The following is a 915,042-nucleotide window of genomic DNA, read 5'->3' as shown; positions in this document are numbered from 1 at the left end:
CTGATCCTGCTGCGCCACGGCGAGACGGACTGGAACCGTGAGCGGCGCATCCAGGGCCTGAGCGACATCCCCCTGAACGACACCGGCCGGGCGCAGGCACGCGAGGCGGGTGCGCTCCTGCGCGTCGAACTCGCGAACGGCGGACCCGTGGTCATGGTCTCGAGCGACCTGTCGCGGGCGATCGAGACGGCCGAGATCATCGCCGAGGCACTCGGATCGTCCGGGCCGCGTCACTATCCCGGTCTGCGCGAACGAGGCTACGGCCAGGCCGAGGGAGCACTGGTGGACGAGGTCCCGCTTCTCTTCGGCTCGGCCGAGCGCGACCTCATCCCCGGCGCCGAATCATCCGTCGATCTGCGGGAACGCGCCCTGCGCACGCTGGACGAGATCGCGGCGGACGTCGCGCGAGAAACGCCCGGAGCAGCCGTCGTCGCCGTCGCCCACGGGGCGCTCATCGCCGAGATCGTACGCCACGCGAGCCAGGGTGCGCTCCCCCTCCCGGGCGCACGCATCCCCAACGGCTACCCATTCCGGTTCCGCCTCGGCCCGGCGGCGATCCAGCTCGCAACGGATGCCGCCGGCACCTCGCTCGACGGATTCCACAGCGCGACGCTCGTCTGAGCCGGGAACGGCACGGCCGCCGATAGCCTGAACGCGGAGGATCCCGTGACCGATTCTGTTGACACCCGCGAGCCCGAGAGCGAGCCCGGCCCCCTGCCAGACGCAAGGGCTCCCGCGGATCGTGCACGCGAAGGGAGCGCACCCGAGGACCCCGCACCCGAGAACCGTGGCCGGAGTCGACGCGACTTCCTGCGTGCCGGCGGGATCGCGGCCGCCGGGTTCCTCGTCGGTGGCGTCGCCGGCGGGGCCGCGGGTGCGGCGATCGGCAGCTCGATCGCGAAGTCGCAGAACGAGTTCGGTTCGCTGGACCCGCGCGAGGTGCCCGGCTTCGATCACGTCGTGGTCCTGATGGGCGAGAACCGCTCGTTCGACAACCTGCTCGGCTGGCTGTACACGCCCGAGAACCTCCCCGCGGGCGAGACGTTCGAGGGCCTCGCGTTCGGTAACTACTCGAACCCCGATCCCGAGGGGAATCGTGTCGCCGCGCACGTCTATTCCGGTCCGACCGACGTGATCATGGGCCAACCCAACCCCGATCCGGGCGAAGCCTTCCCGCACGTGAACACCCAGCTCTTCGGGACGGTCGATCCGCCGACGAACGCCGAACTCTGGCGAAACCAGATGAGCGCGCCCTTCAATGCGCCGAAGCCGGGGGCGAAGCCCACGATGGAGGGCTTTCTGAAGGACTACCACGTCAACTACCAGCAGCTTCATCGGGGCAAGAAGCCGACGCCGGACGAGGCGAACCAGATCATGGGCGGCTTCTCGCCCGAGATGCTGCCCGTCCTGTCGACCCTGGCCCGCGAGTTCGCCGTCTTCGACCACTGGTTCGCGGCCGTCCCGAGCCAGACCTACTGCAACCGTTCGTTCTTCCACGCGTCGACGTCGCACGGTTTCGTCACGAACCGCGGCGGGGGCGGCTACGAGAAGTGGCTGGATGCGGCGCCCCGTGACACGATCTTCAACCACCTCGACAAGGCGGGCATCAGCTGGAAGATCTACTTCGACGAGATGCAGCTCGTCTCCCTCACGGGCGTCATGCATGCACCCGTGCTGGAGTCGCACTGGCGCACCGAGCACTTCGCGCACATGTCAGAGTTCTACAAGGACGCCCAGGACGGCACTCTTCCCGCGTACGCGTTCATCGAACCGCGCATGATCTACAACCACAACGACTTCCACCCGCCGTTCGGCGCGTTGCGCGCGAGCGAGGTCGACGGCGAACCCGTCGTCGACTCCGCCGTCTCCGACGTTCGCGCGGGCGAGGCGCTCGTCGCCAACGTGTACGACGCGATCAAGAAGAGCGCGACCCCCGAGGGCTCGAACGCGCTCAACACGCTCCTGCTCATCACGTTCGACGAGCACGGGGGCACCTACGACCACGTGCCGCCCCCCGCGGCCACTCCCCCGGATGCCGACGCGCCGGAGGGCGAGATGGGCTTCCGTTTCGACCGACTCGGCGCGCGTGTTCCCGCGATCGCCGTGTCTGCCTACACCCGCTCCGGGACGATCGTCCACGACGAGATGCACCACGGATCCGTCATCGCGACACTGTGCCGTCTGCACGGGCTCGAGCCGTTGACGCGGCGCGATGCGGGTGCCAACACCCTCTTCCCCGTCGTGAACCTCGACGTGCCGCGCGATCCGCGGTCCTGGCCGTCGGTGCATCCGATGTATCTGCCGCGCCAGATCGACGAGGAGGAGCTCGAAGACCTGGCGCACGGTTCGCAGAAGGGCAAGCCGCTGAGCCCTCCCGGCAAGGGGCTGCTCGGACTGCTCCTCGCGAAATACGGCGACGGCTCCGAACCCGAGCCGGAGACATACGCGGACGCCTATCGCGTCGCAACGACGCACGGTCTCGGGCTCTTCTACCCGAAGATCCCGTCGGAGGCTTAGCTCACTCATCCGCGATCGTCTTGTCAGCTAGCTCAGCCCCACCAGAGGCGGCTGAGCAGGATGCGTAAACCCCGTCGCCAGATTCGGGTAAAGTCACCGTCTATGGGCAAGCTCGATCACGCCGACCTCGCGCTCCTCAGCGCTCTCGCCGACGACCCGCGCGCAACCGTGGTCGCGTTGGCCGAGCGCCTCCGCCTGTCGCGCAACACCGTTCAGGCCCGGATGACGAAGCTCGAAAAGGCTGGCGTCTTCCTCTCGTACGAGCGCACGATCGCCGCGCACACCATCGGATACCCCCTGCAGGCTGCCATCTCGGTCATGCTGCGCCAGAAGGAGCTGCCCGAGATCGCGCCGCGGCTCGTCGAGATTCCCGAGATCATCCAGGCATACGGCCTGAGCGGTCAGGTCGATCTGCTGGTGCACGTCGCGTGTCGCGACGCCCGCCACCTGTTCGAGGTGGACGCGCGCATTCTCGCGATTCCTGGCGTGGAGCGCACCGAGACATCCCTCGTCATGGGCGAGGTCATCCCCTACCGGCTGCGTCCGCTCATGGACTTGGCACGACAGGCACGTTAGGCACCGGCACGACCGTCGCGGGCGTTCCCACACGAACGAACACGACACCGGCCACGATCAGCGCGCCGCCGATAACCTGCACGAACGTCGGCTGCTCGCCCAGCACGAGCCACGCGATCAGGATCGCGAAGAGCACCTCCGACAGTCCGACGAACGAGGCGACGCGCGAGCCGATCTGCGTCACGGCGAGCACCCCCAATCCGTAGGCGAGTGCGGTGGCGATCACGATGACCCAGACCAGCGGCACATACCAGGCGACCGTCACCCCGGCGAGGATGACATCGACGGGAGGCGCCACGAAGTGCAGCACTCCGAGCAGCGAGAGACCCCCCGAGAAGACTGCGCCGACCACGAGCCCCGCTGCCGCGAGGACGAGCGGGGGCAGGCCGTCGCCCGCGCGTTCGCTCAGCAGGAAATAGCCGCCGAGGGAGACTGCCGCGCCGAGGGCGAACAGAACACCGAGGGCGTCGAACGTCGCTCCGCCGATGTCGATCACGAAGACGAGTCCGACGATGCTCACGGCCGAGCCGAGCAGCACGAGGCGGCCGGGTGCCCGACGCGTCCGAACCCAGGCCAGCCCGACGAGCAGAACCGGCGCCAGGTACTGCACGAGAAGTGCGACGCCGACCGGCATCCGCTGGATGGCGGCGAGATAGAACAACTGGCACCCGGCGACACCCGTCGCCCCGAATCCCACGATGATGACCGCGTTGCGGCGCAGGATGCCCGGGTCGCGACGAAGCGCCAGGATGAGGATGGGCAGCATCACCAGCGCTGCCCCGCCCATCCGTACCGACGCCGCGGCCCCCGTCGACCAGCCGGCCTCGATGAGCGGCTTGAGCAGCGGCCCGCTCGACGCGAAGGCGAGGGCGGATGCCAGACCCGTCACGATGCCGATCGCGCGGTGGTCGGCGTGTGCCGCCGGGAGGGGGGCCGTCAGACTCTGGACCATGTGCGTCCGATTCGCGAAAGGAGTGTCAGGAGTGAACCTGCCATACACTTATGACGAGGTTGACTGATGTTCTCAGACAATACCGTCAGGAGTCAACATGGTTTTCATCCATGACACCCGATCCGCTCTCCTCGCCACCGTGGACCTGGTGAACACCCACCCGAGCACATCGAGCGAGGGCGCGGACGCCCTGACCACGGTGGCCGACCTCGACGACTTCCTTCGTGTGCACCCGTACACCGGGAGCATTCGCCACGACGAGGGCGAGCTGGAAGAGATGCGCGACATCCGCGGTCGGCTGCGCGCGCTGTGGGACGTCGATCGAGCGGGCGCCGTTCCCCTCGTCAACGCCATGCTGCACGATGGCGGCGCACTCCCCCGGCTCGTCATCCACGACGACTACGACTGGCACGTGCACGCGACGTCCGACGACGCGCCGCTCGCGACCCGGATCCTGGTCGAGGCGGCCATGGCCTTCGTCGACGTCATCCGTTCGGACGAGTACGCGCGTGTTCGCCTCTGCGACGCGGATGACTGCCGATCGGTCTACATCGACATGTCGCGCAACGGCTCGAAGCGCTACTGCGACACCGGCAACTGCGGCAACCGCATGAACGTCATCGCGTATCGGAAGCGTCAGGCCGAGCGACAAAGCGCCTGATCGCCTCGGCCGCCACGGCCGGGGTTTCGTAGTGGATCAGGTGTCCGACGTCCGGGATCTCGACGAGCTCGGCATCGGGAAACCGCTTCGCGAGGCGCCGCTCGGCCTCGATCGGCGTGATGTCGTCGCGCTGGGCCGCGATGAGCAGCGTGGGCTGCGCGATGCGCTCGGCGAACTCCGACACATCGTGCGAGACCGAGGTCACGAACGCGTCGCGCAGCATGTCGCGGTCCGCGAACCGCGAGAAGTACGTGTCGTGCTGATCGTGGATGAACGCCCGCAGCACCGGATCCCTCGTCTTCGCCATCGAGATGCTCATGACGCGCACGATGGCCTTGTTGCGCAACAGCGCGTCGCCGAGTCGCTCCGGCAGACGAGCGCCGGCCCAGTAGTAGAAGATCGCGAGGCGCGTCAGCACGCCACGCGGGCCCTCGAGGGCCGGGGCGCCGATCGGATTGACGAGGATGACCCGGGGCGCGGGCATCCCCTCGGCGACGGCCGCCGAGACGACGATCGAACCGAAGGAGTGGCCGAGGATGATGGCGCCCGGAGCGACCGCAGCGACGAAGCCGCGCAACCACCCGACATAGGCGTCGAGGTCGTGCGTCAGTCCCGGAAGCGCCGGCGTTTCGCCGAAGCCGGGCAGGTCGGGCGAGATCACGCGAATGCCCGGCAGGTGCGCGACGACGGGCTCGAGACCGTGGTGCTCGCCACGGAAACCGTGCACCGCGATCACGCTGGTGTCGGCGTCCGCCGGGCCGTACTCCCAGTACGCGGTGACGCCGCCGCCCACGGGCACCTCGCGTCGCACGACGGGGGTCGCGGCGAGGAGTTCGGCGTACGGCTGCGGGGCGGTCACCCTGCGAGTCTACGGATGCCCCGCGGTGCGCCTGGCGCGCGATGTCGGCGCTGGGCCATAGCGTGTTGACATGTCGCAGGTCCTTCCCGAGCCGCTCTTCGGCGACGACTTCTTCGCACCAGAGGTTCCCCGCTGGTCGAACACGCTCGGCGTGTTCGACCTCGAGACGACGGGCGTGGATGTCGAGACCGACCGCATCGTCACCGCCCACGTCGGCGTGCTGGACGCCAGCGGCACCGTCACGCGGCAGCGGTCGTGGATAGCGGATCCCGGAATCGAGATCCCCGAGGGCGCGACCGCCGTGCACGGCATCACGACCGCTTTCGCCCGGGCGAACGGCCTGCCCTCTGAGCAGGTCGTGGCCGAGATCGTCACCGAACTCCGCGCGATCTTCGCCGCCGGTATCCCCGTCGTGGCGTACAACGCGCCGTACGACTTCTCCCTGCTCAAGTACGAGGCCCTGCGCAACGGCATCGAACCGATCCTGGCACCATCGCCCGTGATCGACCCCCTCGTCGTCGACAAGACGTTCGATCGCTACCGGCGCGGCAAGCGCACCCTCGATGCGGTCGCCGCGCACTACGACGTGCTCCTCGAGGCCGCGCACACGGCGGCGGATGACGCCATCGCTGCGGGGCGCGTCGCGCAGGCCATTGCCGCCCGCTACGCCGATCGCCTGCCGCGCACCGAAGACGAACTGCACACGCGCCAGATCTCCTGGGCGCGCGCTCAGGCCGAGAGCCTGACCGAGTACTTCATCAAGGTCGGTCGGCTGGATTCGACCGAGACCCTCGACGGCGCCTGGCCCATCCGCTGACGACGCGGCTTGCGTGGCGGCTCTCAGCCGGCGTCACCGCACGCGGCAGATGATCTCACCATGCGGCACCGAGAACCACCCGTCCTCATCCGATGCCCATTCGCGCCATGCGTCTCTCAGGCTCCGCAGATCCTCCTGGGTCGCGCGTCCTGACGTCGTGATCTGCTGAGCGATCGCCGAGTCGACCATGCGGTCCGCCCACATCCCTCCCCACCACGCGCGCGAGACCGGGTCGGCGTAGCACCAGGTACTCGACGTCGCAACGACATCCCGCAGTCCGGCGGCGTGGGCCCACGACAGAAGGCGGCGCCCGGCGTCCGGTTCACCGCCGTTCGCAAAGGCGATGGATCGGTAGAGATCCAGCCACGTGTTCAGACGTGCGATCCGCGGCCACCAGGTGAACCCGCCGTAGTCGCTGTCGCGCACCGCGACGATCCCGCCCGGCCGCGTGACGCGGGCCATCTCGCGAAGCGCCTGCACAGGGTCGGCGACATGCTGCAGCACTTGATGCGCGTGGGTCACGTCGAAGGTCGCGTCGTCGAACGGAAGCGCATGAATATCAGCGACCCGCAATTCGATGTTCGTCACGCCTCGTGCCGCGACGGTCGAACGTGTCAGCTCCAATCCCTCGGACCCGATCTCCGTCGCGGTGACCTCGGCGACGATCCCCGCGAGATCCACCGTGATCGTCCCCGCGCCCGCGCCGACGTCGAGCAGACGATCCGTGGGCTTCGCGCTCGCTCGAGCACTCCGGCTCACCCCTGACGCCACACAGCATCTCTGCCGCCTGCGCGATGCGAATCCTGCCGACGGTCCCGTTCCGGAGTGAGACGAAGCTCTCCCCAGCGGGCGAACGGCGGCGATCGTCGAGGCCGTGAGACCCAACCCCGCGTACATCTTGGACCGCTTCAGCAACATGATCGCGGCGAACCCCGAAGGGCTCGCTCTCTTCGAAGGCTTCGCCGATCTCGCCCCGAGAGAGCGGAACACCTGTCGGTACCTCATGCTGGACCCCCGAGCCCGTGCCGTCTTCGGCGAATGGGAAGAGATCGCGCGCGGCGCCGTGGCTCACCTTCGCGCAGCGAACGCCGGCACGCTCGAGGACCCGGCCCTGCAGGCCCTCGTCTCGGAGCTGAGCGATGCGAGCCCGGAGTTCCTCGACTGGTGGGGCGAGCACATCGTCGAACGACGTCGCGCCGCGAACACACACCTTCGCGCTGCGGATGGCGGCACGACCGTTCGTCGCTACGAGGTATTGCACCTGCCCGAAGACGGGTTGCGAATGACCCTGTGGCTCCCCCGCGGGGTGATGACCACGACGCGAAAGGCCCCGCCGAAGCGGGGCCTTTCGTCGGTAAGGATCTCGGCTTACTTGCCGAAGCCCTTGAAGCGCTGGTTGAACTTCTCGACGCGTCCGGCCGAGTCCATGATGCGCTGCTTGCCCGTGTAGAACGGGTGCGAAGCGGAGGAGATCTCGACGTCGATGACCGGGTACTCGACGCCGTCGAGTTCGATCCTCTTGTCGCTCGTAACGGTCGAGCGGGTCAGGAAGGTCTCGCCCGATGCGAGGTCGCGGAAGACGACGGCCTGGTAGTCGGGGTGGATAGCAGTCTTCATGGGGTGTTCCTTGCGGCGATTGCGGAAGAAGAAGTCTCTGGTGCGCCGATCCTGCGCTGGCACCAAGGACCGATCTTATCAGAGTTGGTCTGAGCCGGCGGCATCAGCCCGCGGCGCGGGCCGTATACCGACCTTCCTCGAAACGGAGGGTGATCGGCAGACCGAAAGTCTCGGTGAGGTTCTCGGCCGTGAGAGCCTCTTCCAGCGGGCCGGCGGCGACGGCCGAGCCATCCCGCATCAACAGGACGTGGGTGAATCCGACCGGAATCTCTTCGACGTGGTGGGTCACCATGACCATGGCGGGCGTGGTCGGTGCCTGAGCGTAGCCACCGAGCAGGGTGAGCAACTCTTCGCGGGCGCCGAGATCGAGGCTCGCGGTCGGCTCGTCGAGCAGCAGCAGCTCGGGATCGGTCATCACGGCCCGGGCGATCTGCACCCGCTTCTGCTCGCCATCCGAGAGCGTTCCGAACGTGCGGTCGGCCAGGTGATCGAGGTCCCACTCGGCGAGCACGCGCAGGGCGCGGCGCTCGTCGATGTCTTCGTAGTCTTCGCGCCAGCGGCCCATCACGGCGAAAGCGGCGGTCATCACCGCGTCGATCACGCGCTCGTCGGCGGGCATCCGACGGGCCATCGCCGAGGATGCGAATCCGATGCGCGGGCGGAGCTCGAAGACATCCGTCCGCCCGAGGCGCTCCCCCAGCACGTGGACCTCACCGCTGGTGGGGTACATCACGGTGTCGGCGAGCTGCAACAGAGTCGTCTTGCCGGCGCCGTTGGGGCCGAGAACCACCCAACGCTGGTCGTCGTCGACGCTCCAGTTCAGGTGATCGACGATGTCGCGACCGTCTCTGCGTACGACTACATCATGGAACTGCAGGACCCCGGCCATGGCCCCAGCCTATCGGGCCAGCCGCGCACTGTCGGGCAGCGACAACCGGCCCGGCGGCGATACCCGGGACCATCTACCCGGCGATGACGCGCGTGTAGAGGTCATGCGTCTCGGCGGCGATCCGATCCCAGCTGAAGGATGCCGCAGCCCGTTCGCGACCCGCTCGCCCGTAGTCGGCGGCGCGCGCCCGATCGCTGACGACCTCGGTCAGCACGTCGGCGAGATCGCGTACGAAGCGATCGGGGTCGACGGGAGTGCCCGAGCCGTCCTGCACCTGTTCGATCGGCACCAGGCGACCGGTGACGCCGTCCTCGACGACCTCGGGGATACCACCCGTCGCGGTTCCGACGACCGCCGCACCGCAAGCCATTGCCTCGAGGTTGACGATCCCGAGCGGTTCGTACACCGATGGGCATACGAACGTCGTCGCAGCGCTCAGCAGAGCACGAAGCTCACGCCGCGACAGCGTGCGATCGATCCAGACGACGCCACCGCGTTCCTGCTGCAGACCCCGCACGGCCGACTCGACCTCGGCCAGGATCTCAGGCGTGTCGGGCGCACCCGCACACAGCACCAACTGGACCTCAGGCGGGAGCAGCGCGGCAGCACGCAGCAGGTAAGGCAGACCCTTCTGACGCGTGATCCGCCCCACGAAGACGACCGAGGGGCGGCCGGGATCGAGGCCCAGGCTGCATGCGAGATCGGGGTCATCGAGCGGCGCCCACTCGTCGACGTCTATGCCGTTGTAGATGACGTGCACCTTCGCCGGGTCGAGCGCCGGATAGCTCCGCAGGATGTCGGCACGCATACCCCCGCTGACCGCGATCACCGCGGCGGCGGACTCGTAGGCCGTCTTCTCGATCCAGCTGGACACGGCATACCCACCGCCGAGCTGTTCGGCCTTCCACGGACGGAGCGGCTCGAGGCTGTGGGCCGAGACGATGTGCGGAATGCCGTGCAGCAGCGACGCGGTATGGCCGGCGAAGTTGGCGTACCACGTGTGGGAGTGCACGACGTCCGCGCCCGCAACATCCCCGACGATCGCGAGATCGACTCCCATCGTCTGAATGGCAGGGTTCGCCGAGGCCAGTTCACCCGGCACGGAATATGACGTCGTGCCCGGTTCGTCGCGCTCGGCGCCGAAGGCGCGAACGCGCACATCCATGCGCGTTCGAAGGGCTCGAACGAGCTCCGTGACATGCACCCCGGCACCCCCGTATACCTCGGGCGGATATTCCTTGGTGACGATGTCGACGCGCATGCGTGCAACGCTAGTCGCCGCAGGAAGTCGGGCATAGTCTGTCGGCATGGCTACACCGCCGAAGGTATTCGGAATCATCCTCGCGGGCGGCGAGGGCAAGCGATTGATGCCCTTGACGGCGGATCGCGCGAAGCCCGCCGTGCCCTTCGGAGGGCAGTATCGACTGATCGACTTCGCGATCTCGAATCTCGTGAACTCGGGACTGCGCCAACTCGTCGTCTTGACGCAGTACAAGTCGCACAGCCTGGACCGCCACATCTCGCAGACCTGGCGGATGTCGCCGATGCTCGACTCGTACGTGACCTCCGTTCCCGCACAGCAGCGCCTGGGCAAACGGTGGTTCTCGGGGTCGGCCGACGCCATCCTGCAGAGCCTCAACCTCATCAACGACGAGAAGCCCGACATCGTCTTCGTGATCGGCGCCGATCACGTGTACCGGATGGATTTCCGTCAGATGCTCGACGCGCACATCGAGTCCGGCGCCCGGGCGACGGTCGCCGGAATCCGCCAGCCGATCGCGCTCGCCAACCAGTTCGGTGTCATCGACGTCGACAAGGCCGACCCGACGCGCATCCGGGACTTCCTCGAGAAGCCCCAGAACCCCGAGGGTCTCTCCGACGCGCCCCACGAGGTGCTCGCCTCGATGGGCAACTACATCTTCGACGCGGATGCCCTGATCGAGGCCGTCGAGGCGGATGGCGAGCTGACGACGTCGAACCACGACATGGGCGGCGACATCGTGCCCTACTTCGTGGGCCGCGGCGAGGCCGGCGTCTACGACATGAAGCGCAACGACGTGCCCGGCTCGACCGATCGCGACCGCGCCTACTGGCGGGACGTCGGGACGATCGATTCGTTCTTCGACGCGCACATGGATCTGATCTCGACGCTGCCGATCTTCAACCTCTACAACACGGACTGGCCGATCCACTCGCAGACGGTCAATTCCCCGCCGGCGAAGTTCGTACGCGACTCGGTCGGACGCATCGGCAACGCGATCGACTCCATCGTGTCGCTCGGTTCCGTGCTCTCGGGCACTCACCTCGAGCGGAGCGTCGTCGGACCCTGGGCACTCGCGGGCGGTGGCTCGACGATCACCGACTCGGTGCTCTTCGACTACGTCCGCGTGGGTTCGGGCGCACGCATCCATCGCGCGATCCTCGACAAGAACGTCGAGCTCGCCCCCGGCGCCACCGTCGGGGTGGATCGCGAGCGGGACCTTGCGCGCGGGTTCACGGTGACCGATTCGGGATTGACGGTCGTCGGCAAGAACGTCCGCGTCGACGCGTGATCTGGGATGCCCGTGACCGGCACCCGCTCGACCGGGCCCGCGCCCGACCTCGCGCTGCCGAGCGGTGCGCGCTGGCCGCGCTAACCTCGTGAGGTGAGTTCAGACGTCACCCGCCTGCTCGTCGTCCTGGACGCCGATTCCACGCTGATCCGCAACGAGGTCATCGAATTGCTCGCCGACGAGGCGGGCCGCGGGCCCGAGGTCGCCGCCGCAACCGAAGCAGCGATGCGGGGCGAGGTGGACTTCGCCGAGAGCCTGCGGTCGCGTGTCCATGCGCTGGCTGGGGTGCCGGTTTCGGCGTTCTCCCGCGTGATCTCGCGTATCGAACCGACTCCCGGCGTACGCGAGCTGATCGAGACCGTACACGCCCTCGGCGGCCTGGTGGGCGTCGTGTCGGGTGGCTTCCACGAGATCCTCGACACCGTGGCGCCTGCCCTGGGCGTCGACATGTGGCGCGCCAATCGCCTCGTGCAGGCGGATGACATGCTGACCGGCACGATCGATGGACCCATCGTCGACGGCGCGGCGAAGGCGGCCGGTCTACGCGAGTGGGCCGCCGAACACCAGGTGCCGCTCACGCGCACGGTCGCCATCGGCGACGGCGCCAACGACCTGGCGATGCTCGCCACCGCCGGGCTGGGGCTGGCCTTCAACGCCAAGCCCGCGGTCCGCGCCGCGGCGCCGCTGGTGATCGGGCGCGTCGACCTGCGCGAGGTCATTCCCCTCCTGCCGCGATAGGCGGAACCTGCTCGCGCCGTGCCGGCACCACGGCGTAGCGTCGCGGCATGGACATCATCCTCGTACCCGGTCTCTGGCTCGATGCGTCCTCCTGGGACGACGTCGTTCCCGCCCTGCGTGAGGCTGGCCACCGAACCCACGCGCTCACCATGCCCGGCACCGGGTCCCCCGGAACCGAATCCGCCGACATCGGCATCGCCGACTGGGTCGCGGCGGTCGTCGCCCGGATCGACGCGCTACCCGGAGAAGTCGTGCTCGTCGGTCACAGCGGCGGAGGCAACGTCGCCTACGGCGCTCTCGACGCCCGACCGGATCGCGTCGCGCACCTCGTGCTCGTCGACACCGTACCGCCACCGGATGGCTCGATCATCTCGGAGTTCGAGGTGGTGGATGGTGTCATCCCCTTCCCCGGATGGGACACCTTCGACGAACCCGATGTCGCCGACATCGACGAGGCCACGCGGCAGGTCTGGGCCGCACGTGCCCTGCCGGTGCCGCGGGGCGTGCCGATGGATCCGATCCATCTGCACGATCCTCGCCGCCGCGCGCGGCCGATGACCGTGCTGAGCGGCGCGAACGACGAGGCCACCCTGCGCGCGATGCTCGAGCAATGGCCGGAGTGGGGCGCCGAATTCAACGCGATCGAGGACGTGCGCGTCGTCCACCTCGGCACCGGGCACTGGCCGCAGGTGACGCAGCCGGCTGCTCTGGGTCAGGCGATCCTCGACTCCATCACACGCTGATCGCGTCGACCGAACCGAGCGTCAGTGGCCCATCCCGAGACCACCGTCGACGGGAATGACCGCACCCGAGATGTAGGCCGCATCGTCGGAGGCGAGCCAGGCGACGACACCGGCGACCTCGTCGGGGGTGGCGAAGCGGCCCGCCGGGATGCTGCGTTTGTACTCGGCCTGCGTCTCATCGGGAAGCGCCGCCGTCATGTCGGTTTCGATGAACCCCGGGGCGACGACATTCGCGGTGATTCCCCGGCCGCCGAGTTCGCGCGTGAGCGAGCGGGCGAAACCGACGAGTCCGCTCTTCGACGAGGCGTAGTTGACCTGCCCGGCAGATCCATAGAGTCCGACGACGCTCGAGATCAGGATGACCCGACCCCAGCGCGCGCGCAGCATGCCCTTCGACGCCCGCTTGACGACACGGAACGCGCCGCCCAGGTTCGTCGAGACGACCGAGTCGAAATCGTCCTCCGACATCCGCATGAGCAGCGTGTCCTTGGTGATGCCCGCGTTCGCCACAACCACCTCGACGGGACCGAGCTGTGCCTCCACCTCCGTGAACGCGGCATCCACCGAGGCCGCGTCGGTGACGTCGGCGCGAACCGTGAGAGTCCCTTCCGGCCCCTCGCCCGATCGGGCCGTCACAGCGACGCGATGGCCTTCGGCGACGAATCGCTCGGCTATGGCGCGACCGATTCCGCGGTTTCCGCCGGTGACGAGGACGACACGTTCGGTGGTCATGGCACTCCTGAGGGTCGGGATGAGACCGCTCCACCCTACCCACCGCTCGTCGCGTTGACATGCGGGCGGCACCGCTGAGAGTCTGAGCACTACCGACGAGAGGCTTTCCCATGACTTCCACCCCGCCCGCAGGCGAACCCGGCAACTATCCCCCCGCGCCCCCCGCGTCGCAGGGCTACCCGCCCGCACCCCCGGTCTCGCAGGGGTACCCGGCCGCTCCCCCGGCCGGCGGATACCCGGCCGCCCCGGGTTATGGTGCGTACCCGCCCGCCGCGAAGACCAACACGCTCGCGATCGTCTCTCTCGTGAGCGCAATCGTCGGGTTCGTCCTGATTCCGTTCATCGCGTCGATCGTCGCGGTGATCACCGGTCACATGTCGCTCAACCAGCTCAAGCAGTCCGGAGAGCAGGGACGCGGCCTCGCGCTCGCGGGCACGATCATCGGCTGGGTCGGCATCGGACTTACGGTCCTGAGCGTCATCGCGCTGCTGGCGTTCCTGCCGTTCTTCCTGACGGCGATCGAGTACTCCTCCAGCGTGTCCTGAACGGGCATGGCACGCTTTCAGCGGCGTACGCTGGAAGCACCGTGAAGAAACCCGCCGCGTCCCTGTCCTCGACCTCTCTGCCGCGCGCTCCGCGCGACGAGGCGGCCGCACGGGTGCGGCGGTACATGTGGACGATGGCGATCCGCATCTCGTGCTTCGTGCTCATGGCCGTCGTCACCCCCTACGGCTGGTACACGTGGGTCTTCGCCGCGGGCGCGATCTTCCTGCCGTACATCGCCGTGATCGTTGCGAACGTCGGCTTCGACACGAGCCCACGGGCGGAACCCGTGCAGCGGATGCTGCCGGCTCCGGTTCCCCCCGCCGCCGCGGCCGGATCCGCGCCCGCCGAAACGACACCGGGCGTGATCCGTCTCACCGAAACTCCTCGTCCCGAGGACACGAACTGATGTCGATGCTGGGCGGTGGGCTCGAGCCCGGCTCTGATCCCTGCTCGCGCGCCGGTTGCCGAACCGAAGCCTCGTGGCAGGTCATCTGGCGCAACCCGCGCATCCACGCGCCCGACCGCCGCAAGATCTGGCTCGCATGCGACGAGCACGCCGAATACCTGCGCGACTATCTGGCCGCGCGCGACTTCCCCGTCGAGCTCTCCCCGTTCCCCGCGGATGCAGAGCACGCGCCAAGCTCGCCCGTTTCCATCGAGGGCCCGTGATGGCACAGAACCGCAGCATGCAGAACCTGCCTCGCGCGGGCCGCTGGGCCATCTATGTCGCTCTCGCGGTCGTTTTCGCGATCGCGTGCGCATTCCTGTCGAACTGGCAGTTCTCGCGCAATCAAGAGCGCTCCGCCGATCTGGCGCTGATCGAGTCCAACTACGACGCCGAGCCGGTGCCGGTGGCATCCGTGCTCTCCGGCACGACCGAGTTCGACCCCGGCACCGAGTGGTTGCCGGTCCTGCTCCAGGGACGGTACCTGCCCGACGAGCAGCTCCTCGCGCGAAACCGACCGCACGGCGGGACGAGCGCGTTCGAGGTGCTGACGCCATTGCGGCTCGAGGACGGACGCATCTTCATCGTGAACCGGGGCTGGGTTCCGCCGGCTTCCGACAGCTCGGATCCCGCGGTCGTGCCCGCACCCCCGTCCGGTGAGGTCAGCGTGACCGTGCGTCTGCGTCCGGGCGAGCCGACGCCTGCGTCCGGTCGTGGTGCGCCGGAGGGGCAGGTGCCCGTGATCGACCTCCCCGCGATCGCCGAGCAGACCGGGGGCGAGACGATTACCGCCGCCTACGGTCTGATGATCTCCGAGGACCCCGCACCGGCCGAACGGCCGACGCCACTCACTTCGCCGACCGAGGATCCCGGGCCTTACCTGTCGTACGCGATCCAGTGGATCCTCTTCGCCATCATGGGCTTCATCTTCATCGGGTATGTGATCAAGACCGAGATCGCGCAGCGTCGCGAAGACCGCGCGGATATCGCGCGTGAGGATGCGGAACCGGATGCATCCGCTCCCCCGTCGCCCCGGACCCCGCGCGCTCCCGCCCGGCGACGCGACGCCGATTCCGATGCCGAGGACGCGATTCTCGACTCGGCCTCGCGCTGAGCGTCAGGCGAGCGAGACGAGGTCCGCGTATTCGCGGTTCCAGATGTCCTCGACCCCGTCGGGCAGGATCAGCACACGTTCGGGGTTGAGCGCCTCGACCGCTCCCTCGTCGTGCGACACGAGCACGACCGCGCCCTCGTAGTGCGAGAGGGCGCCGAGGATCTCTTCGCGCGAGGCGGGATCGAGGTTGTTCGTGGGCTCATCGAGCAGCAGCATGTTCGCGGATGAGACGACGAGCGTCGCGAGAGACAGGCGTGTCTTCTCACCACCCGACAGCACCCCCGCGGGCTTCAACACGTCGTCACCGGTGAAGAGGAAGGATCCGAGCACCTTGCGCGCCTCGGTCGCGGTGATGTCGGGCGCCGCCGACATCATGTTCTCGAGCACCGAACGGTTCACGTCGAGATTCTCGTGCTCCTGGGCGTAGTAGCCGATCTTCAGCCCGTGGCCGGGCTCCAGCTGTCCCGTGTCGGGCTTGTCGACACCCGCGAGAATTCGCAGCAGCGTGGTCTTGCCCGCGCCGTTGAAGCCGAGGATGACGACCTTGGACCCTCTGTCGATGGCCAGATCGACATCCGTGAAGATCTCGAGCGAACCGTACGACTTGGAGAGCCCGGATGCCATGAGCGGCGTCTTGCCGCACGGCGCGGGTTTCGGGAAGCGGAGTTTCGCGACGCGCTCGACCTGACGGACCTCGTCGAGGCCGGACAGCATCTTCTCGGCACGGGCGACCATCTGATGCGCAGCCGCGGCCTTGGAGGCCTTCGCACCGAAGCGCGCGGCCTGGAGCTGCAGGGCCGTCGCCTTCTTCTCGACGTTGACGCGCTCCTTCTTGCGGCGCTCTTCGTCGGCCACCCGCTGGCGCAGGTAGTTCTTCCAGTTCATGTTGTAGACGTCGATGACCTGGCGGTTCGCGTCCAGGTAGAAGACTCGGTTGACGGTCTCGCCCACGAGCTCGACGTCGTGGCTGATCACGATCAGCCCGCCCTTGTAGTTCTTGAGGAACTCGCGCAACCACACCACGCTGTCGGCGTCGAGGTGGTTCGTCGGCTCGTCGAGGATCATCGATTCGGCATCCGAGAACAGGATGCGCGCGAGCTCGATGCGGCGACGCTGACCGCCTGACAGGGTGCGCAGCGGCTGGTCGAGAATCCGGTCCGGCAGCGAGAGATTGTGCGAGATCGTCGCGGCTTCGGCCTCGGCCGTGTAGCCACCGAGAGCCTCGAAACGTTCGGTGAGCTGGCCGTACGTCTTCATCGCTCGGGCCGAGACATCCGGATCCTCGTCCGCCATCGCGAGCGTGGCTTCGTGCATGCCGATCGCGAGCGTGCCGAGGCCGCGGGCATCGAGGATGCGGGTGCGGGCGAGCATGTCGGGATCACCCGAGCGCGGGTCCTGCGGCAGATACCCGAGTTCGCCCGTCGACTCGACGCGTCCGTCCGCGGGCGGGAGATCGCCCGCGAGAACCTTGGTCAGCGTCGTCTTGCCCGCCCCGTTACGTCCCACGAGCCCGACTTTGTCGCCCGGAGAGACGCGGAAGGTGACGCCCGACATGAGGATTCGGGCGCCCACGCGGATCTCGAGATCGTGCACGGCGAGCACAGCGGATGTCCGTTCCGTCGGTGGGGTGGGTACAAAGGGGGCAGAGGTGCCAGCCCCCTAGTATAAGTCGGGAGCGCGCACCCATCGCGATCGAGCACCACCGCCCAGACGACGAGAGTCACTGTCGCCCCGACGCGCCGTCGTCCTGTCGTTCCGTTGCACCCTGTCGTTCCGTTGCATAAGGAGTCCTCATGACCGCCGTCGCCCCCGCCGCTGGATCTCGCCGCGTCCTCGCCGACATCATCTCCCGTCCCTCGACCCGTGCGCGGGCATTCACGATGGACGCGGCCCTGGTATTGGCCGGCGTCGCCGTCGTCGCGCTGCTCGCGAAGGTGTCGTTCTACATCGGCCCGGTGCCGATAACGGGCCAGACGCTCGGAGTCATCCTGGTGGGCGCCGCCCTGGGCGCCCGGCGCGGTGCCGTGAGCTTGACGTCGTACATGCTGCTCGGCCTCGCGGGCCTGCCGATCTTCGCCGGGCCGATCGCGGGTCCCGCCTACGTGCTGGCTCCCTCGTTCGGGTTCATCGTCGGCTTCATCCCGGCGGCATTCGTCGCGGGATGGTTCGCTCAGCGCGCGTGGGACCGTCGTCCGGTCCTCGCATTCGTGGGATTCGTGGCGGCGAGCATCATCCCGTTCCTGATCGGTGTGCCGTACATGGCACTCATCCTGGCGACCGTCCTCGGTGCCGACGTGTCCGTCGGTTCGATCATGGGCGCGGGAGTGCTGCCGTTCATCGTGCCCGGCCTGATCAAGGCGGCCTTCGCCGCGCTGCTGGTTCCCGCCGCGTGGATGCTCGTGCGCGCCGCGGATCGTCGCACGCGCGGCTGACGGCCCGTCCTCGCTGCCGGGCCACCGTGTGCTCCGAGTGTTCGGAGACACGGCCGGGCGTGTCTGAGCATGTGAAGACTCTCATCTTTCGCGCTCGGTTTTGGCGTGATTTCGGTGCTTTTCGGGCGTTGGATGTCGGTGGTCGTCCGTAGAGTTTCGAACATGCATTCGAACATACGTGTCGCGTCCGGTGACGATGTCGATGTTGCCGCGCGTGATCTCGCGGTGCGGTTCGCAGAGGCGTCGCGGGCGGTGGCGCGGGCGCAGGCCGCGCAGGCGCGGGTGTTGGCGGATGCGGCCGGCCTCGGGATGCGCCGTGTTGCCGAGCTGGTGTCGGTCTCGTCGCGTGAGGCGGAGTTGCCGGTGCGGGCGTTGGCGGCGGAGTTGGGTGTCGCGGCGAACATGTCCGACCGGACGGTGCAACGCCGCATGAACGACGCCGCGACCCTTGCCGAGGCGTTTCCCGCGACGTTCGACGCGTGGGACGAAGGCCGTATCGGTGCGGGGCATGTTGCGGTGATCATGGAACACGGACTGCCGCTCACGGATGCCGAAGCGCGGGCCGTGTTCGAGCGCGAGGCGTTGGTCCGGGCGGAGGGAACCACGCCCGGCCGTTTGGGGTCTGCGTTGGCGCGGCTCGCGGAATCGTTGCAGCCGAGGACGTTGACGGAGCGTCACCGGGAGGCGCGTGCGTCGCGGGGTGCGTGTGTGCGGGACCTCGGGGACGGGATGGCGGAGTTCAGCACCATCCAACCCGCCGTGCTGGCGCATGCGATGCACGACCGGATCACACAACAAGCGCGGGCGATCAAGAACGCCGACCCGACCGACGCCCGGACCCTGGATCAGATCCGTGCGGACCTCGTCGCGGACATGCTGCTCACCACCACACCGACCGTCGAAACCGGGCCCGGGATGTCGGACGGGTTCGGTGGGCTGGGGGCGATCCGGGGGATCGTGAACGTCACCGTCCCCGCCCTCGCTCTGGCCGGGGTGACCGATGAACCCGCCGAGCTCGCCGGGCGGTGCCCGATCGACCCCGCCACCGCCCGCCAGCTCGCGGGACACGCGACGGGGTGGGAACGGGTCCTCGCCGACCCGATCACCGGATGCGTTCTCGCCGTCGACCGATACACACCGTCGGCGGACATGAAACGGTTCCTGCGCGCACGGGATCGGCACTGCCGGTTCCCCGGGTGCCGGCAACCCGCACACCGATGCGACCGCGACCACACCCACGACTACGCATTGGGTGGCCCCACGGATGCCTGCAACCTCGCCTGCCTCTGCAAGAGACACCACACCCTGAAAGGCGAAACAGGCTGGACCGTCCGACAACTCGGCGGCGGAATCCTCGAATGGACCTCCCCGGGCGGCCACGTCTACATCGACAAACCACCACCCGCCGTCCACTTCACCCCCAACACCGACCCACCACCCTTCTGAGAAGGGGATGTTCGACCGCGGACCCGTCCCGGCCCGAAGTTCCGTGTCGGCGCCACGTCCTAGCAGTCCGCGAGACGAAGCGCCCTCTCTGTGAAGTAACCGACCTCGCCGGTTGCGTCTTCGACCCCGATGACGAATTGGCCGGAAGGGGTAGCCCGAACATCGACGACTGTGCCGCGTCCCCGGGTGGTGAGCACGTCGGCTCCTGGCGTGCGAATCGTCTTGCTCATGCTCCGATTATTCGGGTTTCCAACGACCGACCGCCTCCCCCCTGAGACGGATACGAGCCGGAACTCGCGCGCACCCCGTTACCGGACGGGAGAGCCGACGGGGAGCGAGTCCTCGCCGGTTGTATCACGCGCGTCGAGACGCAACCCGGGAACCAGCGCGAACACCGCGATCCCCGCCGCCAACGCGAAGACCGCGGGAAACTCCCATCCCGTGCCCGACAGTCCGGTGAACACGAGTCCCATCACGGCGATGGTGACGGCAGCGCCCGTCGAATCCGATATCGACAGCGCCGACGAATTGAAGCCCTGGTTCCCCGGACTCGAGTAAGCCAGCGTGAGCACTGTGAGCCGCGAATAGACCAGACCGACCCCCGCACCCGATAACGTCCATCCGGCGATCAAGATGGCGGGGTGCGCGAACGTCACGGCGCAGACCGCAGCGGTGACCGTCGCGACCGTCAGCAGCGCGCTACCGATGAGCACGATTCGGCGATTTCCGATGCGATCACCGAAGCGCCCCTGGATATCGGCGCTGATAGCCCATGCGAGAGCGGCCGTCGTGAGCCCGAGCCCTGCCCACGTGGGCGAGAACCCGTAGCGGTCGATCATCAGATACGGCACATAGATCTCGGCGCCGAAGAGCGCCCCGGCGATCAGGCCGCGGAGCAGAATCACGCTGGGCAGGCCGCGTCCCGCACGAAGCGTCCGGGGCGGCAGAAGCGGACGTGCCGCGAAACCGATCGCCACGGCGGCGGCGATGGCGACGAACGGACTCGCGACCCCGAACCCGCCCGACATACCGAGCAGCAGCACTGATGCCGCAACCAGCAGCGCAAGACCGAGCCGCCGCAGGAAGCCGATGCGTGTCGGCTGCAGCGTTCGCAGATCCAGCGCATGCAGACGGAGGGCGACGGCCGTGAAGGCGAGGACCGTCAAGATCGCGACACCGAAGAAGACCCAGCGCCAGTGCAGGTGCTCGGTCACGGCGCCGGCCAACAGCGGCCCGACCAGCGAGGGCACGACCCATGCTGCCGCGAACGCGGCGAACACCCGGCCGTGAATGGCAGGCGGGTAGATGCGGGCGACCACGACATAGAGCGCGACCGTCTGTCCCCCGGTTCCGAGTCCCTGCAGCAGACGCCCGACCACGAGCGTCTGCATGTTCGGCGCCACGCCCGCCACGATCAGGCCGATCAGAAACAGAGCGATAGAGGCGTAGAGGGCGGGTTTGGGCCCCGAACGATCCGACCACGCCCCGGTCACGACCATCCCGATCACCCCGGTCGCGAGAGTCCCCGCGAACGCCAAGGCGTACAGCGAGTCGCCGGACAGGTCGTCACTGATGATCGGCATGACCGTCGTCATCGCGAGCGACTGGGTCGCCGCGAGGAAGATGAGCGCAACGGCGCCGAGGGTGACCCAGACGAGACGGGGATGCCAGATCGAAGTCGGCTCTGCAGCGACCGGCGGGGTGGGGACCGCGCCGCTCACCTCTCGATCAGAGCTCCGATCCTCTGGAGGGCCTCGGTGAGCACCGCGGGTGAGCAGCCGATGTTGATGCGCACGCGCCCTGCACCCTCCGCGCCGAACGCCCGTCCATAATGCAGGGCGACCTTCGCGTCACGCAGGATCTTCACACCGGGATTCTCGCCCCACCCGAGCTCTGACAGGTCGACCCAGGCCAGATATCCGGCGGCCGGCATGTCATAGCGCGCGCCGGGCACGTACTCCCCCAGCAGCGCGGCGAGCAAGCGCCGGTTCTGGTCGATCGCCGCGAGCAGGCTATCCAACCAGGCATCGCTCTCGGGCTGGAATGCCGCCACGCCCGCGAGTGCCCCGAATAGACCCGTACGCCACTCGACCTCCTCCGGGAGTCCCCGAACGACGTCGAATCGCCGCGGATCGGTGGCAATCATGAGTGCGCATTTCAGCCCGGCGAGGTTGAACGCCTTGCTCGCGCTCGTCACCGCATAACCGACGCGGGCGGCGGCATCGGATGCGTCCAGGAACGGCGTGAAACCGATGCCCGGCTGGGTGAGCGGGGCGTGGATCTCATCGCTCACGACGATGGCTCCGGCCGCCTCGGCGATCTCGGCGAGGCGCGCGAGCGCTTCCCTCGAGTGGACTGTGCCAGTCGGGTTGTGCGGATTGCAGAGCAACACGGCCCGCGCCCCGTCGCGTAGTGCCGCCTCGATCCCGGCCAGGTCCAGCTCGAACCCCCCGTCGCGCTGCAGCAGCGGAACACGCTCGACCTCGCCACCGGCCTCGGGAATCGCCTCATAGAAAGGCGGGTACACCGGCGGTGTTACGATGACCCGGTCACCGGGCGAGATCGAGCGGCGCAGGATCTCGACGACACCCATGATCACGTCACCGGTCGAGCGAATAGCGTCGGGCGATACATCCCATCCGAATCTACGTGCGGCAAAGGCGGCGTACGCCTCGCGGATCCCCGAAGCCGGTGACGTGTACCCCGTGTCGCCCAGCTCCACCGCCCGCGAAAGCACCGCGGTGATTGCGGGAGCGAGCGCATAGTCCGTCTCGGCGACGAACATCGGCAGAACGTCGGCCGGGTAGCGGCGCCACTTGACGCTCGAACGCTCGCGCAACCGATCGAGGGGAAGCGCTTCGAGGGGCACGACGGTCACCCTGAGAGCCTACCGACCGCGGCGCGGCGCGCCGTCAGGCGGCCGAGCGAGGTACGGCTAGATCGAGAACCCGAGGGCGCGCATCATGTCGCGTCCGTCGTCGGTGATCTTCTCGGGACCCCAGGGCGGCATCCACACCCAGTTGATCCGGAAGCGCTCGACCACATCGTCCAGGGCCTGCGCCGTCTGCTCTTCGAGCACATCGGTCAGCGGGCATCCGGCGCTCGTGAGCGTCATGTGGATCACCAGGGCGTCGTTCTCGTCGTCCCAGCCGAGGTCGTAGATCAGGCCGAGGTCGACCACATTGATCCCGAGTTCGGGATCCATGACGTCCTTGAGCGCCTCGGAGACCTCGTCGTACTTCTCGGGAGCGAGCGTCGCGGTCATGGATATATCCTAAGCGCCCGCGGGTGCGGCGGGCTCGGAAGCGGTGTCCAGGAACCGGTCATAACCCTCGTTCTCGAGGCGGTCCGCGAGCTCGGGACCCCCCTCTTCGACGATGCGACCGGCGACCATCACGTGCACGAAGTCCGGCGCGATGTAGCGGAGGATGCGCGTGTAGTGCGTGATCAGCAGGACGCCGAGATCAGTCTCGGCCTTGGCGCGGTTGACACCCTCCGACACGATCTTGAGCGCGTCGACGTCGAGGCCCGAGTCGGTCTCGTCGAGCACCGCGATGCGGGGCTTCAGGAGCTCGAGCTGCAGGATCTCGTGACGCTTCTTCTCGCCGCCCGAGAAGCCCTCGTTGACGTTGCGCTCGGCGAACTTCGGGTCCATGCGCAGGTTCTTCATCGAGACGCGGATGTCCTTGACCCAGTTGCGGATCGAGGGCGCCTCGCCGTCGATCGCGGTCTTGGCGGTGCGCAGGAAGTTGCTGACGGTGACCCCGGGGATCTCGACCGGGTACTGCATCGCGAGGAACAGCCCCGCCCGCGCCCGCTCGTCAACGGACATCGCGAGGACGTCCTCGCCATCGAGCGTGATCGAACCCGAGGTGACGGTGTACTTCGGATGTCCGGCGATCGTGTACGCCAGGGTCGATTTTCCTGAGCCGTTGGGGCCCATGATCGCGTGGGTCTCGCCCGTGCGGATGGTGAGGGTGACGCCGTTCAGGATGGGCGTGACGCCGGCATCCGTTTCGACGGTGACGTGCAGGTCGCGAACTTCGAGGACAGACATGTGAAGGGGTTCCTAACGGACTCGGCCGGTCAGACGGCCACGGTGGAAGCGGGATCGATGAGAACGTCGTCACCGTCGATCTGGACGACGAAGACGGGTACCGGCTCGTATGCCGGAAGGTTGAGGGGACGGCCGGTGCGCAGCGAGAACGCCGAGCCGTGGGCCCAGCACTCGAGCGTCTCACCCTCGACGAAACCGTCCGACAGCGAGATGTCTCCGTGTGTGCAGACATCGCCGATCGCGTGGACTTCGCCATTACCGTCGAGGACGACGGCGATCGCGACGCCGTCGAGTTCGACGCGCTTGGCCGTGTCCTGTTCGAGCTCACTCAGGGCGCAGGCGCGCTGCAGTGTCACGCGACGCCCTCGGCGAGCTCCGCCTCGATCGCGGCGGTGAGCTCTTCTTCCAGGGCCGGGACACCGAGTTTCTGGACGATCTCGGCGAGGAAGCCGATGACCACGAGGCGCCGCGCCTCGTCCTCGCTGATGCCGCGGGCCTGCAGGTAGAAGAGCTGCTCGTCGTCGAAACGTCCGGTGGCGCTCGCGTGCCCGGCGCCCTGGATGTCTCCGGTCTCGATCTCGAGGTTCGGGATCGAGTCGGCGCGCGCGCCCTCGGTCAGCACCAGGTTGCGGTTGGCCTCGTAGGAATCGGTGCCCGTGGCATCCGGCCCGATCAGCACGTCGCCGATCCAGACGGAACGAGCGCCGACGCCCTGGAGCGCGCCCTTGTAGAGCACGTCAGCGCGCGTCTGCGGTCCGCGATGGTGGACGTACACCTGGCTCTCGAGATGCTGGCCGGCGTCGGCGAACGACAGACCGTAGACCTCGCCCTCGGAGCCTGCGCCCGCGAGGTCGACCGACGGGTTGACGCGCACGACGCCTCCGCCGAAGCTGACGACCGAATGCCGCAGGCTTCCGTCGCGCTCGACGCGCGCCTGGTGAGCCGCGGCGTGCACGGCATCGTCGTCCCAGCGGTGCACCGACACGACGTTCAACCGGGCGCCCTGGCGCACGATGATCTCGACGTTCTGAGCGAACGCCGCGGAGCCCTCGTGGCGCAGGATGACGGTCGCGCTGGAGTTCTCGCGCGCCTCGATCACCACGTGCGCGTGTGCACGCAGGCCCGCACCGGCGCCGATGAACTCCACGACGACGGGCTCGGCGAGCTCGTCGTTCGCGGGCACCGCGAGGTAGAGGGCCTCGGCGGTACGCGACCAGGCGATGGCGCTCGGCAGGTCTTCGGGTTCGAAGACCTCGCCGCGGGGCGACTGGCCGACCTTCAGCCCGGCGGCGGCGAGCGGACCCGTAACGGTGATGCCCACGGCGCCCTCGTCACCGGCGACGTCGTCGAAGAGCGCGGCGAGGCGCGCGACGGGCGTCTGTTTCCAGTTCACCTCGCGGCCCGTGGGCCGCGAGAAGTCGGCGGGCACGAACGAACGGGGGCGCGCGGAGCGCGTCTGGACGGGGATGGTGCGCGCAGTCGTCTGCCCCCATCCTCCGTCGGTGTGGGGCACGTTTCCGGGCACCTGGCGGGGGGTGGTCGTTGTCGTCGTCACGCTCCGACTCGTCCTTTCGTCGTCGGTCGAAGAATCATCCGACGCTTCCTTCCATGCCCATCTCGATGAGCTTGTTCAGCTCGAGGGCGTACTCCATGGGCAGTTCGCGGGCGATCGGCTCGATGAATCCGCGCACGATCATGGCCATCGCCTCGTCCTCGGCCATGCCACGGGACTGCAGGTAGAACAGCTGCTCCTCGCTGACCTTCGAGACGGTCGCCTCGTGGCCCAGCTGCACGTCGTCGACGCGGATGTCGATGGCCGGGTACGTGTCGCTGCGCGAGATCGTATCGATCAGCAGGGCATCGCACCGGACCGTGTTGGCCGAGTGATGCGCATTCGCGTCGACGCGAACCTCACCGCGGTATCCCGCGCGTCCGCCGCCACGAGCGATCGACTTCGACACGATCGAGGACTGCGTGTAGGGGGCCATGTGGATCATCTTGGCGCCGGCGTCCTGGTGCTGACCCGGACCGGCGAAAGCGACCGACAGCGTCTCGCCCTTCGCGTGCTCGCCCATCAGATAGACAGCCGGGTACTTCATCGTCACCTTGGAGCCGATGTTGCCGTCGATCCACTCCATCGTCGCCCCCTCGTGCGCGACCGCACGCTTGGTGACGAGGTTGTAGACGTTGTTCGACCAGTTCTGGATCGTCGTGTAGCGAACGCGGGCGTTCTTCTTCACGATGATCTCGACGACGGCGGAGTGCAGCGAATCGCTCTTGTAGATCGGAGCCGTGCAGCCCTCGATGTAGTGGATGTAGCTGCCCTCGTCCGCGATGATCAGGGTCCGTTCGAACTGGCCCATGTTCTCGGTGTTGATGCGGAAGTACGCCTGCAGTGGGATCTCGACGTGCACGCCCTTCGGGACGTAGACGAATGAGCCACCCGACCACACCGCGGTGTTGAGCGCCGCGAACTTGTTGTCGCCGGACGGGATGACCGTCCCGAAGTACTCCTCGAAGATCTCGGGGTGCTCACGGAGCGCGGTGTCGGTGTCCATGAAGATGACACCCTGCGCCTCGAGGTCCTCACGGATCTGGTGGTACACGACCTCGGACTCGTACTGCGCCGCGACACCCGAGACGAGGCGCTGGCGCTCGGCCTCGGGGATTCCCAGGCGCTCGTACGTGTTGCGGATGTCTTCCGGGAGGTCTTCCCAGGACTGCGCCTGCTTCTCGGTCGAGCGCACGAAGTACTTGATGTTGTCGAAGTCGATCTCACTGAGGTCGGCGCCGAACGTCGGCATGGGCTTGCGGCCGAAGAGCTCGAGCGCCTTCAGACGGCGCTGCAGCATCCATTCGGGTTCGGCCTTGAGCGCCGAGATGTCACGCACCGTCGCTTCGCTGAGGCCGCGCTTGGCGGCGGCCCCCGCAGCGTCGGGATCGTGCCAGCCGAATTCGTAGACTCCGAGCCCCGCCAGTTCGGGGCGATCGATCAGGACGTCAGACATGGTCACACTCTCCTCTTGGCCGCAACGGTTTCATCCGCCCCGGCGATCCATTCGTTCTCTGTGTGCGAGAACGGGGTCCGCCGTTTCCGGGCCAGGCTCAGGGGCACACGGTTCGCGCGCCTAAACTGTTGGCAGCGCGTCGAGTGCTTTCGCACGCGCACCGCAACCCCTCGATTCTACAGGGTCGACCCGACCGGCGGGCCGACCACCGCCCGCGCCCGACCCGACGCGGCATGCCCCCAGGAGGCGATCCGCTTGTCGCAGGAACCCGGTCGCGCGCAGAAAATCTGGCGGATGCTCCCCGACACCGTCGATCGGCGCGTCATCGTCGCCGCCTGGGCCACGTTCGTCGTGCAGGTCGCGATCGTCGGTACCGGCGGTCTGGTTCGGCTGACCGCCTCGGGGCTGGGCTGCCCCACCTGGCCGCGCTGCACGCCCGAGTCGTTCGTGAACACTCCCGAGATGGGTATCCACGGGATCATCGAGTTCGGCAACCGCCTGTTGACGTTCGTGCTCGTGGCGGTCGCGATCGTGACATTCTTGTTCGTCGTTCGGATGCGTCGCGCCCGGCCCGACCTGTTCTGGCTCGCGCTGATCATCGGTCTGTACGTGCCGATCCAGGCTGTCATCGGCGGCATCACGGTGCTGACCAACCTCAACCCCTACGTCGTGGGCCTCCACTATTTCGCGTCGGTCGTGCTGGTCGCCTTCGCGACCGTGTTCGTCGTCCGCGTGTATTCGACGCCCGGCCGACGCATACCCGTCGTGCCTCGTGGGCTCGCGATGCTCGCCCACCTGACCTCGGTGGTCGTGCTCGTCACCGTGCTGGTCGGGATCGTGGTCACCGGCGCCGGACCGCACGCCGGAGACGCGGGTGCCGCGCGCAACGGACTCGACCCGGAGCTCATGCAGCACCTGCACTCTTGGCCGGCATACGCGACCCTCGCGCTCACCCTGCTCCTGCTGGTGGGCAGCTGGCGACTTCCGCTGCGGCGCTGGGTTCTGATGTTGCTGGCCGTCGAAGCTGTACAGATCGCCGTCGGCCTGTGGCAGGCGCGAACGGGCCTTCCGGTCGCGCTCGTGAACATCCACATGGTGCTGGCGGTGCTGCTGGTGGCGGCGATGACCGCGGTCATCATGCACCTGAAGGTATCGGGCGGGGCGGGTATCGCAGCCGACGAGGCCGCGCCCGCGACATCCGTATCCGCGCGATAGAGCCGCACGCCCGTCGCAGACCCGGTCGCACGCACAGCGAACACATAGGCTTCGGATAGGTCCCGCACGACCGAGCCCGGAATAGTCTCTCCCGCGGCTCGTTACGCCGCGCCTCGAACAAGGAGAACCTATGACCGCCCGTCCCCGCCTCGTCCGCAGCATTCCCTACTGGGCCCTCATCGTCGGCTCCGTAGCAGCCGGCGGTGTCGGTCTGTGGCTCACCCTCGACAAGCTCGGCGTCATGACCTCCTCGATCCTCGATGGCAGCGCAACCGGCGTCGAGGTCTACGCGGGTCAGTCGTGGGCCGTTCTCGGATCCGTCCTGATCGGAGCCGGCCTGATCGGCCTCGCGTTCGCGCTGACGCTCGCCGTCGCCGCATCACTGGTCAAGCGTGATGAGCCTCTCGTCATCGTCGCCGACACGCTCGACGACGGTGTCGACGAGGTCGAGCCCGGCCCGAACGGAACCGTCGTGGTCGACGGTGTGACCGCCGACGAGGCTGCCGTGCAGGCCGACCCGGCCGCCGTGCCCGGCGAACAGGTCGCCCCGCCCAAGAACTGAGCGCGGGCGCGCCGCACGTCCGATCGCCGGGAAGCTGAGGATTTCAGCGGCCCGGCGATCGGCGTTCTGCGGCTAGAACGGAAGCAGCGGGTCGACCGCGATCGCGACGAACAGCAGCGTCAGGTACGTGATGGACGCGTGGAACACACGCATCGGCGCGGGCTCGGTGCCGCGTACGGCACGGTTGTAGAGCCGGTGCGATTCGTAGATGAACCACCCGCCGAACACGAGCGCGGATGCCGTGTAGACGATCCCCATGTTCGCAACGGGGATGAGCAGCAGCGAGCACGCAACCGTCGCCCAGGCGTACAGGATGACCTGGAGGCCGACCTGAGCCCCGCTGCGGGTGGCACCGAGCATCGGCACATCCACGTTGTCGTACTGGGCCTTGTACTTCATGGACAGAGGCCAGTAGTGCGGCGGCGTCCAGAGGAAGACGAGCGCGAACAGGATGAGCGCGGTCCAGCTCAGCGAACCGGTGACGGCCGACCAGCCGATCACGACCGGGAAGCACCCGGCGATCCCACCCCAGATGATGTTCTGTTCGGTGCGACGCTTGAGGATCATCGTGTAGATCACGACGTAGAAGAAGATGGCCGTCGCCGACAGGATCGCGGCCAGGGCGTTGGTCGTCGCCCAGAGCCAGAGGGTCGAGAACACCGCGAGCGACCAGGCGAAGACGAGAGCGCCGCGCGGCGAGACCTCGCCCGTCACGAGCGGCCGGTTCTCGGTGCGCTGCATGTGAGCGTCGATGTCGCGATCCAGGTACATGTTGAACGCCGCGGCGGACCCGGCGCTCAGCGAACCGCCGATCACCGTGGCGAGGACGAGCCACAGGTTGGGGAGCCCGTTCTGAGCCAGGATCATGACCGGAACGGTCGTGACGAGCAGCAGTTCGAGGACGCGGGGCTTCGTCAGAGCGACGTAGGCACGCAGCGCGCGACCGAAGGATCGCGGAGCCGCGGGGGCGTCGGATGCCCGGATGTCAGGCGTCGTCGTGATGTCCATCGCTCCCCGCTCGGCGCTCGCAAATACGCCTCGAGTCTATGGCATCGGCGCGGCGTCCCTCCCCGAGCAGCGGCACGGCAACACCGCGCCTCGCACGACCCGCCGCGCGGGGATGCCCCTTCGCTATGCTGGAACCACATGACATGCGCCCTCGCGCCCTCCCCCGTGAACACCCCCGAAAACGATTCGGCGTGTGCTCGAGAGGCGGCTGAGGCGCTCCCCAAGACGAAGGGCGGTCCGGTGTCGGAACTGCGTTGGGACGAGATCGACAAGCAGGCCGTGGACACCGTCCGCGTGCTCGCGGCAGATGCGGTCGAGAAGGTGGGCAACGGCCATCCGGGAACCGCGATGAGCCTCGCCCCCGCGGCGTATCTCCTCTACCAGCGCGTGATGCGACACGACCCGGCCGACCCGCACTGGCTCGGGCGCGACCGTTTCATCCTCTCCGTGGGGCACTCGTCGCTCACGCAGTACATCCAGCTCTACCTGGGCGGCTTCGGCCTCGAACTCGAAGACCTCGAGGCCCTGCGCACCTGGGGCTCGAAGACCCCGGGACACCCCGAGTTCGGCCACACGGATGGCGTCGAGATCACGACCGGCCCGCTTGGCCAGGGCCTGGCCTCGGCCGTCGGGTTCGCGTACGCGGCCCGGTACGAGCGCGGGCTGTTCGATCCCGAGACCGCGGCCGGAGCCTCACCCTTCGACCACTTCGTGTACGTCATCGCCGGTGATGGCGATCTGCAGGAGGGCGTCACGAGCGAGGCATCCTCGCTCGCCGGCCACCAGGAGCTCGGCAACCTCATCGCGATCTACGACTCGAACCAGATCTCGATCGAGGACGACACGAACGTCGCCTTCACCGAGGATGTCGCGAAGCGCTACGAGGCCTACGGCTGGCAGGTGCTGACGGTCGACTGGAAGAAGACCGGCCAGTACGTCGAAGACGTCGCCGAGCTGTACGCGGCGATCGAGGCGGCGAAGGGCGAGACGAGCAAGCCCTCGCTCATCATCCTCAAGACGATCATCGGCTGGCCGTCGCCCGGCAAGCAGAACAGCGGCAAGATCCACGGCTCGGCGCTCGGCGCCGACGAACTGGCCGCCACGAAGAAGGTGCTCGGATTCGACCCAGAGAAGAACTTCGTGGTCGACGACGCTGTCATCGCCCACACCCGCGGACTCCGTGACAGAGGGGCCGCAGCGCACGCCGAATGGCAGACCGCGTTCGATGCCTGGTCCGCCGCGAACCCCGACCGCAAGGCGCTGCTCGACCGTCTTCAGGCGCGCGAACTGCCCGCCGACATCGCGGACGCGCTGCCCGCTTTCGAGGCCGGCAAAGAGGTCTCGACGCGCGCCGCATCGGGTCTCGTGATCAACGCCCTCGCCGAGAAGCTTCCCGAGCTCTGGGGCGGCTCGGCCGACCTGGCCGAGTCGAACCTCACCACCATCAAGAACGCGAAGTCCTTCATCCCCGCCGAATGGTCCACTCACGAGTGGACCGGATCCCCGTACGGCCGCGTGCTGCACTTCGGCATCCGCGAGCACGCGATGGGCGCGATCATCAACGGCATCGTGCTGCACGGCCCGACGCGCCCGTTCGGCGGCACGTTCCTGATCTTCAGCGACTACATGCGCCCGCCGGTGCGTCTCGCCGCCCTGATGAACGTTCCCTCGCTGTTCGTCTGGACGCACGACTCCGTCGCGCTCGGCGAAGACGGCCCGACCCACCAACCGATCGAGCAGATCGCGACGCTGCGGGCGATCCCCAACTTCGCGCTCGTACGCCCGTCCGACGCCGACGAGACGGCCGTCGTCTGGCTCGAGTTGCTGCGCCGTCACGCCGGCCCCGCCGGTATCGCTCTGACACGTCAGAACATCCCGGTGTTCGAACGCGGTGCGGGCGAAGCATCCGGCGACACGTTCGCGTCGGCCGAACTGGCGACGCGCGGCGCTTACGTCCTGGCCGAGGCGCCCGGCGGTACGCCCGATGTGATCCTGATCGCCACGGGCTCCGAGGTTCAGCTCGCCGTGGCGGCACGACAGACGCTGGCCTCCGAGGGAGTCAACGCACGCGTGGTCTCGGCCCCGTCGCTCGAGTGGTTCGCCGAGCAGGATGCGGAGTACCGCGAGAGCGTCCTACCCGCATCCGTCACCGCGCGCGTGTCGGTCGAGGCCGGCATCGCCCTGCCCTGGCGCGGCATCGTGGGCGACCGCGGCCGCTCCGTCTCGATCGAGCACTTCGGTGCATCGGCCGACTACAAGACCCTGTTCCAGAAGTTCGGCATCACGGCCGAGGCCGTCGTGGAAGCGGCGCGCGAGACCCTCAAGGAGAACGCATGACCACCCCCACCGCAGATCTCTCGGCCGCCGGCGTCAGCATCTGGCTCGACGACCTGTCGCGTCAGCGCATCACGACCGGAAACCTGCAGGAACTGATCGACACGCGGAACGTCGTCGGCGTGACGACGAACCCGACCATCTTCCAGGGCGCCATCTCGGCCGGAATCGGTTACGAAGAGGCGATCGACGCGCAGCGCGCGGCCGGTGCCACCGCAGACGAGGCGATCCTCTCGCTGACCACGACCGACGTACGCGACGCGTGCGATATTTTCCGTCCGATCTTCGACGCCACGAACGGCGTCGACGGCCGTGTCTCGATCGAGGTATCCCCCGACCTCGCGCACGACACCGACGCGACCATCGCGCAGGCCAAGGAGCTGTCGGCGGCGGTCGACCGCCCCAACGCCCTCATCAAGATCCCGGCGACCAAGGCCGGGCTTCCGGCCATCACCGAGGTCATCGGGTCGGGGATCTCGGTCAACGTGACGCTGATCTTCAGCCTCGAGCGCTACGCCGACGTCATCGACGCGTACCTCGCCGGGCTCGAGAAGGCCCGGGCGGCCGGGATCGACCTCGCGTCGATCGAGTCGGTCGCCTCGTTCTTCGTCTCGCGCGTGGACACCGAGGTCGACAAGCGCCTCGGCGCCATCGGCACGGATAAGGCGCTCGCCCTCAAGTCGAAAGCCGGCATCGCCAACGCCCGACTCGCCTTCGAGCTGTACGAGGAGAAGTTCGCGTCCGAGCGCGCGGTGGCCCTGCTCGAAGCGGGCGCGCACGCACAGCGGCCCCTGTGGGCCTCGACGGGTGTCAAGGACCCGGCCCTGCCCGACACGCTCTATGTAACCGAGCTCGTCACCGCGGGCACCGTCAACACGATGCCGGAGAAGACGCTGCAGGCGACCTTCGACCACGGAGTCGTCACCGGCGACACGATCACGACGAACTACTCCGACGCGCATTCGGTCATCGACGCGCTGGCGACCGTGGGCGTCGACATCGACGACGTCACGCAGGTCCTCGAGGACGAGGGCGTCGAGAAGTTCATCGCATCGTGGCACGACCTGCAGGAGACCGTCGCGAAGGCCCTCGCCGGAGCCCCGGAGTCGGCCCGATGAGCTTCGAGATCCACGTCTCGGGTGCGCCGAGAGAGGCCGTCGAACGCGTCGTGCCGACCCTCGTCGCCGACCTCGTCGCCTCCGGGATCACGAGCGGTGACGCGAGCCTGTGGGGTCCGGCCGCCGAGGCCGAGGCATCCAAGCGTCTCGGTTGGGTGCAGGCCGTCACGGTCTCGCGTCCGCTGGTCGCCGAGATCGAGGCGCTCCGCGCTGATCTCCTGGCCCGCGGTGTCGACCGCTTCGTGCTTGCCGGAATGGGCGGCTCGTCGCTCGCACCCGAGGTCATCACGCAGACGTCCGGGGTGCCCCTCGTCATCCTCGACTCCACGGCCCCCGGCCAGGTGCTCGCGGCGCTCGACGGCGATTCCGAGACCGGTGGCCTCGACCGCACCGCGCTGATCGTGTCGTCCAAGTCGGGCTCCACGGTCGAGACGGACTCCGCGCGCCGCACGTTCGAGGCCGCCTTCCGCGACCTCGGCATCGACCCCGCCGAGCGCATCGTCGTCGTGACCGACCCGGGGTCGCCCCTCGATGCCTCGGCTCGCGCCGCGGGCTACCGCGTCTTCAACGCCGACCCCAACGTCGGCGGACGTTATTCGGCCCTCACCGCTTTCGGACTCGTCCCCTCGGGTCTGGCCGGTGTGGACATCGGCGAGCTGCTCGACGAGGCCGACGCGACCCTCCTCGAGGTCGCGATCGACAGCCCCGAGAACCCCGCACTGGTTCTCGCCGCCGCGATCGCCGGCACGAACCCCCGACGCGACAAGATGGGCCTGATCAGCGATGGAACCCACATCGTGGGGCTGCCCGACTGGATCGAGCAGCTCGTCGCCGAGTCGACTGGCAAGCAGGGCACGGGAATCCTGCCCGTCGTCCTCCTGCCCGTCTCGCCCGAACTCGACGAGGACCTGCCCGATCTGCAGATCGTGCGTCTCGTCGACGACGCCCAGCACTTCCACCTGTTCGAGCGGCACCCGGGCGAGGTTCTCGTCAGCGGTTCGCTCGGCGCGCAGTTCATCGTGTGGGAGTACGCGACGGCGATCGCCGGTCGCCTTCTCGGTATCGACCCGTTCGATCAGCCCGACGTCGAGTCGGCCAAGATCGCCACGCGCGCCCTGCTCGAGGCGCGTCCCGAACCCGCTCCGCCGGCGTTCGTGGTGGACGGCGTCGAGGTGCGCGTCAGCGACCCCGAGCTCGCGGCATCCGGCACGATCGCCGGGGTCCTCGACGCGCTGTGGTCGCGGCTGCCCGCGGACGGCTACGTCGCCGTGCAGGCCTACGTCGATCGCCTGTCGATCCCGCAGCTCTCCGGGCTCCGCGAACTCGTCGCCGCCGACTGCGGTCGCCCGACGACATTCGGATGGGGACCGCGCTTCCTGCATTCGACCGGGCAGTTCCACAAGGGTGGCCCCGCGGTCGGCGTCTTCCTGCAGATCACCGAGCGCACGGATGTCGACCTCGAGATCCCGGGACTCCCCTTCACCTTCGGCCAGCTGATCGAAGCGCAGGCATCGGGCGACGCGTCCGTGCTCGCCGACCACAAGCGACCGGTCGTGACGCTCACGCTCACCGACCCGTCGGTCGAAGTCATGGCGCTCTTCGAAGCCGCCCAGTAACACCAGAGAGGCACACCCGTATGCCCATCGAGATCTCGCGCGGGCACAATCCGCTGCGCGACCCGGACGATCGTCGTCTGAACCGCATCGCCGGTCCGAGCGCCCTCGTCATCTTCGGCGTGACAGGCGACCTGTCCCGCAAGAAGCTCATGCCGGCGGTCTATGACCTGGCCAATCGCGGCCTGCTTCCGCCCGGGTTCGCCCTGGTGGGGTTCGCGCGTCGCGACTGGGAAGACCAGGACTTCGCGAACGTCGTCCACGAGGCCGTCAAGCAGTATGCGCGCACGCCGTTCCGCGAAGAGACCTGGCGACAGCTCTTGCAGGGGATTCGATTCGTCTCGGGCGAGTTCGACGACGCGGATGCGTTCCGTCGCCTGCGCGAGACCGTCGAACGACTCGACATCGAACGCGGGACGATGGGCAACCATGCCTTCTACCTCTCCATCCCCCCGAAAGACTTCGCGATGGTGGCGAAGCAGCTCCGGGACTCGGGACTGGTCAACGAGAATGCGAACGGGGACGACGCGTGGCGCCGTGTCGTCATCGAGAAGCCGTTCGGGCACGACCTCGCCTCGGCGCGGACGCTCAATGACGCTCTCGAGGTTGCGTTCCCGGCGGATTCGATCTTCCGGATCGACCACTACCTCGGCAAAGAGACGGTCCAGAACATCCTGGCCCTCCGGTTCGCCAACGAGCTGTTCGAGCCCCTCTGGAACAGCAACTACGTCGACCACGTGCAGATCACGATGGCCGAAGACATCGGCGTGGGTGGCCGCGCAGGTTACTACGACGGGATCGGCGCGGCACGCGACGTCATCCAGAACCACCTCCTGCAACTGCTCGCCCTGACCGCGATGGAGGAGCCCATCTCGCTGTCGGCACACGACCTGCGCGCGGAGAAGGAGAAAGTCCTCGCTGCCGTGCAGCTGCCCGCCAATCTCGCGGAGGCGACCGCTCGCGGTCAGTACGCCGGCGGATGGCAGGGCGGCGACAAGGTCGCCGGGTTCCTGGAAGAGGACGGCATGGACTCGGCGTCGACGACCGAGACGTTCGCGGCGATCAAGCTCGAGATCGCGACCCGCCGCTGGTCAGGTGTTCCCTTCTACCTCCGCACGGGCAAGCGCCTCGGCCGTCGTGTCACCGAGATCGCCGTCGTCTTCAAGAGGGCGCCGCAGCATCTGTTCCTGCGCAGCCAGACCCTCGAACTCGGGCAGAACGCCCTCGTGATCCGGATCCAGCCCGACGAGGGCGTCACCATCCGATTCGGCTCGAAGGTTCCGGGCGCCGGCACGCAGGTGCGCGACGTCACGATGGACTTCGGCTACGGGCATGCTTTCACCGAGGCGAGCCCCGAGGCATACGAACGCCTGATCCTCGATGTCCTGCTCGGCGAGCCGCCGCTGTTCCCGCGTCACGAAGAGGTTGAACTCTCGTGGCGCATCCTCGACCCCGTCGAGGAGTTCTGGGCCGCCCAGGGTGGACCGCTGGAGCAGTACAGTCCCGGGTCGTGGGGCCCCGCTTCCGCGGAAGAACTCCTGGCCCGCGATGGACGAGTCTGGAGACGCCCATGATCATCGAGATGCCCGACACGACCGTCAGTCAAATCGCCAAGGCCCTCGTCAACGCCCGCGAAGAGGGCGGTGTGGTCGCGCTCGGCCGTGTACTCACGCTCATCATCGCAACGCGGCACGGTCTCGAAGAAGACGCCATCGAGGCTGCGAACGACGCCTCGCGCGAGCATCCGATGCGGGTCATCGTGCTGATGGCGGACACTCAGGGAGAACCTCGACTGGATGCGCAGATTCGTGTCGGCGGCGACGCCGGGGCGAGCGAGGTCATCGTGCTGCGCGCCTCGGGGGCCGCGGCGTCGAACGAAGAGAGCCTCGTCACCGGTCTGCTCCTGCCCGACGCGCCTCTGGTGGTGTGGTGGCCGGATCAGCCGCCGCGAAAGCCGTCGGATTCGCCGCTCGGGCGGATGGCTCAGCGCAGGATCACAGATGCCTCGACCGCGCCGCAGGCCGCCGATCGCCTCTCCATCCTGGGCGCGAACCATGCTCCGGGAGACACCGATCTCGCGTGGACCCGTCTCACCCACTGGCGCGAGCAGCTCGCCGCGGTTCTCGACCAACCGCCTTTCACCCCCATCACGGGTGCCGTCGTGCGAGGTGCGAGCACGTCGCCCTCGACGGCACTCCTCGCAGCGTGGTTACGTCTCAAATTGAACGTCCCCGTGACCTGGGAATACATGCCGCCCGACGAGTGGGTGGACGGTATCAAGTCGGTGGACCTGCAGCGCGAGGGCGGAGACATCCTGCTCGAACGTTCCTCCCCGACGGTCGCCTGCCTGACGCAACAGGGTCAGCCGCAGCACGACCTGGTTCTGCCGCGACGCACCCTGCGGGAATGCCTCGCCGAGGAGCTTCGTCGGCTCGATCCCGACCTGCTGTATGGTCGTGTGATCACCGAGGGCTGGGAGCTTCTGGACCCGCCCGTCAGCCGGGAGCCGCATGTCGACTGAGAACCTCACCGACCGTCGCGTCATCGTCAGCGCGGACCGCGACACGGTTTTCGCCGCGGTCGCGCGCCGCATCGTCGAGAAGCTTGCCGTGTTGAGCGTCGAACGCCCTCTCGTGCATGTCTCGATCACCGGTGGACGTGCGGGGGTCAGCGTTCTCTCCGCGATCTCGGGCCATCCGGGGGTCGAGCTCGTCGACTGGTCGCGCGTGCATTTCTGGTGGAGCGACGAACGCTACGTTCCCGAGGCATCTCCGGATCGCAATGCTCTGCAGGCCCGAGACGCTCTGCTCACGCGCCTGTCCATACCGAGCAAGAACGTGCACGAGGTCCTCGCGTCCGATCGGTCGGAATCGGCGGAGGCCGCCGCAGAGGCGTACTCCGCCGAGCTCGCAGGCTTCGCGTCGTCGGACGATCCCACGGCCGGCGCGTGGCCGAGCTTCGACATCTGCCTGCTCGGAGTCGGACCGGATGCGCACATCGCATCACTGTTCCCCGACCGTCCCGAGATCGGGGTCACCGACCGGGCGGCCGTGGCCGTGTACGACTCCCCCAAGGCTCCACCGGTGCGCGTAACGCTGACGCGCCCGGTCATCAATGCATCACAGCGCGTATGGCTGGTCCTCACGGGGTCCGAGAAGGCGGCCGCACTCGGTCTCGCCCTCGCCGGAGCCAGCTACATGAGCGTCCCGGCCGCTGGCGCAAAAGGCCGTCACCGCACACTGTTCTTCGTCGACGCGGACGCCGCGGCCGAAGTACCCGCGGAACTCATCGATCCCGACTGAGTTCGTGAGGCACCGAGCGGACTCAGCCGAGGCCGCGACGCTCGCGCAGGGCGCGCAGGGCGTCGTCGAGGAGCGCGGCGGCCTCTTCGTCCGTGCGACGCTCCTTCACGTAGGCCAGGTGCGTCTTGTACGGTTCAGCCTTCGCGAGTGACGGCGGGTTGGCCTTGTCGCGCCCGGCCGGGAGACCCGAGTGCGGGCTGTCGATCGTGTCCGGGATCTCGTCCTCGGGCACGCCTGCGGCGAAGTAGCGAACCGTCTCGTTGCCGAGCGCGTCCCAATAGGGGACGGCGACGCGCTCCGCGTGGTATCCGTGGTCCTGTTCGCCCATCGGGCCCGCACCCACCCGGGTGCCGCGGATCGCGTTTCCGCCAGTAGCCATGTCAGATCCCCTGGAACTTGGTGATGAGGCCGAGTGCGACGATCGCAACGAACCACGTCAGGGCGAGCACGATGGTGAATCGGTTGAGGTTCCGCTCGGCGAGCCCCGACGACCCGAGGGACGACGTCATGCCGCCGCCGAACATGTCGGAGAGCCCGCCACCACGTCCCTTGTGGAGCAGGATCAACAGGGTGAGCAAGAGGCTCGTGATGCCGAGGATCACCTGCATCACGAATTCGATAATCTGCACCGGTAAAGCCTTTCAGAGCACCCGTCGGGCGGGCGCAACGTCCTCAAGTATAGGCGGAGAGCCTAGACGCCCACGTGCTTCTGGTAACGGATGATGGCGGCGAAGTCGTCGACCTTCAGACTCGCGCCTCCCACGAGCGCCCCATCGACATCGGGCTCACGCATGAAGCCCGCGATGTTGCCCGCGGCAACCGAGCCGCCGTAGAGGATGCGCGTTGCCGCTGCCGCGTCGTCGCCGAGCGTTTCTGCGACAACCGCGCGCAGCTTCTCGCAGACCTGCTGGGCCTGATCGGGCGTCGCCGCCTGGCCCGAACCGATGGCCCAGACCGGCTCGTACGCCACAACAACCTCGGTGCCGGCCGCGATATCGGCCAGAGCCGCCTTCAGCTGTGCGACCGGGACGGCGCTCGCACCGTGGTTTTCGAGATCCTCGGCTGTCTCACCGACGCAGATCACGGGGACGAGACCGTGCTTGAGGGCCGCCTTGACCTTCGCCGCCACGACATCGTCACCCTCGGCGTGGTACTGACGTCGCTCCGAGTGTCCGATCAGGACATACCTGCAGCCGAGCTTCTTCAGAAACTGGCCCGAGATCTCTCCCGTGTAGGCGCCGGAGTCGTGCACCGACAGGTCCTGGGCACCGAGCGAGAACTCGATCTTGTCGGCAGAGATCAGCGTCTGCACACTCCGCAGATCGGTGAAGGGCGGGAACACGGCGACCTCGACTGAGCCCGCGTCGTGCTTGGCATCCTTCAACGCCCAGTCGAGCTTCTGCACGAGTGCGATCGCCTGCTGGTAATCGAGGTTCATCTTCCAGTTGCCGGCGATCAGCGGTGTACGCCCCTGACGCGCGGCGTTCTGCGTCACTGTTCCCATCCGAGGACCTCCAGTCCGGGGAGCTTCTTACCCTCGAGGAATTCCAGGCTGGCTCCGCCGCCCGTCGAGATATGACCGAACTGGTCGTCCGAGAATCCGAGCTGACGGACGGCGGCAGCGGAGTCTCCGCCGCCGACCACGCTCAAGCCATCGACCTCGGTGAGCGCTTTGGCAACGGTCTTCGTGCCGGCGGCGAAGGCCGGCATTTCGAACACGCCCATCGGGCCGTTCCAGAAGACGGTCTTGCTGTCACGAATGAGTTCGGCGAATCGGGCCGCGGACTCCGGGCCGATGTCCAGACCCAGGCCGGAGGCGCCGAACGGGGTGTCCTCCATCGCGTCGGCCGCCGTCACGACATGCTCGGCATCCGCGCCGAACTTCGACGCGACGACGATGTCCGTGGGCAGCACGAGCTCGACGCCCGTATCCCTGGCCCGCTGCACGTACTCGCGCACGATGTCGAGCTGATCGGTCTCGAGCAGGCTCGACGCAACCTTCAAACCCTCCGCCGCGAGGAAGGTGAAGACCATGCCTCCACCCACCAGGATGCGGTCGACGCGCGGGAGCAGGTGCGATATCACGCCCAGCTTGTCACTGACCTTCGACCCACCGAGCACCACCGTGTAGGGACGCTCAGGGTTCTCCGTCAGCCGGTCGAGCACATCGAGCTCGGCCTGGATCAGCAGGCCCGCAGCGGACGGCACCAGCTCGGCGAGCTCGTACACGCTCGCCTGCTTGCGGTGCACGACACCGAAACCGTCCGAGACGAGCGCGTCACCGAGCGCCGCCAGGCGTTCCGCGAATGCGCGGCGCTCCGTGGCATCCTTCGACGTCTCGCCCGGCTCGAAGCGCAGATTCTCGAGAACCGCGACATCGCCGTCCTCGAGGGCCGCCACGGCCTCCCGGGCGGACTCACCCACCGTGTCACGTGCGAACGCGACAGGCTTGGCGAGCAGTTCCGACAGTCGCTGCGCTACCGGCTCGAGGCTGTACTTCGGGTCGGGAGCACCATCGGGACGACCGAGGTGGGAGCAGACCACGACGCGGGCACCGCGCTGGATCAGGGCGTTCAGGGTCGGCAGCGACGCACGCACGCGGCCATCGTCCGTGATCTGACCGTCCCGGAGGGGGACGTTCAGATCACAGCGGACGATGACACGCGTGCCGACGAGCGACCCCAGCGAATCGAGAGTGCGCAGGGGCATCAGCGGAACCTACAGACGTTCGCCGACGTACTCGGTGAGGTCGACGAGGCGGTTCGAGTAGCCCCACTCGTTGTCGTACCAGCTGGAAACCTTCACGAGGTTGCCGCTGACGTTGGTGAGCTCGGCGTCGAAGATCGACGAGTGCGGGTTGCCCTGGATGTCGCTCGACACGATCGGGTCCTCGGTGTACTCGAGAATCCCCTTCAGGCGCCCCTCGGCCGCAGCCGTCTTGTAGACGGCGTTGATCTGGTCGACGGTGAGGCCCTCGGTGGGCGTGACGATCGTCAGGTCGACGATCGAGCCGGTGGGAACCGGAACGCGGTACGACGAGCCGCTGAGCTTGCCCTGCAGCTCCGGCAGCACGAGGCCGATGGCCTTGGCGGCACCGGTCGAGGCGGGGACGATGTTGATCGCGGCACCGCGTGCACGGCGCAGATCGCTGTGAGGGCCATCCTGCAGGTTCTGGTCGGCCGTGTAGGCGTGAGCGGTCATCATGAAGCCGCGCTCGATGCCGAACGCATCGTTGAAGACCTTCGCGAGGGGCGCGAGGCAGTTGGTCGTGCACGACGCGTTCGAGATGATGACGTCGGTCTCGGGGTTGTAGGTCTCTTCGTTGACGCCCATGACGATGGTCGCGTCGTCGCCCGTGGCGGGCGCCGAGATCAGGACCTTCTTCGCGCCACCGGCGATGTGCTTCTTGGCGTCCTCGGCCTTCGTGAAGCGACCGGTCGACTCGATCACGATGTCCACGCCGAGCTCGCCCCAGGGCAGGTTCGCCGGGTCACGCTCTTCGAAGACGCGGATCTTCTTGCCACCGACCGTGATGGAGTCGGCGTCGTAAGACACGTCCTCCGCGAGCGGGCCGCCGACCGAGTCGTACTTCAGCAGGTGCGCGAGGCTCTTGTTGTCGGTGAGGTCGTTCACCGCCACGATTTCCAGGTCAGCGCCCTGCGCGAGCGCCGCGCGAAGGTAGTTGCGTCCGATACGGCCGAAGCCGTTGATGCCGATCTTGACAGACACGGTGTCTCCCGATTCTCGTGGCGCGGGGCGGCGCCTTTAGGTGCGCGGATACGCGCTTTTCGGATGAAGGAGGACGCCGGATCCCTCGACTCAGCAAGGGCTCAGCGGCGTCCTCGCCTCCGTCACGACATTACCAGCAGACCCGCAGTCTTCTCGCGGGCGGTCTCGAAGCGGGTCTGAACGTCAGCCCAATTCGCGATGTTCCAGAACGCCTTCACATAGTCGGCGCGGACGTTCTTGTAATCCAGGTAATAGGCGTGCTCCCAGACGTCCAGCAGCAGGAGCGGGACGGTGCCCGCGGCGAACTGCGACTGCTGGTCGAAGAACTGCTGGATGATCAGGTTCTGGCCGATCGAATCCCAGAACAGGCCGGCCCAGCCGGAACCCTGCACACCGAGGGCGGCGGCGGTGAAGTGGGCGGCGAACTTGTCGAACGAACCGAAGTGGTCGTCCATCGCGGCCGCGAGCTCGCCGGTGGGCTTGTCTCCGCCGTTCGGCGAGAGGTTGGTCCAGAAGATCGAGTGGTTCGTGTGTCCACCGAGGTTGAAGGCGAGATCCTTCTCGAGCTTGTTCACGAAGGCGAAGTCACCCTTGTCACGCGCCTCCGCCAACTGCTCCAGCGCCGTATTGGCACCGGTCACGTAGGCCTGGTGGTGCTTGTCGTGGTGCAGCTGCATGATCGAGGCACTGATGTGCGGCTCGAGAGCGGCGTAGTCGTAGGGAAGTTCGGGCAGCGTGTAAGTCGCCATAGTCGTATTTCCTCCTGTCGGTGCCACGCTTCGCGCGGCGCGGATGACGTTCTCATCCTATCGATGGGCAACACCGAGACCAGGGCCTTGCTTCCCGATCCGGGCATCTGTACGGGCGCCCGCCGCACCGATGGCGCTTCGATCAGGCGTCGACGTCAGCCGGGATACCCGCCTCTGTGCCGGGGATGCCCTCGTCCTCGGCACGCTTGTCGGCCATCGCGAGCAGACGTCGGATGCGTCCCGCGACGGCATCCTTCGTCAGCGGCGGATCGGCGTGGTGGCCGAGCTCATCGAGGCTCGCCTCGCGGTGGGCCAGGCGCAGCTCTCCCGCCTCGCGCAGATGGTCGGGGATTCCGGGCCCCAAGATCTCGAGGGCCCGCTCGACACGCGCACACGCGGCAACGGCGGCCTGGGCTGAACGGCGCAGATTGGCGTCATCGAAATTGACCAGACGGTTCACACCGGCGCGCACCTCACGGCGCTGGCGGAGCTGCTCCCACTCGGCAGCGGCACGCTGGGCTCCCATCGCCTGCAGGATGGCGCGGATCGCCTCGCCGTCGCGCACCACGACGCGGTGCACTCCGCGAACCTCACGGGCCTTCGCGGCCACGCCCAAACGATGCGCCGCCCCGACGAGCGCCATGGCGGCCTCGGACGAGGGGCAGGTCACCTCGAGCGCGGCCGAGCGACCGGGATCCGTCAGCGTACCCGCGGCCAGAAACGCCCCGCGCCAGATGGCCGCGAGGTCGTCGCGGGACCCGGTCGTCAGCTTGTTCGGCAGCCCGCGAACGGGACGACGACGCTGATCGAGAAGGCCCGTCTGGCGCGCCAGCGTCTCACCGCCGTCGATGACCCGGACGACGAAGTGACCCTCTTGGCGCGACGACGATGCCTGCACATGCCCGAGCTCGGGACGGACGCCGTAGAGCTCGACCAGGTCACGAGCCGTGCGGCGCGCGAGAACCTCGGAGTCGAGTTCCGCCTCGATGGCGATCCTGTTCGCGATCGAGTGCAGACCGCCGGAGAAACGCAGCAGCGACGTCACCTCGGCAACGCGCGCCGTCGCACGTGGGTCGCGGATGGCTACCAGTTCGGCCTTGACATCGGCGGTGAGTGGCAACCTGCGCTCCTCGGATCGGGTCGGACGTGAACCCGCCTAGCCTACTCGCGACCGAGATCGCGATGCTTCACGCGCACGGCGACTCCGGGCACGGTAGACAGCCGAGCGGCCAGCTGCTCCGCCATCGCGACGGAACGGTGCTTGCCGCCGGTGCACCCGACGGCGACCGTGGAGTGGCGCTTGTTCTCGCGTTGATACCCGGCCAGAACGGGCGCCAGAGACTGGGCGTACGCATCCAAGAACTCCATCGCACCCTCTTGCGCGAGCACGAAGTCGCGGACGCGCCCATCCTGTCCGGTGAGGTGGCGGAGCTCCTCGTTCCAGAACGGGTTCGGCAGAAACCGCATGTCGGCGACCAGGTCGGCGTCGGGCGGCACGCCGTATTTGAACCCGAAACTCTGCACCGTGATGGTGTGGCGGGCCGAACTCTCCTCGAGGAACAGCTCGGATACGGTCGTCGCGAGCTGATGGATGTTGTACGCGCTGGTGTCGATGATCAGATCGGCACTCTCGCGGATGGGCGCCAGGCGTCGACGTTCGCGCTGGATTCCATCGAGGATGGTTCCTTCCCCCTGCAGGGGGTGCGGGCGCCGGACCGCTTCGAAACGACGGACGAGCACCTCGTCCGAGGCGTCGAGGAACATGAGACGCACCTGACGACCCTTACGCAGAGCGTCCATCACATCGGGAAGGTCCTCGAACAGACCCCTGCCCCGCACATCCACGACGGCCGCCACCCGGGGCAGAGCGCCGGCGGCGAGACCGGTGATGTCGAGCAAGGGCCGCAGCATCTGCGGCGGCAGGTTGTCGACGACGTACCAGTCGAGGTCTTCGAGCGCGTTGCCGACCGTGGATCTTCCGGCGCCGGACATACCGGTCACCACGAGGACCTCCCCCGCTCCGCCGCCCGTGTCCGTCATCGCTCCAGTCCCCATCAGCCCGGCTCCTAGCCTACTGACTCGGCGAGGGGCGGAAGGTTCGCGCCCTCCGCGGCCGCCGCCACCTCGGCTGCGTCTCGCAGGCGCGTCTGGATCGTCGCCGCGAGCTTGGGACCGATGCCCTTCACCTCGGTGATCTCCTCCGCGCTGGCACGCCTCAGTGCGGCGACCGATCCGAAGTGCCGCAGCAACACGCGGATCCTCTCGGCACCGAGGCCGGGGATCTCGGCGAGGACGCTCTGGATGTCCTTCCGGCGACGGGAACGCTGGTGCGTGATCGCGAACCGGTGCGCCTCGTCGCGCAGGCGCTGCAGCAGATAGAGCGCCTCACTCGTGCGCGGCAGGATGACGGGGTACTCGTCGCCGGGCAGCCAGACCTCTTCCAACCGCTTCGCGATTCCGCACAGCGCGATCTCTTCGTGGCCGGTGTCCGCGAGAGCCCGCGCGGCCGCCTCGACCTGAGGTCGCCCCCCGTCGACCACGAGAAGCTGCGGAGGGTAGGCGAAACGTGGTCGCTTGCGCACCGTACCCTCGACCTCGGGTTCCTCCGGGCGGTCGAGATAGGCGAGTCGGCGCGTGAGGACCTGATGGATGGAGTCCGTGTCATCGGTCGTCTCGGCGATCGAGAACGAGCGGTACTGGTCTTTGCGGGGTAATCCATCCTCGAAGACCACCATCGATGCCACGACGTTCGAGCCGCTCAGGTGCGACACATCGAAGCACTCGATCCGCAGGGGCGCTTCGGCCAGCCCGAGCGCTTCTTGCAGGTCCGTGAGGGCTTGGCTGCGGGCGATGTAGTCGCTGGTGCGTCGCGTCTTGTGCAACATGAGCGCCTGCTGGGCGTTGAGATTGGCCGTGCGCTGCAGATCGGCCTTGCGCCCCCGCTGCGCCGTTTGCACGGTCACCGGACGACCGCGCCTCTCGCGAAGCCACTCCTCGAGTTCCGTCGCATCCGGGGGCAGAACCGGAATGAAGACGCGACGCGGGATGTCCGCTGCCGCGGCGTCGCCGTACGCGCGTTGCAGGACCTGATCGACCAGGTCCCCGCCCTCGATGTCGAGTTCCTTCTCGATCGTCGATGCCCGCACACCGCGGATACGGCCGCCCCGGATGACGAAGTGCTGGACGGTCGCGGCGAGTTCGTCCTCGGCGATACCGAACAGGTCCGCATCGACGTCTTCGCCGAGGACGAGCGCGCTGCGTGACAGCACGGCGTCGACGGCGGCGAGCTTGTCTCGATACGTGGCCGCGCTCTCGTAATCCATGGCCGCCGAAGCCTCGCGCATGCGAGCCGACAACTGGGTGCGGAACCGCTGGTCGCCCCCCGACATGAACGCGACGAAGTCGTCCACGATCGCGCGATGCTCTTCGATCGTCACCTTCATCGAACACGGCCCACCGCACTTGCCGATCTGCCCCGGGAAACAGGGTCGGCCGGTCTGCATCGCTTTCCGATAGCTGGAGTCGCTGCACGTCCGGATGGGGAAGACCTTGATCATCAGGTCGATCGTGTCGTGCACTGCCCAGATCTTCGGATAGGGGCCGAAGTACTTCGCTCCCTTGATCCGGCGGTTGCGGGTGACGACGACGCGGGGAGCCTCGTCACCGAGCGTGATCGCCATGAACGGGTAGGACTTGTCGTCGCGGTAGCGCACGTTGAAGGGCGGATCGAATTCCTTGATCCACATGTACTCCAGCTGGAGTGCCTCGACATCGCTGCCCACGACCGTCCACTCCACGGAGGACGCGGTCGTCACCATGCGGCGCGTGCGCTCGTGGAGCGTGTGCAGCGGGGCGAAGTAGTTGCTCAGACGGGAGCGCAGGCTCTTCGCCTTGCCCACGTAGAGAACGCGCCCGGAAGAATCGCGGAATCGGTATACACCGGGGTTGGTCGGGATCTCACCGGCACGGGGACGATACGGCAGCTGGGGCCGGGATGACGCAGCGGCCACGGCTACCCCGCCTTGCGCTGCTCGCGCTGACCCAGCACCTCCGCCAGGAAGGCACCGGTGAAGCTGTTCTCGTTGCGTGCCACCTGCTCGGGCGTTCCCGTCGCGACGATCTGGCCACCGCCCGAGCCACCCTCGGGGCCGAGGTCGATGACCCAGTCGGCCGACTTGATGACATCCAGGTTGTGCTCGATCACGATGACGGTGTTGCCCTTGTCGACGAGCCCACCGAGCACCTCGAGCAGGCGACGGACATCCTCGAAGTGCAGTCCCGTGGTGGGTTCATCGAGCACGTAGATGCTGCGTCCGTTGCTGCGGCGCTGGAGTTCGGTGGCGAGCTTGACGCGCTGCGCCTCTCCCCCGCTGAGCGTCGTTGCCGACTGGCCGAGCCGGACATATCCGAGTCCCACGTCCACCAACGTCTTCAGGTAGCGGTGGATCGCCTGGATCGGCTCGAAGAACTCGGCCGCCTCCTCGATCGACATCTCGAGGACCTCGGCGATGTTCTTGCCCTTGTAGTGCACCGCTAGCGTGTCGCGGTTGTAGCGCTTGCCGTGACACACCTCGCAGTCGACGTAGACGTCGGGCAGGAAGTTCATCTCGATCTTGATCGTTCCGTCGCCCGAGCACGCGTCGCAGCGCCCGCCCTTGACGTTGAAGCTGAAGCGTCCCGGCTGGTAGCCGCGTACCTTCGCCTCGGGCGTCTCGCTGAAGAGCGTGCGGACGCGGTCGAACACTCCGGTGTAGGTGGCCGGATTGGAACGCGGTGTGCGGCCGATCGGGTTCTGGTCGACGTGCACGACCTTGTCGAGATCGTCCAGGCCGGTGACGCGCGTGTGCTTGCCGGGAACGGTGCGGGCGCCGTTCAGGCGCGACGCCAACACCTGGTAGAGGATGTCGTTGACGAGCGAGGACTTGCCCGAGCCGCTCACCCCGGTGACGGCCGTGAGCACCCCGAGCGGGAAGTCCGCGCTGACGTTTCGCAGATTGTTCTCACGGGCGCCGACGACCGTGATCTTGCGATTCTTGTCGAACTTGCGACGCTTGGTCGGTGTCGGGATCTCACGGCGGCCGGCCAGATAGTCGCCCGTCAGCGAATTCTCGTCCGAGAGCAGAGCCTCGTAGGGCCCGGAGTGGACCACGGTTCCTCCGTGCACACCCGCGAGCGGTCCGATGTCGACGACCCAATCGGCGGCCTGGATCGTCTCTTCGTCGTGCTCGACGACGATCAGGGTGTTGCCGAGGTCGCGCAGCGTCTCGAGGGTGCGGACGAGGCGCCGGTTGTCGCGCTGATGCAATCCGATCGAGGGCTCGTCCAGGACGTAGAGCACGCCGGTCAGCCCCGAACCGATCTGCGTCGCGAGGCGGATGCGCTGTGCCTCGCCACCGGAGAGGGAGCCTGCCGAACGGCCGAGGTTGAGATAGGTGAGTCCGACCTGCAGCAAGAAGTCCAGGCGCACCCGGATCTCACGCAAGACCTGCGCCGCGATCTTCGCCTCGCGTTCCGTGAGCTGCAGGGTCTGCATGAACTCGCGTGCGTCCGACAGGCTGAGCCCGGTTACCTCGGCGATCGAGTGACCGTGCACCTTGACGGCGAGCACCTCGGGCTTCAGGCGTGTGCCCTCACAGACCGGACATGGAACCTCGCGCAGGAACTCGCCCCACCGACCGCGCTGGGTGTCGGACTCGGCCTGCAGCCACTGACGTTCGATGTAGGGCACGACGCCCTCGAACCCCGAGGCGTAGCGCATCTCGCGCCCGTACCGGTTCTTCCATTTGACGGTGACCTTGTAGTCCTCGCCACGCAGAACCGCCTCGCGGACCGACTCGGGCAACTTCCGCCACGGGGTGTCGAGCGAGAAATCGAGGTCGCGAGCGAGCCCCTCGAGCAGCCGCTCGTAGTACTGGAAGAGCCCCTTGCCCTGCGTCGTCCAGGGCACGATGACGCCCTCGCGGATCGACGCGGATTCGTCGCCGAGCAGGAGCTCGACGTCCACGGCCATGCGGGTGCCGAGCCCCGAGCACTCCGGGCACGCACCGAACGGTGCGTTGAACGAAAAGGTGCGCGGCTCGATCTCGGTGAGCTGCAGGGGGTGTCCGTTGGGGCAGGAAAGCTTCTCGGAGAAGCTCTGCCATGCGGCATCACCCTCTTCGTCGACGAAGTTGACCTGCATCACGCCGCCGGCGAGGCCCAGCGCCGTCTCGACCGAGTCGGTGACGCGACCGAGGATGTCGGGACCCGCCACCAGTCGGTCGACCACGACGGCGATGTCGTGCTTGTAACTCTTCTTGAGAGTCGGCGGTTCGGCGAGCTGGATCAGCTCACCATCGACGATCGCGCGCGAGTAGCCCTTGGCTCCGAGTTCGCGGAACAGGTCGACGAACTCACCCTTCTTCTGACTCACGATGGGCGCGACGATCTGATAGCGCGTGCCCTCGGGGAGTTCGACGAGCTGATCGGCGACCTGCTGGACCGTCTGGCGCTGGATGACCTCACCGCAGACGGGGCAGTGCGGGACACCGATGCGTGCCCACAGCAGACGCATGTAGTCGTAGATCTCGGTGATGGTGCCCACGGTCGATCGCGGGTTGCGGTTGGTCGACTTCTGATCGATGCTGACGGCCGGGCTCAGCCCCTCGATGAAGTCGACATCCGGGCGGTCGACCTGCCCCAGGAACTGCCGCGCATAGGCGCTCAACGACTCGACGTAGCGGCGCTGCCCTTCGGCGAAGATCGTGTCGAACGCCAGGCTCGACTTTCCCGATCCGCTCAGGCCCGTGAACACCACCAGCGCATCGCGTGGAATCTCGAGGTCGACGTTCTTGAGGTTGTGAACCCGAGCGCCTCTGACGCTCAGTTTCGAGGGCGCGGCAACGGGGACGATAGGCACCCGTCAAGTGTAGGAGCGGCCACCGACACCGGCTTCGCGGTTCGCGGTCAGCGGAGACACCGAGCGCATACGCTCCTCGTCACAGCCGGCCCGCGCGCCCGGCGAAGGGAGCCAGGGCATCGCGCAGCGCCTCGACTTCTCCCACCTCGAGACCGACGGCCTCCATCACGCGCCCCGGGACCTGGAGAGCGAGCTCTCGCAGCTCACGCCCCTCGTCCGTGAGATCGATGAGCAGCACCCGCTCGTCGGACGTCGATCGCCGCCTGGTCACGAGACCATCCGCCTCGAGCCGCTTGATCAGGGGCGACAGGCTCGCCGGCTCGAGTGCGAGCTCTTCCGCGAGTGCACCGAGTGACCACGGTGCGTCCTCCCAGAGCGCCAGCATGACCAGGTATTGCGGATGCGTCAGCCCGAGCGGTTCGAGGATCGGCCGGTAGATCGACACGACGTTCCGCGCCGCGGTCACGATGGCGAAACACACCTGGTTGTCGAGGCGCAAGAGGTCATCTTTGCTGTGCATCAGGCCAGACTAGCAATTAGTTAGTACACTAATTGTCATGACACACAAGATCCCGTTGCGCCAGCGCATCCGGGAAGCGGGCGGCCTGTACCAGTGGTTCAACGCGTCGTTGATCCGAGTCGCCGGTCCCGCCGCGGTAGGACCCTACGATGACGACGCGGCACAACCCGTCAGACCGGCGCCGTGCCCGATCTGCCGTGCCCCCATGGACGCCCACACGATCGACCGCACCGGACCGAAGCCGCTGCTGCACTGCCCGTAATACGCCGCGCCCGGGATCTCTCTCCCGCGACGGATACACGAATCCGCATCGGCTGCGTGCATCGAAACCGCGGACGTCAATGAGTGGCGCCATCGTGCGATGGGCAGTCGTGTCGCGGCGGCTCGGGAACGTCACCCCGAGGCAGACGGCTCAGCGGATCAGGCGTGCCCGGCCCGCTCCATCGCCCGAAGCTCGCGCTTGAGGTCTTGCACCTCGTCTCGTAGCCGGGCGGCGAGTTCGAACTTGAGTTCGGAGGCGGCCGCCAGCATCTGCGCGCTCAGATCGCCGATCGTCGCCTCGAGCTGGTTCGCTCCCTCGGCCGCGATCCCCTGGTGTCCCTTCGTGCTGAGCGACCGTGGCGTGGGCGCCTTGCCCCTACCCTGGGACGCTCCGCGACCGGCCTCGCGCTTCGAGAGCATCTCGGCCGTGTCTGCGCCCTCGCGCGCCAGCACCTCCGTGATGTCCGCGATGCGCTTGCGCAGCGGGGTGGGGTCGATGCCGTGCTCGAGGTTGTACGCCACCTGCTTCTCACGGCGGCGATCCGTCTCGTCGATCGCCTTTCTCATCGAGTCGGTCATCGTATCGGCGTACATGTGCACCTCACCGGAGACGTTTCGAGCCGCGCGACCGATCGTCTGGATCAGGGATGTCCCGGAACGCAGGAACCCCTCCTTGTCGGCATCGAGGATCGAGACGAGCGACACTTCGGGCAGGTCGAGGCCCTCACGCAGCAGGTTGATGCCCACGAGCACGTCGTACACGCCGGCCCGCAGCTCGGTCAGCAGCTCGACGCGTCGGAGGGTGTCGACATCCGAGTGCAGATAACGGACCCGCACTCCGTGTTCGCCCAGGAAGTCCGTCAACTCTTCCGACATCTTCTTCGTCAGGGTCGTGACGAGCACGCGCTCGTCACGTTCGACACGGAGGCGGATCTGCTCGAGCAGGTCATCGATCTGTCCCTTGGCGGGCTTCACGATGATCTGGGGGTCGACGAGACCCGTCGGGCGGATGATCTGCTCGACGACGCCGTCGGCGATGCCCATCTCGTAACGACCCGGGGTCGCCGAGAGGTACACCGTCTGACCGACGCGGTTCTTGAACTCGTCCCACCGGAGCGGGCGGTTGTCCATCGCGCTCGGCAGACGGAATCCGTGGTCGACGAGTGTGCGCTTACGAGAGGCGTCCCCCTCGTACATCGCGCCGATCTGCGGCACGGTGACGTGCGACTCGTCGATCACGACGAGGAAGTCGTCGGGGAAGAAGTCGAGCAGACAATGGGGCGCCTCGCCCGGCGCGCGCGCATCGATGTGCCGCGAGTAGTTCTCGATTCCCGAGCAGAAGCCGAGCTGCTGCATCATCTCGAGATCGAAGGTGGTACGCATGCGCAACCGCTGCGCCTCGAGCAGCTTGCCCTGACCCTCGAGCTCTTTCAGCCGCTGCTCGAGCTCGGTCTCAATCGTGCCGATCGCGCGCTGCATGACATCGGTGCCCGCGACATAGTGGGAGGCCGGGAAGATCGGGACGGCATCGAGCTTCTCGAGAACGTCGCCCGTGAGCGGATGCAGCCGGTACAACGCCTCGATCTCGTCGCCGAAGAGCTCGATGCGGATCGCGTACTCCTCGTACACCGGGATGATCTCGATCGTGTCGCCGCGCACGCGGAAGTTGCCGCGCGAGAAGTCGACGTCGTTGCGGTTGTACTGCATCGAGATGAACTTGCGGATCAGCGCATCGCGGTCGTACCGCTCCCCCACCTGCAGGGCCACCATGGCGCGCAGGTACTCCTCGGGGGCACCGAGGCCATAGATGCACGAGACGGTCGACACCACGACGACATCGCGCCGCGACAGGAGCGAGTTGGTCGTCGAGTGCCGCAGGCGCTCGACCTCGGAGTTGATCGAGCTGTCTTTCTCGATGAACGTATCGGTCTGCGGCACGTATGCCTCGGGCTGGTAGTAGTCGTAGTACGAGACGAAGTACTCGACCGCGTTGTTCGGCATGAGCTCACGGAACTCGTTCGCGAGCTGCGCGGCGAGCGTCTTGTTGTGGGCCAGGATGAGCGTCGGGCGCTGGACCTGCTCGATGAGCCACGCTGTCGTGGCCGACTTGCCGGTACCCGTCGCACCGAGCAGCACGACGTCGGTCTCACCCGCGTTGATGCGCTGAGCCAGGTCCGCGATCGCGGTCGGCTGGTCGCCCGAGGGCTGATACTCGCTGACGACCTCGAAGGGCCGCACGCTGCGCGTGGTCTGCATGCTTCGAGCCTATGCGGGGGTTCCGACACCGGGCCCGGTGTTCGCGCACCGCGCACGCGCCGGACGCGCGGCCCGCACCGGATCAGCTCCGATCGGGGGTGGTCAGCCGGTTCCACAGCTCGTCGGCCTGCGCGAGCGTCTGTTCGATCGGTCCGGACGTGTCGATCACCACGTCCGCGATCGCCAGGCGCTCGTCGTCGCTGACCTGCGCGGCGATGCGCGCCGCGGCCTCCGTCTCGCCCATGCCCCGCTCCTCTCGCAGGCGCTGAACGCGGAGCGACGCGGGCGCGTGCGCAACGACCACGAGATCCCAGGGATCGCTGCCGCGCGCCTCGACGAGGAGGGGGACGTCGTAGACGATGACCGCGTCCGGATCGGCGGCACGGGCCTCGGCGAACCGGGCGTGGGAGAGAGCACGGACCGCCGGATGCACGATCTCGTTCAGGCGCGCGATCTGGGCGTCGTCTCCGAACACGACGGCCCCGAGCGCGGCGCGATCGAGCGTTCCGTCCGCACGGATGACGTCCGTGCCGAACTCCTCGGCGATGCGGGCGAGCACGGGAGATCCGGACTGCTGGACCTCGCGCACCAGCGCGTCCGCGTCGACGACGACGGCACCGTGCTCGGCGAGCCGGCGGGCGATCGTCGACTTTCCCGCGGCGATGCCGCCGGTGAGGGCGATGAGTGGCATGGATCGAGCATGCCACGCCTGGCAGCAACGTCGGAAAGCGACCCCGTGAACCTCAGGATCGGCTCAAGACGCGACCTGAACACGACCCTGAGCAAGGGCTGAGCCCGTCTTGAGGCACGACCTCTAACGTCATATCTGTCGCACCGAGCGGGTGGCCTGCAGCACAGCACGCGAGACGCGACAGAGGACGGGAACGAGACGCGGGGGACGTCGGATTCTCGGACAGCAAGACAAAGAAGGGCGAGAGCCGGGGGGATCTCGCCATTCGATACATCGGTGCCGGCGCCAGCCGTCCATCCATGTCGCTCGCAACCGCTCGTTCCGTGAAGTCCTATCGGATTCACCGCAACGGGCAAGAGAAACACGTCTGGGGAGACGTCGAGCGCAGGAAATGGACGGCGGCGGGCCCGTATGTACGGGGTCGGTAATTGCGCGGCGTGACCCGCATCCGTGACCGCAAACACCACAGCCAGACGGCAAGAGTTAGGAACAAGAGTGCCTGGGGAAGCATTCAGAAGAGTCTTCTGGGATATCATCGCCGAAGTCAGCGCGCCCGCTCATACGCGTGCCTGGCGGGGAGGGATGTTCGTGTCGAACTCTGGTGTCGCCGTCGTGATCGAGGACGATACAGACATACGCGCGCTCGTCTCGCAGGTGCTCGAGCAGGCGGGCTTCCTGGTCTACGCGGCGTCTTCGGGCGTCGAGGGTCTCGACCTCATCCGCGAATACCAGCCCGTGGTGACGACGTTGGATGTCAGCATGCCCGGCATCGACGGATTCGAAACCGCGAAGCGCATCCGCGAGGTCAGCGATACCTACATCGTCATGCTCACGGCACGCGCCGACGAGATCGACACCCTTCAGGGGCTGCAGGCCGGCGCCGACGACTACGTCACCAAGCCGTTCCGCCCGCGCGAGTTGCGCGCTCGGATCGAGGCCATGATGCGGCGGCCCCGCTCGACCACGCACGCGACGGTCGTCCCGATCGAATCCGCGCCCTCCGCCGTCTCCGCCGCGTCGACCGCGAATCCCCCGTCCCCTCCCGAGCCGGACGATTCGGACGGATGGTACGAGCACCGGGGTCTGCGCCTGCACCCCGAGATGCGTATCGCCACCGTGGACGGCTCGGACGTCGAGCTCACCCGTAGCGAGTTCGACATCATGGCCGACCTGCTGTCGGCGGGTCGGCGGGTCGTCGGCAAGGACGACCTCGCCCTCATGCTCCGTGGTGAGCGTTACGCGGGCGGAAGCGGTTTCGTGAGCGAGCACGATGTGCGCGCGATCGAAGTGCACGTGGCCAATCTGCGCCGCAAGCTGGGCGAATCGGCGGCCAGCCCGCGCTGGATCGAGACGATCCGGGGCGTCGGCTACCGTCTGACCTCCGCCTGAAAGACGCACCGCGCCCGAAGCTCTGCATCGGAGCGGATCCCCGATCGGATTCAGCTGGTCAGACGGCGCCCGCGATCATGACCGAGGCATCCGGACTCGAGGCCGAGCGCACCGCGGCGTCGTTCGCCGCCGTGAAGAGTGCCTCGGAGTCGTAACCCGCGATGTCACTGACGGCTATTCCGACGCCGAGCACGGGGACCACGGATGTCCCCATCGACCCGAAATCGTCGAGCAGGCGGCGGTGGATCCGGCTCGCGACACGCCGCGCATCGCCGATCGATGACGGCTGCAGCGCGATGACGATGCCCGAGGCACCCGCGTAGCCGACGATCGCCGAGGTGGGGGCGTATCGACGCGAACCGACCCGCCAGGCGTGGGCGATGTCTTGAGCCTCGACCGTGCCGAACGCGGTTGCGATTTGGGGCAGGTCGTCGAGACGCACCGAGATCACCGCGATGCGTTCGCTGAACGCCGCGGCACGCTGGGTCAGGTCGCCGAACAGTTTGGTGAACGAATCGTCGTCGTAGAGACCGTCGGCATCGAGCAACAGCGTCGTGCTGTCGCCGCGCCCGCGCAGGCGCGCCTGACCCGACCGCAGGACCGACATGGATACGACAGCGACGATCGTCAGGATGATCGTCAGGAACGATGTGGTGATCGTCCCGAACCAGGTCAGGAAGAACGGGTCGGCCGGACCCACGGTCACGAACACGACGGATCGCGCGACGTAGTACGCGCACTGCACCCCCAGGACGAGCGTCAGCGCAACGGTGGAAGCGCTCCGCCCCATGGCCGATCGCCGGGACTCGACCGCGCCCAGGCCCGCGAGCACGGCGAGGGCGATGAACATCACGAGCGCGCCCGCCCAGGCCCCCCCGTTCGGGCCGTCGACCAGGGACGCGACCAGCACCGCCGCGGCAGCGCCCGCGACGATCCACGCCGACACGCTCAGGGATCGTCCGTTGTAGCTCCGCGACCCGAGCCACAGACAGCCGGTGCCGACGACGAAGGCGGCATTTCCGAGCGCGATCGCGATGCCGGCCTGGTCGGATGCAACCCAGGCCAGGTAGCACAGCGTGGTCAGGATCGCCGCGATGAAAGCGAGAGACCAAATACGTCCGGCCCCGGTGTCGCGTCGCAGCACCGTGTCCAGCACGAACTGGACCCCCGCCACGATGACGACGACGGCGGTGCAGAGCGAGATCGAGAACATGTCGAAGACCATCAGGCTTCTCCCCGGGGGTCGGTGGCGGGCAGTCGCACGATGAAGGTCGCGCCCTCGCCGGATCGTGTCTGGACGGTGATCTCGCCGCCGGATGCACGGACGATGTCGCGGGTGATCGCGAGTCCGAGCCCGCTGCCGTGGGTGGTCGTCTTTCGGACGGCATCCGCCCGGAAGAAGCGTTCGAAGAGGCGCGGCAGCTCCTGCTCGCTGATTCCGGGGCCGTCGTCTCGCACCACGATCCAGGCGTGCAGCCCGTCGGATGTCAGCCCCACCTCGATGTGGCCACCGTCGTCGTTGTACTTCACCGCGTTCGAGAGCAGGTTGTCCATGACCTGACGGATGCGGTGCGGGTCGGCGAATGCCGGAGCGGACTCCACACCCGACGCGTCGATCGTGATGCGCCGTTCGCCCGCCGGCGGGATGACGGCCTCGATCGACGCCATGACCACCTCCGACAGGTCGCACATCTGAGGCGTCACGGACAGGTCCACACCCTGCCGCGACTCGGCCGAGGCCGTGAGGATGTCGGAAACGAGCTCGAGCAGCCGACTGGCGTTGCGTTCGGCGACCTCGAGGCTCCGGCGGGCGGTCGGTGCGAGCGACTCCTCGTCGAGCGCCAGGTCGAGATATCCGATGATCGATGTCAGCGGCGTGCGCAGTTCGTGCGAGACGGATGCGACGAGATCCTCGCGTGCGCGAAGTGCGAGCTCTTCGGTCGTGACGTCGCGCGAGATGACGATCGTGCCGGCATCCTGTCCATTGACGTCCTGGATGCGGCGGGCCGTCATGCTGAGCGCGCGGCGCTTGTCGTCTCCCGGCTCGCCGTACCAGACCAGTTCGTTCTCGAACAGCTCGCCCGCACGGGCCCGCGCGAGAGGCATCTCGTCCGCGAGCAGGCGCGTGACACCGTCCGCGCCGAAGGCCGCCGCTTCCGCGCCCCGCGATCGTGCGCGCTGCAGCCGCGCGTGTGCCTCGTTGGTGACGGCGAGCGAACCGTCGGGAGAGATCCGGATCACGCCGAAGTCGACCGCGTCCAGCGCATCCGTGACGATGTCTTCCTGCCGACGCGCGCGCTCGACCGATCGCTCGAGATTGCGGGACTGTTTGTCGAGCAGCTCCCGTTGAGCCGACGAGCGCCGGGCCGCGAGGTACGCGATCGTGGCGACCGCACCGACCGAGATGGGCAACAGCAACGTCGTGGCCGTGATCTCCTGGCTCGGGCTGATCGCCAGCAAGAGCCAGAACAGGGCCGAGATGCTGGCGACCGCGAGGATGGTGCCCGTGACCCCGTACATGTACGCGATCCACATGGCCGGAAACGCCCACAGGAGTCCCAGACCGGATTCGGGTGACGCGTAGCGCAGGATGGCGATCGCGAAGATGTCGATCGCCGGGATCACGGCCGTCATGTACGGCGGGAACTTGTTCCACGGGACGACCAGGGCCGCACCCGTTGCCGCGAACGCGACGCCCAGGCCCAGGACGAACGCATCGAAATTCTGCGCCTGCTGCAGCGCGAGGATGAACAGCGAACCGAGCAGCACGATGCTGCCGAGCAGAACCTGGTTCTGCACCACCGTGCGTTCGCGGATACTGCCGTGAAGGCGGGAGCGACGCGCGAGAGCAGCGTCGGAGGTCATTTCTGAAACTTACCGTGCCGAGGCCCGACGAGGTGCGAGCCACGCAGACCGTTACCCGCGCTCGGGCACCGTAGGCTCGGTCCTCCCCGACGCATCCTGCGTCTCGTAGAGCGAGACCAGCTCACGCTCACGGCTGTGCGGAGGCAGGAAGAAAGCGACGAGACCCGCGCCCAGCGCGATCGCGATAGCACCCACGAGGTATGCGAAGAGGGCGCCGGAGACCAGGCTGTGACTGGCCGCGGCCAGGATCTCGTCCTTGTACTGCGGGTACTGGTCGGCCACGTGCAGCGCGGAAGCGAAGGATGCCTGAAGTGCGGTCGTCACGCTGTCGCTGATCTGCGAGGCCTGGGGGCTCGCGGCGATCGAGCGAGCGAATGCGGCGGCGAAACCGGTCGCGAGGATCGCCCCGAGAAGCGCCTGCATGATGGACCCGCCGAGGTCGCGCTGCAGATCGGACGTCGCCGAGGCCATCCCGACCCGGCGCACGGGTGTGCTCTCGGTGAGCGCCCGCGAGGCCGGTGTCATCGCGAACGCTGCGCCGGCACCGATGACGAGGAACCCGAACCCTATCAGCGGATACGGCGTCTGCTCACGCCAGAACAGCATCGTGACGAACCCGACGAAGACGAGCGCGTACCCGACGAGCATCGTCACGCGGGAGCCGCGGGCCGTGACCAACCGGGCCGAGATCGGCGCGACGACCAGAAGACCCACGGCCGCGGGAACGACCGCGAGACCCGCCTCGAGCGTGTCGTATCCGAGGATGTTCTGCAGAAACTGCTGACCCACGAACATCGCGCCCATGAGCGATCCGAACACGATCGTGCCAGCCGTAGCGGGCACCCAGAAGAGTCTGCGGCGCGCGACCCGCAGGTCGTAGAGCGGATGAGCCGTGACCGCCTGGCGCCACCCGAACAACACCAGCAAGATCAGCGCCGAGAGAAGCAGGACGGCGCCCACGAGCACCTGCCCCGGCGCGAACACCATGCTGATGCCCAGGACGAGCGCGGCGATCGCGAACGTCGCGAGCACTCCCCCACGGTGGTCGACGGGATCACTCGACTCCTTCACGTGCGCGGGCACCAGGATCGCGACGAGGACGAGAGCCGTGGCCGCGATGGGCAGCGCGAGAAGGAATGCCGAACCCCACCAGAACGCCTGCAGCAGCAGCCCGGCGAGCACGGAGCCGACGACCGTGGCCATCGCGCTGACGCTCGACCAGAGCGCGATGGCGCCCGTGCGCTTCGGCCCATTGGTCCAGAGCGCGGTGATGAGCGAGAGCGTCGTGGGGTAGGCCATGCCGGCCGCGATGCCCGTGAAGATCCGCGCCGCGATGAGCAGCTCGACCGAGGGGGCGAACGCGGAGAAGAGGCTCGCCACGACCGTGAGCGCGAGGCCGAGCATCAACAGCTGCTTGCGGCCGTACCGGTCCGCCAGCGCGCCGAGGTAGAGCACCGACATCGCGAGGCCGAGCGAGCAGCCGAGGGCGACGAGATTGAGGGATGTCTGACCGGCGCCGAACGCGTCGCCGATGTCCGGCAGCGCGATGTTCGCCGCCGCCAGGTTGATGTTGCACACCAGCGCGGCGAGGATCAGCGACGACAGCACCCAGGGGGCGCGTCGAGGTGCGTCAGCAGCGGCCGTATCGGCAACTCCGGGCGGAAGCGGGGCCGCATCGGTCATGGCATCACGATAGCGCCCGCGGCGGTTCGCGATCGGCCGCCCGGGCCGCGTATACAGGTTTCATGAGTTCACATTCCGCCCCCGCATCCGATCGCCGTCCCGTCGCCCTGGTCACGGGCGCTTCGGGAGGCATCGGTGGCGCGATCGTGCGAGATCTGGCGAACACCCACCGGGTCGTCGCCGTCGGCCGCGACGAGCAAGCGCTCGCGCGGCTGGCCGCCGATACCGGAGCCGAAACACGGATCGTCGAGCTGACGGATGCGAACGCGATCGACAGCCTGGCGGCACAGTTCGATCGGCTCGACGTGCTCGTCCACGCGGCCGCGATCGCCGATGTCCGCTCGGTCGAGCAGGCGACGGCCGACGATTGGGAGCGACAGCTGAGCATCAACGTCGTCTCGCCCGCGCTTCTGACGTGGGCGACGCTGCCGCTCATCCGTCGCAGCGCAGGCACCGTGATCTTCATCGGATCCGGTTCCGGAACCCGGCCCACGGCCGGAAGCGCGATCTACACCGCCTCGAAGTTCGCGCTCCGCGCCATCGCCGATGTCCTGCGACTGGACGAAGCGCGACACCGCGTCCGCGTCGTCACCGTCGCACCGGGACCGACCGACACGGCCATGCAGCGCACCATGGTGGCGGATGCCGGGGGAACCTATGTTCCCGAGCGCTACATCCGTCCGGAATCGGTCGCGCGCGAGGTGCGCCACGTCGTGGACGCGCCGTCGGACGTCCACATCACGCATGTCGCCGTGCGGCCGCGCGTCGAGGTGCCCCGCGCCTGACACAGAGTACGCGGGCCGCGCCGCGCCCGCGAACGGTCGCGATTCGTCGTGTGCACGGCGAGTGAACGGCGGGTCGCGACCGCTCGCGCCCCTGTTTCCCTCGGCAACGCCACAGGGGCCGAGGTCCGAAGACCCCGACCCCTGTCGGTCGTTGCGGATTCGCGGCTTAGCGGCCCGCGAGCTTCTCACGAAGAGCCGCGAGCGACTCGTCATCGGCGAGCGTGCCCGCTCCGGCCGACTCGCTCGAGAACGACGACGACGCGGATGCCTCGGGCGCTGCGGCCTCGGCCTCGGCGGCCTTGGCGACGAGGGCCTTGTGGTGCTCCCAGCGCGCCTGGGCAGCGGCGTACTCCTGCTCCCACTTCTCGCGCTCGGCGTCGAAGCCTTCCTTCCAGGCCTGCGTCTCGACGTCGAAGCCCTCGGGGTACTTGTACTCCCCGTTCTCGTCGTACTCGGTCGCCATACCGTACAGAGCCGGGTCGAACTCGGTACCGAACGGGTCGATCGAGTCGTTGGCCTGCTTGAGCGACAGCGAGATGCGGCGACGCTCGAGGTCGATGTCGATGACCTTGACGAACACCTCTTCGCCGACCGAGACGACCTGCTCGGCGAGCTCGACGTGCTTGCCCGACAGCTCCGAGATGTGCACGAGGCCCTCGATGCCGTCCGCGACGCGGACGAACGCACCGAACGGAACGAGCTTGGTGACCTTACCCGGCGCGACCTGACCGATCGCGTGCGTCCGGGCGAAGACCTGCCAGGGGTCCTCCTGCGTCGCCTTGAGCGACAGGGAGACGCGCTCGCGGTCGAGATCGACCTCGAGGATCTCGACGGTGACCTCCTGGCCGACCTCGACGACCTCGCTGGCGTGCTCGATGTGCTTCCACGAGAGTTCGGAGACGTGCACGAGGCCGTCCACGCCACCGAGGTCGACGAACGCACCGAAGTTGACGATCGACGAGACGACGCCCTTGCGGACCTGGCCCTTGTGCAGCGCGTTGAGGAAGTTCGTGCGCGACTCCGACTGCGTCTGCTCGAGCAGCGCGCGGCGGCTCAGGACGACGTTGTTGCGGTTCTTGTCGAGCTCGAGGATCTTCGCCTCGATCTCCTGGCCGAGGAACGGCGTGAGGTCGCGGACGCGACGCAGGTCGATGAGCGACGCGGGCAGGAAGCCGCGGAGTCCGATGTCGACGATCAGGCCACCCTTGACGACCTCGATCACCTGACCGGTGACGACACCGTCGTTCTCCTTGATCTTCTCCACGTCACCCCAAGCGCGCTCGTACTGAGCGCGCTTCTTGGACAGGATGAGACGGCCTTCCTTGTCCTCCTTCTGGAGAACGAGAGCCTCGACAGCGTCGCCGAGCTTGACGACCTCGTTGGGGTCGACGTCGTGCTTGATGGAAAGTTCGCGCGAGGGGATGACACCCTCGGTCTTGTACCCGACGTCGAGGAGGACCTCGTCGCGGTCGATCTTCACGACGGTGCCTTCGATGAGGTCTCCGTCGTTGAAGAACTTGAGGGTCTTCTCGACCGCGGCCAGGAAGTCTTCAGCAGATCCGATGTCGTTGATCGCGACCTGCTTGGGAGCCGTGGCGGTCGTTGCGGTAGTCATGTAGTGGGTTGTCCTTGTTGGTTGTATGGTCGGGCTCCGACCCTGTCCGGACGCCATGTGGACGAACGGATGCCCGGGGTCGGGCGAAGCGGATTTCTTGTTGCCGTGCACGCACGGCGAGAACGTCACAGAAGTGACATTCAAGGGTATCAGAACGCTGCCGACGCCCGCAGTATGCCCGCGAACCGACTACAGGTGGATGCCGAACCACCCGAGGGTGCCGGTGCCGAGAAGCAGCACGAAGACGCCGACGAGCACGAGCACGATCGACATCACGAATCCGGAGTCGCGTTCGATCCAGTCCTGGATCCGTTCCATGCGTGCGCGTACGCCGCCGCGGGCGAACGTGAAGAGCACCGTGATCGCGGCCACCGTGGACACCGATGCGATCACGAAGACCGCCAGCATGAAGACCAACACGAGGAACGGCGGGTCCGCGTGGCGCACACGCGTCGCGGCCGTGGCGGTGATGAGCAGCGCCTCGGGGTGGATCGCGAAGCTCGCGCCGAGCGCGACCGTCAGCGTCGGGGTGAGGTTACGCACTCCCCGTACGAGCGGTGACGACCGCGGGGCGGTTCGCCGCCGCGCTATCTGAATGACGCCGAGCACGACCATGAGCACACCGGCGACGATCTCGATCCACCCGATCAGTGTCTTGTCGCCGAACTTCGGCAGCCGCACGGCATGCAGGGCTCCCGCGAAGAGCGCCATGATCAGGAGCAGGGCGGCCGCGTACCCGATCGTGATCAGCCATCCGGGACGCGACTCGCGGGCCGACAGGACGACGACGATCGTCGTCACGATGGGGATCGTCGTGAACGCAACGGTCAGCCCGAGGGCGATGAGCACCAGCCAGTCGGCCACCGTCGTGTTCCTTTCCGGGTCGCGCAGGCCTTCCGGTTCGCACGGGGCGAATCGCGAGACATGTCCCCGGTAAGTGTGCCAGGACTGCGGCCGGTCAGGCGCGCTCGACGTCCACCCAGGCCATCATGTCCTGTCGCACGCGCCGCGGGTCGACACCCGCTCGGGGTGCCAGTTCCGCGATGTACTCGGCGACGAGCGAGGTCGCGGCGGCGCGGGTGACACGCGCGGTGCCGGCATAACGCGCGCGCAGGACCGAGACGACCCAGGCGACATGCTCGGGCCTGATCGTGAGACCCCGCGTCGCGGCACCCTCGACGGCCGCACGTGCCCGCTCGTCGAGGCTCCTTCGCGTGAACCCCGCGAGCACCTCCGGATCGAGGCGACCTGTCGCCAGGAGCGCGGTGATGGTGTCGCTGAGTTCCGACCAGGTCACGAGCGGCAGGGCCGGGTCGATGACGCGCAGCGCACGGATGGACGCGGGCGCACGGGCATCCTCGACCCGTTCGGCATGGCGCGCATGGTTCACGGCGCGCAGGCGCACGGGTTGCACCATCTCCGCGCCCGGATCCTCGTCCGGATGACCGCTGTCGCCTTCCGGCTCGAGACCGGATTCCGACGCCCCGGCGGCCTCTTCCACGACGTACTCGGCCAGCGCCCGCGCGGCGAACAGGGCCAGGGGCACGGTCGCGAGTCCACGCAACGTGGCGGCCTCGTCCTCCGCGCCCGTCGCGAGAAGCAGGCGCGCGGCGGTGTCGAGCGCACGATAGGTCTCGGCCGCGTCGAACGGTCGGATGCGAGCCCACGCGTCCCACACGGCCTGCAACTCACGGGCGTACCCCGCGATGGCGTTGACCGACGCATCGTTCCCATCGTCTGCGGGGGCGCAGGCGAGCACCCTCAGCATGCTCACGAGGTCGCGATCGATACGATCGTCGTCCCCGATGCCCCCGGTGTCGTGCGGATCGTATGCCGCGGCGTGATCGAGCAACACCCGATCGAGATACGGCCCCACGCCCACGACGACGAGCTCGAGGGCGTCGCCCACCAGCGCTCTGTTCTCAGTCCCCACTGCGGTCCCTGCCTTCGGCGGCCCCGGACTCCGCCCCGCGGCGACAGTCTCCGACGAGGTGGCTTTGGGTGCGAGTGTAGCGAGGCTCAGCGCGACGCGCCCAGGCACGGCACGCACATCGTTGCGGCCGGCCTCAGACGCAGACGTCCGTCGACGATCCGCTCGCCGCACCGGGCGCACCGGCCGTACTCCCCCGCACGCAGTCGCTCGCCCGCCCTTTCGAGCTCGGCCAGCTCCGTGAGGTACTCGCCCCGAAGCCCCTCGGCGCGCGACCATTCGGTGATCAGCGTCGACCCCTCGGGGTCGTGCTCGTCATCCGTCCACTCCTCACGAGCGTCGCGGATACCCGTCAGCTGCGACTCGATCAGACTCAGACGCGCCGCGATCTCTTCGTGCCGCGCGCGGATGTACCCGCCGTAGTCGGGTCGTTCCCCCTCGTGCGGTCCCGACACCGCGGCCCCCGCCGTCATCCTTCAACGATAGGTCGAAGGACGACAGCGAGGGCCGTCCGATCAGACGCGGAGCGCGCGCACGCCATCGACCAACGGCGTCGTCGGCCGACCCAGGAGGTTCGAGAGCACCCCGTCCGCCTGCGACAGGACCCCGGCCGCGATCGCCTGGTCGAGGCCCACGACGAACCCGACCGTGCCCTCGTCCAAGCCCGCGGCGGCGAGACCGGCGGCGAGCTGCTCGCTCGTCAGTCGCTCGTAGACCACCTCGCGGCCGAGGGCCTCGGATGCGGCGGCGGCGAAGTCGTCGAACGTCCAGGCGACATCACCCGAGAATTCGTACACCTGGCCCACGTGGCCGTCCTCGACGAGAACCGCCACAGCCCCCGCGGCGTAGTCGGCGCGGCTCGCGCTCGCGACGCGCGCGCCGCCCACGGATGACGCGACGACGCCCGTCTCTGCCGCTCGCGCCACATCCGCCGCATAGTTCTCGTGGTACCAGTTGTTGCGAACGATCACGGCGGGGATGCCGGATGCGGCGATCATCTCCTCGGTTGCCCGATGGTCGGCGCCGAGCGCGTAGTCGAAGGTCGTCGCCTGCGGTGCGCTCGTGTACACGAGACGATCGACACCGGCGGCGTGTGCGGCACGGACCACGTTCTCGTGCCCCGCGACGCGTGCCCCGGGAACGGACCCCGAGATGAGCAGGACGCGATCGACACCCTGCAGCGCGGTCGCGATCGTGGCGGGCCGGTCGTAGTCGATCTCGACCGTCGAGATGCCCCGCTCGGCGAAGTCGGCGACCTTCTCGGGCGAGCGCGCACCGGCGACGATGTCCGAGGGTGCGATGCCGCTCGCGACCAGTGCCTCGACGGCGAGGCGACCGAGGTTTCCGCCTGCGGCGGTGACCAGGTATTTCATGGAGAGTCCTTTCAGAACGACGAGTGTCTCCTTCGCCAACCACCGCCCCGACTCAATGCATTCCAGCCGCCAGGTACCCACTTTTCGGTAAGTTACTCACATGAGCGTAAGTCTTGCCGATATCCGGGACGTGGCGGGAGACGCCGTCTTCACCGACGGATGCCCCACGCGCACCGTGCTCGACCACGTGATGAGCAAGTGGGGCGTGCTGGTGCTACTGGCACTCAGCGACGGGACACGACGATGGGGCGTGCTGCGACGCGAGGTCGACGGCATCAGCGAGAAGATGCTCGCGTCCACGCTCCGCACACTCGAGGCCGACGGGCTCGTGCATCGCCAGTCGTACCCCGAGGTCCCGCCCCGCGTCGAGTACGCGCTGACGGAACTCGGTCGTGAGCTGATGGAGCGGATGCTGCCGCTCATGGAGTGGATCGCCGCGAATTCGGCGGCGATGCTCACCCGCACCCCCTGACGGCCTCGCGCCCGCCCGAAGCCCTCAGGCGCGGACGGCCTCGGCGATCGGGGTCTCGCCGGTGTTGAACTCGATCGTGCGCCGGATCGTCGACGGCTCGTCCAGGACGGCGGCGATGACGGCCGCGACGTCCGCGCGGGCGACCGTCCGCGATTCCGCGCCGCCCACGTCGATCCGTCCCGTCGGCGGGTCGAGCGTGAGTCCGCTCGGACCGAGGATGGTCCAGTCCAGCCCCGTTGCGCGCAGGTGCTCGTCGGCGGCCGCCTTGGCCTCGGCGTAGGCGAAGAACGCGTCGTCCGCCGGCACGCCGTGCTCGGATCCGGCCCCGAAGTACGACACCATCACGTAGCGCACTGCCCCCGCTGACTGCGCCGCATCCATCGAACGGATGGCCGCGTCGCGATCGATCGCGTAGGTCCGGGCGGCGTCTCCCCCGCCGGCCCCCGCGGACCAGACCACGGCGTCGTGCCCGGCGAGGAGCCCGGCGAGTGCTTCGCGATCGAGTTGCGTGACGTCCGCGACCACGGCGGTCGCGCCATCCGACTCGACATCGGCCGTGTGGTCGACGTTGCGGACGACGGCCGAGACGTCGTCCCCGCGGGCGACGAGGAGCGGTGTGAGCAGGCGGGCGACTCTGCCGTGGCCGCCGATGATCAGAATCCGGGACATACGATCCTCCTCGAGCGTTCGGAACGACCCAGCCTATGCGCGCCCCGTGGTCGCCGGGCCGCTACCGGCATACCGTGGGGGATGCGCGTGACATCCGCCATCCGGGCCCCGCACCGGGTGCCCCTCCTGCAGGTCGCGAAGTCGGCGATCGCGACCGTCGGGGCGTGGCTGATCGCGGACGCGATCGTGCAGGGTCCGCCCCCGGTCTTCGCGGCGATCGCTGCGCTGCTGGTCGTGCAACCCAGCCTCAACCAGTCGTTCAGCAAGGCGATCGAACGCAGCGTCGGGGTGATCGTCGGGGTGGTCATCGCGTCGGTGCTCGGGATCGCCTTCGGCGAGGACACCTGGGTGATCCTCGTGTCGATCGTCGTCGCGCTCATCGTCGCGTGGCTGGCGCGCGCCACCGCGGGCACCGCGAATCAGGTTGCGATCAGTGCGCTCCTGGTGCTCTCCCTCGGCGCAGCGACACCGGGATACGCGTTCGACCGCGTTCTCGAGACGGTCATCGGAGCGGCGATCGGCATCATCGTGAACGTCATCCTCGTCCCCCCGGTGGCCGTCGCCCCCGCACATCGCGCCGTCGATGCACTGGGTGAGGAGGTCGCTGCCTCGCTCGAGCGCCTCGCGGCCGCCCTCGAGAATCCGCCGTCTCCTGCAGGGATGCCGCGCGCGGGTGTCGAGGAGCTGTTGCTCACGGCTCGGCTCATGCGGCCCATGCGTGATGCCGCCGAGAAGGCGATCATCGCGGGGCGCGACTCGCTGACCCTCAACCCCCGTGCCCGCCGACATCGCGACGAGTTGGCGGCCCTCAGCACAGTGCTCGATCGCCTCGGTCCCATCGTGACGCAGGTGATCGGGATGACGCGCGCGTTCTCCGACCACTACGACCCGACCATCGCCGAAGAGCCCACCGTCCGGGCCATCGCCGACCAGCTGCGCCGGGCCGCCCACGACGTGCGCCTCGAGCTGCGAGTCGGCACCGACGCGGGTGCTCCGGACGTGACGGGCGAGGGGATGGTTCCCGCACTCACCGCTCCGCTCGCCATCACGATGCCGTCGCCGGATCATTGGATCCTGATCGGCTCGCTCCTCGAAGACCTGCAGCGCATTCACGCGACGCTGTCACGCGCCGCGTAGAGCGCCGGCGGCGCCGCGTTCAATTCCGCGACGATCTGCGCAACCGCGGCGCGTCCGGCCCGGTTGGCGCCGATCGTGGACGCCGACGGTCCGTACCCGATCAGGAACAGGCGCGGTTCGTCGGTCGCCCGGCTGTCCTCGACACGGATGCCACCACCCGCCACACGGATGCGCAGCGGCGCGAGGTGGTCGAGCGCGGCGCGGAAGCCCGTCGCCCAGAGGATCGCATCGGCGGCGACGAACGAACCATCCGGCATCCGCACCCCGTGCTCTTCCATCGACGTGAACATCGGATGCCGCACCAGCACACCGCGCGCCTGTGCCGCGCGCGCCCACGGTGTCCAGTGCATCCCGGTCACCGAGATGACACTGCCCGGCACGAGCCCCTGGCGGACCCGTTCGTCGACGCCCGCGATCGCCGCGACGCGCGCCGCGATGTCGAAGTCGTCGTCGATCCACTCCGGCTCGCGCCGCGTCACCCAGAACGTCTCGGCGACGCGCGAGATCTCGTCGAGCAGTTGGATCGCCGAAACCCCGGCACCGACGATCACGACCCGCTGACCGGCGAACTCGTCGGCCGCGACGTAGTCCGCGACGTGCAGCTGCCGCCCCCGGAACCTTTCCTGACCCGGATAGCGCGGCCAGAACGGCTTCGTCCACGTGCCGGTCGCGTTGATGACGTAGCGCGAGTCGTAGGTCGCGCGGTCCGTCTCCACGCGCAGACGCCCACGCTGATCGTCGTCCTCACGCTCGATCGCCCGAACCTGTTCGGGCCGGTGCACGCGCAGATCGAAACGTTCCTCGTGCTCGGCGAAGTACGCCGGAAGGATGTCTCGGCTCGCCGACGTCGGATCCGCCGGTGGAACGGGATATCCGGGGAGTTCGTGAATTCCGTTGACCGTGCCCATCCGGAGCGACTCCCAGCGATGCTGCCAGGCTCCGCCGGGTCCGGGGTTGGCATCCAGCACCACGAACGTCCGCGCACCCGATCCGGCACCATCGAGCGGCACGAGACCGCGTCGTCGCAGGTGGTAGGCCGCCGAAAGTCCGGCCTGACCGGCACCGATCACGACGACGTCGACGGCGATGGGCGCGCCGACGTCCACCTGCCTGTCTGGGCCCACGGACGACGCCTCCACGCCCATCAGAACCGAGGCCCGGGCCGCCCTATTCCGCGATCAGTTGAGCGCGCGCACCGAGGCGGGGATGACGCCGTCCGCGTACAGGTCGATCGCGAGGTCCTGCAGCGCGGTCACAGCGACCCGCTGCGTCATCGGCCCGTACGAAATGCGAGCCACCCCGAGTGCTTCGTACTCGGCGGCCGGGAGCGCACCGGGCAATCCGATGACGCTCAGCTTGCCCGCGCCCAGGCCCGCGACGAGTTCGCGGGTCGTGTCGGCATCGAGGATCCCCGGGACGAACACCAGGCTCGCGCCGGCGTCGAGGTAGGCGCGCCCCCGCTCGATCGCGTCCGCGATCGACTCCTCGCGCGGGCGACCGCCGCCGCGCACGAAGGCATCCGTCCGTGCATTCAGGACGAACGGCACGCCCTCCGCCTCTCCGGCGGCGACGATGGCCCGCACGTTCGCGACGGACTCGTCGAGCGGGCGCAGCCTGTCCTCGACGTTCGCGCCGACGACACCCACGCCGATCGCACGCCGCGTCGTCTCGCCCGCATCGCCGTAGCCCGCGTCGAGGTCGGAGCTGACGGGTAGGTCCGTCGCCGCGACGATGCGCCCCACCATGTCGAGCATCACCTCGAGGGGGATGTTCTCGCCGTCCTCTTAGCCGAACGTCGCGGCGATCGAGTGACCGGCGGTGGCCAGGGCCTTCGTCTCGGGAAGGGCGGCGATCGCCCGCGCCGAGACGGCGTCCCAGACGTTCACCACCCGAAGGATCTCGGGGGCGGCATGCAGTCGCTCGAGGGTCTGGGCCTTGTCCACCTGGGTGCTCATGCCCCCACGCTAACGGTCGCCGAGCCGGTCGGCGCGACCAGCGTGGCCTACCAGCCGTTCGACCCCGGCACACCCTTGAACGGACCCGCGATGGCGGCCGTGATCCATCCGCCGTAGAAGCCACCCGGCTGCGGCTCGACGCGCTCGCCGGCGACCGTGCAGGCATCCATCTCGCCCGGGTGGACCGCCACGCGGTCGGCCAGCAGCTCGAAACCGGTCGACGGATGCGGGTAGTTCCAGGCGGCGCCCGCCACCACGCGGTCGCCGCCGCGCACGTCGAGGTATCGAGCGGCGCCCTTCCACTCGCAGAACGACGAGCCGGCGGCCGGCGCGAGTGCACCCTCGGTGAAGTCCGCGAGGGGCAGGTAGTAGACCGGTGGGTGACTCGTCTCGAGCACGCGGACGACATCCCGGGTCTCGACGATCCGGATGCCGCCCAGGTCGATCGTGACCGCGGCATCAACGCGCTCCACCCGCGGCGGGCGCGGGTAGTCCCAGACGGATTCCTGTCCCGGAGCAACGGGGTCGGGCGTGGGGCGACGCATCCGACAACGCTAGTGCGCCCCGCGCACTAGCGGCTCGGACCCGCGCACGCAGACTCGGCCCCCGCACATCCGGCGGCACCTAGGTGCGTGGGTCAGATCCTTCCGTTAACGCGCCGGGGTGAATCCGGTGGATAGCGCGGGGTGCTGGGAGAATCGATTCATGACGGTGACTGCCAGCCTGGAGGGTCTGTTCGAGGTCGAGCCGGGTGAGGCGCGGGCGCCGGGATCGGCTGCACCGGCGGGTGCGGGCAAGACGTTCCGTGGGTATGACCAGGGGCAGTGTTTCCTGCTCCCGCCGAGTCTGGATGACTGGCTGGACGAGGATGATGAGGCCCGGTTCATCTCCGAGGTCGTCGAAGAGCTCTTGGATCTGACGCCGGTCTACGCGTCGTACGCGTCCGCCTCGGGTGCGCCTCCGTATGACCCGCGGATGATGTTGAAGCTGCTGCTGTTCGCGTACGCGACGGGCGTGACCTCGTCTCGTGAGTTGGAGCGGCGCTGCAAGCGCGATATCGCCTTCCGGTGGCTGTCGGGCAACCAGGCGCCCGACTACCGGTCGCTGGCCCGGTTTCGTCGGCGTCACCTGGATGCCCTGCCGGGGTTGTTCCTGCAGGTGCTGCGGGTCTGCGCGGAGGCGGGGCTGGTGCGGTTGGGGCGGGTCGCGCTGGATGGCACGAAGCTGGCTGCGAACGCGTCGCGGCATAAGGCGATGAGCTATGACCGGATCGTGCCGAAGATCGATCAGCTCCAAGCCGAGGTCGCTGCGCTGCTCGCCGAGGCGGAGGCGGTCGATGAGGCCGAGGATCAGCAGTTCGGCCAGGACCGGCGCGGGGACGAGGTCGCCCCGGAGCTGGCCCGCCGTGAGGGGCGCCTGGCAAAACTACGTGCCGCGAAGGACGCGATCGAGGCCGACGCCGCCGAGAAGGCGGCAGCCGTGGCGCGGAAGAAGGCCGACGCCGCCGGTCAGCCCCCTGAGCAGGCCGACGCGGCCGTCGCGACTGCGGTGGACACGGCGGCGCCGAAGCCGAAAGCGCAACGCAATTTCACCGATCCTGAGGCGCGGATGATGAAGACGGTCCGCGGCTTCGATTACGCGTTCAACGCGCAGGCCGTTGTCGATGAGGGCCACCAGATCGTGTTGAGCGCCGAGGTCACCCAGCAGGCCACCGATATCCAGCAGTTCGTCCCGATGGCCGAGCAGACCCTACGGAACCTCGACGCGGCAGGAATCGAGCGTTCCCCAGAGGTCGTCCTCGCTGACGCGGGCTACTGCTCGGAAGCCAACCTCGAAGCCGCCGACGATCTGGACGCACAGGTGTTGATCGCGACGGGACGGCAACGTCACGGCGAGAGCTTCCCTACCGCCGGCGCCCCGGACCCGGCCCCAGAGGACGCGAGCCGGCGGGAGCGGATGGCGCACGCGCTGCGCACCGAGCAGGGCCGCACCGACTACGCGCGCCGCAAAGCCATCGTTGAACCCGCGTTCGGGCAGATGAAGACCCGGCAAAACGCCGGACAGCTCCGGCTACGCGGACTCGCCGGCGCCCAAGGCGAATGGCTACTCCACACGATCTGCCACAACCTCCGCAAGCTCCGCGTCGCTACAGCCGCCGGGCTGGCGCCCGCATAGGCCTCCCCAGGGGTCCCTGGGCGTCACAGCACGCACCGACAGTCGCCACGAGCCCCTCGCCGTGCGATCCCGCACGCTCTCACACCGCAACGGCCCGCCCGTTCCCGTTCGCGACCGTCAGCGCGCGATGCCAGAGTCAACGCCGCGCGCCACGCCACCCGATTCTGACCCGCGCACCTAGTGTGGCGATCATGCCCATCGACTTCACCGCCACCACCGCCCTGATCACCGGCGCGAGCTCCGGTATCGGCGCCGCCTTCGCCGACGCCCTCGCCGCCCGCGGGGCGGACGTCGTGCTCATCGCACGCCGTGAGGACCGCCTGATCGAGCTCGCGAGCGAGCTGAGTGATCGCCACGGCATCACGGCCACACCGATCGCGATGGATCTGGCACGCACCGAGGCGGCGACCGAACTGCGCGACGAACTGGAGGCGCGGGGCATCCGGATCGACACCCTGATCAACAACGCCGGCTTCGGCATGCGCGGGGATTTCATCGACGCAGATCCCGCACGAGTGGCCACGATGATCCAGGTGAACGTCACGACGCTCGTCGCCCTGACCCACGCCTTCCTGCCTGCGCTCGTCGCGAGTGGTCGCGGAGCGCTCGTCAACGTCTCGAGCGTCGTCGCGTACCAGCCGACCCCACACATGGCCGTGTACGGAGCATCGAAGGCCTTCGTCCTGAGCTTCACCGAGGCGATCGCCTACGAGACCCGGGCGTCGGGGCTGCGGGTGCTGGCGATCAGCCCGGGTGCTACCGCCACCGAGTTCTTCGAGATCGCGCAGGCCGAGGACATGGCCCGCGGGCGCGTGCAGACCCCGGCGCAGGTGGTCGCGAACGCCCTGCGCGCGCTCGATCGCCGCCGCACTCCGCCGAGCATCGTCTCGGGCGGCACGAACGCGGTGGCGGCGACACTCGCGGGCATCATGCCGCGCGGCCTCGTCCTCGACGCGAGCGGCCGACTTCTCGCCTGAGCCCCGCGAGCGGCCGCGACCACCGCGAACGGACGCGACTCGCCGTTTCACACGCGCATATAACGGCGTGGCGCGACCGTTCGCGCCCGAGTGTCAGGTGAGGAGCGGCGCGAGGCGCGTCGCGGTCGGCTCGAGGAGGCGAATGACTGCGGATGGCTCGGCAACCCGGTGTGCGGGGCCCGAAAAGCCCAAGGCGCCCGCGAGCGTGCCGCCGGCGTCGCGGATGGGGAGCGCGAGGCATCCGAATCCCGCCACGAGCTCGCCGATCTGACGCGTCACGCCGAAGCGTCGCAGGTCTGCCGCGGCGGTATCGAGGCGCTCCGGATCGACTCCGTGGCCGAGCCCCGCGCTGCCGACCCGCGCGCCGCCGCTGGCGCCCTCGGCCAGCAGCAGCCGACCCAGGGCGAACCGGGAGGGATCACGGGCGAGCCGCACCGGATCGCTGAACGGAAAGTCCGGATCCGCGTCGACCAGGGTCACGCGACCCTCCGGATACAGCACGACGTGGACTCCCCCGCGGACCTGGTCGCGCGCCGCGGCGAGCAGTTCCCGGGCCGCGGCAGGCAGCCGCACGGGAGCCGCGACAGACGCGAGGTGCACGACCTTCGCGCCGAGCGCGAAGCCGGACAGGTCGGGGGTGCGGACGAGGAAACCGTCCTGCACGAGCAGGTTGACCAGGCGATACGTCGTCGCCTTCGGCAGCCCCAGCGCCTGCGAGATCTCACGGGCGGTCGCTCCGGCACCGAGCTCGGCCACGGCCTCGAGCACGGTCAGGGCGCTGTGGATCGCACGGGGCTGACGCGCCGAGATGTCCCCGACGGCCGGGGCATCCGCGCGAACCCGTGACTCAGGCATCCGGTGTTCTCCGCGCGATGCCGCCGAGCACTTCCGAGGCGACCGGCTCGTCGTAGGCGCCGATTCCCGCGAGGGATGCTTCGCCCCGCCGTCTGCGCCACGCCACGATCAACGCGGCGGCCACCGCGACGATGAGCGCGAGCGGTGCGCCGGGATTGCCCTCCACGCCCACGAACACCAGGTAGGCGATGAGTCCCGCCGCCAGGACCAGCGCAGACGCGATGGCGACGAGGCCGGTCCGGAAGGTCAGTTCGCCGATTCGATGGAGGAAGACCGGCGCAGCCACACAGACCAGCACGTAGGCCCCGATGTAGCCCGCCGCCGAGACCGCGATGACGGCCTCCATGGCCTCCCACACCCCGACCCCCGCAAGCACCGCGGCGATCGGAGCGATCGCGACGATCGGCACCGCGACCCGGATCGCACCGATCGGTGTGCGATATCGCGGATGCACGCTGCCGAGGGCCCGCGGGGCGATCCCGTCACGGCCGAGCGAGAACAGCACGCGCGTCAGGGCGGTCGTCGAGGCGATCGCGCACGCGAGGAACGAGGCAGCGATTCCGAGGTCGATCAGGATTCCCAGTTCGGCGACACCGTAGGCGCTGGCGAGGACGTTGATCGGAGAGTCGCCGTCCCCCAGCTCGCGCCCGAGCGAGTGGAAACCCGCGACCTGCGTATACGCCGCCAGCAGGTAGAGCCCCCCGGCGAAGAGAACCGTGGCCACGATGGCCCGCGGGATGTTGCGGAGCGGCGCGCGCGCCTCCACCCCGAGTGTCGCGGCACTCTCGAACCCGACCAGCGCGGTGAGCGCCAGCACGGCCCCGGCGGCGAACCCGGCGACCGAGAAACCCTCGGTCGGCACCACGGCCGAGACATCCACGGGACCGATCTGCACCAGCAGCACGACGAGAAGCACGACGATGATGACGACCGAGACGAGCTCGACGACGAGCGCGACCCGCGAAGAGACGCGGATGCCTCGCACCAACACGAGCGTCAGCACCGCCACCTCGGCCACGAGCACGGCCGCGACGCCCCAGACTCCCCCGAACTCCGGCCAGAAGCCGCGGATCAACATCGTCAGGTAGTGAGCGCCGCCCAAGAGGGCGAAGACCGCGATGAAGCCGTACCCGATGACGATCGCCGCGCCCGCGGCGAGCGCGGCGCCCGATCCCAGCCCTTTCGAGACGAAGGTGTAGAGCGATCCCGCGGCGGCCATGCGTTTCGTGAACTGGTTGATCGTCGAAGCGACCATGAGGGCGAGCAGACCGGCCGTGAGCATCGCGGGGACGGTCGCGACGCCGGCAACCCCCGCGACGAGCACCACGACCGTCGTCGCGGCCGCGGACGGGGCGACGGCCGCGACGGACTGCGCCAGCACGTCGGCGAACGAGACGCTCCGCCTATCGAGGCCGTCGAGGGGTGAGCGCGCTCCGAATCCGCGCACGGGCGACGGGCGGGCGATCGCCCGATCGAGTGCCGTCATGTCACTCCTCCTCGTTCGGGCTCACGGTACGCAGAGCCCGTTGCCGCGGCACGTCCCGCGTGTTTCGGCCGTGTGTCGCCGAATGAGACACCGCCGTGCGGACGTCTCACACGGCGGCCGAGAGGTTTCACACCGCCGAGACGCCCGGGCAACCGGCGGACGACAGGCTCGGGTCAATCCGCGCACCCCCGGAGATCCTTACCCTTCAGCGAACCCTGCCCTCCCGCGAACCCTGCCCTCCAGAGATCCCCCACAGATCGGACATCACATGACCAAACTCGAAACCCCCGGAGTCGACGCTCCCGCGAAGCGGGCGCTCAAGGGCTCGCTCGGCGCCACCGCCATCGTGTTCATGGTCGTCGCCGCGGCGTCGCCCCTGACCGTGGTCGGCGGGGCCACGCCGCTCGGCATTCTGATCGGCAACGGCGTCGGATTCCCGGCCCTCTACGCGATCAGCGCGATCGTGCTGCTCTTCTTCGCCGTCGGCCTGGCCACGATGACGGCCCACGTCCCCAAGCCCGGCGCGTTCTTCACGTACGTCGGGTACGGACTCGGGCGTTCGGCGGGCCTCGCGAGTGCGTGGATCGCGATGCTGACCTACACGGCCGTCCAGGTCGCGGTGTACGGATACATCGGTTACATCCTCTCGGTCACGGTGCACTCGGTCGGTGGGCCCCTGCTGTCGTGGTGGGTCTACTCGCTCGCCGTCATCGCGCTGGTCGGAGTCCTCGGCTATCGCCACATCGACCTGTCGAGCAAGATCCTCGGCGTGCTGCTGGTCGCGGAAGTGGGCATCGTCCTGGCGCTCGTCATCGCCGTCGTCATCACCGGCGGCGAGGACGGGCTGAGCCTGGCACCTTTCGAGCCCGCCAACGTCGTGAGCGGATCCCCGGGCATCGGCATGATGTTCGCCATCGCGGCGTTCATCGGCTTCGAGGCGACCGCGATCTTCCGCGACGAGGCGCGCGACCCGGGCAAGACGATCCCGCGTGCGACGTACACCGCCGTCATCGGCATCGGCGTCTTCTCCACGCTCGCCGCGTGGGCGCTCGTCATGGCCTGGGGTCCCGACGGGGTGATGGGCGTCATCGCGGAAGACCCGGGCACGTTCATCATCACGACCATGGCCCGCTACCTCGGAGTCGTGGGAGAGATCGGTGTCAACATCCTGCTCATCACGGCGATGTTCGCCTGCGTGCTCTCGTTCCACAACGTCATCACGCGCTACCAGCACTCCATGTCGAACGCGGGAGTCCTTCCCGATCGCCTGGGCGTGGTCCACACGAAGCACCTCTCGCCCCACGTGTCCTCGATCGTGCAGACGGTGACGGCCGTGCTGCTCATCGCGCTGTTCGCGGTGCTGAACCTCGATCCCGTGCTGCAGGTTTTCACCTGGTTCGCCGGCGTCGCCACGCTCGCCATCGCGATCCTGATGGCGGTGACCTCGGTCGCGGTGATCGTCTACTTCGCCAGGACCCGCAAGGACCGTCGTCCCTGGAACACGATCATCGCGCCCGCGCTCGGTCTGCTCGGGCTGATCGCCTCGGCCGCCCTCATCGTCGCGTACTTCCCGATCATGGTCGGCGATGTCGACGGCACCGGCGCGCCCGCATTCGGGGCCGTGAGCTGGTTCCTGCTGGCCCTGATCGCGCTCTTCCCGGCGCTCGGCTTCGTGCAGGCGTGGTGGATCAAGAAGAGCCGCCCCGCCGCGTACACCAAGCTGACCGACTCGATCGCCGGCTGACCCGAGACAACCATCCGGTCGCCGAGCACGTCGAAGCGACCTGCCCCACCGAGGAGACACTCATGAGCATCACCGACATCCAGACATCCGTCGCCTACTCCGCGCCCGACGCGCCCGCCCACCCGCTGTCGTCCCTCTCGGTCGCCGAGATCGAGGCCGTCCGCACGATCGTGCTCGGCCGCGCGGACTTCACGACGACCACGCGCTTCGCCTACGTCGGGCTCGAAGAGCCCACGAAGGGCGAGGTGCTCGGCTGGGAGGCGGGCGAGGCGTCCCTCCCGGATCGCCGCGCGCGCGTGCAGCTGCTCGACATGGCGACGGGGCGCTCGACCGACTCGATCGTCTCGATCACGACGGGCGAGACGCTCTCGAGCACCGTGCTCGACGGGTCGAAGGGCCAGCTGCCGATCCTCGACGCCGAGTTCGAGGACGTCGGTCTCATCCTCGCCGAGGACGAGGGATGGATCGCCGCGCTCGCCGCCCGCGGCCTCACGATCGATCAGGTCGTGGCCGTGCCGCTCTCGGCGGGCCACTACGGGTATGCCGCGGAAGAGGGGCGCCGCATCGTCCGATCGTTCGTCTTCCGCATGGACCACCCGGCCGACCACCCCTGGGCCCACCCCGTAGACGGCCTGACCGCCTACATCGACACCGCCGACCGCCGGGTGATCGAGATCATCGACACCCCCGGGTTCGCGGTTCCCGAGACGCACGGCAACTTCGACGACCCGGAGCTGCAGGGACCGCCGCTCGACACCCTCAAGCCCATCGTCATCACGCAGCCCGAGGGACCGAGCTTCACGGTCGACGGAGAGCACGTGACGTGGGGCAACTGGAAGCTGCGGATCGGCTTCGACATGCGCGAGGGCCTGATCCTGCGCGAACTCTCGTTCGCCGACAAGGGCGTGGATCGGCCGGTGATGTACCGCGGGTCGATCAACGAGATGCTCGTGCCCTATGCCGACCCGCACCCCAACCGGTTCTGGCAGAACTACTTCGACACCGGCGAGTACATGTTCGGCCGCTACACGAACTCCCTCGCGCTCGGCTGCGACTGCGTCGGCGAGATCCAGTACTTCGACGCCGTCCTCCCCGACGAACTGGGGTTGCCGCGCACGATCGACAACGGCATCTGCATGCACGAAGAGGACTTCGGAACGCTCTGGAAGCACACCGACATCTTCACCGGATCGCACGAGGTCCGTCGCTCCCGCCGCCTCGTGATCTCGTTCTTCACCACGGTCGGCAACTACGACTACGGCTTCTACTGGTACCTCTACCTCGACGGCACGATCGAGTGCGAGGCCAAGCTCACCGGCATCCTCTTCACGTCGTCCTTCCCGGGTGATGCGGCGGATGGCACGGCCTACCCGTTCGCATCGCAGGTCGCGCCGGGGCTCGGTGCCCCGTACCACCAGCACCTGTTCTCGGCGCGCCTCGACATGACGGTCGACGGCCTGTCGAACGTCGTCAACGAGATCGATGCGGTGCGCCTGCCCGTCTCCGAGACCAACCCCGCGGGCAACGCCTTCACGAAGAAGGTCACGCCGATCGCCTCCGAGGCCGTCTCGGGGCGCGTCGCCGACGGCGCCGTGAACCGCGTCTGGCAGATCGCGTCGACCGAGAAGACCACCGAGCTCGGGCAGCCGACGTCGTACGTGCTGTTCCCGACCGAGACGCCGACGCTCCTGGCGGATGGCTCGTCCTCGATCGCCCGGCGCGCGGAGTTCGCCACGAAGAACCTGTTCGTGACCAAGTACGACCCCGCCGAGCGGTACGCGGCGGGCGACTTCGTCAACCAGAACCCGGGCGGCGACGGCATCACCGCGTACATCGCGGGCGACGACCCTCTCGTCGGCGAGGACGTCGTGCTGTGGCACACGTTCGGGCTCACGCACTTCCCGCGCAACGAGGACTGGCCCGTCATGCCGATGGACTACGCCAAGTTCACGCTCAAGCCGTACAACTTCTTCGAGCGCAACCCCACGCTGAACGTGCCGGCCCCGGCCATGACCGAACACTGCTCGATGGATGCGGGGCACGCCGATCACGCATCGCACTCGGCGCATGACGCGGGGCACGCGCACGAGGCCACGGCGCACGGCGCGCACGACGACCACGCCTCTCGCTGAGCCGGTCGCTTCGTGGGTGAGCTCCTCCACCTCGGTGCGCTCGCACCGGCGGCGATCGGGGCGTGCTGCATAGCCGCCGATCGCCGCCGGGCGCGGGCGCCCGAGCTCGCCGCATCCGTTCTGATGCTCGTCGCGATGCTCGACGTCGTGCTGTGGGGTGTCGTCGCCCCGATCCTGTGGGCGGCCCTGCTGATCGTCGCGGCGATCGCGTTGGCGGCGCTGCGCGGCCGTGCGGCGCGCTCACGTGTCGAGCGCGGGCCCGGTGCTGCGCTCGTGCCCTCGACGGTCATGACCGTGCACGCAACGCTCGGCCTGGTCGTGATGGCGGCGCTCGTGCTCGCGATGATTCCGGATGCCTCGACCCCGGGTCCAGGCGCCGGGCACCATGGTTCGGGGCCATCGTTCGGACTGGTCGCCGCGGCATCCGCTCTGCTCTTCGGACTCGTCTCGGTGATCGCGACCCGTGCACCGCACGGCGGCGCGGCGCGCGCATCGGTCCTGGAGCGCGCGCAGCTGATCGCGATGGGAGCGTCGACGGCGGCGATGGGCGTGGCTCTGCTCGCCTGACGCCGAGACCCTTGGCTCCGCCCCGAACGGTCGCGACTCGCCGTTCCACACACGCATGGAACGGCATGTCGCGACCGTTCGGAGGCCGAGTCGCCGCCGCAAGGCCCCTCGCCTGGCGGATGATCGACGCATGAACCGTGACTGGACTCCGCTCCCCCTCGCCTATCTCGCGCTCGCGATCGCGGGCCTCGTCGGCACCTGGACCTTCAACGCCCTCGCGATCATCCAGCTCCGCGACTATCTCGGCGACCTCGTCACGAGTGGCCCCGCCGTGTCGTCGATCACGGTCGACCTGCTCGTCGTGGCGGTCGCGGGGTGCGTCTTCATCGTGGTCGAGGCGCGCAGGCTCGGGATGCGCCGAGCCTGGCTCTACATCGTGCTGTCGGGCCTGACCGCCTTCGCGTTCACGTTCCCGCTGTTCCTCGCGATGCGGCAGCGGCGCCTCACGGTCCTCGCCCGCATTCCGGGATCCGCCCCTATGACGGGATAGTGGCGGGATCGATCGCGATCACCCGGTCGTCGCCCGGAGCGGGATCGCCGCGCCCGTCCGTGTTGTTCGTGACGACCCACACCTCGCCGTCGGAACCCTCGAGCACGGCCCGCAACCGCCCGACCTCCCCGCTCAGGTACTCCTTCGCCGTGGACGGGTCATCCACGGGCACGGCCCGCAGGACGCGCCCGCGCAGGTTCGCGATGTAGATCGTGTCGCCGATCACCGCGAGTCCGCTCGGGCTCGCGGCATCCGTCGCCCACTCCTGCACCGGATCCACGAACCCGCGATCGGCACCGCCGGACCCCTCCACCTCGGGCCACCCGTAGTTGGCGCCGGGCTCGATCACGTTCAGCTCGTCCACCGCGTCCTGACCGAACTCGCTCGCGAACATCCGACCGTCGTCCGACCATCCGATCCCCTGGACGTTCCGGTGACCGAGGCTGTACACCGGCGACCCCGCGACGGGATTGTCGGCGGGAATCGCGCCGTCGGCCTCGAGCCGCAGGATCTTGCCCGCGAGGCTGTCCGGGTCCTGCGCCGAGCCGGGCACACCCGCGTCACCGGTCGCGATGTACAGGGCATCATCCGGGCCGAACGCGATGCGCCCGCCGTTATGGATTCCCGCTCTGGGCAGGCCGTCGACGATCGTCTCGGGCACCCCGAGGCTCAGAGCGCCGGAGCCGCCCTCGAGCGCGTAGCGTTCGACGCGATTCCCGTCGGCCGCGGTCGAATACGCGTACAGCGCGCTCTCGTCCGGGGAAACTGCCAGACCGAGCAGTCCACCCTCGCCGCCCGTCACCACGCCCTCCACAGCGGCGACCTCGCGGATGTCTCCACCCGGCGTGAACTCCAGAATCCGGGCCGCGTCCCGCTCGGAGACGAGCGCCGAATCGCCGACGAGCACGACCGACCACGGCGCGGCGAGTCCGGTGACGACGTCGCGCGGACCGGACGGGGCGTCCGAGCTTCGCGGCGAGGTAGCTGCCACGGACGGCGTCGACGGTGCAACCGGCCCGGCGGCACACCCGGCAAGCGCTCCGCAGGCGACAGCGAGCATCGCAGCGGCGCGGATGGCCCGGCCGCGCATCCCGCGCGTCGATCTCGTCGTCGTGTTCATCTCCGTCGATACCTCCCGAGCATCTCCGACCACGGTAACCCGGGGGCGCGCACCCCTGGCCGGAATGCCAGACTGAACGGGTGACCCAGCGCCTGATGTTGCTCGACACCGCCTCGCTCTATTTCCGAGCCTTCTACGGGGTTCCCGACACGGTCAAGGCTCCGAACGGGACCCCGGTCAACGCGGTCCGCGGCCTGCTCGACATGATCGCGAAGCTCGTCACGACGTACCGGCCGACGCACCTCGTCGCGTGCTGGGACGACGACTGGCGCCCCCAATGGCGAGTCGATCTGATCCCGAGCTACAAGGCGCATCGCGTCGCCGAGATCGTGCCGGGCGGCTCGGATGTCGAAGAGGTGCCCGATCCGCTCGAAGCGCAGATCCCCCTGATCCGCGAGGCCCTCGGGGTTCTCGGCATCCCGATCGTGGGTCGCGCCGAGCACGAGGCCGACGACATCATCGGATCGCTCGCCGCCCAGGCGTCCGTTCCGGTCGACATCGTGACCGGAGACCGCGACCTTTTTCAGCTCGTCGATGACGAGACGGATGTCCGGGTCGTCTATACGGCGCGGGGCATGAGCAAGCTCGAGATCGTCACCGACGCCGTCGTCGTCGCAAAGTACGGCGTGCTTCCGGCGCAGTACGTCGGCTTCGCGGTCATGCGCGGGGATGCCTCGGACGGCCTGCCGGGCGTTCCCGGGGTGGGCGACAAGACCGCGGCGACCCTCCTCGCCGCCCACGGCGACCTGGCCGGGATCGTCGCGGCCGCCGAGGACGGAGAGGGCATGTCCGCGGGCGTGCGCGCCAAGATCCTCGCGGCGCTGCCCTACCTGGCCGTGGCGCCGAAGGTCGTCGAGGTGGTGCGCGACCTCGACCTGGATCGAGACGAGGGCGCTCTGCTCGCCGCGGCCGTCAATGCCGGAGCCCTCGGACCGCTCATGCCGGAGACCGAGGCCGAGGCGCGCCGTCTGGCCGAGGAATGGTCGCTCGGGACCGCGATGGACCGCGCCCTCGCCGCGCGCACGGCCGTCACGAACGGCTGAGGCGCGCGCTCGCGGGTTTCAGGCGCGGCGGCCGCTCGGCAGCCGCAGCATCGCGGCGAGCATCAGCACGCCATACGCGATCGACAGGGCGAGAAGCAGCACGAGTGCCCCGGTCCATCCGTCGTTCAGTTCGTGCAGAGCGCCCATCGCGGGGGCCGCGAGCGCCGCGACACCGTAGCCCGCGCCCTGGACGAACGCCGACATCCCGGCGGCCTCACCGTCGGATCGGGCAACCGCGACGAGCGTCGAGAAGATCACGACGAATCCCCCCGAGTGCGCGACCGCACCGAACGTCGCCCACACGATGTAGTGCGCGGGCGCGAAGAGCATCCCCGCGGTCAGGATCAGCCAGCACGCGCAGATCACCAGGGCCGGAACGAGCGGCGCGAACCGTCGGGCGAGCAGCGGCACGACGAACGCGCCCACGATAGCGACACCATGGAACAGCGATGCCATCGTGCCCGCCGTGGTTCGGTCGACGCCGAGGTCGTCGCCGAGAATCGTGGGAAGCCACGTCGTCAACCCGTAGTACATCGCCGCTTGGCAGGCGAACGTGAGGGCGAGCAGCCAGACGATGGGGCGCCGAAGGATGCCTCGGCGGCGCCCACCGGCGACCGGTAACGGCCCGGTCAGCGCTGAGATGTCGGGCGCGGTTCGTGCGGCAGCGCTCCCGGTGACGACCGTCGGCTCACCCGAATACGCGTCCGCCCCACGCGCTCGACGCAGATGGACGACCCACAGCACGATTCCCGCCAGACTCACCACGATCCAGGTGAGAAGAGCGAGCGGCCACCCCAGCGCCGCAGCGAGCGGCGCCGTTGCGAGCGCGGTGAGAAGCGAGCCCGCGTTCAGCATCGACACATACGCCGCGGTGACCGCGCTGACCTGCCGCGGCGGGACGTCACGACGAATGATGACGGGCACGACGACATTGCCGATGGTGATCGCCGCGCCGATGACGAGCGAGCCCGCGAGCATCCACCCGAATCCGGGAATCGCGCGAACGAGCGTGCCTAACACCACGCCGATCAACGTCAGCAGCAGTGCCAGCTCGGCGCCCGCACGCCGGATCACGAGTGCGGCGACCGGCGTGAGCACGGCGAAGGTGAGTATGGGCACCGTCGTCAACAGCCCCGCACTGGCAGCGCCGATGCCGAGGTCGTCCTGGATGTCGCGCAGCACCGGTGTCGGGGCGATGATCGGGCCCCGCAGGCTGAGAGCCGCGACGAGCACACCCGAGATCACGAGCCAGGGGACGGCGCCGCGGGCAGCGGATGCAGCGGGCCCTGTCACCCCTTCAGTCTAGGGAGCGAGGCGGAGCAGCATCCCCGCACCCCCCGCACCGCAGGACCCCGCACCACAGGACCCCAGCGCCGCAGAGAGCTAACGCGCCCGGCGCGTCCACTCACGCAGCCGTTCGAGGCTCCAGGTCGTGACGATGCGCTCCTCCGGGACGCCCGCAGCTTCCGCCCGCGCGGCACCGTAGTCGAGCAGCGACAGCTGCCCCGGCGCGTGGGCATCGGAGTCGATCGAGAACAGGCATCCGATCTCCATCGCGAGGGCGAGGAGATCGTCGGGCGGATCCTGCCGTTCGGGGCGCGAGTTGATCTCGACCGCGATGCCGCTCGCCGCGCACGCCTCGAACACCGCACGCGCATCGAATGTCGAGGGCGGTCGCGTCCCCCGCGCGCCTTCCACGAGTCGTCCGGTCACATGGCCGAGCACGTCCACACGCGGATCGGATGCCGCGGCCACCAGCCGCCGCGTCATCGCGGGCGACTCCATCCGCAGCTTGGAATGGGCCGAAGCGACGACGATGTCCAGTTCGTCGAGCAGGTCGGGCTCTTGGTCGAGAGCGCCGTCGTCGAGGATGTCGACCTCGATGCCGGACAGGAGCGTGAATCCGCCCCCCGACATCCCCGCGACGACCCTCAGCTGCTCCCGGAGCCGCTCGGGAGACAGACCATTCGCCACGCGCAACCGGGGTGAGTGATCGGTCAGCGCGAGGTACTCGTGCCCGAGGTCTCGCGCGGCCTGCACCATCAGATCGATCGAGGCGAGACCGTCCGACCAATCGCTGTGCGCGTGCAGGTCGCCACGTAGTGCCGCCCGCAGCTTCCCCGCGGCGGGAACGTCGTAGCGCGCCCGCAGCTCTGCGAGATAGTCCGGAACCTGCCCGGCCACGGCCTGGCCGATGACGGCGAGCGAGGAGTCGCCGATGCCCTTCACCCGCCGCAGCCGCGCCGGATCGCGCAGGACCTCTTCGGGCAGCGAGGCGGCAGCGTCCGCGGCGGAGCGGAACGCCTTCGAGCGGTACCGCGACGCACGCTCCCGCTCGAGCAGGGTCGCGATCTCGTTCAACGCGGCGACGGGGTCCACGCGATCACCCTACGCCGGGTCGGCGACGCTCCCCGGGCGCCCTAGCTGAGCTCGCGCGAGACCTCGCCCCAGCGCGCCAGAAGGTCTCGCGCCGCACCGGAATCGATGGCACCGGCCGCGAGTTCCCGCTCCTCGGCGAGACGCTCGACGATCGGTCGCTGAACCTGACTCGCGTCGTGGGACAGGCGGTACGACACGAGGCCCGCCGCGGCATTGAGCAGAACGATGTCCCGGACGGGCCCCGGCTCTCCCGCGAGAACGCGATGCACGACCTCGGCGTTGTGCGCGGGATCGCCACCCTTCAAGTCGGCGATCGAGGCGCGCGGGATGCCCAGGTCGCGCGGGTCCAGGTCGTGTTCGTGGATGTCGCCGCGACTCACTTCCCAGATGCGACTGTGGCCGGTGGTAGTGAGCTCGTCCAGCCCGTCGTCGCCACGGAAGACGAGTGCGGTCGCGCCGCGAGTCTGGAAGACCCCGGTGATCAGCGGCACTCGATCCAGCTGCGCGACGCCCACGGCGTTCGCCTCGGCCCGTGCCGGGTTGCAGAGCGGACCCAGGATATTGAAGACGGTCGGCACGCCGAGCTCGGCACGCGTGGGACCGGCGTGGCGGAAGCCCGGGTGGAAAGCTGAGGCGAACACGAAGGTGATTCCCGCCCGCCTCAGCGTTTCGACGACCGCCTGGGGCGCGAGGGTCAGCGACACGCCGAGGGCGCCGAGCACGTCCGACGAACCCGACGAAGAACTCGCCGCCCGGTTGCCGTGTTTGATGACCGGAACGCCGGATGCGGCGGCCACGATCGAAGCCATCGTCGAAACGTTAACGGTTCCGAAACGATCTCCGCCCGTGCCCACGATGTCGAGGGCATCGGGGTCGATGTCGAGCGGAGTGGCCGCGTCGAGGACGGCGTCACGGAATCCGACGACCTCGTCGACCGTTTCGCCCTTCGCCCGGAGCGCCACGAGGAAACCCGCCAGTTGTGACGGTGTCGTCTCGCCCGCCATCACCCTGCCCATGGCCCACGTGGCCTCGGACACACTCAGGTCCCGCCCGGCCAGCAGCGCCGCGATGAGGTCCGGCCAGGTCGTCGCATCCGTCATGACTGCGATCCTAACGACGGCGCATGACGGTCACTCACACAGCCCCCGCCGTGCACTTTCTTAGGAGATCCTAAGTCGGGACCCGGGGTGGCGAATGGGTCCGTGTGCGATCGTTCGCCCTCACGATCGGACATAATGGACCTGTGACCACCTCTGCGACATATGCCCCGGCAGTGAGGACGATCAAACGTCCGGATCCTGTCGCCGTTGGCACGATCGTGTGGCTCGGTAGCGAGGTCATGTTCTTCGCCGGGCTCTTCGCGATCTACTTCACGCTTCGGAACACTTCGCCCGACCTGTGGGCGCAAGAGACCCAGCTGCTGAATGTGCCCTTCGCTCTCGGTAACACGATCATCCTGGTGCTGTCCTCCGTGACGTGCCAGATGGGCGTGTTCGCCGCCGAGCGCAATCAGCCGTACACGCTGAAGAAGAACACGTTCTGGCAGCGCTGGGGCATGGTCGAGTGGTTCTTCCTCACCTTCGCCCTCGGCGCGATCTTCGTATCGGGTCAGGTGTGGGAGTACGCACAGCTCGTGGCCGAGGGGATGCCGATCCAGGCGAACTCCTACGCTTCCGCCTTCTACATCACCACCGGCTTCCACGCCCTGCACGTGACGGGCGGCCTCATCGCCTTCCTGCTCGTGATCGGGCGCGCATACGCCGTCAAGAATTTCGGACACAAAGAGGCCACGAGCGCGATCGTCGTGTCGTACTACTGGCACTTCGTCGACGTCGTGTGGATCGCCCTGTTCATCGTGATCTACTTCCTGAAATAGAGCGGAGCTACACCCGAATGCCTCGTGAGAAGAAGCGTCGCTCCGGTCGACGCAGCCCTCTTGCCGCCGCCGCTCTCATCGGCCTCGGTCTCGTCCTGACGGGCGGACTGTACGCGGGAGCATCCGCCGCGATGGCGTCGACGAACGACACCGCCGCCGCCCAGACGCTCACCGTCGAAGACGGCAAGAAGCTGTTCCAGGCCAACTGCGCCACCTGCCACGGTCTCGACCTGCAGGGCACCCAGGACGGACCCAGCCTGTACGGTGTCGGCGCCATGGCGGTCGACTTCCAGGTCGCCACGGGTCGTATGCCGTTGCAGATGCAGGGCCCGCAGGCTCCGCAGAAGCCGGTCCAGTTCACCGAAGACCAGATCGCCGCGCTGTCGGCGTACGTCCAGTCGGTGGCTCCCGGACCCGAGATCGCCTCGGGACGCGTGCTGGACGGCGAGGGCGACGTCGCGCACGGCGCCGAGCTGTTCCGCGTCAACTGCGCCATGTGCCACAACGTCGCCGCGGCCGGGGGCGCGCTCACCGAGGGCAAGTACGCACCCTCCCTCGAGGGCGTGGACCCGCGTCACATCTACGCGGCGATGGTCACGGGCCCGCAGAACATGCCGGTCTTCAACGACATGAACCTGTCGCCCGAAGACAAGCGCGACATCATCTCCTCCCTGCTGTACATGGAGAACAACGCCGGCGCCGGTGGCCTCACCCTCGGCTCGCTCGGCCCCGTTTCGGAGGGCCTGTTCATCTGGATCTTCGGCATCGGCGGGCTCGTCGCGCTGACCGTGTGGATCACCGCGAAGTCCAACTGACCCGCGCACGCATCGAGAACTTTTAGCACGAGGAGCAGCATGGCAAACGAGATCGAGGCAGCGGAGCACGATCGGGGGCCCCAACCTCCGTCAGGGCTCGCGGTCGCCGTGAGCGATCCCGTACGCAACCCGGGCCTTCCGCCGCATCGCGCGCGCGTGACGGACCAGGACCCCGCAAAGATGCGGCAAGCCGTACGCACCGTCTACTCGCTGTTCTACCTGTCGATCGCGGGGAGCATCTGGGCCGTCGCGGCCTACATGCTGTTCCCGATCGAGGACGGCACGGTCGGAGCGATCCGCAACAACAACCTCTTCATCGGCATCGGCATCGCGCTCGCGCTCCTCGCCATCGGCATCGGGGCCATCCACTGGTCCAAGGCCGTCATGTCGGACAAGGAGCACATCGAGGCCCGCCACCTCACGCGCGGCAAAGAGTCAACGCGTGCCGCGGCCGTCGAGGCGCTCGCCACGGCGAATGAGGAGTCCGGCTTCGGACGCCGCACGATGATCCGCAACTCGCTGATCGGCGCGCTCATCGCATCCGTCGCCCCGGGCATCGTCCTGTTCCGCGGGCTCGCGCCCGAGGGCGAGAACCCCGTCGAGCTGCTCAGCCACACGATGTGGGAGAAGGGCATGCGCCTCGCCCGCGACCCCTCCGGCACGCCGATCAAGGCATCCGAGGTCACGCTCGGTTCCGCTTTCCACGTGATTCCCGAGCCGCTCGCCGATCTCGGCCACGACGAGGGATACCTCGAACAGAAGGCGAAGGCGATCGTGCTGCTGATGCGCATGGAGCCCGAAGAACTCACGCAGACCGCCGAGCGCGCTTCCTGGTCGTACGACGGCATCGTCGCGTACTCCAAGGTGTGCACACACGTCGGATGCCCCGTTGCTCTGTACGAGCAGCACACCCACCACCTGCTCTGCCCGTGCCACCAGTCGCAGTTCGACGTGGCGAACGGTGCCGCGGTCATCTTCGGCCCGGCAGCCCGTCCGCTGCCGCAGCTGCCGATCGCGGTGGACGACGAGGGCTACCTCATCGCACAGAGCGACTTCCATGAACCCGTCGGCCCGAGCTTCTGGGAGCGCCATTGAGTACCTCAACCGCAACTGAGGAAAAGAAGGCCCCTCTCGGCGGACGTTTCGTCGGCGGAGCGGCCAACTACATCGACGAGCGCACGAGCGTATCGGGTCTCGTCAAGGAGCTCGGCCGGAAGATCTTCCCCGATCACTGGTCGTTCATGCTCGGAGAGATCGCGCTCTGGAGCTTCGTCGTCGTCCTGCTCTCGGGAACGTTCCTGACGTTCTTCTTCCAGGCATCGATGGTCGAGACCCACTACACCGGCGCGTGGGCGCCGATGCGTGGCATCCCGATGTCGGCGGCCATGGAGTCGACGCTGCACATCTCGTTCGACCTGCGCGGCGGTCTGCTGGTCCGCCAGATCCACCACTGGGCCGCGCTGGTCTTCGTGGCCGGTATCGGCGTGCACATGCTGCGCGTGTTCTTCACGGGTGCGTTCCGCAAGCCGCGCGAACTGAACTGGGTCGTCGGATTCATCCTCTTCATCCTCGCCATGGCCGAGGGCTTCACCGGCTACTCGCTGCCGGACGACCTGCTCTCGGGCAACGGCTTGCGCATCATCGACGGAATGATCAAGGGCATCCCCCTGATCGGCACCTGGACGTCGTTCCTGCTGTTCGGGGGCGAGTTCCCGGGCACCGCCATCGTCGGCCGTCTGTACGTGCTGCACATCCTGATCCTGCCCGCGCTGGTGGTGGCTCTGATCGCCGTCCACCTGTTGTTGATGATCATCAACAAGCACACGCAGTTCGCGGGCCCCGGACGCACGAACGAGAACGTCGTCGGATACCCGATGGTTCCCGTGTACATGTCCAAGATGGGCGGGTTCTTCTTCATCACGTTCGGCGTCATCGTCCTGATCGCCTCATTCGTGCAGATCAACCCGATCTGGAACTACGGTCCTTACGACCCCTCCCCCGTCTCGGCCGGAACCCAGCCCGACTGGTACATCGGATTCGCGGACGGCGGTCTGCGCCTCGTGCCGCCACACCTCGAGTCCGTCTTCTGGGGCCACACGTGGTCGTGGAACATCATCCTGCCGCTCGCGGTCATCGGACTGTTCATCCTCCTCGTCCTGATCTACCCCTTCATCGAGGCGTGGGTCACGGGCGACAAGCGTGAGCACCACATCGCTCAGCGTCCGCGCAACGCCGCGACGCGCACCGCGATCGGTGCGGCCGGCGTGACGTTCTACGCGGTCCTGTGGGCTGCGGCATCCTCGGACATCATCGCGACCCATTTCTGGGTGTCGATGGAGGGCGTCATCCACACACTGCAGGCGATGCTCATCATCGCGCCGATCATCGCCTACTTCGTCACGAAGCGCATCTGCATCGCGCTTCAGCGCAAGGACCGCGAGATCGCCCTCCACGGCTACGAGTCCGGACGCATCGTCCGGCTGCCGGGTGGCGAGTTCATCGAGGTGCACCAGCCGGTCGACGAGTACGAGCGCTGGAAGCTCACGTCGTACGAGACCTTCGAGCCGCTGGTCGTTCGCCCGAACGCTCAGGGACGCATTCCCTGGCATCAGAACGTCCGCTCCTCCATCTCGCGCTGGTTCTTCGAGGACCGCTTCGCGCCCCTCACCCAGTCCGAGATCGACGCGGCGGTCGCCCACCAGCACCACGCCCTCGAACACATCGAGGACGAAGAGATGGCCGAGATCCAGGGAGCGCACGATCGCGCCGGACACCCCGAGGCCCCGCTGTACGCCGACACCTCGGGGCACGTCCCCGAGACCGCCGTCCGCCCGTCGACGATCGTCGCGCGCGACTCCGACGAGGCGCCGAAGAAGGACAGCAAGCCGAACGAGGACTGACGTCCGCACTGCTCGGATGCCCCGGCACACCCTTCACGGGTGGGCCGGGGCATCCGTCGTCCGGGTCGGAGACACGGCGGAGTTCGTGTGGTCGTTGGCAGAGAGACATCTCGTGCCCACCTTTCCCGACCCCTACAGTCGGAGGATGACCGATGCGATCGCGTACTTCTCGTCCCGCCTGGCCCACGAGACCGATCCGTCCGACGTCTACGCCGCTCAGCGCACCGGCGATGACTTCGTGCTCGTCGACGTCCGCGGTGAAGAGGCGTGGGCTCAGGGGCGGATCGTCGGCGCCGTACACGTGCCGTATCGCGAGATCCCGCACCGTCGAAACGAGTTCGACCCTGCGGTCCCGGTCGTCGTCTACTGCTGGAGCCCCGGGTGCAACGCCGGCAGCAAGGGCGCGCTCGCCTTCGCGCAGCTCGGCTACGACGTGCGCGAGATGATCGGCGGCTACGAATACTGGGTGCGCGAGGGACAGCCGACGGAGAACGACGACGGTCCGCTCCCCCGCACGTTCGATCCGCTCACGATGGTCGTCCGGCGCGACTGACCACGAGACGGCTCAGGCGATAGCGTCGTCGGGAAGGCAGTCGGAGATCCCGTCGCTGCACAGCAGCCAGCGGTCACCGGGCCGCGCCTCGACGCCGGTCACCGTGTCGGCATCACCGTCGCGAGGATCACCGTGGAGCGACGCCGTCGCGTGAGCGCCCCGTCCCGCAGAGGTATGCGCGTGAATCACCGACATGGGCGAGGAAGAGCCCGGCATTCGACAGGTGGAGCGGGATCAGTGGGCGAAGTAACCCCGGTAGTACTCGTAGACCCAGCCGACGATCGCGACGAGGAAGATGCCGAATCCGATCGGCACCAGCCACGAGCCGAGGGCGAGACCGATGATCGCGACGCTCGCTGAGAAAGCGAGCACGATGGGCCACCAGGACCACGGGCTGAATTCACCGAGCTCAGGATCGCCGTCATCGACGTCCGAGGTCAGGATGTCTTCGGGAAGCTCGCCGCCCTGAGACTTGTGTACCCGCTGCAGATACCAGGCGATCAGCGCTGCCATCAGCGCGCTGAAGACCAACGCGACCGCGCCGACCCACTCGATGCCGTTGTACCACGGGCGCTCGGGGTGAGCGACGATGCTCCACGCGATGTATATGGCCCCTACGAGGAAGAAGAATCCCGAGAGCAGCCACCAGAGTCCGACGTTCGAGCGCATGCTACTTCACCTCTCCATCGGCCAGATCGACCGCAGGAGCATCGGGCGCGTCCTTCGCCGGACCCACCCCGACGGGGACGCCCGCCTCCGGGTGGTTGAGGTCGAAAGCTGGGCGCTCGCTACGGATACGGGGAATCGACGTGAAGTTGTGGCGCGGCGGCGGGCACGACGTGGCCCACTCGAGCGAGCCGCCGTACCCCCACGGGTCGTTCACCGTGACCTTCGGCGCCTTCCGCGCGGTGATCCACACGTTCAGAAGGAACGGCAGCATAGACAACGCGAGGATCATTGCACCGACGGTCGAGACCTGGTTCTGCCACGTCCAACCATCTTCTTGGGCGTAGTCGGCGTAACGACGCGGCATCCCGTCGACACCGAGCCAATGCTGGATCAGGAATGTCATGTGGAAGCCGATGAACAGCAGCCAGAAGTGCACATAGCCGAGACGCTCGTTCAACATGCGGCCCGTGAACTTCGGCCACCAGAAGTAGAACCCGGCGAACATCGCGAACACGACCGTGCCGAAGACCACGTAGTGGAAGTGCGCCACGACGAAATACGAGTCCGAGAGGTGGAAGTCGAGCGGGGGCGAAGCGAGGATGACTCCCGTCAGACCTCCGAAGACGAACGAGATCAGGAAGCCGAGCGCGAATGCCATGGGGGTCTCGAAAGTCACGGACCCCCGCCACATCGTGCCGATCCAGTTGAAGATCTTCACGCCCGTCGGCACCGCGATCAACATCGTCATCAGAGCGAAGAACGGCAGAAGGACCGAGCCCGTCACATACATGTGGTGAGCCCAGACGGCGACCGAGAGCGCGGCGATCGCGATCGTCGCGTAGACGAGCGTCTTGTAGCCGAAGATCGGCTTGCGTGAGAAGACGGGGAAGATCTCCGAGACGATGCCGAAGAACGGCAGCGCGATGATGTACACCTCGGGGTGACCGAAGAACCAGAACAGGTGCTGCCACAGCAGCACTCCGCCGTTCTCGGGGTCGTAGATGTGGGCGCCAAGGACGCGGTCCGCACCGGCCGCAAGGATCGCCGCGGCGAGCACCGGGAAGGCCATCAGAATGAGCAGGCTCGTCACGAGCGTGTTCCAGGTGAAGATCGGCATGCGCCACATCGTCATACCGGGAGCGCGCATCGTGATGACGGTCGTGATGAAGTTCACCGCGCCGAGAATGGTGCCGAAGCCGCTCATTCCCAGCCCGAGCATCCAGAGATTACCGCCGACCCCTGGCGAGAAGGTCGTGCTAGCGAGGGGTTGATACGCGAACCATCCGAACGATGCCGCCCCCTGCGGGGTGAGGAAGCCGGAGACCGCGATGGTCGAACCGAAGAGGAAGAGCCAGAACGCGAAGGCGTTCAGACGCGGGAACGCGACGTCGGGAGCACCGATCTGCAGCGGCATGATGACGTTCGCGAAACCCGCGAACAGCGGCGTCGCGAACATCAGCAGCATGATCGTGCCGTGCATCGTGAACAGCTGGTTGTACTGCTCCTTCGTCGGGATGACCTGCATGCCCGGCGCGAAGAGCTCGGCGCGGATGATCAGGGCCATCACGCCGCCGAGGAGGAAGAAGATGAACGAGGCGATCAGGTACATGTACCCGATCGTCTTGTGGTCAGTGGAGGTGATCCACTTGACGACGATGTTGCCCTTCTGCTCCACCCGGGACGAGCTGAGCAGCGCCGCCTGGCGCGGCGGGAGCGTCGTCGTTCGTCCGGATTCCTGGAGTGGGAGAATCGTGGCCACGGTGATCAGCCTTCCTCGGTACCGACGACGTCGGCTGTATTCGCACCCGTGCCGGGCAGGTTGCTGTTGCGGTCGTAGTCGGTCGTGATGTCACCGGTCTGACCTGCCTCGCGCAGGGAGTCGACGTATGTCTCGTACTCCGCTTCGCTGACGACCTCGACGTTGAAGAGCATCGCCGAGTGGTATTCGCCACAGAGTTCGGCGCACTTACCGGAGAAGGTTCCCTCACGCGTCGGCGTGAAGGACCAGTAGTTCTCGTGCCCCGGGTACATGTCCTTCTTGTACAGGAAGTCGATGACCCAGAACGAGTGAATGACATCGCGCGAGAGGAGCTCGATCTGCACGGTCTTGTTGACCGGAAGAACCAGCGTCGGCAGCGTCGCCTGGTCCACGTCGCCGTTGGCCGCGGGCACCGCCTGGACACCCATCGTCCAGACCGCGTCCGAATTGTCCTCTTCTTCGCCGTTGTACTGGAAATCCCAGGCCCACTGCTTGCCGATGGCCGTGATCGACACATCCGGATCTTCGTACTGCGTCTCGAGGATCGTCTGGTCGCGCGCCGTGAACGCGAACAGGCCCAGGACCAGGACGAACGGCACGAGCGTGTAGAAGATCTCGATCGGCATGTTGTACCGGAGCTGCACCGGAAGTCCGGTCTGGCCCTTACGACGGCGGTAGGCCACCATCGCGAAGAGCGTGAGGCCCCACGTGACCACGCCCACGACGAGCAGGACGATCCAGGAGTTGACCCAGAGCCCCGACACCATCTCGGTGCGGTCCGTCGCCTGCACCCCATCGTCCGTGAAGCCCGGGAGATACCCGTTCAACTCGGCGGTCGTGCATCCTGCAAGGAGGAATGCTGCCGAGATCCCGACCGGGATAGCGGCCCAGCGGAGGCGGCGTTTCAAGCGCACGATTCACCTTTCGGACGCGGGTGTGACTCTCGCCAAGTCTAGGGCAAGCTCACATGCGATTCAGGACACTCGCCCAGCCTGCGCACCGATCGTGGTGCGCTCGCGGGTCTAGTGGAAGCTGTCGCCGCAGGCGCAACTGCCGGCAGCGTTGGGGTTGTCGATCGTGAAGCCCTGCTCCGAGATCGTGTCCTTGAAGTCGATGGCTGCGCCGTCGAGATAAGGGATGCTCATGCTGTCGACGATGACCTCGACGCCGTCGAAGTCGACGGTCTCGTCGCCATCGAGGTAGCGCTCGTCGAAGTAGAGCTGGTAGATGAGTCCGGAGCATCCGCCGGGCTGGACGGCAACGCGAAGACGCAGGTCATCGCGGCCTTCCTGCTCGAGCAGGCTCTTGACCTTCGAGGCCGCGGCCTCGGTGAGGTTGACGCCGTGCGGGCGAGCCTCGGTGGTCGTTTCGGTGGGAACGATCGTGGTGTCTGTCATTGTCAGTCCTCCTGGCCCGAGTCTACCCGCGGCCTCGGTCATCGAGGGCGCGCAACAGCAACGCTTCGCTCAAGATCGCGTGACGGAAGGTCTCCAGGTGTAGGGATTCGTTCGGGCTGTGCGCCCGCGAATGCGGGTCTTCGACACCCGTGACCAGAATCTGCGCCTCGGGGAACTCGCGCACGAGATCGGAGATGAAGGGGATGCTTCCGCCGACCCCGATGTCGACGGGATCGACGCCGTATCCCTCCGCGAAGGCCTCTCGCACCGCCGCGACGGCCCACCCGGACGTGTCCACGAGGAACCCGTCCCCCAAGTCCACGTCGGAGAAGCTCAGCTCGGCGCTGAACGGCGCGTTCGCGCGGAGGTGCGACTCGAGAGCGGCGTACGCGTCGGCGGCTTTCTGGCCCGGTGCGACGCGGGCACTGATCACGACCGAGACCTCGGGGGTCAGCGTGTTCGAGGCGGCCTCGACACTCGTGAAGTCCGTACCGATGACTGTGATCGCGGGGCGATTCCAGATGCGAGACAGGATGTCTCCGGATCCGGCGGGTGAGACGCCCGGGAGCAGTCCCGCCTCGTCACGCAGAGTCTGCTCCGTGTACTCCGGAGTCTCCGCTTCTCGCGCCGTCATGCCCTCGACGGCGACGGTCCCGTCGGCATCCCAGAGGGTGGCGAGGAGCTTGATCGTCGCGAGCATCGCGTCGGGCACCGCACCGCCGAACATGCCGGAGTGCGATGCGTGGTCGAGGGTTCGCACGCGCATCGTGAATCGCGCGTTCCCACGGAGCGAAACGGTCAGCGCCGGGGTGTCCGAATCCCAGTTACCCGAGTCCGCAACGACGATCACGTCGGCGCGGAGCGCGTCCCTGTTGTCGGAGAGGAACTGCGCGAACGAGCGCGACCCGTACTCCTCCTCGCCCTCGACGAACAGGACGACCCCCAGCTCGAGCTCACCCTCGGTGCTCTCGCGCAGCGCACGGAGCGCCGCGATGTGCGCCATGATGCCGGCCTTGTCGTCCGCAGCACCACGCCCGTACAGCCGTCCGTCGCGCACGGTCGGTTCGAACGGCGGAGACTCCCAGAGTGCGTCATCGCCCGGGGGCTGGACGTCGTGGTGCGCGTAGAGAAGCACGGTCGGCGCGCCGCCGCGAGCGGCGCGGGTCGCGAGAACGGCGGGCTGCCCCACCTCGTCGGTGCCGGGGACGGCAGCCCGCAGGATCTGCACCTGGTCGAACACTCCCGTACCCTCGGCCAGGCTCGCGACGGCGCTGGCGCTGCGCTCCAGCTGCGTCTGATCGAACGCCGGCCACGCGATGCCCGGGATGCGCACGAGGGCGCCGAGGTCGGCGAGAGCCGGGGCGATCCCGTCCTCGACGGCGGAACGGAGTGGGGAGGCGGGGACTTCCGATGCGTGCATGCGGGTAATCTTATGGGCGAGTACAACACCGCCGACCTGCAAGGAAACATCGTGGCCAACTCCCCCGCACCCGTGCCGAGCGACGAGGATTCCGCCGCGGTCGGTGCCGGAAAGGGACGCGCGACGCCGACGCGCGCCGAGCGGGAGGCCCTTCGTCGACGCCCGCTCGTGGCCGACACGAAGGAAGCCAAGCAGCGCGCCCGCGCGGAACTCGCGGCGAAGCGCGACCAGGCCCGCGCAGGGATGGCCAAGGGCGACGAGCGCTACCTCCCCCCGCGCGACAAGGGGCCGCAGCGCAAGTTCCTGCGCGACTACGTCGACGGCGGATGGCACCTCGCCGAGTTCGTGATGCCCGCCATGATCGTGGTGATCCTGCTGACCTTCATCCAGAACACCTACATCCAGTACTACGCGTTCATCGCCCTGTGGGGCTTCATCCTGCTCGTGATCCTCGACATGGTTCTGACCGGATGGCGCGCAAAGCGCGCGATCCGCGCCAAGTTCGGAGCGGACAAGCTCGAGCGCGGCACCGCCTGGTACGCGGCCATGCGCTCGATGCAGATGCGCTTCCTTCGTCTGCCGAAGCCCCAGGTGCGCCGCGGCGGCAAGCCCGTCGGCTGACCCGGCTCCCGGCAGTACCGCAATATCGTCGACACCGCGTTCACAACTCAGTCCCCCGGCGATCGCCACGCCACCTGACGCCCGCGATCATGCAGTCCGCGAGAGAGACGCGCCTGGATCTCCTGAGTTGTGAACACAGCGCGACGCCCGTTGCCGGGCGTGTCGGGCTCAGTCGCGGACGAGAGCGCGGTTGATCTGGCGAGCCCAGAGCGGTCCGCGGTACAGGAACGCCGTATAGCCCTGGACCAGGGTCGCCCCCGCATCGAGACGTTCGCGGACATCGGCGGCCGACTCGACGCCGCCGACCGAGATCACGCAGAACTCGGCGGGGACGGCATCCCGGACGATCCGCAAGACCTCGAGCGAACGGGCACGCAGAGGAGCACCCGAGAGCCCACCGGCTCCCGCGGCCTCGACCACGGCGGGGGCGGTCACGAGTCCAGCGCGGGAGAGCGTCGTGTTGGTCGCGATCAACCCGTCGAGTCCGAGCTCGACCGCGAGACGAGCGATCGCGCCCACCTCGTCGTCGTCGAGATCGGGGGCGATCTTCACCAGCAGCGGCGTCGCGCCCGCGGCATCCTTCACGGCCCGCAGCAACGGGGCGAGCGTCTCGACGGCCTGGAGCGTGCGGAGCCCCGGCGTGTTCGGCGACGACACGTTCACGGCCAGGTAGTCGGCCAGTGGCGCCAGGCGAGTGGCGGAGCGGACGTAGTCGGCGGTCGCATCCGCGACATCGACCACGCGGCTCTTGCCGATGTTGATGCCGATGACGGGCCGGTCGCGGCGACGGCGGAGCCGCGAAATACGGGCGGCCGCGGCATCCGCTCCCCCGTTGTTGAAACCCATGCGGTTGATGACGGCGCGGTCCGGGATCAGGCGGAACAGGCGCGGGCGGGGGTTTCCGTCCTGCGGGATGGCCGTCAGCGTTCCGACCTCGACGTGCCCGAAGCCCAGGGCCCCCAGCCCGAGGACCCCGACGGCATCCTTGTCGAACCCGGCAGCGACACCGAAGGGCGAGGGGAAATCGATGCCGAGTGCCCGGGTGCGCAACGACGGCGCGGGGCGCGTGATGCGGCGGACGACGTTCGCGAACGGACGCACGCCGGCAGCACGGATGACCCACATGCCCAGGTGATGCGCCGTCTCGGGGTCGAATCGCGAGAGCACGGCGGAGAACAGCACGCGATACAGCCGGCCCCCGCCATCGCCGCTCGTGATCGGACCAGGCCCCCTGGACTCAGCCACGCGGAACGTCGCCGTCGAATCCGGGCGCCGCCACGCGATCCGCGCGGAGGTCTTCTATCGCGGCCTCGAAGTCGTCGAGCGATTCGAACGCCTGATAGACGCTCGCGAATCGCAGGTACGCGACCATGTCGAGTGCTCTGAGGGGCCCGAGGATGGCGAGACCGATCTCGTTCGTGTCGACCTGCGACGCGCCCGTCTGCCGGACGGCCTCTTCGACCTTCTGCGCGAGCATCGCGAGATCCGCCTCGGTCACGGGCCGGCCCTGACACGCCTTGCGCACACCGGACATCACCTTCTCGCGGCTGAAGGGCTCGATCACGCCCGAACGTTTGATGACGTTGAGGCTCGCGGTCTCGATGGTCGAGAACCGCCCGCCGCACTCCGGGCACTGCCGGCGACGGCGAATCGAGAGACCGTCATCGCTCGTACGCGAATCGATCACGCGGGAGTCGGGATGCCGGCAGAAAGGGCAGTGCATGGGTTCTCGTGGTCCTCGCTGGAGTACGGAGTCAGATCGCGGATGCTTCGGAGCCCGCGACCACCGGAGCGAATCGCGCCGTCACGGCCTCACCGTGCGCCGGCAGTGCCTCGGCCTCGGCCAGCGCGACGATCGCGTCGGCCACGCCCGCCAGCGCATCACGGTCGTAGGCGATGATCTGCTGTGCGCGCAGGAACGTCTGTGCGCCCAGCCCGGCGGCGTAGCGCGCCTGGCCTCCGGTGGGCAGGACGTGGTTGCTTCCCGCCAGGTAGTCGCCGAGGCTCACGGGTGAATTCGGGCCGAGGAAGATGGCACCGGCATTCGTCAGCTCGGGCAGCAACCCCCCGGGGTCGCGCGTCTGGACTTCCAGGTGCTCGGGGGCGTAGGCGTTGCTGAATGCCACGGCCGCCGCCAAGTCGTCGACGAGCACGATCGCGGACTGAGTGCCGGCCAGCGCCGTGCGGACGCGATCCGTGTGACGGGTGCGGGACGCGACGTCCTGCACCCGCGTCCGAACCGCGTCGGCCAATGCCTCCGAATCCGTCACGAGGACCGCCCCGGCCTGTTCGTCGTGCTCGGCCTGACTCACCAGGTCCGCGGCGACGAGTGCCGGGTCTGCGGAATCGTCCGCGATCACCAGGATCTCGGTCGCACCGGCCTCGGAGTCGGTTCCCACGACACCGGCAACGTGCCGCTTGGCCGCGGCCACGAAGTTGTTGCCCGGGCCCGTCACGACGTCGACGGGTTCGAGGTCGATGTCGTGCACGCCGTATGCGAGTGCGGCGATGGCGCCCGCACCACCGATCGCGTACACCTCTTCGATGCCCAGAAGACCCGCCGCGGCGAGGATCGTCGGGTGCACCCTCCCGTCACCGCGCTGGGCGGGAGATGCCAGCGCGACGGCGGACACACCGGCGACCTGGGCCGGAACGACGTTCATGATGACGCTGGACGGATAGACCGCCTTGCCCCCGGGCACGTAGACGCCGACGCGGCGCACGGGCTGCCAGCGCTGGGTGACCACGGCGCCCGGCGCCAGCTCGGTGACGACGGGCGGCGGAACCTGCGCGGCCGAAGCGCGGCGGACATTCGCGATGGCGCGTTCGAGCGCCTCACGCACGTTCGCGTCGAGCCCGGCCACGGCCGCGTCGATGTCGGCACGCGGGACGCGGAGCGCATGCCCCGTCACGCCGTCGAACTTCTCGGCCTGCTCGCGAAGCGCAGCCTCGCCCCGGTCTCGGACATCGGCGACGAGTTCGCCCGCGACCCGCAGGGCGTTATCGCGTGCTTCGGTCGCGCGCGGAACGAGGGCCGCGGCGTCGCGCGCGGCGGTGCCGCGGAGGTCGATCGTGCGCATCCTCCCAGGCTACCGGGCCGTTCAGCCCCGGGTGACGCCCGAGACGTCGGAGAGCACGCCGACGCGGCCATCCTCGTGCTGGACGACGAAGCTCGACCCGCGGTCGGCGATGACGAGCGCCCACGCGGTCGGCCCGATACGGAACAGCGGGGCGCCGGTGCGCTCGTCCACGACATCGCGCTCGACGGGGACAAGGGCCCAGAAGGGCCGCGATGCCGCCGCGGGTGCGGCATCCGTCGTCTGCTGTCCGCCCGTTTCGGACGTACCGCGTGCGTACGCGGGAGTCGGGCTCCACGCTCCGGGCTCAATCACGCCGGTATCTCCCGTCGAAGGCTCGACGTCGTCCAGCGCGTACGAACCGATCGGATAGCCCCCGGTCGCCTGCGCGGCGCCATCGCTCGACACCGGCGCGTACGACTCCGGCGCGGGGGTCGGCTCCGGACGCGGGCGCGGTACGACGGCGCGCACAGCGCGGGCGTTGCGGTGCGCGACGGCCTCCGGGCGTCCACGGAAGTCCTCGTCGAACGGCGCGATGTACGGCGCGAAGACCGAGACCAGCACGAGGCCCAGGAAGACGATCAACTCCACCCAGACGACCCAGGTGGTGTACCAGGGGCCGTCGTCCACGACGGTGGCGATGGTGTTCCAGATGTACGACAGCCAGATGACGCTCGAGACCGAGAACGCGACGGACGCGAACTGATCGACTCCCAGCGAGCCGACGCGACGGATGCCATCGGGTGAGAACCGACGGAGGACGATCAGGAATACGGCAACGGTCGGCACGCCGATCGGGAGCACCCAGTCGATGCCGCTCATCCAGACCGAACGGAACGGGATCTGGACGACAGAGAAGAACGACACGAGGAACGCGACGGCCCAGAGTCCGAGGATGGCGACCTCGCGGATCGTGAACGGGCCCACGCCATACTGCGGTGCCTCTTCGGGCTCGATCGCCGTCGACCTCGTATCGGAGTCTGCAGCGTCGAGATCTGCGGAGCGGGAGTCTGCGGCGTCGGAGTCAATCGCGTCGGGCTCGGTCGCCGAGACCGGCGTAGCTGCGCGATCCTTCTCGTCGTTGGTCGGGTTCTCGTCGGTCATAACCATCCCCTTTCGCGCGACGCCGTCGGCGCCCCGGCTACCTTACCTCGCGCACATGAGCTCAGCCCAGGCATCCCGGCCCGAGCAGAGACTTCAGTTCTCCGTACAGATCCGCCGTCACTCTCACGGGATGCGGCACCTCGAAAACCTTCGCGATGTCACCCTTGGTGAGCTTCATCCGGACCTCGGTCTGCCCGTGGTGTCGCTCGAGCACGATCGCCAGATCGGTGATCACCGAGTGGGTCGCGCGGTGCTCGGGCAGGATGAGCTCGAGAGCCCCGGCCGCATCCACCGCGCCCAGATCGGGAACCATGGCCGACACGGCGTGCAGGTTGAGCCCGTCGTCGCGGCGGGACACGCGTCCGCGCACGACGAGGATCGCGTCGGCCTGCAGCAGCGGCTGATACTCGACGTACGTCTTGCCCATGAACATGACGTTCACCTCGCCGTTGAAGTCCTCGACGGTGACCATGCCGTAGGGATTGCCGCTGGACTTCGCCACACGGTGCTGCACACTCGTCAACAGGCCCGCGACGGTGACCTGGTCGCCGTCGCTGAGGTCTTCGGCGGCGAGCAGGTCGTGGATCGTGGTCGAAGCGTGCTTGGCGAGCGGCATCTCGAGTCCCGCGAGCGGGTGGTCGGAAACGTACAGCCCGAGCATCTCGCGCTCGAACGCCAGCTTGTCCTTCTTCGTCCACTCGGGGCGGTGCGGCACCGTCTTCGAGCCGTGCTGGGGCTCGTCGAACAGACTGTCGAAGTCGAAACCGTACTGCCCGTTGGCCTCGTTGCGTTTGACGTCGACCGTCTGCTCGATCGCGTTCTCGTGGATCTCGAGCAGAGCCCGTCGTGTCGCGCCCGTCGAGTCGAACGCTCCGGCCTTGATCAGCGACTCGATCGTGCGCTTGTTCGCGACCTGCAGCGGGACACGCTGCAGGAAGTCGTGGAAGGAGGTGAACGGATCGTCGCCGCGGCACGCCACGATCGCGTCGACGACGTTCGCTCCGACGTTGCGGATCGCGCCGAGGCCGAAGCGGATGTCGTCGCCGACGGCCGCGAAGTAGCGGATCGACTGGCTCACGTCGGGCGGAAGCACCTTCATCCCCATGCGCCGGCACTCGTTGAGGTACACCGCGAGCTTGTCCTTGGAGTCGCCCACGCTCGTGAGCAGCGCGGCCATGTACTCGGCGGGATAGTGCGCCTTGAGGTAGGCGGTCCAGTACGAGATCAGACCGTACGCCGCGGTGTGAGCCTTGTTGAAGGCGTAGTCGGCAAAGGACTCGAGAACCTTCCACAGGGCATTCTGCGCGGCGGCGGAGTATCCGTTCGCCGTCATGCCCTCGAAGAAGTCGGCCTGCTGCTTGTCGAGCTCGGACTTCTTCTTCTTGCCCATCGCACGCCGGAGGATGTCGGCCTGTCCGAGCGAGAAGCCGGCGAGCTTCTGGGCTGCGGACATGACCTGCTCCTGATAGACGATCAGGCCGTAGGTCGTGCCGAGGATCTCACTCAGGGGCTCTTCGAGCTCGGGATGGATCGGCGTGATCGGCTGCAGGCCGTTCTTGCGGAGCGCGTAGTTCGTGTGCGAGTCGACGCCCATGGGTCCGGGGCGATACAGCGCGAGCACGGCCGAGATGTCTTCGAAGTTGTCGGGCTTCATCAGACGCAGGAGCGACCGCATGGGTCCGCCGTCGAGCTGGAAGACGCCCAGGGTGTCGCCGCGAGCGAGGAGTTCGTAGGAAGCGACGTCGTCGAGCGTGAGGTCCTCGAGCACGAGCCGCTCGCCGCGGTTGGCCTCGATGTTATCGAGCGCGTCATCGATGATCGTGAGGTTGCGCAGCCCCAAGAAGTCCATCTTGATCAGGCCGAGCGACTCACAGGCCGGGTAGTCGAACTGCGTGACGATCTGGCCGTCCTGCTCCCGCTTCATGATCGGGATGATGTCGGTGAGCGGCTCGCTCGACATGATGACACCGGCTGCGTGCACGCCCCACTGGCGCTTCAGGTTCTCGAGACCGACGGCCGTATCGAAGACCGTCTTCGCCTCGGGGTCGGTCTCGATCAGCGTCCGGAACTCGGATGCCTCTTTGAAACGCGGATGCGCCTTGTCGAACATGCCCTCGAGCGGCATGTCCTTGCCCATCACGGCGGGGGGCATCGCCTTCGTCAGCCGCTCCCCCATGCCGAACGGGAAGCCGAGCACGCGCGAGGCATCCTTGAGCGCCTGCTTCGCCTTGATCGTGCCGTACGTCACGATCTGCGCAACCCGCTCGTCGCCGTACTTCTCGGTCACGTACTGGATGACCTCGCCGCGGCGACGATCGTCGAAGTCGACGTCGAAGTCGGGCATCGAGACACGCTCGGGGTTGAGGAAGCGCTCGAAGATCAGCCCGTGCTGCAGCGGGTCGAGATCGGTGATGCGCATGGCGTATGCGGCCATCGAACCGGCACCCGAGCCACGGCCGGGACCCACCCGGATGCCGTTGTTCTTGGCCCAGTTGATGAAGTCGGCGACGACGAGGAAATAGCCGGGGAACCCCATCTGCACGATGACGTCGGTCTCATACTCGGCCTGCCGGCGAACCTCGTCGGGAATGCCGGACGGATAGCGCGCCTGCAGCCCGCGCTCGACCTCTTTCACGAACCAGGACTGCTCGGTCTCGCCGTCGGGGACGGGGTAGCGCGGCATGTAGTTGGCGCTCGTGTTGAACTCGACCTCGCACCGCTCGGCGACGAGCAGCGTGTTGTCGCAGGCCTCGGGATGATCGCGGAAGATCTGGCGCATCTCGGCAGGGGTCTTGACGTAGTACCCGTCGCCGTCGAACTTGAAGCGCTTGGGGTCGTCGAGCGTCGAACCGGACTGCACACAGAGCAGCGCAGCGTGCGACGTCGCGTCGTGCTGGTGCGTGTAGTGCAGGTCGTTGGTCGCGAGCAGCGGGATGTCGAGGTCTTTCGAGATCCGGAGCAGGTCGCTCATCACGCGCCGCTCGATGCTGAGCCCGTGGTCCATGATCTCGGCGAAGTAGTTCTCCTTGCCGAACAGGTCCTGGAACTCGGCGGCGGCCGCGCGGGCGGCGTCGTACTGGCCGAGGCGCAGGCGCGTCTGAACCTCACCCGAGGGGCAGCCCGTCGTCGCGATGAGTCCCTTGCCGTACTTCTGCAGAATGTCGCGGTCCATCCGGGGCTTGAAGTAGTAGCCCTCGATGCTCGCGAGCGACGACAGCCGGAACAGGTTGTGCATGCCCTCTGTGCTCTGCGAGAGCAGAGTCATGTGCGTGTACGCGCCCGAACCCGAGACGTCGTCGTCACTCTGGTCGGGACCGCCCCACTTGACGCGGGATCGGTCACTGCGGTGGGTGCCGGGCGTGACGTAGGCCTCGACACCGATGATGGGTTTGATCCCGACATCCTTCGCGGCCTTGTAGAACTCGTAGGCACCGAAGGTGTTGCCGTGGTCGGTGATCGCGATCGCGGGCATGCCCTGTCGTGCGGCCTCTTGCACCAGGGGGCCGATACGGGCGGCCCCGTCGAGCATCGAGTATTCGCTGTGCACATGCAGGTGAACGAAGGAGTCGGCTGCCACACATCCACACTACGGGCCGTCACCGACATCGTCGTCCGATGCGACTACCCGGTGCGCAGCACCTCGAGCGCGTGGGCGAGATCGGCCGGATAGTCCGACGCGAACGTCACCCATTCGCCATTCGCCGGGTGGTGGAACGACAGCTGCCGGGCATGCAGCCACTGGCGTGTGAGACCGAGGCGTGCCGACATCGTGGGGTCCGCGCCGTAGAGCGGATCGCCGACGCACGGATGCCTCTGCGCGGCCAGGTGCACCCGGATCTGGTGCGTCCTCCCGGTCTCGAGGTGGATCTCGAGCAGCGAAGCTCCGCGAAACGCCTCGAGCGTCTCGTAGTGCGTGACCGAGTCCTTGCCATCCGGTGTGACCGCGAACTTCCACGAGTGCGTCGGGTGCCGGCCGATCGGCGCGTCGATCGTGCCGGACAGCGGATCCGGATGCCCCTGCACCACCGCGTGATAGATCTTCTCGACCTCGCGCTCCTTGAAGGCGCGCTTCAGAGCGACGTACGCGGCCTCGGACTTGGCGACGACCATGAGGCCGCTCGTGCCGACGTCGAGGCGGTGCACGATCCCCTGGCGTTCGGCGGCGCCGGTCGTCGCGATGGTGTACCCGCTCGCCGCGAGGGCGCCCAGGACCGTGGGGCCCTCCCAGCCGACGCTCGGATGCGCGGCGACGCCCGCCGGTTTGTCGATCACGACGATGTCGTCGTCGTCGTAGACGATGCCGAAACCGTGCACCGTCACGGGGACCACCCGGGGCTCTTGGCGCTCTTCCCACACGACCTCGAGCCACGCGCCGCCGGAAAGACGATCGGACTTGCCGACGACGCGGCCGTCCACGCTGACTCCGCCGGACTCCGCGACCTCAGCCGCGAACGTGCGCGAGAACCCGAGCATCTTGGCCAGGGCCGCGTCGACCCGTGTCCCCTCGAGGCCGTCGGGCACGGGAAGGCTCCGCGCCGGCACGACTAGATCCTCGACTGCTCGTCGTCACCGTCGACGGTGGCGGGGCGTGACGGGCGCGTGGACGGGTGCGGGGCACCGACATCCGGATCCGCGACGGGGAACAGCGCATCGCGATCGGCCCCGACGCCCTCGATCGAGATGCCCTGGATGGAAACGGGACCGCCCTCTGAAGACCCGGCATCCGAAGCGTCCTGTTCGGTGGAGCTCGAGGTGCGATCCTCGCGGCGCTCGCGCGTACCGTCCATGTGCAGGCCGATCAGGACGAGCAGGGCGATGACGATCATGTCGCACACGATGAACATGTCGGCGACGTTGTAGATCGCGGGCATCATCCATGGCGTGGAGATGAAGTCCACCACGTGACCCACGGGGAAGCCTGGGTCGCGCAGCAGTCGATCCGTGAGGTTGCCGAGCACACCGCCGAGCAGGAGCCCGAGCACGACGGCCCACACCCGCGATCGGACTCGCGTGATCATCAGCCATACGATCGCGACCGCGACCGCGGCGAGGGCGATCGTGAAGACCCAGGTCACGCCTTCACCGAGCGAGAACGCCGCGCCCGGGTTGAACACCAGGACGAACACCAGGAATTCGCCCAGGATCGGTACCGGATCGCCCGGGGTCAGGTTCTGCAGGACGAAGTACTTGCTCAGCTGATCGGCGGCCAGGGCCACCACCGCGAGAGTCGCGATGATGGCGATGGCCGCCGATCGGTTGAGTGGCTTGCGCGGCCCCGCGGACTGCTCGGGTGCGGGGCTCGGAGCTGTCAAGGCCTAGAGACCGATGGCCGACACGGGCGTCGAGCCCGAGGTCGAACCGGACGTCTCGAGGTCGCGCAGCTGACCCTCGATGTAGCTGCGCAGCTGAGCGCGGTAGTCCCGCTCGAACTGACGGAGCTCGGTGATGCGACCCTCGAGCGCCTTGCGCTCCTTCTCGAGACGCGCAGATTCTTCGCGCTGCTTGGCCTCGGCCTCGGCGACGATGCGCGACGCGGTCGCCTCGGCCTCCGAAACGAGCTTGTCGCGCTGGGCGATACCCTCGGCGACATGCTCGTCGTGGAGACGCTGGGCGAGCTCGATGATGCCGGCGCTGGTGCTCGCACCGGCGTCGTCCGCGGACGGAGCGGCAGCAACGGGGGCCTCGGGAGTCGGCTCAGCAGCGGGGGCGGCTGCGGCGGGCTTCTCACCGGACTCGTAGGCCTCGAGCTTGGCCTTCAGCTCTTCGTTCTCGGCGATCGTCTTGCGCCATTCGACGACGATCTCGTCGAGGAAGTCATCGACCTCTTCGGGGTCGAAACCCTCTTTGAACCGGACGTGCTGGAACTGCTTGGTAACAACGTCATCGGGGGTCAGAGCCATGGGGGATCCGTCCTGTTCATCTCTGCTGGTCACGGCGTGGCTGCGCTGGGGCGCGAAGCCATCAGCATAGCTGAGCCGTCACGGCGCCGCGAGAGCGGACCGGGTGCGCGCGGACCGCATCGGACCGCCCGGGAGCGCGGATCTATGCCGCGCCGGCGATGGAGCGCGTGACGCTCAACAGGATGAAACACAAGAAGATCGTGAGCGCGAAAGCGAGGTCGATCGCCACCGGTCCGATGCGAAGCGGGGGGATGAATCGACGGAAGAGCCGGATGGGAGGATCCGTAACGGTATAGATGATCTCGGCGAAGACGAGGCCCGCGCCGCGAGGACGCCATTCGCGATTGAACACCGGGATGTACTCGAGAATGAGTCGTCCCAGCAGCACGAAGACGTACAGCAGGATCAGACCGTTGAGGATCGACGCGATGAGCCTCAGCAGTTCCACGTATACAGACTACGACGCGGAGAAGGGCGCCGCGTCCGGGTCGGCGTGCGGGATGCCGCCGTCACCCGAAACCTCGACGTGTTCGGGCGAGAGCAGGAAGACCTTGCTCGTGACCCGCTCGATGCGTCCGTACAGCCCCAGGGACAGCCCGCTGGCGAAGTCGATCAGGCGGCGAGCGTCGGCATCGCTCATCTGCGAGAGGTTGATGATCACGGGGATCCCCTCGCGGAAGTTCTCGGCGATGACCTGTGCATCGCGATACTGCTTGGGGTGAACCGTGAGGATCTCGGTCAGTCCGCCCGCGGCGGGCTGGTGGACGGCTTTCGGGCGGAGCGGCGTGACCGTACCCTTGGGCTCGACGGCGTGCACCCGCGAGTGCTGCTGCTGCGGCTCGTCGACGACTTCTTCTTCGTCGGCAAGACCGAGGTAGACCATGGTCTTCTTGAGCGGGTTCGACATCGCATCCTCCGTGTTGGCTCGTCTGTTTCGAGGTTAACCGTGGGCGGGTCGGTTGCCCGTGATTGCGGACCCGATCCGCAGGTGTGTCGCGCCGGCGGCGATCGCTTCCTCGAAGTCGCCCGTCATCCCGGCGCTGATCCAGGATGCGTCGGGCACCACGGCGCGCACGCGTGCGCCGTGCTCGGCCAGGCGCGCAAAGGCCTCGGCAGGGTGCTCGTCGAGGGGCGCGACCGCCATGACTCCGCGCAACCGGAGCCCGGGGCATCCGGCGATATGCTCGGCCAGGGCGACGACGTCGGACTCGCTCGTCCCGCCGCGCCCCGCGTCGAGCGTCAGGTTGACCTGCAGGAGCACGTCGAGCGGCGGCGTACCGGGGTCGGCTGCACTGCTGAGGGCGTCGGCGAGCCTGGCACGGTCGACCGAATGGACGACGGATGCGGCGGCTCGCACGGCGCGCGCCTTGTTGGTCTGGATCTGCCCGACGAAGTGCCACCGCAGGTCGGCGAGGTCGTCGAGCTCGGCACGCTTCGCCGTGATCTCCTGCTGGCGGTTCTCGCCCACGTCGCGGACGCCGAGGGCGTACAGGTCCCGCACGAGCTGCGCCGGGTGGAACTTCGTGACGACGATCCGCGTGATATCGGACGGGTCGCGTCCGTTCGCCCGGGCGGCGGCGGCAATGCGCTCGTCCACCCGAGCCAGTCGGTCCACGAGAGGGGCCGCTTCGGTCATGCGGCACCTCTCGTGGGCCGCGGCATCCTCGAGGAAGCCGCTACTTCAGGAAATCGGGGATGTCGAGGTCGTCGTCGCCGAACGCCGAGTCGAATCCCGCGGCTTCGGGGACGATCGGGCCCGAAGCCGAACCCACCGAGACCGATTCGCGCGCCTCGACCTTGACCTCGGCCGCCTCGTCCGCCGTGGCGGTGGGCAGGGCGGGAACCTGGCGCTGGGCAAGGATCGGCTCGCTCCGCTGCATCGGTTCGCCGCCGTCGAATCCCGCGGCGATGACGGTGACGCGCACCTCGTCGCCGAGCGTGTCGTCGATGACCGTTCCGAAGATGATGTTCGCCTCGGGGTGCGCGGCCTCTTTGACGAGTTGCGCGGCATCGTTGATCTCGAAGATTCCGAGGTTCGAGCCGCCCTGGATCGACAGCAGCACACCGTGCGCGCCCTCGATCGAGGCCTCGAGCAGGGGGGATTCGACCGCGAGCTCGGCGGCCTTGATCGCGCGATCCGCGCCGCGTGCCGAACCGATGCCCATGAGTGCCGATCCCGCGCCCTGCATGACCGACTTGACGTCGGCGAAGTCGAGGTTGATGAGACCGGGCGTCGTGATGAGGTCGGTGATGCCCTGAACACCGGCGAGCAGGACCTGGTCGGCCGTGGCGAACGCCTCGATCATCGAGATGCCGCGATCGCTGATCTCGAGCAGCCGATCGTTCGGCACGACGATGAGTGTGTCGACCTCTTCCTTCAGGCGCGCGACACCCGTGTCGGCCTGGGTCTGACGCCGGCGTCCCTCGAACGAGAACGGGCGCGTGACGACACCGATCGTGAGGGCTCCGATCGACTTCGCGATCTTGGCGACGACGGGCGCACCACCCGTGCCCGTGCCGCCGCCTTCGCCGGCCGTGACGAAGACCATGTCGGCGCCACGCAGGGCCTCTTCGATCTCCTCCGCGTGGTCCTCCGCCGCGCGGCGACCCACTTCGGGGTCGGCACCGGCGCCGAGGCCGCGGGTGATCTCGCGACCGACGTCGAGCTTGACGTCCGCGTCGCTCATCAGCAGCGCCTGCGCGTCGGTGTTGATCGCGATGAACTCCACGCCGCGCAGGCCGAGCTCGATCATGCGGTTGACGGCGTTGACGCCGCCGCCGCCGACGCCGACGACCTTGATGACGGCGAGGTAGTTCTGGTTCTGGCTCATGCCGGCCTCCGTGTCGCGAACCTGGGTGAAACCTTCAACCTCAAGTAGAACTGTAAAGAAATGCCCGGTATGCATTTCCTCTGTTCACACGGTAGGCCGGGGCTCCTCCCCCGCCCGCAGGCGCGCGGCGTGTCGCCACACACGGACGGAATCTCCGCTCGCGTGACCCGAATGGACGGCGTCAGCGGACGACGACGGATGCCGGCGACGAGACGTCGTACACCGACATCCCCGGCCGCGCGGTCATCGCCCGGTCGAGGTTCAGCGCCTTCTGACCCGTCTCTTCGACCGCACCCCAGACGACCTGCGTGCCGCTCGCGAGGGTCAGCGTGACGTCGTCGCGCGTCGTCGCAGCGACCCGGGTCACCTGCGCCGCGATCGCGTCCGGCAGGGCGCGCATCACGAGACCCGCGGACTCGAACGCCCCGGATGTCGTGCCGCCCGCGATCTCGAGAACCGGTCGACCCTCCGGCGCGGTCGGGCTCGTCTCGAGCGCAACGCCCGCCGCATCGACCAGCGTCCAGCCTGCGTCCGTCTGGATGACGCCGATCGGGGTCCGCTCGACGATCCGTACCACCAGGTCGTGCGGCGGTCGCGCCTCCAGCGTGTAGGACTCGACGAGCGGAAATGCGACGAGGGCCGCCTTCACGGCGCTCGCGTCGACGAGCGGCAACGGCGTGCCGAGCTGGCCCGAGAGCGCCTCTTCGACCGTCGCTGCGGGGAGCGATGTCGTGCCGACGACCTCGATCCGCTCGACGGCGAACAGCGGGCTGTACGCGGCGCCGACGCTCCCGACGATCAGCAGCAGCACCGCCGCGGTGCCCACGAGCCACGCCAGCCGACGGCGCCTGCTCCGGACAGTGAAGCGGCGCACCTCACGACGCAGGGCACGACGCCGGGCGCGCGCGGCACGCCAGACGTCGCGGATCCCCGTGCGGCGCGGCGTCGTCGTCTCGTGCCCCACATCCTCCTGCGATGCGACATCGCGGGGACCGGGCGCGGGTACTTCGGGACCCGTCGAAGGGGGCAGAGCGGATGCTTCCTCGCCCGAGCCCTCGAGCCCGCGCGGCGCGGCCGGCTCGTCGTCCCACGAACGCGAGGTCGTGCGCTTCGGCGTGGGCCCGGCTTTCTCGGACGCGGGAAGCGGCGGGGGCCGACGCATCCGTCAGTCCGAGACGCCGGCCGGCGTCGTCTGCGCGAGTGCTTCGAGCACCTGCGGGATGATCAGGTAGACGTTGCCGCAGCCGAGCGTGATGACGTAGTCGCCGTCGCGGGCGACCGTCGCGGTGTAGTCCGCCGCCTGCTGCCAGTCGGCCACGAACGCGACGTGGTCGGGGTCGGCGAAGGCGTCACGGACGAGGGCACCGGTGACGCCTTCGATCGGGTCCTCGCGCGCGCCGTAGACGTCGAGCACGACCGTGTGGTCGGCGTATTCCTCGAGCACCTCGGCGAATTCCCGGTACATCTGCTGCGTTCGGGAGTAGGTGTGCGGCTGATGCACCGCGATGATACGGCCGTCGCCGATCACGGTGCGCGCCGCGGCGAGGGCCGCGGCCACCTCAGTCGGGTGGTGCGCATAGTCGTCGAAGACGCTCACTCCGCGCGCGACGCCGTGCAGCTCGAAGCGACGGACGGTTCCCGCGAAGCCTTCTACCGCTCGCAGCGCGGGCTCGAGTTCGTGCCCGAGCGAGAGCAGCACCGCGACGACGCCGGCGGCGTTGATCGCGTTGTGCGCGCCGGGGATAGCGAGTCGTGCGTGTTCCGTGCGTCCGCAATAGGTGATCGCGAACGACACCGGACCATCTGTGACGATGTCGGTGACGCGGACATCCGCGCCCGCGGATTCCCCGAACGTGACGACATTCGGATGCGTGAGGCGTGCGCTCACGCGGAGCGCGCCGGGATCGTCCGCCGAGATGACGACGCTCTCGCGCGCCCCGTCCGCGAAGCGCACGAACGCGTCGTCGAAGGCGTCGTTCGTACCGTAGTGGTCGAGGTGATCGGGATCGACGTTGGTGATGAGCGCGATCGAGGTGTCGTACAGCAGGAACGTGCCGTCGGACTCGTCGGCCTCGATCACGAAGAGCTCATCGGCACCCGTTCCGCTCGACGCGCCGAGCTGGGCGATCACTCCCCCGTTCACGAAGGTCGGGTCGGAGCCCAGGTCCTGCAGAGCGGTGACGATCATCCCGGTCGACGTCGTCTTGCCGTGCGCACCGGCGACCGAGACCAGACGCCGCCCGCCGATCAGCCAGTGCAGCGCCTGCGACCGGTGGATGACGGGCATCCCGCGTTCTTTCGCCAGGACGAACTCGGGGTTCTCGGGCCAGATCGCGCCCGTGTGGATGACGGTGTCGGCGTCGCCGAGGTTGGCGGCGTCATGACCGACGTGCACACGCGCCCCGAGCGCTTCGAGTTCGCGGAGCGCGGCGCTGTCGGCGCGGTCGGAGCCGGACACCCGGATGCCGCGGGCCAGGAACATGCGCGCGAGCCCGGACATCCCGGATCCGCCGATGCCGATGAAGTGCGCGGACTCGATGTTCGCGGGAATCGGCAGGGTCAGGTCGGGTCGGATCATGGCCCGACAAGTCTAGGTCGGCGACCTGCGAGGTCGGCGCTCGGCGCGCCCGGTCACCCGGCTCCATGCGGCGCGCCGCGAGGCCGCTGCGCCTCGAACGGTCGCGACATGCCGTTCCATGTCGGTGTGGAACGGCATGTCGCGACCGTTCGAAGATGTCTGACCGGCCCGCCCTGGACATACTCCCGACTTGGGAATATGTTCGACCCATGAGCGCATCACTGGGCACGACCGCCTTCTGGGTCCTGACGAGCCTGACGCAGGGCCGCCGCCACGGCTACGCGATCCTGCGGCATGTGGACGAGGCATCCGGCGACCCGGGTGCCCTCAAGACCACGACCCTGTATGCCACGATCGAGCGCCTGCAAGCCCGTGGCCTCGTGATCGAGGACGGTGACGAGATCGTCGATGGGCGGGCGCGCCGCTACTACGCGCTCACCGACACCGGCCGGTCCCGCCTCGAAGATGAGCTCGCCGACCTCGAGAGGCGAGCATCCGCGGCCCGCGCGGCGCTCGCACCCCCGCGGCCAGCGCCCGTCATCGTGACCCGCGCGGCGACGTTCGCATGACGACGCCGGACGAGCGGGAGTTCCGCGCGCTCCTGCGGTGGTACCCCCGCCGCTGGCGCGAACGCAACGAGTCGATCGTGCTCGGCACGATGCTCGATGACGCGGAGGCGCGCGGTTTGCAGACACCGGATGCCTCGATGCGACGCGGGGCGATACTCCACGGTCTCGGTGCCCGTCTGGACCGGCGCACCGCGATCGTCGCGGCGTCCCTCGCGGCCGCGCTCGCCCTCGCGGGCATCCCCCTGTTGTTTCTGGGCGTCGGCGCGGCGTGGCTGATACCCGGATTCGGGGTCGGCCCGCTCCTCATCCTGGTCGCCGTCGTTGCCACATTGCGCACACGCGGGATCATCTCCGCCGCAGAGGCGCTGACGGGTATTTCTCTCGCTCTGCCGGCGACGACGCTCTCGACGCTCGTCGCCCTCTCGTGGAGCGTCGGTTTCGACGAAGCCGACGCCGGGACCACCCGCGGATGGTTCGCGCAGGCTTTCATCTGGTTCGCCGCCGCCGCGTGGCTCGCCGCCATGGCCTGGGGTGCGGTCGTCGTGGGAGGAATGCTCCGCGCCCCCGCGATGCGCGCGGTCTGGGCTCGGCTGGCTGGTGCGGCGTGCGCTGCGGTCGCCTACCCGTTTCTCGCGTTCTCGCTTCTGAGCCCGGCGAGCGGGGCGCTTCTGGCAATCGCAACCCTCGGCTCCGTGATTCTCCTGGCCCAGCCACGGGCACCGATCTCGAACCCGGCGCCCCCCGCCCCACGCGCCGCGAGAACGACCCGGCCCGCGAGCAGAACCGTTCTGGTCTGCGCCGTGGCGTCCGCGGTCGCGGGTACCGCGGCTGTCCTGTTCGCTCTCACGGGAAGCGGATGGCCCGGATCCACCCTGGATGGAACCGGGGCGATGCGCTTCGGCATCGTCGCCGGCTTCATCGCCGCGCTGCCGTACTGCGCGACGATCGGGTTGATGCGATCCGCCCACCACCGCGCACTCCACGCCTGGGGACCCGCATTGCTCATCGCCGGAGGGTTCGTCATCGCCGCAACCGAGAACATCGTCGGGGGCGGGGATGGGAACCGTATCGTGTGGGCGCTTCTGATCGCGGGGCTCCCCCTGGGCGGCGCGGTCACGTGGATCCTCTCGACCGGACGCTGGGCCGCTCGAACGGTTCAAACGACGATCGCGATCATGTGCGGCGCGGCGGTGGTCGTCACCGCCCTGGCCATCCAGATGCTGCCCTTCCTGCTCCCGATCGCGGCGCTCATCCTCGCGGTCGGCGAAGGCCGCCGGCTGAGCACGCGCCGCACCCACCGCGACCACCGGCCCTACCCAGCATCCGCATAGTCTCCCCCTGACCCGGAACCCCCGCGGAACCTCACGAACGGTCGCGACATGCCGTTCCCCATCGATGGGGAACGGCATGTCGCGTCCGTTCGAGGTGGTTGGAGCCATCGAACTGGCGAGGAACGCTGTATCGCGGCGCCGATCGAGCGGTGCGTGACAGCTCGAAGCCCGAGCAGCTCGAGCCCGAGCAGATCGAGGCCCCAGCAGGTCGAGGCCCCAGCAGCTCGAGGCCGAGCGGGCGCCTCAGCGCGCGAGGGCCTCGTCGATCAGCGCGATGAGGTCTTCCGTGCCACGGCGCGAGCCGACGGATGCCGCGGCCGCTCGCATGGCGTCGAGTCGAGCCGGATCGGCCAGGAGCGGCAGGACCTCCGCCCGCACCCGCTCGGCCGTGAACGCGGCGTCGTCGATCAGCACCGCCGCTCCCGCCGCAACCGCGGACGCCGCGTTCAGGCGCTGCTCGCCGTTACCCACCGCGTAGGGCACATACACGGCGGGGATGCCGAGCGCGCTGATCTCGCTGACCGTCGCCGCTCCCGCCCGCGAGACGATGACATCGGCCATCGCGAAGGCGAGGTCCATCCGGTCCTCGTACTTCTTCACGACGTATCCGGGCGCGCCCGGGTCCCGCCAGTCCGACCGCTCCCCCGTGACGTGCACGAGCTGATATCCCGCCGCGAGCACGTCCGCATAGGAACCCGCGAAAGCCTCGTTCAGGCGCAGCGCCCCGAGCGAGCCGCCGAACACCAGAAGCGTGGGCCGAGCGGACTCGAGCCCGAAGTGCGCGGCGGCCTCGTCGCGCAAACCCGCACGATCGAGGTCGACGATCTCGCGGCGCAGCGGCATCCCGACCACGCGCGAGCGCCGCAGGGGCGTACCGGCGAACGCAACGCCGACACCGGCCGCACGGCGCGCCCCCAGCACGTTCGCCAGACCGGGACGGGCATTCGCCTCGTGCACGACGAACGGGATGCCGGAGCGTCGTGCCGCGACATAGGCGGGCGCGGAGGCGTACCCCCCGAATCCGACGACGACGGAGACGTCCCGATCGCTGATCACGCGGCGCACGTGCCCGACCGCGCGCCGGAACCGCGCCGGAAAGCCGATCGCCGCGCGATCGGGGCGGCGCGGGAACGGCAGGCGCTCGATCGTCAGCAGCTCGTACCCCCGCTCGGGGACGAGACGCGCCTCGAGCCCTTCTTTGGTGCCGAGGACGAGGATCTTCGCCTCGGGTTCGCGCGCACGCAGGCCGTCGGCAACCGCCAACAGCGGATTGACATGGCCGGCGGTTCCCCCGCCTGCCAGAAGGTAGGTCGTCACGCCGAGACTTTACCCCGACGGGCCGCGCTCGTTCCGCCGCGCAGACCCGTTCGGGTCTCGGGTGCGGAAGTCGGCAGTGTGCGCGCGAACGACAGCAGCACGCCGCACGCCAGCAGGACCGACAGCAGGGCGGTGCCACCCTGCGACATGAACGGCAGGGGCACACCCAGGACGGGGAAGATGCGCAGCACGACGCCGATGTTGATGAGGGCCTGGCCCACGATCCACACGGTGATTCCGCCCGAGGCGATGCGGATGAACGGGTCATGCGTCTTGCGGATGACGTGGAAGGCACCCACCGCGAACAGCGTGAACAGGCCGAGGATGACGATGCATCCGATCAGCCCCACCTCTTCTCCCACGATCGCGAAGATGTAGTCGTTGGCGCGGGCCGGCAGCCACCCGTACTTCTCTTTCGAGTTGCCGAGGCCCAGCCCGAAGATGCCGCCGCCCGCCAGCCCGAAGACGCCGTGCATCGCCTGATAGCAGTCGTTGAAGTAGTCGCAGTCCTCGTTCATGAAGCTCATGATGCGGCGCATGCGGTTCGGGCTCGCGACCGCCATGTAGGCCACATAGGCGGCGGCAGCGATGAGAGGCAACAGGAAGATCCGCAGCCGCACACCCGAGAAGAACAGGCCACCCAGCAGGATCAACACCAGGATCATGGCCGTGCCGAGGTCGTGCCCCGCCATGACGGTCGCGATGACCGCCGCCGACACCGGGACGAGCGGGATGAACACGTGGCGCCAGAGGCCGAGCAGGGTCTGCTTGCGGTACAGCACGTAAGCGACCCACAGGGCGAGCGAGAGCTTCAGGAACTCGGACGGCTGGACGGTCTGCCCCGCGATCGAGATCCAGTTGCGGTTTCCGAGGATCTCGATACCGAGTCCGGGAACGAACACGAGCAGCTGAAAGAGTGTCGCGATACCGAGCAGGGGCCAGGCGATCCGCTTCCAGAACGACACGGGAAAGCGGGAAGCCACGAACATGAGCGGGATACCGATGACCGCGAACACGCCCTGCTTCAAGAGGCTTTCGAACGGGCTCGCGCCCTCGGCGGTCGCGGAGGCGGTCGTCGCCGACAGCACCATCACGAGACCGAAGCCGGTCAGCAGGATCGCGGTCGAGGCGATCAGCAAGAACTCGCTGGGCACCGGTGCGAACACCCGGCCGAGCGAGACACGGGCCGCCAGCCCGCGGGGCGCGGGCGCATCGTCAGGCTGCTGGTCCGCCCGCGGGGGGCGCGTCGGCGTCCGAGTCGCCATCCGTCTCCCCTGCCTCGTTGTCGTCCCCGTCGGGATGCGTGTCTTCCCGTTCGGGATCCGTGTCGCGATGCTCGGGATCGAGCCCTCCGACGTGTTCGCGAACCGCTTCCGCGAAGCGCGTGCCCCGCTCGGCGTATCCGCTGAACTGGTCGAAGGATGCCGAAGCCGGAGCGAGAAGCACGACGTCTCCCGACGCCGCGATGCCCGCCGCCCGCTGGACGACACGCCTCATGACCTCTTCAGTCTCACCGTGCTCCACCTCGAACACGGGCACGTCGGGGGCGTGTCGCGCGAATGCCGCGAGCACGTCGTCGCGCGAGCGGCCGATCACGATCGCCGCCTTGACCGCGCTGCCGCGCCCCGCGACGAGAGGAGCGATGTCGACGCCCTTCAGCAGACCGCCGACGACCCAGATGGCCCCGGGGTAGGCCGAGAGCGACGACGCCGCGGCGTGCGGGTTCGTCGCCTTGGAATCGTCCACCCAGGTCACACCGGCGTGGTGAGCGATGACCTCGATCCGGTGCGGGTCGAGCCGGAAGGTGTCCAGTGCGTCACGGATGGCGACCGGCTCGACTCCGGCGGCGCGCGCGAGGGCCGCCGCGGCCAGGATGTTGGCGACGATGTGCGGCGCGATCAGCCCGACCGTCGCGAGACGTTCGAGGGTCGTGATCTCGAGAGCGCTCGATCGGCGCTCCTCGAGGAAGGCCCGGTCAACGAGGATGCCGTCGACGATGCCCACGTCGCTCGGTCCCGGCACGCCCAGATCGAACCCGATCGCCCGGGCACCCTCGACGACCTCGGCGTCCTCGACCATCTCTCGAGTCGCGACATCCGCCTTGTTGTAGACGCAGGCGACGCGGGTGTTGCGGTAGACGACGGCCTTCGCCCCGCGATACGCGTCGAAGGATCCGTGCCACTCGAGGTGGTCGTCGGCGAGGTTCAGGCACACCGAGGCGAGCGGGAAGGGCTGCCCCTCCGGCTCGGCCAGGGACAGGTACCAGAGCTGGTGACTCGACAGTTCGACGACGAGGGCGTCGAATCCGGCGGGATCGCGGATGGCGTCGAGCACCGGCACACCGATGTTGCCGCAGGGCGCGGCGCGCAGCCCTCCCGCCACGAGCATCGTGGCCGCCAATCGGGTCGTCGTGGTCTTGCCGTTCGTCCCGGTGACCAGGATCCAGTCGGCGGGCGAGCCATCCGGGCGCGAAACCTTGTCGCGCACCCGCCACGCGAGTTCGATGTCGCCCCACAGGGGAACGGATGTCTCGAGGGCCCACCGCACGACGGGGTGTCCGGGCGCGAACCCGGGCGAGGCCACGATCACGTCGGGCGCGAACTCCCGCACGCGGTCGGGGACCTCGTCGAGCGGACCGACGTGCAGATCGGCCCCGATCACCGGAAGCAGGCTGGCGTACTCCTCGGCCGCGGACTCGGTCGCGACGAGGACTTCCGCGCCGAGCTCGGTGAGGGTGTCGGCGACCGAGAACCCGGTCTGCGCGAGGCCCAGGACGACGACCCGAAGGCCCTTCCAGTCGGCGTTCCAGCTGGTGAGCTCGGCGAGCGGGGCGCTCATGCCCGGGTCAGCCACTCGACGTAGAACAGGCCGATGCCCGACACCGCGAGCATCCCCGCGATGATCCACATGCGCACGACGATCGTGACCTCGGACCATCCGCGCATCTCGAGGTGATGGTGCAGCGGGCTCATCAGGAACAGGCGCTTGCCGCGCGTTGCCTTGAAATAGGCGCGCTGCAGGATGACCGAGCCCGACGCGATGACGTAGACGCCGGCGACCAGGACGACCAGCAGCTCGGTGCGCGTCAGGATGGCCATCGCCGCGATGACGCCACCGATCGACATGGACCCGACGTCGCCCATGAAGAGCTTCGCGGTCGGCGCATTCCACCACAGGAACCCGACGAGCGCGCCCACGAAGGATGCCGAGACGATGGCCAGATCGAACGAGTTGGGAGTGTCGTAGCAGGCCGCCAGGACGGCGGGGGTCGGCCCCTCGCCGGTGCAGACCTGCTGGAACTGCCAGAAGGCGATGAGGCTGTACGCGCCCACGACGAAGATCCCCGCACCGGCGGCGAGACCGTCCAGCCCGTCCGACACGTTGACGCTGTTCGACGTCGCGACCCCGATCAGCGAGAGCCACGTGAGGTACAGGATCCAGCCGATCACCGGACCCAGCGCCATGAACGACAGCACCGGGATGTCCCGGAACAGCGAGACATAGGCCGACGCCGGGGTCTGGTCCCACGCGTTCGGGAAGTTGAGGGCGACGATGCCGAAGGGCACCGCGACCAGGACCTGGCCGACGATCTTGCGCCACCCCGAGAGCCCGAGGCTCCGCTGGCTGCGGACCTTCATGTAGTCGTCGATGAAGCCGACCGCGCCGAACCCGATCATCATCCAGATGACGAGCAGCCCCGAGATCGTCGGGGGGTTGCCGCCCGTGAACCCGCCGATCAGATACCCGAAGATGGTGCCGACGATGAAGATCAGGCCACCCATCGTGGGGGTGCCACGCTTCTGCGCGTGGCTCGGGTTCTCGATCGCCTCGGGCGTGCGGATGACCTGGCCCCAGCCCCACTTGCGGAACAGCCGGATGAAGACGGGCGTGAGAAAGAGCGTGAACGCCAGAGAGATCGCTGCCGCCGTCAGAAGGGATCTCACGAGAACGATTCTCCCAGACGATCGCCCAGGTGCCGGAGCCCCGCCGCGTTGGACGACTTCACCAGCACCCGATCTCCGTCGCGCAGCTCCCCGAGCAGATAGTCGTGGGCGGCATCCGCGTCCGCGAAGAACACGGCCTCGCCGTCCCATGAGCCCTGCGCGATGGCTTCGAGGAACATGCGCCGCGCCTCGGTCCCCACGATGACGATGCGCTGGATGCCGAGTCGCACCGCCAGGAGTCCGACGCGGTCGTGCTCGTCGTCGGCGTATTCACCGAGCTCGCTCATCGCCCCGAGCACGGCGACCGTGCGCTGGCCCGGACCGGTGATCTGAGCGAGGGTGCGCAGTGCCGCCGACATCGAGTCGGGGCTCGCGTTGTAGGCGTCGTTGATGATGCGCACACGGTCATTTCCGAGCGGCTGCATCCGCCAGCGCTCCGCGAGTTCGACCGTCTCGAGTCGTTCGACGCACGTGCGCAGCGGCACGCCGATGCGCGTCGCGACGGCGATGGCGGCGAGGGCGTTGGCCACGAAGTGCTCGCCGAGGACACGCAGTCGCAGCGGTACCGTGACTCCCCCGGCACTCACGTCACACGTCGTGCCCTCGGCGGAGACCCGGATGTCGTCGGCCCATACGTCGGCGTTCGCCCCGCGTCCGAACCACACGACGTCGACCTCGCGGTCGCGGGCGATCGTCGCCATCCCGGCAACGCGCGGATCGTCGGCGTTCAGCACGGCCGTGCCCCCCGCTCGCACCGCCTGGACCAGCTCGGACTTGGCGGCGACGGTCGCCTCGATGCCGCCGAACCCTCCGGCGTGCGCCATGCCGACCATCAGCACGACGCCGATGTCGGGCGTGACGAGCCCCGCGAGGCGGGCGATCTCGCCCGGCGCGCTCGCACCGAACTCACACACGAGATACCGCGTGCTGTCGGTCACGCGCAGCATCGTCAGGGGCGCGCCGACCTCGTTGTTGAAGGATGCGTGGGGCCACACGGTCTCGCCCTCGTCCCGCAGGATGCGGGCGACCATGTTCTTCGTCGTGGTCTTGCCGTTCGAGCCCGTGATGCCGACGACCGTGAGTTCTCCGCGATTGCGGACGGTGGCGACCACATGGCGGGCCAGGTCGGCCAGCGCGCTGACGACGCTCGGCACGACGACCTGGGTGATCGGGGTGTCGACGAGGCGTTCGACGAGGGCGAGGACGGCACCGCGCTCGTGCGCGGTGCCGACGAACAGGTGCCCGTCCGTCTCGGCGCCCGGCTTGGCGGCGAAGATGCCCCCGGGCTCGATCAGGCGGGAGTCGGTCTCGACCGTGCCCTCGATCACCGAATCGGGAGTGTCGGATCCGGCCGTACGCAGATCGCCCCCGGTGACTCGGGCGATCTCGGCATACGTCAGCGCGATCATGGACACTCTCCCTGGACGGTGGGCTGTGGGCGGCGCCCGCGGGACGTCAGTACTCGGTGGTCAGGGTTTCGCGGGCAGGATTTACTGGTATTTGGGCAGGATCTCGGGCCCCGGTGTGGTGGACGGCAGCACCCGATAGGTCTTCAAGACCTGGGTCATCGCCTTCTGGAATCCGGCGGCATTGGCCGAAGACATCCTATTCTTCTTCGGCTCGTCGAGCGTGAAGATCACCACGTACTTCGGGTCGTCGGCGGGCGCGAACCCGGCGAGCGTCGTGTAGAAGATGCCCTTCTTGTACCCGTTGCCGTCGTCGTTCGCCTTCTCGGCCGTTCCCGACTTGGTCGCCATCCGGTACCCCGAGACGGCCAGAACCTTGTGGTTCGTCACCTGCTGGAAGACGTTCTCGAGCATCAGCGTGACGTCCGCGGCGGTCTGCGGCTTGATGATCTGCTCGGGGGCCGGAAGGTCCGGCTCGATGACCTCGCCGGACGCCGTCGTGCACGACTCGACCAGGCTCAGCGGCATCCGCACTCCGCCATTCGCGATCGTCTGGTAGACGCTCGCGACCTGGGGAACGGTCACCGTGAACGACTGGCCGAAGGTCGACGTGTAATGGGATGCCTGGTCCCAGGGCGCGTCGTGCAGGATGCCCTCGCGCTCACCGGGAAAGCCGACCTCGGTCTTCTGTCCCACCCCGAATCGTGCGAGGTAGTCGTGGCGCACCTCGTCTGACACCAGCGTGCCGAACTTCGACAGCGCGACGTTCGAGGAGTCCACGAGCGCGCCGGTCATCGTGTAGTTGTACGACGGGTGCGAGAAGACGTCGTTGACGGTGATGTCGCCGGGCAGCGTCTCGCGCCCCGCGGCGGGAAGCGTGGGGGTGAGCGGGGTGACCCCCGCCGAGTCGATGATCGTCGCGGCGGTCACGGGCTTGAAGGTCGAGCCCGGCTCGAACTCGTAGGTGAAGATGCGGCTGCTGCGGTCGGCCTCGGCCGCGGCGTTGACGTCATTGGGGTCGACCGTCGGATACTCGGCGGCGGCGCGGATCTTTCCCGTCGCGACCTCGACGACGAACGCCGTGCCGTAGTTGGCCTGCTGGTTCTGCACCTCTTCCGCGACCATCTGCTGCAGGTACCACTGCAGGTCGCGGTTGATCGTCAGTTGCAGGGTGCCGCCATCGACCGCGGGCGTCTGCTGAAGCGTGCCCGGGATGATGACTCCGTCCTTGCCGCGTTCGTAGGACTCGGAGCCCGGCGTCGCTTGCAGGCAGTCGTTCTGCGCCAGCTCGAGACCCGCGAGAGCCTCGCCATCGGATCCGACGAATCCGACGAGGTTGCCACCGACGGCGCCATCCGGATAGCTTCGGGCCGGGTGCGGCGTCGTGTACAGGAACGGGAGCTCGAGCGCGACGAGGGCCTGGTACTGGTCCGTGCTGAGCTTGGTGGCGATCTGCGCCCACTGGGACTCGGAGTTGGCCGCCAGCACGTCCGCGACGATCTGCTGCACCTGCTCCGGCGTCTGACCGGTGACTCCCGCGATCTGTGCGGCCTGCTCGGGCCAGACCTCTTGCACGGTCCGGCCGTCGCTGAACTTCTGATTGAGGATGTTCTGCGGGTCGACCTGAGCGTCGTACAGCATCGTGTTGCCGGCGAGTACGGCGCCCGTCTCATCCACGATGGTGCCGCGTGCACCCTCCAGCTTGTTGGTCGCGAGCATCCCGACCCCGGCCGAGTCGGCCCGGTGCTCATCGGCGTTGACGACCTGGATGTCGACCAGGCGTACGACGAAGACTCCGAGGATCGACAGCACGACGGCGAGAGCGACCACGGTGCGGCGGCGGGGGGAACGTGTGGTGCGTGTGGTCATGTGTGCGACGCTGCGTTTCGTATGTCGATTCCGAAGACTCTGGGCGGCTCAGTGGTGTGTGGGCAGTGGTCAGCGGGTCTGCGGGGCGGGCAGCCCCTCGGAGAGGGCGGGCGGTCCGGTCACGACGGCATCGGTCGGCGCCACCGGCACCTCGGGCAGACCCTCGATCGTCGCGTCGGGTGCCGTGACGAGCGGGGCCGTGGCGACGAGCGCGTTCGGAACGCTTCCGCGGCCGATCGCGTCGACGGTGGACTGCCAGGGCGCGGCGGCGCCGCTGCCGAGGATCGCGCCATCCGACAGACGCAGGTATGACGGCGCCTCGTTGATGACCATGCCCAGCGCCGAGGCGTTCGCGGCGAGGTACTGGGGCGAGCTCAGACCGACAAGCTGCTGCGTCAACGACTGGCTCTCGTACTGCAACGCTCGCACCTGCTGGGTGAGTGCCTGTTCTTCGTACACGCCCTGGGTCATGGCGATCGAGATTCCCATCTGAGCCGCTGCAATGGCGAGAGCACCGCTGAGCGCGATGATCGCATACGCCAACCGCGGACGGCGGCGGCGCGCGGGGGCGCCGTCGACGGCGCGGAGTCGACTTCGAGCCGGTCGTGTCGGACTGCCGGGGACGAGGGGGGCGACTGTTGCGAGGCTCATGCGGCCCTCGCTCTCTCTGCGGCGCGGAGGCGGACGGGCGTGGCGCGCGGGTTGCGTTCGCGCTCGTCCTCGGAAGCGAGCTCGGCGCCCTTGACGAGCAGGCGGAACTGCGGAGCGTGCTCGGGGAGTTCGACGGGGAGCCCCGCGGGCGCGGTCGAGGCCGAGGCATCCGCGAACGCACGCTTCACGATCCGGTCCTCGAGCGACTGGTAGGCCAGCACGACGATGCGACCCTTGACGGCGAGCAGGTCGAGCGCGGCGGGGATCGCCCGCTCGACCGCGACGAGTTCGGTGTTGACCTCGATACGCAACGCCTGGAAGACCCGCTTCGCCGGGTGCCCGGCGCGCTGAGCGGCCGCGGGCGTCGCGGCCACGAGCACCTCGACGAGCTCACCCGACCGCAGGATGGGGGCCTTGTTGCGGGCCGCGACGATGAAGCGGGCGTAACGGGCGGCGAGCTTCTCTTCGCCATACCGTTCGAAGATCGCGCGGAGGGCGCCCTCGGGGTATGTCGCGATGACGTCCGCGGCCGTCGGCCCGCCGGTCTGATCCATCCGCATGTCCAGGGGCGCGTCGCGCGAGTAGGCGAAGCCGCGATCGGACTCGTCGAGCTGCAGCGACGAAACGCCCAGATCGAAGAGGATCGCGTCGACACGGTCGTAGCCCGCGGAGGCCGCAGCCTGCGCGATGCCGTCGTAGACGGTGTGCACCAAAGTGACCCGGTCGCCGAAGCGCGCGAGCCGCTCCCCCGCCAGGCGGAGGGCATCGGTGTCACGATCGAGGCCGATCAGGTGGATGTCGGGGAACCGCTCGAGGAACGCCTCGGAGTGTCCGCCCATCCCGAGCGTCGCGTCGACGAGCACCGCGCCCGGTTTCTGCAGCGCAGGGGCGAGCAGCTCGATGCAGCGCTCGAGCAGGACAGGGGTATGGCGGTCGCGGGTTTCCATGATGAGAGGGGCGGGACCCCGGGTCCTGATCCCCATCCGCTCCGACCTGGCACCGGGGAAGTGTGTCAGGGCGTGGCGGCTGGGAGTCAGGACCAGGGGGCTTTAGAAGAGGCCCGGGATCACCTCCTGCTCGAGGTCGGAGTACGACTCCTCGTTTGCGGCGGCGTAGGCGTTCCAGGCATCCGCGTTCCAGATCTCGGCGTGCGCGCCGACACCCGTCACGATCAGTTCCTTCTCGAGGCCCGCATACGCGCGGAGGTGGGTGGGAACCGTGATGCGGTTCTGCGAGTCCGGCATCTCGGCGCTCGCGCCCGAGAGGAACATGCGCAGGAAGTCGCGCGCCTGACGGTTGCTGAGCGGGGCCTCGCGGATGCGCTCGTGGACGCGCTCGAACTCGGCGGAGCTGAAGACGTAGAGGCAGCGTTCCTGACCGCGGGTGATGACGATGCCGCCGGCAAGGTCTTCGCGGAACTTTGCGGGGAGGATGACGCGTCCTTTGTCGTCGAGCTTGGGGGTGTAGGTGCCGAGAAGCATCGACGTGTACCCCCCTTCGCCCGGCCCGCCTCAGGTATGGCCCCACGTTACTCCACTTCCCTCCACTTTCCTACGTTTTTGCACCACTAATACGAGTGAGAGCGTCCGCACGACCGAACATCCGAGAGGAACAAGGTCCCCCGATCGTCGAGAAAGGCCCCCGCTGGACCACTCGAGGACACGTCATTCCTCTCGGATGTTCGTGGAATGACGCGGAAGTTCGGACCCGAATGCGAAAGCGCGCACAAAAAAAGGGGCCGACCCGAAGGTCGACCCCGAAGAGTGGAGAGAGGTGGAGGACTAGTGGCCGTCCTGGCGCCGATCCCATCGATCGTTCATACGATCCATGAAACTGACCTGGGTTGCGCGGCGCGGAGCACTCGGGCTTCCCGGGGCGGGCATCCGCGTGATGTCGACCCGTGTCGGTGTGAGAGCGAGGACAACGCCCCCGAGCATCGCGACGAAGCCGAGGATTCCGACGACGATCAGCTGTGTGGCGACACCCGCCACGAGCGCACCGATTCCGACGAGCACGATGATCGCACCCAGAGTGACATTGCGGTAGTTGATGGCGCGGCCCTCGCGGTCCGAGCTGACGACATCGGCGTCGTTGCGCAGAAGGTGGCGCTCCATCTCATCGAGAAGGCGCTGCTCCTGTTCAGAGAGTGGCATCGGTCCCCCGTTGGGTTCTAAAGATTGCGCCTCAGTCTACTCGCGGCGCCGGTTACTAGGCTAGGCCCGTGCAGGGTTCCCCAGACGCCATCCAAGCGGTTTCACAGCGACTGGAGAGATTTGTCTCGGCTCGCGTCGCCGAGGCGGCAGACGCCGGTCCGCTCGCGCGCCCGATCCTCGAGCTCTCCGCCGCCACCTTGCAGGGGGGAAAGCGGCTGCGCGCGGCGTTCTGCTACTGGGGTTGGCGGGCGGTGACGGATGCCTCGGGCACGGACGAGATCGTCACGGCATCCGCGGCGCTCGAGGTGTTCCACGCGGCGGCGCTCGTGCACGACGACATCATCGACAACTCGGACACGCGCCGCGGTCGACCGGCGACGCACCGCGCGTTCGAGGGTGCCCACCGCGCCGGGGGGTGGACGGGCGACGCCGCCGCCTACGGTCGCTCCTCCGCGATCCTCGCCGGCGACCTGCTCGTCGCCTGGAGCGACGACCTGTTCGAGGAGGGCATCGCGGATGTGCCCGCCGACCGCGCGCGGGCGGCCCGACGCCAATACGCCGAGATGCGACGCGACGTGACGGTCGGCCAGTATCTCGACATCGCGGCCGAGACCGTGCCCGCGCCCGAAGACGAGCAACTCGATCGCGCCCTGCTCGTCGCCTCGTTCAAGTCCGCGCGCTACTCGGTGCAGCAGCCGCTGCTCATCGGCGCGGCGATCGGCGGCGCCCGCACGGAGCAGCGGCAGGCACTGCGCGCCTTCGGTCACCCCGTCGGCATGGCCTTCCAGCTGCGCGACGACGTGCTCGGCGTTTTCGGGGACTCGGCCGCGACCGGCAAGCCGAGCGGCGACGACCTGCGCGAGGGCAAGCGCACGGCGCTCATCGCGTTCGCGCGTCAGGGACTCGCGTCATCCGTCCGCCGCACCCTCGACGAGCTCGTCGGCGATCCCGATCTCGATGACGCGCAGGTACGGATGCTTCAGAACACCATCCGTGACAGTGGAGCCCTCGACTGCGTGGAAGAGCTCATCGCGTCCTACGCGCACGAGGCGGACCGAGCCCTGTCGGGCGCGCCCCTCGACAACGCTTCGGTCGGGGCGCTCCGCGATCTCGCGCGCGCGGCCGTCGACCGCGTGGCATAGTCCCGCGTCACGACGAGGCGCGTGAGCCTCGCGATGCCCACCCGATGCCCACCCGATGCCCACCCTCATGGTTGGGGCGACAGAGCCTCGTTGGGGCGTGGCAATCCGCGCCCCAACGCAGCCTCGACGCCCCAGCGACGTGGGTGGGGAGTATGTGAGCGCTCAGCCCAGGGACTGCGCGACGCGCCGGACCTCGCTCTTGCGCCCCGAGCGCAGGACCGCGATCGGCGCATCGCCCATGGTCTCTTCGGTCTCGAAGAGCCACTCCATGATCTCGTCGGTGGAGAAACCGCGATCGAGGAGCACCATGATCGTGCCGCGCAACGACGGCAGGGGCCGCTCATCGACGAAGAAGTCGGCGGGGATCTTGAGCGCGCCGTCCACACGCATCGCGACCAGATGATGGTCATCGAGCAGGCGGCGGACGCGGCCGGGTGTTTCGCCCATCAGCTGGGCGGCAGCGGGAAGGGGCAACCACTCGATGGATGCGGCCCAGGCGGGTGTGTCACTCACCCGATCAGTCTGTCACGACAGCGCGTGCGACTCACGGGCAGTCGCGACAAATCACTCCCGTCACATTCGCAACATCGACCCCACATATCACTTCTGTTGACTTTCATTAACATGCGTGACAGCGTTTCAGGAGTTTGATCGAGGGGAAACATCCGTGCGCAAGTCACTCAAGACGCTCGTTCGTCCGAACCGTGCGCACTTCACCGTGCCCGCCGCCCTGATCGGCACGCTCGCGGCGACACTCGTCGCGCCGCCCGCCGCGGCGGCACCGCTGGCGACCGAGCGCGAGCCGCGCCCGCACTGGCGTGGAGTCCCCGCAACCGTCGTCCCCGCGTCTCCGCCTGCCACCACCCACGTGGTCGCCGCCGGAGAGAGCGTCTGGTCGATCGCGAGCGCGCACGGGCTGCGTCCCGCCGATGTCCTCGCGTGGAACGGCCTCGACTGGACGTCCGTCATCCGCCCGGGTCAGGTGCTGAAGCTGAGCGCCCCCCCCGCGCCGGCGCCCGCCGCCCCAGCCCCCGCCGCGCCCGCGATGATGTCGCACACGGTGGTTGCGGGCGACACGCTGACCGGCATCGCCCAGCGCCACGGCATCGGTCTTCGGGCGCTGTTCGAGGCCAATGGCCTCGGCTGGAGTTCGGTCATCTACCCCGGCCAGACCCTGAACGTTCCGGGCGTCACGACGGCCGCGGCCGTCACGCCCGCCCCGGTGCCCGCGCCCGCCCCCGCCCCGGTGGCCCCGCAGACGACCCATACCGTCGCCCGCGGTGACACGCTCTCGGGCATCGCCAAGAAGTACGGCGTCACCCTCGCCGCCATCTTCGCGGCCAACGGCCTCGGCGCGGGCTCGATCATCTACCCCGGTCAGGCCGTCGCCGTGCCCACCGCCGCGACCGGTGCCGCTGCGGCGCCCGCCGCCGCACCGGCGCCCGCGGCATCCGTCGACGGACTCGATGCCGAGCAGATTCAGAACGCTCGCCTGATCATCCAGATCGGCCGGGAACTCGGAGTCTCGGAACGCGGCATCGCCATCGCCCTGGCAACCGCGATGGTCGAATCCTGGATCCGCAATCTCGACTGGGGCGATCGCGACTCGCTCGGCCTGTATCAGCAGCGAGCGAGCACCGGGTGGGGCTCCCCCGCCGAGATCCGCGACGCGTCCCGTTCGATCCGCGTCTTCTACGGCGGCCCGTCCGATCCGAACGGCAACCGCACGCGGGGACTCCTCGACATCCGCGGCTGGGAGGGCATGGGCTTCGCGCAAGCCGCCCAGGCCGTGCAGCGGTCGGCATTCCCCGACCGCTACGCCGCCTGGGAGGACGCCGCCTATCAGTGGATCGCCGCGCTCGGATAATGCGGTTTCGCCGTGCCCCCAGGGTGAGGCGCTCCCGGGGCACGGGCTCGCGCTTCCGTAGACTTCACTCGTGAGTACGAGTCAGCAAGCCGACCCCTTGATCGGGCGGCTTGTCGACTCTCGCTATCGCGTTCGCGCCCGTATCGCCCGCGGCGGCATGGCCACCGTATACGTGGCCACCGACCTGCGTCTCGAGCGCCGCATCGCCCTGAAGGTCATGCACGGGCACCTGAGCGACGACGCGGTGTTCCAGACCCGCTTCATCCAGGAGGCGCGTGCCGCCGCCCGGCTGGCCGACCCGAACGTCGTCAATGTCTTCGATCAGGGTCAGGACGAGGGCATCGCGTATCTCGTGATGGAGTACCTGCCGGGCATCACTCTGCGCGAGCTGCTGAAGGAGCAGAAGAAGCTCACGATCGCGCAGACGATCACGATCATGGACGCGACGTTGTCGGGCCTCGCGGCAGCGCACCGCGCCGGTATCGTGCACCGCGACGTCAAGCCCGAGAACATCCTCCTGGCCGAGGACGGCCGCATCAAGATCGGCGACTTCGGGCTCGCGCGCGCGACGACCGCGAACACCGCGACGGGCCAGATGCTGATGGGCACGATCGCCTATCTCGCGCCCGAGCTCGTGACCCGCGGCCAGGCCGACGCACGCAGCGACATCTACGCGCTCGGCATCATGCTGTACGAGATGCTCGTCGGCGATCAGCCCTACAAGGGCGAGCAGCCGATGCAGATCGCCTACCGCCACGCGACCGACACGGTGCCGCGACCGAGCGCGAAGAATCCGCAGATCCCCGAGCCCCTCGACGAGCTCGTGCTGTGGGCGACCGAGAAGAATTCGGACGACCGTCCGGACGATGCATCCGTCATGCTCGATCGCCTTCGCGAGATCGAGCGCGACCTGGGCGTCGCCCCCGCCCCGACGCGGGCGACGGTGGCGATCGGCATCCACGACGACAGCAATTCCGGCGAGCTGACCAAGGTCATGCCCTCGGCCGCGGCTCTCACGACGACCATCACTCCGGATGTCGACAACGGCACGCTGCTGCGGCGCCGAGCGGGTCGGCGTCGTGCGCGCGGTGCGTGGTTCGCGGTGCTCGTGATTCTGCTCGCGGGCCTCGCGGGCGGTGCCGGATGGTGGTTCGGATCCGGACCGGGATCGCTGGTTGCGGTACCGGATGTCTCGGGTCGTACGTTCGACGAAGCCGCGGCTCGATTGCAGCAGGACACGCTCGTCGCGGTTCAGGGCGAGGGCGAGTACAGCCTCGAGGTCGACACCGGGCTCGTCCTCTATACGACGCCGGGTGCGGGCGAACGGGTGGACAAGGACGCGACGGTGTCGGTCGTCCTGTCGCTCGGGCCCATGCCGCACGATCTGTCGGCGCTCGCTGGTCAACCCGAGGACGCCGTCCGGACCGTGCTGACGGACGCGAAGATCCTGATCGGCGAGAGCGTGCAGGAGTTCGCGGACCCCGCGTCCGGCACGGTGCTGTCGGCGCTCGCGCAGCCCGTCGTGGGCGACGCGTTCGATGTGTCGGGGGGCGGGACCGTGCTCGAGGGCAGCACCGTCACCCTCACCGTGTCGCTCGGGCCCGTTCCATCCGTCGTCGGAATGAGCACCCAGGCCGCCACCTCCACGCTGAAGGCCGTGAAACTCGAGGTGTCGGGCACACCCGTCGAGGAGTTCTCGGACGACATCGACACGGGCGACGTGATCGGCATCCGCGGCCAGCCCGAGGGCCGCAACTGGCGCCCCGGCGATACGGCCACGTTGGTGGTCTCGAAGGGCCCCCAGCCGTATCCGATCCCCGACGTGCGCGACCTCACACGGGACGCAGCGCGGGAGAAGCTCGAGGCCGCCGGCTTCAAGGTGGACTTCGCGCCGTTCTGGAATGCCGTCCCCAACCCCCTGACACGTGTGACGGGTACCGACCCCGCGGTAGGCGCTGAGCGTCCGCTCGGCACCTCGGTGTACCTCCAGATCACCGCCTCCGGCTGACCCTCCACGGGCGACCTGTCACAAACGGCTCTATCTGGGCGCCAGATCGAGCGGTTTGTGACAGGTCGAACCATCATCTGCCGAAGAATCGGCCCTGGAGCGCGCGGCGGATACGTGCGACCAGCGCAGCCTCGTCGGCCAGGTCCGCCGCACCCAGCTCGATCACGCGATAGCCGGCGTCCTCGAATAGCTGACGGCGGGTCAGATCGTCGAGCCACCGCCTGCGCGAGGTTCGGTGGTCGTCGCCCTGATACTCGATCAGCAGTCGCGCGTCGCGGTATCCCAGATCGGCGTGACGGATGCCGTGGGCCGTCATCACCGCGAACTGCACCTCGGGTTCGGGCAGCCCACCCGCCACGAGTATCAGTCGTAGCAGCGACTCCCGGGGCGAGTCGACGGGCCGGCGCAGCCGCGGCAGGGCCCACGCGAGACTCGCAGCTCCCCGTCGAGACCCATGCTCACGGACGGCCGCGACCAGTTCGGTGTTCTCTGCGAGAGGTGGCGTGCGTCCGCCCGCTCTGCGGGTGCCGCTGATCACATGGTCGCCGATGGCCACGAGCCACCTCCGGTCGATCCGCGCGGCCCGTCCGAGCTCGGCCAGGTGGCACCAGGTGCGAGGTGGCGCGACCACGGGCAGGTGAGCGAGAAAGGCGATCGGCGTATCGGTGTCGTCGGTCTGCCGCCCCGTGACCCCGGGCCGACGCATCCGTCGCGCGCCGAGGGTCAGCACGTCGAGAGGATCGGATGCCCCGTGCTCAGCGGGTAGCGGCATACCGAGCAGCGCCGCTGCAGTCAGATGACTGAAGACTTGATCGTTGCCCATCAGCGGAAGGAGAGCCGTACATCGGTCGACGAGGTCCGTCGGGTCCAGCGCCCGGGCCCGCACACCGTGGTGCGGCCGGTCGAGATCGCCTCCACGCATCCGTCCGTCCGCGACACCCGACGAACGCCCCTGCGCGACCGTGAATGCCACGCCCGGGGGCAGCTCAGCCGGCAACGGCATACGTCGACCCATCGGCCCACTCTGCCGCCCGCGACATCCCTATCCCGGTTCATCCACAGCCGCCGCCCGTCGACCTGTCACAGAACGCTCGATCTCGCGAACGGATGCAGCGGTTTGTGACAGTTCGACGCCAGAAGGGGCGCGGGGTCAGCGCTTCTCGAGCTCCTCGGCCACGAGGAAGGCGAGCTCCAGGCTCTGCATGTGGTTCAGGCGCGGGTCGCAGAGGCTCTCGTAGCGCGTCGCGAGGGTTGCCTCGTCGATCATCTCGGAGCCGCCCAGGCACTCGGTCACGTCGTCGCCCGTGAGCTCGACGTGAATGCCGCCCGGGAACGTGCCGACCGCACGGTGCGCGTCGAAGAAGCCGCGCACCTCGTCCACGACGTCGTCGAAGCGACGCGTCTTGTAACCCGTCGGCGTCGTGATGCCGTTGCCGTGCATCGGGTCGGTGACCCACAGGGGCGTCGCACCCGAGTCGCGCACGGCCTCGAGCAGCGGCGGCAGCGCGTCGCGGATCTTGCCCGCACCCATGCGCGTGATGAACGTCAGACGCCCGGGCTCGCGCTCGGGGTCGAGCTTGTCGATCAGCTCGAGGACGGTCTCGGGAGAGGTCGTGGGCCCGAGCTTCACGCCGATCGGGTTGCGGATCTTCGAGAAGTAGTCGATGTGCGCGCCGTCGAGGTCGCGCGTGCGCTCACCGATCCACACGAAGTGCGCCGACGTGTTGTACGGCGTTCCGGTGCGCGAGTCGATGCGGGTCATCGGACGCTCGTAGTCCATGAGCAGGCCCTCGTGGCCGGTGTAGAACTCGACGCGACGCAGGTCGTCGAAGTCGGCGCCCGCGGCCTCCATGAACTTGATCGCGCGATCGATCTCGCCCGCGATGCGCTCGTAGCGCTGGTTCGCCGGGTTCTCGGCGAAGCCCTTGTTCCAGCTGTGCACCTCGCGCAGATCGGCGAAACCACCCTGCGTGAACGCACGGATCAGGTTCAGCGTCGACGCGGCCGTGTGGTAGCCCTTGAGCAGGCGCGCCGGGTCGGGCTGACGCGAGGCCTCGGTGAAGTCGTAGCCGTTGACGATGTCGCCGCGGTAGGCGGGGAGCGTGACGTCGCCGCGCGTCTCGGTGTCGCTCGAGCGGGGCTTGGCGAACTGTCCCGCCATGCGCCCCATCTTCACGACCGGCATCGACGCGCCGTAGGTCAGCACGACCGCCATCTGCAGCACGGTCTTGATGCGGTTGCGGATCTGCTCGGCCGTCGCACCCGCGAAGGTCTCGGCGCAGTCACCGCCCTGCAGCAGGAAGGCGTTGCCCGAGGCGGCACGCGCGAGGCGGTCGCGCAGGATGTCGACCTCTCCCGCGAAGACGAGCGGCGGAAGCGTTGCGATCTCGGCCGAGACAGCGGCGACGGCATCGGCGTCGCGCCACTGGGGCTGCTGTTTGATGGGCAGGTTCCGCCAGTGATCGAGGGGGTCAAGCTGCTGAAGCATCCGCTCAGTCTAGCCGTGCAGGACAGGCCCCGGATGCCGCACCCACCCGCGTCAGACCGCGCAGGAACGGCGATCAGGTGCGAGCGGCGAGCCGGTCTTTGACCGTCGAGGCGTAGACGTCCTCGTAGTACTGCTCGCCCAACCGCTGCAGTGCGACCATGATCTCGTCCGTCACGGACCGCAACACGTATCGGTCGCCCTCGAGCCCCGCGAATCGCGAGAAGTCGAGCGGTTCGCCGATGACGACGCCCACGCGGCCGATGCGGGGCATCCGTTTGCCGATCGGCATGATCGTGTCGGTGTCGACCATGACGACCGGGATCACCGGGACGCGTGCCTCGAGCGCCATGCGCGCGATGCCGGTGCGACCGCGGTAGAGGCGGCCATCGGGACTCCGGGTTCCCTCGGGGTAGATCCCGAGAAGGTCGTCGTTCGCGAGCACCGCGAGTCCCGTGTTGAGGGAGGCTTCGGATGCCTTGCCGCCCGAACGGTCGATCGGGATCTGTCCCGTGGCCTTGAAGAAGACGCGTGTGGCCCAGCCGCGGATGCCCCGGCCGGTGAAGTAGTCGCTCTTCGCGAGGAACGACATCTGCCGATCGATCATGAGCGGAAGGAACACCGAGTCGGCGAACGACAGGTGGTTGCTCGCGAGGATCGCCCCGCCCTCGACGGGGATGTTGCGCCGACCGACGATCCAGGGCCGGAAGATCGCCTTGAGGATCGGCCCGATCACGATGTACTTCATCAGCCAGTAGAACATCGCTCACTCACCATCCCGCAGGTAGGCACGGCGCGCGAGGTCCGCGACCCCGATCACGCCCGCGTCGTTGATCAGCTCGGCGACGGCGAACTCGGCGACGGGGCGATGCTCCGGAGCGGACAACGCCGTCAGGTAGGCCTCGCGCACGGGCGCGAGCAGCCGCTCATCGAGCACCGAGACTCCCCCGCCGATCACGAAGATCTCGGGGTCCAGCACGGCGGCAAAGCTGCCGCACGCCTCGCCGAGCGACGCGGCGACCCGGCGTAGCGCCTGGAGCGCGCCCGGATCGTCGGCGAGAACGAGCTCGGCGATCGCCTGGCCGGACACCCGTCCGTCCGCACTACGGGCGGCGTCGAGGGCGGAACCGATACCGGATGCCTCGGCATCCGCGATCTCGTTGGCGATGCGGCGCAGGGCATTGCCCGACGCGTACTGCTCGAGGCATCCGTTTCGCCCGCAGCCGCACAGCAGACCGCCGGGCACGAGCCGGAGGTGCCCGAGCTCGCCGCCGATGCCGAAGCCCCCGCGGGAGAGCTCGCCGCCGGCGATGATCGCGCCACCGACCCCGGTACCCAGTGTCAGCATCGTCATGTGGGACCGACCCCGTCCGGCACCGAAGCGGAATTCGGCCCATCCCGCGGCATCCGCGTCGTTCTCGATCACGACCGCCAGGCCCGCGAGTTCCGAGATCCGGTCACGCAACGGCTCGTCACGCCACGCGATGTTCGGGGCGAAGCGCACGCGCGTGCGCTCACGATCCATGAAGCCGGCGGCGGCAACGCCCGCTGCTCGCGCATTCGTGCCGGCACGCAACTCGCCGATCATGACCGCGACCGCATCCTCGATCGCGCGCGGGCCTTCGGGGGTGTCGACACGCCGCGCCTGCACGATCGTGCCGGACTCGTCAACCAGACCACCGGCGATCTTGGTTCCGCCGATGTCGATGCCGATCGAAAGCACTCCCACTCCCCTTCGCGACCACGTGTGGCCCCGGACGGCCTCGTGCAGTCTAGCCGCGGACCGGTCCGTAAACCGGGTCTCGATTCCCTGAGACCGAGTTCCACCAGAGGGTAGACTCGGGGCGAAGCCGACAACACCCCGGTGCCAAAGGAGCTGCCGATAATGAGTGCCGTCCAATTCGAGGTCCCCGCCGTCGTACCCGCGGACCCGAAAGCCAATGTGACCCATCTGCTCGAGGATCGCGTCGCGGCAACGCCCGATCTCGCGCTCTTCGCCGTGCCGCAGGGCGACGGCTGGCGAGACATCACCGCGACGGAGTTCCGCCGTCAAGTTGTCGCGCTCGCGAAGGGACTCGCCGCAACCGGGATCGAACCCGGAGACAAGGTCGGATTCCTCGCACGGACGACCTACGAGTGGACCCTGGTCGACTTCGCGCTGTTCTATGCGGGCGCCGTCATGGTGCCGATCTACGAGACGAGTTCACCTCACCAGATCCAGTGGATCCTCGAGGACTCGGGTGCCGTCGCGTGCATCGTCGAAGCCGCCGATCACGCCGCACGCCTCGATGAGGTCCGGGGCGACCTGCCCCTGATCCGCGAGGTGTGGCAGCTCGGCCTCGACGCCATCGACAAGCTCAGCGAACTCGGGGCCTCGGTCCCGGATGCCGAGATCGACCGCCGTCGCGGTATCGCGCAGGGCTCGGACATCGCGACGCTCATCTACACCTCGGGTTCGACGGGACGCCCGAAGGGATGCGTGCTGACGCACAGCAACTTCGTCGAGCTCTCGCGGAACGCCGCGGTCGCGCTGAAGGAGGTCGTGCAGACGCCCGGCGCCTCGACGCTGCTGTTCATCACGACCGCGCACGTGTTCGCGCGCTTCATCTCGATCCTCGACGTGCACGCGGGCGTGAAGACCGGGCACCAGCCCGACACGAAGCAGCTCCTGCCCGCCCTCGGATCCTTCAAGCCGACGTTCCTGCTGGCGGTGCCGCGGGTCTTCGAGAAGGTCTACAACTCGTCCGAGCAGAAGGCCGAGGCCGGCGGTAAGGGCAAGATCTTCCGCGCCGCCGCAGACACGGCCATCGAGCACTCGAAGCTGCTGCAGGACGGAAAGAAGATCCCGTTCGGGATGCGCATCAAGTTCGCGCTCTTCGATCGGCTCGTCTACAGCAAGCTCCGTGCCGCCATGGGCGGGCGCATCCAGTACGCCGTGTCGGGTTCGGCCCCGCTCGGGCCGCGATTGGGGCACTTCTTCCACAGCCTCGGCATCGTCATCCTCGAGGGTTATGGCCTGACCGAGACCACCGCCCCCGCGACCGTCAACCTCGCGACCAAGTCGAAGATCGGCACGGTCGGCCCCGTCCTGCCGGGCGTCGGCATCCGCCTCGCCGAGGACGGCGAGGTCGAGGTGCGCGGCATCGACGTCTTCAAGGAGTACTGGCGCAACCCCGAGGCGACCGCAGCCGCGTTCGATGGCGACTGGTTCAAGACCGGAGACCTCGGATCGTTCGACTCCGAGGGCTTCCTGACGATCACGGGCCGCAAGAAGGAGATCATCGTCACGGCCGGCGGCAAGAACGTCGCCCCGGCCGCGCTCGAGGATCCGATCCGCGCCAACCCGATCGTCGGTCAGGTCGTCGTGGTGGGCGACCAGAAGCCGTTCATCGCGGCGCTCGTCACCCTCGACTCGGAGATGCTGCCGACCTGGCTCGCGAACAACGGGCTGCCCGGCACCATGTCGCTCGACGAGGCCGCGAAGCACGATGCCGTGAAGGCCGAGGTTCAGCGCGCGATCGATACGGCGAACAGCCACGTGTCGCGGGCCGAGTCGATCCGCAAGTTCACGATCCTGCCGATCGAGTGGACCGAGGCGAGCGGCCATCTGACGCCGAAGATGTCGATCAAGCGCAACGTGATCGTGGAGGACTTCGCCGACGACATCGCCGAGATCTATCGCGAGCCCGTGGCGACGACGAACGTCACCCTGCCGTAGGACGCGTTCCGGGCTAGAACCAGGAAGACTCGCGCACCTCGCGCATCGCCACGCGGCGACGCTCGGGCGTGAGCCGATCCAGGTACAGCGTGCCGTCGAGGTGATCGGTCTCGTGCTGCAGGGCCTGCGCGAGCAGACCCTCGCCCTCGAGGACCACGGGCTCACCGTCGAGGTCGATGCCCTCGACCCGTGCCCACGGGTACCGGATCGCCGGGTGCCAGAGGCCGGGAACCGACAGGCATCCCTCGTCCACGGGTACCGGCTCACCCCGCACCTCGACGAGGACCGGATTCAGGACGTACCCGATATCGCCGTCGATGTTGTAGCTGAACGCGCGCAAGCCGACGCCGATCTGCGGCGCGGCGACGCCGGCGCGTCCCGGAGGCTCGACCGTGTCGATCAGGTCACGCACCAGAGCACGGACGCTCTCATCGATCTCGCCGATCTCGGCCGCATGCGCCTTGAGCACGGGATCGCCGAAGAGGCGGATGTCTCGCACAGCCATGGCGCGTCAGGCCGCCGTCGATACGGACTGCAGACCCTCGACGACCTTGGCGGCCAGTTCGCGAGCGGCCGCGCGCGTGGCCGGCTGCAGGTCGCGGAACACGATCGCGCCCCCGGTCGCGAGCTGCGGGTCGTACGGCATACGCAGCACGTCGCGCACGCGAGTGCGGAAGTGCGCCTCGAGCTCGTCCTGACGCACCGGCGACGTTCCGGGCGATGACATGTTGAGGACGACGATGGCGCTCCGCACCCGATCCTCGTACCCGTTCGCCTCCAGCCACGTGAGCGTCTCGGATGCGAGCCGCGCCTCGTCGATGCTACGACCCGCGACGACGATCAGCCGGTCGGCACGCTCGAGCGTTGCCCCCATGACCGAGTGGACGATACCGGTGCCGGTGTCGGTCAGCACGACCGAGTAGTAGTGCGCCGCCACCTCGGCGACCGCGCGATACTCGTCACCGCTGAACGCCTCGGCGATGTGCGGGTCGGTGTCGGAGGCCAAGACATCCAAACGTGTCTCGTCGCGGGCGACGATCGCCGAGACGTCGTTGTAGCCGCGTAGGTTGTCGCGCTCGCGAACGAGATCACGGACGGTCCGGCCGCTGCGTCGCGCGATGCGCTCGGCGAGGGTACCGCGATCGGGGTTGGCATCGACGGCGATGACCCGATCGTCACGGGCGTCGGCGAGGGCCTGTCCGAGAAGGGTCGTGATGGTCGTCTTGCCCACGCCGCCCTTGCGCGAGACGACGGCGACGAACCGGGCGCCGCCCCCGGGCAGGGCCGCGGCGATGCGACGATCGAGGGCCTTGCGGGCGCGCGCCCGCTTGCCGTCGCCGACGTTGAGCTTGCCGCCGGTCACCGAGTAGAGCAGGTGCTGCCAGACCCCCTCGGGCTCGGGGCGCGCGATCTGTGCCGGGTCGAGCAGTCGATCGGCGGTGAGCAGATCGGATGTCTCGCGCTCCGAGACACCCGCGATGTCGCCGATTCTGCGCGAGGCCAGCACGGGTGCGTCGGCGGCTGAGGTGCGTGCGACTTCACGACGCTCGGCGGGCTGGGAGGCCGGGGCGGTCCCATCGTTCACGGGAGTCTCCTTCTCGTCCGGCGCGTCATCCACCGGTGCATCGAGATCGTCGTCGGTCGCGGCGTCCCCGTGGGGCGCTGCGGGGGCGGACTCGAAGCCGGTCGGCTCGAATCCGGTCGTCTCGGCATCGTCCAGGGGGAGATCGTCGATGTCGACGTCCTCGAACGAGGCATCCTCCGTGGTGAGGTCCTCGGATCCGGCACCGAGCGGGATGTCCTCGGGAAAACCGTCCTCGATACGACTGTCCTCGCTGGGGCTGTCTTCGCTGGGGCTGTGCTCGATGGGGCTGTCCTCGATGGGACTGTCCTCCATAGCGCCGGCCTCGAGGGGCATGTCCTCGACGGACGCCTCGTCCGGCACGACGCCGTCGAGGTCTTCCGTCGAATCGTCGCCCTCTGCCGAGACCTCCACCGCGGCCTCTTCGATCGCGACGTCGTCAGCGACCTCATCGGTCGGCGCCTGCTGCTCGACGGCGGGCAGATCGATCGTCACGAATCCGCCCGCGAAGGCGATGTCGCCCTCCACGATGTCCTCGTCGTCCTCTTCTTCCGCGGGAAGCGTGATATTGACGTGCGCCGTCTGCGTGCCGAGCAATCCGATGCCCGATGTCTCGACAGATGGCACGTCGTCGAGGATCCCGTTATCTGGGTCGTCGGTGCCGCTCGGATCTTTGCCGTGAGGCGTCACTGGAACTCCGGACCTTGCAGTTGGGGGGATGGTACTCGCCCCAGATTACTGCGCCGGGCGCACCACGACCAAAAGGTCTCCCGCCTCGACCTGCTGGGTTGCGCCGATCGCAAGGCGCTCGATCACGCCATCGATGGGCGACGTGATGGCCGCCTCCATCTTCATCGCTTCGATCGAGGCGACCGCCTGGCCCGCGTGAACCGACTCGCCCACAGACGCTTTCACCGTGACCACACCCGAGAACGGAGCCGCGACCTGGCCGGGCTTGGTCGTGTCGGCCTTCTCCGCCTGCCGGGCCTCGACCGAGATGCTCCGGTCGCGCACGAACACCGGACGCAGCTGGCCGTTGAGTGTCGTCATGACCGTGCGCATGCCCTTGTCGTCGGCCGCACCGATCGCCTCGAGCCCGACCAGCAGACGCACACCCCGCTCGATCTCGACCGCGTGCTCTTCGCCCGGGACGAGGCCGTAGAGGTAGTCGGAGGTGTCCAGCAGCGAGACATCGCCGAAGACCTCGCGCACCTGCGCGAACTGGCGGGTCGGCACGGGGAAGAGCAGACGGTTCAGCGCTTCGCGTCGAGCCGCGGCGTCGCCGGCCAGAGCCTCGGAATCCGCCGCGGACAGGGGTTCGACCTCGATCTTCACGGTGCGCCCGGCCAGCACGGCCGTGCGGAAGGGCTCGGGCCATCCGCCCGGCAGATCTCCGAGCTCGCCCGCCATGAATCCGACGACGGAGTCGGGGATGTCGTAGTTCTGCGGGTTGGCCTCGAAGTCGGCCGGGTCGGCCTTCACCGCCGCGAGATGCAGGGCGAGATCGCCGACGACCTTCGACGACGGCGTCACCTTGGGGATGCGGCCGAGGATGCCGTTGGCCGCGGCATACATGTCCTCGATCAGTTCGAAGTCATCCGCGAGGCCCAGGGCGATCGCCTGCTGACGCAGGTTCGAGAGCTGACCGCCGGGGATCTCGTGCCGGTACACGCGGCCCGTGGGCCCCGGCAACCCGGATTCGAACGGGGCGTACAGGTGGCGCACGGCCTCCCAGTACGGCTCGAGGTCGGCGACCGCATCCAGGTCGAGGCCGGTGTCGCGCTCGGTGTGCGCGAGAGCAGCGACCAGCGACGAGAGTGACGGCTGGCTGGTCGTCCCCGCCATGGGGGCGGATGCCGCATCCACCGCGTCCGCACCGGCGGCACTCGCCGCGAGGAGCGTTGCGAGCTGCCCACCCGGGGTGTCGTGCGTGTGCACGTGGACGGGCAGGTCGAAGCGCGCCCGCAGAGCGGACACGAGGCGTGAGGCGGCTTCGGGACGCAGAAGCCCGGCCATGTCCTTGATCGCGAGGACGTGGGCACCGGCATCCACGATCTGCTCGGCGAGGCGCAGGTAGTAGTCGAGGGTGTACAGGTCCTCGTCCGGGTTGAGGAGGTCGCCCGTGTAGCAGACCGCCACTTCCGCGACCGCCGAGCCCGTCGCCAGGACGGCGTCGATCGCGGGTCGCATCTGCGCAACGTCGTTCAGAGCGTCGAAGATGCGGAAGATGTCTACGCCGGTCGCCGCGGCTTCGCGCACGAACGCATCCGTCACCTCGGTCGGGTACGGGGTGTAGCCGACCGTGTTGCGGCCACGCAGGAGCATCTGGATCGGGACGTTCGGCAGGGCCTCGCGCAGACGCTCCAGCCGCTCCCAGGGGTCCTCGCCGAGGAATCGGAGAGCCACGTCGTAGGTCGCCCCGCCCCACGCCTCGACCGAGAACAGACCGGGGGTCAGTCGCGCCACGTACGGCGCGACGGCGACGAGGTCACGCGTGCGAACACGGGTCGCGAGCAAGGACTGGTGCGCGTCCCGGAAGGTCGTGTCGGTGACCGCGAGGGGCTTCTGTTCGCGTAGCGCCCGGGCGAATCCCGTCGGGCCCAGCTCGAGCAGACGCTGGCGCCCCGCGGGCGGGGCGGGCGCACTCAGGTCGATCGGCGGGAGCTTCATCGCCGGGTCGATCGACAGGGGGTTCTCACCGTTCGGCTTGTTGACCGTGACGTCGACGAGCCAGTTCAGCAGGCGCGTCCCGCGGTCCTTCGACTCGCGTCCCCGCAGCAATTGGGGACGCTCGTCGATGAACGACGTGGCGATGTCTCCGGCGACGAACGAGGGGTCATCGAGCACGGCCTGCAAGAACGGGATGTTGGTCGAGACGCCGCGGATGCGGAACTCGGCCAGAGCCCGCCGTGCCCGCGAGACCGCGGCCGGGAAGTCGCGCCCGCGGCAGGTGAGCTTCGCGAGCATCGAGTCGAAGTGGGGGCTGACCTGCGAACCGGCCGCGGTCGTCCCACCGTCGAGACGGATGCCGGCGCCGCCGGGCGAACGGTACGTCGTGATCTTGCCCGTGTCGGGTCGGAAACCCTGCGTCGGGTCCTCCGTCGTGATGCGGCACTGCAGCGCCGCGCCCCGCAGGCGGATGTCGGCCTGCTCGAGACCCAGGTCTGCCAGGGTCTCGCCCGCGGCGATGCGCATCTGGGTCTGGACGAGATCGACATCCGTCACCTCTTCGGTGACCGTGTGCTCGACCTGGATGCGCGGGTTCATCTCGATGAAGACGTGCGTGCCCGCGCGCTCCCCCTCGGTGTCGACGAGGAACTCGACCGTGCCGGCGTTGACGTAGCCGATCGACTCGGCGAAGGCGACGGCGTCACGGTGCAGCTTCTGGCGCAGTTCCTCGTCGAGGTTCGGCGCGGGCGCGATCTCGATCACCTTCTGGTGCCGGCGCTGCACCGAGCAGTCCCGCTCGAAGAGGTGGACGGTGTGCCCGGCCTGATCGGCGAGGATCTGCACCTCGATGTGACGGGGCCGGACGACGGCCTGCTCGAGGAACATGCGCGGGTCACCGAACGCGCTGTCGGCCTCGCGCATCGCCTCGGCGAGAGCCGGGGCCAACTCCTCCTTGGTCTCGACGCGGCGCATCCCGCGCCCGCCGCCGCCGGCGACGGCCTTGGCGAACAGCGGGAATCCGATTCCGTCCGCCTGTGCGAGAAGCTCGTCGACATCCGCCGATGCTTCGGTCGACGCGAGCACGGGCACCCCGGCGGCTATCGCGTGGTGCTTGGCGGTGACCTTGTTGCCGGCCATCTCGAGCACCCGCGCGGGCGGCCCGATGAAGGCGATGCCGTTGGCGCTCGCACGCTCGGCCAGATCCGGGTTCTCCGACAGGAATCCGTAACCGGGATAGATCGCATCGCAGCCGCTCTCGAGAGCGACGCGGATGATCTCGTCCACATCGAGGTAGGCACGCACGGGATGACCGCGCTCGCCGATCTCGTAGGCCTCGTCGGCCTTCAAACGATGCAGCGAGTTGCGATCCTCGTAGGGATAGACGGCAACCGTGCGCGCGCCCACCTCATAGGCGGCCCGAAAGGCGCGTATGGCGATTTCACCACGATTCGCGACAAGGATCTTGCGGAACATGACACCTCACAACTTCGGCGCGTCGACCTGAGTGTGTTCCACAGCCTAGGGGACGGTAACGTAGACGATTGTGCACGTACTCAGCGTCAGCTCCCTCAAGGGCGGGGTCGGAAAGACCACCGTGACGCTCGGGCTTGCCTCCGCGGCATTCGCCCGGGGCGTCCGAACACTCGTCGTCGACCTCGACCCGCAGTCGGATGTCTCGACCGGCATGGACATCCAGGTCGCCGGCCGTCTCAACGTCGCCGATGTGCTCGGCAACCCCAAGGAGAAGGTCGTCCGCCAGGCGATCACGTCGAGCGGGTGGGCGAAGGTCCACCCCGGCACGATCGATGTGCTGATCGGCAGCCCCTCGGCCATCAACTTCGACGGGCCGCACCCGAGCGTCCGCGATGTCTGGAAGCTCGAAGAAGCCCTCGCCACGATCGAGGCCGACTACGACCTCGTGCTCGTCGACTGCGCCCCGTCGCTCAATGCCCTCACGCGCACGGCGTGGGCCGCGAGCGATCGTGTGATCGTCGTGTCCGAACCCGGCCTGTTCTCGGTCGCCGCCGCTGACCGTGCCCTGCGCGCGATCGAAGAGATCCGCCGTGGTCTGTCGCCCCGGCTCCAGCCGCTCGGAATCGTCGTCAACCGCGTGCGGCCCCAGTCGATCGAGCACCAGTTCCGCATCAAAGAGCTGCGGGACATGTTCGGCCCCCTCGTGCTGTCCCCCCAGCTGCCCGAGCGCACGTCGCTGCAGCAGGCACAGGGCGCCGCGAAGCCTCTGCACATCTGGCCCGGCGACTCGGCTCAGGAGCTCGCGGCCGACTTCGACGCACTGCTCGATCGTGTCATGCGCACCGGCCGCATTCCGGTTCCCGGCGACGCCCGCATCTGACCTCGGGTCGTACCCGGCCGCGTCATGTCGACTCGCCGCTGCGCTCCGACCCAGCCTCGCCGCTGCGCTCCGACCCAGCCTCACCGCTGGGCTCCGACCCGACCCCGCCGCCCACCCGTTGCGTGTCCCACTTTCGCACTGTCGCGTCCCACTTTGCGTCGGTAACCGACCCCCATACCGAGCGTAAGTGGGACATCGTCTGTCCGGCGGCGGCGCATCACCCTGGCGCGACGAAGAGACCGCTGCGTGCTGACCGGAAGGGCTGGGGTCAGGCGGTGCGAGCCGAACGGCGAGCGGCGAGCTCGTCGATCGTGTCGACGGTCTGCGGGTCGAACTCGACGAGCGTGGACTCGACCTCGCGCAGGACCTTGCCGACAGCGATGCCGAAGACGCCCTGGCCGCGGCTGACCAGGTCGATGACCTCGTCGTTGGACGTGCAGAGATAGACGGATGCCCCGTCGCTCATGAGCGTGGTGCCCGCGAGGTCGCGGATACCCGCGGCCCGCAGCTGCTCGACCGCGGTGCGGATCTGCTGCAGCGAGATTCCGGTGTCGAGAAGACGCTTCACGAGCTTCAGCACGAGGATGTCGCGAAAGCCGTACATCCGCTGCGATCCCGAGCCGCTCGCGCCGCGAACGGTCGGCTCGACCAATTCGGTGCGGGCCCAATAGTCGAGCTGACGGTACGTGATCCCGGCGGCGCGCGCCGCGACGGCACCGCGGTAGCCGACCTCATCGTCCATGGCCGGAAGGCCGTCCGTGAACAGCAGGTCCGAGTCGAAACGTGTCTCGTCAGCGAGTTCGCCAGCGTTCATCGCGTCCTCCTCGCCTGGTTCCGAGACGCACGTGCGCGGCTCATCCCCCACGCTAGGACACCCGCCGTCGACGAGCAACGACATCCGCCGCGACACGCCGGGCGGCTCGGCGCAGGTCTCGGAACGGTCACGGAAGCAACCGGGTGAGCGCCGAGCGGACGAAGATCGCGCGTACCTCGTCGAGGCGTCGCGCCAGCTCGGGACCCACTTCGTTCGCCCTCGCCCGCGACGGCGCGTCGGCGCGATGCGTGAGCGGAGCCAGCGCCTGCTCGATCAGCGAGACGTCGCGCTCGGCACTCTGACGGATCGTCCGCAGGTGGCGCGGCTCGATTCCGTGGCTGTCGAGCGAGACGATCGCACGCAACAGCGAAACGCTCTGATCGCCGAACGACTCGGCGGCGGGCAGGATGCCGGACGACACGGCCTCGTTGAACAGCTGCGGGGTCGCACCGGCCGCACGGAGCAGCTCGTCGCGGCGATACCGGCGTCCCTGCGGGTGAATCGTGGGCGGCGGCTGCTGCCCCGGATGGCTGGGGTTGCGTCCCGCATCGAGATCGCTCAGATACTCGCGGATCACGTTGAGGGGCAGGTAGTGATCGCGCTGCAGCTGGAGGGCCAAGCGCAGCCGGTCGACGTCCGCGGGAGAGAACTTGCGGTAGCCCGACTCGGTGCGGGTCGGTGTGACGATGCCCTGCACCTCGAGGAAGCGTAACTTCGAGGTCGTCAGAGTCGGGAACTCCGGCGTCAGACGAGCGAGCACCTGCCCAATGCTGAGCAGACCCGCGCCCGGCGCGGAGCTTCGAGTAAGAGCCGCGGGCATCAGCCGTCCGCCGACAACGGCAGATCGACCGGGGAGATGAAGAAGGTCAGACGGAACTTTCCGATCCGCACCTCGGCGCCGTTCACGAGCAGAGCGCGATCCACGCGCTCACCGTCGACATAGCTGCCGTTGAGCGAGCGCTGGTCGACGATCTCGAAACCCTCGGGGCGACGCGTGATCTCGGCATGACGACGCGACACGGTCACGTCGTCGAAGAAGATATCGGCCTCGGGGTGTCGGCCGATCGTGGCGACCTCGGCATCGAGCAGATAGCGCGCTCCCGCGGTCGGGCCGGAACGGACGAGCAGGAGAGCCGCTCGCGCCGGGAGGGCCGAGATGGCGTCGAGTTCGGCCTGTGAGAGCTCGGACCCGAACGGAACGAAAGAGAGGTCGGAATCGTGTCCGAACGTCTGCGTCGTATCGGGCGTGGAATGCGCCGGCTCGGCCTCGCGGCGCATGGCCTGGGGCGTCTGGTCCTGCTGTTCTGACACGCTGTCCTCCTCGCGCTCCAGACTAGCCGATCGGATCCGTGCGCGACGGGCCGGAGTGCGGTGTTCACCGCCCGATGGGTGCTCAGGGACCCTCGATTAGGCTCGGGGGGTGATGTCTCAGCCGCAACGCCGCCCGTCCGCCGTTCGACGCTCCGGGCTCGCGGCGTTGATGGTCGCCCTCTGCGCATTCTTCGTCGCCGCACCGTCCGCGGCCTGCGCGCACGATGAACTGATCGGCAGCACCCCCCCTCGAACGGCGAGATCGTCGAGGTCGGCCCGACCGAGATCGATCTGCGCTACAGCGCGAATCCGCTCGAGGGCGCCGGCGCGACCGAGGTTCTCGTGATCTCCCCCTCGGGGGCGGAGGTGCAGCAGGGTGATCCCGTTCTCGACCGCAACGGCGTCATCCAGGAACTGTCCGGCACGGACGAACGTGGCACCTACACGGTGGTGTGGCGGATCGTCTCGAGCGATGGTCACCCGATCTCGGGCGAGCTCACCTTCTCGGTCGGCGAGCCATCCGAACCCGCCGGTCTTCCGACCGCGGGCGGCGCCGGCGGCGAAACGGACCCGGACACGGATGCCGTGGGTGTCGACCTCACCGCCATCTGGATCATCGTCGGCATCGTCGCGATCGGCCTCGGGGGCGCTCTCGTCGCCGTTCTGATGGTTCGCGCACGACGCCGCAACGACGGAGTTTGAACGGCAACGGAACGGGTCGCGACCCCGGCACTGGAGCACCGCGCGGGGTCTAGGCTTGAAGCTATGCCTCACTACGACGTCGTCATTCTCGGCGCCGGCCCCGGCGGATACGTCGCGGCCGTGCGAAGCGCTCAGCTCGGTCTTTCGGTGGCCATCATCGAAGAGAAGTACTGGGGCGGTGTCTGCCTCAACGTCGGCTGCATCCCCTCGAAGGCTCTTCTGCGCAACGCCGACCTCGCGCACGTGTTCACCCACCAGGCCGAGCAGTTCGGCATCTCGGGAGACGTGCACTTCGACTTCGGCACCGCGTGGGATCGCAGCCGCAAGGTGTCCGAGACGCACGTCAAGGGCATCCACTTCTTGATGAAGAAGAACAAGGTCACCGAGTACGAGGGCCGCGGATCGTTCGTCGATGCGAACACGATCGACGTCGCGAAGGCCGATGGGTCGAGCGAGCGACTGACATTCGACAACGCGATCATCTCGACCGGCTCGCGCGTGCGCCTGCTCCCGGGCGTGCAGCTCAGCGAGAACGTCGTGACGTACGAAGAGCAGATCATGACGCGCGAGCTGCCGAAGTCGATCGTCATCGTCGGTGCCGGCGCGATCGGCATGGAGTTCGGCTTCATCATGACCAACTTCGGGGTCAAGGTCACGATCATCGAGTTCCTCGACCGCGCCCTTCCCAACGAGGACGCGGACGTCTCGAAGGAGATCGCCCGCCAGTACAAGAAGTACGGCGTCGACATCCTCACCTCGACCAAGGTCGACTCGGTCACCGACCACGGCGACAAGGTCACGGTCACGTACACGCCGAACAGCGGCGGTGAGACGCAGTCGATCGACACCGACAAGGTCCTCATGTCGATCGGGTTCGCGGCGAACGTCGAGGGCTACGGCCTGGAGAACACGGGCGTGAAGCTGACCGATCGCGGCGCTATCGAGATCGACGACTTCATGCACACGAACGTGCCCCACATCTATGCGATCGGCGACGTCACGGCCAAGCTGCAGCTCGCGCACGTCGCCGAGGCACAGGGTGTCGTCGCAGCGGAGACGATCGGCAAGGCCGAGACCATGGCGCTCGGCGACTATCGCATGATGCCTCGTGCGACGTTCTGCTCGCCCCAGGTGGCCTCGTTCGGGCTGACGGAGCAGCAGGCGCGCGACGCGGGCTACGACGTCAAGGTCGCGAAGTTCCCCTTCTCGGCGAACGGCAAGGCGAACGGCCTCGGCGAGCCCATCGGGTTCGTCAAGCTCATCGCCGACGGCGAGCACCTCGAGCTGCTCGGTGGCCACCTGATCGGCCCCGACGTGTCGGAGCTGCTGCCCGAGCTCACACTGGCCCAGAAGTGGGACCTGACCGCGCTCGAGGCCGCGCGCAACGTGCACACCCACCCGACGCTGTCCGAGGCCGTGCAAGAGGCGTTCCACGGCCTCGCCGGTCACATGATCAACATGTGACGAACTTCTTCACGAAGAACCGACGCCCGGCCTCGCATCGAGAGCCGGGCGTCGGTTCTCTCGTTCGCGGGTCAGCGCCCGAGGGCGCGTTCGAGTTTCGATCCGGATGCCGCGGGCACTCCCCCGACGGCGGCCACGACGGCGTCCACCGCCCCGAAGAACTCGGCCCGACCACGATCGTCGGCGGGCGCCGCGGGGCCGAGCTCGACCTCCCACTCGCGCCAGCGCGCAACGTTGCCCGTCTGCAGGTCGGTCGCCTCGACGTGATCGTCGACGTACTCGGCGACGACAGCGCCCGAGGCATCGTGCAGCAGGATCGCGTGACGCTCGTTGCGCACACGCGCGATCGGGCGCAGTTCGGTGTCGCCGCACCAGTCCGCGACGGCCGCGCAGACCTCGTCCGGCACCGCCATCGCGAGCGGATCGGAGGACAGGGAATCGTCGAGGGGCCAGCCCCACTCGTGCCGCCCCTCCGGAGCGCTGGACTTGACGTGCCATCCCTCATCGGGACCGCCCGTCCGTCGCCTCAACGCGACGGCTCGACGCGCCAGAGCGAAATCGGCCGTGTCGAAGTAGATCGCGTCGAGGGAGCGCAGCTCGGTCGGAGCGACCCGGGCCACACCGGGAAGCGCGGCCAGATCCGGGATGCGGGTGACCTCGCTCACGTCGTACTTGCGCTCGACCTCGATCGAGCGCTTCGGCTCATTCGTCGCTCGGCCGAATCTCTTGCGTCTCTTCGACGTAGACGAACGTGGCCTGTGTGGGGCCGTCCGCTTCGCCGGTCTGCTCGAGCTCGCCCTGGCGGCGGTAGACGATCTGACCCTCGCTGTACGGCAGGACGAGCGAGTCGTCGTCGGCATCCTCGAGGGGTACCACCTGGCCGTCGAGCGGCCCTCCGGAAAGTCGTGCAATAGACATGATTCCTCCTTCTTCGACCCTACCCCGCGGGCGCGACCGGCCCCCGCCACCCACGATGGGAAGCCGTCAGACGACACCCCTAAGATCAGTCGCATGAAGGCTATTCGAACGTTCACGGTCCGCCCCGTCCTCGCCGAAAGCATCGCGGCACTCGACACCCTCGCCGCGAACTGGCGCTGGTCGTGGAGTCGCGCCACGCACGCCCTGTTCGAGTCCATGGATCCCGCCGTGTGGGCGAAGGTCGGAGAGAACCCCGCACGGATGCTCGGTGCGCTGGGCCAGGAGCGGCTCGACGCCCTTGCCCGCGACGACGCATTCGTCGGTCGGGTCACCGAGGAAGCCGATCGGCTCGAGGCCTACCTGACGCAACCGCGGTGGTTCCAGCGCGTGCAGGGCCCGAAACCCGAGCACATCGCCTACTTCTCCCCCGAGTTCGGGGTGGACGGCTCGCTCCCCCAGTACTCCGGCGGCCTCGGCATCCTCGCCGGCGATCACCTGAAGAGCTGCTCGGACCTGGGCGTGCCGCTGACGGGCATCGGCCTGTTCTACCGCGCGGGATATTTCCGCCAGTCGATCGGCGACGACGGCTGGCAGCGCGAGAGCTACCCGCTGCTCGACCCCCACGGCCTCGGTCTGACGCTGCTGCGCGACGGCGACGGCACGCCGGTCGAGGTGTCCCTCGACATCACGGCCGGTCGCGTGCTGCACGCGCGCATCTGGGTGGCCGACATCGGTCGCGTGCCCCTGCTGCTGCTCGACTCCGAGACGCCCTCCAACACGGAAGAGATGCGCCGGGTCACAGACCGCCTGTACGGCGGCGGCGGCGAGCATCGGCTCTTGCAAGAGGCACTGCTCGGTATCGGCGGTGTGCGCGCCCTGCGCGCCTGGTGCCGCGTGACGGGCCGACCGGAGGCGGACGTCTACCACACGAACGAGGGCCACGCGGGGCTGCAGGGCATCGAGCGGATGTCGGAGCTCATCACCCACGATGGCCTGACCTTCGACGAGGCACTCGCACAGGTGCGCGCCTCGACGGTGTTCACGACGCACACCCCGGTCCCGGCCGGCATCGACCGCTTTCCCAAGGACCTGATCGCCGACTACCTCACGGCCGGTGTCGTCAGCGGCATCGACCCGCAACGTGCTCTCGCGCTCGGGCTCGAGAGCTGGCAGGGCGGCGATCCGAGCGTGTTCAACATGGCCGTGCTCGGCCTGCACCTCGGGCAGCACGCGAACGGTGTCTCACTGTTGCACGGCGAGGTGAGCCGCGGGATGTTCGGGCAGTTGTGGCCGGGCGTCGACACCGACGAGGTTCCCATCACGTCGATCACGAACGGCGTGCACCCGCCCACCTGGCTGCACCCCGCGCTGAAGGGCCTGAGCGAGCGCGCCTTCGGTGATGCGCACGTCGAGACCCACGATTGGACGGACGTCGCGCGCGTCCCGGATCGCGAGCTCTGGGACACACGTTCGACGATGAAGGGCGAACTGGTCGACGAGGCGCGCAGCCGCACCGGCCTCGCGGGCGTCCTCGATCCCGAGGCACTCACGATCGGGTTCGCGCGACGCGTGCCGACGTACAAACGCCTCACGCTCATGCTGCGGGACCCCGAACGGCTGACGCGGATCCTGACCGACCCCGAGCATCCCGTTCAGATCATCGTCGCGGGCAAGTCGCATCCCGCCGACGACTCCGGCAAGCAGATGATCCAGGAGCTCGTGCGATTCAGCCGTGATCCGAAGGTTCGGGGGCGGATCGTGTTCCTGCCCGACTACGACATCTCGCTCGCCAAGACCCTCTTCCCCGGCTGCGACGTCTGGCTCAACAACCCCATCCGTCCCCTCGAGGCATCCGGCACCTCGGGCATGAAGGCGGCGCTCAACGGCGCGCTCAACCTGTCGATCCTCGACGGCTGGTGGGACGAGTGGTTCGACGGGCAGAACGGCTGGGCGATCCCCACGGCCGACACGGCGAGCTCGGATGACGAGCGTGACGACGCCGAGGCATCCGCACTCTATGACCTGATCGAGCACCAGCTCGTGCCGAAGTTCTTCGACCGTACGGACGGGGTCCCCACGGAGTGGCTCGGAATGGTCCGCCACACGATGAGGGTGCTGGGGCAGAAGGCGACGAGCGACCGGATGGTGCGCGAATACGTCGCCCGTCTGTACACGCCCGCGTCGGAGCACGCGACCGAGCTGCGCGCCGACGATTTCGCCCTTGCGCGCGAGCTCGCGGATTATACGGAGCGCGTGCGTGCGGCCTGGCCGTCGGTGCACATCGCGAGCGTGGACGGGTCGGGCATCGCGCAGCAGGCAGCCGCCGGCGACGTGCTCGAGGTGCGCGCCGCCGTCGCGCTCGACGGGCTCTCTGCCCACGATGTCGCCGTGCAACTCGTGTGCGGGACGACGGATGCCGAGGACGCCATCACGGGAGAGCGTTCGATCGTGCCGCTGGCGGTCTCGGGCGATCCGGTCGACGGGCTGACGACGTTCACGGGCACCGTGCCGCTCGCCGTGACGGGTCCGTTCGGTTACACGGTGCGCGTCGTGCCGACGCATCCGCAGCTCGTCTCGGATGTCGAACTCGGCCTCGTCACGTATGCCTCGTAGCCGGTGAGACCGTTCGTACTGCTCGCCACGCGGGCCGAGGACGTGCCCGCGGACGAGGAGTACGCCGCGATCCTGCACGCCACGGGACTCGATGAGCGTGACCTGATCCGGGTGCGTCTCGAGGCCGGTCCGATGCCGGAACTCGACCTCGACGCCCTGTCGGGCATCATCGTCGGCGGTGGCCCGTTCAACGCCTCCGACGCGACGGAGGCCAAATCGCCCGTGCAGCGGCGGGTCGAAGAGGAGTTCGACGCCCTGCTCGACCGGGTCGTGCCGGCCGACTTCCCGTTCTTCGGGGCGTGCTACGGCATCGGAACGCTGGGCGTGCACGAGGGCGCCGCGATCGACCGCACGTTCGGCGAGCCGATCAGCGTCGTTCCGGTCACGCTGACCGCGGAGGGCGCGCGCGATCCGCTGTTCGCCGGGCTCCCGACCGAGTTCGGCGCGTTCGTCGGTCACAAAGAGGCGGTCTCGCGCCTGCCCGCGCACGCGGTGCACCTGGCATCCTCACCGGGGTGTCCCGTGCAGGCGTTCCGCGTCGGACGGAACGTCTACGCGACGCAGTTCCATCCCGAACTCGACGTCGACGGCATCACGACGCGCATCCACGCCTATGCGGGGCACGGCTACTTCGCCCCACACGAACTCGAGACGACGCTCGCCGCCGTGCGCCGGGCGCCGGTATCGCATCCGTCACGGATGCTGCGGACGTTCGTCGAGCTCCACGCGCGCGGCTGAGTGACCCCAGGGGGCGCGAACGGTCGCGACTCGCCGTGTCGCAGCACGGGCACGCGGCGAGTCGCGACCGCTCGCCGCGGTCAGGCCACGAGACGGACGGGCACGGATGTCTCGAGCTCCGGTCGCACCCGCGCCAGGGCGGGCCCGAGGCCCAGGTCGACGAGGCGGATCTCGCCGGCAACCTCCGGGCCGCGTCCCCGAACAAGACCCGCCTTCAACGCACCGAAGGTCACGGTGATGTCGGCGGGCAACACGGCGTCGTCGGCCGAACCGTCGTCGGGGTGCAGGCCGCTCGGAAGGTCGACCGCGACGACACGAGGCCGGTCCGGCGCATCCGTCGACACAGCGGGGATGATCGCCTCGACGACCGCCCGCGCGATCCCGCGGAGCGCGGGCGATGGGGACGTGCCGATGCCGAGGATCCCGTCGACGATCACGCTGAAGCCGGATGCTCCGGCCCGCACCTCGTCGAGACCGACACACCGTGCACCCGCGCGGCGAGCGGCACCGAGACCCTCGCTGTGCGCCCGATCGGACGTCAGCAGCAGACGCACGGGTATGCCCGAGCTCGCGAGCGAGGCCGCGGCGAACAGCGCATCCCCACCGTTGTTACCCGACCCGACGAGCACGAGTACGGGTCCCGCGGGATTGCCGGATGCCTCGAGCATCTCGCGCACGCACGCATCGGTCGCCGACGCGGCGCGCGCCATGAGGGGTTCGCCCGCCGCGATCAGGGGCTGCTCTGCGGCGCGGACCGCCGCGGCGGAGTATGCGGGGGTGGTGACTCCGGTGTCACTCATGTGTCTCCCTTCGATCCAGAGAGCGCCTTCTCGCGCTCCTCCTGCTCCGCCCGTCGCGCACGGTCGAGTTCGGCCTTGGCCACCTTCAGAGCGATTTCGGAACGTTGGACGCGCCGCGCGGCGAACGTGGGGGCCCCGTAGCGGGCGGGCACGCGATCCCGCTGCTCTTCGACACCGGTGAGGATGTACGCGGCCGAGATCAGCACGACCTGGCTCGACAGGTTGAACCAGAGCAGCAGGGCGATGAGCGCGGCGAATGAGGCCAGCAGCGGGTTGGCGCGCGCGCCTCCGACGAACAGGCCGGACAGCTGTTGCAGCACGGTGAGCCCGAGCCCGCCGAGCAGGGCGCCCGTCCAGAGCGTGCGACCCGAAGCCCTCACCCCCGACAGCACGCGGAACACCACGGCGATGACCACGGCGTCGAGGACGAAGACGACGACGGCGGACAGCAACCAGGTACCCCACGACGAGAGCGGGTGGTCGGGCGGCACCCCGAACCATCCGCCCACGACATCGACCAGCGCGGTTCCGAAGAACGTCACACCGGCCGCGACCACCAGCGCAACACCGACCCCGACGGCGACGGCGAGGTTTCGGAGCAGGGCCCAGACGATGAAGAGGTCTTCGTTGGGCTGGTCGGCGAGCGACCGCAACGCGGAACGCACCTGACCGACAGAGCCGATGGCCGCACCGACCAAACCGATCGACGACAGAACTCCGGTCAGTGACAGACCCGCCGGCGCCGTGATGTCCGAGGGATCGATCAGCCCGTCCGTGCCGACCAGCCCCGGGATGACGGAGTTGACCGCGTCGATGAGTGCCTGCCAGGCGGCGGCATTGCCCGAGAGCCACAGGGCCGCGATCGAGAATCCCAGAAGCACCGCGGCGAAGACCGCGAACAAGAGGCGATACGTGATGCTGTCGGCGAGCATCGGGCCCCGATGCTCGGAGTAGAGAAGGAGGGCGCGAACGGGCTTGCGCTGCAGCGCCCACGCGATGATCCGGGCGATGGGTGGTCGCGGGGCCTGCGGACGCGCTTCGGTATCGGCCATCTGGTCAGGCTAATCGCGCGACGGCAACCGTGCAGCACCTTGACAGCCCGGGCGGATCCCGTCAGGGCGCCGGGCGGGCGACGGCGAAACCGATCTGCACCTCTCCCGTCCCCCATGGTCGCGCCTCGGCCTGCTCGACCGCGATCCGCTGTTCCGCATCCCCGGCGAGCAGGGCCGCCGCGGCGCACGCCAGGGCGGCCGCGGCGATGATCACCATGAGAGCAATGAGCCACCGGCGGGCGAGGGATTCGCGCGCGCCGTTCGATCTCCGCGACCGGCATCAGATTGACGCGCGGAACCCTCGCGAGAACGAGGGCCGACGCCTGAGTCTTCATCTGCGGGAGCCCACCATCGTCATCGCGATCGTCGAGACCAGATTGAGATCGAGATCCATCGACGGGCCCACCGCGCCCCGGAGCGAGACGATGGCGTGAGCGGTGACGGTCTGGGGCGACACATCCAGTACCCGGGCCAGTTCACCCCGCACTCCTTCCGCTGCCATTCCGGCACCGCTGACGCACACCGTGGAGATACGTGCCGCCCCGGGGCGGTTGCGATAGAACGACAACGCGCTCCGCACCCGGTCGGCGAGAGCCACGACTGCAGGAACAGCAGCGGAGCCACCCGATGCCGTGCGCGGCGCAGCCGCTGTCGCCGCGGACCCCGCGAGGACGAACTCGCGGTCGCGGGTGGGACGAACGGCGGCGGCGTGGGCGCGCACCCGGGCCGCCGAGGTCGGAATGTCGACCGGGACGATGCTCACGAACTGCGGGACACCGTCGACCGCCACGACGACGTAGCTCGTGTGGTCGCCGACGTGAACCATGGCCGTCGCGTCGCCGAGGCGTCCGAGGCGGCTCGACAGGCGTGCGAGCCCGAACGGGACGACATCGATCGTGTCGACGGAGAGCCGGGCCATCGCCAGCGTCGACACCAGCCCGTCGATCGTTTGCAGCTGCGCGGCCACGAGCAGGCCGCGCAGCTGACCATCCGCCTCGGCGAACGGGAAGTAGTCCAGGACGGCATCGGAGACGGGCATCGGGAGCACGTCCCCCGCCAGCACGGGGAGCATCTGCCGAAGGGTGGCGGGCCGCTGCGTCGGCGTCGAGAACTCGCGCACCACGACCCCCGGACCGCCCATGCCCAGAACGACACGTCTGCGGCGGATACCGGCGCGGCTCCAGAGCTCGGCGAGAACGCCCGCGACGGCCCGCGGGTCGAGCACGAGCGAGTCGCGTGCAGCGCCCGAAGGCAACGGCATCTCGCCCGCGGCGACGAGCGCGGGCGCCCGGCCCGTCGTCACCTCGACGGCGCGCACGCTCTCTTCGGTGATCTCCAGACTCACGATCGTTCGAGCCACTGCAGCCTCCGCTTCCCTCTCACCCTCGATCGACGCCTAGGCGCCGACGAGCAGCCCCGTGTACCAGGACGAAACGGGCTCACCGGCGGCGATCCCGACCCACGCACCCGCCAGCATCCACGGCCCGAACGGGATCGCCGTGCGACGCCCGGCACGTCGTGTCAGCAGGAGGATGGCTCCGAACAGCCCGCCCAGGATGAAGGCGGCGAGCGTACCGACGATGACGCTGCCCGCGCCGAACCAGCCGAGCTGGATCCCGACGAGTCCCGCGAGCTTGACGTCCCCGCCGCCCATGCCGTCCGGACGGACCGCGCGCAGGAGCGCGTAGAAGCCGAAGAGAACCACCATGGCGATCGCGGCACGCAGAAGCGCCGCCCAATCACCACCGAGAACACAGGCGAGTGTGAGCAGGAAGAACGACACGAGATAGCTCGGCAGAACGATCGCGTTCGGCAGACGGTGCGTCTTGAGGTCGATCAGCGACAACACCACACTGATGGCGGCGAAATAGAGAATGGCGATGGCGACGAAGACGTTCGCGACGGGGCTGACCACAGTGCCCGCGAAGACCGCCGCGGCGAAGAACCACGCCACGGCCGCCACTACCGCTGCGGTGACGACGACGGCCGGGATGATCGCGGGTGCGCGCGCGGTCATGATGGACCACAGCGGGGCGACGAAGCGTGGGGGGCCATGCGTTCTCTCTCCCCTGGGGGCCGACACAGGGGGTCAGTCGGGACGGGAGCTTCCCTCCGTCAGGGCCTGGGCCCGTCCCGACTGCTTTTTGGCGAATGCACTTGCATGCATCCATCCCCCACGGAGAATCATGAGGGCTCTCTCATCTTTGTGTCAAGGTGCCCGACTTTTCAATATGCGCAAACACGGACGCTTTTGCATGCCTCTTTGCTCCTATTCGCCGAATGTTCGGCATTCGGCCGAAAGCAGAGAATTCTATAAATCCCAGGTTATCATCGGTTTATGGATGTCTCGGAAAGCGGATATAGCGCGTAGAGCCAGGGATGAACGGACTTTCCTCGGCGGGCCACAAAATTCTCATCTTCAGGAAACATCCACGAAACATGAGAGGACATCCGGGCAGGGATGAGAGGACACTCATCTCCACGGGTCGGCGCGGCGCGTGCTCCCTTCCCGAAAAAGGGACACGCCCCCGACATCGATCAACGATGTCGGGGGCGCCCATTCGGTCACAAGAACAAGGGGGGTGGGGGGATGCCCGTGCGACCGAATCCAAGCGTCGCCTAGCCCGGCGACTGCACCACCCACGAGGTGGCGAGCGTCAACACCGACGCCAGAACAACGGAGATGACAAGGATGCCCCCCGCTCGAATCACGAGTGCCTCGGGAATGAGGCTCATGCTGCCTCCTGCGAGAGCACGAGACCGATGGTGCTCACCAGATCCCGAGCGACGTCACCGCCGGGGACGACGGAGGTACCGACCGGAACCAGGTCGCCGGCCTCGACGAGGACGACCTGCATGTCCACAGCGTCGTCGATCGCATCGAACACGCCGGGCGACGCAGCGCCGGCACCGCTGAGCAGCACGCGATCGATCTCTGGTGCGTCATCCGAGCGACCCTCGTGAAAGGCAAGAGTGCTGCGAACGCGCGAAGCGAGGTCCGCGGCCGCCACCGGCACGGGAGCGGCGAAGGGTGAACCCGGTCCTTCGGCGCCAGCGCCGAGACGCACCCGACCGAGAGGTGTGTCGGCGTCGACGCGCGCGGCGAGAGCCGAATACACATCGACGACCGTCGTATCGATGCCGGAGAACGCCGGATCTGCGTCGGAATCGGCGTGCGCGGACGAGTGAGGCAGGGTGCCGGTCCCCGCGTTGTCATCTGCCACCGCTCGGTTGTCCACCCGGGCAATCGAGGCCGCCGTCGGAATGTCGATCGGCAGGATCCGCACAAAGAGGGGCACTCCCTCCCGCACGATCACCACGTAGCTGGTGTGGTCTCCGACGTGGACCATGGCGAGCGTCTCGCCGTGGATCGCGAGCGTGCCCGCGGCGCGGGCCAGACCGAAGGGCGCGAAGTCGACCGCATCGGCACGGAGCCGCGCCTTGCGGAGCGTCGCGAGAAGAGTGGAGACGGTCTGCGAGACGGCCGCGACGAGCAGACCGCTCGTCTTCCCGTCCGCCTCGGCGATCGGCAAGAAGTCCAGAACGGCCTGGCTGGCCGGCACGGGAAGCAGATGTTGCACCTCGGACGGCAGCGAATGCGCGAGCAGATCCGGGCGAACCGTCTGCGTGGCGAACTCGCGCACGAGAACCCTGCGGCTACCGATCCCGAGTACGACGCGCCTGCTGCGGAACCCCCCACGGCTCCACAGCTGGCGCAACGCACGGGCGACGGCATCCTGATCGAGAACTTCCGAGTCGCGCGCCGCTCCCCAGGGCAGCGCGATCTCTCCGCTCGCGACAAGAACGGGTCGATCACCAGCGGTCACCTCGACCGCGCGAACGCTCTCTTCGGTGATCTCCAAACCGACAACGGTCTTGGCCATCTGCCGTCACCCCCTTTCCCACATATCGTGCGTCCGTCCGCCTTCGGATCAGACGGCTGGCTGGAGCAACGTGCCCGGCGCCGCGACCTCGAGAGCGGCGACCGAAACGGCCGACCCCTCCGAGTGCCTCGCCGGGCACGTGCCCGGAGTGATGTGCGTCGGTGCGGAGCCGGTCTCGGCGACAGCTTCCCCGGTGACAGCCCCCCGCGACTCGAGCAATGTCGCCATTGCCGAGCCGACGAGCTGCGCCCGCAGCGCCGCGACGATGGAGTCGGTGAAGGCATCCGCCCTCGCCGTCTCCCGATTCCCCACGCTCGACTGCATAGCAGCGATCACGAGCGGACGTGCCGCTCCGGTAATCGCCGTCAGCAGCAACATCGAGATGACGACCTCGACGAGACCCAGTCCCGCGTCAGTCCTGGTCGGTCCCCACCAACCACCTCGCACCATCCCCATGTGCGCCCACCCTCCCCAGTGCGAGCTTGCATTCCCCAGCCGCCCGGCTCTCGCCGGACGTTCTTTTCGACCCGCGCAACGCGCGGGACGTTGTCAACCGACTGCGATGTGCGAGCTGTCGCGCAAGACGCCACGACTCGGAGCGGCCACGCTCAGAACCGGGACGAAGATCGCCGCGCGTCGGCCCCAGCCGACGACGTGATCCGTGGATGCACGCATGCTCGTATCCCCCAGTGGAATTCCCCTATGACTCGACTTCGACGACGGAAGGAGCTCCAGAAAATTCCCCAGATGACCCCCGGCCCCCAAAGCCAGGTATGCGGGACCGTCAAGCGATCCCTTCCCGTTCAGCATCATGAGACAGTTCTCATGATGAAGTCAAGCCGGAATCGGCGAGCCCGCTTCCGGAACTCACTGTTACACGCCAAGAATTGCCTGATCGACGCGAATAAAGTCGTTTTCGTCAGCGCGAGAGCGGCCTCCGAGATTTACCCGATCCTGAGCCGAACCTGAGGTTCGTCGACCTTCACCGACCGAAGCCCGGTGCCCACTCGTCGCCTTCGTCGAGAACCTCGTGACGGGTATCGGGGTGCTCGAGGGCCACCCGTTCACGTCGCCAGGCCGCACCGACGGGCCAACTCGCGGCGAAGGTCGGGATCACCCGCCCGACACGTCGCCAGAGTGCTCCGTGGGACGCGAACGGACGTGCGGAGACAGGCATCCGCAGTGTCGGGTCATACCTGACCCCGTCCGTCCGACGCAGGTGGATCGACAGGTCCAGATCATCGTGAATACCGGCGTTCGAGCGGTCGACGTCGTCGCGCACCCGCACCCAGAGCGTCGAGCGCATCGCGAAGTTCGAGCCGAAGACCGGCGGATGTCCCAGCCACGGCGTGACCCAGAAGTACATGCCGCCGATGTACCACTTCGCACCCAGATACCGCACGATCGGACCGGCACCGTAGAACTCGGCCGAACCGGTGAGGGCACCGAGTGCGGGGTCGGCGACGAAAGCCCGCACGATGCGCGAGATCCAGTCGGGGTGCGGGCGCGAATCGGCGTCCACCCGCGCGATGATGTCGCAGTCGAGGGCGGCCTCGTCGTAACCGTGCGCGGCCGCAGGCCAGATGCCCACGACATCCTCCACGAAGACCTCGGCGTCGTGCGCGCGGGCGACGGCTACCGAAGCATCCGTGCTTCCGTTGTCGACGACGATCACCCGATCGGCCGGGCGATCCTGCGCATCGAGAGCCGCCAGGCACGCCTCCAGGAATTCGGCGTCGTCACGACACGGAATCACGACGGCGACACGGGGAGTGAGCGGCACGTTTTCCAACCTACTCCGCGGGTTCGGAACTCGGTCGCAAGGGCGACATGTTGTCGTGTTTGCGGACGGAACGCAATCCCCTCAGCTTTCAATCCAATGATCGTTAGCCTCCGAAACACCCAACGACACGGAATCACCGTGCAGAACGGAGGCGCTCATGCGCACATCACCCAACCGCCTGGTCGCCATCATCTTCGGCGCCGTCTACATCCTGGTCGGCCTGCTCGGCTTCGCCGTGACCGGCGGCGTCGGATTCATCGCAACGGACGGCGGGCTGCTCCTCGGAATCTTCGAGGTCAACCCGCTGCACAACATCGCGCACCTCCTCATCGGTGCCGCCCTGCTGATCGCCGGACTCTCGTCCGTCCGCGCCGCCAAGGGCGTCAACATCACGGTGGGCGCGGTCTACCTGCTGCTCGGAATCGTCGGCTTCTTCCTCGTGAACACGGCCGCCAACATCCTCGCGCTGAACACCGCCGACCACTTCCTCCACCTCGCGAGCGCGATCGTGCTGCTCGGTGTCGGACTCGGCGCAGAGCGCGGCACGTCGACCCGTTCGGCTCTCGCCTGACCATGTCGACTCGCATGTGGCCCGCCCTCTTCGCCTGGGGGGCGGGCCTCATCCATATCGCCGTCGCGGCGGGCTCACCGATCGGCGTACTCCTGCCGCTCACGGCGCTGGGTGCCGCCGAGCTGGCGTGGGGAATCGTCGCGCTGCGCCTCGGGCGGATGCCGCTGGTCCGCACGACCCTCGGGGTGGGTGTCGCCGCGACCCTCGGCGGACTCGTTCTCGCCCTGTTCGACCTGATGGCGTGGATCCCGCTCGTGAGCTCGAGCATCATGCTCGTGGCGGTCGCGGGCGCGGCGGCCGCGACGATGCGCGGGGCCGCTCGGACAGGGGACGGACGGGGCGCAGCCGGAAGGGGCGCAGCCGGAAGGGGCGCGGATGCCGAGTCATCCGCTCGCTCGTCGGCACCCGCCGGGCGCACGCTGATCGGGGTCGTCGCGGGAGCCCTGCTGGTATCGGCGCTGACGACCCCGGCGCTCGCGCAGACCAACGCCGGCGACTACGCCGTGCCGCACGGCGAGATGACGGGCCACCACGGGCACTGACCCTTTCCGGGGCTGAGGCTTTCCGTCCGCGAACGGACGCGACTCGCCGCGTGATCCCCTGCGGATACGGCGAGTCGCGTCCGTTCGCGAGAAGACACGGCAACGTCGGCGCGGGATGATGGGGTGTTGGCGCGAGGACGTCGGCACCGAAGGAGCGCACCCATGGTCATCGCCGGTCTGATCTTCGCGGGCCTCGCGGCCCTGATCCACGTCTACATCTTCGTGCTCGAGTCGGTCGTCTGGACGACCCCGCGGGCGCGAAGGACGTTCGGCACGACCCGCGAACAAGCGCAACAGACGCGCGAAATGGCATTCAACCAGGGCTTCTACAACCTGTTTCTCGCCGTTGCGACGGGACTCGGGATCATCCTGGTCGCGGTGGGATACCTGCCCGTCGGCGCCACCCTCGTGCTCGTCGGCACGGGTTCGATGCTCGCCGCGAGCCTGGTGCTGGTGCTGTCGTCGCCCGCGAAGGCGCGCGCCGCCGCCGTTCAGGGCGTTCCGCCGCTGATCGCCGTCGTCCTGGTGACCGTGGGGCTCGTTTTCTGATTCGTACACCTGTCCCGTCAACCCCCTGTCCAGTGTCGAAGCTTTGTTCTAGCATGACGGGATGGCAACGCTCCTCCCCCACGCAGCGGCTGGGCATGATCGAGCTTCGCCCGCGGACGAGCTGAGGCGCCTGCGGACGCAACTCGAGCGCGCACAGGCACCGCGGGTCGATGCTCCGCCGTTGCCGGTGCATCCGTTGCTGGCAGAGCTCCTCCCCGAGGGCGGGCTGCGTCCCGGCTCCTCGTATGCGATCTCGGCATCCCCGAGTCTGCTGCTGGCGCTCATCTCCACCGCGTCGCAGGCGGGATCGTGGTGCGCGGCGATCGGGATGCCGACCCTGGGTGCCGAGGCCGCCGCATCGTTCGGTGTGGACCTCGAACGTCTCGTGCTCATCCCCGAACCGGGCCAGCGGTGGCTGGCGGTAGCCGCGGCGGTAGCCGAGGTCCTGCCGATCGTGGCGGTACGCCCGCAAGGTCGCGCCCGCGACGGCGATGTCGCGCGGTTGAGCGCCCGCCTGCGCGACCGCGGCACCGTTCTGCTCGTGCTGGGCGATTGGCCCGGAGCAGATGCCCTGCTGAGCGTGAGCGAACCGTACTGGAGCGGTGTGGAAGCCGGGCACGGATATCTCGAGGGCCGCGAGGTCACCGTCACCGCGAGCAGCCGCCGCTCCCCCGTGCCACGGAGCGCCCGGATGCTGCTACCCGGCCCCGATGGAGGCCTGGACGTTCGCACCCCGGCCCGCGACACAAACCTTGCTCCGCCCATCCGCATTCGAGCGGCGGGCTGATCGTGGACGTCGTGCGCAGCCTGGTGCTGTGGATCCCCGATTGGCCGATCGTCGCCCTGGCGAGGGAGACAGGCGACCTCGCGCGTGGACTCGCCGAGGGCATGGACGCGCTCGCACCACCTCCCCCCGTCGCGATCATGCGCGCGAATCGGGTGGTCGCGTGCTCCGCCGCCGCGCGGGCCGAGGGAGTGCGGCGGGGGCAGCGCAGACGCGACGCCCAGGCGCGCTGTCCTGCCCTGCGGGTGGTCGCCGACGACACCGCACGCGATCATCGCGCCTTCCTGCCCGTCGTCGAGGCGATCGAGGCCCGCGCGCCGGGCGTCCAGATCATCCGACCGGGACTCTGCGCGTTGCGTGCGCGCGGGCCGGCCCGCTACTACGGCGGCGAAGAGGCGGCCGCCCGGGTGCTGCGCGATTCACTCGATGTTCTGGGAATCCCCGATACACGCGCGGGCGTCGCCGACGGTCCCTTCACCGCCGAGCAGGCAGCTCGGCGCGCGGGACCGGCCACGAGCACGGGCACGGGCACGGGCACGGGCACGGGCACGGGCACGGGCACGGGCGGCATCCTGGTGATCCCGCCGGGCGATGCGGCGGCGTTCTTGTCCGGCCTATCGGTCGTCACGCTCGAGGATGATGAGCTGATCGGTCTGCTTGCCCGACTGGGCGTGCGGACGCTCGGCGACTTCGCCGCGCTGGACGTCGAGAAGGTGCGCGGGAGGTTCGGGGAACGAGGCATCCGTCTGCATGCCCTCGCCGGGGGGCGCGACCCCCGCGCGATGGTCGCGCGCATCCCTCCGCCGGACCTCGAGCGGCAGATCGCGTTCGAGCCGCCCCTCGAGCTCGTCGACCAGATCGGCTTCGGGGTACGAACCACCGCCGACGAATTCATCCACGGCCTGACGCGAACATCCCTCGTCTGCACCGAACTGCGGGTCGAGCTGACCGACGAGGGCGGCGGGTTCTCGGAGCGGGTGTGGCTGCATCCGACGTGCTTCGACGCCCCCGACGTCGTCGACCGGGTGCGCTGGCAGCTCGAGTCCGCGATTGGCAACGATCTGAAGAGCGGGGTCGCGCTGGTGCGGTTGATTCCGCAAGCGGTGGATGCCGCATCCCACCACGAGCCGGGACTTTTCGGACAGGGTGCCGAAGAGCGCGTGCACCATGCGCTGTCGCGCGTGCAGGCGATGCTCGGACATCGCGGGGTGTCGACCCCGACGCTGAGCGGAGGCCGATGGTTGTCCGAGCGGCAGACGCTCGTGCCGTGGGGTGACCGGATATCCGTCCCCCGCTCCCGCGCACAGCCCTGGCCGGGCCACCTACCGGCTCCCCTGCCCGCGACCGTTTTTCCCGCGGGACAGGGCGCCGCGGTGACCGACCACGAGGGACGCTCGGTGAGCGTCGACGAGCGCGGTCGACTGAGCGCACCACCTGTGCGCCTGGGGCTCGAGGGCCGGCAACGTCCGGTCGCCGAATGGGCGGGCCCCTGGCCCATACGCGAGCGCACCTGGGATGCCGAACGCGGCCGCACGGCGTACCGGCTGCAGATCGTCGACGCCGATCAGACGGCCTGGATGCTCGTGAACGAGGGCGAGCGCTGGTGGGCCGAGGGCAGGTACGACTGATGGGTTTCGACAACCCGCCCGTGCCGTGGTCCGAGCTCGAACGCATACTCAGCGGCCGCCGACCCGACCCGACCCCGCCCAACGCGGACGGCGGCGACAGCCCGGCGTGGTCGCGCAAGCGCTCGGCCTACGTCAAACCGCCCGTGCTGCGCCCCGACGTCAGCGTCCCCTACGCCGAACTGCACGCACACTCGTCGTACTCATTCCTCGACGGGGCGTCCTCACCCGAGGACCTCGTCGAAGAGGCCGAACGACTGGGCCTGCACGCCCTCGCGCTGACCGATCACGACGGTTTCTACGGCATCGTGCGCTTCGCCGAGGCCGCCGAGGCCTTCGCCCTCCGCACCGTTTTCGGTGCCGAGCTCTCGCTCGAGCTCACCCGCCCGCAGAAGGGCGAGCCCGAGCCCGAGGGTGCGCACCTGGTCGTCCTCGCCCGCGGCGAAGAGGGATACCACCGCCTGGCCGGCGCGATCACGGCCGCACAGCTGCGAGGCGCCGAGAAGGGCCGACCCGTCTACGACCTCGAAGAACTCGCCGAGCAGTCCGGCGCGGGCGGGGCCGGGCGAGGTGGCAGCGCGGACGGCCACTGGGCCGTGCTGACCGGATGCCGCAAGGGTGCCGTGCGACGGGCGCTCGACGCCGAGGGGATCGACGGTGCCGCACGCGAACTCGATCGCCTGGTCGCGTTGTTCGGCCGCGACAGCGTGCACGTCGAACTGACCGACCACGGCGATCCGCTCGACTCACGCCGCAACGACACCCTCGCGGCTCTCGCGGCCGAGCGGCGCCTGAGCATGATCGCCACGAACAACGTCCACTACGCCGCCCCCGAACGCGCCCGGCTCGCGGCGGCGGTCGCGGCCGTGCGGGCGAACCGCAGCCTGGACGAGCTGGACGGATGGCTGCCCGCGCATCACGCAGCACACCTGCGCTCGGGGGCCGAGATGCACGCCCGCTTCGCCCGATATCCCGGGGCCGTGGCCGGCACCGTTCCCCTCGCCGACGAGCTCGCGTTTCCCCTGCGCCGCGCCAAGCCCGCGCTGCCGCGCCAGGAGGTGCCCGAGGGCCACACGCCGATGTCGTGGCTGCGCCACCTCGTCTGGCAGGCCGTGCCGCGGACCTATCCGCGCCTGAGCGCGGCCGAGCGGGAACGGATCGAGGGCGAGCTCGACGTCATCGAGCGCAAGGACTTCCCCGGCTACTTCCTGATCGTGCACGACATCGTCGCCGAGGCCCGGCGCCGGGGCATCCTGTGCCAGGGGCGCGGGTCCGCCGCGAACAGCGCCGTCTGCTTCCTGCTGAACATCACGGCGGTCGATCCGATCTACTACCGCCTGCCGTTCGAGCGGTTCCTGTCGTCCCTGCGCGACGAAGAGCCCGACATCGACGTCGACTTCGATTCGGATCGCCGGGAAGAGATCATCCAGTGGGTCTACGGCCGCTACGGCCGCGAGCGTGCCGCCCAGGTCGCGAACGTCATCCAGTACCGGCCGAAGAACGCCGTGCGCGACATGGCCAAGGCTCTCGGACATTCGCCCGGGCAGCAGGATGCCTGGTCGGCCCAGGTCGAGCGTTGGGGCGCCGAGCTGACCTCGTCAGACCACGACATCCCCGATCAGGTGATCGAATACGCGACCGAGCTGCTCAAGGCGCCGCGGCACCTCGGCATCCACTCGGGTGGAATGGTGCTGACGGACCGACCCGTCGGCGAGGTCGTGCCGATCGAGCACGCGCGGATGCCCGGCCGCACCGTCATCCAGTGGGACAAGGACGACGCGGCCTGGATGGGCCTGGTCAAGTTCGACCTGCTGGGCCTCGGCATGCTCGCGGCCCTGCAGCACTGCTTCGACCTGATCCGCGACGCGACGGGCGAGCGGTGGGAGCTCGCGACGCTGCCGAAGGAGGAGCCGGCCGTCTTCGACATGCTGTGCCGCGCCGACTCGATCGGGGTGTTCCAGGTCGAGTCACGCGCGCAGATGGGCCTGCTCCCGCGTCTCCAACCCCGCGCCTTCTACGACCTCGTCGTCGAGATCGCCCTCATCCGTCCGGGTCCGATCCAGGGCGGTGCGGTGCATCCGTTCGTCCGGCGCAAACTCGGCCGCGAACCCATCACGTACCCGCATCCGAAACTCGAGCCCGTGCTCGAGCGGACGCTCGGCGTACCGGTGTTCCAAGAGCAGCTCATGCAGATCGCGATGGCGGTCGGCGGATGCACGGGCGAGGAGGCCGACCTGCTGCGCCGCGCGATGGGCTCGAAGCGCGGGCTCGAGAAGATCGATTCGCTGCGGGATCGCCTGTACGAGGGGATGGCTTCGAACGGCCTCACGGGCGACGTGGCCGACGACATCTACGCCAAGATCCAGGCGTTCGCGAACTTCGGCTTCGCGGAATCGCACTCCCTGTCGTTCGGGCTGCTGGTATACGCCAGCTCGTGGATCAAGCTGCACTACCCGGCGGCGTTCCTCGCGGGTCTGCTCCGGTCGCAGCCGATGGGGTTCTACTCCCCCGCGACCCTGGTCGCCGACGCCCGGCGCCACGGGGTGGAGGTGCTGCGGCCCGACCTGCAGCGCTCGGGGGTGACCGAGCTGCTCGAGCCCGTGACCGACGATGCGCCCGGGGCGGACGCGGGCGCATCGTCGTCCGCGCGCGGTTCCGAGAGCGCGCCCCGAAGAGTGCGCCGTCCCACGGGCCTGGACTCCTGCCTCGCCCCCGAGCAACCCGCGCCGGGCCTGTTCGATGCGAAAGCACCGGACGTCTCGGCCGCACATCGTCGCGACGGCGCCTTCGCCGTGCGCCTGGGACTGAAGGGTGTCACCGGCATCGGCGAGGCGACCGCGCAGAAGATCGTGACGGAGCGGGATGCCCGGGGTCCCTATCGCGACCTGCACGACCTGGTACGGCGCACGGACGCGACGGCCGCGCAGCTCGAGGCCCTCGCGACCGCCGGTGCCTTCGAATGCCTGGGCCTGACGCGCCGCGAGGCGATCTGGCTGGCGGGGTCGGCCGCGCAGGATCGCTCGGAGTTCCTGCCGGGCACGATGATCGCCGTCCAGCCCCCGCTGTTCCCCGATCTGACCGGCTACGACACCCTGGCCGCGGACCTGTGGGCCACGGGCATCTCGACGGGAGACCATCCCCTCGCGCACTACCGTCCCGCCCTCGACGAGCGCGGCGTGCTGTCGTCCGAGGCCATGCGCACGCACGAGGAGGGCCGGCGCGTCGAGGTCGCGGGACTCGTGACGCACCGGCAGCGCCCGGCGACGGCATCCGGGGTGACGTTCCTCAATCTCGAGGACGAGCACGGGCTCGTCAACGTGATCTGCACGGTCGGCGTCTGGAACCGCTATCGCCGTGTCGTGCGCGACAGCCCCGCCCTCATCGCGCGGGGCATGCTGGAGCGATCCCCCGAGGGCGTCACCAACCTCGTGGCCGATGCCTTCGAAGACCTGCGCGTCGGGGTGCGTCACAACTCACGCGATTTCCGCTGACCGCGTGCGGCCACTCGCGCACATGTCCGATCCCCCTAGACTGCCGCCGTGGGTGAGCGCATCGAGATCAACGGAGTCGACGTCTACCGAGCCGAGCCGGCGGGACCGCCGCGCGGGGCGATCATCGTGATCCACGAGATCTGGGGCCTCGTGGATCAGATCACGCGGATCGCCGATCGCTGGGCCGACGAGGGATACCTCGCGCTCGCTCCCGATCTGCTGAGCGGCATCGGGGTCACCCCCGAGGTCGGCGAGGAGCTCGCGGCCCTCAACGCGGACCCCGACGAAGAGAAGCGCGCGTCGCTGCAGCCGCGTCTGAGGGAAGCGCTCGCCCCCATCCGCTCCCCCGAGTACGCGTCGGAGGCCGTGGCGCGCCTGCGTGCCGTCGTCGACCACCTCGCCGGCCTGCCCGAGATCGGCGGACGCATCGCCGTGACGGGGTTCTGTTTCGGGGGAACCTACAGCTTCGCCCTCGCCGCGGACGACGACCGGGTCCGCGCCGCCGTGCCCTTCTACGGGACGGCGCCCGAACCCGAGGCAATCGCGCGGATCGCGTGCCCCGTCCTCGCGCTCTACGGCGAGCTCGATCCGGCCATCGTCGATCGGCTTCCCGAGGTGCGCAAGGACATGCGGGCCAACGACATCGCCTTCTCCGACCACGTGTACCCGGGGGCGCGGCACGCGTTCTTCAACGAGACGAACCCCCACACCTACGATCCGGATGCGGCCGCAGACGCGTGGCGGCGAGCCACGACCTTCGTCGGCGAACGGCTGCACGTCGACGCCTGATCGCGAGGCCGCATGTCGCCGCACGCGGACACACCCCGACCCCCGAGCGATCCCGGCCCGCACCTGCTGCTGTGGTGGCTCCCCGTGGGCGCGGGCGGTCACGTCGTGATCCACACCAGCCGCTGGTGGGAGGTGATCGATGCATCCGTGCACCGACGTCGACCGCGACCCCTGTTCCACGCCGCGCTCGAACTCGTCGTCGACGGACGGCGGGACATCATCGAGATGGCTCCCGCGTGGGGCGCACCCGCGGTCGATCGCGGAGTCGTGGCGACGGGGCCGGTGGGCATGCGCGCGCTCGGACGCTCGCGATTCTTCCGCTACGAGGTGCGATGCTGGCGCGACGGGGTCCTCCCCGACCGCGCCTGGGCGGTGGGTGCGCCCGTGCGCCTGGACGTGGGTCTCGAACGCGCCCGCCATATGTCCGACGTCGTCGCCTCCGTGCCCGGCTTCGTGTGGGGCCGGGATCCCCTGCGGGTCGGCGACATGTGGAACTCGAACTCGCTCGCGTCGTGGGTGCTCACCCGGAGCGGGGTCGAGGCATCCGCGCTCCGTCCACCGGACGACGGACGCGCACCGGGCTGGGCGAGCGGGATCGCGGCGGCAGCGATCCGATCCGCTCACTGAGCGCGACGCTCAGGGCTGGGGCCGCCGGGTGTCGTACGCCCAATCGTCCGCGATCGCGCCCCGGTCGTCGCGCAGCACGACGGCCATCGTCGCCGCGACGACGAGAGCGACCAGGGCGAGCGCCACGAGCAGGACGACGATGAGCATGAGGACCTCCGGGATCGGGTGGATGGTTCGATCCGATCGCAGTGACGCCCCGCCGACAACAGGCCAATCGAAGTGGACTGGCCATTCGGCCCGGTGAAGGCCCGGATTGCCGGGGGCTCGGTCGATCGACACAGGCCAGAGCGTCGGGATTGGACCGATCCAGATATGCACGGCCCGTGACCGGACATCCCGTCGCGCGGTGCTCCTACGATGGCCGCGAGGAGGAATCGTGGGGTTCTCGCTTGCCGGGCTGGCCGTGTCGCTCGCCGTCCTGGCACCCAATGCGCTTCTGATCTTCTTCCGACCCGTCGATGCCGCGCCGCCGACCCGCACTCCGCGCCCGCTCACCTGGCTGGAGCGGGCCGGCCAGGCCCTCTGCCTCGTCACTCCCGCCCTGACCGGGCAGGAACCCGGTGATCCGTGGTGGTTCGCCGCGGTGGCAGCCTGCATCGCCGTGTACCTCGGACTCCGGGTGCGCTACCTCGCGACCGGGCGGCACGTCGCATCGCTCTACGCGCCCCTCGGGCCCGTTCCGGTGCCGATGGCGCTGTTCCCGATCGCGGCGTTCCTGTCGGCCGCCGGCTGGCTCGGATCGTGGTGGATCGCGCTCGCGGCGACGATCCTGGCTGCGGGCCACATCCCGATCGCCGTCGCCACGGAACGAGCGATCCACGCACCCTCGTCCCCTCTCGGGGGATGACACGGACGGCAAGCGCAACCCCTCTCGCGTGAGGCTCGCCACGCGTATCGTGGCCGATCATCGTCCCGGAAAGGACCTCGCATGTCGCACAGCGTCGCAGAACTGTTCGTCGAAACGTTGAAGAGCGCGGGAGTCACGCGGATCTGGGGGTTGCCGGGCGACTCGCTGAACGGATTCACCGACGTTCTGCGCCGCGACAAGGACATCCGCTGGATGCACGTGCGGCACGAGGAGTCCGCGGCCTTCGCGGCCGCCGCCGAGGCCGAGATGACCGGCGAGCTCGCGGTCGTCGCGGGCAGCGGCGGCCCCGGCAACCTGCACTTCATCAATGGCCTGTTCGATGCCCAGCGCAGCCGCGTGCCCGTGCTCGCGATCGCGTCGCACCTGCCGTCCGCCGAGATCGGCAGCAACTACTTCCAGGAGACGCACCCGCAGGAGCTGTTCCGCGAGTGCAGCGTCTACAGCGAGCTGGTCGCCGACCCGAGCCAGCTGCCCTGGGTGCTCGAGATCGCCATGCGCACCGCGATCGAGAAGCGCGGTGTCGCTGTCGTCGTCGTGCCCGCAGACGTGTTCTTCGCGGATGCCCCGAACCGTCGCCCGTCCGCGCCGATCCGGGCGGCGGAACCGCGCGTCGTGCCGTCCGAGTCCGAGCTGCGGGCCGCCGCCGACCTGCTCGACGCAGCCGGCAAGGTCACGATCCTCGCGGGCGCGGGCGTCGCGGGCGCCCATGCCGAGGTGATGGCGCTGGCCGACCGGCTGCGTGCCCCCATCGTGCATGCGTTCCGCGGCAAACAGCACATCGAGTACGACAACCCGTACGACGTGGGGATGACCGGGCTTCTCGGCTTCGCCTCGGGGTACCGCGCGATGGAGCACTGCGACACGCTGCTCATGCTCGGCACGGACTTCCCGTACCGCCAGTTCTATCCCAGCAAGGCGAAGATCATCCAGATCGACATCCGCGGCGAACAGCTGGGACGCCGCACCCCGATCGATCTCGGCCTGGTGGGCGGGGTGCGCGAGACGGCGGCGGCCCTCCTGCCCTTGCTGAGCGACGGACGCAGCGACGCGCACCTCACGGACTCCGTGGCGCACTACGCGAAGACCCGCCGCGAGCTCGACGGGTTCGCGAACGACGACGGCAAGGAGCCGATCCATCCGCAGTACGTGGCACGTCTGATCGACGAGCTCGCGGCGAAGGACGCCGTCTTCACGGCGGATGTCGGGACCCCGGTCATCTGGGCCGCCCGCTACCTGCGGATGACCGAGCAACGGCGCCTGATCGGATCGTTCACGCACGGCTCGATGGCGAACGCCATGCCGCACGCCCTCGGCGCCCAGGCGACCGATCCCGATCGCCAGGTCATCGCCCTCGCGGGTGACGGGGGCCTGGCGATGCTGATGGGCGACCTGCTCTCGATCCGCCAGAACGACCTGCCGATCAAGATCGTCGTGTTCAACAACTCCTCGCTCAGCTTCATCGAGCTCGAGATGAAGGCGGCGGGGATCGTTCCATTCGGGACCGAGCTGCACAATCCGGACTTCGCCGAGGTCGCGCGGTCGATGGGCATCACGGGGATCCGCGTCGAGAAGGCGGCCGAGCTCGAGGACGCCCTCACGCGCGCTCTCGCAGATCCCGGCCCCGTCCTGCTCGACGTGGTGGTGGCGCGCGACGAGCTCTCGATCCCGCCGTCGATCACGGCGGCGCAGGCGAAGGGGTTCGCGCTCTACGCCCTGCGGACGGTCATGTCGGGCCGGGGCGACGAGCTTCTCGACCTCGCCGACACCAACGTGTGGCGGCGCATCTTCGGGTGAGTCCTAGGCGCGAGCGCGTCGCCCGCCCCGGAGCACGCCGTCGGCCACGGCGACGACGGCGATCGTGACGAGGTAGACGACGAGGTCGCGCGCGTCGAAGACCGTGCCGAGCACGAGCATCGCGGGCGGGAACTCCGCCCCGAGGTCCAGGGGTACTCCGGTCAGTTGGAACACCTCGACCGCCACGCACCAGGCCGCCGCGATCAGCCCGACGACGACGGCCCGCACGCGGGGCAGGAGGATCGTGACCGCGAGGTAGACCGCGACCGCGTAGAGCGCGTCACCCGCGATGTCGGATGCGGCGCCGTCGGCCGCCAGCAGATGCACCGCCAGACCGGCGCCGACCGTCAGCAGGAGCAGCCCCACCGCGATGAGGCGACGGCGGAGGGGCCCCGCCGCGACCATGGTTGCCGAGTCATCCGTCATCCCTCCACCGTAGGCGCCCACCCGCATAGTGACGGCGCGACGAACGCCCCGCTGCTCTGCGAGCGCGGCCCATCGCGTCAGCGGCGTCGAGATCCGCAATGCCGACGTCAAAGTCAATTCGACGACGGCGGAGGGACGCGAGCGGATGGTGACCGAGGTCGCCGCGGCAACCGAACCTCCTGTTCTGGTGTGTGCGGCTCACGACAGGCGTAGGACGAACCCGGGGCGCCGGATGCCTCGGCGGCGCCCTGCCCCTAGCCTGAGACGGTGAGCGAAGACATCCCCCGCCCCGCTGCGGACCCAGACGCGACCGACGATGATCGTGCCGAGACGAGCATCGCCGCAGCGATCGGCCGGGCCGTGGCATCCGCTCGCGCCGATCGGAAGCTGTCGATGCGTGCGCTCGCCGCCGAGGCCGGGATCAGCCAGCCGTTCCTCAGTCAGATCGAGAACGGCCACACGCTCCCCTCGATGCTGACCCTCTACCGGCTCGCGGGGGCACTCGGCCTGTCTGCGGCCGAACTCATGCCGGCCGAGGTCGGGCCCGCGTCGATCCACGTCCAGCGGCGCAAGGACGCACGCCGGGTGCCGGTCACCGAGTCCGCGACCGCGGGGATCGGACGCATCCTCACAGCCTCGGGCCGTCGCGTCGTCGCGACCGAGTACATCGTGGGCGCGGACGACGACATGGGCGATTGGTTCCAGTCGGATGGCGAGCTGCTCGTGTACGTCGCGGATGGCCGGATCATCGTGACGATCGAGGGCCAGGGCGAGTGGGAGCTCGGCACGGGCGACGCCATGACGTACCCCGGGGAGCTGCGGAACGTGTGGCGCGTGATCGGACCGGATAGCGCAACGATCCTGCTCGTCCACTCCCCCGATGCGTGACGCTCCGTCCGGCGTGGTGCCGGATTCTTCGTAACAAGTTATTTACACAAGCAATCATTGATTGCTCTGTACAATCAAACATATGAGCGAAACCTTCGTCGTCCCGACCGTCGACATCTCTGCCTACGTGACCGATTCCAGCGCCGAGAACAAGGCCGCCGTCGCGCGCGCACTCGATGACGCCTGCCGCACCGTCGGCTTCATCCAGATCGTGGGGCACGGCGTGCCGACCGCGGTGACGGACGGCCTGGCCCAGGCGATGGACGACTTCTTCGGCCAGGAGCTCGAGGCCAAGAAGGCGTGGAAGCGACCCGCGAAGGAGAACCGCGGGTACAGCCCGCCCAAGAGCGAGTCGCTCAGCTACTCCCTGGGCGTCGATCCCGTCACGCGCATGAACGACTTCTTCGAGGCGTTCAACATCGGCAGCTCCGAGGCCGACTTTCCGGGCTTCGTCGACACGACCGGCGACTACGCCGCCAACACGTGGCCCGACACCCCCGGATTCGAAGAGCGCGTCACGACCTACTTCGCCGAGGCTCGTCGTGTGGCATACACGCTGCAGGACGCCTTCGCCGACGCGCTCGGCGTCGACCGGTCCGTGTTCGGCGCCGTATCGGATCATCCGATCAACGTCCTGCGCATGAACAACTACGCGCTGCCCCCGGGCAGCATCGAGCTCGGCGCCGACCTCACGGGAATGGGCGAGCACACGGACTACGGCATGGTCACGGTGCTCTGGGCGGATCGCGTCGAGGGCCTGCAGGTGCTGGGACGCGACGGGCACTGGCACGATGTCATGCCCGCCGAGGGCGCCCTGCTGATCAACCTCGGCGACATCGCGGCCCGCGTCACGAACGACGAATGGATGTCGACGCTGCACCGCGTCAAGCCGCCGATCGTGAACGGCACGATCAAGCGCCGCCGCTCGGCCGCGTTCTTCCATGACTGGAACGCGGATGCGACGATCCGCACCCTCCCGTCGATCCTCGAGCACTCCGAGCCCATCTATGAACCCGTGACCGTCGCCGAGCACGTGCAGGCGAAGCTGCGCGGGTCGCGCGCGGGTGTCAAGAACACCGCGGCCGCGCGCGAGCAGGCGCGCGTCGAGGCCGCGCTGTGACGCATCCCGCCTCCTCGCCTCTGATCCCCAAGGCCGAGGTGCACATGCACCTCGAGGGGGCACTGGAATCCGAGCTTCTCGTGACGCTCGCGCGCCGGAACGGCGTTGCGCTGCCGACGTACGATCCCGCCGTGCTCGACGCCCGCTACCGATTCGGCGAGCTGCAGGACTTCCTCGACGTCTATTTCGACAACCTCGCGGTCATGCGAACGGCCGAGGACTTCTACGACCTCGCGGCACTTTACCTACGTCGCGCGCGCGAGAACGGCGTCACCCGTGCCGAGTCGTTCTTCAACCCGATGACGCACGTCGGCGCGGGCGTACCACTCGCCGCCGTTATGGAGGGCTACGGCGCCGCGTTCGCCGAGGCGCGTCGCGAGGGTCTCTCGTGCGACATGATCCTCGACTTCACGCGCGATCTCGGGGCCGAGGCCGCCGACCAGATGCTGACCGACTTCGCCCCGTTCCGCGACATGATCATCGGCGTGGGGCTCGATTCGACCGAGGTCGGCTACCCGCCCGTGCTGTTTCGCGATGTCTTCGCCCGCGCCGCGGCGGATGGCCTGCACCGCACGTGTCACGCCGGCGAGGAAGGCGACCCCGAGTACGTTCGCCAGGCTCTGGACGACCTCCGCGTCGAGCGGATCGACCACGGCCTGCGCGCGGTCGAAGACCCGGAGCTACTGAAGCGCATCGCGGCCGAGCGGATTCCCGTCAACGTGTGCCCGCTGTCGAACGTCGCGTTGCGCGCCGTCGATCGGATGGAGCAGCACCCGCTTTTTGCGATGCTCGAGACGGGCGTCGTCGCGACGATCTCCAGCGATGACCCCGCGTACTTCGGAGGCCAGATCGGGGCGAACTTCGCCGCCCTCGAGGAGATCGGCACGCCGCGAGACATCCTGCTCGGATGCATCGAGAACTCCTTCGAGGCGGCGTTCATCGATGGCGCAGAACGAGAGCGGCATCTGGGCGCAGTGCGCGCCGCAGCTATCTCGTGAGCGCGCTCGGTCGCTGATTCGCGCGTCTCTGTGAGTATGTGAGAACTCTCATCTTTCGCGCTCGGTTTTGGCGTGATTTCGGTGCTTTTCGGGCGTCGGATGTCGGTGGTCGTCCGTAGAGTTTCGAACATGCATTCGAACAGCTTCGCTCCCACCGACACCGTGGGCGTCGACATGGCCGACGTCGACATGGCCGACGTCGATGTTGCCGCGCGTGATCTCGCGGTGCGGTTTGCGGAGGCGTCGCGGGCGGTGGCGCGGGCGCAAGCGGCGCAGGCGCGAGTACTGGCGGATGCAGCCGACCTCGGAATGCGGCGCGTTGCCGAGCTGGTGTCGACCTCGTCGCGTGAGGCGGAGTTGCCGGTGCGGGCGTTGGCGGCGGAGCTGGGTGTCGCGGCGAACATGTCCGACCGGACGGTGCAACGCCGCATGAACGACGCCGCGGTGTTGGCCGAGGCGTTCCCGGTGACGTTCGACGCGTGGGATGCGGGGCGTATCGGTGCGGGGCATGTTGCGGTGATCATGGAACACGGACTCCCGCTTGTGGATGCGGAGGCGCGGTCGAAGTTCGAAGCTGCAGCGTTGGCCCGGGCAGAGGGAACCACGCCCGGCCGTTTGGGGTCTGCGTTGGCGCGGCTCGCGGAGGCGTTGCAGCCGCGGACGTTGGCGGAGCGGCACCGGGAGGCGCGTGCTTCGCGGGGTGCGTGTGTGCGGGACATCGGGGACGGGATGGCGGAGTTCACCTCTGTGCAGCCCGCGGTGTTGGCGCACGCGATGCACGACCGGATCACACAACAAGCAAAGGCGATCAAGAACGCCGACCCCACGGACACCCGGACCCTGGATCAGATCCGTGCGGATCTGGTCGCGGAGATGGTCTTGACGTGTGCTCCGGACGCCGAAACCGGGGTGGGACTCTCAGACGGCTTCGGCGGGCTGGGTGCGATCCGGGCGATCGTGAACGTCACCGTTCCCGCTCTCGCGTTGGCCGGGGTGACCGATGAACCCGCGGAACTGGCCGGGCGGTGCCCGATCGACCCCGCCACCGCCCGCGCTCTCGCCGGACACGCGACGGGGTGGGAACGGGTCCTGGCCGACCCGATCACCGGGTGCGTTCTCGCCGTCGACCGATACACACCCTCGGTGGATATGAAACGGTTCCTGCGCGCTAGGGATCAGCACTGCCGGTTCCCCGGCTGCCGGCAACCCGCACACCGATGCGACCGCGACCACACCCACGACTACGCATTGGGTGGGCCCACGGATGCCTGCAACCTCGCGTGCCTCTGCAAGAGACACCACACCCTGAAAGGCGAAACAGGCTGGACCGTCCGACAACTCGGCCGCGGAATCCTCGAATGGACCTCACCGGGTGGGCACGTCTACATCGACAAACCACCCCCGGCAGTCCACTTCACCCCCAACACCGACCCACCACCCTTCTAGGCATGGGGTCGCTGCGCCCGCACGCCCAGCCACGGAGCCCGCCGAAGTGACCCGTTGTGCGTGTCCGGCCACAGAGTATCTCGGGCCCTGACCCCAGTTCTTGGACACGCTGAATCCAGCATTTTGCTGGGGAAGCGAGATGATCAGAATCATGGTTAGGAAGAACTACTCCGACGGGTTCCGGCGGCAGGCCGTGGACTTGTACGAGTCCACTCCCGGGGCGACGGTGCGTGGCATCGCCGCTGATCTCGGGATCGAGCGCGGCACGTTGCGGCTGTGGCTGGAGCGGCACGGGACGGGCCGGAAGACGGCTGCGGACGGCACCGCCGCGCGCAGCCCGTTCAAGGCGTCGGCGACCTCGCCGACGGCGGATGCGGGGGCGGATGAGACGCCCGCGCAGCGCATCGCACGCCTGGAGGGGCGGGTCGCGCAGCTGGAGGTCGAGCAGGTCAAGCTCGTCACCGAGCGTGAGATCCTGCGGCAGGCGGCCAAGTATTTCGCGGGGGAGACGAACTGGTGAACCGCTTCCAGTTCGTTGAGGACCTCTCAGCCACCTACCCGGTGAAGCGGTTGTGTCAGCTCGTCGAGATCACGAGGTCCTCGTTCTACGCATGGCGGGCCGGCGCCGCCGCCCGGCGGGCGCGCGCCGCGGAGGACGACGTTCTGGCGGGGCGGATCCGCGCCGTCCACGAAGGCGACAACACGATGGGCGCGCCACGGATCACCGCCGAGCTCAATGACGGCGCCGCGCCGTCCGAGCGGGTCAACCGCAAGCGGGTCGCCCGCGTGATGCGAGACAACGAGATCCACGGGTACCAGCGCAAGCGGCGGGTGCGCACCACCGTCCCCGAGCCGTCGGGACAGGTCGTCCCCGACCTGCTGAAACGGGACTTCACCGCCGAGGCGCCGAACCAGCGGTATGTCGGCGACATCACCTATCTGCCGCTGGCTGACGGGCAGAACCTGTATCTGGCGACCGTGATCGACTGCTGCTCGAGACGGCTGGCCGGGTGGGCGGTCGCGGACCACATGCGCAACGAGCTCGTCGAAGATGCGCTGCGTTCGGCGAGGCTGACCCGCGGCAGGCTGACCGGGTCCGTGTTCCACTCGGACCACGGATCGGTCTACACCTCCAAGGCCTACGCGGGACTGTGCAAGCGGCTCGGCGTGACACAGTCCATGGGCGCGGTGGGCACGAGCGCTGACAATGCCCTCGCGGAGGCGTTCAACGCGACGCTCAAGCGCGAGGTCCTGCAAGACCGGGCCGTGTTCGCCGACGAGGCCTCCTGCCGTCGCGAGGTGTTCCGGTGGCTCGTGCGCTACAACAACACCCGCCGCCACTCCTACCTCGGCTACATCGCGCCCGTCGCATTCGAAGCCGAACTCACCGCCGCTACGCTACCGATAGCGGCATAATCCCACCCCGTGTCCAAGAACCGGGGGCAAGGCCCGTCGCCGTGACGGTTGTACCGTGCCCGGTCACTGCGTGTGTCGAAGTGAGCGGTTGTGCCCCGTCACTGTGTGTGTCGAAGTGAGCGACGTGCCCTGTCCGGCCCCGCCGCGCGAGGCTCCGGCGCGCACAGGCTCAGGGAGCGTGAACCTCTGCATCCTTTGCAACCGCAACGGCGCCATGCGTGTGCATGCGCGCGCCCGACTCGTTGAAGATACTGATGATCTGTGCGGGCCGATTGCCCGCGGCACCGATCGCGTGCGGGATGCGGGTGTCGAACTCCGCCGCCTCACCCCGCGAAAGCACGAGATCCTGCTCCCCGAGCCGCAACCTCAATCTTCCCGCGAGGACATACAGCCACTCGTAGCCGTCATGAACACGCAATTCGGCGCATCGGTCCGGATCTGGCGAATACGTGATCTTGTACGTATTCACTGACGAACCCTCGGGCGCGAGCGGTGCGATCACCATGCCATCCCGATGGATCACCGAGCGCCGCACGCGAGGGTCAACGGTCGGCGGAGCGACGAGATCGTCGATCCGTACTCCGAGTTCCCGGGTCAGCGGCACGAGCAACTCGAGACTGGCTTGACGCTTGCCGGACTCGAGTCGCGACAGCGTACTGACCGACATCTGCGAACGCGTGGCCAATTCCTCGAGGGTCCAACCGCGCGCATGGCGGGCGGCCCGTAGCCGTGCTCCGACCTGATCGAGACCGTCCGCCATGTCCATCCCTCACTCGCCGTACTTGCCAATACCGCAAACCCGTTTGCTATTCTGACACGCGCAGCGCCACGCTGGGGTCATGCACAATCACGTCACCGCTTCCGCGAGCGAGCCCTGGGACACGATCATCATCGGCGGGGGCGTCGCCGGCCTCAGCGCCGCACTCATGCTCGGGCGCGCACGCCGCCGCGTCCTCGTCATCGACGCGGGTCAACCGCGCAACCGCTTCGCCTCGCACATGCACGCCGTGCTCGGACACGAGGGGATCGACCCCGCCGAGCTGCTCCGTATCGGCCGCGCCGACGCATCCGCCATCGGTGTCGAGTTCATGGATGCCTCGGTGACACGCGTCGACGACTCGGGCGAACCGGACCCGGGTGACCTGACCGTGACGACCGACGACGGGACGTCGTACGCCGCTCGCACGCTCATCGTTGCGACGGGAATCACCGATCGCCTCCCCGACATCCCCGGGCTGGCCGAACGCTGGGGCACGAGCGTGTTGCACTGCCCCTACTGCCACGGTTGGGAAGTGCGCGACCGGCGCCTGGGCGTGCTCGCAACCTCGCCCATGGCACTCCACCAGGTGCAACTGCTTCGCCAGTGGAGCAACGACGTGGTGCTCTTCGCGGGACTCGTCCCGACCCTCGACGCACCGACACGGACTCGGCTCGGTGCTCGGGGAATCCGGATCGTCGACCAGGCCGTCGTCGAGGTTCTCGGCAGCGGCAACACCCTCACCGGGGTCCGGCTCGAGGACGGGACCGTCGTCGAGATCGACGCGATCTTCACGGGCGGCGCGCCCGAACCGCACGATCGGATGCTCGAGGCCTGGTCGGGGCGCGTCAACGCGACGCTCGAAGCCATCGCGCGCGACCTCGAACCGGGCCGCGCCCTGGACCTCGGATGCGGCGAAGGGGGCGACGCCATCTGGCTCGCCGAGAACGGATGGCACGCTACGGGCGTCGACCTCTCGCCGACCGCGATCGACCGGGCCCGGACGGCTGCCACCGCACGTGGGCTGACCGCGCGTACGACGTTCGTGGTGTCCGACCTGTCGACGTACACCGACACGGACACCGGCACGGATCCGGATGCGAAAACTGACGATTACGATCTGGTCACCGCATCCTTCCTGCAGTCCCCCGTCCACCTGCCGCGCGAGCAGATCCTGCGCGCAGCGACGGAGCTCGTCGCACTGCACGGACGGCTGCTGATCGTCGGGCATGCCGCGCCGCCGGCCTGGGCGCCGCCCGAACACATGCGAGCCGTCGTCTTCCCGACCCCCGAGGGCGACCTCGCGGCACTCCACCTCGACCCGACACGGTGGCAGACGCTCGTCTGCGAGGTACGGGAGCGCGCCGCCACGGCCCCGGACGGCTCGCAGGCCGTTCTGCTCGACAGCGTGGTGCTCGTACAACGCACCTCGTGACGACGGGGCTTGATCACGAGTCCGGACCTGGTGGCGTATCAGAGACGTGATGACGGGTCGGGGCCTGCCCCGTAGCCTGGGAGCATGACTCCTCGCACCGAGAGCACGACACACACCCCGCCCGCCGTTCGGGGCCTGCGACGCGCGGCGATCGTCGTCGTGATCGTGTCGCTGCTGCTGGCCGGGGTGCTCGGGATCGTCGCCCTGCTCTCGGGCGAGTTCGGCGAGACGCAGAGCCGCATCCTGCTCACGACGCTGGCCGTCGCCGCTTTCGGACTCACCGCGCTGTGCCACCTCGCCATCGCCTCGCACCGGTTCCGGGTCGTCGGCTACATCGGCATCGCCGCCAGCGTCGCCGCGCTCGTGCCCGCGCTCGTGCTGATCTGGTCGTGGTTCAACGTCAGCGAAACGACGAGCGAGTGGTTCCGCGCCCTCGGTTTCTTGACGATCCTCGCGGTCACACTCGCGCAGGCCAACCTGCTTCTCCGCTACGCGTCATCAACCCGCGCGATCGTACGCATAGGTCTCGCGATCACGCTGGTCGCTGCGGTGATCGTCGCGATCATGCTGTGGCTGCCGATCCTGACCGACGGCGACATCCCGGGCGCGGACACGGGGTATTGGCGGTTCTTCGGCGTGATCGCGATCGTCGACGTGATCGGAACGATCGCGGTACCGATCATCGGACTCGTCGTGCGGGGACGGCCGGACGACGGCGCGCGACTGATCCTCGACGTCCCGGCCGAGCTCCTCGTCCGCCTCGACGCGGCAGCGGCCGCCTCCGGCAAGGGTCGCGAGGCTACCGCCGTGGACGCGCTGCGGCGCGGGCTGGACGGGCAACCGACCAGTCCGCAGTCCGCGCAAGCCCCGGAAGCCGGACCCACGACCTAGGCTGCCGCTACGCCGAGCCCTTCAGGTGCGCCGCCGTCGCACCGAGGACGGCGGGAGCGTCGAACAGCGGATCCTCGTGGGTCGCTCCGCGCACGAGCAGCATCGACACGGGCGAGCCCGCAGTCAGCAGGACGTCGCGCAGGGCGTCGGAGTGAGATGCGGGAATCAGGGCGTCCTCGTCACCATGGATCAACAGCACGGGACACACGTCGGGCGCCGCGTGGGAGACCGGGCTGGCATCCCGCAGGCGCGCGACCGACTCGTCGTCCTCTTCCTCGCCCAGCCCGAGCAGCATGCGCTCGAAGGGCGGGATCGCCGCGCCGGGCGGCAGAAACGCGGGCATCCGGGCGCCCGGCGAGGCCGGGGCATCCGTCATCAGCGTCAGGTCGGTCGGCGGGAACCACGCGACGACCGCATCGACGACCGCCCCTGCTCCGGCTTCACCGGTCTCTGCCGCTGTCAGGGCCGCCATCAGCGCCACGTGTCCGCCCGCCGAGCAGCCCCAGAGCGCGATGCGTCCCGAGACCGCGACCCCGCGGTCGGCGAACAGGCGCGGGACGGCGTCGATGGCCGCGCGCACGTCGTCGAGCTGTGCCGGCCACCGCGCCTCGCGCGACAGGCGGTACTCGATCGACGCCACCGCGATTCCCGCCCCCGCGACCGGCGCCAGCCTCTCCTCCGCACGATCGGCGCGCGAACCTCGCGCCCATCCTCCGCCGTGCAGGTAGATGGCGACGGTGAGAGGACCGGGGGTGACGACCGGCCAGTGCAGGTCGCATCGCAACTCGCGACCCGCGATCGACGCGTAGATGACGTCCGTCTCTGTGTGCACGGGGTTCATCGGCGGCGTCCCTTCCCGGTCACGGCATCCGTCCCCGTCTCGGTATCGTTCCCCGTCACGGCGTCCCTTCCCAACACGGCATCGCTTCCCAACACGGCATCGCTTCCCATCACGGCGTCGTCACACGGGCATCGGCGGCGCCCGCGAGGGCCACGCGGTCCGTCCCACGAGCGAGGGCATCGGCCGCGGAACGGATGTCCGGCATGATGCCCGCGAAGGCGCGCAGGTTCGACAGGCTCTCGTCCACGTCCATGTCGCCCTGGTAGAGCTGCACCTCGAGCATGTTGGCGTCCACGAGCTCGAGCTGCGCGACGATCTGATCCCGGACGCTTGCGGCCGTGCCGACGATCGCGGTGCCGCGCTCGAGCATGACGGCGCCTTCGAACCCGGCGTCGAAGGTCGAGATGCCGTGGTCGTGCCAGAGGCGCAGAACGCGCGTGGCGTAGAACTCCTGCACCGCGAGGAACCGGTCGCGTGCCGCCGCATCGCTCTCGCCGATCAGCACCGACGTCGTCTGTCCCACCCGTGGCGTGCCGTCGACATGGGCGTTCAGTCGCCCCTCGTCGCCCGCCGCATCTCGCCAGGCGCTCCAGTAGGCGTCGACCGTCTGCACGAACTCCCCCGCGTTCCAACGACCGAGGAAATTGACGGCGTTGCGGCCTGCCCACTCCGCCGTGCGCGGGTTGCTCGAGGCGTACCAGAGCGGCGGGTACGGCTGCTGCACGGGCAGGACCGACAGCGACGCGTGTTCGCGATCGGGATGCTCCGGATGCTTCAGCACACCGGTCGTCCAGGCATCGAGCAGCGCGACCAGGGCCCGGTCGTAGAGGCCGCGCGCCGCGTCATCCGTGACGCCGAAGTACCCCAGCTCGATCGGACTGATCCCGCTGCCGACCCCGAGGTCGACGCGCCCGCCCGAGAGGTGGTCGAGCGTTGCGATCTCCTCGGCCAGGCGCAGGGGTTCGTACGCCGGGAGGACGTAGACCATCGCCCCGATCCGCATCCGCTCGGTGCGTTGGCTGAGTGCCGCGAGGAAGAGGTTCGGTGAGGGGATGACCGACAGGTCGGTGCCGTGGTGCTCGGTCGCGTGGTAGTGCCCGAAGCCCAGGCGTTCGGCCTCGACGGCGAGCCGCAGGCGAGCATCGATCACTTCTCCGGGCGTGCCCCGCCCCAGGTCGAACGAGTCGAAGATGCCGAACTCGAATGTCATGGTGCTCCCTTGCTCCGCGGCGCCGCGTCCCGGCATGGCTTCCGGTGGTCGCGCCTCCTGCGACGATAGCCCGGGACCGGATCGCCGCGGTGCTCCGACTCCCACCGGATGGATGCGTCCGACCGTTCGCGACCCCGTCGTGCATCTGGCAGGATGAGCCCGACACATGAACGGAAACGACGAGGATCTGCCCCTCGATCCCGACCTCGATGCAGCGGAGTCGGCAAGCGGTGCACCGCGACCCATCCACCTTCGTCCGAGCGCCCTTCTGCTGGTGTTCGCGGGCGGCACGCTCGGCACCGCGGCTCGCGAGGCCCTGAGCCTGACGTTCCCGCCCATCGACGGCATCCCGTACGCCATTCTCGCGGTCAATATCACCGGCGCCCTTCTGCTGGGCCTGTTGCTCGAGTCCCTCGTGCGCCGCGGCCCCGATCACGGCGGCCGTCGACGCGTGCGCCTGTTGGTCGGCACGGGCGTGATGGGCGGCTTCACGACGTACAGCGCCCTCGCCGCCGACACGGCGCGTCTGATCGGCTCGGGCTCGCCCGCACCCGGTCTGGCGTACGGCGTCGGAACCGTGCTGATCGGTGCGGTCGCGACCTGGGCGGGGATCGCCATCGCGGCCGCGTTCCACCGACGCACGCTCGGCGTCGCGACCGAGGACGACCGGTGACCCCCCTGATCTTCGCGCTCGTCGCCCTCGCGGGCGGCCTGGGTGCGGCAGCGCGACTCGCGCTCGACGGCATCATCCGCACCCGCGTTTCGAGCGCTTTCCCCTGGGCGACGATCATCATCAACGTCACTGGGTCACTGCTGCTCGGAGTCCTCGCGGGACTCGCGGCGGGTCACCTGGTCTCGGATGCCTCGTACGCGATCGTCGGCGCGGGGTTCCTCGGCGGATACACGACGTTCTCGACGGCGAGCTTCGAGACCGTGCGCCTGCTCCAGGAACGCAAGTGGCTGGCGGGCGCCGTCAACGGCCTCGGCGTGCTGGCAGCCACGACGCTCGCAGCGGCACTCGGCGTGTGGATCGGCGGCACCCTCTCGTGACGCCCACCCCCGAACCGTCGCTGCTGTCGGTCGAGATCGTCACCCCGCGGCTTCCCTCGGAGGGGCAGTTCTGGCCCGAGCACACCCACGACGCGCATGAACTGCTGTCGGCCATCACACAGGGCATCACGGTGGCAACCGAGCACGCCATCCACGTACTGCCCCGCGGTTCGGCGATCTGGCTCCCCGCGGGATGCCCCCACGCTGTTCGTGCGGGGGCGGGCAACACGATGCGGTGCACGTGGTTCGAGACATCCGCCCTGCCCGACGCCCTCACGCAGCCGACGGTTCTGACGACCTCGGCCCTGCTCGATGGCGTGCTCCGTCACCTCGACGCAGAGCGCAGGCCTGACCGACGCGAGCGCGCGGAGGCATTCGCGCTCGACCTGCTCAGCGTGGATGCGCAGGCCGATACCGGACTGCCGCAGCCGAGCACCCATTGGCTGCGGGATGTCACGACGACTCTGGCCGCGTCGCCGCGCGACAATCGCACGGTCGAGCAATGGGCGGCGTCGTGTGCCGTCAGCGTGCGGACCTTCACCCGGCGCTTCCAGGCCGAGACGGGCATGGCCTTCTCGGAGTGGCGCACCCGCCTGCGCGTGCAGGCGGCGATGGCCGACCTCGCGGCCGGAAGCGCGGTCGCGTCCGTGGCGCGGAGTGTGGGCTTCGAGTCACCGTCCGCCTTCACGACGGCGTTCCGACGGGAGACCGGCGTCACCCCCCTTGCTTTCGTCCGAGGCAGTCGGGCATCCTGACCGAATCGCGAGACTACTCGACCCGTTGGCGCAGGATTTCGGCCTGACTCGGTCGTCACCATCTTCGATAATTAGGTAACCCTTACCTAATCGAGGAGTACCCGTGCCCATCTCCCGTCGAATCGGGGCGTTCGTCGCCCTGGCCGCGACCCTCGCGCTCGTCACCGGCTGCGCATCCGACGCCGGCTCCCCCGCCGCGAACACCGACTCGAACACCGACTCCAGCGAGACGTTCACCATGACGACCGTCTACGGTGACGTCGAGGTCCCCGCTTCCGCCGACCGGATCGCCGCCGTCTCGTACGACACCCCGTGGCAACTGATGTCGCTCGACGTCCAGCCGATCGCGACGATCGACTACTCGAGGTGGCTCGACAGCTACACGCCCGAGCAGCAGGCGTTCATCGCGGATGCCGCCAACATCGGTACCTTCGGCGAAGTCAACTTCGAGGCGCTGGCCTCCGCCACGCCCGACCTGATCATCGGCGATGCGTACGAGGTCGACGAGGCGACGTTCGAACGCCTGAGCGACATCGCACCCACCGTCATCCTGGGCGGCGGCGCACGCGGCGACTGGCAGTCGCTGACAAAGCAGGCTGCCGAGGCCACGGGCACCACCGCGGTCTGGGAGGCGAGCAAGACGGCCTATGAAGAACTGCGCGACAGCACCAGGGAGAAGTACGCCGACGTGATCGAGAAGAACGTGTGGATCAACTTCTCGTTCGGCGACGAGGCCGGTCAGTTCTCGGTGCAGCTCCCCACCGGCTCGACCGGCAACCTGGTCGTCAATGAGATGGGTCTGGCCTATGGCCCGGGCGCTCAGATCGAAGACGCCGAGCGACGCGGCTACGTCGCGCTCCCGCTCGAGCAACTGCCGACCGTGTTCGATGGTGTGACGCAGGCGCTCACGTTCGCCGCGACCGACGGGGTGATACCCACGGGCATCCAAGAGATCATCGACTCGAACATCTTCCAGACTCTGGACGTCGCGAAGTCGGGCAACATCTACGCCCTGACGTCGTCGGTCACCGACTACGAGACCGCGCAGGATTGGATCGACGAGCTGACCGAGAAGGTGCTGGAGCCCCTCAGCGAGTGACCACGTCCACCCTGCGGAGCGCAGAGGAGGGTCGTCGCACCGCGCGGCGGCCCTCCCCGCTCGTCATCCTCCCGATCGGGGTGGCCCTGATCCTGGCACTCTCGCTCGCCACCCTCTGCGTCGGAACCCCGATGCTCTCGCCGGTCGAGGCGCTGTCGCTGCTCATCTCGCCCGACGGGTCGCAGACGGCGATCGTCGTGCAGACCCTCCGGCTCCCCCGCGCGGTCCTGGCGATCGGGGTGGGAGCCGCACTCGCGGTCGCCGGGGTCGTGATGCAGGCCCTGACCCGCAACCCCCTCGCCGATCCGGGAATCCTCGGCGTCAACGCGGGCGCGTCCTTCGCGGTCGTCTTCGCCTTCGTGGTGCTCGGCGTGGAGGCCTTCGACCAGACGCTCTGGTTCGCCTTCGCGGGGGCAGCCGCGGCGAGCGTCGTGGTCGCCCTGCTCGGCGCGGTCGGCACGAGCACCTCGATCGCGCGACTCGCCCTCGCCGGTGTCGCCGTCGGCGCCGTGCTGTCGGGGTTCACGCAGGCGCTCAGCCTCGTCGATCCCGGCGACTACTCCCGTATCCGCGTGTGGGAGGCCGGCTCACTGGCGGCACGGGATCTCTCGAGCTCGCTCATCGCCCTCGCGGCGATCGCCGTGGGCCTGATCATCGCCTTCGGCAGCGGCCGCGGCCTCAATCTCCTCGTGCTGGGCGAAGACGCCGCGCATACCCTCGGCGCTCGGGTTTCGCGCGTGCGCGGCCTCGCGTTCGTGTGCATCGTCCTGCTGTGTGGCGCGGCGACCGCGGCGGTCGGGCCCGTGGCGTTCGTGGGGCTGCTCGTGCCGCATGCCCTGCGGCGGTTCACGGGCGCCGACCAGCCCCGCGCCCTGCTCTACAGCTCCCTCGGGGGCCCGGTGCTGATCCTCGCCTCGGACCTGATCGCCCGGCTGGTCATCGCGCCGCGCGAGCTGCCGCTCGGGGTCGTCACGGCGTTTCTCGGTGCGCCCATGCTGATCGTCCTCGTGCAGAGACGACGGAGGGGCCGGTGAACGTGCGATCCCTGACCCGGGCGGATCCGGCGCTCGGGCGCCGACGCATCCTCGCGTGGTCCGTCGTCTCGCTGCTGCTGGCGGCGGTGACCGCGGGCACACTCACCCTCGGCGAGCTCGGGATCCCGATCGGTGACGCGCTGCGTGCCCTGTTCGGACGGGGTGAACCCGGCATCGTCCTGGTCGTGCAGGAGTGGCGACTCCCCCGGGCGCTGCTCGGCATCGCGGTCGGTGCCATGCTCGCTCTCTCGGGTGCCCTGTTCCAGATCGTGACCCGCAACCCGTTGGGCAGCCCCGACATCCTCGGCTTCTCGACCGGGGCGTTCACCGGGGTGCTGCTCGTGATGAACGCCGGCGCGGTGAGCGTGCTGACCCTGACCACCAGCGCATTCGCCGGGGGACTCGCCGCGGCCGTCCTCGCCTTCGCTCTCAGCAGCAGGGCCGGTGTACACGGGTTCGCACTCGTCGTGACGGGCATCGCGGTCACGGCCATGCTGTCGGCCGTGAACACCGTGCTCGTCCTGCGCTCGGACGACCTCGTCGCTCTGTCGGCCGCGATCTGGGCGACGGGCTCACTCAACGGCGTGGACGCGCAGTGGCTGGTTCCGGCGATCCTGACGCTCGCCGTCACGGGCGCCATCGCGGCGGGGATGGCCCGGGCGCTCGTCGCGTACGAGCTCGGCGACGAGCGCGCCGCCGCCCTCGGTGCGCGTCCCGCGGCCACCCGCTGGGGCGCGATGATCCTCGGGGTCGCCCTGATCGCGGTGGCGACCGCGATCACGGGGCCCATCGGGTTCGTCGCCCTCGCCGCCCCGCAGATCGCGCGGCGGCTGTGGCGATCCGGGACGATCCCGCTCGGCGCGTCGGCCCTGACGGGGGCCCTGCTCCTGTGTCTGAGCGACCTCATCTCGGCGCGGCTGTTCGCACCCACGATCATTCCGACCGGTCTCGTCACGGTGAGCATCGGCGGCATCTACCTGGCGTGGCTGTTGACCACGCGCGAAAGGACGACTCGATGACTGAGACTGCAGCCCTGCACCGGGGCCGGGTCATCCGGCGCCAGATCGTGACCCCGCACATGGTGCGGGTGACGGTCTCCGACATCATCCCCGCCGACGGGGTACCGCCGAGGTTCGGCGTGCACGCGGACGAGTTCTTCGCACTCGTGGTGCCCTCTCGCGATGGCGAACCCGTGCCCCGGTACTACACGGCGCGGGCGTGGCGACCGGAGGTCGGCGAGCTCGACATCGATCTGCTGCTGCACGGCGAGGGCCCCGCGACCGAATGGGCCGGGCGCGCAGAGATCGGCGACGAGGTCGCGTTCGACGAGCCGCGCGGGCACTACCGGCCTCCGGCGGATTCGGAGTGGATCGGACTGTGCGGCGGCGCGACGGCTCTTCCCGCGATCGGGCGCATCATGCAGGAACGGTACGAGGCGACGGATGCCTCGGCATCCGCTCGCGTCCACGTCGTGCTGAGCGTCGACGACCCCGCCGACCGGCAGGACTTCCCCCTCCGCGACGGCGACACGGTGCGCTGGGTCGAGGCCGACGCTCTCGTGCCCGAGACCCTCGTCCGCGCCGAGGCCGATCCCGACACTCCGGGATATCTCTGGTTCGCGGGCGAGGCCAGCGACATGCGCGCCGTGCGCCATCGCCTGCGCCGCGAACTGCGCCGCCCCACCGACCGTTGGACGACGATGGGCTACTGGCGCCGCGATCGTGATCGCTGGCTCGCGCGGTACGAGGCCGCGGGCGAGGCGTTCCACCGGCGGCTCGAAGAGGTCTACGCGTCGACGGACGACGACGATACGCAAGCCGACCGCGCGGAAGAGCTGCTCGCCGAGAAGGGGCTGCTGTGAGCGCCGGATCTCAGCCGACGGACGCGCTCGGCCTGCGTTCGGTGAGCATCGCGTACGACCGTCACCGGACCGTGGTCGACGCGCTCAACCTCGACATCCGCGCCGGAGAGTTCGTCGCCATCGTCGGCCCGAACGGCTGCGGCAAGTCCACGCTCCTGCGCGCGATCGCCCGTCTGATGCGTCCGGCATCCGGCACGATCATGCTCGACGGTCGCGATCTGCGCGACCGGACTCCTCGAGAACTCGCGCGGGAGCTCGGGATGCTCCCGCAGAGCAACGTCGCCCCCGAGGGGGTGCGCGTCGTGGACCTGATCGCGCGGGGACGATACCCGCACCGCGGTGCCTTCGCAGCGTGGACGCCGGACGACGAGACGGCGGTGCGGCGCGCGATGGAGTCGACGGGTGTCGTCGACCTCGCCGCGCGCGACATCGACACACTGTCGGGCGGGCAGCGTCAGCGGGTCTGGCTCGCGATGGCGCTCGCGCAGGACACGGGCGTGCTGCTGCTCGACGAGCCGACGACCTACCTCGACATCGCGCACCAGATGGACGCGATGGAGCTCTTCCGTCGCGTGAATCGCGAGCAGGGCCGCACGATCATCGCCGTGTTGCACGACCTGAACCACGCGGCGCGGTATGCCGACCGGCTCATCGCGCTGCGCGACGGTCACGTGGTGATCGACGGACCGCCCACGGAGGTCCTGACGGCGGACGCCGTCGAGCGGGTCTTCGACCTGCCGTGCCGCGTGATCGAAGACCCCGAGACGCATACCCCGCTGGTCATTGCGCGTGCGCGCGGCTGAACGGACGTCGAGTCAGCGCTCCGGCTCCGGCTCCGGCACGACGTCCTCGCCGAGGACCTGCACGGCTCCCGTCAACGGATCCTGCTCCACCTCTTCGCTCATGGGTGCGTCGAACTGGGCGTTGTAGAGACGCCAGTATGCGCCCCGCGCGGCGAGGAGCTCGGCGTGGTTGCCCTGCTCGACGATCGACCCGCTCTCCATCACCAGGATCATGTCGGCGTCGCGGATCGTCGAGAGGCGGTGGGCGATCACGAACGCCGTGCGATTCTCGCGCAGTCGTGACATCGCCCGCTGGATGAGCAGCTCGGTGCGCGTGTCGACAGAGGACGTCGCCTCGTCGAGGATCAGCAGCCGGGGGTCGGCCAGGAACGCGCGAGCGATCGTGATCAGCTGCCGCTCCCCCATGCTCAGGTTCGTCGCCTCGTCGTCCAGCTGGGTGTCGTAGCCGTCCGGCAGCATGTGCACGAACCTGTCGACATAGGCGGCGGATGCGGCGGCCACCAGGTCTTCCTCGCTCGCCTCGGGGCGACCGTAGAGGATGTTCTCGCGGATCGTTCCGGCGAAGAGCCACGTGTCCTGAAGCACCATGCCGGTGCGGGAACGCAGGTCGTCGCGCGTCATCCGGCGCGTGTCGACCGCGTCGCCCTCCGCCGTGCCGAGAGCGATCGACCCCTCATCCACGTCGTAGAAGCGCATGATCAGGTTGACCAGCGTCGTCTTGCCGGCCCCGGTCGGCCCGACGATCGCCACCGTGCTGCCCGGTTGGGCCGTCAGGTTCAGCCCCTCGATGAGGGGCTTGTCGGGCGTGTACCGGAACGACACATCCCGGAACTCCAGCTCGCTGGCCGATTCGGGAACCGTCTCGGCATCGTCGGGGTCGGCGCTCTGCTCGTCCTCGTCGAGCAGCTCGAACACGCGCTCCGCGCTCGCGACCCCGGACTGCAGCAGGTTCGCCATCGAGCCGAGCTGGCTGAGCGGCTGACTGAACTGACGCGAGTACTGGATGAACGCCTGGACGTCTCCGATCGAGATCATCCCGGCCGCGACCTGCAGCCCGCCGACGACCGCGATCGCGACGTACACGAGGTTGCCGACGAACATCATGCTGGGCATGATGATGCCCGAGACGAACTGGGCCCCGAAGCTCGCCCGGTACACGCGGGCGTTCTCATCGCCGAACGCCGCCTCGACCTCGCCCCGGTGTCCGAAGACCTTCACGAGGGCGTGCCCGGAGTAGGTCTCCTCCACGCGCGCATTGAGGACGCCGGTCTGCTTCCACTGCTCGACGAACAGCTTCTGCGACCGTCGCGCCACCAGCACGGTGATCACGATCGTCAGCGGGATCGTCACGAGCGCGATCAGGGCGAGCACCGGTGAGATCAGGAACATCATCAGCAGCACGCCGACCACGGTCAGGAGCGACGTGATCACCTGCGAGAGCGTCTGCTGCAGCGACTGCCCGATGTTGTCGACGTCATTGGTCACGCGGCTCAGCAGATCACCTCGCTGCACGCGGTCGAAGTAGCTGAGCGGCAGACGGTGGATCTTGTCCTCGACCTGCAGGCGCAGACGATGCATCGCGCGCTGCACGACCCCGTTGAGGATGCGCGCCTGGAAGAGCGCGAAGACGCTCCCGAAGACGTACACGGCGAGCACGAGCAGCAGGATCTGACTCAGCTGGACGAAGTCGACCCCGGCACCGGGGACGAAGTCCATCGTCCGCAGCATGTCGGCCTGCTGGGTCTGACCGGCCGCCACGAGCTGGTCGATAACCTGCTGCTTGGTCGTACCGGAGGTGAACTGCAGCGACGTGAATCCCGAGAACACGATGTTCGTGCCCTCACCGAGCAGCTTCGGCCCCGTGACCATGAGACCGACGCTGAGCACCCCCAGCACGATCACGAGCACGAGGCGTGCCCTGTCCTGCCGGAGGGTGCCGAGCAGGCGTTTGGCGGACGCCCCGAAGTTCAGGGGCTTCGCGACGGGCCCGGCCATGCCGCCCATCGGCCCACGTCCGCCCATGGGTCCGCGCGGCGGGGGTGCCGTGGTGGTCGACGTGGCGGCGCGATCGCTCATGCCGAAGCCTCCACGCTCTCCTGCGACTCGACGATCTCGCGATACGTCTCGTTCGTCTCCAGCAGCTCGGCGTGTCTCCCGATTCCCACGACCTCGCCGTGATCGAGGACGACGATCTGGTCGGCGTCGCGGATGGTGCTGACGCGCTGGGCGACGACCAGGCGCGTCGCGTTCGGGACGCGAGCCGTCAACTCGCGCCGGAGCGTCGCATCGGTAGCCACGTCGAGCGCCGAGAACGAGTCATCGAACACATAGATGTCGGGGCGTTTCACCAGCGCCCGCGCGATCGCCAGACGCTGGCGCTGACCGCCGGACACGTTGACACCGCCCTGCGCGATCGGCTCATCCAGGCCGAGCGGCATCGCCTCCACGAAGTCGCGTGCCTGGGCGATCTCCAGAGCCCACCACAGGTCCTCGTCGCTCGCTTCGGCATTGCCGTAACGCAGGTTCGAGGCCACGGTTCCCGAGAACAGGAACGCGCGCTGCGGCATCAGACCGATCATCTTCCAGAGCGCGTCGGGGTCCCACTCGCGTACATCGATCCCCCCGACGCGCACGGCCCCCGCGGTCGCGTCGAAGAGCCGGGGGACGAGTCCGACCAGCGTGGACTTGCCCGCGCCGGTCGATCCGATGATCGCCGTGGTGGTTCCGGGTGCGACACGGAATCGGATGCCCTTCAGCACCGGTTCCGCCGCACCGGGGTACGAGAATTCGACGTCGTCGAACACGATGTCGGCCGAGACGGACCCGGGGTGGACGGGCGACGCCGCCGTCACCACGGACGAGTCCGTCGCGAGCACCTCGCCGATGCGATTGGCGCTGACCGCGGCGCGCGGGATCATCACGAACATGAACGTCGCCATCATGACGCCCATGAGGATCTGCATGAGGTACTGCAGGAACGCGAACAGCGTGCCGATCTGCGCCTCGCCCGCCTGCACCTGGAACGCGCCGAACCAGATGACGGCGACGCTGGAAACATTCAGGACGAGCATGACGACGGGGAACATCAGCGCCATCAGGTTGCCGGCTCGCAGACCCGATTCGGCGACGCCCGCGCTCGCCCCGCGGAAACGTGCGCGCTCCTCGTCCTCACGGACGAAGGCGCGGATGACGCGGATGCCGGTCAGCTGCTCCCGCATGATCTGGTTGACGCGATCGATGCGCTTCTGCATGGCCTGGAAGTACGGCACCATGCGCACGATGATGAGGCTGACCGCGATCAACAGCACCGGGATGCTCACCGCCATCAGCCACGACAACCCGACGTCCTGCCGGATGGCGAGCACGACGCCGCCGATCGCGAGGATCGGGGCCGAGACCATCAGCGTGGCCGTGACCTGCACGAGCATCTGCACCTGCTGCACGTCGTTCGTGTTGCGGGTGATCAGCGACGGGGTGCCGAACTGGCCGACCTCGCGCTGCGAGAAGCCGACCACGCGGTGGAACAGCGCGGCGCGCAGGTCGCGTCCCATGCCCATCGCGAGCTTCGACCCGAAATAGACCGCGGCGATCGCACACGCGACCTGCGCCAGCGTGATGCCGAGCATGAGTGCGCCGATCGACCAGATGTAGGGGATGTCACCCGTGACCACGCCGTTGTCGATGATGTCCGCGTTGAGCGTCGGCAGCAGCAGCGACGCGATCGACTGTCCCAGCTGGAACAGGATCACGGCGACCAGGAGGGGCCACGCGGGCCGCAGGTGGCGGACCAAGAGGGACCAGAGCACTGTCAGACCTTCCTGCGGGCGGTTTCGGGTACGTCCCCGGAGACACGTCGCAACCCGGGGAACTCTAGCGCTGCCCGCACCATTCTGCACGCGGGGACGTGCGTCGTCCCGGCCACGCGCGGGACCTTTGGCCCTGCTCCGCAGATGGGGGCGGCGAGAGCATGAAACGAGCGACCGTGGAGAATCCGCCTCCCGCGAGCAGACGAAAGGACCATGTCATGGAATCGACCGCACACACCAACGCAGCGCCCTCGCAGATCGACCCGGCGAGCCTGTTCCTGCCGCCGACGCAACCGCTGGACCTGACGCACCTGTTCGCGCACTCCGCGGCCCGCTGACGGGCCGGCCCCGCACTGTAGGCATCATCCCGAAAGGAAGAGACCATGGTCACCAGCACAGAGCCGAAGCCGATCGTCGTCGGCGTCGACGGATCGGCCAGTTCGATCGAGGCGCTGCGGAAGGCGGCGGAGCTCGCTCGGATGATGGATGTTCCCCTCGAAGCGGTGACGGCGTGGCAGTTTCCCGTCACGTACGACGCCTCCTTCGCGACCGGAGACTGGTCGCCCGAGGGCGACGCGGAGGACATCCTGACCGAGGCCATCGAACAGGCGTTTCCGGAGGGTCGGCCGGAGGGGCTGCGAACGTCGATCCGTCCCGGCCCGGTGGCCGCATCCCTCATCGACATGAGCGATCATGCGTCGATGCTCGTCCTGGGCAGCCGCGGTCGGGGCGGGTTCGTGGGGCTCCTCCTCGGATCGGTCAGCGCGACATGCGCTCAGCACGCGCGGTGTCCGGTGCTGATCATGCACGAGCCCAAGAAGGCCGCCGCGTGAGCCGAGACGGGTACGCGACGGCTGGGCGTGCGGTCCTCACGGACCGACGTTCCCCCAGCCTTTGCGTTCGGCCCCATAGACCGCGACCTGGGTACGTCGCTCCATGCCGAGCTTCGCGAGCAACCCGCTGACGTAGTTCTTGACGGTCTTCTCGGCGATCCCGAGGCGCTCGCCGATCTCGCGGTTGGTCATCCCCTCGGCGATCAGGCCGAGGATCTGACTCTCCCGCAACGACAGACCCGGGTCGATCGACCCCTGACGCGGCTCCTTGTCGGGGTGCAGCGTCCGCGCCGCGCGCAGCATGACATCGGCAGCCTGGATCGTGCCCCCCGACGCAGCCTGCCGGACCGCGTCGACGATCGAGCCGCCCCGCACGTTCTTGATGACATACCCGCTCGCGCCGGCCAGGACCGCGGACCGCAACGCCTCGTCGTCGTCATAGGCGGTCAGGATCAGGCACTTCACGCTGGGGTGCGCGGAGCGGATGTCGCGACACAGGTCGATACCGCTTCCATCGGGCAGACGAACATCCAGTACAGCGACGTCGGGACGCGTGGCTTCGATGCGGCGCATCGCTTCGTCGACACTGCCCGCCTCGCCGACGACCTCGAGGTCGTGCTCGGCGTCGATCAGCTGGGCCACGCCACGTCGCACGATCTCGTGGTCGTCCACGACGAAAACTCGGGTCATTGCGAGACTTCTTCCGATGATTCGACCGGATTCGACGGTTCGAGGGGAACGCGCCAGTGCACGACCGTACCCGATTGTCCGGGCTGTCGCGACGAGACGATGTCGCACGAACCCGAGCGCAGCCGCGCGCGCTCGGTGATATTGGCCAGGCCGCTCCGTACGACACCCTCGGCGATGCCGACGCCGTCATCCGAAACGGTCAGCTCCACCTGATCGTCGACGATCTGGACCACCACGCTCACGGTCTCGGCATCCGCGTGTTTCGCGATATTGGTCAACAGTTCTCGTACCACCGCGACGAGGTCATCGTCGAGACGGCCCGCGATGACGTTGTCCAGGGCACCCATGAAGGCGACTCGCACGGGCATGGGCCACGAGTCGCTCACCTCGGCAACGACGTCCAGGATGCGATCGCGGAACGATTTCTTGCCGCGTCGGTCGCCGCTCCCGAGTGCGAAGATCGCGGAGCGGATGTCCTTGATCGCGGCGTCGATCACGTCGATCTGGGTTTCGATGGCTTCGGATGCCGCGGGGTCCACGGTCGCCGAGACCGCTTGGAGCGAAAGACCCGCACCGAACAGCCGCTGGATCACGTGATCGTGCAGGTCGCGGGCGATCCGCGCCCGATCGCGCGTCGTCTCGGCGCGCTTGCGATCCTCGCGAGCGCGCACGATCTCGAGCGCGATGCTCGCCTGGGCCGCGAACGCGAACGCCATCTCGAGGTCGGCCTCGGTGAACGAGCGCCCGTCGGGCGCGCGCGAAACCATCAGCACGCCCAGCGCCTCGTCCCCCGCGAACAGCGGGATCGCGACCGTCGGACCGAGCACCGGTTGCCCCTCGAACATCGTCCCCGCGGGCTCACGGTCGATGCTGAGGGCCTGCCGCGTGCGCAGGGCGCGTCCCGTCAGGGTGCCATCGGCCTCGTACGTGTGAGCCTGCAGCTCCGCCGCCGACAGTCCGTACACGGTGGAGAGGACGAGTCGGTCGGTGCCGTCCGGAATGGCAACCGCCACCAGGTCGGCATCTATGAGCGCGGCCACGCGTGCCGCGATCACGTCGAGCACGTTCGCCCCGTCGACGTCGAGCATCGCCGACATCACATCCGCGATCGTCGCGTTCCACAGCTCTCGCGTGCGCGCGGCGTCGTACATGCGGGCGTTCTCGATCGCGATCCCGGCCGTCGCTGCCAGGGCGACGACGAGCTCTTCGTCTGCGGCGCTGAACGCGCCACGGACGGCCTCGGTCAGGTACAGGTTTCCGTAGACCTGCTCGCCGACGCGCACCGGCACGCCGAGGAACGAATCCATCACAGGGTGGTTCGCGGGGAATCCGACCGATCGAGGTTCGGCGCCGAGGTGCGGAACACGGATCGGTTCCCGGTCGGTGATCACCGCCCCCAGAACGCCGCGACCGACCGGCAGATGGCCGATGCGTTCGACGGAGGGCGCATCGATTCCGACATGGATGAACCGTTCGAGCCCCCCGTCCTGACCGATGACGCCCAGGGCACCGTACCGAGCGCCGACGAGGGTCATTCCAGCCTCGACGATCCGACGCAGAACGACCTCGAGGTCGAGCCGCTCGACGAGGGATGTGCTGGCGATCAGCAGATCCGACAGCCGCTGATCCGACAGCGCCTCGAATGGGCTCGCCAAAGAATCCTCGGTCGGTGAATCCGTGTCGTTCGAGGGAACCGTGTCGTCAGTCATACGCGCCTCCCGGCGTTGGACGCTGTTCGCAACCCTACCGACGACGCGGTCGCACCTCACGTCTGCGCGGGACTCACCGCCACGGGAACGACACACACCGGGATGCGGGACTGCGCGACGGTGTCCTGTCCGACCGAACCGAGAATCGCGCCGGTGACGGGTCCACGGTGGTGGGTGCCGATGACGAGCAGCGACGCGAGCCGCGCCTCGGCCAGCAGTGCGGCAGGCGGGTTGTCGTTCACCAGCACCCGTTCGATCGCCAGCCCCGGATAGGCGGCCTGCAGATCATCACCGACGGTGTCCAGGATGCGGCGATGTCCCGCCTTCTGTTCTATCGGGGATGCGAGCACCGCGACCGCACCATCCATCGTCGGCACCGGCATCTGCCAGGCATGCACGAGCATCAGCCCCACGCCGGCGGCCTGCGCTTCGCGGGCGGCGAAGTGGATGGCAGCCGACGAGCTGTCGTCGTCATCGAGCCCGACGAGCACCCGGCCCTCTTTCGGGGTCCAGTCATCCGGCACCACCACGACCGGGACGCTCGACCGTGCAACCGTACGGAGCGGACGCCACCCCGTCAGCGCCGCGCGCACGGGACGACGCCGGTGTGCACCGATCACGAGCAGGTCGGCCTTCTCGGCCGCCTCCAGCAGCGCACCGGGCAGGTGACCGGTCACCCGACGCGACCGCACGAGCGCACCCTTCGCGATATCACGGAAGCGACGCTCGGCATCGTGCAGCACATCGGGGATGACCGTCTCATCGAACAGGTCGGATGCGTTCACCGATACGATCTCGACACTGGTCGAACGCTCGGCCGCACGGGCAGCGGCCCATTCCAAAGCGACCAGCGACGGCTCCGATCCGTCATAGCCCACCACGATGTTGTCCATGGTCATCCCTTCCCGCCTGGCCCCAGTAGGGGTGCCCTGCGTTTCTCCTGCTACGTTCCCGACGTTACGTCGGGAACGAGCGGCTGCCAGGGGCCGAAGGTCCTACCGGCTCCGGGGATGATGCGAACGAGCGCGGAGCCGGAGGCAGCTACCCCGCGCCGAGCTGCAAGAGCTGATCGCGGACGGTCCGGCGCAGCACTTTGCCGACCTGGGATCGCGGCAGTTCGTCGACCTGGACGATCTTCTTGGGGATCTTGTACGCGGTCAGGTGCTGGCGGCAGAAGTCGCGGAGCGCGGACGCATCGAACACGGCGCCGGGCTTCATCACGACGGCCGCGGCGACATCCTCTCCCCCGGAGGGGCGCCGCAGACCCACGACCGCCGCACTGTCGACGTCCGGGTGCAGCATGAGCGCCTGCTCGACCTCGGTCGGGCTCACGTTGAACCCGCCCGTGATGATGAGCTCCTTCAGACGGTCGATGATCGTCACGAACCCGTCCTCCGACATCGTCACGATGTCACCGGTCCGCAGCCAACCACCCGGCAGCAGAGCGGCCACCGTCTCATCGGGAGCATTCCAATAGCCGCCGAAGACCTGCGGGCCGCGGATCAGCAGCTCGCCCTCCTCGCCGGGTGCACGGTCCTGCGTCGGGTCGTCCGGGTCGACCACCCGGATCTCTGTGCTGGGGAACGGCACGCCGACCGTGCCGGGGCGACGGCTCGGACCCGCGGGGTTCCCGAGCGCGACCGGGGACGTCTCCGTCATGCCGTACCCCTCGACCAGGAGCCCACCCGTCGCCTCCTCCCAGCGCGTCACCGTAGCGACCGGAAGGCTCATCGCCCCCGAGATCGCGAAGCGGACACCGGTCAGGTCGATGCGCTTGTGGTTGCTGGCGCGGGCCAGAGCGTCGTAGATCGGCGGCACGGCAGGCAGGAAGGTCGGCGGGGAGGTTCGGGTCGCCGCGATGACCAGGTCGAGGTCGTACTTCGGGAAGAGCACGAGCTTCGCGCCGATCGAGATCGCGAATGTCAGGCACAGGGTGAGTCCGTAGGCGTGGAACAGCGGCAGGACCGCGTAGACGACCTCTTCGCCGTCGTGGAGTCCCGGCAGCCACGCTCGCCCCTGAGCCGCGTTGGAGCGCAGGTTGCGGTGCGACAGGATGGCCGCCTTGGGGGCGCCCGTCGTGCCGCTCGTGAGCAGCAGCAGCGCCGTGTCATCGAGCGTCGGATGCGGGACCCGCTCCGAGATCCGGCGCGCTTCGACGATGCGCGACCAGGGGATGATGCCCTTCGCCGTGGGCTTGGCCGTGATCGCCTCACGGGCCTTCCGCGCCTTCGCGATCGGAAGGCGCAGGGCGAACCGCTTGCCGAACGGCATGGCCTCGGGCAGGCTCACCGACACCACGTGCGCGGGTCGGGCGTCCTCGGGAAGCGCAGAGACGACATCCGCGATCTTGTCCCACACGATGGCGACGACCGGGGAGGTCACCTCGAACTGGTGCCGGATCTCGCGCGGGGTGTAGAGCGGATTGTGCTCGACGGCGATCGCTCCGAGACGCATGACCGCGTAGAACGCAACGACGTGCTGGGGGCAGTTGGGCAGCGCCAGCGCCACCCGATCCCCCGCCTGGACGCCGAGCTTGCGCAGCCCACCGGCCGCGCGTGCGACGAGCTCACCGAGCTCGGCATAGGTCGTCGTCGCACCGAAGAACTCGAGCGCCGTGTGCTTGCCATACTTCGCGACGGATGCGTCGAGCATGTCGAGAAGGGTCTCCGTGACGGCGGGGATCTCGGCCGGTACGCCCTCCGCATAGGAGGCGACCCAGGGGCGATCCCCCGCGGAATTCGAGCTCTGCACGATCGGTACCTTCCCTCAGCGCCCGTCGAGCGCCGCGTCGATGAGTGTCGTCGCCGCACGCCGGGCGACCGCGGCGGGGGCCACGGTGCCGGCGATCGCCGCGGTCGTCTGCGCCCCCTCGGCCAGCAGGGCGAGCTCTGCCGCGAGCTCTTCGGAGTCCGGGGCACTCAGCCCCGTCGCCCGTACGAGCTCTTCGACGTAGCGCTGGAACGACTCCTTGTGCTCGCGGGCGATCGTGACAATGGCCGGCGACGTCGCCCCGAGCTCGCCGAAGGCGTTGATGAATCCGCAGCCGCGGAAGGATGCCTCACCGAACCACTGCTCGAGGAAGTCGTACATCGCGAGAAGTTTTTCGCGCGGCGTGGTCGACAGGCTCACGGCATGTGCGACCCCGGATTCCCAGACCTCGTGTCGGGCGGCGAGAACGGCTATGACGAGGCTCTCCTTGCTCGGGAACACCGAGTAGAGCTTCTTCAGCGACACCCCCGCGGCTGTGCGGATGTCGTCCATGCCGACGGACTGGATCCCCCGGCCGTAGAACAGGGCATCGGCCGCCTCGACGATGGCGTCACGCGATACATCGAGCGTGATGCTCATGGGGACTCCTTCCGGATCGGGACGAGAGAACGATTGTTCTCAACACTACTCGCTCGTTCGAGAAGACGTGGGGGGACGTTCATCTCACAGGGGTTGCGCGGAGAACGCACGTTCTCTATGGTTGGGGACATGCAGAGAACGATGGTTCTCAGCGGCCCTCTCCACGAGGACATCGAACACCCATCAATCCGAACACCCATAAAGGAGACACTCATGGCGAAGATCACCGTTGGCCGCGAGAACAGCGTCGACATCGAACTGCACTACGAAGACAAGGGCACGGGTCAGCCGGTGGTCTTGATTCACGGATACCCGCTCGACGGCAACTCGTGGGAGGGTCAGACCGCAGCCCTGCTCGACGCCGGATACCGCGTCATCACATACGACCGCCGGGGATTCGGCCAGTCCTCGCAGCCCTCGGTCGGCTACGACTACGACACCTTCGCCGCCGACCTCAACGTCGTCATGGAGACTCTCGACCTGCGGGACGCCGTGCTCGTCGGCTTCTCGATGGGAACCGGCGAGGTCGCGCGCTACATCGCGACCTACGGTTCGGCGCGCGTCGCGAAGGCGGCTTTTCTCGCCTCGCTCGAGCCGGGCCTGCTCATCACCGACGACAACCCCGAGGGCGCCGCGCCGCTCGAGTTCTTCCAGGGCGTGGTCGACGCGGTGAGGAACGACCGCTACGCCTACTTCACGGCGTTCTACAACGACTTCTTCAACCTGGACGAGAACCTCGGTTCGCGCATCAGCGAAGAGGCCGTGCGGAACGCGTGGAACATCGCCGCGGGCTCCGGATCGGTCGCCTCGGCCGCAGCTCCCCTCACCTGGGCCACGGACTTCCGGGCCGACATCCCGAAGGTCGACGTGCCGACGCTGATCCTGCACGGCACCGCCGACCGCATCCTCGGGATCGACGCGACCGGGCGCCGCTTCGCGAAGGCCCTGCCGAGCGCCGACTACGTCGAGATCGAGGGCGCCCCGCACGGCCTTCTGACCACGCACACGGCCGAGGTCAACGAGGCGCTGCTGGCCTTCCTCGCCAAGTAGTCACCGCTGCGGGCGGCATCTCTCCGAAGCTCTCACCAGAGCGGATGGATGTCCGCCCGCAGCAGGCAGTCGGCTGAGCGCCGCCGCTAGATCAGGCCCAACCCGCGGACGACCAGGTAGACGGCCGTGAGGAGGCACACCACGATGCCGATCACGCGACCGTGGCGCGAGAGCACGGCCTGCAGGCGTCCGAGTTGCCGGGTGGCCGTCTTCGGGCTGAGGACCGCCCATCCGAGCGGCAGAAGAACGGGAAGAAGTGCCCCGAATGCCAAGACACCGTAGGCGACGCCGGATGCGAGGGCCCCGGCATCGGCCGAAGCCGTCTCGTGCGCACCCGCCAGCACGAGCACGAGGGTGCTGATGTTGGTGGCCATCATGAGGACGCCGAGCGCCGCGGCGCCGAGCGCGAGCCAGCGCGAGGCGCGCAGCCGCGTCAGGGTCGCACCACTGCCGGATCCTGAGCGCCGGAACACCAGCACGGCCGCGACGATCACGAGCAGAGCCGCCAGGGCGAGATCGACCGCGTCGCTGACGGCGCTCGCGCCGGTCGACGGCCCGCGCTGCGGCAGGGCCGTGGCGAGCAGGAGCGCCGCGCAGACGACCGCCGCAGCGCCCACGAGGTACGACGCGAGGGTACGGATGCCCCGGCCCGCGAACCCGGCGAGGATCTCCACACTCGCGCCCAGCAGCGCCGGGCTGACCGCGGCACCGGCGGCGAGCGGCAGGACATGCAGGACGAGCGTCGCGTCGGTGCCGGTCACCGCCACAGGATATCGGCACCGTCCGGGGCGCGGGCGGGCATCCCTCCGGCGCTGTCACCAGAGCGGATGGATGTCCGCTCGCAGCAGCCGGTCGTAGACGTCCCGCACCGCGGCATCGAACGCCTCGACGTCGAAGCCCTGCTGCAGCAGTGCCGCCGCCTCGGCATTCGAGACGGCCTGACGCGGGTTGCGCGCACCCGGGATCACGGTCGTCACGCCGGGGCGCGACATGATCCAGGCGAGGGATGCCTGGGGCAGACTCACCCCGTCCGGCAGCGCGGCGGCGAGCTCGTTCGCCGCCCGGATCCCGACCTCGAAGTCCACTCCCGAAAAAGTCTCGCCGCGGTCGAACGCCTCGCCGTTGCGGTTGTAGGAGCGGTGATCCGACTCGGCGAAGATCGTGTCGGCCGTGTACTTGCCCGAGAGCAGCCCGGATGCGAGCGGCACGCGAGCGAGGATGCCCACCCCCGCAGCCTCGGCGGCGGGCAGCACCTCGTCGAGCGGCTTGAGGCGCAGCGGGTTGAAGATGATCTGCACGCTCGCGACGCCCGGACGACCGATGGCCGAAAGTGCCTGGTCGCACGTCTCGACCGAGACGCCGTATGCCGCGATCGAGCCATCCGAGACCAGCTCATCGAGTGCGTCGTAGGTCGCATCCGCGTCGATCACCGCGCTCGGCGGACAGTGCAGCTGGACCAGGTCGAGGGTCTCGACCCCGAGGTTGCGGCGCGACCGATCGATCCACGCGCGGAAGTTCTCGGGCGAGTAGTTCTCGGGCTCCTGCGGCAGACGGCGGCCCATCTTCGTGGCGACGAAGACGTCGCTCCGCCCCCGCAGGAAGCGCCCGATCACCGTCTCGGATCGCCCGTCGCCGTAGACGTCGGCCGTGTCGAACAACGTCACGCCCTCGTCGTCGGCGGCCCGCAGGACGGCGAGCGCGTCATCCTCGCTGACATCACCCCAGTCCGATCCGAGTTGCCAGGTGCCGAGCCCGACGAGCGAGACCTCGCGCCCCGTACGTCCCAAGATGCGCTTCTGCATAGCCGTCCTTCCGATCGGCGTCCAGGCTAACTCGCGGTCTGGACGTCGATCACCCAGGTGACACCGAAGCGGTCGGTCAGCATCCCGAAACCGGGACTCCATGCGCAATACGGTGGGTGGATGATCGTCGACTTCGAGGGCACCGTCTATCGATGGGATGCGCGGACGGATGCATCCTGGTTCTTCACCGATCTGCCGCCCGACGACAGCGAGGCGATCCGCGAGATGCAGGACCCCGCGCTCCGCCGCGGGTTCGGCGCCGTCCGCATCCGCGTCACGATCGGGGACTCGGTGTGGATGACGTCGATGTTCCCCTCGTCCGCCGGGACGTACACCGTTCCGCTGAAGAAGTCGGTGCGCGACCGCCAGGGTCTCGCCGAGGGCGACCAGGTCCAGGTCCGCGTCGAGCTCACGCTCTAGCTCGGGTGCCCCATCCCACCCTTCCCGACCGAAACACTCCATGTGCCGCGAACTGGCACGCCCTCAGGCCCGGGGCAGATCCACCGTGACGTCGAGCCCGCCCGACGGACGCGCGACGATCTCCAGCGAGCCATCCTGCGCCTGCACGATGCTCTTCACGATCGCGAGCCCCAGACCGACGCCCGAGTCGTGCGAGGGGTGGTGCGAACGGATGCGTCCGGCCCCCCGCTGAAAGGGCTCCGCGAGGGTGGACACGCTCGCGGGCGGCACGACCTCACCCGTATTGCCGACGACGAGTCGGACGGACCCGGCATGCGCCGACGTGACGACCTCGACGGTTCCCCCTTCGGCGCGGTTGTGCACGATCGCGTTCTGCACCAGGTTCGACACCATCGGCAGCAGCAGCGTCGGCGAGCCGCGCACGAGGGCGACATCTCCCGACACCTCGACGATCACACCGCGCCTGTCCGCGAGCGCCTGCAGGGTCTCGGTGGCCTCTTCGACGATGAGCGACAGGTCGACGACCTCGCGCGCGAACGACCGCTGATCGGCGCGGCTCAGCAGCAGCAACGCCTCGGTGATGTCGATCGCTCGGGCATTGACCGAGCGCAGCCGCTCGAGCAGCCGCGGGGTGTTGCTCGCGGGGTCGCTCCGTGCGACCTCGAGCAGCGCCTGCGTCGTCGCGAGCGGGGTCCGCAGTTCGTGCGACGCGTTCGCCGCGAACCGCCGCTGCTCGGCGACATGACTCTCGACGCGGTCGAGCATCGCATCGAAGGCGTCGGCGAGCTCGCGGAACTCGTCGTCCGGTCCGGCGAGCCGGATGCGGTGCGACAGGGCACCCTCGGTGGTCTGCCGGGCGACCAGTGTGATCCGCCGCAGCGGCGCGAGCATCCGTCCGGCCAGCAACCAGCCGCCAACGAGCCCGAAGACGAGCAGGAACCCCATGACCGCGGCTGCGGCCGGAGCGAAGGCGCGCAGCAGGTCCGAACGGTTCGGCATGAACGGCCCCGGGCCCGTGATGCTGCCATCCGGCACGTAACGCAGCAGGAAGACCCAGACCGCGGCGAGCAACAGAGCGCCCGCGATCATGAGGAACCCCGCGTAGCTCAGGGTCAGCTTCAGCCGGGCACTCATCCCGCAGCCTCGATCCGGTACCCGACCCCGGGCACCGTGGCGATCAGCCACGGCTCACCCAGGCGCTTGCGCAGAGACGACACCGTGATGCGCACCGCGTTGGTGAACGGGTCGGCGTTCTCGTCCCAGGCGCTCTCGAGGAGCTCTTCGGCGCTCACCACCCCACCCTCGGCCGCGAGCAGAACGTCAAGCACCGCGAACTGCTTGCGCGTGAGCGCGACGTACCGCCCCTCGCGATACACCTCGCGACGGAACGGGTCGAGGCGCAGGCCCGCGAACGCGCGGATCGGGGGCCTGCTGGTCCCGCGCCTGCGCTCGAGCGCGCGCAGCCTCAGCACGAGTTCGCGCAGCTCGAAAGGCTTGGTCAGATAGTCGTCGGCGCCCAGCTCGAAACCCGAGGCCTTGTCGTCGATTCGGTCGGCGGCGGTGAGCATCAGGATGGGAATCCCGCTCCCCGAGGCGACGATGCGCTGTGCGATCTCGTCCCCCGACGGCCCCGGGATATCGCGGTCGAGCACCGCGAGCTCGTATGAATTGACCGACAACAACTCCCACGCCGCGTCGCCGTCACCCGCGATATCGGCAGCGATCGCTTCGAGTCGCAGCCCGTCGCGGATGGCCTCCGCCAGATAGGGCTCGTCCTCGACGATCAGCACACGCATCCCCCGATGCTACGAGCCGGGTCGTATCGTCCGCGTATGAAAAAGCCCATACGCGCTCGCAACACGGCGGCTCGTTGACTGGGCCCCATGACCTCTTCTCCACCCGCCTCGAAGTCCAGAATCCGGGCCCGGCGCATCCTCGCCATGACGATCGTCGTCGCGGCGCTGGCAATTACCACTCTTATCGCGATCCCCGTCGCGGGTGCGCTGTCTCCCGCAACGGACACGGACGCCTCCCCCGCAGCGGGGCCCGATGAAGTCCCGGACGGCACTCCCGATGGAGCCCCGGACAGCGGGGGAAACGGAGCCGGTGCGGGCATGGAGGCCGCGCTCGAGGGCGTGACCGCCTTCGACGACATTCCGGCCGTGACGCGGATGAACCCCGACCTGCTGCGAGCCCTGAAGCAGGCGACGAAGGATGCCGCTCGCGAAGACGTCTCGGTCGAGGTCACGAGCGGGTGGCGCTCGCCCGAGTACCAGGACCGGCTCCTGCAAGAGGCTGTGGCCCAGTACGGCTCGCGGGAGGAGGCCGCGCGATGGGTCGCGTCGTCGAAGACGTCGGCCCACGTCTCGGGCGACGCCGTCGATGTCGGCGGTTTCGAGGCGACCCTCTGGATGAAGGAGCACGGCCCCGCCTACGGGCTCTGCCAGATCTACGACAACGAGCCGTGGCACTTCGAGCTGCGCCCCGAGGCACCCCAGCAGGGCTGCCCGGACGTGTACTGGGACCCGACCTACGACCCGCGGATGCAGGGCTGACCGGCTCGTATTGACGGAGTTATGAACGTACGGATGTCTCAGCCCAGCGCGGCGCGGTGAAGCTCGCCGTACGCTTCGCCCACAGCCTCGGCGAGCGCGTCGACGCGCGGAACCGCCGCGGGGTCCGTGCAGAATCCGATGCCGATCTCGTCGGCATGCGAGATCGCCGCGACGCGCAGGGCATGGTGCGCACCGGGCTCGGATGACGAGAACAACCGCTCGACGCGGCGCCCCGCGACGGCGACCGGAACGCGCGGGCCCGGGACGTTCGATATGGCCAGGCTGAACTCGCGTGAGCTGTCGGCGACGCGGTGCACGATCGCGTCCACCGTCGGGATCGTACCCAGAGCATGGAAGAGCTCGTAGAGCATCGCGGCATCACCCGACTGCTTCTCGGTGCGCGTCCGTGCGCTGATGCGGTCGAGCCGGTCCAGCGGGTCGGGTGCGGCGATCTCGAGATCGACGTTGATGAACGAGTCGTGATTGCCGGGCGCCGCCGCATCCTCGTCCCTGTGGTGCAGGCTCACGGGCACCTGCGCCCGCAGATCGAGGTGAGCACCGTGACGGCCGAGCCAGGTCCGCAGACCGCCCGCCACGGCGGCGAGCAGCACATCGTTGACCGTCGCGTGGTGGGGCCGGGAAGCGCCGATGGCCTTCAACCCGGCGAGAGGCGCGACCGTGAACGCCAGGTCGCGCGCGCCGCTGATGCGCCGGTCGAACGGCGATCTCGAGCCCGGCTGGCCGAACTCGCGCGCCAGGACCGCGGGAAGGCTGATGTGTGCGCTCGGCACCGGGTCGGGGACGGATGCCCCGGGCACAGGCGGCTCATGCGCTGGCGACGCGGGCGCTGGCGACGCGGGCGCGGCGAGCCCGGGCTCGACTCCTTCATGCGGGTCCAGCAGGATCGTCTCGAGGAATCGCATCCCGGCGATGCCGTCGACCATCGCGTGGTGCATCCGAGCCGCGATGGCCTCGCTGCCATCCGCGAGCGGACCGATCAGGTCGAGCGTCCACAGCGGCCGGCCGCGGTCGAGGTGTTCCGACATGAGCGCGCTCACCACGCGCCGCAGATCCTCCGTGGTCGCGCACTCGGCCCCGGCGCGGCGGCGCACGTGCTCGGCGATGTCGAAGTCCTCGGCCGTGACCCAGCGAGGCGGCTGGCCCGCTCCCCCACCCTGCACGCGCTGGAGAGCGCGCGGCTGGTCGACGAGTCGGCTCAACACGGTTGCGCGCAGCGCCGACAGATCGAGCGGCTCGCCCGGCGCGAGGATCATCAGCTTGAGCGTGTGCCCGGTCAGCACGGATGATTCCAGGGCCAGGATGCGTGCATCGTCGGCAGACAGCAGCTCACCGTCATCCGTCACGGTCGTCAGCCTAGCGATGCCGCGGGCCGCGGGATGATGGGGGCATGCCCTTCGCAGACGAGCTCCTCGGCGTCGATGTCGCGGCCACGCTGGCCCGTTCCATCCAGGGCGCCGTGCCCGACCGCGTCCTTCGCGAACTGCCGCGCGCCGCAGACGCTTTCGACGGACTGTCGCTGCGCGAACGGGCGGATCTGCTGCGAGACGCGCTTCTGGCCGACGTCCCGGGCAACTATGCAACTCTTGCCCGCACCATCCGGTCTGCTGCTGAGCACGATCCGGCGTTCACCGGATGGCTGATCTGGCCCGTCACCAGCGCGGTCGCCGCGCGCGCCGTCGCCGAGGGGACGGATGCCTCGTTCGACGACGCCATGGCTCTCCTCTCCGAGCTGACGGGCCGGCTGACGGCCGAGTTCGCGATCCGCACGCTGCTGCGCCACGACCTCGAGCGGGCGCTCGACATCATCGCCGGATGGACGGTCGCATCCGACGAGCACGTGCGGCGACTCGCGAGCGAGGGCACTCGCGCGTATCTGCCGTGGGCGGTTCGCGTGCCGGGGCTGCTGAGCCACCCCGCGGCGACCGTCCGCATCCTGGATGCGCTGTACCGCGACGACAGCGAATACGTGCGCCGGTCGGTCGCGAATCACCTCAACGATCTCAGCCGCGACTCCCCCGAGCTGGTCGTCGAGACGGCCCGACGCTGGCTCGAGACGCCCGCTGCCACGACGCCGGCGCTCGTCCGCCGTGCGCTCCGCACGCTCGTGAAGCGCGGTGATCCACGCGCCCTCGCCCTGCTCGGATTCGGTCCCGCGACCGTGCAGATCGACGGACCACTGCTCGCCGAGACCCGCGTGGCCTGGGGCGAAGAAGTCCGGTTCACCGCCGTCATCCGGAACACGGGCGTGGAGAGCGCACGCCTGTCGGTCGACTACGTCGTGCACCACCACCGCGCGAACGGCACGCTCAGCGGAAAGGTCTTCAAACTCGCGACGGCCGACCTGGCGCCCGGCGAAGAGCTGGCGATCGACCGGCGGCATTCCTTCCGCGCGATCACCACGCGCCGCTACTACCCGGGCGCACACGCCATCGCCCTGCAGGTGAACGGTGTCGCGACCTCGCCCGTCGCGTTCGAGCTGTTGCCCCCTGCGGGCGATGCGGCGGAAGCACGATGAGCGCGATAATGGCGACGTGAGCGAGATCAAGACCCGGCCGACCGACGCGGATGTCATGGCGTTCCTCGAATCCGCGACGCCACAGCGCCGTCGAGACGACGGGATGGCCCTCGCCCAGATCTTCCGTGAGGTGACCGGTGCCGAGCCCGTCCTGTGGGGACCGTCGATCGTCGGATACGGCAGCTACCACTACGTCTCCCCCGCCAATCCGCGCACACAGGGCGAATGGCCGAAGACCGGGTTCTCGCCACGCAAGGCACAGCTCTCGATCTACGGTCTGAAGGACCTTCCCGAGGGTGCTGAGCTTCTGCCACAGCTCGGCACCTACACGGAGGGCGCCGGATGCGTCTACGTGAAGAAGCTCGACGACATCGACCTGAACGTCCTGCGGCGGCTGATCGCCATCGCCTGGCGCGACGACCCGGCGGAGTAGCGCGGCGCGCTTTCTCAACTGCTCTATGCCGCACCGATCCGGAGCGCCTCGACGAGCTGCGCATAGAGCGGGCTGGTGACGAGCAGCTCGCGGTGCGTCCCCGTGCCGACGACCCTTCCGCGGTCGACGACGACGATGCGGTCCGCATCCACGACGGTCGACAAACGGTGGGCGATCGTGACGACGAGCGTGTCTGCCGAGATCCGATCGACGACACCGTTGATCGCAGCCTCGGTGAGCCCATCGAGCTGGGCCGTCGCCTCGTCCAGCAGCAGCACCTCCGGGCGCCGCACGATGGCTCTCGCGACACCGATGCGCTGACGTTGTCCCCCGGACAGGCTGGTCGGGCTGACCGGCTCATCCAGCCCCGCCGGGAAGGACTCGACGAGTTCACGCAGCCGCACCGCGTCGAGCGCATCCCACAATTCGTCCTCGCTCGCATCGGGAAAGCGGTACGCGAGGTTGTAGCGGATGCTCCCCGCGAGCAGCGGAGTGTCCTGCTCGACATAGGCGATCCGTTGCCGGATGGAACCGAGCGAGAGAGACGCGTAGTCGGTGTCGTTCATGCGGATGGTGCCCGACTCCGGACGATAGAAACCGAGGATGAGCGAGAACAGGCTGGTCTTGCCCGCACCGGACGGCCCGACCACGGCAAGCCGCCCGCGCCATGGCAGCGACAGCGTCAGGTCGTCGATGGCCGGATGGCGCGCGCCGGGGTAGGTGAAGGTGACCCCGTCGAATGACAGGGCCGCGGCCCCCGTCCGCCCGCGGGGCACGTCGCTCCCCGTGATCGTGTCCTCCGCCGTGATGTCCTCCGTCTCTCGGATTCGTGCCGCGGCGGCCGAGCCGGCCTGCAGTTCCGCGACGTACATCGTGATCGAGCTGACCGGCTCGACGAGCTGGAACGCGTACAAGAGGAAGGCGACGAGGGTCGACACCTCGAGCCACCCGGCACCGATCCTCCAGGCACCGACCGACAGGATGACGAGGATGCCGAACTGGATCCCGGTCGATGCGATCGTCCACGCCAGCGCCTCGGTTCGATTCGCCCGCTTGCCGTACCGCATGGACTCGCGAGCCTCATCCAGCACCCTCCGCTCTTCCGTCGCTTCCGCTCGGGCCGCCTTCATGGTGCGCACGGCACGCGCACCGCCCTCCAGGATGCCGCCGAGCCGACCGACCGCCTCCTGTGCGAGGCGCTGGGCCGTGCCGATCCGCGGCATCAACCGCCCGGCGAGAACCCCGACGACGGCGATGCAGGCGAGGGTGACCAGGAAAAGCGTCAGGTCGAGGATCGCCATCAGGGCGAGCGCCCCGATGAGCGCTATGACCTCGTTGACGAGGTTCACGAGAGCGGAGGAGGTCGCCTCCCGGAGGAGCACCGTGTCCGAGGTCACGCGGGTGACCACCTCACCCGTGGGGCGGAACTGAAGATCCGCCACCCGCCCCCGGAAGAACCTGCCCACGAGCACGGAACGCACCGAGAAGACGACGTCCTCGGCCACGTTCCCGAGGAGGACCGCCTGGGTGAAACCGAAGCCGGCGCCGAGCAGGACGAGACCGAGCAGCAGCACGACCGGTCGCACCGCATCGCCGGGCACGCCCACCGAGTCGAGAATCTGTTTCGTGACCAACGGCGCGGCGAGGGCTGCGGCCGTGGTGCCGAGGCCGAGCAAGAACCCGAGCGCCAATCGCGCGCGAAACGGCCTGACGAAGAACCACAGGGTCCGGATGTTCGCCCATCGGGGCATCGGAGCCGAAAGCGGGTCAGCGGCGGAAGGGCCGGGCGTAGCGGCGGGTGCCGAGGGATTCTGTGCGGTGATCATGGCCTCGGCACCGTAACCACCGCCCTTAAACCCCACATAAGAACGCGCGAAGAACGACACGCCTCATGCGTCACTTATCCGACGCACAGGTCAGTGCTGAAGAGTGAAGATGTGGAGCATCCTTCTGTCAACGCCAAGCCAACCGTCCGGGTGCTGATCGTCGACGACGAACCCAACCTGCGCCATCTGCTCTCTGCCGTCCTCGGCCGCCAGGGATGGCAGGTCGACGTCGCCGGCACCGGCCGCGCGGCCATCGAGACGGCTCTCCGAGTCCGGCCGCACCTGATCGTGTTGGACGTGGTGCTGCCCGATATCGACGGCATGCAAGTGCTGCGGACGATCCGCGGCGAGCTGCCCGACACCATGGTGCTGTTCCTCACGGCGAACGGCACCGTCGCCAATCGCATCGGCGGTATCGCGGCGGGAGGAGATGACTACGTCACCAAGCCGTTCAGCGTGGAAGAGGTGGTGGTCCGCCTGCGCGGGCTGCTCCGCCGCAGCCCGATGCTCGCCGCCAGCGCGCCGACGCCCATCCTCGAGATCGGCGACCTCAGGCTCAACGAAGACAGTCACGAGGTGTCCCGGGCAGGGGTCGACATACGCCTGACGGCGACGGAGTTCGCGCTGCTGCGCTTCATGATGCTGAACGCCGACAGGGTGCTCAGCAAGGAGCAGATCCTGGATCGGGTCTGGGAGTACGACTTCGGGCGAGAATCGAACATCGTCGAGATCTACATCTCGTACCTGCGCAAGAAGATCGATCAGGGAAGGCCCCCGATGATCCACACCCTTCGCCGGGTGGGGTATATCTTGCGGGAGCCCTCCCCCCAACCCACGGAGCAGTGATGCGCACAGAGCGCAGAGTGCGCAGCACCCGCGGACGACTCGTCGTCGCGGTCTCGAGCCTCCTGCTCGCGGCTCTCGTGATCCTCGGAGCTACCTCCATCGTGATCCTGCGGCAGAATCTGGTCAATCAGGTGGAGTCGACGCTGTACCTCTCCAACGAGAGCGCCCAGAACCAGGTCAGCAGCTCGCTCGAGCAGAACGACGCGCTGCCGCGATTCGACGACTTCTCGATCGTCATACCGCCCGACGGGTTCTTCCTCGTGCTCGAGGGCCGCGACCCGCGGCTCTCGGCGTTCTTCACCCGTGACTACTCATACCGTCCCCTCTCCTCGACCGAGATCGAAGAGCTCCGCGCACAGCCGTTCGCGCCCGGAGACACCCGCACGATGACGCTGCAGGACTACGGGAACTACCTCGTGACCGCCAGTCTCGTCGACAGCCCCCAGAGCGGGTCGTACACCGTCGTCACCGGGATCGGCCTGACGGATACGGATGCCGTCATCATGTCGTACATCATCTGGATCACGGCCGTCGGGCTCGGCGTTGCGGCGCTGGCGGCGACGTTCGGTTACCGCCTCATCACGCGTGAGCTGGACCCGCTGGAACACGTCACGCAGGTCGCGCAGCAGGTGGCGGCCACGCCGCTGTCCTCCGGCGAGGTGGAGCAGCAGGGACGCGTCCCGCGCGATCCGCGTCTGCGGGGATCGGAGGCCGATCGCGTCGCGATCGCGCTCAACGGACTGCTGGAGCATGTGGAGTCCTCACTCAACGCGCGTCATCGTGCGGAAGAGTCGATGCGGCGCTTCATCGCCGAGGCGAGCCACGAGCTTCGCAACCCGCTCGCATCGATCCGCGGCTACGCCGACTTCTACTCGCAGTCCCCCGCCGACCCCGAGGAGCTGGCGAACGTCCTCGGGAGGGTGGGGTCCGAGGCGAAGCGGATGAGCACGCTGGTCGACGACCTCCTGCTGCTCGCGCGCCTCGACGCGGATCCCCGCGTGAGGAAGGAGGAGGTCGACCTGTCGCAGGTCGTTCTCGAAACCGTCTCGGACGTCCGTTTCGCGTTCCCCGAGCACGTCTGGCAGATCGCTCTCCCCGACGACGCGGTGAATGTCATCGGAGACGAAGACGCGATCCGTCAGATGCTGTTGAACCTCGTCGCCAACGCCGGGCATCACACCCCCGCCGGCACTCGCGTGCGCATCTCCATCGAGCGGCACGACGGAGAATTCCTGCTCGCCGTCGACGACAACGGCCCCGGCATACCCGCCGCTGCGATCCCCACACTCTTCGACCGATTCACGCAGGCCGGTGACGAGACGTCAGTGACCCGGAACTCGACGGTGGGCCTCGGTCTCGCGATCGTGAAGGCGCTCGCGGCGGCCTCGGGCTACGACATCAGCGTGCGCTCGGACGAGCGGGGCACGCGGTTCATGGTCGGCATCCCGCGATAGTCTCACGGCGTCGTCCATTCCAACTGCCTCGCCGCCCAGACGAGACCGTAGGGCATGATCGTCCGCGCCGTCGTCCAGTTGTGCGCGAGGCCCGGATACACCCGGAGCGTCGTCGTCTGACCCTGCGCCCGAAGCGCGTCGCGAATCTGCGTCGCCTCCGCGGTGGGCTCTCCATCGCCCTGCCCGAGGAAGATCTTCTGCGCGGTGGCACCGCCCCGCGAGGCGATGACGTCGAGCGGCGTGTTGCGTGCGCGGGCCGCCGGATCTGCAACCACGCCGGCCGTGTACGGCGTCGTGTACGGCATGATCGACACGACCGCACCGAACAGGTCGGGGTGGTGCAGGCCGTACAGCAGCGAGGCGAGCCCTCCCGACGACATCCCCGCCACCACGCGGTGGTCCGCATCCGCGACCGTGCGGAAGTTCGTATCCGCCCACGTGACCACATCGTGGGTGACGAACGTCTCGAGCTGCGGACCGCCGGGCACGTCGAGTGGCTCGTCATCCAGACGCTCGGCTCCCGCGTTCAGATCCGGTGAGACCACGATGACCGGCGGGATGCTCCCGGCGGTGATCAGGGTGTCGAGCAGGTAGTCGATCCGTCCGCCGGCGAACCAGTCGGCCGCGCTGCCCGGTGCCCCGTGCAGCACGTACAACACCGGGTAGCGTGCCGTGTTTCCCGGCTTGTCGTATCCCGGTGGGAGGTAGACCCAGGCGCCCGTGTCGGGGACCTTCGGCGTCGACGAGGGCACCGCGGCGAGGAACGGATATCCCCTGTCCTCGGTCGTGACCCGTTTGACCGCCGCCACCGCGGGCTCGCCCGACGGCGCGAGCACCGCGGTCTTCGGAAAATCCGTGGCGGGAGCGCGCACTTTGTCATCCACCCAGCGGGTCAAGGTCGCCACGGAGGGGAAGTACCCCACCCAGGCGTTCACGCCGAACGCGAGAGCGAACACGAGCACGACGGCACTCACCGTTCCCCATCCGCTGACCACGAGGACGCGGCGCCGTCGGCTGCGTCCCCCCTTACGGCGGGCCGACCGCACGGCGAGCACGACGACGCCCGCGGCGAGGGCGAGGGCGATCGCTGCGGGCCACGGGGACGAAAGCAGGTCGGCGCCGGGATCCTGCAGCAGCGTGGGGGGAACATCGATCGGGGCGTCCGGATCCATGGTGTCCGCTCCTTCCGCGTGGGCATTCCCGTGAACGAGATCCGTCCTGTCGGCCGGCGATCTGAGCGTACGAGATCGCCCGAGGGCGAACGGGTGAACGGCGAGAAGTCATATCCGGCTCTTATGCAGCGGACACATCATGAGTCCCCGGCGCACGCCTGAGCGGTGTCCGCCGGCAAGAGAGGAATGATCGATGAGTGCGCTGAAGGGTGAGGTCACCGACGAACGCGACACGGCGCCCGCCCGACACCGAGGTGCAGCCAACCCGCTGTCCGGCGTTCCGGTGTGGACGGGGCGAGTGTTGCAGGTCATCTCCGTGACGATGCTCATCATCGCCTTCTCCAACGTCGTCCTTCCGGACGGCGTGTACTTCGCCGCGTCGTATCTGGCCGTATTCGGCCTGAGCCCCGAGCCCTTCGTCTTCAACGCCGTGCTGCTCTTCATCGTCGGAAGCGCCTCGAAGCGACGGCTGCGCGGAGCGATGCTCTTCCTGGTGGTGTTCGAGCTCCCCACCGTGCTGCTGCCGGTCGTGAATCTGATCAGCACGGGTGGGAACAGTCAGACATTCTGGGCCGACGGCGGCGCCATCGACCTTCTCGCGGCCGCCGTCGCCGCCGGTTTCATCACCCTCCTCATCGCGGCGCGCAGGGAGTATTCGGCGCAGCGCGAGCCCGCGTCCTATCTGCTCGCCCTGGGCGTCTTCGCCGCCGGCGTCGCGCTCGCTGTCGTGGTCGGCGGGGTCCTCTCGCAGTTCTCCTCCGATCGGCCGATAACGGCTTCGGATGCCTGGTGGTGGTCGCTGCACGCCGCCACCGGCATCTATCCCAGCGATTGGCTCCTCGACGGGTCGTCGGACGGGCTCAGCACGGGCGTCGAACTGATCGTCACCTCGATCTCGGCGAGCGCGCTCGTGGTCGCGCTCGCGGTGCTCCTGCGCAGTGCGCGCCGACTGCGGCTCCTCACCGAGGCAGAGGAACTGGGGCTCCGCCGCATCCTGCGCGGGAGCCGCGGAGAGGACTCGCTGGCGTACTTCGCGACCAGGCGCGACAAGTCGGTCGTGTTCTCGGCCGACCGCACCGCCGCCGTGTCGTACCGGGTCGTGAACGGTATCGCTCTCGCCAGCGGCGACCCCCTCGGCCCGGAACGACAGTGGGACGAGGTGACCGCCGAGTGGCTCCGGGTCGTCCAGCGGTATGGCTGGCGACCCGCGGTGCTCGCTGCCACCGAGCGAGGCGCCGATCACTACGCCCGGCACGGCATGCGCGGGGTCGTGCTCGGAGACGAGGCCCTGCTCCGCGTGGACAGCGCGCAGCGGGATGCGATACTCACGTCCCCGCAGATCGAGGCGACCCGGCGGCGGGCCCGGCGCGCGGGGTACACGGTGAAGATCCGGTACCAGCGCGACATCCACCCCGGTGCGCTCGCGCGGATCTCCGCCCTCGCCCAGCAGTGGCGCGGCGCCGAGAGCGAACGCGGCTTCTCGATGGCGCTCTCGCGCATCGGCGACCCCGCCGACCACGACAGCGTCATCGTCACCGCGCACGACAGGCTGGGCGAGATCACCGGATTGCTGGTGTTCGTGCCGTGGAATCGCGACGGACTCTCCCTCGACGTGATGCGGCGCAGCCCGGATGCCATCAACGGGGTCACGGAACTCCTCGTGGCTTCGCTGGTCACCGAGGCCGAGCGCCTCGGCGTGCGCCGGATCTCGCTGAACTTCGCCGTCTTCCGTGACGTTCTCGTGCGGGGCGCGCGGGTCGGCGCCGGGCCCCTCCTGCGGGCGAAGCGGAGGGCGCTGCTGATCCTGTCGAAGCACTGGCAGCTCGAGTCGCTCCGCAAGGCCAACGAGAAGTACGCGCCGGAATGGCGACCGCGCTTCCTGATGTGGTCTCGACTCGCACCCTTCAGCACGGTGATGTTCGCCGTGGCCCGCGCCGAGGGTTTCGCCGGATCTCCCCGGCGTGACGCGAGCGGATCCGGGCAGCCCCGGAGCGCCGCCTTCCTGGACGCGCTCGAGACGGAGCTGTCCCAACCGGACGGCACGGATGCCTCGGCTCCCCCGGTGAGTCCGCGGGCGGTCTCCGTCCTCGCGATCCGGGCGAACGGCGAAGACCCGTATCCGGCCTCGGTGCCGCGCACGCACGCGATCGCCGACGTGCGCGCCCTGACGTCGGGGCGAGCCTCGATAGCCGGACGCCTCGTCGCGCGGCGTAGGCACGGGGGGATCACGTTTCTCGACCTCGTCGAGGACCACGCACCCTTTCAGATCATCGCGACCGCCGACGGAACCGCCGACTACCGCGCTCTCGTGCGCGTCTCGCTGGGCGACATCGTCTCGGTGACCGGTGAGGTCGCGCGCAGCACGTCGGGCGAGCCCAGCCTGCTCGCCGAATCCTGGTGCATCGCCGCGAAATCCCTGCGGCAGCCGCCGAACCGTCGCCGTGGGCTGAAAGACCCCGAGGCCCAGGTTCGCCAGCGACACGTCCACCTCGCGACCTCCGGCGCGGCGACGGCACTTCTGCGCGCGCGCTCACGGGCCGTCCGGGCGCTCCGAGACCGTCTGCTCGCCGAGGGATACCTCGAGGTCGAGACCCCGATCCTGCAGCGCACGCACGGTGGGGCCAATGCGCGCCCCTTCCGCACCCACATCAATGCCTACCACCGCGATCTGTCGCTGCGGATCGCGCCCGAGCTGGCACTGAAGAAGCTGATCGTGGCCGGACTGCCCCGGGTCTTCGAGATCGGCCGCAACTTCCGAAACGAGGGAGTCGACAGCACGCACAATCCCGAGTTCACCGCGATGGAGGCATATCGCGCCTTCGCCGACTACACCGACATGCGGGTGCTCGCCGAAGGCGTCATCAAAGACATGGCGAGCGCCGTGTCGGGGACCCCGACCTTCGTGAACGCCGACGGCGACCGCATCGACGTCTCGGCGCCCTGGCGTGTCGTCTCGGTGTGCGAGGCGCTGACGGAGCGGATCGGGCTGCCGATCTCGATCGGTCTGGGCGTTGCGACGCTGCAGGACCTCTGCGGCGCCTACGGCATCGGCGTCGGCCGCGACGACTCGGCGGGCATGCTGATCGAGCGTCTGTACGAAGAACTGATCGAAGCCGAAACGACGCTCCCGACCTTCTACACCGACTTTCCCTCCGACACCTCACCGCTGGCGCGTCCCCACCGCCGGATCGACGGGCTGTCCGAGCGCTGGGACCTCGTCGCGTTCGGGATGGAACTCGGCACCGCCTACTCGGAGCTGACCGACCCGCTCGAGCAGCGTCGCCGCTTGACCGCTCAGTCGCTGAAGGCAGCACGCGGTGACGCCGAAGCCATGCAGCTCGACGAGGACTTCCTCGCGGCTCTCGAGTTCGGCATGCCTCCGACGGGCGGTCTCGGCCTCGGCGTCGACCGGATCGTGATGGCCGTCACCGGCGCGACGATCCGGCAGACACTCGCCTTCCCGTTCGTTCGATGAGGGCACTCGCCCAGCCGAGGACCCATTCGAGGGGGCCACGGGTGAATCGCCGCGACCACAGCCACGACAGCAGCAGGAGCCCGGCGCTGAACGCCGCGAGCGTGAAGACGCTCTGCGCCCCGCGGAACGAGTGCCCGGTGGCGGCGGTGATGAGGGCCATGGCCACGATGTGAGCCGCGTAAACCGACAGCACCATGGCGCCGAGAGGGGCGATCACCGTGATCGCAGCACCGACCGCCCGCCGCGCCCGGCCCGATGCGCCGTCCGCCCAGCGCGCCGCGTTGCCGAGCCAGAGCAGCAGGGACAGAAGGAGGGCGCACACGCCGAGGCATCCGATCACGTCCGCCCAACTGCCCGAATGGGGAGCCGGAACCACCAGCCACAGCCAGGTGCCCGTGTCGGTGACGCCGCTTTCGTCGAAGAAGATGCGAGCGAACTGCTGCCGCGCATCCCTTCCGTCCGTGAGCGTGAGGCCGTCCATGATGCGCGCGGTGACACCGTTCGCGAGAAGGATCGACGACAGGATGTATCCGACAGCGATCAGCGCGGCTCCCGCGATCGCGAGCCGCAGCCGGACGCGCGCCGAAGCGAGATCCATCCGCCCGACGGCGAGCCCGGCCAGAACGAAAGGCATCCAGGTCAGGGCCGGGTAGTCACCGGCGACGAGAGCGTTCCAGAGCGGGTTGCCGGGAAGGTCGATGGCCCGCCGCGCGAGGAACGACACGAGCGGCCCGGCCACCGCCCACACCGCCGCGACGACGAGGAGTGTGCGGACCCCGAGTTGTCGGAACGGAAGCGTCAGGAGGAACCACACCGAGAACGAGACGAGGATCACCACGACGGGGGTGCCCAGGAGCGTGAGGGCGAGGCCGCAGAGCGCGAGCAGCGCCGCACGGATGATGGTCGGGACGACCGCGGGCTGCACGTCGTCGGCCCCACGGCTCCTGCCGAGGTTCAGGGACAGACCGGCGGCGAAGGCGAACATCGCCGGCATCCGGGAGTGGAAGAGCTCCCACTCCGGGTGGACGATGCCGAAACCATCGCCCGCGGTCCAGGCGGCGGGACCGACGTGGGCGACGAGCATGCCGAACACGGCGACGGCGCGGAACAGGTCCAGCCCGAGCAGACGTGCCCGCGGCCGCGGGTCGGGCGCTGTCATCGGCGCGCTCATCGGGTGCTCGTGGCGTTCGTGCGCACCGCGGGGGCGGATTCGGAGCGACGCCGCCCGGCGATGACGGCGTACGCGCACAGATACGTGCTCACGAGCAGCACCTGCGCCCGCTGCACCAGGCCGCCCCCGTCGACGAGTCGGCCGTCCCCCGTGCTCACCAGTGCGAGGACCGAGACGATCAGCGTCACGGCGGCCAGCAGCCCGACGACGCCGACGAGCAGACGACGCTCGAGGGGACGGGTTCGCGGTTCGCCCCGCAGCGCCGAAACCGACAGAAGAACGGCAGAGACGAGGACCGCCGCGAGTGCGCCCGCGCTGCTCACCGTGTGGATCTGATGCCCGAGACCGAGGGCGTTCGCCGCGTCCGCCCGGGCGCACTCGAGACTGGCCGAGCTCGCGCAGGCCATGGGCGATGACGCATCCACGATCGTCAGGAACGCGAACGCGGCGAGCGCGAACTCCGCGCCCCGCGCGAGACCGACGGGGCGAGGGCGTCGGGCCACCCCGGCGAGGGCGGCTAGGATCAGCAGGCCCGTCGTGATGTCGAGCGAACGGAACAACCACCCGCTCGGCCTGTCGGCCGCGGCGAGTTCCGAGAGGTAGGAGCGCGACGCGTCGAGCGGGAAGCCCGCGACCGCCTCCCACGGCAAGCCCGAATAGGTGACTGCCGCGATGACGAGCAGCACCCGCATCGCTGTTTCTCGCCGGTCCGCACGCATGCGCACACGGTAGGGAGCAACCGTAAGACGCACCTAAGCGAGGTGCTTACGTTGCGCTTACGTTCGGTTCCTAGCGTCGCTCCCGTGACGACGACAATCGACCCGCCCCGCGCCGCGGCGCCAGGTCTTCCCGCGCCCACGCGACACGCCGCCCTCGCCCCCGTCATGGTGGGGCTCGGTGCAGCCCTGGTATCGGCGATCGCCATCGGGGTGCCCTCGATGTGGGGCGATGAGGCAGCCAGCGTGATGTCGGCGCGACGACCGTGGGATTCGCTGTGGGCGATGAGCGCGAACGTCGACGCGGTCCACGTCGTGTACTACGCGATGCTGCACGTGTGGGTCGACGTGTTCGGCGCATCCTCCTTCTCCGTCCGCCTGCCGAGCGCGCTCGCCATCGGTGCGACCGCCGCGGGGGTCTTCACGCTGTGCCGTTTCTTCGTCGGCGGGCGGATCGCGCTGCTGGCGAGCATCGTGCCCCTTCTCGTGCCGCGCATCGTCTTCATGTCCGGAGAGGCGCGCTCCGCCGCGCTGTCCGCTGCTCTCGTGACCTGGCTCACGGTGCTGCTGGTGCACCTCGTGCGCACCCGAGGGACTCGCGCGGGCTGGTGGGTGCTGTACGCCGGGCTGCTCGCCATCAGCGTGCACGTGTTCTTGTACACCGCGCTGATCGCGGCCGCGCATCTGCTGACCCTCGTCGTGATGCGCGCGCCCCGCGAGATCTGGTGGCGCTGGGCGGTGGCCTCGGTCGCGGCGGGAATCGCCTGTCTGCCGTTCGCGATGCTGGCGACGAGCCAGCACGGTCAGATCGCATTCCTCGCGCGCCGGGACGTCATGGACCCGGACATGCTCTTCGTGAAGCAGTGGTTCGGTTCACTGCCGATCGCCCTCTTCTGCTGGGCCGCCATCGTGTTCGCGATCGCGTGGGCGGTGCGTTCGTGGCGACGTCGCCCGCAGCGTGAGGATGAGGCCGGAACCCGTCTGCTGGTCTGGATCTCGGTGCTGTGGCTGCTCGTGCCGATGGCTGCGTTGCTGCTCGCGAACATCGTGGCCGGGCCGCTGTACACGGGACGATATCTGTCGTTCAGCGCTCCGGCCGCAGGCATCCTGATCGCCCTCGCCCTCGCGCAACTGCGGCCCCGCCGGGCGGCGATCGTCGCCGGTGCCCTGGCGCTCGTCCTGGCGGTGCCGTTCGCGATCTCACAGCGCACCGAGAACGCCAAGTTCGGCAGCGACTGGGCGCAGGTGTCGGAGTACGTGGGGGCGCACAGCCGGCCGGGCGACGGGGTGGTCTTCGACGACGGCGTGCGCCCCTCGCGCAAACCCCGCCTCGCCCTGCACCTGTACCCCGAGGGCTTCCGCGATACGGCCGACCTCGGTCTGGTGCGCTCCTACGACACGACGGACGGCCTGTGGGACACGGTGAAGCCGCTCGCAGAGCTCCCGGGCGTCCTGGACGACCACCAGCGCGTATGGGTCGTCGCCCGATCCCAGGACGGCACGAGCGAAGACGAACGCACACTTCAGCAGGCGGGCTACCGACTCACCGACACCCGGTGGCTGGCACGCGACGTCATCCTCCTCTACACGAAAGGCACACCATGAGAACGCTCGTCATCGTCCCCACGTTCAACGAGGCGGCGAACATCCTCCACACCCTCGACGAGATCACCCTCTACCTGCCGTCGACCGATGTGCTCGTCGTCGACGACTCCTCCCCCGATGGCACGAGCAAGCTGGTTGCCGCCCGCGCGCTCGACGATCCGCGAATCGCCCTGCTGTCCCGCGGTGAGAAGGGCGGACTCGGAGGCGCCTACCGGGCGGGCTTCGACTACGCACGGGCACACGGGTACGCCGTCGTCATCGAGATGGACGCCGACGGATCGCACCCCGCTCAACGCCTCCCGGCGCTGGTGGAGGCGCTCTCGACAGCCGACCTCGTGATCGGCAGCCGATGGATGCGCGGGGGAAGCGTCGTCGGCTGGGCGCTGCACCGACGTGTGCTCTCGCGGATGGCGAGCGTATACGTGCGGGTGATGCTCGGCACGTCCGTCCGCGATGCCACCAGCGGCTTCCGCGCATTCCGCATCGAAACGCTGCGGACGATCGAGGCATCCTCCACGACGTCGGACGGATACAGCTTTCAGATCGAGACGCTCCATCGTGCACACCGCTGCGGGCTGACCGTCACCGAGGTGCCGATCGCATTCGCAGAGCGTGCGTACGGCCACTCGAAGATGACCGGGGGCATCATCCTCGAAGCGCTCACGCGCGTCGCCCGGTGGCGTCGCCACCCGTTCGTCCCGGGCACGCAGCCTCTGGCCGGTGCGACCTCGCTGATCGCGACGGTCTGACGCGGATGCACGATCTCGAGCCTCGGACCGTCCCGTCCGCGGGCGACGCGACCCGACGGCGATGGTCGCTGCGCGACTCCCTGCGGGACTTCGGGCGCGCGCCGCGGCTCATGGGCATCGACGTCGCCCGCGGCCTCGCCGTGTTCGGCATGATCGGCGTGCACGTGGGTGTGGCGTCGACCTTCGACGCCGGCAAGCCCCTCACCTGGACGGCTCTCATCGAGGGACGGTCGTCCATCCTCTTCGCGGTCGTGGCCGGAATCTCGGTGGCGTTCGCCACGGGCATGAGGGTCACACCGACCGGACAGGCACTCCGCAGCGCCCGCCTCAGGATGGCCGGCCGTGCGCTCGCGGTCCTCGCTATCGGTTTGGCGCTGGAGCTCCTCGGCAGCGACATCGCCGTCATCCTGCCCATCTATGGGTTGCTCTTCCTCATCATCATCCCGTTCCTGGGGCTGCGGCGCCGTACACTGCTCGTCATCTCGATAGCGCTCGCGCTCGCGGGCCCGACACTCGTGGCGCTCGTGCGCGCCCTGGCCCTCGGACGGAGCGGCCCCGGCGTCGACTTCCTCATCACCGGGTCGTATCCCCTCACCGTGTGGTTGCCGTTGATCCTCGCCGGGATGGTGGTCGGTCGGTCGTCGCTCCGCCGGACCAAGACGGCGGTGATCGTGACCGGCGTCGGTGTTCTGCTCGCCGTCGGCGGCTACGGCGTGGGCAGCGCGATCAGCGGCTCGGCCGACAGCTGGATCGCCGGAAACGCCTTCTCAAGCGGCTCGTCGGGATCCTTCGGAACACCCGGAGCACAGGTCGACCTCAAGGGCAAGACGTGCATCACGAAGTCCGACAACGTGATCACGTGCTTCTCGGGCGATGGGAGCGGCGGAAAGGGAGGCGTCGGCGAGCAGAGCGGTACCTACCTCGAACGACTCGGCGCATCCGATCTCGGCACCTCACTGGCGGGTGCGTGGGGCGTTTCCCCGCACTCGGGCGGCACGTTCGAGATCATCGGATCGGGCGGCTTCGCGCTCATGATCGTCGGCGCATGTCTTCTCCTCGCTCGCCCCCTGCGTTGGCTTCTGATTCCCGTGGCCGCCGTCGGATCGATGCCCCTGACCGCCTACTCGGCGCACGTGATCTCGTTCGCGGTGCTGATCTCGCCGATCGCACTGGCCCCCGGCCTGATGAGCTTCGACGGAACGGGCACGAGCACGTTCTTCTGGCTCGCCTGCATGGGCACACTGCTGGTCGGCTGCACGGCCTGGGCGCTGACACTCGGGCGGGGTCCGCTGGAGCGCTTCACCGCGTGGGCGGCGCGGAGGATGGACCAGCCCGGAACACCGCCGGATGCCGCGGAGAGAGGGAAGCTGTGATCTGGGTGCCGACGGTGCCGTCGAGGACATCCTGAACGTGATCGAGGGATCCGATCGCGGCACGTTTGCCGGTGGCTTCCACGAAGCCGCAAGCCGCGTCCACTTTCGGCCCCATGGACCCGGCCGCGAACGGCAGCGTCCGCAGCAGCGCGGGGGTCGTGGCGGCGATCACGGTCGCGGCGGGCGTGCCGTAGTCGGCGATCACGCCGGGTACGTCGGTGAGGATCACCAGGGCGTCCGCGTGCAGGAGTCGGGCGAGCAGCGCCGCGGTGTGATCCTTGTCGATGACCGCCTCGACCGGACGGTACCCGTCGGAGTCGATGACCGGGATCCCCCCGCCGCCCCCCATGACCACCGTCGATCCCGCAGCGAGCAGTGTGGCCGCGGCGGAGAGCTCGACGATCCGTCGCGGGAGCGGCGAGGGCACGACGCGACGCCATCCCTCGCCGTCTGCGGCGATGTCCCAGCCGTTGTCGTCGGCGAGACGGCGAGCGTGGCGGCAGTCGTAGACGGCCCCGATGAACTTCGTCGGCGTTCCCATGGCGGCATCGTCGGCATCCACCACGGTGTGCGTGATGACGGTCACCGCCTGCCCGGGATGACCGGCGTTGTGCAGCGCTTGGATGAGCAGGGACCCGATCAGCCCCTGCGTCTCCGCGCCGAGCGCGCTGAGCGGGTACGGGGAGGTCAGCGTCTCGTCCTCTGCGGATTCGCGGGCGAGGAGCCCCACCTGAGGGCCGTTTCCGTGCACGAACACGACCTGGTGGGCGGCGGCGATCCGCGCCAGGGCGGGTGCTGCCAGGGACAGACGGGCAACCTGTGTGGCGGCTTCGGGCGCTTCGTGGCGGTGGAGCAGCGCGTTGCCGCCGAGAGCGATCACGAAACGCACGTCACGCCTGGCCGTCGGCTCCCGTGAGGCTTGCCAGCATCACGGCCTTGATGGTGTGCATCCTGTTCTCGGCCTGATCGAACACGATCGACTGGGGCGAATCGAACACGTCATCCGCGACCTCGGCACCATCCAGCCCATGCGCTGCGGCCAGTTCCCGTCCGAGTTGGGAGTTCTGGTCGTGAATGGCGGGCAGGCAGTGCAGGAACTTGACGTTCGGGTTGCCGGTGCGCTCGAGCATGGCCCGGTCGACGCGGTAGGGGCGCAGCAGCGGGATGCGCTCGGCCCATGCCTCAGGCGGCTCCCCCATGCTCACCCAGACGTCGGTGTACAGGAAGTCCGCGCCACGGACAGCTTCGTCGACGTCTGCGGTCACGAGGACCCGTCCGCCGGACCCGTCGGCGATCCGTTCCGCGATGCGGGTGATGTCCGAGTCGGGGCGCAACTGGTCCGGGCAGGCGACCCGTACATCCATCCCGGCGATCGCTCCGCTCGTGAGCAGGCTGTGGGCGACGTTGTCGCGCGCGTCGCCCAGGAAGCAGACGGATGTCCGCGTGATGGACGTGGTGCTGTGTTCCCGCATGGTGAGCAGGTCGGCGAGGGCCTGGGTGGGGTGCCACCGGTCGGTAAGCCCGTTCCACACCGGCACACCCGCATGCTGGGCGAGGGTCTCGACGTCGGTGTGAGCGTACCCGCGGAACGCGATCCCGTCGTAGAGGCGGCCCAGCACGATCGCGGTGTCCTCGATGGACTCCGCCACACCGAGGTGGCTGCTGGCGGGGTCGATGTACGTGCAGTTGCCGCCCTGCTCGTAGATCGCGACCTCGAATGCACTCCGCGTGCGGGTGGAGGGCTTCTCGAACAGGATCGCGATCGTCCTCCCGGCAAGCCTTGGCTGTTCGGCGCCGTCGGCACGGGCTGCTTTGAGGCGGGCCGCAGCATCCAACAGCTGTTCCTGGTGGGTCCGGTCCAGGTCGTCGTCCTTGAGCAGGTGCGGCAGACGCGACACGGTCGTCGAGGGGCTCATCGGGGTCACGCGGGATCACGCTGGATGGGGCACGACATGCAGCGGGATCCGCCTCGGCCTCGGCCGAGTTCGCTGCCGGAGATGGTGATGACCTCGATGCCCCGTTTGCGGAGCATGGTGTTGGTCGCGACGTTGCGGTCGTAACCGATCACGACGCCGGGGGCGATGGTGAGGAAGTTGTTCGCGTCGTCCCACTGCTCCCGTGCCGCGGCGCGCGGGTCTTCCCTGGTGGTCAGCATCCGGATGCCGTCGGTATCCAGGCTCTCCTCCAGCAGCGGGAGGAGATCGCGGGGTGGTGCGATCGTGAGCCCGTCCGGGTCGGCGCTGGCGGTGATGAGGTGGGCGCGCAACGACGTGTGCCGTAGCGATGGGGAGAGCACGAAGTTGCGCCGATCGAGCATGGTCATCAGAGTGTCCAGGTGCATCATCGCGTGCGATCGGGGCAGGGGGATCGCGATGACCCGCCCGGCCTGTCCCGTGTCGAACAGCTGCTTCGCGAGTGTCTCCACCGCCATCGGGGTGGTGCGCTCCCCCATCCCGATCAGGACCGTGTCGTGGCCGACGATGTGAATGTCGCCGCCCTCGATCGCCGACACCTGCCTGGTCTGGTCCGGGTTGTACCGGTCGATGCGGGCCGCGGCGAACAGCGGATGGTGATCGTAGATGGCGCGGACGTTGACCGTCTCACGCACCCGCGCCGGCTTGGCCATCACGTTCACGTTCACCCCGCCGTAGACCCACGCGGAGCTGTCACGCGGGAACAGGGTGTTCGGCAGTGGCGGGAGCAGGAACCCGAGAGGATCCTTGGTGTGCCAGAGCAGGCTGTCGGTCGCGGGGGTGCCGAACTCGTCGACGGTGATCCCGCCGATCAGCACCTCCGCCAGCTGGTCCGGCGTGCGGTCGTCCAGCATGCTGCGCAGTAGCGGCGCGAGCACCGGCCCGTACTGGTCGGCAGTACACACCCGGTCCAGGACGAACGTCCGTGCCTCCGGGATGGCGAGAGTCTCGGTGAGAAGGTCGGCGAAGTAGTACACGACGACATCGTGGGAGCGGAGCACCTCGACGAACACGTCGTGCTCCGCGCGGGCCTTCGCCGACCACAGCACGTCGTCGAACAGCAGCTCCGTGCAGTTGTCCGGGGTGAGCCGGTCCAGCTCGATCCCGGGACGGTGCACGATCACCTGCCGCAGCTTCCCCACTTCCGAGTGCACGCCGAGGCCCTCGGCGTGCTCCACGCTGGAGGTCGGCGCCACAGTGCTCCGTCGTGCGGTCTGCTGCGTGGCGGTCATGACGACGCACCTCTTCCGGCAACAGCCCGTTCACTGGCCAGTTCGGAGGGGACGCCCAGCGCGGCGGGGGTGTCGGGGACGGCGGGCGTGTCCCAGGGAGTCGGACCGGGGATGCCGTGGCGGCGGTTGGACGCCTTCATCCACACGTACAGGGGCACGCCCAGCATGAATGCGATCGCCCCGTAGAACGTCGCCTGCGCTCCCGTTCCGATGAGCGCCCAGAAGCTGAATGCCAGCGCGAGCACCGAGATGGTGACATCGCGGGCCAGGTGCGGCCACGAGGTGGCGCGGGCGCGGGTGACGAGCCAATAGATCTGCGCGGTCGCGGAGAACAGGTACGGCACGACCGCGGTGAACACCGTCAGCAGGACAACCATCGTGAATACCTGCTCGAAGCTCGTGTAGGCGAGGATCGTCAGCAGGGTGGCGAGGACGGTGGAGCTGATGATCCCCACGAGGGGCATGCCGCGGTGCTCCTTTGCGAACACACGCGGGAACATGCCGTCTTTCGCGGCGGCGTGTGGCATCTCGCCGATGATGAACGTCCACCCCACCAGGCATCCCAGTCCGGAGACGACCGCGACCGCGGCGATCGTCTGCCCTGCCCACGTTCCGGAGAAGATCGCGTTCGCGGCGTCGCTGAACGGAGCGGTCGACGTACGCAGATCACTGTTGCTCACCGTACCGAACACGGCGAGGATGCCGAGGATGTACACGAGCCCGCAGGCGATGGTGCCGTAGACGGTAGCGCGGGGCACGTTCTTCCCGGGGTCGCGGACCCGCCCGGCGGCGACAGATGCGGTCTCGATGCCGAGGTACGCGAACAGGGCTACGGCACCGGCGCCGGCAAGGGCAGTCCAGGAGTCGGTCCCGGATGAGTTGAACGGGCCGAGGTTGGCGGGGTTGAGGAAGAACAGACCCAGGATCGCGATCAGAGCGAGCGGCACGATCTTCAAGACTGTGAACAGCACCTGCGCTCCCCCCATGCTTCGCAGCCCGAGCACGTTGATGAGCACCGGGATCCACAGGCACACGACCGCGATGACGATCGACCAGCCCACGTTGTGTTCTGTGTTGACGAAGACCTCGACGTAACCTGTCAGCGCGACGACGATCGCGGCGTTGCCCGCCCACGCGGTGAGCCAATACGACCAGGCGTTGAGGAATCCGGCGAACTCTCCGAATGCATCCCGCGCGTACAGGTAGGGCCCGCCGGAACCGGGCACACGTCTGGTGAGCTGCCCGAACACGATCGCCAAGGCGAGGGCACCGATCGTGACGAGGACGAACGCGACGAGACTGATCGGACCGAATGCGGCCAGTGCGGTCGGAAGCCCGAACACACCGGTTCCGATCACGGAGCCGACAACGAGGGCGGAGGCTGCGGGGAGCCCGAGTTGCTTGACCCGGGGCGGTGGTGATGTGGTCATGACCGCCATGCTGGCCTCACCCGGTTGCGACGGTGCGGGTCGAAGGTCCTATCGTGACGCGAGCACGTTGAGGTGGACTGGAGGCGCCGATCACTGCGACAGGTGGAAGGGACTCCCGCTCCGATGACGACAAGGACTCCGCATCGGGCAGGACCTCACCACACGAGAACGACCGAGCAGACCGCCGCATCCGGGACCCCTCCCCTGACGGTGCGCGAGACAGCTGTGCGCCGGAGCGCCGACGTCCTCACGATGCTGTCCTCGGCCCCGGACGGTCTGGCGACGGCGGAGGCGGACGCCCGAAGGGCCCGTGTGGGTCCGAACGTGCTGCGCGAGCGACGCGCACGGCCGTGGCGCGTGCTGGGCCGCCAGGTGAGGAGCCCCATCCTGATCCTGCTGTTCGTCACCGCCGTGGTGTCGACGTTCCTCGGCGAGGCCGCGAACGCCGTGATCATCGGGATCATCCTCGCCGCGAGCATCGGCCTGGGGTTCGTGAGCGAATACCGGGCCGAGCGCACGGCCGATGCCTTGCACGATCGCATCCGGCACACGGTCATCGCGCGCCGCGACGGCGCCCCCACCGAGATCGATGTCACCGACCTCGTCCCCGGGGACGTCATCGCGCTGTGCACCGGCACCGTGGTGCCCGCCGACATGCGCCTCCTCGAGGCCCACAACCTCGCGTGCGACGAGAGCATCGTGACCGGCGAATCCGTGCCCACCACCAAGGCCACGCAACCCGCGGACCACGATGCGGGGATCGCCGACCTCACCTCCTGCGTGCTGATGGGTACGGTGGTGCAGTCCGGCAGCGGTACGGCTGTCGTCGTGGCGACCGGGGCCCGCACCGAGTTCGGGCGGATCGCCGCCGGTCTCGCAACCGCGCAGACGCAGACGGGTTTCCAGCGCGGCCTCGGCCGATTCTCGATGCTCCTGCTCGAGGTCGCCCTGACCCTGACGACGGTGATCTTCGTCGCGAACGTGCTGCTGCACCGCCCCATCCTGGACGCGCTGCTCTTCTCCCTCGCGATCGCCGTGGGCATCACCCCGCAGCTTCTGCCCGCCGTGGTCAGCACGAGCCTCGCCGCCGGCACGCGCGCGCTCGCGAAGCGCCGCGTCCTGGTGAAGCGGCTCGTGTGCATAGAAGACCTCGGCGACATGGACATCCTCGTCACCGACAAGACGGGCACCCTCACCGAAGGCCGGATCAGCTTCACGCGCGCCCTGCCCGCCGACCCCGCGACCGACCCCGATGAGCTTCAGCTTCTCGGCCTGCTCGCAACCGAAGCCGACTACGCCACGACGCCGCACACCATCGTCGGGCTGAACCCCCTGGATGCGGCGCTGTGGGACGCGGCTCGACCGGCGTCCGCGCGGCCCGAGACGTACCGTCGCGTCGATCTGCTCGCGTTCGACCACGAGCGGCGGCGCACGACCGTCCTGGCCGACACCCCCGCGGGCGAACGCATCGTCGTGACGAAAGGGTCGCCCGAGGAGGTGATGGGCGCCTGCTCCCACATCCCTGCCGGCGCCCGGGCGATCCTGGACGGCGAGTATGCGGATGGCGCACGGGTGGTTGCGGTTGCGACGAAATCCGCACCGCAGCTGCAGAACCTCACTATCGGCGATGAGGACGGCCTATCCCTGATGGGCTTCCTCGTGTTCCTCGACCGGCCCAAACCCGACGCCCGCGCCTCACTGGACGAGCTCGCGCGACTGGGCATCACGGTGAAGATCGCCACCGGCGACAACGCCGTCGTCGCACAGAAGGTCCTGGCCGATCTCGGTTTCGTCTCCGGCGGCACCTTGACCGGCTCGGAGATCGACGCTCTCGGTGATGACGCGCTGCGCCGGGCCGCGTCCACCGCGACGATCTTCGCGCGGGTCTCTCCGGAGCAGAAGGCGCGGATCATCCGCCTGCTGCGCCGCTCCGGGCGCGGCGTCGGATTCCTCGGCGACGGGGTCAACGACGCCCTCGCCCTGCACCAGGCCGATATCGGCATCTCCGTGGAGACCGCCACGGACGTCGCGAAGGATGCCGCGGACGTGCTTCTGCTCGACAAGGACCTGGGGGTTCTCGCCGACGGCGTCATCGAGGGCAGACGGATCTTCGCCAACACGATCAAGTACGTGCTGATGGGCACGTCCAGCAACTTCGGGAACATGTTCAGCGCCTCAGTCGCCTCCGTCGTGCTCCCGTTTCTGCCGATGCTGCCCGGGCAGATCCTGCTGAACAACCTGCTCTACGACAGCGGGCAGCTCGCGATCCCCAGCGACCGGGTCGACCCGGAGCAGCTGCGGGCGCCGTCGCACTGGGACATCGGCTTCATCCGCCGGTTCATGCTGTTGTTCGGGCCCATCAGCTCCCTGTTCGATTTCGCCACTTTCGCGCTGATGATGTTCGTCTTCCACGCCGCCGAGGGTGAGTTCCAGGCCGGATGGTTCATCGAGTCCGTCGCCACCCAGACCCTGATCATCTTCGCCATCCGAACCCACCGCATCCCGTTCGTGCGCAGCCGACCGTCGGCGGGCCTCACCATCACGTCCCTCGCCGTCGTCGCGATCGGGGTGTGGTTGCCCTATTCGCCGGTGTCGGGGTTGCTCGGCTTCCAGCCGCTCCCGGCCCTGTTCTTCCTGGCCCTCGTCGGCATGATGGTCGCGTACCTCGTGTGCGTCGAGGCCGCCAAGGGCTGGTTCTTCGCCCGTCCCGCCCAGCAACCCGCACCGCAGCCGCCCATCGTGGCACGGATGCGCCGCTATCAGCGCCGCGTGCACCGCCGCTCCGCTCGATTCGCCGCCCCCTCGCCGGCCCAGACCCGGTGACCGGACCGGGACGGTGGCCGTCTCAGCAAGCCGTGAAGCGTCACATCATGATCGGGTGCCGACCCGGGGCATCAGAAGTCCGTCACATAACGCAGCAGTGCCGCGGCGGGGCCGGTCCCGTCCGGTGGGCCCGGGTGCACGGGAACGATGATCGCATCGTCGGCGAGAGCCTGGCGGACGAGTTCGTCATGACGGTCCGGGAGCCCGCCCGCTGGGGGCGCGTCGGCTGCGGGCGCACGCCAGTCCGTGTCGATGAACAGCGTGTCGATCGCGCCGGCCCGGGATGCCCTCTCGATGGCGTCGAGCTCGTACAGCACCAGACTCGGGGAGGCCTCGGTCAGCCGGTCGAGCTGCGACTCGCGTCTGCGTGCGCGCACCTCCCCAACTCGGGAATCGGCGAGGTCGCCGAGTCTGTCCGGGGTGTCGTCGTCGTGATTGCCGGGGAGCGTCCCGGCCAGGGATGCCGAGTTGGGGAGGGTGTCCTGGAGAATGCTCGACAGCGGCTCGGCCGCGGCGATCAGGAGCAGGGCCCCCGCCTCGTGGAGGACGGGTCCGATGGCCCGGTGGATGGCGCGGGCGTACTCCCGCAGGCGCTCTTTGGGATCCTCGGAGGTGCGCAGATGCGCGAGGGTGTCCCGATCCCCCGTGAGATCCAACCGGACTGTGGTGCGCAGGCTCTCGGGAAGACCGGGCACATCGACGACACGAGGGGGATGCGCGGTCACGTCGACGAGGCGGATGCTGTTCTCCGACGCGGCGAGCGCGAACACCGGCGGTTGCACGGCGAGCATGCCCTCCACGAGAGGGGCGATGAGAAAACGGTCGCCTACTCCCACCCATGGCGCGGGTGACGTGATCAGCGGGATCGACTCGCACTCCTCGGGCGTGGCGAAGATGCCCACCGATCGGATCCGCTCATCCATCCGCACGCGATCCGCGGTATCACTCGCGAGCCGCTCCAGCTGGCCGCGGATCGCGTCGGTGGTCGATGTGGGCGCGCCCGCGTCGGCCAGGGCACGCAACACATCGCGTATCTGCGTGCGAGCCTGTTCTGTCGGGTGATTGCCGCGCAGCCAGGCGCCCGCGTCGCCATAGACCGTGACGCACCAGGGTGCGCGCGTATCGGCGATGCGGCGCACCTCAGTTCGCGCCGGTGATGACGATCTTCCGGGGAGTCCCGACCTGTGTGGGTGGGACGCTGGCGGCGAGTACTGCCTACCGGTCATGAGATCTCCTTCCGGCGAGCATGCAGAAGTTGCACACCCGCTAGCGTCGCTCCTGCTCGCGCAGCCGGGAAGGGTCCTTGGTCCCACGCCCGTGTCACCGAGGGTCGGCGGGTCGGGTTCGGTCGCTCTCTCCGTGAGATTCCCGCTGCGTCCGAGCCGTGTCCGCCGGGTGGGACGAAGATCCAGGGGCCCGTTGCGCGGCTCTCCTCTCGAGACGGCGGTGGACGAGCTTGCCGGTCTCGACGACCACGAGCACCGATGAGGCGATCAGTGCCGCGACGGCCCAGTCGGTCGGTGCCAGAGGCACGACACCGAGGACGCCGGCAGCCGCCGGCCACGCCATCACCGCCCACAGCAGGGCGACCGAGACCACGACCGAGACCAGCAGCAACCGGTTGCGCAGCGGGTTCAGCCGGAACAGCGACATCTTCTCCGAGCGGGCGTTGCCGACCTGGAAGACATTGAAGAACACGAACGTCACCAACGCCAGGGAGCGCGCGTACTCGAGGTCGGCGCCGGATCGGAGCGCCCCCTCGAACACGACCAGCACGATCATCCCCATCCATACCCCGGTCAGGAACGTGCGTACCCACAACGCGCGGGACAGCACGCCCTCACGACGTGGTCGCGGTGGATGCGCGAGCTCGTCCCCGTGGGCGGGTTCGAACGCCAACGCGATGTCCTGGATGCTGTCGGTGACCAGGTTAATCCAGAGGATCTGCACCGGCAGGAACAGCAGCGGCTGGTCGAGAAGCAGGTTCACCGTCAACGCCAGCACCGCTGCAATCCCGGTCGAGAGGAGGAAGAAGGTCGCGTTGCGGATCGCGGCGAACGTCACGCGGCCCTGCTCGACGGCGTGGACGATCGTCACGAAGTCGTCGTCGGTGAGGATCAGGTCGGCGGCGTCCCGGGCGACATCGGTGCCCGACCTGCCCATCGCCACGCCGATCGCCGCGGCTTTCAGCGCCGGGGCGTCGTTCACGCCGTCACCCGTCACCGCCACCGTCTCGCCGGAGGCGGTCAAGGCCTGCACGATTCGCAGCTTGTCCTGGGGAGTGGCACGCGCGACGACGTTGGTCTGCGCGAGGCGGGCGACGAGTGCCGCCTCGTCCAGGGCCGCCATCTCCCCGCCGGTCAGGGGGTGACCCGCATGGGGAACCCCCAGCTGTGCGGCGATCGCCTGCGCGGTGGCAGGGTGGTCGCCGGTGAGCATCTTCACCGTCATTCCCGCGCGCGCACAGGAGGCGATCGCCTCCTCCACCCCCGGCCGCGGCGGGTCGATCATCGCCTCGAAACCCAGGAACGTGAGTCGGGCAGGGGACGGCAGCGGCATCGACGCGAGCTCGCCGTCGTCGAGCTCGCGTTCCGCGGTCGCGATGACCCGCAGCCCACGGTCCGCGAGATCCCGGTGCGCATGCTCCGCCATCTCGATCCCGACGACATCGCCGTCCAGGGTTGCCGCGGTCGTGCAGAGGGTGAGGATGACGTCGGGCGCGCCCTTGACGAACAGCATCCTTCGGCCATCCGGATCGTGGCGCACCGACTGCGACAATCGCAGCTCGGGCTCATAGGGCGTGTATGCCTCGGCGCGAGCGGCTCGTTCGTCCGCGGTCACCGCGCCGGCGTCCAGCGCTGCCGATGCCATGGCGACGTCGACGGAGTCCCCGACCAGCACGCCCTCCCGGACGGCCGCCTCGTTGGTGAGCGCGCCGGCCCGCAACGTCCGCCTGACTGTCGGGGTGACGTGCTCACCGGGCCGCCAGGCTCCGTCGACGGTCCAGATCTCGGTGACCGTGAGCCGGTTCTGTGTGAGTGTTCCGGTCTTGTCACTGAGGATCACGGTCGTGGACCCCAGCGTCTCCACCGCCGGCAGATGCCGCACGATCGCACGCCGACGCGCCATCTGCGACACACCGACACTCAACGCGACGGTGAGCACGATGGGGAGTGATTCGGGAACCGAGGCGACCGCCAGCGCCACCGCGGTGCGCACCATCTCGCCCGGCGCATACCCGCCGACCACACCGGCCACGAACACGAAGAAGATCGCGGCCAGCAGGGCGACCACGATCTGACGTTCCAGTCTCCGCGTCTTCTGCTGCAAAGGAGTCAGAGCAGGCGGAGCCTGCACCAGGTCGCTGATGGCCCCCAGCTCGGTGTCCGCACCCGTCGCAACCGCCACGGCCCGCCCGCGCCCCGCAGTGACCAACGTCCCCGAATACACCATGTTCGTCCGCTCACCGAGGACGGCGTCGGCCGCGACGATGCCGGCCTGCTTGTCTACGGGGAACGATTCTCCGGTGAGCAGGGACTCGTCCACGCGCAGCGCGTTCGCGCGGAGCAGCCGCAGATCTGCCGGCACACGCTCCCCCGCCACGAGCAGGACGATGTCCCCGGGCACGACCTCGCGCGACGGCACCGTTCGTGTCGTGTCACCACGGACCACCTGCGCCACGGTCGTGGACAGCGATCGCAATCCGCGCAGGTCTCGTTCCGCCTTGCGCGTCTGCCAGAATCCGAGCGTGGCGTTCAAGACGATCACGACGAAGATCGCGGTCACATCCACCCACTCCCGCTGAACGATCGTGACGGCACCGGCGATGAGCAGGATGAAGATCAACGGCCCGGCGAGCTGACGGCCGAGCACCTTCCACCACGGGTCCGGGTGCACGGAGGGAAGCTCGTTCGGGCCATGGACGTGAAGCCGATGCCCGGCGTCCTGCTCCGTCAGCCCCTCGGGCCCCGTGCCCAGAGCCTCCAGCAGTGCCGCCTCATCGAGCTCGGCCCACACCAGAGACCCGGGCGAATTCCGCGTAGGTAGGTCGCCCGGCATCAGATACCCGGTGCTCGGGCGATCCCTGCACGTCCCGCCGTGCCGACCGGGTGCCCGCGCCGCACACCGGTGGCCGACACCGCGGACGAGGGGACGAGGGGCGCCGTCCCGGGACGGCGCCCCTCTCGCGGCCCTCCGGGAGACGATGCGCCGGTGCCCGAATCGGCGTGCCGTCTCGAACCAGAGGGCGACCCAACGGGCCCGGCGTCCCCGGGGCGTCCCCCATGCGAAGGGCGTGCTCCGAGAAAGCCGAGGTCCATCGATTCAGTCTGCGCCGTGGAATCACGAACATCCGGGCCCTAAGTCCCAGCAGCCCGTGTTCTCCACCATCACGCCGTCTGCCGGGACGGGGACGGTGCGGCGGCGAGCTCCGCGGCGAACGCGGCGTAGGCGTCGAAGACATGGGGGTCATCCAGCGAGGAGAGGGCGGCGAGCTCGGCCGGGTCCTGACCCTGGAGGATGCGTTTTACGGGCACCTCCAGCTTCTTGCCCGTGCGTGTGCGGGGCACGGCGGGAACGGTGACGATCCGGTCGGGGACGTGCCTCGGCGTCAGCGCCTCCCGAAGTGCGCGATGGATGTCGCGGCGGGCCGTCTCCTCCACCCACCCGCTGCCCGGCACGACGAACAGCACGAGCAGACCTGGCCCGCCCTCTGGATCCTCCAGGTGCACCACGAGGCTGTCGGCGACGGTCGGCAGCTCCTCCACGACGCGGTAGAACTCCGCCGTGCCGAGGCGCACACCGCCACGGTTGAGCGTCGCATCCGACCTGCCCGCGACGATGCAACTGCCGGCAGGGCCGAACCGCACCCAGTCGCCGTGCCGCCAGATCCCCGGATAGACGTCGAAGTACGCCTCGCGGAAGCGCGTGCGGTCCGCGTCCGCCCAGAAGCCGATGGGCATCGAGGGCATCGGGCGTCGGATGACCAGCTCGCCGAGTTCGTCGACGACGACGCGTCCCTGCGGGTCGAACGCGACGGCGTCGACACCGAGCGAGGCGCCGCTGATCTCGCCCGCCCACACGTCGTGGAAAGGGGAGCCCTGCACGATCGCCGAGCAGACGTCCGTGCCACCGCTGCCCACGTTCAGCAGGACGTCGTCGCCGAACTGCTCGTGGACCCAGGCGAAGCCGGCCGCCGTGAGCGGGCTTCCCGCGACGCCGACCTGGCGCACCGCCGAGAGGTCGTGGTCGCGCGCGGGCCGCAGCCCCGCGTCCCGTGACGCCATGATCAGACCGGGGCTCGCCCCCATGAGCGTCGCGCGCGTGGCGGCGGCGAGCCGCCACTGGCTGTCGAGGTCCGGGTAGAGCGGATTGCCGTCGATGAGCACGGCCGCGGCCCCGTGCAGCAGCGCGGAGACCAGCGTGTTCCACATCATCCACGCGGTCGTCGTGAACCACAGCAGCCGATCCCCCGCCCGCAGGTCCCAGTGCAGCCCCAGCGACTTCAGGTGCTCGAGCAGGATTCCGCCGTGGCCGTGCACGATCGGCTTCGGCTTGCCCGTGGTGCCGGAGGAGAACAGGACGAACAGCGGATGCGAGAACGGCACGGCGTCGAACACGAGCGGCTCGTCGGTCTCCGCGGCGAGCTCGTCCCACAGCACATCGCCCTCGGCCCGGAACTCACCGTACGGCACGCCCACCACATGCCGTACGGTGGGCAGCCCCGCGCGGAGCGCGGCGACATCGGGAGCCTTGTCGATCGCCTTATCGCCGTAGCGGTACCCGTCGGCGACCAGGAGCACGACGGGATCGAGCTGTCCGAACCGGTCGATCACCGCCCGGCTGCCGAACTCCGGCGCGCAGCTGGCCCACACCGCGCCCAGACTCGCGGCGGCGAGGAAGGCGACGACGGTCTCGGGGATGTTGGGCAGGTAGGCCACCACCCGGTCGCCCCGCCCCACGCCGAGCCGGCGCAGGCCTGCGCGCACCCGCCGCACCTGCTCGCCGAGCGCGCCGAAGGTGAGTTCGGCATCCTCGCGCGTCTGCGAGGTCGCGATGAGTGCGAGCGAGTCAGGGTCATGCCGGAGACAGTGCTCTGCGTAGTTCAGCTCCGCTCCGTCGAACCACCGGACCTCCGGCATCGTCTCACCCGTGAGCACGGCCCGGGCGGGCACGGCGGCGCGGACCCCGAAGTAGTCCCAGATCGCCGTCCAGAATGCATCGAGGTCCTCGACGGACCAGGCGTGCAGCGCGGTCACGTCGGCGAAGTCCAGACCGCGCTCGGCGCCCAGCCACCGCACGAAGTCCGCCAGCACGGATGCCTCGCGCAGCGCCGGGGACGGACGGTAGAGGAGGCGGTGCGCGGGCGCACCGGCATCCGCCGCGCTCATCGGTCGGCGCCCGTCGCCAACGCCAGTCGCAGGAGGTCCGCCTCCGCGAAGAGCGCCGCCAGCTCGGGCATCGAGTCCACGACCAGGTCGGGCACGTCCTCGGCCGTCGCGTCGGCGATCGTCTCCCTGGTCGCCATGCCGGTCAGCACGATGCCGGCGACGGCGCCCGCGCGCCGGGCCATCCCGCTCTCCAGATAGACGTCGTCGCCCACGACCAGCGTGCGGGCGGGCGTCGTCCCGAGCGCCCAGCACACCGTGTCCATCGCGTACTCCGAGGGCTTGCCGAGCACCGTCCACGGCCGACCTGTCACATGCGAGAGTCCCGCCGTGATGAACCCGGAGACGCCGACGTTCAGGCGGTCCTGGCTCGCGAAGGCGGGGGCGTCGGACGTGCAGTAGAGCGCCGCACCGGCGAGGATGGCCTCGGCCGCGAACTGCAGCTTGGGCTTGGCGAAATCGGTGTCCCAGCCGACGAGCACGGCGACCGCACCGCACTGTGCGCCGGACGCGTGGTCGTCGGGGTCGACGAGGGTGATGCCGTGGTCCCGCAGGACCGAGACCACCCCGTCGCCGCCGTAGGCGAGCACCGGGGCGTCCGCATAGCGCTCCCGGATGACGCGAGCGGCAGCGACCGCCGGTGTGAGCACCTCGTCGTCCGCGACCTCGATGCCGAGTGCGCGCAAGTGGGCGGCGATGTCGGAGGGCCGCTGGGCCGTGCCGTTGGTGAAGGCGCACAGCCGGCGCCCGGAGTCCCGGGTACGCGCGATCATCTCCGCCGCTCCCGGCAGGGCGACGCCCCCGCGTCCGCTCGGGCCGTCCGAGAGCACGAGACAGCCGTCGATGTCGAACATGATGCCGTCGACGGCGGCGAGTCTACGGATGATATCGGACGTCATCGGTCCTCCTTCGTGGGGCGGTCCAGTGCGATGCGCGCGTCGCCCGACCAGACGCGCAGCGAGCGCCAGCGGGGCAGCTCGTGCACGGCGTCGATGAACGAGACGACGTCCGTGACGGCGGTCGTGCGGCGCCGCGGGGCGCCGGACCAGCGCGGAGCCGGTCCCGCGGCGTACATCGGGGCGAGCTGCTCCTCGGGCAGTACGATCGCCAGCAGCAGCTCCTCCTCGCTGAGGCGCCGGCCGAGGCGGGCGGCGTGGATCTCGTGCAGCTCGGCCAGCGACCGCTCCTCCTGTTCCCGGTCGAGCTCTGCCGCACGCGGAAGGTCGCGCACGCGGGAGACGACCTCGGGATCGATCTCGCCCTCGGGTGTGCCGAAGTGGCCGAGCACGAAGCGCACGACCTCGTCCGGGATGCGGCTGTAGCGGTCCTGTCCGCTGTCCTGAGCGAGCACGTTCATGAGTGCCTGGCTGCCGACGAACTGGCTGAACGGCGTCACCATGATCGGGTAGCCGAGCTCGGCGCGCACCCGCACGCACTCCTCCAGCACCCTCGGCAACCGGTCGGCGAGCCCGATCTCGCCGAGCTGCCGGATGAGGGTGCCGCGCATGCCGCCCGGCACCTGGTGCACATGAGCACCGAGATCGAACTCCGACGGGGTGCCGGCGGGAAGTCCCTGGGTGTCCGCGATGTCCCACAGCGTCGCAGCCGCGCGGGTCGCGGCGTCCCGATCCGCCTCGATCTCGATGCCGACGGCGTCCAGATTCGTGAGCAGGTGCTCGAGGCTCGGCTGAGCCGTACCGTTCGAGAGCGGCCCGAGCCCGGTGTGGAGGACGTCGACGTCGAGCGCGGCCGCGGTGACATACAGCTGCGACGCGGCGCCCGTCGTCGTGTGGCTGTGCAGCTCCAGGGGCTTGGAGACGGCGGCCCTCAGCCTCGGGACGAGGTCGCGCACCCGCTCGACGGTGAGCAGACCGCCCGGATCCTTGAGGTAGACGCGGTCGATCGCGGGCTCGGCCTCGTAGGCGAGCGCGTTGGCGAGGTAGCGCTCGTCGGTGTGCACGGGGCTCTCCGTGAACACGACGCCCGCCACCACCTGCGTGAACCCCTCGTCCTTGGCCCACCGCGCGACCCGGCAGGTGGCGTCGCGGTCGTTCATCGGCTCGGCGATCTGGAGCCGGCGGACGCCGTGCGTGGCGAGCATCCGGAGTGCGAGGCGCATGACCGGCTCGGTCGCTCTCTCCCACGACATGAAACGCATCCCCGTCGTGATCGCCGACAGCAGGACCCCGGGGGCCGCGGCGCTCACCCGGTCGAGCCGCTCCCACGGGTTCTCCCGGTGGAACTTCACCCCGACGGAGAGGTGAGTCGAGCTCGTGACGTCGATCGCGTCGAACCCCACCGCCGCGAGCCCCGCAGCGGCCGCCTCTGCCATGCCGGTCGTGATGCCGGTCGCCCCCCACAGGCTCTGATTGCCGTCGCGCAACGACGTGTCGACGACGCGCACAGGTCCGCGGGTCCGGGTCGCGCCCAGTGCCGTCAGATGTGGCGCGCGGGAGGCCGTCTCGGTCATCGGATGCCCTCTCTCAGCGTCTCCCATTCACGGCCGAACCACGTGGTCGGCACCGGTCCCGCCCGGAACTGCTCGTGGCCGAGCACGGCCGCCAGCATCGGCAGGGTCGTGGCGATGCCCTCGATGCGGGTGGCGCGGACGGCCGCGAGCGCCGCGGCGATGGCGGCCTCGCGGTCATGGGATCGCACGATGAGCTTGGCGGCCAGACTGTCGTAGTAGGGCGGGAAGTCGAAGCCCGACGCGATCTGCGTCTCGATGCGGATGCCGGGTCCGTGCGGCCACCGCACCTCACCGATGCGCCCCGCGTTCGGCCGGAAGTCGGCGGCGGGATCCTCCGCGTTAATGCGCAGCTCGATCGCGACGGCGGGCGGCACGGCCGGCGGATCGGGCAGCTCCGTCGGTCGTCCGAGTGCCAGCAGCAGCTGCGCCGCCACCAGGTCGACCCCGAACGCCTCCTCGGTCACCGGGTGCTCGACCTGGATGCGCGCGTTGACCTCCAGGAAGACCACGTCGTCGCTGAGCGTGTCCACGAGGAACTCGACCGTGCCGGCCCCGCGGTACCGCAGGGCGCGCACGAGCGCCCGTGAGGCGTCGTGCAGGGTGCGGCGCCGTTCGGGCGAGAGATCGGGCGCCGGGCATTCCTCGATGAGCTTCTGGTGCCGCCTCTGCACGGAGCAGTCGCGGTCGCCGAAGATCAGCACGCCGCCCTCGCCGTCGCCGAAGACCTGCACCTCGACGTGGCGCGCCGAGCCGTAGTAGCGCTCGATGTAGAGGTCGCCGTTGCCGAACGCGGCGGCGGCCTCCTGCGCGGCCTGAGGCGCGAGCGCGACCAGCTCCGCCTCGGAGGCGGCCAGGCGGATGCCCCGGCCTCCACCGCCGTGGATGGCCTTCACCAGCAGCGGGTAGCCGACCTCCGCGCCGAGGGCGGCGACGTCGTGGACGTCGGTGATCAGGCGTCCCTGCGCGACCGGGACGCCCGCCGCGACCGCCACCGCGCGCGCGCTGCCCTTGTCCCCCACCGCGCGCAGCGTCTCCGGCCGTGGTCCGGCGAAAGCGATCCCCTCCGCCTCGAGCAGTTCGCACAGTCGCGGCTGCTCGCTGAGGAACCCGTACCCGGGGTGGACGACATCGGCGCCCGCGTTGACCGCGGCCTGCGCGATGAGCTCGGGCCGCAGGTAGCTCTGCGCGGCGGGCGCCGGACCGATCGTGAGGACGCGGTCGGCGGCGCGGGCCGCGATCGAATCGGTGTCGGCGGCGCTCGCGGCGAGCACCGACTCGGCACCGATACGCCGCGCGGCGGCGACGATGCGCGCCGCGATCTCACCGCGGTTGGCGACGAGCACGACGGGAGAGGCCGCGGACACGACTCAGGCCTCGAGCCGGGCGAGGACCTCGCCGAACTGCACGTGCGCCCCGTCATCCGCCTCGAAGCCCGCGATGACGCCGGCGACACCGGCGGACACCGGGTTCATGAGCTTCATGATCTCGATGATCCCGATCGTCGTGTCGGGCTGCACCGCGTCCCCCGGCTCCACGAACGGCGGCTCCCCGGGAGCGGGACGGCGGTAGAAGACGCCGAGCATCGGCGCGGTGATGGCCGCACCTGTCGCCACGGACTCGTGGGCGGGCGTGGGCCCCGGGGCGGACACGGGGGCGGGCGGCGCCGGCTGCGGGGGCCGATCCGCGCTGACCGCGTCCGTGGCCGCGACGACATGTTCCGGGGGGCCGCCGATGGTGCCGGTGCGGGAGAGCTGGACCGAGACGTCGCCGAATGCGACGGCGACGTCGTCGTACTCGCCACCGTCGAGGATGGCGATGAGATCGAGTAGTTGCTGCCAGCTCGGCGAGGAATCCGGGGCCACGTCGCCCTCCTTACGGTCGAGGCACCATCGTGCGGGCGGGAGGGAGCCGCGGCAATTCGCGTTCTCATAAGATGAGAAGAGTCGTGGTCTTGATCCGGGCGTCGGGCATACGGTGAACGCCCCAGCCGGGACCACCACGATCGCGAATTCGAGGACGAACCGTGACCGATCATTTCGATGCTGTCGTCGTCGGCGGCGGCCACCATGCGACGATCATCGCCCCCTACCTGGCCCGCGCGGGCCTGAATGTCGCGGTGTTCGAAGCCCGCACCCACCTCGGCGGCGGCGCCCAGAGCATGCCGGGGCCTGTCGGCGGCGTCACGCAGAACCCGTGCGCGCACTGGACACGCTTTTACGGCCACCCCGCTTACCGAGACTTCGGGCTGGGCGAACTGGGTCTGCGCTACGTGTTCCCCGAGGGCAACGAGGCGATGGTCTTCGACGACGGCTCGGTGTTCATCGGGTACTCCGCCGCGCGCGTGGTGGACGACAGCGGTCGCGCCGAGCCGTGGGCGGAGGGGGTCGCGCGGACGGAAGCGAACATCCGCGCCTTCAGCCGACGCGACGCCGACGCGTACCTGCGCATCCACGACGCCTACGCCGCGCACATCAAGTCCGCCTTCGGGCGCCAGCGCTTCACCCCGCCGCCGCCGTGGGGAACGCCCGACCCCCTCGAGGCTCTGCTCGAGGCCCCCGGCTCGCTCATCGAGCCGGTGCACCAGTTCATGACGATGCGCCAGCTCGCCTACGACGTGTTCGAGTCCGACGAGCTTCGTACGCTGTTCATGCGCGCCGGCGTCACGTCCACCGGCTGCTACCCCGACGATGTCCCCGGCCTCCAGGGCTTCGTGCACAACCTCGCTCTCGTCCTCTCCCTCGAGCCGGCGGCGATCGCGATCGGCGGGACCGGCGCCATCACCTCCGCCCTCGTGAAGGCGGGACGGATGCGGGGAGTCCGGTACTTCACCGGCACGCGCGTCGACGAGATCGTGCAGGACGGCGGCCGGGCCACCGGTATCCGGCTCGAGGACGGCACCTTCGTCGGAGCGGACGTCGTCGTCAGCGACCTCGGACTCCCCCAGACCGTGCTGCAGCTGCTGCGCCACGGCGAGGTCGCCGAGCGCATCCGCCACCGGCTGCGCAACGTCGTGTACGACCGCGGACAGCTCGTGTGGGCGAACGTGGTCACCCACGAGGCCCCGGACTACGCGGGAACGACCGGGGTGGGCGAGGCCGGGTCCCAACCGCGGCTGTACTGGGGACCGAAGGACCCCGACTGGTTCGCGACCCGCTATCAGGCGCACATCTTCGCGGAGGGGATCTCCCCGCGGATGCTCATGCTCTCCAGCACCGACTCGCAGTGGGACACCACCCGCGCGCCTGATGGGCTCCACATCACGGGCATCGAGGAGTTCACCGCGCCCGCGCGGTTCTTCGACGAGGCGGGCTGGGCGCACCTCGAGCGCGAGTTCGAGCGTCGCATCCGCGCGCAGTGGCCGACCTACGCGCGCAACATGACCGACGACAACATCGCCGCTATCGAGTGGTTCCTGCCCCCGCGCGTGCGAGCGACGCACCCCGACATGATCGAGGGCGGATATGTCGAGGGCGCGCATCTCGCCAGCCAGATGGGGCGATTCCGCCCGATCCCCGAGCTCGCCGACTATCGGACGCTGCTGCCGAACCTCTACAACTGCTCCTCCAACGTGCACTCGGGGTCGGGTATCGGCCGCGGGAGCTCGCTCAACTGCTGGCATCGCATCGCGCAGGACCTCGGGATCGATCCGGACGCGGAGATCCGCCGACCCGAGCCCGCCCTCCTCGAGGCGAACCGGGCGAAGATCTGACCCGAGGGGAGCGAAGATGACCGACGCTGGGGACCGGCACGGCCCGCACAGCGTCATCAACCGCGTCCTCGCGGTACTGGCCACCTTCGAGGGCACGCCCGGTTCGCTCACGGTCGCCGGCATCGCGCAGCGCGCGGACCTCCCGGTGTCCACGACCTACCGGATCGTGGCCTCCCTGGAGGAATGGGGCGCGCTGCGGAAGGGATCGGACGGCAGGTACCAGATCGGCTTCCGGCTCTGGTCGCTCGGGCAGCAGGCGGGACGGCGCCTGCGCGACCGCGCCCATCCGTTCCTGCAGGATCTCTTCGACCTCACCCAGGAGAACGTGCACCTCGCGATCCGCGACGGGCTGCACTCGCTGTACGTCGACAAGGTCTACAACTCCCGCAAGCTCCCCGTGGTCTCCCGGATCGGGGGGCGCCTGCCCCTCCATGCGACCGCCGTGGGTCGCGTCCTGCTCGCCGCCCAGCCCGACTGGTTCGTGGACGCCTACCTCGCACGTGAGTTGGAGAGTCCCACCCCGAACACGGTCACCGACCCGGCGGTGCTGGCGCGGGTGATCGCGGACGTGCGTCGGGAGGGGTTCTCCGTCACGTACGAGCAGATGCGCCTCGGCGCCATCTCCCTCGCGGCCCCCATCGTCTACCAGGAGGAGACGGTCGCATCCGTCGCGCTCGTCTTCGACATCGGCCAGGCCGGCGAGGTCGACCGACTGCGACCCGCTGTGAAGGGGACCGCGGACAAGATCGGCCGGGCGATGCGCGGGGGCAGCGCGGGGGCGGTTCTGCGGCGCGTATCGCCACCGACGTCGGATCGTTTCTCAAGCGATGAGAAACCCGGCTTGCACGGCGCCGGTCCAGGTTGAAGAGTCAAGGCACTCGTTCAAGGAGGAGCAGGATGAGCATCGCCGCACCGACCACCGCAGGACCCGACTACCACGGGTTCGAGCCGTTCAAGCTCACCGATCCGTTCGGGGCCTGGAAGGCCCTGCGCGAGGAGGCCCCCGTCTTCTACGACGACCGCATCGGCTACTGGGTCGTCTCCCGGTACGACGACGTCAAGGCCGTCTTCGACGACTGGGAGACCTTCTCGTCCGCGAACGCCCAGCAGCCGATCCGTCCGCTGGGCGACGCGGCCAAGCGCGTTCTCGCAGACGGCGACTTCACCGCCTACTCGGGCCTGTCCGCGCGGATCCCGCCCGACCACACGCGCATCCGGGCGATCGCCACCAAGGCGTTCACCCCTCGCCGCTATCGCGTGCTGGAGCCCTTCATCCGCGAGAACGTCGACACCCTCATCGACCGGATGGTCGCGAAGGGCGAGCCCGGAGACATCCTCACCGACATCGCGTGGGATCTCCCGACCATCACGATCTTCACGCTCATCGGCGTCCCGGTCGACATGATCGAGACCGTCAAGGCCTGGGCGAGTTCGCGCACCGCCATCACGTGGGGCGACCTCACCGACGACGAGCAGGTGCCGCACGCCGAGAACCTCGTCGCCTACTGGCGGTACTGCCGCAAGCTGGTCGCCGACGCGAAGGAGTCGCCCGGCGACAACCTGGTGTCCGACATGGTGCGCTTCCAGGCCGAGGGGGACGAGATCAGCGACCACGAGATCGCGTCGTTCCTCTACAGCCTGCTGTTCGCGGGTCACGAGACGACGACGACCCTCATCTCCAACACCGTGCGCGAGCTCCTCGCGAACGACCAGTACACGCGCGTCCGCGACGAGCCCGCGCTGATCCCCGGCGCGATCGACGAGGTGCTGCGCGTGAGCGGCAGCATCGTCGCCTGGCGCCGCCATGCGGAGAAAGACGGCGAGATCGCGGGCGTGCCGATCCCGGCCGGCTCGAAGGTGCTGCTGCTCATGGGCGCCGCCAACCGCGACCCCGAGGTCTTCCCGGATCCCGACACCTTCGACATCACCCGCGCCAACGCCCGCGCCCACCTCTCGTTCGGCTACGGCATCCACTACTGCATCGGCAACATGCTCGGCAAGCTGCAGACCCGCATCGCGGTCGAGGAGATCGCCCGGCGCCTGCCGCGGCTGCGACTCGTTCCGGACACCCACATCACGTTCGGCGACAACCTGTCGTTCCGCGTCCCGAACTCCGTCCCCGTTCTCTGGAAGTGACCGCCATGAGCATCCCTCTGAACCAGACCTACACGTTCGCCTTCGACTCCGGCGACGAGCCCACCATCGAGCGCTTGGGCGGCAAGTGCAACAGCCTCGCGATCATGACCTCGGCCGGGATGCCCGTTCCCCCCGGATTCGCGATCACGACGGATGCCTTCGACAAGGTCATGACCGAGACCAGGCTGGGCGCACGCATCGCCGAGATCCTCGTCGGCCTCGACGAGCACGACGTCGCCGAGGTGGATCGCCGGGCCGCACACGTGCGGGAGCTGATCCTGACCCAGGAGATCCCGACCGATGTGCGCGACGAGGTGGTTCTGGCCTACCGCGGGCTGATGGACCGATGCGGCGGCGACGTCGCCGTGGCGGTGCGCTCCAGCGCGACGGCGGAGGACCTGCCCGACGCGAGCTTCGCCGGACAGCAGGACACCTATCTCTGGATCGTGGGCGAGGTCAATGCGCTCCACAAGGTCCGGGAGTGCTGGGCGAGCCTCTACACCGCTCGCGCGATCACGTACCGCATGGCGAACGCGATCCCGGATGAGGGACTCTCGATGGCGGTCGCGGTGCAGAAGATGGTGAACTCCCGCAGCTCGGGCGTGGCGATGACGCTCGACCCGCAGACGGGCGACCGCACGAAGATCGTCATCGAGTCGAGCTGGGGGCTCGGCGAGATGGTCGTGTCGGGTGAGGTGACGCCCGACAACTTCCTGCTCGACAAGGTGATGCTGAGCGTGGTCACCCGTGCGATCAGCGAGAAGGCGGAGGAGCTGGTGCCCAGCGGCCGCGGCAGCATCGTCCGTCGCCCGGTCGACGACGACCGCCGCGGCGCGCCGAGCCTCTCCGACGAGGAGCTGCTCGCCGTCGCGCGCCTCGCCAAGGCCGCCGAGCGCCATTACGGCAAGCCGCAGGACATCGAGTGGGCGATCGACGCCGACCTGGCCGACGGCGAGAACGTCCTGCTGCTGCAGGCGCGACCGGAGACCGTGTGGTCGCCGAAGTCCCCCACCAACACGATCGCCGTCACGTCCCAGGGTTCCGGGATCGCTGCGATCGCCAAGTCGATGCTCTCGAGCCTCGGCATCCGCTGAACCCGCCCCGCCGCTCCACCCGACAGCACGAAACCCGACAGCCCGAGACGACGTCGCTCCCCCGCGAGCGCGTCACGGATGTATCAAAGGAGATGCAATGTCCGACACGACGACGCAGAGGAAGTCCTTCCCCTCGCCCTATGACCTCCAGGCCCCTCCCGGATCCGAGGGGTGGGAGGCGCTCTACCCGTACAACCTCGTCTTCCGCGACGAGTTGCGCGAACAGGAGGACAGCCGCTTCTGGTTCTGCGACAGCCAGCACTGGCCCAACGTGTTCAAGCCGTTCGAGGTGACCGCGGTCGAGTTCGCCAGCCGCAACCTCGGCGCCTACAACACGCGGCATTACCTCGTGCCGCCGGCCAACGGCATCGACTATCGCATCCACAACGGCTACAACTACTTCAGCCCGGTGCCCGTGCCGCCGGACGAGATCGCCGCGCGCGTCCCGCACTTCCTCGAGCGCGCTGGCTACTACTTCCAGAACTGGGAGTCGCTGCTGGAGAAGTGGCACACCAAGGTCACCGACAACATCCGTGCTCTCGAGGCGATCGAGTTCACGCCGCTGCCCGACATGGTCCCGATGGAGACGATCACAGAGGGCGTCGGCTACGACCCGTCGGTGGACCTGTTCGAGGGCTACGACCGGCTCCTCGCCCTGGTGTATCGCAACTGGGAGCACCACATGGAGTTCCTCAACCTCGGCTACGTCGCCTACCTCGACCTGTTCCAGTTCTGCAAGGAGGCGTTCCCCGGCATCCCGGATCTCGCGATCGCCAAAATGGTCGTGGGCGTCGACTCGGTGCTCTTCCGCCCCGACGACGAGCTGAAGAAGCTGTCCACCCTCGCGGTCGAGCTCGACCTGCAGGACGTCTTCGCCCGCGGGGCGGGGAACGCCGCGACGACGCTGGCGGCGCTGCGCGAGGCACCGCGCGGAACCGAGTGGATCCAGGCCTGGGAGGCGGCACAGGATCCGTGGTTCAACTACACCTCCGGCAACGGCTTCTACGGCGACGACCGGTACTGGCGCGACGACCTCGACATCCCGATGGGGTACGTCCGCGACTACGTCGTCCGCGTCGCGGCCGGCGAGAGCCTCGGACGCCCGAAGGACGAGCTGCTGATCGAACGGGACCGCATCGTCGACGAGTACGCGGCCGCGCTCGACGACGAGGCCCGCGCGACCTTCCACGGCAAGCTCGGCCTGGCCCGGACCGTCTACCCCTACGTGGAGGACCACAACTTCTACATCGAGCACTGGACGATGGGCGTCTTCTGGCGCAAGGTGCGTCAGCTGTCGACGATGCTGCACGAGCAGGGCTTCTGGCCGCAGCCGAACGACATGCTGTACCTGAGCCGCGACGAGGTGCGTCCCGTCCTGTTCGACTACGCGAGCGCATGGGCGGTGGGCACCGCGCCGATCGGCCCGACGTACTGGCCGAAGGAGATCGAGCGCAGGCGCGCGATCATCGCCGCTCTCCAGCAGGAGCGCCCGCAGCCGGCGTTCAACACGCCTCCGGAGCAGATCAGCGAGCCCTTCACCATCATGCTCTGGGGCATCACCACCGAGCAGGTGCAGCAGTGGCTGGGCACCGACGACGCCCAGGAGGGCGTGCTCACCGGCATGGCGGCCTCCGGCGGAGTCGTCGAGGGCGTCGCGCGCGTCATCACGAGCCCCTCCCAGCTCGATGAGCTGCAGCAGGGGGAGATCCTCGTCGCTCCCGTGACCGCGCCCAGCTGGGGGCCGGTCTTCGGCAAGATCGCCGCGACCGTCACCGACATCGGCGGGATGATGAGCCACGCGGCGATCGTCTGCCGCGAGTACGGCGTGCCCGCGGTCACCGGCACCGGACGGGCGTCGACCCTGATCACCACGGGAACCCGGTTGCGCGTCGACGGCACGCAGGGCACCGTCATCATCCTCGACTGACCACGATCCGGACGACACCATGACACGCGCATCCCGCTCCCCCGTCAACCTGCTCGGACGAGACGTCTCGGCGCGCATCCCCTCGCGGGATGCCACCAAGGGCATGATCCGGATGGAGGAGCGGGACGCCGCGGTGTGGGAGGCCGCCCTGCCGTTCCTGCGCACCCGCGACAACGATGCGCACACGCTCGTGTCGTACGGCATCGCGCGGGCGCTGCTCGAGATGGTGCCCGAGGGCGATCCGGACGTCGTGCTTCCGGCGATCATCCTGCACGACACGGGCTGGTCCACCGTCGACGAGACCGTTGCGTTCGACGCCATCGCCCCCGACCGTGACGGGAGCCTGCACCACATCGTGATCCAGCACGAGAAGGAGGGCGCGCGCATCGCCCGCGAGGTACTGGGGGCCCTCGGCCATCCGCGGGCGGCGATCGACGAGATCGCCGAGATCATCGACGGCCATGACACCCGCCTGACCGCGCTGAGCGTGAACGATGCGCTTGTGAAGGATGCGGACAAGGTCTGGCGGGTCTCGCCGCACGGCATCGACGTCGCGGTGCCGCGATTCGGCCTCACGCGGGAGGAATCGGCGATCCTCAACGCCTCCCGCGCCGTCGACGACCTGTTCACTCCCGCCGCGCAGGCGATGTCTCGCGCGTTCCTCGCGTGGGAGTGCATGACCGAGAGCCCGCAATGGCTCCAGACCACCCCTCGGGAGCTGGGCGCATGAGCGGGACGCACAGCGGACGCACCGTCGTCATCACCGGCGGCGCGGCGGGCCTCGGCCGCGCCTTCGCGGTCGGCTTCGCCGAGCGCGGCGCGAACGTGGTCGTGGCCGACATCGACGAGCGGGGCTCGGCCGAGACGGTGCGCCGCATCCGGGATACCGGCGGCCGCGCGCTGGCGGTCCGCGCCGACGTGACCGACCGCGCGTCGACTGATGCCCTCATGGCCGCGGCGACCGAGGAATTCGGCGCGCTGCACGCCCTCGTCAACAACGCCGCGATCTACGCGACGATCCACCGGGCGCCGTTCGCGGACATCGACCCCGACGAGTGGGATCGCGTGATGGCCGTGAACGTCAAGGGCACCTGGCAGTGCTCCGCTTCGGCGGTCGCGCGGATGGCGGAGGGCGGCGCGATCGTGAACATCGCGTCGGCCACCGTGTTCAGCGGCTCGCCGCAGTGGATGCACTACGTCGCTTCCAAGGGCGCCGTGATCGGGATGACGCGTACGCTCGCGCGCGAGGTCGGCGGACGCGGGATCACCGCGAACGTGATCGCGCCGGGGTTCACCCTCACCGAGGCGTCCCGCGCGCAGCTGGAGGACGCCGAGACGTACGGCGTCTCCGCGCGCGCCATCCGTCGCGCGAGCGTTCCCGAGGACATCGTCGGCACGGCGCTGTTCCTGACCTCGCCCGACGCCGCCTACATCACGGGCCAGACGATCGTCGTCGACGGCGGCAAGCAATTCATCTGACAAGGAGCAGCACGTGAGCACAGTGGTCTACACCGCGGCCGACGGCACCCGGACGGTGATCGAGGGTCGGCCGGGCGATTCCGTAATGGAGACCGCCGTCCGCAACGGGGTGAAGGGCATCGTGGGCGAGTGCGGGGGCAGCCTGTCCTGCGCGACGTGCCACGTCTTCGTCGAGCCGGAGACGTTCGCGCTGGTCGGCGGCCCGAGCGGGCCGCTGGAGGACGACATGCTGGACGGCACGGCGGTCGAGCGACAGGAGACATCGCGCCTGTCGTGTCAGATCCGGCTGGAGGAAGGCGTGGAGTACCACGTCCGCACGCCGGAGGCTCAGATCTGATGCCCGGGACACTCGTGATCGGCGCCTCGCAGGCGGGCGTCCAGATCGCCGCGACACTGCGCGAGCTCGGAGACGAGGAGCCGATCACGCTCATCGGCGAGGAGCCGCACCGCCCCTACCAGCGTCCTCCCCTGTCGAAGAAGTGGCTCAAGAGCGAGCTCGTCCCGGGCGACGTCATCCTGCGCACGCGCGAGTGGTACGACGGACAGCGGATCGACCTCGTCAGCGGCGACCGGGTCGTGACGATCCGGCGCGACGCGGACGGCACGGGACTGGCCATGACGCAGGGCGGGCGGCAGCTTGCGTTCGACCGCCTCGCCCTGGCCACGGGCTCCTCCGTGCGCCGCCTCACGATCCCCGGCACCGACTTCCACGGCGTGCACTACCTGCGCGACGCCGACGATGCGTATGCCCTCGAAGCGGCGCTCCACGACCCCGCGAACCGGCGGGTGGTCGTCATCGGCGGCGGGTTCATCGGGCTGGAGATCGCGTCCGTCGCCCGCAGCGTCGACAAGGAGGTGACGGTTCTGGAGGCCTCGCCGCGGCTCGTCGGGCGGGTCGTCTCCGAGCAGACGAGCGCCTTCTACCTCGCCGCGCACCGTCGCCGCGGCACGCGGGTCGTGCTGGACGCGCGGCTGCAGCGGATCGTCGGCGGAGCCGCGGACGCCGCGGGCCGCCGCTCGCGGGTGGTCGGCGTCGAGCTCGCCGACGGCGTGCTGATCCCCGCCGACCTCGTCGTGATCGGCATCGGGGTGCTGCCGCGCACGGAACTCGCCATCCAGCTCGGGTTGGAGGTGGCGGGCGGGATCGTCGTGGACGCGCACGCGCGGGCCTCGGACGGGCGCACGGTCGCCGCCGGCGACTGCACCGCCATGCCGAACCCGTACACGCTCGGGGTGCCGGGCCTCACACGGATCGAGAGCGTCAACAACGCGCTCGAGCAGGGCAAGGTCGCCGCGTCGACACTCCTGGGCCGCCCCGCGACGTACGCATCCGTGCCCTGGTTCTGGTCCGACCAGGCCGACCTCAAGCTGCAGATCGCGGGCCTCAGCGCCGGATACGACCACGTGGTCGTGCGGGGCCGCCCGGAGGACGAGCGCTTCTGCGTGCTCTACTACCGCGGCGGCCGGCTCATCTCCGCCGACTGCGTCAACCAGCCCGCCGAGTTCCTCGCCGTCCGCGGCGCGCTCGCCAAGGGGCACACGATCCCGCCCGACCGCGCAGCCGACATGAGCACGCCCCTCAAGCTATCGGTGACCGAGCCGGTCGCGGCCTGACCCGGAGATATCCATGACCCGCTTCCTCCACACGTTCGACAACGTCCAGACGCTCGGCAACGGCCAGTCGCCGCGCCGCGCCTACACCGACCTCGACGACCTGTGGCGCGCGGCGGAGCCGTACATGCGCGCGCGCCGCAACGACATTCACATCCCTCTTTCGTTCTCCTTCGCCGAGCTGCTGCTGGACGACTACCCGGATGCCGACGAGCGGGTCGCGCGCGTCGCGATCCTCCTCCACGACGTCGGCTGGGCGCGGGTGGATGCGGAGGCCATGATCGCGGACGGCTTCCGCTCCGAGAACTGGCGCCAGTCCGACGCACGCATCCTGCACGAGGCGGAGGGCTGCGCGATCGCCCGCGAGCTCCTGCCTCCGCTGGGCTTCGATGACGCGTTCGTGACGAAGGTGACCGACATCATCGATGGTCACGACACCCGTTTGGACCACCGCAGCCTCGAGGACGCCATCGTCCGCGACGCCGATCGCCTCTGGCGGTTCACCCCGACCGGCACGGCCTTCTCCGCGGAATGGTTCGGCCGGACGCCACGCGAGATCGTACGGCAGCTGGAGGACGGGGTGCTCGACGAGCTCATCACGGCCTCCGGCCGCCGCATGGCTGAGGCCGAGCTCGTGCGCACGATCGAGCTGCTGAAGATCGACCTGCTGTAGGAGGACGACCGACATGACGATCCCCGAAGCCCCGCCGCGCACCGCGCTCGCCCGACACCGGGACGCGGCTGCACGCCTGCCCTACCGCCACGTCGACGACGTGTTCATCGGCGGCGAGTACGTCGCGGCCGAGACCGGCGAGAGGCAGGACGTCATCGACCCCGCGACCGCCGAGGCATGGGGATCGGTCCCCGTCGCCTCCGACCGCGACGTCGACCGTGCGGTGCGCGCCGCACGCGCCGCCTTCCCCGGCTGGGCGGGGCTCGCCCCCGGGGAACGCGCGGCGCGGATGCGTGCGTGGGCGGACGCGATCGAGCGGCGGAGCGATCCCCTCGCCGTGACGAACTCTCTCGAGAACGGTTCGCCCCTCGCGGAGACCTCCGGCCAGGCCGCGAACGCCGCCGGGATCATCCGCTACTTCGCGGGCCTCGCAGACATCCTGGAGCGCGAGGACGTCCGCGTCGCCCCGCTGGACCCGACGCAGGCGACGACCGTGCGGCGCGAGCCGATCGGCGTGTGCGCGCTGATCGCTCCGTGGAACTTCCCCATCAATCTCGTCGTCATCAAGCTCGCGCCGGCGCTGATCGCCGGCTGCACGGTCGTGGTGAAGCCGGCGTCTCCGACGCCGCTGTCGATCCGCTTTCTGCTCGATGCCGCCGTCGAGGCGGGCATTCCGGCGGGCGTCGTGAATCTCGTCACCGGCGACGCCCGCGTCGGCGATCGGCTCGTGCGTCATCCGGACGTCGACAAGGTCGCCTTCACCGGGTCGACGCCCGTGGGCCGCCGGATCGCGGCGGCGTGCGGGGAGCTCCTGCGCCCGGTGACGCTCGAACTCGGCGGGAAATCCGCGGCCATCGTCCTCCCGGACGCGGACGTCGCGCATCTGCAGCGCGTGCTCATCCGCTCCTGTCTGCGCAACACGGGTCAGACGTGCTACATCTCGACGCGGCTCATCGTCACCCCCGAGCGCTACGAAGAGGTCGTCGATGCCGTCGCGGCCACGGTCTCGGCCGCCGTCCAGGGCGACCCGCTCGACCCGGCGACGGTGTTCGGCCCCTCGGCGACGCGCGCGCAGCAGGGCATCGTGCGCGACTACATCCGCAGCGGCATTGCGGAGGGCGCGCGGGTCGTCACCGGCGGCGACGTCGAACCCGCGATCGCGGAGGGCTTCTTCGTGACGCCCACCGTCTTCGCCGACGTCACCGCCGAGATGGCGATCGCCCGCGAGGAGATCTTCGGCCCCGTGCTGTCGATCATGCCCGCGCGCGACGTCGACGAGGCGGTCGCCCTCGCGAACGCCACACCGTTCGGTCTCGGCGGCATCGTGTTCGGGCAGAACGAGGACCGCGCCTTCGAGGTCGCCACCCGGGTCGACACGGGCTCGATCGGCATCAATTTCTTCGGCTCGAACCACGCCGCGCCGTTCGGCGGTCGCCGCGACTCGGGCTTGGGCGTCGAGTACGGCGTCGAGGGGCTCAACGCCTACCTCACCTACCAGTCGGTGCACCGCAGGGTGCGCGCGTGACGGGAGTCGTCCTGCGCTGGGGCGTCAAGCGCAGCCTGCAGGAGTACGTACGCTCCGCCGGCGGCGCGATCGAGGCGGGAGACGGTGCCGTCTGGGACGACGACGAGGCGCTCTTTCCCGCGGATCCGCGCATCCCGGGCGGCTTCCGCGGCTTCGTGCGATTCCGGGCGCACGAGGGGATGCTCGACTGGACCGTCGCCGAACCGCGCTTCGAGAAGGACCGGGCGGAGCTCACGGTCCGCGGTCGCGACGGGGCCCGCATCGTGTTCGCCACGATCGTCGGCGACGAGGCGCGCCTGACCGTGGACGGGGCGCTGATGTTGGGCGGCTTCTACGCCACCGGGACGGTCATGGACACCGTCTCCGTCCGGCCCTGACCGGGCGCGGGAGAGAGCGTACGCTCGGATCATGGTCAGCGCTGACGCCACGATCGCGGAGTTGCAGGGGCTGGATCGGTCGGAGTGGCCGGCGTACCTGGCCGAGCACTCGGGCCTGCCCGGCCCGCGCGCCAATCTCCCGTTGGTCGAGACGGTCGCGGGACTCGCTGATGCCCTCGCGATCGACGAACTGGTGCGAAGCGGCGACGAGTACCCGCTGATGTGCGCGGCTGCGGCCCTCGGGCGCCGCGCAGACGATCCCGAGTCCGAGTCGAGGGCACACGACCTTGCCTCCGACGAGCATTGGCGGGTGAGAGAAGGCGTCGCGATCGGCCTCCAGCTGTTGGGCGATGTCGCACCGGCCGCGCTGAGCTCCGTCGTGCTGAGGTGGGCCGACGATCCGGACCCGTGGGTTCAGCGCGCTGCCGCGGCCGCGATCTGCCAGCCGCGTCTCCTGCGCACTCCCGACGCCGCGGCGCTCGCGATCGAGGTCTGCAGACGAGTGACGCGTCAGCTCGCAACGCTTCCCGCCGAGCGCCGCACGCATCCCGATGCGCGGAAGCTCCGGCAGGCGCTCGGATATTGCTGGAGCGTCGCGATCGCCGCCGATCCCATCCCTGGCCTTGCCTCTTTCGCCGATCTGGACACCGCCGATCCCGATATCGCGTGGATCGTGAACCAGAACCGGCACAAGAAGCGCCTGTCCGTTCTGCTCTGACGGCGCACTGCACTGCATCCGCGGGGTGCTCGCGGGGATCTTGGCGATGAGCACGCTGGCCCAGCCCATCCGCGCCTGCGTCATCAGCGCAGGTGCATGCTCTCCGTCACGAGCCGTGCGCCGTAGTCATCAGCCTGAGAGCCGCATCGATCCGAAAGCGGTGATCCACGTCCTTCAGATCCATCGACAGGATCTCCTCGATCCGCATGACCCGGTAGCGCACGGTGTTCGCGTGGACGTGCAGCCGTGCCGCCGTCCGGCCGAGGTGGCGATCGCATTTCAGGTAGGCCGTGAGCGTGCGCAGGTACTCCGTCCCCGATGTCTCATCGGCTGCGGCCAGCGGGCCAAGCAGGTGCTCAATCTGTCGGCCGAGGCGCTCTGACGAGACTCCGCCGGCCAGCGTCGCGTCGATCGTGTTCACCGTGCGAACGCGGGGGCCGTGCTCGTCGGACCGTGCGGACTCCCCGATCGATGCGATGTTGTCGAGGCAGACGCGCAGGTTTTTTGCTCCATCGCATGCTTCGCCGATCACCACGACCCACGGCTCGGAGCCGATCCTGGGGAGGATGCCGTGCTCGATCTTGTCGCGAATGTGCGGGATCCCGTCGGTCGCGTCGAGTAAGGCGACCAGTTCATCGCCCCGACGGCAGAGCGGGGTGTGGGGCAGAACGCTCTCGAGGGCATCGCCCAGTAGTCCGGCGTCGATGTCGGTCGCAGCACCCCGGTGGTTCGGGCGGCGCGCGAAGAGGGCGGGGGCGCGCGAAGGTCCGTGCCATTCGTGATCGAGAAGCTCGTTGAGCTGCGCGTTGCCATCATCCAGGATCGATCTGGCCCGGATCGCAAGATCGGTTAGCAGGCCCCCGATCATCGAGGTCGAGGTGCGCAGCAGCCTCGTCTCCGACCGCGTCAGCTCGCGATTCCCTCGGACGACGAAAGCGAAATCGCCGGTGCGTCCGGCGATGTGCGTCCAGCGCACTTCCGGATCGCGCATGGTTCGGTCGGCCACGACCACGTCGATCGCCGCTCCTTCACGCTGCCGCAGCTCAACCGTCATCCCCAGGTCCTGTGCGAGTATCTCGAGCGCTCTGTGGGCGCCACCACGAAGGCTGAGCGAGTCGGCGACGAGTTCCGTGGTGCGCATCGCGCGGTCCGTTGCGGCGAGCTCCTCCTGGGCGGTAAGGAGAGCGCCCCGCACGGCATCGACTTCGCGAAGCGACGCCACGCATGCTGACAAGGTCTGCGCGATTTGGCCCATGCGATCCAGCTGGACTTCGGTCCAGTCATGCATGTGCCGATCGGCGGCGTAGATGACGCCGAAGATGTGCTCGCCGGCATAGACGGGAAGCGTCAGCGTCGCCAGAATCCCCTCCTGATCGATGACACGCGCCATCACCGGTCCGCGGCGGGGGTCTGCGGCGTAGTTTCGGCACGTCGCGGCGATCCCGTCGAGGGCGACCCGTCCGCCGATGCCCTCACCCAGCGCGAGTGTCCACGACGACGCCATCTCGACGGTCCGAAGGCCCGTGTGGGCACCCATCAGGAGGTGCCCGTCGACGATCGGAGCCACCCAGGACACGTCGCATTCCACCCAGGCGACGACCTCTTCGGTCGCAGCTTTCATCGCCTCGTGGACCGAGCGTGCGGCGAGCAGTTGGCGCAGGAAACGGGCGCGCGGGTCCGCTCCGGCTGGTTCCGGTGTGTCGTCGGTCGGGTGGACCACTGCCCCTCTCCTCTTCGTCGAGTCGGGTGTAGCAGCGATTGTATTCGGCTGTCACGCGCTGACAACCGACAGCCCGAGAACTTTGTCACGACGTGTCTATCGTCGCTCCACGCCACCCGGAAGAGTCAATCGTGCCGTCCGGGAACTCCACCGGCGGACCCGACAACGACGTCAGGAGATCCCATGACCCCTTCCCCCACCGATAACGCTCAGACGGTGCTCGTTGCAGGCGGAGGCCCGATCGGACTGGCAGTCGCGATCGATCTCGCCTTGCGCGGCGTGCGCACGATCGTCTTCGAGGCTCGTCTTCCCGACGAGTCGTTCGGACCGCGTACCAACCAGACCAACGCGCGCTCGATGGAACACTTCCGGCGCTGGGGCATCGCCGACGCACTGAGGCGCAATGACCCGATCGACCCCGAGATGAAGCGCGACGTACGGTTCATGACTCGCGTCGTCGGCGGCCACACCCTGGCCAACCTGGAGGGCGGCGTCGAGTGGGCGGCCCGGTTCCCCTTCGCCGCCGAGACCCCGGAATGGGCGCCGAACCCCGCGATCGAGAAGACCCTCCGCGACCGGGCCGCGGAGCTCTACGAGATCGACCTGCGGTTCGGCATCGAAGTGACAGGCTTCGCGCAGACCGATGATGGAGTCACCGTGGAGTTCGTCGATCGGGACGGCATTGCAGGGTCGGCGAGCGGGGCGTACCTGGTCGGCGCCGACGGCAGCCGCAGCTTCGTCCGCAGGCAGCTGGGCGTCAAGCTCGAAGGCCTGCCGAACCTCACCTCCGCGATGGCCTGGCACGTCCGCGCCCCCAAACTGAAGGAACTCGCCCGTCCCACGGGGCTATCGGCCTTCTACTGGCTGATCAACGAGGACCGCACGGGTCTCATCGTGTTCGCCCAGGACTCCGACGACACCTATCTGTTCTTCGACGCCCCCGCACCGGACGGCGTCGACCCCGACGACTGGTCCTCCGTGAGCGCGTACTATTTGCGCCAGCTGGGAACGGACACCGAGCTCGAATCGCTCGGTGGCGGTCAGCTGATGGTCCACTCCGTGATGGCGCCGCGCTACGACCACGGGCGCGTTCTGCTCGCCGGTGACGCCGCCCACCTGATCTCGCCGTATGGCGGGTTCGGCATGAACATCGGCATCGGCGACGCCGCCGACCTGGGCTGGAAGATCGGTGCAACCCTGCAGGGATGGGGTGGCTCCGCGCTCATCCCCAGCTACAGCCAAGAGCGCCGAGAGGCCGAGGAGTGGATCCTCGACGTGTGCGCGAAGAACACCTCTCTCATCGGACCGAACATGGCACGCGATCACATGGAGCAGGACGGTCCGGGCGGCGACGCGGCACGAGCGGAAGTCACCGAGATGATCTTCGAGAAGAAGGTGTCGGAGCTGAAGAGCATGGGCGCGCAGCTCGGGTACCAATACAACGGGTCCCCGATCATCGCGCATCAACCGAACCCGCCGGAGTCGACCGCCGGCGACTACATCCCCACCGCGTCACCCGGCTCGCGCCTTCCGCACGTCTGGCTCGATGACACGACCTCGCTGTACGACCGGCTGGGGCCATGGTTCACGCTGGTCGTGACGGAGGAGGGACCGGACACCACCCCGTTCGAGGCTGCGGCCCACGACCGAGGTGTCCCGCTGCTCGTCCTCACCCCGGGCTCGCAGGAGCTCGCCGAGTTGTGCGAGGCGAAGCTCGTGCTGGTGCGCCCCGATCAGCACGTCGCATGGCGCGGTGACGTGGCGCCAGCGGATGTCGAGACCCTGATCGACCTGGTGCGTGGGCATGTCTGACCGTCACGTCCGGGTGGGCGGCATCGACTGGGCCTGCACCGAGATGGGCGCGGGGCCGCTCGTGCTCTTTCTCCATGGCACGCTCAGCGGGCGAGTCACCTTCGCCGACACGATGGCGGCAGTCACGGGTCCGTACCGTCTGGTCGCGATCGACTGGCCTGGCCACGGCGAGTCGGGCTGGGACCCGGCAGGGTGGACAGCCGACGACCTGGTGGCGGCGATGCCGGAGCTCGTCTCGGCGCTGGGAGAGGAGTCTGCGATCCTCGTCGGTCTCTCGCAAGGCGGCGCGATCGCCACGCGCACCGCGATCCGCTACCCGGAGCTGGTCGACGCGATGGTGCTCATCAACGCGTCTCCCCAGCCTCCTGGGCCCGATGCGGTCGCCGCGGTCGCAGCGGTCGGCGACGCGCTCGCAGGGGACGACGAGACGGTCAGACGCGATGCGGCGGCAGGGCTCCAGCGCATCTTCCACGCCCCCGGTTGGCTCGATGCACACCCCGACGCAGCCGAGCGCGAGCTCCAGCAGATGCTGGCGCACCCCCGGGAGGGTGTCGCCCTGGCCGCGCGGGTCCCCGCGACTTATCGGCCGGTCAGCGACCAGCTATCCCAGATCCGCTGCCCCACGCTCGTGGTGTGGGGCGAGCGCGACCCCGGCACATCGAGAGGACCGGAGATGGTCGACGCGATCCCTGACGCGGAACTCGTCGTCCTCCCCGGCGCAGGCCACCTGGCAACCCTCGAGGCGGCTGCGCCGACCGCGGCCGCCATCTCGGGATTCCTCGCCCGAGTTCACCCCGACCAGAAATGAGTTGAGACATGTACCTGGCCTCCATCGTGAATCGACCGACGATCTTCGTCGATGGTGCCCCCGTCGACGTCCACGACGCATCCGGCGGCCGCTTCCCCGCCGGGATCGCTGACATCTACGAGGTGTGGGACGAGTTCCGCGCCTGGGCGTCGGAGCAGAACGCCGGGCGTCCGGGCGATATCGACGTCGCCACGCTGGGCGCGCCGTCACCACGACCGTCGCAGGTCTTCGCCATCTCCCTCAACTATCTCGACCATGCGGAGGAGGCCTCGCTGCAGATCCCTGACTTTCCTTCTGTCTTCACAAAATTCCCGTCATGTATCGGCGCTCCGGCCGCACCGGTCGAGATCGCACGTCCGATGACCGACTGGGAGCTCGAGCTCGTCGTGGTGATCGGTCGCGAGGGACACCTCGTGAGCGACGCTGACGGGTGGGACCACGTCGCCGGCCTCACCATCGGTCAGGACATCTCCGACCGGGAGCTCCAGCTCGCGGGGCCTTCGTATCCGCAGTTCAGCCTCGGCAAGTCGTTCCCCGGCTACGGACCGACCGGCCCGTGGCTGGTCAGCCCCGACGAGTTCGACAACCGCGATGACATTGCCCTGCGCTGCATCCTGGACGGGGAGGTGGTGCAGGACTTCCGTACGTCCAACCTCATTTTCAGCATCCCCCGGCTCGTCTCTCTCCTCTCGAGCGTCGTCACCCTGCGCCCAGGCGACCTGATCTTCACCGGTACCTCTTCCGGCGTCGGATTCGCCCGCACCCCGAAGCGTTTCCTGGCTCCGGGTCAGGAGATCGTCAGCGAGGTCGAGGGGATCGGTGCTCTGCGCACCACCCTGGTCGCCTCGGGCTCGTGAGTATCAGATGAGATTCGTCACGTACGCGTCCTCCGACGGCGACAACCGCGTGGGCGTGATCGCCGACGCGGTAGTGCATGGGCTGGATTCGGGGCCCAGCATGGTCGACTTGCTCGACGCCGGTGAGCTCCAGACGCAGGGCGAGAGGGCTTTGAGACGGCCCGCCGAGGTCGTCGAGTTGGACAAGGCGCTGCTCCGAAGTCCGCTGCAACCGCGGTCGATCCGCGACTGCGCGGGGTTCCTCCAGCACCTGCGAAACGTGTCTTCGGCGATCGATATGCCCGTGGACGAGCGATTCGAGACCTTCCCGCCCGCGTACTTCACGAACCCGGATGTGCGCTTCGGCCCACGCGACGATGTCCCGATGGCGCCCGACACCGAGATGTTCGACTTCGAGCTCGAGATTGCGGCGGTCATCGGACGGGTCGGATGCGACATCCCGCTCGCCGATGCGGAGTCCCATATCGCGGGCTTCATGGTCTACTGCGACTGGAGCTCGCGGGATCTGCAGATGAAGGAGATGCCGTTGCGCCTCGGGCCGGGCAAGGGCAAGGACACCGCCAACACGCTGGGACCCGCTCTCGTGACTCCCGACGAGATCGAGCCGTTCCGGTCGGGTGCAGGCTACGACCTGGAGATGACCGTGCGCGTCGATGACGAACTCGTCAGCCATGGGCGCTGGAGTTCGATCGACTGGGGCTTCGCCGACATGATCGCGTTCGCATCGCGCGGAACGAGGCTGCGGCCGGGCGACGTGATCGGTTCAGGCACCGTCGAGAGCGGATGCCTATTCGAGCAATACGTCACCGATCGCCAGAACTTCCGTGGATGGCTGCAGCCAGGCGACGATGTCCGGCTCGCGGTGGAGCAGCTGGGCGAGCTGCGCCACCGAGTCGTCGCAGCGCCGACGGCCGAACGTCTGAGCACGGGGTACTGAGATGGAGCTCACCCTCCGTTCCCTGCTGGTCGGCGGGATTGCCCGCTTCGGCGACCGGGCGGCGCTGCTCGGCCCAGACGGCCGCACCCTCAACTACCGCCAACTGGAGCGCAGCGCGGATCGGCTCGCCCACCTGCTCGTCGCCGCCGGGGTCTCGCCCGGTGATCCGGTTGCGCTTCTGATGGGGAACCGCGTGGAATGGGTCGTCGCCGACCAGGCGATCCTGCGTGCGGGTGGAGCGAAGGTCCCGATCAACCCGATGCTGTCCGCCGCCGAGATGGCTTACATCCTGGCCGACAGCGGCGCGACGGTCGCGCTCGCCGACGACACTCTCGCCGCGGTGGCGCGCGACGCCGGGGTCGCCCAGGTGATCGAGCTCGGCGAGGCGTGGGAGCGGGCGCTCGCGACCGAGACGGACGGACCGCCGGACGTGAAGGTCGCACCCGCGGACATCGCGCTCATCCTGTACACGGGCGGCACTACCGGCCGGCAGAAGGGCGTGCTGCACACCCAGGAAGCGCTCGCGGTCAACCTCCTCGCCCACGACATCGAGATCGGCATTCTCGATGACGAGCGGATCCCCCTGACCGCGCCGCTCGCCCATTCCGCGGGCTTCCTCCTGAACGCCGGGCTGCTGAAGGGCGCCTTCCACGTACTGGCGACGCGCTTCGACGCGAGCACGGTCATCGACACGGTCATCGAGCACGCGATCACCGTGCTCTTTCTCGTGCCGACGATGATCTACCGTCTCCTCGACGCCGACCACCGCGAGGGCGAGATCGTGTCGTTGCGCACCATCCTCTACGGAGCGGCGCCGATCACGCTCGAGCGGCTAGAACAGGGGATTGAACGGTTCGGGCCGGTCTTCATGCAGCTGTACGGGCAGTCCGAGGCGCCGAACTTCCTCACCCGTCTGACACGGGAGGACCATGACCCGGCGCATCCCGACCGGCTCTCCAGCTGCGGACGAGCGGCGGCCTTGGTATCGGTGGCGGTGCTCGATGACGACGACCGCCCTGTGCCGACGGGCCAGGTGGGCGAGATCTGCGCGCGGGCACCGTACGTCATGACTGGGTACCGGGGAATGCCGGAGAAGACGGCCGAGACCCTTCGGGGTGGGTGGCTCCACACCGGTGACATCGGCACGATCGATGCCGACGGCTTCGTGCATCTCCTCGACCGCAAGAACGACATGGTGATCACCGGCGGGTTCAACGTCTACACCACAGAGGTAGAGCAGGTGATCGCTGGCGTCGCCGGCGTACGGCAGACGGCAGTGGTGGGCATCCCTCATCCCGATTGGGGCGAGGCCGTCGTCGCCTACGTGGTCGCCGAGGAGGGTTTCGACGACGATTCTGTCCGAGTCGCGTGCGACGACGCCCTCGGTCGCTACAAGCAGCCGAAGGCCGTGGTGCGCGTCGATGTCCTCCCGACCACCGCGGTGGGCAAGGTCGACAAAGTCGCCCTCCGCCAGGCATGGCCGGGGTGGACGGAGCGGATGCGATGAGCGGCTCTGTCTACATCACGGGAGTCGCATGCACTCCCTTCGGCAAGCATCCGGAGCGCTCGATCAAGGAAATGGTCACCGCCGTGGTGGACGAGGTGCTGGCTGACGCCGGCAGCTCGCCGGAGGAGGTGGGATTCGTCGCGGTCGGCAATGCGATCGGATCGCTGATGACCGGTCAGGCGATGATCCAGGGCCAGCTGGCCCTGCTCGACACCGGCCTGGCTGGAGTCCCCATCGTCAACATCGAGAACGCGTGCGCGTCGAGTTCGAGCGCCCTTCTTCTCGCGGTCAACGCAGTCCGCGCCGGAGCCTGCGAGACAGCTCTCGCGATCGGTGTCGAGAAGATGACCTCCCCCGACAAGGCGCGTGCGTTCGACGCGCTCGCGACAGGGGTCGACATCACGGCTGCCGGCGTGGGGCGCCCTGGCGCATCCGTCTTCATGAGCATCTACGCCCAGGAGGCACGCGACTACATGGCGGCCACCGGCGCGACCATCGAGGCCTTCGCCCACGCCGCCTCAACCGCACGGCTGCACGGCAGCCTGAACCCCCGCGCCCAGTACCGTTCGGCGGCGACACCGCAGGAGATCCTCGAGTCGCGGGTCATCGACGACCCGCTTCGACTCCTCATGTGCTCACCGGTAGGTGATGGGGCGGCCGCGGTCCTTGTCTCGTCGCGACCGCGGACCGATGCCGCGATCGCCGTGCGCAGCATCGCGCTTCGGTCCGGGCGACGCGCGGAGGGCGGCGAACTCATCCGACGCACCGCAGCGGAGGCATTCGCCACAGCGGGACGCCGCCCGACCGACGTCGACGTGCTCGAGGTGCACGACGCCGCAAGCTCGGCCGGTTTGGTCGCTCTCGAGGAGATCGGCGCCGTCGAGCACGGACACGCTTGGCGCCGCGCGCTCGACGGCGACCTCCGTTTCGACGGTTCTCTCCCGGTGAACACCGGTGGCGGGCTGGTGAGCAGGGGCCACCCGGTCGGTGCGACCGGTGCCGCGCAGATCGTCGAGCTCGTCGATCAGCTGCTCGGTCGCGCAGGAGGTCGGCAGGTGCCTGATGCGCGTGTTGCCGTAGCGCAGAACGCCGGCGGCGCCGTCACCACCGCGCCGTACACGTCCGCGGTCTGCAGCGTGACCGTCTTGGAACGCGACTGAGGCCACCTTGGCCGCAGTCGAAAGGAAAGGAGCAAAGATGACCACCACAGGATCCGTCAGCGCGATGGGGTATATCGCGCTGGGGTCGAGGGATCTCCCCGCCTCGACCCGTATGGCCGCCGACGTGCTCGGCCTGAGATCGGTGGAGAACACGGCCACGCGCGCCTACCTGTCCGCAGCCGACACCCACCACGAGCTGGTCTATGTGAAATCGGACGTGGAGGGCGTCGACCACATCGGCCTGGTCGCGCCCGACAGTGACAACCTCGCGGCCATCCGGGAGAAGGTCCGGCGCGGCGGTTGGCGCGTCCTCGCCGAGCAACCCATCGAGGAGCACATCGAGGAGGGCTTCGCCTTCATTGGGCCTGAGGGGTTCACCTGGCACGTCTACCGTGGCATGTCGATCTTCGACAACCGCACGGGAGGCTTCGGCCCGGATCGGTACGGACATGTCAACCTCAAGGTGCGCGACTCGGTCGCGATGGTCTCGTTCCTCGTCGATGTCTTCGGGTTCACGGTCTCGGACCGCATCGGGGAAGACTTCGCCTTCTTCCTTCGCTGCAATCCGGAACACCACGGCATCGCCGTCGTGAAAGCGGCCGGTCACCAGCCCTCACTTCATCACCACGCCTGGCAGGCTCAGAGCATCACCGATCTCGGCAAGCTCGCCGACCGTTTGGCGAAATCGGGATCTCGGTTGTTCTGGGGTCCGACCCGTCATGGGGCCGGGCACAACATCGCGGCATACTACATCGAGCCGGGTGCGGCCCTGGTCGAGCTATACACCGATATGGAGATGATCTACGACCCGCGCCGGGACGCCATCGTGTGGGCGTTCGAGGATCCGGGTTGGCTCAGCCAGTGGGACGGCCTCTCGCCGGAGAACATGCTGGAGTTCGGGGTGCCCACGATCAGTCGCTGACGTCGCCCTCGGGCCGGTGAGGAGCACGGTCACGCTCCGAGGCACGACGGGCGGCAGCATCCCTGGCGCAGATGACCCCTCGACCGGCTTGGTCGTGCGAGCAACCGGGGGATGCGCAAGTGGCGCTGGAGGCCAGCGATACCTACACGATGGTCGTGCCAGAACTCGCTGGCAAAAAACTCACTCCCAGACACGGCGAAGCCCTGACGAGAGTCATCTCATCAGGGCTTTTCTGTCGGGATGACAGGATTTGAACCTGCGACCCCCTGACCCCCAGTCAGGTGCGCTACCAAGCTGCGCCACATCCCGTTGTTCACTTTTCAGCCCCCGCCTGAGCGCGGACAACTCCCCCATCTTACCCGAGCGCCCGAGCCCCCGCGAACGCTCTCGCCCCGTGTCGGCACCTCGCGCTAGCGTGACCGCCATGATCACCATCGCGCCCGCCACGGCCGACCGGTTCGACGACGTCGAGCACACCTTCTCGGGCGGCGGCGACGGACTCAGCTGCCAGTGCCAGTGGTGGACGCTCACGAACGCGCAGTTTCAGGCATCCGACCGCCATGAACGCGAACGGATGCTGCGGGCACAGGTCGCCGCAGAGCCCTCCCCCGCCCTCATCGCCTACGTCGACGGCGAAGCCGCCGGGTGGGTCCGCGTCGGACCCCGCACCGCGCAGCCACGACTCGCACGCACCCGCGACTTCGCCGCGACCAACGAGCCGTGGGATGACTCGACCGTCTGGGCCGTGACCTGCTTCGTCGTGCGCAAAGAGCACCGCGGCAAGGGCCTGAATCAGCAACTGCTCGACGCCGCGATCGACCATGCCCGCACGAACGGAGCCCGCGTGCTCGAGGCGTATCCGACCGACACGAGCGCCACCAAACGCTCGTCGAACGAGCTCTTCCGAGGCATCCTGAGCGTGTTCGAGAACGCCGGATTCCGCGAGATCGCACGTCCCAAGCCTGAGCGGGTGATCGTTCAGCTCGACCTGAGCACCTGAACGCCACGAACACCGGACCGGTGGCTCGTGCGACGATTGTCGTGTGCGGCGGCAGGCCCAACGAGGAGCAACATGAGCGCAGAGTCCCCACGGTCGCCCCTCGCGGGCCTGGCCGGGCTGCCCGCGTGGATCGGCTTCATTCCCTACGCGGTGGTCTCGATCGTGCACGTCATCGCGCTCGGCCTGGATGCGGACGCGATCGCCGCGCCGACCAAGCTCACACTCATGCCCCTGCTCGTCATCGCCGCCCTCTGGGCCGGACGCGGCTCCACCTGGGGCGCGCCAGCGACGCTCCTGTTCGTCGCCCTCGCGTTCTCGTGGCTCGGCGACGGCGCCGGCACGTTCTTCCCGTACGCTCCCGAGCTGCCCGTCATGCTGCTCTGCTTCGGCCTCGCGCACGTCGCCTACATCGTGCTGTTCTGGCGGTTCATCCGCACGAAGCCCTGGCCCGCCTGGGCGCTCGTCTACGCCGCGTGGTGGCTCCTGCTCGTGATCGTCCTGTGGCCCCGGCTCGGCGCCCTGTCGTTCGCCGTCGCGATCTACGGCCTCGTTCTCGGCGGCACCGCGGCGACGGCCGCGCGCTGCGCCCCGATGGTCGCCATCGGTGCGGCGTTCTTCCTCGCCTCCGACACGATCCTCGCGTTCCGCCTCTTTACCCCCGAGGCCATGCCCGACTGGACCAGCCCCCTCGTCATGGCGACCTACACGCTCGGCCAAGGGCTCATCGTCGCGGGCGTCGCCGTCGGACTGCCGCGCCTCGCCGTACGATCCCGGGCGGCGCGCACGTGAGCAGCGAGACATCCCGTGTGCGAACGGATGCCTGGCTCTGGGCCGTCCGCGTCTACAAGACCCGCTCGGCGGCGACGACCGCCTGCCGGGCGGGGCACGTGCGTGTGAACGGCGATCGAGCCAAGGCCGCGCAACCGATCGGTCCCGGCGACGAGGTTCGCATCCGCATCGCCGGGTTCGATCGCACGCTCGTCGTCCGCCAGACGATCGTCAAGCGCGTCGGCGCCCCGGCGGCTGCGTTGGCCTACGAAGACCTGACGCCTCCCCCGCCTCCCCGGGAATCGATCGCCTTCGTGCCGGTGCGCGACCGCGGGGCGGGTCGGCCGACCAAGCGCGAGCGCCGCGACATCGACAAGCTGCGCGGATTCGCCCCCGAGTAGATCCGCGACTCTCGGACGCCTTAGATGTGAAAACTCTCATCTTCTTGCCGCGATCTCGGCGTGATTTCGGTGTTTTTCGGGCGTCGGATGTCGGTGGTCGTCCGTAGAGTTTCGAACATGCATTCGAACATGCGTGTCGCATCCGATGAGGATGTTGATGTTGCCGCGCGTGACCTGGCGGTGCGGTTCGCGGAGGCGTCGCGGACGGTGGCGCGGGCGCAGGCGGCGCAGGCGCGGGTGTTGGCGGATGCGGCGGGCCTCGGGATGCGCCGGGTTGCCGAGCTGGTGTCGGTCTCGTCGCGTGAGGCGGAGTTGCCGGTGCGGGCGTTGGCGGCGGAGTTGGGTGTCGCGGCGAACATGTCCGACCGGACCGTGCAGCGCCGCATGAACGACGCCGCGGTGCTGGCGGAGTCGTTCCCGGCGACGTTCGACGCATGGGATGCGGGACGCGTCGGTGCGGGGCATGTTGCGGTGATCATGGAACACGGCACACCCCTCACCAATCCGAAAGCGCGGGCGGTGTTCGAGCGCGAGGCGTTGGCTCGGGCGGAAGGAACGACACCCGGACGATTGGCATCGTCGTTGGCGCTGCTCGCGGAGTCACTGCAGCCCCGAAAGTTGACCGAGCGCCACCAAGAAGCACGAGCCACCCGCGGTGCGTGCGTGCGGGATATCGGGGATGGGATGGCTGAGTTCAGCACAATCCAACCGGCGGTGTTGGCGCACGCAATGCATGACCGGATCACGCAGCAGGCGCAGGCACTCAAGAAGGCCGACCCATTTGACACCCGTACCCTCGACCAGATCCGTGCGGACCTGGTGGCTGACATGGTGCTGACGACTTCACCCACTGTTGAGACGGGTGCGGGGATGTCGGACGGATTTGGAGGTCTGGGGGCGATCCGCGCGATCGTGAAGAGCGTGTCAGATGGTTTGTGTAAGGGGCAGTGCTCCTGACTGAAAGCCGAGACACTGATGACCATGATTGACAAGCAGGCGCGTGATGAGCGTCGCAAGGCTCAGCGCGAGGGTGTGGAGGCGCTCGAAGCATCGGGCGCGTTGGACGACCTTTACGCGAAGATCGATGCTGGCGAGGTCAAGCTCGACGGCAAGGATGGGCTGATCCAGCAGCTCATCAAGGCCGGCCTTGAACGCGGATTGCGGGCGGAGCTGACCGAGCATGTCGGCTACGAGCAGGGCGATCCCGAGGCGGGGCTTCACCCGAATTCGAGGAACGGCTCGTTTCCGAAGACTGTCGCGACCAGCGTCGGTGACGTCGACCTCGCGATCCCCAGGGACCGGGATGGGTCCTTCACGCCGATGCTGGTCCCGAAGGGCTCACGGCGCCTGGGTGGGCTTGATGACATGATCGTCTCGCTCTACGCCGGTGGGATGACGATCCGCGATATCGAGCATCATCTGGTCTCCACGATCGGCACGGAGATCAGCCGGGAGACGATTAGCAAGATCACTGATGAGGTCCTCGATGAGGTCATGGCTTGGCAGCATCGGCCGCTGGAGGCGTTCTATCCGGTGATTTACCTGGACGCGCTGATCGTGAAGGTCCGCGATGGTGCGCACGTGCGCAACAAGGCCGCTCACATCGCTGTCGGCGTCGACATGGATGGCATCAAGCACGTCCTGGGCATCTGGATCCAAATCACCGAGGGCGCGAAGTTCTGGGCCGGTGTCTGCGCGCAACTCGCCAACCGAGGCATCGCGGACGTCCTCATCGTCTGCGTCGACGGGCTCACCGGGTTCCCCGAAGCGATCGAGGCTACCTGGCCAGAATCGACGGTTCAGACGTGTGTTGTTCATCTGATCCGCTCGGCCATGCGGTTCGTGAACTACAAGTCCCGCAAAGCCGTCGCCGCCGCGTTGAAACCGATCTACCAGGCCGCGGACGAAGACGCCGCCCTCGTCGCGCTGACCGACTTCGCCGCGTCCGACCTCGGCATCGCGAACCCGAACACAGTCCAGGTGTTCGAGAACGCTTGGGACAGATTCACACCGTTCTTGGCGTTCCCACCGATGCTGCGCCGGGTGATTTACACGACGAACAGCATCGAGTCGCTGAACTACCAGCTGCGGAAGATCATCAAGAACCGCGGGCACTTCCCCTCCGACGACGCCGTCGTCAAGCTGCTCTGGCTCGCAATCTGCAACATCGAAGACAAGCGCGCCCGCGACCGGCTCAAGGAACGCGGACGCGCTCGTGGCGTCAAACGCAACGCCGAAGGCCGCCTCGTCGAGGGCCAGATCACCACGAACTGGAAACAAGCCCTCGCGCAACTCGCCCTCGCCTACCCCGACCGCATCCAGCCCTACCTCTGAAACCCGAGCGACGCCCGCTTACACAAACAACTTGACAGGCTCATCGTGAACGTCACCGTTCCCGCTCTCGCGTTGGCCGGGGTGACGGATGAGCCCGCGGAACTGGCCGGGCGGTGCCCGATCGACCCGGCGACAGCCCGCACCCTCGCCGGCCACGCCACGGGATGGGATCGGGTCCTCGCAGACCCGATCACCGGGTGCGTTCTCGCGGTCGACCGATACACACCGTCGGCGGACATGAAACGGTTCCTGCGCGCACGGGATCAGCACTGCCGGTTCCCCGGGTGCCGGCAACCCGCCCATCGGTGCGACCGCGACCACACCCTCGATTACGCCCTCGGTGGTGAGACCAGCACCTGCAACCTCGCCTGCCTCTGCAAGAGACACCACACCTTGAAAGGCGAAACAGGCTGGACCGTGAGGCAACTCGGCGGCGGAATCCTCGAATGGACCTCACCCGGCGGGCATGTCTACATCGACAAACCCCCACCCGCCGTCCACTTCACTCCGAACACCGACCCACCACCCTTCTAGGCATGGGGTCGCTGCGCCCGCCCGCCCACCCGCCCGAGTACTGCGCCTGTCGAAGCGACCCGCTGAGCTTGTCGAAGTGACGCACTGCGCGGCGCCCGACCAGCGAGCCCGAGGCATAACTCCCTACGCTCGGTCGTGCAGCGTGATCTGGTAACCGTCGGGGTCGGCGAACGTGAAGGTGCGGCCGAACGGACCGTCGATCGGCGCCGAGACGATGGTCTCCCCGTCCGCGACGAGCGCGTCGTGGATGTCTTGCACGTCCGTGGCATGGAGCCAGATCGCGGCACCGATACCGGGCTGCGGCACCGATGCGAGGTCGGTGCCGGGGATCACGTCGCGGAGCGCGAACGCGATCGGCGTGGTCTCGAACACCACGGCATGCGGCGGCCCGGCGGGCGACCGGACCAGACCGAGATAGCGCTCGTAGAACGCCCGCGAGGCAGCGAGATCGCGTACCTGGAGAGAAATGAAGTCGGGGCCGGTTGCGGGCATGATCTTGCTCCTCGTTTCGTGTCAGTTTTCTGACACAGAGCAATCTATGTCAGAATACTGACATGAGTCACGTCGGCATCGATCTGCAGACCTCGCTGGGCTACCTGCTGAAAGAGGCGTCGAGCGCGCTGCGGTCCGCCATGGAAGACGTCCTCCGGCCGCTCGGGATGAGCGTCACGCACTACTCGTGTCTGGAACTGCTGTCCCAGCGCCCGGGGCTGTCCAACTCCGAACTCGCGCGCGGCGCCTTCGTCACTCGGCAGTCCATGAACGTGCTGCTGCAGAACCTTGAGCGCGACGGCTTCGTCACTCGCCCCACCGAGGCCCCCGTCGGCAAGGTTCTTCCCACCGAGCTGACGGAGCGTGGTCGCGAAAGCCTCAAGCAGGCGACCGCCGCGGTGCGATCCGTCGAACTCAGGATGTTGTCGGGAATGACCGAAGACGAGCAGGCGGCCGCCCTGCGGATCCTGCGCAGCATGATCCGCTCACTCCGCGACGAGAACGCCTAGCACAGACAACGCCGAGCACAGACAGCGCCGAGCGCAGAAGAACGCCTACCGCAGAAGAACGCCTACCGCAGAAGATCGAGCACCCAACGCGCCCCGCGCACCGTGGCACCCAGTCGCTCAGCCCGACGCGTCAGCCCGGCATCGCTCGTGACCACGGTCAACGCGGCACCATTCGCGTCGAGGTCAGTCACGGTCGCCACGATCGCGTCGTCGCCGGATGCATCTGCCCGCACGATCTCGATCGGACCGGAACGATCGGCGACGCCGCGCGCGGCTCCCTCGAGCACGACGACGAAGCGCGGAAACCACCGGTCGACCGGCAGGGCGATCGCGGATGCCTCGAGCCCGGCGACGGCGAGTGCCTCCAGCCGATCGAGCAGACGATCCGTCGCACCCGCGCGATCCTTCCACCACCCGTCCGGCACCGAACCGACGACGTTTGCCGCGTCCACGACGACCACGGGTCGCAGGTGCAGTGTGGGCCGCAGGTGACTCCAGGCATCCTCGAAAGACGGATGCAGCGGGTGGTCCACGACGTCGTCGACGCGCACCCACTCCAGCGCGTGGCTCTCGGGGTCGCTGATGACGGGCTCGAAGGGGACGATGACGTCGCCGATCACCGTCGTGTACGACCAGATGTCGAGGTCGAGCACGCTCGTGGCGCGCGGTCTGATCGCCGACCCGGGCACACCGGCCTCTTCGAGCGCCTCGCGCAGGGCCGCGTCCATCGCCGACTCACCCTCGTGGCGTGCGCCACCCGGAAGCGCCCAGGTGCCGCCGAAGTGGCTCCACGACACGCGATGCTGCAACAGCACGCTGTTGCGCGCGGCGTCGTACGCGAGCAGGCCTGCCGCGCCGTACCGGCCCCAGTAACGTTCGCCACTCGGCGCGACAACCCACGCATCCCCCGAGTCGCGGGGCCCGAACGGCCGCCGCGGCTCACCGGGGACGGGGGGCTCGATGCTCACCACACCAGATTGTCACACCCGGGCGGGCGCAGCGCCCGACCGGCCCGGTTCAGCGCGTGCGGCGCTCGCGCACCCGCATGTTGATCTGGATCGGCGTGCCCTCGAAACCGAAGATCTCGCGCAGGCGACGGGCGATGAAGCGGCGGTAGCCGGGGTCGAGGAATCCAGTCGTGAACAGCACGAATGTCGGCGGGCGGGAGGCTGCCTGCGTGCCGAACAGAATGCGCGGCTGCTTGCCACCGCGCAAGGGGTGCGGGTGCTCGGCCACGAGTTCGGAGAGGAAGGCATTGAACTTACCGGTCGGAATCCGCTGATCCCACGACTCCAGCGACGTCTCGAGCGCCGGCACGAGCTTGTCGAGGTGACGCCCGGTCTTGGCCGAGATGTTCACGCGGGGTGCCCATGCGACGTGAGCGAGGTCCTGTTCGATCTCACGCTCGAGATAGCGTCGACGATCGTCGTCGACGAGCTTGTCGCTCGAGAGCAGGTCCCACTTGTTGAACGCGAGCACGAGCGCGCGTCCCGACTCGAGCACCATGTCGATGATGCGGACGTCCTGCTCGCTGAGCGACTCGCTCACATCCAGCACGACGACGGCGACCTCCGCCTTTTCCAGCGCCGTCGCCGTACGCAGCGATGCGTAGAAATCGGCGCCCTGCTGCAGGTGCACGCGGCGACGAATGCCGGCGGTGTCGACCAGACGCCAGAGCTTGCCGCCCAGCTCGACGATCTCGTCGACCGGGTCGCGGGTCGTGCCGGCGAGTTCGTTGACGACGACGCGCTCCTCGCCCGCCGCCTTGTTGAGCAGCGAGGACTTGCCGACGTTGGGGCGTCCGAGGATCGCAACGCGGCGCGGGCCGCCGATCTCGTGCGAGGCGACGGCCGAGACCTCGGGCAGCTTCTCCATCAACTGGTCGAGCAGGTCGGCGACGCCGCGACCGTGAATGGCCGACACGGGGTGCGGCTCGCCGAGGCCCAGGCTCCAGAGCGCGGCGGCCTCGGGCTCGTGGCGTGCGTCGTCGATCTTGTTCGCGACGAGGAAGACGGGCTTGCCGCTCTTGCGCAGCAGCTTCACGACCTGCTCGTCCGTCGCGGTGGGTCCGACCATGGCGTCCACGACGAAGAGGACGACGTCCGACAGGTCGATGGCGATCTCGGCCTGTGCGGCGACGGATGCGTCGATGCCCCGCGCATCCGGTTCCCAGCCGCCCGTGTCGACCAGCGAGAAGCGCCGGTCCATCCATTCGGCCTTGTACGTGACGCGGTCGCGCGTCACACCCGGGGTGTCTTCAACGACGGCCTCGCGACGGCCGAGGATGCGGTTGACGAGCGCGGACTTGCCGACGTTCGGGCGGCCCACGATCGCCACGACGGGCAGCGCCGGGAGGTACTCGATGCCGTCGATGCCGCGCTCGACACCCGCGAGCAGGTGCGCGTCGTCCTCGTCCAGGTCGTAGTCGGCGAGGGATGCGCGCAGCGTCGCCGCCCTCTGCTCGACGAGCTCGGGGTCGAGTTCGGCAAGCTTCTCGGCGATCTGGTCGGGGCGACCTTCGTATTCGTCGTCAGCGCTCATGGCGTCAGTCCTCGTGTTCTGCCGACGCGTGACCTCGAAACGATGTCGAGGACCGCGTCGACGGTCTGTTCGAGATCGAGGTCGGTCGAATCGACCACCTTGACCCCCGGGGCGGCGGTCAGGAAGTCGACCACCCCGCTGTCGGAGGCGTCACGGCGGTGCAGGGCGTCGGCGACGACCGCTGCTTCTACGCCGGTCAGCTCGGCGCTGCGCCGGGCGGCGCGCACCTCGGGGGCTGCTGTGAGCAGCAGCCGCACGGCCGCGTCGGGCGCGACGTTGGTCGTGATGTCCCGGCCCTCGACGACGATGCCGTCGGGGGCGTCGTGGATGATCGAGCGGAAGAGGTTCGTGACGGCCTGGCGGATGGCGGGCACCCGGGCGACGCCGCTGACGGCGTCCGAGACCCGCGGTTCGCGGATCGCACCGCTCACATCGACCGATCCGACGCGTACCCAGGGATCTTCGGGGTTGGTCGAGATGGCGAAGTCGAAATCTCCGGTCGCGTCGAGCACGGCGCTCGCATCGCTCGTGTCGGCACCGCGCTCGAGCACGTGCCAGGCGAGCGCGCGATACGCGGCGCCCGTGTCGAGGTAGCCGTAGCCGAGGCGCGAGGCCACCAGCTTCGCGACGCTCGACTTGCCGCTGCCCGCGGGACCGTCGATCGCGATCACGTTGTCGGCGGTTGCCAGCGGCATCACAGTCGTGGGTTCACTCATTGCCCGTACCCGCCATCCGCCAACCCCGCTCCACCAATCCCGCGGCCGCGTTCGCGACGGTCGCGGGTTCCACGCTGATCTCGGCGAGGCCGAAGGCGGCTCCCGGCGAGTGTTCGAGCCTCAGGTCTTCGACGTTGACGCCGAGCGCGCCGAGGTCGCTGAACAGACGAGCGAGCTGCCCCGGGGAGTCATCCACCATCACGACGAGCTGCTCGAAGCGCCGCTTCTGCCCGTGCTTGCCGGGCAGGCGCTGGACGCCCTCGTTGCCACGCTGAATCGTGTCGGCGATCGTGCGGCGAGAGCCCGCGGCATCCGGGTCGCGCAGCGCATCGGCAACGCGGCCGAGGTCGGCGGCGAGCTGGTCGAGCACCTCGACGACGGGCTCGGCGTTCGCGCCCAGGATCTGCACCCACAGTTCGGGAGCGGATGCCGCGATGCGCGTCGTGTCGCGGACGCCCTGGCCGGCGAGCCCGAGCGACTGCTCCGGCGCTTCGCGCAGCCGGGCCGCGAGCAGACTCGAGACGAGCTGCGGCACGTGCGAGACGACCGCGACCGAGCGGTCGTGCTCCTCGGGCGTCATCTCGATCGGCATCGCGCCGAGATCGAGGGCCAGCCCTTCGACGACCGCGAGGTCCGCGGTCCGGGTCTCTTCGTCGCGGCACACCACCCAGGGCCGGCCGATGAACAGGTCGGAACGGGCCGAGATCGCTCCCCCGCGTTCACGACCGGCGAGGGGGTGCGAGCCGATGTAACGGGTGAGGTCGACGCCGCGCTCGCGCAGTTCGTGCAGCGGCGCGAGCTTCACGCTTGCGACATCCGTCACGACCGCGTCGGGATAGCGCGCCAACTCGGCCGCGACGACGTCCGCGACGACGTCCGGGGGCACGGCGACGACCACGAGCCGAGGCTCGTCGTCGGGGCGGCTCAGCCGCCCGGCGCCGTAATCCACGGCCAGTCGTACCTGCGCGCGCGAGGTGTCATCGAGCGCGACATCGACCCCGAGCGCCATCAGGGCGTGCCCGACGCTCGCGCCGAGCAGCCCGGCACCGACCACGCGGACGGTGCCGCTGGTGCGCGCGGCAACGCGGGGCGTGGTCGAGTCGGTCACTGAAATCTCCTACGGTGTGTCGCCCTGCGGCTCGTCGTCGCTCGAAAGGGCGGCATCGCGGCGCGCAAGGGTGAGCAGCGCGCCGCGTTCCACCTTAGTCAACTCCCGCGCCTGCCCCGCCGGGAGAGTTCCCAGGTGGAGCGGGCCGAACTGCCTGCGGACGAGCTCGCGGACCGGATGCCCCACCTCTGCCATCATGCGCCGCACGATGCGGTTGCGACCCGAGTGCAGGGTCAGCTCCACCAGGCTCGTGCCGCCCGAGGCATCCAAGAGCCGCGCCTTGTCGGCCGCGATCGGTCCGTCCTCGAGCTCGATGCCGCGCGTCAGCTGCGCGATCGTCTGGGCGCTGACCCGGCCCGATACCTTCGCGATGTAGACCTTCGTCACGCCGTACGAGGGATGCGCGAGCACATGGGCGAGCTGACCGTCGTTGGTGAGGATGAGCAGGCCGCTCGTCTCGGCGTCGAGGCGACCGACGTTGTAGAGGCGCTCCGGCCACTCGGCCGTGTACCGGGTCAGGTCGGGGCGGCCGCGCTCGTCGCGCATCGTGCTGACGACGCCCGTCGGCTTGTTGAGCATGACGTAGCGCATGCCCGACTCGACCTGCACGGCGACACCGTCGACGTCGACCAGGTCGGACTCCGGATGAATCCGCGCACCCATCTCCGTGACCACGACACCGTTCACCCGAACGCGCCCGTCGGCGATCAGCTCTTCGCTGACGCGCCGCGAGGCGACGCCGGCCTGGGCGAGCACCTTCTGCAGCCGCACACCGTCCGCCGAGGCATCCGTCGTCCCGGTCTCTCCACCACTCATCGCCGCATCCCCTGCTCCATGTCCCACTTTTCCCGCTCGATGTCCCAGTTTCGCCCGCAATGTGCCGTCCATACCGAGCCGAAGCGGGACATGCTTGGACAGGATGGCTCGCTTCGGCCGGGAACCTGAACCACGCTCACCGGCCGAGAGCTTCGTCGAGGCTGTCGTCGTCCGAGACGTCGGGCAACAGGGGCGAGATCGGCGGCAGCTCGTCGAGCGAGTTGATGCCGAGGTTCACCAGCAGCGCATCGGTCGTGCCGTAGTGGATCGCCCCGGTCTCGGGATCCGCGTACTCCTCGGTGATCAAACCCCGGCCGAGCAGCGTCCGCACGACCGAGTCGACGTTGACGGCGCGGATCGCGGCGACCTGGCCGCGCGTGACCGGCTGCTTGTAGGCGATCACGGCGAGCGTCTCGAGCGCCGCCTGCGACAGCCGCGACGGCGCCTGCGTGTTCACGAACTCGCTCACCAGGTCGTCGTGCTCGGCGCGGACGTACAGCCGCCATCCCCCGCCGACCTCGCGCAGTTCGAACCCGCGCCGCGGCCCGCCGGCCACGCCGTCGTAGTCCTCGACCAGCGACTCGATCGCCTGCCGCACCGCGGCGACGGGTGCCGCCACGGCGGTCGCCAGGGCGACGAGGCTCTGCGGCTCTTCGATCACGAGCAGGATCGCCTCGAGACGACGGGCGACGTCTTGATGTTCAGCGGTCATAGTCGGCCCCCAGGGTCGCAAGTTGTTCGTCGGACCAGTTCTCGGCCGACCATCGCAGGGTGAGTTCGCCGAGCGGCTCGACCTGTTCGAACGACAGCGCCGCGTGACGGTAGAGCTCGAGGATCGACAGGAAGCGCGCCACGACGATGCCGGGCTGCGTGACACCCGCGACGAGCTCGCGGAAGCTCACCGATTCGGCCCGCCGCAGCAACGACACCACCACGGCCGCCTGCTCGCGGATGCTGACCAGCGGCGCGTGCAGGTGCTCGAGCCCGACGTGCGGGATCTCGCGCGGGCTCAGCGCCAGCAGGGCGATCGCGGCGAAGTCCTCGACCGACAGCGTCCAGACCAGTTCGGGAACGGCCGCGCGATGCTTCTCGTCCAGCCGAACGGCGCGGGCGTGCCGCGTGTCCTCACTCTGCAGCCGGGTGCCGAACCAACCCGAAACCTCTTTGAACGCGCGGTACTGCAACAGGCGCGCGAACAGCAGGTCCCGCGCCTCGAGCAGCGCGACGGACTCGGAATCGACGAGCTCGCCCTGCGGCAGCAACCCCGCGACCTTCATATCGAGCAGCGTCGCCGCCACGACGAGGAACTCGCTCGCGCGCTCCAGCTCTTCGTCCGGATCGAGCGCCCGCAGATACGAGATGAACTCATCCGTGACCTTGCTGAGCGCGATCTCGGTGATGTCGAGCTCGTGCTTCGAAATCAGCGAGAGCAGCAGGTCGAACGGGCCGTCGAAGCCCGTGACCGAAACCCGGAATCGGCCGTCGCCGTCCCCGTCATCAGCCGCCGACGCGGTCTCAGGCGACGTCGCCACGGGCGACCAGTTCCCGCGCCAGGCGCAGGTAGGCCTGGGCGGCGGCGTGCTCGGGGGCGAATTCGATGATCGGCAGACCCGAGACGGATGCATCCGGGAACTTCACGGTGCGACCGATGACCGTCTCGAGCACGTCGTCACCGAAAGCCTCGACGACGCGTTCGAGGACCTCACGGGCGTGGAGGGTGCGTGCGTCGTACATCGTCGCGAGGACCCCGTCGAGCTCGATCGCGGGGTTGAGGCGATCGCGCACCTTCTCGATCGTCTCGATCAGCAGGGCGACGCCGCGCATCGCGAAGAACTCGCACTCCATCGGGATGAGCACGCCGTGGCTGGCCGTGAGGGCATTGACCGTGAGCAGTCCCAGCGAGGGCTGGCAGTCGATCAGGATGACGTCGTACTCACGCGAGACGTGCCGCAGCACGCGCGCCAGGATCGTCTCGCGGGCGACCTCGTTGACCAGGTGCACCTCGGCGGCCGACAGGTCGATGTTGGCCGGCAGCACGTCCAGACCCTCGGTGCGCGAGGGAACGATCACCTCGTGCGGGTCGCGTTTGGTGTCGAGCAGCAGGTCGTAGACGGTCGGCACGTCGTGCGTCTGGATTCCGAGGCCGGCCGACAGCGCGCCCTGCGGGTCGAAGTCGACGACCAGGACGCGACGCCCATAGTGCGCGAGAGATGCGGCCAGGTTGATGGTCGTGGTCGTCTTGCCGACCCCGCCCTTTTGGTTGCAGAGCGAGATGATGCGGGCCGGGCCGTGCGAGGCGAGCTTCGGAGGCGTGGGAAAGCCGTGGTACGGACGACCGGTCGGGCCGAGGGGTGCCTCATCCGTCGAGGAGGCCTTCTTCGTGCCCCGCGCGCTGCCCGCCACCGATACTCCCTGCTTCACCATCTGAACCCCATGTTGTGGACCGATTCTAGTCACCCGTGCCCCCTCGACCCTGGCGGCGCGCGCGAGGGCCGGTGCTGTCCGACGCGTTACCGTGCGCGCGGATGGGATGTCGCGTACACGTCGCGCAGGGCGTCGACCGTGACGTGCGTGTAGATCTGCGTCGTCGCGACCGAGGCGTGCCCGAGCAGTTCCTGCACGACACGCACGTCGGCGCCGCCCTGCAACAGGTGTGTCGCGAACGAGTGCCGCAGGGTGTGCGGTGAGACGTGGGCCGAGATCCCCGCCTTCTCGGCGGCGGCACGGATGACGAGCCAGGCGCTCTGCCGCGACAGCGGCGCCCCGCGTGCCCCGAGAAACAGCCGCGGCGTGGCGCGACCACGCAGCGACAGCTCGGGACGCACACGGGTGAGGTAGGCATCCACCGCCGCGCGGGCGAACGATCCCACGGGCACGATCCGTTCCTTGTCGCCCTTGCCGCGCAGGCGGACGATGTCGCCGGTCGAGCCGTTGCCGGTCGCGCCGCCGCCGCCCATGAGATCGTCGACGTCGAGGGTGACGACCTCCGACACCCGAGCTCCCGTCGCGTACATCAGCTCGAGCAGCGCCCGATCCCGCAATCCGATGGGGTCCTCACCCGACGGCGCCGCGAGCAGCCGCTCGACCTGCTCGATCGTCAGCGCCTGGGGCAGACGCCGGGCGGCCTTCGGCGGGCGCAGCCGAGTCGAGACATCCTCGTCCTCGATTCCTTCGCGGGCGAGGTAACGGTGCAGGCCCCGCACCGAAGACTGCAGGCGCGCGAGGCTCGAAGCGGCGGGGGGCGGGGATGCGGCGGCCCGGTCTGCGACGTAACGCGCGACGACGTCCGGTGTGACATCCGTCGTGTCGCGAACGCCCTGCTCGGTCAGCCATCCGACGTAGTCGCCGAGGTCACGGCGATAGGCCGCAACCGTGTGCTCGGACAGCCCGCGCTCGATCGAGACGTGGCGTAGATACGCCGTCACGGCTCGATCGATCCGCACCGAGGTTCGCCTCCGTCCCGTTCGCTCAGTCCCGTTCGCTCAGTCCCGTTTGCTCAGTCCCGCTCGCTCAGTCCCGGATTCGGCTCAGCCCGCCGCGCGCCGGCGACGTTCGGATGCCGCAAGCACGGCGACGATCAGGATCGCGTTCTGCATCCGCCCCTCGAGCACGGCCGTGACGGCGTCTTCGAGCGGAACCCACTCCAAGCGGATGTCGGCCTCTTCGGCCTCGCGCGCGTACGTCTCGGGCGCGGGTGAGATGCCCTCCGCGAGGAAGATGTGCACGACCTCGTCGCTGCCGCCCGGTGAGGTCTTCATGCTGACGAGCTCGCTCCAGCGGCTCGCCGTCAGATCGGCCTCTTCGGCCAGCTCACGGCGGGCGGTGTCGGCGGGCGGCTCCCCGTCGATGTCGAGCAGGCCCGCCGGGATCTCCCAGTCGCGCGAACGGATCGGATGACGATACTGCTGCAGCAGCAGGATCCGTCCGTCGTCATCGATCGCCGCGATGGCGACGGCACCGGTGTGATCGACGTAGTCGCGTGACGTCGACTCGCCGTTGTAGTCGAAGGTGTCGCTGCGCACATCCCAGACACGGCCGGGATAGACGACCTCGCTGCGGCTGATCTCGAGTTCGACCGGCTCATCGCGCAGTGCTGAGAAATCAGTCATTCTCCACCGGATCCACGTCGAAGAGCTCGCTCGCGCGGTGACGTTCGAGCGCCGCACCGACGAGCCCGCGGAAGAGCGGGTGCGGCGCGGTCGGGCGCGAACGCAGCTCGGGGTGCGCCTGCGTGGCGATGTAGTACGGGTGCACGTCGCGCGGCAGCTCGACGTACTCGACCAATGCCCGGTCGGGCGAGAGGCCTGAGAACACCAGGCCGGCCTCGGTGAGGCGGTCGCGGTACGCGTTGTTGACCTCGTAGCGGTGCCGGTGGCGCTCCGAGACCTGCGTCGCGCCGTACAGGTCGGCGGCGAGCGACCCCTCGCGAAGGTCCGCCGCGTACAGGCCGAGGCGCATCGTGCCGCCCAGATCGCCGCCCGCGATGATGTCCACCTGCTCGGCCATGGTCGCGATGACCGGGAACTCGGTGTCGGGGTCGAACTCGCTCGATGACGCACCCTCGAGCCCGGCGAGGTTGCGCGCGTACTCGATCACCATGCACTGCAGCCCCAGGCACAGTCCGAGCGTCGGAATGCCCTGCTCGCGCGCGAATTTCAGCGCACCGAGCTTGCCCTCGATGCCGCGGATGCCGAAGCCACCGGGCACGCAGATGCCATCGACGTCCGCCAGGGCGCGGGCCGCGCCATCCGGCGTCTCGCACAGATCGGACGGGATCCAGCGGATGTTGACGTGCGTCTCTTGCGCGAAGCCACCCGCCTTGAGCGCCTCGGTGACCGACAGGTAGGCGTCCGGCAGATCGATGTACTTGCCGACCAGGCCGATCGTGACCTCGTGCTTGGGGTTGTGCACGGCGCCCAGCACCCGTTCCCAGCGCGACCAGTCGACATCGTTCGCCTCGTCGAGGCCGAGCGCGTTGACGATGTAGGCGTCGAGACCCTGATCGTGCAGCATCGTCGGGATGTCGTAGATGCTCGGCACGTCGACCGCGTTGACGACGGCGTCTTCGTCGACGTCGCACATCAGCGCGATCTTGCGCTTGTTCGACTCGGTGACGGGCCGGTCGCTACGCAGCACGAGAGCGTCGGGCTGGATACCGATCGAGCGGAGCGCGGCGACCGAGTGCTGCGTCGGCTTGGTCTTCTGCTCGCCGGATGCGCCCATGAACGGCACGAGCGAGACGTGCACGAAGAAGACGTTCCGGCGGCCGAGTTCGTGGCGGATCTGGCGCGCCGACTCGATGAAGGGCTGCGACTCGATGTCGCCGACCGTGCCGCCGACCTCGGTGATGATGACGTCGGGCTGGGGATCCTGCGTAGCCTGCAGACGCATCCGTCGTTTGATCTCGTCCGTGATGTGCGGGATGACCTGCACGGTGTCGCCGAGGTACTCGCCGCGACGTTCGCGGGCGATCACCTGCGAGTAGATCTGACCCGTCGTGACGTTGGCCGCCTGACTCAACTCGACGTCCAGGAAGCGCTCGTAGTGCCCGATGTCGAGGTCGGTCTCGGCGCCATCGTCGGTGACGAAGACCTCACCGTGCTGGAACGGGTTCATCGTGCCCGGATCGACGTTCAGATACGGATCGAGCTTCTGCATCACCACCCGCAGACCCCGCGCCGTCAGCAGATTGCCGAGGCTCGCGGCGGTCAGGCCCTTACCCAATGAAGAAACGACACCACCGGTCACGAAGATGTGCCTCGTGATGTGCTTGGTGATGTCGTTCGATGTTCCCGATGCAGTTTCCGCCACGGGCTTTAATCCTATCAGTCGCGTGAGCCCGCGAGCCCGAGCAGCTCGCGCGCGTGCTCGAGAGCCGCGGCCGAGTCGGGAAGTCCCGACAGCAGCCGCGCCATCTCAGCAGCGCGCTCGGGCCCTTCGAGCCTGCGGACGCTCGAGGCGGTCACCGACCCGTCGTTCTCTTTCACGACGGTCAGGTGGTTGGTGGCGAACGCGGCCACCTGCGCGAGGTGCGTGACGACGATGACCTGGGATGCCTCGGCGAGGCGCGCGAGACGACGCCCGACCTCGATCGCGGCGGCCCCGCCGATGCCCGCGTCGATCTCGTCGAAAACGAAGGTCGGCACGGGGTCGGTTCCGGCGATGACGACCTCGATCGCGAGCATGACGCGGCTCAGCTCGCCGCCCGACGCGCCCTTAGACACCGGACGGGGCTCGGCGCCGGGGTGCGGGGCCAGCAGCAGCGCGACATCGTCGCGGCCATCGGACGATGCGGCGCCGGGCGACACCGTCACCTGCAGGCGCGCGTCCGGCATCGCGAGGGCGCTGAGTTCGGCGCTCACGGCGTCGCCCAGGGCCACCGCGGCGACCGTCCGGCGCTCCGTGAGCAATGCGGCGGCGTCGTCGAGGGCTCGGGCGGCGGTCTGGAGTTCGTCGGCCAGCTCATCGATGCGGGCGTCGTCGCCCTCGAGTTCGGCCAGTCGGGCGGCGCCGGTCTCGGCGAGCGCCAGGACCTCGTCCAGAGACGTTCCGTGGTGCCGGATCAGAGCGCCGATCGCCGCGCGCCGCGTTTCGACGGCGTCGAGTTCGAGGGGTCCCGATTCGTCCAGGTCGGCGAGATAGCCCGACAGGTCGGTCGCGATCTCGGCGGCACGAAACCCGAGTTCGGCCACCTGCTGCGAGAACGTCTCGAGCGCGGGATCCTGCGCACTCGCGCGCTCCAGCAGGCGCCGCGCCTCGCCCATCAGGATGGAGACGTCCACGGCATCCGCCTCGGCGGACAGCGCCTCGCGCGCCCCCGCGGCAGCCGCCCGCAGCTCTTCCACGTTCGCGAGGCGCTCGGCGCGCTGGGCGAGCTCGACATCCTCGCCCGGTTGCGGTGCGACGTCCTCGATCTCGGCGAGCGCGGCACGCAGCGTCTCGGCCTCGGCCGTGCGCACATCGCGCTGGGTCGTCAGGGTCGTGTGCTCGGCGTCGAGAGCACGCCAGCGCGCCCACGCGTCCCGGTAGGCGACGAGCGCGGCGCGCACCCCCGCTCCCCCGAATCGGTCGAGCGCGTCGCGCTGGGCCGTTGCCGACCGCAGGCGCAACTGGTCGGACTGGCCGTGAACGACCACCAGATCGTCAGCCAGGTCCGCGAGCACACCGGCCGGCGCCGCGCGCCCGCCGACGCTCGCGCGACTACGACCCTCGGCCGTCACCGTGCGACTCACGTACAGCTCGGCCCGGTCGGTGCCCAGGGGTTCGAGGTCTCCCCCGGCTTCGCGGACGCGATCGGCGACGGATCCCTCGGCCGGAACGTTCCAGATGCCCGCGACCTCGGCCTGACCGCCCGCACGCACCACGCCCGAGTCGGCACGCTGGCCGAGCAACAGACCGAGGCCCGTCACGACCATGGTCTTGCCCGCGCCGGTCTCACCCGTGATGGCGGTGAAGCCCGGGCCGAGCGGCAGCGTCGCCTCGGCGATCACCCCGAGCCCCGCGAGTCGTACTTCCTCGATCACGCGCCCGCCCCGCGGTGGGTGTCGGGGTCGAGATCGAATTCCGCTTCGGTGGGTTCGTGCGTCGCCCAGGTCTCGGGGTCGGCGGCGATGGGCCCGCGCCATCCGTCGACCGGCAACCGGAACTTGCGCACGAGGCGGTCGGTGAACGCGGCGGGATGCAGACGCGCGAGACGGACGGGCTCGGGCGAGCGATGCACCATCACGCGGGCGCCGGGCGGCAGGTCGTGCGAGCGGCGGCCGTCGCACCAGAGGATGCCCGTGCCGTTCGTCCTCTCGAGCACCTCGATCGCGATCGTGGCCTCGGGGCCCACCACGAGGGGCTTGGCGAAGAGGGCGTGCGCGGACAGCGGCACGACCGCTATCGCCTCCACGGTCGGCCAGATCACGGGTCCGCCTGCCGAGAAGTTGTAGGCGGTCGAACCCGTGGGGGTCGAGACGACCATGCCGTCGCACCCGAAACTCGACAGGGGGCGGCCATCCACCTCGAGGACGACCTCGAGCATCCGTTCGCGGCTGGCCTTCTCGACCGTCGCCTCGTTCAGCGCCCACGTCTCGTAGATGAGCGAGTCGTCGGACGCCTGCACGCGCACGGCGAGGGCCAGGCGCTCCTCGACCCGGTAGTCGCCGAGGATGGCGCGATGCACCGCTTCGTCCAGTTCATCCCGCTCGATCTCGGCGAGGAATCCGACATGCCCCATGTTGATGCCGAGCACCGGGGCCGTGCCACCGCGCACCAGCTCCGCCGCGCGCAGGATCGTGCCGTCGCCGCCGAGCACGATGGCCAGCTCGATCTCGTCGACGGGAACGTCGATGCCGAGCGTTCCCGTGTTGTCGAAGTCCCTGATCGCTTTGCCCAGCTGGGTGCGATCGTCGGCCGAGAATACGGCCCGGGCACCCGCGGCGTGCAGTGCCGCCGTCACGCGGCGCGCGGCGGCGACCGTGTCGTCGCGCAGCGCATGCGCGACGACCAGGATGTTGCGCGTGCTCGTCATGCCGCTCCCGCCGATTGGTTCGCCCCACCCATTCTGTCGGATGCCTCCCGTTCGCCGGGCCGCCCGCGCGCTGTGGAGGACATCTGTGGCCTTACGTCACCGGATGCTCCGGTACGGCACCGACGCCGGTTCAGCGCTGCGTGAGCTCGTTCACCATGGCGAGCCAGGCGCTCGGGTTCGACGCATCCGCGTCCGTTCCGCCATCCTCCGCGTCACGCTCCCGGAGCCAGGCCACGAACTCGTGGTTGCCGTGCGTGCCGGGCAGCGGCGAGGCGACCACGCCGTGCGTTCCGAGGCCCGCGTCCCACGCCGCCCAGAGCACACCCGCAACGGCATCCGCGCGCGATGCCGGATCGGTCACCAGCCCGCCCCGAACGGATGTGCGGCCCACCTCGAACTGCGGCTTGATCAGCAGTACGGCGTCACCGCCCGGCGCCATCGTCGCCCGCACGGCCGGCAGCACCAACGCCAGCGAGATGAAAGAAAGATCGCCCGTGACGACCGAGGGTGCGCTGGTCACACCGCTGACCGCGGCGAGCGACTCCGGCGTCATGTCACGGACGTTGTAGCCCTCGACGGACACGACACCCGCGTCATCCCGAATCCTCTCCGACAGCTGGCCATGGCCGACGTCGACCGCGATCACCGGGTCGGCGCCGCGCTCGCGCAGCACCTGCGTGAACCCGCCCGTCGACGCACCCATATCGAGCGCCACGCGGCCGGCAACCTCGATGGGGAACGCGTCGAGAGCCGCGATGAGCTTGTGGGCGGCGCGACTGACGTAGTGGTCGAATGCGGCGACCTCGATCAGCGACGACTCCTCGACCCGGGCCGACGCCTTCACGACGGGGCGACCGTCCACCGTCACGAGCCCGTCGGAGATCAGCCCCGCGGCGTGCGTGCGGGAACGCGCGAGACCGCGCGCCGCCAACGCGGCATCCAGCCGCTCACTCATCGGTCGCCGGACGCCGAAGCGCGCGGATCGGCGAGGCCGCCCACACCTTCGAGCTCACGCGAAAGTTCGTCGTACATCGCGTCGAACGCTGCGGCGCGGGTCGCGAGCGGCTGTTCCTCGACCACCCGCAGGCGCGACACCAGGCTGTCGTCGAAGGCTCCCTCGGGCGTGTTGCTCATCGCCCCAGGATACGACGAAGGACGACGGATGCCTCGGTGCCCCGCGTCAGCGACGGTCGCCGATCAGCGGGCAGCGCGGAAAGGGTCGTCGTAGAGGCGCTCGGGCACCCGCAGCCCGTAGATCGCGCGCCCGGAATCCCAGATCGCTCGGGCCGCGGCGCGCAACAGGTTGATCTGCGCCGAACCTTCGGCGACGATCTCGACGTCGTTTCCGGACACCCGGACGGTGGCGTCGCCGACCGTGACCGCGCCATCCTTCCCGCGCGTCTTCACGATCGGATACGGCTGCGACAGCTCGCGCAGGTCACCGAGGATGAAGTCCGGACGTGACCCCGCCGGCGCGGCGAGGACGTGCTTCGGCCGGTCGATGCCCGTCAACACGAGAGCCGAGGCGATCCCGGCGCGCTGCGCACCCAGAATGTCGGTGTCGAGGCGGTCGCCGATGAACAGCGGATGCTTCGATCCGAACCGCGCGATCGCCTCGACGAAGATCGGCGTCTCGGGCTTGCCCGCGACGGTCGCGAGCCGCCCGATGGCGGTGTGCACGGCCGACACGAGCGTGCCGTTGCCCGGCGCGATGCCACGCGCCTGCGGGATCGTCCAGTCCGTGTTCGTGGCAATCCACGGGATGCCGCCCTCGTCCTCGGGCACGGCGAGGGCGTACGCGGCCTCGGCCAGATCGCGCCAGGCGACATCCGGCGAGAAGCCCTGCACCACGGCGGCGGGAGCATCCTCGGCGCTGCGCGTGACGATGAAGCCGGCCTTCTCGACCTCGACGGTCAGGCCCTCTCCCCCGACGACCAGCACACGCGACCCCTCGGGGAGCATGTCCCGCAGCAGTCGCATGGCGGCCTGCGGGCTCGTGATGACGTCTTCGGGCTGCACGGCGAGCCCGAGTTCACGCAGCTGCCCGGCAACGGTCGCGTCCGTCCGAGAGGCATTGTTGGTGATGTAGCCGAGCCGCCGCGTCCGACCCGCGGCGTTCAACGCCTCCACGGCGTGCGGAATCGCCTGATGTCCGGCATAGACGACCCCGTCGAGATCGGCCAGCACCGCGTCGACCCCCTCGAGCGGCGACGGGGTCACCCTCCCGAGCAGCGCCATCAGTCGGATGCCTCGGTCTTGTCGGTCTCCTCGCCCTCAAGGGGTTCGGCGGTGTCTTCGGAGTCCGGGCCAGCCGTGGGAACCGCATCTGCGTCGTCGAGGTCATCAGAGCCCTCGACGAGCTCATCGGCGTCGTCGAGGTCATCGGCGTCCTCGACGACCTCAGCGGCGTCGACGTGGTCATCAGCACCGTCGAGGACCTCATCGGCATCGTCGAGGTCATCAACGTCGTCGAGGTCGATCTCGACTTCTTCGATCTCGTCGATCTCGAGCACGTCGTCCGAGCCATCGCCGTCGAGGGCCGCCTCGGCCACTTCGGCCAGTCGGGTCCACCGCGCGGCCTCGTCCAGACGCCCGAGCTCTTCGAGCACCGTTGCGCGCGCGGCGAAGAGACCGGGGCTCCACGGGAATGCGGTATCGGGATCCAGCTCGGGGATGTCCAACTCGCGCAGGGCGCGCTCGGGATCACCCAGATCGAGTCGAGCACCGGACATGGCAACGGCCAGTTCGACGCGGGTCTCGATCGGCAGCGAATCACGATCGACAGCGCGACCGACCTCGAGCGCACGATCGGGACGCCCCACCCCACGCTCGCTGTCGACCATCATCGCGATCTGGTCGTCGCTGCCCGAGATACGCCGGTACGTGCGCAACTCCCGCAGTGCGAGGGCGAAATCGCCGACGGCGTAGGCCGTGATCGCGAGCGACTCGCGAACGACAGCCACGCGACCCGCCTTGCGCGACGCGGCCAGGGCGTGCTCGTGGGCGAGTGCGGGATCCTCGTCGATCAGCCGGACGGCCATCGCGAGGTGGCGACCGACGGTATCGGCGTTCTCTTTGCTGAGCGTGCGCAGCTCGTTGCGCGCGCTCGGGTGAAGATCACGCGCGGTGACGTCGTCGGGCAGGAACGGATCGGGAATGCGCGGCTCGAAGTCGCGATCGCGCGGCGGAGCATCGCTGCGGTTGTACGCGGGCCGACCTGCGTTACCGTTACGGCGCTCGTACGGAGGACGCGAGCCACCGCTGTCACGGTTCTCGTACGGACGACGCGGAGCGTCCCCGTCACGCTTCGTATAGGGCGGGCGCGACGAATTGCTGTCGCGCTTCTCGTACGGCTTCCGAGAGGCGTCACCATCACGCTTCGCATAGGGCGGACGCGAGCCACCGCCGTCGCGGTTCTCGTAGGGACGACGCGCGGTGTCACCCTCACGTTGGGTATGGGGCGGACGTGCGGAGTTACCGTCACGCTTGGCATAAGGGGGGCGCGAAGAATTCCCGTCGCGCTTCTCATACGGCTTGCGCGACGCATCCCCATCACGCTTTACATAAGGCGAGCGGGACGAATTGCCGTCGCGCTTCTCATACGGCTTGCGCGGAGCGTCACCATCCCGCTTCGCATAGGGCGGGCGAGACGAGTTGCCGTCACGCTTCTCATACGGCTTGCGCGGAGCGTCACCATCACGCTTCGCATAGGGCGGGCGAGACGAGTTCCCGTCACGCTTCTCATACGGCTTGCGCGGAGCGTCACCATCCCGCTTTACATAAGGCAGGCGGGAAGAGTTGCCGTCGCGCTTCTCATACGGCTTGCGTGAGGCGTCACCATCACGCTTCGCATAGGGCGGGCGGGACGAATTCCCGTCACGCTTCTCATACGGCTTCCGCGCACCATCGCCTCCACGTGGAGACGACGGGCGCCGATCTGCGCCGCCACCGGTGCGGGGCGCACCCGAAGAAGGTCCGCGCCCCCGATCGGGTCCACCGCGACGCTCATCGTCCTTGCGGTCGTCGTCTGCCATGTTTCCGATCCTTTCGCGACCCGCCCGTCGGCGAAATCGCACTGTTGTAAAACAGCGTTGTTAACGAAGAAAGGGCCACCCAGCATTGGGTGGCCCTTTCTTGAAAGAAGTCCGGCGGTGTCCTACTCTCCCACAGGGTCTCCCCTGCAGTACCATCGGCGCTGAGAGGCTTAGCTTCCGGGTTCGGAATGTAACCGGGCGTTTCCCTCTCGCTATGGCCGCCGAAACACTATTGATGTTTCAATCGTTCAAGCATGAGTTTGGTGACGTAAGTCACCTCATGCGGTTCTCGACCGTACATCGAGAACCACTCAGTGGACGCAAGCACCTAGCAAAAATAGGTGATTATCAAATCATCGGCTTATTAGTACCGGTCAGCTACACGTGTTGCCACGCTTACACACCCGGCCTATCAACCCAGTAGTCTGGCTGGGAGCCTCTCGCCCGAAGGCATGGAAATCTCATCTTGAGGCCGGCTTCCCGCTTAGATGCTTTCAGCGGTTATCCATCCCGAACGTAGCTAATCAGCGGTGCCCTTGGCAGGACAACTGACACACCAGAGGTTCGTCCAACCCGGTCCTCTCGTACTAGGGTCAGATCCTCTCAAATTTCCTACGCGCGCAGCGGATAGGGACCGAACTGTCTCACGACGTTCTAAACCCAGCTCGCGTACCGCTTTAATGGGCGAACAGCCCAACCCTTGGGACCTACTCCAGCCCCAGGATGCGACGAGCCGACATCGAGGTGCCAAACCATGCCGTCGATATGGACTCTTGGGCAAGATCAGCCTGTTATCCCCGAGGTACCTTTTATCCGTTGAGCGACAGCGCTTCCACAAGCCACTGCCGGATCACTAGTCCCGACTTTCGTCCCTGCTCGACTTGTCAGTCTCACAGTCAAGCTCCCTTGTGCACTTACACTCGACACCTGATTGCCAACCAGGTTGAGGGAACCTTTGGGCGCCTCCGTTACTTTTTGGGAGGCAACCGCCCCAGTTAAACTACCCATCAGGCACTGTCCCTGAACCGGATTACGGTTCTAAGTTAGATATCCAGAGTGACCAGAGTGGTATTTCAACAATGACTCCACCTGAACTAGCGTCCAAGCTTCACAGTCTCCCACCTATCCTACACAAGCCACACCGAACACCAATACCAAACTATAGTAAAGGTCACGGGGTCTTTCCGTCCTGCTGCGCGTAACGAGCATCTTTACTCGTAATGCAATTTCGCCGAGTTCGCGGTTGAGACAGTTGGGAAGTCGTTACGCCATTCGTGCAGGTCGGAACTTACCCGACAAGGAATTTCGCTACCTTAGGATGGTTATAGTTACCACCGCCGTTTACTGGGGCTTAAATTCTCAGCTTCGCCTTGCGGCTAACCGGTCCTCTTAACCTTCCAGCACCGGGCAGGCGTCAGTCCGTATACATCGTCTTGCGACTTGGCACGGACCTGTGTTTTTAATAAACAGTCGCTACCCACTAGTCTCTGCGGCCTCCAAACGCTTTCGGAGCAAGTCCTTATACGTCGAAGGCCCCCCTTCTCCCGAAGTTACGGGGGCATTTTGCCGAGTTCCTTAACCACGATTCTCTCGATCTCCTTGGTATTCTCTACCTGACCACCTGAGTCGGTTTGGGGTACGGGCCACTAGAACCTCGCGTCGATGCTTTTCTTGGCAGCATAGGATCACCGGATCTTGCCCTTGCGGGCTCCCCTTTGTGTCTCAGCCTTAGTGAGAGACGGATTTGCCTATCTCTCGGCCTACGCACTTGGCCTCGGACTACCATCGCCGAGGACCGGCTACCTTCCTGCGTCACACCTGTTAATACGCTAACCGCACCAGCATGGGGTCGTGCGCTAGGCCCAACGCTTCACCCCGAAGGGATCCGTCAGTGGGATTCAGACACTTAGCACTACTGGGTTAGTTTGGGCGGTTCTTCGCGGGTACGGGAATATCAACCCGTTGTCCATCGACTACGCCTGTCGGCCTCGCCTTAGGTCCCGACTTACCCAGGGAAGATTAGCTTGACCCTGGAACCCTTGGTCTTTCGGAGGACATGTTTCTCACATGTCTTTCGCTACTCATGCCTGCATTCTCACTCGTGTAGCCTCCACGGCTGGTTCACACCGCCGCTTCGCTGGCCACACGACGCTCTCCTACCCATCAACACGGCTGGACCACGAAGGCCTACCAATAATGTCAATGCCACAACTTCGGTGGCGTGCTTGAGCCCCGTTACATTGTCGGCGCGGAATCACTTGACCAGTGAGCTATTACGCACTCTTTCAAGGGTGGCTGCTTCTAAGCCAACCTCCTGGTTGTCAAGGCAACTCCACATCCTTTCCCACTTAGCACGCGCTTTGGGACCTTAGTTGGTGGTCTGGGTTGTTTCCCTCTCGACTATGAAGCTTATCCCCCACAGTCTCACTGCTGCGCTCTCACTTACCGGCATTCGGAGTTTGGCTGACGTCAGTAAGCTTTTGGGCCCCATCGGCCATCCAGTAGCTCTACCTCCGGCAAGAAACACGCAACGCTGCACCTAAATGCATTTCGGAGAGAACCAGCTATCACGAAGTTTGATTGGCCTTTCACCCCTATCCACAGCTCATCCCCTCAGTTTTCAACCTAAGTGGGTTCGGCCCTCCACGAAGTCTTACCTTCGCTTCAGCCTGGCCATGGATAGATCACTTCGCTTCGGGTCTAGGACATGCGACTGAATCGCCCTATTCAGACTCGCTTTCGCTACGGCTACCCCACTCGGGTTAACCTCGCCACATATCGCTAACTCGCAGGCTCATTCTTCAAAAGGCACGCTGTCACCCCTACTAAGGAGGCTCCAACGGTTTGTAAGCAAACGGTTTCAGGTACTATTTCACTCCCCTCCCGGGGTACTTTTCACCTTTCCCTCACGGTACTTGTCCGCTATCGGTCATCTGGGAGTATTTAGGCTTACCAGGTGGTCCTGGCGGATTCACACGGGATTTCTCGGGCCCCGTGCTACTTGGGATACTTCTCGCGCTGAGGGCGACATTTCGACTACGGGGTTGGCACCCTCTATGACTGGTCTTTCAATACCATTCGTCTATATCGTCTCATCACGCTTGCTGCTCGGCAGAGCAACATGAAAAGTCCCACTACCCCGAATATGCAACTCCTGCCGGATATCACACATACTCGGTTTAGCCTCTTCCGGTTTCGCTCGCCACTACTAACGGAATCGCGGTTGCTTTCTCTTCCTGTGGGTACTGAGATGTTTCACTTCCCCACGTTCCCTCTACCCGCCCTATATATTCAGGCGGGAGTCACTGGGTCAGCACGCTGCCCAGCGGGGTTTCCCCATTCGGAAATCCTCGGATCAAGGTGTGCTTATCCACTCCCCGAGGCTTATCGCAGATTGCTACGTCCTTCTTCGGCTCCAGATGCCAAGGCATTCACCGTTTGCTCTTAAAGATTTGAAATCACATGAGTTTGAATCAGAATCGGTTTGAGCAGATGCTCAACTCGAAATTGACTAATGATCTTTAAGATCATCTTTGTGAGTCGATCGTTGATCGACTCAAAGATGCTCGCGTCCACTGTGTAGTTCTCAAAGTACGGGCGGTACCTTCCCGCGATGCCATCCTGTGGCAACGAAGAAAGGTCCTGAGGTTCGTCTGCTCCGACCCGTGGGCCGAGCGCATCCGGTCCCTCAGGACCCAACAGCGTGCATGTGCCGAGAGAACGACCAGAACCTTTCCAGCTGCAAGCAGCGTACTGAGTTCGGGACTTTCCGATACGGCACCTTGTCTAATGTTCCACCCATGAGCTACCAGTCGAGAACGTGTGTCTCGAATCTGGCTCTGGAAGGCCCTGAGGCCTCCAAGTGCTCCTTAGAAAGGAGGTGATCCAGCCGCACCTTCCGGTACGGCTACCTTGTTACGACTTAGTCCTAATTACCGATCCCACCTTCGACGGCTCCCTCCACAAGGGTTGGGCCACCGGCTTCAGGTGTTACCGACTTTCATGACTTGACGGGCGGTGTGTACAAGACCCGGGAACGTATTCACCGCAGCGTTGCTGATCTGCGATTACTAGCGACTCCGACTTCATGAGGTCGAGTTGCAGACCTCAATCCGAACTGGGACCGGCTTTTTGGGATTCGCTCCACCTTGCGGTATTGCAGCCCTTTGTACCGGCCATTGTAGCATGCGTGAAGCCCAAGACATAAGGGGCATGATGATTTGACGTCATCCCCACCTTCCTCCGAGTTGACCCCGGCAGTATCCCATGAGTTCCCACCATTACGTGCTGGCAACATAGAACGAGGGTTGCGCTCGTTGCGGGACTTAACCCAACATCTCACGACACGAGCTGACGACAACCATGCACCACCTGTTTACGAGTGTCCAAAGAGTTGACCATTTCTGGCCCGTTCTCGTATATGTCAAGCCTTGGTAAGGTTCTTCGCGTTGCATCGAATTAATCCGCATGCTCCGCCGCTTGTGCGGGTCCCCGTCAATTCCTTTGAGTTTTAGCCTTGCGGCCGTACTCCCCAGGCGGGGAACTTAATGCGTTAGCTGCGTCACGGAATCCGTGGAATGGACCCCACAACTAGTTCCCAACGTTTACGGGGTGGACTACCAGGGTATCTAAGCCTGTTTGCTCCCCACCCTTTCGCTCCTCAGCGTCAGTTACGGCCCAGAGATCTGCCTTCGCCATCGGTGTTCCTCCTGATATCTGCGCATTCCACCGCTACACCAGGAATTCCAATCTCCCCTACCGCACTCTAGTCTGCCCGTACCCACTGCAGGCTGGAGGTTGAGCCTCCAGTTTTCACAGCAGACGCGACAAACCGCCTACGAGCTCTTTACGCCCAATAATTCCGGATAACGCTTGCGCCCTACGTATTACCGCGGCTGCTGGCACGTAGTTAGCCGGCGCTTTTTCTGCAGGTACCGTCACTTTCGCTTCTTCCCTGCTAAAAGAGGTTTACAACCCGAAGGCCGTCGTCCCTCACGCGGCGTTGCTGCATCAGGCTTGCGCCCATTGTGCAATATTCCCCACTGCTGCCTCCCGTAGGAGTCTGGGCCGTGTCTCAGTCCCAGTGTGGCCGGTCACCCTCTCAGGCCGGCTACCCGTCGACGCCTTGGTGAGCCATTACCTCACCAACTAGCTGATAGGCCGCGAGCTCATCCCTGACCGAAGTTCTTTCCAGCTTCTGAAGATGCCTTCGAAGCTCGTATCCGGTATTAGCAGCTGTTTCCAACTGTTATCCCAGAGTCAGGGGCAGATTGCTCACGTGTTACTCACCCGTTCGCCACTGATCCAGAGAGCAAGCTCTCTTTCACCGTTCGACTTGCATGTGTTAAGCACGCCGCCAGCGTTCATCCTGAGCCAGGATCAAACTCTCCGTGAAAGAATTTTGCTGCGACAAGACCGGAATGGGTCGAGCCGAGCGAGTTTGATCTGACGATCGGATGTCATTACTGACATATCCGTTTAATCTCAAAAGAATCTCATCGGTCAGACAAGCTGACCGCGAGGTTTTTTGGCATTTGACAAGTGCACGCTGTTGAGTTCTCAAGGATCGGATGCTCCTGCGCCGTGTCTCTCGACCGTCCCGCAGGGCAACTTCTCTATCTTACATCCTCTGTCCGAGATGTCAAATCGACATTCTCAGTTCTTCGTGACCCGGACTTCATGTCCGTAGGCACTCCAATCAGAGGAGTTTCCCATCGTAAACCCGAAGGTTGCAGCACTCAAGAGAGCTGATTTTGATGGGATGTTCTTCGCTTGAGGAGGGGAAGCTTTCGGGGCCTCACCGCGCTCCTTTGGGGCGAACAGGTATTACTTTACGTGCGGTTTCGCCGGACGGGCAAATTGCGGTGCGTCCCGGGCGTGTCGCGCATGTTTCCGGGGTTTTTCCGGCGCCGACACCGAGGGCGCATGCGGGTCTACGATCTCGACCATGATCGATCCCGTGGAATCCGACGCCCGCGATGCCGCCACGACACCGCCTGTCCCCCTCCCCTCGCGCCTCGCCGTCGGCGCGCTCGCGTGGCAGAGCGTCTCCGCCGCGTCGCGTGCGGCCGCCCAGCTCGCCTCGGCCGAGCCGGCATCCCTCGATCCCGCACGTATCGCGGTGGCCTACTCCAGCGAGCGCCACATCCTCCTCGATGGCGAATCGCCCTCGCCCTGGGCCCCGCTCTCGGGATTCTTCCGCACATCCGACGGATGGGTACGCACCCACGGCAACTATCCGCACCACGCGGATGCGCTCCGGATGGCTCTCGCTCTCCCGCGGGACGCGGACCGGGACGCGGTGGCGCGCACCCTCGCGGCGATGCCGGCGGGGGTCGCTGCCGAGGCCATCAGTGCGCGCGGCGGCATCTGCGTCAGCGTCATGCACGAGAACGCGGACGCGGATGCTCTCCTCGCCGAGCGTCCCGTTGTGCGAGTCGATCGCCTGGGCTCCTCCCCCGCTCGCCCGCGGACCTGGGGGCCGACGGCGGCGCCGCTGCACGGCATCCGTGTCCTGGATCTGACGCGCGTGATCGCGGGACCGGTCGCGACCCGAACCCTGGCGCTGCTCGGAGCCGACGTTCTGCGGATCGATCCGCGCCGGCACCCCGAGTTGCCGATGCAGCACGCGGACACCGGGCATGGCAAGCGGTCGACCGTGCTCGATCTGAGAGAGCCCGACGATCGGGAGGTCTTCGATCGCCTGCTCGTCGACGCCGACGTGATCGTTCTCGGCTATCGCCCCGCCGGTCTGGCACACCTGGGGCTCGAACCCGCCGAACTGGCCTCTCGCCATCCCGGAATCATCGTCGCACGGCTGTCGGCATGGGGTTTCGACGCGTCGTCCGCCGACCGCCGTGGATTCGACAGCATCGTGCAGGCCGCGAGCGGCATCGCCTGGATCGAGTCGCGCGAGGACGGCATCCCCGGGGCCCTCCCCGCACAGGCGCTCGACCACAGCGCCGGGTATCTGCTCGCCGCCGAGATCATGAGCCTGCTCGAACGTCAATCGCTCGAGGGCGGGTCGTGGCTCGCGGAGACGTCTCTGCGTCGAGTCGCCGCGGAGCTCCTTCGAATGCCCCGAACGGCCGAGCCGAGCGCCGCCGAGCCCTTCGACCCGGCCCCGCACCTGCAGACCTTCGCCTTCGACGGCGGGATTCTCACGACCGCGGGCCCCGCGATCGCGTACGAGGGCGGACCGGATGCGTTCGCCCCGCCACGCCCCTGGGGTGCGGACACCCCCGCTTGGCTGTGACCCACCCGCCCGCGAACGGACGCAACATGCCGTTCCATGTCGTTGTGGAACGGCATGTTGCGTCCGTTCGGTGCAGATCGAAGTCGAAGCGAAGGGAAAATTGGCTCGAAGGTGGCTTCAGAGGCGCCGGGGCATGGGCGTCCGGTGCCACACCTGCAGGACGATCGCGAGTACCAGGGTGAGCCCGCCCCAGATGCCCACGGTCGGCGGAAGCACGAGGTATGCCAGGTGCTCGACCCCGAAGCCCGGCCGGAGCGGTCCGAAAATCGCCAGCCCGCCGATCCACGCGGTCGTCAGGAACACCGGCAGCGACAGCCACCAGGCGACGCGCACGAAGCCCGCGACCCGATCCGGCACGGGTTCGGGCGGACGACGCGCGAGCCACCACACGGCCCACACCCCGATGATCAGCAATCCGAGCGCCGATGAACCGTACTGCAGCCACTTGTAACCCGCCAACGGGCCCCACTTCTCGGCCAGGGCCGGGAAGGCGAGCAAACCCCACCGGTCGAGGTGCGTGAACAGGTCCCACGCGATGTGACTCGCGACGCCCAGGCCGAGCGAGAGAGCGAGGAGCAGGATGCTCGCCAGCGAGATCGTGCCCGGCGCAGCGCCGGGTCGGTGTCGCGCGAACGTCTCACGCGCAGAGGCCCGGGCCCCGACATGCCACCCTGCCGGGAGCCGTTCGGCCAGCGCCCTCGGCACGAGATCGAGCGCGGCCGGCCGCAGAACACAACGCCAGACGAGCAGCAGCACGAGCGCAACGACAACCGTGACGGGAAGCCACGACCAGGTGTGCGTGACCGAATACCGCAGACCGAATCCCCGCAGGAAGATCGGCAGGTCCGGCGTCATCGCACCGATCGCGATCGCCGCCGGCACCAGCGGCGTGCGCACGAACGGCAGCGCGACGACCGCGTGGCTCGGGGTGAACGGCATCCGGCCGTCAGCTCTCGGTCACTGTTCGGGCGCGATCATCGGACGAAGACGCCCGCCAGGGTCTTCTTGCCGCGACGGAGCACGGAAACCCCGCCCGGAAGGGCGCCCGACACGACGACGGATTCGTCGGCGACCCGCTCGCCGTCGAGACTGACGCCGCCCTGCGCGATCGCGCGCCGGGCCTCGGACAGACTCGCCACCAGACCCGTATCGACGAGAGCGCGAACGATGTCGGTCCCCGGTGGCAGCTCGGCGTGCGGCAGCTCGCGCAGGGCGGACTCGAGCGTCGCCGCATCGAGCGCCATCAGGTCTCCGCCTTGGAAGAGCGCCTCGGATGCCGCGATCACGGCGGCCGTCGCATCCGTTCCGTGCACGAGCGCGGTGACCTCGAGTGCCAGCCGCTTCTGCGCCTCGCGGCGGAACGGCTCGGTCTCGACGAGCTTCTCGTACCGCTCGATCTCGTCCCGGCCGAGGAAGGTGAACACCTTCAGCCTGGAGATCACGTCGGCGTCGAGGGTGTTGAGCCAGAACTGGTAGAACGCGTACGGGCTGCACATCTCGGCGTCCAGCCAGATCGCGTTGCCCTCGCTCTTGCCGAACTTGGTGCCGTCGCTGTTCGTGATCAACGGCGTGCCGAGCGCGTGCACCGAGACACCCTCGACGCGGTGGATCAGATCCACGCCGCTCGTGAGGTTGCCCCACTGGTCGCTGCCGCCGGTCTGCAGCACGCAGCCGTACTCGCGGTAGAGCTCGAGGTAGTCCAGTCCCTGAAGGATCTGGTAGCTGAACTCGGTGTAGCTGATGCCCGCCTCGGAATTCAGCCGGGCGCTCACGGCATCCTTCTTGATCATCGTTCCGACGCGGTAGTGCTTGCCGATCTCACGCAGGAAGTCGATCGCGCTGAGCGGTGCGGTCCAGTCGAGGTTGTTGACCATCCGCGCGGCGTTGTCGCCGTCGAAGCTCAGGAACCGCTCGACCTGTGCCCGCAGGCGCTCGACCCATTCGCTCACGGTCTCGCGGGTGTTGAGGGTGCGCTCGGCCGTCGGCCGCGGATCACCGATCAGACCCGTCGATCCGCCGACCAACCCCAGCGGACGATGCCCCGCGAGCTGCAGTCGACGCATCGTGAGCAGCTGCACGAGGTTGCCGAGGTGCAGGCTCGGCGCCGTCGGGTCGAAGCCGCAGTAGTACACGATCGGGTCGCCACCGAGCATCTCGCGGAGAGTCTCGGCATCGGTCGAGACGTGGATGAGCCCGCGCCAGACGAGGTCATCCCAGACGTTGTCGAAGGCGGGATCGCGCACGGGAGCGGTCGCGGTGAGGGCATCGGATGGCACGTCTTCGAGGTTATCAGCGGCCCGCCGGACGCCCGGACGGGCGTGGTCGGCGATGTTCACGCGCCGCCGGATCCGAGCACCCACCACACGAGGAAGGCCGCCGCGAGGGCCGTGACCCAGCTGACCATGCTGCCCACGAGGAAGTACTCGGCGCGGTCGCCGTTCTCGCCATCGCGCGAGATCTCCGGGAATCGCACGATGCCCTTCGCCGCGATGACGGCCGCGAGCAGCGTGTAGGCACCGGTGAGGGTGAGCGCGAAGACGAGCAGGCGCTCGAGGGGCCCGATCAGTCGGCCGCCCTTGAGCGCCGATGCGCGGGCAGCCGGAGGCGGTGGCGGAAGAGGCGGTACGGAAACGGGTGCGGCGGGGCCGTGCACGGCGGGGTCGTGTGCTGCACCCGGGACATCCCTCATCGCAGCTTCTTCGGGCGGACGGATGACGCGCTCGAGCGCGAGAGCGGAGCGCACGATGACGTTGCCCGACTCGAGCAAGAACACGACCGTTCCCACGAGGAGGAGCATGTCAGCGGCGGACAGCGGACCGAGGGGCGACGCGAGGGGTGGCAATTGGGTGAGCACTCCCCCGCCCCCACCGCCCAGCGGGCCGTCACCGACCAGAATGCCGCCGAAACACACGACGAGCAGCGCCATCATGGGCCAGGCGCCGGCCCGGCCGCCGCCCGCGTGCGGGACGAGCCACAGCCAGACTCCGGCGGAGACCAGAGCCACGACGATAGCGAGGGGCGCCGCCGCGCAGACACCGATCGTGATGACGACGAGTCCCACGACCGCGAACCCGATCCAACGGCGGCCAGGCATGGACACGCGCACGAAGGCTCGCACCAGGTCTGCCGCACCGATCGCGAGCAGCACGAGCCCCGTGAGGGTCACGATCCCGCCCGCCGCGTCAGCGCGTGGAAGCCCTCGACGATCGCGGAGGCTCCGGCCCCCGTGAGCGCCTGAGAGACGGCGGACTGCGTGATGCCCTCGCTCTGGGCGAGGTCCTTCTGCGACCGATCCAGGCAGCGCCCGAGGGTGAGTCGGCGTGTGCGTTCCGACATCGAGGTGACGATCTGGTCGCGCGCCAGCAGGTACGCGTTGGCGAGCGGCACGGGCATGGACATACCGTCAGTCTCGTCCGCACCACCGACAACCCAGGCGCGCGCGCTCGGCGCGGCGCGGCGCTGCTTCGCGTGAACGGTGTCGATGGCCTCGCGCGCCGCCCACCACGCCGGCCCCTCGGGAATCTCGCCCGCGGCGGATCGGATGGGTGCGAGCGGTCCGATCCCGATGCCGAAGCGGAAAGCCACGGCATCCGGAAGCGTCAACTGCAGCAGCAACGTCGAGGCCAGCGCGGCATCGAGGGTGTCGTAGACGGCCTGTTGTTCGTCGCCCGCGGTGGGGCGGAAGGGCTGCCGGGCGAGGGGGAAGGCGCGCTCCGTCGCGGCGATGGCGTCGTCGAGCGTACGTTGAGCGGATTCGCGGTCGTCAAGACGACGAGATCCGATGATGTCAGCGATCACGGCTATGGGCATACCATAAGCATATCGCTTATTATTCAGGAATATAAGGTCAACGCTTATTTGCGAGCAATATCATCGCGAGCTCGCCGGCCGACACGAGAGGCGGGAACGGTCGCTCGGGCTCAGAGTCCGAGCGCGTGGCTCGCGGTCTGTGCGCGCGCGACGAGCTCGGCCCGCTGCTCGGTCACCCGCACGGGCGCCGTACCGCCTGCCCCGGAGCGGCTCGCGACGGAACCCTCGATCGTGAGCACCTCGCGTACGTCGGGCGTGAGCAACGGCGAGACCTCGGCGAAGAGCTCGTCCGAGGCATCCTCGAGTCCGATACCGCGCTGCTCGCACGCGCGCACCAGCGCGCCCGAGATCTCGTGCGCATCGCGGAACGGCACGCGCCGACGCACGAGCCAGTCGGCCACATCGGTCGCGAGCGAGAAACCCTCGGGGGCGAGCCGAGCCATCCGCTCGGTGTCGAATCGCAGCGTCGCGATCATCCCGGCGATCGCGGGAAGCAGCACCTCGAGCGTCACGACCGCGTCGAAGACGGGCTCCTTGTCCTCTTGCAGGTCGCGGTTGTACGCCAGCGGCAGACCCTTGAGCGTGGCGAGCAGACCGGTCAGGTCGCCGATCAGGCGCCCCGCCTTGCCCCGCGTCAGCTCGGCGATGTCCGGGTTCTTCTTCTGCGGCATGATGCTCGAACCTGTCGAATACGCATCGTCGAGTGTCACGAAGCCGAACTCGCGCGTGTTCCACAGGATGATCTCTTCGGCGAAGCGCGAGAGGTCGATGCCGATCATCGCGGCGATGAACGAGAACTCCGCGACCACATCGCGCGCGGCGGTGCCATCGAGCGAGTTCTCGGAGGGGCGGTCGAGGCCGAGCTCGCGGGCCACCAGTGCAGGATCGAGGCCGAGGCTCGACCCCGCGAGCGCTCCCCCGCCATACGGCGAAACGGCGGCGCGGGCGCGCCAGTCGCGCAGGCGTTCGAGGTCGCGTACGAGCGGCCAGGCGTGGGCCTGCAGATGATGGGCGAGCAGGATCGGCTGGGCGTGCTGCAGGTGCGTCCGACCCGGCATGATCGCGGATCCCGCAGCCTCCGCCTGTGAGACAAGGGCATCGATGACACGCAGGATGTCCCGGGCGATGACCGTCGCATGGTCGAGCAGATACATCCGAACGAGCGTCGCGATCTGGTCGTTGCGGCTGCGTCCGGCGCGCAGACGCCCGCCGAGTTCGGCACCCGCCCGCTCGATCAAGCCCCGCTCGAGGGCACCGTGCACGTCCTCATCGGCCTCCGCCGCGACGAAAGCGCCCGAGGCGACGTCCGCGGCCAGGGCATCGAGGGCGGCGTGCATCGCGGCGAGCTCATCCGGCTCGAGATACCCGGCCGCGGCGAGCGCCGCGGCGTGCGCCTTCGAGCCGGCGATGTCGTAGGGCGCGAGCACCCAGTCGAACTGCGTCGAGCGACTCAGCGCGGCCAGTTCGGGCGACGGACCGCCCGCGAATCGTGCGCCCCAGAGCGCCCCCTCGTTCGTACCCTGCGCCTTGTCGTTGCTCACGAGTCCACCCTATCGACGGCATGTAGCGCGGCCGGCCCGCGGGGACCCGCCAGGCGTGACACGCGGTCGAGCACCCACTCGAGGGGTCCGCGCCCCACGAGCAACGCCCACAGCGTGCAGGCGACCACGGTCCAGACCACGAAAGGCACGAACGGATCGGTGTCCCGGAAGGCCCCGAGCGTCGACTCGCCCGCTTCGGGTGCCGGCTGCAGCACCCACCAGACGACGATCTGACCGACGTACGCGGTGAGCGGCATCGAACCGACGGCGCGCAGGGGCAGGGTGAGCCACCCGAGCGGGCCGAGCCACGCCTCGCCGCCATCCGGCGCGCGCCACCACGGTCGGGCGAGCAGCAGGCAGAGGCCGACCACCGCGACCGCGAAGCCCCCCGAGCCGAACACCTCGAGCAGTCCGTCGGAGTGCGGATCTGCGGTCCAGACCATCGCGAGATAGGTGTCCGGCGTCGCGGGCGCGACGGCGGCGAGCGTGTACGCCACGATCGCGAGAGCCGCACCCACGACCACGAGGGCGAGCTGCGTCCGGAGTGCCCGCACATCGAGGCGACCAACGCCGAGTCCCGCGACGACGAAGGCGATCCAGACCGTGAACGGATAGTTGAGGCCGATCAGCAGACCCAGATCCGCCCCAAGCGCGGTGTCCCAGAACGGCAACTGAATGATCGCGGCCTGCACCCAGGGCATCACGAGTCCGAGCAGGGCGGCGAACGCAAAGAGGAACGCGGGTCGCACACGCAGCAGCGGCAGCACCAGCAGGAACAGGATGGCGTACGCCGGCAGGATCACGTAGACCGGCACCTGCGTGAGGATCAGCAGCACACCGATCACCCAGATGCAGAGAGCGCGCAGCGCGAGCCGAGCGGATGCCCGCTCCCGCGCCGCGCCGCTCACCGGTGTACGTCCGCCGGTGAGGAGCGCGATCGAGATTCCCGCGAGCGTCGCGAACAGGATCGATGAACGCCCGTTGACCACGTCTGTCCAGGTCGAGAGGTCCGCGATGTCGAACGGATCGATCCACAGCAGGTGCGCCGCGAACATCCCGATGACGGCCAGACCGCGCGCGAGATCGAGCCCGGCAATCCGGCGCGGGCCATTCAGACGGCGCCAGTTTTCGGCGAGCAGGGGGCGTTTCGCCTCGCTGCGCTCGCTCAACGGATGACCTCGCTCAGGCCCGCTGCAATAGCCACACCAGCAGAGCCTTCTGCGCGTGGAGCCGGTTCTCGGCCTCGTCCCAGACGACGGACTGCGGGCCATCGATCACGTTCGCATCGACCTCGTACCCGCGATCGGCGGGCAGGCAGTGGATGAAGATCGCGTCCGGACGCGCGAGCGACATCGTCTCTTCCGTCACCTTGTACGCGCCGAGATCACGCAGGCGCGCGATCTTCTCCTCTTCCTTGCCCATCGACACCCAGGTGTCGGTCACGATGATGTCGGCTCCCGCCGCAGCCTCGAGCGGATCGGTGTGAATCTCGACCGACCCGCCCGTCTGTGCCGCGATGCGGTCGGCGTCGGCGATGACGTCGTCACGGGGCGAGTAGTCCTCGGGCGCGGCGACGCGAACGTGCATGCCGGCGGTCGCGCACGCGAGCACGTACGAGTGCGCCATGTTGCTCCTGCCGTCACCGAAGAAGGTGAGCGTGAGACCCTTCAGGTCGCCCTTGTGCTCGCGGATGGTGAGCAGGTCGGCCAGAAGCTGGCAGGGGTGGAAATCGTCCGACAGGGCGTTGACGACCGGCACGCGGGTGTCCTTCGCCATCTGTTCCAGCCCTGCCTGCGCGTAGGTGCGCCAGACGATCGCGGCGACCTGGCGCTCGAGCACGCGCGCCGTGTCGGCCGGGGTCTCTTTACCGCCGAGCTGGCTGCTCGCGGTCGTGATGATCAGCGGCGTTCCGCCGAGATCGGCGATGCCCACGGCGAACGAGACGCGCGTGCGGGTCGAGGACTTGTCGAAGATCACCGCGACGGTCTGGGGGCCCGCGAGCGGCTTCTGCGCCCAGCGATCCTTCTTCAACTCGATCGCGAGGTCGAGGATCTCGGCCTGCTCGGCCGCCGTGATGTCGTCATCGCGCAGGAAGTGGCGGGTCATGCGGGAACCTCCGTGGGGGTTGTCTCAGGTGCGGGTGCGGGTGCCGATGCGGATGCGGCATCCGCGGCATCGTCGATCAGAAGGGCGTCGGCCACGGTGGACAACGACGCGGCGAAGAGCTCGAAGAACTCGGCGACCTCGGCGTCGCCGATCGTCAGGGGCGGCGCGAGCCGGATGGTCTCGTCGTTCGCGGCGTTGACGATCAGGCCGTGCTCCTGTGCGGCCGCGACGACGGCCTTCGCGACCGGATGCGTCAAGGCAACGCCGATCAGCAGTCCCTGACCGCGCGTTCCCGCGACGAGCGGGGATCCGAGCGCCGCAATGCCGTCGCGCAGTTCCGGACCGCGCGACGCCGCATTCCCGACGAGTCCTGCCCCTTCGATCTCGCCGAGCACGGCTCCGGCGACGGCCGTGCCGAGGGCGTTCCCGCCGAAGGTCGAGCCGTGCGTGCCCGGGTAGAACAGATCGCTCGCGTCGCCGTACGTGATCAGCGCTCCGATCGGGAAGCCCCCGCCGATCCCCTTCGCGACCGTGATCGCGTCAGGTGTGATGCCCTCGTGCTGAAAGCCGAACCAGCGCCCGGTGCGTCCCGCACCCGTCTGGATCTCGTCGATGATCAGCAGGGCGCCGTGCTTCTCCGTCAGCTCGCGGGCTGCGCGCAGGTACCCCTCGGGCAGTTCCACGACGCCGGCCTCGCCCTGGATGGGCTCGACGACGAGGGCCGCGACTCCCCCCGCGGCGAACGCATCCTCGAGCGCCGCTACCGTCATGGGCAGATGTTCGACGCCGGGGACCATGGGCAGGAAGTCGGCCTGCATGGCGGGCTTACCCGTCATGGCGAGCGTGCCCATCGTGCGCCCGTGGAACGCGTTCTCGAGCGTCAGGATGCGCGTCAGCCCGGCCTTCTTGCCGTGCAGGCGGGCGAGCTTGAACGCGGCCTCGTTGGCCTCGGCGCCGGAGTTGCCGAAATACACGCGTCCCGCCTCACCCGTTCCCGCGAGCCGCTTCAGGCGGGCGGCGAGTTCGAGCTGCGGGGGCGTCGCGAAGTAGTTCGACACGTGCGCGAGCGTCGCCGCCTGCGTGGTGATCGCCTCGACGAAGACCGGATGCGCGTGCCCGAGCGAATTGACCGCGATACCGGCCAGGAAATCGAGGTAGCGGCGACCCGAGTCATCCCACAGCGAACACCCCTCGCCGCGGACGAACAGCGCGAGCCGATCGCCGAAGCTGCGCACCAGGTCCTTGCCCGCGTCATCCTGCCAACTCATCCCGCCACCACCTCTGTTCCGATTCCTTTGTGTGTGAAGACCTCGACGAGTACCGAGTGCGGCACGCGACCGTCGATGATCGCCGCCGTCCTGACGCCGCCCTCGACCGCGTCGAGGCACGCCTGCATCTTGGGGATCATGCCCGACTCGAGGCTCGGCATCATGTCACGCAGTCGCGACGACGTGAGGTGCGAGACGAGCGAATCGCGGTTCGGCCAGTCGGCGTAGAGTCCGGGCACGTCCGTCAGGACGATGAGCTTGGCCGCGCCGAGAGCCACGGCGAGGGCGGATGCCGCGGCATCCGCATTCACATTGAGTGACTGGCCGGGGCGGTCGAGGTCGGGGGCGATGCTCGAGACGACGGGGATGCGTCCCGCCTCGAGGTGATCGTGGATCGCGGTCGGATCGACCTCGACGACATCGCCGACGTTGCCGAGATCGTGCTCGACGCCCTCGATCGTCACACCGCGGCGGCGTCCGCCGAACAGTCCGGCGTCCTCGCCGCTCAACCCGCTCGCGAACGGTCCGTGCGCGTTGATGCGTCCGACGAGCTGCGGGTTGATCTGGCCGGTCAGGACCATGCGCACGACCGAGATCGCCTCGGTGTTCGTGACGCGGTAGCCGCCCTTGAACTCGCTCGGGATCGCGAGCCGGTCGAGCATTGCCGAGATCTGCGGGCCCCCACCGTGCACGACGACCGGCTTCACGCCGACGAAGCGGAGGTAAGCGATGTCCTCGGCGAAGCTCTCCTGCAGCTCTTCCGAGATCATGGCGTTGCCGCCGTACTTGATCACGATGATCTGGTCGCGAAAGGTCTTCAGCCACGGCAGCGACTCGATCAGCACGCCGGCCTTGGCTGCCGCCTCTTCCGGACTGGTGTCCTGGATGGCGCTCTCGGTCGTGTCCGTCGTGTCGGTCATGAGGAGTACGCGCTGTTCTCGTGGACGTAGTCGTGCGTCAGATCGTTGGTCCAGATCGTCGCGTGGGCGTCGCCGACCCGGAGGTCGATGCCGACGTGGGTCGCCCGCGGGGCGAGATCCACCTCTTCGCGCGGGCGGTCGGGGCCGCCCCGCGTGCAGACGCGGACGCCGTTCATGCTGACATCGACGTCGTACGGGTCGAACGCGGCATCCGTCGTTCCGATAGCGGCGAGCACACGGCCCCAGTTGGGGTCGTTGCCGAAGATCGCGGCCTTGAAGAGGTTGTTCCGGGCGACCGACCGGCCGACGGCGACAGCGTCTTCTTCGGATGCCGCGCCGGTGACCTCGATCGTGATGTCGTGGCTCGCGCCCTCGGCGTCGCCCTGCAGCTGGGTCGCGAGGTTCGTGCACACCTCGCGGAGTGCTGCGCCGAAACCCGCGGGGTCGGGCGTGATGCCCGAGGCGCCGCTGACCATGAGCGTGACCTGGTCGTTGGTCGACATGCAGCCGTCCGAATCGAGTCGGTCGAAGCTCACCCGCGTCGCCGCGCGGAGGTGCGCGTCGGCCTGTGCCGAGGTCAGCACGGCGTCGGTCGTGATGACGACGAGCATCGTCGCGAGTCCGGGCGCGAGCATCCCGGCACCCTTGGCCATGGCGCCGATCGACCATCCGTCGCCCTGCACCACCGTGCGCTTGGGACGCGAGTCGGTCGTCATGATGGCGAGGGATGCGTCCTCTCCTCCGTCTGCCGTGAGCGCTGCGATCGCCTTCTCGGTGCCGTCGAGGACCTTGGCGCGGAAGACCTCGTCGCCCGTGCCGATCAGGCCGGTCGAGCAGATCAGGATGTCGCCCGAGCTGACGTCGAGCAGTTCGCCGGCCTTCTCGGCCGTCTGGTGCGTGGTCTGGAAGCCGAAGCTGCCCGTGAAGCAGTTGGCGCCGCCCGAGTTGAGGACGATCGCCTCGACGACGCCGTCCTTCACGGCCTGCTCGGACCAGAGGATCGGGTTGGCCTTGGCGCGGTTGCTCGTGAAGACGGCCGCGCCGACCTTGAGGGGTCCGCGGTTGACGACGACCGCGACATCCGGCTTGCCCGTCGATTTCAGCCCCGCGACGACTCCGGCCGCCTCGAAGCCCTGGGGTGCGGTCACGCTCACGGCGCCACTCCGTTCACGGTCAGGCCCGTGGCCTCGGGAAGGCCGAGGGCGATGTTCATCGATTGGATCGCGGCGCCCGCGGTGCCCTTCACGAGGTTGTCGAGCGCGGTCACGACGACGACCCGGTTCGCGGCGCGGTCGATCGCGAGGCCCATGAGCGCCGTGTTGGCGCCGAGAACGTCGGCCGTGCGGGGGAAGTCGCCTTCGGGCAGGAGCTGCACGAACGTCTCGTTCCCGTACGCCGCCTCCCACGCGCCGCGGATGTCCGCGTCGGTCGCGCCCGGCGCGATGGGGGCCGAGCTCGTCGCGAGGATGCCCCGTGCCATCGGCACGATGACGGGTGTGAACGAGATCCGGATGCCTTCGTCCGCGGTTTCCGGCGCGGTCGATGCGGACCGCGCTGCGGCGAGCGCCTGCCGGATCTCGGGGATGTGCCGGTGCGTGCCGCCCACCGCGTAGGGGTTGGCGGACCCGAGGATCTCGCTCGCGAGCAGGTTGGTCTTCAGGCTCTTGCCCGCACCGCTCGGACCGACGGCCAGAACGCTCACGATGTCGGATGGATCGATGACCCCGGCCGCGACGCCCGGCGCGAGGCTGAGGCTCACTGTCGAGGCGTTGCATCCGGGCGCCGCGATCCGGGTGGCCCCGACGATCCGGTCCCGTTGCGTTCCGCCGTCGACCGGCAACTCGGGCACGCCGTACGTCCAGGCTTCATGGAAGTCGCCGCCGTAGAAGTGGTCCCAGGCGCTGACGGATTCGAGCCGGTGATCGGCGCCGCAGTCGATCACGAGCGGAGTATCGGCGAGCGCGTCGGTGTACTGCCCCGACTGCCCATGGGGCAGGGCCAAGAACACGATGTCGTGACCGGCGAGCGTCTCGGGCGTCGTCTCTTGCAGTGTGAGGTGAGCGAGCGAGCGCAGGTGCGGCTGGTGCGCGACAAGGGGCTGCCCCGCGTTGGAGTGCGCGGTCACGGTGCGGATGACGACATCCGGATGCGCCGCCAGAAGGCGCAACAATTCGCCGCCGGCATAGCCGGAGGCGCCGGAGACGGCTACCTGATAGGGCATGGTTCAACCTTAGGGTCTGGGACGATGCGACCCCCGCTCGGAGCGGGGCGCGGGATGACGCGCTGGTTACCGACGGCGACACCCTCCGCTCGACCCGCCGAAGCGGGGAGCGCGGGGTCGCCTAGAGTCGGCGTCCGTCCCGACGTCGGCGCGCACCGGCGAGGCTCACGGGGAGCGTCTCGAGCTGGGTGGCGGCCGAAGGCATGGGCCGACGATAGCGGCCGGGACTCAGCATCCGCAAATCCGCGGGGCCGCGCGGGCGAGCGTCAGCGCGCGAGGTCGGCGAGCAGCGCGAGTTCGTCCGCACGGGTCATGCCCGCAAGCCGTTCGCGGTCCAGACCCCGCGCCCGTTCGGCCCAGAGCGCCCGCTCGAGGGTGTTCCGGATGCTCCGGAGCCGGCCACCCGCCGCGAGGTAGGCTCCATTCGAGCGCGTCATGAATCCGGGCATGCCCGGTGGCAACCACAGCGGAAGCGAACGCGGGCCCGCCCAGGGCGCGACGCCCTGCGCGGTGAGCCACTCGCCGTCGGCCTCGACGAGTGCCCCGGTGTGCCCGGCGACCTCGCGGGCGAGCGCGAGCATCCCACCGAGGGGCACCGACTCCCCCACCGCGTTGGCGGTGCCGTGCCATCCGTCCATGCCGCGCGCGACGACGAAGTCGGTCAGGTCGTCGACGTCGATCACCTGGGCGCGGGCCGCCTCCAGCGGAGGCGCGAGGACCGCGCCGTCGCCCGCGAGAGCGAAACGCCCCACCCAGTACCCGAAGCGGTCCGTGGGGTCGCCCGGCCCGACGATCAGCCCGGGGCGCACGATCGCGGCACGGTCGCCGAGCACGGAGCGGACGGATGCCTCGGCCGCGGCCTTCGCGCGCGAGTAGTCGTACTCGTCCTCGGGCGTACCGGGCGCCGCGGGTTCGCTGAGCGGCGCGCTCTCGTCCGCACCGACCTCGACGTTGCTCGCGTATGCGGACACGGACGAGACGTATGTCCAATGCCGGGCCCGCGTCACGAGGCCGTCCACCGCCGCGGCGACGTGGTCGGGGATGGACGAGATCTCGACGACCTCGTCCCAGTCGCGGCCCGTCACCGCGGTATAGGCACCGGGATCCGCGCGGTCCGCGACCACCAGTTCTGCACCCGGCGGCGCAGGCCGCGCACCGCGGGCGAGGCAGGTGACGGATGCCCCGGCATCCACCCACCGTCGCGCGATCGCGCCGCTGAGCCATCCGGTGCCACCGAGAATCAGAACGTCGGTCATCCGTTCATCCCATCAGACGTGCGCCGCCGACGCGACGGGTCCGAATGCGACGTTGTCGCCGACGGCAAGCCGTGGCGGCGGACAGTATTCCGGATGAATCGGGCTCCGTCCCACGCCCGGGCGCGCCATTCCGCGGGTGCCTCACGTACCGCGCCTCCTTCATCCGGAGTACTGTCCGGCGACTCGCCGTGAAAGCCTCCCGACAGCCCGCGCCCTAGGCCTTCGACGGAACGACGGATGCGCGGGCCCGCGCGACCGCCGCGACAGCACCGAGGGCCGCGACACCCGCCCAGATCACGAGGCCGATCGCCGCCTGCAGCACGGCATGCAGCGAACCGCCGAGCAGGGCTTGCGTGCCCTGCAGCCCGAGGCTGAGCGGCAGCAGCGCGAGCGGCCCCGCGGCGATCGAATCCGCCGGCACCGGTCCGGCGATGCCCGCCGCGACGACCTGCACACCGAGCGCGACGACCGAGACGACCAGCCCCGCCCGACCGAGCAGACCGCAGAGCGCCTGGTGCACGAGAGCGAAGCACACCGACATCACGATCGAGAGCGCGAACGCGACGGCCATGCGATCGGGCGCGACACCCAGGAGCGCCACACCGACCCAGACCAGCAGGGCCTGGACGATCCCGACCACGGCACCGACGATCGCCGCCTGCCCCGCGATGCGACGGGCCGAGGCGGGCGTGCCGAGCGCCGCGCGCGAGAACGGAGCCACCACGAGCGAGGTCGCGAGCGCACCTAACCAGAGCGCGACGGGCACGAGTGCCGCCACGGCCGCCGCGCGGGCGCTGGAGGGACCCCCGACCGAGGCCGTGTCTACGCCGATGGGATCGGCGACGACCCCCGCGATCGTCTTCTGCTGATCTGCGGAGTACGCGGGGATGTCCGCGGCGGCGGTGTCGAGTCCCGATGCGAGCGCTCCCGATCCGGTCGCCAGTTCTCCGAGTCCCGCCCGCAGTTCGCCGGCTCCCTCGGCCAGGGCGCGCGCCCCCGCAGCGGCCTCCGCCTCGGCCTGGGCGAGCTGCCCGAGTCCGACAGCGACGGGTGCCGCGACTTCGGCGAGCGCTCCCGCACCGATCGCGACGGCCGCCGCATCGACGGAGTCTCCCGCCAGGGCGCCGGCGTGCGTCTGCAGCCGCGCGGCGGCGGCCGCGGCCTGCGCCCGCAGGGCCGTGATGTCGGCGAGGAGGTCCCCCGCCGGCCGCGCGGGGTCGAGCGCGATGAGCGCCGCGATCGCATCCAGCTCGGCCACACCGAGATCCTGCGCGAGAGCAAGTTCTTCCGCGACGAGGGCCTCGGCCGCCACGGACGCCGCGAGAGCTGCGGTGTCGGCCGATGCGGCTCCGCTGAGGGTGCCCAGGTCCCGCGCGCCCTGGGGCAGGGCGTCGAGGATCCGCGCGATCTCGCCGATCCCGGCGGCCAGGTCGGAGCTGCCCGCCTCGATCCCGCCGGCGCCCTCGCCCGCGCCCTCGATACCCGAGGTCAGTTCTTTCGCACCGGATGCCGCCTGCCCGAGCGATCCCGACAGCTCCGCGAAAGCGCCCAGAGTGCCGGCGACGTACCCCGAGGTCAACTCGGCCGCGACACCGCGGGGCAACCCGGCAGCGACCGCGTCCGCAACCCTTCCCTCGACGAAGCCGTGGCGCGTGCTGGTCTGCACCTGCAGCTGAGCCACCGTCGGGTCAGCCGAGCCGAGCGTCGCGACGTTCTGGGAGAAGTCGGCGGGGATCGTCACGATCGCCTGGAAGCTGCCGTCGGTCAGTCCCGCCGACGCCGTACTCGCGTCCGTCAGCGTCCAGGTCAGGCCGTCCGGGCTCGTCAGAAGGTTCTCGGTGAGCAGCTTGCCCGCCGCCACGGGTTCTCCGGCCTGCTCGATCGGTGTGTCGAGATTCACGATCGCGGCCGACAGCGTCTCGTCGCTGCGGTGCGGCAGCATCGTGAGCAGGATGATCAGCGGAGCGGCCACGGCGAGCACGATGATGGCCGCGGCACGCCGACGGGATCCGGCGGGAGCGGGGACGAGGCTCCAGAAGCTGGTCACGAGCGACTCCTCTCGAGTGCGGCGGCATCGACGCGCACCGAGACGACGACGCGATCGGTGACCGGCACGAGCTCGTCGTCGACCGCGAGCACGGCCGTCGCCGGCGCGTCCAGCCGGCCCAGCACCGCGGCCACGACCTGCGGCGATCTCCCGCGCAGGTCGACCACGACGAGCGGCAGGCCGGACGACAGCGCGACCGCCACGGCGAGCGCCCACCGCCCGGCATCGTCCAGCCGCGCGACGAGGGTCTCGGGTCCCGTCTCGGCACCCACGGGTGCGCCGACGACGTCGATGAGGGCGTCGAAGGCCCGCGCGGCATCGTGTGTGCGTGCGGGCAGTTCGCGACGCGAGACACCGTTCAGGCGCAGCATCCCCTTCAGGTACTCGCCGACGGACTCGGCGTCCACGGCGGGGGACGCCATCTCGACGTGGGCACTCCGCGCCGCCAGCGCACGCCGCTCGAACGGCAGCAGACGACCCTGCACGGCCACGGAGCCCTCGACGTCGCCGGACCTCCCCGCCAGCACGGCGCTCACCCGGTCGGCGTGCTCGCCCCGCACCAGCAGCACCGCACGCGCGGGTACGCCGAATGATGCGGGCTCGAGGCCCCCGAAGGAGGCATCCTGCGCGTGCACACCCTCAGCTCGCTGCTCGTCACCGTCCCGCCACGTGCGCTGGGCGAGCATCCGCTGCACCGCGTCGCCCTCGATGTCGGCATCGGGCAACACGCGCGCGAGCCCGCGTGGCAGCCACCACGCGCGGTCGCCGAGCAGCGCCATGAGAGCCGGCACCAGGGTCATCCGCACGACGAACGCGTCGATCAGCACACCCACCGCCAGCGCGAGGGCGATCGGCTGGATGATGGCGTTGCCCCCGGGGACGAAGGAGAAGAAGACGGAGAACATGATGAGGGCCGCGGCCGTCACCACGCGCGCGGAGGCCGAGAACCCCTCGAGCACGGATGCCCGGGCATCCCCCGTCGCCGCGTAGCGCTCACGCATCCGCGAGACGAGGAAGACGTGGTAATCCATCGCCAGGCCGAACAGCACGGCCATCACCAGGATCGGCATGAAGCTGATCACCGGGCCCACCTTCCCGACGCCGAGCAGGTCAGCCGCCCACCCCCACTCGAAGACGGCCGTCGACACGCCGAGCGCGGCACCCACCGTCAGCAGGTAGCCGAACGTCGCCGTCACGGGAACCGCGATCGAGCGGAACATGATCATCAGCAGCAGCAGGCACAGCCCGACGACGACAAGGGCGAACGGCAGGAGCGCCGCGCCCAACCGGTCGGAGATGTCGATGGCGAGCGCCGTCTCACCCGTGACCTGGAACCCGAAACCGTGCGCGGTCTCGAAGGCCGGCGCCAGGTCGCGCAGCCGCTGCACGAGGTCGCCCGTCTCAGCCGAACTCGGCGCGCTGGTGGGGGTGATCGTCAGCACCGCGAGGTCGAGCGCCTCGTTGGGGAACGCCTGCGACGTCGTGGCGACGCCCTCGACCGACCCGAACTCGCCGTCGAGGGCGTCGAGCGCCTGCTCGACATCGAGCGTGCGGGAGATGTCCGACGTGATCAGCAAGGGGCCGTTGAATCCCGGACCGAACCCCTCGTCCAGCAGGTCGTAGGCGACGCGCGGCGGTGAGCCCGCCGGGTCGTACCCGGCATCCGGAAGCGTCAACCGCATCCCCGCGGCCGGCACGGCCAGGGCGAGCAGCACGACCACGACGATCGCCGCGGTGGCGAGCGGCGCCCGCGTCGCGATCCGCGCCCACGCGGGGCCCCGCTTCCGCGCATCCGGCTCGGCTTTCCCCGTCCGCTCCGCGCGCTTCCGCCGCGGCTTCGGGATGAGTCGCCGGCCGCACAGGGTCAGGATCGCCGGGAGGAGCGTGACGGCCACCGCCAACGCGCAGAGCACGGCCGCGGCGGCGCCGAGCCCCATGACCGTCAGAAACGGGATGCCCGCGACCGCGAGCCCCAGCAGGGCGATCATGACGGTCAGGCCCGCGAAGACGACCGCCGTTCCCGCCGTCGCGATCGCCACGGCGACGGATTCGGCGACCGCCATGCCCTGCCGGAGGTTGCCACGATGCCGCGACGTGATGAGCAGCGCGTAGTCGATCCCCACCGCGAGGCCCAGCATCGTCGCAAGCACGGGAGCGGTGGCCTGCACCGGCGCGAAGGCTGCGACGATCGTGATCGAGCTCGTCGCGACGCCGACGCCGATCGCCGCGGTGATGAGCGGCATCCCGGCGGCCAGCAGCGAGCCGAAGGTCACGGCCAGCACGACGTACGCGATCGCCATCCCGACCAGCTCCGTCCAATCGACGCCGGATGCGGCGGTCGGCACGATCCCCGAAACCGCCACCTGCAGACCGGCCTGGGTCAGCGGCGCCGTCGCCTCGTCGACCGCAGTGACCAGACTGGCCGGAATCGCATCGGCGGCGTCCGAGAGCTGCACGGCGATGAACGCCATCCGCCCCTCCGACGACACCTGGTCGGCGACGCCCGTGCCCGCGGGAGAGGAACCGCTCGCTGGCATCGGATACGGGCATCCGACGTTCGTCACCCCCGCGACGACGGCCAGGCTCTCGCAGGCCGCGCCGATGGCATCCGCCTCGTCCGAGATCGCGGATCCGTTCGGGGCGACGACCACGACACGTCCGCTCGCGCCGCTCAGCTGCGGAAAACGCTGCTCCAGGGTGTCGAGCGCGGCCTGGGCCTGAGTGCCGGGGATGTCGAAGGAGGACTGCAGGTGGTTGCCGAGCGCTGCGGCCGCGGTGCCACCACCGACGGCCAGGATGAGCCACGCGGCCAGCACCCACCACCGCCGTCGGGCGCAGAATCGACCTATTCGATAGAGAACGGAGGACATCTCCGACGACTCCTCATCCCGGGCTCAGCCCGACCCCCCACGACCCCATCGGGACTACTCTGGCAGAACAGCACGGTGTCGATGAGACACCCCGCGCGTGGCGGGTCGTCTCGGGTCGGATGCCTCGCTGTGGCAGCGATCGGAACAGCGGGGCGTTGGATGCCCGAGGCAGACGCGTCCGCATGATCCGCGGACACAACTCCGGAAGATCTCGGCTCTGAACAGCGGAGAGCCCGTCTTTCCGCGGATGCCGATGAGGGTGGCCGCGGTTGTTCCGGAGTACTGTCCGGCTGAGCACCGCGGTCCTCCGCGGCGACAGCCGGGCCGACGCGTCAGTCGCGGATGCTGGCGCCGAAGCGCTCGGCGGCCACGGCGACACCCGCGAGCTTGGCGTCGGACGCCTCCGCGGCCGTGAGCGTGCGGTCGGGAGCCCGGAAGCGCAGTGCGAACGTGAGGCTCTTCGACCCCTCGGGCACCCCCGTGCCGCGGTAGTCGTCGACCAGCCGCACCGACTCGAGCAACTCCACCGCACCCTGCGCGAGTGCGGCGCGCACCTCGGCGGCGGGAACGTCCGCGCCCACGACGAGCGAGACATCCTGCGTCGCCGCGGGGAACCCCGACAGCGACGCCGCGACGACACGCGACGACACGAGCGAGAGCAGCAGGTCGAGGTTCAGCTCCGCGACGATCACGCGACCGGGAAGATCGGATGCCTCGGCCACCGCCGGCAGCAGTTCACCGACGTATCCGACCTCGACACGCGTCTGATCGGGGGTGTCCACCGACAGCACACCGGTTCGGCCCGGGTGCAGAGCAGCCCGAGCGCCCTGGGCTACGTCGATCGAGACGCCGGCCGCCGCCGCGATGACGCGCACGGCGTCGAGCGCCGCACCCAGATCGGCGGGCTCGGCTGCACGGCCGGGCTGCTTGGGCGCGAGGTTGCCGGTCAGCAGAACCGCGACGTGCCGGGGCTGGGGCGGGATCGACGCGTTCAGCTCGGCCAGCACGTCGTCGCTCGGACGCTCGGCGAGCGGCGGCACGAACGACGTGCCGTACTCGACCCCGGGCTCGGGCGCGAACACGCTGTCCGTCTCGAAGATCGTCAGGTCCGTGAGGCCGCGCGAGAGGTTGCGATGCGCGACCTGCAGCAGCGCGGGCACGAGCGAACGGCGCAGGAAAGGCGCCTGGCCGTCGAGAGGGTTCGCGAGCTTGATGCTCGGCAGGTGCTCGCCGGATGCCGAGCCGTGCAAGTCGTTCAGGGCCTCGGTCGTGAACGGGAACGACGGGGTCTCGACGAAGCCGGCCGCGGCGAGCGCGTTCGCGACACGACGACGGCCCTGCTGAGCCTCGGTCAGACCGCGGCCCGACGGCGGGGTCGGCAGCACCGACGGGATCTGGTCGTACCCCTCGATACGCGCGACCTCTTCGGCGAGCGTCCACTTGTCGGTCAGGTCCGGGCGCCACGTCGGCGGCGTCACGAGGTCGTCAGACTCGCGTTCCCGCACGTCGCACCCGATCATCTCGAGCGCCGCGCGGATCTGTTCCGGGGCGTACTCCACACCGATGACGGAGGAGACGAACCCACGCGGCAGTTCGATCGCGGGGGCCGAGTAGGCATGCATCAGCGCGCCGCCCGCGCGGGTGTCGGTCCCGCCCGCGAGTTCGACCATCAGTTCGGCAACCCGCGCCGCCGCGACGAACGGGATCGCGGGGTCGACACCGCGCTCGAAGCGGCGGGATGCCTCGGACGGCAGCTTGTGCCGTCGGGCCGTGCGCGCGATCGTGACCGTGTCGAACGTCGCCGCCTCGATCAGGACGTTGCGCGTGGCATCCGTCATCTCGGTCGTACCGCCGCCCATCACGCCGGCGAGTCCGATCGGGCCCGACTCGTCGGTGATTAGCAGGTCTTCCGGGCTGAGGTCGCGCACCTTGCCGTCGAGCGTCTCGAGCTTCTCGCCCACGGTCGCGCGGCGCACCGTGATGCCGCCCTGCAGCCTGTCGAGGTCGTACCCGTGGATCGGCTGACCGAGCTCGAGCATGACGTAGTTCGTGATGTCGATCAGGATGCCGAGCGAGCGGATGCCCGCGAGCGTGAGCCGCGCGATCATCCACGGCGGCGTGGGCCGAGTCGGGTCGACGTCGCGCACGATGCGCGCCACGAATTCGGATGCGCCGACGCGGCCGCGGATCGGGGTGTCGTCGACGACCGCGACGGAGAAGGCGCTCTCGTCGGTCAGGTTGACCTCGCCCCACACCTTCGCGCCCGGGTCTCGGAAGGCCGCGCCGGTCGAGTGCGAATACTCGCGAGCAACGCCACGGATCGACAGCGCGTATCCGCGGTCGGGCGTGACATTGATCTCGACCGCGACGTCGTCGAGCCCGAGCAGCGCGATCGCGTCGGTCCCGACGGGGGCGTCGATGCCCAGTTCGGCCAGGCGCAGGATGCCGGCGTGCTCGTCGCCGAGACCCAGCTCGCGCGCCGAGGCGATCATGCCGTCCGACACATGACCGTAGGTCTTGCGCGCGGCGATCGGGAACGGCCCGGGCAGCACGGCGCCGGGCAGGGTCACGACGACCTTGTCACCGACGAAGAAGTTGCCGGCGCCGCAGACGATGCCGTGCACCGCCGGACCGCCGTCCGCGGCGGTCTCGCCCTCCGGCGCGACCTGCACCTGACACCAGCGGATCGTCTTGCCGTTCGACTGCGGCTCCTCTTCGAACGAGAGCACCTCGCCGACGACGACGGGACCCGTCACCTCGAACCGATGGACGTCCTCCTCTTCGAACCCGACGCGCACGAGAGCTTCGAGCACGTCCTCGGGCGACGCATCCGTCGGCACATCGACGTACTCACGCAACCACGACAGCGGAACGCGCATCAGACCACCATCCCGAACTGCTCGCTGAAGCGGACATCGCCCTCGGCCATGTCGCGCATGTCCTGCACGTCGCTGCGGAACATCAGCGTCCGCTCGATGCCCATCCCGAACGCGAAGCCCGAGTACACCTCGGGGTCGATGCCCGCGGCCCGGAGGACGTTGGGGTTGACCATTCCGCAGCCGCCCCACTCGATCCAGCGCGCACCGCCCTTGAAGGTCGGGTGCCAGAGGTCGAGTTCGGCCGAGGGCTCGGTGAACGGGAAGTAGTTGGCGCGGAAGCGGGTCTTCGCCTCGGGCCCGAACAGAACGCGCGCGGCGTGGTCGAGCGTGCCCTTGAGATGCGCCATCGTGATGCCCTTGTCGATCACGAGCCCCTCGAACTGCGTGAAGACGGGCAGGTGCGTCGAGTCGAACTCGTCGGTGCGGTAGACCCGGCCCGGGCAGAGCACGTAGATCGGGATGTCGCGCTCGAGCATCGAGCGGACCTGCACGGGGCTCGTGTGCGTGCGCATGACGAGGTGACGGTCGACCGGGTCGACGAAGAAGGTGTCCTGCATCTGACGTGCCGGGTGGTCGACGTCGAAGTTGAGGGCGTCGAAGTTGAACCACTCGTGCTCGAGCTCGGGTCCCTCGGCGATCTCCCACCCCATGCCGACGAAGATGTCGCTGACCTGATCCTGCAGCAGGGTGAGCGGATGCCTCGCGCCCACGCGCGTCCGGGACGCCACAGCGGTGATGTCGATCCGCTCCGCCTCGAGCCGGGCGGCCGTCTCGGCCTCGACCAGCTCCGCCTCGCGCGCGGCGAGCGCCTGCGCGACACGTCCGCGGGCCTGGCCCATGAGCTTGCCGAACTCGGCCTTCTGGTCCTTCGGCACATCGCGCATGCGGGAGTTCAGCTGGGCGAGGGGCGAACCCTCCCCCGCGTGTGCGGCGCGCGCGGCCTTGACGGCGGTGGTGTCGCCGGCCGACGCGATGGCCTCGAGCGCTGCCGCGACCGCGGCGTCCACGGCTTCAGGGGTGATCTCAGGAGTGTCGGACACGAGACGCGAGTCTACCGGGGCCGGATGCCCGGGCCCGGCCGTGCCCGTCTTTCAGGCGCCCCGATCGTCCCGCTTCTGAACGTCCTCTTCTCGCTGCGCCACGATCAGCTGGGTGTTCGTGCCACCCTCGCGCTGCAAAGGCGCGACGGCGGCCGCGGCCGCGATCACGCCGGGGGAAGAACGCAGGCGAAGCTCGACCCACTTCGCGATACCCGAGAGCAACAGACACAGCCCGATGTAGATGATGGCCGCGACGATGCCGGCCTGCAGGATCGGCCGTCCATAGGTGCCCTGGCTGCCGATGAGCTTCGCGAAGGCCAGGAGCTCGGGGTAGGTGATGATGAACCCGAGCGCCGTGTCCTTCAGCGTCACGACGAGCTGCGCGATGATCACGGGCAGCATCGAGCGCACCGCCTGCGGCAGCAGCACGAACGCCATGACGCCGCTCTTGCGCAGGCCGATGGCGTACGCTGCCTCGCCCTGTCCGCGAGGCAGCGCCTCGACGCCCGCCCGCAGAACCTCGGACAGGACAGACCCGTTGTAGACCATGAGCGGGATGACGACCGCCCAGTAGACCTCGACGTTGATGCCGACCACGGGAAGCCCGTAGTACATCAACAGCATGAGCACGAGGACCGGTATCGCCCGGAAGACCTCGACGACGGCCATCACGGGAACGCGGATCCAGGCGTGATCCGACAGGCGCCCGATGGCGAGCACGAATCCCAGCAGCACCGCGAGCGCCCCCGCGGCGGCGAAGGCCGCCAGCGTGCGCCCCGTGGCCTCGGCGATCTGCACCCAGACCGCGGAGAACGAGAAGACGTACCACTTCTCGGCCGAGAACTGACCCGTGACCGCGAAACGGTAGACCACGAAACCGATGAGCCCCAGGATGATCAGGACGGTGGCAGCGCCGATCAGCCGGTTGCGCAGAACTGCGCGCGGTCCGGGCACGTCGTAGAGCACGGAGGTCATCGCGCGATCCTCCATCGGTTCTCGAGAGTTCGCTGGAGCCACGAGAGCAGGAACACCAGCGCCACGAAGATCGCCGCGACCCAGAGCAGCACGACGAGGGCGTTCTCGCCCTGCTCGCTCATGACGGCACGGATGCGGCCGAGTTCGGCGACCGAGAAGCCCGCCGCGACGGTCGTGTTCTTCAGGAGGGCAATGAGCACGCTCATCAGCGGTGGCACGACAGATCGGAACGCCTGCGGGAGGACCACGTACCCCATGACCTGCGAGAACGGGAGGCCGATCGCCCGGGCCGCCTCGGCTTGGCCCACGGGCACCGTATTGATGCCCGAGCGCAGCACCTCGGCCACGTAGGTGGCGGTATACAGCCCCAGAGCGAGGATGCCCAGATACAGGAAATCAAGGGTTGGCAGGCCGAGCTGGGGGTAGCCGAACGCGAAGAAGAAGAAGACCAGCGTGAGGGGGGTGTTGCGAACGGTGTTGACGTAGACCGTTCCCACGGCCCGCGCGATCGGTACGGGCGAGACGCGGGCAGCCCCGACGATCGTTCCGAGGATCAGCGCGAGAATCCCGCCCCCGAAGAAGAGGATCAGGGTGTTGCGCATCGCCTCAACCCAGATGGGGAGGTGATCGAAGATGACGCCCATGCGTCCGTCCTTCCTGGTACCTCGAGCAACGAGAGGATTGCGGGGGCGGGTCGTCGAGACCCGCCCCCGCGGCGAACTAGTCGACCGTGGGCTGCTCGACCTCAATGCCCGACGAACCGAGGTTCTTGTCGAAGATCGCCTGCCAGATCTCGCCTCCGTCGGTGAAGAGCGTGTTGATGTGCTCTTGCAGCGCGGTGTCGCCCTTGGTCAGGCCGACGCCGTAGCGCTCCTCGCTGAACGGCTCACCGACGACCTTGAGGTTCTCGGGGTCCTGAGCCGCGTAGCCGATCAGGATCGCTTCGTCCGTCGTGACGACATCGACGACACCTGAGAGGAGCGCCTCGACGCACTCGGAATAGCTGTTGAACTCACGCGTCGGCACCTCCGGGTAGTTCGTCCGGATGTTCTGGATCGGCGTCGAACCCGTTGCCGAGCAGACCGTCGTGTCGGCGCTCAGGTCCTCGACGCTCGCGATGTCGCTGTCCGCGGCGACGAGCAAGCCCTGGCCCGTGACGAAGTAAGGGCCCGCGAAGTCGATCAGTTCCTTGCGCTTGTCGGTGATCGAGTACGTCCCGACGTAGTAGTCGACGTCGCCGTTCACGATCGCCTGCTCGCGTGCTGAGGAGTCCACGCGGATGAACTCGATGTTGTCTTCGTCCACGCCGAGCGACGCCGCGATCCAGCGTGCGATGTCGATGTCGAATCCCGTGCGCTCGCTCGTGACGACGTCGAGGTAACCGAGTCCCGGCTGGTCTTCCTTCACACCGACGACGACCTTGCCGTCAGAAGAAATCCGGTCGAACGTCGGGCTGCCCTCGAGGGACACATCGTCCGCGACCTCGAACCAGGCGGTGCCCTCGTCCGTCCCTTCGCCCTCGCTGGGGGCTGCGGTGGGGGTGCCGCTGTTACAGGCCGTGAGCGCGAGCGCCGCGACCCCGACGATCGCGAGTGCTCCGAATCGTGACTTACGCATGTGCTGTCCTCCTGGGTTTCGTATATTTCGATATCCCGCGAACGGTGCATGCCCGCGGAAGCGTGTCAGAACCTGATGGTCGCGTGCGTCAGTGCGTGATGAGTTTGGACAGGAAGTCCTTCGCACGATCCGTCTCCGGATGCGTGAAGAAGTCGTCGGGCTTCTGGTCTTCGAGGATCTTGCCGTCGGCCATGAACACGACCCGATCGGCGGCCTTGCGGGCGAAGCCCATCTCGTGGGTGACGACGATCATCGTCATGCCGTCCCGGGCGAGGCCGACCATCACATCCAGAACCTCGTTGATCATCTCGGGGTCGAGAGCGCTCGTCGGCTCATCGAACAACATGACCTTGGGGTTCATGGCCAGCGCTCGGGCGATGGCGACACGCTGCTGCTGACCGCCCGACAACTGCGCCGGGAGCTTGGATGCCTGATGCCCGACGCCGACCCGATCGAGCAGAACCTTGGCCTCGCGCTCCGCGTCCGCCTTCTTCATCTTGCGGACCTTGATCGGCCCGAGGGTGACGTTCTCGAGGATCGTCAGGTGCGCGAAGAGATTGAACGACTGGAACACCATCCCCACGTCGGCGCGCAGGTTGGCGAGCCCCTTGCCCTCCCTGGGCAGCTCTCTCCCGTCGATCGTGATGGACCCACTCGTAATCGTCTCGAGGCGGTTGATCGTGCGGCAGAGCGTCGACTTGCCAGAACCCGAGGGACCGATCACGACGACGACCTCGCCCTCGTTGACCGTCAGATCGATGTCGGTGAGCGCCTGGAAGTCGCCGTAGTGCTTCTGGACGTCCCTCAGAACGACGAGGGGCACACCCGTCTGCACGTGATTGGTGCCGTTGGATACCATCGGCACACCCTAGGAGCGGACGACCCCCAGCGGCAGGGGGTTGACATGTCCCCTCAGCGGTGCGTGGGCGGAGTGGACCGCTGCGCGAATGCGCTCTCGTACAGGCACACGCTCGCCGCGGTAGCCAGGTTCAGCGATTCCGCACGCCCGTAGATGGGCAGCCGCAGGGCACGGTCGGCCAGGGTGAGCGCGGCGTCCTCGAGACCTCGCGCTTCATTCCCGAACAGCCATGCGGTCGGCTCGGCGAGCAGTCCCTCATCACGTGCGGCGAGCAGATCCTCGCCCTTCACGTCAGCGGCGAGGACGCGAAGGCCCGCCCCGCGAGCGAGCCCGAGCACGGGCGCGAGCTCGACGCTGAGCGCGATCGGCAGGTGGAACAGGGACCCCGTCGTGGCGCGCACGACCTTGGGGTTGTACGGGTCGACGGTGCGGCCGGTCAACACGACGGCGTCGGCGCCCGCGGCATCCGCTGCCCGGATGATCGTGCCGAGGTTGCCGGGATCGCGCACCTCTTCGCACACGGCGATCAGGCGCGGGGATGCTGCGAAGACATCTCGGACCGAGACCGGGAACTGACGCGCCACGGCGATGACGCCCTGGGGTGTGACGGTGTCGGCCATGGCATCGAGCACCGCCTCGGTGGCGTAATCGATCTCGAGGCCGACGCCGGACGCCAGATCACGCAGTTCGCCGTGACGATCGATGGCCGACGGCGTCGCGAAGAGTTCGACGATCGCGTCGGGCCGATAGGTCAGGGCCTCGCGGACGGCCTGCGGCCCTTCGAGGAGGAAAAGGCCTGTCTCTCCGCGGGCGCTCCGCTTGGTGAGCTTTGCCACGGCGCGCACGCGCGGTGAGCGCGGGTTCTCGAGCACGTGCACAGTCTAGGGCGCCGCGGTCATGCGCCCGTGAACGCCGAAGGCCCCGCTCTCGAGATGAGAGCGGGGCCTTCGAACGAACAGCGGCTAACGCGGACGCCTTCGGCGCCGACGTGCGGTGCCGTTTGGACTACGCGGATGCCTTGGGCGCCGACGTGTCGGCGGGCAGGGCGGCCTTGGCCGTGGCGACGAGCGAGGCGAACGTGGCGGGCTCGTTGACCGCGAGCTCGGCGAGCATGCGACGGTCGACCTGCACACCAGCGAGGCCGAGGCCCTGGATGAAGCGGTTGTACGTCAGGCCGTTCTGGCGCGACGCGGCGTTGATGCGCTGGATCCACAGACGACGGAAGTCGCCCTTGCGCTTGCGGCGGTCACGGTACGCATAGACGAGCGAGTGGGTGACCTGCTCCTTGGCCTTGCGGTACAGGCGCGAACGCTGTCCGCGGTAACCGGAGGCGCGCTCGAGGATGACGCGACGCTTCTTGTGGGCGTTTACTGCCCGCTTGACTCTAGCCATTTGTCTTGTTTCCTATCCTGATTCGGCGCGCTCAGCGACCGAGAAGCTTCTTGGCGACCTTGGTGTCGGCCTTGGACAGGACCTGGTCCTGGTTCAGGCGACGCGTGCGACGGCTCGACTTGCCCTCGAGGTTGTGGCGCATTCCGGCCTGCTGCTTCTTGAGCTTTCCGCTGCCGGTGATCTTGAAGCGCTTCTTGGCACCCGAGTGGGTCTTCTGCTTCGGCATCTCGTTTTCCTTTGCTGAGGCCCCGGAGGGCGTCGTGGGTGTGCACCCGCCGGGGCGGGAGTGGTGTGAGGGTCCTACTCGGCGACCGATTCGGCCGTCTCGGACTCGGGCTTGGGACCGCGAGCCTCGCGCGCAGCCTGCTTGCTCGCGTCGCGCTTGGCGTTCTGCTCGGTCTTGACCTCGGACTTGTTCTTGTGCGGTGCGACGACCATGACCATGTTGCGACCGTCGATCGTGGGGTTCGACTCGACCGTGCCGAACTCGGCGACATCCTCGGCGAACTTGCGCAGAAGACGCACGCCCTGCTCGGGACGCGACTGCTCGCGACCGCGGAAGAGGATCATCGCCTTGACCTTGTCTCCGGTCTTGAGGAAGCCCTCGGCGCGCTTGCGCTTGGTCTCGTAGTCGTGCTCGTCGATCTTCAGACGGAAGCGGACCTCTTTGAGGACCGTGTTCGCCTGGTTGCGGCGAGCTTCCTTGGCCTTCTGCGCGGCCTCGTACTTGAACTTCCCGTAATCCATGATCTTGACCACGGGCGGCTTCGAGTTGGGGGCCACCTCGACCAGGTCGAGCTCTGCCTCCTGCGCGAGGCGTAGCGCTGCCTCGATGCGGACGACACCGATCTGCTCTCCTGCGGGGCCGACGAGTCGGACCTCGGGCACGCGGATGCGGTCGTTGGTGCGGGGATCGCTGATGCGGAACTCCTCTAGATCTGGGTAACCGCACGACGGAGCCGTGCGGGGTGGAAGCACCCGGAGACGAGAGTTTCCGGGTGAAGCGAACGTCGCATTCCACCCGGCGCGGTATCGAAACAGCCCGCCGGCTTTGTGCCCAGACCACCGAATGCCTCAGATCGAGACGAGCCGGCGGAGCACGTGGACCCGGTAGCCTGACCTATGGTCGGCGTGGGTGGGATGCGAATCCTCTTCGAACCGAGACAGAAGTCCCGGAGCCCGCAGAAGTCTAGCAGAGAGCGACACGTGAGCACGATTCCCCCCGAAGACAACGTCCGAGTCGGCAACGAACCGGATGCCGCCACGCAAGCTCGCTGGGAGGAACAAGAACGCGCAGCCTCGGCCGCAACCCGCGACATCGCGGACGTTCCCGCCGTCGAGGTCATCACGACGACCGCCGTCCATCTGCTGAGCGCCGCCGCCGTCAAGACCGGCCTCGCCGATGACCCGGGCAACCAGACCGACCTCGACGAGGCCCGCAAGCTCATCAACGCCCTGGCAGGTCTCATCACCGCGGCCGCACCCGAGGTGAGCGACATGCACGCCCGCTCGCTGCGCGATGGCCTGCGGTCGGTTCAGCTGGCGTTCCGCGAGGCATCCGTCATCCCCGATCCCATCGGTAAGGGACCGGGCGAGAAGTGGACCGGGCCCGTCACCTGACCCGGCGCCCCGAGCGTCAGGTGGCCGAGCGCTCCAGCCGAACCGTGAGCGAGTCGACGAGCGTCGCGATGCGGTCGTCCGCCGCCCAGCGCTGAGCCAGGCGCGCGAGCACGGGGTCGAGTTCTTGACGCTCGAGGCCCCGCAGCAGACTCAGCCGGACGATCGTCTCGGGGCCGCGGAGACGCGCGGAGGGGTCTCCCGGTTCGAGCACGATGTCGACCGCGGCCAACTCCGTCGCGATCGACTCGAGGAATGCCTGCCGCACCTCGACCGACTCCGACGACGGGATCCACGACTCGCCCTGCGCGAGCGCCCACACCGCGGGCCTGCGGATGACGAACTCGGTCTCGGAGCCCGGGTCGACCACGATCAGGTCGGTGCCCTCCCCCACGGCGGCCTGAGCCACGCGCGCGACGGGCGTCGGGATCGGCCTGGCCGAGGCATCCCACGCCTGCATCGCGGCGACGCTCGAGAACGCGGGAAGGACCGTCCTCCCGTCGGGGGCGGCCACCGTCACGATCGAGAGCTCCTGGGTCTTGTCGACGGTCAGCCCCGACGGCGCAACGCCGGTCTCGCCCCGCTCGGCGATCAACGGGACGAGCAACCGCACGGCCCGCAGCGCGTCGACCACGGCCGCCTGGCCCACCTCGCCCGCACGAAAGGCGGCGAGGGCTGCGAGGAACGCCTCGGGCGCCGACCCGTCGTCGTCGGCGTGCGGGTTCGGTTGGAAAGCGCGCCCCTCCCACGGGACGCCCGCGGAGTCGGCGCCGTGCGTGTGCCCGGTGCTGCTCGCGTCGTCCGGATCAGCCGGCCGCGACATCCAACGCCTCGGCCAGCGTGAACGCTCCCGCATACAGGGCCCGACCCACGATCGCGCCCTCGACGCCGAGCGGGACCAATTCTCGGAGCGCTGCGATGTCATCGAGGCTCGAGACGCCACCCGAGGCCACGACGGGCTTCGGCGTACGTGACGTCACCTGGCGGAGCAGGTCGAGGTTCGGGCCCTTGAGCGTGCCGTCCTTCGTGACGTCGGTGACGACGTAACGGCTGCAGCCGGCGGCCTCGAGGCGGTCGAGGACCGTCCAGAGGTCGCCACCTTCTTCGGTCCAGCCGCGCGCGGCGAGGGTCGTCCCACGAACGTCGAGTCCGACGGCGATGGCCTCGCCGTAGCGGGCGATCACGTCGGCCGCCCACTCGGGGTTCTCGAGCGCGGCGGTGCCCAGGTTGATGCGGCTCGCACCGCTGTCGAGGGCGGCCTCGAGCGAGCGGTCATCACGGATGCCCCCCGACAGCTCGACGCGCACCCCCTTGACCTGCTTGATCACCTTGCGCAGGACCGAGGTGTTGTTCCCGCGGCCAAACGCGGCGTCGAGGTCGACGAGGTGGATCCACGTCGCACCCTGGCGGGCGAAGTCGAGCGCCGCGTCGACGGGGTCGCCATGGAAGGTCTCGGTGCCGGCCTCGCCCTGAGTCAGGCGAACGGCCTTACCCCCAGCGACATCGACGGCGGGAAGGAGGACGAGCTCGGGTGTGGCGGAGAAGTCGTTCATGGATCCTCGTGCGTGGGCGGATGCGCCGGTTTGACACCGGATCCGGCAGCCGCGGGACGCGGGCCGGGGGCCGGATGGGCACGAAGCCTAGATTTTAGTCTCGGGCAGCCCGTCGATCCAATTCGCCAGCAGGCGGATGCCCGCGGCACCGGACTTCTCGGGGTGGAACTGGGTCGCCGAGAGCGGACCGTTCTCGACGGCGGCGAGGAAGGGTGCGCCGTAGTCGGTCCAGGTCAGGTGCGGGCTCGCGAAGGGTCCGTCCGCCTCGAGCGACCACTCCTGGACGCCGAACGAGTGCACGAAGTAGAACCGTTCGTCTTCGAGCCCGGCGAAGAGCTTCGATCCCGGGTCGGGGCGAACCGTGTTCCAGCCCATGTGGGGCAGAACGGGGGCGTCGAGTTCGCGCACGACGCCCGGCCACTCCCCCATGCCCTCGGTGTCGACGCCCCGCTCCACGCCCAACTCGAACAGCACCTGCATGCCGACGCAGATGCCGAGGACGGGACGCCCGCCGGCCAGGCGGCGATCGATCAGGCGATCCCCGCCGCTCGCACGGAGGGCCTCCATCACGGCTCGAAACGCACCGACGCCCGGCACGACGAGACCGTCGGCCTCGAGCACCAGCTGCGGGTCCGATGTCAGACGCGCGTCAGCGCCCGCCGCCTGCAGCGCCTTGACGGCCGAGTGGATGTTGCCGGATCCGTAGTCGAGGACGGCGACGACGGGCCGACGCACATCGGACACAGAGGCATCCGTCACAGCGCGCCCTTGGTGCTCGGGATCCCCTCCACGAGGGGATCGAGCGACTTGGCCTGGCGGAACGCGCGCGCGAATGCCTTGTACTCGGCCTCGGCGATGTGGTGGGGGTCACGTCCTTCGAGAACGCGGACGTGCACCGTGAGTCCGCCATTGAACGCGATCGCCTCGAACGTGTGGCGGACGAGCGAACCCGTGAAGTGACCGCCGATCAGGTGGTGTTCGAACCCGGCGGGCTCGCCGGAGTGCACCAGATAGGGACGGCCCGAAATGTCGACGACGGCCTGCGCGAGCGCTTCGTCGAGCGGCACGAGCGCGTCGCCGTAGCGGGAGATACCGGCCTTGTCGCCGAGCGCCTCGCGGATGGCGATGCCCAGCACGATCGAGACGTCCTCGACGGTGTGGTGCGCGTCGATCTGCGTGTCGCCCGTCGCCTTCACCGTCAGGTCGGTCAGCGAGTGCTTCGCGAACGCCGTCAGCATGTGGTCGAAGAACGGCACGGTCGTGTCGATGCTGCTGCGACCGGTCCCGTCGAGGTCGATCTCGAGGTCGACGGATGACTCACTCGTGCGACGAGTCCTGCTCGCCGTGCGCCTGCTCATGCCTGCGAGTCTATCGACGCGAGTTGGTCGAGGAATGCTGTGGTCTCATCCTCGGTACCGGCCGAGACGCGCAGCGTCCCGGGCAGCCCGACGTCGCGCACGAGCACGCCGCGCTCGAATAGCGCGCGCCACGTCGCGGCGGGATCGGCGACCCCGCCGAACAGGATGAAGTTCGTCCAGGACTCGTACGGCTCGTACCCGAGGGCGGATAGCGTCGCACCCATCCGATCGCGCTGCTGGACGATGTCGTCGACCATCGCCAGCATGGTGTCGGAGTGACGCAGCGCGCCGAGCGCCGCGGCCTGCGTGAGCGAACTCAGGTGGTACGGCAGCCGCACCAACCGCAACGCATCGATGAAGGCGGGGTCTGCGGCGAGATAGCCGACACGGGCCCCCGCGAACGCGAACGCCTTGCTCATCGTGCGCGAGACCGCCAGTCGCGGGCGGTCGTGCAGGAGCGTCAGCGCCGAGCGCTGATCGTGCGGCGCGAACTCCCAGTACGCCTCGTCGACGACGACGACACCACGGGAGGCTTCGTACACCGCCTCGATGACCTCGATCGGCATCGGCGTGCCCGTGGGGTTGTTCGGGGAGCAGAGGAAGATCACATCGGGGTCGGCTTCGGCGACCTGCTCGGCAGCGAACTCCGGGGTGAGGGTGAAGTCGTGTCCGCGCTCGCCCGCGATCCATCCCGCACCCGTGCCGGACGCCAGGAGCGGGTACATCGAGTACGTCGGGCCGAACCCGAAGGCCGTGCGGCCGGGGCCCCCGAACGCCTGCAGAACGTGCTGGAGCACTTCGTTCGAGCCGTTCGCCGCCCAGATGTTCTGCGATGTCAGGCCGTGACCGAGGTAGTCCGCGAAAGCCTCGCGGAGCGCATCGAAATCACGATCGGGATAGCGGTTGATCTCGCGCAGCGCGACGGCGATGCCGTCCAGGATGTCGTCGGCCACCTCTTGCGGGACGGGGTGCGTGTTCTCGTTGACGTTCAACGCGATCGGCACGCTGGCCTGGGGTGCCCCGTAGGGCGTCTTTCCCCGGAGATCGTCACGGAGAGGGAGGTCTTCGAGGGATGCGCTCACCCCTCCCATGCTACGACGCACGGGACTCGCGACGTGTTCCGGGCGGGAGGTGCCCCGACGCGTTCGCGTGGGGGCCCGCGACGCAGCGGGGGCTCAGGACGTGAACTCGGCGGGGATCGCGATGCGCTGCCCCGCGTCCACGGTCGACGAACCGAGCGCGTTCAACCGAACGATCTCATCCACGACGTCGCGCGGGTCGGCCGCGGGCGCCACCTCGAGCGCGATCGACCAGAGCGAGTCACCCGGTTCCACCAGAACCGTCGTGAACTCACCCGCGGGCGCCGACGCGCTGCGGGATGCGAGCGCCTCGCCACCGGCGAGGACGCCGATGAAAACGGCGACCGCGAGCGGCAGCGACACCATGCCGACGATCACGCGGCGACCACGCGCCGTCATGCGCAGGCGGGTGTGCGATGGCATCGACATGAGTGCGGTCGTCATCTTGTCCTCCTGGATCGTGTGGTGCTGAGTGGCGCGGGTTGAGAAGACTTCACGCGATGCCGGAAAGCCCGTTCGCGAGTCCAGCTCCGCATCCGACTCTCGGCCGGGAGAGCCGGATGCGAAGTTGTGTTCCGAAGTTATCTTCGAGTGTTGCATCTTGTCAAGTCCTTCTGCGCCTCTGTGTGGCCCGAATCGATCGACACGCTCGAACAGATGTGCCGAAAACGACCGAGGACCGGATAGTGTTTCGATGGTCGCGCTGGTGCAAGAGCAGTACACCAGCGACCACCGACATCGCATCGAGAGCGACGCCACGTACGGCGGGAGGAGCACGACATGACGCTTGAACCCTGGGACTCCGCCCTGGCCGATCCGGACGCCGACCTGGGCTCCGATGCAGTCACCGACGCACGCGGCGAGGTCGCCGCGGATGCCTCCGATGTCGGCGAGACGACCGAACCGCGTGCGCGCACGCGGCGTCGCAAGAGCCTGAGCGACAAGCAGCTGGCGATCCTCGAGGTGATCCAGCGTTCGGTCCAGTCGCACGGCTATCCGCCGAGCATGCGCGAGATCGGAGACGCCGTCGGCCTGCGTTCGCTCTCGAGCGTGACGCACCAGCTCAACCAGCTCGAGCTCTCGGGGTACCTTCGTCGCGACTCCGGCAAGACGCGCGCCATCGAGGTCTTGATCGACCTTCCCGGCAGTGCGGCAGAGAATCCCGCCGACTCCGCGCCCCCGGTCGGCGACGCGGCCATGGTCCCTCTCGTCGGGCGCATCGCCGCCGGCGTGCCGATAACTGCCGATCAGCAGGTGGAAGAGGTCTTCCCGCTCCCCCGTCAGCTCGTGGGCAAGGGCGAGCTGTTCATGCTGCGTGTCTCCGGCGAGTCGATGATCGACGCGGCGATCTGCGACGGCGACTGGGTCGTCGTCCGCACACAGGCGACGGCCGAGAACGGCGACATCGTCGCGGCCATGCTCGACGGTGAGGCGACGGTCAAGACCTTCCGCCGTCGCGACGGACACACGTGGCTCCTGCCCCGCAACAGCGCGTTCGAGCCGATCCTCGGCGATCACGCGACCGTTCTGGGCAAGGTCGTCGCGGTCCTGCGCGCCGTCTGACGCCCCATCACGGCATCCGGCGCCGTGCGTGAGGAACTGCGCGGAGACGCTTCGGAGCGGTATAAGGGGATGTGACCAACCCCACTCCTGCTCCCGCGAACGCAGCGGATGCCGCACGTCGGCTCGCCGAACTCGAAGCCGAGAACGCACGCCTCCGCTCCCGACTCGGAGAGACGCCGTCCCGCCCGGAGCGCGTGTCGCGGCCTCGCCGGGGCACGTGGCGAGCTGTTCTCTCGTCTGCCCTGATCGTGATCGCAGCCCTGCTGGTGCCCGTCTCGATCGTGTCGGCATGGGCACGAACCGAGCTCGTCGACGAGACCGCGTTCGTGGCGACCTTCGCGCCGCTCGCGCAGGACCCCGCTGTGCAGGCTCTGATCGTCGATCAAGCGACCGCGGCGATCGACGAATCCCTCGATCTGCAGGGCCTCACCGACGATCTGTTCGACGGGATCGAGGGTCTCGGGCTGCCGCCCCGCGCAACGGCAGCGATCGATCTGCTGCGCGGTCCGGCGGTCGAGGGGCTCCGCGGCCTGGTGGGCACATCCGTCACGCAGCTCGTGGAATCGGACGTGTTCGCCTCGGTCTGGGAGACGGCCCTCCGCGCGAGTCACCGCGGCCTCGCCGCCGCGGCGACGGGAACGACGCAGACGGGCGCCGTGACCATCAGCGACTCCGGCGAGGTGGGGATCTCGCTCGCGCCGATCATCGACGAAGTGAAGGACCGGCTGGTGGCGCAGGGCGTGGGATTCGCCTCCGCGATTCCGTCTGTGGACCGGACGATCGTCCTCGTCCAGAGCGACGCGCTCGTGAGCGTCCGCATCGTCTACGGGATCGCAGCGACCGTCGGATGGTGGCTGCCGCTCGTGACCCTCGCGCTGTTCATCGGCGGGGTGCTCCTCGCTCGCCGCAAGAGCGTCGCCCTCGTCGGGACGGGCGTGGCCATCGCCATCGGCGGGGGTACCCTCGCCGTGGCCCTCGCGGTCGGCGCCACCGTGGCCTCGATCGCGGCGTCGCGGCTCGCGATCCCCATCACGGCGGTCGACGCCATCTACGCGCAGATCGTCACGGCGATGCGCGACACCGCCGCGGTCATCGCGCTGATCGGTGTGCTCCTCGCCCTTCTCGCGTGGGTGCAGGGGCGCAGCAACGCTGCCGTCGCCATCCGTACCGGCGCCACGGGCGTCAACCACCGCCTGCGGTCGTCCCTGCGCTCCAGCGGCGTCGACACCGGCCGCGTCGGACGCTGGATGTACACCTATCGCGTCCTGGTGCGCGTTGTGCTCGCCGCGCTTGCGATCCTGTGGCTGCTGGCGCTCCGCCCGCTCTCGATCGGCGATGTCTCGCTCGTCCTCGTCGTCGCGCTCCTGGCCTGGTGGGCGACCGAACTCGCGCAGAACGAGCCGGAGGTCGTCGAAGCCGCGCCGGCCGAAGCCGAGGACGTCGAACCCGATCGCGCCACGGTGTAGCGCGCCCGGACCGGCACCCGTGGTGTCGGCCGCGCCGCGTAGCCTGTCGGGATGACCACGATCCTGCCTTTCGGAACCTGGCCCTCCCCCATTTCGGCTGCCGAAGTCACGTCCTCCGCACCACGCATCGACGGCGCACGATTCGTCGGCGACGAGGTGTGGTGGAGCGAGTCACTGCCGCAGGAACGCGGCAGGACGGCCATCCTGCGGCGCGCGATCGAAGCCGACGCGGAAGCGGACGCCGACGTGGTCCTTCCCGGGCCGTGGAGCGCACGTTCGCGCGTCCACGAGTACGGGGGCGGCGCGTGGACGATCGATGACGACGGGACGCTCTACTTCGTCGAGCAGTCCGATCAGCGCGTCTGGCGGCTGGGCGCAGACGGCGAACCGCGTGCGCTCACGGTCGAGGCCCCGGGCACGCACTACGGCGACCTCACCTGGGCGAACGGACGGCTCCTCGCGGTGCGCGAGACGGCGCGCGACGGGCGTGTACCCGAACGTGCCATCGTCGAGATCAGCTCGGTGGCGGTCGAGGATGCGGCACCCTCTGCGGGCACGCCCCTGGCATCCGGCTACGACTTCCTCGCCTACCCGCGTCTCTCCCCCGACGGCGACCGCTTGGCGTTCATCGGATGGAACCACCCGAACATGCCGTGGGAGGCGACGCAGCTCGTCGTCCTCGACATCAGGACCGGCGCCGTCGGTATCGTCGCGGGCAGTGCTCACGAATCGGTCCTGCAGCCGGAATGGACCGGTCCGGACGAACTCACCTATTCGACCGACCGCTCGGGGCGGTGGACGCTCGAGCGGCGACGCCTGGGCGGGCTCCCGGAGCCCACCGCCGCCGAGAGCTCCGACGCGGACACCGGCGGGCCGCTCTGGAACCTCGGCGCGCGATGGTTCGCCCCGCTCGACGACGGGCGGATCCTGGCGGTGCGCACGCACGGCCGTGACGAGCTCGTCGTGGAGGACACGGACGGCGGGGCCCGAAGCATCCGCACGCCGCTGTCCGCGCAGGTGCTGATTCGCGACGTGAGCGGCACGCGCGCGCTCGTCACGGGTGCCGGCGCCACGACCCCTTCCGGTCTCTGGCTGGTCGATGTCGACGATCCGGGCAGGGCCCGACCCCTGCGCGGTGGGGTGTCCGACCGGAGCGACGGTTGGCTGCCCGAGGCCATCGCGATGACGTTCGACGGACCCAGCGGACCCGTACACGCCTTCGCGTACCCTCCCTCCAATCCGGGGGTCGAGGGTCCCGCGGACGAACGACCCCCGTACATCGTCACCGTGCACGGCGGGCCCACCGCGCACGTCGCGGGCGAGGCGTCCCCCGCTGTCGCCTACTTCACGAGCCGCGGTGTCGGCGTGCTCGACGTCAATTACGGCGGGTCGAGCGGCTACGGCCGCGCGTACCGCGAGCGCCTCGCCGGGCAGTGGGGAATCGTGGACGTCCAGGACGTCGTGGCGGCAGCCGAAGGACTCGTCGCCGCGGGGTTCGCCGATGGCGCCCGGCTGGCGATCAAGGGCGGGTCCGCCGGTGGATGGACCGTCCTGTCCGCCCTGACGACATCGAAGACGTTCTCGGCGGGCATCAGCCGCTACGGAGTCGCCGATCTGCGCGCCCTCGCCGCCGATACGCACGATTTCGAGGCGCACTACCTGGACGGACTCGTCGGGCCGCTCCCCGACGCCGAGCCCGTGTACGAGGCACGATCTCCGCTCGGCCGCATCGATGACCTGAGCGTTCCCGTGCTGCTGCTGCAGGGTGCGGATGACCCGGTCGTGCCTCCCGCGCAGGCCTACGCCATGCGCGACGCCCTCGCCGCGAAGGGCATCAGCCACGCGCTCGTCGTGTACGAGGGCGAGTCGCACGGCTTCCGTCGCGCCGAGACCATCCAGCACGCCCTCGAGAGCGAACTGAGCTTCCTCGGCCAGGTGTTCGGTTTCGCAACGCCGGGCGTGCCCGTCCTGCCTCTCGAGGACTGAGAGGGGCGTAGGGAGCCGCTCACCTGGCAGTGGGCGCGACGAACCAGGCCCGCGAACGACGACGCGTGCCAGCGGAATCGCCCGAGACGACCGGGGCGGGCCGCGGTCAGCGCAGGAACGGGGCCAGTTCGGCGGCCAGGCGTGCGGAAACGTGCGCGTGCAGCGCCGTGCCACCCTCTTCGTGCCCTTCGGAGACGATCAGGCCCGAGTCGTGGGCCGCCGACACCAGGTCGCCCCGGTCGTACGGCACGAGCGCGCGCACCTCGACGGCGGGCAGCGGCAGCGCTGCCTCGACAGCGGCGCGCAGTTCGTCGATGCCCTCGCCCGTGCGGGACGACACGAACAGCGCGTCCGGCACGAGCCCGCGCAGCACCATCCGGTCGTCGGGACCGACCAGGTCGGCCTTGTTGAACACCACGATCTCGTGCGCATCGCGCGTGCCCGCCTCGGCCATGACGTCGCGGACCGTCGCGAGTTGGCTCGCGGGGTCGGGGTGCGCGGCGTCGACGACGTGCAGCACGACGTCCGCGCCCGCGACCTCTTCGAGCGTCGAGCGGAATGCCTCGACGAGCTGGTGCGGCAGGTTGCGGACGAACCCGACCGTGTCGGTGAGCGTGTAGACGCGTCCGTCGACCGTCTCGGAGCGGCGGACCGTGGCATCCAGGGTCGCGAACAGGGCGTTCTCGACCAGCACGCCCGCGCTCGTCAGCCGGTTGAGCAGGCTCGACTTGCCGGCGTTCGTGTACCCGGCGATCGCGACGGACGGGATCGTGTTGCGGGTGCGCTCGGCGCGCTTGGCCTCACGGGCCGGGGCGAAATCGCGGATCTGACGGCGCAACAGCGCCATCTTCGTGCGAATGCGACGACGGTCCAGCTCGATCTTCGTCTCACCGGGTCCACGCGAGCCCATTCCCGCGCCGCCCGCACCGACCTGGCCACCGGCCTGGCGGGACATCGAGTCACCCCAACCACGCAGGCGCGGGAGCAGGTATTCGAGCTGTGCGAGCTCGACCTGCGCCTTGCCCTCGCGGCTCTTGGCGTGCTGGCTGAAGATGTCGAGTATGACGGTGGTGCGATCGATCACCTTGACCTTGACGACATCCTCGAGCGCACGCCGCTGGCTGGGCGCGAGCTCGGTGTCGGCGATGACGGTGTCGGCTCCGACAGCCGCCACCAGGTCGCGCAACTCGTGCGCCTTGCCGCTCCCGAGATAGGTCGCGGGATCCGGATGGGGTCGGCGCTGCAGCACGGCGTCGAGCACGATCGCCCCGGCCGTCTCTGCCAGGGCGGCGAGCTCGCGCAACGAGTTCTCGGCGTCCTCCTGCTCGCCCTGCGGGTACACACCCACGAGCACGACGTTCTCGAGGCGGAGCTGGCGGTACTCGACCTCGGTGACGTCTTCGAGCTCGGTCGAGAGCCCCGGCACGCGCCGGAGCGCCTGGCGGTCTTCGCGGTCCCACTGATCCCCGTCCGAGGACGCACCCGCCGTCGTCGAAGCATCCTGCAGAGCCTGCGCTGCCCCGAAGGTGCGCAGGCCGGAACGAGACTGGGCGCGCGCCAGAACCCGCGCGACGACATCGTCGGACGCGTAGTCGATCGTGTCCGCACCCGTGCTCTGGGCCGCGTCTTCGTGGGTTCCCGCGACATCGCCGGGGGGTGAAATCCTGTCGGTCATGTATTTCCTCTCCGGATGCATCGCACCCGCAATGGGGCGGTTCAGGCATCCGTGGTCGTCGTGTCCGCGCGACGTCGTAAAACTCTAGCCTCCCGCGCGACACGGGTACTCCGCTACGCTCGCACCCATGGCGAGCGACCACTACTTCTCTGCGAGTCCCGCCAGCGCCGAGAATCTCCGTCAGATCCGCGTCCAGCTGGACGGCCGGACTGTCGAACTGACGACCGCTGGCGGGGTCTTCAGCCCCGACCGCCTGGATGCCGGGACCGCCGTGCTTCTCGCGAACACTCCCGCCGCTCCGGCCGGGGGCCACCTTCTCGATCTCGGGTCAGGTTGGGGGCCGGTTGCCCTCACCCTGGCGATGCAGTCTCCGCACGCGACCGTGTGGGCCGTGGACGTCAACGAGCGAGCCCTCGACCTGGTGCGCCGGAACGCCGAAAAGCTGGGACTCGTCAATGTCAACGCCGTGCTGCCCGATGGTGTTCCCGACGACGTGGCGTTTCGAAGCATCCGGTCGAATCCCCCGATTCGCGTCGGCAAGAACGAACTGCACGGTCTGCTCGAGCGCTGGATCCCACGACTCGACGAACGCAGCGATGCGTGGCTGGTCGTGCAGCGGAATCTCGGTTCGGATTCACTGCAGCGCTGGCTCGCGGCGACATTCGAGCGTGGGTTCAGTGTGCATCGGGCCGCGACCGGCCGCGGGTACCGGGTGCTCCGCGTCCGTCGACACGGCTCACCGCCGACCACGCCCCTCGACATCGTCGGCTGAGGCATCCTCCGCTTCGGTTCGGATTGCGGACTGCCCGACACGGACGGCCACCGCTTTGCCACGCTGAACCACGTGACGGCTGCAGTTCGCGGCATCCGCTACGTCCATCGGCGGCGCGGATGCGGAACCGTGGAGCCGCCACGGGAACGAACGGATGCACGGGGTGCGACGCCAGGAGCGGCGGGCGGGACGGACGAGACCGACCGGAGCCCAGGCCAGAGGAACGAGACCGGCCGACGGTCAGGCGAGGGCCACGTCACCCGAGTAGACGAGCACCGCCGGGCCCGACAGCAGCACGTGCAACGCGTCGTCGCGGGGAACCATCCGGACCCCGAGTGTTCCGCCCGGAACGTCCACGCGCCATGCGTCCGGGGCCCCGGCTCCCGCCCAGTGCCGGACGGCCAGCGCCGCCGCGGCAACACCCGTGCCGCAGCTGAGGGTCTCGCCGACGCCGCGCTCGAAGACGCGCATCCGGATCACACCCACCCCGTCCTGCACGAGGGGCTCGGCCGGCACCACGAACTCCACGTTGGCGCCCGCGGCCGGCTCGGGGTCGAGCACCGGTTTGTAGGTCAATTCGAGTGCCTCGAGCTCGTCCTCACCGGGCAGAGCCACGACGACGTGCGGGTTCCCCACATCGATGCCGAGACCGGGTCGGGCGACGCTCAGACCACGCGCGCGCACGGTCGGCGCACGCTCGTCCACGATCCATGCGCCCAGATCGGCCTCGAACCCGTTCGCCGAGCGGGTCACCGCCTTGACGCCCGCCCGGGTGCCGATCGCGATACCGTCCGGGCCGATCGCGGCCAGGCCCGACTCGGCCAGGTAGTGCGCGAAGACACGGATGCCGTTGCCGCACATCTCGGCCTTCGAGCCATCCGCGTTGCGATAGTCCATGAACCACTCGGCGCCCGCCGCGAGAGCGGACGCCCCCTCGTCGATGGCAGCGGAGCGGACGACGCGCAGGATGCCGTCGGCTCCGATGCCGAAGCGTCGGTCGCACAGGGCGGCGACCTGATCGTCCGTCAGAGACAGTGCCCCGTCCGGATCGGCGACGATCACGAAGTCGTTGCCCGTGCCGTGACCTTTGGTGAATGTGACGGTCCCGGGCATGCGCACGAGTCTATCCGCGTCCGCCGGGGCTCAGTCGGCGAGCACCAGCCGCGCCGTGGCCTGGCCTGCGGGGAGCCAACGAACGTCGGCATAGCGGCGGAACCACGAGACCTGTCGGCGTGCGTACCGCCGTGTCAGCGCCTGGGTCTGCGCGATCGCCTCGCCGCGGTCGACGTGTCCGGCCAGCTGCGCCAATGCCTGCGCGTAGCCGATCGCCCGGCGCGCCGTGGTGCCGCGCTCGAGCCCCTCGGACCGCAACGCCTCGACCTCGTCGAGCAGACCCTGTGCCCACATGTCCTCGACCCGCGCGTCCAACCGCTCGACCAACACGGATCGTTCCTCGTGCAGACCGATCACGGTCGACGGATGCCAGGCCACCGGCTCGTCCGGAAGCGCCGCGCCGTGTGTCGCGCTCCCCTGCGCCAGCACCTCGAGAGCCCGCACCACCCGGCGACCGTTGCGCGCATCGATTCGCGCGGCTGTGGCGGGATCCTGTTCGCGCAACCGGGCGAACAGGATACCGGGCCCGTGCGCCTCGAGCTCGGCCTCGAGTTCGGCGCGGAGTGCTTCGTCGCGCGGCGGGAACGAGAAGTCATACAGCACGCTGGAGACGTAGAGCCCCGAACCTCCGACCAGGATGGCGTGCGCGCCCCGTGCGTGAATGTCGTCGATCGCCCGTCGGGCCTCGACCTGATAGGCGGCCACCGCGGCATCCTCGTCCACGGACAGGACGTCGAGCAGATGGTGCGCGACGCCGCGCCGCTCGGACAGCGGCAGCTTGGCCGTGCCGATGTCCATGCCCCGGTACAACTGCATCGCATCGGCGTTGACGATCTCGGCGGGTTCGCCGCGCGCCGCGAGGGCTTCCGCCAGGCCGAGCGAGAGCGCACTCTTGCCCGTGCCCGTCGCGCCGACGACCGCGAAGAGTCGGGGGGCCCCGTGATCGGTCCCGGCGACCCGAGCCGACGCTGCGCTCACGCTCGGGGCGGGAACACGGGCAGACCGAGCGACACCGCGCGGGGTGCGCCGGCCGTTCCGCCTGACCCGCCGGCGGGTGCGGGCACCGCGCAGGACTCGGCCTGCGTGCGGTCCCACGCATCGCCCGCGCGCGTGCGACGGATGCGCAGCGGGGCGCCGTCCGGTGAGTCCGCAAGCAGATAGAACGGCGCCGCGTGCGTCACGACGGCGGTCACGATGTCGCCGGGGCGAGGCGTCTCGGACCCCTCGGGCAGTTCGACGTGCACCAGACGGTTGTCTTCGGCGCGTCCCGTCAGGCGGTGGGTTGCCGCATCCTTCTTGCCCTCGCCGGTCGAGACCAGCACGTTGACCTCGCGGCCGACCTGGGCCTGATTCTCTTCGAGCGAGATGCGGTCTTGCAGCGCAACGAGCCGCTCATAGCGCTCCTGCACGACGGCCTTCGGCACCTGGTCGGGCATCGTCGCGGCGGGCGTGCCCTCGCGGATCGAGTACTGGAACGTGAAGGCGCTGGCGAAACGCGCCTGCTCGACGACGCGGAGCGTTTCGGCGAAGTCCTCTTCCGTCTCACCCGGGAACCCGACGATGATGTCGGTCGTGATCGCGGCGTTCGGGATGCGCGCGCGGACCCGGTCGAGAATCCCGAGGAACCTCTCGCTGCGGTAGGAGCGGCGCATGGCCTTGAGGATGCGGTCGCTGCCCGATTGCAGCGGCATGTGCAGCTGCGGCATGACGGACGGCGTCTCGGCCATCGCGTCGATCACATCGTCGGTGAACGCGGCAGGGTGGGGGCTCGTGAACCGGATGCGCTCGAGTCCGCGAATCTCGCCCGCGGCACGCAGCAGCTTGCCGAACGCGTGACGGTCACCGAATTCGACGCCGTACGAGTTGACGTTCTGCCCGAGCAGCGTGACCTCGATCGCGCCGTCGTCGACGAGCAGGCTGACCTCTTCGAGGATGTCGCCCGGTCGTCGGTCCCGCTCCTTGCCGCGGAGCGTCGGGACGATGCAGAACGTGCAGGTGTTGTTGCAGCCGACCGAGATCGACACCCAGCCGCTGTACACCGAGTCGCGCTTGGTCGGGAGCGTCGACGGGAAGACCTCGAGCGATTCGAGGATCTCGAGCTCGGCTTCGCCGTTGTGCCGGGCGCGTTCGAGCAGGCGCGGCAGCGAACCCATGTTGTGCGTCCCGAAGACGACGTCCACCCAGGGCGCCTTGTCGAGCACCGCCTGCTTGTCCATCTGTGCGAGGCACCCGCCGACGGCGATCTGCATGCCGTCCTTACGTCGTTTGACGGATGCCAGGTGCCCGAGTGTGCCGTAGAGCTTGCCCGACGCGTTCTCGCGGACCGCGCACGTGTTGATGATGACGACATCTGCTTCGGACCCGGCATCCGCGCGAACGTATCCGGCGCTCTCGAGCGATCCGGAGAGGCGCTCGGAGTCGTGGACGTTCATCTGACAGCCGAAGGTACGCACCTCGTAGGTGCGGGCGACACCGTCGTCGGCGCGTGCGGCCGGAGATGGCGCGATGAGCGTGGGCGCGCTGGAGAGGGTCGACATGATCCGCCCATTCTACGAGCCCCCATCACCGCGAGGCTCTGGGCGGCGTCAGCGTCGCCGAAACGCCCCATTTGCGGCGAAACACCATGTCGCCGGGCGTCTCGCAACAGATGGGGTGTTTCGGCGATGGGGACGGGTGCGGTGTCAGCGGAAGCGCACGCCGGATGCTCCGACGCCGGCCTCGTCGAGGGCCTGCTTGGCTGCGGTCATGGCCATCGATCCGCCGAATCCGCGGCGCGACAGCTGACCGTGCAAACGACGCACCGCGGCCTCGCGATCGAGCGAACCCATCGAACGGGCCTTCTGCCGTGCGAAGTCCAGGGCACGCTCCGCCTCGTCATCCGGGAGCTCGTCGAGCGCGGCATCGACGACCTCGCGCGAGATGCCGCGACCCGACAGCGTCTGCGAGATGGCCCGGCGCCCCTGACCCTTTCGGCTCGTCGCGGCATACACGAGCTGCTCGGCGAGACGCGCGTCGTCGAGGTAGCCCCGCGCCTCGAAGTCCGCGACGACACCTTCGATGGTGTCGGCGTCGAGGCCGCGCTCCGACAGAAGTCCCGTCGCCTCTTTCGCCGAGAGTTGACGTGTCCGCAGCCGCTTCACCAGCGCCTGCGTCGCCCCTTCCACGTCCGCACCGGGCTCATCGTCCGGCTGGTCATCATCGTCCAGTTGGTCATCGCGCGCCACGATCGGGACTGGAAGACGCTTCGAGTCAGCGGTGGGCTCATCCTCGGCCCAGTACGCGGGAGAGAACGCCACGCGCTTCGAGGGCGCTGCCACCCGTCTCTCGGGTGCGGCCTGCCCGCGCTGGGGCTCCGCACCCGGGAGATAGGTGACGGGGGCCAGGCGCTCGCCCCCATCACCGCCACTGGTCGGCACGATCACGCCGGGCGACGCTGAGCGAGCTCGTCGTCGGCCGCGACCTGCGGCAGAGCCTTGGGCATGCCGATGCCGAGCTTCTGCTTGATCTTGTGCTCGATCTCGTCGGCGGTGTCGGGGTTCTTCAGCAGGAAGTTGCGGGCGTTCTCTTTACCCTGTCCCAGCTGCTCCCCCTCGTACGTGTACCAGGCGCCGGACTTCTTGACGATCATGTGCTCGACACCGAAATCGATCAGCGAACCCTCGCGTGAGATACCGGTGCCATAGAGGATGTCGAACTCGGCCTGCTTGAACGGCGGGGCCATCTTGTTCTTGACGACCTTGACGCGCGTGCGGTTACCGACGGCATCCGAGCCGTCCTTGAGCGTCTCGATGCGGCGGATGTCGAGGCGGACCGAAGCGTAGAACTTGAGCGCCTTACCGCCGGCCGTGGTTTCGGGAGAACCGAAGAACACGCCGATCTTCTCGCGGAGCTGGTTGATGAAGATCATCGTCGTGTTGGTCTGGTTCAGACCACCCGTCAGCTTGCGAAGCGCCTGCGACATGAGGCGCGCCTGCAGACCGACGTGGGAGTCACCCATCTCGCCCTCGATCTCGGCGCGCGGCACGAGGGCCGCGACCGAGTCGATCACGATGAGGTCGATCGAGCCCGAGCGGATCAGCATGTCGGCGATCTCGAGCGCCTGCTCACCCGTGTCGGGCTGCGAGACGAGCAACTGGTCGATGTCGACGCCGAGCTTCATGGCGTATTCGGGGTCGAGTGCATGCTCGGCGTCGATGAAGGCAGCGATGCCGCCCGCGCGCTGGGCGTTTGCGATGGCGTGCAGCGTCAGGGTCGTTTTACCCGACGACTCGGGACCGTAGATCTCGATGATGCGGCCGCGGGGCAGCCCGCCGACGCCGAGGGCGACATCGAGGGCGATGGAGCCGGTCGGAATGACCTCGACCGGGGCGCGTTCGTCGCTGCCCAGGCGCATGACCGAGCCTTTTCCGAACTGGCGGTCGATCTGTGCGAGGGCCGATTCAAGGGCCTTCTCGCGGTCGGCGGGGTTGGGCATGGGATGCTCCTTCTGTCTCGCGGTCCATCGCCTGCAGTCTGTCGCGCGGCCGGATCGGCGATCCGGATACTTCGACAAGGCGTGAGCGGGGCTCGGTGTGCTTCTCACGTTAGGAAGGGCCTCCGACATCCGTCGTTCGGCCAGTCACCTTCGTGGAGAAACCGCACCTCGTCCACCTGTGCAGGAGCTTATCCAGCGACGAACATAGTTTCGACTAATGCGTGGGCGTGTCGTCGAAGACTTCCACGACCATGGCGCCACGCCTCAGGGGAGGGGATCGAGTGCCCGCGCCATCCGCTGCAGGAAATCCGCGATGATGGCGAGCTGATCGGCGTCATAGTCTCCCGCGATCTCGCGCATCGCGCCGAGGTGTCCCCCGAAATGCCGATAGAACGTGGCCCGCGAGTGATCGGTCAACACGACGACACGCGCCCGCCGATCGGTGGGATGCGGCTTCCGTTCGACGTGGCCCGCCGCGGACAGCCGATCGACCATCTTGGACGTCGATGCCGTCGAGATGCGAAGGTGTCGGGCGAGATCGTGCGGACTCACATCGGATCCGCGACGCTCCCACTCGACCATCATGCGGAGCGCGCGCAGGTCGGTGAGGTTCATCGCCATCTCGTCCCCGACTTCGCCGTGCATGCGGTCGAGGGCGTCGCCCAGGCTGCGCAGCGCGAGGAGCGCCGACCGCACGGGATCTTGCTGCTCAGTCAACGCGTGGACACCCCCTCGGGCTCATGTGTATCATCGGGAGACAGCGATTAGCTAGCTAAGCTAGCGAATTAACAGGGGAGCACGTATATGCCCGACACCGACGACGTTGTCCTCCTCGACGAGGCGGGAAACGAGATCGGGACCGCTCCGAAGGCCAGCGTCCACGGTACCGATACGGCGCTGCATCTCGCATTCTCGTGCCACGTCGTCGATGACGAGGGCCGGATCCTGGTCACGCGACGCGCGCTGGACAAGCAGACCTGGCCCGGTGTGTGGACGAACTCGTTCTGCGGACACCCGAGGCCTGCCGAGCCCGTCGTCTCGGCGGTGCGTCGACGTGCGGAGCACGAACTCGGGATCGGCGTCACGTCGCTCGAGCTGGCCCTGCCCCTGTTCCGGTACCGCGCCGTCGACGCGAGCGGCATCGTCGAGCACGAGATCTGCCCGGTCTACACGGCACGCACGGTCGACGAGCTCGTTCTCAACCCGAACGAGGTCGTCGATGCCATGTGGGTACGACCCGAGGATCTCGCACGCTCTCTCGAGGCCACGCCCTGGGCGTTCAGCCCGTGGCTCGTTCTTCAGGCTCAGCAGCTGGACCTGTTCGCGGCATACCGTTCCGTAGGCGATCGCCGTCTCGCGTCATGAGCCCCTTTTCATGAGCCTGATCTCCACCAGCCTGCTCAGCACCGACGCCCGGGCACAGATCGATACGACGATCGATGGCGCCCTCGCGCGCATAGATCGTCGTGCTCAGCCATTCGGGGGCGTTTTCGCCGAGCTCGGCGCCGCCATCCATCGCGCGGCGCGGGGCGGCAAGCGATTCCGGCCGGCGCTCGTCGTGGCGACGTTCGAGTCGCTCGGCGGTGACGCGTCGACGAACGGATGCGTCTATCCCGTCGCCGCGGCGTTCGAGCTGCTGCATGCCGCATTCCTCATGCACGACGACATCCTCGATCACGACACCATGCGTCGTGGTGTGCCGAACGTGTCGGGCGAGTTCCGGTCCTACGCGTCGCGGTGGGGAGCGGATGCCTCGGGCGCTGCGCTCGTCGGAGACGCCGCTGGCCTTCTCGCGGGCGACCTGCTGCTGCACGAGTCCCAGCGCTTGATCGCACTGTGCCCCGCGTCCGACGACGAGCGCGCGCGTCTTCTCGATCTGCTCGACGAGGCCGTCCTCGTGTCGGCCGCGGGAGAGCTGGCGGATGTCGCGCACTCGGTGCTCGACGAAGAACCCGCGGCCTCCGACATCCTGGCCGTGACGCACGACAAGACGGCCGTGTACTCGTTCGCGGCACCGCTTCGTGCGGGCGCGCTGTTGGCCGGGGCGACCCCCGAGACCGAGACGATGCTGGCGCAGTTCGGCAGCCGACTCGGGCTCGCGTATCAACTCGTCGACGATCTGATCGGCGCGTTCGGCACGGACGAGCAGGCAGGTCGCCCCGCGGGGGCCGACCTGCGCGAGGCGAAGCAGACGGCCCTCATCGCCTTGGCGCGGGCTACCGCATCCTGGTCGGAGGTGAGCGACGCGCTCGCCCTGGCGCACACCGGACCGATCGCCGTGCGGCACGCGCAGGACGTGCTCGATGGCAGCGGCGCACGCCGCGAACTCGAGCGCCTCGTGAACAGCGCTCTGGCGGAAGCCCGCGCACTGGTCGTAGCGGGTCGGCTGCCGCCCGCCACGGCGCGGCTGCTCGGCGACCTCGTCAGCGCCGTGGAAGCCCGGATCCCGTGACCCGGCGCCCATCGTCCGGCGGATCGTCCCCCGGCCCTGGCGGATCGCCCCCCGACGCGACCGGACTCGACCTGTACGACCGCACCGCACGAGCCGCGGCCGACACCGTGATCGCCCGGTACTCGACCTCGTTCGGGTTCGCCTCTCGCCTGTTGGGGCCACGCGTTCGCCCGCACGTGCGCAGCATCTATGCGCTGGTCCGCGTCGCCGACGAGATCGTCGATGGACCGGCGCGCGAGGCGGGACTGACCGCCGCGGAAGAATCCCTCGAACTCGACGCGCTCGAGGCTCAGACGCTCGAGGCGATCCGCACCGGCTTCAGCGCAAACCTGATCGTCCACGCGTTCGCCCTGACCGCCCGCGAGTGCGCGATCGGCGAGTCGCTCGTCCGCCCCTTCTTCGCGTCGATGCGCACCGACATCACGGTCTCGGAGCACGACACGGCATCACACGACGCCTACGTCTACGGATCGGCCGAGGTCGTGGGCCTGATGTGCTTGCAGTCGTTCGTCAACGCGGGCAGCGCGACGCCCGGGCCGGCCGAGCCCGAGATCGTCGCGGGCGCCCGCCGCCTCGGCGCGGCATTCCAGAACGTCAACTTCCTGCGCGACGCCGGCCACGACAGCGGCACGCTCGGGCGGGACTACCTCGGTCTCGACGGTTCGCCGACGACCCGGACCGCCGTGCTCGACGACATCGACGCAGACCTCGCCGCCGCGGCATCCGTCATCCCACGCCTGCCGCGCGACTGCCGACGCGCCGTCACGTGCGCGCACGATCTGTTCGCCGAGTTGAGCGCGCGTCTGCGACGAGCGGATGCCTCGCCCGGCCGGGTCCGCGTGCCGAACCCGGTGAAGGCGCTGCTGTTCGCACGCGCGGCATCCGGGGCCCGCCCGCGGCCGCCGCGACGGGCGAAACGCGCATCGACCGGCCACCCCTCCCCCCGCGCACAGCGGCCACCGACGCCAGGAGCACGCTCATGAGCACCGCCGAACGAGTCGTCGTGATCGGCGGGGGCATCGCGGGTCTCGCGACGGCCACGCTGCTGGCCGCGGACGGGCACTCCGTCACGCTGTTCGAGGCACGGGATGACCTGGGTGGCCGCGCCGGATCGTGGGAGCGCGACGGCTTCCGCTTCGACACGGGACCGAGCTGGTATCTCATGCCCGAGGTGTTCGACCACTTCTTCCGGCTGCTCGGCACGAGTTCGGAGCGAGAACTCGACCTCGTCCGCCTGGACCCCGCGTATCGCGTCTACACGGAGGGCGACCCCGAGCCCCTCGAGATCCGGTCGGGCGTCGAACACGTCGCGGAGCTCTTCGAAGACATCGAACCCGGCTCGGGTGCCGTCCTGCGCGAGTACCTCGCGTCGGCGCAGGACGCCTACGAATTGGCCGTCACGCGGTTCCTCTACGACTCCTACGCCTCGACCACGGGCCTGCGGGATCCCGCACTGCTTCGTCGCCTGCCCCAGCTGCTCCCCCTGCTCACGCGCCCGCTGCACCGCCATATCGAGAGCCGTTTCCACGATCCTCGGCTGCGCCAGGTCCTCGGCTATCCCGCCGTCTTCCTCGGCGGTTCGCCGTTCGACGTGCCGAGCCTGTACCACCTCATGAGTCACCTCGACCTGGGCGATTCGGTCGCGTATCCGATGGGCGGGTTCACGACGATCATCGACGCGATCGCGCGCCTCGCCCGCGAGCGGGGCGTTGCGATCGAGACCGGCTCTCCGGTCGTCGCGATCGAAACCGCCGGTCCGCGGGCGGTCGGCGTCCGGGTTCAGGATGCCTCGGGTGCATCGCGCTTCGTACCCGCCGACATCGTGGTGGGCGCCGGCGATCTCCATCATCTCGAGACCGAGCTGCTGCCGCCCGAGCGCCAGACGTATCCCGAGTCCTGGTGGAAGAAGCGCACGCCGAGCCCCGGCGCTCTGCTGCTGCTGCTCGGTGTCGAGGGCGAGCTCCCGCGCCTGGCGCACCACACGCTGGTCTTCACGCAGGACTGGCGCGGCAACTTCGATGCGATCTTCGGCGATGAGCCGTACGTGCCCGATCCGGCCTCGCTCTACGTCTGCCGCCCCAGCGCCACCGATCCGTCGGTCGCACCGGCCGGTCACGAGAACCTCTTCGTGCTCGTCCCGATGCCCGCGGACATCGCGCTCGGCCACGGCGGTGTCGACGGCACCGGCGACCCGCGCATCGAGGCCGCGGCCGATGCCGTGATCGATCAGATCGCCGCGTGGACGGGCATCCCCGACCTCGCCGACCGCATCGTCGTGCGTCGCACGATCGCGCCGGCCGACTTCGCGGCCGACCTGCACACCTGGCGCGGCAACTCCCTCGGGCTTTCGCACACGTTGCTCCAGAGCGCCGTATTCCGTCCGCGGAATGCCTCGCGCAGGGTCGACGGGCTGCTCTACGCCGGTGCCGATGTCCTGCCCGGCATCGGTCTGCCGATGTGCCTCATCTCGGCCGAGCTCGTGCTCAAGCGCGTGCGCGGCGACGACGGTGCGGGAAGGCTGCCGGAGCCGGTTCTCGACACCGTGGGAGACTGAACGCGTGCCGGGCCTGTACCTTCTCGCGATCCTCGTCTCGACGGCGGGAATGGCCCTGATCGATCGCCGCTTCCGGCTCGCGTTCTGGGTCGCTCGCGGGCGCACGCTCGCGACCGTCGCGATCGGTGTCGCCTTCTTTCTCGCCTGGGACGCCGCGGGCATCATCAGCGGGGTATTCGTCAAGGGCGACAGCCCGCTCTACACGGGCATCGTCCTCGCTCCGGAACTGCCGGTCGAAGAGGTGTTCTTCCTCGCGTTCCTCTGCTATCTCGCTCTCGTCTGCGCGGCCGCCGGGATGCGCGTGCTCGGCCGCCGGGATGCCCCCGAAGCCCGAGCATCCGAAACCGAGGGAAGCGCCCGCGGATGACATACCCGCTCATCGTCGTCCCGTTCCTGCTGCTCGCGGCCGTCGTCACGGCCGTCACGATCCGCCGCGAGCGATTCGGCCGGCGAATGGCCGCGTCCGCACTCGCCGCACTCGTCTTGCTGGCCCTCACGGCCGTCTTCGACAACATCATGATCGCGGCCGGGCTGTTCACCTACCCGAGCGAGCACCTGAGCGGTCTGCACATCGGGCTCGCTCCGATCGAGGACTTCTCGTACCCCCTCGCCGCCGCCTTCCTGATCCCGGCCGTCTGGACGCTCCTGACCCCGAGGAAGCCCGCATGAGCGGGGCGGAGCGCATCGGTCTCGGCCGAGTCATCCGCACCCTCTTCGTGTCGTCCCGGCCGATCAGCTGGGTCAACACGGCATTTCCCTTCGCGGCCGCGTACCTGGTCGCGACGCGCCAGATCGATGGCGCCCTCATCGTCGGCACGATCTTCTTCCTGATCCCCTACAACCTCGCGATGTACGGCATCAACGACGTCTTCGACTACGAGTCCGACCTGCGCAACCCGCGCAAGGGCGGCGCGCACGGTGCCGTGCTGGATCGACGCCTGCATCCGGTCACCCTGTGGGCGGCGGGCCTGTCGTGCCTGCCCTTCGTCGTCTATCTCGTGTGGGTCGGAGCCCCCCTCTCGTGGCTCGTGCTGGCGACCAGCCTGTTCTTCGTCGTGTTCTACTCCGCTCCCCCGCTGCGCCTCAAAGAGGTTCCGTTCGCGGACTCGGTGACCTCGAGCATCCACTTCTTCTCGCCCGCGGTGTACGGCCTCGTTTTGGCGGGTGTCGTGTGGACACCGGGGCTGGTTGCGATCGTCGTCGCGTTCGCCCTCTGGGGCGTTGCTTCGCACGCCTTCGGCGCGGTGCAGGATGTCTCGGCCGACCGGCAAGCCGGAATCTCGTCCATCGCGACGGCGCGGGGCGCGGCCTGGACCGTTCGCTTCGCCCTGGTCTGCTACGCGCTCGCGGGCGTCGTGATGCTCGCCGCCGAGTGGCCCGGGCCGCTCGCCGGACTGCTCGTGATCCCGTACCTGGTCGCCGTATGGCCGTACCGGAGTGTCAGCGATGCTGCGTCGCACGAGGCCACGCGGGGCTGGCGCGCATTCCTGTGGATCAACCAGCTGGCGGGCTTCGGCGTCACGCTGCTGCTGATCTGGTGGTGGCTTCTCACCGGCTGACCCGGCCCGCCGCTCGCATCGACCACACCGGTCGTGTCGGCGGCCCGTGACGACGAAGACGGTGCCGCCCGAAGGGCGACACCGTCTCGTGCAAGGTGGATCAGCCGGCGGACAGCGCGAGCAACCGGTCGATCGCGTCCGTCAGGCGGGCGTCCGCCGCGCCGAACGCGGCCCAGTCTCCCGCCTGCAGGGCCGCATCGCGGTCCAGCATCGCCTGGCGAGCTTCATTGAGCAGCGCCTGCTCCTGGACGTCGACGGTCGACCCGCCGCCGTCCGAGGGGTTCGACGGCTGCGCGCTCGGGTCACCGGGCGTCGCGCTGGGGTCGGGTTCGACCGCGCCATCCCCCGCATCGGCGCCGGAGTCGCCACCGAAGAGCGTGTCGAGCGCCTCGTTCAGCGTGTCCTCGAAGGCGATCTCGTCGCCGAACGCGACGAGAACCTTCTGCAGGGTCGGCAGCTGCGTGCCACCGGACGACTGGACGAAGACGGGCTGCACGTACAGGAATCCGCCGCCGACCGGGAGGGTCAGGAGGTTTCCGTTGAGCACCTCGGACTGTCCCTGCCGCAACAGGTTGATCTGGGAGGAGACCACCGGGTCGGCGTTGAAGGTGTTCTGCACCTGGCCGGGGCCGGGCACCGTCGTATCGGCGCTCACGACGAGCATCCGCAGCTTGCCGTACCCCTCGGCCTTGACCCCGTTATCGGATCCGGCGTCGGCATCCACCGCGAGGTAACCCGTCAGGATGTTGCGCGACGCGGTGCCCGTTCCGGGCGGGATGAACGTCGTGAACATCGAGAACGACGGTGCCGTCTGGCCCGGCATCTGCATCGTGAGGTAGTACGGCGGCTGCAGGCGCGTCGAGGTCGAGTCCTGCGGATCCGTGGGCGTCGACCAGGCGTTGTCGCGCTGGTAGAACGACTGCGCGTCGTCGACGTGGTATTGGCCGAGCGTTGCTCGCTGCACCTTGAACAGATCGGTCGGGTATCGGACGTGGCTGACGAGTTCGGCCGACATCTCGCTGATCGGCTTGACCGTGCTGGGGTACACCTTCTGCCACGCCTGGATGAGCGGGTCTTCCGGGTCCCACGCGTACAGCGTCACGCTGCCGTCGTAGGCATCGACCGTCGCCTTGACCGAGTTGCGGATGTAGTTGATGTCGTCGATCGTGAACCGCGGCGTCGGGTTCGTCGTGTCGGCGATCGCGTCGGACAGGCTGACCGTGCGCGAATAGGGGAAGGTCGACGCGGTCGTGTATCCGTCGACGATCCAGACGATGCGGCCGTCGACGACGCTCGGGTACGGGTCGTTGTCGAGGTCGAGGTACGGCGCCGCCTTCTGAACACGGGTCTTCGGATCCCGGTCGTAGAGGATCTGCGAGTCCGCGTTGACGTAGTCCGAGAGCAGGATGTCGGTGGACTGGAACTTGAGCGCGTAGATCAGCTTGTCGAAGAGCGTGCCGATCTTCGGTCCGCCATCTCCGTCGAACGTGGTCTTCGTCTCGCTCTGGCCCTCAGAGCCGCGCGGGTAGTCGAGCTCCACGGGGGCCGTGCCCTCCGGCGCGCCGACGATGGAATACAGGGGTGATGCCTCACCGAAGTAGACGCGGGGCTCGAAGTTCTCGCTCTCGCTGAGGAATCCGGTCGCCGGGATGCCTCGCTCGAGGAAGACGGGGTTGCCGTCGGTCGTCCGCTGGTTGCCCGCGGCGACGACGAGGCCGTAGCCGTGCGTGTAGACGACGGTGCGGTTCTGCCACGTGCCCGCGGTGCCCAGGGCATCCATGTCCAGTTCACGTACCGAGACCACCGTGTCCTGCGACTTGCCGTCGATCTCGTAGCGGTCGACATCGAGCGGGTCGGTGAACTGGTAGTAGGCGCGGAACTGCTCGAGCTGGCGAACCGTCGGGCTGATGATCGCGGGGTCCATGATGCGGATGGACGCTGTCGTCTGCGCGTCCGCGCGCAACGCGCCGGGCTCGGCAGCCGTCACGGCGGTCGTCTCGGTCTTCTCGAGTCCATCGATGCCGTAGGCGACCTTGGTCATGTCGAGGTTCCGCTCGATGTACTGCTGCTCGAGCGAGAACTCGTTCGGCGCGACCTGGAAACGATCGACGATCCAGGGATAGCCGACTCCGACGACGATCGCCGAGACGATCAGGAGGGCCGTGCCGATCAGCGGGAAGCGCCAGCGACCGATGATGGCCGTGACGAAGAAGAGCAGCGCGACGAATGCGGCGATGCCCGCCAGGATCGCCTGTCCGGGGATGACCGCGTTGACGCCCGTGTAGCCGGGGCCCGTGATCAGGTCGCCCGTTTCGCTCAGCGTCTTGTAGCGGTCGAGCCACAGGCTGGCCGCCTGGGCGACCAGGTAGAGCCCCGCGAGGATCGCGAGCTGGATGCGTGCGGACTTCGAGATCCGCAGCTCCCAGCGCCCGCCCTCGCGCTGGCCCACGCGCACGGAGCCGTAGAGGTACGAGACGACGGCGGTCAGGCCGAGGCAGATCAGCAGGATGGCGGAGGCGAAACCGAGCGCTGCGCTGTAGAACGGCATCGCGAACAGATAGAAGCCGGTGTCGAGACCGAACTGCGGGTCCGTCATGTCGGTGGTGACGCCATTCATCCACAGCCAGACGGTCTCCCACTGGGTCGACGCCGAGAAGCCCGCGAAGAAACCGAAGAAGACGGGGATTCCCCACATCGCCAGGCGCCGGAGGGGTTCGACGACCTCTTGGTAGCGATCGAGCTGGCTCGACAGCCGCGCGTACACCGGACGGAGCCGGTAGGCGAGCTGGATCGTCAGCCAGACCGGGATGGCCATGGCGAGGAACCCGATGACGAACATCGTCGCGCGGGCGAGCCACTGCGTCACCAGCACCGAGTCGAACCCGATCTGCCGGTACCACATGAAGTCTGCGTACAGGGAAGCGAAGATGAAGAACCCGACGAGCAGTACCGCGATGATGACCAGAGAAATGGTCACGACGCGTCGTGTAGTGCGGGGGGCCGCTGGCTTCGAGGAAGTCGTGGTCACTCCACCAGTCTAGGCGCCCGGTTTCGCGCGCAGTCCGTGCGCAGACCGGGAGAAGGCCGGGTAACCGGCCACGTTTCGATTACGGCGGCGTCATCGCGCGTCAAGGAACAGCGCACGCGGGGAGCGCATCGAGGTCCCCGCCGTCGCGAACGGCGTCGAGCGCGGTGATCGCATCATCGAGCTCGGCCACCGAGAACACGCGCAGGCCGGACGGGATGTGCCCCACGACCTCGTCGCAGTTCGCCGCCGGCGCCAGGAAGTACTCCGCCCCCGCTCCCCGTGCTCCGTAGAGCTTCTGTCGGATGCCGCCGATCGGGCCGACGACGCCGTCCGCCGTGATCGTTCCGGTGCCGGCCACCTGGCGCCCGCCGTTCAGCTCGTCGGGGGTCATGGTGTCGATGATGCCGAGGGCGAACATCAGGCCGGCGCTCGGTCCGCCCACGTTGTCGAGCTGGATCGTGACCTGGACCGGGAAGTCGTAGTCGAGGATCGTGGACACGCCGATCTGCCAGGCGGAATCGTCCTCGCTGTAGACGGGACTCACCTCGACGGTCTGCTCGGCGCCGCCGCGCTCGATCGTCAGAGCGACGGGCGCCCCGTCCCCCTGCTGAATGATGTCGCGCAGTTGTGTGACGTCGCTGATGGGCTGCCCGTTCGCGGCGGTGACGACGTCGTCCGCCCGGAGCACACCCTCGGCCGGAGAACCCTCGGGCAGCGAGTGGATCCGTACGCGCGAGTCGACCTCGTATCCGAGTTCGCGCAGCGCCGCCACGGTGGCCTCGTGCTGCGAGTCCACCATCAGCTGCGCGTTCTGCTCAGTGCGCTGCTCGCTCGTCTGGCCCGCGGGGAACACCGAGTCGAGCGGGACGACGGCTCGGGAGCGGTCGAACCAGGCCCCGATGAGCTCGAGCCACGTGGGGGTCCGCTCGCGATTCCCCACCACCTGGACGGTCGTCAGGTCGAGCGCGCCCGTGGTGTCGAACGTCTCGGCGCCCTCCACCTCGATGAGCGGAACGGCGGTCCCGTCCGCGCCGGTAGCCGTCCCGAGCGTGTTGTACACGGGTCCGGGCTGTTGGATCACGTATCCGGTGGGCAGGAACGTCAGGGCCGCCAGGCACACAAGGGCAACCGCGAGCGCGATGATGCCGACCCGGGTCGACCGCCGCAGCGGCGGTCGCTGCGCGGGCACGACCTGGAGGTTCTCGTCGAACAGCGCCACGGTGGGACCTTTCTTCGCTCGCCCGGGAGGGAGCGGGACTTCGGGCGCCGTTCGCGAACGGCGTAAGCAATGCGGGCTCGACCCCGGCGGGGTCACAGTCGGCTGCGACTAGCGTAGAACCACCCACCCGAACGACGCTGAAAGGCGGCTGAAGTGCCTGGCGACGAGAACCCCGAGGAAGACTTCGAAGAGCTCCTGCGTCGCATGCTGGGCGGCGGCGGGCAGATCGATCCCGCTCAGTTCGAACGGCTCACCGGCATGCCGCTGGACCCCGCCATGATGGCCATGGTTCAGCAGCAGTTGCGCGGCGCGATGGCGGCCGGGGACGGCATCCCGTGGGGTGTCGCGGAGCAGCAGGCACTGCAGCTCGCCCGGAGCGGCGGGCTGAGCGTGACCGATGGCGACCGCGTCGACCTGGACGGTGCGCTGACGCTCGCGAACCTGTGGCTGAGCGAGGCGACCGTCATCTCGGACCTCGCGCAGAGCCCCCGCATCATGACGCGTGCCGAGTGGGTCACCGCGACGCTTCCCGTCTGGCAGGAGTTCGCCGAACCCGTCGCGACGAGCATCACGGATGCCTTGACGCGCACCCTTGCCGAGCAGGCACCGGAAGAGCTCAAGCCGCTGCTGCAGGGCGCCGGCAAGGTCATGCGCTCACTCGGCGGTTCGCTCTTCGCGACCCAGCTCGGCCAGGTCGTCGGTCAGCTCTCGACCGAGGTGATCAGCGGCGGCGACGTCGGCATCCCCGTGATGCCCGCCGGTGAGGCGGCGATCCTGCCGCAGAACTTCGCCGATTTCGGTCGCGACCTCGACATCGCCGAGGATCAGCTCGCGCTGGCCGCGGCGGTGCGCGAGCTCGCCCACGCCCGTCTCTTCCGCCACGCGAAGTGGCTGCGCCTGCACGTCCTGTCGCAGGTGACCGAGTTCGCCCGCGGCATCGACGTCGACACGGACGCACTGGAGGACCTCGCGTCGCGCTTCGACCCCTCGCGCCCGGACGAACTGCGGACGGCGCTCGAGAGCGGCGCCCTGCTGCCCGAGCACACCGAGGCCCAGCGGGCCGCCCTGTCCCGTCTCGAGAACCTGCTCGCGACCGTCGAGGGTTGGGTCGACGTCGTCACGGAAGATGCGACGGCGCGCCTGCCCAAGGCCGCCGCGATCGCCGAGACCGTTCGCCGCCGCCGCGCCGCGGGCGGGCCCGCGGAGCAGGCGCTGGCCTCGCTCGTCGGGCTGGAGCTGCGGCCGCGGCGCCTGCGCGAAGCGGCGGCGATGTGGCGGGCCATCACGAATGCGGTCGGCGTGGAGGCACGCGATTCGCTATGGGACTACGCGGACTTCATGCCCACGTCGGAAGACATCGACGACCCCTCACGGATCATCGAGACGCTCCGTCGCCGCGCGCTCGGTGACGCGGCGCCCGAGGCGGAGCTCGACGAGCTGGACGACGCGATCGCCCGCATTCTGGCCGGTGAAGAATCGGCCGATCCGCGCTCGGACCCCGACGCGGGGCCGGACGAGCAATCCGAGGACGGCACGAACCCCGAGCGCTGAGGTGGCGACGGGGGCCGACACCGCCCGTCCTCCACAGGGCTCCCCGACCGTCACCTGTCGCCGCACCCTGTGGAATCTCGCGGCCGGACTCGACCCAGACGACACAATCGCGGAATGACCGTGATGCTTCGCCTCGATCCGACCCGTACCCCGCTGTGGCGCGATGCGACCACGATGCAGCTCGGTGAACACGCTCAGACGCGGTTGACGGATGTCTCACCCTGGCAGGAGCGGCTGCTGTTCGAGCTCACCCGGGGTCTGCCCGAGTCGGGTCTCGACGTGTGGGCGGACCTCAAGCGGGTTCACCCGCGAGAGGTCCGCGCTTTTCTCGCCCGTCTGGGCGACGCGCTGACACGCACCGACCTCGAGAGCCGGAGCGCGCCGGGCGGCATCCTGCTCGAGGCGCCGCGGGGCGGCTCGAGCGATCCGGTCGTCGTCGCCATGCGGATGGCGCTGGAAGCGTCCGGGTACTCGGTCACGGTCGTCGAAGAAGCGGACCCCGGCGAACACGATCGCGCCGCGGCCGAGGCATCCGGTGCGGATCTCGTCGTCCTTGTCGCCCGACACGTCCTCGACCCGCGGCGGGCATCGCCGCACCTGCGCGCCGATCGCGTTCACCTGCCCGTTCTGGTCGGCGGAGCCGGGATCGTCGTCGGCCCCCTCATCGTGCCCGGCGTGACGGCTTGCATCACCTGCCTGCACCTCGAACGCCGCGACGCCGATCGCGCCTGGCCGATGCTCGCCCTCCAGCTGCTCTCGGCCGGAGCGCCCGTGCCCGCGCCCGAACTCGTCCACGAGAGCGCGGCCGCACTGGTCCGAATCCTCGCGGACCCCGGCGGCGCGGAGGGATGTTCGGTGACGCTTACCGCGGGGGGCGAGCGCCGACGGATGACGCACCGGCCGCACGATGAGTGCGGATGCCGAGCTCCTGAAGGAAACGTGACGGCTCCCGCTCAGCTCTCCCGTTCCCGGCAGACCACGACAACGAGACAGACCGCCGTGCCCGCGTGATCGCGACGTACAGCAGCCGGCGTTCCTCGTCGATCTGCTCGAGCCCGCGCGCGTACGAGATCGGCAACAGACCCTCCGACAGTCCGATCACGTGCACATGGTCCCACTCGAGACCCTTGGCCGCGTGAATCGTCGCGAGCGTCACGGTACGCAGCCCCGGATCGTGCTGGTCCCGGGCGCGCGCCTGCAGGTCATCCGTGAAAGCACGCAGGGTCGTCCCCGGCGGCGCGTTCTCGGCCAGGCGCAGCAGCGTCGCGCGTGCCTCCCACGCGTCGCGCAGCGCACCGCCGGCCGGGGGCGGGGTCTCGGTGTAGCCACGGGAGCGCAGCAGATCACGGACGACGGGCACGAGGTCACCGGAACCGCCCGCGACGGACTCACCCCGCAGCACGAGCACGGCGTCGCGCACCTCGGGCAGCTCGAAGAACCGCTTACCGCCGAGCACCGTCGCGGCGATGTCGTGGGCGGCGAGCGCGCGCTGCAGAGCCGCCGATTGCGAATGCGCCCGGTAGAGCACGGCGAATCCCTCGGGGGTCTCGCCGCCGTCGAGGCGCCGTTTGATGTTCCGTGCGACCGCCGTCGCCTCGGCATCGTCGTCGGGATGCATGGCCGTCGTCGCCGGCGGCCGTGCCTGCGTCTCCGGTGTGTTCGGACGCGGTGTGCTCGAACGCGGTGTGTTCGAACGCGGTGTGTTCGAACGTGCCGCGGGCGCGCTCGGGGCATATGAACTCGATGCCGCGTCGGCTTCGCCCCCACGGCTTCCCGCCTCGGAGCCCGCCGCGACCAGCTCGAGGGCGCCCGGACGACCGCGCATCAGGGCATTCGCGGTCGCGAGGACGGGCGGTTCGGAGCGGTAGTTGCGCTCGAGACGCACCATCAGGGCACCGGGGTGGTGCCGCTCGAAGTCGAGCAGGAACCGCGGATCGGCTCCGGCGAAGGAGTAGATCGTCTGGCTCGCGTCACCGACGACGCACAGGTCGTTGCGCTCGCCCAGCCAGAGTCCGAGCAGTCGCTCTTGGAGCGGCGACACATCCTGATACTCGTCGACCGTGAAGTGCCGGTACTGCTCGCGCACCGCTCGCGCGACGCGCGGCTCGGACTCGATCATTCCCGCGCAGGCGAGCAGGATGTCTTCGAAGTCGAGCTGCCGCCGCTCGTCCTTGAGCTTCTCGTAGGCCTCGTGCAGCGCGACGACGGCGTCGGGGCTGAGGCGTCCGAGACCCGGACGGCCCGCGCGCGCGTAGTCCTCGATCGTGCGGAGCGTGACCTTGCGCCACTCGATCTCGGACGCCACGTCGCGCAGTGTCGCCCCGTCGAGGGTGAGGCGGAGTCCGCTTGCCGCGTCCGACAGCGCGCGCACCTTGTTCGACAGGACGGGCGGCGCAGACTCGCCCCCCGCGACGGTCGGCCAGAAGTAGTTGAGCTGTGCGAGCGCGGCCGCGTGGAACGTGCGCGCAGAGACGCCCTCGATGCCGAGCGAGCGCAGGCGTCCGCGCATCTCACCAGCCGCACGCGTCGTGAACGTGACCGCCATGACCCGCGAGGGAGAGTACATCCCGCTGTCGACGCCGTAGGCGATGCGGTGCGTGATCACGCGCGTCTTGCCCGAACCCGCCCCGGCGAGGACGCAGACGGGTCCGCGAACCGCGAGGACCGCCTCGCGCTGATGCTCGTCGAGGTCTCGCAGGGCGCGCTCGGCCCCCCCTGTGGGATCCGTCATCGATCCGTGACCCGTTCGAGCCAGCGCTCGATGAGCCCGCGCGAGATGGAGGATGCCCCGGGCAGAACCACGTCGCCATCACCCGCGAGCGCCCGCTCGATCTCGTCCGGTTCGAACCACCGCACATCGACGATCTCGGATCCATCGGGTCGCGCGGCCGCCGAGTCTTCGGTCGACGCGAGGTATCCGAGCATCAGCGAGCGCGGGTAGGGCCACGCCTGCGAGCCGACGTATTCGAGAGCCGAGATGCGCACGCCGGACTCTTCTTCGATCTCGCGCACGAGGGATTCCTCGGCCGACTCCCCCGCCTCGACGAACCCCGCGAAGCACGAGTAGCGCCCGGCTGGCCATGCGGCGTTCGACCCCAGCAGCAGGCGCTCGCCGTCGGTCACCGCGACGATCACGGCCGGGTCCGTGCGGGGAAAGTGCTCGCGTCCGCACGCGGGGCAATGCCGCGACCATCCGGCGTTCCGCAGTTCGGTGCGCGTGCCGCAGGCGGGGCAGAACGGAGCATCTTGGATCCAGCGCGCCAGGGACAGGGCCTCGACGAAGAAGGCTCCGTTCTCGGGGTCCAGCGTGCCACCCACGTCACGCAGCTCGACCCAGCCGCCCTCCGGCTCGAACGGTGCAGCATCCGCTTCGTCGTCCTCGATCAGCGCGAGCAGCACGGCGCCGAGCGCGTCGCGACCGAGGAACGCGACGATCGCGGCGGGCTCGAGTGTCGCGGCGGGGACCAGCACGAGCACGCCGGATGCGTCGAGGGGCGCGCGACCCCGTCGCAGCACGAGAACCCGCGCGTCGGGCTCGTCGGCGAGGACGGTCAGGGCATCCGCGAGATCACGATCGATGGCCGATCGGTCGATCGGAGAGACCGGGGGCGTGATCACCCTGGGCAAGCCCGGGACCGTCATGGATGACCTCTTTCGCGGGCGTGGCGCGGGTAGTGCGTGCGAGGACCGACCTACCCTGGGGGCATGACTGGCTCCCCTCTCACTTTAGCCGCGTCGGTGAGCGCAGCCCTGCCCGAGGCCGCGGTCGTCTCGGCGGCAGCTCTCTCGACCGGCGAGGGCGGCCGCTACGACAGCGCCGTCGTCGGGCTGGACGACGGATCGTCCGTCGTCGTGCGCGCGCCGGTGGATGCCTCTGCCGCCAGCGACCTCGCCACCGAGGCTCTCGCCCTGCGCGCCCTCACCCCGGGCGCCCGTGCCCTGCTGCCCTTCGTCGCACCCCGTCCGCTCGGCGAAGTCGCGCTCCCCGAGGGCCGTGCCCTGCTCACCGACATGGTTCCGGGCTACCGCGTCGAGGCGGGCGACCTGCCCGCGGGCCCCGGCGCCGCAACGTCGATCGGCATCGCGCTCGCGGCCCTGCATGCACTGCCCGCCTCCGTCGTTCGCGCCGAGGGACTCCCCGTCAAGTCCGCCGAAGAGGTCCGAGAAGCCGTCGTCGCGCTCATCGAACGCGCCGCATCGACGCGTCGGCTCCCCGTGGCGCTCGCCACACGCTGGCGGCGTGCCGCCGAAGACGAGGCGCTGTGGCGATTCGAACCGTGCGTCGTGCTCGGTGACGCGGTCGCTGCCTCTTTCCGCTTCGAGGATCGCGACGGGTTCCCGACCGTTTCCGGCCTGCTGGGCTGGAGCCGCTTCAGCGTCGGCGACCCGGCCGTCGACCTGCAATGGCTGGCCGCGGCTCCCGACGCCGCCGACGACGTGTATGCCGCGTATGTCTCCGCCGCGCACCGCTCGCCCGACCCGGATCTGCGCACCCGTGCCCGGCTCTACGCCGAGCTGGAGTTCGCGAAGTGGCTGCTCCACGGTCATGAACAGCGCCGCGAGGACGTCGTGGACGACGCGGTTGCGCTCCTCGACGCTCTCGTCGACGGACTCGGAGATGCCGCGACGCGCCTCGACCCGGTCGCCGTCGTGGGTGTGGACGATGCGATCGCCGTCCTCGCCGACACGCCCGTCACCAGGGCGGTCGCCGAGGACGATGGAAGCATCTCGATGCAGACCGACGCCTACGACCCGGCGATGGTGTCGCTGTTCGTGGCCGCAGCTCGCGCGCACGAGACCGGCGATGTCGGTGCACCGGCAGCCGCAGCCGAGCTCGCCGAGGACGCATCCCGTCACGACGTCCCCCCGCTGCCGGGCTCCTCGGACGTTTCGGCCGCCGAGATGGAGACCGCACCGATCGACGTGAGCGGCTGGGGCGACCTGCGTCAGAGCGTCGATTCGACGGACTCGGATGACGCTGCGGGCTCCGCCGATGCGGTGGCTCCGGCGGGCTCCGTCACCGATCCCGACGTCGTGCCGGATACGGATGTCCCAGACGAAGAGATCGAGGCAGCACGGGCCTCGCGTGCCGCGTTCCAGCGCTGGGCGAGGTCGGCCTCCGAGTAGACGCCGTCTCCGCGCAGGATCAGATCGTCGCCCACGTAGTACAGGACGACGTCGATCTGATCGAGGGGCACGCCCCGGGCCTTGTGGTAGGCCAGCCGGTACAGGGCGAGCTGCAGCATCCGCTCTTCGCGCTCCGCGGGCGAACGCGGCGGGCGACCCGTCTTCCAGTCGACGATCTCGATGCGTCCGTCGCGATCATCGCGGCGATACACGGCATCGAGCTTGCAGATGACGACGCGACCCGGGCCGCCCGCCTCGGGAAGGGCGAAGTCGATCTCGGTCTCCACCTCGAGAGGCCGCAGCGGACCCCACTCCGATCGCTCGAAGTTCGCGCGCAGGCGTTCGAGATCGGCCGCGTCCTCGACGGACGCTTCGGAGTCGGTCGGGTCGTCATCCCGCTCCCACAGCGCCTCGTCGATCGAGCCTCCAGCGCCGCTGCGCCCCGACCGTTGCTCGACCCAGGAGTGGAACAGCGTGCCCAGGCGCGTCTGCCGGTACGGTCGCTCCGGCATGGGGCGCGCGATCGCCGCCACGGTTCCCGTGTAGTCGGTGACGAAGTCCTTGAAGCGAGAGGCGGGGATGCGTGTCGGCGCCGCGTGCCGGGGGCCCTGCGCGCGCATGTCACGCTCGGCGAGCAGGCGCGCCAGCAACTCATCGGGTTCGGGATCGGCCCGCGTCGCCGCGTGCTCGACGCTCGCCGCCGCGGCGCGGACGATTGGCCCGCGCGCGCCGAGGGGATCGAGGGGCCACGAGAGCACCTGCCCGCCCCTCTCGAGATACGGGTTGTCGCCCGGGTCCGCGGGCTCGATCGGCGGCATCCCGAGCGCCTCGACAATCTCGACGAGGTAGGGGCTCGGGTCGCGGGGCTTGCTCTGCCCACCCCACTGCGAACCCGTCAGCAGCAGATCCGAACGGGCCCGGGTAACCGCGACGTACGCCAGCCGCCGCTCCTCTGCCTTCTGGTGATCGCGCACCCCGTCGCGGTAGGCGGCGATGGCCTTGCGCAGCGCGGCGCGGTCGGGGTCCGCACCGGGGCGCCAATCCAGCACCGGCAGCGCATCGCGGTCGCCGCGGAAGGCGTAGGGCAGAACACCGAATCCGAGCCATCCGGCCACCGACCGCGGGGCCTTGGGCAGTTCGTCCTGCACGAGCCGCACGACGGCCACCGCATCCCATTCGAGACCCTTCGAGCCGTGGACGGTCAGCAGCTGTACGACGCCGGGCTGGGGCGGCTCGGGACGCGGCATGAGCTCGTCGGTCTCTTCGGCATGGTCGAGCCAGGCGAGCAGGCTGCCGATCGAGCCGCGCTCGTCGGCCGTGAGAAATGCGCGCACCTCGTCGAGGAAGGCGCGCAGTTGTGCCGAGGCGACGCGCGCGGGCCCGCGGGTCTCGTTCGCGGCGAGCTCGATGTCGAGGCGCAGTTCGAGCTCGATCGTGCGGATCAGGTCGGGGATCGGCTGAGCCACCGCGCGCCGCAGCCGTCCGAGCATCTCGCCCGCCTCGCGCAGGCGGGCGCGGCCGGCGGGAGTGATTTCGGCGATGAGGCGGTAGTCGTCGCGCACGGTGCGGACGAACTCGAGGGCATCGACCAGCGAAGGCTGCTCGTCGGCACCGGCCGAGCCGCGCACGCGCGCGGCCAGCTCGGCCGGGAGCGGCGCGAGCGAACCGTCGCGCCTCGCGAGCGCGTCCGCCAGGGCATGCAGAGCCGCGAGGTCGGCCACACCGATCGCGAAACGCGGTCCCGACAGCAACCGGATCAACGACGACCCCTGCGAGGGGTCGTGCACCACCCGCAGCGCCGCGACGACGTCGACGACTTCGGGGGTCGTCAGCAGGCCGCCGAGCCCCAGGATGCGATGCGGCACGTCGTGCCGCGCCAGTGCCTCGGCGAAGGCGTTCATGTGCCTCTTGGTGCGGAACAGCACAGCCCCCGAGTGGGCACGGGGCGTGGCGGAGTCCGCCTGCGCCGCATCATGGTGGGCCCGCACGTCGACGAACCAGCGCGCGACCGCATCGGCCTCGTCGTCGATCGTCTTCTCGAAGCGGCACTGAACGCGCCCGTGGGCCGCACCGGGTCGAGCCCCCAGAGCACCGACCGGAACCCCGCGGTGCTCCGCGCCCGCGACGAGCCGGTTCGCGGCGGTCAGGATGCTCAGGTCGTTGCGCCAGCTGATCATCAGGCTGAATCGACCACATGCGGCTCGGTGCGCGAAGGCACCCGGGAAAGCGCCCAGGTTGTCGGCGGATGCCCCGCGCCAGCCGTAGATCGACTGGTTGGGGTCACCCACAGCCATCACCGCGGAGTCGCGGAAGACCTCGGCGAGCAGGCGTGTCTGGATCACGGACGTGTCCTGATACTCGTCGAGCAGCACGACGCGGTACTGCTCACGGAGGTGCTCGGCGACCTCGGGCGCACGCTCGATGATCTCGAGGGCCCCGGCGACCTGGTCGGCGAAGTCGAGCGTGTCCTCGGCGCGCTTACGGGTGGCGTAGTCGTCGACGAGGCCGGCGAGCACGGGAAGCCCGCTCATCGCCGCGTGGAATTTCTCGATGTCGCCGGGGTTCGCCAGGGCGGGGTTCGTCAGGGGCTCGAGCGCCGCGGCCCACTCGTCACCGAAGCGGGCCACGCTCGCGGCATCGACGCGGTTGTCGAGCAGTTCGCCCGCCAGCCGGTGCACGGCATCGACGACGCTCGCGAACGCCTCCCCCCGCTCCGACAGGCGTTCGTCCTCGGATGCCACGACCACCCGCCGCGCGAGCAACCACGACCCGGACTGGCTCATGAGCGCCGCATCCGGGTCGCGGCCGATCCGCGGGCCGTGCTCGCGCACGATCGCGTCGGCGAACGCATTGTAGGTCGAGACTCGAGGGCGCGACAGCAAGACCTCGCCCGCCGCATCCTCTTCCGGGGGAACGGCCGCGAGCGCCTCGGCGAGACCGTCGACGAAAGCCACCAGCTCGGCGCGGCGCGCACGCGGGGGCAGGGCACCCGCCCGTGCCCAGAACCCGGCGAGGGTGCCGTCCGCCGCGAGGGCATCGAGGTGCGGCAGCAGCCCACGCCGAGCGAACTCGTCGATGCCCGCGAGCCGCTGATCGATCCGTTCGGCGAGCTCGCCCGCGGCCTTGCGGGTGAACGTCAGCCCGAGCACCTCGTCGCGGCGCACGTGACCGTTCGCGACGAGCCACACGACCCGTCCCGACATCGTCTCGGTCTTGCCGCTGCCCGCCCCCGCGACGACCAGGGCAGGCGTGGGCGGTGCCTCGATGACGGCGCGCTGGTCGGGGGTGGGGCTGGGCAGACCCAGCGCCGCCGAGATGACGGGGGCCGAGAGGCCCATCCCGCCCGGCCAGACCGCGACGGGCGGCGCGGAGACATCCGGGGCGACGCTCCCGGTGCCCGTGGTGCTCGTGGTGCTCGTGGTGTCGGCGGACACGGCGGGTGGCGGCGTGGAGGTCACGAGGCCGACACCGCCTTGATCGTGTGGATGCGGCAGACGGCGAAGCGGTCCGTCGTGCAGTGCGTGTCGAGGTTCGCATCGAAACGGTCGGACGACATCCCCTCGGCCACGTCGATGATCGTGCGCAGGAACGACGTTCGCCGCGCGACATCCATCGGCGCCTGGCGCGCGAGTCTGTAGTGCGTGTTCTTGAGCGTCTTCGAGAGGACGAGCAGCCGCGCGCCCGCGTTCGCGGCGGGATCGGCGCCGGGCAGCAGCCCTTCCCACAGGGCGAGCTGGTAGGCCGCGAGCTGCGCGTCGTCCGCGACCTTCTCGTCGGTGAGCTTGTCTTCCGAACGGCCGGTCTTCAGGTCGACCACGACGACACGCTCGGCGACGCCCTCCTCCTTCGTCGGGTCGAGGGCCTCGCCGCGTCCCGAAGGGTAGACCTCGATGCGATCGACCGATCCGCTCAGCAGGGCGAGCCTGCGGTCCTCGGGCGGACCGTCCCCCACTCCCCCGCCACGCGGGGCTCCGTCTTCTCCGCCGTGCTCGGCTCCCCGTTCACCGTCCCGGATCGCCCAGACATCCGGCGCCGACTCCACGCCATCCGCACCACCGGCGACGGAATCCATGTCGATCGCGAGCCGGAAGCGCGCCTCTGCCCCCACGACACGGCCCTCTTCGCGGTGGAACCGCTCGAGGTACGCGTGCAGTCGATCGACCAGCAGCCCCGCCCACGCATGCTCTTTGCGGGCCATCCAGGGCGCCTCGAAGTCGAGTTCGCCCCAGCGCCCGTCCACGACCGCCTGCAGGGCAGCGCGATCGCCGCTCGGCACCTCTTCCATGGCGGCGTGCAGGATCGTCCCGACCCCGGCCGACCACGAACGGGTGTCCCCGCCGAGGGCGCGGATCGCCCAGTCCAGGCCGCAGGCGTCGAAAGCGTCGAGCTTGGAGGGCGACACGTGCACGGGTGATCGGGCCGGGTCGCGCAGGGGGCCGTTCGAGGATGCCTCGGCCATCCCGTACCACTGATGTGGCGCCGCGCCGGGCACGCCGGCCCGCGCGAGCACCACGAGCTGGCCCGCCGCGTGCGCGCGCACCGGCGCCGGGGCGACCGGGGTCGTCAGGGCTCGCCGGTGCTGCGCGACGAGTCCCCGCAGGGTCAGAGGATGCTCCACCGCACCGGTCGGATCGTCGCTCTCGTCGGGTTCGGGAAAGAAGCTCAGCAGGGGGCTGGGGCCGCGATCGTCGTCGTCGACCGCCGTAACGGCGAGCCGCGTACGGGCGCGGGAGACGGCCCGGACCAGCAGGCGCAACTCGTCGTGGAGCGCCGCGCGGCGGCGGTCGAGCGATCCCCCGTTGTCGGGTTCGGCGTGCGCCCCGGTCGAGCGATCCGGCGTGTGGCCCGATGCATCCGGTCCCCCGATGGCCAGTCCCTCGATGTCGGCCAGCCGCCACGTATCGAGCAGACCGCCCCGCAGGCGCACGTTCGGCCATACGCCGTCCTGCACACCCGCGATCACGACGCCCTCGAACTGCGTGCCGAGCGCGGCGGCGGGCGTCAGCAGCGCCACCGTCTCGGCGACATCGGGTGAGGTCAGCATGTCTTCGGGGACCTCGCTGTCGACCATGCGTCGCAGGAACGCTTCCGGTGCCTCGTCCGGCGACGTCTCGACGAAGCGCTTCGCCGCGTCGAAGAGTGCGACCAGAGCGTCGAGCGCGTGGCCGCTCTCGGCAGAGAGCGTGCCCGGCGTCGTGGCGAGTTCGTGCCACACACGGGCGAGGGGGCGGCCCCCGCCGTCCCGCGCACGATCCCACGCGATCCACAGCAGATCGTGCACCGTGGCACCGCGCTGCGCGTCGGCGTGCAGCACGCGCAGCGTCGTCGCGAGCCTCTCGGCCGCCCGCGCCTCGGGCGTGTCGAGCAGCGCGAGATCGAGCGGGTTCGCCATGGCCTCGTGCAGCAGCTCGCGCGCGGGACGTGTGCCACCGGCGGCGAGTTCGGCGTGGCGAAGACGCGCCCGGAGACGCCGCAGCCCCACCGCATCCAGTCCGCCGAACGGCGAGAGCAGCGCGGCGGACAGGGCTTCGGAATCGCGGATGTCGGGGGCGCTCATGCCGAGTCGCACGAGCTGAACGAGGTCACGCACGACGCCCTCGCTGCCCAGTGGACGCGGCAGGCTGGACGACCGCGTCGGCACCTCGCGGGCAGCCAGCTCGGCCTCGAGCTCGCCGACCTGACGGGTGTCGTGGGCGATCACGGCGAGCGCCGACCACGGGATCTCGTCGACGATGTGCCACTCACGCAGCACCCGCGCGATGCGGTCGATCTCTTCGTGCGGCGAGGGGGCGATCATCGTGCTCACGCGGGGGTCCGGCGGGAGTTCGGGCCCGGGCGCTCGGCGATGTTCGACACGCCCGGATGCCCCGATCGCGGTCGTCACCTCGCGCGCTATCCGCGCCAGCGCGGGCGTCGACCGGTGTTGGTCGTCGAGCACGTGCAGCGCACCGAGGGCGTCGCAGAGCCGCGCGAACAACTCGGGCGACGCACCGCGGAACGACCCGGAGCCGATGTCGGGATCACCGAACGCCAGCACCGCCACCCCGCGGGCCCGGAGTCCGCGCAGCATCGCCATGCCGCCGCGCGTGAGCTCTTGGGCATCGTCGACGAGCACGGCACGCAATCGAGCGGGGGGTCCGAGCAGAGCCTCGCCCGCCGCCCCCGAGGGCGCCGTCGCGAGGATCGCCGCGGCCTCGCGCAGCAGTTCGGCGGGATCGCGATGCTCGGCACGCATGGCGCCCACCGTGAAGCGGTAGTCGGTCACGAACTCCGCGGCCCCCACCCAGGCATCACGCCCGAGTCTGCGTCCCGCGGATGCCAGCTCGGCGGGCCCGATACCGCGTTCGGTGCACTCGGCGAGCAGTGCCCGCAACTCGGCGCGAAAGGTGCGCGATGCCCGGACGGCCGGACCGAGCGTGGCCGGCCACCGTGAGACGCCGCGCTCGGCATCCCGTTCGTCACCCGCGAGCAGTTCGGCGATGATGCGGTCCTGGTCGGGCGCCGTCAGCAGGCGCGGCGGCTCGCCGCCGCGCTGCACGGACACGCCGCGGACCAGCTGGAACGCAAAGGATGCCATCGAGCGGGCCAGCGGCCCCGGGGTCGCAACCCCGCCGACGAGCGCGAGCCGGTCGCGCAGTGCCGTCGCGGTCTGACGGGTGGGGGTCAGGACGAGCACTTCGTCCACACCCAGCCCGTCGCGCGCCCCCGCGGCCAGCAGGCGCGCCACGCGCGCCACCAGTGCCTCGGTCTTGCCCGTGCCCGGCCCGCCGATCACGACACCCGAGGCATCCGCCGGGAGCGCGACGACGTCGGCCTGTGCCGCGTCGAGGCCGTCCACCCAGCCGCTACCCGTACCCATCCCCCCACGCTAACGCGGCCCCCCGACACCGCCGTCCGGCAGCGCGCGCTCGACGCGTTCGCCCTCAGCGTGACCGACCCGGGCAGCCCTCACCCACCCGTGTCGTAGAGTTTCAGAGCAGTCGGGCGTCGTGCCCGGAGAGCAGAGAGGCAGTCACCCGTGGAGATTCGCATCGGCATCGCCAACACCGGCCGTGAGCTGAACTTCGAGACGTCCGAGTCCGCCGAGACCGTTCGTGCAGCCGTCGCGAAGGCACTCGACGCATCCGCCTCGCACGTGTCGTTCGCCGATTCCAAGGGCAATTCCTACATCGTCCCGACGGCCGCACTGGCGTATGTCGAGCTCGGCACCGAAGAGGCACGCCGCATCGGTTTCGTCGGCTGACATGCTGATCGTCCTCGCGCTGGTCGCCGCGGTCGCGATCGGTATGGCGCTGCACTTCGCCCTGCCGTTGCGCTCCACGCGGGGCGTCGCGCTCGGCCCCCTGCTGGACGCTGCGATCGCCGCGGTGATCTACACGAGCCTGACCTGGCTCGGCCTCGCCGAGAGCAACCCCTGGCTGTGGGTCGCGTCGATCGCCATCCCCGCCGTCGTCACCGGCGTCGTGCTCGCGGTGGTGTCGCGCGCCCGCGCCGCGCACGACGAGCGCGAGCGGATCCGCCTCAAGCTCGTCTGAAAGCTCGACGAGCCGCGCGCGTTCAGGCGTTCAGGCCGACCGCATCCATCCGTCGCGAGTGGGCGGCCATGAGTTCGGTGAACACCGGTTCGACCTTTTCTTCGGCGGCGCGGTCGAGTCCGACGGAGGTCGTGAGCGCTGCCCGCGCGACGAGCAGGGTGTCGCCCACCAGGCGCCGTCCCCACATCGACAGCAGCGAACGCCATTCCTCGTCGCTCGAGATCGTCGCCGCGATGATCTCGACGATCGCGCCGCGGTCGTCATCCGCCTCGAGGATCACGGACACGCGTCGCCCGGTGTCCCCGTACGTCGATGCGAGCGCGTGATAGAAATCGTCGAGCAGGCCCGCGGTCAGATGCACGCTGAGCAGGGTCTCCATCGGACGTTCGCCATGCGTGACGCGCCGGAACGCGTCGAGCTGCTCACGGAACGGCAGCATCACGGTCGTCGGGTCCTCGTCCCGCTCGCGGATGAGCGCGACGATCGCCTGATGTTTGGTCAGCGCGGCGCCGGCGGCGCGTGACAGCGCCTCTTTCTGCGCCAACTCGGGGGTGGACGTGATCAGCTGCGTCAGGGTCTCGAAGTATCCGAGCTGCAGGTAGGCGGCCTGACCCAGGAAGGTCTGCACGTCGGGCGCGAGCTCGGAGAAGTCGACCCGGGTCGCGCCGGATGTGTCACCCCGGGATCGGAGGGTCAGCACGCGACGCGGCGTGCGCCGCCGGCGCAACCAATTGAACACGGGATCAGCCTAGCCGCGGGCGAGGGTGGCCGTTGGGGGCGGCGGAAGAGTCGCGCCGCGGAGCCTCGGGTAGGCTGGGACTCGTCCCGGCGTCGGATCGGGACCCCGCGCCTGTGGCTGAGTGAAGGGCGTGGATCACCCTTCTTCCCCTCCGGGGGCAAGTACCCAGGCAGCATCTCACTGCCGGACAGGCTCATATTGTGACGACCTTCGCCGAACTCGGTGTCGATCAAGACATCGTCGACGCTCTCGCTTCGAAGGGCATCGTGGATGCCTTCCCGATCCAGGAGCAGACGATCCCCCTCGGACTCCCCGGGCAAGACATCATCGGGCAGGCCAAGACCGGCACCGGGAAGACCTTCGGCTTCGGCATCCCCGTCGTCCAGCGTCTCGGACTCGACCCCTCACCGGGCGTGAAGGCCCTCATCGTCGTCCCGACGCGGGAGCTGGCCGTCCAGGTCTATGAAGACATGGACATGCTCACCTCGAACCGCTCCACGAGCGTCGTCGCGATCTACGGCGGCAAGGCGTACGAGGGGCAGATCGACCAGCTGAAGGCCGGCGCGCAGATCGTCGTCGGAACCCCGGGTCGCCTGATCGACCTCAACAACCAGCGTCTGCTCGACCTCTCGAACGCGACCGAGGTCGTACTCGACGAGGCCGACAAGATGCTCGATCTCGGCTTCCTGCCCGACATCGAGAAGATCATCACCAAGGTCTCGCAGATCCGTCACACCCAGCTGTTCTCGGCCACGATGCCCGGGCCGATCGTCGCGCTCGCGCGTCGCTTCATGTCGAACCCGATCCACATCCGCGCGACCGACCCCGACGAGGGCCTGACGCAGGCGAACATCAAGCACCTCGTCTACCGCGCGCACTCGCTCGACAAGGACGAGGTCATCGCCCGCATCCTGCAGGCCGAGGGCCGCGGCAAGACCGTGATCTTCACGCGCACCAAGCGCGCCGCACAGCGCCTGTCGGACGAGCTCGGCGACCGCGGCTTCAACACCGCGTCGGTGCACGGCGACATGAGCCAGGAGGCGCGCGAGCGTTCGATGGCCGCATTCAAGGCCGGCAAGAAGGATGTCTTGATCGCGACGGACGTCGCCGCCCGCGGTATCGACGTCGATGACGTCACGCATGTCATCAACCACACGATCCCCGACGACGAGAAGACCTACCTGCACCGCGCCGGTCGCACGGGTCGCGCCGGCAAGACGGGCATCGCGGTCACGTTCGTCGACTGGGACGACCTGCACAAGTGGGCGCTCATCAACCGCGCCCTGGAGTTCGGCCAGCCCGAGCCGACCGAGACGTACTCGTCCAGCCCGCACCTGTTCACCGACCTCGACATCCCCACGGGAACGAAGGGTCGTCTTTCGACCGCACCGCGCACGGCGGCCGTCAAGACGCAGGAGCCCGCGCGGGAGCGTTCCGGAGCGCCCGCGGGTGACCGTCCGCGTCGTTCACGCTCTCGCTCGCGTTCGGGTGGGAGCGGCGAGGGCACGGCAGCGGCCTCGCCGAACGTTCCCGCCGATGGCTCGGGTTCCGGTTCCGACGCCCCTCGCACGGAGGGCGGCGGAACGCACGACGGAGGCGGCAGCGAGCACCACGATGGCCGCCCCGCGCCGTCGCGCCGCCGCCGTCGCCGCCGCTCGGGTGGTTCGTCCGGAGCCCCGACCGCTCCCACCGCGTAACCCGCGTGCACCGCTGACGGCACGGGATTCGCCATTCGGACCCGATCGAGCCCCCGTGAGAGGGCCTCACCCGCTATCTTGAGCGGTGGCGCCCGTAGGCGCCGATCATCCGATTGAAAGGCACACCCGTGCGCATCTTCACCGAGGCTGTCACTCCCATCAGCTACGAGTACCAGGGCTTCTGGGGTTCTTTCTGGGACCTCATCTGGTGGTTCTTGGCCATCTTCATCTTCTTCGCCTACCTGATGGTCCTGTTCTCGATCATCACCGACCTGTTCCGCGACCACAAGCTCAGCGGGTGGTGGAAGGCCGTCTGGATCATCGTCCTCCTCCTCACCAACTGGCTCGGCGCGCTGATCTACCTCATCGTCCGCGGTCGGGGTATGGGTGAGCGGAGCGCCGCGCAGGCCCAGGCCTTCGAGCGCGCGCAGCAGGACTACATCAAGCAGGCCGCCGGAACGAGCCCCGCCGACGAGATCGCCAAGGCGAAGTCGCTCCTCGACGCCGGCACGATCACGCAGGCCGAGTACGACCAGATCAAGTCCAAGGCGCTTTCCTGAATCGCCCGACCCGATCGCGAGCGGCCCCCGTCCTTTCCGGACGGGGGCCGCTTCGTCATATTCCGGGACTCCTCACACCACGTCGGCGGCCGTTTTCGACATCCGCGACGTCCGTCGGCTGCGCGGATGCCGCGAAGGCGCCGATGCGTTGCAGGGCTCGTTCACCGTCCGAAGCGAAGCGGGGCAACGCGTCGCGTCACGGCTCGTCGGACCCGGGCGTCAGGGGTACACGGGTGCGATGCCGGAGCCGAGCGCGATGATGCGCTCGACCATCTCGTCGGAGGTCGTGTTCTCGCCCGGCAGATTCGGCTTGCCGAGGCCGTGGTAGTCGCTCGACCCCGTCACGATCAGATCGCGCCGCGCGACGACGTCCCGGAGCACCTCGATGCCAGCCGGGGTGTTCTCGCGGTGGCCGAGCTCGAAGCCCGCCAACCCCGCATCGATCAGCTGCTCGAGATAGGGAACGGGCATCATCCGTCCCCGACCGGCCGTGGTGGGATGCGCGACGATCGGCACCCCGCCCGCGGCGACGACCAGTCGCACGGCCGACAGGGGGTCGGGCGCGTAGTGCGGTTCGTAGTAGCCCTCGCGCGGGTGGAGGATCCCCGCGAACGCCTCGGAGCGGTCGAGGGCGAAGCCGCGCGCGACGAGCGCGTCGGCGATGTGCGGACGACCCACGGTGGCGCCATCGGATGTCTGGGCGACGACGTCCGCCCACGACAGGTCGTAGTCGCGCGAGATGTTGCGGACGATGCGTTCGGCCCGGCCCATCCGGTCATCGCGGATGCGTTCCATCTCGGCCCGGAGGGCAGGGTTGTCGGGATCGAACAGGTAGGCGAGCAGGTGAACGCTCCGCCACTCGTGCTTGGCGCTCAATTCCATGCCCGGGAGCAGCGTCATGCCGAGCGACGTGGTGGCCTCGGCGGCTTCCGCCCACCCGGCCGTCGTGTCGTGGTCGGTCAGCGCGATCGTCCGGAGCCCGTAGCGGTGCGCCGCGCGCACGACGGTCTCGGGCGGCTCGGTGCCGTCGGATCGCAGCGAGTGCAGGTGGAGGTCGCTCGGCCCCTCGAATCGCCGCACGACGTCCCGCTGCCCGTTCATCCCCCCGAGCGTACCCCCGGCGGGTTCCTGACGACCGGCGTCGTCGACGCCGCCGACGCTCACGTCCGTCGTTCTCCCAGCCACGACTCCTAGAGTCGAAAGGTGCTGCGCGTGCTCGGGATCCTCATCGCCGTGCTGTTCGCGATCGCGACAGCAGTGCTGACGTGGCCGTCCTTCTTCCGGGTCGAGCAGACGTTCCCCGTCGCGCAGATCGTGGCCTTCCGCTCGCTCGTCGCCGTCGCCTTCGCTCTCGCGACCGTCCTGATGCTGCTCCTCGCGATCGCACGCCCCCTTCGCGGTTTCGCCCTGTCGATGGCCCTGGTCGCCGTGATCGGCACCCTCGGCAACGGCGCGATCGTCGTGACGCGCGGCACGGGAACGACCGAGCTTCCGGCCGAGACGGCGACGAGCGTCCGCGTCATGACGTGGAACACGGCGGGCGAGGCGACGGATCCGGTATCCGTCGCGCAGACCGCCGTCGCGATGCAGGCGGACATCGTCTCCCTCCCCGAGACCACGATCGAATCCGGCGAGCAGATCGCGATCGCCATGCGCGAGCTCGGGCGCCCGATGTGGGCGCACCACGTCGAGTTCAGCACGGGCGTCGACACGTGGGATGCCCGGTCCACCACGCTGCTGATCTCGCCCGAGCTGGGCGACTACTCGGTCATCGAGTCCTCGCAAGACGGTTCGAGCAACACGGGCGTTCTGCCCAGCGCCGTGGCGATGCCGATCAACGGACAGGGACCGATCGTCGTCGCGGTGCACGCCGTCGCCCCCCGCGAGGACGACATGGAGCACTGGCGCACCGACCTCCGCTGGCTGGCCGATCAGTGCGCCACCGGAAACGTCATCATGGCCGGGGACTTCAACGCGACGATCGACCACATGGCACGGCTGGGCGTCGACGGCGGAACACTCGGGTACTGCCACGACGCGGCATCCGAATCCGGGAACGGCGGCGTCGGCACCTGGACCACGGACCTCCCGGCGCTCGCCGGCGCTCCGATCGACCACGTGCTGTCGACGCCGAACTGGAAGGCGACGGGATCGATCTTGCTGCGCTCGCTCGACGGTTCCGGCAGCGACCACCGCCCGCTGGTCGTCCAGCTCGAGCCCGCCGGCTGAGCCCGCGCCTGCGCCGCCCGAGGCCGCGCCTGCCTGAGCCCGCACAAGCCTGAGCCCGCACCTGCCGGAGCCCGCACCTGCCTGAGCCCGCACAAGCCTGTGCCCGCGCTTGTCTGAGCCCACACCTGCCGGAGCCCGCACAAGCGCAGTTGGGGCGTCCGGCGGACCTTGGGGCGCGGGATTCCGCGCCCCAAGGTCGCCCCGACGCCCCAACGCCCCAACCTCGGTCGCCCCGATGCCCCGACGCCCCGACCTCGGTTGGCGCGGGAGCGACCCGCGTTCGGCTCGGCGTCCCCCTCCCGCAAACCGCAGCGCGTGCGAGACTGGAAGGATGAGCGCGACGGGCGAAACGAACACGGTGACCGAAGAGGCTGCGCAGGATGACCGCGAGGCGCAGGCCAATGCGAATCGCCGCCAGCGATTCGGGCAGGGCTTCCTCGACACGATCCCGAACGGCTGGGCCGAACGGCCCGAGACCGCTCCCCCCGCCCGGCCGCAGGCATCCTTCGCCGCCGCCCGCCGTGCGGTGCTCTCGGCCGCGTTCCCCGGCAAGCGCCTGGTCGTTCCCGCCGGCGGCGTCGCCGTGCGCAGCAACGACACCGACTACCCGTTCCGCGCGCACTCGGCTTTCGCGCACCTGACCGGGTGGGAACGGGATGCCGAGCCCGACGCCGTCCTCGTCCTCGACCCCGTCGAGGGGGGTCACACGGCGACGCTGTACTTCCGCGAGCGCGCCGACCGCAACACGGCCGAGTTCTACGCGGACGCCTCGATCGGTGAGTTCTGGATCGGCCCGCGTCCGGCACTCGCCGGCGTCGCGGCCGATCTGGCCCTCGAAACGGCGCACCTGGACGGGTTCGAAGCATCCGATGACGACCTGGTGGTCGGCGACGACGAGGAGCTGACGCGCTACGTGTCGGAGTTGCGGCTCGTGAAGGACGCCTTCGAGATCGAGCAGATGCGCCTCGCGGTGCAGGTCACGGCCGACGGGTTCGACGACATCGTCCGCTCACTCCCCCGGATCGTCGCGCATCCCCGCGGCGAGCGCGTGGTCGAGGGCGTCTTCCACCTGCGCGCCCGGACCGACGGCAACTGGGAGGGCTACGACACGATCGCCGCGTCCGGTCCGCACGCGTGCTACCTGCACTGGACCCGCAACGACGGACCCGTCGTCCCCGGCGACCTCATGCTGGTCGACGCGGGCGTCGAGGTCGACAGCCTGTACACCGCCGACATCACCCGCACCCTGCCCGTCTCCGGCCGCTTCACCGAGGTGCAGCGCCGCGTCTACGAGGCCGTGCGCGAGGCGGCGGATGCTGCGCTGCGCGTCGCGCGGCCCGGTGCCCGTTTCCGCGAGGTGCACGAAGCGGCGATGGCCGTGATCGCCGCGCGGGTCGCCGAGTGGGGTCTGCTACCCGTAACGGCCGACGAGGCCCTCGCGCCCGAGACCGGCGGACAGCACCGGCGCTACATGGTCCACGGCACGAGCCACCACCTCGGAATCGACGTGCACGACTGCGCGCAGGCCCGTCGCGAGATGTACTACGACGGCGTGCTCGAGGCAGGCATGGTCTTCACGATCGAGCCGGGACTGTACTTCCAGATCGACGATCTGACGGTGCCCGAGGAGTATCGGGGCATCGGCGTACGGATCGAGGACGACATCCTCATGACCACTCAGGGGCCGGTCAATCTCTCGGCGGATATCCCGCGCACCGCCGACGACGTCGAGGCCTGGATGGCGCGGCTCGCTCCCCCGGCCTGACCCTCTGCCCAGCGGAGGAGATCTGCCGAAGGGAGGACGATTCGGCCCGACGACCCCCTCTGCTCGGCACGGGCCCTCGGCTCCGGCCGCGCTCAGAGCAGTCGAGCGCGGAGGAAGTCCGCGACGAGCGGGGCGAGACCCGCGCCGACCTCCTCGGCCGGGCGCTTCTGCCCCTTCACCTCGAATGAGTGCCCGCCGCCCTCGATCCAGGCGATCCGCGCATCCCGACACGACGTGACCGCGCGCTCGAGGCCCTCATGGGGCACGACGAACGGGTCGTTCGTCCCCTCGACGAACAGCTGAGGCACCTCGATCCGCGGCAGATGCTCCGCGCGTTCGCGCTCGGGATCGCCCGGCGGATGCAGCGGGTAGCCCAGGTAGACCAGCCCCGCAATGCCGAGCGGACGTTCCGCCTCGGCCATCGAGGCCATCCGTCCCCCGTACGACTTGCCGGCCGCCCAGAGCGGCTCGCCCACGGGCGCTTCCCCGCGCGCGCGATCCACGACCGCTCGCCAGGTGGCGATCGCATGCGCGGCGGGCCCCGGCATCCGTCGCCCCGCCTCGCGATACGGGAAGTTGAAGCGCAGCGTCGCGACGCCCGCGTGCGCCAGCGCGTCCGCGAAACCCACGAGGAACGGATGGTCGTAGCCCGCGCCCGCACCGTGCGCGACGATCAGGGTCGCCCAGGCCGCGGCCGGGCGGTGGGAGGCGACGCTGATCTCGGTCTCGCCGGCCGGCAGCGTGACCGACCAGCGCTCCACGCGGCCCGTTGCGGAGGAGATCTCGTCTTCGGAGGAAGGAGGAATCGACATCCGTCCTCCGAAGCGGGGATCTCCTCCGTTCACGATCCGTTGCGGGAGTCGGATCCGGGGCCGGCATCGCGATGCGGGTCGTCGGACGAGTCATCCGAGGCGTGGTCGGATGCTTCGGGACTCGCATCGCCGGACTCGACGGGCGAAGCCGCCACGGCGGGCTCGATCCGCTGACCGTACCGGGGCGGCTCTTCGGGTGCCACGGCTTCCACACGCTCGCCGTAGCGCGGGGGCGCGGCATCCGGGGGCAGCGGCGGTCGCTCACCCGGGGTCGCGGGGCCACCCGCCACGGGCGGCACGGGCGGCAGTGCAGCGGAGACGGGAGCGGGAGCGGATGCCGGGGCCCCACCCACGACGCCCAGCACCTGCCGCGCCTTCGCGAGGCTATCGCCCCCGACCGTGACCTCATAGTGGTCGGCGAGCACCTGCATGACGGAGGCGAAATCGCGGCGCCGACGGATGAACGAGTACGTGATGATGCTCAGGAGCATCCCGACGGCGACGCCGACGAAGAGCACGCCGACGAACGCCTGGATCGGCACGGACGGGCTGCCGAGCACGAGGATCGCCGAGAAGAACAGGCCGATGAGCAGGCCGTTGACGGCACCCGAACGCGCCGCGGTGGCGTATCCGAGACGTCCGGTCACCCGTTCGATCGAGCGCAGACCCTGACCGACGATCGCGATGTCGCGGGCGGGAACCTCACCCGCGATCAGCGCCGAGACGGCCTTCTGCGCTCCCTCGTAGGTCGGAAAGCTCGCGACGGTCTCGCCGACGGCCTCGGCGCGTTTGCCCGGGGGCGTGGGTCCCAACATGCTCATCCCGCCATTGTCCCACGCCCTCCCTAGGCACCCCCTGTGACGGGGCTACGCTGGAGCAGTGAGCACGCAAAGGGTCTTTGTCGCGCGCCTGGCCGGGTGCGCCGTCTTCGACCCCGCGGGCGACCGCCTGGGCCGCGTTCGCGACGTCGTCGTGGTGTACCGGGCGAGCGACCCGCCGCGTGTCGTCGGTCTGGTCGTCGAGATCCCCGGACGCCGTCACGTCTTCGTGTCGATCGGACGCGTGACCTCGATCGCGACCGGTCAGGTCATCACGACGGGCCTGATCAACGTGCGCCGGTTCCAGCCGCGCGGCGGCGAGGTGCGCGTCCTCGCCGAACTGCTCGGGCGGCGCGTTCACCTGACCGACGGATCGGGCGAAGCGGTGATCGAGGATGCCGCGATCGAACGCAACCGGCTCGGTGAATGGGCGATCGGGCAGCTGTTCCTGCGCCGCCCGAAGACGAGCGCCAGTCCCTTCGCGAAGGGGCCGACCACGTTCGCGAACTGGAGCGATGTGCGCGAACGCATGGCGCCCGGCGAGTCGCAGTCCGTCGAGCAACTCGTCGCCTCGTACTCCGAGCTGCTGCCCGCGGACCTCGCCAACACCCTGCTCGATCTTCCCGACGCACGCATGATGGAGGTCGCCGGCGAACTGCCCGACGACCGTCTCGCGGACGCGCTCGAAGAGATGCCCGAAGGCGACCAGGCACACATCCTCGAACAGCTCGGCGACGAGCGCGCCGCCGACATCCTCGATGCGATGGAGCCGGACGACGCGGCCGACCTCCTGGCGCAGCTGCCCGAGGGCCGCTCCGAGCAGTTGCTCGACCTGATGGAGCCCGAAGAGGCCGACGACGTTCGTGCCCTGCTGGCGTACGGACCCGACACCGCTGGCGGCCTGATGACTCCCGAGCCGATCGTGCTGTCTGCCGACGCGACGGTGGCCGAGGCGCTCGCGCTCATCCGCCGTCACGAACTGCACCCGGCCCTCGCGGCCGCGGTGTTCGTGACGCTGCCGCCCTACGAGACCCCGACGGGCCGCCTGCTCGGCGTCGTGCACTTCCAGCGGATGCTGCGCTATCCCCCGCACGAGCGCCTCGGCGCGATCATCGACGACTCGGTCGAGCCCGTGCACGCCACCGCCTCGGCGGCGGAGGTCGCCCGTCTGCTCGCGAGCTACAACCTCGTCTCGCTTCCCGTCGTCGACAACGCCCATCGTCTCGTGGGCGCCGTCAGCGTCGACGATGTGCTCGACTACCTGCTGCCCGACGACTGGCGCTCGCACGACGCGGATGCCTCCGCGGCCGGTCCCGCGAGCCGTGCCGCCGGATCGAGGCGCCGCTGATGGCGCGCACGTCGCGCCGCGTCACGCTGGACGCGCCTCGCGGGCGCCCCGGTGTGCTCTCACGCACGCCGCAGCCCTCGCGTGACCGCTTCGGCCGCTTCACCGAGTGGATCGCCCGCAAGATGGGCACGCCGTGGTTCCTGCTCGGGTTGAGCCTGTTCTGCGCCCTGTGGATCCTCTGGAACACGATGTTCCCGTCGTACTGGCGTTTCGACTCGGCGGCCAATGGGTTCACGGCCCTGACTCTCGTCCTGTCGCTGCAGGCCTCGTATGCCGCTCCCCTCATCCTGCTCGCGCAGAACCGTCAGGACGACCGCGACCGCGTCCAGATCGAGCAGGACCGGCAGCGGGCGGAGCGCAACCTCGCCGATACCGAGTACCTGGCCCGCGAGATCGTGGCGTTGCGCCTGGCCCTCACGGATGTCAGCAGCGACGTCGTCACCAAGGACGTCCTCCGCAGTGAGCTGCGCCACGAGCTGAAGGCACTTCTCGAGGGCCTCGAGGCCCGAGGTGGCGAGCGCTCCGAGACGGATGCCGCGGCACCCGATGAGCGCTGACCGCGGGTCCGAGTTCGACGAACGGCTCAGCGCCGCGGTCCGCGTGGCGGTCGGGTCGGTGACCGACCCCGAGCTGCGTCAACCCCTCGCCGACCTCGACATGGTCCGCGACATCGCCGTCTCGCGCGGAATCGCGGATGTGGGGATCGCCCTCACGATCGTCGGATGCCCCGCCGCGAACCGCATCGAATCCGACGTGCGCCGGGCCGCGGCATCCGTGCCCGGTGTCGACGACGTGCGCGTGAGCGTCGGCGTCATGACCCCCGCCGAGCGCGCCGCCCTGACCGATCGTCTGCGGGCGGGTCGACCGCGCGGCATCCCGTTCACGGCCGAATCGCTGACGCGCGTCATCGCGGTGACGAGCGGCAAGGGCGGTGTCGGCAAATCGACCGTGACCGCGAACCTCGCCGTCGCGCTCGCGGCACGCGGGCTCAGAGTGGGCCTGATCGACGCCGATGTGCACGGCTTCTCGATCCCCGGGCTGCTCGGACTCGTGGACGGCGAGGGCCGCACCGTGCGCCCCACCCGCATCGATGATCTGATCCTGCCGCCCGTCGCCTACGGGGTGAAGACCGTGTCGATCGGAATGTTCCTGCGCGAGGGCGAGGAGGGCGCGGCCGTCGCCTGGCGGGGGCCCATGCTGCACCGCACCGTGCAGCAGTTCCTCACCGACGTGCACTTCGGCGACCTCGACATCCTGCTCCTCGACATGCCGCCGGGAACGGGCGATGTCGCCATCTCGGTCGGCCAGCTCCTCCCCCACGCCGAGGTCGTCGTCGTCACGACACCGCAGACAGCGGCATCCGACGTGGCGATCCGCAGCGCGTTGGTCGCACGCCAGACGGGGCAGCGCGTCATCGGCGTCATCGAGAACATGGCGGCGCTCACGCTCCCGGATGGCACCGTGCTCGACCTGTTCGGCGCGGGTGGTGGGGCGCAGGTCGCGGCCGCACTGTCGGCCTCGGATGCCTCGGATGCCTCGGATGCCTCGGATGCCTCGGATGCCTCGGATGCCTCGGGTGATGTTCCCTTGCTGGCGTCCATCCCGCTCAGCCCGGCTCTGCGCGCGGCGGGCGACGCGGGTGAGCCCCTCACCGCGACGGGCGCGCCCGGGGAGGCACCAGACACGAACGCGGATGACCCGGCCCGGCGAGCGCTGATCGACCTCGCGGCGCGGCTCGCCGTCACGCCGCGCGGTCTCGCCGGCCGCCCCCTCACCCTCAGGCCCCGTTGACCCGCGAAGGAAACCCATGGCATCCGACACGACCGTGACGACGACGCACGGACCCGTCCGAGGCGAGTCCGACGGCGCGATCCGCTCGTGGAAGGGGATCCGCTACGCAGCCCCGCCCACGGGCCCGCTGCGCTGGCGCGGGCCGCGCGCTCCCGAACCCTGGACCGCTGTGGCCGACGCCACCCGGTTCGGCCCCATCGCCGTGCAGACGGCGTCACCCGCGATCCGCCTGCCCGATGATGCCGTGCAGAGCGAGGACTGCCTGACCCTGGACGTCTGGGCGGCGGAGAGCGTTTCGGCGAGCGAACCGCGTCCGGTCATGGTGTGGGTGCACGGTGGCGCGTACATGTTCGGCGCGACCTCGCAGCCGATGTACGACGGCCGGTCGCTGGCTGCCAGCGGCGAGATCGTGCTCGTCACGGTCGGCTACCGTTTGGGCGCCCTGGGGTTCGCCGATCTCTCGCGCTTCTCGACCGATGCCGAGACCTTCGAGACGAACCTCGCGCTGCGTGACGTCCTCTTCGCGCTCGCCTGGGTGCGCGACAACATCGCGGCCTTCGGCGGCGATCCCGAGAGCGTCACGCTGTTCGGTGAATCCGCCGGGGGCGGCATCGTCACGACCCTCATGACCTCGCCCGCGGCGCGCGGGCTGTTCCACCGAGCGATCGCCGAGAGTTCGCCCGCGACCTCTGTCTACGGTCAGGACCGCGCTGAGCGCGTGGCCCGCGAGCTGCTGCAGGCCGTCGACGCCGACCCCGCCGATGTCTCGTCGTTCCGGAACATTCCCGCCGATCGGCTCGCCGCCGCGGCGATGACGGTATACGCATCCACCCCCGCCGACGAGCCGGGCACCCTGGCCTTCACGCCCGTGGTCGACGGTAACCTCGTGCCGGAGCATCCGGTCGATGTGTTCTCGCGCGGAGGCGCGCTGCCCGTGCCGCTGCTGATCGGCACCAACCGCGACGAGACCTCGTTGTTCACCATGATGAAGTCACCGCTCATGCCGGTCTCGAAAGAGGCGATCGAAGAGATGTCGATCGACCTGCGCGCCGATCGCCCCGACCTCGACATCCCCTCCGACGCCGAGATCCAGTCCGCCTACGCGGGCTTGCGCCTGAAGAAACAAGGCCCGGCCATCTCGCGCGACCTGGGATTCCGCATGCCGACCCTCTGGGTCGTGCAGGGCCACGCCGCCGTCGCCCCGACCTACCTGTACCGCTTCGACTGGGCAACACCCATGCTGCGACTGCTCGGGATCGGCGCGACCCACGGGACCGAGCTGCCCTACCTGTGGGGAAACCTGCAGGGCGGCAAGAAGGACATCACCTTCCGCCTCGGTGGCCTGCGCACCGGCCACGCGCTGTCGACGCGTCTGCAACGCCGATGGATCGGCTTCGCGCTGGACACGTCACCGCAGGCCGAGGGCGCCGTCACCTGGGAGCCGTACACCGCCGCGGATCGCGCCACTCTCGTGATCGATCGGGTCGACCGGGTGGAACCGGACCTCGACCACGACCTGCGCGCGGCGTGGGGCGACGAGGTGCTCTCTTTCACCTGAGCCGCGCGGGTGCCCTCAGGTGGCTTCGGAGTCGTAGGGCGTCGCGACCGGTGCGGCGGAGGAACGTGCCGATGCCGGGGCCGCCGCGGAGTCGGATGCCCCGTCCGCCGCGGCACCGCCCGCGGACGCCGCAGGGCCCGCGGTGGTGGCCACCGGGCCCGCGCCGGCGCCCACGCCACCGGCACCCGCGCCGCCCGCACCACCGAGCGCCGCGGTAGCCGGGCGGGGGGCTCCCGGGCTGACGGGCTTGAGCGGCGGCTCATCGAGCAGGGCCTCGCGGATGATACGCCGGGGGTCGTACTGGCGCGGATCGAGCCGACGCCAATCGACGTCGTCGAAGTCCTCACCCATCTCGTCGCGCACCCGTGTCTTCGCCCCGCGCAAGAACTCGCGCAATCGCCCGAGCATCTTGGCCAAACCCTCGGCGTAGCGAGGCAGTCTCTCGGGCCCCACCAGCAGGGCGGCGATGACACCGATCAGCAGGAGCTTCTCGATCGTCAACCCGAAGAACATGAGAACAGGTTACTCGCCGCGCCTGCGGCCGGAGTCCGCGCCAGCCCCGTAATCTAGGGAAAATGGACAAGCGCGTGAGCGGACAGCAGGCCAGCTGGCGGTACGCGACGGAACAGGTGACAGAGCCCGATCCGATCGCGAAGGCTCGCGCGCACTCCCTCGAGCTGGGCATCGTGCCCATCGATCCGGCCATCGGCGCCCAGTGCGCCGTCCTCGTCGCTGCCTCCGATGCGCTGAACCTGGTCGAGATCGGCACGGGCGCGGGCGTCTCGGGCATGTGGCTGCTGCACGGCAGCGCCCGAGGCATCCTGACCACGATCGACGCCGAACCCGAGCACCTCGCGGCTGCGCGCAAGGCGTTCTCGGATGCGGGCATCCCGCCGGCACGGGCGCGATTCATCACCGGTCGGGCCGCCGAAGTCCTGCCGCGCATGAACGAGTCGGCATACGACATCGTGCTGATCGACGCCGACCCGGAGCACATTCTCGAATACGTCGCGCACGGCCTTCGGCTGGTGCGCGTCGGTGGCACGGTGCTCATCCCCCGCGCGCTGCAGAACGGGCGCGTCGCGGATCCCGTGCAGCGCGATCCGGTCACGACCGCGTTCCGATCCCTGATCCAAGAGACACAGGGCTCTCAGGCCGTCATGCCCGCCCTGTCGATCGTCGGCGACGGGCTGCTGCAGCTCACCAAGATCACCGAGTAGCGCCGCGCCCGCCGCCGTGACCGGTGCGCACCGAGTCGGCCGGTTCGCGCCGAGTGCGCCGCGTGCACGTCGGCGATAACGGGCGCGCTCGCGAACAACCGGCGTTTTCAGCGTCCACGCGGCGCGAACTCAGGAAGAGGCCCGGGACGCAGAAAGGCCGGTCCCGCGAACGGAACCGGCCTGACGACGAACTCTAGGCGGAGACGACTCCCGAGAGCACATCGTGAAGCTCCTTGGCTTCGGCGTCGTTGACCGAGACCACGAGACGCCCCCCACCTTCGAGCGGCACCCGCACGATAATCAGGCGCCCCTCCTTCACAGCCTCCATCGGTCCGTCGCCGGTCCTCGGCTTCATGGCTGCCATAGCGGCCCCTTTCGTCGCGAAATCTAGCTCGGTCCAGTTTATCCTGCCGACCGACGTAATACGGCCGAGCGGTATATCAGGGCACCTGCCAGTACATGTTCGCCAGTCCGTACATGTTCCAGATCCACCACCACTGACCCGCGAGACACACCGCCAGGGCCCCCACCCGCCAGATCGTGGACCGCGGGGTCGCGACCGCGCCCCAGAGTGGCGAGAGGGGGAACAGCAGGCGAAAGATGCTGGACTGCGGGAAGAACACCGCGAACAGGTATACGAGATAGCTCGCAGACCACAGCCGCACCTCCACACCGAGCCGCCGGACGTGGGGCTCGAACAGCAGGATCGCGGCCGCCCCCAGCATCAGGACGACCGCGGCCGCGATCCCGAAGCCGGCCGGCGCACCCCACGACCGCAACCAGAACTCGGCGCCGGCGAACCACCCGTGGAAGGGCATGAAAACACCGCCGTCCGTGACCCAGTTGCGACGCCACGCGAGCTCGGTGGCGAGGTATCCGCCCGGATCCCCGGTCACGATCCCGACGATGACCTGCCAGGCGAAACCCGTCACGACGGCCAACCCGCCGAGCGCGAGGATGTGCACGACTTCGGTCCGACCGAGGGGTTCGCGGTCGCGACGGAACCATCGCCAGAGGCCGAACAGGCCGAGAAACAGCGCGAACGCCAGCACACCCGGACGGGTGAATGCCATCAGGGGGATCAGCAGGTACAGCCATCCGTATCGCCGCCTCCGTACACACCAGAGGGACAACAGCAGCCACAGCAGGAACAGCGATTCGGCATACGCGACCTGGAACAGTGCGGCGAGCGGGGCCGATGCGAACAGAGCCACCGACCAGAGGGCAGCCGTGTCACCGATGCGATCGCGCACCATCTGGAACAGCACGAAGCAGCACCCCAGGCCCGCCGCGATCGCCACCAGGAAGCCGCCCACTCCCCAAGCGGCAAAGGGTATGCCCACCGCCTGCGACAGCAGGGCGAATGGCAGGCTGACCGCCTGCGACAGAAACGCGTACAGCGGCATGAAGGCCCAGGCGTTCTCGGCCACGGCGCCGGTCTCGGTCAGCGGTAGCTCGGCCGGGTAACCGTTGACCGCGACCAGCCAGTACCACTGGGCATCCCACCCGAGGATGAACGGCGCCAGGCCCGGGTTCACCCCGAATCGCGAGTCCGGGCCCGACATCGCCGAAGCGAGGAGCATCAGCCCCGTCGTCACGAGCCGAGCGCCCAGGTAGATCATCACGATCCAGAAGCCGAACCCCGGCCCCCGGGGCGCTCGCGTCGACAACGGATCGGCGCCGGACACGGATGCCTCCGGCCCGGTGTTCACGCCGTCAACCACGCCCGCAGTCCACGCGCCACCGCGTCGATCTGGGCGATCGGCACCCGTTCCTCGTCGTGGTGCGCGAGCTGCGGATCACCGGGGCCGTAGTTCACGGCGGGGACTCCGAGGGCCGAGAAGCGCGCGACATCCGTCCACCCGTACTTGGGACGCGGCTCGGCGCCGACGGCCGCGACGAACTCCCGCGCAAGCGGCGCGTCGAGCCCCGGGCGCGCGCCGGGCGCGAGGTCGACGATCTCGACCTCGAACCCCGCGAACACGTCGCGGACGTGCTGTTCGGCCTCCGACTCGGACCGACTCGGGGCGAACCGGAAGTTGACCTCGACCTCGCAGAGGTCGGGGATCACGTTGCCCGCGATGCCGCCCGAGATCGCAACGGCGTTCAGCCCCTCGCGGTAGTCGAGGCCCTCGACGGTGATCGTCTGCGCGCGGTACTGCGAGAGGCGCTCGAGAATCGGAGCGGCCTGGTGGATCGCGTTCTCGCCGACCCAGGAACGGGCCGAGTGCGCGCGCATGCCGTGGGTGCGCACGAGCGCGCGGAGGGTGCCGTTGCATCCCCCCTCGACCTGACCGCCCGAGGGCTCACCGAGGATCGCGAAGTCCGCCGCGAACAGGTCGGGTCGATGCTCCGCCAGCCGCTTGAGGCCGTTGAGATTCGAATCCACCTCTTCGTGGTCGTACCACATCCACGTGATGTCGGCCCGCGGCGCGACGAGCTCGGCGGCGAGCACGAGCTGCACCGCGACCCCGGCCTTCATGTCGACCGTTCCGCGGCCCCAGATGCATGCCTCGCCGTCAACGACCACGTCGCGCGTCGGCAGGTTGTCGTTGATCGGCACGGTGTCGATATGCCCGGCGATCACGACCCGCTGGTCCCGGCCGAGCATTGTGCGGGCGACGATCGTGTCGCCGTCGCGGATCACCTCGAGGTGCGACAGGGCCGAAACGGCGGCCTGGATCGCATCGGCGAGCGGGGTCTCGTCGCCCGAGACACTCGGGATGTCACAGAGCACCCGGGTGAGCTCGACGGGTGACACGGAGAGGTCGAGCTGCGGCATCCCCCGAGTGTACCGGCGCCCTCCGTGCGCGTCGGGGGTGCGAGCGGTTCGATAGCGTGGACTCATGAGCAGCGAGCGGTGGGTGTGGGGCGAGGGACTCGCCACGATTTCGAGCGACGGAACGGTGCTGGACACCTGGTACCCGGAGCCGCAACTCGGACGCGTGCCGCTCGGGCGCGACGCGGCGATCGCGGATGACCTGGATCGCCTGGCGGCTCCGGACGACCGCCGCGGGGTCACGATCGAGGCCGTCACGGTCGAGATCGACCTCGACGCGGCTCCCGCGTCCACCTCCGACGCATACTTGCGCCTGCACGTCCTCTCGCACCTGCTCGCGGCGCCGAACGAGGTCAACCTCGACGGGATTTTCGGTCACCTGCCGGTCGTCGCCTGGACGAACGCCGGGCCGATGCATCCGGACGACGCGACGCGCCTGCGGCCCCTTCTGCTGCGCGACGGCATCCAGGTGGGCTCGCTCGACAAGTTCCCGCGCCTCACCGACTACGTCACGCCGGTCGGCGTCCGGATCGCGGATGCCTCGCGCGTCCGGCTGGGCGCGTACCTCTCCCCCGGCACGACCGTCATGCACGAGGGCTTCGTCAACTTCAACGCCGGCACGCTCGGCTCGTCGATGATCGAGGGTCGCGTGTCGCAGGGCGTCGTGATCGGCGACGGCAGCGACATCGGCGGCGGCGCGTCGATCATGGGCACGCTCTCGGGCGGCGGAACGCACCGCATCTCGATCGGGGCGCGTACCCTGCTCGGCGCGAACGCGGGCGTCGGCATCTCGCTCGGCGACGACTGCGTCGTGGAGGCGGGACTCTACGTCACGGCCGGGACGAAGGTCGCGCTCGTCGACGCCGCTCCCGCGGCCGACGGCACGACGCCGGTCGTGAAGGCCGCCGAGCTGTCGGGCAGCGACGGCATCCTGTTCCGTCGCAACTCGGTATCGGGTGCGGTCGAGGCCGTGCGTCGCGCGGGCGTCGGCGTGACCCTCAACGAGGCGCTGCACGCCTGACCCGACGGCGGCTGACGCTCACTGAGCCTGTCGAAGGGCGCGTCCGGAGTGACGCCCGCGTAAGGTGGCGCCATGAGTAAGCGCATGCCCAAGGACCTGTACAAGGCCGAACTGAAAGTGCTGCAGGCACGTCTCGTCGACATGCAGGCGTGGGTGCAGTCCTCCGGTGCGCGCATCGTCGTCATCTTCGAGGGGCGGGATGCCGCGGGCAAGGGCTCGACGATCAAGCGCGTCTCCGAGTACCTCAACCCGCGCGTCACGCGCATCGTGGCGCTGCCGACGCCGAGCGAGCGCGACAAGACGCGCTGGTACTTCCAGCGCTACGTGCCGCACCTTCCCGCCGCGGGCGAGATCGTCCTGATGGATCGGTCCTGGTACAACCGCGCGGGCGTCGAACACGTCATGGGCTACTGCACGAGCGCCGAGTATCACCGGTTCCTGCACCAGGCGCCGATCTTCGAGCGGATGCTGGTGGAAGACGGGATCATCCTGCTCAAGTACTGGTTCTCGGTGTCCGACGTCGAGCAGGAGCGCCGCTTCCACGACCGCGCGGGCGATCCGATGCGCCGCTGGAAGCTCAGCCCGAACGATGTCTCATCGATCACGAAATGGGAGGACTACTCCCGCGCCAAGGACACGATGTTCGTGCACACCGACATCCCCGAGTCACCGTGGTTCGAGGTCGACAACGAAGACAAGCGGCGCGGGCGCGTGAACATGATCGCGCACCTGTTGTCGCGGATTCCGTCCGAACCCGTCTCTCGCGAGCACATCGTGATCCCGGAGCGCCCGGCCTCCGGGGGCTACGAGCGCCCGCCGCGGGACGACGACAACGCCGTGCCGGACTACGCCGCGGAGATCATCGCCCGCTTGGGCTGATCACACGCCGGGATAGTTGCGCTCGCGCGCACCCGTGTAGAGCTGCTGCGGGCGCCCGATCTTGGTCTGCGGGTCGAGCTGCATCTCGCGCCAGTGCGCCAGCCAGCCGGGCAGCCGACCGATGGCGAAGAGCACCGTGAACATGCGCGTCGGGAAGCCCATCGCCTTGTAGATGACGCCGGTGTAGAAGTCGACGTTCGGATACAGGCGGCGCTCCTTGAAGTAGTCGTCGCTCAGCGCGAGCTCTTCGAGCTCCTTCGCGAGGTCGAGCAGCGGGTCGCTGACACCGAGTGCCTCGAGCACTTCGTCGGCCGACTCCTTGACGAGCTTGGCGCGCGGGTCGTAGTTCTTGTAGACGCGGTGACCGAAGCCCATGAGCTTGACCCCGTCTTCCTTGTTCTTGACCCGCTCGACGAACCGCGCGACGCTCTCGCCCGAGTCGCGGATGCGCGCGAGCATGTCGAGCACGGCCTCGTTGGCGCCGCCGTGCAGGGGGCCGTAGAGCGCGTTGATGCCGGCCGAGATCGACGAGAACTGGTTGGCCCCGGTCGAGCCGACGAGCCGGACCGTCGAGGTCGATGCGTTCTGCTCGTGGTCCTCGTGCAGAATCAGCAGGCGCTCGAGCGCGCGCGACATGACCGGGTTCGGCTCGTAGATCTCGCTCAGCACGCCGAAGTTGAGCTTGAGGAAGTTGTCGACGAAGCTCAGGGAGTTGTCCGGGTACAGGAACGCCTGCCCGACGCTCTTCTTGTGCGCGTATGCCGCGATCACGGGGAGCTTGGCGAGCATCCGGATGGTGTTGAGCTCGATGTGCTCGGGGTTGTTCGGGTCGGACTCGCCCTCGTAGTAGGTCGAGAGAGCCGACACGGCCGACGACAGCACGGACATCGGGTGTGCCGTGTGCGGCAGGGCCGAGAAGAATCGCTTGAGGTCCTCGTGCAACAGCGTGTGGTGACGGATGCGATCATCGAACGCCGCGAGCTCGTCGGCGCTCGGCAGCTCGCCGTAGATGAGCAGCCAGGCGACCTCGAGATAGCTGGAGTGCTGCGCGATCTGCTCGATCGGGTACCCGCGGTAGCGCAGGATTCCCTTGTCGCCGTCGATGAAGGTGATCGCCGACTTGGTCGCCGCGGTGTTGACGAATCCGTAGTCGAGCGTGGTGTGCCCGGTCTGGCGCGTGAAGCTCGAGATGTCGATGCTCGGGGTGCCGTCGCTCCCCGGCACGATGGGGAATTCCGCCGTTCGATCAGCGATTGTCAAGAACGCCTTCGTCGGCTGCGGGTCAGCCGGACCGTTGCCCGAGTCATTCTGCGTGGCGTCTTCATTGACATCGTTGCTCACGGCGCCTCCTTGCGATTGTCGTCGTCTGGGGGGGTTCTGCCGCCCGGGGCGGCGTTCGCTCGGTGCGGAGCCGTTGGTGCGCCGACCGGAGCGGCGGCGCCAAGGACTGATCGGCCCCAGACATCCGCGTCGTTACAGCCTAGTGGGCCATCGCGCCTACTATCGAACCGGCCAAAGCGTCCGCGAATTCGATGGTGGATATCTACGAAACGGATGCGCGCAGGCGTGCTGCAGCGCTCGCGATGCGCTCGTCGGTCGCGGTGAGCGAGAGCCGGACGTGTTGCGGAAAGTGATCGCCGTAGAACACGCCCGGCCCCGCGAGGATGCCCAGCTCGGCGAGCCGGGCCATGCTGTCCCAGCCATCGCGACCCTCGGTCGCCCACAGGTACAGACCTGCTTCGCTGCGGTCCACGGTGAATCCGGCGGCCTCGAGCGCGGGCTTCAACGCGGCGCGGCGCGCGCGGTACAACTCCTTCTGCGCGGCGACGTGCGCATCGTCGCCGAGGGCCACGATCATCGCCGCCTGCACCGGACCGGGCAGCATCAGACCGAGGTGCTTGCGCACGTTCGCGAGCCGGGTGATCAGGTCGGCGTCGCCTGCCAGGAACGCCGCGCGATACCCGGCGAGGTTCGACTGCTTGCTGAGCGAATAGACGGCGAGGACGCCCGTGGTGTCTCCGCCCGTCACACGCGGATCGAGGATGCTCGGGATCGGTTCGCTCGCCCACGGCCCGTCCCAGCCCAGTTCGGCGTAGCACTCGTCACCCGCGATCACGGCACCGAGCTCGCGGGCGCGGGCGACGGCGCGAGCGAGCTGATCGACATCGAGGACTCCCCCGTCGGGATTCCCCGGCGAGTTGAGCCAGACCAGGCGCGTCGCAGCAGGCCACTCCTCGGGCGCGTCCGAGGCGAACGGGATGGCGCCCGCGACGCGCGCTCCGATCTCGTAGGTCGGGTAGGCGGCGCGAGGATGCACGACCACGTCGCCCTCGCGGAGCCCCAGCAGGGTGGGCAGCAGCGCGACGAGCTCCTTCGAGCCGATGGTCGGCAGCACGTTCCGTGCCTCGAGACCGACGACGTCTCGACGACGCGCGAACCAGTCCACGATCGCCTCACGAAGCGCCGGAGTGCCCACGGTCTGCGGGTACGCGTGCGCGTCGGTTGCTTCGGACAGCGCGTGACGGATGATGTCGGGAGTCGGATCGACGGGCGATCCGATCGACAGATCGGCGATGCCATCCGGATGCATGCGTGCCCGAGCCGCGTAGGGCTCGACCTGGTCCCACGGGTAGTCGGGGAGTCCCAGGACCCCCACGATCAGTGCTCCTGCGGGGGAAGCGCCTCGATGACGGGGTGGTCCTTGTGGATCACGCCGACCTTGGCCGCGCCGCCCGGGGACCCGATGTCGTCGAAGAACTCGACGTTCGCCTTGTAGTAGTCGCTCCACTCGGCGGGCAGGTCGTCTTCGTAGTAGATGGCCTCGACCGGGCACACGGGCTCACAGGCGCCGCAGTCGACGCACTCGTCCGGGTGGATGTACAGCGACCGTTCGCCCTCGTAGATGCAGTCGACGGGGCATTCGTCGATGCAGGCACGATCCTTCACATCGACGCACGGGAGGGCGATCACGTAGGTCACCCGTCCAGTCTATGTCGGCGCGGACGGGCTCAGATCCGGCCGGCGTCGACTCCCGTCGCGGCTCCGACCCGGGATCCCGCCGTCGACCGGGTGGATGCCGGCAGCTCGGGCCAGGCCACGATCAGCACCGCCACGAGCGGGCAGGCCACGGTCCAGACGACGGCGGCCATGCCCGCGGGCGCGATGACGGAGCCTCCGGGCCCCTCGCCCGAGAACACGATCACGGCCAGCGTGATTCCAACCCCCGCGGCGACCGACGCCCACCGATCGGCGAGCAGACGGATCGCGAGCATGAGCGCCCCGGAGCCGATGATCCCGAGCACGAGCCCCACCGGAATGCCCCAGATGGTCGCCGCGTGAGCGACCGTACCGACGACGCCGAAGACGGCGCCCGCGAGTGCGGCGATCAGGAAGGTCGGGATGCGTGAGACGAACTTCGGCATGGGCTCGACGATACCCCGCGCGGCGCGGGCTCAGACGGCCCAGCCCGCGAGACGCAGCAGGGCCGCCGTCGCCGCTGCGGCCGCGACCACCACGAGAAAGGGAGCGCGCAGGGCGAGCAGTCCCGCGGCGACCAACACGGCGGGCACACGAGCATCGACCGCGAGGGCCTGACCCGCCCCGAGCGTCTGCACGGCGACGAGCGCCGCGAGCAGCGCGACGGTGAGCAGGTCGGCGATCCGCGCCGGGCGCGGGGCCTGCACCCACGCGGTCGGCAGCAGATAGCCGACGGCTTTGAGGGCGAGACAGATGACGGATGCGAGCAGCACCGCGGTCCAGAGGGTCATGGCAGGCCCTCGCGTTCGCGGACATCGGATGACTCGGTGGGCGGCATGTCGTCGCGCCCGAGCCAGTTGAACCACCCCACGACGATCGCGACGACGGCCGCGAGCAGCACGGGCATGCCCGGCATCAGACCGGGGGTCAGCACGGTCGCGACGACCGCCGCGGCGACACCGACCGCGATCGCCTGCCGTCCGCGCAGCCGGGGCCACAGCAGCGCCAGGAACGCCGCCGCGGCGGCCGCATCGAGGCCATACGCTTTCGGATCACCGAGCACGTCACCGAGCAGCGCCCCCACCAGCGTCGTGACGTTCCACCCGAGGTAGATGCCGAGGCCCGTCAGCCAGAACCCGAGCGTGCGGGCATGCGGCGTGGTCTGGGCGAGCGAGACGGCGGTCGACTCATCGATCGTGAAGTGCGCGGCCCCCGCGCGCCGGAGCACTCCCCGGCCGATGACCGGAGACATCCGCATCCCGTACGCGACGTTGCGGACCCCGAGCAGCGCGGCCGAGGCGATCGCCGCGGGCGCCGCCACCAGTCCCCCGGCTCCGATCACGCCGACGAAGGCGAACTGCGAGCCGCCCGTGAACATCACGAGGCTCAGCACGCACGTCTGCCAGACGTCGAGCCCGGATGCCACCGACAGCGCGCCGAACGAGACGCCGTAGACGCTCGTCGCGAGCGCGACGCCGAGCGCCTGGCGCCGGGCACGCCGGGCCTCGGGATCGGGTTGGCGATCCGGCTCGGCGGTCCGCTTCGCTCGCCGGCCCGCACTCATGAAAGCGAGTCTGAACAGTCGGCGGATGTCTGTCAAGTCGAACGATCGTTTGCCATAATGAACGCATGGAAACGCTCGGTGCCCGCATCGCCCGGACTCTGCGTCGTGAACGCGAGGCCATCGGAATCTCCGTCTCCGAGCTCGCCCGGCGCGCCGACGTGTCGAAGGCGACGGTCTCGCAGCTCGAGGGCGGGTCGGGCAATCCGAGCGTCGAGACGCTGTGGGCCCTCGCCGTGGCGCTCGGCGTGCCCTTTGCCGTGTTCGTGGATCAAGAGGCCCAGGCGCCGACGCTCGTGCGCGCGAGCTCGCGATCCGGATCGAGCGCGGGCATCCCGTCGTCCGCCGCGCCGTATGTGGCGTCGCTCCTGTCGGCCAGTCCCCCGAACGCGCGCCGCGACATCTACCTGATCCGCGCCGAACCCGGCGAGGCGCGCGTGTCGGACCCGCACCAGCGGAGCACGACCGAACACCTCGTCCTCGTCAGCGGACGGGCGCGGGTCGGCCCGGCCGATGCCCCGCACGTGCTGGAGCCCGGCGACTACCTCGCCTATGCCGGGGACGCCCCGCACGTGTTCGAGGCGCTGCTGCCGGGCACGAGCGCGGTGCTGGTGTCGGAGCTCCGCTGAGCCCCCGACATCCGCTCACCTACACGCTCGAACGGTCGCGACTCGCCGTTGTGCGTCGAAACCACGCGGCGTGTCGCGACCGTTGGTGCAGCTAGAACCGAATCAGCCCTGGCGCTTGAGGCGGGCCGTCGCGCGGGCGCGCTCATTGGCGTCGAGGTTGACCTTGCGGATGCGGACGATCTCGGGCGTGACCTCGACGCACTCGTCCTCGCGGGCGAACTCGAGGCTCTCCTCGAGCGACAGCTGGCGCGGCGGCGTCATGGACTCGAAGGTGTCGGAGCTCGCGGCACGCATGTTCGTGAGCTTCTTCTCCTTCGTGATGTTCACGTCCATGTCGTCCGCGCGCGAGTTCTCGCCGATCACCATGCCCTCGTAGACCTCCTGCGTGGGCTGGACGAAGAACGACATGCGCTCCTGCAGCGCGATGATCGCGAAGGGGGTGACGACACCCGAACGGTCGGAGACGATCGAGCCGTTCTGGCGCGTGACGATCGTGCCCGCCCAGGGCTCGTAGCCGTGCGAGATCGCGTTCGCGATGCCGGTGCCGCGGGTCGTGGTGAGGAACTCGGTGCGGAAGCCGATCAGGCCGCGCGAGGGGACGATGAACTCCATGCGCACCCAGCCGGTGCCGTGGTTGGTCATGTTGTCCATACGGCCCTTGCGGGTGGCGAGCAGCTGCGTGATCGCGCCGAGGTACTCCTCCGGCGCGTCGATCGTCAGGTGCTCGAACGGCTCGTGCGTCTTGCCGTCGACCTGCTTCGTGACCACCTGCGGCTTGCCGACGGTCAGCTCGAAGCCTTCGCGACGCATGTTCTCGACGAGGATGGCGAGGGCCAACTCTCCGCGACCCTGCACCTCCCAGGCATCCGGGCGTCCGATGTCGACGACCTTGAGAGACACGTTGCCGATCAGTTCGCGGTCGAGGCGGTCCTTGACCATGCGCGCGGTCAGCTTGTGTCCCTTGACCTTGCCGACGAGGGGCGACGTGTTCGTGCCGATCGTCATCGAGATCGCGGGGTCGTCGACCGTGATCGCCGGCAGCGGCCGCACGTCTTCGGGGTCGGCGATCGTCTCGCCGATCGTGATGTCGGGGAAGCCGGCGATCGCGACGATGTCACCCGGGCCTGCGTCATCCGCGGGGTAGCGCTCGAGGGCGCGCGTCTTGAAGAGCTCGGTGATACGGGCGTTGCTGGTCGTGCCGTCGGAGCGCACCCAGGCGACCGTCTGGCCCTTCTTGAGCGTGCCGTTGAAGACGCGCAGCAGGGCGAGGCGACCGAGGAACGGGCTCGAGTCGAGGTTCGTGACCCAGGCCTGCAGCGGCGCGTCGTCGTCGTACGACGGGGCCGGCACGTGCTCGAGGATCGCGCCGAAGAGCGGCTCGAGGTCGTCGTTGTCGGGCAGGGCACCGTTGTCGGGACGGTTCAGCGACGCAGCACCGGCACGGCCACTGGCGTAGACGACCGGGACATCGAGCAGGGCGTCGACATCGAGGTCCGGCACGTCGTCGACCAGGTCGGACGCGAGTCCGAGCAGCAGGTCGTGGCTTTCTTCCTCGACCTCGGCGATGCGCGCGTCGGGGCGGTCCGTCTTGTTGACGAGCAGGATCACGGGAAGCTTGGCCTCGAGCGCCTTGCGCAGCACAAACCGCGTCTGCGGGAGCGGGCCCTCGGATGCATCGACGAGCAGCACGACACCGTCGACCATGGACAGGCCGCGCTCGACCTCGCCGCCGAAGTCGGCGTGGCCGGGGGTGTCGATGACGTTGATCGTCACGGGACCGTCGGTCGCGTGCACACCCTTGTAGGTGACCGCCGTGTTCTTGGCGAGGATCGTGATGCCCTTTTCGCGCTCGAGGTCGTTCGAGTCCATCGCGCGCTCTTCTGTGTGCTCGTGCGAACCGAACGAGCCGGTCTGGCGGAGCATGGCGTCGACGAGGGTCGTCTTGCCGTGGTCGACGTGCGCGACGATCGCGACATTGCGGAGATCGGAACGGAAGGCACGCGCCATGAAAAGGTCCTTGCAGTGATGGGAAGTGTGAGAGACGGCCCGGTGTTTCGACAGGCTCAGCAGCCGATGTCGAAGGGTCCAGTCCCCCTCAGCCTATCGCAGGCCGCTGTGAGCCCGGCGAGTGCCCTCTTCCGCGCGGTGTGGGCGCCCGGATGCGCCAGGAACGACAGCGGGGCGGGACCCCGAAGGATCCCGCCCCGCCCGGACAACAACCGCTGCTTACTCGGCGGCCCAGCCCACGAGCGTCCAGTCGATCGTCTCGAACTGCGTGGCGCCCCAGTTCACGAGACCATCCGTGACTGCGTACACGTTCGGGAGCGGCGCGATCGGGAACATCGGGACGTACTCCCAGATGGCCGCGTTGATCTCGTTCGCGATCTCGATGCGCGCCTCGGGGTCGAGCTCGGTGTTGGCCTGGTCCCACAGGTCGCCGAGCGCCTCATCGGTCGTGCCGGTGAAGTTCTGCTCGGAGTCCAGCGGGAAGAACAGCGGCTCCGATGAGGAGATCGGGAACGCGGTGCCGACCCACGAGAAGCTGACCATCTCGAAGTCGCCCGGGATCACGTAGTCGCTGAAGTAGCCGGCAACGGGAACCGAAACGAGCTCGACGGGGATGCCGAACTCACCGAGGTCGGCCTGGACCTGCTCGGCGCGCTGGATGTTCGTCGCGGTGTCGGCGGGAACGGTGACGCTCAGCTCGAGCGGCTCACCGTCCTTGACCCACGAGTCGCCTTCCTTGCTGTATCCGGCCTCTTCGAGGAACGCGGCACCGGCATCGAGGTCGTAGGGCAGCGCGTCATCCGTGTAGCCATCCTGACCGGGCATGAAGATGTAGTCGCCCTGCGTGACGGCGGGCACGCCGACAGGCGTGTTGGCCGCGGCCGCGATCTGCTCGCGGTTGACGATCGAGGCGACCGCCTTGCGCACGTTGACGTCCGCGAGGGGACCTTCCTTGGCGTTCATCGTGACGTGGGTCCACGTCAGGCCGTTCGTGGCCTGGATGTCCGCGCCGTCGACGGTCTGCGCGGTCTCGTAGAGGTCCGCACTCGCCGAGATGTAGAGCGCGTCGATCTCACCGTTCGCGAACGACGAACCCTGCTGGTCCTGGCTGACGGCCTGGAACAGGATGCGGTCGAGCTTGGGGGTCTCGCCCCACCACAGCGGGTTGCGCTCGAGCGTGATGACCTGGCCGGTCACGTCGATGTCGGTGAACATGAAGGGACCGCTCGAGGGCATGCCCTGCGTGAGGAAGCCCTCGTTGAACGCGGCGGGGTCGCTCGCGATGCTCTCTTTGAGCACGCTCGTGAACAGGCCCTGCCAGTCGGCGTAGATCGACGAGAAGGTCACGACGACGTGGTACTCGTCGTCGCCCTGCTCGATGGACTCGATCTGGTCCCACCCTGCGGTCGAGACGTTGATGAACTCTTCGTTGGAGCCGTTGTTGGCGAGCCACGTGGCCGCGTAGTCGGCGACCGTGATGGGGGTTCCGTCTTCCCAGACCGCGTCGGGGTTGAGCGTGATCTCGACGACCTGCGGGTCTTCGCTCGTGATCTCGGCCGACGACGCGTAGTTCTCGTCGACGATCGGTACGCCGGTCTCGTCGATCTTGAACGGGCCGCCGAGCGTCGTCTCGACGATGTCGTTGGTGTCGGACTCGTTGCCGTCGATCTGGTAGATGTTGAAGTTGACGGGCAGGGCCGAGACCGCGAGGGTCAGGTCGCCGCCGTCCTGGACGTCCGCGGCGTCCGCGCGCACCCAGTCGGTGGAGGGCAGTTCAGCCGCATCCGTCGGGGCGTCGCTCGGACCCCCGGTGTTGCCTGCTGAACAGCCCGCGATGATCAACGCGCTTGCGCCGAGCATCGCGATGGCGCCGAGCGCCTTCGCACTTCGAGTTCTCATGTGATCGTTTCCTCTCGTGTTTTCGGGGGAAGACCGGGGTGGCGTGGTGCCGTCACCTCGGGCGTTACCCGGCGCGGTCGAGCGCCACCTGATCCATCAGCGCGGAGCGATCCGCGTGATGGCAGGCGACGCTCGCGCGGCCGTGCCGGGTCAGTTCGGGGTCGCTTCCGCGGCAGACCTGCTGCGATGCGTCGTCCAGCAACGCGTACAGCGGGCAGCGGGTGCGGAAGCGGCACCCCGAGATCTCCTGCGTCGGGCTCGGGAGGTCCCCCTGCAGCAGGATGCGTGTGCGGGCGCGTTCGATGCGCGGGTCGGGAATCGGTGCGGCCGAGATGAGGGCCTTGGTGTACGGATGCCTGGGCTCATTGAAGACCTCGGCGATCGGACCCTGTTCGACGATGCGACCGAGGTACATCACGGCCACGTCGTCGGCGATCTGCCGGACGACGGCGAGGTCGTGCGCGACGAAGAGGAACGAGAGGCCGAGACGGTCCTTCAAGTCTTCGAGCAGGTTGATGATGCCGGCCTGGATCGAGACATCCAACGCCGAGACGGGCTCGTCGAGCACGATGATCGAGGGGTTCGTCGAGAGCGCGCGGGCGATGCCGATGCGCTGGCGCTGACCACCCGAGAACTCGTGCGGGTAGCGATCGGCCATCGCGGGGTCGAGGCCGACCAGTTCGAGCAGCTCGACGACGCGCTTGTCGCGCTCGGCCTTGGGCTTGCCCGCGACCCACAGCGGCTCGGTGATGACCTCGCCGATCGGCAGGCGCGGGTCGATGGCGCCCATCGGGTCCTGGAAGACGATCTGGATGTCTTCCCGCAACGCGTGGCGCGCACCCTTGCCGAGCTGGTCCACGTCCTTGCCCGAGATCTCGATCTTTCCGCCCTGGGGCGCGACCATCTCCATGATCTCGAGGATCGTGGTGGTCTTGCCGCATCCGGATTCACCGACGAGCCCGAGGGTACGGCCCGCCTGGAGCGTGAACGAAACCCCGTCGACGGCGCGCACGGTGCCGATCCGGCGCGGGAAGATCGACCCCTTCATGAGCGGGAAGTGGCGCACCAGATCGGTTACTCGAACGACGGGAGCATCCGTTGTCTGGGCGCGCTCCTCCTGTGGCAGCGGCTCGGGACGCGGGAACACCTCTGCGCGCGGGAGTTCACCGCGCGCGATCTCGCCGGCACGGATGCACGCTGAAACGTGCGGCGGTACCGAACCCGGATCGTGCTCGAGCAGCTCGGGCTCGATATCGCGGCAGGCGTCGATCGCGACGGGGCAGCGCGGGGCGAACGGGCACCCGCGCGGCAGGGCGCTGAGCGATGGCGGTCGCCCCTCGAGCGGCACCAGGCGCTGCGTGCCGGCCGTCAGCATGTTCGGCACCGAGCGCAGCAGGCCGATCGTGTAGGGCATGTGGGGTTCGTGGAAGACCTCGTCGGTCGTGCCGAGCTCGACGAGCTTGCCGGCGTACATCACGCCGACACGATCGGCATGACCGGCGACGACGCCGAGGTCGTGCGTGATGAGCACGACCGCGGAGCCCGTGATCTCGCGCGCGGTCTCGAGCACCTCGAGAATCTGGGCCTGGATCGTCACATCGAGCGCCGTCGTCGGCTCGTCGGCGATGATCACCTTCGGGTCGTTCGCGATCGCCATCGCGATCATGGCTCGTTGACGCATTCCGCCCGAGAACTCGTGCGGGAAGGCGCGGGCGCGACGCTCGGCGTCGGGAATGCCGACGATCTTCAGCAGCTCGACCGCGCGCGCGTGCGCGGCCTGAACCGAGAGGGAGGAGTCGTGCAGACGCAGGCCCTCGGAGATCTGGTCGCCGACCGAGTACACCGGGGTCAGCGCCGAGAGCGGGTCCTGGAACACCATGGCGAGTTCGGCGCCACGGATGCGCGACAGTTCGTTGTCGCCCATGCCCAGAAGCGAGCGCCCCTCGAACTCGATGGCGCCCGTGATCTCGGCGGACGAGGGCAGCAGACCCATGACGGCCAGCGACGAAACGGACTTGCCCGAGCCGGACTCGCCGACGATGCCGAGGAACTCGCCCGCGTGGACGTCGTACGAAATGCCGCGCACGGCGCGCACGGGGTCGCCGCCGCGCTGCGGGAACGTCACGCTGAGGTCGCGGACGGAGAGGAGCGGCGCCCCCACGACGGGTGTGCGAGCGGCGGCCTTGCGACCGACCTGGAACTCAGCCACGGTTCACCCCCGAGGTCGGGTCGATGGCGTCGCGCAGGGCGTCGCCGATCAGGCTGATGGCGAAGAGAAGGATGATGAGCACCGCCGCGGGGAAGACGAAGAGCCAGGGCCGGGTGAGCGCCGCGGCGGTGCCGTCGGCGAGAAGCGTGCCGAGCGAGACATCCGGCTTCTGCACACCGAACCCGAAGTAGCTGAGCGACGTCTCGGCCATGATCGAGGCGACAATGCCGAGCGTGGCGTCGATGATGAGCAGCGAGGCGACGTTCGGCAGGACGTGCCGGCCGAGGATCTTGCGCGTCGGCATGCCCATGTACCGGGCCGCGCGCACGAAGTCGCGGTTCCGGAGCGACCGGGTCTGGTTGCGGACGACCTGCGCCATGATCATCCAGCTGAAGATCGCCAGGAAGAAGGTCAGCGCCAGCCACGACAGCCCGCGGGTCAGCGGGCTCAGCAGCACGAGGATGAAGAACGAGGGGATCACGAGCAGCAGGTGGATGAACCATCCGATCACGCTGTCCGCGCGCCCCCCGAGATACCCCGCGAGCGACCCCACGATCGCCGCGATAAGGGTGGCGCCGACACCGGCCAGCAGCCCGATGATGAGCGACTTCTGCAGCCCCGACATGGTCTGGGCGTAGATGTCCTGACCGATCGCGTTCGTGCCGAACCAGTGGCGGAGGGTCGGCCCCATGCCCATGTTCAGCGCGTCGCGGTCGGTGACACCCCACGGGTACGCCAGCGGCCCGATGATCGCCCACAGCACGATCAGGGCGAAGACGGATGCCCCGACCCAGAATCGCGGCATGCCGCGCAGCCGCGCCCACACCAGGCGGTTGCGCGAGAGGGGCTTGCGCTCCCGGGTGACCGGGTCGCGGGGCTCGAGCGGCGCCTCGAGCGCCTCTTGCTGCATGGTCATGTCAGGCCCTCACCCTCGGGTCGAGCGCCGCGTAGAGCACTTCGGACAGCGTCGACGACAGCAGCACGAGAACCGCGACGAACAGCGTCGAGCCGGCGACCGCGTTGATGTCGTTCTGGGTCACCGCGTTCAGCTGGAACTGCCCCATCCCCCGCCACGAGAAGACGATCTCGAGCATCGCCGAGCCGGCGATGAGCGTGCCGAAGCTGTAGGCGAAGAACGTAGACATAGGGATGAGCGCGATGCGCACCCCGTGACGCACGAGCGCCTTCGAACGGGGCAGGCCCTTGGCGCGGGCCGTGCGGATGTAGTCGGCGCCCAGAACGTCGAGCATCACGCTGCGCTGATAGCGCGAATACGACGAGGCGCTGATCAGGACGAGCGCGATCGTCGGCAGCAGCAGATGGATGGCCCGGTCGAGCGCGATGTCCCACCAGCCGCCAGAAATCCCGGCGGTGTACTCGCCCGTGAAGCGGATGACCTGGGTTCCCAGCGCGTTGTTGAACGACGTCGCGGCGATCATGAGCAGAACGCCGATCACGAAGGTCGGCGTCGCGAAGACGATGTACGAGGAGTACGTGACGATCTGGTCGCTCGCGCGGTACTGCCGCACGGCCCCCCAGACGCCGAGGAGCACGCCCACGATCGCGCCGAGGATCGACCCGATCAGCAGCAGACGCAGGCTCGCGCCCGAACGCGCCGCGATCTCGGCCGTGACCTGCGCCCCGCCGACCGTCTCGCCGAGCGAGAACTGCGTGAACAGGTTGACGAGCCAATTCCACAATCGCACGAGCACGGGCACGTCGGGATTCACACCCATCGCGTCGAGGCTCGCATCGATCGAGGCCTGCGGCGGACGGGGGTTCATTCCATAGAACCGGTCGGCCGGCTTCAGCAGCACGCTGGCCAGGATGTACGCGAGGCACGTCGCGATCAGGCTGAGGATCGCGTAGTGGATGAACCTGCGGACCACATAGAGCGTCACCGGGCGGGCCTGGCGGGTGTGTCGCGGTATGCAGCGGGGGAGGTTGCGTACGTCATCGTGGATCTCTCGGAAGCAGTTCCGGGTTGGAACTCAGTGTCACGAAGGCTGGCTTTCAGCCCGCCGTGGGTGCCGGCGATTCATAGACCCTAACCCGGCACATCGAGACAGTCACACACATTCGCCGGTCTTTTCACGAACGTAACAATCTCGCCCCCTGCGAGAAATGCGCGAGATGACCGTTAGAACCTACGCATTACATTCATTGAACGACGTTAACGATTGTCACAGCGCTCACGGCCCAGATGGCGATGACAGCGAGCGCGACGAGCGCCGCAACGTCCCAACGGCGACGGATCACGGGTGCGGTGTGCGCTCCGCCAGAGGACGCGTCCACCTGGGACCCGATTCCGTGATCCGCTCGGCTTTCGGTCGCCGAGATCCACTGCTCCCTCAGCAACTCCATGTCGCGCAATGCCGGCGGTTCGCGTCTCTCTCCCCCGCCGAAGCGCAAGGGGGGCCGGCCGGGGCGCCCCGCGACCGGACCGCCGAAGCTCGAGACATCCTGTCCCGAACTCAGGCGGAAGCGCACCTGCCAGCGCAGCTCGATGTCTCGCACCGCGCTCCACGGGAACTCCACGATGCGCAGCAGGTTGTGCACGCGGACACCGGATGCGTCGGTGCGGATGTGCGGTGCGTAGACCAGCACGTAGACGAACCAGAGCACCAGCAGAACCCAGGGCGCGAGCAGCAACATCTCGCCCACCCCGGCGCGCACGCCCGCGTCGACGAGCAACGCGAGCGCGACGAGCGCGGCGACGATCAGGCCGATCGTCGCCGACGGCGCCCGAAAGACACGGACATCGCTATCCGGCGTCGACGGCGAAGGCACGCGCCTCACACACCACCGAGCGGGATCGACGCCCCCGGGATCGCCGCCAGCAGCCGACGCGTGTACTCCTCGGCCGGGTTCGCGAAGATCTCGTCCACCGTGCCCTGCTCGACGATCTTGCCCCGCTCCATGACGGCCACCATGTCGGCGGCGACACGGACGACGGCGAGGTCGTGCGTGATGAACAGGTACGTCAGGCCGAGCTCGCTCTGCAGCTCGGCGAGCAGCTGCAGGATCTGATCCTGCACCAGCACGTCGAGCGCCGAGACGGCCTCGTCGAGCACCACGACGTCCGGCTTGAGCGCGAGCGCACGCGCGATGGCGACGCGCTGACGCTGCCCGCCCGAAAGCTCGTTCGGGTAGCGCGACTCGAGCGACTGCGGCAGCGAGACCTGGTCCAGCAGCTCCGCCACGCGGGCCCGGCGCGACGCGCGGTCGCCGACCTTGTGGATGTTCAGCGGCTCCGAGATCGTGTTGCCGATGTTGCGCAGCGGATCGAGCGATCCGTACGGGTCCTGGAAGACCGGCTGCATCTGACGGCGCAGCCGGAAAGACTCGCGGCCGCCCAGCTTGGCGACGTCCTGGCCGTCGACGAGGACGTCACCCGACGTCGGATCCTCGAGTTTGAGCACCATCTTCGCCACCGTGGACTTGCCGGAACCCGACTCCCCCACCAGAGCGAGCGTCTTACCGCGCGGAATCTGGAACGAGACGCCGTCGACGGCCCGGAACGCTTCGCTGCGGAACCCGCCGAGTCGGATCTTGTACTCCTTGACGAGATCCCGCACCTCGATCGCGGGCGGGATCGCCGCGACGTCCGCGCTGGTCTCGATGCCTCGATCCTGCACACGCGTCTGAATACGTTTCGACGCGAGGCTCGGCGCCGCGGCGACGAGGCGCTGCGTGTACGGATGCAGCGGGTTCTCGAGGATCTCGCGGCTCGGACCCATCTCGACGATCTCGCCCCGGTTCATCACGATGATCTTCTCCGCGCGCTCGGCGGCGAGTCCGAGGTCGTGCGTGATCAGGAGCACCGAGGTGCCCTTGTCGCGGGTGAGCGTGGCCATGTGATCGAGGATCACGCGCTGCACCGTCACGTCGAGAGCCGATGTCGGCTCGTCGGCGATCAGCAGCTTGGGGTCGGCCGCCAGGCCGATGCCGATCAGGGCGCGCTGGCGCATACCGCCCGAGAACTGGTGCGGAAACTGGTGCAGGCGCTTCGCGGCATCCGGAAGTCCTGCCTGTTGCAGAACCTCGATGGCCCGCGCGTCGACGTCCTTGCGGCTCGAGGCGATCCCGTTCGCGCGGATCGCCTCTTTCACCTGGAAGCCGATGCTCCACACGGGGTTGAGATTCGACATCGGGTCCTGCGGGACATAGCCGATCTCGCGCCCGCGGATGCGCTCCATCTGTCCGGCGTTCAGGTCGGTGAGCTCGCGCCCATCCAACTGGATGCTTCCGCCCGTCACGAGCCCGTTGCCGGGAAGCAGGTTCACCACGGCAGAGGCCGTGGTGGACTTGCCCGAGCCGGACTCCCCCACGATCGCGACGGTCTCGCCCGGAAAGATGTCGAGGCTGACGCCGTGGAGCACCTCGTTGGTACCGAAGGCGACCGTCAGATCGCGGATGCTCAGAAGCGGGACGTCGATTCGCTCGCTCATCGGCGGGCCCTCGCCTTCGGATCGATGGCATCTCGGAGAAGCTCGCCGAGCACGATGAATGCGAGCACGGTGACCGTGAGCGCGATCGAGGGGTAGATCAGCGCCATCGGCGCGACACGCAGGGACTGCTGCGCCTGGCTGATGTCATTGCCCCACGACATCGTCTCGCTCCCGAGCCCGACGCCCAGGAACGCGAGCGTCGCCTCGGCGACGATGGCGGCTGCGAGCGAGATGGTCGAGACGACCAGCACGGGCGGCAACGCGTTCGGAACGACGTGCGAGACGAGTGTCCGGAAGCGCGACTGGCCGAGCGCGCGGGACGCCATCACGAAGTCCGCCTGCCGCACACGCAGGATCTCGGCGCGGATGATGCGCGCCGTCGACGCCCAGGCGAACCCACCGATTGCGAAGGCGAGCGTGAAGACCGTGCGGTTCTGCGAGAACACGCTCATCACGACGATCGCCGCGAGGATGTACGGGATGGCGAAGAAGATGTCACCGATGCGCGAGAGCAGCGAGTCGAGCCATCCGCCGTAGAAGCCGGCAAGTGCGCCGAAGACCAGGCCCACGGTCGTGCCGATGACGGTTGCGATCAGGCCGACCGAGATCGAGGTGCGCGCGCCCCACACGATGCGCGACCAGACGTCGCACCCCTGGAAGGTGAAGCCGAGCGGGTGACCCGGGGCCGGTCCGCCGTTGCTGTTCTCGAGGAAGCACTGCGAGTTCGGCGGCACCTGCGTGAACAGGGTCGGCGCGAACGCCATGATCACGATGATCACGACGACGATGCTCGAAACCCAGAAGGTCGGGCGACGACGCATGTCGCGCCAGGCGTCGAGCCAGAGGTTGCTGCGCTTCGCGGCGACGCGAACCTCGTCGACGGCGATCGTCGCGTCACGTACGGGGGCAACGAAGTGCGGGGCGGGAATGCGATCACTTGGCATAGCGGATCCTCGGATCGAGCAGACCATAGAGCAGGTCGACGACGAGATTGACGAGCACGTATACGACCACGAAAACAGTCACGAACGAGACCACGGTGGGCCCCTCCTGTCGCGTGATCGCCTCGTACAGCGTGTTCCCCACACCGGGAACGTTGAAGATTCCCTCGGTGACGGTCGCGCCGACGAGCAGCACACCGAAGTTGGTGGCCGAGTTGGTGATGACGGGCAGCAGTGAGTTGCGCATGACGTGCACGGGGACGACGCGACGACGCGAGAGCCCCTTGCTGTACGCGGTGCGGACCCAGTCCTGATTGAGCGTGTCGATCGTCGACGCGCGCATCAGTCGCATGCTCGTCGCGTACAGGCTCACCCCCAACACGATGGCGGGGAGGAGCAGGTCGAACCATCCGTTCCGCGCCCCCACCGTGGGTCTGAACCACCCGAGCTGGATCGCGAGGAAGTACTGCGCGAGGAAGGCGAGCACGAAGATCGGGACGGCGACGAAGACCAGGGCGACGACGAGTGACGCGTTGTCGAACAGCTTGCCCTTGCGCAGCGCCGAGAGCGTGCCGATGATGATCGCCAACGTGAACTCGATCACCAGAGCCATGATCGCGAGACGCGCCGTCACCGGGAAGGTGCGCAACAGGATCTCCCCGACGGGCTGACCGGAGAAGCTGACCCCGAAGTCGCCTCGCAGCACACCGGTGATGTAGTAGAAGTACTGCACCAGGAACGGGTCGTCCAGGTGGTACTGCGCCCGTATCTGCTCGAGCAGAGCGGGGTTCGGGGTCCGGTCGCCGAAGAGGGCGAGGATCGGGTCCCCCGGCATGGCGAAAACCATGAAGTAGATCAGCAGGGTCGCCCCGAAGAACACGGGGATCACCTGCAGCAGTCGTCGGAGGATGTACGCGAGCACCCTCACTCCCTTCGGATACGGGGCGAGCGCACACCCTATCGGCGCGCGCGAACCCACTAAGAGCATCGTGCCGCGTCGGGTGGGCGAGCGCGAGCCCCAGGCAACATGTCGCGAGGCGGTGACGTGTATCCGTCACCGCCTCGCGAGTGAGATCGGGAGTTAGCCCTTGGTGATCTCGTGGTACAGCGGCACCGAGTTCCAGCCGAACTCGACGTTCTGGACCGTGTCGGCGTAACCGCCGGTCACGTTCGAGTACCAGAGCGGCGTCGCGGGCAGATCCTTCAGCAGGATCGACTGTGCCTGCTGGAACAGCTCGTTGGCCTCACCGGCGTCCGTCGACGAGATGCCCTCTGCGAGCAGCGCATCGAACTCGGCGTTCGAGTAGTCGCCGTCGTTGGAGCCCGCGTTGGTCGCGTAGAGCGGGCCGAGGAAGTTGTACAGACCGGGGTAGTCGGCCTGCCAACCCGTGCGGAACGCGGTCGTGATCGTGCGGGCGTTGACCAGTTCGCGCAGCTCGGCGAAGGTCGGGTAGGGAGCACCCGATGCCTCGATGCCGAGCACGTTCTTGATCGAGTTGGTCACCGCGTCGACCCATGCCTGGTGGCCGCCGTCGGAGTTGTACGCGATCTGGAACGAGCCCTCCCACGGCGAGATGGCGTCGGCCTCGGCCCACAGGGCCTTTGCCTCGTCCTCGTTGTAGGCGAGCACCTCGGCACCCTCGAGCGAGTCCGACCAGCCGTCGATGACCGGCGACGTGAAGTCGCTCGCCGGCGTGCGGCTGCCCTCGAAGATCACGTCGGTGATCTCGGGACGGTTGATCGCCATCGAGATCGCCTGGCGACGCAGCTGGCCCTCTTCGCCCGCGAAGTGCGGCAGGTACTCGGGCACCGTGAAGGACTGGAAGACCGCGGCGGGCTGGTTGACAGCCGTGCCGCCGACATCCTCGAGATCCGACTCGAAGGTCGCGAGAGCACCGGTCGGGATCTGGTCGACGACGTCGACCTCACCCGCGAGCAGGTCGGCGTACGACGCGTCCTGCGACGCGTAGAAGACGATGGTCAGGCCACCGTTCTTCACCTCACGCACACCCTTGTAGTCGGGGTTCTTGACGAGGTCGATCTGCACGTCGTGCTGCCACGCGTCGTCACCGGCGAGCATGTACGGGCCGTTGCCGATCGGGTTCTCGCCGAAGGCCGCCATGTCTTCGAACGCGACATCCGGCAGCGGGTAGAACGCCGAGTAGCCCAGGCGCAGAGCGAAGTCCGAGGCGGGCTTGTTGAGCGCGATCGTGAACGTGTAGTCGTCGACCTGCTCGAGACCCGTGAGCTCGGAGTCCTCGTCGTAGCTGAAGCCCTCGATGTCCTCGAAGAAGTAGCTGTTCAGCTGCTCGTTCGACGCGAGTGCGCCGTAGTTCCAGGCCTTGATGAAGTTGTCAGCGGTGACTTCCTCGCCGTCCGTGAAGGTCTGGCCTTCCTTGATCTTCACCGTCAGGTTCTGCGGGTCATCGACCGTGATCTCTTCGGCCATGTCGTTGACGGGCGAGCCATCCGCTTCGTAGGCCACCAGGCCCGCGAAGATCGCGTCGAGGATCTTGCCGCCGCCGACCTCGTTGGTCGTGGTGGGGATGAGCGGGTTCTCCGGCTCAGAACCGTTCGTGGTGATGATCGCGTCGCTCGCGCCGCCACCGTCGGTGTCGCCCGAGTCTCCGCTGCCCGCACAGCCGGCGAGCGTGAGCCCTCCGACGGCGAGGAGCGCGAGCCCCGACAGGGCAATCTTGTTGCGCTTCACTTGTCCTCCTGTTAAGAGTGCTGTTACGCGCAGAGTCATGGTCATGGTTCTGCGCGGGATAGAGAAACCCTAGGCATCCTGGTCCGAATGCTCCAAATCATGAGCAAAACCGTTACATAGCCTTAACTCAGGATGCCGTCTATATGGCAATCTGTCGAAGTGGAACCCGTGAGGCCCGTCGACGGCCCGATGAGACTCGACCGCCCCGCGCGGGTTCGACTGTGGTGGGAGATCGGCATCGTCCTGGCGTTGTCGGTCGGTCGGTCCGCCCTCTACTCGGTCCTGCAGCTCGTGCAGTCGCTGGAGCGCGAGGAGTCGCTCGGCCAGCAGTCGACGTCGGTCAATCCCGGGGCCGCGGCATCCGAATTCTGGCCGGTGCTCTACCAGTTCCTGTCGCAGTTCTTCGCGCTGGTGCCGGTGGCGCTGGCGATCTGGTTGCTGTGGGAGCCCGGCACGTCGGCGTTCCGGCGCATCGGCCTGGACTTCCGCCGCTTCGGCGGCGACGTCGGGCGGGGCGCCCTGCTGATCCTGGTGATCGGCGTGCCGGGGCTGGGCCTCTACGCGATCGGCCGCGCTCTCGACATCACCCTGCAGGTCGATGCCTCGCCCCTCGATCCGTCATGGTGGACGATCCCTCTGATCCTGCTCGCGGCGGTGCGCGCGGGGCTGACCGAGGAGGTCATCTTCATCGGGTACCTCTTCGATCGGCTGCGGCGGCTGGGGTGGGGCTGGTGGACGATCATCCTGTCGACCGCGGCGCTGCGCGGCGCGTATCACGCTTACCAGGGGTTCGGCCCGATGATCGGGAACTTCGTGATGGGCGTGGTCTTCGGGTGGTGCTACCGGCGCTGGGGCCGGGTCATGCCGCTCGTGATCGCGCACACGCTGATCGATGTGATCGCGTTCGTCGGGTACCCCCTCGCCGCGGCCCTGTGGCCCGGGGTCTTCGGTGTGCCGGCAGGTCCCTCGCCCGCGCCATCGGGATCTCCGTCGCCGTCCGCAACGCCCTGACCGCGGGCGGCCGGGTTTCGCGCCGAAACACCTCATCTGCGGCGAAACACCTCTCGCCACAGGGTGTTTCGGCACAGATGGGGGGTCTCGTGGCGGTGTTGCCGGCGGTGACCTCGGACACCTGTGTGCCTCGACGCATCCTCCACAGGGATGCGCCCCGGATGTCTGTCCCCGGGCCACCGCGCAGCGCCACTCGAGCGGAGGAGTTTGCGGGATGGTGGACCGATGCGGCATCCTCTCGCACCGGACGAACCCGGACTTCTGCTCGCCTCTGACGAGCGACGAGTACCGTCCGGTTTGTACACGCGGGCGGCCCGGCGGGAACTCGCGCGAGTGCGGCCCGGTGTGTACGCGCTCGCCACGTGGTGGCGCGGTTCTGCTCGAGGGGATTGGCCCGACACGCATCGCGTCGCGCCTGTCGAACGGAAGCTTGTCCGTGCGGGCGTTCCCCTCGTCGCCCCTCGTGACAACGCGATGCTCGCTACCGTACGGCGATGATCGGGCGCCGAGGGGTGCACGTGGCGGCCGCGGATGGTGGGGCCCATTCGGCAGAGCAGTCCCGCCGGATGGGGTCCGACTGTCGGATCTCCCCGCCGGGCGCCACCCGAAGCACGAGCCAGCGGGCCGGGTCAGGCGAAGGCCTCCACGGGCGGGCAGGCGCAGGCCAGGTTGCGGTCGCCCCACGCATTGTCCACCCGGCGCACGGGCGGCCAGTACTTGTTGCGCACGAGCGCGTGCACCGGATAGACGGCGCGCTCACGGGAGTACGGATGGTCCCACTCGCCCGCGATCGCCGACTCGGCGGTGTGGGGCGCATTCACCACGGGGTTGTCGTCCGCGGGCCATTCCCCCGCCGCGACGGCATGCGCCTCGGCGTGGATCGCGATCATCGCCTCGACGAACCTCTCGAGCTCGCCGAGGTCCTCGCTCTCGGTCGGCTCGACCATCAGCGTCCCCGCGACGGGGAACGACATCGTCGGAGCGTGGAATCCGTAGTCGATCAGGCGCTTCGCCACATCGTCCACCGTGATCCCGGTCGCCTCGCGCAGCGGACGCAGGTCGAGGATGCACTCGTGCGCGACCAGTCCGTTCTCGCCCGTGTACAGCACCGGGAAGTGCGCACGCAGCCGGGCCGCGACGTAGTTGGCGGCGAGCACCGCGGCGGCCGTGGCATTCCGCAGGCCCGCGGCCCCCATCATCCGCACATACGCCCACGACACCGGCAGGATCCCGGCCGACCCGTGCGGCGCACCCGAAATCGGCGCGCCATCGAAGACGAAGCCGCCCGCGTGATCTGCCCGGGGCGAGAACGGATGCCCCGGCAAGAACGGTGCGAGATGCGCTTTCGCCGCGACCGGGCCGACACCCGGCCCCCCACCGCCGTGCGGTATCGCGAACGTCTTGTGCAGATTGAGGTGCGAGACGTCGCCGCCGAGGTCGCCGAACCGCGCGTAGCCGAGCAGGGCGTTGAGGTTCGCACCGTCGACGTAGACCTGACCGCCCGCGTCGTGCACCGCCTGCGTGATGTCGAGCACGTCGTGCTCGTACACCCCGTGAGTCGACGGGTACGTGAGCATCAGCGCCGACAGCGTCGAGGCGTGCTCCTCGATCTTCGCGCGCAGGTCGTCGAGGTCGACGTTGCCCGCCTCGTCGCACGCCACGACGACGACGCGCATCCCGGCGAGCACGGCCGATGCCGCGTTGGTGCCGTGCGCCGACGACGGGATCAGGCAGACATCGCGCCCCAGGTCACCGCGCGAGCGGTGGTACCCGCGGATCGCCAGCAGCCCGGCGAGCTCGCCCTGCGATCCGGCGTTCGGCTGCAGCGAGACGGCGTCGTATCCCGTGACCTCGGCGAGCCACGTCTCGAGCTGCTCGATCAGGCCGAGGTATCCGCGCACGTCGGCCTCGGGGGCGAAGGGATGCACACGGGCGAACTCCGGCCACGACACGGCGGCCATCTCGGTCGCCGCGTTGAGCTTCATCGTGCACGACCCGAGTGGGATCATGCCGCGGTCGAGGCCGTAGTCGCGATCCGCGAGCGTCTTCAGGTACCGCATCATGGCGGTCTCGCTGCGGTGGGCGTGGAAGACCGGATGCGTGAGGTAGTCGTCCTCGCGCAGCAGACCGACCGGGAGGGCGCCGATCGAGTCGTCCGCCGGCTCCCGCGACGCGATGTCAGAGGATCCAGGCGCGCCGACCGCTGGCTCGGAAGCGGGGGACCCCGAAACGGCAGCATCGGGCAGACCGAACGCCCACGCGACGGCGTCGAGATCGGCCAGGGTCGTGGTCTCGTCGACCGACACCCCGACGGTCGCCTCGTCGACCCACAGCAGCTGGTAACCACGCGACCGGGCGCGCTCGATCACGCGACCGGCGTCGCCGGGGACGAAGACGCGGAGCGTGTCGAAGAACTCCTCCGACGCGAGGTTCAGCCCGTAGTCCCGCAGGGCGGTGGCGAGCGATGCCGCCTTGCCCGCGACATCCGCTGCTATCGCGCGCAGCCCCTCGGGGCCGTGATACACGGCGTACATCGCCGCCATGACCGCGAGCAGCACCTGGGCGGTGCAGATGTTCGAGGTCGCCTTCTCACGACGGATGTGCTGCTCGCGCGTCTGCAGAGCCAGCCGATAGGCGGGGTGCCCCGCGGCATCACGAGAGACGCCGACGAGGCGCCCCGGCAGCTGCCGCGCCAGGCCCTGACGCAGGGCGAGATAGCCCGCGTGCGGCCCACCGTAGCCGAGCGGAACGCCGAAACGCTGCGTCGTTCCGGCCGCGATGTCGGCGCCGAGTGATCCGGGCGATGCGATCAGCGTGAGGGCGAGCAGGTCCGCCGCGACGACGGCGAGGCCGCCCCGCGCCTGCACCGCCGCGATCACATCGGACGGATCCCAGACGCGGCCGGAGGCGCCGGGGTACTGGACGAGAACGCCGAAGGCCTCGGGAAGGGCCGCAGCGTCGCACGAAGCCAGGTCGATCGTCTGCAGTTCGATCCCGAGCGCCGCGGCGCGCGACTCCAGCAGAGCCCGTGTCTGCGGCAGCGCGTCCGCGTCGACCAGGAAGACGTTCGAGTCCGACTTCGAGGCACGGCGGGCGACGAGCATCCCCTCGACCACGGCGGTGGACTCGTCGAGCATGGATGCTCCCGCGATATCGAGTCCGGTCAGGTCGGTCACCATCGTCTGGAACGTGATGAGGGCCTCGAGCCGACCCTGCGAGATCTCGGGCTGGTACGGCGTGTACGCGGTGTACCAGGACGGGTTCTCGAGCACGTTCCGCGTGATCACCGCGGGAGTGAAGGTGTCGTAGTAGCCGAGTCCGATCATCGGCCGGGCCGTGCGGTTGGTCGATGCGATCTCGCGCAGCTCGGCGAGCGCCTCGGCCTCGGTCGCGGCGGGCGGGATGTCGCTCGTCGTGCGCTCGTGGACGCGGATGGCTCCCGGCACGGCGGCATCGAGCAGCGCGTCGACGCTCGGGTATCCGAGCACATCGAGCATCGCGGCCTGCGCCGACGCATCCGTCCCGATGTGGCGGGCGGCGAATGCACCCGCCCTCACGCGCCCGCCGTCGGGGACCGTCACGAAGCCTGTCCCGTCAGGCCGATGTACGCGGCGCGGTCGAGCAGCTCGGCCGGGGCCGACGAATCGATCCGGATCTTCAGCAGCCAGCCGTCCTCGAACGGCGACGAGTTGATCAGACCGGGGTCGTCCGTGACCGCGTCGTTGATCGCGACGACGTCGCCGGTGAGGGGCGCATAGAGCTCGCCGACCGACTTCGTGGATTCGATCTCGCCGCACACCTGTCCCGCGCTCACCCCGGAGTCGACGGTCGGCAGCTCGACGAAGACGACGTCGCCGAGCTTCTCGGCGGCGTAGTCGGTGATGCCGACGGTCGCGACATCGCCGTCGATCGAGATCCACTCGTGCTCGGCGGTATAGGAAAGTGCGGTGAGATCGGTCATTTCTTCCTCCGGTAGAACGGGGTGGGTGTGACGGTCGCGGGAATGCGCGTACCGCGGACATCGATGAAGAGCGGGGTGCCGGGCTCGGCGGAGCCGGGGTCGACGTAAGCGAGGGCGATCGGATGCCCCAGCGTCGGGCTGAGCGCGCCGCTCGTGACGATGCCCACCCCGGTGCCTGCCTCGGTGCCGGCCGCGGCCTCGCCGGCGAAAACGGCGTAACCCGCGCGGCCGGCTCGGCGACCCTCGGAAGCAAGGCCGACGAGCACGCGAGCATCCGGATCCAACGGTGCGCTCGCGCCCTCTCGCCCGACGAAGTCGCCCTCGGTGGCGACCGCGCGGACGAGCCCCGCCTGTGCGGGACGGATGTCGAGCGACAGCTCATGGCCGTACAGCGGCATCCCGGCCTCGAGTCGCAGGGTGTCACGGGCCGCCAGGCCCGCCGGCACGAGCCCGAGCGGTTCGCCCGCCGCGAGCAGCGCTTCCCACAGCTCCTCGGCGCGCGCGACGGGGACCGCGAGCTCGAAGCCGTCCTCGCCCGTGTACCCGGTGCGAGCGACGAGCACCGGCGCACCGTCGAACCGAGCGGTCGCCGCGGCATAGTAGCCGAGGTCGTCCAGGAGCGGCGAGAACTCGACCAGGCCCTCCGTCGCCTCGAGAACCGCGGCCGAAACCGGTCCCTGCACCGCGATGAGCGCCGTGTCGTCCGAGACATCCTCGAGGCGGAATCCCGGTTCGCCAGCGACGAAGCCGAAGCTACCGCCAGCGTCGGTGCTGGACGTGCCGGGGGCGGGAACGGATGCTGCACGCTGGGCGAGTGCGGCTGCCACGGCATCCCGGTTCCCGGCGTTCGCGATCACGACGAAATGGTCGTCGGCCAGGCGGTAGACGATGACGTCGTCGACGATGCCGCCCTGTTCCGCGAGCACGAGGCCGTACGCGGCCTTGCCGAGGCGCATCGCCGACGGCCGGCCCGACAGGGCGTAGTCGAGGAACTCGCCAGCCTTCTGGCCGGTGACGACGAACTCGGCCATGTGCGAGATGTCGAACAGTCCCGCGGCGGTGCGGACCGCGTGGTGCTCGGCGAGCTCCGAGCTGTACCGCACGGGCACCCACCACCCGCCGAAGTCGGTGAACGATGCACCGAGGCGCTCGTGGGCGGCTGCGAGCGGGGTGCGGCGCGGCGGCGCCGACTCGGGCGGCGGAGGCGACGTGGTCGCGCCGGGTGGGGCCGTCGTCGGCGGGGTGGGGTCTGGCATGAGTTCTCCCGTGGTGGTGCGGGCGGGCGCCGATCGACGCCCGATGAACTCCCCCTCTGTCATCTGCCTGAGAGTTTCGCCGAGACATCCTCGAGGATGACCCGACTTTCACCGTCGGCGGATCCGCACGAAGCGGATCTCTTTCCAGAGTGGCCCGACCCCCGCGGTACGCAATACCTGAGAGATTGGCGGGGAGGCTTGCTCCTTCGGTGCCCGGCGCGAAGCGGTGCCGGGGCTCTCCCGCAAGGGGTCATAGGGCCGGTATTCAGTTGTTGCCCGACCGCGGAGGGTCCGACGCGGCCAGCATACCCACAGCCGCGCCGCGCGACAGATCCCGACGCGCCCCCATCTCCTGACGACATGCCGAGCCGGCCCGCCGTCGCCGCATGGCCCGTACGCCGCCGAAACACCCTTTGCGCGGCGAGACACCCCTTGCCTGGGGTGTTTCGCCGCGGCAGGGGTGTTTCGCCGCGGACGGGGTGTTTCGGCGCGGGGCCGGGGCGAGGGCGGTCGGGTGGGGCAGCGGCGGCAGCGGGGCGGAGGCGCGCCGGGCACCTAGCGGTCAGCGCGTGCAGGTACCGGATGACACGGGACTCTGCCACCCGGCAGCACCCGCCACGATCGGCGCGAGTTCCGTCGACGTCGAGGCGTATCCCCGGGTTTCCGCATCCCCTCCGCGGGCGAACACGAGTCCCGCGACGTCGCCCTGAGCGGTCAGCAGCGGGCCACCGGAGTTGCCGGGCCGAACGTTCGCGTCGAGTGTGTAGATCTCCCGCGGGTGGGACGAGTCGTCGTAGATATCGGGAACGGGCACGACTCCGATCGCGAGCACCGCCGCAGACATGGATTCGAACGGACCCCCGTGCGGATACCCCTGCACGGCGGCCGAGGACCCGGCCGGCAGTACGGGTACGACGTCGAGCGGATCGGCATCGAGGCCGCCGACCGCGATGACCGCGATGTCGCCCACGGGATCGAAATACACCACCTGACCGTCGCGCGCCTCCCGACCGGGTAGCTCGACGACCGGGCGATCGACCCCCGCGACGACGTGCGCGTTAGTCACGACCCGGTCCTCCGCGATCACGAATCCGGAGCCGCTCGAACTGATACCGCAGGCATATGCCACTCCGGTAATACGGGCGACGGATGCCGCGGCCTCAGCGAGTTCCGGGTCGTCGAGCCGAACGGGGGGCTCGACGACGGCCGTCCCGGGCAGCAGCAGACCGCCGAGCGTCGGTATCGCGTCCCCGAGCACGGCGCCGCGCAGCTCGGCCAACCCCGCTTGGAGGGGACGGGGCACGAGATTCTCGATGACGGTCAGCACACGGGACGATGCGATCGCGGTCGAGACGACGGGGGTCCCCGTCGCCGCGAGCCCCGAGCCGACGAGCGATACCGCGAGAGCCGCCGCGACGAGGGTCAACCCTCCCCCGAGCACGCGGTCGACACCGCGCAACGGTGTGCGGTCGACACCACGTCGGAGAGCGGTGCCCGCCGCGGAGCCGAGCGCGGCACATCCCGCCAAGAGCAGCAGCGTTGCGGCGAGCGCGGCGAGCGCGCGCCACATCGGCCAGGGCACCGCCGCGGTCACGAGCGGGATGAGCCAGTACGCCGCGACCGCCCCGATGCCGAGTCCGACGAGGGTGCCGAGACTCGCGAGAAGGCCCCGCTGAAACCCGACGATGAGAGCGACCACAAGCAGAACGAGCACGACGATGTCGACGATCTGCACGCCGTGCTCCCTCCCCCGCACCCGGACCTGCGCGTGAAATCGGCGCGCGCAATCCCACAGTAAATGGCGTCGCTGAGAAGTCACGGCAGGCGCCGCACGCGCCGCGTCTCGGCGCCGCACCCGATGCCGCGACCACGACGCCGCCCGGGCGCCGAGCGCGCCCCTTCCCGCCGAGATCGCCCGTTGCCCGCAGGAGATTCCCGGCCCTCTCGTCGCCAACCGGCGCGCTCGGCATGAGGATCGCGGTCGGCGTTTGCCTTCGAGTCAGCATGACACTAAGATCGATGGTGGTTAAAGTCACCGTGACACAAACCGCAGCGAACATGACTCCTCCTCTCACCCATTCGCCCGACGCGACCGCCGCGGTATCCCCCGCGACCGGCGTCGATGCGACGCGTGTGGCGGTGTCGACGGTGATCTTCACGCTTCGGCGGCGTGCCGAGGATGACTCCGCCGCCGTCGTTCTGCCGCTCGTCCGGCGCACACGCGACCCGCACGCGGGGCTCTGGGCCCTGCCCGGCGGATGGCTGGACGCGACGGAGGGACTGGATGCCGCGGCATCCCGCACCCTCGGCGAGACCACGGGCCTCTCACCCAGCTATCTGGAGCAGCTGTATGCGTTCGGCGATGTCGATCGCTCGCCCACACGCGTCGTCTCGATCATCTATTGGGCCCTTCTGCGTTCGGCCGAGGTCGATGCACAGGTCGCGGCTCACGCGGCAGCGGGCGATGCTCCCGAGAACGTGGCCTGGTTCGACGCCGCCCACCTGCCCATCCTCGCGTTCGATCACAACCAGATCGTCGAGTACGCCCTCTGGCGCCTCCGCAACAAGGCCGGCTACTCCCGTATCGCCCACGGCCTGCTGGCCGATGAGTTCACCCTCGCCGAGCTGCGCGAGGTGTACGAGTCGATCCTCGGCCGCAAGCTCGATCCCGCGAACTTCCGACGCCAGGTCGAGAACTCCGGAACGCTGATCCCCACCGATGGCTTCCGCACCGGCAGCCATCGCCCCGCCCGCCTGTACCGCTACAACCAGGATGTGGAGCTCGCCGAACGCGGCCCCCTCGCGACACCGTCGTCGGCCCGCCCATCGGGCCGCGCATCCTTCGAATCGAGGACGAAATGAACGCCACTCCCCTCACGCTCTCGCCCTCCGTCGATCACGAGATCCAGCGGATCACCGCCGGACTTTCCGATGCGGAGACCTGCAACACCGACCTCGCCGCGGGGCCGTGGAACTTCGACGGACGACCCGGATACGGCCCCGGGTCGTCGATGGGCGATGTCATCCCGGTCGGCTCGCCCCGCCAGGGCGAGCTGCCGGTCGCGTATCGCGAGGCCTCGGAGGCCGACCTGCACGAGCGGATCGTCGCCGCCAAGCGTGTGCTCGGCGACCGGGTCGTCATCCTCGGGCACTTCTATCAGCGCGAAGAAGTCGTCCTGCACGCCGATTACGTCGGGGACTCGTTCCAGCTCGCGAATGCCGCGAAGGCGCACCCCGAGGCCGAGGCCATCGTGTTCTGCGGGGTGCACTTCATGGCCGAGACCGCGGACCTGCTCTCACGCCCTGAACAGGCGGTCATCCTCCCGAATCTCGCCGCCGGGTGCTCGATGGCCGACATGGCGAACATCGATCAGGTCGAGGACTGCTGGGAGCAGCTCGAGGATGTCTACGGCCCCATGGATGCCGTGGACGCGGACGGCCGGGTGCCCGTCATCCCCGTGACCTACATGAACTCGTCCGCCGCGATCAAGGGGTTCGTCGGCCGACACGGCGGGATCGTCTGCACCTCGTCCAACGCCCGTACCGTGCTCGAGTGGGCCTTCGCACGCGGGCGCCGCGTGCTGTTCTTCCCCGACCAGCACCTGGGCCGCAACACCGCCAAGGCGATGGGCGTTCCCCTCGAGCGGATGCCGATGTGGAACCCGAACCGTCCGCTCGGCGGCAATGACGAGGCGGCGCTCGACGACGCCCGCGTCATCCTCTGGCACGGGTTCTGCTCGGTGCACCGCCGCTTCACGGTGGATCAGATCGACAGGGCACGGGCCGAGCATCCCGGCGTCCGCGTCATCGTGCACCCCGAGTGCCCGATGCCGGTCGTCGACGCGGCGGACGAGGCCGGATCGACCGACTACATCCGCAAAGCCATCCAGGCCGCGACCGAGCCCACCACGTTCGCGATCGGCACCGAGGTGAACCTCGTGCAGCGGCTCGCGGCGGAGCATCCGCAGCACACGATCTTCTGCCTCGATCCCGTCATCTGCCCGTGCTCGACGATGTACCGCATCCATCCCGGATACCTCGCGTGGGTGCTCGAGGAACTCGTCGCGGGTACCGTGCGCAATCGGATCACGGTCGCGGCGGACGTTGTCGAGCCGGCACGAATCGCACTGGAGCGGATGCTGGCGGCCAAGCCGTGACGAACACGACAGGCACCACGCGTGCGATCGTCGTGGGCAGCGGCATCGCGGGACTGACCGTCGCCCTGCACGCCGCGCGCGCCGGTGTGCACGTCACGCTCGTGACGAAGGACGTGCTCGAGCACGCCAACACCCGGTACGCGCAGGGCGGCATCGCCGGCGTCATGTTCGCCGACGATCGGGCGGCCGATCACGCGCGCGACACCCTCGCCGCGGCCGCCGGACTCGGTGACCCCGCCGCTGTCGAGGTGCTCGTGGCCGAGGGGCCGGAACGCATCCGCGAACTCATCGCGCTCGGGGTCGCGTTCGACCGCGACGCATCCGGAGCGTTCGTCAAGGGACTCGAGGCCGCACACTCGTACCCGCGCGTCCTGCACGCGGGCGGCGACGCAACCGGTACGGCGATCGAGACCGCGCTCGTCGCGGCGGTTCGCGTCGCGGGCGTCGCGATCCTCGAACACGCCTTTCTCGTCGACCTGGTGCGTGAGGACGACGGCGCCGTGACCGGTGTCGATCTGCTCACCCAGGACGGCCGGCGGATGCTCCGGGCCGACGCCGTCGTGATCGCGACCGGCGGGGCGGGCCAGCTGTACGCGCACACGACGAACCCGTCCGTCGCGACCGGCGACGGCATCGCCGCGGCGATGCGCGCGGGTGCCGAGGTCACCGATCTCGAGTTCGTCCAGTTCCACCCCACGGTGCTCGCGGCGGGCGAGCCGTTCCTGATCTCGGAGGCCGTCCGCGGCGAGGGGGCCACCCTCATCGACGACGATGGCCGCCGATTCCTGTTCGACGCCCACCCCGGCGGCGAGCTCGCCCCGCGCGATGTCGTCGCCCGCGCGATCGCGCTGCGGATGGGCGAGCAGGGCGGTCGGCCCGTGCACCTCGACGCGACACGACTGGGCTCGACTCGATCGGGCCCGGCCGGACGCGCATCAACGGCATCGTTCCTGGCGCGTCGCTTCCCCACGATCGACGCGGCCGTGCGCGACCGCGGGCTGGACTGGGCACGCGAGCCGATTCCCGTCACGCCCGCCGCGCACTACCTGATGGGCGGGATCGTGACGGATCTGGACGGCCGGACCAGCCTGCCGGGGTTGTATGCGGTCGGTGAGGCCGCGCGCACGGGCGTCCACGGGGCGAATCGCCTGGCATCGAATTCGCTGCTCGAGGGTGCCGTCTTCGGCGCCCGTGCCGCCGCCGCCCTGGCCGCATCGCGCCCCGCCCGTCCCGCTCCTCTCACCCGTCCCACTGATCCCGCTCCCCTGGCAGAAGATGCCACCTCCCGCCCCACGACATCGCACCGACTGCCAGGCGAGCGGGTCCGACCACCGTTCACGCGGGCCGGGCTGCAGCGGGTGATGTGGGAGGGCGCCGGGGTCGTGCGGGACGAGCGCGGGATGCTCCGGGCGCAGAGCCTGGTCGACGGCTGGCTCGCGCGGCGCGCCAGCATCAGCAGCAGCTCCGGCTCCGGCTCGGGCACCGCCGCGCCCGCCTCGCAGGCCGACTTCGAGGACGACAACCTGCTGCAACTCGCGGCCGCGACGATCCGTGCCGCCCTCGCACGACGCCACTCGATCGGGGCGCACTACCGCAGCGACGACCCCGGCCATGCGTCCCTCCGCACCGCGCGACGAGAGCCCGCGGCATCCGTCACCCCCGCCGACCCCGCCCTCGTGGGGAGCGCAGGATGCTGACCCGCGCCGCGATCGATCGTGCCGTCTCTGCGGCGCTCGAAGAAGACGCGCCCTGGGGCGACATCACCAGCGAATCGCTCATCCCCGCGACGGCGACGGCCCGCGCCGAGTTGATCGCGCGCGAGCCTGGAGTCTTCAGCGGCGGCGAGGTCTTCGCCGCCGCTTTCCGGCTCACCGATCCCGCGATTCGCGTGAAGCTCCTGGTCGCCGACGGCGACGAATTCGCCCCGGGCGCGGTCCTCGCGATCGCCGAGGGGCCGGCGCGGGGCGTGCTGACGGCCGAGCGTGTCGCCCTGAACTTCGCGCAACGGATGTCGGGAATCGCGACCCTCACGGCGCGCTTCGTCGCCGAGGTCGCCCACACGGGGGCCCGGATCGCCGACACCCGCAAGACCACGCCGGGGCTGCGCGCCTTCGAACGCCACGCGGTGACGAGCGGCGGTGGCCACAACCACCGGCATTCCCTGTCGGACGCGGTGATGGCCAAAGACAATCACCTCGCGGTCCTCCAGCGCAACGGCGTATCGGTCACGGCCGCGCTGCAAGGCGCGATCGCGCGGCTGCCGCACACGACGCACGTCGAGGTCGAGGTCGATCGCCTCGACCAGATCGAGCCCGTGCTGGCGGCCGGTATCGGAACGATCCTGCTCGACAACTTCTCGATCGATGACCTCCGGCGCGGCGTGGAGCAGGTCGCTGGCCGCGCGATCGTCGACGCGAGCGGCGGGGTTCGGCTCGACACGGTGCGAGCGATCGCCGAAACGGGCGTGGACGTCATCTCGGTCGGAGCCTTGACCCACACGGCCCGCGCGCTCGATCTCGGCCTCGACGTACGTGTGGACGACCCCGCCGCGGACGATCCGACGACCGCCGAGGGCTGACGCACATGCTGTATCTCGACAACGCCGCGACGACACCGGTTCGCCGCGAGGCGCTCGACGCGATGCTGCCGTACGTGACGACCGAATTCGGCAACCCGTCGAGCCACCACACCGTCGGCGAGCGCGCCGCCGGGGCACTCGCAACGGCCCGAGCGGCGGTCGGCCGGGCGCTGGGCATGCGGCAGAGCGATGTCGTCTTCACGTCGGGTGGTACCGAGGCGAACAACCTCGCCGTCAAGGGCATCGCGATCGCCGCACGACTGGCCCGCGACGCCCGTCACGTGATCACGACACCGATCGAACACGAGTCGATCCTCGAGTCCGTCGACTATCTGCGCCGTGTCCACGGCTTCGCGGTCACACAACTCCCGGTCGACGCATTCGGACGGGTCGATCCCGCCGACCTCCAGGCTGCGCTCCGCGACGACACGGCGCTCGTGACCCTCGGTTACGCCAACAACGAGATCGGGACGATTCAGGATGTCTCGGCTCTCGCCGCCATCGCCCGCGGACGACGGGTCCCGATCCACATCGACGCGGTACAGGCCGCGGGATGGCTCGATCTGTCGGCCGCCGACCTCGGCGTCGACGCGATCTCGATCGCGGGGCACAAGGTCGGCGCTCCCCCGGGCACCGGCGCGCTCGCCGTTCGCGGGCGGGTTCCGCTCGAGCCCCTGATGCACGGTGGCGGCCAGGAACGCGGCCGCCGGAGCGGCACCGAGAACGTCGCCGGGGCGGTCGCGCTGGCGACCGCTCTGACGCTCGCCGAGACCGAACGCGCCGATGCATCCGCTCGGGTCGCGGCGCTCCGCGACGGGTTCATCGCGCGTGTCCTCGATACCGTGCCGACGGCTCGGCTGACGGGCGATCCCGATCATCGGCTACCGGGCACGGCCAGCTTCACGTTCGCGGGAACGAGCGGCGAAGCCGTGCTGCTCGAACTCGAACGCCGAGGCATCGTGTCATCGAGCGGGTCGGCGTGCGCGGCCGGCAGCGACGAGCCCTCGCACGTGCTGCTCGCGATCGGCATTCCCGCCGAGGTGGCGCAGACATCCGTCCGCTTCACCTTCTCGGCGCGACGGACGGATTCCCTCGAAACCGTTGCCGCTGCTCACACGCTGGCCGACGCCGTCGCGGCCTCGGTCTCCGCCGTACAATCGGCCGCATGAGCATGAGCACCGATGCGGTCGTCACGCTCGTCGTGGCGGGGTTGAATGTCGCGCCTTACGCCCGCGAGGCGCTGGATTCGGTGCGAGCACAGACCCTCACGAACTGGCGCGCGATCCTGATCGACGACGCGTCGACGGACGACACGCGACAGATCTTCGCCGACGCGGCCGCGACGGATGACCGCTTCGTGCTCGAGGAACCGTCGGACCGCCGGGGTCTCGGCGCCGCCCGCAACGCGGGACTCGCCCGCGTGCGCACCCCGTTCGTCGGGTTTCTCGACGCGGACGACATCCTTGCTCCGGACGCTCTCGCCCGGCTCGTCGCGACGCTCGATCGGACCGGCAGCGACTTCGCGGCCGGTGCGTACGTGCGGCTGAGGCCGGACGGACCGGGGTATGCGGTCGGCGCGGTGCAACCGTGGGTCGCCGCCGCGACGGATCCCGAACGCTCGGCGACGACGATCGATGAGCACCCCGAGGCATCCGGGAACATCGTCGCGTGGTCGAAGGTCAGCCGCACCGACTTCTGGCGTCGGACCGGGCTGCGCTTTCCCGAGGGACGCCTCTACGAAGACCAGATCGTGGCGCAGGCCATGTACACCCGCGCGCGGGCGTTCGATGTCATCCCCGATGTCGTCGTGCAGTGGCGTGTGCGAGCGGATGGCACATCCATCACCCAACGAGAGGGAGAGCTGTCCGTGCTCCGCGACGCGCTCGACGCGATGAGCGCCGGGCTCGGGCTTCTGCGCGAGGCGGGGGCGGCGCGAGCCGTGCAGGCCCGCGCCGCCCTGATCCTGACGATGGACGTACCGCGACTCGCCGCGCTCGCGCGCCAACACCCCGACGACGCCTACCGGCGCTCGCTCGGGACGTTCACTCGAGCCGTGTGGCTGGCGGCGGATGAGTCCACCCGCTCCGCACTGGACTCGGACGCGGCCACGACGGTCGCCGCGGTCTCGCTCTGGTAGACCCCGCCCCGTGAACGAGCGCCGCGCTCGACGGCACCGGTGATCCGGATCCACACCGCGCGGGCTGCAGTTCTCGGCATCCGCGCCGTCGATCGACGTAGCGGATGCCCCGAACTGCAGCCCTCGCGGTGCTCGGGGCCCGGGCAGGGCCCGGGCGGGGCCGTCAGTGCGCGATGACGGGCTCGGCCTCCGTCGCCGCCGGTCGACCGTGTGCGAGCGAGATGCCATCGCCCCGCCGTCGATACAGGAACGCGGCGACGACGAAACCGATCGCGAAGAAGCCCGCACCCCACCAGTACGCGACGCTGTAGCTCTGGATGGCCGCCTCTGCGAGCACCTCCGGCGTGGCGGGACCGTTGGCCGTCACGTACGCGGTCAGGGCCGTCGCGGCCAGGGTGTTCAACAGCGCGGTGCCGATCGATCCGCCGACCTGCTGGCTCGTGTTGACCATGGCGGAAGCGACACCCGCGAACTGCGGATCGACGCCCAGCGTCGCGGTCTGCATCGCCCCGGGCATGATCGATCCCATCGCGAGTCCCATCACCATGAGCGCGGGCAGGATGTCGCCGATGTAGCCGCTGTCGTGACCCAACCGCGTCAGGAGGATCATGGCGATCACGCCGAGGACCATGCCGATCGGCACGATGATCTTCGGTCCGAGGCGCGGCAGGAAGATGTTCGTCGAGAGCTGCGCCGCGAGGATCAGCATCACGATCATGGGCAGGAAGGAGAGCCCCGTCTGCATCGCCGTGTAGCCGAGCGAGACCTGCAGGTAGTACGTGACGAACAGGAAGACCCCGAACATCCCGGCTCCGGCGATCAGCACGGAGATGTACGACGCTCCGCGGTTGCGGTCGAGCACGATCGGCAGTGGCAGGAGCGGGTGACGCGAGCGGCGCTGCCACAGTACGAAAGCGATGAGCAGCACGCCCGACCCCGCGAGCATCCCCCACGACAACGGCGAGTCCCAGCCATCCGTCTCGGCGTTCGAGAAGCCGTAGACGAGCAGGAACAGGGCACCCGATGCCGCGAGCGTGCCCGGGATGTCGAGGGTCGGACGCGGACCCGTGCGGGTCACGTGACCGACGAACAGGGTCGCGCCGATGATGGCCACGAGCGCGATGAAGACGTTGATGTAGAGATTCCATCGCCAATCGAAGTACTCGGTCAGGAATCCCCCGAGCAACAGGCCGATCGCACCGCCGGCTCCGGCGATCGCGCCGAACACACCGAAGGCGCGGGCGCGCTCTCGCGGGATGGTGAAGGTCGTCGTCAGCATCGCGAGCGCGGTGGGCGCGAGCATGGCCGCGAAGACGCCCTGGAGAGCTCGGGCCGCGACCAGCACGCCGAAGGTCGGCGCCGCTCCGCCGAGGGCCGATGCCAGCGCGAAGCCGATCAGTCCGATGACGAACGTGCGCTTGCGCCCGATCAGGTCCGAGAGCCTGCCGCCGAGCAGCAGAAGGCTTCCGAACGCCAGCGCGTAGGCCGTGACGACCCACTGCCGGTCGCCGTTCGAGAAACCGAGGTCGGCCTGCGCGGCCGGGAGGGCGATGTTCACGACGGTCGCATCGAGCACGACCATCAGCTGAGCGAGTCCGACGGTTGCGAGAGTCCACCACCGGCGGGACGAGGGCGCCGTCGTCGTTGCGCCAACGGAAGAGGAGGTCTGTGACATGCCGAAAACCATATACGAGAATCATCCGTTCCGGATACCAAGCGTTCTGGATTAGGATGGAACACAGCACGAACGGAGCGCGAACACACGCGTGGACGCCGCGAACACGAGGAGGACCGCGATGACGCAGCCCGCACCCGCTGTCGCCGACGAGGAACCGACCCGCCTCGGCCGGAAACGCGACCACTCGCGCGATGCCGACATCCTGCAGGCGGCGATCGAGATCCTCGCCGAAGAAGGCTTCGACGGCATGACGATCGACATGGTCGCGACCCGCGCGAAGGCCGGAAAAGCAACGCTCTATCGACGATGGCCCTCCAAGGCCGAGCTGGTGCTCGATGCGATCGGATGCATGAAGGCCGCCGATCTCTCGCCCGACAAGCTGCCCGACACGGGCACGCTTCGCGGCGACCTGGTCGGCATGATCAAGCCCCACACCGCCGAGGACTCCGAGCGTCGGCTCCGCGTCATGGCGGGCGTCGCCGCTCTCCTCACCCGCGAGCCGGAACTGACCGAGGCCGCCAACGCCGTGCTGATGTCGCCGCGTATCGCGGCGATCCGGGTCCTGCTCGACCGCGCTCGCGTGCGGGGCGAGATCCGGGCGGACGCGGATCTGGACGCGCTCGCGAGACTCCTCCCCGCTCTGGCCGCGTTCCGCGGGCTGGTCGAGCGAAAGCCGATCGACCGCGAGTACCAGATTTCCGTGATCGACGGCATCCTGCTCCCTGCCGCCGGGGTCGCGCGTCCCCCGAGCTGACCCGCAGGTCCTGGCCCGACTCGCTCGCTCAGCCGAGCCCGCTGGATGCCTCGACCTGGCGCATCGCCAGCTCGGCGTACAGGCCGCCGTCCGCCATGAGCTCGGAGTGCGTGCCCGTCTCGACGATGCGCCCGCCCTCGACCACGTGAATGACGTCGGCACCCACCACGGTCGAGAGGCGGTGCGCGATCGACAGGGTCGTGCGGCCCCGGGCCGCGGCATCCAGCGCCTGCTGCACGACTCGCTCCGAGACCGTGTCCAGCGCGCTCGTCGCCTCGTCGAGCAGCAGCACGGGCGGGTCCTTCAACAGCACCCGCGCGATCGCGATGCGTTGCTTCTCGCCCCCGGAGAGGCGGTAGCCGCGCTCGCCGACGACGGTGTCGTATCCGTCCGCGAAGCGTTCGATCACGTGGTGGATGTTCGCCGCACGGCAGGCCTCTTCGAGCTCGGCCTGCGTGGCCTCCGGCTTGGCGTAGGCGAGGTTCTCGCGCACCGTCGCGTGGAACAGATAGGTCTCCTGCGACACGATGCCGATGTTCTCGATGATCGAGGCTTGACGGAGGTCCCGGACGTCGGCACCGGCGAAGAGAACCGAGCCCGACGAGGCCTCGTAGAGGCGCGGCGCGAGATACAGGATCGTCGTCTTGCCGGCCCCGCTCGGTCCGACGAAGGCGACGTGCTGCCCGGGCTCGGCGACGAACGAGACGCGGTCCAGGGTCGGACGACTCGTCCCCGAGGCATCGGGGTAGCGGAAGCTCACATCGCGGAACTCCACGCGCCCGAGCGGCCCCGGTGCGTCCGCGACGTCGATCGCGACGGGCGACTCGGAGATCGTCGGCTCGAGGTCGAGGTATTCGAAGATGCGCGCGAACAGGGCCTTGGATGTCTGCAGGTCGAGCGCCACCCGCATCAAGGCCATCAGGGGGAAGAGCAGTCGCGCCTGCACCGTCGTGAACGCCACGATGACGCCCGCGGAGATGTCGGCGCTGCCTCCGGTGATCAACAGACCGGCGACGAGGTAGATGATAGCGGGGACCGACGACATGATGATGCTCACGATCCCGAAGAACCACTGTCCCGACATCGCCTGTCGCACCTGCAGCACGACCTGGTTGCCGTTCTCGAGCGTGTAGCGCTCGATCTCGGCGCCCTGGCGGTGGAAGGCCTTCGCGAGCAGGATGCCGGAAACCGACAGTGTCTCCTGCGTGATCGCGGTGAGCTGCGAGAGGGACTCCTGCGTCTGCGCCGCGATGCGCGCGCGCACCTGGCCCACCTTCCGCTGCACGAACACCAATCCCGGCAACAGCCCGATCGCGATCAGCGTCAGTCGCCAGTCGATGAGCACCATGGCGACGACCGACGCGATCACGGTGACGGTGTTGCCCAGGATGCTCGTCATCGTGTTGGTCAGCACCCCGGCGACGCCACCCACGTCGTTCTGCAGGCGGGACTGGATGACGCCGGTCTTGGTCCGCGTGAAGAACGACAGGTCCATGGCCTGCAGGTGCGTGAACAGGCGGACGCGCAGATCCCCCGTGACGCGGTTGCCGACGGTCGAGGTGAGCCAGGACTGCAGCACGTTCAGACCCGCGGATGCCACGAACAGGCCGATCATGAGCAGTACGAGTTCCACGAGCAGGCCGAGGTTCGGGCCGGCATCGTTCGCCGGGAAGAGTGCGGAGTCGAAGATCACCTCGATGATGAGCGCGGGAACGACGCCGATCGCCGCGCTGACGACGACGAGCATGGCCGTCACGGCGAGCTTGCCGCGATACGGACGGAACAGGGCGACGATGCGCCGACCCAGGAACGGGATGTCGGGGGCCTCGGCGTTGCGCTCGCGCTGGGCGTCGGAGTCGACCCCGCGGGTCAGCCCCCCGCCGAATCCCCCGCGCGCCATGGTCATCCGCTCAGCCTAATCTCGCCCGCAGACGCCGGATCGGCCGCGGCTATGATGAGTGCGCCCGGTGGCCGCGAGCCCCGTCCGAGCGCGCACACGCACGACCCGCAGGATTTCCGTTGCGCACGGGAATGCGATGTCGGTCGTCGCGGTTAGCCTGACTGTTCGCCATCCTCGGATGGCTATCGAGTCCTGCCCTGAGAATCCTGGAGACGAACGATGTCCTCGACGAGAACCGACAGCGTCCCCGCGATCGGCGGCCCCGCGGTACCCACCGGCAGCGTGCCGGTCGGGGCGCACGGCCTGACCGCCGCCCAGAACCGCATCATCTGGCTGCTGCTGGCCGCCGCCTTCGTCGCGATCCTGAACGAGACGACGATGGGTGTCGCGATCCCGCACCTCATCGACGACCTCTCGATCACGGCCGTCGCAGCGCAGTGGCTGACCACGGCCTTCATGCTGACGATGGCCGTCGTGATCCCCATCACCGGGTTCCTGCTGCAGCGCTACACCACCCGCCAGGTCTTCCTCGCGGCCATGGGGCTGTTCTCGCTCGGAACCCTCCTCGCCTTCGTCTCCCCCGGTTTCGAAATGCTCCTCGGCGCCCGGGTCGTCCAGGCGTCGGGCACGGCGATCATGATGCCCCTGCTGATGACGACCCTCATGACGATCGTCCCGCCGCACCTGCGCGGACGCATGATGGGGCGCGTCAGCGTGGTCATGGCGCTTGCGCCCGCGATCGGCCCCACGGTTTCGGGCTTCCTGCTCGAAACGGTCGGCTGGCGCTGGATCTTCGGCCTCGTCCTTCCCATCGCGCTCGTCGCGCTCGGCGCCGGAGCGCGCTGGATGACGAATCTCGGTGAGACGCGCAAGGCTCCCATCGACATCCTCTCCGTCGTGCTGTCGGCCCTCGGATTCGGTGGCATCGTCTTCGGCCTGAGCCAGATCGGCGGCGGCCATGGCGGTGATGCCGCGGCGGATTCGCTCTCGACCGTGACGCTCACCGTGTCGTTCGTCGTGGGCGTCGTGGCCCTTGCACTGTTCGTGTGGCGGCAGCTGCGCCTGCAGCGCCGCGACCAGGCCCTGCTCGATCTGCGCGTTTTCCTCTCGCTCAACTTCTCACTCGCGATCACGCAGATGCTGGTCGTCGCGATGGCGTTCTTCGGTGCCATCACGGTCCTGCCGCTGTACCTGCAGCGTGTGATCGGCGTGACGGCGCTCGAAACGGGCCTGATCGTCCTTCCCGGCGCACTCGCCATGGGACTGCTCGGTCCCGTCATCGGACGCATCTACGACCGCTTCGGCACGCGCGTCCTGCTCATTCCGGGCTCGATCATCTCGAGCGCGACGCTGTGGTTCTACACGACCCTCGGCGAGGACACCTCGATCCTCATCATCGTCATCGCCCAGACCCTGCTGTCCGTGGGGCTCGCATTCTCCTTCACGCCGCTGTTCACGGCCTCGCTCGCCTCCCTCGAGCCGAGGCTGTACTCCTACGGAAGTGCCGTCCTCGCGACCACGCAGCAGGTGGCAGGGGCTGCCGGTATCGCGCTGCTCATCACCGTGATGTCATCGGTCGCGGCGGGCGCCATGGCGGAGGGCATCGGCGAGGTCGCGGCCGAGGCATCCGGCGTTCGCGCGGCGTTCATGATCTCGGCGATCGTGTCGACCGTCGCCGTCGTGCTGGCGTTCTTCATCCGCAAGCCTGCCGACTCGGTCGGCGCGCCGCCCGTCCACTGAGCGGGTCGCGCGGGGCAGGAACGTCCGCGGACGCTGTCAAGCCCCTGGGGTCTCGCGCATCGGTTGCGTAGCGTCAACAGCATGACTGATCTCACAGGAAAACGAATCGCCTTTCTCGCGACGGACGGCTTCGAGGACAGTGAACTCACGTCCCCCTGGGCCGCCGTCACCGACGCCGGGGCAACCGCGGTGATGATCGCGCCCGAGGCCGGATCCATCGAGGGGAAGAACGGCCACACGCAGCAGGTGGACGAGATCTCGGCATCCGCGGATCCGAGCGCATACGACGCGATCGTCCTGCCCGGGGGCGTCGTGAACGCCGATCACCTGCGCATGGACGCGGCATCCGTCGCCTTCGCGAAGGCGTTCTTCGAGGCCTCGAAGCCCGTCGGCGCCATCTGCCACGCGGCGTGGCTCCTGATCGAGGCGGACGTCGTCGACGGCCGGACGATCACGAGCTACCCGAGCCTGGCGACCGACCTGAAGAATGCGGGAGCGGATTGGGTCGACGAAGAGGTCGTCGTCGACCAGGGGCTCGTCTCGAGCCGCACCCCCGACGATCTGCCCGCGTTCAACGCCAAGGTGATCGAGGAGATCTCCGAGGGGCGCCACGAGGGCCAGCAGGCCTGACAAGACCCGGCGAGTCCGCCGCAGATAGCGGGGACCGGCCGAAAGTCAGAGGATGGCGCGGGTCAACTGCTGCAGCACGCACCACCGCAGCAGGAGCCCGCGGCATCCTCTGCGTTCGTCATCAGCAGGTTCTTGTCGTCGGAGATGGGCTTGAGGGTCTGCATGGGGGCGTTCTCGGGCGACGTGTTCATGATCTCCATGCTAATCATCTCCAGAGAGGCGGGCGTCGGTAGCACGATCCGCCCACCCGGCACCAGCCCGCGCGCACCGACGATTCCGACGTCTAAGGTCGGGACCATGGATGACCAGGCCCGGGATGACAAGACCATGAATGACAAGAACGACACCGGCGACGTCGACATGACGGCCGAAGAGAAGCGCCGCGACCAGTTGCTCGCGGCGCCCGACGCCGTCGAGTCCGACGCCGCCCCTCGCATCGAGGTCTCGAAGCACGACGGCAACACGCGTATCGACATCGCCGACGACGCCGCGGTCCGCCCCGGACCGGCACCCGAGGGCGACTGATCCCCGTCAGCGTTCGGCCCCTCGGCGCCGTCAGCGTTCGGCCCGTCAGCGTTCGGCTCCGTCAGCGTTCGGCTTCGTCCGGCAGCTTCGCCACGACGATCAGCGAGACATCCTGCACCTTCCAGTCGAGCGCGACGATGGCCTCCGTCGCGGCCGTCAAGCGTCTGACGCTCACCCGCTTCGTCCGTGGCACGACGAAGGCTTCGACGTGGAACACCTGGCCTTCGTCCCGCACCCGCACGCCGGCCTCGCGGATCCAGCTCACCCGCGACAGGGCCGCGATGATCTCCTCGATGAGCGGGTGCGGCTCACGATCATCGACCGATCGAGCACGCTGATCCATCAGATCCCGAACCGCCGTGCGGGTGTTCTTCACACCGTCCCACAGGATTCCCGCCGAGATGAAAAGGGCGGCGGCGCCATCCAGCCACCACCATCCGATCCCGATGCCGAGCACCCCGACGATCGAGGCGGCGTTGGTCGTCCAGTCCGCCTTCGCCATGTCGGCGTCCGCGAACAGCACCTTGTTGTGCAGAAGCGGCGCCAGGCGACTCTTCGCGGGCCCGTAGATCAGCGGGCCCACGACGATCACGGCCATCACGCCGATCATGAACCAGCCGAGCCACACGGCGGTGCCGAACACGACGACCGTCCCGATCGTCGGATGCTCGGCCGCGAGCAGGCCGATGACCGATTCCGCCGCCAGGCTCCCTCCCACCGCGAGCAGCGCGACGCCCGCGACGAGATGTCCGATGCCCATCGTGCGGTGCAGGCCGTACGGGAATCTGCGCGTCGGGCGCCGCCGCACGAAGATCAGGGCGAGGAGGAATGCGATCTGCGGGATGAGCGACAGCATGTCCTCGATCCACGCGGTCTTCATCGCCTGGGAGTTGCCCACGACCAGGGCAACCAGCACGATGGTCACGCTCGTGAATCCGATCGTGATCCATTCGAGGCGCACGGCCCGACGGAGGGCGTCGGCCTGTTCCTGCGGCAGGTCCACCCGGCCGAAGGTGTTCACGGCGACGTCTCGTCGTCCAGGTAGCGTTCGAGCGCCGACAGAAACCGGTTCTCGCCGAGGGGCACGAACATGACGATCGCGCGCCCGTCCGCACCGGGTATGCCGGGATACTCCCGGGTGACAGCGACGCGGTCCGCCCAGGGCGTGGCACCCGTCATACCTCCCACGATCAGATCGAGCTCACCGCGTTCCATCTCGCCGACGAGCGTCTCTTCGCTGCCGACCGTCCAGTCGATGCGAGCGTCGAGGGCGTCGGCGAAGCCCCGCGCGAGCTCGGCGGCCGCGCCACCGATACGTTCGTCGGCGGCCTGGCCACCGGAGGCCTCGATGCTCACGAGGGCACTGTCGGGCGACGCGCCCACGCGCAACACCCCGCCCGAGACACGATCGAGCGCACCATCCGGATCCGCCGGGATACGGATCCCGCAACCAGCGAGCACCGCGACGAGAACGAGCGCGACGGCCACGGCGAGGGGCCGGGGCACATCACGCACCCCGGTCGCCCCCCGCGAGCGGGTCACGGCTCCAGCACGACCTTGATGCATCCGTCCGCCTTCTTCTGGAACGTCTCGTACATCTCGGGAGCACGATCCAGCGAAACACGATGCGTCGTGAGGTCCATGACACCCAGGGGGTCGCTGGAGTCCTCGACGAGCGGAAGGATGTCATCGATCCACCGCTTCACATTGCACTGCCCCATGCGCATGCCGATCTGCTTGTCGAACATGGTCTTCATGGGCATGATGTCGGCATCCCCGGCGTACACCCCGCTGAGCGAGACCGTGCCGCCGCGGCGCACGAGGTCGATCGACGCGTGCAGCGCCGCGAGCCGGTCGATTCCCACCCTTTCCATCAGCGGCTGCGACACCACGTCCGGCAGCAGCCCGATCGCGGTCTGGGCGGCCTTGATGCCCGGATTGCCATGGGCCTCGAGCCCGACGGCATCCACGACGGAGTCTGCGCCACGACCCTCGGTCAGGTCCCGCAACTCCGCGACGACATCGTCCGTCAGGTCATAGGCAAGGACTCCGTGGCGTTCGGCCATTGCACGCCGCTCGGGCACGGGGTCGACGGCGAGCACGCGGAACCCGCGATGCACGCCGATACGCGCGACGAACTGCCCGACCGGCCCGAGACCCATCACGGCGAGGGTGCCGCCCTCGGGCAGGTCGGCGTACTCGACGCCCTGCCACGCGGTGGGCAGGATGTCGCTGAGGAACAGGTAGCGGTCGTCCGGCAGATCGCGGCCGACGCGGATGTGGTTGTAGTCCGCGTGCGGCACCCGGAGGTACTCGGCCTGGCCGCCGGGCACCTGCCCGTAGAGCTTGGTGTAGCCGAACAGGGCCGCGCCGCTGCCGTACTCACGCACCTGCGTGGTCTCGCACTGGGACTGCAGTCCGCGGCGGCACATGAAGCAGTGCCCGCACGAGATGTTGAACGGCACGACGACGCGGTCGCCGACTGCGAGGTCCGTGACGTCGGATCCGACCTCGACGACGACGCCCATCGGCTCGTGGCCGAGGATGTCCCCGCGATCGAGGAACGGCCCGAGCAATTCGTACAGGTGCAGGTCCGATCCGCAGATGGCGGTGGAGGTGATCTTGACGATGGCGTCGGTCGCGAATTCGATCCGCGGATCGGGAACCTCCTCGACCGCGAGGGAACGCTTGCCCTGCCAGGTGAGTGCCTTCATGAAAATCCTCATCTCCCGCCGACGGGGGCGTCGGCCGGTGCCCACACTCGCCTTCCCATCCCATCCGCGCCACCCACTTGCGCACGGACGCCGGGGCCGCCACAATCCCCGCGAACGATCCAGGTGCTCTGGACTGTCAACCCCCGGGCGCGGATGCTCGAGGCATAGGACAATCGGTTACGCCCGCAGAACGGAAGAGACCCCATGGCCCGCAACGTCAGAGTCCTGCACTGCCCGCCCGAAGCCGTCTTCCGCGTTCTCGAGGACGGATGGCTCTACCCCGCCTGGGTCGTGGGCGCGACGCGCATGCGGGACGTCGATGCCGGATGGCCCGAAGCGGGCGGTCGCCTGCATCATTCCGTCGGGGTGTGGCCTGCGCTGATAGACGACGAGACATCCTCGATCGAGTGGAACCCGCCGCACCGCATGGTCATGCGCGCGAAGGGCTGGCCGATCGGCGAGGCGCGGGTGACGATCGACGTGAAGCCCCGAAACGAGGGCTGCGTCGTCCGCATCCAGGAGCACGCTGTCGCCGGCCCCGCGACGCTCATCCCCCGCCCGATCGCCGATGCGATGCTGCGCTGGCGGAACGCCGAGACCCTCCATCGTCTGGCGTACCTGGCCGAGGGGCTGAGCATCTCGCCCGAGGAATCCACCGCGGACGAGGAGGGCACGGGCGCCGTCGACGGCGACACCGACCCACGCGGAGGCGACGACGCGTGAGCGCGATGCGCGCCGCGGAACGGGCGACCGAGGTCGATGCGGTCATCGTCGGAGCTGGTCCCAACGGGCTTGCGGCCGCGGTGACGCTCGCCCGGGCCGGCCTGTCGGTGCGCGTGTTCGAGCGCGCGGCGCGCGTCGGTGGTGGAACGTCTTCGCGTGAACTGACCCTGCCGGGATTCATCCACGACGTCTGCTCGGCCGTGCATCCGCTCGCGTTCGAATCGCGCTTCTTCCGCGAGTTCGAGCTCACTCGACGCGTCGACTTCGTCACCCCGGATGTCTCTTTCGCGCACCCGCTCGACAGGGGCGCCGCCGCGATCGCGTACCGCGATCTCGAGCGCACTCGCGAGGGGCTCGGGTCGGATGGTGCGGCGTATGCCGCGCTCATCGGTCCCCTCGCCGAGCGCTCGAGCCACGTCGCCGACCTCACCGGACAGTCGCTGCTGCGGGTGCCGACGAGTCCGGTCACGGCGCTCGCCTTCGCCGCGGCGACGCTCGAGCAGGGCACTCCCGCGTGGAACGCACGTTTCCGGGGACGCGCCGCGCCCGCGCTGCTGACCGGCGTGGCCGCCCACACGTCGCTCCCGCTCCCGAGTCTCGCCTCCGCGGGTGCGGGACTCGCCCTGACCGCGTACGCCCACGCGCGCGGCTGGCCGATCCCCCGCGGCGGCAGCCAGGCGATCGCCGACGTCATGGTCGACGACATCCTGGCGCACGGCGGGGCCGTCGAGACGGGCGTCGAGGTCACGAGCCTCGCCGACCTGCCCCGCGCGCGCGTGACGCTGCTCGACCTGACTCCACGCGCGCTCGTGCGGCTCGCGGGCCCGCGGCTGCCCGACCGTTACCGGCGAGCGCTCTCGAGTTTCCGGTACGGCAACGCATCGGCCAAGGTCGACTTCGCCCTGTCGGAACCCGTTCCCTGGACGCATCCCGAGTTGCGCCGCGCGGGTACCCTGCATCTCGGCGGCTCTCGAGAAGAGATCGCGGCGAGCGAGAACGAGGTCGCGAACGGACGCCTGAGCGGGCTGCCGTATGTCCTCGCGTCGCAACCGTCCGTCTTCGACGACTCCCGGGCTCCCGAGGGCATGCACACGCTGTGGACCTACACCCACGTGCCCTCGGGCAGCGCCGCCGATCGCGGCGAGGCCGTCATTCGACAGATCGAGCGCTTCGCCCCGGGCTTCCGCGACACGATCCTGGGCATGTCGTCGTGGACGGCGGCTGATCTGCAGCGGCACAACCCGAACTATCCCGGTGGCGATATCTCTGCGGGAACTCCGGATCTGTTCCAGCTCGTCCGCCGTCCGGTCCTCAGCACCGATCCGTGGCGCACGCCGTTGCCCGGCGTGTATCTGGCGTCCGCGTCCGTCACCCCCGGCCCGGGCGTACACGGCCTCGGCGGATGGCTCGCGGCGCGCAGCGCTCTGCGACACGAGTTCGGGATCGAGGCCTGGCCGAACCTCTCGCTCGGCTCCTGAGCGGGGGATCCCCGGGACGGCAACGCCTCGAGCCGGGCTAGGCTCCAGCTGTGGACGAGATCGAGAACATGACCCGACAGCTGGAGCGGCTGCTGGGCGACCCCATCGCCGACGCCGTGGCGGGCACGGTGATGATCGTCTCGGTGTCCGAGCCGACCCGCCGCTGGGGGTACCAAGCCTGCCAGATCGAGATCGTGCCGGATGCGCCCGGGATCGAGCCCGTGCGTGTTGCGACAGAGGTCGTAACGACGCGCAAACACTGGCCCAAAGTCGGGGGCATACTGCCTGCGCGCATCTCGACGACCCGTCCCGAGCGGATGGACATCAACTGGGATGCGCTCGCTCGAGGCTGATGAGGCGACCCGCGCAATCCCGACGCCGTCAGGCGACCCGGAGCAGAGCCGAGAGCCGCCCCGAAGTTTCGACCAGTGTCTGCAGACGCGCCGCGGATACACCCACCCGGCTGAGCTGGATGAGGCCCTGCGAAACCATCACCACGTGTGCACCGAGCGGATTGATTCGATCTTCGGGTAGGTCGATCTCGCCCGTTGCGACGCTCTCCGCGACGCGAGCCGCGACCACATTCTCCATGCGTTCGATCGTGCGCGATGCGACGACCACGACGTCGGGGAAGCGCGCGGCGAGTTCTCCGATGCTGTTGAGCATCAGGCATCCGCGTCGCTCAGCGCCGGAGGTGCAGTCGCGCACGACCTTGTCGAGGTAGTTCACGACAGCCTCCTCGAAGCTGCCCGCGTGATCCGCAATCACGTTCTCGACCAGCTCGACGCGCTGATCGCAGTACCGCTCGAAGGTCTTCAGGAACAACCCGAGCTTGCTGCCGTAGGCGCTGTACAGGCTGCCGTTCGCGACGCCCGAACGCTCGGCTATCAGCTCGATGGACGTGCGCTCGTAGCCGCGCGACCAGAAGAGATCCTCGGCGACATCGAGGAGGTGCTGCTCGTCGAAGCTGCGCGGACGGCCCATGGGATAACGGTACATCGCGGACGATGAGCGCCGCGCGGTCAGCCGAGGGGAACGAGTGTCACCTCGCGCACCCCGCCGTCGTCGATGACGAGGGTCATCATCGTGCGGTGCGGCTGCCGGCGCCGGTCGGTCGGCGAGCCCGGGTTCAGCAGACGAACACCGCCCGGACTGACCGTGTCCCACGGGATGTGACTGTGCCCGAAGATCAGGACGTCTGTGTCGGGGAATGAGGCATCCGTCCACGCATGCCGACGCTTGGCGTCACCGGTCTCGTGGATGACCGCGCACCGCACCCCCTCGATCTCGCGCCGGGCGATCTCGGGCAGCCGGGCGCGCAGGTCCGGTCCGTCGTTGTTGCCGTAGACGCCGAGCATCTCGCCGTGTCGGGACAGGTCATCGAGCACGGATGCCCGGGTCCAGTCCCCCGCGTGGACGATCAGGTCCGCGGCGTCGGCGGCGGCCCGCACCTCGTCCGGTACGCCACGCGAACGATCCGGAACGTGCGTGTCGGAGATCAGCAGCAGTCGCGTCGCCATGGATCAGTCGTCACGCCTCGGGTCGCGCGTGCCCGTCGGCGCCCACCACGCCCGCGAGCGCGGAGCCGTCACCGAGCTTCTCCGTGCTGATCACGCTGATCTTCCCGTTCGTCTCGAGCACGACCGCCGCGATGTCGGACGGATCGCCCGACCCGGAACTCCTGATCGCCTGCAAGACCTCGGACTCCGCCAGTCGCGTACGCCGCAGCGCGTCCGGCCGCATGACTCCGTGCGAGAGGAGCAGCACGGGCTCGGAGGTGAGGATGCGCCGCGCGCCGCGCCAGCGTGAGGAGACCCACGCGATGACGAATTGGAGGGCGGCGATCAGCGCGAACGCCGTCGCCCCGTCCGCCCACGACACCGTCGAGCTCAGCAGGGCCGTCGCGAGGATCGACCCGAGCGCGACGGTCACGACGAAGTCGAACACGTTCAGTTGAGCCAGGGTGCGCTTGCCCGAGATGCGCAGCACGACGACGACCGTGAGGTAGGCGGCCGTCCCGAGCACCAGGATGCGTCCGAGGTCGGACCAGGAATCGAACCACATGTGAACCTGCTTCCAGTCGAGGGCGGGTCGTCGTGTGCCAGGGTTTCAGAACCTCGTGATCACCGCACCGGGGTTGCCCCCGGCCGCCGCCCGTGCCTCACGCCGAGCGGTAGACCTCGACGCTGTCCGGCCGCTGCTGCACCGCGAGGACGAGAGACAGGATGCCGAGGCCCAGGGTCCCGCTCAGGGCAGCGAGCGTTCCGACGAGCGCGAGCAGATCCGCCCAGCTCTGGATCGCGCCGGGCCCGACCGAGACGAAGACGATCTGCGGCACGGCCCACGCGAGCGCTTGGAACCCCAGAACCCACAGCGGAGCCCAGCACCAGGGCGACGCCACGACGCCGGCCCGGGCGATCTGGGTCGCCGCGATCAGGGCGGCTCCGGTCTGCACGACCAGGGTGACGTATCCATAGGTCGTCCAGGCACCGAGCGACGTTCCGTCCTGCGGAAGCAACCGGACGGCTACGGTGTCGATCAGCGGCCACACGGCCACGATCGTCATCGTCGTGACACCGAGCGGACGTCGGGCCACCACGCTCGCCGCGGCCGTGGTTCCGAAAGCGAACAGCATCACCGCGACCGCGTAGACGAGGTCCGCGACGCCGCCGAGGACGAACACGCCCGGCATCCCCGGGCCGGTCGAGCGGAGCATCCCGAGTACACCGCAGACGATGAGCCCGATGCCGCCGAGAGTCCAGGTCCGTCGTCGATCACGCATGCGGCCACGCTACCGAACGCTCGCGCGCCATGCCCATGCATGCCCTGCATGCCGAGTCGGGCGGTGCCCGTGGATCCGCTCCACCGGCACCGCCCGATTCGACCGACGGATGCGTCAGGCCGAGGGCACGCGCCTGCGCACGACGACCGCGGTGAGGCCCGCGAGCATCAGGAACAGGGCTAGAGCCAAGCCCGTGCCGTTCTCATCCGAACCGGTCTGGGCGAGCGTGCCGTCCGCGACGATCCGGATGCTGGTCCAGCCCAGCAGCTCGCCGCCCGCCGCGAAGACGGCCAGGCGGTGCGTCCCGATCTCGGCGCTCGACGGAATCGTGACCGCTATCCGACCGAAGGCATCGAGCGTGCCCGATGCGATCTGCACCGGTGTCGAGTACATCCACACCGTTACGGGGGTGCCCGCATTCTGCGAGCCGGTGTTGATCGTCACACGCCCACCCGCCTCGGCGGCGATCGGCGCCGTGAGATCACCGCTGTTGGCCTCGACCAGCTGCTCGCCGGCGAGCGGCGCACCCGATCCCGTCTGCGGAAGACCCGGGGTGCCGGGGGTGCCGGTGCCGGGGGTACCGGTGCCGGGCGTGCCGGTGCCGGGCGTGCCCGTTCCGGGGTCGACGACGCTCGCCGACACCGTACCGGAGTGCAGGGCGCTCGAGGTGAAGCCGTCCGCGAACCACCACGCCGCGCGGGCGAACCCGGCGACCGCCGAGGGCGCCGTGGCGAAGCCCTCGTTGTTGATGTCGGGCATGCTCGCGGGTCGCGCGACGTGCACGATCGCGGGCTGAGGGGTGCCGTTGAGCGTGATCTGCGCGGCGGTGCCCTGGCATCCGTTGTCGCAGACCGCCCACAGCACATCGAGCACGGTGTCGTAATCGAGCGCCATGACACCCGTGAGTCCCGGGTCGAGCGTCGCGACGAGCTGTGCCGTGCCGTTCGCGTTCAGGGCGAAGGCGAACACCCCGCCACCGTCCTCGACCGCGACGAAGAACAGGCCGTCACCGTGGCCGGGGTAGCGCGTCGGGTCGTACGCCGCGTTGGTCGTCGTGTCGATCAGACCCGTGAGGTCGCCGTCGGCAATCCACTCGACCGCCTCGATACCGAGGTTCGCGCCGACGCTCGGCAGCAGGGTCGTGAGGTCCCATTCCTGGGTTGCCACGACGTCGGGGCCCGGCACGTCCGGGTCGACCTTCAGGACGACGTTCTGGTTGACGCCCTTGGCGCTGTTGTCGCGCTCGGAGGCGAGGTACACCCAGCCGGAGCCGTCGACCGTGATGCCTTCGGTGTCGGGACCCGCCGCAGAGGGATTCGAGGCATCCCGCTGGAAGCGTGCGCGCTTGCCATCGGCCCACCCGTCGACGAACGTCGCCGAGCCGTTGGCACCGACCTCGAGCTTCCAGAACGTGCCCGTGCCATTGTCGACGGCCCAGAGGAAGGTGCCGTCCGACGTCAGCTGCGTGTCGAGTCCGGAGCTGTCCGCGAGGAACATCGGGGCCGTGTCGACGACCGTGACCGTGCCGGACCCGGGCCACTCGCCAACGGGGATGTCGCCGACGCAGATGTTCGCGGCGCCCTTCGTCGGCTCGGCTGTCGCGGCGAACGTTCCGGACACATCGGGGCAACGGCCCCACGTGGTCGCGGCGTGGTCGGGACCCCAGGTCGTGGAGTCGCGCAGCGCGTCGCCCTCGAACAGGCGGACGCTGTCGTCCTTCCCGAGGCCGAAGCCCAGCGTCTCGCCCTCGATCACGAGGTAACCGAGGGCGGGGATGGTCGTGCCCGCCGGGATCTCGTACGCGTGGGTGTCGTCGTTGTCCTTCACGACGATTCCGCCCACATCCAGCACGGTCGAGGTCGGGTTGACAAGCTCGACCCAGTCACCGGGCTCACCGCCGTCCGATTCCACCTCGTTGATGCGGACGGGGTTGCCGCAGGCGTTCAGCAGGCCCTTGGTCGAGACGCCGAGGTCGACGAAGTCGCCGGTTCCGTCGGCGCAGCGCGCCCAGACACCCGTGGCATGCGCGGAGTAGGCGTATTCGGCGACCGTGACGTTCTGCGCGTTCCGGACGGTGACGGTGTCGCCGCCGCCCAGCCCGAACACGAAGTCGGTCGGCTGATCGAAGACGAACAGCGCACCCGGCGCGAGCGTGGTTCCGCTCGGCAGCGGTGTGGTCTCGGACGCGTGACCGATCGGGTCGCTGTCCATGACCGACCAGCCGGAAAGGTCGACCGTGGTCGCACCCATGTTGATGATCTCGATCCAGTCGGTGGCGTCACCGTTCGATTCGATCTCGTTGATCTGCACGTCGGGCAGCACGCACGAGTTCGTGGCGCCCGGCGTCGGGTAGGCGAGAACGAACGGCCCTTCCCCGTCGGGGCAGCGCGCGAGCGTCGCCGCTGCGGCGTCACCGTCGATCGCGGCGTGTCCGGACCACGGCAGCGAGTCGTCGATCAGCGCGAGTGAGGCGTCGTAGAGGCGGATGCGGTCGGCGCTGCCGATCCCGACGGCCGTGTCGAAACGGGCAACCAACCCGCCCACGAGGCCGACCGTGTCGGCCTGAACCAGGACGTATCCACCACCCGAGATCGACGTTCCCGCCGGGAACTGCCAGCGGTGATCATCGGAGTCGTCACGGATCTCGTAGCCCGAGATGTCGAGCGCCTCCGTGCCGGGGTTGTAGAACTCGACCCAGTCGGCAGGCTGCGAGTCGATCTCGTTGATCACGACCGAGCCGGGCGTGGGGATCGGCGCGCAGTCGTTCGCGGCGCCGGGCGTGGCGACCGTGGCCGGGGCCCAGGCATCCGTCCCGTCGGGGCAGCGCGCCCAGATGGCGAGGGGCGCGGTGTTCGCGTACGCGTAAGCGTCGACCTCGGTTCCGGATGCGTCGTACAGCACGACTTCGTCGCCCTTGCCGAGCCCGAAGGGGAAGTCGGTGTCTTTGACGAGCATGACGAAGCCACCGGCGGGGATCATGGTTCCCGCGGCGAGGTTGCCGAACTCGGTGCGCTTGTCGTCGGCGACGCGCCATCCGGTCAGGTCGACCGTTGCGGTGCCCCGGTTGAAGAGCTCGATGCGGTCGGTATAGCCCGAGATCTCGTCGTAGTAGATCTCGTTGACGACCACATCGGATGCGACGGGATCGGGATCGGGATCGGCCGAGCCGGACGGATCGGGGTCCGGGTCCGTCGAACCGGACGGGTCGGGGTCGGGCTCCGCCGCCGCGAACGTGTTCGCTGCGCCCTTGGTCGCCTCGCTGGTGAGCGCCCATTCGCCCGCGTCGTTCACGCCCCAGGTCGTGGCGGCGTGTGACGTCCAGGTGTATTCGTCGACGAGGTTCGCAGACGCGTCGAACAGCCGCACGGAATCGCCGCCGCCGAGGCCGAAGCCGAAGTCGCCCACGCCCGAGGCGACGGCGTCGAGCACGAGGAACTCCCCCGCTGCCACGGTCGTGCCGACCGGAATCGTGTACGAATCCGCATCCGTCGAGTCCTTCACCACGTACCCGTCGAGAACGATCGGCGTGTCGCTCGGGTTGTAGAACTCGATCCAGTCACCCGGGGTGCCGCCCGATGATTCGATCTCGTTGATGCGGATGCCGGGTTGATCGGCGACAGCGGTGGCCGGCAGCGCGACGACGGCGGCAACGCCGAGGGCGCACGCCACCGTGGCGGCGAGTCCGGAAGACAGGCGGGGCATGAGGCTCCTGAAGATGGTGAGAACGGGTTCCGTCCACACCATCGAGGTCGCCTGGACGGTCGGGAACCGTGCGGTGTCCGCCGGGTTAACGCTCCGGGTCCCGCGGCCCATGCGGTCGATACAGGACCCCGCGGCATCCCCATCCCGTGCGCCGCCGAGCTCGCTCCTGTTAGCGTGAAGCCACGATCGGGCGGAGGTGATCAGCGGTGCGGGAGTTGTGCTCTGCCCTTCTGACGCTCGTGCTCGTCGCCGCCGGCGCCACGTCCACCCTCGAATCCGGGGCGGCGATCGGTCTGGTCGTCATCGTCGTCGCGGCGGTCGCGACGCTTGCGGTGCTCGCGCACCTGGTGCGGCTCCACGCATCCGGGTCTGGCACCCGGATCGACCCGGACGGTTCGCTCGGCATCGCCACTCCCCCGGCGCAGAGCGATCCGGATGCCGCGGGCCACTCCCGCCCTCGAGCCCCGGGTATCGCGGCCTCGGCCGCGTAGCCCTCGGTTTCACGCCCCCGCCCACGGGGGTTCCTCGCCGACGTCTGTCGCGGCAACACGCCGCCCACCCAGACTCGACGATCGGAAACCTCCGTGGACCTCTTCGCCCTACCCCCTCTCGCCGCCATCCTCGACGCCGTGTATGCGGCGATGATGTGGCTGACCGACCTTCTCTCCCCCATCGCGGGCGACGCATCCGCCGCCGCGGCCATCGTGCTCGTGACGCTGCTCGTGCGCGCCGCACTGATCCCCGTCGGAATCTCGCAGGCACGAGCCGAGCAGACGCGCGCCCGCCTCGCGCCGCGCCTGCGCGAGATCCAGAAGCGCTACAAGAACGACCGCGAGCGCCAGCAGCGCGAGATGATGCGGCTCTACGCCGACGAGAACTCCTCACCGTTCGCCGGATGCCTGCCGATGCTGGCCCAGGCTCCCGTGGTCGGCGTCATCTACGCGCTGTTCTTGCACACCTCGATCGCGGGCCACGCGAACGCTCTCCTCACCGAGCAACTCGCCGGTGTACCCCTTGGCACATCCGTGCTCGGATCGCTCGGCGCCCCCGACCCGGCGACGTGGGTCGTCTTCGGCGTCCTCGTGCTCATCGTGTGTGCTGTCGCCGAGGTCACCCGCCGCGCCTTCCGCCCGATCGCCGCCGCGGGTGCAGGTGCGGACACGGATGTCTCAACCCTGACATCCGCGGGCGCCCGACGCGTGATGGGCCTGCTGCAGTACGCGACGGCCGTCGTGCTGCTGTTCGTGCCGCTCGCCGCAGCCCTCTACCTGACGGTGACGATCACGTGGACACTCGCGCAGCGCCTGATCCTGCGGCGCCGCTATCCCCTGCCGCCGGAGGTCCGCCGCGCGTAGCCCCGACGACGCCGGATAGCGCCGAGTGCGCCGGATCCGCGCGGCGCACAACCGGCGTGTTCGGCGGCAAGCGGCGCACTCGGCGGGAACCGGGAGCGCTATTCGTCCGTGCTCACCCAGGCGGCATCGAGATCGGGCCCGTCGGGGTCTTCTTCACCCATGCCCACGGCATCGATCGCGGGGCCGGCCCCGCCGGGCTCCACGGCGTCGTGCGGCTCGTCCGCGATCTGCTGTTCGTCTGCGGGGTCTCGCTCCTGCGACATGGTCGTTCCTCTCGATGGTCGGAGCCCGAGCGTCTCACCCGCGAGGGTGCCGCGCCCCCGGGTTGACTCGTGCCCGCGTCCGCGGTATTCCGCAACGCGCGCCCCGCGCGACTAGGCCGCTGTCGCGGGCGTCGCGACGATCGTGCCCTCGACCTCGCACACGCTCGCGAGCGTGTTGTACACCGTGCCGTACCGGCGCAGGTTCTCGTGCAGCAGTTCGATGCGCCGCGGCGGCTCGTCGGTCACGATGTACAGCTCATAGTGGATGCCCGTGAACCGCGGCGGACTGTCCTGCCGATGCGCCATGACGACGACATCGACGTCTTCGTACCGGAACGGCATCAGCTTCGACGACCGTTCCACGTTCTTCAACAGGCACGCGGCGAACGCGGATGCCAGCAGGTCGGCCGGTCCCGGGAGCCCACTCGGCACCGCGACATCCCAACTTCCGTCGAAGGTGATCGTTTCCGAGCCCGCGTGCGCGACCGCGGGCCCTCCAGGCGTCGCCCCGGCATGAACCGTGTAGGTGTGCGGCGCGGATGGCCGCGGAGTCGAAACCGTCATGCCCCCAGCATCCGTTGCCCGGAACCGGCATCGCTGGGGCGAAGGTCCCGCGATCGACATCCCGGCGGGACCAACGGCCCTGCCGAAGCCGCCGGGGCGGGCAGAGGCTTGAGCACACGAGCCCTTTCGAGCGAGGAGCGCACGATGGCAAGCCACCGCAGGATTCGAATGCCGCGCGTCGGCAGCGCACACCCCACCCCGGAGAGCTGAGCGATGCCCGTTCTCGTCGCATACGCCAGCCGACACGGGTCCACGGCGGGCATCGCCGAACGGATCGCCGAGGTCCTGACGGACGCGGGCGTACCGGCCGAGGCCCGGCCCGTCTCGCGAATCGATGACCTCGATGAGTACGACGCCTTCGTCATCGGGGCCGCCGCGTACATCACGCACTGGTTGAAAGACGCGATGTCGTTCGTCGAGCATCACCGCCACCTGCTCGCGGCGCGACCGGTCTGGTTGTTCAGCAGCGGTCCCCTCGGCTCAGAATCTATCGGCGCAGACGGCAAAGATCCGCGCGAGAGCACGCGCCCGAAGGAGTTCGACGAGCTGGCCGACCTGCTGCATCCGCGCGATCAGAAGGTCTTCTTCGGCGCGTGGGACCCGGACGCTCCGCCGGTCGGAATGGCCGAACGGATGATGAAGCTCGCGCCCGCCGCGGCGAAGTCCCTGCCCGCGGGCGACTTCCGCGACTGGAACGACATCGACGCGTGGGCGACACAGATCGCCCGAGAACTCGCCGCACCCACTCGCGCGTGATAGCGCGTCACACCGATCCAGATCACAGAAAGGCACTGCCATGAGCGTCCTGTCACAGACCTACCGATTCGCCTCCGCCGCGCTCGCAGTCGGCATACTCGTCCTCGGCACCGGGACGGGCGCCGTGGCTGCGGCCCCACCGCCCGTCGCCGCGCCCACGTCATATGCCGCCGCGACCGGCGACCTCGAGGGTCCGCAGTTCTACAGCGGCACGACGATCGACGTTTCGGACAACGTCGACGGTGACGTCTATGCCGCGGGCCAGAGCGTCACGATCAGCGGCGACGTCACGGGCGATGTGATCGCCGCGGCGCAGACCATCACGATCACGGGCACGGTCGACGGCAACGTGCGGCTCGCGGCTCAGGACGTCACGATCAGCGGCGAAGTCGACCGCAGCGGCACCGTCTTCGCCGCCAGCGTCACGGTCACCGACACGGGATCGTTCGGCACCGACATCGTCGGAGCCGCAAACGATGTCCGCATCGGGGGCGAGGTCGGGCGCGACGCATACCTCTCCGTCGGCCACCTCAGGATCGATGGCACGGTCGGTGGCAACGTGACCTATTTCGGCGAACGCGAGGCCCAGATCGCCGACGGATCCGTCGCCGGCACCGTCGATTTCGTGCAGACACGTCAGTCCGCTGACGTGCAGGTCTCACCCTGGGTGCTCTTCGCCGGCTGGGTGCTCGGGGTGCTGTACGCGCTCGTCGCCCTCAGCGTGGTGACGCTGTTCGCCGGGCTCCTCATCCCCCGGTGGCTGAACCGGGTGACGGACCACCTCGTTCCCTCGCCCTGGAAGGCGCTCCTCGTCGGGTTGGTGGCATCCATCGCCGTCCCCTTCGCCCTGCTGTTCCTCCTGGTCACGATCATCGGCGCCCCCCTCGCCCTAGCCCTCGGCCTGGTGTGGATCGTGCTGACACTCGCCACGTTCGTCTTCGGCGCGTACTACCTCGGACGGCTGATCCTGCGCGGCGGGCAGCATCCGGTCGTCAAGGCGCTGCTCGGTGGCCTCATCCTGATCGTCGCACTCCAGATCCCGTGGCTGAACGTGCCGGTCTGGCTCGCAATGGTGTTCTTCGGCCTCGGGGCGCAGCTTCTGGAGTTCTGGACGCAACGCCCGTGGCACGCGAAGAGCGAAACGGATGCGTCGGCGACGGCACACTCGGACGCGGTCGAAACGCCGGCACCGGACACGGCACCGGCACCCGCCCCGGAGACGGTGGAACCGACCCCCTAGGCCGTGTTGCTATACGCATCTCGGTGGCTCGCGGGTGATTCTGGATGTCGTGTCGCGTGATGTGATCTCTGACGAGGCGTGGGCAGTGATCGGGCCGCTGTCCCCGACGGTGAAGGCCACGGGCCGTCCGCCGGTGAACCGGCGCACGGTGGTCGAGGCGACGGCGTGGCGGTTCCGCACCGGGGCGCCGTGGCGGGACGTGCCGGAGCGGTTCGGGAACGGGAACACGATCTACAAGAACTTCAACCGGTGGGCTGAGCAGGGCGTGTGGGCGCAGGTACTGGAGAAGACGCAAGCGCTCGCGCAGCAGTTTGGGGACGTGGACTGGGTTGCGTCGATCGACTCCACGATCGTGCGAGTGCATCAACACGGCGCGACCCTTCCCCGCACCACAGGGGGCACCGTCGAACTACAAGAAGTTCGGTGACGAGCCACCGGATCATTCGATCGGTCGCACCCGCGGCGGGTTGACGACGAAGAACCACCTGGTCTGCGACGGGAAGGACCGCGCCGACCAGATCGCGCATCGTCGCAAGAAGCCCGGGCGGCCGATCGACTTCAGTGCCGGACAACGAGAGCGCTACAGGGGCCGCAATGTCGTCGAGCGGTGCTTCAACAAGCTCAAGCAGTGGCGGGGGATTGCGATGCGCTCAGACAAGACCGCCCGCAATTACCACGCCGGCCTCTGTATAGCCGCCACGATGCAGTGGGCCGACCCCGTCCTGACGGGGCTCACTACGCCGTGATCGAGGGGAAGATCCACTCGCGTGACTGGGCCTCACGGCGGGGGCGGTACAGGCGAACCATGTAGTTCCACCCTTCGGGCGTCGGGATGGCGTTGGGTTCGTCGCCGTCGCCGAAGCGAACGGTCACCGAACCATCGGCGTTCGGCGCTGCCGTGACGCTGTTGACGCTGACGACACCGCGATCGTTCTGGCTCATGTAGCCGGCAGGGTTGTACACGGTGATGGACCAGAACGCATCGACCGGGACGTCTCGCACTGTGAGTTCGTAGTGCCCGACGGGAAGCTTCGGCTCGACGTTCAGGTAGATGGCTTCGTGTTCAGGGAATCCGCCCCATGCGGACGCGGACCCCAGTAGGTGCCGGATTGGGTCGACCTCGCCCTCCTTGCCGAACGCGTTCCGGAAGTCGGGGAGCCCTTTCGAGAGCGCCAGGAGGTGTCCCCGGGTGTCATTGAACGACTCCTCGTCGTATGCGGGATGAGTGAACGGGACCGCAGAGTTCGCCTGGATTGCGAACCGGTCCTGGAGCGCGTTCACGGCTTCCACATCCGCCGCATCGTCCGGGTTGACGAGCGTGCGGACTGCGATCGTCACGTAGTCGGTGCCGCAGTTCTCCCGCGACAGGGTGTGATCACCGGCGGCGTGGATGATGAACGGCACGAAGTGGTCCTGGCTGATCACCATGGCCGACACGTAACGATCGCCGCTCTCGGGGACGGTGAGCGTTGCCCCCTTCGACACGTCCACGACCGCGGCGCTGTACAACGTGTCGCGGTTTTGCCGAATGACGGGCTGATGATCAAGCGGCGTCGGCACGCGGTTGTGCGCCCACGCATTGATCGCGCCGGTGTCCTTCAAGACAAAATCGAACATGCGGTCAGTCTCCGCGCGGACGAAGTTCTCGACGGTAACAGGCTCGGTCGATGTCATGCCGCGAGCCTATGCGCCCGCCCCGCCGCGAACCCGCACCGAACACGACGAGCCACGCCAGCGCGCCACCTCGCCAAACGTTTGGCAACACGTGCTAGGCCTGACCCGCAAGGTCCGCGCTCGTCTCGCCGCGAGCGCGGACCTTCGCGTTACCCGGTCGGATCAGGATGCGGGACGCCTATTCTGGAGAGCGACGTGACGGCACGTGTCGCCGTCGCAGCTGCGACCGGGAACGATCCGTGCGGATGATCGAAGGGCCCCTGTGAACATCACGCTGCTTCGACGGTTCGTGGCCGTCGCATCCGAAGACCTGCACTTCCCGCGCGCCGCGAAGACTCTCGACATCCCCCTCGCATCGCTCTACACGTCGATCGACAAGCTCGAGGCGGAGGTCGGGCATCCGCTCTTCACGCGCAACAAGGCCGGATGGACGCTCACCCCGGCGGGAAAGCTCCTGCTCATCGAGGCGAAGCGCCAGATCGCGCACGCACCCGCACCCGCGGCGAAACAGGTCGCGCCGGCCGGCGGCAAGGCGAAGGCGTCGAAGGGCAAGGGGCGCGCCCCCGTCGTGAAGGGCGAGCCGAAGCCGTTCAAGAAGCGCCAGGGCCGCTAGCCCGCAAGCGACGAAGCGAACCCGGCGAGAACTACCGTTCGACGACCCGCCCGGCCTCGACGCGCCAGTGCCGGTCTGTCTGCACCGTCTCGAGCATCCGTCGGTCGTGGGTGACGAGCAGAAGTGTGCCCGTGTAGGACTCCAGCGCCTGCTCGAGCTGCTCGATCGCCGGCAGGTCGAGGTGGTTCGTGGGCTCGTCCAGCACGAGCACGTTCACGCCCTGCGCCTGCAGCAGCGCGAGCGCCGCACGGGTCCGCTCTCCCGGCGACAGCTCGTCCACCGGACGCCCCACGTGGTCGGCCTTCAGCCCGAACTTGGCGAGCAGGGTGCGCACCTCGGCCGAGGCGAGCGCGGGAACGAACCCCTCGAACACGGATGCGAGAGGTCCGGGTCCGATCAGCTGCGACCGCGTCTGGTCGATCTCTCCGATCTGCACGTTCGCGCCCAGGCTCGCCGAGCCCTCATCGGGCGACTGCTTGCCCAGCAGCGCCCGCAGCAACGTGGACTTTCCGGCGCCGTTGGGCCCCGTGATCCCGATGCGCTCCCCCGCGTTGACCTGCAGCGACACCGGTCCGAGCGCGAAGGAGCCCTGCCGGAACACCGCGGAGCTCAGGGTCGAGACCACCGAGCTCGATCTCGGCGCTTCCCCGATCGTGAACGCGAGCTGCCATTCCTTGCGGGGCTCTTCGACCTCGTCGAGACGCGCGATCCGGCTCTCCATCTGGCGCACCTTCTGCGCCTGCTTCTCGCTCGACTCGGTCGCGGCCTTGCGCCGGATCTTGTCGTTGTCGGGCGATTTCTTCATCGCGTTGCGCACGCCCTGGCTCGACCACTCGCGCTGCGTGCGAGCCCGCGCGACGAGGTCGGCCTTCTTGTCGGCGAACTCGTCGTACTTCTCTCGCGCGTGACGCCGCGCGGTCGCGCGTTCCTCCAGATAGGAGTCGTATCCGCCGCCGAACACGCGGTTCGAGGACTGGGCGAGGTCGAGTTCGAGCACGCGCGTGACGCACCGCGCGAGGAACTCGCGGTCGTGGCTCACCAGCACGACGCCGCCGCGGAGCCCGCGCACGAACGCCTCCAGCCTCTCGAGCCCGTCGAGGTCGAGATCGTTCGTGGGCTCATCGAGCAGCACGATGTCGAATCGCGAGAGGAGGAGCGCTGCGAGGCCGACGCGTGCGGCCTGCCCGCCGGAGAGGGACGTCATGTCGGCGTGCTCGGCGCCGACACCGCCGAGATCGAGGCCGAGGTCGGCGAGCACCACCGGAATCCGCTCGTCGAGGTCCGCGGCACCGCTCGCGAGCCAGCGGTCCAACGCCGCAGAGTAGACATCGGCCGGGTCGGCACCGGTGCCGCTCATGTTCCTGGGATCGCCGAGCGCTGTGGCCGCGGCATCCATCGCCGCCGTCGACTCGGCGCACCCGGTTCGTCGTCCGATGTAGTCCGCGACGGTCTCGCCCGGAATGCGTTCGTGCTCCTGCGGCAGCCACCCGACGAAGGCATCGGCCGGCGCCAGCGAGACGCTGCCGGCCTGGGGCTCGTCGATCCCGGCGAGCAGCCGGAGCAGCGTCGACTTGCCGGCCCCGTTCGCCCCGACGACGCCGACCACATCACCGGGGGCGACGGTCAGATCGAGGTCGTCGAAGAGCGTGCGGTGACCGTAGCCGCCGGCGAGGCCGCGGGCGACGAGTGTTGCGGTCATGGTTCGATCCTGTCAGCCTCGCCGTTCACGGGAGGGCCGGATGCCTCCCGCATCCGCTCGCGACCGCATCAGCAGGGCGGCCACCAGGGTGACGGCGAGCAGGATGCTCAGATACAGCGTGAACGCACCGGGATCGCTCGCCGCCGTGGCCGCGTGATACACCGCGGGCGAGGTGCCGCCGAAGAGCGAGTTGGCGATGGCGTACCCCAGTCCCACGCCGAGCGCCCGGACCTCGGGCGGAAACGCCTCGGCTTTCGCCACCCCGTTGACCGCCAGGTATCCGGTGATGACGACCATGGCGACCAGGTACGCCGCGCCGACGGCGAGAACATCGCTGGATGTGCGCACCAGGTGCAGGAACCAGCCGCTGAAGAGGATGCCGGCGAGCGCGCTGAAGACGAGCAGCGGTTTGCGGCCGATGCGATCGCTGAGGGCCCCGGCCAGCGGCTGCAACAGCATGAGCACGACGAGACCGACCAGCACGATCAGGGCGGCGGATCGCTCCCCGCGCCCATCCGCCGCGAAGAAGGTCTCGCGCGTCACCGTCGGGACGGTGACCGTGTAGGTGTAGAAGGCCGCGGTGCCGCCCGCCGTCATGGCGATGACCCACACGAGCGACCGCGCGTTCTGGCGGAGCAGCAACCGCATCGAACCGGCCTTCTCGCTGCGACGCACGGGAGCCTCGGGCTGGCGGCGCGCGGCCCAGACCGCACCGACCGCCGAGAGGCCGGCGAGGGCGAACGCCAGGCGCCACCCCCACGTCGAGGCCGCCTCGCGCTGTCCGATCTCGAGGACGATCAGCAGCAGCCCCTGCCCGAGAACCTGACCCGCGACGATCGTGACCGCCTGGAAGGACGAGAAGAACCCCCTGCGCCCCGCCGAGGCCGACTCCGTCAGGTAGACGGTCGCCGCCGCGTACTCACCGCCCGTCGCGATGCCCTGGACGAGGCTCACGACGATGAGGATGACCACCGCCCAGCCGCCGATATGGTCGCGACCGGGAGTGATGGCCAGGGCCAGCGAGCACGCCGACATGAGGAGAACGGCGAACATCAGCGCCCGCTGACGCCCCGCGCGATCGGCGTATCGGCCGAACAGCCAGGATCCGATCGGGCGCGCCAGAAAGGTCAGCGCGAAGACGGCGTAGACGGCCGCGAGGGATGCCGCGTCGGTCGTGCCGAAGAACTCGCCGCGGAAGTACGGCGCGAAGGTCGCGAAGACGTAGAGGTTGAACCACTGGACGAGGTTCGGGACGGATCCCGCGAGGATCGTCCGCACCGCCGATGTCGATCGCGACCCGGATGCTCCCGGCGACGCCGGCCGCGCTCCGAGAGATCCCGCACCGTCGGCGGGGTGCGGTGCTCGCGTCACGCGTCCAGCGTAGGGCCTCCCCCGGCCGGGCTATGCGGACAGGCGCGGATAGTCCGTGTAGCCCTCGGCGCCCGCGCCGTAGAACGTGAGCGGGTTCGGCTCGTTCTCGGGGTGTCCGCCCTGCCAGCGCTCGACCAGGTCGGGATTGGCGATGGCCAGGCGGCCGACGGCCACGGCATCGGCCGACCCGTTCGCGACGAACTCGACGGCCTCGTCCTTGGTGGTCAGTTGCCCGAAACCGCTGTTCGCGATGAACGTGCCACCGAAATCGGCGCGCAGGGACTGCACGAGATCGCCGGTCGGCTCGGCGTGCAGCACGCTCAGGTACGCCAGTCCGAGCGGCGCGAGGCCGTTGACGACCGCTTCGTACGTCGCCTTCACGTCGGCGTCGTCGGTCTCGAGAACGTCCTGGATGTTGTGTGCCGGCGACAGGCGGATGCCGACGCGTCCGGCACCCACGGCGTCCGCGATCGCCGCCGTCACCTCGACGACGAACTTCGCACGCGCCTCGGGCGAACCGCCGTACGCGTCGGTGCGCCGGTTCGAGGCGGGCGAGAGGAACTGGTGCAGCAGGTAGCCGTTCGCGCTGTGCACCTCGACACTGTCCATGCCCGCACCGATGGCGCGCTGTGCGGCGGCGACCAGGTCGTCCCGAACCTCGGCGAGCTCCTCGGTCGTCAGGGCGTGCGGCACCGGATAGGGCTTCTTTCCTGCCGGCGTGCGCACCTCACCCTCGATCGCGATCGCGCTGGGCGCGACGATCCGCGCCGTGCCGGTGATGTCGGTGTGCGACACCCGGCCGCCGTGCATGAGCTGCATCACGATCACGCCACCCTCGGCGTGCACGGCGTCCGCGACCGCGCGCCATCCCTCGACCTGGGCGTCGGTGACGATCCCGGGCTGCCCCGGGTACGCGCGGGACTCCGCTGTCGGGTAGACCCCTTCGGTGATGATCATGCCGAGTCCGGCCCGCTGCGCGTAGTGCTCGGCGACGAGGGGTCCCGGTATACCCTCGGCGCCCGATCGCGTCCGCGTGAGCGGCGCCATCACGACACGGTTGGCAAGAGTCAGGTCACCGACGGTCAGCGGGGAGAACAGATTCACAGATGGAGCCCTTCGCAGAAAGGTCGGGTCACGATGTGCGACCCGACCTGACCGGCAACGAGGCATCCGGTCGTGGTATTCCCCGCCCGCGATGCCGCTTTACGCCGGTGACGCAACCCCCAGCGCGGTCGAGCACACCCGCGTACCGTCGATGACATGACACGGGACGATCTGGACGGCTGGGTGCGGGTTCGCGGCGCCCGCGAGCACAACCTGAAGGACGTCGCGATCGATATCCCGCGCGACTGCATGGTGGTCTTCACCGGCGTCTCCGGGTCGGGCAAGTCCTCGCTGGCATTCGGCACGCTGTACGCCGAGGCGCAGCGGCGCTACTTCGAGTCGGTCGCGCCGTACGCGCGGCGCCTGCTGAACCAGGTCGGCGCACCCGACGTCGACGAGATCACGGGTCTGCCGCCCGCCGTCGCGCTGCAGCAGCGCCGGGGCGCGCCGAGCTCCCGCTCCACGGTCGGCACGATCACGACGCTGTCCAACCTGCTCCGCATGCTCTATTCGCGCGCCGGGACGTATCCCGCGGGGGCGTCGCACCTGTCGGCCGAGGCGTTCTCGCCGAACACCGCCGCCGGCGCCTGCCCCCGCTGCCACGGTCTCGGAACCGTGCACGACGTCACCGAGGACCTCCTCGTACCCGATGACAGCCTCAGCATCCGCGACGGGGCGATCGCCGCGTGGCCCGGGGCCTGGCAGGGCGCGAACCTGCGCAGCATCGTGCGGGGACTCGACATCGACATCCACAAGCCGTGGCGGAAGCTCCCCCGCAAGGATCGCGACTGGTTGCTGTACACCGACGAACAGCCCTCCGTCTTCATCGAGCCCGAAGAGGGACGGGTCGACCACGGCTACTACGGGAAGTTCTGGAGCGCGCGGGCGCACGTCATGCACGTGCTCGGGCAGTCGCAGAGCGAGCGGATGCGCGAGAAGGCCATGCGCTTCGTCCGCAGTATGCCGTGCCCGGAATGCGGCGGCAGCGGCCTGCGTCCCGAGGCCCGAGCCGTGACATTCAATGGGCGTTCGATCGGCGAGATGAACGCGATCCCGTTCGCCGAGCTCGCGACCGAGCTGCGTGCGGGAGCGGATGCCGCGACGGCCGCCGGTGACGGCGAGGCGGCGGATCGCATCGCCACCGATGTCATCTCGCGGGTCGAGGTGCTGCTCGATCTCGGCCTCGGCTACCTGAGCCTCGGCCGCAACTCCACGACCCTCTCGCCCGGCGAGGCGCAGCGCCTGCGCATCGCGACGCAGCTGCGCTCCGGACTCTTCGGCGTCGTGTACGTGCTCGACGAACCCTCCGCGGGCCTGCATCCCGCCGACGCGCAGCCGCTCCTGCGGGTGCTGGAGCGCCTGAAGGACTCGGGGAATTCGCTGTTCGTCGTCGAGCACGACCTCGACATCATCCGTCGCGCCGACTGGGTTGTCGACATCGGGCCGGCGGCCGGCGAGGGCGGCGGACACGTCGTCTACTCGGGGCCGGTCGACGGACTCCGCGCGGCCGAGGGCTCCGTCACGGGACGCTACCTCTTCGCCGAGACGGCGCCGGAAGAGCGCGAGCCCAGGAAGCCCCACGGATGGCTGCATCTCACGGGCGTCACCCGCCACAATCTGCGCGACGCATCCGCCGACATCCCCCTCGGAGTCATGACCGCGGTCACGGGGGTCTCGGGTTCGGGCAAGTCGACGCTCGTCACGCAGGTGCTCGCGCAGATCGTGCGCGACCGCCTCGGGGCGACGCCCGAGGATCCCGACGAGACGACGTTCGACGTCGACATCGAAGCGGTGTCGGGGGCGGAGGCGTTCGATCGCCTCGTCGTGGTCGACCAGAAGCCGATCGGGCGCACCCCGCGATCGAACCTCGCGACCTACACCGGGATGTTCGACGTCGTCCGCAAGCTCTTCGCCGCGACCGACGAGGCGCGCTCGCGCGGCTACGGCGCGGGCCGGTTCTCGTTCAACGTCGCGGGCGGACGCTGCGAGACGTGCCAGGGCGAGGGTTTCGTCTCGGTCGAGCTGATGTTCCTGCCCGGCACCTACGCGCCCTGCCACACCTGTCACGGCGCGCGGTACAACGCCGAGACGCTCGAGGTGACGTATCGCGGTCAGTCGATCGCGGATGTCCTGGGGATGACCGTCGCGGATGCCGCGGAGTTCTTCTCGGACGTCGCGGGGGCGTCCCGCAGCCTCGAGATGCTCCGCCAGGTCGGGCTCGGCTACCTGCGCCTCGGCCAGCCCGCGACGGAGCTCAGCGGCGGCGAGGCGCAGCGCATCAAGCTCGCGACCGAGCTGCAGCGCGCACGCCGGGGCCATGCGCTCTACCTGCTGGACGAGCCGACCTCGGGCCTGCACCCCGCCGACGTCGAGCTGTTGCTCGATCAGCTGCAGCAGCTGGTGGATGCGGGCAACTCGGTCGTGCTCGTCGAGCACGACCAGTCCGTGATCGCGGCGAGCGACTGGGTCATCGACATGGGACCGGGCGGCGGCGACGCCGGCGGACGGGTCGTCGCGACCGGGACGCCCCGGGAGATCGCACGGGGCGACGGCGCGACCGGGACGCATCTCGCGCAGTGGTGGGCGCGCACCGACCCGGCTGAGGGTCAGTCCCAGTCGAGGTAGTCCTCGATGGCCCAGGATGTGGCGCCGACATGGGTTGCGGGGAACATGTGGCCGCCGCCCTCGATGGGCACGACGCTGACGAGGCCGGGTGCGGTCGCCTGCAGCGTCTCGCCGTTGAGCGGCGGGGTGACCTCGTCCTCGGTCCCCTGCACGACGAGCACGGGCAGCCCGTCCGCGAGCGGGGGCGCCATGTCGGCCGCCTCGACGCCGAGCAGGAGGACACCGTTCACCCGCGCGTGGTGGTCGAGCGACACCCGGCGGGCGATCGAACCGCCGAAGGCGTGGCCACCGACCCAGGCGTCGTCGATACCGAGGTGGTCCATGACATCCACGACGTCCTGTGCGAATTCACGGAACGACGGGGCCACGGCATCCGTATCGTCCGCGGCTGCCCGCAACCCGATCCGAACGACTCGGAAGTCCTCTTGTGAGACCGAGTGCGCCAGTGAACCCAACATCTCGATGTCGGATGCCCGACCGGGCACCAGCACGAGGGCAGGGCCCTCCCCCTCGGCGGCGTACGGGATCGCGCGTCCATCGGGCTCGAAGATCTGGGTCTCGGTCATGGTCGTTGCTCCTCTACGTCCAACTCCCCAGAATATCGCGGAGAGCGGCGGCGAACGGTCCCGCGGCCGGTGGGCGTCAGCGCCGGTGGCGGATACCGAAGAGGAAGTAGGCGGCGGGGCCGATCCAGTTGACCAGGATGACCGGGATCCAGACGGGCTTCGGGCCGACCACGTCCTTCTCGTTGCGCCAGGCCAGGTCCCAGAAGGCGAGGAACGCGAAGGCCAGCTGAACGACGCCGACCACGGCGAGCCCCACCTTTGCTCCCACGGAAATGGCCTTGGCCTCAGCGAGAACCTTGGCGCCTTGGGATAGAACTTCCTCGGTCTTGGCCATTTCGATCTCCTTCGATGACGCGGTCGTCGTGGGTATGTTCCACCGTAGTCCGATGACCCCGCCCTCTGAGTGGAAGAGTTCGCGAACTCGGCTCAGACGCCGGTCTCTGCGGGGAGGCGGCCGGATGCGACGGCTTTACGCACCAGCTCGAAGTCGGCCTCGGCGACATCGGCGTAGGCGGCCGACCACGTCGCCGTCGCCTCGGCGAATTCGTCTGATCCGCCGAGGTACCCCACGATCGCGGCCGAGGCCGGGGACTGCCCGTGCGCCCGAGCCAGGAGCGCGGCGCACAGCGCACCGTACGAGCGGAATTGATCGGCGTCGAGCGAGTCCGGCTCGATCGATCCTTTCATGTCGCGGAACTGCCGCCAGTAGTAGTCCACCCGGTACCGGTCCGCGACGTCGCCCGCCCAGCCCCGCATCCACCCGACGAAGAGGTCGGAGTTGGCCTGCAGGATCCGCTGGGCGGCGACGACACGGTGGCCCTCGATGAACTCCGTCACGCCGGGGCGACCCGGGATGAGCGAGCGCCGGCCCCCGTACGTCGACAGGACTGACGGCGGGGCCTCCTTGGCCTGCAGGAACAGGATGTCGCCGGTGGGGCCCTCGACCGCGATCAGGTAACAGCGCGTGCCGACGCTGCCGACACCGACGACCCGCAGGGCGAAGTCGACCACGCGGTACTGCTCCAGCAGGAACGCGATGTCCTCGCGCAGGGTGGCCCGGTATTGGGTGAAGAGGTCTGTGACCTCACCCAACGTCGCATGATCGACGTGGCGCAGGACGGGAGGCTGGTCGACGATGCGGATGCCGCCGTCCACCGAGATCGTCGTCAGGCGCTGCAGGAGCCGCTCCGACGTGCGCGCACGGGCTTTCTTCGCCGCTTTCCGGACCGTCCGCTCGCCTTTCTCCCCGAGGTGACGCGCGACCGCGGACATGTCGACCCGGGTGTAGTACCGCTCCCGCGTGGAGAGTCGACAATACTCACGCAACGTCTCGCGGTACGCGTCGGCCGCGGCGAAGGCGGCCGCGCGGCATGAGTCCTCGCTCAAGCCGATGTCGCGCCCGCTGATGTGCACGCTCGCGGTGAGCCGGCGCACGTCCCACTCCCACGGCGCGACGCCGCCTTCGTCAAAGTCGTTGAGGTCGAACACGAGCGCGCGTTCGGGCGAGGCGAAGAAACCGAAGTTCGAGATGTGGGCGTCGCCGCAGGAGACGACCTCGAGGTCGGTGGTGGGGGCACCGCGCAGGTCGGCGGCCATGACCGCCGCCGTGCCCCGATAGAACGCGAACGGCGATTGCAGCATCCGTCCCACTCGCACGGGCACGAGATCCTTCAGTCTCGATGCATGCTGTTCATCGAGGATGGCGAGCGGATCCCGGTCGACGGGGAGGACGAGTTCGGCCAGGCCTCGTCGCGGCAGGCGCCCACGCACCCGGCGCCCGGCTTCGTACGCGGGTGACCGTCGCTCGCCGTTGCTCATGTCGCAGGCTACCGCGTGAGGGCGAGCGGCAGGAGTGGAAAGCCATATCCGCCGTTGCCACTCACCGCGGTGAAACTGACGGAAAGCGGCGGCGAGGGCGTCAGCTTCAGTTATTGAAGCGGAACTCCACGACGTCGCCGTCCTGCATCACGTAGTCCTTGCCCTCGAGCCGCGCCTTGCCCTTCGCACGGGCCTCGAGCACCGAGCCGGTCGCAACCAGGTCGTCGAACGAGATGACCTCGGCCTTGATGAAGCCCTTCTCGAAATCGGTGTGGATGACACCGGCCGCCTGCGGGGCCTTCCAGCCCTTGCCGATCGTCCAGGCGCGTGATTCCTTCGGCCCCGCCGTCAGGTACGTCTGCAGGCCGAGCGTGTCGAAGCCGATGCGGGCGAGCTGGTCGATGCCCGACTCATCCTGACCCGTCGAGGCCAGCAGCTCCGCCGCGTCCTCGGGGTCGAGGCCGATCAGTTCGGACTCGATCTTCGCGTCGAGGAAGACGGCGCGGGCCGGGGCGACGAGGGCTTCGAGTTCGGCGAGGCGTGCGGCATCCGTCAGCACAGCCTCGTCGACGTTGAAGACGTAGATGTACGGCTTCGATGTCATCAGCCCGAGTTCCTTGATCGCCGCGAGGTCGAGGCCCGAGTGCGAAAGCAGGACGCCGCGTTCCAGAGCGTCCTTCGCCGCGACCGCCGCTTCGAGCACGGCCGGGTCGGCCTTCTTGCCCTTGACCTCTTTCTCGAGGCGCGGAATCGCCTTCTCGAGCGTCTGCAGATCGGCGAGCATGAGCTCGGCGTTGATCGTCTCGAGGTCGTTCTTCGGGTTGACGGCGCCCTCGACGTGCACGACGTCGTCGTCGGTGAAGCCGCGCACGACCTGCGCGATCGCGTCGGCCTCACGGATGTTCGCGAGGAACTGGTTGCCCAGGCCCTCCCCCTCGCTCGCGCCGCGGACGATGCCGGCGATGTCGACGAACGACACCGTCGCGGGCAGGATCCGCTCGCTGCCGAAGATCTCGGCGAGCTTGGTCAGCCGCGGGTCGGGAAGGTTCACGACCCCGACGTTCGGCTCGATCGTCGCGAACGGGTAGTTCGCCGCGAGCACGTCGTTCTGGGTCAGGGCGTTGAAGAGGGTGGACTTGCCGACGTTGGGCAGGCCGACGATGCCGATAGTGAGAGCCACGGGCATCGAGTCTACGGCGGTGCGCCGGGCGCTTCCTCCGGGCGCTCTGCGTCAGGCGCCGCGAACGGCCCGGAACGCGTGCGTCACGTACGGCATCTCGATCGATCCGTCGGCGGCGGGTGACGGGTGCGCGGCGATGTGCGCGAGGACCTGCCGTTCGATGCGGGCGCGGTCGGCCGGCTCGGCCGTGATGACGTAGCTCCGGGAGCGCACCATCTCGAGGAGGGTCTCGCGCGACATCCGTCGCGACCACGCCCGCTCGCGGCGCTCGAGCCCCGCGAACGGCGCGGCGACCCGGGGACCGCCGTCGGCGATGAGCTGCTCGGCGTTGCTGCCGTGCATGATCTCGGTCAGCCGCGCGACCCACGGCACGCCCTCGTCGCGGATGTTCCAGATCAGGCCGAGCACGCCGCCGGGTCGAAGCACACGGCCGATCTCGGTGGACCCTGCGCCGGGATCGACCCAGTGCCACGCCTGGCCGAGCACGACGGCGTCGACGGATGCATCGGGCAGAGGCATCCGTTCCGCCGTGCCCTCGACGGTCCGCACCTCCGAGAGTCCGGCGCGGAGCTGCTCGAGCATCGCAGGATCGGGATCGATCGCCACGACCTCGGCGCCCGTCGCGAGCACGGCGCGGGTGAGCTTGCCGGTCCCGGCGCCCACATCCGCGACCTCGAGCGGCGTGCGCGATTCGACGGGTTCGAGCATCCACTCCACCGCTTCGGCGGGGTACTCGGGGCGCCCGGCCTCGTAGGTAGCGGCGGCCCGCCCGAACGACGTCGACATCTGTTCGCGATCGGTCATGGGGCGAGCCTACGTGGGGCTGCTTGGGGCATCGGCGACCCGCGCTGTCGCACCGGGACGGACTCGACCAGCGGACATCCGGAAGGAGCTACCGAGCCCGGAGCGTCCCACGGCGCCGCACCGGCGCTCACGCGCCCCATCGCACCTTCGTGGTGTTCGCCCGCCTCTCGCTATCCCGCTGGCCACGCGACAGACGACCACGCCGGGTCTGCCCGCCGAACACGGCGCGCCTCCCCCGCCGTCGCCTCCGGCCGCGCGAGGGTGGGGTCGTGCCCCTGGATTTCACCGCCATCGACTTCGAGACGGCCAATTCCAGCCCCGCATCCGCCTGCGCCGTCGGTCTGGTGCGCGTCCGCGCCGGCCGCGTGGTCGCGAAAGCCGGGTGGCTGATCCGGCCGCCCGCAGGCCACGACGAGTTCAACCCGTTCAACACCCGGATCCACGGCATCCGCGTCGAGGATGTCGCGGGCGCTGCCGGGTGGACCCACCAGCTCGACGCCCTGTGCGCCTTCGCCGGTGCCGACGTGCTCGTCGCCCATAACGCCGGGTTCGACATGAACGTGCTGCGCCGGGCTTGCGCCGCGACGGGCGACGAATGCCCGCCGTACCGCTACCTGTGCACGCTGCAGCTGGCGCGCAAGTCGTACGTGCTGGACTCCTATCGGCTGCCGCTGGCCGCGGCCGAGGCCGGCTTCACGGACTTCGCCCACCACGACGCGACGGCAGACGCCGAGGCCTGTGCGCACATCGTCATCGACACCGCGCGGCGATCCGGAGCAACGGATGTTTCACACCTGGCCGAGCTGGCGGGCATCAAGGTCGGACGACTCGAGGCAGCGGGCCCGGCCCCCGTCTCGGCCGGGCCGACGTTCGCGCCTATGGCGCTCCAAGCCGCCGTCGCCTGAGCGGGCCCGGCCGATGTCGCACCCCCCTGCGACGATGAGCCCATGGACATCCTGATCCTTCCTCTGGCTCTCGCGGCACTCGTCATCGGCGCCCTCGTCGGGTGGCTCGCGCGTGGGTCTCGCTCGCAGACCGATCTGGCAGCGCTTCGTGCCCGCGCCACGGGCGCCGAGTCGCTCGTCGCGGGTTTGCGCGAGCAACTCCAACTGCAGCGCGGGGCCGATGCCGAGCGTGCCGAGCGGGAACGACGCGACCAGGCCGTGCTGCGCGCCCTCGCGCCCGTGCAGGACTCGCTCGATCGGATGCAGCGGCAGGTGACCGACCTCGAGCGCGAACGCGGGGCCCAGTACGGCGCGATCGCGGCTCAGCTGCGCCAGTCGCTCGAGTCGGACGAGCAACTGCGGCGCACGACCGAGTCCCTGGCTGGTGCGCTCCGCTCCAACGGCACTCGCGGCGTCTGGGGCGAAACGGCGCTCCGCCGCGTCGTCGAGGCCGCCGGCCTCACCCGACACGTCGACTTCACGATCCAGACCTCGGTGACGACGGATGCCGGAACCGGCCGACCCGACATGGTGATCCGCCTCCCCGGGGGCGCGTCGGTGCCGGTCGACGCGAAGGTTCCGCTCGATGCGTACCTCGAGGCATCCGCGATCCCGATCACCGCGATCGGCGAGCAGGCCGAACGACGTCAGGCGCTCCTGCAGCGACATGTGCGAGCCGTGCGCGCGCACGTCGACGCGCTCGCGAAGAAGGCCTACTGGACGGGCGTCGAGTCGAGCCCCGAATTCGTCATCTGTTTCATCCCGAACGAGTCGTTGCTCGCGACGGCGCTCGACGAAGACCCGACGCTGCTCGACTACGCGTTCTCGCGCCGGGTCGCCCTGGCGTCCCCGGTCAACCTCTGGGCCGTGCTCAAGACGGTCGCATTCTCGTGGACGCAACAGGATGTCTCGGCCGAAGCCAAGCGACTGTTCGAGCTCGGGTCGACCCTGTATCAGCGCCTCGGCGCGCTTGCCGGTCACGCCGACTCGCTGCGCCGCGCGATCGAGCGCACCGTCGAGAGCTACAACAAGTTCGCCGGCTCGCTCGAGACGCGCGTCCTGGCAACGGCACGTCAGTTCCCGGGGATCGACGACACGCGGCTGCTGCCCGAAGCGTCAGCGATCACGACGTCTCCGCGATCGCTGACGGCGGCAGAACTCGTGGAGTCGATCGCGGACGACGATGCCTACGACCACGACCACGACGCGTCCGGCACCGAGGAACCGACCGACGAGTGGTACGACGGTGTGTCGGACGGATCATCCGCGGCCGACGCTCCTGAGCCCGAGGCCGGGATCCTGGCCGCGAACACCGCTGCCCCCGGAATCACCCCTCCGATCGCCCTCGCCGACGTCGGCGAGCTACGGGATCGGCTCAGGACCCTCCGCCGGGAATGAGGCTCATGAGGGCCACGACCGTGCCCGAGACGACGACAAAGGCGCCGATCAACCACCAGGGGCTCACCTCGTGCCCCTCTTCGCGGCGGACACGAAGCAGGACGTCCTGGCGGCGGGCGGGGTCGATGGCGTCGGCGACGACGGCCTGCGCCCCGGTTACGGGATGCGCACCCGTGTGAGCGCTCTGTGAAGTCATGCGGAACCGTCCCGTGTTTGCTGTGGATCGACCACCGTCAACGCTGACTGGCACGCCCCATTCTGCCAGACCGTCCCGTGAAGGCATGGTGACGCCGCGCGCCGTTACGCAAACGTGCGGAACCATCCGGCGCCCACCGCTGCGCTGAAAAGGCCGTGCGTAGACCGCTCAGAGATCCGCGTCCCAGAGGATCAGAGCGTCAGCAGATCAGAGCCACTTGGACGTCAGGTGCTCCGAGGTGATGCGACGCAGCGTTCCGGAACGGCCGCGCAGGACGACGCTCTCGCTGTAGATGAAGTCGCCCTCGCGCCGCACCCCGGCGACGAGCTGACCGTCCGTCACGCCCGTCGCGACGAAGATCGTGTTGTCGCCGGTGACGAGCTCGTTGGCCTCGTAGACATAGCCGTCGGTCCTCAGACCGGCGTCCGCGCCCTTCTGCTTCTCGACGTCGTCGCGCGGCCACAGTCGCCCCTGGATGTGCCCGCCGAGCGCCTTGATGGCGCACGCCGTGACGATCCCCTCCGGGCTGCCGCCGATGCCGACGCACATGTCCGTGCGCGCGTTGTGGCGCGCGGCGTTGATACCGCCCGCGACATCGCCGTCCGACATCAGTCGCGTGCCCGCACCCGCGGCACGGATATCCGCGATGAGCTGCTCGTGACGCGGGCGATTCAGTACCGACACGACCATTTCGTCGATGGGCTTGCCGAGCGCCTTCGACAACAGCCGGATGTTCTCGCCGACGGGCAGACGGATGTCGACCACGCCGACGCCGGCGGGGCCAGTGACGAGCTTGTCCATGTAGAAGACCGACGAAGCATCCAGCATCGTTCCGCGGTCCGAGACGGCGATGACCGACAGGGCATTCTGGCGACCGGCGGCGGTGAGAGACGTGCCGTCGATCGGGTCGACGGCGACGTCGCACTGGGGCCCCCGGCCGTTGCCGACCCTCTCGCCGTTGAACAGCATGGGCGCCTCGTCCTTCTCGCCCTCGCCGATGACGATCACGCCGTCGAAGTTCACCGTCGTGAAGAACGCCCGCATGGCATCGACCGCCGCGGCGTCGGCGGCGAGCTTGTCGCCGCGTCCGATGAATGGCACCGCCCGGATGGAAGCCGCTTCGGTCGCACGAACGAGTTCGAGTGCGAGGTTTCGATCGGGATGAAGCGGGCTCATGTCGCCGGTGATGCTGACCATGTCGTCAGCCTAACGACACCCCTCCGCCCCCGAACCGGGTTTCGCCGGCCCCGACGGCGAAGGAATCGCGCTTCTTTCCGATGCGGCAAACGGAGTCGGCGCGACGCCCGCACCCGGTGGCTCACGCGGCGCGCTTCGCTAGAGTGAACACGCACCCTCCCGATCTGTGAGAGCCGCACACTCCCGATTCCTAAGGAGCACCTCGATGCCCGTCGCCACCCCCGAGCAGTACGCCGACATGTTGGATCGAGCGAAGGCCGGAGGCTTCGCATACCCCGCCATCAACGTCTCGAGTTCGCAGACGATCAACGCCGTCCTGCAGGGCCTGACCGAGGCCGGGTCCGACGGCATCCTCCAGGTCACCACGGGCGGTGCGGACTACTTCGCCGGCCAGACCGTCAAGGCCCGCGCGACGGGCGCTCTCGCGTTCGCCCGCTTCGTCCACGAGGTCGCCAAGAGCTACCCGATCACGGTCGCGCTGCACACCGACCACTGCCCGAAGGAAGCCCTTCCCGGTTTCGTCCTGCCCCTGATCGAAGCCTCCGAAGAAGAGGTCAAGGCCGGGCGCAACCCGATCTTCCAGTCCCACATGTGGGACGGCTCGGCCGTGCCGCTCGACGAGAACATCGAGATCGCCGCGGAGCTGCTGCCCCGCATGAAGAACATCAACGCGATCCTCGAGGTCGAGATCGGCGTCGTCGGCGGCGAAGAGGACGGCGTCAAGCACGAGGGATCGAACGAGGCCCTCTACACGACCGTCGCCGATGTGACCAAGGCCGTCGAGGCCCTCGGCCTCGGCGAGAACGGCCGTTACATCGCCGCTCTGACCTTCGGCAACGTGCACGGCGTCTACAAGCCGGGCAACGTCAAGCTTCGTCCCGAGCTGCTCGGCGAGATCCAGGCGGGCATCGCGGCGAAGTTCGGCACCGGACCCAAGCCGCTCGACCTCGTCTTCCACGGCGGATCGGGCTCGACGTCGGAAGAGATCGCGCTCGCGGTGTCGAACGGTGTCATCAAGATGAACATCGACACCGACACGCAGTACGCGTTCACGCGCTCCGTCGCGGGCTTCATGTTCAGCAACTACGACGGTGTCCTGAAGGTCGACGGCGAGGTCGGAAACAAGAAGGTCTACGACCCCCGCGCCTGGGGCAAGGTCGCCGAGACGGCGATGGCCGCGCGCGTCGTCGAGGCGACGCAGCAGCTCGGTTCCGCGGGCAAGTCGCAGGGCTGATTCAGCACCACCAGCATCACGGATGCCTCGACCCGGCGCTCGTCCGAGAGCAGGGGTCGGGGCATCCGTCGTTCTACGCGGGTGGGCGGAAGTCGTCGAGCAGTCCCGGCGCGCCCTCGGGCACATCGACGACGACGATCTCGTCCCCTGGACGCACGACGCCCCCGCGCACGACGCGCAGGTAAGGACCCAGACGGCGCTCTGCGGCGAACCGCTTGACCCAGCCCCGCTCGTCGGCTCCGCCGAGCCACCGAGCGAACGTCTGGCAGGGGGTCCGCGGCATCGTCACGGCGACCTCGACGCGCTCGCCGATGCGCCAGACCTCGCCGATGCGCGCCGCGTTGACGTCGATCCCCTCGGTGCGCAGGTTCTCGCCGAACCATCCCGGCGGCAGCTCGCGGTCAAGCTCCCGTTCCCAGTGCGCAGCGTCTTCCTGCGCGTAGGCGTACAGCGCCTTGTCGAGCCCGCCGTGGTGCTTGCGATTGACCTGCACGTCACCGCGCACGCCGAAGGGGCCGACCTTCGCGCCGCGCGCGACCGGTCGCTTGTCGATGGCCGTCACGCCCGCACTGCCCGCCTCGGGCAGCAGTTGATGAACGACGCAGACAGCGAGAAGGCGAGCCATCCGCCCATCGTATGGAAACCATCCACCGATGTCCCGAATGCTCAACGATGCGGCACCCTCAACCGAGCCGAAATGGGACACCCCTGCAGACCCTGTCCCACTTTTCAGCTGTATGCCGCCCTGTTACCGAGAGAAAGTGGGACACACACCCCAGAAAGTGGGACATCGAGTCGCCGGGGTGGGGCCTCGAGGGGGGTCAGCCGACTCAGCGGACCGAGCCGACCAGGGCGTTCCAGATCGTCGGGTCACTGAACAGCGGCACCATCAGCAGCACGCTCGTGATGAGGGTGAAGACGACACCACCGACGAGCGGAATCCACCAGGTGATGCGGCCCCGTCGCAGATTCAGCCACGTCAGCGTGGCGGTCAGCAACCACCCGAGGCCGAGGACGAATGCGGCGGCGAGACCCCATCCGCGCCCGCCGCCCGCGAACTCTGCATCGACACCCATGACGCCCAGCACCGTGTTGGCGTACGTCGCGTAGTTCGTGAACGCGGGGATCGACGTCAGAACGTTGAACAGTCCGTAGCCGAGCAGACCGAACGTCACGACCCGGTCGATCATGTTCGGGCGACCGACCGGGCGCGCGGGACCGGATGCCGAGGGCACGACGGGCGGCGGAGCACCCGGCTGCAGCGGCGGCGGTGCCGGGTGCTGCGCCGGGCCGACCGTTCCATACGGTGGGGCGGGCGGAACCGGTGCGGCCGGGGCATCCAGCGACTGGCCGGACGACAGGGCTGCGGTGGCATCCGGTTGCTGGATGCGCGCGCGCTGCTCTTCGGGCGTGGCGTATTCGCCGTACGCCGGACGCGCGGGACGGTCGGGCACGGGGGTGCTCACGCGGTGGCCCCCCGGCCGCCGAGCGCGCGCTCATCGCGCTGGCCCGACGAATCGTGGCGCAGCTCTTTGGGGAGCGAGAAGATCAGGTCCTCTTCGGCCGTCTTCACCTGTTCGACGTCGCGGTACCCCGCGCCCGCCAGATCGGCGAGCACCTGGTCGACGAGGACTTCGGGGACGGATGCGCCGCTCGTGACGCCGACCGTCTCGACGCCGTCGAACCATTCCTGGCGCATCTCGTCCGCGTAGTCCACGCGGTAGGCGGCCTTCGCGCCGTGTTCGAGGGCGACCTCGACCAGGCGCACGCTGTTGGAGGAGTTGGCCGAACCCACGACGATCACGAGGTCCGCGCCGCGCGCGACCTTCTTGATCGCGACCTGGCGGTTCTGCGTGGCGTAGCAGATGTCGTCCGAGGGCGGGTCCTGCAGCTGCGGGAAGCGGGTGCGCAGGCGCCGGACGGTTTCCATCGTCTCGTCGACCGAGAGCGTCGTCTGCGAGAGCCACACGACCTTGGACGGGTCGCGCACCTCGATCGTGTCCGCCTCTTCCGGCGACCCGACGAGCGTCACGTGTTCGGGCGCTTCGCCCGCGGTGCCCTCCACCTCTTCGTGGCCCTCGTGGCCGATCAGCAGGATCTCGAAGTCGTCACGGGCGAAGCGCACGGCCTCGCGGTGCACCTTGGTGACGAGGGGGCACGTCGCGTCGATCGCCTGCAGGCCCCGATCGGCGGCCGCGGACACGACGGCGGGCGAGACCCCGTGTGCGCTGAAGACGATGTGAGCGCCCGGGGGAACCTCATCGACCTCATCGACGAAGATCGCGCCCTGGGATTCCAACTCGGTGACGACGTGGACGTTGTGGACGATCTGCTTGCGCACGTACACGGGGGCGCCGAAGCGCTCGAGAGCCTTCTCGACCGCGATCACGGCTCTATCCACACCCGCGCAGTATCCACGGGGTGCGGCCAGCAGCACCCTCTTGTGTCCTTCGACCGGGATATCCTGAAGACGCCCCGCGCGGCCCGGTACTCGGGGCAGGGGCATGCGGACGACGGGGGTGCTCACTCCTCGATTCTACGGGGGCCATCCTGCGCCCCGGCCGGGAGGACCCAGATGACGGACGCTTCGACACCGCTCGGCGGAACCGCGATGACGCCGCTCGGCGGGACGGGACCGGCATTCGCGCCGCCAGGCGGCCCCGTGCATCCGCGCGACTCGAGCCCCGACCATCCGTGCTCCGTCGCCGCGCTCGGCACGGTCGTGCGCGACTACGTCGCCAAACTCGGCTCGCCCTGGATCGAGGGCGAGGTGACGGAGTGGAACGTCCGCAACGTCGGCACGTTCGCCCGCCTGCGCGACCTCGAGGGCGACGCCATGATCTCGCTCACCATCTGGTCCCGCGTGCGCGATCGACTGCCGAAGGACATCAAGCCGGGCGACCACATCATCGTGTGCGCCAAACCCGAGTATCGCGTCAAGTCCGGTGACCTGTCGTACAACGTCTCGTCGGCCCGGCACGTGGGCCTCGGTGATCTGCTCGAGAACCTCGAGCGCCTGCGGTCGAAGCTTCGCGCCGAGGGACTGTTCGATCCCGAGCGAAAACGTCGACTGCCCTTCCTGCCGCATCTGGTCGGGCTCATCACGGCGAAGAATTCGGATGCCGAGAAAGACGTGCTGCGTAACGCCGAGCTGCGCTGGCCCCATGTGAACTTCCGGGTCGAGCACGCGACGGTGCAGGGCGACCAGTGCGTCCCCTCCGTGCTGGCGGCACTGCGCAGACTCGACGACGACCCGGCCGTCGACGTGATCGTGATCGCGCGCGGCGGTGGTGACTTCCAGGACTTGCTCGGCTTCAGCGACGAGCGGCTGCTGCGCGCCGTCGCCGAAGCGCGAACCCCCGTCGTGAGCGCCATCGGGCACGACGCGGATCGTCCGCTGCTCGACGAGGTGGCGGACCTGCGCGCCTCCACTCCGACCGACGCGGCCAAACGCATCGTCCCCGATGTCGCCGAACAGATCGCCATCGTCCGTCAGGTCCGAGGCCGCCTCGCCGCGCGCCTCGCCCAGAAGCTGCACCACGAGGGCGTGCACCTCGAGCAGCTCCGCTCACGCCCCGTGCTCCGCCACCCCGAACGGATGCTGCACGACCGGGCGTCCTCGATCGAACAGCACATCGCCCGCGGTCGCGCGGCAACGACCCGGGCACTCGCCCGTGGCACGACCGACGTGGCGGAGCTGCGCGCCGGGCTCCGCGCTCTCAGCCCTCAGCACACCCTCGATCGTGGATACGCGATCGTCGAGGTCGCGGGTGAGATCGTTCGCGATGCGGCGAGCGCACCGAAGGGCGCTGAGGCCCGGGTCACCGTGGCCCGCGGCCGGTTCGCCGCGACCTCGCGGGGCGAGGTGGAGGCGTGAGCGCGCGCCATAGGATGAAGACATGACCGAGCAGGCAGCCGACATCGCCGCGCTCTCTTTCGAGCAGGCCCGCGACGAGCTGCAGCAGGTCGTCGCCCGGCTGGAGCAGGGCTCGGCGACGCTCGAAGAATCCCTGCGGCTCTGGGAGCGCGGAGAAGCGCTCGCCCGTCGGTGCGAGGACTGGCTGCTCGGCGCGAAACAGCGCCTGGATGCGGCATCCGCGTCCACCGACGCACCGGCGGCCGGGGGTGACGCGTAGTGTCCCCGCGTACGACACAGCGGGTGGTCGCCGAGCTGGGGCGCCCCGAGACCCCCGACGAGACAGCGGCCCGCAAGGCCGAGTCATCCCGCATCTACCGCTCCAGCCAGACGTTCCGCAATCTGATCGCCGCGATCATCGTCACGGTCGCGGTCGTCTTCATCGTGATCTTCGGCGTCCCGCGCGGCGAACTGCCCGAGCGCGAGGGCATCGACCCGGCCCCGATCGCTGCGCAGGCCGGCGAGAGTCTCGGGCGCACCGTCATCGTGCCCGCCGTGCCCTCGGACTGGCGGGTGAACGCGGCCGAGGTGTCATCGGACGGCGGTTCGTCGTCGTGGTCCATCGCGTACGTACCCGACGATGAGGGTTTCATCCGGTTCGCGCAGGCGTTCGACACCGACGAGGTCTGGGCGCGGAGTGCGCTGGCGGGCTCCGCACCGGCGGACACCCTCCAGATCGACGGCGTCGAGTGGGACGTCTTCGAGCCGGCCGACCCGAGCCGCACGGCGAACATCTCCTACGCACTCGGAACCCAAGCGGGTTCCGACTACGTGCTGCTCTACGGAGCCGCGACTCCCGAGCAGACCGCCGAACTGGCAGCGATCGTTGCCTCGGACGTGAAAGAACTCCAGGGAGCCACCCGATGAGCGATACCCCGACCCCCGCACGCGCCTGGGCCGAGATGCTGCGCGGCAACGCGCGCTTCGTCGCGGGCGAGCCCCGGCATCCGCGCCAGGATGTCGAACGCCGGCACCAGACCGCCGCGGCTCAGAAGCCACGCGCGGCGCTCTTCGGCTGCTCGGACTCGCGACTGGCTGCCGAGATCATCTTCGACAAGGGCCTCGGCGACCTGTTCGTCGTGCGGAACGCCGGCCAGGTCATCTCGGATTCCGTCGTCGGCAGCCTCGAGTACGCGGTCGCGGTGCTCGAGGTTCCCCTGATCATCGTTCTCGCGCACGACGAGTGCGGAGCCGTGCGCGCCGCGATCGACAGCACGGGCATCGATGCACCCGCCCTCCCCGCGCAGGTGTGGCGCCAGATCGCCCCGATCGTGCCCGCCGCACGCCGCGTTCTCTCGGCCGGAGCCGCCGAAGGCGTGACACCCGCGACGATCGACGCCGAGGCTGTGGGCCGCGAGCACCTGCGCGCCACCGTCACCGAGCTGTTGCGCACGTCCGAGCTGATCAGCGACGCCGTCGCCGAGGGCCGCCTGGCCATCGTGGGTGCGAACTATCGTCTTGCCGAGGGCACGGCCGTGCCCGACATCCTGCTGGGCGCCGCGATGGACGCGGACGCCTGAGACCCCGGAGGAACAACGAAGTGACTGACACCGCAGCTGGCATCGAGTACCGCATCGAGCACGACACCATGGGCGAGGTGCGGGTTCCCGCGGCCGCCCTGTACGGCGCGCAGACGCAGCGTGCGGTGGAGAACTTCCCCATCTCGGGCGACAGCCTCGACCCCGCGCAGCTGATCGCGCTCGCGCGTATCAAGAAGGCGGCGGCGCTCGCCAATAAGCAGCTCGGCACGCTCGACGCGGCGATCGCGGATGCGATCGCCGCCGCGGCGGATGAGGTCATCGGCGGCGGTGCCGCGGACCAGTTCCCGATCGACGTCTACCAGACCGGTAGCGGCACATCGACGAACATGAACATGAACGAGGTGCTCGCCACCCTCGCCAGCCGTTCGCTCGGCTCGGCCGTGCACCCGAACGATCACGTGAACGCCTCGCAGTCGTCCAACGACGTCTTCCCGACATCGGTGCACGTCGCCGTCACAGAGGAACTCCTGAACGATCTGATTCCGGCGCTCGACTACCTGGCCGTCGCGCTCGAGGCGAAGGCCGACCTCTGGAAGGGCGCGGTCAAGTCCGGCCGCACGCACCTGATGGATGCGACACCCGTCACGCTCGGTCAGGAGTTCGGCGGATACGCCCGCCAGATCCGCCTCGGCATCGAGCGCGTCCAGGCCGTCGTCCCGCACGTGGCCGAGGTGCCGCTCGGCGGCACCGCCGTGGGCACGGGCATCAACACCCCGGTCGGGTTCCCGCAGAAGGTGCTCGAGCTGCTCGTGAGCGAGACCGGTCTGCCCATCACCGAAGCGGTCGACCACTTCGAGGCACAGGCCAACCGTGACGCACTGGTCGAGGCATCCGGGGCGCTCCGCACGATCGCGGTGTCGCTGACGAAGATCACCAACGACCTGCGCTGGATGGGGTCGGGCCCCAACACCGGTCTCGGCGAACTGCACATCCCCGACCTGCAGCCGGGATCCTCGATCATGCCGGGCAAGGTCAACCCGGTGATCCCCGAGGCGACGCTCATGGTGTGCGCCCGGGTCATCGGCAACGATGCGACGATCGCCTGGGCGGGTGCCTCGGGTTCGTTCGAGCTCAACGTCGCGATCCCCGTCATGGGCACCGCGCTGCTCGAGTCGATCCGGCTCCTCGCGAACACGATGCGCGTGCTCGCCGACAAGACGATCGCCGGCCTCGAGGCCAACCTCGAGCGTGCCGCAGCGTTCGCCGGGATGTCGCCCTCGATCGTGACGCCGCTGAACAAGATCGTCGGATACGAGGCCGCGGCCAAGATCGCGAAGCACTCGGTCGCGAAGGGCATCACCGTTCGCGAGGCCGTCGTGGACCTCGGCTACGTCTCGCGTGGAGAGATCACCGAAGAGCAGCTCGACGAGAAGCTCGATCTGCTCTCGATGACCCACCCCGGATGAGAGCTCGCCTCCCCCTGCACATCGACGTGCCGCGGAGTCGGATAATAAGCGCATGACCCGCGAGCGACGGCCGATCCCGGCGAGGGCGTTGATCGTCGGCGCCATCCTCGCGGTCGCCGCACTCGGGCTCACGATCGTCGGCGGGGTGACGTTCCTCGCGCAGAGGGATCGCACCCTCACCGACATCGACGAACGTCTGATCTCGCAGATCGAAGCACTCGATCAGGTGGATGAGCTTCGTGTCGTCGTCGAAGGCGGTGCGGTGACGAGCGCGCAAGACACCCCCGATGAGTTCACCGACCTCGAGGCGTACCTGCGCGCGGCGGTGTTGCGCCTCATCCCGGGTCGCAACGAGGCGTCCATCGCGGTCATCGACGGCAGGATCGCCTTCCGGAGCGCGAACACCCTGAGCCAGCAGATCGCCGACGACCCGGACTTCGTCGCGGAGGCCGTTGCGACGGCACGACCGGCCGATCCCGCCGTGATCGCGAGCGCGCGGATCGGCTCGACCGACGTGCGCTACATCGCCGTCCCCGTCAACCTGCCCGGAGACGATCATTCCGGGGTCTACATCCGCGCCGTCGATGTCACGCGCGAACTCGAGCCGGTGACGCTTTCGCTCGTGACATACACGGCGGCCGCCCTCGCCACACTGGCCGCGATCGGGATCGTTGGATGGTTCGTCGCCGGACGCATCCTCTCCCCCATCCGTCGCATGCGCGAGACGGCAGACTCGATCACGCCGACGGACCTGCGAGCGCGCATTCCGGCGGACGGAAACGACGACATCTCGGATCTCAGCCGCACCGTCAACTCCATGCTCGACAGGCTCGAGGGGTCGATGGACAACCAGCGTCAGCTGCTCGACGACGTCCGGCACGAGCTGAAGACGCCGATCACGATCGTGCGCGGGCACCTCGAGATGATGGATGTCGAGAACCCGGCCGACGTCGCCAGCACCCGTGACATCGGGATCGCCGAGCTCGACCGGATGACGCGTCTCGTCGAAGACATCGACCTGCTCTCGTCCGCGGAGGGTGACCAGTTCGAGATCTCTCTGGTCGACGTGCGCGAGCTCACCGAGCGGATGGGCGACCTGGTGGGCGGTTTCCCCGGTCACAGCTGGAGTGTCGCGGCCATCGCGCGGGGCGTCATCGAGGGCGACTACGACCGTCTCTTGCAGGCGTGGCTTCAGCTCGCCGACAACGCCGCGAAGTACACCCCGCAGGGTTCGCCGATCGAAATCGGCAGCACCCTCGACATCGCGTCCGTGCACCTGTGGGTACGGGATCACGGCCCCGGCATTCCCCCAGCCGCTCGTCGCAGGATCTTTCATCGCTTCGCCCGTGCGGATCACCGTACAGTGGGGGGATCGGGACTGGGCCTCGCGATCGTCGATGCGATTGCGAAGGCACATCTGGGGACATGCGCCGTCACCGACACCGAAGGCGGCGGCGCGACTTTCACGATCACCCTGCCCATCACGCAGGGACGCAGCGAGACGCTGCCATCCCCCGTCCGGGCCGGGGACGTGGTGTTGCAGAGGGAGGCAACGGGGTGACGCACATTCTGATCGCGGAGGACGAACCGCGCATTTCCGCGTTCGTGAGCCGTGGACTCGAATCCGCCGGCTATACGACGACGATCGTCGAGAGCGGCGACTCCGCCCTCGAGTTCGCCCTGAGCGGCGATGTCGACCTCGTCCTGCTCGATGTCGGACTCCCCGGTATGGACGGCTTCGAGGTTCTCCGCCACCTGCGTGGGCAGGGGGCGAACGTGCCCGTCGTCATGCTGACGGCGCGGAGCAGCACCCGCGATACGGTTCAGGGTCTCGATGCGGGGGCCAACGACTACGTCGCGAAGCCCTTCAAGTTCGACGAACTTCTCGCCCGCGTCCGCTCCCGTCTGCGCGAGAACGTCAACACGGGCTCGATCGGCGTCGTCTACGGCGACATCAGCCTGGACCCGCTGACCCGCCGCGCTCGCGCCGCGGGCCGGGAGTTCGATCTGTCGGCTCGCGAGTTCGCCCTCGCCGAGCAGTTTCTGCGCCACCCCGGACAGGTTCTCAGCCGCGAGCAGCTCCTGAGCCGCGTGTGGGGCCTGGACTTCGATCCGGGTTCGAACGTTGTCGACGTGTACGTGCGATACCTGCGCAGCAAGTTCGGCGCGGAGCACATCGCGACCGTTCGCGGCGCCGGCTACCGCTGGGAGTAAGCCGCCGGGAGCATGCCCGGGGAAAGGTGAAGCCCCCGGCGCTTGGGGGGATGCACCGGGGGCTGAGGCGGGTTATCTGGGGGACTTACGCCTCGATCGTCAACCACGCCCGTCGGGATAGGGCTGGCTGGCATGTCGATCATCAGCCACAAACTGGGGGGATTTTTGGCGGATCATCGACCCGCTCTCGCGGGAGTATTCATTTCTCTCCCACAACTATGACCAGCGGGAATGTGAAGAGGCGAGGAAGGCGATGAGAATTCTCTCATGACGATGAATACATCCGCCCTCCCCGCCTCGTCGCGTTTACGCCAGTTCGCCGGCTTCCAGCAGGTCTGTCACGAGGGCGGCGATCTCGGAGCGCTCGGACCGCGATAGCGTGACGTGGCCGAACAACGAGTGCCCCTTGAGCGTCTCGATGACAGACGCGACGCCGTCGTGGCGGCCGACGCGCAGGTTGTCCCGCTGCCCGACATCGTGCGTGAGGACCACCCGCGAGTTCTGGCCCATGCGACTGAGGACGGTGAGCAGAACGTTGCGCTCGAGCGACTGCGCCTCGTCCACGATCACGAACGCATCGTGGAGCGACCGCCCGCGGATGTGGGTGAGAGGCATCACCTCGAGCAGGCCCCGCTCGACGACCTCTTCCAGGACGTTGCCCGATACGACCGACCCGAGGGTGTCGAAGACGGCCTGCCCCCAGGGGTTCATCTTCTCGGCCTGGTCGCCGGGAAGGTAGCCGAGCTCCTGGCCGCCGACGGCGAACAGCGGCCGGAACACGATGATCTTCTTCTGCTGCTGGCGTTCCAGTACCGATTCGAGTCCGGCGCAGAGGGCCAGCGCGGACTTGCCGGTACCGGCCCGGCCGCCGAGCGAGACGATGCCGACCTCGGGGTCCAGCAGCAGGTCGATCGCGATCCGCTGCTCGGCCGAGCGCCCGTGCAGACCGAACACTTCGCGATCGCCGCGGACGAGGCGGAACTCCGACGGGCCCGTCATGCGTCCGAGCGCCGATCCGCGTTCGGAGTGGATGATCAGGCCGGTGTTGATCGGCAGTCCGGTGACCGTGTCGTGGCTGCCGACCTCGCTCTCGTACAGGTCGCTCAGCTCGTCGCCGGAGAGATCGATCGCCGCGATCCCGGTCCATCCCGAGTCCACGGCCTGCTCGGCGAGGTACTCCTCGGCCTGGATGCCCAGCGACGCGGCCTTCACGCGCATGGGGAGGTCCTTCGAGACGACCGTGACGTGCTGGCCGTCCTGCGCGAGGTGCATCGCGATGGCGAGGATGCGACTGTCGTTGTCGGCGAGACGCATCCCCGAGGGCAGGACCGTCGGGTCGGTGTTGTTGAGCTCGACGCGCAACGTGCCGTCCGTGCCGACCGGGACGGGGAAGTCCAGGCGTCCGTGTTCGATACGGAGTTCATCGAGGTGACGGAGAGCCTGACGTGCGAAGTACCCGATCTCGGGGTCGTGCCGCTTACCCTCGAGCTCGGTGATGACGACGACGGGAATCACGACGTTGTGTTCGGCGAATCGGAAGTACGCCCGTGGATCCGACAGCAGCACGGACGTATCGAGCACGTAGGTGCGTAGAGCGGAATCCGACTCGATCGAGTCGGCACGCTCGAAGCTCGTGTCGTGTGTGATCGTCGCGCTGCTGGAAAGCGTGTCCTGCTGGCGTGCTGCCCCTGTGGTCACAACCTGCTCCCGACCCGGGTTCATACCCGGCATCCGCAAAGTCGACCACCGTGAGGTAGCGAGTCGCACTCTGGTGGCCGACTCGACCGGGCTACTTGCCCGATGAGATGAACGTACGACCGGGACTCGCCGGGTCGCGAATCGACACGCCTCGACGCAGGTTACGTCCGCGTTAATTCCGCGCGGCTACCAGGTGCGTGCGTGCGCGAAGTCGGCGAGCGCGTCACCGAGCATCACCATGCTGTCCGCCGCGGTGCCGACGTGCGGCGCGATGCGCACCGCACCGCTGCGCGTCGTGCAGGTGACGCCGTGGTTCGCGAGCGAGGCCGCGAGGGCCGCGACATCCTGCGCCGGCGGCGCGAGCGTGACGATTCCCGCACGGTGCACGGCTTCGCGGGGAGTCAGTGTCGGGATGTCGTAGCGTTCCGCGAGGAAGAGAACCTCACGGGTACGGGTCGCCATCGCCTCTTCGATCTGATCGACGCCGGTGTCGATGATCTCGCGCAGCGACGCCGACAGCCGTGCCGCGGCGATGTGGTCGGGCACGCTCACCGTGAACGCGTTCGCGCCGGCGGATGCGGGGGGCACCTCGTCGATCGGCAGCGCGACGTCCGTCCCCGTCGCACCCGAGAACACGGGCGTCAGCTCGGCGAGCGCCCGGTCGCTGAACCACGCGAAACCCGTGCCGCGTCCGGCGCGGAGCCATTTGTACCCGTTGCCGCAGACGACATCGGCGGCCTGGTAATCGGCACCAACGACGCCGAATCCCTGCACCGCATCGACGATCAGCAGTCGATCACCGATGACGTCGCGGATACCCGCGAGGTCGGCGCGATAGCCCGTGCGGAAGTCGACCAGGCTGACCGCGACCGCCGCCGTGGACGACGTGATGTTGTCGCGAACGACCTCGGGCGTGACATACCCGGCGGGCGGATCGATCCACTGCGGCTCGACGACGTGCAGTGCCTCGTGCGCGCGGGTGGCGGCGACGGTCAGGCTCGGGTATTCGGCGCGCGAGACGAGCAGCCCCCCGGTGACACCGAAGACCGCCTGCATGAGTCCGTGGGTCGTGGATGGCTGAAGCGTCACGTTCTCTTCGACGGCGCCGAGGAGTTCGGCCACGAGCGAGCGTGCGGATGCCGCGTGCTCCACCACGTTGTCGATGCTCGAGCGACGCCCCGTCGCGAGCAGTTCGAGGTCTGCGATGTTCTCTTGCCGAACCGTCGGCGAGAGCGGCCCGAACGACGCCCAGTCCAGATATCCCGGTTCGAGGTCGAACGACGCCGCGTAATCCTCGATGGTTGCCACCGACCCATTCTGCCATGCCCGGAGCGGGGCAGGTCAGCTACCGAATCTGCGCTCTCTCCGGGCGTAGTCGCGGATCGCGCGCAAGAAGTCGACCTCGCGCAGATCGGGGCCGAGCGCCTCGACGAAGTAGAACTCGCTGTGGGCGCTCTGCCAGAGGAGGAAGTCGCTGAGTCGCTGCTCTCCCGATGTGCGGATCACCAGGTCCGGATCGGGCTGCCCACCCGTGTACAGGTGCTCGCCGATCTGCTCGGGGGTGAGGCTGGCGGCCAGCTCTTCCAACGAGCCGCCGCTCTGATCGTGCTTCGCGATGATGCTGCGTACGGCATCCACGATCTCGCTTCGTCCGCCGTAACCCACCGCGAGATTCACGTGCATCCCGGTGTTGTCGCGCGTGCGCTCGCTCGCCTCGTGCAGAACGCGAGCGAGGTCCGGTGGCAGGTTTTCGGAGCGCCCCACATGCTGAACCCGCCAGTCGCGCTCGCGCGAGAGCTCATCCGCCAACTCGGCGATGATCTCGAGCAGGTCGGCGAGTTCACGGGACTCGCGCTTGGCGAGATTGTCGTGCGAGAGCAGGTAGAGCGACACGACCCGCACCCCGACGTCGTCGCACCAGGTGAGGAACTCACGCATCTTCGCGGCCCCGGCGCGATGACCGTGTGCCGCGGAATCGTATCCGAGCTGACGCGCCCAGCGACGGTTTCCATCGATCATCATCGCGACGTGGCGCGGGACGGGATCATCGCGCAGACTCCGGCGCAGGCGCCCGGTGTACAGACGGTAGAGCGGCCCGCGACCCTGGTTCGACCCACCCGTACTCACCCCCCTACGGTAACGCTTACGCTGGATGCGTGAACCGTCGCGCGCGTTCCCACACCCCCGAGGTCCCGTCCCTTCCGCTGATGGAGGCTGCCGCCGTCGACGCGCACGTCGACATCCGGCCGACGTGGCGCGGATGGATCCATGCGGCCACCTTCCCTGTTGCGATCGTGACCGGCATCGTCCTGATCGTGCTCGCGGACGGCACCGCGGCGAAGTGGGCGTCGGCGATCTTCATGGCGACCTCGTTGCTGCTCTTCGGCAACTCGGCGCTGTACCACCGCTTCGACTGGGGTCCCCGCACCCGGGCGGTCCTGAAGCGCATCGACCACGCGAACATCCTGCTGCTGATCGCCGGCACGTACACGCCGATCGCCGTGCTCGCGCTGCCCCGCGAGAAGGCGACGCTGCTGCTGTCTCTGGTGTGGGGCGGCGCGCTGCTCGGCATCCTGTTCCGTGTCTTCTGGATCGGCGCGCCGCGCTGGCTGTACGTCGCCCTCTACCTCGTGCTCGGCTGGGCCGCGATGATGTACATCGGCGACCTCTTCGCGGCGAACGCGATCATGATGACGCTGGTGCTCGTCGGCGGTCTGCTCTATACGGCAGGCGCGATCGTCTATGCCGTCAAACGACCCAATCCGTGGCCCGGGCACTTCGGGTTCCACGAGATCTTCCACGTCTGCACCGTGCTCGCGTTCCTGTGCCACTGGACCGCGGCGCTGATCATCGCGCTCGACCCGGTCTACGGCTGACGCGCCTCTCCGGCTGACGCGAACGTCCGCCGACGCGGACATCCGGGCGCCGACGGTCAGGCGCGCGGCGGGTTCGGGTCTGCGCGGTATCCGTCGTCGTCCGCGGCATCGACCACCTGGTCGTCGGTGTCCGAGGCCCGTACGGCCGCGTCCGCCTGCTGTTCGGCATCGAGTTCGGCATCGATCTCGGCGCGATAGCGGGTACGACGGATACGGCGTTGCATGTCCCATACCAGCGCAATGACCGCCACGACGAGAACGGCGACGATCGCGAAGCCGAGAAACCCGGGGGTGACGAGTTCGGGATCCGGTTCGACGACGGGTGTGGGCGTGGGCGTTGAAGTCGCGATCGAGGCGATCCACGAGAACGGGAGCATAGGGTCCTTCCGCACGGCGACCGATCCCGAGATGGCACGGGCGGCATCCTGCAACGCATAGCCTGGTATCACCAGCCTAACCAGTCCGTGCACACGTCGCCGAGCAGTCGAGAAGGGGCCAGACGATGACGATCCAAGCCCGTCTCGACGAGCGGTACGGTCGCGGCCGCGCGAGCCGTCGTCGCGTGTTCGCCTGGATCATCTTCGGCGTGATCGTCGCCGCCACAACGGGGGCGCTCGCATGGTCCACGGTGTCGACCGCGGCATCGGATGTCGACGTGGATGTCCTCGCGTTCTCGCTCGTCGACCAGCACACCGCCACGGTGTCGTTCCAGGTCACCGGCCACGCCGACCGCGAGGTCGCCTGCGCCATCGAGGCACTCGACGAGGACTTCGGGATCGTCGGGTGGAAGGTCGTGGTCTACCCCCCGAGCGGCGAGCAGACACGGGCGTATGACGTATCCGTTCCCACCGTGGGTCTCGCGACGACCGGTTTGGTGAACTCCTGCTGGCTCCCCTAGGCTGACCGGATCAAAGTGTGCGCCCTGGCTCGATGCCGGGGCGTTCGGCATATGGGCGACGAGACAACCCTGGCCCCTCACGACTCCCGCACGACACGAACCACAGAAGGAGAACGCCGTGTCTACTGACGCACCCGTGACCTTCCTCACGCAGGACGCCTACGACCGCCTCGCCGCAGAGCTCGAGACGCTCGCGACGGAGGGACGCGAAGAGATCGCCAAGCGCATCGAGGCCGCCCGCGAAGAGGGCGACCTGAAGGAGAACGGCGGATACCACGCCGCGAAAGACGAACAGGGACGCATCGAGGCGCGCATCCGGAACCTGCAGCAGCTCCTGAAGACGGCCGTCGTCGGCGATGCACCCACCTCGACCGGCAGGGTCGTGCCGGGGACCGTCGTGACCGCGAAGGTCGCCGGCCGCGAGCTGCGATTCCTGCTGGCCAACCGCGAGCTGGCGTCTGACTCCGCGCTGGATGTCTACAGCGAGGCGAGCCCGATCGGCGCCGCGATCCTGGGCAAGAGCGAGGGCGAGACCACGAGCTACGAGACCCCCAACGGCCGCGAGATGACGGTCGAGATCGTCAAGGTCGAGACCTACACGGGCCAGTAGAGCGCGCGAAACTTCAGCTAAGTCCTCTTTGCCCCCGCATTTCGAGACATAAGTGAAGTCTCGCGCGGTCGTGCGAGGTCAGTCGGGGACGACGACGGGGTGGAAGCCCGCATCCTTCAGCGTCTTCAGCGTCAGGGCCTTGTGCTCTTCGCCGCGCGTTTCGACGCTGATCTGCAGCACGACCTCGCTGATCTGCAAGCCCTGACCGTGGCGCGTGTGCAGCACCTCGATCACGTTGGCACCCGCCTCCGCGATCAGGTCGGACACGCGCGAGAGCTGCCCCGGACGGTCGGGCAGAGGAATCCGCATGCTCATGTAGCGACCGGATGCGGCGAGCCCGTGGGCGACGACGCGCTGGAGCAGCAGGGGGTCGATGTTGCCGCCCGACAGCACCGAGACGGTCGGCCCGTGCGCTTCGACCTTGCCCGCCAGGATCGCGGCCACGCCGACCGCGCCGGCCGGCTCGACGACGACCTTGGCCCGCTCGAGCAGCACGAGCATCGCACGCGCGATGTCGTCATCCGTGACCGTCACCACGTCATCGACGAGCTCTTGGATCATCGCGAACGGGATGTCTCCCGGGCGGCTGACCAGGATGCCGTCGGCGATCGTCGGCCGAGTCTCGACCTCGATCGGATGGCCGCGGCGCAGCGATTCAGGGTACGGTGCGGCGTTCTCGGCCTGCACGCCGATGACGCGCACGGTCCGGCCCGCGGCGGCGGCCTTCGCCTTGACTGCTCCGGCGACCCCGGCGATGAGGCCTCCCCCGCCGATCCCGAGCACGATGGTCTCGACATCGGGCATGTCCTGCGCGATCTCGAGACCGAGTGTGCCCTGCCCGACGATGATGTCGCGGTGGTTGAACGGGGGGATCAGCACGGCTCCCGTGCGCTCGGCGAACTCCGCCGCGAGGCGCAGCGGGGTATCGACGGTGGCCCCCTCGAGGATCACCTCTGCTCCGTAACCTCGTGTCGCCAGCAGCTTGGGCACGGGCACCCCGAGCGGCATGAAGATCGTGGCGGGGATGCCGAGTGCCTGGGCCGCGAGCGCGACGCCCTGAGCGTGGTTGCCTGCGGAGGCGGCGACGACACCGCGTGCGCGCTCCTCGGGAGTCAGGCGCGACAACCGGTAGGCGGCGCCGCGAATCTTGAAGGATCCGGTGCGCTGCAGGTTCTCGAGCTTGAGATGGACGGGCACTCCGAGCACTTCGGTGAGGTGTTGCGAGTACTCGAGAGGCGTGTGGCTCACCACATCTCGGAGCCCCTCCGCGGCGTCCTCGTATTCCGAGAGCAGCGGCATGGTCAGCCCACGCGGTTCGACGGCGGTCATCCCTGTGTTCCCTCGGGTCGAGTGCTGACGCCAGTGGCGGGTGGTGTTCTCTTCTTTCGTGGCACGGTGCTCCAGATCAGTTCGCCCGCGACCACGCCATCCGGTCTCTCCCACCCGCGCGATCCGATGTAGACGGCGAAGACGTTCACGAACGCGGCGAGCGGGACGGCGAAGAGCGCGCCGGGGATGCCACCGACCAGCGCACCACCCGCGACGACCAGGACGACACCGAGCGGGTGCACCTTGACGGCCGCACCCATCAGGATCGGCTGCAGCACGTGCCCCTCGAGCTGCTGCACGCCGAGCACGACGATCAGCATCAGAACGGCGATGAACGGACCGTTGTAGACCAGGGCCAGGAAGACCGCGACGGCGCCCGTGACGACGGCTCCGACGATCGGGATGAACGAGCCCAGGAACACCAGCACGGCCACGGGGATCGCGAGCGGCACCCCGAGCAGCGCCGCACCCAGACCGATACCGACGGCGTCGATGGATGCGACCAGGAGCTGGGTGCGGGCGTAGTTGACGACCGTCACCCATCCGGCTCGGGCTGCGCCGTCGACCGGCTTGCGGGCCGCACGGGGGAAGAGACGCAGCGTCCACTTCCAGATGCCGCCGCCGTCCGCGAGGGTGCAGAGCAGGATGAAGATCGTGAGCAGGGCGCCGACCACGACGTGTCCGACGGTGGATCCGACCGCGAGCGCCCCCGAGAGCAGCAGCTGCGCCTGCTCCTGAACGATGGTCCAGGCCTGGGCGAGCGCGTCATCGATCTGGCCCGACGTCAGGTGCAGCGGCCCATCGATGAGGTACTGGCGGAACTGCTCGACGGCCTGCACGGTGCGCTCCTGCACGCTCGCCCACTGCAGACTGATCTGCCAGACCACGAGCCAGATGAGCCCCGAGACGATCGCGAGAGTGCCGAGCACGGCGATGACGATCGCGAGCCACCGCGGCACGCCACGACGCAGCAACCACGTGAACGCCGGCCACAGCAGCGCGGTGACGAGGATGGCCACCAGCAGCGGGATGACGATGACTTTGAGCTGGATGACGAGCCAGATCACGATCGAGGCAGCGGCTGCGATGACGATCATGCGCCACGCATACGCGGCTGCCAGGCGCAGGCCGCGCGGCACGGAGGGCGTGAGATCGCTCGAGACCGTGCGCTCGCGAATGACGTCGACCAGCCTTCGACGCGGAGATTCGGGCGCTTCGTTCACCCAGCAAGTCTAGGAGTCCGAACGAGGCCCGCGTTATCACGCGGATTCGCCCGGCCATTCGGGTCGCCCTCGTGCGCGGTGTCGAGATCGCCACGGGGATGTCGGATGCCGCAGCTAGGCTGACGCCGATGAAACAGTCGCTGAGCGCGCGTGAAGCGCGGCGGATGGCGCTCGCCGCGCAAGGATTCGGGCGGCGCTCCCCCGCCGTCGCCGGCACGCGCCAGCTCAACGCGATGCTCGGGCGCATGCACACGCTGCAGATCGACTCGGTCAACGTCTACGCGCGCTCTCACTACATGCCGCTCTTCTCCCGCCTCGGGCCCTATGACACCGCGCTGCTCGATCGGCTCCTGTTCGCCCGGCGCTCGCCCTACGTGGAGTTCTGGGCACACGTCGCCGCGTTCATCCCGGCGAACGATTGGCAGCTCTTCCGGTTCCGCATGGACGACCATCGCGCACGCTTCACGGCGCCCGGCACGTGGTTCGCCGAGAACCTGGCGATCGTGGACTGGGTGCGTGCCGAACTCGGTGCGCGCGGCCCGCTCCGCCCCGCCGAGATCGAACACGACTCACGGCGCGGCGCGCGCGGGCCCTGGTGGGACTGGGACGGCGTCAAACGGGCCCTCGAATACCTGTGGCTGATCGGCGAGGTGGCCGTGGCCGGACGCCGCGGCTTCGAGCGTCGGTATGCGCTCGCGGCCGACGTCATCCCCGCGTCCGCCCTCGAACGCGAGATCGACCGGCCGCAGGCGATCCGAGAGCTCGTGGCGCGCGCGGCCTCCGCCTACGGCGTCGCAACGGAGTCCGACCTGGACGACTACTGGCGTCTGCGCGACCGCAAGGCCGTCAAGCGCGCGACGGCCGAACTGGTGGACGCGGGAGAACTCGTGCCCGTCACCGTCGAGGGCTGGGATCGCGGCGCCAAGCCGCTGCCCGCGTGGGCGCATCGCGATGCGGCGCTCCCCCGCCGCATCGATGCCGCGACCGTCCTGACACCCTTCGACCCGATGGTGTGGTTCCGCGATCGGGCCCAGCGCCTCTTCGGCTTCGACTACCGGATCGAGATCTACACACCCGCGCCGCGGCGCCGCTACGGCTACTACTCCCTGCCCGTGCTGCTCGATGACGAGCTCGTCGGGCGTGTCGATCTCAAGGCCGACAGGGCCGGGTCGAGCCTTCTCGTACAGTCCGCGTGGTGGGAGGAGGGCCCTCTCCGCCCTGACGCCCCCGCACGTGTCGCGGATGTCCTGCGGGATGCCGCGCGCTGGCAGGGGCTCGAGGGCATCTCGGTGGCGAGCTGGGGCGACGCGACCGACGCGGTGGCGGGGGCGCTCGGCGCACCCCGGCACGTCGCGGGGCCCGAGGCCGTCGCGCTCGCACCCGACGAACCGCAGCCGGTCGAGGCGATCGCATGAGCCCGCGACGACGTCCGGGGCGCGGTGCGGCCATCGTCATCGCCGCGGCCGCCGTCATCGCGCTCGCCGCGGCGATCGGTCTCGTCCTGTGGTTCACCACCCGGGGGGATTCGGCCGAGGCGGGTGCGCAGAGATACCTCGACGCGCTCGCCCGTGGTGATGCCGATGAGATCCGGACGACGGTCACCGCCGACGCGATGCCCGGCGACACGACCCTCGACGCCTTCGAGGCCGCGAGCAGCTACCTCGGGCAGCCCACGGTGACGAGTACCGAGACACTGGCGGATGGCACCGCGACGGTCTCTGCGACCTACTCGCTCGCGCGGGAGGCGCGCACCGTGACGTTCACCGTTCGACAGGAGGACGGACGCTGGCTGGCCGATGCGGATGCGCTCGGCGCTCTCGCGGCGACCACGTCGATCGGCGACGCGGTGAAAATCGGTGACGTGGTGCTCGAGACATCCGCGACTCTGGTCGCCCTTCCCGCCGTGTACGCCGTCACGGCAACCCCCGCGGGGATCCTGACCGGTGAGGCGGAGGCGGTCGTGGCGCCCGGCGAGACGACACAGGTCGCCGTGGCGGCATCGCTGACGCCCGACGCCGCCGCGCGGGCCCAACCCGCCGTGGACGCGTATCTGGAGGCGTGCACGGCATCGTCGCCCGAAACGCCCGCGCCGGCGAGCCCGGAGTCGTGCGGCATCAGCGTCCCCTGGGGTGCCGACCTGGCGAGCGCACAGGGCTTCGTGTTCCGGATCGAGACGCTGCCCACGGTCGCGCTCGACGCGACCGGCGGCTTCATCGCCAGCGGCGGCTCGTACGTCGTCACCGTCTCGGGCCCGAAACGTGATGGCACCCCCGGCGAGTTCACCTACCGTGACGATGCGTGGACGCTGCGTGGCGCCCTGGTCTTCACGGGCGGCGAGTTGATCCTCCGGGCCTGGTGAGCGGCCTAGAAGCTGCCACCCATCGTGTGGAGACGCTCGATCCGGTCCGGGATCGGCGGATGCGTCGAGAACAGCCGTGTCAGGGCGTTCGGGCGGAGCGGGTCGGCCAGCCACAGGTGCGCCATCGAGGTGTTCGCCTTCTTCAACGGCTGAGCGTGCGCCTGCAGCTTCGCCAGCGCCGAGGCGAGGCCATCGGGGTTTCGCGTCGTGAGCGCGGCCGTGGCATCCGCCAGGTACTCGCGCTGGCGCGAGATCGCGGCCTGCACGGCACCGGCGAGCAGCGGCGCGATGACCGCCGCGACGATGCCGAAGATCAGGAAGACGATCTGCGCCTGGCCGTTGCCGCCACGTCGCGCGCCCCCGAACAGCGTGAAGCGCAGGAACACGTCCGCGAGCAAGCCGATCGCGACGACGAGCCCGAACACGATCAGCGAGACCCGGATGTCGTAATTGCGGATGTGTCCGAGCTCGTGCGCGAGCACACCCTCGAGTTCTTGATCGTCCATGATGTCGAGAAGACCCGTTGTCACGGCGATCGCGGCACGCTCGGGAGTCCGACCCGTCGCGAACGCGTTGGGTGCCGCATCCTGCACGATGTGGACCTTCGGCATCGGGGTGCCCGTCGCGATGCACAGGTTCTCGACCATGTTCCAGAGGCGCGGGTTGTCTGCCTTCTGGATCTCGACCGCACCCGCCAGGGCGAGGGCCTCGCGATCGGCGACGAAGTACTGCAGCGTCGCGTACCCGACGGCACCGATCACGACGAACGCGGTGATCCACCAGTTGTTGGCGGCGAGCCATCCCGCCAACAGCCCGAGTCCGCCGATGATCAGGACGAACGCGATCATGATGAACCACGTGTTGCGCTTGTTGCGCGCGATCGCGGAATACACGGCTGAGCTGGACTCTCGTCAGACCGGGATGCGCGTCACGTCGGACAGTTCGCGTCAGAACTGAACGCGCGGCGGCTCGGAGATCGCCGCGCCGTTCTCGACCTCGAAGAACTCACGCTCGTGGAACCCGAGGTTCCGGGCGAACATATTGTTCGGAAAGACCTTGATCTTGGTGTTCAGCTCGCGCACGCCGCCGTTGTAGAACCGGCGGGATGCCTGGATCTTGTCTTCCGTGTCGACGATCGACTGCTGCAGCTGCAGGAAGTTCTGGCTCGCCTGCAGCTGAGGGTAGGCCTCGGCGACGGCGAACAGCGACTTCAGCGCCTGCTGCATGTGCCCCTCGGCGACGCCCGCATCGGCCGGGCCCTGCGCCTGCAGGGTCTCGGCGCGCGCACGCGTCACATTCTCGAAGACGGCCTTCTCATGCGCCGCGTACCCCTTGACCGTGTCGATCAGGTTGGGGAGCAGGTCGGCTCGACGCTTGAGCTGCACCGTGATGTCGCTCCACGCTTCGTCCACGCGCACGTTCAGCTGCACCAGCGAGTTGTAGGTCGCCCAGAGGTAGATGCCGACGATGGCGACCAGGGCGACGACGATCAGGACCGGAATGAGCCATTCCCACATGGGTGTCTCCATAAGCGAGGTAGTCAGACGCGAGTGTGTCGTTCGTGCCCCCATCCTACCGGCGCATCCCGCCGAACCCCTGGGAACTATTCGCCGAGCACCCGATTCAGGTACGCGTTCGTGAAGCGCCGGTCGGGGTCGAGGCTGTTGCGCAGCGCCACGAAGTCGCCGAATCGCGGGTATCTCTCGGCGAGGTCGGCGGCGCCGAGCGTGTGCATCTTGCCCCAGTGCGGGCGCCCGCCGTGCGCGAGCATGATCGGTTCGATCGCCGCGAAGTACTCGGTGGGGTCCTCGCGCCAGTAGCGGTGCACGGCGATGTATCCGCTCGCCCGTCCATGGGCCGTCGACATCCAGAGGTCGTCCGCCGCCGCGACGCGCACCTCGATCGGGAACGACACCCGCAGATCGGATGCGTCGATCGCGGCCTGGACGTCCCGGAACGCGGCCGCGAGGTTCTCGATCGGGACGGCGTACTCCATCTCACGGAACCGGACGGTGCGGTCCTGCGTGAACACGCGCGTCGAGGCATCCGTGTACTCGCGATCGCCCGTGAGCCGCGTCGCAAGGCGATTGATCCGGGGCGCGACCGCGGGTACGATCGATGCCGACCCGCACGTCACGCGGAAGAGACCGTTCGCGAGCAGTGTCTCATCGACCCAGCGCGCGGCACGGGGCAGGGGCGAGCGCGGCGCACTCTCGGGCAGGCGCGTATTCGTCTTCGTCAGGGCGACATCGGTGTGCGGAAACCAGTAGAACTCGAAGTGATCGGATGCTTCGGCCCGCTCATCCAGCGCCGCCACGACGTCATCGACCGGCTCGGGACGCTCGACGGCGTGCAACACGAAGGCCGGAACGCACTGCAGCGTGACGTCGACCAGGATGCCGAGGGCACCGAGACCGAGCGCGACGGCGGGCAACAGCTCGGGATTCTCGTCGTCGCTCACGGTGAGCAGGTCACCCGTTCCCGTCACGAGGGTCGCGCCGACGATCTGCGTCGAGATGCCCCCGAAGCGCAATCCCGTGCCGTGCGTGCCGGTCGAGGTCGCGCCCGCGATGGACTGGCGATCGATGTCGCCGAGGTTCGCCATCGCGAGGCCGTACGGGGCGAGCAGGCGCGGCATCTGGTGCAGCCGTGTTCCGGCGAGCACGCGCACGCGCGAGCGCTCGCGGTCGACATCGACGACGCCGCTCAGGTCATCGAGGTCGAGCAGAACGCCGGGCGCGACGGCGATCCCCGTGAAGCTGTGGCCGGCGCCGACGGCCTTGATCCGCAACCCGCGAGCGATCGCGGCCTGCACCGAGCGCACGACGGCCGCCGTGTCGGCCGGGCGCTCGACGCGTTGGGGACGAACCGACGCGGTCCGGCCCCAGTTGCGCCAGGTGCCACCCATCCGGGTCACAGGAACGTTCGCCCTTCGCCGCGGTAGGTCGGCAGCGCCCGCACGATCGCGTCGCCGTCCACCAGCTGGACCTCGGCGATGCGCTCGAGCTGCTCGCCGCTCTTCGACGGGCGCAGCCACGCACGATCGCCCACGGCGAGCAGCCTCGCGCTCTCGCCCTGGAGCGGGGTCTGCACCTCGCCCGAGCCCTCGCGGTCGAGGGTGCGCAGGCCCGGGGGCCAGACCGGAAGCGGCTGGCGCGAGGCGAGCGCGGGGCCCGAGGCGACCCATCCGCCACCGAGGATCGTGGCGATGTCGGGGGTCGGGCGCCGTACGACGTCGTACGCGAAGGCGAGCGCGGGTGCCGGGGCGAAGGCACGGTAGCGGTCGAAGAGGTGCCCGGCGAGAAGACCGCTCCCCGCCGTGACCTCGGTCACCGCGGTGTCGGCGGCGGTGAGCTCGAGCGATCCCGTTCCGCCGCCGTTCACGAACTCCAGGGGTGCGATGCTGTGCAACGCCGCGACGATGCCGCCGCGGCGTTCGCGCAACTCGGCGATCGATCGGCCCTGCATCCAGCGGATCATCGCGTCGCCGCGCCCGTCGTGGTCGGGCTGCCCGGCGATCTGCGCCTCGTACATCATCAGCCCGACCAGGGCGAAGCCCGGGCGTGCGGTAACCGCGCGCCCGAAATCCCGCACCTCGGCGACCGTGTGCAGGGGCGAGCGACGCACACCGATGTGCCCCAGCGCGGGTGCCCGCCACGAGGCATCCGCGTCGATCGCGATCCGGATCGTCGGGCGCGAACCGGGCGCGGCAACAGCGTCGACGAGGTCGAGCTGCGCGAGGTCGTCCACCATCAGCGTCACCCGGGCCGCGAGCTGCTCGTCGGCCGCGAGCCGGGCCAGACTCGCGCGGTCCACGGTCGGGTATCCCATCACGACGTCGTCGTGTGTCTCGGCGAGCCACAGCGCCTCGGCGAGCGTGAATGCGAGGATGCCCCGGTAGCCCGGGAGGCGCAGCACCGCATCGATGACCTCGCGCACGCGCACGGACTTGCTCGCGACCCGGATCGGGGCGCCCCCGGCCCGCACGAGCATGTCGAGCGCGTTGTAGCGGAGTGCTCCGAGGTCGAGCGCAGCCACCGGCGCCGGGAGGTGTGCCGTGGCCGCGGTGAGGCGGGGCCAGTAGGCCGCGGGTGTCATCCAGGGCGTTGGATCGCCGACCGAGTCGGACGTCGTTGGTGCGGTCAGATCGAGCACGCCCCCAGCCTAGGCCCGCGCTCGGCCCGACCGAACGGCACCGCGACGGGTACCCCCGGTGGGATTCGAACCCACACTCGAGCGATTTTAAGTCGCCTGCCTCTGCCGGTTGGGCTACGGGGGCGTGACCTCGCGGCCTCTGTGCGTACCGCGATCCCCTCCAGTATCGCCGACGGTTCCCGTGCCCGCGGAGCCCGAGGCATCCATCCCCTGCGTCTCGCGCGCCGTCTTCGCCCAGGACCGCCGCCCGGACAGCTGCCGGAAGAGCCCCACGGCCAGTACCGGGAAGACGATCCACGAGTACGCCGTGTACGGGATGACCAGGACGAGCGCCACGAACGGCGAGTACCAGCGGCCGCCGCGGAGCGCGAGCGTCGCCACCCCCGGACCGAACGACAGCGTCATGAAGAAGATCAGGATCCACCAGTGCGAGGGCCGATAGGGCACCCCGCTCAGGAACGCGAACACGACCGACACGACGAGCGCGAACCCGGTCAGCAGTTGCAGGGCTGGAGTGAGCAGGTAGTAGACGCTGTCGACACGCGCCAGGAACGGTACGCGGAGGCGCGGCGTGCCGCGGAGGAGCCCGAGCGCCTGCCAGCTGCCCTGCGCCCAGCGCACGCGCTGGCGGTACAGGCGGCGGAGCGAATTGAGCCCCTGCTGGTCGATCGCGACGGAGTTGTCCTGCACACCGGCCCACCCGGCCTGGATGAGGCGAACGCCGAGGTCCTGGTCCTCGGTCAGTCGATCGCGCCATGGACCGGGGCCAGCATCGATGCTCGCGAGGGCGGACAGGCGGTTGAACTGACCGTTGCCGCCCATGTTCGCCGTGCCCCACCACGCACGCCCCGCTTGGAAGACGAGCCCGAAGGACGAGAACTCCACGTCCTGCGCCCAGGTGAGCCATCCGCGCCGGTTGTAGATGCGAACGAGGGATTGCACTCCCCCGATCCCGCCATCGTGAAAATGTCGTGCCGCCGAGCGCGGTGCTTCGGGATCGAGCCGCCCGTCGGCGTCGACGACGACGACGATCACGTGGTCCTCGTCCCACTTGGCGAGCGCGGGATCCTCGCGCAGCGCCGAGCGGACGTGTGCGTAGGCGGCGTTGAGGGCTGCGGCTTTGCCCTCGCGGGCGTGCGGGGCCGTGCGGGTCAGGACGTTGAGGCGCGGGTCGTCGATCCCGGCGAGGATCTCGCCGGTGCGATCCTCCGACCCGTCGTCGATGACGAGGAACATCGCGTGCGTGGCGGCGACCTGACGCAGACGCGCGACGCTGTCGGCGATCGTCACTTCTTCGTTGAGCGCGGGAACGAGGAACACCCACAAGAAGTTCTGTTCGACGGCCCCGCCGGGGTCTCGTCGCACGTCACCGCGAACACGGTTGCGAAAGCGGCTCGCCAGGACGAGCAGCGAGACGACCGACACGAGTGACGAGACGGTGATCGCCAGAACCGCCCAGAACAACACCTGCACCCAGATCGGCAGGCCCTCGAAGATGTCAAGCATCGCGCGCAGACACCCCGATCACCACGAATCGCCCCACGGATGCACGAGGCCCAGCTCGATCGGATCCTCGCTGCCCGCGGCGCGCAGAACCGAGAGCCGATCGAATCCGGGCGGGCCGAAAGGCTGCGGCGGGCGGGTGTTGAAGATCACGTGCTCGAGCCCGCGAACGATGCGTTCGGCGGCATGCCCATCGCCATAGGGGTTGCGTCGGGTCGTCGCGAGGGCATAGGCCCTCTCGTCATCGAGCAGACGGGATGCCGCGGCGACGATCCGCGCCGTGTCGGTGCCGACCAGCTGCACGGTGCCCGCCTCGACGCCCTCGTGCCGCTCGGTCGTCTCGCGCACGCAGATGACGGGTGTACCGAGGGAGGGCGCCTCTTCTTGGATACCCCCGGAGTCCGTGATCGCGATCGTCGAGCGCTTGAGCAGCTTCGCGAACTGCTCGTAGCCCATCGGTCCCACGAGCGAGACGTTCTCTTCGTTCGACAAGCGCGCCACCATGACGGCGGCGACGTCCGGATTCGGATGCAGCGCGACCACGAAGCGGACGTCCCGGTGCGTCATCGCGAGTATCCCGACGGCATCGGCGACGCGCTCGAGCGGCGCACCCCAGTTCTCGCGCCGGTGCGCGGTGACGGCGACGACCCTCGGTCCGTCGGGATCCTCGATGTCCGCCAGCTGCGGATAGTCGTAGGGCACGTCGAGGCTCGCCGCGATGTGGAGAGCGTCGATCGCGGTGTTGCCCGTCACGAAGATGCGGGACCCGGCGATGTGCTCGCGGATCAGATTCTCTTTGTTGCGTTCCGTCGGCGCCAGGTGCCATGCGGCGATCCGGCTGATCAGCTGGCGGTTGAGCTCCTCGGGGAACGGCGACAGGGTGTCGTTCGTCCGCAGACCCGCCTCGACGTGCACGACCGGCAGGTGCAGATGAAAAGACGCGAGAGCCGATGCTGCGGCGCTGGTCGTGTCGCCGTGGACGAAGGCCGCGGCCGGATAGCCGGTCGCATAGGGCGCCTCTGCGGGCGGCAGAGGCGGTCCGAAGCGGTCGTGGAGGAACGCCTCGAGCCGCACGAGCACCGCTGCGAACAGCGTGTTCAGGGTGCGGGGCGCCGGCGGCAGATCGAACGTGACGTCCGGAGTGATCCCTCCGATCGCGAGGACGTGCGCGACCAGTTCGGCATGCTGGCCCGTCGAGACGACGATCGGCTCGAACCGGGTACTGTCGCGCACCGCCACGATGAGCGGCAGCATCTTGATCGCCTCGGGCCGGGTGCCGACGACGAAGACGGCGTGCAGCTTGTCGTGGGGCGTGGTCTCTTCCATGCGCTCACGTTATCGACTCGCGCGCCCGCGAGTCGGGAGGTCAGCGCGAAGCCGCCGCCTTCTCGACGGGAGCGGACTTCGCACCCTTTGCGGCCCCGGCAGGCTTGTCCACGGCGGGTGCCGGGACATCCGTCCTCGGTGCTGCCTGTGCCGGTCGCGGACGCGCCGCGAACTCCTCGAAAACGTAACGCGGCGTCTGCACCGTCTCGAGATTCACGAGGTCGCGGCCCAGCCAGAAGTTGTTCCACCAGCCGCCGAAGACGCGCAACTTGCGCTCCCACGAGGGGATCGCGAGCATGTGGTACCCGCGGTGCGCGAGCCACGCGATGAAGCCCTTGAGCGCGATCTTGTTCGACTGGAACACGCCGTTGTAGAGACCGAGACCCGCGACTGCACCCAGGTTGTGGTGGATGTAATCCTGCGGAAGCTCGCCCCGCAGCACGGCGGTGAGGTTCTTGGCCAGCAGCTTCGCCTGGCGGACGGCGTGCTGCGCGTTGGGCACGCAGTACCCGCCGACGCCATTGCCCGTCAGGTCGGGCACGGCAGATACGTCGCCTGCCGACCAGGCGCCCTCGACGATGTCGTCGTCGGTGCCCACGCGCAGGTCGGGACGGGTGCGGATGCGTCCGCGCTCTTCGACCGGCAGGTCGCCACCACGAACGACCTCGGGGTTCGCCATGACACCGGCGGTCCAGATGATGATGTCGCTCGGGATGACCTCACCCGTCGACAGTTCGACGTTTCCATCGACCGCGCCGGTGACCTGGGTGTCGAGGTGCACGTACGCACCGCGCTTGGCCAGGTCCGCCAGGACCCACTCGCTCGATTTCAGCGAGACCTCGGGCATGATGCGACCCATCGCCTCGATGAGGTGGAAGTGGGTCTCGTCGAAGCTGAGCTCGGGGTAGTTCTTCAGCAGCGCCGAGGCGAACGAGCGCAGCTCGGCGAACACCTCGATACCGGCGAACCCGCCACCGACCACGACCACCGTGAGCAGGCGCTCGCGCTCGGGACCGGCGGGCAGCAGCACCGCCTTGTCGAAGTTCGACATCAGGCGGTCGCGGATGGCGACCGCCTCTTCGATCGTCTTCAGACCGATCGCGTTGTCGGCGATGCCCGGGATCGGGAAGGTGCGCGACACAGCACCGGCGGTGACGACGATCTGGTCGTACGTCTCCTGCCACGGGTCACCCACGGAGGGCGTGATCGTGGCGGTCTTGTTCGCGTGGTCGATGCCCGTCACCTTCGCCGTGACGACCTTCGTGCGCTTCAGATGGCGACGGAGGGACACCACGGAGTGCCGCGCCTCGATCGATCCGGCCGCGACCTCGGGAAGGAACGGCTGGTAGGTCATATACGAAAGCGGGTCGACGATCGTGACCTCGGCCTCGCCCTTGCGGAGGTGCTTCTCGAGTTTCCAGGCGGTGTAGAAACCGGCATATCCGCCGCCGACGACGAGGACCTTGGGCACGGTCTTAGTCACGGGCGCGATGTTAGTCACGTGAAGGGAACTCCTTGACAGTTCAACTGCTCGGCGTGCGTGAATCGCGCGCCGTTCTGACTCGCCGGGCAGCTGCAGTGACGCCGAGCGCCACCAGGATACCAGCCAGCGTGATCGCGGCGAGCGGCAGAGTGCCGTAGATGAGGCTTTCCTGCGACGGTAGCAGGGGCGACCGGGCCGGGGTCGCCTGATCCGCGGGCGGCAGCGCCTCGACCTCGACCGGCGCAACGGTCTGATCCGGAACGGGGCCGGAGTCCGCGCGACGGTACACCCGGATCCACTCCGAGAGGCTGCCCATCGGGTTCTCGGTGACCGTCGCGACGCTCGCCGAGACCGCACCGGCCGCGTCGACGATCCCGGCCCCGTAGAGCAGCGGATCGGTTCCGGCCGCCGGGCGGGCAGTCTTGATCAGGCGATTGATGACGTTCGCGACGTCGAGTTCCGGATGCGCCGACCGCACCAGCGCCGCGATGCCCGCGACGATCGGCGCCGCGCCGCTCGTTCCGCTCCACTGCACGATCCGTCCGTCCGCGGAGACGCCCAGCAGGTTCTCGCTCGGCGCGGACACCCCGATCGTGTACCCCTGGGTCGACGCCTGCACGCTCGCGTTGCCCTGCGGGTCGACGCCGCCGACGGTCAGGACCCCGGGGATCGTCGCGGGGGCGCCGACACGCGTCGTCCCGCTGCCGCGGTTTCCGGCAGCCACGACGACCACGACGTCGTGGTCGAACGCGTACTCGAAGGCGCTGTCCCAGAGCGGATCCCAGGCCAGCGTGTTCGTCGTGAAGGACAGGTTGATGACGGTGGCGCCGTGGTCCACCGACCAGCGGATGGCGGTGGCCACCTGCTCCACGAACGGAACGGTCGCGGATGAGCCGAAGCCGAGCGACACCGAGAGTAACTCCGCCTCCGGCGCCACCCCGACCATGCCGGTGCCGTTCGCCGTACCGCGTGCGGCGGCGAGCGACGCGACCCACGAGCCGTGATTGGAGTCGACGACCCCGACGGGGGTACGGCCATCCGAGCTGCCGAGACCCGAGACATCCGTTCCCCCGGTGACCGCGCCCTGGAACTCCGGCGGGCCCGAACCGATACCGGTGTCGATGATCGCGATCGTCTGTCCCGCTCCGCGGGTGGTCTGCCACGCGGCGCGCACGCCCAGCGAATCGAGCCAGTACTCGGCGGCGCGTACGGGATCGGCCGCGTCGTCGGGAAACGCAGAGGCCGCGGCGGCGGGCGCGACGGCGATCGGCGTCGCGGCCATCACCGTCGCGAGCAGCAGTGCGAGGGCACGCCAGCGCTTCACGACGTGGGCTCCGACGCCGAATCCGACCGGGAACCCGGCGTCTCGCACTCGCACACGTCGGGCGACCACCTCGACCGGGTGAGGGCGCGGTCGCCGATGGGGTTGACGCCCGGTCCGGCGGCGAGCGCGTGTCCGGCGAGGGCGTGCAGGCACTTGACACGGACCGGCATGCCCCCGGCCGAGATGCCCGCGATCTCGTCGACCTCGCCGTAGGCGGCGCGATCGGCGAGGTACGCCGCGTGAGCGCGCGCGTATTCGTCGGAGATGTCGTCGTCGACGAGCAGGTCCTGGAGCTCGGCCATGACGTGCGTCGCCTCCAGCTCGCTCATCGCGGCCGTGGCGGCGGGATGCGTGAGGTAGTAGAACGTCGGGAACGGACTTCCATCGGGCAGCCGCGGGGACGTCGCCACCACGGTCGGATTCCCGCAGACACACCGCGCGGCGATGCCGAGCACACCGCGGGCGGGACGACCCAGCTGCGCGCCGACGACCGCGAGTTCGGCCTCGGTGGGCGCGGCGAAAGGCGGAGTCGTCACCTGACCAGGGTAATCGCCAGAGACCGTGCGGACCGCGCGTGCGTCACGGAGCGGGCGCATCGGTGGACGGCTCGGGGTCTGGCACGCCGATCGTCGGCTCGGTCACCGTCTGGGCGAGTCCGGCCGTGGTCACCGACGCCAGCAGCTGGGTCATCCAGTCGGTCGGGGTCTCGATGACGTCGGCGCTGACGGGCTTCGCGTCCGTCGGCTGGAGTTCCGCGGGAAGGTCGTTGACGACCAGGTAGACGACCTCCCCGGGCCGCATGTAGTAGAGCCGCTCGCGCGCCTGCGTCGTGATGTAGGCGGGGTCGCCCCACCGTTCCTGCTGCTGGCTCAGCCGCTCGACCTCTTCTTGCCCCGCGACGACGGATGCCTCGAGCGCGGCGATCGTCTGGCGCTGCTGCACGAAGTTGCCGAAGGTCGGCACCAGAACGAATGCGGCGAGCACCACGAGGCTCATCATCACGACCATGAACCCCGAGAGCCGCACCCCGCCGAGCCACCCGCGCACATCGACGCGGCGCACGCTGCGTTCGCGATCGGTGGCGCGCGAAGCCTTCGGGCGCCGGGCGGCGGCCGGGCGGGAAGCGGAAGAGGGGGGAGCCGGTCGTTTCGCCACGGCTCCCCCCTCCTTCATTCCTGCTTCGGTGCGTTACCCCTGGTAGCGGGGGAAGGCCGAGCGACCCGCGAATACCGCGGCGTCGCCGAGCTCTTCTTCGATACGCAGAAGCTGATTGTATTTCGCGACGCGCTCGCTGCGGGCGGGCGCGCCGCTCTTGATCTGACCCGAGCCGGTCGCCACGGCGAGGTCGGCGATCGTGGTGTCCTCGGTCTCACCCGAACGGTGCGAGAACATCGTCGTGTAGCCCGCGCGGTGCGCCATGTCGACGGCGTCCAGCGTCTCGGACAGGGTGCCGATCTGGTTCACCTTGACCAGCAGCGAGTTCGCGACGCCACGCTTGATGCCGTCCGCCAGGCGGGTCGGGTTGGTCACGAACAGGTCGTCGCCGACGAGCTGGATCTTCGATCCGAGCTTCTCGGTGAGGTGCTTCCAGGCATCCCAGTCGTCCTCCGCGAGAGCGTCCTCGATCGTGATGATCGGGTACGCGTCGGCGAGCTCGACGTAGTAGTCGGTGAGCTGCTCTGCGGTCCAGTTCTTGCCCTCGAAGACGTACGCGCCATCCTTGAAGAACTCCGTCGCGGCGACGTCCATGCCGAGCGCGATCTCCGTTCCGGGCTTGAACCCGGCCTTCTCGATCGCCGTGATGAGGAAGTCCAGGCCCTCGCGGTTGCTGGGCAGGTCGGGGGCGAACCCGCCCTCGTCGCCGAGGCCCGTGGCGTAGCCGGCCTTCAGCAGCTCGCCCTTGAGGACGTGGTAGGTCTCGGTGCCCCAGCGGAGCGCCTCGGCGAAGGTCTCGGCGCCGATCGGGGCGAGGAAGAACTCCTGCATGTCGATGCCGTTGTCGGCGTGCGATCCGCCGTTGATGACGTTGAAGAGCGGAACGGGCAGGACGTGCGCGTTCGGGCCGCCGAGGTAGCGGAAGAGGGGCAGGTCGGCCGAGTCGGCCGCGGCCTTGGCCACCGCGAGGCTGACGCCGAGGATGGCGTTCGCGCCGACACGGCTCTTGTTCTCGGTGCCGTCGGTCTCGATCAGGATCTCGTCGACGATGCGCTGCTCGCTCGCCTCGATGCCCTCGAGGGCGGGGCCGAGCTCGTCGATGACGGCGTCGACCGCCTTGAGGACGCCCTTGCCGCCGTAGCGGCTCTTGTCGCCGTCGCGCAGTTCGTACGCCTCGAACGCTCCCGTGGATGCGCCGGAGGGAACAGCGGCCCGCTGAACGATTCCGTCGTCGAGCAGCACCTCCACTTCGACTGTCGGGTTGCCTCGCGAATCGAGGATCTCGCGGGCGCCTACTGCCTCGATGAGTGCCACGTGTTTGACTCCTTGCTCGTGCACTGCGGGTGGTTTGGGAGCGTCGTCGGTCCTCGGTCAGTCTAGCGAGGCGGTCGCGGTCGTCCAGGCTGCGCGGGCGCCGTTCACCGGGCGTTAGGCGTCGGCGCGTCCGTGACGAGCGCGACGGCGAACCCGTCCCAGCCCTTGAGCCCGACCGTCTGGAGCGCCGTCGCGTCGAACCGGGCATCCGCGCCGAGCATCTCGAGGGCCGCGCGCGTGCCGGCGACCTGCGGGTTGGTCGTGTGCGGGTCGACGATCTCGCCCTCGCGTCCGATGTTGTCGAGCACGATCACGGTGCCCGGACGCCCGAGCTTCGCCGCCCAGTCGAGGTAGGTCGTATTCGATTCCTTGTCTGCGTCGATGAAGACGAGGTCGAACGGCTCCGTGCCCACGAGCGTCGGCAGCACGTCGGCCGCGCGCCCCACTCGGATGTCGACCCGCTCCCCCACTCCGGCGGCGTCGAGGTTGGCGCGGGCCACGGCCGCGTTGTGCGCCTCGGCCTCTATCGTGACGACGCATCCGCCCGTTCCCGCGCGAACCGGCTCATCGAGCGCCCGCGCCAGCCAGATCGTGGAGTACCCCCCGAGCGTCCCGATCTCGAGCACGCGCCGAGCGCCCGCGATGCGCGCCAGCAGGTGCAGCAGCTTTCCGGCCACGGGCGCGACCTCGATCGCGGGAAGACCCTCCGCCGTCTGCGCGGCAATCGCCGACTCGAGCGCCGTGTCATGGCCGACGAGCGTGTCTACGAGGTACTCGTCGGTGCGACGCCAGTTCGCGGGATTCGATTCCGTCATCGCGTCGAGCCCACCGTCCTGTGTCGCATGATGTCTCGCGTCATGTGTCGTGCTCGATGATGCCGGCGGACTCCCGGTCGTCGTCGACGGCTCCCGGCGGGTACTCGGGGAGTTCGGGCCGGTGTCGCAGGAAAAGGATGCTCGTCACCATCCCTCCCCACACGATCACGATCGAGAGGGCGAGGAACACGACCGCCAACGGGTTCATGACCGTGCTCCCGTCGCGCCAGGCGCCTCCGCGCCGACCACGGCAGCCGTCGGCGTCGACGCGAATCTCGCGGGCGGATAGTCCGGCCACGCGGTGAAGTCGTCCGGCGAGGGCTTCCAGCGCAGGACCGACAGCACCACGGCGCCCACGACGAGCACGAGGACGGTGCCCCAGCCGAACACGAGCAGATACCAGGGCGGCAGACCCCCGTACCCCTCGGTGACGAGCACGACGATTCGCGAGACGAGCATGTAGCCGAGCACGACCGGGGCGAGCACGCTCACCAGGAAGATCCAGACGCGACCGACCCGGAAGGTGGACAGGGCGTCGAGGTGGTAGCGCAGCTCGGGTCCCTTCCGCGCGATCCAGAGCACCAGAACGGTCGTCAGGATGGCGGATGCCACGATGCCGATGTTGTTCGCCCACTGGTCGACGACGTCGAGGGCGAGCAGCCCTGTCGTGGTCGAGAAGATCAGCATCGACAGGATGGCCGAGACGATGCCGATGGTCAGCGCGGCCCGGCGGGTCGAGAGCCCGAACTTCTCCTGCACGGCCGCGGAAACGACCTGCAGGACCGACACCAGCGAGGTGAAGCCGGCGAGGGTCAGCGACCCGAAGAACAGACAGCCGAAGAGCGGTCCGCCCGGCATCTGCGACACGATCGCCGGGAACGTGACGAACGACAGGCCCACCCCGGTGAGCCCCTCGAGCTCGTCGATCGTCACGCCCTGGCTGAAGGCGAAGAATCCGAGCGTCGCGAACACCCCGATGCCCGCGAGGATCTCGAACGACGAGTTCGAGAACGCCACCACCAGGCCGGGCGCCGTGAGGTTGGAGCGCCGCTTGCGATACGACGCGTAGGTGATCATGATGCCGAACGCGATCGACAACGAGAAGAAGATCTGGCTGTACGCCGCGATCCAGACGTTGGGGTCGGCGAGCGCCGCCCAGTCCGGGGTGAAGAGGGCGCCCAGTCCCTCGGCCGCGCCGTCGAGGAAGAGCGCGCGCACGACCAGGATGAGGAACGCGATGACCAGGATGGGAAGCGCGATCACGTTCACGCGCTGCAGACCCTTCGCGACTCCGGCGGCGAGCACGACGATGGCGAGGACCCAGACGATCGCGAGCGGGATGAGCACGCCGGGCACGAACTCGAGGCTGAAGCCGGGGTCGCCGGCCTGGAGATACTCCCCCGTCAGGAATGCGGCCGGGTCGTCGCCCCACCGCAGGTCGAACGAGAAGACGAAGAAGCTCAGCGACCACGCGATGACGACCGTGTAGTACAGACCGATCACGAAGGCGATAGTGACCTGGAACCATCCGAGCGATTCCATCCAGCGCCCGGACCGTCCCCCGAGGCGCCGAAAGGCGGTCGGCGCGGCACCGCGGAAACGGTGGCCGATCGCGTAGTCCAGGAACAGGATCGGGATTCCCGCGGTCAGCAGCGCGATGAGGTACGGGATCAGGAACGCGCCGCCCCCATTCTCATACGCCACACCCGGGAACCGCCAGATGTTGCCGAGCCCGACGGCGGAACCGATCGCCGACAGGATGAACCCGACCTGGCCCGTCCACTGCTCGCGCGGCCTGCTGTCCGGAGACTGCGTCGAGGCATCCGTCTGCTGGTCTTTCGCGATCCGCGCCATGCTGCTCCCGCGTCGTGAGTGTCGATGTTCCGGCATTCGTGGTGAGCACGCTATCAGCCGGGTCGACGCGACCGCGAGGGCTTGCGTCACACGGCGTCGAGCACCTCGGCCCGGACCCGCACCGCCTCGATCACGACCGGCAGAAGTGCCTCGGCGGTACGCCGATACCCGAGCGCGCTCGGGTGGAAACGGTCGACGCCGAACATCTCGTCCGGCTGCTGGAAGAACACGGCGCCCACCGCGCGCCGGAGCGAAACCGCGGTCGCACCGGACCTCTCGGCGACCGCGGCCTGCGCGGCGGCGAGCTGCCGGGACATCTGCGATCCGAGCGTCCGCAAGGGCTGAGGCACGGGGCGGAGCGCCCCGAGATCGGGACACGTGCCCACGACGACCGGTATGCCGCGCTCGTGCAGGCGCACGATCGCCGCCCGCAGGTGCCCGGCGGAGACCGCCACCGGGATGCGGTGGGTGACATCGTTGCCCCCCACCACGATGACGGCGACATCGGCGACATACCGCGCGGGCAGGCCGTCGATCTGTTCCGCGAGCGCCGACGATTCGGACCCGACGATCGCGGCTGTGCGCAGCCGCACGGGGCGGCCCAGGCGCACCGCCATGCCCTTGGCGAGACGGGCGCCCAGCGTGTCCTTGCGCCGATCGGCTCCGAGTCCCGCCGCGATCGAATCACCGAGCACGAGCAGCTCGACCGGCCGACCCGGCAACTGCTTGCGCCACACCCGGTCCGAACGCGGGGCGAGCTCACCCAGGGGCTTGCCGATCCTTCGCCGCGCCACGGCCGCCTGACGGGTGAGAAGCACCCGTGCGCCGATCGCGAACCCGCCGGTGACGGCCGCCACGACCGCCAGTGTCGCGCCGATCATCAGCGCGATGCGTGTGCGGCTCATACCCGCGATTGCACCCCGGCGAGGTGAACACCGTCTGTCGCGGCGGCGAAGCCTGCGTGCGCGAACCGGGCTCCGGGAGCCGGGCGCGCCGGATCAGGTGAGCGGCTTCAGCTCGAGCGAGGCGCGTGTGGTACCCGCGCCGACGCTCGCGAAAGCCGTGTAACCGTCGGACACCGCGCGCTCGAGTGTCGGCTTCAGGTTCTTCGTGCGCCGTTCGAGTCGAACACGTGCGCCCTCGGCGACGAACGCCGCCTTGAGCGCGAGCAGTTCGGCGACGGGGACGTCCGAGTCGTGCACCAGGACGACCGCGGTGGCCGCGGCATCCTCTCCCGCCTCGACCAGGTCGACGATGCGCTCGAACCCGATCGAGAACCCCACCGCCGGAACGTCGGTGCCGAGGAACCGCCCGATCATCCCGTCGTAGCGCCCGCCGCCACCGAGCGAATACCCGACCGAGGGGTGCGCGAGTTCGAAGATCGTGCCCGTGTAGTACCCCATCCCCCGCACGAGGAAAGGGTCGAAGACGAGGGGGATCCCGGATGCGTCCGATGCGGGTCGAGCCGCTGCCACCGCATCGCCGAGGCCGACGAGGTGCGCCACGACCTCGTCCGGGACGCCCTCCGGGAGCGCCCTGCGGATCTGCCGCTCCCCGTAGGGGGTGAACTCCCGCGTCTGCGGGCGGCGCAGGAACGCCTCGAACGCATCCACCGCGGCCGCGGTCGCGCCACGCTCGCGGAGCTCGGCCACGACGCCGTCGGGTCCGACCTTGTCGAGCTTGTCGATCGTGATCAGCACCCCGGGGCGCTCTGTGTCCGCGAAACCGAATGCCGCGAGCATCGCGTCGAGCGCGCGCCGGTCGTTGATGCGCACGGTCCCACCCGCGAGCCCCAGCGCATCGAGTGTGTCGAGGGTCGCGGCGATCAGCTCGGCCTCGGCGCGGGGCGTCGCATCGCCCAGAACGTCGATGTCGCACTGCACGAACTGGCGGTAGCGGCCCTTCTGCGGGCGCTCGGCGCGCCAGACCGGCGCGATCTGCACGGCGCGGAAGACGGTCGGGAGCTCGGCGCGGTGGGACGCGTAGAAGCGGGCGAGCGGCACCGTGAGGTCGTAGCGCAGGCCGAGGTCGGCGAGTGCGGCCGGGTCGTCCGCCGCGGCCCGGATTCCGTCGGCGTCGAGGCCGCGGCGCAGGATGCTGAACGAGAGCTTCTCGTTGTCGCCACCGATTCCGGCGTGCAGGCGTTCGTAGTCCTCGACGACGGGGGTCTCGATCTCGTCGAAACCGTGCGCGCGGTAGCGGTCGCGGATGACGGCGAGCACGCGCTCGCGACGGGCCTTCTCGGCGGGGAGGAAGTCGCGCATGCCGCGCGGCGGGTTCACGGATGCCACGTCCCTATCCTTTCATCCCGCCGAAGAGCACCTCAGTCGGCCTCGGCCGCGCGAATGTCGGAGTCGAGGGTCCGCAGGCGCTCCCGCAGCGCCCGCTCAGCGTCCCATCCCCGGGCCCGGGCCTGTGCCACGAGAACGAGGAGTGAGTCGCCGAGCTCGGCCTCGGAGTCCGGGACCGTCACGGTGGGCGCCGGTGCCGGCACGAGCCCAGACGCCTTGCCGAGCAGCTTCTGCGCCAGCGCGAGCGACGGCATCCCCGGGGCCACGCCATCGAGCACGCTCCGCCGCTCGCTCTTCTCGGCCGCCTTCGCCGCATTCCAGAGCACGAGCACCTGCTCGGGGGTCTCGGCGACGTCGTCGCCGAAGACGTGCGGATGCCTGCGCACCATCTTGTCCGTCAACCCGTCCGCGACATCCGCGATGTCGAAGGGGTCCTCTGCGTCGCGCGCGGCGATCTCGGCGTGGAACAGCACCTGCCAGAGCAGGTCACCGAGCTCTTCGCGCAGCTCGTCGCGCGACCCGGCCTCGACGGCGTCGACCAGTTCGGCGCTCTCTTCGATCAGGTACGGGACGAGGTCGCGGTGTGTGATCTGCTGCGTCCAGACACAACGATCACGAACCAGCCGCATCGTCTCGGCCGCCGTGGCCAGGGCCTCGGCGCGGCGCACGCTCAGCTCTCCGGCGCGCCGCGCGGTCAGCTCTCCGGCGTGCTGCGCCGCGCTGGCTTCCTCTCGCTCCTGCATCGCACCATCCTGCCCCACGGGGCGGCGGGACGGGTGCGCTCAGGCGAGCTGACCGCCCGTCGGCGTGGACGTGGGCGGAACGTCGATCTCGTCGGGCTCGAGGTGCGCGACACGACGGAAGTGCCGGGCGCGCAGCGACACGAGCACCGCGGCCACGACGAGCGAGACGCCCGACCCCGCCAGCACGCCGAGGGTGGCCTCGTCGCGGACGAGCGGATCGCCCGCGAACGCCAGCTCGGACAGCAGCAGCGAGACGGTGAACCCGATTCCGCCCAGCGACCCGGCCGCGAGCAGATCGGCGAAGGACAGGTGCGGCGTCGATCCGCGATGAGCGATGCGGAGCGAAATCCAGCTGAACAGCGAGATGCCGATGATCTTTCCGACCGGAAGCGCGACCAGGATGCCCCAGAATGCGGGCGAGAGTTGCGTCGGCGACACCATCGGGATGACGACGAGCGCGGCCGAGAAGGCGAACAGCGGCAGCACGATGCCGTTGACCCACGGTTCGAGGGCGTGCCGCGTCCGCAGCGCGGGGGTCTGCGCGAAGGCCAGGCCGAGCGCGACGCCCGCGATCGTCGCGTGCACGCCCGACAGGTAGACCAGGACCCACGTCGCGATGCCGAGCAGCACCAGGATCACGGCGATCGGCACGCGCGCCGAGGTGTCGAGGCGACGGCTGAGCACGCCGAAGATCACCACGGCGACCACCGCGATCGCGAGCAACCCGACGTTGACGTCCTTCGTGAACAGGACCGCGATGAAGAGGATGCCGACGATGTCATCGAGGATCGCGAGGGCGAGCAGGAAGATCCGGATGCCCGAGGGCAGACCCTTGCCGAAGACCGCCAGCACACCGAGCGCGAAGGCGATGTCGGTCGCGGTCGGGATGGGCCATCCGTGCGACACATCCGAACCCGCGGTGAACACGAGGTAGATGGCGATCGGAACGAGCACACCGCCCGCCGCGGCGATCGCGGGCTGCAGCGCCTTCTTCGCCGAGTTGAGCTCGCCCGCCGTCAGCTCGAACTGCAGTTCGATCGCGACGACGAAGAAGAAGATCGCCAGCAGACCGTCCTGGATCCAGTGCCCGACGGACATCTCGAACACGCCCGGGATGCCGAGGTACGTCTCCTTGATCGTTTCAGCCCCCGCACCGAGCGGCGAGTTGGCGACGATCAGCGCCGCGACGGCGGCTGCCAGCAGGATGATGGCGGGGAAACGTGCAGAACGAAGGAGGCCCACGGGGTCCTTTCGGTTGGGTCCATGCGGTTTCACCCGCGACGGTCGGTGGGCGCGCTCGCACCACCGCCGACCAGACTTCCCGGCACACCAATGGCCCAGTCTACCGCTCGACCCTGGGCACGTTCAGGGTCGATCAGAGGCGGACCCGTCCGGGGCCGCATGCGCCGTCGGTCGTGACGAACCGGTAACACTCCCGCACTACCCTGAAAACCATGCCCGATCCCACACCCACCGAAGCGATCGATCTCGTCGGCCGCTTCGACGCCGGTCAGGAGCTGCCCCAGTCGATGCGCGCGGACGTGCGGATGCTGGGCGCCCTGCTCGGTCAGGTGCTTCGCGAGAGCGGCGCGCCCGGCCTGTACGACGATGTCGAGCGGTTGCGCACCGCGACGATCCAGGCCTACACCGACCCGAGTTCGGAGGCCTTCGAGCGGGCCGAGGCGATCGTCGAATCGTTCACGGTCGAGCGTGCCGATGAGGTCGCACGTGCCTTCACCTGCTATTTCCACCTGGTCAACCTGGCCGAGGAGCACCAGCGCGTGCGCGTCCTGCGCGAGCGCGACGGCCGCCCCGAGAAAGAGAACGCGACCGACTCCATCGCCGCCGCGTTCATGCGCCTCTCCGAGGAGGTGGGCGACGAGACCGCCCTCGAGCGACTTCAGGGGCTGCGGTTCCACCCCGTTTTCACGGCACACCCCACCGAGGCCCGCCGCCGCGCGATCTCATCGACCGTGCGCCGCATCGCCGCGCTGCTCGAGACGCTCGACTCGTCGCTGAGCGGAGGTGCCGATGAGCGGCGCGCGCGCCGACGCATCCTCGAAGAGATCGACACGCTCTGGCGGACGGCGCCGCTCCGCGCCGAGAAGCCCTCGCCGACCGACGAGGTCCGCGCGATCATGGCCGTTTTCGACGAGACGCTCTACACCGCCGTGCCGCACGTGTACCGCCGCGTCGACGACGCACTGCAGGGACTCGAGGCCGGCCGCCGCGCACCGATCGTGCGCCCCTTCGTGCGGATCGGCTCGTGGGTCGGTGGCGATCGCGACGGCAACCCGTTCGTCACCGCCAAGGTCACGCGCAAGGCCGCCGCGATCGCGTCGGAGCACGTGCTGCTCGGTCTCGAGCGCACTGCGTCGCGCGTCGGCAGATCGCTGACCCTCGACGCCGGGACGACTCCCCCGAGCCCCGCACTCGTCGGCCTGTGGAATCGGCTGCGCGCGGCCGACGAGGACGCGGCGGCGGAGATCGCCAAGCGCTCCCCCAACGAGCCGCACCGACGCATCCTGTTGCTGCTCGCCCGCCGGATCGCGGCGACCCGCACCCGTGACGCCGACCTCGCCTTCCGCGACCCCGACGAGTTGCTCGCCGACCTGCGCGTCGTGCAGGAGTCGCTGGTCGCCGCCTCGGCCGAACGACACGCCTACGGAGGCCTGCAGCAGCTGATCTGGCAGGTCGAGACGTACGGGTTCCATCTGGCCGAACTCGAGGTGCGTCAGCACTCGCAGGTGCATCGCAGGGCGCTCGAAGAGCTCGAGGGCGGGGGCGAACTGAGCGAGACCACCGAAGAGGTTCTCGAGGTCTTCCGTGCCGTCGCCTTCGTGCAGGACCGTTTCGGTCCCCGCGCCGCCGGGCGCTACATCGTCTCGTTCACGCAGTCCGCCGAGGACCTGGCGAACGTGCGGCGCCTCGCCCGGTACGCCGCGGGACCGGATGCGTCCGGCCCGGTGCTGGACGTCATCCCCCTGTTCGAGACCTTCGCCGATCTGCAGGCGGCACCCCGGATCCTGGCGGAGATCGTCACGCATCCCGAGTTCGCCGCCCGCCTCGACGAGACGGGTCGCCGCCTGGAGGTCATGCTCGGGTACTCCGACTCTTCGAAGGACGTCGGTCCCGTCGCCGCCAACCTCGCCCTGTACGAGGCGCAGGCCGCGATCGCCGCCTGGGCCCTCGAGGAGGGCATCGAGCTGACCCTGTTCCACGGTCGCGGCGGCGCCCTCGGGCGCGGTGGCGGGCCCGCGAACAGCGCGATCCTGGCGCAGCCGCCGCACTCGGTCGAGGGTCGGTTCAAGCTCACCGAGCAGGGCGAGGTCATCTTCGCCCGCTACGGCGACCCGGCGATCGCGATGCGACACATCGATCAGGTCGCGGCGGCGACCCTGCTGGCCTCGTCCCCGTCCATCGAGCGGCGCAACGAGGCGGCGGCCTCGCGGTACGCCGACATCGCGGCGACGATGGATGCAGCATCCCGCGAACGCTTCTTCTCGCTCGTGCGCGCCCCCGGCTTCGCGCCGTGGTTCGCCACCGTCACGCCGCTCGAAGAGGTCGGCCTGCTCGCGCTGGGCTCGCGTCCGGCACGCCGCGGACTCTCGGTCGAGTCGCTCGAGGACCTCCGCGCCATCCCGTGGGTGTTCGCGTGGACGCAGGCCCGCATCAACCTGGCCGGATGGTTCGGCCTCGGCACGGCGCTCGACGCCGTCGGCGACGAGGCCCTCCTGCGCGAGGCGTACGACGAGTGGCCGCTGCTGCGCACCATGATCGACAACGTCGCGATGAGTCTCGCCAAGGCCGACCCGCGTATCGCGCGCCGGTATCTGAAGCTCGGCGACCGCGATGAGCTGGCCGAACTCGTGCTGGACGAGATGGAGTCGACGCGCGCCTGGGTCATCCGCATCACGGGCGGCGGCGAACTCCTCGCCAACAAGCCCGTGCTGCAGCGAGCGGTCAAGATGCGCAGTCCCTACGTCGACGCGCTGTCGCTGCTGCAGTTGCGGGCCCTGCGTGCCCTGCGTGCCTCCGCCGTGGCGGGCGCGACGCCCGATCCCGAGCAGCAGCGGCTGCTTCTGCTGTCGGTCAGCGGCGTGGCGGCGGGCCTGCAGAACACGGGCTGATCCCCCGAACGGTCGCGACTCGCCGTGCCGGTGCGCTCGCGCGCGGCGAGTCGCGACCGTTCGTGCGGGTCTGATCGAGTGGCGGTCGGACGGATGTCGGAGGTCCGGCCTAACGTGTGGACATGATCAAGACACGAGAAGACGTCAGCGACCTCGCCGCCGAGATCTGCCCCGTCTGCGACGACACACGCGTCGCGACGGTGGAGCTCAGGTGGTTCGTCCTCGAGCTCGACCGTGACGAAGAGCTGCGCGGTGAAGAAACCCGTGGCGGCAAGAGCAGTGGCGATGAGCTGTACGAGGATGAACCCGCCCTCGAGTTCCGCTGCCTGTCCTGCGGTGCCGACTGGGCCTGAGGAACGCGGATCCGGCGTCAGTCGACGCGGCGGTCCTGCCGGTGTCGTGAGAGGCCGCGGCCGTAACGCTCGGTGAGCTGCACCATCAGATCGGGCGTCTCGCGGTCGAGACCGAAGACGTAGCCCGGAAAGTCGAGCTCTTTCTGCGCCGCCCAGATCTCGTCGTGCCGGTCGGGTGAATACAGACCGAACGGATGCCCCACCGCGATCCACGCGATCGGAACCACGGTCTCGGGTGGGAGCGTCGTACGCAGGTGCACGATCGCCCCGATGCGCACCTCGCAACGGTCGCCGATGCGCGCACCATTGAACACGCGCGTGCCCGTCGCGAGGAACACCTCCGAGCCGATGACGGCCCCGCTGACGGTCGCGCCGGGGCCGATCAGCGTGTGGTCGCCGATGTGCACGGCATCGGCAGCGGTGGCCCGGATGACGGCGTTCTCCATCACGATGACGCAGGCCGCGAGCGTGATCGGGCCGCCCTCGGCGGTGATCACGGCGCCGTGCAGTACCTGGCAGTCGGGGCCGATCTCGACATCACCCGAGATGACCGCCGTCTCGGCGATGACGGCGGAGGGATCTATGCGGGGCCGCGCCCCGAGGTGCTCGAACTGCATGGGCACAACCTACTCCGCCCGCCTCCTGCGGTCCCGCGGTTCCCGCCGTCTGCCCCGGTCATGCCAGCACCACCCGGGGCGTCACAATACCGTTGGGGCGCGGGACATCACGCCCCAACGGGCCTCGAACGCCCCAAAAGTCAGGCAACGAAGGCACGAGCGCGCCTACGAGAGCACAGGGCGGGGTACGGCGGGTCTGACCCGCGGGGCCGGGCGGGCCGGGGCGGGGGGTCGGGGGGCGGACCCGGCCGCGGCAGATCACGCGGATGTCGCGGGCGCGGACTCCTGTGCCCCACCCGCGGCGGCGGCCTCGGGTGTCGGCTCGGGGAACAGCGCGGTCAGCAGCTGCCCCGTCCACGCGATCAGTTCGTCGTCGGGGAGCGCGTCGTTGCCGGATCGCGGCATCGGCACCACGAGCGCCTCACCGCCCGACATGAGCTTCGCCCCGGGGTACAGCCGCTGCATCCGGACCCGCAGCGAGTCCGGCAGGTGTGCCGGCGCGACCCGCAGGTTCGGACCCATCGCGACGACGTCCGTGAGGCCCGACCGCGCGGCGCGGCGACGCAGCCGAGCGACCGCGACGATGCCGGCGACCTCGGCGGGCGGCTCGCCGTACCGGTCGCGCAACTCTTCCACCACGAGGTCGATCGCATCGGGTGCCGCCGTCGCCGTCGCCGCGGACGAGAGCTTCTGGTACGCCTCGAGCCGCAGCCGCTCACTGTCGATGTAGGACTCCGGGATGCGTGCGCGGACGGGCAGCTCGAGGCGCAACTCGGTCGGGCCCTCGACATCGTCGCCGCGGAACGTCGCAACGGCCTCACCGATCATCCGCAGGTACAGGTCGAAGCCGACGCCCGCGATATGTCCCGCCTGCTCGGCGCCGAGCAGGTTGCCCGCGCCACGCAGTTCGAGGTCTTTCAGCGCCACCTGCATGCCCGAGCCGAGGTCGTTGTTGACCGCGATCGTCTCGAGGCGGTCGGCCGCCGTCTCGGACAGCGGCTTCATGTCGTCGTAGAGGAAGTACGCATACGCCCGCTCGCGCGCACGGCCGACGCGACCGCGCAGCTGGTGCAGCTGCGACAGGCCGTACTTGTCGGCCCGATCGATGACGATCGTGTTGGCGTTGGAGATGTCGAGCCCGGTCTCGATGATGGTCGTGCACACGAGCACGTCGAACTTGCGCTCCCAGAAGTCGTCGACGACCTGCTCGAGGGCGTGCTCGCCGAGCTGCCCGTGAGCGACCGCGATGCGCGCCTCCGGCACGAGTTCGGACAGGTGCGCCGCCACCCGCTGGATCGACGAAACGCGGTTGTGGACGTAGAAGATCTGTCCCTCGCGCAGGAGTTCCCGGCGGATCGCGGCCGCGATCTGCTTGTCGTTGCGCGGTCCGACGTACGACAGGATCGGATGCCTGTCTTCGGGCGGCGTCGCGAGCGTCGACATCTCACGGATGCCCGTCACCGCCATCTCGAGTGTGCGCGGGATCGGCGTGGCGCTCATCGCCAGGATGTCGACGTTGGTCTTCAGCTTCTTCAGGGCGTCCTTGTGCTCGACCCCGAAGCGCTGCTCCTCGTCGATGATGAGCAGCCCGACATCCTTGAACGACACCTTCTCGGTCAGGATGCGGTGGGTTCCGATCACCATGTCGATCGAGCCGTCCTCGAGCCCCGCGACGATCTCGCGCGCCTCTTTGTCGGTCTGGAACCGCGACAGCGCCCGCACGCGCACGGGGAAGCCGGCGAAGCGTTCGGTGAAGGTCTCGAGGTGCTGCTTGACGAGCAGGGTCGTCGGCACGAGCATCGCCACCTGCTTGCCGTCCTGGATCGCCTTGAACGCGGCGCGCACGGCGACCTCGGTCTTGCCGAAGCCGACGTCCCCCGAGAGCAGCCGGTCCATTGGGATCGGGCGCTCCATGTCGGCCTTGACCTCGTCGATCGTCTGCAGCTGGTCGGGGGTCTCGGCGAACGGGAAGGCCTCTTCGAGTTCGCGCTGCCAGGGGGTGTCTGGGCTGAACGCGTACCCCTTGGCAGACATGCGCGCGGAGTACAGCTTGACGAGCTCGACCGCGATGTCGCGGACGGCCTTGCGGGCCTTGCCCTTCGCTGCCGCCCAGTCGCTCCCGCCCATCTTCGACAGGGTCGGGGCCTCTCCCCCGACGTACTTCGACAGCAGATCGAGCTGATCGGTGGGGACGAAGAGCTTGTCGCCCGGGAAGCCGCGCTTGCTCGGGGCGTACTCGACCACGAGGTACTCGCGCTTGGTCTTGACCGGGTTGCGCCCGCCGGACGAGACCTCGCGTTGCACCAGCTCGACGAACCGGCCTATGCCGTGCGTGGAATGGACCACGAAGTCACCGGCCTTGAGCTGCAGGGGATCGACGACGTTCCGCCGACGCGACGCCAGCTTCTTGACGACGCGCGAGTCGGCGCTGATCGTGCGGCCGTAGAAGTCCGACTCCGTCAGCACCGCGAGCTTGGCGTCGGCGAACGAGAAGCCCGCCTCGATCGGCGCCTTCACGAGAAGGGCGACACCTGGCTCGGGGGGCTCGGCGACATCTTCGACGACCCGAGCCGCGAAGCCGCGCTCCGACAGCACGTCGCGGGCGCGGTCGACCAGACCGGAACCCGCTGCCGCGACCACGACACCCCAGCCATCCGCCAACAGGTCCCCGACATAGGCCGTGGCCCCGTCGATATTGCCGTGGAACGACGGGATGCTCGCTCCCGAGAAGCGGATGGCGGAGGACTCCCCCGCGTCGAGCACACCCTCGGCGGCCGCGTCCACGGCGCCGGAATCGAACGCGCTCAGCGTCCACCACACGCCCCCGCGGTCCGCCGAGGCCTCGCGCAGCCCCGGCAGCGTCAAGAAGTCGCCCTTGCCGAGGTCGATCGGGGTGTCGGCGCCCGCGGTCGCGGCGCTCCAGGCTGCCTCGAGGAACTCGCGGTTCGTGTCCTGCAGCGTGATGGCGCGCGCGACGGCGCGCTCGGGGTCGACGAGCGCCACGGCGGTGCCCGCCGGGAGATAGTCGACGAGGGGCACGATGCCGTCGGCGAGCACGGGCGTCAGCGACTCCATACCTTCGACGGCGATGCCCTCCGACATCCTCTCCAGCATTCCCGCGAGCCCCGGCAGCTCGCCCTGGAGCGCCTTCGCCCGCGCGCGCACCTCGGCCGTCAGCAACAGCTCACGGCTCGGCGGCAGCGCGATCGACTCGATCGCGCCCGGCAGCGACCGCTGGTCGGCGACCGCGAACGCCCGGATCTGATCGACCTCGTCACCGAAGAACTCGACGCGGCAGGGGTGGTCGGCGATGGCGGGGAAGACGTCCAGGATGCCTCCGCGCAGCGCGAACTCGCCGCGGCGCGAGACCATGTCTACGCGGGTATACGCGAGCTCGACGAGGCGCTCCGCCAGGGATGTCAGGTCGTGTCCGCGTGTGCCCACCGCGAGCTCGACGGGACGAACGTTCTCGAGACCGGACGCGATCGGCTGGAGCGCGGCGCGAACCGACGCCGTCACGACAAGGGGTCGCGATCCGTCCCACTCCGCGACCCGGCGCAGCACCTCGAGGCGCGCGCCGACCGTCTCGGGGCTCGGGCTCAGGCGCTCGTGCGGCAGGGTCTCCCACGCCGGGAACGAGAGCACCAGGGCGTCGGGCAGGTAGGCCGCGAGCGAGGGGCCGAGCTGATCGGCGCGTCGCCCGGTCGGCGTGATCGCGAGCAGCGCCGGCGGACGCCCCGAGGCCGCGCGCCGCTCGACGAGGGCCGCCAGAACGGGCGCGACGAGCCCCTCGATCAGGGAGAGCTCGGCGTCGCGGGAGGCCTCATCGAGTCCCTCACGGAACGCTTCTGAGCGCGCCAAGGCGCGCGTAATTCCGTGAATTGACACACGACCAGTCTACGAGGCACCACCGACACCGCGGGCTTCCGCGACCCTAGGATGAGGGCATGAGCGACCAGACGCCGCCCACGGATGCGCCCACCGCGGGCGGCTACCCACCTCCGCCTTCACCGCCGGTTCCGCCTGTCGCTCCCCCGGTTTCGTCCGACCCGAACCCTCAGCACGCGACTCCGCCCTATCCGTACCCCAGCGCGGCGCAGTACCCCGGCGCGCAGCAGTACCCCAGCGCACCGCAGTACCCCAGCGCGGCGCAGTACCCCGGCGCACCCGCCTATCCGAGTGCGCCCGCCGGGTACTACCCCGGCACGTATCCGCAGGGGTATGCCGCGGGGCCGTCCCCGGCGGCAGCACCGGCGAAGCAGCCGGGCGGCCTCGGCTTGACGGCCCTTCTGCTCGCCCTGGCCGCCGCCGTCGTCGCGCCGATCGTGGGTGCCGTCGCGGCATTCCAGGTCGGCAACGGCAGCTGGAGCTGGTCCCGCATGGAGACCATGCCCAGCAGCGCGTGGGCGGATCTGTCGTTCCTCTCCCCCGTCCGCGAGTGGGTGCTGCTCGGCGAAATCGCGTTCTGGGCCGGCACCGCGCTCGGAATCTGGGCGATCGTGCAGGGCATCGTCGCGATCGTGAAGCGTCGCGGGCGCGGCACGGGCATCGCGGCGGTCGCGGTCGCCGTCGTCGCCCTGTTCATCTTCCTGACGGTCGTCTACGGAGCAGGCATCGCGGGCATCGCCACGGGCCCGAGCATGACGTCGGGTTCCGGCATCGGCGCCTGACCCCCGGAAGCTCACCGCTCGGGGCGCCAGAATCTCGTTGGGGCGCGGGCTGCCACGCCCCAACGGGCGTCCGACGCCCCGGGCCAGAGAGGGACGGCGCCGCGCGCCGGAAAGGGCCGACGCCCCGGGCCAGAGAGGGACGGCGCCGCGCGCCGGAAAGGGACGACGCCCCGGGCCGGAAAGGGCCGACGCCCCGGGCCAGAAAGGGGACGGCGCCGCGCGCCGCAAGACGGCTACTCCCGTGGGGCGTGGAAGCGCTGCTGCGCGGCGAGCAGGCCCTCGCCGACGACGAGTTCGACCGCATCCGCCGCATCACCGATCAGCAGGGGCAGCTGCGCCCGTTCGGTCGTGCCGAACGGATCGAGGACCCAGTCCGCGGCATCCTGACGCCCCGGCGGGCGCCCGATCCCCACGCGAACGCGCGTGAACTCCGGCGTATCCAGCGCCTTCGCGACATCGCGAACACCGTTATGACCTCCGTGCCCGCCGCCGATCTTGAGCTTTATCGTGTCGAACGGGATGTCGAGCTCATCGTGAACGACGATGATCCGCTCGGGATCGATCCCGAAGAATGCCGCGAGTCCCGAGACGGGTCCGCCCGAGACATTCATGAACGAGTTCGGCTTCGCCAGCACGAGCTTCGGCCGACCCGGCGCGAGCCACGTCTCCGCCACACGTGCGTTCGCACGGTGGGACCTGAATGTGGCACCTCGCCGGCGCGCGAGCTCGTCGACGACCATCTGCCCGACGTTGTGGCGGGTGCTCTCATAGCGCGGCCCGGGGTTGCCGAGCCCCACCACCAACCAGGCGTCAGCCACGTCCACTCCCTCACTCGTCGGATTCGCTCCACGCACGGAGCCCGCCCCCACCGTATCGGCGAGAACGGGCTCCGGTTGCGCAGTGCGCGGTGCTTACTCGGCGGACTCTTCCGTGGCCTCTTCGGCCTGCTCGGCCGCAACGGCGGCGTCGGCCTCGGCGATCTCTTCCTCGGCCGCGAGGGTCGAGGCGGGGACCGAGATCGCGACGATCAGCATCTCGGGGGTGCCAGCGAGCGTAGCGCCACGGGGCAGCTTCAGATCGGCGGCCGTGATGTGCGTGCCATCCTCGAGTCCCTCGACGTCGACCTCGATCGACTGCGGGATGTGGGTGGCCTCGACCTCGAGCGACACGGTGTTGTTGTCGAGGTTGACGATCGTTCCGGGGAAGGGCTCACCGACGACATTGATGGGCACGTCGACCTGGATCTTCTCGCCCTTCTTCACGACGAGCAGGTCGATGTGCTCGATGATCTGGTGCACGGGATCCTTCTGGACGTCCTTGACGAGCGCCAGCTGCTGGGTGCCTTCGACATCGAGCTCGAGCACCGCGTTGGCGCGCCGCAGCAGCAGCGCGACCTGGTGGCCCGGAAGCGCGACGTGGACGGGGTCTTCGCCGTGACCGTAGATGACGGCCGGGATCTTGCCCGCGGCGCGCAGGCGACGGGCGAAGCCCTTACCGAAGCTGGTGCGAAGCGCGGCGTGGACCTTCGTGTCGTCCTTTTTGTCTTCCGACATGATGATTCTCCTTGTGGGCACACGACGGATGCGTCGCGTAGGTCTGGGGTTCTCGACTCAAACGCCTACGCGGGAGGAGTGCCACCGGGGCCCACATCGCCACGTCGATCACGGATGCCTCGCTCAGCCGGACGGCCGCACGACGACATCCCTCGCCGAGGGTGAACACCATCCTACCGGAGTTGCCTGTAGCGTGAATACACCTGGCCCGACCACCCACGGCCCGAACCATCACCGGAGCAGATCATGATCGACGGCGTCCTTCTCTCTCACGTCCTCCTCTGGTCGATCGGAGCGCTCACCGTCATCGGCGCCGTCCTGACGGCCGGTGCGTTCTGGTCCATGGGCCGCTCCGGCTACCGCAAGGACTGACCCCGACCGCGCGGCCGAGTGCGCCGGACTCCGGCGAGGCCGCGGGATGTCGGCGAGCCCGTCGAACATCGACGGTCGGAGAGCGGATGAATCGACGACAACGGGCACTCTCGCCGGTCGACCGGCGCGATAGCCTGGAACCCTCCCCTCTTGTAACGCAAGGAGCGCGCGTGTCGCAGAACGATCCGTCCCCGCAGGTCAACACCTCGACCGACCGGGAGGACTCCCCCGGTTCGGCGCCGGAGCACGAGGGCGCCCCTCGACCCGAAGACGTCACGCGCGAGACATCCACCCCCACGGGCCCGGGTGAGGGCGGCGCAGCGGTCGCGAACATCGGCGTCGTCGGCCTCGCCGTCATGGGATCGAACCTCGCCCGCAACCTCGCCCGCCGCGAGGGCAACACGGTCGCGATCTACAACCGCAGCCACGACAAGACCGAACACCTGGCGGCGACGCACCCCGAGGCGGGCTTCGTCCCGACCTTCGACTACTCCGGGTTCGCCGCATCTCTCCAGAAGCCGCGCGCCGCGCTCATCATGGTCAAGGCGGGCGGGCCGACGGATGCCGTGATCGATGAGCTGGTCAAGGTGTTCGAGCCGGGCGACATCATCATCGACGGCGGGAACTCGCTGTTCACCGACACGATCCGCCGCGAGCGCGCCGTGCGCGAGACGGGCATCAATTTCGTCGGCATGGGCGTTTCGGGTGGCGAGGAGGGTGCCCTCGAGGGTCCGTCCCTCATGCCCGGTGGTTCGGACGAGTCGTGGGTCACGCTCGGTCCGATCCTGCGCTCGATCGCCGCGGTCGCCGAGGGAGAGCCGTGCGTGACGCACATCGGCCACGACGGTGCGGGGCACTTCGTGAAGATGGTGCACAACGGCATCGAGTACGCCGACATGCAGCTCATCGCCGAGGCCTACGACCTGATCCGCCGCGGCACGGGCAAGTCCCCCGCCGAGATCGCCGACGTGTTCGCCGAGTGGAACACCGGCGAGCTCGAGTCCTACCTCATCGAGATCACCTCCGAGGTGCTGCGCCAGGTCGACCTCGACACCGGCAAACCGCTCGTCGACGTGATCCTCGACCAGGCCGGGGCCAAGGGCACCGGTGCGTGGACGGTTCAGACGGCCCTCGACCTCGGGGTCCCCGTCTCGGGCATCGCCGAGGCGACGTTCGCGCGCTCGCTGTCATCGCACCCCGAGCAGCGGTCGGTCGCCCGCGACCTGCCGGGTGCGGAAGAAGAACTCGAGCTCGAGGACGAGGACGCGTTCATCGAGGACGTACGCCTCGCGCTCTTCGCCTCGAAGATCGTGGCGTACTCGCAGGGCTTCGACGAGATCCGTGCGGGCGCCGCCGAGTACGACTGGCAGATCGACCTCGGTGCCGTCTCGAAGATCTGGCGTGCGGGATGCATCATCCGCGCGCAGTTCCTCAACCGGATCGCGGATGCCTACGCCGAGACTCCCGACCTGCCGGTCCTGCTCACGGCGCCGTACTTCGTCGACGCGCTCACCCGCGCCCAGGGCGCGTGGCGCCGGATCGTCTCCGCGGCCGCGACCGCGGGCATCCCCGCTCCCGCCTTCTCGTCCTCGCTGGCGTACTACGACGGACTGCGAGCGGAACGCCTGCCGGCCGCGCTCATCCAGGGTCAGCGCGACTTCTTCGGCGCGCACACCTACAAGCGCGTGGACAAGCCCGGCACGTTCCACACGCTGTGGTCGGGAGACCGCACCGAGGTCGAAGCGACCGACACGCACTGAGCCGGGCCGCCCTCTATTGAGCAAGGACTCCGAGGGCGAGGACCGAGAAGACGCCGACCGTCGTCCCGAGGACTCCGGCGGCGGCTGCGACGACGGCGAGAAGCGGCGTCGGTCGCAGCTGGCGTCGCGCGATCGCGATCGACACGCATCCCAGTACGAGACCGACGGGCGCGACGACGACGGATAGGACGAGCGCCAGGATCGTCAGGATGCTCGTCGAGCCCCAGTCGATCGTCCGATCCGGCGTCGTCGGAGCCGCATCATCCGGTTCGTCCTGCGTCCATCGCAGCCCGTTCCACCAGTGGAGCGTCCCGCGGCCGTCGAGATACCAACCGGGTGCCGCGGCTTTCTCGGGCGGCGACATGGCCTCCTCGCCACGGCGCCGACCGTTCGGCCGAGCGCTACGTATAAATAGCACATGCAGATGCTACTCATAAGTCTGTAGATACATAAGTAGCAACGGATCACCGTGGAAGGCGTGATCGGTGACCTTCAGACGACGATTGGTCACAATCTCCGACGCCATCGCGAGACCCTCGGCCTCTCTCAAGAGCAGTTCGCCGAACTCCTCGGAGTGCACCGCACGTATATGGGGGCGGTCGAGCGCGGCGAGCGCAACATGACCCTTCAGACGGTCGAGCGCCTCGCCGAGCAGTTGCACCTCGACGCGCTCTCCCTGATGGAGGCGCCGCTCACGCGCCCGGTGCACACGCCGCGCCGCGCCGGACGCCGCAGCGCCTGACTGTCATTCGGGAACTCGCCGGGGTAGCGTCGGGCACATGCGTGTGCTCTTCATCGGCGGAACCGGAACCATCAGCGCGGCCTGCGTACGTGCCGCGATCGACGCGGGACACGAGGTCAGCGTGCTCAACCGCGGCTCGGGACGACGTCCACTGCCGCCGGAGGTGCGCGAGATCGTGGGCGACATCCGCGACGAGGACGCCACGCGCGCGGCGCTCGGTGGCGCGTCTTTCGATGTCGTCGCGGACTTCCTGTCGTTCACTCCCGAGCATGTCGCGACGGCCCTGCGGCTGGTCGAGGGACGCACCGGGCAGTACATCTTCATCAGCTCCGCGTCGGCGTACGACAAACCGCCCCGGCACCTGCCCGTGACGGAGTCCACTCCCCTCCGCAACCCGTTCTGGAAGTACTCGCGCGACAAGATCGCCTGCGAGGACGTGCTCGTCGGCGCATACCGCGACCGGGGGCTGCCGGTGACGATCGTCCGCCCGTCGCACACCTACGATCACGCACTGTTGCCGACGATGGGCGCATGGACCGACATCGCCCGGATGCGCGCGGGCAGGCCCGTCGTGGTGCACGGCGACGGCACGAGTCTCTGGACACTGACCCACAGCGACGATTTCGCCGTCGCCTTCACGGGTCTGCTCGGCGCGCCCGAGGCGATCGGTGAGGCATACACGATCACCGGCGATCACGCACCGACGTGGGATCAGATCTACGGATGGCTCGCGCGGGCCGCGGGCGTCGCGGAACCGCGACTCGTGCACATCGCGTCCGAGACGATCGCGGCGTTCCGCCCCGATCTGGGCCCGGGGCTCGTCGGCGACAAGGCGCACTCCATGGTCTTCGACAACGCGAAGATCCGAGCCCTCGTGCCCGAATTCCGCACGACGGTGACGTTCGACGAGGGTGCGCGACGCATCCTGAACCACTACGACGCGAACCCCGGGTTGCAGATCGTCGACGCCGAGTTGGACGCCGCATTCGACCGCATGGTCGAGCACGCGGACTCGGCCGGCTAGGAGCACCGGTCCCGGCTGTACCCTCCCGCCGAAGTGGGACAAGCCCCACGACGATGTCCCACTTTCCCTCGCAAAGAGTTGCCTGTAGCGAGCGAAAGTGGGACACACGCCCCGAAAAGGGGGACATGGAGGGCGGGTCAGCGCGGGATGTCGCGCACAGCACCCTTTTCGAGCCGCAGCCGACGCTTCGCGCGGCGAGCGACCGCCGAGTCGTGCGTCACCACGATGAGCGTGAGCCCCGACTGGTGCAGCCCCTCGAGAAGGCGCAGGATCTCGTCCCGCATGCTCTCGTCGAGGTTGCCGGTCGGCTCGTCGGCGAGGAGCACGCGGGGACGCTTCACGATCGCCCGGGCGATCGCGACGCGCTGCTGCTGGCCTCCCGACAGCTCGCCGGGCCGGTGGTCACCCCGGTCGCCGAGGCCCACATGACCGAGCGCCTCGGTGACCCGACGCTCGCGCTCCGCACGATCCAGCCCGAGCGGCTCCAGCCCCATGTCGACGTTCTCGTGCGCCGTCAACGTCGGGAGCAGGTTGAACCCCTGGAACACGAACCCGATCTCGCGCGCCCGCAGCGCACCGAGCTCCGCGTTCGACGCGGACGCCATGTCCGTGTCGCCGAGCACGACCGACCCCTCGGTGGGGCGATCCAGTGCACCGAGCAGCTGCAGCAGCGTCGATTTGCCGCCACCCGTCGGTCCCTGGATCGTGATGAAGTCGCCCTGCTCGATCTCCAGGTCGACATCGTGCAGAGCCCGGACCTGCCGCCCCTTCTGCACGTACGTCTTGCCGACGCCGCTGAGCCGGTAGAGGACGGATGCCGGGGCATCCGGGTTGGGGTGCGCGCCAGTCTCGATCATGGTCATCGTCTTCTCTCCTGTCGTGTCCGTCATGGATCAGCCCACCGAGCGCAGGGCCTCGGCGGGGCTGAGCCGCGCCGCGCGCCAGCCGCCGAAGGCTCCGGCGATGAGGCCGCCGGCAACGGCGAGCCCGATGGCCGCGACGATCACCGCGGGGGTCAGGGGTGCGCTCAGGACGACGTCCGTCGCGGCCTGAGCCGCGGGAGGTCCCCCGAAGCCGCCCATGCCCCCGCCGCCCGGGCCGGTCTGCGTCGTGGCCTCGGTGGCTGTCGAGGTGGCCGTCGAGATGGTCGGCGAGACGATATTGATGGCCAGAACGCCCGCCAGCCCGAGAACGAGACCGACGACGCCGCCGATGAGTCCCTGAACGAACGACTCCCCGGCGACCTGGCCGACGACGCGTCCGTTCGACCATCCGATCGCCTTCAGCGTGCCGAACTCGCGGGTGCGCCGAGAGACGCCCGAGATCGTGAAGAGCACGGCGAGCAGGACGGCGACGGCGAGGACGATGACCGAGAGCCAGGTGCCGAGGTTGGTGATGAGCGAGCTCGCGCTGGACAACGATCCCGAGACGGACGAGGCCAGGTCGGCCTGCGAGCTGACGGTGGCGTCGGGCAGCGCCCCGGCGAGCTCCGCCTGTACCGTCGCGATCGCATCGGCCGAGTCGGCCTGCACGTACACGGTCGAGATGACGTCGCCGACGCCCGAGAGCGCCTGGGCGACATCGAGGGGCAGGTAGACGTTCGCGGCGGTGTCGGCCTCGTTCGACGTGGAGGCGACGACGCCGACGATCTGCATGGCGGTGCCGCCCACATCGATGGTGCCGCCGACCGCGAGCGCGTTGGCCGCCGCGTAGGTCGCGTCGACGAGGACCACGTTCTGTCCCACGTCGTCGGTGCCGAGAGCCCGACCGTCCTGGAGCGTCACGGCCGAGAGGGGGCCCACGGACACGGCTGAAGGATCGATGCCGAGCACCGTGAACGATTGGATGTCGAAGGCGCTGCCACCCGCGCCATCCGGCCCGCGCGCCGGCGGCTCGCCGCCCTCACCGGGCTGGCCCATCTGCGACATGTCGGGCATCTCCCCCGAAAAGGTGGTGTTGGTCAGGCTCAGCGCACCCGATGCGCCCGAGACACCGTCGAGGCTCGCGACCGTTGCGAGGGTCGAAGCGTCGAGCGTCCCGCGCACGCGATCGGCCATCAGGCGCGACTGGCTGAGCGAGGTGGTGCCGTCGGATGTCTCGCCCTCGCCATCCTCGAACTCGAACTGCGGTCCCCCGCCCGCGCCGGGCGCGGTCGTCGCGCCGGTGACCGTGAGATCGGTCCCCACCCCGTAGACCGACTCGAGCGCCTGGGCCTGGGCATCACGCACCCCCGCCGACAGCGAGTTGACGATGATGACGAGCGCGATCGCGACGCCGAGCCCGGCCGCCACGATGATCGTCTGCTTTCGACGGCCCGCGAGTTCGCGGCGTAGATAGGTCCCGTACATGTCTCTCCTCCTGTCCGGCCCGGCGACCGGAACGGGTTCGACGCTAGGGAGAGCGCTGATGCGCGCCTCAAGATCCGCTTATGCGTTTCTGATGTGCGGACACGCATTCACAGCGAACGCATATCCGGCTCCATAGCAAGCACATAGATTTCGGCCGACAATGGGCACATGACTTCCGCCGCTCCCGCCCTGCACCGCCCCGACGGCACCGCTCTGCGCATCGCCGTCGTCGACGACGAGCAGATGCTGACCGACCTGCTGTCGATGGCGCTGCGCATGGAGGGCTGGGAGGTCAAGACCGCGGCGAGCGGCTACGAAGCGCTGCAGCTCGTGCGCGACTTCGAACCCGACGCGCTCGTGCTCGACATCATGATGCCGGACCTCGACGGCATGGCCGTGCTGCACCGGCTGCGGCAGTCCGGCGACGACGTGCCCGTGCTGTTCCTCACCGCGAAGGACGCCGTGGCCGACCGGGTCGCCGGGCTCACGGCCGGCGGGGACGACTACGTCACCAAGCCCTTCAGCCTCGAAGAGGTCGTCGCGCGCCTGCGGGGCCTCATGCGCCGGGCCGGATCGGCGTTCGCGGACGAGGCCGAGCCGATCCTGCGCGTCGCCGACCTGTCACTCAATGAGGACAGCCACGAGGTCGAGCGCGCCGGCACCCAGATCGAGCTGACCGCGACCGAGTTCGAGTTGCTGCGCTTTCTCATGCGCAACCCGCGCCGCGTGGTCTCGAAGGCGCAGATCCTCGACCGCGTCTGGAACTACGACTTCGGCGGCCGATCGAGCGTCGTCGAGCTGTACATCTCGTACCTGCGCAAGAAGATCGACGCGGGACATCCGCCCCTCATCCACACCGTCCGCGGCGTCGGGTACATGATCAAGGCGCCCCAGTGACCACACCCGCGCCACCCGCGGTCGACTCTCCCGCGCCGACGGATGCTTCGAAATCCGCGCCCCCCGAGAGCCGCCGCCCGCGGACACCGTGGACGCTGCAGCGACGGCTGATCCTGACCGTCGTGAGCATCGTGTCGCTCATCCTGGTGCTCGTGTCGATCGTGACGAGCGCGGTGCTCGGGCGCGTGCTCGAGGGCAACGTCGACGACCGGTTGGCGACGCTCGGCACCAGTGCACTCTCGATGCCGCCGGGCTTTCCGGGCGCGAACGCCACCGCGTACCAGATCCTCGAGGCCGGACGGCAAGAGCCCGGGTTCCTCCTCGCGCTGCAGGGCGCCGACGGCATGACGACGGGTGCCGTCGTCGACGACGAGACGCTCGGGGTGAGCAGGCTCAACGCGGCGCAGGTCGAACGGATCATGGATGCCGCAACCGGGGGCATCTCGACGGTCAACGTCGGCGGCGGACTCGGCGACTATCGCATCATCACGGTCCGCAACAGCGCGACGAACGAGACCGTGGGCGCTTTCGGTCTGCCGCTCGAAGACGTCCAGCAGACGATCGCGAGCCTGCTGACGGCGATCGCCCTGCTGACGGCGGGCGGCTTGGTGCTGCTCGGCGTCGCGACCGCGTGGACGATCCGGCGCGGGCTCCGGCCGCTGCACGCCGTCGCCGACACGGCGTCGCGCGTCGCCCGCCAACCCCTCGACCAGGGTGCGGTCACGATCCTCGAGCGTGTTCCCGAGGCACAGGCCGACGACCGCACCGAGATCGGCCGGGTGGGTGCGGCACTCAATACGCTGCTCGATCACGTCGACGCATCCCTCGACGCCCGCCAACGCAACGAAGAGCGGATGCGCCGGTTCGTCGCCGACGCGAGCCACGAGTTGCGCACGCCCCTCGCCTCGATCCGCGGCTACTCCGAGCTGTCGCTGCGCGATCGCACCCTGAGCGAGACCAGCGAGCAGTCGCTGCAGCGCATCCAGGCACAGTCGCTCCGGATGACGGGGATCGTCGAGGACCTGCTGCTGCTCGCGCGCCTCGACGAGGGGCAGGAGCTCGTCTACGGCACATCCGACCTGTCTCGGTTGGTCGTCGAAGCCGTCGGCGACGCGCAGGTGGCGGCTCCCGACCATGCCTGGAGCATCGAGGTCGGCGACGAGCCCGTGCTGATCGCCGGGGATACCGCGCGACTGCACCAGGTCGTAGCCAACCTGCTCGCGAACGCCCGCACGCACACCCCCGCGGGAACACACGTCACGGCGAGCGTCGTGCGCGAGGGATCCGATGCCGTCGTGCGTGTGCACGACGATGGGCCCGGCATCGATCCGGCTCTGCAGGCCGAGCTGTTCGAGCGATTCTCGCGCGGCGACACCTCACGGGCCCGCCAGACCGGAGGGTCCGGGCTCGGCCTCTCGATCGTGCGGGCGATCGTCGAGGCGCACGACGGCACGATCACGATGCGGAGTGCGCCCGGCGACACCGAGTTCGAGGTCCGCCTCCCCGCGAAGCCGCGCGACCCCGAGGACTGAACGCGGGAACTCTTGCGACCGCCGGTTCGGTGAGAGAACTCTCATCCGCGAGCTCTGAAATGGGCCGCGATGACGCGGATTTTCGGCCTCGGATGTCGGAGGTCGTTCGTAGAGTATCGAACATGAGTTCGAATCAGACCCTGGACGTGGAGGCGCTCGACGATGCCTCCGTTCTCGGTCTGGTCGAGGGAATCGTGGCGTTGCGCAAACAAGCAGCACAGGTCCACGCGGCCGAGGTTCGGTTGCTCGCGACGGCGGGCGAACTCGCGGCATCCCGTTCGGCGGCGTTGCGTTCGGATTCGCGGGAGCGTGAGATGCACCTGCGCTCGATCGCGGCGGAGCTCGCGCTCGCGGTGCGCGCCTCCGACCGGACGGTGCAACGCCAGATCAACGACGCCGTCGTCCTCGCCGAGGACTTCACCCCGGTGCTCGAAGCCCTCGAAGAGGGCCGGATCTTCGTGGGCCACGCGCGCGTGATCCTCGACGCGGGCACGCCGATCCAGGACCCCGAGGCCCGCCTCGTGTTTGCCGCCGACGCGGTCGCACGGGCCGAGAACCTCTCCCCCGCACGCCTGCGCCCCGCGGTCGAGGCTCTCGCCGAACGCCTCCAACCCCGCACCGTCACCGAACGGCACCGCGACGCCCGCGCCGACCGTGCGGTCACGGTCACCGACCGGCCCGACGGGATGGGCGAACTCATCTACATCGGCCCCGCCACCCTCGTCCACGGCATCTACGACCGCCTCACACAGCAAGCACGCGCCGTCCGCAACGCCGCTCAGCCGGGCGCGTCGTTCGGGCCCGCCGCCGTGGATCCGAGCGCGGGCCGGGCACGGGTGCCGCCACGACGGATGGTGCGGGTGTCGATACCTCTGACCGCACACCCGAGCTCGCCCCCGACTCGCGCACGATCGACCAGCTCCGCGCCGACGTCTTCGCCGACATGCTGCTCACCAGCGCGCCACAAGACGACCCCACCCTCGACTCGGCCGCCGATCCGTCGCTGGGGTTCGGCGGGCTCGGCGCCATCCGGGCGATCGTGCACGTCACTGTCCCCGCGCTCGCCCTCGCCGGGTTGAGCGACGAGCCGGCCGAACTCGTCGGACGTGCGCCGATCGACATCGACACCGCCCGCCGCCTCGCGGGCCGCGCGACCGGGTGGGATCGAGTGCTCAGCGACCCCGTTCACGGCGGGATCCTCGCCGTCGACCGGTACACCCCCAACGCCGACCTCAAACGCTTCCTCCGCGCACGCGACGAACACTGCCGATTCCCCGGATGGCCGCCAACCCGCCCACCGCTGCGACATCGACCACGGCCACGACTGGGCCCACGGCGGCACGACGTGTGCTCACAACCTTCATCACCTCTGTCGACGCCACCACACCCTCAAGCACGCGACCCCGTGGCAAGTCAGGAATCTCGGCGGCGGCGTCCTCGAATGGACCAGCCCCACCGGCGCCATCTACATCGACGACCCACCATCCCGCGTCCGCTTCACCCCCACCGAACCCCCACCGAACCCCCACCACCGTTCTAGGCACCACCCTGCCCACCGGACGAGATCCGCATCACCGCACGAGACCCGCATCGCCCCGCGCGTCGCCGAATTCGCTCATGCTCGCGACCGGCCGTTCGTAACGAGCGAGCCGCCGGAGTGCCCTCGTCCCGCGAACAGGGCGAGACCGCGCGACCGGGCGGGCTCATGAATCGGCGCGGGCGGTTCAGTACCCCGCGAACGCGTCCGTCGTGAGCGAACGAGCCTTGTCGAGCGCCGGGGCGAGCTCGGCGATCAGCTGGGGCGGGCCCGACACATAGGCGTGGCGGGACGACAGGTCGGGCACGACGCGCGGTAAACCCTCGGCATCCAGGCGGACGCCTCGCGCCCACACCCAGTTGGCCGGCAGGTCGCGCGGCTGGTCTCGCGTGAAGACGATGACCTCGATTCCGGATGCCTCGAGCTCGTCGCGGAACGCCAGCTCGGACGCCTCGGACGCGACGTAGATCAGCACCGCATCACGTTCGATGCCGCGCGCCCGCGCCTCGCGCAGTTGCGAGACGAAGGGGGTGATGCCGATGCCGGCCGCCACCAGGAGGACGGGCGCGTTCGGGTTCCGCGGCAGGAGGAAGTCGCCCCACACGCCCGTCGCGGCATAGTCCACACCCGGCGACGCGACGGCAAGCGCCTTCTTGTAGGTGCTCTCGCCCGCTCCGGCCCCCGTACCCGCTCCAGCACCAGCACCAGCACCCGCAACCGCACCCACACCCGCCTTGACGCGGTACGCGATCCGCACGGTCGGCGCGTCGCTCGGTGCCGAGACGATGCTGAACTCCCGTCGCGTGCCGCGGGCGTCGGCTTTAGCGTGGGGCACCTCGAGTTCCAGGTACTGCCCGGCCGCGAATCGCACCGGGCGACGCGCCTCGAACGTCAGCTGCCGGACGGACGGCGTGATCATGCGCGCATCCGCCAGACGCAGCCGCACCGTGTGGTGTGCGGCCCAGAGGAATGCGAGCAGGTTCCCGATCAGCAGCGCACGCTCCTGCCCGAGCGTGAACGATCCGACCGGGATCGGCCAGCCCGCGAGAACACCCACGACGGCCGCGACCGTCAGCTGCTGCCAGCGGCGGGGCGGCAAGGTCAGGGGCTCCGAGAGCATGAACGCGCCCAAGAACAGGAACGGCGACGACCACAGTGCGAACTGCAGTGCCTGCCCCGCGTCGACCGCGAGGCCCGCCGCTTGCGACTGCACCGCGAGGCGCAGCACCGAGACCCCGACCGCGATGACGAAGAACGTCGCCACGACCCGCAGCCGCTCGGTGCGGATCAGCACGAACAGCCCGAGCACGAGCACCGGACCCGCCAGCACGGGCGATCCGACCCACCACGCCGATGCGCCGAGGCCCGTGATCGTGAGCACGGCGGCGCCGACGGCGGCGGGATTGAGGATGTGTCGGCCGCGCCACGCGATCAGGTATTTCGACGCGACCGCGACGACAGCGGCGAAAGCGATCCAGACCAGTTCGAGCGGAACGAGCGTCGGGCGCAGGATGAACAGCAGGATGCCCGCGGTGATCAGCGACGACTCGTGCCGGATCGGCATCTTCAGCAGCCGCTGCACGAGCGCGTTCGCCCCTACGGTCGCCACGAGCAGTACCGCGAGAGTGGCCACGAGCTCGAGCGGTCCGGGCACGACCAGCCCGAAGAACGACAGCACGAGCGCGACCAGGGTCAGCGCCGCGAGCGCCAGCAGCACGAGGCGATACATCGACATGCGTCCGAGGTATCCGCGCACGCGCGTCCACACGCCCACCACCATTGCGATCACGAGTTTCTCCTACGTCGGTCAGGTCAGGTCAGGTCAGGACGGATCAGATCAGGTCAGGTCAGGTCAGGTCAGGCGCCCGTGGGTCGGTCTCGCAGGCTAGCGGCGCTCGTGAACAGTTCGGCGGAGCATCCGTTCGACCACTCCACGCGCCCATCGGTCAGCATCCGCACCCACTCGGCCCCCCAGCGACGTGCGAGCGCGTCACCGCCGTCGAAGAAGAGGGCGGTGGCCAGCGCATCCGCCCGCATCGTCGTGTCGGCGACGACCCACGTCGCCGCGACGGTCCGCACGGGCACGCCGGTGCGGGCGTCGAGCACGTGGTGCAAGCCGTCGCCCCACGCGCGTCGATTCGCGGCCGACGCGCAGAGCGCCGCATCGGTGACCGACCACACGCCGATCGCGCGCGCGGCATCGAACGGATGCTCCAGCGCGATGCGCTGTGTAACGCCGGTCACGAGCAGGTCGCCGCTCGCATCGACCACGACGCGGCCGTCGGTCCAGGGCTCGAGCGTGCGCGCCACGATGTCGACGAGTCGGCCCTTCCCCAGCGCTCCGACGTCGATCGTGCCGGGCGCATCGAGCGCCAGGCGCGCATCGCGCCACCGCACGCGGGCGGACCAGTCTCCGGGCGCCGCGAGCGGCTCCGCGGCCCGGAGCGAGTACTCCGCGTCGTAACCCAGGCGCTCGAGCGACGCCCCGACGAGCGGGTTGACGGCACCGGATGTCGCGAGCGAGAGCTCTTCGAACGCCTCGAACATCGCCGCGGCGTCGGACGGAACGGGTACGGGCCCCCCACCGCGCGCGAGCAGCGAGACGAGCGAGTCGGAGCGGAAGCGCGACCACGCGGCGTCGAACTCTCCGATGACCCGATCCACGGCCGCGCGAGCATCCGCGGACAGGTCATCGACCGTATCGACACGCCAGCGCGTGCCGATCGCGTCGAACTCCCACGTCGCCGGGAGCTGCCCCGGGGAGCGCGCCAGCGGGGACACGGTCAGCCTGCCGCTTCGACCTTGATCTCGTCGAGCGCTTTGTTGAAACCGCCACTCGTCAGCGACGAGCCGGCGACCCGGTCGACCGAGAGCTCGTTGATGTTCTTTCCCACGACTTCGCCGGTGATACCGCCGATGAACTCGGACTGGTACCGCTTCGACTCGGATGCCTGGGGGTCACCCTTCACCTCGACGGCGGTGACGACGTCATCGGCGAGAGTGATCGTGACCTCGATCTTCTCGACGGTTTCGGGAGTCTGGTACGAACCCGCCGCCGTGTAGGTGCCATCCTTGTACGTCGCGGCTGCCGTCGAGGTGCCCGAGGACTGCTGCGAGGACGACGAGCCGGTGCTGGCCGCGTCCGTCGCCCCGGTTGCCGCGGTGCTGCATCCGGCGAGCGCGAGGGTTCCGGCAACGCCGACCAGGGCGACGCCGATACGAAGCGGGCGGGGGGCGAGGGTATCGCGGATCATCTGGGGACTCCTTCGGGGATGGACCGGGGTCCACAGCCCGATGAGCCGGGTGTCGAACGCCGCTTCCCCGATACTGGTCGAGCTTCCTATGAACTATCTCGGAGCAACCAGCGGGTGATTCGGTAGCCGGATGCCCTGCGGATCAGGCCGCGCCGTCGAACATGCTCGTGACCGAGCCATCCTCGAACACTTCGTGGATAGCGCGCGCGAGCATCGGCGCGATCGGCAGGATGGTCAGGCCCGGGAAGCGGCGGCTCTCGGAGAGCGGAATCGTGTCGGTGACGACGACCTCGTCGATGGCGACGTCCTGCAGGCGCTCGGACGCGGGATCGCTGAAGACCGCGTGGGTCGCCGCGACGATGACGCGCTCGGCACCCGCGGCCTTGAGAGCCTGCGCGGCCTTCACGATCGTGCCACCGGTGTCGATCATGTCGTCGACGATCAGGCAGACGCGCCCCTCGACGTCACCGACGATCTCGTGCACGGTGACCGTGTTGGCGACCTTCGGGTCGCGGCGTTTGTGGATGATCGCCAGCGGCGCCCCGAGGCTGTCGGACCAGGTGTCGGCGACGCGCACGCGACCCATGTCGGGCGAGACGACGGTCAGCTTTGCCCGGTCTTCCGGTGAAAGCGTCCGCTGGAAATACTCCAGCAGGACGGGCTTGGCGAAGAGGTGGTCGACGGGACCGTCGAAGAAGCCCTGGATCTGCGCGGCGTGCAGATCGACGCTCATCACACGGTCGGCACCCGCCGTGCGCAGCAGGTCGGCGATCAGGCGCGCGCTGATCGGCTCGCGCCCACGGCCCTTCTTGTCCTGGCGCGAGTACGGGTAGTACGGCGCGACCACCGTGATGCGCTTGGCGGAGGCGCGCTTCAGGGCATCGAGCATGATGAGCAGCTCCATGAGCCACTCGTTGACGGGGTGTCCGAACGACTGGATGACGAAGACGTCACAGCCGCGGATCGAGACCTCGAAGCGCGTGTAGATCTCGCCGCTCGCGAACGTGCGGTGCTCGGTCGGCGCGAGCTGGATCCCGAGAGCCTCGGCGACCTCGTTGGCGAGGTCGGGTGCGGAGCGTCCCGAGACGACGACCAGCCGCTTCTTCGTCTTGGCGACGAGTCCGGGCGCGATGTCCAGATCGCGATCGAGGTCAACCGTCTTCTTCTTGCGAGCCATTGGGGGCCTTCTCTGCGGCCTGAGCCGCGGCAGTGCCGGGTCGGTTGCGTACGACCCAGCCCTCGACGTTGCGTTGCGAGGCCACGGTCAGTGCGAGCGCGCCCGGCGGAACGTCCTTCCGCACGACCGTACCGGCACCGGTATAGGCCCCGTCCCCGATTCTAACGGGCGCGACGAACACGTTGTGTGCGCCGGTACGCACGTGGTCGCCGACCTGCGTGCGGTGCTTCTCGACGCCGTCGTAGTTGGCGATGATCGTCCCCGCGCCGACATTGGCGCCCACGCCGACCTCGGCATCGCCCAGGTAGGACAGGTGGGGCACCTTGCTGCCGTCGCCGATGCGGGTGTTCTTCGTCTCGACGAACGTGCCGATCTTCCCGCGTGCGCCCAGGTAGGTGCCGGGCCGCAGGTACGCGAAGGGGCCGACGGTCGCGCGCGCGCCGATCACGGCGAGCGTCGCGTCGGTGCGCGTGACGGTGGCGTCCTCGCCCACCTCGCAGTCCACAAGGCTCGTGTCGGGGCCGATGATGGCACCCTCGGCGATGCTCGTGGCGCGCAGGATATGCGTGTTCGGCAGCACCGTCACGTCGGGCGCGAGCGATGCCGTCACATCGATCCACGTCGTGGCGGGGTCCTGAACGGTGACGCCCTCGAGCTGCCAGCGGCGCACCGTGCGGGCGTTGAGCTCAGCGGCGGCCGCCGAGAGCTGCACACGATCGTTGATGCCGAGTGCGGCCGCCGGGTCGGGCGCGAGCGTGGCACCGATCGTCATCCCGGCCGTGTGGAAGAGCGCGACGACGTCGGTCAGGTACCGCTCGCCCTGCGCGTTCTCGTCGCGGAGCGCGACGATCTCTCGCCGCAGCGGGGTGGACTGAAAGATGTATACCCCGGCGTTGATCTCGGCGATCGCGCGCTCGTCGGGCGAAGCATCCCGCTGCTCGACGATGCCGGTGACGGCGCCGTCTGCCGCGCGGATGACGCGGCCATACCCCGTCGGGTCTTCGACACGGGCGCTCAGCAGCGTGACCGCCGCGTCCGCCGCGCGGTGCCCGGCGACGAGTTCGGCGAGGGTTTCGGCGTCGAGCAGCGGCACGTCCGCACTCAGGATCAGGATGTCGCCGCCGAACTCCGTCAGATGCTCGAGCGCAACCTGCACGGCGCGACCGGTGCCCGGGATCTCGTCCTGATCCACGACGATCGCCTCGGGCGCGACATCCTGAACCGCGTCCGCGATCAGATCGCGCTCGTGCCGCACGACGACGAGCAGCCGATCGGGGTCGAGCGCGCCCGCCGTGTCGAGCACGTGCTGCAGCAGCGACCTGCCGCCGATGCGGTGCAGAACCTTGGGCGTTCGCGATCGCATCCGCGTGCCCTGACCCGCGGCGAGGACGACGATGGCGAGATTCTGATCAGTCATGCTCCGCCGCCAGGATTCGAACCTAGACCTAACAGCTCCAAAGGCTGTCGTGCTGCCGTTACACCACGGCGGACCGCGACCACCGTGGATCGCCCCTCAAGTCTGCCAGAGCCCGGCGCGGACCTCCGGCGTTTCATCGCGCCCGATCGCCCCGCGAGCCGCAGGCGAGACGAAACGACGCCCGATGCCATGATGGGGGGATGCCACGCGAGAGCGACGAAGTCGACCGGATCGTCGCCGCGTGGACCGCGCAGCGTCCCGACCTCGACTTCTCGCCGCTCGAGGTGCTCTCTCGCGTCGACCGGCTGTCCCGCCATCTCGACCGCGCACGCCGCGCCGCATTCGGGCGGAGCGAGCTCGTCTCGTGGGAATGGGACGTCCTGTCAGCCCTGCGCCGCGCCGGCGAGCCGTTCCAGCTCAGCCCCAAGCAACTCCTGCAGCAGACGCTCGTCTCGAGCGGCACGATGACGAACCGCATCGACCGCCTCGTCGGCCGACGACTGGTGCGTCGCGAGGCCGATCCCGGCGACGGGCGGAGCGTGCTCGTGACGCTCACCGACGAGGGACGGACGCGCGTCGACGCCGCCATCACCCGCTTGGTCGATGCCGAATCACATCTGCTCTCGGAACTGTCGCGCTCCGACCGCGAACGACTGGCAGGATTGCTTCGCAAACTGAGCCTGGGATTCGACGCCGGATGACACGGCCGCAGCCGTCGACTCGGGCGCGGCGCCCATCATCCCGACCGACCGGATCGATCGAAGAGAGACCGCTATGACGAACGCAACCCGATCGGACGAGACCGGCCTTCGTGGATGGCTCCGCCGGGTCTTCGGGGGCCCATCCGCCGTCTACGGGCTGATCCTGTACTCCGCCCTCATCGCGGGCGTCTCGGACGAATCCACCGACAGCCTCGAAGTGCTGATCGTCTCGTTGTTCTCCCTGATCATCTTCTTCATCGCCCACGTCTTCGCGCACACGCTGAGCGACCACGGCGAGCATGGTTTCTGGCACGCGCTCGAGGGCGGGGTGCGCGAGTCTGCGGGGATGTTGTACGCCGCGATCCCCTCGACGATCGTGTTGATCGCGGGCGCGACGACGCGGATGGATGCGGATGACTCGGTCGGCCTCGCCCTGCTCGTCGCCACCATCGTGCTCGGTGTGCTCGGCTACTCGGCCTATGAGCGCCGCGGCGCGGGGCACGTCGTGCGGATCATCGGGGCGGTCGGCACAGCCATCCTCGGCTTGGCGATCATGATCCTGAACTACGCCGTGCACTGACGCGGGAGCTGCCCGCGGTTCGACTACTCGAGCTGCTCCGAGAGCTCCAGCCATCGCTCCTCGAGACTGACGTTCTCGGCCTCGAGCTGCCCGATAGCCGTCATCTTCGCCCCGAGCCCGACGAAGTCCGCCTGATCGTGGTCGGCGAGGGCCGTGCGCTTCGCCGTGATCTCGGCATCGACTTTCGCGATCCGACGTTCGATCGCCGCGAGTTCCTTCTGTGCGGTGCGCAGCTCACCTCCGCTGAGCCCCGCGGCCGCGGCTTTCGTCCCCACGGCGGCGGATGCCGCCTGCGCACCGCCGGCCTTCTGCTGCTCACGTCGACGGCGCAGATACTCTTCGACGCCGCCCGGCAGGTGGCGCAGCCGCGTGTCGAGGATCGCGTACTGCTGATCGGTGACGCGCTCGAGGAAGTACCGGTCGTGGCTGACGACGATGAGCGTGCCCGCCCACGAGTCGAGCAGGTCCTCGATCGCCGCGAGCATGTCGGTGTCGAGGTCGTTCGTGGGCTCGTCGAGGATGAGCACGTTCGGCTGGTCGAGCAAGATGAGCAGGAGTTGGAGGCGGCGCTTCTGGCCGCCCGAAAGATCCTTGACCGGCGTCGAGAGCTGCTCGGATGCGAAGCCCATCCGCTCGAGCAGTTGACCCGGGGTGAGGTCCTGCGCCTTCGAGCCCGTACCGATCGTGTAGCTCGTCCGCAATCCCGAGATCACGACCCGGACGGGGTCGGCGAGGTACGGCTCGAGCGAATCCATCTGCTGTGTGAGGGTCGCGACCTTCACGGTCTTCCCGCGCTTCACCCGGCCTGTCGTGGGCTCGAGCGTCCCCGCGACCAGCCCGAGCAGCGTCGATTTGCCGGCGCCGTTCACACCCAGAATTCCGGTGCGTTCGCCCGGCGCGATGCGCCATTCCACGTCGTTCAGAACGGGCACCCCGTCATAGGCGACGGATGCGTCGAGCAGGTCGACCACGTCCTTGCCGAGCCGCGTCACCGCGAGCGACTGCAACGAAACGCGGTCGCGAATCTCGGGCACGTCGGCGATGAGTTCGTTGGCGGCATCGATGCGGAACTTGGGCTTGGTGGAGCGAGCCGGCGCCCCCCGACGCAGCCACGCCAGCTCCTTGCGGGCGAGATTCTGACGACGCGCCTCGATCGTCGCCGCCTGGCGGTCGCGCTCGACCCGCTGCAGGATGTACGCGGCATAGCCGCCCTCGAAGGGTTCGACGATGCGGTCGTGCACCTCCCAGGTCGTGTTGCAGACCTCATCCAGGAACCACCGGTCGTGGGTCACGACGAGCAGCCCGCCGGAGTTCGGAGCCCACCGTCGCTTCAGATGTTCGGCGAGCCAGGCGATGGCCTCGACATCGAGGTGGTTCGTGGGTTCGTCGAGGGCCAGGATGTCCCAGTCCCCGGCGAGCAGGCGCGCCAGCGCGACGCGGCGGCGCTGACCACCCGAGAGGGCGCCCAGCTTGGCTTCCCACGGCAGGTCGCCCAGCAGCCCCGAGACGACGTCGCGGACGAGCGGATCGCCCGCCCACTCGTGCTCGGGAGTGTCGCCGATGACCGCGCCACCGATGGTCTCGTCATCGTCGAGGGTGTCGCCCTGGTCGAGCACGCCGATCCGCACGCCCCCGCGCACCGTGACCCGCCCGCCGTCGGGCTCGAGACGCCCGGCGAGCATGGCGAGCAGGCTCGACTTGCCGTCGCCGTTCCGGCCGACGATACCGATGCGGTCGCCCTCGTTCACGCCGAGCGAGATCGAGTCGAAGACGACTTTGGTGGGAAATTCGAGGTGCAGGGCCTCAGCCCCGAGAAGATGAGCCATATCCGCTCTAGGCTATGCGACCCGGATGAACGCGCTCGCAGAAAGCACGAGGCGCCCGGGGTGTATGCCGCCGGGCGCCTCGTGCTGCGGAAGGTCCCGTCAAACCTCAGACGAGGCCGTTCTCCTCGAGGAACTGCGCCGCGATGTCGTCCGGCGACATCTCGTCTTCCGTGCTCTGGACGTTCAACGCCACCAGGGCGTCCGCCGTGAGGGCCGCGCTGACGGCGTTGATGACGTCCGCGATCTCGTCAGCGACATCCGCGTTCACGACGGGGACGACGTTGGACGCGAGAAACAGGCCGTCGGGGTCCTCGAGCACGACGAGGTCCTGGGTCTGGATGCGCGGGTCGGCGGTGAAGACGTTCGCGACGTTGACGGTCCCGGCGACGAGGTTCTCGACCGTGGTGTCACCCGTGGGCGAGAAGGTCACCTCGACGCCGTAGACGTCGGCGAGGCCGGTCGGGCCATACGGACGCTCGGCGAGCTCGGGCGGGCCACCCAGCGTGAGCGGAACGGTGACGTTTGCCAAGTCGGCGATCGACGTCAGGCCGTTCTCATCGGCGAAAGCCGCGGTGACGGTGTACGAATCCTGATCGCTCGCCTCGGCCTGATCGAGAACCGTGAGATTGTCGGGCAGTGCCTCCTGCAGGGCGGCGTAGACGTCCTCGGACGTGCGAGCCTCGGTCCCTTCGTCGAAGTACTGCAGCAGGTTTCCGCTGTACTCGGGGAAGAGCGTGATGGCGCCGGACTCGATCTCGGGCATGTAGGCGTCACGCTGGCCGATGTTGAACTGACGCTCGACCTCGAACCCGGCGCCCTCGAGCGCCTGAGCGTAGATCTCGGCGATGATCTCGTTGGAGTAGTACGCCTGCGAACCGACGACGATCGTGTCGCCGGCGGCGGGCCCGCCGCCGGCGGTGTCCTCCTCAAGCGGGTTGCTCGAGGAGCACCCCGCGAGCACGAGCGCTGCGGTGGCGGCGACGGCCGCGCCGAGCGCGAGCCTGTTCTTCGCTGTGAGCATGGTGCTGTCCTTCTCTCTGTGATGGATCTGTGCTGGGTCTGGTGATCTGGGTGGGTGTTCGGTCTGCTCCGGATCGGTGTCCCCCCGGTCAGGCGGCGGAGACCCTCGGTGAGGTCGACACGCGCGCGCCACGCTTGCGCCCCCGGGCGCCCGATCCGCTCACGAGCCCGGCCTTCACCCCGCGCGGCACGACAAGCCGTTCGGCGATCGCGAAGATTCCGTCGAGCACCAGGGCGAGGGCCGCGACGAGGATCGCGCCCGCGAGCACCTGGTTGAACCGATTGAGGTTGATTCCCTGGATGATGTACTGCCCGAGCCCGCCCAGGCCGACGTAGGCCGCGATCGTGACGGTCGCGACGATCTGCAGCGTCGCGGCGCGCAGGCCCGAGACGAGCAGGGGGAGCCCGAGCGGCACCTCGACGCGCCACAGGATCTGCCATTCCGTCATGCCCATCGCCCGCCCCGCGTCCACGACCCGACGATCGATGGCCTCGAACCCGGTGTACGCGCCCGCGAGGATCGACGGGATCCCCAGCAAGACGAACGTGATCACCGCGGCGGCCGGAGTCTGGAGCACCCCCATGACGAGCACCAGCAGCACGAGCAGACCGAACGACGGGATGGCGCGCGCCGCACCGGAGATCGCCACGGCGATCTCTCGTCCCCTGCCGGTGTGTCCGATGATCCAGCCGAGAGGAACCGCGACGGCGGCGGCGATCAGCACCGAGAGGAAGGTGAACCCGAGGTGCTGCGCGAGAGCGACGGGGATTCCCATCGGGCCCGACCAGCGCTCGGGCGCGAGCATCCACGCGAAGGCTTCCACGATCAGGTTCATGCCGTGACCTCCGTCGCGGCCTGCGCCCGGCGGGCGCGACGCTCGGCGCGTCGGCTGGGCTTGCGGGCCCACGGCATGAGGGCACGACCCGCGAGCACGAGCAGGTAGTCCAGGATCAGCGCGATGACCACGACCGCCACCACACCCGCGAGCACCTCGGGGATGATCCGCCGCTGCAACCCGTTGGTGAAGAGATAGCCGAGGTTCTCGACGCCGATGAGGATCCCCACGGTGGCCAGAGAGATCGTGCTCACGGCCGTCACTCGGAGACCCGCGAGGATGACGGGGCCCGCGAGCGGGAATTCGACCGCCCAGAACCGGCGGAACGAACCGTACCCGAGGGCCGTGGATGCCTGACGGAGAGCCGGATCGACCGACTGCAGGCCGTCCGACACCGAACGGACCATGATCGCGATCGCGTAGATGGTCAGCGCGATGATGAGGTTCGTCGGGCTCGTCGCTCGATACCCGAACACCGCGGGCAGCAGCATGAGCAGCGCGAGCGAAGGAATCGTGTAGAGCAGTCCGACGACCGTGATGAGGCCGCTCCGCAGGAGCTTGTATCGGAAGGCCACCCAGCCCAGCGGCACCGCCAGCAAGAAGCCGACCACGATCGCGATGACGCTCTGACGCAGGTGCAGGAGCGTGAGCTCGGCGATCAGGTCGAGGTTGTCGCCGACCCAGTTCACGTCAGCGCCCGATTCACGTCATCGTCCGATCCACGAGCGCGCCCTGCGTGCGGCCTTCGGCGTCGATCACCACCGTGCCGTGATCGGTCTGCTTGAGACGGAGCGCCCGCTTGCCCTTGTCTGCGCCGATGAAGCTCGCCACGAAGTCGTTCGCGGGAGACTCCATGATCGAGTCGGGACTGCCGACCTGTGCGACCGCTGCCCCCTTCTCGAGGATCACGACCTGGTCGCCGAGCAGGAACGCCTCGTCGATGTCGTGGGTGACGAACACGATCGTCTTGCCGATCTCACGCTGGAGGCGCAGCAGCTCTTCCTGCAACTCCGCGCGCACGATCGGATCGACCGCGCCGAAGGGCTCGTCCATCAGCAGGATGTTCGGATCGGCGGCCAATCCGCGGGCCACACCGACGCGTTGCTGCTGGCCACCCGAGAGCTGACTCGGGTAGCGGTCGGCCATGGCGCGATCGAGCCCGACCGTGTCCATGAGTTCTCGTGCACGCTCGCGCGCCTGCTTGCGGGGAGTCCCCTGCAGAACCGGCACCGTGGCGATGTTGTCGATGACCGAGAAGTGCGGCAAGAGGCCGGAGTTCTGCATGACGTAGCCGATGCTGCGCCGCAGCTGCACGGCGTCTCGCGAACGGATGTCCTCGTCGTCGATGACGATCGACCCACCGGTCGGCTCGACCATCCGGTTGATCATCCGCAGCAGGGTCGTCTTGCCGCAGCCGGACGATCCCACGAGCACGGTCGTCTGGTGGGCGGGCAGGGTCAGCGAGAAGTCATCGACGGCCACGGTGCCGTCCGGATACTCCTTGGAGACCGAGCGGAACTCGATCATCGTCGGGGCTCAGCCGTCACGGGACGACCGAGACATCCTTCCCGAAGGCGACGTGGCCTGCGAAGTCGCGACCAACACGCTCGACGGCACCGTCGTACAGATCGGGGTAGCTCCACGCCACGTCCTCGATCATTCCGTCGTCCGTCTGGAGGTGCCAGTACTGCGCGGCGCCCTTCCACGGGCAGGTGTAGGGGGTGGGGCTCTCGACCAGCAGCCCCTCGGTGAGGCTGGACCGCGGGAAATACCAGTTCCCCTCGATCCGGACGAGGTCTTCTTCGGGTGCTTCTGCGACCACCAGGTCGCCCACGACTGCGCGCATCGTTCCTCCTCGGAGAGCGGTGCGTCCGAGCCTAGCGGCCCCCGCAGACACGGGGGCCGGGCTTGCGAAACCCCGGCGGATCCGGATAGAGGGGCAGGTCAGGACTGGGCGTCGATGACCTCGCGCCACGGGCCCCACTCGGGGTCGTGGCCGGGCCACACCTCGGTGTCGGGCAGCGCGTCGAGCTCGTGCAGGCGGCGGATGGATGCCTCGGCCTGGCGCGCCGCGTCGGGACCAGCCGTGGAACCGCACGGGATGATCTTCTCGATGTTGACCCGCAGGTCGGCCGCGTCGCAGGCCAGGACGATGGTCCGCTCCTCCAGGTCGATCGAGAAGGACTGGTGGCCGGGCGTGTGCCCCGCGGTGTCGAGCGCGTCGAAGCCCTCGGCGATACGCGTGTCGCCGTCGAGCAGGACGGGCTGGACGTTGGACCGCACCAGGTCGTCGAGGAAGAGGAAGTGCGCGCGCGGCTGCGTGACCGCGAGCGCGTGCTCCCACTCCCGGCGCTGGATGAGGAGAGGCTGATCGGGCCGCAGCATCCGTCCCGCGCCCGTGTGGTCGAAATGCGCGTGCGAGACGGCGGCCGCGGCGAGGTCGGACCACGCGAGGCCCGCTGCGGCGACCTGGTCGACGAGCGGGTCGCCCGCGGGCACGACCGGGGCGTAGTTCTCGTAATCGAAGCTCGTGACGCGCAGCGAGCGATGCCGGATGCGCGCGGGATCGAAACCCCCGTCGACCAGCACCCATCCCTCGTCGAAGACGACCGCCGCCGCGGTCACCGGCTCCATCAGATGCCGGAAGCTGCTGCCACCGGCGACCGAGATGGCCTCGGCGATGACCTCGAATCCCACGACCAAGGGAATGACGCGCCGCGGACGTCCGGCGAGCGCCAGGGGCGCGGCATCCGCCCACGCGATGGGCGCGGGAGCGCGCTGGGGAGCCGACGGCGTCTTCGCCCCGGACGTCGGCGCGCCCGGCTCGGATGTATCGGTCACATCGTTCCCTCTCGCCCGGTCGTCTCGGCCTCACCGTACCCGCCGCCGCCCGCCGCCGTCATGCGCACGACATCGCCGCGCACGAGGGTGATCGACGACTCTTCGACTCCGACCTCACGCCACGGCTCCGCGCCCCGACGGACCGCGACCGACGCGGGCGCTCCGGGCCCACCGCCCGCGATGCCCTGCGCGGCATGCGCCGGAGTGCGCTGTTCGCACGCGACCCGGCCGCTCGCCGTTTCGGCGAGCAGCTCGTAGTCACGGCGCACCGCACGCCCGCCGCGCCATCGCCCGGCACCCCCGCTGCCGCGGACGAGCTCGCTCGCCCGGATGCGCCAGGGGTATTCGATCTCGATGACCTCGGCCGAGATGAGCGCGCAGTTCGAGGTGTAGGAATCGATGCCGTCGTCGCCGGGCAACCCGAAGCGTGCCCCGCCCCCGCCGCCGACGGTGTCCATCAGGGTCTTCTCGGCGCCGGTGCGCGGATCCACCCCGCGCATGAGCAGAACGGGGAACGACACGTGGCTCGCGGCGACCGCCTGGTCGGGCAGCAGCTCGCCCAGGGCGCGGAACACCGTGTCGGTGAGCACCTGAACGGGCATGTGACGTGAGACCACGGCCGCGGGCCGACGCGGGTTGAACAGCGACCCCTCGGGCGCGATGGCCTGGATGTGGCGCATATAGCCGTGGTTCTGCCGGATGCCGGTGCCGAGAAAGCACCTTAGCGCGTAGTAGAGGCCGGAGTAGGTGCTCGACCAGGGCACGTTGAACGTCCCGGTGGTCTGCTCGGACGACCCCGAGAGGTCGACGATCAGACGATCACCGCTCACCGAGACATCCGCCTGCACCCGCAGGGGCGTGTCGTAGTGCAGCCCATCTCCGTCCAGGAACCCGGCGACCGTCACGGTGCGGTCGGGCCACGAAGCGATCAGGGCACCTGCTCGCGCCGAGGTGTCGTCGATGAGATCGTCGATCGCCTGCTGCACGGTCGACGCCCCGTGCCGCCCCGCGAGCTCCCGCACGCGCTCGACGCCGCGGCGGCACGCGGACAACTGGGCCGCCACGTCGCCGGCGACCGAGTCGGGATCGCGGACGTTCCGCAGCAGCACGTCCCAGAGGGCCTCGTTGCGCGCACCTCCCTGGTACAGGCGCACGGGCGGGAGTTGCAGACCCTCCTCGTACAGGTCACGAGAGGCGGTCTTCTGGCCCGGGACGGTTCCCCTGTTGCGCGCGGCGATCCCGCCGATGTCGACGTGGTGGGCCACCGTCGCGACATAACCCAGCAGGTCGTCGCCGACGAAGACGGGCACGAACAGCTCGACGTCCGGTAGATGGGTCGCGCCCGAGTAGGGGTCGTTCGTCACGACGACGTCCCCCTCGGCGAGCGGCCCGGTACGGGCCAGAACCCCGGCGAGCGCGAACTCGAGCGTGCCCGCCTGCGCCGGGATCAGGCACGAATCGGCCACGAGACGTCCGTCGGCGTCGAGGAAGCCGCACGAGAAATCGAGCATCTCGCGGATCATCGGTGAGAACGAGCTGCGCTGCAGGATGAGCGCCATCTCGTCGACGACGGATTGGAAACCGTGCCACAGCAACTCTCGCGTGGCGGGATCCGTGACGCGCATCATGCCTCCTTCGCGAGCACCATGTTGGTGAGGACCATGGCGACGCCCGAGGTGCGCTCGACGTACCATCCCGCGGGGATCAGGGTGGTCGTGTCGACCTGGGTCACGATCGCGGGTCCCCGCATCCCCTCGGCCACGCCGGCCCGATCGACGACCGCGTAAGCGACCTCGGCTCCCGCGGCGTCTCGCCCGGCACGCTCCCGCTTCGACCCATCGCCCCGGTCATCGCTGCCCTGCCAGTCGACGGCGATACGCGGCAGGCCCGCGCGCACCCGGATGGTCACGAGCTCGACGCTCGCCCCGCGCCAGGAATGCCCGTACATCGCGTCGTGGGCGACGTGGAAGCTCTCTTCGACCCGGTCCACGTCGGCTGCGTGGAATGCTGCTGCATCTGCAACGGGAACGGTGAGTTCGTACGCCTGACCCGCGTAGCGCAGGTCCAGATCGAGGCTGATCGTCGGTCCGGCATCCCCCGTGGAAGCATCATCGACGCCGAGCGCCGCTGCGGCCTCGGCGGCGAGCTCGCGGATGAGCGCGTCGACTCGGTCATGATCGAGACCGCGCAGGGGCGCGACGAACGTCCGGCCCAGTTCGTATCGCGCATCGCCCATGAGCAGACCCAGCGCCGATGTCAGACCCGGGTACCGCGGCACGACCACCCGCGTGATGTCGAGCTCATCGGCGATCGCGACGGCATGCAACGGGCCGGCACCGCCGAACGCCATGAGGGCGCACGAACGGACGTCCACGCCGCGGACGACGGTGACCATACGCAGGGCCTCGGCCATCCGTCCGTTCGCGATGCGGATGAGGGCGCCGGCCGCCGTCTCGACATCGATGCCGAGGGGCTCGGCGACGTCGATCCCGATAGCGGTGCGCGCCCGCTCGGGATCGAGGGGCAGCGCTCCCCCCAGCAGACCCGCCGGATCGAGCGAGCCGAGAACCAGATGGGCGTCGGTCACGGTCGCACGCTCGCCCGTGCCGTATGCCGCGGGCCCGGGATCCGCGCCCGCGCTCTCGGGTCCGACGGCGAGCGATCCGTACGCGTCCGCTCGAGCGATCGACCCGCCGCCCGCTCCGATCGGCAGCACGTCGATCTGGGGCAGCGCGACCGGCATCCCCGCCACGTCCCCGCGGTAGCGGCGCCGCAGCGCGCCCGCCTGCACGAGCGCGACATCGGCGCTCGTGCCCCCGACATCCAGCATCACGAGGTCGTCGATCCCGAGTCGTCGTCCGAGTTCGGCCGCCGCGACCGCCCCCGCGGCCGGGCCCGACACGAGCAGGCTCACCGGCAGGTCGCGGGCGACGGATGCGGGGATGACACCGCCGCTCGAGGTCATGAGCTGGAAGGCGCCGCCGAATCCGAGCGACCGGAGCCTGTCGTCGAGGCGCGCGATGTACCCGCCCGTGCGGGGCAGCAGCGCCGCGTTGAGCACCGTCGTGGCCGCGCGCGGGTACTCGCGGAACTCGGGGGCGACCGCGCTCGAGAGCGTCACCGGGATGCCGGGGAGCGCGTCGCGCAGGATTTCGGCCGCCCGGCGCTCGTGGGTCGGATCGGCGAACGAGAAGAGGAACACGATCGCGACCGCATCGACCGTGCCGAGCAGCTCGCCCGCGATGCGACGCACGCCGTCCTCGTCCAGCGGATCGACGACGGCACCGTCGGCGCCGGTGCGCTCGCGCACACCGTACACGCGGTCGCGGGGAACGATTCCGGTGCCCTTCGCGCGCCACGGGTCGTACAGATCCGGACGCTGCTGCGTACCGATGTCGAGGATGTCCTCGAACCCTTCCGTCACGACCAGCCCGACTCGGGCGAAGTCACCCTCGATCACGGCGTTCGTGGCGACCGTCGTGCCGTGCACGACCGCGGCGACCTCATCGAGACGGATCGCCGCGGCGTCGACGAGAGCCTCGACGGCGGTGACCATGGCGACACCCGGGTCCGCCGGCGTCGAGCGCACCTTCCGGACGTGCAGGCGACCGTCCGCGGTGAGAAGGGCGGCGTCGGTGTGCGTCCCGCCGATGTCGACCGCGATGACGTGCCTACTCATGCCGCCCCCACCAGATCGGCGACGTCGGCCGCGCAGCCCCACGACAGGGTGACGCCGGCACCGCCATGGCCGTAGCAGTGCACGAACCGCGCCCCGCCGACATCCTCGCGTTCCACGCGGACGGTGTCGCGGACCGGGCGGTGACCGACCGCGCGACCGAGCACGGCGGCATCTTCGAGACGGGGTTCGACGGCGCGCGCGCGGCGCAACAGGTCCTGCTCGAGCGCGGCGTCGGCCTCGGGCTCCCAGACCCCGTCCTGCGCGGGCCCACCGACCACGACGTCCGCTGCCCGCGGAACCACGAAGAGCGGACCGAACTCGCCGTCGCGGATGACCAGCGTGCGCGTGAGACCGGGATTCGAGAGGTGCACGACCTGTCCGCGAACGGGACGGAGCGTGTCGTCCCCTACGAGCGCGGCCGCACCCGCCCCCACCGCGACCACGACAGCATCGCCGGGACGGGCGAAGCCGGCGAGCGACGTCACGGTGCCGTGCTCCAGCGCAATGCCCGCGACCGCACAGCGCGCGCGAAGCCACGGCAAGTAGGCCGCCGTGTCGATGAGCGGCATGACGGAGAGCGTCCCCGCCGCGGTACCGGGAGGCAACTCGCCGGGTGCCGCCGCGCGCAACGGAGGGGCGAAGGCACGCATCCAGGGATCGGGCGGTCCGGCCACGATGCCGGCGGCCAGAGCGAGTTGATCCCGCACGCCCGCCGTCTCGTCGAGCGCATCGACGCGCAGTCGCGCCAGGGTGAGATATGCCCAGCGGCGCGCCCGCTCGGTCCGTTCGACCAGGGGGGCGGACCACAGCGACGCTGCGGCGGCGGACGCCGTGCCCTCCGCGATCTCGCGGGCGACGACGCGCACCGCGTGCCCGCGCTCCGCGAGCGTGAGGGCGGCGGTCAGTCCGATGATTCCCGCGCCGATGACCGTGACATCGCGCATCTCGCCTCCCGTTTGGATCCTAAAGTAGGATACATGGATCCAACATCGCAGATCTCGGCGTCCTCATTCGTCCTCACTGGCGACATCATCACGCTCGACCCCGGTCGCCCGCGCGCACGGGCCCTGCGGGTGGTGGACGGGCGGATCGCCGAGACGGGCGACCTCGACGACGTCCTCGCCGCGAGCCCCGACGACTCCCCCGTCATCGCGGCCCGCGGCACCGTCGTGCCCGGATTCATCGACTCGCACTTCTACCTGCAGCGAGCGGGCATCAAACTGGCCGATCAGTTCCCCGACCGCGATCCCGACGCCGACGAGTTCCAGCGCGCAATGGCCGACACGGCGCTCGATCCGGACTGGCCGGACGGCGCACCGTCGGTCGCGGAAAGGCGGGACGGGCTCCGACGCGTCCAGCCGCTGCTGCACGCGCTCGGCATCACCGGGATCGCCGATCCCTGGGCGACGGCCGAACAGATGTCGACCTACCAAGCTGCCCACCGAGCCGGCGAGCTGACGATGCGGGTGACGTGCATGCCGTACTTCGAGGGCTTGCGCGACCATCTCACGACTCCGGACGAGGTCATGGCAGCGGTGGGTGGACTGGGTGTCGGTACCGGGTTCGGCGACGACACGCTCGCCTTCGGAGCGTTGAAGGTCTACGCCGATGGTGAGGGACGCCGACGGCAGGCGCTGCGCGAGGAGCCCTGGCCGGGGACGGACGACCACGGCGTGCAGGCGATCGCGATGGACGACCTCGAGCGCATCGCGGCGTTCTGCGCCGAGCACGGCTGGGCACTCGGCGTGCACGCGATCGGCGGCGGCGCCATGCGTCTCGCCCTCGACGCCTTCGAGCGCGTGGACGAGCGCACCCCGATCGCGGACCTCCGCTTCCGTCTGATTCATGCCTACCTCGAACCCTCCGCCGAGACGATCGCGCGCGCGGCGCGGCTCGGCGTGCTCGTGTCGTCGCAACCCGCGATCCAGTGGAAGAGCGGCAGGTGGCTCGTCGAGACGCTCGGCGCGGCGGCGGCGGACGCGAACCCGCTGCGCGGGTGGATCGACGGGGGTGTGCGCGTCGCCCTCGGCTCGGACGGTCCGTACTTCCCCTTCGATCCCCTGCGCGTCATGTGGTTCACCCGCACGCGGCGCAGCCGCGACATCGCCGAACCGCTCGGCGCGGACCAGCGGCTGAGCCCGGAAGAGGCACTGCGCGGCTGCACGATCGACGCTGCGTATGCCGCTTTCGCGGATCGGCGCGGCGCGCTCGCGCCCGGCATGCTCGCCGACTGGGCCGAGGTGTCGGTCGACCCGCTGACGTGCGAGGACGACGCGTTGCTCGATGCATCCGTCCTGCGCACCGTCGTGGGCGGTCGCGCCGTCTTCAGCGCCTGAGCCGGTCCCCCGCGGGCCGGTCGAGCAGGCGACGCGGCTCGTCCACGAGCATCGCGTCGATCCGCTCGGCCGCCATGCCGGCCGCCCGCAGCGCGGGGACGATCTCGCCGAAGAGATGCCCGTAGCCGCGCCCTCCGTACGCGCTCAGTTGGGTCTTGGTCCACACCGACTGACCCAGCACGTGTCGCGATCCCGGATGCGTGGCGCAGAACGCGACGAAGTAGTCCAGTCGATCTGCGTCCGTCATGTTCACGACGCGGTCGCCGTGAGAGTCCTCGGTGCCGAAGCACATCTCCAGCACCGCGCCCGCGCCGACGAGCTCGTCCCACACAGCGGCATCGGGATACTCGTCCGCGTTCGTGAACACGACGCGATCCGCCGACAGACCTTCTGCAGCGAAGATCTCGAGCACCTCGATCCCACGCACCCGGTCGGGATCGAGACGCACGCTCACGGATGCGCCCATGCGGGCGGACGCGCGCGCCGCGGCACGCAACAGAGCCCGCTCCACCGGCGGCAGATCGCCCGTCGTGCCGAGGATTCCGAGCATCCCCGCCCGGTAGTCGGCCCCCGGCACACGATCGCGCAGTGCGCCGAGGAAGTCGCGCTCCCAGCCGTCCTCACCGAGATCCAGCCTCTCGGCCGGGAGGGTGCGGATCACATAGTCGCCGTACCCGCGGACGATCGTCATGCCGGTGCGACGGGCGATGTCCGGCAAGCCCGCGTGATTCGGCCCCAATCCCCACGACGTCGGATCGACCACCGCGCGCTGTCCCGCGGCGACGGCGGCCTCGAGCTCGTTGACCGCCAGGTCGGGATCGTCGAGCCGCAGGTTGTCGGCCAGCGCGAGCATGTTGGTGTGCAGGTACCCGCGTGTCTCCGGACCCACGCGATCGCTGTCGGGGCGCGGCACCGCGCCGTCACGACGGAGGGTGGCCGCGTCGCTCAGCAGGTGGTCGTGGAAGGACGTCGGGCCCAGGTTCTCTGCGGGCACGGGGCCGAGCACGGTTTCGATCACGAGCACCCTCTTCTCCACCACGGCTGTTGACCGCGATTGTTCACCGACGATTGCGGATCCATTCTTACGCACTTAGGATCCAATCATGACCCTCGTGACGCGCCCCCTCGACATCGCCCCCGCAGACCTCGACGAGAAGCCTCTCGCACCGCCGAGCGCCGAGCCCCTGTCGGGCCCGATCACGACGAGGTCGAAGGTCGTGTTCATGAACGACGACAAGACCGTCATCTCGGGTATCTGGGAATGCGAGCCGGGCACATCGCGCTGGGAGTTCCTGACCCGCGGCGAGATCATCCACGTCGTGTCGGGCGCCATGACGGTGCAGCGCGACGGCGAGGATCCCGTCGACCTGACGCCCGGCGACGCCGCATACTTCCCCATCGGGTGGACGGGCGTGTGGACCGTCACCGAGAAGCTCCGCAAGCTGTACGTGGTCTACAAATAAGCCGACTGCTGCGGAAGCGCCATTTCGACTCGTCGCCGCGCTCCTCGGTCCATGGCCGAGAACGTCCCGACCGTCGAGTGAGCGCAGCGAGACGCCGTACCGACCCGACTCAGCTCTCGCGCACCTTCTTGAACGGCACCAGGTCGCGAACCGGCACGGCCCGGGCGTCATCGCCCTCCGTGACCCACACGCGCGCATCCGGCCAGTAGTCGCTCAGCAGCTCCGCGCACACCCCGCACGGGTCGATCAGGTGCTCGGTGCCGACCGGGCGCCGCAGCACGCTCACCAGCGCGACGACCCCGACGTCGCGTCCCGCGGCATGGGCGATCGCCGCGCCGGAGGCCACGCCTTCGGCGCACACGGTGCTGCGGCGCGCGGTCCCGTCGACGTGCACCCCCGTGAGGATCGCGCCGTCGGACATCCGGAACGCCGTCGCGACCTCGTGCCGCCCGGCCAGGTAGACCCGTCCGAGGAGATCGCGCGCGGCCGAGAGCAGTTCGGCGTCTGACTCCCCCATGCCCGCGGGCCGGCCGCTCAGTTCCGGTCGACTCATGTCGGGATCCGCAGGATGCGGGCGAGATTCCCACCCTCGATCAGCGCGCGGTCACCGTCGTCCGCGATCGCCTTGGCGATCTTCATCCGCTCGAGATCGAAGTCCGAGCCCGGCCACTCCGAGCCCATCACGATCTTCTCGGCGCCCACGCGGGCATAGGCGCGCCGCACGTCGGCGAGGAGGGTCGCAGATGTCTCGAGGTACACGTTCGGGCGGCGCTCGGCGACGATGATGGCCTCGGGAACGTTCCAGACCGCGCCCATGTGGGCGATGATCGTCGGCACCTCAGGGTGGTCCTTGGCGATCTCCTCGATCGCGAAGGGGGCGCAGAAGGCATCGTCGAGGGCATTGATCAGCACGGTCATGCCGAACTCGGCGCAGAGGCGGAACACGGGATCGAGAAGGCCGTGATCGGCCACGTGATACCCGTGCATGCTCGGGTGCAGCTTCAGACCGCGGATACCGGCAGCCGCCATCCGCTCGATTTCGGCAAGAGCGTTGTCGTCCTGAGGCAGGACCTGGCCGAACCCGATCAAACGGTCGGGGTACGCCTGCTGCAGTTCGATGATGAAATCGTTCTCGATGCGCTGCGCAAGTGAGCAGACCATCGCCATGTCGACACCCGCGGCATCCATCCGCGAAAGGATCCGCTGCGGATCGAAAGGCACGTGTACGGGCGGTTCTTCTCCCGGCCGCGCTCCGGTGAGGTAGTCCGAGCGCCCTCGCACGTTCTGGGTGGTGTTGTACGCGTCGATGATCATGGACGTCCCCCTCGGGTTGTGTTCCACCATATGTGCGGATCCATTTGTGCAATAATGGGATCCAATCATGTCAGACAATAACCGCCTCCAGCTCGGCACCTTCGGCACCAACCTCGCGCCGGGCATCACGTTCACCACGATCCCGGGTGCGCTGACCACCGAATGGTCACGCGTGCGCCACCTCGCGCTCGCCGCGGAGGCCATGGACTTCGAAGCGATCGTGCCGATCTCGCGATGGAAGGGCTACGGCGGCGAGCACAACCCGCATTCGGACGCGTACGAGACCCTCACCTGGGCCGCCGCCGTCGGGGCCGTCACGAAATCCGCCCGGATCTTCGCCACCGTCTCCATGCCGATCGTGCATCCCGTCATCGCCGCCAAGCAGCTCGCGACGATCGATCACGTGACCGGGGGTCGGGCCGGGGTCAATGTGCTCGGAGGTTGGTACCGCCCCGAGATGCCGATGTTCGGCGGCGACCTGCTCGAGCACGACGCCCGCTACGACATGGCGGACGAGTGGATCGACATCGTGCGTCGCCTCTGGACCGAGTCGGACGAATTCGACGTCGCGGGCGACTACTTCCAGCTGCAGGGGCTCTTCTCCATGCCCAAGCCGCTCGGCGCGCGCCCGCGCATCATGAACGCCGCGATGTCGGGCCGCGGGCTCGACTTCGCCCTGCAGAACTCCGACGTGATCTACGTCAAACTCCGCGACGACCGGGACGCCGCCGCCGCGCAGGTCGCCGACATCAAAGGCCAGGCACGGGAGCGCTTCGGGCGCGAGATCGAGGTCTGGACCTTCGGCTATGTCGTCGACGGCGACACCGAGAAGGACGCCCGCGACTTCCTGCACCACTACGCGCAGGAGCACGGCATGCACGACGCGGCGATCAACGCGCTGACGATCATGGGCATGGAGGCGGCCGTCGCGGGCGACAACTCCACCGCCGCGCGCCGCTTCAACTGGGTCGCGGGCGACGGCGGCGTGCCGCTCATCGGCACGCCCGCGCAGGTGGCGGACGGTCTCGAATGGCTCGCGGACGTCGGGATCGACGGATGCCTCCTCGGCTGGCCGCTCTGGGAGTCGGGCATGGCGCGGTTCGAGACCGACATCCTGCCGCTCCTGCGCGAGCGAGGCCTGCGCTCGGCCTGAGTCGGCACCGCGGTCCCCACGAACGGACGCGAGGCTCAGGTCAGGCGCAACAGCCGGGCGGCGTTGTCGCCCAGGACGAGGGCCTGCTCGTCCGCCGAGAGACCCGGCAGGTCCTCCTCGACGATCCGGGCCGTCTCGCCCGGCGTGTACCAGGGGAAGTCCGACCCGAGCACGACGCGCTCCGCACCGATCTCGCGCACCAGCGCGACGATCTGCTCGGGAGTCGGCGCGAGCGGGGCGCCGCTCCAGATGACGACCTCCGAGAGGTCGAACATGAGCTGCGGGTAGGCCGCGGCGAGAGTCGCCGTGTCCCGCCACGACGCACCGCCGAGATGTGCGACCACGATCTTCAGCCCCGGCCGCCGCTCGGCCAGTCCGGCGAAGGCGCTCGGGACCGACCATCCGTACCCGCGCTTATCGGGGCCGCCGTGGAAGACGATGGGGGCGTCCGCCTCTTCGAGCGCGTCGTACACGCCCTCCATCCCGGGGTCGTCCGGATAGGTGCGGATCGCGATGGGGTGGATCTTCATCCCCCGCGCGCCCCACGATCCGAAAGCCTCACTCAGGTGCTCGCGCGACTCGTCGGACGTCATGACCGCGGGGTTCGCCGTGACGAACGGCAGCAGCACGGGGTGCGCCGCCCCCTGATCGCAGAGCCAGCGGTTGTAGGCGACCAGCTCGTCGCGCAGGTGCGCGTAGGCGGGTTGCGCGGGCCAATGCCGCGCATCGTCCGCCGGATGCGGCAGATCGGGGAGTTCGAAGCTCCCGAGTAGTGCGGCGTAGTCGAAGCGCGCCGAGGCGAGGGCGTCGAGGGCGTCGTCGATCGTGCCGGCGACACCGGCGAACGCGACGTCCTTGTCCCCGTACTCCACGATCGGGTAGGTCGTCAGGTCGTGCTCGCCCTCCGCCGCATCGGCGTAGGCGTGCAGGTGGGTGTCGATTCGCATGCTCTACTCCCCCTCGGGGCTCGTACGGGTCTCGACGACGGTCACCATCTCGAAGACGTTGTTGCCGGACAGGCTCGAGACGCCGATACCCGCATAGGTCGAGCGTCCGACCCGGTCGCCGAAGACCTCGACGAACAGGTCGGTAGCGCCGTTGGTGACGAGGTTCACGTCGGTGAACTCCGGAGTGACGACCGCGAACGCGAGCGTCTGCACGATTGCGGTGACCTCGTCGAGCGAGCCGACCGCGAAGCGGATGAGCCCCAGCACGTTGATCGCCGCGTAGCGCGCCGCCTGGTACCCCTGCTCGAGGGTGACGGTGTCGCCGACGCGCCCCGGGAACACCTTGTTGCCCTGACGGTCTTCCGGTGTCATGCCCGAGATCGTGAGCGTCCGCCCGGTGCGATGAAAACCCTTCATCGTCGCGTAGCGCTCGCCGTACGGCGGGTTCGCGTAATCGGGGATCACGAGCCCCAGCTCGGCGGCTCGGGCTTCGGCACTCCAGGACATCCGGTCTCCTGCTCTTTCGTTGTTCATGCGTCGGCGCTCAAGCGGGTCTGCACGCTCGCCGTGATCTCGAAGACGTTGCCGCCCGACAGGCTCGTGACGCCGATGCCGGCGGATGTCGAGCGTCCGGCCGCGTCGCCGAACACTTCCACCCACAGGTCCGCCGCGCCGTTGGTGACCTTGTTGATGTCGGTGAAGCCTCCCCCGACCGCGACGAAGGTCAGGGTGCGCACGAAGCCCGTGACCTCGTCGAGCGAGCCGACGGCATATCGGATGAGACCCAGGACGTTCACGGCCGCATACCGGGCCGCGGCATATCCCTGTTCGAGGGTGACGTCCACGCCCACGCGCCCCGGGTGCACCCGCGCGCCCCAGCGGTCCTCCGGGGTCATGCTGCCGAGCGTGAGGATCCGTCCCGACCGCCGGAACGCGCTCATCGCCGCATATCGTTCGCCGTACGGCGGGTCGGCGTAGTCGGGAACCTGGAGGCCCAGCTCTGCGACGCGGGCTTCCGCACTCCACGACATGAGCCGACTCCGTTCCGATAGAATGGATCCATAGTAGCTGATATCGGATACATTCTAGGGATGGTGTGAGATGGGTGCTGAGGCACGCGTTCGAGAACTGGGTCTGCAGATCCCCGACTATGCGAACCCCCCGTACGGACTTCGGTACGGACCGCTCAAGCCTTTCCACCGCATCGGGAATCTCCTCGAACTCAGCGGGCTCACCCCGGAGAATCGCGCGGGCGACCGCCTGCACCCCGGATCCGTCGGTGTCGACATCACGATCGAGCAGGGATATGAAGCCGCGCGCCTGACGGCCGTCCACACCCTCGGCATGATCCGCTACGCCCTGGGCTCGCTCGATAACGTGGTCAGTCTGTCGCGCGGCCTGTGCTTCGTGCTGTGCCCGCCGGGATTCGAACTTCTGCACGAGGTGTCGGCCGGGGCGAGCGATCTCTTCATCGAGGTGTTCGGGCCGGTCGCGGGCGCCATGGGCCGGGCATCCATCGGCGCGACCGCGCTGTCGCGCAACAACTGCTTCGAACTGTGGCTCAGCCTGGAGTGCGCGCCCGACTCGACCCCACCCGTTTCCATTCCGGCATGACCCCGCGGGACATCACCCGGACGGTCCCGTTCTGGCTGATCTTCGGCGCTTCGGCGCTGGGTGCGATGACCAACGCCGCGAGCACCCCGATCATCCCCGTCTACGTCGGCGAGGTGCTCGGCGGCGGCGCATCACTGTCGGGATTCATCATCGCGCTCGCGGCGCTGTCGTCGATCCTCGCGATGCCTCTGGCCGGGTCGTTGGCAGATCGGCGCGGCTATCGCACCGTGGCCCTCGTCGGGGGATCCATGGCGGTCGTCGCGCTGGTCCTGCTGGCCACCGTGCCGCAGCTCTGGGCAGCCGGCGCGAGCCGCTTGATCTTCGGACTCGGTAACTCCGCGGCGATGACGCTCATCATGGCCTGGCTCGTCGCCCTCGCTCCGCCCGGACAGCGCGGCAAGGCTCTCAGCATCTACGGGCTGAGCGTATGGATGGGCGTCGCGCTCGGGCCGCAGCTCGGCACGTTCGTCAACCAGCTGTGGGGGCCGGCGTCCGTGTTCGCCGTCTGCGCCGTCATCGAGGTGATCACGGTATCGCTGATCATGGGGCTCCCCCGCCCCACCCTGATCACGCCCCGAGACGTCACCACCCCGCCCCGCGGCGTCCGCAACCTGCTCGGCGCCTTCCGGGCCGTCTGGGTGCCCGGGGTCGTGGCCGCCGCCGCCTGGTGCGGCGAGGGCCTCATCCTCGCCTTCTTGATCATCCACCTGCAGGGTGTCGGCGTTCCCGCCACGGGCCTGCTGGGCGCCGCATCCGTCTTCGGCGTCTTCGCCGTCAGTGTGATCGGCGCCCGCCTCGTGCTCGCGACCATGCCCGACCGCATCGGCCCGCTCCGCTCGACCGCGATTTCGCTCAGCGCCCTCTTCGCCGGCCTGACGACGCTCGCGTTCGCCCAGGATTTCTGGGTCGCGGCGGCCGGCGCGGCTCTCATGGGGGTGGGTTTCTCCCCGCTGTATCCCTCGCTCACGATGCTCGCGACCCGCGGTCTGCCCGCCGAGAACCGCGCCATGGGCCTCGGCCTGTTCTCGAGCTTCACCAGCGTCGGCTACGCCGGCGGGGCGCTCGTCGGCGGATTCGTCATCGGATTCGCGTCGTCCATGTGGGCGTTCCTGCTCGTGGCCGGCCTGCAGCTCGTGGCGCTGGCCGTCGTCACCATCTTCACCCGCGACGAGACACCGCGCTCGACGCTCGACGCCGAAGAGCCCCGCGACCCGGCAGCCTGACACGCACGGTCGAGACTCCCTGCGCTCGGGCCCGTTTCGGGTAAACGCAGGCGAAAACCCGCGAGAACCCGCGGCTCGTTCGCCTGGCGAGGTCCCGCGGGGTCCTTTCGTGCCGCTCGCGCGCTAGGCGGCGATCGCCTCGCGCGCCGGCTCGTCGGCGGCCGGGATGACGTGGACCCGCTCGGGGTTGCGGCATGCCACGCGGGCGCGCGCGCCGACGCCGAGCGTCGAGACATCCAGGGATGTGGGAAGCGAGCACACGACCTTGCGCCCGCCATCGGTCTGCAGCTCGAGGCGGAAGCGTGTGCCCTGGAAGCTGAGCAGCCGGACCGTACCCTCCACCGACCAGGCGGGGGCGGCCTCGGTGGCCGACACGAGTTCGAGGTCCTCGGGTCGCAGCACGGCGGTCCCGTCGAGGCGTGCCCCGGCCTCGTCGTCGAGGATGCGCCCGCCCGACGTGGGCAGCAGGTTCGCCTCACCGAGGAAGCCCGCGACGTAGGCGTTCACCGGGTGGCGGTAGAGGTCCTCGGGAGATGCGACCTGCACCAGCTGCCCATCGCACATGATCGCGACACGGTCGGACATCGTGAGCGCCTCGGTCTGGTCGTGCGTGACCGAGACCGTGGTGATGCCGACCTTGCGCTGGATGCGCGTGACCTCCACCTGCATGTGCTCGCGCAGTTGCTTGTCGAGAGCGGCCATCGGCTCGTCGAGCAGCAGGATGCCCGGGTTCGCGGCGATCGCCCGTGCGAGGGCAACGCGCTGGCGCTGACCTCCCGACAGAGAGGCCGGTGAGCGATCGGCCATGCCGGGCAGCTGGACGAGCGCGAGCATCTCGTCCGCGACGGCACGACGCTCCTTGTCGGGGCGGCGTGCGGCCAGCAGTGGAAACGAGACGTTCTCGCCGATCGACATATGCGGGAAGAGGGCGTAGGACTGGAACACCACGCCGACGTTGCGCTTCTGCGGCGGGCGGCGCTCGACGTTCACCGCGTCGAACATGACATGGCCGCTGTCGACGGCCTGAAGGCCCGCAATGACATTGAGCAGGGTCGACTTGCCGCTGCCGCTCGCGCCCAGCAGGGTCACGAACTCACCGGGGCGGACGTCGAGTGACACCCCCTTGAGGACGTGATTCTGGCCCAGGGTGACGTGGACGTCGGAGATGGAGAGGGCGATGGTCATTCGATGACTCCTTCCAGCACGGCCGGGCGGGGACGCCGGCGTGAAGACGATGAGGATGATGCGGATGAGGACCGACCGGCACGACGCCTGCGGAGCGCGTTCGAGAGCGGGAGAAGGCCGAGGACGAGGATGGCCAGGAGCGAGACCAGTGTCGAGGCGGCCGTCAGTTCGGGCGAGAAGGCCTCTTGAGACGCGTTCAGCATGCGCAGCGGCAGGGTCTGCATGCCCGGAGGCAGTAGGAAGACCGCCAGGACGACCTCGTCGAACACGATGATGAACGCGAACAGCGCACCCGAGAGCAGATACGGCAGGAGCGCCGGAAGCTCGATCTTCCAGAGGATGAGCGGCCACCGCGCGCCGAGCGTGCTCGCGGCCGGTCGGAGTGCCGGGTCGATGCGCGCGATGCCGCCCGACACGATGACGAACACATAGGGCATAGCGATGAGTGCGTGGCCCACGATCAGCGTGACCAGAGTCCCCCGCAGGAAGCCGAGCTCGAGGTTGACGCCGTACAGGCCGACCGCGTACGCGATCGGCGGCAGCGCGATCGGCACGATGAAGAGGGTGCGGATCCAGCGCTGGGCCGTCCGGCTGCGCACGCGCGTCAGTCCGATCGCCCCCGCGGTCCCGAGGGCGGCGGCCAGCACCGTCGAGATCGTCGCCGTCCAGAGCGAGAGCCAGAACGATCCCATCCATCGCCGATCGGAGAGCACTTCGGCGTACCACTGCAGAGAGAAGCCCTCGGGCGGGAACAGGATGAAGCTGCCGGAGGTCCAGGACGTCGAGACGAGCACGAGGAACGGCACGATCAACAGCAGGCTGGCCAGGACGGCGACGAGGATGATCGGGCTGCGGTACCAGCCGAGAGATCTGGCGAGAGGGTTCTTCATGCGGTCAGCCCCACTTCTCGCTCACCTTGAACAGGCGATCGGCGATCAGGTAGACGAGCATCGTTCCCGCGACGAGCAGGATACTCATGGCCGCGCCGAGTTCAGGTCGGTTGGCTTGGTTGATCTGAGCGTTGATGACGCCCGACACCGTCATGTTGCCGGGACCGCCCAGAAGGAGAGGCGTGACGTAGAAGCCGAGCGACATCACGAAGACCAGCACGCCTCCGCTGATGACGGAGGGCAGGATCTGGGGCCAGGTGACCGTGCGGAACGTCAACCACGGTCCGGCCCCGAAGATCGTCGCGGCGTTGAGCTGCTCGCGGTCGAGGGATTGCAGGGCCGACATCACGGGCAGCACCGCGAACGGCAGCATGACGGCGATCATGGCGGGATACATCCCGATGGTCGTCTGATACAACTCCACGGGCTCGTCCGTCAGCCCCACCAGATTCAGGAACCAATAGATCGCACCTTTGGGAAGCTCCAGCAGCATCCAGCCGAACGATCGGACCATGACCGACGTCCACAACGACAGGATCAGCGCCGCGAGCAGCACCAGGCGCAGCCAGGTCGCCGATGCGCTGATGGCAAGGGCATAGGCGGTGCCGAAGAGCATCGTGAGGATCATGACGATCACGGCCAGGACGACCGTGCGGATGAGCGATGCCACGAACGCCGGCACTGAGAACATGCCGATGTAGGCCGCTCCGCCCGTCTCGAACGACTGCATCAGGAGTGCGATCACCGGCAGACCGAGTGCTACGCCGAAGAAGATCAGCGGTGGCCACAGCAACCACCGTGTCTCCGCGCGCGAGGCGCCGAGGGCCGCACGCGCGGAGTACTTGCTCCGCGTCTGCGGTAAGGCCAGGGTTGAGGTACTCACTCCGTCATGCTCCCGGGTCGAGATTGCGGTGGTGTTTCCGTAGGCGACATGTCTTTCCGACAATGTACCCCCGTGGATCCAATATAGGAATACATGGATCCGATCCTGTTGCTGTCGTGTTTCGAGGAGGTTACGCCGTGGCGGGAATCAGCCTCACGCCCACATTCGCTCACTCGCCGAACAGGGCCCTACGGGCGTTGTCGGTGTGGATGCGGTGCAGCGCATCGCGCGGGATTCCCGCGGCCTCCGCGTGATCGGCGAACTCCTCGAACAGGAAGACGAAGCCCGGCCCGCCCAGCGCAGCTTGATGGCTGCGCTGGAACACGTCGTGCGAGAGCAGGATCTGCGACTCGAACCCGGCGTCGATGAGGATCTTCAGGTGTTCGACGCGACGACGCAGCTCTGTCGGCACGAGCTGGCCGCCGGTCTTGCAGGCCATCATGCAGTCGTATTGGACGAACACCCCGCGGCGGGCGAGCGCGAGAGAGTATTCGACGCTCTTGACCGTGTCCGTGTGCCCGATCGCCAGCCGGCTCGGGTCCAGCCCCTCATCGTCGACCAGCAGGTCGACCTGCGCCAGGCCGACGGCGAAGGTCGGTGCGTGCGTGCTCACGAGCGCGCCCGTCTCCCGTGACGCCCGGGCTGCAGCGCGGAAGGACTTCTCCTCGCGCGGCGTGATGTGGGCGAAGTCCGAGGCGATCTCGCCGATGACTCCCGCACGCACACCTGTCCCGGGGATCTCGTCGACGAGATCGGCGATCAGGTAGTCGGCGATGCGGGACGTGCTGGTCTGATCCATCCAGTCGTGATCCATGTACGCGTCGTAGTAGTGACCCGTGCCGAGCACGACCTGCACGCCCGTCTCCTCGGCGAGAGCCCGCGTCGCGAGGACGTTGACGATCGACCGCGAGCCGGTGACCCGGTTCTGGAGCTGATGCTCGGGGTCCGTGTCCCACAGCACGGGTGCCGCGTGATTGGTCAGCTCGCCGCAACTGAGGTCGACGAGGGTCCTGCCCCCGGACGCGAGGAATCGGGCGATGTCATCCGCCCGTTCGGCCCAGATCGTCGAGAAGCCGTCGCGGGGGATCATCCGGGTCCCGTTGGCGAAGAGGTGCTCATGCGGCAGGGTGACCCCGAGCCGGTCCGGGGTGATGGGTCCGCTGACCGTGTTGAGCGTCTGCATCGATCATCCGTTCTGTCGTCGTGGTCGAGCTGGTCGTCATCGGAGGCGGGGTCTGCACCCCGCGGGCGGAACGACCGAGGGGTGGTCGGGGCAGTGAGACCCCGGCCACCCCTCGGCGTCCGTCATGTGTTGTGTGCGGTGTTACCCGGCGAGCCAGGCGGTGTAGTTGTCGACCAGGTCGGCCGTGTTGTCGGCTCGCCACTGGTCGTCGTTGTAGAGGACGTTGTCGTGGTCGGGCGAGTTCGCGACCTTCGACGCGACATCCGCGTCGAGGTAGTCGAAGACGTCTTCGTTCACCGGCCCGTAGAGGGTGCGCTCGACGAAGACGGCCTGGTTCTCGGGGTCGCGCATCCAGGCGGCGAGAGCCAGCGCGGCATCCGTGTTCGACGCGTTCTTGGGGATCACGAAGCCGTTCGGATTGACGAACGCCTGGTTCCACTGGATCGTGACGTCCTCGCCGGCCCGCTCGAGGGCCGTGTACTGCCCCGTGACGGTCACCGCGATGGCGGCGCTCCCGCTCGTCAGCAGCTGCTGCACCTCGGGGTAGGACTGGTAGAACACCATGTCGCCGCGGAGCTCGTCGAGCTTGGCCCGGGCGCGCTCGAAGTCGAGCGGGTACAGATCTTCGGGAGCGACGCCGTCCGCGAGGAGGGCGATCTCGAACGACTGGTCGTAGCTGCCCGGAGCGCCCGGCCAGGCCCGCTTTCCGGGGAACTTCTCGGTGTCGAAGAAGTCGGCCCAGTCTGTGGGACCACCGTTCGGGTAGGTCTCGGTCAGCCAGCCCTGCGCGATGCCGATGAAGAATCCGCCGACGAAGTAGGGCTGCAGCGAGGGGTCGAGTAGATCCCCCTGGCTGTCCGCCGGGATCTCGACGAGGTTGTCGCCGTATGACAGCACGTCTGCCGCGGCGACCTGGAACACGTCGTAGTCTCCCTCGTCGCCGGCGAGCATCGCGTTGTAGATCGCGTCCTCGATCGACGTCGAGACGACCTCGACGCCGGTCTCGTCGTAGAAGCCGTCGAAGTAGGCGATCTGACGGCTCTCATTCGTGGGACCGCCGTAGTCGGCCCAGATCACGGAGCCGCTGATCTCGGCGCCGCTGGCGTCTCCGCTCGGGGTGTCGCCGCCGGAGCCGGCGCAGCCCACGGCGAGCGCCGCGACGGCGGCGAGGGCCAGGCCAGATGTCGCCAGGCGGCGAATGCGGATGGTGGATGTCATGTCGAATGCTCTTCCTCGGGATTTGGACGAAACATTGGTGCGTGGATCCAATGTAGCGCTAACTGGATCCTCTTTGGTATCGATTGTGTTTCTTCCGTGTAACGCGTGCCGGGGTACGTCGCGACCACGACAAAGGGCGGGAGACGCCGGTCCCCCGCCCTTCGATGTCGCTCGTCCGCGCTCAGCCTGCCAGCCAGGCCGTGTACGAGTCGAGCAGCGTCTGGAGGTTGTCCGCTCGCCACTGCGTGTCCCAGTAGATGCCGGCCTTCTCGTGCTCGGGCGAATTGACGAGTCCGTCGACGACATCGTCCGAGAGCAGGTCGAACACCTCGGAGTTGACCGGACCATAGCCGGTGCGCTCCGTGAAGACGGCCTGGTACTCGGGCTCGTTCATCCACGCGGCGAGCGCGAAGGCGGCATCGGGATTCGCGGACGACGCGGGCACCGTGAACCCACTGGGGACGATGAACGCCTGGTTCCACTGGACGGTCACGTCTTCGCCGGCGTTCTTGAGGGCGTTGTACTGCCCCGTCACGGTGACGGCGATGGCGGCGCTGTCGCTCGTGAGCAGCTGCTGCACCTCGGGGTAGGACTGATAGAAGACCATGTCGTCGCGCAGCGTGTCGAGCTTCGCCTCGGCCCGTTCGATGTCGAGCGGGTAGAGGTCTTCCTCGGCCACGCCGTCGGCCAGCAGCGCGATCTCGTACGACGCGTCGAAGCTGCCCGGAGCGCCTGGCCAAGCCCGCTTGCCCGGGAACTTCTCGGTGTCGAAGAAGTCCGCCCAGTCCTGTGGTCCGCCATTCGGGAACGTGTCGGTCATCCAGCCCTGCGCGATCCCGAACACGAATCCGCCGACGATGTACGGCCGAATGTCCTCGGGAAGGAGGTCGCCCTGGATGTCCTCGGGCACCTCGATGAGGTTGTCCTGGTAGGCGAGCACGTCCGCGCCGCTCGTCTGGACGACGTCGTAGTCGCCCTCATCGCCCTCGAGCATGGCGTAGTAGACGGCGTCCTCCAGCGAGACCGACGTGACCTCGACGCCCGTCTCGTCGTAGAAGCCGTCGAAGTACGCGATCTGGCGACTCTCGTTGGTCGGACCGCCGTAGTCGGCCCAGATCAGGGGACCCGACAGCTCGGGCACCGGGGACGCGTCGGACGCGGCGTCGCCGCCGGACCCGGCGCATCCGGCGGCGAGAGTGGCGACGGCAACGAGTCCGGCGATGGGGAGGATGGTGCGACGGAAGATGTGCGACACGGGCTGCTCCTCGGGAAGGTGTGAGATTTGGATCCAAAGTACTCCTGAATGGATCCTTTCTTGAGTCCTCTTCGTTACGCTCCGGTAACGCTTGCGGAAGTCATCGCGGGGCTTCGCCCGACCAGACCCAACACGGACTCGATGCCCGCGGTGTGGGCCAACAGGTCACGTTCGCCGCGGTGCCGCCCGACCACCTGCATTCCCACCGGGAGGCCGTGCGAGAAACCCGCGGGAGTGACGAGCACCGGATGCGCCGTGACCGTCAGCCGATTCGCGAGCATCTGCCAGCGGAAATAGCGGTCGTAGGTCACGTCCCCGACGCGGTCGACCCACTCGACCTCCGCGAGCGGCGCGACGACGGGCGTCGCGGGTGTGATCACGAGGTCGACATCGTCGAAGAGCCGTTCCCAGCGGCGGAAGATGTCGGTGCGGATGCGCAGCGCGTCGGCGATCTGCGCCGCGGTCAGCGCCTCGCCCTGGCGGACGTTTCGCACCAGGTCCGGGCGCAACAGCTCGGGGTACTTCGCCACGTCTTCGCGGCACGAGGCGAAGAAGTTGAAGACCTCGATCGTCTCCCACGCCTCCTCCGCCCGCTCGAGTGACGGCGCGAGGTCCAGGTCGACCACGTCGTAGCCCGCGACGAGGAGCGCGCGACGGGTCTCGGCATGCGTCCGCGCGACGTCGTCGGCGATCGGCACTCCCCCGGCGTCGGCACTCCACCCGATGCGCACGCGTGACGGATCGGTCGGTGCGACGTCGAGGAACTGCGCCGGGTCCTCGGGGATCGACATGGGCGCGTACGGGTCGGACCCGGCCATCGCCGCCATGACGATTGCGGCGTCCCGGCTCGTGCGGGCCATGGGCCCGAGCACACCGTGAGCGGTCCAGCCGTTGTCGGGGCGCCCGCTCGCGATTCGGCCGGCGGTGGGGCGCAGGCCCACGACGTTGCAGAACGCGGCAGGGTAGCGCAGGCTTCCACCGCTGTCCGAGCCGTCGGCGAACGGCAGCATGCCCGCGGCCACCGCGGCGGCCGACCCGCCGCTCGACCCGCCGGCGTGGCGGGAGGTGTCCCACGGGTTGCGGCAGACGCCGTGCAGATCATTGAAGGTCAGCGTCCCGAGGCCCACCTCGGGCGTGTTCGTCTTGCCGATCACGATCGCGCCGGCTGCCTTGACCCGCCGCACGATGAACGAATCGGATGCCGCGGCCGCGTCGTTGGCGTGCGCCACCATCCCGTGGGTCGTCGGTAGGCCCGCGGCATCCATCAGATCCTTCACTCCGGTGGGGAGGCCGTGCAGGATGCCGAGCTCGTCGCCCCGGGCGACGGCCCGGTCGGCCTCTTCGGCCGCGGCGAGCGCAGCCGACTCCGGGATCATCGCGACCATCGCGTTGAGGGCGTCGTTGTGCTCCTCGATGCGGTCGAGGTGCGCGCGCATGACCTCCACGGCCGAGACGTCGCGCGACCGGATCCCGGCGGCGAGGTCGACGACGCTCCACGCGTGCAACGGGGTGTCGGTGTTCGTCATGGGATGTCCGTTCGGTCGAGGAGCGCGGCGGGCCGCGCGATGAGCATCTCGTCGATGCGTTCGTCGGTCACGCCGAGCCGCCGCAGCGCGGGCGCGACGCGGCGCACGACGTGCCCGTAGCCCATGCCGCCATGGCGCGTGAGCTGCCCCTTGGTCCACACCGAGCACGAGAGTGTGACGGCGGCGTCGGGGCGGTCGGCCAGGAGCGCGAGCAGGAAGTCGATCCGCTCGGCATCCGTCGCGTCCCGAGCACGGTCGGCGAACGCGTGCTCGCTGCCGAAGGCGAACTCCACGACCGCCCCCGTGTCGAGGACGTCGCCGACGTAGGACGCGTCGAGCACCTTGTCGATGTTGCAGAAGAGGATGCGGTCGGCCGGCAGGCCTTCGCCGATCAGCATCCGAGCCACCTCGGGTCCACGCCGCGCTGCCGCGTCCAGCCGGATCGTGACGGCTACGCCGTTCTCCGCGGCCGCCCGTGCCGCCGCGCGGAGGGCCCGCCCCTCGGCCGGCGTGATCTGGGCGCTCGTCCCCAGCAGGCCGAGCACCCCCGCCCGGTATTCGGTGCCCGGGATCGCGCGGGTGAGCGCGGTCTCGAACAGCTCCTGCATCCTTTCCTCGGCGAGCTCCGCCCACCAGGCGGGCAGGGTCTTGTCGATGTAGCTCCCGTATGCCGCGACGATGTTCACTCCGCTGGCCCGCGCGATGTCCGGCAGGGCCGCGGGCCCGTTCTCGTGAGCGGGACCCATCCCCCACGACGTGGCCTCGATGATGGTGCCGAGGCCGGCGCCGGATGCCTCGCGCAGCTCTCGGGCGGCGTCATCCGCGTCGTCCAGCGTGAGGTTGTCGGGCAGCGACATCCAGCTCCATCGCAGGTCGCCGAGCATCTCGGGCCGGATCGGCCCCTCGAGCATGCCGCCCTCGCGGGTGGGGCGCAGCAGGTGGCGCGAGTCGGTGAGCACGTGCTCGTTCGTCGAGACGACTCCGAGTGCCGTGCGTTCGATCGGGCCGAGGACCGTCTCGATCACGACGTGCTCCGGTGGACCGTGCGACCCCCGACATCCGTCCGATGTACGCGCAGCGATCGGATGTCGTCGACCGGCACCGTGCGCGGATCGGCCGACCAGAGGGCCCAGTCGGCGTACATGCCCGCTCGGAGCACTCCGCGGTCGTTCTCGGCGAGGCTGGCGTACGCGGCACCCGTCGTGTACGCGCCGAGCGCTTCGTCGATCGTGATCGCCTCACTCGCCGCGAGCGGGACGTCGGATCCCGCGACGCGGCGGGTGATCGCCTGCCACATGAGGTGGCGCGGGTCGAAGGCGAAGTAGGGGCCATCCGAGCCGAATGCGACCGTCGCCCCCGCGTCGAGCCACGAACGCACAGGGTTCGCCGTCTCGGCGCGGGCGCCGATCTTCTCCCGCAGACCCACACCGTTGTGCCAGATGATCGAGGGCTGGAGGGAGGCGATGACGCCGAGTTCGGCGGCGGAGCGCATCGTCGCGGAGCCGGGTTCGAGATAGGCGTGGATGAGCTGGAATCGACGATCGCGCACCGCCCCTCCCGCCGCCGCATAGGCGCGTGTCACGAAGGCGATCGCGCCCGCCCCCACGGCGTGGGTGCCGACGCCCCACCCGCGTTCGGCGCAGAAACGCACGAGCGTGCCGAAATCGTCCTCCGAGATGCGCTGCAGCCCGGTGTACCCCGAGCCATCCCACGGCGTATCGAGCAGCGCCTGACCCTTGAGCGCCTCGCCGTCGGCGTAGACCTTGATCGGGCCGAGACGCAGGATGTCGTCCCCGAACCCCGTCGAGACGCCCGTTCCGTCGAGGTGGGCGAGGACGGCGGCGAGATCCGGCGTGGCGACGGATCCGAATTCCAGATAGGGCATCGCGACGGTGCGCATCGTGAGGGCCCCGAGCCGGTGGGCTTCCTGGTAGCCGCGCATCTCGTCGATCGTGACGGCGGGATCCACGACGCCCGTGATGCCGAGCGCGTGGAGCAGGGGTTGAACCACGCCCAGCCCGCGGACCCTGTCGGCCAGCGTCGGGGTCGTACCCGCCGGCCAATCGTCCTCCTCGTCGAAGGTGTCGTGCATCGTCTGGATGAACTCGTCCACACCCGCGCCCGGAGCCAGGAAGGTCAGAGCCTTCAGCCCCCCGCGCTCCATGTGCAGGTGCGCATCAATCAGGCCCGGCAGCACGACACCCTCGAGGTCTTCGACGCGTGCCCCGGGCACGGAACGCGCGACGTCGTCGGCCGCGCCGACCGCCACGATCCGCCCGCGATCGACGGCGAACGCCTCCGCTTCCGGGCGTTCCGGATCCATCGTGACGACGCGGGCACGGAAGACCACGGGCCCGCGGGGCATCGGCTCGTTCACGACACCACCGCCTGCGCGGGCTGGCGGGGGTCCGCGGCCGACTCGAGGAATCCCGTCCGCGCGTTGAGGTAGATCGCCTCGACCGCCGCGGCGTCCCGCGTGTACGGCGGCCAGCGCCGCACGTCGTGACCGCGCCGCTCGAGCTCGACGTAGACCTCGTCGTCGAAGCGGTCCTCGAGGAAGACGTGCGCCGCGAGGTAGTCGAACGGGGCGAACGAGTTCGGAAAGCTCCAGGTCGAGAATCGCGGCGCGTTCACGGCCTCCTGGAGGTCCATCCCGAAGTGGAACGCGTTCACGAAGACCTGCAGCATGGCCTGCACCTGCATGTCGCCGCCGGGGCATCCGAACGGCATCACGCTGCCATCGTCTCGCACGGCCATCGCCGGGTTCGGGGTGAGCCGCGGGCGCTTGCCGGGCGCGACACCCGCGGGATGCGCCGGGTCGGGCCGCGACTGCAGTCCGCGCAGCGACGGCACGATGCCCGTGCCGGGGATGACGGGGGCCGTCGAGGCTCCGTCCGACGGCGTCGCTGAGAACGCATTGCCCCACCGGTCGACGACGCACACGTAGCTCGTGCCACCCTCGCCGATGTGGCGCAGCTCGGCGGCGGAGATCGCGTCCGGAAGCGTCTGGGTCTCGCCGAAGAGTGCGGGCGGCAGCCCCGGGTGGGCGCGATCGGGATCGATTCCCGCGGCTCGCATGGCGATGTGCTCCCGCCCGAGGATGCGTTCCAGGGGTACATCGACGAACGCCGGATCACCGAAGTGGTGCTCGCGATCGGCGAAGACGGCCTTGAGCGCCTCGATCGAGGCGTGGATGTACTCCGCCCCGTTGTGCTCCATCCCGTCGAGACCGAACGCCTCGAGGATCAGCAGCGCCTCGGCCAGGATCGGCCCCTGACACCACGCCCCGCACGTCAGCAGCGTGAAGTCGCGCCACCGCGTCTCGACGACCGGCTCGTACCGCGAACGGAACTCGGCGAGGTCGTCGCGGCCGAGGTATCCGCCGTTCTCTTCGTGGTAAGCGACGATCCGCTCGGCGATCTCACCCTCGTAGAAGACGGCACGCGCCGCCTCGAGCGCGCTCGCACGCGAACCGCCCGCCGCTCGCTCGGCATCGATCATGAGCTGGATCGTGCGCGCGAGATCCCGCTGCACGAAGCGCTCGCCGACCTCCGGCGGCCGACCGGCCGGCAGGTAGATCTTCTCGTTCGCCGGCCACTTGCGGTACCCCGCCTGGCGGTTCGCGATCCCGTTCGCGAGCAGCGGGAACACGGCGAAGCCGTCCCGGGCGAGACGGAGCGCCGCCTCCGCCACGCGGGCGAAGGTCATCGTGCCGTAGTCGCGGAGCGCTGTGATCCAGGCATCGGGCGCCGCGGGCACCACCGTGCGCAGCAGCCCCGTGGGGATCGTGCCGTCGTGCTCGGTCATGAACAGGTCCGCGGGTATCCGCCGCGGCCACACCCCGAGGCCGTCGAGACTCACGGTCTCACCGTCGGCCATGCGGATCATGATCGGAGCGACGCCGGCGAAGTTGACCTCGTCGGCGTGCAGGACCGCGAGCGCCATCCCCGCGCAGCAACCCGCGTCCACTGCGTTGCCGCCGGCCTCGAGGATCGCGAAGGCGGCGGACGAGGCGAGGTAATGCCCCGAACTCGCCGAGTGGCGGGTTCCGAGGATCGCGGGGTTCGGGGCGGTCCAGCTGAACGGTGCGGTCATGCGCTTCCTCGTCTGTGGCGTGCGTGTGGCGGACGGAACCTCGGCTAGAGCACGGGGCGGCGGGCGATGACGTCGGCGACGGCCGCCTCCCACGTCAGACCGAACTCGAGCAACGCCCTGTCTGCCCGGTACGGTCCGACGAACTGCACGCCGATCGGCAGACCCGCCCGCGAGAACGTCATCGGCATCGCGAGGGACGGCATGGCGGTCGCGGTGATCCGGCTGCACGAGCGCTGCCACGCGTAGTAGCGGTCCATCGTGACCCCGTCGATCTCGGTCGGGTATTCCCACTCGACCGGGAACGGCAGGACCTGCACGCAGGGCGCGAGCACCATGTCGTAGTCCTCGAAGAGCGCCTGGAACCGGCGGAAGAGGCGCGTGCGCGCCCCCGCGGCCCGGGCGATCAGCGCCGCGTCGAATCCGCTGGCCCACGCGATGTCGTCCTTGAGCGTCTGCTTGACGAGCTCCGGATGCGCCGCCGCCTCCTCGCCGTGGCCGTCGAGGAATTCCAGCGACCGGAACGTCTCGAACACCAGATCCGCCTCGGACAGGTCGACGTCGACGGGGACGACCTCCGCCCCGAGGTCCGCGGCCAGTCGGGCAGCGGCATCCGTCGCCGCGCGCACCTCCGGGTCGAGGGGCAGACCGCCCAGGTCCGCGCTGTAGGCGATCCGCGCGCCCGCGAACGGCCGCGGGGCGAGGGCGAAGAACTGCGCGGGGTCTTCGTCGATCGCCATCGGCGCTCGACGCTCCGGCCCCGAGATCACGCCGAGCAGGGCCGCGGCGTCCGACACGTTGCGGGCCAGCGGGCCGAGGACCGAGCCCGGGTCCCACGCGTTCCCGGGACGGGCGGACGCGACGCGCCCCGCGGTGGGGCGCAGGCCCACGAGGTTGCCGAACGATGCGGGATTGCGGATGCTCCCGCCCAGGTCCGATCCGTCGGCGATGGGCAGCATGCCGCTCGTGACCGCGGCGGCCGCACCCCCGCTGCTGCCGCCCGCCGAACGCGCGGTGTCGTACGGGTTTCGGGTGACGCCGAAGACCTCGTTGAACGTGTGCGACCCGACACCGAACTCGGGCACGTTCGTCTTGCCGACGAACACGGCGCCGGCCTCGCGCATCTTCGACACGATCACGCTGTCCGCCGTCGCCACGTGGTCGACGTAGATCCGCGAGCCGTGGGTCGTGCGCAGCCCCGCGACGTCCATCAGATCCTTCACTGCGATCGGGATGCCGTGCAGCGGTCCCCGCGAGAGTCCGCGGGCGGTGAGGGCGTCGAGAGCGCGCGCGTCGTCGAGTGCTTCTTCGGCGCGCAGCGACACGATCGCGTTGATTTGCGGGTTCCGTTCTTCGATGCGGTCGAGATGCGCCGCGACGACCTCTTCGGCGCTGAACGCCCGGGTGCGGATGCCCTCGGCGAGCGCCCGCATCGTCAGCTCGGTCAGTGCGGATCCGGTCGGTTTCGGTACGGTCATCTCGTTCCTCCGGTTCGTTGGCGACTCATGACGCGTCCTCGAGCAACATGCGAGCAACCTTCTCGCCCACCACGATCGCGGGCATGGCGGTCGTCGCGCGCGGGATGCGCGGCATGATCGAGCAGTCGGCGATGCGCAGTCCCGCGATCCCGTGCACGCGGGCGCGGGCGTCGACCACCGCGCGCGGGTCGCCGTCGACGCCCATCCGGCACGTGCCGACCGGGTGCCAGTAGTTGTCGGGATGCCGGTACAGGTGCGTGGTCAGCGCCGCGCGCGAGAACGTCTCGGGCCCGGGATGGATCTCGGCGCCGACAAGGGAGGACAGGGCGGATGTCGCGGCGAGCTCACGGAGGATCTCCGCCCCTTCGGCGAGCATCGCCACGTCGGTGCCCTCGGCGTCGGAGAGGAACCGGTGGTCGATCCACGGCTTCGCCTCGGGATCGGCGCTGCGTACACGCACGAATCCGCGCGAGCGCGGCAGCAGGGCGGATGTCCCGATGCTCCAGCGCTTGTCGTCGCCGCGGTGCGTGGGGCTGTACGGAAGGAAATGCAGGTCGAAGGCCTCGGTCTCGAAGCTCGATGCCGCCTTGCCCATCGCCTGCTCGTCGGGGGTCCAGCCGGCCTCCCGCGCGGCGCGCATCTCGTCCGCCATCCGATCCGACCCCGCGAAGCTCATGAGGAGGAACGGCTGATCGTGGAGGTTCTCGCCGACGCCCGGCAGGTGCTGCACGAGCGGAATGTCGAGGGGTGCCAGCTGGGAGTACGGGCCGATCCCGGAGCGCAGCAGGATGGTCGGCGAATTGTAGGCGCCGCCCGCGAGCACGACCGTGCCCGCGCGAACGACGACGTTCTCGCCCCCGTACCGCACGACGACCCCGGTGGCCGCGCCGTTCTCGACCAGCACCCGGTCAACGAGCGCGTCACCCACGATCCGCAGGGTCGGCAGCGACCGCACGGCGTCGAGGTAGGCGAAGGATGCGTTGACGCGGACGCCGTCCTGGATGTTCATCGCCTCGGGGGCGAAGCCCGCCGACTCGTCGAGGCCGTTGAGCGAGGCGAGCCGCGGCATCCCGACGGCCGGTGCCGCGTCGTACCAGGCGTGCTGCCAGGGAGTCAGCTCGGTCGCGGTGAACTGGCGCACCCGCATCCGGCGCATGCCCTCCTCGAAAAGGGGAACCAGATCGTCGGCGGCCCAGCCGACGAGACCGGATTCGGCCCAGGCGTCGTAGTCGCGGCGATGCCCCCACGTCTGCGTGCATCCGTTGACGTCGGAGCTGCCGCCGATCGCGCGGGCACGCTCGAAACCGACCGTCCAGGGGTACGTGTCGCCCGAGTCGTAGCCCCAGTCGTGCGATCGGCCGAGCCGGGTCGCGTCGACGAAGTCGGCCGGCCAGGCGGGATCACCCTCCGGACCGAAGTCCGGACCCGCCTCGAGCACGAGCACGTCGTGCCCGGCCTCGGCGAGGCGCGCCGCGACGACGCTGCCCGCCGTGCCGCCGCCGACCACGACGAACGCCGCTTCGGAGGGAAGGCCCGCGGTCATCGCGACAGGAGCGCGTCGGAACCCACGGCGTTCGCGTCGGCGACGGTGCCGAAGTACGCCAGTACGTCGGCCGTGTCGACGAGGGCGTCCCGTTGCAGGTACTCGATCGCCTCGAGCGACGCGGTGTGCGCGCGCTCGCTCGATCCCCCGACGGCGTCCTGCACGACGCGCACGCGGTAGTCGTGCTGGTGGCCATCGACGAACGTGTAGTGGATGCACACGTCGGTGAGCCCGCCTATCAGGATCAGCGTCTCGGCTTTGTACGCCTTCAGCACGATCTCGAGCTCCGTGCCGAAGAAGGCCGAGTAGCGCCGCTTGCGGATGAGGAATTCCTCCGGCTCCGGCAGCAGCCAGGAGGCCAACTCGGTGCCGTCGTCGCCCTCGATGCAGTGCGGGCCCTCGACCCCGTCGAGCTCACGACCGATGTCCACGAGCGATGGCTTGTGCACCTCCTGGATGAATACGACCGGTACTCCCGCGGCGCGTGCGGCCTCGACGAGCGCGAGCTGCCGGGGCGCGCGCTCCGCGCGACCGCCCATGATGGGGATGCCGCCCTCGCCGGGTGCGGACTCGCCGGCGCCCCCCTGGATGTCGACGACGATGAGAACGGCCCGCCCGACGATGTGCGCGCGTTGGGGCGTGGTGGACGCGATGGGCTTGGTCATGGCCGCTCCAGAAGTCGTCGAGGGGTGTGGATGAGGATCTGGTCGGCGACGGATGCGTCCCCGGCGATCTGTGCGATCGCCGGTCCGATCCTGCGGAAGAGGTGGTCGTAGCCGTTGCCGCCGTTGCGGCGCAGGTTGGCTTGGGCCCAGACATCCTGCGCGATCACGAGTTGAGAGGCGTATCCCTCGGAGAGCAGCCACTCGACCATTTCGAGCCGCTCTCCGTCGGTCGGGTTCCGCATCGCTGCGCTGCCGTAGTAGAAGTCCGAGCCGAACGTGTCGTAGGCGAGCACCGCACCCGCCTGGGCGACCTCGCGGTGATAGCCCTTGTCCCAGAACTCGTCCAAGTGGCCGATGATGACGCGGTCGGGACTCATCCCCTCCTCGAGCAGAACCTCGAGCACCGCCGTGCCGCCCTTGCCCCGGAAGGACTGGTGCGTGTACACGGTCGACCCCGTCTCGACCCCGGCTCGAGCGGCGGCGCGCAGCACACGCCATTCGGCATCGGTCACGGGCCAGCTCGTGCCGATCTCGCCCAGGAGGGCGGGACGGATCCCGGTGTCGCCGATGCCGTCCGTCAACTCGCCTATGAGACGCGCGGCGAGTTCGTCGACCGATGCCGTCTTGACGTCGTCGGCCATGGTGTCCTCGACGTAGAAGCCGCAGCCCACCATGACGTGCACGCCCGCGCGCCGCGAGATCTCGGGCAACTCGGCGAGGCGGCGACCCATGCCGTCGAGCGTGAGCTCGACCACTCCCGACCCCCCGGCGGACGCGACGTGCGCGAGTTCCTGCGCCGCGACATCCGGATCGTCGAGCACGATGTTCTCGGGAATGGAGAGGAAGTTCCAGCGCAGGTACGCCATGAGCTCGGGGCCCATCGGCACGCCCACGGGCGGCAGCTCTTGGGGCTCCTTGGCCCAGATACGGAGGTCGCTCAGCAGGTGCTCGTGCATCGACGTGGGGCCGAGATCGGCTGCCTCGATCGGGCCGAGGACGGTGTGGATGGGCATGGATCTCCTCGGGGCTTCGAACCCTACGCGCCGAAGACGGCGCGACGGGGGTTGTCTACGTGGATGCCGCGCAGGATCTCGGGATCGATCCCCCGCTCGATCGCGAGCGCGGCGAACTCCTCGAACAGGAACGTGTAACCGGGCCCGCCGAGGGACCGCATGTGCGATCGCTGGCAGACATCCTGCGACAGCAGAATCTTGTCCGCGTAGCCGGCGGCGATCAGCTGCTTCAGGTAGTCGATGCGGCGTTCGATCTGCGGCATCACCAGGTTTCCGCCGATGCGGCAGGTCATCAGGCAGTCGTACTCGATGAACGCTCCGCGACGCAGCAGATCGAGCGCGTAGTCGACGCTCTTGACGGTGTCGGCGTGGCCGATCACGACGCGACCCGGGTCCACGCCCTCTTCCATCAGGATGTCGAGCTGCGCCGTACCGGTCGGGAACGTCGCCGCGTGGGTCGAGATCATGGCGCCCGTCTCGAGCGAGGCGCGCGCGGCGGCACGGAACGATCGCTCCTCGGTCGCCGTGATGTGCGACAGGTCGGACGCGATCTCGCCGATGATCCCCGCCCGCACGCCCGTGCCGGGGATCTCGTGCACGAGATCGCCGATCAGGTAGTCCGCGATCGCGTTGACCGAGTTGCGGTCGAACCAGCGCTTGTCGAGATAGTGGTCGTAGTAATGGCCGGTGCCGAGGATCACCTGCACGCCGGTCGCCTCGGCGATCGCCTTGGTGGCCAGGACGTTCGCCACCGAGCGCGAGCCAGTGTCGGCGTTCTGCTGCATGTCGTGCTGGTCCGCCCAGCCGATGGGCGCCGCATAGTCGCTCAACTCGCCGTTGGTCATGTCGATGATCGTCGACCCGCCCGCGGCGGTGAAGGTCGCGAGCTCCGTCGCCATCTCGTCCCAGACGTTGAGATAGCCATCCTGCGGTGTTGTCAGCGTCATGTTGATGAACACATGCTCATGCGGCAGCGTCACACCCAACTGCTCCGGGCGCAGCGGGCCGGTCACGCTCTGGACGGTGTCCATCGGGTTCCTTTCGGGGAGGTGGGGTGGAGCGGGCCGGGCGAATCAGATCGCGATGACGACGCTCTTGGACTCGCAGAACCCGCGCAGGCCCTCGTCGCCGAGATCGCGCCCGAGGCCGGACTCGCCCACCCCACCGAACGACAGGGCGGGGTCGAAGATGTTGTACGTGTTGATCCAGACGGTTCCGGCGTGGATCGCGGCGGCCATGCGGTGGGCGCGCCCCAGATCGCGGGTCCACACGCCCGCGGCCAGACCGTAGTTCGTGTCGTTGGCGATGCGGACGGCGTCGGCCTCGTCGTCGAACGCGATGATGCCGACGACGGGGCCGAAGATCTCCTCGCGCGCGATCGTCATGTCGTTCGTGACACCCGAGAAGAGGGTTGGCTCGACGTAGAACCCGGGCCCGCGCGTTCCGCCGCCCGCGATGAGGGTCGCGCCCTCGCGCTCGCCCTCGCGGATGTAGCCGAGCACGCGCTGGCGCTGCTCTTCCGACACGAGCGGGCCGACCGTGACGCCGCCATCCAGGCCGTCGCCGACGGGCACCTTCGCGACGGCCGCCGCGAGGCGCTCGGTCATCTCGTCGAGGATCGAGCGCTGCACGAGCAGGCGACTGCCGGCCGTGCACATCTGCCCCGAGTGGCCGAACGAAGCGCGCATAGCGGTCAGTACCGCGGCGTCGAGGTCGGCGTCCTCGAAGACGATGTTGGGGCTCTTGCCGCCGAGCTCGAGGGTCAGGCGCTTGAACCCGTCGACGGCGGCGGACATGACGCTGCGCCCGACCTCGGTCGATCCGGTGAACGACACCTTCGCGATGCCGGGGTGCTTCGTCAGCGCGGCGCCGACGCGGCCGTCCCCGGTGAGGATGCTGACGACGCCCTCGGGCACGCCGGCCTCGATCATGATGGCGCCGAGGCGCAGGAGCGTCAGCGGAGTGTCCTCAGCGGGCTTGGCGACGACCGTGCAGCCCGCGGCGAGCGCCGGGGCGAGCTTGAACGCGGCGGTCATGATCGGGAAGTTCCAGGGCAGGATGATCGCGACCGCACCGACCGGCTCGAGCGTCGTGTAGACGTGGTGGGCGCCGCCGTCGATCGGGATGACGGTTCCGCCCAGGCGCGAGGGTGCGCCGGCGAAGTGACGGAACGTGCGTGCCGCGCTGGCCGTATCGGCGCGGGAGCGCTCGATCGGCTTGCCGTTGTCGCGCGTCTCGAGGATCGCCAGTTCTTCCAGGCGCTCCTCGATCAGGTCGGCGACGCGGTGCAGGATGCGGGTGCGCTCGAGCGGGGCGAGGCCGATCCACCGCCGGTCGCGGTGCGCGGCGACCGCAGACGAGACCGCCGCGTCCACGTCGGCGTCCGTCGCCTGAGCGACGGTCGTCAGCAGCTCCTCGGTCGCCGGGTCGAAGATGTCGAGCACGTCACGCTCGCCGCGCTCGGTCCACACTCCTCCGAGCAGGAACGGCTCGTACGGGGGCAGGGCGGTGACGCCGGCTCTCAAGGTCATGTCTTCATCCTTCTGCGTCGTGCGGTGTGCGGCGGGCTGTCCGGGGCGGGCCTAGAAGATCCCGAAGTACTCGCGCTGTTCCCAGTCCGAGACGTGCCGAAGATACCGGTCGAACTCGGCACGTTTGATCGTCGCGTACCAGTCCACCACGGTGGGCCCGAGCGCCGAGCGGAACGCCTCGTCCACGACGAGCGCATCGACGGCGGCGGCCAGGCTCGCGGGCAGGCGCGGGGCGTCCGCCGTATAGGGGTTGGTCGTCGGCGCGGGCGGGATCAGGCCCCGCTCCATGCCGTCCATCCCGCTGATCAGCTGCGACGCGATGTAGAGGTACGGGTTCGCGGCGGGCTCGCCAGAGCGGTTCTCGAGGCGGGTCGCCGGGTCGCCGACGCCGCCGACGGCACGGATCATGGCGCCCTTGTTGTCGATCCCCCACGCGACCCGGTCGGGTGCGAGCGAGAACGGCTGGTAGCGCTTGTAGCCGTTGACGGTCGGGGTGGCGAAGGCGGATGCCGCGGGCGCGTGTTCGAGCAGACCCGCAAGGTATGCCGACCCGACCAGAGAGAGCGTCGTGCCCTCGGCATCCGGCACGAAGGCGCCGCGTCCGGTCTCGAGTTCGTACAGCGACTGGTGCAGGTGCCATCCGGTCGAGGCGCCCTCGGCACCCTGCGGGCGGGACATGAACGTCGCGTGGTAGCCCATCCGCGCGCAGATCCGGCGGACGGCGCTGCGGCACAGCACGATCGCGTCGGCGATCTGCGCGGCGTCCCCCGCTTCCATCGTCAGCTCGAACTGGCTGGGTCCGAACTCCAGCTCGATCGAGCGCAGGGGCAGATCGAGCAGCGTCAGGCCGCGGTAGAGCGCGTCGACGAGGGGCTGCATCGCATCGAGCCCCTCCTCGTGCAGCAGCTGCGAGCCGCGCGTCGTCGGCAGACCCGCGGCGGCGGCACCCGGGCGCCCCGGGGCGCCGATGTCCTCGGCCGCGAGCGGGGTCTGGTCGTCGCGGTAGACGTGGAACTCCAACTCGGCACCGACCGTCATGCCGTAGCCGCGCGCCGCGAGCGCGGTCAGCTCCGTGCGCAGGATGGAACGGCTGCAGAACGGCACGGGCGAGCCATCCGGAAAACGCAGGTCGCACAGCACCATGGCGGTGCCATCGGCCCAGGGCAGCACGCGGAACGTGAGGGGGTCGGGCACGAGCACGATGTCGCCCGCGCCGCTGAAGCCCTCGACGCCGACCCCGGTGTCTTCCGAGAAGACCGAGAAGACCGACTGGCCCGAGGTGTCCTTGAGCAGGAGGGAGCTCGGCGCCGTGACGCCCGAGCGCAGGGCCGTGGGGACGGCCGCGCGGGTCAGGGTCTTGCCGCGCAGGATCCCGTGCTGGTCGACGAACGAGAAACGCACCATCTCGATGCCGATCTCGTCCATGACGCGGCGCATCTGGCCCGCCGCGGCGTACTGCGCCTCGGTCCAGAGGTCGTGGCGGTGGATGAACCCGTCGCGGTCCTTCGCGAGCATGGGGCGCGCCGAGATCCCGCCGCCGCCCTCGGCGACCGCGCGCTCGTCGACGTTGCGCTCATGCATCGATGCTCACCTCGGCGCTGGCCTGCGGCGCGGCCCAGGGCGAGGCGTCGCGACGCTGCTGCTCGCGCTCGATCCACCGGGTCTGCCATGCGTCATTGGCGGCGATCGTGTCCATCGCGAGCGGGCCGGTGAGCTTTGCGGCATCCTCTTCGCTGATCGGATGCGAGGGCGTCTCGCCGCCCGACGCGAACGAGTCGATCGCGCGCAGCAGCAGACGCCGGTTCGCCGTGACGGCGCGGTCCGAGACGCCGAGGCGCTCGACCGTGCGGTCCTGGATCGGGCCCATGCTCTCGACGGCCCACTGGTCGTGGACGTTGATGTCCAGGCCCATACCCGTGTACGTGAGGTCCTTCTGCTCCTGCGGGTCGAAGCCCCAGTTGTTGTCGCGGTTGCGCAGCGGCCGGTAGTCGGGCAGGCTCACGCCCTCGAGGCGCTGCTGGAGCAGCGTGTCCTTGTCGGTGACCTCGGCGAAGTCATACCAGATCATGTACCAGTAGTGGTGCTCGTCGTCGATCGGCACGTGCCACTGCGTGAACACCTTCGAGTTGCCGAAGGGCACGACGAACGCGTTCGGGAACATCAGGTTGGTGACGCGGACGTGCTTGATGTCCTCGGTCAGCTGGCGGATGGCGAAGACGCGCAGGCCGTGGTCGGCGCTCTCGACCTCGATGTCGGGCCGGAAGCTCTCGCCGACGAGCATCGAGAGCTTCTTGCCGGTGCCCTCGACCTCTTCGCTGAACTGCTGGCCGTAGACCTCGCGCGGGTCCTCCTGAATGAAACGGTGCAGGAACGAGACGTGACTCGGGTCGATGCCGCCCTCGAGCCCCTGCAGCCAGTTGCAGTCCCACAGTCCCTTGAACGCGAAGGTGTACTCCTCGGGCGCCACGAAGCAGTCGTAGTGCGGGAACGGGGGCGGGTCGCCCGCGCCCATGTACGTGAAGATGATGCCGTTGCGCTCGATGCAGGGGTAATTCGCGATGCGGATCTTGCCGAGGAACTGGCTGTGCTCGGGCTCGGCGGGCTGCTCGACGCAGCGTCCCTCGCCGTCGTAGAGCCAGCCGTGGTACAGGCAGCGGATGCCGTCCTCTTCGAGTCGCCCGTAGGAGAGGTCCACGCCGCGGTGGGCGCAGTAGCGACTGATCAGGCCCCATCCCTCGCGCTTCTTGAACAGCACGAGGTCTTCGCTCATGATGCGGACCTGCTTGACGGGACGATCCCCCGGCATCTCGGAGACGAGACCCGCGGGCTGCCAGTACGAACGCAGGAGGTTGCCCAGGGGCGTCCCCGGACCCGAGCGCGTGATCTTGTCGTTGTCTTCCTGCTTCAGCATGACCCGCGACTCCTTCGGTATCCGATGTTCACCATATTGTATCCAAGTTCTATGCGTCGAGCACGAGCAATGGGCAGGCGGCACGCGAAACGCAGACCATCATGCAGTCGTTGCGCTCCTTCTCCTGGGCGGTCAGGACGAAGTCCCGGTGCTCGACCTCACCCGAGATCACGTGCGTCTCGCAGCTGCCGCAGATGCCCTCTTCGCAGTCCGAGAGCACCTCCACGCCGACGGATCGCAACGCTTCGAGCACGCTCGTGTCGGGGTCGACCTCGACATCGACCCCGGTCGTCTCCAGACGGATGACGAAGGGCCCACCGGGTTCGTATTCGACGACCGGAGCAGAGAAGTACTCGTAGCGGAGCCGTCCGTTGCCGCTCGCATCGTCGGGGATCACCTCGCGCAGGGCGCTCAGCATCCGTTCCGGTCCGCACGCGTAGACGAGCGCGTCGGGGCGCGCGACGATCTCTTCGACCAGGTCCGCACGGCCCACCTCGTCGCGGGGCGCGAGGCGGATGTCTCCGCCCAGCGCCGTCAGCTCGTCGACGAACGGCATGCGCGAGCACGCGGATCCGAGGTAGACCAGCCGCCAGCGCGCGCCGGCCGCTGCCGCGGCACTCACCATCGGCAGCATCGGCGTGATACCGATGCCTCCGGCGATGAACAGGTATTCGTCCGCGGGTTCGAGCGCGAAGTGGTTGCGGGGGCCGCGGATGGCCACCTCGTCACCCGGGCGCAGGGTCTCGTGCACGTAGCGCGACCCACCCCGGCTGTCGCTCTCGCGGAGCACGGCGATCCGGTAGTGGGGCGCCGCGGGGTCGCCGCTCAGCGAATACTGGCGGACCGGGGCGCCGGGCACGACGAGGTCGATGTGCGCGCCGGGCTCCCAGGGAGGAAGGACTCCCGAGAGCGCGTCGAGTTCGACCGACATCACGCCGTCCGCCTCGACGCGGAGAGCGCGCACGCGCACCGCGATGTCGGGGGCATCGTCGTGGGTGACCATGCGAGAAGCCTAGCAGCGCGTGGATCCGATTCACGTACTTCTGGATCCAATACTTCGGAAAGCGGACGCAAAGGTGCGCCGATCGTTCCCCGCCCCGGACCTGTCTGCTACCGTTCGAACGCGCAGAACAGGCGCGGAAACCAGGGGGAAGGCATGGCGTCGGACGAGGACACGCTCATTTCGGGAGCCACGGGTCATGCCCTGGTGGACGAGATCGCGGCCAAGATTCGCGCGCGGATCATGTCGGGAGACATCCCGATCGGCGCGCAGCTACGCCAGGCCGAGCTCGCCAGCGACTATGGCGTCAGCCGCACTCCGGTGCGCGAGGCCCTTCGCCAACTGCAGAGCGGCGGCCTGATCGAGGTCGTCCCCAACCGGGGCGCCATTGTGCGCGTGCCCGTGCCCTGGGAGGTGCGCGAGGCGTACGAGGTGCGTGCCGAACTCGAAGCTCTCGCCGCATCTCGCGCGGTGAGCCGCATCTCGCGTGGTGATCTCGACACCCTGAGGCTCGCGAACCAGCAGATGTTCGATCGTCCGCTGACCGAGTCGGAGCCGGGCACCGAGGCCGCACTCGAAAGCCGTCAAGAGAACGACACCTTCCACACCACGATCGCCCGCGTCGCCGCGAACAACCGGCTCGCGCGATCGATCGAGGAGATCAACGACACCTTCCCGCGCAACGTCTCGGCTCAGCTGCTGGTGCACGATGCGCGCCACCGCGAAGAGAACTTCCTCGAGCACCAGCGCATCATCGAGGCGCTCGAGAGCGGCGATGCCGACCGCGCGCGGACCGAGATGAGGGCGCACGTCCTCGCAGCGGGCGAGCACCTCGCGCGCTGGTACGAGCAGCGCTCCTCCACCGTCTTCGTCGGCTGAGTCGCCCCGAGCCCGTATTTCGCTTCGTCGCTGCGCGACGAAGCATCGCCCGACACAGGCGACCACGTGCCGCTCCTGCGCAAAACGCCCCATATGCGCCAAAACACCCCACGACGGTGGGTGTTTCGCCGCGAATCTGGGGCTTCGGCGAAGAGGGCCGGCGGGGTGCGAGGGGCACGCGGATGCTCGACGTCAGAGCAGGACGGCGGCGGCCATCCCGAGCGTCGACGCGCCCATCGCGGCGAACTGGATGCGTTCGCGCACCGGTCCATGCCGGAGCGCGACGACCGAGTACACGGCGTACGCGAGCACGCCCGCGCCGATCGCAACGGTGAGGACCGATGCCGAGGCCCCCAGGAGCGGAGCCCCGTGATGACTCGCCACACCCGCGCTCGCGCCCTGTGTCGGCGCGACCATGACCATCACGAGCGCCGCCATGACGACGCACCCGAGGGCCCCGTGGATCGACCCGTGCGCGAACGCAGGCGTGCCCGGCTCGGCACGCGCGGGTCCCGATCGGCGCCCCGTCGTGGCCGCGAGCGTGAGCCCGCCGAGGAGCAGCAGGCCCGCCCACAGCACCGGCGCAACGAGGGGCGCCGAGCGCGATACGTCGATCATCGCCGCGAGCATCAGCACGGCGACGGCGATCTCGACCGTCCGCCCGCGGCGGCGTCCCCGACCCGATGCCACGCAGCACGCCGCAACTCCCGCGGGTGCGAGCGCCGCGAGGTGCAGGAACTCGCTCACGGGCTTCAGTGGTGATCGTGCGCGGAGTGATCGTGGCCCGAGTGATCGTGGCCCGCGCCGGGTGCGCAGTGACCGGGCGACGAGGGCGGCAGGTCGAGCGAGGGGTTGCGCGTGAAGAATCCGTCCGGCTCGAGGCGCAGCCCGATGCGGTGCACGGGCATGATCGGCCACTCCTCGGGCTTGGGGTAGTGATGTATGCCGACGATCGGCCACAGCACGAGCTCTGCGCCATCCAGCGGCCGGTCGGCCTGCTGCCACGCGGTGATGCCCTCGGCCTCGAGCGGGGCCTGGTTGGGGTACTCCCCCGCGATGAAGCGCTCGTTCGCGTCGTACGCCGTAGCCCACAGGTGCTTGGCGACGAAGGGCGCCTTGCGGGCGACGACGCTGCCGGGCTTGGCGAACAGCCGCGTCGTGTGCGGGAGGTAGAGGCGGTACGCCGTCGACTCCCCGAACCGGTTCGTCTTCTCGGTGTTCTCGACGCGCCAGTGCAGCGCGCGCGAGGCATCCGCCATCCGACCCGCGTCCTTCTCGGAGGCGATCGTCTCGGCGACCATCTTGACGGCGTTGCCGTAGGGGTTGAGCTCGTCGTCGTCTTCGACCTCGGCGTGCACCTCGACCAGGCGGTTCCTCGACCCGTCGACCGCCGTGTCGAGGCGCACGGCGAAGTAGTGCTGGTGCGTCGGGGCCTGCACGTTCGGGCTCACCATGCGGCCGAACGACGGCATCTTGCCGTCGTCGATCCCCGAGACCGAGAGGATGCCGGTGAGCTTGATCTCGAGCTCGATGTTGCCGTCCTGGTACAGCGACCAGTAGAACCCGTAGTCGTAGTTCGCCACCGTCGCGAAGAACGAGATGACCAGGCGCCGCGAACGGCGCACATCGGCCTCATCGGTGCGGGTGTTGACGTGCTTCCAGAGAATCGAGGCATCCTCTTCGTGCAGGCACACGCCGTTCTTGATCGTCTTGGTCGCGCCGAGCCCGTCGAGCACGTGGGCGTCGAAGTAGCGGATCTCGCCGAGGCAGTCGCAACCGAGCTCGAGCGACGCCGTCAGCGGCCCCGCGCCGTACTCGCCCCAGTCGAAGAAGTTCTTGCGGTACGCGGTCGGGTCCGAGTCGAGGTACGGCACGTACATCTCGTTGACGGATGCACGGCGCATGACGGGACGGACGGTGTCGCCGTCCTTGTAGGCGATGTCGTGCAGCACGAGACCTTCGCGGTGCGTGAAGCCGATACGGAACGACCAGTTCTGCCAGGTGACCTCGTGCCCGTCGACCGCGAAACCGGGTCCCTCGGGTTGCGTGATCTCGAGCGGCGCGACCGTGCGGTCGGGGCCCCACGTGCCGGAGCGGTAGTTGCCGCCCTCGCTCGCCATGGGAATGACACCGTGGTCCTCGATGCGGATGACGTCGAGGGTCTCGAGGTCGAGGATCGGCACGAGGCCCGCGACGGGCCGGGCATATCCGTTGTCGTCGACCGATTCGCGGTACCAGACCGTGCCCCACGACAGGCGGCGGTCGGCCAGATCCTCGGGCTCGAAGCCGGTGATCGACTCGGGGTCGACCCACACGAGCGAGGTGTCGGTGATGCCGCGCTTGGCCAGCGCCTCGACGACGAGGGGGTGGTTCTTGGCGGCCTGCGCGATCAGGCGCGCCTCGTCGGAGGAGACGCCGGGGCGCTTGGCATCGACGGGCGCCCACGCGGCGACGGATGCCTCGCGGTCGGTGCCCGTGGTCCAGCCCGTGACCTCCCACGCGGCGTGCGCGTGGGGGTTCATCACGACGAGCCGCACCGGCCGTCCCTGGCCCGGCGCGAGGCTCCGCGCGAGGCTCTCCTCGACGGCCATGCCCCAGAAGCGCGGGTGCTCGCCGATGCGCTCGTCCCGCTTGACGAGCGCGACGACACCCTCGATCTCGGCCGTGGTGAGCGGGTCGCTCCAGCGACGTGTCCCGATGTCGAGGTGCGGGGTGCTGAGCTGCTCGGTGCGGGGATGCTCGGTGCTGAGATGGGCGGTCATGACGGGTCCTCTCGGTCGTGCGGGCTCGGGAAGGTGGCGACGATGCCCGCGCCGTCGGCGCGTGGATCGCTGGCCGCCTCGAGGCGGGTGGCGCCCGCTGCGGTGGTGCGACGGATGACTTGAACGTGCCCCGCGGAGTCGTCGGGTCCCGGGAATCGCGCGATCGGCAGCTCGATGGCTTCGGCCCGCTCGACGACCAGAGGGTCGACGCCCGGTTCGATGACGAGCGAGAGCCGCGGCTGACCGAGATCGACATCGCCGACCAACCAGCGCGGCACCGCGAGCGTATCGTCGAGCGCGGAGCCGGGGTCGCGGAGGGCCGGCAGCAGCTGCGACAGGATCCACGGCTGGGCGCGACCGCCCTGGCACCCGGCGATCACGGTGGTCGAGTCATCCTCGACGATCACGGGGCAGAGCGTGTGGGGCGGGCGCGAGGCGGGCGTGAGCCGCGCGGGCGAGGCGGGATCGAGCGAGAAGGCCGCGCCGCGATTGTGCAGCACGATGCCGGTCTCGGGTTCGAGGATGCCGCAGCCGAAGGTGTGGAAGACGCTCTGGATGAGCGTCACGCCCCATCCCTCGTCGTCCGACGCGGTGACGGCGACGGTGTCGCCCTGCGCGGGCGGTTCGTCCAGGACGCGAGGATCGAGACCGCCGAGCGCGAGCATCGCCGAGACGTTCACCGGCGCCGTGCGGGGGTCCCCGAGGTACTCGGCACGCGCGTCGACCCCGCGGAGCGCGGCGTCCAGCAGCGACGGCCCCTCGATGCGGCCATCCTCGTGGAACGTCTTCACGAGACCCAGCAGCACGGCCCCGACGGATGGAGGCGGCGCGGCATGCCAGCGGGCGCCCGCGGTCTCGACCTCGAGGCTCGGCGCCACCTCGGCGACGTGCTCGGCGAAGTCGGCGACGTCGTGCGTCCCACCCGCCGCGCGCAGCGCCGCGACGAGCAAACGGGCGGTGTCGCCGGTGTAGATGTCCTGCGGGTCGGCGGCGAGGCGGCGCAGCGTCGCCGCGAGGGCCGGCTGAACGAGGGTGTCGGCCGCGCGCAGCGGGCGCCCGCCCGGCGCGAACACGGCCGAGAGTCCCGGGTCGGCACGCACCGCGTCGATCCGGGAGTCGATCGCGCGTTCGAGCCCGGGGCTGACCTCGGTTCCGTTCGCGGCGACGGCCGCCGCCTCGGCAAGGGCCTCGCCGAGCGGCAGGCGCGCGCCGAGACGTTCGAGCGCGAGCCATCCCGCCACGATCCCCGGCACGGTGACGGGATGCGCGCCCTGGCGCGGCATCGTCGACCATTCGCCCGCGGCCGACAGGATGTCGCGCGGTGCCGCGCCCGCCGACACGATCGAGAGGGTCTCGCCCGTCGGCGTCCGGACGAGCGCGATCAGGTCGCCGCCGAGGGCGCACTGGTGGGGGTAGACGACCGTGAGCATCGTGGCCGCGGCAAGCGCGGCGTCGATGGCATTGCCGCCGGCCGCGCTCGCCCGCTGCCCGGCCGCCACGGCCTCGCGGTGCGGTGCGGCGAGAGCGACGACCCGCTCGGTGCTCACAACCCTCTCCTCTCGGTCGAGACGAACGAGAGGTCGTCGCGCGTGACGCCGTCACTCAGGTCGGCGAGGGCGTCGCCGACCGCGGGGCCGAACTTGAACCCGTGACCGGAACAGGCCGATGCGATGATCACGCCGGGCTGATCGGCGAGCTCACCGATCACGAAGCGGCGATCCTCGGTCATCGTGTAGAGGCAGGAAGCTGCCTCGACGGGCGTCGTGTCGATGCCGGGAACGTATTCCGACAGCAGCGCCTGGAGCGATTCGATCTCTGCCGCCGTGGGCGGGTCGGGCGCTTCTTCCGGATCCCAGACGAGCCCGGCGTCGACGCCGATCTTGGTGCCGTTGCCATCCACATCGGGAATCCCGAAGACCAGGCCCTCGGGGCGATCGACCGAGAATGCGCCCAGGCTCGGTGGGCCCCCGAGCGACTGTCCGGACGGAACCGTGAGGGTCAGGATGCGCCAGACCTCGAGCAGCGGGGCGAGCTGCGGGATGAGGGCCCCCATGAACGGGCCACCCGCGATCACCAGGCGACCGGCATCGACCACGCCGCTCGAGGTACGCACGCGCACGCCATCACCGTGCGGCTCCCAGCCGAGCAGGGACTCGCCGAATCGCAGCTCGGCGCCACGTTTGGTGGCCACCTCGCGCAGCGAGATCAGGGCACGCTCGGCCTCGATGATCCCGGCGTGCGGGTCGAAGACGGCGTGATACCCCTCGGGGACGGCAAAGGCCGGCATCCGCTTCTGCATCCGTTGACGGTCATCGATCAGTTCGCAGTCGGGACCCTGCAGCTGCGAGTCGCCCGCGTGTGCATACATGCCGCCGGTCCGGTAGACGAGCTTGCGCCCCGTCTCGCGCTCGAGCGCGGCCCAGGCCTCGTAGGCGTTGTCGACCAGGCCGTTCCAGACGGGGTTCGGATAGGCGCGGCGGATCATGCGGGTGCGTCCGTGCGACGATCCGCGCGCGTGCCCGTCGTCGAACCGGTCGATGCCGACGACGCGACGCCCGCGGCGAGCGAGGCTCGCCACCGCCGCGCTGCCGTGGATTCCGAGACCGGCGACGACGACGTCGATGCGTTCGCTCATGACGTCACCTCCCACCGGGGTCGAGAAGCGGGACTGACCCCCTCGACGGCCGCCAGCAGCGCGTCCAGATCCGCTTCGTCGTTGTAGACGTGGATCGATGCGCGCACGACAGAGGGTATCGCGCGCGCCCCGAGATCCCACTGCCCGTGGGTGTCCGGAACGGCGACCACGCGGACGTCGACGCTGGCGAGCGCTTCGACGACCCGGCCCGCCGCGACTCCCTCGACGACGAAGGTCACGATCGCCGAGGTCGAACCCACGGGGTCCACGACAGAGACGCCCGGGATGAGAGACAGCGAGCGGCGCAACAGCAGGGCGCGCTCGAGCAGCCACGACTCGGTGCTTTCGGGCCCGCGCTCGAGTGCCTCGCGCAGCGCGACGCCGAGCCCGAGCCGCGTGGCGACCGAGCTCTCCCAGGTTTCGAATCTGCGAGCCGAGGGGCTCAGCTCCCAGTCGGTCGGGCCCGTCCACTTCGCGCCGCGAACATCCGGCGCCGTCGGCGTGAGCCGCTCCAGCAGGGACGAACGGATGTAGCCGAAGCCCGTGCCGCGCGGCCCTCGCAAGAACTTGCGTCCCGTCGTGACGAGCGCGTCGCATCCGATCCGGTCGACGTCCACGGCGAGGTGGCCGATGGATTGCGTCGCGTCGACGATGTAGGTGGCACCGTGCCGACGCGCGACCTCTCCGATCCGCTCGACCGGCTCGGTGAGACCCGACGAGGTCGGGATGTGCGAGACCGTGACGACCGAGGGGCGACCATCGGCGAGCAGAGCGTCGAGCGCCGCGACATCCATCCGTCCGTGCTCATCGACGGGAGCGACGACGAGGTCGACGTTCTGCTCCCGGGCCATCGTCATGAGTTGCAGTGCGTGGCTGACGTAGGTCGTGCTGGACGCGACGATCCGATCGCTCCGCGTCGGGCGCAGGGCGTCCATCAGCACGCGCAGGCCGGTGGATGCGCTGTCGAAGATCGCGATCTCGGGTGCGGATGCCCCGATCAGCGCGGCGGCCGCGTCGTACACGGCATCGCTCTGATCCCGCATCGCCGCGGCGGCCTCGTACCCGCCCAGGCGTTCTTCGCGCCGCAGGTGATCGATGACCGTCGAGACCACATCGGCGGAGGGCAGAGCCGCACCCGCGGCGTTGAAGTGGTGCGACAGGCCCGCGCCGACGGTGCGCGCGCGTTCGGCGGCCACATCGATAACGGTGTGTGCGTCGAGCGCGGCGTCCGCGACCGGGGCACTCGCGTCAACGGGACGTACGTGCGCCGCCTCGATCGGTTCCATCCGCCATCGCCCTTCACAGTGAGGATCCAAAACTACCACGAGTGGATCCAACTTGAGGACAGATGTACTTCGCTCGCACCACCACCTTCCCCGTCGAGATCGCCCGCCGGCCTCGAGCCCGCCGGTTGTCCGCAGCAAGCATCCGGCGGACTCGGCGACGAGCGGCGATCTCGGCGGGGCGGCGCGAAGGGATCAGGGGACGACGCGGGCGCCGGGCACCGGACCGTGCGCGCCGAAGGCGACGAGCCCCGATGCCGACAGGGCGACGCGTACGTCGAGCGCGGCCTCGGCGTCGGCGCACAGGAACGCGGTCGTCGGGCCCGACCCCGAGACGATGCCCGCGAGGGCTCCCGCGCGCTCCCCCTGCTCAATCCGGGCGGCAAGGTCCGGACGCAGGTTCTGTGCCGCGATCTGCAGGTCGTTGCGCAGCGACGCCGCCAGACGGAGGGGATCCCCCGCGCGCAATGCGTGCAGGACATCGGCATCGACCACCGGGGGGCGGGCCGCGGGCGCGATGTCGGTGCGACCGCGCTCGCGATGCGCATCGAGCTCGGCATAGACCTGCGGGGTCGACAGGCCCCCGTCATCCGTCACGAAGACCCACTCGAATCGGCCGCGGGCCAACGCCGCGCTCAGCTCATCGCCGCGACCCGTGCCGACCGCCGTCCCGCCCTGCAACGCGAAGGGGACGTCTGCTCCGAGTCGGGCCGCGAGGCTCTGCAACTGGATGGTCGTCAGGCGCGTGTCCCACAGCGCGTCGCACGCGACGAGGGCCGCCGCGGCATCCGCGGAACCGCCGCCCATGCCCCCCGCGACCGGCACGCCCTTGCGGATCTCGAGGTGCACACCACCGCCGTAACCCGCTTTGCGGGCCAGCAACCGCGCCGCGCGCAGAGCCAGATTGCGATCGTCGAGCGGCACCCCCGAGGTGTCGACCGGACCGTGGACCGAGACCGAGAAGTCATCGGATGGCGTGGCCCACACGTCCTCGAACAGCGAGACGGCCTGAAAGGCGGTCGCCAGCTCGTGGTAACCATCGTCCATGACCCGACCGACCTCGAGGAAGAGGTTCACCTTGCCCGGCGCACGCACGTGCACGCGCTGAGCTTCGGGCATCATCGGGCCAGCGGTGCTCACAGCGCGGACGACTCCGCCCACAGGTTGACGTCGAGCGAATCCGACAAGGCGTCGATCTGCTCCAGTTCCTCGGTGTCGAACGCCGGGCCCGCCAGAGCGGCGATGTTCTCGTCGAGCTGCTCCGTGCGGGATGCCCCGATCAGTGCCGACGTCACGACGCCGTCGCGCAACACCCACTGCAGCGCGAGCTGCGCCAGCGTCTGACCGCGTTCCTTCGCGATGACGTCGAGGCCCCGGAGCTTCGCGACCGCGTCGTCCGAGAGCCGCCCGCTCGGCAGCGACCCGCGCTTCTGCGCGCGATCGGCCGATCCGTCGCCCAGGTACTTCGACGTCAGCAGGCCCTGCGCGAGAGGCGTGAACGCGATGGCGCCCATGCCCTCCTGGCGCAAAACACCCGTCAGCCCGTCCTCGACCCAGCGATTGAGGATCGAGTACGACGGCTGGTGGATGACGAGCGGCGTGCCGAGCGAGCGTGCCACCGCGGCGGCCTCGGCCGTGCGCGCGGCACTGTAGGACGAGATTCCGACGTACAGCGCCTTACCCTGCCGGACGAGTGTGTCGAGCGCGCCGATCGTCTCTTCGATCGGGGTCACGGCGTCCGCCCGGTGCGAGTAGAAGATGTCGACGTAGTCGAGCCCCATGCGCGTGAGCGACTCCTCCGCGGACGCGATCAGGTACTTGCGCGAACCGTGGTTGCCGTACGGTCCCGGCCACATGTCGTAGCCGGCCTTCGACGAGATGATCAGTTCGTTGCGATAGGGCGCGAAGTCCTCGCGCATCATCCGCCCGAAGTTGGTCTCGGCCGAGCCGTACGGGGGGCCGTAGTTGTTGGCCAGGTCGAAGTGCGTGATCCCCCGGTCGAACGCGCCGCGCAGCAGCGCGCGCTGGTCGTCGAAGGGAATGTTGTCGCCGAAGTTCCACCACAGGCCGAGCGAGATCGGGGGCAGGTAGAGCCCGGATGTGCCGACCTGGCGGTATCCGGTGCCGCTGTAGCGTTCCGCGGCGGCCGCGTACGGGCGGTGCAGTTCAGTCGTGGGGGCAAACCGGTTGCTGTCGCTCATCCACCCAGGCTAACGATCCCCGGTGCACCAGGCGATGCCTCGCGCAAAGCGGCGGCGATGCGTTCGAACTCGTCGATGCCGAGCTCTTCGCCGCGCGCGGTCGGCGCGACACCCGCCGCGATGAGGATGGCCGAGGCATCCGCCGCACTGCCGCCGAGCACGGCGGCGAGCGCCTGGCGCAACATCTTGCGGCGCTGTTGGAACGCGGCATCGACGATCGCGAACACCGCGCGGCGATCGTCGTCGCTCCCCCGCGGCTGGTCGTCGCGTTCGAACGCGACGAGCACCGAGTCGACGTTCGGGACGGGCCAGAACACCTGGCGCGAGACCATCCCGGCGAGACGCCACGTGCCGTACCACGCCGCCTTGACGCTCGGGGCGCCGTAGACCTTCGACCCCGGGGGCGCCGCGAGACGCTCGCCCACCTCGGCCTGCACCATGACGACCCCGCGCCCGAGGCCGGGGAAATGCTCGAGCAGGTGCAGCAGAACGGGCACCGAGACGTTGTACGGCAGGTTCGCGACCAGCACGCGCGGATCGCCCGGCAGTTCGGTGACCCGCAGCGCATCGGCGTCGACCACCGTGAACGCGCCGTCCGCAACGCCGTGCGCGCGCGCCGTTTCGGGCAGGCGAGCGGCGAGGCGATGATCGATCTCGACGGCGGTGACGGATGCTCCGGTCTCGAGGATCGCGAGGGTGAGGGATCCGAGACCCGGCCCCACCTCCAGGACCCGATCGCCCTCGGCCACGCGAGCGATCTGCACGATGCGTCGGACCGTGTTGGCGTCGACGACGAAGTTCTGGCCGAGCTTCTTCGTGGGGGTCACGTCCAGTTCCGCGGCCAATCGGCGGATCTCGGAGGCGCCGAGCAGTGTCACCGACATGGGATCCAGCCTAGGCCGTGCGTTCCCCGCGACACCGTGCCCATCGCCCGTCCGCGATGCGGGTCCGCCCCGCGCGAATCGTCACATGATGTTCACAAACCGGGGACTGTCGTGGGCGGCGCTCCCCGCTAACCTCGAAGCTCAGCGGCCGGGGAAGCTGCTCATCTGGGGCCGGAAGCCCGAGCGGCCCGTGAGGCTGCGATCGCAAACGGGGATAGCGGGACCACTGGGGGATGAATGGCAATCGTCTTGGATACGACGACGCTCACGCAGCAGCGCGCGTCACACGAATCGGACGATCAGATCGCGGGCGAAGCGCGCACGGCGGCTCCGCCCTCGCCCGAGTCGCCCCTGGCCCGCGTGTCATCCATCGCGGATGCCCGCGCCCGCGGCGATGGACTCGCCCTGCGCCGCTCCCCACCCGCCCCCGCCCTCGATCCCGCTGCCCCCGAGCGCTCCGTTCCGGCGGCGCTGCACCCCGGCGTCCATCCGGCGCCCGCACGGCCCGTCGTCGACGCCCCCGAGTTGACGGCCGAGCCGCCCCTACGAGCCGACCGGCGCTCGCCTCGAACCAACGCCTACGACCAGCACGCGGCGGCACGCGGGGGTCCCACTCCCGTCATGACGCTGATGGTCGTCGTGGCGACGATCGGCATCCTCGCCTACTCGTTCTTCCTGCTCAGCCCCGAGCACCGAGGCGACACAATTCCGTACGTGATGGTCATCGTGGCGGAGTCGATCCTCGTCTTCCATGCCCTGCTGTCGATGTGGACGATCCTCTCGGGCGCGCGCGACCCGCGGACGTTCGCCTATCACGACGCGGCGGCGCGCCTGCGGGGACCGGATGGCAGGCTCTCGCTGAGCGGTCGACCCGTCGACATCGACGTGCTCATCACGGTCTACGGCGAAGATCTCGGCATCATCCGCCGCACCGTCACGGCGGCGATCGCGATCGAGGGACGCCACCACACGTGGATCCTCGACGACGGCCGCTCCGACGACGTGCGCGCGTTGGCGGCGGAGCTCGGTGCGCGCTACGTCCGCCGCCTGACCTCGCACGGCGCCAAGGCCGGCAACGTCAACCACGCCCTCACGCTGGCGAAGGGTGATTTCTTCGTCGTGCTCGATGCGGACTTCGTCCCGTCGCCCCGATTCCTGCTGGAGACCGTGCCGTTCTTCGTCGAAGAAGGCGTCGCGTTCGTGCAGACGCCGCAGGTGTACGGCAACCTGAACACGGTCATCTCGCGGGGCGCGGCGTACATGCAGAGCGTGTTCTACCGCTTCGTCCAGCCCGGCCGCAATCGCTTCAACGCCGCGCTCTGCGTGGGCACGAACGTCATCTTCCGGCGGCGCGCGATCGACGAGATCGGGGGGCTCTACACCGACTCGAAGTCCGAGGACGTCTGGACCACCCTGACCCTGCACGAGGCCGGGTGGCGGTCCGTGTTCATCCCCGATGTCCTGGCGATCGGCGACGCGCCCGAGACCGTCGAGGCCTACAGCAAGCAGCAGCTGCGCTGGGCGACGGGCGGATTCGAGATCCTGCTCAGGTACAACCCGCTCAGTCCGGCCCGGCGATTGACGATGGACCAGCGCATCCAGTACCTCGTCACCGCGAGCTTCTATCTGACGGGCATCTCGCCACTGCTCCTGCTGTTGGTGCCGCCGTTCGAGATCTACTTCGACCTGCGTCCGGTCACGATGGAACTCAGTGTCGGCACCTGGTTCCTGTACTACGCCGGCTTCTATGTGATGCAGATCCTTCTCGCATGGTTCGCGGTCGGATCTTTCAAGTGGGAGACACTGACCCTGGCGACGGTGTCGTTCCCGATCTACACCAAAGCCCTCGTCAACGTCATCTCGGGCAAGGATGTCGGCTGGCATGTGACGGGTTCGTCGTCCAGACGGTCGCCGTTCAACTTCGTCCTGCCGCAGATGATGTTCTTCGTCTTCCTGGCGCTCACGACCGTCGTGGCGGTCTGGCGCGATACCCAGAACGAGACCTTCACCCTGGCCACGGCCTGGAACGCGACGAACACCGTGATCCTCGGTGCCTTCCTGATCGCGGTCTCACGCGAATCGCGATGGATCAGACGGCAGCTTCCGCGCGACCTCTCGAGCCTCACGCCGACGATGCCGAGCACGAACCGCACCGTGGTCTCCCGTCCGGGCTTCGTGGCGATTCCGGCCACCGCCCCGTCCGCGACAGCATCCTCGGCGACGGCCCGAGCAACCCCCCTCCCCTCGACGACCGTCCCCTCGATCACTCCCCCACCTGCGCCCATTCCGGCGACCCGGGCCGAAGCTCGGCGCGCACGGGCACAGGCGCAGCTCGCCGGCGGGGGTTCTGTCGGATGACGTGGGGTAACAGGGTCCGTCTCGCGGTCGGTCTGGTGCTGACCCTCGCAATCGTCGCCGCGTGCACGCTCGTCTTCAATCAGCGGCAGCACCAGGTGCAGAGCGCGAGCGCGATGCTCGTCTCGCAGCGCTACCCGGTGGGCACCGACTTCGGCGGGATCGTCGTCGAACAGCTCGTGGACGAGGGCGATGAGGTCGTGGCCGGTCAGCCGCTCTTCGCCGTCCGCAGCCTGCAGTTGCAGCGCGAGACGGCAACGGCCTCGCTCGACGAGAGCGATGGGATCGCGACCGTCGACGCCGACGGCACCGCCACCGTCGTCTCGACGGTCGATGGCACGGTGTCCTCGATCGATGTCCCGCAGGGCGGATTCGCTCAGGCCGGTGGTGTCCTCGCGACGGTGGACCGCGCGGGCAGCCTGTTCGTCGAGGCCGAGTTCGTCCTCACGGCGCGCGACTACGGCCGCATCGAGGTCGGCAGTTCCGTCTCGCTCCGTCTGCCCAACCAGTCCACGCTGCCCGGTACGGTCACGGCGATCCAGGTCACGACGGTCGACGGCCAGGCACTGTCGACGCTGCGGATCGAGAGCGACGAGCTCGCCGGCGCCCTGACGACCGGGCCTTTCCAGCCCGGGACACCCGTCGTGGCGACCCTGGAGCTGCGTGACGATGGCCCCTTCGCCGGTGTCGCGGACGCCGTGAGCGACCTGCTGCGAAAAGTCGGGCTGTGACCTCCGGCGCGCGCCGCAGCGTCGTCGCTGCGGCCGGCGTCGCTGTGCTCGGGTGCATCCTCGCCGCCTGCTCGCTGTCTCCCGCGCCCGCGGAGCACACCCCGCGGGGGCCGGATGCCGCCGCGATCGTGGAATGGGCGCCCCTTCCCGAACGACAGGTCGCCGCGGGCGTGACGATGCGTCTCGCCGACGGCGACGTGCCGCCGACGAACCGCTGGTACTCCGGGCTGGTCTTCGGCGACGCACCCCAGGCCGTCTATCCCTACCCGCTCGCCTTCCGCGCCACGGGTTCGTCGTTCTCGGTCGAGCTTCCGAAGGTCACGGTCACCCCGACGACCATCGCGGCGTCCGCCGGCGTCGGTCTCATGATCGAGACGGACGCGACATCGTTCGCCGCGACCCGTCACGACCCCGTCTCGATCACGCTGGAGTACCGGGACGACACGGGTCCGGTCGGCCACCTGACGATCGCCGAGGGATGGCCCGTCGTCGGGTTCGTGGCGGAGCGCGACACCGCGCTGTCGGCACCCGCGTCGCTCGTCGCCGAGGGCGACGGCACCTGGAGCGTCGCAGCTCAGGGCCAGACCTACGGCGTCGTCGCCCCCGATGCCGACGTGAGCGGATCCACGCTGCGGCTGCGCGCGGGCGCGAGCGCTCAGTGGTTCGCGGTTCCCGAGGACTCGACGATCGAGGCATGGGCGGATGCGCTGGGTCAACCGGTCACGGGAGTCCAGACATCCTTCGCCCTCGACGACACCTCCGCAACGACCCGCCTCGCGTACACCGGGAGCGGATCGACCATCCTGGTTGCCGCGCCCGGGCAGCGCGACGATGCGTCGTGCGCTCTCGGCACCTTCGCGACCGCGTACGGCACGGCAATACCCTGCCCCGGCGCCGAACTCACGTCATCCGTACCGCGGCTCACGCCGACGGCGAGCTTCGACCTCGGGGACATCGACACGCCAGCCGGCGCAGATGCCATCACGCGTGAGCGGATCACCGACGCACTGCGCGAGGACCTGGCCGCGACGCCCACGCTGCCCTCCGACACCTACGGCGGCGGCAAGGCGATGGCCCGGATCGGCTCGCTCGGTCTGCTCGCTCAGAGTCTCGGCGAAACGGAACTCGCGGACCAGGCGGCGGGCCGACTGTGGTCCGAGCTGGCCGAGTGGATGGACCCGGCGGGTTGCGAGAAGCGCGAAGCGCGCTGCTTCGTCTACGACCCCGTCCTGCGCACCGTCGTCGGGCTGACCCCGTCGTTCGGCTCGGAAGAGGCCAACGACCACCATTTCCACTATGGCTACTTCCTCTCGGCGGCGACGGCCCTCGCGGCGCTCGACCCCGACCGCATCGACGGCATGCGCCCCGTGATCTCGGCACTGGCCGCCGACATCGCCGCGGGCGACGGTGAGTCCCTGCCCCGTCTGCGCCATTTCGACCCCTATCGGGGGCACTCCTGGGCATCCGGTCTCGCGCCCTTCGCCGACGGCAACAACCAGGAATCGACCTCGGAAGCGGTCATGGCCTGGAACGCGCTGGCGCTCTGGGCTGACCTGGTCGGCGACGGGGCCCTGAGCGAGCAGGCGACCTGGATGCTGTCGGCCGAGGCGTACGCCGCTCGCACGCTCTGGCTCGAACCGGATCTGGCGGACATCCCGAACCGCGATGCCTTCTCGCACGGCATGCTGTCTCTCATGTGGGGTGGCAAGCGTGACTACGCGACCTGGTTCAGCGCCGAGCCGTCCGCGATTCTCGGCATCCAGCTGATCCCCGTGTCGCCGATCGGCTACGCCTACCTGGCCGAGAACCCCGAGAGCGTGCGGCGCAACGTCGCCGAGGCGGGTGGCGCGGATGCCTTCACGAGGGCGCTCGGCGACTACGTCCTGGCATATGCGGCGCTGGGCGGAGCGGATGCGGCATCCGGGGCGGCAGAGGCGCTGGACTCGCTCCCCGATTCGGCGATCGACGCGGGGAACGCCCGCTCCCTCCTCCTCGCGTGGCTGGCTGCGCTGCCCGGGTGATGTTCGAATCGCCCGGTCCGTGATGCGTGCCACCTCCCGCACGCGGGGGTAGTGTTTCGGTCGTGAGCACCGGAGCCATCCCCACGCAAGCGTTCTCGATGAAGAGCCCTTTCGGGCGACGGGCGGTGGGGCTCTCCATAGCGGCGGCCGTCGGCGGGTTCCTCTTCGGCTTCGATTCGTCGGTCATCAACGGCGCTGTCGCGTCGATCGAGAACCAGTTCGGCCTCAATGCCGTCGTCACGGGATTCGTCGTCGCCATCGCGCTGCTCGGTTGCGCCCTGGGCGCCGTGCTCGCGGGCGTCCTGAGCGACCGGTGGGGTCGCCTGCGGGTCATGATGATCGGCGCCGTGCTGTTCTTTGCGAGCGCTATCGGTTCCGGACTCGCGGTCAGCGCGATCGACCTCACGGTCTGGCGCTTCATCGGCGGACTCGGCATCGGAATCGCCTCCGTGGTTGCGCCGGCCTACATCGCCGAGGTCGCGCCGCGCCAGATCCGCGGCACGCTCGGCTCGCTCCAGCAGCTCGCGATCACCCTCGGAATCTTCGGCGCCCTCCTCTCCAACGCCGTTCTCGCGGGAGTCGCGGGTGGCGCGTCGTCGCAGCTGTGGTTCGGACTCGAGGCGTGGCGCTGGATGCTGCTCGTCGAGGCCGTTCCCGCGCTCGTCTATGGCGTACTGGCGTTCACGATGCCCGAATCCCCCCGCTTCCTCATCGCGAAGGGGCGTTACGACGAGGCCCGCGCGGTATACGCACGACTCGTGCCCGAGGCCGACCTCGAGCAGACCATGCGCGAGCTCGACCAGAAGATCCAGCAGGACAAGAAGTCACGGGGCGTTTCGCTCCGGGGCAAGGCGCTCGGGCTTCAGCCGATCGTCTGGACCGGCATCATCCTGTCGGTCTTCCAGCAGTTCGTCGGCATCAACGTGATCTTCTACTACTCGACGACGCTGTGGCTGGCCGTGGGCTTCACCGAACAGAACTCGCTCCTCATCGGCGTGATCACCTCCGTCACCAACGTGGCGGTCACGATCGTCGCGATCGTGCTGGTCGACCGCGTCGGGCGCAAACCGATCCTGCTGACCGGTTCCGTCATGATGGCCGTCTCCCTCGGGGCCATGGCTCTGTCTTTCGCCTTCGCCGAGACGGTCGATGGAGAGGTGTCGCTCCCCGGCGCGTGGGGTCCGATCGCGCTGGTCGCGGCGAACCTGTTCGTGATCGGTTTCGGTGCGTCGTGGGGCCCGCTGGTCTGGGTTCTGCTCGGCGAGATCTTCCCCAGCCGCATCCGCGGCAAGGCGCTCGGCGTCGCCGCCGGGGCGCAGTGGATCGCCAACTTCCTGATCACCGTCAGCTTCCCGGCGATGTCCGGATGGTCGCTTCCGCTCACCTATCTGATGTACGCCGTGTTCGCGGCCCTGTCGTTCTTCTACGTGCTCCTGCGCATCCCCGAGACCAAGGGCATGGAGCTCGAGCAGACCGAGACGCTGTTCACCGTCGCGGCCGACGACCGCGCCGCCGCGAAGGCCGCCCGCGCGCGGTAGGTCAGAACTCGCCGTACGCCGCGACGGTGTTGGCGGCGAGCTGCGCGCACAACTCGTCGACGTCGACGTCGAGTTCGGCGGCCATGAAGCGGACCGTCACCGGGATCAGATACGGAGCGTTGGGGCGCCCCCGATGCGGCACCGGCGTCAGGAACGGGGCATCGGTCTCGACCAGGATCCGCTCGCGCGGGGTGACCGCGAGGGCATCGCGCAGGTTCTGGGCATTCTTGAACGTGACGTTTCCCGCGAACGAGAGGTAGTAGCCCCGCTCCGCCGCGGTTCGCGCCATGACGTCATCACCCGAGAAGCAGTGGAAGACCGTGCGCTCGGGAGCACCAACGCGCTCGAGCGTCTCGAGGACGGCGGCGTGCGCGTCGCGGTCGTGGATCTGCATCGCGATGCCGTGCTTCTTGGCGAGCGCGATGTGCGCCTCGAAGCTCTCGAACTGCGCGGGCAACCCTTCCTCCTCAGTACGGAAGAAGTCCAGGCCCGTCTCGCCGATCGCGCGCACGCGGGGCTGCGCCGCGAGCTCGTCGATCACGGCGATGGCCTCGTCGAGGCGGCCGGCCGCGGCGTAGGCCGGCGCCTCGTTGGGGTGGATCGCGACGGCGGCGAGCACACGGGGGTGCGACGCCGCGGCCCACGCGGACCAGCGACTGGACTCGATGTCGCCGCCCGCCTGCACGACCCCGATCACGCCGACCTCCGCGGCCCGCTCGAGCTGCTCGTCGAGGCTCAGCGGGTCGGGGCCGTCCATGATCTCGAGATGAGCGTGGTTGTCGTAGACCGCGACGCGCAGCGGCTCGGGAGCATCCGGATACCGGATGTCTCGCCGCCCCTCCTGCGTGCGCTCGCGCACGTACTGGCTCGGGTCGGTCACGTCGCGCCGTCCATGTCGCCTCGCCCCGTCGGGCACCACGAACGGTCGCGACTCGCCGCGTCACCCCGAGGGCGGACGGCGTGTCGCGACCGTTCGCGATGGCGCGGGTCGCTCACACGCTCTGCTCGACGCGCGGGAACAGGGGCGCCAGACCGTTGACACTCGTGCCGGGTTGCAGGACCCCCCAAGCTCCGGCCTCGCGGATCGGCTGATCGCGCAGCCGCCCGATGCTCTCAGCAGCGCCGAGAGCGATCCAGAGCTTCTCGGTGGACTCGGGCGTCACGGGCGAGAGCAGCACGGCGAGCGCACGCAGACCCTCGGCGGCGGTGTACAGCACCGTGCCGAGCCGCTCGCGCTGGGCATCGTCCTTCGCCAGGGCCCACGGCGCGTTCTCGGTGATGTACAGGTTGAGCGCGTCGACGATCGTCCAGATCGCGGTGATCGCCTCGTCGATGCGGAATCGGTCGATCGCCGCGTCCGCGGTGGCCGCGGCATCCGCGACGATCTTCTGCACGGCCAGGTCGGCGTCGGAGTACTCCCCCGGCGGCGGAACGATCCCCTCGTAATACTTCTCGATCATCGCGATCGAGCGTGAGGCGAGGTTGCCGAAACCGTTCGCGAGTTCGGCCTGGTAGCGGGCGGACAGGTCCTCCCACGAGAAAGAGCCGTCCTGGCCGAAGGCGATCGCCGAGAGGAAGTAGAACCGGTACGCATCCGAACCGAAGACATCCGTGATCTCGGATGGCGCGATGCCCGTCAACTTGGACTTCGACATCTTCTCTCCGCCGACCAGCAGCCAGCCGTGCGCGAACACCCCGCGCGGCACGTCGAGCCCGGCCGCCATCAACATGGCAGGCCAGATCACGGCGTGGAAGCGCAGGATGTCTTTTCCGACCACGTGATACGCCGGCCAGCGGCGCTCGAACGTCTCGGGATCCGCGCCGTAGCCGACGGCGGTGGCGTAGTTGAGGAGAGCATCGACCCACACGTAGATGACGTGCGAAGAGTCCCAGGGCACCTCGATGCCCCAGTCGAAGGTCGAGCGCGAGATCGAGAGGTCCTTCAGGCCGCTGCGCACGAACGAGACGACCTCGTTGCGCGCGGACTCGGGGCGCACGAAGTCGGGCTCGTCGCGGTAGAGCTCGAGCAGCCGGTCGGAGAACTCGCTGAGCTTGAAGAAGTAGTTCTTCTCCTGCAGCAGCTCGAGCGGCTTCGAGTGGATGGCGCAGACCTTCAGGCCCTCGAACGGACCGGTGCCGTCGACGATCTCGGACTCGGGCTTGAACTCCTCACACCCGACGCAGTACAGCGCCTCGTACTCGCCTGCGTAGATGTAGCCGCGGTCGTAGATCGCCTGCAGGAAGGTCTGCACGCGGGTCTCGTGGCGCTCCTGCGTGGTGCGGATGAAGTCGTCGTTGTCGATGTCGAGGGTCTCGAGCAGCGGGAACCACGACTCGGCGACGAGCTTGTCGACCCACTCCTGCGGGGTGGCGTTGTTCGCCGACGCCGCGCGGATCATCTTCTGGCCGTGCTCGTCGGTGCCCGTGAGCATCCAGGTGTCATCGCCCGCCTGGCGGTGCCAGCGCGCGAGCGCATCGACCGCCACCGTCGTGTACCCGTGCCCGATGTGGGGCACGTCGCTGGGGTAGTAGATGGGGGTGGTGATGTAGAACGAACGGCCGGAAGTCACCCGTCGATTCTAGGCGGGACGGATGCGTCGGCTCCGCGGTGTGACGAACGCCCGGGCCGGCGGCTCGTCGGCCCTGCTCGGGCCCGGCGGTGGGATCAGCCCGTGACAGCGGTCAGTGCCCGTTCGGCGATCGCGACGGCGGTGGCGGGCGCGACCGCCGCGACCACCGCGATCCAGACATCCTCGACGAAGACGTACACGACCTGGTGCACGGCGATCTCGTCGGTGTACGACGAAGTGAACGCCCGCTCGCCGCCGACCGTCGTCTCGGTGTAGAGCGTCGAGGTGAGCAGTCCGTCGATGAGCGCCGCCTGCGCCTCAGCGGTCGTGCGTGAGATGAACAGCGGAAGCGACCCCTCCCACACGTTCACGACCCACCACATGCAGTCGAGGCGCTCGTCCGCCCGCTGCGCCGTCTCGCGCGCGACCGGGCCGGGCAGCGCCTCGAGCGACGGGAGGTCCGGAGCAAGGTACTGCTCCTGTCCCGTCAGCTCGCTGAGCTCGGCATCGCTCAGCACCTCGCCGCAGTCGCCGGGCACAACGACGGCCGATCCCGTGCCGACGGATGCCTCGGGCGCGGGCGCATCGGAGGGCCCACCGGAGGGCACGGTCGAGCCCGCATCACCCGGTTCGGTGCCGCCCGGTTCGGGCATGCACCCGGTCAGCAGCAGCCCGACCATCAGCACGAGTGCGACTCCACCGCGACGACTCATGCCCGCCAGGTTACTTCTGCTTCGCGTCAGAGTTGGTGTCGGACTTCGCGTCGGACTTGGCCGCCAGGGCCGCCTGATACAGCTCGCGCGACGCGTGTCCGGTGGCGGCGGCGACTTCTGTGCAGGCATCCTTCAGTCGTCCGCCCGCGGCAACGAGCTCGAGCACCTGCGCGACGGCCTCGGCGAGCGGCGGCCGGGCGTTCGACGCACCGCCCACCACGATGACGCACTCGCCGCGCACGCCGTCCTCGGCCCAGGTCGCGAGCTCGGCGAGGCCGCCGCGCTTGACCTCTTCGTACATCTTCGTCAGCTCGCGGCACACGGCCGCCGGGCGATCGGCACCGAGGACAGCGGCCATGTCGGCCAGGGTCGCGGCGATCCGGGACGGGGCCTCGAAGAAGACCATCGTGCGGGGCTCGCGCGCCAGCGCCGTGAATGCCGAGCGGCGCTCGCCCTGCTTGCGCCCGGGGAAACCCTCGAACGTGAAGCGATCGGTCGGCAGCCCCGCCACGGCGAGCGCCGTGAGGACCGCACTCGGGCCGGGCAGCGCGGTGACCGTCACGCCTCGGGCGGCCGCCTCGGCGACGAGCCCGAAGCCCGGATCGCTCACCGTCGGCATCCCCGCGTCGCTCAACACGAGAACGTCCTGCTCGGCCGCGAGGTCGACGATCTCGGCGGCGCGCTGCTTCTCGTTGTGATCGTGCAGGGCGATCAGCCGCGGTCGGTTGGTGATGCCGAGGCCCGCCAGCAGGCGCTGCGTCGTGCGGGTGTCCTCGGCGGCGATGATCGTGGCGGCTTCGAGCGCCTCGACCAGTCGGCGCGAGGCATCCCCGAGGTTTCCGATCGGGGTCGCGGCGAGGATCAGCACGCCGCCAGTCTCGCACCCTTGGTCAGCACGCCCGTGCATCCGGGAGGAACGACGAGCCCGAAAAGTCCCGACACGCCGACCGCTGGGCTGCACGCGGCCGACGGTACCTTCCGGATGTTCGCTGGCCGGTTCGACAGAGCTCGCGCCGCGCAGCCATAGGCTTGTCGCGTGCAGCCGGCCAGCGACCTCGACCCCGCACGCACGGGTCCCGTCAGCACCGACGCGGCCGGCGCAGGCCCGATCGCCACGGGACCGATCGCCACAGGCCCTGTCGCCACGGGCCCGATCGCGACAGGCCCGATCGCCGCAGATCCCTTGCTGCCGCCGGATCGCCCGACCGTGTTCGAGCGATTCGGGCGGCGACTCCGGAGTCTGCCCCGCGTCGGCGGCCTCTGGCACTGGCTCGCGCCCGCCCTGGTCACGCTCCTCGCGGCTGTGCTGCGCCTCGCCAACCTCGGCCATCCGCACGCGCTCGTCTTCGACGAGACGTACTACGCGAAGGATGCCTGGACGCTCGCGCACCTCGGCTACGAGTCGAAATGGCCCGAGGGCGCCGACAAGGCCTTCCTGTCCGGCGACACCATGTCTTTCCTGACCGACGGCAGCTTCGTCGTGCATCCCCCGCTCGGCAAGTGGCTCATCGCCCTGGGCTACGGCGTCTTCGGCGCCGACACCGCGTGGGGATGGCGCCTCGCGGCCGCGCTGGCCGGCACCGCGGCCGTGCTCGTGCTGATCCTGATCGCCCGCAGACTGACCGGCTCGACGGTCTGGGCGTGCATCGCCGGCCTGCTCCTCGCGGTCGATGGGCTCGGGATCGTCCTCGGCCGTGTGGCTCTGCTCGACGGATTCCTGATGCTGCTGGTGCTGCTGGCGTTCTGGTTCGTCCTGATCGATCGCGAACGGATGCAGACCCGCATCGCCCTCGCGGCGACCGGCGACGACCCGCCGGCCTGGGGCCCGATGCTGTGGTCTCGCCCGTGGATCCTCGCCGCGGGTGCGGCTCTCGGCGCGGCGACCTCGGTCAAGTGGTCGGGCCTCTATGTGCTGGCGGCGCTCGGCATCTACCTGGTCGTGACCGATGCTCTCACGCGCCGCCGCGCGGGCATCCGGCGCTGGCTTCCGGATGCGACACTCCGCCAGGGGCCCGCGACGTTCCTGCTCCTGGTGCCGGTCGCGGCGATCGTCTACCTCACGACCTGGACGGGATGGCTCGTCACCCAGGGCGGCTACGACCGGGACTCGGACGCCAATCCCCTGCTCGCCCTGTGGAACTACCACCAGGCGATCTACAACTTCCACGTCGGACTGACCAGTGGTCACTCCTATGCCTCACCGGCCTGGCAATGGCCGCTGCTGCTGCGCCCGACGTCGATGTACTGGCAGAAGACCGAGCAGGGTGTCGACGGATGCGACATGGCCGGTGGTTGCGTGCAGGCGATCTCGAGCATCCCGAACCCGCTGATCTGGTACGCGGGCGTCGGCGCGATCGTGTTCTTGGCGGTCCGCCTCGCCTGGCCGGGCACGGGGCGATCGAGGGACTGGCGATCGGCCTTCGTGCTGACCGGTGTCGCGGCGACCTACCTGCCCTGGCTGCTCTACCCCGAGCGCACGATCTTCCAGTTCTACACGATCGTGATCGTGCCGTTCCTGATCCTCGCGCTCGTGCTCGCGCTGCGTCGCATCGCCGGTCCGCCCGGTGCCCCGACCGACCGCCGTACGAGCGGCCAGGGCGCGGTCGCGGCGTTCCTGCTGGTCGCGTTCGCGGTGTCGGTCTTCTGGTATCCGCTGTGGACCGCCCTCGAGGTGCCGTACGAATTCTGGCGGCTGCACAACTGGATGTTCAGCTGGATCTGACGCACGTCACGACGTCCCGCTAGCCTCCCGAATCAGCCAAGGCGTGGAGCATCCGCGAGATCTTCGGGGTCCGTCGTCGGCAGACGGCACACGAACGCACGGCAGTCGTACGCGGTTGCCCGGCCACCGCTGAGGGTCTTCGCTTCGAACAGCGAGAATCCCGCGCCCGCGAATTGCGCGGCGCGGTGTGGCGGGACCACGGCCACGATGTCCGCGTTGGCGACCCGAGCCGCCCGTGCGAGCGGGTCGTCCGCGTCATCCGCCACGACGACGACCTGCCGCGGGGCTGCGGCGAGCCCGACGGCGACGGCCAGCAGGGCGCCGTAGCCCAGCGGCCGGGCGAGTGCTTCGGCAGCGCGCGACGCGACGACGACGGATGCGCGGGCACGATACTCCTCGCCCGCTCCGAGCAGCCAGAGGTCCAGGCACGCGCCCGCGATCGCGGCGTGGCCCGAGGGCTCGTCGCCGTCCGACTCCCCCGCCGCCGCGGCGAAACCCTGCGCGCCGAGTACCGTGTCGCCCCCGCCGGGCGCGCGCAGAGTCCCCGTCGCGGGGCCGTCGCCCGAGTCGACGCCGGATTCGACGCAGAGGTCGACGAGCGTGCGCGCTGCCACCGCGAACGCGGGTTCGGCAGCCGCGATCGAGAGCGCGACGAGTCCCGAGGCCAGCTGCCCGTAGTCGGCGAGGACCGCCGGGGCGCGCGAGGGAATCTCGTCGAGCGAGGCCCGCACGAGCGTGCCGTCGGGGCGCAGGTTGTTCTGCAGCACGTCCTCGGCGGCGCGGGCCGCCGCCTCGATCCAGGCCGGGCGTCCGAGCCGCGCCCCCGCACGCGCGAGCGCACCGATCGCGAGCCCGTTCCAGCCGGTGACGACCTTGCCGTCGACCGCCGGCGGCGACAGGACCGCCCGACCCGCCGCATCCTGTGCGTAGTAGCCGCCCTCGCTCCGTCGCCCGCCGATCACGGACTCGGAGTCCTGCGCCGCGCCGAACCCGCCGGACGCCTGCTGCAGAACCTCGATCAGGAACGAAGCGATGCCGGCCGCGACGGGCTCGTCCCCCGCACGCACGGCCGCGTCGAGCAGCTGCGCGTTGTCGGTCAGCATGCGCTCGTAGTGCGGCACCGACCAGTCGCGCCGCGTCGCGTAGCGGAAGAACCCGCCCTCGACGGGGTCGCGCAGCGGCGATGCGGCCATCGTCCGGACGGTGCGCGCGGCGAGCGCGGCCGCAGCCGGGTCCTTGTCCGCGAGTCCGGGCGCCTGCAGGAAGCGCAGCACGGTCGCGATCGGAAACTTCGGCGCATCCGCGGACCCGCCCGAGATGAAACCGCCGAACTCGGCGTCCTCGGCCGCGGCGACCGATTCCACCGCGGCGGCGAGGTCTTCGAGGGTCGGGAGCGACCCGTCACCGCCGTCCGGCACGGCGCGCAGGGCTTCGGCGATCGCGGCGGCGGTGCCGTCGACCTCGTCACGACGGTCGGTCCACGCCTCGCGCACGGCGTTCAGCACGTCGCGGAAGGCCGGCACCGGCGGGCGCGCCTCCGGCGGGTAGTACGTGCCGGCGTAGAACGGCACCCCCGTCGGCGTGGCGAAGACGGTCAGCGGCCAGCCGAGGTGGGGCGTGAAGGCGGCTGCCGCAGCCAGGTAGGTGGCGTCGACATCCGGATGCTCCTCACGATCGACCTTGATGGCCACGAACCCCTCGTTCAGCTGCGCGGCGATGGCGGCATCCGAGAACGACTCGCGGGCCATCACGTGGCACCAGTGGCAGGTCGAGTACCCGATCGAGACGAGCACCGGCACGTCCCGCCGGGCAGCCTCGGCGAACGCCTCGGGGCCCCACGGGTACCAGGCGACCGGGTTGCCGGCGTGCGCGCGCAGGTAGGGGCTCCGCGCTTCGGCGAGGCGGGAGGCCATGTGCGCTAGTTGACGTCGTTCGGGTGGGCGCTCACGCGCCCCGAGCCGTCGCCCGCGTCCAGCGCATCGATCGCCACCATCTCGGCGTCCGAGAGGGCGAAGTCGAAGATGTCGGCGTTCTCGCGCAGGCGCTCGGGGCGCACCGACTTCGGGAAGACGATGAAGCCCTTCTGGATGTGCCAGCGCAGCACGACCTGGGCCGGGGTCTTCTCGTGGGCGACGGATGCCTCGTGCACCGGCGCGAGCCCGAACAGGTCGTACTTGCCCTGCCCGAGCGGCCCCCACGCCTCGACGTGCATGTCGTTCTGCTCGCCCCAGGCGACGACCTCGCGCTGCTGGTGCGCGGGGTGCAGCTCGACCTGGTCGACGGCGGGCACCTCGCCGGTCTCGGCGACGATGCGGTCGAGGTGCGGCACGAGGAAGTTCGAGACGCCGATCGAGCGCGACAGCCCGGCGTCGCGCAGCTCGATCAGCTTCGCCCACGCGTGCACGTAGTTGTCGGCGGCGGGCGTCGGCCAGTGCACGAGGTACAGGTCGACGTGCTCGAGTCCGAGCTTGTCGAGGCTCTCGCGGATCGCCGCGTTCGGCTCGTCGCCGTCGTGCCGGTCGTTCCAGAGCTTCGTGGTGATGAAGAGCTCGTCGCGCGGGATGCCGCTGGCGGCGATCGCGGCGCCGACGCCCTCCTCGTTGCCGTAGATCGCGGCGGTGTCGATGTGGCGGTAGCCGATCTCGAACGCCTCGGACACGGCCCGTTCGGTGTCGGCGGCGGGAACCTTGAAGACTCCGTAGCCGAGCTGCGGGATGTCGTAGCCGGAACGGAGTGCGATGGTGGGAATCGTCATCCGCCCAGCCTAGGGAGCCTCGCTCATCCGTGGGGCGGGGGTTGACATCCCCGACGGCGCGGCGAACCGACGCAACATGCCGTGCGCACCGTCGCCCACACGGCATGTTGCGTCCTCTCGCGGGGCCGACCCGTCGCGACGGCGACGAGTCAACCCGCGGCCGGCGCGGGCGGTCCGAGCGCCAGAGGCGCATGCAGGCCGTAGATGTGCACGGCGCCGGGGCCACCGGCGAAGAACGTGTCGAGAGTCGGCGGTGCCGCCACCGGGACCACGGTGATGAGGTCGTCGGCGAATCGCGCGAGTTGGGCGTCCGACGAGCTCGGCGACCGACCGTCGTCCCCCACTGCCGCGCTCACGACGCCCGCGAGCTGCGTGTGCGCGCGGTAACGCGGGTTCGCGGGATCGATGTAGTTGCCGTAGGCGCTCTGTACGCCGAACACCGGCCCCGACCCGGTGGGCATGATGCTGTCGCCCGCCGCGATCTGACCGTCGACGTTGAACGCGAAGCCGCCCGCGACGGAGGCGATCGACGCCGCCGACAGAGCCGCGCCGCACGACGGCACGATCTGGATGTCGATGCCGTCGTCGACGAATCCGTCTCCGCGCGGCCAGCGCGTGCGCGACATCGCTCCCCGCAGGCGTGCGTCGGCGTGATCGAGACAGATTTCGACGGCGATGTCCGTTGCCACCCCCTGACCGGTTCCCAGCCGCAGGATCGCGTGCGCATCGAACGGGTCACGCTTGAGGTCGCCCGCCGACAGGTCGACATAGGGGTGGGCCGTCATCTGCTCGGTCACGACGTCGTCGCGGCCCGTGACGTCCCAGAGCACGAGATCTTCGGCCGAGTCGAAGACCTTGTCGGTCGTGGCGGCGCGGACCGCGAACGCCGCGCCCGGCGATCCGAGCGAGGTGGCGCTGACGATCAGCGCCCGGTTGCGCACCTGGACGACCGGATGCGCGTGGCCCCACTGCAGGTAGTCGTCGATCATGTCGAAGACTTTCGCTGCGTCGTCGGCCGCGGCCTGGCGGTAGCGATGCGCGAGGTCGGCGACGACGCCGTTGCGCACGGTCGTGGTGGTACGCGAGAACACCTCGCGGGGGTCGTCGACCGCGGCAGTCACCGCCGTGCCAAACACGAAGACCCAGTTGGGATAGTCCCCCGGCGGGAATTCCGCGACGAGGCGCTCGAGGATGCGATCGACCGGATCGGGCGCGCCGGTCGCGTGCAGGTAGGGGCCCTGCGGACCGTGCCAGAAGAACTCGGGGGCGACGAAGACGTTGAGCACATCGCTCTCGCCCTCCGGCAGCGCGTCACGGGCGGCGTGGACGGCGGCACGCATGACCGAGAGGCGACCCCCGACATCCGCTGCGACGTCGCCGAGGCCGAGATACGTGCCGCCCATGGCGGACCCGCGGTCGGGGTTTCCGAGCGGCACGACCATGGCCGGGGCCGTCGGAATCGCGTAGCCGATGAAACGCACGTGTGCGAAACCCTCCGAGCCCATGCGGTCATCCTAGGGGCGGGCCTGCCCACCGCCCGTGACCCTCGGCCGTCCCGGGGCGCGTGCGTCATACGATGGAGGGCTATGCCCGCGCCCGTCCCCGTGATCACCTTCCCCCCGGAGCTGCCCGTCAGCGCCGCCCGGGAAGAGATCGCGCGCGCCATCGAGGGCAACCAGGTCGTGATCGTGGCGGGGGCGACGGGATCCGGCAAGACGACGCAGCTGCCGAAGATCTGCCTCGAACTCGGTCGGACGCGTATCGCCCACACGCAGCCGCGTCGACTCGCCGCCCGGACGATCGCCGAGCGCATCGCGGAGGAGCTCGAGGTGCCACTCGGCACGCTCGTCGGCTACAAGGTGCGCTTCACGGACAACGTGTCCGACCAGACGCTCGTCGCCCTCATGACCGACGGCATCCTGCTGAACGAGATCCACCACGACCGGCTGCTGCGCCGCTACGACACGATCATCATCGATGAGGCCCACGAGCGCAGCCTCAACATCGACTTCCTCCTCGGCTATCTCACGCGGATCCTGCCGGAGCGCCCCGACCTGAAGGTCATCGTCACGTCGGCGACGATCGACCCGCAGAGCTTCGCCGCGCACTTCGCGGATGCCTCGGGCACACACGCCCCCATCGTCGAGGTGTCGGGGCGGACCTTTCCCGTCGACATCCGGTACCGCCCCCTCGTCCGCGAGGTCGGCGAGGCGGACATCCCGAAGGATCGACCCGCGCGGAACGTGCCGGACGCGGCCGATGACACGACTCCAGCCCCACCGCACCTCCCTGATGTCCGGGATGCCGCAGAGCAGCCACCCCTCGACGAGGCGCCGTACGACGTCGAGGGCGACGAGGTGGCCGGGATCGTCCAGGCGCTGCGCGAACTCGAGCGCGAAGCTCCGGGCGATGTGCTCGTCTTCCTGCCGGGCGAGGCCGAGATCCGCGACGCGGCCGATGCCGTCCGCGGCGCCTACGCGCAGGCGACGGCCCCGACCGAGGTGCTGCCGCTCTACGGGCGCCTGTCTTCCGCCGAGCAGCACCGCGTCTTCGAGCCCTCCCGCATAGCGGGCGTGCGCCGGCGGGTCGTGCTCGCCACGAACGTCGCCGAGACCAGCCTGACCGTGCCCGGCATCCGCTACGTCATCGACACCGGCACCGCCCGGATGTCGCGCTACAGCAACCGCGCGAAGGTGCAGCGCCTGCCGATCGAGGCGGTGTCGCAGGCGTCGGCGCAGCAGCGCTCCGGGCGCGCGGGCCGCACGAGCGCCGGCATCGCGATCCGCCTGTACGCCGCGGACGACTTCGCCAAACGCCCCGAGTTCACCGAGCCCGAGATCCTGCGCACGAGCCTCGCCTCGGTCATCCTGCAGATGCTCTCGCTCGGATTCGGCGATATCGAGGCCTTCCCGTTCCTCACGCCGCCGGACTCGCGCGGGGTCAAGGCCGCGCTCGACCTGCTCGGCGAGCTCGGCGCGGTGGAGCCCGGGCGGGGCGCCCCGCGGCTCACGAGGATCGGGCGCGACATCGCGCGCATGCCGATCGATCCGCGCTTCGCCCGCATGCTCATCGAAGCGCAGCGCACCGGCGCGATCCACGAGGTCCTGCCGATCGTGGCGGGCATGTCGATCCAGGACGTCCGCGAGCGCCCCGAGGAGCGCCGCGAGGAGGCGGACCGGCTGCACGCGCGCTTCGCCGACCCCACGAGCGACTTCCTCGCGCTCCTCAACCTTTGGAATCACCTGCAGCAGGCCCAGCGCGAGAACGGTTCGAGCGCCTTCCGACGCCTGTGCCGCGCCGAGCACCTCAATTACGTGCGTGTGCGGGAGTGGTTCGACGTGCACCGGCAGATCCGTTCGCTGGTTCCCTCGAAGGGCTCGAGCTCGAAGGACGCGAGATCGGCGGGCTCGAAGAAACCCCACACGACAACCCCCGACGGCGCCGCCACCGACCCGGCCGCCATCCACCGCGCGATCCTCGCGGGCCTGCTCTCGCACATCGGCCTGATCGACGAGCGCGCGGCACAGAAGGGCACCGTTCAGAAGACCGCCGCTCCCGCCCGTCGGGCCCCGACCCCCGAGTATCTCGGTGCCCGAGGCATCCGCTTCGCGATCTTCCCCGGCTCGGGACTGCGCAAGGCGCGCCCGAAGGCCGTGATGGCCGCCGAGCTCGTCGAGACCTCGCGCCTGTACGCCCGCACGGTCGCCGCGATCGATCCCGCGTGGGCCGAGCCCCTCGCGGGCGATCTGGCGAAACGTCAGGTGAGCGAGCCGCACTGGTCGAAGGATGCCGGGGCGGCCGTCGCGTTCGAGAAGGTCACGCTCTTCGGGGTCGAGATCATCCCGCGCCGCCGCGTGCAGTTGGCGCGCATCGACCGGGCGGGCGCCCGTGAACTGTTCGTCCGCCACGCCCTGGTGGAGGGCGAGTGGGACCCGTCGAAGATCGACAAGCGCCTGACGAGTTTCGCGCGCGCGAACGACGAGCTGCGCCGCCGCCTGGAACGCGTCGAGGAACGGGAGCGGCGCCGCGACATCCTCGCGGGAGACGAGGCCGTGTTCGCGTTCTACGACGCCCGGATCCCGCGCGATGTCTTCGATGTCCGCTCGTTCGAGTCGTGGTGGCTCGAGGCGTCCGCCCGCACCCCGAAGCTGCTCACGATGCGCGAGCAGGACCTGCTCGAGGGCGAGGCGCGATCGGATGCGTCGGACTTCCCGACCCGGTGGACCCAGGGCGATCAGACCCTGACCCTCGCCTACCGTTTCGAACCCGGCGCACCCGACGACGGAGTCGCCGTGATCGTGCCACTCGCGCTCCTCGCCGCGCTCCGCCCCGACGGCTTCGATTGGCAGGTTCCGGGGCTTCGACCGGACCTCGTCACCGCGCTGCTGCGGGCGCTGCCGAAGTCCATCCGGCGCCACGTCGTACCCGCCGCGGACTGGGCGGCGCGGTTCGCCGATGATCTGGCGGGAGCGGGACCCGAGAATCACGCGGGGCTCCCCCCGACGACGCTCGCCGCGGCCTTGGCGAAGCTCGTGCAGCGGGTCGCGAACCAGCTGGTGAGCGCCGACGACTTCGAGATGGACCGCGTGCCCGCGCACCTGCGCCCCACGTTCCGCGTGGTGGACGAGCGTGGGCGCACGGTCGGCTCGGGCCGTGATCTGCGCGAGCTGCAGGAGACGCTGTCAGGACGAGCCCGCGAGAGCGTCGCGACCCGACTCGCGGCCCCGGCCTCGGCCTCGACGGGCAAGCCGCGGCGTGGCCCCGCCGCACCGGCGGGGCCGTCACCGTCCGCCGACGCATCCGTCCGCGAGCGTGAGGGGATCACCACCTGGGACCTCGGCGAGTTGCCGCCCGTCGTCGACACGCGCGTGGCCGGCGGGGTCGTCCGCGGGTACCCGACGCTCGTCGACCAGGGCTCGAGCGTTTCTCTGCGCATCGAGTCGACACCGGATGCGGCAGACCGGGCTTTGCGCGTCGGCATCCGGCGGCTCGTGCTGCTCGCCGTTCCCTCGCCCGTGTCGTACGTGCAGGAGCACCTGACCGCGAACGAGAAACTCGCCCTCGCGGCCTCGCCGTACGCGTCGGCGAAGGCCCTGATCGAGGACTGCCGGGCGGCTGCGGCCGACGCGCTCATCCGGACCGTGGCACCGACCGGGGTCGTGCGCACCGCCGACGAGTTCGCGCGCGTGCGCGACGCCGTGTCGGCCGGGATCGTCGACGCCCTGTTCGCCGCCGTGTCCCTGACCGCACGCATCCTCCTCGCCGCGCGCGACGTCGACCGGGCCCTGCGCGGTCAGAACGCGATGACCCTGCTCGCGGCACTGGGCGACGTGCGCGCGCAGGTTGCCGGGTTGATCTATCCGGGCTTCGTCCTCCGCACCGGCACCGCCCGGCTCGCGCAGCTCCCGCGCTACCTCGAGGGCGCGCGGCTGCGACTCGAGGAGCTCGCCGACACCCCGGGCCGCGACCGGCAGCGCCTGACCGAGTACGAGCGCGCCGCGGCCGCATACGCCGAAGCGGGCGGCACGATCCCGGTGAGTCGGGATGCATCACCCGCCCTCGTGCACGCGCGCTGGTTGCTCGAGGAGTATCGCGTGAGCCTGTTCGCCCAGCGCCTGGGAACCGCGGAGCCCGTCTCGCTCCCCCGCATCACGAAGGCCCTGCGCGGGGACTCCTGACCCCGGCCGAGACTTCCTTCCTCGCCGAACGGACGCAACACGCCGTGTGGTCCGCGCCGCGACGGCGTGTCGCGTCCGTTCGCTGGGCAGCCGTTCGCGCACGACGCGAGGGCTACGCTCGAGACAACCCGCAGCCCACACCCCGAAGAGGAAGAACGCATCACCATGACCCGCGCAGTCGTCTACGCCGAGTTCGGCGGTCCCGAGGTCCTCACCGTGGTGGAGATCCCCACCCCCGACATCCGCCCGGCCCACATGATCGTGCGGGTCGAGGCCGCGGGCGTGAACCCCATCGACGCCAAGCTGCGCGCCGGCATCCGCCCGTCCGCCACGCTCGACGCACCCCGCCACATCGGACGCGACGGCGCCGGTGTGGTCGTCGCGGTCGGCGACGACGTGCAGGGCTTCCGCGTCGGCGACCCGGTCGCGTTCCGCGAGACCTCCGGCACCTACGCGAGCGAGGTCCGGGTCGCCGCGCACAACGCGATCCCGCGCCCGCCGTCGGTCTCGGCCGCCGCCGGCGCCGGTATCGGCATCCCCGTGGGCACGGCCTATCAGGTGCTGCGGTCGCTCGATGTGCACGCGGGCGACACCCTTCTGCTGCACGCCGGATCGGGATCCGTCGGTCAGGCCGCCATTCAGTACGCCGTGCTCTGGGGTGCGACCGTCATCGCGACCGCGAGCGAGGGGCGTTTCGATCGGGTACGCGAGCTCGGTGCGACGCCGGTCGTTTACGGCGAGGGACTGCTGGAGCGCGTTCGCGAGGCGGCCCCGCAGGGGGTAACGGTGGCGTTCGACGCGGCGGGAACGGACGAGGCACTCGAGGTGTCGTGCGAGCTCGTCGCCGACCGCAACCGCATCGGCACGATCGTGCGGGGACAGGATGCCGGAAACTACGGCGTGCGCGCCTTCGGCGGCGAGAGCTCCACCCCCCTGACCGAGACCGAGCTCGCGTGGCGTGCCGAGGCATTCCCCGTCACGATGGCGCTGCTCGCGGCGGGCGCGTTCACGATCGAAGAGGGCCCGTCCTTCTCCCTTGCCGACGCAGCCGAAGCGCACCGCGCGATCGAGCGCGGCGTCGACGGCAAGATCGTCATCGTCCCCTGAGGACCTATACCGGGTTCGGCCCCGTGGCAACGGGACGATCCGGATGATTCGACCACTGGCTCCACGAGCCCGGGTAGAGCCGCGGAGTGAGGCCCGCGATCCGCAGTGCGACGAACGCGTGCGAGGCCGTCACGCCTGATCCGCACGACACGGCCACCGGCGACGCTGCATCGACCCCCGCCTCCGCGAAGCGGGCCCGCAGGTCCTCGGGCGCGAGGAATCGGCCGTCCGCGTCGACGTTGCCCGTCGTCGGAGAGTTGAGGGCGCCGGGGATGTGGCCCGCCCGCGGATCGATCGGCTCGACCTCGCCGCGATAGCGCTCGGGTGCCCGCACGTCGAGCAGGGCGCCGGATGCCGCGAGCTCCGCGGCCTCGTCGATCGACACCTGTGCGAGGTGCCCCGTCGAGAGTGTCACGGACCCGGGTGTCGGCACGACATCGCCCCTCTCGAGGGGCAGCCCGGCGGCGGTCCAGGCCCGCAGTGCTCCGTCGAGGATCCGCACGTCCGCGATACCAGCGTCGGTGAGCACCCACCACGCCCGGGCGGCCGAGAGCGACGAGAGATCGTCGTAGACGACCACCGTATCGCCGTCGCCGATCCCCCACCGGCGCGCTGCGGCCTGCAAAGCCGCGACCTCCGGCAGCGGGTGGCGCCCGTCCGTCGGCTCACCGTGCGCCGCCAGGTCGTGGTCGAGGCTGACGAATACGGCCCCCGGGATATGCCCCGCGAGGTATTCGGGTCGGCCGTCCGGTCGGTCCAGGCGCCACCGCACGTCGAGCACGCGCACGGGGTCACCCTCGGCGAGCAGTGCGGCGAGGGCGTCGGGGGTGATCAGGATGTCGGACATGGTTCTCCCGTCTACAGCTCCAGGGTAGGTCGCGGCGCCCGGGCCCCGCTCGTGCCATCCGCGCGAAGACTCGAGCACCGCGCGACAACCCCGCGGCACGTCCCACCCCGCGGGTAGGCTCGGGGCATGAGTGGACTGCGCTGGGGAATCCTCGCGACGGGCGGCATCGCCCGCACCTTCACCCACGACCTGCACGTCGCGGGCCGAGAGGTCGTCGCGGTCGGGTCGCGATCGGATGTCTCGGCGCGGGCGTTCGCCGAAGAGTTCGGCATCCCCCACGCGCACGGTTCGTACGAGGCCCTCCTCGCCGACCCGGACGTGGACATCGTCTACGTCGCGACGCCGCATCCGTCGCACGCAGAGAACGCGCTCGCGGTCATCGCCGCGGGCAAGCACGTGCTGGTCGAGAAGCCGTTCACCCTGAACGCCGCCGAGGCCGCCGCCGTCCGCGACGCCGCGGCGGCGCGCGGCGTGCTCGTCCTCGAGGCCATGTGGACCCGTTATCTGCCGCACATGGCGCGGATCCGCGAGCTGATCGCCGACGGCGCCGTCGGCGAGGTGCGGACGGTCTTCGCCGACCACACACAGCAGATCACGGCCGATCTCCGGCACCGCCTGAACGCCCTCGAGCTCGGCGGTGGCGCACTGCTCGATCTCGGCATCTATCCCGTGTCGTTCGTCTGGAACATCCTGGGTCGGCCCAAGACGATCCTCGCGTCCGCTCGCAAGAGCGATACGGGCGCCGACACCGAGGTGGCGACGATCTTCACGCACGCGTCCGGGGCGATCTCGACCACGATCTCGTCGTCGCGCGCGGCCGGGCCCAACACGGCGCACATCGTGGGCACCGAGGGTCGAATCGACGTCGATCGCACCTGGTACAACGCGACGTCGTTCCGGCTGACCGGACCCGACGGCACGCTGCGCGAACACTACGTCTCGCACGTGCAGGGTCGCGGCATGCAGTATCAGGCCCTCGCGGCCGAGCGACTCGTCGCCGAAGGCAATCTTGTCGGCGACCTCCTGACGATCGATGAGACGGTGGACATCATGGCGACACTCGACGAGATCCGGGGCCAGATCGGCCTCGTCTACCCGGGCGAGGCCTGACGTGGCCGAGGACGGCCGCGTCGCGGTCTATCTCGACTTCGACAACATCGTCATCTCCTGGTACGACCGCGTGCACGGACGCAACGCCTACGGGCGCGACCGTCAGCGCATCGCCGAGAATCCCGCCGAACCCGAGATCGCGGAACGCCTCGGCCAGGCCGTCATCGACGTGGGCGCGATCATCGACTACGCGGCATCGTTCGGCACGCTCGTGTTGACGCGCGCGTACGCGGACTGGTCGTCGCCGGTCAACGCGGTGTACCGCAGTCAGCTCGTCGCCCGCGCGGTCGACCTCGTGCAGCTCTTCCCCGCCGCCGCCTACGCGAAAAACGGCGCCGACATCCGCCTCGCGGTAGACGCGGTCGAAGACATGTTCCGACTCCCCGATCTCACGCACGTCGTGATCGTCGCGGGCGACTCCGACTACGTGCCCCTCGCGCAGCGCTGCAAGCGGCTCGGACGCTTCGTCGTCGGCGTCGGAGTGGCGGGCTCGACCGCCAAGTCGCTCGCGGCCGCGTGCGACCAGTTCGATGCCTACGACGCCCTGCCCGGCGTTTCGGTGCCCACCGACAAGCCGCAGCAGAAGCAGGATGCCACAGCATCCGATACTCCCGTGCGCCAGAGGCGCCGCAGCAGCAAGGACCCGGCGGCCGACCTGCTCGAGCGCGCGCTGCGCCTCGAACACGAGCGCACCGATGCCGACTGGATGCACAGCTCGGTCATCAAGAACCTCATCAAGCGGATGGACCCGTCGTTCAGCGAGAAGGGGCTCGGCTTCAAGTCGTTCTCGGACTTCATCAAGGCCCACCCGGCGATCGTCGAGATGAACGAGACCGACAACATCCGCCTGGTCCGTCTGGTTCCCGACAAGCGCTGAGCTAGCGCTAGCGCGAGCGCGTCGACCAGTACGCCCACGCCACGAGCGCCGGCTGGAAGAAGAGCCGCACGAGTCGCTTGCGGTCGGTGTCGAGTCCGAACCCGTCGCGCTTCTTGGCGTACTGCTCGATGTTGCCCGGGAACACCGCGACGAAGAACGCCGCCAGCAGCAGACCGATGCGCGATCTCTCCCTCGGCAGGGCGATCAGGGCCGCCCCGAGCATGATCTCGACGGCTCCGGATGCCACGACGACCGCGTCTTTGTCGAGCGGGGTGTACTCGGTGGTCCAGTCGGGCACCTGTGCCTGGAACTCCTTGCGCGCCCAGAACAGGTGAGAGATTCCGGCGAACGCGAGCGCTCCCCCGAGCGCCCAGCGAGCGATCGTGCGCGGGGGCGAGGATGCGATGTCGGGTGCGGCCATGCCCTCAGTCAACACCCGGCACGCGGTCAGTGGTACCGGGTCAGTGGCGCCGGGTCAGTGGTACCGGCCGCTGTACGCGTTCAGCGCGGGCTGGCCGCCGAGGTGGGCGTACAGCACGGTGGAGTCGCGCGGGATCTCGCCCGACGACACGAGGTCGATGAGCCCCGCCATCGACTTGCCCTCGTATACCGGGTCGATGATGACGCCCTCGAGGCTGCCGGTCAGGCGTATGGCCTCGTCCGTTGAGGCGACCGGGATGCCGTAATAGTCCCCCGCCCATCCCTCGAGCACCGTGATCTCGTCGTCGCGCAGCTCGCGACCGACGCCGATCATGTCGGCGGTGCGCCGTGCGATGCGGGCGACCTGGTCGCGCGTCTCGTCGATCTTGGCGGACGCGTCGATGCCGATGACCCGGCGCTCGCGGCCGCCGAAGTTCTCGACCAGGTCCGCGAAGCCCGCGATCATGCCGGCATGGGTCGAGCCGGTGACGCTGCACACGATGATCGTGTCGAAGAAGACGCCCAACTCGGCCTCCTGAGCCGCGACCTCGTGCGCCCAGTTCGCGAATCCGAGTCCGCCGAGCGGGTGATCCGATGCCCCGGCCGGGATCGCGTAGGGCGTGCCGCCGGATGCCTCGACATCCGCGATCGCCTGCTTCCACGAGTCCTTGAAGCCGATGCCGAAACCCGAGGCATCCAGCCGCACGTCCGCGCCCATCAGGCGCGAGAGCATGATGTTGCCGACGCGGTCGTTGACGGAATCGGGCCAGTCCACCCAGTTCTCCTGCACCAGGACGGCCTTCATGCCGAGGTGCGCGGCCACCGCGGCCACCTGCCGGGTGTGGTTCGACTGCACGCCGCCGATCGAGACGAGGGTGTCGGCGCCCTGCGCGATCGCGTCGGGCACCAGGTACTCGAGCTTGCGCACCTTGTTGCCGCCGTAGGCGAGCCCGCTCGAGACGTCCTCGCGCTTCGCCCACACCCGCGCGCCGCCGAGGTGGTCGCTCAGACGGTTGAGCGGATGCACGGGGCTCGGACCGAAGGTGAGCGGATGACGCGGGAAGTCGCTGAGCGGCATGGTTCTCCAGGGTGTCGGGAATGCAACATATTACACATCGGAGCAGGAGGGCTTGCGACGCGAGGTCGCGGGCCGCAACGGGTCAGACCGGGTCGGTCGGGTTCACCTTCTCGACCAACAGCGGATCGACCGGGGTGAAGGGGAACGCGGGCAGCCGATCGACCTCGACACCGAAGGTCGCGGCCAGCACGGGGCGGGAGAACGCCGACACCGACTCGCGGTATCCGATGTCCCCCGGGGTGGGCTGATCGAAGAAGATCAGGAAGTGGATCTCGTCGTCCCCGATCACCTCGATCTGGTGGGGGTAGGCCGGCGGCACGAAGTAGCAGTCCCCCGGCTCGAGCAGATACGTGTCGACGGCGCCATCGGGGTCGAGGATCGACATCCGGGCGCGCCCCCGATGCACGTAGCCCATCTCGGCGGTGCCAGGGTGCCAGTGCGGCTCACGCATCCCGTCGTCGCGGATGGTGAGCGAGTACATCGACATGCTCGCCAGAGCGGGCCAGTACTGGCTGCGCGCGAGCTTGACCGCCGCGAACGGATGCTGCAGCGGTGCCTCCTGCGCGGCGATGTCGAACTTGTGCGGGTTGCCGTAGCCGGCCGTGTCGGGGATGACGGCGGGGCCATCGCGCCGGACGATGTCGCGAGAGGCCGTGTCGCGGGGCAGGGCGGCGAAGTCCGCCGACGGCAGCCCGTAGGTGTTGCCCAGCACGGCATCCGACATCTCGCCGAACGCCGCGCGCAGCGAGAAGTCCTCGGGCGCCTCGTTCGAAAAGGCCACCACGATCTCGGCCTCGGCGTCGCCGATGTTCTCGATGTGGTGGAGCGCCCCGCTCGGGATCGTGAACATCTGCCCCGCCGTGATCGTGAACGACGAGAAAACGCTGCCGTTCTCGACGATCGACACCAGGACGGACCCCGCGAGGCAGTAGCCGAGCTCGTCGGCATTGGCGTGCCAGTGCGGTTCGCGGACGCTGCCGGGCGCGAGTACCAGCCGCTTGATGGAGAGCCGCCGCAGGATGGGAAAGTTGTCGACGGCAGCCGACGGATGCTGCCGAGTTCGCTGTCGTGCTGCGCCTCGGCGACGCGAAGGGAACGAACGTGTCGCGAGGAATTCCTGGTGGTCATCTACGGCCTTTCTGCGAACGCGGTGACGGTCGGGACGGGACGGATGTGCTCCACAGCGCCCACGCGACGAGCAGGGGCTGGAGCAGCAGACGGATGAACCGGGCGCGATCTGTGCGCATGAGAGGCGCCGGGAGGCCCGTGCGCCACTGGTGGACGTTGCCCGGGAACACCGCGACGAAGAACGCCGCGACAACGGCGCCGATGCGGCGTCGCTCGCGCGGCAGCGTGACGAGGGCGGCCCCGAGGATCAGTTCGACCACCCCGGAAGCGACGATGATCGCGTCTCGGTCGAGCCGAAGCATCCGCGGCGCCCATTCGGGCACGACGATCCGATACCCGCGGCGCCCCCGCGACAGGTGCGAGACGCCCGCCGCGACGAGCAGCAGCGCGAGCGCCCCGCGCCCGGCCGTGCGCGCCATCCCGGCCGGGTCATGACGTGCGGGCGCCTTCACGCCCCCAGTGTGCCACGACGGCGGATGCCCAACACTCGCGCGAACGGTCGCGACACGCCGCTCGTCCCCATGCCGCGCGGCGAGTCGCGTCCGTTCGATCGCCCGAGCGACCTCAGCCGATGCGCTCGACGGGCTGACGCAGGATCGTCCGGAGCTTCTCGGGCGCCGTGCGTCGCGGATCGCCGAGGTAGATCTCGTGATGGCGTCCGGTCATCCGCAGTCCGTTCGCGGGGATGAAGTCGTCGTGCATCGCCTCGAGCACGGGCCCCTCCGCGTCGTAGGGCCCGACGTGCAGCGTCTGGACACACAATCCCTCGTCGAGCGCCAGCACCCGGAGCTCCTCGATCGCGGGCGCGCCGCCCTTCGTCCGCACCCCCTGCACGGCGACCTCGACACGGGCGTCGTCGATCCAGCCGGGCACCAGGATCATCGCGGTCCAGCGCCAGCGGGTCTTGTCCCGCGCGACCGTGAAGGCGGCCATGTCGTCCGACCACCAGAGCGCCTCGAGCGGCATGACGACGTAGTCGCGGTCGAGCTCGCGCTTGCTCAGAAACTTGAGGGCGTACGCGACGTGGTACAGGGTCGCCAGCGCATCCGCGTACGACTGTGCGGTGTTGGGGTCTCCCATGCCGTCGACCGCGACGTACCGCATCGGCGGAACCGTCACGATGTCGAAGCGTCCGTGGGGCGCGACGTAGGTCGCTATCTGCTTCTTCAGGTCGACCTTCATCTCGCGAGAAGCGTAGTCAGACCGATGCCGAATACGCCACGCGCCGGCACGGATGTTCTCCGTGCCGGCGCGTGGGTCCGGTTGTGCCTATGCCGTGCTCTTATGCCGCCTGGGCGAGGGCGAGGCTCGTCACCGCGAGCTCGCCACCCGAGGCATCCACACTCACCGCTCCCCCGTCGCTGAGGGCGCCCGAGACGAACAGATCGGCGATGCGGTCGTCGACCTCGCGCTGGATCAGGCGGCGCAGCGGCCGCGCACCGTACTCGGGCTCGTAGCCGTGCTCGGCCAGCCAGTCGATTGCGGCGTCCGACACCTCGAACGACACCTCGCGCGAGGTCAGCCGACGCGCTGTCGCTCCGAGCATGAGGCTCACGATCTCGCGCAGCTGCTCCTTCTCGAGCTTGCGGAACAGCACGATCTCGTCGATGCGATTCAGGAACTCGGGACGCATCGCCTCGCGGAGCTTCCCCATCACCCGGACGCGCAGCTCGTCCTCGTTGCCGAAGCCGGTCGAGCCGCCGCCGTCGGCGATGAAGCCGATCGCACCGGAACGAGAGGCCAGGAACTCGGAACCGATGTTCGAGGTCATGACGATCACGGTGTTGCGGAAGTCGACCGTGCGACCCTGCCCGTCGGTCAGGCGTCCGTCATCGAGCACCTGCAGCAGCAGGTTGAAGACATCCGGATGCGCCTTCTCGATCTCATCGAACAACACGACGGCATAGGGGTTGCGCCGCACGCGCTCGGTCAGCTGACCGGCCTCGTCGTAGCCGACGTAGCCCGGAGGAGCGCCGACCAGACGTGACACGGTGTGCCGCTCGCCGAACTCGCTCATATCGAAGCGGATCACCGCGGACTCGTCGTCGAAGATGGACGACGCGAGCGCCTTGGCGAGCTCCGTCTTGCCGACACCCGTCGGGCCGAGGAACAGGAACGATCCGATCGGCCGGTGCGCGTCGCCCATGCCGGTGCGGTTGCGGCGCACGGCCTTGGCAACGGCCTCGACCGCGCCGTCCTGTCCGATCACGCGACCGTGCAGCTCGTCCTCCAGCTCGGCGAGGCGCTCGCGCTCGGTCTCGGTCAGTCGGTTTACGGGGATGCCGGTGGCCCGGCTGATGACGGCGGCGATCTGAGCTTCGTCCACGACGGCCTCTGCGCTCGCGCCCGCCGTCGAGCGGGACGTAGCCTCTTCGATCCGCTGTTGCACCTCGGTGATCGCGTCCCGGATGCGGGATGCCTCCTCGTAGTGCTCGGCCGAGACCGCGGCGTTCTTGTCGGCCTCGAGCTGAGCAAGCCGCTCGAGCAAGCCGCTCACGTCGACCTTGGCTCCCAGGCGCAGCCGCAGACGCGCGCCGGCCTGGTCGATCAGGTCGATCGCCTTGTCCGGTAGCACGCGCTCGGTCAGGTAGCGGTCGCTCAACTCCACCGCGGCGCGCAGCGCGTCGTCGGTGTACTCCACCGCGTGGTGCTCGGCGTAGGCGGGGCGCAGGCCCCGCAGGATCAGCACGGAGTCCTCGATCGAGGGCTCGCCGACGCGGACGGGCTGGAAGCGACGCTCCAGCGCCGGGTCCTTCTCGATCGTCCGGTACTCCTTGAGCGTCGTCGCACCCACGAGGTGCAGGTCGCCGCGCGCGAGCCGGGGCTTGAGGATGTTGCCCGCGTCCATCGCGCCCTCGCCGCCACCTCCGGCGCCGACGACGGTCTGCACCTCGTCGATGAAGACGATCACCTCGCCCTTGCGGGCCGAGATCTCGTCCATCGTCTTGGTCAGGCGCTCCTCGAAGTCGCCGCGGTAGCGGGTACCGGACAGCATGGCCGGCAGATCGAGCGAGATGACGCGCTTGTCGCGCAACTGCTCGGGAACGCCGCCGTCGGCGATCGCCTGGGCCAGGCCCTCGACAATCGCGGTCTTTCCGACGCCCGCCTCACCGACGAGCACGGGGTTGTTCTTCGTGCGACGGCTGAGGATCTCGATGGTCTGCTCGATCTCGTCGGCGCGACCGACCACGGGGTCGAGCTGACCGGCGCGAGCGCGCTCGGTCAGGTCCGTGCCGAACTTGTCCAGCATCGGGGACTGCGTGTCGGCGTCGTCCGAGGCGGCCGCGGGCTCCCCCATCGTGCCCACGGTCTCGCGGGCACCCTGGGTCAGCGCCTCGGCGGTGACACCGGCCTCGGCGAGGACCTGCCCGGCCGGGGCATCCTGAGCCAGGACGAGCGCGAAGAAGAGGTGCTCGGGGTCGACGTACGTCGAACCGGACGAACGCGCGACCTGGAAAGCGTGGAACAGCGCCCGCTGCACGGACGAGGTGATGACGGCGCCGTCCACCGACGCCGCGTCGCCCGCGGCGGGCAGACGGCCCTCGGTAGCGCGCACGATCGCGGACGGGCTCGCGCCGACGCGCTCCACGGCCTCGCGGGCCGGGGACTCGTCGACGAGCACGCGCAGCACGTGCAGGGCGTCGAGTTCACGCTGCCCGCGCTCGAGAGCGAAACGTCCTGCGCGCTGCAGGATGTCCTGCGTGCGGGCGCTCAGGAACCGGGCGAGGTCGATCGACCGCTCGGCGCGAGCGCGCTCCCCCGCCATGTAGCGAGAGAGGAATTCGTCGAATGCACCGGCACCGCTGTCGAAGCCGTCGCCATTCGGGGGTGTGACGTCGTTGGGCACGAGGCCTCCTGATCAAACGTGAGTCTTATGCACTCAACTTTAGGACTTGAGTGCGTTCGTATCAAGTTGAACGTGGAGGGGTCGTGGTTATTCCCGGTGACTTCGCAGTCGCCTCGAGCGCGCGAATCAGGCTCTCGGAGTCGTAGGGACCGATGTGCCGCTTTTCGCCGACGAAGAACGTCGGCGTGGAGTGCAGGTCCATCATCTCGGCGTCCAGGCGGTCGTCGTCGACGCGCCGAACGACCTCGGCGGAGCGGAAGTCGACGACGAAACGATCCATATCGAGGCCGAGATCGGTGGCATAGCCGCGGATGTCGTCCTTGGTCAGCGCCTTCTGATGCGCGAAGAGCGTCCGCGCCATCTCGAAGAAGTGCCCCTGCAGCCCCGCCGCCTCCGCGGCCTTCGCGGCGTCTTCCGCGTGCGGATGCACCGCGTCGAGGGGAAGGTGCCGGAAGACCCAGCGCACCTGTCCGGGCAGACGATCGAAGACGGCGTCGATCGATCCGGTCGCGCGACTGCAGAACGGGCACTCGAAGTCGCCGTACTCGACGATCGTGTACGGGGCATCCACCGGTCCGCGGATGTGATCGCGTTTCGGGTCCACGGGCCGGACGAGCTTCGCACCGATCGCCTGCGGAGGCTGCAGCCGGTCGGCGATCGCGAAGGTGGCCCATCCGAGCAGGAACGCGAGGACGGATGCCGCGAGCACACCGACGCGCGCCAGATCCTGCGCCTCGGCATCGTCGATGGCGATCGTGACGATGAAGAGCGAGATCGTGAAGCCGATGCCCGACAGCGCCGCTCCCCCGGCGATCCGAGGCATCCCGAGTCCCGGCGCGAGCTTGCCACCGCCGAACGCTCGCACGAGGGCCGTGCCCCCCAGGATGCCGACGAATTTGCCGACGACGAGCGCCGCGATGATGCCCCAGGTGAGGGGGGATGTGAACGCCGCCGCGAGCACCTGGCCGTCGAGGTGCACACCGGCGTTGGCGAGCGCGAAGATCGGCAGCACGAGGAAAGAGATGTACGGCGCCCAGGCCGTCTGCAGACGTTCGTTGATCGAGAGCGATTCGCGCAGACTCCGGGTGACGGCGGCCGCGTACAGCGTGTTCGGCGACTCACGGAACGCCTGTGTGAGCTGGGCGGTGCGCTCGACGTCGCCGCGCCGGGGCGCGAACACCGGGATGAGCAGGGCCACGGCGACGCCCGCGAGGGTGGGGTGGATGCCGGCGTAGGCGAGCGCGATCCAGAGTCCCACACCGAGCACCGCGTAACTCAGGCCCCGCGCCGCGCTGAGGAAGCGCACGCACGCGATCGCGGCGACGAGCACGATCGCGACGAGGAGCGGAACCCAGCGGATGCCCTCGTTGTAGAACAGCCCGATCACGAGCAGCGCACCCACGTCGTCCACGACGGCGAGGGTGAGCAGGAAGGTCCGCAGGCGGGCGGGGAACTTCGGTCCGATGATCGCGAGCGCTCCCAGCAGGAAGGCCGTGTCGGTGGAGATCACCACACCCCACGCGTGCGCGTAGCCGGTCGACGCGGCGAACCCGAGGAAGATGAGCGCCGGCAGGATGAGCCCGGCCACGGCCGCCGCGATCGGCACCCGTGCGCGGGCCGGATCGGTGAGCTCGCCGATCGCGAACTCGCGCTTGACCTCGAGCCCGACGAGGAAGAAGAAGAACGCCATCAGCGCATCGTTGACGACGCCGTGCAGCGTGGCGGAGACCTCGAGATCGCCGAGCGAGACATCCAGGTGCATGTCCCAGAACTGTTGGTACGTGTAGCCCCACGGCGAGTTCGCCCACAGGATCGCGAGCGCCGTGAAGATCAGCAGCAGCGCCGCCGCCTTGCGGTCGGAGGACTCGCGCTTGCGCTTCATGCGGATCGAGACCGGCGGCTCGATCGTGGCGGAACCGGGCGCGCTCATGCGGCCAGCATAGGCCTCGCCCATACCGGCAGCGGCCGTAGCCTGGGAACATGCGCGAGTTCTTCGACGGGGCACGGATGCTCCTTCGCGGCCTCGCGTTCTGGCGGCGCATCCCGGGACCCATGATGCTCGGTCTCGTGCCCGCCGCCATCGTCGGCATCGTCTTGTTCGCCGGGCTCGTCATCCTGTCGTTCCACCTGCCGCGACTCGCCGAGTTCGTCACGCCGTTCGCCGACGGATGGCCCGGGCTCTGGGCAGGCGTCGTGCGCGTCGCCGTCGGCACGGCGATGCTGGGAGCCGCGTTCGTGGTGATCGCGATCTCGTTCACAGCCCTGACGCTGCTGATCGGCGAGCCGTTCTACGACCGCATCTGGCGTGCGGCGGAACGCGACCTCGGCGGGGTTCCCGCGGACACGCCCTATGGATTCTGGCGTTCGGTCGGCGACGGCTTCTCCTTCGTCGGCCGCGGTATCGCGGTCGCCATCGCCGCCGGGCTGCTCGGACTCATCCCGGTCGTCGGCGGTATTGCGGGCGCGGTCGGCGGCGTCCTGATGACCGGATGGCTGCTGGCCGACGAACTGTCGTCGCGTGCGTTGTCCGCCCGGGGAATCGACCACCGTGCGCGCCGGGCGCTGCTCGCGGGGAATCGCGCGCGCACTCTCGGTTTCGGCGTCGCGACGCAACTGTGCTTCTTCGTTCCGCTCGGCGCGGTGCTCATCATGCCCGCGGCGGTGGCGGGGTCGACCGTCCTGGCCCGGTCGCTCGTTGGGCCGGCGGAACTCACCGCGGCGGATCAGCGCTCCGAGGCGGGCGGCTAGTCGCGCCCACCCGGCGGGCCGACGATCAGCAGCGCGACGAAGATCGCGACCACCAGCACCGCGACCAGCACGGCGAGGATCCACGGGCGACGCAACAGCGCGCGCATCAGGGGATCATGCCAGGCGCCATCACGCGGATCGGGGCCGGCCTCGAGACGCCAGGAACCCCGGAGACGACCGCTGCGGTGCAACCAGATCTCGGTCGGGATCGTGGCGTAGGGGACGATGGCGCTGGCGATCGCAACGACGGTGGGGACGGGATGCCACCGCTGATTCTTGGCCACCAGCACGGCGGTCGCGCCGTACGACAGGAACACGAACCCGTGGATGCCCCCGCCGATCGTCACCGCGATGGGGAGGTCCACGGTGGCCCGCAGAATCAGGCCCGTGATCAGCAGTGTCCACGAAACAGCCTCCGCGATGGCGAGGGTGCGGAACAGAGCGAGCGGGCTGCGGAACACGGTGGAACTCCTCGGGATCGGACCTCCATCTCATCATGACGATGCCGAGGCATCCGTCCCTCATCGCGGACACCCGATGTCCGCGACCCTTCGTAGCGTGAGCGCGAGGCATCCGAACGGGATGCGAGGGAGGACGTGAAGACATGGACTGGAAGATCGAGCTCATCTTCGTGCCGGTGACGGATGTCGACCGCGCCAAGGAGTTCTACGAGCGGATCGGATTCAACGCCGACCACGACCAGGTGCCGTTCGAGGGCTTGCGCTTCGTGCAGATGACGCCGCCGGGTTCGGCCTGTTCGATCGCATTCGGCGACGGACTCGGAATCGACCTCGAGCCGGGTCGGCAGAACACCATTCAGGTCGTCGTGCCGGACGCCGACGAGGCGCTGGCGCATCTGCGCGCGGTCGGGGTCGAGGCATCCGGTGTCGACGACCAGGCCTGGGGCCGATTCGTCACATTCGACGACCCCGACGGCAACTCGTGGACACTGCAGCAACTGCCCGTCGCGCGCTGAACGGGCGGGCGCATCTGCCACACTCGGGGGCATGAATTCGCCTGCCGCTCCCGTCCGCACCGACGCCGCCCTGGCGGCGGCCGCCATCGCCCTGATCGTCCTGCCGCTCGTCGGACTCGCGATCAAGCTCGCCTGGCCGGGCTGGATGCTCTTCTTCGTGATGATGGTGTCGCCGGTGCTCCTGATCGGCTACGTCGTGCAGGTCATCTGTGAGAGTGTCGAGTACCTCCTGGCGGCCTGACTCTTGCTGACGACTGACCTCGAAGTCTGGGTGTCCTTGCTGTTGATCTGTCGTCCGTCAGGAGGCGCATCACCCTCGTGGTGCTGGCCGGGCGGGCGTGACCTCATAGGAGCCTGATCGCAACAGTCCCATCACAGTCCCGTCCACCCGACCGGCCAGTGTCACTCACCCTGTCCTGATCTGGTTGGAGCGAGCACTATGAGCATGCAGCAAGTCCCCTCTCACCGTCGAGTCGTTGTCGGCGTCGACACTCACAAACACGTCCACGTCGCCGTCGCGATCGATGAGCTCGGCGCGGTCCTGGATCGCCGATCTTTCGCGGCGGATTCCGGTGGCTACGGCCAGCTGATCGACTGGGGCGAATCGTTCGGCGGGAAACTCACCTTCGGGATCGAAGGCACCGGTTCCTATGGTGCAGGCCTGGCCGGCGCAGTGCGCCGTCGTGGAATCGGGACGCTGGAGGTGATGAGAACGGACCGTCGCGACAGGCGACTACGAGGCAAGTCCGACACCATCGATGCCGAGAACGCAGCCAGGGCAGTCCTCGCGGGCCTGGCGACGGCCATCCCGAAGTCAGCCGATGGAACAGTGGAGATGATCCGTCAGATCAAGGTCGCCAAGGACGTCGCCGTCAAGGCGAGAACATCCGCGATGATCAGCCTCAAGCAGGTCATCGTGAACGCCCCCGACGATCTGCGTCAGGAGCTGCAACCGCTATCGAAGATGGCGCTCATCCATCGCTGCGCGGCGCTTCGTCCGGGCCAGGTGACCACAATCATCGCGTCGACCAAGCACACGTTACGATCGATCGCCCGTCGCTGGGAAGTACTGGATGCCGAGATCTCCGGGCATGAGAAGCTCCTGGCAGAGCTGACCGCGCAGATCGCTCCCGACCTCGCGAAAGCCTTTGCGGTCGGTCCTGACACCGCGGCCGAGATGCTGATCGTTGCCGGCGACAATCCGGAACGGATCCGTTCGGAGGCCGCGTTCGCCCGGCTCTGCGGTGTCGCCCCGATCCCTGCATCGTCAGGGATGACCACCCGACACCGGCTCAATCGGGGCGGTCACCGGCAAGCAAACGCCGCACTCTACCGTGTCGTCATCGTTCGCATGCAGCACCACGAACCCACTAAGGCCTACGTCGCCCGCCGGATCACCGGAAGGAAAGACGAAGTCCGAGATCATCCGGTGTCTGAAACGTCTTCTCGCCCGCGAACTCTGGGCCGCGATGCGCCCCATCCGCGAAGCCCGACCACCCCTCCAAATCGCGGCTTGACAGATATAGGAGCATCATCGCTATCACCGGGTTCCTGACCCGACGGGCGGTCTTCCGCACGAGCGCGGGGCGGACGCGCGCGCTGACGGCGGCGTGGCTGACATCGGTCGGCATCGTCGTCACGGCGTTCTTCTTCGTCGACGGCGGCGACACGGAATGGGGGTCCGCCTTCATGTACACGGTCGGAGGCGCCTCCAGCTCCGAACTCGGCAACGTCTCGAGTGCGGTCAGCTACGTCTTCGGCATCGTCTGGATCGGCGGATGGGTCTGGCTGCTCGTCGAGTGGATCAGCGCGCTGATGGTGCGGCGCAGGGCGAGCGCCTCGATCACCGCCTCAGCCTCCTGACATTCGCACGGCTACCAGTCAGCGGGTTTGCTGTCCTTGCCATCGAGCCAGAGCCGATCGCTCGCGTCCGAGTGCGCGCCGCCCGAACCGACGTGCTTCGACGCGATGCGGTCGCCCTTCGTGATGACGTGAACCATGGCCATGGCGTGCCCACGACCGAGGTCGTAGTCCGCCTTGAGCCACTCGATGATCGGTGTCGCCTTGGTGTCGGGGCCGAAGCCTTTCTCCGTGGCGATCGCGACGAGTTGCGCGGGCGTGAGCCCGGTCTTGGTCTCGACGGCGTCGAGATAGGCCTGGAACGACATGCTTCTCCTCGGTCGTTTCTGGGACGGGTCAGCCGCGCAGCATCCCGCGTAGTGTCTGGATGGTATCGGCCTCGTGCGGCTCCTTGTCGGGGCGATAGCCCTTGACCCGGGCGAAGCGCAGGGCGATTCCGCCCGGGTAGCGAGACGACCGCTGCACGCCGTCGATCGCAACCTCGACGACCGTCACCGGCTCGACCCACAACACGTACGGATCGCGTCGCACCTCGATCGTCGGGAAGTGCGCGGTCTGCCACGCGAGCGTCTCGTCCGTCATGCCCTTGAAGGTCTTGCCGACCATCACGAACCCGCCGGGCGGTCCGAACTCCCCGGCGGCGTCGAGGGCTCCGAGATGGATGTTCGACAGCAGCCCCGACCGACGCCCCGAGCCGGGCTCGACAGCCAGGACGACGAGATCGAGCGTGTGCACGGGCTTGACCTTGATCCAGCTCGCGCCGCGACGCCCGGCGGCATACAGCGATTCGACACCCTTGACCATGACGCCCTCGTGTCCCGCGGCGAGCGCCTCTCGGCCGATGCGCTCGGCCGCGTCGGCGTCGGCCGTGATCTCGCCGGGAACGCGGTGGTCCGACGCGATCCCCGCCAGTGCTTCGAGCCGCACGGTGAGCGGTTCGTCGATCAGATCTTGCCCGTCGAGGTGAAGGACGTCGAAGAACCACGGTCGCAGAGCGATGTCTCGTGCGGTCTCGGCTCCGAATCGCGCCATCGTGTCTTGGAAGGGCCGCGGCGCATCGTTCTCGTCGAGCGCGAGAGTCTCACCGTCCAGCACGACATCGTGAACCGGCATCCGCCGCACCACCTCGACGACCTCGGGCAGGCGGTGCGTGATGTCCGCGAGGTTGCGCGTGAAAATGCGCACGTCGTCGCCGCTCCGGTGCACCTGGATCCGCGCGCCATCGAGTTTGTACTCCACGGATGCCTCGCCCACCGCCGCGATGGCGTCGGCGATCGAGGGGGCGGTGCTCGCGAGCATGGGCTGGATCGCGCGCCCGACCACGAGTCCCGTGTTCGCGAGGTCCTCGGCGGTGCCGGTGAGAGCGACGAGCGCCGTCGACGCGAGGTCGCCCGAGAGCATCGCGGCGCGGCGCACCGTCGCGACCGGCCGGTCGGACGCGCGGGCGATCGCATCGGCGAGCACGCCCTCGAGGGCGCCCGTCCGCACCTCGCCGAGCAGCGCCCCGCGGAGGGCATCCCGTTCACGCTCGGTGGCGGCGCTCAGGAGTTCGCCCAGGACCGCGGCGCGCCGTGCCGCCGACCCGGGACCGGATGCCTCGGCCAGGCCCGAGAACGCAGCGTCCACGTCGGCGATCGTCAGCATCGGCGCGTCGGCGGCCGCTTCGAGAGTCGCCGCGAGACCCCGCCAGCCCACGCCGACCTTCCCCTGCCGGGGACGGCCGAGCACGAGCCCGACGGCCGGGACGATCTCATCGGGCGCGAGCGCGCGCAGGAAGGTGGCGAGCACGTCGACCTTCGCGAGCCGAGAGCGCGTCGTGCCGACCGCGACGGCCGTTGCCGCGAGTTCGTCGAACAGCATGGCGTCAGTCTGCCACCGGGCTCCGACGCCGGGCCGGTCGGGTCTGGGCGTGGTCTGCGGCACGACGCGCCCGGGATAGCGTGGGTGCGGTGACCCTCGACCTCGACGCGCTACGCCCCTTCCCCGATTCCGACGACCCCGACGTTCGCGCACATGACGCGGCGGATCGACTCCTGCTCGACGAATCGGCCACCGCGCGCCAGGGACTCGGCCGGCACGACATCGTCGTCATCGGCGACACGTACGGCGCGCTTGCGCTCACGGTCGCGAGCGAGACGGATGACTCGCCCGGTGTGGTCCGCGTGCACCAGGATCCCCTCTCTTCCGAGCGAGCGCTCGCGGCCAACGCGCGATCGACGGGCCTCGAAGCATCCGTCGCCTCCCTGCCCCTCGACGCGGAACTCGTGCGCGGTGCCCGCGTCGTGCTGCTGCGGCTGCCGCGGTCGCTCGAGGCGCTGCGCGACATCGCGGGCCTCATCGCCGCTCACGCTGCGCCCGACGTCGTCGTGTTCGCGGGCGGACGCCTCAAGCACATGAGCCTCGGCATGAACGACGTGCTGCGCGAGTACTTTGCCTCGATCGACGTCTCGCACGCGCGCCAGAAGTCGCGGGTGCTCATCGCACGCGACCCCCACGACGGGCGCGATCCGGTGGCCACACGCGCGCAGCACGACGGCGTGATCGTCTGCGCGTTCGGGGGTGTTTTCGCGGGTTCGTCCCTCGACATCGGCACCCGGCTGCTGCTCGACAACCTGCCCGAGACGATCCCGGGTGAGGACGACGACGCGGCGATCGACTTGGCGTGCGGCAACGGGATCGTTGGCGCCACACTGGCGGTGCGGTACCCGAGCCTGCGCGTCTACGCGTCGGACGAGTCATCCGCCGCCGTCGCCTCTGCCCGCGCGACCGCCGTCGCGAACGGAATCGAAGACCGGGTGTCGGTCGCCCGCGACGACGCGCTGTCGGAGTTGCCCGACGCGAGCGCCTCGTTCATCGCCCTGAACCCGCCGTTTCACCGGGGTGCGGCGATCGACGAGACGATCGCGCGACACCTGTTCGCCGACGCGGCGCGCGTGCTGCGCCCGGGCGGCGAGCTGTGGACCGTCTGGAACTCGGCCCTGCAGTACCGCCAGCCGCTCGAGCGCTTGGTCGGTCCGACGCGTCAGGTCGCCCGCACGCCGAAGTTCACGGTGACGTTCTCGACCCGCCGCTGACGCCGCCCGACACACCAGCACCGAAACACCTCAAACGCACCGAAAATCCCCTTGTCGTGGGGTGTTTCGCCGCAGCAGGGGTGTTTCGCTGCGGCCGGGCCGCGAGGCACCTGTGTGTGCGCCGTCGGCATAGCGCAGGATGGATGATCCCGCCCCCGGACCGGCAACCAATTCACCAACACCCACATTCACGGCATCACGTCCAGCGATGTGGCGCTCCGCGGCCGACCCCGAGCATCCGCTGTATGGCGCGAGCATCACGTTCACCGGCGAGTTGGAAGGCTTCACACGAGACGAAGCCCGGTCGGCCTGCGCAACGCTCGGCGCCACCATCACGGCAGGACCGACGAAGAAGGCGGACGTCGTCGTCATTGGAGGGTTCGATCCCGCCACGCTGCGTGCGGGGGCGACCGTGTCGTCGAAACTTCAGAAGGCAATGGATCTGCGTGCGGCGGGACAGCACATCGAGTTGATCAGCGAAGCCGATCTGACAGCGCTGCTGGCCTACGAGCAGGATCGCTGACGCAACCTACTCAAACGGTGCGTACGCGCGGCTGCCTTCTGCGATCTCGCGATTGAGTGCGGACAAACGGCGAACCAGTTCGGGCGCGTCCTGCGCAACCGACTTCGGCCAGCCGTAGGCCGCGGCCACAGCCTCGTCGAGTCGGCGGTGCAGTGCGGCGAGATCGGTGAACGCGCCGTCGTCCATCAGGTTGTAGAGCTTTGTCAGGCCCATGTCATGCTCGACGCACAGTTCGCTTCGGCGCGCGTACAGGGCGACGGATGCCTCGGCCACCACATCCCGCTGCGCTGAAGTAACGGGGTCCGGCCAAGGGAACGTCATGAATGCCGTCGTCGGCGTGTACCGAAGGTCGCCCTTGAGCGTCGATGACTGCGCCCACGCCCACGAGTCATGGGCGCGAGAGAGCAGCACACCCATGCTGTAGTCATCGTCAAATGCGAAGACATTTGTTGCGTCGCTTGCCATTGTCCAGGGTTCAACCCACGCGATGAACATCCGCTTTCCGTGGCGACCGACCGATGCGTACCGCACCAGTGACCTAAGGGCAGCGCGCATCTCGCCACGCGGCCTGCCAAACTGCCACCACTTCGTCCGGAAGCCCTTGTCGCCGCTCTTGTCGCGTTCAGGCTTCACGTCCCGGCGAACAATTTGCAGCGCTCGGTCATACCGAGCAGCGGCCTCGAGAGAGAGCGCACCAAAATCGATCACCCACCGGCCCGGCCTCTGCTCAAGGGATTCGGCGATGTCATCGCTCGTGAGATAAGGACGGACGACGTCGCGGTACGAGACGGCCGCGTCGGCGAGAAGCGATCGAGCGACCGTGTCGTCAAGAACGAAACCCTTGCCCACCGGAATAGGTCCCTGGAAGCAACGATCACCATTCGCTCTGAGTGCACACGGCTCCCATGCGTCCTGGGAACCCTCCAACAATGAGGCGGTGATCCCTCGGACCCCTTTTCCATCGAGGTCGAAAGCGACCGGCTCAGGGTGTGGTTCCTTAACCCAGTTGACGATGCTGACATGCACCTTCGCGTCACCGGGCCACTTCTGCGACGACACGGCGTCGGTAATGACCCCACCCGTCTCGACTATGTACTCGAGCGACGCGCCACGCGCTCTGTTTTGCGAGATCGAATTCGTACCGACGAGCCCCGCACGTTGCCCAGGCACGAGATGTTGCTGCGCGATCCGAAACCAGTAGACGCAAAGGTCCTTTACGCCTATGTGGAAGTGCGCACGCAGCCAATCGACGTAGTCATCACCGAGGGCAGCGCGCAGCCGCTGCGAACCGAAGAACGGCGGGTTGCCGATGATCGTGTCGACCTCGGGCCATTCCGTGCGGAGCGCATCCGCGGAACGCACGTTCGACAGATCAACGAGAGGAAGCACCGGCTCGGCCTCTCCGAAACGGTCCACCATCTGGCGGTGGCCCATCCACAGGGTCACCCGGGCGATCATCACGGCGACCCGCTCGATGTCAAGTCCGTACAGGTTGGCCAGCGGGTAGTACGGCAGCGGTCCCGTCGGCTTGGCCGTGCCGGTCTGGGCCGCCAGCGCGTCGATACGCAACTTAGCCTCGTATTCGAGTGTGCGGAGCTCGCGATACGCGACGTAAAGGAAATTGCCGCAGCCGCATGCCGGATCGAGCACGCGGAACTCGCACAGGTCCTGCAGAACGGCAACAGCGTCGGCGACAGAAGAAGCGCCCTCGATTCGTTCGCGCCACGGCCGAACGATCGTGGGCGCGACGATCTTCATGATGTCTGCCTCGTGCGTGTAGTGCGCACCGATCTCGGAGCGACGTTCGTCCCCGAGCACACCCTCGAGCAACGAACCGAAGATGGTCGGGTTGACCTCGCGCCAGTTGAATTCGGCGGCCTCGCGCAGATGGAGCAGCTCTTCACGGGTCAAGAAGACGGATGCGGGCCGCGCGAACAGATCGCCGTTGACGTAACGTGTGCCGGCGTAGCGTCCCTTGCGGTTGTGATCGCCCTTCTGATTCAGCAGAGCGAAGAGATACCCGATCTCTTTCGCCGAGTCGGGATCGCTCTCTTTGAGGAGCGACTCGACGGTGGCCTGGAGCGGGTAGCCCTCGAGCATGCCCAGATCCTCCGCGAACAGACACCACACCAACTGCATCGTGAAGCGCTGGATCTCGTCGACGGGCGCCGCCGACCGGTCGATCATCGAGCGGTAGAACTCAGCGATATGACGTGCGGCATCGGCCGTCAGCTCTCGTCGATGCTCACTGAAGACCGGCTCGAGTGTGTCGTTCTGCAGGAATAGCAGAGCGTCGTAGTGATCGACCAACTCGTCGATCGTGAAAGTGATCCGCGGAGCCTTGGGGAACCTTCCCGGCTCCCACACCTCGAACGATTGGAAGTTGCACGCGACGACCCACCGGGCGGCAGGCGTGTCGCCATCACTCGACTCGCGCCAGTAGCGCTCGATCTGATCTGCGGCCTTGCCAAGAGGCGTACCCGGCTTCTTCATCTCGAAGATCGCGATGCCCGGCCAGTGCAGATCCATGAAGCCGGCGGAACTCTTAAAATCCTCGAACAACGCCCCGATGGCCTGGCGATCCGTGCCGTAAGCCGCGAACAACTCGTTCAGGAATGTCTGCGCCTCGGCGCGCTCACTGCCGTTGTACGTACGCCACTTCGCGGCGAACGCGGCGAGAGCGGCCTGTATCTCGGTGCCACTACGCACCCCGCCGTCCGCCACGAATCAGAACATCCGGGTTTCGACCGCGTAGTACGTTCCTTGCATCAGCCGCTTGCGCAGCTTCTGCAGCTCTTCCAGGGTTTCGGTCAACACGAGTTCCTCGTTCTGTGAGCCCCCGGCCTTTCGGATGTTCGCCAGGGCGCGCTTCGAGCGATTGATCGCGTGCTCGAGGTTCAACAAAACGTCCGAGACCTCGCCCATCACCTGTTCTCGAGCACGTTGCTCATCGGAACGCTGATCACCGAGATGCTGTCCGGTCGCTACCTGCTGAGCCATAGGGTCCTCCTGGTCGAGCCCGGGTGTTTGCGGTCCACCGTACGCGGCGGCCTTGACATCCGGCTTCTCTTCGGCGGGTTCTGTGGACTCCACGTTGTCCACAGAACCACATCGGGACTAGAAGTCCCAGTCGTCGTCCTCCGTCGCGACGGCCTTGCCGATGACGTACGACGAGCCAGATCCCGAGAAGAAGTCGTGGTTCTCGTCCGCGTTCGGCGAGAGCGCCGACAGGATCGCCGGGTTCACGTTCGTGACACTCGAGGGGAACATCGCCTCGTAGCCCAGGTTCATCAGGGCCTTGTTGGCGTTGTAGTGCAGGAACTTCTTGACATCCTCGGTCAGCCCGACCTCGTCGTACAGGTCCTGCGTGTACTGCACCTCGTTGTCGTAGAGCTCGTACATGAGCGAGAACGTGTAGTCCTTGATCTCGTCACGCTCGGCCTGCGAGACCTTCTCGAGCCCCTTCTGGAACTTGTACCCGATGTAGTACCCGTGCACGGCCTCGTCGCGGATGATGAGACGGATGAGGTCGGCCGTGTTCGTCAGCTTGGCGCGCGACGACCAGTGCATCGGCAGGTAGAAGCCCGAATAGAAGAGGAAGCTCTCGAGCAGGGTCGAGGCGACCTTGCGCTTGAGCGGGCTGTCGCCACGGTAGTACTCCATGACGATCTGAGCCTTCTTCTGAAGGTTCGGGTTCTCGACCGACCAGCGGAACGCCTCGTCGATCTCCTTCGTCGAGCACAGCGTCGAGAAGATCGACGAGTAGCTCTTCGCGTGCACCGACTCCATGAACGCGATATTGGTGTAAACAGCCTCTTCGTGGGGCGTGATCGCGTCCGGGATGAGCGAGACGGCACCGACGGTGCCCTGGATCGTGTCGAGGAGCGTCAGCCCCGTGAACACCCGCATCGTCAGCACCTGCTCCTGAGGGGTGAGCGTGTTCCACGACTGGATGTCGTTCGACAGCGGCACCTTCTCGGGCAGCCAGAAGTTGTTGACCAGGCGGTTCCACACCTCGAGGTCCTTGTCGTCCTGGATGCGGTTCCAGTTGATGGCCTCGACATGGCTGAGGAGCTTGAGTGGTTCAGGGGACATGACTTTTTCCTAGGTTCGTTTCGACTCGCAGCGCGCTCGACGGGCGACTACAGCGTGCAGCTGACGCATTCCGACATGTCGGTGCCCTCGAGGGCCATCTGACGCAGGCGGATGTAGTAGATCGTCTTGATCCCCTTCTTCCACGCGTAGATCTGCGCCTTGTTGATGTCGCGCGTCGTGGCGGTGTCCTTGAAGAACAGCGTCAGCGACAGGCCCTGATCGACGTGCTGCGTCGCCGCGGCGTACGTGTCGATGACCTTCTCGTAACCGATCTCGTAGGCGTCCTGGTAGTACTCCAGGTTGTCGTTCGTCATGAACGCGGCCGGGTAGTAGACGCGGCCGAGCTTGCCTTCCTTGCGGATCTCGACCTTGGCGGCGATCGGGTGGATCGACGACGTCGAGTTGTTGATGTACGAGATCGACCCCGTCGGCGGTACGGCCTGCAGGTTCTGGTTGTAGATGCCGTGCTGCTGGATCTTCGCCTTCAGCGCGGTCCAGTCATCCTGCGTCGGAATGTGGACGCCGGCGAACATCTCCTTGACCTTGTCGGTCTCGGGAACCCACGCGCGCTCGATGTACTTGTCGAAGAACTCCCCCGACGCGTACTTCGACTCCTCGAACCCCTCGAAGGCCTGTCCGCGCTCGATCGCGATCTCGTTCGAGGCGCGAAGCGCGTGGAACAGCACCGTGTAGAAGTAGATGTTCGTGAAGTCGATGCCCTCTTCCGAGCCGTAGAAGACACGCTCGCGGGCGAGGTAGCCGTGCAGGTTCATCTGCCCGAGGCCGATCGCGTGGGTGCGGTCGTTACCCTCTTCGATCGAGCGGACCGAGCGGATGTGGCTCTGGTTGCTGACCGCGGTGAGACCCCGGATGGCCGTCTCGACCGTCTTGCCGAGGTCGGGCGAGTCCATCGCGAGCGCGATGTTGAGCGACCCGAGGTTGCACGAGATGTCCTTGCCGATCTGCGAGTACGAGAGGTCCTCGTTGTACGTCGTCGGCGTGTTCACCTGCAGGATCTCGCTGCAGAGGTTCGACATGTTGATGCGGCCCTTGATCGGGTTGGCCGCGTTCACCGTGTCCTCGAACATGATGTACGGGTAGCCCGACTCGAACTGGATCTCGGCGAGGGTCTGGAAGAACTCGCGCGCGTTGATCTTGGTCTTCTTGATGCGCGGGTCATCGACCATCTCGCGGTACTTCTCGGTCACCGAGATGTCGCCGAAGGGAACGCCGTAGACCTTCTCGACGTCGTACGGCGAGAACAGGTACATGTCCTCGTCGTTGCGGGCGAGCTCGAACGTGATGTCGGGCACGACGACACCGAGCGACAGCGTCTTGATGCGGATCTTCTCGTCCGCGTTCTCGCGCTTGGTGTCGAGGAACCGCAGGATGTCGGGGTGGTGCGCCTGCAGGTAGACCGCTCCCGCGCCCTGGCGTGCGCCGAGTTGGTTGGCGTAGCTGAAGCTGTCTTCGAGCAGCTTCATGACGGGGATGATGCCCGAGGACTGGTTCTCGATCTGCTTGATCGGGGCGCCCGCCTCGCGGATGTTCGAGAGCAGCAGGGCCACGCCGCCGCCGCGCTTGGAGAGCTGCAGCGACGAGTTGATGCCGCGCGAGATCGACTCCATGTTGTCTTCGATGCGCAGCAGGAAGCACGACACGAGCTCGCCGCGCTGGGCCTTGCCCGTGTTGAGGAACGTCGGGGTGGCGGGCTGGAAACGGCCCGAGAGGATCTCTTCGACGAGCTGGGTCGCGAGCTTCTGGTCGCCGTCCGCCAGGCCGAGCGCCGTCATCACGACACGGTCCTCGAACCGCTCGAGGTAACGCTTGCCGTCGAACGTCTTGAGCGTGTAGCTCGTGTAGTACTTGAACGCGCCGAGGAACGTCTCGAAGCGGAACTTCTTGCCGTAGGCGAAGTCGTTGAGCTCCTGGATGAACTCGAACGGATACTTCGCCAGCACCTCGGGCTCGTAGTACTCCTTCTCGACCAGGTAGTCGAGACGCTCCTTGAGCGAGTGGAAGAAGACGGTGTTCTGGTTGACGTGCTGCAGGAAGTACTCCCGCGCGGCGCGCTTGTCGGCGTCGAACTGGATCTTGCCGTCCGCTCCGTACAGATTGAGCATCGCGTTCAGGGAGTGGTAGTCCATCCCGTCGAAAGCGGCGTTCTGCTTGAAGGGCGTCTGCTGGGGAGCCTGCGTTAGTGCTGTGTCCACCATCGTTCCAATCCGTCGCTCACGCGATCGATGTCTTCCGGAGTGCCGAATAGTTCGAGCCGATACAAGTGCGGCACGTTGCACTTGCGGCTGATGACGTCACCGGCGAGGCAGAATGCCGCACCGAAGTTGGTGTTGCCCGCGGAGATGACTCCCCGGATCAGCTGGCGGTTGCGCTCCTCGTTGAGGAAGCGGATCACCTGCTTGGGGACGGCGCCTTTTTCTTCGCCCCGTCCCTGTCCCCCGCCGTAGGTGGGGGTGACGAGCACGAACGGCTCGTCCACGACCGGTGTCTGATTCCCCTGCAAGGGGATCCTGGTGGCCGGCAGCCCGAGCTTCTCGACGAATCGAGCCGTGTTGCCCGAGAGGCTCGAGAAGTAGACGAGCAGGGGCGCTTGTGTCGCCAGTGTGCTCACGTCGCACCTCCCGTGCGTCCGGCTCAGGCCAGGCGCGTTGCCAGCTCGTCGATCTTGTCGGGACGGAAGCCCGACCAGTGGTCGCCGTCGGTGATGACGACGGGCGCCTGGAGGTAACCCAGGGCCTTGACCTGCTCGAGCGCCGACGGGTCCTGCGACAGGTCCAGAACCTCGTATTCGAGGCCCTTCGAGTCGAGGGCGCGGTAGGTGGCGGTGCACTGAACGCAGGACGGCTTCGTGTAAACGGTGATTGCCATTTCGGCCTTCATCCCCTTATTCATCGGTCTAATCGGTTGCTTGAGCCGGCGTCCCCCCACCGGGAGTCCAATACTACATATGGGTACCGACACCGGGTGGCACCACAAGTGGTAGTAGTTACATTCGTGTAGTTCTCCACCGCCTCTCCCCTTAACAACACAGGTTGTCCACCGTTTCATCCACAAGCAGCGGATCGATTCCGAACCTGAAAAATCGCTGAATAACGCCAGATTCAGATGCCTCAGTCCGGGCTATCCACAGGGTCGACGATATGAGGGGCCTCCGACATCCGGATTCCTGTGGACAACGTCGACACGGCGTGTCGCAACACCGTGTCGGCGTGTCGCACACCGCGACTACCATTGACCTCTCGTGGGCGCATATCGGGAACTGCTGAAGACGCCCGGCGTCGGCCGGATCATCGCCGCGCAGCTGACGGCGCGATTCCCGAACGGGATGATCTCGCTCGCCCTCCTTTTGCACATCGAACACCTGACGGGTTCGTACGGGGCCGCGGGCCTCGTCCTCGCCGCCACCTCGGTGGGTCAGGCGGTCGCCGGACCCGTCACGAGCCGCTGGATGGGCATCTGGGGCATGCGGCGCGTCCTCACGCTCACGACCCTCGTCTGCGCCGCGGCACTGCTGGTGCTGGGACTCTTCCCGATGGTGCTGCCGTTGACCATGGCGTTCGGCCTGATCGCGGGCCTGGCCACCCCGCCGGTGCAGTCCGCGGTGCGGACGGTCTATCCGAAGATGGTCAACTCTCGCCAGCTGACCCCGTTGTTCTCGCTGGATGCTTCGCTGCAGGAGCTGATCTGGGTCTTCGCGCCCGTCGTCATCACGTTCGTCGCCCTGCAAGCCGGCACGACCACCGCGATGCTGCTGATCGTCGTGATCCTGCTCGGGGGTTGCGCGTGGTTCATCATGTCGCCCGAGATCGGGCGCGTGCGCATCCCCCGCAGTCGCCGCAAGATCGGCAAGGTTCTGGCCAAGCCGCCCGTGCTCCTGGCGACCGTGGTCGGGTTCCTCTTGATCGGCGCGTGCGCGGCGGTCGAGGCCGGTGTCGTCGCGACGTTCGGCCATGGCGGGTTCGAGGCCGGCATCGTGCTCGCCCTCTTCGCGATCGGCAGCCTGTCGGGCGGGCTCAGTTTCGGGCACATCCCGATCGGCTCGTGGGCGATGGCGCGTCGCCTCGCGGTCGTCACGGTGGGCCTCGCGCTGACCACGATCTCGCTCAACGTCTTCTGGATCGGCGGCACGCTCCTACTCGCCGGAATCGGCATCGCCCCGGCCCTTGCGGTCGTCTTCGCGATCACGAGCGCGAGCGTGAAGTTCAGCGACACCGCCGAGGCCTACGGATGGATCGGCACCGGGCAGCTCATCGGCGCCGCCGCGGGCTCGGCGATCGCCGGCTTCGTGATCGACGGCGCGGGGCCGACCGCCGCCTACTGGGCCGCGGCGATCTTCGCGCTGTTCGGCGTCATCGTCTCGGTCGTCTGGGTGCGCTCGTTCCCCGATCTGCGCGGCCGCGACGCGAGCCCCATGCCCGACACGGAGCCCGTGCACACCATCACGTGACGCTCAGGCGATACGGCGCAGCACGTGCAGCAGAGCGAGGGCGTAGGCATCCGCGGGTTCCGGATGCGTGAACACGGCCGCCGTCCCGGCTATCTCGATCTCGACCTCGTGCGTGTCGACCAGGCGACGGAGCGCCCGGAAGGTGCCGCGCAGCAGTTCGCGCAGCTGATCCTCCCTCGGCAACCAGAGCGCGTCCTCGAGCGCGACAGAATCCAGCGCCCACTCGGTCGTGCCGTTGAAGGCCAGGATGACGCCGGTCGGGTACTGCCGCGGCTCGATCGTCGTCTCGCTGACCGTGAAGACGTCGGCCTCGAATTCGGGCTCGTCGAGTTGGAATCGATCGCCCGACACCGGATGCCAGACGAGTCCCGTCTCACGCAGCGTGATCGCCAGCTCGGTCGAGATCATGCATCCATCTTGCCGTCGCCACCCGTCGCCACCTGACCGCGGGGCCGGGGCGATCCGCAGACGGAGAGCACCCCGCCAGATTCGTGCTGGATTCTGCCGAACTTCGCAACCCGCTCTCACATCAGTCGCACATTCGTAGGCTGGATGCCATGACCGCACCTCTCGCGCTGCCCGCCCTGACGTGGGGCGACCCCGACGCGCCCCGTCGCGCGCTCCTCATCCATGGCCTCGGGTCGAGCGGCGCCCTGATGTGGCGCCTGGGCGCGGCCCTCGGCGAGGCGGGCTGGGCGGCCACGGCCGTCGACCTGCGCGGGCACGGCTCCGCGCCGCGCGCGCTGGACTACGCGATCGGCGCTTTCGCAGCGGATGTCTCGGCCACCACTCCCCCTCAGGGCGGACCGTGGGACCTCGTCATCGGGCATTCGCTCGGGGGCGCAGCGGCGGTGGTCGCGGCCGCCGCCCATCCCACGTGGGCGCGCAGGCTCGTGTTGATCGACCCGGGCATCGTCGTGCTGGGCGCCGACGCCGAGGCCGTGCGCGCCGGCCAGGAGCAGGCTTTCGTCGACAATCGCGAAGAACTGGTGCGTGCCGAGCATCCCGAGTGGCATCCGCAGGACATCGAGCTGAAGATCGACGCGGTCGCGCGCGCGAGTCGGTGGGCGGTCGACCAGGTCAGTGTCCAGAACCCCGACTGGGACGTCCGCGACGCCTGCGCGCGCGTCACGGTTCCGACGCACGTCATCGGCGCCGACCCCGAGGTCTACAGCCTGTTCACGGGCGACGTCGCGGCGGGCGTGCTCGCGGCGAACCCGCGCTTCACGATGTCGGTCGTCGCCGGGGCAGGCCACTCGCCGCACCGCGACAAACCGGACGAGACGGTTCGACAACTCCTCGGCCTGCTCGGCGACTGACCGAACCGAGCCGCGACCCGACCCCTCCCCTACTCCGGCGGCAGGACAATAGAGGCGTGCCCGACTTCGACCCCACCGTCTACCTGCCCGACGATCTGATCGAGCGCATCCGCGCACGAGCGGCGACACACGATCGCGAGAACACGTTCCCGGACGACGACCTGGCCGATCTGCGCGCCGCGGGTTACCTCGCGATCATGGTCCCGACGGATCGGGGCGGTGCGGGGCTCGGCCTCGCCGAGGCATCCGTTCTGCAGCAGCGTCTCGCGGGTGCCGCGCCCGCAACGGCCCTCGCGATCAACATGCATCTCGTCTGGACGGGCGTCGCGAAGGTCCTGCAGGACCGCGGCATCGACGACCTCGCCTTCGTGCAGGACGGCGCCGTCGCGGGTGAGGTCTTCGCCTTCGGCATCAGCGAGGCAGGCAACGACCTCGTTCTCTTCGGCAGCGACACGGATGCTGCGCCGCTCCCCGATGGCGGGTACACCTTCACGGGCACGAAGATCTTCACCTCGCTCGCACCCGTCTGGTCGCACCTGGGACTGCACGGGCTCGACACGACCTCTGCCGACGGCCCGAAGATGGTCTACGCTTTCGTCTCGCGCGACGAGGAAGCCGCGGACCGCATCATGACGCGCGACGACTGGGACACCCTCGGCATGCGCGGCACGCAGAGCCGCACGACCGAGCTGCGCGCGGCGGTCGCGCCCGCGAATCGTGTCGTCCGGCGCATCGACCCGGGCCCCCAGCCCGACCCTCTCGTGTTCGGCATCTTCAGCGTCTTCGAGATCCTGCTCGCCTCGGTGTACACGGGCCTCGCGCGCCGGGCACTCGACGTCGCCGTCGCGACGGCCCAGACCCGAACCTCGAAGAAGACGGGCACGACGTACGGCCAGGATCCGGACATCCGCTGGCGCATCGCCGATATGGCCCTCGCCTACGACGCGCTGCCGCCGCAGATCGCCGCACTGGCCGCCGACATCGACGGCCTCGCCGACCATGGTGCGCAGTGGTTCTCACTGCTCGCCGGGCTGAAGCACCGCGCGGTGGTGGCCGCCAAAGCCGTCGTCGACGACGCGATCCTGGTCGCAGGCGGCTCGTCGTACTTCGCAGGCTCCGAGCTCGCACGCCTGTATCGCGACGTTCTCGCCGGTCAGTTCCACCCCTCCGACCCCGAGTCGGCGCACGCGACGGTCGCAACCGCCTGGCTCGGGCCGATCGCGCGCTGACCCCGCCAGGTGTGCCGGTTCGCCGTGGCAGGATCGGAATCATGCGTGCCGAAACCCTGCCCCCGGTCGATCTCGGCGACGGGCTGACCGTCACCGCCCTCGGTTACGGGGCCATGAGTCTGACGGATGTCTACGGCCCGGTCGATGACGACACCGCGCTCGCGACCCTCACGCACGCGGTGGATTCGGGCATCCGCTTCGTCGACACGGCGAACGTCTACGGCGACGGGCGCAGCGAACGGATCATCTCGCGGCTTCTGCGTACCCGGCGCGACGACGTCGTGCTCGCCACCAAGTTCGGCATCCACGGCGGCACGGCCGGAAGGCGCGGCGTGCGGGGCACGCGCGCCTACGTGCACGAGCAGATCGACCTGAGCCTGCAGCGCCTCGACACCGACCACGTCGACCTCTACTACCAGCACCGCGTCGACCCCGACGTTCCGATCGAGGAGACCGTCGGGGCCATGGCCGAGTTGGTCGCGGCGGGCAAGGTGCTCCACCTCGGGCTCTCGGAGGCGACGGCCGACGAAATCCGGCGGGCGAGCGCCGTGCACCCGATCGCCGCGATCCAGACCGAGTGGAGCGTGGTCAGCCGCGACGTCGAGCGCGCCGTCATCCCCGCCGCGATCGAAACCGGCACCGGCTTCGTGCCCTACTCGCCCCTCAGTCGCGGATGGCTGGGCGACGACTTCGACGCGACGCGCATCGGACCGGGCGACATGCGCCCGAACTTCCCGCGATTCGCTCCGGAGAACCTGACAGCGAACGCGGCACTCCGCGACGAGTACCTGCGGATCGCGCGCGACGCGGGCCTCACCGGTGCCGAACTCGCGTTCGCGTGGCTCTTCACCCGAGCCGGAGCCCTCGGCATCCCGATCTCGCCCATCCCGGGCTCACGATTCGCGGCGCACGTGGACGGCTGGCTCGGCGGCGTGGGCGTGACGCTCGACACCGAGACGATGACACGTCTGGACGGCTTCGCCGACCGCGTGCGGGGTGCGCGCAGCTTCGACCGCAACTGGACGAGCCTGCGCGGCGAGCCAGCCTGAGGGTGCCCCGCCTGACTGGGCCCAGCGCGGATCAGCGCTTGTCGAAGTCGAACGCCCGCAGCAGCTCGGCCACGGCCTGGTCCCGCTCGGCACCGCCCTGCTCGAACATCGTCGTGACGTGCGTGCGCAAGTGGTTCTCGAGCAGCAGACGGTTGAGGGACTCGAGTGCCTTCTCGATCGCGCGGGACTGCGCGATGATGTCCATGCAGTACTCCTCGTTCTCGATCATCTTCGTCAGCCCGCGCAACTGACCCTCGAGGATGCTCGTGCGGTGCAGGGCGCGCTTCTTGATGTCATCGATCACGCGCCCAGGTTACCGCCGTGCGGCTGGAGGGCGGGCGATGCAACCCCCGCCTGATGATCCGTTCACCGTGCGAGGATGACCGGATGGCACGTACCCCGTTGGCCCTGCTGAGTCCCGCAGACCAAGCTCGACGTCGCTCGCTGACGCGCATGAAGGCGGTCGCGCTGGGGGCACTGCTCTTCATGGCGGTCGTCTTCGTCTTCGCCTTCGCCTTTCAGCAGAACGTGCCCTGGTTGGCATACGTCCGCGCGGCGGCCGAGGGCGGTATGGTCGGCGCGCTCGCCGACTGGTTCGCGGTGACGGCGCTGTTCCGGCATCCGCTCGGCATCCCCATCCCCCACACGGCGATCATCCCGCACCGCAAGGACGAGATCGGCCGCACCCTGGGCGAGTTCGTCGAGACGAACTTCCTGTCGGCCGAGGTCGTCCGCGACAAGCTCGAGAGCATCGGTGTCGCCTCGCGCCTGGGCACCTGGCTCTCGCACGACGAACATGCGGAACGGGTCGCCACCGAGAGCTCGGCGATCACCTCGGCCGTGCTGCGCGCGGTCAGCGACGACGACGTGCGCGACCTGATCGCCGACCTCGCGCGCTCGCACGTGATCGAGCCCGAGTGGGGGCCGGCGGCGGGCGCCTGGCTCGGCCGCATCGTAGAAACCGGCGCGCACCACAACGCCGTCGACCTCGCCGCCGACTCGATAGCGACCTGGCTCGAGAGCAACCGCCCGGCCTTCGCCGGACTCGTTTCGCGGCGACTGCCCGGCTGGGTGCCCTCGATCGCGCACCGGCTCGTCGACGACACCGTCTACAAAGAGGCGGTGAACTTCGTCGCCGCCGTGCGGGCCGACCCCGAACACCCCGCGCGGGTCGCGATCGATGGTTACCTGTCGCGCCTCGCCGCCAACCTGCAGCACGACCCCGACACGATCGCCCGACTCGAGCATGCCAAGGCCACGGTCTTCGACAGCCCGCGCGTGCGCGACCTCGCGGCGCAGCTCTGGGACACGGCGAAGAACGGGCTGCTTTCGTCACTCGCCGACCCCGCGAGCGGACTGCGCCTGCGTGCGCGCGCGGCGCTGGCCGAGATCGGGGGGCGTCTCGCCTCCGAGCCCGCCCTGCAACGCCGTGTCGACACCTGGGTCACGGATGCGGCGACGTTCGCGGTGGATCGCTACCGCCACGACATCGCGTCGGTCATCACCGACACGATCGAGCGGTGGGACCCCGAAGAGACCACGGAGAAGATCGAGCTCATGGTCGGCCGCGATCTGCAGTACATCCGCCTCAACGGCACGATCGTCGGCGCTCTCGCCGGGTTGACGATCTTCACGATCGCGCACGCGATTTTCGGCGCGTGACCCCGGCGCCGCGAAAAGCCTGGCCCGCGCAGGGTCAGGTCAGTAGCCTGATGCCGTGACCGAGCCATCCGCTGCGGCGACGATTCCCGATGTTGCGCTGTTCAGCTACGGGACCCTGCGCGTGCCCGCGGTGCAGCTCGACACGTTCGGGCGCCTGCTCACCGGGGAGCCCGATGTGCTGCCCGGATTCACCATCGACTACCTCGAGATCGAGGATGCCCGTGTCGTGGGGCTCAGCGGACGCGACGTGCATCCGATCATCCGCCGAACCGGCAACCGACTCGACAAGGTCGTCGGCGTGCTGCTCTGGATCACCGAGGACGAGCTCGAAGCCGCGGACGAGTACGAGGTCGAGCAGTACAACCGGGTGTCGGTCACGCTCGGCAGCGGCCGCGACGCCTGGGTCTACGTCGCGCGCTGACGCTTCGACGTCGCGCCGAGTGCGGGGGCCGAGGGGTGCAACCTCGGGGAGGGGGGCGCCTCGAGGTCGCACCCCTGCCCCCCACTCGTATTGCGGGGACCTGCCGTCCGGCGTCAGTCGGTTCGGGTCCGACGGGCGGCTCGGCAGGCGGTTCAGGGGAGTCGCGAGCTGATCACGGCTCCGCAGATGGTGCTCTCCATAGGTATCGCACCGATGAGGGGTCCGTCCACCACCTCGGTGATATATCAGTGCGCGCCGCGCAAACCACGCTCCCTGAGCTCCTCGAAGGGACCAGCCCGACCTCGTAAGGTGGCCGCATGAAGACGCTTGCGCTGGTGCGCCACGCGAAGTCGAGTTGGGACCACCCCGGCATCGACGACCACGATCGTCCGCTCAACGAACGCGGCGTGCGCGACGCTCCCCGGATGGCCGCGCGTCTGGCGACTGAGCATCCCGAGCTGCGCGGCGGCGTTCTGCTCTCCAGCACGGCGCTCCGCGCGGCGACCACCGCGGACGCGTTCGCCGACGCCCTCGACACGACCGTGCGGCTCGACGAACGTCTGTACGGCGCCTCGCCGCGTCGCATCGTCGAGCTCGCCGCGGCCCGGTCCGAGTCGGCCGTGGTCGTCGTGGCGCACGACCCGGGCCTGTCGGACCTCGTGCGGCACTGGTCCGGATTCCCCGCGGACGGCGCAATCCCGCACATGCAGACGTGCGCCGTGGCGGTATTCGACTTCGACATCGACGACTGGCGCGGGCTCGAGTCATCCGTCCCTGATCGCTGGACCTACGACATCCCGCGCGACTCGGAGTAGTCGACCTTCCCGCGGGAGGACCGGGCCTAGTCGACCTTCGTGACGGCCCCACCGGTGATGCGCACCAGTTCGTCGAACGACAGCGGGAACACCGTGTGCGGCGTGCCACCCGCGGCCCACAGCTGTGGGTACTCGGCGAGGTGCTCGTCCACGATCGTGGTCAGCGGTGCGGGGTGCCCGGTCGGCGCGACCCCGCCGATTGCTTGGCCGGTCGCCGCGCGCACCTGATCGGGCGTCGCCCGCACGATCGACCCCCGACCGATGCGTGCAGCCAGGGCGGAGGTGTCGACGCGGTGCGAGCCGCTCGTCATCACGAGCAACGGCTCACCGTCGCTCCAGAACACCAGGCTGTTGGCGATCGCGCCCACCTCGACGCCCAGTGCGGCGGCGGCGAGCGCTGCGGTGGAAGCGGCGTCGGGCAGCACCACGATGTGGCCCGGGATGCCTGCCTCGATGAGGCGGTCGGCGACGATTCTGCTGCGGGGCGAGAGCTCTGCGGTCACGGACCCACCCTAGACGCGCCTCGACGGGCGAGCATCCCCGCGATGCGTCGCGGTCGCGAACATCTCGAAGGAACGATTCGCGGTTTTCGCCCCGATTGCGCAGAATTCGGGCGTCACACCCGCGCGACACCTCCGAGATGTCCGCTTCGGCCCACGCGCAGCATCCCCGCGATCGTCTCAACGACGACCTCCGGCCGGTACAGGATGTCCTCCGCAGCGGGACGGATCCGGACGTATCCCAGCGCGGCGAGCGCGAGATCCCGACGCCTGTCGTCGAGTTGTGTCTGCCAATCCGAGTGGTACGCGCGGCTATCGCATTCGATGACGAGCCATCCGTCGACGACCATATCCACCCGCCCGACACCTCGGATCCGCACCTGCACGTCGACGCTCCCTCCGAGCGCTCGCACCATCAGGCGCACCAGCGTCTCGGTTCCGGCTTCCGCACGGCCGTCGATGTGCGGCCGGATCACACGGCGCCGGGCGGGGATCGCGGCGAACAACTCGTCGAGTTCGTCCTGCCGCACGATTCCGCGGTTCAGAGCCGAGTCGACCGAGGCGATGGCCGCGTGCGGCGACTGACAGATCACGGCTTGCCGGAGCGCGTCGAGCGGCTCGACGACGAGCGCGCGGGGATGCACGGCGCGCATCAGACGCCCCCAGTGCCGCACCGTGCCGTCGCCCGGCCCGCGGATCGTTCCGTTCGTCCGCACGTGCGCGTGCACCCCGTGTCGCGCCTGAACGAACACATCCCAGAGTTCCAGCGCCGACACACATCCGACAAGTCCTCCCGCGCGCGCCGCTGTCTTCATCGCCTCGGGGTCACTCGCCGCGACATAGACATCGTTGCGCGCGCGCACCAGCGACCCACTCCTCAGCTCGTGGGCAATCTGACGACGGCTGTAGCCTGCCGCTCTCAGGTCGGCGTAGGAGTGAAAGCGATGGGCGACGGGAACTCTGTTCATGGCGACAGGCTGACGACCTCGCGAACATCGACGGGCGTCGGCCCAGGTCATCGGGGGACGGCGCTTCTCCACCGGCGATTGTGGAGGGACAACCGCAAGGTGATCGAGGGCACATGCAGCGGGGGCTCCGGGACCGCGAACATCCGAGAGGTACCGTGGTGCGCAGGGCGTCTCCTGAGCAACAGAAGCCGCGACCACACCCCCTCGTTCCTCCCGGATGTTCGCCCCGGCGCGGCGCCTCGCGCCGGGCCCCGGGAATGTCCATGCGCCAGCATGCGTTTGACCACGCATGCACCGCAAACGGATCGGCTTTCTGAGCTTCGGCCACTGGCACCCCCACCACTCGAGCCAGACGAACACCGGGGCCGACGCCCTGCTCCAGTCGATCGAACTCGCCGTGGCCGCGGAGGAGCTCGGGATCGACGGCGCCTACTTCCGTGTGCATCACTTCGCTCGGCAGCTTGCGAGCCCGTTCCCCCTGCTCGCCGCCGCGGGCGCCCGCACCAGCCGGATCGAACTGGGCACCGGTGTCATCGACATGCGGTACGAGAACCCCCTCTACATGGCCGAAGAGGCCGCAGTGGCCGACCTGATCAGCGGCGGACGACTCCAGCTGGGCATCAGCCGTGGTTCACCCGAGCCAGCGCTGAACGGATCTCACGCGTTCGGGTATGTCCCGGACGAGGGCGACACGGACGCCGACCTCGCCCTGCGCAAGACGGAGTTGTTCCGCACCGCGATCAGCGGCGAGCGCATCGTCCGGGCGGATCCGCGCATGAGCGGCGATGGGGCCCTCGCGATTCAGCCTCTCTCTCCCGGGCTGCCCGACCGGATCTGGTGGGGTTCCGGCACCCGCGAAACGGCCGTGCGGACCGCGGAACTCGGCATGAACCTGATGTCGTCGACCCTCCTCGTAGAAGACACGGGCGTGCCCTTCGACGAGCTGCAGCTCGAGCAGATCCAGATGTTCCGCGACGCGTGGGCTCAGGCGGGCTGGGACCGCGAACCTCGCGTCAGCGTGAGCCGCAGCGTCATTCCGATCACGAGCGACCTCGACCGCCGGCTCTTCAGCGCGCGCGAGGACAGCCAGGATCAGGTCGGCATCCTCGAGGGCGTCCGCGCGCGGTTCGGCAAGAGCTACACCGGCGAGCCGGACGAGATCGCGGCCGAGTTGGCTCAGGATGTCGCGGTCCAAGCGGCCGACACCGTGCTTCTGACCGTCCCGAACCAGCTGGGCGTGGACTACAACACCCGCATGCTCGAGACGATCGCTCGCGAGATCGCCCCCGCGATCGGTTGGTCACGCGCGGGTGTGTCCGAGGCGGTCGCTCAAGGCACCCGGTAGCCGGCCGCCCGGACGAGCTCGTACCACTCAGCGCGCGTGAGCGGGATGTCGGAGCCGAGAGCCGCCCCCGCCACCCGCTCGGGTGCGGTGGTTCCCAGAACCACCTGCATGTCGGCCGGGTGACGCGTGATCCACGCCGTCGCGATCGCGATGGCCGGCACGTCGTACGCGGCCGCCAGCCGGTCGATCACGGCGTTGAGTTCTGGATAGTCGGGCGATCCGAGGAAGACGCCGTTGAAGAATCCGGCCTGGAACGGCGACCATGCCTGCACCGTGATGCCGTGCAGCCGGCAGTAGTCGACGATCCCCCCGCCGTCGCGGACGAGCGACTGGTCGAGCCCCTGCATGTTGCCCGCGAGCCCCTGCACGACGATCGGCGCGTGCGTGATCGACAGCTGCAGCTGGTTCGCGACGAGCGGCTGCGCGACGGCCGACTTCAGCAGATCGATCTGGCGCGGGGTGTGATTCGAGACGCCGAAGGCGCGGACCTTTCCGGATGCCTCGAGTTCGTCGAACGCGCGGGCGACCTCTTCCGGCTCGACCAGGGCGTCGGGCCGATGCAGCAGAAGGATGTCGATGCGATCGGTGTCGAGCGCGCGCAGCGAACCCTCGACCGACGTGACGATGTGCTCGTACGAGTAGTCGAAGTACGGGCCGTCCGGCACGATTCCGCACTTCGTCTGCAGGGTGATCTCGTCGCGCTGGGCGGGCGTGAGCTGCATCGCCTCAGCGAACCGCCGCTCGCACCCGTGCAGGTCGGAACCGTACACATCGGCATGGTCGAAGAAGTCGATGCCGGCGTCCCGCGCGGTGGCGATCAGTTCGCGCACCTCGTCGTCGGTCTTGTCCTGGATGCGCATCAGTCCGAGGACGACGTTCGGTGCGGGGTTCCCCCCGAGAGAGATGGTCTTCACGTTGGACTCCTGGAAGAGAGGCTCAGGCAGCCGAGAGCGAGGCGAGCTCGTCGTCGGTCAGCTCGATGTCGGCGGCGAGGACCGAGTCCTGGATGCTCGTGGGCCGCGATGCACCGGGGATCGGGATCACGACAGGCGCCAAAGCGAGCTCCCACGCGAGCGCGATCTGCTGCGGGCTCACGCCGTGCGCATCGGCGACCGTCTGGAACGCGTCGTGCCGCGCGCCGACGTCGGCCGCCCGCGTGATGCCGCCGAGCGGCGACCAGGGCAGGAACGCGATGCCGAGACGCGCGCAGTGCTCGAGTTCTTCGAGACTGGAGCGGAAGGCCGGCGAGAACTGGTTCTGCACCGACACGAGCCGACCGTCGAGGATGCGGTTCGCCTCGTCGATCTGCGCGACGGTGGCGTTCGAGATTCCCGCCATCTCGATGACGCCCTCGTCGAGCAGCTCACGCAGCGCCCCGACGGACTCGGCATACGGCACCGAGGGGTCGGGCCGGTGGAACTGATACAAGCCGATCGCCTCGACCCCGAGGCGACGAGCGGATGCCTTGGCCGCTTCTTTCAGGTACTCGGGGCGTCCGTCGACGGTCCAGCTGCCGTCACCCGGACGCAGGTGTCCGCCCTTGGTCGCCACCAGGACGCCGGACGTGTCGCCGCCGTACGAGCGCAGCGCCTCGGCGATCAGCGACTCGTTGTGACCGACCTCGTCGGCGTGCTCGTGGTACGCATCCGCGGTGTCGATCAACGTGACGCCCGCCTCGAGCGCGGCGTGGATCGTGGCGATCGAGCGGTCCGCGTCGGGCCGCCCCTCGATCGACATCGGCATCCCGCCGAGGCCGATCGCGCTGACGGTCCGGGATCCGAGGGGGCGCTGCTGCACGGTGTTCCTTCTTCCTGTTCTGAAGCCGCGGACAACTCTAGGTCGGATCGCAGACACCGGAGGCCGCGTGGCGACAATCCGTGCGGAGCCTCCCCGCTGTGCGGCGCGCGGGGCCTCCACCAGCGTGGGCCCCCACGGGGGCTCCCATCACCCCAACACCGACCAAACGACAAACGCCCCTCGAGGGGGCGTCTGTCTCAGAGTGGACCTGAGGGGATTCGAACCCCTGACCTCTTCATTGCGAACGAAGCGCGCTACCAACTGCGCCACAGGCCCGAGAACCTCCGACAGATTATCACGATCCTTCGGCCACGCTTGCCGTCGGCCCGCGGTCGTCGGGCACGAGCACTGTGTAGCACCTCTGCCCGGCTCAGGACAACCCACTGACATCTCGATCCCGACGGGAGCAGGGTGAGAACAGAAACCGAAAGGAGCCCCTCATGGGTATCGGAGACAAGATCAAGCACGGCGCCGAAGACCTCACCGGCAAGGCGAAGGAGGCCGCCGGCAAGGCGACCGACAACGAAAGGCTGGAGGCCGAGGGCAAGGCGGACCAGACCAAGGCCGACGTGAAGAAAGCCGGCGACAACGTCAAGGACGCCTTCAACCACTAGCCCCCGCAGCGTAAGGCCCCGCAGGCGCGGCCTACGCGTGGAGCGGTCCGCACCGACAACGGAGCGGGCCGCTTTCGCGTGCGGCGCGGCCGACGACGAACGAACGACGACTCAGGCGGAACGTTGACGCAGGAGCGCGCGGACGTGCGCCTCAATCTCGGCGTCGTCGACGACGCCCATGCCCGCGTAGGGCGAGCGTGCCGCGCCCGGACTCGCCGCGGCAGCGGCGGCCGGCGCGACGGGCTGTGCCGCGGGCCGCACTGTCGGCTGCAGGCGCTGGGGGCGCTCGGGTGCGCTCGACGTGCGCAGGGCCTCTTCTCGGGCGGCCTGACGCAACGCCTCTCGAGCCTCGGCCGCGTCGAGCTGGGCGGCTGCGCGCGAGCCGTTGGAGGACACCAGGGGCTGCGGGAGCGTCCGCGGCGTCCATTGGCGTTGCGGCACGGTGGGTGCGAGGTCCTGAACGGATGCCTTGCGCCGAACCACGATCGGCTGCTCCACGGCGACCGTGGCTTTCGCCGCGACCTTCGCCATCCGCTGCAGCACGATCATCGCGAGGCCCGTCGACGCGGCGCCGGCCCAGAGGAGTGTCTGCGCGCCGCCCTGGACGACCTGCCAGATGCCGAACCCGATGGCACCGAGGCCGATGAGCGCAAGGCTCGTCGCCACGAGCCGGGCGCGTCGACGCGCTCGGGCGCGGCGGGCGAGCGGCGCCGACCGTGCTTGTGCGACCTGCTCGCGCAGACCCTCGAGTTCGGCGGACTGATGTTCGGCCTGCAGGCGGCGGGCCAGACGCTGTTGCTGGAGGGCTGTGCGGGCGTTCAGTTCGAGGTGGACTTCACCCGGCGTCTCGCTGGTCTCGGCGAGCACGCGGATGGCCTGGTTGAGTCGAACCGCGTTGCGTTCGGCCGAGTAGTACTGGTGTCGGCTGTGCCACGTCGGCACGAGATAGACGAGCCAGAGCGCAACGGCGACGAGGAGGATCACTCCGCCGCCCAATACCTGCCCACCCATGCCGACAACGGTATGCGACGGCGCGTCGAAGATCGGGATGCTTCGGGCGTGTCGCGTCGCTGAGGTAACCGCCCCTATGCCTCCGGAGCCGCGGCATTCCGGTCGGCGAGAGGGATGTTCGCGGCGTCGCGCGGGGTCTGCCCCGTAACCCACCGCTCGAGCACCCCGTAGGGCACGTCCTCCCGCGTCAGCGCGAACGCGTAGTGATCCCGCCAGTCGCCGTCGATGTGGATGTACCGGCGACGCAGTCCCTCGTAACGGAAGCCGAGCTTCTCGACCACCCGCAGGCTGGCCGCGTTCTCGGGACGGATGCAGATCTCCATCCGGTGCAGGCGCAACTCGGTGAAGCACAGGTCGGTCGCCAGGGCGACCGCCGTCGGGGTGATCCCGAGTCCCGCGAAGCTCTCGCTGACCCAGTAGCCGATCGTCGCCGAGGCGAGCGAGCCGCGCGCGATACCCCACACGTTCAGCTGACCGGCGACCTCGCCGTCGTACTCCATCACCAGCGGCACGCCGAGACCGTCGCGATACTGCTGCAGGAGTCGACGGATGCCGAGCCTCATGTCGAGAGAGACGACTCCGTCGGGGCTCGTCGCCTCCCACTGCTCGAGCCAGCCCCGGTTGTCGAGCAGGGCCTGCTGCAGCACGCGGGAGTCGCGGGACTTGATCAGCCGGATCGAGATCGGTCCGTGCTCGCGCGGAAGGGACAACTCCATGCCCACTCCCTCTTGCGGGCGGCGAATCCTCGAGACGTGAGCCCTACAGACCCGCCGCAAACTCCTTGAACCAGGGACGCAGCTCGGGACCGAGATCCTCGCGGTCGGCGGCGAGCTGCACGATGGCCTTGATGTAGTCCACCCTATCGCCGGTGTCGTAGCGACGACCGCGGAACACGACGCCGTACACGCCGGGGCCGTCGGGGTCTGCCGCGAGTTCCTGCAGGGCATCCGTCAGCTGGATCTCGCCGCCCTTGCCCGGCTCGGTGTGCTCGAGCACATCGAAGACGGCGGGGCTGAGGACGTAGCGGCCGATGATGGCGAGGTTCGACGGGGCATCCTCGCGCTTCGGCTTTTCGACGAGGCCCTTGACCTTGACGACATCCGCGTTGTCGGTGGCCTCGACGTCGGCCGCGCCGTACAGGTGGATCTGGTCGGGGTCGACCTCCATCAGGGCGATGATCGCGGCACCCGTGCGCTCGTGCTCGGCCAGCATCGTCGTCAGCAGAACGTCGCGTTCGTCGATCAGGTCGTCGCCGAGCAGCACGGCGAACGATGACGAGCCGACGTGCGCCTTGGCACGCAGCACCGCGTGACCGAGACCCTTCGGCTCACCCTGGCGCACGAAGTGGATGTCGGCAAGGTCGCTCGACTCGAGCACGCGACGCAGACGATCGTGGTCGCCCTTGTCCTTCAGTTTGACCTCGAGCTCGGGCACCGAGTCGAAGTGGTTGGCGACGGCGTTCTTGTTACGGCCGATGATGACGAGGATGTCGTCGATACCCGCCTGAGCGGCTTCCTCGACGACGTACTGGATCGCGGGCTTGTCCACGACGGGCAGCATCTCTTTCGGCATCGCCTTGGTGGCGGGAAGAAAGCGCGTGCCGAGACCGGCGGCAGGGATGACGGCTTTGAACTTCATAGGAGGCATGTCGGCCATCGTAACGGGAAGGGAGGCGAATTCTCCCCCGGCCGGGTGGGAGACCGGGTCCGCTGTAGCGCCGACTCCCCCACGCCCCCGCCTAAGATGGTGCGCGTGTCTTCAGACGTCGATAACGTCAAGCGGGCGCTTCGCGCGGATCTGCGCGAGCGTCGTCAGCTGCGATCCGACGCGCAACGAGCCGAAGCGGAGCACGCCATCGCGGACCGCCTCGACGAGTTGGTCGACCAACTCGGTGCACGCTCGATCTCCTGCTTCCTGTCGATGTCGACCGAGCCGGGAACGCGTGAGTTCGTCGATCGTGCCGTCGCCCGAGGCATCCGCGTCCTCCTTCCCGTCACGCGGGCGGACGGCCTGCTCGACTGGTCCGTCGCCGTCGAGGGTGGAGACGTCACCGAGGGGATGTTCGGGCTTCCCGAACCCGTGGGCGAACTCCTCGGCCCCATCGCGGTCAACGATGTCGATCTGATGATCATCCCCGCAGCTGCCGTCGACGCATCCGGCATGCGCATGGGCTGGGGACGCGGATACTTCGACAAGACCATCGGCTCGATGGAGGGCTGTCCGCCCGTCTACGCCGTCATCTTCGACTCCGAGCTCGTCGACGAGGTGCCCAGCGAGGTGCACGACCAGCCCGTCTCGGGCGTCGTCACTCCGTCCCGAACCGTCACCTTTGCGCGCCCCGCGCGCTGATTCACGCCTGAACCAGGAGCACGATGCCCACCTATGCCTACGCCTGCAAGTCCTGCGGCCACCGCTTCGACGCCGTCCAGGCCTTCACCGATCCGACCCTGACCGAGTGCCCCGAGTGCGGCGGCGCGCTGCGCAAGCAGTACGGCACGATCGGTGTCACGTTCAACGGCAGCGGCTTCTACCGCACGGACTCGCGTTCGGGTGATGCGAAGGCCACCTCGGGCGCGTCCGGCACGTCCGGTGCTCCGTCGAAGTCCGACTCCGGATCGAAGTCCGACTCCGGATCGAGCTCCGGCGCGAAGTCGGACTCGGGATCGAGCTCGGGTGGCGGATCGTCGACGTCTTCGTCAGGATCGACATCGGGGACGAAGTCCTCGCCCGCCTCGACGGGTTCGTGAACCGGGCCCCGGCCCGCGGTAAGGAGCAGCGCATGATCAAGGGATTCAAGGAGTTCATCCTCCGCGGCAACGTCATCGACCTCGCCGTCGCCGTCGTCATCGGCGGTGCATTCACGGCGATCGTCAACTCGATCGTGTCGAGCATCATCAATCCGATCGTGGCGCTCTTTTTCCAGGCGGATGCCTTCGGCCAGATTGGGCCCACGATCAAGGGCATCTACGGCCAGCCCGTCACCTTTCCGCTCGGTGATCTCGTCAGCGCGGTCATCAGCTTCCTCGCCGTCGCAATCGTCGTGTACTTCGTGTTCGTGTACCCCATGAACCACCTCAAGCAGCGCGCCGCGGCCCGCGCGGGTCTGAGCAAGGCCGAGGACGAGCCCAAGCTCCCCACCGAGCAGGAGATCCTGGTCCAGATCCGCGACCTGCTCGAGAAGCAGCAGTCCGGTCCCGCGCCCCGCGCCTGACCGCGCACCGACGCAGGAGATCCGCCGCATACAGGACGATTTAGGCGAATTCTGCCTGTGTTCGGCGAATCTCCTGTTCTCAGCGCCCGACGCACTCAGTAGTGCGGCGGCACATCCTGGCGCAGGCGATCGTCGTTGGGGCCCGCTGTGCTCGCGTCCGGTGCGGGGCGGGGATCGGATGCCTCGTCCCGCGGCGCCGGCTCGGGTGTCGCACCGGGCGCGGGCGTGAGCTTGGCCCGCCGCGCCCCGGGCACCTTCACGACGCGCTGGCGCAGACCCGCCCGCTCGTCCGGGGCCGCGGCCTCGCCGGCACCGTCAGCCGAGGCCATCGATCGGCTGGGTGGACGCCTCGACGGCGGGCGCGTCGGGCTCGACACCGAGGATCGAGGCGATGCGCGCCGCGACGGCCGGAGCATCCGTATACAGATCGAACGAGTGCACGCGAACGTAGTGCCATCCGAGTCGGCGGAGCAGCTGGGGGCGCAGCCGCAGCGATTCACGCAGGGACTCGTCGTGCGTCTCGGGGTCGCTCTCGACCACGACCGCCTTGCCCGCGTGCTGAGCCACGAGCGGCAGCAGCCCGCGATAGTGCACGTCGACCGAGACCCCCAGGCGACGCAGCTCGGAGGCGAGTCGGCGCGTGAGCGGGTCGGCCAGGTCCTCGAGGCGGGCATCGCGCTGGCGCGCGGCCATGCCGCCGAGGATCGTCATGAGCGTCGCGGCGCCGTACTCCAGACGCCCGTCGTCGAAGGCGGAGGGACGGATGGATGACACGATCACCATCGAGCGGCGCGCGCGTGTCATGCCGACCGTGAGCAGACGCTCGCCGTCGGGCGTCGACAGGTCGCCGAAGTCGCTCAGTACGCGACCGTGCTTGGTGAGGCCATAGCCGAGCGAGAAGATCACGCGGTCGCGGCTCTCGGCGACCGACTGTTCGAGGGTGAGGACGGCGAAGGGCTCGGCGGTGTCGCGCAGGGCGAACTCCGCGACATCCGACCGGCTCGCGAAAGCCGAGTTGACGGCCGCGCGCACGCGTTCGGCGTGCCGCGCACTTGCGGTCACCACCATGAGCGACTCGTCCGGGCGGTTGAGGGCGTGCTCGAGCACGAGTGTCACGACGCGCGTGACCTCGGTGTCGGGGCTCTCGACGGCGCCGCTGATCGGATCGGGAGCTCCGAACCCTCCTTCGACGTAATCGACCGTCAGGCTTCCCCGTCCGAGGTACGAGCCGGCCCACGGCCACGACACGATCTCTCCGCCGTAGAAGGCATCATTGACGAGTTCGGCCAGGTCTTCGCCCCCGGCGCGGTAGCTGCGGGTCAGCGTATACACGGGCAGCAGGTCCGCGAGCTTCTCGAACACCGAGACATCGTCGAACGTGACGTCGGCTTCGGGCTGCGGCGCCGAACCGGCCGCGAGCGTGAAGGGCGAGGGCCGCTGCGTCACCGGGTCGCCGAGCACGACGACCTGACGGGCGCGGCGGATCGCCGGTGCCGCCTCGGCCAGGCAGATGGCCCCGGCATCCGCGATGATCACGGTGTCGAACATGACCGAGTCGGGGATCCGCGGCACCTCGTAAGGGGATGCGAGCCAGACCGGTGCCAGCGCGCGCCCCAGGGTCGGTGCCCCGAGGGTGAGCGTCGCGGGCGTCGCCGTTCCGCGCGTCAGCAACGCCTTGAGGTTCTCGGCCTCACCGGGCTCATCGACGATGCCGATCTTCCATTCGCGCGCGAGCTGCCACGCGAGGATCGATCCGGATGCCGCGGCGTGCGCCTCGTCGACGAGCCGGAAGTCGCGCTCCAGGCGGTCCACGACACTCGTGTTCGCGCCGAGCAACGACTTGTCGGTGCGCAGCATGTGCTCGAGTGCGGACTGCCACCACGCGTATTCGAGTTCGGCCGCGACACGATCGGCCGGGACGTGCCGCACCGACAGCTCGGCGAGCAGACCACCGAGCCCCAGTCGAGCGAGTTCGGCACGCAGGGCGGTGCGCTCGATCAGGTTGTCGAGCGCGTCGGATTCTGCGGCCAGGCCGGCCAGGGTACGCACCAGAGTGTTGACGGACAGCGAGGCGAGGCGCTTGTCGCGGTCCCGCCCGAGCGGGGTGTCGAGCTCTGCGAGCTCGGCCGTCACCCGCTGCCACGCGACGTGCACGTCGGCGAGCCCCAGCGGAACCTCGGGGGCGACGCCGATGTCGACGAACTGCTGCCACTGCGAGCGCTGACGCTGAATGCGCACGAGCGCCTCGTGCATGTCGGCGACGTGCACGCCCGGACGCACGTACTCGCGGGCCAGCCGGCGCAGGCGCCGACGCTCCCCCGCCTTCATGCCCCCCGCATCCCGACGCGAACCGAGCGCGCGGATGAGCTCGGCGAGGGGACGCTCGAAGACGGTGGGGCTGAAGCGGTCGAGTGAGTCCCGGATGTCGATCAACAGGCGCAGGTACTCACCGAGTTCGTCGATCGAGGCGAACGGGCGCATGCGCGTCTGGGCGATCAGCTCGAAGCCCCGCTCGAGCAGCCGGGGCACCTCGGTCGTGTGCAGGCGCTGGGCGAGAGCATGAGCTGCCTGGGCGGCATCCGTGCTCGCGAAGTTGACGCCGTACCAGGGCGAATCGCCCGGGCCGAAGCGGAATTCGCCCAGGGTCGCGGCGAGTTCGAGCATCCGTGCCGCCTCGGTGCGGTCGTTCGCGAGCTTGGACAGCGTCGCGAAGTCGAAGCGCGTGTCGACCGGAGCGAACCCGTCGGCGACCGGCAGGGCGGCGAGCGCACGGAGTGTCTGGAGGGGGCTGATGTCGAGGCCGGGGACCGTCGTCGTGAGGGCCCTGCGGTACGACGTCAGCAGCGCGCGCAACCGCACGAGCGCGTCGTCGACGTCGCCGAGCTGCGGAGCCGTGGCCTTCTCGTTGCGGGCGATCGCACGCACCAGGTCGCGGGCCGTGTTCGTCGGTGAGCATGCCAGGCCCGGCAGGCCGACCTGACCGAGCCGGTGCCGCACACCCTCGATCGTCGAGCGGCGGGCGCTGACGACGAGTACGCGGCGGTGCTCGTGCACGAGCGCGCCGATCGCGTTGATGACGGTCTGCGTGCCGCCCGTTCCCGGCAGGGTCGCGACGGCGATCGAGCGCCCGGCGGTGATCTGGGCGAGCACGCGCTCCTGCTCGGAGTCCGCGTCGAGCAGCAGGGTGTCGGCGGCGGGCGGGCGGTCATCGGGTCCGACCGACGTGACTTCGCCCTGCTGCGCGGCGAGCGTCTGCCGGTCGGCCGGGTGCCCCGCCAGGGCGTTCAGCACGAGTCCCCCGGCACGGGAGGCGTCGCGGGCCATGCCGCGTGCCACATCGGCGAATGTCGAGACGATCAGGCGCGGATGCACCGTGAAGGTGTCGATGTGGGATGTGACGGAGCGCAGTCGGTCGATGACCCGCTGCGGTTTGAAGACGCCGCCCTCATGGGCGAGCGCCGCGAGCGCCGGGCCGTCCAACGCGATACCGAAGTGCTCGCGCGCGACCGAGTCGAGCTCGGGGTTGATGTGGAAGCCGCCGTGCAGCTTCAACTCGAAGTCGGCGCCGTGGCGACGGATCGCGAGGGGACGAAGCAGAACCGGGGCACTGTACGAGACCCCGCCGATGCGCCATCCGGCGAGGCCGACGGCCAGGTGCACGGCCTCGATCGAGCGGACGGTGCGCAGTTCGACGTTCTTCGCCGTGATCGCCTCGGCCGCGAGGCGCGCCGTGCGCAGGGCGACCTCGTCGCGGAACAGCCCCGAGAGCAGCGTCGACTGGCCCGTGATGAACTGCGGCAGACTGCCCGGGTGCGCGTTGGTGATGTCGATTCCGGCGTCCGCGACGTCGACGAACTGCAGCAGCGGCGAGCGCCCACCGAGTTCGGATGCTTCGGCTCGCAGCCGTGAGCGCAGCACATCGGCGATGTGCGCGATCTGCACGCCGGGTTCCGCAACGCTCAGGTCATCGGGCGCGACGAACGACGAGGCCTCGTCTTCGCCCAGGTCCACGGCGCTGCCGTCTGCTCGCCACACACGGTCACCCTACGTGCGGACTGCGCGTCGACAGGTTAAGCGGGGCGGGTTTCGCGGGATTGCCGGGTTGGACAGGCAATCCCTCCTCCCCCGCCTTCGCACCGAGGCATCCGTCCCCCGATTGCGCCCTCGGGGCCGAGATGTCCCCCGCGCGCGGCAGGATGGGCGACATGCCGCCGCATTCGACATCGATCAGCCAAACGACGCTGCACTACACGACGACCCCCACCCCGATCGGCACCGCGCTCGCGGTGACCTCCGACACGGGCCTCGTCGCCCTCCGGTTCGCGGAGGGCTCTCCCGAGAGCATGCTGGCTCAGATCATGGCCTGGCGACGCGAACCGGCCGCGCGAGATGACGAGGCGCTCGCACCCGTCGTCGCCGAGCTCGATCAGTACTTCGCCGGCGAACGGCGGCGGTTCGACATCGACCTCGACCTGGCGGGTCTCGCCCCCTTCACCCGCGCGGCCCTCGAGTCCATCCGCGACATCCCCTACGGCGAGACGGCGGGCTATGGCGAGATCGCGATCGCGGCCGGCGCGCCCCGGGCGGCGCGAGCGGTCGGAACGGCGTGCGCGAACACGCCCATCTCGGTCGTGATCCCCGTGCATCGCGTCGTCCGCGCAGACGGATCGCTCGGCGAGTACGGGGGGCGACCCGAGATCAAGCGGGCGCTGCTGGCGCTCGAGGGCGGTATCGAAGGAGTGCTGCCGTGAGCGAGGCATCCCCGACCGCTCTTCCGAGCGACCGGCCCAGCGACCTTCCCGTCGACGTGGTCGTCGGCGAGGATGGGCTCGCCCGGCCCCGCTGGGCGGCGAGCGACCCCCTCCTCCGGACGTATTACGACGACGAGTGGGGCATGCCCGTCCGCGACGAGCGCGGGTTGTTCGAGCGCCTGAGTCTCGAGGCGTTCCAGTCCGGGCTGTCGTGGGCGATCATTCTGCGCAAGCGCCCGGGGTTCCGCGCGGCGTTCGCCGCTTTCGATCCCGACACGGTCGCGGCGTACGCGGAAGAAGATGTCGAGCGCCTGCTGCAGGATGCCGCGATCGTGCGTAACCGCGCCAAGATCCTGGCCACGATCGCGAACGCCCGCGCCACCGTCGCGCTCCGTTCCGATGGCGGACTCGCGGACTTGGTGTGGTCGTTCCGCCCCGACGCGACGCCGACCCCGGTGCGCTCTGCCGACGTCCCCTCGACATCCGACGAATCGCGTGCGCTCGCCAAGGCGTTGAAGGCGCGTGGCTTCCGCTTCGTCGGGCCCACCACCGCCTTCGCGCTCATGGAGGCCGTCGGCATCGTCGACACGCACCTCGTCGGCAGCCACCGTCGCGGGTCGAGTGGCGTCTGGCCCGCCTAGACCTCCCGACCTCCCGCCCGCCCGCGCCCGCGCCGCCCGCGCCGGCTGCGCCGCCCGCGGAGCGCCCGACGCGCACACGCGCCCGCGGAGCCCGGCGGCAGCCCGCGGAACCCGAGGCGCCCGTCGCCCTCGCCACTCGCCGCGGGGCGCGGGGCCCGGCGGCAGATCGACGCGCCTGAGACGCCCGCGGAGCCCGGCGGCAGCTCGACGCGCCTGAGACGCCCGCGGAGCCCGACAGCAGCTCGACGCGCCTGAGACGCCCGCGGAGCCCGGCGCGCCCGCGGAGCCCGCGGCAGCGCGCCAACCCATGCCACCGCCCCGTCACTTGGGGCGTGGAAATCCCCTTGGGGCGCGGGATTCCGCGCCCCAAGGGGATTCTGACGCCCCAAGTCGCGCAGCAGGGCCATCGGCAAGGCCAGCAGCATCAGCAGAGCCAGGCCAGGGCAGGGGCAGGGGCAGGGGCAGACCAGTGCGCCGCTAGTGACTCGTGGCCTTCTCGGCTCCGTAGCCGGTGAGCGAGCGCACGTCCATCTCGGCGGCGAGGCGCCGGTCCTCGGCCTTGCGAGACGTGACCGAGCCGAGCCAGCCCAGGAAGAACCCGAGCGGGATCGACACGATGCCGGGGTTGTTGAGGGGCCACAGAGCCGTCCCGACAGGGAACACGCTCGTCTCGGTACCCCAGAACACGGGCGACGCCACGATCAGGATGATGGCCGAGCCCAGGCCGCCGTACATGCTCCACACCGCGCCGCGGGTCGTGAACCCGCGCCAGAAGAGCGAGTACAGGATCGTCGGCAGGTTCGCCGAGGCCGCCACCGCAAAGGCGAGGGCCACGAGGAAGGCCACGTTCTGGCCCTGGACCCCGATGCCCCCGATGATCGCCAGCACACCGATCACGATGACCGTGCGGCGCGCGACCTTGACCTCACCATCCGGCGGCACGTTGCCCTTCTTGACGACATTCGCGTAGATGTCGTGCGCGAACGACGCGGCCGCCGTGATCGTCAGACCCGCCACGACCGCGAGGATCGTCGCGAACGCGACCGCCGAGATGAACCCGAGCAGCAGGGGACCACCGAGCGCGAGAGCGAGCAGCGGAGCCGCCGAGTTGACCCCGCCCGGGGCCTCGCGGATCACGTCCGGCCCGACCAGCGCCGCGGCGCCGTAGCCGAGCACGAGAGTCAGCAGGTAGAACAGACCGATCAGCCAGATCGCCCACACGACCGAACGTCGGGCCTCTTTCGCCGTCGGCACCGTGTAGAAACGCATCAGCACGTGCGGCAGACCCGCAGTGCCGAGCACGAGCGCGAGCGCCAGGCTGATGAAGTCCCACGGGTTCGCGCCGTACTGCAGCCCGGGGGCGAGGATCGCATCCGGGGGCGTCGTGGTCGAGGCATCCACCGCGGCTCCGAGAAGCGTGTTGATGTTGAACCCGTTGATCGCGAGCACCCAGATCGTCATGACGATGGCTCCACCGATGAGCAGGAACGCCTTGACGATCTGCACCCAGGTCGTGCCCTTCATGCCGCCGATGAGCACGTAGACGATCATGAGCACACCGACCACCGCGACCACGATCGACTGCCCGAGCTGGTCGTCGATGCCGAGCAGCAGCGAGACGAGCCCGCCGGCTCCCGCCATCTGGGCCAGCAGGTAGAAGAAGCAGACGGCGAGGGTCGTGATCGCCGCCGCCATGCGGACCGGGCGCTGAGCGAGCCGGAACGACAGCACGTCCGCCATCGTGAACTTGCCCGTGTTGCGCATGAGCTCGGCCACCAGCAGCAGCGCGACGAGCCACGCGACGAGGAACCCGATGGAGTACAGGAACCCGTCGTATCCGTTGAGCGCGATCGCCCCGCAGATGCCGAGGAAGGATGCGGCCGACAGGTAGTCGCCCGCGATCGCGAAGCCGTTCTGCGGCCCCGTGAACGAGCGCCCGGCCGCGTAGTAATCGGCCGCGGTCTTGTTGTTGCGGCTCGCGCGGATCACGATGAACAGCGTGATTGCGACGAACGCCCCGAAGATCGAGATGTTCAGGACGGGGTTGTTCTCGACGGTGGTGGAGGCGGCCTCGAGAGCCGCGAAGATGTCGTTCACGAGGTGGGCTCCTGCTTCTCGAGGGCATCACGGATGGCCTCGGCCTTCGGATCGAGCTTGCGGTTCGCGAACGCGACATACGTCATCGTGATCGCGAAGGTGGTGACGAACTGCCCCAGACCGAAGGCCAGGCCGACGGTCACGTCACCCCAGACGCGCGTGCCCATGAAGTCGGTGGCGAACGACGACAGCAGGACGTAGACGAAATACCAGACGAGGAACGCGACCGCGAGCGGGAACACGAAGCCGCGTTGCGTCCGCTTGAGTTCCTGGAACGGAGCGGACTCCTCGACCGCTACATAGTCGATCCCGCCGGGCGGAACCGTCTCGGTTTTCGGATCACTCATGTGGCCTCCTTGCCATCAGTGCTGGTCCTACACGAAGCCAGAAAGACGACCGAATGTCGCCACGGGAGGCGCGACAGATTGGCCCAATCCGAGCGCTTTTCGTTGGCTCCGGCAGGTGTAGGGTCGACGCTACGAAAGCCGGCGACGATGCCGTCACCCCCGAAAGTAGGTAGTGATGCTTACCCAGGATCGGACCGACTCAGACTCTGCGGTGCTGACCAGTGCCGTGCGCGAACTGGCGCGACGGACTCACTTTCCCGTGTCTTTCGGTGGACTCGTGGACGGCGGCAACGCGCAGATCAGCGCCGTCCACGGCAGCCGCACGCGCAGCCTCGATGGACTCAACGTGCGCGTGATGCGCGGGCTCGGCGGCCGAGTGATGGCAGAGGTGCGGCCCCGGGCGACCCCCGACTACGGCGCGGCACGGCACATCACGCATGATTACGACCGGCACATCCTGGGCGAGGGTATCTCGACGCTTCTCGCGGTCCCGGTGATCGTCAGCGGGCGGGTGCGCGGGTTGCTCTACGGGGGCGCGTGGGCGTCCGCGAACGTCGGCGACGTGGTGATGAAACCCGCATTCCAGGTGGCGGATGCCCTGGCCACCGAACTGCGCGTGCGCGACGAGGTCGAGCGCCGCCTCGCGACCTTCGATGGCGCGACGGCGCCGACGAGCGGCGCCATCGGGACCCTCTCACCCCATACACCGGGCAGCGCGACGACACCCACCGCGCCGCATCCCCCACTGCCCGCGGCTCACCGCGAGGAGTTGCGCGAGAGCTACGCCGAGCTGCGCACGATCGCAGCGGCCATCACCGACCCCGCCGTGCGCGCGCGGCTCGCGCATGTCGAGCAGCGCCTGACGGCGCTCTCGGGTGACGACGACACGGCGCAGCTGACGTCGTCCGTGTCGCTGTCGCCGCGCGAGACGGATGTGCTGGCGTGCGCCGCGATCGGCGCGACGAACGCTCAGATCGCCGCTCAGCTCTCGCTGCGCGAGGGGACGGTGAAGGCGTACCTGTCGAGCGCGATGGCGAAGCTGGATGCCTCGACCCGGCACGCCGCCGTGACCAAGGCCCGCCGGAGCGGGCTGCTGCCCTGACCCCGGGCATCCGTCGCCATCCACGCGATGCCCCGGATGGAACCCCGCGAACCCCGCGATCGCGGAGGCGCACCCGCTAAAGTGGCCTGATGGCCCGCCGAATCGTACATCAGCTCGTCGACGATCTCGATGGCACCGTCCTCGACACCGGAGAGGGCGAGACCGTCCTGTTCTCGCTCGACGGCATCGCGTATGAGATCGACCTGACCGAGGCGAACGCCGCGGCGCTGCGTGATGCGCTGCAGCCGTACGTGGCGGCGGGCCGCTCCATCTCGTCGAGGGCCTCGGGTTCGCAGTCCGCGGGCGCGCCGGCCCGTCGGCGCCCCGGCCAGCAGGACCTGGGTGTCGTGCGCCAGTGGGCCCGCGACAACGGCCACCAGGTGTCCGATCGCGGTCGAGTTCCGGCGAGCGTCATCGAGGCGTTCGAGGCCGCGCAGAGGTCCTGAGCCCGCACCGCGCACGCGGATTCCCGTTCGCCGACCCCGTATCGCGCGAACCTTGGGAATCTCCTCCACGTGCGCGTGTGAGGTTGCATGCCGCCCCGATTCTCGGAATCGTGGCCACCTCGACGAACGGAAGGAGAGCAGCATGCTGACACTCACCGAGAACGCGACCATGGCGGTCAAGTCCATCGTGGAGCAGGTGCCCGACGCCCCCGCCGGGGGACTGCGCATCCGCGACACGGGATCGGCCGAGACAGGATTCGAGCTCGGCGTATCGCCGCAGCCCGAGACGACGGACGCCGTTGTCGAGGTCGAGGGCGCACGTGTCTTTCTCGACGCGGGAGCCGCACTGGCGCTCGACGACAAGATCCTCGACGCGCAGATGGAGCAGGACGGCTCCGTCCGCTTCGCCCTCGCCGTCCAGGGCTGACGCACGCGTACGTACGAGGCCCCCGCTCTCCGCGCAGGAGACGGGGGCCTCGTAGGTACCAGCGGGGGATCAGCCCGCGGCGGCCGGATCGGTGCGAAAGCCCGTCATCTTGTGCGTGCCGTCGCACAACGGCTTGATGAGGGATGCCCCGCACCGGCAGAGCGCGAGTGTGCGGCGCGGCGACTCGATGGGGTCGCCCCGCTCGTCCAGCACCTCGACATCACCGCGGACGATGAGCGGACCGTCGGGATAGGACTCGATCGACGCCCGCCGGGGGTTGTCGGCGACCGTCATCGGGTCGCTGTCTCTGCGTCGCGCAACGAGCTGTGCCCCGCCTCCCAGGCGCTCAGCATCTCGTCGCCCACCCAGTCGTCCACGGCAAGACAAGCGGCGGCGCCGAACATGATGTCGGGCAGCAGATCGGGGCTGTCGACGGCCAGTCCGCCGGCCAGGTCCCGGCCGGCGATCTGCTCGTGCACCGCATCGGCTTCGACGTGCTCGTCGAAGTACCAGGTGACGTCGGGCCCGTAGCCCAGGCGCCGGAAACCGTCGGCGTACATGCGACTGGGCAGCGATGACGTCATCTCGAACGCGGCAAGGTGCCCGACGATAGCGCCGCGCAGACGCCGATTGAGGCCGAACAGCGACATCATGTTGAGCGATGCGAGCGTGACCGCGGGCACCACGTCGACGTAGGCGCCGTAAGCGTCATCGAGTCCGAGCCCGCGCACGGTCTGGGCGAAGATCCGCGAGTGCATGCGCGAGACATCCCCCGCGCCGTACTCATCGGACTGGATCTCGACGAGTGCCGCCTTGGCAAGCCCCGTCAGACGCGGGATCGCCCACGAATGCGGATCGGCCTCGCGCAGGGTGTACACGCTGCGGTGCATCAGCAACTCGCGGGCCTGCTCGACGGTCGCTTTCTTGGCGATGAACCGCGCGACGCTCGGTCCCGGAGTCGGCGCCGTCAGGGCGAACAGGGCACGCGCCACCTCGTCCCGTGTCGGCAGGGGTGCGGCGGGCACCGGAACCCGCTCGCGCAGCGCCGCCTCGAAGGTGCGCTCGAGCACACCCCGGGTCGCGATGAGCATCGGATGCCACTCCCATCCGGCATCGATGACGTCGAGCGACCCGTAGTGGCTCGCGTAGAGCAAGAACAGGGCGAGTTGCACGTCGTCGTCACGGATGACATCGGAGGCCTCGGCCAGCGCACGCTCCGCGCATCCGACGACGTCGCCTGCCTCGGTCGATCCGGATTCCTGGATGAGGATCGCCATCAGGTGAGCGCTCAGCGGCCCGCGCGGGGCGAACGAGAACGGATGCATCGTGACATCCGTCGTGATCGTGGTCTTCATGACACTCCTTGGGTGCGTCTACTCAGCGTGCACCCCGGCCGCGCGCGACCGCAGGGGCTTGACAGGTAGCGGAGCTCATGATGTGCGAAGCGGACATCCCGACGCCCGCGCGCCCGTCATCTGTCGCGGTGAATGAGGGCACTGTCAACCCCCGCAGAGATCGCGGCCCGCGGGGTTACGGTTGCGCAGCATCGTTCGTACGGACGGTGTCCTCGAGCAGAGAGGAACGACATGAGCGACAGCGCGAACGACCAGAGCAGCCCCGGCGCGCCGGACTCTGCATCCGAATCCGACGTCGAATCGGACTCCGCATCGGATGTCTCGGCCGACCAGCCCGAAACGACCGATTCCCACGGGATGCCCGTCGACAACCCTTCCGGAGGCTGACTCTCGATGAACCCCGAAGACACGGCTCGCTTCGCCGCGGGCGAGACGGAGAACCTGGCCCCGGCGCCCACTGTCGGCGGATTGTCCGAGGCCGACGCCGTCCGCAAGGACCGCTCGTACAGCCCCGCCAGCGAGAGCGAAACCGAAAGCAAGCAACAGGATCCGCTGCCCGACACGATCGACGACGACATCGACCCCGATGACGTGCGCGTCGTGCCCGGGACGGGCGGACCCGACGATGTCGGCGATATCGACGTCGATCCCGAAGACCTCAACCTGCCCGGACACATGTCGGGACAGGAATCCGGAAACGAAGGCAAGGAGTAATACGCGTGGTACAGATCATCGAAACCACCGACGTCAAGGTTCCCGTCGGCACCGCATACAACCAGTGGACCCAGTTCGAGAGCTTTCCGAAGTTCTTGAGCGAGGTGGAGTCGATTACGCAGATCGATGACACGCACACGCATTGGAAGGTGAAGGTCGGAGGGTTCGAGCGTGAGTTCGACGCCGAGATCACCGAGCAGCACCCCGACGAGCGCGTCGCATGGCACAGCATCGGGGGCGACACGCATCACGGCGGTGTCGTGACCTTCCACAAGCTCAGCGACGACGAGACGCGCGTGACCGTTCAGATCGACTGGGAGCCCGAGGGGTTCGTCGAGATGGCCGGTGCGGCGCTCGGTGTCGGCAAGCACGCCGTCAAGAAGGATCTCGAGAACTTCAAGGAGTTTATCGAGTCGCGGGGCGCCGAGACCGGCGCCTGGCGGAGCGACGTCGAGGCCTGATACTCCCGGCTCGTCACGATCTATCCGATCATGCTCTTCAGCGCGTTGGCGCCCATGCCGTAGTTGATGCGCTGCACGGGAAGGGCGAGCTTGTCGGTGCCGATCGTGACGTAGCCGGGTTCGATGGTGCGCGCCATCTCGAAACCCGCCTGCGCCACGCCCCGCTTGGCGGTGTCGTCGTAGTGCCCGTAGGGGTAGGCGATGACTTCTTTCGCTCCCAGAATGCCGGCGGACGTCTCGAGGTCGGCGGCGATCTGGTCGGCCGACAGGTTGACCATCTCGCCCTTCCCGTTCGCCCCGGCCTTGTGCATGTCGTGCGTGTGAGATCTCTGCAGAACGTATCGGTTCGGAGGCGGATCCTGGCGGTACGCCGTGATCATGAACGACGTTGCCAGCACGTGGTATTTGTCGACGACGGGGGCGGCGAGGTCGAACCAGGTCTGATCCGCGTCGTCGTCGGTGAGGATGACGGAGTGGCCGGGCAGGAAGAGCTTGCCCTCGATGAACGCGCTCAGCTCGTCCCAGGTCGGGCTCGTAGAAGCCGCCGCTGGCGATGTAGCTCATCTGCGCGTCGAAGTCCCCGATGTACGCGTAGTTGCCGCGCAGCCAGCCGCTCTCGCCGTTCGGGTTCGTCGTGAACTGGTGGTACATCAGGATCGGGATGTGCGCGTCTTCGGCGGCGTTCGCCTCGGGCGTCGTCCACCCGGCGTGCAGGGTCGTCTGCTGATCGGTGCACGCCACCAGCTTCGAACCATTGACCCGTTGTGCCGTCGTCAGGGCTGCCGCATCCGCGTCGCTCGCGTACCAGCCGGCGAACACCGCGCCGTCGCGGGGGGCACCGGCAGTCCCGTGTACAGGGTGTCCACGGTCTCGAGGATCGGCGCATCGACGATGCCCTCACCCACGAACGTCACGGCGCACGCGTTCGGATCGTCGGTGTCGGCAAGGAGTGCTTCGGCCGGGGTGAGGGGTGTCGGCGTAGGTGTGGGGGTGCGTCGCGTCGGCGTGGGTGTGGGGTGCGCGGCCGTCGGTGAGGTCGCCTGGGAGGACCGCCACGGGAACCAGATGATCGCACCGGCCGCGATCAGCGCGACGATCGTCGCCGACACGACGATCGCGGTAACACGACGGCGTTTCCGGGAACGATTCGTCGATCGTCGTTGCTCGCCTCGGAGTCCCGTCATGCCGCGCCTGCCGTTCTCGACCGTCGCCCTGACGACCCGTACCGATGATAGGGCTCCGGGGGACTCGCGTCCGGTGCCTGTGGAGGACGCACGCGCCGTCGGCCCAGAAGCTCCCGCGCGGCCGCATCGGCTGACAGAATCGGCTCATGCCGAGCTGGCTCATCTTCGTTATCGTCATCGTCCTCTTCTCGTTCGTCGCGGCGTGGATCGTCCGCCGCTTACTCGACGTGGAGGTCGGGTGGCTGCGAGCATTCCTGACGGCGCTCGTCGTCTTCTTGCTCGCCTCTCCGATCGCCATCTGGACACTGAGCGAGGCGGAGGTCTACGCCGACGGAACGTTCGTCGCGCCGGGGGCGGTCGCCGTCGGCTTCATCGCTGTGACGGTCGGGTGGATGTTCGCGGTCGTCGTGATCGCGGTGCTGACACTCGAATTCCTGTGGCCCTCGCACCGCATGCGCAACCCGATCAGTGTGGTGCGCGATGCGATCCGTCGACGCGACCGAGCGCGGCGCTACGCCCAGATCGTGGCTATCGGGTCCCGACACGGGCTGACGTTCTACGAGAGCAGACGGCGCGGCGACGCGGACGGCGAACTCCCCACGGCGCTCGTTTCGGCGATGAACGAGGCGGGGGTCACATTCGTCAAACTCGGTCAGGTGCTGTCGTCCCGGGAGGACGTGCTTCCCCCCGCACTCATCGACGCGCTCTCGACGCTGCAGATGGACTCGTCGCCGATCCCGTGGGCCGAGGCCCGGGCGGCGATCATCGACCAGCTCGGCGTGCCGCTCGATCAGGTGTTCGCCGAGATCGACCCAGAACCTCTCGCCGCAGCATCCGTCGCCCAGGTCCACGCCGCGCGGCTGGTCAGCGGCGAACACGTCATCGTCAAGATCCAGCGCCCGCGGGCGCGCGCGCAGGTGACGACAGATCTCGACATCCTGGATCGGCTCGCGGCGGACGCCGAGGCCCGTACGGACTGGGCGAAGGACTACGGCCTGCACGCGCTCGTCACCGAGTTCGCGCGCGGGCTGCGCGAAGAACTCGACTATCGCACCGAGGTTGCGAACGGCGAGATGCTGCGGGCGGCGATCGCCGGGGCCCATGATTCGCCCCTGCGCATCCCGCAGGTCTTCAGCGAGTACTGCACGGATCGCATGATCGTGCAGGAGTTCGTGGGCGGCACCCCGTTCAGCCGCCTCCATCCCGGCGCACTCCCCCACCACCTCGCCGTCGGGATCGCCGATGACCTGGTGGATGCCGTCGTCGACCAGATCGCGGTACGCGGGATCTTCCACGCCGACCTCCACCCCGGCAACCTCATCCTCGATGACGAGCCGGACGCATACGGTGCGGCCACGATCACCCTGATCGACTTCGGGTCGGTCGGAATCGTCGAGAGCAGCATGCGTCGGCTGCTCGTGCCGATGCTGGTCGGCATGGCCAACGAGGACGACGTCGCGGTGACCGACATCGCCCTCTTGATGTGCGGACGACCCTCCGGGGACTTCGACGCGGTGGCGCTGCAGCGCGACATCGGGGTCATCCTGACCCGGCTGCACAGCGCGCGCGCCGACGAGAACGTGTTCCGACTCTTGCTCGACGTGCTGCGCCGAAACCGGATGGCTCTGCCACCGTCGCTCCTTCTCGTGTTCCGCACGCTCGCCTCGCTGGAGGGCACGCTGCGCAAACTCGTGCCGGACTACGACATGGTGGGACGCGCCCTGCACATCGCGCCGCGCCTGGCGCGGTCGCTGCTCTCGCCGACGAAGGCGCTGCTCAGCGCCCAGACGTGGTCGGCGCTGCTCAACGAGCAGTCGCGCAGGCTGCCGCGGCGACTCGAGAACCTGACGCAGTCGCTCGACGAGGGCACCCTGTCGGTTCGTCTGCGGACCTTCGAGAGCACCGACGAACGCTCGTGGATCGACGGCCTGCTCGGGCGCATCACCATGACGGCGATCGGCATCGCGCTGGTGGTCGCGGGCATCAGCCTCAGCGTCGACGACGGCGGCCCGATGCTGACCGGGGATGTCCCCACGTTCGGATTCCTGGGCAGCATCGTGGCTCTCGGGGGCCTGCTGCTGCTCCTGCGCAGCCTGCGCACCGCACTGCGCCGGTCGGGTCGATGACCCCGTCCCGGACACGGCGCGTCGTCATCGCTCCCGATTCGTTCAAGGGATCGGCGACGGCGCAGGAAGCGGCGAGCGCGATCGCGGACGGATGGCGCTCGGTTCGGGCCGACGACGACCTCGTCCTGGCGCCGCAGGCGGACGGCGGCGAGGGCACGCTCGACGCGTTGGAGGCGTCGAACCCGGGCAGCTTCCGGCGTAGCGCGGGACCGGTGACCGGCCCGGACGGGCGGGCCGTACCGGGCGAATGGCTCGAGCTCGCGGACGGCACGGCGGTCGTCGAGATGGCGCAGATGGCTGGTCTTCCGCTGATGCAGACGCTCGATGCTCTCGGCGCGACGGCGCGCGGACTCGGCGAGGTGATTCGCGCGGCGATCGACAGCGGCGCCCGGCGCCTGCTGATCGGCATCGGCGGTTCGGCGTCCACCGACGCCGGGCTGCCCATGCTCGACGCGATCGGTGACCGGATACCCCCGCCCGACGGAGCGCTCGTCCTGACCGACGTGACCGCTCCCCTGCTCGGGCCGCGCGGCGCGGCCGCCGTGTTCGGTCCGCAGAAGGGCGCTTCCGCGCGAGACGTCGCCGCGCTCGAGGAGCGGCTGCGTCGGGCCGCTGTACGGCTCGGAGGCGACCCGGACGAACCGGGCGCGGGTGCGGCGGGTGGCGTGGGGTTCGCCCTCAGCACGTGGGGCGCGACGCTCACGAGCGGGGCCGCTTTCATCGCCGAGGCAACGCACCTCTCCACGCTGATGGACGGATGCGACGTCCTGCTCACCGGTGAGGGTCGGTTCGATCACCAGTCGCTCACGGGCAAGGTCGTGGGCAGCATCCTGTCCGCCGCGCGCGAGCGCTCGATCACCGCCGGCGCGATCGTCGGCGCGGCCGCCGAGCCACCGCCCTGCTGGCATGTCGCTCTCGCGGACCTCGCCGGATCGGCGCAGGCGGCGATCGCGGATCCCCGGCGCTGGTTGATCGAGGCCGGTCGCGCGGCGGCATCCGGACTCGGCACCGTCGATCAGGATCCGCGAAGCGGTCGCACACCGACCGTCGTGGCGTGAGCGCCGCCGCGTCGTCGCCAGAGCAGTCCCGCGCAGACGACGCCCTGCACCATGACGATCGCGCTGATCGTCGCGGCGATGACGCCGGCCGACTGATCGGCCGCGGTCAGCAGGTCGAAGCCGGCGTGCCAGAGCAGGACCGGGACGATGCTCCACCGGGCGCCGAGCGTCATCCACGCGAGCAGGTACGAGCCGCACACGAGGGCGAGCATCCATCCCAAGATGCCGACGCCCATCTGTGTGTACGTGGGGTTGAAGAAGAACGCGGGCGCGTGCCACGCGATCCAGATCCCGGCGACCACGAGCGCCGCCCAGAACACCGACAAGCGGCGGGATAGCGCGGGCAGAAGCCACCCGCGCCACCCCGCCTCCTCCCCCAGCCCAAACGTGAGCACCCAGACGAGCGTCACGACGGGCCACCCCAGCCCAGGGAGCTTCGCGGTCGTTCCGAAGAGCGCCGGGTCGGGCCATCCACCCGCCACGACCGCGGCCGTGCCGAACCCGATCAGGTAGTACGCGACGGGCATTCCGATTCCCGCGAGCCACCACACCCGCGGAAACCGGAGAGAGAAGGCGCGCCGTGCCCACGCGGCCAGGTTACGCGGGCCGCCCTCCCACAGTGCCGCGGCGACGGCGCCGCACGCGGGGCCGATCGAGGCGAGGAAGAAGGTCCACGGCATGCCGTCGAGTCCGGCCGTTCGGGCCTGGACGAGGATCGGCAGCCAGATCGCCCACGTCACCGCGAATGCGACGGCGAGGAAGACGACGACGCCCCCGCGGCGGGGGGACGTCGCGATCGGGTCGAGGAACGCAGGCGCGCTCATGCTCCCAGTGAACCCGCTCTCGGGACGACCATGACGGGTCCCGGGCCGTGTATATGCCGAAGGCCTTGATCACCGGGCAATCGATCAGGATTCGAGAAGTGCGGGCGGAGCGAACGTCGTAGCGTGTTGATGGGCAGAGGCGCCCGCAAGCAACCGATGAGGAGCGAACATGGCAGAGAAGACCGCCGGGCTGTCCCCGGAGGAGCGCGAAGCCGTCAAGCAGCGCGCCGCCGAGCTGCGTGCCGAAGAGAAGGCCGGCAAATCGCGCGCTGCCGGTGAGAAGGCCGTCCGCGAGGCGATCGCGGCGATGACCGACGATGACCGCGTTCTCGCCGAGGGCGTCGATCGCATCGTTTCCGAGGTCGCTCCGCATCTCATGCCGAAGACCTGGTACGGCTTCCCCGCCTACACCGACGCCGACGGAAAGGTCGTCGTCTTCTTCAAGGCCGCCTCGAAGTTCACCACGCGCTACGCCACGCTGGGCTTCGAGGAAGCGGCGCAGCTCGACGACGGCGACCTGTGGGTCACGTCCTTCGCGCTCATCGCGTTGACGCCCGAGACGGAGCGGACGGTCACCGAGCACATCCGCAAGGCGGCGGGCAATGCCTGACACCACCTGCCACGTCTCCATTTCGCTCGACGGGTTCATCGCCGGCCCCGACCAGAGTCGCGAAAACCCGCTCGGGGTCGGCGGACTCGCACTCCACCGCTGGCACCTGGGTGATGAGCGCGCCACCGACGCCGACGCGACGGCGAGCGAGTGGCTCGGGCGTCCGCGTGGCGCCTACATCATGGGCCGTAACATGTTCGGACCGATCCGCGGCGAGTGGGACGAGGACTGGCGCGGATGGTGGGGCGACGAGCCCCCGTATCACGCACCCGTCTTCGTTCTCACGCATCACGCCCACGATCCGATCGAGATGAAGGGCGGCACGACCTTCTCCTTCGTCACCGAAGGGTTCGACGTCGCGTACGCCCGGGCTCTCGAGGTCGCCGGCGACGCGGGGATCGATATCGCGGGCGGCGCGTCGACCATCCGCCAGGCACTCGCGGCGGGGGTCGTCGACGAGCTGACGCTCGACCTCGCACCCGTGCTGCTCGGCTCGGGCGAGAGCATCTTCTCCGGGATCGACTCCTTCGGGTTCGAGCCGGTCGAGGTGCTGCATTCGCCTCTGGCGACGCACATCCGTTACCGCCGCGTCGGCTGATCGGTGCGACTATCGTGCGAGGGCGGCGATCAGGTTGATGGCCGCGGCGAGCACGATCACGCCCAAGAGGAACGACAGCAGGGCGTGCCGCAAGACCTCTCGACGGATGAGCGAGCTCGTGATGTTCGTGTCCGAGACCTGGTACGTCATGCCCAGGGTGAAGGCGAGATACGCGAAGTCACGGTATTCCGGCGGCTCGGCCTGATTGAAGTCGATGCCCGTTCCGCCGGACCGGTAGTAGATTCCGGCGTAGCGCAGGGTGAACAACACGTGGACGACGAACCAGGACGCCGCGACGGTCGCGAGCGCGGCACCGGCGAGTGCGAAACGCGCGCCGCCCTGCAGGCTCTGAGACTCGACGAGCAGCAGGACGATCGCGCCGACGCTCGCCAGGCTGGACGCGATCAGGAGCGTCTGCGCCACGGCCTGGGTGGGATCCTCTCGGGTGGCGTGACGGGATGTCTCTTCCGGGCCGAGACGGATGATGGCCACCCACACCCACACGACGAGTGAGCCGGCAGCCACGATCCATCCCACCGCCGGCGCGAACACCCACGCGCCCGCGACCCCCGTGATGACGGTGACGACGACGAAGATCGCGAGCATGACGCCGACGCGCACCCCGGCTCGGTGGCCGAATCCGGAGAAGTCTCGGGGTGTGCTCAACCCCGAACCACCCTCTCCCTCACGATCCGGGCCGTTGCGACGGGATCGACCCTGTGCATGACGGACTCGGGCACGATCACGAGTTCGGCCGCAACCATCCGCTCGGCCAGTCGATCGGCGGCCGCCACGAGCATCGGGAACGTCTGCTCCCCGCGCAGGATCGTGACCGGCTGCGACACCGACAGCATCTCGGGTGACGGTGTCGAGACCAGTGCGGTCAGCCGCGCGTCGTAGACGGTCGACTGCGCGAGCCGCACGAGCCCGGGGAACATGTCGCTCTGCCTGATCGACTCCACCATGTCCCGCGGCAGCACCACGCCCTCGAGCTGGAACGTGACGACCGCATCCTCGCTTCGTCCGGCGTCGACGAGTTGCTGAAGGCGGTCGGCGAGCGCCGGGCCGGGCTCGTCATCACCGAATCGGAACGGCGGCTCGGAGAGGAACAGCGCACGAACCCGCACGCCACGCGAGGCCGCGTAGAGCGCCAGGACGGCTCCGGACGAGTGGCCGACGACGATCGCGTCGCCGCCCGCTGCCCGGATGACGGCGGCAAGGTCGTCCGCCTCGTCGTCGGGGGTCGATCCCGTCTTGTCACCACTCGACCCACGCGCCCGGCGGTCCATCGTGACTGCCCGGAACCCCTGATCGGCGAGCGCTGCCGCGAGCGCGGCACCGTCGGCCGCGGTCGAGAAAGCGCCCCCGACGATGACGACGGGCGGGCCATCGCCGACCCGTTCGAAAGCGATCTCCGTCCCGTCCGCGGATGTCGTTGTCTCCATCTCGTCACCCAACCACGGACCGACGACGCTGACAAGACGATGAGAGATGAGACGGCGATTCGCGCCGGGCGCGTCTCAGGGCGTCGTCGGCGCGGGCCGGTAGCGCATCGCAATAGCGCCCGACCGGGATTCATGGCGATCCAGGACCTCGAGTCGCATCCGCTCGCGCAAGCCTGCCAGCGAGGTCGGCGCGCGTCCGGCAAGGACCGGCTGCACCACGAAGACGTACTCATCGATCACGCCCAGATCGGCGCGCGCCAGGGGCAGCGTGACACCACCCACAAGCAGTCCCTCACCCGACTCTTCCTTGGTCGCTTAACCTCGCGACAGACATCCGGCGTCGTCGGGCGTACTTGCACAACGGCATTCCCGCCAACGACGAGCACATCGATAAGCCGTGTCAAGAGTCCGCGCTGGCAGCCAGCATCCCGGCGTCAGACGACGAGGAAGTCGAGCAGCCGCTGGGGCTCGTCGCGAACGACGGCGGCCGGTGAATCGAGAACGATCGCGCCCTTCTCCATTGCCATCACGCGTGTAGCGAATTCCACGAGCGGCTGCGGCGATTGGTCCACCAGGACGATGACGACTCCTGCGCCGGCGATCTCACGGAACGCCGCGAGCACGTCGCGCACGAGCGATGGCTGCAGACCTTGCGAGAACTCGTCAACGAAGATCGCCTTCTCACCTGCCAGGATCGCGCGCGCGAGTCCGACCTGCTGCTTCTGCCCACCCGAGAGGTCGCCTGCGTTGACATTCATTCGCTCCCGGATCACCGGAAACAGAGCAGTGACATCCACCGGTGGTTCATAGCCGCGGCGGCGCGCCAGGGCGAGGTTCTCCGCGACCGTCAAGCGAGGGAAGACACCCCGATCGTCGGGTAGGAACGACAGCCCGGCGCGCGCCGCCAGATCGGCGCGGCCCGAGCGAAGCGGCAGGCCGTTCAACACTACTTCGCCATCGATCGACGGCAGGTGGCCGGCTAGAGTGCGCATCACCGTGGTCTTGCCCATGCCGTTGCGGCCCAGGAACGCGACCACTTCCCCGGCGGCGACGGCCATCTCCAGGCGCGGAACGACGGGGACGCCGTCGTAGCCGGCGGCAAGCGTCTTGACCTCGATCACGTCACAGCTCCCAAGTAGGCATCCTTGACATCGTCTCGCGCGGCGATCTCCTCCATCGTCCCCTCCGCGAGGAAGCGACCGTTCGCGAGCACCACGACGCGGTCCGCAAGCTCACGGACGATGTCCATGTCATGCTCGATGATCACCAACGTCGCCCCCGTCTGCGTCGCGACGCTGCGCAGGAGCCGCGCCAAGGCGACGGACTCCTCGTGCGACAGACCAGCGGCGGGTTCGTCCAGGATGACGACCTCCGGCCCCCACACGAGCACCATCGCGAGTTCAAGCGACCGACGATCCGCGAGCGGCAGCTCCGCGGCTGATCGGGCGTCGTCGCGTTCGAACCGCGCAAGCGCTTCGGGAACCTCGCGCGGCTGGACAGCTTCGCTGCGTGCCAGGCGCAGATTGTCGGCCGGGGAGAGCTCTGTGAAGACGCTCGGAATCTGGAAGACCTTGCCCATGCCCGCCAGTGCGCGACGGTGGATGCGCCAGTGCGTCGCATCGGCATCGAAGATCGCCACGGTGCCGCTGGTAGGGGCGACATCTCCCGCGACGATGTTCAGCAGCGTCGTCTTGCCCGCTCCGTTTGGCCCGATGAGGCAGAGAACCTCCCCCGCCGGAACCATGAGATCAATGCCCAACAGCACCTTCGTCGCGCCGAAGGATTTGCTGATGTCGCGGGCCTGCACGGCATATTCCACCTTCGCATGCAGCGCCCGCCCGATTATCGCGCCGGACAGCCGCGCGTCCTGCCTCGCGGCACGATAGGCCGGGACGCGGAAGACACGACGAATGAGACCGACGAGGCCCCCCGGCGCGAAGCGCACGACGATGAGGAATATCACGCCGAGCGCGAGCAGGTACCACGAGCCGATCGCCTCCCCGAGATACTGCTGACCCATCGTGACGATCACGGCTCCGGCAAAGGCGCCGATGAGCGTGCCACGGCCACCGACGGCGAGCCACACAAGCACCTGCGTGGAGAGCATGATGCCGCCGGCCGATGGCGAGACGAGCCCCATGACAGGGGCCGCGATCGCGCCGGCCGCGGCGGCCACGGCAGCGCTGACGACCAGCGCCAACAGCCGCGTACCGCGGACGTCGATGCCCAGATGGGCGGCCCGGTCTGGATTCAGGCTAACTGCGAGGGCTCGGCGGCCGAGGCGCCCGCGGAGCACGAAGAGCCAGACCACGGCGACGATCAGCAGCACCAGAGCGGCCGTGGTGTAGTAGTCAGGGATGAGCCCGCGGGAGCGCACAACGATGCCATTGCTGCCGTTGGTCACATCCGACCAGGTGCGCGCGACCTGCTCGAACAGCAGCGTGAGCGCGAGGGTGAGGATCGCCATCGTGGAGGGCAGTGCTCGGCGCCCGAGACCCGCGAGTCCGATGACGACCGCGACGCCAGCGGCGACGAGTATGCCGCCCGCTGCGCCGACGACACCGGGCAGGTTCTCGCGTTCAGCAATGGCCCAGCCGTAAGCACCGAGTCCGAAGAACGCGGCGTGGCCGATGCTTACGATCCCTGTTCGCCCCCAGGCGATGTCCAGTCCGAAGGCGAACAGGCCGTAGACCAGCGCGAGCGTCAGCAAGGCAAGCGGGTACGGCGGCAGGACGAACGGGGCGAGCCCGAGCAGTCCTGCGGCTGCTGCGAACCCGAGGGCTCGCCGCAGCCGCAGGCGCGGTTCGACGGGGTGCATCACGAGCAGGGGCGAGCCGTCGTGTCGTCGATCGGGTCGAGCACCTCGACGGTCGAATAGACACCGCCCTCATCGATCTGCACGAGAACCATGTCGCTGCTGACGTAGTGGTTGTCCTCACGGAAGCCCAGGTTGCCCAGGAGTCCGTCCAGACGGATGGTCGACATCTGCTCGCTGATCGCGTCGGCGTCGTAGCCGCCGGCCGCGTTCACTGCAGCAGCAATGAACCGCACGGCTTCGTACGCAGTCGCGGCGATCGCGGAGATCGAGCCGTTGTCGCCGTGCTCCTCGCGGTATGCCGCGACGAATGCCTCATTCTCTGCGCCCGGCGTCTGGTCGGAGTACTGCAGCGCCGTCATCCGTCCCTCCAGGATCGGGCCGAGAGCACCGTAGAACTCCTGCTGCGACGTGGTGCCGGTGACTCCACGGTCGGTGAGCAGCCCGAACTGATCAGCCTGGTTCATGAACGACACGGCGTCGCCGCCAACGACGGCTGTCAGGATCCAGTCGGGGTCGGCCTTCTCGAGCTTGCCGATCACCGGCTGCCAGTCGGCCGTTCCCAGCGGGCTGTACTCTTCTGCGACGATCTCACCGCCGCTCTCGGCGATGATCTCGCTGGCCACCGCGTGGTAGGTGCGCGGGAAGATGTAGTCATTTCCGACCAGCCCAACGCGCGGACCGTATTGCTCGATCATGCGCGGAATCAAATCCTCGACCATCATGCGCTCACTCGCGCCGAAAGGCCAGAAATGCGGACTGCAGAACTCGACCGTGCCGTTGACGACGGTCGAGAACGGAACATCCGCCTCGGCCGCGACCGAACCTGCAGCGACGGAAGTGTCTCCGGCGATCGTGCCCAGCACGTAGTCCACGTCGTTCTGACGAATGAGCTGCTGTGTCACCTGCGTCGAGGTCGCGGCGTCTGACTTGTCGTCCACGACGACGAGCTCGATCGGGTGTCCGAGCACGCCGCCACCGGCGTTCACGGCCTCGATGCCGAGTTGGGCGCCGGTGACCAAAGAGTTGCCCTCGAGCGAGGCGACACCGGTTGTGGGCGCGACCAGGCCGAGGCGGAACGCGCGGTCCTCCGCACCGTCGGCGCCCTCGTCTGAGCCGCCGAAGGATCCCCCGCCGCACGCGGTGAGTGCCAGTGTGGCGACGGCCAGTGCCGCGATTCCGGCGGTTGCGCGGCGCCTGGTCAGGCGACGCGCCGTTGAAACGGTTTCCATGGTGTGAACCTCCAGTTGGGGCCTTGCGGCTGCAGGGCGATCAGGACGATGAGAGCGATGAAGAAGACGACGCCGGCGACCGACTCGGGGAGGACCGTGCGCAGCCCGATCTCCAGAACAGCGACGACGAAGGCGCCGAAGATCGGCCCGCCGATGCTGCCGGGACGGCCCAGCAGCACAGCGAAGAACGTGGGCGCCAGCAGCGACACGCCCACCTGCGGGGTGATGCCGAGCATCGGGCTCTGCAGAGCGCCGGCGAGCACCGCAAGCGCGGTGCCGACGGCGAAGGTGCCGGTGACCATGGCGCCGGTCGGGATGCCGAACCCGGCGGCCATCGCGCGGTTGTCGATCGATGCGCGCAGCCGCAGTCCGAGGCTCGTCCGGTACATCACGAGCACGAGGCCGGCGAGGATGAGGAGCGAGATGGTCGCGCTGACCAGGCGGAAGATCGGGTAGTCGACCCCGAGGACCTCCACGGTGCCGGTGATGGGCGCGGGAACGGACGCCGGTGTGGGCCCGAAGATCGCCTCGGCGGTCTGGCGCAGGACGATGCCCGTGCCCCACATCGCCAGGAGGGTGGCGAGCATGCCGTGCTCGTACAGGCGGCTGAGCAGTCCTCGCTCGATGAGTGCGCCCAGGACCAGACCTCCGATGACGGCGAGCAGCAGCCGCAGCGGGAAGGCGACCGGGGTCAGCACGACCATGAGGTAGGCGCCGACCATGGCCATGTCGCCGTGGGCGACGTTCACCACGTTGAGCTGACCGAAGATGAGCCCGAGGCCCCACGCGAGCAGGGCGTAGAAGCCGAAGGCGGTGAACACCGACAGCGCGAAGAGGACGAAGGGCTCCATCAGCTCACCACGCGAGGACGGGGACGGGAAGGCGCTCCTGCAGGGCCAGGGCGATGGCAAGGGTCTCGGCGTCGGCTTCGCCGGGTCCGATGACCGACACGCCGACGGGCAGACCGGTGCGACTCCCTATTCCTGCGGGGAGCGCGGCGACGGGGAAGCCGGTGACGTTCCAGGTCGCGGTGAAGGCGGTGAGCGGATCGGTGCCGCCCATCGGACGACCGGCGTCGTACCCGTGCCCGCGCAGGGGCGCGGTCGATGCCGCGGTCGGTTCGATGAGTGCGGCGATGCTGTTTTCGGCGAACCAGCGCTGCCACGCGGCGGTGACGCCTGCCCGGCGCTCCTGGGCGGCCAGGTAGATGTCGACGGTGATAGGCGGCAGGTCGTGGGCGAGAAACTCGCGCACGCTAGGCCGGTACTCACTCGCGCGGTCGGCGTACTGCGCGTGATAAGCGCGAGCCTCGGCGAGGAAGATCGTGTCGTAGTCGGCCTTGGACAGATCCGCCGGCGCCGGGACGGTGACGACGGTCGCGCCGAGTTCCCACAGAGCCGCGACGGCCCGCTCCAGCCCCTCGCGGACATCCGGTTCGACGTCGACGGAATCGGGGCGATCCGTCACGGCCACCCGGACACCGCGCAGGTTGGCTGCCCGCGGTGCCGTGATGCCGGGACGCGCGCCGACACCGAACGGGTCGCGGGAGCGCGGCGCCGCGCTGACGACCTCGAGTGCGACGGCGCAGTCGTCGATTGTGCGGGCGATCGGGCCGGCGTGGTCGAGGGTCGTGGACAGTGGGATGACACCGTCGGTCGGCACACGACCGAACGTCGCCTTGAAGGAGGAGACTCCGACGAGGGCCGCGGGGATGCGGAGGGACCCCGCCGTGTCGGTGCCGAGTGCCAAGGGCACCATGCCGGCGGCGACGGCGGCGCCGGATCCTCCGCTGGAACCCCCGGGGCTGTGAGCGAGGTTCCAGGGGTTGCCGACCTGGTCAGTGGTGCCGCCGGCGGCGAACTCGTGCGTGTGGGTGTGCCCGACGTAGACGGCACCGGCGTCGGACAGGGCGGCCCACGCGGCGCTGTCCTCGCCCGCTATCTCCGTCGCGCGGAGGCGGCTCGAAGCGGTGAGCGGCTTGCCTGCGACGGCGAACAGATCCTTGAGCCCGACGGGGATACCCGCCAAGAGGGAGGGGTCACCCTGCGCAATGCGCCGATCCGCGGCATCCGCGGTAGCCAGCGCGGCGTCGCGGTCGAGACGCACCCACGCGTTGACAGCGCCCGGGGCTCCGTCGAAGTCGGGCTCTCCGCCGTTTCGCGCGTCGATCCTGTCGAAGGCGAGCGCCGTCAGGTCGCGCGAGCTGAGGCTGCCGTCGCGCAGCTGTTCCGCCAGACGGCGAATTCCTGAATCCAGTGGATGAGCATCATTGTTCGACACGCGATCGATCATGCGAGCGCACGGCGATCCGTGCGCTCGAAGTGAGAGAACTACCGCGGATCTGTCGCAGATGGGCGGATCAGCGCGGGTGATGCACGATGCGCAGCAGTCGCTCGACGTCGACCTGCGGCGCCACGAAGCCTCCGACGATCGTGGCCAGCATGGGCGTGCGACGCTCTCTGTTGCGGATGGAGCCGACAAGCTCGACCGCGTCCCGGGGGTCGGCCCATCGGCGGACGGACCCCGACGCCCGAGCGGCGTTCCAGAGTTCGTCGAAGCGCGCGTCGAAGACCTCGCGCATCGGCGCGATCGCTGCAGGGGTCGCGCCTACCTTCAACCCCGCGGCCTGGATGAACTGCGCGTCGTCGCTGACGAGTCGCGAGAACCTGTCGAGCACGAAAGCGATGTCGAAGACCGCCGCGCGCGAGCTGCGCGAGCCACGGGCCCACTCGCTCATGCGCTCCCACCGGTCCACGGAGATGCTGTCGACGAGCGCCTGCTTATTGGGGAAGTGACGGTAAAGCGTCGCGGAGCTAACGCCCGCACGATCGGCGATGTCGCGCGCGCTGATTTCATCGGTGCCGACCTGCGCGATGAGATTGCACGCGGCATCCAGCAACAACATGCGATTCTGTTTGGCATCGCTGCGGAGCATCCCGGGACTCCCTTGCCGAAGTGGTCAGTCACCTTATCATCGACCGGTCGAAGCAGAGTTCGCGCTCCCCGCCCGAGCCCCGCTTGCTCATGCTCCGCGCGTTCAGAATCGACGCATGGCACCCGTCAACGCTACCGGGCGCGACTTCTTGGAATCAGCGGCCGATAGATGGCCCGCCGGGACTGGCCAGTCCGGTGTGCGGCCGACTCACGCCCGTTCGATTAAGCCGTCTATGACGCCCCTGGAGGGACTCGAACACGTTTTCAGCATTGTGCTCTGCGACGCCAAGCGACAACTTCCGCGGAATTACACGGGTTCTGGCGACTGGAACGACATCGATCAACGTCCGAAATCAGCTAGCGGCAAATGGGATGCGGGCAAAACGCGGGCAAAAAAGGGGCCGTTTCCCGCGTATTCAGAGGCCAGCAATAACGGCCGCCTGGCTGCCCGCATCGTCCCCGTGGGAGGCGATCCCCTTGACGGACTCATCGCGCGAGGCGAGGCAAGGCCAGCCCGCACCGTTAGTGATGCGCTGGCAGACATCACGCGGGCGGTTTCGCCAGTGCGTACGCAGCAGCTGCTCGATGACAGTCGAGGCCGCTGGTGACGGTGGCCTACCTGGGCACCTCGGCCGCGATGAAACTGGTGATCGAGGCGACCGAGTCTGAAGCGCTCGTCGCCGCCCTCACTGATTCCTCTCGACGCCTGGCGGCGTCCTGGCTTCTGCACACCGAGTTGCATTGTGCCGCGGGTCGACATCGGGCGATCAACTCCATCGATGCGATCACGGCAGTGCTCGATGCGGTGACTCTGGTCGACGTGACACGCGGGGATCTGCTCGCTGCCGGCACTCATGCTCCGCTGCGTTCGAACGAGGCGATACACCTTGCGACCGCATTGAGGATCGGTGCCGACGAGATCGTCACCTACGATGACGAACTCGCCCGAGCCGCCGCGACGGCCGGGATCCGGGCGGTCGCCCCGGCGTGAGGGCGCGAGTGTCGCCTACGAAGTCCCGGCTCGCCTGCCAGGGTCCACGCGATCATGCCCCGCTTGACGGCAACGTTCAGGCGGGATGACGGGGTCGCAGGTCCAACCCGCCTCGCGATCTGAACGCGAAGCGATTGGGCGACATCGTCCGCGATCGCCGCTCGGACCTTGGGCTCACCCAGGCAGATCTGGCGCAGCGGATCGGGCGCGCCCGCCAGTGGGAGCGCCAATATGACCGGCGACTACCGGTTCACGGGCGACAACGCCTACCTGTTCGACGGCATCGATCTGGCCGTTCTCGCGATCGGGTTGTTCGCCATCCCCTCGGTCCTCTTCCTACTCGTAGGGGGTGAGGCTGTCGCGAAAGGCATGTCCACCATGAAGGGCGGAGTCCTCAAGGGAGCACGCGAGGTCATCCGCCACAAGCGCGTGGTCGTAGGCAACTCCCTCCCGGGCACGGGACTGGGCATCATCCTCCCGGTACTACGTACAGACCCGGCAGAGTTTGTGTCTCCCAGGAGATCAGATCCGCGCGTCCGCCGCCCACACGCTGGTCAGAGATCGAGGAAGTCGCCCAGCCAGGTGCGTACTGCTCGCAGACAGTCGATCGACACTCCGCCGGCTACCCCCGTAAGGCGATCTCGCGACAGCGTGCGAGGCTGCTCGGTCATGACCCACGATGGACGGTCCAGCCCGCTCGACCCCTCCACGCGAACGTGATTCGGCCATCCGCGGTCGGTGGTCGTGATCGGCAACACGATGGCGAGGGTTGTCACGGCATCCAAGTAACCCGCGGACGCAACGATCAGAACCGGGCGATGACCACCTTGCTCTCTGCCGCGGACAGGCTCGAGGGCCGCCCAGGCTACGACACCCGGAGCGAGGTCGGCGGTCGTCACGAAGCGTCGGCCAGTTCGGTGCGCTCCCAGTCTTCAGTCTCCGCAGCGTGCGACCGTGCATCGTCTCTCGTCGACGCGTCGATCGCGGACTTCAGCAGGTGGAGACGCCATCGCCTGTCCTCGGCATCTGCGAGACGCGCGAGGTGCGCCCCGAGCGTGAGCCCGTCACGGACGGCTTGCTCCTTGAGCCGGTCCCGGAGTTCGTCGCTGACTTTGATGGTCGTAGTCATACTCAAAGTATACCGACCAGCGTTCGATCACCTATTGTCCGGCCGAGCCCGCAACCAGATCCGCGTCTCGGCCCCCGCCTCCACCGCGTCGCGCGAGTAGGCGAGCGGAAAGCTCTCACCGTCGACCCAGGGGTCGAACAGGTCCGCGTAGTGAGGCGAGCGCGGGCCGCCGGACTGGCCCGGGGAGTTGACCGCGCGAGAGTTGTCCCACTCCCCCACATCGAGGACCATGCGGAACGTCACGTCGAGTTCACGGATGGTGAGCCCGTATGGAAGCTCGTAGCACCAGGCGCCCACATGAACGCGCAGTGCGCGATCCCATCGATCAGGAGTCCCCGCGCGATCGCGATCAGCTCGGCGGGCACGTCGGCGAGCGCGCCGGCTTCGACCGACACGATGCCGGTCGCGTCGACTTCGATGCAGAACTCCGCGCCCGAATGCGATCTCATCCGACGCCCACCAGCCAGGACGGGTCGGCGAGGTACCGCTCAGCCACGGCGACCGAGCCCGGGATGTTCTCTGCCCACAGGTCTGCGGGAAGCGCGTCCGCCCGGTGGGTCGTCGCCCATCCGAGCATCGTGAGCCTCCTCATCACCGAGAGCGCGGCTGCGCGCTGCAGGTCCTGAGGCGTGAGCGGCGCGACGCTGCGATACCCCTCCAGCCAGTTCCCGGCCATCTCGGGAGCATAGGTCGTGTGCTCGTAGAAGGTCAACGCCGATGCGAAGTCGTAGAGGAACCAGCTGTATCCGCAGTCGTCGAAATCGATGACCGTGAGCTCACCGCCGTCGACCATGATGTTCGAAGGTCGCAGGTCGGAGTGGATGAGCCCCCACTGGCCCGGCTCTCGGCGCATTCCGGCGAGCGCCTGGCGTGCCGTCTGCTCGGCGCGACGCAGCGTGCGGCTCTCGTCGAGGGTGAGGTCGGCGCCCCGCCAGTCTCCCCATCGCGCATCCGGTCCGACCATGTCGCGCAGGTCCCACTCGAATCGGCGGAAGCCCGCCGGCGCGGTCCACGCGCGCGAGTGGGTGTGCAGGAGGGCAGTCAGCCGTCCGATCTCGACGAAATGGGAGGCGTCGACCTGGTCCTCGAGGATGCGCCCGCGCACGAACTCGAAGGCGACCGCCGTCCACACAGTGTCGCCGGCGCCGGGGAACGACTGCACGAGCTCGCCGTCGGAGCCGCGCACCGGCGCGGGCGTGCGGATGTCTGTCTCTTCAAGGGCCGCGCCGCACGTCCGCCGGGGCTGCGCGAACAGCATCCTGGCGAGTCAGCTCCGTCGTGCCGCGCTGCATCGACTCGGCGAGACACTCGCGGGCGGCGGCATCCGTCCCCGCGACCACGATCGCGACGTTGTGCACCCGCCCGCGAGTGAGTCCGACGTACAGGCCCGCCGCGTCTATATCCGGCCCGACCACGGAGGTATCGGCTGTGGCGCCCTGCACGCCACGCACCGTCGACGCGTAGGCGCGTTGCTGGTGCTCCCGCGCACACTCGGTCGACACTCGCCGCGACTCGCCACCGTCGCCGACGCACACGCAAGACGACGGAGTCGTCGCGGATGCCGCGTACGATCCACTGCGCACGATTGTCGACGCCCGTAGCCGGTCGCTACGGCGGTTAGGACGGGGTCACCGACGAGGACGCGTTGCCCCCCATCCCAATGACGACCGCGCCGGATCCATCTCGCCGTGATCGACTTGCCGCTGCTGGATCGCGCCGTTGATGGCATCTGCCTCCGTGTTGCTCCCGGAAACCAACATCACCCGCTTGCCACGCGCGTGCCACTCGAAGTAGGCGTCGATCATCCGCTCACGGCTGCATCGTGATGATCAACCCGAACGACACAGCCGCCTTCCGCCAGCTCACGAGCGGCTGCCAGCACCTTCTCGCAGCCGTGTTGCGCAGCCGCAGCTTGAGCGCCGCGCACTCGGGATCGCGAAACTGATGCACCGTATCGAGCCCGACAGCCGCATTCGTGTTGCTCAGCCACCGCAGACCCTTGGGCATGGCGACACGCGGGTACGCGATGCGGACCGATATGTTCAAAGGACCGTCCATCAACCCGGGAGCAACGTGCCCTACGACCTTGAGAACATGCTCGTAGTAGGGGTCGCTTCTAGCGCGCTCTTCGATCTGTCGGAGGCCGACGGCGTGTTCCGTGAGTACGGCGAAGTCCGCTACAGGGAGTACCAGGAAGAGCATCTCGCGGTTGCGCTGAAGCCAGGCGTTGCCTTTCCCTTCATCAAACGCCTACTCTCACTGAACGACTTGTCGGAGGCCGCGCCCCTCGTCGAGGTCATCGTTCTTTCTCGCAACGACCCAGAGACGGGCCTACGTGTGATGAGATCGGTCGAAAGCCACGACCTGAATATCTCTCGCGCGATTTTCATGCAGGGTCGGTCGCCCTACGAGTACATGGGCGCACTAAATATGTCTCTGTTTCTGTCGCAGAACAAACGCGACGTTCGTATCGCGCTCGATATGGGGTTCGCAGCAGGTCAGGTCTTGGGATCACCGGCGACGGACCCCAACGGCACGGACTTGAGAATCGCCTTCGACTTCGATGGCGTGCTCGCTGACGACTCATCTGAACGCGTGATGCAGGCCGAGGGCTTACCCGCATTCCATGCGCACGAAACTGAGCATCTGGAAGAACCACTACCTGAGGGAAGGCTCTCCGAGTTTCTTCGCGGCATCAACCGCATTCAAGATATTGAGGAAGCACGAGTCGCGGAAGATCCAAGCTACAACCGTCGTGTCCACGTCGCGATTGTTACTGCCCGCAATGCTCCGTCCCACGAGCGAGTCGTGAAGACGTTGCAGTCGTGGGGCGTCCGTGTCAACGACGCGTTCTTCCTAGGCGGCATCGAGAAGGCAAGGATTCTTCGCGTCCTGAAGCCGCACATCTTCTTCGACGACCAACTCGGGCATCTCGAGAGTGCAGCTGACGAGATCCCGAGCGTTCATGTGCCATTCGGCGTGGTGAACGAGCAACGACCGGACTAGACCTTTCGCAAAAGGACGGCCGCGAGCATTTGGTCGCTGTTTACCCATTCCCGCGGCAGGCCCAGGAGCGAGATCTGCCTCAGGAGATCCTGGTCAGAGAATAATACAAGACGGTGCCCCTGGAGGGACTCGAACCCCCAACCCTTTCCTTAGGACGGAACTGCTCTTCCATTGAGCTACAGAGGCTGACCCGGCCAGTCTAGCGAGCGCCTGATCATGCCGCCCGAGCTCGACCGCAGGCCAGGAGGACGGCGGTCAGTCAGTCACCTCGTTCAACCGACCCGTCGCGACGTCGAAGACAAACCCGCGGATCGACTCCTTCAGCGGGATGAAGGGGCTTTCGCGAATGCGCGCGATGGACTTGCGCACGTCGTCGTCGGGGTTCGTGAAGGACTCCGCCGCCCACACCGGGCGGGTGCCGGTGTCGGCCTCGAGCGCGTTCGCGAAGTCGTCGTCGGTGAAGGTGAGCATGCCGCAGTCGGTGTGGTGGATCAGGATGATCTCGCGGGTTCCGAGCAGCCGCTGACTGATGGCGAGCGAGCGGATCTCGTCATCCGTCACCACGCCGCCGGCGTTGCGGATGACGTGCGCCTCGCCCTCGGCAAGCCCGAGGGCGCCATAGACGTTCAGTCGGGCATCCATGCAGGCGAGCACGGCCACGTGCTTGGCCGGGGGCAGCGGGAGAGGGCCCTCGAATGTGGCCGCGTAACGCTCGTTGTTGCGCAGCAGTTCGTCGGTGACGCTCATGTGGGGTTCCTTCGTTCAGGTCGAGGAGGGCACGGGCGCCCTGTCCTTCCATTGAACTCGGGGGCGTGCAGATTGCAAGTTCTGTTACGCCGCAAGCTCGAGGTACGGCTCCCACCGCGGGTCCGCACGCTCGGTGCCGCGCACCGTCCACTGCGCGCCGTGCGGCGGCCGCGGCGCGTACCGCAGATCCCAGCGCATCTCGGCGGGCGTCCGGTCACCCTTCAGGTTGTTGCACCGCAGGCAACAGGCCACGAGGTTCTCCCACGAGTCCGCTCCCCCACGGGAACGCGGCATCACATGGTCGATCGTGGTCGCACCCTTGCCGCAGTACGCGCAGCGGTTGCCGTCGCGACGCAGCACGCCCCGGCGGGTGACGGGCACGCGACGTGACTGCGGAACGCGGACATAGCGTGTCAGCAGGATCACCGCCGGGCGATCGACAGCACCGCGGGCGCCCCACACGGGATCGCCCTCCACGCGCTCGATGATTGTCGCCTTCGCGTTCATCACGAGCACGACAGCTCGCTTGAACGACACGACGGCCAGCGGTTCGTATCCTGCGTTCAGCACCAGAGTGCGCATCGGGTGTCCTCTCGAATAGCCCGTGACGGCTTCAGCGGTATTCGATACAGCGACGCCCGCGGGCGCGACAGGCTGAGAGGACGAAAAAAGGCGCCGCCCCTAGGGGCAGCGCCTTGCGGCCACGGTCAAGCCGCGGCATCCGTCCACACGATGACGAAGGACGTAACGACCGTGCGCATTCCGGGTTCGGATGCGAGGCGTGTTGTCCATCGGCATTTCCCATCGCTCGAGCAAGCGTTCGCGGTTAGATTACCCCACGATTCGGGGTGCGAGATTCACGGATGCCGAAGGTTCATCCGTGTCGCGCGCTCAGGTGCCGTAGGGGCCGAGCCACGGCATGGGGTCGACCTTGGCGTTGTTCACGAACACCTCGAAGTGGACGTGGTTCGCCGTCGCATACCCGGTGCGCCCCACTCCCCCGATGACCTGGCCGCGCGTCACCGTCTGACCCGGCTCGACCGTGCGGGTGCCATACGACAGATGTGCGTACAGGGTGCTGACGCGCACCCCGTCGATCACGTGCTCGATGCGGACGTACGCGCCGTAACCGCCGCTGCCGCCCTCGGTCGACTGGCTGACCACACCGTCCGCCGCCGCATAGACGGGCGAGAGCGCGGGCGCGAGCATGTCGACGCCCTTGTGCGAGCCGCCTCGAGCCCCGAAGCGGTCGCTGATATTCGAGATGTTGCGCAGCGGCCACCCGATCGCGCCCGATCCGGCCGGGATGCTGCTCAGATCGATGTTCATCATGCCGCCCGCGGCCTTGGCGCGCGCCGCGGCGGCCTCCGCGGCCTTCTTCTTCGCGATCTCGTCGGGCGTGGTCGCCGAATACGAACCGCGGGTAAGGGTGGAGCCCCCGACATCCGACGCCACAACGATCTCTTGCGCCCCGTCCGCCGCGAGCTGGTGCAGCGTCTTCGGCCCGGTCTCGGGCCGCCACGCCGCATAGGCCGGGATCGCGACGGTCGCCACCAGCCCCGCAACGACGGCAACCGTCAGGATGCTGCGCGCCGGGCGCCGACGCACGTCACCCGCCGCGGCGCTCGCGGCCGCGCGAGGCACCTGCAGCTTGCGCCACAGCGAACCCTTCGGCTGCGCCGACGCGAGACTCGTGTCCTGTTGAGAGTCTGTCGGCAGCTTGTCAGGCATGACGGAAGAGTCGATCAACCCGCGTTCGCGGCGAGCCAGCCTTCAGCGTCGACACGTGTGCCGTCGACATGGATCATCAGGTGCAGGTGCGTGCCGAACGCCAGGCCGGTGTCGCTGACCTGTCCGATCAGCTGTCCCGCGCTCACGGTCGCCCCGGCACCCACGGTGCGACTGCCCGGCAGCATGTGTCCGTAGACGGACTGCACGGCGTGACCGTTGATGTTGTGCATGATCGTGATCGTCACGCCGAGTCCGCCGCCGCCGTCGGTGGACGCCGTGACGACACCATCGGCGATGGAGTAGATCGGCGTGCCGCGCTCGACCATGTAGTCGGTGCCGCGGTGACCGGCGTAGGGCGCTCCGAAGTTGTTGAAGTACGGCAGCGGGCGACGGACGATGCCCGAACCCGGTGCGACCAGCGGAACGCCGGCGGGGATCGCGTACGAGCCGCTGACCCGGGTGGCCTTGGCCTTGGCACGCGCTGCGGCGGCCTCTTCGGCCTTCTTCTTCGAGATCTCGTCCGGCGTCGTCGCCGAATACGATCCGCGGGAAAGAGTGGAGGTGTCTGCGACATCCGAAGCGACGACGAGCGTCTGAGCGCCGTCCGCAGCGAGCTGCTGCAGCGTCATCGCGTCGGCTTCGGGCTGCCAGGCCGCATAGGCGGGAATCGCGACGGTGGCGAAGAGTCCGGTGACGACCGCAAGGGTCAGGATGCTGCGAACCGGCCCACGTCGTCCGGATTGAGACTTCGGCGCACGCTCTGGGCGGGCGGCGCGACGCTCGAGCTTGGTCGCTCGGCGCGTCGATCGATCGAGGCGGGGTGGCTTCTGTGTCTCGCTCCGAGCCGACCGTCCCCTGCGGTCTCGGCTCGCTACCTGCGCGTCGGGTGCGCTCACAGGCGAGTCAGTCTCTTCAGCCAAACGCTTCCTCCTGCCCCGGCACCCCGCGTAGGGGTGTTGGCTCGTCGCCACGATGTTCGTGGTTCAGCCGGCCGAGTGGACGAGCCTAGAGGGGCGTTCGGGCCGGGAGTTCCATCGCCTGGCTTCTCGGCGGTGGACTTTTCGAGATTACCGGAAGGTAACGGTTCTGTCACTTCGACAGGCGGGCTCTGTGGACGAATTGCGCCCTCGAGCATCCGATTCAGACGGAGGTGTCGACCAGGAAGATGTGCGCGGCAACCTCGACCGGAAGCTCGAGACCCTCGTCCGATCCGTCCATCTCGACGAGCACGTATCCCTCGTTGTAGCGGTATTTGCCCCTCGCACCCGGCATAACCCCGGCGCTGCGCAGCTGTTCGAGCAATTCGGGATCGACCTGCGCGGGCTCGGCCAGGCGACGCACGGTGCCCTCGACCGGACCGCCGACCTCGTTCAGGTGACGGACGAGTCCGACAACTCCCTGTGAAAAGATCGCCGCCGGCACATCGCCCAGTTGATCGAGGCCCGGAATCGGGTTTCCGTACGGGGATTCGGTGGGGTGCCCGAGAAGCTCGACGAGCCGGCGCTCGACCTGCTCACTCATGACGTGCTCCCAGCGGCACGCCTCTTCGTGGACGTAGGCCCAGTCCAGGCCGATCACGTCCGAGAGGAGTCGCTCGGCCAGGCGGTGCTTGCGCATGACGTCGATGGCCTTCTGGCGACCCGCGTTGGTGAGCTCGAGTCGACGGTCTTCCGAGACGACGACCAGTCCGTCGCGCTCCATGCGTCCCACGGTCTGCGAGACCGTCGGACCCGAGTGGCCGAGGCGCTCCGAGATGCGCGCGCGCAGAGGAATGATGTTCTCTTCCTCGAGCTCCAGGATGGTGCGCAGATACATCTCTGTCGTATCGATCAGATCGGTCATGGCAGGTGGTTCCTCGCGTCCGGGTTGCGAAGGTAAGCCTAACCCAGCGGGCCGTCACACGGCCGGAGTCACCCCGCGCCCGACCCTAGAATCGAGGGCATGCCCCACGTCTCCCTTCCGAGCGAACTCCTGCCCACCGACGGACGCTTCGGGTGCGGACCATCGAAGGTTCGCCCCGCCCAGCTGGCGGCCCTCGCGACCACCGGAGCAGAGCTGCTCGGCACGTCGCACCGCCAGGCCCCCGTCAAGAACCTCGTCGGCGACGTGCGCGCCCTGCTCGCCGAGCTGTTCCGCGCACCGGAGGGCTACGAAGTCCTGCTGGCGAACGGCGGATCGACGAGCTTCTGGGATGCCGCGGCCTTCGGTCTGATCGAGCGCCGCGCGCAGAACCTGGTGTTCGGTGAGTTCGGCGGCAAGTTCGCCACCGCGGCCAAGGCACCCTGGCTCGAGGCCCCGGATGTGCGCAATGCACCCGCCGGGCAGCGCACGACCGCCGAGGTCGTCGCCGGAGTCGACGTCTACGCCTGGCCGCACAACGAGACCTCGACCGGCGTGCTCGCCCCCGTCACACGGGTGCACGGCGACGACGGAGCCCTGACCGTGATCGACGCGACGAGCGCCGCGGGCGGCGTCGACGTCGACATCGCCGAGACGGACGTCTACTACTTCGCCCCGCAGAAGAACCTCGGATCCGACGGAGGGCTCTGGCTCGCACTCGCCTCCCCCGCTGCGATCGAGCGGATCGAACGCATCGGCAAGTCCGATCGGTACATCCCGGACTCGCTCAGCCTGGTCAACGCGGTGAGCAACTCACGCCTGAACCAGACGCTCAACACCCCGGCGCTCGCGACACTCTTCCTGCTGCGCGAACAGCTGTCGTGGATCGTCGACAACGGCGGCCTGTCGTGGGCCTCGGCTCGCACGGCCGAGTCGTCGGCTGCGCTGTACGACTGGGCCGAAGCATCCGCCGTCGCCACGCCGTTCGTCGCCGACCCGGCCGACCGCTCGCAGGTCGTCGTCACGATCGACTTCGACGAGAGCGTGGATGCCGCGGCCCTCGCGGCTTCGCTGCGCTCCAACGGCATCGTCGACACCGAGCCCTACCGCAAGCTCGGACGCAACCAGCTGCGCATCGCGACGTTCGTCTCGATCGAGCCCGACGACGTGCGCCAGCTCATCGGCGCGATCGAATACACGCTCGAACGGATGCCTCAGGCCTCATAGCGAGCTGACGCCGCAGGCCTAGTAGCGAGCTGACGCCGCAGGCCTAGTAGCTGCGGTCGACGCGCGGGTCCTGGTAGTCGAACTCTTCGTCGGACTCGTCGTCGTCCGAGTCGTCATCGTCGTCCGACTCGTCGTCATCGTCGGATTCATCGTCGTCGGACTCATCGTCATCGTCGTCCGAGTCATCCTCGTCGGATTCCTCGTCGTCCACGTCGTCATCCGAGTCGTCGTCGTCCGACTCCGCGTCGTCCGAGAAGTTATCGATGTCGACGCCGTCGACGTCGCCCGAGTGCAGAATCGGCGAACCGTCCTCGTCGAAGTCGGCCGCATCGAGATCGTCGATGTCGTCGTCGAGGTCGTCGTCGTCCGAGTCCTCCTCGTCGTCCGAGTCACCGGATTCGTCGTCGGATGCCTGGGCGGCAAGCGCCTCTTGGTCGAGCTCGGCCTGGTGAGCGTGATAGTCGGCCAGGCGTTCGGCCCACGGCGTCCATTCGGGCGCGAGGAGCGCGCCGTCGCCGGGCATCAACTCGGCCTCGAGCACGGTCGGGGCAGACCCCTCCACGCGCGCAAGCGTGACGGTCCAGAACCACCCCGGGTAGCCGATCATGCGGTTGGCGAACCGGAGCGACAGCGCACCGTCGGGCTCTTGGCGATACCCGGCGGCCTCGCCGATCGTCTTGTCGTCCGTGATCTCGCGCAGCGCGGCGAGCGCGAGATCGCGCGCGCCCAGCAATTCGGGATCCGGCACGTCGACATCCGGCGTCGGAGAATCCGTCAACGGAGAATCCGGCACCTCGGATTCGGGAACAGAGGCGACAGGCTGCTCGGACTCAGGCGTCGAGTTCATCGGCGACCTTACGCAGGACCGCGGCGATCTTCTTGCTGTGCGAGCTGCTCGGGTAGCGACCGCGGCGCAGATCCCCGCCCATGCCGTCGAGCAGCTTGACGAGGTCTTCGATGATGATCGCCATGTCGTCGGCGGGCTTGCGCTGCGCCTTCGACAGGCTCGGCGGCGCCTCGAGGACGCGCACCGACAGCGCCTGCAGGCCGCGCTTGCCGTCCGCAACCCCGAACTCCAGGCGTGTGCCGGGCTTGGGGGCGGGCGTTCCCGCGGGGAGTGCGGTGGCGTGCAGGAAGACGTCTTCGCCATCATCGGTGGAGATGAAGCCGAAGCCCTTCTCCTCGTCGAAGAACCTGACCTTGCCGGTGGGCATCGTGAACTACCTCGTTGCGTCTGGCACCCGCGGGCGCTGAAGAATTCGGGGAAACCCCCGACATCCCAGCCTACGGCACCACTTCCCGACGTGCGCGATGAATAGCAGCGCCGCTCCCACTAGGCTCGGACGAATGAGCACGTCTCCCGATTCTTCACAGGTGCCGCCTGGCCGCGCCGAACGCATTCTCGCGTTCATGTCGCTCGGAATCGCGCTCCTGTCGATCGTGTGCTTCTTCGCGATCATCATCGGCACGGCCACCGGAATGTCACGCGAGGACTTCTCGTCGGGAATCTGGCCGCTCGTCGCCATCCTGCCGAACATCGGGCTTCCGCTCGCGTTCGTGCTCATCATCACCCTCCTCGTCATCACCTGGGTGCGCCGCAAGCGCGCGAATCAGGCTTCGTCTTGAGCCGACGATGACAGAGGGAACGAGGGAGCTCGCCGCGCGCCTCGCGACCCTCGATGACTCGGAGTTCGCCGCCCTGCTCGCGGCACGGGGAGTCTCGCCCACTGCCGCCTGGCGCGATTACTTCGACGCCGCGGACGCGCTCACCGAGCCGACCTTCGTCGCACGGGCCCTGCAGGGGCTGACCGCGACCGAACTCGCCTCGGTCGCCCGCGCGGCCACCGACGGCACGCCGGTACCCGAAGACGTGGCCCCGACGCTGCGGAGTCTGGGACTCACGGATGCCTCGGGCATCCCTCTCCCCTCCACCTCCGCCGCGATCGATCTCGTCGCCCTCGATGCCGCCACTCCGCGAGCCACCCTGCCGCCGGCCGACGCGGCGACCGAGGGGGCCATCGCAGAACGGGCCTTCACGAGTGTTGCGTCGCTGGGCGACATCCTGATCCAGTCGCTGCAGGCGCCGTTCGCGCGCCTGGGTTCGGGGGCGCTTGCCGCCGCCGATCGCCGCCGGATCACCGAAGACCTGCAGCGCCCCGACGACCTCGATGCCCTGACCGCCCTCGCGCAGACCGCGGGGCTGCTGAACGTCGAGGGGCGCTGGTTGCTGCCCACCGCCCAGGCGGAACTGTGGTTGCGCGAACCCACCGTGCGGCGTTGGTCGATCGTCGCCACCGCGTGGCGCGACGAACTGCCCCGCGGTATCCGCGCGGGCGGCGCCTGGACCGACCCGTCGACCTGGAACGCGACATTCCCCGCGGATGCCTCGTGGCCGGTGCGTGCCGATGCCCTGCACACCCAGGCCCTCGTGTGGGGCCTGGTCGCACCCGACGGTTCCGCGCCCCCGTGGTCGCGCGCCCTGCCATCCGGCGCCGCCGAGGCCGAAGCGCGGCTCGGGGCCCTGCTCCCCCACGAGGTCGACCGCATCTATCTGCAGAACGACCTGACGGCGATCTCGCCCGGCCCCCTCGCATCCGGGCTCGATGTGCGCCTGCGCCAACTCGCCCACCGCGAGTCGCACGCACAGGCGTCGTCGTACCGCTTCACTCCCGAGACCATCGCCGCGGCCCTCACCGAGGGAGAGACCGCCGAGTCGATGCTCGAGTTCCTCGCGGGCCTGTCGTTGACCGGCGTGCCGCAGCCCCTCGAATACCTCGTGCGGACGACCGCCGACAAGCATGGACTCGTCCGCGTCGGGTACGACCCGGACGCCCCGCCCGAGACCCCGCGCACTCTGGTCACGAGCACCGAGACGCAGGCCCTCGAGACGATCGCCGTCGACCAGTCGCTGCGGCCCCTCGGTCTGGTCCGCACCACGGACGGTTCGGCGCTGACGTCCCGCGCGCCCCGCGACACCGTGCTCTGGGCGCTCATCGACGCGCGCTATCCCGCCGTCGCGGTCGACCACCAGGGAAATGAAGAGCCCATGCGACGTCACCGCATCGCGGCGAGCGCGCTGGCGCCGGGGTCGGCCCCACCCGAGTCGTACACAACGCTCATCGCGACGCTCCGCGCATCCGTCTCCTCCAACGCGGACACGGCCTGGCTCGAGCGCGAGATCGAGGCCGCCGTCCGCGCCCGCTCGATCGTCGACGTCGACGTGCAACTGCCGGATGGCTCGACCCGCACGTTCACCCTCGAGGCCAGCGGTCTGGGTGGCGGTCGCCTGCGCGGCCGCGAACGCGGAACGGACGTCGAGCGCACGCTGCCCGTTTCGAGCGTCCGCGGCGTCCGACGCGTGTGAGGCGCGCCCGGACACACGCGGGCACCGGTAGAATTGGCCCTTATGTCTGATGGCCCCCTGATCGTGCAGAGCGACCGGACCGTGCTGCTCGAAGTGGCACACCCCGACGCCGAGACCGCGCGGCACGAGCTCGCGATCTTCGCCGAGCTCGAACGGGCGCCCGAGCACATCCACACCTACCGGATCACGCGACTCGGCCTGTGGAACGCCCGTGCCGCCGGACACCACGCGGAAGACATGCTCGCCACGCTCGAACGGTGGTCGAAGTTCCCCGTTCCGCCGTCTGTCTCGATCGACGTGCAAGAGACGGTCGGCCGCTACGGCCGGCTCGTCATCGAACGCGACGACGAGGGGACGCTCGTACTGCGCAGCACGGATGGCGCCGTGCTGTCCGAGGTCGCACGCAACAAGCGCATCCAGCCGCTGCTGACGGGTCAGCCCGTCCCGGGCACCTACACGGTCGACGCGTGGGCGCGCGGGCACATCAAACAAGAGCTCCTGAAGATCGGTTGGCCGGCCGAGGATCTCGCCGGCTACACCCCCGGCACGCCGCACGAGATCGCGCTCGACGAGAGCGAGTGGAACCTGCGCCCCTACCAGCGCCAGGCGGTGGACAGCTTCACGGATGGCGGATCCGGCGTCGTCGTGCTGCCCTGTGGCGCGGGCAAGACCCTCGTCGGTGCCGCCGCGATGGCCGACACCAAGACCACCACACTGATCCTCGTGACCAACACGGTCTCGGCGCGGCAGTGGCGCGACGAGCTGCTCAAGCGCACGACCCTCACGGCGGAGGAGATCGGCGAATACTCCGGTCAGGTCAAAGAGGTCAAGCCGGTCACGATCGCGACCTACCAGATCCTCACCGCCAAGCGAAAGGGCGAGTACGCGCACCTCGCGCTGCTCGACGCGCTGGACTGGGGCCTGATCGTCTACGACGAGGTACATCTCCTCCCCGCCCCCGTGTTCAAGCTGACGGCCGAGCTGCAGGCGCGTCGTCGCCTCGGCCTCACCGCGACCCTGGTCCGCGAGGACGGACGCGAGGGCGACGTGTTCAGCCTGATCGGCCCGAAGCGATTCGATGCCCCGTGGAAAGAGATCGAGGCGCAGGGCTTCATCTCCCCCGCCGCCTGCTACGAGGTGCGCATCGACCTGCCGGCCTCCGACCGGCTCGAGTACGCCGCCGCGGCGGACGACGAGCGGTACCGGCTCGCCGCGACCGCGCACGCCAAGATCGACGTGGTGCGCCAGCTCGTCGACCGCCACGAGGGCGAGCGCATCCTGATCATCGGGCAGTACCTCGACCAGATCGACATCCTGGCCGAAGAGCTGAATGCCCAGAAGATCACGGGCGCGACGCCCGTCGACGAGCGCGAGGTGCTGTTCCAGGCGTTCCGCGAAGGCTCGATCTCGGTGCTCGTGGTGTCGAAGGTCGCGAACTTCTCGATCGATCTGCCCGACGCATCCGTCGCCATCCAGGTCTCGGGATCGTTCGGCTCGCGCCAGGAAGAGGCGCAGCGCCTCGGGCGACTGTTGCGGCCCAAGTCCAACGGCCACACCGCGAGCTTCTACACGCTGATCGCCCGCGACACGGTCGACCAGGACTTCGCGCAGAACCGCCAGCGCTTCCTCGCCGAACAGGGCTACGCGTACACGATCCTCGACGGTTCGGCGATCGCCGCCTGAGTCGCACGAGCCGCCCGATCGCGCGCCGAACGCGCCGATCAGGGCAGGATTCAGCGGATGCATCGCTCCAGTGGGGATAATGGGGTAATGACTGCACCGCGCATCCTCGTCGTAGACGATGAGCCGAACATCCGCGATCTCTTGATCACGAGCCTGCGCTTCGCCGGCTTTCAGGTCAGGGCCGTCTCTAACGGGGCTCAGACGATCTCGGCCGTTCTTGAAGAAGAGCCCGATCTGATCGTGCTCGACGTCATGCTGCCCGATATGAACGGGTTCAGCGTCACCAAGCGTCTGCGAAGCGCTGGCTACACCGCCCCCATCCTGTTCCTGACTGCCAAGGACGAGACCGAAGACAAGATCGAGGGTCTGAACGCCGGCGGTGACGACTACGTCACCAAGCCGTTCAGCCTCGACGAGATCGTCGCGCGCATCCAGGCCATCCTCCGCCGCACCATGCAGGCCGACGAAGAGGCCGTGATCCGCGCCGGCGAGCTGTCGATGGACCAGGACACGCACGACGTCAAGGTCGGCGAGGTCTCGATCGACCTCAGCCCCACCGAGTTCAAACTGCTGCGGTACCTGATGCTCAACCCCAACCGCGTGCTGTCGAAGGCTCAGATCCTCGACCACGTCTGGGAGTACGACTTCAACGGCGACGCGGGCATCGTCGAGAGTTACATCTCGTACCTGCGTCGCAAGATCGACCCGCACTCCTCCGAAGCGCTCATCCAGACCAAGCGAGGCTTCGGCTACATGCTGAAGGCCGGCAAGACCGCGTAGGGGGCTCCCCTGAGCGATCGTCACAAACCCGACAAGGTCACCCGGTGGTGGCGGGGCGTCAGCCTCCGCGCCAAGGTCACCGGGGTCACTGTGGCGATCCTCGCGATCGGCCTGTTCGCCTCGGGCATCGCGACCATGGCGTTCGTGCGCAACGCCCTCGTCGTCGCGCAGGACGAGCAGCTCCAGGCACGCGCGTCCTCGAACCTTGGCGCCGGGCTGCTGGATGTCGAGATCGACGAAGACAACGGCACCGTGAAGATCTCTTTGACCGACCAGGCAGTGGCCGGCGACTATTTCATCGCCGTCTACGAGGCGGAGGGCGAGTCGCTCGGGGGGCGACCCTCCGGTGACGGCCCGAACTGGCCAGAGGAATACACGCTCGAGAAGACGATCTCGCTCGGCACGACACCATTCACGCTGTACGACGACGACGGCGCGGTCTATCACGCCAGCGCCGGAACATTGGACCCGGGGCTGAACGGGCAGCTCTACACCCAGGTGATCGCGCAACCCCTCGCTCCGATCGACCGGACGGTCGCGACCTTCTTCGGCGTCTTCACCATCCTCGGCCTCATCACGATCGCGGCGGGTGCACTCACCACGCGGCTCCTCGTCACCCAGACGTTCCGCCCGCTCGGACAGGTCGAGCGCGCCGCGACATCCATCTCGTCCGGAGACTTCAGCCAGCGACTCACTCCCGGCGACCCGCGCACCGAGGTCGGAAAGCTCACGGGCGCGCTCAATACGATGCTCGATCGGGTGGATGCGTCGCTCAGTCAGCGCGAGGCGACCGTCCGCCAGATGCGGCGCTTCATCGGCGACGCGAGCCACGAACTGCGCACGCCCCTCGTGACGGTGCGCGGTTATGCCGAGCTGTACCGGATCGGTGCGATCCGCGGCGACGAAGACACCGCCCAGGCGATGGAACGCATCGAAAAAGAGGCGATCCGCATGGGCGTGCTGGTCGAGGACCTGCTTGCCCTGGCGCGCCTCGACGAGCGCCGCGAGGTCGAGATCGCGCCGATCGACCTGCGCCCGATCGCGCGCGACGCCGGCATGGATCTGCGCGCCGCCGCACCGCAGCGCACGGTGACGGTGATCGACGCGGATTCTCTCGCGGCGCGCATCGCCCTCGAGGACGATGGTGCGACGGGCACGATCCCCGTGGACACGGATCCCGCAGAGAAGGATGCCTCGGCCCCCCGTCGACGCGGCGGTGCGAGCTCCGGCGCACGAGCACGCTCGCTCCTTCGCCGCATCCCGCGACCCATTCCGGCACCTCGCGGCGGGTCCTCGGCCGGTGCCCCCGGGAGTCCCGCTCAGCTCTCGTTCCCGACCAAGCCGATCCCGGTCGCCGTGAGTCGCCCACCCGTGGTGCTCGGGGACGAGAACCGGATCCGCCAGGTCGTCGCGAACCTGCTCGGCAACGCGCGCCGCTTCACCGCCGACGATTCACCGATCGAGATCGTGGTCGGCACCGACGTCACCGCGGTGAGCGAGACCGCCCCTCTCGGCATGGGGTGGGTAGCGATCGTCGACCACGGCGAAGGCATTCCCGAGCAGATCCGCGACAACATCTTCCAGCGCTTCTGGCGCGCCGATTCTTCGCGGACGCGCGAAACCGGCGGCTCCGGCCTCGGACTCGCCATCGTCGCGTCGATCGTCGCGGCGCTGAACGGCACCGTCGAGGTCGAAGACACCCCGGGCGGTGGCGCCACCTTCCGTGTCTCGTTCCCCATTGCGCCCGAGTCGACGCTGTACCTCGACACGCAGCCGCTCCCCGAGCTGCCGCCTCGGCCGCCGCTCCCCTGACGCCGTCTCGTCCCGGGCGGACTCGCTCCGCCGACCCGTCCTCCCCAGGGGCGGCGAAGAGGGGCGAGCAGAGGAGATGGATGCGGGGGCGGCGGCGCGCACGACGCAGCGCATAACGTCGGGTCAGCCGCCGACCATCCGGCGGCACCGATCCCTCGAAGGAGCCCCATGGCCGTTTTCACCGTCGACTCCGACGCCGTCATCGCTCAGTCCGCCGCGATCCGCGGGACGACCGACCGCATCCAAGCCGAATCGCAGGCGATGCTCGGGCAACTCGTGCAGCTGCAGTCCACGTGGACCGGGCAGGCATCCGCGGCCTTCCAGGAGACCGTCGAACGCTGGCGCGCGACGCAGCGTCACGTCGAAGAGAGCCTCGCCGCCATCACCCTGGCACTGGAATCCGCCGGCCGACAGTACGCGGATGCCGAGGTCACGAACGCCGCCCTGTTCCGCTGACCCGCGCCTCGCGCTCACGTAACCGCGCTCTCACCAACCCCAGGCAGACGAAAAGAAGGGCCCCGGCGTGACGCCGGGGCCCTTCTGGTGATTCGTGCGGGACTTAGAAGTCCATGCCACCCGTCGGGTCGCCCGCCGGAGCGGAGACCTTCTCGGGCTTGTCGGCAACGACGACCTCGGTCGTCAGGAACAGACCGGCGATCGATGCGGCGTTCTGCAGGGCGGAGCGCGTCACCTTGGCGGGGTCGATGATCCCGTACGCGAACATGTCGACGTACTCACCGGTCGCGGCGTTGAGGCCGTGTCCGATGGGCAGCTCGGCGACCTTGTTCGCCACGACGCCGGGCTCGAGGCCGGCGTTCAGGGCGATCTGCTTGAGCGGCGCCTCGATCGCGACGCGAACGATGTTCGCACCGGTCGCCTCGTCACCCGTCAGGTTGAGCGTGTCGAACACGTTCTTGCCGGCCTGGATGAGGGCGACGCCACCACCGGCGACGATGCCCTCTTCGACGGCGGCCTTCGCGTTGCGAACGGCGTCCTCGATGCGGTGCTTGCGCTCCTTGAGCTCGACCTCGGTTGCCGCGCCGGCCTTGATGACGGCGACGCCACCGGCGAGCTTGGCGAGGCGCTCCTGGAGCTTCTCGCGGTCGTAGTCGCTGTCGGTGTTCTCGATCTCGCGGCGGATCTGGGTCACGCGACCCTCGATCTGCTCCGAGTCGCCGGCACCCTCGACGATCGTGGTCTCATCCTTGGTGATGATGACCTTGCGCGCCTTGCCGAGCAGGTCGGTGGTCGTGTTCTCGAGCTTGAGACCGACCTCTTCGCTGATGACCTGACCACCGGTGAGGATGGCGATGTCCTGCAGCTGCGCCTTGCGACGGTCGCCGAAGCCGGGAGCCTTGACGGCAGCCGACTTGAAGATGCCGCGGATCTTGTTGAGCACGAGAGTCGCGAGAGCCTCGCCCTCGACGTCCTCGGCGATGATGACGAGCTCCTTGCCCTCCTGGATCACCTTGTCGACGACCGGCAGCAGGTCCTTGATGTTGGAGATCTTGGAGTTCGCGATGAGGATGTAGGGGTCCTCGAACACGGCTTCCTGGCGCTCGGGGTCGGTGACGAAGTAGGGGTTGATGAAACCCTTGTCGAAACGCATGCCCTCGGTGAGCTCGAGCTCGGTGCCGAACGTGTTCGACTCCTCGACGGTGACGACGCCTTCCTTGCCGACCTTGTCGATCGCCTCGGCGATCAGGTCACCAATGGTGGTGTCGGCGGCCGAGATCGACGCGGTGGCGGCGATCTCTTCCTTGGTCTCGACCTCTTTGGCGCTCTTGAGCAGCTCGGCCGAGATGGCCGCGACGGCCTTCTCGATGCCGCGCTTGAGCGAGATCGGGTCGGCGCCGGCCGCGACGTTGCGCAGGCCTTCCTTGACGAGCGCCTGAGCCAGAACCGTGGCGGTGGTGGTGCCGTCACCCGCGACGTCGTCGGTCTTCTTGGCGACCTCCTTGACGAGCTCCGCGCCGATCTTCTCGTACGGGTCGTCGAGTTCGATCTCCTTGGCGATCGAGACGCCGTCGTTCGTGATCGTGGGGGCGCCCCACTTCTTCTCGAGCACGACGTTGCGACCGCGGGGGCCGAGCGTCACCTTGACGGCGTCGGCGAGGATGTTCAGGCCGCGCTCGAGGCCGCGTCGGGCCTCTTCGTCGAAAGCGATGATCTTTGCCATGTGTGTGTCGTCCCTCCCGGACGTAGGTATTGGTTTAGCACTCCGGTAAGGCGAGTGCTAACGCCCATTCTGGCACTCACCCCCACCGAGTGCAAGCCGCGGGGAGTCCGGATGGTTCGGGTCAGACGACGGCGATGCTTCCGCCCCGCGCGTTGGGAACCAGTTCGACCCAGGTGTTCCCCGGGGCCAGATACACCGGGGTACCGTACTGATTGGTCAGCTGGATCGGGGCGTCCCGCGCACTCTTGGTCCACGTGACCTGCACGACCTTGCCACCCGTTGCGATCCACGCCGGGCCACTGCCGACCATCACGGTCTTCGGAATGTCCCCGTAGGTCCAGTCGATGCCGACCGAGAGAGCCACCACGTTCGTGGCGGCGAGCTGCCCGCCCGCCGAGTCCATGTCGGGCGCTCCGTTCTGCGACCGCAGGTAGCGACCGGAGCCCGCATCCCACCGCCACGTTCGGCCCTCTTTGGCCGAGAAGAACAGGTCGAGCCCCGCGGCGGGGTTGCCGTAGGCGGCGGCAGACGCGGTCTGCGGACGCTGCGAATAGGCGAACTGCTGCGCGGGCGGGGGGATGTCCGCGTACGCCGCGCGCAGCTCGGGCGCGCGGACGATGACGTTGTGCGGCGCGGCCTTCGAGCGGGTGCGATACATGAACTGGTCGTCTGCGAGGCCGTGGATGGCGTTGTGGACCGGCGTGTTCAGCATCATGTCGACGAAGCGCTGTTGCCCGCCCGAATAGGCGATCAGCCCGCCGAACGGCGAGACGATGTCGGGATCCATGGGACGGATGCTCCGCACCGGACCGATCTCGGCGGGCACGTCCGAGAACCAGACCGCGACGTAGCGGGTCAGGCCGCCCTCCACGAGCTCTTCGAACACGATGTCGGTGTGATCGAGGCCCACCTGCGGCCGGGCTCCGACGTGGTTGTCGATCTTCGCGGCGAGTGCCGGTCCCGCGATGGCCTCGGGTGAGACCTGCGTTCCGCGGAGGGGCTGGACGGCCATCGGCGGCGCCTCGGCGGTGACGGTCGGCGAGGGCTCGGACGACGCCGTTGTCCCCGGCGTCGCCGACGGGGACTCGGCACTCGTCGATTCGGCGGCGCACGCGCCCAGCACCAGCGCGGACACGAGCACACCGACGGTCGCAGAGAGTCGCACCGAACGCGGGAGCGCGCGGGCCCGCGCAGGCGTCGTCATGCGCGCCACACTAGGACGCGCGCGACGGCTCGCACCGCCGACACGACGAGCGAGAAGGAAGCCGACGCGTCAGGAAACGACGCGAACGGACTCGGCCTGGGGGCCCTTCTGGCCCGCCCCGACCGTGAACTCGACGAGTTGCCCCTCTTCGAGGACGCGGAATCCCGTCATGTCGATGTTCGAGTAGTGGACGAAGACGTCCTGACCACCGTCGACCACGGTGATGAAACCGAATCCCTTCTCGGCGTTGAACCATTTGACGGTGCCCTGGGTCATGCGTGAACTCCTGTGCTGCGTGGGTGAGACAGGGTCATGCTAGCCAGCGCGATCGGCTCAGAAGAGCCCCGAGCGCAACTATTGACACGGGGGCCGCCAACTCGTAACTCCGCCGAAACATGCGGGCGAATGGGCCGTCGAATGCGTCCCGGGCCGAGAGATCCGGCGCGGGACCGAAGCATCCGGCGCGATCCGGCGGACGACGGGTTATCCGGCGGGCGTCTCGGTGGCGGCGGGTTCGATCCGGTCGAGTCCGAGCACCACGGTCAGCTGCGTTGCGGGTGTGCCGGGAAGCGGATACTCGGGGTCGAGCGCGACCTCGGTGGCACCGATCAGACCGGCCAGACCACGGGCGGCCCCCTCGGCCTCGGGCGCCGCGTAGTAGACGGTCGTCAGGGGGAAGGCGCGGTCGCCGGCGTTGCCCGCCAGCACGTTCGCCTCGGGCCATCCGTTCGCCACGAGCTCGTCCTTCGCCAGGGTCGCCTGCCCCTCTTCGGGCGTGCCGTTCAGCACCAGGACGGTGTACGACGTGTCGACGACGGGCTCGGCCGTCGGGATGACCGAGATCGAGGGAGCGGGCGTCGGGAACAGCACGATCTTGCCCTGCCAGATCATGCTCGCGAAGATCCCCACCACGACCAGCACGACGGTTGCGGCGAGCGCCCACGCGAGCGTGGTCCAGCCCCGCACCCGGGGGTTCTCGGCCCGGTGGGCTCCGACGCGGCCGGGGGACGCAGAGATGTCGTCGAATCGATCGCGTAAGGACGTGGGCACCACAGAATGCTACCGGCGGTCGCGTGTGCGAACCCTCAACGCCGCGGCCGGGCGTCCTGTGCGGCCCCGAGAGCTACAGGCCCAGTGCACCCTCGCGCGCAGCCCGTTCGGCCTCGCGCTGGTCGCGCACGCGCCGCAGCCGCTTGACGAGCATCGGGTCGTAGGCGAGAGCCGCCTCGGTTTCGATCAGCCGGCCGAGCAGCTGGTAGTAGCGCGCGGGTGCGAGGTCGAGTTCGGCGCGGATCGCCTCTTCCTTCGCGCCCGCATGGCGCCGCCACTCGCCCTCGAAGTCGAGCATCGCGCGCTCGTCCGCGGTGAGGGCATCGCTCGGGGACTCGGGCATGCCCCCAGGGTAGGTCGCGCGAGCGCGTCAGCCCGCGCGCCACTCCAGCCACGCGCCAAGCGGATCGGCCGCGGCGAGCACGCGACCGTTCAGGCCGAGAACGAACCCCGGCCATCCGTTCGGGTCCACCGGTGTCGTCCAACGATCGTGCAGGGCAGGAGGGTCGAGTGAGATCCAGTCGACCCCGCGCCCATCCCTACCGCGCAGGGCTGCCAGCGTTTCGAACAGGCGCTCGCGACCGGTCCGGGGCACGTGCGGGAGCAGGCCGGGGGTGGTCACGACGATCGTCGTGCCGGACGGAGCGGAATCGACCAGCTGTGCGAGCGCCGCGGGATCGGTCGCGTCACCGGCAGCTATGCGCAGGTCCTCGCCCGAAGCGATCTCGAGCGCCGCCTCGATGCGCTCGGCGCGTCCCGTCTCGCCCGGCCACACGAGCGCGGTCGCGAACCGACGGTCGGCCGGATCGGACGAATCGAGCGGGCGCAGATCGAGCCCCGCCCGCCAGACGATCTCGGGCATCCGCAGGTGGGGTACGCGAACGCCGCGCAGGTCGCACGAGAGCACGACCGAGGAGGTCCCGTCCGCCGGATCGAGCCGCACGTCCGCGGCGCCGCCGTATCGGTACGAATAGCGGTCGGGCACGAGACACAGGCCCGCGGACGCCCCGAGCTCGATCAGCGCGATCGGTCCCTCGATCGCGGCCAGCGCGGGCAGCAGCACGGCCGACCGCTGCGGTTCGTTGGTCTGCAGCGAGCGGACGGATGCGTCGGCCACGAGCTCGTCCCCGTGCCGCACGAGCCACGCGGCGAACTCCGGGTAGCCACCGGTCTCGGGAGCGCCGCGCAGGCGCGCGAGCGCGAAGACGAGCGGGGGTTGCCGCCGGTCTGGCGGGAGCCGTCCGATCACGTCGCACGCCGAGGCATCCGTCGCCACACCGCTCGCCCACTCGGCGTAGAGGGCGGAGCGACCGGGGGCCTCGACGAGCGCGAACCGCTCGTAGCGCTCAGCTACCTCGTCGCGGGCGGTCATGGTCCCATTCAAGCGTGTTCATTCGAGCGCGATGCGCCGCGTCGTCCGCGCGCAGGGTTGAATGGAGGGGACGACAGGAGAGTGCGATGGACTACACCGTCACCAAGAGCGACGCGCAGTGGCGCGAAGAACTCGACGCGGATCGGTTCGCGGTGCTGCGGCAGGCCGCGACCGAGACCCCGTTCACGGGCGAACTGCTCGACGAGGAGCGGTCCGGCCTGTACACGTGCGGAGCGTGCGGCGCCGAGCTGTTCGAGAGCGGCACCAAGTTCGATTCCGGATGCGGATGGCCGAGCTTCTACGAGTCCGTCCGTCCCGACGCGGTCGAACTGATCGAGGACGACTCCCTCGGCATGATGCGCACCGAGGTGCGGTGCGCGTCGTGCGGCTCGCACCTGGGTCACGTCTTCCCCGACGGCTACGGAACGCCGACCGGCGACCGGTACTGCATGAACTCGCTCGCGCTGTCGTTCGAGCCCGAGAAGTGAGCGCGCTCGACGCCGTCCGCGCCCGGCGTTCGTGGTCGAAGGTCACCGACGAGGCCCCGACGCACGAAGAGCTGCTCGAGCTGGTCTCCGCCGCGGGTCGGGTCGCCGACCACTCGGGGCTGCGCCCCTGGCGTCTGATCGAACTGCGCGGAGACGACCGCGACACCCTCGGCCGCGCGATCAACAAGGCCGAGGGCGAGAAGGGTGTTTCCAGCAAGCCCCGCCGCGCCCCCCTGCTGATCGCCGTGGTCGCGAGCTACCGCAAGAGCGACAAGGTGCCGCGGTGGGAGCAGGAGGCCGTGGCATCCGGTGTCGCCCACGTGCTCAGTCTGCTGCTGGACGAGGCCGGCTACGGCGTGCTGTGGCGCACCGGCCACTACACGCGGTCGAAGGCCGTGGCGAAGGCACACGGTCTGAAGAAGAACGAAGAGCTCCTGGGTTGGCTGTACGTCGGCAAGAAGCCGGAGCGCACGCGCGGCGGCTTCCGTCGCGGCGTGGACGCTTCGCGCTTCGTCTCGCGGATGCCCCGCCGCTAGCGCCGCCGCGGCATCACGACGACGAGCACCCCGACGAGCGCGACCGCCACAGCGATGAGCGCGCGAGTCACGTCGAGTTCGGCATCCGTCGGCCACACGGCGTCGAGCACGACCGATGTCGCGAGCAGCCCGACGACCGAACCGAGCCCCAGCAAGAGCACGCCCGTATATCTCACGAGTCCCGCCGATACGAAGATGTAGACGACCCCCGTGGCACCCCCGAGGTACAGCCACGGGTTCGTGGGGAGGGAAGCGGGCGGGCCGACGACCGCGATGTGAACCGCGGCCGCAACACCGAGGATGACGGTGCCGCCGAGGAAGTTCACGAAGGTCGCGGCGAACGCCGAGTCGACCCGCTGACGCAGGCGCCCGTTCGTCGCCTGCTGCCAGGAGATGCCGGCCCCCGCCAGGAACGGAAGGCTGAGCATCCACCAGGGCACCGACGCCAGGCTTCCCCCCGCGAGTCCGACCCCGACGGCGACGAGCGCGAGGGCTCCGCCACCGACGCGACGCATCGTGACGGGAACGACTCCCGCGGGGCCGTAACCGACGCGGTCGAGCACCAGACCGCCGACCGTCTGTCCCGCGACGACCCCCACCGTGAAGAGCGAGACCCCGAGCAACCCCACGGTGAGGCCCTGGGTCGCGGTCGTGAGCGCGCCGGCGAGGCCACCAAGCAGCATCCAGGGCGGGATATTTCGTCCCCGCACACCGACAAACAGGCGTCCCATCGCGGTCCGGCCCGCGGATGTCAGGGGCGCAACAACGATCAGGATCAGCAGCCCTGATCCGAACGACACGAACGCGGCCAGGATGCCATTGCCGGACTCACTGCCGAGGCCACCGTTCATGCGCGCCTGCACCGCGGTCAGGGCGCCGACCGACACGGCGCCGAGCGCCGCGAGAAGGACCGGGGGGCGACGACGCATGGCCACTCCCCCCTCTAGAGCCGACTACGGGACTTGAACCCGTAACCCCCTAATTACAAGTTAGGTGCGCTACCAATTGCGCCAAGTCGGCAGGTCCACCAGTCTATCGACGACGCCGCCGCACTGTGAGCGCGATCCGGGGCGACGGATGCTCGGCGTCAGGGCGCCGGCGACGGCGTCGTGGTCGGGGCCATCGTCGCCGTCGGAGTCGGCGTCGAGAAATAGGCCTCGCTCGCGAGGGTCAGCACGAACTGCGCGAACTCTTTCGCGTCGGTCAGGTCGCCGTTGTATGGCGTGCCGTTGACGTAGACCTTCGGGCCGGTCAGTGCGGCGTCGGTGCCCTCGACGGGTTCGGCCAGCGCGCGTGCCGTGGCCTTCTGAACCCACGGCACGAAACTGGCGTCCTCGATGCATCGGGTGACGCGCTTGGGGTTCTCGACCCCCACGGCCTGCGCCAGCACGGCCAGGTCGGCGTCGCTCAACCCGTCGGTGTCGATCTCGGGGCGCTGCTCGAGCAGCTTGTGGTTGAACGCGAAGAACGAGTCTGGCGCGTAAGTGGCGACACACGCTGCGGCGCCCGCCGAACGGAGCGAGTACTTCGTTCCGTTCGACTTGCCCGTCAGGAGCGCCACCGGGTGGTACGAGATCGTTGCCGCGCTCTCCGAGACCCATTCCGAGAGCTGCTGGGCGTTCGCGAGCTGGAAGTCCGAGGACGCCTGCGACAGATAGTCGACGTAGACCTCGATCTTCAGGGGCTGCTGAGTGGAGGAGGGTTCGGGGGTCGCGCCCTCGACCGGGGCGCCGGAGGCCGCAGCGTCGCTGGCCGCGGGCGGGTTCTCGGCACTGCTGCTGCCGCCCGAGAAGGATGCCAGCACGCTGGCCGGAATCGAATCGACCGTGATCCCGTCGTCCTGCACGTCGGGAGAGAGCTGCGGTTGCGACGCGGACTCGCCCAGCGTCCAGGCCACCGCGACGCCGGCGCCGACCACGACCGCGGCCACGACGACGCTGCCGACGACGATGCGTGCGACCCGCCCGCGGCGCTGGCGCGCCTGCACGGCGGCCGCCTTCTCGCGCACCGCCTCGCGGCGGTCGCGACGTGCGGGGACGTTGGGCGTCTCATCGCTCGACATGGAACCTCTGAATCACTCGGCCGGGAGCATCGGGCGCTTCCGGGTAGGACACGCGCGGGTAGAGCGACATCCGTATCCGATGCTAGCCAGCCAGGCTGGGAAACACCCAGACGGGCGCGCGTTTGCTGTGTCATACTTTCCGCGGGCCCGATGAAGCGCCCGCGGCGGCTCACCCCCGCCGCTTCCATTCACTACGGATCGTCCGGCACGTACCTGCCGGTGAAGGAGAAAACAATGTCGTCTGTCACGTTCGACAACGCCACCCGCCTGTACCCCGGCGGTGAGCGACCCGCCGTCGACAAGCTGAGCCTGGATGTCGCCGATGGCGAGTTCCTCGTTCTCGTCGGCCCCTCGGGCTGCGGTAAGTCCACGTCGCTGCGTATGCTCGCGGGCCTCGAAGAGGTCAACTCGGGCCGCATCCTGATCGGTGACCGCGACGTCACCGATGTCCCTCCGAAGGATCGCGACATCGCGATGGTCTTCCAGAACTACGCCCTCTACCCGCACATGACGGTGGCCGAGAACATGGGCTTCGCCCTAAAGATCGCCGGCGTCGGCAAGGAAGAGCGCGCCGCGCGCGTGCTCGAGGCCGCGAAGCTGCTCGACCTCGAGCAGTACCTGACCCGCAAGCCCAAGGCCCTCTCGGGTGGTCAGCGCCAGCGCGTCGCGATGGGTCGTGCCATCGTCCGTCAGCCCCAGGTGTTCCTCATGGACGAGCCGCTGTCGAACCTCGACGCCAAGCTCCGCGTCCAGACCCGCACCCAGATCGCGTCGCTCCAGCGCCGCCTCGGCGTCACCACGGTCTACGTCACGCACGACCAGACCGAGGCCCTCACGATGGGCGACCGCATCGCCGTGCTCAAGGACGGCATCCTGCAGCAGGTCGGCACGCCGCGCGACCTGTACGAGACGCCCAAGAACGTCTTCGTCGCCGGATTCATCGGATCGCCCGCCATGAACCTGTTCACGGTTCCCCTCGTCGAGGGCGGCGTGCAGTTCGGCACCTCGGTCGTCGGAATCGAGGCCGACACCCTCAGCCGCGCCCACGGCAGCGAGGTCACGATCGGTGTCCGGCCCGAAGACGTCGTGCTCGGCCCGGCAGACGGCCCGGGCCTGTCCGTCACGGTCGACCTGGTCGAAGAACTCGGCGCCGACGGTTACCTCTACGGCCACGCGGACGTGCTGGGCAAGCGCACCGACCTGGTGGCCCGCGTCGACGGCCGTAACCACCCGAACGCCGGCGAGACGGTCACGCTCGCGCCGATCCCCGGACATATGCACGTGTTCGACGTCGTCACGGGCGACCGCCTGAGCGACAAGCCGGTCGTTTCGGCGTAGTACCCTCGGGCGGCGCGGGACCTCTTCGGGGGCCCGCGCCGCCCGCATTTTCGGGCTCGGAGCTCCGAGCCCACCCCCGATGGAACATCTACAGGAAACCGAGCCGAGGAGTCACCGTGAGCGATGCCCTGAGCATCACCGCGAGTGAGGTCGATCCCGGGCTGCTCACGCTTCCCTGGTCCCTGCCACTCGCGGATTGGCCGAGCAGCGCGATCGTCTCGCTCCCGAAGGGCCTCTCGCGTCACCTCGTACGGTTCGCCAACCTGTCGGGCCGTGTCGTCGCCGTGAAGGAGACGACGGCCGAGATGGCCCGCCGCGAGTACGAGATGCTCGGCAATCTGCACCGCCTCGACGTGCCCTGCGTCGACCGCGTCGCCGTGATCGCGGGACGTACGGATGCCTCGGGCGAGCCGCTCCCGGCCGCCCTGGTCACCGCGCACCTGAAGTTCTCCCTGCCCTACCGCGCCCTGTTCACCCAGGTACTGCGCCCCGACACCGCGACGCGCCTCGTCGACGCCCTCGCGGTGCTGCTGGTGCGGCTGCACAACGTGGGGTTCTTCTGGGGCGACGTCTCCCTCTCCAACACCCTCTTCCGCCGGGACGCCGGCGCCTTCGCCGCCTACCTCGTCGACGCCGAGACGGGCGAGCTGCACGAGGGTGGGCTGACGCTCGGCCAGCGCGAGCACGACCTCGATGTCGCCCGCACGAACATCGCGGGCGAGATCATGGACCTCGAGGCGGGCGGACGACTCGAGGGCGGCGTCGACGCGGTCGAGATCGCCGACGGTATCCTCTCGTCGTATCACTCGCTCTGGGCCGCTCTGACCGACCAGGAGAGTTTCTCAGCATCGGAGTCGTGGCGCCTCACCGAACGGGTGCAGCGTCTGAACGCGCTCGGCTTTGACATCGGCGAGATGTCGATTCAGGCGGCTCCCGACGGCACCCGCGTCTCGATCCAACCCAAAGTCGTCGACGCCGGGCATCACCAGCGACGCCTCATCCGCCTGACCGGTCTCGACGTCGAGGAGAACCAGGCGCGGCGACTGCTGAACGACCTCGACGAGTTCCGCGCCCGCGTTTCGCGCCTCGGCGCCGACGAGGAGATGGTCGCGCACGAGTGGCTGACCCGGGTCTTCGAGCCCGTCGTCAAGGCGATTCCCTACGACCTGCGCGCCAAGCTCGAACCTGCCGAAGTCTTCCACCAGGTGCTGGAGCACAGGTGGTACATGTCCCAGGAACGCGGATCCGCCGTGCCGCTCGCCGAGGCCCTCACCTCGTACATCAACGACGTCCTGCGTCACCGCCGCGACGAGGCGACGATCATGGGGCCTCCCACCGAGACGCTGGCGCTCCCGATCATCGACGACGACGCCGAGATCGAGCCGGATGCGGAAGCCGACGCGATCGATTGGCGCGACCTGGTCTGATGAGGGCCGTGCCTGATCAAGATGTGCGCCGATCGGCCGATCAGTAGCCGACGGTGAACCGCTCGCGGGAGTGCTTCGGCGACTCGACCTCGTCGATCACGGCGACCGCGAGGTCTGCGCCCGAGATGAACGACTCGCCGGCCTCATCGGTCACGACGACGTCGCCACCATCGCGGTAGGTGCCCGTTCGCTCGCCCGGGTTCCATGCCCCGAAGCCGCCCGCCGGATGCACGTAGAACCAATCGACCGAGGGGTCTCCGGCCTGCAGATCTTCGAGAATGCCGATCGCCTCGAGGGCCTCCGGCTTGTACTCCTCGGTGAAACTCGGCAGGTCGATCACGCGCGGCCCGCCGGGCGTGGCCAGGCTGCCGCCCGCGCCACCGATCACGCCGATGCGCGTGCCCGGCTGCAGCGTCGCGACGAGCTCGGCTACGGCCGGACGCAGCAACCCCAACATCGCGCCACGCGCGGGAACCGTCACGATGACGACCTCGGCGCCCTGGATCTCGGCCACGAGACCCGGCACGTCGAGCAGCGTTCCCTCGATGTACGTCACCCCGGCGACGCGCTCCGCGGGTGCCGTGCGCGCGACCGACAGCACGGTATGCCCCCGGTTCACCGCCTCGTTGACGATGTGGCTACCGGCGTAGCCGGTTCCTCCGATGACGGCGATGCGAGACATCCGGGGTCCTTCCGAGTGCGGGTGAGCGGGTGAGTCAGTCGCCGACGGATGACCGCAGCGTCGACACCTGGTACAGCGCGACGGATGCGGCGATGCCGGCGTTGAGCGATTCGGTGCTGGCAGAGATGGGGATGGACACGATCTGGTCGCACGTCTCGGCCACCAGCCGCGAGAGCCCCTTGCCCTCGCTGCCGACGACGATGACGATGGGTCGGTCGGCGAGTTCGAGGGCGGGCAACGAGACATCCCCGCCGCCGTCCAGCCCGAGCACGAAGACGCCCTGACGTTTGAAGTCCTTCAGCGTCGAGGTCAGGTTCGGCGCGACCACGACGGGCGTGCGCGCCGCCGCTCCCGCGCTCGTCTTCCACGCGGCGCTGTTGACGCTCGCCGAACGACGCTGCGGGAGGATGATGCCGTGCCCGCCGAAAGCCGCGGTCGAGCGGATGATCGCGCCCAGATTGCGAGGGTCGGTGATGCCGTCCAGTGCGACGAACAGGGGCAGCTTGCCCGCGTCGATGACCTTCTCGAGCAGGTCCTGCGGGTGCCCGTACTCGTACGGGGGTACCTTCAGCGCGACGCCCTGGTGCACGCCGTCGAAACCGGCCATGCGGTCGAGCTCGGGGCGGGTGACCTCGAGGACCGGAATCTCGCGGTTGGTCGCGAGCGACAGCATCTCTTTGACGCGGTCATCCATCTCGACGCGCTGGGCGATGTAAAAGGCGGTCGCGGGGATCTTGGCCCGCAGCGCCTCGAGCACCGAGTTGCGGCCGGTCACGACCTCGGTCTCTTCGTCCTTCTTCGCACGCGGCGCTCGCCCCGTGTTCGGGTTCGAGCTCGGCCGTCCCTTGCCGCCGGCCGCAGCGAAGCGCTCGGCCGCGGCCTTGCGCTTGCCGGCCGGGTGCCACGCGCGATCCTCGGCCTTGGGTGTCGGCCCACGACCCTCGAGCGAGCGCTTGTTCTTTCCGCCCGTGCCCTTCGTCGGGCCCTTTTTGCCCCTGCTCGCGCCGGGCCGTCCTGGCTTAGCCATCGATGCTCCAATGCGTGCCGTCTGAGGTGTCTTCGAGAGTTATGCCGGCCGCCGCGACGGCGTCGCGGATCCGGTCTGCCGCGGGCCAGTCCTTGCCAGCGCGCGCACGCGCGCGCTGATCGATCAGGCTCGTGACCAGAGTATGCAATGCGCGGGCCTCCGCGCCGTCCGAATGGCCCCGCCACCGCTCGGATGTCGGGTCGATTCCGAGAATCCCCGCCATGGTGTGGACGTGGATGGCGGCGGTCGTCGCCGCATCCAGGTCGGACGCGTCCAGGGCGGCGTTGCCCGCGCGCACGGTCTCGTGCAGCACGGCGAGCGCCTCGGGAACGCCCAGGTCATCGTCCATCGCGGCGGTGAACGCATCCGGAAGATCGGTGGCGAGCCACCCGTACTCTCCGCCCTTGGCGCGCGCCAGCCGCACGAGGAACGTGCGGATTCGCTCGAGCGCCGACGCCGCCTCGGCGAACGACGATTCGGTGATGTCCAGGCTCGACCGGTAGTGCGCCGACACCAGGGCATAGCGGACGACGAGCGGATCGTAGGCGCGCAGGATGTCGTCGGCGAGCACGAAGTTGCCGAGCGATTTCGACATCTTCTGACCGTCGACGGTGACGAGGCCGTTGTGCACCCAGTACCGGGCGAACGCGTCACCCGCGGCCGCCGACTGCGCGAGCTCGTTCTCGTGATGTGGGAAACGCAGATCGAGGCCGCCGCCGTGGATGTCGAACTCGGGCCCGAGATAGCGGCGTGACATCGCAGAGCACTCGATGTGCCAACCCGGACGACCCGCACCCCAGGGCGAATCCCAGACCGCACTCACGGGCTCGTCCGCCTTCGCGCCCTTCCAGAGCGCGAAGTCGTGCGGATCGCGCTTGCCCCGTGGATCCGCGTCGGTCGCGGGCTCCATCGCGTCGAGCGACTGGCGCGTGAGCGAGCCGTACTCCGGCCACGAGCGGACGTCGAAGTAGACGTCGCCCTCGGCGGCGTACGCGTGTCCCTCGGCGATCAGCCGCGCGATCAGTTCCTGCATCTGCGGGATCGACGCCGTCGCGCGCGGTTCGTACGTCGGCGGACGGATGCCGATCGCGGCATACGCGTCGTTGAAGGCACGCTCCATGCGATAGGCGAGCGCCCACCAGGATTCGTCGGGCGTCGCGTTGGCGAGCACCTTGTCGTCGATGTCGGTGACGTTGCGCACGTAGGTCACCGCCCCCACGCGATGCTCGAGCCACCCGCGCAGCAGGTCGAACGCGAGCGCGCCGCGCAGGTGCCCGAGGTGCGGACCCGACTGCACGGTGGGGCCGCACACGTACATCGACACGCGTCCGGGCTCGCCGGGCACGAAGTCGCGCAGGCGCTGGGCCTTCGTGTCGTAGAGCCGGAGAGTCACCCACTAACCCTACCGGCGGCGGTTCGGCGGCACAGCGTCGCCGCCGGTCGTCGCGCTTCCGGTAGAACTGGAGGGTGCTCCCCGTCCTCGCCGTGCTCGCCGCGGCCGTCCTGTTCGGCACGACCGGCACGTCGCAGGCGCTCGGCCCCGAGAACACCACCCCCCTCTCGGTCGGAGCGGTGCGCCTCGTCCTCGGCGGCACGGGCCTCGCGGTGATCGCCTTCGTGCTCGCCCGCCGCGCCCACCGCCGCGGTACCGTCGCGCCGCGTCCCCGTCTCTCGGCGGGACCGCTTGCTCTCATGGCGCTGACCGGCCTGTGCCTCGCGCTCTACCAGCCGCTGTTCTTCCTCGGCACCGCCCGCAACGGCGTCGCGGTGGGGACGGTCATCGCGCTCGGCTCGGCGCCGATCCTGGCCGGTGTGCTCGAGTGGTCCCTGACTCGCCGCCGTCCGAGCGGCGCCTGGCTGCTCGCCACCGCACTCTCCACCGTCGGAGTCGCCCTTTTGGGTCTGGGAGGCGGGACGGATGCCGCGGGAACCGGCGGCACCGATCCGCTCGGGTTCCTCGGCTCGGTCGGCGCGGGCGCGACCTTCGCCGTCATCGCCAACGCCCAGCGGCGTCTGCTGGACGACGGGTGGGACCCCTTCACGGTCGTGGGCGCGATGGGCGCGGGCTCCGCGGTGCTCTCCGCCTGCGTGCTGCCCTTCGTCGACCTCTCGTGGTTCGGGGAACCCGCGGGCATCGTGATGGCCGTGTGGCTCGGCATCGGGACGATCTCCGTCGCCTACGTGATGTTCACGTGGGGACTAAACGGGCTGACCGCGGCGACCGCGGCGACGCTGACCCTCGGTGAGCCGCTCACCGCGAGCATCCTGGGCGTCACGGTGCTCGGCGAGCAGTTGAGCGTTCTCGCCGTCGCGGGGCTCATCGTGCTCGCGGTCGGCCTCGCAACCCTCGCGTGGGGCTCTCGCGCGCCCCGGGACCCGAAGCCCTTCGCCGTGGAGGCGTGACGGCTCAGGCGGGTACGACCAGCGCGACGGCGAAGGCGGCGACGCCCTCGCCCCGTCCGGTGAAACCCAACCCGTCCGTCGTCGTCGCGGCGACCGACACCGGAGCCCCGAGGATTTCGGAGAGCGTGGCCTCTGCCTCCGCGCGCCGTGCCGAGAAGCGCGGACGATTCGCCTGCACCTGCACCGAGACGTTTCCGACCGCCCAGCCGGCGTTGCCCAGCAGCTCGCGGGTTCGCGCGAGGAAAGCGTCGGCGTGGGCCCCCGCGAACTCGGGGCGGTCGACCCCGAAGTGCATGCCGATGTCGCCGAGTCCGGCGGCGGACAGCAGCGCATCGACGATCGCGTGCGCCACCGCGTCCCCATCCGAATGTCCCGCGAGTCCGGTTTCGCCGGGCCAGTGCAGGCCCGCGAGCCACAGATCCCCCGCGTCCGCGAAAGCGTGCACGTCTGTTCCCACACCGACGCGGGGACCCCGTCCGGCCGGATCGAACCGGGCGCGGGCGCGGGCGAGGGGCGCCACCAATCCGCGCGCACGATCCATGTCCGCGGGGGTGGTGATCTTGAAGGCGAGCGGGTCGCCCGGGACGATGACGATCGGATGTCCCGCCGCGGCCACGAGCGCCGTGTCGTCGGTGTACTCCTGATCGGCGGTCGCATAGGACGCGTCGAGCATCGCGCGGGGGAACCCCTGCGGGGTCTGAGCGGCCGCGAGATCGGCGCGATCGACGGCCTCGAGCACGACGTCGCCGCCGTCACGGGCACCGACGCGCTTGATCGTGTCGATGACCGGCAGGGTCGGAACGACACCGGAGCCGGTCCGGTCGACGGCCTCGACGACCCGCTCGAACACGACGGGCGGGGTGAGCGCGCGCGCAGCGTCGTGGACGAGCACGATCTCGACATCGGCCCACAGCGCCGCGAGACCCGCGGCAACGGAACGCTGTCGGGTCTCGCCGCCCGTGACGACCGAGACCAGCTCGCGGCGACGCCCGCTCTCGAGCGGGGGCGCTTCTTCGGATGCCGCCAGTGCCTCAGTGAGCGCATCCCCTTCACGCCCGGCGGGAGCGACGATGACCACCTGCGCGGGTCCCGCCGCGAGCACACCCCGGAGGGCGTGCCGCAGCATCGAATGTTCGTCGATGCCGACGAAGGCCTTGGGCGCGTTCGCACCGAGGCGCGTGCCCGAACCGCCGGCAACGACGATGATGCCGATGCGCGGCGTTGGCGTGATACTCACGCCGGGAGCCTAGCTTGCGAGGACCTCGTCGAGCACGACACCCGCGCGCTCTTCGTCGGTCTTCTCGGCCAGCGCCAGCTCAGAGATCAGAATCTGGCGAGCCTTGGCCAGCATCCGCTTCTCACCCGCGGACAGGCCGCGGTCCTGGTCGCGGCGCCAGAGGTCGCGAACGACCTCGCTCACCTTGATGACATCGCCGGAAGCGAGCTTCTCGAGGTTAGCCTTGTACCGGCGGGACCAGTTGGTCGGCTCTTCTGTGAACGGTGCACGGAGCACCTCGAAGACCCGGTCGAGACCCTCTTTGCCGATGACATCACGAACGCCGACGAGATCGACATTGTCTGCCGGGACCTCGATGACGAGATCACCTTGAGTGACGTTGAGCTTCAGGTATCTCTTGGTCTCGCCCTTGATGACCCGGTCTTTGACTTCGATGATCGTCGCGGCCCCGTGGTGGGGGTAAACGACCGTTTCGCCAACCTCAAAAAGCATGCAGTTATGTCCTTTCGGCAACCTACAGAATACCACAGGGGCCATACGCTAAGGTTCGCCGTGCACGCGCCGCAGCGACGACCGAGCGCACCCCCCTAGAATGAGACGGCAACGTCTGCGATCTCCCTGGAGGACCCGTGAAATCCCGTCGGCTCGCGTCTCTGGCCCTGGTGGCCGCCGTTCTGGTGGGAACTTCCGGCTGCGCCCTGATCTCACCGCAGGCGACGCTCATCCCCTACGCTCCGGCCGACGGCGTCAGCGCCCACACCGGCGATGTCGCCGTCCGCAACGCCCTGATCGTCTCCGACGACGGGATCGACGGGAACTTCCTCGCCGCTTTCGTCAACGAGGGCACCACCCCGATCACGGTCCGCATCTCGTACGGCGAGGGCGCCGACAAGACCGAGATCACGCTCCGCGTTCCGGTGAACCCGCCGATCAGCCTCGGCATGGACGGCGAGAACGACCCGCTGCCCTTCCCCGACATCGACACCATCCCGGGCGCCACGATGCCCGTGTACTTCCAGGCCGGAGACGCCGAGGGCGCACTCGTCGAGGTCCCGATCCTCACGGGCCAGACGAGCTACCTCGAGCCGTTCGTCCCCTGAGCGGTGTCGGCGCTCGGTTCACCGAGCGCCGCGACGGCTACTCCGCCTCGAAGCGGTAGCCGAGACCCCGCACGGTGACGAGCATGGTGGGCTCGCTGGGCGTCTGCTCGATGCGTGAGCGGATGCGTTTGATGTGCACGTCGAGCGTCTTCGTGTCGCCGAAGTAGTCACTCCCCCAGACGCGGTCGATGAGCTGACCACGCGTCAGCACACGCCCGGAGTTGCGCATCAGCACCTCGAGGAGCTCGAATTCTTTCAGCGGCATGCTGATCTCGGACCCGTCCACGGCGACGCTGTGCCGGTCGATGTCGAGCGTCACGCGGCCGCCCGTCAGGATGTGGTCCTCGAGGTCCACATCGGGCTCGGTCGTGCGGCGCAGGACCGCGCGCATGCGCGCGAGGAGCTCGCGCGCGGAGTACGGCTTGGTGACGTAGTCGTCCGCCCCGAGTTCGAGACCGACGACGATGTCCACTTCGGAATCCTTCGCCGTGACCATGACGATCGGCACGGCAGAGGTCTGCCGGATGCGTCGACATACTTCGGTCCCCGACATCCCGGGCAGCATCAGGTCGAGCAGGACGATGTCGCACCCGCGCTCCTCGAAAGCGGCAACGGCTGAAGGACCGTCTTCGGCGATCTCGACCTCATAGCCTTCGCGGCGCAGCAAATAGGCCAGGGGCTCGGCCAGATCGGGTTCGTCTTCGACGAGGAGGACCCGGGTCATATCTTCTTCTCTCCCTGAGGGGCACGTTCGGCGCCGACGGCGCCTCGGCGTTTCTTGGCGGGTTCGTTCGCCTTGCGGCGGTCCGCGGGGTCAGCCGCTCTACGGCGTTTGCGGGGTTTCTCGACTTCTTCGGGGATGGCTCGCGGAAGGCGGATCGTGAACGTCGAGCCGCGTCCGGGCTGCGACCACACACGCACTTCGCCGCCGTGTCGCTGCACGGCGTGCTTCACGATCGCCAGGCCGAGGCCGGTGCCCCCGGTGCGACGCGAACGAGCCCCATCGGCGCGGTAGAAGCGCTCGAAGATGCGCTGCTGGTCGGCCTCGACGATGCCGATGCCCTGGTCGGTGACGGCGATCTCGACGACCTTGTCCTCGACACGCACGCCGACGCCGACGCGTCCCGCCTTCGGCGAATAGGCGATGGCGTTCGCCACGAGGTTGCTGACGGCCTCGATCAACATGGTCGGGTCGCCCCGGACGATGGCACCGCGATCTCCTCCGCGCAGCAGTTCGACGCCGACGGAATCGGCCTGGACCGCGTTGGACTCGACGGATGCCGCGACGACCTCATCGATCGAAACGTCGCGCGGCTCCGGCAACTCGTCCGCCGCCTGCAGGCGTGAGAGATCCATGATGCGCCCCGTGAGGCGGGACAGGCGAGCGGCCTCGGCCTGCAGCCGCGCTGCGAATGCGCGCACCTGCGGCGGGTCGTCGGCGGCGGATTCGATCGCCTCGGCGAGCAGGCTCACCGCTCCGACGGGTGTCTTGAGCTCGTGACTGGTATTCGCGACGAAGTCGTAGCGCATCTGTTCGAGACGCTCCTGCTCCGTGACGTCATCGACGACGAGGAGGACATGGGTGCCATCGATCGCGGCGGCGCGGGCCGACACGAGGCGGCCCTCGGTCGCGAGGAGCGCGGTCCCGCCCGCCGCCCGGCGCATGCGAAAGCGCGCGCTCTCGGCGCCGCCCGAGGTGCGCGTCGCGCGGACGAGCGCGCGCAGGTCCTCGACGCTGATGACCTCGCCCGCCGACATGCCGAACCCGGGGGCCGCGGGGGAAGCCGCGACGACCGTGAGAGAGGCATCGACGACGGACGCCGCGCCGTCCATGGCGTCGAGCACCTGAAGGATGCCGGAGGGAACGCTCGCGCTCGCTTCGGCCTGGGCCCGCTGTGCCGTCCGCAGCGCGACGAAGACGAGAGTGGATACGCCGAGGCCAATCACCGCTCCCGCAAACAATGCGAGGAGCGCGATCTGCACCGGGTCCATGAGTCCCAGCGTAGGGTCACGCGTCGAGAACGGCTGACCGGGGCCGCGAGAGGGCGGCGCCCACCCGGGTACTATTCACCGGAGCGGCACCGTCCGTTAACCTTCGACGGAGATGATCGCGGAGGTCGCGGGCGCCGTGTCCGACCGACCGGGAAAGGGATCAGCACCGTGCGCGAAGTCTTCCATCAGTCCCTCGAGGACGTCCAGGGGCGCCTCGTCGAGATCTCCGAGCTCGTCGCGATCGCGATCGAGAAGGCCACCCAGGCGTTCGGCTCGAGCGACGTCTCGCTCGCCGAAGAGGTCATCGACGCCGACAGCATCATCGACGACAAGGCTGTGGCGCTCGACGAACTCGCGATCGAGATCCTCGCCCGCCAGCAGCCGGTCGCTCGCGACCTGCGCATCGTGGTCAGTGCGCTGCGGATGTCCGCCTCGCTCGAGCGCATGGGTGACATCGCCGAGCACATCGCGCAGCTCACGCGCTACCGCTTCCCCGAGCGCGCGATCCCCAAGGGACTCAAGAGCACCTTCACGAGCATGGGCCAGGTCGACGTACAGATGGCGCAGAAGCTCACCGAGCTGCTGCGCACGCAGGACGTCAGCATCGCCGAAGAGCTCCGTAACCTCGACGACCAGCTCGACGACCTGCACGTCTCGGTCTTCGAGAAGGTGCTCGGCGAGAACTGGCAGGGCGAGGCGATGGCGACGGTCGACGCGACCCTGGCGAGCCGCTACCACGAGCGCTTCGGCGACCACGCCGAGTCCGTGGCGAAGAAGGTCGTCTACCTCGCGACGGGCGACTGGTCGGACGCTACGGGCGTCACCGTCGCCTAGTCTCGACACGGAAAAGGGACCGGATGCCTCGGCATCCGGTCCCTTTTCCGTGCTGAACGCGGTCGTTACTTCTTGCCCTGCGCGGCGACGGCGGCGGCCCCCGCGGCAGCCGCCTCGGGGTCGAGGTACTCCCCCGGGCCGAGGGGACGGAGGTCCTCGCCCAGGCGGTAGACGAGCGGGATGCCGGTCGGGATGTTGAGCTCTGAGATGTCGTCGTCGCTGATGCCCTCGAGGTGCTTCACGAGTCCGCGGAGCGAGTTGCCGTGGGCCGTGACGAGAACGGTCTTCCCGGCGCGGAGGTCGGGGACGATGCCGCTCTCCCAGTACGGGAGCATGCGGTCGATCACGAGCTTGAGCGACTCGGTGCGCGGGATCTCGCCGTCGATTCCGACGTAGCGCGGGTCGGAGGCCTGGCTGAACTCGTCGTCGTCGGCGATCTCGGGCGGTGGCACGTCGAACGAACGGCGCCACAGCATGAACTGCTCGGGGCCGAACTCGGCGAGGGTCTGCGCCTTGTCCTTGCCCTGCAGCGCACCGTAGTGGCGCTCGTTCAGACGCCAGGAGCGGGTCACGGGGATCCACAGGCGGTCGGCCGCGTCCAGCGCGATGTTGGCGGTCTGGATGGCACGGCTGAGCACCGAGGTGTGCAGAACGTCGGGCAGCAGGCCCGCCTCGGCGAGCATCTCGCCGCCGCGCTGGGCCTCGGCCTTGCCGAGATCTGTCAGGCGCACGTCGACCCAACCGGTGAAGAGGTTCAGCTCGTTCCACTCACTCTGGCCGTGGCGGAGCAGGATCAACGTATAAGGCTCGGTCATGCGCCCATGATATCGAGGCGAGGTGACGCTCATCCCGCCATCATGGAGGGATGAGCACCCCGCGCCCGCCTGCACGTCGTCCCGTGGGCCAGGCGACGCGCGGCACGACGGGCACGAACCGGTTGCGACGCAACGACAGGTACCTCGCCGGACTGCCGGCACTTCGCCGCACCGACGATCCGCTGGTCGTGGACCTGGGTTTCGGGGCGAGCGCCGTCACCGCTCTCGAGCTCTGGACGCGCCTCGCGCGTGTGCGGCCAGATGTCGAGGTGATCGGCGTCGAGATCGACCCCGACCGCGTCGCGCGGGCGCGTGAGCAGCTCTCCGCGGTCCGCGCCGGTAAGGCATCCTTCGCGCCCGAGGCGCGGGTGGCGTTCGAGGTCGGGGGATTCGAGGTGCCGCTGCCCGGAGGACGCCGCCCGGTCCTGGTTCGCGCGATGAACGTGCTACGCCAGTACGACGAGGGGCAGGTCACGGATGCCTGGGCCCTGACATCCGCTCGACTGCAGACCTCGGGAACCCTCGTCGAGGGCACGTGCGACGAGATCGGTCGTATCTGCTCGTGGATCGATGTCGCCGAGTCGGGCGAGCCCCTGCGGTTGACGATTTCGCTGCGGTTGGCGGACCTCGAACTCCCCTCGATCGTCGCAGAGCGTCTGCCCAAAGCGCTGATTCACCGCAATGTCCCCGGCGAGCGCGTGCACGCCGTGCTGTCCGCTCTCGACACGGCGTGGACTCGCGCCGCACCCCTGGGAGTCTTCAGTCCGCAGCAGCGCTGGATCGCCGCGGTCGAGGCGCTGCGCGCCTCGGGCGTCCCCGTGCTGGGAGGCCGATCGCGGTGGCGACTGGGGGAACTCAGCCTGCCCTGGGCGGCCGTCGCTCCCGACTGACCGAAGAACGTCAGATGCGCGGGATCGCTTCGCGTGCACGATCGGGAGGCATGCCCGCACCGATCAGCAGGTCGACCACGAAGGGGCGCAACGCGGCGATGAGGTTCTGATCGCCGAGGCCCGCACCCGGAACGACCTGCCGCGGGTCGAGGTGGTGGGCGATGCCGAGCAGCGCCTCCTGCGCGATGGGCTCGAGCGAGATGTCGGCGAGCGACTGTTCGACGAGGGAAGCGCCGCGCCCGAGCGACAGCACCAGGTCCGCGGCGACGGGACGCGGCACGCGGTCGTCGACGAGGTAGACGGTGCGCCGCGCGACGACACGCAGGTTGCGCGTCGCGAGGTCCATGGCGGCGAGCACGCGCTCGGCGCGCGCCAGCTCGGCCCGGCTCGCCCACAGCCAGGGCGAGATGCGCGCGATGGCGACCGAAGAGTCGAGGGTTTCGCGCCAGGCTCGCACGAGAGGATCGAGCGCGCGTGCCTTTTCGAGCCCCCTCTCGGCGCGGGCACGGTCTCCGGTGCGCAGCGCGATCGCCAGGCTCACGACGGCGCCATCGAACGCTCGGAACAGCGTGGCGACATCCCGCCGCGCCTCGCCCCGCGGACTGCGCGGGATCAGCGCGGTCGCCAGCAGGGCCGCCACTCCCCCGATCACCCCGTCGATCATGCGCGAGAACGGCACACTCGTCGAGGCGGGGATGATCAGCACGATGAGCGACTGGATCGCCGCCGCGATCGCGAAGCTCGCCTGCGGGGAGAGGAATCGCGCCACGATCAGAGTCACCGCCAGGGCGAGGCCGACCTGCCACCACCCGCGTCCCGCAACGAGGAGCAGGATCTCGGCGATCAGGATGCCGACGATCATCCCGATGACGGTCTCGAACACGCGCCGCGGACGGGCATCGCGCACCAGCCCGAGACTCGCGACCGTCACGGTCCCTGCGAGCAGCGGCGTCTGATGCTTCACGACGAAGTATGCGAACGCGTATGCGGCCGTCGCCGCGACGACGATCTGGACGATCGGCAGGGCCGAGTTGCGCACACGACGCACACCCGGTCGCGGATCGAAGCGATCGCGCAGCCGCACGGGAATCGCGGTCGTGATCGGCGGCAGCGACGCCGGGCCAGAACCGGCTTCCGGCTCGCCGGAACCGGCAGAACGGCCCGCGCCGTCGCTCACGCGCGTGCGCGCGCCGAGAGCCGCGGCAGACGGGGAACGGACGCCTCGGCACCGGCGCCCGGCGGCACGATGACCTCTTGCGCGGCCACCACCGTCTCGTCCCCCGCGGCGATCGTCAGCGTCGCATCGACCGGCAGGGTGCGCTTGACCACGGCGAGCGCGATCGGTCCCAGCTCGTGGTGCAGTGCTGACGACGTGACGCGTCCCACCTCGTGACCGTCGAACGACACGAGCGCCCCGGGCTCGGGCAGAAGCGCGTCGCTGCCGTCCAGGTGCAGGAAGACCAGTCGACGCGGGGGATGGCCGAGATTGTGGACCTTCGCGACCGTCTCCTGCCCGCGATAGCACCCCTTGTCGAGGTGCACGGCCGAGCGCAGCCAGTCGAGTTCGTGGGGCAGTGTCCGCTCGTCGACCTCGTTCGCCCGCCGGGGACGCCACGCGGCGATCCGGAGCGCCTCGGCAGAGATCAGGCCGGCGGCTTCGACATCGTCGGTGTCCGCGATCGCGCGTGCCAATTCGGCGGCGGCATCGGTCGTCACGATCGCCACGCGCCAGTCCCAGCCCCCACCGGGGTGCGGCTCGGCGGCGTATTGGTGCCCACCGATCGCGACGTGCGACCACGGGTCGGCCCAGACCAGCGACGCGCCCGCGGGTGCGTGCGCCCGTGGCACGGCAAACGCCTCGGCGGCACCCCCACCGACGAAGCCGATCGCGGTGAGATCCGCCTCGAGCGTCACGACGACCTGGGCGCGGAAAACCATGCGCTTCAGCCACGTGACGAGTGCGTCGGCGCTGGTCGCGTCCACGATGAGCCACCCCGTCACGCCGTCGTCCAGAACGGATGCCGCGTGCTCGACGTGTCCGTGCGGGTCCAGCACGAGAAGCTCGGTCGCTCGGCCCGGCTCGAGCCGCGCCAGGGACTGCGACGTGATCGAGTCGAGCCAGGTCAATCGGTCGGCACCCGTGACCGACACGACGACGCGGTCGCCGAGATGCACGAGCGCACGCCCTTCAGCGAGCAGGCGCTGCTCGCGCAGGAAGGTTCCGAAGTGCAGCGGCGCGCCGCTCAGGTCATCCGTGACGGCACCCGGGAGTCCGGCGAAGGGAGAGGCCATCACTCCGCCTTGGCCAGGCGAGCGGAGGCGTGGCTGCCGAGCTCGGTTCCGAGTGCCGCGATGTCCCACGCCCACAGCAGGTGGCCATCGACGAGACCGTACAGCCGCGTCGCAGCCGCGTACTCCTTGGCTCCGGGTGGGCGCACGACGGCATCCGTCGCGAGATCGATGCGCGGACCCGTGACGTGGCCGAGGTAGAGCTCCGATATCCCATCGGAATGGACGATCACGGCCTCGATCTCGAATCCGCCCTCGGCGACGCGCAGTGCTTCGACGTCGTCAACGGTTCGCGGAGGCGCCGGCGAGAGAGCGGGAAGCAGACCCGGACCCGCGTCCGCGTCACCGAGCGGACGTGCGAGGCGCCAGTATCCCGTCTCGGCGACCAGCTGCACGCCCGGACCATCGTCGCCGGAAGACATCCACGCGGTTGCCGAATAGTTCAGGTAGTCGCCACCGTCGTGGCTGAAACTCACGCGATGGGCGAACTCTCCGGCATAGCGGTGTCCCGCCGCGTCGTAGTCGATCACGCCGGTGCCCTCCCAGACGCCGACGAGCCACGAGAGCGGCACCAGGTCGGCGGGTAGGTCTGTCGGCAGATCGATCACGATCGGCCGATCAGCGCTGGCCGCGATAGAGGTTGACGATCACCACACCCGAAACGAACGCGATCGCAACGGATGCCAGGGCGAGGAGTCCCACGAAGAAGATCTCGAGAGCGAGGAGGTCCATGCTGACACTCTAGCCCGCCCGAGCCCGCGCGGATCAGCGCGGAATGCCTGTCGGCCCGGAATGCCCGTCAGCCCGGAATGATCGTCGCGAGCCCGACCGCGACCGAGACGACTCCGAGGGCCACCAACGCGCCGAGCACACTGGCCGCTACGCGCCGGATGAATCCGGTGGAGCGTCCGTAGCCCAGCTGCACCCCGAACGATACGAGCAGGCTGGCGGCCAGCGCGAGGACGAACCACTGCGCCTGCTGCGGGGCGGGCACGAAGATCGCGACCGCGATTCCGCCGAGGAGCGCCGCGATCCAGACGGCAGCGATTCCGGCGACGCTCGAGCGGGGAGCGAGTTCGGGTGCCGACATGCATTCATCTTCCCCCACGGACGCTGGTCGCGCGAGCCGGAAAAGGGCGCGGGCGGCCCGGTTGCCGCGGTCGGCGTAATATAGGGGGCCACGACGACCCTGGGGGCGTCGCCCGAGAGGAAACGCGTGGCCCAACTGCTCGTTCTGAGTTCCGCACACGGCAGCGGTCCCGTTCTGCCGTCCCTGGAACTCTTGAGCCACCGCGTCCGGCAGATTCCCGCCGAGCCGGCCCAACTCGTCAATGCACCGAGCGCGGACGTCATCTTCGTCGACGCGCGCACGGACCTGGTCGGTGCGAAGTCGCTCTGCAAGATCCTCAACACGACCGGGCTCGATGCGCCCCTCATGCTCGTTGTCACCGAGGGCGGATTGACCGCCGTCAGCACCGACTGGGGCGTCGACGACGTGATTCTCGTCAGCGCGGGTCCCGCCGAGGTCGATGCACGTGTCCGGCTGGCGATGGGCCGGATGTCGCAGGAGCAGGTCTCGACGCGCATCCAGACGTCCGGAATCACGATCGACGAGTCCTCCTATTCGGCCAAGGTCCACGGCAAGCCCCTCGACCTGACGTACAAGGAGTTCCAGCTCCTGCACTTCTTCGCGACGCACCCGTCGCGCGTCTTCACCCGCGAGCAGCTGCTCAGCGAGGTGTGGGGATACGACTACTTCGGCGGCACCCGCACCGTCGACGTTCACGTTCGGCGACTGCGCGCGAAGCTCGGCGACCTCGAGCAGCTCATCGGCACGGTGCGGAACGTCGGCTATCGATTCAACGTCTACGAAGACGACCAGCTCCCGACCGCCAGCGGCCGCCAGGGCTGACGCCCCGTCATCCGATTCACCCGCCGGACACGTGCGCCCTGCAATGATGGACCATGCTCGAATCCTCGATCCTCGACGCCGGTCTGGGCGATGCTGACGATGACGACTTCGATGAAGCCGTCGAAGCGTTCGACTCGCAGCTCCCCGAGAACAGATACCTCGACCGCGAGCTGAGCTGGCTCGCGTTCAATCAACGCGTTCTCGAGCTCGCCGAGGATCCGAGCGTTCCCGTGCTCGAGCGCGCGAACTTCCTCGCGATCTTCGCCAGCAACCTCGACGAGTTCTTCATGGTGCGGGTCGCGGGTCTGCGTCGCCGCATCATCACCGGACTCGCGGTCCCGACGAACGTCGGTCGGTCGCCCACCGAGGTCCTGGCCGACATCTCGGCCGAGGCCTACAAACTGCAGCTGCGTCACGCGGAAGCCTGGCGCGCCGTGGTGCAGCCCGACCTCACCGCGGCCGGAATCGAGGTCGTCACCTGGGACTCGCTCGGCGACGACGATCGCGTCGCGCTGTACGAGTACTTCCAGTCGCAGGTCTTCCCCGTCCTCATGCCCCTCGCCGTGGACCCCGCCCATCCGTTCCCCTACATCTCGGGACTCTCACTGAACCTGGCCGTGCGCATCCGCAACGCCCGCACGGGGCGCCAGGAGTTCGCGCGTCTGAAGGTCCCGCCGATGCTGCCACGGTTCGTCGAGGTGCCGGGTGCCGCGAGTTCCGGGCGCGGACGCTACCTGCCGCTCGAGGACCTGATCTCGAACAACCTCGTCGACCTCTTCCCCGGCATGGAGGTGCTCGACCACCACGCCTTCCGCCTGACGCGCAACGAAGACATGACGATCGAAGAGGATGAGACCGAGAACCTCATCCAGGCCCTCGAGGCGGAGCTGCTGCGGCGCCGTTTCGGCCCGCCGATCCGGCTCGAGATCACCGACGACATGGACGACGTCACGCTCGGCCTGCTGATCCGCGAACTCGACATCACGGAGCAGCAGGTCTTCCGCCTGCACGCGCCCCTCGACCTGCGCGGGCTGTTCGACCTCTCGCGCATCTCGCGGCCGGACCTGCACTACCCGCCGCATCTTCCGACCACGGCGCTGGCGTTCCAGCCGGGCGACAACAACGAGCGCGCGGACATCTTCTCGGCGATCCGTCAGGGCGACGTGCTCGTCCACCACCCGTACGAGTCCTTCGCGACGAGCGTCCAGGCGTTCCTCGAGCAGGCGGCCAAGGACCCGCACGTGCTCGCGATCAAGCAGACGCTCTACCGCACGTCGGGCGACAGCCCGATCGTCGAGGCGCTGATCGACGCCGCCGAGGCGGGCAAGCAGGTGCTCGCGCTGGTCGAGATCAAGGCCCGCTTCGACGAGGCCGCGAACATCGTCTGGGCGCGCAAGCTCGAGAAGGCGGGCGTCCATGTCGTGTACGGCCTGGTCGGCCTGAAGACGCACTGCAAGCTCGCACTCGTCATCCGCGAGGAGGGCGGTGTGCTACGCAGCTACAGCCACGTCGGCACGGGCAACTACAACCCCAAGACCAGCCGCATCTACGAGGACTTCGGCCTTTTCACCGCCGACGACCAGGTCGGCCGCGATCTGACCCGCCTGTTCAACGAGCTCTCGGGCTACGCGATCGAGAAGAAGTTCAAGCGCCTGCTCGTGGCGCCCCTGCACCTCCGGAAGGGCCTGCTGCGACTGATCGACAAGGAGCGCAGGAACGCGCTCGCCGGCAAGCCCGCGAAGATCCGCTTCAAGGTCAACTCGATGGTCGACGAACAGATCATCGATGCCCTGTACCGGGCGAGCCAGGCCGGCGTCTCGATCGAGATCTGGGTGCGCGGCATCTGTTCGCTCAAACCCGGTATCGAGGGCGTCAGTGACAACATCACGGTGCGGAGCATCCTCGGCCGGTACCTCGAGCACTCGCGCATCTTCGCGTTCGAATCGGGTGGCGATCGCCAGGTGTACATCGGCAGCGCCGACATGATGCACCGCAACCTCGACCGCCGGGTCGAGTCGCTCGTGCGCGTCGTCGCTCCCGCGCACCTCAAGGAGCTCGACGAGCTGTTCGACCTGGCCATGAGCGATGGCACGAGTTCGTGGTGGCTCGGGCCCGAGGGCGCGTGGACCCGCCACAGCACCGACGCAGAAGGACGGCCGCTGGTCGACATCCAGGACAAGACGATGCACGATGTCCAGCGCCGTCGCCGCGCGCGAGCGGTGCGATGACGGACACCGCCGTCTACGCGGCGGGAGCGGTGATCTGGCGGCTCGTCGAGGGCAAGCTCCACATCCTCGTCATCCACCGCACGGCATACGCGGATGTGACCCTGCCGAAGGGTAAGGTCGATCCGGGCGAGATGCTCGCCGAGACGGCCGTGCGCGAGGTCTTCGAAGAAACCGGTATCCGCGTCGCGCTGGGAATCCCCGTCGGCGTCTCGCGCTACCGTCTGCCGAACAAGCGCCAGAAGATCGTGCACTACTGGTCCGCGGAGGCCACGGATGACGCGATCCGCGCATCGCGTTTCGTGCCGAACAAAGAAGTCGCCGCTCTCGAATGGGTGACGCCCAAACGGGCACGAACGTACCTGAGCTACCCGGTGGACGTCGAGATCCTCGACGCCTTCCTGAAGTTCGTCGATGACGGGGTGCTCCAGACCTTTCCCCTCATCGTGCTGCGGCACGGCAAGGCGGTCAGCCGCGATGCGTGGAACGGACCGGATGCGCTGCGCCCCCTGACCGCCCGCGGCACCCGCCAGGCGCACGCGATCGTCGGTCCGCTCCTGGCTTTCGGGACGCGCAAGATCATCTCGTCGGACGCGGTGCGGTGCCTGACCACCGTCACCCCCCTCGCCGCTGTTCTCGGCAAGCCGATCCGGCGCACCGAGCTGATCGGTCAGGATGCCTGGGAACAGGGCCGTGCGGACATCCGGGGCGTCGTGGGCAAACGGGTGCGCTCCGGAAAGCCGGCCGTGCTCTGCAGCCACGCGCCGGTATTGCCCGAGATCCTGAGTGAGATTGCCCTGGCGACGGGCACCCTCCGCGGGTCGTACCTGGGCAGTGCGTCGACGCTGGAGTTCGCGGCGTTCTCGGTCGTGCACCTGTCTGCGACGAATCCCGGTTCGGGCATCGTGGCGATCGAAACGCACACCCCGAAGGAGTGAGCGAGCTACCCGGGCACGCCCTCGCGTCGGCGATACGGCGCTCGGGGGTACGTGTCGCGTCGCAGGCGATTCCGCGCGACCGTGCCCGCCGGGATGTCGCCGACGCCCTGGTCGCGAGACTCGCCGGACCATACGGAGAGTCGGTCACGGTGGGCCGCCGGTGCGAGCGCTGCGGGGCCTCGAGCCACGGGCGCCCGCTCGTCGCCGGCGCCCCGGTGCACGCGAGCATTTCGTACGCGGGCGATCTCGTCGTCGCCGCCGTGGCCGACGCCTGCCGCGTCCTCGCACTCGGCATCGATGCCGAACGGGTCTCACGCGTGCGCCGAGACGACCTGCGCGGCGTCATCACCCCGGGACACGGCACATCGCTGCGCCGGTGGACACGCGTCGAGGCCGTGCTCAAAGCCGACGGCCGGGGTCTCTCGATCGAGCCGGCACGAGTACGGATCGAGCGTTCGGTCCGCGGAGTCCACGGGAGCATCGCGGGCGGCGACACCGGGACGGCAGTCGGCGCCCTCGACATCCGTCCCCGGCTGCTGCGCGTGCGCGGTCCGCGGGGCGTCGTGATCTCGCTCGCGGTCGCGTCAGTCTGACGCGGCGAGCGCCGGCAGCGGCGTCTGCGACAGCCAGCGCATGAAGAGGTCCGCGAGCGGTGCATCGGCGACCGACTCCGCGCACACCACGAAGTCCTCGGTCGTTGCGAGACCATGGCGGCGCTCGGCGCACCAGCGCCGCAAGACCGCGAAGAACGCCGCCTCTCCGATCCGCAGACGCAGGGCATGGAGGGTGAGCGCACCGCGCTTGTATACGCGGTCGTCGAACATGAGGTCGGGACTGGGGTCCGAGAGCAGCAGATCCTGCGGCAATGCACGGAGCATCGCATGGTGTGCGGCCGCGCACGCGGCGACCGACGGACCCCCGGATGCCTCGGACCAGAGCCACTCCGCGTAACAGGCGAAACCCTCGTTCAGCCAGATATCGCGCCAGTGCGCGAGCCCGACGCTGTTGCCGAACCACTGGTGCGCGAGCTCGTGCGCGACGAGCCGCTCTTCCGAGCCGTCGAGGTGGTTCGAGCCGAAGGTCGCCATCCCCTGGGCCTCGAGCGGGATCTCGAGCGGGTCGGCCGTGACGACGACGTCGTAGCGCGAGAACGGATACGGCCCGAAGACACGCTGGAACACCCGCATCATGTCCGGCAGATCCGAGAAGGCCGCTCCGACGGCAGCCGTCAGCTCGCGCGGGTGATGCAGCATCCCGGTGACACCGTCGAGGTCGACCGGCGTCTCGACGTAGCGCCCGATCTGCACCGCGACGAGATAGGTGGGGGTGGGCGCGGCCTGCTCGAAGACCCAGGTAGCCGCGCCGCCCACTCGGCCGAGCGAGACGCGCTGACCCGTCGCGACGACGCGGTAGGCGACATCCGTCGTCACCGCGATGCGATAGGTCGCCTTGTCGTCGGGGCGGTCATTGCAGGGGAACCACGTCGGCGCGCCCGTCGGCTGAGCGGCGACGAGCACCCCATCCTCGAGCTCTTCCCATCCGATCGTCCCCCACCGCGACCGGCGCGGCGCGGGCGACCCCGCATACGCGATCTCCACCGAGAACCGCTGATCGAACGCGATCGCAGAGCTCGGGGTGACACGGATCATCCGCGGCCCCTGCCGGTAGGCCGTGCGGCGGTCGCCGTCCACGCGGACCTTCGAGGCGCGCAGACCCACCAGGTCGACGGCGAACGAGCGGATCGGACGCCGGGCGACCGCGTTCAGGACGACCCGCCCCGAGAGCCGGTTGGTCGACGGTCTGTAGGTGATCTCGATGTCGTAGGACTCGACGTCGTACGACAGGTCCCCGCTCTGCGGGGCGTATGCATCGGGTGCCGGCAGTTGGGCGCCGGTCACTGGGAGCTCGTCTGGTACGACCGAACCTTGACCGCCCGCCAGGGCCCGATCGGGTTGCCGCTCCAGCGGCTGCCGATGGGAACCGTCTCGCCGCGCATGACGAGCGACGCGGGCCCCACCGTCGCGTGGGCGCCGATCGAGGCCGCGGGAAGGATCACGCTGTGGGGTCCGAGCGTTCCGCCGGGTTCGATCGTGACGACATCCATGCTCATGATCCGATCATGGAATAGGTGCGTCTGCACGACGCAACCCCGATTGACCGTGGATGCGTCGCCGAGCGTCACGAGATCCGGTTCGGGCAGCCAGTAGCTCTCGCACCACACCCCGCGGCCGATCTTGACGCCGAGCGAGCGCAGCCAGACGGCGAGCGCGGGAGTGCCGGTCGCGGCGCGCGCGAACCAGGGGGCCGCCACCATCTCGACGAAGGTGTCCGACACCTCGGTCCGCCAGACGAAACTCGACCACAGGGGTTTCTCGCCCGCATGGATGACGCCCACGAGCGCCCACTTCGCGAGCGTCGAGACACCCGCCGCGGCCGCGCCGGCGATGAGCAGGACGATGCCCGACAGCAGCACCGCGACGATCGCACCGAACGTCTGCACGAGGAGCGCAAGCACGAACACCACGCCGAGGCCGATCGCGCAGGTCACGATGACGGGCACGATGCGGCACAGCTCCCACAGACCGCGCGCGACCTTGAGGCCCGTGCGCGGGTGGTACGTGCGGCTTTCGTCCGCGTCACTCGATACCCGACGCAGGCGCACGGCGGGCGAACCCAGCCACGAGGTGCCGGACTTGGCTTTCAACGGGGCGGAGGACAGCACGGCCACGAGGCCGCCCTTGGGAACCCGGTGCCCGGGCGCCGCCATTCCGGAGTTGCCGAGGAACGCGCGTTTGCCGATCTTGACCGAGCCGACCCGCATCCATCCCCCGCGCAGTTCGTACGAGGCCACCATGGTGTCGTCGGCGAGGAACGCGCCGTCTTCGATCGTGGTCATCGCGGGAATCAGCAGAACCGTGGATGCCTCGACATCGCGGCCGACGTGCGCCCCGAGCATCCGCAACCAGACCGGCGTGAACAGGCTCGAGTACAGCGGGAACAGGATCGTGCGCGACGAGTCGAGCAGGCGCTCGATCGTCCAGGCGCGCCATCCCATCGCGCTCCGCACGGGGAACGTCCCCTCGACGAGCTCGCGCTGCAGCAGCCGGACCAGGACCACGACGGATGCCGCGAACACCAGTCCGGTAACCAGCACCGCGGGAACGAGCCACGCGTATGCCGCGAACGCCGCTGATCCGAGCGAACCGGCGCCGCGCATGCCCGCCGCCAGGACGAGCGCACCGACCGCGAAGGCGATCACAGGCAGCAGCGCCAGCAGGGTCGAGGATGAGGCGTAGGCCCACAGCCACCGTGTGGGCGCGGGAGGGCGCTCGCGCGGCCAATCCTCGGCGGCGCCGCCGATGCGCTCCGCGGGCGAGCCCGCCCAGCGCTGGTCGGCGCGCACCCGTCCGAAGACCGCCGAGCCGGGAGCGATCTCGGCACGGCGACCGATGCGCGTTCCGGGCGCGAGCGTACTGCGCGCACCGATCGTCGCCTCGGCGCCGATGCGCACCGCACCGATCCGGACGACGTCCCCGTCGATCCAGTAGCCCGTCAGATCGACCTCGGGTTCGATGGATGCACCGTCGCCGATCTGCAGCATGCCCGTGACCGGCGGCAGGGTGTGCATGTCGACGTCGCGACCGACCTTCGCTCCGAGAGCGCGCGCGTAGTAGCTGACCCACGGCGCACCGGCCAGGCCGACCGCGTCCACCTGGTCGGCGATTTGCTCGGCGAGCCAGAGACGGATGTGCACGTGGCCGCCGCGGGGGTGATCGCCCGGCCGCACCCCGGCGAGCAGAACCCGCGCGGCGACGGCCGAGATCGCCATCCGGCCGAACGGGGTGGCGAAGATCAGCAGCGCCGGAACGAGCACCCACCAGTCAACGGTCGGCAGCGCGGCGAAGCCCGGTACGAGGTGCAGCAGGGCGCTCGCGGTCAGGAGGTAGAGCAGCCAGCGAACGCCGCTCAGGATGAAGAGAGGCACACCCATGATCGTCTGCAGGATCTGCGTCGCGCGCGGTGTCGGTGCGGGCTCGCGGTACGTCGCCGCCGCATCGTCACCCAGCGGCCCGACGGCCTTCGCCATAGCGCCGAGCCGCGGCAGGTCGTAGATGTCGGCGACGGCGAACTCGGGCGAGCGCACCCGGATCCGCGAAACCAACTGAGCCGCGGCGAGCGAGCCGCCGCCCAGGTCGAAGAAGTCGGCGTCGGCATCGGGAACCGAAACGCCGAGTACGGCCCGCCATTGCTCGGCGAGCCACTCCTCGACACCCGACAACGTGGATTCCTCGGTCGGCATAACGGAGAGCGGCCAGGGCAGCGCGGCCTTGTCGACCTTGCCCGACGTGCGCACGGGCAGGTCATCCACGACCGCGAGCAACGGCACCATGGGCGCGGGGAGGGTGGAGGCGAGGTCCGCGCGCGCGGCTTGGCGGTCGAACCCCTCGTCGACGACGAGGTAGCCGACCAGGATGTCGACTCCCGCATCCGTCCGACGCACCGCCACAGCGGCGCCCCCGACGTGCGGAAGGGCCTGCAGCGCGGCCTCGACCTCACCGAGCTCGATACGGCGCCCGCCGATCTTGACCTGGTCGTCGGCACGACCCTGGAACACGAGCCCCGCGGGGTCGTACCGCACGAGGTCGCCGGAGCGATAGGCGCGCTCCCAGCCGAGCGAGGGCATGGGGGCGTACTTCTCGGCGTCCTTGGCGGGGTCGAGGTAGCGAGCCAGCCCCACTCCCCCGATGATCAGTTCGCCGACCTCACCCTGCGCGACCTCGGCACCGTCTGGGTCGACGACCGCGAGCGCCCACCCGTCGAGGGGAAGCCCGATCCGCACCGGCGGCTCGCCGCTCAGCAGCGCCGCGGACGCGACGACCGTCGCCTCGGTCGGGCCGTAGGTGTTCCAGACCTCGCGCCCCTCTTCGGTCAAGCGCGCCGCCAGGTCGGGCGGGCACGCCTCGCCTCCGAAGATCAGCAGACGGACGTTCTCAATCGACTCCGCGGGCCAGAGCGCCGCCAGGGTCGGGACGGTGGACACGACCGTGATCTGTTGGCGCACGAGCCACGGCGCCAGGTCTTCACCCGACCGCACGAGCGCGCGCGGTGCGGGCACCAGGCATGCTCCGTGTCGCCACGCGAGCCACATCTCCTCGCACGAGGCGTCGAACGCGACAGACAGGCCCGCGAGGACACGGTCGCCCGGGCCGAGGGGGTCGCCCTGCAAGAACAGCGCGGCCTCGGCATCGACGAACGCGGCGGCCGAGCGGTGGCTGACCGCGACGCCCTTCGGCGTGCCCGTCGAACCCGATGTGAAGATCACCCACGCGTCGTCGTCCCGAGTCGGCGGTGGCACCGCCACGACGGCGTGCGTGCTGGGGTGCGGAGCGTCGCCCGCGAAGAGAGCGGATGCCTCGGGCGGCGCATCCGCGATCGTCGGACGGAACTCGCCCGTCCCCTCGACCACCCCGCGCACGCCCGCCTCGCCGAAGACGAGTACCGCACGCTCTTCGGGGTCGTCAGCGTCGACCGGCACGTACGACGCCCCGGCGGCGATCACGCCCAGGATCGAGATGTAGAGCTCTTTCGTGCCCGAGGGCATGCGCACCCCGACGCGGTCGCCGCGCCGCACCCCGGCCTCGTGCAGCCGCGCGGCGGTTCGACCCACCCGCGCCATCAGCTCGCGGTAGCTGAGCGCGCCCGAGCCGTCGTCTATGGCGGATGCCTCGGGGTAGCGCGAGGTCGTCGCACGCAGGATGTCGAGAAGCGTGCGCTCTGCCGGTGCGTGGGCACGCCGGTCGAGCCCCGGCTGGCGCGATTCGGGCACGGGCGCCGGGGCGGAGGAATCGGTCACGTCAGCTCGAGAGGAGGGCGATCAGCTGCGCCTTGGTGAGGCGCGAGCAACCGGTGTGTCCGGCTTGTGCGGCCTGCTGTTTCTTGCTGGTCTGGGGCATGGCGGACAGCATATTCCGCCGCGGTGAACGCTCCCGCCGCGCCCGATCCCGTTCACCTTCCGTTCACCACTCTGGCCCACGCTCTTAAGGCGTCACTCCTACCGTCGCTGTGTGCCCTGCACCGGGACACGTCCTGTCAACGGATCGAACGGAAACACAGTGAAGATCACCCGAATCTCGCGGATCGCGGCCCTTGGCGCCGTCGCCGCCCTCGCCCTCGCCGGCTGCGCCTCGAACGAGGCCGGCGGCAGCACCAGCGAGGCCCCCACCGAAAGCAACCTGGCCGGCGAGCTCGTCGGCGCGGGCTCGTCCGCCCAGGAAGTCGCCGTCCAGACCTGGTCCGCCGGTTTCCAGACGCTCAACGAGGGCGTCACCGTCAGCTACGACCCGTCGGGTTCCGGAGCCGGGCGCGAGTCCTTCCAGGCCGGCGCCGTCGGATTCGCCGGCTCTGACCGCGCGTTCACGAGCGACGAGATCGCCGAGGGACCCTTCGACGGCTGCGTCGAGGGCACCGACATCATCGAGATCCCCTCGTACATCTCGCCGATCGCCGTCATCTTCAACCTCGAAGGCATCGACAGCCTGAACATGGACGCCGCGACCATCGCGGGCCTGTTCGCCGGCACGATCACCAACTGGAACGACCCGGCGATCGCCGCTCTCAACGAGGGTGTCACCCTTCCTGACCTGGCCGTCACGCCCGTTCACCGCGCGGACGACTCGGGCACCACCGAGAACTTCACCGACTACCTCGCGCAGGCAGCTCCCGAGGTGTGGACGTTCGAGGCCGACGGCGAATGGCCCGCCACCACGGTCACCGGCGAGGCCGCACAGGGCACCTCCGGTGTCGTTGCTGCCGTCGACGGCGGCCAGGGCACCATCGGCTACGCGGACGCTTCGCGCGCCGAGGGCTTCGGCACCGTCGCGGTCCAGATCGGCGAAGAGTTCGTGACCTTCTCGCCCGAGGCCGCAGCGGCGATTGTCGACCTCTCGCCGGTCGCCGAGGGTCGTGGCGCGGGTGACCTCGCGATCGAGCTCGACCGCACGCCCGACGAGGCCGCGTACCCCATCGTTCTCGTCAGCTACATGATCGCGTGCGAGGAGTACGTCGACGCCGCGGTTGCCCCGCTCGTCAAGGGCTTCCTCAACTACGTGATCAGCCCCGAGGGCCAGGACGAGGTGGCCGCAGCGGCCGGCAGCGCCCCGATCTCGGACACGCAGCGCGAGTCGATGCAGGCCGCGATCGACCTCATCGTCGTCGAGTAATACCCGTGCCCGGCCCGCGAGCGATCGCGGGCCGGGCACACCCCTTCCCACCCGGTACCACCCAGGACAGGACGAGATGACCACCACCGCGCCCCCCGCCGTCAAGGCGAAACAGCGCCCGGGCGACCGCTGGTTCTCAGGAACGGCCCTCTTCGCGGGCTCGATGATCCTCGTGACCCTCGCAGCCGTGACGATCTTCTTGGTCGTGCAGTCCCTCCCGGGTCTGGTCGCCACGAGCGAGGATGCGTCCATCCTCTCGACGAACTTCTGGGACTACGTCTGGCCCCTCGCGTTCGGCACGATCTGGGCATCCTTCCTCGCCCTGTTGATGGCCGTGCCGCTCTCGGTCGCCGTCGCCCTGTTCATCTCGCACTACGCGCCGCGGCGCCTGGCGCAGGGGCTGGGATACGTCGTCGACCTCCTGGCCGCGGTCCCGTCGGTCGTCTTCGGCCTGTGGGGCATCCTCGTCCTCGCCCCGGCCGTCCAGCCCATCTACGACTGGTTCGTCGTCAACGTCGGCTGGTTCCCCCTCTTCGCCGGTCCCGTCTCGAGCACGGGCCGCACGATCTTCACCGCCGCAATGGTGCTCGCGGTGATGGTCGTCCCGATCATCACGGCCATCTGCCGTGAGATCTTCCTGCAGACCCCCGTCCTCCACGAAGAAGCCGCCCTCGCCCTCGGAGCGACGCGGTGGGAGATGGTTCGGATGGCCGTGTTCCCCTTCGGTCGCAGCGGCATCGTCTCGGCGTCGATGCTGGGCCTCGGTCGCGCGCTCGGTGAGACGATGGCGGTCGCGCTGGTCCTGTCTGCAACCGGCATCGTGACGTTCCGCCTGTTCACACCCGAGAACCCCAGCACGATCCCCGCGAACATCGCCCTGACGTTCCCCGAGGCCTACGGCACGAACATCAACGTGCTGATCGCCACCGGTCTGATCCTGTTCATCGTCACCTTCGCGGTGAACGCGCTCGCGCGCTACATCGTCAACCGTCGCAAGGAATTCTCGGGAGCCAACTGACATGACCCTCACGACTGCTCCCGCGGCATCGACCGCTCCCGCAAGCCCGAGCGGCCTCACGAACGGCCGGCTTCCCAAGGGTTCCACCTGGGGCATCCTCGGACTCAGCGCCGTCGTCAGTGCCATTCTCTTCGGCGTTCTCGGCGTGGCCGGTGGTCAGGGCTTCAACATCGCCGCATTCGCGGTCGTCGCAGTGCTGCTGTATCTCGTGCTCATCACGGTCGTATCCACCATGGTCGAGGGACGACGCAAGGCCGTCGACCGCATGGTGACCGGCATCGTCTCGGCCGCTTTCGTGCTCGCCATGGTCCCGCTGATCTCTCTCGGCTGGACGGTCATCACGAACGGCGTGGCGGGGATCTCGGCCGAGTTCTTCACCTCCTCGATGCGCAACGTCGTCGGGGAGGGCGGCGGTGCGCTGCACGCGATCATCGGCACGCTGCTGATCACTCTGGCCGCGGCGATCATCTCGATCCCGATCGGTCTGTTCACCGCGATCTACCTCGTCGAATACGGTCGGGGTCGGCTCGCGCAGGGAATCACCTTCCTCGTCGACGTCATGACCGGGATCCCGTCGATCGTCGCCGGTCTGTTCGCGTTCGCCGTGTTCGCCCTCTTCTTCGGCCCGGGTATCCGCCTCGGCATCATGGGCGCGGTCGCCCTCTCGGTCCTGATGATCCCCGTGGTCGTCCGCTCGAGCGAAGAGATGCTGCGCCTGGTGCCGAACGAACTGCGAGAGGCCGCGTACGCGCTCGGCGTGCCGAAGTGGCTCACGATCGTCAAGGTCGTGCTGCCCACGTCGATCGCCGGTATCACGACGGGCATCATGCTCTCGGTCGCACGCGTCATCGGTGAGACGGCCCCGCTGCTGATCACGGCGGGCGTGACGACGTCGATGAACTACAACCTGTTCGAGGGACGCATGATGACGCTCCCGGTCTTCGCCTACTCGCAGTACATGAACCAGGGCATCCCGGCCGAGGCCTACATCAACCGCGCCTGGGCCGCGGCGCTCGTGCTGATCGTCATCGTCATGGCGTTGAACCTGATCGCGCGTGTCATCGCCCGAGTCTTCGCGCCGAAGACCAGCCGCTAGCCCTCCCCCGCTCCCACCCGAGAACATCCAGAGGAAAACGTGTCCAAGAGCATCGAAGTCCACGACCTGAACGTCTTCTACGGCGATTTCCTCGCCGTAGAAGGTGTCGGGCTCGAGATCGAACCCCGCAGCGTGACGGCTTTCATCGGCCCGTCCGGCTGCGGCAAGTCGACCTTCCTGCGGACCCTCAACCGCATGCACGAGGTCATCCCGGGCGCTTACGTCAAGGGCCAGGTTCTGCTCGACGGGTCCGACCTGTACGCACCGGGCGTCGACCCCGTGCTCGTGCGTCGCCAGGTGGGCATGGTGTTCCAGCGCCCCAACCCGTTCCCGACGATGTCGATCCGCGAGAACGTGCTGGCGGGTGTGAAGCTGAACAACAAGCGCATCAACAAGAGCGACGCCGACGCGCTCGTCGAGAAGTCGCTGCGCGGCGCGAACCTCTGGAACGAGGTCAAGGACCGCCTCGACCGCCCGGGTTCGGGCCTGTCGGGTGGACAGCAGCAGCGTCTGTGCATCGCCCGCGCGATCGCGGTCTCGCCCGACGTGCTGTTGATGGACGAGCCGTGCTCGGCCCTCGACCCGATCTCGACGTACGCGATCGAAGAGCTGATCGCCGAGCTCAAGTCCGAGTACACGATCGTGATCGTGACGCACAACATGCAGCAGGCGTCGCGCGTGAGCGACAAGACCGCCTTCTTCAACATCGCGGGCACCGGCAAGCCCGGCAAGCTGATCGAGTACGACGACACCCGCACCATCTTCACCACGCCGACCGTCCAGGCGACCGAGGACTACGTCTCGGGTCGCTTCGGATAATCCCGCACAGACGAACGGAAAGCCCGCGACGCTCTCGTCGCGGGCTTTCTCGTTGTGACTCAGTCTCGCGGCGAGAGCAGATACGCGTTGAGCTCGTCCGAGAGCTCCTGATCCACCGGCACTGCCATTTCGTCGATGCGTCGGATCGGCGCGGCCAACCGCAGGCTCGAGACGAGCCAGGCCGCGTCGGCGGCACCGAGCTCGACCACACCCACATCGCGGTATTCCGTCGCGAAGCCGTGTTCCTCGAGCCACGAGAAGGCGCTCAGCTGGGTGGTGCCGTGCAGGATGCCTCCGGTCGGCTCCGGCGTGACGAAGACGTCACCGAACCGGAGGATGACGGATGCCGTGGGCGCCTCAAGGACGAAGCCGTCGGACGAGACGAAGATCGCGTCATCCGCACCGCGCTTGTGCGCCTCGCGCAGCGACGCCATGTTGACCGCGTACGACAGTGTCTTGGCTCCGAGCAGCAGCCACGGCGCACGCGCCGGTGTGTCCAGAGAGAATCCGCGGTCGAGGGTCACGACCGAAACGCCCTCCCGCCGAGGCCGCGAGAAGTCCGGCGCGTCCGCGGCCGTCACCCACGCGGTGGGTGTGGGCCCGTGCTCGACCCCGCGACTGAGGATCGTCTTGACGACCCACTCCCCCGGCCCGCACAGCGCCGCGGCTGCGGCGATGGCCTGTCGCCACTGCTCGACGTTCGGCACGGGCAGATCACAGATCTCGGCGGAGCGCACGAAACGCTCGAGGTGCGCTGTCACTTCCTGCGGATGGGCGTCGACGACGCCGATCGACTCGAAGATGCCATCGCCGCGCTGGGTACTCAGCTCACCGACGCTGAGCGCCGGGGCAGACGCATCCACCTGCGTGAGCGTCGAGGTGAAGTCGGAGCGGGTGTCGTCGGATGCCGTGGGCTCGATGATGAGCGCGAAGCGCGTTGCCATTCCGAAAGCCTACGGCGCCCGCTCGGAATACCCGCCGCGGGTGCTGAGTTACACTGGAACAGCCGGGCCGCAGTAACCCCGGGCTCCATCTTCTGCCGCTCCGAGCGGCTCCGCGCCGAGAGGCGTTCTGCGGCCCGGCACTTCTCTGCCCGGCACTTCTCTGCCCGGCACTTCTCTGCCCGGTACTTCTCTGCCCGGTGTTGCTGCCCGGTGTTGCGCCCGATACGGGGCGGCGTTCAGTTCAGCGCGTCGCGCCGCCAGAGCGAGGCCGCCGCGGTCAGGTCTGCGGCGAATGCCGACAGCCGCAGAGCGCGCGCGGTGAGGTCCGTGGCACGCTCCGGCTCGGTCAGCTCGTAGTCGTCGGCGAGCCGCGTCGCACCGTCTGCCTCGACCCGGCAGAACGCCGCCGCGCGCTCGAGCGCCACCCCGAAATCGCCCTCGAAGACACCCCGCAGGATCGCGTCCGACAGTTCGACGAGTTCTTCCGGGCCTGCGGGTGCGGGTGCTCCCGCGACGACCACATCGGCCGTCGCCAACTCGACCCGTCCGCGCTCGAAGAGCAGAGCAGCGGTTCGGGGGTCGTCGTGGATCATGAGCTGCAGCAGGTAGAGGCGCCAGAGCGTCCCCGGCAGCGTGCGGGCGGGCGAGCGCGACCACAGCTCGGCGATGTCATGGATGCCGTGCAGGTCGGTGAACCGAACGAGGCGGTCGACGACCGAGGCATCCGGCTCCTCGCGAACGCGCGAGAGGAGCGCCGCGGCGGTCGAGTGCGCGACGCGCGAAACCTCGGCGGGATCCTCGGTGCCGAACAGGCGGTCGAAGACGTCGGAGGGGCGTCGCACCGGCTTGTGGAATCCGGGGCCGGTGGCGTCACTCATCCGTCCAGGCTACCCGCGGCGTTCGGGCCGGGACCCGCCCGAGCGTTCGCCAGCCGCGCAACCGGATCGTCGCCGGACGGCGCGTCAGGCCGTGGGGATCGCGACGATCGGGTCGCTCGACGGTTCTCCCGTCGGGGAACCTCCGGCGGGCTCGACGGTGACCGCGATGACATCGCCCGGCGACATCGTGCCCGACAGCAGCGCCGTCGCATTGCCATCCCCGCTGGCCTCGAAAACGCCCGCGGCGATCGCCTCCGAATCCCGCACGAACCAGAGCTCGTAACTCTGGTCATCGCTCAGGGTGGGCAGGCCGTCCGAGACGAACACGACCTCGCCGACGGACTCCGACCAGTGCACGGTGGCCTCGCCGCCGTCCGGGAGCGTCGTCGACGCCTCCCGAGCATCGGGCGCTGCCTCGATGCGCTCGAGGGCGACGACCGCGACGGGACGGTTCAGCTGCTGGGCGATGACGACCGCGCCTCCGCCGACGCCGATGAGCAGGACGAGGGATGCGGCGAGCGCGAACCAGGCTCGTGGACCCCACGATCGGTGACGTGACTCGGGGGGCACCACGGTGGGGGATTCGAGACTCGAGGCGGGCGCAGCCGCCTGAGCGGGGTGGTCCTGCTGGACAGAGGCGATCTGCGCCAGCAACTCCGCACGAAGTGCACGTGGCGGCGGAACCTCGGCGACGGAGTCCGCGAGTGCGGCGACGGTTGCGGCATCCGAAGCGACATAGTGCGCCCACTCGGCGTGCGCCGCGAGGGCGTCGACGAACGCGGCCTCGTCGTCGGGGCTCAGCGCGCTGAGGGCGTACCCCGCGGCCAGCTCCGCGAATTGCTGCTCGTTCATGTCGTCACCCCCAATTCTCCTCTGAGACGGGTCAGTCCGTCCCGCATCCGTGTCTTGATCGTTCCGAGCGGCGCCCCGACGAGGGCCGCTATTTCGCTCTGACTGTAGCCCCCGTAATACGCGAGGGTGATCGCTTCCCGCTGGGCATCGGGAAGGGTCTCGAGCGTCTGAGCGACCCGCTGCCCTTCGATCCGAAGTTCCACCTGTTCCGCGACCCCGTCATGAGCGACCTCGATGTCTCGGAAGCCCGCACGCACGTCCCGGTTCGCGCTCGCCTGCGCCGATCGAACACGATCGACGGCACGGCGGTGCGCGATGGTGAGCACCCACGACCTTCCCTGCCCCTTGTTCGGAGCGAACTTGGCGGCGGATTGCCAGAGTTCGAGGAAGACCTCCTGCAGAACCTCTTCGCTCTGCGAGCGATCGACGAGAACGCGAAGGATCAGCCCGAACACGCGCGGCGAGAGCAGGTCGTACAGGCGGGTGAATGCGGCTTCATCGCCGTGCGCGACGCGCGTCAGCAGCTCCGCGACATGGTCGACGGATTCGCCGCCCTCCTCGGGCACGTCTACCCCGTCGATAACCACATGTTCCAGCATGCCTCACCTCAGCGCGGACCCCGGAATGCGGCGCGGGGTCTGGACAACACGAAAACTCTCTGCCCGATGTCCAATCCGATCCCGCGGCTGCCCCGAATGGCCCTGTGAACGCCGCAGCAAGCGGTGCACCGACCCCGCACCGGGGTATGTGTCCACGGGGCCCACAGCCCCACATAGAGGAGGAACTCATGTCACGTACCAAGATGCGCCTGACCGCCGGCCTGTCGCTCGCCCTGGCGGCGACGTTTGCGCTCAGCGCTTGTTCGATGGGCGCCGAAACCACCACCGACGACTCGATGGACGAGCCCTCGAGCACGCCTTCGATGTCCGAAGAGATGGAGATGGACCCCGCGGCCAACCTGGTCGGCGCCGGCTGCGCCGCCTACGCCGAGGCCGTTCCGGATGGCGCCGGATCCGTCGAGGGCATGTCTGCCGACCCCGTCGCGGTCGCAGCATCCAACAACCCCATCCTGACCACGCTCACCGCGGCGGTCAGCGGTCAGCTCAACCCCGAGGTCGACCTGGTCGACACGCTCAACGGTGGAGAGTTCACCGTCTTCGCGCCCGTCGATGACGCGTTCGCGAAGATCGACCCCGCCACGATCGAGGCTCTCAAGACCGACACGGCGACGCTGACGTCGATCCTGACCTACCACGTCGTCCCCGGTCAGATCGCCCCCGATGACATCGAGGGTACGCACACCACCGTTCAGGGTGCGGACGTCGAGGTGACCGGCAGCGGCGACAACATCATGATCAACGGCTCCTCCGCCGTCGTCTGCGGTGGCGTCCAGACCGCTAACGCCACCGTCTACCTCATCGACACGGTGCTGATGCCCCCGATGTAATCCCACGTACGGCGCGTGATCCGGGGGGAGTCGCGCACCGCACGGACGACCGCGGCCGTCGGAACCTACCTGCGAGGGGGTTCCGGCGGCCGCTTCCGTGCGCGCTGCCACCCCGCGTCGTTCAGTAGGCTGGTGGGATACGGGCCTCTAGCTCAGTCGGTAGAGCATCGGACTTTTAATCCGCGGGTCGTGGGTTCGAGCCCCACGGGGCCCACCGCGTTTCAGCAGCCGCGATCCCTACTCTCGACTGGGATCGCGGCGGTCTACGCTCCGCCAAAACTGCCGCGTGACAACAATCTGACAACACCCGACGAGATCGCCGCGTTGTCAAGCGCCGCAGAGACGGCGTCGAGGTCGTCATCGAACAGGTCGGCGTAGGTGTCGAGAGTCATCGCCGCGGATGCGTGTCCGAGCATCCGTTGTACAGCCTTCACATTCGCTCCGGCCGAGATCGCGAGCGACGCCGCGGTGTGTCGCAGATCGTGTGGCGTGACCCGTGGGAACGGCGGCGGCGGTTCCCTTCCCGCGTCGAGAGCCCGCTCGATCGCGGCGACCGAGTTCACCTGGGCTCGGACGACGGCGCTGTTGAACCACCCAGTGGTCGATTTCGGTCGGCGGACGTGGATGCGCCCGTCACCGAACACCAGCTGGTCGCGGCTCTTTCCAGCGACCAGCCGCCTCATCGTCTCGGCGAAGAACGCCGGGTAGGGAACCTGGCGCTTCTCATGGGTCTTGGGAGTGCCGATCTCGATAAAGCTCCCGACCTCGACGGCATTCTCCTCCACGCTCACGCGACGCCGGTTGAGATCCACGTGCCGGACGCGCAGGCCCGTCGCCTCACCCCACCGCAGCCCGGTGTAGGCGAGGAACACGACCAGTTCGGGTCGAGCCGACTCGCCAGCCAGCTCCGCAACCTGGGTGTGGGTGAGATAGGCACGCGATTTCGAAGTCTTGCGCGGGAGCTTCACTCCGCGCGCAGAATTCGCCGCTATGCGTCGATCCCGCAGCGCCACGTCGAGGATCCCTGCGAGCACCTCGTGTACACGCCGCACGGTTGTCGGGCTGTGGGTCGCCGACAGACCGGCGATCCAGGCTTGGATCTCGGAGTGTCGGATCCCGCCGACCTGGCGGGAATCCCATTTCGGGCGAACGTGGATGCGCCACGCAGACTCCGTGCTGCGGAAGGTTGACGGTTTGAGGTCGGCGCGACGCGAGGAGATCCACTCCTCCCCGAGAATCCCGATCGTGATGCGAGCATCAGCCGGATCGACGAACGCGCCGCGATTCTTTGAGATCTCGACTTCGGCCAGGCGCATTTCGGCGTCGCGTTTGGTGCGGAATCCGCGCTGCGTCGCCTGACGGCCATCCGGTTTGCGGTAGCTGATCCGATAGACGCGTTTGCCCGCCGCTGATGTGTAGGGATGGATGCTGCCCACGGCCTGCTCCTACTCTTCCTTCCGCAGGGAGTCCAAGAATCGCTGGTGCTCTTTTTCGCTGACGTCGAGTTCGAGCCCCATCGCCTCGATCAGGCCCATCGCGATTTTGCGCACAGCTGCCTGTTCCATGGTGGTGGTCATGTGGCCCGCCGCGCGTGCCCGAGCAATCCAGTTCGTCGCGGTCCGCAGCTTCAAGCCCAGGGTTTCGGCGACTGCCTCGACGGGGTTCTCGTCGGCGATCTCTGCCATCCGGTAGACCAACGCCGTGAGAAGCAGAGAGTCGACGCGGTTCAGCTCGAACTCGACGGGGTTCGGCAATGTGCCCAACCGGCGCCTTTCGCGAAGCATCGAGACGGGGAATGTCCACAGAGGTAGAGATCGCAAGACACTGCGTCGAACGATGGAGTGGACGCGAACGGTGCGTAGGAAGGCGCCGCTTACCTCGAGTGGGAGCATCCCTCGATCAATGCCGAAGGACGCGATCTCGTAGCGGCCGGCGTGGGGGGAGTACTCGAGGCGGAAGGAAGCTCGCGCGCGCTCAGTTCCGTCGAGCGCGCTGATGTCGACGGGGCCGACACCGACCGACCCTTCGATGATCGGCTTCAGGGAGATGCCCGGGGCAACGACGATGCTCTGGCCACGCGATCTCACGCTCTGCGTTGTCACCTCCACATCTTGTCACAGAGATGCGTGTTTCTGACATGGATACGCATCGCAGAGTGGCCTACCGGTCTAGGGAAATCTGCGAGGCCTTGAGGTCGCCATGCCCGACGGGTCCTGTTGCGCGGTCTCGCGCCGCGCGTGCAAGTTCGGCATGTGCGGCGTGTATTGATTCGTTGATTGTGACTTCGGTGGTGCCGTGCAGCATCGTCTGCGCGAGGCGATCTCTCGCCGCGACGTCTGTTCGTGCGATGACGATGGCGATGTTGTGGCGACGACCTCGGGTGAGGCCGACGTAGAGGCCAGCGGCGTCCACGTCTGGGCCGACGATGGCGCTGTCGACAGTGTCTCCTTGGATGCCGTGCACGGTCGATGCGTAGGCGAGCTGGACATGTTCGAGGGCATAGTCGCGGGTGACGCGACGACGTTCGCCACTGTCTGCGGGCGAGACGAGGTCGATGGTGTCGGGGTGGATGCGGTCGATGATCCATGAGGCGCGATTCTCGACTCCGGTCCGAGAGTCGTTCCGGCGGGTCTGCACGATGTCGCCGGGGAGGAGCCGCTGCTCCCCCATCCCCCACGCCAGCGTCGTCGCATCGAGTTCGTCGCGGTCAACACGGCGTTGCTGAATCAATGCGTTTATCGCGTCGGCCTCGCTGTTTGTTCCACAGACGACCGCTACGCGCTGCGCACGCGTGCTCAGATATCGCTCGACGATTGCCGCGCGAGCGCCGTCTGCACTCTCGACCCGGATGACCCGACCTTGGGCATGAAGGCTGTCCGCGATCTGCAGCGCGTGGGCTTTGTCACGTGGGTTCCGCAGCTGCACCGTGAGGGCCGCGTACTCGGGGTCCGTGAATCGGTGCACGGTGTCCAGTTCGACGTTGGCCGTCGTGTGTCTTACCGCGGTCGCCATGGCGCCGACGTGGCCGACGGGGAGCGCTTGATGAGGATCGCCGACCATTGCGACGCCGACACCCCTTTCGACAGCAATCTCGGCGAGGGCTGCCGCGGTCTGGAGGTCGACCATGCCGGCCTCGTCAACGACGATGCGATCGCGCGGCATCAATGCGAACTTGTGCGGGCCGGTGTATCGCGTCGCGGACATCGGGTCGATGTCGCCAGGCTGCAGACGTGTCCAGATCTGTGGTTCACCAGGTTTCTGCGTCCACCGGTAGCCATAGTCGTGAAGCAATGCGTGCAGGCTCGAGGCGGCGGCGCCGGTCTCTCGTGCCGCGACAGAGGCAGCTTTCCGGGTCGGCGCGACGACCATCATCCGTCGGTGTTGATTGGTCAGGGCGGCAAGTGCGGCCCGGAGCATGGTCGTCTTGCCTGTTCCGGCGGGGCCGGTGACCGTGACCAGTCCGCAGGTGCCGGCGATCGCGCAGGCGCCAGCTACCTGTGAAGCGTCGAGGCGTTCGGCTCCTTCAACGGATACTGTCACTCGCTTCAGCTCGCCAGGCGTGAGCGAATGCCCGGCGGTGGCCACTGCGTCGAAACGACCGGCCAATCGGATCTTCAACCGCATCGTGTCGGTAGCCATGAGCGTCTTCACGTGTCCGGGGACATTCCGGGCGGTCGTCAGTCTTGCGACGAGATGCGCGGCGCTAGCAACGATGTCGTCGATGACGCTGTCGAGGGCGTCGCGGTCGGCGACGATGCCGGATCTGGATAGGGCACGGATCGCGCCGGCGCGTAGATCGAATCGGCTGAACCGGCCGCTGGATGCTCGCGAGCGTTCATCCGCGTCCGCGACGGCGGCACCGGCAAGCGAGGCGATGTCGAGGCCGGCGAGGTCGACGACTGTGAACGGGAGCGGAAGTCTCGCATTCGTCAGCTTCGGGTCGATCGCCGTGAGCTCGTCGCGGATTGTTGACTCCCAGTCCTCCTCGTCGAGGTGGACGGGCTTGTTGGGTCGTGAGAGCGCCCACGCGCGCCGGTCGATCTGCGTCAGCACGGCCAGGCTTGGATGGGCTCCTGGATGCGCCGCGGTCCACTCGACGATGAGCCGCGCGCGGTTGGCTTCGATCTGCGCGGACCGTCGCGATAGTGGTCGCACGGCGGTCGCTAGTTCCGCGATCTCTCCGTCGGCGCCGATGGAGTACCCATGCGTGGCGAGGGCAGCGACCCATTGCGGATCGGTGCGCGCGGCCAACTCTCCTTCGGCGTTGATGATCGTGTGGAACTTCATCGCCACACGCGAATCGACGTTGGTCCACTTGCCGTCGTTGCCTTGGACTTTGATGTTCAGCCAGAGGTGTCGGTGCGCGTGTGGGTCCAACGCGCGAGAGCGGCGATGTTGAAGTTCGACAACCTCGAGCCGGACGATGGACTCGCGGATCAATCCGCCGTGACCGCGGCGGGCGTTCAGCTCTCGCTGCCACAGAAGGAGGATGCGGTCGCGCAGTCGGTCCTGGAGTGCCTCGAACTCCGTCGCGAGGTCCGCATGCAGCAAAGCGGCAACGCTGTAGGACTTCGGGTGATTCAACGTGCCGTCCAGGAGCAGGTCTGCATTTGGGCGCAGAAGCGGATTGCCGCGCTCATCGCCGGTGGCCGGGTCACGCCCACTTAGCCACACTCGTAGTGCGTCCGCCGACAGTTCATCCGAACGAATCATGCCGCGCTCAACGACCAGTCTCGACACTGACGAGTCGCCGGACTCGCTGTAGGCCTCGAGCGCCTCTGCACCTTTGGAGTGTTGGAGGTGCGCGTCGCAGGTGCCCTCGAGCGCGTATGCGATCGCGTTCCGAACTCCGCGGGAGTCCACTCCCCGCTTCCACCGCTCGAGTCCTCCGCGCATAGGGCAAGAGTACATGCGTAGATGTGTCACCGCTAGGCATGGTGCCTGCGTGCATTGCTCGTTTGTCGCTCGCGTTGTTCTGGCGCGCTTGGGTCTGGACGTGAAGAACTGGAGACTTGGTTCGAGTAACCGGTCGCTTCGAGGTGGCCCCGTCGAGATGCAGTCGCTAGACAGGCTCGGTGGTTCGAATCAATTCGCAGTTCACGCACGACCAGACTGCGGAGTGCACATCGCCCACGGGAATCGGCTTGACGCAGTTAGGACACTGACGCGGATCAACGAGGTGCGTGTCCGTCCTCGGGACTATGGACGCTGACGAGAAACTCGTCCACGTTCGGGAGATGGGCACGGACGCTGCGATTCGCGTCGGCGCTGATGGCGTCGATCTGCTGACGGGATGCGGTGGCCTCGACGGCGAGTATCGCGTCTCCCTCGAGGCGGTGTCCGTTCCAGCGCAGCCGGATCCGATCGACGTGGTCGATGCCGTCGACGTGGTCGAGCGCGTGCGCGATCTTGTCGACCAACTCGGGTTCCACTCCGTCAAGCAGACGGCGGCCGATCCTGCGCACGGTGCCAATGAGGAGGACGAAGATCGCGGCGGAGATGATCAACCCGACGATGGGGTCAGCGAGGGGGAAGCCGAGCAGCACACCGATCCCACCGGCAACGACGGCCAGCGAGGTGAATCCGTCAGTGCGGGCGTGGATACCGTCAGCTACCAAGGCGGCGGAGCCGATCCGCTGTCCGACGCGGATCCTGTACACGGCGACGATCTCGTTGCCGAGGAACCCGATCACTCCGGCGGCGATCACCCAGCCGATATTGGTCAGCGGCTGCGGGTGGATGATGCGGTCAATGGATTGCCAGGCGGCGACGATCGCGGACAGGGCGACGACGAACACGATGAACAACCCCGCGAGGTCCTCGGCGCGGCCGAGGCCGTACGTGTAGTGGCGTGACGCCGCGCGGCGGCCGAGGATGAACGCCACCCACAGCGGGACGGCAGTGAGTGCGTCGGAGAAGTTGTGGATCGTGTCGGCGAGCAGCGCGACGGAGCCACTGAAGAAGACGACCACCGCCTGCAGGACGGTCGTTACCAGCAGGATGAGCAGGCTGATCTTCAGCGCCCGGATGCCGGAGCTGTTCGCCTCCATCGCATCATCGATGGCGTCCGCGGCGTCATGCGAGTGCGGCACGAACAGCCCGTAAACGAACCCCTTGAACCCTGTTGGATGACTGTGATCGCTGCCGTGTCCGTGGTCATGATCGGCGTGCGCGTGGTCGCGGTCACGGTGGTCATGGCCACCGTGACCGCGTTCGTGCCGGTGGGTGTCATTGTGCTCGTGGCCGGTTGTCATTCGCCGACTCGATCCGCATGATGGTGGCGCGGAGTGCCCCCCAGCGAGTGTTCGGCTTGGAAGATGGCGTCCGCGACCAGTCTGGAAGCGTGCTCGTTCTCCAACCGGTAGAACACCTTCTGCCCTTCCTGCCGGGTCGCAACGATGCGCGCAAGACGCAGCTTTGCCAGATGCTGCGACACCCCGGCCGGTGACTTCTTGACCGCTTCAGCAATGCTGTTCACGGACAGCTCCTCTGCGCCTTGCAGAGCAAGGATGATCCGCACCCTTGTGGCGTCCGCCAACATCCCGAATACCTCCACCGCAAGCTCCACATACGAACTATCCGATCGATAGCCGCATTTCTGCTTATCTGCGCTCATACGCGGATATTACACTCATCCCGAGCGCGCGGCGGCCTCAAACCAGGGATTGCCCGGACTAGTCCGAGGGTCGAACGCCGAGAGCTCAGTGATGGTCGCGGCCCTGAACGCCCTCGTGGCCTTCCTCGAGGAGCATGCCGACCGACGTTGCGCAGGCGTCGCCGCGCCAAGCCTCGGTACCTTCCCGAATCGCGAACGCAGCGATGACGAGGCCGGCGACCGCGTCGGCCCACCACCACCCGAACAGGCTGTTTACGACCAGGCCGACGAGTACGGCCGCGGAGAGGTAGGTGCAGATCAGGGTCTGCTTGGAGTCCGCGATCGCGGTGGCGGATCCCAGCTCACGTCCCGCCCGACGCTCGGCCACGGAAAGGAACGGCATGATGACGACACTGAGAGCGGTGATGACAATGCCGAGCGTCGAATGCTCGACGTCGACTCGACCAACCAATGCAAGAACGGACGCGACGGTCACGTACGCAGCGAGGGCGAAGAACGCGACCGCAATGACGCGCAGCGTTCCCTTCTCCCACCGCTCCGGGTCCCGGCGGGTGAACTGCCACGCGACTGCGGCCGCGGAAAGGACTTCAATCGTGGAGTCCAACCCGAAACCGACCAACGCCGCCGAGGACGCCACTGCGCCAGCGGTGATCGCGACGACAGCTTCGACCAGGTTGTAGGCGATGGTCGCGGTGACGATCCATCGGATCCGGCGCTGCAGGATGTGCCGGCGATCCTCGGCGATCGCGGGAGCAGCGGTAGTCACGCGCAAGTGCAGCTCTCTCCGGCACAGCATCCGGGCTCGACGTAAAGCACAACCCGCAGCAGTTCGTCCAAGGCGGGGGCAAGGTGGGAGTCCGCGAGGCGATACCAGGTGCGGCGACCGTCCGGCACGGCCTCTACGAGCCCGCAGCCGCGCAGGCACGCGAGCTGATTGGACATCACCTGACGAGAGACTCCGAGCGCATCAGCCAAATCCGACGGGTAGGCGGGAGCTTCCCGAAGCGCCAGCAGCACGCCCGTGCGGGTGGCATCGGACAGCGCGTGTCCCAGCCGGGCAAGCGCGGCGGTATGCGTCGCCGTGGCAGAAGTGATCGCAGCAGCCATGTTTGCACAATACAGGAGATTCTGAATTAAGTAGAGCGTGTATTGAAGGCGGGATGCGTGGCTGGGGGAATACAGTCGGTCTCGTATCGCTTCTATACCCTAGGGGGGTATGGTATCCACATGAACGGGTACGACGGAAACAAGGACGATCTCCAACAGCGGCTGCGGCGCATCGAGGGCCAGGTGCGCGGTATCGCACGGATGGTCGAAGAGGACAAGTACTGCATCGACATCCTCACCCAGGTGTCCGCAGCGACGAAGGCCTTGGAGACGGTTGCGCTGTCTCTGTTGGGCGATCACCTGCGTCACTGCGTCGCGGAGGCATCTGCCGAAGGCGGCCAGGTCGCCGCAGAGAAGATCCGTGAAGCCAACGACGCGATCGCGCGTCTGGTCCGTTCCTAAACACCCACGCACCCATCGGAGGACATCCCCATGACTGACCCCATCGACCTCGGTCTGAAAGAAAGCACTGCCGCCAGCTGCTCCTGCTGTTCCACGGCGACATCCCCAGCCACCGACAGCCCGATCGCTGTGACCCCGGCAGTGACGGAAGAACTTCTCGTCTCCGGGATGACATGCGGGCACTGCGTGTCCAGCGTCACCAAGGAGCTGACCCGCCTCACGGGTGTTGAGAACGTCACCGTTGACCTACACGCCGGCGGCGCATCCCGCGTCACCATTCACAGCTCGACGCCGATCAACGCTTCCGCGGTCAAAACAGCTATCGAAGAAGCCGGATACGCCCTGGCCGACAACTAGGCCTACAACACTTCGACGCAACGCAAACAAGGAGGCTCACATGAGCCAGCACGATCATTTCCCTGAATCTGTGGACCGAGACGATCAGGCCGCCGCGTCCGCTACGACGCCTGTCGCGCACAAACACGCCGCGATGGACCACTCCGCGCACGGCGATGACGAAGCGCCAGCTTCGGGGCACTCGGGGCACGGTCACGCGGACCATGGCGACCACGCCGGTCATGGCGGCCACGCCGGTCACGCCGGTCATGGCGGCCACGCCGGTCACGCCGGTCACGCCGGTCACGGCGACCATGTGGCAAGGTTCCGCCGGCTGTTCTGGATCATGCTGATCCTCGCCGTCCCGGTGGTGGGATTCTCCACGATGTTCTCCATGCTGATCGGCTACCCCCTCCCGGACATCGCATGGGTGGGGTGGGTGTCCCCGGTCCTGGGCACGGCCATGTACGTGTGGGGCGGTGCCCCGTTCCTGACGGGCGCCATCGGTGAGCTCCGCGCCCGCAAACCCGGCATGATGCTGCTGATCGCCCTCGCGATCACTGTCGCATTTGTCGCCTCCTGGGGTGCGAGCGTGGGGCTGCTGCACCACGAGCTGGACTTCTGGTGGGAGCTAGCGCTCCTGATCGTCATCATGCTCCTGGGCCACTGGATCGAGATGCGATCCCTAGCCCAGACCACTTCCGCTCTGGACTCCCTCGCCGCCCTCTTGCCGGATGAGGCCGAGAAGGTCGACGGCGACAGCACCGTCACCGTCGCCCCCGCAGACCTGCAGGTCGGAGACGTCGTGGTCGTCCGACCCGGCGGGCGCGTGCCGGCGGATGGCCGGATCGTGCAGGGCTCGGCAAGCATGGACGAGTCCATGATCACCGGCGAGTCCCGACCGGTGCGACGCAGCGACGGGGACCCGGTGATTGCCGGGACCGTAGCCACCGACTCTGGGGTCCGAGTAGTGATCACGGCGGTCGGTGAGGACACCGCCCTCGCTGGGATTCAAAAGCTCGTCACCGAAGCGCAGAACTCCTCCTCCCGCGCGCAGCGTCTCGCAGACCGCGCCGCAGGGTGGTTGTTCTGGTTCGCGCTCGGAGCCGCGGCCATCACCGCCATCGTGTGGACCGTCGTGGGACAGCCCGATATGGCTGTCGTGCGCACCATCACCGTGCTGGTAATCGCGTGCCCCCACGCCCTGGGGTTGGCGATCCCACTGGTGGTGTCCATCGCCACCGAGCGCGCCGCCCGCGCCGGCGTACTGGTCAAGGACCGACTGGCGCTGGAGAGCATGCGCACCATCGACACGGTCCTGTTCGACAAGACCGGCACCCTCACCAAGGGCACCCCCGCCGTCACTGCCATCCACCCCATCGACGGCACCAAAACGGACGAACTGCTTGCTCTGGCGGCTTCCGCCGAGATCGACTCCGAGCATCCCCTCGCCCGCGCGATCGTCAACGCCGCCCACGAGAAGCAACTCGCCATCCCTCGCTCCAGCGACTTCGCGTCGTCACCCGCGGTCGGCGTCCGCGCGCTCGTAGACGGGCGCATCATTCAGGTCGGCGGCCCGTACCTTCTCGAGCAGGAAGAAGCGACCGAGCTACCCATCGCGGACGAGTGGCGCGATGAAGGCGCGATCATCCTCCATGTCCTCATCGACGGGACGGTGGCGGGCGCCTTGCGGCTCGCGGACGAGATCCGCCCGGAATCCCGAGAAGCCATCATCGCGCTGCAGGAACGCGGCGTTCACGTGGTCATGATCACCGGGGACGCGGAAGCCGTCGCCGCGTCCGTGGCCGCCGAGCTCGGCATCAACCGGTACTTCGCCGGCGTCCGCCCCGAAGACAAGGCCTCCAAGGTCAAGCAGCTGCAAAGCGAAGGCCGAAAGGTCGCGATGGTGGGCGACGGAGTGAACGACGCCCCCGCCCTCGCCCAAGCCGACGTCGGAATCGCGATCGGCGCGGGCACAGACGTCGCCATTGCTTCCGCAGGCGTAATCCTCGCCAGCGACGACCCCCGGTCGGTGGTCTCAGTGATCGAGCTGTCCCGAGCCAGCTACCGCAAGATGACACAAAACCTATGGTGGGCAGCCGGCTACAACCTCATCTCCGTCCCCCTCGCCGCCGGCGTCCTCGCCCCGATCGGGTTCGTACTGCCTATGTCTGTCGGCGCGATCCTGATGTCGCTGTCCACGATCGTGGTAGCCCTCAACGCCCAGCTGCTGCGGCGGCTGGACCTCAATCCGGACGCCGTCATCAACAAAAAGTAGGCCGGCACCGGCAAGGGGGTCAGCTGACTCATCTCGTCCCGGCCGGGGGCTGGCTTGCCGCTCAGCCCCCGGCCGTCGCGTCAATCCCGGACGTGTTCGGGCGCGACGCACCGCGTCGGTTGGATCTGCACCGAAGCCGTGATGCACCCGTCTGAGCCGAGGAGACACGGCATCGTCGCGCTCATCGTGAGTCGTCCGTCCTGATGACAGTCCGCCAAGTGTTGCCAGCATCCGTGGTGACGCGGACTCCGCCGCCATCAGCGATTGCTACAGCGCCGTCGAAACTGACGGAGATCGCGGCGGCCTCCCCGATGGCTTTCCCGACGGTGTTCCAGACCACCCCTTCCATCGTGCTGCCAGCCCATATGGTGCCGTCCGTAGCGACTCCGATGATGCCCTCTTCCACCGTGGGATCAGCGGCAATGACCAGAAGGGATGGTGAGTCTGCGACGTTCGCGAAGGTGAGTCCAGCGTCGCGGCTGACCATCAAACCGTCCGGGGTGGTGGCGGTGACCACCCAGGGATTCATGGCGTCGATGCTGATGTCCCGCGCCGTCAGCGACCCGATGTCCGTCCACGTCTGCCCGGCGTCGATGCTTGCCGCCAAAACAGGCCGGTCCGAGGGCAGCCCGAGGAGGAAGTCCGGCGCGGCGGGGGTGGCGGCGAGCATATGGAAGTCGGTGACTCCTGCCAGGGAAACTTGCTCCCAGCCCGTGTCGGTGTGCCGGACCAGGCCGATGTTCGGCGCAATGAAGGTGTCGTCTTGATTGTCCGGGGCGGGGTGGCCAGAGGCGACGAGGGTGCCCGCCTGTACCGTGAGGCCCATTGCATCAAAACTGACACCTCCGACCAGGGACACCTCCTCTGAGGTGGGGTCGACCCGGTACGCGCCGGTATGTGCGCCTACCAGCAGCGCACCGTCTGCGTCGAAAGCAACGTCGTGGACGTGCGGGATGAGATCGAGCGATGTTGCACCGTCGGGCGCCGCAGCACACGCGGCGGTTGTGATGGTGAGTGTCGTGGCCAAGCCGATTGCGGCGAGGGTGCGTGTAGTTGTCTTCATAGTTGCGTTCTCCCTGAGCCAGGGGCCGGCCGTCGGGTGCGGCCAGCCCCTAGCGGTCAGAGCGTCGCGAGAATGTCCTCCATCGTGGTGATTTCTGTGGTCTGCGAAGCGATGATGGCCTCAGCGAGCGCGAGGACATCGGCATTCCCACCGTTGTCGACCTCGGACTGCGCCATCTCGATCGCTCCCTCGTGGTGGACGATCATCTGCTCCAGGAAGAGGCGGGACGCCTCCGCCCCGGTGGCGTCTTCGAGGGCCTGCATGTCGGTTTCCGACATCATCCCTCCGTGATCCATCCCGCCCATGTCACCCATTGGCGTGCCCCACTCATCAAGCCAGGACTCCATCAGCTCGATCTCCGGGCCCTGCGCGGCCTTGATCTGCTCAGCCAGCGTGATCACGCGCTCGTCGATGTTCTCCTTCGCCAGGATCATGTCGGCCATCTCCACGGCTTGTTCGTGGTGCGGGATCATCATCATCGTGAACTGCATGTCGGCGTCGTTCACGTCGGCCGCCGTAGATGCGGAAGCCGATGAGCCCATTCCGGGCATGTTGTCCATTCCACCTGCGCCGGTGGTGCCGGCACAGCCGGCGAGAGCGAGCAGTGCGGTCAGGGTAATTGCAGCGGTCGCCGCGGCACGGTTGTTCATTGGTTCTCCTCAGTCGTCTGTGTGGCGCGCACGGTCAGGATGACCGCGCGCAGAAGCTCAGCTGACCTTCATCGGGTCAGCGAACAACCTTCACGTACGACTGATACAAAGAACGAGAAGAGACGGTGGTCGCGGTATCGCCGCTTGAACGGCCGCCATAAGGGGGCCGGCCCGGCCGAACGCGACACCCCAGGAGATACCGGCGCGAGGCAGCAGGAACAGCAGCGACACGACCAACAGGGCCAACACGCACGCCATCGCGAGCATGGCGTCATGCCCACCGCAGCCCGGGCAGCCATCGTCGGCCGGCGGCGCATCATGGCCGTGAGCGGCGCCGACTTCCTGCAGGGACACGGCGGCGACAGGCTCCGCGTGCACGGCAGAGGAAGTCAGCACGTGCATGGCGAGCAGCCCGACGATCAGCGCGGCAGTGAGCGCGATGAGCAGCAGCACAGATCTACCCAGCCCGTGCGGGCTACGGCGCAGATACCGCGCGAGAGCGATCACCGAGATCTCACCTCCTACTTCGATGGTAATCGTCCCTCCCGCCCCGCGCTCGGCGTGCGAGCAATCCGTTCTCAGGGCCGGGGTTCTCGCCTCGCTGCTGCGGCGCACGCCGTCTGCGTCGACGCCGGGGGCGGGGAAGGCCGCTGGTGACCACGAAAGCTGATGGCGGCGTCGTCGCCGCAGCGTCGATCAACAGGTCGCTGAAGCGTCGGCCAACAGGTCAAGCGCCCTGAGCCACCCCGCTCACAAATGGCGTCAGGAGTCCTGCTTAAGCGGGTCGCCTGTGATCTATCAGGACATCTCTGACGTTCGCGCATCAATAGATCTCTGACGCTTCTGGGCTGTGTGGTCCTGACACTTCTCCCTCTATGTGTGAGGGATGAGCCGCGTTGAGCCTGTTGATCCCCGTGTCCGCCTCGCGATCACGCAGTGGCCTCCGGATGCTCCGCGCGGGGCGGTGACGACGTTTTGCTTCGAGCATGGGATCTCGCGGGAGACGTTCTACGCGATCCGGAGACGTGCCGCCTCGGAGGGGTCGGCCGCTGCGTTGGAGCCGCGGTCCAGACGCCCGAACCACAGCCCGGGCAAACTCACCGAGGACGTCACCGCGCAGGCGATTGCGGTGCGGGCGGCGTTGGAACAGTCCGGGCTTGACCATGGTCCGATCAGTGTTCACGACAAGATGCGGACGCTCGGGATGGAGCCGGTGCCGTCGACGGCGTCGCTGTCTCGCATTTTCCGTGACGCCGGTGTCGCGAAGACCGAGCCGAGGAAGAAGCCACGCTCCTCCTACCGGCGATTCGTTTATCCCGCGCCGAACGCATGCTGGCAGCTCGACGCGACCGAATACGTCCTCACCGGCGGCCGCAAATGCGTGATCTTCCAACTCATCGACGACCACTCCCGCCTCGCCATCGCCTCCCACGTCGCCTCAGGCGAAACCTCCGAAGCCGCGATCATCGTGGTGAAGAAGGGCATCACCGCCTACGGTGTCCCGCAGCGGCTCCTCTCCGACAACGGTGCCGCACTGAACCCGTCCCGACGAGGAGTGCTCGGTCAATTGGTCGCCTACCTGCGCTCTCTCGGCGTCGAACCGATCACCGGGAAGCCCTACAAACCGACCGCGCAGGGCAAGAACGAACGCTTCCACCAGACCCTGTTCCGCTACCTCGACAAGCAGCCCCTCGCGGCCACCCTCGAACTGCTGCAAGTTCAGGTCGACGACTTCGACCTCATCTACAACACCCAACGACCCCACCAAGCACTTCCTGGCCGGATCACGCCGCGGGCCGCCTGGGACGCCACTTCGAGGACCGAACCGCCCCGCCCTGTCGCCCCACGGGCACCGCTCCCGGCGCCTTCGGAGGAGATCCGGGTCAAGCTGGTCGGCAACACCGGCGCAGTCGAGTTCCGCGGCATCCGATTCGGCATCGGTCGCGCCTTCGCCGAGCAGAGAGTCTGCGTCATGGACGCCGGCAAGACCGTGATGGTCTTCGACCTCCGCGGCACCCTGATCATCGAGCACCCCTGGCCCAAACCCGGCACCAAATACGTCAGCAACGGCCGCCGACCCGGACCCACCAAGACCCTCTAACGTCAGCGATGTCCTGATACATCGACTGTCAGAGATGTCCTGATGCAGAATCGTCAGGCATGTCCTGATACATCACACTTAAGCGGGTCGCCGAAGACCGTGCGCGTGACAACAATCTGACAACAACTGAACGAAAACGACCTGATTCAGTCCATTCGAGCACAATTGAAATCCGCATGTTTTCAGGGTTTTGAACAAAGGACGACATGCTGCCACTAGCCTTGCGTGGGTTCGAGCCCCACGGGGCCCACCGCGACGCAGCGCCCTCGCGACGTCGACGGCAACAGGATGCTCTCAACGACGGAGAGCCGGGTAGATGTGCGTCCCGATCCGGTGCCCCCATGTCGCATACGTGCGGGACGTGAGATCGTTCACGGCGGTCAACGTGATCATCGGGACACCCAGCCGGCTGCAGATGCGTTCCGTCTCACCGTCGAGCATCCGCGCGTGACGACCTGTGAGCATACGAGCGAAGGGCGAGATCGACCTCGTCAAGTGCATGCTCGCGGTGCTCGTCACGAAGACCGACGCGCACCGCGCGGACATCAGCGCCTCGACCAGACCGGTCATGCTGCGTTGCCAGCTGCGGCGACCGGTCAGACAGAACGCGTCGGTCGTGGCGAGCATGAGAACGATCGCGTCGTAACCATCGAGGTCGACGCTCGCGAGACAGCCGAGGGTCGATCGGGCCGAGGCCGCGGGTTGCGCGCTGACGATCACGATGGCACCGCGCCCCGAATATTGCGCAACGTCGCGGGCGAGGAAACCCGCGATCCCCAGGTCGTGGATCAGCACACCGCATCCCGCCGCCGCGCCGTCACCGATGATGAGGATACGGACGGGATCCCTTCCCCGGACGCAGACGACGGGTGGACCCTTCGGGTAGATCCACTCACGCTCCTCGCGCGTTCTCGCTCGGAAGGCGGCCCAGAAGATCGGCCCCAGCACGGCGTCGCGGCACACCGCTGCGCTCCTCGGCCCATCTGTACTCGAAATGCGCGGTGGATTCCTGGTGCGCTCCTGGGAGATCAATGCCCGTCTTCCACGTCGTGTTCGTTTACGTCCCACCGTCTCGATGGCGATTAACCGTATGGATGCGTCTGCTGCCGGGGATATCCGGCAGGCGCGGCTCAGTATCCGATGTGCGCGGACCGCGGCCGTGCTCACTCCGTCGCCGCGTAGGATCGCCGGATGCCACCACAAGCGGGCGAGATGTTCGCGACCCACCGCGTCGCGTTCAGCCGTGACGTCGACCACGCCCGCCAGGTGCTCGGCGACGTCTTCCTCCCCGTCGATTTCCCCGCGGCGAAGGCATCCGGCACCTTCGAGATGCAACTCAACGCTCTGATGGTGGGCCGACTCACCTGTGGGTACATGAGGTTCCGCGACGCGGTCTGCATCGAGACCGCCGAGGCGGAGAACTATCACATCGACATCCCGACGGGGGGCCGCGCCACGATGCGAGCGGGCCTCGGCTCCCCGATCCACGGCGCACAGCGGACGGCGGGCATCTTCATGCCGGGGCGTCCGGTCGAGATTCGATCCGACGGGGGGTTCGCGCAACTCTCGCTGATGGTCTCGCGCGATCACCTGCAGCTCGAGGTGCAGAACCTGCTCGGGCGCGAGCTCTCCCGCGCCCTCGAGTTCAGCGGGGAGATCGACCTGTCAACGCCGGGCGCACAGACGATGATGCAGGCGCTACGGATGATCGACGACGCGTCCCACGACGAGGGTGGACTGCTCGCGCATCCGCTCGCCACGCAGCGCTTGGAACAGGTCGTTATGCACAGCCTGCTTTTCGCGCAGCCGCACAATCACTCCGCGGCGCTGGCGGGTCCCGCTCCGGTTCCGGGGGTTCGCCCCGTCACGCACGCGGTCGAACTCATGCGGAACGATCTCGCCCGCCCCTGGAGCATCTCAGAACTCGCTGCGGAGGTCTCGGTGAGCGCGCGAAGCCTGCAAGAGGGTTTCCGCCGTTCCCTGGCCGCGACTCCGATGAGCTATCTGCGCCTCCTCAGGCTCGAGCAGGTCCGTGAGGAACTGCTCACGACAGAGGCGGCGAACATCACCGAGGTGGCGTCCCGCTGGGGGTTCACCCATCTCGGACGATTCGCCGCCGTGTATCGGGAGCAGTACGGGGAGCGCCCTTCGGACACGGCGAGGTCTGCGCGCTCCCGCGCCAGGACGTGATCCAGCCCTCACCTCCGGCCCGCCTGCACGAGATGCTCGAACACGAGGCGCACGGCGACGGCCCCCTCCCCCGCGGCCGACGCCACCCGCTTCACCGAGCCGCTGCGCACATCCCCCACCGCGAAGACGCCCGCGCTCGAGGTCTCGAACAACCCGCCCCCGCCGCCCGTCCTCACGAATCCCCGGTCGTCGAGCGCGATCGCCCCCGCGAGCCATCCCGTGTGGGGTTCTGACCCGATCAGCACGAAGAGGGCTGTCGCACCCAGAGGCCTGCGCTCGTCGGTCTTCACATCTCGGATGACGACTTCCTCGAGGCCCAGCTGGCCGCGCAGCTCGCAGACCTCGGACTCGGTCCAGAGGTGCACGCGCTCGGCCGATCTGATCCGGTCGGCGAGGTATCGGGACATGTCGCGGTCGAGGTCCTCGTGACGGATGACGAGATGGACATCGGACGCGGTGCGAGCCAGGAACAGGGCCGCCTGGCCGGCCGAGTTGCCCCCGCCCACGATGACGACCGTGTCGCCGCGGCATAGACGCGCCTCGAATTCCGTGGCGGCGTAGTAGACGCTGGGTCCCTCGAGTCGGTCCATGCCCGGCAGACGGAGACGGCGGAAGCGCACGCCGGTCGCCAACACCACCGTGTGCGCCTCCACCCGCACGCCGTCGGACAGTCGCACGACGAAGTGGCCGTCGACGCGATCGAGCGAGCGCGCCTCTCCGGGGATCATGAAGGACGCCCCGAACTTGCGGGCCTGCACGACCGCCCGGTCGGCGAGCTCGGCCCCCGAGATGCCGGCCGGAAAGCCGAGGTAGTTCTCGATCTGCGACGACGTGCCCGCCTGACCGCCGGTCGCGAACGCGTCGAGTACGACCGTGGACAGACCCTCGGATGCCGCGGAGACCGCCGTCGCGAGCCCGGCGGGGCCGGCGCCGACCACCATGATGTCGAACGCATCGCGGGGCGGGGCGCCGTCGCGCAGGCCCAGCAGGGCGGCGAGCTCCGCGTTGCGGGGGTTGCGCAGGACCATCCGTCCTTTCCAGATGACGATGGGGGTCTGGTCGGGGGGAATGTCGAACGCCCGCACGGTGCGCTCGGCCTCGGGGTCCTCCTCGAGGTCGTCCCAGCGGTACGGGACGCGGTTGCGACTGGCGAAATCCCTCAGCCGGCGGGTGTCGACCGAGTGGCGCGACCCGATGATCCTCAGGCCGATGCCGAGGTCGGCGTGGATGCTGCGCCGGAGGATGAAGGCGCGCAGGATCAGGTCCCCGAGCGCCTGGTTCCGGGTGACGGCCTCCTTCAGCCCGTCGTACCGGACCTCCAAGACCTCGACGTCGGTCTGAGCGACGGCGGTGACGAAGACGGCCTGACCGGTCAGCATCGACAGGTCGCCCACGAATCTGCCCCGCCCGTGGACGGCGATCACCCGAGATCCTCCCGGTGCTTCGTCCCCCTGCACGACCCGGACGAGCCCCTCCAGCACCACGAACAGACCGCAGTCGCGGTCCCCCTCGCAGAACAGCATGGAGCCCCGTGCCAGCCGCTTGCGTTCCCCGAACGCCGACAGCTGCAGCACCTGCTCTTCGGCCAGCCGAGGGTACGCGCCGTGCGCATCGGGGGTCTCGAGTGCGTCGGGCGGATCGGGTTCAGACGAATTGCTCGTCGGCATAGCACCACCTCCAGCTCTCCCCGGGCTCGATCGAGCGCACGATGACGTGACCCGTGAGGGCGGCGTGGGCGCGCGCGTGGCGCATCGGGGAGGAGTCGCAGCAGCCGATCTCACCGCAGGTGAGGCACTGCCGCAGGTGCACCCACGGCGTTCCCAGACGCAGGCACTCCTCACAACCCGTCGCTCGCGGCGGCCCGACGGGCCGCACCAACCTCAGGTGCGGATCCGGGGCTGAAGGACCGGTGAGAGAGGTCATCGCCGATCCTCCTCGGTTGCGGCGACGTCCGACGGCCCGTGCGCCGCGTCCGCCGAGGGCAGGTGGGCGGTGAGCCAGGATCGCAGGGCCGGCGCGGGCGCCGCGCCGATCTGCGTGTCGATCACCTCACCGTGACGCATGAGGATCAGCGTCGGGATAGCCCGTATCTGGAACCGCCGGCTGACGTCCGGCGCCTCGTCCGCGTTGACCTTGACGAGCTTCAGCGTGCCGGCGAACTCGGTCGCCAACTGCTCCAGCACCGGGCTGACCATGCGGCAAGGCCCGCACCAGGGCGCCCAGACGTCGACGAGCACCGGCACGGTCGACGCGTCCGCGACCCGGGAGAAGTCGGCGTCGGACGAATCGATGATCCACGGAAGCGGATTCCGGCACTTGCCGCAGCGGGGCGCCCCACGTGCGGAGGAAGGCACGCGATTCTTCGTGCCGCAGCGGGGGCAGACCACGACCGCGTTCGCGCCGTTCGCCACGGCGCTCATGCCGCGACCCGCCCGTCGTCGGGGCGCCTCGGCACGACGGTGAGCTCCCCCTCGGCGAGATCGACCACGATCGTGCCGTCCTCCGCGAGGTCGCCGCGCAGGAGCGCCCGTCCCACGCGCGTCTCCACCTCTCGGGAGATGAAGCGCCGCAGCGGACGGGCGCCGTATGCCGGGTCGAAGCCCTCCTGCGCCATGAACGCACGCGCGCGCTCCGTGGTCTCGAGCATGATCCGCTGATCCGCCAGTCGCTGCCGCAACTCATCGAGCTGGAGGTCGACGATGCGCTCGATCTCGGCGAACGTCAGGGGCTTGAACAGCACGATCTCGTCGATGCGGTTCAAGAACTCGGGTCGGAAGTGGGATCGCAGCGCACCCATCACCAGCGAACGCGCCTCCGGCTCCACCTCCCCGTCGGACGTGACCCCCTCGAGCAGGTACTCGGACCCGAGGTTGGAGGTCATGATGATGACGGTGTTGCGGAAGTCGACCGTGCGACCGTGCGAGTCCGTGAGCCGACCGTCGTCGAGCACCTGGAGCAGGATATTGAAGACGTCGACGTGGGCCTTCTCGATCTCGTCGAGCAGGACCACGGCGTAGTGCTTGCGGCGGACCGCCTCCGTCAGCTGACCGCCCTCCTCGAATCCGACGTATCCCGGGGGCGCACCGACGAGGCGGCTCACGGTGTGCCGCTCCTGGTACTCGCTCATGTCGATGCGGATGATGTTCTCCTCACTGTCGAAGAGCGCCTCGGCGAGCGCCTTGGCGAGTTCGGTCTTGCCGACGCCGGTCGGACCGAGGAAGACGAAGGAGCCGATCGGCCGGGTCGGGTTCTTGATCCCGGAGCGCGCCCGGACGACCGCGTCGGTCACCAGTTCCACAGCCTCCTCCTGACCGATCACCCGCTCATGCAGCACCTCGTCGAGGCGGAGGATCTTCGCCCGCTCCCCCTCCTGGAGTCGGCTGACGGGTATGCCGGTCCACTGCGCGACGATGTCCGCGATCTCGTCGGCGGTGACGATCTCGCGGAGGAGGCGCCTCCCGCCCTGCTTGTTCCCGAGACGTTCCTCAGCCACCGCGAGCCGGCGCTCCAGCTCCGGCAGCTTGCCATGTCGCAGGCTCGCCGCCCTGTTGAGGTCGTACTCGCGCTCCGCCCGCTCGCTCTCCAGGCGGACCTGCTCGATCTCCCGCCGCAGCGCCTGCACCTCGCGCAGCGCCTGCCGCTCCGCTTCCCACTGGGCGCGCATCGCGTCGGCCTCCGCACGCAGGTCGGCCAGCTCTCGTCGCAACTCCTGGAGCCGACGCTCACTGGCGGGGTCGGTCTCCTGGGCGACCGCGGCATCCTCGATCTCGAGGCGGGTGACGCGCCGGGTCAGCTCGTCCAACTCCGCCGGCATCGAGTCGATCTCGGTACGCAGCATCGCGCACGCCTCGTCGACGAGGTCGATGGCCTTGTCCGGCAGGAATCGTTCGGAGATGTAGCGGTGGCTCAGGGTGACGGCGGCGACCAGGGCACCGTCGGAGATCTTCACCCCATGGAACACCTCGAATCGCTCCCGCAGACCCCGCAGGATCGACAGCGCGTCCTCGACGCTCGGCTCATCGACCACGACCGGCTGGAACCTTCGCTCCAGGGCCGCATCCTTCTCGATGTGCGTGCGGTACTCGTCGAGCGTCGTGGCACCGATCATGTGCAGTTCGCCGCGAGCGAGCATGGGCTTGAGCATCTGGCCCGCGTCCATCGAGCCCTCCGTCGCGCCGGCGCCGACCACGGTGTGCAGCTCATCGACGAACAGCAGGATCCTGCCCTCGGCCGCCACGACCTCGTTGAGGACCGCCTTCAGCCGTTCCTCGAACTCGCCGCGGTACTTCGCACCGGCGACGAGCGAGGCCATGTCCAGGGCGAAGACGGTCCTGTCACGCAGCCCCTCGGGGACGTCGCCGTTGTGGATCCGCTGCGCGAGCCCCTCGACGATGGCGGTCTTCCCCACGCCTGGCTCGCCGATCAACACCGGGTTGTTCTTGCTCTTGCGGGAGAGGATCTGGACGGTGCGACGGATCTCCGCATCCCTGCCGATCACGGGCTCGAGTCGACCGGCCGCGGCGTCCGCGACGAGGTCGCGCCCGTACTTGGCGAGAGCCTCATACGTTCCTTCGGGAGTCGCCGACGTCACCCGCTGGGACCCCCTCACTTCGGTCAGCGTGCCGAGGAAACCGTCGCGTGTCACCCCGTGCCGCGCGAGGATCCGGCCCGCTGCCGAGGCCGATCCCTCATCCAGGAGGGCGACGACGAGGTGCTCGACGGAGACGTACTCGTCCTTGAGCCTGCGGGCCTCCTGATCGGCGGCATCCAGCACGCGGTTCAAACGCTGCGTGACGTACACCTTCCCGGCCTCGGCCCCGGACCCGGTGACCCGCGGGCGCTTGTCGAGCTCGGCCGTCAGGTCCTCCCGCAACCGGTCCACGTCCGCGCCGGATCGGGCCAGCAGGGGCGCCACGAGACCCTCGCCCTGGTCCAGCAGCGCCAGCAGGAGGTGCTCGCCGTCCACCTCCTGATGACCGAACCGCAGCGCCTTGGTCTGCGCGTCGTGGAGCGCTTCCTGTGTCTTCTGGGTGAGCCGATTCAGGTCCATCGTGGTCCCCTCTCTGATCGTGAACGCTGTGATCTCTCCAGATCGGAGATCCGGTCCAGAAGGTCCATCACGAGCCCGAGCGACGCGTAGCCGAGACCCAACCGCAGGTGCAGACGCTGAATCCTCGCCATCTCCCGCACCTGGGACGGGTCGAACCAGAGCGCGCCCTCGGCGTCGCGGCTGATCTCGAGGAGTCCGAGCGTCACGAGTCGCCGGATCAGTTCGGGGTGCACCCCGGTGATCCGGGCGAAGCTGTCCAGGCTCAGTCGGTAGGGGCGGGCGAGCGGCCACCGCGTCCCTGTGATCGTTTCGGTCATGATGGACTCCGCGGGTCGAATGTCGATGTACCGGCGAGCTGCTCGAACAGGCGGCGCTCCTCGGCCGACGGCGCCGACGGCACCGTGATCTGCGTCTCGGCGTACAGGTCGCCGGGCCTGCCCCGCTCGTTCGGCAGGCCGCGGCCCTTCAGCCGTAGACGCCGGTGGCTGGAGGTCCCGGCGGGCACGCGGACCGTCGCGGGGCCGCCGGGGGTCTCGATGGGCAGGGATGCGCCGAGCGCCGCCTCCCAGGGTGCGAGCGGCAGCAGCACGTGCAGATCCCTCCCCTCGGTCCGATACCGGCGATGCGGCGCGATCCGCACAACGAGGTAGAGGTCTCCGGCCGCTCCTCCGCCGGATCCCCGACCGCCCTGGCCCCGCAACCGGATCCTCTGACCGTCCACGACACCGGGGGGAATGACGACGTCGATGGTGCGCGGGCCGTCTGCGGCGCCGATCGTCAGCGTTCGCCGGGTCCCGCTGTAGGCCTCTTCGACGCTGACCTCCACCTCCGTCTCCTGGTCGGATCCGGCGACCGGTCCCCACCCGCCGCGAGCGCGTCCGCGCGAGCCGAACATGCCACCCAGCAGGTCCTCGATGTCCACGTCACCGACCGAGCCGGTGTATGCGTAATCGCCCGCGGGACCGGCGCCGCCGCGGCCAGTCGGCCGCCCCCCGGCAGCCGCCCCGGCATAGGCGCGCGCCCGGCGGTAGGCGTCCGGGTCCACATCCGGGCCGACGCGCCGGAAATCCTGCCCGAACGCGTCGTAGCGCTTCCGTTGGTCCGGATCCGAGAGCACGTCGTACGCCTCGGAAAGCTCCTTGAACCGGTCTTCCGCACCGGGATCCTTGTTCACGTCGGGGTGGAGCTTTCGGGCGAGCCTGCGGTAGGCCCGTTGGATCTCCGACTGGTCGGCATCGCGGGAGACGCCGAGAACCTCGTAGGCGTCCCGTGGCATCATTCGCTCCGGGTCGCCACGATCACAGAGGCGGGCCGAAGGATCTCGCCGTCGGGTCCGTAGCCGGGCCGGATCACGTGTGCGACCGTCCCGGGCACGAGGCTCGCGTCGGCCACGGTGCTCACGGCTTCGTGCCGGGCGGGATCGAACGGCTTGCCTGTGTCGTCGTCGCGCCGCGGGTAGCCCAGATCGGCGAGCACGGTGAGCGCTTGCTCGTGCACGGCACGCACCCCCTCGACGATCCGGTCGGGGTCGGCGGCGGCGTGATCGAGGGCACGCTCCAGATTGTCGAGCACGGGCAACCATCTGGACGCCACGGATGCGCGCTCCTGCTCGCGCACCCTGATCAGATCCCTCGCGCACCGCTTGCGGACGTTGTCCAGCTCTGCCGCCGTGCGACGCCACGAGTCCTCGAGTTCGGTGACCCGCCTGGCATTCTCGGCCGCCTCGTCCGCGGCGTCTTCCCCCGCGGACTCTGCGTCGGGCTGCTCCTGTCCGGACATGATCGCGCTCAGTGCGCCGTGAACTCGGCGTCGATCACGTCGTCCGCGTCATCGCCCGCCCCGGTGTCGCCCCGGGTTCCGCCGGAGGCACCGGCGGCCTCGGCGCCGGACTGGCTGCCGACGGAGGTGCGCAGGCCCTGTGCCATCTGGTGCAGCTCGCCCGTGAGCGACCGGAGCCGATCGATCGGGGTCTGCTCGTCCTCGAGAGCGGCCCGAGCGTCGCTCAACAGCATCTCCGCCCGGGCGCGATCGTGTTGAGCGACCGCGTCGCCGGCCTCGCCGAGCTCGCGCCCCACCCGGTACGCCACCGAGTCGAGCTCGTTGCGCGCATCGACGGACTCGCGGAGCTGGGCGTCCGCGCTGCGGTTCGTCTCCGCATCCGACACCATCCTGTCGATGTCCTCTGGCGTCAAGGTCGAGCTCTCGCTGATCGTGACCTGCTGCTCGGCGCCCGTGTCCTTGTCCTTCGCCGACACGTGCAGGATTCCGTTGGCGTCGATGTCGAACGTGACCTCGACCTGGGGCTCGCCCCGGGGCGCCGGCCGGATGTCTTCCAGCCGGAACCGAGCGAGGGCCCGGTTGTCGCTGGCCCGCTCCCGCTCGCCCTGCAGGACGACCACGTCCACCGCCTGCTGGTCGTCCTCCGCGGTACTGAAGACCTCGGTACGACGGGCCGGGATGGTGGTGTTGCGCTCGATGACCTTCGTCATCACGCCTCCCTGCGTCTCCAACCCCAATGAGAGCGGCGTGACGTCTAGGAGCAGGACGTCCGTCAGATCTCCCTTGATGATCGCCGCCTGGACCGCGGCGCCGAGTGCGACGACCTCGTCCGGGTTGACGGTCATGTTGGGATCCTTGCCACCCGTCATGCGTCGCACGAGGTTCTGCACCGCGGGGATCCGGGTGGAACCGCCGACGAGGATGACCTCATCGATGTCGTCCGCGGTAACCCTCGCGTCCCCCAACGCCTGCTGGACGGGTCCCATGCAGCGTTCGACGAGATCCGCCGTCAGCTGGTCGAACGTCGAGCGCATGAGGTTGACGTTCAGGTGCTTCGGACCCGAGGCATCCGCGGTGACGAACGGAAGGCTCACCGCGGTCTGGGTGAGGGCCGACAGCTCGACCTTGGCCTTCTCGGCCGCCTCGAACAGACGCTGCAGGGCCTGCGGGTCCTGCCGCAGGTCGATGCCGACGTCCTTCTGGAACTCGTCGGCGAGGTAGTCCACGATGCGCCGGTCGAAGTCGTCGCCGCCCAGGTGGGTGTCGCCCGCCGTCGATCGAACCTCCACGACGCCCTCACCGACGGTGAGGAGGCTGACATCGAAAGTCCCGCCGCCGAGGTCGAACACGAGGATGGTCTCGTTCGCGAGCTTGTCCATCCCGTACGCGAGAGCCGCGGCGGTGGGCTCGTTGATGATGCGGAGGACGTCGAGCCCTGCGATCTTGCCCGCATCCTTCGTGGCCTGCCGCTGGGCGTCGTTGAAGTGCGCGGGCACCGTGATGACCGCTTCCGTGACGCGCTCGCCGAGCGCCTTGCCCGCGTCGTCCGCCAGCTTGCGCAGCACCTGTGCCGAGATCTCCTCGGGCGCGTAGAGCTTTCCGCGCACCGAGAACCGGACCGCGCCATCCGGGCCGGGGACGACCTCGTACGACACGGCGTTGACCTCGCTCTGCACCTCGTCGTACTTGCGTCCGACGAAGCGCTTGGCCGAGTAGATCGTGCCCTCGGGATTCAGAATCGCCTGGCGTCTCGCCATCTGGCCGACGAGTCGCTCGCCGTTCTCGAGGAACGCGACCACCGAGGGGGTGGTCCTGTTGCCTTCGGCGTTCGGGATGACCTGAGGCTGACTGCCCTCCATGGCCCCGATCACCGAGTTCGTCGTTCCCAGATCGATACCCACGCACCTGCCCATGACACGCTCCTTCGCTGGATGCTCCCTTCCGCCATGCTTTCGCTGCACGCAGCCCGCGGCATCCCGTAAACGGGTATGCCTGCACGGCTGCGGCGTGCGGACGGAGTCGGGCCGTCGGAGCCGCGCGCGGGTCAGGCGGCAGAGGAGTCGTGGCGGAACGACAGGAGCGCAAGTTCGGTCCGCGAGTGGATGCCGAGCTTCTGATAGACGTGCTTGAGGTGTGCGTCCACGGTGTGCGGCGACACCATCAGCTCTGCCGCTGCCGCCCGGTTCGACTTTCCCGCGCCCACGAGCTCGGCGATTCGGATCTCGGCGTCGGTGAGGGACCGCCACGGGTCACCGACGACCGCGAGACCGGTGCCGGCCGCGGCTTCCGGGCACTCGTGCGGCGCGACGCAATGGGGGTTGTGCAGGACGGCACCATCGACCAGGACGCGGGAGTGGACCTTCAGGACATCCGCGAGTATCCCGACTCCCATCCGCCGCATGTCGTACAGGCAGAGGAACACGGCGGGCAACTCGGCGAGGATGAGGATGACGGCCGACTCGTAGACGAAGAACTCCCTCGCGTCGGACTCGGTCGAGGCGTGCGACATCTGCCCGGCCGCCCTCAGCAGCGGCGGGCGCTTCGCGGCGGAGGGCTCCACGTGGGCGACGAGGCGCGCGATCCGCTGGCGGGGCGACATCGCACCGGCGCGGAGGTAAGAATCTGGCGCGACGTGCAGGTCGAGCTGCCCGGTTCGCCGCATGTCGTCGAGGCCCGCCGCCCCGTCTGTCCGCCGCGTTCGCGCCGGCTCGAGGTCATCGATCAGACAGACGCATCGATCGCCTTGGCTCAGTCCCTCCTGCATGAACTGCACGAGAAGACGGTCCCTCTCGACCGGCCCGGAGAAGAGCGCGCAGATGTGAACCCCCGGGTCGACTTCACCGATACCCGGAATTCCCGTGAGCTGGTCGCTCACGGGGAGCCCCGCCGTTGTGGCTCCATGGCTCTGACCCTACGTGCGGTGCAAGACGCGGTCAACGCCCGTCAGGATGCCGGACTCGCCACCGGGTCGGGTCACGAGAACACGAAGCGGGCGGCCGATCTCGGCGTCTCACGTTCGATCGTCCGCCAGACTGGCGCGCCGCTGCTCTTCGCGTTTCGAGTACGCCGCGGCGCGGATGGCCTCGTCCGACTCCAGGCCCGTGCCGAGTGCTCCGCCGAGAGTCGCAGCCGATGCGACGAACCAGGTGAGCACGAACAGATCGCCGTACCCGGGCGATGCGCCGAAGGAATCGCCCATCACATCCGGGTCGAGGACGAACATCGCCCAGGCCAGGTTCACGACGTAGAGCGCCAGATAGCAGATGACGACTCCGACCGTGAGGGTCAGCAGCGTCGAGGTGTTGTAGAGACGGGACCGTTCTCGAGCGGCGGCGGAGTCGTCATCGGGGCGGTCCCACAGTTTGCCGTCGATCACGATCCAAGCGATGACGATCGCGATGGAGGCGATGGTCGCCACAGCAAGCCGCCACCCTGACAGGGAGGCCGCGAGCAACCACACCGTCGGTTCGATGGTGGCCACCGCACCGGTGGCGAGGGCTGCAACCAGTGCGGACTTCAGGCCTGCCGCAAGCAGCCATGGGCGGTTGGCGAGCACCATGCCCAAGAGCACCCGCCCGCGAGCACTCAGGCCGGGCAGAGGCAAACGCTGCTCCTCGGACGTGGTGGGCTCGGCCATGCCGTCGACGAGTCCTCGCACCGCGGCGCGAGCGCGGGAGGTCACACGGAACCCGCCGAGCGCGGGGAGCGAGAGTACAGCCGCCTGTCGCCGAGCATCGGTGGCGGCGAGCAGATAGCGTCCGTCGTCGTCGCGAAGCGGAAGCTCGGTCACACCGATGACGAGATCCCACGCGTTCTGGTCGGCATGCCTCCGCAGCCGTGCCAATGCTGTATCGACATCCTCAGAACCCAGTGTGAAGGGCGAGCTCAAGAGCTCGATGTCCCAGCCGTCTGCGGCAGCGCCGGCCGGGGGCACGAGGTCGGTCATCCGGCGCGCGAGGTCGGTGGGCGAGGCCGGATCGGCCACGAGCCCCACTCGGATCGGCCCCATCCCCGCAACCTACACCCGTGCCCACTTCGTTCATGGGCCCACGGATGCGCGAGCGAATGTGGACTCGGTGTAACAATTCGACGCTGCGTGCGCCCGGCCTGTCCGGCTGCCGCAACAATAGAGGGGCACCTGCCCACAGCATCCGGGCACATCTTCTCGCCTTGGAGGCATCATGTCGCGCTCCCGCCTGCTCACCCTCGCCGCCGGAATCACGGTTGCCGCGTTCGCCCTCGCGGGCTGCGCGAGCGGAACCGCGGGGACGGATGCATCCGCTGAGCCGGATGCCGGATACGTGACGCCGGGCAAGCTGACCATCGCGACGGGCGACATCGCCTACTACCCCTACGTGATCGACGACGACCCGGCGTCCGGTGAGGGATTCGAGGCCGCCATCGCCTACGCCATCGCCGACAAGCTCGGCTTCGAGGCCGAGGACGTCGAGTGGGTGCGCACGAGCTTCGAAGCCGCGATCGCCCCGGGTCCGAAGAACTTCGACTTCAACATCCAGCAGTACACGATCACCGACGAGCGCAAGCAGGCCGTGGACTTCTCGTCGCCCTACTACTCGGCCAGCCAGGCGATCGTCGCCGTCACGGGTGGTGCGGCGGACGGCATCGACTCGATCGACGGACTCAAAGACCTGGTGATCGGTGCCATGGCCGGATCCACCAGCGCGCAGACGCTCGACGAGGTCGTGCAGCCCACGACCGCACCGCAGCTGTTCGGATCGAACGAAGATGTCGTGGCCGCCCTGAACGCCGGGCAGATCGACGCCTTCGTGATCGACCTGCCGACGGCCTATCTCGCGACCGCGATGTACATCGAGGACTCGTTCATCGTCGGAGAGCTCCCGGCCGGAGGCATCCCGGACGAGTGGGGCGTCGTGCTCTCGAAGGACTCGCCCCTGACCGACCAGGTCTCGGCCGCGATCGACGAGCTGCGTGAGGACGGAACGCTCGCTGCGATCACGGACGAATGGCTCGGCGCGGGCCAGGGCGTCACCCTCCTGCAGTGAGTGCGCTGCAGTGACCCCGCCGAACTGAGCGCGCCGCGATGAATCCCCGCGGCATCCGTCGCTCCACCTCCGATACCGTCGAGACGTGAGCGCCCACTCCCCCAGCGAGCTCGAACTCGAGCGCAGAGCCTTTCGCGCACGCCAGTCGCGCCGTTCGGTGCTGGTCGCGATCGCCTCGTCGATCGTGTTCGCGATCATCGTCTGGGCGACGGTCATCAACACGCCCGGGTGGGCCGGGGTGCAGCGGGCGTTCTTCGATCCGACCATCGCCTGGCAGGCCCTCCCCGCGGTGTGGGCGGGATTCCTGCTGAATCTGCAGGTGCTGGGCCTGTCGCTCATCACCGTGCTGATCGTCGCCATCGCCATCGCGTTGCTGCGCACCCTGCCGGGCCCGGTCTTCGTGCCGCTGCGTGCCCTCGCCGCCGCGTACACCGATATCTTCCGCGGCCTGCCGTTCATCATCGTGCTGTACCTGGTCGGTTTCGGCATTCCGACGCTCGTCAACGAGCGCATCCCCGTGATCTATCTCGGCACGCTCGCGGTGACACTCACCTACTCCGCCTACGTGTCCGAGGTCATCCGGGCCGGAATCGAGTCGGTGCATCCGTCGCAGCGTTTGGCGGCGCGTGCGCTCGGGCTCGGCTACGGGCAGACGCTCCGCCGCGTCGTGCTCCCCCAGGCCTTCCGCCGGATCACGCCGCCGCTCATGAACGACTTCGTCGCGATGCAGAAGGACGTCGGGCTCATCTCGATCCTCGGCGCGACGGACGCCGTGCTCGCCGCCAAGATCGAGGGCGCGCAGACCTATAACTTCACGCCGTACATCGTGGCCGGCATCCTGTTCATCCTGCTCGCGATCCCCACGATCCGACTCACCGACTGGTACGCGGCACGGCTGCGCGCCCGCGAACAGAGCGGGGTACTGCTATGAGCAGGGTGCTCCTGTGACCGCGCTGCTGTCGGCGACCGACCTGTGGAAGTCCTTCGGCGAGGGATCCCAGAAGAAGGATGTGCTGCGGGGCGTTTCGCTCGATCTGGCGAAGCACGAGGTCGTCGCCGTTATCGGGGCGAGCGGATCCGGCAAGTCGACCCTCCTGCGCTGCCTCGATCTGCTCGAGCCGATCGACGACGGCCGCATCCTGCTCGCCGGCGACGACATCTCGGACCCGCGCGTCGACGCGAACCGTGTGCGCTCACGGCTCGGATTCGTCTTCCAGGGCTTCAATCTCTTCCCGCACCTCTCGGTGCTCGACAACGTCACGCTCGCGTCGCGCGTCGCGCGGCGGGAGAAGCGAGCCGATGCCGAGGCCCGGGGTCGCGCGATCCTCGAACGCGTCGGACTCGCCGACAAGGCTCGCGAGCATCCCGACCGCCTCTCGGGGGGTCAGCAGCAGCGCGTCGCGATCGCGCGCGCCATCGCGACCGACCCGGAGGTGCTGTTGCTCGACGAGATCACCTCGGCGCTCGACCCCGAGCTCGTCGGCGAGGTGCTCGAGCTGGTCCGCGCCCTCGCCGAGGACGGGACCACCATCCTCATGGCGACGCACGAGATGGCGTTCGCCCGCGACGTCGCCCACCGCGTGCTGTTCCTCGATGAGGGACGCGTGCTCGAACAAGGCACGCCCGCGGAAGTCCTCGGCGCACCGCGCGAGGCCCGCACGCGGGCATTCCTCGCCCGCTTCACCGCGTGAACCGACCGACCCGAGCGGGTCAGGCCAGCGAGAAGATGACCTCGACCTCGACCGGGCTGTCGAGGGGCAGGACGGGAACCCCGACCGCCGAGCGGGCGTGGCGTCCCGCATCGCCGAATATCTCGCCGAGAACCTCGCTCGCGCCGTTGACGACACCGGGCTGGCCGAGGAAATCGGGCACGGATGCGACGAACCCGGTCACCTTCACCACGCCGGTGAGTTTGTCGACCCCACCGGCCGCAGCGGCGGCGGCCGCGATCGCGTTGAGCGCGCACTGACGGGCGTACGCTTTCGCATCGGCGGCGGGGACGAGCCCGTGACCGTCGCCGACCTTGCCTGCGGCGGGAAGCTCTCCCGAGACGAGCGGGAGCTGGCCGGCCGTGAAGACGAGATCACCGTGCACCTTCGCGGGCACGTACGCCGCGAGCGGGGGCACGACGTCGGGCAGGTCGATGCCGAGTTCGACGAGGCGGGCGGAGACGGTCATACGATCACTGTCCTTCGAATTGGCGGGATGCTTCGGCAGCGGCTGCGAGACCGGCGTTGCCGGAGGCATCCGAGCCGCCGACGGGGCGCTTGAGATAGGCGACGAGACGGCCCTCCGGACCCGAGACGACCTGGACGAGCTCCCAGCCCTGCTTGCCCCAGTTGTTGAGGATCGCCGCCGTGTTGTGGATGAGCAGCGGCGTGGTCAGGTATTCCCAGGTGGTCATCGCTCTCCCGCGATCGAGGTGGTGGACGCCCGGGAGCCACGCGCGCTCGTTTCGGGCATCGCTCAGGTATCTCCCTTACGATCAACCCTATGCCTGATAAGAATCGGACGGCTACGGGCGTGCTCGGCGGGATCGCCGGCCTCGTGGGCCTGAGCGCAGTCGCTGGTCTCTTGGTGACCGCAACCGTCACGCCGGCGATCGCCGTATCGGGTGCAGCGGCATCGAGCGCGATCACGATGTTCGACAACATGCCGAGCTATCTCGAGATCGACGATCTGATGCAGCAGAGCGAGATCTACGCCAAGCAGAGCGACGGCAGCGACGTTCTGCTGGCCCGGTTCTACGACCAGAACCGACTGCCGGTCACCTGGGAGCAGATCAATCCCGTCATGTTCGACGCGATCCTCTCGAGCGAAGACCCCCGGTACTACGAGCACGGCGGCGTCGACATCATCGGCACGACCCGTGCGCTCCTGAGCAACGTCCAGGGTGGGGTCACACAGGGTGGATCCTCCATCAGCCAGCAGTACGTCAAGAACGTCCTCGTGCAGAAGTGCGAGAAGGAAGCACCCACCCAGGAGGAGCTGGCGGCCTGCTGGACGGACGCGACCACCGCGTCCGGAGTCGAGGGCTACCAGCGCAAGCTGCAGGAGATGCGCTACGCGATCGCCCTGGAGCAGCGCTACTCGAAGAACGACGTTCTGCTCGGATACCTCAACATCGCCAACTTCGGCGGCACGACGTACGGCATCGGCGCGGCCGCGCAGTACTACTTCAGCGTCAACGCCTCGGACCTGACGCTGTCGCAGGCCGCGACGCTCGCGGGCATGGTGCAGAACCCGAACACCTACCGCATCGACCGACCCGAGCGCGAGACCAACGGAGCGGCGGACGGCTACGCGGTGACGACGGATCGCCGCAACTACGTGCTCGGCCGCATGCTCGCGGAAGGCAAGATCACGCAGGAGCAGTACGACGCGGCCAAGGCCGAGGTCATCACGCCCGCGATCAACCCGACGGAACAGGGCTGCCAGCAGGCGGGCGGCGCCGCATACTTCTGCGATTACGTCCGGACGATCGTCCTGAACGATGTCGCCTTCGGCCAGACACCCGAGGAGCGGAGCGCGGCTCTGCGCCGCGGTGGGCTGAAGATCTACACGACGCTCGACCTCGACCTGCAGTTCGCGGCAGAGAAGGCCATCTCGATCGTGCCGGCCACGCACCCGAATCTCGACCTCGGGTCGACCGGCGTCCAGCTCGAGGTGGGCACAGGGCGCGTGCTGTCGATGGTGCAGAACCGCAAGTACACGCAGGATGCGGACCAGTCGGCGGCTGACGCGGCGTATACGTCCATCAACTACAACACGCGGTACGTCAACGGTGGATCCAACGGCTTCAACCCGGGATCGACCTACAAGCTCTTCACCCTGCTGAACTGGCTCGAGCACGGGCATTCCGTGAACGAGGTCATCAACGGTCGGCAGCGCAACTTCACCGTCCTGACCGATTGCGACGGCGGCACGCAGCGCGTGTCCTCCGGCGAGATCAAGAACTTCGAGGGCGTCGGCGGCTACAGCGGCACCCCGATGAAGTTCACGGCGGACTCGCTCAACACCGGATTCCTCGCGATGAGCGAGAAGGTCAGCGTCTGCGACACGAACAAGATCGCCGATCGACTCGGCGTCGAGTACGCGAACGGATTCAAGACGTACATCGGCAACGAGAGCGACCCGAACAACACGGTGAACGTTCCCTACGACATCCTGGGCTCGAAGAACATCGCCCCCATCGACATGGCGGCGGCGTACGCGACCATCGCGAGCAACGGCCTCTACTGCCCGCCGAAGGCGATCGACGCGGTCTTCAACTCCGACGGCGAGCCGCTCCCCCTCCCGAACACCACCTGCAATCAGGTGCTGGATGGTTCCGTGGCGTCGACCGCAGCCTATGCGCTCGCCGGCGTCATCAATGGCGGCTCCGCCGCGGCATCCCGTCCGGGCGACGGTATCCCCGTGTTCGGTAAGACCGGCATCCACGAGCAGTTCCACACGTGGATGGACGGCAGCAGCACCAAGGTCACGACCGTCGTCTGGGTCGGAAACGTCAAGGGGCAGCAGCGCCTCGACCGCAACTCGGCCAACGGTTACTCGCTGTGGCGCATGCGTCACACGATCTGGCCGGCTATGCAGCGCGCCGCGAATGCCAAGTACGGCGGCGACGCTTTCGCCAAGCCCGATTCCAACCTCACGCGCCAGGTGCAGCTCGACCTGCCGAACGTCGTGGGCCAGCCGATCGACCAGGCGACGAAGACCCTCGAAGACGCCGGGTTCTCGGTGAACGTGGGCGACGCGGTCGACGGTACTCAGGCCCCGGGGATCGTCGAGCGTCAAGATCCCGGTGCCGGTCGCGTCAGCGGTGGAACGACGGTCACCCTTTCGCCGAGCAACGGGCAGGGGCTCGCCGTCCCGAACGTCGTGGGCATGAGCCGCCCAGACGCCGTCAATGCCATTCGCGGGTCGTTCGGACGCGACCCGTCCGAGACCTGCGTCGTGAAGCCCGGAGCAACCGGGCCGGGCGTCGTCACCTCGGTCAACCCGGGCGCCGGCTCGATCGTGAACCGCAACGCCCAACTGGCGATCACGTACGAGCGCGACAACTGCTCGTGACCTCGCGATCCCGCCAGGGCCTGCGCGCCCTGGCGGCCGCGGGCGCCATCGGCGCCGCTGCGGCGGTGTGGGGTGTCGGCATCGAGCGCTACCTTTTCACGCTGCGGCGCGCCGAGTTCGCGATCCTGCCCGCGGGTGCCGCACCGCTCCGGGTGCTGCACATCTCCGACGTCCACATGGCGCCGTGGCAGCGCCGCAAGCAGGCGTGGATCGCCTCGCTCGCGTCGCTCCGCCCCGACCTGATCGTCAACACCGGCGACAACATGGGACACGTCGACGGGCTACGCGGCGTGCGCGCGGCGTTCGCCGGATTCCGCGGGACGCCCGGCTTCTTCGTCCACGGTTCGAACGACATGCACGCCCCGACCCCGCGCAATCCGTTGCGCTACTTCCTCGGCCCGTCACGGAAGCGTCGCGCTGCCCCGCGACTCGATGTCGGTGCGATGGAGAACTACTTCACCGAGCACCTCGGTTGGACGAACCTGAACAACGCGGCCGGTTCGATCGATCTCGCGGGGATGCGGATAGCTGGTTTCGGGGTCGGCGACGCACATCACGACGACGATCGGCTCGATCTGGTGCCGACGATGGTCGCGAGCCTGCACGGGAACGACGAGGCACCGGCCGCGCTGACGGTCGGTGTGGCGCATGCCCCCTACCGGCGCGTCCTCGATACCTTCACGGATGCGGGAGCCGACGCGATCTTCGCCGGTCACACCCACGGGGGTCAGGTCCGCCTCCCGGGCTTCGGTGCGCTCGTGGCCAACTGCGATATCCCCCTGAAGCAATCGCGGGGTCTCTCGGCATGGACGCGCCGCGGACGGACGGTTCCGCTCAACGTCAGCGCGGGCCTCGGCCATTCGATCTATGCGCCGGTCCGGTTCGCCTGCCGCCCCGAGGCGACCCTGCTGACGCTCGTCGCTCGCGCATGACGCTGTTCTGGTCGGCCGACGAGTTCGGGTAGACTCGGAGGGTTGCCACGGGGTGTGGCGCAGCTTGGTAGCGCGCGTCGTTCGGGACGACGAGGCCGCAGGTTCAAATCCTGTCACCCCGACAGACGAAGGAGGGTCGCCAACAGCGGCCCTCCTTCTTCGTTCCCTCCCCGATCCGAAGCTGGAGCACGATGACCAACGCCACTGCGACGCCCCCTCCCACGGGGACGCCGAAGATCCGGCTCGTCGCCTTCGACCTGGACGACACGCTCGCGCCCTCGAAGAGCCCGATTCCGGACGCGATCGGCGCACACCTGCTCGCCCTCGCGGAGCGCGTCGAGGTCGCGATCATCTCGGGCGGTCAGCTCGGGCAGTTCCGCACCCAGGTCGTCGAGCGACTCCCGGATGCTTCCCCCGTCTCCCTGGCGCACGTGCACCTCATGCCCACGTGCGGCACGCAGTACTACCGGTTCGACGCGAGCGGTCAGATCGACACGATCTACGCCCACTCGCTGACCGATGACGAGAAGACGCGCGCGCTCAGGGCCGTCGAGGAAGAGGCGCGCCGACTCGGGCTGTGGGAAGCCGAGCCGTGGGGCGACATCCTCGAGGACCGGGGTTCGCAGATCACCTTCTCGGCCCTCGGCCAGCGAGCACCGCTCGAGGCGAAGGTGGCGTGGGATCCGACCGGATCGCGCAAGTCTGCCCTGCGGGATGCCGTCGCGGCGCGCATTCCCGACCTCGAGGTGCGGTCGGGAGGATCCACCTCGGTCGACATCACACATCGCGGCATCGACAAGGCCTACGGCATGACGCGGCTCGCGGAGCACACCGGCATCCCGCTCGACGAGATGCTGTTCGTCGGCGATCGACTCGACCCCGATGGCAACGACTACCCCGTGCTCGCGCTGGGTGTACCGTGCCATGCGGTCGAGGGGTGGGAAGAAACCGTCGCGTACCTCGACGCCCTTCTTCCGACTCTGCCACCGCGCATCTGATCCGGCTCCACGCCCGCGCTACCGAGCGCGACCGCCCGCCAGAGCTATGCTGACGGCGTGGAACCGCTCACCCTCGTAGTCATCGTCGCCGCCGTCGTCAGCGCCGCGTGCTGGATCCTGTCGTTGATCACGAAGGACACCTCGTGGGTCGACCGGATCTGGTCGATCGTTCCGATCGCCTACGTCTGGATCTTCGCGGGGGCAGCCCTGGCCGAAGGGAAGGATGCCACACGCCTGGTGATCATGGGGGTGCTCGTCACCGCGTGGGGTGCCCGGCTGACCTTCAATTTCGCCCGAAAGGGCGGGTACACCGGGATGGAGGACTATCGCTGGGCGATCCTGCGCGCACGCATGACGCCGTGGCAGTTCCAGCTGTTCAATCTGTTCTTCATCGTCCTGTACCAGAACGCCCTTCTCGTTCTCATCACGTTGCCCGCCCAGATCGCGTGGCAGCACGACGCCCCCCTCGGCGTGTGGGATGCGGTGTTCGCGATCCTCTTCCTCGTGCTGCTGCTGGGCGAGACCGTGGCGGACCAGCAGCAGTGGAACTTCCATCGCGCCAAGGCGCGCGCGGGCGGCCATTTCGGGGAGGGCTTCGTCACCGCGGGGCTGTTCCGCCTCAGCCGACACCCCAACTTCTTCTTCGAACAGACCCAGTGGTGGGCGTTCTATGCGCTGGGGGCGACCGCGGCCGTGACGTCGGGGCTCGGCTTCTGGGGCGGCGCCATCAACTGGACGATCATCGGCGCGGTCCTGCTGACCGTGCTGTTCATCGGCTCGACGATCTTCACCGAGTCGATCTCGTCGGCGAAGTACCCGGCCTACGCCGAGTACCAGCGGACGACATCGATGCTGGTGCCCCTTCCCCCGCGCAGGCGCGCAGAAGAGAAGTCTCCGCGCCCGGCGTAGAACCTCAGGAGCCGTAGCCCTCGGGGGTCAGGAGGCGTAGCCTCGGGGGTTCTGCTGCTGCCAGCGCCAGTAGTCGCGGCAGGCGTCGTCGATGGACAACCGCGTCGTCCACCCGAGTTCTTCGGCCGCTTTGGCGGGGTCGCAATAGGTTGCCGCGACATCCCCGGGCCTGCGGTCGAGGATCTGTTTCGGCAGCTCGTGCCCGACGGCCTTCTCGAACGCGGCGATGAGGCCGAACACGCTGACCGGCTCACCCGTGCCCAGGTTGTAGACCGCGTACCCGGGCTTGGCCTGCTCCAGTGCCGCGACGTGCCCCTCTGCCAGGTCGACGACGTGGATGTAGTCGCGCAGGCCCGTGCCGTCGGGAGTGTCGTAGTCGTCCCCGAAGACGCCGATCCGCTCCAGCGAACCGATCGCGACACGCGATACGTACGGCATCAGGTTGTTGGGAATACCCGCCGGGTCCTCGCCGATCAGTCCGCTCTCGTGCGCACCGACGGGGTTGAAGTAGCGCAGCACCGTCACGTCGAGTTCGGGATTCACGCGGGCCACGTCCTCGAGCACGACCTCGTTCATTCGCTTCGATTTCGAGTACGGGTTGGACAGGTCGATGCTCGTGCGCGACGTCTCGCGGAACGGCAGATCTGCCGGGTCGGAGTAGACGGTGCCGGTGCTGGAGAACACGAACGAACGGATGCCTCGGGCCAGCCCCACACGCAGGAGCGCGAACGTGGTACCGAGGTTGTTCGCGTAATACTGCAGCGGCTTCTGCGTCGATTCGCCGACCGCCTTGTGCGCCGCGAACTGGAGAATCGCGTCGAACGGCCCGAACTCGTCGAAGGTGCGCTCGACGATCGCGTCGTCAGCGGCGTCCCCGATCACGAGCGGCGCGGGGCGGCCCGTGATCTTCTCGATGCGCGCGGCTGCCTCGGCGTGGGTTCCCGACAGATCGTCCAGCAAGACCACCTCGTGGCCGCCATCGAGCAGGGCGACGGCCGTATGGGCACCGATGTAACCGGCACCGCCGGCGAGAAGAACACGCATGCTCTCAGCCTAAACCGGGCGGCGAGCCCTCCCCGTCCGGTCAACGGCCGAGGCGGTCGCCGGACTCTTCCAGGTAGCAGGCACCGCACAGCGATTCGTACGTCACGACATGATCCGACGGCTGTCCCGCCTCATCGATCGCGACCTGGTCGCCGTCGAAGACGAACCGTCGGTCGATGACGCGCCCATTGAAGACCGCTTTACGGCCACACCGGCAGATGGTCTTCAGCTCTTCGAGAGTGTGCGCGATCTCGAGCAGACGGCGCGAGCCGGGAAAGGCCGCCGTGAGAAAATCGGATCGGATGCCGTATGCGAGAACGGGAATGTCGTCGTGGATCGCAATCCGGAACAGGTCGTCGACCTGCCGGGGAGTCAGGAACTGTGCCTCGTCGATCAGGAGGCACGAGACATCCACGCCCGACGCGGCGCGCGAGCGCTCGCGCTGTTCGCGGAACAGCGCCCCCGCGTCGGCCTCGGGTTCGATCAGGAAGTCGACGGTTCGCGAGACGCCGAGGCGTGAGGCGATCTGGTCGTCCGCTTTCGTGTCGATCGCGGGTTTGGCGAGCAGCACACGCTGGCCGCGCTCCTCGTAGTTGTACGCCGCCTGCAGGAGCGCGGTCGACTTTCCGGAGTTCATCGCGCCATAGCGGAAGTACAGTTTTGCCACGCGCAGAGTCTACGGAAAAGCGGGGCCGGGTCAGGCGGCCGTGATGGCGAGGGCCGCCGCGGTCTCTTCGATCGTCGCCCGGGCGACATCGGGCTGGGTGTTGAGCGTCTCGCCGTAGCTCGGGATCAGCTCGCGCAGCTCCGGCTTCCACCCCTCGATCCGGTCGGGAAAACACGTCTGCAGCAGGCCGAGCATGATCGATACGGCCGTCGACGCACCGGGGGACGCTCCGAGCAGGCCGGCGATCGAGCCATCCTTCGCCGCAACGACCTCGGTGCCGAACTGCAGGACGCCGATCTTCTTCGGATCCTTCTTCATGACCTGGGCGCGCTGGCCCGCGTTGAGCAGCTGCCAGTCCTCGTCCTTCGCCGTCGGGACGAACTCGCGCAACGAGTCCATCTTCCGTGCGTGATTCTTCAGCAGTTCGGCGATGAGGTACTTGAGGAGCCCGGGGTTGTCGACGGCGACCTTCAGCATCGGCAGCAGGTTGCCCGGCCGGATCTGGGTCACCAGATCGAACACCGAACCGTTCTTGAGGAACTTCGGGCTGAACGTCGCGAACGGGCCGAACATCAGCGATGCTTCACCGTCGACGACACGCGTGTCGAGGTGCGGCACCGACATGGGCGGTGCGCCGACGGATGCCTGCGAGTAGACCTTGGCCCGGTGCTGGGCGATGAGGGCGGGGTTGGACGTCTTGAGCCACTGTCCGCCGATCGGGAAGACACCGTACCCCGAGATCTCGGGGATGCCCGAGCGCTGCAGAAGCTTGAGCGCCCATCCGCCCGCGCCCACGAAGACGAACTTCGCGTTGAGCTCGCCAGGCGTACGGCCGAGAAGATTGCGGGTCTTGACGAGCCACGACCCGTCCTTCTGCCGCTTCAGTTTGCGGACCTCGCGATCGGTGATGACCTCGACCCCATCGTCACGCAGGTGATCGATCAGCTGGCGCGTGAGAGCACCGAAGTCCACATCCGTGCCGGCCGGAACGCGCGTCGCGGCGAACGGCTCATCGCTCTTCAGGCGCTTCTGCATCAGGAGCGGCGCCCACTGATTGATCACGCGGGAGTCCTCGCTGTACTCGATGCCCGCGAACAACGGCTGGGTCTTCAGAGCCTCGTAACGACGACGCAGGTACTCGACATCCTTCTCGCCGCGCACGAACGTCATGTGGGGTGTGGCGTTGATGAACGTCTTGGGCTCGCTCAGCACGCCGCGCTGGACGAGGTTCGCCCAGAACTGCCGACTCTGCTGGAACTGCTCGTTGATCGAGACCGCCTTGGCTGCGTCGACCGAACCGTCCGGCGCCTGCGGCATGTAGTTGAGCTCGCAGAGGGCTGCGTGGCCGGTGCCCGCGTTGTTCCAGGCGTTGGAACTCTCGAGCGCAACATCGGGGAGCCGTTCCAGCAGGACGATCTTCCAGTCGGGCTCGAGTTGATGCAGGAGGGTCCCAAGGGTGGCGCTCATGATGCCGCCACCGATGAGCACGACGTCGACTGTTTCGCTCACCGGACAAGTCTAGTTCTGCGGTTCGGGATGGTCGGACGTGCGGGCGTCGCTGTGAGCGAAAACTCCCGCGTTCTTACGCGCCCGACAAACCTCGGGCGTCGACGCTCACGCGTCGACGGTCAGACCGGCCGCGACCAGCTCGGCGATCTGCACCGCGTTGAGGGCTGCGCCCTTGCGCAGGTTGTCGTTGCTGATGAAGAGCGCGAGCCCGCGGCCCTCGGGCGCGGACTGGTCGGCACGGATGCGTCCCACGAAGCTCGGGTCCTTGCCCGCGGCCTGGAGGGGCGTCGGAACCTCTTCGAGCTGCACACCGGGGGCATCCGAAAGCACCTCACGCGCGCGAGCCGGTGTGATCTCGTTCGCGAACTCGACGTTGATGCTGAGCGAGTGTCCCGTGAAGACGGGAACCCGGACACAGGTACCCGAGACGCGCAGGCCGGGCAGTTCGAGGATCTTGCGGCTCTCGTTGCGAAGCTTCTTCTCTTCGTCCGTCTCGTTGTCGCCGTCGTCGACCAGGTTGCCGGCGAACGGGATCACGTCGAAGGCGATCGGGGCGATGTACTTCTCCGGCTGGGGGAAGTCGACGGCCGAACCATCGCGCACGAGTCGCAGCGTGTCGCCCTGGGCGAGGACTCCCTCGACCTGTCCGAGCAACTCTTCGGCGCCCGCGATGCCCGAGCCGCTGACGGCCTGGTACGTGCTGACGATGAGGCGCTCGAGCCCGGCGACGGCGTCGAGCGCCTTCAGGACGGGCATCGCAGCCATCGTGGTGCAATTCGGGTTCGCGATGATGCCCTTGTGCGCCTCGGCGATCGCGTGCGGGTTGACCTCGCTGACGACCAGCGGAACCTCGGGGTCCATGCGCCAGGCGCTGGAGTTGTCGATCACGACGGCCCCGGCCTCGGCGAACCGCGGCGCGTGCGCCCGGCTTCCGGTCGCGCCCGCCGAGAAGAGGGCGATGTCGATGCCTGCGGGGTCGGCGGTCGCGACGTCCTCCACGACGACGCTGTGCCCGCCGAACTCGAGCGACGTGCCCGCCGAGCGTGCCGTGGCGAACAGTCGCAGCTCGCGAATCGGGAACGAGCGCTCGATCAGGATCTCGAGCATCACCGTGCCCACCTGGCCGGTGGCGCCGACGACGGCGACGGAGAGTCCGGAATCTGAGATGCGGGTCATGGTGAAACTCTCTTCAGTGCGTGGATTGCGACGATTCTACCGAGGTGCTGCCGAGGCATCCTCCCCGGCATGTCCCACTTTCGACCGCTATGGCCGCCGGGACAGACAAATACCGGGCCACCCCACCCCGACATGTCCCACTTTGAATCGGTTTGGAGGGGTCAAAACGGGCCGAAGTGGGACACACAGCCCGAAAAGCGGGACATAGGTGCGAGAGGAGGACGGTCAGCGACCCGTGCCGGCGTGGACCGTGGCCTCGGTCTCGCCGTCGAGCCCGTACGCGCTGTGCACGACGCGCGCCGCCTCGGCGAGATCGTCGGCGCGGACGACGACGGAGATGCGGATCTCGGAGGTCGAGATCATCTCGATGTTGACCCCGAGCACGCTCAGCGCCTCGAACAGCGTGGCCGAGACACCCGAGTGGGTGCGCATGCCCGCGCCGACGACCGAGAGCTTGCCGATCTGGTCGTCGTGCACGAGGCTCTCGAACCCGACCGAGCCCTGCTCGCCCGACAGCGCCTTGAGGGCCAGCGGCGCATCGGCCTTGGGCAGCGTGAACGAGATGTCGGCGCGACCCGTTGCGGCGGCCGAGACGTTCTGCACGATCATGTCGACGTTCGCGCCGGACTTGGCGACGATCTTGAAGATCTCGGCGGCCTTGCCGGGCACATCGGGAACGCCGATGACCGTGATCTTGGCCTGGCCGAGGTCGGTCGCGACTCCCGCGACGATGGGTTCTTCCATGCCATCTCCTTGCTGCTGCAGCGCCGCATGGCGCGTCTCGTCGAGCACATAGGTGCCCTCGGAAGATGAGAACGTCGATCGTGCGTGGATGAGGACGCCGTGCCTGCGGGCGTACTCGACGGCGCGGATGTACAGCACCTTCGCGCCGTTGGCCGCAAGTTCGAGCATCTCCTCCGTCGTGACGGTGTTGAGCTTGCGTGCACGGGGAACGATGCGCGGGTCGGCCGTGAAGATGCCGTCGACGTCGCTGTAGATCTCGCACACGTCGGCCTTCAGCGCCGCGGCGAGGGCGACGGCGGTGGTGTCCGATCCCCCGCGACCGAGGGTCGTGATGTCGCGGGTGTCGCGGTTGAAGCCCTGGAACCCGGCGACGATGACGATCGCACCCTCGTCCAGTGCCTCGCGGAGACGAACCGGGGTCACATCGACGATGCGTGCGGCGCCGTGCGTGGCATCCGTGATCATGCCGGCCTGGCTGCCCGTGAACGACCGCGCCTCGAAGCCCATCGAGTGGATCGCCATGGCCAGCAGGGCCATCGAGATGCGTTCACCGCTCGAGAGCAGCATGTCGAGTTCGCGCGGCGCGGGAATCGGCGCCACCTGCGAGGCGAGGTCGAGCAGTTCGTCGGTCGTGTCGCCCATGGCGCTCACGGCGACGACGACGTCGTCGCCCGCGCGCCGCGCATCGACGATGCGTTTGGCGACGCGCTTGATGCTCTCGGCATCTGCGACCGACGAGCCGCCGTACTTCTGCACGATCAGCGCCACGATGATTCTCCAGGGGTGAGCGGCGGAAACGCCGAGCACCATTCTACGGAACCCCCATATGCCGCGATGCCCATGCACGCTATGGTGCGGGCATGACTCTGGATGAGATGGGCTGGAACGAGTTCAGCCTCGGGATCCTCGGGGCCGCAGCCGCCCTCGCGGGCCTCGTGATCGTCGCGGCGAGCGTCAACATCGCCGAGATCGTGAAAGAACGCTCGCTCACCGCACGTCTCGGCGCGGGGATCGCGACACTCGTGCTCGCGATCACGGCGTCCGCCCTGGCGCTCTTTCCCGGGATCACGCTCGTCTGGTACGGCGCCGCAGTGCTCGTTGCGGCCCTGCTGTCATCCGCGTTCCCGATTCACGCGGCGCGCACACTCATGGCCGACCACAATCCCCTCAGCCGCTACAAGGGCGTGCGCTCGGCGATCAACTTCCTCCCGGCGGTTATCTACGCGGTGGGCGCCGTCCTGCTCGTCGTCGGCGCTCCGGCTGGCCTGATCGTGGTGGCGATCGGCGCGATCGTCGCGATCCCGGTCGCCCTCATGATCTCGTGGATCGTCCTGGTCGAGGTCCTGCGCTAGAGGGTACGACGACCCTCGAAGGCGCGACCCAGGGTGACCTCGTCCGCGTACTCGAGATCTCCGCCGACCGGCAGTCCGGACGCGAGGCGCGAGACCCGGAGCTGCAGGGTCAACAACAGGCGGCTCAGGTAGGTCGCCGTCGCTTCGCCCTCGAGATTCGGGTTCGTCGCCAGGATGACTTCCTGCACCGTACCGTCGGCGAGCCGCGTCATGAGCTCGGTGACGCGCAGGTCGTCCGGGCCGACGCCGTCGATCGGGCTGATCGCCCCGCCGAGCACGTGATAGAGCCCGCGGAACTCGCGCGTGCGCTCGATCGCCGCGACATCCTTCGCGTCTTCCACGACGCAGATGACCTGCGGGTTGCGACGGGGGTCGCGACAAATGCTGCAGCGGTCCTGCTCGGACACGTTGCCGCAGACCTCGCAGAAACGTACGCGTTCGCGCACATCGGCGAGCAGGGACGCGAGTCTCTTCACATCGAACGATGGCGTCTGCAGAATGTGGAAGGCGATGCGCTGCGCCGACTTCGGCCCGATGCCCGGTAGCCGCCCGAACTCGTCGATCAGGTCCTGAACGATCCCGTCGTACATCAGCTGAACCTCGTGCGCTGCTCGAAGGGTTCTTCGCGCACGAACGTCGCGCCGAGAACCTGTCTGACGACCGCCTCACCGTAACGATCGCTGCCGCGCCCGGCCGAGGCGGACGCGGCCCCGCGAACAGGCGCGGGTGGGGTGGGCACGGAGCCCGGGCCGAGCACATCGACATCGGGCTCGTCGGCCGAGGGCTCGTCGGCGCCGAGTACCTGGCCCTCGCGCTCGGGCATGACGGTTCGGGCCGGTGCCGGTGCGGCGACCGCCTCTTCGGGCTCGTCGTCGACCGCGAGCTGCGCCGGGGCGCGCATCGTGCCGAGGGCGACCGGTGGCTCATCGGCGGTGCGCGGAATCGCCGCGACAGCCCACTCGGTGACCGGCGCGGCAGAGAGCCCGGCCGACGAAACGGATGCCGTGGCCTCGGGCCGACGCGGAACCGACCCGGGGGTGCGGGTGCTCCAGCCCGGGGGCGGCTGATCGTCCGGCGGAAGATCATCGGGGGGACCGTCGTCCGGGGGTGGCGGCTCGTCCGGCGGGGGTGCGGGATCGGTGCCGTCGAGTCGGGCCAGGAACTTGACCCGAACGCCCAGGACGCGATCGATCGCCGTCCGGAGATCTTCGCTGGCACTCGCGGCGACGCCGCGCTGACGGAACTTCTGAACGTCGCTCTGACTCTGGAACGTCACCGTGAGCACGTCACCCTCGTACGCGTGAACGCGGGCGTTGCTCGCCACGAGCCACGACGTGCGGCTGATGTCTTCGAGCGTCGAGAGCACCTCGGGCCAGGTGTCGCGCAACATGGCGGCCGTGACAGGACCGGTCGGACGGGCACGCGCCGGCTCCGGTGCGGTCGGCGCCGGCTCCGGTGCGGTCGGCGCGGGTGGCGGCGTCGGCGCGGGTTGCGGCGTCGGCGCGGCCACGGGAGCGACCGCAACGGGAGCGGGCTCGGCCGCCGGCTTCGCCGGAGCCGCAGCGACCGGTGTCTTCACCGGCGCCGCACTCGAACCGACCGGTGCGTGCGCCGACTCGGCCGCGGGCGCCTCGGACGCGAGCACCCGCGCGATCATCAGCTCGAGCTGAAGCCGCGGCGACGTCGCACCGGTCATGTCGTCGAGGGTGCGACTGACGAGATCGGCGACCCGGGACAGGCGTTCGCCGCCGAAGATGCCGGCCTGGCGCCCCATGCGTTCGAGTTCGTCGACCGGAACACCCCGCAGCACAGCGGATGCCGCGGGGCCCGTCGCCTCGACGACGATCAGATCGCGCAGGCGCTCGAGCAGGTCGTCGACGAAGCGGCGCGGATCTTGGCCGGTCTGCACGACGCGGTCGACGGCGCCGAACGCCGCGGCGGGATCGGGATCGGCCAGTGCCTCGACGACCTCATCGAGAAGCTCGGCGTGCGTGTACCCGAGCAGCGAAACGGCTCGCTCGTACCGGACGGTCGCGGAACCCGAGTCGGCGGAGATGTCCGACCCGGCGATCAGCTGATCGAGCAGCGAGAGGGTGTCTCGGGGCGATCCCCCGCCCGCGCGGACAACGAGGGGAAGCACCCCGGGCTCGACCTGCACGCCCTCTTGGGTCGCGAGCTCCTGGACGTACTCGAGCATCGGCCCGGGGGGCACGAGCCGGAAAGGATAGTGGTGGGTGCGCGACCGGATCGTGCCGAGCACCTTGTCGGGCTCGGTCGTCGCGAAGATGAACTTGACGTGGTCCGGCGGCTCTTCGACGAGCTTGAGCAGCGCGTTGAAGCCCTGCTGCGTGACCATGTGAGCCTCGTCGAGGATGAAGATCTTGAAGCGGTCGCGGGCCGGGGCGAAGATCGCCCGCTCGCGCAGGTCGCGGGCGTCGTCGACGCCGTTGTGGGATGCCGCGTCGATCTCGACGACATCGAGCGATCCCCCACCCGCACGGGACAGTTCGACACAGCTCGGGCAGACACCGCACGGCGTATCGGTCGGGCCCTCGGCGCAGTTGAGGCAGCGCGCGAGAACCCGCGCCGAGGTCGTCTTACCGCAACCACGCGGCCCCGAGAACAGGTACGCGTGACCCACCCGATCGTTGCGCAGGGCCGTCATCAGGGGTTCGGTGACCTGCGCCTGACCGATCATCTGCCCGAACGTCTCGGGTCGATAGCGGCGGTAGAGGGCGGCGGTCACGCCCCCAGCCTACGGCGTGGCTGTGACATCCGAACCGCTGACGACATCCGGACCGCGCCCCTCAGGAATCGGCGCCGAGGTCCGCGTCGTCTCCGACCCCGAGCCCGCCCGCGCTTCCGACCGGGATCGGCCCGGTGAGGATCGGGATCGCCGTGGTGACGGTGGGCACCGACGCCGAGAGCAGCGTGCCGTCTTCGCGCCGGATGTCCTCGAACTGCTCGATCGTCGGCCGCCCCCCACGCACGGGGCCCTGACCGGCGAGCTCCACGGAGAGCGTCTCGCCCGGTGCGACGACGTACTCGGTCCCGCGCACCGAGAAGGCCACCGGCTCCCCCTCGCCCTCGTCGAGGCGCAGGGTCAGTGCCTCGCGCGTGAGCGTGACGTTCAGGTGGGCGTCGTGCCAGCGCAGCGTGTACGACAGCTCGGGCCACGACGCGGGCAGCCGCGGATCGAACGACAGCTCGCCGTAGTGGTCGCGCATGCCGCCGAACCCGCACACGAGCGCGGTCCACACTCCACCGGCCGAGGCGACGTGAACGCCGTCCGACGCGTTGTGATGCAGGTCGCCCAGGTCGACGAAGATCGACTGCTCGAAGTACTCCAGGGCCAGGTCCTGGTACCCGACCTCTGCCGCGAGGATCGCCTGGACGACCGCCGACAGCGTCGAATCGCCCGTCGTCAGGGGGTCGTAGTACTGGAAGTCGGCCAGCTTCTCTTCGGCCGAGAAGTGGTTGCCCTGCAGGAAGAGCGCGAGCACGACATCCGCCTGCTTGAGCACCTGGAAGCGGTAGATCACCAGGGGGTGAAAATGCAGCAGCAGCGGGCGCCGCTCGGCGGGGGTGTTCTCGAGATCCCACACCTCGCGCTCGAGGAACAGGGAATCCTGCGGATGGATGCCGAGGGCCGTGCTGAACGGGATGTGCATCGCCTCGGCCGCGAGATCCCACCCCTCGGCCTCGAGGGGGTCGAGGCCCAGGCGATCGATCATCAGGCGGTAGGCATCCGGGGCGTCGTGCTCCATCTCGCGCACGGTGCGCGCGGCGAAACGCAGGTTGAAGCGCGCCATGACGTTGGTGAACAGGTTGTCGTTGACGACGGTCGTGTACTCGTCGGGACCGGTGACACCGTGGATGTGGAACGTCGGGTCGCCCTCGCCCTCGCGCCAGAACCCGAGGGTCGTCCACAGCCGCGCGGTCTCGACCGCGATGTCGATGCCCTCGCGGTACAGGAAATCGACGTCGCCCGTGCCGCGGACGTACTTCGCGAGGGCATAGGTCACGTCGGCGTTGATGTGGTACTGCGCCGTCCCTGCGGCGTAGTACGCGGATGCCTCTTCGCCGTTGATCGTCCGCCAGGGGAAGAGCGCCCCCGCCTCGTTGAGCTGGAAGGCCCGGCGCCGCGCCGCCGGGAGCATGAGCGCTCGCATGCGCAGCGCGTTGCGCGCCCACAGCGGTGAGGTGTACGTGAGGAACGGCAGGACGTAGATCTCGGTGTCCCAGAAGTAGTGCCCGCTGTACCCGGATCCCGTGACGCCCTTGGCCGGAACGCCCTGGCCGTCGGCGCGCGCCGCCGCCTGTGCGAGCTGGAACAGGCACCAGCGCGTGGCCTGCTGCAGGTCATCGTGGCCGCCGATGCGCACGTCGGAGCGCTTCCAGAACGCATCCATCCAATCGCGCTGGCGCGCGTAGATCGATTCGACGCCCTCGAACTCGGCCCGATCGAGCGTGCGACGGCAGCGATCGACGAGCTCGCGCGCGGGCACACCCCGCGACGAGTGGTACGACACGAGCTTGGTCACGGTGATCGGCACGCCCTGCTTCGCCTGGACGCGGAAGACGTTCTTAGCGATGTCGGGCTCGATGAGGGTGCGCGCCTCGTAGTCGTTCTCGGTCTCGACCAGGTGATCGGCCGACACCGCGACCGTCATGCCCGATTCGTTGACCTGGTAGCTGAGGGTCGAGCGAACGCCCTCCTGCCAGTACTCCTGCGGCAGCAGAACCCTGTCAGCCGCGATCCGCTCGGCCTTGCGCGGGTCGAATCCCGCGGCCTTCGCGCGCTTGACCGAGCCGCCGTAGACGTCCTCGCCGTCCTGGCGGTTGATCAGCTGACACGAGATCGTCACCGGGGCATCGGCGTTCAGGACCGTCACGGTCAGGCGCATGACCGCGAGGTGCTTCTCATCGAACGACACGATGCGGTCGAAGTCGACCTGCACCTGCTTGCCGGAGGGCGTGCACCACACCACATGGCGTCGCAGCAGACCCTCCCGGAAGTCGAGCACGCGCTCGTACTCCCGCACATCGGCGACATCGAGCGAGAGCGGCTCATCATCGATGTACACCCGCATGACCTTGGCGTCGGGCGCGTTGACGATCGTCTGCCCGACCTCGGCGAAACCGTACGCCTGCTCCGCGTGCCGGATCGGCCAGGTCTCGTGCAGGCCGTTGATGAAGGTGCCGTGCTCGTGCGCGCGACGTCCCTCGGGCTGATTGCCGCGCAGCCCCAGATATCCGTTCCCGACCGCGAACAGTGTCTCGGTGACCCCCGTGTCCTCTTCCGAGTACGAGGTCTCGACGAGGCGCCACGGGTCGACGGGGAACCGATCGCGATCGATCATGACGGAGGGTGCTCCTTAGCGCGGGTCCAGCTGAAAAAGGGGTGACGGGAAGCAGATCAGGGCACGAGCTCGCCGAGGTCGGTGACCACGAGGTGCGCACCGGCCTTGAGCAGCTCGTCGGCACCGACGCCGCGGTCGACACCGATCACGAGGGCGAAGCCGCCGGCGGCTGCCGACATGACTCCCGAGATGGCGTCCTCGATGGCCGCGGCGCGGGAGGGTTCGACGCCCAGAAGCCGCGCCGCCTCGACGAAGACATCCGGGGCGGGCTTGGACGACAGGTGGTCGCGCTCGGCGATCACGCCGTCCATGACGACGGGGAACCGATCCGTGAGACCCGCGACCTGCAGGACCTCGGTCGCGTTCTTCGAGCTCGAGACGACGGCGATCGGCGTTCCCGCGGCCTGCAGTGCGTCCAGCAGGCGCACCGAACCGGGGTACGCGGTGATGCCCTCGGAGCGCAGCACGCCCGAGAAGACGACGTTCTTGCGGTTGCCGATGCCGCAGACCGTGTCGGCGGTCGGCGGGTCGGACGGATCACCCCACGGCACCTCGACGTCGCGGCTGCGGAGCAGGCTGGCGACGCCGTCGTAGCGCTTCTTGCCGTCGAGGTATTCGAAGTAGTCGCGTTCGGTGTACGGCGGGGTGATGTCCCACGCCGCGAAGAGCTCTTCGAACATCGTCTGCCACGCGTGCATGTGCACTTCAGCCGTCGGCGTGAGGACGCCGTCGAGGTCGAAGAGCACGGCATCGTACGTGGACAGATCGGGCAGAGCGTCGGGCACGGATCCTCCAGGCGACGGTCGGATGAGAGGCATTTCGGACGACACTCGCTCTCGTCGCGATCTCAGCGTACTGGCGGCGCACTCACCCGTGCGACACCCTCGTTCAGCGGCTCAGCCGGCGACCCGCCCGGTCGCTCGACTCCTGACGGCCTGCATGCTCTGCCTCGCGATCTCGAGCTCCTCGTTCGTCGGCACGACGAGCACCGTGACGGGCGACGCATCCGTCGAGATGACACGGATGCCGGGGGCCCGCGCGGCGTTCCGGTCGGGGTCGATCTCCACGCCGGCGAAGCCCAGCGTCGCGAGCGCCTCCGTCCGCACCGAGGCCGCGTTCTCGCCCACGCCGGCCGTGAACGAGATCACGTCGGCACCGCCGAGCTGCGCGAGATAGGCCCCCGCGTAGGCGCGGAGCCGGTGGATGTAGACGTCGAACGCGAGCGCCGCGGCTGCGTCGCCCGCGTCCTTGCGCGCCACGAGATCGCGCATGTCGCTCACGCCGGCGAGACCGAACAGCCCGCTCCGGCGGTTCAGCAGATCGTCGAGGTCGTCGATACTCTTGCCCGCGCGGCGGGCCAGGTGGATGAGCACGGCGGGGTCGAGGTCGCCCGAGCGGGTGCCCATGACGAGCCCCTCGAGCGGTGTCAGACCCATCGAGGTGTCCACGGAGCGCCCGCCGCGGATCGCGGTGACCGAGGCGCCGTTGCCGAGGTGGAAGACGATCTGGCGCAGGTCGGCACCTGTGTCGGCGTCGTCCCGCCCCAGGAACCGAGCGGCCGCCTCGCTCACGAACTTGTGCGAGGTGCCGTGGAAGCCGTACCGGCGGACACGGTGCGCTTCCGCGAGTTCGCGATCGATGGCGTACGTGTATGCGGCAGGGGCGAGGGTCTGATGAAACGCGGTGTCGAAGACGGCGACGTGCGGGATGTCGGGGAAGGCCCGCTTGGCGGCACGGATCCCCTGCAGGTTCGCGGGGTTGTGCAGGGGTGCGAGCACCGAGAGGTCTTCTATGTTGATCTCGACGAGCGGCGTGATCACGGTCGGTTCGAAGAAGCGCGCACCGCCGTGCACGACGCGGTGCCCGACGGCGACGGGAGGTGTCTCGCCGAGGGAGGGACCGTTCTCGGCGAAGGCCTCGAGCATCACGGTGAAACCGGCGGTGTGATCGGGGATCGGCAGCTCACGGTCATAGGTGGCATCGAGCACCGTCGGCACCGGTTCGCCCGCGCGCCCGTGACCGAACCCCGCCGCGGTCACCGTATGGGTCGCACGGCCGACCGCCTCGCCGATGCGCTCGACGAGGCCGGAGGCGAGCAGGTCCTCGGTGTCGACGTCGATCAGCTGGTATTTGAACGACGACGACCCGCTGTTGACGACCAGGATCGCGCTCACGCCTCCGCCTCCCCCTGCGCCTGAATGGCCGTGATCGCGATCGTGTTCACGATGTCTTCGACGAGCGCCCCGCGCGACAGGTCGTTGATGGGCTTGTTCAGTCCCTGCAGCACGGGCCCGATGGCGATCGCGCCGGCGGAGCGCTGCACGGCCTTGTACGTGTTGTTGCCGGTGTTGAGGTCGGGGAAGATGAAAACCGTGGCCCGGCCCGCGACACTCGATCCCGGCATCTTCGCGGCGGCGACCGCGGCATCGGCGGCCGCGTCGTACTGGATCGGCCCCTCGACGGCGAGCTGAGGCGCCCGCTCGCGCACCAGCGCCGTCGCGGCGCGCACCTTCTCGACCTCCGCTCCGGATCCCGACGTGCCGGTCGAGTACGACAGCATCGCCACGCGCGGCTCGATGCCGAACTGCTCCGCCGTCGCGGCGGACGAGATCGCGATGTCGGCGAGCTGTTCGCTGGTCGGGTCGGGTATCACGGCGCAGTCGCCGTACACGAGCACGCGGTCGGCGAGCGCCATCAAAAAGACGCTCGAGACGACCGAGACACCCGGCTTGGTCTTGATGATCTCGAAAGCGGGACGGATGGTGTGGGCCGTCGTGTGCGCGGCGCCCGAGACCATCCCATCGGCCAGCCCGAGGTGGACCATCATCGTGCCGAAGTACGAGACATCCGTCACGGTGTCTGCGGCCTGCGCGTATGTCACGCCCTTGTGTGCGCGCAGCCGGGCGTACTCCTCCGCGAAGCGGTGCACGTGCACGGCGTCGAAGGGGCTCAGCAGCTGGGCGGATGCGATGTCGATCCCGAGCTCGATCGCGCGGTTTCGCACCTCGATCTCTTCGCCGAGGATCGTCAGGTCGGCGATGCCGCGGGCGAGCACTCGGGCGGCGGCGCGCAGCACGCGGTCATCTCCACCCTCGGGCAGGACGATGCGGCGGCGATCGGATCGGGCGCGCTCGACGAGCTGATATCCGAACATCAGCGGTGTCACGACGGTGGCGCGCGCGACGCCGATGGCGCGGAGCAGTTCGGTCGTGTCGACGTGCGTCTCGAACAGCGAGAGCGCGGTGTCGTAGCGGCGCTGCGAGTCCGCTGCGAGGCGACCGCGCGTGTTCATGATCCGAACGGCCGTGTCGTACGTGCCGAGGTCGGTCGTGATGATCGGGAGGGTCGATCCCAGGCCCTCCATGAGACGCATGATCGGGTCCGGCACGGGGAACCCGCCGTTCAGCACGATGCCCGAGATCGAGGGGAACGTGCCCGAGGCGTTTGCGAGCAGGGCGGCGAGCAGCACCTCGGACCGATCGGCGGGGATCACGACGACCGCGCCCTCGAACAGGCGGGGCAGCACGTTGACCATCGACATGCCGGCGACGACGACGCCCAGCGCCTCGCGCGTGAGCAGGTCGGGGTCACCCGCCAGCAGCGCGCCGTCGACCGAGCGCATGATGCCCCGGATGGAGGGCGCCACCAAGAACTTGTCCTCGGGGATCGCCCACACGGGCACGCCCTCGCTGCCGTGCGCCGCCACGGCGCGACGGAGAGCTTCGACGGTCTCGCCGAGACGATCGGGATCGGCACGGTTGGCGACCAGTGCGAAGAGTTCTGCGCGGCCGTGGGCGAGCTCGACGAGCGCAAGGTCGGCGATCTGGCCCATCTCGTCCGGGGTGCGGGCGATGGAGGTTCCGAGCTGTTCGCCCTGCCCCTGGCCCGCTCGACCGCCGAGGACCAGCAGGACGGGTGCACCGAGGTTCGCCGCGATGCGTGCGTTGTATGCGAGCTCGGCCGGGCTCCCGACATCCGTGTAATCACTGCCGAGGATGACGACGGCGTCGCAACGCGCCTCGACCGCTTTGAACCGCTCGACGATCGTGGCGAGCGCGGCCTCGGCGTCGGAACGCACGTCGTCGTAGGTGACCCCGACGCACTCTTCGTAGGGCAGGTCGACACCGTCGTGTTCGAGCAGCATCTCGAGGACGTAGTCGCGTTCGAGCGTCGAGCGCGCGATGGCACGGAAGACCCCGACGCGGGCCATCGCGTGGCTCAGCGTGTCGAGCACGCCGAGGGCGATCGAGGACTTACCGGAATGGCCCTCTGCGGACGTGATGAAGATGCTCTGCGCCACGTCGTCCAGCCTAGGCGCCGCAAGAGAATAAGACTCTCCGCGCACCCGGCAGAGCCTGGTTACCCTTGCTACGTTTCCGTCCTGGGGGAGTTGGCCTGGATGCCGCCGCGCGGAGAGCTGGATCAAGTCTAACCGTCCCCCGGGCGGCGCAGAAAACGAACGGATGCCTCGCACCGTGCGCGTCCGCCGAGAGTCAGGCAACTCCCGGCCCGGGCGCGCTCCCATCGGGTTACGATCGGATAACGCAGGGTCACTGTCGACCCTTCCCACCCGACGACGATCCAGGGGGTCGCATGCCGGATTCACCCGCACCTGCTGAGTTGCTGCACGGGTCTGAGCAGACTCGCACCGATGTACGACGCAGGGTGTCCCCCGCGCCGGAGATTCCGCCCGCACCCCCCGCGCAGATGGATGCGGAACGCTTCGCCGCGCTCACGGGCGCCATCACCTCCGCCGTTTCGAGCGTGATCGACGGCAAGCCCGCCGCCGTTCGCACGGCTCTCGTGGCGCTCCTCGCCGAGGGGCACCTGCTGATCGAGGACGTGCCGGGGGTCGGCAAGACCATGCTGGCGAAGGCCCTCGCGACATCCGTCGACGCGAGCGTGCGACGCATCCAGTTCACTCCTGATCTGCTTCCGGGCGACGTGACCGGCGTGTCCGTCTACGACCCGGCCGAACGCGAGTTCGAGTTCAAGGCCGGAGCGATCTTCGCCCACATCGTGATCGCCGACGAGATCAACCGCTCCTCACCAAAGACCCAGTCGGCGCTGCTCGAGGCGATGGAAGAGGGGCAGGTCACGGTGGATGGCCGAACGCATCCGCTGCCCGATCCATTCCTCGTCGTCGCGACCCAGAACCCCCTCGAGATGGAGGGCACGTACGCCCTGCCCGAGGCGCAGCGCGACCGGTTCATGATGCGCATCTCGATGGGTTACCCGGACGCCGCGTCCGAGGCGCTCATGCTGCGTCAGCGAGACACCGTGAACCCCCTGGTCGCCCTGCGGCCCGTCGTGACGACCGCCGAGGTGTCGCGGATGATCGCGTTCGCCCGCGCCGTGCACATCTCACCCTCGGTCGAGGAGTACGCCGTCGCGCTCTCGCAGGCGACGCGAACGCACCCCGACCTGCGGCTGGGCGCGAGCCCGCGCGCGACGCTCCAGCTGGTGCGCGCAGCCAAGGTCTGGGCCGCGCTCGACGCGCGAAACTTCGTGATCCCCGATGACCTGATCGCGCTGCTCCAACCCGTGTTCGCGCATCGCCTCATCCCGACCCGCAGCGTCACGGGTACGCGTGCTCGGGGCGGAACGGACACCGTCGCCGCGATCATCGACCGTATCGCCGCAACAGTTCGGGTACCGGTCGCGGCACGCTCGTGAAACGGCAGACCTCGAGGAGCTGGCCGCTGACCGTTCGCGGCAGCGGCGCCCTCCTGATCGCTATCGTGAGCTTCGTCGCGGCCCGCGAGCTGGGCATCGTCGAGCTGATGTACATCGGATGCCTCTTGCTCGCCCTGCTCGCCGCCGGTTTCGCCCTGCTGCACATCGGTCGTCGGGTCGGTCAGGCGGAACGAACGCTCCGGCCCGATGTCGTGCCGGTCGGATCCGAGACGCGGGTCCACGCGCGCGTGTCGATGCGGAGCGTTTCGCCGTTCGGCGCGATCCGCTGGACGGACGAGCTGCCCGAGGCACTCGAGGGCGATGCTCGGGGGGATGCGTCCGTTTTCGCGACCCGCTCGGCCGGTGCCGATCAGCCACTCGACATCGCGTACTCGGCGCTTGCCGTACGTCGAGGCGTGTGGAGCATCGGCCCCCTGACCCTGCGGACGACCGACCCCTTCGGGCTCGTCCGACGCACGCACGCCCCGGTCGGCGACACGCGGATCGTGGCGGTGCCCGCGACCATCCCGCTCCCCCATGTCGCGATCTCCGCGGGCGAAGCGGGCGGCGCCCTGCACGCCTCGTCCGACCAGCTCGGGCAGGGTGCCGACAACCTGATCGCCCGCCCCTATGTCCCGGGGGACTCGATGCGTCGCATCCACTGGCGCGTCACGGCACACCGCGACACCCTGATGGTGCGACAGGAAGAGCAGGAGTCGACCCACGCGGCGACCGTGCTGCTCGATCTCGGCGCTCCGCGGTGGGATACCTCGGCGCGGGACGGTACCGGACAGGATCCCGCGTTCGAATCCGCGCTGTCGACCTGTGTGTCGATCGTCCTGCGGCTCGCGCGCGACGGATACCAGGTCGGCGTGATCGACACGGACGGCACGCCGATCTGCGAACCGATCCCCGGCATCGATGCGCCCGAGGACGTCGAACAGATGCTGTTGCGGTTCGCATCCCTCACGTCGCGCCGCCACGACACCCTGCCGGGTCTCGCTCAGCGCTATGCCGGCGCTCAGGCCGGCCCGATCGTTCTGATCACGGGCATCCTGCGCCTACAGGACGCGGACGCGCTGGCACCGCTCGCCCACCACTCGAGCCTCCCGATCCTGCTCGCCGCCACGCCCTCCGCGGATGCCCTCGAGCGCGCTACGCAGGCCGGGTGGCGGACCGCCGCGATCGGCCCCGAAGTCGACCTCGCGGGCGTGTGGTCGGAGGTCGCCGACCGCGGCGCGCACCATATCGATGCCGCAGGCCATGTCTACGCGTGAGGCGCGGCGCCGGCCCCGACCATCGATCGGGCTCGCGCTCGCCGTGCTCGTCGCGGTGTCGACGGCGCTTCTGCCCCTCGCCCGCGTTATCGAGCCGGGCGTGTGGATCGTCGGCTCGTTCGCGATCATCGTCGTCGTGCTGGCGGCCGGATACACCGCACGACGCTTCGGCCTGCCGCCGCTCGCCGTGAGTCTGATCGGGCTCGCCGTGTGGGTGGTCGCGATCACCGCCGTGTTCGCTCGTGGTTCGGCTCTGCTCGGCGTGATCCCGATGCCCGCGACGTTCCGTGAAGTCCCCCTCCTCATCGATGCGGCGATGACGCAGGTGCGCGATGGGGCAGCCCCCCTGGTCGCCGGGATGCCCCTCTCTTTCGTCATCGTGGCGGCCGCGGGTTTGCTCGCGATCGCGATCGATCATGTCGTCGTCACGGCTCGGATGCCCCTGCTCGCCATCGTGGCGCTGATCACCATCTACCTCATCCCCTCCATAGCCGTCCCCCGGAGCATCGACGTCGGCAGCTTCATCGCCTTCGCCGTCGGGTTGCTGCTGCTGCTGGGTGTCGAGACGGCGACACGCGCCCGCGCCTCCAGCGCAGATGGGACTCGCCGCTCCGCCGACGATCTCGCACCGACAGAGGGCACTCGGCGGGGCACGGCCGTCACCGCCGTCGGAGTGGGGGCCGCCGCGCTCGTCGTGGCGATCGTCGCGACACCCGCGCTCCCCGCGCCGGTCCTGGGCGGCACGAGCGTCGTCGCCGTCCGCGGCAACTCGATCGATCCGTCGCTCGATCTCGGTCGCGACTTGCGGCGACCGCAGGACACAGAGGTGCTGCAGGTGCGCAGCGACGCGCCGGCTCCGCCCTACCTCCGCGCCGTGACGCTGTCGCGGTTCGACGGCGACGAGTGGCAGCCCGACCGTGGCCAGACAGCCTCCCTCGACGAGGAGTTCGAGCCTGTCGCGGTCGACCCCGACGTGCCCATCGTCGAATACACCGCCACGGTGCAGGTCGTGAACTACGTGAGTCCGTGGCTTCCGGTGCCCTACCCGGCTGTCGCACTCGAGGGCATCGAGGGCGAGTGGTCGGTACTTCCCCAGAACCGCACGGTCATCTCGCGCTCCTCGTCACCGCAGGGCCAGGACTACCAGATCACCTACGACGTCGCCCGACCGTCCGCCGAACGCATCCGCGCTTCGGAAGCGACCATCGAGGCGAATTCGCCCACGCTCGGCCTGCCCGACGATGACCCCGCCGTGGCCGCCATCCGAGAGCAGGCCCTGGCCGTGACCTCCGCGACGAGCAGCGACTACGACGCGCTCGTCGCCCTGCAACGGTGGTTCCGCGGCCTCGAGTTCGAGTATTCGCTCAACGCACCCGTGCGATCGGGTTTCGACGGCACGGGGCTCGAGGCCGTGCAGGAGTTCCTCGAAGTGAAGAGCGGCTACTGCGTGCACTTCGCCTCGGCATTCGCGATCATGGCGCGCACCCTCGACATGCCGGCCCGGATCGTGGTCGGGTACCTGCCCGGCACGGCGACGAACGAGTCGATCGACGATCAGACGGTCCACGAGGTCTACAGCTCGCAGCTGCACGCCTGGCCCGAGGTTCATTTCGAGGGCATCGGATGGATCCCGTTCGAGCCGACGAACAGCCTCGGCGTGCCGACGGCGTTCGCCTCGTCCGCGACCTCGGGGACGGCCGACGGGTTCGCGGGCGAGGCCGCGCCGCTCGCCTCCCAGGCGCCATCGGCATCGGACGCGCCGAACGAGACGGATAGGACGGATGGCACCGATGCATCGACCGGCACCACCGGCGTCAACGCGGGTCCGCCCATCGGCCTCGCGCTCGCCGTCGTCTTCGTGCTCGCGTTGCCCGGCGTGTGGCGTGCCATCCGGCGGCGGCACCGCCTGATCGTGGCGCACACGGGCGACGCCGCGGCGGCGTGGGACGAGGCATCCGACACCGCCCTCGACCTCGGCATCGCTCTGCCCCGCGGAGAGTCGCCGCGGGTGCTGGGACGACGACTGGTCGACGAAGAGGGAGCGGATGCCGCGGCGATGGCCGTGCTCGTCGCCGCGATCGAACACGTGAGCTACGCGCCGCCGAAGACGAAGGATCCGCGCGCGGCCGAACCGCCGCTCGACGATGCCGTGCGCACCGTCCGTGCGAGCATGCTGGCCGTCGCGGACCGGCGGACGCGTGTCACCGCGGCCCTGATCCCCCGGTCGCTCTTCGGTCGGCGGGCGGCAGAGATGCGAGCGGCACGATAGGATGGTCGGCGGCCCGCGAGGGCCCCAGGAGGATTCGCCTAGTGGCCTATGGCGCACGCTTGGAAAGCGTGTTGAGTGAAAGCTCTCAGGGGTTCGAATCCCCTATCCTCCGCCAGCAGTTCCTATCGCAGCGCGGTGAGTTCCGCGGCGAGTTCGCGGACCTGAGCCGCGACCGCGTCCCGCATCCCGCGCACGCCGTCGAGATCCCACTCCTCGGGGTTCGGGAACTCCCACTCGACCAGGCGTTCGCCAACCGGCGCGGGAAGCGCGAGCCCGGGCTTCATGGTCACCACGACGTCCGCGTCGGCCAGATCGGCCTCGGTGACGAGGCGGGGAATGGCAGCGGATGTGTCGGCACCCAGCTCGTGCAACGACTCCGCCACGACGGGGTTGATCTCGGCCGCGGGCTTCAGCCCCGCGCTGGTCGCGAGGAACTGCCCCGGGGCGACGACGTCGAGCAGGTGCGCGCCGAGCTGCGAGCGGCCCGCGTTGTGCTGGCAGATGAAGAGAACCGTGGGCTTGGCGGTGACGGATTCCGTGGTCATGCGCTTACTCCGATGATGTTGTGGGCCCGCGACCAGGCCTGCGTTGCGATCTGGACGGCGTCCCAGGGCGAGCTGAGGGGCGGCGTGTACGAAAGGTCGAGGTCGCTGATCTGCTCGACCGAGAGCCCGGCGAACAGGGCGGTCGCGTAGGTGTCGACCCGCTTCGCGGTTTCGGTTCCGAGTCGCCCGACGAGCTGTGCGCCCAGGAGCAGGCCGGACTCGGTGTCTGCGGTTATGCGGATGTCGATCGGCTGAGCGCCCGGATAGTAGCGCTTGTGGTCGTCGGCCGTCGTCTGCGTCGTCGCGGGCGAGAAGCCGCCCGCGATCGCCTCGTGTTCGCGCAGGCCCGTGCGTGCTGCGACGACATCGAACACCTTCACAACCTGGGTACCGACCGATCCGGCGAAGCGCGCCTGCCCGCCGACGGCGTTCTCGCCCGCGACACGGCCCTGCTTGTGCGCGGTGGTGCCGAGCGGCAGGTAGGTCACCCCGAGCAGGCGGTGGTGCGTGACGACGCCGTCTCCCGCGGCGAACACGTGGGGCAGTCCTGTGCGCATCTGCTCGTCGACGACGACGGCACGCCCCGCGCCCAGGCTCGCTCCGGCCTCCTCGAGCAGAGACGTGTTGGGCCGCACCCCGACGACGGCGAGCACGAGGTCCGCGGTGTGCGAAACGGCCTGGCCGAGGCGCTCCGCGTGCACGACGAGTCCCGCATCCGTCTTCTCGACGCCCTTGACCAGGGTGTTGGTGTGGACCTCGACGCCGTGGGCGGCGAGTTCGTCGTGCACGGTGGCGGCGAGTTCGGGATCGAGCGTCGACAGCACTTCGGGCCCGCGCTGCAACTGGATCACACGCATCCCGCGGGCGCGGAATCCCTCGGCCATCTCGAGGCCGACGTATCCGGCACCGATGATCACCGCGGTGCGCGGGTCGCGCTCGGCCAGGTGGGCGTCGAGGGCGAACGTGTCACCCATCGAGTGGATGACGTGGACGCCGTCCGCGGGACCCAGCGTCCCCAGCCCCGCGATTCCGGCGTACGTGGGCAGAGCGCCCGTGCCCACGATGAGTTCGTCGTAGGCGATCTGCGACTCCCCCGACCCGTCGCGGACCGTCAGGCGCCGCGCACCCGCATCGATGCGTGTCGCGAGGGTGTTCAGCCGCAGGCGCATCCCGGTCGCCTCGAGGTCGGCGTGCGTCCGATGCGCGAGCGACTGCCAGGGCTGCACGTCCCCCGAGAAGTAGTAGGGGATGCCGCAGATCGAGTAGTTCGGGTATTCGTCGGCGACGACGACGGTCACGTCGACGGAGGGGTCGAGCTCGCGGGCACGGAGCGCGGCGGAGATTCCCGCGTCGCTTCCGCCGATGGCGACGATGTGCATGATGGTCCTTTTCAGCCGAGTGAGGCGAGTTCGTCCTGGGCGAGGGTGATCTGCTCGGCGGTGAGCGGCACGACGAGGGCCCGCTGCGCGATGTCCACCGCGTTCTCGACGTAGAAGTCCACGAACGCCTTCACCTCGGGCTTGTCGGCATACGAAGCGTTGTTGACGTAGATGAACAGCGGACGACTGAGCGGCGTATAACTGCCGTCCTGAACGGTCTCGACGGTCGGCGAGACTCCGTCGACGGATGCGGCGACGATGACCCCCTCGTTCTCTTCGACGTAGCTCAGACCGAGGAATCCGATGCCACCGCGCTCCCGTCCGACCCCGTCGACCGTCGCGTTGTCGTCTTCCGAGGCGCTGTAGTCGGAGCGGATAGCGCCCTCTTCGCCGTTGATCGCCTCGCTGAAGTAATCGAAGGTCCCCGAGTCGTCGCCCGCGCCGAACAGCACGATCGGCTCGTCGGGGAAGTCGGGGTCGACCTGGTTCCAGTTCGTGATGTCGCCCTCGGACTCGGGTGCCCAGATCGTCGCGAGCTGCTCGACGGTGAGATCTGTTGCCCAGTCGTTCTCGGGGTTGATGATGACCGACAGACCGTCGTTGGCCACGATGATCTCGGTGTATTCGACCCCGGCCTCTTCGCAGGCAGCGATCTCATCGTCCGAGATCGCGCGAGATGCGTTCGACAGGTCGGTTTCGCCGTCGCAAAAGGCACGGAATCCGGCGGAGGTGCCCGTGATCGTCACGACGACGTCGACGTCCGGCTCCTGCCCGGCGAAGAGATGGGCGGCGGCGTTGGTGAGGGGCGCGACCGTCGACGACCCGTCGGTGACGACGGTGCCGCCGAGCGTTCCGCTGGTCTCGTTGCCCCCGGACTCCCCCGCGCATGCGCTCAGCAGGAGCGCCCCCGAGATCACCGCGACGGCCATGCCGAATGATCTGACGCGCCGGGCGCCTCGCGGCGAATCGACGATGGATGTGACGTTCATGGTGTCTCGCTTTCCTCACTCGAAAGCATAGACCTCCATCTATCAATACGAAAGACCGAGAGATGAACGATCAGGTGGGCGTAAGCTCACCCAGCAGTTCTCGCACGCGCGCTTCGATGTCATCACGGATGCCCCGCACCGTTTCGAGCGACTTGCCGAGCGGGTCCTCGAGGTCCCAATCGAGATACCGTCGGCCGGGATACACGGGGCACGCGTCCCCGCAGCCCATGGTCACGACGACATCGGCGGCACGCACCGCTTCGTCCGTGAGCGGTTTCGGGAATTCGCCCCCGAGAGAGACGCCGATCTCGTCGAGGGCGGTGACGACGGTGGTGCGCACGGCACCCGCGGGCGCGGAGCCCGCTGTGCGAACCATCACCCGGTCGCCCGCGAGTTGTCGGAGGATCCCGGCCGCGAGCTGGGATCGCCCCGCGTTCTCGACGCAGACGAACAGGACCTCCGGCACGGCACCGCGAGGTGCGCTCGATCGAACCAGGGCATCCAGGCGCCCCGTCGCGAACGCCGCGGTGCGGGACCCGATCAGCGTCGTGGGATTGTTCGCCGACATCAGGTCGTGGCTCTCGGTCACGTAGCGCTCGATCGTTTCGCGGCTGAACGTGCCGCGATAACGCTCGGTGAGACGGTCGACGATCCGGGGCAGATCCAGCTCGACGCGTGGCGCCGAGGCGTCCTCACCCAGGAGGGCATCGACACGATCCGCGTTACGGGGATCGAGGGAGTACCAGACCCGGCGCCCCTCGGGCTGGCGCACGACGATTCCCCGGGCGGTCAATTCCTTCATGTGATGACTGACCGTCGGCTGGCGCAACCCGAGCGTGTCCGCAAGGCGGCCGACCAGGGCCCGCCCGTCCGGCGACTCGCGGATCAGCCGCACGATCCGGGCGCGCGTGGGGTCGCCGAGAATCGTCCACTCCCCGGAAGTCTCGGACGCACTCATAGATACAAGTCTATGCGCGGCCATCCCGGGGGGACGGATGTCTACCGTGGGACCTCGAGCGACGCCAGCTGATCGAGGAACTCCTCGGCCATCGCGACCTGCTCGACGAGCCTTCGGCGTCGATCCTCGGCGGCCTCTCGGATCGCGCGGATCGTCGCGAGATGTTCCGCCGATGCGGGATCCCGAGCGAGCTCGTCGAACGCCGCCAGCACCGTACGCATCTCGTCGAGCGAATAGCCGAGCGGCTTCATCCGGCGCACGAGCATGATGCGCGAGACATCCTCTTCCGCGTACAGGCGAAAGCCACCCTCGGTGCGACCGGACGGCACGATCAGGCCGATCTCGTCGTAGTGACGCAGCGTCCGCAGCGACAACGACGTGCGCTCGGCGACCTCGCCGATGTGCATGGGCCCTGGGTTACTCACGTCGCTCCTCGGAAGCTCGCTCGCGGTCAAACCTTACGTTACGGTAGAGTTTGGCCAGTGGCGCATCTTCGGCGCCCTCCCCATCTTCCCAGGACGGCATCGCCGGCCCCGGCGCATCGGCGCCCTCGACCCACACCGCCCCCTCCCCCGTCAGGAGCGCCATGACCGACGTCATCCCCGTCCAGGACCCGAAGTCCCGCTATCGCATCGAGCCGACGGTCATGCAGGCACTCCGGAGCCCCCGACTGTTGACCCGCGAGGTGCTCGCCGGGCTCGTCGTCGCGATCGCACTGATCCCCGAGGCGATCGCGTTCTCGATCATCGCGGGCGTCGATCCGCGCCTCGGCCTGTTCTCGTCGTTCATCATGGCCGTCGCGATCGCGTTCCTCGGCGGCCGACCCGCCATGATCACGGCCGCGACCGGCGCGATCGCCCTCGTGATAGCACCCGTGGCGCGCGAGTACGGCATGGACTACTTCATCGCCACGGTGCTGCTCGGCGGCGCGATCCAGATCGTGCTCGCGGCGCTCGGAGTCGCGAAACTCATGCGCTTCATCCCCCGCTCGGTGATGGTCGGGTTCGTGAACGCCCTCGCGATCCTGATCTTCGTGTCCCAGTTTCCGCAGCTGATCGACGTCCCCTGGCTCGTCTACCCCCTCGTCGTGATCGGGCTGCTGATCATGTACCTGATGCCTCGCCTCACGAAGGTCGTCCCCGCGCCGCTGATCGCCATCGTCCTGCTCACCGCGGCAGCCGTCGTGTTCGGCCTGAGCGTTCCCACCGTCGGCGACCAGGGCGAACTCCCCCGCAGCCTTCCCGAGCTGTTCATCCCGAACGTGCCGCTGAACGTCGAGACGCTCTCGATCATCGCCCCCTACGCGGCCGCGATGGCGATCGTCGGCCTGCTCGAGTCGCTCATGACCGCCAAGCTCGTCGACGAGATCACCGACACCCACTCGCGCAAGACCCGCGAGGCCTTCGGCCAGGGCGCCGCCAACATCCTCTCCGGCGCTTTCGGCGGCATGGGCGGTTGCGCGATGATCGGCCAGACCATGATCAACGTCAAGGCATCCGGGGCGCGCACACGCATCTCGACGTTCCTCGCCGGTGTCTTCCTGCTCATCCTCGTCCTCGCGCTCGGCGACGTGGTCGCCGTCATTCCGATGGCGGCGCTCGTTGCCGTGATGATCGTCGTCTCGGTGGCGACCTTCGACTGGCACAGCGTGCGCCCGTCGACGCTCAAGCGCCTGCCGAAGAGCGAGACCGCCGTCATGCTCATCACGGTCGCGATCACGGTATGGACCCACAACCTCGCGATCGGGGTCGGGGCCGGCGTACTGGCGGCGATGGTGCTGTTCGCCCGCCGTGTCGCGCACTTCGTGTCCGTCACCCGTGCGACCGACCGCGAGGCATCCGTCCCCACCGTTCGCTACACGGTCGACGGCGAGCTGTTCTTCGCGTCGAGCAACGACCTCACGACGCAGTTCGCGTACACGCACGATCCCGAGCGCGTCGTCATCGACATGTCCCACTCGCATATCTGGGATGCATCGACCGTCGCCGCGCTCGATGCGATCCAGACCAAGTACGAGCACCTCGGCAAGCGCGTCATTCTCGAGGGCATGAACGAGGCCACGTCGCAGATGCACGGGCGCTTGAGCGGCGGACTCGGCGCCGGGCACTAGCTGCGCGTGCGCGGCGTGGGCGGACGGCACCCCGCGGACGGCTGACAGACTGGGCGGATGTCGCGGGTCATCGAATGGGGCGAGCGACACCAGGTCGCGCTCTCCCTCGCGGCCATCGCGGTCGGGGCGGCCGTCGGTCTCGGATATCCCGCGGCGGCGGGCCCGCTCGAGTTGTCGATCACGCCGACCCTCGGGCTGCTGCTGTACGCGACCTTCCTCGGCGTGCCGTTCGGGCGGCTTGCGGGCGCGTTTCGGGACGGCCGGTTTCTGACGACCGTTCTGATCCTCAACTTCGTGATCGTCCCGCCGATCGCGTTCGGACTCTCTCGTTTCGTGGCGTTCGATCAGGCGCTCGTCGTCGGCGTGCTGCTGGTGCTGCTGACGCCGTGCGTCGACTACGTCATCGTGTTCACCGGACTCGCGGGCGGGTCCAGGGAACGCCTGCTCGCGGCAACGCCCCTGCTGATGCTCGCGCAGATGGCGCTGCTCCCGCTCTATCTGTGGCTGATGGTGGGATCGAAATCCGCGACATCCGTCGATCTGCACCCCTTCGTGATGGCGTTCCTGCTCCTGATCGCGCTGCCGCTCGCGCTCGCCGCCCTGACGCGTGCGCTGGCCGCGCGGACGCGCGTCGCGCGTGCGGTGATGACCGCGGCGCTCGCGGCGATGGTGCCCCTCATGATGCTGACGCTCGCCGCCGTTGTCGGGTCGCAGGTCGCGGCGGTCGTGGGATCCCTCGGCACGCTCGTCGCGGTCGTGCCGGTATTCGTTGCGTTCGCAGCGATCATGACGGGCCTGGGCGCGGCCGTGGGACGGGTCGCTCGACTCGACACCCCCACCCGCCGCGCCGTCGTCTTCAGCGGAGTCACCCGCAATTCGCTTGTCGTGCTGCCCCTCGCGCTCGCCCTGCCGTCGGCATTCGCGCTGACGCCGCTCGTCGTGGTCACGCAGACGCTGATCGAGCTGATCGTGATGGTCGCGCTCGTCGCCCTGTACTCGCGCCGACGCTAGGTGCGGGGATCGGCCTGCGCGACCACGTCGAGGCCATCGGGTGCGCGCTTGGCCAGGGGGAACAGTGCGAGCGCGACCGCAACACCCACACCCGCACCGACCAGCTGCGCCACGATGAAGGGCAGGACCGAGGTGGGCGCGATGCCGGCGAAGGTGTCGCTGAAGGCGCGGCCGATCGTGATGGCCGGGTTGGCGAAGCTCGTCGACGACGTGAAGAAGTAGGCCGCACCGATGTATGCGCCGACCGCGGGAGCGGCGAGATGACCCCGGCCCGTGCACACGAGCGCGAAGATGAGGAACACCAGCCCGGCCGTCGCGATGACCTCGGACAGCAGCCGCGGGCCGTCGGCGCGATCCGTCGTGCTCCACGACACGGCGGCGAGCCCGAACATCAGGTTCGCGAGGACCGCGCCGGCGATGCACCCGGCGATCTGCGCCGGGAGGTAGACGCCCGCCACCGACCACGGGCGGCGATGCAGCACGATGTCGGCGATCGTCACGGCGGGGTTGAAGTGTGCGCCGGACACCGGCTGCAGGATCAGGATCAGGACCCCGAGACCGAGCGCCGTGGCGAACGCGTTCTCGAAGAGCTGCAGACCCACGTCGCGCGGCGAGAGCTGCTGCGCCATGATGCCCGAGCCGATGACGATCGCCGCGAGCAGGGCGCTGCCGAGGAACTCCGCGCCGACGGCGCGCGCAGTTGCCCTCACGAGCCGATCAGCAGACGTGAGACGCGGTCGAGCGCACCGGGAACCAGCCCGTAGTAGGCCCAGGTGCCGCGCTTGCTGCGCGTGAGAAACCCCGCCTCGGTGAGGACCTTGAGGTGGTGCGACACGGTCGGCTGGCTGAGCCCGACCGGTTCGGTCAGGTCACAGACGCACGCCTCGGCACCCTCCGACGCGGCGACGATCGAGAGCAGACGCAGCCGGGCGGGATCGGCGAGGGCCTTCATCGTGTGCGCGAGAGCCACGGCCTCGTCGGCGCCGAGCGGCTCGCGGACGAGGGCGGTGCCGCACGCGGGTGCGGAGACATCCGTCAGGGGAAGAAGAGTCACGCATCGATGCTAATCGATATTGACACTCATCGATAGACGGCGGATACTCGAACATCGAAGACCATCGATATTCGGAGGGGATCATGACCCTGCTCGACCTCACGCCGCGCGCCTCTCGCGCGAGCCGCCTCGATACACTGCCGGTCGCGATCGTCGGCGCGGGCCCCATCGGGCTCGCCGCGGCGGCACATCTGACCGAGCGCGGCATCGACTTCACGATCTACGAAGCCGGCGACGCGATCGGTGCGAGCGTGCGGGCGTGGGGCCACACCCGCCTCTTCTCCCCCTGGGAGCACCTGGTCGACCCCGCCGCGGCGCGCCTGCTCGAGTCGTCCGGATGGCAGGCACCCGCGGCATCCCGCATCCCCACCGGCGCCGAGCTCGTTTCCCGGTACCTGATTCCCCTGGCCCAGCTCGACGCGATCGCGTCCCGCACCCGCACCGGCACCGAGGTGCTGGCCGTGACCCGCGAGGGCATGGATCGCACCCGCACCCGGGCGCGCGCTGTCACCCCGTTCGCCCTGCGCATCCGCCGCGCCGACGGAACGATCGAGGATGTCGCGGCCCGGGCGGTCATCGACGCCTCGGGCACGTACCGCACACCGAACAGCCTCGGCTCGAGCGGACTCGACCCCCTGGGTCTGGGCGATGTGGCCGACCGCGTTTCGCCCGCACTCCCCGATGTGCTGGGTCGGGACCGGGCGCGGTTCGCGGGTCGGCACACCACCGTCGTCGGCGCGGGGCACTCGGCGGCGAACACGCTCCTCGCGCTCGTGAAGCTCGCCTCGGACGAGCCGGGCACACGCATCACCTGGCTGATCCGAAACTCTCGCGCCGCACGCGTCACCACGGCGCCCGACGACGAACTCGCCGGGCGCGCCGAGCTCGGCGGACGCGTCGAGCAACTGGTCCGCGACGGCGCGATCGATCTGGTCGACGGGTTCGAGATCGTCGGCGCACGCCGGGTCGACGAATCCGATGACCTCACGGCGGGCCCCGTCGAGCTCGTCGGACTCCGCCGGGGCGAGACCGTCTCACACCGCACGGATCAGATCGTGAACGCGACCGGGTTCCGACCCGACCTCGGCATTCTGCGCGAGCTGCGCCTCGAGCTCGACGACATCGTCGAGGCGCCGCGGCGGCTCGCCCCGCTGATCGACCCGAACGTGCACTCGTGCGGAACGGTCGAGCCGCACGGGTTCCGCGAGTTGACGCATCCCGAGCAGAACTTCTTCATCGTGGGCATGAAGTCGTACGGGCGCGCGCCCACCTTCCTGCTCGCGACGGGCTACGAACAGGTCCGCTCGGTCGCGGCTCACCTGGCGGGCGACACCGAGAGCGCCCTTCGCGTGGCGCTCACGCTGCCGGCGACGGGAGTGTGCTCGACCGACATCGGCGGAGGAGCCTGCTGCACATGACGACGGTTCGCCAGATGCGAGCCGCGGACTGGGACGCGGTCGCCCTGATCTATGAACAGGGGATCGAAGACGGCGAGGCGACCTTCGAGGTCGAGGTGCCGACCTGGGCCGCCTTCGACGCGTCCCGCCTGCCGGACCTACGCCCGGTCGCGGTCGACGGTGAGTCGATCCTCGGCTGGGCCGCGGCATCCCCCGTCTCGATCCGTGCCGCCTACCGCGGCGTGATCGAGCATTCGGTGTATGTCGCGCGCAGCTCACGGGGGCTCGGGATCGGCCGTACGCTCCTCGCTGCGCTGATCGACGCCGCCGAAGACGCGGGCTTCTGGTGCATCCAGTCGAGTATCTTCCCCGAGAACGCGGCGAGCCTCGCGCTGCACGAGCGCGCCGGCTTCCGAACCGTCGGGCGCCGCGAACGGATCGCACGGTCGGGCCGGGGGCCGCGAGCGGGCCACTGGCGCGACACCGTGCTGATCGAGCGCCGCAGCCGGATCAACGGCCAGGACTGACGTCGATTCGCAATCCATAGATATTCGCCTATGCTTTTACTTCAGAGAGAAAGCGAGTCCCGATGACCGACAAGCCCACCGTCCTGTTCGTCTGCGTCCACAACGCGGGACGCTCGCAGATGGCCGCAGGATACCTCCGTGCACTCGCCGGCGATTCGATCGAGGTCCTCTCGGCCGGTTCTGCCCCGAAAGACACGATCAACCCGGTCGCCGTCGATGCCATGGCCGAAGAGGGCATCGACATCGCGAACAACACGCCGAAGGTGCTCACCGTCGAGGCGGTGCGCGAGTCCGACGTCGTGATCACGATGGGCTGCGGCGATGCGTGCCCGATCTTCCCCGGAAAGCGCTACGAGGACTGGGAACTCGACGACCCGGCAGGTCAGGGCATCGAATCCGTCCGGCCGATCCGCGATGACATCCGCGCCCGCGTCGAAGCCCTGATCGCCGAGCTGATTCCGCCCACCGCCCCCGCCTGATCCGCACCCACTCCGTGGGACTTTGGTCACGGTGGCACCGCTCGGCGCCGTGAATAATCGAGGCATGACCATGCAGAGCGTCGGATACAGCGCGATTTCGAGCTTCAGCCGCGTCGAGATCCTCCACCTCATCCAGATGCACCCGCAGCAGACCGTCGCCGCGCTCGCCGCGGCGACGGCCCTGCATCCCAACACCGTCCGCGAGCACCTCGAGCGCCTGCTCGATGCGGGTCACATCGTGCGCGAGACCGAACACCGGACGACGCGCGGACGCCCGCGGGTCCTCTACCGCGCCGCGACCGGCCAGCCCGACGCCTCCAGCCCCATCGCGCGCCGCAAGGCCCGCGCGGCGGCCGAGCGCGGCGACATCATGCGGCGCGTGATGCCGTGGACCGGAGCATCCGTCCGCGAGCTCGGCACCGAGACGACACACCAGCTCGACGCGATCGTCGACCACCTGAGCGAGTCGGGCTTCGATCCCCTGATCGACGAGCGCGAGTTCACGATCGACCTGACCCCGTGCCCGCACGCGGCATCGCAATCGGCCCACCGCGACACGCTGTGCTCGGTGCACCTGGGCATCATGCAGGGTGTGCTGGCGGAGGCGCGCGGTCCCCTCACCGTCGCGGGTATGCGACCCTCCTGCGATCCGACGCAGTGCGTCGTCCAACTGACGATGGCGTAGGCGCGGCTCACACCCGGATGCGGTCGGGTCGCGCGTAGACGTTCATCGACGACCCGCGCAGGAACCCGACGAGGGTCAGACCGGATGCGTCGGCCAGCTCGACCGCGAGCGACGACGGCGCCGATACGGCCGACAGGATCGGCAGGCCGGCCATGATCGCCTTCTGCACGAGCTCGAAACTGGCACGGCCCGAGACCATCAGCACGTGGCCGCTGAGCGGCAACCGGTCGTTCAGGATTGCCCAGCCGACGACCTTGTCGACCGCGTTGTGGCGTCCGACGTCCTCGCGCAGCACGACCAGCTCCCCGGTCGTCGCGTCGAACAGGGCCGCGGCGTGCAGCCCGCCCGTCTTGTCGAACACGGCCTGCTGGGCGCGGAGCTTCTCGGGGAACGTCGCGAGCGATCCGGCCGACAGGGCCACCGCATCCGATGCGACGTCGTAGACCGAGACGGTCTCCACGGCCTCGATAGATGCCTTGCCGCAGAGACCGCACGAGCTCGTCGTGTAGAAGTTGCGCGCGAGATCCGGATCCGGCGGTGCGACGCCCGCGGCGAGGGTGACATCGAGCACGTTGTAGGTGTTCTCGGTGTTGCCCGCGAGGGGGCCGCCGGTGCCGGGACCGCCGCAGTGGATCGCACCGCGAAAATGCTCGCCCGCCGAGATCACGCCCTCCGAGACGAGGAACCCCGCGGCCAGTTCCACGTCGTTCCCGGGCGTGCGCATCGTGATCGCCAGCGACGTTCCGCCGACGCGGATCTCGAGCGGCTCCTCGACGGCCAGGGTGTCGGAGCGGCGCACGGGCTCGCCGCCGAGCGTGATCTTCGTCACCGGACGCCGCGTCGTGATCCGTCCCATGGATTCAACCGCCGATCGCGTTCATGCTGCGCAGCGGCTGGAGGAAGGAGGGGTCGTCGATCGCGTGCCCGGGGAGCTTGCCCCGAACGCTCGAGCGCAGCATGTCGTCGAGAGCCGCGTCGATCGAACCGGCCGCCGGGTTCTCGGCCCGCAGGATCGGCAGCAGGTCGTACTCGGTCGTCGAGAACAGGCAGTTGCGGATCTGCCCATCCGCCGTCAGTCGCAGTCGGTCGCAGTCTCCGCAGAACGGCGCGGTGACCGAGGCGATGACGCCCACCGTGTGGGGACCGCCATCGAGAGCCCACCGCTCGGCGGGTGCCCCGCCACGACCGGGGATCGGCACGAGGGTCCAGCGCGCGGCCAGCGCGTCCAGGATCTCTTCGCGTGTCACCATCGAGGCGCGGTCCCACGTGTGGCCGGCGTCGAGCGGCATCTGCTCGATGAAGCGCAGCTGCGCGTCGTGGGCCATCGCGAACTCGGTCAGCTCGACGATCTCGTCGTCGTTCACACCCCGCATCGCCACCGCGTTGAGCTTGAGCGGACGCAGCCCCGATGCCTGCGCGGCCGCGATGCCCTCGAGCACGTCGTCCAGGCGGTCGCGGCGGGTGAGTTCGTGGAAGCGGTCGCGGCGGATCGTGTCGATGCTGATGTTCAGCCGTCGCAATCCCGCGTCGATCAGGGCCGGCAGAAACTCGGGCAGTCTGATGCCGTTGGTCGTCATCGCGATCTCGATCGGGCCGTCCGGCCCCTCGATCGCGCCGAGCCGTCGCACCACGTCGACGATGTCCGCACGCAGCAGAGGCTCGCCGCCGGTCAGGCGGAACGTCGTGATTCCCGCGGCGGCGCCGACCCGAGCGATCCGTTCGATCTCGTCGAGGGTCAGGATGCTGGTTCGTGCGAGCCACTCGTTGCCCTGCTCGGGCATGCAGTACGTGCACCGCAGCGAGCACCGATCGGTCAACGAGATGCGCATGTCGCGATGAACGCGGCCGTGCGTGTCGACGAGCGGACCGGATGCCTGGGCGCCGGCCGCACCATCGGCGCCGCCCGCGCGAACGGGGAGCTCGACGCGCCGGGCGATCGTGACGGCTACGGCCGTCATCGGCTGCCGCCCTCTCGTCCCTCGCACGCACGCATGGGTCGAGCCTATCCGCGCGTCCCGGGACGGGGGCCGGGCGTCGCTCCTTTTACACGGCCCGCCCGGTGCCTCCCCAGCCAGACGACCTGAGATCATTGTCTTACCGCGTCGGGCGAGCTCCTCTTCGATAGACCGGTGCAATGACGCCCCGATGCGCACCAAAGGAGCGTCGCCCATGGATTTCCTCGACCCGCTGCTACTGGCCCGTTGGCAGTTCGGCCTGACGACGCTCTATCACTACCTCTTCGTCCCCCTCACGCTCGGCCTCGCCCTCGTCGTCGCGATCTTCCAGACGGCCTGGCATCGCAGCGGTCACGTCAAGTGGCTGCATCTGACCCGCCTGTTCGGCAAGATCTTCCTGATCAACTTCGCGATGGGTGTCGTGACGGGCATTGTGCAGGAGTTCCAGTTCGGTATGAACTGGTCGGCATATTCGCGGTTCGTCGGCGATGTCTTCGGAGCCCCGCTCGCGTTCGAGGGCCTCATGGCGTTCTTCTTCGAGGCGACCTTCATCGGGTTGTGGATCTTCGGATGGGACCGGCTCCCCCGCGCCCTGCACCTCGCGTCGATCTGGATGGTCGTGCTCGGCTCGACGCTGTCGGCCTACTTCATCCTCGCCGCCAACGCCTTCATGCAGAATCCCGTCGGGTATCAGATGGCCGCGGATGGCGGTCGTGCCGAACTGGTCGACTTCGGGGCGGTCCTGACCAACCCGGTCGTGCTCGCTGCATTCCCGCACACGATCTTCGCCGCGTGGATGTTCGCGGCGGCCGTCGTGATCGCGGTCTCGGCCTGGCATCTGTCGCGCGGTCAGCACCTGGTGACGATGCGTTCGTCGCTGCGGTTCGGGCTCTGGTTCATGATCATCTCGTTCGCGGGCACCGCCCTCACGGGCGATCAGCTGGGACTGGTCATGGTCTCGACGCAGCCGATGAAGATGGCGGCGGCCGAGGCGCTGTGGAATACGGCGTGCGGCGCGGATGCCTCGTTCTCCCTCTTCTCGCTCGGGACCCCGGACGGCTCGGAAGAGATCTGGTCGCTGCGCGTTCCGTATCTGTTGTCGTTCCTGTCGACGCACACGCTGGACGGATGCGTCGAGGGGTTGAACGACCTGCAGGCGCAGTACGAGACGCAGTTCGGCGAGGGCGTCAGCTACATGCCGATCATCTGGGTGACGTACTGGTCGTTCCGCTGGATGATCGGGCTCGGCGGTGCCGCGACGCTCATCGCGATCGTGGGACTGTGGGTCACGCGCAAGAGCGCCAAGCGCCCCGTCGCGAAGTGGATGTGGAAGGTCGCGATCTGGTCGGCTCCCCTGCCGCTCCTCGCCAGCCTGGTCGGCTGGGCGTTCACCGAGATGGGTCGCCAACCCTGGATCGTGTTCAGCCTGATGCTGACCGAGAATGGCGTCTCGCCGAACGTTCCGGGCTGGACCGTGCTGATATCGCTCGTCGCGTTCACCGCGATCTACGCCGCACTCGCCGTCGTCGAGTTCGGTCTGATCCTGAAGGCGGCCCGAAAGGGGCCGGATCCGCTGCCCGATCCGGACGACCCGGAATCCGGCAAAGACACAACCCACCGACTCACGACGACGGTCTACTAGGAGAATCGCCATGGACCTCGCCTACCTCTGGTTCTGGATCATCGGATTCCTCTTCATCGGGTACTTCCTGCTCGATGGTTTCGACTTCGGCGTCGGGATGTCTCTGCCGTTCCTCGGCAAGGACGACGTCGGCCGCCGCCAGATCATCAACACGATCGGCCCCGTCTGGGACCTCAACGAGACCTGGTTGATCGTCGCGGGTGCGGCGCTGTTCGCCGCGTTCCCCGAGTGGTACGCCACGCTCTTCAGCGGCTTCTATCTCGCCCTGCTGCTGATTCTGCTGGCGCTGATCCTGCGCGGCGTCTCGTTCGAGTACCGCCACCAGCGCGACGGTCTGCGCTGGAAGAAGGGCTTCGACACGATGATCGTCATCGGGTCCGCCGTGCCCGCGCTGCTGTGGGGCGTCGCGTTCGCCAACATCGTGCAGGGCGTGCCGATCGATCAGGATTTCGAGTTCACCGGCACCCTGCTGACGCTCCTGAACCCCTACGCCCTTCTCGGCGGCGTGACGACGCTCCTGCTCTTCTTCACCTACGGCGTGAGCTTCGTGGCGTTGAAGACCGACGGCCAGGTGCACGACGACGCCCGGCGTCTCGCCGCACGCGCGGGGTTCCTGACGATCGTCGTCGCCGCGGCGTTCCTGCTGTGGACGGTCATCGCCCACCCGGCCATGCCGGTCATGGTGCTGGCGATCGCTGCGGCGGTGTTCCTGATCCTGTCGGTCGGCGCAAACCTGCGCGACCGTGAGGGATGGGCGTTCGGCTTCGCCGCCGCAACCGTCGTGTCGGCGGTCGGCACCCTCTGGTTCGCGCTGTACCCCTATGTGATGCCCTCGTCGACCGATCCCGCGTACAGCCTGACGATCGAGAACGCGTCGAGCACCGACTACACGCTGACGATCATGTCGTGGGCGGCGCTCGTCTTCCTGCCCCTCGTCCTCGCCTACCAGGGCTGGACCTACTGGGTGTTCCGGCGCCGCGTCTCGCGCTCGCACATCGAGAAGGCCGCGGAGGCAGCCGCGCACTGACGCGTGCGCACCGGTATCGTCGAAATGCTGTGAGTCAGGATCAGGATGTCCCGGATGCGCCGTCCGCGCGCACCCCACCGGTCGACCCCCGACTGCTGAAGTACGCGACCGCGTCGCGGTCCTTCTTCGCGATCATCGCCGTGATCGCGCTCGTGCAGACGGCGGTGATCGTCGCGTTCGCGTGGCTGCTGACCCGGGCGATCGTGGGCGTCATCGACGGGATGCCTGCGGCCGACCTGTGGGTGACCCTCGGCGCCCTCGCGGGCGTCGTGGCGCTGCGTGCCGTGCTGGTGTGGGTGCGCGAGCGGTCGGCCGCCCTCGCGGCGGCGCGCGTGCAGGCCCAGCTGCGGACCCGCCTCGTCGAAGCGGTCGGCATCCTCGGTCCCGGGTGGCTCGACGAGCGCAACTCGGCGCACCTCGCCGTGACCGCCGGGCATGGCCTCGACGCGCTCGAGGCGTACTTCGGCCGCTACCTGCCGCAGCTCGTGCAGACGGCGATCGCGACGCCCCTGATCATCCTCGTGATGTGGTGGCAGGACTGGGTCAGCGGACTGACGGTCCTGCTGACGATCCCGCTCATCCCGATCTTCATGATCCTGATCGGCCTCGCGACGCGAGCGGTGCAGAAGCGACAGTGGGGCACGCTGCAGCAGCTGGCGGCGCGCTTCGCCGACACCGTCGAGGGGCTCGGCACGCTGAAGGTGTTCGGCCGCCAGCACCGGGCCGCGGCATCCATCGAATCCGTGACCGAACGGTACCGGATCGAGACGATGCGGGTGCTGCGGGTGTCTTTCTTGTCGGGCTTCGCTCTCGAGTTCCTCGCGAGCATCTCGGTCGCGATCATCGCGGTGTCGATCGGGTTCCGGTTGGTCGATGGGGCACTCGCCCTCTCGATCGGTTTGTTCGTGCTGCTGCTCGCGCCCGAGGCATACCTGCCGCTGCGCCAGGTCGGCGTCCAGTTCCACGCAGCCGCCGAGGGGGTCGCCGCAACGGACGACGTGTTCGCGGTGCTCGACGCGGCACACGGCGAGCGCGCGACGGAATCTTCGTGTGCGGGCACGGGCGCATCCGGTGTTCTCACGCTCACCGACGTTCGCGTGAGGCGCGGCGAACGGATGCTGCCCGCCGTGAGCATCACGGCTTCGCCCGGGCAGATCGTCGTCATCGAGGGTCCGAGCGGCGTCGGCAAGACGAGCCTCATCGCTGCCCTGCGCGGCGCGGCCGAGTGGGACGGCACCGCGACGCTCGGCGACACCGACCTGCGGGGAACCGCACCGTCGGGCTGGCTCGCCTGGGCGGGGCAGCAGCCCGGCCTGATCGCCGGCACCGTCGCCGAGAACGTCGCCCTCGGCGATCCGTCGCCGGACCCGACTCTGATCGACCGGGCGCTGTCGCTGGCGCAGGCGGACGGCATCGACGCATCCCTCCCCCTCGGCGTGCGCGGCTCGGGGCTCTCGGGTGGTCAGGCGCAACGCGTTGCCGTGGCGCGCGCCCTCTACCGTCACCTCAGCGGACGCGCGGCCGTGATCGCGCTCGACGAGCCGAGCTCGGCCCTCGACGCGATGACCGAGGCCGCGCTCTGGCGGAGTCTTCGTGATATCGCGGATGCCGGGGCCACCATCCTGCTCGTTTCGCACCGGCAGAGCGCCCGCGGCATCGCGGACCTCGTCGTCGCCCTGCAGCTCGCAGGGGTGAGCGCATGACCGCGCCCGCGACCCCCGTCATGGGGACGACGACCGCCGCCGTGCTGCGCGGCGCGATGCCGCCCGCGCGCCGGTTCTGGCCCGCCATCGCCTCCAGCTTCCTCTCCGAGGCCTCGGCCGTCGCGCTGCTGGCGGTCAGCGCGTGGCTGATCGTGCGCGCGAGCGAACAGCCGCCGGTGCTCTACCTCTCGATAGCGGTCGTGGGGGTGCGGCTCTTCGCCCTCACCCGCGCGAGCTTCCGCTACCTCGAGCGCCTGACGGGGCACGACGCCGCCCTTCGACAGCTCGCGGCGACCCGCAGCGGGATGGTGCGCAGACTCATCCCCCTCGCCCCCGACGGGCTGGGGCGCACCCGCCGCGGATCCGTCCTCGGTGCCCTCGTCGACGACGTGGACGACCTGCAGAATCTGCCGCTCCGCGTCGTCGAACCCCTCGCCGGATCGGCCCTCGTCGTGCTCGGATCGATCGTGCTCGTCGGGGTCGTCTATCCGCCGGCCGGGCTCACGCTCGCGGTCTGCCTCGTTGCGGCGGGTCTCGTCGCAACACTGTGGGGCTGGGCGGTCGGCGGTCGGGCCGAGCGATCCATCGCGCCCCTCCGTGCTCGCCTGACCGATGCCCTGCTCGATCACTTCGGTTCGCTCGACGTGCTCGTGGCGTACGGCGCCGAGTCGGCGAGCCGCGACCGCATCCGGGACGCCGATGCGGCGGTCAGCCGGGCCGTCGTCCGCCGCGCGGTGGCGCAGGCCGGCACCACGGCGCTCGTGACGCTGCTGGCGGGGGCGGCCTCGATCGCCGCCATCGCCGTCGCGGCACCGGCTGCGCTCGATGGCCCCGCGCTCGCGGTCATCGTCCTGGTGCCGATGGCGGTGTTCGAGGTCTTCGCGGCCGTCCCCCTCGCCGCCGCGGCCTGGCGTCAGGTGCGGGCGAGCGCGACACGCATCGCCGAGTCCCTGCCTGACACCCTGCCCGCGGGCCTCGTCGCCGCGTCGATCGCGCCGACGGGGGTCGCGCCAGACCTCGGGACCGGTCTGAGGCTGCGGGATGTCTCGGCGCGCTGGCCCCACGCCGACGGGCCGGCGCTCCGCGGAGTGGACCTGGACGTCGCGCCCGGCGAGCGCGTCCTCGTCGTCGGGTCGAGCGGGGCGGGCAAGACGACGCTCGCCCACGTGCTCGTGCGATTCCTCGACTGCGCGGGAACGTACGAGATCGGCGGCACCCCCGTCGACCGGATCGCGGACGACGACCTGCGCCTGACGGTGGGCCTCTGCGAGCAGCGCCCGATGCTCTTCGACGAGACCATCCGGCAGAACCTGTTGTTCGCGCGCGATACGGCGACGGATGCCGAGCTCGAGGTATCCCTCGACCGCGTCGGCCTCGGCACATGGCTGCGCGAGCGCGGCGGGCTGGATGCCCGCGTCGGCGAGCGCGGGGCCCTGGTATCGGGCGGCCAGGCGCAGCGGATCGCGCTCGCCCGGGCGCTGCTGCGCGAGTTCCCGGTGCTCGTGCTCGATGAGCCGACCGCGGGCGTGGACCCCGCGGCATCCGATGCCCTGCTCACGGATCTGCTCGCGGCGGTGCCGGCCGACCGCGCGGTCGTGCTGATCTCGCACGTGACGGTCCCCGATGGGCTCGTCGACCGGATCGTGCGGCTGGATCACGGCCGCGTGGGCAACCGCGCCTAGGCGCCCGCGACCGCGAGGAGTCTCACGGCGGCGGGATCCACACTCACGCGCACGGGCACGCCCGGGGCGAGCCCCGACTCGACGATGGCCTCGGCCGCGACGTCCGCCGCGACAGCGGGCTCGGCCGTGTGCACTCTCGCACCGACCGGTGTCTGCTCGACGCGGACGACCCGGGCGAGCCACGTCCCGGGCGTCGCCTGTTCCTCGGCGGCGAGCCGCAGCGCGCCCGTCCACGTGGACTCGACCGCGCGCTCGAGGCGTACCTCCGAGGGGCGGAAGACGGCCGCCAACGGTGCGCCCTCGGTCGCAGCCGCGGCAATGGACGCGTCATCCGCGGAGGCGATGAGCACCTCGGGCGACGCGGAAACGGCGCGCCAGCGCCCGTCGTGGGCGACGCCGTGGATCAGGTTGACACCGGCCACCGTCGCGACGAAGCGCGTCGCGGGTGCGCGCAGCACCTCGCGCACTCCCCCGGACTGCGTGACGCGACCGCCCTCCACCACCACGAGGCGCGTCGCGAGGGCCGCGGCGTCCACGGCGTCGTGCGTCACGACGACCGCGGTCGCGTGGGTCGCGGCGAGCTGATCGTGCAGCATGGCGCGGACGTCCGCGGCGGTCTCGGGGTCGAGCGAGGTGAGGGGTTCGTCGAGCAGCAGCACCTGTGGCGAGGTGGCAAGAGCACGCGCGATCGCGACGCGCTGCTGCTGTCCACCCGATAGTTGTGCGGGACGACGGTTGCCCATCCCGGGAAGCCCGACGCGCCACAGCCAGTCGTCGGCGTCGCCGAGAGCGACCTTGCGGTCGATGCCGCGGGCGCGAGGCCCGAACGCGATGTTCTCGCGCGCCGTCAAGTGCGGGAACAGTCGGGCGTCCTGGCCGAGCAGCACCGCGCCGCGCTGCGCCGCCGGAACGTGGCGCCGCGGGCGGGTGGCGGATGCGACATCCCGATCCCCGATCCGGACGCGTCCGTCCGTGAGCCGCTGGAGGCCCGCGATCGCCGCGAGCAGCGTCGACTTGCCCGCCCCGCTCGGCCCCATCACGGCGACGACCTCGCCGGGCGCGCAGTCGATCCGCGCCTCGAGGCGGAAGCCCTTGCGCTCGACGACGATCTCGGCGGCGAGCGCTGCCCCGGTCATCGGACGGTCTCCGTTCCGCCACGGCTCGCGTCTGCGGAAGGGGGCCGCCACGCGCGCACGAGCAGCAGCACGAGGATCGCCGTGACCAGCAGCAGCAGCGACAGCGCCACCGCGGTCCCCTGCCCGACCCCCGAGCCGTTGAATGCCGTGTAGATCGCGAGGGGCATCGTCTGCGTCACGCCGGGAGCGTTCCCGGCGAAGAGCGCGGTCGCCCCGAACTCGCCGATCGCCCGGGCGAACGCGAGGATCACCCCGGCGATGAGTCCGGGCGCGGCGAGCGGCAGTGTGACCCGCCACAGGATCCGCCACCGCCCGGCCCCGAGCGTCGATGCCGTGCGCTCGAACTCGACCCCGGCCGTGCGCATCGAGCCCTCGAGCGCGAGCACGAGGAAGGGCAGGGCGACGAACGTCTGCGCGAGGATCACGGCCGTGGTCGAGAACGGGATCTGGATGCCCCAGGTCTCGAGCGCCTGGCCGAGCGGTCCCGTCCGGCCGAACAGGAAGAGCAGAGCGACGCCACCCACCATCGGGGGCAGGACGAGCGGCACGGTCACGATCACGCGCAGCAGCGCCGAGACGCGGGGCCCCGAACGGGCGATGACCAGCGCGAGGGGCACACCGAGCAGCACGCAGATCGCGGTCGCGACGAATCCGGTGCGGAGCGACAGCCAGAGGGCATCGAGCGCCGCGGGCGAGGTGATGTCGGCCCAGAGCGTCGACCATTCCACGCGCGCGACGAGCGCACCGAGAGGCACGACGAGCAGGGCGAGCCCGAGCACGGCGGGCACGGCCAGAATCGGCGGGACGAACCCCACCGCACCGCGCCCCGACATCACGGGGACCCGAACCCGCGGTCCGCGAACTGCAGGTCGGCGAGAATCGCCTGCCCGCGCGCACCGAGCACGAAAGCGACGAACGCGGCGGCGGCGTCGGGGTCGGCCGCACCCGCGAGTGCGGCGATCGGATACCTGTTGACGACGTCCTCGGCCCCGTCGGGCACGATGGCCGCGACGTCCTCGCGCCCGACGACATCCGTGCGGTAGACGAGGCCGGCGTCGGCCTCGCCCGCAGCCACCTTCGTCAGCACCGCCGTGACGTTCTGCTCGACGCTCACCGGTCGCGCGACGACCCCGGCATTCGAGAGCAGCGTCGCGGATGCCGCGCCACACGGAACCTCGGGAGCGCACAGCACGATCGACAGGTCGGCATCGGCGAGATCCTCGAGCGAGGTCACCCGACCGGGATTGCCCGCGGGAACGACGATCACGAGGGTGTTGCCGGCGAAGAGCTCCGCGGATCCCGCGAGCAGTCCGGCGTCCTCCACGGTCTCCATGTTCTTCTCGTCCGCCGAGGCGAAGACGTCCGCGGGGGCACCCTCGACGATCTGCCGGGCCAGCGTGCTCGATCCGTCGTACACGAGGGGAAGGATATCGACTCCCGGGTTCTCGGCCTCGAATTCTGCGGAGATCCGATCGAACGCCGTGCGCAGGGACGCGGCCGCATAAACCGACAGGCTTCCCGAGAGCTCGCCGGATTCGGATGCTTCGGGCTCCGCTCCTGGCGATGCCGCGCACCCGGCGAGCGCGAGCGCCACGGCGACCGCGGCTGCCGCCAGCGCGACGATCCGACCCGTCCGCCGCGCGGACCCCCGCGCTCTCATTCGCGGGGCGCTTCGACGATGACGTTGGTCGCCTTGACGACCGCGACGGCGAGCGAGCCGACATCGAGGTTCATCTCGCGCACGGCCTCCGCCGACAGCAGCGAAACGACGCGGTGGGGGCCCGCCTGGATGTCGAGCTGCGCCATGACGCCGTCGATCTGCACACGCGTCACCAGCCCGACGAAGCGGTTGCGGGCACTGGAGAGGACGTCGGTGGGGTCGGCGGCGGCACGCGCCAGCTCGACCGCACGGGCGGCGAGCGCATCGCCGGGAACCTCGGCGGGTGTGGCCCCGGTGGTGGGCAGCAGCTCCTGCTCGATCCACCGGCGCACGGTATCGTCGCTCACCCCGAGCAGTCGGGCGGCCTCGGCGATCTTGTAGCTGCGCATACGGCCAGTCTATGTCCGCATCTGCGCCCCATCGCCGCACTTTTCTCCGCAGGAGCGGATGCCGTGAACGCGGCCGCCCGCGCCGACCGTGCCGTCCGCACGATCAAACCTGCGACACCCCGCGAGAACCTCGGATGCTCCGGCGCGTCGCGGTCCGGTCGTGCGGATGGCACATCCCGGCCACCCCGCCGCCCACCGGATTACCCTGGGGTCATGCCTCTTCCCCCCCTCGTCGAGCCCGTCGCCGCCCTCAGCGAGCACGAACGCGCCCGCACGGTTCGGCACGCGAGCCTCGCCGGATTCGGTGAACTCGGGCAACGCCGCCTGCGCGCCGCGCACGTCGCGGTCGTCGGCGCCGGGGGGCTCGGGTCACCCGTGCTGCTCGCCCTCGCCGCGGCCGGGGTGGGCACGCTCACCGTCATCGACGACGACGCGGTCGAGGCGTCCAATCTGCAGCGCCAGGTGATCCACTCGCTCGCCGACGTCGGCGAGCCGAAGATCGACAGCGCCGCCCGGCGGATCGCGGGGCTCTCACCCGAGACCGAGGTGCGCGGCCGCAAGACCCGGATCGACCCCACGAACGCGCGGGAGCTGCTCGCGGGAGCCGACCTCGTGATCGACGGGAGCGACACCTTCGACACACGTGAGACCGTTGCCACCGCGTGCGAGGCACTCGGGGTGCCGCTCGTGTGGGGCACGGTGCAGGAGTTCGCCGCGCAGGTCACGGTCTTCTGGAGCGCACCGCCCGCGGGCACCGACCCCGTCCGCCTCGGCGATCTCTACCCCACGGGCAGCGTCGGCTTCGTGCCGACCTGCGCCGATGTCGGGGTGCTGGGGGCGCTCTGCCTGCAGGTCGGGGGCCTCATGGCGATCGAGGCGATCAAGCTCATCGCCGGCATCGGCGACCCGCTGCTCGGCCGCGTCCTGGTCATCGACAGCCTGCGTGGCCGGCAGCGCGAGGTGCCGCTGCGCGGCGCCGGGGTCGAGCCATCCGTCCCCTCCGCGGCAACCGCCCCCGCAACGAACTCCGCCCTCCCCGAGATCTCACCCGCCGAGCTCGCCGCCGAGCTCGCCGCCGGCACGGCGCCGACGATGATCGACGTGCGCGAGCAGCACGAACTCGCGGGCGGCACGATCCCGGGTTCGCACCACCTCCCGCTGGGCGCGGTGCTGGCCGACCCGACGGCGTTCGCGGAGTCGATCGGCGGCCCCGTGGTCGTGATCTGCCAGGCGGGCGTGCGCGCCGCCCGCGCCGCCCGCGCCCTCGCTTCCGTCGGCGTCGACGCCATCGTGCTGACGGGCGGAATGGATGCCTGGGCCGCCCCACACCCCACGGCGCACCTCTCGACGGCCGGCGCATGAGCCTCCGCACGGTCGAAGAGCACCTCGCCCAGATCCTCGCCGCAGCCCACCCCCTCGACACCGTCGAGGTCCCGCTCGCGGCGGCGGCCGGGCACACACTCGCCGCCCCCGTGCTCGCGCGCGTCGACATCCCCGTCTTCGACAATTCGGCGATGGACGGCTTCGCCGTCCGTTTCTCGGACGTCGAGTCCGCCACGGCCGATGCCCCCGTCACGCTGCGCGTCGTCGCCGACCTGCCCGCGGGCACGGAGCTCGATCCCGCGTTGGCGGAGGGCGAAACGGCCCGCATCATGACGGGATCGCCGCTGCCGACCGCGGCCGACACCGTCGTGCCGTTCGAGGACACGGCCGGCGGACTCGACGACTCCCTCGAGCGAACGGTGGTGCTCGCGGCACCCCGTGCACTCGGCGCCCACGTGCGGCGACGCGGCGGTGACGCGCGCGCCGGCGACGAGATCGTCCCGGCGGGGGCGGTACTCGGGGCCCTGCAACTCGCGGCCGCCGCGGCGGCGGGCATTGCCCACGTGACGGTCACCCGGCGCCCCCGCGTCGTCGTCCTGTCGACGGGCACCGAGCTGGCCGAACCCGGCACGGCGCTCCGCCGCGGGCAGATCCCCGAGTCCAACTCGGTGTTGCTGTCCGAGCTCGCCCGCGAGGCGGGTGCCGATGTGGTTCACGTCGGCAGCGTCGGGGACGACGAGGCCGAGTTCCGCGCCGTCCTGGCCTCCGCCGTCGGCGCGGATGTCGTCATCACATCGGGCGGCGTCAGCGCCGGCGCGTACGAGGTCGTCAAGAACGCCCTGGGTTCGGACACCGCGATCTCGTTCGTGAAGGTCGCGATGCAGCCCGGGAAGCCGCAGGGTTTCGGCACGCTGCCCGGCGGCGCGCTGTTCTTCGGACTGCCCGGCAATCCCGTCAGCTCGGCCGTGTCGTTCGAGACGTTCGTGCGCCCCGCGCTGCTCGCCCTGCAGGGCAGGACCACCATCCATCGACCGCTGCTCCGACTGCCCGCAGCACAGGGCTGGACGACCCCGCCCGGTCGGCGCCAGTACCTCCCGGCCGCGATCGACCGCACCGACCCCGCCCGGTGGACGGTGCGCCCCGCGACGGCCGGCGGCTCGGGCTCGCACCTGGCCGGCGGGCTCGCGCGGGCCGAGGCCTACGCGGTCGTCGGCGCCGAGCTCTCACGGGTCGAGCCCGGCGACCCCGTCGATGTCATGCTGGTCTCATGAGCTTCACCCACCTGGACGAGTCCGGCCACGCGCGCATGGTCGACGTCACCGACGAACAACCGACCGTTCGCGCGGCCACGGCCCGCGGGTTCGTGCGGTGCGCGCCCGAGGTCGTCGCGTCGCTACGCGACGGGTCCGTGCCGAAGGGCGATGTGCTCGCCGTGGCGCGGATCGCCGGCATCCAGGGCGCGAAGCGCTGCGCCGAGCTGCTGCCTCTCGCGCACATCATCGGGGTGCACGGTGCATCCGTCGACCTCGCGATCGAGGACGAGGGCGTCGCGATCGAGGCGACCGTCCGCACGGCCGATCGCACGGGCGTCGAGATGGAGGCCCTCACCGCCGTCTCGGTGGCCGCGCTCGCGATCGTCGACATGGTGAAGGGGCTCGACAAGTCGAGCTCGATCGAGAACGTGCGCATCACCGCCAAAGAAGGCGGACGTTCGGGATCGTGGAAGCGCCCCGGCGAGGAGTGAACGCGCCGCGGGGCACCGGGTTCGACGCGATCGTCCTCGCGGGCGGTCGCGCCTCTCGTCTGGGCGGCGCCGCGAAGCCCCTCCTCGAGGTCGACGGCACCGCGCTCCTCGCTCGCACGGTGGCGGCCGCCCGCAACGCGGGAGCGAACAGGATCGTCGTCGCCGGTGAGCGGATGCTCGATGAGCCGCTGGTGGAGTGGGTGCGCGAAGATCCGCCGTTCGGCGGCCCCGTCGCCGCGATCATCGCGGCGCTCCCGCGGATCGAGGCGGAGTGGACCCTCGTGCTCGCGTGCGACCTGCCCGGAATCGACCAGGCGCTCGCCCTGCTTCCGCTGAGAGATCCACGTGAAGACGGAACACACCTGACGGATGCCTCGGGTCGGTCGCAGTGGCTGACCGCCCTGTACCGCACGGCCGCTCTTCGCGAGGCCGCGGCATCCGTGCCCGCGTCGGGACGCAACGCTCCGGTCAGGTCCCTCGTCGGCGCGTTGCGGCTGTCGGCCGTGCGTGCCCCCGAAGCCGCGACCCGCGATGTCGACACATGGGAGGATCTTGAGTGGGCCCGCCGCGTTTCGGGTGAGCCCGGAGAGGACATCATCGTGTCGGATCGCACCCTCCCGCCCGAGGCGCTCGACGAGTGGGCGAACGCGCTCGGCGAGCGTTTCGAACTCGCGAACGACGACGTGCACGTCGCCCTGATCCTCGACCTCGCCCGCGATGTCGCCAACGGGGTCGCGCGCCCCGCGGCGCCCGTGAGCGCCTTCGTGGCGGGACTCGTCGCCGGGCGCGCCGGTGGCTCGCCCGAATCCGTGCGCGAGGCCGTGCGCGCGATCACCGAACTCGCCGAGAAGTGGGCGGAGAAGCGCTAGTGGCCCGCGTCCGCTATTTCGCCGCCGCCGAAGAAGCCGCCGGTCGCGAAGAAGAGGCACGTTCCGAGGCGACTCTCGGCGAACTCCGCGCCGCGCTGACGAACGACTACCCCGAGCTGGGCCGCATCCTGCCCCGGTGTGCCGTGCTGGTCGGCGGGTCGCGCGCGGGCGACGAGGTATCGCTCTCGGGCGACGTCCTGGTCGATGTCCTTCCCCCCTTCGCAGGGGGCTGAGCGGGTGAGTGCGAGCGAGTTCGACGACATCACGCAGGAGCGGCTGCGCGAAGCCGGAAGCGTGAAGTGGACGATGTTCCCCGACGCGATCGGCGCCTGGGTCGCCGAGATGGACTTCGGGCTCGCCCCCGCGATCAACACCGCCCTGACCTCGGCGCTCGCCCGCGGCGTGACGGGCTACCTGCCGACCGCGCTCGCGGACGAACTCGCCGCCGCGACGGCCGCCTGGTGCGCCGAGCGCTACGGATGGCACGTGCCCGCGGGACGGGTGCACCACCTGCCCGATGTCATCACCGCCTTCGAGGTGACGATCGAGCGCTTCACACCGCCGGGCTCGGCTGTCATCGTCCCCACGCCGGCGTACATGCCGTTCTTGATGGTGCCCCAGATGCTCGGCCGCCGGGTCATCGAGGTTCCGAGCATCGAGCGCGACGGACGAATGGTCATGGACCTCGAGGGTATCGATCGCGCCTTCCACGACGGCGGCGGGCTGCTCGTCCTCTGCAACCCGCACAACCCCCTCGGCACGGTCTTCACCCGGTCGGAGCTGCAGGCGGTGTCCGAGGTCGTCGCCGCTCACGACGGACGCGTGTTCTCGGACGAGATCCACGCGCCGATCGTCTACGCTCCCGCGACCCATCTGCCCTACGCATCGCTCTCGGACGTCACGGCCGCCCACACGATCACCGCGACCTCGGCGTCGAAGGCCTGGAACCTCGCGGGGCTGAAGTGCGCCCAGTTGATCCTGTCGAACGAGGCCGACGAAGCCGCGTGGCAGGGGTTCGGGATGTGGGCGGGGCACGGCACCGCGACGGTCGGCGTGATCGCCAACACGGCGGCCTACGCGGATGGCGGGCCGTGGCTCGACGAGGTCATCGAGTACCTCGACGGCAACCGCCGCCTGTTGGCCGAGCTCGTTGCCGAGCTGCTGCCGGCGGCACGGCTGATAACGCCCGAGGGGACCTACATCGCGCTCGTCGACTTCCGTGCCTACGGTCTCGAGGGCGACCTGGGCGAGTGGTTCCGCACGAACGCGGGTGTCGCGATGACGGACGGCGCGGCATGCGGCGTCGCGGGCATCGGGCACGCGCGCCTCGTCTTCGCCCTGCCCCGCCCGATCCTCCGCGAGGCCATCGAGCGCATAGCGGCCGCTCTCGAAGCGCGGCCCGCCATCGCGAAGGTCTAGCCGCCCAGACCCTTCCACGCGGTGGTTCCGTCGGCCTCGACCTGACGCTTCCAGACCGGCAGCTCGGACTTGATCGCCTCGATCAGCGTGCGGCTGACCTCGTAGGCCTCGGCGCGGTGGGGTGAGGCGACCGCGATCACGACCGCCGCGTCCCCGACGCTCAGGCGCCCCACGCGGTGACTGACGGCCACGACCGCCTCGGAGGACCCGATCGCCTCGGCTGCGATGCGGCGCAGGGTCGCCTCCGCATCGGGATGCGCCGTGTACTCGAGCGCGACGACGGCACCCGAGGCATCCGGATCGTGGTCGCGCACGCGCCCGACGAACGTGGTGACCGCGCCCGCCGAAGCATCCTCGACCGCGGCCAGATGCGTGTCGAGATCGAGCGGCTCGGTGCTGATGCGGGTCAGGCGGACCGCGTCCCGCGCGGTCGTCGTCGCAGGTGAATCCGTCACGTGTGGTCCCCTCCGCCGAGCTGGTCGATGACGTGCCGGGCGACCGACAGGATGACCGGGATGCCCGAGCCGACGGCCGCGGTCGAGCCGGGCAGGTTCACCACGAGCGCGCCCGCCGTCACCCCGGGAGCCGCGTCCACGGCGCCCGCGAGGCCGCGGGAGAGCATCCCGCCGGGCTTCTCGGATGCGCCGATGCGGCGGAGCTCTTCGGCGATGCCCGGGATCTCCCGCGTGACGACGCGCGCGGTCCCCTCGGGTGTGACGTCGCGCGGGCCGACGCCCGTTCCGCCCGTCGTGACGATCAGGCGGGCGCCCTCCGCGAGCGCCGCACGGAGCGCCGACTCGACGCTGTCTGCACCGTCGGGCACGACCACGGGATCGGCGCAGTCGAAACCACCCGCGCGCAGCCCCTCCACGGCCGCGGGGCCGCTGCGGTCCTCGCGCAGGCCCGCGGAGGATCGATCCGAGACCGTCACGACAACGGCTCGATACGGGTTGGCGTTCACGAACCCAGCCTATGGGGCGTCTTGCGCAGCGGCGCCGGTCGCCTGTTCGGCGGCCGCGACGATGCGTGCGGCCATCCCCGCGAAGATGAACCCGTGGAACGGCAGGACCGCGAACCAGTACAGCCGACCCGAGAGCCCGCGCGGAAAGAAGACGGCGCGCTGCTCGTAGCGAGATCCCGCCCCGTCCGGCACGGCCTTCATCTCGAGCCAGGCCAGGCCCGGCACCTTCATCTCGGCACGTAGCCTCAGAACGGATGGCTCGTCCCGTCCGCCGCGCTCGAGATTCTCGACGCGCCAGAAGTCGAGCGCATCGCCGACGGCGAGGCGGTCGGGGTTGCGGCGTCCACGCCGGAGCCCCACTCCCCCGACGAACCGGTCCATCCAGCCGCGCACCGCCCACGCGAGCGGCCATGAGTACCACCCGCGACTGCCGCCGATGCCCTCGATGACGCGCCAGAGCGACTCGGCCGAGGCAGAGGTCCGGGCGATGCGCGCGTCGGTGAAGACGGTGCGGCCCGCCCAGTCCGGGTCGGCGGGAAGAGGGTCGCTCGGCGCGTTGTGGACCGCCGCGTCTTGCCAGCTGGTCTCGATGACGCCCTCGCGGACACGGCCGAGCGCCAGCGCGACCGCGCGTCGATACGGGGTCAGCCCGCCCTCGGGCCGAGGGATGAAGGCGTCGACATCGTGGTTCGCCATGACGCAGTCGTTCTGCAGCGACTCGACGAGCGGCCGCGCGAGGGCTGCCGGAATGGGTGTGACGACCCCCACCCAGTGCGAGGCGAGACGGGGTGTGAGAACGGGCAGCGGGGCGATCGGGCGCTGCGGCAGGCCCGCCTCGACCGCGTAGCCGTTCATCATCTGTCCGTACCGGAGCACGTCCGGCCCGCCGATGTCGACGGTCCGCGAGATCTCGGGCGCGACGCGAGCGGCGCCGAGCAGGTAGTGCAGCACGTCGCGCACGGCGATCGGCTGGATGTGGTTGCGCACCCATTTCGGTGCGGGCATATATGGCAGCACCTCCGTCAGGTGACGCACCATCTCGAACGACGCCGAGCCCGATCCGATCACGACCCCCGCCTGCAGCACGAGCGTCGGAACACCGCTGTCGAGCAGCGCCTGCCCGACCTCGACGCGAGAGCGAAGATGGCGCGAGAGTTGCACGTCGGCGGGATGCAGGCCGCCGAGGTAGACGATGCGACGGACGCTCGCCGCGGCCGATGCATCGGCGACGGCTCGCGCCGCGGCGAGATCGACGTCGGCGAAGCTCTTGCCCGCGGCCATCGAGTGCACCAGGTAGTAGAGCACATCGACATCCTGAACGGCCTCGACGACGGCCGCCGGATCTGCGGCGTTACCGACGACGACCTCGACGTCGGCACCCCACTCGTAGGCCGCGACCCGCGAAGCCCGCCGCGCGAGGACCCGCACGCGGTAGCCCGCCGAGATGAGTCGCGGCACGAGGCGCGCGCCGATGTAGCCCGTCGAGCCGATGACGAGGGCACGGGGCTGCTCACCCTCTGCGCGCGGCACGGCGCGGAGTGCTTCTTCGCGCCCCGTCGGGGCGGCGAGCTCGCTCACAACGCGGCGATCCGGGACGGGTCGTTCACGGAACGTCCCGGTGCTCGAGCCGGATGACGACGGACTTCGAGGTCGGCGTGCCCGAGACATCCGCCGTCGAATCCAGGGGCACGAGCACGTTGGTCTCGGGGTAGTACGCCGCGGCGTTGGCACGCGGGGTGCTGTACGCGATGATGCGGAACTCCTCGGCTCGCCGCTCCTCGATCGTGCCGTCCGGGCGGCGCCACTCCGAGACCAGGTCGACGACCTCGTCCTCCGCGAACCCGAGCTGCGCGATGTCCTCCGCGTTCACGAGCACGACCCGTCGCCCGCCGTGAATGCCGCGGTACCGGTCGTCCTTGCCGTAGATCGTGGTGTTGTACTGATCGTGCGATCGCAGCGTCTGCAGCAGCAGGCGCCCCTCCGGGATCACCGGGTACTCGAGCTCGTTGACCGTGAACATCGCCTTCCCGGTCTCGGTCGCGAACGACAGTTCGTCGCGGGGGCCGTTGGGCAGGTAGAACGTGCGGCCCTTGGCGATGCGGCGGTCGTATTCCTCGAAGCCGGGGATCACGTGCTCGATGTGCAGGCGGATCTGGGCGTAGTCGCGCTCGAGTGCGTCCCAGTCGGCGCGCGGGTAGTTGGCCGGTGTCCCGGCCTCGGGCGGATCCGTCTTCGGCTCGCGCTCCTCTTGCGGCGAGCGCTCGGGGTACCCGCGATCGTGGTCGCCGTTGTGGACGGGGGGCTGACCGAACGGGTGCGCTGAGGCATCGGTGGGGAACAGCAGCCCCGACAGGCGCGTGATGATCGCGACCTCGCTGAGCATGTCCTCGGCGGGGGGAACGAGACGTCCGCGCGAACCGTGCACGGCACCCATCGAGTCCTCGACCGTGACGCGCTGTTCGACGCCGCCGCGGACATCACGGTCGGTACGTCCGAGTGTCGGCAGGATGATGGCGCGTCGCCCCGTCACGAGGTGTGAACGGTTGAGCTTGGTCGAAACCTGGACGGTGAGGTCGGTCCGGCGCAACCCGGCCTCGGTGACCGCCGTGTCGGGCGTGGCGCTGACGAAGTTGCCGCCCATGCCCATGAAGACCCGCACCTTGCCGTCGCGCATCGCGCGGATCGCCTCGACGGTGTCGTAACCGTGCTCGCGCGGCGCGCTGAATCCGAACTCCGCGTCGAGTGCGTCGAGGAAGGCCTCGGAGGGCTTCTCGTAGATGCCCATCGTGCGGTCGCCCTGCACGTTCGAGTGGCCGCGCACGGGGCACACACCGGCACCGGGGCGGCCGATGTTGCCCTGCAGGAGCAGCACGTTGACGACGTCGCGGAGTGTCGCGACCGAGTGCTTGTGCTGCGTCAGCCCCATCGCCCAGCAGACGATCGTGGCCTTCGACAGCCGGACGCTCTCGCCGACCTCGCGCAGCTCTGCCTCCGAGACGCCCGTCGCGGTGACGAGTTCGCTCCACGGCACCTGACGGATGAACGCGTCGAACTCGGCGAACCCGCTCGTGTGTGCCGCGATGAAGGCCCGGTCGATGACACCCTCGGCCTCGTCCGAAGCGTCATCCGCCTCGATGAGGTGCTTCGCGATCGCCTGGAACAGGGCCTGATCGCCACCGAGGCGGATCTGCACGAACTGGTCGGCGAGTTTGGTGCCGCCGAGGACCATGCCCTTCGGCGTCTGCGGGTTCTCGAAGCGCATCAGGCCCGCCTCGGGCAGCGGGTTGACCGCGATGATCTTCGCGCCGCGCTCCTTCGCCTTTTCGAGAGCGCTCAGCATGCGCGGATGATTCGTGCCGGGGTTCTGCCCCGCCACGATCAGCAGGTCGGCCTCGTGCATGTCGGTGATCGACACGGTGCCCTTGCCGATGCCGAGGGTCTGGGTCAGGGCGGAGCCGCTGGACTCGTGGCACATGTTCGAGCAGTCGGGCAGGTTGTTCGTGCCGAGGCCCCGCACCAGCAGCTGGTAGAGGAAGGCCGCCTCGTTCGATGTCCGGCCGGAGGTGTAGAAGACCGCCTGATCGGGATCGTCCAGCGCGGCGAGTTCGTCGGCGATCGTCCGCAGCGCGTCGTCCCACGAGAGCGGCCGATAGTGCGTGGCGCCCTCGTCGAGGATCATCGGATGCGTCAGCCGCCCCTGCTGCCCGAGCCACCAGTCGTCGTGGCCGTACAACTCGGCGATCGAGTGCTCGGCGAAGAAGGCGGGGCCGATGCGGCGGATCGTCGCCTCTTCGGCGACGGCCTTGGCGCCGTTCTCGCAGAACTCGGCGATGTGCCGTTTGTCCTCTTCGGGCCAGGCGCATCCGGGGCAGTCGAACCCGTCCTTCTGGTTGACCTTCAGCAGGGTCTGCGCGGTGCGCGCGACCCCCATCTGGTCGACCGAGATCTGCAGGGCGTGCAGCACCGCCGGGATGCCGACCGCAACCTTCTTGGGCTGCGTGACATGCAGGCGGGATTCATCGATGTCTGATGCGGGGGGCTTCGTCGCCATACCCTCATCGTACGCCGCGAAGCGCTGAATACCTATGGCGATAGGGAACGAGCGGGATGTGTCGGACGAACACGGCGGCCAGGACGAGCGCGGCTCCGGCCCCGGCGAGCGCGCCTCCGAGCGTGTCGCTCAGCCAGTGAGCACCGAGGTACGTGCGCGAGAAAGCCATCAGCAGAACCCACGCCGCGCCCGCGAGCACGACCCAGAGGCGCGGGACGATCACGGCGAGCGCCACGGCGATCGCGGCGGCGTTTGCGACGTGTCCCGAGGGGAACGATCCGAAGTCCGACAGCACGATGATCTCTTCGGGACGAGCGCGCCCGAACAGGTGCTTCAAGATCTGGACGACCACGGCCGTCGCGGCTTCGGCCGACAAGAAGTAGGCCGCGGCCCACCAGCGACCCCGGAGCGCCAACACCCCCGCGATCAGGAGCGGAGCGACCAGAACCCCGAACCACCCGCCGCCCAGCCAGTTCATCGCGAACGAGATCCACAGCAGCACGGGGGTGCGTCCCTCGGCCAGCCAGCTCGCCCAGATCGCGTCGATCGTGAACGGGGCGTTGCCCCGCCCGATCGCGATCCACGCCCCGAGCCCGGCCGCGAGGAGGAGCAGAACGATGCCGGTGACGAGCAGAGTGACGGTCGCTCGGCGCGATGGACGGGGGGACGGCATCCGTCGATTCTGTCAGGGAGTGAGTGCCTGCACCGAGCGTGGCCGCACGACCAGCCACAGCCCGAGCACACCGATGACGGCGCACCCGGCCATCACGACGGCCATCGTGGTCGCGGTGATGCCGCTCTCACCGGCGATCCAGCCCACCAGCGGCGATACGAACCCGGCGACGCCGAAGTTGACCGCTCCGAGGATGGATGCGGCGGTTCCCGCGGCCTTGCCATGCCGGTCGAGCGCCAGCACCTGCACGCAGGGGAACGTGAATCCGCACGCCGTCATGAAGACGAAGAGCGGCACCAGGATGCCCCACAGCCCGAGGCCGAGCTGGTCGGCCACGATGATCCCGACGCCCGCGACCACGAGGGTCGATGTCGACCAGGCGAGCACCCACTGCGGGCCGAATCGCGCCGCGAGGCGGGATGCGATCTGCACCCCGGCGACGAGGCCGAGCGAGTTGACGGCGAAGAGCAGTCCGTACTGCTGCGCGTCGAATCCGAACGACTGCTGGAAGAGGAACGACGACGCCGAGAGGTACGAGAACAGACCGCTGAAGGTCATCCCGCCGATGATGAGCACGCCGAGGAAGACGCGGGCTGTGAGCACGCTTCGGTAGCGCTGGCCGACCGTGGTCGATCCGAGCTCGCTGCGCCGCGCGCGCGGGAGCGTCTCGGGCACGAGTGCGATCGCCGCGGTGAGCATCACCGCGCCGTAGATCGCGAGCACGACGAAGATGCCGCGCCACGACATCACCAGCAGCAGCGCCGAGCCGATGAGCGGGGCGATGACGGGCGCCGCGCCGCTGACGAGCGCGAGGCGCGAGAGCATCACGACGAGTCGGCGCCCGCCGAACAGGTCGCGAACGATCGCCATGGCCACGACGCCTCCGGCGGCCGCGCCCGCACCCATCACGACGCGTGTGACCCCGAGCAGCATGAGCGTGGGTGCGAGGGCGGCAGCCGCGCTCGCGATCACGTGCAAAGCCGTGACGCCGATCAACGGCAGACGCCGTCCGACCTTGTCGCTGAGGGGGCCGACGAGGAGCTGACCGATGCCGAAGCCGATCATCGTGCCCGTCAGCGTCAGCTGGATCGCCGCCGCGGTGGTGTCGAAGTCTGCCTCGAGCACCGGGAAGGCGGGCAGATACAGATCGATCGTGAAGGGGCCGAGCGCCGTCAACGCACCCAGCAGGATCACGTAGACGATGCGGCGACCGGTCGAGATGCGATCGCCGGGGTGCAGCATGATCGGCGCCGTGGCGGGGTTCGGCCCGAGGGTCCGGATGGCGCCGGTGGCGGAATGTTCGGGCAAGAAGAAACCTCAGAAGGAACGGAGCGATGAAAAGGGGGACGGTCCCGGAAACCGAAGACGGATGTCGCGCATCGAATCGATTCGGTGTCCCCATCCTACCGCCGCCCGGACGGCGAAACACCCGATCGCCACACGCCCAGCCCCCTCACGGATGCGTCCGAATACACTTGCAGGGCACCCGCGCGCGAGCGCGACTCCCGACGCACCCCGAGCCGAGAGACCTTCGCATGACTCCCCAGCGCACGAGCGGAAACCCCGCGAACCAGGCCCAGGCCAAGCTCACGATCAAGCAGCAGCGAGACCAGCGGCGCGCGGAGAAGCTCGCCGAGTACCAGCGACAGGTCGCGAAGCGCCGTCGCCGCGGACTCATGTGGTGGATCGTCGGCGGAGTCGCCGCCCTCACGATCGCCGGCGTTGTCGTCGCATCCATCGTCTTCGCCCCCGAACCACCGCCGTCGTACGACGCGGGCGGCACCGGTGCCGAGATCGCGGGCGTCGAGACGTTCACGAACGAGACGACCCACGTCGAGGGTGTCGTCGACTATGACCAGTCGCCGCCCGCGGGTGGCCCGCACAACCAGGTCTGGCTGAACTGCGGCATCTACACCGAGCCGCAGCAGAACGAGTACGCGGTGCACTCCCTCGAGCACGGCGCCGTCTGGGTGACTTACGACGCAGCCCGGGTGCAGGGCGACGAGCTCGCCGCGCTCAAGGGCCACCTGCCCTCGAGCTACGTCATCCTCTCGCCCTACGAAGGCCTCGACAGCCCGATCGTCCTCAGCGCCTGGAACGCGCAGCTGAAGCTCGACGCGGCCGATGACGAGCGCATCCCCGCGTTCTTCGAGGAGTTCTGGCGCAACCAGAACGCTCCCGAGCCGAACGCGGCCTGCACGGGTGCGATCGACGGCCCCGGTAAGCAGTAACGCGTGACGGCGGATCGGACGACGCAGGAGAGGACGGGTCCTCCGCGCTGGCTGCTCGTCACGCTGGCGGCCGTCGCGGTGGCCGCGCTCGCCTTCGCCATCGGACGTTTTTCGACGTTCGGCGTGTCGGCCCAGTCATCGGCGCCCGCGACCGACTCGGCCGAGGCGGGATTCGCGCGCGACATGCAGGTACATCACGCGCAGGCCGTCGACATGGCGATGACCCTGTACCCCGAGACCGAGGACCCGGATCTGCGGGCCCTCGCCTATGACATCGCCACGGCGCAGTCGGCGCAGTCGGGCGAGATGTACTCGTGGCTGGTCTCATGGGGCCTGCCACAGCGTGGCGGCACGCTCATGGCATGGATGGCCGGGCAACCGGGACACCTGGACCACGGGGCCTCAGCCGCGCCCGCGACCGAAGCCGACCTGCTGCGCGACATGGGCATGGCCACCGAGCAAGAACTCGACGCTTTCGAGGCGGCCTCGGGCGTCGAAGCCGATTGCCGCTTCCTGGCACTCATGACACGACACCACGAGGGAGCCATCGACATGGTCGATGCCGTTCTGAGTCTCGGATCCGAGCCGCGGGTTCTTCAGGTCGCGCAGTCGATGAAGGACGTGCAGCAGTTCGAGCTCGACGCTATGGCCGCCGCGGCGTTGCGGCTGGGATGTTCGTGAGCTGCCGCCGGATGTAGCTCTGCTGCACGGCACGGATGATGCCGATCAGGACGATGCCGACCGCGCAGAGCCCCGCGATCAGAACGACGGCGTCCTCTCGCGGCCAGTCCAGCTGGAAGAAGTCGATCGCGAACGGAACGTTCAGCACGAGCGCGAGACCGCCCACCATCGCGACCAGGATCGCGGCCTTGATCCAGCTGAGCGGCAGCGAGATCAGGGCGAGCACCCAGATGCCCAGGATGCCCACGATGACCGTCGATCCGGTGCGCACCTCTTCGATCGGGATCTCCCAGAGGTGGCCGGCGATGCGCGAGAAGACCGTCAGCGCGAGCCCGACGACGAGTCCCGCGGGGATGGCGAAGCTCAGCGATCGACGCAGGAACCCCGGAATGTAGCGCTGCGTATTCGGCAGCAGCGCCAGGAAGAACGCCGGGATGCCGATGGTCAGGCCGTCGGTGATCGACAGCTGGCGAGGCAGGAACGGGATCTGCATGATCAGAACGCCGAAGAGGACGGCGATCGTGGTGGCATAGGCGGTCTTGGTCAGGAACACCATCGAGACGCGTTCCATGTTCGCGATCACGCGACGCCCCTCGGCGACGACGGTCGGCAGGTGCGAGAAGCGACCGTCCAGCAGGACCAGACGCGCCACGGCCTTCGTCGCCGCGGAGCCCGAGTTCATCGCGATGCCGATGTCGGCCTGCTTGATCGCGAGCGCGTCGTTGACGCCGTCGCCGGTCATCGCGACCACGTGCCCCCGGGACTGCAGGGCGATGACCATCCCCTTCTTCTGCTCGGGCGAGACCCGTCCGAACACCGTGTGCTGGTCGAGCACGTCGGCGAGAGCATCGTTGTCGGTCGGCAACTCGCGGGCGTCGAACCCATAGGGCACGTCGAGGCCCAGATCGCGGGCGATCGCCGCGACCGTCTGCGGACTGTCGCCCGAGATGATCTTGACGTCGACGCCCTGCTCGGCGAAGTACGCCAACGTCTGCGCCGCGTCCTCTCGCACGTGTTCCTGCAACGTGATGGCGGCGATCGGGTCGAGATGCTCCGGCAACGACTCCGCCTTCACATGCGCGTCCTCGAGCGGCACGGGGCTGTATGCGAGCAGGATCGTGCGACGACCCGTCGAGGCGAGCTCGTTCGTCGCGTCGGCCAGGGATGCCTCGTCGTTCTCGGCGCTTGGTCCGCTCCACGGGACCGAGCGCGTCACCGCGTCGGGCAGGACCATCGTCGGGGCTCCGAGGACCCAGGTGCCTGGAGCATCCGTTCCCCCGAACGAGACCGCGCTCCACTTCCGCTTCGACGAGAAGGGGATCTCGCGCTCGGCGACGAGGGTGTCGCCCTCGGGGAATCCCCCGGCCAGGCTCCGTGCCGTGGCGTTCGCGTCGGGCGCGCGACCGAACCACCCGAGCGCACCGCGCCAGCCTTCGACGCGCTCATCGAACGGATACACGGCGTCGAACGCGATGTCGCCGTAGGTGAGGGTGCCGGTCTTGTCGAGGCACACGATGTCGACACGAGCGAGACCCTCAACGGCGGGAAGCTCCTGCACGAGAACCTTCTCGGCCGCCAGCCGAGCCGCCCCGACCGCGAACGCGATGCTGGTCAGCAGCACGAGCCCGAGCGGAATCATCGCGGTGATGACGGCGATCGAATCCACCGCGGCCTGGCGCCACGAGCCATCCGCGAACGCCTCTTCCCAGCCGCCCTGCACCTGCACCTGTGCGTTGGTGACGAGCAACGCGATCGGGCCGATACCCCACGCCACCCACGCGAGCACCTTGTTGACGCCGCGCCGCAGCTCGGACTGGACGAGCGAGAAGCGCTTCGCCTCCCCCGCGAATCTGTTCGCGTACGAGTCGGCTCCGACCTGCGTCGCGCGGGCATCGGCGCGACCCGAGACGACGATCGATGCGCTCAGCAGTTGCCCGCCCGGGTGCTTGTCGATGGGGTCCGATTCGCCCGTCAGCATGGACTCGTCGACCTGCAGGCCCTGCTCGCTCAGAACTTCGGCATCCGCGGGGACCTGATCACCCGCGCGCAAGACGAGGATGTCGTCCTGCACCACGTCCGCCGGAGAAATCTCGGCCTCGACGCCGTCGCGACGAACCCGCGCGCGCGGCGCGTTCAAGAGCGCCAGCCGGTCGAGGGCGACCTTGGCGCGGATCTCCTGGTAGCACCCGATCAGCGCGTTGAAGATGGCCGCGAGCCCGAACAGCGCGTCCTGCCAGCGGCCGAGCGCGAGAAGCGCCGCGAAGCAGGCGAACACGATGGCATTGAACAGCGTGAATATGTTGGCCCGGATGATGCTCCACCAGGTCCGGCTCGTGTCGGCGTTGAACGCGTTGGTGCGTCCGGATGCGACCCGCTCCGCGACGTCCGCCGCGCTGAGTCCCGACGTGGCGGCCTCGATGTCGACTGCCGAAACGGTGGGCGGCGCATCCGGTGCATCCATGCCACTCACCCTAGCGGCGGCGTCGGCGCCCGTCCGGAACGGCGACGGGACGGGCGGCCCCCCGTTGCGCCGCCCGCCCCGTCTGCACGATCAGCCCTTCGTCGAGCCCGCCAGCAGGCCTCGCACGAAGAACCTCTGCAACGCGATGAACACGATCAGCGGCACGATGATCGCGATGAACGCTCCCGCGGTCAGCAGGTGCCAGTCCTGTCCGCGGCTACCTGTCATCTCGGCCAGCAGCTTCGTGATCGGAGCGACGTTGCCGTCGGCGAAGATCAACGCCACGAGCAGATCGTTCCACACCCACAAGAACTGGAAGATCCCGATCGAGGCGAGCGCGGGAACCGTCAGCGGCAGGATGATGCGGAAGTAGATCTGTCCGTGCCCCGCGCCGTCGACGCGCGCGGCCTCGATCACGTCGGCGGGAATCTCCGCCGTGAAGTTGTGCAGCAGGAAGATCGCGAGCGGGAGCGCGAAGATCGTGTGCGCGATCCAGACCTGCGTGTACCCGGAGGAACCGATCGCCTCGATCACCGGGAAGCCGAAGATCGTGCCCTGCGAGAACAGCTGCAGGAGCGGGATCAACGCCATCTGGATCGGGACGATCTGGAGCGCGAAGACCAGCACGAAGATCAGGTTCTTGCCCTTGAAGTCCATCCACGCGAAGGCGTAGGCGGCCAGCGAGGCGATGACGATCGGGATGACCGTCGCCGGCAGGGTGATCGCGATGGAGTTGACGAAGGCCCCGGCCATGTCCAGCTGGCTGTTGCCCGTCGTCAGGGCCGTCGAGTAGTTGTCGAGCGTCCATCCCCAGTTCTCGAACACCGTCCACCAACCGGTGGTCTGGATGAGCTCCCGAGGGCGGAACGACGAGATGAACAACCCGAACGTCGGGATCGTCCACATGATCGCGATGACGAGAGCGGCGAGAGTGGCCCAGCGCGACGTGAGCCGCCTCTTCGCCCGCCCGAGCGCCTGACGCTCGGCCTTCTTCTCGCCGCGGCGCAACTCCTTCTTGGTGTCTTCGTCGATGGGAAGATCGACCGGCATGACTGCACTCATCAGCGCACCTCCCTCTGCTTCTGGAGCTGTCTCGCGTTATAGATCACGATCGGCAGGACGAGCACGAACAGCACGACGGCGAACGCGGCGGACCGCCCCGCCTCGAAGCTGCGGAACTGCGTGTACATCTCGTTGGCGATGACCGAGGTGTTGTTCGCGCCGGCGGTCATCGTGCGGACGATGTCGAAGACCTTCAGCGAGGCGATCGAGATCGTCGTCAGCACGACGATGAGCGACGAACGGATGCCGGGAACGATCACGTTGATGAAGCGCTGCCACGCGTTCGTCCCGTCGAGTTCCGCGGCCTCGATCTGTTCGGTCGGCACACCCTTGATGGCGGCCGACAGCACGACCATGGCGAAACCGGTCTGGACCCAGATGAGCACGACGATCAGGAACAGCGTGTTCCAGGGCTCGACCGCGAGGAACGAGATCGGCTCGCCCCCGAACCAGACGATGACCTGGTTCAGGAAGCCGATCTGGTTCTGATCCGACGGACGCGCCGTGTACATGAAGCGCCAGATGATCGACGCGCCTACGAACGAGATCGCCATCGGCAGGAAGACCAGGATCTTGTAGTACTTCTCGCCCCGGGTCTTGTCGATGAAGTACGCGTACGCGAGGCCGGCGATCGTCGAAACGGTCGGCGCGATCAGCACCCACACGATCGTGTTGAGCACGGTGCGGATGCCCTGGGGCTGCGTGAAGATCCAGACGAAGTTGTCGAGGCCGATGAACGCGGTGCCCCGCGAGTTCATGAAGGCCTGGAAGAACGTCTGGATGGTCGGCACGACGAGCCCGATGATGAGCAGCAGGATGGCGGGGCTCAGGAATCCGAACAGCTGGAACAGGTACCCGGCACCCGCGCGGCTGCGGTAGTCCAGCCAGAAGAAGAGCAGACCCAGCACACCGGCGGCGATGATCGCCCACGTGTAGGACTGGAGCGCCCACAAGAGCAGCAGCGGGAAGAGCACGCACGCGGCGAGCCGGAGGATCGTGTAGAGCCGACCCTTGCGCGGGGCGATCTCCACGAAGAACAGGACGATCGCCACCACCGCGACGAACGCGCCGATGATGATCGGGATTTCCAACCACGGCGAGAGCGTGCTCAGCCATTGAAAGAATGCGGACATGGGGTCCTTTCGAGTACGTCACTGGACTCGGGGCTCGGCGCGGGTCGCTCTGCCTGCCCCCAGAGTAGGGAAAGGGGCCGCCCCGCGATAGAGGCGGCCCCCCTTACCTGCCGTGCGTCAGCTCGACGGCCAGCCGGACTCGATCTGCTCGAGCACCGTGGCGGTCGGCGTGCCGTTCACCCAGTCGATCATTCCCTTCCAGAACGTTCCGGCACCCACGCTCGAGGGCATGAGGTCGGATGCGTCGAAGCGGAAGGTCGTCGTCGGATCCTGCAGGATCTCGATCGCCGCCGACAGGATCTCGCTCGACGCGTTCTCCGGGTCGAGACCGTTGTTGGCCGAGATCACGCCACCGAGCGCGACGCGGGAGTTGGCCCACTCGGCGCTCGAGAGGTACTCCTGCACCTTGACGGTCGACTCGCTGTCGTCGAAGGCTCCGACGATCTCGCCACCGCCCGTGACGACCGAGCCCTCGGCTCCGGCCTCGAACGGGGGCATCAGGAAGGCCCAGATGTCGCCGTCCTCGGCGACGGTGCCACCGGCATCCGTGATGAAGCCGTCGTAGAAGGACGCCTGGTGGTGCAGCGCGCACTCGCCGGAAACGAGCGCGTTGGCCGGGTCTCCGAACGGCGTCGTGACGATCGAGGCGACGTCGCCGAAGCCGGCATTGACGTACTGCGGGTTGAGCATGATCTTGCCGACCTCATCGAACGCCGAGGCGATCTGGGGGTCGGTGAACGGGATCTCGTTCGCGACCCACTGGTCGTAGACCTCGGTACCCGATTGGCGCAGGACGACGTCCTCCACCCAGTCGGTGCCGGGCCATCCCGTTGCCGCGTCCGATCCGAACCCAACGCACCACGGCGCCTTGCCGGTCGTCGACTGGATCTGCGCGGTGAGGTCGAGCAGGCCCTGCCAGTCGGTCGGGATCTCCCAGCCGTTCTCGGCGAACATCGACGGTGAGTACCAGATCCAGCCCTTGACGCTGGCCATCAGGGGCGCGCCATAGAGCGTGCCGTCGACCGTGCCGTAGGCGGCCCAGTCCTCGGACCAGTTGTCTTCGACGTTCTTCACGACACCCTCGGGCGCGGGCACCAGATATCCGCGGTTCGCCATGTCGGCGAGAAGGCCCGGCTGCGGGAAGATGGCCAGGTCGGGGGCGTTGCCACCCTGCGCACGGACCGCGATCTGAGCTTCGAACTCCTTCGACGATTCGTACTCGATGTCGATGCCGTTCTCTTCCTCCCAGTCCGCCCAGGATTCTTCGAGCAGTTCGGCTTCGGTGTCGGCGATCGTTCCGTAGATCGTGACGACGTTGTCGTCCTCGCCACCACTTCCGGTCGAGCCGCCGGGACCGCCCGTGCAGCCCGCGAGCGTGAGCCCACCGACCGTCAGCAGCGATCCGAGGACGAGGATCCTGCCCCGTCGCGATGTCTTCATGTGGTCCTCCTCGTTGAGTGCGCGGGTTATCGCGCCGAAGAATCGCCCGGGCCGTGTCCAGCCTTGGAACCGATTCCATGATCACCGTAGAGGACTCTCGAGCGGCCCACAATTGATGCAAAGTCACAACTCGGTAACCGTGAAGAATCTCCTAAAATGCCCCGTGATAGTGTCCCGTTTATCGACGATGCCCACAGCGATGGAGCACATCGCGGTATGGAAACGTTTTCTTCACGACCATCGTGAACCCCTCGCACGGAGCCACATCAAGGGAGATGCGATGAGCGGGATCGCCGAGGTTGCGCGTCGGGCCGGCGTCTCGAAGGCGACGGCGAGCCGCGCCCTGACCGGTCATGGCTATGTCGCGCCCGATACGCGGGCGCGCGTCGAGCAAGCGGCCCACGAGCTCGGCTACGTCGCATCCAGCAGCGCGTCGAGCCTGGTCACCGGGCGCACCCACACCGTTGCCCTCGTCGTGCCACGCGTCGGGCGATGGTATTTCGGCGAGATCATCGAGGGGATCGAACGCTCGCTCATGCAGTTGGGCTACGACCTGACGCTCTACGTGGCCGAGCCCGACTCCCGCGACCGGGATCGTCTGTACCGGCACTTCCTGGCGCGAAAGCGATTCGACGGTGTGATCGCCGTCGCACTCGAACCCGACGACAGCGATCTCGAGCGTCTGGTCGGCTTCGCCAAACCCACCGTGTGCATCGGCAACGAGCTGCCCGGAGTCGTCACCCTGGGCATAGACAACGTCGCGATAGGACGGATGATCACGCAGCATCTGCTGGCTCTCGGCCACACCCGGATAGCGTTCCTCGGTGCCACGCCGAACGACGATCCTCCCGCCCGCGACGTCGATGACCGCGAGTCGGGATACGTGCAGGCGATGCGGGCCGCGAACCTCGAGCCGACGGTCCACGCGGCAGCGCTGACGATCACGGATGGGTACGCGGCCGCGACCCCGGTGCTGGCGGACACCGACTCGCGACCCACGGCGATCGTGGGGGCCTGCGACGAGGTGGCGATCGGCGCGATCATCGCGGCTCAGCGGTTGGGCATCGCCGTCCCCTCGCAGCTGAGCGTCATCGGGGTGGACGGGCACGATTACGCCGAGATGTTCGCCCTCACCACGGTCGAGCAGGACCCCTGCAATCAGGGCGAACGGGCCGTCGCGATGCTCATGTCGATGATCGACGGCGCGCCGGTCGTCGGGCGCACGACGGCACCGGCGCGCATGGTCATGCGGGCATCGACGACCACCCCCGCCCCGACGCCCGCCTGAGTACGGGCGTACGCGGAAGGCCCCGGATGCGGACATCCGGGGCCTTCTGACGGGAGTCGATCTCGGGGCGCTTCGCGCCCGCCGACCGTTCCGAACTACTTGAGGGTGACGGTCGCGCCGGCCTCTTCGAGCGAAGCCTTGGCCTTCTCGGCGGCTTCCTTGGTCGCGCCCTCGAGCACGGCCTTGGGGGCACCGTCGACGACGGCCTTCGCCTCGCCGAGGCCGAGCGAGGTGAGCTCGCGGACGACCTTGATGACCTGGATCTTCTTCTCGCCGGCAGCCTCGAGGACGACGTCGAAGGAATCCTTCTCCTCGACCTCTTCAGCGGCGGCACCCGCGCCACCGGCGGCGGGGCCGGCCACGGCGACCGGAGCGGCGGCGGTGACCTCGAAGGTCTCCTCGAACTTCTTCACGAACTCGCTGAGCTCGATGAGCGTGAGCTCCTTGAACGCGTCGAGCAGCTCCTCGGTGGTGAGCTTTGCCATGATGTTTCTCCTTGTGTTGGTTTTACGTGCTTGCCGCGCCTGACCCGAGGGTTAGGCTGCGGATTCCTGCTTCTCGCGCAGCGCGTCGACCGTGCGAACGGCCTTCGACAGCGGTGCGTTGAACAGATAGGCGGCTCCGAACAGCGAGGCCTTCATCGCGCCGGCGAGCTTCGCCAGCAGGACTTCACGGCTCTCGAGGTCGGCGAGCTTGCCGACCTCTTCCGCAGTCAGGGGGTTACCGTCGAAGTAACCGCCCTTGACGACCAGAAGAGGGTGTGCCTTGGCGAAGTCGCGCAGGCCCTTCGCGACGGCGACCGGGTCGCCGTGCACGAACGCGATGGCGGACGGGCCCTGAAGCTCGTCATCCAGCGAGGAGATCCCGGCCTTGTTGGCCGCGATCTTGGTCAGCGTGTTCTTCACCACGGCGTAGCTGGCGTGCTCACGGATGTTGTTGCGGAGCTGCTTGAGCTCGGCAACCGTGAGCCCGCGGTATTCGGTCAGCAGTACGGCGGTCGAGTCCTCGAAGTTCTTCGTGAGCTCGGCAACCGATGCGTCCTTCTGCGCCATGGCCACTCCTTGTGTGTACGAGGCGCCCCACGATGGCGGGACACCGGCCACAGAAACCGGTTCCGCACATGAAAAAAGCTCCGGCGCAAGCGCACGGAGCTGGACGACCCTCACGGGCTATGTCGTTCGTGTCACCTGCGCGGGCCCCTGCATGTGCAGAGCTTCGATCGTCCTGCGCTCGCGCGCACGCCGATGACCAGCGGTCTGTGGTTACGAACACTCTACGCCACGGGCATCCGTCCCCCAAATCCCGCGCCGCCCATACGCTCCGCCAGTTCTCGCGAACCCGCCGGTTGCCGGCGAGGTCGCCCGTTGTTGCCCGTAGAGAAGGGGTCTTCTCGGCAGCAACAGGCGGTCTTGCCCGTCGTTCCGCGAACCCAGTCCTCGCGCTGCTTTTCTGCGAGAAGCACCTGCTCGATCGATATCCATCCAGAACGATCCGTCTCCCGGTGAGCGAACCGGGACTTGCAGCCTCGGGGTGCGGAATCCGAGGCGCCGAAGCTGCAGCTTCGTGATGCTCTCCAGAGGCAGCTCCGAGCGGCCGTCGATGAGCCCGATCAGCGTGCGCGCGAAGCGGCGGGCTCGACGTGCACCGCGGACGGACGCGGACCGCGTGCCGGGGCCGGGCCCGGCGGGGTGCGGGGTTAGAGTCGAGAGGTGCTTCCCGAACTCGCCGCCCGCATCGTCGCGGACTCTCGCGACCGGGTCGCATGGGTGCGGGCACGTTCGCGCGGCATCACGGCAACGGACGTCGCGAGCCTCACGAGCGAGAACGCGATCGCGAAGGCTGCCGACGCCAAGCTCGTCGGCAGCCGCTTCAGCGGCAACGCCTACACCGACCACGGACGCCGCCGCGAACCCGAGATCGCCGCGTGGGTGGCCGCGACCCATGGAATCCTGCCCTCGTCGGCCCTGTTCCACGCGGTCTCCGAGAAGCGGCACCTCGCGACGCCCGATGGCGTTGCCACGACCCCGAGCGGATCGATCACGCTGGCCGAGATCAAGACGACCAACAAGGCGTGGCGATCCATCCCCCGCTCGTACATGCGTCAGGTGTGGTGGCAGCAGCACGTGCTGGGCGCCGAGCGCACGCTGGTGGCGTGGGAACAGCACGACGGGTTCGTGCCGATCGGCGACGAACCCCGGTGCGCGTGGGTCGACCGCGATGACCGCGAGATCTCGCGACTGATCCGGCTCGCCGACGCGTTGATCGACGAACTGCATCGCCGCACGACGCAACCGCCGACGCGCCCGGCGCGAACGCTCGAGTTCGTGGAAGAGCGGATGCCTCGCGCCGCACGCGAACCGTTCCGCGCGCTTACCCTCGCCGACTAGCGGCCCCTTCGCGGCCAGCGGCGCCTCCCCAGGGCCTGCGATCGCTCCGCTCATGGCTCCCCCGCGTGCGGAGCCGTCACGGCAAACTGGTTGACTTTTATCAATCATCGAATATAGTTGACTTTACTCAACTTTCGCACCACGCTCCGGCGCGGTCGCTCCATCAGAACTCGCTTCCCCAGGAAGGACCCGATGGCCGCCTCTGTCACTGCGCCGACCGACGCCACCACATCCGCACCCATGTCCCGCCGAAAGGTGCTCGAGGCGCTCTCCGGGCTGCTGCTCGGCATGTTCGTCTCGATGCTGGCCGCGACCGTCGTCTCGACATCGCTCCCCGTCATCGTCCACGACCTCGACGGCGACCAGACCGTCTTCACGTGGGTCGTGACGGCGACGCTGCTGACGACGGCGATCTCGACGCCGATCTGGGGCAAGCTCGCCGACCTCTTCGATCGCAAACTGCTGATCCAGCTCGCCCTCGCGCTCTTCGTGCTGGCGACCGCAGCCGCCGGCTTCTCGCAGGACCCCGGCACCCTCATCGCGTTCCGCGCCGTGCAGGGCCTCGGTGCCGGCGGTCTCGCCGCACTCAGTCAGGTGCTCATGGCCGACATCATCAGCCCGCGCGAACGCGGCCGCTACATGGGCCTGTTCGGCGCCGTGATGGCCCTCGCCACGGTCGGCGGGCCGCTGCTCGGTGGATTCATCACCGACGGAATCGGATGGCGGTGGAACTTCTTCGTCGCGATCCCCTTCGCCATCGCCGCGTTCGTGATCCTGCAGCGCACCCTGCACGTCCCCCGCATCCGGCGCGGCAAGGTGAGCATCGACTACGTCGGCATCGTTCTGCTCTCGACCGCGGTCTCGCTCCTGCTGGTCTGGATCACCAACGCCGGCAAGAACTACGACTGGTGGAGCGTCGACACGGCGCTGATGGTCGGCGGGGTCGTCGTCGCCACCGCGCTGTTCATCGTGGTCGAGCTGCGCTCGCGCGAGCCGCTCATCCCGCTCTCGCTGTTCCGCAACCGCACGTTCACGCTCTCGGTCGTCGCATCCATCGCGACCGGGCTGGCGATGTTCGGTGCCGCGGTGTTCCTCGGCCAGTACATGCAGATGTCGCGCGGGGCTACCCCGGCGGAGGCGGGCATCCTGACCGTCCCCATGATGGGCGGACTGCTCGTGACCTCGATCCTGATCGGCCAGCTGATCAGCCGGTTCGGTCATTGGAAGCCGTACATGATCGGCGGCGCCGTGGCGCTCATCGCGGGCTCGGTGCTGCTCTCGACGCTCCACTACGACACCCCCTACCCCCTCGTCGCGCTCTACATGTTCCTGCTCGGCGCCGGCGTCGGCGCCACGATGCAGAACCTCGTGCTCGTGGTGCAGAACACGGCCAAGCCCGAAGAGATGGGCGCCGCGAGTTCGGGCGTCACCTTCTTCCGCAGTCTGGGCGGCACGATCGGCGTTTCCGTGATGGGCGCGGCTCTCGCCGCGAGCGTGACCGACGGGTTCGTGAGGTATCGCGATGCGATCGGCGCCGCGCTCGCCCCGCTCGGCGAACAGGGCCTCGCGGTCGCGGCGCAGCTGAAGACCGGCACCCTTCCGGCCGTGCACACCCTCCCGGACGACGTCCGGGTCATCGTCGAGGACATCTACGCGCAGGGCATCGCGCACTCGTTCCTGTTCGCCGTCCCCCTCGCGATCATCAGCCTCATCGCGATCCTCTTCATGCCGAACCGCCCGCTGACGCGTATGACCACGACCGAGCGGCTGGCCGCGGGCGAGGCGGACCTGGCCATGTTCACCGCGAGCGAGGGCATGGAGTCGATCCCCGCATCGGGAAGCGCATCCGCCGGCCCGGCCGATATCGTGGAGTCGACGGGCACCGAATCACCCACAGCCCCGTCCGATGCGAAGGGCACCGGCGAACGATGACCGATCAACCGCAGTCTGCCTCGAACCCCGACTGGCAGGATGCGGTGCGCGAGCTCGAGTCGGAGTTCGGTGAACTGTCGGCACGGATGCGTCAGGTCATGGCTGCACGCGCCGACCGACTGCAACCCGGCATGCTGCCGGGCACCTACAAGGTCTTCACGACGATCGTCAAGCACGGACCGATCACGCCGTCCGCCCTCGCCGAGACGCTCGTCGCCGACAAGGGGCAGGTCAGCCGCACGGTGCGCGAACTCGAACGCAGCGGTCTGATCGAGCGGACCGCCGATCCGGCCGACGGTCGTTCGGCCCGCCTCACCGCGACACCGAATGGCGTCGAGCGGCTCGCGGCAGCACGGAGCGCCGATCCGCACGCCCTGCAGGATCGGCTCGCGGACTGGGATGTGTCGGACATCCGGACTCTGACCCGCCTGCTCCGCGCGGCGTCGACCCGCGAATCACCGCCCCGCTCCGCGTAGCGGCACGTTAGCACCTGCGTAACACCGTCGAGACAATCCCCGGCTTTACTGGGACGAGTCCGATCCTCTGGGCAATATGCGCTCATGCAGCCATATGGGCAGGCTTGCCGTATGTGCCGTTCGCGCAGAATGGAGCACCGCCATGGCAGTTCGCCCCCCACGACCCGCGGGAGCGCCCGCCGAGGCTCCGAGCGTCCCGGACACGATGCGCGCCGTCGTGTTCGACGAGCCGGGAGACGCCGACTCGCTCCACCTCGCCGAGGTGGCGACCCCGGCTCCCGTGATGAGCGAGTTGCTCGTGCGCGTCGTCGCCGCGGGTGTGAACCCCATCGATGCGAAGACGCGCTCGGGCCGCGGCGTCTCGTGGGCGATCACGTCATACCCCGCGGTTCCCGGTTTCGATTTCAGCGGCGTCGTGGTTCGCGCGCCGTTCGAGACCCATCCTCTCCAGCCCGGCACCCCCGTGTACGGCATGGCGGCCTTTCCGCGCACCCCCGGGAGCTACGCGGAGTATGCGGTCGTTTCGCCGCTCTCCGTCGCCAAGATGCCGACAGGTCTCTCGCACGTCGAGGCAGCGGGTGTGCCGCTCGCCGCACTGACGGCCTGGGGACTGATCGTCGAGACCGCGCACGCACACGAGGGTCAGCGGATCCTCATCCATGCGGGCAGCGGAGGCGTCGGTCACTTCGCCGTGCAGTTCGCCGCGTATTTCGGTGCCCACGTCACGGCCACGGCATCGGGCCGGAACGCCGCGTGGCTGCGCGAGCTCGGAGCATCCGTCGTCATCGACCACACCACGACGAAGTTCGAGGATGTCGTCGCCGATGTCGACGTCGTGATCGATCTGGTGGGTAACACCCTCGACGAAACCGGGAGTCGATCGCTCGGTGTGCTGCGCCGCGGCGGCCTGATCGTCAATGTACCGACGGGAAGCTGGCCGACGTTCGAAGAGGATGCCGCGGAGGCGGACGTGCGCGCATCGACCTACAAGATCATCCCCGACGGGGGCGTGCTCGCGACGATCGCCCGCCTGCTCGCGTCCGGCTCGATACAGGTCTACATCGACCGGGTCTTCGACCTGAAGGACGCCGCGGCCGCCCACCGGGAGATCGAGGACGGGCACACGCGCGGGAAGATCGTGTTGCGCGTGAGCGACGACTGACCGTTCGCCCTCACGCCGGGTCGAGCATCCGCTGCGCCTCGGCGACCACGACGCGCGCGACGCGATCGAGCAGCGATGACCGCAGATCCCACTGCTGCCAGTACAGCGGCACGGCGATGGGATCACCCGCGAGCAGCACGATCTCGCCCCGCTCGATCGGGCCGTCCGCCTGCAGGGGCGGGAGCATGCCCCAGCCGAGCCCCGAACGGACGGCCGTCGCGAAGTCGTGCGACGCGGGAACGAACGTGCGCGGGGGCGCCGCGACGGATGCCCCCCGCGCGCGCAGCCATCGCGACTGCAGGTCATCGCGCCGGTCGTACTCGATGACGGGCGCGGACGAGAGAGCCTCGGGGGTGACACCGTCTGCGAACCAGCGCTCGACGAAGCCCGGCGTCGCGCACGCCCGGTACGACATGACGCCGAGCGGGGTCACCGAGCAGCCGACCACCGCGGCGCTCTGCGAGGTGACCGCCGCCGAGACGGTTCCGTCCGCCAGCAAGCGGGCGGTGTAGTCCTGGTCGTCGCGGTGGAGTTCGATCGCGACGTCCCCATCCGCGACGATGCGCGCCAGCGCGGGGAGAAACCAGGTGGCGAGCGAGTCGGCGTTCACGGCCAGCGCGAGCCGGACGGGCCCCTCGTCGTCGAGTCCGAGGACGCGCAGGGTGTCGTGCTCGAGGAGCGCGAGCTGACGAGCCAGCCGCACGACCGCCTCGCCGGCCTCGGTCGCCCGCAGCGGCTTGGTACGCACGAGCAGGGACCGCCCGATCCGTTCCTCGAGCGCGCGGATCCGCTGACTGACCGCGGATGGCGTGATGTGCAGCGTCCGTGCCGCCGCGTCGAGAGTGCCCGCGTCGATCGCGGCGGCGACGGTGGCGACGAGTTCGAGCGGGAGCTTCATGAAGCAAGGCTAATGGTACACAAGAAACATGAACTGGTCTTATGCCCGCGTGCGCCATAGCGTCGGACCATGCTCGTCTCGGCCGCCGCGGGGCTCGGCCTCGGCTTCTCGCTCATCGTCGCCATCGGCGCGCAGAATCTGTTCGTGCTGCGTCAGGGGATGCGACGCGAGCACGTCGTGCTGGTGGCCGCGATCTGCGCGGCCTCGGACGCCGTCTTGATCGCGTTGGGCGTCTCGGGCATCGGTCTCGCACTGCAAGCCCTCCCCTGGCTCACCGAGATCGTCCGCTGGGCGGGAGCCGCATTCCTCGTGACCTACGGATGCCTCGCCGCACGCCGCGCGTGGCGCCCGAGCGGGGCGGTCTTGACGCCCACCGCGGCGACGGCGACACAGACCGGCGCCATCGCCGTCGCCTCGACCGCGCTCGCCCTCACATGGCTGAATCCCCACGTCTACCTCGACACGGTCTTCCTGCTCGGTTCCATCGCGGCGACGCACGTCAGCCCATGGGCTTTCGCCGCGGGCGCGATCGTCGCCAGCGCGGTCTGGTTCTCGGGCTTGGCGTTCGGCGCCCGCTACCTCGGCCGACTGCTGTCGACCGAACGAGCCTGGCGCATCCTGGACGCGTCGATCGCGGTGGTGATGATCGGGCTCGGGATCAGCCTCGTCGTCTTCCGCTGACGTCCTGCCGGGAACGACGAAGGGCCCCGCCGTTTCCGGCGAGGCCCTTCGTGTACGCAGTGCGTCAGATCGCGTTGACGTCCAGCGGGATGCCGGGGCCGAACGTGGTCGACACGGCACCCTTCTGGATGTAGCGACCCTTCGAGCTGGACGGCTTCAGACGGACGATCTCGTCGAGCGCCGCCTTCAGGTTCTCGTCGAGCTGCTCGGCCGAGAACGACGCCTTGCCGACCACGAAGTGGACGTTGGCGTGCTTGTCGACGCGGAACTCGATCTTTCCGCCCTTGATCTCCTCGACGGCCTTGGCCGGGTTGGGGGTCACGGTGCCGGTCTTCGGGTTCGGCATGAGGCCGCGGGGGCCCAGCACCTTTCCGAGACGTCCGACCTGGCCCATGAGCTCGGGCGTCGAGACGGCGGCATCGAACGACGTGTAGCCGCCCGCGACCTTCTCGATGAGCTCGGCTCCACCGACCTCGTCGGCGCCGGCCGCGAGGGCGGCCTCGGCCGCGGGCCCGGTGGCGAAGACGATGACGCGGGCCGTCTTGCCCGTGCCGTGGGGCAGGATGACGGTGCCGCGCACCATCTGGTCCGCCTTGCGGGGGTCGACGGCGAGCTTCAGCGCGACCTCGACGGTCGAGTCGAACTTCGCCGAGCCGGTCTCCTTCGCGAGGGCGACGGCCTCGGTGGGCGTGTAGAACGTGTCAGCCGCGATCTTCGCGGCGGCGGCCTGGTAGGCCTTGGACTTGGTAGCCATTGTCGTTATCCCCTCAGTCCTCAACCGTGATGCCCATGGAACGGGCGGTGCCGGCGATGATCTTCGAGGCGGCCTCGATGTCGTTCGCGTTCAGGTCGGGCTGCTTGACCTCGGCGATCTCGCGCACCTGAGCCTTGGTGAGCTTGGCCACCTTGGTCGTGTGCGGCGTCGGCGAGCCCTTGGCAACGCCAGCGGCCTTCTTGATGAGCTCGGCTGCCGGCGGCGTCTTCAGGATGAACGTGAAGCTGCGGTCCTCGTAGACGGTGATCTCGACGGGGATGACGTTGCCGCGCTGGGCCTCGGTCGCCGCGTTGTACGCCTTGCAGAACTCCATGATGTTGACGCCGTGCTGACCGAGCGCGGGCCCGATCGGGGGCGCCGGGTTGGCGGCTCCGGCCTTGATCTGGAGCTTGATCAGGCCGGTCACCTTCTTCTTGGGTGCCATTCTTTTTCCTCTCGTCGAACGGATGCGTGCCGCATCCGCTCTCCCGCGTCCGGTCTCTCCGGGGCGGTGGTCTGAATTACTGCTTCGTGACCTGGTCGAACGACAGCTCGACCGGGGTCTCTCGCTCGAAGAGCGATACCAGGACCGTGAGCTTGCCGCTCTCGGGCTTGATCTCGCTGATCGTTCCGGGCAGACCCGCGAACGAGCCTTCCTTGATCGTGATCGTCTCGCCGACCTCGAAGTCGACCTCGGTGACGACGCTGCGCGCCTGCGTCGCCGAACCCTTGCCGCTGCCGGACTTGGTCGTGGCGACTTCCTTGATCTCGACGAGGGACTTCAGCATGTTGAAGGCCTCTTCGAAGCGGAGGGGCGTGGGGTTGTGGGCGTTGCCGACGAAGCCGGTCACGCCGGGCGTGTGGCGCACGACCGACCAGGTGTCTTCGTTCAGGTCCATGCGCACGAGCACGTAACCGGGGATCCGGACGCGCGTGACCATCTTGCGCTGGCCGTTCTTGATCTCGACGACGTCCTCCATCGGGACCTCGATCTGGTAGATCTCGTCCTCGACCTCGAGCGACGACTTGCGCTGCTCGATGTTCGCCTTGACCTTGCGCTCGAACCCGGCGTAGGAGTGGATGACATACCACTTGCCCGGCAGGTAGCGCAGTTCGGCGCGGAACGCCTCGTACGGGTCCTCCTCGACCTCGTCGACGACCGCCTCGGCGTCGGCGACCTCGGCGACGAAGTCCTCGTCGAGCACCGGCGCGTCGGGCTCACCGTTTACGTCGGGGCCGTCGTAGGGGGTGACCTCGTCGGCGTCCGCCGCCTCGCGCTCGGTCTCTTCGTCCTCGAGCGACTCGGTCAGCACCTCGGCGGCCGCTTCGGCCTCGTCGGCCTGGTCGATGTGCAGGGCGTCGTTCACGATGGCGTCGGCCTCCGGGTCGTCGATCTCGATGTCATCCAGTTCCGCGAAATCCTCGTCTTCATCGTCCACGACGTGCAGCGCGGCGTGCTCGGCGGGCTCGACGGAGCGCTCCTCGGCGGCGAGCTGGTCGCCCTCCTGCGCCTCGTCGTCCTCACTGGACTGCTCGGCGGCCGTCGCCCAGTCGGCGTCGTCGGTGAATCTCTCGGTCACTGGATCACTTCCGTTGGTGGCAGCCCGATCCGGGCCACCGATGATTCGGTCTGGGTGCGTCTCGGCGGGGTGTTTCTCACCTATGCGCCGACGAGTTCGCCGGGCACCCCGAAGACGACCGAGGCCATCCAGGAGAAGACGAAGTCGAGGCCGTAGACGATCGCCATCATGACGACGACGAATCCGAGCACCACGGCCGTGAACTTCAACAGTTCCTGGCGCGTCGGCGTGACGACCTTGCGGAGCTCGGCGAATACCTGTCGGATGAACAGGGCGATCCGGGCGAAGAAGCCGGGCTTCTTTCCGCGGTCAGCCTTGCCCGCCGCGACGATCTCGCCGTTCGGCTCGTCTTGGGCCACTGCACTCACCTGAATGTACCTTTCGTGTGTCAGCTCGGGGCTGACGCGCAGGGCGGACAGGAATCGAACCTGCAACCTGCGGTTTTGGAGACCGCTGCTCTGCCAATTGAGCTACCGCCCTAAGGACCGTTTCCGGCCCCGGACCCACACTCTTGCACCGCGCTCACGAAGAGGATTGCGCCCGACCGCGGGCACGGCAAAGAATGCAGATTTCGACTGCATGCCCAGTCTACGTCATGCCCGGGGGAGGTCGCGAATGCCTGCCCCGTCGGTCCGTGCCGTCAGTAGTCCGCCACTCCGTAACGGTCGGGCTCCGGGCCGATCACGAAAGCGCGGCCGGTCATAGAAGTCGGCTCGACACGCACGTAGTTGTACTTGAGGGTCGGGATCCAGGGCCGCAGCGGCAGACCATCGGCCGCCTGCACCTCGGCACTCGTCGCGAGCCGATGGGCGCGACCGCGCACGACGACGCTCCACGCATCCGTTCCCGAGTGGTCGTCGACCTCGAACAGCACCTCGTCGTTCACGGTGAGCTCGAACAGCTTGCTGCCCTCGGCGGTCCGGAACACGATCGTCTCGTCGTCGACCACGTAGTTGACGGGGAAGACATCGAGGACTTCTCCGACGTGCGTGACGAGCCTGCCGAGCTGCTGCGTTCGCAGCCGATCCCAGCATGCTTGTTCGCCCAGGCGATTGACGACCTCGTTCATCTCGTCCATGAGACAGACCTCCTCACACCTATCGTCCCCCCGGATGCCTCGCGCCCGCTACGCGTCACGGCCGTGAAAATGGTCCCTACCCGATCACGCGACGCGGATGAGCTTCTTGTTGACGAACTCGTCGGCGCCCAGCAGCCCCATCTCGCGACCCGTACCCGAGCGCTTGACCCCGCCGAACGGCAGTTCGGGTGAGTCCGCGAGCACGAGGTTGACGTAGACCATGCCCGCATCGATCGCGTCGGCGACCCGCTCGGCCTGGGCCTCGTCGGTCGTGAACACATACGAGCCGAGGCCGAAGCCGGTGTCGTTGGCCAGGGCGACGGCGGCCGCCTCGTCCGCGACGCGGTAGACGACACCGACGGGTCCGAAGAACTCTTCGCCGTAGGCATCCATCTCGGGGGTGACGTCGGTCAGGACCGTGCCGGGGAAGAAGGCGCCGTCTCGCACGCCGCCCGTGACGAGCGTCGCACCCTGCTCGACGGCACGCTGCACCTGCTGCTCGAGACGCTCGGCGGCTGCGAGCGACGACAGCGGCCCGAGCACGGTGTCTTCGCTCATCGGGTCACCGACGGTCGCGGCGGCCATCGCCGCGGTGAACTTCTCGACGAAGGCGTCGTACAGCGCATCCACGACGACGAACCGCTTGGCGCCGTTGCAGGACTGGCCGACGTTGTCGAGCCGCGCCTCGACCGCGGACTCCACCGCGGCGTCGAGGTCGTCCGTCGAGAGCAGGATGAACGGGTCCGAGCCGCCGAGTTCGAGGACGACCTTCTTCAGGCTCCGACCGGCGACCTCGGCGACCGCCGCACCCGCGCGCTCGGATCCGGTGACCGAGACACCCTGCACGCGCGGGTCGGCGATGATCGTCGCGGCCTGCTCGTTGGTGGCGTACAGGTTGACGTAGACGCCCTCGGGGAATCCGGCATCGCGGTACATCCGCTCGATCGCCGCGGCGGACTCGGGGCACTGCGGGGCGTGCTTGAGCAGGATCGTGTTGCCGATCGCGACGTTCGGCGCCGCGAATCGGGCGACCTGGTAGTACGGGAAGTTCCACGGCATGATCCCGAGCAGCGGGCCGAGCGGTGACCGGCGGACGACCGCCGTGCCCTCGCCGAGGATGTCGATCGGCTGATCGGCCGTGATCTTCGCGGCGTTGTCGGCGTAGAACTGCGTGATGTCGGCGGCGAAATCGACCTCACCGAGCGCCGCGGCGAGCGGCTTACCCATCTCGCGCACGATGATCTCGGCCAGTTCCCCACGCCGCTCGCGGTGCAGGTCCGCCACGCGGTTCAGGCGCTCGGCGCGTTCGGCGACGGATGCGTCGCGCGCCCAGTCGCGGTACGCGGCGGTGGCCGCGGCGACGCTCGCCTCGATCTGCGCGTCCGTGAAGGTGGCGTATGTGGCGAGGGTCTCGCCCGTGGCCGGATTGACGACGGCGTATTCGGTCATGATCGCTCCCATTCGCCCGCGTCAGTCGACGGGGATCAGCGTGTACTTGGTCGACAGGTATTCGTGGATGCCCTCCAGGCCACCCTCGCGCCCGACGCCGGACTGCTTGACGCCGCCGAACGGTGCGGCCGCGTTCGAGACGACACCGACGTTCAGCCCCATCATCCCCGTCTCGAGGCGATCGATCATGCGGTGTCCGCGGGCGAGATCCTGCGTGAAGACGTACGACACCAGACCGTACTCGGTGTCGTTCGCGAGCCGGACGGCCTCGTCCTCGTCCCGGAAGCGCGCGATCGCGAGCACCGGCCCGAAGATCTCTTCGCGCAGGATCTCGCTGCCCGGGGCGACGTCGGCGATGACGGTGGGCTCGAAGAACGACCCCTCGCCGGCTATCGCCGATCCACCCGTCACGAGGCGCGCACCGCGTTCGACGGCGTCCGTGACGAGACCGGATGCCTTCGCCACGGCGTCGTCGTCGATGAGCGGCCCGATCTGCACGTCGTCCTCGGTGCCGCGCCCGATCCGCATCGCGGCGACGCGCTCACCCACGCGGCGGGCGAATTCGTCCGCGACCGAGTCGTGCACGATGAACCGGTTCGCGGCGGTGCACGCCTGGCCGATGTTGCGGAACTTCGCCTGCAGGGCGCCCTCCACGGCCTTGTCGAGGTCGGCGTCGTCGAACACGACGAACGGAGCGTTGCCGCCGAGCTCCATCGAGACGCGCAGCACGCCCTCGGCGGCCTGGGCGATGAGCTTGCGTCCCACTCCGGTCGATCCGGTGAAAGACAGCTTCCGCAGCCGCGGGTCGGCGATGATCGGCGCCGACAGCGCCGACGACGACGACGAGTTCACGACGTTGACCACACCCGCGGGGAGGCCCGCCTCTTCCAGGATGGTCGTGAAGAGCATCGTGGTGAGCGGTGTCAGAGCGGGAGGCTTGATCACGACGGTGCACCCGGCGGCGAGCGCCGGGGCGATCTTGCGCGTCGCCATCGCGAGCGGGAAGTTCCACGGCGTGATGAAGAACGACGGGCCGACCGGACGCTGCGAGACGACCATCCGGCCGGTGCCCTCGGGGTTCAGCCCGTAACGACCCGCGATCCGCACGGCCTCTTCCGAGAACCAGCGCAGGAACTCGCTGCCGTAGGCGACCTCGCCGCGCGCCTCGGCGAGCGGCTTGCCCATCTCGAGCGTCATGACGAGCGCCAGGTCTTCTTTGCGCTCCTGCACCAGATCGAAAGCGCGGCGCAGGATGTCGCTCCGCGTCCGCGGGGGCGTGGCAGCCCAGGCATCCTGAGCCGCCACGGCCGCGTCGAGGGCGCGCATGCCGTCTTCGGGCGTCGCATCGGCGATCGTCTTGATGACGGCGCCCGTCGCGGGGTCGCGGACGTCGAAGGTGCGCGCGCCCGTCGCATCCGTCCACTCACCCCCGATGAAGAGACCGGAGGGGATGGATGCCAGAAGAGCGGCTTCGCGCTCGGGAGTGATGCTCATCGGAGAGATTCCTTACGTGCGCGACGTGCGCTGATGGGGGCGTCGAGGGACAGGGTTTCACCGCGGAAGAACGCGGGGCTGCGGAAGCGCTGGATCACCATGATCACGATACCGAGGCCGATGATCACGACCCCGAGGACGAACACGCTACCGAGGCCGAACCATTCGGTTCCGCTGCCGTAGTCGGGGTCCATGCTCTCGACGAGCGTGATGACGAACAGTGCCGCCAGGATGATCCCGCCGACGAGGGGGAACAGCAGAGTGAAGAACACGTTCCGCACCGAGTCGAACCACTGCTTGCGGAAGTACCAGACGCACGCGAACGCCGTGATGCCGTAATAGAAGCAGATCATCAGGCCGAGAGTCGTGATGGTGTCCCAGAGCACGTTCTCGTTGACGAAGCGCATGACGGCGTAGAAGACCGACGCGATCACGGCCGACACGATCGTGGCGTAGCCCGGGGTGAAGAATCGCGGCGTGACGGCGGCGAATCTCTTCGGCAGGGCTCCGTAGTGTCCCATCGCCAGCAGGGTACGCGCCGGGGAGACGAACGTCGACTGGAGCGACGAGACCGAGCTGGTCAGCACCGCGAGCGAGACGAGGAAGGCGAGGGGGCCGAGGATCGGTCCGCTCAGGAAGAAGAACACGTTCGCCTGGATGTCCTCGTTGCCGAGTCCGAGCTCGCCCGTCCCGATCCCCGCGAAGGCGAGCAGCGAGATCGAGATGAGCAGGTAGAGCACGACGATCGTGATGACGGTGAGCGTTGCCGCGCGACCCGGCGTCTTCTCGGGATCCTTCGTCTCCTCGTTCATCGTGAGGGTGACGTCCCACCCCCAGAAGATGAAGATCGACAGCGACAGGCCCGCGACGACGGCCGTGAACGAACCGACCGCGAAGGGGTTGAACCACGACAGTTCGGGCATCGAACCGTCGAAGGCGTTGCCCTGCGCGACGTGCACGAAAGCGGCGATCGCGAAGATGACGAGCACGAGCACCTGGAACCCGACGAGGAAGTACTGCAGCTTCTGCGTCGTCTGCATGTCGCGATACGAGATCGTCGTCGCGCCCAGCATGAACAGCAGACAGACGGCGACATTGATGAACGGGTTGAACGCGAGATCCGCGATGGCGCCGTTCGTCTGCGCGATCTGGTCGATCAGCAGAAAGAAGAATTCGACGGCTATGCCCGCGAGGTTCGACAGCACCAGGATCGTGGCGGCGATCAGCCCCCACCCCGCCATCCATCCGACCCACGGACCGAACGCGCGGGCGGCCCACGTGAACGATGTTCCGGAGTCCGGCATCTGGCGGTTGAGCTCGCGGTAGCCGAACGCGACGAGCAGCATCGGGATGAATCCGATGAGGATGATCGCGGGTACCTGGAACCCGACCTCGGAGACGGTGGGGCCGAGGGCCGCCGTCAGCGTATACGCCGGCGCAATGCACGAGATGCCGATGACGACCGCGCCGATCAAGCCGACGGTCCCCGCGCTCAGCCCCTTCTTGGAGAGGCCTCCGTCCAACGGGTCTCCCGTCCCCGGGACGCTTTCTCGGGTGGTGCTCATGAGCGGTCTCCTTCCAAAGCGTGCGTGCGGGGTACGACGATCATGGGCACCGGGAGCTCCCGGAGCATCTTGGCGGCGGTGGAGCCGAGGAACAGGCGGCGCGGCTGCGCGAGGCGGCTCGATCCGACCAGCACGACCTCTCCGTCCTGCCAGTCCAGAGCGGCGACCGCGTCCTCGATGCTCGCGCCCTGGGCGGCGAAGGCCTCGGCGACGATATCGGCGGGAAGCGCCGCACGGGCCTGCGCGAGGACCAGGTCGGCGTGCGTCGATCCGGCGAGCCGGATGACGCCCGTGTCGACCCCCGATGGCAGATCGATCGTCACGAGCGACACGAGCCGCAGCGTCACGCCGGTGGCCGTGGCGAGAGCGACGGCGTCCTCGATCAGGGCATCCGCACCGGGGCGCGTTCCGACGGCCGCGGTGATACGCGTGAGGGGTGCCGACACGGTGCGGGCACCGGCGGGTGCGAGCACGACCGGCACGGTCGAGGAGTGCAGAAGCTCATTCGCCACGGAACCCAGCGTGTAGCGGCCGAGGAGGCCCCCGGGCGAGGCACCGACCACGATGTATGCCGCGCCGAGTTCCGTCGCGACCTCGAGGAGCCCTTCGGCGAAGGAGTCCGCGTGGCGCACGTGAGTGCCGAGCGCCAGACCCTCGGGCAGTCCCGCGGCGGCCTGATCGAGCCATCCGGTCGCCTGCTCGCGCACGTACGCGTCGTAGCTGGCGTCCGGGGGCACGACGGCCCCGCGGCCCTCGTCGAGCAGAACCGTGACGAGCTCGATCCGTCCGTGGGCGGCGGTGGCGAGACGGGCGGCGAGCGCCACGGCGTCGGCGCCGGAATCGGTCGCGGTGTAACCCACGACGAACACGGGTGCGCTCATGCGCGGGCCTCCTCGATGATGTGAGCGGCGGCCTCGCGACCCATGCGGATCGCGCCGTCGACGTGCTGGTAGCCGGCGCCGGCCAGGTCGCTGCAGGCGAAGTGGATGGGACCGACCGGGGTGCGCAGGTCCGCGCCGTACCGGGACAGGCCACCCAGGTCGAAGCTCGCGGCGTAGGCGCCGCGCGTCCATTCCTCCGAGCCCCAGTCGCTCTCGTAGTAGACGATCGGGTTCTTCGCCTCGGGGCCGTAGTAGTGCGAGAGCGACTCCAGGATGCGCTCCTTGCGCTCCTCGGCGCTCAGCCGGAACAGGTCGTCGGCCGTCTGGTCCGACACGAAGCCGACGAGGGTCCCGCGCGCATCGCCGTGATTGGTGTTGTCGTACGCCTCGTGCGAGAGCTCGTACGGGCTGAACGCCGTGCCGGAGAGCCCCTTGTCGCGCCAGAACGGCGTCTCGTAGACGGCGTGCACCTTGATGACGAATCCCATCGAGAGGTGCTGGTGCATCTGGTGCTGCAGCCGCGGCAGCGCGGGAACGTACGAGATGCGCGAGTAGAGGTTGGGGGCGAGCGCGTTGATCGCGAAGCGGGCCCGGACCGTCGTCGATTCGGCGATCGCCGTGACCCCGGACTCGCCCCACTCGAGCGTCCGCACGGGCTCGTTCAGCAGCACGTCATCGCCCAGGCGCTCGGCCAGGAGGATGGGCACCTGTTGGAGGCCACCCACGACGCGCTTGTCGAGGATGAAGTCGGCGTCGACGAGGTGCGAGTACGAACCGGCCGAAGCCGCCATGAGCAGCGACTGCAGCAGCGAGAAACTGTGCGTCGGCTTCGTCAGCATGGCCGAGCCCGTGGCGAAGGCGAGGTTGCGAACGGCCTCGTCGTCGTCCGTCTGCGTGCGCAGCCACGCATCCCACGAGATCCGATCCCACTCGGCGGCCTTCTCGTGCGCCCACGGCCGGTCGGGGTCGATCTCGGCGACCATCGCGTCGAGACGCTCGGTGATCTCGGCGATCACGCGCTCGGTCTCGGCAGACACGGGGAACATCTCCCCGGTGAACCGGTGCGCCACGCCATCCGGTCCGATGTACACGCTGTCGCCCTCCCGGTAGCGACTGAACGTTTCGAGACCGAGCTCGGCGACCGTGTCGATCAGGGCGTCCTGGTCGGGAGAGACCCACTGTCCACCGATCTCGAGCATGGCGCCGTCGATCTCGTCGGTCCAGAGCCGACCGCCGACGCGGTCTCGGGCCTCGAGCACGGCGACCGACAACCCGGCCTTGCGCAGCGCGTTCGCCGCGGTCAGACCCGCGGCCCCCGCCCCGATGACGACGACGTCACGGGTGATCTCGTTCATCTGGCGTTCTCCTTCAATCGCGAGCGAGGGCGCCCTCGACGACGTCGAGTCCCTCGTTCAGCAGGTGGTTCGGGATGGTCAGGGGTGGCAGGAACCGGATGATGTTGCCGTACGTTCCGCACGTCAGCACGATCACGCCGTTCGCGATGCAGTCCTTCGCGATCCGCGCCGTGAGCGCGCCATCGGGCTCGCCCGTCTCGGGATCGACGAACTCGGCGGCGATCATCGCACCGTAGCCGCGCACGTCACCGATGCGGGCGTCGGTTGCGGCCAGGGCGCGCAGCCGGGACGTCAGGATGTCGCCGATCTCGCCCGCTCGATCGAGCAGGCCGTCCTCGACGTAGGACTCGATCGCGGCGAGCGCCGCGACGCACGCGAGCGGGTTGCCGCCGTAGGTGCCGCCGAGCCCACCCGCGTGCGTGGCATCCATGATCTCGGCCCGGCCCGTCACGCCCGAGAGCGGCAGCCCGTCGGCGATGCCCTTCGCGGTGACGATCAGATCGGGCACGACGTCGAAGTGCTCGCTGGCGAACCAGCGTCCGGTGCGGGCGAAGCCGGTCTGCACCTCGTCGGCGATGAAGACGACGCCGTTCTCGCGGCACCACTCCGCGAGCGCGGGCAGGAATCCGTCGGCGGGCACGATGAAGCCGCCCTCACCCTGGATGGGTTCGATGATGACGGCCGCGACGTTGTCGGCGCCGACCTGCTTCTCGATGTGCGAGATCGCCTTCTCGGCGGCCTCGGGCCCCGTGAGCCCGTCGCGGAACGGGTACGACATGGGAGCGCGGTAGATCTCTCCCGCGAACGGACCGAAGCCGTGCTTGTACGGCATGTTCTTCGCCGTCAGGGCCATCGTCAGGTTGGTGCGCCCGTGGTACGCGTGATCGAACGCGACGATGGCGTTGCGCTTCGTATATTTGCGGGCGATCTTGACCGCGTTCTCGACGGCCTCGGCCCCCGAGTTGAACAGGGCGGTCCGCTTCTCATGCGTGCCCGGGGTGAGTTCGTTGAGCGCTTCGGCGACGGCGACGTAGGACTCGTACGGCGCGATCATGAAGCACGTGTGCGTGAAGCGGTTCAGCTGTTCCGTGACCGCGGCGACGACGCGCGGGTTGGAGTTTCCTGCCGTCGTGACGGCGATCCCCGAGCCGAGGTCGATCAGCGAGTTGCCGTCGGCGTCGACGACGACTCCCCCGCCGGCGGCGACGGCCGCGATCGGGACCGTGTGCCCGACGCCCGCCGCCACGGCGGCGGCCTTGCGGTCCAGGATCTCGCGGGACCGCGGTCCCGGCAGGCTCGTGACGAGGCGGCGCTCCTGGGGGAGCGAGGGCCCGCCGAGGGGCAGCGCTGTGAAGCTCTCGATGACGCTCATGATGGGGAGCGTAGGCCCGGATGGCAAGCGCGCGCACTCACCGTCGTGTACAACTTTGTCGCGCTTACTATCCACCGCGTATAGCCTGGTCCCGTGGCCTCCCCCGCTCCGCCGACTCCGTCGGCACCCACGCTGCGTGCCCTGCTGGCACGCACGGACCTTGGCCTGCGGCTCGCCGGCGAGGGCGGAGAGCCGCGCGACGACGCGCTCGACCGACCCATCCGCTGGATCCACAGCTCGGACCTCGCGGACCCCACTCCGTTCCTCTCCGAGGGGCTCGCCCTCCTCACGACGGGGACGCAGTTCCTCGACACGGACGACGCGACGACCTATGACGAGTACGTCGCACGCCTGTCCGCCCGCGGTGTCGTCGCCCTCGGCTTCGGAACCGAGGTCGTGCGCGAGGGCATTCCCCGGGGACTCGGGGCGGCCTGCCAGAGGCACGGGATGCCTCTGGTCGAGGTTCCCTACCGCACTCCCTTCATTGCGGTGGCCCGCGCCAACGCCGAGGCCGTCGCGGCCCAGACGTACGCGCGACGCAGCTGGTCCCTGGCGGCGCAGCGGGCGATCTCCCTCGCTGCGCTCCGGCCGGATGGGCTCGGCGCGACGCTCGCCGAGCTCTCGCGGCAGCTCGACACCTGGGTGGGCCTGTTCGACGCGACCGGAATGCTGACGCGCCAGCATCCGTCCTCGGGGCTGGACGCCGAGGTCTTCGATGGCCTGCACGACGAGGCTCGGCGAGTGCTCCGGCGCGGCGCGCGGGCGGGTTCGACGCTGCGGGTCGGCGACGTACCCTTCACGCTCCAGACACTGGGCCGCGGCGGGCGCCTGCGCGGGGCGATCGCGATCGCCGCGGGCGACCTGGACCAAGAGAGCCGGAGCGTCGTGACCGCGGTCATCGCGATGGCCGGTCTCGCCCTCGAACAGAGCGAGGGCGCGGCGCGGGCGCGGGGGCAGCTACGAGCGGGCGTCATCCAGATGCTGCTGGCCGGACAGCCGGGCATCGCGGCGCGTATCGCTCGAGAGATGTGGGGCGGGCTGCCCGAGGCGCCCGTCGTCGTCGCGGTGGCGGATGCCGCGGCCTCGCGCCGCGAGGCCGTGACCGACCGCTTCGAGCTGCTCGCGGAAGAGCTTCACGGCCGTCTCTTCTTCGGGCGTGAGACATCCGGAGTCGTTCTCGTCCTCTCACCCGACGACGCGGAGGTGCTCGCCGAGGTGGCCGCGGACCTGGGCCTGCGGATCGGGCTCTCCGACCCGACCCGGTACGACACGTTCTCCGCTGCCGCCGCACAGGCACGTACGGCCCGGGACCGCGCGGCGGGCGCCGGACTCGCGCGGTTCGCGGATCTCGGCGCGGGCGGTGTGCTCGCGCTGCTCGGCGGGCCGGACGCTCGCGCCGCCGGGCGCGCACAACTCGAACCCCTCCTCCGCCACGATGCCGAGCGGGGTAGCGCCCTCGTCGAGACGGTTCGGTCGTGGCTCGAGCACGACGGATCCCACGAGGCGACGGCGCGGGCGCTCGGCATCCATCGCCATACGGTGCGCGCGCGAGTCGCGACGGCGGGCCGGTTGATCGATCGCGATCTCGCGACGTTCGCGGCGCGCGCCGAGCTCTGGGCCGCGCTCCGCACCCTCGGCTGAGTCCCCGATCGAGCCCTGACCTCAGGCGCAGCCGCAGCTGCCGCGGACGATCAGGCGCGGCGCGAACACGACGTCGAACGGCCGGCCGTCTTCCGGGGGCGCGCCCGCGGCGCCGGCGAGGATCCGGGCCGCCGCACGCCCCATGGCCTCCATCGGCTGCCGCACCGTCGTCAGGGGCGGCGTGCTCAGACGTGCCGCGAGCGTGCCGTCGAAACCCGTGACGATCACGTCGTCCGGCACGCGTACGCCCAGCGCGGCGAGCGCGTCGAGGGTGGCGAACGCGTGCTGATCGGTCGCGCAGACGAGCGCCCTCGGCAACCGTCCCGCCGCGTGGAGCGCGCCGAGTTGCGGAATGAGTTCGTCGTCCCCCCGCACGGTGGCGTCGATGGCCTCCGTGCGCATGCGCACGCCGTGGGTCGCCAGGCCCTCGCACAGTCCGTCGAAGCGCTGCGCGCTATCGGATGCCTCGCGTCGACCGACGAACGCCACGTCGTGCACACCGTGGACGGTGACGAGGTGGTCGGCCAGGTCGCGCATCCCGCCGACGTTGTCGACGCGGACGCGGTGGTGCGGGTCATCCGCGGGAAGGATGCTGAAGAGGACGATCGGGATCGTCGGCGCGTAGCGCGCGAGCGTCGGCGAGGTCTGCTCGGAGGGGAAGATCGCCAGTCCGTCCACCCGCCCGGCGGTATCGGCCACCGACACGTCGCTGTTGTTACCGCTGCTGAGCATGACGGGTCGTCCGAGGGCCCAGCACTCCAGTTCGAACCCGCGCTGCACCTCGTCGACGTACAGGGGGAACGCCCGCGGATCGGCCAGGACGTCGTCGTCCGTCTCCGACCATTCGATCAGGCGTCTCTCCGCCAGCCGCGGCGTGTGCAGTCCGGCGAGCGGATGCTTCGACTCGGCGACCGGTTCGGCACGTTCCAGAAGCAGGTCGAAGGCGTGCAGTCCCAGGGTGCCGGTTCGTCCGCGAGCGAGACCGCGGGCCGCCGCACTCGGCGCGTATCCGAGACGTCGCGCCGCGGCGAGGACGCGCTCACGCGTGGCCTCGCTGAGCTGGTCCGGCCGACGGAAGGCGAACGAGACCGAGGCGATCGACACGCCCGCCGCCTCGGCGACGTCGTAGACCGTCGGGCGCCGCGCGCTCTTGTCATCCCCCATGCGCCCCGTCACTCCTCGTCCGGCCGACCGCCCTCGTCCCCGGAAAGATCGAGTCCGAAGTGGACGGGGAACAACGGATCCTCGGTGTCCGACGGTACATCCTCGCGCGACCGGCGCACGGCATCCATCGACCGGGGGATCTCGATCGGCAGACGGCCGCGCGGTGCGACGCGCCCCCGGAGCGCCTCCAGCACGGCGTGTCCCGAGCTGCCGTAGTCGACGACGATCGCCGCCGCGTGGCCGACGAAGGGCGTCAGGATCGCGGGGCGATCGAGGGTGACGACGAGCACGAGCGGGCACTGCGCGGCCAGCTGCTGCAGGCGGTAGACGAGCCCCGGCGGGAATTCCAACGACCCCTGGTGGAACCAGGCCTCCAGGAACAGATCGTCGCGCTGGTCGAACGGCGCCGCGATCCGCACGAGCGCGAGATCCGCCTGCGTGGGGTCGGTCACGATCGCTCCGACACCCGCGAGGTCCTCGGGACGGAACCCCTCGGCGTAGACCGCGCCGACCGGGCTCATGGGCAGGACGGGGCGCCCGTCGCGCTCCTCGTTGACGAGGACCGTGAGCGAACGGGACTGGGCGCGCTCCCCCCGCAGCCGGAACTCGGCATTTCCGACGACGCGCTCGGCCTCGTCCACGTCGACGTACGGGTCGTCGAACAGCCCCAGCGCGAACTTGACGCGCAACAGCCGACGCGCCGACGCGTCGATGCGCTGCTCGGGCACGCGCCCCGAGCGCACCAGGTCGATCAGCAGGTCGACGCACTCCTCGCCGCCGAACTGATCCGCCCCGGCGTCGAGGATCTTCTCCATCCTCTCGGCGGGAGTCAGGTGCTCGACACCCCACGCCCGCGCCGGCAGCACCTGGTCACCGACGTGGTTGTCGTTGACGAGTTCCCAGTCGGTCACCACGACGCCGTCGTAGCCGAGCTCTTCTCGCAAGAGCCCCGTCACGATCTGCCGGTTGAACCCGAACCCGACCTCTTCGATGGCCTCGCCGTCGCGCACGAGTCCCACCGGCATGCCGTAGTAGGGCATCATCGCCGCCGTCCCGCGCCGGATCGCCTCGCGGAAGGGCTCGAGGTGGTACTCGAACATGCCGCCCGGGTACACCTGCTCTCGGCCGTACGGGAAGTGGGCGTCCTCTCCGCCCGCCTGCGGGCCACCTCCCGGGAAGTGCTTGGTCGTGCACGCGACGCTGTCGGGACCGAGCTCCTCGCCCTGGAAGCCCCGCAGGTACGCCGCGGTGAACTCGGTCACGCGCGCCGCGTCCTGTCCCAGCGTCTGCGCCTGTCGCCCCCAGCGCGGCTCGGTGGCGAGATCGATCTGCGGATGCAGGGCCGCACGGATGCCGACGGCGCGGTACTCCCGCCGGGCGATCTCGGCGAACTCCCGCACCGTCTCGACGTCGTCGAGAGCCGCGAGCCCGAGGCCCTCGGGCCACTGCGAGAACGGTCCGGCAGCGAAGCCGACACCGGTGTTCTCGACGAACGCGTGCCGCGGATCGGTGCTGATCGTGACCGGGATACCGTGCGGGGTCGTCTCGGCGAGCGCCTGCAGCCGGTTGTTCCACTCGGCCGCCTGCCGGGCCGTGCGGATGGCGTGCACGTTGAAGTGCGTCAGGTTCTTGCCGACGACGACGGTCGACGTGGGCGACTTCGAGATACGGCCGGGCGACTCGAGAAGCTCCCCCGATTCGCCGACCTCGATGACCGTGTGGAACATCAGCCCGCACTTCTCCTCCAGGCTCAGCCGCTGGAGGAGGTCTTCGGTGCGCGTGTCGACGTCGACGCGCGGGTCTTCGAAGGGATCGAGCACACCGTTGTCGTTGAGGTCGCGAAAGCGCGTGCCGTCGGGCGCGGTGAGGAAGCGGGGCGAGGTCATCGGGTCCTTTCCGTGGGGGCTCGCCGGGTCACTTGAGTCCCGTGGAGGCGATGCCCTGGATGAAGTAGCGCTGCAGGAAGACGAACAGCAGGATGATCGGCGTGATCACGAGGACGGAGCCGGCGAGCAGCAGACCGTAGTCGGTCGCGTTCTGCCCGGTCGAGTAGAGCGAGAGCGCCACGGGCAGGGTGTACATGTCCTCGGTCTGGGCCGACACGAGTGGCCAGAGGAAGTTGTTCCACGAGGCCAGGAAGGTCAGGATGCCGAGGGTCGCCAGGGGCGGCCCGCACAGGGGCATCACGATCCGGGCGAAGATCCGCAACTCGCCCGCGCCGTCGATGCGGGCGGCCTCCAGCAGCGAGTCGGGGATGCCGAGCGTGAACTGCCGCATCAGGAACACGCCCAGCGGGGTCGTGATGAAGGGCAGGACGAGCGCGGCGTAGCTGTTGACCAGGCCGAGTGAGGACACCATGACGAACAGGGGCACGAAGGTGACGACCCCCGGAACCATGAGCGTCAACATCACCACGAGGAACAACGCGCGCTTGCCGGGGAAGTCCATCTTCGCCAGGGCGTAGCCGACCATGGAGCAGAACAGCAGGTTGCCGGCAACGGTCAGCACGGCGACGAGGAGGCTGTTGCCGAAGAACTGCCCGAAGCCCAGTTCGCCGAACCACGCGGCGAAGTTGTCCCACGTGAACTCCTGCGGCCACCACGTGGGCGGGCGCTGCAGGATCTCGCGCTGCGTCTTGACCGAGCCCAGCAGCATCCAGGCGAACGGGGTCAGCCAGACGACCAGGCCGACGGCGAGCACGGTGTAGGTCAGGGCACGGCCCGTCATCCGACGCGGGGCACGCGGTGTGCGACGGGGCCCGGTGGCCGGCACGACGGGTGGGGGTGCGGGAGTTGATGCGGATGCGGGCCCGGGTGCGGTCAGAGTCATGTCGACTCCTCTCAGTCTCGCGAGCGCAGCAGTCGGAACTGCAGCAGGCTCAACAGCGCGATGGCCAGGAACAGGATGTAGCTGGCCGCGGAGGCGGTGCCGTACTGTCCGAAGCCGAACTGCTTGAAGGTGTAGTAGGCCACCGAGATGGTGGAGTTCAGAGGGCCGCCCTGCGTCATCACGAACGCCTCTTCGAAGAACTGCAGGAAGCCGACCGAGATGAGCACGGCCCCGAGCAGCAGTGTGGGACGCAGCAGGGGCAGCGTGATCGAGGTCAGGCGCCGCCGTGCCGAGGCGCCGTCCATGAGCGCGGCCTCTTTGACGTCGACGGGAATGGCCTGCAGCCCCGCCAGGAAGATCACCATGAGCGTCCCGACGTTCCGCCACACCGCCATGGCGATGAGTGAGGGAAGCGCCCAGGAGGTGTCGTTGAGCCAGTCGGGGCCCTGTATGCCGACGAGCGCGAGCGCCGCGTTGAGCAGACCGTCGGGCTGCAGGATGTATCGCCAGACGACCGAGACGGCGACGATGCTCGTCACGACGGGGGCGTAGAAGCCCACCCGCAGAGCCGAGACGACGCGACCGTTCCCCGCGTTGAGAGCGAGCGCCAGGGCCAGAGCGAGCGCCATGGTCACGGGGATGCCGATGATCACGAATGTGCCGGTCACGGCCATCGACGTCAGGAACACCGGGTCGCCGAGCACGGCCGCGTACTGCTCGAGCCCGACGAAGTTGACCGAGAAGGGCGAGCGGATGTCGGCGGCCCGGAAGTCCGTGAACGACATCGCGAACGACCCGACGATCGGCACGACCATGAAGAGCGCGAAGACGATGACGAACGGCAGGGCGAAGCCCCATGCGATCCATCCGCGACGGCGTCGACGGTTCACGCCGCGGGCGGGGCGGGGACGCCCGAGCCGAAGCCCGGTCGTCCCCGCGAGCGCCTGGGCCACGGCTCAGCCCAGACCGAGGGTGTCGGCAGTCGCCTGCAACTCCTTCAGCCCCTCGGCCGGAGTCTGCTGACCGAGCCGGATCTTCTCGAGCATGGCGTCACCCGCGGCCGCGACCTGCACCCACGTGGTGGTGGCGGGTACGGACTTGGCCGTCTCGAGCTGGGTGCCGAAGGCGGCGAGGGTGGGCTGCGACGAGAGCGCGTCGTCTTCCCAGGCCGCCTGGACGGCCGGGAGGTCGCCCGTGGCCTCGTACCAGGCCGTCTGCGTCTCGGGCTCGGTGAGCCACTGCGCGAGCTTCCAAGCGCTGACGGCGTTGTCGGAGTCGGCGAAGACCGCGAGGTTCGCGCCACCGCTGAACGAGGTCGAGGATTCCCGGGTCGGCAGGACCGCCGTCGTGAAGGTGTCGGCGAAGCCCTCTCCGCCGAGCTCTTCGAGCTGGCCGATGAGGAACGGCCCATCGATGAGCATCGGGGTCGCTCCCGAGATGAAGTCGGCTTCCTGGGCACCCGCCGAACGATCCGCGGCGGGGTTGGCGATGCCGTCGGTGAAGTAGCTCTGGTAGTACTCGTACGCCTCGACGGCCTCGGGGCTGTCGAGGGTCCACTCCGAGCCGTTCTCGAGTTCGACCCCGTTGGACCACGGCATCCAGAGCGTTCCCTGGAACGAGTCGTTGCCGGCCGGGAAGCGGATGCCGTACTCGGCGCCCGCCTTGGACTGCATGTCGGCGGCGAACTGCTTCAGCTCGTCCCACGTCGTCGGGGCGCTGTCCCAGCCCGCTGCTGCGGCCAGGTCGGTGCGGTAGTAGAGCACCCGCGTGTCGACGTACCACGGCACTCCCGTGGCGCGATCGTCGATCTCGGTCGAGTCCAGGGCGCCCGGGAACATGCCGTCGGTCTCGAAGTCGGTGGGCACCGTCTGGAAGGCGTCGGCGAAGTCGGCCATCCACGTCGACCCCATCATCGCGATGTCGGGCGTCGTGCCGCCCGCGATCGCCGTCTGGATCTTGCTGTAGGCGGCATCCCACGGAATCGCCGTCACCTCGACCGTCACACCGGGGTTGGCCTCTTCGAACTGCGCGACGAAGTCGGGCAGCGCCTCGCCCTCCGCGCCCATGGCCCACATCGTGATCGTTCCGGTCGCGCTCGCGTCACCGATCGTGGTGGCGCTGTCGGGCCCGCCGTCCGTCTCGGCCGCGCGACCGCATCCCGCGAGCGCGAGAGCCGCCGCCGTGATCAGGGCGACCGCGCCCCATCGAGTGTTCTTCATGTTGTTCCTCCTCGAACGCGCACCACGAACGGTACGGATGCTTCTTATGCGCTTAAACAATGTTCGCAAGAATAACCCCGTGCCGCGTCTGGCGCAACACGTGCAGCCCGCATCCGTCCTGAGCGTCGACCGCCCGAACGACTCAGCGAGGGGCGTGCGCGTCGAGGAACTCGTAGACGTCGGTCGTGTCGACGCCGGGGAACGACCCGGTCGGCAGCGTCGCGAGCAGCGTGCGGGGCGTCCGCACGTTCGGCCAGGCCTGATCGCGCCACACGTCCTCGAGGTCGGCGGGCGCACGGCGGCAGCACACCTCCACCGAGTGCTTCGAAACGCCACGGTTCGGGGTGTCGCGACCGATGAACCACTTCGTGTCGTCGAAGCGCACCCCGACGCTCACGGAGTGGGCGCCCTCGCTGGATGCCTCGACCCGGGCCGTGCACCAGTAGGTGCCGTTGCCCGTGTCGGTGTACTGGTAGTACGGGTTGAAGCGGTCGTCGACGTCGAAGACGACGCGGCTGGTCCAGCGCCGGCAGCACATCTGGCCCTCGATCGATCCGAGGCGGTCGGTCGGGAAGTTCACGTCGTCGTTTTCGTAGGCCTTCGTGATCGTGCCCGACTCGTGCACCTTCAAGAAGTGCACCGGGATGTCGAGGTGCCGGGTCGCCAGGTTCGTGAACCGGTGCGCCGCGGTCTCGTACGACACCGAGTAGGCGTCACGCAGATCCTCGATCGAGATGGCGCGCCGCTCCTTCGCCTCCCGCAGGAACGGCACGGCGTGCGCCTCGGGGATGAGCAGAGCCCCGGTGAGATAGTTCGTCTCGACGCGCTGGCGCAGGAACTCCGCATAGCTCGTCGGCTCGGCGTGCCCCAGGATGCGACTCGACAGCGCCTGCAGCACCGCGGTGCGCGGGTCGCCCTTCGCCGAGATCCGGCTCGAGAGGTAGAGACGGCCGTTCTTGAGGTCGGCGACGCTCCGGGTCGTCTGCGGCAGGTCCGGCACGTAGTGGATCGTGAAGCCCAGGTGGGCCGCGATGTCGGACGCGGATCGCTGGGTGAGCGGTCCACCCGGATGCCGTACCGCCTCCAGAATGCGCACCGCGTGCGCCTCGAGCTCCGGGAAATGGTTGTGCTGCCGCCGCATCAGGTGGCGCAGCTCGACGTTGGCACGCCGGGCCTCTTCGGGCGTCGCCGCACGTTCGTCGCGGAGTCTCTCGATCTCGCCCTGCAGCGCGAGCATGGTGCGCAGTGCCTCGGTGGGCATCGTCTTGCCGATCCGGAACGGCTCGATTCCGAGCGCGCGGAACGTCTGTCCCGACATCGCTCGTTCCAGTGAGATCTCGAGCGTCGACCGCTCGTCCAGCGGCTCGGACTCGAGCAGCGCGTCGAGGCTCGTGCCGAGTGCGCGGGCGATCGAGCGCAGCAGGCTGAGCTTCGCCTCCCGCTTGCCCGTCTCGATCATCGACAGCTGGCTCGGCACGCGATCGACCGCCGCGGCGAGCTCCTCGAGCGTCATGCCGCGCGCGGTGCGCAGTTGCCGGATGCGTCGGCCGATCGTGAGGGGATCCACCTCTTCATCCTCGTCGGGCTCGAGGCCTGCTACCGGGCGCGTGACGCTACTCATACCCCGATTCTGTCACGAAAGCAGAATTTTCAGAAAAATTCACGCCTGGATCGGTGATGTCCATCTGCTTTCTTCACCCAAAGTGGAGGCAAGCCCACCGAGGCGCCGATCACGAAGGACACAGATCATGACCATCACAGAAACCCGCACGCTGCCCCCCACCACAACCGCTCCCTCGATCGAGGTCCTCGGCGCACTCGGCAACCGGTACGACGAGGTCCTCACTCCCGATGCGCTCGCATTCCTCACCGAACTGCACCAACGCTTCTCGTCCCGTCGGCACGATCGCCTCGCCGACCGGATGCGTCGCCGGTTCGAGATCGGTAACGGTCACGACCCGCGCTTCCGCGACGACACCGCGCACGTCCGCGCCGACGACACCTGGCGCGTTGCGGGAGCGGGGCCCGGTCTCGAAGACCGCCGCGTGGAGATCACCGGGCCGACCGACCCGAAGATGACGATCAACGCGCTCAACTCCGGCGCGCGGGTGTGGCTGGCCGATCAGGAGGACGCCACATCCCCCACCTGGAAGAACGTGATCGAGGGCCAGCTGTCACTGCGTGACGCGATCCGCGGCGAGCTGTCGTTCACGTCGCCGGAAGGCAAGACCTACAGCGTGACCGCCGAGCGCACCCCGACCATCGTGATGCGCCCGCGCGGCTGGCACCTGGGCGAGCACCACATGCGGTACACGGACCGCGCGGGGCGGCAGCTCGCGGCATCCGGATCGCTCGTGGACTTCGGCCTCTACTTCTTCCACAATGCCCAAGCGCTCATCGATTCGGGACGCGGGCCGTACTTCTACATCGCCAAGATCGAGTCGAGCGAGGAGGCCAAGCTCTGGGACGACGTGTTCTCGTTCAGCGAGGACTACCTCAGCATCGCGCATGGCACGATCCGCGCCACCGTGCTGATCGAGACGCTCCCCGCGGCGTTCGAGATGGACGAGATCCTCTACGAGCTGCGCGACCACTGCGCCGGCCTGAACGCGGGCCGCTGGGACTACATCTTCTCGATCATCAAGAACTACCGCGGTCGCGGTGCGCGGTTCGTCCTGCCGGACAGGAGCGAGGTGACGATGACGGTGCCGTTCATGCGCGCCTACACCGAACTGCTCGTGAAGACCTGCCACAAGCGTGGAGCCTTCGCGATCGGCGGCATGAGCGCGTTCATCCCGAACCGTCGCGACCCCGAGGTGACCGCGCGCGCCTTCGAGAAGGTCGCGGCGGACAAGAAGCGCGAGGCCGGCGACGGGTTCGACGGCACATGGGTGGCGCACCCCGACCTGATCCCCACCGCGATGGCCGAGTTCGACGCGGTGCTCGGCGACCGACCGAACCAGCTCGATCGCCAGCGGGATGACGTGCATGTCACGGCCGCGGATCTGCTCGACGTGCACATCGGCAGGCCCGTGACCGCCGCGGGCGTGCACGCGAACGTGTCGGTCGCGATCCGCTACATCGAAGCGTGGCTGCGGGGCCTCGGAGCCGTGGCGATCGACAACCTCATGGAGGATGCGGCAACGGCCGAGATCTCCCGCAGCCAGGTGTGGCAGTGGATCCACCAGGACCGCTCCACCGCGGAGGGCGACCCGATCACCCGCGAGTACGTCGAAGGTCTCATCGGCGAGGTTCTGCGTGAGGCCGACCGACGCGCGGGCGACCGATACGACGATGCCGCGCAGATCTTCCGCGAGGTGGCGCTGGGCCAGGACTTCCCGGCCTTCCTGACGCTCCCCGCATACGCGAAGTACCTCGTCGAGCTCGCCTGATCGAGCGCTCGACCCCCACTATCCACCCCACATGCCTAAGGAATGGACATGACCCACTACTCAGACGACATCGAAGCCGTCGACGCCCTCAAGAAGCAGAACGGACCGAGTTGGGATGCCATCAACCCGGAGCACGTCGCCCGCATGCGCGCGCAGAACCGCTTCAGGACCGGGCTCGAAATCGCCCAGTACACGGCCGACATCATGCGGCACGACATGGCGGAGTACGACGGCGACTCATCGTCGTACACGCAGTCCCTGGGCGTCTGGCACGGCTTCATCGGACAGCAGAAGCTCATCTCGATCAAGAAGCACTTCAAGACCACGAAGAAGCGCTACCTCTACCTGTCGGGGTGGATGGTCGCCGCGATGCGCTCGGAGTTCGGTCCGCTACCCGACCAGTCCATGCACGAGAAGACCTCGGTGCCTGCCCTCATCGAAGAGCTCTACACCTTTCTTCGGCAGGCCGATGCGCGCGAACTCGACCTTCTGTTCACGAAGCTCGACGCCGCCCGCGCCGCAGGAGATGAGACGGCCGAGGAATTCATCCGTTCCCAGATCGACACCTACGAGACGCACGTGGTGCCGATCATCGCCGACATCGATGCCGGCTTCGGCAACCCCGAGGCGACGTACCTGCTCGCGAAGAAGATGATCGAGGCGGGCGCGTGCGCCATCCAGATCGAGAACCAGGTGTCGGATGAGAAGCAGTGCGGCCACCAGGACGGCAAGGTCACCGTGCCGCACGACGACTTCATCGCCAAGCTCCACGCCGTCCGGTACGCGTTCCTCGAACTCGGGATCGACAACGGCATCATCGTCGCGCGCACGGACTCGCTCGGCGCAGGCCTCACCCAGAAGCTCGCCGTCTCGCAGACGCCGGGCGATCTCGGCGACCAGTACAACGCCTTCCTCGACGTCGAAGAGATACCCGCGTCCGAGCTGGACGACGGCGACGTCGTCATCCGTCGGGGCGGCAAGCTGCTGCGCCCGCGGCGGCTCGCGAGCAACCTCTACCAGTTCCGCCCCGGCACGGGCGAGGCCCGATGCGTGCTCGACTGCATCACCTCGCTGCAGAACGGCGCCGACCTTCTGTGGATCGAGACCGAGAAGCCCCATGTCGAGCAGATCGCGGGCATGGTGGACGAGATCCGCAAGGCGATCCCGAACGCGAAGCTCGTCTACAACAACAGTCCGTCCTTCAACTGGACGCTCAAGTTCCGTCAACAGGCGTACGACCTCTTGGTCGAGCAGGGTGCCGACGTGTCGGCCTACGACCGCGGCGATCTGATGAGCGTCGCCTACGACGATACGGAGCTGGCGCGCCTCGCCGACGAGAAGATCCGGACGTTCCAGAAGGATGGATCTGCCCGCGCGGGAATCTTCCATCACCTCATCACCCTGCCGACCTATCACACGGCCGCGCTGTCGACGGATGATCTCGCCAAGGGCTACTTCGGCGACGAGGGGATGCTCGCCTACGTCACGGGCGTGCAGCGCCGCGAGATCCGCGAGGGCATCGCGACCGTGAAGCACCAGAACATGGCCGGCAGCGACATCGGCGACAACCACAAGGAGTATTTCGCGGGCGACGCCGCGCTCAAGGCGGGCGGCAAGGACAACACGATGAGCCAGTTCGGCTGAACCAGCGGCGTTCAGACGAACGGATGCGCGCCCGGAGAGGTCCGCTACAGTGAGCTTCGTGGCACGGTATCAGGCCTCTCCGGGATCGCAGACATCCCTGCGCGAGGCGAACCGTGCCCGCGTGATCGACGGCCTGAAGCGCTACGGACGCCTGACGCAGATCGAACTTGCGGGCATCACGGGCCTCTCGCCCGCGACGGTGTCGAACATCGTCAAGGAATTGACGGCCGCCGGGATCCTGAACACGTCGATCACCTCACGCAGCGGCAGGCGCGCGACGCTCGTCTCGCTCGCCCGGCGCCTCGGGATCGTCGCGGGGGTGCACTTCTCGTCGCGCCACCTGCACATCGCCATCGCCGACGCGACCCGCACGATCGTCAGCCAGTCGACGCTTCCGCTTCCCGTCGATCACCGTCACGACGCCGAGCTCGATCGCCTCGCCCTCCTGCTCAGCGACATGATGGACTCGATCGGCGGATCGCTCTCCGACATCCTGGCCATCGGCCTGGCGTTGCCCGCCCCCATCGACCCGCGCACGGGGCGGGTGTCGGCACCCGGCCTGTTGCGCGGGTGGGAGGGCGTGGACGTCGCGGCGAGCCTCGCCGCCCGCACCGGGCGCGAGGTGTTCATCGACAGCGAGGCGAATCTCGGCGGCCTCGCGGAGGCGCGCGAGGGCGCGACCCGCACGTCCGCCTCATCCGTCTACATCCGCGTCGGTCAGACGATCAGCGCGGGACTCGTCGTCGGCGGCGATCTCTTCCACGGCGTGAACGGCAAGGCGGGACAGATCGGCCACATCACGCTCGACGAGAACGGTCCGGTCTGCCGCTGCTCGAACCGCGGATGCCTCGAGACCTACGCGGGGGGTCCCGCCCTGCTGAGTCTCTTCGCCCCGGACGGGGCCTTCCGGCGCCTCAGCGACCTCGTCCAGGCGGCGGATCTCGGCGACGGGCGAGCGCGCCGCGTCATCGCGGACGCCGGAAAGCACCTCGGGATCGCGGCAGCGAGCCTGACGAACCTGTTCGACCCCGAGGCGATCGTCGTCGGGGGCGAACTGTCTCGCGCCGGCGAGATCCTGCTCGCGCCCATGCGGCACGCGCTCGAGCGCGCCGCGCTGTCGGCGTCCGGCGAGCTCCCCGAGATCATGGAGTGCAGTTTCGGCGAGTGGACCGAGACGCGCGGCGCGATCGCCCTGGCCCTCGACCACGTGGTCGTCGATTCGGAGTCCGTCGCTCTCCCCGCGTGAGCGCGAGCTTAGACTCGTCGCGTGTCGATGGTGATTCGCTGTGCCCCGTTCGTGCGTGCTCGCGCGAGCGTGGCAGCGGCGATCGCGATGATGCTGCTCGCGGCGGCGATGCTGAGCGGGTGCACGGGTGCCGGGGCGGGGGGCGGCAAGATCGGGCTGCTGCTGCCCGACGCGAAGACGGCGCGCTACGAGACCTTCGACCGCCCCTATTTCGAAGAACGGGTGGCGGAACTCGGCGGCTACGAGGTGCTCTACGCCAACGCGGATCAGGACATGAGCAAGCAACAGGAACAGGCCGAGTCCCTGCTTGCCGCGGGGGTCTCGGTGCTCGTGCTCGACCCCGTGGATGCCGAGGCCGCCGTCAGCATCGTCAACGCCGCATCCGGGCTCGGTGTGCCGGTCGTCTCGTACGATCGCCTGATCGCCGGCGGAGACCTGGCCTACTACGTGTCGTTCGACAACGCCCTGGTGGGCGTTCTGCAGGCGCAGGCGCTGGTCAACGCCCTTGCGACGGGCGGCGGCGGCGGGATCCTGATGGTCAACGGATCGCCCACGGACAGCAACGCGCCCCAGTTCGAAGAGGGTGCGCTCAGCGTCATCGACTCCAGTCACCTGCACGTTCTGGCCGCGTACGACACCCCGGATTGGAGTCCCGACAAGGCGCAGGAGTGGGTCGCGGGGCAGATCGCCCGCTTCGGGGCCGAGATCGAAGGCATCTACGCGGCGAACGACGGCACGGCCAGCGGCGCCATCTCTGCCGTGCGCAGCGCCAACCTCGACCCGCCCCCGCTCGTGACGGGTCAGGATGCCGAGCTCACCGCCGTCCAGCGGATCATCTCGGGCGACCAGTTCATGACGGTCTTCAAGGACATTCGTCCGCAGGCACGCAAGGCCGCTGAGGTCGCCGTCGCCCTTGCCCGGGGCGAGGAGGTCACCTCGTCCGTCGAGATCGACGGTGTCCCCGCGACTCTTCTGCTCCCGGTCGCCGTGACCCGCGCGAACATCGCCGAGACGATCGTCGCCGACGGCTTCTGGACGATCGATCAGATCTGCACGGAGGACTACGAACAGGCGTGTGTTGAGGCAGGATTGATCACTCCATGAGCGGCAGCACACGAGCGGACCTCGCCCGGCCCGGGGTGACCCGCGACCGGATCCTCACCGTGACCGGGGCCACGAAGCGTTTCGGCGCCGTCACGGCACTCAGTCACGTCGACTTCTGGGTCGACGAGGGCGAGGTCGTCGCGCTCGTCGGCGACAACGGGGCGGGCAAGTCCACGCTCGTGAAGCTCCTCGCCGGGGTGCACGCTCCCGACAGCGGCACCCTCGAGTTCGACGGGAGCGATGTGTCCCTCGCCGATCCCGCCGACGCCCACGACCTCGGCATCGCGACCGTCTTCCAGGATCTGGCGCTGTGCGACAACCTCGATGTCGTGGCCAACGTCTGGCTCGGACGTGAACTCGTCGCGGAGGGCCGGCTCGACGAGGTCGAGATGGAACAGCGGACCTGGTCTCTCCTGCGCGATCTGTCGGCACGCATCCCGTCCGTTCGCGACCATGTGTCGACCCTCTCGGGCGGGCAGCGCCAGACGGTCGCGATCGCGCGGTCACTCGTCGGCGAGCCGAAGATCGTGATCCTCGACGAGCCCACCGCGGCGCTCGGCGTGGCGCAGACGGCCGAGGTCCTCAATCTCATCGAGCGTCTGCGCGAGCGTGGGCACGGCGTCGTGCTCGTCAGCCACAACATGGCCGACGTCATGGCGGTGGCCGACCGGGTGGCGGTGTTGCGTCTCGGCCGTAACAACGGCGTCTACAACGTCGCCGAGATCACGACCGAGACGCTGCTCGCCGCGATAACCGGGGCCATCGAGCCGCCCCCGTCCGAGCCCCGCGCCGCCCGCGACGGGGTCATCTCGCTGGCCGACCGCGGCCGTCGCCGCCGGAGGCGCCCCGATGACCGCCTCTGAATCGGCACATCGACCCATCGGCGCGCTCATCGGACGTATTCGGGACGGTGCGGGGGCGCTCGTCGAGCGAACGCGCAGCGGTAACCTCGGCGCCCTGCCGGTGATCCTCGGGCTCGCCGTGATCTGGACGGTCTTCCAGATCCTCAATCCGGTGTTCCTCTCCAGCACGAACCTGGTCAACCTGACGCTGCAGTCCGCGGCGATCGGCACCATCACCCTCGGGGTCGTCATCGTGCTGCTCGTCGGTGAGATCGATCTCTCGGTCGGGTCCGTGTCGGGTCTCTCCGCCGCCGTCCTGGCCGTCGCGATGGTCCAGTCCCGCTGGCCGCTCGTGCTCGCCATGGTCGCGGGGGTACTCGCGGGCACGGTCGTCGGGCTGCTCTACGGATTCCTCTTCACCCGCTTCGGCATACCGAGCTTCGTGATCACCCTCGCCGGGCTCCTCGGCATCCTGGGAGTGCAGCTCTGGGTGCTCGGGGAGGTGGGTTCGATCAACCTGCCCTTCGACTCGTGGCTCGTCGTGTTCGCACAGCAGCTGTTCCTGCCGCCCTGGGCCTCGTACGCGGTGATCGCGGTTGCGGTGGCCGGCAGCGCCTGGGGGCGCCTCCGCACCGCCCGGCGACGTGAGCGGGCGAACCTGACCTTCCAGAGCACCCGCGCGATCCTCCTACGCGCTGCAGCCGTACTCGTCGGGCTCTCTGCGGCGGCCTGGTATCTGAATCTGTCGCGCGGGGTCGGGCTGTCCTTCCTGCTCTTCGTCCTGCTCGTCGTCGTCGCCGACTTCGCGCTGACGCGGACGCGCTGGGGCCGGGCCGTCTACGCCGTCGGGGGCTCGGTCGAGGCGGCACGACGGGCCGGGATCCGTGTGGACCGCATCTACGTCTCGGCGTTCGTCCTCTGCTCGACCCTCGCGGCGGCAGGTGGAATCCTCGCCGCGGCACGTCTCGCCGCGGTCAATCAGAGCTCCGGCGCGGCCGACACCAACCTCAATGCGATAGCCGCCGCGGTGATCGGCGGAGCGAGCCTGTTCGGCGGTCGGGGCACGGCGTGGGCGGCGCTGCTCGGTATCCTCGTCATCCAGTCGATCTCGTCCGGTCTGACCCTGCTCAACCTGGATTCATCCGTGCGTTTCATCGTCACCGGCGTCGTCCTGGTACTTGCCGTGATCATCGACTCGACGTCTCGCAAGAACCGCGCCGCATCCGGCCGGAACTGAACCCGAGGACTCGACGCGTCCCGTTTTGGATTCAGTTACTGAATCGTTGCCGAGTGGCGTTCCGCGAGAATGACGCGGCAACTGATCATTCTGCACAATATTCAGGCCGTTTAGCCTGCATATCCACCTCTCTTGCCGAGTAGCCGACGGCTCTGAATCGATTCGGTTGCCCTGGGAGCGTTCTTGCGTTCAACTCTTGACGTTAGATCGCCACATCGTCATGATCGATCTGCGGGGCACTGCTGCTCCGGCAATCGCATATTCATGGTGGAAAGGCGAAAGATGAAGAAGTCTCTCCTGCTCCCGGCGCTCGCTGCCGTCGGAGCTTCGGCGGTGCTGCTGGCCGGTTGTTCCGGCTCGGGCACCCCCTCGTCCTCGGGTGACAACGGCGGCGGCGACGCCGCCGGTCGTGCCTGCGTCATCCTCCCCGACGCCGCGTCATCGCCCCGTTGGGAGAACTTCGACCGCAAGTACCTCCAGGAAGGCCTGGAGGGCGCCGGGTTCGAGGTCGACATCCAGAACGCACAGGGCGACGTCAACAAGTACTCCACGATCGCCGACCAGCAGCTGACCCAGGGCTGCGGCGTCATGCTTCTTGTCGACTACCAGGGTGCGGCCGAGGCGGTCGCCGCCAAGGCCACCGCCGAGGGCATCCCCGTCATCGCCTACGACCGCCCCTTCGAAGGCGCGGACTACTACGTCTCGTTCGACAACGTCAAGGTCGGTGCACTCGAGGGCCAGACCGTCCTCGACGGCCTCCAGGCCGCTGGCAAGGACCCCGCGACCGCCGTTGTCGTCTACATGGGTGGAGACCCGACGGACGGCAATGCCGCGATGTTCAAGAAGGGCGCCGTCGAGGTGATGGAAGCCGCGGGCATCAAGCCGGCCGCCGAGCCGCCGGGGGTCTGGGATCAGGCCAAGTCGCAGACCAACTTCGAGCAGGCCCTCACGAGTCTGGGCGGCAAGGTCGACGGCGTGTGGGTCGCCAACGACACGAACGCGGCGGGCGTCATCAAGGTCCTGCAGGACAACAACCTGAGCGGCGTTGCCGTCTCGGGACAGGACGCGAACGTCGCGGGCCTGCAGAACATCCTGCTGGGCTGGCAGACCGCCACCGTCTACAAGCCCGTCAAAGACGAGGCCGACGCCGCGGTCGAGACCGCAGTCGCGCTCCTGAAGGGCGAGACGGTCAGCACCGACGCGAAGCTGGACGACGGCACGCCGTATGTCCAGGTCACGCCGGTCCTGGTCGGGCCCGACATGGTCAAGGACGTCATCGCCGCCGGCGACGCCGCCTACGACGACGTCTGCACCCCGGACGTCATGGCCAAGTGCGAGGAGTTCGGCGTCACGGCACCGTAGCGCGAACACCCCGGGGGCGTCGCATCAACAGCATGATGCGACGCCCCCACCCACGACCTCGTAACTGACCATCGAAGGAACGAAGATGCCAGACCCGATTATCGAACTGGTCGGAGTGAAGAAGTCATTCGGCCCCGTCTCCGTGCTGAAGGGAATCGACCTGAAGGTCTACCCCGGCAAGGTCACCGCGCTCGTCGGCGACAACGGCGCCGGAAAGTCCACTCTGATCAAGGGGCTCGCGGGCGTGCAGCCCTATGACCAGGGCGAGGTGCGCATCGACGGCGTGCACCGCGACCTCGCGACGCCCCGCGAGGCCTCGGCACTGGGCATCGAGGTCGTGTACCAGGACCTCGCGCTGTGCGACAACCTCGACATCGTCCAGAACATGTTCCTCGGGCGGGAAGAGACCGCCTTCGGCACGTTCGACGAGGGTCGTATGGAGAAGGAAGCGTCCGACACGCTGCGTTCGCTGTCCGTGCGCACCGTGAAATCGGTGCGGCAGCGCGTCTCCTCGCTCTCCGGTGGCCAGCGCCAGACCGTGGCGATAGCCCGCGCCGTTCTGAAGAAGGCCCGCGTCGTCATCCTCGACGAGCCGACCGCCGCACTCGGCGTCGCGCAGACCGAGCAGGTGCTGAACCTCGTGCGGCGCCTCTCCGAGCAGGGCGTCGCCGTCGTCCTCATCAGCCACAACCTCGCGGACGTGTTCGAGGTCGCCGACGACGTCGCGGTCCTCTACCTCGGACAGCTCGTCGCGCAGCTGCAGATCTCCGACACGACCCGCGACGACGTCGTCGGGTACATCACCGGCACGAAGACCCCGCCCGGATTCACCGTCCAGGAGACCAGCACGATCGCCACGGGAGGCGCAGAATGACCACCACATCGAAGGACGCCGCCCCGCCTCTCACCGGCGAGGGCATGATCGGGTCCGGCATCGAAGGCGGCCTCGGCGATCAGATCCGCGGCTGGGTCCAGCGGGTGCGTTCGGGCGACATGGGCGCCCTTCCCGCAATCGGCGGACTCGTCGTGCTCGGCGCCCTCTTCAGCTTCCTGAGCCCGTTCTTCCTCACCGAGCGCAACTTCGCGAACCTGATGAATCAGGCCGCGACCCTCGTGATGCTCGCGATCGCGCTGGTCTTCGTCCTCCTGCTCGGAGAGATCGACCTGTCGGCCGGCGTCACGGGCGGCGTCGCGATGGCGCTCTTCGTCGTCCTGAACGCGCAGTTCGGTGTGCCATGGCCCATTGCGCTGCTCATCGGCTTCGCCGTGGGATTCGGCACCGGGGCCTTGATCGGCTTCTTCGTCGCCAGGGTGGGCATACCATCCTTCGTCGTGACGCTGGGCCTGTTCCTCGGCTACCAGGGTCTCGCGCTGCTGATCATCGGCGACGGAGGCCTCTACCGCCTGCAGGTGCCCGAGCTCGTCGCCATCCAGAACAGCAACCTGCCCGTCTGGGCCGGTTGGGCTCTGCTGATCATCATGCTCGCGGTGTCGGGCGGCACGTCCTGGTGGGATCGCCGGCGCCGCACTCGGGCGGGGGTGCCCAACCGCACCATCACCGTTCTCTGGATCAAGCTCGCCGCCATCGCCGTCATCGGCGGCGTCGTCGTCTTCGTGCTGAACCAGAACCGCGGGCAGTCCGTCGTCGCCGTCGAGGGCGTGCCGGTCATCGTGCCGATCGTCCTCGCCGTACTGTGGATCGGCACCTTCGTCCTCGACCGCACCAAGTTCGGGCGCTACATCTACGCCATCGGCGGCAACAAAGAGGCGGCACGCCGGTCGGGCGTCAAGGTCCGGCTCATCATGTGGTGGGCCTTCGTGATCTGTTCGACGCTCGCGGTGCTCTCGGCGCTGTTCAGCGTCGCTCGCGTGGGCTCGGTCGATGCGACGGTCGGTCGTGACATCGTCCTCAGCGGTGTGGCCGCGGCGGTCGTCGGTGGGGTGAGCCTCTTCGGAGGAAAAGGACGCCTCGTGCACGCCGCCATCGGCGCACTCGTGATCGCCGTCATCACGAATGGTCTCGGCCTGTTGGGGTTGCCCGCCGGAATCAACCTGCTGGTGACGGGTGGTGTGCTGATCCTGGCCGCCACGGTCGACGCCCTGTCGCGCCTGCGTTCCGGGGGCGGCGCGCGCATTTAGGGAGGTGCGCGGGAGGGCGGCGCACGGGAGGCGCGACTACGATCTAGTCGTGACCGAACGCGCACCGCTCTCCCGCAAACTGTCCGCCATCGCCGAGTCGGCGACCCTCAAGGTCGATGCCAAAGCGAAGGCACTGAAGGCCGCGGGCCGCCCCGTGATCTCCTACGCTGCGGGCGAGCCCGATTTCGCAACGCCGCAGTTCATCGTCGATGCCGCGGCCGAGGCGCTCCACGACCCCGCCAACTTCCGCTACACCCCGGCCGCCGGACTGCCCGTGCTGCGCGAGGCGATCGCGGCCAAGACGCTACGCGACTCCGGGCTCGAGGTCGACCCCGCCCAGATCGTCGTCACCAACGGCGGCAAGCAGTCCGTTTACCAGGCGTTCCAGGCCGTCGTGAACCCGGGCGACGAGGTCCTGCTCCCCGCACCGTTCTGGACGACGTATCCCGAGGCGATCGCCCTCGCCGATGGTGTTCCGGTCGAGGTCTTCGCCGGCGCCGACCAGGACTACAAGGTCACGGTCGAGCAACTCGAGGCCGCGCGCACCGGGCGCACGACGGTGCTCGTCTTCGTCTCACCCTCGAACCCCACGGGCTCGGTGTACACCCCCGAAGAGACGCGGGCCATCGGCGAATGGGCGCTCGAGCACGGCATCTGGGTGATCTCGGACGAGATCTACCAGAACCTCGTCTACGAGGGCGCGCATGCCGTATCGATCGTCGAGGCGGTCCCCGAGCTCGCCGGTCAGACGATCCTCGTCAACGGCGTCGCGAAGACCTACGCCATGACCGGCTGGCGCGTGGGCTGGATGGTGGGTCCGCGCGATGCGATCGCCCTCGCGTCGAACCTGCAGTCGCACCTCTCGAGCAACGTCAACAACATCGCGCAGCGCGCCGCGCTCGCCGCGCTCTCGGGTCCGCAGGACGAGGCCGAGAAATTCCGGCTCGCCTTCGACCGCCGACGCCGCCTGATCGTCGATGAACTGTCGAAGATCGATGGCGTGGTCGTGCCGGTTCCGCTCGGCGCGTTCTACGTCTACCCCGACGTGACCGGCCTGCTCGGGCGCGAATGGCGCGGTCGCACGCTGAACTCCTCGCTCGAGCTCGCCGACTTCATCCTCGAAGAGGCCGAGGTCGCCGTGGTGCCCGGTGAGGCGTTCGGACCGAGCGGATACCTCCGCCTGTCGTACGCGCTCGGCGACGACCAGCTCGTCGAGGGCATCCGGCGCCTGCAGCAGCTGTTCGCGTGAACGCCGTCGCGCAGCCGCGCGTCAGAACCGCGTGATCACGCTGCGCGCCGTGCGTCCCGTGCGCAGCTCTTCGTAGGCCTCGTCGATGTCGCCGAGCGAGATCTCGGCAGAGATCAGGTCGGTCAGGTTGAGCCTCCCCTGCAGGAAGAGCGAGGCGTAGAACGGGATGTCGCGCTTGATGTTCGCGTGTCCCATGTAGACGCCCTGCACCTTCTTCTGCGCTCGCAGGAAGTCGTTCGGATCGAGCTCGATCGTCGAGCCCGCGCCGTGGATGCCGATCAGGCTGGCGGTGCCCCCGACGCCGAGCATCGCGATGGCCTGCAGCGCGGTGTCCTTCCGCCCGATCACCTCGAACGCGTGGTCGACACCCCCGCCCGTCATTTCCTGCACGGCCGCGACGACGTCGACGTTCCGGCCGTTGATCACGTCGGTGGCCCCGAACGAGCGAGCGAGTTCGAGCTTCTCGTCGTTCAGATCGATGCCGACCACGCGGGCGGCACCCGCCAGGCGCGCTCCGCTGACGACGTTCAGGCCGACGCCACCGAGGCCGATCACGGCAACCGTCTGGCCGGGGCGTACACCCGCGGAATTGATCGCCGCACCCGCACCCGTGATGGTGCCGCAACCGAGAACGGATGCCTCGGCGAAGGGCACCGCGGGGTCGATTCCGACCACCTGGTTCTCGTGCAGAAGCGCCTGCTCGGCGAATCCAGCGGTTCCCATCGCAGCCAGCACGGGCTCGCCATCACGGCTCAGACGCGGGGGTTCGCCGGGCGCACGCAGGGTCGCCTCGGGATGCAGGCACCGCACGGTTTCGCCGCTCAGGCAGGCGACGCACGCTCCGCAGAACTGAACGAGCGAGCCCACGACGTGGTCGCCCACCGCGAACTCGGTGACATCCGGGCCGACCGCGGCGACGACTCCCGCGATCTCGTGGCCGAGCACCATGGGCGGCTCCATCCCGAAGTTCGTCTCGGCGAAGTGCAGGTCCGAGTGACACAGACCCGATGCCTTGATATCGACGAGCACCTCGCGTCCGCGCGGCTCGTCGATGTCGATCTCTTCGATGTCGAACCCGCCGCCGAAGGCGTTCACGACCGCGGCCCTCATGATCCGGCTCCGAGCACGACGTTGATCGACTTGGTGTTGAGGTAGTTGTAGAAGACCTCGTGACCCTGCTCACGTCCGAGCCCCGAGGACTTGTACCCGCCGAAGGGGGACGCGAGGTCCGGGGAGTACCCGTTCACCCCGATGGTGCCGGTCTGCACCGCGCGTGCGATGTCTCGGGCGGCATCGATGTCGCGCGAGAAGACGGCTCCGCCCAGCCCGTAATGCGAGTCGTTGGCGATGCGCACGGCGTCTTCACGGTCCGTGTACTCCAGCACGGTGACCACGGGACCGAACACCTCTTCCTGCGCGATCTCGTCATCCGGCGAGACCCCCGTCAGGATGGTCGGCTCGTAGAAGTAGCCGGATTCGCCGGGCAGATCACGTCCTCCCGTGAGCACCTGCGCCCCGCGCGCACGCGCCCCGTCGACCAGCCCGCGGACGCGCGAACGGATGCGCTCCGAGACCAGCGGGCCGAGCTCTGTGGTGGCATCCCGGGGGTCACCCAGCCGGAACGAGCGCGCCACGTCGACGAGACCGTCCACGACCTCGTCCCGCCGCGAACGCGGCACGAGCACGCGCGAGAGCAGGAAGCAGGTCTGTCCCGAGTTCATGAAGGAGTTCCCGCGCAGCCCGGCCAGCGTGACGTCGATGTCGGCGTCGTCCAGCACGATCGCCGCGGACTTTCCTCCGAGTTCGAGCGTGACCGGGATGAGCCGTTCACCGCAGTTGCGGGCGATGATGCGGCCCGCGGCGGTGGATCCGGTGAAGGCGATCTTGTCGACACCCGGATGCTTCACCAGGGCGTCGCCCGTCTCACGACCGCCCGTCACGACATTCACGACCCCGGGCGGGAATCCGACCGCCTCGACGGCCGCGGCGAGCGCGAGCGCGTCGAGCGGAGTCTCGGCGGCGGGCTTGATGACGAGGGTGCACCCCACGGCGAGCGCGGGAGCGAGCTTGGCCGACAGCAGCGACTGGGGGTAGTTCCACGGCACGATCAGACCCGCGACACCGACCGGTTCGTACCGGATGAGCGAGGCGCCCGGACCCGCGACGTTGGCTCGTTCCTCCTCGAACGCGAAATCGCGGATGAGCCCCGCGAAGAACCGCAGCTGACCGGCCGGCATCATTCCGTTGACGAATCGTGACAGGCCCGTGGGCTGGCCGATCTCGTCCGTCACCAGGTCGGAGATCTCGGCACCGCGTCGCTCGAGCTCGTCCGCGAGCCGCTCCAGCAGGGTGGCGCGTTCGTCGGGGCTCATGCGCGGCCAGGGTCCGTGGTCGAAGGCCTCCCGCGCCCCGCACGGACCGCCGCGTCGACGTCGCTCGCGTCGGCGTCCGGCGCGGTACCGACCAGGGTCCGCGTGTAGGGGTTCTCCACCTCGATGCGCGCGGTCGAGTGCGGCGTGAGCCACTCCCCGCCGGTGAACAGGCGCTGATCGGAATGGGATGTCATCGTCGACATGGGATTCCTCCTTCGGAACCCCTCTGTTCTAGCCGACCCGGCGACCAAAGTCATCAGTTCGGCTGAAATTGATTCCGACCGATTACAGCTCCACGTCGATCAGGACGGGTTCCGGCTGCAGGACCAACCCGAACTCGGCCTGGACGCGCTGTTGGATGAACCGCGCGAGCTCGGCGATCTCGGCCGCCGTCGCTCCCCCGCGATTGGTCAGGGCGAGCGCATGCTTGGTCGAGAGTCCGGCGCGCGAGCGCGGCAACGAGAAGCCCTTGCGCAACCCCGCGTGCTCGATCAGCCAGGCGGCGCTGATCTTCACGTCGGGCGCCGACGTGGATGCCACGGGCACATACCCGTCGTAGGACGCCAGGGGAATCACCCTGTCGACCTCGACGTCGGGTCGCACCGGCCATCGGGGGCATTCGGGGGGAAGCGTGTGCGCGAAAGCGGCCGAGACGATCGGATTCTGGAAGAACGATCCGGCACTACGGGTATCGGGGTCGGCGCGGTCGTCAGGAAGACCGTCCAGCACCATGCCCTTGGCGCGGCGCGTCGCGAGGACGCGCTGGCGCACGTCGCCCAGGGTCGCGGACGCCCCCGGCTCGTATCCGAGGGCACGCCGCAGTTGCTCGCCGCGGACGATCCGCGGCTCGGCACCGACCTCTTCGAGCTCGAGCGTCACCGACAGGATCACGGACGGTCGCTCGGCGACCGACCCGTAGTGGGCCTTGAAGACCGAGGTGCGGAACCCGAGGCCGAGCTCGTCGACCGGTACGGTCTCGACGTCCCCCGTCGCCTCGTCGATCAGCTCGACCTCGACCAGGGTCTGTTCGATCTCCTGCCCGTACGCCCCCACGTTCTGGACGGGCGCCGCGCCGACCGTACCGGGAATGCCCGACATCCCCTCGATGCCGGCCAGGCCCTCGGCGACGGTATACGCGACGAGGTCGTCCCAGTCGTGGCCCGCCTCGATCCGCAGGCGGGTGAAACCGGGGCGCGGGGAAGGCACGCGCTCGATCCCCTTCGTCATGATGCGCACGACGGTGCCGTCGAACGCGGCGTCGCCGACGAAGAGGTTCGAGCCTCCTCCGAGTACCAGCCACGGTTCATCCCTCGACCACACGTCACGGAGCGCGGCGACCAGCTCATCACGCGTACGCGCCGCGATCATGCGCGTCGGACGACCCCCCGTGCGCAGCGTCGTCAGCTCGGCAAGCGGGATCGGATCGATGTCGGGCATGGGCCTCAGCCCAACCGGACGCGCACCTGCGCCTTGCCGAGCACCGTCGTCTCGGCGTGCGACACGACGAGATCGATGCGGGCGGTGCCGGCGGCCTCGTCGACCTCGGCCACCGTGGCCACGACCCGGACGTCGGCGCCATCCTCGGCGTCGACGACGACGGGACGCGTGAAGCGCACGCCGTAATCGGTTATGCGCCCGGCGTCGCCGAGCCACGGGACGATCGTCGAGCCCGCGAGTCCCATCGTCAGCATGCCGTGGGCGAGAACGCCCGGCAGGCCCACGCGGGCCGCAACCTCGTCGCTGTAGTGGATGGGGTTGAAGTCGCCCGACGCACCGGCGTAGCGCACGAGGGATTCCCGGGACAGATGCACGGTGCGGTCGGCGACGATCTCGCCGACCGTGGGAACCAGGTCGGTCATTCTTCGCCACCGATCAGCAGGATGGATGTCGCGGTCACGACGTGAGCGCCCGAGGCATCCGTGATCTCGGCTTCGCTCGTGACCATGGCGCCCTTTCCGATCGCGCGGACACCGGTGACCGCGAGGCGGCCGGTCAGCTCGTCGCCCGCGACGATGGGGCGCGTGTAGCGGAACTTCTGTTCGGCGTGGATCGTGCGCTCGAGCACGACCCCCGAGTCGGGTTCGGCGAGCAGCTGCTGCAGCGTGAGGTCCTGGATCACCATCGCGAAGGTCGGCGGTGCGACGACATCCGTGTATCCGAGCGCTTGCGCGGCTGCCACATCGGTGTGGGTGGGATCCGTTGCGAACACGGCACGGGCGAACTCGCGCACCTTTTCGCGTCCGACGAGGTAGGGCTCGGTCGCCGGGAACGTACGTCCGACGAGCTCGGGATTCACTGGCACTCCGCCATCCTATGACGGCGTGCCGGCCCTACTTGGATCGCCCGCGGATGGCCCGCACGATCATCTGCACGACGATGAAGAAGAGGAACACCGCGAAGATGATGTTGGCCGAGAGCGGATCGACGCTCTTGGTGATGAGTGCACCCAGAGCGGTCGTCGTGCACGCAGCACCCCCGACGAGCACGGCGCCCAGCAGGTTGACGTTCTTTCGGCGCACGTTGCCGAACGTTCCCGACAGGGCCGTCGGGATCATCATGAGAAGGCTGGTGCCGCGGGCGATCAGGTCGCTCGTCCCGAACAACAGCATCAGCGCGGGAACCACGATGATTCCGCCGCCGACTCCGAGCAGCCCCGAGAGCACGCCCGTGACGAGCCCGAGCGCGATGAGGCCCAGCACGACGAGGAAACTGAGCTCGAACGGCTCGCCGCGGCTCGGGATGATCAGGAAGAGGCTCACGATGACGACGATGAGGAACGCGGCGAACCCGAACTGCAGCACCCGGACGGGCACGCGCGGCAGCAGCCACGTGCCGACCTGCGCACCGATGACCGCTCCCGCTGCCAGGATCAGCGCCGGGATCCAGGCGACGTCACCGCTCAGGGCGTAGGAGACGACGCCGACGCTCGCCGCGGGGATGATCGCCGCGAGTGAGGTGCCCGAGGCCAGGCGCTGCGGGTATGCGAGAACCAGCACGAGCAGCGGAACGATGACGATTCCGCCGCCGACCCCGAACATGCCGGAGAGGAGACCGGCGAACAGCCCGACCGCGATGTGCAGGATGACCCGTCCCGGCGTCCATCGGTAGCCCTCGACGACTCCGCCGTCTCCCCCGGTTGCACCACGTCCTGGCATGACCCGACCTCTCCGCCCTCGCGGGCACACCAGCAAAACCCTAGTCCAGCGCGGAGGGCACTCCCGCCGCCATCAGGCGTCCGGAGAACGGGGTGGTGCCGGAGGATCCGCCGGCGCACCGAGAGCCGCGAGCTGCGCCGAGAGCCTGCTCACCTCCGCTCGGGTCGCCGGCTGGTACTCCTCGTGACCGGCGGTCGCGCGTTCGGCGACCCACGAGGCCAGGGTTGCGGTGCTGATGCCGAGCACGGCGACACCCGAGAACATGAGCAGAACCGCGACGACGCGGCCCGCAACGGTCACCGGCGTGAAGTCTCCGTAGCCGACCGTGGTGATCGTGACGAACGCCCACCAGATCGCATCGCCGAAGCTGGTGATGTTCGCGTCGGGCGACGCACGCTCGGCTTCGAGCACCGACAGCGCCGCGATGTAGATGACCATCAGGGCGGACGCGACGCCGTAGATCATCAGGCGTGCGCGCAGGGCATCGCCCGCGCTCCGCCCGAAGGGATGGAACAGCGTCAGCACGCGCAGGAGCCGGAGCGGCTTGAGCGCTGGGATGATGACGACCGCGAGGGCGAAGAGGTGCGCGCGGAACCACACGCCCTTCTTCGGCGCCATCGAGAGCTGCACCAGATAGTCGGCGGCGAAGACGACCCAGGTGACGAGGATGATCGTCGCCGTGATGATGCGGGGACCCCCGCGCAGCTCTGCGATGACCTGCCACGAGTAAGCGACGATGAACGCGAACGAAGCCACGATCAGCGGCCAATAGGTCAGCTTCTGCCACCGTTCTGGGGTCATGTCCGCATTCTCGCGGATGGCCCACCGCGCGTCCGCGCAACTCGCCCGCAACCGATGCGTAACACCCCGACGAATTATTCGAAACTGTCCCCCTTTCGGTGGACAGTTTGTGAGCGGCTTTGCTAGGTTACGAGAACCCGATCTCAACGGTGTGACGTGGGGACTGATCACCGTGTCCTATCGCTGTGCGATCTGATACGCGCCCGAAACGGCGCGTGTTTTTTCGTGCGATGAGACGAATGTTCGAGGGGAATCAGGATAGCCCTCTCGTGTCGACGGCTGGGGAAGACGACGACGCGAGAGGGCCCTTCTGTGCGAGGGATTCGCTCGTCTGCGGAGCTAGTCCGCCGAGCTCAGAGCCGAACGGGGCGGACCGCGATGGGGAATGGGCACCGGGCGCTCGGATCGGGATCGCGCCTCTCGCCGCTGAAGGTCCCGGACGACCGCGGTCGGCGAGCTGTATCGGGCGGGAAACGGGAGATCGAGAAGCCACTCGACCTCGACTTCGTCCGCCTCGACCTCGTAGACGCGCGCGACCGTGCGGCGCGGATCTCCGAGAGGACGCCCGAGATCGAGCACGAGCCACATCATCGTGGTGGTCGGCTGCAACGCGTAGTGCGGGTTGTGGATGCTGGACATGGTTCTCCAACCGCTATCCGTCCAGTGTGCTGCGGCTCACTCGCAGCTGATCCACCCTTGACAACGGGGCGGGATCATGTCTTGTGACGTCCGCGTGACAGCGGTCGTCAGCCCAGGCGTGCCAACCCGCGTCCGATGACGAACAAGGCAGCCGCGATGCCGACCACCAGCAAGGTCAGGGTGACGAGGGCGAGAGCCAGCCCGTCGATCGGCAGTTCCCCGTCGGCGACGAGGCCATCATGAGCGCGCCGGTACCGGACGGATGCGCGGACATATCCGGCCCCGGCCGCGATGACACCGATCAACCCGAGGGCGACGGCCGCTGCGGGTCCGATGACCTCTGCCGAGAAGCGCACCACGACCGCGCTCGCCACCGCGAGAGCCAGACACGTGCGCCGCCAAGCCAGCAGTGTCCGCTCGGGTTGAAGACCCGGATCGAACGGTGCGTGGCTCGGCGCACTCACCAGAAGAAGCCCGCCGTGAGCAGCACGACGGCTACGACGATGCCCGCCACGATCACGAGGCTCACTCCGGTGGAGGGAAGCGCCCGATTCTCGCGCAGGGCGCGCTCGGTGCGGAGCCAGGACAACCATGCGTGACCCGCGGCGACCACCCCCAGCACGACGAAGACGACCGCGGCGGCGAGCCGGAACCCGGCTGACACGGGTATCTGCAGCGCCTCGAGCGCGACGCCCGCGGCGAGCAGTGCCAACGACGTTCGAATCCAGGCGAGGAAGGTGCGCTCGTTGGCGAGGCTGAACCGGGGGTCCGGCTCAGACCCGCGACTGTACAGGGAACGGGGGAATCGATTCGTCATGGCGCTCGCGATCGACTGTAGCCGCGATGCGCGCGCTGGACGGGGCAACACGGGCCGGGCATGATGGGGATTCGGTCGACGGACGGGGGCCCGCCATCACGATTCAGGACGATTCCGCCAGCGGATTGCCCGGTCTGACCGAGTTGATGCGTGACGAGCAGGTCTTTCCCACACGCCGCACCCGGGCCGATTCCGCGATCCGGCGGCGCCGTCGCCGGAAGGCCTGGATCATCGTGGCGATCGTCGTCGCGGTCGTCCTAGGCTCCGCCGGTGGCTACGCGGCGTGGGCCCTGAACGCCCCGCTGCCCGAACCCACCGTGGAGTGGCAGACCCCGGATGTCTCGGTTCCGCCGGCCGCGACGATCGCCCTGCCCGTCGAGGGTTCCGCCGCGATCAGCGTCGCGGGCGCCGACGACTACCTCGGGGCGGAGGCGAGCGGGATCTGGATGACCAGCGGATCGGCCGACCCGCGCCCGATGGCGAGCATCAGCAAGCTGATCACGGCGCTCGTCATCCTCGATGCGAAACCTCTCGCGGGCCCGGACGACCCCGGACCGACGATCGCGTTCGACGAGACCGATCGCGATCTGTTCGACGAGTACTACGTGCTCGGGGCGACGGTCGCCGAGATGCCCCGGGGCACGTCGATGTCGCTGCACGACGCGCTCGCGACGATACTGATCCCCTCGGCGAGCAACTATGCCGAGGCCGTCTCGACCTGGGCGTTCGGCTCGCAGGGCGCTTTCGTGAGCGCGGCACGCCGGTGGCTGGAGGCGAACGGCCTGACGGGCACGACGATCGTCGAGCCCACGGGCCTCAGCCCGCGCAACACGAGCACGCCGAGCGACATGATCGCGATCGGCAAGATCGCGGCGGCGAACCCCGTGATCGCCCAGATCGCGGCGACGGCGTCTCTGACTCTTCCGGGTCCGGGGACGATGTCCAACACGAACGGCCTGCTGGGGACATCCGGAATCACCGGACTCAAGACCGGGACGCTCGGCGAGAACGACTACACCCTGCTGTACACGGCGATCCTCGATATCGGAACCGATCTGCCGCTGAGCGTGACCGGCGTCGTGCTCGGTGGATTCTCTCGCGAGTCGGTCAGCAACGGGGTCGTCAACCTGCTCGACAGCATCCGCGCGGGCTTCCACAGTGTGCCCCTCATCGGCCGGGGAGACCGGGTCGGCACGTATTCGACCGCGTGGGGCTCCGCGGGGCAGATGATCGTCACCGGAAGCGCATCGATCCGGACCTGGTCCGACACTCCGATCACCGTGACCATGGACACGTCGACGCCGAAGAACTACGCGGACGGCGAGTCCGTCGGCACCATCACCTGGAGCGCCGGTCCGAACACCGCGACCGTCGATGTGACGCTCGACGGCGGGATCGCGCAGCCGAGCGCATGGTGGCGGCTGACGCACCCCGGCGAACTCGGGTAGCTCTACCAACCGCTCCAGCAACGAAAGAAGCGCCCCACGAGGGGGCGCTTCATTCGTAGCGGGAGCGGGGCTTGAACCCGCGACCTCACGATTATGAGTCGTGCGCTCTCACCAACTGAGCTACCCCGCCACACCGCATCCCGGTCCAGGATGCTGCGAGCCCCGAGTCAGGATTGAACTGACGACCCCTTCCTTACCATGGAAGTGCTCTGCCACTGAGCTATCGGGGCGCACCCGCAAGCGGGCAACCACAAGAGAATACCATCGGCGAGGCGCCGAGCAGAAACCGAGATGACCTCGGATCAACCGCCGGCGTGCTCGCGCAGCCAGGGCAGCGGATCGATGCGTGCGCCGTTGACGAAGACCTCGAAGTGCAGGTGCGCTCCGTACGACAGGCCCGTGTCTCCGACATGGCCGAGAACGGTGCCGGCCTGCACGACATCGCCCGGCTTGACCTGAAGCGAGCCGTACAGCATGTGCGCGTAGTGCGTCGCGAAGACCTCGCCGTTGATCTCGTGGTCGATGATCACGTGCACGCCGAAGGCGCCGCCGCTTTCGTTTGCCACGCGAACCGTGCCGGCCGCGACGGCCTGGATCTCGGCACCCTCGCCCGGGGTGAAGTCGAGACCGTAGTGGAACGAGCCCCAGCGCGGACCGTATCCGTCCGAGATCGGCACGCCCACCGCGAAGGGCCACTGGATCGGCGCGCTCGGGTCGTTGACGAAGAAGTTGGTGTGGCGGCTGATGCCCGTTGCCGCAGCGATCTCGCTGAACGTCGCCGTCGAATACTTCTCATCGCGGTTGAGTTCGGTGTCGGCACCCTCGGGTGCGACGAAAGCCTGGATCTCTTTGTCTTTAGTGACCTCGTCGCTCGAAGCCACGGCGATCGAGGTGACCGCGTCGGCCTGAGTCGCCGCGGCGAGGGCCTCAGCGGGCACGGTCACCGCGACCGTGAGCAGTCCGACCGCCGCCATCACACCCATGCTGAACCCGGTCGCCGCGATGCGCCTGACGGCGGCTCCCGAGCGACGGGCGCGACGCGGCACACGGTGCGCAGCGGATGCCGGGGCCCCCGGCTCTTCCGACTCGTCCGCGGCCACGGGGTCCGAGGTCGGCACGATCACGGGGTTCTCACCGGTGAAGCTGAACAGACGAGCCGCGGCTTCGAACGCGTCTGCGGCGTCGCTGTCGACCGTGCTCACCGGAGCCGTCAGATCGGCCGGTGACGGGATGGTCGGAGCATCCGAAGCCGTCTCGGCCACCGGTACGACAGGCGGCGTGCCACTGAGTCGGGCCTGGCGCCGGCTCTGCGGAGCATCCTGAATCGCTGCTCGCCGACGAGCGGCACGCGTCTCGGATTCAACGGACGAACGCGCCGCAGCAGAATCGGAGGCAGAGTCCAGGGCAGACGCAGAGGCGTCGGCACGGCGAGCACGGCGTGTAAGGCCGGGCTCCGACTCGGGGGCGTCGGGCTGCAAGCGGGTGGGGCTCTCGGATCGGGATCGCGGTGAAACGCGACGGGTTTCGGGACGTCTGGCTTCGGGATTGGGCTTCTGAGATTCTCGTCACTCCCGTTCGGGCGGAGGTAACGAATAGGTAAACACTAACCCGTCCGGACTGAGAATGCCATGTGTGAGCAGACTGCTCAACGGGCGAGCACGGCCTCCAGCGATCCGTAGAATTCGGGGCCCGCCGCGATCAGCAGGTCGCGTCCCGCGGGTAATCCCCCCAAGCCGCCGACGATTCCGCCCGCCTCGCGGACGAGCAGCGAACCCGCTGCCATGTCCCACGGCCAGAGGCCCCACTCGTAGTACGCGTCGAGCCTGCCGGCGGCGACGAACGCGAGATCGAGCGACGCCGCGCCGATACGACGGATGTCTCGAGCGAGTGGGAGCACTCGCCCCAGAATCTCGAACTGCTGCGTGCGGCGCTCGGCGTCGTAGCTCATCCCCGTCGCGATGAGCGCGCCGGATGCATCCGGTTCGTCGCGGATCGCGAGTCGCTGCGAACCGAGATGCGCGCCTTCGCCGCGCGCCGCGCGAAAGAGCTCACCGGTGGCGGGATTGTTGACGACGCCCGCGACCGCTGTCCACGTCGCCGGGTCGGGCGGCCCCTCGACGACGCCGATGGACACGGCGTATGCGGGGATTCCGTAGGCGTAGTTGACGGTGCCGTCGATCGGATCGACCACCCAGGTCAGGCCCGAGGAACCCTCTTCGGCCGCCGACTCTTCGCCGAAGAATCCGTCGTCGGGTCGCGCCTGGGCGATACGGTCCCGAATGAGGCGCTCGACCTCGCGATCGGCCTCGGTGACGATGTCGGCGAGGCCCGATTTGGTCGCGGCGATAGCGACTCCCTCGTCACGCCGGGTGCGCGCGAGCTCACCAGCCTCCCGCGCGATCTCGACGGCCAAGGACAGGAGCTGCGCGTCTGAATCCACACACCTACGCTACCCATCGCGGCGACTTCAAGCGGGAGGCGTCGCCTCGGGCGCGGGAGGCACGGGAGGCACGGGCGGAACCGGCGGCGGGACGGGCGCCGCCTGCAGCGGGGGCGCCGTCTGCTGCGTCGGGTAGCCCGTGTAGTAGGCGTTCCAGTCGGGCGAACCATCCGGGAGCGGCGGGAGCGGCGTGACGCCGTCGGCGTAGGTCGGCCACACGGGTGCGGGCACGGGCGGTGCCGGCGGCGCCACACGCCGAGGACCGTTCAGCGCCTTGACCAGGGGGACGAGCGCGGTGCCGACGGCCGCGAGGATCGTGATCGCGACGACGACACGCCAGTAGAACTCCGAGAACTCGACGGCGCGGGCGAGCAGCAACGGCAGGATCAGCAGGATCGCGAGCACAGCGACCAGCGCCACCGTGATCGGCACGACGATGCGCGAGAAGGAGCTCCGCGGTTCGCCCTGCGTCTTCGTGAAGAGACGGATGTGCAGGATCGCCAGGCGCAGGACGATGACGATACCGACGAATTCGAAGAAGCGGACGACGGGCGACGACCCCCACGGCCAGCCCCAGTCCATGGGAGCCCAGATCTTGATGGCGCCGGCGAGCAGCGCGAGCACCCACCCGACCATGCTCACCAGCACGTACCATTGCGGCCGCCGCGGCGCGACGCTCGCATCGAGCAGGGCGGCTCCGGCGAATGCGGCCAGCAGCACGATCGTCAGGAACGCGCGCCCGATCAGCCCGTTCTGGTCACCGACCAGCACCCCGACCACGCAGACGAGGGCCGCGGCGATGAGGGCGCCGATCGCGATCCAGACGGCGAACTTCCAGTAAGGACTGCGCGCTTCTTCGGTCTCTGCGGGCAAGGCGCCGTGCGGCTGCGACATGGTGGCTCTCTTCGATCACGAGGGAACGGGCTTTTTCCATCCTGACAGGTGACCGCGCGAGTGCGCGGAGGAGTTTCGGCGACCTGTGGACGTCATCACGATCAAGAGTCGTGGGGAGGGCCGGAGCAAAGAATTGGCCCCCTCGGGTGGCCCATTGGGGACTGGGCGACTCGAGGGGGCCCCGCTTCCTTCCCATCCGATCGCAGAACCGCTTGGGGAAACGGTCCGCCCGACGCTGGGGACGACGGTTCGAATGCTTCAGAAGGAGCTGAAATGAGCATAACCCCACTGCGCACACCACGTATGTCCCCTTTTTGGGGGACAAAACGGATTCATTTGCGCCCTTTTCGGCGGACTGACGATCCAAACGCCGAGGAAGGAGGTGGTACCAGGGGAAAAACGGTGCCGTTCGATCTTGCTCAGATCGCGGCGATGGTCCAGCTTCCCCCGGCGCGGGCGGCCGGGTCAAGGTATATGAGAGAGTTCTCAGAATTGAACGCGTCGGGTGGACAGGTCATCGGCTCGACCGCCAATCCGATCCGATCCGTCGCCCGTCCGGGCACGTCCGCGGTGTGGATCTGAACCCAGGGGCACGCCTCGTTCCAGGCCATCGATACGCCCGAGCCCGAGGCATCCGTCAACCGCACGCGGGCCACCCCGTCGGCACGCCGAAGGCCCGTGAAAGCGTGATCGATGCGCGCATCCGCGATACGGCGAGCCCGGCGAAAGTCGAAGCGCTGCGGGTCGCTCGCATCGACCGCCTGCTCGGTCGTCGGGATCAGGCGATCGTCCGTGACAGCGAGGACGATGTCCGCGGGCAACTCGAGCGTCCAGTCGTCGACGCGGCCGGGACCCGCCACCAGATACGGGTGCCCGCTGGCTCCGAACGGCGCCACGGTGTCGGACATGTTCGTCGCCGTGACGGTCTGCTCGAGTCCGTCGGCCGTGAGCCGGAAGGCCGACTCCACGCACAACCGCCACGGATACCCCGTCTGCGGCTCGATCTCGGCTGCGAGCGTGACATGGTCGGCACCCTTGTCGACGGCGTCGAAGTCGAGCCAGGACACGAGGCCGTGCAGCGCGTGCCCGCGCTCGGGTTCGGTGAGCGGAAGGACGTGGTCCACGCCGCCGAAGCGGTAACGGCCGTCGACGATCCGATTGGGCCACGGCGCGAGCGAGACGCCGCGGTAGGCGGGCCGGACCTCGTCGGCGTCGAACGGGACGATCAGATCCCGTTCGCCCGCGGGACCGCGGTGCCGCAGAACCCGGAGGGACGCCCCGACGCTGGCGACGACGGCGTGATAATCCCCAGATCGCAGCAGGTGCTGGGTGCCGGATGCCGGGCGTCGTTCTCGCGAAGTCACCGATGGAACCCTAGCGCGGCGGCGACATAGCGGGCGCGGATGTCCGGCCGGGTGTCGACCGGCACCTCGTGCTCCCCCGCGGCAACCCAGTCGGGAAGAACGCCCGACAGGACCCCCGCGGCCTGGCGTGCGGCACCGAGCGCGACGTACTCGCCCGGCGCAGGCACGACGATCGGCAGGTCGAAGACCTGAGCCGCGATCGCCGAGACCGCCGGATTACGGGCGGCGCCGCCGATCAACAGCAGGCGGTTGAGCTCCACGCCCTGGCCGCGGATCGCGTCGAGGCCCGCGGCGAGGCCGCAGAGCATTCCCTCGATCGCGGCTCGCGCGACGGCCGGCCTGGTCGTATTGGCGAGCGTCAAACCCGAGAGGGATGCCGTGGCATCCGGCAGATTCGGCGTTCGTTCGCCCTCGAAGTACGGCACGAGCACGGGGCTCGTCGGCCCGGACGTCGCCTCGAGCGCGAGTCGGCCGAGCTCGGCGTGATCCACCCCGAGCAGGCCGGCGAACGCGTCCAGCACGCGCGCGGCGTTGAGCGTCGCCACGAGCGGCAAGAACCGTCCGGTGGCGTCGGCGAAGCCCGCGACCGTGCCGGAGGCATCCGCGACCGGGCGATCGGTGACGGCGAAAACCGTTCCCGACGTGCCGATGGAGATGACACCGTCGCCGCGCGCGGCGCCGAGGCCGAGAGCCGCACCCGCGTTGTCGCCCGCGCCGGGGCCGACCACGACGCCGCTCGGGGTCGTGCCGGCCCGCTCCAGCGGGCCCAGCACGCGCGGCACAACGGCCGCGTGACCGAGCGCGCGCTCGAGCAGGTCGGGCTGGTACCCGGCGGATCCCCAGTATGCGGTGCCGCTCGCGTCCGAGCGATCCGTCACCAGCTCGTCGAAAACGGGTCCGAGCGGCGACCCCGCGGCGCCATACCCGCGCAACCGCCAGGTCAGCCAGTCGTGCGGCAACGCCACCGCCGCGACGCGCGCCGCGTTCTCGGGTTCGGCGTCGCGCAGCCAGCGCAGCTTCGTTGCCGTGAAGGATGCGACGGGAACGACACCGGTGCGTTCCGCGTAGACGTCGGCCCCCACCTCGGCGATCAGGTCACGTGCCGCGGCCGCCGAACGCGTGTCGTTCCAGAGCAGGGCGGGACGGATGACGTCGCCCCGCTCATCCAGCACGACCATGCCGTGCTGCTGCCCCGCGATCGACACCGCGGCCACGTCGTCGAGCCCGCCGGCATCGATGATCGCGAGTTGCAGCGCCTGCCACCACGCCTCGGGATCGACCTCGGTGCCATCCGGATGCGCCGACCGACCGGTGCGGACGATCCGGCCGCTCGCGGCATCCGCGATGACCACCTTGCACGACTGCGTCGACGAATCGACCCCCGCGACGAGCGCCACGCGCTCCCCTTAGCCGCGTGCGCCGAGCAGGTGCTCGGTCGCGAGCTGCTGCAGCCGGACGAAGCCGAACCCCTTGCCACCGAAGTAGGTGTCGGTGTCGAAGTCCTCGTACGCCGAGCGATCCGCGAGGAAGTCGCCGTAGGACTCGCCCTCGTTCAGCGTCGGAACCGAGAGCTCGGGCACGCGCGAGGCCTCGAGCGCCTCCTGCACCTCGGGGTCTGCGCGGAAGGCCGCGGCACGCTCCTTGAGCAACAGGTAGGTGCGCATGTTGGCCGCGGCGGAGTCCCAGACCCCGGTCTCGTCCTCGGTACGGCTCGGCTTGTAGTCGAAGTGGCGCGGGCCGTCGTAGGCCGGGACCCCGCCGGGGCCTCCGTTTTCGAGCAGATCGACCAGGGCGAAGGCGTTGTGCAGGTCGCCGTGGCCGAAGACCAGGTCCTGGTCGTACTTGATGCCACGCTGGCCGTTGAGGTCGATGTGGAAGAGCTTGCCGTGGTACAGCGCCTGGGCGATGCCGGCGGCGAAGTTCAGGCCCGCCATCTGCTCGTGCCCGACCTCGGGGTTGAGGCCGACGAGCTCGGGACGCTCGAGCGAGTCGATGAAGGCGAGGGCGTGGCCCAGCGTCGGCAGCAGGATGTCACCGCGCGGCTCATTGGGCTTCGGCTCGATCGCGAAGCGGATGTCGTATCCCTTGTCGGTGACGTAGTCGCCGAGCAGGTTGACGGCCTCGCGGTAGCGCTCGAGCGCCGCACGGATGTCCTTGGCCGCGTCGTACTCGGCGCCCTCGCGACCACCCCACATGACGAAGGTCTTGGCGCCGAGCTCGGCGCCGAGGTCGAGCTGGCGGAACACCTTGCGCAGCGCGTAGCGACGGACGCCGCGATCGTTGGAGGTGAAGCCGCCGTCCTTGAAGACAGGCGCGCTGAAGAGGTTGGTCGTGACCATCGGCACGATCATGCCGGTGTCGGCGAGGGCACCCTTCAAACGGTCGATCTGCTTCTGCCGCTCGGCCTCGGAGGACCCGAAGGCGAAGAGGTCGTCATCGTGGAACGTCAGGCCGTAGGCACCGAGTTCGGCGAGCTTCTCGACGGCGTGCACGACATCGAGCGGCCGACGCGTCGGTCCACCGAAGGGGTCGGTGCCGTTGTAGCCGACGGTCCAGAGGCCGAAGGAGAACTTGTCGGCGGGCGTGGGCGTTGTCATGAGTGGTCCTGATCCTCGCTGAACGGAAATGTTGTTGAACACAACCTATACCATTCCCTGGCGCCCGGCGACCCCCTACGCTGGTTCGATGACCGACCGCGCGACGACGTTCGAAGCCGTGCGTCGAGCGAACCTCGCGAGGCTCGTTCGGATCCTGCATCTCGAGGGACCGCAGTCGCGCGCGCAGCTCACGGCGACAACTGGCCTCAATCGCTCGACGATCGCCGACCTGGTCGCCGAACTCGCCTCGATCGGCCTGGCGGAAGAGCTACCGCCCGCCCCCTCGACGCGGGCGGGGCGCCCGTCCCCGGTCGTGGTGACGCATCCGTCGATCATGGCCATCGCGGCGAATCCCGAGGTCGACGCCCTCGCCCTCGCCGCCGTGCGACTCGACGGAACGGTCGCGGCGCGGCGCCGTATCGAGGTCGACCACCTGCTCACGCCCGCCGAGACCGTCCGACTGGTGGCCGAGACGATCGCGTCCTGGCGTACGGACGATCTGCGCGACGCACGGCTCGTGGGCCTCGGCTTCGCCGTTCCCGGCCTCGTCCGCGGAGTCGACGGGATGGTGCGAAACGCCCCGCACCTCGACTGGCACGATGTGCCGCTGCACGAGCTCGCCGCCGAAGCGACCGGACTCCCGATCGTGGTGGGCAACGACGCGTCCCTCGGCGCTGTCGCCGAGCACCTGTTCGGCGCGGGGCGCGGCATCGACAACCTCGTGTACCTGAACGGCGGCGCGAGTGGAATCGGTGGCGGCCTGATCGTGCACGGGATGCCCGTGGCCGGCGCATCCGGTTATGCCGGGGAGTTCGGGCAGAACCGGCCGGGCATCCCCTCGACGGCCGACCGGCTCGCCGGGGACGGCGTGCTCGAGGACGAGGTCAGCCGCGCCCGTCTGCTCGCGGTCGCGCGTTTGGTCAGCGCCGATGAGCCCACTCTCGCCGCCGCCCTGGCCGCGAGCGAACTGCCGGACGCCCGCGAAGAGATCGCGCGGCAGCGACGCATCCTCTCCACGGCCCTCGCCAACGCGGTCAACGTCCTCAACCCGCAGATGATCGTGCTGGGTGGGTTTCTCGCGACGATCGCCGAGGAAGGCACCGGCGAGCTGCTCGATGACGTGCGCTCGCTCGCGATGCCGGCCGCGGGCGAGGACGTGGACATCCGGTCAGCGGCGCTCGGCGAAGACCGCCTCCTGGTGGGTGCGGCAGAGGCGGCCTTCGCGCGGTTGCTGGACGACCCGGTGGGCGCGCTCGCGGCTCTCTGAGCCCTCGGGGTCCGGTGAGCTAGAGCCCCTGAGCCAGACGGTAGTAGGCCTGGTTCCAGCGCACCTCCTGCTGGAATCCGCGAACCGTCGTCGTGTCGTCGATGACGAGCAGCTCGGTCTTCGCGATCTCGGCGAAGTCGCGGAAGACCTCGATGCCCACGGCCGTCGTCATGACGGTGTGGTGCGCGGCGCCCGCGGTCAGCCACGCCGCGGCGCTCGTGGCGAAGTCGGGCTGCGGCTTCCAGATCGTGCGCCCGACCGGGAGCTTAGGCAGATCGGGCGCCTCGACGTTCTCGACGACGTTCGCGACGAGGCGGAACCGGTCGCGCATGTCGCTCATCGCGACGACCAGGGCGGGCCCGGGGTCGGCCGTGAACACCAGGCGCACGGGGTCGTCCTTGCCGCCGATACCCAACGGGTGAATCTCGAGGCGTGCCTTCTGCGACGACAGCGACGGCGACACCTCGAGCATGTGCGCCCCGAGGATGCGCTCGCTGCCGGGAACGAGGTCGTAGGTGTAGTCCTCCATGAGGCTCGCGCCGCCGGGCAGGCCCGCGCCCATCACGTTCGCGACGCGCACCAGGATGGCCGTCTTCCAGTCACCCTCGGCGCCGAAGCCGTAGCCCTCGGCCATGAGGCGCTGAACGGCCAGACCCGGCAGCTGCTTGAGCGCACCGAGGTCTTCGAAGCTCGTCGTGAAGGCGCCGAAGCCACCCTCCTCGAGGAACGAGCGCAGGCCGAGTTCGATCGCCGCGCCGTCGCGCAGCGACTCGTGGCGCTCTCCCCCGGAGCGCAGCTCGGGAACGACGTCGTACTCCTCTTCATACAGGGCGACGAGCGCGTCGACGTCGGATGCGGATGCATCGGCCACCGCATCCGCCAACTCGTTGACACCCCACGTGTTGACCTGCACGCCGAACCGCAGCTCGGCCTCGGTCTTGTCGCCCTCGGTGACGGCGACGTAGCGCATGTTGTCGCCGAAGCGCGCGAGCTTCAAGCTGCGCGACGCGGCCCACCCCGCCGCCGCGCGCTGCCACGAGGCGATCTCGCCGCGCACGCGGGCATCGGAGGCGTGCCCGACGACGGTCTTGCGCGCGACACCGAGGCGGGTCTGGATGTACCCGAACTCGCGGTCGCCGTGCGCAGCCTGGTTGAGGTTCATGAAGTCGAAGTCGATGTCCGCCCACGGCAGCTCGACGTTCGCCTGCGTGTGCAGGTGCAGGAGGGGCTTCTGCAGGGCGTCGAGCCCGCCGATCCACATCTTGGCGGGACTGAACGTGTGCATCCACGCGATCAGGCCGATCACGTTGTCCGCCGCGTTGGCCTCGAGGGCGAGGCGACGGATGCTGTCGGCATCCTTCAGCACGGGCTTCCAGACGACCGTGACGGGCACGTTGCCGTCGAGCTGAGCGACGACGCCCTGCGACTGATCGGCGACCTGCCGGAGGGTCTCTTCGCCGTAGAGATTCTGGCTGCCGGTGACGAACCAGACCTCGTACGACTCGAGCGAGGTGGAGAGGGGGGTGCGGGGCATGTCGTGCTGCTTTCGATGAGGCGTCAGAGGGCGGCGACGGCGGCGTGCTCGATGGCGAGCCCGGCTTCGTAGCGCGTGAGATAGGTGGCGTATCCGGCCAGGTCGATGGGATCGGGCGCGACGATCGCGAACCCGGCCGCGGCGAAGACACGCTCGGCCAGATACGCATCGAGGGCGAGGTCGTCGGCCGCCTTCCGGTAGGCGGCGAGAACCGCGATACCCCACGCGCCACCCTCGGAAGCGGTTTCGGCGACGGCGACGGGGGCCTCGATCGCGGCGGCCAGGAACCGCTGCGCGACCCCGGCCGTGCGGAACATGCCGCCGTGCGCGTACATCGTGTCGACGGTGACGCGCTCGCCGTGCAGCACGCGCATTCCGAGGCTCAGCGTGCCGAACGCGGCGTAGAGCTGCGCGCGGGCGAAGTTGCCCAGTGTCGGGCGCGAGTCGGGGGTGCGGACGACGAGCGGTCGGCCCGCGTCGAGCCCGGCGATCGGTTCGCCGGCGAGGTGGTTGTAGGCCAACAGACCCCCGGCATCCGGTTCGGCCTCGAGCGCCTCGCGGAAGAGGACCTCGTAGACGGCGTCCGCCCCGAGCGGGATTCCCGCGGCCTCGGCGAAACGGGCGAACATGCCGGCCCAGGCGGCCAGTTCGCTCGCCCCGTTGTTGCAGTGCACCATCGCGACCGGGTCCCCGGCCGGTGTCGTGACGACGTCGAGCTCGTGGTGCACGTTCGCGAGCGGGCGCTCGAGCACGACCATGGCGAAGATGCTGGTGCCCGCACTGACGTTTCCCGTGCGGGGCGAGACCGAGTTCGTGGCGACCATGCCGGTACCGGCATCACCCTCGGGCGGACAGAACGGGATGCCGGGGGCGAGGGTCCCGGACGAGTCGAGGAGCGCCGCGCCCTCGGACGTCAGCTCGCCCGCGCCGACACCCGCGGTGAGTACCTCAGGCAGCAGCTCGGCGAGAGGCGCGGGAAGGCGCCCATCCGCCAGCGAATCGTAGGCCGCGACCATGGTCGCGTCGTAATCCCCGGTTGCCGGATCGATCGGGAACATCCCGGACGCATCGCCGACGCCCAGCACGCGGCGCCCGGTCAGGCGCCAGTGCACGTACCCGGCAAGGGTCGTGACGAACCGGATGTCGGGAACGTGCTCTTCCGCGTCGAGCACCGCCTGGTGCAGATGGGCGATCGACCAGCGCAACGGGATGTTCACACCGAAGACTTCGGTCAGTTTCGCCGCGGCGCGACCCGTCGACGTGTTGCGCCAGGTACGGAAGGGCACGAGCAGGTCATCGTCGTCGCCGAAGGCGAGGTAGCCGTGCATCATGGCCGAGACCCCGATCGCGCCCACCGTGACCGGGCTGACACCGTGGCGCTGCTCGGCATCCGTCCTCAGGTCTGCGTACGCGGCGGCGAGTCCCGTCCAGACATCCTCGAGGGGATGTGTCCAGCGACCGCCTTCGAAGCCGTTCTCCCACGCGAAGCCGCCGACGGCGAGCACATCGGCGGGATCGTCCGCGTCGACCAGGCACGCCTTGATGCGGGTCGAGCCGAACTCGACGCCGAGCGCCGTGCGTCCGGACCGGATCGTTTCGGCAGCCGTTCCCGGCTTGCCGCCGTCGGCGGCGGTCATCGGCGATCGTCCTCGTTCTGTCCGTAAACGTTCTGGTAGCGGCCGTAGAGCGCGTCGATCTTGTCCTGCGGAATCGGGATCAGGGGCCCTGCCTCGCGCGCGATGTGCACCGTGCGCGCCGCGTCCTCACACATCACCGCGGCCTTGACCGCATCCTTCGCCGATACCCCGATCGTGAACGGCCCATGATTCTGCATCAGAACCGCGCGGCTCCGGTGCCCCGTCAAGGTCTCCACGATCCCCCGCCCGATCGAGTCGTCCCCGATCACCGCGAACGGACCCACCGGAATGGGGCCGCCGAACTCATCCGCCATCCCCGTGATCACACACGGGATCTCTTCGCCGCGCGCCGCCCACGCCACCGCGTAGGTGGAGTGCGTGTGCACCACACCCCCGACATCCGGCATATGCCGATACACATACGCATGAGCCGCCGTATCACTCGACGGAGAACGATCGCTCCCCGGCGTCCCCGGCACGACTTTCCCGTCGAGGTCGCAGAGGATCATGTTCTCCGGAGCCAGATCGTCATAGGACACACCCGACGGCTTGATCACGAACAGATCCGCACCCGGCACCCGGCCCGACACGTTCCCGCCCGTCCAGACGACCAGGTCATTGCGCACCAACTCCGCGTGCAGACGGGACACGTCATCGCGGGTGGCCGAGATCGCCGCCTCGACGGAATACGGGTCTTCGGTTGTGCTCACGGAGTCTCCATCGGTCTCGCGGCGATCGCCGTACGACCGGCGACGGAGACTATGTTACCGGTATCATTCGATCTTCACTACTGTCGCGTCGACTCATCGAGGGGCGGTGGAGCGACGCGCAACGAGGCGAGGGGTCTCGATGTTCGTCGTGCTGCTCCCTCCAACGACCTCGGCGACCACCCGCCGAGCTTCGGACGCGAGATCGAGTCGTACGGTCGTCAGCGCGGGCAGGTAGAACGCCGAATCGGGGTTGTCGTCGAAGCCGACGACCGACAGCACGGTCGGAACCTCGACGCCGCGCGCGTGCAGTCCGGCCATCAGACCGAGAGCCATCTGATCGTTGGCCACCGCGAGCGCGGTCGGCGGGTCGGGGCGCCCCAGCGCCTCGACGATGTCCCCCGCGAGCGCGTACCCCGCGGCCGCACTCCAGTCGCCCTCCCACCGTGCGGCGACGGCGAGACCGGCCGCGTCGAGCGCCTCGGCCACCCCTCTCGAGCGCGCGATCGCCTCGAGCCAATCCCCGGGACCCGCGACTTCGGCGATTCGCCGATGGCCGAGATCGAGCAGGTGCGTGACCGCGAGTGCCGCCCCGGCGGACTGCGCCACCGTACCCGTGCCGCCGTGGAGGGCGACGATCGGGACTCCGGCCGCCACGGTCTTCGCGGTCTCGAGCGTCAGGGCATGCGATCCGACGAGCACGATGCCGTCGACGCCCTGCGCGAGCAGGTGCCCCACCGCGGCCTCGACCGCCGAGACATCCGACGCATCCGCGTATGCCGTGGCGATCCAGCGCCCCTCCGCTCGGGCCGCTGCCTCGAGGGCGGCAACCCCCTCGGCCGGGCCGTAGAGAGCGGCATCGGATGCCAGCACGCCGAGGGTGCGCGACGTGCTGGTACCCAGGGCCCTCGCCGCGTTGTTGATGCGATACCCCAGCGCTTGGATCGCGTCGAGCACCCGCTGCCGCGTTTCGGGACGGATATGCGGATGCCCGTTGAGCACGCGTGAAACCGTCTGCGTCGAGACCCCGGCATGCGCTGCGACATCGCGCACACCGACGGCACGCGCGGGCGCGGGCTGCGTCATCGTCTTCCTCCCCTGGGCTGAGCATCAGCGTAGTGATAGAAGCTATGTTCTATCACTTTCCCTTAGATCATTGTCGGAATCGTATTTTTGTACTAATATGGATTCATGATCGAGCGCCTCGAACTTCTCGAATCCACGCCGACGAGCGTGTCGATGGAAGAGTCGCTGGGGTTCTTGTTCGACGACCTGCAGAGCGATCAGTTCGCGGCGATCCGCCACGAGGCGCGTCGCGCGGCTGGCATTGCAGAAGCGATCGAGATCGCTCGCAGGCACCCGTACGTGTACACGGACATCGTCGGAGCCGATGGCGAAGAGATGGCGGTGCGCGGAGTTCTGTTCGATCTCGCGTTGCGTCTGAACGTCGCCGAGCAGACTCTCCGCTCCCTCGCGCACACCGCCGCGACCGCCGCCGAGTCGCTGCCGTGGCTCTGGCGCCGCGCGCTCGATGGCTTTGCGCCGCTCGTGCTGGTCGACGCGGTCGTCGCGGGCGTGGCACGGTTGCAGGCGCCGGTCGACGCGTCGCCCGAGCAACACGCCGAGGCCGAAGCCGCCATCGCCGAACTCGACGCCGCTGCTTCGGAATGGGTGCTGTCGTGCTCGCGCGCAGCGTTCCGTGCGCGCCTCACGAGGCTCCTCGAACGCCTCGACGCGCGACGCGAGGATGTGCGGCACGCAGCCGCGATGCGCGACCGTCGCGTGGTCATCGAGCACATCGACGACGGGATGTCGTGGGTCTCGGCTCTCGTACCGACCGTCAGCGCCGTGGCCATGGGTCGACGCCTCGACGCCACCGCGAAGGCGACGTCGAAGGACGCGCGCGAGTCGCGCACCCGCGATCAGATCCGCGCCGATCTGTTCGCGTCGTGGCTGATGGGCGAGGGAACCCCGACGGCGGTCAAGACGAAGGTCTTCGTCACGGTGCCGGTCTCTCTGCTGACGGGCGACGGCAGCCGGGCCGACATCGCGGCCCGGCTCGCCGCCCTCCCCCGCGAAGATGCACAACTCGTGGGCCATGGCCCGATCGATCCGCTCACCGCCGCCCAGATCTTCACCGACGCCCAGGCTTTCCACCGGGTGATCACCGATCCGGTTCGCGGGATCGTGCTCGAGATGGACCGTCGCACCTACCGCCCGACCGAGGCGCAGCGCACGTGGCTGATCCTGCGCCACGGAAAGTGCGCGCGGGATGGATGCAACCGGCTGGCGCTCGACGCCGACATCGACCACGACAGGCCGTGGGCTCTGGGCGGGCGCACCGATCAAGACAATCTGCGCCCCCTGTGCCCTCCGGATCATCGGCATCGGCACAGCACCAGATTCCGCTTCATGACGCGGCGCGACGGCACCGTCAGGGTCGAGACGCCGACCGGTTACGTGAGTTCTGCACCACCTCCGTTCTGATCGACCGCACTCCGCCCGCCCTCGCACCGCGCCTGTGTGCGAGCCTGGATGGATGCGCATCGCTCTCACGGGTTCTTCCGGCAAGCTCGGCTCTGTCGTCCTGCGCGAACTGCGCGCGGCCGGCCACGACGTCATCGGCATGGACATCGTCGGCGAGCGCGGCCCCGGCTTCGTGCGCGTGGACCTCACCGACTACGGCCAGGTCGTCGATGCCCTCACCGCGGTCAACGATCAGCACGACGGGTTCGATGCGGTCGTCCACCTGGCCGCCATCCCGGCGCCCGGTATCGCCCCGGATGTCGCAACGTTCCACAACAACATGCCCAGCACGTTCAACGTGTTCTGGGCCGCGATCCGGCTCGGCATCACGCGCATCGTCTACGCATCGAGCGAAACCGTGCTCGGCCTGCCGTTCGACGTGCCGCCGCCCTACATTCCGGTCGACGAGGAGTACCCCGCTCGCCCCGAGTCGGTCTATTCGCTGGTCAAGCACCTCGAGGAGCAGCTCGCGATCGAGCTCGTGCGGTGGCATCCGAATGTCTCGATCACGGCGCTGCGCTTCTCGAACGTCATGGTGCCCGAGGACTACGCGGCGTTCCCGTACGACGCCGATCCGCGCGATCGCAAGTGGAACCTGTGGGGGTACATCGATGCCCGCGACGGCGCCCAGGCGATCGATCGGGCGCTGCAGGTCGCTCCCCCGGGCTTCGACCGCTTCATCATCGCGGCGGCCGACACCGTCACGACCCGGCCGAACGTCGAACTCGTGGCCGAGGTCTTCCCCGACGTGCCTGTCCATGGCGACCTCGGCGTGAACGACACGATGCTCTCGATCGCGAAAGCTCGGCGCCTGCTCGGATACGACCCCCAGCATTCCTGGCGCGACTGACCTGTCGTTGTTGCGCATGCCCGCCCTAGGCTGGCCGAATGGTTGCGGTCTACCACGCGCTCAAGGCACACACGCGCTGGGTCGACAACGGCAAGCCCTGACCAAGCGCGGGACGCGCGGCTGTTCGAACCGCGCAGCACCCGGTGAACGAAGAACGCCCCCGCATGCACGGGGGCGTTCTTCGTTTTTGTGGCGAGTGAGGGATTCGAACCCCCGAAGGCTACGCCGGCTGATTTACAGTCAGATCCCTTTGGCCGCTTGGGTAACTCGCCAGGGCGCGCCCGTCCGACTTTCTCAGACGACCGGAAGCGCGATCTCCCATATTACCCAATCGGCGGCGCTCCGAAGTACGCGGGTCAGGTGCCGAGGCTGTCGAGATCCACACCACGCAGTTCGCTCGGGGTTCGCAGCAACGCACCCTCGAACCGGCAGGTGGTGGCGGCGATGAGCATCGCCTCGTCGAGAACCCCGCGCCACCCCTCCGCGTCGCGGGGCTCACCATCCTGCGCGAGGCGGGCGACGACCGCCGAAAGCGTCGCGTCACCGGCACCCATCGTGTCGACGACCCGCCCGGGCAGGTCCGCGATGGGTGCGACGAGCTCATCGTCACCGAGCGCGACGGCGCGAACGAACGCACCGTCCGCGCCGCGCGTGCCCAACACGATGGGCACACCGAGCTCACGCATCCGCTCGGCCGAGTCATCCAGCGATTCCCCGAACATCAGATGCGCGTCGTCGTCACCGATCTTCACGAGCGACGCGCGCGGCGCCAAATCCTCGAACCCGGCCACGAACTCGGCCAGATCACGCATCATGCCGGTTCGCGGATTCGGATCGATCACGAGGCGCGTCGACGAGCCGTGAACAGCCGTGGCGAACTCCGCCGCCTGCGCCGCGTCATCGAAGGGGAAGCAGCTCACGACGGTCATCGGCGCATCCGCTATCGCCGCCCGCTCGACATCGCCGAAACGGATGCGTCGGGCCTGGGCCGCGGCGTTGAACACGTAGACGGGTTCGGCGCCCCCGGCTCGCTCGCTCACGGCGCGCGACGTCCCGAGGGGCGATGGAGTCGCGAGCAGCTCGACGTCGAAGTCGGCGAGATAGGCGCGGATGCGGGCACCGGCGTCGTCGTCGCCGACCATCGCGATGAGCGTCGTCGGAATGCCCAGACGAGCCACTCCGACCGCGACATTGAGGGCCGCTCCCCCGACGAACTCCCGCACCCCGAGGTCGTCCCGCATCTCGTCGATGAGCGCGTCACCGACCACCACAACCCGTCCTTGCGTCATGACGCGAGACTACGCCAGCACCCGTTCGACGAACCGCTCCGTGCGACGTCGGGCGCCGTCGATCCGCCGGTCGACACTCGCCCGCACCTCGGAGGGGGCGAGCGGAGCCGCGAGCCTGACGTTCTCGTGACACGACAGATCGGCGCAGATATAGGTGCCGACAGTGTCGCCGTGCGCACCGGATGGGCCCGCCTTACGGGCGGTGAACAGCGAGACCTGATCGGCGGGCTGGAGCGTGTGGCAGATGTCGCACATCCCGGAGCGGGCCCGCGAGGTCGTCGAAGCGGCCCTCAACGCAACGCCGAGCGGCTTGCCGTCCTGCTCCGTGACGACGTATCCGCGTCCACGCGCCTCGGGATCACGCCACGCCAGAAAGTCCAGGTGATCCCAGTCGGTCAACAGGAAGTCGTGCGGCAACTGCAGCTGCCTGATCTCTTCGTCGACGACGTTCACGAACGACGCCCGAACCTCGTCCTCGGTCAGCGGTCGCATCCCACCTCCATGCATCGTGCCCCTCCAGTCTACGAACGACGCCGGATAGACTGGATGGATGGCCGATTCATCCTTCGACATCGTCAGCAAAGTCGACCACCAGGAGGCCGAGAACGCCCTGAACCAGGCGCGCAAAGAGATCGAGCAGCGCTACGACTTCAAGGGCACCGGTGCATCCGTCGAGTGGAGCGGCGAGTCCGTTCTGATCAAGGCGAACAGCGAAGAGCGCGCGAAAGCGGTTCTGGATGTCTTCCAGTCCAAGCTCATCAAGCGCGGCATCTCGCTGAAGAGCCTCGAGTCGGGTGAGCCGTTCGCGAGCGGCAAGGAGTTCCGCATCGTCTCCACGATCAAGGACGGCATCTCGCAGGAGAACGCGAAGAAGATCGGCAAGATCATCCGCGACGAGGCCCCCAAGGGCGTCAAGTCGCAGATCCAGGGCGACGAGCTGCGCGTGCAGTCGAAGAGCCGCGACGACCTGCAAGAGGTCATCCGGGTACTGAAGGCCGCCGACCTCGACGTCGACCTGCAGTTCGTCAACTACCGCTAGGTGGGCTAGCTGACCTGGGGTTTTCCTGGTTCAGTCCGCAGGGAGTCCGCGGAATCCAGGATTCCAGCCATAAAGTCCGCCGTCGCGGACCGCGTGCGATCCTCTGCAGACGGCCACAGGTGGCTGTACACGTTGAGCGTGATCGACGGCTGCGAATGCCCCAGCGACCTCTGCACCGTCACGACGTCACAGCCCGCGGCGATCAGGTTCGACGCGTAGGTGTGACGTAGCGCGTGCAACGTGACATCGTCGGGGAGGCCCGCTGCCTCTCGGATGCGCCGCCACTCCCCTGCCGCGTTGTTGCGGTTCCACACACGCTGCAACGGAGTGAGGAAAAGCATCTCGTCCGGCGCTCCGATGCCCTCCCCGGCGATGTGAGCCGACAGGATCCGGAGAAGTTCGTCGGGAACGTATACCGTCCGCTCGGATCCCGCCTTGGGTGGCACGAGCTCGACCGTCTTGATTGTCGAGACCTGGACCTGCCTCGATACGGCGATCGAACGGCCAAGAAAGTTGATGTCGCGTAGTTGAAGGCCGGCGGCTTCACCGAGGCGTAGACCCGCGAACACGCAGACCGCGACGAAGGGACGGAAGTCGCCCGCGACCTCGAGCACCCTGCGCAGTTGCTCAGCGGTGAGCGTCTTCATCGCCGCGTCCGCGCGACGTTGCCGTGGCGGCTTCACCCCTGCAGCCGGCGACTCCGAGATGACCTTGTCGACCACCGCGGCACGAAACGCCATCTGCACGTAGTTCAAGCGAGTCTTGACGGTGGATGGCGCGAGTCCGCGCTTCACCTCTGCCGCGACCCACGCTTGCACCTGGGACGGCTTCACACGCCCGATCGCATGATCGACCCACGGGACAGATTCAACAGATGTACGGGCCGCATCCGTCGTGCCCGGGGCCCACGACTGCCTCGCCATCCAACCGGTGCACCACTCCCGCCACGTCGATCGTCCCGCTTTGGGGTCGACGTACTGGCCGGTGACTACGGCTGCGGTGACCTCGTCGATCCAACGCTGCGCGTCACGCTTCAATGAGAAGTGTCGCGCGTGCTCCCGGCTGTCCCGTCGCGGTACCGGGCACGCCACTTCCCGTCAGTCCTCTGCTTAATCGAAGCCATCTGGAGGACTCTCCTGATGGGCCAGTAAGTTGCGGCGAGTTACGAGGCGAGCAAGCCTCATGTCGATCTGGGATACCTCCCCCGCCAAGACACCGAGTTCATGCTCGAGGCCCTGGGAGGCCGAACGCTTCTTCTCGCTCTCGAAAGTCAGCCGCTCGATTTCTGTCTGCAACCTCTCGAGCTCAGCACGCCGATTGACCGCAACCGCATTCGGATCCGCCACAAGGACCGAGATCTGCGTATTCAACACCCCAACCAGCGAGAGCGCCTCCGTTAGCCGCAACGGTCGCTCACCTTTCTCAACGCTCCAAACGGTCGCCTGGGACCACTTGTGTCCGAGCTGGCGCATCCGTTCAGCAAGGTCCTTTTGCGTCATCGCACCCCGAAGCTGAGAGAGGTTCGCGCCGATGTGTGTATCGAGTGGCTGCACTGAACAAACGGTACCTCAATTGCTAGTTGACCGCTAACGGGAATTCATGGTCTACTGTGCTTCATAGTCGACTGGCGACTAGGAAACATAGCCGAAAGGGATGCTCCCGATGGAGAAGTTGCTTTTCATAGACGAGGTCGCCGAGCGGCTTCGTCGTTCCCCCGCCCAGGTGCGTTGGATGATCAACCAGAAGCGTGCCCCGAAGCACGCGAAGATCTCCGGTCGGATCTGCTTCCGCGAAGCGGATGTTGAAGCGTGGATCGAAGACCAGTTCTCGGCCGCGTCATGAACTCACGCGCCCGCGCGATGGCAGTCGACACGGGCACGTCGCTCGAGGCCGCACTCAGTCAAACCGAAACGCACACGACGACCGTGCGGGAACACATCGTCGCGATCTTGCGTGACGGCCCGATGACCGACGATGCGATCCGTGCCGCGTACGAGGTGCGCGTGCGGACGCACGACGCACCCATGGCCTCGCCCAGTTCCCTGCGTTCCCGTCGCTCGGAACTGTGCCGCAGTGGCACGGTGAGCGCTACTCGCCTAGGTGCGCGGGTCAGAATCGGGTGGCGTGGCGCGCGGCGTTGACTCTGGCATCGCGCGCTGACGGTCGCGAACGGGAACGGGCGGGCCGTTGCGGTGTGAGAGCGTGCGGGATCGCACGGCGAGGGGCTCGTGGCGACTGTCGGTGCGTGCTGTGACGCCCAGGGACCCCTGGGGAGGCCTATGCGGGCGCCAGCCCGGCGGCTGTAGCGACGCGGAGCTTGCGGAGGTTGTGGCAGATCGTGTGGAGTAGCCATTCGCCTTGGGCGCCGGCGAGTCCGCGTAGCCGGAGCTGTCCGGCGTTTTGCCGGGTCTTCATCTGCCCGAACGCGGGTTCAACGATGGCTTTGCGGCGCGCGTAGTCGGTGCGGCCCTGCTCGGTGCGCAGCGCGTGCGCCATCCGCTCCCGCCGGCTCGCGTCCTCTGGGGCCGGGTCCGGGGCGCCGGCGGTAGGGAAGCTCTCGCCGTGACGTTGCCGTCCCGTCGCGATCAACACCTGTGCGTCCAGATCGTCGGCGGCTTCGAGGTTGGCTTCCGAGCAGTAGCCCGCGTCAGCGAGGACGACCTCTGGGGAACGCTCGATTCCTGCCGCGTCGAGGTTCCGTAGGGTCTGCTCGGCCATCGGGACGAACTGCTGGATATCGGTGGCCTGCTGGGTGACCTCGGCGCTCAACACGATCTGGTGGCCCTCATCGACAACGGCCTGCGCGTTGAACGCGTAATCGAAGCCGCGGACCGTCTTCATCATCCGCGCCTCAGGATCGGTGAAATTGCGTTGCGCTTTCGGCTTCGGCGCCGCCGTGTCCACCGCAGTCGCGACGGCCGCGTCGGCCTGCTCAGGGGGCTGACCGGCGGCGTCGGCCTTCTTCCGCGCCACGGCTGCCGCCTTCTCGGCGGCGTCGGCCTCGATCGCGTCCTTCGCGGCACGTAGTTTTGCCAGGCGCCCCTCACGGCGGGCCAGCTCCGGGGCGACCTCGGTCCCCGCGCCGGTCCTGGCCGAACTGCTGATCCTCGGCCTCATCGACCGCCTCCGCCTCGGCGAGCAGCGCAGCGACCTCGGCTTGGAGCTGATCGATCTTCGGCACGATCCGGTCATAGCTCATCGCCTTATGCCGCGACGCGTTCGCAGCCAGCTTCGTGCCATCCAGCGCGACCCGCCCCAACCGCACCAGCCCCGCCTCCGCGCAGACCCGCAGCACCTGCAGGAACAACCCCGGCAGGGCATCCAGGTGACGCCGACGAAACCGGGCCAGCGACCGGTAGTCGGGCGCCTGGTTGCCCGACAGCCACCGGAAGGCGATATCGCGCTTGCAGCGCCGCTCCAACTCACGAGACGAGGTCACGCCCGTCGCGTACGCGAACAGCAGCAGCTTCAACATCATCCGCGGGTCATACGGAGGCGCACCCGAGGCGGACGCGTACGACGCGTAGACCGGCGTCAGATCCAAGAGCTCTTCGACGACCTCGGAGATGAACCGGGCCTCATCATCCTCGTCCAGCCAGTCATCCAGACTCGGCGGGAGCAGGAAACACTGCCCCTGGTCATACCCACGGAACGTCTTGCCCGCACCCGCCGGTGCAGCCGATCCCGGCGCCCGCGCCTCACCCGGCTCGACCTCGAACAGACCCTCCAGGCTGGCAGTCACCGTCATGAATCGATTCTCCCAGCACCCCGCGCTATCCACCGGATTCACCCCGGCGCGTTAACGGAAGGATCTGACCCACGCACCTAGAGGGCCGCTCGGACTTCGGGCGTCCCGCGACTGTGTGGGCTCTCACGATCGCGGCGAAGGAGACGAAGTGTCTCTTCTGACAGACCCTCGCAAGAAAAATGGCCCCGCCGAGGTGCAACTCGACGAGGCCCAAGCACCCACGAAAGGTACTCAAATGAACACCACCACTATCGCACACCCCACGGACCTCGAGCAGTGGGATCAGGTCGAAGCCGACTACCTCGCAGCACACCCGGAGATCCGGGCCTCGGTGCCGACGTGGGCCGAGACCATCGACATCGAAGCCATCGACGACGAACTCGAGGGCACGATTTTCAGCTTCCTCACTCGACAGGGCGAGGTCGAGTTGTACGGCTGTGGACGCCTGACAAACGGGGTCGTACGGATCTCTGGCGAGCAGACGCCGAACCTCTACCTACCGAACGAGGTCGAGGTCTCGTCCGGTGACGACCTGAGAACGATCGCGCGGGACTTGCTTGCCATGGCCGACATCTTCGACGGAACCTCGGAGGCGGGACGATGAGCACGTGCGAGGCTTCCTTTGACAAGAAATACCGCGACTACACCACACGCATTGCGCGCGACGCAACGACCGCGGCGCACTACGTCACCGTCGATGGCGCAGCAGCACGCCTCCACTACTTCATCTACCGGGTCCCGAGCCGCAAAGAGTTCGTGCTGCGGCACATGGCCGGATCCACACCCGCCGAGCGCGAGTCCGCCGAGCGCGTGCTGGCGCTTATGCCGGATGGTCGCTGGGCGCGCTACAGGCCTAAGTGTTGGTTCAAGTATCGAACGCCGGCTGGTCACTACTGCTGGCGGGTTTCGCTGGGCAGGTTCCTCGACGATCCGGTTGTGCAGCTCGAACTCGAGATGATGATCGACCGGTACGCCGACGATCTCGCGCAACGCCTATGGGAAGTCGGTTCGTCGTGACAAGTCAGCGTGCCCTCACGTCGCGCCTGCTCGGGTCTGGACACGGTTGCGCTGCACCCACGCAAGGACCTCGGCGCGGTCGTAGAGGACGACCTTCCCGCGCTCGCCAGTCGGCTTGAAATACGGGGGATCAAGGCGCTGCTTACGGCGAGATTCGAGGATCTCCTCGGTCATACCCGGCAATAACTCGCAAACCTGAGCGGGAGAAAGATAGGTCGGCATCATCGGCCCATCTTCGCGCGCGATGGACCTCACAAACACCCGCGGTCACTAGCCGCCCCGCGTCCAAATCTCGGCCATCGTGCCGACATCGCCCCCGCCTTCAATGACAAGTCACACACGAAAGAGAGACATGACCATGAGCAGGAACCACGGATCCAAACACACCGACCCCACATCGCGTCTCGTGGAATCGACCGCGATCGTTCATCGCCGCTGGCTGCTTTGCGTCGGCATCATGCTCGGGATCAGCATCGGCGTCGGCGTGACACACGTCATGCCGTACACATGGTGGTCGTACGCCGTGATCGCCACGGGGATCGCAGCGGTCTTAGCGGAGATGGGAGCAGCCGTCTGGTGGTCCCGGCTCGTGTGGAACCTCGACGAGTTCGCGCGAGCACGAACCGAAGCGACCTCGACCACCGGCACGCAATCCACCGACTGAATTACCCCGATGGGCCTCGCCGGGCGACCGCCCACCCACGAGGACCCCCACCGCACCGCAGGTGACGATGAGAACTTCCGTGGCGGGGCGAACGTTCGGCCCTCGCGCGCGCGCGAAGCGCGGTGTCAGATGGGTTCGCCTTTCATCGTGAACCCGAATCCTTCGGCGAGACGTCCGAGCATCGATTCGGCTTGCGCGAGACCGGGTTCGCCGTCTACGAGTTCGAGGCGGGTGACGCGTTCAAGGTAGTTGGTGAGTGCGACGGAGTAGTCGCGTTGGTCCCGCGCTGGGGTGTCTTCGGTCTGTTCGAGGCGGTCGAGGACGGTGTCGACCTGGTCGTAGAGGCGTTCGATGATCTGGCTTCGCCGGGCGGCACGGTCGACTTGCGACGCCCGGGTGGCGTTCTCGGTCTTGGTGCGGTCAAAGCTGAGGCCCTCTTTGGCTGCCCATTCGGACACGGTCGACTTGGCTACGTTGAGGCTGCGGGCGATGCCGCTGCAGGAGAAGCCTTGACTGTGCAGGTACTTGGCCCGCTCGTGGTCGAGGGCGGTCACTTGTGTTCCCGGACGATCTGCGCGAGCGTCCGCTTCGCCCTCCGCCCCAGATCCTTGTAGATCAGGAGACGAGACGCGGCGGTCTCTTCGTCGGTGAAGTGCTCTTCGGCGCTCGCTACGTCGATCTCCGCGAGCTTGGATGCGAGCCATGCGCTGAGTTCTTGGTCGGCGTCGACAAATGCGCGTGAGCGTGCCGAGGCTTCGGTCTTGGTCAGGGCCATGTTTCTCCTATGTTCGGCCGCGGTTTAGTGCGGCGGTGAAGTCGGCCCTGCTTCCGACACTTCCATGATGACAGTTGTAAGGGGGCACGGTTGTGGCCGGCCATCAGTCGACCTCGTCGATCTTCCGCGCGCGCCCAGGCTGGATCGCGTCGCGCGCTATCAACTTGCCGCCGAGAACATCGTCGTACGCCGCGTAGACGGGCTGGACGTCCAGTCCCTGGCGGAAGCTGCGGAACTCAGGCGATGCAACGATCTCCTCATCGCTCGCGTGCATCAGCAGCGAGGCTTCGGGGGGGCGCTTCCCCTGCTCGATGCGCTTCGCAACGTCACGTTTCCATAGCGTCACCTCTTGAGCGGTCTGGTTCTCCTCTAGGTCATCTCGCCACGCCTCGAATCGTGCTCTGAGTTGCTCCCGGTTGGTCGCGTCGTTGAGGTACTGCTGCGCGTTACCCACCGCGACCGCGTATGCGATCCAAGCCTTCTGAGCGGTCTCGAGGGCGTCGATCGCGGCCACCATCGCCGCATGTGTTTCGAGTTGCGCGACCCCGCCTTCCGGAAGGAGCAGTTCTGCCACGGTCACGCCGAAGACCTTCGCGAAGGCGAGGAGTTCATCGATTGTGATCTTCCGGCGTCCGTTTCCTGCAGCCGAGTTTTCGATCTTCCACAGCGTGGTTCGATCCGTGGTCCATCCGACGTCCTGCAACCGGCGTGCGAGCTCGGTGTGTGTGAGGGGGTTGGGGTTGCCCGCAGCATCCCTGTGCGACTCGCGCAGGGACTTGATGCGCTCCGGTAGGCGCTGTTCGGCGGATCCCGGGGTCGCGGTGATCAGCGCAGCGACTTCGCGCCAGCTCGGCTCTGTGTTCATGATTGCTCCGTTCCAAACTCGCTACTTTCAGCGTAGCGCATTCAGAGCACAGTCGCGCGACACTGGAGGAACAAACGAAGGGAGCAAGCAGTGAGCATCGCCGAAGACGCAATCGCCTTGCGACTGATCGACCCGCCTCGGGCGCGGGAGATCCGTGAGCGCGCCAAGCTGCCTGGCTCTTGGATTGCCATGGAGCTACGAGTCGACCCCTACACCGTCCGCCGCTGGGAGACCGGAGCCAGTCGTCCACGTGGACGCATGCGGCTCCGGTACGCACGTCTCCTTGCCCAGCTGAACGAAATCAACGAAGCGGCATGAGCATCGCTGCGTCGTCGCCAGGACTGGCCCGCGTCACACCCATAGGGCGACGTGCGGCCACGGTCGACGAGATCCTCACCCAGTCGCGCGACCCTCACGAACTCCCCGCCGAGCTACACGACCTCTGGCGTGACGGGTTTCACGCGGGAGCGGCAGCGATGCGCGCACAGCGCGACCAGGCCGAAGCCGCGGCGGACTACTGGTACCTCCGCGCGAACCACTCCGCCACACAGATCCGCGAGATGCAACTGCGGGCGATGGATGAAGGGTGGCGCGTGTACTGGCGGACCGGGATGCCTACCGAGGCGGTGCCCGAGTGACCAAGGAACAGGAAGCCGACCGCCCGGATCGCTATGTCGATGTCGAGGCGATCCTCAACGGGACGTTCACGGCTCCACAGACATCGATCGGCGGGCGCAGGAGCGACGGTGTACCGCTGCTGTACGCCGCAGCTGTGAACGTCCTGCTCGGTGCCCCAGAAGCCGGGAAAACGCTCGTGGCCGGCGCGATGGCTGCAGACGAACTCTTCACCGAGGGCCGGGTGCTGTGGGTCGACCTCGACCACAACGGGGCACCCGCGATCCTCACCCGGTTCCGCCAGTACGGAGTCGCGGCCGAGACGCTCATCGACCCTTCCCGGTTCCGGCTGTCCATCCCGGAGGACGCGGAAACGGTGATGGCTGTCGTGAAGGACGCGACGACATGGAACCCGACTCTCGCGGTAGTCGACAGTATCGGTGAGCTCCTCCCCCTCTTTGGGGCCTCGAGCAACGACAGCGACGACTACACCCGAGTCCACCGGGCCGTCCTCACCGCTCTCGCCCGGACGGGTACAGGGGTTCTCGCGATCGACCACGAGGCCAAGGGCACCGACTCACGCAACTACGGAGCCACCGGCACCATGGCGAAGAAACGGGCCGTAGACGGTGCGCTGATCCGCGTGACGAACGTCTCCCCGTTCACTCCGGGGCGTGGTGGAGAAGCTCAACTCTCGATCGTGAAGGACCGCCACGGGGCACTCCGTGCGATCTCCACGGCTTCACGGGAACCGATCGTTTGCAACTTCACCCTCGACTCGCGCGGCGACGCGCTGCTCGCTAGGTTCCCTGCTCCTATGCAAGTGCATGTTCCCCGGTCCGATTTGGACGAACTGCACCGGCTTGTTCCCCCGCCCTCCTCTGTGCGTGATGTGAAGGAGCGGATGAGGTGGGGCGGAACGCGTGCGACCAGGGCTTTTCAGGAGTTCAAGGGTGTTCCCGGAACACCGGGGAACGTTCCGGGAACGGGTGACGAGTGGAGTGTTCCCGTGTTCCCCGTCTCTATAGACGGGGAACGGGGAACGCTCGTCGGGAACCACGGGGGTGCGTCATGAGAAATCCGGTTGCCGCGATCGCCAATCACTACACCTGCCCCGACTGCCTCAACGACGGGCACCTCACTCAACTCGACACCGGCGTCTGGGTTCTGACCGTCCTGCACGACCCCACATGCCCGTTCCTCGCCCAGCGGAAACAGGCCCAGAACGGAGCACGCTCATGACCGACATCGACGATCAAGTCGCGGCATTCGCGGCACAACTCGACGACCTCGCCGCAGTCGAACCGCAGCAGATCCTCAACGACGTCGACCGCCTCTCAACGGCGATCATCACCGCCCCCGACTGGTTGATGGCATCAGCGGAGATCCGGGAGACGCTCGACCGGTTCCCCGATGACGAGGACTACGCACACGGGGTCATCCTGGGGGCAATCATCCGCCTCACGCTCCACCTGACGCTCACCGCGGACCTATCCACCCTCCCGGGCGAAGAGGGGCTGCTGCGTCGCCTCCAGGCTGTCGCCTCAGCGTGCAGGGGGCTCGGGATTCACACACCAGGCGGCGCTGTGTTCTTCGGGGGTGTGTGATGGGTGGCTTCGACGCGGGAGCGCTCCTCTTCAAGATCCAGACCGTAGGCGCGGCGATCTTCAAGAAGGAGCAGGGCGACGCATCCCAAGCGCTCGAGAAGACCGGGCGGGCCGCGAAGACCGCGGCAGACGACCTCGACCAGGCCGGCACCGCGACGGACACCGCGGGCAAGAAGGCGAAGGCCGCGAAGGGCCCGCTGAACGAGCAGGCTGACGCGACCAAACGGGTCGGCGACGAGTCGAAACGGTCGAAGCGCCCGCAAGAGGAACAGGCGAAGGTCACCGAGCAGCAGGCCAACGCGGCGAAGTCCCTCTCCGTGGGCCTGCTCGCTGCGGGTGTCGCTGTCGGCGCGCTCGTCGGCATCTCTGTCACGAAGTACGCCGAGTTCGATTCGGCGATGTCGAACGTTCGCGCTTCGACTATGGCGACGGTGGAGGATCAGCGCGCCCTTGGCGACGCGGCCCTCGAAGCTGGCGCGGACACCGCCTACTCGGCCTCCGAGGCTGCAGGTGCACAGGAAGAGCTCGCGAAAGCGGGCCTCAACGTCGCGGACATCGTCGGCGGTTCACTGAACGGTGCGCTCGCTCTCGCCGCCGCCGGACAACTCGAAGTCGCCCGGTCCGCGGAGATCATGGCCACCACGCTGACGCAGTTCCGGCTACCTGCCGAGCAAGCCGCGCACGTCTCGGACGTGCTCGCCGCC

853 protein-coding genes, 13 tRNA genes, 3 rRNA genes, 1 other RNA gene, 6 pseudogenes and 1 riboswitch (2 of these 877 running past the window's edge) are annotated in these 915,042 nt (G+C 68.9%); of the genes and pseudogenes, 336 read left to right on the top strand and 540 right to left on the bottom strand.

What is annotated here, in order from left to right; all coding sequences use genetic code 11:
- The 3 genes from C2868_RS05565 to C2868_RS05555 all read left to right on the top strand — a co-directional run.
- Positions 1-621 carry the 3' portion of a histidine phosphatase family protein gene (locus C2868_RS05565; RefSeq protein ID WP_157813917.1) on the top strand. The gene continues 9 nt to the left of window position 1, outside the view, so the window shows 621 of its 630 coding nt (coding positions 10-630); its start codon lies beyond the left edge, outside the window; the stop codon is at positions 619-621.
- Between the two features lie 45 nt (positions 622-666).
- Positions 667-2,517 (top strand): alkaline phosphatase family protein, encoded by a 1,851-nt coding sequence (locus C2868_RS05560; RefSeq protein ID WP_232711190.1) that lies wholly within the window; start codon positions 667-669, stop codon positions 2,515-2,517.
- Between the two features lie 102 nt (positions 2,518-2,619).
- Positions 2,620-3,093, top strand: coding sequence for an Lrp/AsnC family transcriptional regulator (locus tag C2868_RS05555; protein WP_100810990.1), 474 nt, complete (start codon positions 2,620-2,622; stop codon positions 3,091-3,093).
- On the opposite strand, the gene C2868_RS05550 is transcribed toward C2868_RS05555, so the two are convergent.
- Complete coding sequence (locus C2868_RS05550) at positions 3,065-4,045, bottom strand: DMT family transporter (RefSeq protein WP_100810991.1); 981 nt, start codon at positions 4,043-4,045, stop codon at positions 3,065-3,067. The genes C2868_RS05555 and C2868_RS05550 overlap by 29 nt on opposite strands.
- 97 nt (positions 4,046-4,142) lie before the next feature.
- Here C2868_RS05550 and C2868_RS05545 point away from each other — a divergent pair, with 97 nt between their 5' ends.
- A complete protein-coding gene (locus C2868_RS05545) occupies positions 4,143-4,706 on the top strand; it encodes an ABATE domain-containing protein (protein ID WP_100810992.1) in 564 nt (187 codons plus the stop codon).
- Here the strand turns inward: C2868_RS05545 and C2868_RS05540 are convergent.
- Entirely contained in the window at positions 4,663-5,565 is a 903-nt protein-coding gene (locus C2868_RS05540) for an alpha/beta fold hydrolase (RefSeq protein WP_103663032.1), read from the bottom strand. The two genes, C2868_RS05545 and C2868_RS05540, sit on opposite strands and share 44 nt — an antisense overlap.
- Positions 5,566-5,635: 70 nt before the next feature.
- On the opposite strand from C2868_RS05540, the gene C2868_RS05535 reads away from it, so the two are divergent.
- Entirely contained in the window at positions 5,636-6,382 is a 747-nt protein-coding gene (locus C2868_RS05535) for a 3'-5' exonuclease (RefSeq protein WP_100810994.1), read from the top strand.
- A 33-nt stretch (positions 6,383-6,415) separates the two neighbouring features.
- On the opposite strand, the gene C2868_RS05530 is transcribed toward C2868_RS05535, so the two are convergent.
- Positions 6,416-7,228 (bottom strand): class I SAM-dependent methyltransferase, encoded by an 813-nt coding sequence (locus C2868_RS05530; protein ID WP_374935761.1) that lies wholly within the window; start codon positions 7,226-7,228, stop codon positions 6,416-6,418.
- Between the two features lie 16 nt (positions 7,229-7,244).
- Between C2868_RS05530 and C2868_RS17220 the strand changes: the two genes are divergently transcribed.
- Positions 7,245-7,832 (top strand): hypothetical protein, encoded by a 588-nt coding sequence (locus C2868_RS17220; RefSeq protein ID WP_258034411.1) that lies wholly within the window; start codon positions 7,245-7,247, stop codon positions 7,830-7,832.
- Here the strand turns inward: C2868_RS17220 and C2868_RS05525 are convergent.
- From C2868_RS05525 to glgA, 3 genes are all read right to left on the bottom strand, one after another.
- Positions 7,751-7,999, bottom strand: a complete 249-nt coding sequence (locus tag C2868_RS05525) for a type B 50S ribosomal protein L31 (RefSeq protein WP_100810996.1) — start codon at positions 7,997-7,999, stop codon at positions 7,751-7,753. The genes C2868_RS17220 and C2868_RS05525 overlap by 82 nt on opposite strands.
- Before the next feature lie 103 nt (positions 8,000-8,102).
- Complete coding sequence (locus tag C2868_RS05520; RefSeq protein ID WP_100810997.1) at positions 8,103-8,888, bottom strand: ABC transporter ATP-binding protein; 786 nt, start codon at positions 8,886-8,888, stop codon at positions 8,103-8,105.
- A gap of 73 nt (positions 8,889-8,961) precedes the next feature.
- Positions 8,962-10,149, bottom strand: coding sequence for a glycogen synthase (gene glgA / locus C2868_RS05515; protein WP_100810998.1), 1,188 nt, complete (start codon positions 10,147-10,149; stop codon positions 8,962-8,964).
- A gap of 46 nt (positions 10,150-10,195) precedes the next feature.
- Between glgA and glgC the strand changes: the two genes are divergently transcribed.
- From glgC to C2868_RS05500, 3 genes are all read left to right on the top strand, one after another.
- Positions 10,196-11,440 carry a glucose-1-phosphate adenylyltransferase gene (gene glgC, locus C2868_RS05510; protein WP_103663031.1) on the top strand — a complete coding sequence of 415 codons (1,245 nt, stop codon included), beginning with the start codon at positions 10,196-10,198 and terminating at the stop codon, positions 11,438-11,440.
- A 93-nt stretch (positions 11,441-11,533) separates the two neighbouring features.
- A complete protein-coding gene (gene serB / locus C2868_RS05505; RefSeq protein WP_181003349.1) occupies positions 11,534-12,178 on the top strand; it encodes a phosphoserine phosphatase SerB in 645 nt (214 codons plus the stop codon).
- A 47-nt stretch (positions 12,179-12,225) separates the two neighbouring features.
- Positions 12,226-12,921 (top strand): alpha/beta fold hydrolase, encoded by a 696-nt coding sequence (locus tag C2868_RS05500; RefSeq protein WP_100811000.1) that lies wholly within the window; start codon positions 12,226-12,228, stop codon positions 12,919-12,921.
- A 21-nt stretch (positions 12,922-12,942) separates the two neighbouring features.
- Here C2868_RS05500 and fabG read toward each other — a convergent pair whose 3' ends face one another.
- On the bottom strand, positions 12,943-13,653 hold the full coding sequence (fabG, locus tag C2868_RS05495; RefSeq protein ID WP_100811001.1) for a beta-ketoacyl-ACP reductase: 711 nt from the start codon (positions 13,651-13,653) through the stop codon (positions 12,943-12,945).
- Between the two features lie 110 nt (positions 13,654-13,763).
- On the opposite strand from fabG, the gene C2868_RS05490 reads away from it, so the two are divergent.
- Genes C2868_RS05490 through C2868_RS05475 form a run of 4 tightly spaced genes read left to right on the top strand, consistent with a single transcriptional unit; the run spans position 13,764 to position 15,758 of the window.
- Positions 13,764-14,198, top strand: a complete 435-nt coding sequence (locus C2868_RS05490; RefSeq protein WP_100811002.1) for a DUF4190 domain-containing protein — start codon at positions 13,764-13,766, stop codon at positions 14,196-14,198.
- A gap of 41 nt (positions 14,199-14,239) precedes the next feature.
- Positions 14,240-14,605: a DUF3099 domain-containing protein gene (locus C2868_RS05485; protein ID WP_100811003.1), complete on the top strand. Its 366-nt coding sequence runs from the start codon at positions 14,240-14,242 to the stop codon at positions 14,603-14,605.
- A gap of 5 nt (positions 14,606-14,610) precedes the next feature.
- Positions 14,611-14,868 (top strand): hypothetical protein, encoded by a 258-nt coding sequence (locus C2868_RS05480; protein WP_100811368.1) that lies wholly within the window; start codon positions 14,611-14,613, stop codon positions 14,866-14,868.
- Positions 14,869-14,885: 17 nt separating this feature from the next.
- Positions 14,886-15,758, top strand: a complete 873-nt coding sequence (locus C2868_RS05475) for an SURF1 family protein (protein ID WP_258034402.1) — start codon at positions 14,886-14,888, stop codon at positions 15,756-15,758.
- A 3-nt stretch (positions 15,759-15,761) separates the two neighbouring features.
- Here C2868_RS05475 and C2868_RS05470 read toward each other — a convergent pair whose 3' ends face one another.
- The gene (locus tag C2868_RS05470; RefSeq protein WP_100811005.1) at positions 15,762-17,360 is read right to left on the bottom strand and encodes an ABC-F family ATP-binding cassette domain-containing protein; all 1,599 of its coding nucleotides are present in this window, start codon (positions 17,358-17,360) and stop codon (positions 15,762-15,764) included.
- A 191-nt stretch (positions 17,361-17,551) separates the two neighbouring features.
- On the opposite strand from C2868_RS05470, the gene C2868_RS05465 reads away from it, so the two are divergent.
- Both C2868_RS05465 and C2868_RS05460 read left to right on the top strand, forming a co-directional pair.
- Positions 17,552-18,190 carry a biotin transporter BioY gene (locus C2868_RS05465; protein ID WP_100811006.1) on the top strand — a complete coding sequence of 213 codons (639 nt, stop codon included), beginning with the start codon at positions 17,552-17,554 and terminating at the stop codon, positions 18,188-18,190.
- 162 nt (positions 18,191-18,352) lie between these two features.
- A complete protein-coding gene (locus tag C2868_RS05460) occupies positions 18,353-19,636 on the top strand; it encodes an HNH endonuclease signature motif containing protein (protein WP_157813918.1) in 1,284 nt (427 codons plus the stop codon).
- A 59-nt stretch (positions 19,637-19,695) separates the two neighbouring features.
- Here the strand turns inward: C2868_RS05460 and C2868_RS17380 are convergent, their stop codons facing one another.
- The 8 genes from C2868_RS17380 to sufB form a co-directional block, all read right to left on the bottom strand.
- Positions 19,696-19,866, bottom strand: coding sequence for a hypothetical protein (locus tag C2868_RS17380; protein ID WP_181003348.1), 171 nt, complete (start codon positions 19,864-19,866; stop codon positions 19,696-19,698).
- A gap of 78 nt (positions 19,867-19,944) precedes the next feature.
- A complete protein-coding gene (locus C2868_RS05455) occupies positions 19,945-21,357 on the bottom strand; it encodes an MFS transporter (RefSeq protein ID WP_100811008.1) in 1,413 nt (470 codons plus the stop codon).
- Positions 21,354-22,514 (bottom strand): MalY/PatB family protein, encoded by a 1,161-nt coding sequence (locus tag C2868_RS05450; protein ID WP_100811009.1) that lies wholly within the window; start codon positions 22,512-22,514, stop codon positions 21,354-21,356. The genes C2868_RS05455 and C2868_RS05450 overlap by 4 nt, the downstream gene beginning before the upstream one ends.
- Before the next feature lie 57 nt (positions 22,515-22,571).
- Positions 22,572-22,901 (bottom strand): metal-sulfur cluster assembly factor, encoded by a 330-nt coding sequence (locus C2868_RS05445; protein ID WP_036295934.1) that lies wholly within the window; start codon positions 22,899-22,901, stop codon positions 22,572-22,574.
- Between the two features lie 9 nt (positions 22,902-22,910).
- Positions 22,911-23,693: a Fe-S cluster assembly ATPase SufC gene (gene sufC / locus C2868_RS05440; protein ID WP_100811010.1), complete on the bottom strand. Its 783-nt coding sequence runs from the start codon at positions 23,691-23,693 to the stop codon at positions 22,911-22,913.
- A gap of 29 nt (positions 23,694-23,722) precedes the next feature.
- Positions 23,723-24,049 (bottom strand): non-heme iron oxygenase ferredoxin subunit, encoded by a 327-nt coding sequence (locus C2868_RS05435; protein ID WP_100811011.1) that lies wholly within the window; start codon positions 24,047-24,049, stop codon positions 23,723-23,725.
- On the bottom strand, positions 24,046-25,248 hold the full coding sequence (gene sufD, locus C2868_RS05430; RefSeq protein WP_100811012.1) for a Fe-S cluster assembly protein SufD: 1,203 nt from the start codon (positions 25,246-25,248) through the stop codon (positions 24,046-24,048). Before sufD ends, C2868_RS05435 begins: the two co-directional genes overlap by 4 nt.
- A 34-nt stretch (positions 25,249-25,282) precedes the next feature.
- Positions 25,283-26,701 (bottom strand): Fe-S cluster assembly protein SufB, encoded by a 1,419-nt coding sequence (sufB, locus tag C2868_RS05425; RefSeq protein ID WP_100811013.1) that lies wholly within the window; start codon positions 26,699-26,701, stop codon positions 25,283-25,285.
- 294 nt (positions 26,702-26,995) lie between these two features.
- Between sufB and C2868_RS05420 the strand changes: the two genes are divergently transcribed.
- On the top strand, positions 26,996-27,916 hold the full coding sequence (locus tag C2868_RS05420) for a heme A synthase (RefSeq protein ID WP_100811014.1): 921 nt from the start codon (positions 26,996-26,998) through the stop codon (positions 27,914-27,916).
- A 130-nt stretch (positions 27,917-28,046) separates the two neighbouring features.
- Positions 28,047-28,478: a dinucleotide-utilizing enzyme gene (locus tag C2868_RS05415; protein ID WP_100811015.1), complete on the top strand. Its 432-nt coding sequence runs from the start codon at positions 28,047-28,049 to the stop codon at positions 28,476-28,478.
- A 72-nt stretch (positions 28,479-28,550) separates the two neighbouring features.
- On the opposite strand, the gene C2868_RS05410 is transcribed toward C2868_RS05415, so the two are convergent.
- A complete protein-coding gene (locus C2868_RS05410; RefSeq protein ID WP_100811016.1) occupies positions 28,551-29,486 on the bottom strand; it encodes a heme o synthase in 936 nt (311 codons plus the stop codon).
- 240 nt (positions 29,487-29,726) lie between these two features.
- Here C2868_RS05410 and tkt point away from each other — a divergent pair, with 240 nt between their 5' ends.
- From tkt to pgl, 6 genes are read left to right on the top strand one after another with little or no spacing between them, the layout of a single operon-like run.
- Entirely contained in the window at positions 29,727-31,823 is a 2,097-nt protein-coding gene (gene tkt, locus C2868_RS05405; protein ID WP_103663082.1) for a transketolase, read from the top strand.
- The gene (gene tal / locus C2868_RS05400) at positions 31,820-32,938 is read left to right on the top strand and encodes a transaldolase (protein WP_100811017.1); all 1,119 of its coding nucleotides are present in this window, start codon (positions 31,820-31,822) and stop codon (positions 32,936-32,938) included. The genes tkt and tal overlap by 4 nt, the downstream gene beginning before the upstream one ends.
- Complete coding sequence (locus C2868_RS05395) at positions 32,935-34,554, top strand: glucose-6-phosphate isomerase (protein WP_100811018.1); 1,620 nt, start codon at positions 32,935-32,937, stop codon at positions 34,552-34,554. Before tal ends, C2868_RS05395 begins: the two co-directional genes overlap by 4 nt.
- 20 nt (positions 34,555-34,574) lie before the next feature.
- Complete coding sequence (gene zwf / locus C2868_RS05390) at positions 34,575-36,125, top strand: glucose-6-phosphate dehydrogenase (RefSeq protein ID WP_100811019.1); 1,551 nt, start codon at positions 34,575-34,577, stop codon at positions 36,123-36,125.
- The gene (locus C2868_RS05385; RefSeq protein ID WP_100811020.1) at positions 36,122-37,072 is read left to right on the top strand and encodes a glucose-6-phosphate dehydrogenase assembly protein OpcA; all 951 of its coding nucleotides are present in this window, start codon (positions 36,122-36,124) and stop codon (positions 37,070-37,072) included. Before zwf ends, C2868_RS05385 begins: the two co-directional genes overlap by 4 nt.
- The gene (gene pgl / locus C2868_RS05380; RefSeq protein ID WP_100811021.1) at positions 37,062-37,853 is read left to right on the top strand and encodes a 6-phosphogluconolactonase; all 792 of its coding nucleotides are present in this window, start codon (positions 37,062-37,064) and stop codon (positions 37,851-37,853) included. Before C2868_RS05385 ends, pgl begins: the two co-directional genes overlap by 11 nt.
- 22 nt (positions 37,854-37,875) lie before the next feature.
- Here pgl and C2868_RS05375 read toward each other — a convergent pair whose 3' ends face one another.
- The 11 genes from C2868_RS05375 to C2868_RS05325 all read right to left on the bottom strand — a co-directional run bounded on the left by C2868_RS05375 (position 37,876) and on the right by C2868_RS05325 (position 49,749).
- Positions 37,876-38,232 carry an RNA polymerase-binding protein RbpA gene (locus C2868_RS05375; protein WP_100811022.1) on the bottom strand — a complete coding sequence of 119 codons (357 nt, stop codon included), beginning with the start codon at positions 38,230-38,232 and terminating at the stop codon, positions 37,876-37,878.
- Position 38,233: 1 nt separating this feature from the next.
- The gene (gene secG, locus C2868_RS05370) at positions 38,234-38,461 is read right to left on the bottom strand and encodes a preprotein translocase subunit SecG (RefSeq protein ID WP_374935760.1); all 228 of its coding nucleotides are present in this window, start codon (positions 38,459-38,461) and stop codon (positions 38,234-38,236) included.
- 83 nt (positions 38,462-38,544) lie between these two features.
- On the bottom strand, positions 38,545-39,357 hold the full coding sequence (gene tpiA, locus C2868_RS05365) for a triose-phosphate isomerase (protein ID WP_100811024.1): 813 nt from the start codon (positions 39,355-39,357) through the stop codon (positions 38,545-38,547).
- Positions 39,345-40,562, bottom strand: coding sequence for a phosphoglycerate kinase (locus C2868_RS05360; protein WP_100811025.1), 1,218 nt, complete (start codon positions 40,560-40,562; stop codon positions 39,345-39,347). The genes tpiA and C2868_RS05360 overlap by 13 nt, the downstream gene beginning before the upstream one ends.
- A 9-nt stretch (positions 40,563-40,571) precedes the next feature.
- A complete protein-coding gene (gene gap / locus C2868_RS05355) occupies positions 40,572-41,582 on the bottom strand; it encodes a type I glyceraldehyde-3-phosphate dehydrogenase (protein WP_100811026.1) in 1,011 nt (336 codons plus the stop codon).
- A gap of 122 nt (positions 41,583-41,704) precedes the next feature.
- Positions 41,705-42,331 (bottom strand): superoxide dismutase, encoded by a 627-nt coding sequence (locus C2868_RS05350; RefSeq protein WP_100811027.1) that lies wholly within the window; start codon positions 42,329-42,331, stop codon positions 41,705-41,707.
- A 142-nt stretch (positions 42,332-42,473) separates the two neighbouring features.
- A complete protein-coding gene (gene whiA, locus C2868_RS05345; protein ID WP_100811028.1) occupies positions 42,474-43,451 on the bottom strand; it encodes a DNA-binding protein WhiA in 978 nt (325 codons plus the stop codon).
- Between the two features lie 41 nt (positions 43,452-43,492).
- Entirely contained in the window at positions 43,493-44,386 is an 894-nt protein-coding gene (gene rapZ, locus C2868_RS05340) for an RNase adapter RapZ (RefSeq protein WP_258034401.1), read from the bottom strand.
- 11 nt (positions 44,387-44,397) lie between these two features.
- Complete coding sequence (uvrC, locus tag C2868_RS05335) at positions 44,398-46,341, bottom strand: excinuclease ABC subunit UvrC (RefSeq protein WP_232711192.1); 1,944 nt, start codon at positions 46,339-46,341, stop codon at positions 44,398-44,400.
- A 2-nt stretch (positions 46,342-46,343) separates the two neighbouring features.
- Positions 46,344-49,229 carry an excinuclease ABC subunit UvrA gene (gene uvrA, locus C2868_RS05330; RefSeq protein ID WP_100811030.1) on the bottom strand — a complete coding sequence of 962 codons (2,886 nt, stop codon included), beginning with the start codon at positions 49,227-49,229 and terminating at the stop codon, positions 46,344-46,346.
- Positions 49,230-49,308: 79 nt separating this feature from the next.
- Entirely contained in the window at positions 49,309-49,749 is a 441-nt protein-coding gene (locus tag C2868_RS05325) for a MarR family winged helix-turn-helix transcriptional regulator (RefSeq protein ID WP_100811031.1), read from the bottom strand.
- Positions 49,750-49,786: 37 nt separating this feature from the next.
- Between C2868_RS05325 and C2868_RS05320 the strand changes: the two genes are divergently transcribed.
- On the top strand, positions 49,787-50,011 hold the full coding sequence (locus C2868_RS05320; RefSeq protein ID WP_100811032.1) for a hypothetical protein: 225 nt from the start codon (positions 49,787-49,789) through the stop codon (positions 50,009-50,011).
- A 158-nt stretch (positions 50,012-50,169) separates the two neighbouring features.
- On the opposite strand, the gene uvrB is transcribed toward C2868_RS05320, so the two are convergent.
- Both uvrB and coaE read right to left on the bottom strand, forming a co-directional pair.
- The gene (uvrB, locus tag C2868_RS05315; protein ID WP_100811033.1) at positions 50,170-52,266 is read right to left on the bottom strand and encodes an excinuclease ABC subunit UvrB; all 2,097 of its coding nucleotides are present in this window, start codon (positions 52,264-52,266) and stop codon (positions 50,170-50,172) included.
- Positions 52,267-52,348: 82 nt separating this feature from the next.
- The gene (coaE, locus tag C2868_RS05310) at positions 52,349-52,957 is read right to left on the bottom strand and encodes a dephospho-CoA kinase (RefSeq protein WP_103663029.1); all 609 of its coding nucleotides are present in this window, start codon (positions 52,955-52,957) and stop codon (positions 52,349-52,351) included.
- A 582-nt stretch (positions 52,958-53,539) separates the two neighbouring features.
- On the opposite strand from coaE, the gene C2868_RS05305 reads away from it, so the two are divergent.
- Positions 53,540-54,346 carry a response regulator transcription factor gene (locus C2868_RS05305; RefSeq protein ID WP_100811035.1) on the top strand — a complete coding sequence of 269 codons (807 nt, stop codon included), beginning with the start codon at positions 53,540-53,542 and terminating at the stop codon, positions 54,344-54,346.
- 58 nt (positions 54,347-54,404) lie between these two features.
- On the opposite strand, the gene C2868_RS05300 is transcribed toward C2868_RS05305, so the two are convergent.
- The 3 genes from C2868_RS05300 to C2868_RS05290 are packed head-to-tail and all read right to left on the bottom strand — an operon-like array spanning position 54,405 to position 58,894.
- Entirely contained in the window at positions 54,405-55,571 is a 1,167-nt protein-coding gene (locus C2868_RS05300; RefSeq protein ID WP_103663028.1) for a hypothetical protein, read from the bottom strand.
- On the bottom strand, positions 55,571-57,211 hold the full coding sequence (locus tag C2868_RS05295) for a cell wall metabolism sensor histidine kinase WalK (protein ID WP_100811037.1): 1,641 nt from the start codon (positions 57,209-57,211) through the stop codon (positions 55,571-55,573). The genes C2868_RS05300 and C2868_RS05295 overlap by 1 nt, the downstream gene beginning before the upstream one ends.
- Positions 57,212-57,262: 51 nt before the next feature.
- Positions 57,263-58,894 (bottom strand): MFS transporter, encoded by a 1,632-nt coding sequence (locus tag C2868_RS05290; protein WP_100811038.1) that lies wholly within the window; start codon positions 58,892-58,894, stop codon positions 57,263-57,265.
- Positions 58,895-58,956: 62 nt separating this feature from the next.
- On the opposite strand from C2868_RS05290, the gene C2868_RS05285 reads away from it, so the two are divergent.
- Positions 58,957-59,679, top strand: a complete 723-nt coding sequence (locus C2868_RS05285; RefSeq protein ID WP_103663027.1) for an SDR family oxidoreductase — start codon at positions 58,957-58,959, stop codon at positions 59,677-59,679.
- 166 nt (positions 59,680-59,845) lie between these two features.
- On the opposite strand, the gene rpsA is transcribed toward C2868_RS05285, so the two are convergent.
- The 5 genes from rpsA to C2868_RS05260 all read right to left on the bottom strand — a co-directional run bounded on the left by rpsA (position 59,846) and on the right by C2868_RS05260 (position 64,597).
- Positions 59,846-61,294 (bottom strand): 30S ribosomal protein S1, encoded by a 1,449-nt coding sequence (gene rpsA / locus C2868_RS05280; protein ID WP_100811040.1) that lies wholly within the window; start codon positions 61,292-61,294, stop codon positions 59,846-59,848.
- 189 nt (positions 61,295-61,483) lie between these two features.
- A complete protein-coding gene (locus C2868_RS05275) occupies positions 61,484-62,158 on the bottom strand; it encodes a GAP family protein (RefSeq protein ID WP_157813919.1) in 675 nt (224 codons plus the stop codon).
- Between the two features lie 94 nt (positions 62,159-62,252).
- The gene (locus C2868_RS05270; RefSeq protein WP_100811042.1) at positions 62,253-63,203 is read right to left on the bottom strand and encodes a hypothetical protein; all 951 of its coding nucleotides are present in this window, start codon (positions 63,201-63,203) and stop codon (positions 62,253-62,255) included.
- A gap of 110 nt (positions 63,204-63,313) precedes the next feature.
- The gene (locus tag C2868_RS05265; RefSeq protein ID WP_100811043.1) at positions 63,314-63,697 is read right to left on the bottom strand and encodes a TraR/DksA C4-type zinc finger protein; all 384 of its coding nucleotides are present in this window, start codon (positions 63,695-63,697) and stop codon (positions 63,314-63,316) included.
- A 42-nt stretch (positions 63,698-63,739) separates the two neighbouring features.
- Positions 63,740-64,597, bottom strand: a complete 858-nt coding sequence (locus tag C2868_RS05260) for an SDR family oxidoreductase (RefSeq protein WP_100811371.1) — start codon at positions 64,595-64,597, stop codon at positions 63,740-63,742.
- A 100-nt stretch (positions 64,598-64,697) separates the two neighbouring features.
- Here C2868_RS05260 and C2868_RS05255 point away from each other — a divergent pair, with 100 nt between their 5' ends.
- Entirely contained in the window at positions 64,698-65,069 is a 372-nt protein-coding gene (locus C2868_RS05255) for a helix-turn-helix domain-containing protein (RefSeq protein ID WP_100811044.1), read from the top strand.
- A gap of 24 nt (positions 65,070-65,093) precedes the next feature.
- Here C2868_RS05255 and C2868_RS05250 read toward each other — a convergent pair whose 3' ends face one another.
- Complete coding sequence (locus C2868_RS05250; RefSeq protein ID WP_100811045.1) at positions 65,094-65,738, bottom strand: NAD(P)H-binding protein; 645 nt, start codon at positions 65,736-65,738, stop codon at positions 65,094-65,096.
- 81 nt (positions 65,739-65,819) lie between these two features.
- On the opposite strand from C2868_RS05250, the gene C2868_RS05245 reads away from it, so the two are divergent.
- Complete coding sequence (locus C2868_RS05245; RefSeq protein WP_100811046.1) at positions 65,820-66,875, top strand: aromatic acid exporter family protein; 1,056 nt, start codon at positions 65,820-65,822, stop codon at positions 66,873-66,875.
- On the opposite strand, the gene C2868_RS05240 is transcribed toward C2868_RS05245, so the two are convergent.
- The 3 genes and pseudogenes from C2868_RS05240 to C2868_RS05230 all read right to left on the bottom strand — a co-directional run bounded on the left by C2868_RS05240 (position 66,848) and on the right by C2868_RS05230 (position 69,375).
- A complete protein-coding gene (locus C2868_RS05240; protein WP_232711194.1) occupies positions 66,848-67,999 on the bottom strand; it encodes an NAD(P)-binding domain-containing protein in 1,152 nt (383 codons plus the stop codon). The genes C2868_RS05245 and C2868_RS05240 overlap by 28 nt on opposite strands.
- A 54-nt stretch (positions 68,000-68,053) precedes the next feature.
- Positions 68,054-68,830: pseudogene (locus tag C2868_RS05235) on the bottom strand (isocitrate lyase/phosphoenolpyruvate mutase family protein).
- A 47-nt stretch (positions 68,831-68,877) separates the two neighbouring features.
- Positions 68,878-69,375, bottom strand: a complete 498-nt coding sequence (locus C2868_RS05230) for a DUF427 domain-containing protein (protein WP_100811048.1) — start codon at positions 69,373-69,375, stop codon at positions 68,878-68,880.
- 187 nt (positions 69,376-69,562) lie between these two features.
- Here C2868_RS05230 and C2868_RS05225 point away from each other — a divergent pair, with 187 nt between their 5' ends.
- Both C2868_RS05225 and C2868_RS05220 read left to right on the top strand, forming a co-directional pair.
- Positions 69,563-71,005, top strand: coding sequence for an IS1182 family transposase (locus C2868_RS05225; RefSeq protein ID WP_081766114.1), 1,443 nt, complete (start codon positions 69,563-69,565; stop codon positions 71,003-71,005).
- A gap of 191 nt (positions 71,006-71,196) precedes the next feature.
- On the top strand, positions 71,197-71,982 hold the full coding sequence (locus C2868_RS05220; protein ID WP_100811372.1) for an SDR family oxidoreductase: 786 nt from the start codon (positions 71,197-71,199) through the stop codon (positions 71,980-71,982).
- 93 nt (positions 71,983-72,075) lie between these two features.
- On the opposite strand, the gene C2868_RS05215 is transcribed toward C2868_RS05220, so the two are convergent.
- Together C2868_RS05215 and C2868_RS05210 are read right to left on the bottom strand one after the other, a co-directional pair.
- A complete protein-coding gene (locus C2868_RS05215; protein ID WP_100811049.1) occupies positions 72,076-72,837 on the bottom strand; it encodes a helix-turn-helix domain-containing protein in 762 nt (253 codons plus the stop codon).
- Positions 72,830-74,323: an APC family permease gene (locus C2868_RS05210; protein ID WP_100811050.1), complete on the bottom strand. Its 1,494-nt coding sequence runs from the start codon at positions 74,321-74,323 to the stop codon at positions 72,830-72,832. The genes C2868_RS05215 and C2868_RS05210 overlap by 8 nt, the downstream gene beginning before the upstream one ends.
- A gap of 268 nt (positions 74,324-74,591) precedes the next feature.
- Between C2868_RS05210 and C2868_RS05205 the strand changes: the two genes are divergently transcribed.
- The 4 genes from C2868_RS05205 (at position 74,592) to C2868_RS05190 (ending at position 79,256) form a co-directional block, all read left to right on the top strand.
- Positions 74,592-76,067, top strand: coding sequence for an APC family permease (locus C2868_RS05205; RefSeq protein WP_103663026.1), 1,476 nt, complete (start codon positions 74,592-74,594; stop codon positions 76,065-76,067).
- Positions 76,068-76,129: 62 nt separating this feature from the next.
- Positions 76,130-78,199, top strand: a complete 2,070-nt coding sequence (locus tag C2868_RS05200) for a primary-amine oxidase (RefSeq protein ID WP_100811052.1) — start codon at positions 76,130-76,132, stop codon at positions 78,197-78,199.
- Between the two features lie 12 nt (positions 78,200-78,211).
- On the top strand, positions 78,212-78,766 hold the full coding sequence (locus C2868_RS05195; RefSeq protein WP_100811053.1) for a hypothetical protein: 555 nt from the start codon (positions 78,212-78,214) through the stop codon (positions 78,764-78,766).
- A gap of 130 nt (positions 78,767-78,896) precedes the next feature.
- Positions 78,897-79,256: a DUF2834 domain-containing protein gene (locus C2868_RS05190; protein ID WP_100811054.1), complete on the top strand. Its 360-nt coding sequence runs from the start codon at positions 78,897-78,899 to the stop codon at positions 79,254-79,256.
- Here C2868_RS05190 and C2868_RS05185 read toward each other — a convergent pair.
- Complete coding sequence (locus C2868_RS05185) at positions 79,243-80,376, bottom strand: sorbosone dehydrogenase family protein (protein WP_100811055.1); 1,134 nt, start codon at positions 80,374-80,376, stop codon at positions 79,243-79,245. The genes C2868_RS05190 and C2868_RS05185 overlap by 14 nt on opposite strands.
- A gap of 80 nt (positions 80,377-80,456) precedes the next feature.
- On the opposite strand from C2868_RS05185, the gene C2868_RS05180 reads away from it, so the two are divergent.
- Positions 80,457-81,419, top strand: coding sequence for a 5'-3' exonuclease (locus C2868_RS05180; protein ID WP_100811056.1), 963 nt, complete (start codon positions 80,457-80,459; stop codon positions 81,417-81,419).
- A gap of 18 nt (positions 81,420-81,437) precedes the next feature.
- Here C2868_RS05180 and C2868_RS05175 read toward each other — a convergent pair whose 3' ends face one another.
- From C2868_RS05175 to trpD, 3 genes are all read right to left on the bottom strand, one after another.
- The gene (locus tag C2868_RS05175) at positions 81,438-82,712 is read right to left on the bottom strand and encodes a CynX/NimT family MFS transporter (protein WP_100811057.1); all 1,275 of its coding nucleotides are present in this window, start codon (positions 82,710-82,712) and stop codon (positions 81,438-81,440) included.
- Positions 82,713-82,802: 90 nt separating this feature from the next.
- Positions 82,803-83,798, bottom strand: coding sequence for a PHP domain-containing protein (locus C2868_RS05170; RefSeq protein ID WP_100811058.1), 996 nt, complete (start codon positions 83,796-83,798; stop codon positions 82,803-82,805).
- Between the two features lie 41 nt (positions 83,799-83,839).
- Positions 83,840-84,898 (bottom strand): anthranilate phosphoribosyltransferase, encoded by a 1,059-nt coding sequence (trpD, locus tag C2868_RS05165; RefSeq protein WP_100811059.1) that lies wholly within the window; start codon positions 84,896-84,898, stop codon positions 83,840-83,842.
- Positions 84,899-85,041: 143 nt separating this feature from the next.
- On the opposite strand from trpD, the gene C2868_RS05160 reads away from it, so the two are divergent.
- The 5 genes from C2868_RS05160 (at position 85,042) to C2868_RS05140 (ending at position 89,942) form a co-directional block, all read left to right on the top strand.
- Positions 85,042-85,674, top strand: coding sequence for a heme-copper oxidase subunit III (locus C2868_RS05160; RefSeq protein WP_100811060.1), 633 nt, complete (start codon positions 85,042-85,044; stop codon positions 85,672-85,674).
- A 17-nt stretch (positions 85,675-85,691) separates the two neighbouring features.
- Positions 85,692-86,489, top strand: a complete 798-nt coding sequence (locus tag C2868_RS05155; protein WP_100811061.1) for a c-type cytochrome — start codon at positions 85,692-85,694, stop codon at positions 86,487-86,489.
- Between the two features lie 39 nt (positions 86,490-86,528).
- A complete protein-coding gene (locus tag C2868_RS05150; RefSeq protein ID WP_100811062.1) occupies positions 86,529-87,584 on the top strand; it encodes a ubiquinol-cytochrome c reductase iron-sulfur subunit in 1,056 nt (351 codons plus the stop codon).
- The gene (locus C2868_RS05145) at positions 87,581-89,389 is read left to right on the top strand and encodes a cytochrome bc complex cytochrome b subunit (RefSeq protein WP_100811063.1); all 1,809 of its coding nucleotides are present in this window, start codon (positions 87,581-87,583) and stop codon (positions 89,387-89,389) included. Before C2868_RS05150 ends, C2868_RS05145 begins: the two co-directional genes overlap by 4 nt.
- 145 nt (positions 89,390-89,534) lie before the next feature.
- Complete coding sequence (locus C2868_RS05140; protein ID WP_100811373.1) at positions 89,535-89,942, top strand: rhodanese-like domain-containing protein; 408 nt, start codon at positions 89,535-89,537, stop codon at positions 89,940-89,942.
- 234 nt (positions 89,943-90,176) lie between these two features.
- Here C2868_RS05140 and C2868_RS05130 read toward each other — a convergent pair whose 3' ends face one another.
- From C2868_RS05130 to C2868_RS05110, 5 genes are all read right to left on the bottom strand, one after another.
- Positions 90,177-90,611: a cytochrome c oxidase subunit 4 gene (locus C2868_RS05130; RefSeq protein ID WP_100811065.1), complete on the bottom strand. Its 435-nt coding sequence runs from the start codon at positions 90,609-90,611 to the stop codon at positions 90,177-90,179.
- A 1-nt stretch (position 90,612) separates the two neighbouring features.
- The gene (ctaD, locus tag C2868_RS05125; protein WP_181003347.1) at positions 90,613-92,370 is read right to left on the bottom strand and encodes a cytochrome c oxidase subunit I; all 1,758 of its coding nucleotides are present in this window, start codon (positions 92,368-92,370) and stop codon (positions 90,613-90,615) included.
- A 5-nt stretch (positions 92,371-92,375) separates the two neighbouring features.
- Positions 92,376-93,284, bottom strand: a complete 909-nt coding sequence (gene coxB / locus C2868_RS05120) for a cytochrome c oxidase subunit II (protein ID WP_100811066.1) — start codon at positions 93,282-93,284, stop codon at positions 92,376-92,378.
- Positions 93,285-93,392: 108 nt separating this feature from the next.
- Positions 93,393-93,767: an iron-sulfur cluster insertion protein ErpA gene (gene erpA, locus C2868_RS05115; RefSeq protein WP_100811067.1), complete on the bottom strand. Its 375-nt coding sequence runs from the start codon at positions 93,765-93,767 to the stop codon at positions 93,393-93,395.
- 22 nt (positions 93,768-93,789) lie between these two features.
- Positions 93,790-95,187: a dipeptidase gene (locus C2868_RS05110; protein ID WP_100811068.1), complete on the bottom strand. Its 1,398-nt coding sequence runs from the start codon at positions 95,185-95,187 to the stop codon at positions 93,790-93,792.
- Positions 95,188-95,238: 51 nt separating this feature from the next.
- On the opposite strand from C2868_RS05110, the gene C2868_RS05105 reads away from it, so the two are divergent.
- Positions 95,239-95,808, top strand: coding sequence for a DUF3043 domain-containing protein (locus tag C2868_RS05105; RefSeq protein WP_232711196.1), 570 nt, complete (start codon positions 95,239-95,241; stop codon positions 95,806-95,808).
- A 168-nt stretch (positions 95,809-95,976) separates the two neighbouring features.
- On the opposite strand, the gene C2868_RS05100 is transcribed toward C2868_RS05105, so the two are convergent.
- The 14 genes from C2868_RS05100 to murC all read right to left on the bottom strand — a co-directional run bounded on the left by C2868_RS05100 (position 95,977) and on the right by murC (position 111,298).
- Complete coding sequence (locus tag C2868_RS05100; protein WP_100811375.1) at positions 95,977-96,999, bottom strand: quinone-dependent dihydroorotate dehydrogenase; 1,023 nt, start codon at positions 96,997-96,999, stop codon at positions 95,977-95,979.
- A 46-nt stretch (positions 97,000-97,045) separates the two neighbouring features.
- Entirely contained in the window at positions 97,046-97,531 is a 486-nt protein-coding gene (gene nrdR / locus C2868_RS05095; RefSeq protein ID WP_100811070.1) for a transcriptional regulator NrdR, read from the bottom strand.
- Between the two features lie 31 nt (positions 97,532-97,562).
- Positions 97,563-98,888, bottom strand: coding sequence for a histidinol dehydrogenase (gene hisD / locus C2868_RS05090; RefSeq protein WP_100811071.1), 1,326 nt, complete (start codon positions 98,886-98,888; stop codon positions 97,563-97,565).
- 21 nt (positions 98,889-98,909) lie between these two features.
- On the bottom strand, positions 98,910-99,989 hold the full coding sequence (locus C2868_RS05085) for a hypothetical protein (RefSeq protein ID WP_232711197.1): 1,080 nt from the start codon (positions 99,987-99,989) through the stop codon (positions 98,910-98,912).
- Between the two features lie 61 nt (positions 99,990-100,050).
- A complete protein-coding gene (dnaE, locus tag C2868_RS05080) occupies positions 100,051-103,518 on the bottom strand; it encodes a DNA polymerase III subunit alpha (RefSeq protein ID WP_232711244.1) in 3,468 nt (1,155 codons plus the stop codon).
- Positions 103,519-103,610: 92 nt separating this feature from the next.
- Complete coding sequence (locus C2868_RS05075; protein ID WP_100811074.1) at positions 103,611-104,531, bottom strand: RluA family pseudouridine synthase; 921 nt, start codon at positions 104,529-104,531, stop codon at positions 103,611-103,613.
- A gap of 2 nt (positions 104,532-104,533) precedes the next feature.
- Positions 104,534-105,301, bottom strand: coding sequence for a signal peptidase II (gene lspA, locus C2868_RS05070; RefSeq protein WP_100811075.1), 768 nt, complete (start codon positions 105,299-105,301; stop codon positions 104,534-104,536).
- Between the two features lie 3 nt (positions 105,302-105,304).
- Positions 105,305-105,889, bottom strand: coding sequence for a DivIVA domain-containing protein (locus tag C2868_RS05065; protein WP_100811076.1), 585 nt, complete (start codon positions 105,887-105,889; stop codon positions 105,305-105,307).
- Positions 105,890-106,031: 142 nt separating this feature from the next.
- Entirely contained in the window at positions 106,032-106,337 is a 306-nt protein-coding gene (locus C2868_RS05060; RefSeq protein WP_100811077.1) for a YggT family protein, read from the bottom strand.
- A 9-nt stretch (positions 106,338-106,346) separates the two neighbouring features.
- Positions 106,347-106,796, bottom strand: coding sequence for a cell division protein SepF (locus tag C2868_RS05055; RefSeq protein ID WP_036294602.1), 450 nt, complete (start codon positions 106,794-106,796; stop codon positions 106,347-106,349).
- 33 nt (positions 106,797-106,829) lie between these two features.
- Positions 106,830-107,525, bottom strand: a complete 696-nt coding sequence (locus C2868_RS05050) for a YggS family pyridoxal phosphate-dependent enzyme (protein ID WP_100811078.1) — start codon at positions 107,523-107,525, stop codon at positions 106,830-106,832.
- A 40-nt stretch (positions 107,526-107,565) separates the two neighbouring features.
- Positions 107,566-108,720 carry a cell division protein FtsZ gene (gene ftsZ / locus C2868_RS05045; RefSeq protein WP_100811079.1) on the bottom strand — a complete coding sequence of 385 codons (1,155 nt, stop codon included), beginning with the start codon at positions 108,718-108,720 and terminating at the stop codon, positions 107,566-107,568.
- A 181-nt stretch (positions 108,721-108,901) separates the two neighbouring features.
- On the bottom strand, positions 108,902-109,882 hold the full coding sequence (locus C2868_RS05040; protein ID WP_100811080.1) for an FtsQ-type POTRA domain-containing protein: 981 nt from the start codon (positions 109,880-109,882) through the stop codon (positions 108,902-108,904).
- Positions 109,883-109,885: 3 nt separating this feature from the next.
- A complete protein-coding gene (murC, locus tag C2868_RS05035) occupies positions 109,886-111,298 on the bottom strand; it encodes a UDP-N-acetylmuramate--L-alanine ligase (RefSeq protein ID WP_100811081.1) in 1,413 nt (470 codons plus the stop codon).
- Between the two features lie 209 nt (positions 111,299-111,507).
- Here murC and C2868_RS05030 point away from each other — a divergent pair, with 209 nt between their 5' ends.
- The gene (locus C2868_RS05030; protein WP_100811082.1) at positions 111,508-111,867 is read left to right on the top strand and encodes a PadR family transcriptional regulator; all 360 of its coding nucleotides are present in this window, start codon (positions 111,508-111,510) and stop codon (positions 111,865-111,867) included.
- The gene (locus C2868_RS05025) at positions 111,864-113,198 is read left to right on the top strand and encodes a hypothetical protein (protein WP_100811083.1); all 1,335 of its coding nucleotides are present in this window, start codon (positions 111,864-111,866) and stop codon (positions 113,196-113,198) included. The genes C2868_RS05030 and C2868_RS05025 overlap by 4 nt, the downstream gene beginning before the upstream one ends.
- 243 nt (positions 113,199-113,441) lie before the next feature.
- On the opposite strand, the gene murG is transcribed toward C2868_RS05025, so the two are convergent.
- The 10 genes from murG to C2868_RS04975 form a co-directional block, all read right to left on the bottom strand.
- Positions 113,442-114,515, bottom strand: coding sequence for an undecaprenyldiphospho-muramoylpentapeptide beta-N-acetylglucosaminyltransferase (murG, locus tag C2868_RS05020; protein WP_100811084.1), 1,074 nt, complete (start codon positions 114,513-114,515; stop codon positions 113,442-113,444).
- Entirely contained in the window at positions 114,512-115,780 is a 1,269-nt protein-coding gene (gene ftsW, locus C2868_RS05015) for a putative lipid II flippase FtsW (RefSeq protein ID WP_100811085.1), read from the bottom strand. The genes murG and ftsW overlap by 4 nt, the downstream gene beginning before the upstream one ends.
- Complete coding sequence (murD, locus tag C2868_RS05010) at positions 115,731-117,353, bottom strand: UDP-N-acetylmuramoyl-L-alanine--D-glutamate ligase (protein ID WP_100811086.1); 1,623 nt, start codon at positions 117,351-117,353, stop codon at positions 115,731-115,733. The genes ftsW and murD overlap by 50 nt, the downstream gene beginning before the upstream one ends.
- Complete coding sequence (gene mraY / locus C2868_RS05005; protein WP_100811087.1) at positions 117,350-118,459, bottom strand: phospho-N-acetylmuramoyl-pentapeptide-transferase; 1,110 nt, start codon at positions 118,457-118,459, stop codon at positions 117,350-117,352. Before mraY ends, murD begins: the two co-directional genes overlap by 4 nt.
- Positions 118,456-119,868 (bottom strand): UDP-N-acetylmuramoyl-tripeptide--D-alanyl-D-alanine ligase, encoded by a 1,413-nt coding sequence (gene murF / locus C2868_RS05000; protein WP_100811088.1) that lies wholly within the window; start codon positions 119,866-119,868, stop codon positions 118,456-118,458. Before murF ends, mraY begins: the two co-directional genes overlap by 4 nt.
- Positions 119,869-119,949: 81 nt before the next feature.
- Complete coding sequence (locus C2868_RS04995; protein WP_100811089.1) at positions 119,950-121,734, bottom strand: penicillin-binding protein 2; 1,785 nt, start codon at positions 121,732-121,734, stop codon at positions 119,950-119,952.
- A gap of 69 nt (positions 121,735-121,803) precedes the next feature.
- Positions 121,804-122,385 (bottom strand): hypothetical protein, encoded by a 582-nt coding sequence (locus C2868_RS04990; RefSeq protein ID WP_146048006.1) that lies wholly within the window; start codon positions 122,383-122,385, stop codon positions 121,804-121,806.
- Positions 122,382-123,332: a 16S rRNA (cytosine(1402)-N(4))-methyltransferase RsmH gene (gene rsmH, locus C2868_RS04985; RefSeq protein WP_181003346.1), complete on the bottom strand. Its 951-nt coding sequence runs from the start codon at positions 123,330-123,332 to the stop codon at positions 122,382-122,384. Before rsmH ends, C2868_RS04990 begins: the two co-directional genes overlap by 4 nt.
- A 102-nt stretch (positions 123,333-123,434) precedes the next feature.
- Positions 123,435-123,866: a division/cell wall cluster transcriptional repressor MraZ gene (gene mraZ / locus C2868_RS04980; RefSeq protein WP_100811092.1), complete on the bottom strand. Its 432-nt coding sequence runs from the start codon at positions 123,864-123,866 to the stop codon at positions 123,435-123,437.
- Positions 123,867-124,166: 300 nt separating this feature from the next.
- The gene (locus C2868_RS04975; RefSeq protein WP_036296441.1) at positions 124,167-124,538 is read right to left on the bottom strand and encodes a DUF3040 domain-containing protein; all 372 of its coding nucleotides are present in this window, start codon (positions 124,536-124,538) and stop codon (positions 124,167-124,169) included.
- A 68-nt stretch (positions 124,539-124,606) separates the two neighbouring features.
- On the opposite strand from C2868_RS04975, the gene C2868_RS04970 reads away from it, so the two are divergent.
- Positions 124,607-125,680: a polyprenyl synthetase family protein gene (locus C2868_RS04970; protein WP_100811094.1), complete on the top strand. Its 1,074-nt coding sequence runs from the start codon at positions 124,607-124,609 to the stop codon at positions 125,678-125,680.
- 162 nt (positions 125,681-125,842) lie between these two features.
- Here the strand turns inward: C2868_RS04970 and C2868_RS04965 are convergent, their stop codons facing one another.
- Entirely contained in the window at positions 125,843-126,193 is a 351-nt protein-coding gene (locus C2868_RS04965) for an Rv2175c family DNA-binding protein (RefSeq protein WP_232711198.1), read from the bottom strand.
- Positions 126,194-126,347: 154 nt separating this feature from the next.
- Here C2868_RS04965 and C2868_RS04960 point away from each other — a divergent pair, with 154 nt between their 5' ends.
- Positions 126,348-127,547, top strand: coding sequence for a LysM peptidoglycan-binding domain-containing protein (locus C2868_RS04960; RefSeq protein ID WP_232711199.1), 1,200 nt, complete (start codon positions 126,348-126,350; stop codon positions 127,545-127,547).
- Positions 127,548-127,617: 70 nt separating this feature from the next.
- The gene (pknB, locus tag C2868_RS04955) at positions 127,618-129,555 is read left to right on the top strand and encodes a Stk1 family PASTA domain-containing Ser/Thr kinase (protein WP_100811095.1); all 1,938 of its coding nucleotides are present in this window, start codon (positions 127,618-127,620) and stop codon (positions 129,553-129,555) included.
- A gap of 73 nt (positions 129,556-129,628) precedes the next feature.
- Here the strand turns inward: pknB and C2868_RS04950 are convergent, their stop codons facing one another.
- The 4 genes from C2868_RS04950 to C2868_RS04935 all read right to left on the bottom strand — a co-directional run bounded on the left by C2868_RS04950 (position 129,629) and on the right by C2868_RS04935 (position 133,763).
- Positions 129,629-130,570 carry a hypothetical protein gene (locus C2868_RS04950; RefSeq protein WP_146048005.1) on the bottom strand — a complete coding sequence of 314 codons (942 nt, stop codon included), beginning with the start codon at positions 130,568-130,570 and terminating at the stop codon, positions 129,629-129,631.
- Between the two features lie 135 nt (positions 130,571-130,705).
- Entirely contained in the window at positions 130,706-132,043 is a 1,338-nt protein-coding gene (locus tag C2868_RS04945; protein WP_100811097.1) for a class II 3-deoxy-7-phosphoheptulonate synthase, read from the bottom strand.
- Positions 132,044-132,116: 73 nt separating this feature from the next.
- Complete coding sequence (locus C2868_RS04940; RefSeq protein ID WP_100811098.1) at positions 132,117-132,803, bottom strand: 1-acyl-sn-glycerol-3-phosphate acyltransferase; 687 nt, start codon at positions 132,801-132,803, stop codon at positions 132,117-132,119.
- A gap of 3 nt (positions 132,804-132,806) precedes the next feature.
- The gene (locus C2868_RS04935) at positions 132,807-133,763 is read right to left on the bottom strand and encodes an ROK family glucokinase (protein ID WP_100811378.1); all 957 of its coding nucleotides are present in this window, start codon (positions 133,761-133,763) and stop codon (positions 132,807-132,809) included.
- A gap of 162 nt (positions 133,764-133,925) precedes the next feature.
- Here C2868_RS04935 and C2868_RS04930 point away from each other — a divergent pair, with 162 nt between their 5' ends.
- Positions 133,926-135,758: a long-chain fatty acid--CoA ligase gene (locus tag C2868_RS04930; protein ID WP_100811099.1), complete on the top strand. Its 1,833-nt coding sequence runs from the start codon at positions 133,926-133,928 to the stop codon at positions 135,756-135,758.
- A gap of 13 nt (positions 135,759-135,771) precedes the next feature.
- On the opposite strand, the gene C2868_RS04925 is transcribed toward C2868_RS04930, so the two are convergent.
- The 3 genes from C2868_RS04925 to C2868_RS04915 form a co-directional block, all read right to left on the bottom strand.
- Positions 135,772-136,263 (bottom strand): peptide deformylase, encoded by a 492-nt coding sequence (locus tag C2868_RS04925; protein WP_100811100.1) that lies wholly within the window; start codon positions 136,261-136,263, stop codon positions 135,772-135,774.
- A 6-nt stretch (positions 136,264-136,269) separates the two neighbouring features.
- Positions 136,270-137,967 (bottom strand): MinD/ParA family protein, encoded by a 1,698-nt coding sequence (locus C2868_RS04920; protein ID WP_232711200.1) that lies wholly within the window; start codon positions 137,965-137,967, stop codon positions 136,270-136,272.
- A gap of 108 nt (positions 137,968-138,075) precedes the next feature.
- The gene (locus C2868_RS04915; RefSeq protein WP_103663025.1) at positions 138,076-141,483 is read right to left on the bottom strand and encodes a pyruvate carboxylase; all 3,408 of its coding nucleotides are present in this window, start codon (positions 141,481-141,483) and stop codon (positions 138,076-138,078) included.
- Positions 141,484-141,553: 70 nt separating this feature from the next.
- On the opposite strand from C2868_RS04915, the gene C2868_RS04910 reads away from it, so the two are divergent.
- Positions 141,554-142,363 carry a ParA family protein gene (locus tag C2868_RS04910; protein WP_036296460.1) on the top strand — a complete coding sequence of 270 codons (810 nt, stop codon included), beginning with the start codon at positions 141,554-141,556 and terminating at the stop codon, positions 142,361-142,363.
- A gap of 268 nt (positions 142,364-142,631) precedes the next feature.
- On the opposite strand, the gene C2868_RS04905 is transcribed toward C2868_RS04910, so the two are convergent.
- The 3 genes from C2868_RS04905 to C2868_RS04895 all read right to left on the bottom strand — a co-directional run bounded on the left by C2868_RS04905 (position 142,632) and on the right by C2868_RS04895 (position 144,455).
- Positions 142,632-143,177, bottom strand: a complete 546-nt coding sequence (locus tag C2868_RS04905; RefSeq protein WP_100811102.1) for a MerR family transcriptional regulator — start codon at positions 143,175-143,177, stop codon at positions 142,632-142,634.
- Positions 143,178-143,304: 127 nt separating this feature from the next.
- The gene (locus C2868_RS04900; protein ID WP_100811380.1) at positions 143,305-143,997 is read right to left on the bottom strand and encodes a MerR family transcriptional regulator; all 693 of its coding nucleotides are present in this window, start codon (positions 143,995-143,997) and stop codon (positions 143,305-143,307) included.
- Positions 143,997-144,455, bottom strand: a complete 459-nt coding sequence (locus C2868_RS04895) for an FHA domain-containing protein (RefSeq protein WP_103663081.1) — start codon at positions 144,453-144,455, stop codon at positions 143,997-143,999. The genes C2868_RS04900 and C2868_RS04895 overlap by 1 nt, the downstream gene beginning before the upstream one ends.
- A gap of 288 nt (positions 144,456-144,743) precedes the next feature.
- Here C2868_RS04895 and C2868_RS04890 point away from each other — a divergent pair.
- Positions 144,744-145,190, top strand: a pseudogene (locus C2868_RS04890) (copper resistance protein CopC); the annotation flags it as partial.
- A gap of 63 nt (positions 145,191-145,253) precedes the next feature.
- On the top strand, positions 145,254-146,654 hold the full coding sequence (gene lpdA / locus C2868_RS04885) for a dihydrolipoyl dehydrogenase (protein ID WP_100811104.1): 1,401 nt from the start codon (positions 145,254-145,256) through the stop codon (positions 146,652-146,654).
- 71 nt (positions 146,655-146,725) lie between these two features.
- Here the strand turns inward: lpdA and C2868_RS04880 are convergent, their stop codons facing one another.
- On the bottom strand, positions 146,726-147,343 hold the full coding sequence (locus C2868_RS04880; RefSeq protein WP_258034410.1) for a CYTH domain-containing protein: 618 nt from the start codon (positions 147,341-147,343) through the stop codon (positions 146,726-146,728).
- Between the two features lie 13 nt (positions 147,344-147,356).
- Positions 147,357-147,572 carry a response regulator gene (locus C2868_RS17665; RefSeq protein ID WP_232711202.1) on the bottom strand — a complete coding sequence of 72 codons (216 nt, stop codon included), beginning with the start codon at positions 147,570-147,572 and terminating at the stop codon, positions 147,357-147,359.
- 93 nt (positions 147,573-147,665) lie between these two features.
- On the opposite strand from C2868_RS17665, the gene glgP reads away from it, so the two are divergent.
- Both glgP and C2868_RS04870 read left to right on the top strand, forming a co-directional pair.
- Entirely contained in the window at positions 147,666-150,185 is a 2,520-nt protein-coding gene (gene glgP, locus C2868_RS04875; protein WP_100811106.1) for an alpha-glucan family phosphorylase, read from the top strand.
- A 3-nt stretch (positions 150,186-150,188) separates the two neighbouring features.
- A complete protein-coding gene (locus C2868_RS04870; RefSeq protein ID WP_100811107.1) occupies positions 150,189-150,923 on the top strand; it encodes a glutamine amidotransferase in 735 nt (244 codons plus the stop codon).
- Between the two features lie 80 nt (positions 150,924-151,003).
- Here C2868_RS04870 and C2868_RS04865 read toward each other — a convergent pair whose 3' ends face one another.
- The 9 genes from C2868_RS04865 to C2868_RS04835 all read right to left on the bottom strand — a co-directional run bounded on the left by C2868_RS04865 (position 151,004) and on the right by C2868_RS04835 (position 158,442).
- Positions 151,004-151,723: an NAD(P)H-hydrate epimerase gene (locus C2868_RS04865; protein ID WP_100811108.1), complete on the bottom strand. Its 720-nt coding sequence runs from the start codon at positions 151,721-151,723 to the stop codon at positions 151,004-151,006.
- Positions 151,720-152,775: a YihY/virulence factor BrkB family protein gene (locus C2868_RS04860; protein WP_100811109.1), complete on the bottom strand. Its 1,056-nt coding sequence runs from the start codon at positions 152,773-152,775 to the stop codon at positions 151,720-151,722. The genes C2868_RS04865 and C2868_RS04860 overlap by 4 nt, the downstream gene beginning before the upstream one ends.
- Positions 152,776-152,836: 61 nt before the next feature.
- The gene (locus tag C2868_RS17375) at positions 152,837-152,992 is read right to left on the bottom strand and encodes a hypothetical protein (RefSeq protein WP_157813920.1); all 156 of its coding nucleotides are present in this window, start codon (positions 152,990-152,992) and stop codon (positions 152,837-152,839) included.
- A gap of 114 nt (positions 152,993-153,106) precedes the next feature.
- Positions 153,107-154,135, bottom strand: a complete 1,029-nt coding sequence (gene pilM, locus C2868_RS04855; RefSeq protein WP_157813921.1) for a type IV pilus biogenesis protein PilM — start codon at positions 154,133-154,135, stop codon at positions 153,107-153,109.
- Positions 154,136-154,171: 36 nt separating this feature from the next.
- Positions 154,172-154,792: an A24 family peptidase gene (locus C2868_RS04850; protein WP_100811111.1), complete on the bottom strand. Its 621-nt coding sequence runs from the start codon at positions 154,790-154,792 to the stop codon at positions 154,172-154,174.
- Between the two features lie 715 nt (positions 154,793-155,507).
- Positions 155,508-156,659, bottom strand: a complete 1,152-nt coding sequence (gene pilM / locus C2868_RS04845) for a pilus assembly protein PilM (protein WP_100811112.1) — start codon at positions 156,657-156,659, stop codon at positions 155,508-155,510.
- A gap of 48 nt (positions 156,660-156,707) precedes the next feature.
- Positions 156,708-157,115, bottom strand: coding sequence for a hypothetical protein (locus C2868_RS04840; RefSeq protein WP_100811113.1), 408 nt, complete (start codon positions 157,113-157,115; stop codon positions 156,708-156,710).
- 93 nt (positions 157,116-157,208) lie between these two features.
- Entirely contained in the window at positions 157,209-157,334 is a 126-nt protein-coding gene (locus C2868_RS17660; protein ID WP_258034400.1) for a hypothetical protein, read from the bottom strand.
- A 307-nt stretch (positions 157,335-157,641) separates the two neighbouring features.
- Positions 157,642-158,442 (bottom strand): glycosyltransferase family 2 protein, encoded by an 801-nt coding sequence (locus C2868_RS04835; protein ID WP_100811114.1) that lies wholly within the window; start codon positions 158,440-158,442, stop codon positions 157,642-157,644.
- Between the two features lie 157 nt (positions 158,443-158,599).
- On the opposite strand from C2868_RS04835, the gene C2868_RS04830 reads away from it, so the two are divergent.
- From C2868_RS04830 to C2868_RS04795, 8 genes are all read left to right on the top strand, one after another.
- A complete protein-coding gene (locus tag C2868_RS04830; RefSeq protein WP_100811115.1) occupies positions 158,600-159,013 on the top strand; it encodes a DUF4383 domain-containing protein in 414 nt (137 codons plus the stop codon).
- A gap of 2 nt (positions 159,014-159,015) precedes the next feature.
- Positions 159,016-159,555, top strand: a complete 540-nt coding sequence (locus C2868_RS04825) for a hypothetical protein (RefSeq protein ID WP_100811116.1) — start codon at positions 159,016-159,018, stop codon at positions 159,553-159,555.
- 162 nt (positions 159,556-159,717) lie between these two features.
- Positions 159,718-160,104 carry a DUF1304 domain-containing protein gene (locus tag C2868_RS04820; protein WP_100811117.1) on the top strand — a complete coding sequence of 129 codons (387 nt, stop codon included), beginning with the start codon at positions 159,718-159,720 and terminating at the stop codon, positions 160,102-160,104.
- 61 nt (positions 160,105-160,165) lie between these two features.
- Complete coding sequence (locus C2868_RS04815) at positions 160,166-160,891, top strand: hypothetical protein (RefSeq protein WP_100811118.1); 726 nt, start codon at positions 160,166-160,168, stop codon at positions 160,889-160,891.
- A gap of 11 nt (positions 160,892-160,902) precedes the next feature.
- Positions 160,903-162,516, top strand: a complete 1,614-nt coding sequence (locus C2868_RS04810; protein WP_232711203.1) for a DNA polymerase Y family protein — start codon at positions 160,903-160,905, stop codon at positions 162,514-162,516.
- The gene (locus C2868_RS04805; RefSeq protein WP_103663024.1) at positions 162,516-166,004 is read left to right on the top strand and encodes an error-prone DNA polymerase; all 3,489 of its coding nucleotides are present in this window, start codon (positions 162,516-162,518) and stop codon (positions 166,002-166,004) included. Before C2868_RS04810 ends, C2868_RS04805 begins: the two co-directional genes overlap by 1 nt.
- 48 nt (positions 166,005-166,052) lie before the next feature.
- The gene (locus C2868_RS04800; protein ID WP_100811120.1) at positions 166,053-166,793 is read left to right on the top strand and encodes a dienelactone hydrolase family protein; all 741 of its coding nucleotides are present in this window, start codon (positions 166,053-166,055) and stop codon (positions 166,791-166,793) included.
- Positions 166,794-166,805: 12 nt separating this feature from the next.
- The gene (locus tag C2868_RS04795; RefSeq protein WP_100811121.1) at positions 166,806-167,420 is read left to right on the top strand and encodes a hypothetical protein; all 615 of its coding nucleotides are present in this window, start codon (positions 166,806-166,808) and stop codon (positions 167,418-167,420) included.
- A gap of 9 nt (positions 167,421-167,429) precedes the next feature.
- Here the strand turns inward: C2868_RS04795 and C2868_RS17370 are convergent, their stop codons facing one another.
- Positions 167,430-167,567, bottom strand: a complete 138-nt coding sequence (locus tag C2868_RS17370; RefSeq protein WP_157813922.1) for a hypothetical protein — start codon at positions 167,565-167,567, stop codon at positions 167,430-167,432.
- Positions 167,568-167,796: 229 nt separating this feature from the next.
- On the opposite strand from C2868_RS17370, the gene C2868_RS04785 reads away from it, so the two are divergent.
- Both C2868_RS04785 and poxB read left to right on the top strand, forming a co-directional pair.
- Entirely contained in the window at positions 167,797-168,267 is a 471-nt protein-coding gene (locus C2868_RS04785) for a hypothetical protein (RefSeq protein ID WP_100811123.1), read from the top strand.
- A gap of 81 nt (positions 168,268-168,348) precedes the next feature.
- Entirely contained in the window at positions 168,349-170,082 is a 1,734-nt protein-coding gene (gene poxB, locus C2868_RS04780) for a ubiquinone-dependent pyruvate dehydrogenase (protein ID WP_100811124.1), read from the top strand.
- Between the two features lie 3 nt (positions 170,083-170,085).
- On the opposite strand, the gene C2868_RS04775 is transcribed toward poxB, so the two are convergent.
- The gene (locus tag C2868_RS04775) at positions 170,086-170,508 is read right to left on the bottom strand and encodes a DUF2809 domain-containing protein (protein WP_232711204.1); all 423 of its coding nucleotides are present in this window, start codon (positions 170,506-170,508) and stop codon (positions 170,086-170,088) included.
- Between the two features lie 267 nt (positions 170,509-170,775).
- Here C2868_RS04775 and C2868_RS04770 point away from each other — a divergent pair, with 267 nt between their 5' ends.
- From C2868_RS04770 to C2868_RS04750, 5 genes are all read left to right on the top strand, one after another.
- Complete coding sequence (locus C2868_RS04770; RefSeq protein ID WP_100811125.1) at positions 170,776-171,396, top strand: helix-turn-helix domain-containing protein; 621 nt, start codon at positions 170,776-170,778, stop codon at positions 171,394-171,396.
- 82 nt (positions 171,397-171,478) lie between these two features.
- Positions 171,479-172,516 carry an isopenicillin N synthase family oxygenase gene (locus C2868_RS04765; protein WP_100811126.1) on the top strand — a complete coding sequence of 346 codons (1,038 nt, stop codon included), beginning with the start codon at positions 171,479-171,481 and terminating at the stop codon, positions 172,514-172,516.
- On the top strand, positions 172,513-173,514 hold the full coding sequence (gene add / locus C2868_RS04760) for an adenosine deaminase (protein ID WP_219811456.1): 1,002 nt from the start codon (positions 172,513-172,515) through the stop codon (positions 173,512-173,514). The genes C2868_RS04765 and add overlap by 4 nt, the downstream gene beginning before the upstream one ends.
- 129 nt (positions 173,515-173,643) lie before the next feature.
- Positions 173,644-174,960, top strand: coding sequence for an HNH endonuclease signature motif containing protein (locus C2868_RS04755; protein WP_157813923.1), 1,317 nt, complete (start codon positions 173,644-173,646; stop codon positions 174,958-174,960).
- 151 nt (positions 174,961-175,111) lie between these two features.
- Positions 175,112-176,376, top strand: a protein-coding gene (locus C2868_RS04750; RefSeq protein ID WP_100813234.1) for an IS3 family transposase whose coding sequence is annotated in 2 segments (ribosomal slippage) — positions 175,112-175,463 and positions 175,463-176,376 — 1,266 coding nt in all. Because the reading frame shifts where the segments join, the coding sequence is not laid out codon by codon here.
- A gap of 169 nt (positions 176,377-176,545) precedes the next feature.
- Here the strand turns inward: C2868_RS04750 and C2868_RS04745 are convergent.
- Complete coding sequence (locus C2868_RS04745; RefSeq protein WP_100811385.1) at positions 176,546-177,136, bottom strand: helix-turn-helix domain-containing protein; 591 nt, start codon at positions 177,134-177,136, stop codon at positions 176,546-176,548.
- A gap of 79 nt (positions 177,137-177,215) precedes the next feature.
- Between C2868_RS04745 and C2868_RS04740 the strand changes: the two genes are divergently transcribed.
- Together C2868_RS04740 and C2868_RS04735 are read left to right on the top strand one after the other, a co-directional pair.
- Positions 177,216-178,568 carry a bifunctional NAD(P)/FAD-dependent oxidoreductase/class I SAM-dependent methyltransferase gene (locus C2868_RS04740; protein WP_100811128.1) on the top strand — a complete coding sequence of 451 codons (1,353 nt, stop codon included), beginning with the start codon at positions 177,216-177,218 and terminating at the stop codon, positions 178,566-178,568.
- Between the two features lie 84 nt (positions 178,569-178,652).
- Positions 178,653-179,459: a hypothetical protein gene (locus C2868_RS04735; protein WP_100811129.1), complete on the top strand. Its 807-nt coding sequence runs from the start codon at positions 178,653-178,655 to the stop codon at positions 179,457-179,459.
- A gap of 7 nt (positions 179,460-179,466) precedes the next feature.
- On the opposite strand, the gene C2868_RS04730 is transcribed toward C2868_RS04735, so the two are convergent.
- Entirely contained in the window at positions 179,467-180,300 is an 834-nt protein-coding gene (locus C2868_RS04730; RefSeq protein WP_100811130.1) for an alpha/beta hydrolase, read from the bottom strand.
- Between the two features lie 109 nt (positions 180,301-180,409).
- A complete protein-coding gene (locus tag C2868_RS04725) occupies positions 180,410-181,510 on the bottom strand; it encodes an LLM class flavin-dependent oxidoreductase (protein ID WP_157813924.1) in 1,101 nt (366 codons plus the stop codon).
- A 166-nt stretch (positions 181,511-181,676) separates the two neighbouring features.
- On the opposite strand from C2868_RS04725, the gene C2868_RS04720 reads away from it, so the two are divergent.
- From C2868_RS04720 to C2868_RS04685, 8 genes are all read left to right on the top strand, one after another.
- Positions 181,677-182,183, top strand: coding sequence for a CrcB family protein (locus C2868_RS04720; RefSeq protein ID WP_181003345.1), 507 nt, complete (start codon positions 181,677-181,679; stop codon positions 182,181-182,183).
- The gene (locus C2868_RS04715) at positions 182,180-182,560 is read left to right on the top strand and encodes a CrcB family protein (protein WP_100811132.1); all 381 of its coding nucleotides are present in this window, start codon (positions 182,180-182,182) and stop codon (positions 182,558-182,560) included. The genes C2868_RS04720 and C2868_RS04715 overlap by 4 nt, the downstream gene beginning before the upstream one ends.
- The gene (locus tag C2868_RS04710; RefSeq protein ID WP_181003344.1) at positions 182,557-183,315 is read left to right on the top strand and encodes an AraC family transcriptional regulator; all 759 of its coding nucleotides are present in this window, start codon (positions 182,557-182,559) and stop codon (positions 183,313-183,315) included. Before C2868_RS04715 ends, C2868_RS04710 begins: the two co-directional genes overlap by 4 nt.
- A gap of 103 nt (positions 183,316-183,418) precedes the next feature.
- Entirely contained in the window at positions 183,419-184,414 is a 996-nt protein-coding gene (locus tag C2868_RS04705; RefSeq protein WP_100811134.1) for an ABC transporter substrate-binding protein, read from the top strand.
- Positions 184,411-185,448: an iron ABC transporter permease gene (locus C2868_RS04700; protein WP_198519535.1), complete on the top strand. Its 1,038-nt coding sequence runs from the start codon at positions 184,411-184,413 to the stop codon at positions 185,446-185,448. Before C2868_RS04705 ends, C2868_RS04700 begins: the two co-directional genes overlap by 4 nt.
- Positions 185,445-186,467 carry an iron chelate uptake ABC transporter family permease subunit gene (locus C2868_RS04695; RefSeq protein WP_100811135.1) on the top strand — a complete coding sequence of 341 codons (1,023 nt, stop codon included), beginning with the start codon at positions 185,445-185,447 and terminating at the stop codon, positions 186,465-186,467. Before C2868_RS04700 ends, C2868_RS04695 begins: the two co-directional genes overlap by 4 nt.
- Complete coding sequence (locus tag C2868_RS04690) at positions 186,464-187,309, top strand: siderophore-interacting protein (RefSeq protein ID WP_100811136.1); 846 nt, start codon at positions 186,464-186,466, stop codon at positions 187,307-187,309. The genes C2868_RS04695 and C2868_RS04690 overlap by 4 nt, the downstream gene beginning before the upstream one ends.
- Entirely contained in the window at positions 187,306-188,112 is an 807-nt protein-coding gene (locus C2868_RS04685; RefSeq protein WP_100811137.1) for an ABC transporter ATP-binding protein, read from the top strand. The genes C2868_RS04690 and C2868_RS04685 overlap by 4 nt, the downstream gene beginning before the upstream one ends.
- Positions 188,113-188,124: 12 nt before the next feature.
- Here C2868_RS04685 and C2868_RS04680 read toward each other — a convergent pair whose 3' ends face one another.
- Positions 188,125-190,188, bottom strand: a complete 2,064-nt coding sequence (locus tag C2868_RS04680; protein ID WP_100811138.1) for an ABC transporter ATP-binding protein — start codon at positions 190,186-190,188, stop codon at positions 188,125-188,127.
- Positions 190,185-191,918, bottom strand: a complete 1,734-nt coding sequence (locus C2868_RS04675) for an ABC transporter ATP-binding protein (protein WP_100811139.1) — start codon at positions 191,916-191,918, stop codon at positions 190,185-190,187. Before C2868_RS04675 ends, C2868_RS04680 begins: the two co-directional genes overlap by 4 nt.
- A gap of 383 nt (positions 191,919-192,301) precedes the next feature.
- Between C2868_RS04675 and C2868_RS04670 the strand changes: the two genes are divergently transcribed.
- Positions 192,302-192,751, top strand: coding sequence for a universal stress protein (locus C2868_RS04670; RefSeq protein WP_100811140.1), 450 nt, complete (start codon positions 192,302-192,304; stop codon positions 192,749-192,751).
- 36 nt (positions 192,752-192,787) lie between these two features.
- Here the strand turns inward: C2868_RS04670 and C2868_RS04665 are convergent, their stop codons facing one another.
- The 5 genes from C2868_RS04665 to C2868_RS04645 all read right to left on the bottom strand — a co-directional run bounded on the left by C2868_RS04665 (position 192,788) and on the right by C2868_RS04645 (position 198,498).
- A complete protein-coding gene (locus C2868_RS04665; RefSeq protein ID WP_100811141.1) occupies positions 192,788-193,441 on the bottom strand; it encodes a response regulator transcription factor in 654 nt (217 codons plus the stop codon).
- Complete coding sequence (locus C2868_RS04660; RefSeq protein WP_100811142.1) at positions 193,438-195,150, bottom strand: GAF domain-containing protein; 1,713 nt, start codon at positions 195,148-195,150, stop codon at positions 193,438-193,440. The genes C2868_RS04665 and C2868_RS04660 overlap by 4 nt, the downstream gene beginning before the upstream one ends.
- 56 nt (positions 195,151-195,206) lie before the next feature.
- On the bottom strand, positions 195,207-196,049 hold the full coding sequence (locus C2868_RS04655; protein WP_100811143.1) for a universal stress protein: 843 nt from the start codon (positions 196,047-196,049) through the stop codon (positions 195,207-195,209).
- A gap of 142 nt (positions 196,050-196,191) precedes the next feature.
- A complete protein-coding gene (locus C2868_RS04650) occupies positions 196,192-197,901 on the bottom strand; it encodes a long-chain-fatty-acid--CoA ligase (RefSeq protein WP_181003343.1) in 1,710 nt (569 codons plus the stop codon).
- A gap of 15 nt (positions 197,902-197,916) precedes the next feature.
- Positions 197,917-198,498 (bottom strand): TetR/AcrR family transcriptional regulator, encoded by a 582-nt coding sequence (locus C2868_RS04645; protein ID WP_100811145.1) that lies wholly within the window; start codon positions 198,496-198,498, stop codon positions 197,917-197,919.
- A 213-nt stretch (positions 198,499-198,711) separates the two neighbouring features.
- Between C2868_RS04645 and C2868_RS04640 the strand changes: the two genes are divergently transcribed.
- Positions 198,712-199,548 (top strand): alpha/beta fold hydrolase, encoded by an 837-nt coding sequence (locus C2868_RS04640; protein WP_100811146.1) that lies wholly within the window; start codon positions 198,712-198,714, stop codon positions 199,546-199,548.
- Between the two features lie 86 nt (positions 199,549-199,634).
- Here C2868_RS04640 and C2868_RS04635 read toward each other — a convergent pair whose 3' ends face one another.
- Both C2868_RS04635 and C2868_RS04630 read right to left on the bottom strand, forming a co-directional pair.
- Positions 199,635-200,309 (bottom strand): GAP family protein, encoded by a 675-nt coding sequence (locus C2868_RS04635; protein WP_157813925.1) that lies wholly within the window; start codon positions 200,307-200,309, stop codon positions 199,635-199,637.
- Between the two features lie 54 nt (positions 200,310-200,363).
- Positions 200,364-201,350: an aldo/keto reductase gene (locus tag C2868_RS04630; RefSeq protein ID WP_100811148.1), complete on the bottom strand. Its 987-nt coding sequence runs from the start codon at positions 201,348-201,350 to the stop codon at positions 200,364-200,366.
- A gap of 120 nt (positions 201,351-201,470) precedes the next feature.
- On the opposite strand from C2868_RS04630, the gene C2868_RS04620 reads away from it, so the two are divergent.
- On the top strand, positions 201,471-201,770 hold the full coding sequence (locus C2868_RS04620; RefSeq protein ID WP_100811149.1) for a DUF1905 domain-containing protein: 300 nt from the start codon (positions 201,471-201,473) through the stop codon (positions 201,768-201,770).
- A gap of 63 nt (positions 201,771-201,833) precedes the next feature.
- Here C2868_RS04620 and C2868_RS04615 read toward each other — a convergent pair whose 3' ends face one another.
- Both C2868_RS04615 and C2868_RS04610 read right to left on the bottom strand, forming a co-directional pair.
- Positions 201,834-202,904 (bottom strand): HAMP domain-containing sensor histidine kinase, encoded by a 1,071-nt coding sequence (locus C2868_RS04615; RefSeq protein ID WP_103663022.1) that lies wholly within the window; start codon positions 202,902-202,904, stop codon positions 201,834-201,836.
- Positions 202,901-203,566: a response regulator transcription factor gene (locus C2868_RS04610; RefSeq protein WP_100811151.1), complete on the bottom strand. Its 666-nt coding sequence runs from the start codon at positions 203,564-203,566 to the stop codon at positions 202,901-202,903. The genes C2868_RS04615 and C2868_RS04610 overlap by 4 nt, the downstream gene beginning before the upstream one ends.
- An 87-nt stretch (positions 203,567-203,653) precedes the next feature.
- Here C2868_RS04610 and C2868_RS04605 point away from each other — a divergent pair, with 87 nt between their 5' ends.
- The gene (locus C2868_RS04605; RefSeq protein WP_100811152.1) at positions 203,654-204,325 is read left to right on the top strand and encodes a M15 family metallopeptidase; all 672 of its coding nucleotides are present in this window, start codon (positions 203,654-203,656) and stop codon (positions 204,323-204,325) included.
- Between the two features lie 38 nt (positions 204,326-204,363).
- Here C2868_RS04605 and C2868_RS04600 read toward each other — a convergent pair whose 3' ends face one another.
- Positions 204,364-205,689 (bottom strand): wax ester/triacylglycerol synthase domain-containing protein, encoded by a 1,326-nt coding sequence (locus C2868_RS04600; RefSeq protein WP_198519536.1) that lies wholly within the window; start codon positions 205,687-205,689, stop codon positions 204,364-204,366.
- 44 nt (positions 205,690-205,733) lie between these two features.
- Here C2868_RS04600 and C2868_RS04595 point away from each other — a divergent pair, with 44 nt between their 5' ends.
- On the top strand, positions 205,734-206,861 hold the full coding sequence (locus tag C2868_RS04595) for a DNA alkylation repair protein (RefSeq protein WP_103663021.1): 1,128 nt from the start codon (positions 205,734-205,736) through the stop codon (positions 206,859-206,861).
- Positions 206,862-206,877: 16 nt separating this feature from the next.
- Complete coding sequence (locus tag C2868_RS04590) at positions 206,878-207,294, top strand: DUF1801 domain-containing protein (protein ID WP_219811455.1); 417 nt, start codon at positions 206,878-206,880, stop codon at positions 207,292-207,294.
- A gap of 23 nt (positions 207,295-207,317) precedes the next feature.
- Here the strand turns inward: C2868_RS04590 and C2868_RS04585 are convergent, their stop codons facing one another.
- Positions 207,318-209,120, bottom strand: coding sequence for an ABC transporter ATP-binding protein (locus C2868_RS04585; protein ID WP_219811454.1), 1,803 nt, complete (start codon positions 209,118-209,120; stop codon positions 207,318-207,320).
- Positions 209,121-209,231: 111 nt separating this feature from the next.
- Between C2868_RS04585 and C2868_RS04580 the strand changes: the two genes are divergently transcribed.
- Both C2868_RS04580 and C2868_RS04575 read left to right on the top strand, forming a co-directional pair.
- A complete protein-coding gene (locus C2868_RS04580) occupies positions 209,232-209,966 on the top strand; it encodes a response regulator transcription factor (RefSeq protein ID WP_181003342.1) in 735 nt (244 codons plus the stop codon).
- Positions 209,966-211,420, top strand: coding sequence for a HAMP domain-containing sensor histidine kinase (locus tag C2868_RS04575; RefSeq protein ID WP_103663019.1), 1,455 nt, complete (start codon positions 209,966-209,968; stop codon positions 211,418-211,420). Before C2868_RS04580 ends, C2868_RS04575 begins: the two co-directional genes overlap by 1 nt.
- A gap of 2 nt (positions 211,421-211,422) precedes the next feature.
- On the opposite strand, the gene C2868_RS04570 is transcribed toward C2868_RS04575, so the two are convergent.
- Entirely contained in the window at positions 211,423-212,592 is a 1,170-nt protein-coding gene (locus C2868_RS04570) for an esterase family protein (RefSeq protein WP_103663018.1), read from the bottom strand.
- 193 nt (positions 212,593-212,785) lie between these two features.
- Here C2868_RS04570 and lysX point away from each other — a divergent pair, with 193 nt between their 5' ends.
- On the top strand, positions 212,786-216,067 hold the full coding sequence (gene lysX, locus C2868_RS04565) for a bifunctional lysylphosphatidylglycerol synthetase/lysine--tRNA ligase LysX (RefSeq protein WP_103663017.1): 3,282 nt from the start codon (positions 212,786-212,788) through the stop codon (positions 216,065-216,067).
- On the opposite strand, the gene C2868_RS04560 is transcribed toward lysX, so the two are convergent.
- Positions 216,018-217,226, bottom strand: a complete 1,209-nt coding sequence (locus C2868_RS04560; RefSeq protein WP_181003341.1) for a heparan-alpha-glucosaminide N-acetyltransferase domain-containing protein — start codon at positions 217,224-217,226, stop codon at positions 216,018-216,020. The two genes, lysX and C2868_RS04560, sit on opposite strands and share 50 nt — an antisense overlap.
- Positions 217,227-217,234: 8 nt before the next feature.
- Positions 217,235-217,957, bottom strand: a complete 723-nt coding sequence (locus C2868_RS04555) for a DUF998 domain-containing protein (RefSeq protein ID WP_146048004.1) — start codon at positions 217,955-217,957, stop codon at positions 217,235-217,237.
- Positions 217,958-218,041: 84 nt separating this feature from the next.
- Here C2868_RS04555 and C2868_RS04550 point away from each other — a divergent pair, with 84 nt between their 5' ends.
- Genes C2868_RS04550 through C2868_RS04540 form a run of 3 tightly spaced genes read left to right on the top strand, consistent with a single transcriptional unit; the run spans position 218,042 to position 221,681 of the window.
- Entirely contained in the window at positions 218,042-219,559 is a 1,518-nt protein-coding gene (locus tag C2868_RS04550; protein ID WP_146048003.1) for a glycosyltransferase family 39 protein, read from the top strand.
- Positions 219,556-220,308, top strand: coding sequence for a polyprenol monophosphomannose synthase (locus tag C2868_RS04545; RefSeq protein WP_103663014.1), 753 nt, complete (start codon positions 219,556-219,558; stop codon positions 220,306-220,308). Before C2868_RS04550 ends, C2868_RS04545 begins: the two co-directional genes overlap by 4 nt.
- Before the next feature lie 5 nt (positions 220,309-220,313).
- The gene (locus C2868_RS04540) at positions 220,314-221,681 is read left to right on the top strand and encodes a heparan-alpha-glucosaminide N-acetyltransferase domain-containing protein (protein ID WP_103663013.1); all 1,368 of its coding nucleotides are present in this window, start codon (positions 220,314-220,316) and stop codon (positions 221,679-221,681) included.
- Here the strand turns inward: C2868_RS04540 and C2868_RS04535 are convergent.
- The 4 genes from C2868_RS04535 to C2868_RS04520 are packed head-to-tail and all read right to left on the bottom strand — an operon-like array spanning position 221,608 to position 226,316.
- The gene (locus C2868_RS04535; RefSeq protein WP_103663012.1) at positions 221,608-222,570 is read right to left on the bottom strand and encodes a carbamate kinase; all 963 of its coding nucleotides are present in this window, start codon (positions 222,568-222,570) and stop codon (positions 221,608-221,610) included. The genes C2868_RS04540 and C2868_RS04535 overlap by 74 nt on opposite strands.
- A gap of 1 nt (position 222,571) precedes the next feature.
- A complete protein-coding gene (argF, locus tag C2868_RS04530) occupies positions 222,572-223,597 on the bottom strand; it encodes an ornithine carbamoyltransferase (RefSeq protein ID WP_103663078.1) in 1,026 nt (341 codons plus the stop codon).
- Between the two features lie 5 nt (positions 223,598-223,602).
- On the bottom strand, positions 223,603-224,886 hold the full coding sequence (locus C2868_RS04525) for an arginine deiminase (RefSeq protein WP_103663011.1): 1,284 nt from the start codon (positions 224,884-224,886) through the stop codon (positions 223,603-223,605).
- Entirely contained in the window at positions 224,883-226,316 is a 1,434-nt protein-coding gene (locus C2868_RS04520; protein WP_103663077.1) for an amino acid permease, read from the bottom strand. Before C2868_RS04520 ends, C2868_RS04525 begins: the two co-directional genes overlap by 4 nt.
- A 210-nt stretch (positions 226,317-226,526) precedes the next feature.
- Between C2868_RS04520 and mgtA the strand changes: the two genes are divergently transcribed.
- Complete coding sequence (mgtA, locus tag C2868_RS04515; protein ID WP_258034399.1) at positions 226,527-229,139, top strand: magnesium-translocating P-type ATPase; 2,613 nt, start codon at positions 226,527-226,529, stop codon at positions 229,137-229,139.
- A gap of 71 nt (positions 229,140-229,210) precedes the next feature.
- Here the strand turns inward: mgtA and C2868_RS04510 are convergent, their stop codons facing one another.
- The 7 genes from C2868_RS04510 to C2868_RS04480 form a co-directional block, all read right to left on the bottom strand.
- The gene (locus C2868_RS04510; protein ID WP_103663009.1) at positions 229,211-230,278 is read right to left on the bottom strand and encodes a hypothetical protein; all 1,068 of its coding nucleotides are present in this window, start codon (positions 230,276-230,278) and stop codon (positions 229,211-229,213) included.
- A gap of 181 nt (positions 230,279-230,459) precedes the next feature.
- The gene (locus tag C2868_RS04505) at positions 230,460-233,156 is read right to left on the bottom strand and encodes an HAD-IC family P-type ATPase (protein ID WP_181003340.1); all 2,697 of its coding nucleotides are present in this window, start codon (positions 233,154-233,156) and stop codon (positions 230,460-230,462) included.
- Between the two features lie 371 nt (positions 233,157-233,527).
- Positions 233,528-235,528 carry an acetoacetate--CoA ligase gene (locus tag C2868_RS04500; RefSeq protein WP_103663007.1) on the bottom strand — a complete coding sequence of 667 codons (2,001 nt, stop codon included), beginning with the start codon at positions 235,526-235,528 and terminating at the stop codon, positions 233,528-233,530.
- On the bottom strand, positions 235,525-236,424 hold the full coding sequence (locus C2868_RS04495) for an HAD-IIA family hydrolase (protein WP_103663006.1): 900 nt from the start codon (positions 236,422-236,424) through the stop codon (positions 235,525-235,527). The genes C2868_RS04500 and C2868_RS04495 overlap by 4 nt, the downstream gene beginning before the upstream one ends.
- Positions 236,421-237,995 carry a biotin carboxyl carrier protein gene (locus C2868_RS04490; protein ID WP_181003339.1) on the bottom strand — a complete coding sequence of 525 codons (1,575 nt, stop codon included), beginning with the start codon at positions 237,993-237,995 and terminating at the stop codon, positions 236,421-236,423. Before C2868_RS04490 ends, C2868_RS04495 begins: the two co-directional genes overlap by 4 nt.
- Positions 237,992-239,359, bottom strand: coding sequence for a biotin carboxylase N-terminal domain-containing protein (locus tag C2868_RS04485; protein ID WP_103663076.1), 1,368 nt, complete (start codon positions 239,357-239,359; stop codon positions 237,992-237,994). The genes C2868_RS04490 and C2868_RS04485 overlap by 4 nt, the downstream gene beginning before the upstream one ends.
- Positions 239,360-239,362: 3 nt before the next feature.
- Positions 239,363-239,857, bottom strand: a complete 495-nt coding sequence (locus C2868_RS04480; protein ID WP_103663004.1) for a biotin/lipoyl-containing protein — start codon at positions 239,855-239,857, stop codon at positions 239,363-239,365.
- Positions 239,858-240,018: 161 nt separating this feature from the next.
- Between C2868_RS04480 and C2868_RS04475 the strand changes: the two genes are divergently transcribed.
- The 13 genes from C2868_RS04475 (at position 240,019) to C2868_RS04415 (ending at position 253,244) form a co-directional block, all read left to right on the top strand.
- Positions 240,019-241,704 (top strand): NAD(P)/FAD-dependent oxidoreductase, encoded by a 1,686-nt coding sequence (locus C2868_RS04475; protein WP_103663003.1) that lies wholly within the window; start codon positions 240,019-240,021, stop codon positions 241,702-241,704.
- A gap of 16 nt (positions 241,705-241,720) precedes the next feature.
- Positions 241,721-242,569 (top strand): IclR family transcriptional regulator, encoded by an 849-nt coding sequence (locus C2868_RS04470; protein WP_181003338.1) that lies wholly within the window; start codon positions 241,721-241,723, stop codon positions 242,567-242,569.
- A gap of 32 nt (positions 242,570-242,601) precedes the next feature.
- On the top strand, positions 242,602-243,840 hold the full coding sequence (locus C2868_RS04465) for a cytochrome P450 (protein WP_103663001.1): 1,239 nt from the start codon (positions 242,602-242,604) through the stop codon (positions 243,838-243,840).
- 5 nt (positions 243,841-243,845) lie between these two features.
- A complete protein-coding gene (locus C2868_RS04460; protein ID WP_103663000.1) occupies positions 243,846-244,934 on the top strand; it encodes a PEP/pyruvate-binding domain-containing protein in 1,089 nt (362 codons plus the stop codon).
- Between the two features lie 97 nt (positions 244,935-245,031).
- Entirely contained in the window at positions 245,032-246,861 is a 1,830-nt protein-coding gene (locus C2868_RS04455) for a PEP-utilizing enzyme (protein WP_103662999.1), read from the top strand.
- Between the two features lie 19 nt (positions 246,862-246,880).
- Positions 246,881-247,591, top strand: a complete 711-nt coding sequence (locus tag C2868_RS04450) for an HD domain-containing protein (RefSeq protein WP_103662998.1) — start codon at positions 246,881-246,883, stop codon at positions 247,589-247,591.
- Complete coding sequence (locus C2868_RS04445) at positions 247,588-248,340, top strand: SDR family NAD(P)-dependent oxidoreductase (RefSeq protein ID WP_103662997.1); 753 nt, start codon at positions 247,588-247,590, stop codon at positions 248,338-248,340. The genes C2868_RS04450 and C2868_RS04445 overlap by 4 nt, the downstream gene beginning before the upstream one ends.
- A 13-nt stretch (positions 248,341-248,353) precedes the next feature.
- Entirely contained in the window at positions 248,354-248,677 is a 324-nt protein-coding gene (locus tag C2868_RS04440; RefSeq protein WP_100811180.1) for a 2Fe-2S iron-sulfur cluster-binding protein, read from the top strand.
- A complete protein-coding gene (locus tag C2868_RS04435; RefSeq protein WP_103662996.1) occupies positions 248,677-249,954 on the top strand; it encodes an NAD(P)/FAD-dependent oxidoreductase in 1,278 nt (425 codons plus the stop codon). Before C2868_RS04440 ends, C2868_RS04435 begins: the two co-directional genes overlap by 1 nt.
- A 13-nt stretch (positions 249,955-249,967) precedes the next feature.
- A complete protein-coding gene (locus C2868_RS04430) occupies positions 249,968-250,624 on the top strand; it encodes an HD domain-containing protein (protein WP_103662995.1) in 657 nt (218 codons plus the stop codon).
- Between the two features lie 13 nt (positions 250,625-250,637).
- Complete coding sequence (locus tag C2868_RS04425; RefSeq protein ID WP_103662994.1) at positions 250,638-252,149, top strand: aldehyde dehydrogenase; 1,512 nt, start codon at positions 250,638-250,640, stop codon at positions 252,147-252,149.
- Positions 252,146-252,526: an HtaA domain-containing protein gene (locus C2868_RS04420; protein ID WP_100811184.1), complete on the top strand. Its 381-nt coding sequence runs from the start codon at positions 252,146-252,148 to the stop codon at positions 252,524-252,526. The genes C2868_RS04425 and C2868_RS04420 overlap by 4 nt, the downstream gene beginning before the upstream one ends.
- Before the next feature lie 31 nt (positions 252,527-252,557).
- Positions 252,558-253,244: a HEAT repeat domain-containing protein gene (locus C2868_RS04415; protein WP_100811185.1), complete on the top strand. Its 687-nt coding sequence runs from the start codon at positions 252,558-252,560 to the stop codon at positions 253,242-253,244.
- Positions 253,245-253,350: 106 nt separating this feature from the next.
- Here the strand turns inward: C2868_RS04415 and C2868_RS04410 are convergent, their stop codons facing one another.
- Positions 253,351-254,964, bottom strand: a complete 1,614-nt coding sequence (locus C2868_RS04410; RefSeq protein ID WP_103662993.1) for a helix-turn-helix domain-containing protein — start codon at positions 254,962-254,964, stop codon at positions 253,351-253,353.
- A 183-nt stretch (positions 254,965-255,147) separates the two neighbouring features.
- Here C2868_RS04410 and C2868_RS04405 point away from each other — a divergent pair, with 183 nt between their 5' ends.
- Genes C2868_RS04405 through C2868_RS04375 form a run of 7 tightly spaced genes read left to right on the top strand, consistent with a single transcriptional unit; the run spans position 255,148 to position 262,967 of the window.
- On the top strand, positions 255,148-256,776 hold the full coding sequence (locus C2868_RS04405) for an FAD-dependent monooxygenase (RefSeq protein WP_100811188.1): 1,629 nt from the start codon (positions 255,148-255,150) through the stop codon (positions 256,774-256,776).
- Complete coding sequence (locus tag C2868_RS04400; RefSeq protein ID WP_157813927.1) at positions 256,769-257,584, top strand: alpha/beta fold hydrolase; 816 nt, start codon at positions 256,769-256,771, stop codon at positions 257,582-257,584. Before C2868_RS04405 ends, C2868_RS04400 begins: the two co-directional genes overlap by 8 nt.
- Before the next feature lie 8 nt (positions 257,585-257,592).
- Complete coding sequence (locus C2868_RS04395; protein WP_100811190.1) at positions 257,593-258,441, top strand: fumarylacetoacetate hydrolase family protein; 849 nt, start codon at positions 257,593-257,595, stop codon at positions 258,439-258,441.
- 7 nt (positions 258,442-258,448) lie between these two features.
- Positions 258,449-259,378, top strand: coding sequence for a fumarylacetoacetate hydrolase family protein (locus C2868_RS04390; protein WP_100811390.1), 930 nt, complete (start codon positions 258,449-258,451; stop codon positions 259,376-259,378).
- 1 nt (position 259,379) lies between these two features.
- A complete protein-coding gene (locus tag C2868_RS04385; protein WP_100811191.1) occupies positions 259,380-260,885 on the top strand; it encodes an AMP-binding protein in 1,506 nt (501 codons plus the stop codon).
- Positions 260,882-262,045: a thiolase family protein gene (locus C2868_RS04380; RefSeq protein ID WP_100811391.1), complete on the top strand. Its 1,164-nt coding sequence runs from the start codon at positions 260,882-260,884 to the stop codon at positions 262,043-262,045. Before C2868_RS04385 ends, C2868_RS04380 begins: the two co-directional genes overlap by 4 nt.
- Before the next feature lie 37 nt (positions 262,046-262,082).
- Positions 262,083-262,967: a VOC family protein gene (locus C2868_RS04375; protein ID WP_100811192.1), complete on the top strand. Its 885-nt coding sequence runs from the start codon at positions 262,083-262,085 to the stop codon at positions 262,965-262,967.
- Positions 262,968-263,202: 235 nt separating this feature from the next.
- Here the strand turns inward: C2868_RS04375 and C2868_RS04370 are convergent.
- Positions 263,203-263,276, bottom strand: a tRNA-Pro gene (locus C2868_RS04370).
- Positions 263,277-263,391: 115 nt separating this feature from the next.
- Between C2868_RS04370 and C2868_RS04365 the strand changes: the two genes are divergently transcribed.
- The 6 genes from C2868_RS04365 to C2868_RS04340 all read left to right on the top strand — a co-directional run bounded on the left by C2868_RS04365 (position 263,392) and on the right by C2868_RS04340 (position 268,004).
- On the top strand, positions 263,392-263,967 hold the full coding sequence (locus C2868_RS04365; protein WP_146048001.1) for a GNAT family N-acetyltransferase: 576 nt from the start codon (positions 263,392-263,394) through the stop codon (positions 263,965-263,967).
- Positions 263,968-264,039: 72 nt separating this feature from the next.
- A complete protein-coding gene (locus tag C2868_RS04360) occupies positions 264,040-264,756 on the top strand; it encodes a lysoplasmalogenase (RefSeq protein WP_100811194.1) in 717 nt (238 codons plus the stop codon).
- The gene (locus C2868_RS04355; protein ID WP_100811195.1) at positions 264,753-265,136 is read left to right on the top strand and encodes an RNA-binding S4 domain-containing protein; all 384 of its coding nucleotides are present in this window, start codon (positions 264,753-264,755) and stop codon (positions 265,134-265,136) included. The genes C2868_RS04360 and C2868_RS04355 overlap by 4 nt, the downstream gene beginning before the upstream one ends.
- Positions 265,137-265,253: 117 nt before the next feature.
- On the top strand, positions 265,254-266,093 hold the full coding sequence (locus C2868_RS04350; protein ID WP_181003337.1) for a DUF222 domain-containing protein: 840 nt from the start codon (positions 265,254-265,256) through the stop codon (positions 266,091-266,093).
- An 18-nt stretch (positions 266,094-266,111) separates the two neighbouring features.
- Positions 266,112-267,470, top strand: a complete 1,359-nt coding sequence (locus C2868_RS04345; RefSeq protein ID WP_103662991.1) for an IS256 family transposase — start codon at positions 266,112-266,114, stop codon at positions 267,468-267,470.
- Between the two features lie 45 nt (positions 267,471-267,515).
- Positions 267,516-268,004, top strand: a complete 489-nt coding sequence (locus tag C2868_RS04340; RefSeq protein ID WP_103662990.1) for an HNH endonuclease signature motif containing protein — start codon at positions 267,516-267,518, stop codon at positions 268,002-268,004.
- 123 nt (positions 268,005-268,127) lie between these two features.
- Here the strand turns inward: C2868_RS04340 and C2868_RS04335 are convergent, their stop codons facing one another.
- Entirely contained in the window at positions 268,128-268,496 is a 369-nt protein-coding gene (locus tag C2868_RS04335) for a VOC family protein (protein ID WP_100811197.1), read from the bottom strand.
- Positions 268,497-268,558: 62 nt separating this feature from the next.
- Here C2868_RS04335 and C2868_RS04330 point away from each other — a divergent pair, with 62 nt between their 5' ends.
- Positions 268,559-269,005: a MarR family winged helix-turn-helix transcriptional regulator gene (locus C2868_RS04330; RefSeq protein WP_100811198.1), complete on the top strand. Its 447-nt coding sequence runs from the start codon at positions 268,559-268,561 to the stop codon at positions 269,003-269,005.
- Between the two features lie 62 nt (positions 269,006-269,067).
- On the opposite strand, the gene C2868_RS04325 is transcribed toward C2868_RS04330, so the two are convergent.
- The 20 genes from C2868_RS04325 to C2868_RS04225 all read right to left on the bottom strand — a co-directional run bounded on the left by C2868_RS04325 (position 269,068) and on the right by C2868_RS04225 (position 292,130).
- Positions 269,068-269,973 (bottom strand): NUDIX hydrolase, encoded by a 906-nt coding sequence (locus C2868_RS04325; RefSeq protein ID WP_100811392.1) that lies wholly within the window; start codon positions 269,971-269,973, stop codon positions 269,068-269,070.
- A 49-nt stretch (positions 269,974-270,022) separates the two neighbouring features.
- A complete protein-coding gene (der, locus tag C2868_RS04320) occupies positions 270,023-271,546 on the bottom strand; it encodes a ribosome biogenesis GTPase Der (RefSeq protein ID WP_100811199.1) in 1,524 nt (507 codons plus the stop codon).
- Positions 271,543-272,262, bottom strand: coding sequence for a (d)CMP kinase (gene cmk, locus C2868_RS04315; RefSeq protein ID WP_100811200.1), 720 nt, complete (start codon positions 272,260-272,262; stop codon positions 271,543-271,545). Before cmk ends, der begins: the two co-directional genes overlap by 4 nt.
- Positions 272,255-273,370 carry a prephenate dehydrogenase gene (locus C2868_RS04310; RefSeq protein WP_100811201.1) on the bottom strand — a complete coding sequence of 372 codons (1,116 nt, stop codon included), beginning with the start codon at positions 273,368-273,370 and terminating at the stop codon, positions 272,255-272,257. The genes cmk and C2868_RS04310 overlap by 8 nt, the downstream gene beginning before the upstream one ends.
- 9 nt (positions 273,371-273,379) lie before the next feature.
- Positions 273,380-274,186: a pseudouridine synthase gene (locus tag C2868_RS04305; protein ID WP_100811202.1), complete on the bottom strand. Its 807-nt coding sequence runs from the start codon at positions 274,184-274,186 to the stop codon at positions 273,380-273,382.
- A gap of 136 nt (positions 274,187-274,322) precedes the next feature.
- Positions 274,323-274,898: an SMC-Scp complex subunit ScpB gene (scpB, locus tag C2868_RS04300; protein WP_100811203.1), complete on the bottom strand. Its 576-nt coding sequence runs from the start codon at positions 274,896-274,898 to the stop codon at positions 274,323-274,325.
- The gene (locus tag C2868_RS04295; RefSeq protein WP_232711208.1) at positions 274,888-275,718 is read right to left on the bottom strand and encodes a ScpA family protein; all 831 of its coding nucleotides are present in this window, start codon (positions 275,716-275,718) and stop codon (positions 274,888-274,890) included. The genes scpB and C2868_RS04295 overlap by 11 nt, the downstream gene beginning before the upstream one ends.
- Positions 275,702-276,610 carry a ParA family protein gene (locus C2868_RS04290; protein WP_100811205.1) on the bottom strand — a complete coding sequence of 303 codons (909 nt, stop codon included), beginning with the start codon at positions 276,608-276,610 and terminating at the stop codon, positions 275,702-275,704. Before C2868_RS04290 ends, C2868_RS04295 begins: the two co-directional genes overlap by 17 nt.
- 86 nt (positions 276,611-276,696) lie before the next feature.
- The gene (gene xerD / locus C2868_RS04285; RefSeq protein WP_100811206.1) at positions 276,697-277,629 is read right to left on the bottom strand and encodes a site-specific tyrosine recombinase XerD; all 933 of its coding nucleotides are present in this window, start codon (positions 277,627-277,629) and stop codon (positions 276,697-276,699) included.
- Between the two features lie 84 nt (positions 277,630-277,713).
- Complete coding sequence (locus tag C2868_RS04280) at positions 277,714-278,295, bottom strand: NUDIX hydrolase (protein WP_100811207.1); 582 nt, start codon at positions 278,293-278,295, stop codon at positions 277,714-277,716.
- Positions 278,288-279,997: a CTP synthase gene (locus tag C2868_RS04275; protein WP_100811208.1), complete on the bottom strand. Its 1,710-nt coding sequence runs from the start codon at positions 279,995-279,997 to the stop codon at positions 278,288-278,290. Before C2868_RS04275 ends, C2868_RS04280 begins: the two co-directional genes overlap by 8 nt.
- Positions 279,998-280,011: 14 nt before the next feature.
- Positions 280,012-281,709, bottom strand: coding sequence for a DNA repair protein RecN (recN, locus tag C2868_RS04270; RefSeq protein WP_103662989.1), 1,698 nt, complete (start codon positions 281,707-281,709; stop codon positions 280,012-280,014).
- Positions 281,706-282,701: an NAD kinase gene (locus C2868_RS04265; protein ID WP_100811210.1), complete on the bottom strand. Its 996-nt coding sequence runs from the start codon at positions 282,699-282,701 to the stop codon at positions 281,706-281,708. Before C2868_RS04265 ends, recN begins: the two co-directional genes overlap by 4 nt.
- A gap of 130 nt (positions 282,702-282,831) precedes the next feature.
- Positions 282,832-283,656: a TlyA family RNA methyltransferase gene (locus tag C2868_RS04260; protein WP_100811211.1), complete on the bottom strand. Its 825-nt coding sequence runs from the start codon at positions 283,654-283,656 to the stop codon at positions 282,832-282,834.
- Entirely contained in the window at positions 283,653-283,835 is a 183-nt protein-coding gene (locus C2868_RS04255; RefSeq protein WP_100811212.1) for a hypothetical protein, read from the bottom strand. The genes C2868_RS04260 and C2868_RS04255 overlap by 4 nt, the downstream gene beginning before the upstream one ends.
- A gap of 63 nt (positions 283,836-283,898) precedes the next feature.
- On the bottom strand, positions 283,899-284,939 hold the full coding sequence (locus tag C2868_RS04250; protein ID WP_100811213.1) for an HAD-IIA family hydrolase: 1,041 nt from the start codon (positions 284,937-284,939) through the stop codon (positions 283,899-283,901).
- Positions 284,939-286,735 (bottom strand): M48 family metallopeptidase, encoded by a 1,797-nt coding sequence (locus C2868_RS04245; RefSeq protein WP_100811214.1) that lies wholly within the window; start codon positions 286,733-286,735, stop codon positions 284,939-284,941. The genes C2868_RS04250 and C2868_RS04245 overlap by 1 nt, the downstream gene beginning before the upstream one ends.
- A 109-nt stretch (positions 286,736-286,844) precedes the next feature.
- Positions 286,845-286,961, bottom strand: a 5S ribosomal RNA gene (gene rrf / locus C2868_RS04240).
- 118 nt (positions 286,962-287,079) lie between these two features.
- A 23S ribosomal RNA gene (locus C2868_RS04235) occupies positions 287,080-290,193 on the bottom strand.
- A gap of 415 nt (positions 290,194-290,608) precedes the next feature.
- Positions 290,609-292,130, bottom strand: a 16S ribosomal RNA gene (locus C2868_RS04225).
- The 16S, 23S and 5S rRNA genes sit together here, the layout of an rRNA operon.
- Before the next feature lie 552 nt (positions 292,131-292,682).
- Between C2868_RS04225 and C2868_RS04220 the strand changes: the two genes are divergently transcribed.
- A complete protein-coding gene (locus C2868_RS04220) occupies positions 292,683-293,990 on the top strand; it encodes a CoA transferase (RefSeq protein WP_100811216.1) in 1,308 nt (435 codons plus the stop codon).
- 117 nt (positions 293,991-294,107) lie between these two features.
- On the opposite strand, the gene C2868_RS04215 is transcribed toward C2868_RS04220, so the two are convergent.
- From C2868_RS04215 to infC, 24 genes are all read right to left on the bottom strand, one after another.
- Entirely contained in the window at positions 294,108-294,929 is an 822-nt protein-coding gene (locus C2868_RS04215) for a DUF4184 family protein (protein ID WP_100811217.1), read from the bottom strand.
- Positions 294,930-294,964: 35 nt separating this feature from the next.
- The gene (tyrS, locus tag C2868_RS04210; RefSeq protein ID WP_103663075.1) at positions 294,965-296,266 is read right to left on the bottom strand and encodes a tyrosine--tRNA ligase; all 1,302 of its coding nucleotides are present in this window, start codon (positions 296,264-296,266) and stop codon (positions 294,965-294,967) included.
- Between the two features lie 56 nt (positions 296,267-296,322).
- On the bottom strand, positions 296,323-297,156 hold the full coding sequence (locus C2868_RS04205) for a hypothetical protein (protein WP_100811218.1): 834 nt from the start codon (positions 297,154-297,156) through the stop codon (positions 296,323-296,325).
- Positions 297,153-297,800: a SatD family protein gene (locus C2868_RS04200; RefSeq protein ID WP_100811219.1), complete on the bottom strand. Its 648-nt coding sequence runs from the start codon at positions 297,798-297,800 to the stop codon at positions 297,153-297,155. The genes C2868_RS04205 and C2868_RS04200 overlap by 4 nt, the downstream gene beginning before the upstream one ends.
- A 110-nt stretch (positions 297,801-297,910) precedes the next feature.
- Complete coding sequence (gene argH, locus C2868_RS04195; RefSeq protein ID WP_100811220.1) at positions 297,911-299,341, bottom strand: argininosuccinate lyase; 1,431 nt, start codon at positions 299,339-299,341, stop codon at positions 297,911-297,913.
- Positions 299,338-300,510: a heparan-alpha-glucosaminide N-acetyltransferase domain-containing protein gene (locus tag C2868_RS04190; protein ID WP_232711209.1), complete on the bottom strand. Its 1,173-nt coding sequence runs from the start codon at positions 300,508-300,510 to the stop codon at positions 299,338-299,340. The genes argH and C2868_RS04190 overlap by 4 nt, the downstream gene beginning before the upstream one ends.
- Before the next feature lie 13 nt (positions 300,511-300,523).
- Complete coding sequence (gene argF, locus C2868_RS04185) at positions 300,524-301,447, bottom strand: ornithine carbamoyltransferase (RefSeq protein WP_100811222.1); 924 nt, start codon at positions 301,445-301,447, stop codon at positions 300,524-300,526.
- The gene (locus tag C2868_RS04180; protein WP_100811223.1) at positions 301,444-302,715 is read right to left on the bottom strand and encodes an acetylornithine transaminase; all 1,272 of its coding nucleotides are present in this window, start codon (positions 302,713-302,715) and stop codon (positions 301,444-301,446) included. The genes argF (C2868_RS04185) and C2868_RS04180 overlap by 4 nt, the downstream gene beginning before the upstream one ends.
- Positions 302,712-303,635 (bottom strand): acetylglutamate kinase, encoded by a 924-nt coding sequence (gene argB, locus C2868_RS04175; protein WP_100811224.1) that lies wholly within the window; start codon positions 303,633-303,635, stop codon positions 302,712-302,714. Before argB ends, C2868_RS04180 begins: the two co-directional genes overlap by 4 nt.
- The gene (argJ, locus tag C2868_RS04170) at positions 303,632-304,789 is read right to left on the bottom strand and encodes a bifunctional glutamate N-acetyltransferase/amino-acid acetyltransferase ArgJ (RefSeq protein ID WP_100811225.1); all 1,158 of its coding nucleotides are present in this window, start codon (positions 304,787-304,789) and stop codon (positions 303,632-303,634) included. Before argJ ends, argB begins: the two co-directional genes overlap by 4 nt.
- A complete protein-coding gene (gene argC, locus C2868_RS04165; protein ID WP_100811226.1) occupies positions 304,786-305,856 on the bottom strand; it encodes an N-acetyl-gamma-glutamyl-phosphate reductase in 1,071 nt (356 codons plus the stop codon). The genes argJ and argC overlap by 4 nt, the downstream gene beginning before the upstream one ends.
- Before the next feature lie 266 nt (positions 305,857-306,122).
- Positions 306,123-307,112 carry an NAD-dependent epimerase/dehydratase family protein gene (locus C2868_RS04160; RefSeq protein ID WP_100811227.1) on the bottom strand — a complete coding sequence of 330 codons (990 nt, stop codon included), beginning with the start codon at positions 307,110-307,112 and terminating at the stop codon, positions 306,123-306,125.
- A 214-nt stretch (positions 307,113-307,326) separates the two neighbouring features.
- Positions 307,327-309,159, bottom strand: a complete 1,833-nt coding sequence (locus C2868_RS04155; RefSeq protein ID WP_100811228.1) for a YhgE/Pip domain-containing protein — start codon at positions 309,157-309,159, stop codon at positions 307,327-307,329.
- Positions 309,156-312,029, bottom strand: a complete 2,874-nt coding sequence (locus C2868_RS04150; protein WP_100811229.1) for an MMPL family transporter — start codon at positions 312,027-312,029, stop codon at positions 309,156-309,158. The genes C2868_RS04155 and C2868_RS04150 overlap by 4 nt, the downstream gene beginning before the upstream one ends.
- A gap of 332 nt (positions 312,030-312,361) precedes the next feature.
- Positions 312,362-314,908 (bottom strand): phenylalanine--tRNA ligase subunit beta, encoded by a 2,547-nt coding sequence (pheT, locus tag C2868_RS04145; protein ID WP_100811230.1) that lies wholly within the window; start codon positions 314,906-314,908, stop codon positions 312,362-312,364.
- Positions 314,908-315,948 (bottom strand): phenylalanine--tRNA ligase subunit alpha, encoded by a 1,041-nt coding sequence (gene pheS, locus C2868_RS04140; RefSeq protein WP_100811231.1) that lies wholly within the window; start codon positions 315,946-315,948, stop codon positions 314,908-314,910. Before pheS ends, pheT begins: the two co-directional genes overlap by 1 nt.
- 51 nt (positions 315,949-315,999) lie before the next feature.
- Positions 316,000-316,923: an amino acid ABC transporter permease gene (locus tag C2868_RS04135; protein ID WP_100811394.1), complete on the bottom strand. Its 924-nt coding sequence runs from the start codon at positions 316,921-316,923 to the stop codon at positions 316,000-316,002.
- On the bottom strand, positions 316,920-317,567 hold the full coding sequence (locus C2868_RS04130; RefSeq protein ID WP_100811232.1) for an amino acid ABC transporter permease: 648 nt from the start codon (positions 317,565-317,567) through the stop codon (positions 316,920-316,922). The genes C2868_RS04135 and C2868_RS04130 overlap by 4 nt, the downstream gene beginning before the upstream one ends.
- A 76-nt stretch (positions 317,568-317,643) precedes the next feature.
- On the bottom strand, positions 317,644-318,540 hold the full coding sequence (locus tag C2868_RS04125) for a glutamate ABC transporter substrate-binding protein (RefSeq protein WP_100811233.1): 897 nt from the start codon (positions 318,538-318,540) through the stop codon (positions 317,644-317,646).
- An 88-nt stretch (positions 318,541-318,628) separates the two neighbouring features.
- Positions 318,629-319,399: an amino acid ABC transporter ATP-binding protein gene (locus C2868_RS04120; RefSeq protein ID WP_100811234.1), complete on the bottom strand. Its 771-nt coding sequence runs from the start codon at positions 319,397-319,399 to the stop codon at positions 318,629-318,631.
- Between the two features lie 53 nt (positions 319,400-319,452).
- Positions 319,453-320,271 (bottom strand): RNA methyltransferase, encoded by an 819-nt coding sequence (locus C2868_RS04115; RefSeq protein WP_100811235.1) that lies wholly within the window; start codon positions 320,269-320,271, stop codon positions 319,453-319,455.
- 133 nt (positions 320,272-320,404) lie between these two features.
- Complete coding sequence (gene rplT / locus C2868_RS04110) at positions 320,405-320,791, bottom strand: 50S ribosomal protein L20 (RefSeq protein ID WP_036301883.1); 387 nt, start codon at positions 320,789-320,791, stop codon at positions 320,405-320,407.
- Positions 320,792-320,822: 31 nt separating this feature from the next.
- A complete protein-coding gene (rpmI, locus tag C2868_RS04105; RefSeq protein WP_036301881.1) occupies positions 320,823-321,017 on the bottom strand; it encodes a 50S ribosomal protein L35 in 195 nt (64 codons plus the stop codon).
- A gap of 74 nt (positions 321,018-321,091) precedes the next feature.
- Positions 321,092-321,769, bottom strand: a complete 678-nt coding sequence (gene infC / locus C2868_RS04100; protein ID WP_232711210.1) for a translation initiation factor IF-3 — start codon at positions 321,767-321,769, stop codon at positions 321,092-321,094.
- A 237-nt stretch (positions 321,770-322,006) separates the two neighbouring features.
- Here infC and C2868_RS04095 point away from each other — a divergent pair, with 237 nt between their 5' ends.
- Positions 322,007-322,411, top strand: a complete 405-nt coding sequence (locus tag C2868_RS04095; RefSeq protein WP_100811396.1) for a DUF1844 domain-containing protein — start codon at positions 322,007-322,009, stop codon at positions 322,409-322,411.
- A gap of 16 nt (positions 322,412-322,427) precedes the next feature.
- Here C2868_RS04095 and C2868_RS04090 read toward each other — a convergent pair whose 3' ends face one another.
- From C2868_RS04090 to C2868_RS04065, 6 genes are all read right to left on the bottom strand, one after another.
- A complete protein-coding gene (locus C2868_RS04090) occupies positions 322,428-323,231 on the bottom strand; it encodes an SseB family protein (RefSeq protein WP_103662988.1) in 804 nt (267 codons plus the stop codon).
- Positions 323,215-323,961, bottom strand: coding sequence for a bifunctional 1-(5-phosphoribosyl)-5-((5-phosphoribosylamino)methylideneamino)imidazole-4-carboxamide isomerase/phosphoribosylanthranilate isomerase PriA (priA, locus tag C2868_RS04085; RefSeq protein WP_100811237.1), 747 nt, complete (start codon positions 323,959-323,961; stop codon positions 323,215-323,217). Before priA ends, C2868_RS04090 begins: the two co-directional genes overlap by 17 nt.
- Before the next feature lie 87 nt (positions 323,962-324,048).
- Positions 324,049-324,705 (bottom strand): imidazole glycerol phosphate synthase subunit HisH, encoded by a 657-nt coding sequence (hisH, locus tag C2868_RS04080; RefSeq protein ID WP_258034397.1) that lies wholly within the window; start codon positions 324,703-324,705, stop codon positions 324,049-324,051.
- A gap of 11 nt (positions 324,706-324,716) precedes the next feature.
- Positions 324,717-325,319, bottom strand: coding sequence for an imidazoleglycerol-phosphate dehydratase HisB (gene hisB, locus C2868_RS04075; protein ID WP_100811239.1), 603 nt, complete (start codon positions 325,317-325,319; stop codon positions 324,717-324,719).
- Positions 325,316-326,410 (bottom strand): histidinol-phosphate transaminase, encoded by a 1,095-nt coding sequence (locus C2868_RS04070; RefSeq protein ID WP_181003336.1) that lies wholly within the window; start codon positions 326,408-326,410, stop codon positions 325,316-325,318. Before C2868_RS04070 ends, hisB begins: the two co-directional genes overlap by 4 nt.
- 84 nt (positions 326,411-326,494) lie before the next feature.
- Complete coding sequence (locus C2868_RS04065; protein ID WP_100811398.1) at positions 326,495-326,842, bottom strand: LysM peptidoglycan-binding domain-containing protein; 348 nt, start codon at positions 326,840-326,842, stop codon at positions 326,495-326,497.
- A gap of 336 nt (positions 326,843-327,178) precedes the next feature.
- Here C2868_RS04065 and lexA point away from each other — a divergent pair, with 336 nt between their 5' ends.
- From lexA to C2868_RS04050, 3 genes are all read left to right on the top strand, one after another.
- Positions 327,179-327,961: a transcriptional repressor LexA gene (lexA, locus tag C2868_RS04060; RefSeq protein WP_232711211.1), complete on the top strand. Its 783-nt coding sequence runs from the start codon at positions 327,179-327,181 to the stop codon at positions 327,959-327,961.
- Between the two features lie 71 nt (positions 327,962-328,032).
- Positions 328,033-329,427, top strand: coding sequence for a hypothetical protein (locus C2868_RS04055; RefSeq protein ID WP_100811240.1), 1,395 nt, complete (start codon positions 328,033-328,035; stop codon positions 329,425-329,427).
- A gap of 51 nt (positions 329,428-329,478) precedes the next feature.
- A complete protein-coding gene (locus C2868_RS04050; RefSeq protein WP_100811241.1) occupies positions 329,479-331,413 on the top strand; it encodes a prolyl oligopeptidase family serine peptidase in 1,935 nt (644 codons plus the stop codon).
- Between the two features lie 106 nt (positions 331,414-331,519).
- On the opposite strand, the gene hflX is transcribed toward C2868_RS04050, so the two are convergent.
- Entirely contained in the window at positions 331,520-333,088 is a 1,569-nt protein-coding gene (gene hflX, locus C2868_RS04045) for a GTPase HflX (protein ID WP_100811242.1), read from the bottom strand.
- A 127-nt stretch (positions 333,089-333,215) separates the two neighbouring features.
- On the opposite strand from hflX, the gene C2868_RS04040 reads away from it, so the two are divergent.
- Positions 333,216-333,860: a class I SAM-dependent methyltransferase gene (locus C2868_RS04040; RefSeq protein ID WP_100811243.1), complete on the top strand. Its 645-nt coding sequence runs from the start codon at positions 333,216-333,218 to the stop codon at positions 333,858-333,860.
- Between the two features lie 240 nt (positions 333,861-334,100).
- On the opposite strand, the gene dapF is transcribed toward C2868_RS04040, so the two are convergent.
- The 6 genes from dapF to C2868_RS04010 form a co-directional block, all read right to left on the bottom strand.
- Positions 334,101-334,973 (bottom strand): diaminopimelate epimerase, encoded by an 873-nt coding sequence (gene dapF, locus C2868_RS04035; RefSeq protein ID WP_100811400.1) that lies wholly within the window; start codon positions 334,971-334,973, stop codon positions 334,101-334,103.
- A gap of 30 nt (positions 334,974-335,003) precedes the next feature.
- Positions 335,004-335,951, bottom strand: coding sequence for a tRNA (adenosine(37)-N6)-dimethylallyltransferase MiaA (miaA, locus tag C2868_RS04030; protein WP_100811244.1), 948 nt, complete (start codon positions 335,949-335,951; stop codon positions 335,004-335,006).
- A complete protein-coding gene (gene miaB / locus C2868_RS04025) occupies positions 335,948-337,510 on the bottom strand; it encodes a tRNA (N6-isopentenyl adenosine(37)-C2)-methylthiotransferase MiaB (protein WP_100811245.1) in 1,563 nt (520 codons plus the stop codon). The genes miaA and miaB overlap by 4 nt, the downstream gene beginning before the upstream one ends.
- A 144-nt stretch (positions 337,511-337,654) precedes the next feature.
- Complete coding sequence (locus C2868_RS04020; RefSeq protein ID WP_232711212.1) at positions 337,655-338,395, bottom strand: regulatory protein RecX; 741 nt, start codon at positions 338,393-338,395, stop codon at positions 337,655-337,657.
- Complete coding sequence (gene recA / locus C2868_RS04015) at positions 338,392-339,447, bottom strand: recombinase RecA (RefSeq protein ID WP_100811246.1); 1,056 nt, start codon at positions 339,445-339,447, stop codon at positions 338,392-338,394. Before recA ends, C2868_RS04020 begins: the two co-directional genes overlap by 4 nt.
- Positions 339,448-339,711: 264 nt before the next feature.
- Positions 339,712-340,164 (bottom strand): MarR family winged helix-turn-helix transcriptional regulator, encoded by a 453-nt coding sequence (locus C2868_RS04010; RefSeq protein WP_232711213.1) that lies wholly within the window; start codon positions 340,162-340,164, stop codon positions 339,712-339,714.
- A gap of 87 nt (positions 340,165-340,251) precedes the next feature.
- On the opposite strand from C2868_RS04010, the gene idi reads away from it, so the two are divergent.
- From idi to C2868_RS03975, 7 genes are all read left to right on the top strand, one after another.
- Positions 340,252-340,812, top strand: coding sequence for an isopentenyl-diphosphate Delta-isomerase (idi, locus tag C2868_RS04005; RefSeq protein WP_100811247.1), 561 nt, complete (start codon positions 340,252-340,254; stop codon positions 340,810-340,812).
- Between the two features lie 10 nt (positions 340,813-340,822).
- Positions 340,823-341,899: a polyprenyl synthetase family protein gene (locus C2868_RS04000; protein WP_100811248.1), complete on the top strand. Its 1,077-nt coding sequence runs from the start codon at positions 340,823-340,825 to the stop codon at positions 341,897-341,899.
- Between the two features lie 71 nt (positions 341,900-341,970).
- Positions 341,971-342,882, top strand: coding sequence for a squalene/phytoene synthase family protein (locus C2868_RS03995; protein ID WP_100811403.1), 912 nt, complete (start codon positions 341,971-341,973; stop codon positions 342,880-342,882).
- Positions 342,879-344,453 (top strand): phytoene desaturase family protein, encoded by a 1,575-nt coding sequence (gene crtI / locus C2868_RS03990; RefSeq protein WP_100811249.1) that lies wholly within the window; start codon positions 342,879-342,881, stop codon positions 344,451-344,453. Before C2868_RS03995 ends, crtI begins: the two co-directional genes overlap by 4 nt.
- Before the next feature lie 4 nt (positions 344,454-344,457).
- Positions 344,458-344,820 carry a lycopene cyclase domain-containing protein gene (locus C2868_RS03985; protein ID WP_100811250.1) on the top strand — a complete coding sequence of 121 codons (363 nt, stop codon included), beginning with the start codon at positions 344,458-344,460 and terminating at the stop codon, positions 344,818-344,820.
- Positions 344,817-345,122, top strand: a complete 306-nt coding sequence (locus C2868_RS03980; protein ID WP_100811251.1) for a lycopene cyclase domain-containing protein — start codon at positions 344,817-344,819, stop codon at positions 345,120-345,122. The genes C2868_RS03985 and C2868_RS03980 overlap by 4 nt, the downstream gene beginning before the upstream one ends.
- Positions 345,119-346,012, top strand: coding sequence for a prenyltransferase (locus tag C2868_RS03975; protein WP_103662987.1), 894 nt, complete (start codon positions 345,119-345,121; stop codon positions 346,010-346,012). Before C2868_RS03980 ends, C2868_RS03975 begins: the two co-directional genes overlap by 4 nt.
- 100 nt (positions 346,013-346,112) lie before the next feature.
- Here C2868_RS03975 and C2868_RS03970 read toward each other — a convergent pair whose 3' ends face one another.
- Both C2868_RS03970 and C2868_RS03965 read right to left on the bottom strand, forming a co-directional pair.
- Positions 346,113-349,040, bottom strand: coding sequence for a UPF0182 family protein (locus C2868_RS03970; RefSeq protein ID WP_100811253.1), 2,928 nt, complete (start codon positions 349,038-349,040; stop codon positions 346,113-346,115).
- A gap of 100 nt (positions 349,041-349,140) precedes the next feature.
- On the bottom strand, positions 349,141-350,259 hold the full coding sequence (locus C2868_RS03965) for a PDZ domain-containing protein (protein ID WP_100811254.1): 1,119 nt from the start codon (positions 350,257-350,259) through the stop codon (positions 349,141-349,143).
- A 204-nt stretch (positions 350,260-350,463) separates the two neighbouring features.
- Between C2868_RS03965 and C2868_RS03960 the strand changes: the two genes are divergently transcribed.
- Positions 350,464-351,810: a zinc-dependent metalloprotease gene (locus C2868_RS03960; protein WP_100811404.1), complete on the top strand. Its 1,347-nt coding sequence runs from the start codon at positions 350,464-350,466 to the stop codon at positions 351,808-351,810.
- Between the two features lie 862 nt (positions 351,811-352,672).
- Here C2868_RS03960 and C2868_RS03950 read toward each other — a convergent pair.
- From C2868_RS03950 to C2868_RS03930, 4 genes are all read right to left on the bottom strand, one after another.
- Positions 352,673-354,541 (bottom strand): ATP-dependent helicase, encoded by a 1,869-nt coding sequence (locus C2868_RS03950; RefSeq protein WP_100811255.1) that lies wholly within the window; start codon positions 354,539-354,541, stop codon positions 352,673-352,675.
- A complete protein-coding gene (gene nudC, locus C2868_RS03945; protein WP_100811256.1) occupies positions 354,538-355,452 on the bottom strand; it encodes an NAD(+) diphosphatase in 915 nt (304 codons plus the stop codon). The genes C2868_RS03950 and nudC overlap by 4 nt, the downstream gene beginning before the upstream one ends.
- A 1,304-nt stretch (positions 355,453-356,756) precedes the next feature.
- The gene (locus C2868_RS03935) at positions 356,757-360,275 is read right to left on the bottom strand and encodes an ATP-dependent DNA helicase (RefSeq protein ID WP_100811405.1); all 3,519 of its coding nucleotides are present in this window, start codon (positions 360,273-360,275) and stop codon (positions 356,757-356,759) included.
- A gap of 116 nt (positions 360,276-360,391) precedes the next feature.
- Positions 360,392-363,796, bottom strand: coding sequence for an ATP-dependent DNA helicase (locus C2868_RS03930; RefSeq protein ID WP_103662984.1), 3,405 nt, complete (start codon positions 363,794-363,796; stop codon positions 360,392-360,394).
- 159 nt (positions 363,797-363,955) lie between these two features.
- On the opposite strand from C2868_RS03930, the gene C2868_RS03925 reads away from it, so the two are divergent.
- On the top strand, positions 363,956-364,180 hold the full coding sequence (locus C2868_RS03925; protein WP_100811258.1) for a DUF3107 domain-containing protein: 225 nt from the start codon (positions 363,956-363,958) through the stop codon (positions 364,178-364,180).
- Position 364,181: 1 nt separating this feature from the next.
- Positions 364,182-364,472, top strand: coding sequence for a hypothetical protein (locus C2868_RS03920; RefSeq protein ID WP_100811259.1), 291 nt, complete (start codon positions 364,182-364,184; stop codon positions 364,470-364,472).
- 22 nt (positions 364,473-364,494) lie between these two features.
- On the opposite strand, the gene C2868_RS03915 is transcribed toward C2868_RS03920, so the two are convergent.
- The gene (locus tag C2868_RS03915; RefSeq protein WP_100811260.1) at positions 364,495-365,211 is read right to left on the bottom strand and encodes a ferritin-like fold-containing protein; all 717 of its coding nucleotides are present in this window, start codon (positions 365,209-365,211) and stop codon (positions 364,495-364,497) included.
- A gap of 200 nt (positions 365,212-365,411) precedes the next feature.
- Here C2868_RS03915 and C2868_RS03910 point away from each other — a divergent pair, with 200 nt between their 5' ends.
- Positions 365,412-366,908, top strand: coding sequence for a DEAD/DEAH box helicase (locus tag C2868_RS03910; RefSeq protein WP_100811261.1), 1,497 nt, complete (start codon positions 365,412-365,414; stop codon positions 366,906-366,908).
- Between the two features lie 128 nt (positions 366,909-367,036).
- Entirely contained in the window at positions 367,037-367,468 is a 432-nt protein-coding gene (locus C2868_RS03905; RefSeq protein ID WP_232711214.1) for an SHOCT domain-containing protein, read from the top strand.
- Between the two features lie 219 nt (positions 367,469-367,687).
- Here C2868_RS03905 and C2868_RS03900 read toward each other — a convergent pair whose 3' ends face one another.
- Positions 367,688-368,569, bottom strand: coding sequence for a PHP domain-containing protein (locus C2868_RS03900; RefSeq protein ID WP_100811407.1), 882 nt, complete (start codon positions 368,567-368,569; stop codon positions 367,688-367,690).
- Between the two features lie 102 nt (positions 368,570-368,671).
- Between C2868_RS03900 and C2868_RS03895 the strand changes: the two genes are divergently transcribed.
- Both C2868_RS03895 and C2868_RS03890 read left to right on the top strand, forming a co-directional pair.
- Entirely contained in the window at positions 368,672-369,697 is a 1,026-nt protein-coding gene (locus C2868_RS03895) for an endonuclease/exonuclease/phosphatase family protein (RefSeq protein ID WP_100811262.1), read from the top strand.
- 331 nt (positions 369,698-370,028) lie between these two features.
- Positions 370,029-371,462 carry an aminopeptidase P family protein gene (locus tag C2868_RS03890; protein ID WP_100811263.1) on the top strand — a complete coding sequence of 478 codons (1,434 nt, stop codon included), beginning with the start codon at positions 370,029-370,031 and terminating at the stop codon, positions 371,460-371,462.
- Positions 371,463-371,554: 92 nt separating this feature from the next.
- On the opposite strand, the gene C2868_RS03885 is transcribed toward C2868_RS03890, so the two are convergent.
- Together C2868_RS03885 and C2868_RS17650 are read right to left on the bottom strand one after the other, a co-directional pair.
- Complete coding sequence (locus C2868_RS03885; RefSeq protein WP_232711215.1) at positions 371,555-372,274, bottom strand: alpha/beta family hydrolase; 720 nt, start codon at positions 372,272-372,274, stop codon at positions 371,555-371,557.
- A 29-nt stretch (positions 372,275-372,303) separates the two neighbouring features.
- On the bottom strand, positions 372,304-373,095 hold the full coding sequence (locus C2868_RS17650) for a general stress protein (protein ID WP_232711216.1): 792 nt from the start codon (positions 373,093-373,095) through the stop codon (positions 372,304-372,306).
- Positions 373,096-373,153: 58 nt separating this feature from the next.
- On the opposite strand from C2868_RS17650, the gene C2868_RS03875 reads away from it, so the two are divergent.
- Genes C2868_RS03875 through C2868_RS03860 form a run of 4 tightly spaced genes read left to right on the top strand, consistent with a single transcriptional unit; the run spans position 373,154 to position 377,789 of the window.
- On the top strand, positions 373,154-374,440 hold the full coding sequence (locus C2868_RS03875) for a magnesium transporter MgtE N-terminal domain-containing protein (RefSeq protein WP_100811264.1): 1,287 nt from the start codon (positions 373,154-373,156) through the stop codon (positions 374,438-374,440).
- The gene (locus tag C2868_RS03870; protein ID WP_100811265.1) at positions 374,440-374,997 is read left to right on the top strand and encodes a DUF1003 domain-containing protein; all 558 of its coding nucleotides are present in this window, start codon (positions 374,440-374,442) and stop codon (positions 374,995-374,997) included. The genes C2868_RS03875 and C2868_RS03870 overlap by 1 nt, the downstream gene beginning before the upstream one ends.
- A complete protein-coding gene (locus tag C2868_RS03865; RefSeq protein ID WP_232711217.1) occupies positions 374,987-376,231 on the top strand; it encodes an Mrp/NBP35 family ATP-binding protein in 1,245 nt (414 codons plus the stop codon). Before C2868_RS03870 ends, C2868_RS03865 begins: the two co-directional genes overlap by 11 nt.
- Before the next feature lie 16 nt (positions 376,232-376,247).
- Positions 376,248-377,789, top strand: a complete 1,542-nt coding sequence (locus C2868_RS03860) for a carboxylesterase/lipase family protein (RefSeq protein ID WP_100811267.1) — start codon at positions 376,248-376,250, stop codon at positions 377,787-377,789.
- Between the two features lie 15 nt (positions 377,790-377,804).
- On the opposite strand, the gene C2868_RS17815 is transcribed toward C2868_RS03860, so the two are convergent.
- Positions 377,805-378,302 carry a twin-arginine translocase TatA/TatE family subunit gene (locus C2868_RS17815; protein WP_181003334.1) on the bottom strand — a complete coding sequence of 166 codons (498 nt, stop codon included), beginning with the start codon at positions 378,300-378,302 and terminating at the stop codon, positions 377,805-377,807.
- A 62-nt stretch (positions 378,303-378,364) separates the two neighbouring features.
- Between C2868_RS17815 and C2868_RS03850 the strand changes: the two genes are divergently transcribed.
- Positions 378,365-379,009, top strand: a complete 645-nt coding sequence (locus tag C2868_RS03850) for an O-methyltransferase (RefSeq protein WP_374935756.1) — start codon at positions 378,365-378,367, stop codon at positions 379,007-379,009.
- A 193-nt stretch (positions 379,010-379,202) separates the two neighbouring features.
- On the opposite strand, the gene C2868_RS03845 is transcribed toward C2868_RS03850, so the two are convergent.
- The 3 genes from C2868_RS03845 to dapE all read right to left on the bottom strand — a co-directional run bounded on the left by C2868_RS03845 (position 379,203) and on the right by dapE (position 381,791).
- Positions 379,203-379,373 (bottom strand): DUF3117 domain-containing protein, encoded by a 171-nt coding sequence (locus C2868_RS03845; RefSeq protein ID WP_081766366.1) that lies wholly within the window; start codon positions 379,371-379,373, stop codon positions 379,203-379,205.
- Positions 379,374-379,449: 76 nt separating this feature from the next.
- Positions 379,450-380,733, bottom strand: coding sequence for a hypothetical protein (locus tag C2868_RS03840; protein WP_232711248.1), 1,284 nt, complete (start codon positions 380,731-380,733; stop codon positions 379,450-379,452).
- The gene (dapE, locus tag C2868_RS03835; protein ID WP_100811409.1) at positions 380,718-381,791 is read right to left on the bottom strand and encodes a succinyl-diaminopimelate desuccinylase; all 1,074 of its coding nucleotides are present in this window, start codon (positions 381,789-381,791) and stop codon (positions 380,718-380,720) included. Before dapE ends, C2868_RS03840 begins: the two co-directional genes overlap by 16 nt.
- A gap of 64 nt (positions 381,792-381,855) precedes the next feature.
- Here dapE and dapD point away from each other — a divergent pair, with 64 nt between their 5' ends.
- Together dapD and ppk2 are read left to right on the top strand one after the other, a co-directional pair.
- Positions 381,856-382,809: a 2,3,4,5-tetrahydropyridine-2,6-dicarboxylate N-succinyltransferase gene (gene dapD / locus C2868_RS03830; protein WP_100811410.1), complete on the top strand. Its 954-nt coding sequence runs from the start codon at positions 381,856-381,858 to the stop codon at positions 382,807-382,809.
- 84 nt (positions 382,810-382,893) lie between these two features.
- The gene (ppk2, locus tag C2868_RS03825) at positions 382,894-383,688 is read left to right on the top strand and encodes a polyphosphate kinase 2 (protein ID WP_100811411.1); all 795 of its coding nucleotides are present in this window, start codon (positions 382,894-382,896) and stop codon (positions 383,686-383,688) included.
- Here the strand turns inward: ppk2 and C2868_RS03820 are convergent, their stop codons facing one another.
- The 6 genes from C2868_RS03820 to C2868_RS03795 all read right to left on the bottom strand — a co-directional run bounded on the left by C2868_RS03820 (position 383,689) and on the right by C2868_RS03795 (position 388,228).
- The gene (locus tag C2868_RS03820; RefSeq protein ID WP_232711270.1) at positions 383,689-384,948 is read right to left on the bottom strand and encodes a citrate synthase; all 1,260 of its coding nucleotides are present in this window, start codon (positions 384,946-384,948) and stop codon (positions 383,689-383,691) included. It lies immediately after the preceding gene.
- Positions 384,949-385,231: 283 nt separating this feature from the next.
- Positions 385,232-386,344: a succinyldiaminopimelate transaminase gene (gene dapC / locus C2868_RS03815; protein WP_100811413.1), complete on the bottom strand. Its 1,113-nt coding sequence runs from the start codon at positions 386,342-386,344 to the stop codon at positions 385,232-385,234.
- Between the two features lie 2 nt (positions 386,345-386,346).
- Positions 386,347-386,667, bottom strand: coding sequence for a ferredoxin (gene fdxA / locus C2868_RS03810; protein WP_036298533.1), 321 nt, complete (start codon positions 386,665-386,667; stop codon positions 386,347-386,349).
- Between the two features lie 29 nt (positions 386,668-386,696).
- Complete coding sequence (locus C2868_RS03805) at positions 386,697-387,110, bottom strand: histidinol dehydrogenase (RefSeq protein ID WP_181003333.1); 414 nt, start codon at positions 387,108-387,110, stop codon at positions 386,697-386,699.
- 30 nt (positions 387,111-387,140) lie between these two features.
- Complete coding sequence (locus C2868_RS03800; RefSeq protein WP_100811414.1) at positions 387,141-387,455, bottom strand: AzlD domain-containing protein; 315 nt, start codon at positions 387,453-387,455, stop codon at positions 387,141-387,143.
- A complete protein-coding gene (locus C2868_RS03795) occupies positions 387,452-388,228 on the bottom strand; it encodes an AzlC family ABC transporter permease (protein ID WP_100811649.1) in 777 nt (258 codons plus the stop codon). Before C2868_RS03795 ends, C2868_RS03800 begins: the two co-directional genes overlap by 4 nt.
- Before the next feature lie 65 nt (positions 388,229-388,293).
- Here C2868_RS03795 and C2868_RS03790 point away from each other — a divergent pair, with 65 nt between their 5' ends.
- A complete protein-coding gene (locus C2868_RS03790; RefSeq protein WP_100811415.1) occupies positions 388,294-388,854 on the top strand; it encodes a helix-turn-helix domain-containing protein in 561 nt (186 codons plus the stop codon).
- 102 nt (positions 388,855-388,956) lie between these two features.
- Here the strand turns inward: C2868_RS03790 and typA are convergent, their stop codons facing one another.
- The 10 genes from typA to C2868_RS03740 form a co-directional block, all read right to left on the bottom strand.
- Entirely contained in the window at positions 388,957-390,861 is a 1,905-nt protein-coding gene (typA, locus tag C2868_RS03785; protein WP_103662983.1) for a translational GTPase TypA, read from the bottom strand.
- Positions 390,862-391,080: 219 nt separating this feature from the next.
- Positions 391,081-392,760: an ABC transporter family substrate-binding protein gene (locus tag C2868_RS03780; RefSeq protein ID WP_181003332.1), complete on the bottom strand. Its 1,680-nt coding sequence runs from the start codon at positions 392,758-392,760 to the stop codon at positions 391,081-391,083.
- A 64-nt stretch (positions 392,761-392,824) separates the two neighbouring features.
- Complete coding sequence (locus C2868_RS03775; protein WP_258034396.1) at positions 392,825-394,969, bottom strand: ABC transporter ATP-binding protein; 2,145 nt, start codon at positions 394,967-394,969, stop codon at positions 392,825-392,827.
- Positions 394,962-395,885 (bottom strand): ABC transporter permease, encoded by a 924-nt coding sequence (locus C2868_RS03770; protein ID WP_103662982.1) that lies wholly within the window; start codon positions 395,883-395,885, stop codon positions 394,962-394,964. The genes C2868_RS03775 and C2868_RS03770 overlap by 8 nt, the downstream gene beginning before the upstream one ends.
- Position 395,886: 1 nt before the next feature.
- Positions 395,887-396,870, bottom strand: a complete 984-nt coding sequence (locus tag C2868_RS03765; RefSeq protein ID WP_100811419.1) for an ABC transporter permease — start codon at positions 396,868-396,870, stop codon at positions 395,887-395,889.
- A 259-nt stretch (positions 396,871-397,129) separates the two neighbouring features.
- Positions 397,130-397,759 carry a PH domain-containing protein gene (locus C2868_RS03760; protein ID WP_232711250.1) on the bottom strand — a complete coding sequence of 210 codons (630 nt, stop codon included), beginning with the start codon at positions 397,757-397,759 and terminating at the stop codon, positions 397,130-397,132.
- A 5-nt stretch (positions 397,760-397,764) separates the two neighbouring features.
- A complete protein-coding gene (locus C2868_RS03755) occupies positions 397,765-399,420 on the bottom strand; it encodes an ABC transporter ATP-binding protein (protein WP_100811421.1) in 1,656 nt (551 codons plus the stop codon).
- Positions 399,417-400,364: an ABC transporter permease gene (locus tag C2868_RS03750; protein WP_100811422.1), complete on the bottom strand. Its 948-nt coding sequence runs from the start codon at positions 400,362-400,364 to the stop codon at positions 399,417-399,419. Before C2868_RS03750 ends, C2868_RS03755 begins: the two co-directional genes overlap by 4 nt.
- Entirely contained in the window at positions 400,354-401,283 is a 930-nt protein-coding gene (locus C2868_RS03745) for an ABC transporter permease (protein WP_100811423.1), read from the bottom strand. The genes C2868_RS03750 and C2868_RS03745 overlap by 11 nt, the downstream gene beginning before the upstream one ends.
- A 159-nt stretch (positions 401,284-401,442) precedes the next feature.
- Positions 401,443-403,071: an ABC transporter substrate-binding protein gene (locus C2868_RS03740; RefSeq protein ID WP_100811424.1), complete on the bottom strand. Its 1,629-nt coding sequence runs from the start codon at positions 403,069-403,071 to the stop codon at positions 401,443-401,445.
- Between the two features lie 189 nt (positions 403,072-403,260).
- Here C2868_RS03740 and C2868_RS03735 point away from each other — a divergent pair, with 189 nt between their 5' ends.
- Positions 403,261-404,082, top strand: a complete 822-nt coding sequence (locus C2868_RS03735) for a CPBP family intramembrane glutamic endopeptidase (RefSeq protein WP_103663073.1) — start codon at positions 403,261-403,263, stop codon at positions 404,080-404,082.
- A 629-nt stretch (positions 404,083-404,711) separates the two neighbouring features.
- Here the strand turns inward: C2868_RS03735 and gcvP are convergent.
- From gcvP to C2868_RS03715, 4 genes are all read right to left on the bottom strand, one after another.
- Positions 404,712-407,579 carry an aminomethyl-transferring glycine dehydrogenase gene (gene gcvP / locus C2868_RS03730; protein ID WP_219811460.1) on the bottom strand — a complete coding sequence of 956 codons (2,868 nt, stop codon included), beginning with the start codon at positions 407,577-407,579 and terminating at the stop codon, positions 404,712-404,714.
- Between the two features lie 80 nt (positions 407,580-407,659).
- Positions 407,660-408,043 carry a glycine cleavage system protein GcvH gene (gcvH, locus tag C2868_RS03725; protein WP_103662980.1) on the bottom strand — a complete coding sequence of 128 codons (384 nt, stop codon included), beginning with the start codon at positions 408,041-408,043 and terminating at the stop codon, positions 407,660-407,662.
- The gene (locus tag C2868_RS03720) at positions 408,040-409,299 is read right to left on the bottom strand and encodes a glycine cleavage system aminomethyltransferase GcvT (RefSeq protein ID WP_103663072.1); all 1,260 of its coding nucleotides are present in this window, start codon (positions 409,297-409,299) and stop codon (positions 408,040-408,042) included. Before C2868_RS03720 ends, gcvH begins: the two co-directional genes overlap by 4 nt.
- Before the next feature lie 154 nt (positions 409,300-409,453).
- Positions 409,454-409,552, bottom strand: a riboswitch (glycine riboswitch).
- A 309-nt stretch (positions 409,553-409,861) separates the two neighbouring features.
- Positions 409,862-411,034 (bottom strand): MarP family serine protease, encoded by a 1,173-nt coding sequence (locus C2868_RS03715; protein ID WP_103662979.1) that lies wholly within the window; start codon positions 411,032-411,034, stop codon positions 409,862-409,864.
- A 404-nt stretch (positions 411,035-411,438) separates the two neighbouring features.
- On the opposite strand from C2868_RS03715, the gene C2868_RS03710 reads away from it, so the two are divergent.
- Genes C2868_RS03710 through C2868_RS03685 form a run of 6 tightly spaced genes read left to right on the top strand, consistent with a single transcriptional unit; the run spans position 411,439 to position 418,171 of the window.
- The gene (locus C2868_RS03710) at positions 411,439-412,161 is read left to right on the top strand and encodes an NUDIX domain-containing protein (RefSeq protein ID WP_103663071.1); all 723 of its coding nucleotides are present in this window, start codon (positions 411,439-411,441) and stop codon (positions 412,159-412,161) included.
- On the top strand, positions 412,158-413,456 hold the full coding sequence (nadA, locus tag C2868_RS03705) for a quinolinate synthase NadA (RefSeq protein ID WP_103662978.1): 1,299 nt from the start codon (positions 412,158-412,160) through the stop codon (positions 413,454-413,456). The genes C2868_RS03710 and nadA overlap by 4 nt, the downstream gene beginning before the upstream one ends.
- Positions 413,453-415,153, top strand: a complete 1,701-nt coding sequence (gene nadB / locus C2868_RS03700; protein ID WP_103662977.1) for an L-aspartate oxidase — start codon at positions 413,453-413,455, stop codon at positions 415,151-415,153. The genes nadA and nadB overlap by 4 nt, the downstream gene beginning before the upstream one ends.
- A complete protein-coding gene (nadC, locus tag C2868_RS03695) occupies positions 415,147-416,034 on the top strand; it encodes a carboxylating nicotinate-nucleotide diphosphorylase (RefSeq protein WP_103662976.1) in 888 nt (295 codons plus the stop codon). Before nadB ends, nadC begins: the two co-directional genes overlap by 7 nt.
- A 5-nt stretch (positions 416,035-416,039) precedes the next feature.
- The gene (locus C2868_RS03690) at positions 416,040-417,203 is read left to right on the top strand and encodes a cysteine desulfurase family protein (RefSeq protein WP_103662975.1); all 1,164 of its coding nucleotides are present in this window, start codon (positions 416,040-416,042) and stop codon (positions 417,201-417,203) included.
- Positions 417,200-418,171 (top strand): glycosyltransferase family 2 protein, encoded by a 972-nt coding sequence (locus C2868_RS03685; protein WP_308455391.1) that lies wholly within the window; start codon positions 417,200-417,202, stop codon positions 418,169-418,171. The genes C2868_RS03690 and C2868_RS03685 overlap by 4 nt, the downstream gene beginning before the upstream one ends.
- Before the next feature lie 163 nt (positions 418,172-418,334).
- On the opposite strand, the gene C2868_RS03680 is transcribed toward C2868_RS03685, so the two are convergent.
- Complete coding sequence (locus tag C2868_RS03680) at positions 418,335-419,846, bottom strand: MFS transporter (RefSeq protein WP_103663070.1); 1,512 nt, start codon at positions 419,844-419,846, stop codon at positions 418,335-418,337.
- Between the two features lie 121 nt (positions 419,847-419,967).
- On the opposite strand from C2868_RS03680, the gene C2868_RS03675 reads away from it, so the two are divergent.
- Complete coding sequence (locus tag C2868_RS03675) at positions 419,968-420,603, top strand: TetR/AcrR family transcriptional regulator (protein WP_100811656.1); 636 nt, start codon at positions 419,968-419,970, stop codon at positions 420,601-420,603.
- Between the two features lie 28 nt (positions 420,604-420,631).
- On the opposite strand, the gene C2868_RS03670 is transcribed toward C2868_RS03675, so the two are convergent.
- A complete protein-coding gene (locus C2868_RS03670; RefSeq protein WP_103662973.1) occupies positions 420,632-422,509 on the bottom strand; it encodes an ABC transporter ATP-binding protein in 1,878 nt (625 codons plus the stop codon).
- Positions 422,510-422,722: 213 nt separating this feature from the next.
- Between C2868_RS03670 and C2868_RS03665 the strand changes: the two genes are divergently transcribed.
- Both C2868_RS03665 and C2868_RS03660 read left to right on the top strand, forming a co-directional pair.
- Entirely contained in the window at positions 422,723-424,243 is a 1,521-nt protein-coding gene (locus tag C2868_RS03665; RefSeq protein WP_103662972.1) for a DHA2 family efflux MFS transporter permease subunit, read from the top strand.
- Positions 424,244-424,324: 81 nt separating this feature from the next.
- Complete coding sequence (locus C2868_RS03660) at positions 424,325-424,873, top strand: type 1 glutamine amidotransferase domain-containing protein (RefSeq protein ID WP_103662971.1); 549 nt, start codon at positions 424,325-424,327, stop codon at positions 424,871-424,873.
- Between the two features lie 62 nt (positions 424,874-424,935).
- On the opposite strand, the gene C2868_RS17640 is transcribed toward C2868_RS03660, so the two are convergent.
- Positions 424,936-425,064: a hypothetical protein gene (locus tag C2868_RS17640; RefSeq protein WP_258034394.1), complete on the bottom strand. Its 129-nt coding sequence runs from the start codon at positions 425,062-425,064 to the stop codon at positions 424,936-424,938.
- A 106-nt stretch (positions 425,065-425,170) separates the two neighbouring features.
- Here C2868_RS17640 and C2868_RS03655 point away from each other — a divergent pair, with 106 nt between their 5' ends.
- Positions 425,171-425,398: a multidrug transporter gene (locus tag C2868_RS03655; RefSeq protein ID WP_258034393.1), complete on the top strand. Its 228-nt coding sequence runs from the start codon at positions 425,171-425,173 to the stop codon at positions 425,396-425,398.
- Between the two features lie 61 nt (positions 425,399-425,459).
- On the opposite strand, the gene C2868_RS03650 is transcribed toward C2868_RS03655, so the two are convergent.
- Genes C2868_RS03650 through C2868_RS03640 form a run of 3 tightly spaced genes read right to left on the bottom strand, consistent with a single transcriptional unit; the run spans position 425,460 to position 428,112 of the window.
- Positions 425,460-426,419 (bottom strand): cation diffusion facilitator family transporter, encoded by a 960-nt coding sequence (locus C2868_RS03650; protein ID WP_258034392.1) that lies wholly within the window; start codon positions 426,417-426,419, stop codon positions 425,460-425,462.
- Positions 426,416-426,913 (bottom strand): hypothetical protein, encoded by a 498-nt coding sequence (locus C2868_RS03645; RefSeq protein ID WP_258034391.1) that lies wholly within the window; start codon positions 426,911-426,913, stop codon positions 426,416-426,418. The genes C2868_RS03650 and C2868_RS03645 overlap by 4 nt, the downstream gene beginning before the upstream one ends.
- Before the next feature lie 23 nt (positions 426,914-426,936).
- A complete protein-coding gene (locus C2868_RS03640; protein ID WP_103662970.1) occupies positions 426,937-428,112 on the bottom strand; it encodes a zinc-dependent alcohol dehydrogenase in 1,176 nt (391 codons plus the stop codon).
- A 204-nt stretch (positions 428,113-428,316) separates the two neighbouring features.
- On the opposite strand from C2868_RS03640, the gene C2868_RS03635 reads away from it, so the two are divergent.
- From C2868_RS03635 to C2868_RS03625, 3 genes are read left to right on the top strand one after another with little or no spacing between them, the layout of a single operon-like run.
- Entirely contained in the window at positions 428,317-428,835 is a 519-nt protein-coding gene (locus tag C2868_RS03635; protein ID WP_103662969.1) for an SRPBCC family protein, read from the top strand.
- Positions 428,836-428,840: 5 nt separating this feature from the next.
- Positions 428,841-430,313 carry an NAD(P)/FAD-dependent oxidoreductase gene (locus tag C2868_RS03630; RefSeq protein WP_103663066.1) on the top strand — a complete coding sequence of 491 codons (1,473 nt, stop codon included), beginning with the start codon at positions 428,841-428,843 and terminating at the stop codon, positions 430,311-430,313.
- A gap of 50 nt (positions 430,314-430,363) precedes the next feature.
- Entirely contained in the window at positions 430,364-430,666 is a 303-nt protein-coding gene (locus tag C2868_RS03625; RefSeq protein ID WP_103662968.1) for a hypothetical protein, read from the top strand.
- Between the two features lie 28 nt (positions 430,667-430,694).
- Here the strand turns inward: C2868_RS03625 and C2868_RS03620 are convergent, their stop codons facing one another.
- The 5 genes from C2868_RS03620 to C2868_RS03600 form a co-directional block, all read right to left on the bottom strand.
- Positions 430,695-431,297, bottom strand: coding sequence for a TetR/AcrR family transcriptional regulator (locus C2868_RS03620; RefSeq protein ID WP_181003330.1), 603 nt, complete (start codon positions 431,295-431,297; stop codon positions 430,695-430,697).
- A gap of 38 nt (positions 431,298-431,335) precedes the next feature.
- On the bottom strand, positions 431,336-431,833 hold the full coding sequence (locus C2868_RS03615) for a metallophosphoesterase family protein (protein WP_103662966.1): 498 nt from the start codon (positions 431,831-431,833) through the stop codon (positions 431,336-431,338).
- A gap of 10 nt (positions 431,834-431,843) precedes the next feature.
- The gene (locus tag C2868_RS03610) at positions 431,844-432,377 is read right to left on the bottom strand and encodes a DUF421 domain-containing protein (protein ID WP_103662965.1); all 534 of its coding nucleotides are present in this window, start codon (positions 432,375-432,377) and stop codon (positions 431,844-431,846) included.
- A 97-nt stretch (positions 432,378-432,474) separates the two neighbouring features.
- Positions 432,475-433,095, bottom strand: a complete 621-nt coding sequence (locus C2868_RS03605; protein WP_103662964.1) for a hypothetical protein — start codon at positions 433,093-433,095, stop codon at positions 432,475-432,477.
- A gap of 114 nt (positions 433,096-433,209) precedes the next feature.
- Entirely contained in the window at positions 433,210-436,797 is a 3,588-nt protein-coding gene (locus C2868_RS03600; protein WP_181003329.1) for a lamin tail domain-containing protein, read from the bottom strand.
- 206 nt (positions 436,798-437,003) lie between these two features.
- On the opposite strand from C2868_RS03600, the gene C2868_RS03595 reads away from it, so the two are divergent.
- Entirely contained in the window at positions 437,004-437,288 is a 285-nt protein-coding gene (locus tag C2868_RS03595) for a DUF6412 domain-containing protein (RefSeq protein ID WP_103662962.1), read from the top strand.
- Positions 437,289-437,381: 93 nt separating this feature from the next.
- A complete protein-coding gene (locus C2868_RS03590; protein WP_103662961.1) occupies positions 437,382-438,152 on the top strand; it encodes a membrane protein insertase YidC in 771 nt (256 codons plus the stop codon).
- 98 nt (positions 438,153-438,250) lie between these two features.
- Here C2868_RS03590 and C2868_RS17360 read toward each other — a convergent pair whose 3' ends face one another.
- Both C2868_RS17360 and C2868_RS03585 read right to left on the bottom strand, forming a co-directional pair.
- On the bottom strand, positions 438,251-438,415 hold the full coding sequence (locus C2868_RS17360; RefSeq protein ID WP_181003328.1) for a hypothetical protein: 165 nt from the start codon (positions 438,413-438,415) through the stop codon (positions 438,251-438,253).
- A 111-nt stretch (positions 438,416-438,526) separates the two neighbouring features.
- The gene (locus tag C2868_RS03585; protein WP_157813935.1) at positions 438,527-438,979 is read right to left on the bottom strand and encodes an OsmC family protein; all 453 of its coding nucleotides are present in this window, start codon (positions 438,977-438,979) and stop codon (positions 438,527-438,529) included.
- A gap of 213 nt (positions 438,980-439,192) precedes the next feature.
- Here C2868_RS03585 and C2868_RS03580 point away from each other — a divergent pair, with 213 nt between their 5' ends.
- The 3 genes and pseudogenes from C2868_RS03580 to C2868_RS03570 all read left to right on the top strand — a co-directional run bounded on the left by C2868_RS03580 (position 439,193) and on the right by C2868_RS03570 (position 441,721).
- Complete coding sequence (locus C2868_RS03580; RefSeq protein ID WP_103662960.1) at positions 439,193-439,735, top strand: flavodoxin domain-containing protein; 543 nt, start codon at positions 439,193-439,195, stop codon at positions 439,733-439,735.
- A 40-nt stretch (positions 439,736-439,775) separates the two neighbouring features.
- Positions 439,776-440,975 (top strand): polymer-forming cytoskeletal protein, encoded by a 1,200-nt coding sequence (locus C2868_RS03575; RefSeq protein ID WP_103662959.1) that lies wholly within the window; start codon positions 439,776-439,778, stop codon positions 440,973-440,975.
- A 40-nt stretch (positions 440,976-441,015) separates the two neighbouring features.
- A pseudogene (locus C2868_RS03570) lies at positions 441,016-441,721 on the top strand (IS5 family transposase).
- Here C2868_RS03570 and C2868_RS03565 read toward each other — a convergent pair.
- The gene (locus C2868_RS03565; RefSeq protein WP_103662958.1) at positions 441,711-442,649 is read right to left on the bottom strand and encodes a DUF1214 domain-containing protein; all 939 of its coding nucleotides are present in this window, start codon (positions 442,647-442,649) and stop codon (positions 441,711-441,713) included. The pseudogene C2868_RS03570 and the gene C2868_RS03565 sit on opposite strands and share 11 nt — an antisense overlap.
- 262 nt (positions 442,650-442,911) lie before the next feature.
- On the opposite strand from C2868_RS03565, the gene C2868_RS03560 reads away from it, so the two are divergent.
- Positions 442,912-443,262, top strand: a complete 351-nt coding sequence (locus C2868_RS03560; protein WP_103662957.1) for a LysR family transcriptional regulator — start codon at positions 442,912-442,914, stop codon at positions 443,260-443,262.
- A gap of 31 nt (positions 443,263-443,293) precedes the next feature.
- Here C2868_RS03560 and C2868_RS03555 read toward each other — a convergent pair whose 3' ends face one another.
- From C2868_RS03555 to C2868_RS03545, 3 genes are read right to left on the bottom strand one after another with little or no spacing between them, the layout of a single operon-like run.
- On the bottom strand, positions 443,294-444,961 hold the full coding sequence (locus C2868_RS03555) for an ABC-F family ATP-binding cassette domain-containing protein (protein WP_103662956.1): 1,668 nt from the start codon (positions 444,959-444,961) through the stop codon (positions 443,294-443,296).
- 12 nt (positions 444,962-444,973) lie between these two features.
- Complete coding sequence (locus C2868_RS03550; protein WP_103662955.1) at positions 444,974-446,332, bottom strand: MFS transporter; 1,359 nt, start codon at positions 446,330-446,332, stop codon at positions 444,974-444,976.
- 30 nt (positions 446,333-446,362) lie between these two features.
- Complete coding sequence (locus tag C2868_RS03545) at positions 446,363-447,436, bottom strand: alkene reductase (protein ID WP_103662954.1); 1,074 nt, start codon at positions 447,434-447,436, stop codon at positions 446,363-446,365.
- A 156-nt stretch (positions 447,437-447,592) separates the two neighbouring features.
- Here C2868_RS03545 and uvrA (C2868_RS03540) point away from each other — a divergent pair, with 156 nt between their 5' ends.
- A complete protein-coding gene (gene uvrA / locus C2868_RS03540) occupies positions 447,593-450,061 on the top strand; it encodes an excinuclease ABC subunit UvrA (RefSeq protein ID WP_103662953.1) in 2,469 nt (822 codons plus the stop codon).
- Here the strand turns inward: uvrA (C2868_RS03540) and C2868_RS03535 are convergent.
- The 5 genes from C2868_RS03535 to C2868_RS03515 form a co-directional block, all read right to left on the bottom strand.
- Positions 450,043-450,627 carry an alpha/beta fold hydrolase gene (locus C2868_RS03535; protein WP_103662952.1) on the bottom strand — a complete coding sequence of 195 codons (585 nt, stop codon included), beginning with the start codon at positions 450,625-450,627 and terminating at the stop codon, positions 450,043-450,045. The genes uvrA (C2868_RS03540) and C2868_RS03535 overlap by 19 nt on opposite strands.
- 76 nt (positions 450,628-450,703) lie before the next feature.
- Positions 450,704-450,961, bottom strand: coding sequence for a PLDc N-terminal domain-containing protein (locus tag C2868_RS03530; protein ID WP_100811452.1), 258 nt, complete (start codon positions 450,959-450,961; stop codon positions 450,704-450,706).
- Between the two features lie 92 nt (positions 450,962-451,053).
- Positions 451,054-452,445 (bottom strand): DUF2252 domain-containing protein, encoded by a 1,392-nt coding sequence (locus C2868_RS03525; RefSeq protein ID WP_103662951.1) that lies wholly within the window; start codon positions 452,443-452,445, stop codon positions 451,054-451,056.
- Between the two features lie 106 nt (positions 452,446-452,551).
- Complete coding sequence (gene ychF, locus C2868_RS03520) at positions 452,552-453,625, bottom strand: redox-regulated ATPase YchF (protein WP_100811661.1); 1,074 nt, start codon at positions 453,623-453,625, stop codon at positions 452,552-452,554.
- A gap of 51 nt (positions 453,626-453,676) precedes the next feature.
- A complete protein-coding gene (locus C2868_RS03515; RefSeq protein WP_100811454.1) occupies positions 453,677-454,429 on the bottom strand; it encodes a class I SAM-dependent methyltransferase in 753 nt (250 codons plus the stop codon).
- 269 nt (positions 454,430-454,698) lie between these two features.
- Here C2868_RS03515 and C2868_RS03510 point away from each other — a divergent pair, with 269 nt between their 5' ends.
- Together C2868_RS03510 and C2868_RS03505 are read left to right on the top strand one after the other, a co-directional pair.
- Positions 454,699-455,334: a 3'-5' exonuclease gene (locus C2868_RS03510; RefSeq protein ID WP_100811455.1), complete on the top strand. Its 636-nt coding sequence runs from the start codon at positions 454,699-454,701 to the stop codon at positions 455,332-455,334.
- A 42-nt stretch (positions 455,335-455,376) separates the two neighbouring features.
- Entirely contained in the window at positions 455,377-456,771 is a 1,395-nt protein-coding gene (locus tag C2868_RS03505) for a DNA recombination protein RmuC (protein WP_100811456.1), read from the top strand.
- Here C2868_RS03505 and C2868_RS03500 read toward each other — a convergent pair.
- Positions 456,749-456,967, bottom strand: coding sequence for a UDP-N-acetylmuramyl pentapeptide phosphotransferase (locus C2868_RS03500; RefSeq protein ID WP_100811457.1), 219 nt, complete (start codon positions 456,965-456,967; stop codon positions 456,749-456,751). The genes C2868_RS03505 and C2868_RS03500 overlap by 23 nt on opposite strands.
- A gap of 207 nt (positions 456,968-457,174) precedes the next feature.
- Positions 457,175-458,164, bottom strand: coding sequence for a class II fructose-bisphosphatase (glpX, locus tag C2868_RS03495; protein WP_100811458.1), 990 nt, complete (start codon positions 458,162-458,164; stop codon positions 457,175-457,177).
- A gap of 205 nt (positions 458,165-458,369) precedes the next feature.
- Here glpX and fbaA point away from each other — a divergent pair, with 205 nt between their 5' ends.
- On the top strand, positions 458,370-459,398 hold the full coding sequence (fbaA, locus tag C2868_RS03490; RefSeq protein ID WP_100811459.1) for a class II fructose-bisphosphate aldolase: 1,029 nt from the start codon (positions 458,370-458,372) through the stop codon (positions 459,396-459,398).
- A 73-nt stretch (positions 459,399-459,471) separates the two neighbouring features.
- On the opposite strand, the gene C2868_RS03485 is transcribed toward fbaA, so the two are convergent.
- The 3 genes from C2868_RS03485 to C2868_RS03475 all read right to left on the bottom strand — a co-directional run bounded on the left by C2868_RS03485 (position 459,472) and on the right by C2868_RS03475 (position 461,904).
- Complete coding sequence (locus tag C2868_RS03485; RefSeq protein WP_100811460.1) at positions 459,472-460,023, bottom strand: MOSC domain-containing protein; 552 nt, start codon at positions 460,021-460,023, stop codon at positions 459,472-459,474.
- Positions 460,024-460,228: 205 nt separating this feature from the next.
- Positions 460,229-460,864 (bottom strand): DUF6264 family protein, encoded by a 636-nt coding sequence (locus C2868_RS03480; protein ID WP_232711255.1) that lies wholly within the window; start codon positions 460,862-460,864, stop codon positions 460,229-460,231.
- A complete protein-coding gene (locus C2868_RS03475) occupies positions 460,861-461,904 on the bottom strand; it encodes a 4-hydroxy-3-methylbut-2-enyl diphosphate reductase (protein WP_100811663.1) in 1,044 nt (347 codons plus the stop codon). Before C2868_RS03475 ends, C2868_RS03480 begins: the two co-directional genes overlap by 4 nt.
- A gap of 69 nt (positions 461,905-461,973) precedes the next feature.
- Here C2868_RS03475 and xseA point away from each other — a divergent pair, with 69 nt between their 5' ends.
- Genes xseA through C2868_RS03440 form a run of 7 tightly spaced genes read left to right on the top strand, consistent with a single transcriptional unit; the run spans position 461,974 to position 468,475 of the window.
- Complete coding sequence (xseA, locus tag C2868_RS03470; protein WP_232711256.1) at positions 461,974-463,275, top strand: exodeoxyribonuclease VII large subunit; 1,302 nt, start codon at positions 461,974-461,976, stop codon at positions 463,273-463,275.
- A gap of 22 nt (positions 463,276-463,297) precedes the next feature.
- The gene (locus tag C2868_RS03465) at positions 463,298-463,534 is read left to right on the top strand and encodes an exodeoxyribonuclease VII small subunit (protein ID WP_100811461.1); all 237 of its coding nucleotides are present in this window, start codon (positions 463,298-463,300) and stop codon (positions 463,532-463,534) included.
- A gap of 23 nt (positions 463,535-463,557) precedes the next feature.
- A complete protein-coding gene (locus C2868_RS03460) occupies positions 463,558-464,181 on the top strand; it encodes a DUF4245 domain-containing protein (protein WP_258034390.1) in 624 nt (207 codons plus the stop codon).
- Complete coding sequence (locus C2868_RS03455) at positions 464,178-464,834, top strand: carbonic anhydrase (protein WP_100811463.1); 657 nt, start codon at positions 464,178-464,180, stop codon at positions 464,832-464,834. The genes C2868_RS03460 and C2868_RS03455 overlap by 4 nt, the downstream gene beginning before the upstream one ends.
- A gap of 20 nt (positions 464,835-464,854) precedes the next feature.
- Positions 464,855-466,261, top strand: a complete 1,407-nt coding sequence (locus C2868_RS03450) for an aspartate ammonia-lyase (RefSeq protein ID WP_100811464.1) — start codon at positions 464,855-464,857, stop codon at positions 466,259-466,261.
- A 52-nt stretch (positions 466,262-466,313) separates the two neighbouring features.
- The gene (locus tag C2868_RS03445) at positions 466,314-467,822 is read left to right on the top strand and encodes a cell wall metabolism sensor histidine kinase WalK (protein WP_100811465.1); all 1,509 of its coding nucleotides are present in this window, start codon (positions 466,314-466,316) and stop codon (positions 467,820-467,822) included.
- Positions 467,819-468,475 carry a response regulator transcription factor gene (locus C2868_RS03440; RefSeq protein ID WP_100811466.1) on the top strand — a complete coding sequence of 219 codons (657 nt, stop codon included), beginning with the start codon at positions 467,819-467,821 and terminating at the stop codon, positions 468,473-468,475. Before C2868_RS03445 ends, C2868_RS03440 begins: the two co-directional genes overlap by 4 nt.
- A 306-nt stretch (positions 468,476-468,781) precedes the next feature.
- Here the strand turns inward: C2868_RS03440 and C2868_RS03435 are convergent, their stop codons facing one another.
- From C2868_RS03435 to C2868_RS03425, 3 genes are all read right to left on the bottom strand, one after another.
- Complete coding sequence (locus tag C2868_RS03435; protein ID WP_374935755.1) at positions 468,782-470,173, bottom strand: PhoH family protein; 1,392 nt, start codon at positions 470,171-470,173, stop codon at positions 468,782-468,784.
- 186 nt (positions 470,174-470,359) lie between these two features.
- Entirely contained in the window at positions 470,360-471,481 is a 1,122-nt protein-coding gene (locus C2868_RS03430) for an aminotransferase class V-fold PLP-dependent enzyme (protein WP_100811467.1), read from the bottom strand.
- A 33-nt stretch (positions 471,482-471,514) separates the two neighbouring features.
- A complete protein-coding gene (locus C2868_RS03425; protein WP_100811468.1) occupies positions 471,515-472,300 on the bottom strand; it encodes an isoprenyl transferase in 786 nt (261 codons plus the stop codon).
- Positions 472,301-472,380: 80 nt separating this feature from the next.
- Here C2868_RS03425 and C2868_RS03420 point away from each other — a divergent pair, with 80 nt between their 5' ends.
- Positions 472,381-473,049 (top strand): hemolysin III family protein, encoded by a 669-nt coding sequence (locus C2868_RS03420; RefSeq protein ID WP_100811666.1) that lies wholly within the window; start codon positions 472,381-472,383, stop codon positions 473,047-473,049.
- A gap of 56 nt (positions 473,050-473,105) precedes the next feature.
- On the opposite strand, the gene C2868_RS03415 is transcribed toward C2868_RS03420, so the two are convergent.
- The gene (locus tag C2868_RS03415; protein ID WP_100811667.1) at positions 473,106-473,426 is read right to left on the bottom strand and encodes a hypothetical protein; all 321 of its coding nucleotides are present in this window, start codon (positions 473,424-473,426) and stop codon (positions 473,106-473,108) included.
- A 125-nt stretch (positions 473,427-473,551) separates the two neighbouring features.
- Between C2868_RS03415 and C2868_RS03410 the strand changes: the two genes are divergently transcribed.
- A complete protein-coding gene (locus C2868_RS03410; RefSeq protein WP_100811469.1) occupies positions 473,552-473,947 on the top strand; it encodes a DUF4307 domain-containing protein in 396 nt (131 codons plus the stop codon).
- A gap of 118 nt (positions 473,948-474,065) precedes the next feature.
- Positions 474,066-474,557 carry a transcription elongation factor GreA gene (gene greA, locus C2868_RS03405; RefSeq protein WP_100811470.1) on the top strand — a complete coding sequence of 164 codons (492 nt, stop codon included), beginning with the start codon at positions 474,066-474,068 and terminating at the stop codon, positions 474,555-474,557.
- Between the two features lie 78 nt (positions 474,558-474,635).
- Here greA and ilvA read toward each other — a convergent pair whose 3' ends face one another.
- Both ilvA and C2868_RS03395 read right to left on the bottom strand, forming a co-directional pair.
- Entirely contained in the window at positions 474,636-475,886 is a 1,251-nt protein-coding gene (ilvA, locus tag C2868_RS03400; protein ID WP_100811471.1) for a threonine ammonia-lyase, read from the bottom strand.
- Entirely contained in the window at positions 475,883-477,109 is a 1,227-nt protein-coding gene (locus tag C2868_RS03395; RefSeq protein WP_100811472.1) for an AI-2E family transporter, read from the bottom strand. Before C2868_RS03395 ends, ilvA begins: the two co-directional genes overlap by 4 nt.
- A gap of 128 nt (positions 477,110-477,237) precedes the next feature.
- Here C2868_RS03395 and C2868_RS03390 point away from each other — a divergent pair, with 128 nt between their 5' ends.
- On the top strand, positions 477,238-478,524 hold the full coding sequence (locus tag C2868_RS03390) for a winged helix-turn-helix domain-containing protein (RefSeq protein WP_100811668.1): 1,287 nt from the start codon (positions 477,238-477,240) through the stop codon (positions 478,522-478,524).
- The gene (locus tag C2868_RS03385; protein WP_100811473.1) at positions 478,521-479,468 is read left to right on the top strand and encodes a nuclear transport factor 2 family protein; all 948 of its coding nucleotides are present in this window, start codon (positions 478,521-478,523) and stop codon (positions 479,466-479,468) included. The genes C2868_RS03390 and C2868_RS03385 overlap by 4 nt, the downstream gene beginning before the upstream one ends.
- 5 nt (positions 479,469-479,473) lie before the next feature.
- Here C2868_RS03385 and C2868_RS03380 read toward each other — a convergent pair whose 3' ends face one another.
- The 19 genes from C2868_RS03380 to nhaA (C2868_RS03290) all read right to left on the bottom strand — a co-directional run bounded on the left by C2868_RS03380 (position 479,474) and on the right by nhaA (C2868_RS03290) (position 498,673).
- Entirely contained in the window at positions 479,474-480,361 is an 888-nt protein-coding gene (locus C2868_RS03380; RefSeq protein WP_100811474.1) for a M48 family metalloprotease, read from the bottom strand.
- 54 nt (positions 480,362-480,415) lie between these two features.
- Positions 480,416-480,985 (bottom strand): LemA family protein, encoded by a 570-nt coding sequence (locus tag C2868_RS03375; protein WP_100811475.1) that lies wholly within the window; start codon positions 480,983-480,985, stop codon positions 480,416-480,418.
- A gap of 86 nt (positions 480,986-481,071) precedes the next feature.
- Positions 481,072-482,385 (bottom strand): D-arabinono-1,4-lactone oxidase, encoded by a 1,314-nt coding sequence (locus C2868_RS03370; RefSeq protein WP_100811476.1) that lies wholly within the window; start codon positions 482,383-482,385, stop codon positions 481,072-481,074.
- A complete protein-coding gene (locus C2868_RS03365) occupies positions 482,382-483,566 on the bottom strand; it encodes an alanine racemase (RefSeq protein WP_100811669.1) in 1,185 nt (394 codons plus the stop codon). The genes C2868_RS03370 and C2868_RS03365 overlap by 4 nt, the downstream gene beginning before the upstream one ends.
- Before the next feature lie 107 nt (positions 483,567-483,673).
- Positions 483,674-483,747, bottom strand: a tRNA-Leu gene (locus tag C2868_RS03360).
- A complete protein-coding gene (locus C2868_RS03355; RefSeq protein ID WP_100811477.1) occupies positions 483,738-485,129 on the bottom strand; it encodes a glycosyltransferase family 2 protein in 1,392 nt (463 codons plus the stop codon). Before C2868_RS03355 ends, C2868_RS03360 begins: the two co-directional genes overlap by 10 nt.
- Before the next feature lie 18 nt (positions 485,130-485,147).
- Positions 485,148-486,452, bottom strand: a complete 1,305-nt coding sequence (gene wecB, locus C2868_RS03350; protein ID WP_100811478.1) for a non-hydrolyzing UDP-N-acetylglucosamine 2-epimerase — start codon at positions 486,450-486,452, stop codon at positions 485,148-485,150.
- 40 nt (positions 486,453-486,492) lie between these two features.
- Positions 486,493-487,935, bottom strand: a complete 1,443-nt coding sequence (locus tag C2868_RS03345) for an NAD(P)/FAD-dependent oxidoreductase (RefSeq protein WP_374935754.1) — start codon at positions 487,933-487,935, stop codon at positions 486,493-486,495.
- Positions 487,936-487,975: 40 nt separating this feature from the next.
- Positions 487,976-489,217, bottom strand: a complete 1,242-nt coding sequence (locus C2868_RS03340; protein ID WP_100811672.1) for a S8 family serine peptidase — start codon at positions 489,215-489,217, stop codon at positions 487,976-487,978.
- Positions 489,218-489,255: 38 nt separating this feature from the next.
- A complete protein-coding gene (locus C2868_RS03335) occupies positions 489,256-489,795 on the bottom strand; it encodes a DUF501 domain-containing protein (protein ID WP_100811671.1) in 540 nt (179 codons plus the stop codon).
- 43 nt (positions 489,796-489,838) lie between these two features.
- A complete protein-coding gene (locus tag C2868_RS03330) occupies positions 489,839-490,414 on the bottom strand; it encodes a septum formation initiator family protein (protein ID WP_232711259.1) in 576 nt (191 codons plus the stop codon).
- Positions 490,415-490,447: 33 nt separating this feature from the next.
- Entirely contained in the window at positions 490,448-491,728 is a 1,281-nt protein-coding gene (gene eno / locus C2868_RS03325) for a phosphopyruvate hydratase (protein ID WP_100811480.1), read from the bottom strand.
- Positions 491,729-491,832: 104 nt separating this feature from the next.
- On the bottom strand, positions 491,833-492,543 hold the full coding sequence (locus C2868_RS03320) for an O-methyltransferase (protein ID WP_100811481.1): 711 nt from the start codon (positions 492,541-492,543) through the stop codon (positions 491,833-491,835).
- Positions 492,544-492,583: 40 nt separating this feature from the next.
- The gene (locus C2868_RS03315; RefSeq protein WP_103662950.1) at positions 492,584-492,751 is read right to left on the bottom strand and encodes a MetS family NSS transporter small subunit; all 168 of its coding nucleotides are present in this window, start codon (positions 492,749-492,751) and stop codon (positions 492,584-492,586) included.
- Positions 492,748-494,397: a sodium-dependent transporter gene (locus C2868_RS03310; RefSeq protein WP_100811482.1), complete on the bottom strand. Its 1,650-nt coding sequence runs from the start codon at positions 494,395-494,397 to the stop codon at positions 492,748-492,750. Before C2868_RS03310 ends, C2868_RS03315 begins: the two co-directional genes overlap by 4 nt.
- A gap of 86 nt (positions 494,398-494,483) precedes the next feature.
- Positions 494,484-495,302, bottom strand: a complete 819-nt coding sequence (locus C2868_RS03305; protein ID WP_100811483.1) for an SGNH/GDSL hydrolase family protein — start codon at positions 495,300-495,302, stop codon at positions 494,484-494,486.
- A gap of 93 nt (positions 495,303-495,395) precedes the next feature.
- Positions 495,396-496,661, bottom strand: coding sequence for a histidine--tRNA ligase (gene hisS / locus C2868_RS03300; RefSeq protein WP_219811459.1), 1,266 nt, complete (start codon positions 496,659-496,661; stop codon positions 495,396-495,398).
- A 59-nt stretch (positions 496,662-496,720) separates the two neighbouring features.
- Positions 496,721-497,317 (bottom strand): MazG family protein, encoded by a 597-nt coding sequence (locus C2868_RS03295; protein ID WP_232711274.1) that lies wholly within the window; start codon positions 497,315-497,317, stop codon positions 496,721-496,723.
- A gap of 153 nt (positions 497,318-497,470) precedes the next feature.
- The gene (nhaA, locus tag C2868_RS03290) at positions 497,471-498,673 is read right to left on the bottom strand and encodes a Na+/H+ antiporter NhaA (protein WP_100811486.1); all 1,203 of its coding nucleotides are present in this window, start codon (positions 498,671-498,673) and stop codon (positions 497,471-497,473) included.
- 212 nt (positions 498,674-498,885) lie between these two features.
- Here nhaA (C2868_RS03290) and C2868_RS03285 point away from each other — a divergent pair, with 212 nt between their 5' ends.
- Both C2868_RS03285 and C2868_RS03280 read left to right on the top strand, forming a co-directional pair.
- Complete coding sequence (locus C2868_RS03285) at positions 498,886-501,561, top strand: phosphoenolpyruvate carboxylase (protein ID WP_100811487.1); 2,676 nt, start codon at positions 498,886-498,888, stop codon at positions 501,559-501,561.
- Between the two features lie 122 nt (positions 501,562-501,683).
- Complete coding sequence (locus C2868_RS03280) at positions 501,684-501,914, top strand: hypothetical protein (RefSeq protein WP_100811488.1); 231 nt, start codon at positions 501,684-501,686, stop codon at positions 501,912-501,914.
- A 17-nt stretch (positions 501,915-501,931) separates the two neighbouring features.
- On the opposite strand, the gene C2868_RS03275 is transcribed toward C2868_RS03280, so the two are convergent.
- Positions 501,932-502,531: a gamma carbonic anhydrase family protein gene (locus C2868_RS03275; RefSeq protein WP_100811489.1), complete on the bottom strand. Its 600-nt coding sequence runs from the start codon at positions 502,529-502,531 to the stop codon at positions 501,932-501,934.
- Positions 502,532-502,789: 258 nt separating this feature from the next.
- Positions 502,790-506,419, bottom strand: coding sequence for a transcription-repair coupling factor (gene mfd, locus C2868_RS03270; RefSeq protein ID WP_100811490.1), 3,630 nt, complete (start codon positions 506,417-506,419; stop codon positions 502,790-502,792).
- 59 nt (positions 506,420-506,478) lie between these two features.
- Here mfd and C2868_RS17635 point away from each other — a divergent pair, with 59 nt between their 5' ends.
- Entirely contained in the window at positions 506,479-507,201 is a 723-nt protein-coding gene (locus C2868_RS17635) for a hypothetical protein (RefSeq protein ID WP_100811491.1), read from the top strand.
- 233 nt (positions 507,202-507,434) lie between these two features.
- Here C2868_RS17635 and pth read toward each other — a convergent pair whose 3' ends face one another.
- Positions 507,435-508,019, bottom strand: coding sequence for an aminoacyl-tRNA hydrolase (pth, locus tag C2868_RS03260; protein WP_100811673.1), 585 nt, complete (start codon positions 508,017-508,019; stop codon positions 507,435-507,437).
- A 93-nt stretch (positions 508,020-508,112) separates the two neighbouring features.
- Positions 508,113-508,754, bottom strand: a complete 642-nt coding sequence (locus C2868_RS03255) for a 50S ribosomal protein L25/general stress protein Ctc (RefSeq protein ID WP_100811492.1) — start codon at positions 508,752-508,754, stop codon at positions 508,113-508,115.
- Between the two features lie 246 nt (positions 508,755-509,000).
- Here C2868_RS03255 and C2868_RS17630 point away from each other — a divergent pair, with 246 nt between their 5' ends.
- Together C2868_RS17630 and gndA are read left to right on the top strand one after the other, a co-directional pair.
- Positions 509,001-509,126 (top strand): hypothetical protein, encoded by a 126-nt coding sequence (locus tag C2868_RS17630; protein ID WP_258034389.1) that lies wholly within the window; start codon positions 509,001-509,003, stop codon positions 509,124-509,126.
- 332 nt (positions 509,127-509,458) lie between these two features.
- On the top strand, positions 509,459-510,886 hold the full coding sequence (gene gndA, locus C2868_RS03250) for an NADP-dependent phosphogluconate dehydrogenase (RefSeq protein WP_258034408.1): 1,428 nt from the start codon (positions 509,459-509,461) through the stop codon (positions 510,884-510,886).
- A 13-nt stretch (positions 510,887-510,899) separates the two neighbouring features.
- Here the strand turns inward: gndA and C2868_RS03245 are convergent, their stop codons facing one another.
- On the bottom strand, positions 510,900-511,250 hold the full coding sequence (locus tag C2868_RS03245; RefSeq protein ID WP_100811494.1) for a hypothetical protein: 351 nt from the start codon (positions 511,248-511,250) through the stop codon (positions 510,900-510,902).
- Positions 511,251-511,364: 114 nt separating this feature from the next.
- Here C2868_RS03245 and C2868_RS03240 point away from each other — a divergent pair, with 114 nt between their 5' ends.
- Both C2868_RS03240 and C2868_RS03235 read left to right on the top strand, forming a co-directional pair.
- A complete protein-coding gene (locus tag C2868_RS03240; RefSeq protein WP_100811495.1) occupies positions 511,365-511,628 on the top strand; it encodes a helix-turn-helix domain-containing protein in 264 nt (87 codons plus the stop codon).
- A gap of 37 nt (positions 511,629-511,665) precedes the next feature.
- Positions 511,666-512,652, top strand: a complete 987-nt coding sequence (locus C2868_RS03235) for an SDR family oxidoreductase (RefSeq protein WP_100811496.1) — start codon at positions 511,666-511,668, stop codon at positions 512,650-512,652.
- 137 nt (positions 512,653-512,789) lie between these two features.
- Here the strand turns inward: C2868_RS03235 and C2868_RS03230 are convergent, their stop codons facing one another.
- Together C2868_RS03230 and C2868_RS03225 are read right to left on the bottom strand one after the other, a co-directional pair.
- Positions 512,790-513,515, bottom strand: a complete 726-nt coding sequence (locus C2868_RS03230) for an ABC transporter ATP-binding protein (RefSeq protein ID WP_100811674.1) — start codon at positions 513,513-513,515, stop codon at positions 512,790-512,792.
- A 30-nt stretch (positions 513,516-513,545) separates the two neighbouring features.
- Positions 513,546-515,000: an ABC transporter permease gene (locus C2868_RS03225; RefSeq protein ID WP_100811497.1), complete on the bottom strand. Its 1,455-nt coding sequence runs from the start codon at positions 514,998-515,000 to the stop codon at positions 513,546-513,548.
- Positions 515,001-515,168: 168 nt separating this feature from the next.
- On the opposite strand from C2868_RS03225, the gene C2868_RS03220 reads away from it, so the two are divergent.
- The 3 genes from C2868_RS03220 (at position 515,169) to C2868_RS03210 (ending at position 518,508) form a co-directional block, all read left to right on the top strand.
- Complete coding sequence (locus C2868_RS03220; protein ID WP_100811498.1) at positions 515,169-515,897, top strand: response regulator transcription factor; 729 nt, start codon at positions 515,169-515,171, stop codon at positions 515,895-515,897.
- On the top strand, positions 515,894-517,429 hold the full coding sequence (locus tag C2868_RS03215) for a cell wall metabolism sensor histidine kinase WalK (RefSeq protein ID WP_232711260.1): 1,536 nt from the start codon (positions 515,894-515,896) through the stop codon (positions 517,427-517,429). The genes C2868_RS03220 and C2868_RS03215 overlap by 4 nt, the downstream gene beginning before the upstream one ends.
- Positions 517,430-517,551: 122 nt before the next feature.
- Positions 517,552-518,508, top strand: a complete 957-nt coding sequence (locus C2868_RS03210; RefSeq protein ID WP_103662948.1) for a DUF222 domain-containing protein — start codon at positions 517,552-517,554, stop codon at positions 518,506-518,508.
- A 645-nt stretch (positions 518,509-519,153) separates the two neighbouring features.
- Here C2868_RS03210 and C2868_RS03205 read toward each other — a convergent pair.
- The 6 genes from C2868_RS03205 to C2868_RS03180 all read right to left on the bottom strand — a co-directional run bounded on the left by C2868_RS03205 (position 519,154) and on the right by C2868_RS03180 (position 524,887).
- On the bottom strand, positions 519,154-520,746 hold the full coding sequence (locus tag C2868_RS03205) for an FAD-dependent oxidoreductase (RefSeq protein ID WP_181003362.1): 1,593 nt from the start codon (positions 520,744-520,746) through the stop codon (positions 519,154-519,156).
- Positions 520,747-520,823: 77 nt separating this feature from the next.
- Positions 520,824-521,753 carry an FAD:protein FMN transferase gene (locus tag C2868_RS03200; RefSeq protein ID WP_374935759.1) on the bottom strand — a complete coding sequence of 310 codons (930 nt, stop codon included), beginning with the start codon at positions 521,751-521,753 and terminating at the stop codon, positions 520,824-520,826.
- Positions 521,750-522,220, bottom strand: coding sequence for an FMN-binding protein (locus C2868_RS03195; RefSeq protein ID WP_100811501.1), 471 nt, complete (start codon positions 522,218-522,220; stop codon positions 521,750-521,752). The genes C2868_RS03200 and C2868_RS03195 overlap by 4 nt, the downstream gene beginning before the upstream one ends.
- A gap of 142 nt (positions 522,221-522,362) precedes the next feature.
- A complete protein-coding gene (locus C2868_RS03190; RefSeq protein WP_100811502.1) occupies positions 522,363-523,397 on the bottom strand; it encodes a ribose-phosphate diphosphokinase in 1,035 nt (344 codons plus the stop codon).
- On the bottom strand, positions 523,372-524,814 hold the full coding sequence (glmU, locus tag C2868_RS03185) for a bifunctional UDP-N-acetylglucosamine diphosphorylase/glucosamine-1-phosphate N-acetyltransferase GlmU (protein ID WP_100811503.1): 1,443 nt from the start codon (positions 524,812-524,814) through the stop codon (positions 523,372-523,374). The genes C2868_RS03190 and glmU overlap by 26 nt, the downstream gene beginning before the upstream one ends.
- 1 nt (position 524,815) lies before the next feature.
- A tRNA-Gln gene (locus tag C2868_RS03180) sits at positions 524,816-524,887 on the bottom strand.
- A 127-nt stretch (positions 524,888-525,014) separates the two neighbouring features.
- Between C2868_RS03180 and C2868_RS03175 the strand changes: the two genes are divergently transcribed.
- Positions 525,015-525,515 carry a MarR family winged helix-turn-helix transcriptional regulator gene (locus C2868_RS03175; RefSeq protein WP_100811504.1) on the top strand — a complete coding sequence of 167 codons (501 nt, stop codon included), beginning with the start codon at positions 525,015-525,017 and terminating at the stop codon, positions 525,513-525,515.
- Positions 525,516-525,588: 73 nt separating this feature from the next.
- Complete coding sequence (locus C2868_RS03170) at positions 525,589-526,095, top strand: hypothetical protein (protein ID WP_100811505.1); 507 nt, start codon at positions 525,589-525,591, stop codon at positions 526,093-526,095.
- Positions 526,096-526,118: 23 nt separating this feature from the next.
- Here C2868_RS03170 and C2868_RS03165 read toward each other — a convergent pair whose 3' ends face one another.
- The 10 genes from C2868_RS03165 to C2868_RS03120 all read right to left on the bottom strand — a co-directional run bounded on the left by C2868_RS03165 (position 526,119) and on the right by C2868_RS03120 (position 537,241).
- Positions 526,119-527,921, bottom strand: a complete 1,803-nt coding sequence (locus C2868_RS03165) for an ABC-F family ATP-binding cassette domain-containing protein (protein WP_100811506.1) — start codon at positions 527,919-527,921, stop codon at positions 526,119-526,121.
- Between the two features lie 106 nt (positions 527,922-528,027).
- Positions 528,028-528,942, bottom strand: coding sequence for an ABC transporter substrate-binding protein (locus C2868_RS03160; protein WP_103662947.1), 915 nt, complete (start codon positions 528,940-528,942; stop codon positions 528,028-528,030).
- A gap of 88 nt (positions 528,943-529,030) precedes the next feature.
- A complete protein-coding gene (locus C2868_RS03155) occupies positions 529,031-529,777 on the bottom strand; it encodes an ABC transporter permease (protein WP_100811508.1) in 747 nt (248 codons plus the stop codon).
- The gene (locus C2868_RS03150; RefSeq protein WP_100811509.1) at positions 529,774-530,466 is read right to left on the bottom strand and encodes an ABC transporter permease; all 693 of its coding nucleotides are present in this window, start codon (positions 530,464-530,466) and stop codon (positions 529,774-529,776) included. Before C2868_RS03150 ends, C2868_RS03155 begins: the two co-directional genes overlap by 4 nt.
- 13 nt (positions 530,467-530,479) lie before the next feature.
- The gene (locus C2868_RS03145; RefSeq protein ID WP_100811510.1) at positions 530,480-531,304 is read right to left on the bottom strand and encodes an ABC transporter ATP-binding protein; all 825 of its coding nucleotides are present in this window, start codon (positions 531,302-531,304) and stop codon (positions 530,480-530,482) included.
- Positions 531,305-531,320: 16 nt separating this feature from the next.
- Positions 531,321-531,623, bottom strand: a complete 303-nt coding sequence (locus tag C2868_RS03140) for a DUF427 domain-containing protein (protein ID WP_100811511.1) — start codon at positions 531,621-531,623, stop codon at positions 531,321-531,323.
- 98 nt (positions 531,624-531,721) lie between these two features.
- Positions 531,722-532,618, bottom strand: coding sequence for an N-acyl homoserine lactonase family protein (locus C2868_RS03135; RefSeq protein ID WP_100811512.1), 897 nt, complete (start codon positions 532,616-532,618; stop codon positions 531,722-531,724).
- A complete protein-coding gene (locus tag C2868_RS03130) occupies positions 532,615-534,246 on the bottom strand; it encodes a hydantoinase B/oxoprolinase family protein (RefSeq protein ID WP_157813937.1) in 1,632 nt (543 codons plus the stop codon). Before C2868_RS03130 ends, C2868_RS03135 begins: the two co-directional genes overlap by 4 nt.
- A complete protein-coding gene (locus tag C2868_RS03125) occupies positions 534,243-536,297 on the bottom strand; it encodes a hydantoinase/oxoprolinase family protein (RefSeq protein ID WP_100811514.1) in 2,055 nt (684 codons plus the stop codon). Before C2868_RS03125 ends, C2868_RS03130 begins: the two co-directional genes overlap by 4 nt.
- Positions 536,294-537,241 carry an FAD-dependent oxidoreductase gene (locus C2868_RS03120; protein ID WP_100811515.1) on the bottom strand — a complete coding sequence of 316 codons (948 nt, stop codon included), beginning with the start codon at positions 537,239-537,241 and terminating at the stop codon, positions 536,294-536,296. The genes C2868_RS03125 and C2868_RS03120 overlap by 4 nt, the downstream gene beginning before the upstream one ends.
- Positions 537,242-537,274: 33 nt before the next feature.
- Here C2868_RS03120 and C2868_RS03115 point away from each other — a divergent pair, with 33 nt between their 5' ends.
- Positions 537,275-538,633 (top strand): amidohydrolase, encoded by a 1,359-nt coding sequence (locus tag C2868_RS03115; RefSeq protein WP_100811516.1) that lies wholly within the window; start codon positions 537,275-537,277, stop codon positions 538,631-538,633.
- Here the strand turns inward: C2868_RS03115 and C2868_RS03110 are convergent.
- The gene (locus C2868_RS03110) at positions 538,623-539,672 is read right to left on the bottom strand and encodes a hypothetical protein (RefSeq protein WP_198519561.1); all 1,050 of its coding nucleotides are present in this window, start codon (positions 539,670-539,672) and stop codon (positions 538,623-538,625) included. The genes C2868_RS03115 and C2868_RS03110 overlap by 11 nt on opposite strands.
- Positions 539,673-539,736: 64 nt before the next feature.
- Here C2868_RS03110 and C2868_RS03105 point away from each other — a divergent pair, with 64 nt between their 5' ends.
- Complete coding sequence (locus tag C2868_RS03105; RefSeq protein WP_100811517.1) at positions 539,737-540,096, top strand: cupin domain-containing protein; 360 nt, start codon at positions 539,737-539,739, stop codon at positions 540,094-540,096.
- A 109-nt stretch (positions 540,097-540,205) separates the two neighbouring features.
- Here C2868_RS03105 and C2868_RS03100 read toward each other — a convergent pair whose 3' ends face one another.
- Together C2868_RS03100 and C2868_RS03095 are read right to left on the bottom strand one after the other, a co-directional pair.
- The gene (locus C2868_RS03100; protein ID WP_100811518.1) at positions 540,206-540,649 is read right to left on the bottom strand and encodes a cytidine deaminase; all 444 of its coding nucleotides are present in this window, start codon (positions 540,647-540,649) and stop codon (positions 540,206-540,208) included.
- Complete coding sequence (locus C2868_RS03095; protein WP_100811519.1) at positions 540,646-541,410, bottom strand: amidohydrolase family protein; 765 nt, start codon at positions 541,408-541,410, stop codon at positions 540,646-540,648. Before C2868_RS03095 ends, C2868_RS03100 begins: the two co-directional genes overlap by 4 nt.
- Positions 541,411-541,477: 67 nt before the next feature.
- On the opposite strand from C2868_RS03095, the gene C2868_RS03090 reads away from it, so the two are divergent.
- Positions 541,478-542,563, top strand: coding sequence for an LLM class flavin-dependent oxidoreductase (locus C2868_RS03090; protein WP_100811520.1), 1,086 nt, complete (start codon positions 541,478-541,480; stop codon positions 542,561-542,563).
- 35 nt (positions 542,564-542,598) lie between these two features.
- On the opposite strand, the gene C2868_RS03085 is transcribed toward C2868_RS03090, so the two are convergent.
- Genes C2868_RS03085 through C2868_RS03075 form a run of 3 tightly spaced genes read right to left on the bottom strand, consistent with a single transcriptional unit; the run spans position 542,599 to position 544,541 of the window.
- Positions 542,599-543,510, bottom strand: a complete 912-nt coding sequence (locus tag C2868_RS03085; protein WP_100811521.1) for an amidohydrolase family protein — start codon at positions 543,508-543,510, stop codon at positions 542,599-542,601.
- 3 nt (positions 543,511-543,513) lie between these two features.
- Positions 543,514-544,017: a RidA family protein gene (locus C2868_RS03080; RefSeq protein ID WP_157813938.1), complete on the bottom strand. Its 504-nt coding sequence runs from the start codon at positions 544,015-544,017 to the stop codon at positions 543,514-543,516.
- Between the two features lie 23 nt (positions 544,018-544,040).
- Positions 544,041-544,541, bottom strand: a complete 501-nt coding sequence (locus C2868_RS03075) for a RidA family protein (RefSeq protein WP_100811523.1) — start codon at positions 544,539-544,541, stop codon at positions 544,041-544,043.
- Positions 544,542-544,611: 70 nt separating this feature from the next.
- Between C2868_RS03075 and C2868_RS03070 the strand changes: the two genes are divergently transcribed.
- Together C2868_RS03070 and C2868_RS03065 are read left to right on the top strand one after the other, a co-directional pair.
- The gene (locus C2868_RS03070; protein ID WP_100811524.1) at positions 544,612-545,124 is read left to right on the top strand and encodes a RidA family protein; all 513 of its coding nucleotides are present in this window, start codon (positions 544,612-544,614) and stop codon (positions 545,122-545,124) included.
- Positions 545,121-546,347 carry an MFS transporter gene (locus C2868_RS03065; RefSeq protein ID WP_100811525.1) on the top strand — a complete coding sequence of 409 codons (1,227 nt, stop codon included), beginning with the start codon at positions 545,121-545,123 and terminating at the stop codon, positions 546,345-546,347. The genes C2868_RS03070 and C2868_RS03065 overlap by 4 nt, the downstream gene beginning before the upstream one ends.
- 123 nt (positions 546,348-546,470) lie before the next feature.
- Here the strand turns inward: C2868_RS03065 and C2868_RS03060 are convergent, their stop codons facing one another.
- The 19 genes from C2868_RS03060 to C2868_RS02970 form a co-directional block, all read right to left on the bottom strand.
- A complete protein-coding gene (locus C2868_RS03060) occupies positions 546,471-547,532 on the bottom strand; it encodes an ABC transporter ATP-binding protein (RefSeq protein WP_100811526.1) in 1,062 nt (353 codons plus the stop codon).
- Positions 547,529-548,422 carry an ABC transporter permease gene (locus C2868_RS03055; protein WP_100811527.1) on the bottom strand — a complete coding sequence of 298 codons (894 nt, stop codon included), beginning with the start codon at positions 548,420-548,422 and terminating at the stop codon, positions 547,529-547,531. Before C2868_RS03055 ends, C2868_RS03060 begins: the two co-directional genes overlap by 4 nt.
- A 4-nt stretch (positions 548,423-548,426) precedes the next feature.
- Positions 548,427-549,305 carry an ABC transporter permease gene (locus C2868_RS03050; RefSeq protein WP_103662946.1) on the bottom strand — a complete coding sequence of 293 codons (879 nt, stop codon included), beginning with the start codon at positions 549,303-549,305 and terminating at the stop codon, positions 548,427-548,429.
- 169 nt (positions 549,306-549,474) lie between these two features.
- Positions 549,475-550,488, bottom strand: a complete 1,014-nt coding sequence (locus tag C2868_RS03045; protein ID WP_100811529.1) for a phosphotriesterase — start codon at positions 550,486-550,488, stop codon at positions 549,475-549,477.
- 141 nt (positions 550,489-550,629) lie between these two features.
- Complete coding sequence (locus tag C2868_RS03040) at positions 550,630-551,706, bottom strand: extracellular solute-binding protein (protein ID WP_146047997.1); 1,077 nt, start codon at positions 551,704-551,706, stop codon at positions 550,630-550,632.
- 181 nt (positions 551,707-551,887) lie between these two features.
- The gene (locus C2868_RS03035; protein ID WP_157813939.1) at positions 551,888-552,961 is read right to left on the bottom strand and encodes an extracellular solute-binding protein; all 1,074 of its coding nucleotides are present in this window, start codon (positions 552,959-552,961) and stop codon (positions 551,888-551,890) included.
- A gap of 74 nt (positions 552,962-553,035) precedes the next feature.
- Positions 553,036-554,487: an amidase gene (locus C2868_RS03030; protein ID WP_100811532.1), complete on the bottom strand. Its 1,452-nt coding sequence runs from the start codon at positions 554,485-554,487 to the stop codon at positions 553,036-553,038.
- A complete protein-coding gene (locus C2868_RS03025; RefSeq protein ID WP_100811533.1) occupies positions 554,484-555,512 on the bottom strand; it encodes a phosphotriesterase in 1,029 nt (342 codons plus the stop codon). Before C2868_RS03025 ends, C2868_RS03030 begins: the two co-directional genes overlap by 4 nt.
- A complete protein-coding gene (locus C2868_RS03020; RefSeq protein WP_100811534.1) occupies positions 555,509-556,864 on the bottom strand; it encodes an amidohydrolase in 1,356 nt (451 codons plus the stop codon). The genes C2868_RS03025 and C2868_RS03020 overlap by 4 nt, the downstream gene beginning before the upstream one ends.
- Entirely contained in the window at positions 556,861-558,582 is a 1,722-nt protein-coding gene (locus tag C2868_RS03015) for a gamma-glutamyltransferase family protein (RefSeq protein WP_100811535.1), read from the bottom strand. The genes C2868_RS03020 and C2868_RS03015 overlap by 4 nt, the downstream gene beginning before the upstream one ends.
- 44 nt (positions 558,583-558,626) lie before the next feature.
- Complete coding sequence (locus C2868_RS03010) at positions 558,627-560,057, bottom strand: amidase family protein (RefSeq protein ID WP_103662945.1); 1,431 nt, start codon at positions 560,055-560,057, stop codon at positions 558,627-558,629.
- Positions 560,058-560,082: 25 nt separating this feature from the next.
- The gene (locus C2868_RS03005; RefSeq protein WP_100811537.1) at positions 560,083-561,600 is read right to left on the bottom strand and encodes a GMC family oxidoreductase; all 1,518 of its coding nucleotides are present in this window, start codon (positions 561,598-561,600) and stop codon (positions 560,083-560,085) included.
- On the bottom strand, positions 561,597-562,265 hold the full coding sequence (locus tag C2868_RS03000; RefSeq protein WP_100811538.1) for a cysteine hydrolase family protein: 669 nt from the start codon (positions 562,263-562,265) through the stop codon (positions 561,597-561,599). Before C2868_RS03000 ends, C2868_RS03005 begins: the two co-directional genes overlap by 4 nt.
- Complete coding sequence (locus tag C2868_RS02995; RefSeq protein ID WP_100811539.1) at positions 562,262-563,278, bottom strand: phosphotriesterase; 1,017 nt, start codon at positions 563,276-563,278, stop codon at positions 562,262-562,264. Before C2868_RS02995 ends, C2868_RS03000 begins: the two co-directional genes overlap by 4 nt.
- Positions 563,279-563,301: 23 nt before the next feature.
- A complete protein-coding gene (locus C2868_RS02990; RefSeq protein ID WP_100811540.1) occupies positions 563,302-564,309 on the bottom strand; it encodes a phosphotriesterase in 1,008 nt (335 codons plus the stop codon).
- 42 nt (positions 564,310-564,351) lie between these two features.
- Complete coding sequence (locus C2868_RS02985; RefSeq protein ID WP_100811541.1) at positions 564,352-565,809, bottom strand: aldehyde dehydrogenase; 1,458 nt, start codon at positions 565,807-565,809, stop codon at positions 564,352-564,354.
- A 51-nt stretch (positions 565,810-565,860) separates the two neighbouring features.
- Positions 565,861-567,390 carry a glutamine synthetase family protein gene (locus C2868_RS02980; RefSeq protein ID WP_100811542.1) on the bottom strand — a complete coding sequence of 510 codons (1,530 nt, stop codon included), beginning with the start codon at positions 567,388-567,390 and terminating at the stop codon, positions 565,861-565,863.
- Entirely contained in the window at positions 567,383-568,720 is a 1,338-nt protein-coding gene (locus tag C2868_RS02975) for a Rieske 2Fe-2S domain-containing protein (protein WP_100811543.1), read from the bottom strand. Before C2868_RS02975 ends, C2868_RS02980 begins: the two co-directional genes overlap by 8 nt.
- A 49-nt stretch (positions 568,721-568,769) precedes the next feature.
- Positions 568,770-569,723 (bottom strand): PDR/VanB family oxidoreductase, encoded by a 954-nt coding sequence (locus C2868_RS02970; RefSeq protein WP_100811544.1) that lies wholly within the window; start codon positions 569,721-569,723, stop codon positions 568,770-568,772.
- A 153-nt stretch (positions 569,724-569,876) separates the two neighbouring features.
- On the opposite strand from C2868_RS02970, the gene C2868_RS02965 reads away from it, so the two are divergent.
- A complete protein-coding gene (locus C2868_RS02965) occupies positions 569,877-570,599 on the top strand; it encodes a GntR family transcriptional regulator (RefSeq protein ID WP_100811545.1) in 723 nt (240 codons plus the stop codon).
- A 192-nt stretch (positions 570,600-570,791) separates the two neighbouring features.
- On the opposite strand, the gene C2868_RS02960 is transcribed toward C2868_RS02965, so the two are convergent.
- The 8 genes from C2868_RS02960 to rsmA form a co-directional block, all read right to left on the bottom strand.
- Positions 570,792-571,346, bottom strand: coding sequence for a hypothetical protein (locus C2868_RS02960; protein ID WP_100811546.1), 555 nt, complete (start codon positions 571,344-571,346; stop codon positions 570,792-570,794).
- A 5-nt stretch (positions 571,347-571,351) separates the two neighbouring features.
- A complete protein-coding gene (locus C2868_RS02955; protein ID WP_100811547.1) occupies positions 571,352-573,361 on the bottom strand; it encodes a primary-amine oxidase in 2,010 nt (669 codons plus the stop codon).
- Positions 573,358-574,908 (bottom strand): gamma-glutamyltransferase, encoded by a 1,551-nt coding sequence (locus C2868_RS02950; protein WP_100811548.1) that lies wholly within the window; start codon positions 574,906-574,908, stop codon positions 573,358-573,360. Before C2868_RS02950 ends, C2868_RS02955 begins: the two co-directional genes overlap by 4 nt.
- Positions 574,905-575,996 carry an N-methyl-L-tryptophan oxidase gene (gene solA / locus C2868_RS17205; RefSeq protein ID WP_146047996.1) on the bottom strand — a complete coding sequence of 364 codons (1,092 nt, stop codon included), beginning with the start codon at positions 575,994-575,996 and terminating at the stop codon, positions 574,905-574,907. The genes C2868_RS02950 and solA overlap by 4 nt, the downstream gene beginning before the upstream one ends.
- Positions 575,993-577,282, bottom strand: a complete 1,290-nt coding sequence (locus tag C2868_RS17200; protein WP_146047995.1) for an aminotransferase class V-fold PLP-dependent enzyme — start codon at positions 577,280-577,282, stop codon at positions 575,993-575,995. Before C2868_RS17200 ends, solA begins: the two co-directional genes overlap by 4 nt.
- Positions 577,283-577,474: 192 nt before the next feature.
- Entirely contained in the window at positions 577,475-578,398 is a 924-nt protein-coding gene (locus C2868_RS02940) for a 4-(cytidine 5'-diphospho)-2-C-methyl-D-erythritol kinase (protein ID WP_100811678.1), read from the bottom strand.
- A gap of 17 nt (positions 578,399-578,415) precedes the next feature.
- Positions 578,416-579,480, bottom strand: coding sequence for an aldo/keto reductase (locus tag C2868_RS02935; protein WP_100811550.1), 1,065 nt, complete (start codon positions 579,478-579,480; stop codon positions 578,416-578,418).
- On the bottom strand, positions 579,477-580,364 hold the full coding sequence (gene rsmA, locus C2868_RS02930) for a 16S rRNA (adenine(1518)-N(6)/adenine(1519)-N(6))-dimethyltransferase RsmA (protein WP_100811551.1): 888 nt from the start codon (positions 580,362-580,364) through the stop codon (positions 579,477-579,479). Before rsmA ends, C2868_RS02935 begins: the two co-directional genes overlap by 4 nt.
- A gap of 237 nt (positions 580,365-580,601) precedes the next feature.
- Here rsmA and C2868_RS02925 point away from each other — a divergent pair, with 237 nt between their 5' ends.
- The 4 genes from C2868_RS02925 to C2868_RS02905 all read left to right on the top strand — a co-directional run bounded on the left by C2868_RS02925 (position 580,602) and on the right by C2868_RS02905 (position 587,009).
- On the top strand, positions 580,602-582,722 hold the full coding sequence (locus tag C2868_RS02925) for a glycosyltransferase (RefSeq protein ID WP_232711262.1): 2,121 nt from the start codon (positions 580,602-580,604) through the stop codon (positions 582,720-582,722).
- Positions 582,719-583,450 (top strand): HlyD family secretion protein, encoded by a 732-nt coding sequence (locus C2868_RS02915; RefSeq protein WP_100811552.1) that lies wholly within the window; start codon positions 582,719-582,721, stop codon positions 583,448-583,450. The genes C2868_RS02925 and C2868_RS02915 overlap by 4 nt, the downstream gene beginning before the upstream one ends.
- Positions 583,447-585,471, top strand: coding sequence for a glycosyl hydrolase (locus C2868_RS02910; RefSeq protein ID WP_100811553.1), 2,025 nt, complete (start codon positions 583,447-583,449; stop codon positions 585,469-585,471). The genes C2868_RS02915 and C2868_RS02910 overlap by 4 nt, the downstream gene beginning before the upstream one ends.
- Before the next feature lie 98 nt (positions 585,472-585,569).
- Positions 585,570-587,009 carry a sugar porter family MFS transporter gene (locus C2868_RS02905; protein ID WP_100811679.1) on the top strand — a complete coding sequence of 480 codons (1,440 nt, stop codon included), beginning with the start codon at positions 585,570-585,572 and terminating at the stop codon, positions 587,007-587,009.
- Position 587,010: 1 nt separating this feature from the next.
- Here the strand turns inward: C2868_RS02905 and C2868_RS02900 are convergent, their stop codons facing one another.
- The 4 genes from C2868_RS02900 to rsmI form a co-directional block, all read right to left on the bottom strand.
- Positions 587,011-587,889 (bottom strand): TatD family hydrolase, encoded by an 879-nt coding sequence (locus C2868_RS02900; protein ID WP_100811554.1) that lies wholly within the window; start codon positions 587,887-587,889, stop codon positions 587,011-587,013.
- 112 nt (positions 587,890-588,001) lie between these two features.
- A complete protein-coding gene (gene metG / locus C2868_RS02895) occupies positions 588,002-589,579 on the bottom strand; it encodes a methionine--tRNA ligase (RefSeq protein ID WP_100811555.1) in 1,578 nt (525 codons plus the stop codon).
- Between the two features lie 95 nt (positions 589,580-589,674).
- The gene (locus C2868_RS02890; RefSeq protein WP_100811556.1) at positions 589,675-590,292 is read right to left on the bottom strand and encodes a hypothetical protein; all 618 of its coding nucleotides are present in this window, start codon (positions 590,290-590,292) and stop codon (positions 589,675-589,677) included.
- Positions 590,293-590,302: 10 nt separating this feature from the next.
- The gene (gene rsmI / locus C2868_RS02885) at positions 590,303-591,160 is read right to left on the bottom strand and encodes a 16S rRNA (cytidine(1402)-2'-O)-methyltransferase (RefSeq protein WP_100811557.1); all 858 of its coding nucleotides are present in this window, start codon (positions 591,158-591,160) and stop codon (positions 590,303-590,305) included.
- 168 nt (positions 591,161-591,328) lie between these two features.
- Here rsmI and C2868_RS02880 point away from each other — a divergent pair, with 168 nt between their 5' ends.
- Positions 591,329-593,014 (top strand): glycosyltransferase family 39 protein, encoded by a 1,686-nt coding sequence (locus C2868_RS02880; protein ID WP_308455390.1) that lies wholly within the window; start codon positions 591,329-591,331, stop codon positions 593,012-593,014.
- A gap of 32 nt (positions 593,015-593,046) precedes the next feature.
- Here the strand turns inward: C2868_RS02880 and C2868_RS02875 are convergent, their stop codons facing one another.
- The 3 genes from C2868_RS02875 to C2868_RS02865 form a co-directional block, all read right to left on the bottom strand.
- Positions 593,047-594,927, bottom strand: coding sequence for a thioredoxin domain-containing protein (locus tag C2868_RS02875; RefSeq protein WP_100811558.1), 1,881 nt, complete (start codon positions 594,925-594,927; stop codon positions 593,047-593,049).
- Positions 594,928-594,932: 5 nt separating this feature from the next.
- Positions 594,933-595,769, bottom strand: a complete 837-nt coding sequence (locus C2868_RS02870) for an aldo/keto reductase (protein WP_103662944.1) — start codon at positions 595,767-595,769, stop codon at positions 594,933-594,935.
- Between the two features lie 149 nt (positions 595,770-595,918).
- Entirely contained in the window at positions 595,919-597,274 is a 1,356-nt protein-coding gene (locus tag C2868_RS02865; protein WP_103662943.1) for a hypothetical protein, read from the bottom strand.
- An 81-nt stretch (positions 597,275-597,355) separates the two neighbouring features.
- Between C2868_RS02865 and hrpA the strand changes: the two genes are divergently transcribed.
- Positions 597,356-601,447 carry an ATP-dependent RNA helicase HrpA gene (gene hrpA / locus C2868_RS02860; RefSeq protein WP_103662942.1) on the top strand — a complete coding sequence of 1,364 codons (4,092 nt, stop codon included), beginning with the start codon at positions 597,356-597,358 and terminating at the stop codon, positions 601,445-601,447.
- A 165-nt stretch (positions 601,448-601,612) separates the two neighbouring features.
- Positions 601,613-602,554 (top strand): NADP-dependent oxidoreductase, encoded by a 942-nt coding sequence (locus C2868_RS02855; protein ID WP_103662941.1) that lies wholly within the window; start codon positions 601,613-601,615, stop codon positions 602,552-602,554.
- A 4-nt stretch (positions 602,555-602,558) separates the two neighbouring features.
- Here the strand turns inward: C2868_RS02855 and C2868_RS02850 are convergent, their stop codons facing one another.
- The gene (locus tag C2868_RS02850; protein WP_103662940.1) at positions 602,559-603,401 is read right to left on the bottom strand and encodes a sulfurtransferase; all 843 of its coding nucleotides are present in this window, start codon (positions 603,399-603,401) and stop codon (positions 602,559-602,561) included.
- A 126-nt stretch (positions 603,402-603,527) separates the two neighbouring features.
- Here C2868_RS02850 and C2868_RS02845 point away from each other — a divergent pair, with 126 nt between their 5' ends.
- Both C2868_RS02845 and C2868_RS02840 read left to right on the top strand, forming a co-directional pair.
- Entirely contained in the window at positions 603,528-604,511 is a 984-nt protein-coding gene (locus tag C2868_RS02845; protein ID WP_103662939.1) for a Gfo/Idh/MocA family protein, read from the top strand.
- A gap of 1 nt (position 604,512) precedes the next feature.
- Positions 604,513-605,388: an NYN domain-containing protein gene (locus C2868_RS02840; protein ID WP_258034388.1), complete on the top strand. Its 876-nt coding sequence runs from the start codon at positions 604,513-604,515 to the stop codon at positions 605,386-605,388.
- Between the two features lie 7 nt (positions 605,389-605,395).
- Here C2868_RS02840 and C2868_RS02835 read toward each other — a convergent pair whose 3' ends face one another.
- The 7 genes from C2868_RS02835 to nhaA (C2868_RS02805) form a co-directional block, all read right to left on the bottom strand.
- Entirely contained in the window at positions 605,396-605,809 is a 414-nt protein-coding gene (locus C2868_RS02835; protein ID WP_181003327.1) for a MauE/DoxX family redox-associated membrane protein, read from the bottom strand.
- Between the two features lie 54 nt (positions 605,810-605,863).
- Entirely contained in the window at positions 605,864-606,886 is a 1,023-nt protein-coding gene (locus tag C2868_RS02830; RefSeq protein WP_103662937.1) for a 1-aminocyclopropane-1-carboxylate deaminase, read from the bottom strand.
- Between the two features lie 82 nt (positions 606,887-606,968).
- A complete protein-coding gene (locus C2868_RS02825) occupies positions 606,969-607,880 on the bottom strand; it encodes a cupin domain-containing protein (RefSeq protein WP_258034407.1) in 912 nt (303 codons plus the stop codon).
- Positions 607,881-608,010: 130 nt separating this feature from the next.
- Positions 608,011-608,433, bottom strand: coding sequence for a hypothetical protein (locus tag C2868_RS02820; protein WP_103662936.1), 423 nt, complete (start codon positions 608,431-608,433; stop codon positions 608,011-608,013).
- Positions 608,434-608,578: 145 nt separating this feature from the next.
- Positions 608,579-609,196, bottom strand: a complete 618-nt coding sequence (locus tag C2868_RS02815; RefSeq protein ID WP_103662935.1) for a GyrI-like domain-containing protein — start codon at positions 609,194-609,196, stop codon at positions 608,579-608,581.
- A 100-nt stretch (positions 609,197-609,296) separates the two neighbouring features.
- Positions 609,297-611,861, bottom strand: coding sequence for an ATP-dependent Clp protease ATP-binding subunit (locus C2868_RS02810; RefSeq protein WP_103662934.1), 2,565 nt, complete (start codon positions 611,859-611,861; stop codon positions 609,297-609,299).
- A gap of 61 nt (positions 611,862-611,922) precedes the next feature.
- Positions 611,923-613,791, bottom strand: a complete 1,869-nt coding sequence (nhaA, locus tag C2868_RS02805; RefSeq protein WP_103663064.1) for a Na+/H+ antiporter NhaA — start codon at positions 613,789-613,791, stop codon at positions 611,923-611,925.
- A gap of 50 nt (positions 613,792-613,841) precedes the next feature.
- On the opposite strand from nhaA (C2868_RS02805), the gene C2868_RS02800 reads away from it, so the two are divergent.
- Positions 613,842-614,609 (top strand): EI24 domain-containing protein, encoded by a 768-nt coding sequence (locus C2868_RS02800; protein ID WP_103662933.1) that lies wholly within the window; start codon positions 613,842-613,844, stop codon positions 614,607-614,609.
- Here C2868_RS02800 and C2868_RS02795 read toward each other — a convergent pair.
- The gene (locus C2868_RS02795) at positions 614,606-615,070 is read right to left on the bottom strand and encodes a DUF3817 domain-containing protein (RefSeq protein ID WP_103662932.1); all 465 of its coding nucleotides are present in this window, start codon (positions 615,068-615,070) and stop codon (positions 614,606-614,608) included. The two genes, C2868_RS02800 and C2868_RS02795, sit on opposite strands and share 4 nt — an antisense overlap.
- Positions 615,071-615,213: 143 nt before the next feature.
- On the opposite strand from C2868_RS02795, the gene C2868_RS02790 reads away from it, so the two are divergent.
- The 4 genes from C2868_RS02790 (at position 615,214) to C2868_RS17355 (ending at position 617,448) form a co-directional block, all read left to right on the top strand.
- A complete protein-coding gene (locus tag C2868_RS02790) occupies positions 615,214-615,585 on the top strand; it encodes a VOC family protein (protein WP_103662931.1) in 372 nt (123 codons plus the stop codon).
- A gap of 31 nt (positions 615,586-615,616) precedes the next feature.
- On the top strand, positions 615,617-615,826 hold the full coding sequence (locus C2868_RS02785; protein WP_103662930.1) for a hypothetical protein: 210 nt from the start codon (positions 615,617-615,619) through the stop codon (positions 615,824-615,826).
- A 198-nt stretch (positions 615,827-616,024) separates the two neighbouring features.
- Positions 616,025-617,140 (top strand): transposase, encoded by a 1,116-nt coding sequence (locus C2868_RS02780; protein ID WP_219811450.1) that lies wholly within the window; start codon positions 616,025-616,027, stop codon positions 617,138-617,140.
- 134 nt (positions 617,141-617,274) lie between these two features.
- Positions 617,275-617,448, top strand: a complete 174-nt coding sequence (locus C2868_RS17355; protein ID WP_181003326.1) for a hypothetical protein — start codon at positions 617,275-617,277, stop codon at positions 617,446-617,448.
- Positions 617,449-617,459: 11 nt separating this feature from the next.
- Here the strand turns inward: C2868_RS17355 and C2868_RS02775 are convergent, their stop codons facing one another.
- Positions 617,460-617,753 (bottom strand): DUF4287 domain-containing protein, encoded by a 294-nt coding sequence (locus C2868_RS02775; RefSeq protein WP_103662929.1) that lies wholly within the window; start codon positions 617,751-617,753, stop codon positions 617,460-617,462.
- A gap of 28 nt (positions 617,754-617,781) precedes the next feature.
- Entirely contained in the window at positions 617,782-619,305 is a 1,524-nt protein-coding gene (locus C2868_RS02770) for an ATP-dependent DNA ligase (RefSeq protein ID WP_103662928.1), read from the bottom strand.
- An 89-nt stretch (positions 619,306-619,394) separates the two neighbouring features.
- Here C2868_RS02770 and C2868_RS02765 point away from each other — a divergent pair, with 89 nt between their 5' ends.
- Both C2868_RS02765 and C2868_RS02760 read left to right on the top strand, forming a co-directional pair.
- The gene (locus tag C2868_RS02765; protein ID WP_103663063.1) at positions 619,395-620,519 is read left to right on the top strand and encodes a class I SAM-dependent methyltransferase; all 1,125 of its coding nucleotides are present in this window, start codon (positions 619,395-619,397) and stop codon (positions 620,517-620,519) included.
- A 208-nt stretch (positions 620,520-620,727) separates the two neighbouring features.
- A complete protein-coding gene (locus C2868_RS02760) occupies positions 620,728-621,042 on the top strand; it encodes a BRCT domain-containing protein (RefSeq protein ID WP_103662927.1) in 315 nt (104 codons plus the stop codon).
- A gap of 6 nt (positions 621,043-621,048) precedes the next feature.
- Here C2868_RS02760 and C2868_RS02755 read toward each other — a convergent pair whose 3' ends face one another.
- From C2868_RS02755 to nrdH, 6 genes are all read right to left on the bottom strand, one after another.
- Complete coding sequence (locus C2868_RS02755) at positions 621,049-623,751, bottom strand: DNA methyltransferase (protein ID WP_146047993.1); 2,703 nt, start codon at positions 623,749-623,751, stop codon at positions 621,049-621,051.
- Between the two features lie 18 nt (positions 623,752-623,769).
- On the bottom strand, positions 623,770-624,042 hold the full coding sequence (locus tag C2868_RS02750; RefSeq protein WP_146047992.1) for a hypothetical protein: 273 nt from the start codon (positions 624,040-624,042) through the stop codon (positions 623,770-623,772).
- Between the two features lie 117 nt (positions 624,043-624,159).
- The gene (gene nrdF, locus C2868_RS02745) at positions 624,160-625,137 is read right to left on the bottom strand and encodes a class 1b ribonucleoside-diphosphate reductase subunit beta (RefSeq protein ID WP_100811580.1); all 978 of its coding nucleotides are present in this window, start codon (positions 625,135-625,137) and stop codon (positions 624,160-624,162) included.
- 47 nt (positions 625,138-625,184) lie between these two features.
- A complete protein-coding gene (gene nrdE / locus C2868_RS02740) occupies positions 625,185-627,284 on the bottom strand; it encodes a class 1b ribonucleoside-diphosphate reductase subunit alpha (RefSeq protein ID WP_374935758.1) in 2,100 nt (699 codons plus the stop codon).
- A 50-nt stretch (positions 627,285-627,334) separates the two neighbouring features.
- Positions 627,335-627,766, bottom strand: a complete 432-nt coding sequence (gene nrdI, locus C2868_RS02735) for a class Ib ribonucleoside-diphosphate reductase assembly flavoprotein NrdI (protein ID WP_103662923.1) — start codon at positions 627,764-627,766, stop codon at positions 627,335-627,337.
- A gap of 23 nt (positions 627,767-627,789) precedes the next feature.
- Entirely contained in the window at positions 627,790-628,023 is a 234-nt protein-coding gene (gene nrdH / locus C2868_RS02730) for a glutaredoxin-like protein NrdH (RefSeq protein WP_036294795.1), read from the bottom strand.
- Positions 628,024-628,396: 373 nt separating this feature from the next.
- On the opposite strand from nrdH, the gene C2868_RS02725 reads away from it, so the two are divergent.
- Entirely contained in the window at positions 628,397-629,602 is a 1,206-nt protein-coding gene (locus C2868_RS02725) for an MFS transporter (RefSeq protein WP_103662922.1), read from the top strand.
- 3 nt (positions 629,603-629,605) lie between these two features.
- Here C2868_RS02725 and C2868_RS02720 read toward each other — a convergent pair whose 3' ends face one another.
- Positions 629,606-630,010, bottom strand: a complete 405-nt coding sequence (locus C2868_RS02720) for a pilus assembly protein CpaE (RefSeq protein WP_103662921.1) — start codon at positions 630,008-630,010, stop codon at positions 629,606-629,608.
- A 149-nt stretch (positions 630,011-630,159) separates the two neighbouring features.
- On the opposite strand from C2868_RS02720, the gene C2868_RS02715 reads away from it, so the two are divergent.
- From C2868_RS02715 to C2868_RS02705, 3 genes are read left to right on the top strand one after another with little or no spacing between them, the layout of a single operon-like run.
- A complete protein-coding gene (locus tag C2868_RS02715; protein WP_103662920.1) occupies positions 630,160-630,921 on the top strand; it encodes an alpha/beta fold hydrolase in 762 nt (253 codons plus the stop codon).
- A gap of 56 nt (positions 630,922-630,977) precedes the next feature.
- Positions 630,978-632,150 carry an acyl-CoA dehydrogenase family protein gene (locus C2868_RS02710; protein ID WP_103662919.1) on the top strand — a complete coding sequence of 391 codons (1,173 nt, stop codon included), beginning with the start codon at positions 630,978-630,980 and terminating at the stop codon, positions 632,148-632,150.
- Between the two features lie 41 nt (positions 632,151-632,191).
- Positions 632,192-633,199, top strand: coding sequence for an aldo/keto reductase (locus C2868_RS02705; RefSeq protein WP_103662918.1), 1,008 nt, complete (start codon positions 632,192-632,194; stop codon positions 633,197-633,199).
- Positions 633,200-633,230: 31 nt separating this feature from the next.
- On the opposite strand, the gene C2868_RS02700 is transcribed toward C2868_RS02705, so the two are convergent.
- Positions 633,231-633,503 carry a metal-sensitive transcriptional regulator gene (locus C2868_RS02700; protein WP_103662917.1) on the bottom strand — a complete coding sequence of 91 codons (273 nt, stop codon included), beginning with the start codon at positions 633,501-633,503 and terminating at the stop codon, positions 633,231-633,233.
- Between the two features lie 83 nt (positions 633,504-633,586).
- On the opposite strand from C2868_RS02700, the gene C2868_RS02695 reads away from it, so the two are divergent.
- The 3 genes from C2868_RS02695 to C2868_RS02685 all read left to right on the top strand — a co-directional run bounded on the left by C2868_RS02695 (position 633,587) and on the right by C2868_RS02685 (position 636,097).
- Positions 633,587-634,861, top strand: coding sequence for a DUF445 domain-containing protein (locus C2868_RS02695; protein ID WP_103662916.1), 1,275 nt, complete (start codon positions 633,587-633,589; stop codon positions 634,859-634,861).
- Between the two features lie 55 nt (positions 634,862-634,916).
- Complete coding sequence (locus C2868_RS02690) at positions 634,917-635,282, top strand: gamma-glutamylcyclotransferase family protein (protein ID WP_181003325.1); 366 nt, start codon at positions 634,917-634,919, stop codon at positions 635,280-635,282.
- Positions 635,283-635,599: 317 nt separating this feature from the next.
- Positions 635,600-636,097, top strand: a complete 498-nt coding sequence (locus tag C2868_RS02685; RefSeq protein ID WP_103662915.1) for a histidine phosphatase family protein — start codon at positions 635,600-635,602, stop codon at positions 636,095-636,097.
- A 26-nt stretch (positions 636,098-636,123) separates the two neighbouring features.
- Here the strand turns inward: C2868_RS02685 and C2868_RS02680 are convergent, their stop codons facing one another.
- On the bottom strand, positions 636,124-636,600 hold the full coding sequence (locus C2868_RS02680) for a YbaK/EbsC family protein (RefSeq protein ID WP_103662914.1): 477 nt from the start codon (positions 636,598-636,600) through the stop codon (positions 636,124-636,126).
- Positions 636,601-636,713: 113 nt separating this feature from the next.
- Positions 636,714-637,565: an endonuclease domain-containing protein gene (locus tag C2868_RS02675; RefSeq protein WP_103662913.1), complete on the bottom strand. Its 852-nt coding sequence runs from the start codon at positions 637,563-637,565 to the stop codon at positions 636,714-636,716.
- 289 nt (positions 637,566-637,854) lie between these two features.
- Between C2868_RS02675 and C2868_RS02670 the strand changes: the two genes are divergently transcribed.
- Positions 637,855-638,910: an LLM class flavin-dependent oxidoreductase gene (locus C2868_RS02670; protein ID WP_103662912.1), complete on the top strand. Its 1,056-nt coding sequence runs from the start codon at positions 637,855-637,857 to the stop codon at positions 638,908-638,910.
- Here C2868_RS02670 and C2868_RS02665 read toward each other — a convergent pair.
- From C2868_RS02665 to C2868_RS02655, 3 genes are all read right to left on the bottom strand, one after another.
- On the bottom strand, positions 638,895-639,824 hold the full coding sequence (locus C2868_RS02665; protein ID WP_258034387.1) for an aldo/keto reductase family oxidoreductase: 930 nt from the start codon (positions 639,822-639,824) through the stop codon (positions 638,895-638,897). The two genes, C2868_RS02670 and C2868_RS02665, sit on opposite strands and share 16 nt — an antisense overlap.
- 22 nt (positions 639,825-639,846) lie before the next feature.
- Positions 639,847-640,707 (bottom strand): aldo/keto reductase, encoded by an 861-nt coding sequence (locus tag C2868_RS02660; RefSeq protein WP_103662911.1) that lies wholly within the window; start codon positions 640,705-640,707, stop codon positions 639,847-639,849.
- Between the two features lie 203 nt (positions 640,708-640,910).
- A tRNA-Ala gene (locus C2868_RS02655) sits at positions 640,911-640,983 on the bottom strand.
- A gap of 164 nt (positions 640,984-641,147) precedes the next feature.
- On the opposite strand from C2868_RS02655, the gene C2868_RS02650 reads away from it, so the two are divergent.
- On the top strand, positions 641,148-641,321 hold the full coding sequence (locus tag C2868_RS02650; protein ID WP_103662910.1) for a CsbD family protein: 174 nt from the start codon (positions 641,148-641,150) through the stop codon (positions 641,319-641,321).
- 111 nt (positions 641,322-641,432) lie between these two features.
- On the opposite strand, the gene C2868_RS02645 is transcribed toward C2868_RS02650, so the two are convergent.
- From C2868_RS02645 to galU, 3 genes are all read right to left on the bottom strand, one after another.
- The gene (locus tag C2868_RS02645) at positions 641,433-642,332 is read right to left on the bottom strand and encodes a hypothetical protein (RefSeq protein WP_103662909.1); all 900 of its coding nucleotides are present in this window, start codon (positions 642,330-642,332) and stop codon (positions 641,433-641,435) included.
- 74 nt (positions 642,333-642,406) lie between these two features.
- Positions 642,407-643,048, bottom strand: a complete 642-nt coding sequence (locus C2868_RS02640; protein WP_103662908.1) for a GNAT family N-acetyltransferase — start codon at positions 643,046-643,048, stop codon at positions 642,407-642,409.
- Between the two features lie 43 nt (positions 643,049-643,091).
- Positions 643,092-643,979, bottom strand: a complete 888-nt coding sequence (gene galU / locus C2868_RS02635) for a UTP--glucose-1-phosphate uridylyltransferase GalU (protein WP_103662907.1) — start codon at positions 643,977-643,979, stop codon at positions 643,092-643,094.
- A 105-nt stretch (positions 643,980-644,084) separates the two neighbouring features.
- Here galU and C2868_RS02630 point away from each other — a divergent pair, with 105 nt between their 5' ends.
- The 3 genes from C2868_RS02630 to mscL are packed head-to-tail and all read left to right on the top strand — an operon-like array spanning position 644,085 to position 645,543.
- Complete coding sequence (locus tag C2868_RS02630) at positions 644,085-644,681, top strand: 5-formyltetrahydrofolate cyclo-ligase (RefSeq protein ID WP_103663060.1); 597 nt, start codon at positions 644,085-644,087, stop codon at positions 644,679-644,681.
- A gap of 23 nt (positions 644,682-644,704) precedes the next feature.
- Complete coding sequence (locus C2868_RS02625; RefSeq protein ID WP_103662906.1) at positions 644,705-645,079, top strand: FmdB family zinc ribbon protein; 375 nt, start codon at positions 644,705-644,707, stop codon at positions 645,077-645,079.
- Between the two features lie 32 nt (positions 645,080-645,111).
- Complete coding sequence (mscL, locus tag C2868_RS02620) at positions 645,112-645,543, top strand: large conductance mechanosensitive channel protein MscL (protein WP_103663059.1); 432 nt, start codon at positions 645,112-645,114, stop codon at positions 645,541-645,543.
- Positions 645,544-645,638: 95 nt separating this feature from the next.
- Here mscL and C2868_RS02615 read toward each other — a convergent pair whose 3' ends face one another.
- Entirely contained in the window at positions 645,639-645,872 is a 234-nt protein-coding gene (locus C2868_RS02615) for a hypothetical protein (RefSeq protein WP_103662905.1), read from the bottom strand.
- Positions 645,859-649,578 carry an ATP-binding protein gene (locus C2868_RS02610; RefSeq protein ID WP_258034386.1) on the bottom strand — a complete coding sequence of 1,240 codons (3,720 nt, stop codon included), beginning with the start codon at positions 649,576-649,578 and terminating at the stop codon, positions 645,859-645,861. The genes C2868_RS02615 and C2868_RS02610 overlap by 14 nt, the downstream gene beginning before the upstream one ends.
- Before the next feature lie 170 nt (positions 649,579-649,748).
- Here C2868_RS02610 and C2868_RS02605 point away from each other — a divergent pair, with 170 nt between their 5' ends.
- Both C2868_RS02605 and C2868_RS02600 read left to right on the top strand, forming a co-directional pair.
- Positions 649,749-650,294: a methylated-DNA--[protein]-cysteine S-methyltransferase gene (locus C2868_RS02605; protein ID WP_103663057.1), complete on the top strand. Its 546-nt coding sequence runs from the start codon at positions 649,749-649,751 to the stop codon at positions 650,292-650,294.
- The gene (locus tag C2868_RS02600; protein ID WP_103662904.1) at positions 650,291-650,935 is read left to right on the top strand and encodes a DNA-3-methyladenine glycosylase I; all 645 of its coding nucleotides are present in this window, start codon (positions 650,291-650,293) and stop codon (positions 650,933-650,935) included. The genes C2868_RS02605 and C2868_RS02600 overlap by 4 nt, the downstream gene beginning before the upstream one ends.
- Positions 650,936-651,412: 477 nt before the next feature.
- Here the strand turns inward: C2868_RS02600 and C2868_RS02595 are convergent, their stop codons facing one another.
- Positions 651,413-653,032 (bottom strand): cation acetate symporter, encoded by a 1,620-nt coding sequence (locus C2868_RS02595; protein WP_181003324.1) that lies wholly within the window; start codon positions 653,030-653,032, stop codon positions 651,413-651,415.
- Positions 653,029-653,379: a DUF485 domain-containing protein gene (locus tag C2868_RS02590; RefSeq protein ID WP_103662903.1), complete on the bottom strand. Its 351-nt coding sequence runs from the start codon at positions 653,377-653,379 to the stop codon at positions 653,029-653,031. The genes C2868_RS02595 and C2868_RS02590 overlap by 4 nt, the downstream gene beginning before the upstream one ends.
- A gap of 211 nt (positions 653,380-653,590) precedes the next feature.
- On the opposite strand from C2868_RS02590, the gene C2868_RS02585 reads away from it, so the two are divergent.
- The 3 genes from C2868_RS02585 to C2868_RS02575 all read left to right on the top strand — a co-directional run bounded on the left by C2868_RS02585 (position 653,591) and on the right by C2868_RS02575 (position 655,354).
- Positions 653,591-654,481, top strand: coding sequence for a LuxR C-terminal-related transcriptional regulator (locus tag C2868_RS02585; RefSeq protein WP_308455389.1), 891 nt, complete (start codon positions 653,591-653,593; stop codon positions 654,479-654,481).
- An 89-nt stretch (positions 654,482-654,570) separates the two neighbouring features.
- Positions 654,571-654,927: an Lsr2 family protein gene (locus C2868_RS02580; RefSeq protein ID WP_103662901.1), complete on the top strand. Its 357-nt coding sequence runs from the start codon at positions 654,571-654,573 to the stop codon at positions 654,925-654,927.
- Between the two features lie 142 nt (positions 654,928-655,069).
- Complete coding sequence (locus C2868_RS02575; RefSeq protein ID WP_103662900.1) at positions 655,070-655,354, top strand: Fe-S cluster assembly protein HesB; 285 nt, start codon at positions 655,070-655,072, stop codon at positions 655,352-655,354.
- Positions 655,355-655,423: 69 nt separating this feature from the next.
- Here the strand turns inward: C2868_RS02575 and C2868_RS02570 are convergent, their stop codons facing one another.
- Both C2868_RS02570 and C2868_RS02565 read right to left on the bottom strand, forming a co-directional pair.
- On the bottom strand, positions 655,424-655,648 hold the full coding sequence (locus C2868_RS02570) for a CDGSH iron-sulfur domain-containing protein (RefSeq protein WP_103662899.1): 225 nt from the start codon (positions 655,646-655,648) through the stop codon (positions 655,424-655,426).
- Positions 655,645-656,709 carry an iron-containing redox enzyme family protein gene (locus tag C2868_RS02565; RefSeq protein ID WP_258034385.1) on the bottom strand — a complete coding sequence of 355 codons (1,065 nt, stop codon included), beginning with the start codon at positions 656,707-656,709 and terminating at the stop codon, positions 655,645-655,647. Before C2868_RS02565 ends, C2868_RS02570 begins: the two co-directional genes overlap by 4 nt.
- Before the next feature lie 231 nt (positions 656,710-656,940).
- Between C2868_RS02565 and C2868_RS17350 the strand changes: the two genes are divergently transcribed.
- The 3 genes from C2868_RS17350 to C2868_RS02555 are packed head-to-tail and all read left to right on the top strand — an operon-like array spanning position 656,941 to position 657,884.
- On the top strand, positions 656,941-657,096 hold the full coding sequence (locus tag C2868_RS17350) for a hypothetical protein (protein WP_181003323.1): 156 nt from the start codon (positions 656,941-656,943) through the stop codon (positions 657,094-657,096).
- Between the two features lie 6 nt (positions 657,097-657,102).
- Positions 657,103-657,423, top strand: coding sequence for a hypothetical protein (locus tag C2868_RS02560; RefSeq protein ID WP_258034384.1), 321 nt, complete (start codon positions 657,103-657,105; stop codon positions 657,421-657,423).
- Between the two features lie 5 nt (positions 657,424-657,428).
- A complete protein-coding gene (locus tag C2868_RS02555; RefSeq protein WP_103662898.1) occupies positions 657,429-657,884 on the top strand; it encodes an SRPBCC family protein in 456 nt (151 codons plus the stop codon).
- A gap of 20 nt (positions 657,885-657,904) precedes the next feature.
- Here C2868_RS02555 and C2868_RS17625 read toward each other — a convergent pair whose 3' ends face one another.
- Together C2868_RS17625 and C2868_RS17620 are read right to left on the bottom strand one after the other, a co-directional pair.
- On the bottom strand, positions 657,905-658,351 hold the full coding sequence (locus C2868_RS17625; protein ID WP_374935757.1) for a polysaccharide deacetylase family protein: 447 nt from the start codon (positions 658,349-658,351) through the stop codon (positions 657,905-657,907).
- Between the two features lie 306 nt (positions 658,352-658,657).
- On the bottom strand, positions 658,658-659,068 hold the full coding sequence (locus C2868_RS17620; RefSeq protein ID WP_258034383.1) for a hypothetical protein: 411 nt from the start codon (positions 659,066-659,068) through the stop codon (positions 658,658-658,660).
- 146 nt (positions 659,069-659,214) lie between these two features.
- Here C2868_RS17620 and C2868_RS02545 point away from each other — a divergent pair, with 146 nt between their 5' ends.
- Both C2868_RS02545 and C2868_RS02540 read left to right on the top strand, forming a co-directional pair.
- Positions 659,215-661,194 carry an AarF/ABC1/UbiB kinase family protein gene (locus C2868_RS02545; RefSeq protein ID WP_103662897.1) on the top strand — a complete coding sequence of 660 codons (1,980 nt, stop codon included), beginning with the start codon at positions 659,215-659,217 and terminating at the stop codon, positions 661,192-661,194.
- A complete protein-coding gene (locus tag C2868_RS02540) occupies positions 661,191-662,252 on the top strand; it encodes a glycerate kinase (protein ID WP_103662896.1) in 1,062 nt (353 codons plus the stop codon). The genes C2868_RS02545 and C2868_RS02540 overlap by 4 nt, the downstream gene beginning before the upstream one ends.
- On the opposite strand, the gene C2868_RS02535 is transcribed toward C2868_RS02540, so the two are convergent.
- Positions 662,210-663,076, bottom strand: a complete 867-nt coding sequence (locus tag C2868_RS02535; protein ID WP_103662895.1) for a CPBP family intramembrane glutamic endopeptidase — start codon at positions 663,074-663,076, stop codon at positions 662,210-662,212. The genes C2868_RS02540 and C2868_RS02535 overlap by 43 nt on opposite strands.
- Before the next feature lie 169 nt (positions 663,077-663,245).
- On the opposite strand from C2868_RS02535, the gene C2868_RS02530 reads away from it, so the two are divergent.
- Both C2868_RS02530 and C2868_RS02525 read left to right on the top strand, forming a co-directional pair.
- Positions 663,246-663,686: a hypothetical protein gene (locus tag C2868_RS02530; RefSeq protein WP_103662894.1), complete on the top strand. Its 441-nt coding sequence runs from the start codon at positions 663,246-663,248 to the stop codon at positions 663,684-663,686.
- Complete coding sequence (locus tag C2868_RS02525; RefSeq protein ID WP_103662893.1) at positions 663,679-664,284, top strand: dihydrofolate reductase family protein; 606 nt, start codon at positions 663,679-663,681, stop codon at positions 664,282-664,284. Before C2868_RS02530 ends, C2868_RS02525 begins: the two co-directional genes overlap by 8 nt.
- 9 nt (positions 664,285-664,293) lie before the next feature.
- Here C2868_RS02525 and C2868_RS02520 read toward each other — a convergent pair whose 3' ends face one another.
- The 9 genes from C2868_RS02520 to C2868_RS02480 form a co-directional block, all read right to left on the bottom strand.
- Complete coding sequence (locus C2868_RS02520; protein WP_258034382.1) at positions 664,294-664,950, bottom strand: DUF1345 domain-containing protein; 657 nt, start codon at positions 664,948-664,950, stop codon at positions 664,294-664,296.
- Positions 664,947-665,729: an alpha/beta fold hydrolase gene (locus C2868_RS02515; protein WP_103662892.1), complete on the bottom strand. Its 783-nt coding sequence runs from the start codon at positions 665,727-665,729 to the stop codon at positions 664,947-664,949. Before C2868_RS02515 ends, C2868_RS02520 begins: the two co-directional genes overlap by 4 nt.
- A gap of 75 nt (positions 665,730-665,804) precedes the next feature.
- A complete protein-coding gene (locus C2868_RS02510) occupies positions 665,805-666,011 on the bottom strand; it encodes a hypothetical protein (protein WP_374935751.1) in 207 nt (68 codons plus the stop codon).
- Positions 666,012-666,163: 152 nt separating this feature from the next.
- Positions 666,164-666,850: an ABC transporter ATP-binding protein gene (locus C2868_RS02505; RefSeq protein WP_103662891.1), complete on the bottom strand. Its 687-nt coding sequence runs from the start codon at positions 666,848-666,850 to the stop codon at positions 666,164-666,166.
- Positions 666,847-668,547: an ATP-binding cassette domain-containing protein gene (locus C2868_RS02500; RefSeq protein ID WP_103662890.1), complete on the bottom strand. Its 1,701-nt coding sequence runs from the start codon at positions 668,545-668,547 to the stop codon at positions 666,847-666,849. Before C2868_RS02500 ends, C2868_RS02505 begins: the two co-directional genes overlap by 4 nt.
- Positions 668,547-669,776, bottom strand: a complete 1,230-nt coding sequence (locus C2868_RS02495) for an ABC transporter substrate-binding protein (protein ID WP_103662889.1) — start codon at positions 669,774-669,776, stop codon at positions 668,547-668,549. Before C2868_RS02495 ends, C2868_RS02500 begins: the two co-directional genes overlap by 1 nt.
- Entirely contained in the window at positions 669,746-670,627 is an 882-nt protein-coding gene (locus C2868_RS02490) for a branched-chain amino acid ABC transporter permease (RefSeq protein WP_103662888.1), read from the bottom strand. The genes C2868_RS02495 and C2868_RS02490 overlap by 31 nt, the downstream gene beginning before the upstream one ends.
- 4 nt (positions 670,628-670,631) lie before the next feature.
- Positions 670,632-672,056, bottom strand: coding sequence for an amidase (locus tag C2868_RS02485; protein WP_181003322.1), 1,425 nt, complete (start codon positions 672,054-672,056; stop codon positions 670,632-670,634).
- A 79-nt stretch (positions 672,057-672,135) separates the two neighbouring features.
- Positions 672,136-672,711, bottom strand: a complete 576-nt coding sequence (locus C2868_RS02480; RefSeq protein WP_103662886.1) for a TetR/AcrR family transcriptional regulator — start codon at positions 672,709-672,711, stop codon at positions 672,136-672,138.
- 115 nt (positions 672,712-672,826) lie between these two features.
- Here C2868_RS02480 and C2868_RS17195 point away from each other — a divergent pair, with 115 nt between their 5' ends.
- The 3 genes and pseudogenes from C2868_RS17195 to C2868_RS17810 form a co-directional block, all read left to right on the top strand.
- On the top strand, positions 672,827-673,318 hold the full coding sequence (locus C2868_RS17195; protein WP_146047991.1) for a hypothetical protein: 492 nt from the start codon (positions 672,827-672,829) through the stop codon (positions 673,316-673,318).
- Positions 673,315-673,701 (top strand): type II toxin-antitoxin system VapC family toxin, encoded by a 387-nt coding sequence (locus C2868_RS02475; protein ID WP_103662885.1) that lies wholly within the window; start codon positions 673,315-673,317, stop codon positions 673,699-673,701. Before C2868_RS17195 ends, C2868_RS02475 begins: the two co-directional genes overlap by 4 nt.
- Before the next feature lie 231 nt (positions 673,702-673,932).
- Positions 673,933-674,205 (top strand): annotated as a pseudogene (locus C2868_RS17810) (tripartite tricarboxylate transporter permease); the annotation flags it as partial.
- Positions 674,206-674,255: 50 nt separating this feature from the next.
- Here the strand turns inward: C2868_RS17810 and C2868_RS02470 are convergent.
- The 8 genes from C2868_RS02470 to C2868_RS02440 form a co-directional block, all read right to left on the bottom strand.
- A complete protein-coding gene (locus C2868_RS02470; RefSeq protein ID WP_103662884.1) occupies positions 674,256-674,600 on the bottom strand; it encodes a type II toxin-antitoxin system PemK/MazF family toxin in 345 nt (114 codons plus the stop codon).
- A complete protein-coding gene (locus tag C2868_RS02465; protein ID WP_103662883.1) occupies positions 674,597-674,830 on the bottom strand; it encodes a toxin-antitoxin system protein in 234 nt (77 codons plus the stop codon). Before C2868_RS02465 ends, C2868_RS02470 begins: the two co-directional genes overlap by 4 nt.
- 27 nt (positions 674,831-674,857) lie before the next feature.
- On the bottom strand, positions 674,858-675,073 hold the full coding sequence (locus C2868_RS02460) for a penicillin acylase family protein (protein WP_219811449.1): 216 nt from the start codon (positions 675,071-675,073) through the stop codon (positions 674,858-674,860).
- Positions 675,070-675,279 carry a hypothetical protein gene (locus C2868_RS02455; RefSeq protein ID WP_103662882.1) on the bottom strand — a complete coding sequence of 70 codons (210 nt, stop codon included), beginning with the start codon at positions 675,277-675,279 and terminating at the stop codon, positions 675,070-675,072. Before C2868_RS02455 ends, C2868_RS02460 begins: the two co-directional genes overlap by 4 nt.
- Complete coding sequence (locus C2868_RS02450; protein WP_103662881.1) at positions 675,276-676,088, bottom strand: phosphotransferase enzyme family protein; 813 nt, start codon at positions 676,086-676,088, stop codon at positions 675,276-675,278. Before C2868_RS02450 ends, C2868_RS02455 begins: the two co-directional genes overlap by 4 nt.
- The gene (locus tag C2868_RS02445) at positions 676,045-676,332 is read right to left on the bottom strand and encodes a hypothetical protein (RefSeq protein ID WP_146047989.1); all 288 of its coding nucleotides are present in this window, start codon (positions 676,330-676,332) and stop codon (positions 676,045-676,047) included. The genes C2868_RS02450 and C2868_RS02445 overlap by 44 nt, the downstream gene beginning before the upstream one ends.
- 126 nt (positions 676,333-676,458) lie before the next feature.
- A complete protein-coding gene (locus C2868_RS17345; protein ID WP_181003321.1) occupies positions 676,459-676,635 on the bottom strand; it encodes a hypothetical protein in 177 nt (58 codons plus the stop codon).
- A gap of 4 nt (positions 676,636-676,639) precedes the next feature.
- Positions 676,640-676,876, bottom strand: coding sequence for a hypothetical protein (locus C2868_RS02440; RefSeq protein ID WP_103662879.1), 237 nt, complete (start codon positions 676,874-676,876; stop codon positions 676,640-676,642).
- A gap of 27 nt (positions 676,877-676,903) precedes the next feature.
- Here C2868_RS02440 and C2868_RS02435 point away from each other — a divergent pair, with 27 nt between their 5' ends.
- On the top strand, positions 676,904-677,836 hold the full coding sequence (locus tag C2868_RS02435; protein WP_219811448.1) for a 5'-nucleotidase: 933 nt from the start codon (positions 676,904-676,906) through the stop codon (positions 677,834-677,836).
- A 114-nt stretch (positions 677,837-677,950) separates the two neighbouring features.
- On the opposite strand, the gene C2868_RS02430 is transcribed toward C2868_RS02435, so the two are convergent.
- The 6 genes from C2868_RS02430 to C2868_RS02405 form a co-directional block, all read right to left on the bottom strand.
- Positions 677,951-678,022 (bottom strand) — tRNA-Arg (locus C2868_RS02430).
- 69 nt (positions 678,023-678,091) lie between these two features.
- A complete protein-coding gene (locus C2868_RS02425; protein WP_103662878.1) occupies positions 678,092-678,583 on the bottom strand; it encodes a carbonic anhydrase in 492 nt (163 codons plus the stop codon).
- Positions 678,584-678,667: 84 nt separating this feature from the next.
- Positions 678,668-679,165, bottom strand: coding sequence for an HNH endonuclease (locus C2868_RS02420; protein WP_103662877.1), 498 nt, complete (start codon positions 679,163-679,165; stop codon positions 678,668-678,670).
- Positions 679,166-679,474: 309 nt separating this feature from the next.
- Positions 679,475-680,314, bottom strand: coding sequence for a M23 family metallopeptidase (locus C2868_RS02415; protein ID WP_103662876.1), 840 nt, complete (start codon positions 680,312-680,314; stop codon positions 679,475-679,477).
- A 14-nt stretch (positions 680,315-680,328) separates the two neighbouring features.
- Positions 680,329-681,210 (bottom strand): M23 family metallopeptidase, encoded by an 882-nt coding sequence (locus tag C2868_RS02410; RefSeq protein ID WP_181003320.1) that lies wholly within the window; start codon positions 681,208-681,210, stop codon positions 680,329-680,331.
- 244 nt (positions 681,211-681,454) lie between these two features.
- Complete coding sequence (locus tag C2868_RS02405) at positions 681,455-682,156, bottom strand: metal-dependent transcriptional regulator (protein ID WP_103662874.1); 702 nt, start codon at positions 682,154-682,156, stop codon at positions 681,455-681,457.
- Positions 682,157-682,255: 99 nt separating this feature from the next.
- Between C2868_RS02405 and serC the strand changes: the two genes are divergently transcribed.
- Positions 682,256-683,380, top strand: a complete 1,125-nt coding sequence (gene serC, locus C2868_RS02400; protein ID WP_103662873.1) for a phosphoserine transaminase — start codon at positions 682,256-682,258, stop codon at positions 683,378-683,380.
- 43 nt (positions 683,381-683,423) lie between these two features.
- Here serC and C2868_RS02395 read toward each other — a convergent pair whose 3' ends face one another.
- Positions 683,424-684,227 carry a DUF3027 domain-containing protein gene (locus C2868_RS02395; protein ID WP_103662872.1) on the bottom strand — a complete coding sequence of 268 codons (804 nt, stop codon included), beginning with the start codon at positions 684,225-684,227 and terminating at the stop codon, positions 683,424-683,426.
- Positions 684,211-684,594 (bottom strand): cold-shock protein, encoded by a 384-nt coding sequence (locus C2868_RS02390; protein ID WP_100811644.1) that lies wholly within the window; start codon positions 684,592-684,594, stop codon positions 684,211-684,213. Before C2868_RS02390 ends, C2868_RS02395 begins: the two co-directional genes overlap by 17 nt.
- 133 nt (positions 684,595-684,727) lie before the next feature.
- Here C2868_RS02390 and C2868_RS02385 point away from each other — a divergent pair, with 133 nt between their 5' ends.
- The 6 genes from C2868_RS02385 (at position 684,728) to C2868_RS02360 (ending at position 691,475) form a co-directional block, all read left to right on the top strand.
- Positions 684,728-685,006, top strand: coding sequence for a multidrug ABC transporter ATPase (locus C2868_RS02385; RefSeq protein WP_100811645.1), 279 nt, complete (start codon positions 684,728-684,730; stop codon positions 685,004-685,006).
- A gap of 7 nt (positions 685,007-685,013) precedes the next feature.
- Entirely contained in the window at positions 685,014-686,744 is a 1,731-nt protein-coding gene (locus tag C2868_RS02380) for a helicase-associated domain-containing protein (RefSeq protein ID WP_103662871.1), read from the top strand.
- A gap of 42 nt (positions 686,745-686,786) precedes the next feature.
- Positions 686,787-688,427: a DNA repair helicase XPB gene (locus C2868_RS02375; protein WP_103662870.1), complete on the top strand. Its 1,641-nt coding sequence runs from the start codon at positions 686,787-686,789 to the stop codon at positions 688,425-688,427.
- An 87-nt stretch (positions 688,428-688,514) separates the two neighbouring features.
- Entirely contained in the window at positions 688,515-689,207 is a 693-nt protein-coding gene (locus C2868_RS02370; protein WP_036300315.1) for a response regulator transcription factor, read from the top strand.
- 135 nt (positions 689,208-689,342) lie between these two features.
- Positions 689,343-691,019, top strand: a complete 1,677-nt coding sequence (locus C2868_RS02365) for a HAMP domain-containing sensor histidine kinase (RefSeq protein WP_103663050.1) — start codon at positions 689,343-689,345, stop codon at positions 691,017-691,019.
- 168 nt (positions 691,020-691,187) lie between these two features.
- Positions 691,188-691,475, top strand: a complete 288-nt coding sequence (locus C2868_RS02360; protein ID WP_103662869.1) for a WXG100 family type VII secretion target — start codon at positions 691,188-691,190, stop codon at positions 691,473-691,475.
- A 103-nt stretch (positions 691,476-691,578) separates the two neighbouring features.
- Here C2868_RS02360 and groL read toward each other — a convergent pair whose 3' ends face one another.
- The 6 genes from groL to C2868_RS02330 all read right to left on the bottom strand — a co-directional run bounded on the left by groL (position 691,579) and on the right by C2868_RS02330 (position 696,824).
- Entirely contained in the window at positions 691,579-693,198 is a 1,620-nt protein-coding gene (groL, locus tag C2868_RS02355) for a chaperonin GroEL (protein WP_103662868.1), read from the bottom strand.
- A 121-nt stretch (positions 693,199-693,319) separates the two neighbouring features.
- A complete protein-coding gene (locus C2868_RS02350; RefSeq protein WP_103662867.1) occupies positions 693,320-694,402 on the bottom strand; it encodes a DUF3048 domain-containing protein in 1,083 nt (360 codons plus the stop codon).
- A 69-nt stretch (positions 694,403-694,471) separates the two neighbouring features.
- The gene (locus C2868_RS02345) at positions 694,472-694,678 is read right to left on the bottom strand and encodes a cold-shock protein (RefSeq protein ID WP_100811699.1); all 207 of its coding nucleotides are present in this window, start codon (positions 694,676-694,678) and stop codon (positions 694,472-694,474) included.
- Positions 694,679-694,885: 207 nt separating this feature from the next.
- Complete coding sequence (locus tag C2868_RS02340; RefSeq protein WP_103663049.1) at positions 694,886-695,452, bottom strand: LytR C-terminal domain-containing protein; 567 nt, start codon at positions 695,450-695,452, stop codon at positions 694,886-694,888.
- 73 nt (positions 695,453-695,525) lie between these two features.
- Positions 695,526-695,795 (bottom strand): DUF3263 domain-containing protein, encoded by a 270-nt coding sequence (locus tag C2868_RS02335; RefSeq protein WP_103662866.1) that lies wholly within the window; start codon positions 695,793-695,795, stop codon positions 695,526-695,528.
- Between the two features lie 27 nt (positions 695,796-695,822).
- On the bottom strand, positions 695,823-696,824 hold the full coding sequence (locus tag C2868_RS02330) for a DUF2332 domain-containing protein (RefSeq protein ID WP_103662865.1): 1,002 nt from the start codon (positions 696,822-696,824) through the stop codon (positions 695,823-695,825).
- Positions 696,825-696,910: 86 nt separating this feature from the next.
- On the opposite strand from C2868_RS02330, the gene msrB reads away from it, so the two are divergent.
- The gene (msrB, locus tag C2868_RS02325; protein WP_103662864.1) at positions 696,911-697,312 is read left to right on the top strand and encodes a peptide-methionine (R)-S-oxide reductase MsrB; all 402 of its coding nucleotides are present in this window, start codon (positions 696,911-696,913) and stop codon (positions 697,310-697,312) included.
- Positions 697,309-697,848: a nitroreductase family protein gene (locus C2868_RS02320; protein WP_103662863.1), complete on the top strand. Its 540-nt coding sequence runs from the start codon at positions 697,309-697,311 to the stop codon at positions 697,846-697,848. Before msrB ends, C2868_RS02320 begins: the two co-directional genes overlap by 4 nt.
- Here C2868_RS02320 and C2868_RS02315 read toward each other — a convergent pair.
- The 3 genes from C2868_RS02315 to C2868_RS02305 all read right to left on the bottom strand — a co-directional run bounded on the left by C2868_RS02315 (position 697,845) and on the right by C2868_RS02305 (position 699,910).
- On the bottom strand, positions 697,845-698,777 hold the full coding sequence (locus C2868_RS02315; RefSeq protein WP_103662862.1) for a DMT family transporter: 933 nt from the start codon (positions 698,775-698,777) through the stop codon (positions 697,845-697,847). The two genes, C2868_RS02320 and C2868_RS02315, sit on opposite strands and share 4 nt — an antisense overlap.
- 18 nt (positions 698,778-698,795) lie before the next feature.
- Positions 698,796-698,868 (bottom strand) — tRNA-Thr (locus C2868_RS02310).
- A 67-nt stretch (positions 698,869-698,935) separates the two neighbouring features.
- Positions 698,936-699,910 carry a thioredoxin domain-containing protein gene (locus tag C2868_RS02305; protein WP_103662861.1) on the bottom strand — a complete coding sequence of 325 codons (975 nt, stop codon included), beginning with the start codon at positions 699,908-699,910 and terminating at the stop codon, positions 698,936-698,938.
- A 234-nt stretch (positions 699,911-700,144) separates the two neighbouring features.
- Between C2868_RS02305 and C2868_RS02300 the strand changes: the two genes are divergently transcribed.
- Both C2868_RS02300 and C2868_RS02295 read left to right on the top strand, forming a co-directional pair.
- Positions 700,145-701,248, top strand: coding sequence for an ABC transporter ATP-binding protein (locus tag C2868_RS02300; RefSeq protein WP_103662860.1), 1,104 nt, complete (start codon positions 700,145-700,147; stop codon positions 701,246-701,248).
- A 116-nt stretch (positions 701,249-701,364) separates the two neighbouring features.
- Positions 701,365-702,675, top strand: a complete 1,311-nt coding sequence (locus C2868_RS02295) for a DUF4032 domain-containing protein (protein WP_103662859.1) — start codon at positions 701,365-701,367, stop codon at positions 702,673-702,675.
- Between the two features lie 40 nt (positions 702,676-702,715).
- Here C2868_RS02295 and C2868_RS02290 read toward each other — a convergent pair whose 3' ends face one another.
- Genes C2868_RS02290 through cysS form a run of 3 tightly spaced genes read right to left on the bottom strand, consistent with a single transcriptional unit; the run spans position 702,716 to position 705,777 of the window.
- Positions 702,716-703,357: an NAD(P)-dependent oxidoreductase gene (locus tag C2868_RS02290; RefSeq protein WP_103662858.1), complete on the bottom strand. Its 642-nt coding sequence runs from the start codon at positions 703,355-703,357 to the stop codon at positions 702,716-702,718.
- A gap of 34 nt (positions 703,358-703,391) precedes the next feature.
- Positions 703,392-704,384: a 23S rRNA (guanosine(2251)-2'-O)-methyltransferase RlmB gene (rlmB, locus tag C2868_RS02285; RefSeq protein WP_103662857.1), complete on the bottom strand. Its 993-nt coding sequence runs from the start codon at positions 704,382-704,384 to the stop codon at positions 703,392-703,394.
- On the bottom strand, positions 704,377-705,777 hold the full coding sequence (gene cysS, locus C2868_RS02280; RefSeq protein ID WP_103662856.1) for a cysteine--tRNA ligase: 1,401 nt from the start codon (positions 705,775-705,777) through the stop codon (positions 704,377-704,379). Before cysS ends, rlmB begins: the two co-directional genes overlap by 8 nt.
- Positions 705,778-705,851: 74 nt before the next feature.
- Between cysS and C2868_RS02275 the strand changes: the two genes are divergently transcribed.
- Complete coding sequence (locus C2868_RS02275) at positions 705,852-706,787, top strand: DMT family transporter (RefSeq protein WP_103662855.1); 936 nt, start codon at positions 705,852-705,854, stop codon at positions 706,785-706,787.
- Between the two features lie 4 nt (positions 706,788-706,791).
- Here C2868_RS02275 and ispD read toward each other — a convergent pair whose 3' ends face one another.
- Together ispD and C2868_RS02265 are read right to left on the bottom strand one after the other, a co-directional pair.
- A complete protein-coding gene (ispD, locus tag C2868_RS02270) occupies positions 706,792-708,024 on the bottom strand; it encodes a 2-C-methyl-D-erythritol 4-phosphate cytidylyltransferase (protein ID WP_103662854.1) in 1,233 nt (410 codons plus the stop codon).
- A 9-nt stretch (positions 708,025-708,033) separates the two neighbouring features.
- On the bottom strand, positions 708,034-708,516 hold the full coding sequence (locus C2868_RS02265) for a CarD family transcriptional regulator (RefSeq protein WP_100811727.1): 483 nt from the start codon (positions 708,514-708,516) through the stop codon (positions 708,034-708,036).
- A 137-nt stretch (positions 708,517-708,653) separates the two neighbouring features.
- Between C2868_RS02265 and C2868_RS02260 the strand changes: the two genes are divergently transcribed.
- On the top strand, positions 708,654-709,124 hold the full coding sequence (locus tag C2868_RS02260; RefSeq protein WP_103662853.1) for a DNA modification methylase: 471 nt from the start codon (positions 708,654-708,656) through the stop codon (positions 709,122-709,124).
- A gap of 37 nt (positions 709,125-709,161) precedes the next feature.
- Here C2868_RS02260 and C2868_RS02255 read toward each other — a convergent pair whose 3' ends face one another.
- Positions 709,162-709,848, bottom strand: coding sequence for a response regulator transcription factor (locus C2868_RS02255; protein ID WP_103662852.1), 687 nt, complete (start codon positions 709,846-709,848; stop codon positions 709,162-709,164).
- Positions 709,845-711,116: a cell wall metabolism sensor histidine kinase WalK gene (locus C2868_RS02250; protein WP_103662851.1), complete on the bottom strand. Its 1,272-nt coding sequence runs from the start codon at positions 711,114-711,116 to the stop codon at positions 709,845-709,847. Before C2868_RS02250 ends, C2868_RS02255 begins: the two co-directional genes overlap by 4 nt.
- Positions 711,117-711,284: 168 nt before the next feature.
- Here C2868_RS02250 and phoU point away from each other — a divergent pair, with 168 nt between their 5' ends.
- Complete coding sequence (gene phoU / locus C2868_RS02245) at positions 711,285-711,950, top strand: phosphate signaling complex protein PhoU (RefSeq protein WP_103662850.1); 666 nt, start codon at positions 711,285-711,287, stop codon at positions 711,948-711,950.
- A gap of 65 nt (positions 711,951-712,015) precedes the next feature.
- On the opposite strand, the gene C2868_RS02240 is transcribed toward phoU, so the two are convergent.
- Positions 712,016-712,765 (bottom strand): phosphoglyceromutase, encoded by a 750-nt coding sequence (locus tag C2868_RS02240; protein WP_103662849.1) that lies wholly within the window; start codon positions 712,763-712,765, stop codon positions 712,016-712,018.
- 50 nt (positions 712,766-712,815) lie between these two features.
- Here C2868_RS02240 and C2868_RS02235 point away from each other — a divergent pair, with 50 nt between their 5' ends.
- Positions 712,816-713,655: a class I SAM-dependent methyltransferase gene (locus tag C2868_RS02235; RefSeq protein ID WP_103662848.1), complete on the top strand. Its 840-nt coding sequence runs from the start codon at positions 712,816-712,818 to the stop codon at positions 713,653-713,655.
- Between the two features lie 10 nt (positions 713,656-713,665).
- Here the strand turns inward: C2868_RS02235 and C2868_RS02230 are convergent, their stop codons facing one another.
- From C2868_RS02230 to C2868_RS02215, 4 genes are all read right to left on the bottom strand, one after another.
- Positions 713,666-714,832, bottom strand: coding sequence for an aromatic acid exporter family protein (locus C2868_RS02230; RefSeq protein WP_258034380.1), 1,167 nt, complete (start codon positions 714,830-714,832; stop codon positions 713,666-713,668).
- Entirely contained in the window at positions 714,829-715,947 is a 1,119-nt protein-coding gene (locus C2868_RS02225) for a folate-binding protein YgfZ (RefSeq protein ID WP_103662847.1), read from the bottom strand. Before C2868_RS02225 ends, C2868_RS02230 begins: the two co-directional genes overlap by 4 nt.
- Entirely contained in the window at positions 715,947-716,552 is a 606-nt protein-coding gene (locus tag C2868_RS02220; RefSeq protein ID WP_103662846.1) for an FABP family protein, read from the bottom strand. Before C2868_RS02220 ends, C2868_RS02225 begins: the two co-directional genes overlap by 1 nt.
- A 191-nt stretch (positions 716,553-716,743) precedes the next feature.
- Positions 716,744-717,034 carry a hypothetical protein gene (locus C2868_RS02215; RefSeq protein WP_103662845.1) on the bottom strand — a complete coding sequence of 97 codons (291 nt, stop codon included), beginning with the start codon at positions 717,032-717,034 and terminating at the stop codon, positions 716,744-716,746.
- 126 nt (positions 717,035-717,160) lie between these two features.
- On the opposite strand from C2868_RS02215, the gene C2868_RS02210 reads away from it, so the two are divergent.
- From C2868_RS02210 to C2868_RS02195, 4 genes are read left to right on the top strand one after another with little or no spacing between them, the layout of a single operon-like run.
- On the top strand, positions 717,161-717,856 hold the full coding sequence (locus C2868_RS02210) for a winged helix-turn-helix domain-containing protein (RefSeq protein ID WP_100811737.1): 696 nt from the start codon (positions 717,161-717,163) through the stop codon (positions 717,854-717,856).
- Between the two features lie 53 nt (positions 717,857-717,909).
- Positions 717,910-720,084 (top strand): RNA degradosome polyphosphate kinase, encoded by a 2,175-nt coding sequence (locus C2868_RS02205; protein ID WP_103662844.1) that lies wholly within the window; start codon positions 717,910-717,912, stop codon positions 720,082-720,084.
- The gene (locus C2868_RS02200) at positions 720,081-721,019 is read left to right on the top strand and encodes an NUDIX hydrolase (protein ID WP_103662843.1); all 939 of its coding nucleotides are present in this window, start codon (positions 720,081-720,083) and stop codon (positions 721,017-721,019) included. The genes C2868_RS02205 and C2868_RS02200 overlap by 4 nt, the downstream gene beginning before the upstream one ends.
- Positions 721,016-721,612 (top strand): 4'-phosphopantetheinyl transferase superfamily protein, encoded by a 597-nt coding sequence (locus C2868_RS02195; RefSeq protein ID WP_103662842.1) that lies wholly within the window; start codon positions 721,016-721,018, stop codon positions 721,610-721,612. Before C2868_RS02200 ends, C2868_RS02195 begins: the two co-directional genes overlap by 4 nt.
- Here the strand turns inward: C2868_RS02195 and C2868_RS02190 are convergent.
- On the bottom strand, positions 721,604-722,917 hold the full coding sequence (locus C2868_RS02190; RefSeq protein ID WP_258034379.1) for a M1 family metallopeptidase: 1,314 nt from the start codon (positions 722,915-722,917) through the stop codon (positions 721,604-721,606). The two genes, C2868_RS02195 and C2868_RS02190, sit on opposite strands and share 9 nt — an antisense overlap.
- The gene (locus C2868_RS02185) at positions 722,914-726,873 is read right to left on the bottom strand and encodes a Pls/PosA family non-ribosomal peptide synthetase (protein WP_181003319.1); all 3,960 of its coding nucleotides are present in this window, start codon (positions 726,871-726,873) and stop codon (positions 722,914-722,916) included. The genes C2868_RS02190 and C2868_RS02185 overlap by 4 nt, the downstream gene beginning before the upstream one ends.
- 259 nt (positions 726,874-727,132) lie before the next feature.
- On the opposite strand from C2868_RS02185, the gene pstS reads away from it, so the two are divergent.
- The 4 genes from pstS (at position 727,133) to pstB (ending at position 731,172) form a co-directional block, all read left to right on the top strand.
- The gene (gene pstS / locus C2868_RS02180; RefSeq protein WP_103662841.1) at positions 727,133-728,239 is read left to right on the top strand and encodes a phosphate ABC transporter substrate-binding protein PstS; all 1,107 of its coding nucleotides are present in this window, start codon (positions 727,133-727,135) and stop codon (positions 728,237-728,239) included.
- Positions 728,240-728,315: 76 nt separating this feature from the next.
- Positions 728,316-729,257 (top strand): phosphate ABC transporter permease subunit PstC, encoded by a 942-nt coding sequence (gene pstC, locus C2868_RS02175; RefSeq protein WP_100811743.1) that lies wholly within the window; start codon positions 728,316-728,318, stop codon positions 729,255-729,257.
- A 1-nt stretch (position 729,258) separates the two neighbouring features.
- Positions 729,259-730,353 carry a phosphate ABC transporter permease PstA gene (gene pstA / locus C2868_RS02170; RefSeq protein WP_103662840.1) on the top strand — a complete coding sequence of 365 codons (1,095 nt, stop codon included), beginning with the start codon at positions 729,259-729,261 and terminating at the stop codon, positions 730,351-730,353.
- A 39-nt stretch (positions 730,354-730,392) separates the two neighbouring features.
- Positions 730,393-731,172 carry a phosphate ABC transporter ATP-binding protein PstB gene (gene pstB, locus C2868_RS02165; RefSeq protein WP_103662839.1) on the top strand — a complete coding sequence of 260 codons (780 nt, stop codon included), beginning with the start codon at positions 730,393-730,395 and terminating at the stop codon, positions 731,170-731,172.
- A 59-nt stretch (positions 731,173-731,231) separates the two neighbouring features.
- On the opposite strand, the gene C2868_RS02160 is transcribed toward pstB, so the two are convergent.
- From C2868_RS02160 to sigK, 4 genes are all read right to left on the bottom strand, one after another.
- Positions 731,232-732,116, bottom strand: coding sequence for an aminotransferase class IV (locus C2868_RS02160; RefSeq protein ID WP_103662838.1), 885 nt, complete (start codon positions 732,114-732,116; stop codon positions 731,232-731,234).
- A gap of 236 nt (positions 732,117-732,352) precedes the next feature.
- On the bottom strand, positions 732,353-732,994 hold the full coding sequence (locus C2868_RS02155; RefSeq protein WP_103662837.1) for a DNA-directed RNA polymerase subunit beta: 642 nt from the start codon (positions 732,992-732,994) through the stop codon (positions 732,353-732,355).
- An 84-nt stretch (positions 732,995-733,078) separates the two neighbouring features.
- Positions 733,079-733,846 (bottom strand): anti-sigma factor domain-containing protein, encoded by a 768-nt coding sequence (locus C2868_RS02150; protein WP_103662836.1) that lies wholly within the window; start codon positions 733,844-733,846, stop codon positions 733,079-733,081.
- Positions 733,843-734,445 carry an ECF RNA polymerase sigma factor SigK gene (gene sigK / locus C2868_RS02145; protein WP_103662835.1) on the bottom strand — a complete coding sequence of 201 codons (603 nt, stop codon included), beginning with the start codon at positions 734,443-734,445 and terminating at the stop codon, positions 733,843-733,845. The genes C2868_RS02150 and sigK overlap by 4 nt, the downstream gene beginning before the upstream one ends.
- 188 nt (positions 734,446-734,633) lie before the next feature.
- On the opposite strand from sigK, the gene C2868_RS02140 reads away from it, so the two are divergent.
- Both C2868_RS02140 and C2868_RS02135 read left to right on the top strand, forming a co-directional pair.
- Positions 734,634-735,293 (top strand): fasciclin domain-containing protein, encoded by a 660-nt coding sequence (locus C2868_RS02140; protein WP_103662834.1) that lies wholly within the window; start codon positions 734,634-734,636, stop codon positions 735,291-735,293.
- Between the two features lie 141 nt (positions 735,294-735,434).
- Positions 735,435-735,507, top strand: a tRNA-Lys gene (locus C2868_RS02135).
- 49 nt (positions 735,508-735,556) lie between these two features.
- Here C2868_RS02135 and C2868_RS02130 read toward each other — a convergent pair.
- The 7 genes from C2868_RS02130 to C2868_RS02100 form a co-directional block, all read right to left on the bottom strand.
- Complete coding sequence (locus tag C2868_RS02130; protein WP_100811809.1) at positions 735,557-736,729, bottom strand: site-specific integrase; 1,173 nt, start codon at positions 736,727-736,729, stop codon at positions 735,557-735,559.
- Between the two features lie 9 nt (positions 736,730-736,738).
- Positions 736,739-737,056 carry a hypothetical protein gene (locus C2868_RS17185; RefSeq protein WP_146047988.1) on the bottom strand — a complete coding sequence of 106 codons (318 nt, stop codon included), beginning with the start codon at positions 737,054-737,056 and terminating at the stop codon, positions 736,739-736,741.
- Positions 737,057-737,453: 397 nt separating this feature from the next.
- Complete coding sequence (locus C2868_RS02120; protein WP_100811811.1) at positions 737,454-740,189, bottom strand: AAA family ATPase; 2,736 nt, start codon at positions 740,187-740,189, stop codon at positions 737,454-737,456.
- A gap of 275 nt (positions 740,190-740,464) precedes the next feature.
- Entirely contained in the window at positions 740,465-741,547 is a 1,083-nt protein-coding gene (locus C2868_RS02115; protein ID WP_103662833.1) for a cation diffusion facilitator family transporter, read from the bottom strand.
- A complete protein-coding gene (locus tag C2868_RS02110; RefSeq protein ID WP_181003318.1) occupies positions 741,544-741,909 on the bottom strand; it encodes a metalloregulator ArsR/SmtB family transcription factor in 366 nt (121 codons plus the stop codon). The genes C2868_RS02115 and C2868_RS02110 overlap by 4 nt, the downstream gene beginning before the upstream one ends.
- A gap of 85 nt (positions 741,910-741,994) precedes the next feature.
- Positions 741,995-742,705, bottom strand: coding sequence for a cation transporter (locus tag C2868_RS02105; protein WP_100811814.1), 711 nt, complete (start codon positions 742,703-742,705; stop codon positions 741,995-741,997).
- Positions 742,672-743,016: a helix-turn-helix transcriptional regulator gene (locus tag C2868_RS02100; RefSeq protein ID WP_100811815.1), complete on the bottom strand. Its 345-nt coding sequence runs from the start codon at positions 743,014-743,016 to the stop codon at positions 742,672-742,674. Before C2868_RS02100 ends, C2868_RS02105 begins: the two co-directional genes overlap by 34 nt.
- Positions 743,017-743,136: 120 nt before the next feature.
- Between C2868_RS02100 and C2868_RS02095 the strand changes: the two genes are divergently transcribed.
- From C2868_RS02095 to C2868_RS02085, 3 genes are read left to right on the top strand one after another with little or no spacing between them, the layout of a single operon-like run.
- Entirely contained in the window at positions 743,137-743,418 is a 282-nt protein-coding gene (locus tag C2868_RS02095; RefSeq protein ID WP_100811816.1) for a metal-sensitive transcriptional regulator, read from the top strand.
- A 30-nt stretch (positions 743,419-743,448) separates the two neighbouring features.
- On the top strand, positions 743,449-743,775 hold the full coding sequence (locus tag C2868_RS02090; RefSeq protein ID WP_100811817.1) for a heavy-metal-associated domain-containing protein: 327 nt from the start codon (positions 743,449-743,451) through the stop codon (positions 743,773-743,775).
- A gap of 40 nt (positions 743,776-743,815) precedes the next feature.
- Positions 743,816-746,032: a heavy metal translocating P-type ATPase gene (locus C2868_RS02085; protein ID WP_374935750.1), complete on the top strand. Its 2,217-nt coding sequence runs from the start codon at positions 743,816-743,818 to the stop codon at positions 746,030-746,032.
- Positions 746,033-746,213: 181 nt separating this feature from the next.
- On the opposite strand, the gene C2868_RS02080 is transcribed toward C2868_RS02085, so the two are convergent.
- The 3 genes from C2868_RS02080 to C2868_RS02070 all read right to left on the bottom strand — a co-directional run bounded on the left by C2868_RS02080 (position 746,214) and on the right by C2868_RS02070 (position 748,198).
- Positions 746,214-747,095 (bottom strand): hypothetical protein, encoded by an 882-nt coding sequence (locus C2868_RS02080; RefSeq protein ID WP_100811818.1) that lies wholly within the window; start codon positions 747,093-747,095, stop codon positions 746,214-746,216.
- 56 nt (positions 747,096-747,151) lie between these two features.
- The gene (locus tag C2868_RS02075; protein ID WP_100811819.1) at positions 747,152-747,745 is read right to left on the bottom strand and encodes a DUF305 domain-containing protein; all 594 of its coding nucleotides are present in this window, start codon (positions 747,743-747,745) and stop codon (positions 747,152-747,154) included.
- A gap of 90 nt (positions 747,746-747,835) precedes the next feature.
- The gene (locus tag C2868_RS02070; RefSeq protein ID WP_146047987.1) at positions 747,836-748,198 is read right to left on the bottom strand and encodes a DUF6153 family protein; all 363 of its coding nucleotides are present in this window, start codon (positions 748,196-748,198) and stop codon (positions 747,836-747,838) included.
- 511 nt (positions 748,199-748,709) lie between these two features.
- Here C2868_RS02070 and C2868_RS02065 point away from each other — a divergent pair.
- Positions 748,710-749,889: pseudogene (locus C2868_RS02065) on the top strand (DDE-type integrase/transposase/recombinase).
- A 251-nt stretch (positions 749,890-750,140) separates the two neighbouring features.
- On the opposite strand, the gene C2868_RS02060 reads toward C2868_RS02065, so the two are convergent.
- Positions 750,141-750,809, bottom strand: coding sequence for a hypothetical protein (locus tag C2868_RS02060; protein ID WP_103662830.1), 669 nt, complete (start codon positions 750,807-750,809; stop codon positions 750,141-750,143).
- Positions 750,810-751,037: 228 nt separating this feature from the next.
- Between C2868_RS02060 and C2868_RS02055 the strand changes: the two genes are divergently transcribed.
- Complete coding sequence (locus C2868_RS02055; protein ID WP_103662829.1) at positions 751,038-752,036, top strand: AraC family transcriptional regulator; 999 nt, start codon at positions 751,038-751,040, stop codon at positions 752,034-752,036.
- Positions 752,037-752,044: 8 nt separating this feature from the next.
- Here C2868_RS02055 and C2868_RS02050 read toward each other — a convergent pair whose 3' ends face one another.
- From C2868_RS02050 to C2868_RS02005, 10 genes are all read right to left on the bottom strand, one after another.
- Positions 752,045-753,703 carry an FAD-dependent oxidoreductase gene (locus C2868_RS02050; protein ID WP_103662828.1) on the bottom strand — a complete coding sequence of 553 codons (1,659 nt, stop codon included), beginning with the start codon at positions 753,701-753,703 and terminating at the stop codon, positions 752,045-752,047.
- Entirely contained in the window at positions 753,681-753,959 is a 279-nt protein-coding gene (locus C2868_RS02045; RefSeq protein WP_103662827.1) for a UBP-type zinc finger domain-containing protein, read from the bottom strand. The genes C2868_RS02050 and C2868_RS02045 overlap by 23 nt, the downstream gene beginning before the upstream one ends.
- The gene (gene trxA, locus C2868_RS02040; RefSeq protein ID WP_103662826.1) at positions 753,956-754,456 is read right to left on the bottom strand and encodes a thioredoxin; all 501 of its coding nucleotides are present in this window, start codon (positions 754,454-754,456) and stop codon (positions 753,956-753,958) included. The genes C2868_RS02045 and trxA overlap by 4 nt, the downstream gene beginning before the upstream one ends.
- Positions 754,453-757,086, bottom strand: a complete 2,634-nt coding sequence (clpB, locus tag C2868_RS02035) for an ATP-dependent chaperone ClpB (RefSeq protein WP_103662825.1) — start codon at positions 757,084-757,086, stop codon at positions 754,453-754,455. The genes trxA and clpB overlap by 4 nt, the downstream gene beginning before the upstream one ends.
- Complete coding sequence (locus tag C2868_RS02030) at positions 757,077-757,403, bottom strand: chaperone modulator CbpM (RefSeq protein ID WP_103662824.1); 327 nt, start codon at positions 757,401-757,403, stop codon at positions 757,077-757,079. Before C2868_RS02030 ends, clpB begins: the two co-directional genes overlap by 10 nt.
- The gene (locus tag C2868_RS02025) at positions 757,400-758,362 is read right to left on the bottom strand and encodes a DnaJ C-terminal domain-containing protein (protein ID WP_103662823.1); all 963 of its coding nucleotides are present in this window, start codon (positions 758,360-758,362) and stop codon (positions 757,400-757,402) included. Before C2868_RS02025 ends, C2868_RS02030 begins: the two co-directional genes overlap by 4 nt.
- Positions 758,362-758,865, bottom strand: coding sequence for a nucleotide exchange factor GrpE (locus tag C2868_RS02020; protein ID WP_103662822.1), 504 nt, complete (start codon positions 758,863-758,865; stop codon positions 758,362-758,364). The genes C2868_RS02025 and C2868_RS02020 overlap by 1 nt, the downstream gene beginning before the upstream one ends.
- An 8-nt stretch (positions 758,866-758,873) precedes the next feature.
- Positions 758,874-760,778, bottom strand: coding sequence for a molecular chaperone DnaK (gene dnaK / locus C2868_RS02015; protein ID WP_103662821.1), 1,905 nt, complete (start codon positions 760,776-760,778; stop codon positions 758,874-758,876).
- Positions 760,779-760,909: 131 nt separating this feature from the next.
- Positions 760,910-761,740, bottom strand: coding sequence for an MEDS domain-containing protein (locus C2868_RS02010; protein WP_103662820.1), 831 nt, complete (start codon positions 761,738-761,740; stop codon positions 760,910-760,912).
- Positions 761,741-761,875: 135 nt separating this feature from the next.
- Positions 761,876-762,874 (bottom strand): hypothetical protein, encoded by a 999-nt coding sequence (locus C2868_RS02005; protein WP_181003317.1) that lies wholly within the window; start codon positions 762,872-762,874, stop codon positions 761,876-761,878.
- A gap of 172 nt (positions 762,875-763,046) precedes the next feature.
- Here C2868_RS02005 and C2868_RS02000 point away from each other — a divergent pair, with 172 nt between their 5' ends.
- The 3 genes from C2868_RS02000 to C2868_RS01990 all read left to right on the top strand — a co-directional run bounded on the left by C2868_RS02000 (position 763,047) and on the right by C2868_RS01990 (position 765,580).
- The gene (locus tag C2868_RS02000; RefSeq protein WP_103662819.1) at positions 763,047-763,889 is read left to right on the top strand and encodes an ABC transporter substrate-binding protein; all 843 of its coding nucleotides are present in this window, start codon (positions 763,047-763,049) and stop codon (positions 763,887-763,889) included.
- An 85-nt stretch (positions 763,890-763,974) separates the two neighbouring features.
- A complete protein-coding gene (locus C2868_RS01995; protein WP_103662818.1) occupies positions 763,975-764,820 on the top strand; it encodes an amino acid ABC transporter permease in 846 nt (281 codons plus the stop codon).
- A 13-nt stretch (positions 764,821-764,833) separates the two neighbouring features.
- Entirely contained in the window at positions 764,834-765,580 is a 747-nt protein-coding gene (locus C2868_RS01990) for an amino acid ABC transporter ATP-binding protein (RefSeq protein ID WP_103662817.1), read from the top strand.
- Between the two features lie 19 nt (positions 765,581-765,599).
- Here C2868_RS01990 and C2868_RS01985 read toward each other — a convergent pair whose 3' ends face one another.
- Entirely contained in the window at positions 765,600-766,067 is a 468-nt protein-coding gene (locus tag C2868_RS01985; RefSeq protein WP_103662816.1) for a RidA family protein, read from the bottom strand.
- Positions 766,068-766,071: 4 nt separating this feature from the next.
- Positions 766,072-766,293: a hypothetical protein gene (locus tag C2868_RS01980; RefSeq protein ID WP_103662815.1), complete on the bottom strand. Its 222-nt coding sequence runs from the start codon at positions 766,291-766,293 to the stop codon at positions 766,072-766,074.
- 89 nt (positions 766,294-766,382) lie between these two features.
- Here C2868_RS01980 and C2868_RS01975 point away from each other — a divergent pair, with 89 nt between their 5' ends.
- From C2868_RS01975 to C2868_RS01955, 5 genes are all read left to right on the top strand, one after another.
- Positions 766,383-768,959, top strand: a complete 2,577-nt coding sequence (locus C2868_RS01975) for a transglycosylase domain-containing protein (RefSeq protein ID WP_103662814.1) — start codon at positions 766,383-766,385, stop codon at positions 768,957-768,959.
- The gene (locus tag C2868_RS01970; RefSeq protein ID WP_103662813.1) at positions 768,956-769,891 is read left to right on the top strand and encodes a metallophosphoesterase; all 936 of its coding nucleotides are present in this window, start codon (positions 768,956-768,958) and stop codon (positions 769,889-769,891) included. Before C2868_RS01975 ends, C2868_RS01970 begins: the two co-directional genes overlap by 4 nt.
- 48 nt (positions 769,892-769,939) lie before the next feature.
- Positions 769,940-770,013 (top strand) — tRNA-Pro (locus C2868_RS01965).
- A gap of 69 nt (positions 770,014-770,082) precedes the next feature.
- Complete coding sequence (locus C2868_RS01960; protein ID WP_103662812.1) at positions 770,083-770,889, top strand: HAD-IIB family hydrolase; 807 nt, start codon at positions 770,083-770,085, stop codon at positions 770,887-770,889.
- A 57-nt stretch (positions 770,890-770,946) separates the two neighbouring features.
- Positions 770,947-771,798: a DUF1295 domain-containing protein gene (locus C2868_RS01955; RefSeq protein WP_103662811.1), complete on the top strand. Its 852-nt coding sequence runs from the start codon at positions 770,947-770,949 to the stop codon at positions 771,796-771,798.
- A 27-nt stretch (positions 771,799-771,825) separates the two neighbouring features.
- Here the strand turns inward: C2868_RS01955 and galE are convergent, their stop codons facing one another.
- The 5 genes from galE to C2868_RS01930 form a co-directional block, all read right to left on the bottom strand.
- Positions 771,826-772,842 carry a UDP-glucose 4-epimerase GalE gene (galE, locus tag C2868_RS01950; RefSeq protein ID WP_103662810.1) on the bottom strand — a complete coding sequence of 339 codons (1,017 nt, stop codon included), beginning with the start codon at positions 772,840-772,842 and terminating at the stop codon, positions 771,826-771,828.
- 40 nt (positions 772,843-772,882) lie between these two features.
- Positions 772,883-773,509, bottom strand: coding sequence for a thymidine kinase (locus tag C2868_RS01945; protein WP_103662809.1), 627 nt, complete (start codon positions 773,507-773,509; stop codon positions 772,883-772,885).
- A 30-nt stretch (positions 773,510-773,539) separates the two neighbouring features.
- Positions 773,540-775,018, bottom strand: coding sequence for a malate:quinone oxidoreductase (locus tag C2868_RS01940; RefSeq protein ID WP_103662808.1), 1,479 nt, complete (start codon positions 775,016-775,018; stop codon positions 773,540-773,542).
- A gap of 105 nt (positions 775,019-775,123) precedes the next feature.
- Positions 775,124-776,194, bottom strand: a complete 1,071-nt coding sequence (locus tag C2868_RS01935; protein WP_103662807.1) for an aspartate-semialdehyde dehydrogenase — start codon at positions 776,192-776,194, stop codon at positions 775,124-775,126.
- A 225-nt stretch (positions 776,195-776,419) separates the two neighbouring features.
- Positions 776,420-777,706 (bottom strand): aspartate kinase, encoded by a 1,287-nt coding sequence (locus C2868_RS01930; RefSeq protein WP_100811950.1) that lies wholly within the window; start codon positions 777,704-777,706, stop codon positions 776,420-776,422.
- Between the two features lie 92 nt (positions 777,707-777,798).
- On the opposite strand from C2868_RS01930, the gene C2868_RS01925 reads away from it, so the two are divergent.
- Complete coding sequence (locus C2868_RS01925; protein ID WP_100811835.1) at positions 777,799-778,290, top strand: hypothetical protein; 492 nt, start codon at positions 777,799-777,801, stop codon at positions 778,288-778,290.
- Here C2868_RS01925 and recR read toward each other — a convergent pair.
- The 7 genes from recR to ffs form a co-directional block, all read right to left on the bottom strand.
- On the bottom strand, positions 778,287-778,880 hold the full coding sequence (gene recR, locus C2868_RS01920) for a recombination mediator RecR (RefSeq protein ID WP_100811836.1): 594 nt from the start codon (positions 778,878-778,880) through the stop codon (positions 778,287-778,289). The genes C2868_RS01925 and recR overlap by 4 nt on opposite strands.
- Positions 778,880-781,036, bottom strand: a complete 2,157-nt coding sequence (locus C2868_RS01915) for a DNA polymerase III subunit gamma and tau (RefSeq protein WP_100811837.1) — start codon at positions 781,034-781,036, stop codon at positions 778,880-778,882. The genes recR and C2868_RS01915 overlap by 1 nt, the downstream gene beginning before the upstream one ends.
- 61 nt (positions 781,037-781,097) lie before the next feature.
- Positions 781,098-783,653 (bottom strand): glycoside hydrolase family 65 protein, encoded by a 2,556-nt coding sequence (locus C2868_RS01910; RefSeq protein ID WP_103662806.1) that lies wholly within the window; start codon positions 783,651-783,653, stop codon positions 781,098-781,100.
- A gap of 56 nt (positions 783,654-783,709) precedes the next feature.
- Entirely contained in the window at positions 783,710-784,471 is a 762-nt protein-coding gene (locus tag C2868_RS01905; protein ID WP_103662805.1) for a beta-phosphoglucomutase family hydrolase, read from the bottom strand.
- 78 nt (positions 784,472-784,549) lie between these two features.
- Positions 784,550-785,827 carry an acetate/propionate family kinase gene (locus C2868_RS01900; RefSeq protein WP_103662804.1) on the bottom strand — a complete coding sequence of 426 codons (1,278 nt, stop codon included), beginning with the start codon at positions 785,825-785,827 and terminating at the stop codon, positions 784,550-784,552.
- Entirely contained in the window at positions 785,824-787,953 is a 2,130-nt protein-coding gene (pta, locus tag C2868_RS01895; protein WP_103662803.1) for a phosphate acetyltransferase, read from the bottom strand. Before pta ends, C2868_RS01900 begins: the two co-directional genes overlap by 4 nt.
- A gap of 25 nt (positions 787,954-787,978) precedes the next feature.
- An RNA gene (ffs, locus tag C2868_RS01890) (signal recognition particle sRNA small type) lies at positions 787,979-788,075 on the bottom strand.
- A 285-nt stretch (positions 788,076-788,360) separates the two neighbouring features.
- Between ffs and C2868_RS01885 the strand changes: the two genes are divergently transcribed.
- From C2868_RS01885 to C2868_RS01870, 4 genes are all read left to right on the top strand, one after another.
- Positions 788,361-789,329 carry a MoxR family ATPase gene (locus C2868_RS01885; protein ID WP_103662802.1) on the top strand — a complete coding sequence of 323 codons (969 nt, stop codon included), beginning with the start codon at positions 788,361-788,363 and terminating at the stop codon, positions 789,327-789,329.
- On the top strand, positions 789,326-790,606 hold the full coding sequence (locus tag C2868_RS01880; protein WP_103662801.1) for a DUF58 domain-containing protein: 1,281 nt from the start codon (positions 789,326-789,328) through the stop codon (positions 790,604-790,606). Before C2868_RS01885 ends, C2868_RS01880 begins: the two co-directional genes overlap by 4 nt.
- Positions 790,593-792,875 (top strand): DUF3488 and transglutaminase-like domain-containing protein, encoded by a 2,283-nt coding sequence (locus C2868_RS01875; RefSeq protein WP_181003316.1) that lies wholly within the window; start codon positions 790,593-790,595, stop codon positions 792,873-792,875. Before C2868_RS01880 ends, C2868_RS01875 begins: the two co-directional genes overlap by 14 nt.
- Before the next feature lie 27 nt (positions 792,876-792,902).
- Positions 792,903-792,990: transfer RNA gene (locus C2868_RS01870), tRNA-Ser, on the top strand.
- Positions 792,991-792,997: 7 nt separating this feature from the next.
- On the opposite strand, the gene C2868_RS01865 is transcribed toward C2868_RS01870, so the two are convergent.
- From C2868_RS01865 to C2868_RS01845, 5 genes are all read right to left on the bottom strand, one after another.
- On the bottom strand, positions 792,998-793,420 hold the full coding sequence (locus C2868_RS01865; protein WP_100811844.1) for a low molecular weight phosphatase family protein: 423 nt from the start codon (positions 793,418-793,420) through the stop codon (positions 792,998-793,000).
- Entirely contained in the window at positions 793,417-794,799 is a 1,383-nt protein-coding gene (locus C2868_RS01860; RefSeq protein WP_100811845.1) for an FAD-dependent oxidoreductase, read from the bottom strand. Before C2868_RS01860 ends, C2868_RS01865 begins: the two co-directional genes overlap by 4 nt.
- An 11-nt stretch (positions 794,800-794,810) precedes the next feature.
- Positions 794,811-795,788, bottom strand: a complete 978-nt coding sequence (locus C2868_RS01855) for a PstS family phosphate ABC transporter substrate-binding protein (protein WP_232711290.1) — start codon at positions 795,786-795,788, stop codon at positions 794,811-794,813.
- A 70-nt stretch (positions 795,789-795,858) separates the two neighbouring features.
- A complete protein-coding gene (locus tag C2868_RS01850) occupies positions 795,859-796,746 on the bottom strand; it encodes a metalloregulator ArsR/SmtB family transcription factor (protein ID WP_100811846.1) in 888 nt (295 codons plus the stop codon).
- A gap of 41 nt (positions 796,747-796,787) precedes the next feature.
- Positions 796,788-797,153 (bottom strand): MerR family transcriptional regulator, encoded by a 366-nt coding sequence (locus C2868_RS01845; RefSeq protein ID WP_100811847.1) that lies wholly within the window; start codon positions 797,151-797,153, stop codon positions 796,788-796,790.
- A 179-nt stretch (positions 797,154-797,332) separates the two neighbouring features.
- On the opposite strand from C2868_RS01845, the gene C2868_RS01835 reads away from it, so the two are divergent.
- Positions 797,333-798,856 (top strand): SulP family inorganic anion transporter, encoded by a 1,524-nt coding sequence (locus tag C2868_RS01835; protein ID WP_100811849.1) that lies wholly within the window; start codon positions 797,333-797,335, stop codon positions 798,854-798,856.
- Positions 798,857-798,913: 57 nt separating this feature from the next.
- A complete protein-coding gene (locus tag C2868_RS01830; protein WP_100811850.1) occupies positions 798,914-799,867 on the top strand; it encodes an arsenic resistance protein in 954 nt (317 codons plus the stop codon).
- Here the strand turns inward: C2868_RS01830 and C2868_RS01825 are convergent.
- Together C2868_RS01825 and C2868_RS01820 are read right to left on the bottom strand one after the other, a co-directional pair.
- Complete coding sequence (locus tag C2868_RS01825; protein WP_100811851.1) at positions 799,864-800,577, bottom strand: aquaporin; 714 nt, start codon at positions 800,575-800,577, stop codon at positions 799,864-799,866. The two genes, C2868_RS01830 and C2868_RS01825, sit on opposite strands and share 4 nt — an antisense overlap.
- Positions 800,574-800,921 (bottom strand): metalloregulator ArsR/SmtB family transcription factor, encoded by a 348-nt coding sequence (locus C2868_RS01820; protein ID WP_100811852.1) that lies wholly within the window; start codon positions 800,919-800,921, stop codon positions 800,574-800,576. Before C2868_RS01820 ends, C2868_RS01825 begins: the two co-directional genes overlap by 4 nt.
- 83 nt (positions 800,922-801,004) lie before the next feature.
- Here C2868_RS01820 and C2868_RS01815 point away from each other — a divergent pair, with 83 nt between their 5' ends.
- The 4 genes from C2868_RS01815 to C2868_RS01800 all read left to right on the top strand — a co-directional run bounded on the left by C2868_RS01815 (position 801,005) and on the right by C2868_RS01800 (position 804,009).
- Positions 801,005-802,339 (top strand): FAD-dependent oxidoreductase, encoded by a 1,335-nt coding sequence (locus tag C2868_RS01815; RefSeq protein WP_100811853.1) that lies wholly within the window; start codon positions 801,005-801,007, stop codon positions 802,337-802,339.
- Positions 802,336-802,845 carry a GNAT family N-acetyltransferase gene (locus tag C2868_RS01810; protein ID WP_181003315.1) on the top strand — a complete coding sequence of 170 codons (510 nt, stop codon included), beginning with the start codon at positions 802,336-802,338 and terminating at the stop codon, positions 802,843-802,845. The genes C2868_RS01815 and C2868_RS01810 overlap by 4 nt, the downstream gene beginning before the upstream one ends.
- Before the next feature lie 62 nt (positions 802,846-802,907).
- On the top strand, positions 802,908-803,324 hold the full coding sequence (locus C2868_RS01805; protein ID WP_103662799.1) for an arsenate reductase ArsC: 417 nt from the start codon (positions 802,908-802,910) through the stop codon (positions 803,322-803,324).
- Between the two features lie 64 nt (positions 803,325-803,388).
- Positions 803,389-804,009 carry a winged helix-turn-helix transcriptional regulator gene (locus tag C2868_RS01800; RefSeq protein ID WP_100811855.1) on the top strand — a complete coding sequence of 207 codons (621 nt, stop codon included), beginning with the start codon at positions 803,389-803,391 and terminating at the stop codon, positions 804,007-804,009.
- Positions 804,010-804,016: 7 nt separating this feature from the next.
- Here C2868_RS01800 and fdhD read toward each other — a convergent pair whose 3' ends face one another.
- On the bottom strand, positions 804,017-804,865 hold the full coding sequence (fdhD, locus tag C2868_RS01795) for a formate dehydrogenase accessory sulfurtransferase FdhD (protein ID WP_100811856.1): 849 nt from the start codon (positions 804,863-804,865) through the stop codon (positions 804,017-804,019).
- 4 nt (positions 804,866-804,869) lie between these two features.
- Positions 804,870-805,967 (bottom strand): GTP 3',8-cyclase MoaA, encoded by a 1,098-nt coding sequence (moaA, locus tag C2868_RS01790; protein ID WP_100811857.1) that lies wholly within the window; start codon positions 805,965-805,967, stop codon positions 804,870-804,872.
- Positions 805,968-806,178: 211 nt separating this feature from the next.
- On the opposite strand from moaA, the gene C2868_RS01785 reads away from it, so the two are divergent.
- From C2868_RS01785 to cydC, 4 genes are read left to right on the top strand one after another with little or no spacing between them, the layout of a single operon-like run.
- On the top strand, positions 806,179-807,606 hold the full coding sequence (locus tag C2868_RS01785) for a cytochrome ubiquinol oxidase subunit I (RefSeq protein WP_100811858.1): 1,428 nt from the start codon (positions 806,179-806,181) through the stop codon (positions 807,604-807,606).
- A gap of 10 nt (positions 807,607-807,616) precedes the next feature.
- Entirely contained in the window at positions 807,617-808,633 is a 1,017-nt protein-coding gene (gene cydB / locus C2868_RS01780; RefSeq protein WP_100811859.1) for a cytochrome d ubiquinol oxidase subunit II, read from the top strand.
- A gap of 29 nt (positions 808,634-808,662) precedes the next feature.
- Positions 808,663-810,336, top strand: coding sequence for a thiol reductant ABC exporter subunit CydD (gene cydD, locus C2868_RS01775; RefSeq protein WP_100811860.1), 1,674 nt, complete (start codon positions 808,663-808,665; stop codon positions 810,334-810,336).
- Positions 810,333-812,018: a thiol reductant ABC exporter subunit CydC gene (cydC, locus tag C2868_RS01770; RefSeq protein ID WP_232711291.1), complete on the top strand. Its 1,686-nt coding sequence runs from the start codon at positions 810,333-810,335 to the stop codon at positions 812,016-812,018. The genes cydD and cydC overlap by 4 nt, the downstream gene beginning before the upstream one ends.
- Here the strand turns inward: cydC and C2868_RS01765 are convergent.
- Genes C2868_RS01765 through C2868_RS01750 form a run of 4 tightly spaced genes read right to left on the bottom strand, consistent with a single transcriptional unit; the run spans position 812,015 to position 815,203 of the window.
- The gene (locus tag C2868_RS01765; RefSeq protein ID WP_100811861.1) at positions 812,015-813,154 is read right to left on the bottom strand and encodes an ABC transporter ATP-binding protein; all 1,140 of its coding nucleotides are present in this window, start codon (positions 813,152-813,154) and stop codon (positions 812,015-812,017) included. The genes cydC and C2868_RS01765 overlap by 4 nt on opposite strands.
- Positions 813,151-813,987, bottom strand: coding sequence for an ABC transporter permease (locus C2868_RS01760; RefSeq protein ID WP_100811862.1), 837 nt, complete (start codon positions 813,985-813,987; stop codon positions 813,151-813,153). Before C2868_RS01760 ends, C2868_RS01765 begins: the two co-directional genes overlap by 4 nt.
- Complete coding sequence (gene modA / locus C2868_RS01755; RefSeq protein WP_100811863.1) at positions 813,987-814,814, bottom strand: molybdate ABC transporter substrate-binding protein; 828 nt, start codon at positions 814,812-814,814, stop codon at positions 813,987-813,989. Before modA ends, C2868_RS01760 begins: the two co-directional genes overlap by 1 nt.
- On the bottom strand, positions 814,811-815,203 hold the full coding sequence (locus C2868_RS01750) for a molybdopterin-binding protein (protein WP_100811864.1): 393 nt from the start codon (positions 815,201-815,203) through the stop codon (positions 814,811-814,813). The genes modA and C2868_RS01750 overlap by 4 nt, the downstream gene beginning before the upstream one ends.
- Positions 815,204-815,416: 213 nt before the next feature.
- Between C2868_RS01750 and C2868_RS01745 the strand changes: the two genes are divergently transcribed.
- Genes C2868_RS01745 through C2868_RS01720 form a run of 6 tightly spaced genes read left to right on the top strand, consistent with a single transcriptional unit; the run spans position 815,417 to position 820,558 of the window.
- Positions 815,417-816,565 carry a ThiF family adenylyltransferase gene (locus tag C2868_RS01745; RefSeq protein WP_100811865.1) on the top strand — a complete coding sequence of 383 codons (1,149 nt, stop codon included), beginning with the start codon at positions 815,417-815,419 and terminating at the stop codon, positions 816,563-816,565.
- Positions 816,562-817,797 (top strand): gephyrin-like molybdotransferase Glp, encoded by a 1,236-nt coding sequence (glp, locus tag C2868_RS01740; protein WP_100811866.1) that lies wholly within the window; start codon positions 816,562-816,564, stop codon positions 817,795-817,797. Before C2868_RS01745 ends, glp begins: the two co-directional genes overlap by 4 nt.
- Positions 817,794-818,270: a cyclic pyranopterin monophosphate synthase MoaC gene (gene moaC / locus C2868_RS01735; protein WP_100811867.1), complete on the top strand. Its 477-nt coding sequence runs from the start codon at positions 817,794-817,796 to the stop codon at positions 818,268-818,270. Before glp ends, moaC begins: the two co-directional genes overlap by 4 nt.
- Positions 818,246-819,139 (top strand): NTP transferase domain-containing protein, encoded by an 894-nt coding sequence (locus C2868_RS17615; protein WP_232711292.1) that lies wholly within the window; start codon positions 818,246-818,248, stop codon positions 819,137-819,139. The genes moaC and C2868_RS17615 overlap by 25 nt, the downstream gene beginning before the upstream one ends.
- Positions 819,139-819,372, top strand: a complete 234-nt coding sequence (locus tag C2868_RS01725; protein ID WP_100811868.1) for a MoaD/ThiS family protein — start codon at positions 819,139-819,141, stop codon at positions 819,370-819,372. Before C2868_RS17615 ends, C2868_RS01725 begins: the two co-directional genes overlap by 1 nt.
- 4 nt (positions 819,373-819,376) lie before the next feature.
- The gene (locus tag C2868_RS01720; RefSeq protein ID WP_232711293.1) at positions 819,377-820,558 is read left to right on the top strand and encodes a MalY/PatB family protein; all 1,182 of its coding nucleotides are present in this window, start codon (positions 819,377-819,379) and stop codon (positions 820,556-820,558) included.
- Here C2868_RS01720 and C2868_RS01715 read toward each other — a convergent pair.
- Genes C2868_RS01715 through C2868_RS01690 form a run of 6 tightly spaced genes read right to left on the bottom strand, consistent with a single transcriptional unit; the run spans position 820,555 to position 827,485 of the window.
- Positions 820,555-821,013: a molybdenum cofactor biosynthesis protein MoaE gene (locus C2868_RS01715; RefSeq protein WP_100811870.1), complete on the bottom strand. Its 459-nt coding sequence runs from the start codon at positions 821,011-821,013 to the stop codon at positions 820,555-820,557. The two genes, C2868_RS01720 and C2868_RS01715, sit on opposite strands and share 4 nt — an antisense overlap.
- Positions 821,010-821,519: a molybdenum cofactor biosynthesis protein B gene (locus tag C2868_RS01710; RefSeq protein ID WP_100811871.1), complete on the bottom strand. Its 510-nt coding sequence runs from the start codon at positions 821,517-821,519 to the stop codon at positions 821,010-821,012. Before C2868_RS01710 ends, C2868_RS01715 begins: the two co-directional genes overlap by 4 nt.
- A gap of 9 nt (positions 821,520-821,528) precedes the next feature.
- A complete protein-coding gene (locus C2868_RS01705; RefSeq protein WP_100811872.1) occupies positions 821,529-823,097 on the bottom strand; it encodes an SDR family oxidoreductase in 1,569 nt (522 codons plus the stop codon).
- A 25-nt stretch (positions 823,098-823,122) separates the two neighbouring features.
- Positions 823,123-825,570, bottom strand: coding sequence for an FdhF/YdeP family oxidoreductase (locus C2868_RS01700; protein WP_100811873.1), 2,448 nt, complete (start codon positions 825,568-825,570; stop codon positions 823,123-823,125).
- A gap of 4 nt (positions 825,571-825,574) precedes the next feature.
- Positions 825,575-826,243 carry a phosphatase PAP2 family protein gene (locus C2868_RS01695; RefSeq protein ID WP_100811874.1) on the bottom strand — a complete coding sequence of 223 codons (669 nt, stop codon included), beginning with the start codon at positions 826,241-826,243 and terminating at the stop codon, positions 825,575-825,577.
- 12 nt (positions 826,244-826,255) lie between these two features.
- Positions 826,256-827,485: a multidrug effflux MFS transporter gene (locus C2868_RS01690; RefSeq protein WP_100811956.1), complete on the bottom strand. Its 1,230-nt coding sequence runs from the start codon at positions 827,483-827,485 to the stop codon at positions 826,256-826,258.
- 293 nt (positions 827,486-827,778) lie between these two features.
- On the opposite strand from C2868_RS01690, the gene C2868_RS01685 reads away from it, so the two are divergent.
- Together C2868_RS01685 and C2868_RS01680 are read left to right on the top strand one after the other, a co-directional pair.
- A complete protein-coding gene (locus C2868_RS01685) occupies positions 827,779-828,474 on the top strand; it encodes a DUF3105 domain-containing protein (RefSeq protein WP_100811875.1) in 696 nt (231 codons plus the stop codon).
- A 3-nt stretch (positions 828,475-828,477) separates the two neighbouring features.
- Positions 828,478-829,155, top strand: coding sequence for a DUF305 domain-containing protein (locus tag C2868_RS01680; protein WP_100811876.1), 678 nt, complete (start codon positions 828,478-828,480; stop codon positions 829,153-829,155).
- Here C2868_RS01680 and C2868_RS01675 read toward each other — a convergent pair.
- The 4 genes from C2868_RS01675 to C2868_RS01660 all read right to left on the bottom strand — a co-directional run bounded on the left by C2868_RS01675 (position 829,118) and on the right by C2868_RS01660 (position 835,251).
- Positions 829,118-831,616 carry an HAD-IC family P-type ATPase gene (locus tag C2868_RS01675; protein ID WP_100811877.1) on the bottom strand — a complete coding sequence of 833 codons (2,499 nt, stop codon included), beginning with the start codon at positions 831,614-831,616 and terminating at the stop codon, positions 829,118-829,120. The genes C2868_RS01680 and C2868_RS01675 overlap by 38 nt on opposite strands.
- A gap of 90 nt (positions 831,617-831,706) precedes the next feature.
- Positions 831,707-832,678 (bottom strand): carbohydrate ABC transporter permease, encoded by a 972-nt coding sequence (locus C2868_RS01670; RefSeq protein ID WP_100811878.1) that lies wholly within the window; start codon positions 832,676-832,678, stop codon positions 831,707-831,709.
- Positions 832,678-833,811 carry a carbohydrate ABC transporter permease gene (locus tag C2868_RS01665; RefSeq protein ID WP_100811879.1) on the bottom strand — a complete coding sequence of 378 codons (1,134 nt, stop codon included), beginning with the start codon at positions 833,809-833,811 and terminating at the stop codon, positions 832,678-832,680. Before C2868_RS01665 ends, C2868_RS01670 begins: the two co-directional genes overlap by 1 nt.
- Before the next feature lie 117 nt (positions 833,812-833,928).
- Positions 833,929-835,251, bottom strand: a complete 1,323-nt coding sequence (locus C2868_RS01660; RefSeq protein WP_100811880.1) for an ABC transporter substrate-binding protein — start codon at positions 835,249-835,251, stop codon at positions 833,929-833,931.
- Positions 835,252-835,531: 280 nt separating this feature from the next.
- Here C2868_RS01660 and C2868_RS01655 point away from each other — a divergent pair, with 280 nt between their 5' ends.
- Positions 835,532-836,539 (top strand): LacI family DNA-binding transcriptional regulator, encoded by a 1,008-nt coding sequence (locus C2868_RS01655; protein ID WP_100811957.1) that lies wholly within the window; start codon positions 835,532-835,534, stop codon positions 836,537-836,539.
- A 95-nt stretch (positions 836,540-836,634) separates the two neighbouring features.
- Here C2868_RS01655 and rplL read toward each other — a convergent pair whose 3' ends face one another.
- Together rplL and rplJ are read right to left on the bottom strand one after the other, a co-directional pair.
- On the bottom strand, positions 836,635-837,024 hold the full coding sequence (rplL, locus tag C2868_RS01650) for a 50S ribosomal protein L7/L12 (RefSeq protein ID WP_100811881.1): 390 nt from the start codon (positions 837,022-837,024) through the stop codon (positions 836,635-836,637).
- A gap of 51 nt (positions 837,025-837,075) precedes the next feature.
- A complete protein-coding gene (rplJ, locus tag C2868_RS01645) occupies positions 837,076-837,591 on the bottom strand; it encodes a 50S ribosomal protein L10 (RefSeq protein WP_100811882.1) in 516 nt (171 codons plus the stop codon).
- A 657-nt stretch (positions 837,592-838,248) separates the two neighbouring features.
- Between rplJ and C2868_RS01640 the strand changes: the two genes are divergently transcribed.
- From C2868_RS01640 to C2868_RS01625, 4 genes are all read left to right on the top strand, one after another.
- Positions 838,249-838,926 carry a YqaJ viral recombinase family protein gene (locus C2868_RS01640; protein WP_100811883.1) on the top strand — a complete coding sequence of 226 codons (678 nt, stop codon included), beginning with the start codon at positions 838,249-838,251 and terminating at the stop codon, positions 838,924-838,926.
- 192 nt (positions 838,927-839,118) lie between these two features.
- Positions 839,119-840,858, top strand: coding sequence for an MDR family MFS transporter (locus C2868_RS01635; RefSeq protein WP_100811884.1), 1,740 nt, complete (start codon positions 839,119-839,121; stop codon positions 840,856-840,858).
- Positions 840,855-841,334 (top strand): MarR family winged helix-turn-helix transcriptional regulator, encoded by a 480-nt coding sequence (locus tag C2868_RS01630; protein ID WP_103662798.1) that lies wholly within the window; start codon positions 840,855-840,857, stop codon positions 841,332-841,334. The genes C2868_RS01635 and C2868_RS01630 overlap by 4 nt, the downstream gene beginning before the upstream one ends.
- Positions 841,335-841,476: 142 nt before the next feature.
- Positions 841,477-842,496 (top strand): NADP-dependent oxidoreductase, encoded by a 1,020-nt coding sequence (locus C2868_RS01625; protein ID WP_374935749.1) that lies wholly within the window; start codon positions 841,477-841,479, stop codon positions 842,494-842,496.
- A 10-nt stretch (positions 842,497-842,506) separates the two neighbouring features.
- On the opposite strand, the gene C2868_RS01620 is transcribed toward C2868_RS01625, so the two are convergent.
- Complete coding sequence (locus C2868_RS01620) at positions 842,507-843,394, bottom strand: LysR family transcriptional regulator ArgP (RefSeq protein ID WP_100811886.1); 888 nt, start codon at positions 843,392-843,394, stop codon at positions 842,507-842,509.
- Between the two features lie 69 nt (positions 843,395-843,463).
- Here C2868_RS01620 and C2868_RS01615 point away from each other — a divergent pair, with 69 nt between their 5' ends.
- Positions 843,464-844,075: a LysE/ArgO family amino acid transporter gene (locus C2868_RS01615; RefSeq protein ID WP_100811887.1), complete on the top strand. Its 612-nt coding sequence runs from the start codon at positions 843,464-843,466 to the stop codon at positions 844,073-844,075.
- Between the two features lie 64 nt (positions 844,076-844,139).
- On the opposite strand, the gene rplA is transcribed toward C2868_RS01615, so the two are convergent.
- From rplA to gabT, 12 genes are all read right to left on the bottom strand, one after another.
- Entirely contained in the window at positions 844,140-844,829 is a 690-nt protein-coding gene (gene rplA / locus C2868_RS01610) for a 50S ribosomal protein L1 (RefSeq protein WP_100811888.1), read from the bottom strand.
- A 13-nt stretch (positions 844,830-844,842) separates the two neighbouring features.
- Complete coding sequence (gene rplK, locus C2868_RS01605) at positions 844,843-845,274, bottom strand: 50S ribosomal protein L11 (protein ID WP_036302113.1); 432 nt, start codon at positions 845,272-845,274, stop codon at positions 844,843-844,845.
- A gap of 76 nt (positions 845,275-845,350) precedes the next feature.
- Entirely contained in the window at positions 845,351-846,409 is a 1,059-nt protein-coding gene (gene nusG, locus C2868_RS01600) for a transcription termination/antitermination protein NusG (RefSeq protein ID WP_100811889.1), read from the bottom strand.
- 80 nt (positions 846,410-846,489) lie between these two features.
- A complete protein-coding gene (gene secE / locus C2868_RS01595) occupies positions 846,490-846,768 on the bottom strand; it encodes a preprotein translocase subunit SecE (RefSeq protein WP_100811890.1) in 279 nt (92 codons plus the stop codon).
- Between the two features lie 48 nt (positions 846,769-846,816).
- A tRNA-Trp gene (locus tag C2868_RS01590) sits at positions 846,817-846,889 on the bottom strand.
- 160 nt (positions 846,890-847,049) lie between these two features.
- Positions 847,050-847,487 (bottom strand): pyridoxamine 5'-phosphate oxidase family protein, encoded by a 438-nt coding sequence (locus tag C2868_RS01585; RefSeq protein WP_100811891.1) that lies wholly within the window; start codon positions 847,485-847,487, stop codon positions 847,050-847,052.
- Positions 847,488-847,571: 84 nt separating this feature from the next.
- On the bottom strand, positions 847,572-848,936 hold the full coding sequence (locus tag C2868_RS01580) for an NAD-dependent succinate-semialdehyde dehydrogenase (protein ID WP_100811959.1): 1,365 nt from the start codon (positions 848,934-848,936) through the stop codon (positions 847,572-847,574).
- 21 nt (positions 848,937-848,957) lie between these two features.
- Complete coding sequence (locus tag C2868_RS01575) at positions 848,958-850,430, bottom strand: NAD-dependent succinate-semialdehyde dehydrogenase (protein ID WP_100811892.1); 1,473 nt, start codon at positions 850,428-850,430, stop codon at positions 848,958-848,960.
- Positions 850,427-851,995: an APC family permease gene (locus C2868_RS01570; RefSeq protein WP_103662797.1), complete on the bottom strand. Its 1,569-nt coding sequence runs from the start codon at positions 851,993-851,995 to the stop codon at positions 850,427-850,429. Before C2868_RS01570 ends, C2868_RS01575 begins: the two co-directional genes overlap by 4 nt.
- Positions 851,992-852,876, bottom strand: a complete 885-nt coding sequence (locus C2868_RS01565; protein WP_100811894.1) for a universal stress protein — start codon at positions 852,874-852,876, stop codon at positions 851,992-851,994. Before C2868_RS01565 ends, C2868_RS01570 begins: the two co-directional genes overlap by 4 nt.
- Positions 852,873-854,231 (bottom strand): NAD(P)/FAD-dependent oxidoreductase, encoded by a 1,359-nt coding sequence (locus C2868_RS01560; protein ID WP_100811895.1) that lies wholly within the window; start codon positions 854,229-854,231, stop codon positions 852,873-852,875. The genes C2868_RS01565 and C2868_RS01560 overlap by 4 nt, the downstream gene beginning before the upstream one ends.
- A 13-nt stretch (positions 854,232-854,244) precedes the next feature.
- A complete protein-coding gene (gene gabT / locus C2868_RS01555) occupies positions 854,245-855,603 on the bottom strand; it encodes a 4-aminobutyrate--2-oxoglutarate transaminase (RefSeq protein ID WP_100811896.1) in 1,359 nt (452 codons plus the stop codon).
- Positions 855,604-855,696: 93 nt separating this feature from the next.
- On the opposite strand from gabT, the gene C2868_RS01550 reads away from it, so the two are divergent.
- Positions 855,697-857,244, top strand: coding sequence for a PucR family transcriptional regulator (locus C2868_RS01550; protein ID WP_100811897.1), 1,548 nt, complete (start codon positions 855,697-855,699; stop codon positions 857,242-857,244).
- A gap of 21 nt (positions 857,245-857,265) precedes the next feature.
- Here the strand turns inward: C2868_RS01550 and C2868_RS01545 are convergent, their stop codons facing one another.
- The 6 genes from C2868_RS01545 to C2868_RS01520 all read right to left on the bottom strand — a co-directional run bounded on the left by C2868_RS01545 (position 857,266) and on the right by C2868_RS01520 (position 865,077).
- Positions 857,266-858,408 carry a LacI family DNA-binding transcriptional regulator gene (locus C2868_RS01545; RefSeq protein ID WP_100811898.1) on the bottom strand — a complete coding sequence of 381 codons (1,143 nt, stop codon included), beginning with the start codon at positions 858,406-858,408 and terminating at the stop codon, positions 857,266-857,268.
- Positions 858,409-858,416: 8 nt separating this feature from the next.
- Complete coding sequence (locus C2868_RS01540) at positions 858,417-860,294, bottom strand: glycoside hydrolase family 3 protein (protein ID WP_100811899.1); 1,878 nt, start codon at positions 860,292-860,294, stop codon at positions 858,417-858,419.
- A 28-nt stretch (positions 860,295-860,322) separates the two neighbouring features.
- Positions 860,323-861,237 (bottom strand): carbohydrate ABC transporter permease, encoded by a 915-nt coding sequence (locus C2868_RS01535; protein WP_374935748.1) that lies wholly within the window; start codon positions 861,235-861,237, stop codon positions 860,323-860,325.
- A gap of 11 nt (positions 861,238-861,248) precedes the next feature.
- Entirely contained in the window at positions 861,249-862,190 is a 942-nt protein-coding gene (locus tag C2868_RS01530; protein ID WP_100811901.1) for a carbohydrate ABC transporter permease, read from the bottom strand.
- Positions 862,191-862,193: 3 nt separating this feature from the next.
- Positions 862,194-863,456: an extracellular solute-binding protein gene (locus tag C2868_RS01525; RefSeq protein ID WP_100811902.1), complete on the bottom strand. Its 1,263-nt coding sequence runs from the start codon at positions 863,454-863,456 to the stop codon at positions 862,194-862,196.
- Positions 863,457-863,598: 142 nt separating this feature from the next.
- A complete protein-coding gene (locus C2868_RS01520) occupies positions 863,599-865,077 on the bottom strand; it encodes an XRE family transcriptional regulator (RefSeq protein ID WP_100811903.1) in 1,479 nt (492 codons plus the stop codon).
- 127 nt (positions 865,078-865,204) lie between these two features.
- Here C2868_RS01520 and aceB point away from each other — a divergent pair, with 127 nt between their 5' ends.
- From aceB to C2868_RS01470, 10 genes are all read left to right on the top strand, one after another.
- The gene (aceB, locus tag C2868_RS01515; RefSeq protein WP_103662796.1) at positions 865,205-866,848 is read left to right on the top strand and encodes a malate synthase A; all 1,644 of its coding nucleotides are present in this window, start codon (positions 865,205-865,207) and stop codon (positions 866,846-866,848) included.
- Positions 866,849-866,896: 48 nt separating this feature from the next.
- Positions 866,897-868,492 (top strand): isocitrate lyase, encoded by a 1,596-nt coding sequence (locus C2868_RS01510; protein WP_100811905.1) that lies wholly within the window; start codon positions 866,897-866,899, stop codon positions 868,490-868,492.
- Positions 868,493-868,550: 58 nt separating this feature from the next.
- Positions 868,551-869,738 (top strand): ROK family transcriptional regulator, encoded by a 1,188-nt coding sequence (locus C2868_RS01505; protein ID WP_100811960.1) that lies wholly within the window; start codon positions 868,551-868,553, stop codon positions 869,736-869,738.
- Positions 869,739-869,765: 27 nt separating this feature from the next.
- Positions 869,766-870,842 carry a sugar ABC transporter substrate-binding protein gene (locus C2868_RS01500; RefSeq protein ID WP_100811961.1) on the top strand — a complete coding sequence of 359 codons (1,077 nt, stop codon included), beginning with the start codon at positions 869,766-869,768 and terminating at the stop codon, positions 870,840-870,842.
- Entirely contained in the window at positions 870,839-871,705 is an 867-nt protein-coding gene (locus C2868_RS01495; RefSeq protein ID WP_100811906.1) for an ATP-binding cassette domain-containing protein, read from the top strand. Before C2868_RS01500 ends, C2868_RS01495 begins: the two co-directional genes overlap by 4 nt.
- Positions 871,692-872,921, top strand: a complete 1,230-nt coding sequence (locus C2868_RS01490; protein WP_100811907.1) for a sugar ABC transporter permease — start codon at positions 871,692-871,694, stop codon at positions 872,919-872,921. Before C2868_RS01495 ends, C2868_RS01490 begins: the two co-directional genes overlap by 14 nt.
- Before the next feature lie 282 nt (positions 872,922-873,203).
- A complete protein-coding gene (locus C2868_RS01485; RefSeq protein ID WP_100811908.1) occupies positions 873,204-874,283 on the top strand; it encodes a sugar ABC transporter substrate-binding protein in 1,080 nt (359 codons plus the stop codon).
- An 85-nt stretch (positions 874,284-874,368) separates the two neighbouring features.
- Positions 874,369-875,157: an ATP-binding cassette domain-containing protein gene (locus C2868_RS01480; protein WP_100811909.1), complete on the top strand. Its 789-nt coding sequence runs from the start codon at positions 874,369-874,371 to the stop codon at positions 875,155-875,157.
- The gene (locus C2868_RS01475) at positions 875,154-876,422 is read left to right on the top strand and encodes a sugar ABC transporter permease (protein WP_100811910.1); all 1,269 of its coding nucleotides are present in this window, start codon (positions 875,154-875,156) and stop codon (positions 876,420-876,422) included. The genes C2868_RS01480 and C2868_RS01475 overlap by 4 nt, the downstream gene beginning before the upstream one ends.
- A gap of 49 nt (positions 876,423-876,471) precedes the next feature.
- Positions 876,472-877,671, top strand: a complete 1,200-nt coding sequence (locus C2868_RS01470) for a pyridoxal phosphate-dependent aminotransferase (protein ID WP_100811911.1) — start codon at positions 876,472-876,474, stop codon at positions 877,669-877,671.
- Positions 877,672-877,692: 21 nt separating this feature from the next.
- Here the strand turns inward: C2868_RS01470 and C2868_RS01465 are convergent, their stop codons facing one another.
- From C2868_RS01465 to C2868_RS01420, 11 genes are all read right to left on the bottom strand, one after another.
- A complete protein-coding gene (locus C2868_RS01465; protein ID WP_100811912.1) occupies positions 877,693-878,781 on the bottom strand; it encodes a zinc-binding dehydrogenase in 1,089 nt (362 codons plus the stop codon).
- Entirely contained in the window at positions 878,778-880,043 is a 1,266-nt protein-coding gene (locus C2868_RS01460; protein ID WP_198519583.1) for an aldehyde dehydrogenase family protein, read from the bottom strand. The genes C2868_RS01465 and C2868_RS01460 overlap by 4 nt, the downstream gene beginning before the upstream one ends.
- Entirely contained in the window at positions 880,040-880,246 is a 207-nt protein-coding gene (locus C2868_RS17560) for a hypothetical protein (RefSeq protein ID WP_198519584.1), read from the bottom strand. Before C2868_RS17560 ends, C2868_RS01460 begins: the two co-directional genes overlap by 4 nt.
- Before the next feature lie 82 nt (positions 880,247-880,328).
- Entirely contained in the window at positions 880,329-881,480 is a 1,152-nt protein-coding gene (locus C2868_RS01455; protein ID WP_100811913.1) for a UDP-N-acetylmuramate dehydrogenase, read from the bottom strand.
- A gap of 5 nt (positions 881,481-881,485) precedes the next feature.
- The gene (locus C2868_RS01450; RefSeq protein ID WP_100811914.1) at positions 881,486-881,902 is read right to left on the bottom strand and encodes a MaoC/PaaZ C-terminal domain-containing protein; all 417 of its coding nucleotides are present in this window, start codon (positions 881,900-881,902) and stop codon (positions 881,486-881,488) included.
- On the bottom strand, positions 881,899-882,345 hold the full coding sequence (locus tag C2868_RS01445) for a MaoC family dehydratase N-terminal domain-containing protein (protein WP_100811915.1): 447 nt from the start codon (positions 882,343-882,345) through the stop codon (positions 881,899-881,901). The genes C2868_RS01450 and C2868_RS01445 overlap by 4 nt, the downstream gene beginning before the upstream one ends.
- Positions 882,346-882,373: 28 nt before the next feature.
- Complete coding sequence (locus C2868_RS01440; protein WP_100811916.1) at positions 882,374-883,198, bottom strand: sulfite exporter TauE/SafE family protein; 825 nt, start codon at positions 883,196-883,198, stop codon at positions 882,374-882,376.
- Positions 883,199-883,270: 72 nt separating this feature from the next.
- Positions 883,271-883,999 carry a potassium channel family protein gene (locus C2868_RS01435; RefSeq protein ID WP_103662795.1) on the bottom strand — a complete coding sequence of 243 codons (729 nt, stop codon included), beginning with the start codon at positions 883,997-883,999 and terminating at the stop codon, positions 883,271-883,273.
- Between the two features lie 339 nt (positions 884,000-884,338).
- Positions 884,339-884,638: a hypothetical protein gene (locus tag C2868_RS01430; RefSeq protein ID WP_100811919.1), complete on the bottom strand. Its 300-nt coding sequence runs from the start codon at positions 884,636-884,638 to the stop codon at positions 884,339-884,341.
- 107 nt (positions 884,639-884,745) lie between these two features.
- Entirely contained in the window at positions 884,746-885,102 is a 357-nt protein-coding gene (locus C2868_RS01425) for a DUF202 domain-containing protein (RefSeq protein ID WP_100811920.1), read from the bottom strand.
- Positions 885,099-885,455: a YidH family protein gene (locus C2868_RS01420; RefSeq protein ID WP_100811921.1), complete on the bottom strand. Its 357-nt coding sequence runs from the start codon at positions 885,453-885,455 to the stop codon at positions 885,099-885,101. The genes C2868_RS01425 and C2868_RS01420 overlap by 4 nt, the downstream gene beginning before the upstream one ends.
- 26 nt (positions 885,456-885,481) lie before the next feature.
- Between C2868_RS01420 and C2868_RS01415 the strand changes: the two genes are divergently transcribed.
- Positions 885,482-886,903 carry a D-alanyl-D-alanine carboxypeptidase family protein gene (locus C2868_RS01415; RefSeq protein WP_258034374.1) on the top strand — a complete coding sequence of 474 codons (1,422 nt, stop codon included), beginning with the start codon at positions 885,482-885,484 and terminating at the stop codon, positions 886,901-886,903.
- A 56-nt stretch (positions 886,904-886,959) separates the two neighbouring features.
- On the opposite strand, the gene C2868_RS01410 is transcribed toward C2868_RS01415, so the two are convergent.
- From C2868_RS01410 to xylA, 8 genes are all read right to left on the bottom strand, one after another.
- Positions 886,960-887,033, bottom strand: a tRNA-Met gene (locus C2868_RS01410).
- Between the two features lie 28 nt (positions 887,034-887,061).
- A tRNA-Thr gene (locus tag C2868_RS01405) sits at positions 887,062-887,133 on the bottom strand.
- Positions 887,134-887,205: 72 nt separating this feature from the next.
- A complete protein-coding gene (locus C2868_RS01400) occupies positions 887,206-888,165 on the bottom strand; it encodes a M23 family metallopeptidase (protein ID WP_100811922.1) in 960 nt (319 codons plus the stop codon).
- Positions 888,166-888,548: 383 nt separating this feature from the next.
- Positions 888,549-889,343 carry an inositol monophosphatase family protein gene (locus C2868_RS01395; RefSeq protein ID WP_100811923.1) on the bottom strand — a complete coding sequence of 265 codons (795 nt, stop codon included), beginning with the start codon at positions 889,341-889,343 and terminating at the stop codon, positions 888,549-888,551.
- A gap of 27 nt (positions 889,344-889,370) precedes the next feature.
- On the bottom strand, positions 889,371-890,237 hold the full coding sequence (locus C2868_RS17340) for a hypothetical protein (protein WP_157813977.1): 867 nt from the start codon (positions 890,235-890,237) through the stop codon (positions 889,371-889,373).
- Positions 890,238-890,656: 419 nt separating this feature from the next.
- Entirely contained in the window at positions 890,657-891,601 is a 945-nt protein-coding gene (locus C2868_RS01385) for an aldose 1-epimerase family protein (RefSeq protein ID WP_100811924.1), read from the bottom strand.
- Entirely contained in the window at positions 891,598-892,998 is a 1,401-nt protein-coding gene (locus tag C2868_RS01380; protein WP_103662794.1) for a xylulokinase, read from the bottom strand. The genes C2868_RS01385 and C2868_RS01380 overlap by 4 nt, the downstream gene beginning before the upstream one ends.
- A 9-nt stretch (positions 892,999-893,007) precedes the next feature.
- Positions 893,008-894,198: a xylose isomerase gene (gene xylA, locus C2868_RS01375; RefSeq protein ID WP_103662793.1), complete on the bottom strand. Its 1,191-nt coding sequence runs from the start codon at positions 894,196-894,198 to the stop codon at positions 893,008-893,010.
- A gap of 88 nt (positions 894,199-894,286) precedes the next feature.
- On the opposite strand from xylA, the gene C2868_RS01370 reads away from it, so the two are divergent.
- Positions 894,287-895,465, top strand: a complete 1,179-nt coding sequence (locus C2868_RS01370; protein ID WP_103662792.1) for an ROK family protein — start codon at positions 894,287-894,289, stop codon at positions 895,463-895,465.
- 19 nt (positions 895,466-895,484) lie between these two features.
- On the opposite strand, the gene araA is transcribed toward C2868_RS01370, so the two are convergent.
- The 4 genes from araA to C2868_RS01350 form a co-directional block, all read right to left on the bottom strand.
- Positions 895,485-896,999 (bottom strand): L-arabinose isomerase, encoded by a 1,515-nt coding sequence (araA, locus tag C2868_RS01365; RefSeq protein WP_100811928.1) that lies wholly within the window; start codon positions 896,997-896,999, stop codon positions 895,485-895,487.
- A gap of 23 nt (positions 897,000-897,022) precedes the next feature.
- Complete coding sequence (locus tag C2868_RS01360; protein WP_100811929.1) at positions 897,023-898,636, bottom strand: xylulokinase; 1,614 nt, start codon at positions 898,634-898,636, stop codon at positions 897,023-897,025.
- Positions 898,633-899,346 (bottom strand): L-ribulose-5-phosphate 4-epimerase, encoded by a 714-nt coding sequence (locus C2868_RS01355; protein WP_100811930.1) that lies wholly within the window; start codon positions 899,344-899,346, stop codon positions 898,633-898,635. The genes C2868_RS01360 and C2868_RS01355 overlap by 4 nt, the downstream gene beginning before the upstream one ends.
- 93 nt (positions 899,347-899,439) lie before the next feature.
- Positions 899,440-900,429: a LacI family DNA-binding transcriptional regulator gene (locus tag C2868_RS01350; protein WP_100811931.1), complete on the bottom strand. Its 990-nt coding sequence runs from the start codon at positions 900,427-900,429 to the stop codon at positions 899,440-899,442.
- A 105-nt stretch (positions 900,430-900,534) separates the two neighbouring features.
- Between C2868_RS01350 and C2868_RS01345 the strand changes: the two genes are divergently transcribed.
- Positions 900,535-901,830, top strand: a complete 1,296-nt coding sequence (locus C2868_RS01345) for an HNH endonuclease signature motif containing protein (RefSeq protein WP_100811932.1) — start codon at positions 900,535-900,537, stop codon at positions 901,828-901,830.
- A gap of 52 nt (positions 901,831-901,882) precedes the next feature.
- The gene (locus C2868_RS01340) at positions 901,883-902,719 is read left to right on the top strand and encodes an NAD(P)-dependent oxidoreductase (RefSeq protein WP_100811933.1); all 837 of its coding nucleotides are present in this window, start codon (positions 901,883-901,885) and stop codon (positions 902,717-902,719) included.
- Positions 902,720-902,909: 190 nt separating this feature from the next.
- Here C2868_RS01340 and C2868_RS01335 read toward each other — a convergent pair.
- The 3 genes from C2868_RS01335 to C2868_RS01325 form a co-directional block, all read right to left on the bottom strand.
- Positions 902,910-902,991, bottom strand: a tRNA-Tyr gene (locus C2868_RS01335).
- Between the two features lie 84 nt (positions 902,992-903,075).
- Entirely contained in the window at positions 903,076-904,008 is a 933-nt protein-coding gene (locus tag C2868_RS01330; RefSeq protein WP_100811934.1) for a carbohydrate kinase family protein, read from the bottom strand.
- Between the two features lie 9 nt (positions 904,009-904,017).
- Positions 904,018-904,500 (bottom strand): FBP domain-containing protein, encoded by a 483-nt coding sequence (locus C2868_RS01325; RefSeq protein WP_100811935.1) that lies wholly within the window; start codon positions 904,498-904,500, stop codon positions 904,018-904,020.
- Between the two features lie 58 nt (positions 904,501-904,558).
- Here C2868_RS01325 and C2868_RS01320 point away from each other — a divergent pair, with 58 nt between their 5' ends.
- Positions 904,559-905,047, top strand: coding sequence for a YajQ family cyclic di-GMP-binding protein (locus C2868_RS01320; protein WP_100811936.1), 489 nt, complete (start codon positions 904,559-904,561; stop codon positions 905,045-905,047).
- 5 nt (positions 905,048-905,052) lie between these two features.
- Here the strand turns inward: C2868_RS01320 and C2868_RS01315 are convergent, their stop codons facing one another.
- Together C2868_RS01315 and C2868_RS01310 are read right to left on the bottom strand one after the other, a co-directional pair.
- Positions 905,053-906,084 (bottom strand): site-specific integrase, encoded by a 1,032-nt coding sequence (locus C2868_RS01315; protein ID WP_232711295.1) that lies wholly within the window; start codon positions 906,082-906,084, stop codon positions 905,053-905,055.
- Between the two features lie 72 nt (positions 906,085-906,156).
- Complete coding sequence (locus tag C2868_RS01310) at positions 906,157-906,600, bottom strand: helix-turn-helix domain-containing protein (RefSeq protein WP_103662791.1); 444 nt, start codon at positions 906,598-906,600, stop codon at positions 906,157-906,159.
- A 109-nt stretch (positions 906,601-906,709) separates the two neighbouring features.
- Here C2868_RS01310 and C2868_RS01305 point away from each other — a divergent pair, with 109 nt between their 5' ends.
- Positions 906,710-906,889: an AlpA family transcriptional regulator gene (locus C2868_RS01305; protein WP_100811963.1), complete on the top strand. Its 180-nt coding sequence runs from the start codon at positions 906,710-906,712 to the stop codon at positions 906,887-906,889.
- A gap of 435 nt (positions 906,890-907,324) precedes the next feature.
- Here C2868_RS01305 and C2868_RS01295 read toward each other — a convergent pair.
- Positions 907,325-908,768, bottom strand: a pseudogene (locus tag C2868_RS01295) (IS1182 family transposase).
- Positions 908,769-909,030: 262 nt separating this feature from the next.
- Between C2868_RS01295 and C2868_RS01290 the strand changes: the two are divergent.
- Both C2868_RS01290 and C2868_RS01285 read left to right on the top strand, forming a co-directional pair.
- Entirely contained in the window at positions 909,031-909,399 is a 369-nt protein-coding gene (locus C2868_RS01290; RefSeq protein ID WP_100811939.1) for a hypothetical protein, read from the top strand.
- The gene (locus C2868_RS01285; RefSeq protein WP_100811940.1) at positions 909,396-909,812 is read left to right on the top strand and encodes a hypothetical protein; all 417 of its coding nucleotides are present in this window, start codon (positions 909,396-909,398) and stop codon (positions 909,810-909,812) included. Before C2868_RS01290 ends, C2868_RS01285 begins: the two co-directional genes overlap by 4 nt.
- 15 nt (positions 909,813-909,827) lie before the next feature.
- Here C2868_RS01285 and C2868_RS01280 read toward each other — a convergent pair whose 3' ends face one another.
- Positions 909,828-910,037, bottom strand: coding sequence for a DNA-binding protein (locus C2868_RS01280; RefSeq protein ID WP_146047985.1), 210 nt, complete (start codon positions 910,035-910,037; stop codon positions 909,828-909,830).
- A gap of 127 nt (positions 910,038-910,164) precedes the next feature.
- On the opposite strand from C2868_RS01280, the gene C2868_RS01275 reads away from it, so the two are divergent.
- Positions 910,165-910,476: a hypothetical protein gene (locus C2868_RS01275; RefSeq protein WP_103662789.1), complete on the top strand. Its 312-nt coding sequence runs from the start codon at positions 910,165-910,167 to the stop codon at positions 910,474-910,476.
- A gap of 125 nt (positions 910,477-910,601) precedes the next feature.
- Here C2868_RS01275 and C2868_RS01270 read toward each other — a convergent pair whose 3' ends face one another.
- The 3 genes from C2868_RS01270 to C2868_RS01260 form a co-directional block, all read right to left on the bottom strand.
- Positions 910,602-911,030: a hypothetical protein gene (locus C2868_RS01270; RefSeq protein ID WP_100811943.1), complete on the bottom strand. Its 429-nt coding sequence runs from the start codon at positions 911,028-911,030 to the stop codon at positions 910,602-910,604.
- A complete protein-coding gene (locus tag C2868_RS17335; protein WP_100811944.1) occupies positions 911,027-911,251 on the bottom strand; it encodes a hypothetical protein in 225 nt (74 codons plus the stop codon). The genes C2868_RS01270 and C2868_RS17335 overlap by 4 nt, the downstream gene beginning before the upstream one ends.
- Positions 911,252-911,354: 103 nt before the next feature.
- The gene (locus C2868_RS01260; RefSeq protein WP_100811945.1) at positions 911,355-912,116 is read right to left on the bottom strand and encodes a helix-turn-helix domain-containing protein; all 762 of its coding nucleotides are present in this window, start codon (positions 912,114-912,116) and stop codon (positions 911,355-911,357) included.
- A gap of 90 nt (positions 912,117-912,206) precedes the next feature.
- Here C2868_RS01260 and C2868_RS17180 point away from each other — a divergent pair, with 90 nt between their 5' ends.
- The 6 genes in view from C2868_RS17180 to C2868_RS01240 are tightly spaced (each overlapping or abutting the next) and all read left to right on the top strand, a layout consistent with a single transcriptional unit that may run on beyond the window.
- A complete protein-coding gene (locus C2868_RS17180) occupies positions 912,207-912,434 on the top strand; it encodes a hypothetical protein (protein ID WP_146047983.1) in 228 nt (75 codons plus the stop codon).
- Entirely contained in the window at positions 912,431-912,754 is a 324-nt protein-coding gene (locus tag C2868_RS01255) for a hypothetical protein (RefSeq protein WP_100811946.1), read from the top strand. The genes C2868_RS17180 and C2868_RS01255 overlap by 4 nt, the downstream gene beginning before the upstream one ends.
- Complete coding sequence (locus C2868_RS01250; protein WP_232711296.1) at positions 912,751-913,806, top strand: AAA family ATPase; 1,056 nt, start codon at positions 912,751-912,753, stop codon at positions 913,804-913,806. Before C2868_RS01255 ends, C2868_RS01250 begins: the two co-directional genes overlap by 4 nt.
- Positions 913,803-913,973 carry a hypothetical protein gene (locus C2868_RS17330; RefSeq protein WP_157813978.1) on the top strand — a complete coding sequence of 57 codons (171 nt, stop codon included), beginning with the start codon at positions 913,803-913,805 and terminating at the stop codon, positions 913,971-913,973. The genes C2868_RS01250 and C2868_RS17330 overlap by 4 nt, the downstream gene beginning before the upstream one ends.
- Positions 913,970-914,338 (top strand): hypothetical protein, encoded by a 369-nt coding sequence (locus C2868_RS01245; RefSeq protein WP_100811947.1) that lies wholly within the window; start codon positions 913,970-913,972, stop codon positions 914,336-914,338. Before C2868_RS17330 ends, C2868_RS01245 begins: the two co-directional genes overlap by 4 nt.
- Positions 914,338-915,042, top strand: partial view of a phage tail tape measure protein gene (locus C2868_RS01240; RefSeq protein ID WP_103662788.1) — the start only. It continues 2,295 nt past the right edge of the window; the window shows 705 of its 3,000 coding nt (coding positions 1-705); its start codon is at positions 914,338-914,340; the stop codon falls past the right edge of the window. Before C2868_RS01245 ends, C2868_RS01240 begins: the two co-directional genes overlap by 1 nt.

This window comes from Microbacterium sp. CJ77 (genome assembly GCF_002911615.1).
GTDB lineage: Bacteria > Actinomycetota > Actinomycetes > Actinomycetales > Microbacteriaceae > Microbacterium.
This window is presented reverse-complemented; position numbering and strand designations above follow the sequence as displayed.

Bases quoted from the DNA above. Each gene is read 5' to 3' on its own strand.
- C2868_RS05555 (WP_100810990.1), top strand. From the start codon at position 2,620: ATGGGCAAGCTCGATCACGCCGACCTCGCGCTCCTCAGCGCTCTCGCC.
- C2868_RS05550 (WP_100810991.1), bottom strand. From the start codon at position 4,045: ATGGTCCAGAGTCTGACGGCCCCCCTCCCGGCGGCACACGCCGACCAC.
- C2868_RS05545 (WP_100810992.1), top strand. From the start codon at position 4,143: ATGGTTTTCATCCATGACACCCGATCCGCTCTCCTCGCCACCGTGGAC.
- C2868_RS05535 (WP_100810994.1), top strand. From the start codon at position 5,636: ATGTCGCAGGTCCTTCCCGAGCCGCTCTTCGGCGACGACTTCTTCGCA.
- C2868_RS05525 (WP_100810996.1), bottom strand. From the start codon at position 7,999: ATGAAGACTGCTATCCACCCCGACTACCAGGCCGTCGTCTTCCGCGAC.
- C2868_RS05520 (WP_100810997.1), bottom strand. From the start codon at position 8,888: ATGGCCGGGGTCCTGCAGTTCCATGATGTAGTCGTACGCAGAGACGGT.
- glgA (WP_100810998.1), bottom strand. From the start codon at position 10,149: ATGCGCGTCGACATCGTCACCAAGGAATATCCGCCCGAGGTATACGGG.
- glgC (WP_103663031.1), top strand. From the start codon at position 10,196: ATGGCTACACCGCCGAAGGTATTCGGAATCATCCTCGCGGGCGGCGAG.
- C2868_RS05500 (WP_100811000.1), top strand. From the start codon at position 12,226: ATGGACATCATCCTCGTACCCGGTCTCTGGCTCGATGCGTCCTCCTGG.
- fabG (WP_100811001.1), bottom strand. From the start codon at position 13,653: ATGACCACCGAACGTGTCGTCCTCGTCACCGGCGGAAACCGCGGAATC.
- C2868_RS05490 (WP_100811002.1), top strand. From the start codon at position 13,764: ATGACTTCCACCCCGCCCGCAGGCGAACCCGGCAACTATCCCCCCGCG.
- C2868_RS05480 (WP_100811368.1), top strand. From the start codon at position 14,611: ATGCTGGGCGGTGGGCTCGAGCCCGGCTCTGATCCCTGCTCGCGCGCC.
- C2868_RS05475 (WP_258034402.1), top strand. From the start codon at position 14,886: ATGCAGAACCTGCCTCGCGCGGGCCGCTGGGCCATCTATGTCGCTCTC.
- C2868_RS05465 (WP_100811006.1), top strand. From the start codon at position 17,552: ATGACCGCCGTCGCCCCCGCCGCTGGATCTCGCCGCGTCCTCGCCGAC.
- C2868_RS05460 (WP_157813918.1), top strand. From the start codon at position 18,353: ATGCATTCGAACATACGTGTCGCGTCCGGTGACGATGTCGATGTTGCC.
- C2868_RS17380 (WP_181003348.1), bottom strand. From the start codon at position 19,866: ATGAGCAAGACGATTCGCACGCCAGGAGCCGACGTGCTCACCACCCGG.
- C2868_RS05445 (WP_036295934.1), bottom strand. From the start codon at position 22,901: ATGACCGCGACGCTCGCTCCCGAGAAGTACGACGAGGTCTCCGAGGCG.
- sufC (WP_100811010.1), bottom strand. From the start codon at position 23,693: ATGTCTGTCCTCGAAGTTCGCGACCTGCACGTCACCGTCGAAACGGAT.
- sufB (WP_100811013.1), bottom strand. From the start codon at position 26,701: ATGTCTGACGTCCTGATCGATCGCCCCGAACTGGCGGGGCTCGGAGTC.
- C2868_RS05420 (WP_100811014.1), top strand. From the start codon at position 26,996: ATGCTCCCCGACACCGTCGATCGGCGCGTCATCGTCGCCGCCTGGGCC.
- C2868_RS05415 (WP_100811015.1), top strand. From the start codon at position 28,047: ATGACCGCCCGTCCCCGCCTCGTCCGCAGCATTCCCTACTGGGCCCTC.
- C2868_RS05410 (WP_100811016.1), bottom strand. From the start codon at position 29,486: ATGGACATCACGACGACGCCTGACATCCGGGCATCCGACGCCCCCGCG.
- tal (WP_100811017.1), top strand. From the start codon at position 31,820: ATGACCACCCCCACCGCAGATCTCTCGGCCGCCGGCGTCAGCATCTGG.
- C2868_RS05395 (WP_100811018.1), top strand. From the start codon at position 32,935: ATGAGCTTCGAGATCCACGTCTCGGGTGCGCCGAGAGAGGCCGTCGAA.
- zwf (WP_100811019.1), top strand. From the start codon at position 34,575: ATGCCCATCGAGATCTCGCGCGGGCACAATCCGCTGCGCGACCCGGAC.
- C2868_RS05385 (WP_100811020.1), top strand. From the start codon at position 36,122: ATGATCATCGAGATGCCCGACACGACCGTCAGTCAAATCGCCAAGGCC.
- pgl (WP_100811021.1), top strand. From the start codon at position 37,062: ATGTCGACTGAGAACCTCACCGACCGTCGCGTCATCGTCAGCGCGGAC.
- C2868_RS05375 (WP_100811022.1), bottom strand. From the start codon at position 38,232: ATGGCTACTGGCGGAAACGCGATCCGCGGCACCCGGGTGGGTGCGGGC.
- secG (WP_374935760.1), bottom strand. From the start codon at position 38,461: ATGCAGGTGATCCTCGGCATCACGAGCCTCTTGCTCACCCTGTTGATC.
- tpiA (WP_100811024.1), bottom strand. From the start codon at position 39,357: ATGGGAACAGTGACGCAGAACGCCGCGCGTCAGGGGCGTACACCGCTG.
- C2868_RS05360 (WP_100811025.1), bottom strand. From the start codon at position 40,562: ATGCCCCTGCGCACTCTCGATTCGCTGGGGTCGCTCGTCGGCACGCGT.
- C2868_RS05350 (WP_100811027.1), bottom strand. From the start codon at position 42,331: ATGGCGACTTACACGCTGCCCGAACTTCCCTACGACTACGCCGCTCTC.
- rapZ (WP_258034401.1), bottom strand. From the start codon at position 44,386: ATGGGGACTGGAGCGATGACGGACACGGGCGGCGGAGCGGGGGAGGTC.
- C2868_RS05325 (WP_100811031.1), bottom strand. From the start codon at position 49,749: ATGCACAGCAAAGATGACCTCTTGCGCCTCGACAACCAGGTGTGTTTC.
- C2868_RS05320 (WP_100811032.1), top strand. From the start codon at position 49,787: ATGACACACAAGATCCCGTTGCGCCAGCGCATCCGGGAAGCGGGCGGC.
- uvrB (WP_100811033.1), bottom strand. From the start codon at position 52,266: ATGCAGACCACGCGCAGCGTGCGGCCCTTCGAGGTCGTCAGCGAGTAT.
- coaE (WP_103663029.1), bottom strand. From the start codon at position 52,957: ATGCCACTCATCGCCCTCACCGGCGGCATCGCCGCGGGAAAGTCGACG.
- C2868_RS05305 (WP_100811035.1), top strand. From the start codon at position 53,540: ATGTTCGTGTCGAACTCTGGTGTCGCCGTCGTGATCGAGGACGATACA.
- C2868_RS05300 (WP_103663028.1), bottom strand. From the start codon at position 55,571: ATGGTCTTCGACATGTTCTCGATCTCGCTCTGCACCGCCGTCGTCGTC.
- C2868_RS05295 (WP_100811037.1), bottom strand. From the start codon at position 57,211: ATGACCTCCGACGCTGCTCTCGCGCGTCGCTCCCGCCTTCACGGCAGT.
- C2868_RS05290 (WP_100811038.1), bottom strand. From the start codon at position 58,894: ATGACCGATGCGGCCCCGCTTCCGCCCGGAGTTGCCGATACGGCCGCT.
- C2868_RS05285 (WP_103663027.1), top strand. From the start codon at position 58,957: ATGAGTTCACATTCCGCCCCCGCATCCGATCGCCGTCCCGTCGCCCTG.
- rpsA (WP_100811040.1), bottom strand. From the start codon at position 61,294: ATGACTACCGCAACGACCGCCACGGCTCCCAAGCAGGTCGCGATCAAC.
- C2868_RS05265 (WP_100811043.1), bottom strand. From the start codon at position 63,697: ATGACGGCGGGGGCCGCGGTGTCGGGACCGCACGAGGGGGAACGACCC.
- C2868_RS05260 (WP_100811371.1), bottom strand. From the start codon at position 64,597: ATGAAATACCTGGTCACCGCCGCAGGCGGAAACCTCGGTCGCCTCGCC.
- C2868_RS05255 (WP_100811044.1), top strand. From the start codon at position 64,698: ATGAGCGTAAGTCTTGCCGATATCCGGGACGTGGCGGGAGACGCCGTC.
- C2868_RS05250 (WP_100811045.1), bottom strand. From the start codon at position 65,738: ATGTCCCGGATTCTGATCATCGGCGGCCACGGCAGAGTCGCCCGCCTG.
- C2868_RS05245 (WP_100811046.1), top strand. From the start codon at position 65,820: ATGCGCGTGACATCCGCCATCCGGGCCCCGCACCGGGTGCCCCTCCTG.
- C2868_RS05230 (WP_100811048.1), bottom strand. From the start codon at position 69,375: ATGCGTCGCCCCACGCCCGACCCCGTTGCTCCGGGACAGGAATCCGTC.
- C2868_RS05220 (WP_100811372.1), top strand. From the start codon at position 71,197: ATGCCCATCGACTTCACCGCCACCACCGCCCTGATCACCGGCGCGAGC.
- C2868_RS05215 (WP_100811049.1), bottom strand. From the start codon at position 72,837: ATGCCTGAGTCACGGGTTCGCGCGGATGCCCCGGCCGTCGGGGACATC.
- C2868_RS05210 (WP_100811050.1), bottom strand. From the start codon at position 74,323: ATGACGGCACTCGATCGGGCGATCGCCCGCCCGTCGCCCGTGCGCGGA.
- C2868_RS05205 (WP_103663026.1), top strand. From the start codon at position 74,592: ATGACCAAACTCGAAACCCCCGGAGTCGACGCTCCCGCGAAGCGGGCG.
- C2868_RS05200 (WP_100811052.1), top strand. From the start codon at position 76,130: ATGAGCATCACCGACATCCAGACATCCGTCGCCTACTCCGCGCCCGAC.
- C2868_RS05190 (WP_100811054.1), top strand. From the start codon at position 78,897: ATGAACCGTGACTGGACTCCGCTCCCCCTCGCCTATCTCGCGCTCGCG.
- C2868_RS05185 (WP_100811055.1), bottom strand. From the start codon at position 80,376: ATGAACACGACGACGAGATCGACGCGCGGGATGCGCGGCCGGGCCATC.
- trpD (WP_100811059.1), bottom strand. From the start codon at position 84,898: ATGACGGATGCGACGACCTGGCCGGACCTCATCGCGGCGCTGCTGGCC.
- C2868_RS05155 (WP_100811061.1), top strand. From the start codon at position 85,692: ATGCCTCGTGAGAAGAAGCGTCGCTCCGGTCGACGCAGCCCTCTTGCC.
- C2868_RS05150 (WP_100811062.1), top strand. From the start codon at position 86,529: ATGGCAAACGAGATCGAGGCAGCGGAGCACGATCGGGGGCCCCAACCT.
- C2868_RS05140 (WP_100811373.1), top strand. From the start codon at position 89,535: ATGACCGATGCGATCGCGTACTTCTCGTCCCGCCTGGCCCACGAGACC.
- C2868_RS05130 (WP_100811065.1), bottom strand. From the start codon at position 90,611: ATGCGCTCGAACGTCGGACTCTGGTGGCTGCTCTCGGGATTCTTCTTC.
- erpA (WP_100811067.1), bottom strand. From the start codon at position 93,767: ATGACAGACACCACGATCGTTCCCACCGAAACGACCACCGAGGCTCGC.
- C2868_RS05110 (WP_100811068.1), bottom strand. From the start codon at position 95,187: ATGCACGCATCGGAAGTCCCCGCCTCCCCACTCCGTTCCGCCGTCGAG.
- nrdR (WP_100811070.1), bottom strand. From the start codon at position 97,531: ATGCACTGCCCTTTCTGCCGGCATCCCGACTCCCGCGTGATCGATTCG.
- hisD (WP_100811071.1), bottom strand. From the start codon at position 98,888: ATGCGCACGATCGACCTCCGCGGCACCGCCGCGCGCGACGCCGCGGCC.
- C2868_RS05085 (WP_232711197.1), bottom strand. From the start codon at position 99,989: ATGACCGACGAGAACCCGACCAACGACGAGAAGGATCGCGCAGCTACG.
- dnaE (WP_232711244.1), bottom strand. From the start codon at position 103,518: ATGCTCGACGGGGCCGCCCGTATCGGCCCCCTGGTGCAAGAGGCCGCA.
- C2868_RS05065 (WP_100811076.1), bottom strand. From the start codon at position 105,889: ATGGCTCTGACCCCCGATGACGTTGTTACCAAGCAGTTCCAGCACGTC.
- C2868_RS05055 (WP_036294602.1), bottom strand. From the start codon at position 106,796: ATGTCGAACCCGCTCAAGAAGACCATGGTCTACCTCGGTCTTGCCGAC.
- C2868_RS05050 (WP_100811078.1), bottom strand. From the start codon at position 107,525: ATGACCGAAGCGGCCCCTCTCGTGGACCGACTGGCTCGGGTGGACGAG.
- ftsZ (WP_100811079.1), bottom strand. From the start codon at position 108,720: ATGAGCCAGAACCAGAACTACCTCGCCGTCATCAAGGTCGTCGGCGTC.
- C2868_RS05040 (WP_100811080.1), bottom strand. From the start codon at position 109,882: ATGCGTCGGCCCCCGCCGCTTCCCGCGTCCGAGAAAGCCGGGCCCACG.
- murC (WP_100811081.1), bottom strand. From the start codon at position 111,298: ATGATCCGACCCGACCTGACCCTGCCGATTCCCGCGAACATCGAGTCC.
- C2868_RS05030 (WP_100811082.1), top strand. From the start codon at position 111,508: ATGAGCGCATCACTGGGCACGACCGCCTTCTGGGTCCTGACGAGCCTG.
- C2868_RS05025 (WP_100811083.1), top strand. From the start codon at position 111,864: ATGACGACGCCGGACGAGCGGGAGTTCCGCGCGCTCCTGCGGTGGTAC.
- ftsW (WP_100811085.1), bottom strand. From the start codon at position 115,780: ATGGCGACTCGGACGCCGACGCGCCCCCCGCGGGCGGACCAGCAGCCT.
- murD (WP_100811086.1), bottom strand. From the start codon at position 117,353: ATGAGCGCCCCGCTCGCCGAGCTCACCAGCTGGAACGCCGACTGGAAG.
- murF (WP_100811088.1), bottom strand. From the start codon at position 119,868: ATGATCGCGCTGACGTATGCCGAGATCGCCCGAGTCACCGGGGGCGAT.
- C2868_RS04995 (WP_100811089.1), bottom strand. From the start codon at position 121,734: ATGACCACACGCACCACACGTTCCCCCCGCCGCCGCACCGTGGTCGCT.
- C2868_RS04990 (WP_146048006.1), bottom strand. From the start codon at position 122,385: ATGAGCCTCGCAACAGTCGCCCCCCTCGTCCCCGGCAGTCCGACACGA.
- rsmH (WP_181003346.1), bottom strand. From the start codon at position 123,332: ATGGAAACCCGCGACCGCCATACCCCTGTCCTGCTCGAGCGCTGCATC.
- mraZ (WP_100811092.1), bottom strand. From the start codon at position 123,866: ATGCTTCTCGGCACCTACACCCCCAAGCTCGACGACAAAGGACGCGTC.
- C2868_RS04975 (WP_036296441.1), bottom strand. From the start codon at position 124,538: ATGCCACTCTCTGAACAGGAGCAGCGCCTTCTCGATGAGATGGAGCGC.
- C2868_RS04950 (WP_146048005.1), bottom strand. From the start codon at position 130,570: ATGGGTCGACGTATGCCGTTGCCGGCTGAGCTGCCCCCGGGCGTGGCA.
- C2868_RS04945 (WP_100811097.1), bottom strand. From the start codon at position 132,043: ATGCTTCAGCAGCTTGACCCCCTCGATCACTGGCGGAACCTGCCCATC.
- C2868_RS04940 (WP_100811098.1), bottom strand. From the start codon at position 132,803: ATGTTCTACTGGCTGATGAAGTACATCGTGATCGGGCCGATCCTCAAG.
- C2868_RS04930 (WP_100811099.1), top strand. From the start codon at position 133,926: ATGAGTGCCGTCCAATTCGAGGTCCCCGCCGTCGTACCCGCGGACCCG.
- C2868_RS04925 (WP_100811100.1), bottom strand. From the start codon at position 136,263: ATGGCTGTGCGAGACATCCGCCTCTTCGGCGATCCCGTGCTCAAGGCG.
- C2868_RS04915 (WP_103663025.1), bottom strand. From the start codon at position 141,483: ATGTTCCGCAAGATCCTTGTCGCGAATCGTGGTGAAATCGCCATACGC.
- C2868_RS04905 (WP_100811102.1), bottom strand. From the start codon at position 143,177: ATGAACGCTGGCGAACTCGCTGACGAGACACGTTTCGACTCGGACCTG.
- C2868_RS04900 (WP_100811380.1), bottom strand. From the start codon at position 143,997: ATGCCCGCGGCTCTTACTCGAAGCTCCGCGCCGGGCGCGGGTCTGCTC.
- C2868_RS04895 (WP_103663081.1), bottom strand. From the start codon at position 144,455: ATGCGCCGCGAGGCCGAGCCGGCGCATTCCACGCCCGATACGACGCAG.
- lpdA (WP_100811104.1), top strand. From the start codon at position 145,254: ATGCCTCACTACGACGTCGTCATTCTCGGCGCCGGCCCCGGCGGATAC.
- C2868_RS17665 (WP_232711202.1), bottom strand. From the start codon at position 147,572: ATGTCTATTGCACGACTTTCCGGAGGGCCGCTCGACGGCCAGGTGGTA.
- glgP (WP_100811106.1), top strand. From the start codon at position 147,666: ATGAAGGCTATTCGAACGTTCACGGTCCGCCCCGTCCTCGCCGAAAGC.
- C2868_RS04865 (WP_100811108.1), bottom strand. From the start codon at position 151,723: ATGAGTGACACCGGAGTCACCACCCCCGCATACTCCGCCGCGGCGGTC.
- C2868_RS04860 (WP_100811109.1), bottom strand. From the start codon at position 152,775: ATGGCCGATACCGAAGCGCGTCCGCAGGCCCCGCGACCACCCATCGCC.
- C2868_RS17375 (WP_157813920.1), bottom strand. From the start codon at position 152,992: ATGGTGATCATCGCCGCGGCCGCCCTGGCGTGCGCCGCGGCGGCCCTG.
- C2868_RS04850 (WP_100811111.1), bottom strand. From the start codon at position 154,792: ATGACCGCGCGCGCACCCGCGATCATCCCGGCCGTCGTCGTCACCGCA.
- pilM (WP_100811112.1), bottom strand. From the start codon at position 156,659: ATGGCCAAGACCGTTGTCGGTTTGGAGATCACCGAAGAGAGCGTTCGC.
- C2868_RS04840 (WP_100811113.1), bottom strand. From the start codon at position 157,115: ATGGGGATGGTGCGAGGTGGTTGGTGGGGACCGACCAGGACTGACGCG.
- C2868_RS17660 (WP_258034400.1), bottom strand. From the start codon at position 157,334: ATGCGTGCATCCACGGATCACGTCGTCGGCTGGGGCCGACGCGCGGCG.
- C2868_RS04830 (WP_100811115.1), top strand. From the start codon at position 158,600: ATGCGCACATCACCCAACCGCCTGGTCGCCATCATCTTCGGCGCCGTC.
- C2868_RS04825 (WP_100811116.1), top strand. From the start codon at position 159,016: ATGTCGACTCGCATGTGGCCCGCCCTCTTCGCCTGGGGGGCGGGCCTC.
- C2868_RS04820 (WP_100811117.1), top strand. From the start codon at position 159,718: ATGGTCATCGCCGGTCTGATCTTCGCGGGCCTCGCGGCCCTGATCCAC.
- C2868_RS04815 (WP_100811118.1), top strand. From the start codon at position 160,166: ATGGCAACGCTCCTCCCCCACGCAGCGGCTGGGCATGATCGAGCTTCG.
- C2868_RS04805 (WP_103663024.1), top strand. From the start codon at position 162,516: ATGGGTTTCGACAACCCGCCCGTGCCGTGGTCCGAGCTCGAACGCATA.
- C2868_RS04795 (WP_100811121.1), top strand. From the start codon at position 166,806: ATGTCGCCGCACGCGGACACACCCCGACCCCCGAGCGATCCCGGCCCG.
- C2868_RS17370 (WP_157813922.1), bottom strand. From the start codon at position 167,567: ATGCTCATCGTCGTCCTGCTCGTGGCGCTCGCCCTGGTCGCTCTCGTC.
- poxB (WP_100811124.1), top strand. From the start codon at position 168,349: ATGTCGCACAGCGTCGCAGAACTGTTCGTCGAAACGTTGAAGAGCGCG.
- C2868_RS04775 (WP_232711204.1), bottom strand. From the start codon at position 170,508: ATGACGGATGACTCGGCAACCATGGTCGCGGCGGGGCCCCTCCGCCGT.
- C2868_RS04765 (WP_100811126.1), top strand. From the start codon at position 171,479: ATGAGCGAAACCTTCGTCGTCCCGACCGTCGACATCTCTGCCTACGTG.
- C2868_RS04755 (WP_157813923.1), top strand. From the start codon at position 173,644: ATGCATTCGAACAGCTTCGCTCCCACCGACACCGTGGGCGTCGACATG.
- C2868_RS04745 (WP_100811385.1), bottom strand. From the start codon at position 177,136: ATGGCGGACGGTCTCGATCAGGTCGGAGCACGGCTACGGGCCGCCCGC.
- C2868_RS04740 (WP_100811128.1), top strand. From the start codon at position 177,216: ATGCACAATCACGTCACCGCTTCCGCGAGCGAGCCCTGGGACACGATC.
- C2868_RS04735 (WP_100811129.1), top strand. From the start codon at position 178,653: ATGACTCCTCGCACCGAGAGCACGACACACACCCCGCCCGCCGTTCGG.
- C2868_RS04730 (WP_100811130.1), bottom strand. From the start codon at position 180,300: ATGAACCCCGTGCACACAGAGACGGACGTCATCTACGCGTCGATCGCG.
- C2868_RS04725 (WP_157813924.1), bottom strand. From the start codon at position 181,510: ATGACATTCGAGTTCGGCATCTTCGACTCGTTCGACCTGGGGCGGGGC.
- C2868_RS04720 (WP_181003345.1), top strand. From the start codon at position 181,677: ATGAACGGAAACGACGAGGATCTGCCCCTCGATCCCGACCTCGATGCA.
- C2868_RS04690 (WP_100811136.1), top strand. From the start codon at position 186,464: ATGACTGAGACTGCAGCCCTGCACCGGGGCCGGGTCATCCGGCGCCAG.
- C2868_RS04680 (WP_100811138.1), bottom strand. From the start codon at position 190,188: ATGAGCGATCGCGCCGCCACGTCGACCACCACGGCACCCCCGCCGCGC.
- C2868_RS04670 (WP_100811140.1), top strand. From the start codon at position 192,302: ATGGTCACCAGCACAGAGCCGAAGCCGATCGTCGTCGGCGTCGACGGA.
- C2868_RS04665 (WP_100811141.1), bottom strand. From the start codon at position 193,441: ATGACCCGAGTTTTCGTCGTGGACGACCACGAGATCGTGCGACGTGGC.
- C2868_RS04660 (WP_100811142.1), bottom strand. From the start codon at position 195,150: ATGACTGACGACACGGTTCCCTCGAACGACACGGATTCACCGACCGAG.
- C2868_RS04655 (WP_100811143.1), bottom strand. From the start codon at position 196,049: ATGACCATGGACAACATCGTGGTGGGCTATGACGGATCGGAGCCGTCG.
- C2868_RS04645 (WP_100811145.1), bottom strand. From the start codon at position 198,498: ATGAGCATCACGCTCGATGTATCGCGTGACGCCATCGTCGAGGCGGCC.
- C2868_RS04640 (WP_100811146.1), top strand. From the start codon at position 198,712: ATGGCGAAGATCACCGTTGGCCGCGAGAACAGCGTCGACATCGAACTG.
- C2868_RS04630 (WP_100811148.1), bottom strand. From the start codon at position 201,350: ATGCAGAAGCGCATCTTGGGACGTACGGGGCGCGAGGTCTCGCTCGTC.
- C2868_RS04620 (WP_100811149.1), top strand. From the start codon at position 201,471: ATGATCGTCGACTTCGAGGGCACCGTCTATCGATGGGATGCGCGGACG.
- C2868_RS04615 (WP_103663022.1), bottom strand. From the start codon at position 202,904: ATGAGTGCCCGGCTGAAGCTGACCCTGAGCTACGCGGGGTTCCTCATG.
- C2868_RS04610 (WP_100811151.1), bottom strand. From the start codon at position 203,566: ATGCGTGTGCTGATCGTCGAGGACGAGCCCTATCTGGCGGAGGCCATC.
- C2868_RS04605 (WP_100811152.1), top strand. From the start codon at position 203,654: ATGACCTCTTCTCCACCCGCCTCGAAGTCCAGAATCCGGGCCCGGCGC.
- C2868_RS04595 (WP_103663021.1), top strand. From the start codon at position 205,734: ATGCCCTTCGCAGACGAGCTCCTCGGCGTCGATGTCGCGGCCACGCTG.
- C2868_RS04585 (WP_219811454.1), bottom strand. From the start codon at position 209,120: ATGATCACCGCACAGAATCCCTCGGCACCCGCCGCTACGCCCGGCCCT.
- C2868_RS04575 (WP_103663019.1), top strand. From the start codon at position 209,966: ATGCGCACAGAGCGCAGAGTGCGCAGCACCCGCGGACGACTCGTCGTC.
- C2868_RS04570 (WP_103663018.1), bottom strand. From the start codon at position 212,592: ATGGATCCGGACGCCCCGATCGATGTTCCCCCCACGCTGCTGCAGGAT.
- lysX (WP_103663017.1), top strand. From the start codon at position 212,786: ATGAGTGCGCTGAAGGGTGAGGTCACCGACGAACGCGACACGGCGCCC.
- C2868_RS04560 (WP_181003341.1), bottom strand. From the start codon at position 217,226: ATGACAGCGCCCGACCCGCGGCCGCGGGCACGTCTGCTCGGGCTGGAC.
- C2868_RS04555 (WP_146048004.1), bottom strand. From the start codon at position 217,957: ATGCGTGCGGACCGGCGAGAAACAGCGATGCGGGTGCTGCTCGTCATC.
- C2868_RS04545 (WP_103663014.1), top strand. From the start codon at position 219,556: ATGAGAACGCTCGTCATCGTCCCCACGTTCAACGAGGCGGCGAACATC.
- C2868_RS04540 (WP_103663013.1), top strand. From the start codon at position 220,314: ATGCACGATCTCGAGCCTCGGACCGTCCCGTCCGCGGGCGACGCGACC.
- argF (WP_103663078.1), bottom strand. From the start codon at position 223,597: ATGAGCCCCTCGACGACCGTGTCGCGTCTGCCGCACCTGCTCAAGGAC.
- C2868_RS04525 (WP_103663011.1), bottom strand. From the start codon at position 224,886: ATGACCGCCACGCAGCAGACCGCACGACGGAGCACTGTGGCGCCGACC.
- C2868_RS04520 (WP_103663077.1), bottom strand. From the start codon at position 226,316: ATGACCACATCACCACCGCCCCGGGTCAAGCAACTCGGGCTCCCCGCA.
- C2868_RS04500 (WP_103663007.1), bottom strand. From the start codon at position 235,528: ATGAGCGCGGCGGATGCCGGTGCGCCCGCGCACCGCCTCCTCTACCGT.
- C2868_RS04495 (WP_103663006.1), bottom strand. From the start codon at position 236,424: ATGACGTCCGATATCATCCGTAGACTCGCCGCCGTCGACGGCATCATG.
- C2868_RS04490 (WP_181003339.1), bottom strand. From the start codon at position 237,995: ATGACCGAGACGGCCTCCCGCGCGCCACATCTGACGGCACTGGGCGCG.
- C2868_RS04470 (WP_181003338.1), top strand. From the start codon at position 241,721: ATGACCGACGCTGGGGACCGGCACGGCCCGCACAGCGTCATCAACCGC.
- C2868_RS04465 (WP_103663001.1), top strand. From the start codon at position 242,602: ATGAGCATCGCCGCACCGACCACCGCAGGACCCGACTACCACGGGTTC.
- C2868_RS04460 (WP_103663000.1), top strand. From the start codon at position 243,846: ATGAGCATCCCTCTGAACCAGACCTACACGTTCGCCTTCGACTCCGGC.
- C2868_RS04455 (WP_103662999.1), top strand. From the start codon at position 245,032: ATGTCCGACACGACGACGCAGAGGAAGTCCTTCCCCTCGCCCTATGAC.
- C2868_RS04450 (WP_103662998.1), top strand. From the start codon at position 246,881: ATGACACGCGCATCCCGCTCCCCCGTCAACCTGCTCGGACGAGACGTC.
- C2868_RS04445 (WP_103662997.1), top strand. From the start codon at position 247,588: ATGAGCGGGACGCACAGCGGACGCACCGTCGTCATCACCGGCGGCGCG.
- C2868_RS04435 (WP_103662996.1), top strand. From the start codon at position 248,677: ATGCCCGGGACACTCGTGATCGGCGCCTCGCAGGCGGGCGTCCAGATC.
- C2868_RS04430 (WP_103662995.1), top strand. From the start codon at position 249,968: ATGACCCGCTTCCTCCACACGTTCGACAACGTCCAGACGCTCGGCAAC.
- C2868_RS04425 (WP_103662994.1), top strand. From the start codon at position 250,638: ATGACGATCCCCGAAGCCCCGCCGCGCACCGCGCTCGCCCGACACCGG.
- C2868_RS04415 (WP_100811185.1), top strand. From the start codon at position 252,558: ATGGTCAGCGCTGACGCCACGATCGCGGAGTTGCAGGGGCTGGATCGG.
- C2868_RS04405 (WP_100811188.1), top strand. From the start codon at position 255,148: ATGACCCCTTCCCCCACCGATAACGCTCAGACGGTGCTCGTTGCAGGC.
- C2868_RS04400 (WP_157813927.1), top strand. From the start codon at position 256,769: ATGTCTGACCGTCACGTCCGGGTGGGCGGCATCGACTGGGCCTGCACC.
- C2868_RS04395 (WP_100811190.1), top strand. From the start codon at position 257,593: ATGTACCTGGCCTCCATCGTGAATCGACCGACGATCTTCGTCGATGGT.
- C2868_RS04390 (WP_100811390.1), top strand. From the start codon at position 258,449: ATGAGATTCGTCACGTACGCGTCCTCCGACGGCGACAACCGCGTGGGC.
- C2868_RS04385 (WP_100811191.1), top strand. From the start codon at position 259,380: ATGGAGCTCACCCTCCGTTCCCTGCTGGTCGGCGGGATTGCCCGCTTC.
- C2868_RS04380 (WP_100811391.1), top strand. From the start codon at position 260,882: ATGAGCGGCTCTGTCTACATCACGGGAGTCGCATGCACTCCCTTCGGC.
- C2868_RS04375 (WP_100811192.1), top strand. From the start codon at position 262,083: ATGACCACCACAGGATCCGTCAGCGCGATGGGGTATATCGCGCTGGGG.
- C2868_RS04365 (WP_146048001.1), top strand. From the start codon at position 263,392: ATGATCACCATCGCGCCCGCCACGGCCGACCGGTTCGACGACGTCGAG.
- C2868_RS04360 (WP_100811194.1), top strand. From the start codon at position 264,040: ATGAGCGCAGAGTCCCCACGGTCGCCCCTCGCGGGCCTGGCCGGGCTG.
- C2868_RS04350 (WP_181003337.1), top strand. From the start codon at position 265,254: ATGCATTCGAACATGCGTGTCGCATCCGATGAGGATGTTGATGTTGCC.
- C2868_RS04345 (WP_103662991.1), top strand. From the start codon at position 266,112: ATGACCATGATTGACAAGCAGGCGCGTGATGAGCGTCGCAAGGCTCAG.
- C2868_RS04335 (WP_100811197.1), bottom strand. From the start codon at position 268,496: ATGCCCGCAACCGGCCCCGACTTCATTTCTCTCCAGGTACGCGATCTC.
- C2868_RS04330 (WP_100811198.1), top strand. From the start codon at position 268,559: ATGAGTCACGTCGGCATCGATCTGCAGACCTCGCTGGGCTACCTGCTG.
- der (WP_100811199.1), bottom strand. From the start codon at position 271,546: ATGAGCGCTGACGACGAATACGAAGGTCGCCCCGACCAGATCGCCGAG.
- cmk (WP_100811200.1), bottom strand. From the start codon at position 272,262: ATGAGTGAACCCACGACTGTGATGCCGCTGGCAACCGCCGACAACGTG.
- C2868_RS04305 (WP_100811202.1), bottom strand. From the start codon at position 274,186: ATGAGTGGTGGAGAGACCGGGACGACGGATGCCTCGGCGGACGGTGTG.
- scpB (WP_100811203.1), bottom strand. From the start codon at position 274,898: ATGACCGCTGAACATCAAGACGTCGCCCGTCGTCTCGAGGCGATCCTG.
- C2868_RS04290 (WP_100811205.1), bottom strand. From the start codon at position 276,610: ATGGTGAAGCAGGGAGTATCGGTGGCGGGCAGCGCGCGGGGCACGAAG.
- C2868_RS04280 (WP_100811207.1), bottom strand. From the start codon at position 278,295: ATGACTGATTTCTCAGCACTGCGCGATGAGCCGGTCGAACTCGAGATC.
- C2868_RS04265 (WP_100811210.1), bottom strand. From the start codon at position 282,701: ATGACGAGCACGCGCAACATCCTGGTCGTCGCGCATGCGCTGCGCGAC.
- C2868_RS04260 (WP_100811211.1), bottom strand. From the start codon at position 283,656: ATGAGTGAGCGGCTGGATGCCGCGTTGGCGGCGCGCGGTCTCGCGCGT.
- C2868_RS04255 (WP_100811212.1), bottom strand. From the start codon at position 283,835: ATGAGCAACACGCCCGAGGGAGCCTTCGACGACAGCCTGGTGTCGCGC.
- C2868_RS04250 (WP_100811213.1), bottom strand. From the start codon at position 284,939: ATGGCGCTGCTCGGGAGGGTGACCCCGTCGCCGCTCGAGGGGGTCGAC.
- C2868_RS04245 (WP_100811214.1), bottom strand. From the start codon at position 286,735: ATGGCAGACGACGACCGCAAGGACGATGAGCGTCGCGGTGGACCCGAT.
- C2868_RS04220 (WP_100811216.1), top strand. From the start codon at position 292,683: ATGATCGATCCCGTGGAATCCGACGCCCGCGATGCCGCCACGACACCG.
- C2868_RS04215 (WP_100811217.1), bottom strand. From the start codon at position 294,929: ATGCCGTTCACCCCGAGCCACGCGGTCGTCGCGCTGCCGTTCGTGCGC.
- C2868_RS04200 (WP_100811219.1), bottom strand. From the start codon at position 297,800: ATGCCCATAGCCGTGATCGCTGACATCATCGGATCTCGTCGTCTTGAC.
- argF (WP_100811222.1), bottom strand. From the start codon at position 301,447: ATGACCCGCCACTTCCTGCGCGATGACGACATCACGGCGGCCGAGCAG.
- C2868_RS04180 (WP_100811223.1), bottom strand. From the start codon at position 302,715: ATGAGTTGGCAGGATGACGCGGGCAAGGACCTGGTGCGCAGCTTCGGC.
- argB (WP_100811224.1), bottom strand. From the start codon at position 303,635: ATGACCGACACGACGGACACGACCGAGAGCGCCATCCAGGACACCAGT.
- argC (WP_100811226.1), bottom strand. From the start codon at position 305,856: ATGCCCTATCAGGTAGCCGTCTCCGGCGCCTCCGGCTATGCCGGCGGC.
- C2868_RS04160 (WP_100811227.1), bottom strand. From the start codon at position 307,112: ATGACCGACGTTCTGATTCTCGGTGGCACCGGATGGCTCAGCGGCGCG.
- C2868_RS04150 (WP_100811229.1), bottom strand. From the start codon at position 312,029: ATGTCCTCCGTTCTCTATCGAATAGGTCGATTCTGCGCCCGACGGCGG.
- pheT (WP_100811230.1), bottom strand. From the start codon at position 314,908: ATGCGCGTTCCGCTGTCGTGGTTGCGTGAGTACGTCGATGTGCCGACG.
- C2868_RS04135 (WP_100811394.1), bottom strand. From the start codon at position 316,923: ATGACCTCCGTGCTCTACGACGTGCCCGGACCGCGCGCAGTTCTGCGC.
- C2868_RS04130 (WP_100811232.1), bottom strand. From the start codon at position 317,567: ATGGGCGTCATCTTCGATCACCTCCCCATCTGGGTTGAGGCGATGCGC.
- C2868_RS04125 (WP_100811233.1), bottom strand. From the start codon at position 318,540: ATGCGTAAGTCACGATTCGGAGCACTCGCGATCGTCGGGGTCGCGGCG.
- C2868_RS04120 (WP_100811234.1), bottom strand. From the start codon at position 319,399: ATGGTATCCAACGGCACCAATCACGTGCAGACGGGTGTGCCCCTCGTC.
- rplT (WP_036301883.1), bottom strand. From the start codon at position 320,791: ATGGCTAGAGTCAAGCGGGCAGTAAACGCCCACAAGAAGCGTCGCGTC.
- rpmI (WP_036301881.1), bottom strand. From the start codon at position 321,017: ATGCCGAAGCAGAAGACCCACTCGGGTGCCAAGAAGCGCTTCAAGATC.
- C2868_RS04090 (WP_103662988.1), bottom strand. From the start codon at position 323,231: ATGTCGCGGCCGGCTGATCCGGACGACGCGAGCAGCACCGGGCACACG.
- priA (WP_100811237.1), bottom strand. From the start codon at position 323,961: ATGAACGACTTCTCCGCCACACCCGAGCTCGTCCTCCTTCCCGCCGTC.
- hisB (WP_100811239.1), bottom strand. From the start codon at position 325,319: ATGAGCAGGCGCACGGCGAGCAGGACTCGTCGCACGAGTGAGTCATCC.
- C2868_RS04070 (WP_181003336.1), bottom strand. From the start codon at position 326,410: ATGGGAGGGGTGAGCGCATCCCTCGAAGACCTCCCTCTCCGTGACGAT.
- C2868_RS04065 (WP_100811398.1), bottom strand. From the start codon at position 326,842: ATGACGACCGCACTCATGTCGATGCCATCGCACACCCGCCTGCGCATG.
- lexA (WP_232711211.1), top strand. From the start codon at position 327,179: ATGACGCTTGAACCCTGGGACTCCGCCCTGGCCGATCCGGACGCCGAC.
- C2868_RS04050 (WP_100811241.1), top strand. From the start codon at position 329,479: ATGACCACGATCCTGCCTTTCGGAACCTGGCCCTCCCCCATTTCGGCT.
- hflX (WP_100811242.1), bottom strand. From the start codon at position 333,088: ATGACCGACAGGATTTCACCCCCCGGCGATGTCGCGGGAACCCACGAA.
- C2868_RS04040 (WP_100811243.1), top strand. From the start codon at position 333,216: ATGGCGAGCGACCACTACTTCTCTGCGAGTCCCGCCAGCGCCGAGAAT.
- dapF (WP_100811400.1), bottom strand. From the start codon at position 334,973: ATGCCCGGGACCGTCACATTCACCAAAGGTCACGGCACGGGCAACGAC.
- miaB (WP_100811245.1), bottom strand. From the start codon at position 337,510: ATGTCGACCCTCTCCAGCGCGCCCACGCTCATCGCGCCATCTCCGGCC.
- recA (WP_100811246.1), bottom strand. From the start codon at position 339,447: ATGCCCAACCCCGCCGACCGCGAGAAGGCCCTTGAATCGGCCCTCGCA.
- idi (WP_100811247.1), top strand. From the start codon at position 340,252: ATGCCCGACACCGACGACGTTGTCCTCCTCGACGAGGCGGGAAACGAG.
- C2868_RS04000 (WP_100811248.1), top strand. From the start codon at position 340,823: ATGAGCCTGATCTCCACCAGCCTGCTCAGCACCGACGCCCGGGCACAG.
- crtI (WP_100811249.1), top strand. From the start codon at position 342,879: ATGAGCACCGCCGAACGAGTCGTCGTGATCGGCGGGGGCATCGCGGGT.
- C2868_RS03980 (WP_100811251.1), top strand. From the start codon at position 344,817: ATGACATACCCGCTCATCGTCGTCCCGTTCCTGCTGCTCGCGGCCGTC.
- C2868_RS03975 (WP_103662987.1), top strand. From the start codon at position 345,119: ATGAGCGGGGCGGAGCGCATCGGTCTCGGCCGAGTCATCCGCACCCTC.
- C2868_RS03960 (WP_100811404.1), top strand. From the start codon at position 350,464: ATGCTGGGCGGCGGCGGGCAGATCGATCCCGCTCAGTTCGAACGGCTC.
- C2868_RS03950 (WP_100811255.1), bottom strand. From the start codon at position 354,541: ATGACGGATCCCACAGGGGGGGCCGAGCGCGCCCTGCGAGACCTCGAC.
- nudC (WP_100811256.1), bottom strand. From the start codon at position 355,452: ATGACGGTCCCGGGCTTGCCCAGGGTGATCACGCCCCCGGTCTCTCCG.
- C2868_RS03935 (WP_100811405.1), bottom strand. From the start codon at position 360,275: ATGGGCCTCTCGGCCCCCGTCATCTCGGCGGCGCTGGGTCTGCCCAGC.
- C2868_RS03930 (WP_103662984.1), bottom strand. From the start codon at position 363,796: ATGGGTACGGGTAGCGGCTGGGTGGACGGCCTCGACGCGGCACAGGCC.
- C2868_RS03920 (WP_100811259.1), top strand. From the start codon at position 364,182: ATGCTGATCGTCCTCGCGCTGGTCGCCGCGGTCGCGATCGGTATGGCG.
- C2868_RS03900 (WP_100811407.1), bottom strand. From the start codon at position 368,569: ATGAACGGGCAGCGGGACGTCGTGCGGCGATTCGAGGGGCCGAGCGAC.
- C2868_RS03890 (WP_100811263.1), top strand. From the start codon at position 370,029: ATGAGCGCGACGGGCGAAACGAACACGGTGACCGAAGAGGCTGCGCAG.
- C2868_RS03885 (WP_232711215.1), bottom strand. From the start codon at position 372,274: ATGTCGATTCCTCCTTCCTCCGAAGACGAGATCTCCTCCGCAACGGGC.
- C2868_RS17650 (WP_232711216.1), bottom strand. From the start codon at position 373,095: ATGAGCATGTTGGGACCCACGCCCCCGGGCAAACGCGCCGAGGCCGTC.
- C2868_RS03870 (WP_100811265.1), top strand. From the start codon at position 374,440: ATGGCGCGCACGTCGCGCCGCGTCACGCTGGACGCGCCTCGCGGGCGC.
- C2868_RS03865 (WP_232711217.1), top strand. From the start codon at position 374,987: ATGAGCGCTGACCGCGGGTCCGAGTTCGACGAACGGCTCAGCGCCGCG.
- C2868_RS03860 (WP_100811267.1), top strand. From the start codon at position 376,248: ATGGCATCCGACACGACCGTGACGACGACGCACGGACCCGTCCGAGGC.
- C2868_RS17815 (WP_181003334.1), bottom strand. From the start codon at position 378,302: ATGTTCTTCGGGTTGACGATCGAGAAGCTCCTGCTGATCGGTGTCATC.
- C2868_RS03850 (WP_374935756.1), top strand. From the start codon at position 378,365: ATGGACAAGCGCGTGAGCGGACAGCAGGCCAGCTGGCGGTACGCGACG.
- C2868_RS03845 (WP_081766366.1), bottom strand. From the start codon at position 379,373: ATGGCAGCCATGAAGCCGAGGACCGGCGACGGACCGATGGAGGCTGTG.
- dapE (WP_100811409.1), bottom strand. From the start codon at position 381,791: ATGCCGCAGCTCGACCTCTCCGTGTCACCCGTCGAGCTCACCCGGGTG.
- dapD (WP_100811410.1), top strand. From the start codon at position 381,856: ATGAGCAGCGAGCGGTGGGTGTGGGGCGAGGGACTCGCCACGATTTCG.
- ppk2 (WP_100811411.1), top strand. From the start codon at position 382,894: ATGCCCAAGGACCTGTACAAGGCCGAACTGAAAGTGCTGCAGGCACGT.
- C2868_RS03805 (WP_181003333.1), bottom strand. From the start codon at position 387,110: ATGCCGAAGTTCGTCTCACGCATCCCGACCTTCCTGATCGCCGCACTC.
- C2868_RS03800 (WP_100811414.1), bottom strand. From the start codon at position 387,455: ATGACCCTCTGGACCGCGGTGCTGCTCGCATCCGTCATCTGTCTCGCC.
- C2868_RS03795 (WP_100811649.1), bottom strand. From the start codon at position 388,228: ATGAGTGCGGGCCGGCGAGCGAAGCGGACCGCCGAGCCGGATCGCCAA.
- C2868_RS03790 (WP_100811415.1), top strand. From the start codon at position 388,294: ATGGAAACGCTCGGTGCCCGCATCGCCCGGACTCTGCGTCGTGAACGC.
- typA (WP_103662983.1), bottom strand. From the start codon at position 390,861: ATGGCGCGTGCCTTCCGTTCCGATCTCCGCAATGTCGCGATCGTCGCG.
- C2868_RS03780 (WP_181003332.1), bottom strand. From the start codon at position 392,760: ATGAGAACTCGAAGTGCGAAGGCGCTCGGCGCCATCGCGATGCTCGGC.
- C2868_RS03770 (WP_103662982.1), bottom strand. From the start codon at position 395,885: ATGACCATGCAGCAAGAGGCGCTCGAGGCGCCGCTCGAGCCCCGCGAC.
- C2868_RS03755 (WP_100811421.1), bottom strand. From the start codon at position 399,420: ATGAGCGAGCGAATCGACGTCCCGCTTCTGAGCATCCGCGATCTGACG.
- C2868_RS03750 (WP_100811422.1), bottom strand. From the start codon at position 400,364: ATGCCAAGTGATCGCATTCCCGCCCCGCACTTCGTTGCCCCCGTACGT.
- C2868_RS03735 (WP_103663073.1), top strand. From the start codon at position 403,261: ATGAGACTCGACCGCCCCGCGCGGGTTCGACTGTGGTGGGAGATCGGC.
- gcvP (WP_219811460.1), bottom strand. From the start codon at position 407,579: ATGCTCGATGTGCTCGGATACCCGAGCGTCGACGCGCTGCTCGATGCC.
- gcvH (WP_103662980.1), bottom strand. From the start codon at position 408,043: ATGACCGATCTCACCGCACTTTCCTATACCGCCGAGCACGAGTGGATC.
- C2868_RS03720 (WP_103663072.1), bottom strand. From the start codon at position 409,299: ATGCCAGACCCCACCCCGCCGACGACGGCCCCACCCGGCGCGACCACG.
- nadA (WP_103662978.1), top strand. From the start codon at position 412,158: ATGAACGCCACTCCCCTCACGCTCTCGCCCTCCGTCGATCACGAGATC.
- nadC (WP_103662976.1), top strand. From the start codon at position 415,147: ATGCTGACCCGCGCCGCGATCGATCGTGCCGTCTCTGCGGCGCTCGAA.
- C2868_RS03690 (WP_103662975.1), top strand. From the start codon at position 416,040: ATGCTGTATCTCGACAACGCCGCGACGACACCGGTTCGCCGCGAGGCG.
- C2868_RS03685 (WP_308455391.1), top strand. From the start codon at position 417,200: ATGAGCATGAGCACCGATGCGGTCGTCACGCTCGTCGTGGCGGGGTTG.
- C2868_RS03680 (WP_103663070.1), bottom strand. From the start codon at position 419,846: ATGTCACAGACCTCCTCTTCCGTTGGCGCAACGACGACGGCGCCCTCG.
- C2868_RS03675 (WP_100811656.1), top strand. From the start codon at position 419,968: ATGACGCAGCCCGCACCCGCTGTCGCCGACGAGGAACCGACCCGCCTC.
- C2868_RS03670 (WP_103662973.1), bottom strand. From the start codon at position 422,509: ATGACCATGGCGCGCGGGGGATTCGGCGGGGGGCTGACCCGCGGGGTC.
- C2868_RS03665 (WP_103662972.1), top strand. From the start codon at position 422,723: ATGTCCTCGACGAGAACCGACAGCGTCCCCGCGATCGGCGGCCCCGCG.
- C2868_RS03660 (WP_103662971.1), top strand. From the start codon at position 424,325: ATGACTGATCTCACAGGAAAACGAATCGCCTTTCTCGCGACGGACGGC.
- C2868_RS17640 (WP_258034394.1), bottom strand. From the start codon at position 425,064: ATGAACACGTCGCCCGAGAACGCCCCCATGCAGACCCTCAAGCCCATC.
- C2868_RS03655 (WP_258034393.1), top strand. From the start codon at position 425,171: ATGGATGACCAGGCCCGGGATGACAAGACCATGAATGACAAGAACGAC.
- C2868_RS03640 (WP_103662970.1), bottom strand. From the start codon at position 428,112: ATGAAGGCACTCACCTGGCAGGGCAAGCGTTCCCTCGCGGTCGAGGAG.
- C2868_RS03635 (WP_103662969.1), top strand. From the start codon at position 428,317: ATGGCCCGCAACGTCAGAGTCCTGCACTGCCCGCCCGAAGCCGTCTTC.
- C2868_RS03630 (WP_103663066.1), top strand. From the start codon at position 428,841: ATGCGCGCCGCGGAACGGGCGACCGAGGTCGATGCGGTCATCGTCGGA.
- C2868_RS03620 (WP_181003330.1), bottom strand. From the start codon at position 431,297: ATGGGCCGTCCGCGCAGCTTCGACGAGCAGCACCTCCTCGATGTCGCC.
- C2868_RS03615 (WP_103662966.1), bottom strand. From the start codon at position 431,833: ATGGCGACGCGACTGCTGCTGATCTCCGACACGCACGTTCCGGATCGT.
- C2868_RS03610 (WP_103662965.1), bottom strand. From the start codon at position 432,377: ATGTGGTTCGATTCCTGGTCCGACCTCGGACGCATCCTGGTGCTCGGG.
- C2868_RS03605 (WP_103662964.1), bottom strand. From the start codon at position 433,095: ATGCGTGATCGACGACGGACCTGGACTCTCGGCGGCATCGGGCTCATC.
- C2868_RS03600 (WP_181003329.1), bottom strand. From the start codon at position 436,797: ATGCCCCGCCTGTCTTCCGGACTCGCCGCCACGGTGGCGTGCGCCCTC.
- C2868_RS17360 (WP_181003328.1), bottom strand. From the start codon at position 438,415: ATGTCGCAGGAGCGAGACCCCGCAGACGAACAGCAGATCGCGGACGAG.
- C2868_RS03585 (WP_157813935.1), bottom strand. From the start codon at position 438,979: ATGACGGTTTCGACTCCGCGGCCATCCGCGCCGCACACCTACACGGTT.
- C2868_RS03580 (WP_103662960.1), top strand. From the start codon at position 439,193: ATGCCCGTTCTCGTCGCATACGCCAGCCGACACGGGTCCACGGCGGGC.
- C2868_RS03575 (WP_103662959.1), top strand. From the start codon at position 439,776: ATGAGCGTCCTGTCACAGACCTACCGATTCGCCTCCGCCGCGCTCGCA.
- C2868_RS03565 (WP_103662958.1), bottom strand. From the start codon at position 442,649: ATGACATCGACCGAGCCTGTTACCGTCGAGAACTTCGTCCGCGCGGAG.
- C2868_RS03555 (WP_103662956.1), bottom strand. From the start codon at position 444,961: ATGACCGCAACACTCGTCGCCCGCGGCCTCGCCGGCGGCTACGGTCAC.
- uvrA (WP_103662953.1), top strand. From the start codon at position 447,593: ATGACACGGGACGATCTGGACGGCTGGGTGCGGGTTCGCGGCGCCCGC.
- C2868_RS03535 (WP_103662952.1), bottom strand. From the start codon at position 450,627: ATGACCGAGACCCAGATCTTCGAGCCCGATGGACGCGCGATCCCGTAC.
- C2868_RS03530 (WP_100811452.1), bottom strand. From the start codon at position 450,961: ATGGCCAAGACCGAGGAAGTTCTATCCCAAGGCGCCAAGGTTCTCGCT.
- C2868_RS03525 (WP_103662951.1), bottom strand. From the start codon at position 452,445: ATGAGCAACGGCGAGCGACGGTCACCCGCGTACGAAGCCGGGCGCCGG.
- C2868_RS03515 (WP_100811454.1), bottom strand. From the start codon at position 454,429: ATGACCGATCGCGAACAGATGTCGACGTCGTTCGGGCGGGCCGCCGCT.
- C2868_RS03505 (WP_100811456.1), top strand. From the start codon at position 455,377: ATGGACATCCTGATCCTTCCTCTGGCTCTCGCGGCACTCGTCATCGGC.
- C2868_RS03500 (WP_100811457.1), bottom strand. From the start codon at position 456,967: ATGACTTCACAGAGCGCTCACACGGGTGCGCATCCCGTAACCGGGGCG.
- glpX (WP_100811458.1), bottom strand. From the start codon at position 458,164: ATGGTCAGCATCACCGGCGACATGAGCCCGCTTCATCCCGATCGAAAC.
- fbaA (WP_100811459.1), top strand. From the start codon at position 458,370: ATGCCCGTCGCCACCCCCGAGCAGTACGCCGACATGTTGGATCGAGCG.
- C2868_RS03485 (WP_100811460.1), bottom strand. From the start codon at position 460,023: ATGGCTCGCCTTCTCGCTGTCTGCGTCGTTCATCAACTGCTGCCCGAG.
- C2868_RS03475 (WP_100811663.1), bottom strand. From the start codon at position 461,904: ATGCCCCTGCCCCGAGTACCGGGCCGCGCGGGGCGTCTTCAGGATATC.
- xseA (WP_232711256.1), top strand. From the start codon at position 461,974: ATGACGGACGCTTCGACACCGCTCGGCGGAACCGCGATGACGCCGCTC.
- C2868_RS03465 (WP_100811461.1), top strand. From the start codon at position 463,298: ATGACCGAGCAGGCAGCCGACATCGCCGCGCTCTCTTTCGAGCAGGCC.
- C2868_RS03455 (WP_100811463.1), top strand. From the start codon at position 464,178: ATGAGCGATACCCCGACCCCCGCACGCGCCTGGGCCGAGATGCTGCGC.
- C2868_RS03445 (WP_100811465.1), top strand. From the start codon at position 466,314: ATGACCCGCGAGCGACGGCCGATCCCGGCGAGGGCGTTGATCGTCGGC.
- C2868_RS03420 (WP_100811666.1), top strand. From the start codon at position 472,381: ATGGAGGCTGCCGCCGTCGACGCGCACGTCGACATCCGGCCGACGTGG.
- C2868_RS03415 (WP_100811667.1), bottom strand. From the start codon at position 473,426: ATGCTCCCGTTCTCGTGGATCGCCTCGATCGCGACTTCAACGCCCACG.
- C2868_RS03410 (WP_100811469.1), top strand. From the start codon at position 473,552: ATGACGATCCAAGCCCGTCTCGACGAGCGGTACGGTCGCGGCCGCGCG.
- ilvA (WP_100811471.1), bottom strand. From the start codon at position 475,886: ATGACCGCCGTCGAACCGCGTGGGCTGACCATGCCGCTGCTCTCGGAA.
- C2868_RS03390 (WP_100811668.1), top strand. From the start codon at position 477,238: ATGAAACAGTCGCTGAGCGCGCGTGAAGCGCGGCGGATGGCGCTCGCC.
- C2868_RS03385 (WP_100811473.1), top strand. From the start codon at position 478,521: ATGAGCCCGCGACGACGTCCGGGGCGCGGTGCGGCCATCGTCATCGCC.
- C2868_RS03375 (WP_100811475.1), bottom strand. From the start codon at position 480,985: ATGTGGGAATGGCTCATTCCGGTCCTGATCGTCGTCGCCCTGGTCGCC.
- C2868_RS03365 (WP_100811669.1), bottom strand. From the start codon at position 483,566: ATGACACCCGCGGCCTACTGGCCCCGCCTCACCGCGGCCACGGCACAC.
- C2868_RS03355 (WP_100811477.1), bottom strand. From the start codon at position 485,129: ATGCTTGACATCTTCGAGGGCCTGCCGATCTGGGTGCAGGTGTTGTTC.
- wecB (WP_100811478.1), bottom strand. From the start codon at position 486,452: ATGGAAGAGACCACGCCCCACGACAAGCTGCACGCCGTCTTCGTCGTC.
- C2868_RS03340 (WP_100811672.1), bottom strand. From the start codon at position 489,217: ATGGCCGCGACGCCGATCGCCGTCGCGCCCGCCGCCGCGGCCTCTGCG.
- C2868_RS03320 (WP_100811481.1), bottom strand. From the start codon at position 492,543: ATGACGGAATCGAATCCCGCGAACTGGCGTCGCACCGACGAGTACCTC.
- C2868_RS03315 (WP_103662950.1), bottom strand. From the start codon at position 492,751: ATGAACCCGTTGGCGGTCGTGTTCCTCGCCCTCTCGATCGTGATCGTG.
- C2868_RS03310 (WP_100811482.1), bottom strand. From the start codon at position 494,397: ATGGCGCGGATCGCGAAAGACCAGCAGACGGATGCCTCGACGCAGTCT.
- C2868_RS03305 (WP_100811483.1), bottom strand. From the start codon at position 495,302: ATGAGCCGCACACGCATCGCGCTGATGATCGGCGCGACACTGGCGGTC.
- hisS (WP_219811459.1), bottom strand. From the start codon at position 496,661: ATGCGCGACTTCCTCCCCGCCGAGAAGGCCCGTCGCGAGCGCGTGCTC.
- C2868_RS03295 (WP_232711274.1), bottom strand. From the start codon at position 497,317: ATGCGGCTGGTTCGTGATCGTTGTGTCTGGACGCAGCAGATCACACAC.
- C2868_RS03285 (WP_100811487.1), top strand. From the start codon at position 498,886: ATGCCCGATCCCACACCCACCGAAGCGATCGATCTCGTCGGCCGCTTC.
- C2868_RS03280 (WP_100811488.1), top strand. From the start codon at position 501,684: ATGATCAAGACACGAGAAGACGTCAGCGACCTCGCCGCCGAGATCTGC.
- C2868_RS03275 (WP_100811489.1), bottom strand. From the start codon at position 502,531: ATGCAGTTCGAGCACCTCGGGGCGCGGCCCCGCATAGATCCCTCCGCC.
- C2868_RS17635 (WP_100811491.1), top strand. From the start codon at position 506,479: ATGAGCGACCAGACGCCGCCCACGGATGCGCCCACCGCGGGCGGCTAC.
- C2868_RS03255 (WP_100811492.1), bottom strand. From the start codon at position 508,754: ATGTCGGAAGACAAAAAGGACGACACGAAGGTCCACGCCGCGCTTCGC.
- C2868_RS17630 (WP_258034389.1), top strand. From the start codon at position 509,001: ATGATCGACGGCGTCCTTCTCTCTCACGTCCTCCTCTGGTCGATCGGA.
- C2868_RS03245 (WP_100811494.1), bottom strand. From the start codon at position 511,250: ATGTCGCCGCCCGAGAAAGCCGCGGCACCCGGTTGGTATCTCGACGGC.
- C2868_RS03235 (WP_100811496.1), top strand. From the start codon at position 511,666: ATGCGTGTGCTCTTCATCGGCGGAACCGGAACCATCAGCGCGGCCTGC.
- C2868_RS03230 (WP_100811674.1), bottom strand. From the start codon at position 513,515: ATGACCATGATCGAGACTGGCGCGCACCCCAACCCGGATGCCCCGGCA.
- C2868_RS03225 (WP_100811497.1), bottom strand. From the start codon at position 515,000: ATGTACGGGACCTATCTACGCCGCGAACTCGCGGGCCGTCGAAAGCAG.
- C2868_RS03220 (WP_100811498.1), top strand. From the start codon at position 515,169: ATGACTTCCGCCGCTCCCGCCCTGCACCGCCCCGACGGCACCGCTCTG.
- C2868_RS03210 (WP_103662948.1), top strand. From the start codon at position 517,552: ATGAGTTCGAATCAGACCCTGGACGTGGAGGCGCTCGACGATGCCTCC.
- C2868_RS03205 (WP_181003362.1), bottom strand. From the start codon at position 520,746: ATGGTGGTGGGCGTGTGGACGCGCGTGCGCGGATACCTCGGACGCATG.
- C2868_RS03195 (WP_100811501.1), bottom strand. From the start codon at position 522,220: ATGATCCGCGATACCCTCGCCCCCCGCCCGCTTCGTATCGGCGTCGCC.
- C2868_RS03190 (WP_100811502.1), bottom strand. From the start codon at position 523,397: ATGGCTCGCAAGAAGAAGACGGTTGACCTCGATCGCGATCTGGACATC.
- glmU (WP_100811503.1), bottom strand. From the start codon at position 524,814: ATGACTGATCAGAATCTCGCCATCGTCGTCCTCGCCGCGGGTCAGGGC.
- C2868_RS03175 (WP_100811504.1), top strand. From the start codon at position 525,015: ATGCCACGCGAGAGCGACGAAGTCGACCGGATCGTCGCCGCGTGGACC.
- C2868_RS03170 (WP_100811505.1), top strand. From the start codon at position 525,589: ATGACGAACGCAACCCGATCGGACGAGACCGGCCTTCGTGGATGGCTC.
- C2868_RS03165 (WP_100811506.1), bottom strand. From the start codon at position 527,921: ATGGCTCATCTTCTCGGGGCTGAGGCCCTGCACCTCGAATTTCCCACC.
- C2868_RS03160 (WP_103662947.1), bottom strand. From the start codon at position 528,942: ATGCTCACAGCGAAGAACAGGCTCGCGCTCGGCGCGGCCGTCGCCGCC.
- C2868_RS03155 (WP_100811508.1), bottom strand. From the start codon at position 529,777: ATGAACCTGATCGTGGAAGCCTTCGCGTGGATGCTCGCGCCCGAGCGC.
- C2868_RS03145 (WP_100811510.1), bottom strand. From the start codon at position 531,304: ATGATCGAGTTCCGCTCGGTCTCCAAGGAGTATCCGGACGGCACCGTG.
- C2868_RS03140 (WP_100811511.1), bottom strand. From the start codon at position 531,623: ATGCGCGCAGTCGTGGGCGACCTGGTGGTCGCAGAAGCACCCGAAGAA.
- C2868_RS03130 (WP_157813937.1), bottom strand. From the start codon at position 534,246: ATGATGCGCGTCACGGATCCCGCCACGCGAGAGTTGCTGTGGCACGGT.
- C2868_RS03125 (WP_100811514.1), bottom strand. From the start codon at position 536,297: ATGAGTAGGCACGTCATCGCGGTCGACATCGGCGGGACGCACACCGAC.
- C2868_RS03120 (WP_100811515.1), bottom strand. From the start codon at position 537,241: ATGCGCGATGTCACGGTCATCGGCGCGGGAATCATCGGACTGACCGCC.
- C2868_RS03115 (WP_100811516.1), top strand. From the start codon at position 537,275: ATGGATCCAACATCGCAGATCTCGGCGTCCTCATTCGTCCTCACTGGC.
- C2868_RS03105 (WP_100811517.1), top strand. From the start codon at position 539,737: ATGACCCTCGTGACGCGCCCCCTCGACATCGCCCCCGCAGACCTCGAC.
- C2868_RS03100 (WP_100811518.1), bottom strand. From the start codon at position 540,649: ATGAGTCGACCGGAACTGAGCGGCCGGCCCGCGGGCATGGGGGAGTCA.
- C2868_RS03095 (WP_100811519.1), bottom strand. From the start codon at position 541,410: ATGATCATCGACGCGTACAACACCACCCAGAACGTGCGAGGGCGCTCG.
- C2868_RS03090 (WP_100811520.1), top strand. From the start codon at position 541,478: ATGTCAGACAATAACCGCCTCCAGCTCGGCACCTTCGGCACCAACCTC.
- C2868_RS03085 (WP_100811521.1), bottom strand. From the start codon at position 543,510: ATGCGAATCGACACCCACCTGCACGCCTACGCCGATGCGGCGGAGGGC.
- C2868_RS03080 (WP_157813938.1), bottom strand. From the start codon at position 544,017: ATGTCCTGGAGTGCCGAAGCCCGAGCCGCCGAGCTGGGGCTCGTGATC.
- C2868_RS03075 (WP_100811523.1), bottom strand. From the start codon at position 544,541: ATGTCGTGGAGTGCGGAAGCCCGCGTCGCAGAGCTGGGCCTCCAGGTT.
- C2868_RS03070 (WP_100811524.1), top strand. From the start codon at position 544,612: ATGGGTGCTGAGGCACGCGTTCGAGAACTGGGTCTGCAGATCCCCGAC.
- C2868_RS03065 (WP_100811525.1), top strand. From the start codon at position 545,121: ATGACCCCGCGGGACATCACCCGGACGGTCCCGTTCTGGCTGATCTTC.
- C2868_RS03060 (WP_100811526.1), bottom strand. From the start codon at position 547,532: ATGACCATCGCCCTCTCCATCTCCGACGTCCACGTCACCCTGGGCCAG.
- C2868_RS03055 (WP_100811527.1), bottom strand. From the start codon at position 548,422: ATGAAGAACCCTCTCGCCAGATCTCTCGGCTGGTACCGCAGCCCGATC.
- C2868_RS03045 (WP_100811529.1), bottom strand. From the start codon at position 550,488: ATGCAGACGCTCAACACGGTCAGCGGACCCATCACCCCGGACCGGCTC.
- C2868_RS03040 (WP_146047997.1), bottom strand. From the start codon at position 551,706: ATGACATCCACCATCCGCATTCGCCGCCTGGCGACATCTGGCCTGGCC.
- C2868_RS03030 (WP_100811532.1), bottom strand. From the start codon at position 554,487: ATGACGAACACCGACACCCCGTTGCACGCGTGGAGCGTCGTCGACCTC.
- C2868_RS03015 (WP_100811535.1), bottom strand. From the start codon at position 558,582: ATGACCGCACCGTTCAGCTGGACCGCCCCGAACCCCGCGATCCTCGGA.
- C2868_RS03010 (WP_103662945.1), bottom strand. From the start codon at position 560,057: ATGACCGTACCGAAACCGACCGGATCCGCACTGACCGAGCTGACGATG.
- C2868_RS03005 (WP_100811537.1), bottom strand. From the start codon at position 561,600: ATGACCGCGGGCCTTCCCTCCGAAGCGGCGTTCGTCGTGGTCGGCGGC.
- C2868_RS03000 (WP_100811538.1), bottom strand. From the start codon at position 562,265: ATGACCAAGCCCATCGCGTCCACCACGCCCCAACGCGCGCACATCGTC.
- C2868_RS02995 (WP_100811539.1), bottom strand. From the start codon at position 563,278: ATGCCCATCCACACCGTCCTCGGCCCGATCGAGGCAGCCGATCTCGGC.
- C2868_RS02990 (WP_100811540.1), bottom strand. From the start codon at position 564,309: ATGGACACCGTCCAGAGCGTGACCGGCCCGCTGCGCCCGGAGCAGTTG.
- C2868_RS02985 (WP_100811541.1), bottom strand. From the start codon at position 565,809: ATGACCTTGAGAGCCGGCGTCACCGCCCTGCCCCCGTACGAGCCGTTC.
- C2868_RS02980 (WP_100811542.1), bottom strand. From the start codon at position 567,390: ATGCATGAGCGCAACGTCGACGAGCGCGCGGTCGCCGAGGGCGGCGGC.
- C2868_RS02975 (WP_100811543.1), bottom strand. From the start codon at position 568,720: ATGCTGAAGCAGGAAGACAACGACAAGATCACGCGCTCGGGTCCGGGG.
- C2868_RS02970 (WP_100811544.1), bottom strand. From the start codon at position 569,723: ATGGTCACCCACGACGATGCCCCCGACATCGCGGTGCGCGTGCGCGCT.
- C2868_RS02965 (WP_100811545.1), top strand. From the start codon at position 569,877: ATGGCGTCGGACGAGGACACGCTCATTTCGGGAGCCACGGGTCATGCC.
- C2868_RS02955 (WP_100811547.1), bottom strand. From the start codon at position 573,361: ATGACCGCCCATCTCAGCACCGAGCATCCCCGCACCGAGCAGCTCAGC.
- solA (WP_146047996.1), bottom strand. From the start codon at position 575,996: ATGAGCGAACGCATCGACGTCGTCGTCGCCGGTCTCGGAATCCACGGC.
- C2868_RS17200 (WP_146047995.1), bottom strand. From the start codon at position 577,282: ATGGAACCGATCGAGGCGGCGCACGTACGTCCCGTTGACGCGAGTGCC.
- C2868_RS02940 (WP_100811678.1), bottom strand. From the start codon at position 578,398: ATGCCCGAAGCTCAGCGCGTGCACGTGCGTGCGCCGGGCAAGGTGAAC.
- C2868_RS02935 (WP_100811550.1), bottom strand. From the start codon at position 579,480: ATGAGCGACAGCAACCGGTTTGCCCCCACGACTGAACTGCACCGCCCG.
- rsmA (WP_100811551.1), bottom strand. From the start codon at position 580,364: ATGTCGGTGACACTGCTCGGCGCCTCCGAGATCCGCCGATTGGCCGCG.
- C2868_RS02925 (WP_232711262.1), top strand. From the start codon at position 580,602: ATGGCAATCGTCTTGGATACGACGACGCTCACGCAGCAGCGCGCGTCA.
- C2868_RS02915 (WP_100811552.1), top strand. From the start codon at position 582,719: ATGACGTGGGGTAACAGGGTCCGTCTCGCGGTCGGTCTGGTGCTGACC.
- C2868_RS02905 (WP_100811679.1), top strand. From the start codon at position 585,570: ATGAAGAGCCCTTTCGGGCGACGGGCGGTGGGGCTCTCCATAGCGGCG.
- C2868_RS02890 (WP_100811556.1), bottom strand. From the start codon at position 590,292: ATGAGTCGTCGCGGTGGAGTCGCACTCGTGCTGATGGTCGGGCTGCTG.
- C2868_RS02875 (WP_100811558.1), bottom strand. From the start codon at position 594,927: ATGGCCTCCCGCCTCGCCGAAGCGCGGAGCCCCTACCTGCGCGCGCAC.
- C2868_RS02870 (WP_103662944.1), bottom strand. From the start codon at position 595,769: ATGACGATTCCCACCATCGCACTCCGTTCCGGCTACGACATCCCGCAG.
- C2868_RS02865 (WP_103662943.1), bottom strand. From the start codon at position 597,274: ATGGGCTCGGAGGGTTTCGCACACGTGCGTTTCATCGGCTACGCGATT.
- hrpA (WP_103662942.1), top strand. From the start codon at position 597,356: ATGCCCGCGCCCGTCCCCGTGATCACCTTCCCCCCGGAGCTGCCCGTC.
- C2868_RS02855 (WP_103662941.1), top strand. From the start codon at position 601,613: ATGACCCGCGCAGTCGTCTACGCCGAGTTCGGCGGTCCCGAGGTCCTC.
- C2868_RS02850 (WP_103662940.1), bottom strand. From the start codon at position 603,401: ATGTCCGACATCCTGATCACCCCCGACGCCCTCGCCGCACTGCTCGCC.
- C2868_RS02845 (WP_103662939.1), top strand. From the start codon at position 603,528: ATGAGTGGACTGCGCTGGGGAATCCTCGCGACGGGCGGCATCGCCCGC.
- C2868_RS02835 (WP_181003327.1), bottom strand. From the start codon at position 605,809: ATGGCCGCACCCGACATCGCATCCTCGCCCCCGCGCACGATCGCTCGC.
- C2868_RS02830 (WP_103662937.1), bottom strand. From the start codon at position 606,886: ATGCCGCTCAGCGACTTCCCGCGTCATCCGCTCACCTTCGGTCCGAGC.
- C2868_RS02820 (WP_103662936.1), bottom strand. From the start codon at position 608,433: ATGGCGCGCACGGCCGGGCGCGGGGCGCTCGCGCTGCTGCTCGTCGCG.
- C2868_RS02815 (WP_103662935.1), bottom strand. From the start codon at position 609,196: ATGAAGGTCGACCTGAAGAAGCAGATAGCGACCTACGTCGCGCCCCAC.
- nhaA (WP_103663064.1), bottom strand. From the start codon at position 613,791: ATGAGCGCGCCCGGTTCCGCCACGATCGAGCCGCCGGTCTCGATCCGC.
- C2868_RS02800 (WP_103662933.1), top strand. From the start codon at position 613,842: ATGCGCGAGTTCTTCGACGGGGCACGGATGCTCCTTCGCGGCCTCGCG.
- C2868_RS02790 (WP_103662931.1), top strand. From the start codon at position 615,214: ATGGACTGGAAGATCGAGCTCATCTTCGTGCCGGTGACGGATGTCGAC.
- C2868_RS02785 (WP_103662930.1), top strand. From the start codon at position 615,617: ATGAATTCGCCTGCCGCTCCCGTCCGCACCGACGCCGCCCTGGCGGCG.
- C2868_RS02780 (WP_219811450.1), top strand. From the start codon at position 616,025: ATGAGCATGCAGCAAGTCCCCTCTCACCGTCGAGTCGTTGTCGGCGTC.
- C2868_RS17355 (WP_181003326.1), top strand. From the start codon at position 617,275: ATGTACACGGTCGGAGGCGCCTCCAGCTCCGAACTCGGCAACGTCTCG.
- C2868_RS02775 (WP_103662929.1), bottom strand. From the start codon at position 617,753: ATGTCGTTCCAGGCCTATCTCGACGCCGTCGAGACCAAGACCGGGCTC.
- C2868_RS02770 (WP_103662928.1), bottom strand. From the start codon at position 619,305: ATGCTGTTCGACGAACTCGCGGCAACGGCCGTCGCGGTCGGCACGACG.
- C2868_RS02760 (WP_103662927.1), top strand. From the start codon at position 620,728: ATGTGGCGCTCCGCGGCCGACCCCGAGCATCCGCTGTATGGCGCGAGC.
- C2868_RS02750 (WP_146047992.1), bottom strand. From the start codon at position 624,042: ATGGCTCAGCAGGTAGCGACCGGACAGCATCTCGGTGATCAGCGTTCC.
- nrdF (WP_100811580.1), bottom strand. From the start codon at position 625,137: ATGTCCCCTGAACCACTCAAGCTCCTCAGCCATGTCGAGGCCATCAAC.
- nrdE (WP_374935758.1), bottom strand. From the start codon at position 627,284: ATGGACTACCACTCCCTGAACGCGATGCTCAATCTGTACGGAGCGGAC.
- nrdH (WP_036294795.1), bottom strand. From the start codon at position 628,023: ATGGCAATCACCGTTTACACGAAGCCGTCCTGCGTTCAGTGCACCGCC.
- C2868_RS02720 (WP_103662921.1), bottom strand. From the start codon at position 630,010: ATGATCTCGACCGAGCTGGCGATCACGCTGCGTGAGACGGGACTCGTC.
- C2868_RS02715 (WP_103662920.1), top strand. From the start codon at position 630,160: ATGACCGCACCTCTCGCGCTGCCCGCCCTGACGTGGGGCGACCCCGAC.
- C2868_RS02705 (WP_103662918.1), top strand. From the start codon at position 632,192: ATGCGTGCCGAAACCCTGCCCCCGGTCGATCTCGGCGACGGGCTGACC.
- C2868_RS02695 (WP_103662916.1), top strand. From the start codon at position 633,587: ATGGCACGTACCCCGTTGGCCCTGCTGAGTCCCGCAGACCAAGCTCGA.
- C2868_RS02685 (WP_103662915.1), top strand. From the start codon at position 635,600: ATGAAGACGCTTGCGCTGGTGCGCCACGCGAAGTCGAGTTGGGACCAC.
- C2868_RS02675 (WP_103662913.1), bottom strand. From the start codon at position 637,565: ATGAACAGAGTTCCCGTCGCCCATCGCTTTCACTCCTACGCCGACCTG.
- C2868_RS02670 (WP_103662912.1), top strand. From the start codon at position 637,855: ATGCACCGCAAACGGATCGGCTTTCTGAGCTTCGGCCACTGGCACCCC.
- C2868_RS02650 (WP_103662910.1), top strand. From the start codon at position 641,148: ATGGGTATCGGAGACAAGATCAAGCACGGCGCCGAAGACCTCACCGGC.
- C2868_RS02645 (WP_103662909.1), bottom strand. From the start codon at position 642,332: ATGGGTGGGCAGGTATTGGGCGGCGGAGTGATCCTCCTCGTCGCCGTT.
- C2868_RS02640 (WP_103662908.1), bottom strand. From the start codon at position 643,048: ATGGAGTTGTCCCTTCCGCGCGAGCACGGACCGATCTCGATCCGGCTG.
- galU (WP_103662907.1), bottom strand. From the start codon at position 643,979: ATGCCTCCTATGAAGTTCAAAGCCGTCATCCCTGCCGCCGGTCTCGGC.
- C2868_RS02625 (WP_103662906.1), top strand. From the start codon at position 644,705: ATGCCCACCTATGCCTACGCCTGCAAGTCCTGCGGCCACCGCTTCGAC.
- mscL (WP_103663059.1), top strand. From the start codon at position 645,112: ATGATCAAGGGATTCAAGGAGTTCATCCTCCGCGGCAACGTCATCGAC.
- C2868_RS02615 (WP_103662905.1), bottom strand. From the start codon at position 645,872: ATGGCCTCGGCTGACGGTGCCGGCGAGGCCGCGGCCCCGGACGAGCGG.
- C2868_RS02605 (WP_103663057.1), top strand. From the start codon at position 649,749: ATGCCGCCGCATTCGACATCGATCAGCCAAACGACGCTGCACTACACG.
- C2868_RS02590 (WP_103662903.1), bottom strand. From the start codon at position 653,379: ATGAGTGATCCGAAAACCGAGACGGTTCCGCCCGGCGGGATCGACTAT.
- C2868_RS02580 (WP_103662901.1), top strand. From the start codon at position 654,571: ATGGCCCGCCGAATCGTACATCAGCTCGTCGACGATCTCGATGGCACC.
- C2868_RS02575 (WP_103662900.1), top strand. From the start codon at position 655,070: ATGCTGACACTCACCGAGAACGCGACCATGGCGGTCAAGTCCATCGTG.
- C2868_RS02570 (WP_103662899.1), bottom strand. From the start codon at position 655,648: ATGACGGTCGCCGACAACCCCCGGCGGGCGTCGATCGAGTCCTATCCC.
- C2868_RS02565 (WP_258034385.1), bottom strand. From the start codon at position 656,709: ATGAAGACCACGATCACGACGGATGTCACGATGCATCCGTTCTCGTTC.
- C2868_RS17350 (WP_181003323.1), top strand. From the start codon at position 656,941: ATGAGCGACAGCGCGAACGACCAGAGCAGCCCCGGCGCGCCGGACTCT.
- C2868_RS02560 (WP_258034384.1), top strand. From the start codon at position 657,103: ATGAACCCCGAAGACACGGCTCGCTTCGCCGCGGGCGAGACGGAGAAC.
- C2868_RS17620 (WP_258034383.1), bottom strand. From the start codon at position 659,068: ATGACGGGACTCCGAGGCGAGCAACGACGATCGACGAATCGTTCCCGG.
- C2868_RS02545 (WP_103662897.1), top strand. From the start codon at position 659,215: ATGCCGAGCTGGCTCATCTTCGTTATCGTCATCGTCCTCTTCTCGTTC.
- C2868_RS02540 (WP_103662896.1), top strand. From the start codon at position 661,191: ATGACCCCGTCCCGGACACGGCGCGTCGTCATCGCTCCCGATTCGTTC.
- C2868_RS02535 (WP_103662895.1), bottom strand. From the start codon at position 663,076: ATGAGCGCGCCTGCGTTCCTCGACCCGATCGCGACGTCCCCCCGCCGC.
- C2868_RS02530 (WP_103662894.1), top strand. From the start codon at position 663,246: ATGGCAGAGAAGACCGCCGGGCTGTCCCCGGAGGAGCGCGAAGCCGTC.
- C2868_RS02525 (WP_103662893.1), top strand. From the start codon at position 663,679: ATGCCTGACACCACCTGCCACGTCTCCATTTCGCTCGACGGGTTCATC.
- C2868_RS02515 (WP_103662892.1), bottom strand. From the start codon at position 665,729: ATGGAGACAACGACATCCGCGGACGGGACGGAGATCGCTTTCGAACGG.
- C2868_RS02500 (WP_103662890.1), bottom strand. From the start codon at position 668,547: ATGCACCCCGTCGAACCGCGCCTGCGGCTGCGGCGAGCCCTCGGGTTC.
- C2868_RS02495 (WP_103662889.1), bottom strand. From the start codon at position 669,776: ATGGAAACCGTTTCAACGGCGCGTCGCCTGACCAGGCGCCGCGCAACC.
- C2868_RS02490 (WP_103662888.1), bottom strand. From the start codon at position 670,627: ATGGAGCCCTTCGTCCTCTTCGCGCTGTCGGTGTTCACCGCCTTCGGC.
- C2868_RS02480 (WP_103662886.1), bottom strand. From the start codon at position 672,711: ATGCTCCGCAGCGATGCCAAACAGAATCGCATGTTGTTGCTGGATGCC.
- C2868_RS17195 (WP_146047991.1), top strand. From the start codon at position 672,827: ATGGCACCCGTCAACGCTACCGGGCGCGACTTCTTGGAATCAGCGGCC.
- C2868_RS02465 (WP_103662883.1), bottom strand. From the start codon at position 674,830: ATGACTACGACCATCAAAGTCAGCGACGAACTCCGGGACCGGCTCAAG.
- C2868_RS02455 (WP_103662882.1), bottom strand. From the start codon at position 675,279: ATGAGATCGCATTCGGGCGCGGAGTTCTGCATCGAAGTCGACGCGACC.
- C2868_RS02450 (WP_103662881.1), bottom strand. From the start codon at position 676,088: ATGCTGTTCGCGCAGCCCCGGCGGACGTGCGGCGCGGCCCTTGAAGAG.
- C2868_RS17345 (WP_181003321.1), bottom strand. From the start codon at position 676,635: ATGATCGACGCCTACTTCGAGTGGCACGCGCGTGGCAAGCGGGTGATG.
- C2868_RS02425 (WP_103662878.1), bottom strand. From the start codon at position 678,583: ATGAGCGTCACCGACGAACTGCTGCGCAACAACGAGCGTTACGCGGCC.
- C2868_RS02420 (WP_103662877.1), bottom strand. From the start codon at position 679,165: ATGCGCACTCTGGTGCTGAACGCAGGATACGAACCGCTGGCCGTCGTG.
- C2868_RS02415 (WP_103662876.1), bottom strand. From the start codon at position 680,314: ATGCCTGACAAGCTGCCGACAGACTCTCAACAGGACACGAGTCTCGCG.
- C2868_RS02405 (WP_103662874.1), bottom strand. From the start codon at position 682,156: ATGACCGATCTGATCGATACGACAGAGATGTATCTGCGCACCATCCTG.
- serC (WP_103662873.1), top strand. From the start codon at position 682,256: ATGCCCCACGTCTCCCTTCCGAGCGAACTCCTGCCCACCGACGGACGC.
- C2868_RS02395 (WP_103662872.1), bottom strand. From the start codon at position 684,227: ATGAACTCGACGCCTGAGTCCGAGCAGCCTGTCGCCTCTGTTCCCGAA.
- C2868_RS02390 (WP_100811644.1), bottom strand. From the start codon at position 684,594: ATGCCCACCGGCAAGGTCAGGTTCTTCGACGAGGAGAAGGGCTTCGGC.
- C2868_RS02385 (WP_100811645.1), top strand. From the start codon at position 684,728: ATGAGCACGTCTCCCGATTCTTCACAGGTGCCGCCTGGCCGCGCCGAA.
- C2868_RS02380 (WP_103662871.1), top strand. From the start codon at position 685,014: ATGACAGAGGGAACGAGGGAGCTCGCCGCGCGCCTCGCGACCCTCGAT.
- C2868_RS02375 (WP_103662870.1), top strand. From the start codon at position 686,787: ATGTCTGATGGCCCCCTGATCGTGCAGAGCGACCGGACCGTGCTGCTC.
- C2868_RS02370 (WP_036300315.1), top strand. From the start codon at position 688,515: ATGACTGCACCGCGCATCCTCGTCGTAGACGATGAGCCGAACATCCGC.
- C2868_RS02365 (WP_103663050.1), top strand. From the start codon at position 689,343: ATGGCGTTCGTGCGCAACGCCCTCGTCGTCGCGCAGGACGAGCAGCTC.
- C2868_RS02360 (WP_103662869.1), top strand. From the start codon at position 691,188: ATGGCCGTTTTCACCGTCGACTCCGACGCCGTCATCGCTCAGTCCGCC.
- groL (WP_103662868.1), bottom strand. From the start codon at position 693,198: ATGGCAAAGATCATCGCTTTCGACGAAGAGGCCCGACGCGGCCTCGAG.
- C2868_RS02350 (WP_103662867.1), bottom strand. From the start codon at position 694,402: ATGACGACGCCTGCGCGGGCCCGCGCGCTCCCGCGTTCGGTGCGACTC.
- C2868_RS02345 (WP_100811699.1), bottom strand. From the start codon at position 694,678: ATGACCCAGGGCACCGTCAAATGGTTCAACGCCGAGAAGGGATTCGGT.
- C2868_RS02335 (WP_103662866.1), bottom strand. From the start codon at position 695,795: ATGCCCGAGTCCCCGAGCGATGCCCTCACCGCGGACGAGCGCGCGATG.
- C2868_RS02330 (WP_103662865.1), bottom strand. From the start codon at position 696,824: ATGACCGCCCGCGACGAGGTAGCTGAGCGCTACGAGCGGTTCGCGCTC.
- msrB (WP_103662864.1), top strand. From the start codon at position 696,911: ATGGACTACACCGTCACCAAGAGCGACGCGCAGTGGCGCGAAGAACTC.
- C2868_RS02315 (WP_103662862.1), bottom strand. From the start codon at position 698,777: ATGCGTCGTCGCCCCCCGGTCCTTCTCGCGGCGCTCGGCGCCGTGTCG.
- C2868_RS02305 (WP_103662861.1), bottom strand. From the start codon at position 699,910: ATGTCGAGCGATGAGACGCCCAACGTCCCCGCACGTCGCGACCGCCGC.
- C2868_RS02300 (WP_103662860.1), top strand. From the start codon at position 700,145: ATGTCGTCTGTCACGTTCGACAACGCCACCCGCCTGTACCCCGGCGGT.
- C2868_RS02290 (WP_103662858.1), bottom strand. From the start codon at position 703,357: ATGTCTCGCATCGCCGTCATCGGAGGAACCGGCTACGCCGGTAGCCAC.
- rlmB (WP_103662857.1), bottom strand. From the start codon at position 704,384: ATGGCTAAGCCAGGACGGCCCGGCGCGAGCAGGGGCAAAAAGGGCCCG.
- C2868_RS02265 (WP_100811727.1), bottom strand. From the start codon at position 708,516: ATGCTTTTTGAGGTTGGCGAAACGGTCGTTTACCCCCACCACGGGGCC.
- C2868_RS02255 (WP_103662852.1), bottom strand. From the start codon at position 709,848: ATGACCCGGGTCCTCCTCGTCGAAGACGAACCCGATCTGGCCGAGCCC.
- C2868_RS02250 (WP_103662851.1), bottom strand. From the start codon at position 711,116: ATGGACCCGGTGCAGATCGCGCTCCTCGCATTGTTTGCGGGAGCGGTG.
- C2868_RS02240 (WP_103662849.1), bottom strand. From the start codon at position 712,765: ATGACCGAGCCTTATACGTTGATCCTGCTCCGCCACGGCCAGAGTGAG.
- C2868_RS02235 (WP_103662848.1), top strand. From the start codon at position 712,816: ATGAGCACCCCGCGCCCGCCTGCACGTCGTCCCGTGGGCCAGGCGACG.
- C2868_RS02225 (WP_103662847.1), bottom strand. From the start codon at position 715,947: ATGGCCTCTCCCTTCGCCGGACTCCCGGGTGCCGTCACGGATGACCTG.
- C2868_RS02215 (WP_103662845.1), bottom strand. From the start codon at position 717,034: ATGTCGGCACCCGAACTCGCTCCCCGCTCGAGCGTCGCCGGAATCGCT.
- C2868_RS02205 (WP_103662844.1), top strand. From the start codon at position 717,910: ATGCTCGAATCCTCGATCCTCGACGCCGGTCTGGGCGATGCTGACGAT.
- C2868_RS02200 (WP_103662843.1), top strand. From the start codon at position 720,081: ATGACGGACACCGCCGTCTACGCGGCGGGAGCGGTGATCTGGCGGCTC.
- pstC (WP_100811743.1), top strand. From the start codon at position 728,316: ATGACCACCACCGCGCCCCCCGCCGTCAAGGCGAAACAGCGCCCGGGC.
- pstA (WP_103662840.1), top strand. From the start codon at position 729,259: ATGACCCTCACGACTGCTCCCGCGGCATCGACCGCTCCCGCAAGCCCG.
- C2868_RS02160 (WP_103662838.1), bottom strand. From the start codon at position 732,116: ATGGCAACGCGCTTCGCGCTCATCATCGAGCCCACGGCATCCGACGAC.
- C2868_RS02155 (WP_103662837.1), bottom strand. From the start codon at position 732,994: ATGAGTGACGCCACCGGCCCCGGATTCCACAAGCCGGTGCGACGCCCC.
- C2868_RS02150 (WP_103662836.1), bottom strand. From the start codon at position 733,846: ATGAACGAGCAGCAATTCGCGGAGCTGGCCGCGGGGTACGCCCTCAGC.
- sigK (WP_103662835.1), bottom strand. From the start codon at position 734,445: ATGCTGGAACATGTGGTTATCGACGGGGTAGACGTGCCCGAGGAGGGC.
- C2868_RS02140 (WP_103662834.1), top strand. From the start codon at position 734,634: ATGTCACGTACCAAGATGCGCCTGACCGCCGGCCTGTCGCTCGCCCTG.
- C2868_RS02120 (WP_100811811.1), bottom strand. From the start codon at position 740,189: ATGCGCGGAGGACTCGAGCGGTGGAAGCGGGGAGTGGACTCCCGCGGA.
- C2868_RS02115 (WP_103662833.1), bottom strand. From the start codon at position 741,547: ATGACAACCGGCCACGAGCACAATGACACCCACCGGCACGAACGCGGT.
- C2868_RS02110 (WP_181003318.1), bottom strand. From the start codon at position 741,909: ATGAGCGCAGATAAGCAGAAATGCGGCTATCGATCGGATAGTTCGTAT.
- C2868_RS02105 (WP_100811814.1), bottom strand. From the start codon at position 742,705: ATGCTGTGCCGGAGAGAGCTGCACTTGCGCGTGACTACCGCTGCTCCC.
- C2868_RS02100 (WP_100811815.1), bottom strand. From the start codon at position 743,016: ATGGCTGCTGCGATCACTTCTGCCACGGCGACGCATACCGCCGCGCTT.
- C2868_RS02095 (WP_100811816.1), top strand. From the start codon at position 743,137: ATGAACGGGTACGACGGAAACAAGGACGATCTCCAACAGCGGCTGCGG.
- C2868_RS02090 (WP_100811817.1), top strand. From the start codon at position 743,449: ATGACTGACCCCATCGACCTCGGTCTGAAAGAAAGCACTGCCGCCAGC.
- C2868_RS02085 (WP_374935750.1), top strand. From the start codon at position 743,816: ATGAGCCAGCACGATCATTTCCCTGAATCTGTGGACCGAGACGATCAG.
- C2868_RS02080 (WP_100811818.1), bottom strand. From the start codon at position 747,095: ATGAAGACAACTACACGCACCCTCGCCGCAATCGGCTTGGCCACGACA.
- C2868_RS02075 (WP_100811819.1), bottom strand. From the start codon at position 747,745: ATGAACAACCGTGCCGCGGCGACCGCTGCAATTACCCTGACCGCACTG.
- C2868_RS02055 (WP_103662829.1), top strand. From the start codon at position 751,038: ATGCCACCACAAGCGGGCGAGATGTTCGCGACCCACCGCGTCGCGTTC.
- C2868_RS02050 (WP_103662828.1), bottom strand. From the start codon at position 753,703: ATGCCGACGAGCAATTCGTCTGAACCCGATCCGCCCGACGCACTCGAG.
- C2868_RS02045 (WP_103662827.1), bottom strand. From the start codon at position 753,959: ATGACCTCTCTCACCGGTCCTTCAGCCCCGGATCCGCACCTGAGGTTG.
- trxA (WP_103662826.1), bottom strand. From the start codon at position 754,456: ATGAGCGCCGTGGCGAACGGCGCGAACGCGGTCGTGGTCTGCCCCCGC.
- clpB (WP_103662825.1), bottom strand. From the start codon at position 757,086: ATGGACCTGAATCGGCTCACCCAGAAGACACAGGAAGCGCTCCACGAC.
- C2868_RS02030 (WP_103662824.1), bottom strand. From the start codon at position 757,403: ATGACCGAAACGATCACAGGGACGCGGTGGCCGCTCGCCCGCCCCTAC.
- C2868_RS02025 (WP_103662823.1), bottom strand. From the start codon at position 758,362: ATGCCACGGGACGCCTACGAGGTTCTCGGCGTCTCCCGCGATGCCGAC.
- C2868_RS02020 (WP_103662822.1), bottom strand. From the start codon at position 758,865: ATGTCCGGACAGGAGCAGCCCGACGCAGAGTCCGCGGGGGAAGACGCC.
- dnaK (WP_103662821.1), bottom strand. From the start codon at position 760,778: ATGGGCAGGTGCGTGGGTATCGATCTGGGAACGACGAACTCGGTGATC.
- C2868_RS02005 (WP_181003317.1), bottom strand. From the start codon at position 762,874: ATGGGGCCGATCCGAGTGGGGCTCGTGGCCGATCCGGCCTCGCCCACC.
- C2868_RS02000 (WP_103662819.1), top strand. From the start codon at position 763,047: ATGTCGCGCTCCCGCCTGCTCACCCTCGCCGCCGGAATCACGGTTGCC.
- C2868_RS01985 (WP_103662816.1), bottom strand. From the start codon at position 766,067: ATGACCGTCTCCGCCCGCCTCGTCGAACTCGGCATCGACCTGCCCGAC.
- C2868_RS01980 (WP_103662815.1), bottom strand. From the start codon at position 766,293: ATGACCACCTGGGAATACCTGACCACGCCGCTGCTCATCCACAACACG.
- C2868_RS01975 (WP_103662814.1), top strand. From the start codon at position 766,383: ATGCCTGATAAGAATCGGACGGCTACGGGCGTGCTCGGCGGGATCGCC.
- C2868_RS01960 (WP_103662812.1), top strand. From the start codon at position 770,083: ATGACCAACGCCACTGCGACGCCCCCTCCCACGGGGACGCCGAAGATC.
- galE (WP_103662810.1), bottom strand. From the start codon at position 772,842: ATGCGTGTTCTTCTCGCCGGCGGTGCCGGTTACATCGGTGCCCATACG.
- C2868_RS01935 (WP_103662807.1), bottom strand. From the start codon at position 776,194: ATGACCCGCATCTCAGATTCCGGACTCTCCGTCGCCGTCGTCGGCGCC.
- C2868_RS01925 (WP_100811835.1), top strand. From the start codon at position 777,799: ATGACTCTGGATGAGATGGGCTGGAACGAGTTCAGCCTCGGGATCCTC.
- recR (WP_100811836.1), bottom strand. From the start codon at position 778,880: ATGTACGACGGGATCGTTCAGGACCTGATCGACGAGTTCGGGCGGCTA.
- C2868_RS01910 (WP_103662806.1), bottom strand. From the start codon at position 783,653: ATGATCGATCGCGATCGGTTCCCCGTCGACCCGTGGCGCCTCGTCGAG.
- C2868_RS01905 (WP_103662805.1), bottom strand. From the start codon at position 784,471: ATGCCTCTCATCCGACCGTCGCCTGGAGGATCCGTGCCCGACGCTCTG.
- C2868_RS01885 (WP_103662802.1), top strand. From the start codon at position 788,361: ATGGATGCGGAACGCTTCGCCGCGCTCACGGGCGCCATCACCTCCGCC.
- C2868_RS01875 (WP_181003316.1), top strand. From the start codon at position 790,593: ATGTCTACGCGTGAGGCGCGGCGCCGGCCCCGACCATCGATCGGGCTC.
- C2868_RS01865 (WP_100811844.1), bottom strand. From the start codon at position 793,420: ATGACCACGGAATCCGTCACCGCCAAGCCCACGGTTCTCTTCATCTGC.
- C2868_RS01860 (WP_100811845.1), bottom strand. From the start codon at position 794,799: ATGCACATCGTCGCCATCGGCGGAAGCGACGCGGGAATCTCCGCCGCG.
- C2868_RS01855 (WP_232711290.1), bottom strand. From the start codon at position 795,788: ATGAACGTCACATCCATCGTCGATTCGCCGCGAGGCGCCCGGCGCGTC.
- C2868_RS01850 (WP_100811846.1), bottom strand. From the start codon at position 796,746: ATGAGTGCGTCCGAGACTTCCGGGGAGTGGACGATTCTCGGCGACCCC.
- C2868_RS01845 (WP_100811847.1), bottom strand. From the start codon at position 797,153: ATGCACATCGGCGAGGTCGCCGAGCGCACGTCGTTGTCGCTGCGGACG.
- C2868_RS01835 (WP_100811849.1), top strand. From the start codon at position 797,333: ATGACCGACGTCATCCCCGTCCAGGACCCGAAGTCCCGCTATCGCATC.
- C2868_RS01830 (WP_100811850.1), top strand. From the start codon at position 798,914: ATGTCGCGGGTCATCGAATGGGGCGAGCGACACCAGGTCGCGCTCTCC.
- C2868_RS01815 (WP_100811853.1), top strand. From the start codon at position 801,005: ATGACCCTGCTCGACCTCACGCCGCGCGCCTCTCGCGCGAGCCGCCTC.
- C2868_RS01810 (WP_181003315.1), top strand. From the start codon at position 802,336: ATGACGACGGTTCGCCAGATGCGAGCCGCGGACTGGGACGCGGTCGCC.
- C2868_RS01805 (WP_103662799.1), top strand. From the start codon at position 802,908: ATGACCGACAAGCCCACCGTCCTGTTCGTCTGCGTCCACAACGCGGGA.
- C2868_RS01800 (WP_100811855.1), top strand. From the start codon at position 803,389: ATGACCATGCAGAGCGTCGGATACAGCGCGATTTCGAGCTTCAGCCGC.
- fdhD (WP_100811856.1), bottom strand. From the start codon at position 804,865: ATGGGACGGATCACGACGCGGCGTCCGGTGACGAAGATCACGCTCGGC.
- moaA (WP_100811857.1), bottom strand. From the start codon at position 805,967: ATGACGGCCGTAGCCGTCACGATCGCCCGGCGCGTCGAGCTCCCCGTT.
- C2868_RS01785 (WP_100811858.1), top strand. From the start codon at position 806,179: ATGGATTTCCTCGACCCGCTGCTACTGGCCCGTTGGCAGTTCGGCCTG.
- cydB (WP_100811859.1), top strand. From the start codon at position 807,617: ATGGACCTCGCCTACCTCTGGTTCTGGATCATCGGATTCCTCTTCATC.
- cydC (WP_232711291.1), top strand. From the start codon at position 810,333: ATGACCGCGCCCGCGACCCCCGTCATGGGGACGACGACCGCCGCCGTG.
- C2868_RS01765 (WP_100811861.1), bottom strand. From the start codon at position 813,154: ATGACCGGGGCAGCGCTCGCCGCCGAGATCGTCGTCGAGCGCAAGGGC.
- C2868_RS01760 (WP_100811862.1), bottom strand. From the start codon at position 813,987: ATGTCGGGGCGCGGTGCGGTGGGGTTCGTCCCGCCGATTCTGGCCGTG.
- modA (WP_100811863.1), bottom strand. From the start codon at position 814,814: ATGAGAGCGCGGGGGTCCGCGCGGCGGACGGGTCGGATCGTCGCGCTG.
- C2868_RS01750 (WP_100811864.1), bottom strand. From the start codon at position 815,203: ATGCGCAGCTACAAGATCGCCGAGGCCGCCCGACTGCTCGGGGTGAGC.
- C2868_RS01745 (WP_100811865.1), top strand. From the start codon at position 815,417: ATGCCTCTTCCCCCCCTCGTCGAGCCCGTCGCCGCCCTCAGCGAGCAC.
- glp (WP_100811866.1), top strand. From the start codon at position 816,562: ATGAGCCTCCGCACGGTCGAAGAGCACCTCGCCCAGATCCTCGCCGCA.
- moaC (WP_100811867.1), top strand. From the start codon at position 817,794: ATGAGCTTCACCCACCTGGACGAGTCCGGCCACGCGCGCATGGTCGAC.
- C2868_RS01700 (WP_100811873.1), bottom strand. From the start codon at position 825,570: ATGGCGACGAAGCCCCCCGCATCAGACATCGATGAATCCCGCCTGCAT.
- C2868_RS01695 (WP_100811874.1), bottom strand. From the start codon at position 826,243: ATGCCGTCCCCCCGTCCATCGCGCCGAGCGACCGTCACTCTGCTCGTC.
- C2868_RS01690 (WP_100811956.1), bottom strand. From the start codon at position 827,485: ATGCTGCACCCCGGCGATCGCATCTCGACCGGTCGCCGCATCGTCTAC.
- C2868_RS01685 (WP_100811875.1), top strand. From the start codon at position 827,779: ATGACTCCCCAGCGCACGAGCGGAAACCCCGCGAACCAGGCCCAGGCC.
- C2868_RS01675 (WP_100811877.1), bottom strand. From the start codon at position 831,616: ATGGATGCACCGGATGCGCCGCCCACCGTTTCGGCAGTCGACATCGAG.
- C2868_RS01670 (WP_100811878.1), bottom strand. From the start codon at position 832,678: ATGAGTGCAGTCATGCCGGTCGATCTTCCCATCGACGAAGACACCAAG.
- C2868_RS01665 (WP_100811879.1), bottom strand. From the start codon at position 833,811: ATGTCCGCATTCTTTCAATGGCTGAGCACGCTCTCGCCGTGGTTGGAA.
- C2868_RS01660 (WP_100811880.1), bottom strand. From the start codon at position 835,251: ATGAAGACATCGCGACGGGGCAGGATCCTCGTCCTCGGATCGCTGCTG.
- C2868_RS01655 (WP_100811957.1), top strand. From the start codon at position 835,532: ATGAGCGGGATCGCCGAGGTTGCGCGTCGGGCCGGCGTCTCGAAGGCG.
- rplL (WP_100811881.1), bottom strand. From the start codon at position 837,024: ATGGCAAAGCTCACCACCGAGGAGCTGCTCGACGCGTTCAAGGAGCTC.
- rplJ (WP_100811882.1), bottom strand. From the start codon at position 837,591: ATGGCGCAGAAGGACGCATCGGTTGCCGAGCTCACGAAGAACTTCGAG.
- C2868_RS01635 (WP_100811884.1), top strand. From the start codon at position 839,119: ATGGCCGCCTCTGTCACTGCGCCGACCGACGCCACCACATCCGCACCC.
- C2868_RS01630 (WP_103662798.1), top strand. From the start codon at position 840,855: ATGACCGATCAACCGCAGTCTGCCTCGAACCCCGACTGGCAGGATGCG.
- C2868_RS01625 (WP_374935749.1), top strand. From the start codon at position 841,477: ATGGCAGTTCGCCCCCCACGACCCGCGGGAGCGCCCGCCGAGGCTCCG.
- C2868_RS01620 (WP_100811886.1), bottom strand. From the start codon at position 843,394: ATGAAGCTCCCGCTCGAACTCGTCGCCACCGTCGCCGCCGCGATCGAC.
- C2868_RS01615 (WP_100811887.1), top strand. From the start codon at position 843,464: ATGCTCGTCTCGGCCGCCGCGGGGCTCGGCCTCGGCTTCTCGCTCATC.
- rplA (WP_100811888.1), bottom strand. From the start codon at position 844,829: ATGGCTACCAAGTCCAAGGCCTACCAGGCCGCCGCCGCGAAGATCGCG.
- rplK (WP_036302113.1), bottom strand. From the start codon at position 845,274: ATGGCACCCAAGAAGAAGGTGACCGGCCTGATCAAGCTCCAGATCAAG.
- C2868_RS01585 (WP_100811891.1), bottom strand. From the start codon at position 847,487: ATGGACGAGATGAACGAGGTCGTCAATCGCCTGGGCGAACAAGCATGC.
- C2868_RS01580 (WP_100811959.1), bottom strand. From the start codon at position 848,936: ATGACCGAATACGCCGTCGTCAATCCGGCCACGGGCGAGACCCTCGCC.
- C2868_RS01575 (WP_100811892.1), bottom strand. From the start codon at position 850,430: ATGAGCATCACTCCCGAGCGCGAAGCCGCTCTTCTGGCATCCATCCCC.
- C2868_RS01570 (WP_103662797.1), bottom strand. From the start codon at position 851,995: ATGAGCACCACCCGAGAAAGCGTCCCGGGGACGGGAGACCCGTTGGAC.
- C2868_RS01565 (WP_100811894.1), bottom strand. From the start codon at position 852,876: ATGAGCGCACCCGTGTTCGTCGTGGGTTACACCGCGACCGATTCCGGC.
- C2868_RS01560 (WP_100811895.1), bottom strand. From the start codon at position 854,231: ATGAACGAGATCACCCGTGACGTCGTCGTCATCGGGGCGGGGGCCGCG.
- gabT (WP_100811896.1), bottom strand. From the start codon at position 855,603: ATGAGCGTCATCGAGAGCTTCACAGCGCTGCCCCTCGGCGGGCCCTCG.
- C2868_RS01545 (WP_100811898.1), bottom strand. From the start codon at position 858,408: ATGGGGGATGACAAGAGCGCGCGGCGCCCGACGGTCTACGACGTCGCC.
- C2868_RS01540 (WP_100811899.1), bottom strand. From the start codon at position 860,294: ATGACCTCGCCCCGCTTCCTCACCGCGCCCGACGGCACGCGCTTTCGC.
- C2868_RS01535 (WP_374935748.1), bottom strand. From the start codon at position 861,237: ATGACTCTGACCGCACCCGGGCCCGCATCCGCATCAACTCCCGCACCC.
- C2868_RS01525 (WP_100811902.1), bottom strand. From the start codon at position 863,456: ATGAAGAACACTCGATGGGGCGCGGTCGCCCTGATCACGGCGGCGGCT.
- C2868_RS01520 (WP_100811903.1), bottom strand. From the start codon at position 865,077: ATGAGTAGCGTCACGCGCCCGGTAGCAGGCCTCGAGCCCGACGAGGAT.
- aceB (WP_103662796.1), top strand. From the start codon at position 865,205: ATGACCATCACAGAAACCCGCACGCTGCCCCCCACCACAACCGCTCCC.
- C2868_RS01510 (WP_100811905.1), top strand. From the start codon at position 866,897: ATGACCCACTACTCAGACGACATCGAAGCCGTCGACGCCCTCAAGAAG.
- C2868_RS01500 (WP_100811961.1), top strand. From the start codon at position 869,766: ATGGTGATTCGCTGTGCCCCGTTCGTGCGTGCTCGCGCGAGCGTGGCA.
- C2868_RS01495 (WP_100811906.1), top strand. From the start codon at position 870,839: ATGAGCGGCAGCACACGAGCGGACCTCGCCCGGCCCGGGGTGACCCGC.
- C2868_RS01490 (WP_100811907.1), top strand. From the start codon at position 871,692: ATGACCGCCTCTGAATCGGCACATCGACCCATCGGCGCGCTCATCGGA.
- C2868_RS01485 (WP_100811908.1), top strand. From the start codon at position 873,204: ATGAAGAAGTCTCTCCTGCTCCCGGCGCTCGCTGCCGTCGGAGCTTCG.
- C2868_RS01480 (WP_100811909.1), top strand. From the start codon at position 874,369: ATGCCAGACCCGATTATCGAACTGGTCGGAGTGAAGAAGTCATTCGGC.
- C2868_RS01475 (WP_100811910.1), top strand. From the start codon at position 875,154: ATGACCACCACATCGAAGGACGCCGCCCCGCCTCTCACCGGCGAGGGC.
- C2868_RS01465 (WP_100811912.1), bottom strand. From the start codon at position 878,781: ATGAGGGCCGCGGTCGTGAACGCCTTCGGCGGCGGGTTCGACATCGAA.
- C2868_RS01460 (WP_198519583.1), bottom strand. From the start codon at position 880,043: ATGAGCCCCGACGAACGCGCCACCCTGCTGGAGCGGCTCGCGGACGAG.
- C2868_RS17560 (WP_198519584.1), bottom strand. From the start codon at position 880,246: ATGTCGACGATGACATCCCATTCCGATCAGCGCCTGTTCACCGGCGGG.
- C2868_RS01455 (WP_100811913.1), bottom strand. From the start codon at position 881,480: ATGCCCGACATCGATCCGATCCCGCTTGCCGAGCTGACGACGCTGCGC.
- C2868_RS01450 (WP_100811914.1), bottom strand. From the start codon at position 881,902: ATGACCGACCTGGTTCCCACGGTCGGCGAGATCGTCGCCGACCGCACC.
- C2868_RS01440 (WP_100811916.1), bottom strand. From the start codon at position 883,198: ATGCCAGGACGTGGTGCAACCGGGGGAGACGGCGGAGTCGTCGAGGGC.
- C2868_RS01435 (WP_103662795.1), bottom strand. From the start codon at position 883,999: ATGACCCCAGAACGGTGGCAGAAGCTGACCTATTGGCCGCTGATCGTG.
- C2868_RS01430 (WP_100811919.1), bottom strand. From the start codon at position 884,638: ATGTCCAGCATCCACAACCCGCACTACGCGTTGCAGCCGACCACCACG.
- C2868_RS01420 (WP_100811921.1), bottom strand. From the start codon at position 885,455: ATGACGAATCGATTCCCCCGTTCCCTGTACAGTCGCGGGTCTGAGCCG.
- C2868_RS01415 (WP_258034374.1), top strand. From the start codon at position 885,482: ATGCGCGCGCTGGACGGGGCAACACGGGCCGGGCATGATGGGGATTCG.
- C2868_RS17340 (WP_157813977.1), bottom strand. From the start codon at position 890,237: ATGTCGCAGCCGCACGGCGCCTTGCCCGCAGAGACCGAAGAAGCGCGC.
- xylA (WP_103662793.1), bottom strand. From the start codon at position 894,198: ATGACAACGCCCACGCCCGCCGACAAGTTCTCCTTCGGCCTCTGGACC.
- C2868_RS01370 (WP_103662792.1), top strand. From the start codon at position 894,287: ATGACCGACCGCGCGACGACGTTCGAAGCCGTGCGTCGAGCGAACCTC.
- araA (WP_100811928.1), bottom strand. From the start codon at position 896,999: ATGCCCCGCACCCCCCTCTCCACCTCGCTCGAGTCGTACGAGGTCTGG.
- C2868_RS01360 (WP_100811929.1), bottom strand. From the start codon at position 898,636: ATGACCGCCGCCGACGGCGGCAAGCCGGGAACGGCTGCCGAAACGATC.
- C2868_RS01350 (WP_100811931.1), bottom strand. From the start codon at position 900,429: ATGACGCAGCCCGCGCCCGCGCGTGCCGTCGGTGTGCGCGATGTCGCA.
- C2868_RS01345 (WP_100811932.1), top strand. From the start codon at position 900,535: ATGATCGAGCGCCTCGAACTTCTCGAATCCACGCCGACGAGCGTGTCG.
- C2868_RS01340 (WP_100811933.1), top strand. From the start codon at position 901,883: ATGCGCATCGCTCTCACGGGTTCTTCCGGCAAGCTCGGCTCTGTCGTC.
- C2868_RS01330 (WP_100811934.1), bottom strand. From the start codon at position 904,008: ATGACGCAAGGACGGGTTGTGGTGGTCGGTGACGCGCTCATCGACGAG.
- C2868_RS01325 (WP_100811935.1), bottom strand. From the start codon at position 904,500: ATGCGACCGCTGACCGAGGACGAGGTTCGGGCGTCGTTCGTGAACGTC.
- C2868_RS01320 (WP_100811936.1), top strand. From the start codon at position 904,559: ATGGCCGATTCATCCTTCGACATCGTCAGCAAAGTCGACCACCAGGAG.
- C2868_RS01305 (WP_100811963.1), top strand. From the start codon at position 906,710: ATGGAGAAGTTGCTTTTCATAGACGAGGTCGCCGAGCGGCTTCGTCGT.
- C2868_RS01290 (WP_100811939.1), top strand. From the start codon at position 909,031: ATGAACACCACCACTATCGCACACCCCACGGACCTCGAGCAGTGGGAT.
- C2868_RS01285 (WP_100811940.1), top strand. From the start codon at position 909,396: ATGAGCACGTGCGAGGCTTCCTTTGACAAGAAATACCGCGACTACACC.
- C2868_RS01280 (WP_146047985.1), bottom strand. From the start codon at position 910,037: ATGATGCCGACCTATCTTTCTCCCGCTCAGGTTTGCGAGTTATTGCCG.
- C2868_RS01275 (WP_103662789.1), top strand. From the start codon at position 910,165: ATGACCATGAGCAGGAACCACGGATCCAAACACACCGACCCCACATCG.
- C2868_RS17335 (WP_100811944.1), bottom strand. From the start codon at position 911,251: ATGGCCCTGACCAAGACCGAAGCCTCGGCACGCTCACGCGCATTTGTC.
- C2868_RS01260 (WP_100811945.1), bottom strand. From the start codon at position 912,116: ATGAACACAGAGCCGAGCTGGCGCGAAGTCGCTGCGCTGATCACCGCG.
- C2868_RS01255 (WP_100811946.1), top strand. From the start codon at position 912,431: ATGAGCATCGCTGCGTCGTCGCCAGGACTGGCCCGCGTCACACCCATA.
- C2868_RS17330 (WP_157813978.1), top strand. From the start codon at position 913,803: ATGAGAAATCCGGTTGCCGCGATCGCCAATCACTACACCTGCCCCGAC.
- C2868_RS01245 (WP_100811947.1), top strand. From the start codon at position 913,970: ATGACCGACATCGACGATCAAGTCGCGGCATTCGCGGCACAACTCGAC.